Source organism: Arcticibacterium sp. GJ41-1, assembly GCF_055808875.1.
In genome coordinates this window covers 3,985,754-4,908,499 of the sequence record NZ_CM147888.1, presented here as the reverse complement: position 1 = coordinate 4,908,499, position 922,746 = coordinate 3,985,754, and the positions used below count along the sequence as shown (strand labels likewise).

General features: G+C 37.3%; 775 protein-coding genes, 2 tRNA genes, 2 pseudogenes and 1 riboswitch (2 of these 780 only partly in view). Of the genes and pseudogenes, 341 read left to right on the top strand and 438 right to left on the bottom strand.

The window, feature by feature from the left end:
- The 4 genes in view from AC0L6O_RS20295 to pelA are tightly spaced (at most 6 nt apart) and all read right to left on the bottom strand, a layout consistent with a single transcriptional unit that may run on beyond the window.
- A protein-coding gene (locus tag AC0L6O_RS20295; RefSeq protein ID WP_473304985.1) for a glycoside hydrolase family 88/105 protein crosses the window boundary here: on the bottom strand, nt 1-57 show its start. It extends 1,845 nt beyond the left edge of the window; only the first 57 of its 1,902 coding nucleotides appear in the window; its start codon is at nt 55-57; its stop codon lies off the left edge, out of view.
- A 6-nt stretch (nt 58-63) separates the two neighbouring features.
- A complete protein-coding gene (locus AC0L6O_RS20290) occupies nt 64-402 on the bottom strand; it encodes a cupin domain-containing protein (protein WP_473304983.1) in 339 nt (112 codons plus the stop codon).
- A complete protein-coding gene (locus AC0L6O_RS20285; protein WP_473304981.1) occupies nt 402-1,379 on the bottom strand; it encodes an alpha/beta hydrolase fold domain-containing protein in 978 nt (325 codons plus the stop codon). Before AC0L6O_RS20285 ends, AC0L6O_RS20290 begins: the two co-directional genes overlap by 1 nt.
- The gene (gene pelA / locus AC0L6O_RS20280; protein WP_473304979.1) at nt 1,376-2,404 is read right to left on the bottom strand and encodes a pectate lyase; all 1,029 of its coding nucleotides are present in this window, start codon (nt 2,402-2,404) and stop codon (nt 1,376-1,378) included. Before pelA ends, AC0L6O_RS20285 begins: the two co-directional genes overlap by 4 nt.
- 292 nt (nt 2,405-2,696) lie before the next feature.
- Between pelA and AC0L6O_RS20275 the strand changes: the two genes are divergently transcribed.
- The 8 genes from AC0L6O_RS20275 (at nt 2,697) to AC0L6O_RS20240 (ending at nt 18,938) form a co-directional block, all read left to right on the top strand.
- Nucleotides 2,697-5,798, top strand: a complete 3,102-nt coding sequence (locus tag AC0L6O_RS20275; RefSeq protein WP_473304978.1) for a SusC/RagA family TonB-linked outer membrane protein — start codon at nt 2,697-2,699, stop codon at nt 5,796-5,798.
- 13 nt (nt 5,799-5,811) lie between these two features.
- Complete coding sequence (locus AC0L6O_RS20270; RefSeq protein WP_473304977.1) at nt 5,812-7,431, top strand: RagB/SusD family nutrient uptake outer membrane protein; 1,620 nt, start codon at nt 5,812-5,814, stop codon at nt 7,429-7,431.
- A gap of 562 nt (nt 7,432-7,993) precedes the next feature.
- Complete coding sequence (locus tag AC0L6O_RS20265) at nt 7,994-11,200, top strand: SusC/RagA family TonB-linked outer membrane protein (protein ID WP_473304976.1); 3,207 nt, start codon at nt 7,994-7,996, stop codon at nt 11,198-11,200.
- A gap of 86 nt (nt 11,201-11,286) precedes the next feature.
- Entirely contained in the window at nt 11,287-13,098 is a 1,812-nt protein-coding gene (locus AC0L6O_RS20260) for a RagB/SusD family nutrient uptake outer membrane protein (RefSeq protein WP_473304974.1), read from the top strand.
- Between the two features lie 22 nt (nt 13,099-13,120).
- A complete protein-coding gene (locus AC0L6O_RS20255) occupies nt 13,121-14,782 on the top strand; it encodes a DUF4957 domain-containing protein (protein WP_473304973.1) in 1,662 nt (553 codons plus the stop codon).
- A 69-nt stretch (nt 14,783-14,851) separates the two neighbouring features.
- Nucleotides 14,852-16,324, top strand: a complete 1,473-nt coding sequence (locus AC0L6O_RS20250; protein WP_473304971.1) for a pectate lyase family protein — start codon at nt 14,852-14,854, stop codon at nt 16,322-16,324.
- Nucleotides 16,321-17,931: a glycoside hydrolase family 43 protein gene (locus AC0L6O_RS20245; protein WP_473304969.1), complete on the top strand. Its 1,611-nt coding sequence runs from the start codon at nt 16,321-16,323 to the stop codon at nt 17,929-17,931. The genes AC0L6O_RS20250 and AC0L6O_RS20245 overlap by 4 nt, the downstream gene beginning before the upstream one ends.
- 104 nt (nt 17,932-18,035) lie before the next feature.
- Complete coding sequence (locus tag AC0L6O_RS20240) at nt 18,036-18,938, top strand: EamA family transporter (protein WP_473304967.1); 903 nt, start codon at nt 18,036-18,038, stop codon at nt 18,936-18,938.
- A 63-nt stretch (nt 18,939-19,001) separates the two neighbouring features.
- Here AC0L6O_RS20240 and AC0L6O_RS20235 read toward each other — a convergent pair whose 3' ends face one another.
- Both AC0L6O_RS20235 and AC0L6O_RS20230 read right to left on the bottom strand, forming a co-directional pair.
- Complete coding sequence (locus tag AC0L6O_RS20235) at nt 19,002-19,871, bottom strand: sugar phosphate isomerase/epimerase family protein (RefSeq protein ID WP_473304965.1); 870 nt, start codon at nt 19,869-19,871, stop codon at nt 19,002-19,004.
- 226 nt (nt 19,872-20,097) lie between these two features.
- Nucleotides 20,098-20,664, bottom strand: a complete 567-nt coding sequence (locus tag AC0L6O_RS20230; protein WP_473304963.1) for a superoxide dismutase family protein — start codon at nt 20,662-20,664, stop codon at nt 20,098-20,100.
- A 193-nt stretch (nt 20,665-20,857) separates the two neighbouring features.
- Between AC0L6O_RS20230 and AC0L6O_RS20225 the strand changes: the two genes are divergently transcribed.
- Nucleotides 20,858-21,151: a Dabb family protein gene (locus AC0L6O_RS20225; RefSeq protein WP_473304961.1), complete on the top strand. Its 294-nt coding sequence runs from the start codon at nt 20,858-20,860 to the stop codon at nt 21,149-21,151.
- Here the strand turns inward: AC0L6O_RS20225 and AC0L6O_RS20220 are convergent.
- From AC0L6O_RS20220 to AC0L6O_RS20200, 5 genes are all read right to left on the bottom strand, one after another.
- Nucleotides 21,148-21,918: a glycerophosphodiester phosphodiesterase gene (locus AC0L6O_RS20220; RefSeq protein WP_473304960.1), complete on the bottom strand. Its 771-nt coding sequence runs from the start codon at nt 21,916-21,918 to the stop codon at nt 21,148-21,150. The two genes, AC0L6O_RS20225 and AC0L6O_RS20220, sit on opposite strands and share 4 nt — an antisense overlap.
- Before the next feature lie 283 nt (nt 21,919-22,201).
- Nucleotides 22,202-23,347, bottom strand: a complete 1,146-nt coding sequence (locus tag AC0L6O_RS20215; RefSeq protein WP_473304959.1) for an aldose epimerase family protein — start codon at nt 23,345-23,347, stop codon at nt 22,202-22,204.
- 125 nt (nt 23,348-23,472) lie between these two features.
- Nucleotides 23,473-25,089, bottom strand: coding sequence for a sodium:solute symporter (locus tag AC0L6O_RS20210; RefSeq protein WP_473304958.1), 1,617 nt, complete (start codon nt 25,087-25,089; stop codon nt 23,473-23,475).
- 179 nt (nt 25,090-25,268) lie between these two features.
- Entirely contained in the window at nt 25,269-26,036 is a 768-nt protein-coding gene (locus AC0L6O_RS20205) for a sulfite exporter TauE/SafE family protein (protein WP_473304956.1), read from the bottom strand.
- A gap of 65 nt (nt 26,037-26,101) precedes the next feature.
- Nucleotides 26,102-28,483, bottom strand: coding sequence for a TonB-dependent receptor (locus AC0L6O_RS20200; RefSeq protein WP_473304955.1), 2,382 nt, complete (start codon nt 28,481-28,483; stop codon nt 26,102-26,104).
- Nucleotides 28,484-28,861: 378 nt separating this feature from the next.
- Here AC0L6O_RS20200 and AC0L6O_RS20195 point away from each other — a divergent pair, with 378 nt between their 5' ends.
- Complete coding sequence (locus AC0L6O_RS20195; protein ID WP_473304953.1) at nt 28,862-29,989, top strand: ATP-binding protein; 1,128 nt, start codon at nt 28,862-28,864, stop codon at nt 29,987-29,989.
- On the opposite strand, the gene AC0L6O_RS20190 is transcribed toward AC0L6O_RS20195, so the two are convergent.
- Nucleotides 29,986-31,416, bottom strand: coding sequence for a 2-hydroxyacid dehydrogenase (locus AC0L6O_RS20190; RefSeq protein ID WP_473304952.1), 1,431 nt, complete (start codon nt 31,414-31,416; stop codon nt 29,986-29,988). The genes AC0L6O_RS20195 and AC0L6O_RS20190 overlap by 4 nt on opposite strands.
- A 114-nt stretch (nt 31,417-31,530) precedes the next feature.
- Here AC0L6O_RS20190 and AC0L6O_RS20185 point away from each other — a divergent pair, with 114 nt between their 5' ends.
- On the top strand, nt 31,531-32,718 hold the full coding sequence (locus tag AC0L6O_RS20185; protein WP_473304951.1) for an Nramp family divalent metal transporter: 1,188 nt from the start codon (nt 31,531-31,533) through the stop codon (nt 32,716-32,718).
- Nucleotides 32,719-32,728: 10 nt separating this feature from the next.
- Nucleotides 32,729-33,883 carry an MFS transporter gene (locus tag AC0L6O_RS20180; RefSeq protein WP_473304950.1) on the top strand — a complete coding sequence of 385 codons (1,155 nt, stop codon included), beginning with the start codon at nt 32,729-32,731 and terminating at the stop codon, nt 33,881-33,883.
- Between the two features lie 11 nt (nt 33,884-33,894).
- Here the strand turns inward: AC0L6O_RS20180 and cysC are convergent, their stop codons facing one another.
- The 3 genes from cysC to AC0L6O_RS20165 form a co-directional block, all read right to left on the bottom strand.
- On the bottom strand, nt 33,895-34,521 hold the full coding sequence (gene cysC / locus AC0L6O_RS20175) for an adenylyl-sulfate kinase (protein WP_473304948.1): 627 nt from the start codon (nt 34,519-34,521) through the stop codon (nt 33,895-33,897).
- Between the two features lie 205 nt (nt 34,522-34,726).
- Complete coding sequence (locus tag AC0L6O_RS20170; RefSeq protein ID WP_473304946.1) at nt 34,727-35,788, bottom strand: NAD-dependent epimerase/dehydratase family protein; 1,062 nt, start codon at nt 35,786-35,788, stop codon at nt 34,727-34,729.
- A gap of 79 nt (nt 35,789-35,867) precedes the next feature.
- On the bottom strand, nt 35,868-36,095 hold the full coding sequence (locus tag AC0L6O_RS20165; protein ID WP_473304944.1) for a hypothetical protein: 228 nt from the start codon (nt 36,093-36,095) through the stop codon (nt 35,868-35,870).
- 91 nt (nt 36,096-36,186) lie between these two features.
- Between AC0L6O_RS20165 and lhgO the strand changes: the two genes are divergently transcribed.
- Nucleotides 36,187-37,389: an L-2-hydroxyglutarate oxidase gene (lhgO, locus tag AC0L6O_RS20160; protein ID WP_473304943.1), complete on the top strand. Its 1,203-nt coding sequence runs from the start codon at nt 36,187-36,189 to the stop codon at nt 37,387-37,389.
- 1 nt (nt 37,390) lies between these two features.
- On the opposite strand, the gene AC0L6O_RS20155 is transcribed toward lhgO, so the two are convergent.
- The 3 genes from AC0L6O_RS20155 to AC0L6O_RS20145 all read right to left on the bottom strand — a co-directional run bounded on the left by AC0L6O_RS20155 (nt 37,391) and on the right by AC0L6O_RS20145 (nt 40,836).
- A complete protein-coding gene (locus tag AC0L6O_RS20155) occupies nt 37,391-38,017 on the bottom strand; it encodes a GyrI-like domain-containing protein (RefSeq protein WP_473304942.1) in 627 nt (208 codons plus the stop codon).
- Nucleotides 38,018-38,061: 44 nt separating this feature from the next.
- Complete coding sequence (locus tag AC0L6O_RS20150) at nt 38,062-39,021, bottom strand: helix-turn-helix transcriptional regulator (protein ID WP_473304941.1); 960 nt, start codon at nt 39,019-39,021, stop codon at nt 38,062-38,064.
- Nucleotides 39,022-39,204: 183 nt separating this feature from the next.
- Nucleotides 39,205-40,836, bottom strand: a complete 1,632-nt coding sequence (locus AC0L6O_RS20145; protein ID WP_473304939.1) for a carboxylesterase/lipase family protein — start codon at nt 40,834-40,836, stop codon at nt 39,205-39,207.
- 86 nt (nt 40,837-40,922) lie between these two features.
- Between AC0L6O_RS20145 and AC0L6O_RS20140 the strand changes: the two genes are divergently transcribed.
- Complete coding sequence (locus tag AC0L6O_RS20140; RefSeq protein ID WP_473304937.1) at nt 40,923-41,642, top strand: NUDIX hydrolase; 720 nt, start codon at nt 40,923-40,925, stop codon at nt 41,640-41,642.
- Between the two features lie 40 nt (nt 41,643-41,682).
- Here AC0L6O_RS20140 and AC0L6O_RS20135 read toward each other — a convergent pair whose 3' ends face one another.
- From AC0L6O_RS20135 to AC0L6O_RS20125, 3 genes are all read right to left on the bottom strand, one after another.
- Nucleotides 41,683-42,282, bottom strand: coding sequence for an OmpH/Skp family outer membrane protein (locus tag AC0L6O_RS20135; RefSeq protein WP_473304936.1), 600 nt, complete (start codon nt 42,280-42,282; stop codon nt 41,683-41,685).
- A 103-nt stretch (nt 42,283-42,385) separates the two neighbouring features.
- Nucleotides 42,386-42,736 (bottom strand): hypothetical protein, encoded by a 351-nt coding sequence (locus AC0L6O_RS20130; protein WP_473304935.1) that lies wholly within the window; start codon nt 42,734-42,736, stop codon nt 42,386-42,388.
- Complete coding sequence (locus tag AC0L6O_RS20125; protein WP_473304934.1) at nt 42,733-45,180, bottom strand: penicillin acylase family protein; 2,448 nt, start codon at nt 45,178-45,180, stop codon at nt 42,733-42,735. Before AC0L6O_RS20125 ends, AC0L6O_RS20130 begins: the two co-directional genes overlap by 4 nt.
- A 98-nt stretch (nt 45,181-45,278) precedes the next feature.
- On the opposite strand from AC0L6O_RS20125, the gene AC0L6O_RS20120 reads away from it, so the two are divergent.
- Complete coding sequence (locus tag AC0L6O_RS20120) at nt 45,279-45,785, top strand: rhodanese-like domain-containing protein (RefSeq protein ID WP_473304933.1); 507 nt, start codon at nt 45,279-45,281, stop codon at nt 45,783-45,785.
- A 51-nt stretch (nt 45,786-45,836) separates the two neighbouring features.
- On the opposite strand, the gene porV is transcribed toward AC0L6O_RS20120, so the two are convergent.
- The 3 genes from porV to AC0L6O_RS20105 are packed head-to-tail and all read right to left on the bottom strand — an operon-like array spanning nt 45,837 to nt 51,115.
- Nucleotides 45,837-46,985 carry a type IX secretion system outer membrane channel protein PorV gene (gene porV, locus AC0L6O_RS20115; RefSeq protein ID WP_473304931.1) on the bottom strand — a complete coding sequence of 383 codons (1,149 nt, stop codon included), beginning with the start codon at nt 46,983-46,985 and terminating at the stop codon, nt 45,837-45,839.
- A gap of 57 nt (nt 46,986-47,042) precedes the next feature.
- A complete protein-coding gene (gene porU / locus AC0L6O_RS20110; RefSeq protein ID WP_473304930.1) occupies nt 47,043-50,375 on the bottom strand; it encodes a type IX secretion system sortase PorU in 3,333 nt (1,110 codons plus the stop codon).
- A gap of 50 nt (nt 50,376-50,425) precedes the next feature.
- Nucleotides 50,426-51,115: a SprT-like domain-containing protein gene (locus AC0L6O_RS20105; RefSeq protein ID WP_473304929.1), complete on the bottom strand. Its 690-nt coding sequence runs from the start codon at nt 51,113-51,115 to the stop codon at nt 50,426-50,428.
- Nucleotides 51,116-51,263: 148 nt separating this feature from the next.
- Between AC0L6O_RS20105 and cysS the strand changes: the two genes are divergently transcribed.
- Nucleotides 51,264-52,751, top strand: coding sequence for a cysteine--tRNA ligase (gene cysS / locus AC0L6O_RS20100; protein WP_473304927.1), 1,488 nt, complete (start codon nt 51,264-51,266; stop codon nt 52,749-52,751).
- Between the two features lie 87 nt (nt 52,752-52,838).
- Here the strand turns inward: cysS and AC0L6O_RS20095 are convergent, their stop codons facing one another.
- A complete protein-coding gene (locus AC0L6O_RS20095) occupies nt 52,839-53,663 on the bottom strand; it encodes an N-acetylmuramoyl-L-alanine amidase family protein (protein ID WP_473304926.1) in 825 nt (274 codons plus the stop codon).
- A 66-nt stretch (nt 53,664-53,729) separates the two neighbouring features.
- On the opposite strand from AC0L6O_RS20095, the gene AC0L6O_RS20090 reads away from it, so the two are divergent.
- A complete protein-coding gene (locus tag AC0L6O_RS20090) occupies nt 53,730-54,752 on the top strand; it encodes a M28 family peptidase (RefSeq protein WP_473304924.1) in 1,023 nt (340 codons plus the stop codon).
- A 69-nt stretch (nt 54,753-54,821) separates the two neighbouring features.
- On the opposite strand, the gene AC0L6O_RS20085 is transcribed toward AC0L6O_RS20090, so the two are convergent.
- Nucleotides 54,822-55,772 (bottom strand): hypothetical protein, encoded by a 951-nt coding sequence (locus tag AC0L6O_RS20085; RefSeq protein WP_473304923.1) that lies wholly within the window; start codon nt 55,770-55,772, stop codon nt 54,822-54,824.
- A gap of 238 nt (nt 55,773-56,010) precedes the next feature.
- Between AC0L6O_RS20085 and AC0L6O_RS20080 the strand changes: the two genes are divergently transcribed.
- Nucleotides 56,011-57,030 (top strand): hypothetical protein, encoded by a 1,020-nt coding sequence (locus AC0L6O_RS20080; RefSeq protein ID WP_473304921.1) that lies wholly within the window; start codon nt 56,011-56,013, stop codon nt 57,028-57,030.
- A gap of 2 nt (nt 57,031-57,032) precedes the next feature.
- Here the strand turns inward: AC0L6O_RS20080 and AC0L6O_RS20075 are convergent, their stop codons facing one another.
- The 3 genes from AC0L6O_RS20075 to AC0L6O_RS20065 are packed head-to-tail and all read right to left on the bottom strand — an operon-like array spanning nt 57,033 to nt 58,521.
- A complete protein-coding gene (locus tag AC0L6O_RS20075) occupies nt 57,033-57,401 on the bottom strand; it encodes a DUF423 domain-containing protein (RefSeq protein WP_473304919.1) in 369 nt (122 codons plus the stop codon).
- On the bottom strand, nt 57,398-58,057 hold the full coding sequence (locus tag AC0L6O_RS20070) for a YggS family pyridoxal phosphate-dependent enzyme (protein WP_473304918.1): 660 nt from the start codon (nt 58,055-58,057) through the stop codon (nt 57,398-57,400). Before AC0L6O_RS20070 ends, AC0L6O_RS20075 begins: the two co-directional genes overlap by 4 nt.
- On the bottom strand, nt 58,057-58,521 hold the full coding sequence (locus AC0L6O_RS20065) for a pyrophosphohydrolase domain-containing protein (protein ID WP_473304917.1): 465 nt from the start codon (nt 58,519-58,521) through the stop codon (nt 58,057-58,059). Before AC0L6O_RS20065 ends, AC0L6O_RS20070 begins: the two co-directional genes overlap by 1 nt.
- Nucleotides 58,522-58,650: 129 nt before the next feature.
- Between AC0L6O_RS20065 and AC0L6O_RS20060 the strand changes: the two genes are divergently transcribed.
- From AC0L6O_RS20060 to AC0L6O_RS20050, 3 genes are all read left to right on the top strand, one after another.
- A complete protein-coding gene (locus AC0L6O_RS20060) occupies nt 58,651-59,292 on the top strand; it encodes a hypothetical protein (protein WP_473304915.1) in 642 nt (213 codons plus the stop codon).
- Between the two features lie 66 nt (nt 59,293-59,358).
- Nucleotides 59,359-60,474 carry a tetratricopeptide repeat protein gene (locus tag AC0L6O_RS20055; protein ID WP_473304913.1) on the top strand — a complete coding sequence of 372 codons (1,116 nt, stop codon included), beginning with the start codon at nt 59,359-59,361 and terminating at the stop codon, nt 60,472-60,474.
- 1 nt (nt 60,475) lies between these two features.
- Entirely contained in the window at nt 60,476-61,813 is a 1,338-nt protein-coding gene (locus AC0L6O_RS20050; RefSeq protein WP_473304911.1) for a dihydroorotase, read from the top strand.
- Between the two features lie 50 nt (nt 61,814-61,863).
- Here AC0L6O_RS20050 and AC0L6O_RS20045 read toward each other — a convergent pair whose 3' ends face one another.
- Together AC0L6O_RS20045 and AC0L6O_RS20040 are read right to left on the bottom strand one after the other, a co-directional pair.
- Complete coding sequence (locus tag AC0L6O_RS20045) at nt 61,864-62,058, bottom strand: hypothetical protein (protein WP_473304910.1); 195 nt, start codon at nt 62,056-62,058, stop codon at nt 61,864-61,866.
- 108 nt (nt 62,059-62,166) lie between these two features.
- On the bottom strand, nt 62,167-63,396 hold the full coding sequence (locus AC0L6O_RS20040) for a 4-hydroxy-3-methylbut-2-enyl diphosphate reductase (RefSeq protein WP_473304909.1): 1,230 nt from the start codon (nt 63,394-63,396) through the stop codon (nt 62,167-62,169).
- 235 nt (nt 63,397-63,631) lie between these two features.
- Here AC0L6O_RS20040 and AC0L6O_RS20035 point away from each other — a divergent pair, with 235 nt between their 5' ends.
- Nucleotides 63,632-65,203 carry a capsule assembly Wzi family protein gene (locus AC0L6O_RS20035; protein WP_473304907.1) on the top strand — a complete coding sequence of 524 codons (1,572 nt, stop codon included), beginning with the start codon at nt 63,632-63,634 and terminating at the stop codon, nt 65,201-65,203.
- Here the strand turns inward: AC0L6O_RS20035 and AC0L6O_RS20030 are convergent.
- Nucleotides 65,195-65,515: a hypothetical protein gene (locus AC0L6O_RS20030; protein ID WP_473304906.1), complete on the bottom strand. Its 321-nt coding sequence runs from the start codon at nt 65,513-65,515 to the stop codon at nt 65,195-65,197. The two genes, AC0L6O_RS20035 and AC0L6O_RS20030, sit on opposite strands and share 9 nt — an antisense overlap.
- A 314-nt stretch (nt 65,516-65,829) precedes the next feature.
- Here AC0L6O_RS20030 and AC0L6O_RS20025 point away from each other — a divergent pair, with 314 nt between their 5' ends.
- The 6 genes from AC0L6O_RS20025 to AC0L6O_RS20000 all read left to right on the top strand — a co-directional run bounded on the left by AC0L6O_RS20025 (nt 65,830) and on the right by AC0L6O_RS20000 (nt 74,273).
- Nucleotides 65,830-66,333: a ferritin gene (locus AC0L6O_RS20025; RefSeq protein WP_473304904.1), complete on the top strand. Its 504-nt coding sequence runs from the start codon at nt 65,830-65,832 to the stop codon at nt 66,331-66,333.
- Nucleotides 66,334-66,764: 431 nt separating this feature from the next.
- Nucleotides 66,765-67,811: an imelysin family protein gene (locus AC0L6O_RS20020; protein WP_473304902.1), complete on the top strand. Its 1,047-nt coding sequence runs from the start codon at nt 66,765-66,767 to the stop codon at nt 67,809-67,811.
- Nucleotides 67,812-67,844: 33 nt separating this feature from the next.
- Complete coding sequence (locus AC0L6O_RS20015; protein ID WP_473304900.1) at nt 67,845-68,996, top strand: imelysin family protein; 1,152 nt, start codon at nt 67,845-67,847, stop codon at nt 68,994-68,996.
- A gap of 65 nt (nt 68,997-69,061) precedes the next feature.
- The gene (locus tag AC0L6O_RS20010) at nt 69,062-70,450 is read left to right on the top strand and encodes a di-heme oxidoreductase family protein (RefSeq protein WP_473304898.1); all 1,389 of its coding nucleotides are present in this window, start codon (nt 69,062-69,064) and stop codon (nt 70,448-70,450) included.
- Entirely contained in the window at nt 70,451-71,797 is a 1,347-nt protein-coding gene (locus AC0L6O_RS20005; protein ID WP_473304896.1) for an HTTM domain-containing protein, read from the top strand.
- A gap of 61 nt (nt 71,798-71,858) precedes the next feature.
- The gene (locus tag AC0L6O_RS20000) at nt 71,859-74,273 is read left to right on the top strand and encodes a TonB-dependent receptor domain-containing protein (protein WP_473304895.1); all 2,415 of its coding nucleotides are present in this window, start codon (nt 71,859-71,861) and stop codon (nt 74,271-74,273) included.
- A gap of 1 nt (nt 74,274) precedes the next feature.
- Here AC0L6O_RS20000 and AC0L6O_RS19995 read toward each other — a convergent pair whose 3' ends face one another.
- From AC0L6O_RS19995 to recJ, 3 genes are all read right to left on the bottom strand, one after another.
- Nucleotides 74,275-76,506: an APC family permease gene (locus AC0L6O_RS19995; protein WP_473304893.1), complete on the bottom strand. Its 2,232-nt coding sequence runs from the start codon at nt 76,504-76,506 to the stop codon at nt 74,275-74,277.
- A gap of 68 nt (nt 76,507-76,574) precedes the next feature.
- Nucleotides 76,575-77,312, bottom strand: coding sequence for an LPS export ABC transporter ATP-binding protein (gene lptB / locus AC0L6O_RS19990; RefSeq protein WP_473304891.1), 738 nt, complete (start codon nt 77,310-77,312; stop codon nt 76,575-76,577).
- Between the two features lie 139 nt (nt 77,313-77,451).
- Nucleotides 77,452-79,176 carry a single-stranded-DNA-specific exonuclease RecJ gene (gene recJ / locus AC0L6O_RS19985; RefSeq protein ID WP_473304889.1) on the bottom strand — a complete coding sequence of 575 codons (1,725 nt, stop codon included), beginning with the start codon at nt 79,174-79,176 and terminating at the stop codon, nt 77,452-77,454.
- A gap of 216 nt (nt 79,177-79,392) precedes the next feature.
- On the opposite strand from recJ, the gene AC0L6O_RS19980 reads away from it, so the two are divergent.
- Nucleotides 79,393-80,463, top strand: coding sequence for a BamA/TamA family outer membrane protein (locus AC0L6O_RS19980; RefSeq protein ID WP_473304888.1), 1,071 nt, complete (start codon nt 79,393-79,395; stop codon nt 80,461-80,463).
- 11 nt (nt 80,464-80,474) lie between these two features.
- Here AC0L6O_RS19980 and AC0L6O_RS19975 read toward each other — a convergent pair whose 3' ends face one another.
- The 3 genes from AC0L6O_RS19975 to AC0L6O_RS19965 form a co-directional block, all read right to left on the bottom strand.
- The gene (locus AC0L6O_RS19975; RefSeq protein WP_473304886.1) at nt 80,475-81,266 is read right to left on the bottom strand and encodes a hypothetical protein; all 792 of its coding nucleotides are present in this window, start codon (nt 81,264-81,266) and stop codon (nt 80,475-80,477) included.
- Nucleotides 81,267-81,528: 262 nt separating this feature from the next.
- Entirely contained in the window at nt 81,529-82,596 is a 1,068-nt protein-coding gene (locus AC0L6O_RS19970) for a branched-chain amino acid aminotransferase (protein ID WP_473304884.1), read from the bottom strand.
- A gap of 180 nt (nt 82,597-82,776) precedes the next feature.
- Entirely contained in the window at nt 82,777-84,237 is a 1,461-nt protein-coding gene (locus tag AC0L6O_RS19965) for a S41 family peptidase (protein ID WP_473304882.1), read from the bottom strand.
- Between the two features lie 255 nt (nt 84,238-84,492).
- Between AC0L6O_RS19965 and AC0L6O_RS19960 the strand changes: the two genes are divergently transcribed.
- From AC0L6O_RS19960 to AC0L6O_RS19930, 7 genes are read left to right on the top strand one after another with little or no spacing between them, the layout of a single operon-like run.
- Nucleotides 84,493-85,821 (top strand): Na(+)-translocating NADH-quinone reductase subunit A, encoded by a 1,329-nt coding sequence (locus tag AC0L6O_RS19960; RefSeq protein ID WP_473304881.1) that lies wholly within the window; start codon nt 84,493-84,495, stop codon nt 85,819-85,821.
- 20 nt (nt 85,822-85,841) lie between these two features.
- On the top strand, nt 85,842-86,996 hold the full coding sequence (locus AC0L6O_RS19955; protein ID WP_473304879.1) for an NADH:ubiquinone reductase (Na(+)-transporting) subunit B: 1,155 nt from the start codon (nt 85,842-85,844) through the stop codon (nt 86,994-86,996).
- The gene (gene nqrC, locus AC0L6O_RS19950) at nt 86,989-87,696 is read left to right on the top strand and encodes an NADH:ubiquinone reductase (Na(+)-transporting) subunit C (RefSeq protein WP_473304877.1); all 708 of its coding nucleotides are present in this window, start codon (nt 86,989-86,991) and stop codon (nt 87,694-87,696) included. Before AC0L6O_RS19955 ends, nqrC begins: the two co-directional genes overlap by 8 nt.
- Nucleotide 87,697: 1 nt before the next feature.
- Complete coding sequence (locus AC0L6O_RS19945) at nt 87,698-88,366, top strand: NADH:ubiquinone reductase (Na(+)-transporting) subunit D (RefSeq protein ID WP_473304875.1); 669 nt, start codon at nt 87,698-87,700, stop codon at nt 88,364-88,366.
- 19 nt (nt 88,367-88,385) lie between these two features.
- Complete coding sequence (gene nqrE / locus AC0L6O_RS19940) at nt 88,386-89,000, top strand: NADH:ubiquinone reductase (Na(+)-transporting) subunit E (RefSeq protein ID WP_341228174.1); 615 nt, start codon at nt 88,386-88,388, stop codon at nt 88,998-89,000.
- An 11-nt stretch (nt 89,001-89,011) separates the two neighbouring features.
- Entirely contained in the window at nt 89,012-90,316 is a 1,305-nt protein-coding gene (gene nqrF, locus AC0L6O_RS19935) for an NADH:ubiquinone reductase (Na(+)-transporting) subunit F (protein ID WP_473304873.1), read from the top strand.
- A gap of 40 nt (nt 90,317-90,356) precedes the next feature.
- Nucleotides 90,357-91,319, top strand: coding sequence for an FAD:protein FMN transferase (locus AC0L6O_RS19930; protein ID WP_473304872.1), 963 nt, complete (start codon nt 90,357-90,359; stop codon nt 91,317-91,319).
- Here AC0L6O_RS19930 and AC0L6O_RS19925 read toward each other — a convergent pair.
- Complete coding sequence (locus AC0L6O_RS19925) at nt 91,316-91,504, bottom strand: hypothetical protein (protein ID WP_473304871.1); 189 nt, start codon at nt 91,502-91,504, stop codon at nt 91,316-91,318. The genes AC0L6O_RS19930 and AC0L6O_RS19925 overlap by 4 nt on opposite strands.
- 106 nt (nt 91,505-91,610) lie before the next feature.
- On the opposite strand from AC0L6O_RS19925, the gene AC0L6O_RS19920 reads away from it, so the two are divergent.
- The 3 genes from AC0L6O_RS19920 to AC0L6O_RS19910 are packed head-to-tail and all read left to right on the top strand — an operon-like array spanning nt 91,611 to nt 92,717.
- Complete coding sequence (locus AC0L6O_RS19920; protein ID WP_473304869.1) at nt 91,611-92,060, top strand: CBS domain-containing protein; 450 nt, start codon at nt 91,611-91,613, stop codon at nt 92,058-92,060.
- Between the two features lie 3 nt (nt 92,061-92,063).
- Nucleotides 92,064-92,576 (top strand): SixA phosphatase family protein, encoded by a 513-nt coding sequence (locus tag AC0L6O_RS19915; RefSeq protein ID WP_473304868.1) that lies wholly within the window; start codon nt 92,064-92,066, stop codon nt 92,574-92,576.
- Nucleotides 92,577-92,579: 3 nt separating this feature from the next.
- Entirely contained in the window at nt 92,580-92,717 is a 138-nt protein-coding gene (locus tag AC0L6O_RS19910; protein ID WP_473304867.1) for a hypothetical protein, read from the top strand.
- Nucleotides 92,718-92,719: 2 nt separating this feature from the next.
- On the opposite strand, the gene AC0L6O_RS19905 is transcribed toward AC0L6O_RS19910, so the two are convergent.
- The 4 genes from AC0L6O_RS19905 to tsaD all read right to left on the bottom strand — a co-directional run bounded on the left by AC0L6O_RS19905 (nt 92,720) and on the right by tsaD (nt 97,749).
- On the bottom strand, nt 92,720-93,538 hold the full coding sequence (locus AC0L6O_RS19905) for an endonuclease/exonuclease/phosphatase family protein (protein ID WP_473304866.1): 819 nt from the start codon (nt 93,536-93,538) through the stop codon (nt 92,720-92,722).
- Nucleotides 93,539-93,589: 51 nt separating this feature from the next.
- On the bottom strand, nt 93,590-94,096 hold the full coding sequence (locus AC0L6O_RS19900; RefSeq protein ID WP_473304864.1) for a GbsR/MarR family transcriptional regulator: 507 nt from the start codon (nt 94,094-94,096) through the stop codon (nt 93,590-93,592).
- Between the two features lie 173 nt (nt 94,097-94,269).
- Nucleotides 94,270-96,624 carry a penicillin-binding protein 1A gene (locus AC0L6O_RS19895; RefSeq protein WP_473304862.1) on the bottom strand — a complete coding sequence of 785 codons (2,355 nt, stop codon included), beginning with the start codon at nt 96,622-96,624 and terminating at the stop codon, nt 94,270-94,272.
- A 114-nt stretch (nt 96,625-96,738) separates the two neighbouring features.
- A complete protein-coding gene (gene tsaD, locus AC0L6O_RS19890; RefSeq protein ID WP_473304861.1) occupies nt 96,739-97,749 on the bottom strand; it encodes a tRNA (adenosine(37)-N6)-threonylcarbamoyltransferase complex transferase subunit TsaD in 1,011 nt (336 codons plus the stop codon).
- 47 nt (nt 97,750-97,796) lie between these two features.
- Between tsaD and AC0L6O_RS19885 the strand changes: the two genes are divergently transcribed.
- Nucleotides 97,797-102,392: a translocation/assembly module TamB domain-containing protein gene (locus tag AC0L6O_RS19885; RefSeq protein WP_473304859.1), complete on the top strand. Its 4,596-nt coding sequence runs from the start codon at nt 97,797-97,799 to the stop codon at nt 102,390-102,392.
- Here the strand turns inward: AC0L6O_RS19885 and AC0L6O_RS19880 are convergent.
- Together AC0L6O_RS19880 and AC0L6O_RS19875 are read right to left on the bottom strand one after the other, a co-directional pair.
- The gene (locus AC0L6O_RS19880) at nt 102,389-104,536 is read right to left on the bottom strand and encodes a DUF5916 domain-containing protein (protein ID WP_473304857.1); all 2,148 of its coding nucleotides are present in this window, start codon (nt 104,534-104,536) and stop codon (nt 102,389-102,391) included. The genes AC0L6O_RS19885 and AC0L6O_RS19880 overlap by 4 nt on opposite strands.
- A 168-nt stretch (nt 104,537-104,704) precedes the next feature.
- Nucleotides 104,705-105,061, bottom strand: a complete 357-nt coding sequence (locus tag AC0L6O_RS19875; protein ID WP_111370886.1) for a hypothetical protein — start codon at nt 105,059-105,061, stop codon at nt 104,705-104,707.
- A 181-nt stretch (nt 105,062-105,242) separates the two neighbouring features.
- Between AC0L6O_RS19875 and recQ the strand changes: the two genes are divergently transcribed.
- The 4 genes from recQ to AC0L6O_RS19855 all read left to right on the top strand — a co-directional run bounded on the left by recQ (nt 105,243) and on the right by AC0L6O_RS19855 (nt 110,969).
- Nucleotides 105,243-107,369, top strand: a complete 2,127-nt coding sequence (gene recQ, locus AC0L6O_RS19870; RefSeq protein ID WP_473304856.1) for a DNA helicase RecQ — start codon at nt 105,243-105,245, stop codon at nt 107,367-107,369.
- 92 nt (nt 107,370-107,461) lie between these two features.
- A complete protein-coding gene (locus AC0L6O_RS19865) occupies nt 107,462-108,649 on the top strand; it encodes a PHP domain-containing protein (RefSeq protein WP_473304854.1) in 1,188 nt (395 codons plus the stop codon).
- Nucleotides 108,650-108,827: 178 nt separating this feature from the next.
- Nucleotides 108,828-109,940, top strand: coding sequence for an acyltransferase family protein (locus tag AC0L6O_RS19860; RefSeq protein ID WP_473304853.1), 1,113 nt, complete (start codon nt 108,828-108,830; stop codon nt 109,938-109,940).
- Between the two features lie 3 nt (nt 109,941-109,943).
- Nucleotides 109,944-110,969 (top strand): serine hydrolase domain-containing protein, encoded by a 1,026-nt coding sequence (locus tag AC0L6O_RS19855; protein ID WP_473304852.1) that lies wholly within the window; start codon nt 109,944-109,946, stop codon nt 110,967-110,969.
- Nucleotides 110,970-110,976: 7 nt separating this feature from the next.
- Here the strand turns inward: AC0L6O_RS19855 and AC0L6O_RS19850 are convergent, their stop codons facing one another.
- Complete coding sequence (locus AC0L6O_RS19850) at nt 110,977-111,504, bottom strand: hypothetical protein (protein ID WP_473304851.1); 528 nt, start codon at nt 111,502-111,504, stop codon at nt 110,977-110,979.
- Nucleotides 111,505-111,587: 83 nt separating this feature from the next.
- Complete coding sequence (rocD, locus tag AC0L6O_RS19845) at nt 111,588-112,817, bottom strand: ornithine--oxo-acid transaminase (RefSeq protein ID WP_473308552.1); 1,230 nt, start codon at nt 112,815-112,817, stop codon at nt 111,588-111,590.
- Nucleotides 112,818-112,931: 114 nt separating this feature from the next.
- Here rocD and AC0L6O_RS19840 point away from each other — a divergent pair, with 114 nt between their 5' ends.
- The 3 genes from AC0L6O_RS19840 to ppk1 all read left to right on the top strand — a co-directional run bounded on the left by AC0L6O_RS19840 (nt 112,932) and on the right by ppk1 (nt 116,897).
- The gene (locus tag AC0L6O_RS19840) at nt 112,932-113,378 is read left to right on the top strand and encodes an Lrp/AsnC family transcriptional regulator (RefSeq protein ID WP_473304849.1); all 447 of its coding nucleotides are present in this window, start codon (nt 112,932-112,934) and stop codon (nt 113,376-113,378) included.
- A 96-nt stretch (nt 113,379-113,474) separates the two neighbouring features.
- Complete coding sequence (locus AC0L6O_RS19835) at nt 113,475-114,614, top strand: cysteine desulfurase family protein (protein ID WP_473304848.1); 1,140 nt, start codon at nt 113,475-113,477, stop codon at nt 114,612-114,614.
- Nucleotides 114,615-114,653: 39 nt separating this feature from the next.
- A complete protein-coding gene (gene ppk1 / locus AC0L6O_RS19830; RefSeq protein WP_473304846.1) occupies nt 114,654-116,897 on the top strand; it encodes a polyphosphate kinase 1 in 2,244 nt (747 codons plus the stop codon).
- Here the strand turns inward: ppk1 and AC0L6O_RS19825 are convergent.
- Complete coding sequence (locus AC0L6O_RS19825; RefSeq protein WP_473304845.1) at nt 116,880-117,482, bottom strand: hypothetical protein; 603 nt, start codon at nt 117,480-117,482, stop codon at nt 116,880-116,882. The genes ppk1 and AC0L6O_RS19825 overlap by 18 nt on opposite strands.
- Before the next feature lie 100 nt (nt 117,483-117,582).
- Here AC0L6O_RS19825 and AC0L6O_RS19820 point away from each other — a divergent pair, with 100 nt between their 5' ends.
- The 5 genes from AC0L6O_RS19820 (at nt 117,583) to AC0L6O_RS19800 (ending at nt 123,489) form a co-directional block, all read left to right on the top strand.
- Nucleotides 117,583-118,800, top strand: coding sequence for a NupC/NupG family nucleoside CNT transporter (locus AC0L6O_RS19820; RefSeq protein ID WP_473304844.1), 1,218 nt, complete (start codon nt 117,583-117,585; stop codon nt 118,798-118,800).
- 264 nt (nt 118,801-119,064) lie between these two features.
- On the top strand, nt 119,065-120,270 hold the full coding sequence (locus tag AC0L6O_RS19815; protein ID WP_473304842.1) for a serpin family protein: 1,206 nt from the start codon (nt 119,065-119,067) through the stop codon (nt 120,268-120,270).
- Nucleotides 120,267-120,692: a hypothetical protein gene (locus AC0L6O_RS19810; RefSeq protein WP_473304841.1), complete on the top strand. Its 426-nt coding sequence runs from the start codon at nt 120,267-120,269 to the stop codon at nt 120,690-120,692. The genes AC0L6O_RS19815 and AC0L6O_RS19810 overlap by 4 nt, the downstream gene beginning before the upstream one ends.
- 84 nt (nt 120,693-120,776) lie before the next feature.
- Nucleotides 120,777-122,243, top strand: coding sequence for an IMP dehydrogenase (gene guaB, locus AC0L6O_RS19805; RefSeq protein WP_473304840.1), 1,467 nt, complete (start codon nt 120,777-120,779; stop codon nt 122,241-122,243).
- A 67-nt stretch (nt 122,244-122,310) separates the two neighbouring features.
- Nucleotides 122,311-123,489 (top strand): MFS transporter, encoded by a 1,179-nt coding sequence (locus AC0L6O_RS19800; RefSeq protein WP_473304838.1) that lies wholly within the window; start codon nt 122,311-122,313, stop codon nt 123,487-123,489.
- Here AC0L6O_RS19800 and AC0L6O_RS19795 read toward each other — a convergent pair.
- The 5 genes from AC0L6O_RS19795 to AC0L6O_RS19775 form a co-directional block, all read right to left on the bottom strand.
- The gene (locus AC0L6O_RS19795; RefSeq protein WP_473304837.1) at nt 123,486-123,998 is read right to left on the bottom strand and encodes a DinB family protein; all 513 of its coding nucleotides are present in this window, start codon (nt 123,996-123,998) and stop codon (nt 123,486-123,488) included. The two genes, AC0L6O_RS19800 and AC0L6O_RS19795, sit on opposite strands and share 4 nt — an antisense overlap.
- Complete coding sequence (locus AC0L6O_RS19790; RefSeq protein ID WP_473304836.1) at nt 123,940-124,872, bottom strand: alpha/beta hydrolase family protein; 933 nt, start codon at nt 124,870-124,872, stop codon at nt 123,940-123,942. The genes AC0L6O_RS19795 and AC0L6O_RS19790 overlap by 59 nt, the downstream gene beginning before the upstream one ends.
- 27 nt (nt 124,873-124,899) lie before the next feature.
- Nucleotides 124,900-125,457 (bottom strand): TetR/AcrR family transcriptional regulator, encoded by a 558-nt coding sequence (locus AC0L6O_RS19785; RefSeq protein WP_473304834.1) that lies wholly within the window; start codon nt 125,455-125,457, stop codon nt 124,900-124,902.
- Nucleotides 125,458-125,566: 109 nt separating this feature from the next.
- Nucleotides 125,567-126,235, bottom strand: a complete 669-nt coding sequence (locus tag AC0L6O_RS19780) for an SGNH/GDSL hydrolase family protein (protein WP_473304833.1) — start codon at nt 126,233-126,235, stop codon at nt 125,567-125,569.
- A gap of 14 nt (nt 126,236-126,249) precedes the next feature.
- Entirely contained in the window at nt 126,250-126,978 is a 729-nt protein-coding gene (locus AC0L6O_RS19775; RefSeq protein ID WP_473304831.1) for a DUF6503 family protein, read from the bottom strand.
- Nucleotides 126,979-127,134: 156 nt separating this feature from the next.
- Between AC0L6O_RS19775 and pnuC the strand changes: the two genes are divergently transcribed.
- Nucleotides 127,135-127,797, top strand: coding sequence for a nicotinamide riboside transporter PnuC (gene pnuC, locus AC0L6O_RS19770; protein WP_473304829.1), 663 nt, complete (start codon nt 127,135-127,137; stop codon nt 127,795-127,797).
- Here pnuC and AC0L6O_RS19765 read toward each other — a convergent pair.
- The 4 genes from AC0L6O_RS19765 to AC0L6O_RS19750 form a co-directional block, all read right to left on the bottom strand.
- Complete coding sequence (locus AC0L6O_RS19765; RefSeq protein ID WP_473304828.1) at nt 127,794-128,246, bottom strand: hypothetical protein; 453 nt, start codon at nt 128,244-128,246, stop codon at nt 127,794-127,796. The two genes, pnuC and AC0L6O_RS19765, sit on opposite strands and share 4 nt — an antisense overlap.
- A 111-nt stretch (nt 128,247-128,357) precedes the next feature.
- On the bottom strand, nt 128,358-128,810 hold the full coding sequence (locus AC0L6O_RS19760; protein ID WP_473304826.1) for a hypothetical protein: 453 nt from the start codon (nt 128,808-128,810) through the stop codon (nt 128,358-128,360).
- A gap of 489 nt (nt 128,811-129,299) precedes the next feature.
- On the bottom strand, nt 129,300-130,373 hold the full coding sequence (locus tag AC0L6O_RS19755; protein WP_473304825.1) for a TIGR03032 family protein: 1,074 nt from the start codon (nt 130,371-130,373) through the stop codon (nt 129,300-129,302).
- Nucleotides 130,374-130,376: 3 nt separating this feature from the next.
- Nucleotides 130,377-131,123, bottom strand: coding sequence for a glycosyltransferase family 2 protein (locus AC0L6O_RS19750; protein ID WP_473304823.1), 747 nt, complete (start codon nt 131,121-131,123; stop codon nt 130,377-130,379).
- 120 nt (nt 131,124-131,243) lie between these two features.
- Here AC0L6O_RS19750 and AC0L6O_RS19745 point away from each other — a divergent pair, with 120 nt between their 5' ends.
- The gene (locus AC0L6O_RS19745; protein ID WP_473304821.1) at nt 131,244-132,317 is read left to right on the top strand and encodes a TerC/Alx family metal homeostasis membrane protein; all 1,074 of its coding nucleotides are present in this window, start codon (nt 131,244-131,246) and stop codon (nt 132,315-132,317) included.
- Here the strand turns inward: AC0L6O_RS19745 and AC0L6O_RS19740 are convergent.
- Together AC0L6O_RS19740 and AC0L6O_RS19735 are read right to left on the bottom strand one after the other, a co-directional pair.
- On the bottom strand, nt 132,265-136,131 hold the full coding sequence (locus AC0L6O_RS19740; RefSeq protein WP_473304819.1) for an AAA domain-containing protein: 3,867 nt from the start codon (nt 136,129-136,131) through the stop codon (nt 132,265-132,267). The genes AC0L6O_RS19745 and AC0L6O_RS19740 overlap by 53 nt on opposite strands.
- Nucleotides 136,132-136,225: 94 nt before the next feature.
- A complete protein-coding gene (locus AC0L6O_RS19735) occupies nt 136,226-137,281 on the bottom strand; it encodes a LuxE/PaaK family acyltransferase (protein WP_473304817.1) in 1,056 nt (351 codons plus the stop codon).
- Nucleotides 137,282-137,326: 45 nt separating this feature from the next.
- Here AC0L6O_RS19735 and AC0L6O_RS19730 point away from each other — a divergent pair, with 45 nt between their 5' ends.
- Nucleotides 137,327-137,881, top strand: a complete 555-nt coding sequence (locus AC0L6O_RS19730; protein WP_473304815.1) for a hypothetical protein — start codon at nt 137,327-137,329, stop codon at nt 137,879-137,881.
- Here the strand turns inward: AC0L6O_RS19730 and AC0L6O_RS19725 are convergent, their stop codons facing one another.
- Complete coding sequence (locus tag AC0L6O_RS19725; RefSeq protein WP_473304814.1) at nt 137,882-139,051, bottom strand: ATP-binding protein; 1,170 nt, start codon at nt 139,049-139,051, stop codon at nt 137,882-137,884.
- A gap of 213 nt (nt 139,052-139,264) precedes the next feature.
- On the opposite strand from AC0L6O_RS19725, the gene hemA reads away from it, so the two are divergent.
- The 4 genes from hemA (at nt 139,265) to AC0L6O_RS19705 (ending at nt 143,544) form a co-directional block, all read left to right on the top strand.
- Entirely contained in the window at nt 139,265-140,521 is a 1,257-nt protein-coding gene (gene hemA, locus AC0L6O_RS19720; RefSeq protein ID WP_473304812.1) for a glutamyl-tRNA reductase, read from the top strand.
- 154 nt (nt 140,522-140,675) lie between these two features.
- Nucleotides 140,676-141,359, top strand: coding sequence for a GDSL-type esterase/lipase family protein (locus AC0L6O_RS19715; RefSeq protein ID WP_473304810.1), 684 nt, complete (start codon nt 140,676-140,678; stop codon nt 141,357-141,359).
- Nucleotides 141,360-141,380: 21 nt separating this feature from the next.
- The gene (locus tag AC0L6O_RS19710; RefSeq protein WP_473304809.1) at nt 141,381-142,499 is read left to right on the top strand and encodes a lactonase family protein; all 1,119 of its coding nucleotides are present in this window, start codon (nt 141,381-141,383) and stop codon (nt 142,497-142,499) included.
- 127 nt (nt 142,500-142,626) lie between these two features.
- Nucleotides 142,627-143,544, top strand: a complete 918-nt coding sequence (locus tag AC0L6O_RS19705) for a PE-PGRS family protein (RefSeq protein ID WP_473304807.1) — start codon at nt 142,627-142,629, stop codon at nt 143,542-143,544.
- A 9-nt stretch (nt 143,545-143,553) separates the two neighbouring features.
- Here the strand turns inward: AC0L6O_RS19705 and ffh are convergent, their stop codons facing one another.
- The 5 genes from ffh to fbaA all read right to left on the bottom strand — a co-directional run bounded on the left by ffh (nt 143,554) and on the right by fbaA (nt 148,857).
- Entirely contained in the window at nt 143,554-144,873 is a 1,320-nt protein-coding gene (ffh, locus tag AC0L6O_RS19700) for a signal recognition particle protein (RefSeq protein WP_473304805.1), read from the bottom strand.
- Between the two features lie 154 nt (nt 144,874-145,027).
- Nucleotides 145,028-145,387, bottom strand: coding sequence for a hypothetical protein (locus AC0L6O_RS19695; protein WP_473304803.1), 360 nt, complete (start codon nt 145,385-145,387; stop codon nt 145,028-145,030).
- Nucleotides 145,388-146,045: 658 nt separating this feature from the next.
- Nucleotides 146,046-146,405: a hypothetical protein gene (locus AC0L6O_RS19690; protein WP_473304801.1), complete on the bottom strand. Its 360-nt coding sequence runs from the start codon at nt 146,403-146,405 to the stop codon at nt 146,046-146,048.
- Nucleotides 146,406-146,981: 576 nt separating this feature from the next.
- Entirely contained in the window at nt 146,982-147,347 is a 366-nt protein-coding gene (locus tag AC0L6O_RS19685) for a hypothetical protein (RefSeq protein ID WP_473304799.1), read from the bottom strand.
- Between the two features lie 427 nt (nt 147,348-147,774).
- On the bottom strand, nt 147,775-148,857 hold the full coding sequence (gene fbaA, locus AC0L6O_RS19680; protein ID WP_473304797.1) for a class II fructose-bisphosphate aldolase: 1,083 nt from the start codon (nt 148,855-148,857) through the stop codon (nt 147,775-147,777).
- A gap of 213 nt (nt 148,858-149,070) precedes the next feature.
- Here fbaA and AC0L6O_RS19675 point away from each other — a divergent pair, with 213 nt between their 5' ends.
- A complete protein-coding gene (locus AC0L6O_RS19675) occupies nt 149,071-149,604 on the top strand; it encodes an NADPH-dependent FMN reductase (protein WP_473304795.1) in 534 nt (177 codons plus the stop codon).
- On the opposite strand, the gene AC0L6O_RS19670 is transcribed toward AC0L6O_RS19675, so the two are convergent.
- From AC0L6O_RS19670 to AC0L6O_RS19625, 10 genes are all read right to left on the bottom strand, one after another.
- Nucleotides 149,601-150,362 (bottom strand): LytR/AlgR family response regulator transcription factor, encoded by a 762-nt coding sequence (locus tag AC0L6O_RS19670; protein ID WP_473304793.1) that lies wholly within the window; start codon nt 150,360-150,362, stop codon nt 149,601-149,603. The genes AC0L6O_RS19675 and AC0L6O_RS19670 overlap by 4 nt on opposite strands.
- Nucleotides 150,337-152,634, bottom strand: coding sequence for a histidine kinase (locus AC0L6O_RS19665; protein WP_473304792.1), 2,298 nt, complete (start codon nt 152,632-152,634; stop codon nt 150,337-150,339). The genes AC0L6O_RS19670 and AC0L6O_RS19665 overlap by 26 nt, the downstream gene beginning before the upstream one ends.
- Nucleotides 152,634-153,224, bottom strand: coding sequence for a hypothetical protein (locus AC0L6O_RS19660; protein ID WP_473304790.1), 591 nt, complete (start codon nt 153,222-153,224; stop codon nt 152,634-152,636). The genes AC0L6O_RS19665 and AC0L6O_RS19660 overlap by 1 nt, the downstream gene beginning before the upstream one ends.
- Nucleotides 153,215-153,853, bottom strand: a complete 639-nt coding sequence (locus AC0L6O_RS19655) for a hypothetical protein (protein ID WP_473304789.1) — start codon at nt 153,851-153,853, stop codon at nt 153,215-153,217. The genes AC0L6O_RS19660 and AC0L6O_RS19655 overlap by 10 nt, the downstream gene beginning before the upstream one ends.
- 36 nt (nt 153,854-153,889) lie before the next feature.
- Complete coding sequence (locus AC0L6O_RS19650; RefSeq protein WP_473304787.1) at nt 153,890-156,058, bottom strand: TonB-dependent receptor; 2,169 nt, start codon at nt 156,056-156,058, stop codon at nt 153,890-153,892.
- A 139-nt stretch (nt 156,059-156,197) separates the two neighbouring features.
- The gene (locus AC0L6O_RS19645; protein WP_473304785.1) at nt 156,198-156,794 is read right to left on the bottom strand and encodes a hypothetical protein; all 597 of its coding nucleotides are present in this window, start codon (nt 156,792-156,794) and stop codon (nt 156,198-156,200) included.
- A gap of 7 nt (nt 156,795-156,801) precedes the next feature.
- Complete coding sequence (locus AC0L6O_RS19640) at nt 156,802-158,073, bottom strand: adenylosuccinate synthase (RefSeq protein ID WP_473304783.1); 1,272 nt, start codon at nt 158,071-158,073, stop codon at nt 156,802-156,804.
- 40 nt (nt 158,074-158,113) lie between these two features.
- The gene (locus AC0L6O_RS19635) at nt 158,114-158,578 is read right to left on the bottom strand and encodes a Fur family transcriptional regulator (protein ID WP_341228231.1); all 465 of its coding nucleotides are present in this window, start codon (nt 158,576-158,578) and stop codon (nt 158,114-158,116) included.
- A 75-nt stretch (nt 158,579-158,653) separates the two neighbouring features.
- Complete coding sequence (locus tag AC0L6O_RS19630) at nt 158,654-159,187, bottom strand: hypothetical protein (RefSeq protein WP_473304781.1); 534 nt, start codon at nt 159,185-159,187, stop codon at nt 158,654-158,656.
- Nucleotides 159,188-159,224: 37 nt separating this feature from the next.
- Nucleotides 159,225-161,480: a RelA/SpoT family protein gene (locus AC0L6O_RS19625; protein WP_473304779.1), complete on the bottom strand. Its 2,256-nt coding sequence runs from the start codon at nt 161,478-161,480 to the stop codon at nt 159,225-159,227.
- Nucleotides 161,481-161,661: 181 nt separating this feature from the next.
- Here AC0L6O_RS19625 and AC0L6O_RS19620 point away from each other — a divergent pair.
- The 6 genes from AC0L6O_RS19620 (at nt 161,662) to AC0L6O_RS19595 (ending at nt 166,676) form a co-directional block, all read left to right on the top strand.
- Nucleotides 161,662-161,743 (top strand) — tRNA-Leu (locus AC0L6O_RS19620).
- Nucleotides 161,744-161,815: 72 nt separating this feature from the next.
- A complete protein-coding gene (locus tag AC0L6O_RS19615; protein ID WP_473304777.1) occupies nt 161,816-163,162 on the top strand; it encodes a trigger factor in 1,347 nt (448 codons plus the stop codon).
- Between the two features lie 124 nt (nt 163,163-163,286).
- Nucleotides 163,287-163,955, top strand: a complete 669-nt coding sequence (locus AC0L6O_RS19610; protein WP_341228235.1) for an ATP-dependent Clp protease proteolytic subunit — start codon at nt 163,287-163,289, stop codon at nt 163,953-163,955.
- A 110-nt stretch (nt 163,956-164,065) separates the two neighbouring features.
- Nucleotides 164,066-165,334 (top strand): ATP-dependent Clp protease ATP-binding subunit ClpX, encoded by a 1,269-nt coding sequence (gene clpX, locus AC0L6O_RS19605; protein ID WP_473304775.1) that lies wholly within the window; start codon nt 164,066-164,068, stop codon nt 165,332-165,334.
- Nucleotides 165,335-165,393: 59 nt separating this feature from the next.
- A complete protein-coding gene (locus tag AC0L6O_RS19600; RefSeq protein ID WP_473304774.1) occupies nt 165,394-165,957 on the top strand; it encodes a hypothetical protein in 564 nt (187 codons plus the stop codon).
- Nucleotides 165,954-166,676, top strand: coding sequence for an alpha/beta fold hydrolase (locus AC0L6O_RS19595; protein WP_473304773.1), 723 nt, complete (start codon nt 165,954-165,956; stop codon nt 166,674-166,676). The genes AC0L6O_RS19600 and AC0L6O_RS19595 overlap by 4 nt, the downstream gene beginning before the upstream one ends.
- Here AC0L6O_RS19595 and xerD read toward each other — a convergent pair.
- Entirely contained in the window at nt 166,673-167,503 is an 831-nt protein-coding gene (gene xerD, locus AC0L6O_RS19590; protein ID WP_473304771.1) for a site-specific tyrosine recombinase XerD, read from the bottom strand. The genes AC0L6O_RS19595 and xerD overlap by 4 nt on opposite strands.
- Before the next feature lie 170 nt (nt 167,504-167,673).
- Here xerD and AC0L6O_RS19585 point away from each other — a divergent pair, with 170 nt between their 5' ends.
- The 4 genes from AC0L6O_RS19585 (at nt 167,674) to AC0L6O_RS19570 (ending at nt 171,894) form a co-directional block, all read left to right on the top strand.
- Nucleotides 167,674-168,447, top strand: a complete 774-nt coding sequence (locus AC0L6O_RS19585; RefSeq protein WP_473304769.1) for a hypothetical protein — start codon at nt 167,674-167,676, stop codon at nt 168,445-168,447.
- An 8-nt stretch (nt 168,448-168,455) separates the two neighbouring features.
- On the top strand, nt 168,456-169,325 hold the full coding sequence (gene lipA / locus AC0L6O_RS19580) for a lipoyl synthase (RefSeq protein ID WP_341228241.1): 870 nt from the start codon (nt 168,456-168,458) through the stop codon (nt 169,323-169,325).
- Between the two features lie 312 nt (nt 169,326-169,637).
- The gene (gene metK, locus AC0L6O_RS19575; protein ID WP_473304766.1) at nt 169,638-170,927 is read left to right on the top strand and encodes a methionine adenosyltransferase; all 1,290 of its coding nucleotides are present in this window, start codon (nt 169,638-169,640) and stop codon (nt 170,925-170,927) included.
- Between the two features lie 100 nt (nt 170,928-171,027).
- A complete protein-coding gene (locus AC0L6O_RS19570) occupies nt 171,028-171,894 on the top strand; it encodes a DMT family transporter (RefSeq protein ID WP_473304764.1) in 867 nt (288 codons plus the stop codon).
- Nucleotides 171,895-171,963: 69 nt separating this feature from the next.
- Here the strand turns inward: AC0L6O_RS19570 and AC0L6O_RS19565 are convergent, their stop codons facing one another.
- Both AC0L6O_RS19565 and AC0L6O_RS19560 read right to left on the bottom strand, forming a co-directional pair.
- On the bottom strand, nt 171,964-172,710 hold the full coding sequence (locus AC0L6O_RS19565; protein WP_473304763.1) for a zinc ribbon domain-containing protein: 747 nt from the start codon (nt 172,708-172,710) through the stop codon (nt 171,964-171,966).
- A 48-nt stretch (nt 172,711-172,758) separates the two neighbouring features.
- Nucleotides 172,759-173,856 carry a Nif3-like dinuclear metal center hexameric protein gene (locus AC0L6O_RS19560; RefSeq protein WP_473304761.1) on the bottom strand — a complete coding sequence of 366 codons (1,098 nt, stop codon included), beginning with the start codon at nt 173,854-173,856 and terminating at the stop codon, nt 172,759-172,761.
- Between the two features lie 217 nt (nt 173,857-174,073).
- Here AC0L6O_RS19560 and AC0L6O_RS19555 point away from each other — a divergent pair, with 217 nt between their 5' ends.
- The 3 genes from AC0L6O_RS19555 to AC0L6O_RS19545 are packed head-to-tail and all read left to right on the top strand — an operon-like array spanning nt 174,074 to nt 177,397.
- Nucleotides 174,074-174,847, top strand: a complete 774-nt coding sequence (locus tag AC0L6O_RS19555; protein ID WP_473304760.1) for a cupin domain-containing protein — start codon at nt 174,074-174,076, stop codon at nt 174,845-174,847.
- Nucleotides 174,848-174,906: 59 nt separating this feature from the next.
- On the top strand, nt 174,907-175,983 hold the full coding sequence (locus AC0L6O_RS19550; RefSeq protein ID WP_473304758.1) for a DUF6807 domain-containing protein: 1,077 nt from the start codon (nt 174,907-174,909) through the stop codon (nt 175,981-175,983).
- A gap of 34 nt (nt 175,984-176,017) precedes the next feature.
- The gene (locus AC0L6O_RS19545) at nt 176,018-177,397 is read left to right on the top strand and encodes a Gfo/Idh/MocA family protein (protein WP_473304757.1); all 1,380 of its coding nucleotides are present in this window, start codon (nt 176,018-176,020) and stop codon (nt 177,395-177,397) included.
- A gap of 104 nt (nt 177,398-177,501) precedes the next feature.
- Here AC0L6O_RS19545 and AC0L6O_RS19540 read toward each other — a convergent pair whose 3' ends face one another.
- The 7 genes from AC0L6O_RS19540 to AC0L6O_RS19510 all read right to left on the bottom strand — a co-directional run bounded on the left by AC0L6O_RS19540 (nt 177,502) and on the right by AC0L6O_RS19510 (nt 184,928).
- The gene (locus AC0L6O_RS19540; protein WP_473304756.1) at nt 177,502-179,019 is read right to left on the bottom strand and encodes a glucuronyl esterase domain-containing protein; all 1,518 of its coding nucleotides are present in this window, start codon (nt 179,017-179,019) and stop codon (nt 177,502-177,504) included.
- 38 nt (nt 179,020-179,057) lie between these two features.
- Nucleotides 179,058-180,686, bottom strand: coding sequence for a GH35 family beta-galactosidase (locus AC0L6O_RS19535; RefSeq protein ID WP_473304754.1), 1,629 nt, complete (start codon nt 180,684-180,686; stop codon nt 179,058-179,060).
- Nucleotides 180,687-180,692: 6 nt separating this feature from the next.
- Nucleotides 180,693-181,544 carry a polysaccharide deacetylase family protein gene (locus AC0L6O_RS19530; protein WP_473304752.1) on the bottom strand — a complete coding sequence of 284 codons (852 nt, stop codon included), beginning with the start codon at nt 181,542-181,544 and terminating at the stop codon, nt 180,693-180,695.
- 138 nt (nt 181,545-181,682) lie between these two features.
- Complete coding sequence (locus AC0L6O_RS19525) at nt 181,683-182,336, bottom strand: YdcF family protein (RefSeq protein ID WP_473304750.1); 654 nt, start codon at nt 182,334-182,336, stop codon at nt 181,683-181,685.
- A 60-nt stretch (nt 182,337-182,396) separates the two neighbouring features.
- Nucleotides 182,397-183,968: a PhoX family protein gene (locus tag AC0L6O_RS19520; protein ID WP_473304749.1), complete on the bottom strand. Its 1,572-nt coding sequence runs from the start codon at nt 183,966-183,968 to the stop codon at nt 182,397-182,399.
- Between the two features lie 149 nt (nt 183,969-184,117).
- Nucleotides 184,118-184,354 (bottom strand): hypothetical protein, encoded by a 237-nt coding sequence (locus AC0L6O_RS19515; RefSeq protein WP_111370946.1) that lies wholly within the window; start codon nt 184,352-184,354, stop codon nt 184,118-184,120.
- Nucleotides 184,323-184,928 (bottom strand): RNA polymerase sigma factor, encoded by a 606-nt coding sequence (locus AC0L6O_RS19510; protein ID WP_473304747.1) that lies wholly within the window; start codon nt 184,926-184,928, stop codon nt 184,323-184,325. The genes AC0L6O_RS19515 and AC0L6O_RS19510 overlap by 32 nt, the downstream gene beginning before the upstream one ends.
- Nucleotides 184,929-185,282: 354 nt before the next feature.
- Between AC0L6O_RS19510 and AC0L6O_RS19505 the strand changes: the two genes are divergently transcribed.
- Nucleotides 185,283-186,770, top strand: a complete 1,488-nt coding sequence (locus AC0L6O_RS19505; protein ID WP_473304746.1) for a hypothetical protein — start codon at nt 185,283-185,285, stop codon at nt 186,768-186,770.
- 4 nt (nt 186,771-186,774) lie between these two features.
- On the opposite strand, the gene rimO is transcribed toward AC0L6O_RS19505, so the two are convergent.
- The 8 genes from rimO to AC0L6O_RS19465 all read right to left on the bottom strand — a co-directional run bounded on the left by rimO (nt 186,775) and on the right by AC0L6O_RS19465 (nt 197,127).
- On the bottom strand, nt 186,775-188,085 hold the full coding sequence (gene rimO / locus AC0L6O_RS19500) for a 30S ribosomal protein S12 methylthiotransferase RimO (protein ID WP_473304744.1): 1,311 nt from the start codon (nt 188,083-188,085) through the stop codon (nt 186,775-186,777).
- Nucleotides 188,086-188,157: 72 nt separating this feature from the next.
- Nucleotides 188,158-192,939 carry a hypothetical protein gene (locus AC0L6O_RS19495; protein ID WP_473304742.1) on the bottom strand — a complete coding sequence of 1,594 codons (4,782 nt, stop codon included), beginning with the start codon at nt 192,937-192,939 and terminating at the stop codon, nt 188,158-188,160.
- A gap of 9 nt (nt 192,940-192,948) precedes the next feature.
- Nucleotides 192,949-193,782, bottom strand: coding sequence for a 50S ribosomal protein L11 methyltransferase (gene prmA, locus AC0L6O_RS19490; protein ID WP_473304740.1), 834 nt, complete (start codon nt 193,780-193,782; stop codon nt 192,949-192,951).
- 14 nt (nt 193,783-193,796) lie between these two features.
- Nucleotides 193,797-194,495, bottom strand: a complete 699-nt coding sequence (locus AC0L6O_RS19485; RefSeq protein ID WP_473304738.1) for a YjjG family noncanonical pyrimidine nucleotidase — start codon at nt 194,493-194,495, stop codon at nt 193,797-193,799.
- Between the two features lies 1 nt (nt 194,496).
- A complete protein-coding gene (locus AC0L6O_RS19480) occupies nt 194,497-194,802 on the bottom strand; it encodes a (2Fe-2S) ferredoxin domain-containing protein (protein ID WP_473304736.1) in 306 nt (101 codons plus the stop codon).
- Nucleotides 194,803-194,840: 38 nt separating this feature from the next.
- Nucleotides 194,841-195,587, bottom strand: a complete 747-nt coding sequence (locus AC0L6O_RS19475) for a shikimate dehydrogenase family protein (protein ID WP_473304734.1) — start codon at nt 195,585-195,587, stop codon at nt 194,841-194,843.
- Between the two features lie 34 nt (nt 195,588-195,621).
- Nucleotides 195,622-196,266, bottom strand: coding sequence for a VTT domain-containing protein (locus tag AC0L6O_RS19470; RefSeq protein ID WP_473304732.1), 645 nt, complete (start codon nt 196,264-196,266; stop codon nt 195,622-195,624).
- Between the two features lie 36 nt (nt 196,267-196,302).
- Nucleotides 196,303-197,127 carry a phosphosulfolactate synthase gene (locus AC0L6O_RS19465; RefSeq protein WP_473304731.1) on the bottom strand — a complete coding sequence of 275 codons (825 nt, stop codon included), beginning with the start codon at nt 197,125-197,127 and terminating at the stop codon, nt 196,303-196,305.
- A 254-nt stretch (nt 197,128-197,381) separates the two neighbouring features.
- Between AC0L6O_RS19465 and AC0L6O_RS19460 the strand changes: the two genes are divergently transcribed.
- Entirely contained in the window at nt 197,382-198,764 is a 1,383-nt protein-coding gene (locus AC0L6O_RS19460; RefSeq protein ID WP_473304729.1) for a POTRA domain-containing protein, read from the top strand.
- Between the two features lie 36 nt (nt 198,765-198,800).
- Complete coding sequence (locus AC0L6O_RS19455; RefSeq protein ID WP_473304727.1) at nt 198,801-199,343, top strand: hypothetical protein; 543 nt, start codon at nt 198,801-198,803, stop codon at nt 199,341-199,343.
- On the opposite strand, the gene hemH is transcribed toward AC0L6O_RS19455, so the two are convergent.
- Complete coding sequence (gene hemH, locus AC0L6O_RS19450) at nt 199,340-200,368, bottom strand: ferrochelatase (protein WP_473304725.1); 1,029 nt, start codon at nt 200,366-200,368, stop codon at nt 199,340-199,342. The genes AC0L6O_RS19455 and hemH overlap by 4 nt on opposite strands.
- Nucleotides 200,369-201,094, bottom strand: a complete 726-nt coding sequence (locus AC0L6O_RS19445) for a DUF6503 family protein (protein ID WP_473304724.1) — start codon at nt 201,092-201,094, stop codon at nt 200,369-200,371. It lies immediately after the preceding gene.
- Nucleotides 201,095-201,203: 109 nt separating this feature from the next.
- On the opposite strand from AC0L6O_RS19445, the gene AC0L6O_RS19440 reads away from it, so the two are divergent.
- Nucleotides 201,204-201,347, top strand: a complete 144-nt coding sequence (locus AC0L6O_RS19440; protein WP_473304723.1) for a hypothetical protein — start codon at nt 201,204-201,206, stop codon at nt 201,345-201,347.
- Here the strand turns inward: AC0L6O_RS19440 and AC0L6O_RS19435 are convergent.
- Nucleotides 201,344-203,236: an amidophosphoribosyltransferase gene (locus AC0L6O_RS19435; RefSeq protein WP_473304721.1), complete on the bottom strand. Its 1,893-nt coding sequence runs from the start codon at nt 203,234-203,236 to the stop codon at nt 201,344-201,346. The two genes, AC0L6O_RS19440 and AC0L6O_RS19435, sit on opposite strands and share 4 nt — an antisense overlap.
- 176 nt (nt 203,237-203,412) lie before the next feature.
- The gene (locus tag AC0L6O_RS19430) at nt 203,413-204,366 is read right to left on the bottom strand and encodes a glycosyltransferase family 2 protein (protein WP_473304719.1); all 954 of its coding nucleotides are present in this window, start codon (nt 204,364-204,366) and stop codon (nt 203,413-203,415) included.
- A 116-nt stretch (nt 204,367-204,482) separates the two neighbouring features.
- Here AC0L6O_RS19430 and AC0L6O_RS19425 point away from each other — a divergent pair, with 116 nt between their 5' ends.
- From AC0L6O_RS19425 to AC0L6O_RS19415, 3 genes are read left to right on the top strand one after another with little or no spacing between them, the layout of a single operon-like run.
- On the top strand, nt 204,483-205,958 hold the full coding sequence (locus AC0L6O_RS19425) for a hypothetical protein (protein ID WP_473304717.1): 1,476 nt from the start codon (nt 204,483-204,485) through the stop codon (nt 205,956-205,958).
- 38 nt (nt 205,959-205,996) lie between these two features.
- On the top strand, nt 205,997-206,938 hold the full coding sequence (locus tag AC0L6O_RS19420) for a glycosyltransferase (protein WP_473304715.1): 942 nt from the start codon (nt 205,997-205,999) through the stop codon (nt 206,936-206,938).
- Between the two features lie 6 nt (nt 206,939-206,944).
- Nucleotides 206,945-208,096 (top strand): hypothetical protein, encoded by a 1,152-nt coding sequence (locus AC0L6O_RS19415; protein WP_473304714.1) that lies wholly within the window; start codon nt 206,945-206,947, stop codon nt 208,094-208,096.
- A 152-nt stretch (nt 208,097-208,248) separates the two neighbouring features.
- Here AC0L6O_RS19415 and AC0L6O_RS19410 read toward each other — a convergent pair whose 3' ends face one another.
- The 7 genes from AC0L6O_RS19410 to AC0L6O_RS19380 all read right to left on the bottom strand — a co-directional run bounded on the left by AC0L6O_RS19410 (nt 208,249) and on the right by AC0L6O_RS19380 (nt 215,256).
- Nucleotides 208,249-208,437 (bottom strand): Txe/YoeB family addiction module toxin, encoded by a 189-nt coding sequence (locus tag AC0L6O_RS19410; RefSeq protein ID WP_473308550.1) that lies wholly within the window; start codon nt 208,435-208,437, stop codon nt 208,249-208,251.
- A gap of 73 nt (nt 208,438-208,510) precedes the next feature.
- Nucleotides 208,511-208,714, bottom strand: coding sequence for a DUF2683 family protein (locus AC0L6O_RS19405; RefSeq protein WP_473304713.1), 204 nt, complete (start codon nt 208,712-208,714; stop codon nt 208,511-208,513).
- A 344-nt stretch (nt 208,715-209,058) separates the two neighbouring features.
- A complete protein-coding gene (locus AC0L6O_RS19400) occupies nt 209,059-209,463 on the bottom strand; it encodes a hypothetical protein (RefSeq protein ID WP_473304711.1) in 405 nt (134 codons plus the stop codon).
- Nucleotides 209,464-209,727: 264 nt separating this feature from the next.
- The gene (locus AC0L6O_RS19395; RefSeq protein WP_473304709.1) at nt 209,728-210,135 is read right to left on the bottom strand and encodes a hypothetical protein; all 408 of its coding nucleotides are present in this window, start codon (nt 210,133-210,135) and stop codon (nt 209,728-209,730) included.
- Between the two features lie 123 nt (nt 210,136-210,258).
- Nucleotides 210,259-211,692 (bottom strand): NADH-quinone oxidoreductase subunit N, encoded by a 1,434-nt coding sequence (locus AC0L6O_RS19390; protein ID WP_473304708.1) that lies wholly within the window; start codon nt 211,690-211,692, stop codon nt 210,259-210,261.
- Nucleotides 211,693-213,267 carry a complex I subunit 4 family protein gene (locus tag AC0L6O_RS19385; protein ID WP_473304706.1) on the bottom strand — a complete coding sequence of 525 codons (1,575 nt, stop codon included), beginning with the start codon at nt 213,265-213,267 and terminating at the stop codon, nt 211,693-211,695.
- Between the two features lie 6 nt (nt 213,268-213,273).
- A complete protein-coding gene (locus AC0L6O_RS19380) occupies nt 213,274-215,256 on the bottom strand; it encodes an NADH-quinone oxidoreductase subunit 5 family protein (protein ID WP_473304704.1) in 1,983 nt (660 codons plus the stop codon).
- A gap of 235 nt (nt 215,257-215,491) precedes the next feature.
- On the opposite strand from AC0L6O_RS19380, the gene AC0L6O_RS19375 reads away from it, so the two are divergent.
- A complete protein-coding gene (locus AC0L6O_RS19375; RefSeq protein WP_473304703.1) occupies nt 215,492-215,989 on the top strand; it encodes a DinB family protein in 498 nt (165 codons plus the stop codon).
- 623 nt (nt 215,990-216,612) lie between these two features.
- Nucleotides 216,613-217,086: a DUF1801 domain-containing protein gene (locus AC0L6O_RS19370; protein ID WP_473304701.1), complete on the top strand. Its 474-nt coding sequence runs from the start codon at nt 216,613-216,615 to the stop codon at nt 217,084-217,086.
- A gap of 16 nt (nt 217,087-217,102) precedes the next feature.
- Here the strand turns inward: AC0L6O_RS19370 and AC0L6O_RS19365 are convergent, their stop codons facing one another.
- Nucleotides 217,103-218,287: a thiolase family protein gene (locus AC0L6O_RS19365; protein ID WP_473304700.1), complete on the bottom strand. Its 1,185-nt coding sequence runs from the start codon at nt 218,285-218,287 to the stop codon at nt 217,103-217,105.
- Between the two features lie 108 nt (nt 218,288-218,395).
- On the opposite strand from AC0L6O_RS19365, the gene AC0L6O_RS19360 reads away from it, so the two are divergent.
- A complete protein-coding gene (locus AC0L6O_RS19360; protein WP_473304699.1) occupies nt 218,396-219,388 on the top strand; it encodes an aldo/keto reductase in 993 nt (330 codons plus the stop codon).
- Nucleotides 219,389-219,523: 135 nt separating this feature from the next.
- Here AC0L6O_RS19360 and AC0L6O_RS19355 read toward each other — a convergent pair whose 3' ends face one another.
- Nucleotides 219,524-220,261, bottom strand: coding sequence for a phytanoyl-CoA dioxygenase family protein (locus AC0L6O_RS19355; protein WP_473304698.1), 738 nt, complete (start codon nt 220,259-220,261; stop codon nt 219,524-219,526).
- Nucleotides 220,262-220,495: 234 nt separating this feature from the next.
- Between AC0L6O_RS19355 and AC0L6O_RS19350 the strand changes: the two genes are divergently transcribed.
- On the top strand, nt 220,496-222,205 hold the full coding sequence (locus tag AC0L6O_RS19350) for a DNA polymerase III subunit gamma/tau (RefSeq protein ID WP_473304697.1): 1,710 nt from the start codon (nt 220,496-220,498) through the stop codon (nt 222,203-222,205).
- On the opposite strand, the gene AC0L6O_RS19345 is transcribed toward AC0L6O_RS19350, so the two are convergent.
- The 8 genes from AC0L6O_RS19345 to AC0L6O_RS19310 all read right to left on the bottom strand — a co-directional run bounded on the left by AC0L6O_RS19345 (nt 222,202) and on the right by AC0L6O_RS19310 (nt 232,253).
- Nucleotides 222,202-223,668, bottom strand: a complete 1,467-nt coding sequence (locus AC0L6O_RS19345; protein WP_473304695.1) for a 3-coathanger stack domain-containing protein — start codon at nt 223,666-223,668, stop codon at nt 222,202-222,204. The two genes, AC0L6O_RS19350 and AC0L6O_RS19345, sit on opposite strands and share 4 nt — an antisense overlap.
- A 155-nt stretch (nt 223,669-223,823) precedes the next feature.
- On the bottom strand, nt 223,824-225,287 hold the full coding sequence (locus AC0L6O_RS19340) for a sulfatase (protein ID WP_473304694.1): 1,464 nt from the start codon (nt 225,285-225,287) through the stop codon (nt 223,824-223,826).
- A gap of 13 nt (nt 225,288-225,300) precedes the next feature.
- Complete coding sequence (locus AC0L6O_RS19335; protein WP_473304693.1) at nt 225,301-226,008, bottom strand: 3-keto-disaccharide hydrolase; 708 nt, start codon at nt 226,006-226,008, stop codon at nt 225,301-225,303.
- A gap of 88 nt (nt 226,009-226,096) precedes the next feature.
- Entirely contained in the window at nt 226,097-227,554 is a 1,458-nt protein-coding gene (locus AC0L6O_RS19330; protein WP_473304691.1) for a Gfo/Idh/MocA family protein, read from the bottom strand.
- Nucleotides 227,555-227,916: 362 nt separating this feature from the next.
- Nucleotides 227,917-228,921 (bottom strand): LacI family DNA-binding transcriptional regulator, encoded by a 1,005-nt coding sequence (locus AC0L6O_RS19325; protein ID WP_473304690.1) that lies wholly within the window; start codon nt 228,919-228,921, stop codon nt 227,917-227,919.
- 165 nt (nt 228,922-229,086) lie between these two features.
- On the bottom strand, nt 229,087-230,568 hold the full coding sequence (locus tag AC0L6O_RS19320; RefSeq protein ID WP_473304689.1) for a sulfatase: 1,482 nt from the start codon (nt 230,566-230,568) through the stop codon (nt 229,087-229,089).
- A gap of 136 nt (nt 230,569-230,704) precedes the next feature.
- Nucleotides 230,705-231,769, bottom strand: a complete 1,065-nt coding sequence (locus tag AC0L6O_RS19315) for an endonuclease/exonuclease/phosphatase family protein (RefSeq protein WP_473304688.1) — start codon at nt 231,767-231,769, stop codon at nt 230,705-230,707.
- A 19-nt stretch (nt 231,770-231,788) separates the two neighbouring features.
- Nucleotides 231,789-232,253, bottom strand: a complete 465-nt coding sequence (locus AC0L6O_RS19310) for a hypothetical protein (protein ID WP_473304686.1) — start codon at nt 232,251-232,253, stop codon at nt 231,789-231,791.
- A 139-nt stretch (nt 232,254-232,392) separates the two neighbouring features.
- Here AC0L6O_RS19310 and AC0L6O_RS19305 point away from each other — a divergent pair, with 139 nt between their 5' ends.
- Entirely contained in the window at nt 232,393-232,821 is a 429-nt protein-coding gene (locus tag AC0L6O_RS19305; protein ID WP_473304684.1) for an ABA4-like family protein, read from the top strand.
- 79 nt (nt 232,822-232,900) lie between these two features.
- Here AC0L6O_RS19305 and AC0L6O_RS19300 read toward each other — a convergent pair whose 3' ends face one another.
- Both AC0L6O_RS19300 and AC0L6O_RS19295 read right to left on the bottom strand, forming a co-directional pair.
- The gene (locus AC0L6O_RS19300; protein WP_473304682.1) at nt 232,901-234,925 is read right to left on the bottom strand and encodes a ComEA family DNA-binding protein; all 2,025 of its coding nucleotides are present in this window, start codon (nt 234,923-234,925) and stop codon (nt 232,901-232,903) included.
- Nucleotides 234,922-235,725, bottom strand: coding sequence for a PorV/PorQ family protein (locus tag AC0L6O_RS19295; protein ID WP_473304680.1), 804 nt, complete (start codon nt 235,723-235,725; stop codon nt 234,922-234,924). The genes AC0L6O_RS19300 and AC0L6O_RS19295 overlap by 4 nt, the downstream gene beginning before the upstream one ends.
- A 185-nt stretch (nt 235,726-235,910) precedes the next feature.
- Between AC0L6O_RS19295 and AC0L6O_RS19290 the strand changes: the two genes are divergently transcribed.
- On the top strand, nt 235,911-236,354 hold the full coding sequence (locus AC0L6O_RS19290) for a DUF5362 family protein (protein WP_473304678.1): 444 nt from the start codon (nt 235,911-235,913) through the stop codon (nt 236,352-236,354).
- On the opposite strand, the gene AC0L6O_RS19285 is transcribed toward AC0L6O_RS19290, so the two are convergent.
- Nucleotides 236,351-237,526, bottom strand: a complete 1,176-nt coding sequence (locus tag AC0L6O_RS19285) for a hypothetical protein (RefSeq protein WP_473304676.1) — start codon at nt 237,524-237,526, stop codon at nt 236,351-236,353. The two genes, AC0L6O_RS19290 and AC0L6O_RS19285, sit on opposite strands and share 4 nt — an antisense overlap.
- A gap of 91 nt (nt 237,527-237,617) precedes the next feature.
- Between AC0L6O_RS19285 and AC0L6O_RS19280 the strand changes: the two genes are divergently transcribed.
- Nucleotides 237,618-238,223 (top strand): thymidine kinase, encoded by a 606-nt coding sequence (locus AC0L6O_RS19280; protein ID WP_473304674.1) that lies wholly within the window; start codon nt 237,618-237,620, stop codon nt 238,221-238,223.
- On the opposite strand, the gene AC0L6O_RS19275 is transcribed toward AC0L6O_RS19280, so the two are convergent.
- The 13 genes from AC0L6O_RS19275 to AC0L6O_RS19215 all read right to left on the bottom strand — a co-directional run bounded on the left by AC0L6O_RS19275 (nt 238,220) and on the right by AC0L6O_RS19215 (nt 252,811).
- Nucleotides 238,220-240,307 carry a molybdopterin-dependent oxidoreductase gene (locus tag AC0L6O_RS19275; protein ID WP_473304673.1) on the bottom strand — a complete coding sequence of 696 codons (2,088 nt, stop codon included), beginning with the start codon at nt 240,305-240,307 and terminating at the stop codon, nt 238,220-238,222. The genes AC0L6O_RS19280 and AC0L6O_RS19275 overlap by 4 nt on opposite strands.
- A gap of 113 nt (nt 240,308-240,420) precedes the next feature.
- The gene (locus tag AC0L6O_RS19270; protein WP_473304671.1) at nt 240,421-241,473 is read right to left on the bottom strand and encodes a hypothetical protein; all 1,053 of its coding nucleotides are present in this window, start codon (nt 241,471-241,473) and stop codon (nt 240,421-240,423) included.
- Between the two features lie 16 nt (nt 241,474-241,489).
- Nucleotides 241,490-242,077: a hypothetical protein gene (locus AC0L6O_RS19265; protein WP_473304670.1), complete on the bottom strand. Its 588-nt coding sequence runs from the start codon at nt 242,075-242,077 to the stop codon at nt 241,490-241,492.
- The gene (locus AC0L6O_RS19260; protein ID WP_473304668.1) at nt 242,064-242,624 is read right to left on the bottom strand and encodes an RNA polymerase sigma factor; all 561 of its coding nucleotides are present in this window, start codon (nt 242,622-242,624) and stop codon (nt 242,064-242,066) included. Before AC0L6O_RS19260 ends, AC0L6O_RS19265 begins: the two co-directional genes overlap by 14 nt.
- A 232-nt stretch (nt 242,625-242,856) precedes the next feature.
- A complete protein-coding gene (locus AC0L6O_RS19255; RefSeq protein ID WP_473304667.1) occupies nt 242,857-245,226 on the bottom strand; it encodes a M1 family metallopeptidase in 2,370 nt (789 codons plus the stop codon).
- Nucleotides 245,227-245,481: 255 nt separating this feature from the next.
- Nucleotides 245,482-245,790: a LytR/AlgR family response regulator transcription factor gene (locus AC0L6O_RS19250; RefSeq protein WP_473304665.1), complete on the bottom strand. Its 309-nt coding sequence runs from the start codon at nt 245,788-245,790 to the stop codon at nt 245,482-245,484.
- A gap of 62 nt (nt 245,791-245,852) precedes the next feature.
- Nucleotides 245,853-246,440: a GNAT family N-acetyltransferase gene (locus AC0L6O_RS19245; protein ID WP_473304663.1), complete on the bottom strand. Its 588-nt coding sequence runs from the start codon at nt 246,438-246,440 to the stop codon at nt 245,853-245,855.
- A gap of 7 nt (nt 246,441-246,447) precedes the next feature.
- A complete protein-coding gene (locus tag AC0L6O_RS19240) occupies nt 246,448-247,131 on the bottom strand; it encodes a hypothetical protein (protein WP_473304661.1) in 684 nt (227 codons plus the stop codon).
- A gap of 108 nt (nt 247,132-247,239) precedes the next feature.
- On the bottom strand, nt 247,240-247,863 hold the full coding sequence (locus AC0L6O_RS19235; RefSeq protein ID WP_473304660.1) for a response regulator: 624 nt from the start codon (nt 247,861-247,863) through the stop codon (nt 247,240-247,242).
- Entirely contained in the window at nt 247,853-249,673 is a 1,821-nt protein-coding gene (locus AC0L6O_RS19230; RefSeq protein ID WP_473304658.1) for a sensor histidine kinase, read from the bottom strand. The genes AC0L6O_RS19235 and AC0L6O_RS19230 overlap by 11 nt, the downstream gene beginning before the upstream one ends.
- Nucleotides 249,674-249,784: 111 nt before the next feature.
- Entirely contained in the window at nt 249,785-251,236 is a 1,452-nt protein-coding gene (locus tag AC0L6O_RS19225) for a hypothetical protein (RefSeq protein WP_473304656.1), read from the bottom strand.
- Between the two features lie 229 nt (nt 251,237-251,465).
- Nucleotides 251,466-251,921: a hypothetical protein gene (locus AC0L6O_RS19220; RefSeq protein WP_473304655.1), complete on the bottom strand. Its 456-nt coding sequence runs from the start codon at nt 251,919-251,921 to the stop codon at nt 251,466-251,468.
- A 44-nt stretch (nt 251,922-251,965) separates the two neighbouring features.
- Nucleotides 251,966-252,811: a hypothetical protein gene (locus tag AC0L6O_RS19215; protein ID WP_473304654.1), complete on the bottom strand. Its 846-nt coding sequence runs from the start codon at nt 252,809-252,811 to the stop codon at nt 251,966-251,968.
- Nucleotides 252,812-252,933: 122 nt separating this feature from the next.
- Between AC0L6O_RS19215 and AC0L6O_RS19210 the strand changes: the two genes are divergently transcribed.
- The 3 genes from AC0L6O_RS19210 (at nt 252,934) to AC0L6O_RS19200 (ending at nt 255,920) form a co-directional block, all read left to right on the top strand.
- Nucleotides 252,934-253,863, top strand: coding sequence for a hypothetical protein (locus AC0L6O_RS19210; RefSeq protein ID WP_473304652.1), 930 nt, complete (start codon nt 252,934-252,936; stop codon nt 253,861-253,863).
- Nucleotides 253,864-254,674: 811 nt separating this feature from the next.
- Nucleotides 254,675-255,319, top strand: coding sequence for a sensor histidine kinase (locus AC0L6O_RS19205; RefSeq protein ID WP_473304651.1), 645 nt, complete (start codon nt 254,675-254,677; stop codon nt 255,317-255,319).
- The gene (locus AC0L6O_RS19200) at nt 255,276-255,920 is read left to right on the top strand and encodes a response regulator (RefSeq protein ID WP_473304650.1); all 645 of its coding nucleotides are present in this window, start codon (nt 255,276-255,278) and stop codon (nt 255,918-255,920) included. The genes AC0L6O_RS19205 and AC0L6O_RS19200 overlap by 44 nt, the downstream gene beginning before the upstream one ends.
- Before the next feature lie 105 nt (nt 255,921-256,025).
- Here AC0L6O_RS19200 and AC0L6O_RS19195 read toward each other — a convergent pair whose 3' ends face one another.
- Nucleotides 256,026-257,954 (bottom strand): autotransporter outer membrane beta-barrel domain-containing protein, encoded by a 1,929-nt coding sequence (locus AC0L6O_RS19195; RefSeq protein ID WP_473304648.1) that lies wholly within the window; start codon nt 257,952-257,954, stop codon nt 256,026-256,028.
- Between the two features lie 185 nt (nt 257,955-258,139).
- Here AC0L6O_RS19195 and pfkA point away from each other — a divergent pair, with 185 nt between their 5' ends.
- The gene (pfkA, locus tag AC0L6O_RS19190; RefSeq protein WP_473304647.1) at nt 258,140-259,114 is read left to right on the top strand and encodes a 6-phosphofructokinase; all 975 of its coding nucleotides are present in this window, start codon (nt 258,140-258,142) and stop codon (nt 259,112-259,114) included.
- Here the strand turns inward: pfkA and AC0L6O_RS19185 are convergent, their stop codons facing one another.
- Nucleotides 259,115-259,882, bottom strand: coding sequence for a YdcF family protein (locus tag AC0L6O_RS19185; protein WP_473304645.1), 768 nt, complete (start codon nt 259,880-259,882; stop codon nt 259,115-259,117). It abuts the gene before it with no gap.
- A 129-nt stretch (nt 259,883-260,011) separates the two neighbouring features.
- Here AC0L6O_RS19185 and AC0L6O_RS19180 point away from each other — a divergent pair, with 129 nt between their 5' ends.
- Entirely contained in the window at nt 260,012-261,436 is a 1,425-nt protein-coding gene (locus AC0L6O_RS19180; RefSeq protein WP_473304643.1) for a redoxin domain-containing protein, read from the top strand.
- Nucleotides 261,437-261,556: 120 nt separating this feature from the next.
- Nucleotides 261,557-262,417: a M23 family metallopeptidase gene (locus AC0L6O_RS19175; protein WP_473304641.1), complete on the top strand. Its 861-nt coding sequence runs from the start codon at nt 261,557-261,559 to the stop codon at nt 262,415-262,417.
- On the opposite strand, the gene pssA is transcribed toward AC0L6O_RS19175, so the two are convergent.
- Together pssA and AC0L6O_RS19165 are read right to left on the bottom strand one after the other, a co-directional pair.
- Nucleotides 262,385-263,068, bottom strand: coding sequence for a CDP-diacylglycerol--serine O-phosphatidyltransferase (gene pssA, locus AC0L6O_RS19170; RefSeq protein WP_473304640.1), 684 nt, complete (start codon nt 263,066-263,068; stop codon nt 262,385-262,387). The two genes, AC0L6O_RS19175 and pssA, sit on opposite strands and share 33 nt — an antisense overlap.
- Nucleotides 263,068-263,706: an MBL fold metallo-hydrolase gene (locus tag AC0L6O_RS19165; RefSeq protein ID WP_473304638.1), complete on the bottom strand. Its 639-nt coding sequence runs from the start codon at nt 263,704-263,706 to the stop codon at nt 263,068-263,070. The genes pssA and AC0L6O_RS19165 overlap by 1 nt, the downstream gene beginning before the upstream one ends.
- Nucleotides 263,707-263,886: 180 nt before the next feature.
- Here AC0L6O_RS19165 and AC0L6O_RS19160 point away from each other — a divergent pair, with 180 nt between their 5' ends.
- Nucleotides 263,887-264,459, top strand: coding sequence for an NUMOD4 domain-containing protein (locus AC0L6O_RS19160; protein ID WP_473304637.1), 573 nt, complete (start codon nt 263,887-263,889; stop codon nt 264,457-264,459).
- On the opposite strand, the gene AC0L6O_RS19155 is transcribed toward AC0L6O_RS19160, so the two are convergent.
- Nucleotides 264,456-268,157, bottom strand: coding sequence for an ATP-binding protein (locus AC0L6O_RS19155; protein WP_473304636.1), 3,702 nt, complete (start codon nt 268,155-268,157; stop codon nt 264,456-264,458). The genes AC0L6O_RS19160 and AC0L6O_RS19155 overlap by 4 nt on opposite strands.
- 200 nt (nt 268,158-268,357) lie before the next feature.
- Between AC0L6O_RS19155 and AC0L6O_RS19150 the strand changes: the two genes are divergently transcribed.
- Nucleotides 268,358-268,882 (top strand): DUF7935 family protein, encoded by a 525-nt coding sequence (locus AC0L6O_RS19150; protein WP_473304634.1) that lies wholly within the window; start codon nt 268,358-268,360, stop codon nt 268,880-268,882.
- Nucleotides 268,883-268,935: 53 nt separating this feature from the next.
- Nucleotides 268,936-269,238 carry a YtxH domain-containing protein gene (locus AC0L6O_RS19145; protein WP_473304633.1) on the top strand — a complete coding sequence of 101 codons (303 nt, stop codon included), beginning with the start codon at nt 268,936-268,938 and terminating at the stop codon, nt 269,236-269,238.
- A gap of 40 nt (nt 269,239-269,278) precedes the next feature.
- Here the strand turns inward: AC0L6O_RS19145 and AC0L6O_RS19140 are convergent, their stop codons facing one another.
- From AC0L6O_RS19140 to AC0L6O_RS19130, 3 genes are all read right to left on the bottom strand, one after another.
- The gene (locus AC0L6O_RS19140) at nt 269,279-270,409 is read right to left on the bottom strand and encodes an MBL fold metallo-hydrolase (RefSeq protein ID WP_473304631.1); all 1,131 of its coding nucleotides are present in this window, start codon (nt 270,407-270,409) and stop codon (nt 269,279-269,281) included.
- 161 nt (nt 270,410-270,570) lie between these two features.
- Complete coding sequence (locus tag AC0L6O_RS19135) at nt 270,571-272,100, bottom strand: RagB/SusD family nutrient uptake outer membrane protein (RefSeq protein ID WP_473308548.1); 1,530 nt, start codon at nt 272,098-272,100, stop codon at nt 270,571-270,573.
- A gap of 63 nt (nt 272,101-272,163) precedes the next feature.
- The gene (locus tag AC0L6O_RS19130; RefSeq protein WP_473304630.1) at nt 272,164-275,376 is read right to left on the bottom strand and encodes a SusC/RagA family TonB-linked outer membrane protein; all 3,213 of its coding nucleotides are present in this window, start codon (nt 275,374-275,376) and stop codon (nt 272,164-272,166) included.
- A 445-nt stretch (nt 275,377-275,821) separates the two neighbouring features.
- Between AC0L6O_RS19130 and AC0L6O_RS19125 the strand changes: the two genes are divergently transcribed.
- Both AC0L6O_RS19125 and AC0L6O_RS19120 read left to right on the top strand, forming a co-directional pair.
- Complete coding sequence (locus tag AC0L6O_RS19125) at nt 275,822-276,076, top strand: type II toxin-antitoxin system Phd/YefM family antitoxin (protein ID WP_473304628.1); 255 nt, start codon at nt 275,822-275,824, stop codon at nt 276,074-276,076.
- 1 nt (nt 276,077) lies between these two features.
- A complete protein-coding gene (locus AC0L6O_RS19120) occupies nt 276,078-276,332 on the top strand; it encodes a Txe/YoeB family addiction module toxin (protein ID WP_473304626.1) in 255 nt (84 codons plus the stop codon).
- A gap of 9 nt (nt 276,333-276,341) precedes the next feature.
- Here AC0L6O_RS19120 and AC0L6O_RS19115 read toward each other — a convergent pair whose 3' ends face one another.
- From AC0L6O_RS19115 to AC0L6O_RS19105, 3 genes are all read right to left on the bottom strand, one after another.
- Nucleotides 276,342-276,929 carry a hypothetical protein gene (locus AC0L6O_RS19115; RefSeq protein WP_473304625.1) on the bottom strand — a complete coding sequence of 196 codons (588 nt, stop codon included), beginning with the start codon at nt 276,927-276,929 and terminating at the stop codon, nt 276,342-276,344.
- A gap of 417 nt (nt 276,930-277,346) precedes the next feature.
- Entirely contained in the window at nt 277,347-277,628 is a 282-nt protein-coding gene (gene ppnP / locus AC0L6O_RS19110; RefSeq protein WP_473304623.1) for a pyrimidine/purine nucleoside phosphorylase, read from the bottom strand.
- 101 nt (nt 277,629-277,729) lie between these two features.
- Complete coding sequence (locus AC0L6O_RS19105; RefSeq protein WP_473304621.1) at nt 277,730-281,590, bottom strand: class I tRNA ligase family protein; 3,861 nt, start codon at nt 281,588-281,590, stop codon at nt 277,730-277,732.
- A gap of 136 nt (nt 281,591-281,726) precedes the next feature.
- Here AC0L6O_RS19105 and AC0L6O_RS19100 point away from each other — a divergent pair, with 136 nt between their 5' ends.
- On the top strand, nt 281,727-282,974 hold the full coding sequence (locus tag AC0L6O_RS19100) for a 3-deoxy-D-manno-octulosonic acid transferase (RefSeq protein ID WP_473304620.1): 1,248 nt from the start codon (nt 281,727-281,729) through the stop codon (nt 282,972-282,974).
- Here the strand turns inward: AC0L6O_RS19100 and AC0L6O_RS19095 are convergent.
- Nucleotides 282,971-283,834: a dienelactone hydrolase family protein gene (locus AC0L6O_RS19095; protein ID WP_473304618.1), complete on the bottom strand. Its 864-nt coding sequence runs from the start codon at nt 283,832-283,834 to the stop codon at nt 282,971-282,973. The two genes, AC0L6O_RS19100 and AC0L6O_RS19095, sit on opposite strands and share 4 nt — an antisense overlap.
- A 91-nt stretch (nt 283,835-283,925) precedes the next feature.
- Complete coding sequence (locus tag AC0L6O_RS19090; protein ID WP_473304616.1) at nt 283,926-284,945, bottom strand: DUF3500 domain-containing protein; 1,020 nt, start codon at nt 284,943-284,945, stop codon at nt 283,926-283,928.
- An 89-nt stretch (nt 284,946-285,034) separates the two neighbouring features.
- On the opposite strand from AC0L6O_RS19090, the gene AC0L6O_RS19085 reads away from it, so the two are divergent.
- From AC0L6O_RS19085 to AC0L6O_RS19075, 3 genes are all read left to right on the top strand, one after another.
- Complete coding sequence (locus tag AC0L6O_RS19085; RefSeq protein WP_473304614.1) at nt 285,035-285,823, top strand: Rossmann-like and DUF2520 domain-containing protein; 789 nt, start codon at nt 285,035-285,037, stop codon at nt 285,821-285,823.
- On the top strand, nt 285,820-286,797 hold the full coding sequence (locus AC0L6O_RS19080; protein ID WP_473304612.1) for a formylglycine-generating enzyme family protein: 978 nt from the start codon (nt 285,820-285,822) through the stop codon (nt 286,795-286,797). Before AC0L6O_RS19085 ends, AC0L6O_RS19080 begins: the two co-directional genes overlap by 4 nt.
- 165 nt (nt 286,798-286,962) lie before the next feature.
- Nucleotides 286,963-287,754 (top strand): ParA family protein, encoded by a 792-nt coding sequence (locus tag AC0L6O_RS19075; RefSeq protein ID WP_473304611.1) that lies wholly within the window; start codon nt 286,963-286,965, stop codon nt 287,752-287,754.
- Nucleotides 287,755-287,817: 63 nt separating this feature from the next.
- Here AC0L6O_RS19075 and AC0L6O_RS19070 read toward each other — a convergent pair whose 3' ends face one another.
- The 5 genes from AC0L6O_RS19070 to AC0L6O_RS19050 all read right to left on the bottom strand — a co-directional run bounded on the left by AC0L6O_RS19070 (nt 287,818) and on the right by AC0L6O_RS19050 (nt 293,407).
- On the bottom strand, nt 287,818-288,738 hold the full coding sequence (locus AC0L6O_RS19070) for a YfaP family protein (RefSeq protein ID WP_473304610.1): 921 nt from the start codon (nt 288,736-288,738) through the stop codon (nt 287,818-287,820).
- A gap of 298 nt (nt 288,739-289,036) precedes the next feature.
- The gene (dnaB, locus tag AC0L6O_RS19065) at nt 289,037-290,497 is read right to left on the bottom strand and encodes a replicative DNA helicase (protein ID WP_473304608.1); all 1,461 of its coding nucleotides are present in this window, start codon (nt 290,495-290,497) and stop codon (nt 289,037-289,039) included.
- 35 nt (nt 290,498-290,532) lie between these two features.
- Nucleotides 290,533-291,396: a ParB/RepB/Spo0J family partition protein gene (locus AC0L6O_RS19060; protein WP_473304606.1), complete on the bottom strand. Its 864-nt coding sequence runs from the start codon at nt 291,394-291,396 to the stop codon at nt 290,533-290,535.
- On the bottom strand, nt 291,386-292,222 hold the full coding sequence (locus AC0L6O_RS19055; protein ID WP_473304605.1) for a ParA family protein: 837 nt from the start codon (nt 292,220-292,222) through the stop codon (nt 291,386-291,388). Before AC0L6O_RS19055 ends, AC0L6O_RS19060 begins: the two co-directional genes overlap by 11 nt.
- Nucleotides 292,223-292,492: 270 nt before the next feature.
- Nucleotides 292,493-293,407, bottom strand: a complete 915-nt coding sequence (locus AC0L6O_RS19050; RefSeq protein WP_473304604.1) for a prolyl oligopeptidase family serine peptidase — start codon at nt 293,405-293,407, stop codon at nt 292,493-292,495.
- Nucleotides 293,408-293,670: 263 nt separating this feature from the next.
- On the opposite strand from AC0L6O_RS19050, the gene AC0L6O_RS19045 reads away from it, so the two are divergent.
- Nucleotides 293,671-294,606: a hypothetical protein gene (locus tag AC0L6O_RS19045; RefSeq protein WP_473304603.1), complete on the top strand. Its 936-nt coding sequence runs from the start codon at nt 293,671-293,673 to the stop codon at nt 294,604-294,606.
- 73 nt (nt 294,607-294,679) lie between these two features.
- Here the strand turns inward: AC0L6O_RS19045 and AC0L6O_RS19040 are convergent, their stop codons facing one another.
- Together AC0L6O_RS19040 and AC0L6O_RS19035 are read right to left on the bottom strand one after the other, a co-directional pair.
- Nucleotides 294,680-295,096: a response regulator gene (locus AC0L6O_RS19040; RefSeq protein WP_473304602.1), complete on the bottom strand. Its 417-nt coding sequence runs from the start codon at nt 295,094-295,096 to the stop codon at nt 294,680-294,682.
- A 6-nt stretch (nt 295,097-295,102) separates the two neighbouring features.
- Entirely contained in the window at nt 295,103-296,473 is a 1,371-nt protein-coding gene (locus tag AC0L6O_RS19035; protein ID WP_473304600.1) for an ATP-binding protein, read from the bottom strand.
- A gap of 219 nt (nt 296,474-296,692) precedes the next feature.
- Here AC0L6O_RS19035 and rpoN (AC0L6O_RS19030) point away from each other — a divergent pair, with 219 nt between their 5' ends.
- The 4 genes from rpoN (AC0L6O_RS19030) to AC0L6O_RS19015 are packed head-to-tail and all read left to right on the top strand — an operon-like array spanning nt 296,693 to nt 301,595.
- Nucleotides 296,693-298,033, top strand: a complete 1,341-nt coding sequence (gene rpoN / locus AC0L6O_RS19030) for an RNA polymerase factor sigma-54 (RefSeq protein WP_473304599.1) — start codon at nt 296,693-296,695, stop codon at nt 298,031-298,033.
- Nucleotides 298,034-298,036: 3 nt separating this feature from the next.
- Nucleotides 298,037-299,425, top strand: coding sequence for a sigma-54-dependent transcriptional regulator (locus tag AC0L6O_RS19025; RefSeq protein WP_473304598.1), 1,389 nt, complete (start codon nt 298,037-298,039; stop codon nt 299,423-299,425).
- Nucleotides 299,425-300,168, top strand: a complete 744-nt coding sequence (locus AC0L6O_RS19020; protein WP_473304596.1) for a sensor histidine kinase — start codon at nt 299,425-299,427, stop codon at nt 300,166-300,168. The genes AC0L6O_RS19025 and AC0L6O_RS19020 overlap by 1 nt, the downstream gene beginning before the upstream one ends.
- 11 nt (nt 300,169-300,179) lie before the next feature.
- Complete coding sequence (locus AC0L6O_RS19015; protein WP_473304595.1) at nt 300,180-301,595, top strand: two-component system sensor histidine kinase NtrB; 1,416 nt, start codon at nt 300,180-300,182, stop codon at nt 301,593-301,595.
- 372 nt (nt 301,596-301,967) lie between these two features.
- Here the strand turns inward: AC0L6O_RS19015 and AC0L6O_RS19010 are convergent, their stop codons facing one another.
- Together AC0L6O_RS19010 and AC0L6O_RS19005 are read right to left on the bottom strand one after the other, a co-directional pair.
- Nucleotides 301,968-302,957, bottom strand: coding sequence for an alpha/beta hydrolase fold domain-containing protein (locus tag AC0L6O_RS19010; protein WP_473304593.1), 990 nt, complete (start codon nt 302,955-302,957; stop codon nt 301,968-301,970).
- Between the two features lie 740 nt (nt 302,958-303,697).
- Nucleotides 303,698-304,219: a TetR/AcrR family transcriptional regulator gene (locus AC0L6O_RS19005; RefSeq protein WP_473304592.1), complete on the bottom strand. Its 522-nt coding sequence runs from the start codon at nt 304,217-304,219 to the stop codon at nt 303,698-303,700.
- Nucleotides 304,220-304,436: 217 nt separating this feature from the next.
- Here AC0L6O_RS19005 and AC0L6O_RS19000 point away from each other — a divergent pair, with 217 nt between their 5' ends.
- The 3 genes from AC0L6O_RS19000 to AC0L6O_RS18990 are packed head-to-tail and all read left to right on the top strand — an operon-like array spanning nt 304,437 to nt 307,692.
- Nucleotides 304,437-305,030 carry a hypothetical protein gene (locus AC0L6O_RS19000; protein ID WP_473304591.1) on the top strand — a complete coding sequence of 198 codons (594 nt, stop codon included), beginning with the start codon at nt 304,437-304,439 and terminating at the stop codon, nt 305,028-305,030.
- A gap of 25 nt (nt 305,031-305,055) precedes the next feature.
- Nucleotides 305,056-305,535 carry a (2Fe-2S)-binding protein gene (locus tag AC0L6O_RS18995; RefSeq protein ID WP_473304590.1) on the top strand — a complete coding sequence of 160 codons (480 nt, stop codon included), beginning with the start codon at nt 305,056-305,058 and terminating at the stop codon, nt 305,533-305,535.
- A 3-nt stretch (nt 305,536-305,538) separates the two neighbouring features.
- Nucleotides 305,539-307,692 carry a xanthine dehydrogenase family protein molybdopterin-binding subunit gene (locus tag AC0L6O_RS18990; RefSeq protein ID WP_473304588.1) on the top strand — a complete coding sequence of 718 codons (2,154 nt, stop codon included), beginning with the start codon at nt 305,539-305,541 and terminating at the stop codon, nt 307,690-307,692.
- Between the two features lie 16 nt (nt 307,693-307,708).
- On the opposite strand, the gene AC0L6O_RS18985 is transcribed toward AC0L6O_RS18990, so the two are convergent.
- The 5 genes from AC0L6O_RS18985 to AC0L6O_RS18965 form a co-directional block, all read right to left on the bottom strand.
- A complete protein-coding gene (locus AC0L6O_RS18985) occupies nt 307,709-308,347 on the bottom strand; it encodes an HpaII family restriction endonuclease (RefSeq protein ID WP_473304587.1) in 639 nt (212 codons plus the stop codon).
- Nucleotides 308,344-309,099, bottom strand: a complete 756-nt coding sequence (locus AC0L6O_RS18980; protein ID WP_473304585.1) for an HNH endonuclease — start codon at nt 309,097-309,099, stop codon at nt 308,344-308,346. Before AC0L6O_RS18980 ends, AC0L6O_RS18985 begins: the two co-directional genes overlap by 4 nt.
- 330 nt (nt 309,100-309,429) lie before the next feature.
- Nucleotides 309,430-310,170 carry a 3-keto-disaccharide hydrolase gene (locus AC0L6O_RS18975; protein ID WP_473304583.1) on the bottom strand — a complete coding sequence of 247 codons (741 nt, stop codon included), beginning with the start codon at nt 310,168-310,170 and terminating at the stop codon, nt 309,430-309,432.
- Between the two features lie 46 nt (nt 310,171-310,216).
- Complete coding sequence (locus AC0L6O_RS18970) at nt 310,217-311,074, bottom strand: lysylphosphatidylglycerol synthase transmembrane domain-containing protein (RefSeq protein ID WP_473304582.1); 858 nt, start codon at nt 311,072-311,074, stop codon at nt 310,217-310,219.
- A complete protein-coding gene (locus tag AC0L6O_RS18965) occupies nt 311,067-312,008 on the bottom strand; it encodes a glycosyltransferase family 2 protein (RefSeq protein ID WP_473304581.1) in 942 nt (313 codons plus the stop codon). Before AC0L6O_RS18965 ends, AC0L6O_RS18970 begins: the two co-directional genes overlap by 8 nt.
- Nucleotides 312,009-312,133: 125 nt before the next feature.
- Between AC0L6O_RS18965 and AC0L6O_RS18960 the strand changes: the two genes are divergently transcribed.
- Nucleotides 312,134-313,807, top strand: a complete 1,674-nt coding sequence (locus AC0L6O_RS18960; protein WP_473304580.1) for an ArnT family glycosyltransferase — start codon at nt 312,134-312,136, stop codon at nt 313,805-313,807.
- A 5-nt stretch (nt 313,808-313,812) separates the two neighbouring features.
- Here AC0L6O_RS18960 and AC0L6O_RS18955 read toward each other — a convergent pair whose 3' ends face one another.
- The 7 genes from AC0L6O_RS18955 to AC0L6O_RS18925 form a co-directional block, all read right to left on the bottom strand.
- Nucleotides 313,813-314,832 (bottom strand): NAD-dependent epimerase/dehydratase family protein, encoded by a 1,020-nt coding sequence (locus AC0L6O_RS18955; protein ID WP_473304579.1) that lies wholly within the window; start codon nt 314,830-314,832, stop codon nt 313,813-313,815.
- Between the two features lie 122 nt (nt 314,833-314,954).
- Nucleotides 314,955-315,731, bottom strand: a complete 777-nt coding sequence (locus AC0L6O_RS18950) for a hypothetical protein (RefSeq protein ID WP_473304578.1) — start codon at nt 315,729-315,731, stop codon at nt 314,955-314,957.
- A 72-nt stretch (nt 315,732-315,803) separates the two neighbouring features.
- The gene (locus tag AC0L6O_RS18945) at nt 315,804-317,018 is read right to left on the bottom strand and encodes an MFS transporter (protein ID WP_473304577.1); all 1,215 of its coding nucleotides are present in this window, start codon (nt 317,016-317,018) and stop codon (nt 315,804-315,806) included.
- A complete protein-coding gene (locus tag AC0L6O_RS18940) occupies nt 317,015-317,557 on the bottom strand; it encodes a GNAT family N-acetyltransferase (protein ID WP_473304576.1) in 543 nt (180 codons plus the stop codon). Before AC0L6O_RS18940 ends, AC0L6O_RS18945 begins: the two co-directional genes overlap by 4 nt.
- A 17-nt stretch (nt 317,558-317,574) precedes the next feature.
- Nucleotides 317,575-319,290: a GMC oxidoreductase gene (locus AC0L6O_RS18935; RefSeq protein WP_473304575.1), complete on the bottom strand. Its 1,716-nt coding sequence runs from the start codon at nt 319,288-319,290 to the stop codon at nt 317,575-317,577.
- A gap of 98 nt (nt 319,291-319,388) precedes the next feature.
- Entirely contained in the window at nt 319,389-321,104 is a 1,716-nt protein-coding gene (locus tag AC0L6O_RS18930; RefSeq protein WP_473304574.1) for a GMC oxidoreductase, read from the bottom strand.
- Nucleotides 321,105-321,254: 150 nt separating this feature from the next.
- Nucleotides 321,255-327,200 carry an Ig-like domain-containing protein gene (locus tag AC0L6O_RS18925; protein ID WP_473304572.1) on the bottom strand — a complete coding sequence of 1,982 codons (5,946 nt, stop codon included), beginning with the start codon at nt 327,198-327,200 and terminating at the stop codon, nt 321,255-321,257.
- Between the two features lie 296 nt (nt 327,201-327,496).
- Between AC0L6O_RS18925 and tnpA (AC0L6O_RS18920) the strand changes: the two genes are divergently transcribed.
- The gene (tnpA, locus tag AC0L6O_RS18920; protein WP_473303403.1) at nt 327,497-327,931 is read left to right on the top strand and encodes an IS200/IS605 family transposase; all 435 of its coding nucleotides are present in this window, start codon (nt 327,497-327,499) and stop codon (nt 327,929-327,931) included.
- A 374-nt stretch (nt 327,932-328,305) separates the two neighbouring features.
- Here tnpA (AC0L6O_RS18920) and AC0L6O_RS18915 read toward each other — a convergent pair whose 3' ends face one another.
- The 3 genes from AC0L6O_RS18915 to AC0L6O_RS18905 all read right to left on the bottom strand — a co-directional run bounded on the left by AC0L6O_RS18915 (nt 328,306) and on the right by AC0L6O_RS18905 (nt 331,658).
- Complete coding sequence (locus AC0L6O_RS18915; protein ID WP_473304570.1) at nt 328,306-328,896, bottom strand: HupE/UreJ family protein; 591 nt, start codon at nt 328,894-328,896, stop codon at nt 328,306-328,308.
- Between the two features lie 138 nt (nt 328,897-329,034).
- Entirely contained in the window at nt 329,035-330,627 is a 1,593-nt protein-coding gene (gene nadB / locus AC0L6O_RS18910) for an L-aspartate oxidase (protein ID WP_473304569.1), read from the bottom strand.
- Nucleotides 330,628-330,683: 56 nt separating this feature from the next.
- Nucleotides 330,684-331,658, bottom strand: a complete 975-nt coding sequence (locus AC0L6O_RS18905) for a KpsF/GutQ family sugar-phosphate isomerase (RefSeq protein WP_473304568.1) — start codon at nt 331,656-331,658, stop codon at nt 330,684-330,686.
- A gap of 185 nt (nt 331,659-331,843) precedes the next feature.
- Here AC0L6O_RS18905 and AC0L6O_RS18900 point away from each other — a divergent pair, with 185 nt between their 5' ends.
- The 11 genes from AC0L6O_RS18900 (at nt 331,844) to AC0L6O_RS18850 (ending at nt 346,481) form a co-directional block, all read left to right on the top strand.
- The gene (locus AC0L6O_RS18900) at nt 331,844-334,123 is read left to right on the top strand and encodes a RecQ family ATP-dependent DNA helicase (RefSeq protein WP_473304566.1); all 2,280 of its coding nucleotides are present in this window, start codon (nt 331,844-331,846) and stop codon (nt 334,121-334,123) included.
- Nucleotides 334,124-334,237: 114 nt separating this feature from the next.
- Nucleotides 334,238-335,878, top strand: a complete 1,641-nt coding sequence (ade, locus tag AC0L6O_RS18895; RefSeq protein ID WP_473304564.1) for an adenine deaminase — start codon at nt 334,238-334,240, stop codon at nt 335,876-335,878.
- A gap of 2 nt (nt 335,879-335,880) precedes the next feature.
- On the top strand, nt 335,881-336,663 hold the full coding sequence (gene argB, locus AC0L6O_RS18890; protein ID WP_473304562.1) for an acetylglutamate kinase: 783 nt from the start codon (nt 335,881-335,883) through the stop codon (nt 336,661-336,663).
- A 39-nt stretch (nt 336,664-336,702) separates the two neighbouring features.
- Entirely contained in the window at nt 336,703-337,776 is a 1,074-nt protein-coding gene (locus AC0L6O_RS18885; RefSeq protein ID WP_473304561.1) for a M20 family metallo-hydrolase, read from the top strand.
- A 108-nt stretch (nt 337,777-337,884) separates the two neighbouring features.
- Nucleotides 337,885-339,306, top strand: coding sequence for a DUF937 domain-containing protein (locus tag AC0L6O_RS18880; RefSeq protein ID WP_473304560.1), 1,422 nt, complete (start codon nt 337,885-337,887; stop codon nt 339,304-339,306).
- 157 nt (nt 339,307-339,463) lie between these two features.
- On the top strand, nt 339,464-341,056 hold the full coding sequence (locus AC0L6O_RS18875; protein ID WP_473304558.1) for a S8 family peptidase: 1,593 nt from the start codon (nt 339,464-339,466) through the stop codon (nt 341,054-341,056).
- Between the two features lie 62 nt (nt 341,057-341,118).
- Nucleotides 341,119-342,291: a putative sugar nucleotidyl transferase gene (locus AC0L6O_RS18870; RefSeq protein ID WP_473304556.1), complete on the top strand. Its 1,173-nt coding sequence runs from the start codon at nt 341,119-341,121 to the stop codon at nt 342,289-342,291.
- Nucleotides 342,292-342,294: 3 nt separating this feature from the next.
- On the top strand, nt 342,295-343,392 hold the full coding sequence (locus AC0L6O_RS18865) for a DNA polymerase III subunit (protein WP_473304555.1): 1,098 nt from the start codon (nt 342,295-342,297) through the stop codon (nt 343,390-343,392).
- A 60-nt stretch (nt 343,393-343,452) separates the two neighbouring features.
- Complete coding sequence (locus AC0L6O_RS18860) at nt 343,453-345,198, top strand: GMC family oxidoreductase (protein WP_473304553.1); 1,746 nt, start codon at nt 343,453-343,455, stop codon at nt 345,196-345,198.
- Between the two features lie 75 nt (nt 345,199-345,273).
- Complete coding sequence (locus tag AC0L6O_RS18855) at nt 345,274-345,927, top strand: gluconate 2-dehydrogenase subunit 3 family protein (protein WP_473304551.1); 654 nt, start codon at nt 345,274-345,276, stop codon at nt 345,925-345,927.
- A gap of 101 nt (nt 345,928-346,028) precedes the next feature.
- Entirely contained in the window at nt 346,029-346,481 is a 453-nt protein-coding gene (locus AC0L6O_RS18850; RefSeq protein ID WP_473304549.1) for an FKBP-type peptidyl-prolyl cis-trans isomerase, read from the top strand.
- Nucleotides 346,482-346,483: 2 nt separating this feature from the next.
- Here the strand turns inward: AC0L6O_RS18850 and AC0L6O_RS18845 are convergent, their stop codons facing one another.
- Nucleotides 346,484-347,041, bottom strand: coding sequence for a thioredoxin family protein (locus AC0L6O_RS18845; protein ID WP_473304548.1), 558 nt, complete (start codon nt 347,039-347,041; stop codon nt 346,484-346,486).
- Between the two features lie 106 nt (nt 347,042-347,147).
- Between AC0L6O_RS18845 and AC0L6O_RS18840 the strand changes: the two genes are divergently transcribed.
- The 4 genes from AC0L6O_RS18840 to AC0L6O_RS18825 all read left to right on the top strand — a co-directional run bounded on the left by AC0L6O_RS18840 (nt 347,148) and on the right by AC0L6O_RS18825 (nt 349,430).
- Nucleotides 347,148-347,690: a mechanosensitive ion channel family protein gene (locus AC0L6O_RS18840; protein WP_111371076.1), complete on the top strand. Its 543-nt coding sequence runs from the start codon at nt 347,148-347,150 to the stop codon at nt 347,688-347,690.
- Nucleotides 347,691-347,744: 54 nt separating this feature from the next.
- Nucleotides 347,745-348,389 (top strand): helix-turn-helix domain-containing protein, encoded by a 645-nt coding sequence (locus tag AC0L6O_RS18835; protein WP_473304546.1) that lies wholly within the window; start codon nt 347,745-347,747, stop codon nt 348,387-348,389.
- The gene (locus tag AC0L6O_RS18830; RefSeq protein ID WP_473304545.1) at nt 348,347-348,577 is read left to right on the top strand and encodes a methylated-DNA--[protein]-cysteine S-methyltransferase; all 231 of its coding nucleotides are present in this window, start codon (nt 348,347-348,349) and stop codon (nt 348,575-348,577) included. The genes AC0L6O_RS18835 and AC0L6O_RS18830 overlap by 43 nt, the downstream gene beginning before the upstream one ends.
- A 259-nt stretch (nt 348,578-348,836) precedes the next feature.
- Nucleotides 348,837-349,430 (top strand): alpha-ketoglutarate-dependent dioxygenase AlkB family protein, encoded by a 594-nt coding sequence (locus AC0L6O_RS18825; RefSeq protein WP_473304543.1) that lies wholly within the window; start codon nt 348,837-348,839, stop codon nt 349,428-349,430.
- A gap of 25 nt (nt 349,431-349,455) precedes the next feature.
- On the opposite strand, the gene AC0L6O_RS18820 is transcribed toward AC0L6O_RS18825, so the two are convergent.
- The 3 genes from AC0L6O_RS18820 to AC0L6O_RS18810 are packed head-to-tail and all read right to left on the bottom strand — an operon-like array spanning nt 349,456 to nt 351,275.
- Nucleotides 349,456-350,058, bottom strand: a complete 603-nt coding sequence (locus AC0L6O_RS18820) for a DUF4240 domain-containing protein (RefSeq protein WP_473304542.1) — start codon at nt 350,056-350,058, stop codon at nt 349,456-349,458.
- The gene (locus AC0L6O_RS18815) at nt 350,058-350,444 is read right to left on the bottom strand and encodes a hypothetical protein (protein WP_473304541.1); all 387 of its coding nucleotides are present in this window, start codon (nt 350,442-350,444) and stop codon (nt 350,058-350,060) included. Before AC0L6O_RS18815 ends, AC0L6O_RS18820 begins: the two co-directional genes overlap by 1 nt.
- Nucleotides 350,445-350,495: 51 nt before the next feature.
- Nucleotides 350,496-351,275 (bottom strand): SDR family oxidoreductase, encoded by a 780-nt coding sequence (locus AC0L6O_RS18810; RefSeq protein WP_473304540.1) that lies wholly within the window; start codon nt 351,273-351,275, stop codon nt 350,496-350,498.
- A gap of 118 nt (nt 351,276-351,393) precedes the next feature.
- Here AC0L6O_RS18810 and tnpA (AC0L6O_RS18805) point away from each other — a divergent pair, with 118 nt between their 5' ends.
- Nucleotides 351,394-351,828 carry an IS200/IS605 family transposase gene (gene tnpA, locus AC0L6O_RS18805; protein ID WP_473303403.1) on the top strand — a complete coding sequence of 145 codons (435 nt, stop codon included), beginning with the start codon at nt 351,394-351,396 and terminating at the stop codon, nt 351,826-351,828.
- Nucleotides 351,829-352,021: 193 nt separating this feature from the next.
- On the opposite strand, the gene AC0L6O_RS18800 is transcribed toward tnpA (AC0L6O_RS18805), so the two are convergent.
- The 6 genes from AC0L6O_RS18800 to AC0L6O_RS18775 all read right to left on the bottom strand — a co-directional run bounded on the left by AC0L6O_RS18800 (nt 352,022) and on the right by AC0L6O_RS18775 (nt 356,312).
- Entirely contained in the window at nt 352,022-352,318 is a 297-nt protein-coding gene (locus AC0L6O_RS18800; RefSeq protein WP_473304538.1) for a hypothetical protein, read from the bottom strand.
- Nucleotides 352,319-352,378: 60 nt separating this feature from the next.
- Complete coding sequence (locus tag AC0L6O_RS18795; protein WP_473304536.1) at nt 352,379-352,729, bottom strand: hypothetical protein; 351 nt, start codon at nt 352,727-352,729, stop codon at nt 352,379-352,381.
- Nucleotides 352,730-352,738: 9 nt separating this feature from the next.
- Nucleotides 352,739-354,142, bottom strand: a complete 1,404-nt coding sequence (locus AC0L6O_RS18790; protein ID WP_473304534.1) for a M56 family metallopeptidase — start codon at nt 354,140-354,142, stop codon at nt 352,739-352,741.
- Nucleotides 354,139-354,510: a BlaI/MecI/CopY family transcriptional regulator gene (locus tag AC0L6O_RS18785; protein ID WP_473304533.1), complete on the bottom strand. Its 372-nt coding sequence runs from the start codon at nt 354,508-354,510 to the stop codon at nt 354,139-354,141. Before AC0L6O_RS18785 ends, AC0L6O_RS18790 begins: the two co-directional genes overlap by 4 nt.
- Nucleotides 354,511-354,670: 160 nt before the next feature.
- Nucleotides 354,671-355,081, bottom strand: coding sequence for a hypothetical protein (locus tag AC0L6O_RS18780; RefSeq protein ID WP_473304531.1), 411 nt, complete (start codon nt 355,079-355,081; stop codon nt 354,671-354,673).
- A gap of 52 nt (nt 355,082-355,133) precedes the next feature.
- The gene (locus tag AC0L6O_RS18775) at nt 355,134-356,312 is read right to left on the bottom strand and encodes a cation:proton antiporter (protein WP_473304530.1); all 1,179 of its coding nucleotides are present in this window, start codon (nt 356,310-356,312) and stop codon (nt 355,134-355,136) included.
- 233 nt (nt 356,313-356,545) lie between these two features.
- Here AC0L6O_RS18775 and AC0L6O_RS18770 point away from each other — a divergent pair, with 233 nt between their 5' ends.
- The gene (locus tag AC0L6O_RS18770; RefSeq protein WP_473304529.1) at nt 356,546-357,160 is read left to right on the top strand and encodes a fumarylacetoacetate hydrolase family protein; all 615 of its coding nucleotides are present in this window, start codon (nt 356,546-356,548) and stop codon (nt 357,158-357,160) included.
- A gap of 107 nt (nt 357,161-357,267) precedes the next feature.
- On the opposite strand, the gene AC0L6O_RS18765 is transcribed toward AC0L6O_RS18770, so the two are convergent.
- The 3 genes from AC0L6O_RS18765 to AC0L6O_RS18755 all read right to left on the bottom strand — a co-directional run bounded on the left by AC0L6O_RS18765 (nt 357,268) and on the right by AC0L6O_RS18755 (nt 361,429).
- Nucleotides 357,268-357,972, bottom strand: a complete 705-nt coding sequence (locus AC0L6O_RS18765) for an SDR family oxidoreductase (protein WP_473304528.1) — start codon at nt 357,970-357,972, stop codon at nt 357,268-357,270.
- A 107-nt stretch (nt 357,973-358,079) separates the two neighbouring features.
- Nucleotides 358,080-359,798: an alpha-amylase family protein gene (locus tag AC0L6O_RS18760; protein WP_473304527.1), complete on the bottom strand. Its 1,719-nt coding sequence runs from the start codon at nt 359,796-359,798 to the stop codon at nt 358,080-358,082.
- Nucleotides 359,799-359,986: 188 nt separating this feature from the next.
- Nucleotides 359,987-361,429, bottom strand: coding sequence for a sulfatase family protein (locus AC0L6O_RS18755; RefSeq protein WP_473304525.1), 1,443 nt, complete (start codon nt 361,427-361,429; stop codon nt 359,987-359,989).
- 334 nt (nt 361,430-361,763) lie between these two features.
- Here AC0L6O_RS18755 and gltX point away from each other — a divergent pair, with 334 nt between their 5' ends.
- From gltX to AC0L6O_RS18725, 6 genes are all read left to right on the top strand, one after another.
- Nucleotides 361,764-363,263 (top strand): glutamate--tRNA ligase, encoded by a 1,500-nt coding sequence (gene gltX, locus AC0L6O_RS18750; RefSeq protein ID WP_473304524.1) that lies wholly within the window; start codon nt 361,764-361,766, stop codon nt 363,261-363,263.
- 90 nt (nt 363,264-363,353) lie between these two features.
- A complete protein-coding gene (locus AC0L6O_RS18745) occupies nt 363,354-363,584 on the top strand; it encodes a DUF2283 domain-containing protein (RefSeq protein WP_473304523.1) in 231 nt (76 codons plus the stop codon).
- Nucleotides 363,575-363,817: a DUF4258 domain-containing protein gene (locus AC0L6O_RS18740; protein WP_473304521.1), complete on the top strand. Its 243-nt coding sequence runs from the start codon at nt 363,575-363,577 to the stop codon at nt 363,815-363,817. Before AC0L6O_RS18745 ends, AC0L6O_RS18740 begins: the two co-directional genes overlap by 10 nt.
- A 105-nt stretch (nt 363,818-363,922) precedes the next feature.
- Nucleotides 363,923-364,120 carry a hypothetical protein gene (locus tag AC0L6O_RS18735; protein ID WP_341226094.1) on the top strand — a complete coding sequence of 66 codons (198 nt, stop codon included), beginning with the start codon at nt 363,923-363,925 and terminating at the stop codon, nt 364,118-364,120.
- The gene (locus tag AC0L6O_RS18730; protein WP_473304520.1) at nt 364,117-364,896 is read left to right on the top strand and encodes a TIGR00266 family protein; all 780 of its coding nucleotides are present in this window, start codon (nt 364,117-364,119) and stop codon (nt 364,894-364,896) included. Before AC0L6O_RS18735 ends, AC0L6O_RS18730 begins: the two co-directional genes overlap by 4 nt.
- A 145-nt stretch (nt 364,897-365,041) precedes the next feature.
- The gene (locus AC0L6O_RS18725; protein ID WP_473304519.1) at nt 365,042-365,896 is read left to right on the top strand and encodes a sugar phosphate isomerase/epimerase family protein; all 855 of its coding nucleotides are present in this window, start codon (nt 365,042-365,044) and stop codon (nt 365,894-365,896) included.
- A gap of 53 nt (nt 365,897-365,949) precedes the next feature.
- On the opposite strand, the gene AC0L6O_RS18720 is transcribed toward AC0L6O_RS18725, so the two are convergent.
- The 5 genes from AC0L6O_RS18720 to AC0L6O_RS18700 form a co-directional block, all read right to left on the bottom strand.
- Nucleotides 365,950-366,543, bottom strand: a complete 594-nt coding sequence (locus tag AC0L6O_RS18720; RefSeq protein ID WP_473304517.1) for an SET domain-containing protein — start codon at nt 366,541-366,543, stop codon at nt 365,950-365,952.
- A 142-nt stretch (nt 366,544-366,685) separates the two neighbouring features.
- On the bottom strand, nt 366,686-369,619 hold the full coding sequence (locus AC0L6O_RS18715) for a DEAD/DEAH box helicase (protein WP_473304516.1): 2,934 nt from the start codon (nt 369,617-369,619) through the stop codon (nt 366,686-366,688).
- Nucleotides 369,620-369,991: 372 nt separating this feature from the next.
- Nucleotides 369,992-370,447, bottom strand: coding sequence for a nuclear transport factor 2 family protein (locus tag AC0L6O_RS18710; protein ID WP_473304515.1), 456 nt, complete (start codon nt 370,445-370,447; stop codon nt 369,992-369,994).
- Entirely contained in the window at nt 370,434-371,393 is a 960-nt protein-coding gene (locus AC0L6O_RS18705) for a Kelch repeat-containing protein (protein ID WP_473304514.1), read from the bottom strand. The genes AC0L6O_RS18710 and AC0L6O_RS18705 overlap by 14 nt, the downstream gene beginning before the upstream one ends.
- Before the next feature lie 25 nt (nt 371,394-371,418).
- Nucleotides 371,419-372,831 (bottom strand): PQQ-dependent sugar dehydrogenase, encoded by a 1,413-nt coding sequence (locus AC0L6O_RS18700; RefSeq protein ID WP_473304512.1) that lies wholly within the window; start codon nt 372,829-372,831, stop codon nt 371,419-371,421.
- Between the two features lie 132 nt (nt 372,832-372,963).
- On the opposite strand from AC0L6O_RS18700, the gene AC0L6O_RS18695 reads away from it, so the two are divergent.
- Nucleotides 372,964-373,845: a DNA adenine methylase gene (locus AC0L6O_RS18695; RefSeq protein ID WP_473304511.1), complete on the top strand. Its 882-nt coding sequence runs from the start codon at nt 372,964-372,966 to the stop codon at nt 373,843-373,845.
- 2 nt (nt 373,846-373,847) lie between these two features.
- Here the strand turns inward: AC0L6O_RS18695 and AC0L6O_RS18690 are convergent, their stop codons facing one another.
- On the bottom strand, nt 373,848-374,624 hold the full coding sequence (locus AC0L6O_RS18690; RefSeq protein ID WP_473304509.1) for an AMP nucleosidase: 777 nt from the start codon (nt 374,622-374,624) through the stop codon (nt 373,848-373,850).
- Nucleotides 374,625-374,652: 28 nt separating this feature from the next.
- Between AC0L6O_RS18690 and AC0L6O_RS18685 the strand changes: the two genes are divergently transcribed.
- The 4 genes from AC0L6O_RS18685 to AC0L6O_RS18670 all read left to right on the top strand — a co-directional run bounded on the left by AC0L6O_RS18685 (nt 374,653) and on the right by AC0L6O_RS18670 (nt 378,169).
- Nucleotides 374,653-375,111 carry a type I restriction enzyme HsdR N-terminal domain-containing protein gene (locus tag AC0L6O_RS18685; RefSeq protein WP_473304508.1) on the top strand — a complete coding sequence of 153 codons (459 nt, stop codon included), beginning with the start codon at nt 374,653-374,655 and terminating at the stop codon, nt 375,109-375,111.
- 231 nt (nt 375,112-375,342) lie between these two features.
- Nucleotides 375,343-377,286, top strand: a complete 1,944-nt coding sequence (locus AC0L6O_RS18680) for a sensor histidine kinase (RefSeq protein WP_473304506.1) — start codon at nt 375,343-375,345, stop codon at nt 377,284-377,286.
- Between the two features lies 1 nt (nt 377,287).
- A complete protein-coding gene (locus tag AC0L6O_RS18675) occupies nt 377,288-377,686 on the top strand; it encodes a response regulator (protein ID WP_473304505.1) in 399 nt (132 codons plus the stop codon).
- A 75-nt stretch (nt 377,687-377,761) separates the two neighbouring features.
- On the top strand, nt 377,762-378,169 hold the full coding sequence (locus AC0L6O_RS18670; RefSeq protein ID WP_473304503.1) for an OmpA family protein: 408 nt from the start codon (nt 377,762-377,764) through the stop codon (nt 378,167-378,169).
- A 12-nt stretch (nt 378,170-378,181) separates the two neighbouring features.
- On the opposite strand, the gene AC0L6O_RS18665 is transcribed toward AC0L6O_RS18670, so the two are convergent.
- Complete coding sequence (locus AC0L6O_RS18665) at nt 378,182-378,679, bottom strand: hypothetical protein (RefSeq protein WP_473304502.1); 498 nt, start codon at nt 378,677-378,679, stop codon at nt 378,182-378,184.
- A gap of 282 nt (nt 378,680-378,961) precedes the next feature.
- Between AC0L6O_RS18665 and AC0L6O_RS18660 the strand changes: the two genes are divergently transcribed.
- The 5 genes from AC0L6O_RS18660 to AC0L6O_RS18640 all read left to right on the top strand — a co-directional run bounded on the left by AC0L6O_RS18660 (nt 378,962) and on the right by AC0L6O_RS18640 (nt 385,882).
- Nucleotides 378,962-379,633, top strand: coding sequence for a DUF2461 domain-containing protein (locus AC0L6O_RS18660; protein ID WP_473304501.1), 672 nt, complete (start codon nt 378,962-378,964; stop codon nt 379,631-379,633).
- Nucleotides 379,634-379,827: 194 nt separating this feature from the next.
- Entirely contained in the window at nt 379,828-380,940 is a 1,113-nt protein-coding gene (locus AC0L6O_RS18655; protein WP_473304499.1) for an efflux RND transporter periplasmic adaptor subunit, read from the top strand.
- 6 nt (nt 380,941-380,946) lie between these two features.
- Nucleotides 380,947-384,135 carry an efflux RND transporter permease subunit gene (locus AC0L6O_RS18650; protein ID WP_473304497.1) on the top strand — a complete coding sequence of 1,063 codons (3,189 nt, stop codon included), beginning with the start codon at nt 380,947-380,949 and terminating at the stop codon, nt 384,133-384,135.
- Complete coding sequence (locus tag AC0L6O_RS18645) at nt 384,128-385,444, top strand: TolC family protein (RefSeq protein WP_473304495.1); 1,317 nt, start codon at nt 384,128-384,130, stop codon at nt 385,442-385,444. The genes AC0L6O_RS18650 and AC0L6O_RS18645 overlap by 8 nt, the downstream gene beginning before the upstream one ends.
- Before the next feature lie 171 nt (nt 385,445-385,615).
- Nucleotides 385,616-385,882 carry a hypothetical protein gene (locus AC0L6O_RS18640; RefSeq protein ID WP_473304494.1) on the top strand — a complete coding sequence of 89 codons (267 nt, stop codon included), beginning with the start codon at nt 385,616-385,618 and terminating at the stop codon, nt 385,880-385,882.
- A gap of 6 nt (nt 385,883-385,888) precedes the next feature.
- Here AC0L6O_RS18640 and tatC read toward each other — a convergent pair whose 3' ends face one another.
- The 3 genes from tatC to AC0L6O_RS18625 all read right to left on the bottom strand — a co-directional run bounded on the left by tatC (nt 385,889) and on the right by AC0L6O_RS18625 (nt 388,785).
- Nucleotides 385,889-386,752 carry a twin-arginine translocase subunit TatC gene (tatC, locus tag AC0L6O_RS18635; protein WP_473304493.1) on the bottom strand — a complete coding sequence of 288 codons (864 nt, stop codon included), beginning with the start codon at nt 386,750-386,752 and terminating at the stop codon, nt 385,889-385,891.
- 92 nt (nt 386,753-386,844) lie between these two features.
- Nucleotides 386,845-388,128, bottom strand: coding sequence for a serine hydroxymethyltransferase (locus tag AC0L6O_RS18630; RefSeq protein ID WP_473304492.1), 1,284 nt, complete (start codon nt 388,126-388,128; stop codon nt 386,845-386,847).
- Between the two features lie 114 nt (nt 388,129-388,242).
- Complete coding sequence (locus AC0L6O_RS18625) at nt 388,243-388,785, bottom strand: DUF4494 domain-containing protein (protein WP_473304491.1); 543 nt, start codon at nt 388,783-388,785, stop codon at nt 388,243-388,245.
- A gap of 198 nt (nt 388,786-388,983) precedes the next feature.
- On the opposite strand from AC0L6O_RS18625, the gene AC0L6O_RS18620 reads away from it, so the two are divergent.
- A complete protein-coding gene (locus AC0L6O_RS18620; RefSeq protein WP_473304490.1) occupies nt 388,984-390,066 on the top strand; it encodes an aminotransferase class V-fold PLP-dependent enzyme in 1,083 nt (360 codons plus the stop codon).
- A gap of 144 nt (nt 390,067-390,210) precedes the next feature.
- Nucleotides 390,211-390,456, top strand: coding sequence for a type B 50S ribosomal protein L31 (locus tag AC0L6O_RS18615; RefSeq protein ID WP_111371112.1), 246 nt, complete (start codon nt 390,211-390,213; stop codon nt 390,454-390,456).
- A gap of 40 nt (nt 390,457-390,496) precedes the next feature.
- On the opposite strand, the gene AC0L6O_RS18610 is transcribed toward AC0L6O_RS18615, so the two are convergent.
- The 3 genes from AC0L6O_RS18610 to rsgA form a co-directional block, all read right to left on the bottom strand.
- Nucleotides 390,497-391,390: a DMT family transporter gene (locus AC0L6O_RS18610; protein WP_473304489.1), complete on the bottom strand. Its 894-nt coding sequence runs from the start codon at nt 391,388-391,390 to the stop codon at nt 390,497-390,499.
- 21 nt (nt 391,391-391,411) lie between these two features.
- Nucleotides 391,412-392,080, bottom strand: coding sequence for a GNAT family N-acetyltransferase (locus AC0L6O_RS18605; RefSeq protein ID WP_473304488.1), 669 nt, complete (start codon nt 392,078-392,080; stop codon nt 391,412-391,414).
- Between the two features lie 249 nt (nt 392,081-392,329).
- Nucleotides 392,330-393,262 (bottom strand): ribosome small subunit-dependent GTPase A, encoded by a 933-nt coding sequence (gene rsgA / locus AC0L6O_RS18600; RefSeq protein ID WP_473304487.1) that lies wholly within the window; start codon nt 393,260-393,262, stop codon nt 392,330-392,332.
- 243 nt (nt 393,263-393,505) lie between these two features.
- Here rsgA and AC0L6O_RS18595 point away from each other — a divergent pair, with 243 nt between their 5' ends.
- The gene (locus tag AC0L6O_RS18595; RefSeq protein WP_473304485.1) at nt 393,506-393,628 is read left to right on the top strand and encodes a hypothetical protein; all 123 of its coding nucleotides are present in this window, start codon (nt 393,506-393,508) and stop codon (nt 393,626-393,628) included.
- A 70-nt stretch (nt 393,629-393,698) separates the two neighbouring features.
- Here AC0L6O_RS18595 and AC0L6O_RS18590 read toward each other — a convergent pair whose 3' ends face one another.
- Both AC0L6O_RS18590 and AC0L6O_RS18585 read right to left on the bottom strand, forming a co-directional pair.
- Complete coding sequence (locus AC0L6O_RS18590) at nt 393,699-394,763, bottom strand: NAD-dependent epimerase/dehydratase family protein (protein ID WP_473304484.1); 1,065 nt, start codon at nt 394,761-394,763, stop codon at nt 393,699-393,701.
- A gap of 68 nt (nt 394,764-394,831) precedes the next feature.
- A complete protein-coding gene (locus AC0L6O_RS18585) occupies nt 394,832-396,778 on the bottom strand; it encodes a KUP/HAK/KT family potassium transporter (protein ID WP_473304483.1) in 1,947 nt (648 codons plus the stop codon).
- 158 nt (nt 396,779-396,936) lie between these two features.
- Between AC0L6O_RS18585 and AC0L6O_RS18580 the strand changes: the two genes are divergently transcribed.
- The 4 genes from AC0L6O_RS18580 to AC0L6O_RS18565 all read left to right on the top strand — a co-directional run bounded on the left by AC0L6O_RS18580 (nt 396,937) and on the right by AC0L6O_RS18565 (nt 403,854).
- Entirely contained in the window at nt 396,937-397,722 is a 786-nt protein-coding gene (locus tag AC0L6O_RS18580) for an enoyl-CoA hydratase/isomerase family protein (protein WP_473304481.1), read from the top strand.
- A gap of 353 nt (nt 397,723-398,075) precedes the next feature.
- Nucleotides 398,076-399,032 (top strand): hypothetical protein, encoded by a 957-nt coding sequence (locus tag AC0L6O_RS18575; RefSeq protein ID WP_473304480.1) that lies wholly within the window; start codon nt 398,076-398,078, stop codon nt 399,030-399,032.
- Nucleotides 399,033-399,238: 206 nt separating this feature from the next.
- Nucleotides 399,239-401,650, top strand: a complete 2,412-nt coding sequence (locus AC0L6O_RS18570) for a tail fiber domain-containing protein (protein ID WP_473304478.1) — start codon at nt 399,239-399,241, stop codon at nt 401,648-401,650.
- A 59-nt stretch (nt 401,651-401,709) separates the two neighbouring features.
- Nucleotides 401,710-403,854: a tail fiber domain-containing protein gene (locus AC0L6O_RS18565; protein ID WP_473304476.1), complete on the top strand. Its 2,145-nt coding sequence runs from the start codon at nt 401,710-401,712 to the stop codon at nt 403,852-403,854.
- Nucleotides 403,855-403,863: 9 nt separating this feature from the next.
- Here AC0L6O_RS18565 and AC0L6O_RS18560 read toward each other — a convergent pair whose 3' ends face one another.
- Nucleotides 403,864-404,658, bottom strand: coding sequence for a 2-oxo acid dehydrogenase subunit E2 (locus AC0L6O_RS18560; protein WP_473304475.1), 795 nt, complete (start codon nt 404,656-404,658; stop codon nt 403,864-403,866).
- A 469-nt stretch (nt 404,659-405,127) separates the two neighbouring features.
- Here AC0L6O_RS18560 and AC0L6O_RS18555 point away from each other — a divergent pair, with 469 nt between their 5' ends.
- The 5 genes from AC0L6O_RS18555 (at nt 405,128) to clpB (ending at nt 413,591) form a co-directional block, all read left to right on the top strand.
- Nucleotides 405,128-405,673, top strand: coding sequence for a hypothetical protein (locus AC0L6O_RS18555; RefSeq protein ID WP_473304473.1), 546 nt, complete (start codon nt 405,128-405,130; stop codon nt 405,671-405,673).
- A gap of 447 nt (nt 405,674-406,120) precedes the next feature.
- A complete protein-coding gene (locus AC0L6O_RS18550) occupies nt 406,121-407,380 on the top strand; it encodes a GlcNAc-transferase family protein (RefSeq protein ID WP_473304471.1) in 1,260 nt (419 codons plus the stop codon).
- Between the two features lies 1 nt (nt 407,381).
- Nucleotides 407,382-408,953, top strand: a complete 1,572-nt coding sequence (locus AC0L6O_RS18545; RefSeq protein WP_473304469.1) for a carbamoyltransferase C-terminal domain-containing protein — start codon at nt 407,382-407,384, stop codon at nt 408,951-408,953.
- A gap of 3 nt (nt 408,954-408,956) precedes the next feature.
- On the top strand, nt 408,957-410,624 hold the full coding sequence (locus AC0L6O_RS18540) for a WlaTC/HtrL family glycosyltransferase (RefSeq protein WP_473304467.1): 1,668 nt from the start codon (nt 408,957-408,959) through the stop codon (nt 410,622-410,624).
- A gap of 339 nt (nt 410,625-410,963) precedes the next feature.
- Nucleotides 410,964-413,591: an ATP-dependent chaperone ClpB gene (clpB, locus tag AC0L6O_RS18535; RefSeq protein ID WP_473304465.1), complete on the top strand. Its 2,628-nt coding sequence runs from the start codon at nt 410,964-410,966 to the stop codon at nt 413,589-413,591.
- A gap of 63 nt (nt 413,592-413,654) precedes the next feature.
- On the opposite strand, the gene AC0L6O_RS18530 is transcribed toward clpB, so the two are convergent.
- The gene (locus AC0L6O_RS18530; RefSeq protein ID WP_473304463.1) at nt 413,655-414,284 is read right to left on the bottom strand and encodes a LuxR C-terminal-related transcriptional regulator; all 630 of its coding nucleotides are present in this window, start codon (nt 414,282-414,284) and stop codon (nt 413,655-413,657) included.
- A gap of 199 nt (nt 414,285-414,483) precedes the next feature.
- Between AC0L6O_RS18530 and AC0L6O_RS18525 the strand changes: the two genes are divergently transcribed.
- Nucleotides 414,484-415,218 carry a tyrosine-protein phosphatase gene (locus AC0L6O_RS18525; RefSeq protein WP_473304461.1) on the top strand — a complete coding sequence of 245 codons (735 nt, stop codon included), beginning with the start codon at nt 414,484-414,486 and terminating at the stop codon, nt 415,216-415,218.
- A gap of 15 nt (nt 415,219-415,233) precedes the next feature.
- On the opposite strand, the gene AC0L6O_RS18520 is transcribed toward AC0L6O_RS18525, so the two are convergent.
- The 23 genes from AC0L6O_RS18520 to AC0L6O_RS18410 all read right to left on the bottom strand — a co-directional run bounded on the left by AC0L6O_RS18520 (nt 415,234) and on the right by AC0L6O_RS18410 (nt 441,314).
- Nucleotides 415,234-416,616, bottom strand: a complete 1,383-nt coding sequence (locus AC0L6O_RS18520) for an undecaprenyl-phosphate glucose phosphotransferase (RefSeq protein WP_473304459.1) — start codon at nt 416,614-416,616, stop codon at nt 415,234-415,236.
- Between the two features lie 4 nt (nt 416,617-416,620).
- Nucleotides 416,621-418,153 carry a hypothetical protein gene (locus AC0L6O_RS18515; protein WP_473304457.1) on the bottom strand — a complete coding sequence of 511 codons (1,533 nt, stop codon included), beginning with the start codon at nt 418,151-418,153 and terminating at the stop codon, nt 416,621-416,623.
- Nucleotides 418,150-418,893, bottom strand: coding sequence for a hypothetical protein (locus AC0L6O_RS18510; protein WP_473304455.1), 744 nt, complete (start codon nt 418,891-418,893; stop codon nt 418,150-418,152). The genes AC0L6O_RS18515 and AC0L6O_RS18510 overlap by 4 nt, the downstream gene beginning before the upstream one ends.
- 295 nt (nt 418,894-419,188) lie before the next feature.
- Entirely contained in the window at nt 419,189-420,286 is a 1,098-nt protein-coding gene (locus AC0L6O_RS18505) for a YjbH domain-containing protein (protein WP_473304454.1), read from the bottom strand.
- A complete protein-coding gene (locus tag AC0L6O_RS18500) occupies nt 420,283-421,068 on the bottom strand; it encodes a YjbH domain-containing protein (protein WP_473304452.1) in 786 nt (261 codons plus the stop codon). Before AC0L6O_RS18500 ends, AC0L6O_RS18505 begins: the two co-directional genes overlap by 4 nt.
- An 83-nt stretch (nt 421,069-421,151) precedes the next feature.
- On the bottom strand, nt 421,152-422,141 hold the full coding sequence (locus AC0L6O_RS18495) for a hypothetical protein (RefSeq protein ID WP_473304451.1): 990 nt from the start codon (nt 422,139-422,141) through the stop codon (nt 421,152-421,154).
- Nucleotides 422,142-422,511: 370 nt separating this feature from the next.
- Nucleotides 422,512-423,915, bottom strand: coding sequence for a UDP-glucose 6-dehydrogenase (locus AC0L6O_RS18490; RefSeq protein ID WP_473304450.1), 1,404 nt, complete (start codon nt 423,913-423,915; stop codon nt 422,512-422,514).
- A gap of 21 nt (nt 423,916-423,936) precedes the next feature.
- Nucleotides 423,937-424,425: a glycosyltransferase gene (locus tag AC0L6O_RS18485; RefSeq protein ID WP_473304449.1), complete on the bottom strand. Its 489-nt coding sequence runs from the start codon at nt 424,423-424,425 to the stop codon at nt 423,937-423,939.
- Nucleotides 424,422-424,862 (bottom strand): oligosaccharide biosynthesis protein Alg14, encoded by a 441-nt coding sequence (locus AC0L6O_RS18480; RefSeq protein WP_473304447.1) that lies wholly within the window; start codon nt 424,860-424,862, stop codon nt 424,422-424,424. The genes AC0L6O_RS18485 and AC0L6O_RS18480 overlap by 4 nt, the downstream gene beginning before the upstream one ends.
- A 7-nt stretch (nt 424,863-424,869) precedes the next feature.
- Nucleotides 424,870-425,976, bottom strand: coding sequence for a glycosyltransferase (locus tag AC0L6O_RS18475; RefSeq protein ID WP_473304446.1), 1,107 nt, complete (start codon nt 425,974-425,976; stop codon nt 424,870-424,872).
- 63 nt (nt 425,977-426,039) lie between these two features.
- Complete coding sequence (locus tag AC0L6O_RS18470; RefSeq protein WP_473304444.1) at nt 426,040-427,119, bottom strand: glycosyltransferase; 1,080 nt, start codon at nt 427,117-427,119, stop codon at nt 426,040-426,042.
- Between the two features lie 60 nt (nt 427,120-427,179).
- Nucleotides 427,180-427,839: a serine O-acetyltransferase gene (locus AC0L6O_RS18465; protein WP_473304443.1), complete on the bottom strand. Its 660-nt coding sequence runs from the start codon at nt 427,837-427,839 to the stop codon at nt 427,180-427,182.
- Nucleotides 427,840-427,924: 85 nt separating this feature from the next.
- A complete protein-coding gene (locus tag AC0L6O_RS18460; protein ID WP_473304442.1) occupies nt 427,925-428,872 on the bottom strand; it encodes an acyltransferase family protein in 948 nt (315 codons plus the stop codon).
- A 55-nt stretch (nt 428,873-428,927) separates the two neighbouring features.
- On the bottom strand, nt 428,928-430,076 hold the full coding sequence (locus AC0L6O_RS18455; RefSeq protein ID WP_473304440.1) for a glycosyltransferase: 1,149 nt from the start codon (nt 430,074-430,076) through the stop codon (nt 428,928-428,930).
- Nucleotides 430,077-431,303, bottom strand: a complete 1,227-nt coding sequence (locus AC0L6O_RS18450) for a hypothetical protein (RefSeq protein WP_473304439.1) — start codon at nt 431,301-431,303, stop codon at nt 430,077-430,079.
- The gene (locus AC0L6O_RS18445) at nt 431,300-432,757 is read right to left on the bottom strand and encodes an MATE family efflux transporter (protein WP_473304438.1); all 1,458 of its coding nucleotides are present in this window, start codon (nt 432,755-432,757) and stop codon (nt 431,300-431,302) included. Before AC0L6O_RS18445 ends, AC0L6O_RS18450 begins: the two co-directional genes overlap by 4 nt.
- A 360-nt stretch (nt 432,758-433,117) precedes the next feature.
- The gene (locus AC0L6O_RS18440; protein WP_473304437.1) at nt 433,118-433,435 is read right to left on the bottom strand and encodes a hypothetical protein; all 318 of its coding nucleotides are present in this window, start codon (nt 433,433-433,435) and stop codon (nt 433,118-433,120) included.
- A gap of 83 nt (nt 433,436-433,518) precedes the next feature.
- Nucleotides 433,519-434,553 carry an NAD-dependent epimerase gene (locus AC0L6O_RS18435; RefSeq protein ID WP_473304435.1) on the bottom strand — a complete coding sequence of 345 codons (1,035 nt, stop codon included), beginning with the start codon at nt 434,551-434,553 and terminating at the stop codon, nt 433,519-433,521.
- A gap of 275 nt (nt 434,554-434,828) precedes the next feature.
- Entirely contained in the window at nt 434,829-437,225 is a 2,397-nt protein-coding gene (locus AC0L6O_RS18430) for a GumC family protein (protein ID WP_473304434.1), read from the bottom strand.
- A gap of 20 nt (nt 437,226-437,245) precedes the next feature.
- A complete protein-coding gene (locus tag AC0L6O_RS18425) occupies nt 437,246-438,055 on the bottom strand; it encodes a polysaccharide biosynthesis/export family protein (protein WP_473304433.1) in 810 nt (269 codons plus the stop codon).
- Nucleotides 438,056-438,083: 28 nt separating this feature from the next.
- Entirely contained in the window at nt 438,084-438,575 is a 492-nt protein-coding gene (locus AC0L6O_RS18420) for a UpxY family transcription antiterminator (RefSeq protein ID WP_473304432.1), read from the bottom strand.
- Nucleotides 438,576-438,760: 185 nt separating this feature from the next.
- On the bottom strand, nt 438,761-439,855 hold the full coding sequence (gene gmd, locus AC0L6O_RS18415; protein WP_473304430.1) for a GDP-mannose 4,6-dehydratase: 1,095 nt from the start codon (nt 439,853-439,855) through the stop codon (nt 438,761-438,763).
- 823 nt (nt 439,856-440,678) lie between these two features.
- A complete protein-coding gene (locus AC0L6O_RS18410; RefSeq protein ID WP_473304429.1) occupies nt 440,679-441,314 on the bottom strand; it encodes a LuxR C-terminal-related transcriptional regulator in 636 nt (211 codons plus the stop codon).
- A 146-nt stretch (nt 441,315-441,460) separates the two neighbouring features.
- Between AC0L6O_RS18410 and AC0L6O_RS18405 the strand changes: the two genes are divergently transcribed.
- Genes AC0L6O_RS18405 through AC0L6O_RS18395 form a run of 3 tightly spaced genes read left to right on the top strand, consistent with a single transcriptional unit; the run spans nt 441,461 to nt 451,549 of the window.
- A complete protein-coding gene (locus AC0L6O_RS18405; RefSeq protein WP_473304427.1) occupies nt 441,461-441,595 on the top strand; it encodes a hypothetical protein in 135 nt (44 codons plus the stop codon).
- 13 nt (nt 441,596-441,608) lie between these two features.
- The gene (locus AC0L6O_RS18400) at nt 441,609-441,920 is read left to right on the top strand and encodes a LytR/AlgR family response regulator transcription factor (protein ID WP_473304426.1); all 312 of its coding nucleotides are present in this window, start codon (nt 441,609-441,611) and stop codon (nt 441,918-441,920) included.
- Between the two features lie 56 nt (nt 441,921-441,976).
- Nucleotides 441,977-451,549: a beta strand repeat-containing protein gene (locus tag AC0L6O_RS18395; protein WP_473304425.1), complete on the top strand. Its 9,573-nt coding sequence runs from the start codon at nt 441,977-441,979 to the stop codon at nt 451,547-451,549.
- A gap of 122 nt (nt 451,550-451,671) precedes the next feature.
- On the opposite strand, the gene AC0L6O_RS18390 is transcribed toward AC0L6O_RS18395, so the two are convergent.
- Nucleotides 451,672-452,268, bottom strand: coding sequence for a hypothetical protein (locus tag AC0L6O_RS18390; RefSeq protein ID WP_473304423.1), 597 nt, complete (start codon nt 452,266-452,268; stop codon nt 451,672-451,674).
- A gap of 103 nt (nt 452,269-452,371) precedes the next feature.
- Here AC0L6O_RS18390 and AC0L6O_RS18385 point away from each other — a divergent pair, with 103 nt between their 5' ends.
- Nucleotides 452,372-453,703 carry a PhoH family protein gene (locus AC0L6O_RS18385; protein ID WP_473304422.1) on the top strand — a complete coding sequence of 444 codons (1,332 nt, stop codon included), beginning with the start codon at nt 452,372-452,374 and terminating at the stop codon, nt 453,701-453,703.
- Nucleotides 453,704-453,804: 101 nt separating this feature from the next.
- The gene (locus AC0L6O_RS18380; RefSeq protein ID WP_473304420.1) at nt 453,805-454,416 is read left to right on the top strand and encodes a hypothetical protein; all 612 of its coding nucleotides are present in this window, start codon (nt 453,805-453,807) and stop codon (nt 454,414-454,416) included.
- Here the strand turns inward: AC0L6O_RS18380 and AC0L6O_RS18375 are convergent.
- The 5 genes from AC0L6O_RS18375 to AC0L6O_RS18355 form a co-directional block, all read right to left on the bottom strand.
- Nucleotides 454,413-455,240, bottom strand: coding sequence for a helix-turn-helix transcriptional regulator (locus AC0L6O_RS18375; RefSeq protein ID WP_473304418.1), 828 nt, complete (start codon nt 455,238-455,240; stop codon nt 454,413-454,415). The two genes, AC0L6O_RS18380 and AC0L6O_RS18375, sit on opposite strands and share 4 nt — an antisense overlap.
- 233 nt (nt 455,241-455,473) lie before the next feature.
- On the bottom strand, nt 455,474-456,412 hold the full coding sequence (locus AC0L6O_RS18370; RefSeq protein WP_473304416.1) for a TIM barrel protein: 939 nt from the start codon (nt 456,410-456,412) through the stop codon (nt 455,474-455,476).
- A 37-nt stretch (nt 456,413-456,449) separates the two neighbouring features.
- Entirely contained in the window at nt 456,450-457,271 is an 822-nt protein-coding gene (locus AC0L6O_RS18365; protein WP_473304415.1) for a 3-keto-disaccharide hydrolase, read from the bottom strand.
- Between the two features lie 32 nt (nt 457,272-457,303).
- Nucleotides 457,304-458,191, bottom strand: a complete 888-nt coding sequence (locus AC0L6O_RS18360; RefSeq protein WP_473304413.1) for an SMP-30/gluconolactonase/LRE family protein — start codon at nt 458,189-458,191, stop codon at nt 457,304-457,306.
- Between the two features lie 32 nt (nt 458,192-458,223).
- Nucleotides 458,224-458,772: a hypothetical protein gene (locus AC0L6O_RS18355; RefSeq protein WP_473304412.1), complete on the bottom strand. Its 549-nt coding sequence runs from the start codon at nt 458,770-458,772 to the stop codon at nt 458,224-458,226.
- A gap of 177 nt (nt 458,773-458,949) precedes the next feature.
- On the opposite strand from AC0L6O_RS18355, the gene AC0L6O_RS18350 reads away from it, so the two are divergent.
- Complete coding sequence (locus AC0L6O_RS18350; protein ID WP_473304411.1) at nt 458,950-459,567, top strand: 3-keto-disaccharide hydrolase; 618 nt, start codon at nt 458,950-458,952, stop codon at nt 459,565-459,567.
- 161 nt (nt 459,568-459,728) lie between these two features.
- On the opposite strand, the gene AC0L6O_RS18345 is transcribed toward AC0L6O_RS18350, so the two are convergent.
- The 4 genes from AC0L6O_RS18345 to AC0L6O_RS18330 form a co-directional block, all read right to left on the bottom strand.
- Nucleotides 459,729-460,478 carry a zeta toxin family protein gene (locus tag AC0L6O_RS18345; RefSeq protein ID WP_473304409.1) on the bottom strand — a complete coding sequence of 250 codons (750 nt, stop codon included), beginning with the start codon at nt 460,476-460,478 and terminating at the stop codon, nt 459,729-459,731.
- Nucleotides 460,475-460,750 carry a hypothetical protein gene (locus tag AC0L6O_RS18340; RefSeq protein ID WP_473304407.1) on the bottom strand — a complete coding sequence of 92 codons (276 nt, stop codon included), beginning with the start codon at nt 460,748-460,750 and terminating at the stop codon, nt 460,475-460,477. The genes AC0L6O_RS18345 and AC0L6O_RS18340 overlap by 4 nt, the downstream gene beginning before the upstream one ends.
- Nucleotides 460,751-460,953: 203 nt before the next feature.
- Nucleotides 460,954-462,867: a DUF3857 domain-containing protein gene (locus AC0L6O_RS18335; RefSeq protein ID WP_473304406.1), complete on the bottom strand. Its 1,914-nt coding sequence runs from the start codon at nt 462,865-462,867 to the stop codon at nt 460,954-460,956.
- Between the two features lie 3 nt (nt 462,868-462,870).
- A complete protein-coding gene (locus AC0L6O_RS18330; protein ID WP_473304404.1) occupies nt 462,871-464,856 on the bottom strand; it encodes a DUF3857 domain-containing protein in 1,986 nt (661 codons plus the stop codon).
- Between the two features lie 152 nt (nt 464,857-465,008).
- Between AC0L6O_RS18330 and AC0L6O_RS18325 the strand changes: the two genes are divergently transcribed.
- On the top strand, nt 465,009-466,280 hold the full coding sequence (locus tag AC0L6O_RS18325; protein WP_473304402.1) for a sterol desaturase family protein: 1,272 nt from the start codon (nt 465,009-465,011) through the stop codon (nt 466,278-466,280).
- 128 nt (nt 466,281-466,408) lie between these two features.
- On the opposite strand, the gene AC0L6O_RS18320 is transcribed toward AC0L6O_RS18325, so the two are convergent.
- Nucleotides 466,409-467,668, bottom strand: coding sequence for an MFS transporter (locus AC0L6O_RS18320; protein ID WP_473304401.1), 1,260 nt, complete (start codon nt 467,666-467,668; stop codon nt 466,409-466,411).
- Between the two features lie 49 nt (nt 467,669-467,717).
- The gene (gene upp, locus AC0L6O_RS18315) at nt 467,718-468,362 is read right to left on the bottom strand and encodes a uracil phosphoribosyltransferase (RefSeq protein ID WP_473304400.1); all 645 of its coding nucleotides are present in this window, start codon (nt 468,360-468,362) and stop codon (nt 467,718-467,720) included.
- A 102-nt stretch (nt 468,363-468,464) separates the two neighbouring features.
- Between upp and AC0L6O_RS18310 the strand changes: the two genes are divergently transcribed.
- The 5 genes from AC0L6O_RS18310 (at nt 468,465) to AC0L6O_RS18290 (ending at nt 472,504) form a co-directional block, all read left to right on the top strand.
- Nucleotides 468,465-469,403, top strand: a complete 939-nt coding sequence (locus tag AC0L6O_RS18310; protein ID WP_473304398.1) for a hypothetical protein — start codon at nt 468,465-468,467, stop codon at nt 469,401-469,403.
- 224 nt (nt 469,404-469,627) lie between these two features.
- Nucleotides 469,628-470,701 carry a hypothetical protein gene (locus AC0L6O_RS18305; RefSeq protein ID WP_473304397.1) on the top strand — a complete coding sequence of 358 codons (1,074 nt, stop codon included), beginning with the start codon at nt 469,628-469,630 and terminating at the stop codon, nt 470,699-470,701.
- Nucleotides 470,702-470,812: 111 nt separating this feature from the next.
- Nucleotides 470,813-471,211, top strand: coding sequence for a GxxExxY protein (locus AC0L6O_RS18300; protein ID WP_473304396.1), 399 nt, complete (start codon nt 470,813-470,815; stop codon nt 471,209-471,211).
- A gap of 31 nt (nt 471,212-471,242) precedes the next feature.
- Nucleotides 471,243-471,404, top strand: a complete 162-nt coding sequence (locus tag AC0L6O_RS18295) for a hypothetical protein (RefSeq protein WP_473304394.1) — start codon at nt 471,243-471,245, stop codon at nt 471,402-471,404.
- Entirely contained in the window at nt 471,404-472,504 is a 1,101-nt protein-coding gene (locus AC0L6O_RS18290; protein WP_473304392.1) for a hypothetical protein, read from the top strand. Before AC0L6O_RS18295 ends, AC0L6O_RS18290 begins: the two co-directional genes overlap by 1 nt.
- A gap of 12 nt (nt 472,505-472,516) precedes the next feature.
- Here AC0L6O_RS18290 and AC0L6O_RS18285 read toward each other — a convergent pair whose 3' ends face one another.
- The 5 genes from AC0L6O_RS18285 to AC0L6O_RS18265 form a co-directional block, all read right to left on the bottom strand.
- On the bottom strand, nt 472,517-473,806 hold the full coding sequence (locus AC0L6O_RS18285; protein ID WP_473304391.1) for a hypothetical protein: 1,290 nt from the start codon (nt 473,804-473,806) through the stop codon (nt 472,517-472,519).
- A gap of 11 nt (nt 473,807-473,817) precedes the next feature.
- On the bottom strand, nt 473,818-474,117 hold the full coding sequence (locus AC0L6O_RS18280; protein ID WP_473304389.1) for a DUF4907 domain-containing protein: 300 nt from the start codon (nt 474,115-474,117) through the stop codon (nt 473,818-473,820).
- Complete coding sequence (locus AC0L6O_RS18275; protein ID WP_473304387.1) at nt 474,110-475,090, bottom strand: Kelch repeat-containing protein; 981 nt, start codon at nt 475,088-475,090, stop codon at nt 474,110-474,112. The genes AC0L6O_RS18280 and AC0L6O_RS18275 overlap by 8 nt, the downstream gene beginning before the upstream one ends.
- Before the next feature lie 407 nt (nt 475,091-475,497).
- Nucleotides 475,498-476,010: a hypothetical protein gene (locus AC0L6O_RS18270; protein WP_473304386.1), complete on the bottom strand. Its 513-nt coding sequence runs from the start codon at nt 476,008-476,010 to the stop codon at nt 475,498-475,500.
- 2 nt (nt 476,011-476,012) lie between these two features.
- On the bottom strand, nt 476,013-478,565 hold the full coding sequence (locus AC0L6O_RS18265; protein WP_473304384.1) for a TonB-dependent receptor domain-containing protein: 2,553 nt from the start codon (nt 478,563-478,565) through the stop codon (nt 476,013-476,015).
- Between the two features lie 326 nt (nt 478,566-478,891).
- On the opposite strand from AC0L6O_RS18265, the gene AC0L6O_RS18260 reads away from it, so the two are divergent.
- Together AC0L6O_RS18260 and AC0L6O_RS18255 are read left to right on the top strand one after the other, a co-directional pair.
- Nucleotides 478,892-479,824, top strand: coding sequence for a sensor histidine kinase (locus AC0L6O_RS18260; RefSeq protein WP_473304383.1), 933 nt, complete (start codon nt 478,892-478,894; stop codon nt 479,822-479,824).
- Nucleotides 479,821-480,546, top strand: a complete 726-nt coding sequence (locus tag AC0L6O_RS18255) for a LytR/AlgR family response regulator transcription factor (RefSeq protein ID WP_473304381.1) — start codon at nt 479,821-479,823, stop codon at nt 480,544-480,546. Before AC0L6O_RS18260 ends, AC0L6O_RS18255 begins: the two co-directional genes overlap by 4 nt.
- A 55-nt stretch (nt 480,547-480,601) precedes the next feature.
- On the opposite strand, the gene rpsJ is transcribed toward AC0L6O_RS18255, so the two are convergent.
- Nucleotides 480,602-480,907, bottom strand: coding sequence for a 30S ribosomal protein S10 (gene rpsJ / locus AC0L6O_RS18250; protein ID WP_111371182.1), 306 nt, complete (start codon nt 480,905-480,907; stop codon nt 480,602-480,604).
- Nucleotides 480,908-481,042: 135 nt separating this feature from the next.
- Between rpsJ and AC0L6O_RS18245 the strand changes: the two genes are divergently transcribed.
- Nucleotides 481,043-481,987, top strand: a complete 945-nt coding sequence (locus AC0L6O_RS18245; protein ID WP_473304380.1) for an aldose 1-epimerase family protein — start codon at nt 481,043-481,045, stop codon at nt 481,985-481,987.
- 134 nt (nt 481,988-482,121) lie between these two features.
- Here AC0L6O_RS18245 and vapC read toward each other — a convergent pair whose 3' ends face one another.
- Both vapC and AC0L6O_RS18235 read right to left on the bottom strand, forming a co-directional pair.
- Entirely contained in the window at nt 482,122-482,535 is a 414-nt protein-coding gene (gene vapC / locus AC0L6O_RS18240; protein WP_473304378.1) for a type II toxin-antitoxin system VapC family toxin, read from the bottom strand.
- Nucleotides 482,528-482,743, bottom strand: a complete 216-nt coding sequence (locus tag AC0L6O_RS18235) for a type II toxin-antitoxin system VapB family antitoxin (RefSeq protein ID WP_473304376.1) — start codon at nt 482,741-482,743, stop codon at nt 482,528-482,530. Before AC0L6O_RS18235 ends, vapC begins: the two co-directional genes overlap by 8 nt.
- Nucleotides 482,744-482,878: 135 nt before the next feature.
- On the opposite strand from AC0L6O_RS18235, the gene AC0L6O_RS18230 reads away from it, so the two are divergent.
- Together AC0L6O_RS18230 and murI are read left to right on the top strand one after the other, a co-directional pair.
- Nucleotides 482,879-485,521: a valine--tRNA ligase gene (locus AC0L6O_RS18230; protein WP_473304375.1), complete on the top strand. Its 2,643-nt coding sequence runs from the start codon at nt 482,879-482,881 to the stop codon at nt 485,519-485,521.
- Nucleotides 485,522-485,610: 89 nt separating this feature from the next.
- The gene (gene murI, locus AC0L6O_RS18225; protein WP_473304373.1) at nt 485,611-486,369 is read left to right on the top strand and encodes a glutamate racemase; all 759 of its coding nucleotides are present in this window, start codon (nt 485,611-485,613) and stop codon (nt 486,367-486,369) included.
- Here murI and recO read toward each other — a convergent pair.
- Together recO and ispE are read right to left on the bottom strand one after the other, a co-directional pair.
- Nucleotides 486,362-487,051, bottom strand: coding sequence for a DNA repair protein RecO (gene recO / locus AC0L6O_RS18220; protein ID WP_473304371.1), 690 nt, complete (start codon nt 487,049-487,051; stop codon nt 486,362-486,364). The two genes, murI and recO, sit on opposite strands and share 8 nt — an antisense overlap.
- The gene (ispE, locus tag AC0L6O_RS18215; RefSeq protein ID WP_473304370.1) at nt 487,051-487,863 is read right to left on the bottom strand and encodes a 4-(cytidine 5'-diphospho)-2-C-methyl-D-erythritol kinase; all 813 of its coding nucleotides are present in this window, start codon (nt 487,861-487,863) and stop codon (nt 487,051-487,053) included. Before ispE ends, recO begins: the two co-directional genes overlap by 1 nt.
- A gap of 222 nt (nt 487,864-488,085) precedes the next feature.
- Here ispE and rplS point away from each other — a divergent pair, with 222 nt between their 5' ends.
- From rplS to AC0L6O_RS18190, 5 genes are all read left to right on the top strand, one after another.
- Complete coding sequence (rplS, locus tag AC0L6O_RS18210) at nt 488,086-488,439, top strand: 50S ribosomal protein L19 (RefSeq protein ID WP_341226003.1); 354 nt, start codon at nt 488,086-488,088, stop codon at nt 488,437-488,439.
- A gap of 111 nt (nt 488,440-488,550) precedes the next feature.
- Entirely contained in the window at nt 488,551-489,321 is a 771-nt protein-coding gene (dapF, locus tag AC0L6O_RS18205) for a diaminopimelate epimerase (RefSeq protein WP_473304368.1), read from the top strand.
- A gap of 259 nt (nt 489,322-489,580) precedes the next feature.
- Nucleotides 489,581-491,149 (top strand): transcription termination factor Rho, encoded by a 1,569-nt coding sequence (rho, locus tag AC0L6O_RS18200; protein ID WP_473304366.1) that lies wholly within the window; start codon nt 489,581-489,583, stop codon nt 491,147-491,149.
- A 184-nt stretch (nt 491,150-491,333) separates the two neighbouring features.
- Nucleotides 491,334-491,876: an OmpA family protein gene (locus AC0L6O_RS18195; RefSeq protein ID WP_473304365.1), complete on the top strand. Its 543-nt coding sequence runs from the start codon at nt 491,334-491,336 to the stop codon at nt 491,874-491,876.
- A 26-nt stretch (nt 491,877-491,902) separates the two neighbouring features.
- Nucleotides 491,903-492,526: a hypothetical protein gene (locus AC0L6O_RS18190; protein ID WP_473304363.1), complete on the top strand. Its 624-nt coding sequence runs from the start codon at nt 491,903-491,905 to the stop codon at nt 492,524-492,526.
- 75 nt (nt 492,527-492,601) lie between these two features.
- Here AC0L6O_RS18190 and AC0L6O_RS18185 read toward each other — a convergent pair whose 3' ends face one another.
- The 3 genes from AC0L6O_RS18185 to AC0L6O_RS18175 are packed head-to-tail and all read right to left on the bottom strand — an operon-like array spanning nt 492,602 to nt 494,799.
- The gene (locus AC0L6O_RS18185) at nt 492,602-493,123 is read right to left on the bottom strand and encodes a shikimate kinase (RefSeq protein WP_473304362.1); all 522 of its coding nucleotides are present in this window, start codon (nt 493,121-493,123) and stop codon (nt 492,602-492,604) included.
- 27 nt (nt 493,124-493,150) lie between these two features.
- Nucleotides 493,151-494,266, bottom strand: a complete 1,116-nt coding sequence (locus AC0L6O_RS18180) for a BT_3928 family protein (RefSeq protein WP_473304360.1) — start codon at nt 494,264-494,266, stop codon at nt 493,151-493,153.
- A complete protein-coding gene (locus tag AC0L6O_RS18175; protein ID WP_473304359.1) occupies nt 494,263-494,799 on the bottom strand; it encodes a DUF1599 domain-containing protein in 537 nt (178 codons plus the stop codon). The genes AC0L6O_RS18180 and AC0L6O_RS18175 overlap by 4 nt, the downstream gene beginning before the upstream one ends.
- A gap of 145 nt (nt 494,800-494,944) precedes the next feature.
- On the opposite strand from AC0L6O_RS18175, the gene folP reads away from it, so the two are divergent.
- The 10 genes from folP to AC0L6O_RS18125 all read left to right on the top strand — a co-directional run bounded on the left by folP (nt 494,945) and on the right by AC0L6O_RS18125 (nt 506,844).
- A complete protein-coding gene (gene folP, locus AC0L6O_RS18170) occupies nt 494,945-495,727 on the top strand; it encodes a dihydropteroate synthase (protein ID WP_473304357.1) in 783 nt (260 codons plus the stop codon).
- A gap of 103 nt (nt 495,728-495,830) precedes the next feature.
- Entirely contained in the window at nt 495,831-497,927 is a 2,097-nt protein-coding gene (locus AC0L6O_RS18165; protein ID WP_473304355.1) for a T9SS type A sorting domain-containing protein, read from the top strand.
- 72 nt (nt 497,928-497,999) lie between these two features.
- Nucleotides 498,000-499,115 (top strand): thiolase family protein, encoded by a 1,116-nt coding sequence (locus AC0L6O_RS18160; RefSeq protein ID WP_473304353.1) that lies wholly within the window; start codon nt 498,000-498,002, stop codon nt 499,113-499,115.
- Entirely contained in the window at nt 499,112-500,365 is a 1,254-nt protein-coding gene (locus tag AC0L6O_RS18155) for an AMP-binding protein (protein ID WP_473304351.1), read from the top strand. Before AC0L6O_RS18160 ends, AC0L6O_RS18155 begins: the two co-directional genes overlap by 4 nt.
- A 27-nt stretch (nt 500,366-500,392) precedes the next feature.
- Nucleotides 500,393-502,309 (top strand): TonB-dependent receptor, encoded by a 1,917-nt coding sequence (locus AC0L6O_RS18150; protein WP_473304350.1) that lies wholly within the window; start codon nt 500,393-500,395, stop codon nt 502,307-502,309.
- Between the two features lie 61 nt (nt 502,310-502,370).
- Nucleotides 502,371-502,781: a 6-pyruvoyl trahydropterin synthase family protein gene (locus tag AC0L6O_RS18145; RefSeq protein ID WP_473304349.1), complete on the top strand. Its 411-nt coding sequence runs from the start codon at nt 502,371-502,373 to the stop codon at nt 502,779-502,781.
- Nucleotides 502,782-502,785: 4 nt separating this feature from the next.
- Nucleotides 502,786-503,898, top strand: a complete 1,113-nt coding sequence (gene lpxB / locus AC0L6O_RS18140; protein WP_473304347.1) for a lipid-A-disaccharide synthase — start codon at nt 502,786-502,788, stop codon at nt 503,896-503,898.
- Nucleotides 503,895-504,380 carry a hypothetical protein gene (locus tag AC0L6O_RS18135; protein WP_473304345.1) on the top strand — a complete coding sequence of 162 codons (486 nt, stop codon included), beginning with the start codon at nt 503,895-503,897 and terminating at the stop codon, nt 504,378-504,380. The genes lpxB and AC0L6O_RS18135 overlap by 4 nt, the downstream gene beginning before the upstream one ends.
- Nucleotides 504,381-504,477: 97 nt before the next feature.
- A complete protein-coding gene (gene sufB / locus AC0L6O_RS18130; protein ID WP_473304344.1) occupies nt 504,478-505,923 on the top strand; it encodes a Fe-S cluster assembly protein SufB in 1,446 nt (481 codons plus the stop codon).
- A 72-nt stretch (nt 505,924-505,995) separates the two neighbouring features.
- Nucleotides 505,996-506,844, top strand: coding sequence for a DUF5694 domain-containing protein (locus tag AC0L6O_RS18125; RefSeq protein WP_473304343.1), 849 nt, complete (start codon nt 505,996-505,998; stop codon nt 506,842-506,844).
- A 4-nt stretch (nt 506,845-506,848) separates the two neighbouring features.
- On the opposite strand, the gene AC0L6O_RS18120 is transcribed toward AC0L6O_RS18125, so the two are convergent.
- Nucleotides 506,849-507,685 carry a transglutaminase-like domain-containing protein gene (locus AC0L6O_RS18120; RefSeq protein ID WP_473304342.1) on the bottom strand — a complete coding sequence of 279 codons (837 nt, stop codon included), beginning with the start codon at nt 507,683-507,685 and terminating at the stop codon, nt 506,849-506,851.
- A gap of 92 nt (nt 507,686-507,777) precedes the next feature.
- Here AC0L6O_RS18120 and galE point away from each other — a divergent pair, with 92 nt between their 5' ends.
- Genes galE through rfbA form a run of 3 tightly spaced genes read left to right on the top strand, consistent with a single transcriptional unit; the run spans nt 507,778 to nt 510,731 of the window.
- Entirely contained in the window at nt 507,778-508,794 is a 1,017-nt protein-coding gene (gene galE / locus AC0L6O_RS18115) for a UDP-glucose 4-epimerase GalE (protein WP_473304341.1), read from the top strand.
- The gene (rfbB, locus tag AC0L6O_RS18110; protein ID WP_473304340.1) at nt 508,791-509,843 is read left to right on the top strand and encodes a dTDP-glucose 4,6-dehydratase; all 1,053 of its coding nucleotides are present in this window, start codon (nt 508,791-508,793) and stop codon (nt 509,841-509,843) included. The genes galE and rfbB overlap by 4 nt, the downstream gene beginning before the upstream one ends.
- A gap of 27 nt (nt 509,844-509,870) precedes the next feature.
- Nucleotides 509,871-510,731, top strand: coding sequence for a glucose-1-phosphate thymidylyltransferase RfbA (rfbA, locus tag AC0L6O_RS18105; protein ID WP_473304339.1), 861 nt, complete (start codon nt 509,871-509,873; stop codon nt 510,729-510,731).
- 7 nt (nt 510,732-510,738) lie between these two features.
- Here the strand turns inward: rfbA and AC0L6O_RS18100 are convergent, their stop codons facing one another.
- On the bottom strand, nt 510,739-511,260 hold the full coding sequence (locus tag AC0L6O_RS18100) for a nuclear transport factor 2 family protein (RefSeq protein ID WP_473304337.1): 522 nt from the start codon (nt 511,258-511,260) through the stop codon (nt 510,739-510,741).
- A 138-nt stretch (nt 511,261-511,398) separates the two neighbouring features.
- On the opposite strand from AC0L6O_RS18100, the gene lysM reads away from it, so the two are divergent.
- The gene (gene lysM, locus AC0L6O_RS18095) at nt 511,399-511,845 is read left to right on the top strand and encodes a peptidoglycan-binding protein LysM (RefSeq protein ID WP_473304335.1); all 447 of its coding nucleotides are present in this window, start codon (nt 511,399-511,401) and stop codon (nt 511,843-511,845) included.
- Between the two features lie 116 nt (nt 511,846-511,961).
- Nucleotides 511,962-512,480, top strand: coding sequence for a KdsC family phosphatase (locus AC0L6O_RS18090; protein WP_473304334.1), 519 nt, complete (start codon nt 511,962-511,964; stop codon nt 512,478-512,480).
- Between the two features lie 56 nt (nt 512,481-512,536).
- On the opposite strand, the gene AC0L6O_RS18085 is transcribed toward AC0L6O_RS18090, so the two are convergent.
- The gene (locus tag AC0L6O_RS18085) at nt 512,537-513,448 is read right to left on the bottom strand and encodes a hypothetical protein (RefSeq protein ID WP_473304333.1); all 912 of its coding nucleotides are present in this window, start codon (nt 513,446-513,448) and stop codon (nt 512,537-512,539) included.
- A gap of 165 nt (nt 513,449-513,613) precedes the next feature.
- Here AC0L6O_RS18085 and AC0L6O_RS18080 point away from each other — a divergent pair, with 165 nt between their 5' ends.
- Both AC0L6O_RS18080 and AC0L6O_RS18075 read left to right on the top strand, forming a co-directional pair.
- Nucleotides 513,614-514,279 carry an FKBP-type peptidyl-prolyl cis-trans isomerase gene (locus AC0L6O_RS18080; RefSeq protein ID WP_473304331.1) on the top strand — a complete coding sequence of 222 codons (666 nt, stop codon included), beginning with the start codon at nt 513,614-513,616 and terminating at the stop codon, nt 514,277-514,279.
- A gap of 43 nt (nt 514,280-514,322) precedes the next feature.
- Complete coding sequence (locus tag AC0L6O_RS18075; RefSeq protein WP_473304329.1) at nt 514,323-516,380, top strand: carboxy terminal-processing peptidase; 2,058 nt, start codon at nt 514,323-514,325, stop codon at nt 516,378-516,380.
- 53 nt (nt 516,381-516,433) lie between these two features.
- Here AC0L6O_RS18075 and lon read toward each other — a convergent pair whose 3' ends face one another.
- The 9 genes from lon to AC0L6O_RS18030 form a co-directional block, all read right to left on the bottom strand.
- Entirely contained in the window at nt 516,434-518,911 is a 2,478-nt protein-coding gene (gene lon, locus AC0L6O_RS18070) for an endopeptidase La (protein ID WP_473304327.1), read from the bottom strand.
- Between the two features lie 139 nt (nt 518,912-519,050).
- The gene (hisF, locus tag AC0L6O_RS18065) at nt 519,051-519,809 is read right to left on the bottom strand and encodes an imidazole glycerol phosphate synthase subunit HisF (RefSeq protein ID WP_473304326.1); all 759 of its coding nucleotides are present in this window, start codon (nt 519,807-519,809) and stop codon (nt 519,051-519,053) included.
- 9 nt (nt 519,810-519,818) lie between these two features.
- The gene (locus tag AC0L6O_RS18060; RefSeq protein WP_473304324.1) at nt 519,819-520,262 is read right to left on the bottom strand and encodes a GNAT family N-acetyltransferase; all 444 of its coding nucleotides are present in this window, start codon (nt 520,260-520,262) and stop codon (nt 519,819-519,821) included.
- Nucleotides 520,249-520,989: a 1-(5-phosphoribosyl)-5-[(5-phosphoribosylamino)methylideneamino]imidazole-4-carboxamide isomerase gene (gene hisA, locus AC0L6O_RS18055; protein WP_473304323.1), complete on the bottom strand. Its 741-nt coding sequence runs from the start codon at nt 520,987-520,989 to the stop codon at nt 520,249-520,251. Before hisA ends, AC0L6O_RS18060 begins: the two co-directional genes overlap by 14 nt.
- A 7-nt stretch (nt 520,990-520,996) precedes the next feature.
- Nucleotides 520,997-521,587 (bottom strand): imidazole glycerol phosphate synthase subunit HisH, encoded by a 591-nt coding sequence (gene hisH, locus AC0L6O_RS18050; RefSeq protein WP_473304322.1) that lies wholly within the window; start codon nt 521,585-521,587, stop codon nt 520,997-520,999.
- 414 nt (nt 521,588-522,001) lie between these two features.
- Complete coding sequence (locus tag AC0L6O_RS18045; RefSeq protein ID WP_473304320.1) at nt 522,002-522,556, bottom strand: LytR/AlgR family response regulator transcription factor; 555 nt, start codon at nt 522,554-522,556, stop codon at nt 522,002-522,004.
- Nucleotides 522,557-522,672: 116 nt separating this feature from the next.
- Nucleotides 522,673-523,422: a LytR/AlgR family response regulator transcription factor gene (locus AC0L6O_RS18040; RefSeq protein ID WP_473304319.1), complete on the bottom strand. Its 750-nt coding sequence runs from the start codon at nt 523,420-523,422 to the stop codon at nt 522,673-522,675.
- The gene (locus AC0L6O_RS18035; protein ID WP_473304318.1) at nt 523,422-524,582 is read right to left on the bottom strand and encodes a sensor histidine kinase; all 1,161 of its coding nucleotides are present in this window, start codon (nt 524,580-524,582) and stop codon (nt 523,422-523,424) included. The genes AC0L6O_RS18040 and AC0L6O_RS18035 overlap by 1 nt, the downstream gene beginning before the upstream one ends.
- A 1-nt stretch (nt 524,583) precedes the next feature.
- The gene (locus tag AC0L6O_RS18030) at nt 524,584-526,347 is read right to left on the bottom strand and encodes a phospho-sugar mutase (RefSeq protein WP_473304317.1); all 1,764 of its coding nucleotides are present in this window, start codon (nt 526,345-526,347) and stop codon (nt 524,584-524,586) included.
- Nucleotides 526,348-526,452: 105 nt separating this feature from the next.
- A riboswitch (cobalamin riboswitch) is annotated at nt 526,453-526,649 on the top strand.
- An 80-nt stretch (nt 526,650-526,729) separates the two neighbouring features.
- Between AC0L6O_RS18030 and AC0L6O_RS18025 the strand changes: the two genes are divergently transcribed.
- Nucleotides 526,730-528,667 (top strand): TonB-dependent receptor plug domain-containing protein, encoded by a 1,938-nt coding sequence (locus AC0L6O_RS18025; protein WP_473304315.1) that lies wholly within the window; start codon nt 526,730-526,732, stop codon nt 528,665-528,667.
- An 85-nt stretch (nt 528,668-528,752) separates the two neighbouring features.
- Here AC0L6O_RS18025 and rfbC read toward each other — a convergent pair whose 3' ends face one another.
- On the bottom strand, nt 528,753-529,289 hold the full coding sequence (rfbC, locus tag AC0L6O_RS18020; RefSeq protein ID WP_473304314.1) for a dTDP-4-dehydrorhamnose 3,5-epimerase: 537 nt from the start codon (nt 529,287-529,289) through the stop codon (nt 528,753-528,755).
- A gap of 74 nt (nt 529,290-529,363) precedes the next feature.
- On the opposite strand from rfbC, the gene pyrF reads away from it, so the two are divergent.
- The 4 genes from pyrF (at nt 529,364) to AC0L6O_RS18000 (ending at nt 534,063) form a co-directional block, all read left to right on the top strand.
- The gene (gene pyrF / locus AC0L6O_RS18015; RefSeq protein WP_473304313.1) at nt 529,364-530,188 is read left to right on the top strand and encodes an orotidine-5'-phosphate decarboxylase; all 825 of its coding nucleotides are present in this window, start codon (nt 529,364-529,366) and stop codon (nt 530,186-530,188) included.
- Nucleotides 530,189-530,511: 323 nt separating this feature from the next.
- Nucleotides 530,512-531,783 carry a DUF2851 family protein gene (locus AC0L6O_RS18010; protein ID WP_473304312.1) on the top strand — a complete coding sequence of 424 codons (1,272 nt, stop codon included), beginning with the start codon at nt 530,512-530,514 and terminating at the stop codon, nt 531,781-531,783.
- A gap of 65 nt (nt 531,784-531,848) precedes the next feature.
- The gene (locus AC0L6O_RS18005) at nt 531,849-533,531 is read left to right on the top strand and encodes a hypothetical protein (RefSeq protein ID WP_473304311.1); all 1,683 of its coding nucleotides are present in this window, start codon (nt 531,849-531,851) and stop codon (nt 533,529-533,531) included.
- 133 nt (nt 533,532-533,664) lie between these two features.
- Entirely contained in the window at nt 533,665-534,063 is a 399-nt protein-coding gene (locus AC0L6O_RS18000; protein ID WP_473304310.1) for a putative signal transducing protein, read from the top strand.
- Nucleotides 534,064-534,103: 40 nt separating this feature from the next.
- On the opposite strand, the gene AC0L6O_RS17995 is transcribed toward AC0L6O_RS18000, so the two are convergent.
- From AC0L6O_RS17995 to AC0L6O_RS17985, 3 genes are all read right to left on the bottom strand, one after another.
- Nucleotides 534,104-534,679 carry a hypothetical protein gene (locus AC0L6O_RS17995; protein ID WP_473304309.1) on the bottom strand — a complete coding sequence of 192 codons (576 nt, stop codon included), beginning with the start codon at nt 534,677-534,679 and terminating at the stop codon, nt 534,104-534,106.
- A gap of 112 nt (nt 534,680-534,791) precedes the next feature.
- Nucleotides 534,792-536,255 carry a CCA tRNA nucleotidyltransferase gene (locus AC0L6O_RS17990; protein WP_473304308.1) on the bottom strand — a complete coding sequence of 488 codons (1,464 nt, stop codon included), beginning with the start codon at nt 536,253-536,255 and terminating at the stop codon, nt 534,792-534,794.
- 258 nt (nt 536,256-536,513) lie between these two features.
- Nucleotides 536,514-539,855, bottom strand: coding sequence for a UvrD-helicase domain-containing protein (locus tag AC0L6O_RS17985; protein ID WP_473304307.1), 3,342 nt, complete (start codon nt 539,853-539,855; stop codon nt 536,514-536,516).
- Nucleotides 539,856-539,868: 13 nt separating this feature from the next.
- Here AC0L6O_RS17985 and AC0L6O_RS17980 point away from each other — a divergent pair, with 13 nt between their 5' ends.
- Both AC0L6O_RS17980 and AC0L6O_RS17975 read left to right on the top strand, forming a co-directional pair.
- Nucleotides 539,869-542,160 (top strand): TonB-dependent receptor, encoded by a 2,292-nt coding sequence (locus AC0L6O_RS17980; RefSeq protein ID WP_473304305.1) that lies wholly within the window; start codon nt 539,869-539,871, stop codon nt 542,158-542,160.
- 236 nt (nt 542,161-542,396) lie between these two features.
- Nucleotides 542,397-542,771, top strand: coding sequence for a TfoX/Sxy family protein (locus AC0L6O_RS17975; protein ID WP_473304303.1), 375 nt, complete (start codon nt 542,397-542,399; stop codon nt 542,769-542,771).
- A 122-nt stretch (nt 542,772-542,893) separates the two neighbouring features.
- Here AC0L6O_RS17975 and AC0L6O_RS17970 read toward each other — a convergent pair whose 3' ends face one another.
- The 6 genes from AC0L6O_RS17970 to AC0L6O_RS17945 all read right to left on the bottom strand — a co-directional run bounded on the left by AC0L6O_RS17970 (nt 542,894) and on the right by AC0L6O_RS17945 (nt 548,535).
- Nucleotides 542,894-543,910, bottom strand: coding sequence for an LLM class flavin-dependent oxidoreductase (locus AC0L6O_RS17970; protein ID WP_473304301.1), 1,017 nt, complete (start codon nt 543,908-543,910; stop codon nt 542,894-542,896).
- Between the two features lie 582 nt (nt 543,911-544,492).
- Nucleotides 544,493-546,067 carry a protein adenylyltransferase SelO gene (locus tag AC0L6O_RS17965; protein ID WP_473304300.1) on the bottom strand — a complete coding sequence of 525 codons (1,575 nt, stop codon included), beginning with the start codon at nt 546,065-546,067 and terminating at the stop codon, nt 544,493-544,495.
- An 83-nt stretch (nt 546,068-546,150) separates the two neighbouring features.
- Nucleotides 546,151-546,333, bottom strand: a complete 183-nt coding sequence (locus AC0L6O_RS17960) for a hypothetical protein (RefSeq protein ID WP_111373928.1) — start codon at nt 546,331-546,333, stop codon at nt 546,151-546,153.
- 102 nt (nt 546,334-546,435) lie between these two features.
- Nucleotides 546,436-547,695, bottom strand: coding sequence for a M24 family metallopeptidase (locus AC0L6O_RS17955; RefSeq protein ID WP_473304299.1), 1,260 nt, complete (start codon nt 547,693-547,695; stop codon nt 546,436-546,438).
- A 5-nt stretch (nt 547,696-547,700) separates the two neighbouring features.
- The gene (locus AC0L6O_RS17950; RefSeq protein WP_473304298.1) at nt 547,701-548,057 is read right to left on the bottom strand and encodes a DoxX family protein; all 357 of its coding nucleotides are present in this window, start codon (nt 548,055-548,057) and stop codon (nt 547,701-547,703) included.
- A 7-nt stretch (nt 548,058-548,064) separates the two neighbouring features.
- A complete protein-coding gene (locus tag AC0L6O_RS17945) occupies nt 548,065-548,535 on the bottom strand; it encodes a CBS domain-containing protein (protein WP_473304297.1) in 471 nt (156 codons plus the stop codon).
- 127 nt (nt 548,536-548,662) lie between these two features.
- Between AC0L6O_RS17945 and AC0L6O_RS17940 the strand changes: the two genes are divergently transcribed.
- Nucleotides 548,663-549,388 (top strand): SGNH/GDSL hydrolase family protein, encoded by a 726-nt coding sequence (locus tag AC0L6O_RS17940; RefSeq protein WP_473304296.1) that lies wholly within the window; start codon nt 548,663-548,665, stop codon nt 549,386-549,388.
- Between the two features lie 115 nt (nt 549,389-549,503).
- On the top strand, nt 549,504-550,127 hold the full coding sequence (locus AC0L6O_RS17935; protein ID WP_473304294.1) for a hypothetical protein: 624 nt from the start codon (nt 549,504-549,506) through the stop codon (nt 550,125-550,127).
- Between the two features lie 216 nt (nt 550,128-550,343).
- On the opposite strand, the gene AC0L6O_RS17930 is transcribed toward AC0L6O_RS17935, so the two are convergent.
- Nucleotides 550,344-552,776 carry a TonB-dependent receptor gene (locus AC0L6O_RS17930; RefSeq protein ID WP_473304293.1) on the bottom strand — a complete coding sequence of 811 codons (2,433 nt, stop codon included), beginning with the start codon at nt 552,774-552,776 and terminating at the stop codon, nt 550,344-550,346.
- A gap of 250 nt (nt 552,777-553,026) precedes the next feature.
- Between AC0L6O_RS17930 and AC0L6O_RS17925 the strand changes: the two genes are divergently transcribed.
- The 6 genes from AC0L6O_RS17925 (at nt 553,027) to AC0L6O_RS17900 (ending at nt 557,410) form a co-directional block, all read left to right on the top strand.
- Nucleotides 553,027-553,704: a DUF2971 domain-containing protein gene (locus tag AC0L6O_RS17925; RefSeq protein WP_473304291.1), complete on the top strand. Its 678-nt coding sequence runs from the start codon at nt 553,027-553,029 to the stop codon at nt 553,702-553,704.
- A gap of 165 nt (nt 553,705-553,869) precedes the next feature.
- Entirely contained in the window at nt 553,870-554,097 is a 228-nt protein-coding gene (locus AC0L6O_RS17920) for a hypothetical protein (protein WP_473304290.1), read from the top strand.
- Nucleotides 554,088-554,222: a hypothetical protein gene (locus AC0L6O_RS17915; RefSeq protein ID WP_473304288.1), complete on the top strand. Its 135-nt coding sequence runs from the start codon at nt 554,088-554,090 to the stop codon at nt 554,220-554,222. Before AC0L6O_RS17920 ends, AC0L6O_RS17915 begins: the two co-directional genes overlap by 10 nt.
- A gap of 379 nt (nt 554,223-554,601) precedes the next feature.
- Complete coding sequence (locus tag AC0L6O_RS17910; protein ID WP_473304286.1) at nt 554,602-555,009, top strand: DUF3592 domain-containing protein; 408 nt, start codon at nt 554,602-554,604, stop codon at nt 555,007-555,009.
- A 109-nt stretch (nt 555,010-555,118) separates the two neighbouring features.
- Nucleotides 555,119-555,832, top strand: coding sequence for a tRNA-uridine aminocarboxypropyltransferase (locus AC0L6O_RS17905; protein WP_473304285.1), 714 nt, complete (start codon nt 555,119-555,121; stop codon nt 555,830-555,832).
- Between the two features lie 147 nt (nt 555,833-555,979).
- A complete protein-coding gene (locus tag AC0L6O_RS17900; protein ID WP_473304283.1) occupies nt 555,980-557,410 on the top strand; it encodes an SDR family oxidoreductase in 1,431 nt (476 codons plus the stop codon).
- A gap of 109 nt (nt 557,411-557,519) precedes the next feature.
- Here the strand turns inward: AC0L6O_RS17900 and AC0L6O_RS17895 are convergent, their stop codons facing one another.
- From AC0L6O_RS17895 to AC0L6O_RS17885, 3 genes are all read right to left on the bottom strand, one after another.
- Complete coding sequence (locus AC0L6O_RS17895) at nt 557,520-559,298, bottom strand: LA_2272 family surface repeat-containing protein (protein WP_473304282.1); 1,779 nt, start codon at nt 559,296-559,298, stop codon at nt 557,520-557,522.
- 88 nt (nt 559,299-559,386) lie between these two features.
- Nucleotides 559,387-560,349 carry a FecR family protein gene (locus AC0L6O_RS17890; RefSeq protein WP_473304281.1) on the bottom strand — a complete coding sequence of 321 codons (963 nt, stop codon included), beginning with the start codon at nt 560,347-560,349 and terminating at the stop codon, nt 559,387-559,389.
- The gene (locus tag AC0L6O_RS17885) at nt 560,346-560,951 is read right to left on the bottom strand and encodes an RNA polymerase sigma-70 factor (protein ID WP_473304279.1); all 606 of its coding nucleotides are present in this window, start codon (nt 560,949-560,951) and stop codon (nt 560,346-560,348) included. Before AC0L6O_RS17885 ends, AC0L6O_RS17890 begins: the two co-directional genes overlap by 4 nt.
- A 131-nt stretch (nt 560,952-561,082) precedes the next feature.
- On the opposite strand from AC0L6O_RS17885, the gene AC0L6O_RS17880 reads away from it, so the two are divergent.
- On the top strand, nt 561,083-561,808 hold the full coding sequence (locus AC0L6O_RS17880; RefSeq protein ID WP_473304278.1) for a head GIN domain-containing protein: 726 nt from the start codon (nt 561,083-561,085) through the stop codon (nt 561,806-561,808).
- Between the two features lie 72 nt (nt 561,809-561,880).
- Here AC0L6O_RS17880 and AC0L6O_RS17875 read toward each other — a convergent pair whose 3' ends face one another.
- Nucleotides 561,881-562,747: a hypothetical protein gene (locus AC0L6O_RS17875; protein WP_473304276.1), complete on the bottom strand. Its 867-nt coding sequence runs from the start codon at nt 562,745-562,747 to the stop codon at nt 561,881-561,883.
- A 134-nt stretch (nt 562,748-562,881) separates the two neighbouring features.
- On the opposite strand from AC0L6O_RS17875, the gene AC0L6O_RS17870 reads away from it, so the two are divergent.
- Complete coding sequence (locus AC0L6O_RS17870) at nt 562,882-563,844, top strand: methylenetetrahydrofolate reductase (RefSeq protein WP_473304275.1); 963 nt, start codon at nt 562,882-562,884, stop codon at nt 563,842-563,844.
- A 63-nt stretch (nt 563,845-563,907) separates the two neighbouring features.
- On the opposite strand, the gene AC0L6O_RS17865 is transcribed toward AC0L6O_RS17870, so the two are convergent.
- Nucleotides 563,908-564,336: an FKBP-type peptidyl-prolyl cis-trans isomerase gene (locus AC0L6O_RS17865; RefSeq protein ID WP_473304274.1), complete on the bottom strand. Its 429-nt coding sequence runs from the start codon at nt 564,334-564,336 to the stop codon at nt 563,908-563,910.
- 42 nt (nt 564,337-564,378) lie between these two features.
- The gene (gene proS, locus AC0L6O_RS17860) at nt 564,379-565,848 is read right to left on the bottom strand and encodes a proline--tRNA ligase (RefSeq protein ID WP_473304272.1); all 1,470 of its coding nucleotides are present in this window, start codon (nt 565,846-565,848) and stop codon (nt 564,379-564,381) included.
- Nucleotides 565,849-566,067: 219 nt separating this feature from the next.
- Here proS and AC0L6O_RS17855 point away from each other — a divergent pair, with 219 nt between their 5' ends.
- Both AC0L6O_RS17855 and AC0L6O_RS17850 read left to right on the top strand, forming a co-directional pair.
- Nucleotides 566,068-567,318, top strand: coding sequence for a hypothetical protein (locus tag AC0L6O_RS17855; protein ID WP_473304271.1), 1,251 nt, complete (start codon nt 566,068-566,070; stop codon nt 567,316-567,318).
- A 164-nt stretch (nt 567,319-567,482) separates the two neighbouring features.
- On the top strand, nt 567,483-568,997 hold the full coding sequence (locus AC0L6O_RS17850) for an OmpP1/FadL family transporter (RefSeq protein WP_473304270.1): 1,515 nt from the start codon (nt 567,483-567,485) through the stop codon (nt 568,995-568,997).
- 1 nt (nt 568,998) lies between these two features.
- On the opposite strand, the gene AC0L6O_RS17845 is transcribed toward AC0L6O_RS17850, so the two are convergent.
- Nucleotides 568,999-571,500 carry an Ig-like domain-containing protein gene (locus AC0L6O_RS17845; protein WP_473304269.1) on the bottom strand — a complete coding sequence of 834 codons (2,502 nt, stop codon included), beginning with the start codon at nt 571,498-571,500 and terminating at the stop codon, nt 568,999-569,001.
- Between the two features lie 77 nt (nt 571,501-571,577).
- Nucleotides 571,578-574,781 carry a PAS domain S-box protein gene (locus tag AC0L6O_RS17840; protein ID WP_473304267.1) on the bottom strand — a complete coding sequence of 1,068 codons (3,204 nt, stop codon included), beginning with the start codon at nt 574,779-574,781 and terminating at the stop codon, nt 571,578-571,580.
- A gap of 103 nt (nt 574,782-574,884) precedes the next feature.
- Here AC0L6O_RS17840 and rsmA point away from each other — a divergent pair, with 103 nt between their 5' ends.
- On the top strand, nt 574,885-575,658 hold the full coding sequence (gene rsmA, locus AC0L6O_RS17835) for a 16S rRNA (adenine(1518)-N(6)/adenine(1519)-N(6))-dimethyltransferase RsmA (protein ID WP_473304266.1): 774 nt from the start codon (nt 574,885-574,887) through the stop codon (nt 575,656-575,658).
- Here the strand turns inward: rsmA and AC0L6O_RS17830 are convergent.
- Nucleotides 575,647-576,699, bottom strand: coding sequence for a response regulator (locus AC0L6O_RS17830; RefSeq protein WP_473304265.1), 1,053 nt, complete (start codon nt 576,697-576,699; stop codon nt 575,647-575,649). The two genes, rsmA and AC0L6O_RS17830, sit on opposite strands and share 12 nt — an antisense overlap.
- Nucleotides 576,696-577,895 (bottom strand): PAS domain-containing sensor histidine kinase, encoded by a 1,200-nt coding sequence (locus AC0L6O_RS17825; protein WP_473304263.1) that lies wholly within the window; start codon nt 577,893-577,895, stop codon nt 576,696-576,698. Before AC0L6O_RS17825 ends, AC0L6O_RS17830 begins: the two co-directional genes overlap by 4 nt.
- Before the next feature lie 186 nt (nt 577,896-578,081).
- Between AC0L6O_RS17825 and AC0L6O_RS17820 the strand changes: the two genes are divergently transcribed.
- The 3 genes from AC0L6O_RS17820 (at nt 578,082) to AC0L6O_RS17810 (ending at nt 579,771) form a co-directional block, all read left to right on the top strand.
- Nucleotides 578,082-578,447 (top strand): hypothetical protein, encoded by a 366-nt coding sequence (locus tag AC0L6O_RS17820; RefSeq protein ID WP_473304261.1) that lies wholly within the window; start codon nt 578,082-578,084, stop codon nt 578,445-578,447.
- Between the two features lie 30 nt (nt 578,448-578,477).
- A complete protein-coding gene (locus tag AC0L6O_RS17815) occupies nt 578,478-578,702 on the top strand; it encodes a DUF2905 domain-containing protein (RefSeq protein WP_473304259.1) in 225 nt (74 codons plus the stop codon).
- Nucleotides 578,703-578,817: 115 nt separating this feature from the next.
- The gene (locus AC0L6O_RS17810; RefSeq protein WP_473304258.1) at nt 578,818-579,771 is read left to right on the top strand and encodes a sugar phosphate isomerase/epimerase family protein; all 954 of its coding nucleotides are present in this window, start codon (nt 578,818-578,820) and stop codon (nt 579,769-579,771) included.
- 62 nt (nt 579,772-579,833) lie between these two features.
- On the opposite strand, the gene AC0L6O_RS17805 is transcribed toward AC0L6O_RS17810, so the two are convergent.
- The 10 genes from AC0L6O_RS17805 to AC0L6O_RS17760 all read right to left on the bottom strand — a co-directional run bounded on the left by AC0L6O_RS17805 (nt 579,834) and on the right by AC0L6O_RS17760 (nt 589,969).
- Nucleotides 579,834-580,529, bottom strand: coding sequence for a sulfite exporter TauE/SafE family protein (locus AC0L6O_RS17805; protein ID WP_473304257.1), 696 nt, complete (start codon nt 580,527-580,529; stop codon nt 579,834-579,836).
- A 1-nt stretch (nt 580,530) separates the two neighbouring features.
- Nucleotides 580,531-580,962, bottom strand: a complete 432-nt coding sequence (locus AC0L6O_RS17800) for a FixH family protein (protein ID WP_473304256.1) — start codon at nt 580,960-580,962, stop codon at nt 580,531-580,533.
- 66 nt (nt 580,963-581,028) lie between these two features.
- Nucleotides 581,029-582,459, bottom strand: coding sequence for a cytochrome c oxidase accessory protein CcoG (ccoG, locus tag AC0L6O_RS17795; protein WP_473304255.1), 1,431 nt, complete (start codon nt 582,457-582,459; stop codon nt 581,029-581,031).
- A gap of 11 nt (nt 582,460-582,470) precedes the next feature.
- The gene (locus AC0L6O_RS17790) at nt 582,471-583,283 is read right to left on the bottom strand and encodes a cbb3-type cytochrome c oxidase N-terminal domain-containing protein (protein ID WP_473304254.1); all 813 of its coding nucleotides are present in this window, start codon (nt 583,281-583,283) and stop codon (nt 582,471-582,473) included.
- Nucleotides 583,284-583,295: 12 nt separating this feature from the next.
- On the bottom strand, nt 583,296-583,478 hold the full coding sequence (locus AC0L6O_RS17785) for a CcoQ/FixQ family Cbb3-type cytochrome c oxidase assembly chaperone (protein ID WP_341225917.1): 183 nt from the start codon (nt 583,476-583,478) through the stop codon (nt 583,296-583,298).
- Entirely contained in the window at nt 583,475-585,619 is a 2,145-nt protein-coding gene (ccoN, locus tag AC0L6O_RS17780) for a cytochrome-c oxidase, cbb3-type subunit I (protein WP_473304253.1), read from the bottom strand. The genes AC0L6O_RS17785 and ccoN overlap by 4 nt, the downstream gene beginning before the upstream one ends.
- Before the next feature lie 17 nt (nt 585,620-585,636).
- A complete protein-coding gene (locus tag AC0L6O_RS17775) occupies nt 585,637-586,110 on the bottom strand; it encodes a hypothetical protein (RefSeq protein WP_473304251.1) in 474 nt (157 codons plus the stop codon).
- A 150-nt stretch (nt 586,111-586,260) separates the two neighbouring features.
- A complete protein-coding gene (ccoS, locus tag AC0L6O_RS17770; protein WP_473304250.1) occupies nt 586,261-586,398 on the bottom strand; it encodes a cbb3-type cytochrome oxidase assembly protein CcoS in 138 nt (45 codons plus the stop codon).
- Nucleotides 586,399-586,401: 3 nt separating this feature from the next.
- A complete protein-coding gene (locus tag AC0L6O_RS17765) occupies nt 586,402-588,819 on the bottom strand; it encodes a heavy metal translocating P-type ATPase (protein ID WP_473304248.1) in 2,418 nt (805 codons plus the stop codon).
- Between the two features lie 79 nt (nt 588,820-588,898).
- Nucleotides 588,899-589,969 carry a L,D-transpeptidase family protein gene (locus tag AC0L6O_RS17760; RefSeq protein WP_473304247.1) on the bottom strand — a complete coding sequence of 357 codons (1,071 nt, stop codon included), beginning with the start codon at nt 589,967-589,969 and terminating at the stop codon, nt 588,899-588,901.
- A gap of 124 nt (nt 589,970-590,093) precedes the next feature.
- Here AC0L6O_RS17760 and AC0L6O_RS17755 point away from each other — a divergent pair, with 124 nt between their 5' ends.
- The gene (locus AC0L6O_RS17755) at nt 590,094-590,822 is read left to right on the top strand and encodes a sulfite exporter TauE/SafE family protein (RefSeq protein WP_473304246.1); all 729 of its coding nucleotides are present in this window, start codon (nt 590,094-590,096) and stop codon (nt 590,820-590,822) included.
- Between the two features lie 5 nt (nt 590,823-590,827).
- Here the strand turns inward: AC0L6O_RS17755 and AC0L6O_RS17750 are convergent, their stop codons facing one another.
- From AC0L6O_RS17750 to AC0L6O_RS17710, 9 genes are all read right to left on the bottom strand, one after another.
- Entirely contained in the window at nt 590,828-592,342 is a 1,515-nt protein-coding gene (locus tag AC0L6O_RS17750; RefSeq protein ID WP_473304245.1) for a hypothetical protein, read from the bottom strand.
- A gap of 8 nt (nt 592,343-592,350) precedes the next feature.
- Nucleotides 592,351-592,845, bottom strand: a complete 495-nt coding sequence (locus AC0L6O_RS17745) for a metallophosphoesterase family protein (protein ID WP_473304243.1) — start codon at nt 592,843-592,845, stop codon at nt 592,351-592,353.
- Between the two features lie 3 nt (nt 592,846-592,848).
- Nucleotides 592,849-593,361, bottom strand: a complete 513-nt coding sequence (locus AC0L6O_RS17740; RefSeq protein ID WP_473304242.1) for an NADH-quinone oxidoreductase subunit C — start codon at nt 593,359-593,361, stop codon at nt 592,849-592,851.
- A gap of 7 nt (nt 593,362-593,368) precedes the next feature.
- The gene (locus tag AC0L6O_RS17735; protein WP_473304241.1) at nt 593,369-594,292 is read right to left on the bottom strand and encodes an aspartate carbamoyltransferase catalytic subunit; all 924 of its coding nucleotides are present in this window, start codon (nt 594,290-594,292) and stop codon (nt 593,369-593,371) included.
- Nucleotides 594,293-594,333: 41 nt separating this feature from the next.
- Nucleotides 594,334-595,536: an ROK family transcriptional regulator gene (locus AC0L6O_RS17730; RefSeq protein WP_473304240.1), complete on the bottom strand. Its 1,203-nt coding sequence runs from the start codon at nt 595,534-595,536 to the stop codon at nt 594,334-594,336.
- A gap of 84 nt (nt 595,537-595,620) precedes the next feature.
- Nucleotides 595,621-596,907, bottom strand: a complete 1,287-nt coding sequence (locus tag AC0L6O_RS17725; RefSeq protein WP_473304239.1) for a YncE family protein — start codon at nt 596,905-596,907, stop codon at nt 595,621-595,623.
- Nucleotides 596,908-596,940: 33 nt separating this feature from the next.
- Nucleotides 596,941-597,261, bottom strand: a complete 321-nt coding sequence (locus AC0L6O_RS17720) for a Dabb family protein (RefSeq protein WP_341225904.1) — start codon at nt 597,259-597,261, stop codon at nt 596,941-596,943.
- Nucleotides 597,262-597,372: 111 nt separating this feature from the next.
- Nucleotides 597,373-598,569 (bottom strand): alpha/beta hydrolase family protein, encoded by a 1,197-nt coding sequence (locus AC0L6O_RS17715; protein WP_473304238.1) that lies wholly within the window; start codon nt 598,567-598,569, stop codon nt 597,373-597,375.
- Complete coding sequence (locus AC0L6O_RS17710) at nt 598,566-599,030, bottom strand: MarR family winged helix-turn-helix transcriptional regulator (RefSeq protein ID WP_473304237.1); 465 nt, start codon at nt 599,028-599,030, stop codon at nt 598,566-598,568. The genes AC0L6O_RS17715 and AC0L6O_RS17710 overlap by 4 nt, the downstream gene beginning before the upstream one ends.
- 91 nt (nt 599,031-599,121) lie before the next feature.
- Between AC0L6O_RS17710 and AC0L6O_RS17705 the strand changes: the two genes are divergently transcribed.
- The 12 genes from AC0L6O_RS17705 to AC0L6O_RS17650 all read left to right on the top strand — a co-directional run bounded on the left by AC0L6O_RS17705 (nt 599,122) and on the right by AC0L6O_RS17650 (nt 607,508).
- Entirely contained in the window at nt 599,122-599,706 is a 585-nt protein-coding gene (locus AC0L6O_RS17705; RefSeq protein ID WP_473304236.1) for a Maf family protein, read from the top strand.
- 96 nt (nt 599,707-599,802) lie between these two features.
- Nucleotides 599,803-600,051 (top strand): T9SS type A sorting domain-containing protein, encoded by a 249-nt coding sequence (locus AC0L6O_RS17700; RefSeq protein WP_473304235.1) that lies wholly within the window; start codon nt 599,803-599,805, stop codon nt 600,049-600,051.
- A 7-nt stretch (nt 600,052-600,058) separates the two neighbouring features.
- Nucleotides 600,059-601,246, top strand: a complete 1,188-nt coding sequence (locus tag AC0L6O_RS17695; RefSeq protein ID WP_473304234.1) for a hypothetical protein — start codon at nt 600,059-600,061, stop codon at nt 601,244-601,246.
- Nucleotides 601,247-601,445: 199 nt separating this feature from the next.
- Nucleotides 601,446-601,970 carry an RNA polymerase sigma factor gene (locus tag AC0L6O_RS17690; RefSeq protein ID WP_473304233.1) on the top strand — a complete coding sequence of 175 codons (525 nt, stop codon included), beginning with the start codon at nt 601,446-601,448 and terminating at the stop codon, nt 601,968-601,970.
- Complete coding sequence (locus tag AC0L6O_RS17685; RefSeq protein ID WP_473304232.1) at nt 601,954-602,520, top strand: hypothetical protein; 567 nt, start codon at nt 601,954-601,956, stop codon at nt 602,518-602,520. Before AC0L6O_RS17690 ends, AC0L6O_RS17685 begins: the two co-directional genes overlap by 17 nt.
- Before the next feature lies 1 nt (nt 602,521).
- Nucleotides 602,522-603,373, top strand: a complete 852-nt coding sequence (locus AC0L6O_RS17680) for a hypothetical protein (RefSeq protein WP_473304231.1) — start codon at nt 602,522-602,524, stop codon at nt 603,371-603,373.
- Complete coding sequence (locus tag AC0L6O_RS17675; protein ID WP_473304229.1) at nt 603,374-604,729, top strand: hypothetical protein; 1,356 nt, start codon at nt 603,374-603,376, stop codon at nt 604,727-604,729.
- A gap of 80 nt (nt 604,730-604,809) precedes the next feature.
- Nucleotides 604,810-605,343: a 5' nucleotidase, NT5C type gene (locus AC0L6O_RS17670; RefSeq protein ID WP_473304228.1), complete on the top strand. Its 534-nt coding sequence runs from the start codon at nt 604,810-604,812 to the stop codon at nt 605,341-605,343.
- A gap of 11 nt (nt 605,344-605,354) precedes the next feature.
- On the top strand, nt 605,355-605,996 hold the full coding sequence (locus tag AC0L6O_RS17665) for a lysoplasmalogenase (RefSeq protein WP_473304226.1): 642 nt from the start codon (nt 605,355-605,357) through the stop codon (nt 605,994-605,996).
- A 101-nt stretch (nt 605,997-606,097) separates the two neighbouring features.
- Nucleotides 606,098-606,409: a 50S ribosomal protein L21 gene (gene rplU, locus AC0L6O_RS17660; protein WP_341225891.1), complete on the top strand. Its 312-nt coding sequence runs from the start codon at nt 606,098-606,100 to the stop codon at nt 606,407-606,409.
- A 69-nt stretch (nt 606,410-606,478) separates the two neighbouring features.
- Entirely contained in the window at nt 606,479-606,748 is a 270-nt protein-coding gene (gene rpmA / locus AC0L6O_RS17655) for a 50S ribosomal protein L27 (protein ID WP_111373861.1), read from the top strand.
- A gap of 163 nt (nt 606,749-606,911) precedes the next feature.
- Nucleotides 606,912-607,508 carry a NifU family protein gene (locus AC0L6O_RS17650; RefSeq protein ID WP_473304223.1) on the top strand — a complete coding sequence of 199 codons (597 nt, stop codon included), beginning with the start codon at nt 606,912-606,914 and terminating at the stop codon, nt 607,506-607,508.
- Here AC0L6O_RS17650 and AC0L6O_RS17645 read toward each other — a convergent pair.
- Together AC0L6O_RS17645 and AC0L6O_RS17640 are read right to left on the bottom strand one after the other, a co-directional pair.
- Nucleotides 607,505-608,980 carry a helix-turn-helix domain-containing protein gene (locus AC0L6O_RS17645; RefSeq protein ID WP_473304222.1) on the bottom strand — a complete coding sequence of 492 codons (1,476 nt, stop codon included), beginning with the start codon at nt 608,978-608,980 and terminating at the stop codon, nt 607,505-607,507. The two genes, AC0L6O_RS17650 and AC0L6O_RS17645, sit on opposite strands and share 4 nt — an antisense overlap.
- 12 nt (nt 608,981-608,992) lie before the next feature.
- Nucleotides 608,993-609,442: a hypothetical protein gene (locus tag AC0L6O_RS17640; protein WP_473304221.1), complete on the bottom strand. Its 450-nt coding sequence runs from the start codon at nt 609,440-609,442 to the stop codon at nt 608,993-608,995.
- A gap of 57 nt (nt 609,443-609,499) precedes the next feature.
- Between AC0L6O_RS17640 and AC0L6O_RS17635 the strand changes: the two genes are divergently transcribed.
- From AC0L6O_RS17635 to AC0L6O_RS17620, 4 genes are all read left to right on the top strand, one after another.
- Nucleotides 609,500-611,113, top strand: coding sequence for a T9SS type A sorting domain-containing protein (locus AC0L6O_RS17635; RefSeq protein ID WP_473304219.1), 1,614 nt, complete (start codon nt 609,500-609,502; stop codon nt 611,111-611,113).
- 37 nt (nt 611,114-611,150) lie between these two features.
- Nucleotides 611,151-611,813, top strand: coding sequence for a 5-oxoprolinase subunit PxpB (pxpB, locus tag AC0L6O_RS17630; RefSeq protein WP_473304217.1), 663 nt, complete (start codon nt 611,151-611,153; stop codon nt 611,811-611,813).
- A 107-nt stretch (nt 611,814-611,920) separates the two neighbouring features.
- Nucleotides 611,921-612,880 carry a 5-oxoprolinase subunit C family protein gene (locus tag AC0L6O_RS17625; RefSeq protein ID WP_473304215.1) on the top strand — a complete coding sequence of 320 codons (960 nt, stop codon included), beginning with the start codon at nt 611,921-611,923 and terminating at the stop codon, nt 612,878-612,880.
- A gap of 30 nt (nt 612,881-612,910) precedes the next feature.
- Nucleotides 612,911-613,648 (top strand): 5-oxoprolinase subunit PxpA, encoded by a 738-nt coding sequence (locus AC0L6O_RS17620; protein ID WP_473304214.1) that lies wholly within the window; start codon nt 612,911-612,913, stop codon nt 613,646-613,648.
- On the opposite strand, the gene AC0L6O_RS17615 is transcribed toward AC0L6O_RS17620, so the two are convergent.
- On the bottom strand, nt 613,635-615,344 hold the full coding sequence (locus AC0L6O_RS17615) for a 3-coathanger stack domain-containing protein (RefSeq protein WP_473304212.1): 1,710 nt from the start codon (nt 615,342-615,344) through the stop codon (nt 613,635-613,637). The genes AC0L6O_RS17620 and AC0L6O_RS17615 overlap by 14 nt on opposite strands.
- A gap of 328 nt (nt 615,345-615,672) precedes the next feature.
- On the opposite strand from AC0L6O_RS17615, the gene AC0L6O_RS17610 reads away from it, so the two are divergent.
- Together AC0L6O_RS17610 and AC0L6O_RS17605 are read left to right on the top strand one after the other, a co-directional pair.
- Nucleotides 615,673-616,254, top strand: coding sequence for an RNA polymerase sigma factor (locus AC0L6O_RS17610; RefSeq protein WP_473304211.1), 582 nt, complete (start codon nt 615,673-615,675; stop codon nt 616,252-616,254).
- A 1-nt stretch (nt 616,255) separates the two neighbouring features.
- On the top strand, nt 616,256-616,897 hold the full coding sequence (locus AC0L6O_RS17605) for a hypothetical protein (RefSeq protein WP_473304209.1): 642 nt from the start codon (nt 616,256-616,258) through the stop codon (nt 616,895-616,897).
- Here AC0L6O_RS17605 and AC0L6O_RS17600 read toward each other — a convergent pair.
- The 10 genes from AC0L6O_RS17600 to AC0L6O_RS17555 form a co-directional block, all read right to left on the bottom strand.
- Entirely contained in the window at nt 616,894-619,545 is a 2,652-nt protein-coding gene (locus AC0L6O_RS17600; protein WP_473304207.1) for a CHAT domain-containing protein, read from the bottom strand. The two genes, AC0L6O_RS17605 and AC0L6O_RS17600, sit on opposite strands and share 4 nt — an antisense overlap.
- Nucleotides 619,545-620,504 (bottom strand): hypothetical protein, encoded by a 960-nt coding sequence (locus AC0L6O_RS17595; protein WP_473304206.1) that lies wholly within the window; start codon nt 620,502-620,504, stop codon nt 619,545-619,547. The genes AC0L6O_RS17600 and AC0L6O_RS17595 overlap by 1 nt, the downstream gene beginning before the upstream one ends.
- Before the next feature lie 137 nt (nt 620,505-620,641).
- Nucleotides 620,642-621,043 (bottom strand): hypothetical protein, encoded by a 402-nt coding sequence (locus AC0L6O_RS17590; RefSeq protein ID WP_473304204.1) that lies wholly within the window; start codon nt 621,041-621,043, stop codon nt 620,642-620,644.
- Nucleotides 621,044-621,147: 104 nt separating this feature from the next.
- Entirely contained in the window at nt 621,148-622,104 is a 957-nt protein-coding gene (locus AC0L6O_RS17585) for a hypothetical protein (protein ID WP_473304202.1), read from the bottom strand.
- 173 nt (nt 622,105-622,277) lie between these two features.
- Complete coding sequence (locus AC0L6O_RS17580) at nt 622,278-623,555, bottom strand: hypothetical protein (RefSeq protein ID WP_473304201.1); 1,278 nt, start codon at nt 623,553-623,555, stop codon at nt 622,278-622,280.
- Between the two features lie 144 nt (nt 623,556-623,699).
- Nucleotides 623,700-625,529, bottom strand: coding sequence for a glycoside hydrolase family 13 protein (locus AC0L6O_RS17575; RefSeq protein WP_473304200.1), 1,830 nt, complete (start codon nt 625,527-625,529; stop codon nt 623,700-623,702).
- Nucleotides 625,530-625,612: 83 nt separating this feature from the next.
- A complete protein-coding gene (locus AC0L6O_RS17570) occupies nt 625,613-626,914 on the bottom strand; it encodes a SusE domain-containing protein (protein ID WP_473304198.1) in 1,302 nt (433 codons plus the stop codon).
- 20 nt (nt 626,915-626,934) lie between these two features.
- A complete protein-coding gene (locus tag AC0L6O_RS17565) occupies nt 626,935-628,476 on the bottom strand; it encodes a RagB/SusD family nutrient uptake outer membrane protein (RefSeq protein WP_473304197.1) in 1,542 nt (513 codons plus the stop codon).
- Nucleotides 628,477-628,487: 11 nt separating this feature from the next.
- Complete coding sequence (locus AC0L6O_RS17560; protein WP_473304196.1) at nt 628,488-631,475, bottom strand: SusC/RagA family TonB-linked outer membrane protein; 2,988 nt, start codon at nt 631,473-631,475, stop codon at nt 628,488-628,490.
- 45 nt (nt 631,476-631,520) lie between these two features.
- Nucleotides 631,521-632,648, bottom strand: coding sequence for a glycoside hydrolase family 53 protein (locus AC0L6O_RS17555; RefSeq protein WP_473304194.1), 1,128 nt, complete (start codon nt 632,646-632,648; stop codon nt 631,521-631,523).
- Nucleotides 632,649-633,014: 366 nt separating this feature from the next.
- Between AC0L6O_RS17555 and AC0L6O_RS17550 the strand changes: the two genes are divergently transcribed.
- Complete coding sequence (locus tag AC0L6O_RS17550) at nt 633,015-635,408, top strand: DUF4114 domain-containing protein (protein ID WP_473304192.1); 2,394 nt, start codon at nt 633,015-633,017, stop codon at nt 635,406-635,408.
- A 26-nt stretch (nt 635,409-635,434) separates the two neighbouring features.
- On the top strand, nt 635,435-635,728 hold the full coding sequence (locus AC0L6O_RS17545) for a LytTR family DNA-binding domain-containing protein (protein WP_473304191.1): 294 nt from the start codon (nt 635,435-635,437) through the stop codon (nt 635,726-635,728).
- On the opposite strand, the gene AC0L6O_RS17540 is transcribed toward AC0L6O_RS17545, so the two are convergent.
- The gene (locus AC0L6O_RS17540) at nt 635,725-636,438 is read right to left on the bottom strand and encodes a LytR/AlgR family response regulator transcription factor (protein WP_473304190.1); all 714 of its coding nucleotides are present in this window, start codon (nt 636,436-636,438) and stop codon (nt 635,725-635,727) included. The genes AC0L6O_RS17545 and AC0L6O_RS17540 overlap by 4 nt on opposite strands.
- Before the next feature lie 80 nt (nt 636,439-636,518).
- Nucleotides 636,519-637,400 (bottom strand): phytanoyl-CoA dioxygenase family protein, encoded by an 882-nt coding sequence (locus AC0L6O_RS17535; protein WP_473304189.1) that lies wholly within the window; start codon nt 637,398-637,400, stop codon nt 636,519-636,521.
- Between the two features lie 58 nt (nt 637,401-637,458).
- Here AC0L6O_RS17535 and AC0L6O_RS17530 point away from each other — a divergent pair, with 58 nt between their 5' ends.
- A complete protein-coding gene (locus tag AC0L6O_RS17530) occupies nt 637,459-638,310 on the top strand; it encodes an AraC family transcriptional regulator (protein ID WP_473304187.1) in 852 nt (283 codons plus the stop codon).
- On the opposite strand, the gene AC0L6O_RS17525 is transcribed toward AC0L6O_RS17530, so the two are convergent.
- The gene (locus tag AC0L6O_RS17525; protein ID WP_473304185.1) at nt 638,307-640,226 is read right to left on the bottom strand and encodes a helix-turn-helix domain-containing protein; all 1,920 of its coding nucleotides are present in this window, start codon (nt 640,224-640,226) and stop codon (nt 638,307-638,309) included. The genes AC0L6O_RS17530 and AC0L6O_RS17525 overlap by 4 nt on opposite strands.
- Before the next feature lie 2 nt (nt 640,227-640,228).
- Entirely contained in the window at nt 640,229-642,970 is a 2,742-nt protein-coding gene (locus AC0L6O_RS17520) for a DNA gyrase/topoisomerase IV subunit A (protein WP_473304184.1), read from the bottom strand.
- 290 nt (nt 642,971-643,260) lie between these two features.
- On the opposite strand from AC0L6O_RS17520, the gene AC0L6O_RS17515 reads away from it, so the two are divergent.
- From AC0L6O_RS17515 to AC0L6O_RS17505, 3 genes are read left to right on the top strand one after another with little or no spacing between them, the layout of a single operon-like run.
- Nucleotides 643,261-644,256, top strand: coding sequence for a sterol desaturase family protein (locus AC0L6O_RS17515; RefSeq protein WP_473304183.1), 996 nt, complete (start codon nt 643,261-643,263; stop codon nt 644,254-644,256).
- A 36-nt stretch (nt 644,257-644,292) separates the two neighbouring features.
- Nucleotides 644,293-645,474 (top strand): glycosyltransferase family 2 protein, encoded by a 1,182-nt coding sequence (locus tag AC0L6O_RS17510; protein ID WP_473304182.1) that lies wholly within the window; start codon nt 644,293-644,295, stop codon nt 645,472-645,474.
- On the top strand, nt 645,455-646,171 hold the full coding sequence (locus AC0L6O_RS17505) for a glucosamine-6-phosphate deaminase (RefSeq protein WP_473304181.1): 717 nt from the start codon (nt 645,455-645,457) through the stop codon (nt 646,169-646,171). The genes AC0L6O_RS17510 and AC0L6O_RS17505 overlap by 20 nt, the downstream gene beginning before the upstream one ends.
- Nucleotides 646,172-646,173: 2 nt before the next feature.
- Here AC0L6O_RS17505 and AC0L6O_RS17500 read toward each other — a convergent pair whose 3' ends face one another.
- Nucleotides 646,174-646,758, bottom strand: coding sequence for a MiaE family protein (locus AC0L6O_RS17500; protein WP_473304180.1), 585 nt, complete (start codon nt 646,756-646,758; stop codon nt 646,174-646,176).
- A 152-nt stretch (nt 646,759-646,910) separates the two neighbouring features.
- Between AC0L6O_RS17500 and AC0L6O_RS17495 the strand changes: the two genes are divergently transcribed.
- From AC0L6O_RS17495 to AC0L6O_RS17465, 7 genes are all read left to right on the top strand, one after another.
- Nucleotides 646,911-648,857 carry a sensor histidine kinase gene (locus tag AC0L6O_RS17495; RefSeq protein WP_473304179.1) on the top strand — a complete coding sequence of 649 codons (1,947 nt, stop codon included), beginning with the start codon at nt 646,911-646,913 and terminating at the stop codon, nt 648,855-648,857.
- A gap of 8 nt (nt 648,858-648,865) precedes the next feature.
- The gene (locus AC0L6O_RS17490) at nt 648,866-649,579 is read left to right on the top strand and encodes a LytR/AlgR family response regulator transcription factor (RefSeq protein WP_473304178.1); all 714 of its coding nucleotides are present in this window, start codon (nt 648,866-648,868) and stop codon (nt 649,577-649,579) included.
- A gap of 103 nt (nt 649,580-649,682) precedes the next feature.
- Nucleotides 649,683-650,135, top strand: a complete 453-nt coding sequence (locus tag AC0L6O_RS17485) for a hypothetical protein (RefSeq protein WP_473304177.1) — start codon at nt 649,683-649,685, stop codon at nt 650,133-650,135.
- 138 nt (nt 650,136-650,273) lie between these two features.
- Nucleotides 650,274-653,345: a choice-of-anchor Q domain-containing protein gene (locus AC0L6O_RS17480; RefSeq protein WP_473304176.1), complete on the top strand. Its 3,072-nt coding sequence runs from the start codon at nt 650,274-650,276 to the stop codon at nt 653,343-653,345.
- A 124-nt stretch (nt 653,346-653,469) separates the two neighbouring features.
- Nucleotides 653,470-655,413: a hypothetical protein gene (locus AC0L6O_RS17475; RefSeq protein ID WP_473304175.1), complete on the top strand. Its 1,944-nt coding sequence runs from the start codon at nt 653,470-653,472 to the stop codon at nt 655,411-655,413.
- A gap of 118 nt (nt 655,414-655,531) precedes the next feature.
- Entirely contained in the window at nt 655,532-658,966 is a 3,435-nt protein-coding gene (locus AC0L6O_RS17470) for a hypothetical protein (RefSeq protein WP_473304173.1), read from the top strand.
- A gap of 6 nt (nt 658,967-658,972) precedes the next feature.
- A complete protein-coding gene (locus AC0L6O_RS17465; RefSeq protein WP_473304172.1) occupies nt 658,973-660,901 on the top strand; it encodes an autotransporter outer membrane beta-barrel domain-containing protein in 1,929 nt (642 codons plus the stop codon).
- A gap of 2 nt (nt 660,902-660,903) precedes the next feature.
- Here the strand turns inward: AC0L6O_RS17465 and AC0L6O_RS17460 are convergent, their stop codons facing one another.
- On the bottom strand, nt 660,904-661,536 hold the full coding sequence (locus tag AC0L6O_RS17460) for a response regulator transcription factor (protein WP_473304171.1): 633 nt from the start codon (nt 661,534-661,536) through the stop codon (nt 660,904-660,906).
- Nucleotides 661,533-663,356: an ATP-binding protein gene (locus AC0L6O_RS17455; protein ID WP_473304169.1), complete on the bottom strand. Its 1,824-nt coding sequence runs from the start codon at nt 663,354-663,356 to the stop codon at nt 661,533-661,535. Before AC0L6O_RS17455 ends, AC0L6O_RS17460 begins: the two co-directional genes overlap by 4 nt.
- Nucleotides 663,357-663,502: 146 nt before the next feature.
- Here AC0L6O_RS17455 and AC0L6O_RS17450 point away from each other — a divergent pair, with 146 nt between their 5' ends.
- From AC0L6O_RS17450 to AC0L6O_RS17435, 4 genes are all read left to right on the top strand, one after another.
- Complete coding sequence (locus tag AC0L6O_RS17450) at nt 663,503-665,299, top strand: tail fiber domain-containing protein (RefSeq protein WP_473304167.1); 1,797 nt, start codon at nt 663,503-663,505, stop codon at nt 665,297-665,299.
- A 31-nt stretch (nt 665,300-665,330) separates the two neighbouring features.
- Nucleotides 665,331-666,518 carry a tail fiber domain-containing protein gene (locus AC0L6O_RS17445; protein WP_473304165.1) on the top strand — a complete coding sequence of 396 codons (1,188 nt, stop codon included), beginning with the start codon at nt 665,331-665,333 and terminating at the stop codon, nt 666,516-666,518.
- Between the two features lie 8 nt (nt 666,519-666,526).
- Nucleotides 666,527-666,850: a LytR/AlgR family response regulator transcription factor gene (locus AC0L6O_RS17440; protein WP_473304164.1), complete on the top strand. Its 324-nt coding sequence runs from the start codon at nt 666,527-666,529 to the stop codon at nt 666,848-666,850.
- A gap of 130 nt (nt 666,851-666,980) precedes the next feature.
- The gene (locus tag AC0L6O_RS17435) at nt 666,981-667,727 is read left to right on the top strand and encodes an acyl-CoA desaturase (protein ID WP_473304163.1); all 747 of its coding nucleotides are present in this window, start codon (nt 666,981-666,983) and stop codon (nt 667,725-667,727) included.
- 60 nt (nt 667,728-667,787) lie between these two features.
- Here the strand turns inward: AC0L6O_RS17435 and AC0L6O_RS17430 are convergent, their stop codons facing one another.
- On the bottom strand, nt 667,788-668,213 hold the full coding sequence (locus AC0L6O_RS17430; protein ID WP_473304161.1) for a hypothetical protein: 426 nt from the start codon (nt 668,211-668,213) through the stop codon (nt 667,788-667,790).
- Between the two features lie 342 nt (nt 668,214-668,555).
- On the opposite strand from AC0L6O_RS17430, the gene AC0L6O_RS17425 reads away from it, so the two are divergent.
- The 5 genes from AC0L6O_RS17425 to AC0L6O_RS17405 all read left to right on the top strand — a co-directional run bounded on the left by AC0L6O_RS17425 (nt 668,556) and on the right by AC0L6O_RS17405 (nt 674,229).
- Nucleotides 668,556-670,085, top strand: coding sequence for a SulP family inorganic anion transporter (locus tag AC0L6O_RS17425; RefSeq protein ID WP_473304160.1), 1,530 nt, complete (start codon nt 668,556-668,558; stop codon nt 670,083-670,085).
- A 350-nt stretch (nt 670,086-670,435) separates the two neighbouring features.
- Nucleotides 670,436-672,604: a hypothetical protein gene (locus AC0L6O_RS17420; protein ID WP_473304158.1), complete on the top strand. Its 2,169-nt coding sequence runs from the start codon at nt 670,436-670,438 to the stop codon at nt 672,602-672,604.
- 90 nt (nt 672,605-672,694) lie between these two features.
- Nucleotides 672,695-673,054 (top strand): LytTR family transcriptional regulator DNA-binding domain-containing protein, encoded by a 360-nt coding sequence (locus AC0L6O_RS17415; protein WP_473304156.1) that lies wholly within the window; start codon nt 672,695-672,697, stop codon nt 673,052-673,054.
- Between the two features lie 291 nt (nt 673,055-673,345).
- The gene (locus AC0L6O_RS17410) at nt 673,346-673,537 is read left to right on the top strand and encodes a hypothetical protein (protein WP_473304155.1); all 192 of its coding nucleotides are present in this window, start codon (nt 673,346-673,348) and stop codon (nt 673,535-673,537) included.
- A gap of 206 nt (nt 673,538-673,743) precedes the next feature.
- Nucleotides 673,744-674,229 carry a hypothetical protein gene (locus AC0L6O_RS17405; RefSeq protein WP_473304153.1) on the top strand — a complete coding sequence of 162 codons (486 nt, stop codon included), beginning with the start codon at nt 673,744-673,746 and terminating at the stop codon, nt 674,227-674,229.
- 95 nt (nt 674,230-674,324) lie between these two features.
- Here AC0L6O_RS17405 and AC0L6O_RS17400 read toward each other — a convergent pair whose 3' ends face one another.
- The 5 genes from AC0L6O_RS17400 to AC0L6O_RS17380 form a co-directional block, all read right to left on the bottom strand.
- Complete coding sequence (locus AC0L6O_RS17400; RefSeq protein ID WP_473304152.1) at nt 674,325-676,493, bottom strand: B12-binding domain-containing radical SAM protein; 2,169 nt, start codon at nt 676,491-676,493, stop codon at nt 674,325-674,327.
- Between the two features lie 186 nt (nt 676,494-676,679).
- On the bottom strand, nt 676,680-678,527 hold the full coding sequence (locus AC0L6O_RS17395; protein WP_473304151.1) for a tetratricopeptide repeat-containing sensor histidine kinase: 1,848 nt from the start codon (nt 678,525-678,527) through the stop codon (nt 676,680-676,682).
- Complete coding sequence (locus tag AC0L6O_RS17390) at nt 678,524-679,153, bottom strand: response regulator (RefSeq protein WP_473304149.1); 630 nt, start codon at nt 679,151-679,153, stop codon at nt 678,524-678,526. Before AC0L6O_RS17390 ends, AC0L6O_RS17395 begins: the two co-directional genes overlap by 4 nt.
- A gap of 66 nt (nt 679,154-679,219) precedes the next feature.
- Nucleotides 679,220-679,840 (bottom strand): NUDIX hydrolase, encoded by a 621-nt coding sequence (locus AC0L6O_RS17385; protein WP_473304148.1) that lies wholly within the window; start codon nt 679,838-679,840, stop codon nt 679,220-679,222.
- Between the two features lie 53 nt (nt 679,841-679,893).
- On the bottom strand, nt 679,894-681,477 hold the full coding sequence (locus tag AC0L6O_RS17380) for an NAD(P)/FAD-dependent oxidoreductase (protein ID WP_473304146.1): 1,584 nt from the start codon (nt 681,475-681,477) through the stop codon (nt 679,894-679,896).
- A gap of 153 nt (nt 681,478-681,630) precedes the next feature.
- Between AC0L6O_RS17380 and AC0L6O_RS17375 the strand changes: the two genes are divergently transcribed.
- The 4 genes from AC0L6O_RS17375 (at nt 681,631) to AC0L6O_RS17360 (ending at nt 684,067) form a co-directional block, all read left to right on the top strand.
- Nucleotides 681,631-683,073, top strand: coding sequence for a 4Fe-4S dicluster domain-containing protein (locus AC0L6O_RS17375; RefSeq protein WP_473304145.1), 1,443 nt, complete (start codon nt 681,631-681,633; stop codon nt 683,071-683,073).
- Nucleotides 683,074-683,610: an NADH-quinone oxidoreductase subunit J family protein gene (locus AC0L6O_RS17370; protein ID WP_473304143.1), complete on the top strand. Its 537-nt coding sequence runs from the start codon at nt 683,074-683,076 to the stop codon at nt 683,608-683,610. It abuts the gene before it with no gap.
- The gene (gene nuoK, locus AC0L6O_RS17365) at nt 683,607-683,912 is read left to right on the top strand and encodes an NADH-quinone oxidoreductase subunit NuoK (RefSeq protein WP_473304142.1); all 306 of its coding nucleotides are present in this window, start codon (nt 683,607-683,609) and stop codon (nt 683,910-683,912) included. Before AC0L6O_RS17370 ends, nuoK begins: the two co-directional genes overlap by 4 nt.
- Before the next feature lie 81 nt (nt 683,913-683,993).
- Nucleotides 683,994-684,067: transfer RNA gene (locus AC0L6O_RS17360), tRNA-Arg, on the top strand.
- Nucleotides 684,068-684,439: 372 nt separating this feature from the next.
- On the opposite strand, the gene AC0L6O_RS17355 is transcribed toward AC0L6O_RS17360, so the two are convergent.
- The 3 genes from AC0L6O_RS17355 to AC0L6O_RS17345 all read right to left on the bottom strand — a co-directional run bounded on the left by AC0L6O_RS17355 (nt 684,440) and on the right by AC0L6O_RS17345 (nt 697,229).
- Nucleotides 684,440-694,183: a Kelch repeat-containing protein gene (locus AC0L6O_RS17355; protein WP_473304141.1), complete on the bottom strand. Its 9,744-nt coding sequence runs from the start codon at nt 694,181-694,183 to the stop codon at nt 684,440-684,442.
- Nucleotides 694,184-694,729: 546 nt separating this feature from the next.
- Nucleotides 694,730-696,550 carry a tetratricopeptide repeat protein gene (locus AC0L6O_RS17350; protein ID WP_473304139.1) on the bottom strand — a complete coding sequence of 607 codons (1,821 nt, stop codon included), beginning with the start codon at nt 696,548-696,550 and terminating at the stop codon, nt 694,730-694,732.
- Between the two features lie 325 nt (nt 696,551-696,875).
- Complete coding sequence (locus AC0L6O_RS17345) at nt 696,876-697,229, bottom strand: DUF983 domain-containing protein (protein ID WP_473304138.1); 354 nt, start codon at nt 697,227-697,229, stop codon at nt 696,876-696,878.
- Nucleotides 697,230-697,317: 88 nt separating this feature from the next.
- On the opposite strand from AC0L6O_RS17345, the gene AC0L6O_RS17340 reads away from it, so the two are divergent.
- A complete protein-coding gene (locus AC0L6O_RS17340) occupies nt 697,318-698,187 on the top strand; it encodes a helix-turn-helix domain-containing protein (RefSeq protein ID WP_473304136.1) in 870 nt (289 codons plus the stop codon).
- Nucleotides 698,188-698,219: 32 nt separating this feature from the next.
- Here AC0L6O_RS17340 and AC0L6O_RS17335 read toward each other — a convergent pair whose 3' ends face one another.
- On the bottom strand, nt 698,220-699,071 hold the full coding sequence (locus AC0L6O_RS17335; protein ID WP_473304134.1) for a 3-keto-disaccharide hydrolase: 852 nt from the start codon (nt 699,069-699,071) through the stop codon (nt 698,220-698,222).
- Nucleotides 699,072-699,227: 156 nt separating this feature from the next.
- On the bottom strand, nt 699,228-700,091 hold the full coding sequence (locus AC0L6O_RS17330; protein WP_473304132.1) for an SDR family oxidoreductase: 864 nt from the start codon (nt 700,089-700,091) through the stop codon (nt 699,228-699,230).
- Between the two features lie 110 nt (nt 700,092-700,201).
- On the opposite strand from AC0L6O_RS17330, the gene AC0L6O_RS17325 reads away from it, so the two are divergent.
- On the top strand, nt 700,202-700,606 hold the full coding sequence (locus AC0L6O_RS17325) for a winged helix-turn-helix transcriptional regulator (RefSeq protein WP_473304130.1): 405 nt from the start codon (nt 700,202-700,204) through the stop codon (nt 700,604-700,606).
- Between the two features lie 92 nt (nt 700,607-700,698).
- Here the strand turns inward: AC0L6O_RS17325 and AC0L6O_RS17320 are convergent, their stop codons facing one another.
- The 7 genes from AC0L6O_RS17320 to AC0L6O_RS17290 all read right to left on the bottom strand — a co-directional run bounded on the left by AC0L6O_RS17320 (nt 700,699) and on the right by AC0L6O_RS17290 (nt 710,663).
- Nucleotides 700,699-703,290 (bottom strand): TonB-dependent receptor domain-containing protein, encoded by a 2,592-nt coding sequence (locus tag AC0L6O_RS17320; protein WP_473304128.1) that lies wholly within the window; start codon nt 703,288-703,290, stop codon nt 700,699-700,701.
- A 259-nt stretch (nt 703,291-703,549) separates the two neighbouring features.
- Nucleotides 703,550-704,245, bottom strand: a complete 696-nt coding sequence (locus tag AC0L6O_RS17315; protein WP_473304126.1) for a LytR/AlgR family response regulator transcription factor — start codon at nt 704,243-704,245, stop codon at nt 703,550-703,552.
- Nucleotides 704,235-705,329, bottom strand: coding sequence for a sensor histidine kinase (locus AC0L6O_RS17310; protein WP_473304124.1), 1,095 nt, complete (start codon nt 705,327-705,329; stop codon nt 704,235-704,237). The genes AC0L6O_RS17315 and AC0L6O_RS17310 overlap by 11 nt, the downstream gene beginning before the upstream one ends.
- Nucleotides 705,330-705,442: 113 nt before the next feature.
- Complete coding sequence (locus AC0L6O_RS17305; protein ID WP_473304123.1) at nt 705,443-707,692, bottom strand: DUF7133 domain-containing protein; 2,250 nt, start codon at nt 707,690-707,692, stop codon at nt 705,443-705,445.
- Nucleotides 707,693-707,828: 136 nt separating this feature from the next.
- Nucleotides 707,829-709,382 (bottom strand): GDSL-type esterase/lipase family protein, encoded by a 1,554-nt coding sequence (locus AC0L6O_RS17300; RefSeq protein WP_473304121.1) that lies wholly within the window; start codon nt 709,380-709,382, stop codon nt 707,829-707,831.
- 171 nt (nt 709,383-709,553) lie between these two features.
- Nucleotides 709,554-710,294 (bottom strand): SDR family NAD(P)-dependent oxidoreductase, encoded by a 741-nt coding sequence (locus tag AC0L6O_RS17295; protein WP_473304120.1) that lies wholly within the window; start codon nt 710,292-710,294, stop codon nt 709,554-709,556.
- A gap of 72 nt (nt 710,295-710,366) precedes the next feature.
- Complete coding sequence (locus tag AC0L6O_RS17290) at nt 710,367-710,663, bottom strand: antibiotic biosynthesis monooxygenase family protein (RefSeq protein ID WP_473304118.1); 297 nt, start codon at nt 710,661-710,663, stop codon at nt 710,367-710,369.
- A 263-nt stretch (nt 710,664-710,926) separates the two neighbouring features.
- Between AC0L6O_RS17290 and pcaD the strand changes: the two genes are divergently transcribed.
- Nucleotides 710,927-711,670: a 3-oxoadipate enol-lactonase gene (gene pcaD, locus AC0L6O_RS17285; RefSeq protein ID WP_473304117.1), complete on the top strand. Its 744-nt coding sequence runs from the start codon at nt 710,927-710,929 to the stop codon at nt 711,668-711,670.
- Between the two features lie 164 nt (nt 711,671-711,834).
- Here the strand turns inward: pcaD and AC0L6O_RS17280 are convergent, their stop codons facing one another.
- Complete coding sequence (locus AC0L6O_RS17280) at nt 711,835-715,083, bottom strand: TraB/GumN family protein (protein ID WP_473304115.1); 3,249 nt, start codon at nt 715,081-715,083, stop codon at nt 711,835-711,837.
- Between the two features lie 521 nt (nt 715,084-715,604).
- On the opposite strand from AC0L6O_RS17280, the gene AC0L6O_RS17275 reads away from it, so the two are divergent.
- The 7 genes and pseudogenes from AC0L6O_RS17275 (at nt 715,605) to AC0L6O_RS17245 (ending at nt 722,554) form a co-directional block, all read left to right on the top strand.
- Nucleotides 715,605-715,823 carry a hypothetical protein gene (locus AC0L6O_RS17275; protein WP_473304114.1) on the top strand — a complete coding sequence of 73 codons (219 nt, stop codon included), beginning with the start codon at nt 715,605-715,607 and terminating at the stop codon, nt 715,821-715,823.
- A gap of 40 nt (nt 715,824-715,863) precedes the next feature.
- Complete coding sequence (locus AC0L6O_RS17270; RefSeq protein WP_473304113.1) at nt 715,864-716,334, top strand: hypothetical protein; 471 nt, start codon at nt 715,864-715,866, stop codon at nt 716,332-716,334.
- Between the two features lie 106 nt (nt 716,335-716,440).
- Nucleotides 716,441-717,739, top strand: a complete 1,299-nt coding sequence (locus AC0L6O_RS17265) for a GAF domain-containing sensor histidine kinase (protein WP_473304111.1) — start codon at nt 716,441-716,443, stop codon at nt 717,737-717,739.
- 81 nt (nt 717,740-717,820) lie between these two features.
- On the top strand, nt 717,821-718,468 hold the full coding sequence (locus AC0L6O_RS17260; RefSeq protein ID WP_473304109.1) for a DNA alkylation repair protein: 648 nt from the start codon (nt 717,821-717,823) through the stop codon (nt 718,466-718,468).
- Nucleotides 718,469-718,515: 47 nt separating this feature from the next.
- Nucleotides 718,516-719,397 (top strand): pirin family protein, encoded by an 882-nt coding sequence (locus tag AC0L6O_RS17255; RefSeq protein ID WP_473304107.1) that lies wholly within the window; start codon nt 718,516-718,518, stop codon nt 719,395-719,397.
- A 728-nt stretch (nt 719,398-720,125) separates the two neighbouring features.
- Nucleotides 720,126-720,890, top strand: coding sequence for an SDR family NAD(P)-dependent oxidoreductase (locus tag AC0L6O_RS17250; protein WP_473304106.1), 765 nt, complete (start codon nt 720,126-720,128; stop codon nt 720,888-720,890).
- Between the two features lie 164 nt (nt 720,891-721,054).
- A pseudogene (locus tag AC0L6O_RS17245) lies at nt 721,055-722,554 on the top strand (alkaline phosphatase D family protein).
- Nucleotides 722,555-722,599: 45 nt separating this feature from the next.
- On the opposite strand, the gene AC0L6O_RS17240 reads toward AC0L6O_RS17245, so the two are convergent.
- Together AC0L6O_RS17240 and AC0L6O_RS17235 are read right to left on the bottom strand one after the other, a co-directional pair.
- Nucleotides 722,600-723,124, bottom strand: a complete 525-nt coding sequence (locus tag AC0L6O_RS17240) for a hypothetical protein (protein WP_473304105.1) — start codon at nt 723,122-723,124, stop codon at nt 722,600-722,602.
- A 223-nt stretch (nt 723,125-723,347) separates the two neighbouring features.
- The gene (locus AC0L6O_RS17235; RefSeq protein WP_111373787.1) at nt 723,348-723,683 is read right to left on the bottom strand and encodes a winged helix-turn-helix transcriptional regulator; all 336 of its coding nucleotides are present in this window, start codon (nt 723,681-723,683) and stop codon (nt 723,348-723,350) included.
- A gap of 93 nt (nt 723,684-723,776) precedes the next feature.
- On the opposite strand from AC0L6O_RS17235, the gene AC0L6O_RS17230 reads away from it, so the two are divergent.
- The 13 genes from AC0L6O_RS17230 to AC0L6O_RS17170 all read left to right on the top strand — a co-directional run bounded on the left by AC0L6O_RS17230 (nt 723,777) and on the right by AC0L6O_RS17170 (nt 736,344).
- Nucleotides 723,777-724,451 (top strand): NAD(P)H-dependent oxidoreductase, encoded by a 675-nt coding sequence (locus AC0L6O_RS17230; RefSeq protein ID WP_473304104.1) that lies wholly within the window; start codon nt 723,777-723,779, stop codon nt 724,449-724,451.
- A 204-nt stretch (nt 724,452-724,655) separates the two neighbouring features.
- Nucleotides 724,656-725,333 (top strand): zinc metalloprotease, encoded by a 678-nt coding sequence (locus AC0L6O_RS17225; RefSeq protein WP_473304102.1) that lies wholly within the window; start codon nt 724,656-724,658, stop codon nt 725,331-725,333.
- 78 nt (nt 725,334-725,411) lie between these two features.
- The gene (locus tag AC0L6O_RS17220) at nt 725,412-726,173 is read left to right on the top strand and encodes an RDD family protein (RefSeq protein WP_473304101.1); all 762 of its coding nucleotides are present in this window, start codon (nt 725,412-725,414) and stop codon (nt 726,171-726,173) included.
- Between the two features lie 269 nt (nt 726,174-726,442).
- Nucleotides 726,443-727,555 carry a Fic family protein gene (locus AC0L6O_RS17215; RefSeq protein WP_473304100.1) on the top strand — a complete coding sequence of 371 codons (1,113 nt, stop codon included), beginning with the start codon at nt 726,443-726,445 and terminating at the stop codon, nt 727,553-727,555.
- A gap of 210 nt (nt 727,556-727,765) precedes the next feature.
- Nucleotides 727,766-729,181, top strand: coding sequence for an AAA family ATPase (locus AC0L6O_RS17210; protein ID WP_473304098.1), 1,416 nt, complete (start codon nt 727,766-727,768; stop codon nt 729,179-729,181).
- On the top strand, nt 729,174-729,791 hold the full coding sequence (locus tag AC0L6O_RS17205; protein ID WP_473304096.1) for an HNH endonuclease: 618 nt from the start codon (nt 729,174-729,176) through the stop codon (nt 729,789-729,791). The genes AC0L6O_RS17210 and AC0L6O_RS17205 overlap by 8 nt, the downstream gene beginning before the upstream one ends.
- Nucleotides 729,792-730,170: 379 nt before the next feature.
- Nucleotides 730,171-731,025 carry a DUF547 domain-containing protein gene (locus tag AC0L6O_RS17200; RefSeq protein ID WP_473304095.1) on the top strand — a complete coding sequence of 285 codons (855 nt, stop codon included), beginning with the start codon at nt 730,171-730,173 and terminating at the stop codon, nt 731,023-731,025.
- Between the two features lie 175 nt (nt 731,026-731,200).
- The gene (locus tag AC0L6O_RS17195) at nt 731,201-731,992 is read left to right on the top strand and encodes an MlaE family ABC transporter permease (RefSeq protein ID WP_111373781.1); all 792 of its coding nucleotides are present in this window, start codon (nt 731,201-731,203) and stop codon (nt 731,990-731,992) included.
- Nucleotides 731,989-732,753, top strand: a complete 765-nt coding sequence (locus tag AC0L6O_RS17190) for an ABC transporter ATP-binding protein (protein ID WP_473304093.1) — start codon at nt 731,989-731,991, stop codon at nt 732,751-732,753. The genes AC0L6O_RS17195 and AC0L6O_RS17190 overlap by 4 nt, the downstream gene beginning before the upstream one ends.
- Nucleotides 732,754-732,763: 10 nt before the next feature.
- Complete coding sequence (locus AC0L6O_RS17185) at nt 732,764-733,795, top strand: MlaD family protein (protein WP_473304092.1); 1,032 nt, start codon at nt 732,764-732,766, stop codon at nt 733,793-733,795.
- A gap of 32 nt (nt 733,796-733,827) precedes the next feature.
- Nucleotides 733,828-734,616: a glucose 1-dehydrogenase gene (locus AC0L6O_RS17180; RefSeq protein ID WP_473304090.1), complete on the top strand. Its 789-nt coding sequence runs from the start codon at nt 733,828-733,830 to the stop codon at nt 734,614-734,616.
- A gap of 432 nt (nt 734,617-735,048) precedes the next feature.
- On the top strand, nt 735,049-735,633 hold the full coding sequence (locus AC0L6O_RS17175) for a hypothetical protein (protein WP_473304088.1): 585 nt from the start codon (nt 735,049-735,051) through the stop codon (nt 735,631-735,633).
- A 120-nt stretch (nt 735,634-735,753) separates the two neighbouring features.
- Nucleotides 735,754-736,344: a hypothetical protein gene (locus AC0L6O_RS17170; RefSeq protein ID WP_473304086.1), complete on the top strand. Its 591-nt coding sequence runs from the start codon at nt 735,754-735,756 to the stop codon at nt 736,342-736,344.
- Between the two features lie 7 nt (nt 736,345-736,351).
- Here AC0L6O_RS17170 and AC0L6O_RS17165 read toward each other — a convergent pair whose 3' ends face one another.
- The gene (locus tag AC0L6O_RS17165; protein ID WP_473304084.1) at nt 736,352-737,479 is read right to left on the bottom strand and encodes an endo-1,4-beta-xylanase; all 1,128 of its coding nucleotides are present in this window, start codon (nt 737,477-737,479) and stop codon (nt 736,352-736,354) included.
- A 163-nt stretch (nt 737,480-737,642) separates the two neighbouring features.
- Between AC0L6O_RS17165 and AC0L6O_RS17160 the strand changes: the two genes are divergently transcribed.
- Nucleotides 737,643-738,020, top strand: coding sequence for a DUF3703 domain-containing protein (locus AC0L6O_RS17160; protein ID WP_473304083.1), 378 nt, complete (start codon nt 737,643-737,645; stop codon nt 738,018-738,020).
- Between the two features lie 58 nt (nt 738,021-738,078).
- Here AC0L6O_RS17160 and AC0L6O_RS17155 read toward each other — a convergent pair whose 3' ends face one another.
- From AC0L6O_RS17155 to AC0L6O_RS17130, 6 genes are all read right to left on the bottom strand, one after another.
- Nucleotides 738,079-738,432, bottom strand: a complete 354-nt coding sequence (locus AC0L6O_RS17155; protein WP_473304082.1) for a YMGG-like glycine zipper-containing protein — start codon at nt 738,430-738,432, stop codon at nt 738,079-738,081.
- Between the two features lie 101 nt (nt 738,433-738,533).
- The gene (locus AC0L6O_RS17150) at nt 738,534-739,532 is read right to left on the bottom strand and encodes a prolyl oligopeptidase family serine peptidase (protein WP_473304081.1); all 999 of its coding nucleotides are present in this window, start codon (nt 739,530-739,532) and stop codon (nt 738,534-738,536) included.
- A gap of 178 nt (nt 739,533-739,710) precedes the next feature.
- Nucleotides 739,711-739,887, bottom strand: a complete 177-nt coding sequence (locus AC0L6O_RS17145) for a DUF1328 family protein (RefSeq protein ID WP_341225789.1) — start codon at nt 739,885-739,887, stop codon at nt 739,711-739,713.
- A gap of 47 nt (nt 739,888-739,934) precedes the next feature.
- Nucleotides 739,935-740,414: a Dps family protein gene (locus AC0L6O_RS17140; RefSeq protein ID WP_473304080.1), complete on the bottom strand. Its 480-nt coding sequence runs from the start codon at nt 740,412-740,414 to the stop codon at nt 739,935-739,937.
- Nucleotides 740,415-740,465: 51 nt separating this feature from the next.
- Nucleotides 740,466-741,080: a porin family protein gene (locus AC0L6O_RS17135; RefSeq protein WP_473304078.1), complete on the bottom strand. Its 615-nt coding sequence runs from the start codon at nt 741,078-741,080 to the stop codon at nt 740,466-740,468.
- Between the two features lie 34 nt (nt 741,081-741,114).
- On the bottom strand, nt 741,115-741,819 hold the full coding sequence (locus tag AC0L6O_RS17130) for a YiaD family glycine zipper/OmpA-like lipoprotein (protein WP_473304077.1): 705 nt from the start codon (nt 741,817-741,819) through the stop codon (nt 741,115-741,117).
- 270 nt (nt 741,820-742,089) lie between these two features.
- On the opposite strand from AC0L6O_RS17130, the gene AC0L6O_RS17125 reads away from it, so the two are divergent.
- The 4 genes from AC0L6O_RS17125 (at nt 742,090) to AC0L6O_RS17110 (ending at nt 743,605) form a co-directional block, all read left to right on the top strand.
- Complete coding sequence (locus AC0L6O_RS17125) at nt 742,090-742,266, top strand: hypothetical protein (protein WP_473304076.1); 177 nt, start codon at nt 742,090-742,092, stop codon at nt 742,264-742,266.
- Between the two features lie 138 nt (nt 742,267-742,404).
- Nucleotides 742,405-742,692, top strand: coding sequence for a YtxH domain-containing protein (locus AC0L6O_RS17120; RefSeq protein ID WP_473304074.1), 288 nt, complete (start codon nt 742,405-742,407; stop codon nt 742,690-742,692).
- Nucleotides 742,693-742,782: 90 nt separating this feature from the next.
- Nucleotides 742,783-743,127: a phage holin family protein gene (locus tag AC0L6O_RS17115; protein WP_473304072.1), complete on the top strand. Its 345-nt coding sequence runs from the start codon at nt 742,783-742,785 to the stop codon at nt 743,125-743,127.
- Nucleotides 743,111-743,605 carry a hypothetical protein gene (locus AC0L6O_RS17110; protein WP_473304071.1) on the top strand — a complete coding sequence of 165 codons (495 nt, stop codon included), beginning with the start codon at nt 743,111-743,113 and terminating at the stop codon, nt 743,603-743,605. Before AC0L6O_RS17115 ends, AC0L6O_RS17110 begins: the two co-directional genes overlap by 17 nt.
- Here the strand turns inward: AC0L6O_RS17110 and AC0L6O_RS17105 are convergent.
- Nucleotides 743,602-744,894 (bottom strand): CHASE3 domain-containing protein, encoded by a 1,293-nt coding sequence (locus AC0L6O_RS17105; RefSeq protein WP_473308546.1) that lies wholly within the window; start codon nt 744,892-744,894, stop codon nt 743,602-743,604. The genes AC0L6O_RS17110 and AC0L6O_RS17105 overlap by 4 nt on opposite strands.
- 294 nt (nt 744,895-745,188) lie before the next feature.
- Between AC0L6O_RS17105 and rpoN (AC0L6O_RS17100) the strand changes: the two genes are divergently transcribed.
- The 6 genes from rpoN (AC0L6O_RS17100) to AC0L6O_RS17075 all read left to right on the top strand — a co-directional run bounded on the left by rpoN (AC0L6O_RS17100) (nt 745,189) and on the right by AC0L6O_RS17075 (nt 753,177).
- Nucleotides 745,189-746,640, top strand: coding sequence for an RNA polymerase factor sigma-54 (gene rpoN, locus AC0L6O_RS17100; RefSeq protein ID WP_473304070.1), 1,452 nt, complete (start codon nt 745,189-745,191; stop codon nt 746,638-746,640).
- 99 nt (nt 746,641-746,739) lie between these two features.
- Entirely contained in the window at nt 746,740-748,239 is a 1,500-nt protein-coding gene (locus tag AC0L6O_RS17095; protein WP_473304068.1) for a sigma-54-dependent transcriptional regulator, read from the top strand.
- A gap of 29 nt (nt 748,240-748,268) precedes the next feature.
- Nucleotides 748,269-749,714, top strand: coding sequence for a sensor histidine kinase (locus tag AC0L6O_RS17090; protein WP_473304066.1), 1,446 nt, complete (start codon nt 748,269-748,271; stop codon nt 749,712-749,714).
- Between the two features lie 6 nt (nt 749,715-749,720).
- Nucleotides 749,721-751,133, top strand: coding sequence for an ATP-binding response regulator (locus tag AC0L6O_RS17085; protein WP_473304065.1), 1,413 nt, complete (start codon nt 749,721-749,723; stop codon nt 751,131-751,133).
- 99 nt (nt 751,134-751,232) lie between these two features.
- Nucleotides 751,233-752,180: a YihY/virulence factor BrkB family protein gene (locus AC0L6O_RS17080; protein WP_473304063.1), complete on the top strand. Its 948-nt coding sequence runs from the start codon at nt 751,233-751,235 to the stop codon at nt 752,178-752,180.
- A gap of 4 nt (nt 752,181-752,184) precedes the next feature.
- Nucleotides 752,185-753,177: an AraC family transcriptional regulator gene (locus tag AC0L6O_RS17075; RefSeq protein WP_473304062.1), complete on the top strand. Its 993-nt coding sequence runs from the start codon at nt 752,185-752,187 to the stop codon at nt 753,175-753,177.
- Between the two features lie 193 nt (nt 753,178-753,370).
- On the opposite strand, the gene AC0L6O_RS17070 is transcribed toward AC0L6O_RS17075, so the two are convergent.
- Nucleotides 753,371-753,838 (bottom strand): hypothetical protein, encoded by a 468-nt coding sequence (locus AC0L6O_RS17070; RefSeq protein WP_473304060.1) that lies wholly within the window; start codon nt 753,836-753,838, stop codon nt 753,371-753,373.
- Nucleotides 753,839-753,971: 133 nt separating this feature from the next.
- On the bottom strand, nt 753,972-754,349 hold the full coding sequence (locus tag AC0L6O_RS17065; RefSeq protein WP_473304059.1) for a response regulator: 378 nt from the start codon (nt 754,347-754,349) through the stop codon (nt 753,972-753,974).
- A 318-nt stretch (nt 754,350-754,667) separates the two neighbouring features.
- Between AC0L6O_RS17065 and AC0L6O_RS17060 the strand changes: the two genes are divergently transcribed.
- Together AC0L6O_RS17060 and AC0L6O_RS17055 are read left to right on the top strand one after the other, a co-directional pair.
- Nucleotides 754,668-754,856, top strand: coding sequence for a hypothetical protein (locus tag AC0L6O_RS17060; RefSeq protein ID WP_473304057.1), 189 nt, complete (start codon nt 754,668-754,670; stop codon nt 754,854-754,856).
- Between the two features lie 78 nt (nt 754,857-754,934).
- Nucleotides 754,935-755,804 carry an LEA type 2 family protein gene (locus AC0L6O_RS17055; protein ID WP_473304056.1) on the top strand — a complete coding sequence of 290 codons (870 nt, stop codon included), beginning with the start codon at nt 754,935-754,937 and terminating at the stop codon, nt 755,802-755,804.
- On the opposite strand, the gene AC0L6O_RS17050 is transcribed toward AC0L6O_RS17055, so the two are convergent.
- From AC0L6O_RS17050 to AC0L6O_RS17040, 3 genes are read right to left on the bottom strand one after another with little or no spacing between them, the layout of a single operon-like run.
- On the bottom strand, nt 755,801-756,673 hold the full coding sequence (locus AC0L6O_RS17050; RefSeq protein ID WP_473304054.1) for a mechanosensitive ion channel family protein: 873 nt from the start codon (nt 756,671-756,673) through the stop codon (nt 755,801-755,803). The genes AC0L6O_RS17055 and AC0L6O_RS17050 overlap by 4 nt on opposite strands.
- 17 nt (nt 756,674-756,690) lie before the next feature.
- Nucleotides 756,691-757,773: an AI-2E family transporter gene (locus AC0L6O_RS17045; RefSeq protein WP_473304053.1), complete on the bottom strand. Its 1,083-nt coding sequence runs from the start codon at nt 757,771-757,773 to the stop codon at nt 756,691-756,693.
- A 9-nt stretch (nt 757,774-757,782) separates the two neighbouring features.
- Entirely contained in the window at nt 757,783-758,133 is a 351-nt protein-coding gene (locus AC0L6O_RS17040) for a response regulator transcription factor (protein ID WP_473304052.1), read from the bottom strand.
- Nucleotides 758,134-758,504: 371 nt separating this feature from the next.
- Between AC0L6O_RS17040 and AC0L6O_RS17035 the strand changes: the two genes are divergently transcribed.
- The 4 genes from AC0L6O_RS17035 to AC0L6O_RS17020 all read left to right on the top strand — a co-directional run bounded on the left by AC0L6O_RS17035 (nt 758,505) and on the right by AC0L6O_RS17020 (nt 760,568).
- Nucleotides 758,505-759,047 carry an RNA polymerase sigma factor gene (locus AC0L6O_RS17035; protein ID WP_473304050.1) on the top strand — a complete coding sequence of 181 codons (543 nt, stop codon included), beginning with the start codon at nt 758,505-758,507 and terminating at the stop codon, nt 759,045-759,047.
- Nucleotides 759,048-759,288: 241 nt separating this feature from the next.
- Nucleotides 759,289-759,750 (top strand): PA2169 family four-helix-bundle protein, encoded by a 462-nt coding sequence (locus AC0L6O_RS17030; RefSeq protein WP_473304049.1) that lies wholly within the window; start codon nt 759,289-759,291, stop codon nt 759,748-759,750.
- A 3-nt stretch (nt 759,751-759,753) separates the two neighbouring features.
- A complete protein-coding gene (locus AC0L6O_RS17025) occupies nt 759,754-760,143 on the top strand; it encodes a hypothetical protein (RefSeq protein WP_473304048.1) in 390 nt (129 codons plus the stop codon).
- Nucleotides 760,144-760,229: 86 nt separating this feature from the next.
- Complete coding sequence (locus tag AC0L6O_RS17020) at nt 760,230-760,568, top strand: response regulator (protein ID WP_473304046.1); 339 nt, start codon at nt 760,230-760,232, stop codon at nt 760,566-760,568.
- A gap of 4 nt (nt 760,569-760,572) precedes the next feature.
- Here the strand turns inward: AC0L6O_RS17020 and AC0L6O_RS17015 are convergent, their stop codons facing one another.
- Nucleotides 760,573-761,298 carry a response regulator transcription factor gene (locus tag AC0L6O_RS17015; protein WP_473304044.1) on the bottom strand — a complete coding sequence of 242 codons (726 nt, stop codon included), beginning with the start codon at nt 761,296-761,298 and terminating at the stop codon, nt 760,573-760,575.
- Nucleotides 761,299-761,304: 6 nt separating this feature from the next.
- Nucleotides 761,305-762,921: a sensor histidine kinase gene (locus AC0L6O_RS17010; protein WP_473304042.1), complete on the bottom strand. Its 1,617-nt coding sequence runs from the start codon at nt 762,919-762,921 to the stop codon at nt 761,305-761,307.
- 558 nt (nt 762,922-763,479) lie between these two features.
- Here AC0L6O_RS17010 and AC0L6O_RS17005 point away from each other — a divergent pair.
- From AC0L6O_RS17005 to AC0L6O_RS16965, 9 genes are all read left to right on the top strand, one after another.
- On the top strand, nt 763,480-765,117 hold the full coding sequence (locus AC0L6O_RS17005) for a hypothetical protein (RefSeq protein WP_473304040.1): 1,638 nt from the start codon (nt 763,480-763,482) through the stop codon (nt 765,115-765,117).
- Nucleotides 765,118-765,141: 24 nt separating this feature from the next.
- Nucleotides 765,142-765,672: a hypothetical protein gene (locus AC0L6O_RS17000; RefSeq protein ID WP_473304038.1), complete on the top strand. Its 531-nt coding sequence runs from the start codon at nt 765,142-765,144 to the stop codon at nt 765,670-765,672.
- A 1-nt stretch (nt 765,673) separates the two neighbouring features.
- Nucleotides 765,674-766,354 (top strand): hypothetical protein, encoded by a 681-nt coding sequence (locus tag AC0L6O_RS16995; protein WP_473304037.1) that lies wholly within the window; start codon nt 765,674-765,676, stop codon nt 766,352-766,354.
- Between the two features lie 21 nt (nt 766,355-766,375).
- Nucleotides 766,376-767,359 (top strand): vWA domain-containing protein, encoded by a 984-nt coding sequence (locus AC0L6O_RS16990; RefSeq protein ID WP_473304036.1) that lies wholly within the window; start codon nt 766,376-766,378, stop codon nt 767,357-767,359.
- Between the two features lie 307 nt (nt 767,360-767,666).
- Nucleotides 767,667-768,584 (top strand): AraC family transcriptional regulator, encoded by a 918-nt coding sequence (locus AC0L6O_RS16985; protein ID WP_473304035.1) that lies wholly within the window; start codon nt 767,667-767,669, stop codon nt 768,582-768,584.
- A 169-nt stretch (nt 768,585-768,753) separates the two neighbouring features.
- Entirely contained in the window at nt 768,754-769,908 is a 1,155-nt protein-coding gene (locus AC0L6O_RS16980; protein WP_473304034.1) for an efflux RND transporter periplasmic adaptor subunit, read from the top strand.
- 44 nt (nt 769,909-769,952) lie between these two features.
- Nucleotides 769,953-773,066: an efflux RND transporter permease subunit gene (locus tag AC0L6O_RS16975; RefSeq protein WP_473304033.1), complete on the top strand. Its 3,114-nt coding sequence runs from the start codon at nt 769,953-769,955 to the stop codon at nt 773,064-773,066.
- A gap of 13 nt (nt 773,067-773,079) precedes the next feature.
- Nucleotides 773,080-774,477 (top strand): efflux transporter outer membrane subunit, encoded by a 1,398-nt coding sequence (locus AC0L6O_RS16970; protein ID WP_473304031.1) that lies wholly within the window; start codon nt 773,080-773,082, stop codon nt 774,475-774,477.
- A gap of 198 nt (nt 774,478-774,675) precedes the next feature.
- Entirely contained in the window at nt 774,676-774,882 is a 207-nt protein-coding gene (locus tag AC0L6O_RS16965) for a CsbD family protein (RefSeq protein ID WP_473304030.1), read from the top strand.
- A gap of 60 nt (nt 774,883-774,942) precedes the next feature.
- On the opposite strand, the gene selD is transcribed toward AC0L6O_RS16965, so the two are convergent.
- Together selD and mnmH are read right to left on the bottom strand one after the other, a co-directional pair.
- Nucleotides 774,943-775,983, bottom strand: a complete 1,041-nt coding sequence (selD, locus tag AC0L6O_RS16960) for a selenide, water dikinase SelD (RefSeq protein ID WP_473304029.1) — start codon at nt 775,981-775,983, stop codon at nt 774,943-774,945.
- Complete coding sequence (gene mnmH, locus AC0L6O_RS16955) at nt 775,971-776,999, bottom strand: tRNA 2-selenouridine(34) synthase MnmH (RefSeq protein WP_473304028.1); 1,029 nt, start codon at nt 776,997-776,999, stop codon at nt 775,971-775,973. The genes selD and mnmH overlap by 13 nt, the downstream gene beginning before the upstream one ends.
- A 137-nt stretch (nt 777,000-777,136) precedes the next feature.
- On the opposite strand from mnmH, the gene AC0L6O_RS16950 reads away from it, so the two are divergent.
- Nucleotides 777,137-777,442 carry a DUF3817 domain-containing protein gene (locus tag AC0L6O_RS16950; protein ID WP_473304026.1) on the top strand — a complete coding sequence of 102 codons (306 nt, stop codon included), beginning with the start codon at nt 777,137-777,139 and terminating at the stop codon, nt 777,440-777,442.
- 56 nt (nt 777,443-777,498) lie between these two features.
- Here the strand turns inward: AC0L6O_RS16950 and AC0L6O_RS16945 are convergent, their stop codons facing one another.
- Nucleotides 777,499-778,947 (bottom strand): S41 family peptidase, encoded by a 1,449-nt coding sequence (locus AC0L6O_RS16945; protein WP_473304025.1) that lies wholly within the window; start codon nt 778,945-778,947, stop codon nt 777,499-777,501.
- Nucleotides 778,948-779,129: 182 nt separating this feature from the next.
- On the bottom strand, nt 779,130-780,329 hold the full coding sequence (locus AC0L6O_RS16940; protein WP_473304023.1) for an alkaline phosphatase family protein: 1,200 nt from the start codon (nt 780,327-780,329) through the stop codon (nt 779,130-779,132).
- A gap of 192 nt (nt 780,330-780,521) precedes the next feature.
- On the opposite strand from AC0L6O_RS16940, the gene AC0L6O_RS16935 reads away from it, so the two are divergent.
- Complete coding sequence (locus AC0L6O_RS16935; protein WP_473304022.1) at nt 780,522-781,025, top strand: gluconate 2-dehydrogenase subunit 3 family protein; 504 nt, start codon at nt 780,522-780,524, stop codon at nt 781,023-781,025.
- A gap of 33 nt (nt 781,026-781,058) precedes the next feature.
- Nucleotides 781,059-782,777, top strand: coding sequence for a GMC oxidoreductase (locus AC0L6O_RS16930; RefSeq protein WP_473304021.1), 1,719 nt, complete (start codon nt 781,059-781,061; stop codon nt 782,775-782,777).
- A 453-nt stretch (nt 782,778-783,230) separates the two neighbouring features.
- Here AC0L6O_RS16930 and AC0L6O_RS16925 read toward each other — a convergent pair whose 3' ends face one another.
- The 5 genes from AC0L6O_RS16925 to AC0L6O_RS16905 form a co-directional block, all read right to left on the bottom strand.
- Nucleotides 783,231-783,617, bottom strand: a complete 387-nt coding sequence (locus AC0L6O_RS16925) for a hypothetical protein (protein WP_473304019.1) — start codon at nt 783,615-783,617, stop codon at nt 783,231-783,233.
- A 108-nt stretch (nt 783,618-783,725) separates the two neighbouring features.
- Entirely contained in the window at nt 783,726-784,358 is a 633-nt protein-coding gene (locus AC0L6O_RS16920) for a nitroreductase family protein (RefSeq protein WP_473304018.1), read from the bottom strand.
- Between the two features lie 43 nt (nt 784,359-784,401).
- Nucleotides 784,402-784,971, bottom strand: a complete 570-nt coding sequence (locus AC0L6O_RS16915) for a TetR/AcrR family transcriptional regulator (protein WP_473304016.1) — start codon at nt 784,969-784,971, stop codon at nt 784,402-784,404.
- A 143-nt stretch (nt 784,972-785,114) separates the two neighbouring features.
- Nucleotides 785,115-786,434 (bottom strand): Gfo/Idh/MocA family protein, encoded by a 1,320-nt coding sequence (locus AC0L6O_RS16910; protein WP_473304014.1) that lies wholly within the window; start codon nt 786,432-786,434, stop codon nt 785,115-785,117.
- 88 nt (nt 786,435-786,522) lie between these two features.
- Nucleotides 786,523-787,059, bottom strand: coding sequence for a hypothetical protein (locus AC0L6O_RS16905; RefSeq protein ID WP_473304013.1), 537 nt, complete (start codon nt 787,057-787,059; stop codon nt 786,523-786,525).
- A 282-nt stretch (nt 787,060-787,341) separates the two neighbouring features.
- Here AC0L6O_RS16905 and AC0L6O_RS16900 point away from each other — a divergent pair, with 282 nt between their 5' ends.
- Together AC0L6O_RS16900 and AC0L6O_RS16895 are read left to right on the top strand one after the other, a co-directional pair.
- The gene (locus AC0L6O_RS16900; RefSeq protein WP_473304012.1) at nt 787,342-788,094 is read left to right on the top strand and encodes an HAD family hydrolase; all 753 of its coding nucleotides are present in this window, start codon (nt 787,342-787,344) and stop codon (nt 788,092-788,094) included.
- Between the two features lie 12 nt (nt 788,095-788,106).
- A complete protein-coding gene (locus tag AC0L6O_RS16895; protein ID WP_473304011.1) occupies nt 788,107-789,252 on the top strand; it encodes a TIGR03364 family FAD-dependent oxidoreductase in 1,146 nt (381 codons plus the stop codon).
- On the opposite strand, the gene AC0L6O_RS16890 is transcribed toward AC0L6O_RS16895, so the two are convergent.
- Complete coding sequence (locus AC0L6O_RS16890; RefSeq protein WP_473304010.1) at nt 789,226-790,530, bottom strand: DUF5690 family protein; 1,305 nt, start codon at nt 790,528-790,530, stop codon at nt 789,226-789,228. The genes AC0L6O_RS16895 and AC0L6O_RS16890 overlap by 27 nt on opposite strands.
- Nucleotides 790,531-790,674: 144 nt before the next feature.
- Here AC0L6O_RS16890 and AC0L6O_RS16885 point away from each other — a divergent pair, with 144 nt between their 5' ends.
- Nucleotides 790,675-791,505: a metallophosphoesterase family protein gene (locus AC0L6O_RS16885; protein ID WP_473304008.1), complete on the top strand. Its 831-nt coding sequence runs from the start codon at nt 790,675-790,677 to the stop codon at nt 791,503-791,505.
- Nucleotides 791,506-791,524: 19 nt separating this feature from the next.
- Here AC0L6O_RS16885 and AC0L6O_RS16880 read toward each other — a convergent pair whose 3' ends face one another.
- The 16 genes from AC0L6O_RS16880 to AC0L6O_RS16805 all read right to left on the bottom strand — a co-directional run bounded on the left by AC0L6O_RS16880 (nt 791,525) and on the right by AC0L6O_RS16805 (nt 812,407).
- The gene (locus tag AC0L6O_RS16880; protein WP_473304007.1) at nt 791,525-792,595 is read right to left on the bottom strand and encodes an alkaline phosphatase family protein; all 1,071 of its coding nucleotides are present in this window, start codon (nt 792,593-792,595) and stop codon (nt 791,525-791,527) included.
- A 1-nt stretch (nt 792,596) separates the two neighbouring features.
- Nucleotides 792,597-793,142: an HD domain-containing protein gene (locus AC0L6O_RS16875; RefSeq protein WP_473304006.1), complete on the bottom strand. Its 546-nt coding sequence runs from the start codon at nt 793,140-793,142 to the stop codon at nt 792,597-792,599.
- 103 nt (nt 793,143-793,245) lie between these two features.
- A complete protein-coding gene (locus tag AC0L6O_RS16870) occupies nt 793,246-793,632 on the bottom strand; it encodes a hypothetical protein (RefSeq protein WP_473304004.1) in 387 nt (128 codons plus the stop codon).
- A 231-nt stretch (nt 793,633-793,863) separates the two neighbouring features.
- Nucleotides 793,864-794,802, bottom strand: coding sequence for a hypothetical protein (locus AC0L6O_RS16865; RefSeq protein ID WP_473304002.1), 939 nt, complete (start codon nt 794,800-794,802; stop codon nt 793,864-793,866).
- A 117-nt stretch (nt 794,803-794,919) separates the two neighbouring features.
- Nucleotides 794,920-795,432: a YybH family protein gene (locus tag AC0L6O_RS16860; RefSeq protein ID WP_473304000.1), complete on the bottom strand. Its 513-nt coding sequence runs from the start codon at nt 795,430-795,432 to the stop codon at nt 794,920-794,922.
- Nucleotides 795,433-795,495: 63 nt separating this feature from the next.
- The gene (locus AC0L6O_RS16855; RefSeq protein WP_473303999.1) at nt 795,496-795,798 is read right to left on the bottom strand and encodes an EthD family reductase; all 303 of its coding nucleotides are present in this window, start codon (nt 795,796-795,798) and stop codon (nt 795,496-795,498) included.
- A gap of 71 nt (nt 795,799-795,869) precedes the next feature.
- Nucleotides 795,870-799,127: a S41 family peptidase gene (locus tag AC0L6O_RS16850; RefSeq protein WP_473303997.1), complete on the bottom strand. Its 3,258-nt coding sequence runs from the start codon at nt 799,125-799,127 to the stop codon at nt 795,870-795,872.
- Between the two features lie 106 nt (nt 799,128-799,233).
- Nucleotides 799,234-799,710, bottom strand: coding sequence for a YybH family protein (locus tag AC0L6O_RS16845; protein WP_473303996.1), 477 nt, complete (start codon nt 799,708-799,710; stop codon nt 799,234-799,236).
- A 70-nt stretch (nt 799,711-799,780) separates the two neighbouring features.
- Entirely contained in the window at nt 799,781-800,506 is a 726-nt protein-coding gene (locus AC0L6O_RS16840) for a hypothetical protein (RefSeq protein ID WP_473303994.1), read from the bottom strand.
- Between the two features lie 176 nt (nt 800,507-800,682).
- Nucleotides 800,683-804,714: a M36 family metallopeptidase gene (locus AC0L6O_RS16835; protein WP_473303993.1), complete on the bottom strand. Its 4,032-nt coding sequence runs from the start codon at nt 804,712-804,714 to the stop codon at nt 800,683-800,685.
- Nucleotides 804,715-805,393: 679 nt separating this feature from the next.
- Nucleotides 805,394-805,693, bottom strand: coding sequence for a hypothetical protein (locus AC0L6O_RS16830; RefSeq protein ID WP_473303992.1), 300 nt, complete (start codon nt 805,691-805,693; stop codon nt 805,394-805,396).
- Nucleotides 805,694-805,767: 74 nt separating this feature from the next.
- Nucleotides 805,768-807,540: a DUF885 domain-containing protein gene (locus AC0L6O_RS16825; RefSeq protein ID WP_473303990.1), complete on the bottom strand. Its 1,773-nt coding sequence runs from the start codon at nt 807,538-807,540 to the stop codon at nt 805,768-805,770.
- Nucleotides 807,541-807,903: 363 nt separating this feature from the next.
- Nucleotides 807,904-808,428, bottom strand: coding sequence for an agmatine deiminase family protein (locus AC0L6O_RS16820; protein ID WP_473303988.1), 525 nt, complete (start codon nt 808,426-808,428; stop codon nt 807,904-807,906).
- Complete coding sequence (locus AC0L6O_RS16815; protein ID WP_473303986.1) at nt 808,425-809,207, bottom strand: agmatine deiminase family protein; 783 nt, start codon at nt 809,205-809,207, stop codon at nt 808,425-808,427. The genes AC0L6O_RS16820 and AC0L6O_RS16815 overlap by 4 nt, the downstream gene beginning before the upstream one ends.
- Before the next feature lie 254 nt (nt 809,208-809,461).
- On the bottom strand, nt 809,462-812,035 hold the full coding sequence (locus AC0L6O_RS16810; RefSeq protein WP_473303984.1) for an immunoglobulin domain-containing protein: 2,574 nt from the start codon (nt 812,033-812,035) through the stop codon (nt 809,462-809,464).
- A 51-nt stretch (nt 812,036-812,086) separates the two neighbouring features.
- Complete coding sequence (locus tag AC0L6O_RS16805) at nt 812,087-812,407, bottom strand: LytR/AlgR family response regulator transcription factor (RefSeq protein WP_473303983.1); 321 nt, start codon at nt 812,405-812,407, stop codon at nt 812,087-812,089.
- A gap of 321 nt (nt 812,408-812,728) precedes the next feature.
- On the opposite strand from AC0L6O_RS16805, the gene AC0L6O_RS16800 reads away from it, so the two are divergent.
- Nucleotides 812,729-813,730 carry an acyltransferase family protein gene (locus tag AC0L6O_RS16800; protein WP_473303982.1) on the top strand — a complete coding sequence of 334 codons (1,002 nt, stop codon included), beginning with the start codon at nt 812,729-812,731 and terminating at the stop codon, nt 813,728-813,730.
- Between the two features lie 97 nt (nt 813,731-813,827).
- Here the strand turns inward: AC0L6O_RS16800 and AC0L6O_RS16795 are convergent, their stop codons facing one another.
- The 35 genes from AC0L6O_RS16795 to AC0L6O_RS16625 form a co-directional block, all read right to left on the bottom strand.
- Nucleotides 813,828-814,613, bottom strand: coding sequence for a LytR/AlgR family response regulator transcription factor (locus AC0L6O_RS16795; RefSeq protein ID WP_473303980.1), 786 nt, complete (start codon nt 814,611-814,613; stop codon nt 813,828-813,830).
- Nucleotides 814,610-816,601, bottom strand: a complete 1,992-nt coding sequence (locus tag AC0L6O_RS16790; RefSeq protein ID WP_473303979.1) for a tetratricopeptide repeat-containing sensor histidine kinase — start codon at nt 816,599-816,601, stop codon at nt 814,610-814,612. Before AC0L6O_RS16790 ends, AC0L6O_RS16795 begins: the two co-directional genes overlap by 4 nt.
- 228 nt (nt 816,602-816,829) lie before the next feature.
- Nucleotides 816,830-818,416 (bottom strand): SusD/RagB family nutrient-binding outer membrane lipoprotein, encoded by a 1,587-nt coding sequence (locus tag AC0L6O_RS16785; protein ID WP_473303978.1) that lies wholly within the window; start codon nt 818,414-818,416, stop codon nt 816,830-816,832.
- Between the two features lie 27 nt (nt 818,417-818,443).
- A complete protein-coding gene (locus AC0L6O_RS16780) occupies nt 818,444-821,665 on the bottom strand; it encodes a SusC/RagA family TonB-linked outer membrane protein (RefSeq protein ID WP_473303977.1) in 3,222 nt (1,073 codons plus the stop codon).
- Between the two features lie 256 nt (nt 821,666-821,921).
- Entirely contained in the window at nt 821,922-827,996 is a 6,075-nt protein-coding gene (locus AC0L6O_RS16775; protein WP_473303976.1) for a 3-coathanger stack domain-containing protein, read from the bottom strand.
- A gap of 2 nt (nt 827,997-827,998) precedes the next feature.
- A complete protein-coding gene (locus tag AC0L6O_RS16770; protein ID WP_473303975.1) occupies nt 827,999-828,298 on the bottom strand; it encodes a LytTR family transcriptional regulator DNA-binding domain-containing protein in 300 nt (99 codons plus the stop codon).
- A 236-nt stretch (nt 828,299-828,534) separates the two neighbouring features.
- Nucleotides 828,535-830,202 carry a tetratricopeptide repeat protein gene (locus tag AC0L6O_RS16765; protein WP_473303974.1) on the bottom strand — a complete coding sequence of 556 codons (1,668 nt, stop codon included), beginning with the start codon at nt 830,200-830,202 and terminating at the stop codon, nt 828,535-828,537.
- Between the two features lie 28 nt (nt 830,203-830,230).
- Nucleotides 830,231-830,389: a hypothetical protein gene (locus AC0L6O_RS16760; RefSeq protein ID WP_473303973.1), complete on the bottom strand. Its 159-nt coding sequence runs from the start codon at nt 830,387-830,389 to the stop codon at nt 830,231-830,233.
- A 207-nt stretch (nt 830,390-830,596) separates the two neighbouring features.
- Complete coding sequence (locus AC0L6O_RS16755; RefSeq protein ID WP_473303972.1) at nt 830,597-833,563, bottom strand: choice-of-anchor Q domain-containing protein; 2,967 nt, start codon at nt 833,561-833,563, stop codon at nt 830,597-830,599.
- 160 nt (nt 833,564-833,723) lie between these two features.
- Nucleotides 833,724-837,251 (bottom strand): choice-of-anchor Q domain-containing protein, encoded by a 3,528-nt coding sequence (locus tag AC0L6O_RS16750; protein ID WP_473303971.1) that lies wholly within the window; start codon nt 837,249-837,251, stop codon nt 833,724-833,726.
- Between the two features lie 34 nt (nt 837,252-837,285).
- Complete coding sequence (locus AC0L6O_RS16745; protein WP_473303970.1) at nt 837,286-837,606, bottom strand: LytTR family transcriptional regulator DNA-binding domain-containing protein; 321 nt, start codon at nt 837,604-837,606, stop codon at nt 837,286-837,288.
- A 538-nt stretch (nt 837,607-838,144) separates the two neighbouring features.
- Nucleotides 838,145-840,784 (bottom strand): tail fiber domain-containing protein, encoded by a 2,640-nt coding sequence (locus AC0L6O_RS16740; protein ID WP_473303969.1) that lies wholly within the window; start codon nt 840,782-840,784, stop codon nt 838,145-838,147.
- Nucleotides 840,781-841,131 (bottom strand): LytTR family transcriptional regulator DNA-binding domain-containing protein, encoded by a 351-nt coding sequence (locus AC0L6O_RS16735; RefSeq protein ID WP_473303967.1) that lies wholly within the window; start codon nt 841,129-841,131, stop codon nt 840,781-840,783. The genes AC0L6O_RS16740 and AC0L6O_RS16735 overlap by 4 nt, the downstream gene beginning before the upstream one ends.
- A 507-nt stretch (nt 841,132-841,638) precedes the next feature.
- Nucleotides 841,639-842,238, bottom strand: coding sequence for a hypothetical protein (locus AC0L6O_RS16730; protein WP_473303966.1), 600 nt, complete (start codon nt 842,236-842,238; stop codon nt 841,639-841,641).
- 121 nt (nt 842,239-842,359) lie between these two features.
- Nucleotides 842,360-843,730: an FGGY-family carbohydrate kinase gene (locus tag AC0L6O_RS16725; RefSeq protein ID WP_473303964.1), complete on the bottom strand. Its 1,371-nt coding sequence runs from the start codon at nt 843,728-843,730 to the stop codon at nt 842,360-842,362.
- 108 nt (nt 843,731-843,838) lie between these two features.
- The gene (locus tag AC0L6O_RS16720) at nt 843,839-845,944 is read right to left on the bottom strand and encodes a bifunctional aldolase/short-chain dehydrogenase (protein WP_473303962.1); all 2,106 of its coding nucleotides are present in this window, start codon (nt 845,942-845,944) and stop codon (nt 843,839-843,841) included.
- A 130-nt stretch (nt 845,945-846,074) separates the two neighbouring features.
- The gene (locus AC0L6O_RS16715; RefSeq protein ID WP_473303961.1) at nt 846,075-846,992 is read right to left on the bottom strand and encodes a sugar ABC transporter substrate-binding protein; all 918 of its coding nucleotides are present in this window, start codon (nt 846,990-846,992) and stop codon (nt 846,075-846,077) included.
- A gap of 8 nt (nt 846,993-847,000) precedes the next feature.
- A complete protein-coding gene (locus AC0L6O_RS16710) occupies nt 847,001-847,939 on the bottom strand; it encodes an ABC transporter permease (protein ID WP_473303959.1) in 939 nt (312 codons plus the stop codon).
- Nucleotides 847,926-849,401, bottom strand: a complete 1,476-nt coding sequence (locus tag AC0L6O_RS16705) for a sugar ABC transporter ATP-binding protein (protein WP_473303957.1) — start codon at nt 849,399-849,401, stop codon at nt 847,926-847,928. Before AC0L6O_RS16705 ends, AC0L6O_RS16710 begins: the two co-directional genes overlap by 14 nt.
- Before the next feature lie 48 nt (nt 849,402-849,449).
- A complete protein-coding gene (locus tag AC0L6O_RS16700; protein ID WP_473303956.1) occupies nt 849,450-850,613 on the bottom strand; it encodes a Gfo/Idh/MocA family protein in 1,164 nt (387 codons plus the stop codon).
- Between the two features lie 35 nt (nt 850,614-850,648).
- Nucleotides 850,649-851,683: a sugar phosphate isomerase/epimerase family protein gene (locus tag AC0L6O_RS16695; protein ID WP_473303954.1), complete on the bottom strand. Its 1,035-nt coding sequence runs from the start codon at nt 851,681-851,683 to the stop codon at nt 850,649-850,651.
- A 29-nt stretch (nt 851,684-851,712) separates the two neighbouring features.
- Nucleotides 851,713-852,921 carry a hypothetical protein gene (locus tag AC0L6O_RS16690; protein WP_473303952.1) on the bottom strand — a complete coding sequence of 403 codons (1,209 nt, stop codon included), beginning with the start codon at nt 852,919-852,921 and terminating at the stop codon, nt 851,713-851,715.
- Between the two features lie 12 nt (nt 852,922-852,933).
- Nucleotides 852,934-853,971, bottom strand: a complete 1,038-nt coding sequence (locus AC0L6O_RS16685) for an aldose 1-epimerase family protein (protein ID WP_473303951.1) — start codon at nt 853,969-853,971, stop codon at nt 852,934-852,936.
- Nucleotides 853,971-854,783, bottom strand: coding sequence for an alpha/beta fold hydrolase (locus AC0L6O_RS16680; protein WP_473303949.1), 813 nt, complete (start codon nt 854,781-854,783; stop codon nt 853,971-853,973). The genes AC0L6O_RS16685 and AC0L6O_RS16680 overlap by 1 nt, the downstream gene beginning before the upstream one ends.
- A gap of 1 nt (nt 854,784) precedes the next feature.
- Nucleotides 854,785-855,612: a sugar phosphate isomerase/epimerase family protein gene (locus AC0L6O_RS16675; RefSeq protein WP_473303948.1), complete on the bottom strand. Its 828-nt coding sequence runs from the start codon at nt 855,610-855,612 to the stop codon at nt 854,785-854,787.
- Between the two features lie 40 nt (nt 855,613-855,652).
- Nucleotides 855,653-856,507 carry a sugar phosphate isomerase/epimerase family protein gene (locus AC0L6O_RS16670; protein WP_473303947.1) on the bottom strand — a complete coding sequence of 285 codons (855 nt, stop codon included), beginning with the start codon at nt 856,505-856,507 and terminating at the stop codon, nt 855,653-855,655.
- A gap of 6 nt (nt 856,508-856,513) precedes the next feature.
- Nucleotides 856,514-857,308: a 3-keto-disaccharide hydrolase gene (locus AC0L6O_RS16665; protein WP_473303945.1), complete on the bottom strand. Its 795-nt coding sequence runs from the start codon at nt 857,306-857,308 to the stop codon at nt 856,514-856,516.
- A gap of 25 nt (nt 857,309-857,333) precedes the next feature.
- A complete protein-coding gene (locus AC0L6O_RS16660) occupies nt 857,334-858,785 on the bottom strand; it encodes a sulfatase family protein (RefSeq protein WP_473303943.1) in 1,452 nt (483 codons plus the stop codon).
- Nucleotides 858,786-858,899: 114 nt separating this feature from the next.
- Complete coding sequence (locus tag AC0L6O_RS16655; protein WP_473303941.1) at nt 858,900-861,581, bottom strand: c-type cytochrome; 2,682 nt, start codon at nt 861,579-861,581, stop codon at nt 858,900-858,902.
- Nucleotides 861,582-861,667: 86 nt separating this feature from the next.
- Nucleotides 861,668-863,176, bottom strand: a complete 1,509-nt coding sequence (locus tag AC0L6O_RS16650; protein WP_473303939.1) for a RagB/SusD family nutrient uptake outer membrane protein — start codon at nt 863,174-863,176, stop codon at nt 861,668-861,670.
- A gap of 21 nt (nt 863,177-863,197) precedes the next feature.
- Nucleotides 863,198-866,224: a SusC/RagA family TonB-linked outer membrane protein gene (locus AC0L6O_RS16645; RefSeq protein ID WP_473308544.1), complete on the bottom strand. Its 3,027-nt coding sequence runs from the start codon at nt 866,222-866,224 to the stop codon at nt 863,198-863,200.
- Nucleotides 866,225-866,538: 314 nt separating this feature from the next.
- The gene (locus AC0L6O_RS16640; RefSeq protein ID WP_473303938.1) at nt 866,539-867,558 is read right to left on the bottom strand and encodes a GntR family transcriptional regulator; all 1,020 of its coding nucleotides are present in this window, start codon (nt 867,556-867,558) and stop codon (nt 866,539-866,541) included.
- Between the two features lie 146 nt (nt 867,559-867,704).
- Nucleotides 867,705-868,205: a thiol peroxidase gene (gene tpx / locus AC0L6O_RS16635; protein WP_473303937.1), complete on the bottom strand. Its 501-nt coding sequence runs from the start codon at nt 868,203-868,205 to the stop codon at nt 867,705-867,707.
- Nucleotides 868,206-868,289: 84 nt separating this feature from the next.
- Nucleotides 868,290-869,567 (bottom strand): DEAD/DEAH box helicase, encoded by a 1,278-nt coding sequence (locus AC0L6O_RS16630; protein WP_473303935.1) that lies wholly within the window; start codon nt 869,565-869,567, stop codon nt 868,290-868,292.
- Nucleotides 869,568-869,582: 15 nt separating this feature from the next.
- Complete coding sequence (locus tag AC0L6O_RS16625) at nt 869,583-871,067, bottom strand: xylulokinase (protein WP_473303934.1); 1,485 nt, start codon at nt 871,065-871,067, stop codon at nt 869,583-869,585.
- Between the two features lie 1,422 nt (nt 871,068-872,489).
- Here AC0L6O_RS16625 and tnpA (AC0L6O_RS16620) point away from each other — a divergent pair.
- A complete protein-coding gene (gene tnpA, locus AC0L6O_RS16620; protein WP_473303932.1) occupies nt 872,490-872,951 on the top strand; it encodes an IS200/IS605 family transposase in 462 nt (153 codons plus the stop codon).
- Between the two features lie 83 nt (nt 872,952-873,034).
- On the opposite strand, the gene AC0L6O_RS16615 is transcribed toward tnpA (AC0L6O_RS16620), so the two are convergent.
- Together AC0L6O_RS16615 and ispF are read right to left on the bottom strand one after the other, a co-directional pair.
- Nucleotides 873,035-874,183, bottom strand: coding sequence for an amidohydrolase family protein (locus AC0L6O_RS16615; RefSeq protein ID WP_473303930.1), 1,149 nt, complete (start codon nt 874,181-874,183; stop codon nt 873,035-873,037).
- Nucleotides 874,184-874,285: 102 nt separating this feature from the next.
- Complete coding sequence (gene ispF / locus AC0L6O_RS16610; protein WP_473308543.1) at nt 874,286-874,765, bottom strand: 2-C-methyl-D-erythritol 2,4-cyclodiphosphate synthase; 480 nt, start codon at nt 874,763-874,765, stop codon at nt 874,286-874,288.
- Nucleotides 874,766-875,198: 433 nt separating this feature from the next.
- On the opposite strand from ispF, the gene AC0L6O_RS16605 reads away from it, so the two are divergent.
- Both AC0L6O_RS16605 and AC0L6O_RS16600 read left to right on the top strand, forming a co-directional pair.
- The gene (locus tag AC0L6O_RS16605; protein ID WP_473303928.1) at nt 875,199-876,224 is read left to right on the top strand and encodes a hypothetical protein; all 1,026 of its coding nucleotides are present in this window, start codon (nt 875,199-875,201) and stop codon (nt 876,222-876,224) included.
- Between the two features lie 58 nt (nt 876,225-876,282).
- Nucleotides 876,283-877,470 carry a porin gene (locus AC0L6O_RS16600; protein ID WP_473303927.1) on the top strand — a complete coding sequence of 396 codons (1,188 nt, stop codon included), beginning with the start codon at nt 876,283-876,285 and terminating at the stop codon, nt 877,468-877,470.
- Nucleotides 877,471-877,472: 2 nt separating this feature from the next.
- Here AC0L6O_RS16600 and AC0L6O_RS16595 read toward each other — a convergent pair whose 3' ends face one another.
- Nucleotides 877,473-878,027 carry a thioredoxin family protein gene (locus AC0L6O_RS16595; protein WP_473303925.1) on the bottom strand — a complete coding sequence of 185 codons (555 nt, stop codon included), beginning with the start codon at nt 878,025-878,027 and terminating at the stop codon, nt 877,473-877,475.
- A gap of 412 nt (nt 878,028-878,439) precedes the next feature.
- On the opposite strand from AC0L6O_RS16595, the gene AC0L6O_RS16590 reads away from it, so the two are divergent.
- From AC0L6O_RS16590 to AC0L6O_RS16575, 4 genes are all read left to right on the top strand, one after another.
- Nucleotides 878,440-879,072, top strand: a complete 633-nt coding sequence (locus AC0L6O_RS16590) for a peroxiredoxin (protein ID WP_473303924.1) — start codon at nt 878,440-878,442, stop codon at nt 879,070-879,072.
- 108 nt (nt 879,073-879,180) lie between these two features.
- The gene (locus AC0L6O_RS16585; protein ID WP_473303923.1) at nt 879,181-879,795 is read left to right on the top strand and encodes a MarC family protein; all 615 of its coding nucleotides are present in this window, start codon (nt 879,181-879,183) and stop codon (nt 879,793-879,795) included.
- Nucleotides 879,796-879,818: 23 nt separating this feature from the next.
- Nucleotides 879,819-880,508 carry a DUF2461 domain-containing protein gene (locus AC0L6O_RS16580; RefSeq protein ID WP_473303921.1) on the top strand — a complete coding sequence of 230 codons (690 nt, stop codon included), beginning with the start codon at nt 879,819-879,821 and terminating at the stop codon, nt 880,506-880,508.
- 163 nt (nt 880,509-880,671) lie between these two features.
- A complete protein-coding gene (locus AC0L6O_RS16575; RefSeq protein ID WP_473303920.1) occupies nt 880,672-881,586 on the top strand; it encodes an OmpA/MotB family protein in 915 nt (304 codons plus the stop codon).
- A 75-nt stretch (nt 881,587-881,661) separates the two neighbouring features.
- Here the strand turns inward: AC0L6O_RS16575 and uvrB are convergent, their stop codons facing one another.
- Nucleotides 881,662-883,689 (bottom strand): excinuclease ABC subunit UvrB, encoded by a 2,028-nt coding sequence (gene uvrB, locus AC0L6O_RS16570; protein WP_473303918.1) that lies wholly within the window; start codon nt 883,687-883,689, stop codon nt 881,662-881,664.
- A gap of 126 nt (nt 883,690-883,815) precedes the next feature.
- Between uvrB and AC0L6O_RS16565 the strand changes: the two genes are divergently transcribed.
- Both AC0L6O_RS16565 and AC0L6O_RS16560 read left to right on the top strand, forming a co-directional pair.
- Nucleotides 883,816-884,658: a carbon-nitrogen hydrolase family protein gene (locus tag AC0L6O_RS16565; RefSeq protein ID WP_473303916.1), complete on the top strand. Its 843-nt coding sequence runs from the start codon at nt 883,816-883,818 to the stop codon at nt 884,656-884,658.
- Between the two features lie 189 nt (nt 884,659-884,847).
- Nucleotides 884,848-885,759 (top strand): alpha/beta hydrolase, encoded by a 912-nt coding sequence (locus tag AC0L6O_RS16560; protein ID WP_473303914.1) that lies wholly within the window; start codon nt 884,848-884,850, stop codon nt 885,757-885,759.
- 366 nt (nt 885,760-886,125) lie between these two features.
- Here the strand turns inward: AC0L6O_RS16560 and mqo are convergent, their stop codons facing one another.
- Both mqo and AC0L6O_RS16550 read right to left on the bottom strand, forming a co-directional pair.
- On the bottom strand, nt 886,126-887,610 hold the full coding sequence (gene mqo, locus AC0L6O_RS16555) for a malate dehydrogenase (quinone) (protein WP_473303913.1): 1,485 nt from the start codon (nt 887,608-887,610) through the stop codon (nt 886,126-886,128).
- A 61-nt stretch (nt 887,611-887,671) separates the two neighbouring features.
- Complete coding sequence (locus AC0L6O_RS16550) at nt 887,672-888,541, bottom strand: glycoside hydrolase family 16 protein (RefSeq protein ID WP_473303912.1); 870 nt, start codon at nt 888,539-888,541, stop codon at nt 887,672-887,674.
- A 133-nt stretch (nt 888,542-888,674) separates the two neighbouring features.
- On the opposite strand from AC0L6O_RS16550, the gene AC0L6O_RS16545 reads away from it, so the two are divergent.
- From AC0L6O_RS16545 to AC0L6O_RS16535, 3 genes are all read left to right on the top strand, one after another.
- Nucleotides 888,675-889,829, top strand: coding sequence for a DEAD/DEAH box helicase (locus AC0L6O_RS16545; protein ID WP_473303910.1), 1,155 nt, complete (start codon nt 888,675-888,677; stop codon nt 889,827-889,829).
- A gap of 83 nt (nt 889,830-889,912) precedes the next feature.
- Nucleotides 889,913-890,704, top strand: a complete 792-nt coding sequence (locus tag AC0L6O_RS16540; protein ID WP_473303908.1) for a helix-turn-helix domain-containing protein — start codon at nt 889,913-889,915, stop codon at nt 890,702-890,704.
- Nucleotides 890,705-890,767: 63 nt separating this feature from the next.
- The gene (locus AC0L6O_RS16535; protein WP_473303906.1) at nt 890,768-891,712 is read left to right on the top strand and encodes a nitrilase family protein; all 945 of its coding nucleotides are present in this window, start codon (nt 890,768-890,770) and stop codon (nt 891,710-891,712) included.
- Between the two features lies 1 nt (nt 891,713).
- On the opposite strand, the gene AC0L6O_RS16530 is transcribed toward AC0L6O_RS16535, so the two are convergent.
- The 3 genes from AC0L6O_RS16530 to AC0L6O_RS16520 form a co-directional block, all read right to left on the bottom strand.
- Nucleotides 891,714-892,208 (bottom strand): ExbD/TolR family protein, encoded by a 495-nt coding sequence (locus AC0L6O_RS16530; RefSeq protein ID WP_473303905.1) that lies wholly within the window; start codon nt 892,206-892,208, stop codon nt 891,714-891,716.
- A gap of 145 nt (nt 892,209-892,353) precedes the next feature.
- On the bottom strand, nt 892,354-894,462 hold the full coding sequence (locus AC0L6O_RS16525; protein ID WP_473303903.1) for a M3 family metallopeptidase: 2,109 nt from the start codon (nt 894,460-894,462) through the stop codon (nt 892,354-892,356).
- 196 nt (nt 894,463-894,658) lie between these two features.
- Nucleotides 894,659-896,521, bottom strand: coding sequence for a heparinase II/III domain-containing protein (locus AC0L6O_RS16520; protein ID WP_473303901.1), 1,863 nt, complete (start codon nt 896,519-896,521; stop codon nt 894,659-894,661).
- Nucleotides 896,522-896,758: 237 nt separating this feature from the next.
- On the opposite strand from AC0L6O_RS16520, the gene AC0L6O_RS16515 reads away from it, so the two are divergent.
- The gene (locus AC0L6O_RS16515) at nt 896,759-897,988 is read left to right on the top strand and encodes a PQQ-dependent sugar dehydrogenase (protein ID WP_473303899.1); all 1,230 of its coding nucleotides are present in this window, start codon (nt 896,759-896,761) and stop codon (nt 897,986-897,988) included.
- A 3-nt stretch (nt 897,989-897,991) separates the two neighbouring features.
- On the opposite strand, the gene AC0L6O_RS16510 is transcribed toward AC0L6O_RS16515, so the two are convergent.
- Nucleotides 897,992-898,693, bottom strand: coding sequence for a DUF4377 domain-containing protein (locus AC0L6O_RS16510; protein WP_473303897.1), 702 nt, complete (start codon nt 898,691-898,693; stop codon nt 897,992-897,994).
- Nucleotides 898,694-898,899: 206 nt separating this feature from the next.
- Between AC0L6O_RS16510 and AC0L6O_RS16505 the strand changes: the two genes are divergently transcribed.
- The 4 genes from AC0L6O_RS16505 to AC0L6O_RS16490 are packed head-to-tail and all read left to right on the top strand — an operon-like array spanning nt 898,900 to nt 901,825.
- The gene (locus AC0L6O_RS16505) at nt 898,900-899,559 is read left to right on the top strand and encodes a TetR/AcrR family transcriptional regulator (protein WP_473303895.1); all 660 of its coding nucleotides are present in this window, start codon (nt 898,900-898,902) and stop codon (nt 899,557-899,559) included.
- A 3-nt stretch (nt 899,560-899,562) separates the two neighbouring features.
- Entirely contained in the window at nt 899,563-900,414 is an 852-nt protein-coding gene (locus AC0L6O_RS16500) for an ABC transporter ATP-binding protein (protein ID WP_473303893.1), read from the top strand.
- Nucleotides 900,411-901,109: a hypothetical protein gene (locus tag AC0L6O_RS16495; protein WP_473303891.1), complete on the top strand. Its 699-nt coding sequence runs from the start codon at nt 900,411-900,413 to the stop codon at nt 901,107-901,109. Before AC0L6O_RS16500 ends, AC0L6O_RS16495 begins: the two co-directional genes overlap by 4 nt.
- A 5-nt stretch (nt 901,110-901,114) precedes the next feature.
- Nucleotides 901,115-901,825 carry a hypothetical protein gene (locus AC0L6O_RS16490; protein ID WP_473303890.1) on the top strand — a complete coding sequence of 237 codons (711 nt, stop codon included), beginning with the start codon at nt 901,115-901,117 and terminating at the stop codon, nt 901,823-901,825.
- Between the two features lie 81 nt (nt 901,826-901,906).
- Here the strand turns inward: AC0L6O_RS16490 and AC0L6O_RS16485 are convergent, their stop codons facing one another.
- Together AC0L6O_RS16485 and AC0L6O_RS16480 are read right to left on the bottom strand one after the other, a co-directional pair.
- Nucleotides 901,907-904,036 (bottom strand): xanthine dehydrogenase family protein molybdopterin-binding subunit, encoded by a 2,130-nt coding sequence (locus AC0L6O_RS16485; RefSeq protein WP_473303888.1) that lies wholly within the window; start codon nt 904,034-904,036, stop codon nt 901,907-901,909.
- 70 nt (nt 904,037-904,106) lie between these two features.
- The gene (locus AC0L6O_RS16480; protein ID WP_473303887.1) at nt 904,107-904,586 is read right to left on the bottom strand and encodes a (2Fe-2S)-binding protein; all 480 of its coding nucleotides are present in this window, start codon (nt 904,584-904,586) and stop codon (nt 904,107-904,109) included.
- A 345-nt stretch (nt 904,587-904,931) separates the two neighbouring features.
- Between AC0L6O_RS16480 and AC0L6O_RS16475 the strand changes: the two genes are divergently transcribed.
- The gene (locus AC0L6O_RS16475; RefSeq protein ID WP_473303886.1) at nt 904,932-906,110 is read left to right on the top strand and encodes a glycoside hydrolase family 88/105 protein; all 1,179 of its coding nucleotides are present in this window, start codon (nt 904,932-904,934) and stop codon (nt 906,108-906,110) included.
- A 163-nt stretch (nt 906,111-906,273) separates the two neighbouring features.
- On the opposite strand, the gene AC0L6O_RS16470 is transcribed toward AC0L6O_RS16475, so the two are convergent.
- A complete protein-coding gene (locus AC0L6O_RS16470) occupies nt 906,274-906,588 on the bottom strand; it encodes a YbjQ family protein (protein WP_473303884.1) in 315 nt (104 codons plus the stop codon).
- A gap of 244 nt (nt 906,589-906,832) precedes the next feature.
- Between AC0L6O_RS16470 and AC0L6O_RS16465 the strand changes: the two genes are divergently transcribed.
- A complete protein-coding gene (locus AC0L6O_RS16465) occupies nt 906,833-909,286 on the top strand; it encodes a TonB-dependent receptor (RefSeq protein ID WP_473303883.1) in 2,454 nt (817 codons plus the stop codon).
- A gap of 28 nt (nt 909,287-909,314) precedes the next feature.
- Here the strand turns inward: AC0L6O_RS16465 and AC0L6O_RS16460 are convergent, their stop codons facing one another.
- The 3 genes from AC0L6O_RS16460 to AC0L6O_RS16450 form a co-directional block, all read right to left on the bottom strand.
- Nucleotides 909,315-910,493 carry a cytochrome-c peroxidase gene (locus AC0L6O_RS16460; RefSeq protein WP_473303882.1) on the bottom strand — a complete coding sequence of 393 codons (1,179 nt, stop codon included), beginning with the start codon at nt 910,491-910,493 and terminating at the stop codon, nt 909,315-909,317.
- A gap of 199 nt (nt 910,494-910,692) precedes the next feature.
- Nucleotides 910,693-914,034 (bottom strand): ThuA domain-containing protein, encoded by a 3,342-nt coding sequence (locus AC0L6O_RS16455; protein ID WP_473303880.1) that lies wholly within the window; start codon nt 914,032-914,034, stop codon nt 910,693-910,695.
- Nucleotides 914,035-914,113: 79 nt separating this feature from the next.
- Nucleotides 914,114-915,775: an AMP-binding protein gene (locus AC0L6O_RS16450; RefSeq protein ID WP_473303879.1), complete on the bottom strand. Its 1,662-nt coding sequence runs from the start codon at nt 915,773-915,775 to the stop codon at nt 914,114-914,116.
- Between the two features lie 138 nt (nt 915,776-915,913).
- Between AC0L6O_RS16450 and AC0L6O_RS16445 the strand changes: the two genes are divergently transcribed.
- On the top strand, nt 915,914-917,179 hold the full coding sequence (locus AC0L6O_RS16445; protein WP_473303878.1) for a replication-associated recombination protein A: 1,266 nt from the start codon (nt 915,914-915,916) through the stop codon (nt 917,177-917,179).
- Between the two features lie 46 nt (nt 917,180-917,225).
- Here AC0L6O_RS16445 and AC0L6O_RS16440 read toward each other — a convergent pair whose 3' ends face one another.
- The 8 genes and pseudogenes from AC0L6O_RS16440 to AC0L6O_RS16405 all read right to left on the bottom strand — a co-directional run.
- Nucleotides 917,226-917,762 (bottom strand): hypothetical protein, encoded by a 537-nt coding sequence (locus AC0L6O_RS16440; RefSeq protein WP_473303876.1) that lies wholly within the window; start codon nt 917,760-917,762, stop codon nt 917,226-917,228.
- A 106-nt stretch (nt 917,763-917,868) separates the two neighbouring features.
- On the bottom strand, nt 917,869-918,828 hold the full coding sequence (locus AC0L6O_RS16435) for a glycosyltransferase family 2 protein (protein WP_473303875.1): 960 nt from the start codon (nt 918,826-918,828) through the stop codon (nt 917,869-917,871).
- A 30-nt stretch (nt 918,829-918,858) separates the two neighbouring features.
- The gene (locus AC0L6O_RS16430) at nt 918,859-919,545 is read right to left on the bottom strand and encodes a tRNA1(Val) (adenine(37)-N6)-methyltransferase (RefSeq protein WP_473303873.1); all 687 of its coding nucleotides are present in this window, start codon (nt 919,543-919,545) and stop codon (nt 918,859-918,861) included.
- On the bottom strand, nt 919,545-920,171 hold the full coding sequence (locus AC0L6O_RS16425; protein WP_473303871.1) for a ribonuclease H1 domain-containing protein: 627 nt from the start codon (nt 920,169-920,171) through the stop codon (nt 919,545-919,547). Before AC0L6O_RS16425 ends, AC0L6O_RS16430 begins: the two co-directional genes overlap by 1 nt.
- 9 nt (nt 920,172-920,180) lie before the next feature.
- Nucleotides 920,181-921,467, bottom strand: a complete 1,287-nt coding sequence (locus AC0L6O_RS16420) for a D-alanine--D-alanine ligase family protein (protein WP_473308541.1) — start codon at nt 921,465-921,467, stop codon at nt 920,181-920,183.
- Nucleotides 921,468-921,499: 32 nt separating this feature from the next.
- Nucleotides 921,500-921,944, bottom strand: a pseudogene (locus tag AC0L6O_RS16415) (D-alanine--D-alanine ligase); the annotation flags it as partial.
- A gap of 102 nt (nt 921,945-922,046) precedes the next feature.
- Nucleotides 922,047-922,295 carry a NifU family protein gene (locus AC0L6O_RS16410; protein WP_473303869.1) on the bottom strand — a complete coding sequence of 83 codons (249 nt, stop codon included), beginning with the start codon at nt 922,293-922,295 and terminating at the stop codon, nt 922,047-922,049.
- A 70-nt stretch (nt 922,296-922,365) separates the two neighbouring features.
- Nucleotides 922,366-922,746, bottom strand: the final stretch of a protein-coding gene (locus AC0L6O_RS16405) for an Mrp/NBP35 family ATP-binding protein (RefSeq protein WP_473303867.1). Its footprint extends 711 nt past the window's final position; only the last 381 of its 1,092 coding nucleotides appear in the window; the start codon falls outside the window, past its right edge — the gene reads right to left on this strand; the stop codon is at nt 922,366-922,368.

Here is a 922,746-nt window from a genome sequence, read left to right as displayed (position 1 = left end):
AAGAGCGGCAAAATTAATTCCGCATAAGGTTAGTAGTAAGATTAATTTTTGTTTCATATTATTTCAAATAAAGTCTTTACGTATTGGATTAAAAATGTCAACGAGTTCTCCTTCTTCAAGGCATACTACACCATGTACTAAGTCAGGATTAACAAAAAAGACATCACCAGCATTTAGTACTTTTTTTTCATCAGCTATGCTTACCTCGAATTTACCACGGCTCACGTAACTAGCCTGCGTATGTGGGTGATGGTGCAAGTCGCCAACGCCGCCTTTTTCGAAGCCAACTTTTAGTATCATCAAACCATCATTATAGGCCATGATTTTTCTTTTGATGCCTTTTCCTAAGTCTTCCCAAGGTATGTCTTGGTCTTCTACGAGTGCTTTGCTTTGTACTGTCATTATTGGTTGAATATTTTTATTAAAAATGTGTCTATAAGTCCTGCGGTATCATTAAACCATTTATCCATCATAGGGAATACATGTGGAGCATTGAAAGTATGAATTTCAGAATAGATACCGTGTTTATCAAGTACTTTTATGTAGTCTTCTCTTCCAGCGTGCATTCTCTCAATAGCACTGTTAATGAATAGAATAGGGGGTGAAAATTCACTTACATGCTTTAAAGCTCCTGCTTCAATCCATAAGTCAGGGTTTTGCTCTTTGCTGTAGCCAAAGTAAGATGTAGCCGCTGATTTTGACCTGCTATCGTCACCTTCTCCAGATTCAGGATGTATGTAAGCAAGTATGCCGTCTACGTCAATAACTGCATTTACTTTAGTGTCTTGGCCTATTTTACATGCACCATTTTCGTATTTAGCTATACCTGAGGTTGTGCCTATAAATGCTGCCATTTGACCTCCTGCAGAATAACCACCTAAAGCTATTTTTGAGGTATTTATTCCATATTGTTTGGCATTTGCTTTTACCCATTTTATGGAGGTTTTGATATCTATAACTGCTGCTGGAAATAGGGCGAAAGTAGATAGCCTATAAGCAGGTGTAAATACGACATAGCCTTTTGAAGCTAGTTCTTTAGCTAATTCGTGATGCTGAGATTTATCACCAGTACGCCAGCCTCCACCGTGAATGAAGATAATAGCTGGTAATTTTGTTTTGGTTCTTTTTTTAGGGCTGAAAACATCTAGAGTCAGTGTATAATCATCTGTTTGACAGTAAATTTTATCAAATTTACTAAGCACTAAATTAGAGTTTTCAGATTTGGCTATAGTGACATCGTAACCATCTTTTTGAGCTGCTTTTAAGGCACTGAGGTTAGTGAAAGAGGTATCTTTCTTGGCAGTAATACCAGACAAGTCCTGAGCTTTTAAACTTAGGACGGTTATTGAAAATAATATTATGTTAAGTGTTTTTCTCATTTTTCTAAAACGATTTTTTTAGGCCAAGTACCTAAATAGGCATAACCTGTTCTTCGTTCAATCTCAATGTCACTCAAGTTAACTTTTCTTACTTTGTCTCTTCCCATAAATATGGGCTCATTGGTATCTAGGTCATAAAAGCGAGCCCAAAGTGATGCTCCGGTTTTATCAATAACCTCAACATCTCGGCCTTTTGGAGCATTAACATCTTCAAAATACCTTACAGCCTTGTCTTTTATTTCAACACTTTTAAACCAAGCTATTCCAGCATTAATAGAATTTTGGATTCGTTCGTCTGGGTTTTCAATAGCCATCAAGAATTTTAAAATACCTACAGACTCATTGCCACTTAATGAAGCAGGCTCAAAGGCTCTGGCAGAAGCCGGTAAAAGAGTTTCTGAATCATGCTGAGCACACCAAGCTGTTAATTTACCATTTTGAAGATATTGGGTATTTAAAATACATTCAATTCCTTTTGCTAAACTTTCCTTGGCTTGGACTTTTGTTTTTTGACTGAGCAAGGTATAGGGCTCTTCATTATCCGAAATTCTTTTCATAATCCATAACACAGAAATCATAGCATGATCATTATAGGTGATATGCTTATGATATCCAGAAGTGTCTGGATATTTCTGAGGCCAGCCACCAGTCGAGTTTTGAGCCTCAAATAAGTATTGCATACCTTTTTCTGCCGCTTCTAGATATACTTTATTTTTTGTTTTGGCAGCCTGTTGTAATAAATAGTCTGTTTCAAAAGTGGTAGACTTGTCATCTATGGTAGCGTCTTTTTTTGATTTGTCGTCAATTAATTTAGCCTTGAATTCTTCTGTTAAAGGCTTCTGGTAATCTGTTGGGTCTCCTTTGTGTTGAGGCCAACCACCATTGTCTCTTTGATATAGTACTATTTTTTCCGCCGTGTCATTTTTTACTTGAGATATAGCCAAAGATTTAACTCCTATTATCAGTAAAAATAATAGGACTAGAGTCTGCTTCCAGTTAAGGTTTAAATCCTGTGAAGTCTGCATAATCATTTTAATAGGAATCAAGACTCTAAATATTTAGGACCCTTGATGCTTCAAAGGAATATAATATTTAGAAAATAAAGGTGGGATGTGAAGAATAAATTAATGGCATCGTTCCCGACAACGATTGCGTAAATAAAGTCCTGATAAATGTAGGAGAAGTACAATTTCAAGTCTTAAAATTGTACTTCTCTAAGACGTTATATCACAAAAAATGTAGCATCGTTCTAAACCTAAATTATAATCAAACCAAAAAACTATTCTGAAATTCTCTAACTAAACTTTAAAGAAAAATATGAACTCAAAAATTTACAAGATGTGTAGGAAGGTATTTGCCGTTTCGGCCATGCTGTTCTTTACACTTTTAGGTGTCGCGGGTTTTGCTCAAAGTAATGTTGCCGTAAGTGGGACAGTCTTTGAAGGTGAAACAGATTTAACCCTGCCGGGGGTCAACGTAGTTGAAAAAGGAACTACAAACGGTGCAGTAACTAACTCAGATGGAAAATTCAGCTTGAAAGTATCCGGTCCTAATTCAATTTTGGTACTAAGCTATATTGGATTTGAACCTCAAGAAATAACCGTAGGTCAAAAGACGCAGTTTGATATACGACTAAGCAGTGACGAGAAATCACTTCAAGAAGTGGTGGTGATTGGTTATGCTCAAATGAAAAAGTCAGATTTAACGGGTTCTGTAGGGAGCATTAGTAGTAAATCTATCACAGAGCGTAATTTTACGAATGCTCTAGAAGCGGTTCAAGGTAATGTAGCTGGTGTTCAAATATCTCCTTCTACAGGACGAATAGGTGATGGTTTCAATATTACGATTAGAGGTAATAACTCTTTAAATGACGATTCTAATCCGCTTTATGTGGTGGATGGAGTACCTATTGATAACATTGATTTCTTAAACCCACAGGATATTGCGAGAATCGATATTCTTAAAGATGCTTCTTCTACGGCTATTTATGGCTCTAGAGGTTCTAATGGTGTAGTGCTAGTTTCTACCAAAAATGGAGCTACTGCTAAATCTGGCTTAAATGTTTTTTTAGACACGTACTATGGTGTGAAGAAAGTAGCGAGACTACCTCAAATGATGGGTGGCGAAAAATGGTGGGAGTATCATCAATCTGCTTATTTAGCTACTACAAATTTAGAAGACCCAATGGCTATAACGCCTGAGGCTCTTTTTAAAAATGTGGTAGGAACGGCAAACTCAGTATTAAAAGCGAGAGCAGATGCAAACGAAACTTATGATTGGTATGATTTAGTGCTTCAAGATGGTTTCCAACAAAATACTTACTTGAATTTCTCTGGCAGGGGTGATGGTGGAGTAGGTTATAACTTAGGTCTTGGTGTTCAAAACGAAACTGGAAATATTCAAAATGAGGCTTTAGATAAGTATTCTATGAAAATAGGTATTAATCACAGGCTGAATAGCCAAATTTCTTATGGTTTAAACACCACCATTGCTTTTAAAGAAGACCAATATGGTAGTGGTGTAGCTATGCAAGAGGCGTTTAGATTGAATCCTTTCTTATCTCCTTATGGAGAAGATGGCGTAACGCTTTATCCTCAGCCTGGAAAATTACAAGATGCAAATGGAAACTATTTAGTTAACAAAACGAGTACCTATAATCCTTTGCTGGAGATTGCAAATTCGTCTGATATTGCCAGAAGCTTTACAGGACTTGGTAATGTTTTTTTACAGTACAAACCTCTAGATTGGTTGTCTTTCAAAACTACCTTTTCTCCTAGTATTAGAAATAGAAGAAGAGGTAAGTCTTGGGGAGCTCTTACGAATACGGGTGTAGGGAATAAGAATTTGCCATCTGCGGAAATGGAGAATTTTCAAAACTTGACCTATACTTGGGATAACCAATTCAATATTGAGAAAACGGTAAAAGCAGACCATAGATTTAGTTTCTTAGGTCTTCAAAGTCTTTATACATCACAAACAGAGGGTTCTTCTTTGGCTGCGAGGTATTTGCCATTTGATACAGATTTTTATAATCTAGGTTCAGGTGACCAGTCAACTTATAATATAGACTCATACTTTAGAAAGCAAACGTTAGCTTCTTTTGCTGGTCGTTTAAATTACTCTTATAAGGGTAAATATTTGCTAACAATATCTAACAGATGGGATGGTTCTTCGCTATTATCTAAAGAGAATCGTTGGGATAGTTTCCCATCAGCAGCTCTTGCTTGGAATCTTTCTGAAGAAAGTTTTATAAAAGATATAGCAGCTATTTCTTACTTGAAGTTACGTGCTAGTTATGGTTTTACGGGTAATAATATTATTGACCCATATTCTACTACCAACATTTTAGATATTCAGACTTATTACGATTTCTTAGGCACTACGGCCAATGGTTGGAGAGCTGGCTCATTAGCTAATAATGCTTTAGGCTGGGAAAAAACTAGAGAGAGTAACTTTGGTCTTGACTTTGGTTTATTTAATGACCGTATTTCCGGTACCATCGATGTATATGATAGACTTTCTGATGATTTACTTCTTGAGCAAGATCTCCCTAAAGAGTCTGGATTTGCCTCTATTAGTTCTAATATAGGTTCTGTAAGTAATAAAGGAGTGGAGTTTGGTTTAACTACGCGTAACATTCAGAAGAACAAATTGTCTTGGCAAACGAGCTTTACGTTTACAAAGAACAAGAACCAGATTGTTTCAATCTACGGTCAAGACCAAGTGGATGATGTAGGTAATGGATGGTTTATAGGAGAGTCTATAAACTCAAGCTATAACTATGAGTTTGACGGTATTTGGCAGGCAAATGAAAGAGAAGAAGCTGCATCTTATAATCAGTTAGAAGGTCAAGCTAAAGTAGTTGACCAAAATAACGACGGTAAAATTACACCAAATGAAGACCGAATTATTCTTGGTTCATCAGACCCTAAGTTTACGGGAAGTGTTTTTTCTACTTTAAGATATGGTAACCTTGATTTCTCTTTTTCAATAATAGGAAGCCAGGGAGTCTTTTTAACAAGTCCTTTCCATGCAAATTTCACTGATACTAGAGATAGAGGACGTCAGAAATTAGATATAGGATGGTATGTTCCTGAAAATGGGGCAGGCGTGCCAGCTCAATTTTCTAACGAGTATCCTCAGGCTAGAAATCAGGGTACTTTCTGGAGAAATAGCAAGGTTGGATATTATAGAGACGCTTCTTTTATGAAAGTGAAGAATATCACACTTGGTTATAAATTACAAGAGTCTGTGTCGAATAGACTTGGGATTAAGTCTGTAAGAATTTACGGAAATGTACTTAACCCTTTTGTTTTCTCAGAGTATGATGGATATGACCCAGAATGGGCGGGAGCCAAGTTTGCTGTAGGTCGTGTGAGTTCAGTGACTTATCAATTAGGTCTTAATGTTAAATTTTAATCTTTCTGGAAAAATGAAATTAAATTATATAAGTAAAATATTTGTATTGTCATTGGCCTGTTTTTCTCTTACGTCATGTGAGGATTTCTTGACCGAGGAGAATAAGTCAAACGTAACGGCAGAGAGCTATTATATTACTAGTGCAGGTTTTGAGTCATTATTAAATGCTAATTATTCTCAATTAAGAGAAATCTACGGCGGAGACCCATGGTTATTTGCCGCAGGAACAGACTTGTATGCAGAAGGTCGTTCTCAAGAACCTGTAGGTTTAAGTCAGTATCGTGATCTTAATCCTTCTTCTTCTGGAGTTGATCAACTTTATAATACTTGTTATAGAGCTATTCAACTTGCAAACCAAGCAATATACTATTCAGATATTACAGAGCAATCTGGGTCAATATCTACTTCGGTAGGTGAGGTGAAGTTTTTAAGAGCTCTTGCCTATTTTAACTTAGTACAAACATATGGTGGAGTAGCACTTGTAAAAGATTACATCAATGAGCCAGTTTTAGAGTTTGACAGAAATAGTGCTGAAGAGGTTTATACTTTTATTATTAGTGATTTAGAAGAAGCCTTAAACTTAGTAAGCAGTGGTACTTTTAATGGACGTGTGAATAAGAGGGCAGTTCAGCATTTATTGGGTAAAGTATATTTAACCAGAGGTTATGAAGACTTTGGCTCTTCTTCTGATTTTAATACTGCAGCCGCAATGTTAGACCAAGCCATAGGTGGCCAAGGTTTAGATATTCCTTACAGTGAATTATGGAGACCAGAGAATGATGGTAACGCTGAAACTATCTTTTCTGTGCAGTATTCTGCGGGGTCAATTAGTGCTGACCCACTGAAGTTAGGTAATAGCCAAGCTCGTTATTTTGGGCCATATTTAGGAGGTTCGGAAGTGGCTGGAGATGCACCACAGCGTTCGTATAATTTATGTCCTACAGATTTTGCTTTGGGACTTTTTACAGAGGATGATGCTCGTTGGGATGCTTCGTTTATGGTGACTGTTTATAATCGTTATTTTGACGAATTTGATGTAGATGATAAAAGTGGTTTAGGCGTATTTCATTATTATGCCCCAGCTTGGATTACGGCAGAAGATTCGGTTGCTTTTGTAACAAAGTACCCAAATGCTACATATCACCCTTATGGTACTTATAGCTCTCAAACGGTGAGTCTTGATTATGAGACTATTCCTCTTAAGAAATTTGATGACCCAAAAGCTTCTTTTGGTGGAAGCTCAAGTACACGTGATATTGTATTAGCAAGATTGGGCGATACTTATTTATTAGCAGCAGAAGCTTATCTCAAAAGTGGTGACGCAGCTACTGGGTTAGCAAGATTAAATGTAGTAAGAAACCGTGCTGGAGTTAGCGAAGCCACATCTGGAGAGTTTGATATTGATTACATATTAGATGAAAGAGGTCGTGAGCTTTTAGGAGAGTACCACAGATGGTTTGACCTTAAAAGAACAGGTAAGTTAGTAGAGCGAGCATCTGCTCATCACAGACTTGTTTCAGAAAGTGATTTTGCTGGAGCAAATGGTGAATTAAAAATCCTTAGACCGATTCCACAATCAGCTATTGATTTGAATCAAAATAGGAGTTTCCAACAAAACCCCGCATACGAATAGAATTAAGTATAATTGAATAATAGGTTGAATTTTTAAAAGGTATGGTCATTGACTGTACCTTTTTTTGTTTATCGCTTGTGTAAGTACTCATTCTTCCTTGCGGGTAAATACATTTTTACTCTTAAGCATTTTTTATAGAAAGCAAGTAGCCATATGCTTTAGTAAAATATCTTCTTTTTGAGACATTCATTTGTCTTTGGGTGTTTAAAGGTCTTGCTATAAAATGCAGGTTTTGGTGTGCTTAAGTTTACTCCTTTCTTAAGCTGTTTTCAAATAAATACATCGTACTTACTTTAGATTTATGCAAAGGATTCAGCTGTATGGTAATGCCTTATAAAGGTGCTTTAGGCTGTTTTAGTAAAGATTTGAATTTGGATGAAACTTATGGGAACGTTCCCGACAACGATTGCGTAAATAAAATCCAGTATTTTATTAGTTAAGTACTAAAGCGACGTTAAACTTGCAAACGAAAATACTTTAACTATAAACCTTCTTACAAAAATTACATTGTGGCATTCTGCCACCACTCCCTATTTCAAACTATTCCTAAACATGAAAAAATATGATTAAAAAACTACAATTAAAGCTACTCGGTATTATTGGCCTTATGGTCATTTTTACTACGGGATATGCTCAAAATCAAGTAAGCGGGAAAGTGACTAGTTCCGACGGCGAAGCTCTTCCCGGAGTTTCTGTTGTGGTATTAGGAACTACCACTGGTGTGTCTTCTGATGTAGATGGAAACTATAAGCTAAGTGCTTCTCCAAAAGGAACATTGGTTTTCACTTTTATTGGTATGGAAAAACAAGAAATTTCCATTGACGGGCAGTCTATTATAAATGTAGAGATGAAAGACGACGCAAACGTCTTGAACGAAGTGGTGGTGGTAGATTATGGTTATGGAACTGTAAAGAAAACTGACATGACGGGTTCTGTAGCTTCTATTTCAGGAAGAGAACTCTCAAAAATACCTTTGACAAGTGCCGCCCAAGCTATTACAGGTAGGCTTCCAGGTGTTAATGTATTAACTACAGATGGTTCTCCGGATGCCGAAGTGGTCATTAGAATACGAGGTGGAGGTTCTATTACACAAGATAATTCGCCGCTTTTTGTGGTGGATGGTTTTATTGTAAGTAGTATTAGAGACGTGCCGCCTACAGATATTGAAAGCATCAATGTTTTGAAAGATGCTGCTGCTACAGCTATTTATGGTGCACAAGCTTCTAATGGTGTAGTAGTAATTACTACCAAAAAGGCTAAAGCAGGTAAAGCGAAAGTTTCTTATAACGCTTTTTATCAATTAAAGCAGATGCCCAAAGATAGAAAGTATGAAGTGCTTGACCCTTATGAGTTCGTACTGGCCAATTATGAGTTTGCAAAGCTAAACTCTGATGCGGCTGTTAGAAATTTTGAACGTTTTTATGGCGTTTATGATGATTTAGAACTTTACAAACAAAAGGCTCCTAGCGACTGGCAAGATATTCTTTTTGGTGCTCCAAGACCTTCGCAATATCATAATGTTAGTTTGTCTGGAGGAACAGAAATGACCAAGTTAAGCTTAAGCTTGACGCACAATAATGACGCTGGTCTTTTGGTAAATAATGGTTTTAAAAGAAATGTTATCAATTTCAAATTAGACCAAACTATATCTAAGAAGTTAACCTTTAATGCAAGTGCTCGTTTAACCAATACTGTTGTGGATGGTGCTGGTACTTCTGGAAGGGCACAGTTAAGCATTAAAGACGCTGTTCAAACAAGACCAGTAAATGGTATTGCAGACGAATTAGATATTGATGTAAACACTATTGACCCTAATGATGATTTTAACTCATTCATAAAAAGTCTGGTAAGTCCTTTAGAACTGACAAAGCAAGATTGGCGTGAACGAACTACCAATGATTATATCCTGAATGGTTCTTTGACCTATAATGTGTTAGATAACTTAACGGCTAAAACTACTTTTACTACCTCTAGGCAGTTTGAAAACAATCTTAGATATTACGGTCCACTAACTGGGGAGTCGTTTAATAATGGAGGTAGCCTTCCTCTAGGAGAGAAAACAAACTATGAAAGAACATCACTACGCTGGTTAAATACCTTAAACTATAAGGTAGCTAATTTGTCAAATCAGAAGTTGGACTTTTTAGTTGGTCATGAAATTTATACTACTGGCGGAAATTCAGCATTTATTCGTTCAGAAGATTTTAGAGCTTCTATCACGCCAGAAGAGCTTTTTGCCAACATGACTTTTGGTAGAACAGATAGACTTGAAACTTCTGTTTTTACTAAGGCAAATAGAGTTTCAGTTTTTGCAAGAGCAGATTATCAGTTGAATAATAAATATCTGGCTACATTAACTGTTCGTGGAGATGCATCTAGCAAGTTTGCAAAAAACAATAGAGTAGGTATTTTCCCTGCTATAGCTTTGGGTTGGAAACTATCTGAAGAAGCTTTTTTAGCAGATGTGAACTGGCTGGATGAATTAAAACTAAGAGCTAGTTACGGTGAGACGGGTAATGATAGAATTGACCCAACTGCTACCCAGTTCTTATTTGAAGGGTCTACTAATCGTGGTCCTGGTTTTGGGAATTTTGACAATGCCTATTATACGCCTACAGGTTCTACACTGTATAATCCTGATATTATTTGGGAAACCACAGTTAATAGAAACTTAGGACTTGATTTTACTTTGTATAAATCTCGTATCACAGGTAGTTTAGATATTTATAAAAACACCACAAGAGATTTATTACTACGTTCTGCCATTCCTTCTAACACTGGTTTTACTACGCAGTGGAATAATATAGGTAGTACGTCTAATCAAGGAATTGAACTTGGAGTTAATGCCTTCTTGATTGATAATGATGATTTTACCTTAAGTGCTAGTTTTAATATTGGTAGAAATAACGCCAAAATTGAAAAACTAGATGGTACGGATTCTAGATTTTTCCAATCAAACTGGGCGAGTACAGACTTAAAAGATAGAGACGACTATTACATAGAAGTAGGTGGCCGCCTAGGTGACATTTACGGTTATGTGACTGACGGATTCTATGCTACCTCTGATTTTGCATCTTATGATGCTGTCTCAGGCTCTTATGCTCTTAAAGAGGGTGTTCCTAATTCATCAGGAACGGTAGGCAATACGAATTTAAGACCCGGGTTTTTGAAATTAAAAGACCTAAACGGCGATGGTATAATTAACAGTGAAGACCGTCAGGTAATAGGAAATGCTTTGCCAGCTGCTCAGGGTGGTTTTGGTTTAAGCAGTAGCTTCAAAGGTTTTGACGCCTCCGTTTTCTTTAACTGGTCTTTTGGTAACGATATATACAATACCGGTAAAATTCAATACAATCAATTTAGACGTGTGACTTATGGTAACCTTTTAAATACCATGAGCATTGATAATAGATTTAGCTATTTAGATGTGGATGGTAGCATTACAGGTGTTGCCGGTGATTTAGTTACAGATTTAGACCAATTAGCTCAGTTAAATGCTGATAAAGAGATTTGGTCTCATGGTAGCTATGGAGTGGCTCAGGCAGTAATTCACTCTTGGGCAGTAGAAGATGGTTCTTTTTTAAGACTTAATAATTTGAACATAGGATACTCGCTTCCGCGAAGTCTTATTTCTAAAGTCAAAATGAACCAAGTTAGAATTTATGCCACAGGTAATAACCTTAAACTGTGGACAAAGTATAGTGGCTATGACCCAGAGGTGAGTACTAGCAGAGGGGAAGCTCTTATTCAGGGCTTACACCTGGTGTAGATTACTCTTCTTTCCCAAGAAGCCGTTCTTATACTTTTGGTGTGAACATAACTTTCTAATTCTGAATAATATAAATAAAAACAGAAATGAAATTAAGATTATTAATATTGGCCTTTTCTCTCACAATATTTTCTTGTGAAGACTTTTTAGACCCGGTTTCGCCATCCACTTTTGATACAAACTACGTTTTTTCTAACGTAGACGATACCCGTAGAGGGGTAAATGCTATTTATGTACAGTTTGGTGTTGATGGTTTTAGATCAAGACTATCAAACAACATGACTGGTAATACTGATGTAGAGCACCAAAGTGGGTGGACTAGCTCAGGTGATCGTTACCAAATATGGAATTTAGATGCACTTTCTACTAACGGTGATTTACGCCAGTTTTGGAATGCTGCTTATACAGCCATTAGAGATGCAAATATCGCCATTGAGGGAATTGAAGCTAGTGATGCACTAACTTCAAATGAACCACAAAATGTAAAGTTGATGAATCATATGCTAGGTGAGGCTTATACCTTGAGAGCCTATTGGTACAGCATGTTGACTTATTATTTTGGCGATGTTCCTAATGTAAGATTGGCACCAAAAGCAGGTGTTGAATTTTACCTTCCTCGTGAGGATAGAAACTTAATTCTTACTAACGTAATCAGTGATATGATAGCGGTAGAAGAAAATATGATGTGGGGAGATGAAGCTCCTTATGGCATAGAGCAAGTTAACAGAGAGTACACATTAGCTTTAATAGCAAGATTAGCTCTGCAAAGAGGTGGTTACTACCTAACACCTGATTTAGAAATGAAGCGTGAAGGAGATTACTTAGACTATTATAAAATAGCGAAAGATTATACTTCTAAGTTGATAGCAATGAAAGACAGAGAGTTGCCAACAGACTATCGTCAGGTATTTTTGAATCAAAGCAAGTTTGTAAGCCCTACTAATAGCGAGATACTTTTTGAAGTACCATTTGCTTTAGGTAATGGTGATGTAGCTTGGAATATTGGTATCACGGTACAAGGTGGTGCTACTGCAAGTCATGCTTTTGGTTCAGGTAGTAATTATATGGCTATCCCGCCAAGTTATTATTTCTCTTTTGACAAAAAGGATGTTCGTCGTGATGTAACATGTGCTTTATATCGTGTCAATACGGCTTTTGAAGAAGAATTTGTTTCTTCTGCCACTAATATTTCTCAGGGGAAATGGAGTCGTCACTTTTTAGATAATGCTCCGGGTTCTAGTACCGCAAAAGGCACTGGAATTAACTGGCCTATGATGCGTTATGCGGATGTTCTTCTTATGAATGCCGAGGCAGAAAACGAACTGAATGGTCCTTCTGCTGAAGCACAAGCGGCTTTAGCAAGAGTAAGACAGCGAGCTTTCCCAGAAGCAGAATGGGCTTCAAAAGTTGACACTTATATAAATGGTGTTTCAGGAAGTAAAGATGCCTTTTTTGATGCCATTGTAGATGAAAGAGCATGGGAGTTTGGTGGCGAAATGATAAGGAAATATGAACTTATCAGATGGGGTATTTACTCAGAAAAAGTAGCAGAGACGGTTCAGACTTTGAAAGAAATGACTGATGCTGCTGTTTCAGGAACCGGAAAATATTCTGACTTACCAGATTACATGTATTGGAAAAGAGATGAGAGCGGAAAGTTCGTAGTCTTAAATCCAGATGAGAAAATATTGGCTGCTCCAGACGATAGCTGGATTAGGCAACCATTTTTGATTGACATGTATGACGAGATAGAAACTTATGACCCTTGGATTACTAGAGATTGGGCAAATTACATTAATGGTCCTAAACCTGGTGTGGCAAGATACATTTTCCCTGTACCGGAGGAAGCGGTTTCTGCTAGTAGAGGTACTATTTCAAATGACGGGTATCAATTTTAAGCTAACTACTAATTGAAATAAGATGAAGAATACTATAAAAAATACTACAAATTGGATGTTAGCACTTATCGCTGTTATGGCGGTATTTGTTACTGCCTGCGAAAAAGATATTGTGTACGAAAAAACACGACTCTTTAGACCCGTTTTGGGAAGTCAGTTAGAAGCAATTGAGAACAAAATTGAAGTGAACCTTGGAAACATTAAAGAAGCGACTTCTTATACTTTAGAGGTAAGTAGAGACTCTTTTAATGTGGTCGATTATCAGTTTGAGATTGATACAAGTTACTTTCTAATTGATGAAATTTTATTGGGAGAAGAACTTCTTTACAATACGCTTTATCAAATTAGAGCTACAGCTCATGCAGCCGACCCTCAATATGATAGCCGAGCGGCAGATTTAGGAGCAGTAAGAACAGAGCGTTTTCCTTCTATTCTTAATCTACCAAGAAAGAATGATGTCATAGATACCAAGGCTAAAGTTACTTGGACTATAGCTGGTGCTCCTGTAACTGGTGTAAAAACCTTTTCTTCGGAAGATTTAAGGTTAACCACACCTTTGGCTTCTTATGATGTTTCTTCTAATGACCAAACTGCGGGAGAAACTATTATAGATGGTTTAGACCCAGACTCTAGATATCAAATTGCGATTTATAGTGGAGATAAGTTAAGAGGATGGGTAGATTACAAAACCTTAGTGGCAGGAGTAGATCCTAATGCAGGTAATGTGATTGACCTAAGTGATAATGAAGACCCTGATGCTTTAGCAGCTGCGGTGGAAGGTGCCGGTGACGGAATGATTATTCTTTTGAAAAAAGGAGTGACTTATAATTTCCCTACAGAGCGTTTAGACAAATCAATTACCATCAAAGGAGCTTATGGTTTTGAAGAAAACAAGGCGGCTATGTTTACTACAGGAAACTGGAATGTTGTTGCAGGTGCTGTTATTGACCATATTGTTTTTGATGATATAGAAGTAATGGGCGAAGATATTGGCGGAGACTATGTTTTCAATATTAACAACAGTGGAGACGCTACTATCATTAATGAACTACGTTTTGAAAACTGTATCCTTCACGACTTCCGTGGAGTAATGAGACTTAGAAGCGATGTGTTTGTGAAAAATTATACTATTTCAAACTCAATAGTACGCGATATCGGTGGCTATGGCGTGTTTACTTGCGATACCGATGGTGATGATAAAGCAGCGATTGACAATGTGATTTTCCAAAACTCAACTTTTTATAGAGTCAATACTTTCTTGTCTACGAGGCAAAGCGTACAAAGTTTCTTAATAGATGGCTGTACGTTTAATGAAGTAGCTGCCACAGGGCAAAGAGTTTTCCGTTTTAGAGGAAAAGAAGGTAAAAGTGATGTTGTAAACGGACTGACAATTTCAAACACTATTTGGGGTCATGGCTGGGACAGCTCAGAGTCTGGCGACTTAAGTGTTCAGCTAATAGGTGGAGGACTTGATGCTACCAGTTTCAACATTGTAAACACATGGGGTACTTCAGATTTTCAAGCTCGTGAGGGCACTGAAATGGCAGGTTTCCCCGCTCTTAATTATAGTGGAGAAGCTGGGAATTTATGGGTGGATCCATATAATGGAGATTTCAATATCCAAGATAATGGCTTCGGAGGGAGATTTGATGCAGGAGATCCTAGATGGAGAGCAAAACTTTAACAGTAAAGTAATAATGGTTGAATTTAAAAGTATGGTCATTTTGACCATGCTTTTTTTCTTGAATTTATTATGAAGTATATAATTATATTAAGCCTCTTTTTGCTTTCGCAATGCGAAGAAACCACCATTTATGGTAGTAAAGATTTAGATATAGAACCTGAAAAGCCATCAGAGATAGAACAAAGTCAAGATGAGGTGCTCGCTTTTCCAAGTGCAGAAGGTTTTGGTCAAGATGCCACGGGTGGTCGTGGAGGTAAGGTGCTTTTTGTGAGCAACCTTAATGACTCAGGTACTGGAAGTTTTAGATGGGCTGTTCAGCAATCTGGAGCTAGGTACATACTCTTTAAGGTTTCAGGTACAATCGCTCTTAAATCAAAATTGGTAGTTAGTAATGGTGACGTAACCATAGCTGGTCAATCTGCCCCCGGCGATGGTATTTGTATCAAAGATTACCCAGTGGTTTTAGATGCAGATAATATCATTATTCGCTTTATGCGATTTAGACTTGGTGATGCTGCGGCTCAGCAAGCGGATGCTTTGGAAGCTAGGTTTCATAAAAATATTATGATAGACCACTGTTCTATAAGTTGGTCTTCTGACGAAACCGCCACATTTTATCAAAATGAAAATACCACGCTGCAGTGGTGCATGATTAGCGAAAGTTTGACTAACTCAGTGCACGAAAAAGGCTCGCATGGCTATGGTGGTATTTGGGGTGGCAGGAAAGCTAGTTTTCACCATAACCTTTTTGCTCATCATCAAAGCCGAACACCACGTTTTGGGGAGAGAGCAAATGAGGCCTTTGCTTTGACCGACTTGGTAGATATGCGAAATAATGTCATCTATAATTGGGGAGCGAATGGCTGTTATGGCGGTGAAGCTATGAATGTCAACATGGTGAACAACTATTACAAACCAGGGCCAGCAACACCGAATTCTAAAAAAGAACGTATAGTTTCTATTGATAAAAACGTTAATCCAGAGGCGGAGGTTTATGATATTTGGGGCAAATATTACATTGCAGGAAATAAGGTAGAAGGGAGCCAAAGAGCTACAGATGACAACTGGACTTATGGCGTCAAAAATCAGTTCCATTCTAAATATGGAGACATAACGGATGCGGTTTTGAATACCATCAAAATCTCACAGCCGCATGATATCTTTGACAATGTTACTACACATTCTGCTGATGAAGCTTATCAGAAAGTATTAGCAGTTTGCGGAGCATCTTATAAACTAGATGCGGTGGATATGCGGATTTTAGAAGAAGTAGCAAATAGCACATTTACCTTCACCGGAAGTAATGGTTCAAAAAATGGAATTATTGATTCGCAAGAAGATGTCGGTGGTTTTCCTGTACTTAATCAAACAGAAAGTCCATTAGATAGTTCTGAAGATGGTATGCCAGATGAGTGGAAAAAGTTAAAAGGATTAGATATTTCAAAAGACCAATCTACAGGTCGTCAGCTATCTACGGCGTATGATAATGTGGAGGTTTATTTAAATGAATTAGTAAAAGAAATAGTAGAAAAACAGATATGAAAAAATTACTTTTTTTGATTTTAGTAGTAGGGAGTGCTTTTAGATTAAGTGCTCAGGAGGAGGTTTATAACCCGAATTTGCCAGATGGGAAGTACAAAAATCCTATCATTCATGCCGATTATTCAGACCCTGATGTAATTCGTGTGGAAGACGATTATTTTATGGTGTCTTCTAGTTTTAGTCATTTCCCTGGTTTACCTATTTTACATTCTAAAGATTTGGTCAATTGGGAAATTATAGGTCATGCAGCCCTTTCATATCCTGACGAAGCTTTTGACAAACCACAACATGGTGATGCTATTTGGGCTCCGAGTATTCGTTATCATGATGGTGAGTACTTTATATATTATGGCGACCCTGACAGAGGTGTTTTTATGACAAAAACAAGAGACCCTTTTGGGAAATGGGAGCCGCTTAAATTGATAAAAAAAGTGGTGGGTTGGATAGATACTTGTCCGCTTTGGGATGAAGATGGCAAAGCCTATTTGGTACATACTTACGCCAATAGTCGCTCTGGAATCAAAAGTGTTTTATTGATTAATGAAATGACACCAGATGGTACCGAGATTTTAGGTACCTCTACTTTGGTTTTTAATGGTCAAAAAGGGCATCAGACCATAGAAGGTCCAAAGCTTTATAAGCGTAAAGACTATTACTATATTTTTGCTCCTGCAGGTGGGGTGTCAACAGGTTGGCAAACTATTTTAAGGTCAAAAAACATATACGGACCTTATGTAGACAAAATAGTTTTAGAGCAAGGTAGTACCAACATAAATGGACCTCACCAAGGTGCATGGCTTGATACACAAACAGGCGAGGAGTGGTTTATCCATTTCCAAGATAAGATGGCTTACGGAAGGGTGATTTTACTTCAGCCAATGTCATGGAAAGATGGCTGGCCTGTGATGGGTGTTGATTTTGACGGAAATGGGGTAGGAGAGCCAGTAGCGGAGTTTAAGAAACCAAACATTGGCAAAGTAATTAACGAAGTTAAAGTACCTCAAACCTCTGACGAGTTTAATACTTCTAAGCTAGGACTTCAATGGCAATGGCAGGCAAATATCAAAAAAGAATGGTATGACTTAACGGGTAAAAGCTTGAAGTTAAACGCTCAAAAAGTAGAAGATAATAACCTTTGGCCAGTCAGTAGTATTGTCTTACAAAAGTTTCCTGCTATGGATTTTGCTGCAAGCACAAAACTTAAACTAAATGCTCTTAAAGACGGTGAAAAAGCTGGTCTTATAGTTTTTGGAATGGATTACGCCTACATAAGTATAGAAAAGAAAGGAGGCAAGTACCTGGTGAATATGGTGGAGTGCATAGATGCCGAAGGTGGAGAAAGTGAAAAGTCACTTGGTAGTGTAGAAGTTGGTCAAAGTGATATCTACTTTAAAGTGCAAGTGACGTCTTCTACTAATGCTAAGAATGTACCAGTGGCAACTTGTCAATTTGCCTATAGTTTAGATGGTAAGAAGTTTAATAAGTTAGGTGAAAGCTTTAAAGCCAATAAAGGCAAATGGGTAGGAGCTAAAGTAGGTCTTTTTGCTATTTCTAAAGAAGAGAAAGCTGGATATGCGGAGGCAGACTGGTTTAGAATTAGTAAGTAATTATCTGTCAGCTATTTGCTGTGAGAATTGTACTTTAAGATGGGATACTTAAACATAAAGTGAAATCGGTTTATATGATTTAGTAAACAAGTATCTTCGCGGCTATGTGGATGTATTTAGGTCTTTTAGCGGCACTTTTCTTAGGATTACATAACTTATGTAAAAAACATGCAGTGCAGGGAAACGAAATTTTCCCTGTACTCTTAGGTACGGTTTCCGCTGGTTTTTTATTGATTCTTCCTTTTTTTATAGGCTCTATTTTTTATCCAGAAGCTACTAAAGAGATTGGCTTTTATGTAGAAGATATTCCATGGTCTACGCATGGTTTTATATTTATTAAATCTATGATAATGGCGGCTTCTTGGGTTTTGGCCTATGAGGCTTTAAAACATTTGCCTATTACCATTGTTACACCTATTAGGTCTGCAGGGCCTTTTTTTACTTTTATAGGGGCTTTGGTGATTTATCAAGAACGCCCAAATTTTTACCAATGGATTGGCTTTTTCCTCATTATCTTTTCGGTATTTCTTTATTCTAGAATAGGTAAGAAAGAAGGCATAAACTTCAAAAACAATAAGTGGATTTACGCCATTATTGGGGCTACGTTTTTAGGAGCCACTAGCGGGCTTTATGATAAATATTTGGTGCAGAGTCTTAACTTAAATCCACAAACCTTACAGTTTTGGTTTTGCTGGTACACCATTCTTATATTATTAGTCATTCTATCCATCACTTGGTTTCCATTTAAAGCCAAACGCCAAGCTTTCATATGGAGATGGAGCATACCAGCGGTGGGGATTTTACTACAAACAGCCGACTATTTCTACTTCAAAGCTTTACAAGACCCGGATGCTTTGATAATGCTGTTATCAGCCATTAAGAGGAGTCAAATTTTAATAGCGGTCTTGGTAGGCGGCTTGATTTTCAAAGAAAAGAACAAGCGTAAAAAGCTAATTCCATTAGTAGGTATTATGATTGGCGTAGCCTTAATTATGTTCTTTAAATAGAAAAAGCCAACCCAAAAAATATGAGTTGGCTTTAGAATATATAAACGTTAAAATCTTTTTGGTTTAATTAAATCCGAACTTTATCAAACCTTTCTTACTCAATTTTAGGGCTTCCATTGGCTCCATGCCATCAAAAACTTGGTCTTGCTCCACGATATAGTATTCCATACCTGAAAGCTCAGCCTTGTCTAAGATTTTTTTGAAATCAATAGTTCCTTGTCCTACTGGAGCAAATCTTCCTTGCTCATCCATATCTTTTACATGCCAAATTTTAAATCTACCTGGGTATTTTTGAAAATAGGCTATTGGGTCAGCACCAGCTTTAGTAACCCAGTAAAGGTCCATTTGGAAGTTTACAAATTCAGGGTCTAAGTGTTCAAGCAAATACTCTATAGGTACTACACCGTTAGCATCTTCTTTAAATTCAAAATCATGGTTATGATAAAGAAACTCTAAACCAGCCGCTTTTGCTTTACGCGAAATCACGTCTAAAATGTTTGTCAGCTTCTCTATATTATCTTCCATCGACAGTGTTCTAGTTTTTGGGTCAAACTTAAACATGCCCATTGGTGGTACAGGAGCAATAAAATATTTGAAACCAGCTGCTTTAACGTCAGCAACTAATACATCTGCATTATCTAAAGTCATAGAACCCATGTGAACGCTTATTGGCTTTAGTCCTAGGCTTTTCATGTAACGCTTAAACTCTTTTGGAGCCATGCCGTAAAATTTGCCATCCTTATAGTCTACCGCCTCAATGTACTTATAGCCAAGCTCAGCTACTTCTTTTAAAGTGGCTTTAGCGTCTTTGCCCATTTCGTTTCTGACGGTGTAAAGGGTCATGCCGCCCCATTTGTCTTGAGCCATCATGGAGGTACTCATAGAGAGCAAGAGAATGACGGTCAATATTTGAGTAAAAAGTGTCTTTTTCATCAATGTAAATTTCGAGTTAGTTTTAAAAGCCACAATGTACTCAATGTTGGAATATCTAAAGATCTTTTTAGACATAATGTATCCTTTCTTCGATGAATCGGTAAGTGAGTTTACTCTTCAGTAGGCTCTATAAAGCCACGAATTATGATAAAATAAAGAGCTTTATACATAAAAAAGCTACCCCGAGATTAATTCGAGGTAGCTTAAGTTCTTTCATGTTTTTAATTTACATCACACTGCTTTCCACTATTTCACCACAGCCAATTCTTGGTCCTGCCGCTCCAGAAGGTTGACTTGAAAAGTCGTCAGGTCCTTCATGAATTATTATCGCTTTCCCTAAAATATTCTTGTTAGCATCTTCACAGCCAATACACCATTTATCAGTTTCTAAACTTAGTGTACCTACGCTGTCTTCTCCTACTTCTAGGTTTCCAATGTCACCTACATGAAAGGGGGGCATTCCCCATTTTCCGTGAGCACGATTTGTTGGATTCCAGTGTCCTCCTGCACTTTTCCCGTCAGCGGCACTGCAGTCTCCATTTTCGTGAATGTGTATGGCATGACTTCCTGGACTTAAGCCTTTTATTTCAGCATTAATTTCTACTTCACCGTCTTCTTCTTCAAAACTCACTGTTCCTGAAGTCATACTTCCGCTTTTAGCGTCAATAACCGCTACGGCATTTTTTTCTTCCATCATCAGGATGCCTTCATCATCTGTTTCAGAATCTGATGAGCTGTTATCACAAGAAAAAAGGAAAGGTATTAGAGCTATGGATAAGATTATCTTTTTCATGTTTTATACTTTTAGTTTACATGGCTAAAGAGATAAATTATTGTTCCAAGCTTTTTTGAGCCAGACCTGTGGAGGCTTTTCAACTTCTTCTGTGGAATTTGTGAAGGAGTTTGGGCTTCGCCAAAAGGAAATATGTTTGAGTCAAACGACAATTATCTGCTATTTTAGCAAACCAATTTCAATCCGAAATATTATGATACGCCATACCGTAGTTTTAAAACTAAAACATTCAAAAGGCTCTGCCGAAGAGCAAAAATTCTTAGCTGCCGCTCAAAAATTAGAAGCTCTGCCAGGTGTTCAAAAGTTTGAATGCCTAAGGCAGATAGGGAAAAAGAATAATTTTGATTTTGGGCTTTCTATGGAGTTTGAGAACATGGAAGCTTATGAGGGCTATAATAATCATCCCGAGCATACCAATTTTGTCCAAACGTATTGGTTAAGAGATGTCGCTGAGTTTTTAGAGATAGATTATGAGCCGTACGCCTAACGAATTTTTAGGGCTTTGTCTGGGTAATTGGTGATGATTCCATCAATGCCCAAATCTACCAGTTCTTTCATTTTAGCTTCATCATTTACGGTCCATTGCCATACTTCCAAACCTTGTTTGTGAGCTTGGGCTATGTATTCTTTCGTGATTTCTGTTTTGGTTCCTACGCCTATGGCGGTTGCGTCTAATACATTGGCGTAGTCTAGCATATGTTCGTCGGCTGTTCCTTTAAGGTAAAGAATCGGTATTTGACTATCTAGTTTTCTGAATTTTGCCAACACTGGGTAGTAAAAAGAAAAGATAATTACTTCATCATTTACTTTAAGGTCATTGACTGTTTTCATTACACCTTCTTCTATGCCATAGACTTTGACCTCAATACACACTTTTATTTTGCCTTTGGCTATGGCCAATGTTTCTCTTAAAGTTGGGATTTTGACATCGGCGTATTGCTTGCCAAATTCCTTAGGAACACCTACGCGAACTTGTGATATCTCTGCATAAGTCATTTCGGCTATTTTACCTTGCTTATTATTCGAGCTCGTTCTTTTGACATCATAGTCATGAATCACGACGAGTGAATCATCTTTTGTTCTATGTACGTCTAGCTCAAAATATTCCGCACCTGCGTCTATTGCCTTTTGAAAAGCAACCAAGGTATTTTCAGGAGCAATGCTTGAGAAACCACGGTGGGCTATAATTTTGGTTTGAGCTTGTGTAGCTAAAGCAGATAAGATGGTGAGCGTACTGAGAATTACTTTTTTCATGGCTTAGTGTTGAATGAGCGTGCAAATAAATAAAAATGTGGCGTCAAATGGCTTTTTGAAAATGAAGGTTTTGTTAAGGATGAAGATTCCGTTTTAGAAATGTCTGCTGGAATTTCTTTACGGCAAGTTTCACCAGTCACTATTTTACTTAAGCACGTTGGAAATTCTTGTACTGTTTTGACCAGTTCAATGTTCCGACCAATATTCACAATAGTTCGTTGAACACCTTTGGACAAAGAAACCAATTCTGGTTCCTTTGTCTTTTAATGTGTTTTTGAAGTTTTTACTTCGCAGAAAACTTATACATGGTAGTCGTTTCATACGTTTCGCCAGGTCTTAGTGTAGTGCTTGGGTAATCTGGTTTGTTAGGAGCATCTGGGTAGTGCTCTGTTTCTAAACAGAAGCCCCATCTCTTTTTGTAGTTTACTCCTTTATGTCCGGTCAGGTTTCCTGTTAAAAAGTTTCCAGTGTAAAATTGAACCGCAGGTTCTGTGGTATAAACCTCCATAACTCTACCCGTGGTAGGCTCATATACAGAGGCACCTAGTTTCATTTCGTCCGACTTATCAGTAAATACCCACGCGTGGTCATATCCGCCACCTCGGCTTATTTGTGTATCGGTAGTGTCATTAATTCTATCACCAATTACGTGTGCGGTAGTAAAGTCAAAAGGAGTTCCAGCTACTGGCTCAGGCATTCCAAAAGGAATCAAACCTTCGTCTACTGGTAAATACGTGTCTGCATGAATAGTAACCTCGTGTCCTAAAACATCTCTTTCAAAACCTCCAAGGTTAAAGTAAGAGTGGTTGGTCATGTTAACCACCGTTGGTTTATCTGTGGTGGCTTTATAGTCTATTTTAAGAGCATCGTCTGGCATTAAAGTATAAGTAACCGTAGCACTTAAGTTTCCAGGAAATCCGCCGGCTCCGTCTGGAGAAACTGTTGTCAGTTTTAAGGTTGGGTTTTCGCTGTCTACTATTTCAGCATCCCAAAGATTTTTGTCAACACCAAAACCACCACTGTGGAGGTTATTGACCCCGTTATTAGCTACCAATTGAAATTCTTCACCATCTAATGAAAATTTGGCGTTGCCAATTCTGTTTCCAAAACGGCCTACTAGCGTACCAAAGAAAGAAGCACCGTCAAAATAATCTTCCAGTTTGGTCATGCCTAAATTCACATTTTCATAATTACCATCTCTATCCGGAGCGGTCCAAGTAATGATTTTACCACCATAGTTAGTAATGGTGACTTCCATGCCTTTGGCATTTTTTAGGGTGAATATGCTGGCTTCTCTGCCATCGGCTAATTTTCCATAAACAGCTTCAGAAATGCTAGCGAGTTTGCTTTCGTTTGATGATTCTTCCGAGTTTGAATTACAGGATGTTGTCATAAGTATTGTTAAAAAGAAAAGAGTGAGTTGTTTCATGATTGAAATTTTAATGAGGGTTGTTAAAGTAATTGACCGAAGGTATTACTCAAGTCTAAATTTAACATAAAAAACCCTCTTCCTAATAAGATTAAGAAGAGGGTTTTGATAATTTTTCTAAAAGCCTAGCTGAAATAAATCATTACCCAGATGACGATAGAAATTACGAATAAACTGGCTCCAATATCAATCCAGTTGAAACTTGCTTTGTTTTTGGCTTTGTCTTCATCACTAACGGTACTAAGCGTAAGTCCAGCAATGTCTTTTTTGTCTTGCTCCTTTGTAAACATAGATACTATAACGGCTATGGCCACACAGTATAAGAAGAAGAAAGAAGAGAACTTTAAGAAGTTCATGTCGGCAAAATTATAAATCATGCTTCCTTCTGTCATAGAGTCTTTAGTAACCTCTAATGTAAGACGGATAGCTGCAATAATAATACCTGAGAAAAGGGTAGCTAATGCACCTTTGTTGTTAATTCTACTAGAGAAAATTCCTAATAAGAATACAGCAGTAATAGGCGGAGCTATATAAGACTGCACATTTTGTAGATACTCATAAAGTGTACCTCCTGCTAATCTTTCAATAATAGGAACCCAAAGAATACCAAGTAAAACCACCACACCAGTGGCTATTCTACCTACTTGAACCATTTTCTTCTCAGAAGCATCAGGTTTTAGTTTTTTGTAAATATCAATGGTAAATAAGGTAGAGCAACTGTTAAATACCGATGCCAAAGAAGACATCAATGCTGCCATAAGACCGGCTGCCACTAAACCTCTCAAACCTGCAGGTAAAACGTGCATCATTAAAGCGGGGAAAGCTCTATCTGGCGTAGCCCATTCTAGCTCACCTCTCATTTTTAATACAAGAGCAATTACCCCAGGAATTAAGAATAAGAAAACTGGCATCAATTTTAAGAATGCTCCAAAAATACTTCCACGTCTTCCTTCTTTAATGTTTTTGGCGGTAAGCACACGCTGCACAATTACTTGGTCAGTACACCAATACCAAATACCAACAATGGAGGAAGAAAGCACCAACCAGTGCCATGGATAGTCTTTGTCGTCCATAGAACGCCACATGTTCATGTATTCAGGGCCTACCGTATCTACTACGCTATTCCAGCCACCGGCTGCATCTAAACCTAAGAATGTTAACATAGCAGCACCTACCACTAATATGATGGCCTGAAGAGTTTCTGTGTAAACCACAGCTCTCATTCCACCTAATACGGTGTAAATACCCGTTAAAATAACAGTGGCCAATGCACCCTGCATAAATGTTACACCTAAAAGCGTAGAGATTACAATTCCCCCAGCGTAAAGCGTTACAGATACTTTTGTCAATACATATGCAGCTAAACTGAAAAGAGACAAGAACCACCTGGCTTCAGAGCCAAATCTTTTTTCAAGAAACTCTGGCATGGTGAAGACATTGCTTCTTACATAAAATGGTAAAAATAACCATCCTAAAAGAACCACTACCCAAGCGTGTAGCTCATAAATTAATAAGGGAAATTTGTCTGCAGCTCCAGAGCCAGCCAGACCTACCACGTGTTCGGAGCCAATGTTTGATGCGAAGATAGACGCACCTACCACAAACCAGCCCATGTTTCTTCCAGCCAGAAAATAGTCTTCACTGTTTTCGGCTTTTTTAGAGACCACCCACCAGGCAACAGCTAGTAGTAAGGCGAAATACGCCGCTATAACTACCCAGTCAAGGGTTACTAAAGTATTCATATAGTTTTAAGGTTTAGATTAAATAAGTGTAAGATTGACAATTATAAATATTCTATTTGTTTTGCACTAATTTTTCGAAGAAAAAATATGATTTAACTCAGTATAAACTTACAAATATAATTTTAGCAGATAACCGAAAACGTTTAAGTTTCCTTTTATGTCAATAGAAGTTCAAAACTTTAAAGGAAGAATTTGGATGCAGAAATAGCAACCACCACTATGAGTAGTCGGTATATCCACACATTGGCATTTGGGATTTTGGCTATGAACTTTACACCGAGCCACGCTCCAATAGACTGAAAGATGCCCATCAGGATTCCATAACCAAAATGAACCTTGCCGTAATAAATGAATAGAGCTAAAGCAGGAACGGTAAATATGAATGTTATTAAAAGCTTGATTCCATTGGCTTGCTTAAGGCTGTATTTAGAAACTAGCACCATGCCTGCAAGAAGAAAAACACCGACACCTGCTTGAAGAAAACCGCCATAAATACCGATGAAGAAAAAGGCAAGTAAAGAGGTCCAATGCTTTTTCTTTTCTCCGCTATCTAAAGTTTCTTGAAGCCATTTCTGAGGTTTGAACAGTAAAACTATGAGCATAACTATCATTAAGACACCTATGCTATAGTTCATGGTTTTTTCGTCTAAGTCTACAGCTATTTTAGAACCAATGATTGACCCAATTACAGCAGGAATGGCAAGCCACTCTACACCTTTATATAAACCAGGAAACGTTTTATTATACCTAAGAGATGCTACGCCAGATTGCATAAAAACGCCTATTCTGTTGGTAGCATTAGCCACAGAGGGTGGTAATCCGCACATGAAAATAAATATAGGCAGGGTGATTAAGGAGCCACTTCCGGCCAATGTATTTATAACACCGGTAAATAATCCAGCAAAAGCAAATAACAGAAAATCAACCAGCGATAAATCTATGTCCATTTAAATAGTAGTTTTAGACAAATGTAAACATGCTGGTTTAACTTTTTGAGAATCTGTCAATCAAATCAGTCGGCTTGGTTTAGACGGTAGTTAAATGTCAATACTGCTGAGCGTCTGGTACGTTGTGATTTCCCTACAGTTGTGAAGTTTGGTCCAAAACCCTCGAAGCGGTTTACTCTAGAATTTAGTATATCTAAAATACTAAGGCTTAATGTTCCTTTGTTGTCAAATAGTCCTTTACTAGCGGAGAAGTCAAAGAAGTAGATGGCCTTCCTTAAATCTTGAGCACCTCTTTGCGGAGCATTGTAATTTGCTCTAAACTGCATTTTAATGTCGTTTGAGAGTGTAAACCTTGACGTTTGACGGGCAAACCATGAGTTAGTTTCGGTCAAATAAGTCTCATTAATATTAGTTCCGTCTGTTTCGCCATGAAATGCATTTAGGTTAAGGTCTAATTTCCACCATTTGGTAGGTTCAAATGTGGAGGTAAACTCAATACCATAAGCCTGAGCAGAATTTAAGTTCTCAGGAAAAGTAGTGGCTAAACCATCAGAATCAACCGTTCTAATTCTCTCAATAACATCGTCTGTTTGACGTAAGTAAATAGAAGAGGTGAAAGAACCTTTGTCAAAGTATTTGACATGACCTAATTCAAACACGTCAGAGTATTCTGGGTTAAGGTCTGGATTTCCACTAAAGAAGTTTCTACTGTCAGAAACGGTATAAAATGGACTTAGGTCATTATACTGAGGCCTTCTGATACGACGACTATAGCTTAACTGAATGGCGTGGTCTTTTGGCAAATCATAAGTAAGGTGAGCACTAGGGAATAGATTGACGTATTTACGCGGGTTTCTTTCGTTTGTTTTCTCTAAAATAGTTGCAATGTTTGTCCACTCCGAACGTAAACCAGCTTGGTAAGAAATCTTATTCTGTTTGTTGCCAATAATAGCGTAGGCGGCATGAATTTGCTCATTGTACCTAAAAAGGTTGTCTAATTCTGGAATAGAGGCGTTTTCAGAGGAGCCACTTACCGTGTTTACAAAATAGTCATTCACCATTTTACGGAAATTACTTCTTGCCCCAAACTCAAATTTTCCTTCCGAGCTGATTGGTTGAATATAATCGAGTTGATAAAGGAATTGCTTTTCAAACTCGTCATTGAGCGATTTTTGAACAAAAGTATTTGCAGGGTCAACCTGGCTATTGGCCAAACTTCCTGTTTGGGTAAATAACTGGTCAGACGTTTCTGAATGGTCTAAAAATCTAAATGAAGCAGTTAATTCATGACCTTTTTTCTCAAAAAGCCTTTTATAGCTTACCACTGTTTCGCCTATCGGCTCAATCTCATCTTCCTCTTGAATTCTTAAACTATTGGCTATTGGGTTATTTACCGAGTTAATAAAATCTTGGTATGCGTTCTCTGTATATCGCTGACCATTTGCTCTACTTAAAAGATAAGATGCGGTTAATATACTTTTCTCACTAAAGAAGTAATCTAAACCTGCTCTTACATTGGTGTTAAAACCTGTTACCTCGCCTTCCCCGTCTTGCTGCAAAATTCTAGTTTGGTCGCCATCTTCCACTTCTTGATAAAGCTCAGAGATGTATGGAGAAACGTTATAAGAAAGACCATAGTTAACAAAGAAATTCAGTTTGTCTTTTCTGTAATTTAGATTAGCTGCCACGCCGTATCTAGTAGGAAGCCCAGTACTGAGTTCAAAAGAACCATTGAAACCCTGCTTTCTATCTTTTTTAAGAATGATGTTTATGATACCCGCCATTCCTTCGGCTTCATATCTGGCAGATGGGTTTGTGATTATTTCTACTCGCTCCACCATGCTGGCTTGCAATTGTTGTAAACCAGCTCCGCCTTTAAAAGTTACTAATCCGGAAGGTCTTCCGTCAATCAAAATTCTGACATTTGAGCTTCCTCTTAGGCTTACGGTACCATCTACGGCTACATTTACAGAAGGTATATTTATCAAAACCTCAGCAGCCGAACCGCCAGCATTGGCTAAATCTTTTCCAACATTGAAAACCCTTTTGTCTAAAGAAAGCTCCATGCTACTCTTCTCTGCTCTTACCGTGACTTCGTCCAAACTGTTGGTAGAAGAAACTAATTCTAAAGTACCTAGGTCAATACTTTTATTAGCAGCGTTTACTGCGATTGATGGAGTATTTAAGTTTTCATAACCCATAAATTCTACATTGACGTAGTATTGACCGAAGGGAAGATTAAAAGTGAATTTTCCTTCTTCGTTAGAGATATTACCATCAATAAGGCTGCTGTCTTTGGCAGAGAAAACTCTTACACTAGAAAAGCCTAATGCCGTGCTAGTTTCAGCGTCAGTTATTTTTCCGGTAATTTTTCCTTGCTGGGCAAAACCAAAAGAAGAGATAAGTAGGAGTAGAACGGTTTTAAATAGGGTATACTTTTTATGCATTTGAATAGGGTGAACCAGTCTTGGTTCTAGGGTTGAATCTATAATTCTTCTAATTAGGTAAAATTATCCTCTTAATTCTTAATGAAAGCCAAAAGGCATCAAAATGAATCAATGAATATCGACAAGTCGCAAATTTAAAGAGATTTATTGCTTAAGTATGTCCTTAATTCTCTTCTAAAAGGATATTTGTCAACGTTTCTATCACTTCTACGAAACAAGTCCTGAAGTGACTTTTGGATGATAAAGGAGCCTAATAAGTAGCTTTTTCAGTAGGCTTATAATTTCAAATCGAAAATTATTATGTTTTTTTGGCGATTGTAATCGAAAATTATTATGATTTTTGGCGATTGTAATCGAAAATTATTATAGTTTTGAAATATGATTGATAGGTTGAACATCAAAAATATTGATAATAAACTCTTTAAAGGTAAAGCAATTTTACTTTTTGGGGCACGGCAAGTGGGTAAAACTACACTGTTGGCCTATCTTATCAATGAAAGACCGGAGTCGGTATTGCACCTTGATGGTGACGAGCCGGATATTAGAACTTTACTTTCAAATATCACTTCAACACAGCTAAGGAATTATATAGGAGAGAATCATATAGTATTTATTGATGAAGCCCAAAGAATCCCAAATATTGGTTTAACCTTAAAGCTTATAACCGATAAACTTAAAGATATTCAAGTGATAGCTACGGGTTCTTCTTCCTTTGAAATGGCGAATCATATGAACGAACCATTGACGGGAAGGAAGTTTGAGTTTCAACTTTTTCCATTGTCTTTTCAAGAAATGGTAAATCATCATGGCTTACTAGAAGAGAAAAGAGAGCTAGAACAGAGGTTAATCTATGGTTCATATCCTGAAGTGGTGACAAACCCATCTGACTCTGAAAACTTATTAAGCCTAATAGCCGATAGTTACTTATATAAAGACCTTTTAATGCTCGACTATATAAAAAAACCAAAGCTTTTAGAAAAGATTCTAAAGGCATTGGCATTGCAAATTGGGAGCGAAGTTTCTTACAATGAGTTGGCACAGCTAGTAGGGGCAGATAAAGAAACAGTAGAAAAGTATATCAACTTGTTTGAGCAAACTTTTGTGCTTTTTACCATGCCATCATACAGTAGAAATGTTAGGAATGAACTCAAGAAAAGTAAGAAGATATATTTTTATGATTGCGGAATACGAAATGCCATTCTGAATAATTATACGCCTATTCACAAAAGAACTGATGTAGGGGCTTTGTGGGAGAATTATTTAATCTCCGAAAGGATGAAAAAGAATTCGTATTTGGGGAAAAGAGTAAATACCTTTTTCTGGAGAACTACTCAACAGCAAGAGTTAGATTTTCTTGAAGAGAAGGGAGATTTATTAAGTGCTTTTGAGTTTAAGTGGAATGAAAACGCTAAGGCGAAAATATCTAAAACATTCTTAAATGCTTATCCAGACACAGAAGTTAAAGTTATATCAAAGGCAAATTACGAGGAGTTTTTAATGGATTAGGCTAATTTTCTTGTCTTTAGGATGCTTGAATAATTGTCTAAAATTCTTTGCAACTTATTTTGGCGAGGTTTTAAATGGTTCATTCTTTTAAGTTCTCTGAGTTCGTTTTCAATATCCAAAATTCGTTTTTTCGCTTTATCAAAATTGAACCTTCCACTAGGACAAATTTCTTTAAAATCATGGGACTTTAGTTTGAAAAACAAGAGAAGACACCTTAACTCAGATTCGCCAACCTCCGATTTAGAATCTTCCATTACGTGCGATTTAAATACATTAATCTGATATGAATCTAGAAATATTGTTTTTTGTTGATGCTTTGATAGTTTCAACCAAATTTTTCCTTTTTCAATTTCATTTTCACTAGAAACAACAAAGAATCCATTTGAAATTAATAAGTCTTGAAGTTCTTTCTTTGGTTGATAAACTTTTTCTTTTATTTGAACCTCCGGATTTACACAATGAATCATCTTTCCCTTTTCAAAGTATTGAATAATGTTTTCGGCCGAGAGTCTGGCCATTTCATCTCTAGCTTCCACCGTGGCAGAGCCAATGTGAGGTAGCACGCACACATTTGACATATTTAAAAGAGGGTTGTCGGTTTTCATAGGTTCTGGGTCAGATACGTCTAAACCAGCACCCCAAATTTCACCGTTTTGAAGAGCTTCTATTAAGGCTTTTTCGTCATGTACTTTTCCTCTTGAAGTATTTATGAAAATACATGACGATTTCATTTTAGAGAAAGCCTCTGCATTGAAAATTTGATGCGTTTGTTCAGAGAGGTTACTATGAACAGAGATAACATCAGAAGAGGCCAATAAATCATCAAAACTTACCAAAGTAGCGTCAAGCTCAGCGTTTGCTTTTTCATTTTGAGACCTATTGCAGTAAATGATGTTCATGTCGTAAGCCATTTTACACTTTCTTGCCATTTCGAAACCAATGGCTCCAAGTCCAAAAATGCCTAAAGTTTTACCGTACATCTCTTGGCCTAAGTTAGCTCTAGGTTTAAATCCTGAAATCTCTCCTCTTTCTAGTTTTTTATGCATGAAGAAGAAATTTCTGGCGGTAGCCACCATTAAGCCAAAAGCTATGTCAGATGTCGCTCTGTTCATGGCTTGAGGTGTATGCCCTATAGGTAGTTTTCTTTTATTACAAGCTTCCACATCCACATTGTCATATCCTGCAGAGTATTGCGAAAGCATGAGTAATTGTGGATTAGCGTTTAAATAATTCTCCGTTATTTTTTCCTTACTGCTCGACAAAACCACATCGGCCCATTGCGAAGCTATTTTAAACTCCTCTTCTGAAAATGGATTGTCAGAAGTTTGAACATTCAGCTCACATCCTTTTTGACGGAGTAAATTCAAACCAAGTTCTGGTATGTCGCGAGTGACTAGAATTTTTAGTTTGGATAGTTCTTTTTTCATTTTGCAGGGCTTTTGTGTAAATGTAAAAGGCTTTGATTCAATAACGAAAAATTTAAAACGAACAATGCAATGATATTTTATACTTTTAAAGTTTGGGGTACTTAAAATGATACTATGCTGAAAAAGTTAGGTCCTGGTTTGTTAGTGGCCGCTGCTGGAATAGGAGCGGGGGACATGATAATTGGTATTCAGATTGGTCTTGATTTTCAATGGATTTTTGTGGCTGCCGTTTTATTGGCCACAGTTTTGAAATATATTATTACGGTAGGTATAGCCAAATTTCAGATTGAAACTGGTAAGTCTATTATACAGTTTTGGAATACCAAAATTCCATTTTGGCTTAGGTTAATTTTCATTTTGTTTTTTCTTGTTTGGTCTTTTATGGTAGGTGCTGCTTTACTTTCTGCAAGTGGCTTGGCAGCTAATTCATTACTTCCATTTTGGTCAAAAGAAACTTGGGCGGTTGTTCATTCTTTGCTGGCATTTTTGATGATTTACTTTGGCAAATATCAGTCGATTGAAAACCTCACTAAAGTTCTGATTTTACTGCTTTTTGTGATTTTGATACCGACGGCATTGGTTTTACTTTTCAAAACAGAGACATCTTCTGAAATGGTGAGTGCGGCTTATGACACACCTACTTTAATTATGAGCATCATAGGCGGTGTGGGTGGAAGTGTTACCATGCTCAGTTATACATATTGGTTACAAGAAAAAAACTGGAATAAGGAAAATTTGATGCCTGAGGTTAAGTTTGATTTGCGTTTTTCTTATTTCATAACAGCCTTATTCATATTTGCTCTGATGGTAATAGCGAGTAGACTTGATATGAATACTGGGGAGCTTACTGGTTCTAAATTGATTTTCTCGCTTGGAGAAGTTATTGGAGATGTTTTGGGTGGTTTTGTGAAGTTGCTTTTCAAAATTTGTTTTTGGGGCGTAGCCTTTTCGTCGGTAATTACGGTTTGGAGCGGTGTGCCTTATTTGTTTCAGGACTTCTATCAAGGTATTGTTAAAAGTGAAAGTATGAGCAATGCTCCTGTAGCTGAGTCAAAGCAGTATCGAGCTTTCTTGTTGTTTATTAGCATAGCTCCTTTAGTCTTGACTTTTCTTCAGAACACCATTAAGAATGTAATTAATTACACGCTAATTTCTTCGGTTTTTGTGGTAGGAATTAGTGTAACTTTACTTTTGCTTGCAAGCGGAAAAGGTAAAATGTCAAACGATTTATTCTCAAAATTTATCCTTGCACTAAGTGTCCTTGTTTTTGCGAGTCTTTTGATTTGGCAAGCATTCCATTAATTCTAGTTAGATGTTACTTCAAAATACGTACAACTTTTTCAAAATTAAACCGGTAGCATCGCTAGGTTTTCTTTTTGCTACTTCTAGTTTAATGATAGGTGTTTGGGCGGGAGCTTTACCTTTTATGAAAGTCCGAATGGGACTAAACGACGCCGATTTAGGTTTGATACTTCTTTGTGCTCCCATAGGTTCTTTAACGGCCGTTTTTTTGTCGACTAAGGTTTTTAGAAACATAAAAGTTGGTACCTGGCTGGGTGTTGGAAATGCTGTTCAAGCACTTTTATTCTGTGTAGAGGTTTTTGCACCTTATCCTTGGGTGTTTGGTATAGCTTTATTTTTCAGAGGAGGGCTTGGATTCTTAAACGGGGTAGCTACAAATGCGGTTGCCGTCAGGTTTGAAAAGCAATACAATAAGAAGTTTTTAAATACATTTCATGCTATTTATAGCATAGGAGGAGCTTTAGGGGCGGGTTTGGCTGCCTTAATGTTTAAGTTGAATTTAGGAAGCACCTCGCAAATTCTCGCTGCTTTGGCTATAATCTTAATAGGTATAGCATTGTTGAAGAAAAACTATGTATTGCATGATTACTTTATTCATTCAGGCTCTGGTTTTAGTATGCCAACTAAAAGTATTTTAGGTCTATCTTTTATATGCTTGGTAGTTTTTATGGCGGAGGGTTCTGTGGTAGATTGGAGCTCTATTTACCTTAAACGAGATATATTGGCTCCGCTGTCAGTAATTAGTTTAGGCTATGGTGGTTTCTTTGTGGCCATGACCTTGGGTCGCTTAAATGGAGATGTTTTGGTGCCGTTAATTGGCGAGAAGCGAATCGTTTTACTTGGAACATTATTAGCAGCACTTGGCCTTTTGTTGGTTAGTCAAAGTGCGGAAGCTTACGTGGTGATTTTAGGTTTTATTTTAACAGGAGCTGGCTGCTGCTTTATAGTGCCGGTCTTGTTTGGGTCAGCCTCAAAAATTCCAAATGTGAGTCAAGTAGAAGGTTTCGGAATGATTACTTCGGGCGGTTTAATTGGCTTCCTAGCCGGACCATCAATCATTGGTTTGATATCAGAGCAATGGAGCCTATCGGTAGGTTTTATGTTTGTGGTGTTTATGCTTTGCCTTGCAGCCTTTGTGGGAGGCAGAAGTGGGCTTTTGAAGTGATTCTAATTCTATTAGTGAGAAATGTGTGGTTGAATTTTATTGTAAATAATATCACAAGCTTGTTCTGCTGAAATTAATTCAGTGTTAATTCTTAAGAATGGATTTAAAGGAACTTCATAAGGAGAGTCAATACCAGTGAAATTTTTGATTAAACCTTTTCTTGCTTTTTTATAAAAACCTTTTACATCTCGAGTTTCACATGTTTCTAGCGAAGTACTGATATGTATTTCTAGAAAATCTTGTTCACCAATAATATTACGGGCAAGTTCTCTGCTGGCTATTGTAGGGCTAATTAGAGCATTTATGGTAATGATTCCTGCTTCTAGGAATAGCTTTGAGATTTCAGCTACTCGTCTTATATTCTCTTGTCTATCTTTTAAGGTAAAACTTAGGTTTGCATTAATTCCATTCCGAATTCTATCCCCATCTAAAATCTCACATGTGAAGCCATTGTCAATGAGTTTAGATTCTAAAAGGTTTGAAATTGTACTTTTTCCTGCCCCAGATAGTCCAGTTAACCAAATTGCTTTACTTTTTTGACCTAATTTCTTCTCTTTGTCGTTTCGTTTCACTGGATTTATTGGTTTGTGTATGTTCTTTTCTGGGTCAATATTAGTTAGGATTATGTTTATTTTCAATAAGTGGTAATAGCATTGGCTACCTTTTTTGAGAGTCCCTTGTCAAAGGAAATGAATTCAGCAAAGAGACAATGTCTTATCATTATAAAAGGAGCTTTTTGAAATAGGTCTATTGGTATGGATAGTTTTGTCAAACCAAATGGGCATAAAAAAAGTGAAACTTTTGGTTTCACTTTTCTCTATGCTACGTTTAAGGAGTTATAAATTATACTCGCTTAGCAATATTATCATGCATTTGACTTAAGGTCGTTTTCAAGTCATATTTCCAATCCCAAGTAGGGTAGTGTGACTTAAATCTGCTTAAATCAGAAATGTACCAAATATGGTCACCACTTCTGTTGTCGTCAGAAAGACTGTAGTTCATTTTATTACCAGTGATTTCTTCACAAAGGGCAATTCCTTCTTGCATAGAGCAATTTGAGAATCTACCACCACCAGCATTGTAAACCTCAGCACTTCTTGGGTTTTGATAAAAATGCCAGAACATGTTCACTAAATCCCATGAGTGAATGTTGTCGCGGACTTGCTTGCCTTTATAACCAAAGATGGTGTAATGATTGCCTGTAATGGCACATTTCATTAGGTAAGCTAAGAAGCCGTGTAGCTGAGCACCCGAGTGATTCGGGCCTGTCAAACAACCACCTCTAAATACGCCAGTTTTCATTCCAAAATAACGACCGTACTCTTGTACTAAAACATCTGCAGCTACTTTAGAAGCTCCAAATAAAGAGTGCTTGGTATGGTCAATGCTCATTTGCTCATCAATACCATCTTTGAAATAAGCGTGGTCTTCGGCTATTTCCCAACGTGTTTCTTGTTCTACTAGAGGCAAGAAGTTAGGGTTATCTCCATAAACCTTATTGGTAGAAGTAAATATGAAAACAGCCTCTGGGCAATGTAAACGAGTCATCTCGAGCATGACCAAAGTACCATTTGCATTCACTGTGAAATCCATAAATGGCTCACGAGCTGCCCAGTCATGAGATGGCTGTGCGGCAGTATGAATAATTAATTTAATGTCTTTACCGTATTCCTGAAAGATTTTACCAATCTCTTCTTCAGAACGAATATCAGCTTGATAGTGCTTGTAGTTGCTGAATTGGTCTTCTATTCTTTTCTTATTCCACTCCGTAGAAGCTTCATCACCAAAGAAATAAGCCCTAAGGTTATTGTCAATACCTATGACTAAATCAAACTTGTCAGACATGAAGGCAACAGACTCACTACCAATTAAACCGGCCGAACCTGTAACTATAGCTATATTCATTTTTTATATTGGGTATATCAAAAAAAGCGAACTACAAGTGTCGTTCGCAATTAATCGTTATCAATTTTGATAGTGAAGATTATTCACCGTAAATTTTTACTCTTAAAGCAGCCGCTCTAGCAATGTCTTCAGGAGTAGCCTCATATTGTTTGGCAAGTTGACGTGCTGGTGCATCTGGACCATCTCCATAAATTCGCTCGTCACCTTCGTGAACGTCTGCTTGCTTAATGGAGTTGTTTTTCTGATAGTTACAAGAACTAAGAACAGCGGTGGCCGCTACTAATAATAAAAAGCTGATTTTTTTCATTGCTTATCGCTCAATAAATAAATTTGCACAAATTTAAGATTGCCAGCCGAACGGGCAAAATATATTGGACTTAAACTTTAATAAGGATTTAATGAGATACGATGTTGTAGTGATAGGTGGAGGAATTGTGGGTTTGGCAACTGCCCTAAAAATTAAGGAACAGAAGCCTAGAACTAGGTTATTGGTTCTGGAGAAAGAGTCAGGGCCAGCGAAGCATCAAACTGGGAATAATAGTGGCGTGATTCATTCAGGTCTTTACTATAAGCCGGGGAGTCTCAAAGCCTTAAATTGTATAGGTGGGTACAATGAATTGCTTGCGTTTTGCGACAAAGAAGGCATAGAGTACGATTTATGTGGTAAAATAGTAGTTGCTACCAGAGAAGAACAATTACCTATTCTAGATACACTTTTTCAAAGAGGTGAAGAGAATGGACTAAAAAACTTGGTTTATTTAAGTGGCGATGAAATGCGTGAGATTGAACCTCATGTAGCAGGAATTAAAGGAATAAAAGTGCCACAAACAGGTATTATTGACTATAAAAAGGTCAGTGAAAAGTATGCCGAAAAAATTTTAGAACTAGATGGACAAATTAGATATAATGAACGAGTAACATCTGTTTCTGAATTAAATGGAGCATCAACAGTGGTAACTACAAAGGGAAGCTATGAAACTACTTTAGTAGTAAACTGTGGAGGTTTGTATTCTGATAAAGTGGCTCAAATGACCGAAGAGGAGAAAATTGACTTAAAAATCATTCCATTTAGAGGAGAGTATTATGAATTGAAGCCTGAAAAACAATATTTAGTTAAACATCTAATTTATCCTGTACCAGACCCTAACTTTCCTTTTTTAGGGGTTCATTTTACTAGAATGATTAATGGCGGAGTAGAGGCTGGACCTAATGCAGTTTTGGCTTTTAGAAGAGAAGGGTATAAGAAAACAGACTTTAAGTTTTCCGAATTAGCAGAAACGCTCATGTGGCCTGGTTTCCAGAAGGTAGCTGCCAAATATTGGAAAACAGGCATGGGAGAGTATTACAGGTCTTTTTCAAAGGCGGCCTTCACTAAGGCTCTTCAAGCTTTAATTCCAGAATTACAGGCAGATGACCTTATTTCCGGCGGGGCAGGTGTGAGGGCTCAGGCTTGTGACATTACTGGTGGCTTGTTAGATGATTTTAAGATAATCGAAAACACGCAGTCTATCAATGTTTGCAATGCACCATCGCCAGCTGCTACTAGTTCTTTGGCTATTGGGCAGACGGTGAGTGAGATGGTTTTGAAAAGGTTAGATTAAGTTACCTTACTGGCTCCCTAAGAATTGTTTTCAATTTTTCAGGAGCAGTTTTTCTGAAATCTGAAAGGTAAATTTCATGATGTTCACCATTTTTCTGAAAACCGTGTTCTTTACAAAAGGCCTGAATTTTAGCTAAGGATTCTGGCTCTTTATCAAAAGGGCCTACATGAAGTATCTGGACGCATTTTCCTTCGTTCATGGTGTGAAACGTGAGCTCGTTTATGAAAGGTAGCTCACCTTTTTTGACTTTGACCTGTGCTATAGCTTTCTGTACCATTTCTTCAGTTACAAAATCTGGCATCCGAATTAATAGCCGATATAGCCACTCACTTCTTGGAATCTTTTTAGGAGCATTTTCCATGGTAATTCCGCTGTACTTTTCTAAGTCGAAATACCACAGTCCTTCAAGTTTAGGTACCACAAAGTCTTTTCCTAAAGCTTTGCACTCGAATTTGATGGTATAGGCAACAGGGTAAAGGGCCGAAATTTTCTGAGCAAATTCTTCACCAGACGGGTCTCCAATTCCTGTAATTGATAAGTAATTGACCGGGTCAAAATGTACTATTTCTGGTTTAGTCTTTGCCTTGTAATAGTTTTTGTAGGTTTTACTTAGGTCTAGTTTTTCCATTCTTTTTTTTGACAAAATTATTGACATGAAGTGACAGCCTTTTGTCAGGAGCCTTTTTGTTCTAGTCTTTCTAATCCTTTAAGAAGAAGTTGTTTTACTTCTACCCTTAACTGGTCGGGCTCTTTGATGTCTGCTACTTTTCCTAAGTATAAAAACCAATGTGCAAAACCTATTAAGTTTCCTGTCAAAAAGGTCATTTCAATTTGCTCGCCTAAATCTTTTTGCGAAACAAAGCCCATGTAATAGTATTGGTCGCCCATGTACCTAAATCCTTTTTTGTCAATTCTCAAAACGACCTGAATTAGATTCTCTTTTGACTGCGTTTTATTGATGAAGGTTTTAAGTTTAGGATGCTTTTTCTCAAAACGTTCTGTTTGAACGGCCAGAGCCGTTATTTTGTCAATTCTAAAATTGCGATAATCCTCCCTTAATCGGCACCAAGCTATCAAATACCAGTTTCCATTGCTTGAAAATATACCAATGGGTTCTATATCTCTTTCGTTTTTTTCAAACCTAGAACCCGTGAAATATTCTATTTTGATGATGTTCTTATTTAGGATAGCCTTTAAGATTTCTTTGATGTTCAGCTGCTCGTTTCGTTCCCTAGGCAAATAGTCATTCTCTAAAACCTCAATGTGTTGGTAGGCATCATCTAGAAGCTCTTTGTCTACATTTTTTAAGACGGATTTGATTTTGTACAAAGCAGACTCAAAAGACTTTTGGGTATTATTATCCGTAAATTTAGAGACTAGTTTACCTGCGGTTAGAAAAGAAAAAGCCTCATCTTCGCTAAATTGGACAGGTGGTAGCCGGTATTCTTTCATAATAGAGTAACCTACACCAGCTTCGCTTAAAATAGGAACGCCGGCTTCTTCTAAAGCCCTAATGTCTCGGTATACGGTTCTCAGGCTAATGTCAAATCTATCTGCTATCTCTTGAGCCTTAATAATGCGTTTAGATTGTAGCTGAATCAGGATTTCTGTAAGTCTGTTAAGGCGAGGCATAAGGAGTACGGCTGTTCTATTTTAGGTCAAATATACATTTTCCATTTAAGTTTAATCAGACATAAAAAAGCCGCACTTTAATTAAAAAGTACGGCCTAGTGGTCTAGATTATAGGTTAGATTTTAATAGGTCATCTTTTGTGGCTGAGATTACACCCAACCACAAAGACGATTTTCATCAGGGTTAATTATTTCCAAAAGCCTTATCGTGAAAATGATATCTGGCTTCTACAGTAGATTCTGCCGCTTTGCTTTTTGTATCTATTATCATATAAGATGGTGTACTGTCAGTTGCTTCTATTGCTGGCCATTTTGGCAAGTCTCCTCCATTCGGTGTTCCGGTTTTTATGAAATTAGCAAAGTAAGAAAACATTGTTTTTGACACTTTATGATCGTCTTCTGTCCATGCAAACTCTTCTATTCTGTCTAAATTACCCATGGCATATTCTATTTCACATGCATGTGGAGCTCCTAAAGCCTTTGGTGCTGCTGGAGCTTTATCAGCTTTTACTGTTCCTCCTGCTAAGCCAGTTGCCAAGTCTTTATTAACTAAAGGAGGGCGAAGTTTGCTATATAAATATCTATAAACAGGTTGATTACTATGGTTTTTATGAAGGTCTATCCATTTCCAAGTACTGTAAACTATAAACCTGTCGGCAGCCAAATCTGTGGCAGAACGAGCCACCTGGGCTTCAGTGGCATGCGGGTAGAGTTTTAAAACTTCCTCGAATGCTTCAGGATAGGTTTGTTTTGTTTTTTCAATAAAAGCTGCGGTGGTATAAGGTTGCCCTTGCATATAAGCCATCCCAGGGATTTCTGCAGAGTTCCACCCTGCTAAAAGTGGCACTTGAGCCTGCTCTTCTGCTTTAAATGTTTCCGTTAAACTTTTAGGTAAAAAGTAGCCATCTATTACTATCGGAAAACCAAATCTTTTAGATTCATTATAGATATCATAAATGTCTTTGGTACTAAGATTTCTAAGTTCGTTAATGCTTGAAATACCAGCTTTCTCTAAAAACTCAGCTCCATTTTTTTCCGCATCAGTCAATGTTACTGGTCCCATGGTAGGTGGAATAGCTGCTCCACTTTCGCCTATAGCTCCATTTATTAAGCCTTTAGCAAGTGGCGAAGCCATTTGAGTACTCACACCAATAGAGCCAGCAGATTCTCCTGCTATGGTTACTTTAGATGGGTTACCACCAAAAGCCGCAATATTTTTCTGTACCCATTTTAATGCAGCCACTTGGTCTAGTGCTCCATAGTTTCCAGATGCTTTATAAGGAGCCTCTGCACTAAGTTCTGGATGAGCTAAGTAGCCAAATACATTTAATCTATAATTACAGGTTACTACTACTATACCTTCTTTAGCCATGTTTTCCCCATCATACCTTGGCTCCGAAGCATCACCTGCTACATTTCCTCCGCCGTAAAAATATACTAACACAGGTAAATCTTTTGTGTTTCTATCTGCTGGAGTCCATACGTTAAGGTAAAGGCAATCTTCACTTAATCCACTTGAGCGGGAATTCATATCGCCAAAAACTATGGCTTGCATAGGTCTTGGGCCAAACTCTTTTGTGATTTTCACACCGTTCCAATTGTCTACTGGCTGCGGTGCTTTCCATCTAAGTTCGTTTACGGGTGGTTTGGCAAAAGGTACACCGAAGTATTTTTGAATACCTGTCTTGGTATCGTAGTTTCCTTCAATAATTCCGTTTTCTGTTTTAGCTTGAACAGCAAACCCATTTTTATTTTGGGCAATAAGTAAAGAAGGTACTAAAGTGATAAGGCTGAGTAGCGTCCATCTTTTCCTCATAAGTATTTTATATTGTCTCATTTTGTGACAATAATAATCGGCTTTGTCTAAAAATCCTATTATTTTGCAGAAAAATAACATTCACTTTGGCTGAATTAGACGGTATATCGTTCTTACCTAATCTCGCTTTTGATTCTGTGGTTTTTGGTTTCTCGGGTGGGAATTTGAAAATTCTTATCATGGAGTACCATAACACAGGTCTTTTTGCTTTGCCCGGTGGTTTTGTAAAGGTCAATGAGGATTTGAACGAGGCTGTAAAGAGAGGTTTGAAAGAAAGAACTGGCTTGAAGGATATTTATTTAGAGCAGTTTTACACCTTTGGTAGTTTCAAAAGAAACCAGACCAATGACATGCGGACTATTCTAAAGACGAATGATGTTGATTTGGAGAAGTATGCTTGGCTCCTAGATAGAATGGTTTCTGTGGCCTATTATGCTTTAATTAATTATGAAGATGTGGTTCCTAAGCCAGACCATCTTTCTGATTCTTGTGAATGGTATGATGTGGAGCAATTGCCAGATTTAATTCAAGACCATAAAGACATTGTAGAAAAGGCTCTTAAAACCCTTCGGGTCAATATTGATAGGAAATTGATTGGGGTCAATCTTTTACCTCAAAAGTTTACCATGAAAGAGCTTCAAGGTGTATATGAGGCTATTTTGGGCGAGAAACTGAGGCGAACTAGCTTTCAACGTAAAATACTAGCATTGGGTATTTTAGAACGCCATGAAAAGCAATTCTCTGGAGCAGCCAATAAGGCTCCATATTTATATAGTTTTAACACAAAAAAAGAGACTCCAAATTAATTTGAAGTCTCCTCATTTATATCAAAAAAGGTATTTGATATTATTTAGCCGCAGTAGTATCTGATTTTGTTTCAGATGTTTTGCCATCTTTTTTATCTGCGTACTCTTTGTTAAGACCTTCTAAAACCTCACTAGTAATTTCAAGGTTGTTTTTAGCGTATAACACTCCACCACCTTTAGAAAATCCAATAACCATATCATAACGGTCATCTGCATTGAATTTCTCCAAGTAAGCTTGAATGTTAGAAAGAATTTCGTCTGTTTGTTTAGCTTGATCTTCTGCTAAACCGCCAGCTGCATTGTCTCTGTAAAGTAAAATGTCTTGCTCTTTTTTCTGAAGTTGTTGCTGTGTTGTTTCAGCTTGTTGCTGAGTCATTCCACCTGCTTGAATTCTACGTTGGAATAAAGCTACTTCATTCTGAAAAGATTCAGATTTTTTCTTCAATTCATTCTCTAAAGCAAATTGCTTGTTTTGGAATTCATTAACTACGTCTTTGTATAGTTCGTAGTTGTTTAATAAGGTATCAGTATTGACATAGACAATTCTTCCCGAAGTTTGTCCGCCTGTTCCCTCTGAAGCTCCTTGCTTACACGATGCTAAAGCAGCTACCGCAAAAAGAATACATAAAATTTGTTTCATTAATATCAATAATTAGGTTCTTAAAAATGAGGTGCAAATATAGGATTTTTTTATCCCTCAGGCTTTTAAGCTGAATTAAAAAATACCTAAGCCATAAGGGAATCTATATTTTCCTGAGTTTATAGCCTGCTAAGCCACCCAAACCACCAATAATAATTGCTAAAATACTCGTGATGGCTAGAATGACTATTATATTGACAGAAGGTCCAAAACCTTCTGAAGAGCTACTTAGCACCCCCATCATTTTGTTTACCAAATTTACATCTGACTTTAGGAAAATATAAGTCATGTAGCCCACCCAGAGGGTAAGCAAAGCTGCGGTTGATTGGCCAAAGGCTTGTTTTGAGGAGGTGGCTTTCCAGCGGCATACTATAAAAGCTAATGGTGCAGCTATCCACCAAGGTCCAAAAACGCTTACAATGGCTCCGACTATTAAAATTATTAGGTATATCATTTTGAAGGTTTTAATGTTTGAAGTGTCATAATTCGCTCGGAGCTTTCTTGTTCGTTTTTAAGGAACAGTAATTCTTTAAGTTCTCCTTTTGACCATGAGTCTACTAAATTGTCGTAGTATTTACTTCCCGGATTTCCAGATTGACCGCCAGGGTATAAGCCGTAAGCTTTGGGCCATTCTTTATCTAATTCTACCACCATTCTCCATGATGGCCCCCATTTGTCGGTACTGGCGTTCACTATTCTTTTGCCACCGCCATTTTCAATGTTCAAAGTACTGAAAGCTTCAAATGCTGGAATTAAGTGCCTAATGCCTGTTTGTTTCACTTTGTACCATTGCCATTCATCAGAGAGCGGACCATAAGTTTTATTTAAAGAGTCAATAGTTTGAGTAAAACTTGATAAAACAATATCTGCCAAAGTCTCCTTTTTGTCTTTTGTATTAATATTGTCAAACCATTTAGAATCAGGATTATTGATAATCAAATCCAATGTTTTGTCTTCACTCGGGTGCATCAAGTTTTGGTTTGAAGGAAATTCATCATCCCAGACTTTATCTAAAAGAATGTTTATCCAAGTCTCAAAAATACTTGGAGCTTTCTCATGTGCATCATTTCTATAGTTCCAGTTTTTAAGCAAGGCTAGCTCTTCAGAATTATTAGCAGAAGATTTCTCTAAAATGTCTAATAGGGGAGGTAGAAACCATTTGGCAGCTATGCTAAAGTTGTCGTTCTGAACACTTCTTAAGCTATCTGCCGTTCCCATGGTCATGGCAGCTAGTCTATTATTTATTTGTGTACCTCTATATGGTGGTGCCGATATCCAATCTATGTAATATGGATAATCTTTAGGGCTAACAATAGACTGATTTGCGGAGCTTACATAACCTCTTTCTGGATTTTTGACGTGCGGGTTTTGATTGCTTGGTATAAAACCCTGCCAGTCATGGTCTGCTCTGGTTCCGTCTAATAAGAACTTACCTTGGTCATTCCATTTTAAAGGTAGTTTCCCATTTGGAGTAATAGCGATGTCGTTTTGATTACTGGCAAAAACAAAGTTTTGAGCGGGAGATACGTAATAACTCAAAGCCTTTAAGTAGTCGTCATAGTTTTTGGCGGTATTAAGACCTAAGAAACAATTTAAATCGGTAGGAGAACTGTCATGCGTTATCCATTTCATGGCATATCCCGCAGGAACCGATTTATTGAAATTGTCTTTACTGTTTTCAAAATAAATAACTGGACCATGATGTGTAGACACCAAGGTGTCAATAACTGTTTTACCGCCTTTTAAAACATAGGTTTCAGTTCTTTTGGTGGTCTTTTTCCACTGATTGTCATGCCAGTATTCTTCTCTGCTATTGTCTTTGAATTTGATTTTATAAAAATCCATAACATCAGGTCCCACATTAGTTACACCCCAAGCTATGTCTTTATTAAAGCCAATGGTAATACCAGGAGCACCTGGCAAACAAGAGCCATATACGTTTACATTAGGGGAGGTCAACTGCATCTGATACCAAATAGAAGGAAACGACAAACCTAAATGAGGGTCGTTTGCTAAAATAGGCAAACCGGTGGCAGACTTTGAGCCAGCTATAGCCCAGTTATTACTGCCAATTTCTGGTCTTGGATTCTGCAAACTCATAGCTACCGTCTTGTCTTCAGGAAAAGCGGTTATATCATCTGGCGTAGCTGGTACAGGAAGTGGCTCAAATAATAGCGGACTTCCTTCTGGAATAATGGGGTCTGCCATGACAGGATAATCAGGGAAAAGGTCATTGACCACATCCATGCCATACTTTTGAGCGAGCTGCGTCATTCTGAAATCAGTACTACCGCCATTTAACTGATTACGCATGTTCATCATCATGAGCATGGTTTTTTTAGGAGACCATGGTTCGGGTTGGTAGCCTAAAATTTTGTATTCTAGTGGGTAGTCCTTTTCTGTTAATGTAGCTAAGTAAGCATTAACGCCATCCGCATATGCTTCAAGGGTCTTTTTTAACTCAGGTACCTCATCTAGTCTTGCTACTACATTTTCTGCGGCTAAGTTCATTCCACTGCGTCTATTGTATTGGTCATACCCTAAAGCTCTTTCACCTACTATTTCGGTGAGTCTGCCTGCTGCCACTTTGGTGTAAAATTCCATTTGCCAAATTCTGTCCGAGGCTATGGTGTAACCTTGAGCGTAATAAAGGTCATGGTCGTTTTTGGCGAAAATATGCGGAATCCTGTTTTCGTCGTATTTAATGATGACTTCTTCTTGAAGTCCGCTTAAAGTCAGGTTTTCAGGTTTGTTAGGATTGGTTTCGGAGTTTTGCCAAAAACCAGTGAAAGGATTAAAGAGTTTTCCAATGGCGGGTACTGTACCGTGAGAATTGCCGAGAAGATAGAGCAAAGCTACAAGTAATACAGTAGGCCAGAGAGCCTTTAGTATTTTCATAAAATTATATTAGTGTTAGTCTTGTTGATAATGCAAAATACTAAAAAACAATATCTTTAAGATCTCGAAAGGCGAATAAGACGTTTATATATTAACCTATGAAAAAACTACTAGTTGCTTTGTTTATTACCTTTTTAAGCTACACCACCAGCGTGGCTCAGGTAGAAAGCGGAACCTTTAATATTCTTCTTAAAACCATGCTTCATGAAACTGTTCCCACAATATCTGTGGCCGAACTGTCAAAGAAGAAAACGGATAATATAGTTTTTTTAGATGCCAGGGAGAAAGGAGAGTATAATGTAAGCCATTTGAAAAATGCCAAGTGGATTGGTTTTGAAGATTTTGACTTAAAACGGCTTAATGGTGTTGACAAAAAAGCGGAGATAGTTATTTACTGCTCCATAGGCGTAAGAAGCGAAAAGATAGGGGAGCGTTTATTAGCTGAAGGATATACCAATGTCAAAAACCTTTACGGAAGTATTTTTGAATGGGTTAATCAAGGAAATACTGTTTATGATTTGGCTGATAAGCCAACGAAAAAAGTACATGCGTATAACAGGAAGTGGGGCGTTTGGCTAAATGAAGGCGAGAAAGTTTACGAATGAAAAAGGTCAAACACGTTTAGCGTTTGACCTTTTTTCAAATGTCATTTTGACTTATAGCTGATTAACCGATGTTGTGGTAACTACCTTTTCAGGCAGGTTAATGTTTAGCGTAAGTCTCCAAGTGTTAGCTAATGGATTTCCAGAGGTAGTAGGAATTAAATAGGCTAAATCTAAGCCATATTGCTCTTTCAACTTTAGTCCAGCTCCTACGGTTACATATTTTCTTCCTCCTTTTGAGATTGGCTCAAAAAAGTAACCAGCTCTAATAGCAAGCAAGTTTTCATAAATATATTCTGCACCTATAGAACTTGTGATTTCTCTTAATTCTTCATTAAAGCCATCAGGAGCATCTCCAAAAGATTTGAAAATTGCTTCAAGTGTTCCATATTCTGGTAGCGTTCCGTCTTCTTGTGGTGTAGGAACTAATAACTTATTGAAATCAACTAAGAAGTTGAATTTGTTTTGTGCATCTGGCGTCAGCGTAAAGCAGGTACCTATTTTTAGATTCATAGGTAAGAAATACTCTTTGTCATAGCCATAGTTTACTTTACCACCAATGTTGCTTAGGGTTACACCAAAAGCAATGTCTGTCTTTTTAAGTTCGTCTGTTGGTCGGTCTTTATGATAGTAAAAGCTTAAATCAGCAGCGGCAGTTCTTGCAGGCTTGCTTGTTTGATTGTTAACTACTGAGTTTCCAACAAGGTTAGAGTTGATGTACTTTAGATTAATACCTGCAGAGAAATCTTGACCCAATTTCATGGCATAACCAAGAGCTAGGGCAAATTCACGTGACTGGAAACTTCCAGCGTCAGCACCAGTATTGGTCGTGAAATCAATTTGACCTTGATTAAAATAGGTAAAACCACCAGTAATGGCTTTTCCTTCACCTAAGTTCTTATAACCAGAGAGGTTTAATAAACCCATATCGCCAACTAAGTCTCTTAGCCAAGGAGCGTAAGAAAAGTTAACACCAGCACTTTTATCTATAAAGGCAAGCTTTGCGGTGTTCCAGTAAACGGAATTAACATCAGGAGTAGATGCTACACCTGCGTCACCCATAGCTGCAGAACGAGAGTCGGGAGATATGGTTAAGAATGGTACAGCAGACGAAACTACTCTGTAGTCATTAGTAAGAGCCTGTCCGAACAGAATGGAAGGGAAAAGACTAATTAAAACAATCGCAGTGAAACGATTTTTCATATAATACTTATTTATTATTAGGCTCAAGCGAGCCTCAAATTTACCACCTTTTTACAATTATTTCCAAAAGTACAATTTACCGCCTTTGCTGCTATTGTTTCTATTAGAAATTTGAGTGGCATTTATCTTATAAAAATACTTTCCTTGAATCGGGAAATAGGGTTCAAGATTCATACCAAAACTAATATTGGCTTCACAAGAATAACAATCTCTAATTTCTTGTGCCATTATTTTACCAGAAATATCTAAAAAAGAAATTTCAAAGTGTAAATCCTCGCCGGCTTTGTTATGACTTATTTGTAAAGTTACGATGTCAAAAGCTGGATTAGGATATAGCAGATTATGGGTTAGAGCAAACGTTTCTTGTTCAACTGTAAATTCTAACGCCTCTTCGCTACTGTTATTATAGACATCTGCCAATTTTAAGTGAGTGGTATGTTTTCCTTCTGGTAATTTAGAAAATTGATAGACAATTTGACCTGTTTTATAACTTTCTGTAGCTGTATAATACTCGTTAAGCGGAATCTCCAAAGTATCATTGAGTACAAGAATCATACTACCATCTTCTTGATTGTTAGTGATATTTACACCGCTTTCGTCTGAAATATTAACGGTTAACGTTTGTGTATCTTGGTCAAAAAACATTTGAAACAGCGGAGGTTCGGTGTCAATTATAGGCTCGTTTGATGAGTTTCCTATTAAAAAATTATTATAACCGCCCATGGCCTCTTTTGTGCTATCTGCGTTTACAGCGTAAAAGTAGAGTTGAGCTTTTTCAAAGGCATCTGTACTACTTTTTGGAATTATAAATTCTGTTTGAAATGCTCCATTGACAACTTTTGCTTTGCCTTCGTAAAGTTTGTTTTCAATGCTTTGATAATTCATGGAAGGGTAGTCTTGCCCTCCAATAGTCTTCTTTTTTGCAGCTTTATCGAATAATGAAATGTTTACTGTTCCATTAAAATTGCTGTCATTCACATTGCCTTCTAAAGAAACTTTCGACTGGCTAGATAAATTATAACTCTCTGGATTTTCACCGTTTAGTGATAATAGATTAACTTCTAATGTAGGGTAGGCTATAGCCATAGAAGGGTCTCCTAAAAGAGAGAAATTTCTATTAACCTCGCCATCTATAGAGTTATTTTTTGTCACTTTGAAAACATCACCTAGTCTTACTGCTTCGGAAGTATTATCGAAAACCCTTTCGTAAAAGGCTTGATTTATTTTGAAATTGGTACTACTGAAAACGGGTCTTGTGGTAGTAAGGAGGGCTATTGGCCCACCATTGGGGTTAAGTAAGGCCACTTCTGCACCAGATACCACTCCAGGGTTATCATACCTCCCAAACTCGCAAGTAGCTGTAAAAAGAATAGGCATTCTGTCTTTGTTTCTCCATCTCAAAATTTGGTCAAGTGTCAGGAGTTTTTCGTCTGTCCAGCCATCTTCAGAACCATGCCCATTATAATTGATAATCAAAGAACCCTCGTTCATTGCTTTCTCTAGGGCTTCTTTTGCTTTAGGAGAGCGGTCGCCAAATTCGGTGCTTATTTGTGGATAGGCATCTAGATAAATTTTGTTTGGTCTTATGGCTGGATTGTTTTGAAGGCTTTGGTCAGAGAAAGCTTCGGCATCTCTTTGATGAATGTTCAAATCGGCATCATCTGCCACAAAACTAATTTTCCTTTTCCAAGCTCCAAGTGTGCTTTTGGAGGTGCTGTAATAAATGAGTTTGTCTACCAATAGTTTTGCCTCAATTCTGTCTTTCACCGGCAGTCTACCCACCGAAATGTCGAGGCTATGGTCTTTATTTGGAGTAGAACGCCAAGAACCATTCAGCGAGTACCCTTCTGGCCATTCGCCCTCATGGTCTTTTAAGAAACCAAAATAGTCGTCAGAAGAATAGCTATAAATAGGCTCTAAAGACTCTTTTCCCTCATAGGTGGGAATAAGTCGCTCTGTTTTGACATAGTCAAGGTTGTTAGCCCCTTTGTAATCATAATTTGTGTCGCCAAAAAGTAAGAGGTATTTGAACTTTTCAGGGTTCTTTTTCCATAGTGCTCTCGCAAAATCTCTAATAGCTGTGGGGTCGGTTTTGCCGCCTGAATACTCATTATAGATAGACTGAATTTCTGTATAAGCTACTTTGAGTCCATCATGCTTTTCTCTAAAGTTAGCTAATTGAATAACTTCGTTTTCAAAGTACTTTGGATAAATTATCAATAGCTCGGGTGTTTCTGTCTCCGCTATGTTTTGATTTTTTACAGCTTCTATTTTTGATGGGGTAAAGACATTGTCAATTTTGAAAAAGGCAAGTTTCCCTAGTTTACCGTTTCTTTGAAAAGAGAATTTTGAATCAGCAGGCTGAAGCATACTAGGCGAGAAAGGATTGCTTACGTCCCAAATGAATTCTTGGCCGGCCTGATGACTCAGGTCAAAAGAAACACTTTCCTTATTCAATAAGTACGCTTGATGTTGATTAGGATAAAAAGCAATAGCTCTTTCTAAAGTCAATTCGAAAAAATCTAAATAAACTCCGGAAGAAACGTCAATGTCATTAGGAAGACTAAAGGTGTAATCGAGATTATCCTGAATGTTGGAGATTGATTTGGACGCTATTTCTCCTGCTCGATTATATCTTTTGTAATAGTCATTCCAGCGGTAGTTTATTTTTCTTAGTGGAATATTGTCTAAAACTTCGCCTTCTGCCATTATCGAGAGCTCGGTGTTTTCAAAGGTTTGACCTACAAATTGCGAAGTAAGTTTTACTGGTTGGCTTTTAATATGGCCATTTACGTCAAAAGAAAAATCCCATTCGGAGAAAAAATATTCCCCGAGCCATTCTCTTCCAGAATTTAGAATATTGACAAACTCAGGCTCATAAAACTCAAAATGTGTTAATGAATTTATCGTTTCAGATGCCAGACTTTTAGGAATGTGGTTTTGAATCTTTTTTGATTCTGTTTGACCCACTTTCATAAAAACATAGTTCTCCTTGCTATATGGATGCTGCTTGTGTTTTAATGCAGCAGTTAGGCTGTCATAAAATACTTGGTCAGGGTTTTCTGCGTAGAAAAGGATGTAATCCTTCGCATCAAATTTACCATCGGTATCATTGACCTTTATACTTAGTTCTTGTTGTGTTGTATTTCTGGGCTTTGCGTTTTCTTGAGCCAGTAGTTTACTCGGGCTGCTAAAAAGTTGAATGTGATTCGGATTGACATTTTCGGTAGGAATGCCGAAACCCTCGAGCGTAGCTTTGTCTAGCTTGTAAACACCATCTTTGGTGATTTCTATTTTGTACCAGTTACCCTCAGACAAAATACTCTTTTGACTCCAAGATTTTGGAGCTAAAAGGAAAAGAGGAAGGAGTAAAAGGTAAACTTTTTTCAAATGTGTTTTACTGAATTGCTATTTATTAACGTTCCTGCTCAAAAATCATTCTAAAGAACCTCGATTTCTGCCATTAAGGGAATGGTATATTTTCTTTTTGTTTCTAAATCAAGGCATAATGCTCTGGTTCGCCTTTTTTCTAGTCTTTGGAATTTACGTTTTTTGAAAACAAAAGATTGACCGTTAGGTATATTTTCTAAATAAACTACTTCAGATTGGTCTCCTTCATTAAAAGCCTTTATCGCTTTCATGAGTTTGGCGTCTCTTGTAGAGGAAGCCGGTGGGTTTTTCATGTGATCAGCCAAAGGCCTAAGAATTTCCATTGGGAAAACAGATTCGGTAAGTAAAGGAATCATAAGCTGCTGAAAATTTAACTTCCATTCTTTACCATGAGGAGCAGGTCTTTGCTTTATATTTTTCTGGTATTTAATAAAAACACGTTGATGTGCTACTTCGTGAATGTAAGTGATGAGGAAATTATAAGGGTTTAAGTCATGATTGACCGTGATGGTATGGTGCCCATTGTGAAATTTATAATTGCCTAAACAGCTGCTTCTAGTTTTGCTGATAGAAAAAGAAAAAGGATTTTCTTCCCAAAGGTCGGCACAGTATGCTAGTGCCGTCGCTGGAACTTTCTTGCTCAAAGCCTCACTAAAGATTTCCTTTGTCAAAACCGACTTCGGAGCCTTTTTGACGGTCGGTTTAGCTATTGTTTTTTTTCTTTTTATAAAATCAAACATTAATAATGCAATGTTATCAAGAAGCCTATGTCTCCTGTATGAAATATTTATAGCATCAAATTTAAGGTTCAAATTAGGATTGTTTGCCTTTTTTAGGAGTTCATTACTATCAAATAACTTAGATTTGTGCCGAATTTAAAAAGACCGAATGATAGAGCTCAAGATTTATAACACGCTTAATAGGAAAAAAGAAGTATTTACGCCCTTAACAGAGGGTTATGTGGGTATGTATGTTTGCGGACCTACTGTTTATAGCAATGCTCACTTGGGTAACGTTCGTACTTTTTTAACTTTTGACGTTTTATTCAGGTATTTGAGAAGCATTGGCTATAAAGTAAGGTATGTCAGAAATATAACTGATGTAGGGCACTTGGTAGGCGATGGTGACGAAGGCGAGGACAAGATTGGTAAAATGGCGAAGCTAGAGCAGCTGGAGCCTATGGAAGTGGTACAGCGTTACACCAATGATTTTCATGAGGTATTACAGCAATTTAACTTTTTACCTCCTAGTGTAGAGCCTACGGCAACTGGCCATTTGATAGAGCAAATAGAAGCAGTAAAAGATTTAATACAAAAGGGACTGGCGTATGAGTCAAACGGCTCTGTCTATTTTGATATTGATAAGTATAATGAGCAAGGCGGTAATTATGGTAAGCTCTCTGGAAGGATTCTGGAAGACTTACTAAATGAAACCAGAGTTTTGGACGGTCAGTCTGAAAAAAGGAATCCTTTAGATTTTGCTATTTGGAAGAATGCTTCACCAGAACATATCATGCAGTGGCCTAGCCCGTGGGGAATGGGTTTTCCAGGATGGCATCTGGAATGTAGCTGTATGAGTGCTAAATATTTGGGGAATCAATTTGATATTCACGGTGGTGGAATGGATTTGAAATTTCCACATCATGAGTGTGAGATAGCTCAAGGTACCAGCCTTACAGGCCAAGAACCAGTGAGATACTGGATGCATACTAATATGCTTACCGTAAACGGTCAAAAGATGTCAAAGTCTTTAGGTAATAGCTTTTTGCCAGCTCAGCTTTTTAAGGGTGAGCACGACTTGTTAGACCAGGCTTACAGCCCAATGACCGTAAGGTTTTTCATGCTTCAGTCGCAATACAGAAGTACGCTCGATTTTTCAAACGATGCTTTAAAAGGCTCTCAAAAAGCATTTAGGAGACTGCTTAATGGTTTTAGAATGATTAAGTCTATGTCTTTTGAAAGTGAAGATGTAGCGATTGACGAAAAGAAAAAAGCTATTGTAGAAGATGCTATTGAAGGTTTTTATACTGCTTTGGGTGACGACCTTAATACTGCGGTGGGTATAGCCCATTTATTTACCTTGCTGAAGTATATCAATATGATGTACATGAATCAGCTTCAATCTGCAGCACTAGGCGAAGAAACATTTAACAAGTTGAAAGCGAAATACCAGGAATTCTTTGAGGAAATCTTAGGCTTATCTGAAGAAGAAAACGGAACAGACACTTCTGTTCTTAACGGAATGTTAGAACTTTATAAAGAGTATAAAGCCAACAGGCAGTTTGATAAAGTAGACCAAATTAGAGCCTACTTTAAAGATAATGGGATGGTGATTAAAGACTTAAAGCACCGTATTGATTGGGCTTGGGAAGAGTGATTTAAATACTTCTCTTTTAATTGTATTTTTTAGCTCCAATAGGAGCGATATAGAGAGCAAGGGGTGAACCTCCTTGCTCTTATTGAATTAGCTTCCTTGCCTTATTCCTGCAGCTATCCAGTTAGCCATAGCCTGACGGTTGTTAGGAATAAGGAGCCTTCTTTGGTCAAACTCATTAGTAATATTTCCAAGTTCAATGTAAACGGCAGTGGGCTTGGTTTCATTTAACATCCATAATCCACGAGATTTTACTATCCCTTCATAGCCTCTGCTGCTCTGATGTTCGTCATACTTGTTTTTTACAGTATGGTAAATAGAGTTGGCTAGGTCTTTTCCAGAAGAGCTATACTCATTATGATAGAAAAATACGTCTACCTTTTTATCATGGTACCTAGAGTCCACATGAGTGATAATAGTTCTTTGTGTATGAAAACCTTTCGCTTTATTTTCATCGTAAAGTCTATTGATAATATCTGTTCGCTGACGTAATCTGGCCTTTTGGTTAAGTGGCATACTAGCACCTCCCCAAACCGTTTCGTCTTTATCTGGAGCAAGAATTTTCTCGTCTCTAATACCGTCGTTTTCGTCACGGGTAATCATGTAAACCCTTGCACCATGACCTATAAGATTTCTCGCTATTCTTAAACTTACATCATAGGCATATTCATCTTCACATAGCCAGTCTTCTCCTTTTTTTACCATAGCTCCTGGGTCTGGTCCGCCATGACCACTCACTATATAATAGGCGTGGTTTTTTAAGGTATTGTCTAAAATGGGTGTTTTGGCGTATTCTTTGCCAAAAATTGAATAATTGACGTATCTAATGACTGACTTTTCATTAGGTTTGTCATCGAAAGCAGAAAGGAATAAAAGGCATGATAATGCGACAGCTGCCGCCATTGTCTTTTTCATAGAAACATGTTTTATTAGAAAAGCAAGTCCAATTAAGGACTGTATATTGTAATCAAAGTTAATTAGATGAAAGCAACAATCAAAATTTTAAGTTTTATTCTGGCAGTTTCTTTTTTTAGTTCTTGTACATCGAATACTTCGGAAGAGACTAAATCAAGTGTAGAGGAGGTTCAAAAACTTAGTGTATTAGCCCCTGATTTTAAGTCAGATTTGGCTTATGAGAAGATAAAAGAGCAATTAGAGTTTGGCGTTAGGCTACCGAATACTCCGGGTCATAAGAAATGCGGTGATTGGATAGTAGAGACTATGAAGTCTTATGGTTTGGAAGTGACTGAGCAAGAATTTGAAGCGTTTTCCTTTAAAGGGAAGTCTTTAGAAGCTAGAAATATTATTGCCTCTTATAATCCTACAGCTAAGAAAAGAATTCTTTTGGCAGCACACTGGGATACCAGAGAAGTGGCCGACCAAGATGATGAAAGAAAAAATGAGCCAATTTTAGGTGCGAATGATGGTGCCAGTGGCGTGGCGATTTTATTACAGATTGCAGAAACTATTGCTCAGTCAGCCGATAAACCAAACATTGGTATTGATTATATATTTTTTGATGCAGAAGATGGCGGGAAACCAGAGTCCTTTGAGGGAAATGCTTTAAACGATTATGGCGGATATTTAATGGGTTCTGATTACTGGGCTAAAAATCCACATATTGAGAATTATACTGCTTTTTACGGCGTATTGTTTGACATGGTAGGAGCAAAGGGTGCAACTTTTTATAAAGACAAAATCTCAATGCGAGTAGCTCCGTCTGTGGTTAATAAAATATGGAATGTGGCCAGCTCTAAGGGTTACAGCTCTTTTTTCTTATCTCCAATTGGCGGCGATATCTTAGATGATCATATTCCTGTTATTCAACATAGAAATATTCCGATGATTGATATTATTGACCAAAAGTTAGGAGGTAATCAAACGTTTTTTGACCATTGGCACACCCATGATGATAACCTAGATGCTATTGATGTGAATACATTAGAAGCAGTAGGTGAAACCATGATGCAAACACTTTATGAAGAGAATGGCGTAATTCAGTAGGTAGATTTAAACATAAAAAAACGGGTCACTTAATTTCTTAAGGACCCGTTTTTTTATGTTCTTAAAAGATTATTTAATGTCAAAAGTTGTTTGACCAATTCTATATCCTTCAGAGTATAATTCTACTGTATAAGAACCAGAGTTATAAGCAGAACCGCTGTCATAAATGAACTCAACAGTTTGACCATCATTACTGAACATAACTGTTTGTTTAGCTGTATAAACTGTTTCTTTTCCACCAAATTTGAAAGTTCCAGAACCTGTAGCCATATCAGAAATAACAGCACCTGTTGGGTCCATTAATCTCATAAAGATGTTTTTGTTCTCTTTCTTAGTTAATGGGTTTTCAGCCAGTTTGAAAGCTACTTTGATTTTTTCAACTCGTTTTGCTTTAAACTCAGCACCATCTCTTTCTCTACCTCTAGAGTTAATAGCAGAAATAGCATAGTTCATAGGTCTTAAAGCAGAGGCTAAAGATACCTTTTCGCTCAATTCTGAGTTCTTAACATTAATAGCGTAAACAGAATCAGACAAAGCTGTTTTAGTATTTTGTAAAGCTGTATTGGTTTCTATCAATTCAGTTTTTTCTGAGATTAATGTTTCATTTTCATTAGTCAGAATTACGTTAGCTTCTCTTAGCTTGGCTATTTCGTTGTCTTTTTCTGTAAGTACTAGCTCGTAGTTTGAGATTTTGTCTTGATAATCTTTAAGGCTTACGTTTTTAGAGTAAATAAGGTTTCTCTTATCTTTTTCAAGCTGAGCTTTAAGAACTTGAAGTTCATCCACCTGGCCCCCTAAAGCTGAAATTTCAGCAATTTTGCTATCTAACTGAGTACCGATAGAGTCAAGTTTAGAGCTAGCAAGCATTAAGTCTCTATTCACTTCACTTACTTCTACAGTCTTGGCATCTACTTTTTGTCGTTCTTGAAAATAAAGGTAGCCCAACACTGCTGCTAGAGCTAATGCTACAATTAGACCAGCTTTTAGTCCTGAATTGTTGCTTTTTTCTGAATGTTCCATTTTTTTGATTATTTATTTGTCCATTTTTTTTAGGGAAAAGGAATGCAAAGATAAGCTTTTATTTACCATTGATAGTTTGATAATGATAGCTTCTAGTCGATGAATCAGTTTTTCTATGCGATGAAACGGCTATTTATTAAGGTTAAAAGTGCATTTCCACTACATTAACTGTACTTTAGGTTCAATATTATATCAACGAAAGTTTTTTTAAGAAAAATTTAAGAAAAGTGAAAACTGTATGGCTTTAATATCAAAAAAGAAGATACCTTATAAGATAAATCCTCCCCTAAGATCTTATTTGGAAAGGTATGGTAGAGAGCGAGAATTGCCCTTGAAATACAAAGATTTGCTACGCTTTGATAATAGGATTCCTCTTTTAGATAAAAACAATAATGACACACTGTGGGAAACGGTCTTTTATTCGCAGTCTGACCTGAGAGAAATTTATGAAAATCTAAAAGTCATTTATGCCGATTTAAAAACAGATGGAGACGAGTCTGTAATTCAGCATTTAGTGGTAGACAGGGTTGATACTTGTACCTATGCTAATACTTCACCTTTCAGAATTAGAATTATTAATAAGGTCAATGATAACTACGACTATTTCTATATAAAGAACGCTGATTCGTCTAGAGTTTATGGATTAGAATTAGAACACTTACTATCACCTAATGTTTTAAGTTATATTACATATGAAGATACTTTGGTGGAAGAGCATATTGCTGGCATTCCTGGAGATATCTTTATGGAGTTTCACCTAAACGACCTTAATCTTAATCCTATTAGACTAGCTAAGGAATTTATTAAGTTTAATGAGCGGTGTTTTGCTAGACTACTGGGAGATATGCACTCTGCCAATTTTGTTGTAATTATAACCCCCGACTTTGAAGACTTCCATTATAGAATTAGGGCTATTGATTTTGACCAACAATCTTATGAGGGGAGCAAGTCGGTTTACATGCCTCAGTATTTCAGAGAAAATAATGCGATAATAGAATTAGGTATTAAATACATGACACCTGAGTCTGTAAAACAATACCAAAAAGAAGAAAGAACCTTAATAGGAAACAGAATAAAATCTGAAAAAGAGCGGCTTAATAATCTAATGGCTGTTATGCGAGAAGACAATAATTATTTGCCAGAGAACTTAGTTAAAATAAAAAAGGAGCTAAACGAGCATCATAAAACCAAGATTTTTGCTAAATGCAAAAGCATGGCGGAGGTTTTGGAAACCAACTTAACGCTGTTAAGTACTTAAGTCTATTTTAAGAAAGACATAATCAAAAAGAACCAACCTAATATTAAAAGAGAGCCACCTATGGGTGCTACCGCACCAAAAGTTTTGATACCAGTAAAGCATATCAAATAAAGTGCTCCTGAAAATATTATAGTTCCTACTAAAAAGGAGTAACCAGCATAGTTGGTCCATTGGCTAGGGAATTCTTTGAAAAGTATTCCTGTCAAGACCAAAGCTAAGGCATGGTAAAATTGATATTTTACCGCTGTTTCAAAGGTCGCCATGTTTCCAGCTTTTTCTAAGGTTACTTTAAGTGCATGAGCACCAAAGGCTCCGACCATTACACCCAAAAGGCCTAAAATTGCTCCAAAAATCAAAAAAGTCTTATTCATAATCTTTTACCAAAAATTGCACTACCTACTCTTATTAATGTACTACCGTTTTTTACAGCCAGTGGCCAATCCCCACTCATTCCCATAGATAATTCTGTTAGAGGAAGTTCAGGGTTGTTGTTTTTTACTTCGTCAAAAAGGGTTTTTAATCCTTTAAATTCTGTTTCAATTTCGTTTTCGTCATCGGTCAAAGTACTCATTCCCATCAATCCTATAATACGAACATTGGGAAGTGTATCTAAGCCAGTTTTTAAAGCCTCTACAAGTTCATTTTTGTCAAAACCTGTTTTGGTAGATTCTTTCGCAATATGCACTTGAAGCAAGCAGTCAATCACACGGTCGTTCTTGAGAGCCTGCTTGTTAATTTCTTTAAGCAGTTTAAAAGAATCGACAGAATGGATAAGACTAACAAAAGGGGCAATGTATTTGACTTTGTTGCTTTGTAAATGACCAATCATGTGCCATTCAATGTCTTTTGGGAGCTCTTCTTGTTTTGAAACTAATTCTTGAACATAGTTTTCGCCAAACCTTTTAAAACCAGCATTGTAAGCCTCTAGTATTTTTTCATTGCCTTGCCTTTTAGACACAGCAATAAGGCGAGCCTGATTATCTAATTGACTTTCTATTTCTTTTATTTGACTAATTATTTGATTCATTAAGATAATAAGCTTTTTAAATCGGCAGGAGAATAATTTACACTCTTAAGAGTTTTGTGGTCACCTTCTCTGTAAACTAAAAATTTGTCGCCGTCTTTCTTGTAATAACTCTCAGTGCCCTTCTCTTTGTAATGCTTTTGGGTGGCTATAGCCTCTTCTTCAGAGTTGCAGGCTTTACTCATATTGGAGCGTTGCACCTCGTCAAAAAGAGCTTTAAACTTATCCCCCAAACCAAATTCTAAGATGGCTCCAGATAGCACATATTGAATATCGCAAAGTGCATCTGCTACCTCAACAAGATCATTGTTTTCAATGGCTTCTTTTAACTCATTTAGTTCTTCAGAAATTAGTTCTACCCTTAAATCACACCTTTTTTTTGCTGGAATAGCAGGTTTTTCAACTATCGGATGACGGAAGGTTTTATGGAATTCTGCTACTTGAGCGAGTGAATCTGGGGATTGCATTGCTATATTATTTGTTTAACGTGCCGTAAAATAAATTATCAAGACTTATGTCTTGCAAAGTTCTTGAAATTCGCCTAATATTGCTAAGAAAATATAAAGTCAATTAAATCTTAAAACTTTAAAAAAATTATGAACAAAATAGTTAGGCTTTTTAGCGTGCTGGCCTTAGCTTCCACAGTAGCTTTCGTGTCATGTAAAGGAGATACAGGAGATCAAGGTCCTATTGGCCCAGCTGGTCCTACTGGAGCTGCAGGTACAAATGGTACTGATGGTGTAGATGGTACAAACGGTACAGACGGTGTAGATGGTTTAGATGGTAATGCAAATGTTAAAAGCTTTTTAGCTACAGTTGCTGTTGCTGATTGGGCTAATGTTGAGCGTTCAGGAATTGGTTCAGGTACTACTAGTACTTGGGGTGGAGCTGCTGTATCTAGTGATTTAATTACTGCTGATAAAGCGGTTTTTGTGGCTTTAATTTCAGGTGAAGAAAAAATTTCATTGCCAGTTTCTTTATCTAAAGAAATTGATGGTTCTGTAGAATCTTTATTATTCTCATATAAAACTGGACAAGTAAGTTTATATTATAAGAACCAAACTCAACTTTTTGGTGGAAATGTTTCTTATAAACCACAAATGGATTTACAAGTTAAGGTAACGGTTGTTGAGGAAGTAGAAGTAGCTGCTCTTAAAGCTGCTGGAATTTCTCTTGATGATTATGATGCTGTAATGAGTTATCTTGGAAGATCGGTACAACTACCGACCCAATTATAATATATATCATTTCTTTTTTAATAGCCTTTTCAGTTTACTGAAAAGGCTATTTTATTATATAGTAGTGTGAAGGAAATATTTGCTCTTATTCTTTTTGTTTTTTCTATTTCTGTAGAAACCCTTGCTCAGTTTTCTGATGATGCGGCTAGCAAAGAGATTACTATGAATGGTTTAAATAAACTTTATAACCTAGAGTATAGAGAAGCTGAAAGAATATTTGAGCCGGTTTTGCAGAAATATAAGGAGCACCCGGTTTCTTTTTTAATTAGGGCAACTTTACTGCAGTATGAATTTGCCCTGATAGAGCAAAATGCTGTACATTTTAAAGAGTATATAAGCAATCTAGAGAAGTGCATTAAATTAGCCAATGAACAATATGATGCTGGAAAATATAAAACGGATGCTACATTTTATTTGCTAGCAGCCCATGGCAATATTAGTAGAGCATATCATTATAACAAAGATTACCTAAAAGCAGGATTAGAAGCAAAAAGAGCTTACTCCTATTTAAAAGAAGGTTATGGTTTGGCGAAAGAAAATAGTGAGTTTTATTTCACAAATGGACTTTACAGGTATTACAGAGTCCAATATCCAGAAACGCATCCTTCTATTAAGCCTATCATTTTCTTTTTTTCCGATGGTAATAAAACGCAAGGTTTGGCGGACTTAAGACGGGCTAGTAAGTCAAGTTTGTTTTCTAGAACGGAAGCCTCTTTCTTCTTGGCGGGTATTTGTCTGAAATATGAAAATTTCACTAAAGAAGCTGTTTCTATAATGAGAGACTTGCATGGGAAGTATCCCAAAAATCCAGATTTTCTTTTAAAGTATATTGAGGCTTTACTTGCAGATGGTCAATTAGAGTTATCCGCACAGAAGCTGAAGAAATTGGAAGTTTTCAAAGGAGCGGATTATGAAGTCGCTACTTTTGTGTTTAATGGAGAAATTAGTTTTCTTAAGCGAGATTTTGACAAAGCAAGTGTTTCTTTCCAAAAGGCTATTGCTCTAAAAAAAGAAGGTGTGGAAACGTCAGACTTAAAGAGCATGGCTCTCTGCCGCTTAGGTGAGATTGGTTTGGAAATTGGAGAAGATAAAAAGGCAAAAGAGTATTTTAAGCAATGTTTGAGTATAGCTGAATATTCAAGAATTATAAAAAAAGCGGAACTAGAATTGAAGAGATTATAATATGGAGAACATTTTAATAAAGAACGGGAAATTAGTTAATGAAGGGAAAACCTTCGAAGCTGATATTTTAATCAAAAACGGAAGGATTGATAAGATTGCGAATAGCATCTCTTCTGACGATTCTTATAAAATTATTGACGCCAGTGGTCAATATGTTTTACCTGGAGTAATAGACGACCAAGTTCACTTTAGAGAGCCGGGTTTAACGCAAAAGGCAAACATCTACACAGAGGCTAGGGCAGCAGTGGCCGGTGGCACTACCAGTTTTATGGAAATGCCTAATACCGTTCCCAATGCTTTAACGCAGGAGCTATTGCAAGACAAGTATGATATAGCTGAAAAAACCTCGTTGGCAAATTACTCCTTCTATATGGGAGCCTCTAATGATAATTATGAGGAAGTAATGAAAACGGACCTGAAGGCAATCTGCGGATTGAAAATTTTCATGGGAAGTTCTACGGGTAATATGTTGGTAGATAATGAAAACACGCTGGCTAAAGTATTCTCAAGTTTTCCTTCATTAATAGCAACACACTGTGAAGATGAGCAAACAGTAAGAAATAACTTTGAAAAGTTTAAAGCGGAGTATGAAAACAAAGAGATACCTTATGATATTCATGCTTTGATTAGAAACGAGGAGGGTTGTTACAAGTCTTCTTCTATGGCGGTTGATTTGGCTAAAAAGTATGGGACTAGGCTTCATATACTTCACATCTCTTCTTCTGAAGAAATTCCTTTGTTTGATAACACCTTGCCTTTAGCTGAGAAAAAAATAACTGCAGAGGTTTGCATACATCACCTTTGGTTTGATGCCGAAGACTATAAAGAAAAAGGCACAAAAATAAAATGCAACCCTGCCATTAAGCATGATCATAGAGAGAAACTTTTTCAGGCATTATTAGATGATAGGTTTGATGTTATAGCTACAGACCATGCTCCACACCAATGGGAAGAAAAGCAAAAGAGTTATTGGGAAGCACCTTCTGGTCTGCCATTGGTTCAGCATAGTTTACAAGCCATGTTAGATTTTAGAGCTCAAGGTAAAATTACCATAGAGCGAGTGGTAGAGAAAATGTGTCATGCACCTGCTGTTTGTTTTGAAGTGAAAGAGCGTGGATATTTAAGAGAAGGCTATTGGGCAGATATTGCCATAGTTGATGCAGATAAGCCATCATTAGTTACTAAAGAAGGTTTATATTATAAATGCGGTTGGTCTCCTTTTGAAGGACACACCTTTGGCTCATCGGTAAGTCATACCATAGTTTCGGGGCATTTAGCTTATGAAAATGGCATGTTCAATGAGGATAAAAAAGGAGAGCGTCTTAGCTTTAACAGATAAAAAAAAGCCCTTCGGTAAGAATTAGAACATTCTACATCGAAGGGCTTTTTTTATATGAATTGGGATCTTCTAAAAATTTTATTCAGAAGGGTTTTGTACAGGCTGCCATATTTTTCATAGCACCATTCTTTTAAGAGATTTACTTCTGTTGGAACAAGTTGCTTCATTCCTTTCATTAACTCTTTCTCAAACAATTTGCTGTCAAAACTTACCTTCTCCAATATCATTTTTATGTATTCTAACATTGACATAAGGATTAAAGGTTTTAGGTTACTTACAACATTAGTTAATAAACTGTCCAATAAATATACGTTATAATGAGCAAAATATCAAATTGATTTATCTCGTCATAGCTATACATTCATCGTCTTTATAACGCTTGAAATATCCTCCGTATTGTCAAAAAAGGAGACTAAACGCACTAAAACTTCTTCCATTACAGCATCTGGGCAGGATGCTCCACAGGTTAGTAATATTTTTACTTTTTCTTTTTCAGGGAAATAATCTTTCGATAATGTAACTTTTTTCGAGTGAAGGTCGAAGTGAGAGACTTCTGTTTTAGAAAGAAGACTCTTGTCAGATTGAATAAAATAAGTTTTATGTTTTGTCTCACATAGCTCTACCAGGTGAGAGGTGTTTGAGCTGTTATATCCTCCTACTACAATTGCTAAATCTGCGGTTTGGTCTATTAACGAATAGGTGGCATCTTGGTTGTCATTTGTAGCATAGCAAAGGGTATCTCTTGTATTTGCAAAATGCTCTTTCTCACTTTCGTTAGAAAGGTCAAAGTGCTTAATAATAACAGATTTTAAATACTCTGAAATTTCCTGTGTCTCAGAAGCGAGCATGGTGGTTTGATTAACTACACCAATTTTCTTAAGATCTTTTTTAGGGTCAAAACCTTCCGAGTACTGATTGGCAAAATCAGAATAGAAGTCTTCTGAATTTTTCTCACCCGTGATATAACCAGCTAATTTTTCCGCTTCTTTAATATCTTTTATAACTAAAGTTGGCGTTTTGGCATTACTATGAGAAAATGTTGCTCTAGTTTCTTCATGGTTCGGTTTTCCGTGCACAATCACGCTATAGCCTCTTTCACCAATTTGAGATGCCCTGTTCCATACTTTTTCCACAAAAGGGCAAGTGGTGTCAAAAGCATAAGGATTAATACCAATTTTATTTAATTGTTCCTGAATCTCAATGGTAGTTCCAAAAGCCGGGACTATTACAATGTCTTCTGTTGTTAATTCAGCCCAATCAACCAATTGATTTCCTTCGGTGTCCATCAAAAAGCGAACACCTCTAGATAGTAGGTCATTATTAACGTCTGGGTTATGAATCATTTCACTTAAAAGAAAGATTCGTTTATCCGGATTTTCGTTAAGGGTACGGTAGGCTATTTCAACAGCATTTTCTACACCATAACAGAAACCAAAGTGGCGTGCTATGTAAAACACTATAGGCCCAAAATCGAGCTTAGTAGGAGAGAAGTCTTTTTTTAATTTGTCTTTTACTCTTCTCTGCTCTTTGATAGAGCCAATTATTGTGCTTTTGTAAATTTCTGGTATATCAAACTTCTTCATAAAGGTTTGGAAAGTATATTTGAAAATCTTTGATGAATTATACTTTCATAACAAAAGTACTATTTATGAAAAGGAGACTTTCATAAAATTCTCTTTAAATTTGAGCTCATTTACCCATTTACGCATATTGAGTTTACTTAGACCCCTGGTCTTCCTAATCTTACTTTCACATTTTGTCGAGGCACAAAGTGGGTTCGTAACTTATGACGACGATTATTATCATAGAATAGAACGCTTGGAGGTCAAGTCGGGTAAGCTCGCAAATACCTTTCACGATAATGTTAAGCCTTTTGAAAGGAAGGACATTATTCAGTATTTAGATTCTCTTAACTTTTCAGACAGTAGTTTAACGTTTATCGACAAAGAAAACTTAAACTACCTACGTTCGGATAGTTGGGCTTACAATGCAGACACAGCTATAGGAAAGGGTAAGAAACCTTTTTGGAAACATTTTCTTAAGCATAAAGCTGATTTTTTTAGTGTAAAAAATGAGGATTTTAATATTCATGTCAATCCTATATTTCAATTTGGTGGAGGAAGTAATTCAGGAGATATTGAGACGGAACGTCAGTTTATTAACACTAGAGGTATAAGTGTTCACGGTACGGTCAATAAAAAGTTAGGCTTCTATACTTTCTTTACAGAAAATCAGGCGTCCACACCTTTTTATATTAAAGATTATCAAAGGCAAACAGGTGGGTTTCCTTACACGGGTTTTACTAAAATAATAAAACAGGATTCTATAAAGCTTGGCAGAGATTATATGCAGGCAATGGGATACTTTGTTTTTAAGCCTTCAAAGAATATAAAATTGCGTTTTGGACATTCTACTAATTTTATTGGTTCAGGAATTAGATCAATGATTTTGAGTGACTTTAGTGCCCCTTACCTTAACCTAATGGTTAATGTGAAAATGGGTAGGTTAGAGTATCAAACACTTATCGCGAGTATGAATAATACGCAGGTGGATGTAGGCGTGGCTACCCTGGAAGCAATCCCAACGAAATATATGGCATTCCACCATTTAAATGTCAATGTTACTAAGAGATTGAATATAGGGCTTTTTGAAACAGTAATGTTTGGAGAAAGAGCGTTTGACCTTAATTATTTGAATCCAGTTATCTTTTACAGATTTGTAGAGGGCTTGCGAGGGAGTAGAGATAACGCTATTGTAGGAGCCGACTTTAAATTTATTCTGGCCAAATCACTTTCTGTTTATGGGCAGTTTGTTTTAGACGAGTTTAACTCTGCTGAAAGCAAAGAGGAAGGTTGGTACGGAGAGAAGCATGCTGGTCAGTTAGGATTAAAGTATATAGACTTTTTGGGTTTGAAGCAGTTTGATGTTCAAGCTGAGTACAACTATGCAAGACCTTATACGTACAGTCATTTTAGTACTTATACCAATGCTGTTAATTATAATGTGCCACTAGCTCACCCTTTAGGGGCTAATTTTAAAGAATTTCTATTATTGGCTCGTTATCAGCCTATTCCTAAGTTATTTCTTAAAGCAACATGGATGAAAGCCATAAAAGGACTAGACATAGAAAAAGAAAACTGGGGAGGTGATATTTTAAGGAATTATAGAGAAGACAGGCCAGATGATTATGGGAACTTTATAGGGCAAGGTGTTGAACAAGACATCTCTTTGTTAAGGTTTGAAGCATCTTATATGCTAGGGCATAACTTCTTTTTGGACGTAGCGTATCAAAACAGATTAGAGTCATATCAAATATTGGATGATAAAAAGACTTCGCTTTTTAATTTTGGATTGCGATGGAATCTTTCCAATAGAAAACCTTTACTCTAAATAAGGATTTCGCATGATTTCCAAAGTGCTCAGCTTTGGGTTGAGTGTTTTAGTGGATATCGTTACTTTGAAAAAAGCAGCTCCTTTGCTTTTAAAAGCTTTTACGTAGTTCCCACGTTCTTTCATGGTTCGATAAATAGCAGTGTAGTTAAAACCATCTAGTTCCCATCCGTTAATTAATAAAGATTCTTTTACTGATTCAAATGCCAACGTAAGGTTAGAAAAGTAATTGAAAGTAGAGGGACTGCCTTTAATGACTACTAGATCATGCCTAAAGTTTACTTCCACTTGAATTATTTTCGATGTTCTCATTGCTTTTGAGGGGCTGCTTTCTGTTTTGTAAATATATTGAAAAATAGTATGATAATTTTTCAAGCTTGAAACATTTGGAAGGCCTTTGGCGTTTTAAGGACATGTTTGTTTTGCTGAACTAAGTAAAACTTTTAAGCACACTCCAGTTGTAAATTTTCAAAAGCGGAGAGTTTTTCGAGCCCGACCTAATACCAATTGAATATTAGAATTTGCGTTTTAAGCTATCTAATTTATTTAGACCACTTATAAATCTGTATACATCGGAACAGTAGGTACACTTGTGCCGTTATGTTAACGAAATAAAACAATACCATATGATTAGTGAAAAAATGGAGCAGATGCTCAATGACCAATATAATAAAGAAGTGTTTTCTGCACATCTTTACCTTTCTATGTGTTCTTACTTTTTGGATAGAGACTTAGACGGCTTTGCCAATTATTTCAGAATTCAAGCAAAGGAAGAGTTGCAGCACGCTGAAAAACAATTTGACTATGTGCATGAAGTAGATGGTAAAATTACTATTGGTGCTGTAGATGCTCCAGACAGTGAGTTTAAATCAATAATTGATTGTTTTGAACAAACATTGGCTCATGAGAAACTAGTTACTAAAAGTATTTATGGTTTGGTACGTCAAGCTTTAGATGAAGGAGACTTTGCAACGCATACTTTCCTTCAGTGGTTTATTACCGAGCAGGTAGAAGAAGAGGCAAGTGTTAAGGCTCTTTTGAAAAAACTAGAGATGATAGGTGATAATTCATCTGCACTATATCTTTTGAATGACGAATTGCTTAAACGAGTTTTGGTAGAAGAAGCTTAATAATAGCGTTATTAGATATTTAGAGGAGCCAATGGTTCCTCTTTTTTTATGTCTAAAATATTTAAACCTTATTTAGACTTAGTATAAATAAATTCATTAGATTTGTGCAATTAAATGCAAAACTGAATTGGAAAAGAACATACTTAACGTTTTTGACGAATCTACAGAGAACCAGAAAAACCCGTTCATATCAATGCCTTTTGATAATGAGTGTTGTGTTTTGAAGAAGTGTTGCAAGGCCTTTAAGAAGAAAGGTCGCCATTGCAAAAAATGTCCGAAGATTTAATTCGGTATTAACTCCGCCATTATTATTTAAATTAGTTCTTAATAAGCTTTGACTCTGAAATGGGAACTGCTAAATTTGAACTTTATTTATAATTGGTCTAATTATTAAGCAATTGCTTTGCAAGCGGCCTTAATTGTTCAAAATTTTGAAAAATATATTCTCAATCGGTCTCCTTTCTTTAGGTTTTCTATTGTCTTGTTCCAAAAGCACCGACCCGGAAGTGGTTGACACATTTGACCGAAAAGCATTTCTTGAAAATTATGCTGATTCCTTTATAATTCCCGGCTTTCAAACTTTATCCACACAAACCACCCTTTTAAATACCACCATCAATGACCTTAGTTTGACCTCTGACTTGAGTACAGCTAAGCAAAATTGGATGGTGGCTTATGATGCTTTCTTGAAAGTAACTTTATACAATTTTGGTCCAGCAGAAGAGCAAGTTCTCACCAAATCTTTGGTAGAAGAGGTGGCCACATTTCCAATAAATACACAAGCATTAAACACCGCTATTAATTCTGGAAACTTTCAGGTGTCTTCAGCAGCCAGAGATGTAAGAGGCTTTTTAGCATTAGAATATCTTTTATATAACGAAAGTGCCCGAGGTTCGGACAATTGGCTGGAAGCGGCAAAGGCCATTGCCAGTAACATTAACGAAAGAGTTTCGGGGGTAAATACTGGCTGGTCAGACTATAGGGATTCTTTTGTAAGTAATGATGGTACTTCGGCAGGAAGTTCAACTTCTGCCATGTATAATGAATTTCTAAAGAGTTTTGAAGCTTTGAAAAACTTTAAGCTCGGCTTGCCTTTAGGATTAAGGCCAGGGCAAACGGCCGCCCTTCCGGGGAATGTAGAAAGCCCATATTCTGCAAATAATTTAACTTTCTTAAAGACACACTTTCAAACCTTAAAGTCATTTTGGAATGGAAACTCAGGGCTGGGTTTTAAAAATTATTTACTGACTGTAGAAGGCGGAGAGGCATTGGTTAATAGTACCGAACTTCAAATAAAGGAGGTAGATACAGCATTTCTTAATGTCAGTGAGGCTGATTTTGAACCGAATAATTTAGACGGAAATCAAAATTTGATAAGCCTCCATACAGAATTACAAAAACTTACAAGATTTTTTAAGAGTGAGATGTCGTCATTGCTAGGTATCGCGATAACCTTTAGCAGTGGAGACGGAGATTGATTGATTGACAAAAAAACGTAAACTAAAGTAAAAATGAAAAAACTAATATTATCTACCTTCATCCTTTTTGCAGCCTTTGCCTGTGATGATGATTCGGAAACACCAGAACCAGCCGTAAACTTGCAGCAAGAGGTTTTAGACCAATACGCAGCTTTGGTATATGCCAATTATGATGATGCTTTGCAAACAGCAAAAACGCTTCAAACGGCTATTGACGCTTTCATTGCAGGACCAAGCGAAACTACAGTACAGGCAGCCAAAGATGCATGGATAGCCTCTAGAAACCCTTATGGTCAAACAGAGGCTTTTAGGTTTTATGGCGGACCTATTGATAATGAAAATGGCCCAGAAGGCTTGATTAACGGCTGGCCTTTAGATGAGAGCTACATTGACTATGTAGAAGGAAACACGGAGAGCGGAATTATTAACGACCCTGCCAATTTTCCAACACTTGACAAGCAAACACTTATGGATGCTAATGAGAATGGTGGAGAAACTAATTTGAGTACAGGTTATCACGCCATTGAGTTTTTATTATGGGGACAAGATTTTAATGAGAATGGCCCTGGAACAAGACCTTTTACTGATTACACTACTGCGGCTAATGCAGATAGAAGAGCCACTTATTTAAGTGTGGTAACAGAATTGTTAATTGAGAACTTAACAGAAGTAAGAGATGCATGGGCCTCTGGAGCCACTTACACTACTGCTTTCTTAGCAGGTGGCGAAACTTCATTGGCAAACGTATTAAGAGGAATTGGTGCATTAAGTAAAGGCGAATTAGCTGGGGAACGTATGACCGTAGCATTAGAAAACGGCGACCAAGAAGATGAGCACTCATGCTTTAGCGATAACACAAAAGCCGACATTGCTATGAATTTCAAAGGAATTGAAAATGTTTACAAAGGAACTTATACAAGCTCTATCGGCACAGTAACTAGTGGAACATCGCTTGCAGATTTATTAGGTGATGCTAGTTCAGCTAAAAATCAAGCGGTTTTAGATTTACTAAGCGAATCCGCTGCTAATATTGATGGTATTCCTGCTCCTTTTGATTCTGCTTTAAGAGCTGGTGACCCAAATGGTAAGATTGAAAGCTCTATTATTTCATTAAGAAAACTGAGCGACGCTATTGTGGATGCGGCTTTAGAACTAGGAATTCAGGTAAATGCTGAATTAGACTAAAATAAGTAATTTTGAACTTTATTAATGAGCAGGGGCTAAACGGTCCCTGCTTATAATGTTTTAAGATGACCAAACTTTCATATACTTCTCTACTTTTTTCGGCATTGATATGCTTAACACAATGCGACCCAAAGGATGATTTAGATCCTCAAGGAATGTATGAAGAAAATGAAGAATACTCCGGTGGAAATTTAACCACTTTTGATTTTGGAGAGAATGCTTTTGGGCATGCTGCACCAAACCTCGAATTTGAAGAAGAGAATGCTTTTGTGGTTGGTAATTCTTTTTTTAGGTCAAACTGGACCACTGCACCTGCCTCAGCTTCTGTAAGAGACGGTTTGGGACCGGTTTTTAATTCACGCTCATGCGGTGGCTGCCACCCCAAAGACGGAAGAGGTATTCCGCCGCTTACTTATGGAGAGCCCCTAAACGGTCTTCTTTTTAGACTTAGTGGAGCAAATGGGGCACCTGAAACCACTTACGGCGACCAACTTCAAGACAAAGCCATTTTAGGCAAACTACCAGAAGCTAAAGTAGCGGTTACTTATACAGAGATAAGTGGGAAATATACTGATGGTTCTTCTTATGCCTTAAGAAAACCAAATTATGAATTTACGGAATGGGGCTATGGTGCCATAGAAAGTGGTTTTCTTTTTTCGCCACGTGTAGGAAATCAACTAGTAGGAGTTGGGCTTTTAGAGGCCATTGAAAACGCTGACATTTTGGCAAAAGTAGATGAGCAAGATACTGATGGTGATGGAATAAGCGGTAAGGCCAATTATGTTTTTGATAATGTGAGTCAATCTACAAAGCTTGGTAAGTTTGGATGGAAATCGAATCAACCAAATTTACTGCAACAAACCGCAGGGGCTTTTAATGGAGATATTGGTATTACCAGTTCGGTTTTTATGAAAGACCATGTGACTGATGCTCAAACAGACTTAAAAGGTGTGATTAACGGAGGGGAGCCAGAGATTTCGGATAAGAACCTGAATGATGTGGTGTTTTACCTTCAAACATTAAGTGTACCTGCCAGAAGAAACGCGGAAGACCCAGAAGTGTTAAAAGGCAAGCTACTTTTCTCTCAATTAGAATGCAGTTCTTGCCATACACCTAAGTTTGTTACTGGAACTAGCCATGAAATACCAGCTTTAAGAGAACAAACCATCAGACCATATACAGATTTATTGCTACATGATATGGGTGCTAATTTGGCAGATGGTAGACCTGACTTTCTTGCCAATGGTAATGAATGGCGGACGCCACCTTTATGGGGCATAGGTTTGCTTCAAACAGTAAACGGTCATACTTTCCTTTTGCACGATGGCCGAGCTAGAAACATAGAAGAGGCTATCCTTTGGCATGGCGGTGAGGCAGAGAAGTCTAAAGAAAAATTCACTAATTTAAATGCTCAAGACAGAAGCCGATTACTGAAATTTTTAGACACCCTGTAAATGTTAGGTCGTTTGACCCATTTTCTATTTAAAGAAGTACCAATTTACCCATTGGTTACTTTCAGGATTATATTCGGTTTTTTGATGTTTATTTCCACGCTTAGGTTCATCTACCTTGGCTGGATTCCAGAGCATTTTATTGACACACATTTCCAGTTTAAGTATTATGGCTTTGAATGGGTAAGGCTATTGTCTCCTTTTTGGATGTATACTTTACACGCTATAATGCTATTCTCGGCTCTAGGGGTAATGCTTGGTTTTTTATATCGTATTTCGTCGATTTTGATGTTTTTGACGTTTACTTACACCGAGCTTATAGATTTAACCTATTATCTAAATCACTACTATTTTATTAGCCTGGTAAGTCTGCTTTTGATATTCATTCCAGCTCATAAAAATGTAAGCCTAGATGTTAAAATTTGGCCAAAACTAGCCTCAACTACAACCGCTTTTTGGCACATAGGTTTAATCAAGTTTCAGATTTTTGTGGTTTACTTTTTTGCAGGAATAGCTAAAATAAATCAGGACTGGCTTTTTAAGGCTCTTCCAATGAAAATCTGGCTTCCAGCCCATGACACTGTGCCTATTTTAGGAAATATTTTCAGTCATGAATGGGCACCTTACGCCTTTAGTTGGCTAGGGATGTTTTATGATACATTTATTGTCTTTTTTCTTCTTTTTAAACGAACAAGACCTTTCTCTTATATAGCCGTGGTTTTGTTCCATGCAGTGGTTGGTATTCTATTTCAAATCGGAGTTTTTCCAGTGGTTATGATTGGTGTCACGCTTATTTTCTTTTCCAGCGACTGGCATGAGCGTAAGTTTCGGAGCTTTGGTGATAGGCTAATCGCCAATAATTCTAACTCCATGAAGTCTGCTTTGTCAATATCAAAATCATTGATAATGGGGGTTTTGGCATTATATGTTTCATTTCAAATGTTGCTTCCATTAAGGTATTTGGCATATCCTGGTAATTTGTTTTGGACGGAAGAAGGCTATCGGTTTAGCTGGCGAGTTATGCTCATGGAGAAGGCAGGTACAGCCACTTTTTATGTGAAAGACAAAAGGACTGGAAGAGAAGGAATAGTGGACAATAGTGAGTTTTTAAATGCTCATCAGGAGAAACAAATGGCTTTTCAGCCAGATATGATATTGCAATACGCTCATTTTTTAGGGAAACATTATGAAAAAGAGGGCGTATTTGACCCCGAGGTTCGTGTCAAATCTTGGGTAACCTTGAATGCTCGACCAAGTCAATTGCTAATTAATCCTGAGGTGGATTTAATGAAGGTTGAAGATTCGTGGAAAACAAAAGATTGGATTTTGCCTTTAGTTGAGACTGAATAACTTCTATACTAAATGATTTAGACTAGGTCTAAATACTTACCTTTGCAGCCTTGATTTAATTATGAGGCACTTACTGTTTTTTTTACTCTTTTTCCCAATATTGGTTTTTGCTCAGCAGCGAAACCTCAGCGGAACCGTAATTGATGAAACTTCAGGGAAACCACTTTCTGATGTTATAGTTAGTATTTCCGGCAATTCTACCGTGGTTTTCACTTCGAATACAGGTGAGTTTGTGTTTGAAAATATGCCTTTCGGCCAATATGAATTACACTTCAAAATCTTAGGTAAAATCTCTTCAAAACTGACCGTAACTCACAGTGGAGATGAAAATAAGATTTCTGTCAAAATGAAGGACAGCTCTTTAGATTTGGAGGCAGTAAATGTAAAAGCTAAAGCGGATAATGATTTTGGTAGAACACATCTTAAATCTATTCAAGGAACGTCTATTTATGAAAGTAAAAAGAGCGAGGTAGTTCTTTTGAAAGATATATCTGCCAACCTTTCTACCAATAATGCCCGTCAGGTTTATGCAAAAATAACGGGTCTTAATATTTGGGAAAGTGATGGAGCAGGACTGCAGTTAGGAATAGGAGGAAGGGGCTTAAGCCCAAACAGAACGGCAAATTTTAACACGCGTCAAAACGGTTATGATATCTCGGCAGATGCATTAGGCTATCCGGAGAGTTATTACACACCAGCTACCGAAGCTTTACAGAAAATTGAAATAATCAGAGGAGCGTCTTCTTTACAATATGGAACGCAGTTTGGCGGTATGCTGAATTTTGTTTTTAAGAAAGGTCCAAAAGATAAGAAGATTGAATTGAACAGTCGTCAAACATTGGGTAGTTGGAATTTCTTCGGCTCTTTTAACAGCATTGGCGGTACCGTAGGTAAGCTTAATTATTATACCTTTTACCAGCATAAGCAAGGCGATGGTTGGCGACCAAACGGCGGCTTTTCTCAGGACAATATCTATGTGGATTTGACTTATAATTTCACAGAGAATTTTAGTGCCGAGTTTAATCATACGTTTAGTAATTATACCGCACAGCAGCCAGGTGGCCTAACAGACGCTTTGTTTGACCAAAACGCTAGGCAATCTTTTAGAGATAGAAACTGGTTTGATGTTGACTGGAATTTGACTTCACTAACTTTTGACTGGAAGGTCAATGAGAAAGTCCGTTTAAACTCTAGAACGTTTAAATTAGATGCGGGCAGGTCTTCTGTTGGGAATTTGGAACGTATTAATGTTGCCGACTTGGGTGGCAATAGAACGCTTATTTCTGGTAAGTTTGATAATATTGGTAACGAAACAAGATTATTGACCCGTTACAAATTAGGAAAGGAATACGGTGCTTTTGTTTTGGGAACGAGGTATTATAAAGGGGTAACCAAATCTATTCAGGGTGATGGTTCAGACGATTCTGATGCTGATTTTAATTTTGTGAATCCTGGTAATCCAGAGAATTCTAACTTCCGTTTCCCAAATACCAACTTCTCTGTTTTTATGGAGAATATATTTAACCTCTCGCCAAAACTAAGCATTACGCCGGGTGTTAGGTTTGAGTATATAAACACTAAATCGGAAGGATATTACAGACAGCGAGTTTTTGACTTTGCCGGCAATCTTATTTCAGATGTAAAAACAGAAGATGATTTGTCAAGAAAGCGTTCTTTTGTGATTTTAGGATTAGGAGCTTCTTTCAGACAAAGCGAAGATTTAGAAGTTTATGTCAATGTTTCTCAAAACTACCGAGCCATTAACTTTACGGATTTAAGGATTGTGAATCCAAACTTTGCTGTGGACCCAGATTTACAAGACGAAAATGGCTTTACGGCTGACTTAGGTTTTAGAGGAAAAAAGAACACTTCGTTCTCATATGATTTAAGTTTGTTTTATATCGCTTATAAAGGCAGAATAGGTCAAATATTAAAAGCCGACCAGCCGCCATTATATCTAGATTACCGATTAAGAACCAATGTGGCAGATGCTAGAAATATAGGTCTGGAAGCATTTTTGGAATATGATATTTTGAAAGCTTTAAACCCTTCAAATGCCAAATCACTTTCGGTTTATGTGAATGGAGCCGTGATTGACGCTAAATATATCAACACGGAGGAAGCAAGCATCAAAGGCAAAAAAGTGGAAATGGTGCCACCAGTAATGGTCAGGACAGGGATAACCTATCGAGACAATGCTTTCAGCAGTTCCATCCAGTTTTCACATGTAGGCGAACACTTTACAGACGCTACCAATGCCATAAGAACTGCCACAGCAGTAGAGGGTATCATTCCAGCTTATCAGGTGGTAGATTTATCAGCAGCCTATTCGTGGAAGATGTTAAAGCTAGAAGGCTCTGTCAATAATCTACTGAACCAAATGTACTTTACCAGAAGGGCAGAAGCATATCCTGGCCCGGGTATTATTCCATCTGATGGCAGAGGTTTTTATGTAACCTTGGGAGTAAGAATCTAACTTACTTAATCTGTTTGCCTTCTTCAGTATTCACAAAAAGAATATTACATAAGTCGCCATACCCTTCAAAAACTCCTGTCCCAAACCGCTTTAAAGCTTCACTTAAGAAACCTAGGATAAGTAAATCAGCATCAGGTGAGTTTTGCATGATAATGCTATTTAAAGCCACGCCCTCATCTCTGTCAATAAACTCAATATTCTTAGACGAAATAGGTAATTGACCCGAAGAAATCATTTCGGCTATCTTTTCTTTTTCTTGCTGAATGGTAGCTTTAGGGAAAACATAGAATACTTTAATGATACCGTTTTTCCAGTCTGGGTGAGCGGAAATTACGTAGGCCATCAAAATCATTAGGTTGGCATTTTCATAATCCGAACTGGTAATCCAGATATGTATTTCTTTCATGAGACCAAACTGACGCTCAGAAGTAGAAAGAATACCAATATCAAAATTAGCGGCCTGAATAAGCTTAAAATTGTCAACAATGGTTTGAATCTCCGAAGGGTTATTTCTAGCATGGTCAAACAGCAGCATGTTGTTTTCTGTGCCAGAAATACTTGGTAACTGCACCACTTGAGATATAGAACCCTCTAAGTTTTGATTGATAAGTGTGTCTATATAAACCTCACTTTTGGTGGCTTGAGCCATTTTTATAATACGGTTTTTCATCAATTTGGCATCTTGATTTGCCTGTTTTGATAAGTAACCGTCTATATGGTGAATGTATGTTCCAAAACCGTATTTATGAGAAATCCATCGGGTAAGATTAAAAGCATCTAAGCGTTGGAAAGTATGCGGACTTAAAAATACTGCTGAAGGTCGCCAGCTGGTATTATCTTCCTTGTCAGATTTTTGCAAGAAAACGTGAATTTTTCTACTGATTTGATACATCACCCCTTGGAAAATTACGGCAATGTTCTTCTTATCTGTTGTGAAATAATTTAGCGTAAAATACAAGGCGAGCATGAAGAACATGGAGATAAATGCATAGCCCGAGTTCATAAAGAACATGAGTCCAAAACATGCCACAGCTCCAAATAAGCTGATGTACCATTTTGACTTAAATCGTGGTCTGTAAGATGGGTCGCCCGCAAAATGCTGCATGAAAGAAATAAGGCAAAGCGAACCATAAGTAACCATGAAAAACATGGAAATAACCTCTGCTACAGCATCTAGTTTACCCAAAAGGATAAAGAAGAGAGCAATGGTTCCAGTAACTATAGACGCATTATAAGGGTCGTCTCCTTTGCCTTTTCCTTGAGCTAACCATGTGTTTACCGCAGGGCCAGGAAATACCCTATCCTTTGCCATGGCTTGTAATGTTCTAGGTGCCACGAGTATTGACCCAATGGCGGAAGATATGGTGGCGGCTGCCAATCCTAAAGGAATTAACCACCAACCCTGAATGGCAATATCTGCCATCACCAGTCTAGAGGTATCTGCCAGCATAGGAAGTGGGGCAGAATTGTATAGTTTGAGAGCAATTAGAATGTAAATGGTCATTCCGAAAAAGGTGGCGGCTAAGGTTCCCATTGGAATTGATTTTCCTGGGTCTTTTAAATCTCCAGATAAACCTACACCAGAAATAATACCCGTAAAGGCAGGGAAAATAATAGCAAAAACTGTAAAAATGGAAACCTCAGGAATAGGAGGTGGTGGGGTTGCTAATGGGTCTACCTCTATTGGTTTACCCATAAAAAAAGCAATGAGGGCTACCGTTAATATAGCTACGACCCAGTAAAGTGTCTGAATTCCTAGTTTGGCTCCTTTAGTAAGTACGATGGAAGTTAGGGCAAATAAGGCAGGAATGGCTAAAGTTTGACTTTGATGTAAAAGCCAATCTGCCCACGGCATAAATATATAATTGTCAAAAAGCCAGTCAAAAACAGGACTAAAGGCTTCTGTAAATGCGATAATATAAAAGGCCACACTAATGGCTTGTGACAAATAAAGGGCTACACCAATGGTGGAACCAATCACCAAACCAAAGGAACGAGATATAATATAATACGCTCCGCCACCTTCAACTTTGATATTAGTAGCTATTTCAGAAAGAGCCATGGCCGTAGGTATGGTTACCGCATGACCAATAAGTACAATAATTAAAGTACCCCCTAAGCCCACAGTACCAACCGAGTAACCGAATCTTAAGAAAAGAATGGCACCTAAAATGGTGGAAATGGCAGTAAAAAAAACGGGAGCAGTCCCAAATTTGTTTTGATTCTCGGTCATATATAGCTTAATGCTGAGCCTTCAAATGTAAGGAAATACTTGGTAGAAACTAAAAGCAGATTAGAATCTCAGACTTTCCTTTTTAACTCAAAATGTTTTCCTAAGTAAACGCGTCTTACCATTTCGTCGGCTGCTAGCTCTTCTGCAGTGCCGTGTTTCAGGATTTTTCCTTCAAAAAGTAAGTAGGCTCTATCGGTTATGGAAAGGGTTTCGTTTACGTTATGGTCGGTTATTAAAATACCTATGTTTCTATGTTTTAGCTTCGCTACAATAGTCTGAATTTCCTCTACAGCAATGGGGTCAACCCCAGCAAAAGGTTCATCTAATAATATGAATTTAGGGTCTACAGCTAAAGCACGAGCTATTTCACATCTTCTTCGTTCTCCACCAGAGAGTACGATTCCTTTGCTTTTTCTAACATGCTCTAAAGAGAACTCTTCTAGCAATTCTTCCGTTTTCTCTTTCTTTTCCGCCTTGCTTAGGCCTGGTACGGCCAATTCTAATACGCCATATATGTTTTCATAAACTGTCAAATCTCTAAAGACCGACGGCTCTTGTGCCAAATACCCCAAGCCAAGTTTGGCTCTTTTATACATCGGTAAATGCGTGATGTCTTGTTCGCCTAGCCAAATTTTCCCAGAGTTGGGCTTAACTAAACCTACCGCCATGTAAAACGATGTTGTTTTTCCGGCACCATTTGGTCCTAGTAAACCAACTATCTCGCCTTGCTCCACCTGATAGCTAACCTCGTTATTGACCATTCGCTGGCCATATTTTTTAATAAGATTTTCTGTTCTAAGTATCATTTATTCTTATGAGCTCTAAAGGACTTTATATTTCAAATAGAATGGCAAAAAGCTCTGTTTATTGTTCTGTAAACAGAAGAACAATTGCTTACGCTATTTGTTCAAAGATAAACCCTATTTATTTAATCAATACAGGTCGTCAAAATTTTATGTCTTTCAAAAACAATTGTAGCGTGCTTTGGTCTCGGAAGGTGTTTTCTTCTAAAGTATATACAATTTTGAAACTATCGCACTTTTTTAGTTTGTCATAAAAAGCTTCTCTCATACCAAAACCCAGAGCTGTCATGGTAGTTCCGGTTTCGGGTTCTACTAGCTCTAGTTTTAGGTGTTTCTCTTTTAAAATTCTTGGCTCAGCAGCTAGTTTTAAATTATCGGTTTGAAAAATAGGGTGCATGTTTTTGGGTCCAAAAGGTCCCATCTGTTTCATGACTCTATAAAATTTACGACTCAGGTTTTCAAGTTTTATTTTGAGGTCAATATTTATTTGAGCTACGAGCTGTTCTTCAGTAATGTGTTCAGAAACTACCTCATTAAATTTTTCTCTAAAAGCAGGAATATTATTAATGGGTATGGTCATTCCTGCGGCGTGCATGTGCCCACCAAATTGTTCTAAAAGCGGTGAGCAACTTTCAATAGCATTGTACAGGTTAAAGCCTGAAACTGAGCGAGCAGAACCCGCGGCCATGCCGTCTTTGGTTTTTGTGAAAATAACCGTAGGTCTATAGAAATGTTCTATGCACCTAGATGCTACTATGCCAATCACCCCTTTATGCCAATCTGGCCTAAAGAGAACGGTACTTTTGGCTTCATTCAGTAACCAATCATCATCTTTGATAATACTTAATGCCTCTTCGGTAATTCTAGAGTCATGTGTTCTTCGTTCTACGTTATGCTCTTGAATAGCGTATGCAAACTCCAGTGCTTCGCCATAATCAGAAGCTAATAAAAGTTGAACGGCAGCTTTGGCGTGTTTTATTCTACCTGCGGCATTTATTCTAGGCCCAATAGTGAAAACCACATTTTCAATGTTCATTTCACCTTTTGACGCAGCTACTTCTTTAAGGGCTTTTAGGCCTATCCTTGGATTGTCGTTAATCTTTTTTAGGCCATAATAAGCCAAGATTCTGTTTTCCCCAATTATAGGCACTATGTCGGAAGCTATACTTACCATTGCAAAGTCTAGGTATGCGTATAACCTGTCTAGGTCAATGTCTTTTTTGAGGCAGTATGCCGTCAATAATTTAAAGCCTACGCCATTTCCTGTGAGCTCTTTGAAAGGGTATGGGCAGTCTTTCCTTTTTGGGTCAAGTACTGCTACGGCCTTAGGAAGCTCTTCGCCAGGCTCATGGTGATCGCAAATTATAAAGTCAATGCCTTTTTCGGCGGCGTAGTCTACTTTGTCAATTGATTTTATACCGCAATCTAAAGCTATAATAAGTGTAGCATTGATAGATTCCGCCCATTCTATTCCTGCGTCTGAAATACCATAACCTTCTTTATATCGGTCGGGGTTATAGTATTCTATATTGTCATAAAATTCGCTCAGAAAACCATAAACTAAAGCCACGGCCGTGGTTCCGTCCACATCATAATCACCATAAATGACAATTTTCTCTTTATCATCAATAGCCTTTATAAGCCGATTGACGGCTATATCCATGTCTTTCATTAAGAAAGGGTCATGTAAATTGTCAAGGCTTGGTCTAAAGAAAAACTTAGCTTCGTCAAAGTTGTTTACTCCCCTTTGCCAGAGAAGCGTAGATAATTCTTTATCGATACCTAATGCGGCTTCTAATGAAGAAATAATACTGTTTTCTTCGGGAGATTGTGGGTCAGGCAGGGGCTGCCATCTTTTTTCGGTCATGGCACAAAATTAGAAAAAGTATGGCATAGAATTTGAATTGAATTTAGATAGAAAATGGAAAGTATCTAGTCTCTGAGGACTAGGTATCTAACGAATTGCTTTTAAGTCATGAAGCGGAAGGTAATTGGTTAAGTTTGTCAAAACAATGAGGTGGGCGTCTTAAAGACGTCCATTTTTTTGTGCATCTACTTTTCTTTTAATTACGTAGTTGGTACAATGAAATACTTGATCACTTTCTTCTTTATGATGCTGGGTACATCGCTTTTTGCCCAAGAAAAAACTCCTATTCTTAGAGATAAATCAATTTTGGCACTTCCCGTGGTATTCCGATTTCCAGAAACTGGATGGGGTGGGGGAGTAGCCGGAACAGCTAGTTGGTCATGGGCTAAAGACAGTACATGGGCAAAACCCTCTCAGGCTTCTGTGGGTTTGACGTACACTCAAAATAAGCAAGTTTTAGCCTTTCTGCCTTTTCAAGTTTTCTTTGATAATAATAAGTACTATGCCAATGCTGACATAGGTTGGTTTAAGTATAATTTCTTCTATTACGGTATTGGTGAAAATGCCGTACCTCAAGAAAAATATGATGTCAAGTTTCCACGAGTCAAACTTTTACTTGGTAAAGAGTTAAAGCCCAATCTTTATGTAGGGGCTAGAATTAATTATGAAGAATATAAGGTTACGGGAACGCAAGAAAATGGTGAATTAAGCTTGGGTCAGATTAGTGGAAGCGATTATAGCAGAACTTCTGCCATAGGCCCTGCAGTGATGCGAGATACTAGAGATGCAGTTTTTTACCCAAGAAAAGGGATGTTCGGTGAATTTAGCATATTGCCGTCTACCAAATTTTTTGGGGCAGACCAAGAGTTTACCCAAGCTACGCTTGACTTATCATTATATAAGTCGCTTTCAAAAAAGCTGGTACTGGCTTCTAATTATTATACTGTTTTCACATTTGGCGATAATGTTCCTTTTAGCCAGCTGGCTCAGTTAGGGGGTCCAAAGAAAATGAGAGGTATTTATCAAGGATTTTTCAGAGATAAGAATACCGCTTTACTTCAAGCAGAACTTCGCTGGGAGGTTTGGAAGTTTATAGGTCTAGCTGGATTTGGCTCCATGGGCTTTTTGGGAGATAGCGATACTGTTTTGCGTCTTAATTTACCCAAATACACGTACGGAGCAGGTTTAAGAATCTCTACAAAGAAACACCTGAACTTAAGATTAGATTACGGCCTATCTCCTTATGGAGACGGCAATTTTTACGCTACCATTGGCGAAGCATTTTAAGAAATGAATTCTTAGAAAATACCATCTGTAATGGCAATTGGATATCCTTGCGGCGTTGTTTTAAAGGCGTCAATAAAAGAGTGGAATGGAGCACTTTTACCCAGAACGGCTTCATCTTTTCCTTTTAAGATAGTGAAATAGGCCTGACCTTCTTTTTTTACCTCAAAGGCATTTGCATCGGCAATCTCATTAAGCATTTCATTGAAGCTTGCGTCTCTAGCTTCCTCGCTCTCAAAAGACAGTGATTTTAGATAAAGACTATCGTCATCATTATAAACGGCATAGTAGTAAAGTCCGTTTGGCGGATTGAACTTGACATAGCCTGTATTATCTCCGTTTTCGTCTTTGATTCTTATTCTACCTAAGTATTCTTTGTCGTCTAAAAAACTTTGAGGTTTTACTTTCTTTGGAGCCTTCGTTTTTACTTCTGTGGATGTAGTACCTGATGATAAAACTTTAGCTTTTAAGGCTTCCGCTTCTAAAGCTTTATTAAATGGGCAAGAGCGAGCTACTTCCTGATGATTTCCTGCTTTAATAATTAAGAAGTAGTATTTGTCTTCCTTAATTACCTTAAACCTTTTTTCAATTTTAATATTCTTTAAAACTGATTTGATTCCGTTATCCCTAGACTTGACTTCTTTGTAGCCTTCGCTTCTAAAAAGTACAGTATTCGGGTTTTCAATAATAGCGAAGAAATGAAGCGATGATTTTTTGTCGGTAAACCTGATGATTCCATTATTGTCAACTTCTTCAAGGTTTTGTAAGTATCCTTCACATGGAAGGTAGTCGTTCTGTTTTTCCATAAGGCTTTGTTTTAATATTCTGAATTTAAGTACTGGTAATGAATTATTTAAATCCTAAATGTTAATGTTTAGAAAAACCTTGATAAACGGATATTCCAACTTGGAATTATTAAATATTGGTGTTTTCTGTTTAGCGTCTTGATGAAGTGCTTTTTTGGATTTAGCTTTAAAATCAGCAGATTGAGAATGTTTTGGTGATAGCCTTAAAACAAAAAGAGCCCTCAAACTTAGTTTGAAGGCTCTTTGAAATATTTATAAAAGCTTAAACCTTATATACCCATCCGTGAGTATCTTCTAGTTTTCCTTTTCTAATACCATCTAGTTTTTCTTTTAAAATGCTAGAAATAGATTTTTCGGTGATTGCTGGTAGAGGGATATCCTCACCTTCATAACCTACGCCAGAGAATGGTGAAACTACCACCGCAGTACCTGCTCCAAATACTTCTGTTACAGAACCATCTTTAATACCTTCTACTATATCTTTCACGTAAACATCTTGTTCTGAAACTTCATAACCTGAGTCTCTGGCAATGTTTATTAAGGAATCACGCGTAATACCTTTTAGGATGGTGGTACTTGTTTTTGGCGTTAAAAGTTTACCGTCCTTTACAAAGAAAACGTTCATGGTTCCTGATTCCTCAAACTTCGTATGTGTTTGAGCGTCAGTCCATAATAGTTGAGTATATCCTTGTTCTTGAGCTAATTTTGCTGGGTAAAGAGAAGCGGCATAGTTACCTGCACATTTTGCGTAACCCACACCACCAGTAGCAGCTCTAATGTATTCTGTTTCTATTTTTACTTTAGGTGGCGTGCTGTAATATTTTCCTGCAGGGCTCATGATAATCATAAACCTGTAATTAAATGAAGGTCTAACACCTAAGTATACATCAGATGCAAACATAAAAGGACGAAGGTATAAGGAGTTATCCTCTCCTTCTGGAACCCATGCAGCATCTAATTTTAAAATTTCTTTTAAGCCCTCCATGAAAATTCCTTCTGGCACCTGTGCCATGCACATTCTTTCGGCAGATATGTTGAACCTTTTGAAGTTTTCTTCTGGTCTAAACATGACTACATCACCATCTACATTTTTAAAAGCTTTCATACCTTCAAAAATAGATTGTCCGTAATGAAGAGAAGCTAAAGCAGGATTATATGCAATGTCGCCATATGGTAAAATTTCTGGTGTTTGCCAGACGCCATCAATACAGTCTGCGACCAGCATGTGGTCAGTAAAGAGTGAACCAAAAACAATGTTTTCTGGGTCTAACTGATTAATACGACTTTCTTTTACTTGCGTTATTTTAAACGCCGTGGCTTCTTCTACCATAATTGAAAAATGTTATAAAAATGAATATTCAAACATCGAACCATTTGTTTGATTCGGTTTGGTGATACAATTATTGACAATAATAATTAGAGTATCAAACCTTTTCTAGAAAAATACTTGTCTTGACAACTAAAATCTTTTTTTACGGTGTCAGTACGATAAAAAAATGTTAAAAACAGCTTACTTAATTTTCCAAGGGAATTCGGTTAGCCACATTTCCTTTCTATCCAAAACTTCATTACCATAAGTTGCCTCTGGGCTTACTGCATGGAAAGTTCCGGTAGGTGTCTTTTTTGCTTTGCTTCTAATTCTAGCCATAGTGTCGCTGCCTAAGATATCAGATAATGCTGCGTATAAAAGTGTTTCATCAGGGTCTCCGAAGGCTTTATATGGGAGTACGGCATCCTGCACTTCGATATCAACAGGGAAACCTTCTTTAGTTCCATAATCAGATTCTCCAGCAGCATTAAATGTTTTTAAAACTATTGGCTGCATTCCCCATTCCCATCTTTTGGGCTCTTGCGTATCTCTTATAGTTATGGAGCCTACGTTCTTTCCGTAAGTGTGCTCACCTACAAGAATAACCTCCATGTAAGGTTTCAGGTTATTGATAACCATTTCACTGGCGGAGGCCGTACCGTTTGAAACCAAAAAGTATACCCGGTCCAATGTTTCTAGGGTATTTAGAGTGCCGCCAGCACTGCTATTTGAAGTTGAAAAATAGGTTTCAAAAGAGCTCGCTGGTTTACTGGCCATTTGTTCATCATTCCAAACTTGGCGTGTCATTAAGTTTGAGGTGTTTACATCTTTCACTATTAATGAGCTTATAATCTCGCCAGAAGAAATATATCCTCCAGGGTTATACCTAAAGTCTACGACTAGTTCATCTATGCCTTGGCTTTTAAACTCCCCAAAAGCTTGGTTGACATCTTTATCGCTTGATGTTAAGAATTGATTGTAGGCAAAGTATCCTATTTTCTTTCCACTAAGGTTTATGACTTCATAATGTTGTACAGCCTTAGTTTGTGTAAGTTCCTTTGTTATTTCTACTGTTTTTTTAGAATCAACCACCTCTTGACCAACATAAACACCCATGGTTAGTGTAGCGGTTTCTAAATCTTTCAGGATAGTGCCGTAATTATCTACCGTAAGAGTTTCACCATTTACTTTGGTTATGAAGTCTCCTCTTTTAATTTCTAATCTCTCTGCCGCACTGTTTTTTAAGGAGTTGGTTATGGCAAAGGTAATTCTAGTTCTAGCAACGTCGGCGTAAAATGGTTTATAGCTAAAGCCAAAAATGCTATTCAATCCGTTCAATGAATTAGTGAGAGCATCTGCACTAGCGTACATAACAGAGAATCGGTCAGTCTCCCCTTGTTCAAACAGTAGAGATTTAAAATACTCATCAGGCTCAATAGCAAGGTCGGTTTCGCTTTGGTCCACCATCTCTTTTTCCCAATAGTAATAGCTCTTCATACTATTGTAGATCCAATTGTTGACTGGCGAGTTAGCCAGGATTGGATTTTCCTCTTTTGGCTCCTCTATTGGGTCTGTCTCATCAATGGGCTCGGGATTTTTTTCTTCACATGCTGTATTCAGCAATAAGCAAATTATCGGGAGTATATATAGCTTTTTATTCATATGGTATTTAAAACGAAAAGTCTCGTAATTTAATACGTAAAATCATAAGGAAAAGGATGGACGTGGACTTTTAGGTAGAATTACGGAAAATAATGAGTTTCGTATTGTTCTTGGCTTGGAAATCTTCATTTTCAAATGTTTTATCTTAGACTCGTCCAAACAATTGATTCAGGCTTTTGCTAATTGACTAAAAAAATTATCTTTACACAAAATTGACAATTTCGATTCTAAACTGTAAGACAATATCAGGATTTCATGGGTAAATCTATACGCCTAAAAAAAGGCTACGACATTAAATTATTAGGGGAAGCTTCCAAAGAAATTGCAGAAATTCCTGCCGCCGATATTTTTGCGGTGAAACCAACAGATTACCTTTCAATAACACCTAAGCTGGTGGTTAAAGTTGGTGATGAGGTTTTGGCAGGTTCTTCTTTGTTTTTTGACAAAAAAAGACCCGATATAAATTTCCCATCTCCTGTAAGTGGAGAGGTGGTGGAAATAGTAAGGGGAGCCAAAAGAAAAGTTTTGGAGATAAGAATATTGGCAGATAAAACTACCAAATTTGTCAAAACTGCAATTCCTTCTAAATTAGAAGCTCAAAGTATCAAGGATACCTTAATTAAAGGAAACTTGTGGTCACTATTAAAACAGCGTCCTTTTTCAATTATCCCTTCTACAGAAGAGCAGCCTAAAGCCATTTTCGTATCTACTTTCGATTCGGCACCGCTTGCTCCAGACTTATCTTTTGTGATTGAGCAAAATAAGGCTGGTTTTGACAAGGGCTTAGAAGTTTTAGAGATTTTAGCTTCTGGCAATTTAGAAGTTGGAATGGAGGCTGGTGCTTCATTAAGTGTAAGTTCGGGAAATCAAAATGAATTTAGTGGCCCTCATCCTGCAGGGAATGTTGGTATTCAAGTTCATCATGTTTCACCAATAAAACCTGGAGAAAGCGTTTGGTACTTGGATGCACAGGACGTTATTATATTAGGAGAGTTCTTTAACTCTGGCGAATATCATGCTGACAGATTAATAGCTGTAACAGGTTCAGAAGTAAGCAATCCATCTTATGTTAAATTAAAGATAGGACAGTCACTTGCTAAATTATTCGCTGAGCAAGTAAGTGAAAGTAACGTGAGATTCATTCAGGGAAATGTTCTTTCAGGTGCCACATCACATAGTGAAGACTTCTTGTCTTTCTATACTTCGCAATTAACTGTAATTCCAGAAGGTAATAAAGCAGAGTTTTTAGGTTGGTTATTGCCTTCTACTAAAAAACTAAGCTTATCTAGAACATACTTTTCATGGCTAACGCCAAACAAGAAGTATGATATAGATACCAATACACATGGAGAAGAGCGTGCTTTTGTAATGAGTGGTCAATACGAGAAAGTATTACCAATGAACATTATGCCAGTTCAGCTTTTAAAAGCAATCATGGCTGGAGATATTGAAAGAATGGAAGCTTTAGGTATTTATGAAGTGGCTGAAGAAGATTTAGCTCTTTGTGAATTTGTGTGTACCTCAAAAATTGAAGTTCAGAAAATTGTTCGTGAAGGTCTTGACCTGATACGTACAGAAGGTTAATAAATAAAAAAGCATATTTAGTGAAGATATTACACGATTTTTTAGAATCTGTTAAGCCCAATTTTGAGAAAGGGGGCAAGTTAGAAAAGTGGCATCCAGCTTTTGAGGCCTTTGAAACCTTAGCGTTTGTTCCAGCTATTACCACTAAAAACGGAGTGCATATTAAAGATGCAATGGATATGAAGCGTACCATGATTACTGTGGTATTGGCTTTGGTTCCTTGTTTGCTTTTTGGTATGTGGAATGTTGGTCATCAGCATTACTTAGCATTTGGTATGGAGGCTGACTTGTTAGAGAAGTTTATGTTCGGCCTTTGGAAGGTTTTGCCAATTGTGGCAGTTTCTTATGCCGTAGGTTTAGGTGTTGAGTTTATATTCTCTGTAGTAGCGGGTCACCCAGTAAGTGAGGGTTATTTGGTTACAGGTTTATTAATTCCTTTAACACTTCCTGTTACTGTTCCGTTATGGATGGTGGCTCTTGGAGCTGTTTTCTGTACACTTCTAGGTAAAGAGATTTTTGGAGGAACTGGTTTCAACTTTATGAATCCAGCCCTTTTGGCAAGAGCATTTATGTTTTTCGCCTTCCCAGCATTTATGTCTGGAGAGGTTTGGACAGACCTTTCTGCTGAAGAAGGTCACACTGTTTTAGACGCATATTCAGGTGCTACTAACCTAGTGCCTTTTGATACGGATATATCTGCTATGCAGTCGGCATCAGATATGTTTATAGGTTTTGAACAAGGTTCCATTGGAGAAACTTCGGTGATTGCCTGCCTTATTGGTGCAGCCATATTAGTAATTACAGGAGTAGGTAGTTTACGTATTATTCTATCTGTTTTTGGTGGAGGTTTCTTAATGGGTTTACTTATGAATGTGTTAGCTCCTGAAGCTGCTAATCACGCCATGCATATGCCAGCTCTTAATCATCTTTTAGTTGGTGGTTTTGCCTTTGGTGCAGTGTTTATGGCAACTGACCCAGTTACGGCCTCGCATACAAGTAAAGGGAAAATCATTTATGGTTTACTGATTGGTGCATTCACGGTTATTTTAAGAGTATTTAATCCGGCTTACCCAGAGGGGATGATGCTGAGTATTTTATTGTTCAATGTTTTTGCCCCATTAATTGACCATATGGTGGTAGAATCTCACATCAAAAAAAGATTGAAACATGCATAGTAATAAATATACATTTATATACGCCATAGGCTTGTCAATGCTGACAGCCGTTGTGTTGGTGTTAACTTCACAGCAGCTAAAACCTTTGCAGGAAGCAAACTTAGCGTTGGATAGCAAACGAAGTGTTTTGAAGTCCGTTTTAGTGACTTCTGAAGAAGATAAGGTTATTGAAACTGCCTACGATGGTTCTGTAGAAGAAATGGTAGTGGACAGTGAAGGAAATGTAGTAGAGGGTGTTGATGTAGCAGATGTAGACCTTAAAAGAGAAATTGCTAAAGAGCCTGCAGAAAGACAACTTCCTTTATATGTTTACACAGAGGAAGATGGCAGTAAAGCTTATATAGTTCCTATGAGAGGTGTAGGACTTTGGGGCCCTGTTTGGGGATATTTAGCTTTGAGTGATGATTTCAATACTATCAAAGGAGCATTTTTTGACCATAAAGGGGAAACTCCGGGTCTTGGTGCAGAAATCACAGAGTTAATTTTCCAAGAGCAGTTTCAAGGGAAAAAGATTTTAGACAGCAACGGAGATTTTGCTTCAGTCAACGTACTGAAAAGCACAATGAAATCTTCATTAGATTCAGAGAATAGGGTAGACGCAATTTCGGGTGGTACCATTACTTCTAACGGAGTGGATGATATGATTAAGAACTGTGTCGCTCCTTATTTGACCTATTTTAACAAGCTTAAATCAAATTAATATGGCAGAAGAAGTAGCAGAAATAAAAGAAAAGAAAGAGCCATTATTTTCTAAGAAGAATTTACAGGTTTTAAAAGACCCGCTTGACGACACCAATCCGGTTTCCGTTCAGGTTCTTGGAATTTGCTCGGCTTTGGCAGTAACCGTACAGGTGAAGCCTGCCATTATTATGACATTAGGTGTACTTTTTGTAAGTGCATTTTCTAACCTTATCATAAGTTTGTTACGTAATGGGATTCCTGGAAGGGTTCGTATTATTGTTCAGCTTATTGTTGTGGCTACCTTGGTAACGATTGTTGACCAAGTGCTTAAAGCCTTTATGTTTGACGTAAGTAAGCAGCTTGCCGTTTTTGTTGGGCTAATTATTACCAACTGTATTATCATGGGTCGTCTGGAGGCTTTTGCCCTAGGTCAAAAACCATGGCCAGCTTTCTTAGATGGTATTGGTAATGGTTTAGGTTATGGTCTTATATTAATAGCGGTAGCTTTCTTTAGAGAATTATTTGGAGCGGGGTCTGTTCTTGGTTTCCAAGTTATTCCTGACTGGGCTTACGAGCACGGTTATGTGAATAATGGTTTGATGGTGCTTCCACCAGCAGCCCTTTTCTTAATTGGAGTTTATATTTGGATACAACGTAGCCGTAATCAGAAATTAATTAACGTTTCTTAATTAGTTTAAGAATATCTATATGGAAAATCTTTTAAGTCTTTTTGTAAAAGCAATTTTTGTTGAGAATGCTGTTTTCGCTTTCTTCTTAGGAATGTGTTCATTTCTGGCGGTTTCTAAGAAAATAAAAACTGCGTTTGGTCTTGGTTTGGCTGTAATCTTTGTAATGCTGCTAACCACTCCTTTAAATTATGTAATTCTTAATTACATGTTAGGAGAGGGAGCCTTAGCATGGATTCACCCATCATTGGCTGATGTAGACCTTACTTTCTTATCGTTTATCTTGTTTATTTCTACCATTGCCGGTGCGGTACAGTTGGTAGAGATGGCTATTGAAAAATTTGCTCCAGCACTTTACAGTGCTTTGGGTATCTTTTTGCCGCTGATTACGGTAAACTGTTCCATTCTTGGTGCGTCTCTTTTCATGCAAGAGAGAGAGTATAACTTCTCAGAAACCTTTGTGTTCTCTTTAGGTACAGGTATTGGGTTCTTTCTAGCCATAGTTTTATTGGCTGCTATTAGAGAGAGACTTCAATATTCTAAAGTGCCTCCAGCACTCCAAGGTCTAGGAATAGCCATGATGGTAACAGGGCTAATGGCTCTTGCTTTTTTAAGTTTTTCAGGTATTAAATTGTAAACCTATTTTTTATGCTACCTATACTTCTTAGTAGTATTGTTGTTTTTGTTTTAGTGGTTCTGTTGTTCGTATTCTTAATACTTACAGCGAAGGCTAAACTCTTGCCGCAAAACGATGTGAAAATTATCGTAAACGGCGATAAGGATAACCCAATTATTACCAAATCTGGAGATTCATTATTGAATGTTTTGGGTGCTAATGACCTGTTTCTTGCTTCTGCCTGTGGTGGAGGGGGAACTTGTGCCATGTGTACCTGTAATGTTTACAGTGGAGGAGGAGAAGTTCTTCCTACAGAAACTAACCACCTTAATCGCCGTCAAGTAGGTGAAAAACTTCGTTTGGCTTGCCAAGTGAAAGTGAAGGAGGATATGGAAATAAAGATTCCTGATGAGGTTTTTGGTGTGAAAAAATGGGAGTGTGAAGTTACTTCAAACTATAACGTAGCGTCTTTCATTAAGGAGTTCCAAGTGAAATTACCAGAAGGTGAAAACTTGGATTTTGAAGCAGGCGGATACATTCAAATTGATGTCCCTAAAACCATAGTAGAGTTTAAGGATATTGATATTACTGCACATCCAAAATATCATGAGACGCCAGATAAGTTTAAAGAGGAGTGGGATAAATTCAATCTTTGGCCATTAAAAATGGTTAATGATGAAGAGGTTTTTCGTGCATACTCTATGGCTAATCATCCTGCAGAAGGAAACATGGTTAGTTTGACAATTAGAATTGCTACACCACCTTGGGATAGAGTTAAAAACACATGGATGGATGTAAATCCGGGATTGTGTTCTTCTTATATTTTTGGAAGAAAGCCAGGTGATAAAGTGACTATTTCTGGCCCTTATGGTGAGTTCTTTATAAAAGATACAGAAGCAGAAATGCTTTATATAGGTGGTGGTGCCGGAATGGCTCCAATGCGTTCTCACTTGTACCACTTATTCCATACTTTAAAAACTAAACGTAAGGTAACTTTCTTTTATGGTGGACGTACCAAAAGGGAGTTGTTCTATATTGAGGAGTTTAGAGAGATTGAAAAAGAGTTTCCTAATTTCAAATTTTGTATAGCTCTTGATAATCCTCAGCCAGAAGATAATTGGGTACTTAAGAAAGATATTAACGACCCAGAAGGAGATGGCTTCAAAGGCTTTGTTCACAATGTAGTTATTGACGAGTTTTTAAGTAAACACGAAGCTCCTGAAGATTTGGAACTTTATTTCTGTGGACCACCAATGATGAATCAGTCGGTTATTAAAATGGCAGACGATTGGGGTATTCCAGATGAAAATGTAGCATTTGATGACTTTGGAGGTTAAGAAGAATTTTCTCTTCATAGTATTTATCACAATAGGGTTGTTGTCTTGTAAACAAGGCAATAAACCCTATTCTGTTTTTCAGGGCTATGCTCAGGGAAGTACTTTTAGAATAGTGTATGAGTCTATATCGGAAGAGGACTATACTTCAGATGTAGATAGCATTTTGGTGGTGATAGATAAAAGTATGTCGCTTTGGGATAGTACTTCTATCATTCGAAAGGTTAATGAAACAGATGAAGCGGTATTAGTAGATAATCACTTCGCTAATGTTTTTAAGCGTTCGCAATATTTTTACGAAATCAGTGAAGGTGCATTTGACCCAACTTTAGGGCCATTAATTGACGCTTGGGGCTTTGCCAGAAAACATGGTACTGGCTTACCTACCGATAAGGCTATTGACAGCCTTAAAAGCTATGTAGGACTTAAAAAGTTTCGTTTAGAGGGTAATACGCTTTATAAAGATTTTGCGGGAGCTCAACTGAATTTTAACGCTATAGCTCAGGGTTATACAGCAGATGTTTTAGGAGACTATCTTGAAACGCAAGGCGTGAAGAACTACTTAGTAGAAATAGGAGGAGAAACCAAAGCTAAGGGTTTGAATCAATCTGGAGAAAAATGGAAAGTGGGAATTGAGAAGCCAGACTTTAACCAGACCAGTGCTACCAATGCCATTAAAACGGTAGTTGGTTTAACGAATGGGTCTTTAGTGACCTCGGGCAGCTATAGGAAGTATATAGAGAAAGATGGCAAAAAATACAGTCATACATTAAATGCTATTACAGGAAGGCCGGTAACACATAATTTATTAAGTGCTGCGGTGGTGGTTCCTGAGGCAATGGATGCCGATGCCTATGCCACCATGTTTATGGTGATGGGAAAAGATGCTGCTATAACTTATGCAAATGAGCATGGCTTGGCCGTTCAGTGCATCTTTGATGATGAGGGAACTTTAGGTATAGCCTATTCAGATGCTTTTAAAGAACTTATAGTGCTAGAGAATTAGTCGTTTTGGCACTCCTCGTCAGGTAGCTTTCCGCATACTCCACATACAGCACCTTCTTTTTGAAGCATTGGGTTGTTATTAGCACATGTGCCTTTAAATCTTCCGTTTTTTACAAATAGTATTCTCACGCTAAATAGGAAAAAAGCAAAGAGAACTGCCGCAAGTGTAACTAGTAATAATTTCATATTGTAAAGTTAACTATTTCTATTAAGAACGTTATTATGCTTGTTCATATTGAGGGATTTCTTTACTTTAGGTATTCTTATTTTAACCTTATTAAAGCTGTAATAAATGATAACTAAAGTAAAAACCCTATTAGAAGGAAAAGAATTGCAAGAAATAGTGACTGTTGCACCTACTACAACGGTAATAGAAGCATTGGCAGTATTAGAAAAATATAAAATAGGAGCGGTTTTGGTAATGGAAAATGGTGAGCTTAAAGGTATTTTTTCAGAAAGAGATTATGCTAGAAAGGGAATCATCAAAGGAAGGAAAGCAAAAAGTACTTCTATGAACGAGGTAATGACTTCTAACGTTATTACAGCCAAAGTGACTGCAGGTATTAGAGATTGTATGGAACTGATGAGCAATGGGCATTTTAGGCACCTTCCGGTAGTAAATGAAGATGATAAGGTTGTTGGTGTGCTGAGTGTAGGTGATATTGTGAATGGCTTGATAAAAGAACAAAGAACACATATAAACTTTTTGGAAAACTATATATCAGGCTCTATAGCTGGCTGATAAATGAATAAGAAAACGCTTTACATTATTCGACATGCTGAGGCAGAAGATTTTGGAAATTCTGCCATGTTGAAAGACTTTAATAGAAACCTTACAGGTAAAGGAATTTCCCAATCGGCTAGATTGGGAAGTTTTTTGGTTAAAGACGCAGTTAAAATCGATGGCTTTATTTCTAGTCCGGCAAACCGTGCATTTCAAACGGCAAAGGTTCTATTGGAACAATATAAATTAGACGAAGAGCAAATTACTTTAGAGGAGTCTCTTTATGGCGGTGGGCCAAGAGCTTATCTTTCATGCTTAAATCGGATCTCAGAGAAATTAAGTTCAGTCGCTATCTTTGGCCATAATCCAGATATTACTTTTTTTGCAGAATATTTAACTCGTGATGATGTGGGCGGAAATATGAAAAAAGCCACCATTATTGAGTTAGAATTTGAAAATCAGCGATGGGCCGAAATTTCTGGTAATACGGGAGATTTGATAAGAAGAGTCGATGTAAAGAGTATTGATATTTAAAGAATGAAAAAGAAAAACATTTTCAGAATAGCCTTTGTGGTGTTTGTGGGTATAGTTATCCTGTTGTTGTTAGATATGGCAAGACATACCACAGCACCATGGAATAAAGACAAGCAAATAGAAAGAGCTGTTAACCCTTAAACTTAGAATTTAAGGGTCGTTAAAATAGGATGATGGTCTGACGCAAATAGGCCTCCCCAAGTTTGAGAAATTGCAGCGTGTTTCAGTACTTCGATACCGCTATTTATAAAAATATGGTCTATTTGGCTGTTTTCTCTTTCACTTGCATTAAAACCGGTGAAACTGTCAACAGGGCCATAATGTCCTGTCTTTGATATATCTTGGGTGTTTTTAAGACCACCATTGGTATAAGTTAAAATAGGGGCATCTGCAGGTGTACTATTAAAGTCTCCCATAAGTATTACAGGGTCTTTCAGCTTCGCAATGATAGCTAGGAGTAATTTAGAGCTCTCTACACGTGCTACCTCTCCGCGGTGGTCATAGTGCGTGTTAATGGCTACAAAAGTTTTACCATCAGACTTTCTTTTTAAGTGTGCTACGGTAGCAATTCGTGGCAAGGCCGCATCCCAATCCTTAGAAGGCTTTTCTGGGGTCTTAGAGAGCCAAACAGTATTCCAGCTAGTCAATACTAGTTTATCTGAGTTATAGAAGATAGGGGAGAACTCTCCGCTAGCTTTTCCATCATCTCTGCCTACACCTACCCATTTATAATTAGAAAGGGCTTCTTCAAGAAAAAGTACTTGTGGTTCTGTAGCCTCTTGTAAGCCACATATATCTGTTTCAAAATAAGAGATGGTTTCGGCTACGTGTTCTTTTCTGTTTTCCCATTGATTTATACCATCATTTGGGGTGGCATATCTAATGTTAAAAGACATCACGTTTAGCGAGGACTGAGCCAAGCAAGAAATAGGAAGAAGGAAAAGAAGAATTCTTAATAGCATAATTGGGTTGAAATTGTGTTCGAATTTACATTAACCCAAAAGGCTTTGAAACTATTGATTAAATAATTTTAGAAAATTATTTATCAACCAAGACTCTTCTGCTTTGAGTACAGACTGTACCGTGTTATTAGTGAAGTTGGTAACCTTGTTTATGTCGTCAATTATCTTTAACACCTCTTTCTTCTCATCGGTGTCTGGTTTAAGTTGAGATTTGATTTCGTCCATTGTTTCTATTATGGGCTCTATCTCTCTCCTTTTTCTTTCTTTGGCTATTTGACGGGCTACTTTCCATATATCCTTTTCGGCTAAGAAGTATTCTTTACGCTCTCCAGGAAGTAATTGCTTATTTATTAAGCCCCAGCTCATAAGGTCTCTCAAATTCATGTTCACATTACCTCTGGAGATTTTTAAATCCTCCATGATTTGGTCTGCGTTCAGGGATTTGGGCGACAGTAATAGCAGGGCGTGAATTTGCGACATGGTTCGGTTTATCCCCCATTGAGTAGCAAGTGTACCCCACGTATGGATAAATTTATCCTTCGCTTCTTGTAGTTCCATAAATAGGCTTTATAAAAATCTTCTAGGTTTGCACGTAAGTCTGAACATCAAAGTAAACTAAGGATATTGAATTTTCAAAATTTTCTGAAACTTATTTGGCTAGCAAAAAGAAAGGAATCCATTCTTTTTTCAAAGATTAGATTCCTTTTTAATTAGCTGTCTACAAAAGAATACTAAAGCATTTCTTCGTCGTCGTCTGCTTTTACTCTACCTGGTGTAGCTATGTTTGTCGAGTCAGAAGGTCTTCTAAAAGTCTCTCCTGGACTAAAGATACAGTCGCCAGAAACTCTTACGCCTGGAGGAATATCGAAAGTGCTTTTGCCAAATTCTAAGTCTTTGTCAGCATATACTTTTTGCATAAAGAGTCCCCAAGCAGGCAAGGCCATTCTGGCTCCTTGTCCATAGTGGATAGACCTAAAGTGAATGGCTCTTTCTGATGCTCCTGACCATACTCCAGCTACCAAGTTAGAAGTAAGTCCCATAAACCAGCCGTCAGAGTAGTTAGAGGTTGTCCCTGTCTTACCAGCTACTTCGTTGCCACCTAGAACACCGTATCTTCCTAATCCCGCTGAAGTTCCTCCCGGCATTGTAGAACCTTTCATAAGGTGAATCATTTTATAAGCAGATTCAGCACTTAAAACTTCTTTTTGGTCTGGCAGGTACTCTCTTATTAGCTCACCGTGCTTGTCTTCTATTCTAGTTACAAAAAGGGGCTCTGTGTACTTACCTCCATTGGCAAATACAGAGTAGCCACCAAGCATCTCGAATAAAGTTACTTCACTAACTCCTAAACAAAGAGAAGGACTATTGTCTAGTTTACTTTTTATGCCTAATTGTTTCGCCATCTGAATAACACTAGACGGTTTGAATTGTTTAATTAACCTCGCACTCACGGAATTTATAGACTCTCCTAGAGCTCTTCTTAATGTAAGAGAGCGGTAAGAGTATTTTCCATCAGAGTTCTTAGGAGTGTAAGTTTTTCCTACTAAGCCATCTTCTGCTCCAAATGTAATGGGTTCATCCACTACTTCTTCGCAAGTAGAAAAGCCATTATCAATAGCTGTGACGTAAACAAATGGTTTGAAAGTAGAACCTGGCTGTCTTTTACTTTGCTCTACGTGGTCATATTTAAAGTGTTTGAAATTAATGCCACCTACCCATGCTTTGATGTTTCCGTTTCTTGGGTCCATAGCCATCATACCCATGTTTAAGAACCTTTTGTAATACCTGATGGAGTCCATGTGAGACATGGTCGTGTCTTTTTCACCTTCCCAAGTGAAAACCGTCATATCTATAGGCTTATCCATCTCAGCAAATATCTTCTTCTCGTCATTACCGAATTTTTTCTTTAAATCTCTGTAAATCTGTGTTCTTTTAGCGACGCTTTCAATAAAACCAGGAATTTCTACATAACCGCTTGATGATTCCGCATTTCTACGCTGAACCCATGGATTTTTTCCTTTCCAGTGATCGTCAAATAACTTTTGCTGTTTCGCCATATGCTCTTCCATGGCCTCTTCAGCATAGTCTTGCATTCTAGAATCAATGGTAGTATAAATCTTAAAGCCTTTGGTGTAAAGGTCTTCTGGTTTATACCCATATTTCTGAATCTCCTTTTTTGCCCAATCTTTTAGAAATTGTCTGAAATATGGAGCAGGGCCATTGTTGTGCGAGTCCGGAGAGTAGTCAAGTACAATGTCTTCTTCTTTTAACTGGTCAAAATCATCTTTTGCTAACTTACCATATTTTACCATTTGAGCCAAAACCACATTTCTTCTTGGTTTAGCGTATTGTGGTCTAAATTTCGGGTTAAACCTTGATGGGTTCTGAATCATTCCTATCAAAAGGGCTGACTCATTTACTGTTAGTTCAGAAGGCGACTTCTGGAAATATGTTTTTGCTGCAGATTTAATACCATGAGCTCCACTACTAAACTCAATGGTGTCAAGGTACATTTTCATGATTTCCTTTTTTGTGTATCTTTTTTCAAGCTTCACACAGGTAATCCACTCTTTAGTTTTGATGATTAAAGTTCTTAGTACAGGCACTTCATAAAGAATACCCTGATATGACTCGTCCATTCTTAATCTAAAAAGGTTTTTGGCGAGCTGCTGTGTAATGGTACTACCGCCACCTTTATGGTTTAAGGTAAGAACACCAGTTAATACACGAATCATGGCTCTGGCATCTATACCACCATGTTTTGTAAAACGAACATCTTCAGTAGCTATAAGAGCATCAATCAAATATGGAGAAAGCTCTTCCCAATCGGCTGGGCTTCGGTTTTCATAGAAAAACTTTCCTATGACTTTTCCATCAGATGAGATAACTTCTGTGGCAATTTCACTTTTAGGATTGTCAAGGTCATCTACCGATGCCATTTTTCCAAAAAGCCAAAAAAGGTTAAAATTTACAGCAAGTAAATAAACTATGAACAGTCCAATTCCTCCAAAGAAGAATAGGTAGAAAAAGTTAATAAGCTTTTTGAATTTGCCTTCGGCTAGCATACCGACCTGTGGAATCTTCATAATATATAGGAAAACGAGTTTATTCTAAGTTCAAATTTAATGGTTTATGGCTAAGAACGAATTCTTTTAAACCAAATTTCAATGAACACAGATTTGATTTAATCTTTTAAGCAATTATAATTTGTAGCGAGGCAGCGGACTTACCGATTGTTCTGTAAATTCTTCTGCCAAAAACTTATAGTAAGTACTTACCGCAATCATGGCGGCATTGTCTGTACAATATTCAAATTGAGGAATAAAAACCTCCCACTTTTCTTTTTGTCCAGTTTCCTGCAAAGCGTTTCTTAGACCTTTGTTTGCTGCCACACCACCAGCTATAGCTACATGCTTTATTTTATGCTTTCTGGTTGCCTTTTTTAGTTTTTGTAGCAATGTTTTTACTAAAGTGTATTGATAAGAGGCACATATATCATCCATGTTCTCATCAATAAACTCAGCATTTTCTTTGACTTTTTTCTCTAAGAAATAACGTAAAGCTGTTTTTACCCCAGAAAAAGAAAAACTAAGACCTTTCATTTCTGAGATAGGAAACTCGTAAGCGAGTGGATTTCCCTTGGCAGCATGCTTGTCAATCATTGGCCCCCCGGGATAATTTAAACCTAACATTTTGGCTCCTTTATCAAAGGCTTCGCCAACGGCATCATCTTGGGTTTCGCCTATAACTTCCATTTCTAAGTAGTCTTTGACCAAAACTAACTGGGTATGACCACCGCTAACAGTCAAACAGATGAATGGAAACGCAGGTTTTGGCTCGTCAATAAAGTGAGCTAAAATATGGGCTTGCATATGATTGACCTCAATTAAAGATATCTTGTTTGCCAGTGCAAAACCCTTAGCGAAGGAAGTACCTACCAGTAAGGAACCTAAAAGCCCTGGCCCCCTTGTAAAACCTACTGCTTTGAGTTCATTTTTTGTTACCTTTGCTTCCTTTAAGGCCGCGTCTACCACAGGTAAAATATGTTGTTGGTGTGCTCTAGAAGCTAGCTCAGGAACTACACCGCCATATTTTTCATGTATAATTTGCGTAGAAACAATGTTGGATTTCACTTCACCGTTAATTATAACCGATGCTGATGTTTCATCACAGGAAGATTCAATGGCAAGCAAGGCGATTTTTTCGGGCATAGTGTTACTTTAGAATAGCAAAATTAAGAAGAACAAAGCAAAAGGATTTGATAAAAAGTCTGAAAATAGGATTTAAGGCATTTTGGCTCCTCATTCTACTGATTGTAGGTATGGGTGCTATGCTTTTCTATGCCTTGCAATATTCCGAGTTTCAGACGGACATGAGTCAAAAGGCTGCCAACTGGCTTTCGGAAAAACTGGGGTCAAAGGTAACGGTAGGGAATGTACAAATTTCTTGGTTAGATGAGATAAGGCTAGAAGATGTTAATATAAAAGATTTAGACGGGCGAGACATGATTTATGTTCGCGAGGTTTATGTTAATTGTAAAACAAATTTTACACTAAAAGGCGACCAGGTTATCAATTTTGATAATAATCTCGATTTTGTGATGCTCAAAGAGCCTGACGTAAAACTTATAAGAGAGGAGAACGGAAAGCTTAATATTGATGCTTGGATTAGCAAAGCAGCTTCTTTAAGAGCAAAGAGGGATACGTTAAGCCCTCGGAGTACGAAACCTTTTACCATAGATGAAGCGGTGATTCAGAATGGTACATTCCAACTCACGGATGACTATAAAGACCGTTACCCAGAAGAACTTTTTGACTACTCCAATTTCAAGATAAAGAACATCACAGGAAATGTGAAAGATTTCTTTATTCATAGAGACACCATCACTTTTCACGGAACCAACATTAAAGGTTTAGAACCAAGAAGTAATCTTGTGATAAAAGGAATTGATACTGATTTCTTTTATTCCAAGAAACAGATTTTGCTGCAGAACTTGGTGGCTAAAATCAATAACTCGGTCATAAAGGATTTTATAGGCATGTATTATGACAAGCCTTCTGATTTAAATAGGTTTAATACGCAGGTGCGTTTAAAGGCCAACCTTAAAAACTCAGTTTTTGATTCTCAAGATTTAGGAAGGATGTCTACTGCCATGTATGCCTATAATGAAAATTATAGGGTAGATGCTAATTTGAGCGGATTGGTTTCTGACCTATATTTTGAAAATGCGAAGGTTGGTTTTGGAAAGCAAAGTTATTTGGCAGGGAAAGGACATTTTAAAGGCTTGCCAGATGTTCAGAATGCTTTTTACCACATGGAGGTTTCGCCCTCTTTTATAAATGCTCCAGATGCTAAGCAATATGCGGGCATAGATAATTACAACAAGTATGTAGAGAAGTTTGGCAAAGTGAATTTTGAAGGCCTTTTTAAAGGAACATTTGTCGATTTCTTTACTGACGCTAAAGTTAACTCGTCAAATCTTGGCTCGGTAAACGGTAAGGTTCTTTTTGAAATAGAGCCAATAACAAAATTGCCCACTTACAATACAGACATAGTAGAAAGTAAAATTCAGCTAGGAAAGCTGACCAATAATCAGAAATTGAAAGACATTTCTTTTAAAGGAAAACTTATTGGTGCCGGCTCTAGTCTTGATGACGCCTCTTTTGATATGGATGGCCTGATTGATAAAATTTGGTTTAATAATTATAACTTCAGAAACATTAAAGTTGATGGTTTACTTCGTCAATCTGTTTTTGATGGTAATGTGGTGGTAAACGACCCAAATCTAAATGCTATAGTCAATGGGCGTGTTGATTTTAATCCAGAGCAAAATCAATTTAGAATTAATGGTCAAATAGAGAAAAGTAATTTAATGCCTTTGGGTTTTACAGAGGAGCCTATTCAGTTAGTTACCGAGTTTAATTTCGACTTTGATGGTAATAAGTTAGATAATTGGCTAGGTCAGGCAGAGTTTAAAAACACTTTTGTTAATAGAGAAGACCGAAACTTGGTTATTGATGATTTAACGTTTCTGAGCAGAAAAGATAAGAATCAGCGAATTATGGGTGTTCGTACAGAATACTTTGATGGCGATATTTCTGGGGAATTTGTTCCAAGTATTCTTTTAGCAGATTTGCTGGAGCTTAAAAAGGAGTATGGTTTGTTTTTCTCAGGAACAGAAGATGAAAGAGAAAGGTATTATAAGACCAAAGTTAAAGACTCTTTAAAGTTAGATTATGCCGCCCACTATTCGCTTGATGTAAAAGATACAAAAGACTTTTTTGCTTTCTTTAACCCAGAGATTTCTGTCAATAAAGGCATGCAAGTCTTGGGTGATGTTAAGATTCAGTCTACCTCTCAGGTTTCGCTGTACACCACGGTAGATACCTTGATTTATAAAGGGAACTCCTTTTATAATAATGAGCTTGATTTTTATTCATCAAAAAGTGCTTTCTCGGCAGATGTGCTTACTTCATTGGTCCTATCGTCAGATGAGCAAAAACTTTCTAGTGAGGTAGAAACAGAGAATCTTCAGCTTAATGGTTCATGGGGAGGGGCAAAGAAATTAAGTTTTGACGGCGGTATTCGTCAAAAAAATAGCACGAATAGAGCATTACTTTTTGGAGATTTAAGCTTTTTGAAGGATGGCTTTGCCATTAGTGTCAATCCTAGAAATAGTTTTATTGACCTTCTAGATTTTAAATGGGTATTTGATTCAGAGAATCTCGTAACCGTTTTTGGTTCTGAAGTGCAGTTTGAAGATTTTAGAGTTTCTAACAAAGAACAGAGTTTGGCTCTAAGTGGTTTTGTGTCAGAAGATTCTACAAAACAGCTTTTTGCAGCCATAAATGAGTTTGACTTAAGAGCTTTGGAGCCGCTGGCAGCTTTAAGAATTGAAGGAATTGCAGATGGAGATGTGTCCATCAGCAATTACTATAGAAATCCTATTTTGCTTAGTAATGTGGTGGTTTCAGAATTGGTGTATAAAGATATTTTGGTAGGTGATGTTAATGCGGTTATTGACTGGGATAGGTTTTTAGGGAAGGTTAAGATTGACTCCAAAATTGAGAGAGAAGGCATTAAAATATTGGATGTAGTAGGTACCTATGACCCAACCTCCCCAAATGGAATGAATCTAACGGCCGATTTAGATAATGCCAATTTAATTATTCTAGGGACTTTCGTTGACAATATTTTTTCAGATTTAGGCGGCTATGCCAATGGTGAGCTTTCTATCACGGGAGGTCCAAGAGACCCTATAGTTAGAGGTGATGTTAAGATTGATGACGGTAGGCTGAAGATTAATGCCACAGGCAGTTATTTGTATTTTTCTGATATAATTAAGTTTACAGAAGAGGGTTTTGTGGCAGATAAAGGTGGTTTTAAAGTTTATGACGCCAGAAATAACGGAAATGAGGCCTACTTAGAAGGCGGTATATTTAATGGTGGTGATGGAAACTTTATGATGGGGCTTCATGCCTATATTAAAGACCCAGATGGCTTTAGACTTTTAAACACAGGAATTAATGATAATGATGCGTTTTACGGAAGTGCTTATGCCTCTGGTGATATTCATTTGACAGGAGATTTTTCAGATATACTTATTGCGGGAAATTTGGTGAGCAAGCCAAAAAGTAAAGTGACCATTCCGTTAGATGGAGCAGCCAGTGTTGATACTGACGTGGAAGCCATTCCTTTTGCGTCAAAACCGAGTGAGGAAGAGGAGAAAGGAGAGAAGAAGGTTATCAATAGAAATATTAGTGGCGTTAGGCTTTCTTTTAATTTGACCGTAACGCCAGAAGCCGAGGTAGAAATACTGATGGATAGGAGCAATAATGATAAAATTAATGCCTTTGGAAATGCTCGCCTTTCATTTGATTATGATTCTAGAAACGACAATTTCAGCATGAGTGGACCATACGAAGTGGTGTCGGGGAAATATGACTTTAGTTTTCAGAATTTGGCGTCTTTAAGGAAATTTGAAATTCTAGAAGGAAGTAGAATTTCATGGTCGGGAGACCCTTATAACGCAATTATTGCTATTAAAGCGGCGTATCAAACAAATATTGATATGAGCGGAATATGGAGCAGTGAGACATCAGACTCAGAGGTAGATAATACGAGGTATCCGGTTAATGTAACGGTTAATATTACCGATGAACTACAAGCTCCAAAAATTGATTATGAAATAAACTTTGAGCAAAATCAAATTCCAAGTCGACATCAGTCGGACTTGTTGGCTTTTGAGCAAAGGCTTCGTGATAATGAGCAATTATTAAGTAGGAACGTAAGTTCTGTCATTGCTTTTAATAAGCTCTTTCCTGAGAACAATATAAGAGATGCTTTTGACCAACAGTTTTTGATTGATAATATCAACAGTATGCTGTCTAATCAAATTGGAAACTTAGCGAATAAATTAGACCCTAACTTGCAGGTAGGTGTTCTTTTAGGAGACTTTAGGCAAAATCTTCTTAATAACATGCAGCTTAACTTTAGCTATAAGTTTCTTAATAACAGAGCCAAATTAAGTGGTAAAAGTTCTTATTCTAACGGACTAGAAAATGCAGCTACTTTCGCGGCTACTCAGGGGCAACTTTCTGTAGGTGGGGAGTTGGAATATTTGCTTTCTGAAGATGGTATTTGGAAACTTAAAGTACATTCTAGAAGTGTACCTAACTCTAATTATTCCTTTCTTAATGCCACTACGGGCAATGTCACTGTTTCCGGAGCAAGCATTCTGTTCTCTAGAAACTTCAATTCATTTTTCAACAAAAAGCCTACTAAAATACCAATAGGTGTGGGTAAAAAAGAAGAAGACGCTGAAGTGATTCCTGAAATATCCTTTGCACATTAAGGATTCCACCAATAAGTGAACTTCATCACTATAGCTCGGTTTCTTACGTTAAAATTTTCTGCTAAGTAATTATCTGTATAAACTATGAATAAATCAGATGCGGGGCTGTAACGCCACTGTAATCTAGTATTCAGGTTTACATTATTGTTTTGCTGGTTATACTGGAAGAAATTAGTGAAGAATAGCTTATTGGAAAGCGTTACGTCAATTCTTGGCCCAAATAACCAGAGCTTGTGTTTTGAATTTATCAAACCTTCAGGTAACCTGCTGTCTTGGCCAAAAGCTATTTGGTTATAATTAGCTTTCATAAGAATAGCCACATAAGGCTGAAAACGATAGCCTAGTTCTCCTTCTAATCTAATTCTATTTCCGTCGGCATAATAGCCTCCAAATCTGCTACTGAAAGCGTATGTGAAAACACTCTGAGGTTTAGAGTCGTACTCAAAGCCAGTGGCTTGCCAATAATGCTCTGTACCTGCCGCAATTTTTTCATTAGCAAAATTAGTTGGGTCAAAATCTCGCTGTGGTTTTACATAATCAATAGCTCCCCAAAGTCGTAAAACACTACGGTCTTTAAAGGTTACTCCATAATTTAGCATATGTAAGTACTCAAAAGTTTCGGAGTTTTCACGAGTGAAATATTGGGACAAAACTAGATTTGGGCCATGACTAAGTATTGGTCCTTTTTTAGGAAAAAATAAATAGGCTATTTCGGGTTTTGCTCTTATGTAATTACTTCGCTTTACATAGCCTACCTCGTTGGCCTCTACACCCTCACCTACACTTTCCATTTGCATGGTAAGTTGCCAGTTTCTGGTGGTTCTTACTAAGTTTCCTGCCAGAATGCTGTTATCCTTTAGTTTGTCAGGTGAAAATGTCTTTATGAAAAAGGCCTTGCCATTCCATTTATTATCTTCCGAAGCCAAATTAAACTCTAAGCCCGCCGTTCGGTTAAAAGCAGAAATGGGGTCTGAAGCGTCTGTCAAATTTTCTCCTATTAAGTCTCTATTGACAAATATTCCAGAAACATAAGAACGCTTAAAAACTTGTCGCTGTACAGAAAGGACATTATAAAAAGAACCTGGTCCTTGGTCTTCATGAGCTTTTCCCGTTTGCATGCCCATGGCTCCTATTCGCCATTTTTCATTGACTTTACCACTTAGCTTTCCTCCATAATATATAGGAGCTTCTATACCTATTCTTCTAGAAAAGAATGGTCGGATGGTTTGAAAACCAAAATTGTTAAAGATGTCACCGTTTTCTAAGAAGAACTGTCTTCTTTCAGGGAAGAAAAGCTCAAATCTGTCAAGATTGGTTACCTGTACATCTACATCAACCTGAGAAAAATCTGGGTTAACGGTAAGGTCTAAGTTCATGGAAGAGGTTAGGCCTATTTTGGCGTCCAGCCCTACATTTTTAGTGAATTCAGGAGATTCATTTGTTTCATGGTTTACTACTCTGCCCACGTTTACATAAGGAATTACAGAAATGTTAAGTCCTGGTGCTGGGGGTGGTTTATCCCAAATTAGATTGCCAGTATAAGCGAGTGAAGCAGTAGGAAACTGTCTAGGGATAGGTGTCCATGACGATTTCTCTGTTGATTTTAAATCATTTCTTGAGAAATTGATACCCCAAGAGGTTACCTCTTTTTTATAGCGAAGGGTTTTAAAAGGAATGGCGGCTTCCCAAATCCAGTAGTCGCCATAGTATTTAGCTTCTGATTGCCATTTGTTATCCCAGCTTACGTCAATACTACTTCCGTTAGACATCAAACCATCCCATTGACCGCCTTTAGCATTTGAACCAAATGAATAACCCGTAGTTAAATCATTAAAAGTATCTATAAAAAGAAGGTCGTTATCGTTTTTTGAAAAAGTAAAATCTCTTCGCATAGACTCCACCATGTAAGAGCCGGGTATGGTGTCATGATTTATAAAGAGAACGTATAAGTTTTTATCGTCAAATGTAAGCTTGACATCCGTCAGAACAGCTGCCATGCTGGTGTCCATGGGTAAAACTTGAAAGAAGTCGCCTGCAGTTTTTGCATCCTTCCAAGCTTGTTCATCGGCTAGGCCGTCTACTTTTATAGCGGAGGTACTTCTTTTTATGGCATATTGAAAATTGGCATTAGGTTTTTGTGCCAAAATATTATGCTGAAAAAATATAAAAAAGAAGAAGAAAAGAAGTAGAAATTTAGGCATGAAAAAACATCTTAGATAATTAAAATACAAAATTAAGGTATTGTATTTTTCTAAGATGCTTTAAAATGTAATGATATATCTACGGTAAGGGTAAGTTTATCTATTCGAAACTCAAATCCTTACTACTTCAGCTTGTGTTAGGTGAGCAGACTCAACCAATTCTTTGGCATATTTAAGGTTTCCCGTAGGAGCCATTAAATAAAGACGACTATTTTTCATTTTAGCCAGCTCATTAAAAAGAGTTAGTTTTGAAATAGACTCTTGGCCATCTAAAACTTTTAAAGTAACCTCAAAAAAGCATCTCTTTGAATAACTAACACCAGTTACATCAGGTACAAATTTCAGTTGGTCAGCAGCTCTTTCGTAAGAGAAAGGGATTTCAAAGCCATCCATGTTAGCTTTTATTTTGTCAAATCCGTTTTTCTTTGCCCAAGCAATAGTCTTTTCTATATGTTTGCTTTTATCCATTTTTTGTTAGTTATTCTTTTTTTTCGGAAAGGTTTCGCTGCTCCGTAGTGTTTGTACAAGCTACAAAGTTAAGTATTCTATTTTATCAACACAATTTAATAATTGCAATCGCACTAAATCTGGGTAATTTTACCTCTCATTTCTACCTTTTGTAGGAAAAATAACATTTTTTGTAAGTTAAATGAAGCCACAGCAAGCACTTAAAGAATATTTTGGATATGATACCTTTAGACCTCTTCAAGAAGAAATTATTCAACACGTTTTAGCTAAAAAAGATGCTTTAGTTTTAATGCCAACAGGTGGAGGTAAATCTGTCTGTTTTCAAATTCCAGCGATAGTTAGTGCTGGTATTACCATTGTGATTTCACCTTTAATCGCATTAATGAAAGATCAGGTGGAGGCCCTATTGGCAAATGGTGTGGAGGCCGCCTATTTGAACTCAACATTATCTTATGAGGAGCAAGAAGCTATAATCAGAAAGGCGAATGATGGAATTTTGAAACTCCTTTACATTGCTCCTGAGAAGCTATTCTCTATTGAAAGTTCTACTTTGTTAAAAGGTTTGAATATCAGTCTTTTTGCTATTGATGAGTCACACTGTATTTCTTCTTGGGGTCATGATTTTAGACCTGAATATAGAAAGTTAGATACGCTGAAAATTGATTTCCCAGAGGTGCCAGTGGTGGCTTTGACCGCTACTGCGGATAAGGTGACCCGAAAGGATATATGTAAGCAGTTAGGTATTCCTCTTGAAAACGAATTTATCAGCAGTTTTGACAGACCTAATATTTCTTTAAAAGTTTCTCCTGGACGTAAAAAATTAAAACAGATTGAAGACTTTTTGTTGGAGTCGCCAAATCAATCCGGAATCATTTATTGCTTAAGCAGAAAAGGAACGGAGACGGTGGCGGCAAGCCTTCAAAAGATGGGATTTAAGGCGGATTTTTATCATGCAGGCTGCTCAGCAGATTTAAGAAGTAAACGTCAAGAAGATTTTATAAACGATGATTTACAAATTATCGTAGCCACAGTAGCTTTTGGGATGGGGATTGATAAATCTAACGTAAGATGGGTTATTCATTATAATTTACCTGGAAATGTAGAAAGCTTTTATCAAGAAATAGGAAGGGGAGGAAGAGACGGTGAAAAAGCGAAAAGCCTTCTTTTTTATAGTTATGCTGATATTATCCAACGAAAAAGGATGATAGATAATTCGGAGTTACCGCCAGAGCAAAAGGAATTGATGGAGGCTAAGCTAGACAGAATGCGTCATTATGCAGAAGCCAATATTTGCAGAAGAAGAATTTTGTTAAGCTATTTTAACGAAGATTTAGAAGATGACTGTGGCAACTGTGATGTGTGCAGAAACCCAAGAAAAAGGTTTGATGGAACGGTTCTCACTCAAAAGGCACTTTCTGGCATTGCAAGAACAGGTGAGAAAGTGGGTATGGGTATGCTCATTGATATTTTACGTGGAAGTAGAAATCAAAACCTGATGGGGCTTGGCTATGATAAAATACCAACTTTTGCTGTTGGGGCAGACCTTAAATGGGAAATATGGGCTGATTACTTGATGCAAATGCTTAATTCTGGAGCTATGGAAATAGCCTATGATGAAGGTCACACTTATAAATTAAGTGAGGTAAGTTGGCAAATATTGAAAGGAAATAGAAAGGTGGAATTATCGGAGTTTGTGTCTTTTGAAGAAAAGAAAGCTCAGCAAGATGCTGAGGTTCCATCAGGAAATGCGAAAAGAGATTTTATCAAAAATGACCTATTTGAAAAGCTCAGACAGCTAAGAAAAGAAATAGCAGACAAAGCCGGAATTCCTCCTTATGTGGTTTTTCATGATAGCTCTTTATTAGAAATGGCCACTAACAAGCCAATTATTGAAAGTCAGATGCTGGCAGTTAGTGGAGTAGGGCAGGAGAAATTGAAGAAATATGGCAAGGTGTTTCTCAAAGAGATTGTAAACTACGTAAATGCTAACAAGGTAGTGATCAAGGGTATGACTTATACCCAAACCTTACAGCTTTTTAGGGAAGGTAATTCGTTGGAAGAAATAGCGGTTATGAGAAAAATGTCGCCGGGTACAATAGCCGGACATTTGGTCAAATTAAAATCAGAAGGAGAGGATATTGATTTAAGAAAGCTGATTGATACTTGGTCTTATGATACCATAATTAAAGGAGCAAAAGAACTGGGAATGACTCCAACCCATGTTATTAAGCCACTCTTTGAACATTTGGGCGGAGATATTGGCTATGATAAAATAAGGCTGGCGATGTCTATTTGGGAGGCAGAATAAGGGTTTTTGCCTAAAATGATAATTTCTTAAAACAAGGAATAAGGCAGTCTTGGCCAAAAAGGCTATCTTGTTTTCTCAACCAGATCTAGCCCATGAAATCATTGAAACCTTTATTTCTTATTCTTCCGTTTGTTTTAACTTTTGCCTGCAAGGCTCCTGAAAAAGAAAAAAACTGGTATAAAGGAAATTTACACACTCATTCTTATTGGAGTGATGGCGATGAATTTCCCGAAATGATAATGGATTGGTATAAGGGACAGGGTTATCAATTTGTAACACTTACAGACCATAATACTTTAGCCGAAGACGATAAGTGGAAAGTAATTCCTGAAGACAGTTTGCACCAAGCAGGTTTTGAAAAATACCTTAAAAAGTATGGCGTAGAATGGGTGAATTATAAACTCGATTCTGCTGGAAGAAGAGTAGTTAAACTTAAGACTTACGACGAATACACCGACTTGTTTGAAGAAGATGAAAAGTTTTTAATCATCAAAGCGGAAGAAATTACAGATGGTTTCGAAGGTAAACCGCTGCATATGAATGCCACTAATATTCAAACTAAGATAGAGGCTCAGGGTGGTGGAAGTGTGGTAGAAGTACTTCAAAACAATATAGACCAAGTTTTGAAACAAAGAGAAGAAACTGGAGTGCCGATTATGCCTCATGTTAATCATCCAAATTTTCATTATGCAATTAGCCTTACTGATATGATTGCTTTAAGAGGAGAGCGTTTCTTTGAAGTTTATAATGGACATCCTACGGTACATAATGAGGGAGACGAATCGCATATTTCTACAGAGGAAATGTGGGATAAAATTAATATAGCTTACCTGAAAGCTGATAAACCTATGATGCAAGGTTTGGCTACAGATGATACGCACCATTATCATTCTTTTGGAAAAACTTGGAGTAATGCTGGTCGTGGTTGGGTTATGGTACGTGCAGATTCTCTAAATGCTGCTTCTCTAATACATGCCATGGAAGCAGGCGATTTTTACTCGAGCACAGGTGTAACATTGAAAAAGCTAAGTTTTGAGGATAAAAAACTTACTGTAGAAATAGATGGAGAAGAAGGTGTTACATATACTACTTCTTTTGTCGGTGTCAAAAAAGGAGCAGATAATTCGGAGGTTTTAAGCACTACGCAAGCATTAGAGAGTTCATTCGAAATGACAGAGGATTTGCTTTTTATAAGATGTAAAGTGACTTCTTCTAAACTCCAGAAAAACCCAATTGAGAATTTAATTTATGAAATGGCATGGACACAGCCAGTTTTTTAAATCTATTGATTCTGAGTGGTATAACTTATTTGCTATTTTAGAGTGGTTTAGTATTTTAATTAGAAGCTTTAGAAAGTTTCTTCTTTCATTTAAACTTTGAGTTTAAAAAGTTTAGATTAGTGTTTTATTGATTTTACATCACTAGTCATATACGCTTTAACCCTAGTCAATATAAACCATGAAACAAGCCTTAACTAGCCAGCGGCTCTTCTCTTTAGACGCTTTACGCGGCTTTGACATGTTCTGGATTATGGGAGCAGACGAAATTTTCCATAAGCTAGCCGAAATTACCAATAAACCCGTTTGGGAATCTGTCAGTAATCAGTTTATACATCCTGATTGGCATGGCTTTGCTCTTTATGACTTGATATTTCCTTTGTTTCTTTTCTTAGCTGGTGTAGCCACGCCATATTCAGTAGGTAGGCAACTGGAAAAAGGGAAAGACAAGCAAGGCTTGGTTTTAAAGGTGATTAAGAGAGGGTTTATTTTAGTCTTGCTCGGTATAGTTTATAATAATGGATTAGAGCTTAAGCCTATCTCCGAAATTAGGTTTGCTAGTGTTTTAGGACGAATTGGGATTGCCTACATGTTTGCCAATATTATTTATATATACTTTAAAGACAGAGGGCAGATAATTTGGTTTGTGAGTTTACTGTTGGGGTATTGGTTCCTTTTAATGTTTGGTTCGGCACCAGGTTATCCTATGGGAGACTTAAGCATGGAAGGAAATATAGTGTCTTATTTAGATACCCTAATAGTTCCCGGAAAACTTTACTTAGGCATACATGACCCAGAAGGTTTGGTTTCCACTATTCCTGCCATTGGGACTGCCTTATTAGGTATTTATGCAGGGAATCTGTTGAAGAGCACAGCGGTGGATAAACAAAAAGCTACGGTGGTGAAGATGCTTTTGATAGGTGTTGGGCTTGTCGTCTTGGCTCAAATTTGGAACATCTTCTTGCCAATAAATAAAAACCTTTGGACTAGCTCTTTCGTGCTTCAGTGTGGCGGAATTAGCATGGTTTTGATGGCAATATTCTATTATATAATTGATGTGTTGGGTTATCAAAAGTGGGCGTTTTTCTTCAAAGTAATCGGGATGAATTCTATTCTGATTTACCTTTCAGGCCATTTTATTGATTGGAGGTACACCACATCAGCAGTGTTCACTTGGCTAGGGCAGTTAGTAGGCGACCCATATAATGTTGTTATGATGGTTGTTTGCTACTTGGCGGTAAAGTGGGCGTTTTTGTATTTTATGTACAAGAAGAAAGTCTTTTTGAAAGTTTGATAGATGCGGATAGAGAAAACACTAGCGTTTTTAAGTTTTTGTGTCCTATTGGCTTGTGCCGAATCGGAGCCAAGTTTAGCAGAGAGAGTTCAAAAAGTAATTAGCGAGAATGAGTTTAATGGAGTTGTTTTGCTAAATCAAAACGATGAGCAAAGCCTTTTAAAAGCGAAAGGTTTCGCTGATATAGAAAATGAAGTTCCACTTAAAACTTCAGATTTGTTTGTGATAGGCTCTATCAGTAAACAAATGACGGCAGTTTTGATTCTGAAGGAATTTGAGAGAGGAAATATTGTATTACAAGACCCTATTTCAAAATACCTAAAAGATTTAGAGCAACCTTGGGCCAATACGGTAACGGTACATCATTTACTCACACATACGCATGGCATTGTTGAACTTAATCAAGCCTTGGCTTTTGAAGTCGGCACACAGTTTCAATATTCGCAATTAGGATATGAGTTGCTTGCCAATATTCTGGAAGTAATAAAAGGTCAATCTTTTCAAGAAATATCAACGGCTTTTTTCAGAGAGCATGGGCTGATGAATACTTTTCACCCTGCTGATACTACATACACGGATTTAGTCAAAGGTTACATTCAAAATGCTGACAGTACATTTACTTTTGAGACTACTAGTTTGAGTAATTACGTGCCTGCTGGTGCTTTTATTTCTAATGCAGCCGATTTACAACTTTGGAATAAACTTCTTTATAGCGGGAGTTTAGTGAGCATGGAAACTTTAGAGTTAATGAAAACGAGGTATGCCACTAGAGAGCACCCTATCTTTGATAAAATAGAATATGGATACGGTTTGCTTTTTAAAGATGGTGAGGCCGATGTTCAAATAGGAGCTTTGGGTTATGCACCTGCTTTTGTTTCTGCCAATTATTATTACCCTCAGACTAATACGAGTGTGATAATTCTAGAAAATGTAGCTAGAAATTTAGAAGATTTTAAAAAGACTTTTGCTGTTCATTCTGAAATCATGGCTTTAACAAAACAAGCCGCCTTGGAACAAAGCGGCTTGTGAAGAATTTCTATTTGCGGAGCCAGTAGCCAAACCAAAGTCCAACTAAACCCCAAGAGCCAACGGCATCTAATAAATAAGCCAAAGTTGGAGTCTCAAACCAAATGGAGTTTAAGTACGGGATAGTGAAATATCCAATAAAGCCTACTGCAATACAAGAGGTAAGAATTGTTTGAAAGCTAGGGTTGGTCATTTTTAACAAAAGCCAAGCCATTAAGCCAGCTGCAAGAATGTCAATAAGAAATCCGCGAGACATGCTCTTAGCCATGTTGTTTGTCATTTCTTTATGGAAATATACCTGTGCCCATGGTTTGCCAAGGGCGGCCTGCATAACTTCTTGACTATCTTCGTCTGGAGCGGCATTTGGCATAAAATAGAAGCCCTCTTCTAGGTTTTCATTTAAGAATTCTAAAACCTTGTCTTGATTTGGAGAATACTGTTGGGTGCTAGCATGAAAATTAATGGCTGCCCAAGAGGCAAATTGCCACAAGAAAAGAATTAGACCGCCTACTAAGGCCGCAATTAGTGTTTTTTTCATTTGAGGTTAAGGTTAGTTTAATCAAGTTTCAGAAAAAATAACCTCAAATGCAAGTACTCTTATGTTTTGCTAAATGCTAATAATTAGGCTTTAAAGGCTAGAACTGATTTCTCAATGATAGCTACGGCATCTAAGATTTGTTCTTCCGTAATAACTAATGGCGGAGCAAATCTGATTTTGTTTCCATGTGTTGGTTTGGCTAAAAGTCCATTGTCACGCAGCTTTAAACAGATGTTCCAAGCCATTGGCGAGTCTTCGTCTGTATCTATTTCTATCGCGTTTAAGAGACCTTTTCCTCGTACTAGTCTAATTAACGAAGTTTTGTTAATCAGTTTATTTACCTCATCTCTAAAAAGCTGACCAAGTTTCTCTGCTTTGTCGGCTAAGTTTTCGTCCAATACTACCTTTAAAGACTCCATGGCCACCGCACATGCCAGTGGATTTCCGCCATATGTAGAACCGTGTTCGCCTGGTTTTATGGTAAGCATGATGTCGTCATCTGCTAAAACAGCCGAAACTGGTAATACGCCACCAGAAAGTGCTTTTCCTAAAATTACGATGTCTGGTCTAATGCCAGAATGCTCTATGCAGAGCATTTTTCCTGTACGAGCTATACCAGTTTGGATTTCGTCGGCTATAAAAAGAACGTTGGCGTTTTTGCAAAGTTTATGTGCATCAGAAAGGTAGTTAGCGTCTGGAACTACTACACCGGCTTCGCCTTGAATTGGCTCTACTATAAAACCTGCAATAAATGGGTCTTCCATAATGGCAGCTTCCAAAGCTTTGATGTCATTATAAGGCACTACGTCAAACCCTGGCATATAAGGGCCAAAACCTTTTTTGCTCATAGGGTCGGTAGATGCAGATATTACAGCCAGTGTTCTTCCATGAAAGTTTTCTCCTGCAAAAATTATCTTTGCTTTCCCTTCTGGAATTCCTTTGACCTCATAAGCCCATTTTCTACAAAGTTTCAATGCTGTTTCTACGGCTTCTACACCAGAGTTCATCATCAATACCTTTTCGTAGCCAAAAAGCTCGCTCATATATTTTTCAAATTCCCCAAGCCTAGAATTGTAAAAGGCTCTAGAGGTAAGTGTTAGTTTTTGAGCTTGCTCGGTAAGAGCATTAATTATTCTTGGATGGCAGTGCCCTTGATTTACTGCAGAGTAAGCAGAAAGAAAATCGTAATATCTTTTACCTTCTACATCCCATACAAAAACTCCTTCGCCCTTATCTAGCACTACTGGTAAAGGATGATAGTTATGAGCTCCGTACCTATCTTCTAGGGCTATAAGGCTTTCTGAATTATTCATTTCTGCTTGCTTTGTTATTTCTGCAAAGGTAATTATTTGACTTGTAAAATGTATAGATAGAGTCATATTGATTATTTTTGTCGAAATAAAGGTTGGATTAACTTTTTTAGAGCTATGGACGACACGGATAAAGAGATTCTCAAACTACTAAGCCAAGATGGCCGAAAGCCTTATTCTGAAATTGCCAAGTTTTTAGATATTTCAAATACCATGGTGCATCAGCGAGTAAGCAAGATGAAACAGAAAGGTTATTTGAAAGGTGTGGAGGTAGTTTTGGATGAGCGGAAAATGGGCTACGAGTGGAGTGCCTTTACAGGGATAGAACTTAAAGAAGATTCAGATTCAAAAGCTATTATTGCCGCCTTAGAGCAAATTCCAGAAGTGATTGAGTGCTATTATATAACTGGAAAATATACCCTTTATATAAGAATAGTGGCAAGGGATAGTGAACACATGCGGAGTGTACTTTATGAGAAAATTGACCACATTCCTGGTGTGCTAAAAACCGAGTCTTTAATTGATTTTGGAACAGCTTTTAAAAGGGGAGTTCCTATTGTCTAAACTTTTAAAAACAAACGTTAAATCTATTTATAAAGCCTGCAATAAGATAGATTTCTCGCTATTGATTTTTGTAATTTGCAGGCTGAATTAAGACTTATGAGAGAAACGATATATTTTGATAATGCGGCCACTACTTCTTTGGCTGCTGAGGTGCTAGAGGTTATGCTGCCCTATTTTAAAGATGTCTATGGAAATGGTTCTTCTATTCATGGTATGGGTAGAAAAGCTAAATCTGCGGTAGAGAATGCTAGGAAAAAAGTTGCTGAAATTTTAGGCACTTCACCATCAGAACTTTTCTTTACTTCGGGTGGCACAGAGGCTAATAATACAGTACTAAGAAGTGCGGTAGAAAGCCTTGGTATAAAAACTGTAATTTCTTCTAGTATAGAGCACCACGCAGTGCTTCATCCCTTAGAGTATTTGTCAAGTAAAAACCTTGTCAATTTTAAATTGGTAAAACTTGATGAAAACGGAGCGGTAGATTACAAAGATTTGGAAGAAATCCTAAAAAAGAGTCCAAATGCTTTGGTAAGCTTAATGCATGGCAATAATGAAGTAGGGAATATTCTAGATTTAAAACGAGTTTCTAGGCTTTGCCGCGAAAATAAAGCTCTGTTTCACTCAGACATGGTTCAGACTATTGGGAAATTACCTATCAGTCTTCAGGAAATAGATATTGATTTCATTTCTGGCTCAGGACATAAGTTTCATGGCCCTAAAGGTGTTGGCTTTTTATACATAAATGCTAATAATAAGCTTATGCCATTTCTACATGGAGGTGCCCAAGAGCGAAATATGCGTGGAGGTACTGAAAATGTAGCAGGTGTGGCGGGTTTAGCTAGTGCTTTAGAATTAGCCAACAAAGCAATGGCTGAAAGGAAAGCCTATATTTTGAGTTTGAAAAAACATTTGAAAAGAGAACTGGAGGCCTCTTTTGAGGGAATAGAATTTAACGGCCTTTCAGGTGATTTGGATAACAGCCTTTACCATATTTTAAATGTTAGTTTTCCTGCCCATAAGGATAATGAGATGCTGTTATTCAGTTTAGATATTGAAGGGATTTGTGTTTCTGGTGGGTCGGCTTGTAGTAGCGGAACCGACATTGGTTCTCATGTATTAGAAGCATTAAAAATACAAGATGACAGGGCAAATGTTCGTTTCTCTTTTAGTGAACAAAACACAGTAGAGGAAATTGACAAAACCATAATAGTGCTAAAAAGGATTTTAGGAAAATAGTCCTTTTCTTGCTTGAATTCTTTTCAAAAACAACACGCTATGAAGCAGTTATTAGATTATATAAAGACGGTTTTTATGCCCAACGAGGGAAATATTACAGAAACTACTACGCCAGTATTTATTAGCAAAGAAGAAAAGCAATTAGAAAGTATAGCTAATTCGCCTTTGCTTAGTAGAGACTTAAGCTGGATGACTTTTAATAACAGAGTGTTAGACCAAGCTAAAAAACCAGACTTGTCTATATTTGACAAGCTGAAATTTATGGCTATTACGGAGTCAAACTTAGATGAGTTTTTTACGGTAAGGGTAGGTAGTTTGTATAACTATCTGGATTACGGAAAACAGCGAATAGATTATTCAGGCTTACGCGAAACGCCGTTTAGGGCTAGACTTTTGGCTTTAACCAGTGAGTTTTATCAAGAAAGAAATAGGCTTTTTAGAGAAGAGTTAGAGCCTGAGTTTCTGAAAAATGGCTTCAAAATTATTGGTTTTGACGATTTAAATCCTACCGAAAAAAAGAAGGCGGTAGACTTCTTTGAGAATAATATTTTTCCAATGCTTACGCCAATGGTTTATGACCAAACGCACGCATTCCCAATTCTTTTGGCTAAAAACCTCATTTTAGGAGTGGTAACCAATGCCAAAAAGAGGTTTTACAGCAGTTTAGATGATGAGCCAAGGAAACTGTCTTTTATTCAGATTCCGAGAAACTTGCCAAAATTCTACACCTTTGAAGAGAATGATGTAATCAAGTTTTTGCCAATTGAAAGAATCATAATTAACCAAATTCAGAAGCTTTATAGAAATGTAAAGATTGAGTCGGTAGACGTATTTAGGATTTTAAGAAATGGTGATTTCACTTTAGAAGAAAGCGATGATATTGAAGCAGACTTTGTGGATGAAATCAAACAAAAAATTAAAGAAAGAAAGGTTGGTAGGTTAGTGAGTATTTCCATAGAGCATGAGCCGTCAAAATGGATGATGGATGTGCTCAAAAAGCGATGGGAGATAGATGAAGCTAATATCTTTATCAATACCGAGCTTATGGACTATACCCGTCTTTGGGAGCTTATAGGCCATCCTGAGTTTAAAGAAGAACTGCCGCAGCCAAAACCTGCAGTACCTGCTTTTAACTTTGGTAGAGATAAGATGCACAGCATTTTTGACACGCTAAAAGATCAAGATGTATTACTGCATCACCCGTATAATAATTTTGAGCCAGTACTTCAACTGGTGGAAAGAGCGGCAAAAGACCCTAAAGTGTTGGCCATTAAATTGACCATCTACAGGCTTGCTAAAAACTCTAGAATTACGGCTGCTTTATTAAAAGCTGCTGAAAACGGAAAACACGTTTCAGCTTTGTTTGAGATTAAAGCTCGTTTTGATGAAGAAAATAACATTAAGGAAGCGGCCAAGCTTCAAAAAGCAGGTTGTTTTGTGATTTACGGCATTGGTGGTTTAAAAACCCACACTAAGCTCATGCTGATAGTAAGGAAAGAAGGCGATAAGGTGGTGCAATATGCCCATATGGCCTCTGGAAACTATAATGAGGATACTGCAAAGCTTTATACCGATATAGGTATCATGACCTCAAAACCAGATTATACCAAAGATATTTCTGAATTTTTTAATGTAATTACGGGTCATTCTATTCCTACTAATTATCGTAATCTTATTACCTCGCCTAGAGATATGCGAAACACGATAATTGAGATGATTAGAAACGAAGCTTCAAATGCGAAGAAAGGCTTACCAGCAGGTATTTGTATCAAAATAAACTCTCTGGAAGACAAAGAAACCATTGAAGAGTTTTATGCGGCATCGCAGGCTGGAGTTAAAATCGAGCTTATTGTCAGAGGAATTTGCTGTCTTAAACCTGGTAGAAAAGGTTTGAGTGAAAATATCAATGTTAAATCTATTGTAGGGCACTATCTAGAGCACTCTCGCATTTTCTATTTTCATAATAATGGAGAACCTAAGGTTTTTGGTAGTAGTGCAGATGCCATGGTGAGGAGTTTCGACAGACGTATAGAGTCTATGTTTGAGATAGTGGACGAAGGCATAAAAAAGAAGCTTATTCTCATGCTAAAGAATAACTTAAAAGACAATGTGAATTCTTATGATTTACTTGAGTCTGGCGAGTATATAAAGAGAGATTCTTCGGTAGAGCCTTTCAATATTCATGAAGAGTTTTATAATCTAAAAGATGAAGACATAGAGAAGGCAAGTTTGGCGTATTTATTCCAAAATGAGCCAGAGGTGGAGCTAAATAGAGAAGCCTAAAGAAAAACCTCCATAAAAATTTTGACCACCAGTAGGAGAGGCCTCATAAAAAACTAGGCCACTTCTTCTTACTCTAGGAGTTACACTTATTTTTAGTTGAAAAACCTTTGGTTTCGGTGGAATATCAATAACTAAATGGGTACGAAAAGCAGCCACTAGGTTGAAATAATCTCTATTATTAGATGTTGGGTAAATTATTTTGGCATAACCACCACCTAGCTCCAAAAAGTATTCTAAGTCTAAAAGTGGAGGTTTAGTTTTGCATTTATTCATTACCCTAGAGGTTAGGCCCTTTTTAAGATTATTGATCAAAAGGTTATAAGAGGCTCCTACCGGAATAGAAAACCCAGCACCTTGACCAAAACCTGCAGGTAAATAACCAAACCCTAATCTTGCCGTGGCAAAACTCTTGTGATACCTAATAGGAGCTATCTCATAGTTGATAGACATTATAGGACTCAAACCAAACCCCTCTGCTACAATAGCGGATTTGTATCGAGATCTATACATCAACTGCGAGTAGGCAGTCTGTGCTAGCAGGCTTGCTAGCATCACCATTAAAAGTCTCCTAGAATTAATTTTCAAGGTTGGATAAGCATTTTGAGCACGTAAAATCGAACGAAAGTAAAACTATATGGTCTAAAATCCCTTATTTTGAGACAATTTTCAAACCAAACTCCTTTTAATGGAACGTTTTACTGGCCTTTTAGGTATAGTTGTCTTGCTCGGAATTGCATTTTTGATGAGCAATAATAAGAAAAAAATTAATATTAAGCTGGTTCTGTGGGGTTTAGGCTTGCAGTTGGGTTTTGCACTTTTGATACTCAAAACGCCAATAGGTTTACCTTTCTTTAAATTCTTCGATGTGCTTATAGGTAAGCTACTTTCTTATTCTGACGCTGGTGGCGATTTTCTTTTTAAATCTTTTGTTAGTGGAATTGTAGATACGCCAAACTTGAATTTTGCCATTCGAGTGTTACCTACCGTTATCTTTTTCTCTGCTTTGGTTTCTTTGTTTTATCACTTAGGCATAATGCAACGTGTGGTTAAGGCTATAGCTTGGGTGGTACAAAAAACTATGGGAACAAGTGGCTCTGAAACACTCAGCGTGGCAGGAAGTATTTTTGTAGGTCAAACTGAGGCTCCTTTATTAGTTAAGCCTTTTATAAGCAAAATGACTAAGTCGGAGCTTATGACTATCATGGTGGCAGGGTTTGCTACCATAGCGGGTGGCGTAATGGCTATTTATGTAAAAATGTTGGAAGATATTCCTGGTATTGCAGGTCATTTAATGGCGGCATCTATCATGAATGCTCCAGCAGCAGTTATTGTGGCCAAAATCATGTTTCCTGAAACAGAAGAATCTGAGACTAAAAACTCTTTAGATATTAATGTAGAAACCAGTTCTGGTAACGTGGTGGAAGCCGTAGGAGATGGGGCGGTAGATGGTTTGAAGTTAGCTGCGAATATAGGAGCCATGCTTATTGCGGTGGTCGCTATAGTAGCTATGCTAGACGGAATGCTGGGTTATGCTAATACTTCATTGGCAGAAATTCTTGGTGTAGCATTTAAACCATTAGCATGGACTATGGGTGTGCCATGGTCAGAAGCTAGTACAGTAGGTGGTCTTTTAGGGGAGAAAATAGTTTTGACAGAGCTTATCGCTTATGCCGATTTAAGAACAATTATGGCAGATGGTCAGCTTTCTCAGCGTTCTTCTATCATTGCTAGTTACGCACTTTGTGGCTTTGCAAATTTTGCATCCATCGGAATACAATTAGGAGGTATTGGAGGTATTGCACCAGAGAGAAAGAAAGATATAGCCAAGTTGGCTACCAAAGCCATGATAGGTGGTGCTATCGCATCAAACTTGACAGCGTGTATTGCAGGAATTTTAATTTGATTTAAATTTTTCAATAAAATATTTAAACCTTTCCAACCATTACTAAACCTTCGGGGTCTTAGTTATTGAAAAGGGTTTTAGGGTTAAAAAGGTTGAGGGAACGCTTCACAGCAATTCCGTTCAACCTTTTTTGTTTTTAAGACAGGTCAACGCTTCTGTTGAATGACTGCCAATCCACTTTATTCTGTGCCATAGGCAACCTTTTTAGCCCCTCGTTCATTTAATTAATATCAAACTAGATATTACATTTAGACAACGCATATTATGAAAAATACTTTTTTAACCATACTCTTAGGAGTTATTTTTTTGATGAATAGCTGTACCGTTAATAGCCCTTCGCCACAAGGTGTTGATGTCACTTTAGATGCCGAATTTTCAAAAAGAACTACAAGCTTTGCTTTCGACTTTCTTAAAGAATTGGAGAAAGAAGAGGTGAACGAAACTTTCTTTGTTTCCCCATTAAGTCTTCACATGGCATTAGGGATGCTCTTGAATGGAGCTGATAATCAGTCAAAAGAAGAATTGATTAAGACTTTGAACCTAGAAGGTTTGGATATGGATCTTATCAATGCCAGTTATCTAGAGTTAATAGACAAACTACCAAATGTAGACCCTTTGGTAACAAATGAATTAGCTAATTCTCTTTGGCAGCGAAACGGTTTTGATGTAGAGGCCGACTTTAAAGCTGTTTTGAAAGATTATTTTAAGGCAGAACTTTACGAAGAAAACTTTGATCAAGGGACTCTTACAAAAATAAATCAGTGGGCAAGCGATAATACGCATGCCAAGATTACAAAGGTTTTAGAAGAGATATCACAAGACCAGGTGCTGTTCTTAATGAATGCTCTTTATTTCAAAGGAGATTGGGCAAACCAGTTTGACAAGGATAAAACATTTGAAGACAGCTTCAATGGAAAGAGTGGTCTGTCAAAGGTAGATATGATGGCTAATCTTGACACTTTTGCCTATGCAGATATGGGAAGCTTTAAGGCTGTTGATTTACCTTACGGAAATCAGAAATATGGCATGCGAGTATTACTTCCAAAAGAAAATGATGTCTCTGCTTTGTTGAATAGCTTAGATGAAGATGTTTGGAAAGGAATAGATGAGAAGATGTATGTTCAGAAGATAGACTTGAAGCTTCCAAAGTTTAAAATGGAATACGAGAAAAAGCTTAACGATGTTTTGAAAAACATGGGAATGCCTTCGTTGTTCTCGGGAGCTGCAGATTTGTCAAAAATCACTGCTCCAGCTGGTAAGATTAAGGTAGGTTTTGTAAAGCAAAACTCTTTTGTGGCTGTGGACGAAGAAGGAACAGAGGCTGCTGCTGTTACTACCATTGGTATTGAACTTACTTCGGTGCCATCGTACCCTTCTTTTTATGTTAATAAGCCTTTCTTGTTTTTCATTTATGAAAAAGGGTCTGGAACTATTCAGTTTGCTGGTAAAATATTAGACATAGAGAAATGAGACATTTAATTATAATTTTAGTTTTTGCCATGTTTGGCAACGCTTGTACTACTGAAAATGATTGTTGTGTAGCACCACCAGCACTGTCTGAATTTCAGGGTGAATGGAAATTAGTGAAGATAGTGAATGGATTTGCCCAGATAGAAATGGAGGGTGATGAAATAGGTTTTGAAGAGTCACTTGTGATAGACGCAGCTGCTGAAACTTTTACAAGAAAAAGAGAAGGCATGCCAGAAGAAAAATCAAGGCTAGCTGTACGAAAAGAAGGAGGGCAGGACGCTTTGGTGCTTTTAGATGAGGATATGTACCACTGGTACCATTTTGAGGAGTTAGGTGGTGTTTACCATCTAGTTCTTTATCAAAAAAGCTATTTAGATAGCTATTTGGCAGACGGTTCTTCGTATTATTATTTGCATCAATAATATAAACTTTCTGTGTGAAGTATTTAATGTCAATTATTCTCCATAGCTTTGCGTGGCAAATAAGAGATATTTAATTATTTGCTGATGATAAACTCCTCCAAGCTTCTTTTCGAAGCACTTACCTACGACGACGTACTACTTGTTCCAGCTTATTCTGAGGTTCTTCCAAGGGATACCAGCACGGTCACTAAACTTTCAAGAAACATTTCTCTCAACATTCCTTTGCTTTCTGCAGCCATGGATACGGTTACAGAATTTGAGATGGCAGTGGCCGTAGCTCAAGAAGGTGGAATGGGAATTATTCACAAAAATATGAGCATAGCTGCCCAAGCTGAGCAAGTAAGAAAAGTGAAGCGTTCTGAAAGTGGGATGATTATTGACCCAATTACTGTAAAGAAAGGAGCTCTTTTAGGAGATGCTCTTAAACTAATGCAGGATTTTAAAGTGGGCGGTATTCCTGTAATTACAGAAGACAATACCCTTTACGGGATTGTGACTAATAGAGATTTAAGATTCCAGACGGATATGTATAAGCCGATAGAATCTGTGATGACTAAGGATAACCTAATCACGGCTTCTTTAGGTGCTTCTTTAGAAGAGGCAGAGCAGATTTTGATGGAGTATAAGATTGAGAAACTTCCGATTGTAGATAAAGACTACAAACTGGTAGGACTTATTACTTATAAAGATATTCTAAAGAAAAAAGACAGGCCTAATGCTGCCAAAGATAGTTTTGGTAGATTATTAGTAGGTGCCGCAGTAGGGGTCACACATGATATAGAAGAAAGAGTAGCTGCCTTAGTTAAAGCTGGTGTAGACTGTGTGAGTATTGATACAGCTCATGGCCATTCAAAAGGAGTTATAGAAACACTTTCTAGAGTTAAAAAGGCTTTCCCTTCTATTGATGTTATTTGTGGAAACATAGCCACTGGCGAAGCTGCCAAAGCCTTGGTAGATGCAGGTGCTGACGCCATAAAAGTAGGTGTAGGCCCTGGAAGTATCTGTACCACTAGAATCATTGCAGGAATAGGAATGCCGCAACTGTCGGCCGTTTATGAGTCTGCCAAGGCCATTGCTGGTTCTGGTGTACCAATCATTGCTGATGGAGGAATTAGATTCTCTGGAGATGTGGTAAAAGCATTAGCTGGTGGAGCAAGTTCGGTTATGATAGGTTCACTTTTAGCAGGAACTGATGAAGCTCCTGGTGAAATGGTGATTTTTGAAGGACGTAAGTTCAAAACATACCGTGGAATGGGTTCTGTAGAAGCTATGGAAGATGGCTCTAAAGACCGTTATTTCCAAGATGCCGAGGCCGATGTTAAGAAACTAGTACCTGAAGGAATTGTAGGTAGAGTAGCTTATAAAGGAAAAGCTGGCGAAGTGCTTTATCAAATGGCAGGAGGATTGAAAGCTGGTATGGGTTATGTAGGTGCTAGCAATATGGAGGAATTGCAGCAAGCCAAATTTGTTAAAATTACATCATCAGGAATAGCCGAAAGTCACCCACATGATGTACAAGTAACCAGAGAGGCCCCGAATTACTCTAGATAGAACAAGAATACGAATTGATATATCAGGGGATAGCTTTAGAGTTATCCCCTGTTTGTTTTTAAAAGAAATGATAGCAGAAGAAACTAAAATATTTACCCCCCAATACTTACTTCTTTGTTTGAGTTCGTTTTTGTTTTTTTCCAGTTTTAATATGCTTATTCCTGAACTGCCCGATTATTTGAGCAGCATGGGCGGAGAAGACTATAAAGGCTTAATTATTGGCGTGTTTACCGTCACTGCTGGCCTTTCTAGGCCCTTTAGTGGAAAGCTTACTGATAAATGGGGGCGAATACCTGTGATGGTGGTAGGTGCGGCAGTTTGCGTAATTTGTGGTTTTATATACCCTTGGGCTAATACCATTTTTTTCTTCCTGTTACTCCGGTTTCTCCATGGTTTTTCTACTGGATTTAAACCTACAGGAACCGCGGCCTTTATTGCTGATATAGTACCTATTACTAGAAGAGGAGAAGCCATGGGTATTTATGGTTTTGTTACCAGTACCGGAATGGCTTTTGGCCCATATTTAGGGAGTTTAGTGGCTGCAAATTTCTCTCTCAATACGCTTTTTTATACCTCTTCTGTTTTTGCATTTCTTTCTGTAGCTATTCTTTTTTCCATGAAAGAAACGCTTCCAGAAGATAAAAGAGAGCCCTTCTCTTTTAAAATGTTTAAAATGAAACGAGCCGACATCTTTCACCCAGATTTGTGGCCTGTGGCAGTGACCGTATTTTTGACATCATTTTCTTTTGGAACTATTATTACCCTAACACCAGATTTAAGCAAGATAGTGGGTGTGGAGAATAAAGGTCTTTTCTTTTTGATATTCACACTGGCGTCGCTCTTTACTAGAATTTTAGGCGGGAAAATTTCTGATAAAAAAGGACGAGTAAATGTCTTGATTTTTGGAGCAGTAGTTTTGGTAATGGCTATGGGTGTTACGTCCATTACTTCACATTATTATTTCTTTATAGCTGGCGGTGTTTTGTTTGGTACTTCTTGGGGCTTGATTTCACCCTCTTATCAAGCCTGGACTATTGATTTATGTTCTGAAGAAACACGTGGTAGGGCGGTGGCTACCATGTATATTTCATTAGAGGTAGGCATAGGTTTGGGGGCAGTGCTACCCATGTTTTTATATGATAACAAACCAGACCAAATAGGTTATGCTTTTCAGCTTTGCATGTTTATAGCTGCATTGTCGGTGGCATTTTTAATATGGTATAAAAGGAAATACAAAGTGGCTTAGTTTATAGACACGCTTATAGCTTTTTGATGGTGTCTTATATGAAAGGTGAAAAATTGGTACATTTCTCTAATTGATAATTTTCCGAGAACTGGCTGAGGTAGCCTAAGAGTACTTAGTTGCCATTCTGGCAGCTGATCTACTAAATCAATTACCTCTCTATGAACTTTAAGGAATTGTTCTATTTCAAAGTCCAAAGAACTGTTTTCATGCATTCTTGGCTCAAAACCCGTTACTGCAGGAAATTCGGCGTTTCCGTAAGCTTTTTTAATCCACTCAGTGTCTCTTTGTGCCTTTAAATTTAGGCCAAACTTTAAAACGAGAGCAAGCTTAGGTGCTCTCAAGGCTTTCTTAAATATTTTGGCACTCAATTTCAAATGTGCCATGTTTTGGGCGGCAGACCATTTGTTGTTTTTTTGAGCATAAAACTGTTCAGAATTTAAATGGCTTAAGTCACTTATGACTGAGTCTAGCGTTTTCTGAAAGTCCTGCTTGATTTCTAGTTTGTTCATAAAATTCTTCAATTTGATTAAAGGCTATTGGCCAAAGAGTGTTTAGTTTTCTTCTACGAAAGAAATTGAAATGTCCAATAGCTTTTAGTCCATAGTCATCTGGTTTCAGCCATTTGAAGTTGACAGGCGTCTCAGTTTTGACGTGACGCCATAAATTTTCTACATTTTTCTCGGTACATATATCATCATCCGTGGCAGTTAAGACAGTTATAGGGAAATTAAAAACTTTTTGGTTTTGTAGCTCTGGAACGTCTTTGGCATTGCTAGGATGATAAAAGTAGTCAGGGTATTTACACCATCGTTTCCAAGTATTTGTAACGCTCTTTGGCATGTCTTCCATTAAACCGAAAGGCTTTAGCTTGGAATAACCATAGATCAAATGAACAATGGGGGCTATTATGTCGAAGAATAGTGTTGACCGAAATTTACTGCCCGATGGCATATCTCCTCTAAAACCGGATGAGGTGCCTATGCAAACCATTCCATCAACTTTATCGATATTTGGAAGAAATGGGATTAATTGACCACCCACGCTATGAGAGACGAAGAATAGGGGCAAGTTTGGATATTTCTTTTTTAAGAAGTCAACACCGGCTGCCATGTCTTTTCTAGCCCAATCTAGTATGTCGTAATTACAGTTTTTAAGACCTTCTTTGGGCTGTGAGTCACATATACCACGGTAATCATATAATAAGCAGGCATATTCTTTCTCACCAAAATAGGTTGCTAGAGCTCGGTAAAATTCTTTGGGGACCGCAGTGGCGGAATTGAACTGTATCAATGCTTTTGGTTTCTCAGGAGCTAATAAAATTCCTGAAATTTTAAGACCATCTGAGGTCGGAATAAAGACTTTATGTTTTTCTATAGGAACCAAACTTTCGTTGTTTTTATGGGTAATTTTTTATTTCATTTTTGAAAGTGTTCTTACAAAAACATCTTTCAAGTATTGGTCTGTTTCATAAAGCTGGCTAAACATCACAGCTCCTTCAAATTCCATAACTGATTGCTCTGCTAATCTGCCTGCTGTGCCTTCAGGATACTCTTCCATATAAATTGTTTTCATGGCATTTTTCCAGGCATCAAAAATAGCTTTGAGTGTATCTTTGAAAATTACCGTTTGGGCTGCTACTTCCAATGTGGTGTTTCCAACAATACAGCCACCTTCTTGAGAAAGTAATGCCTTTCCAAGCTTTAGGAGCATCTTTTCCATTTTACCTCTGGGAGATAGGCCCGTTTCTGTAGCTATGGAGAATACGGCGTATTCAAGATAGCTTTGAACGGTTTTTAAAACCTCGCTCATCAAAATTTCTTTGGAAGCAAAATAATGGTAGAAGCTGCCTTTTTGTAAGCCACAAGCGGTGGCTAAATCACTCATGGAAGTGTTGTAATAACCGTTTTTTCGAAACACAGTTAATGCTGTTTGAATTATTTCCTCTTTGTTGGTTTTTGTTAAAGGCATAGTCAAAGTTAATAGAAATATTGAATATACCAAACGAACGTTTAGTAAGGTTGGCTAAAAAAAGAGACCAACAAGCAATTGTTGGCCTCTCATAAAAAAGGAGGTACTCCTATTTGATTACTGCTGCCCACATTTTATCAGCAACAAATCTATTTCCTGTTGCGTTTAAATGAACTCTGTCTGTAGTTAAAATACCACGGTCTTTATTCTCAGTGTTATTCTTAAGATTATAGGCCAAGAAGTCTTTTCTTAGGTCTATCACTTCGCAATTGTTTATTTCTGCTAAGCCTCGAATGATTTTAGAGTATTCATTGAGGTCGCCATCTTGCTGGTTACTATGGTCTGTTTTTTCTCCAATAGCCGCAGGAGTACACAGAAGAACTTTAATGTTTTGCTTTTGAAGCTTTTCAATTACGGCTTGGTAAAACTTTTCAAACTTATCTGCATCTGTTCCTGTACCATGACTGGCTTTATGCCAAACATCATTTACACCAACAAAAAGAACAACTACATCTGGGCTTTTAGCTAATACATCGGCCTCCATTCTAAGATATAAATCGTAGATTTTATTTCCACCAATTCCTGCACCTACTAGTTCATATTTGTCTGCAAGTTCTTTTGATTTGAGGTCATCTTGCATTAAAGTAATGTAACCACCTTCGCGTACACCCGCTTGGGTAATAGAATCACCGAAGAAAATAATTTTTATAGGTTTAGACTGAAAAGAAGTGGCCATAAAAAATAGGAGAGAGAGCGATAGAAGTTTTAAATATTTCATTGGTAAGGGTATGTTTAAGGCACTAAAGATATGTTTTCGTTTTTGATTTTCGAAAGAAAAGGGAGTGTGCCTTTTTCATAATCTATTATGAGTTGGTCCAAATCATAATTTTGGTCTTCGTATCCATAGTTATTATAGTCCTGAAAAAAGAAATTACCCACCTTTTGACGATTTATGGCTTCTCTAAACCGAACGCCACCACCACTCGTTTCGTAAGAGTACGCTAGGTAGTCCATTGTTTTTGAGTTTGCGTTTATCCAAAACTTGTAAATGTCTTGATGGTCTTCTCCTCCACCATTTTCATCAAACCATACCCTTATTTGGTGATAATTTTGACCTTTTATCATCACTTCTTTTTCGTAAGCTTTATTTACCGCTGGGTCGTTTAAACCATATGGCAAAAAGAAAAAGTATGCTACAGAGTTAACCGAGTTTTCATATTTGTAAGCTGTAGTATCGGCTAGTGAAACTGGGGAGTTATTTATCAATCGCTGAAAGGAGTTGTTTTTAAGCACATCGGTAATGGAATTACCCAAGCTGTCTTTCTGTGTTCGCTGATAAGTGTAATCACCCTTATTTCTCTCAAACTCATAGTCGATTCCTCTAAAAGTGAAGGCTGTATGAATATTTTGAAAGGCAGAGCCTCCTTGAATTTCAATGGCATCATCAATAATTTCTTGTTCTTTCTTGATACAGGAAACAAGACTGCTGGCTATGAAAAGAGAAAAGAGAATTTTATACATATGATTTATCTGTTTTACTGACACAAACGATTTCTAGATTGACTAGGTTTCTTTTCGTGTCATAGAAAAGTTGACAGCAAGGTGAAATTTCGAACTTTTTTATAAAAAATAGGTCTGATTGATGTCAGTTTCCGTTGCATAAAGCATATTTGTGGTATGCAAAATCTGTTGGACGTAAATAATACCCTTTTTACTGTTTTAGGCTATGATATGAGCCTCATAGAATTGGTGGCTACCATTTCAGGAGGGATAGCGGTTTGGTTGTCGACCAAAGAAAATGTGTGGAGTTGGATTATTGGTTTGATAAACGTGGTATTAGCGTTTTTTATGTTTTTCCAGATTCAGCTTTACCCTGATATGTTTTTGCAAATATTTTTCTTTGTTACAAATATTATAGGCTTTTGGCAGTGGAAATTCCCTAAAGCAAGTGAAGCTAATGCAATAAATGAGTTAAAAATCACAAAATTGAGTGTTCGAAATTTTGCTCTTCTATCTGCCCTGGGTGTGGTAGGTACGCTTATAATGGGTACTTTTTCAAGTAATTTGCATGAAATAGCTCCTAAGGTATTTAGTATTCCAAGTGCTTTCCCTTATATGGATTCTTTTACCACAGTAATGAGTATAGTAGCCACGTTTATGCTGATTAGAAAGAAAGTAGAAGCATGGTGGATATGGCTTGTGGTTGACATTATAGCCACCTACATGTATTACATCAAAGACGTGAAATTATATTCACTTCTATATTTCGTTTTCGTAATTATTGCAGCCTTTGGAGCTATGGAATGGACAAAACGTTATTTAAAGCAGCAGGAAGCTTAGTCTATTCTTTCAAGTTTATATGAATTGTCATGCAAAACACGATCCCCTTCAATGCCTTCCCAACTCATAAGGTCACTTGTTGGGAAGTCTACTGTTACGGTACTGGTATCCCCCTCTGAAATAAGCATAAGTATGGAATCCTCAACAGAGAGCCACTCCCAAGTCACATTCTGGTAGCACTCTTCATTATTGTCGTTTGGGTTTAGCGGGTATTGATAATTATAGCACCACTCTACGCTACCGCCGGTCATAAATTCCATGGATAAGAAATAGAAATGGTCATCCGCTTCTTCGATAGCATTTTTACCATCTATATCGATTATTTTCCAGTCACCTATAATCAAATCTATAGGTGTTACTTTATCTTCTTTTTCTTTACAAGCTTGATTAGTTAATAGGCCAAGAACAGCGGCAGAAGTACCAATTTTCAATAAAGTATTATTTTTCATACTTCTTCTCTAATGGTAGATGTTAGTTTTCCAATAGTTGTTTTTTGAATAGATTTTGTAATTAATAATCAAAAACAGCTAAGGTTGATGGAGCTATTTGATGACGTAACTTTAGTCTATTCTTTCAAATTTTATTGAATCGAAATCATGGCTTTCTTCAATAGTGCTCCAATTCATTAAATCATCAGTAGGAAAGTCTACTTTTGCAGTGCTGACTTCATCGTCCGATGTAAATTTAATTATAGCATCTTCCGTGGAGACCCACTCCCAGTTGGTGTGTGCGTACTGATAACAAGATTTATTGTTTTCGCTAGGATTTAGAGGGTATTCATAGTGATAGCACATCTGTATACCACCGTCAGTCATAAATTCCATGGAAAGGAAGTATACATAATCATCGCTTTCTTCGACATATTGGTCGCCATTAACTTCTACAAGTTTCCAGTCGCCTATGATCAAATCTACAGGTGCTATTTCATCTTCTTTTTCTTTACAAGCTTGATTAGTTAATAGACCAAGGACTGCGGCAGAAGTACCGACTTTTAATAGAACATTATTTTTCATATTTGTTTTTCTCAGTAGATACTAGCCTTGCCAATAGTTGTGGTTTTATTTTTTATTAAATGTCTTTCGCTGTCAAGTTACTAATTATTTTTTTTCAAAAAAAAGTCTATCGAGGTTAAAAGTAGGCAACGGCACATATAGGAGTTAATAAGGATTCGTTTAGTCGATTTTTTCTAGCAACATTATTTTTTTAGCCCCTTTGCCTTCAAATTCTTCCCAATTAAGTACGTTCCAAGTCATTTGGTCACTAAAAATAAATTCTACTGCAATATTTCTTGCGGTAAGTTCGTCGTTTGTGTTAAGATTAAGTAAATCGTCTTCTACGGCAACCCACTCCCAGGTCCAATAGTCTGGAGGTTCACAGTTTTTTTATTTTTACTTGTGTCTAATGGATATTCATAATTCCTTTCTCATTACAAGTTTGATTGGTAAATAGGCCAAGAACTGTGGCCGAAGTTGCAATTTTAATGAAAAAACGGTTTTCCATTTTTATTCTTTTTTCGACTTTGGCTTTAGCCAATAGTTGTGGTTCTCATTTATGGATACGCATTTGTCTTGAAGAGGGTCTTCGTTTGTCAAAATACCAATTGAATTTGTATTGTTCAGAAATTTCAAACCAAAAATCTCAACAATTTTGTCAGTGTAGAATAAACTTGCTTTTGATTTTCCTGATTTTCTGTCAACAATCTCAATTCCACATTTCGTTTCATTTTCTGCTATAGGGAGTTTTCCAAAAGTCTTAGAGCTGCTTCGGATTTTAGACATCGAAACAAAAATATATTCTTCGGTAACTTCCAAACCTCTTACAAAACCTTTAAATTTCTTTAGACACTTAACCTCTTTAGTTTTAAGGTTATAAACACATAGCTCGCCCGTAGCAGATTGTAAAAAATATATTGATTCATTGAAATAGACGGGCGAATGGGGCATACCTAAATTATCCAAGAGTACCTTATTGTCTTTTATATCCATTAATATGCCACTATTAACAGATGAAGCTCTCCAACCATTTGGCTCGTCGGAGCTGGCAAACATCGTTACATATCGAGGTTTTTGGTCTCTAAGAGCGAGCCCGTTCAGGTGACATTTGTCGTCAGGAGATAATGAGGTGATAAATGGAGGTCGCCAGTATTCTTCAAAATGATAAGAGTCGCTAGTCTTAGATATGATAGAGAACAGTGTGTTGACAAAATAGAGCTCATTCTCTCCATAAACCATTTCGTGGGTGTCAACAATTCCAGTTTTAAAAGTAACTCTTGGTAAATATAAATGCTCAAAAAGATTTGGTGACGGAGGGAAAGTTTTGGCTAAGTTTTTATTGTCATGAAAAACGGTAATTTCCGATTTTTCGGCAATAGCCATCTTCTTTAAATCCTTAGAAAAAGCCATACCCATTGGGCGTTTCATGGCTCTAGCAAACTTCCTTAGTGTTTTACCATCTTTAGAGCTTAGGATAATTGTTTTTCCGGCCTGGTATGTTGTGAAAATTAATGAAGAGTTTGTTTTGTGTAGAATTTCGGGAAAAGTTTTTGAATAAAAGTAGAATGAATCCTTTTCTGTCATATTTTAGTTGGGTTTGAGTATTTTCCAATTGAAAAGACCTTTTTTGGTTAAAAAGTAATAAAGAGACACTTTTAAAACACCTAGGCCGTATTTAGAGCTTCTAGCAAAGTTGATAGAAGAAGCTTCGTCAAAGTATTTGGTAGGGCAGGTTACTTCAGCTATTTCATATCCTTTCCAGAAAATTTGGGCTATAATCTCATTGTCAAAAATGAAGTCATCGTCACATTTTTCAAAGTCAATGTTGTTCAGTACTTCTGCCGAGTACGCTCTGTATCCGGTATGATATTCAGATAGTTTTTGACCTAAAAGGATGTTTTGGGTCAATGTTAAGAACCTGTTCGCAATGTATTTGTAAACAGGCATCCCACCGTTTAATGCTCCTTTTCCTAAAATTCTTGAACCAAAAACCACAGGGTATAAACCTTCACCAATGATTGATGTCATGGCTTTGATGAGTTTTGGGGTATATTGATAATCTGGGTGAACCATGATGATTATTTCACCTCCTAGTTCAAGGGCTTTGCGATAGCATGTTTTTTGATTACCGCCATAGCCTTTATTTTTTTCATGGCTAATCACATGCTTTATACCTAGTTTTTGAGCTACTTTGACAGTCTCGTCAGGACTAGCGTCATCCACTAAAATCACCTCATCTACCACATCCATAGGGATTTCTGCAAAAGTTTTTTCGATAGTTTGAGCTGCTTTATAGGCGGGCATTACCACCACTACTTTCTTACTATTATACATCTATGGCTCCCATATGGTTTGGTCTTCAGAAAATCATATTTCATGCCAAAGTAGTATATTTTTGAAGATAATGATGCATTTTTGCAGCTTGATTCAGGCTGGATATTTAAATCTTACAACATGGAGTTTTCTAACGAAATATTATTTTTTGGCGGTTTTACAGTGTTCGTGATTTTTGTAATGCTACTTGACTTAGGTGCATTTTCAAAAAACGAATCGCATACAGTAAAGTTTAAAGAAGCGGCTGGCTGGAGTGCTGTATGGGTAAGTTTGGCCGTTGCCTTTTATTTCTTCCTTCGCCATTATGGATACCTAATTCATGATATAAGTACTCCTGAAAATTTAGAACAGGTACGCGGTCATTTTTATGATGGCTTAAACTTGCCAGAAGCTTATGATTTGGCTGTTAAGAAGTTTCAGAGCAACATGGCTTTGGAGTATATAACTGGCTATTTAGTGGAGTATTCACTTTCTGTTGATAATATTTTCGTGTTTATTCTGATATTTAACTCTTTTGGAGTGAGGCCGCTATACTATAAGAAAGTACTTGTTTGGGGTATTTTGGGTTCTATAGTTTTAAGGTTTGGTTTTATATTTTTAGGTGCAGCCTTGATTCAGAAATTTGAGTGGATACTTTATATTTTCGGAGCGTTCTTAGTCTACACAGGTATAAATATTCTCTTCAGCAAAGATGAGGAGGAAGAGATTGACACTAAAAATCACCCTGCCGTAAAAATTACCTCAAGGTTCTTTAATGTTTATGAGAAGTTTGTTTCGGATAGGTTCTTTATAAAAAATAAATACAAAGGGAATAAAGTCTTTATCACGCCGCTTTTTGTAGTGATTATAGTAATAGCTTTTACTGATGTGATATTTGCTGTGGATTCTATTCCAGCCATATTCTCTATCACAAAAGACCCTTATATCGTCTTCTTTTCTAATGTTTTTGCCATTATGGGGCTTAGGTCAATGTTCTTTTTCTTGGTGAATATCATTGACATGTTCTCTTACCTCAAATATGGTTTAGGCGTTTTGCTTACTTTCATTGGAGTAAAGATGTTAATACACCATTGGCTTACAGAATGGGGCTTTAGTAATCAACATTCTTTAATGGTGATAGTGGGGATACTGGCTATCAGTATTATTGCTTCTTTGGTTTTTCCTCCAAAAGGTGAAGCTGAGGTAAAGGCCTAATCCACCAGTTACGGCTCCAGACTTTTTGGAAATACCAACCCTTGTTTTTTAACATAAGCGGTAAGTAAGCGAAAGACTCTTTTATAGACTCGGCAGCATAAAATAACTGGTCGTCTGTTAAAATGAGTTTCTCGTATTCTTCGTTATTCCTTTTAGTCAAATCGGCAAACGGAAGTTCGCTAGAAAACTCTTGGCTAGACTTAGTAATTTCATCTTTTAGCATTTTGCTCCAAGATGGGCTTGCAGGATTAGGCAAAACAGGTTTGAAATTCCCCTCTGATACGTTTTTGGCATATTCTAAATATGCTTTGAAAAGTTTTGGTCCGTCGTTCGTACTATTTTCTACCTTTAAATCTTCTGGATTTATACTACTGATTATTTTGATTTTTTCTTTAGCTCTGGTAATGGCCACGTTGAGCCTGTTTTCACCACCTTGCTGATTTAAGCTACCAAAATTCATCAAGATTTTGCCTTTAACATTTGGAGCATAGCCAATTGAGAAAATGACTATATCAAACTCGTCTCCCTGAATATTTTCAATGTTTTTGACGGTAACATTCGGTATTTTTTGAGTTAAATCCTGAATGAGGTCAGCTTGCATGAAGTTAAACGTAACCACACCAATGCTTTTATCTACGTGGTATTCCCTTATAATCTCTACTACTTCTAAAACCTTTTCGGCCTCAATTTTATTCTGATTATTCTCCCAAACACCGGATACTTTAATGAAATCGATACTCGGATTTCCAGCGTTTAACTCCGAAAAGTTTGGTAGTAGTTTAAGCTTGTTATCATAAAAATGTTGATTAGAAAAATCTATTAAGTCCAACGTTTTACTTCTATAATGTCCTCTTAAGATAGTTTTGGATAAGAAATGAGAAGAGAAATCTAAAAGAGATTCGGTTTCAAGCACAGCGTTATCTTCCAGTTCTTCATCCATTTTAATTCTGTAGAGGTCACTTGGCTGTAGCTGTTTACTGTCGCCAGCTACCACTACTTGTTTTCCTCTTAACATAGCTGGAACACCTTTTTCTGCATAACATTGAGATGCCTCGTCAAAAATCACAAGGTCAAACTCTTCGAATTTGAATAGAGGGAATATGGCAGAAACGGTTTCTGGTGATGCCATCCAACAAGGAACAAGGTCAAATAACTCATCGCTAAAATTGGTCAATAACTTCCTTACGGGCCATATTTGCCTTTTTTTGGTGGTTTGGTGGTGCAAATCACGATAGGTAGTGTAGTTGCCTAAGCGGTTTTTTTCAATGTTTTTATAGGTGTTTTCTCTCAGTTTTATTTGAAGAAATTCCGTACTGTATTTTTGTTTTTTGAGAACTAAACTTTGAAGCTCTTCCTCCCATAGTTCCATTTGCATAGAACTTACACTCCTTAATATTGGTGATTTCTCTTCTAAATCTTCTATGAAATGGATAAAGAGGCTTTGTTTAAAATGGAAGGAATATTCGCTTCTATAATGCTTTTTAGATAATTCATAGCAGCTTTTTTCAACGGCCGTAAGCTCACTGTAAAGCTTATCTCTCCCACATAAATTGTCAAAATGCTTTTCTAAGTATTTATCAGTTTCTTTGAAAGAATGCTGGTCAAGGTTTTGAATTTGAAAATCAGACAAGTATTTAAGCCACGTTTCTTTATTAGCCTCAGTGTCGTCTATTAACTTTTGCCAAGTTTTCATTTTCTTATCAAAAGTGGCTTTATCGTTAAGTTTTAAACTTCTTTCTGATATAGTATCAAGTTTTTGGTAAAACAGATGGCACTCTTTCTGAAAGTTTAGCTCTTCTAATAATTCTTCTTTTTCGAAGTATTCTTTTTTGTTGTCAATCTCCAGACCTATCTCATAAAAACGAATGTGGTCTTGTAAGGTAGCTTCTAGGTATGGGAAGTTTTTAGGCGTAGCCTCAAAACCAAAAGCTTTTAAGTAGTCGAAAGCTTCTGCTTTCTCTTTGGAAAAAACATTCCAGAATAGCCTATTTATAATGTTAGAACTCTTTCCTTTTACATATGATATAAAGTCTAAAGCAATGTTTATTTTTTCAATATCTCTATACTCCTCAGGAATGCTAGGTATTTCTTTCGTTGAAACTTCACTAATTAAGAGCTCTATTTTTCTTAGTGACAGGCTTTCATTATTTACTTTTTGAATGCTATCAAAAGCTTTTTGCGTATTAAATGCTTTGAGGTATGTGGCTATTATCTCTCTTTCGGCTTGGGTATCTAGTTTGAAGGTTTCTTCTAGTTTTTCTAAACCTTTTTTTACAGCAACTATCTTTTTTAAAGAGGCTCTTATTTCTGGAAAATCTTTAAAAGCGAAACTTGAAAATGGCTTTCTGCTTTGCCAATATGTGTAAGCCTCTTCATTTTGCTTTTCAATAAATGACTTTTGGTACTTTTCTAAGGTTTCGAGCTTATGGACATAGGTATCTAAGGTGTCGAAATGGAAAAACGCAAAAGAGGTACCTAAGTCAAGGTTCTTTTCTGTTTGATGTTCGGCTAGTAGGTATATCTCTTTAATTGACTTTCCGTAAGAGGAACTATCAAATAAAGCTTTTTTATAAGACTCTAACTCTCGTACTATTTGGTCAATTTTTCTGCAGGTAGCATCAAATTCTCTTTCTAAAAAAATAGCGTTCAAACTTTCGTTTGCATGCTTATTAGGTAAAATATTATCTATTTGACTTGCTATTTTTGAATAAAGGCTTTTTCTATCAGACTGGAAATCATGCACCAGTGCAGAAAATTTATCCATTCCTATTTCAGAAAGCCTGTTATACACAGTATCTATAGCCGCTCGTTTCTGACAGACAAGAAGTACTTTTTTGCCATCTGCGGCATAGTCTGCCATGAGATTGCAAATAAGTTGAGATTTTCCAGTGCCAGGAGGCCCCTGAATTACCAATGACTTTCCGGATTTTATCTTTTTGATGGCTTCTTCTTGCGAAGCATCTACTGGAAAAGGCAAATGAAGATCTTCTTCTTTTGTTTTTCCCTTCAAAGGATTCTCTTTGAAAAGGTATTGCTGTATTTCTCCTTGATATTTGGCCAAGCCATCAGAAATGAGCTGGTCATAATCTGCGGCTATATAAGAGCCTGTTTGCGGAAAAATACCTAAAACGGCTTGAGACTCCAGTTTGAGTTCGCCAATTTTTATTTCTTCTAAATTTTCTTTCTTTAACGTCTCAAAGGGCTGAAGTTTTTGATTGAAAAGCTCCGAGTTAAAATTAATTTCGAGTTTACTCTTTTTTAGAAACTCATAAAGCTCTGTTAAAAATAGGACAGGCTCGTCTCCGAATTCTTCAAAATTGAAGTTGAAAAACTCTTCGTCTACAAACGTTTTATTGAATTGGCTGTAAGCCAAAAGAAATGTCTTATTGAAACTTATGCTGGCATCTTTTTTTTCTAAATGCCATTTGTTGGCTTCTAACACTAAGTTGACAGGGAAGAATAGGAGGGGGCATCTAACCAATGTTCCATCCACTAACTTGCCTGAAACAAAAGGGTAACCAATATATAAATCTTCAGCACCGCGTTCTTCTTTAAGAAGTTTGTCGGTCTTCCATATTTTTCTGAGATGTAAGCTTACTTCGTTGCTTTTTCCGTCTCTTGGGTCAATTTTGTCACAAAGGTATATGGATTTCTTTGAGGAAATTAGAGTATCTAAAATGGGTTGATTGTTTAACTGTTCCAGAACCCTAAGGTCAATGAATTGACGAAGGATAGGCCTTAGAAGGAGAAGTGAACGGTTTTTTGAGGTTAAATTGGTAAGCCGTTTTTTATATGTTATAAGCAGTTTTAGCATTTAAAGGCATTGCATCGTAAGGGAACAACAAAGGAATATAATCAAATAGCTTACCATAATTTATTTATAATAAACTATTTCTGTTTTGGCTAGCTCAAATAGTCATCAAATTACAGCCTCTTACATCTGAATTATCAAATCTACCCAAAACTTTAAATTCTTGATAATCTTCTGAAAAGTTACCTAAATCTTGTGTTTCTATAAAGCAACAGGAGTCAATATTTGCTAAATCTATAACGTTTATTCCGCCTGTTTTTCTGTAGTTTCTTTTGGCAGCAGTTTTATTGCCGAGTTTAAAGCTTGGTAAATAACTAAAAGGGTCGTTTACTTCACGAATCAGTATTTTCATAGTGGCTGATGGTTTAAACCAGCCGTTGCCCTTAGAGTAAGCTTGTGAAAGTAATTCTGTCATGCCATACTCAGAATGTATTTTTTCTACTTTAAAAGCCGCCGTAAGAAGTTCATGTACCTCTTCTCTTAGTAATTCTTTTCTTTTCCCTTTCATGCCACCAGTTTCCATGATTAGTAGGTTTTCGGGTACTTTGATGTTAGGAGCGTGTTGCTCTATTAAGTCTAATAGGGCAAATGTTACTCCGAGCAGTAGCACTTTCTTTTTACTACCTTTTTGATTGACTAGTTGCTCTAACTTCTTTGCAAGTTCTTCTATATTGTCTAAGTAAAAACCAGATTCGGTGGAAAATGATTTATAAATAAAACTCTGGACCATATACACCAGTGAAGAGTTATTACGTTCGAGGTAATTGGGTAATAGAGCTAAGATGTGATAGTCGCTTATTGGGCCATAAAAGGCCTCAAAAGTCTTTGCACTAAGATATTCGTAAAAAGGGAGGTCGGCTATATGATGTTTTGAGCTAACATCTCCTGTAGTTCCGCTGCTTTCAAAAGTGTGCTGTATAGTGGCTGTTCCTGAAAGAACCGCTTGCGATTTGAAAAATGAGATGGGCAGGCAGGGTATTTTTTCTAAATGAGAAACCTTTGATGGCTTTACACCTAAATTTTTCAAATAGGCTTTGTAAACTGGATTCTGTTCCGCTTGAAATTTGAATACTTCAAGAGCTATTCGCTCAAAATTTTGGTCGTTTTCAGATAGTGAAATTACAGCAGCCTTGAGTTCGTCTTTTATATTCACGAATTGACAATTGATTTTTTTAGTCGTTTTTTAAACGGAACGCGTATGTTTTTCGTTCTTTTACAAAATTACTTTGATTTGATAACCGTGGGAAGAATACTTGCTTTTTTATGTTTTACTCTTTCGCTTAGTTCTTGTTTTAAAGAGCCTGACTTTGCTTTGGCACCTGTGATAGAGTTTGATTCTATAAATAGTCAAATTAGGTTAGACCAAGACGTGGGTCTTACAAAAGATTCCGTGGTTGTGACTGTTCATTTTGAAGATGGAGATGGAGATTTAGGATATACGGAGGAACAAAAAAATCAAGCAGTAGCAAATGATAATTTTAATTACTTGATTAAGCCTTTCAGGAAAAAAAATGGTGTTTTTACAGAGTATCAGCCCTTAATTCCTTATTCTGGTTATTTTCCACGTTTGAGTGTAGAAATCAAGCCAGGGCCAATTGAAGGTGATTTGAGCTACTCCATTGATTTCTTTCATTCTTTTACGCCTAAGTTTGATACCCTGAAATTTGAGATTCAATTAAAGGATAGCTCTGGAAATCTTAGCAATGTTACTGAATCTGAAGAGATTGTCTTAAATCGAATTTCAGCTCTTTAATTAAACAATAATACCAAAGGTAGTGCCTTTATCTAGTTCAGATTGTTTAATAAATAGCTTACCGCCATGGTAGGTTTCAATTATTCTTTTGGCTAAAGTAAGTCCAAGTCCCCAGCCTCTCTTTTTGGTAGAAAACCCAGGTCTAAAAATCTTTCTTTGATTTGCGTTTGTAATTCCTTTTCCGGTATCTCTGATGTCAATTTGAACCTTACCGTTTGGTTTTTGATAAATGGTAACATGAAGTTCACCTACGCCAGCCATAGCATCCACAGCATTTTTACAAAGGTTTTCTATAACCCATTCAAAAAGGTGTCTATTGATTTTGGTTAAAACATCAGCAGGGAGACTGTTGGTTACATGCCAGTCTATTTTGGTTGAAATTCTTCGTCTAAGATAGGTTGTAGTTTCTTCCACCACTAACCCAATGTTTTCTTCCTTTTTGGTGGGCACTGAACCAATATTTGAAAATCTGGTGGTGATAGTTTCTAGCCTATAAACATCTTTTTCCATCTCATCTCCTATGGTTTGGTCAAAGCCGTCTGAGTCTCTTAGAACGCCTATCCATCCTAATAAACCAGAAATAGGTGTGCCAAGTTGGTGGGCTGTTTCTTTGGCCAAACCTACCCAAACTCTGTTTTCTTCTGCTTTTCTTGAAGAACTGTAAGCTATGAAAGCCAATGTTCCAAAAACTAAAAATGTGGCTAATAAAATGTAAGGGAAAAACTTTAACTCTTTTAACGTGCTAGAGCTAGAGTAATAAAGGTAACCGCTCTGCCCCTCTAAAAGGTCAATTTCAATGGGTTCATTATCTGAAGCCATTTCTAAAATCATTTCATCTAAGAAGGCAGTTCTTTCTTCAGGACTAAATATTTTGGTAGAATCCATGAGTTCGGGAATATTAACGGTATTAATAGCCTCACCACCAGAAACCAAAATAGCAGGAATGCTTTCATTGGCACCAATTACCTCTGACACAAAAGTATAGTCACATGGGCTGTCAAGACCTTGCTCTATAAAGAAGCGAACACTCTCTGCATAGAGAGTAGCGTACTTCGTTTCGCGGTCTTGTAAGGCCTGGCCGAGCTGATTGAAGTAGTACAAAACACCGGCACCCAAGAGCATCAAAATGCTGATGATTACTAGTCTCCAACCAGATAGCTGGTCTGACATATTAAAAAAGAACCTGTTTTTAGCCATTATTAAATTTTAGGAACGGAATCTTTATTCCATGCGTTAATTATCTCCACGGTTAAATTCAAATATTGCACTTTTTCAAGAATTAGACAACTCTGTTTAGAATGAATCTAAATTGCATTTTGTGATTTTAATCATAACAAAGATATATTATTATAAACGTAAATTTGTGTCGCAATAACATACGGTATGACAAGTCAATTTAAAGTAATATCAATCTCATATAAAACTTCATCGCTGGAGTTAAGGGAACGTATTGCATTAAATGAAGATGAGTGCAAGGCTCTACTTCTTAAAGTTAAAGATGTTTTTGGGATTAGTGAAGCGGTGGTTCTTTCTACATGTAACCGTACCGAAATTTACTATCTGGCAGATACTGACTGTTCTATTGATATGGTCAAACTGTTATCTGCTCAAAAAGGTGTTGATTCTACCTTGATTCTTTCGCATATCGAAACCTTCTCTGAAGAGAAAGGTTTAGAATATGTTTTTGAAGTTGCTACTGGCTTGCATTCGCAGGTTATAGGTGACTTACAAATTCCGAATCAAATCAAAAATGCGTATCAATGGTCTGCTGATATGGATATGGCTGGCCCGTTTATTCATAGGTTAATGCATTCTGTTTTCTTTGTGAATAAACGTGTAGTTCAAGAGACTGGCTTTAGAGACGGTGCTGCTTCTACTTCTTATGCCACAGTAGAGACCATGGAGTCTTTCTTACATTTATTAAATGAGCCTAAGATTTTGGTTTTAGGTCTTGGAGAGATTGGCCAGGATGTAGTGAAAACTTTGAACGACAAAGGTTATACTAATTTTACCGTAGCGAACAGAACACATGCAAAAGCAGAGAAGCTTTCAAATTCTTTGAAATTTGATGTGCTCGCTTTTGAAGATGTTAAGACGGAACTTAAGAAGTTTGATATAGTTATTTCATCTATCCGTACAGAAGAGCCATTTATTGACTTAGAGACTGTAAAGGATTTAGGTCATAAAAGCGTTAAATACTTTGTAGACTTATCTGTGCCAAGAAGTATCTCTCCTGATATTCAGACAGTTCCGGGTATGGTTCTTTATGATTTGGACGAAATTCAGGTAAGAGCTAACAGAGCTTTAGAAGGACGAAAGTCTTCTATTCCTGCGGTAAAAAACATTATTGGTGGGGCTGTAACTGATTTTGGCGACTGGTCAAATCAAATGGTAGTTTCTCCAACTATTCAAAAACTTAAAGGAGCTTTAGAGCAAATTCGTAAAGAGGAAATGTCCAAATATGTTAAGTCTTTGTCTGAAGAAGAGGCTGTCAAAATGGATAAAATAACTAGTAGCATGATGCAAAAGGTTATTAAACTTCCTGTACTTCAATTAAAGGCTGCTTGTAAAAGAGGTGAGGCTGAAACTCTTATTGATGTACTCAATGACCTTTTTGACTTAGAAAAGGTTAAATCATAGTAAATTTTGACGGTGAGGTATTTCGGTTTTCTATTGCTAATAGAGAGTCTTTGTCTACACACTGATTTGGTATCATAATTAACAAGCCATTTTTGATGGAAATGGTATGTATAAATACGTATCTTGTGAGTCAAAATTTACCTGAAACCCTATTATGAAGAAATTACTGCTCCTTTTTTTTACTGGCTTAATCCTAGGTTGTTCACCTTATAAAAAATATGCTGATACAGAAGCTGGCTGGGAAGAGGAAATAAGTAGGCTAGAGTATAGAGATGATGCTGAAACTTACTCTGATGATGCAGTTTTATTTATCGGAAGCTCCAGTGTAAGAATTTGGAAAAACATTAAGGAAGATATGGCTCCCTATGAGCCTATTAGAAGAGGTTACGGAGGAGCACATTTTTCAGACTTAATTCACTTTACAAAGCGATTAGTCTACCCGCATAATTTTCAGGCATTATGCATTTTTGTGGCAAATGATATCACTGGCGGAGATAATGACAGAAGTGTTGGCGAAGTAATGACGCTTTTTAAAGAAGTAGTTAGAACAGTAAGAGTAAAATATCCCAATACCCCTATTTTTCAAATTGCTGTTACGCCTACCAGTAGTAGGTGGAAGGTTTGGCCAGAGGTAAATAAGTTAAATGAAAAAATGAAGGCCTACTGTGAGCGTCATGATAATTTATATTTCATAGATTCTGTAGCCCCATATTTAAATGAGGAGGGGACGCCACGAGATGAATTATTTATAGGTGATAAACTTCACCAAAATCAAGCTGGTTATGATATATGGGCAGCTGAAATAAAGAAAGAATTAGATAAAGTTTTGAAAAAATAATTACTGCCAAAAAGAAAAAAAATGAAATACCTTTTAGCCCTCTTGTCTGTTTGTATGATAGTTTCTTGTCAAACTCAAACTGAAGAAAGCGTAATGGAAAGTCCGGAAGAACTAACGCTATTAGTAGGTACTTATACCGCTAGAGAAAGCGAGGGTATTTACATGTATAAGTTTAATCCTGAAACGGGAGATAGCAGGTTGATTAATGTTACCAAAGGTTTGAATAATCCTTCGTTCTTGGCTCTTTCTCCAGATAAGAAGAATGTATACGCCGTAAGCGAGATAGAAGGTGGTAGTGTGGTTTCTTTAGCTTTAGGAGATTCTACTTTGACAGAGATTAATATAGCCTCTTCTGGTGGTGTGCATCCTTGTCATATTACTACAGATAAGTCTGGGAAGTGGGTTTTGGCTGGTAATTACTCCAGCGGTTCTTTGGCTATTTTGCCAATTTTAGAAGATGGTGGAGTAGGAGAACCTATTCAAGAAATAAGTCATAAGGGCAAGGGCCCAAACAAAGAGCGTCAAGCAGCTCCTCATGTTCATTCAGTCAATGTTTCTCCTAATAATGTGGATGTTTTTGTGCCAGATTTGGGCATTGACAAAGTAATGGCTTATAAACTTGATGCAGCTACTGGAAAATTAACTGAAGGAAAGTCAATGGCTGTTTCAGCTGGTTCGGGACCTCGACACCTGACTTTTCACCCAAACGGAAAGTTTGCCTATGTTATTCAGGAAATGACAGGAGCGGTGACTGCATTTAAGTATTCAGATGAAGGATTAGAAACTATTGAGGAAGTAAGCACACTACCAGAAGATTTTGACGGGAAAAACTCTTCAGCAGATATTCATATTTCGCCAGACGGTAAGTTCCTTTATGCCTCAAATAGATTTGTAGATACTATCGCTATATTCTCTATTGACAAAGAATCTGGAAAGCTAACAGAGGTTAGTCACCATTCTGCTTTAGGTCAAATGCCTCGTAATTTTGCAATTTCTCCTTCTGGGAAATTTGTTTTAGTAGCGAATCAAGAAACGGATAATATTGTCATCTTTGATAGAGATGAAGTAACTGGTAAGATTTCTCCAACCAATAAGGAGATTAAGGTTTCGATGCCAGTTTGTTTGTTATTCGTAGATTAATTAAAATTTTTTCAAGAAGGTCGGTCTTAGACTAAGCTGTTTTCTCTGTAATTCTAAAATCTTCTGTCGTTTGAAATATTAATGGCATAGTTTTGTCGTTGGATTATAAGAAATAGCCCCTTGCTTCATGATTAGATTATTAGTAGCTCTTGTTTTTGTGTTTGTGTGCCAGTCTTGTTTTCTTTTTCAAGGAGATCAACCTGTTGGACCTGAAGAACCTACCGAAGAGCCTTTGCCAGAGTTTTTGTCTTCGCCAGCTTCATTTCCTATTCAAAAAGGGATAATGAACCAAGCGTCTGGTATGGTGCCTAGTCAGTCGATGTCGGGTAATGTCTGGGTGACTGAAAACGGGAACACTTCACCTTCTTTATTTATGCTTTCTAATACAGGCGATTATTTAGGGAAAGTAACTTTACCGCTATTTAATAGAGACTGGGAAGATATGGCAAGCGGGCCAGGTCCAGTTGACGGTCAAAACTATCTTTACATAGGAGATATAGGAGACAATGCCTCTGTGCATAAAAACTATATGGTTTATAGATTAAAGGAGCCTGCTTCTTTAGATGACCAAAATTTAGACTTGGTGACTATACCTTTTAGATATCAAGATGTGGATGCTATTGATGTAGAAGCCATGTTCGTAGACCCAAATACAAAAGATATTTACTTTATAAGTAAAAGGCAGCTTTTTAGCGTGAGGGTTTATAGGCTTACCTATCCATACAGTTTAGATACACAAAATGTAGCGGAGTTTCTAGGGACTATTCCTCATTCAGCAATTACGGCAGCCGATATGGCTTCTGATGGGAAGCAATTGCTAATAAAAGATTACAATGCCGTATTCTACTGGCGTCTAAAAGAGTCAGAAACTATTTATGAGGCATTATCTAGAAGCAGAGATGTAGGTGCTCCTTATTATGTAGAACCACAAGGAGAGGCTATATGCTTTGATGTTAATAATTCTGGATACTATACGCTTTCAGAATTAAGCAATGCCTCTCAAGTCAATTTAAATTACTACCAAAGAAAAGTAGTGGAGCAATAAGATTGCTCCTTAACCGAACATTTTTCCAAGTCGTCCAGCTCCCTGAAGTTTGTTCATTTTCTTCATCATCTTTCTCATTTGGTCAAACTGCTTCAAAAGGTTATTAACCTGCTGAATAGATGTACCGCTACCATTGGCAATTCTCTTTCTTCGAGTGCCATTGATGATGTCTGGATTCTCTCTTTCTTTTGGTGTCATTGATTTTATGACAGCTTCTATAGGTTTGAAAGAGTTGTTATCAATATCTAAGTCCTTTACGGCTTTTCCCATTCCTGGAATCATTCCCATAAGGTCTTTAACATTACCCATTTTCTTGATTTGCTCCAGCTGACTTAAGAAATCGTTAAGGTCGAATTTATTCTCCCTCATTTTCTTGTTAAGTCGCTTAGCATCCTCTTCATCATAAGCTTGCTGAGCTCTCTCCACTAAGGAGATGACGTCACCCATGCCCAAGATTCTGTTGGCCATTCTGTCTGGGTGAAAGATATCTAAATCTTCCATTTTCTCCCCAGTACTCATGAACTTGATAGGCTTGTCTACCACTGCTTTAACAGAAAGTGCAGCACCACCTCGTGCATCTCCATCTAATTTGGTAAGCACTACGCCATCAAAATCAAGACGGTCGTTAAAGGCTTTTGCGGTATTGACGGCATCTTGACCGGTCATGGAGTCTACCACAAAAAGGATTTCAGTAGGATTGATAGCCTTTTTGATATCCTCAACCTCTTGCATCATTATTTCGTCCACAGCAAGTCTACCCGCTGTATCAATAATAACAATATTTTTTCCTTTGCTTTTTGCTTCGGCTACAGCATTTCTTGCAATGTCTACAGCATTCTTATTGTCGGGCTCGGCGTATACATCTACACCTATTTGCTCACCAAGAACCTGTAACTGAGTAATGGCAGCAGGACGATAAACGTCGGCTGCTGTAAGCATTACTTGCTTTCCTTGTTTCTTTAGGTAACTGGCAAACTTTCCAGAAAAAGTAGTTTTACCAGAACCTTGAAGACCTGCAATCAAAACTACTGCTGGAGAACCTGTAATGTTGACGGCTTTAGCAGTGCCTCCCATTAGTTGGGTAAGTTCGTCTTGAACAATTTTGGTAAAAAGTTGACCAGGTTCTACGGCTACTTTTACTTTTCTGTCTAAAGCTTCCTGCTTTACTCTATCAGTGACCTCTTTGGCTACTTTATAGTTTACGTCAGCATCTATTAAGGCTCTGCGAATTTCTTTTACCGTAGCCGCAATATTGACATCTGTGATTCTGCCTTTACCCTTTAGGGTCTTAAAGGCTCCTGATAATTTATCCTGTAAACTTTCAAACATTTCTTATAGCTGTTTCTTGTAATTGACAATGGGTCAAAAAGGATCGCAAATTTAATGATTTGACTTCATGTAAAGAAATAAAAAGCCCCCACTTAATTGTAAGTGAGGGCTTTTTTAGAAGTAAAATCTTACTTTTCTTAATTCAAGACTTGAATTATAGGTTTGTAACTACTCTTGTTGTTTCAGTTTTGATTTCAAATGGCTTTACAGTGCTTTCTTTTCCTGTAGTTAATACCAATTTGTAACTACCATCAGGTAAAGAAGATAAGTCAAATACTTTAACATAATCTTCGTTTGCTACTGCAGTTTTGTAAAGAACAATTCCACTGTCATCTTTTAATTCTAAGATAGACTTAGCGTCAAGGTTGAATGCCGCAACTTTGAATTTAAGGTTTTTCATTGCCTTTAAAGTCAAATCACCTTTAGCGAAGTTTGTGGCGAAGATGTAGTCGTTTGCGATAGAAGCAGTTGATAATCCGATTAACATTACTGCTGATAAAATTAGCTTTTTCATATATTTTGCTGTTTTGTTATTTTTAAAATTTTAATTCTTAGTTTATTGTCAAATGAAGTTTATTGTTTTGTTTCTCTTTGACATTACAAACATACGGTATAGTCTTATTATAAAGCAATAGCGAAAGTAGGTGGTATTGAATATTCATATCACAATCCTACCATAATATTAGAATAGTACAATGATTGTGTAGAAGGTGCTATAAGTACTTTAAAAAGTGCAATGTTTATTTTTATAGCGTAATTAATTGATTTTAAAGTATATAAAGAAAATGGTAGGATGTTTTTAAATTGAAGTCCAAACTTGGGTTAGAATTGTGCAAGTTGGATTATTTCGATATTTGGCGAAGTGAGAAGGGGTACTCAAATCCTTGTTGTTTTATGCTTTAGGTTTATAAGAAAAATGATTTTGCTAAGGCTTTTTAAGTTTGGTTGAGCTTTTAGCTACAATGAATTAATATGATTGTTTGCTTTTTTTTTGAGTCTAGCTTGTAGGTTTTATGGGAGTGCTTGATTTTTTTAGCTACGGCTTGAAGAGTGCTTGGTAAAGGAGTTTTATAGGAATTAGTGGAGTGTATTTAGGCATAAAAAAACCTCCACTGTTTTAGTGGAGGCCTCTTCTATAAAATTAGATTTCTTTATCCGAAACTATTGTCGAATTAAAGGTTTGATACTACTCTAGTAGTTTCAGTTTTGATTTTGAAGGCTTTAACAGTATTGTCGTCTCCTGTAGAAAGGATTAAACGGTAGTCGCCATCTGGAAGAGATGATAAGTCTAATACTTTAGAGTAATCATCAGAGTTTACAGCTGCTTTGTAAAGTACAGTTCCGCGGTCATCTTTCAATATTAAGATTGACTTAGACTCTACATTATAAGCAGAAACTTTAAACTTTAAGTTTTTCATTGCTTTCAAGCTTAAATCAGCTTTAGCAAAGTTTGCTGCATAAATATGGTCGTTGGCAATTGTAGCAGTTGATAATCCGATTAACACTACTGCTGATAAAATTAGCTTTTTCATATATTATTTACTTTTCCTGTTTAAATCTTTGTTTAGTGCAAAAGGTGTGTTCTTGGTTTGTTTCCCTTTGACATTACAAACTTAGGTTATAGTGTTAATACGATGCAATAGGTAAGGTTGCTCGTACTGAATATTCATATCACAATCCTACGGAAATATTAGAATAGTACCATGATTGTGCTACTGGTGCTATAAGTACTTTAAAAAGTGCAATCATAGTGTTTGTTGTAGTAAATGACTGATGTTTAAGTATATGAAGAAATGTGTAGGATGTTTTTTCTTTCCAGTCCAAACGTAGCATCAAATTGTACAAATTGGATTATTTCGATAATTGTCTAATCGTTTTAGAACAGGACGGCGATACTTCAGTGGGGTATGAATGTATATGAATTTAGACCAGCTCTATGGATTTTAGAGATAACTGGTGCTAACGAAATGTAGGTGCTATTTTGGGAAGGCCTAGGAGCCGAGATACTTAGGGTTATTTTTTAGGAGGTGTTAGGGCATAAAAAAACCTCCACTTTAAAAGTGAAGGTTTCGAAACCAAAGTAGCCTAAGCTCTTTGACTAGTTTATATTACAGATTAGATACTAATCTGGTAGTTTCAGTTTTGATTTGAAAAGACTTAACTGAGCTTTCTTTTCCTGAAGACAATACTAAACTATAGTCACCGTCTGGAAGAGAAGATAAATCAAATACTTTTACGTAATCTTTATCTTGTACAGGTGCTTTATAGATAACAGTTCCTCTATCGTCTTTCAAAACCAATGTTGACTTCTCTACAATGTTCAAAGCTGTCACTTTGAATTTAAGACCATTCATGGCCTTCACATTTAAATCTGTTTCTACTAAGTTAGTAGAGTGAATGTGATCGTTTGCTACTGCTTTTGTTACGGCTGATAATCCAATTAACATAACCGCTGATAAAATTAACTTTTTCATTTTGTTCTTCTTTTAAGTTTTCTAAACTGTGAATTCTTAGATTGTTACATGTCAAAAGCGTTTTGTTTTATTCCCTTTGACATTACAAACATAGGGTAATGTGCTGATACAATGCAATAGGCGGAGTTGGGTATCCAAGAGATTCATATCACAATCCTATCATAATCTTTGAAAAATACTATGTTTAATTAAACCTTGCTATAAGTACTTTAAAAAGTACAATGCTAATTAACAATTAGGTAACATATTGATATTTAACGATTTGATGAAAATGCTAGGACTTTTGCTTTTTGCTGTACAAAAGGCTGTTAGAATTGTTCAATTTGAACTTTTAGGGAGTTTTGGCTGGGATTGGATTGATACTATTGGGCATAAAAAAATCCCGTTGAAATTAATCAACGGGATTTTAAAAGATTCTAAAGGAGTGTTAAACCAATCCTTCAATTCTATTAATGCAGTTCAAATCTTCAAATGCAATTTTAAGACGAGCTACCATGCTAGACTCACCTTCTCTAAGCCATTTTCTTGGGTCATAGTACTTTTTGTTAGGTACATCATCACCATCTGGGTTACCTAATTGAGTTTGTAGGTAAGCCTCGTTCTTTTTGTAATACTCAAGAATTCCTTCCCAAGTGCTCCACTGCATATCAGTGTCAATATTCATCTTAACAGCACCGTAATCTATAGCTTCTCTGATTTCTGCTCTAGAAGAACCAGAACCACCATGGAATACAAAGTTTACTGGAAGAGGACCAGTTTTGAATTTCTCTTGGATAAAGTCTTGAGAGTTTTTAAGGATTTTTGGCTGTAAAGAAACATTACCTGGCTTATAAACACCATGAACATTTCCGAAAGCAGCTGCTACGGTGAAGTTAGGAGAGATAGCTTTAAGTGTTTCATAAACATAAGCTACTTCAGATGGCTGCGTGTAAAGCTTAGAGCTATCTACATCAGTATTGTCAACACCATCTTCTTCTCCACCAGTAATTCCTAATTCTATTTCTAAGGTCATGTCTATTTTAGCCATTCTCTTAAGATACTCAGAGCAAATCTCCATGTTTTCTTCAAGAGACTCTTCTGATAAATCTATCATATGAGAGCTAAATAAAGGCTTACCAGTTTTTTTGAAATGCTCTTCGCCAGCATCTAAAAGACCGTCAATCCAAGGTAAAAGTTTTTTGGCACAGTGGTCAGTATGTAATACTACTGGTACACCATAGTGCTCAGCCATGTGATGTACATGCAAAGCACCAGAAATAGAACCAGCGATAGCCGCTTTTTGGCCGTCGTTTGATAAACTTTTTCCGGCGTAGAAAGAACCTCCACCATTAGAAAATTGAATGATTACTGGAGAGTTTAATGCTGCAGCTGTTTCCAAAACTGCGTTGATAGAGTTAGTACCTACCACGTTTACAGCTGGAAGAGCGTAATTGTTTTCGTTAGCGTGACGAAGCAATTGGTTTAATGCTTCACCAGTTACTACACCCGGCTTTACCAAAGATTGACTCATTAATGTTATATTTTAGTATTATAATTAGATTTTCTTTAAACTAAGAAAGAAGCCCATTTCTATCTATGGGAACGTTGTCAAAGGTAAGCTTTTTGAAGCTATATGTAAAAAAACGTGACACTTTTTGGCTTTAAGCACTTAATGTTGTCGCTCAGGCTTTTGAACCTAAGTTTCTTAAATTTGTTTTGGATTTAATAATGTAAAGCATATTTGATGTCTGAAAAAATCGGAATTATAGTTGGGACTAATCGTACGGGTGCTCTCTCTTTAGAGATGGCAAATTATTATAAAAGAAAAATTGAAGCAGAGGGTAATGAAACTGTAATGATTAACCTCCAAGAATTGCCAGAGAGTTTCGCTTTTTCTGCTCTCTATCATAATAGAGGTAAAGACGTTAGTTATAATGATTTTCAGACAAACTTAGATGCTGTTTCAAAAGCTTTCATTTTTGTGCCGGAGTACAATGGTTCTTTTCCTGGTGTTCTCAAAACCTTTATTGATGGTTTAAGATACCCTGATTCTTTACTTGACAAGAAAATTGCTTTGGTAGGCTTATCAAGCGGTGTTCAAGGAAACGCTATTGGCTTAAGCCATCTTGATGATATTTTAAGTTACATGGGTGCCAATGTGCTTGGGCTTCGTGTAAAGCTTGGGGAAATTGCGAAGCATTTTGACGGACAGCAAATTGCAAATCTGACTTATGAAGGTTTTATCAACGAGCAAGTCAGGAAGCTGTTGGCATTTTAAACCTCCATTAACTTTTTAATATTATCCGAGTAACTGCTCCCGGACTCTAATTTGGTGCCTTTTTGGTCTTTTAACTGAATGGTGAATTTTCCGTTAAAAGCTTTTTCCATGTATTGAATTCTGGAAGATTGAATAATGGCTGCTCTGCTAATTCTAACAAACTCGCTTGGAAGTTTCTCTACCAAAGATGTGATAGTATGATTTGTCAAATATTGTTTGCCGTCAAGCGTATTCAAGAACACATATTTGTCTTCTGCTTGAAAGTGACTTATCTCGTTAAGTGAAACAAAGAGGATTTTATCGCCAGACTTCACTGTAATGCTATGAAGGTCTTTTTTAGGATTTAGCTGCTCCATTAGTTTTTGAAGAGCAATTTGTTCAAATCCTGAAGCTTTTTGACTTGCTTGACTTTTAAGTTTGTCTACTGTTTTCTGTAAACGTTCTTTTTCTACGGGCTTAAGCAAATAGTCTAAACTGTTTTCTTCAAAGGCCTGAATAGCGTACTGGTCAAAGGCTGTACAAAAAATGACCGTAGGTATGTGCTCTAAATTAGAAAGCATTTCAAAGCCATTCATGATTGGCATTTCAATGTCTAAGAAAATAAGGTCTGGCTTTAAAGATTCAATTTTCTCTACGCCTTCTTGTCCATTATTTGCATGGTCAATTACCTCAAATACATCTTCAAATTTTGCTAGTAACCTTTTTAATCGGCTAATAGCTAAAGGCTCATCGTCAATTAATAGTGTTTTGTAAATCATGTTTTTTGTCTATGCTAATTCGAATATTTTTAATAGGGTCGTTGCTGATTTGAAGAGATGCTTGGTCTCCATATATCATTGCAAGTTTGTCTTTGACACTTTTAAGGCCATATCCGCCAGAAACAGATTCGCCAAAATCTGGGCCGTTGTCATGAATGTCAATTTGAATATGGTCTTCTATTTCCTGAATAGTAACTTTGATTTCTCCGTGAGAAGCTATTTTAGAAATTCCATGTTTAATAGCATTTTCGACCAAAGGCTGTAAAAGAAACCGTGGTATCAATCTATCGTTTAAAGAATCTTGGACGTCAATGTTAAATTTCAATCTATCGCCAAAACGCATTTGTTCTATAGCGAGGTAAGATTTTACTAGGCTTATTTCTTCGCCAATGGTATGGTTGCTTTTATTGTTTCTTCCGGTGGAAGCCCTGAACAGTTTTGACAACTCCACCGTCATATCTTCAGCCTTATCTTGATCTTCATGAATTAGCCCAGCAATGCTGTTAAGCGAATTATAAAGAAAATGCGGATTGATTCTAGCTTCCAAAGCAGTTAGCTGAGCCTGCGTTTTTAGCTTTTCCATGGTGAGGAGTTGGTACTCTTGCTCAGATATTTTCCTATTAAGATTAGTAGAGCGGCTCCAGAATGCATAAAAAGTACAACCCACAAAGGAAGGTATTACGCCATAAAAGATATAAGCAAGGTTTGAAGAAAGATAGTAATCTTTTGGCTGAGTAATATTATTGAAATACTGCCAGAATTCTTGAGGATTTGTCAGGCTGCCGGCATATCCATTTATCATCATATGAATGACTAGAAAAGAAAATGTGGTGAGCCCAATCAAGACTAAGTATTTTCCCCATTTAGGCTGAATATATTGCTCCAGAAATGTCAAGAATAAAATGACACCTAGAAAAGAGGAAAGTCCGGTAGTGAGGTTTAATAGAGCTACGGCTTTATTTTGTTCCGCTTCTAAGGAAGTGGGATTGAAAAGCTCCGAGGTGAAATAGGTAATACTGTTTAATCCATAAACAAAAAGGACAGTAAACAAAAAGGCGTATAAGGCTTGGGTAAATGAGGGGATATAGGGCTTAAATTTCCAATCTCTTTTTTTAGGCTTTATGGTACTTCTCCTAGTAGAAGGGGCAGGTGAAGGAGTGGGTTTAGAAGAAAGCTTAGGTGATGGTGTAGAGGAATCGACTTTAGGCTGAGATATGGGTTTAACTATTGAATTGCTAGAATAATCAGCTTTTGCTCTTGCTGGAGTTGGCCTTGTCTCAGAAGTGTGATGCTCATAAATTTTGACATTCCCTCCACGACTTCTGAGCGTTACATTCACACCTCCATTATTAGCAACACCGTTCAACTGGTTTCTAGCCGTCAAACCATTAAAATGGAAGCTCCCATAATTTTTGACTCTACTGCCTCTGGCATCTAAAGTCATATTAGCGTTTTGAGGAATATAACTGGTTACATTTCCTCCACTGCTCTCTAGAAATAAAAACTCTTTCAGCTCATCCATGTCGGCCTTTATGTTGCCGCCTTTTGTGGTGGCGGCTATGTTGGCTCGCATGCCTCGCAAATTGACATTTCCTCCCCAACTAAGTGCCTTTAATTCGCCAGAGAGTCTATTTACCTTGATGTTTCCGCCCTTAGTTTTAACGCTGAGATTGCCAGTGAAATCTGCAATGTCAATATTACCACCATTGGTGCTATACGTATGGGCTCCCTCTGAACTTAGAACGTTAACATTACCTCCGCTGGTGTGGAGCTCTATATCCCCATCACAATGCTGTATGAAAAGACCTCCTCCAAAATTCTTTCCGGCTGTTTTGACTTCGCCACTTACTCCTTTTAGCGTTGTTTTTCCTACCGAACTTTTGATAAAGTGCTTTCCTTCAATATTTATAAGTGTAACGTCACCTATTCTTGAGTTTACTTTAACTGATAAGTTTTTTGGTGCAAAAATTCTGAATGAGACCTGAGAACCTGAAAATAAGGCGTCAAACCAGCTTTTTGGAGAAGACAACCTTTTGATGATGAGGCTATCTCCTTCTTTTACGATTCTAAACTGAAGTCGTTCAAAAGCAGCTTTGCTCATTCGCTCCTGAAAAAAAAGATTAAACAAACCTCTTTTAAAAGGGTAGACCTCAATTCTGTATTCTTCGTGGTCGCCACCAATAATCTCAATATCGCCCCATGCTGTTTGCAGCTCAAGGGTTTTGAGTTCATCGCTTAAAAATGGCTTGCTATATAAGGGGGAGCCTATCATTATTTAATTTCATTCAATTTGTCTAAGAACAGCCAGTTGCTCACCACTGAGAGGAAAGACAGTGCTATAGGTACTATGACACTATTTTTCCAGAAAGCGTAAATAGGAGCGGAGCCAGCATTTGGATATAGTATATTCCATTTTTCTAGAAATGATTGTATGAAGCCCATCTTTGAGAAGATGCTAAGCCCTATTTGGAAACCTATCATCATAGCCATGAAAATCATTAGATTTACAAAAAAAGGTATCCAGCTATTAGCCACGTTCGCGGGAATGTATTGAAGAACTTTATTTTTTTGCCAGGCGTCTCCATTAAAAATGGAAACAAACTTGTCAAAGCCTTTTAGGATATTCGCTTTACCTAAAAAATGCAAAAAAAGAGCAGTTTGGAACATTGGAATAAGAAATTCTAAGTTTATAAACCAGCTTTGTAAAAGAGGGCCTATTCCGCCATGAATGATATAGGCTATAAAGGCGGCTGGGAAAACAAATAGAAATTTTATAAAACTGTTTTTACGGCGTACTCGTTCTGAATTGGTAATAAGTTCAGCGTATCCTAAAGGCTTAGTCGACATAGTTTTTATTGACATTGTGAAAGAAAATATTCTGATTCCATTTTACCCCAGCTTGGGTGCATGGCAGATTTTTGTTCGAATTTACTGTATTTATCTAAGGCTTGCTCAAAAAGCGGCTTCGCTATTGCTTTTCCTCCTCCAAAATTTTCTGGTGTATAGAAAGCATTCATAGCTTTTAGGTATACAACTCTTGGGTTAGTTGAGTTTATTTTTTCAGCAAGTTCAAGGGAACTTCCGAATTTTGGACCATAAGTTTGGAATCTGTTCATTGGGTCTACGCTTAGTCTTGCAGAGGCTATTTGAGCTTTCAAAACCTCTATTTCATCATTTTCTGGAGAAATAGCTTCAGCTTTAGCTAGAGATTTTTCTGCCAATTCTAAAAGTTGGTCTTTTTCGCCAGAGTCTTGTTTTCTGAAAGATTCCATGGCATGACCGTAAGCTGCCCAGTATGCAGGAAGCCACTCTTCGGTTTCTGCTGCTGCTATTCTTTCCATTTTATTTGTTAATGGCTGTAAGCTTTCATTATACTGTGTTTGTTGCATTTTTGAGACTAAGTCGGTCATTGTTTTTTCATAGGCAGGCTTTTGAGCGGATGCTGAAAATATACCGAAGGCTAGTGTAATTAGAAGGGCTACTTTTTTCATTTTGATTGTTTTTATGTTTAAAAAATTAGTATTGAATTAAAAATTAAGGTCTGCTTCTTTGCTTCTACCGTTTAGCTGGCCAATGGTCCAGTTAATTCCAAAAAAGAAAGAGCGGTTAGATGTTGGTTTTACAGCGTATCTTTCTTTGCCATCGGCAGAATAACGATAGCCGAATATGTTGTTTCTACCGAGTACGTTATCAAGTGTAGCGTAGAAGACTACAAACTGATTTCCAAACTGCTTAACATGACTGGCACTTAGGCTTAGGTTTTGAAAAGCTTTGGTGTATTCTACATCTTTAAAATCTTCATTTATGGTATAAATTGGTCTGCCTGAAGTGTGTGTAAATGTTACACCCACATTGGTGGCTATGGCATCAAAGAATTGTTTGTAAATAGCTGAGAAGTTATGCTTTGAAGCAAAGCTTGGTAGAACCTGGCTACTATAATTTTTAAATTGTCGCTCGGTGTCAAGGTAAGAGTAGGTTAGCCAGAAATCTCCGCTTTTTAATGACTTTTGGTCTCTAAAGAATACATCAAAGCCTTGTGCGTATCCTTTACCTGAGTTGTCTGTTAACCCTGTCGGGAACCTGTATGGGTTAGGGTCAAAACTATCTGTCTCTTCGCTTACCAGGTTGTTGTACTTTTTATAGAAGACTTCTGTTCTAAAAGTTCTGTCGTTTTTCTTTACTTGGTAGTTTAAAATGACATGGTCTGCATTTTCATAACCGAGGTTTTGATTAATATATAGGTACTCTTTGTCTGGGTTTTGATAGAACCTACCTGCGGCTAAAGAAAACTGAGCATATTTACCTGCTTTATAAGCCAGCGAAACTCTCGGGGCTAAGTTCATTTCGCCTATTATAGAGGAATGTTCTGTTCTTAGACCTAACCTTCCAGCCAGTTTAGAGGTAATATAAAACTCTGATTCTGCAAATATGCTTGTGAATTTATCATTTAAATTGAGCTTATATTCGCCATAAAGGTTAGAGAGTTTGATGTCATGGTACTCGGCTCCAAAGTTTATAGAACTACTTTGCTCTTCGCCAAATAACCTGCTCCAAACCATTCTAGCTTGGGTTCTTTTGTCATTTCTGTCAGAGTTGATATCGTCAATTAGTAAATTGTCTTTATTATTACTGTAAGATAGGCCTGCTTGCATAACCCAGTTTCCTTCGTCAAAAGAGCGTCTATAAGATGCATTACTAAATGTGTTGACATTGTTATTCTCAAAAAGGTAAGTGCCGTTTTGTTCATCATAGGTTGGCAATACTAATGCCGATGAATTATCGGTATAGGTACCGTATACTTTTAAAGAGCTGTTGTTGGCAAAATTTTCATTGATAGTTAATGATGTTCCAAAGCCCTGAGGTACTTTTTCAAAGTCAATGTTGGTTTTTACCAAGTTAAGTAAAGGAGAAAGGTTGGTATAGTTTACAGTTCCAGTAATCCAGCCTTTATGGGTATATGAGGCCGTGGCTCCAGCCATATTTAGCCCAAGGTTTATATTGCTGTTTTCACCTTGCTTGTCCTGTGTGTTTAATAAAAGTACTGAAGAAAGGGCTTGACCATACATGGCGGAGTATCCTCCAGTGCTAAAGGCAGTGCCTTTAAACATAAATGGATTAAATCGTCCACGCTGTGGTACATCTGGCGTGCTACTAAAAAATGGATTTTGTACTATCATTCCGTCTATGACGGTTTTGGTCTCATTAGCTGAGCCACCTCTTACAAAAAGGCCTTCGGTTTCCCCCACGCGGTTTGCTCCAGGGAGAAATTGCATAACAGACACAATGTCGGCACCTGCACCTGCCGTGGTGACAATATCCATTGGCTTAAGCATCACCATTTTCTTTTCGTCTGAGGCTTCAAACATTCCGGCTGTTACTACTACAGCATTTAGCGAGTTAATACTTTCGGTAAGTTTAAAGTCAATTGATATTTCAGTATCTGTAATGGCTATATTTTCCTTTAACGTTCTATAACCTATCATAGAAGCTTGAAGTATATGGTCGCCTTTTTCTTCTGTACTAAAGCTAAAGTTTCCGTCAATGTCTGAAGAACCTCCATCATAGGTTCCTTCTAAAGAGATGTTGGCAAAAGGAAGTCCTTCACCTTTGTTGTCAACAACCTTTCCGCTAATTATGGTTTGGCTTAAAGCAGGGAGCGTAATTATTAAGAGTAAGAGTAGGTATATTTTTTTCATGTTTTGTATTTGTTTCGCTTTCGATGATACAAAACTGGCCTAAAAGGGCGTGCAGCAACAGGCCTTTCCGACGAATAGCCTATTTCTTGGAGTGAATTATGAAAAAAAGGGAGTGAGTTTTTTGAGGAACTAGTGAATACTAGTTTCCGTAAAGGCTTTTGAGGTTTTCCCAAAGCATCCTTTTCTCGTTGTTTTTGTTAAGACTAATGTCTTTGAGATTAGCAGTGTGTAGAAAGTTGATATTCTTTATCTCCTTTAAAGTATAAGGGGCTAACCTAAGTTTTGGTAAGAAATCACCGCCGGCCTCTTCACCTAAAAACAAGATAGACTGAATGCTGTTATTATAAATAATCTCCTTGAAATCGGGATTGTCATATTTTAAAGTATCCAGTAGGTCAACTTTTGCTAATGACATATTAAGAGCCATGAGTACTTTGACTAAAAAGTCTCTTTCCTCTGCAGTAATCCCTTTTAGAACTACCAAGTGCGGCGTACTCATTTTGAATGGTACTGCTTCCTCCGAACTTACTTCTGGAGTCTTGACTTCTTTATGAGGTTGAGGTTGAGGTTGAGGTTGAGGTGCTTCCACCTCAACCCTCTCCTTTATCGTATTATTAGACGCAGCTTTCTGTTCAACTTTTACTGGCTTCTTATCTGTGTTCTCAGTTTCAGAAATACTCGTGTTTATATAGAGTGTTTCGTTATGGAAAAGATAATTTGCCAGATTTTTGTCCATTGAAAGCTTATCGTTTTATAGTTGCTGTTCTGTCAGGGCTAGTAGATACATAAGTGATACCAACACCTACTTTATCTTCAATATATTTTACGTAGTCCTTAAGTTCTTGAGGTAATTTTTCAAAATCCGTGATGCCTTCTAAAGAGCAATCCCATCCTTTTACTGTTTCGTAAACAGGAGTTACCGTTTCGTCACAAAGGTCATATGGCATTTGCTCGGTTACTGTTCCGTCTGCTAATTTATAACCTACGCATACTTCCAGTTCCTTAAAAATATTTAATACGTCAGCTTTCATCATGACTAACTGCGTAACTCCATTAAGCATTACGGTGTATTTAAGAGCAGGAATGTCTAACCAGCCACATCTTCTAGGACGACCAGTAGTAGCTCCAAACTCATTACCTTCTTTACGCATCAATTCACCTGTAGCATCTTCTAGTTCGGTAGGGAAAGGGCCGCTACCCACTCTTGTGCAATATGCTTTGAAAATACCATATACTTCGCCAATTTTTCCAGGAGCCACACCTAATCCGGCACAAACACCAGATGCTGTGGTAGAAGAACTAGTTACAAAAGGATATGAACCAAAGTCAACATCTAGAAGAGAGCCTTGAGCACCTTCTGCTAACACTTTTTCTCCGTCTTCTAAGTGTTTGTTTACAGTGTATTCGGTTTCTGTTATTTTGAATGTTTTCAAGAATTTACAAGCCTCAAAGAATACTTTTTCAGCTTCTTCTAAAGCTTCAATTTCAAATTCCAAGAAGCTTAATTGTTGCTTATGTTTATCAACTAACTTATTATACTTGTCCTTGAAAGAGGGCGATAAAATATCACCAACTCTAAGACCATGACGACCTACTTTGTCGGTATATGTTGGGCCAATTCCTTTTAAAGTTGAGCCTATTTTGTTTACACCTTTTGCTTTTTCCTGAGCTGCATCTAATAACCTATGTGTAGGAATAATGATGGAAGCTTTGGTAGAGATGATAAGATTTTGAGTCAAATCCATCGCAAATTTCTCCGTAAGGCTACTGATTTCTTTTTTGAAAATAACAGGGTCTAATACCACACCATTTCCAATGATGTTGTTACAGTCTTTTCTAAATACTCCAGATGGAATTTGATGTAAAACGTGTTTTATTCCGTCAAACTCTAATGTGTGACCTGCGTTAGGTCCACCTTGAAATCTGGCAACCACTTTGTAGTTTGGAGCCAATACATCTACTATTTTTCCTTTTCCTTCGTCACCCCACTGTAAACCCAATAATATATCTACCATACTAAATATCTAAGACGCTAAAATTTATTTTGATTTCTTTTTAAACTGTTTTGTTTTCGCAATTTTCCTTTTTGCAGTTGCCATAAAATATTAAGGAATGATGCATCACATCAAACTTTAAGGCACTACCTACCATTGTTTGAATATTCTGGATTCTAGGGTCACAGAACTCTTCTACTTTATGGCAGTCTAAACAAATAAGGTGGTCGTGCTGTCTTGAACCAAAAGCTTTCTCGTACTGAGCTAAGTTTTTGCCAAACTGGTGTTTGGTAACCAAGTCACATTCCACTAAAAGGTCAAGGGTGTTATAAACGGTGGCTCTGCTAACCTGATACTTCTTGTTTTTCATGGAGATGTATAAGTCATCTACATCAAAATGGTCGGTACGGCTATAGATTTCTTCCAATATCGCAAAGCGTTCCGGAGTTCGGCGAAGCTGCTTGTTCTCCAAAAAGGCAAGAAAGATTTGTTTTGCAGAATCAAAATTTGAATTATTTGGATTCATTTTTTTTGGTTATGTTCACTCAAGAAAATTACCCACAAATTTACCTATTTATATGGGCAAACCATGTCCTTTTTGTCAAAAGTTAGCGGTAAGTCCTACTCCACCAGAATTGCTGATACCTAAATTGAGTTTAAAAGAGGTTTCTTTCTTCTTAAGATTTTTTACAAGGTCTTGATTATACCAATTAGTAGCATTGGCTTTAGTTTCGTTTGCAGACTCCACTAAGCAGAGCCCGGTCACAAAAAGTGCAAGGCCACCGAGAAGTTTTGGGAGACTTCTTACCACATACGGATATTCAATACCGTCTTCTACATAAACCATAGGAACACCCTTTATGGCGTCATAGCCTAGATAGATTCCGCCTGCGGAGATTATTGGACCAGCAGGTAATATAATGTTAGCTATTTTATTTTTTTTATACCATTTACTGCTTCCTAGAAGGAGTGAACTGAATTTGTCTTTTTTTAGCTTGATGCCATTTCTGTAAACATCTGTTTGCATGAAATTTCTTTCTGCACTTAGCGTGTCTACATATACTGCTTTTTCTCCTTGGCTAAAACCGGTGATTGAAATTAAGATGAAAGAAGCAAGCAAAAGTGCTTTGGGCATGAGCCTATCAGTTTTTTTGTCAAAAGTACATTAAAATTTAATTTTCAGAGTTTCGGACTCGGCTTACTTTATCCATGTCTTTAATCTTAGAGAGCTTTCTAACCAGCTTTTCCATGTGCTTTGTGTCAAAAACAAATACTTTAATCTCCCCTTGAAAAACACCATGTTCTGTGTTAACATTAAGACCTCTCATGTTAATATGGAGTTCTTCAGAAATAACCTTAGAAATATCCTGAATCATACCTACTCGGTCTACCCCCTTTAATTCAATAGTGGCCAAATATGCCTTCTCCACCTGAGATGACCATTGAGCTTTAATTACTCTATTGCCATAGGAAGAAAGCAATTGTTGGGAGTTTGGGCAGTTCGTCCTATGTACTTTTATACCCTCGTTCACTGTTAAAAAACCAAATACATCATCTCCAGGTATAGGATTACAGCACTGAGATAAAGTATAGTCTAGTTTTTGTAAATCATCACCAATTAATAGGGAGTCATTACCTTTTGATTTTTTAATAGCCCTTTCAAAACTCTTAGCACTGGTGAAAGCATCGTCTTCAATGTTGTTTTTAAGTCTGATGTTTGCCTGGGCTTCCCTTTCAGATTTAAACCTTCTTAGTTTATCTGGTAAAATATATCCTTTGCCAAAAGAGTAATAAAGGTCGTTGTAGTCCTTCTTATTGAAATAAGCTCTTAACTGATTCATAGTTTCTAGGGTGTTTTCTAGCCCCATGATTTTCAGTTTTTTGATAATTATTTCTTTACCATCTGTAATGTAAGTTTTGTTTTCTTCTTTAAGAGCCTCTTTTATTCTTCCTTTGGCTTTTGAAGTAACCACAAATCTTAACCAATCTTCAGAAGGTTTCTGATTTTTAGTGGTCAATATTTCCACTTGGTCGCCATTTCTCAAAACATGAGAAATAGGGTGGAGGTGTCCGTTTACTTTACCTGCGGTACATTTACTTCCTATTTCTGTATGAATTTCATAAGCAAAATCAAGTACAGTAGCTCCTTTTCTTAAAACCTTGAGGTCACCCTTTGGAGAAAAAGCGAATACCTCTTCATTGTATAAGTTTCCACGGAAATCTTCCACGAATTCCATAGCAGAGTTATCCTTAGATTCTAAGGTTTCTCTTACTTGGTTAATCCAAAGGTCTAATGGTTTGTTAAGGTTGGTGTTGGCTCCTTTATACTTCCAGTGTGCAGCATATCCTCTTTCTGCCACGTCATCCATTCTTTCTGTACGTATCTGTACTTCTACCCAGGCTCCAGTATGACTCATTACAGTAGTGTGTAATGATTCGTATCCATTTGACCGTGGTGTCGAAATCCAATCTTTTAATCGGTCTGGGTTTGGTCTGTATTCATCCGTTACAATACTGTAAGCCTGCCAGCAGGCGGCTTTCTCTTTATCTAGTTTTTCAACAGGCATGCCTTTTAGGATAATCCTAATAGCAAAAAGGTCATAAATATTTTCAAAAGAGGTTCCTTGTTTTTTTATTTTATTGGCAATGGAAAATATATGCTTTGGCCTTCCTTTAATGAAGAAATCAATGTTGGAATCTTTCAACCTTCTGGAAATAGGTTCCATGAAAGTTTCAATAAACTCTTCTCTTTTTTTCTTCGAAGATTTAAGTTTCTGAGCTATGGTCTTATAGATGTCTGGCTCATTATATTTTAGGTATAAATCTTCTAATTCAGATTTTATTTGATAAAGCCCTAGGCGGTGAGCCAATGGGGCATATATGTAAATAGTTTCGTGGGCTATTTTGAGCTGAGAGTTTCTAGCCATACTCTTCAGCGTTCGCATATTATGCAGCCTATCTGCTAGTTTTATCAATATTACTCTCACGTCTTCAGAGAGAGTCAATAGCATTTTTCTGAAGTTCTCCGCTTGTGCAGATTGGCTTTGCTCAAAATTTTCGGCTATTTTAGTTAGCCCATCTATAATTCGCCTGACCTTCGGCCCAAAGTCTTTTTCTATATCATCCAGCGTGAGCTCAGTATCCTCTACCACATCATGCAAGAGTGCACAAATAATGGATGTAGGTCCTAAACCAATTTCTTGAATGCATATGAGAGCCACCTCTAAAGGATGATATATATAAGGTTCGCCTGATTTTCGACGCATTTCCTTATGTGCCTCCATAGAGATGTTAAAGGCTTTTCTGATTTGCACTTTATCGTCTCCCTGTAAATAAGGTTGTGCCTCTTTAAGAATAGCCCTATAGCGTATCTTAATTTCCTTTTTCTCTGCTTCGGAATAGTATTCCTTTTCGTTAACCTTTGCCACGTTGAAAGCTTTTTCTTAAAACATAATAATATGATAATCAAAAATAGACATCTCTTGTTTATATAACCAGTAGATTACTCCAGAAATAAATTTTGTATTTTTTTTATTAAGAGTGTTTGCGAATTTGAAAATCTATTTTACCTTTGCAGCCCGATTGAAACACAAAGATTTCAAAAAGGATGCGGGCGTGGCGGAACTGGTAGACGTGCTAGACTTAGGATCTAGTGCCGCAAGGCGTGGGGGTTCGAAACCCTCCGCCCGTACATTCAACCCTCTAACCTTTCCGGCTAGAGGGTTTTTTTATTTATTATTATTCCAAAAAATTAGCTCCTTAAATGGAAACAACATTTGACAAATCTTCTTCTACAGATGCTCGCTTGAAAATTGTTATTGCTGAAGGCGATTACAAACCAGATGTAGATAAAAAACTTAAAGAGTACGCTAAGACCGCTAATGTAAAAGGTTTTAGACCTGGTCATGTTCCTATTGGTTATGTTAAGAAGCTTTATGGTAAAAGTGTCTTGGTAGATACTGTTATCAATAAAGTGAGCGAAGGTGTTAATACTTACATCAAAGACAATAAACTTAAGGTAGTAGGTGATCCTATTCCTGATAATGAGTCTTATACTATCGATTGGGATAATGATGTAGATTATACTTTTGAATACGAGGTTGGTTTAGCTTCTGACTTTGAAGTTGATTTATCAAAATTACCTGCTATTGAAAGCTACGTAATAGAGCCGGCTAAAGAGCAAGTTGACCAAGCGGTTGAAGATATTCAGAAAAGAAACGGTGTTGATTCTGAGCCAGAGGAGTCTGAAATAGGCGACTTATTGTTTGGAACGCTTCGTCAGGAGTCTTCTGAATTTGAAGCTCAGTCAGGAATTCCGACAGACAAATTGAAAAAAGATACTCAAAAATTATTCGTAGGTCTTGAGAAAGGGTCTAAGTTAACTTTTGATGTTCAAAGTCTTTTTGAGACAGATAAAGATTTAGGTTTTGCTACTGGAAAATCTGATGAAGAAGCAGCTTCTTTGACTGGTACCTTTGAATATGAGGTTACTAAAATTTCAAGAGTTGCACCAGCAGAAATTAACCAAGAGCTTTTTGACAAGGCTTTAGGAGAAGGAAAAGCTACTACAGTAGAAGAGTTTAGAGCAGGTTTAACTGAAATTATCAAAGATAATTACAACAGAGAAGCAGCTTATTTATTAGATTTTGATATTGAGAAGACGCTTAACGAAAGCATCAAAATTGATTTACCAGACGCATTTTTAAAGAAATGGTTGTTCCAAGCAAACGACGGTAAGTTTACTGAAGAACAAATTGAAAATGACTACGATGCATTTGCAAGAGGTTTGAGATTAGATTTAATCAAAGCTGATATAGCGGAGAAAAATGAAATCAAAATTGAATATGCTGATGTTTTGGAAGAAGTGAAATCTGAAATTAGAAACTATTTCGGAAACCAAGGATATGGTGGAATGGATGAGTTTGTAGAGCAGATGGCTAAGAAGCAGTTAGACGAAAACAAAGATGGAGCTTTCAGAAACTATTACAATAAAGCTTTTGGTAAGGCTGTAGTAGCTTTCGCTAGAGAAAAAGTAACTATCAACAGCAAAACTGTTAAGGTAGAAGAGTTTAATGACATTGCTAAAGCAAAATATGACGCTGTAGCATAAGTCTTTTAAAATAGTATGGAGAAAAAGTCGAAGCGAGAGCTTCGGCTTTTTTTGATTTACGAACCCACTACATAACTTTTTTGTTTATTTGTGACAGAAGAAGAAAAGATTAAAAAAAGATAATATGCATTTCGGAGAAGAATTTAGAAAATATGCAGTCCATCATAGAGGACTAAGTGGTAACACTGTTGATGATTACCTAAAACATAGTGTGAACAATATGACTGCCAACATCATTGAGGAGCGTCCTATGCGTTTTGCTGCCATAGATGTTTTTTCAAGATTGATAATGGACAGGATTATTTTTTTAGGAACGGCTATTGATGACCAAATCGCGAATATTGTGGTGGCTCAATTGCTTTTTTTAGAGTCAGTAGATTCTCAAAAAGATATTTTGATGTACATAAACAGTCCTGGAGGCTCTGTGTATGCAGGTCTTGGTATGTATGATACCATGCAGTATGTAAGGCCAGAGGTGGCTACTATCTGTACTTCATTAGCGGCTTCTATGGGGGCAGTGCTTTTAGCGGGTGGAGCAGCTGGAAAACGTTCTGCACTACCACATGCAAGAGTTATGATTCACCAACCTAGCGGTGGAGCTCAAGGGCAGTCTAGCGATATGGAAATATCTGTAAAGCAAATTATAGAATTGAGAAAAGAGCTTTACGATATTTTAGCTCACCATACTGGCAAAACTTTCAAGCAAATTGAGAAAGACTCTGATAGAGATTATTGGATGAAGGCTGAAGTAGCTAAAGAGTATGGCCTAATTGACGAGATATTAACGCGTTAATAATTTAACGTAATTTTATAGGCTGGTAACGTTGCTATTTATAATGTTGCCAGCCTTATTAATTTGACTGCGGGGAAAACTGTATCTTTGCAAAAAAACGAATATTTTAAATGGCATATAAAGAGGCCTTTTGCTCTTTTTGCGGACGCAAAAAAAATGAAGTAGACTTGCTCTTGTCAGGAACTGAAGGGCATATCTGCAACCACTGCATAGTTCAAGGGAACGATTTAGTTCAGCAAGAACTTTTTGGAGTTAATACTTTTGAGGGAGAGAAGAAAAAGAAGAAGAAAAAGTCTGAGTTGCCAAAGTTTGATTTAAGACCTCCTAAGGAGCTTAAAAAATACCTTGACGATTATGTTATAGGACAAGACGAAGCTAAAAAAGTACTTAGTGTGGCGGTGTATAACCACTACAAAAGATTGATGCAGCCAAAGGCCAAAGATGATGTGACTATAGAAAAGTCAAACATTATCATGGTAGGAGAGACTGGTACTGGAAAAACTTTCTTGGCCAGAACTATTTCTAAAATGCTTCAAGTTCCTTTCGCTATTGCTGATGCCACTGTTCTTACGGAGGCTGGTTATGTAGGAGAAGATGTTGAAAGTATTTTAAGTAGATTACTTCAGGCAGCCGACTATAATATAGAACTAGCCGAAAGAGGTATAGTTTATATTGACGAATTAGATAAAATTGCTAGAAAGTCTGACAACCCATCAATCACTAGAGATGTGAGTGGAGAAGGCGTTCAGCAAGGTTTATTAAAGCTTTTAGAAGGTTCTATAGTAAGTGTGCCACCTCAGGGAGGAAGAAAGCACCCAGAGCAAAAAATGGAGCAAATTAACACAGAGAATATTTTATTTATCTGTGGAGGTGCTTTTGACGGTATAGACAGGCATATTTCTAAAAGAATAAACAAACAGCCTATCGGTTTTTCTACTGATAAGAAGTTAGATTCTGTTTGGGAAAAAGAGAATATGCTTCGTTTTGTAACGCAGCAAGATTTAAAGTCTTTTGGTCTTATTCCTGAGTTGATTGGGCGTTTACCTTTATTGACTTATTTAAATCCATTAGATAAGGATACACTTAAGAAGATTCTTTTAGAGCCTAAAAACTCCCTGGTAAAGCAGTATAAAAAACTGTTTGCTATGGAAGATATCAATATCATTTTTGAAGATGAGGCTTTAGACTTTATCGTTGACCAAGCGGTTATTTTTAAATTAGGTGCTAGAGGTTTACGCTCTATTTGCGAAGCAATCTTGACAGATGCAATGTTTGAGTTACCTTCAGAGAAGGATGTCAAAGAATTTGTTTTGACATTAGATTATGCAAAGCAAAAATTTGAAGGTTCTTCATATTATGAAATGAAATTAGTGGCTTAGTATATCATTAATTTAAAATTAAGCGTTGGGTAGAGTAACATTTATCTGACGCTTTTTTTATGTCCTTTCCTAAAATTATTCATTTGTTCGGTCTTTTACTTTTTATATCTGGCTGCCGCTCAAATTATGCTTTTTTGTATGATTCTTTCCCAACTTATGAGAAAAAGGTAAAATCGAAAAAGCTCAATACTTCTTTTGAAAACGAGGTGAAAGCAAGCTCTTTTAAACTTGAAGTAGAAAAGCCAAGCTTTGATTACAAAATCAAGGCTCTGCCTAAATACTTTCCGCCTGTTAAGGTCAAAGATTCACAAGTACTGATTCCTGCAATTAAAGACATTTCTTCTTCTGAAAAGTCTAAAAAGGAGGTAATAAAGCAAGACCCAGTTCAAAGAGCAAAAGAAAAGAAGAAACGAAAAAGGCGAAAGTTTTGGCGTCAAATAGGTAGTAATCTATTCATTGGTGCCTTTTTTTTAGGAGTAGCCATCGTTTTAACATTGGTTCATTTGCAGAGTTTAGCAGCTTTATTTGGTTTGGCATCAATTTTATTTCTATTTTTTGGTCTTAAAAAGCTTTTCAAAAAGCGAAGACAAAGAATTAGAAATCCTTTTCAGAAGAAAAAATGAAAGTAGTATTACTGCATGGCTTTGGTGAAAATCCAGACATATGGGAAAGTTTTGTGAAAAAACTTCCTGACAATTATGAGTTTATATCTTTAGATTATTCAAAAATAGCTTTCTGTCAGACAATTGACCAGTATGCTCAATGGGTGCATACTGAAATAGAGGAACGTAAGATTACCAGGTTTGTGCTTATTGGACATTCTATGGGTGGTTATATTTCATTGGCCTACGCAGAAAAACATTCGGAGTACCTCGCTGGGCTAGGACTTTTTCATTCTACTGCTTATGCCGATTCTGAGGATAAAAAGAAGAATAGGGATAAAACCATGGCTTTTATTAACAGACGTGGCACAGCAGCTTTTATAGAAGGCTTTTTGCCTAATATGTATAATGAAGATTTTGTTAGGAAGAACGGTGTTTTTATTCGTCAACAATTAGACGACAATAAAAAGCTACCTAAAGAGGCACTTGTACAGGCTACAGAGGCTATGAAAAACAGACCTGATAGAACAGAGGTGTTAAAGAAACTGAAGGTTCCGGTTATGTTTATTGTAGGAAAGAAAGACTTGTTTATTCCTTTTGAAGACGCTATAACGCAGGTAGGGATGTTACAAAATCCATATGTGCTTATTCTGGCTCATGTCGCTCATGCAGGTATGAAAGAAAGTCCTGATAGCTGTGCTGGTCTTACTTCAGACTTTTTGGAAGTTTGTTTTGATTAGGACCTAGGGTGAAACTGCTCTATGGTTTGTCTCAAATAGGCTTTATCTAGGTGTGTGTAAATTTCTGTAGTAGTTATGGATGCATGACCAAGCATATCTTGAACGGCTCTTAAATCAGCTCCACCTTCTATCAAGTGTGTTGCAAAACTATGACGGAATGTATGTGGTGAAACTTTTTTCTTGATGCCTGCTTTTTGAGCTAAGTCTTTAAGAATGATGAAAACCATAACTCGTGATAGTTTTTGCCCTCTTCTGTTAAGGAAAAGGAAGTCTTCATGACCATCTTTAATGATTAGTTGATTTCTGGTGGTTTCTAGATATATGTTAGCATACTTTATGGCTTCTAGACCAATAGGGACTAGTCTGGTTTTATTTCCTTTTCCAGTGATTGTTATAAACCCATCATCAAAATGACAGTTGCTAATTTGAAGTTCTATCAATTCTGATACACGGAGGCCGCAGCTATATAAGGTTTCAATGATAGCTCTATTTCTAGTTCCTTCCTCTTTAGAGTGGTCTATGCATTGAATTAGCTTCTCTATTTCATGGAAATGAAGTACTTCTGGAATTTTTCGAGTAGTTTTTGGGCTTTCAATTAACTCTGTAGGGTCTGTTATAAGGTGGTCTTCCAGTAATAAAAACTTGTAAAAAGCTTTCCAGCCACTTAGAATTCGGCTTTGACTGTTTGGTGAAAGTCCTATATCGTTAAGTTCTTTAATGATTTCCGAAATTTCGCTATCTGTTATAGTTAATGGGGAATTGGATTCAGCGTAATTCTGAAGTTTCAAAACATCACGTTCATAAGCGAGAACACTGTTTTCAGACAATGATCTCTCAAGTTTTAGATAGTCTTTGAACTCTCTAAGATAAAATTTCCAAGAATTTAAATCTTTTTCAACCACTGTGCGTTAATATGTCACGACCTAAACTTAGATATTTTTTTTTGTTTAGGTGTTTTTATCTTTAAAATCTATATTTACTATCCTATTAGAGACCTATGAGGAAAAGCTACTTTAAGATTTTACTTCTTGTTTGCCTAGGCACCATATCGGCGTTTAGTCAAAGGAAAACAGAGGCCACTGAGGAATCGGCTTTGGATGACTCCAAGTTTTTGGGATATGGTGTTACCACGAATACTCATTCTGGTTTACTAGGGGGCTTGGTTTTTAGAAGTTCTACTCCAGTTTCTCAAAGAGGAAATTTACCAGTTCACAGATATATAGCTTTAGAGTTAGTAAATGTTAAGCATCCGAAGGAGTATCAGAATCCAACAGCCATAGGGAGTAAGTTTATTTATGGCAAGACTAATTACTTTTTTGTAATTAGACCAGAGTATGGGCGAGAGTGGTATTTGTTTAAAAAGAATGGTGATAACAGTATAGGATTAAGTGGTGTTTTAGCGGCAGGTCCTTCTTTGGGTATTGAAAAACCATATTATATTAAGTACGGTAGAGCTAGGGAGCAAAGTGTTGTCACTGTTTATGACCCTGATATTCACACCGACCTTAGTCAAATAACAGGAGCCGCTAGTATATGGCAAGGCTTTTTAAATAATGCCAAGTTAAATCCAGGTCTTCACGTTAAAGCGGCTTTGAATATTGACATGAGTACGTTTGGAGATAATGTAACAGGCTTTGAATTGGGGACTACGCTAGAGTTCTTTGGAAGACGACCTGAAATTATTTCTTCAAAACTTTCTACAAATCCCCAAGCCTTTGCATCTGCTTACCTAACTTTGTATTTGGGTAGTAAGAAATCGAAAAAGAAATAAATCTCGGAATGACAGAAGCTCCAGAGCAATCAAAAAGAGCCAAAAGGCCAGATTGGTTACGTGTTAAATTACCAATTGGTGAAAATTACAAAAAAGTAAGAGAGGTAGTAGATAAGAATAAGCTACACACTATCTGTCAGTCGGGTAATTGTCCTAATATGGGCGAGTGCTGGGGTGAGGGTACCGCTACTTTTATGATTTTAGGTAATGTGTGTACTAGAAGCTGTACTTTTTGTGCGGTAGCTACAGGAAGACCTCCAGAGTATGATACGGCGGAGCCAGAAAGAGTTGCGGATGCTATTAAGACAATGGGTGTGAAGCATGCTGTTATTACTTCGGTAAACAGAGATGAGCTAAAGGACAAAGGAGCACAAGTGTGGTATGATACTGTTATCAAAACCAAAGAGTTATCTCCCAAGACTACTATAGAAACACTTATACCAGATACAAAAAGTAACTGGGAGGCTCTTTATAAAATGATTTCAGGTGGTCAAGAAGTGGTTTCGCATAACATGGAAACTGTGGAGCGTCTTTATAGACCTGTTAGGCCACAGGCGAAATATGCGAGAAGTTTAGAGCAAATTAGAAGAACTAAAGAGTACGGTAAACGTACCAAAACTGGTATTATGCTGGGGTTGGGAGAAAAGAAAGAAGAGGTGTTGACAGCGATGGAGCATTTGGTAGAACATGGCTGTGATATTTTAACTCTTGGTCAATATCTTCAACCAACAAAAATGCATCATGAGGTGGTTGAATTTATACACCCTGATATGTTTGCTCTTTATAAAGAAGAAGGTTTAAAGCTTGGTTTAAAGTATGTAGAATCTGGACCATTAGTTCGTTCTAGTTATCATTCTGAGCGACATGTTAATGTATAAGAGTTAAAAAAGACTTGATATTATTGAATGCAGCCCAAAAGGCTGCATTTTTTTTATGCCAGCTACTTTATGGAATTAGCTAAAGAGAGAATATGCCAGATTGTAAATTATCTGGTAAAAGGAGTCTGGGTAGATAAAATAACTACTATGTTTCTTAGAATAAGAAAATATGACTTCTATTTCTCCTTTTCGTAAATAATATGCATTTTTGCGGTGTCAGTCGGTTTGCCGTTAAAAAATGGAGTTCGAAGCTTGTTTTTTGTATGGATACGGAATTGATATTGGTAGTTTTCCAAATTAAAATAAAATTAAATGCCTTATTTATTTACCTCTGAATCCGTTTCAGAAGGACACCCAGATAAAGTAGCAGACCAAATTTCGGATGCTTTAATAGATCATTTCTTAGCTTTTGACCCAAACTCAAAGGTTGCTTGTGAAACTCTTGTAACTACAGGTCAAGTGGTTTTGGCAGGAGAAGTTAATACTAACACTTACTTAGACGTTCAGTCTATTGCAAGGCAGGTAATTAATAAAATAGGTTACACCAAAGCAGAATACATGTTTGAAGGTAACTCTTGTGGAGTTATTTCCGCTATTCACGAGCAGTCTTCTGATATTAATCAAGGTGTAGACAGAAAAACGTCTGATAACTTTGAAGATAAAGCAAACGCTCAAGGTGCAGGTGACCAGGGTATGATGTTTGGTTACGCTACTAGCGAAACTGATAATTATATGCCATTAGCTTTAGACTTGTCGCATAAAATTCTTCAAGAACTAGCCGATGTAAGAAGAGAGAATGATACCATCAAATACCTAAGACCTGATGCTAAATCGCAGGTTACTATTGAGTATTCTGACGATAATCAGCCTATTAGAATTGATACAATTGTTGTTTCAACACAGCATGACGATTTTGATGAAGATGAGGCTATGCTTAGTAAAATTAAGAGTGATATTATTAATATGGTAATTCCTCGAGTTAAGGCTAAATTGAAGCCAAGCTTACAGGCATTATTTAATGATGATATTCTTTATCATATTAACCCTACTGGAAAATTTGTAATTGGTGGTCCTCACGGAGATACTGGATTAACTGGTAGAAAAATTATAGTAGATACTTACGGAGGTAAAGGTGCTCACGGTGGTGGTGCTTTCTCTGGAAAAGATCCTTCTAAAGTGGATAGATCTGCGGCATATGCTACTCGCCATATTGCTAAAAATTTAGTAGCAGCAGGTGTTGCAAGTGAGGTTTTAGTGCAGGTTTCTTATGCTATTGGCGTAGCTAAACCATGTGGTGTTTTCTTAGACACATATGGCACAGCTAATGTTAAAGATGCAAACGGAAAAGTATTAAACGATGGTCAAATAGCTAGAGAAGTTGAGAAAATATTTGATTTAAGACCTTATGCAATAGAGCAACGCTTAAAGCTTAGAAATCCAATTTATTCTGAAACTGCAGCATACGGTCATATGGGTCGTGAGCCTAAGACATTGACCAAAGTATTTGAAAATGCGGGTCAACGAGTAGAAAAAGAAGTAGAATTATTTACTTGGGAGAAACTTGATTACGTAGATCAGGTTAAAGCAGCCTTTGGTTTATAAATTTGACGCTATAATGTCATTTGAGAAACTCATGGTCATAGACCATGAGTTTTTTGTTTAGGTTCTGTTTCAATCCAATCATTGTTTACACTTTTGTTTAATGCAATCTTCTACTAGATTTTATATTCTTGGGGTAATATTTGCCGCAGTTTGGTCCTCAGCTTCTGTGGCGGCTAAAATAGGTTTGAAAGCGGTACAGCCATTAGTGCTTTATCAAGGTCGGTTTACTTTGGCGGCTGTCTGTATGTTGATTTTGATATATCTAATTCAAGGGAAACGATTGCCTAAAGGAAAGGAATGGGGTCAGTTGGCTCTTTTTGGGTTTTTCAATGTGACTTTAGCTCTTGGTTTCTTTGTTTATGGAATTAGAGAAGTAGCTGCGGGTATTGGGGCTCTTCAGGTAGGACTAAATCCTTTAGTAATAACTGTTTTAGCGGCTATAGTGGCTCGTAAGAAGATTCCCTTAAAAGGAGTGGTTGCACTCTTTTTGGGTATCTTAGGAGTGGCTATATGCGTTTATCCTTTGCTTTTAGAAAGCTATGCTACACCAAAAGGACTGATGTTTTTAGGATTGGGCACTTTATCGTATTCTAGTGCCGCTGTTTTTTACAGTAAGATAGAGTGGAAAATGGATAAACTGACCATTAATGGATGGCAGTCTTTCTTTGGGGCTTTATTTCTTTTTCCGGCTACCTTTTTGGCTTATGATGGTAGCAGTGTATATAATGAGTATTTCTTTTATCCTGTTATATGGTTAGGGATTCCGCTTTCTGTAGCTGGTGTTTATTTATGGCTTTGGCTGTTGTCAAAAGATACCGTAAGAGCCTCTTTCTTTCTTTTCCTATGCCCTCCTTTTGGATTGTTTTATGCTTATTTCATCTTAGATGAGCCCTTTACTTTATATACTTTGACTGGTCTTATAGTGGTTATGGTAGCAATATACTTGGGTAAAGTAAAAGCGAAGTGATTTTATTTAACCACTGAAGCAAAAAAAAGGAGGCTAATAGCCTCCTTAATCTTTATCACTTTTAAGAAATTACTTTCTCTTTCTGTGCACTTTGATGATATCAGCATCAGCTAATATTCTTCCACAATGCTCACAGATAATGATTTTAAGTTTTTCCATAATATCCGCCTGCCTCTGAGGAGGTACTACGTTGAAACAGCCACCACAAGCTCCTCTATCTACTGACACTACAGCTAGACCATTTTTGGCACTACCTCGTATTTTAGTGTAAGCATTAAGAAGTCTAGCTTCTACTTTTTTAGCTTGTTTAGCACTTTGCTTCAATAATTTTTCTTCTTCTTCTTGGCTCTCAATAACTAGTTTATCAAGTTCCTTTTTCTTTTGCTCCAAAACTTCTTTTTTAGAAGTAAGTGTCGCTGTAGTTTCGTCAATCTCTTGTTGTTTAGACTTAAGTTTGAATTCGCCCTCTCTTACTCTTTTTTCAGAAAGTTGAATTTCTAATTCTTGAAGTTCTAGTTCTTTAGAAATAGCGTCAAATTCACGGTTATTTCTAACGTTCATCTGCTGATCCTTGTATTTAACAATCAGCTTTTCAGAATCACCTTTATTTAATCTATGACGGCTTATCTCTTCGTTAATTCCATCTAATTCAGACTGAAACCTACTAACTCTTTTCTCTACACCTATAACCTCATCTTCTAAGTCTTTAACCTCTTCTGGAAGGTCTCCACGAAGTTTTCTTAAAACGTCTAGTTTCGAATCAATTTCCTGAAGCTTTAAAAGCGAATCTAATTTATCTGCAATCGTTAATTCCATAAACTTTGATAAAGTTTTTATATCAAGGTGTGTTAAACCTTAAGGTACTTAATAAAAATAATTTATCGGGTTGGTTTTCACCTCCGATAAATAGGTCGCAAAATTAGTGAATTTTTTCAATATTTCATCCCTAATTAATTCTTTTGTAAACTGTTCACTTTCATAGTGTCCAATGTCGGCAATTACAATTTTCTTATCTGCGTCAAAGTATTCATGATATTTGTAATCTGAAGTGATAAAAATATCAGCATTTGCGGCTATAGCATTGTTTAATAAAAAGCCACCAGAACCACCACAAAGAGCTACTGTTTGAATGTGTTTTTCGGTCATATCTGTATGCTTGATTACAGATAGAGCCATGTTTGTTTTAAGATAGCTCATAAATTCTTTTGCTGGCATAGGAACTTCTAAGTCTCCTATAGCTCCTGAGCCAACAAGCTGATGTTCGTTTGCCAATTCGTGAAGAAAGTAGGAAACCTCTTCATAGACGTGACCAGCCTTCATGGCTTTCAAAACCCTTGTTTTTAATTGTTTTGGAAAAATGACTTCTACACGGCTCTCATCTAGTTCTGTGTATTTTCCCTTTTTACCAATTTGGGGATTTGCTAATTCATTAGGTTTAAAAGTCCCTTTGCCAACAGTCCTAAAACTACAGTTAGAATAATTTCCAATTTCGCCTGCTCCTGCAGCATAAAGTGCATCTAGCAGTTGTCCCGTATTTTCTTTAGGAACAAAAACGGTCAGTTTCATTAATAGCTCTTTTTTAGGAGCTAAAATTTTGACATCTTTCAAGTGTAGTTTTTCTGCCATTTTAAAACTAACACCACCTGTAATATTATCTAGGTTAGTATGGCAAGCGTAAATAGCTATGTCATTTTTTATGGCTTTGATAATAGTACGCTCTATATAGTTTTTGCCATTAAGTTTTTTTAAACCTTTAAATATGATGGGGTGGTGGGCAATGATAAGGTTGCAATTTTTTTCAATGGCTTCGTCAATTACATCTTCTGTAGAGTCTAAGCAAACCAAAACGTTTGTAATCTCTTCGCTTTTATCGCCCACTATTAGGCCAGAGTTATCATAGGACTCTTGATAGTCTAATGGAGCAATTTCTTCCAAATAATTGACAAGTTCTTTTATCTGCATGCTTACATTTTTTGTGTAAAAATAAGAATAATGTCTCTTCTTGGCTTAATCCTATTGGGAGTCAATTCTATGGAATTTGGGTTTCTGTCTTTCATTTGATTCTTTAAAACCTTTTAGCTTGTATTTTATGATAAATAAATGGTAATTTTCTGAGCCTATTTTTGTAGGGAAGCTTAAGTGAGCTTTTAAAATGCAACCGATTGAAATAATTTAACATATGAAAGTTATAGGTTTATCTATTCTTTTCTGTCTCTTTTCTATTATGAGTAATGCACAATTAGCAGAGGTGAAATCTGGGGTTTATACTTGGTCAGAGTTATCAGTCAAAAAAGGAACTCAAAGAGAAGGACGGAAAATTATGGAGGGGAGCTCTCCACACTTTTCTTTTTTAGAGGTGCATGCTACTACGCAAGAAAAAGGTGCCAAACCTGCTCCTCCGCATACTCAAAAGGATATAGAGGAAGTGCTTATTGTAAAAGAGGGCCTCATGAAAATGACTATGGATGGTGAAAGTCAGATTTTGCCTGCAGGAAGTGTTATTCTTATTCCACCATTGGTTGAGCAGTCGCTCCAAAATGTAGGGGATGGCCCTTTAACTTATTATGTGATGATGTTTAAGTCAAAAGCTAAAACAGATATTGAAAGAGGTGAAAAGGCTGGTGGTGCTATGTTTATCAACTACGACAACCTAGAATTTCAACCGAGCAAAAAAGGAGGTAAGATAATTTATCTTAGAAGACCTACTGCAATGTGTAAAGAGTTTGAAATGCATGTAACGCAGCTCGACCAAAAAGGGCCAAGTCATTCACCTCATTCTCATGTTGATTCTGAAATGATACTGGTCATTGAAGGAGAAACGCAAATGAACATAGCAGGACAGACTTATAATGGAAAAGCAGGAGATTTGTATTTTATGAAATCTAATGAGTTTCATGGTATTAGTAATGTGGGAGAGACGCCTTGCCGATATTTTGCATTTCGCTGGTATTAAAAATATTCGTATTAAACTTTAACCCAATTAATTTTATTTTTTTAGAAATGAACAACCCTATGAGAAAAATGAAAAAAGCAGGAGCTTTAGGATTAGGCCTTGCGGCTATTTTATTTAGTATGTCGTCTTGTGCCTCAAATTCAGAAGACTCCACGGCAACTGAAAGTGAACGAATTGAATTAGTTAGACAGGACGGAGAACAGAAAGTAGACGTAATGATAGATGGTAAACTTTTTACTTCTTACATATACCCTAACACGATTAAAAAGCCTGTATTATATCCTATAATTACGCCAAAAGGGACTAAAATTACGCGTAAGTTTCCTTTAGAACCATCAGTAGGAGAACGAGTTGATCACCCACATCATGTAGGTTTATGGTTTAATTATGGCGATGTTAATGGTTTAGATTTCTGGAACAATTCTGATTCTATTGACGCTTCTAAGAGAGATGGTTACGGAACTATTGTTCACAAAGAAATCAAGTCAACTACCAACGGAAACGATAAAGCTGAACTAGCGGTAGTGATGGATTGGGAAGCTCCAGACGGAACAGTCCTGCTTAAAGAGAATACCACTTTTGTATTTAGCGGAGAGGGAGACCAATATGCTATTGATAGAATTACCACCTTGACTGCAGAAAACGAAGATGTCAGTTTTAAAGATAATAAAGAGGGCATGATAGGAGTTCGTTTGACACGAGCTATGGAGCACCCTTCTGATAAGCCTGGTGTATTTACAGATGCCAATGGTATTAGTACAGGTGTAGCGGTTTTAGATAACGAAGGTGTAAACGGACGTTACCTTAACGCTGAAGGTGTAGAAGGAGAAGATTGCTGGGGTTTACGTTCTAACTGGATGAACTTAAGTTCTACCATTGGTGATGAGCAAGTTTCTTTAGCTATTTTAGATCATCAAAAGAACGTAGGTTTTCCTACTTATTGGCATGCTAGAGGTTATGGCTTATTTGCAGCCAACCCTTTAGGTCAAGAAGTGTTTAGTGATGGGAAAGAGAGTTTAAACTTTAAGCTGGCAAAAGGCGAAAGTGTCACTTTCAAATACAGAGTAATAGTGGCGAGTAGTGCTCTAAGCAAAGAAACACTGGATAAGAAGTTTACAGAGTTTTCTGCTCAATAATTAAAAATATATTCAACCGAGAAACAATAGAAAAATGAGTAACAGAAGAGATTTTATAAAAAAGGCTACCCTTGCTACTACAGGTGTGGTATTAGGAACATCGTCCGCTATGTCGGCCAAATCTTATGCTAATATTTTAGGAGCTAATGATAGAGTGATTTTAGGCTCTATTGGTGTAGGTGGAAGAGGTAAAGGATTGCTAGATAGTTTCTCTAGCATGTATAATGATGGCGTTACAATAAAAACAATTTGTGATGTAGAGTCTAAATACTTACCTGAAAGACAAGCAATAGCTGCTAAGAATCAGAAAGGTTTGAAGCCAGGCACCGAAACGGATATGCGTAAAGTGTTTGACGATAAAGAAATTGATGCAGTGGTGGTGGCTACGCCTAATCACTGGCATGCGTTATCGGCTATTTGGGCTTGCCAAGCAGGTAAAAATGTTTACGTAGAAAAGCCAAGTTCTCATAATGTATGGGAAGGTAGAAAAATGGTAGAAGCTGCCAGGAAGTACGATAGAATAGTTCAGGTAGGTTTTCAAAACAGGTCAATATCAAATGTAATGCAGGCCATGGCTTTCTTGCATGATGGCGGTATTGGTGAAGTGTTTATGGCCAGAGGAACCTGCTTTAAACCTCGTAACTCTTTCGGAATAACTAAGGATAGCAATCCTCCTGCATCACTTAATTATGATATGTGGTTAGGGCCAGCATCTTACAGACCGTATAATGAGAAAAAAGGACATTATAACTGGCATTGGCACTGGGATACAGGAAATGGTGATACAGGTAACCAAGGACCTCACCAGTTTGACGTGGCTCGTTGGGGATTAAATAAAAAAGTTCACCCAGTGAAAGTGCAGTCTATGGGAGGAATATTTGGTATCAAACCAGACGAGTGCTCACAAGAAACACCAAACACGCAAACTTCAGTTTTTGAATATGAAGATGGTAAGATTTTGGAGTTTGAAACAAGAGGAAGGTTTACGAATGCCGAGTCTGATGCTGGTATTAAAATCGGTAATATGTTTTACGGAACAGAAGGCTGGATGGAAGTAAATGGTGATACTTGGAAAGCATATAGAAATGATGAGAAAGAAGCATTTGCTGGCTCAGGAATGGGTGCAGGAGCTGCTGTAGGCGGTGATACTTCTTTCAGAACTGCTCCTGATAGTAATGGTCATTTTGGTAACTTTATTGATGCCTTAAAAGCAGGAAACAATTCAGGTTTGAACTGTGAAGTGGAAGTAGGTCATATGTCTACTGTGTTGCCTTTAATAGCTAATGCGGCCTATAGAGTAGGAGAAACGCTTAGGTTTAATGGCGAGTTCGAAGAGTTTATTGACAATGAAGAAGCAGATATGATGCTGACTCGTAAATACAGATACCCTTATATTGTACCACAAAACGTATAATATTTAGATTATAATCTCAAAGAGGCTGTTTCGTTGCAAGATGAAACAGCCTTTTTTTGTTTCTGAAGTCAATTAAATCTTAAAAGAGCATTCGAAAGAGTTAATTACTTCTGATAATCTAAAAACTTATTTGCCCACGGAATAAAGTATTTCATATTTGGCCAGTCAGTATGACCGCCATCATGCTGTCGCCAAGCCAAATGTCCATTTAATACACTTGTATTATAAGGCGGCATTTTTTCTTTTAAGTAGTCATTAGAAACACCTAAGTCAGTAGCACCCAAAAGTTTCCAGACTGTGCCTGCTGCTATGGTGGCCATATAGCTACCCTCCTGATCTAACCATTTAGAATCACCTTTTTCTGGAATACCATAACTAATGAAAGTAGGCCTTGGGGCACAGAGAGCTATTAACTCATGTGAGTCTACCGTCAAATCACAGCCCGTCATTCTGCCAAAACTTGATTCTTCTGTACCATATTTTAAATAGCTTCCCGCCATCCAATGACTTTCGCCAGCACCCGTCAAATTTTCAACGGCTTCGCCAAATACTCGTCTATGCAGTGCTGTTCCTCCTTTTCCAGAGGAACCAATCAAAGCTGTGGCAAATCTTTTTTCAAAAGCCATGGTTACCAGGGCAGCCTTTCCATAGCGTGAAACACCTTCAATACTAACCTTTTTCGCATTTACTGCGGGGTCAGTTTCTAAATAGTCTAAAGCTCTGGCAGCCCCCCATGCCCATGCTCGCAGTGCTCCCCAGTCTTCTGGGCTTCTCGGCTGTCCTTTATTAACTAGCCCTATAATGCCCTGTGTAAGGCCAGCACCATTGTCAGCCTGAATACTTGCAGGTTCTATGGTGGCATAACCCCAGCCAGCCGCTAATAGCTGTTCTGTACTTGGTAAGTCGCCTTCTGGTGGCGGTGCAAAGAAGTTTGTCCCAGGAAGTCTAGTCACTGGTTCATAAGCCGGATATTTGTCAAATATTGCTTTTAGTTCAGGATTATGCTTTATCATCATTTCCTTAAAATTGGTATTTAAGGTGCTCATATCCTCTTTATCTGGCTGAGCAGGAGATGGAAAAGAAGGGTGGCCAAACATCATGAGTACAGGTACTGGACCTTCTACATTGGTAGGTACCACTAGCATCATAGCTATATTCACATCCACTAAAGGATAATGACTATTGTCTACATGCCCTACCAGTTTTTTTGCAATTGCCGGAGTTCTTCTAACCCATTCTTTGTCTTCAATTTCTACAGTCCATGTTACTTCGGGTACATTCTCAGGCACTTTTCCATAAAGTTCTTTTTCAATTCCTTTTATTATTTCTGGTCTTCTTTCTATCCACCAAGTATTTGCATTGTTTACTTTCTTTCCATTGTTTGTGGTAAGAATATCGGGCAGAATAGGGCAGGGGTTGGCAAGCGATTCATCATAATTAGCATGATTTGGGGCAGACTCGTTTCCACTAGGGCCTGGTCTTAAAGCCGTAATGCCAAGCTGCTTCATCATGTTGGTGTTTGCCTCTTGATTGGTAAATGTCACCACAGGTGGGTAGTTATCCTGAGCTTTAGCTGTGACACATGCTACTAGCAGTGCCAAGGTTTTTAGGTAATTTGTCATTTATATTTTTCAATTGGTTGAATACAATCTTAAGCCTATCAATAATTATAAAGCTCCAGTCGCTGGATTAAATAATCCTCTTTGAAAATTCTTAAATGTCTGCCTTGATGGGTCTGGTCACCATTAAGATGTCTTAATACTTTCCATGTTCCATCTTCAAATATACCCTCATCTACTTTTAAAATTCCCACACGCATGCTTGGGTCCTTTAAGTTTTTAAAAGTAGCATATACACCACTGCCCGCTATGTAAAACTCATTATCGCCAGTTTGAACTATCACGGCACCAGACATTTCCCAATTTGGTTCTTTTGCGGCAGGTTCCCAGCCAAGCTTGTAGCTATGCTTAAAAGTAAATTCATAGTCGCCTAGTGTAATAATGTTTTCAGCATTGTCTTCATCTAGCAATACACCTTCAATTTTCCCTTTGCCATGATTTGAAGTAATGATAGGGGTTAATTGCTTTAAAATTCCGTACATTTTTCCAAGACCTTCTTTTTCTGGTTGGTCTTTAGATTCAATAGAAAAAGGAGAAAAACCAATGGCCTCATAATGGCCAATAGCCAAGGCGGCCTTACCAGCTACAGTTTCATCAAAACGGTGTTCAGGTACAAAAAGAGGATTACCCTGTCTTACATATAGGTCGTTCCAGTGGCGGAAGTCAGGATTATAAAAGTCAGGTGAAAAGAAATCTATTGACGGCCCTGCCGCTCTCCAAACATCAATAATATGTGGCAGTGGACCAGCACTTGGGTATTCGCCAGGCTTTCTTCCTGGTCGGTTTAGTGCAGCGTTCACAAACATTGGCAAAGGGTATATAGCTTTTCCTGCTTCAATGATTTCGTTTGTATATTTTGAGAAATACCAAGCCATAAAAATTTCATCGGTATGAAGGCCTTTGCCAAAAACTTCTTCCCAAGTACCTTCGGTCAAATAGCCATTTCTTCGCCAAACCTCATTAAACTCAGGTACTAAACTGCTTTTGTTTTTGACTAAATAAGTCATTAACTCATTGGGCACATTGATCTTAAATTTTTCATTTGCTAGCGTGTGGTGGTCTCTTGCGGAAGGAAGCATCCCAATCTCATTTTCGGGCTGAACCATGATAACGGTTTGCTTCTGATTTATTTCTTTAATATGACTCATTAGAGCATCAAAAGCTTTTAAGTCGGCTTTAAGGTTATTGTCACTAAAAGGGCTTAGAATTTCTTGATTGACACCTTGTTCATCTTGAGCTCTTGGAAAACGGCTTACATCAGTTTTCACCCAAGAAGGTACATGGCTCGACATGCTGTTTTTCCATGAGGCAAACCAAAGAAGTACCAATTTTAAGTCTTCTTGTTCTGCTCTTAAAACCAATTCATCAAAAAGTTTAAAGTCAAATTTACCTTCTTCTGGTTCTATTAATTCCCAGTAAACAGGCACCAGAATGGTGTTCACATTCATGGTTTTTAGTTTGGGCCAAACAGGCTCCATGTTTTCTAAACTAGTAAATGTAGAGTTGCCTAACTCTCCACCAAGAATTATAAAAGGCTTATCTTCCACTATTAGCTGTGTTACGTTGCCCGTTTTAGTTAGATGTGGAATTGTTATATTCTCGCTATTCTTGTTTGGAGAAGAACATGAAATTGTCAGGAAAAGGAAGAAAAGAAAGGTGACGTATTTCATTTGAATTTAGTTTTGATGTTCTTTAACATGCTTAGCGGCATCTATAAAAGTGGTAGTCCAAATGTCTTTTTGATTTTTCTCAAGATACTCCAGTAATTGTTCATGAGCTTCTAATGAGACATTTAAGCCATGTTCGCCACCTACACCATGAAAGAGGATGGTTATTAGAGCATTGTTTCTCTCGGCATTTTTAACCCATGCTATAAGTTCATCGCCACTGTGGCCATTTACCACAAAACAATTTACGTTTTGAAGATTGGTTTGTCCTATGAGGTTGAGCTCAGCTTTTACACCTCTAGAGGCTATGAAGTCATTTTTTATGGCATCAATAAAAGAACCTTCTGAGGTCTTTGTATCTCCACAGGTATAAGCAAATGTTCTTTCTTTTTGACCATCAATGGCTTCTAAGAAAACATTTGTCATTTTAATTTCATTCAAGATTCTTTCTGTGCTGTATTTGCTTAAATCCTTTTCTTTACTCACCCAGTCTCTTCCAGGTTTGGAAGCATCGCAGGGGTGATAGAGGGTATGGTTTGCTAGTTCGTGCCCTTGTTGAGCAGCAGCTCGCCAGTCAGCAATTCGTTCTTTACTTGCTTCTGAAAAAGCGGTTAAATAAAAAGAACCTTTGAGTCCATGTTTGTTAAGAGCAGGAATAGCATTGTCTAAATGAACATGCAAAGCATCGTCATATGTAAGTACTACAGCTGCTTTTTTGCCATGCCATAGTTCTTTCGAGTCCGTAGTTTTAGCTGCGGATTCCAGTAATAAGTTCTTGTCAACTAGTTTTGGAAGACTTGTTTGTGCGGTAGCAAAGGTATTAACTAGAAAGAATAAACTTAGGGCGTAGGTTAGCTTCATATTTAATGAGGGTTGTATTGTTAACAAATATAATAAATGTCATCTTGACACTTTGATTTGTTTTGCCCGAACCCCTAATGAAGTCGACCTTCTAAGATTATGTTTCTTTTTAATATTGAAAAGTTAATTAACTAGGATTTATTTTTCGCTGTAGTAGGTCTCATTTAAGTTTTTACCCTGTGTTCCTCTAAATCTTTTTCTGAAAGACTCTCTTTCTGTGATAGAGACAAAATTATCTTTGTAAGTCAAAGTGTCTTCTATTATTGGGTCAATCATAAGTGGCTCTAGTTTCGACAAACTATCAAATACGAAAGGAATTAAAGCTACAGAAGGGTCAACTTTTTTCTTAATAAACTTCTTTAACATTTTTGTTTGAAACGGGTCGGTAGCTAATGCTACAGATTTGTAACCTAAAAGTTTCGCTTTTTTATATCCGTAGTAAATGTTTTCTGTGCTATGTTCTGCTTTGGTTTCGGTCAAAATTGCGTCTGCTGGTATTCCTAATTCTTTGGCATATAAGGCCATTATTTCAGCTTCGTAATATGGGGTATAAACAGCACCTCCAGAAAACATGACGTTTTTTGCTATGCCTAAATCGTACAGATATTTTCCCCAGTAAACTCTCCAACGAAGCACTTTTTCCCACTTCTCACCATTATGTGGTATGCCAGGAACCACCACCACATCATAAGTCTTGTTTTTGCTGTGATTGAAGAGTTCTTGACTTTTTTTCTGAGAAACGGTGCAGCTAAACATCAGAACACTAGCTATTGCCAATACGAATTTTGTCATAGTTTTAATTTACTAAATACTTGATAGTGTTAAAACTACGATGGGTTTCGCTGTTTGGCTTTAATTATTTTCACATCCACCTATTTGGCCAAGAAAAGTAGCACCTGCATCTACAGAGAAACCTTGGTTTAGTAATATGTAGGATTTTGCATTGAAAAAGACTTTGGATGGACTTGCTATTTGACCTGTGGCCTGAATGTTATCGGAACTTTGATAAGTACCTGGAGGAATGGCAGCGGCATTTAGGTTAATATTTTCTTGACAGTTTGAAATTCCCCAAGTTTCATTTTTTGCAATAATAAGACTCACATCTTTTTCAAACGTAATGTTTGAATTATTGACATCCTGCTGCGTACTTGAATTATTTGCACCAGAGGGGTGCTGAATGGACATAAACATAAATTTATTATCAGGAGAAAAGGTTAAGCCAGTAGGCTCAGAACCTGCAGGGGTTCTCATGAAAATTTTGACCGAAGGGTTTAACTGAGTATGTAAAGTGTCTACAAGCCAAACGAAGTTTTCGTCATTAGCTGCTAAATTCCCATCTTGTAATACCCAAAGGTTGCCTTCATTGTCAAAGGCTAGGTTGTCATTTCCCGTGCCCCAAGGTTCGTTTATGATGCCAGATTGTGTATCTAAATTATACGTTTTTCCTGTGCCGCCCACGTAGGTTTCAAAATTAGTAACTGTGGTTCCGGTTAAAGGATCTGAATCATCAAAACGATAGACAGCACTTTCACCTTTTACTGCCAAATATACTTTTCCGTCTCTTGGGCTTATCTCCACATCTTCAATTCCAGCAAAACTAGTTGCTCCTAAATTAGCCGCCTGACTCATGGTGGCATTTCTTTCGTTTATTGTGGTGTTATTAAGAAGTACCCAGTTTCCTGAGCCACTTTTTGAGCCTACGTAAACATATAATTTGCCAGAGTGGAGGTTTTGAGCGGCATCAGCTACGAATTTGAATAAATAACCTGGGCTACTATCTCCCCCCTGATATGCCGTTCTTTGATTAGAGTGAACCACTATGTTTTCATGAGCAAAATTTCCTAAGGCCCATAGTTTTTGATTATTGACAATAGTTCTTGTCACTGGGTCAATTTCTATTGCCCAGCCCGTGTCATAGTAATTGTCATTATTGAAATCTACAGTGCTGGGGTATTCTTCACAGGTGATTATAGTGTTCCAGGGGGTTACTGTACCTGAGCAATTAGCCACTGTACCTACTACAGGACTAAAGTCAATGGCTGTAGCATTTGAAGTATTCCATCGCTTATTATTTGTGTCAAAACTGACATCCATGATAGAGACACCGCCGGGAAGGTATTCCGAATTAATGGATACATAGCCATTTGTGCTGCTTCCGCCTAATGGTACATAACCGGTAAAATCAAAATTTGGGGGAAAGGTATTGCCATCACTCATAACATCTCCTCTTTGAGCCACCACCTGATAATTATAGCCAGTTGGTATAAACAGGGAGTCATTTTGTGCTTTAGGGACTAAAGATGTAAAGTTTGATATTGGCGTAACTGTACTGTCTACCTCAAAAAAGTTTTTGACAGTAGGCGTGCCATAACACACTAGCACGTTAGAAAAAACTAGCGTACAAATACATAGGAGCTTTCTCAAACCATAATATAGTTTGATTTTTTTGAAATGTATTTCATCGGATAATTTAACTCGTTATTAAAAGGTTAAAACGGTATAAACAGTCTTTTCCTAGGACTTAATTAAAATTAAGCGAGCTAAATTCTAGAAAATAAAAAACCAGCCGGTACTTAAAGTACAGGGCTGGTTTTTCTTGAATATGCCAATATTTTACTAATCGACAGGTCCGAAGGAATCATCTTTATGTTCTCCATTTCTGCTTTTATATTTAGACTATCTAGATAGAAGTCTAGCAGATTGACATCTCTAGCAAGAGACTCTTCAATTATGGCATTTTCTTTTTTAGATGTTTCGTTATAAACATAACGAACTACATCATTTAACTGTGTTGTAAAGGTTGGTATCATACGCGTATACTGATTTACTCATCATTTTTCTTAAATTGATAAGAGCATAACGCATACGACCTAAAGCAGTATTAATACTTACACCAGTAGCATCGGCAATTTCCTGAAAACTCATGTCTTCATAGTGTCTCATAATGAGCACTTCTCTTTGCTGATCTGGCAGTTGTTTAATTAATCCTCTTAAGTGCTCGTGAGATTCCTTTTTGATTTGTTTAGTCTCAATAGAATTCTCTGAGAAATTAAGCGTATTAAAAACATTGCTTCCGTCTTCAAAAACTACTTTCGGGTAGCGTTTTGCTCTACGGAAATAGTCTATAGCGAGGTTATGACCTATTCTCAGTATCCAAGGAAGAAATTTACCTTCTTCATTATACTTACCATTACGCAGTGTTTTAATCGCTTTAATAAACGTGTCCTGCATGAGGTCTTCAGCCACATACTGGTCTTTCACTACGAGATAAATGGTGGTGTATATTTTATTTTTGTAACGCTCTACTAGCGTGTCAAAAGCTGCATCATTTCCTTTGATGTATGCTGATACCAGTTCACTCTCGTTAATTCGAACTTTTTCCATTCTTACATGTCGTTTAGTTAACGTAGAGGTTTGTATCTATATTGTTTTGCTTTTGGTTATTAATAATTAAGAGTCGAAAGATAAAGGATTGTTTTTGACAAAGTCAAGTAAATACCACCTAAAACTTAGTTAACGGTCAGTTAACACTGTCTTCTTAAGCCTTCATCTTTATTACTTACGTACAAAGAATGTTCCAAGATGTTTTTCGTTAAATAAATGTCAAATGATTAAAAAATGTAGAAGCTGAAATTAGCGGTATAGTTTTTGTAATCTGAATATGTAATAAAACTTAACGTGCATTTTTTAATCATGCTTACATCAAATAATAGGTTTATAATCAGTAAGATAATAAAGATGAAGGCTCTGTCTTTTTTCAAGGTACTTATTGCTTTCTTTCTCCTTAATACGGCACTTTCGTTTAATGCAGCCGCTCAAAGAGATGTTATTATTACTCAAGCTAAAGAAGAAATTAGGTGTAGAATTTTAGATGAAACACCTACTCGTTTTATCTATGCTTATGTAGGTCCAAAGGGGGATATTCTTAGAAATGAGATTTTCAAAAACTTGGTTAGTGATTTCAAGTATAATAAATATGATAGTGACCTGCCTCTGGCAACTTCGAAAAAAGGGAAGTCTAAAAAGAGAAAGAAATCTCAAGATATAGCTTTAGCTACAAACGATGTAACTAGCAGTGATGCCCCTAAAGAGGAAGCAGTTAAAAAGCAAAAGGCTACTGAATATAAACTGACTAAGGAAGAGCCTTCTAAAAAAAGCAAGAAGGAACTTAAAAAGGAATCTGAGGAGAAAGCGACGGCCGTTGAAAAGATGATTAAGCAAGAAAAAGAAGTAGAACTTCAAGAAAAGCCTGAGAAGAAAAGTAAGAAAGAACGAAAAAAGGATAAAGAAGAAAAAGCTAAAACGGAAAATCAATTAAAAGGCAGTAAAAAGAAATCAAAGAAAAATCAGGATGTTTTAGCATCAACAAAAGAACCGGTAAAGCAGGTAGAAGTAGTTACTAAAGAGGATACCGCCCAAGCCCAATTATTAGTAGAAGATGACCCTGAGGTTAAAAAAGTAGAGCAGAAGCCAACTCTAAGTCCTGAAAAAACTATTTTGGATGAAAAGCCTTTAGTGGAAACTTCAAAGAAAACAACTCCTATAGTAAGTGAAACTTCTGTAAATAATTCAGGTGAATTTAAAAACTATTTGAAATGGCGTGTTGGTGTAAAAGCTGGAATAGGAAATATTCTTGATAATAACTTTGAGGCCTCTAATGCTTATGGTTTATACCAAGAAAAGCTGTTGAAAGGCTGGACTTTTGGTGCCGATTTAGCATTCTTCCCCTTGGAAGGTTTTGGACTAGGGCTTGTATATACAGACTTTAAATCTTCTAATTCTAATGAAAGTTTGACGTACGTAAATCAGGTTTCTGGAGAAGAGGTTACTGGAAGTATTTCTAATAAAATATCCAGAAAGTTTTTTGGTCCGTCTCTTTTCCTAAGAAAAGGTATTGATTTTAAAACTTTTGTAGTTTTAGGTTTAAGCCCTGGGATGTACTTCTACAGTGATAAAGGAGACTATAACCAAGCTAATTTTGAGTATACCGGTAAAGAGTTTGGCGGAGCCGCTACTTTAGGTTTAGACTTCTTATTAGGAAATGACATTATAGGCCGTGATATTATTCTTAGCCTGGAGGCTGGGTATAACATGGGTAAGATAAATGACCTAAACTACGGTGATGGTACAGGCTTAGTAACTTTAGATAATCCTATTATAATGGATCGCCTAGATTTCTCTATCGGTCTAAGATTTATGAGGTTTCCTAAATATTTGAAGAAGTAAAACCCTAAGGAATTACTTCACCATATAAATCAAACTCTTCTGCAGAGTTGATTTTGACATTGGCAAAATCGCCAAGTCTAACATACTGATTAGAATTAACTAAAACCTCGTTGTCTACTTCTGGGGAGTCAAATTCTGTTCTTCCAATAAAGTAATCACCTTCCTTACGGTCAAATAGTACTTTATACGTATTACCCACTTTTTTAGTATTCAGCTCTTGAGAAATTCCTTGCTGTAGTTCCATGATGAGGTCGGTTCTTTCTTGCTTTATTTCAGCAGGAATGTCATCTGGCATTGAGTAAGAATGAGTATCTATCTCATGAGAATATTGGAAAACTCCAAGTCTGTCAAATCTCATTTTTTCTACAAAACGATACATTTCCTCAAAGTGATCTTCCGTTTCACCAGGGTGACCAGCAATTAGTGTAGTTCTAAGAGCTAGTTCAGGCAATTTTTGACGAATCGCATCTACAAGGCTCTCTGTTTTTTCACGAGTAATACCTCTTCTCATGAGTTTTAAAATTTCAGAAGAACCATGCTGAAGTGGCATATCAAGGTAATTACAAACATTTGGTCTGTTTTTGATTACATCTAAAACATCCATAGGGAAGCCAGCGGGGTAGGCGTATTGCAATCTAATCCAGTCTATGCCTTCCACATCTGCCAGTCTATCTAAAAGCTCAGCAAGGTTTCTTTTTTTATAAATATCGAGACCATAATAAGTAAGGTCTTGAGCTATCAAAATAAGTTCTTTTGTTCCTTTTGCTGCCAAATTAGTTGCTTGCGTAATTAAGTCTTCCATTGGCGTAGAAATATGGCCGCCACGCATTAATGGAATAGCACAAAAAGAGCAAGGTCTGTCACAGCCTTCGGCAATTTTCAAATAAGCATAATGAGCAGGGGTGGTCAATAGACGCTCACCTACCAATTCTTTCTTATAGTCTGCCTTTAATGTTTTTAGAAGACGGGGAAGTTCGTTAGTGCCAAACCAAGCGTCTACTTGAGGGATTTCAGGAGCTAGTTCGTCTTTGAAACGATGTGATAAGCAACCCGAAACATATACTTTCTCTACAATACCTGCTTCTTTGGCATCTACATATCTTAATATAGTGTCAATTGATTCTTGTTTGGCATTGTCAATAAAGCCACACGTGTTAATCACAACAACGTTTGATTTATCGTCTTTGGCTTCATGTTCTACAGAAACTCCATTCCCTTTTAATTGGGTGAATAAAATTTCTGAATCTACCACGTTTTTAGAACAACCTAACGTGACAATATTAACCTGCGTTTTTCTGTTTCCCTTTGTCTTCATAATCAGCCGCAAAGGTCGTTCTTTTTTCTGAACTTATTCTAATTAAGATACGGAGTATCAAAATAGTAGTTCTTAAAATCCGTCAGATTGTTCTTCTACCGGTTTTGAAGGTGTTTCTGACGTGTTGCCAGTTCCTGAGGTACTTGGTGTTGGAATTGGAGCAATAGTGCCTGGAACAGATGGTGTAGCTCTTTTAGGCTGTTTAAATGCTTCTTCAGAAACGCCCATATAGGTCATGAGGTATCTTTTTCTAAAGGCCATAGCTTCTGCCATGTCAATGTTTATTAGCTCGATTCCCTTTGATGTCTTATCCTTTTCGGCCAACATTTTATTGAATTCAAAGTCTGAAGAAAGAATACCCAATTGCCCTGCTTTGTAACCGAGGTAGTACCATGTGTCAGGTGAAACTTCTAGGAAAATGTAGATTTCATCTCCCGTTCTCGGGTTTTTGATGATTTCAAAATAGCCGGGTATTTTACTGTTAATGTCTGTTTCTCCAATGTTTGAAACACCCAAAGGTGCTGTGCTATAAAAGGAATTGAATACAGGATTCCATTTAAGTTTTAAATCACTAAATAAGATACTAGCAAAAAACTTTGGAGAAGCCTGAAATAACGGAATATGTCCCTTATAGTATTTAGTTTTATAATCTTCGGTTGCTTTAGCACCTACAAATTGAGTCATTTTAGAAAGAAACTCAGGACTTTCAAAAGCAATAGCTCCTTCCGAATTACCGATGTCGAGGTTAGTTTTGACAATATTATCTCCCATTTTTAGAAGCATAGGAGGTGGGATAGGCATGTTAAACTTCATCATGGTGTTAAAGGTGTAGTCCATGGAGTCTAAGTCTACTTCACCAAGGCCAACTGTTTCTACATAAGAGGCCAGGTCTGGTGTTAGGAAGTTAAATCTACCGTCTAACTTTATTAGACCCTCGTCGTCATAAAGCTCATATTTATTACCCGTGTTGTCTTTGGTGTTTGGGTAAATGGTAAATCGCTTGTTAGGTTCATCCCTTTTGAAAATACCTCTAGCTAAGAAAATATTGTAATCATCTTCATATCCTTTTGCTGATAAGAAGGTAGGGTAGAGGCCTTCAGACGAGGCTGATGGTTTTAAATGAAGACCGGCAAATAATGATTTTCCACCATCTTTCAAGGTCTCATCTACATTGATAATTATTTCTTCAGACTTGCTACCCGTATAGTTTATCCAGTTGCTACCTAAAACAGGATAATTATCTAAAACAGGAGTAATCTGTCCTCTAAGAATCAAGTTTTTGAAAGGAGCCTGCATGGTGATATCTCCTATGTAAAGCATTTTGGGGGATAAATAGACACTATCTGCTTCGGTAAGTGATGCTTTGGCAATGGTAGAAAGTTTCTGAGATTTTTTACTTCTAAGCACCTCGCCATCTGGCGTTATTTCTGCAAACTCAAAACTTCCCATTTTAATATTGAAAGTATCCGAACTGACATTGATAAACTGATAAGAGGCATTACCTGAGTAACTCAGTTTAGAGTTGATGGTAATATTGGCGTTAGCCAAAGTATGATATTTATTGACCGTATCAGCTATTACCGTAGCGTTGGTAAACGGGTCTAATTTCCCTTCTCCTCTAATAGCTACTTTCCCATTATTTGGAATAATGATGGCGTCTACAGAGTTAATGCCCGGTACACCATCAATATTAAGGATGTTTTGAGGAATGTCATACAAAGCGGATGCTCCATTAAAGGCAAGCCCATATTGATTTGCTGCTGTGGAGGTAAATTTAGAACTCTCCACGTTTCCTTTCATGCTAATGCTTTTCTTCTGAATATTCCACTCTGCTTTGTCAATGGTGGTTTTGTAGGCCGCATTCGGGAAAGAGATAGAGGAAGCGGTGGTGTCATTGAAATCGCCATTCCGTGGAGATATACTCACTAGTTTGTCAGCAATATTAAAGTCGATTTCTACATCTCTACCATCAAGTACAGCCTTAGAACCTTCTGTTTCAGATTTTATTAAGAAGCTAGATTCTGATGCTAAGAAACCAGTTTTGTTAAACTTAATGGCGTTAGATTTAGCCTGAGAATCATCACGCTCTAAAACACCTTGGCCGTAAAGTCCACTTTTTCTAACTACCAGTCCACCGCTAAGCATGGTGCTTTTTTGGTAGAAGCTGTAGGCTTCCGTTGACTTTATATTTAAGCTATCAGCCTCTGGTTTCCATGTGGCCTTAAAGTCTGCAATGGTTACATCAGGGAAGTAAGTATTATTACTGGTAAAAGTTTCTTTGATATTGGCTCTGTCACCTTCCATCTTTAGTTCTTCAAAGCCAAACCGAGCTTTGCTAACTTCTAGCGTAGAGGCTAAATGCGTTAATGTACCTGTTGACTTTAGCCCCTTTTTAGTCATTTCTAATGGACTATCAAATTTGAAAACAGATTGTGAACCATAGAGCTCATAAGCTCCTTTTGGTTTGTGTACAAAACCAATGGAAGTATCGGGCATTGCAATTAGTGTTTCTCTAATTGGTTTAATGATACCACCAGCATTAAATACTCCGCCATAAGCTAAGTTTACACTGTTTAGGCTATCATGGTCAATGGCATCTACTTTAAAATACACCTCTTCTGGATAACCATCAAGTCCCCTTTCTGGATTATTAAATTTGACCAAAGCACCGTCAGGAATAACTAAACGAGGGTATTGTGGTAGTTTTTTTCTTCCAGATTTATTATCTGGAGCATTTAGGTATAAGGTTCCTGTTTTACCGTAAACCACGTGAGCTCCTATTTCGGCCTTACCACCTGCATTATAAATGTCTATAGGTGTGAAAGTGATAGTATCAATTCTATTTAGGTTCACTAAGAAACGCTCATAATCCACTTCAAAATCACCAATGATTTTATAGTTTTTAACTACTATCTCTCCATGGAATTTAAACGACTTGCTACCTTCCATTTTAAGCGACTGGTCTCTTGGTAGAAACCTAATTCCTAATGAATCAGAAAGTTTAAATTCTTGAGTTCCGGCAATGTCGAGTGAGTTGGAATCTCTGTCAATAGAGGCATTTCCGTTACCAGTAGGAGAAACGGAGGCAAAAACTAAATCGTCATAGTCGCCCCTTCCTGTGGCTGATTTAAAGTAATGAAGGCCTTTCCTGCTGATGCTGTAGGTGTTAGTATGAGGGTCATAATCCATAAAACCCATTTGACGGGCTACATTGACCGCATTTCTTATTTGAAGTGGAGTTTTGCCTGGTATTTTATTTTGAACCTCAAATATGCTGAACTCATTCTTTCTCTTTTTATAGACATAAGTACTCAGGAAAATTAAAGGATTAAAGCCAGCCATATTACTGAGTGCCCGCATTCGTGCAGGGTTGTAATAATTGAAAGATTCAAAAATGGCTGGGATTTCAGACTTTCCTGCGATAATGTAGAAGTCCATTTTTCCATTATTCAGATTCCACTGCATAGCATCGCAGCGGATATCCATTTCGTGAAAAGTGTCAGAATACATGGAGTTTCTAAAGCCACCGTTTTGCTGCTTATAAAGGTTTAACTGCTTTGTTTGAGTGTTATATTTTAATCTAACTGCAGGGTGATATATGGAATCTTCTTTAATATGAGTAGTAAAGCTTACAAAGTCAGAGGTAATGAGAGAATCAGTAAATTCGATTTTCTTTCCTTCTATTTTAAAAGAATTTGTAGAGCCTTTATTGACGTATAGTGTGGAAATGTTATGATTAAGAGAGGAAGAGAAAATCCTATTTCCAATTAAGGAAAAGCCTCCTTTGTATTCTAGACTGGCCTCCAGTTTTTTGAAACGTGCATTGTTTTCATAAGACTTAAATCTAGGAAATTGGCTAGCTGCGTTTAGGGCTCTTTTTACTCCTTTAAATTCTAAAACACCTTCTACAGGTTCTGAAAGGTAATCTTCATACATGAAGGTGACCTTCTCTGCGTTTAAGTGTGGGCTTGAAAGTTTGAAGCTATATTCGGTCAAATTAGCCTTTACTTCTGGCATTTCTACATTTTCCCAGTTCATTTCCCCTTTGTTACCTACCCAAACATTTTGAAGTAAATCTGCAGCACCTGAAGTTTTGTATAGCGTAACAGAGTCAGAAGGGCTGACAAAAACTAAATCAACCTCATTAAATTTTATTACTAAGTCGCTAATAAGTGGGAGAGGGAGAAGCCTGTAAAACTCATCAGGGTCAATAGTTAAGCTTGGGTCGTCCCAAGGGTCAACTTCCTCTTCTTCATTATCCCAGTCGTCAAACAGTCCGAAGTCTTCTTCTTTTTCCGTCTTTGTGGTTTGGACTTCCTTTTTTTCGGGTTCAAAGTAGTCTTGCTTTTGTTCTAAATATTGAAATTCATAGCTACCATTTAAAACATAAAGCTTATTAAAATTGGAGGTATAAATTAATCGAACTTGAATCAGGGATTTAATTTGGGCAAAAGTCTCTATGGTCTTCTTTAAAGGCTGCTTTTCTGCTAAAATGGCCAAAGATGCTACCAAGGGTTCCAGATTTTTACTATCAAAAACGGTAGGGTCAAAAGTGGCGTTAATGAGTGTTAGTAGTCGATAATACTCTGGCATTTTATGGTTTCTTGCTGCCATTTTTTGACAGAGAACCACAAAGTCACTTTTAGTCTTTGCTGAAAAATCGTTTTGGAAATGAGGTTTGAACGTTTCAAATTCGGCTATAGAAACAGCATTCTTACCATCTTTAAATACTTCTTCAAATTCTTCTAAGAACTTTTCAGACTCGGCAGAAAACCGAATAACTTGAGCTCTTAAAGAGATAGAGGATATTAAAAGAATGAGGAATACTGTAAAGCTTTTTATAGTCACGTTCATTTTTAATAATTAGGCCATTGGCTTATTAAAAACGACCGCCGCCCATTCCTTCTTACTTATTTGCTTTACTTTTTTTAATCCATTTGCTTCGCAACAGGTCTCAATTTCTGCAATGTCTTTCTCATAAAAACCACTAAGCATCAAAATCCCTCCTGGTTTCATGAAAGTAGCATAGGTAGCAATTTCATCGAGAAGTATATTTCTATTGATGTTGGCAATTACGATGTCATAAGTTTTTGCAGGCTCATCAGCAATGGTGCCAAGCGATACTTCTATGTTTTGACAAGAGTTAAGACCAATGTTTTCAGTTGTGTTTTCTACAGACCATTCGTCAATGTCAAAAGCTTTGATATCATTAGCACCTAGTTTTTCTGCTAGAATAGCCAAAATTCCAGTGCCTGTTCCCACATCTAAAAGAGATTTGTCTTTATGGTCTACCGCAAGCTGAAGTTCCATAATTTGAGAAGTGGTTTCGTGGTGACCAGTCCCAAAAGACATTTTAGGCGTAATAATTATCTCATGTTCAAAATTAGGTTTGCTTTCATGAAAAGAAGCTCTAACCAGTATCTTGTCTAAAACCTCAATAGGGTCAAAACTTTTCTCCCACTCTTCGTTCCAGTTTTGTTTCTCTATTTTCTTGAGACTATAAAATAGATTGGTTTTTGGAGCGTAAGTTTCCATGATTTGTTTAAACGCAATGTCGTCAAACTCATCTTCTGTAACATAGGCGAGTAGACCGTTTTCGTTTTCAAGGAAGGTGTCAAAACCTATTTCTGCTAATTCGGCTACTAGAATTTCACTGAATTCTGCATTGACCTCTATGTTGGCTTCTAAGTATAACATATCGTTTTTAAATTTTAAAGATGGTCTAGTAACTGAGCCAGCTTGGTAATCTTAAGTGTACTTTGGTTTTCGGTGTCAATGTCATTCGGCTGAAAATGAATGGTATCCCAGCCTGCATTTTTTGCTCCCAAAACATCTGCTAAATAACTGTCACCTATCATGAGTGATTCGTTTGACTGAGAGTTTGCTTGTGTCAAAGCGTAATTAAAAATACCAATGTGGGGTTTTCTTGATTTCGCTATGTCATTTGTAATAATATGTTGAAAATAGCCTTTTATTCCGCTATTTTCTAACTTCCTAGCCTGAACTTCCGCATAGCCATTACTTAAAATATGTAGCTGGTATTGAGACTGGAGAGTCTCTAATAATTCTTTGCAGCCTTCTATGAGCTTGGTTTTATACGGCAGTAAGTCCAAGAACTTTAGGTTCATATCAATCGATAATTCCTCTTCAATCTCCACATTTAAAGAACTTAGAGCTTTTTGAAAACGAAACTTCCTAATGGTTTCATGTGTAATAAGCTCTTGCTCCAGTTGTGTCCAGAGTGTTCTATTAAGCATGCTGAAGTTTTGATAGAAATCTTCAAAAGAAGGCCCAAGTTTATTTATGCTAAAGTGGTCATAAATCTCATTTAGGCTTTCTTCTGCATTGGCTTCAAAATCCCATAGGGTATGATCTAGGTCAAAGAAGATATGCTTTTTGTGTTTGAACAAATTACAAGTCTAATTTAAGTCTTTCAACAGGTCTGCCGCCTATAAGGTGCTCTGTTACTATTTCTTCTACATCAGCTGGAGTAACATGTCCGTAGTGTACACCTTCTGGGTAAACTACTAAAGATGGTCCGAAGGCACAAGTGTCTAAACAGCCAGCTTTTTGAGCTCTTATTTGTTTTTGAAGTCCTTTCTCTGTTAAACTTTCTTTAAAAGCATTGACTAATTCCATGCCTTTTTCGCTTCCACAGCATTTTTTAGGAGCTGGTTTGTCATTAGTACAGATGAAGATATGTTTTTCGAATTTCATAATATTTTGTTGGTAAAAAGTAAAGCTAAATGATGTTCTTATTGTTGCCAAATTTCCCAAGATTTCTCAGCTTGGTACACGAGCATGTCGTAACCATTTCTTATCTGAGCCCCTTTTTCTTTTCCATATTTCAGAAAAAGGCTTTCGGCAGGGTTATATACAAGGTCAAAAAGGAAATGTTCGTTTGTTAATTGATTATAATCAATAGCTGGGCATTGGTCTGTTTTAGGGAAAGTACCCAAAGGCGAGCAATTAATAATGAGTTTGTGACTTTTTATAAAGTTGCCACTTTCAGCATAATCAATTGCGATGTCAGATGATTTTCTACTTACTTTTTGAACTTCAATCTGCAAGTCTTCTAATGCAGCCACTACTGCTTTTGCGGCTCCGCCATAGCCTAGTATTAATGCTTTTAGGTTTTTAACATCAAAACCTTCACCTAAAAACTCGAGCAAAGAGCGTTGAAAACCATAATAGTCTGAATTGTATCCTATTAATTTATTGTCAGTAGTTTTTTTTACAACATTTACAGCACCTACCTTTTCTGCAGATATGTCTAAGCTGTCTAAATATTGAAAAACACTTTGTTTGTGGGGTATGGTAATATTGATGCCCTGTAAACTAGGATTGTTGGCAAATAACTTTGGAAAGTCTGTAGCATGCTCTATTTCAAAGAGTTCGTACTTATGCTCTTTTGAAATACCTAAGTCTTCAAACTTCTCAGTAAAGTATTTCTTTGAAAATGAGTGTGTAAGTGGAAAACCAATCAGGCCGAATAATTGCATAATTATAAGATTATTGACCTAAGGAAAGGTCAAATTACTTTTTAAGAAGTTTCACTTTAATAAGCCCCCAAAGCATAGGTGCTACAGAAATGAAAACTATAGTTAAAACTACTTTTTCAAAATTGTCTTTAACAAAAGCATTGTTCCCTAAGAAATAACCTAAAGAAGTAATAGAGGTTACCCATAAAACAGCTCCAAGGAAACAGTTGAGAATGTATTTTCCGTAGTTCATGCTACCAGCACCTGCCACAAAAGGGGCAATAGTTCTGACAATCGGCATAAAACGAGCTAAAATAATAGCTTTGGCTCCATGCTTCTCATAGAATTCCTCTGTTTGCTCTATGTATTCACGCTTTAAAAAGAGGATTTTATCCTTTGATTTAATGAATGCACTGAATTTTCTGCCCACAAAATAGTTTAGGTTATCACCTAAAAGAGCAGCTATAATTAAAAGAGGTATAATGATACTTAGTGCCAGTTTTCCTGTGGTAGCTGCTAAAAGACCTACCGCAAAAAGAAGGGAATCACCTGGCAAAAGAGGCATTACTATAAAACCCGTCTCCACAAAAATAACCAAGAACAAGATACCATAAGTTAGGGTATCATACGTGTCTAGAAAACCTTCAAGTGTGGTTAAAGGGTCTTTCAAAAACTCAAGCAAAAAATGTATAATTTCCATGTGTTGATGAGCTCAATCTCTATTTAGTGTGTGTGATTAGTCGTTTTGTTGTATTCTGTCGTCTTGGTAGTATTTACCTAGCTTATATTTTTGCTTGATATCATTAGGTAAGAAAGTAGCGAAAGTATCGCCTCTTAGTCCTAATCTTATCGTTTCAAGAGGTATAAGCTCATTAGGAGCTATATTTCCCAGGTTTACGTTAGAACCTACTAGTTTTACGAAATATACTTGCTGGCCTTTTTGTGGAGCTTCCCAAATAATGTTTTCTGGTGGGATAGCATGAATGATTTCATCTACCAAACCTTGACGAACTTCGCCACTGCTTCTGTAAAGACCAATGTTTCCACCTTCTCTAGCTTCACCAATAACTTTCCATGCACCTGCGTCTAATTCAGCACGCATCATTTCAATCCACTTATATGGAGCGAAAATCTTTTCAGCATCTTTAGAACCAACTTCCGAAAGCACTTTGACATGCTTGGCCATCGTTTCTATGTACTTGCATTTTTCGTCATGAGGAAGGGTGATAGAGCCATCAGAAACCTCTGCATAGCCTAAATTATATTTTTCCAATACTCTTAAATAGTCTTCAAACTGACCTCTAACAGTAAAAGCTTCAAATAATGTACCTCCAAAGTATACAGGAATGCCCGCATCTTGATAGACTTTTATCTTGTCTTCAATGTTTGGTGTTACAAACGATGTAGCCCATCCGAACTTTACAATGTCTATATACTCCGCCGAAGTAGTTAAGACATCTTCAATTTCTCTAATGCTTAAGCCTTTGTCCATGACCATTGTAAGGCCTGATTCTCTAGGTTTTAGCGTACGTTCTGGTACTAAATCAAGATGATAATTCATGCAGTAATTAAGATTTCTTTATTCACTAATCTGGCGGCAAAAATAGGAATTTTTTAAGATTTTGGCAATTTAAGAGCCCTTTAGATTGCTTTAAAGATCTATAAGTTTTTTTGGAGCGTACTTTATCAGGGATATTATGTTCAATTTGAAGGAAATATTTGTGTAAATCTTACTAAAGTTTTCAATGGCAACGTTTGTTATCTGGCTATAGAACTTGAAATAAGCTTTAATTTGCAGGCTGGAAAAAAGACTAAATGAATTTACTCGGCATTTTGCTGTGCTTTCTTAACCTATCATTATCTACCGACTCTTTGGAGAGTTTGGTGGTTAAACGCGTAGATATTTTAGGAAATAAGAAAACCAAGGAGAGTATTATTTTAAGAGAAATGACTTTTGCTGTAGGTGATACCTTAAATGCAGATGAGCTTTCTGAAAAATTAGAGCGTTCTAGAAAAAACATATTTAATACCAATCTTTTTTTATGGAGTAAGGCAGACTTTGATCAAGAAAATGGCGGGGCAAACATAGTTATTGAGGTAAGGGAGCGGCTTTATCTTTTACCACTTCCCATGTTTTTTTTGGCAGATAGAAGTTTTAATGAGTGGTGGTATAACCGAAATCATGATCTCAAAAGAATTACTTACGGAGTTCTTTTAAATCATTCTAATCTTACGGGTAATGCTGACGTGCTAAAAGTGAAAGCTTATGGAGGGTTTGTGCCTTATTTTGAGCTTTCATATAATAGACCATACATAGATAAACGTCAAAGAATGGGTCTCAGGGCTGGTGTGTTTTACTCAACTCAGAAAAGCTTTGCTTATAGAACATGGGAAGATAAACTTGATTTTGTAGAAAGTGATTTGAGGACTCAAGAGAAGAAAGGAGCCTTTGTGGAGTATAATTTGAGAAATGCCCTTTACCATAGTCATAAGGTCTATTTGGGCTACACTGAAAGTAAATTGCTAGGAGATGCTGTTGATTTAAACCCTAACTATTTTGGTACTGCGGTTGACTTTCTTCCGTATTTTACGTTGCGATATAATTATCGATATGAGCGAGTTAATAATGTGCAATATCCATTGGATGGGCAAGTTTTAGCAGCTAGTGCGGTGCATTATGGCTTAGGGCTTTCTGACCATTTACATCAGTTAAGTTTTGTCTTAGACTATCAAAATTATAAGGCATTGGGTGGAGATTTTTATGGAAATATAAATTTGAAAGGGCAGCTCTCTTATCCAAAAGAGCAATTGTATCCGTTTGTGTCTGCTTTAGGAACTAAAAGAAGCTTTGTTAGGGGTTATGAGTTAAATGTTATTGACGGACAGCATTATGGTCTTCTTCAAACTAATGTTAAATATGAAGTCTTTAATACTTCACTGGATATCAGTAAAATTTTACCGATTAAACAATTGAACAATGTTCCCTTAGCCCTGTACTCCATTGTTTATGCAGACATGGGTTATGTGAAAAACTATTTTCCAGAATTTAGTAATAGTTCGCTGTCTAATAAGCTTATTTACGGGGGTGGAGTTGGTTTTGATCTAGTAACTTTTTATAGCACCGCTGCAAAAATTAATCTTTCCGTGAATCAATTTGGATTTAGTAAAGTATATTTCGGCGTTTATAGAGGTATATAAGTATATGTGCCTTATATAGAGTAATTTAAATTGCAAATGATTAAAAAACTACTAGCGTGTTTTATGCTTTTGTTCGGGATTGCTTGTTCTTCTAACTCTTCAAGCGAAACTAATGAAGCTTTAAGTTCTGAGGGTAATCCTTATATATCTTCAACTATAGAAGAACTTATAAATGATATTTTAGGAAGCGGAGATAAAACGATAAGAGGTTTTGATTTGGGTGATTCAATTTCAACCGTTAAGATGTATGAAAACCTTGAGCAATTTGAAGAAACGGATGAGCTTTTGGGTTATACTTTTGAAATTTCTGAATTAGAAATTGTTGACGTTCTTTACCTGCACGACTCTACCGATATTATTAAGGAAGTACAGTTAGATATATACTTAAACTCTGATTCAACTTCTAATAAGATGATAGAAGCTTTTAGTACGCACTTTACCCAAAAGTATGGTAAACCAGTTTCTGAGAAAGAAGCTCAAAATACCTGGAGTATTAACTCAATGGATAAAGTGACTATAGAAGATATTACTTCAAAACTTGATAGAGGTTTACAAGTACGTTTTAAACGTACTTTTTAAGACTCTTCTAGGACGAGCTCTTTTAGTAATTCTACCCAGATTTCTTTATCGTTTAAGCTAGGTACCAACTGTAAGTGTTCTCCACCATTTTCAATGAATAGCTCTTTGAATTCATCAGCTACTTCAATGGTGGTTTCAAGGCAGTCGGCCACAAAAGCTGGAGAGAATGCTAATATATTTTTAACTCCTTTTGCTGCCAGTTCTTTTACTACGTGGTCTGTGTATGGTTTTACCCATTCGCTTCTGCCAAGTCTTGATTGGAAAGATAATGTGTATTCGCCTTCTTTAAGACCCATGGCATCAGCCATTAGTCTAGTAGTTTCAAAACATTGAGCTCTATAACAAAGCTGGTTTTTTGGAGTGATTTTATTACAGCAAGCCCCTAATTGGCAGCAGTCACCGTCATCATCACCTTTTAAAACTTGTCTTTCGGGTACACCGTGATAACTGAAAAGTACATGATCGTATTTTCTTTCTTTTTGAAGTACAGCGGCGTTTTCTACAAAACTGTTGATGAACTTTTCTTTGTGGTAAAAGTTACTAACTATTTTTAAGTCAGGAATACTTTGCCACGTGCTTAATACTCTTGAAACTTCTTCATAGACAGAGCCCGTACTAGCCGAGGCGTACTGTGGGAATAATGGAATGACAATTATCTTTTTGACACCCGCCTTTCTTAGTTCAAGCAATCCTTTTTCGATAGAAGGATTTTGGTATCTCATTCCTAGCTTAACTATATATTTGCTTCCAAGAAGTTCTTGAAGTTGTTTTTCATTGGCTTCGCCGTAAATTTTAAGCGGAGAGCCTTCTTTTGTCCAAAGTTCTTTGTAAATCTTGGCTGACTTAGGCGAACGGAATGGTGCAATGATAAGATTGACAAGCATCCATCTTTGTAGGAACGGAATGTCAATGACTCTTCCATCCATTAAAAACTCTCTAAGGTATTTTCTTACGTCAGGTGTATTTGGGCTGTCTGGTGTGCCAAGGTTCACTATGAATACACCAGTTTTTGCGTTTTTGCTCATTTACTTTATAAAGCTAGGTCTTTTAAAATCAGAATAGACAGATGGTTCTAGGTATTTGAAAACATGGATGTCGGTAATTTTTCTTTCACCTCTATTGCCAGATAGTTTCACATCACCGTAGGTTTTATAGTCTAACCAAGGTGTAGAAAAACGTGGCTCGGTATCCGTGGCATTTTTGAAATAGTCCCATTGACAAACTAAACCTGTTTTCTCATCAATGTAAACGTGGTACTTATTTTGAGGCGTTACACCCACTTCGTTAAACGTCATTTCTAAAACATCACAATCTTCTGAGGCGTTTGACTTCTTTTTGCCTGCATACTTAAGCGTAACACCTGGGTCGTCTAATTTAAAAGGCATTGCAAGCCAGTATGAATCATTTACCCATTGCTCGTATGCTTGATTTAAGTATTTGCTTAATGAGTCTTCTTGGGTGTATTCTACGCCATTTTTTAAAACGCGGCCAGCTTTGGTTTCTGTGTTATACAGAAAAACAGTATTCTCTTTTCTGTGGTCAATTCTTACGTCACCAGTTCTTTTGTTCCATGTCAAAGTTCTGGCATTGAAGAAATTCCAGGAAATATTATTTATGTCGTCAAATGCTTTTTGACCGCCCATTGCATTTTCTGTTTTTTCAATAAGCCCTTTAATTTTAGCATCGTCAGATTGTGCAAAGGTCACAGAGGATACTAGCAATGTAACTAGCAGAAGTATATGTTTTTTCATATTGTAATTCAGCTTACCGAATAATAAGTTTTGTAAGAATATTTATTGGTTTCTACCATTCAAGTTTATTTTTGGCTTACAAAATACTACCTATAAACTTATTAAAATTATGGCTACCAAAAATAATCAGAAATCCAAGAACAACGATACCGACTCATTCCTAAATATTCATGACTGTTTAAAGCTTATTGGGATGAAAGAGGTAACTGCAAATATTTACGCTCTTCCATCCAAAAAGAAAAAGGAGCATTAATATGCTCTTACTTCTTTGCCTTCCATAAAATTGATATAGGCTTTGTTTACAACCTTGTTCCCGCCTTTGGTAGGGTAGTTTCCTGTGAAATACCAATCGCCCAAGTTTTTAGGACAAGCAATATTTAGGTTTTCTACAGTTTGGTAAACAACAGCCAGTTCTGCTTTTAAACCAGCTGGTTTAAGAATTTCGGCAATTTTATCAGAAACTTCTTCATATTCGAATGTGTCAAATAATCTCTTGACAAAATTCTGTTTATGACCTTTCTTGTTGGTAAAGCTTCTTCGTGCTTCTTCTAAAACCTCTTCTTTCATATAGTCTAGGCCTTTTTCTTTGAGCAGGGCAAGCATAGCCCTAAAAGCTACAAACTCGCGTACTTTACTCATGTCTATTCCGTAGCAGTCAGGAAACCTGATTTGCGGAGCAGAAGAAACTATGACTATTTTCTTTGGCCCTAATTTATCTAAAAGTTTAAGGATAGATTTCTCAAGTGTGGTACCTCTAACGATAGAGTCATCAATCACAACAATGGTGTCAACACCTCTTTTAACTACGCCTTGGGTCATCTCGTAAACTTGAGAAACCATGTCGCCACGGTCATTGTCGTTGGTAATGAACGTTCTCAGTTTTACATCTTTAGATACTAGTTTTTCAAAACGAGGTTTGAAATTCAGGATTTTGTCTAACCTTTCTTCTGTAATATCACCTTTGAGTAACTGCTCTTTTCGCCAAGCCGTTAAGTGATTGTCCAAACCTTCCATTAGCCCATAAAAAGAGGCCTCGGCAGAATTTGGAATGTAAGAGAAGACTGTGTTTTCTAAATCATGCTCAATTTCTTTAAGTACCTGAGGTACCAAAAGCTTACCAAGGGTTTTCCTTTCTTGGTATATTTCATCATCAGCACCGCGAGAGAAGTAAATTCTTTCGAAACTACATGCTTTTCTTTCTACCGCAGGTACAATGTTATATTCGCCAAACTCACCATACTTGTCAATAATGACGGCATTGCCTGGTTGTATCTCTTTAATATCTTCAAATTTGGCCCCAAAAGCCGCTTTTAAAGGAGGTCTTTCTGAAGTTACTACCACCACTTCATCATCTGCCCAGTAATAGGCAGGTCTGATACCGGCAGGGTCACGAACTACAAAAGAAGAACCGTAACCGGTAACACCCGCTAGTGCATAACCACCATCAAAATCACGACAAGCTCTGTGAAGAACTCTTTGAAGATCCATGTTGTCTTCAATGATGTCGGATAGGGCAGGGTTGTCATAAATTCCTTTGAAACGTTCAAAAACTCTTTGGTTTTCTTCGTCTAAGAAATGACCAATTTTCTCCATCACGGTCACTGTGTCACCCATGTCTTTAGGGTGCTGACCTAGTTTTACCAGCTTTCTGAAAAGCTCTTCGGCATTGGTCATGTTAAAGTTACCTGCACAAACTAGGTTTCTGCTTCGCCAGTTGCTTTGTCTAAGCATAGGATGGCAACTTTCAATTTCGTTTTTCCCGTGTGTACCGTATCTCAGGTGACCAAGCCAAACTTCACCAGTAAAGGCGAGGTTTTCTTGAAGCCAGTCGGCGTTCTTAAACTTGTCGGGATTGTTTTTAAGTACATCTCTGTACTTAGCATTGATTTTGCCAAAAATATCAACAATTGGCCTATTCATGACAGACCTATATCTAGAGATATAACGGTGTCCTGCAGGAACGTTGACTTTGACATTGGCCACTCCAGCCCCATCTTGCCCTCTGTTGGATTGCTTCTCCATCAGGACATATAGTTTATTTATGGGGTAAAGTGGTGAGCCATACTTCTCGATGTAATAATCAAGTGGCTTGCGAAGGCGAATGAGGGCAATGCCGCATTCATGTTTTATAGCTTCACTCATACTAAAAAATCTGTGACGTTTTGTAAGAAATAACTATCTACGATTTATAAAATGCAAAGGTGGAGAATAATGCTACAGACTGCAAACCATTCTAAAATTAATAGGTGCTTTTAGCCGAATAGTACCAAAATTGCAAAGCAGGGTTTCAATCGATAAATCAACCCAATTCACTTAAACTAACCATTTAAATTTTGACTTTGTTCCACTATATATCTAGGTCTAGCTTTTATTTCTTGATAAACTTTACCGAGGTATTCTCCTATTAAACCTAGGGCTATCATGTTAGAGCCACTAAAATAGGCCATTGGGAGTAGGGTGGAGGTCCAGCCTTGTACAGTGATGCCTACCAATTTACTGTAAAGTACATAGGCAGTAATACCTAATGCGAGCAAGAAGTTAAAAACACCAAACCAAAGAACGAGCCGCATAGGTGTGGTAGAAAAAGAAGTAATGCCATTCCAAGCAAAAGCTAACATTTTAGAAAGCGGATACTTACTTTCGCCAGCTTCTCTTACTTTTCTGGCATAAAATACCTTGTCTGACTTAAAACCGATGGTAGGAATGATGCCTCTAATAAAAAGATTGACCTCTTTATACGATGCTAATTCTCTTATAACTTCTTTTGACATAAGTCTGAAATCGGCATGGTTAAAGATGACAGGCACACCCATTTTTTGCATGACTTTATAAAAAGTCTCAGCAGTCATTTTTTTGAAAAAACTATCAGAAGAACGGTCGTCTCTTACGCCGTATACTACATGTGAGCCATTGAGATAACTTTTAACCATTTTTTCAATGACATTAATGTCGTCTTGAAGGTCGGCGTCAATGGTTATAAAAACGTCAAACTGTTCTGTGTTTTCTAACAAGCCTGCTAAACAAGCACTTTGATGCCCAAAGTTTTTAGATAGTTTCATACCCGCAGTATGGGTATGGGCAGCTGTTAATTCTGAAATGATTTCCCAGGTTTTGTCTTTGCTGCCATCATCCACAAGACATAGTTTGCTACTATCAGCCACTAATCCTTTAGCAATCAGATTTTGAAGATATGCACTTAACTTTTCATGAGAAGAATTTAGAATTTCTTCTTCATTATAACATGGTACTACTATCAGCAGAGATTTTTCCATTGACGGAATTGTAATTATTGGGTAAACAAAAGTAACAAAGTCTAACACAAAATCAGGTATGACTTCTAAGTCCTCATAAAGGTTTATTACTTTTGGGTTTGCACAGAAAAATTCCTATGAACCTTCGGCTCTCCGTAATTAGAGTTTCTACGCTTTTGTACATAGCCTTTCCGCTAATTCCATTCTTTTTAGGCTGGGTTAGGTTGGAGTATGGAATTCCAATGCTTGGTTTGCTCTTTTTTGGCGGTTATAACTATGTGAAGTCGCTTGATTTTAAAGAACGCTTCATTTTAAGGAAAAGAGACTTACTTATTGGCCTTCTTATTTTAACAGTTTGGCTCTTGTTTTCTGGAGCAGGAGGCATGGGTTATCAAGTTTCTGACCATGTCAAAAACAATACACTGGCTAAAGAATTAAGTAATTTAAGCTGGCCGCTTCAATATGATGTGGAAGGTGAAAAAATGTACCTCAGCCATTATTTATCCTTTTATATAGTGGGCCCTTTCGTGGCTGGATTTATTGGTTATCCTTATGCACAGTTGGTCGTTTTTTTATGGACCGCTTTGGGTGTTTATTTAGGTGTATTTTGGTTGGCTCGTGCTGCGGGAGGTTTTAATTGGCGTTTCTTTTTATTCTTTATACTGTTTGGTGGCATTTCTATTTTCTCCTTTATTTTTAAATATGAAGGTGTTTTTATTACCGAAATTGTCAAACGAGTAAACGAACACGGTTATGTTTTCTGGATGAATAGTTGGGATGTGATTCCTTTAAATTACTTGCATATTACGGATATGCTCTACTGGACACCACAGCATTTTATTCCCGCTATTTTGGGTATTGGAATTTTGCTCAATGATGATCTGATAGATAAGAATATTACGTTTACTCCTTTTTTACTTTGTTTGTTAGTGATGTGGTCGCCGCTGATTTTGGTGGGTATATTTCCTTACTTCGTTTTCGTTTTATTTCAACAAAGATTTAAAGGTGTTTTCAATATTACCAATTTGGTGGTGGCACCAATTGTTTTCCTTTTTCTGGCGAGTTATTTATTAGCGATAGAGTCTGGAGATTTGGTGAAACACTTCATTTTTACTGCCGAAGGCTCAGCTCTAAGAGAGCAGATATTAGTTTTCCTTTATTTCGTGTTCTTTGAAGTAGTTGTTTGGATACTGCCTATATATTTCATCAAAAAAGGGAAATGGAAAAACGGAGAGAAGCCGCTTTTTATATTGCTTAGTCTTGTCTTACTGATGATTCCGCTTTATAGATTTGGTCTTTGGAATGATTGGTGCAATAGAGTGTCTATGCCTTCCTTGGTGCTGCTTTCCGTTTTTGCCTTTAAAGCGTTTATGGAATCCAAAAAACTGAAACGAGTTTGGATGATTACTTTATTGGTTTTGGCTTCTATCGGTCCAATGATGGATATGGTGGGTTCTCTGAAATATTCAGGCTATAAACCTAAGTTTAGACCACCTTATGAACAAGAAGTTTTAAGTTTGCCAGAGATATGTGTGGCTTATCCTATTACACAGTTTGTAGCGGCAGAAGATACCTTCTTTTTCAAGTACTTGGCGAAAAAGCCAAATAAATGAAATATTTTAGATTTTTGAATTGCCTTTGATAAAGATAAATGTCTGAAAACATTACCATTTTAATTCCGGTTTTTAACGACTGGGATGCCCTTTCTAAACTTCTTGAGAAAATAGAAGAGCAAGCGAATTTGCTTAAAATGCGATTTTCGGTGCAAGTGATGAACGATTGCTCTAGCTTGCCTATGCAGGTGGCTAGTTATCCTAGTTTGGATATTTCTGTAGTTCATTTATTAAGAAATGTGGGGCATCAAAAGGCCATAGCGGTAGGTTTAGCTCATTTGGCTAATTCAGAATCTAAATCAAATGTGCTGGTAATGGATGCGGATGGCGAGGATAAACCAAGCGACATTCCGGCCATGATAAAGGCTAGTACCGAAAATCCCGATAAAATAATATTTGCTCATAGAAGCAAAAGAAGCGAAGGTTTCGTTTTCAGAGTGTCCTATCAGATTTATAAGTTTATCTTCAAATTACTGACGAGTAAGGTTATAACTTTTGGTAACTTTTCTATTGTGCCACACACCATGTTAAAGAAGCTTGCTTTTGTGTCTGAAATATGGAATAATTATCCAGGTGGGGTTATTCGCTCCAAACTGCCTTATACCTCTATTCCTTTAGAGCGAGGAACAAGATTGGCAGGTGAATCTAAAATGAATTTTGTTTCATTGGTATTGCATGGAATGAGCACTATCGCCGTGTTCTTGGATGTTACGGCGGTAAGAATCATGCTTTTTTCAGTCTTCCTGATAGCATGTTCTTTTTTAGGAATTGCAGTTGTTTTTGAGCTGAAATTTGTGGCAGAAATGGCTACGCCAGGTTGGGCTTCTTCTTTAGCTTCTGGTTTTATGATTATAGTGCTTCAGGCTTTTTTTATCTCTTTGTTTTTGGTGTTTACAGTGTTGAGTTATCGTAGTAATAAGCACTTTATTCCGCTTTCAGATTACAAGCCCTTTATAGAAAAAATAGAGAAAATCTCTTAGAAATATATGTCAATACTTACAGGTTATTTAGAGAAAATAGAAGCTTGGGTAGCATCATTTGTTTCGGTAGAAAACTGGAGATTTAAGACTGTTTTGCTATGTGCTTTGGTGGTGGTTTTATCTTTCTTTAATAATATTTCGCCGCTTAAATCTTTTGGAGATTTTTATCAATCCGTTTTTGTAGATAAGACCGAACACTTTCTTTATCAAACAGTAGAAGACCGTGCAAAGTCGCTCACTTCAAACTTTGATTATGAGCCTTATTCGGGCAAAGAAAGTAGAACCTTCAGGCTAGTAGCACCCATTTTTGTAAGAGTTTTAGGTATTTCCCATATCAGCATCGTTTTGTATGGTTTGCAGTTGCTCTGTGGCTTGCTCTTCTTTTACATGCTTACAGGTTTTATTAATGATTTATTGAAAGATAAATCCGCAACGCTTTATGCTATGTTAGGCATAGCATCCATTTACTTAGGAGCTTGTTTCTTTATTGACAATGGCGGTTATGGCGATTTGTTTTCCTACTTCTTCTTATTTCTAGGTATCTATTTTGCTCGAAAGCCTTATTTAGTATTTATCTTTTTAAGTCTGGCCTTTTGGAACGATGAAAGAGCTTTTGTCGGTAGCGGATTGGCCTTTGTTTGGCTTTGGTGGTATCCGCAGTTTAAAGCAAACGAGAAGATAAGAATCAAGTTTAACTGGTCTATGATAGCCGTTATTTTGGCTTGGGGTGCTTGGGTGGCAGGTCGATACTATTTGATGAACGTGGTGGGTATGAAACCTACTTATAATCCAGATGGCGAGTTTGCTATCAGAATTCAGCAAAGTATAGACTCTTTAGGCTTTAGGCTCTTATGGCAGTTTGAAGGCTGGTGGTTGTTGTTTCTTTTGACTGGTGCTATTCTGTGGACTAAAAAAGAATACTTGGCTTTGGCTCCTATGTTTATAGCAGGTGCGGCTTCTACGCTGTCTGCCATGATAATTTATGATTCTACCAGAAGTGGGACTTTCGCTTTTTTGACTATATTTTTCTGCTTAGCTATTTGTAAAAGGTATTTGACCGACCGGCAATTACGATTGATTTTACTCGGAATTGCAATCCTATGCTTCTTACACCCAATGGCAAACAAAACGCATGGGATGGGGTTCTTTTTGATGTAGGGGGAAAGTAGTTTGAATGAATTTACTCTACAAGCTTCGGTGAGCTAGGTAGTGATATAGGGTCTTTGCATTATCAAAAGCAAGAATTGACTCGTGAGGTTTCTTTAAGGGAAGCTGGAGCAAGGTTGGCTGTTTTAGGAAACGTTAAAAGTTCAATAATGCCCTTTGGCGGCAATAATGATAACGATGGTATTACCTTTTACCTCATAAACGAGGCGATGTTCTTTATTGATTCTACGAGACCACAGTCCTGAGAGTTGATGTTTTAAAGCTTCGGGTTTGCCAGTACCAGTGAATGGGTGTTCGGCAAGTTCTTCTAAAAGGGTGAATAGTTTTTTGATAGTAGCTTTGTCGCCAGATTTTTATGAAAATCTATGTCCTTTAGAGCTTGTTTGGCAAAGTCTATGCGGTAGCTCATTCTAAACCTAAGAAACCTTTTAGGTTCTCTTTTTCTACACTTACAAAATCTCCATTCTTATAATCTTCTCTGCCTTTTTCTACGTGTGCCACAAAATCTTCATTGTATTCATCAGACACTTGAACAAACTTTAAGGACTTAATAAGCTTCATAAAGAAAGAATAATCTTTATCGGGAATATTTAGCGTTACCTGTTTCATGATAAGTTTTAATGTTTTTTAATTCTATTTCAGCGATAAATACTGAAACCAAATCTGTGAAAGCTGATGTGTTTTACAGAACTCTTTCAATATCTCTACGAGATTGACATGCGATAACCTTAAGATTAATTTCCTCAAATTTACTGTAAAAAACTAGTAGAGAGAAATGTTTTTAGCGTAGCAGTCATTAGCCAGCAATGGCTCTGCGAAGTCTTCTGGACTTCGTAGGTGTGTTAGTAGGTCTTAGACCTACACATTTTCAAATGCTAAGTCTTGCTCTTAATTTTGCTTACCGAGTTTGGTTTCGGACTAGTTGGTTTACCATTCTCAGATAGAATACCAATCTAATACCTCAACAAATCACTCAAAGCATGCAAAAAAGTCGTTTCCTTTTTATTAAATCCATGAAAAGACTCAGCAATTTTTTCGGCGGTATCATAAATTAGTTGCCTGTTTTTCTCCGTGAAAAGCTTCGGGTGTTCTTTCATGTAATCAGCAAACTCTTGTAAGGTGTTTCCTTCGTGCCATTCGTTTTCATGAAGCCAGCTAAACACAATCTCTATTTGATAAGCAGCATCGGTATCAAACTCATCAAAAGTATCTTCTAAAGGCACCCAATGTTCTTTTACAATAGTGTCGAGTTTTTCCACTTCGTCCAGTCGGACTGTGCCGTCTGCATCAGCAATGCCGTAAAATACTCTACCTAGTTGCTGATAAAAACTCAGCATTGTTTCGTTTGAAGGTTTCATGATTGTTTTTCTTTTTTGTAAAGCTAGGCAAGAGGCTTAAATTAGATGCTGTGTTTGCTCAGTGGGAATGCTGCTGTTGGTCATGTTTTTGGATTGTTAGGCTGATATTTGTTACTTGCTCAAACCAGAGGTTTGTAATCACCGCACCGAAGCTGCAAGCTTCGGTGAGCTAGTCAGAACAATATATATACCCTTTGAAGAACCATAAGAAGAAACAAGAATACTCCGAGAATGAAAAATCTTTAGACTTCCTACTCCTAGTTCTTAATCACAAATATTCAATGAATCACATATCCAATTTAATGAATCTGGTCTAAGAAGACCGAACTCTTCAAAATCCCTTTTTAAAATTAAAATATAGGAAGCCTCATGTTCCTTTTTAGAACAAATGACAGGGAACTTTTTACCAATGAATTCTTTTTTCTCCTTATACAAAGGAGATCCGGTATTTTCATTACTTCTAAATGTTATTGAATTTATAGTATACTTGTAACGAGTCCACACTCCTTCGTTAAGTGCCATATGAAAATCCGTAATTTCTCCTGTCACTAAAAGACTATCTTTTGCAAACTCAATCTTATTTGTTCCAAATAGTTTTACTATCACTAAAATAATGAGTGCAAATAGGCCTATTCTTAATAGGCTATTCAATATTCCTTTTACTTTTTCCATTTCATTAGCCTACTCATTTACCTTAAAGTCAAACCTATACTTCCAGCTCATTGCTTTCAGGTTTCCTACTAAATCATCAATTGTATTATTGTCCTCGCTCTGCGTTCTAACAGTTCTTATCCATTAAAACCACTCCTGAATCCATTGCGGAGCAAAGAATAGACCGAGCACTATAAAGGCCAGTATACTTAGATAAATAAGCTGCAATGGTGGAATACTTTTACTATCAAGAGTATCAGCGGACTTTTTCAAAAACATGAAATAAGGTACCTTCAGATAGTAATAAATAGAAACTGCCGTGTTTAGTAAACCAAAAGCTAGCACCCACATGAAGATGCTTTTGCCAGTACTGCTGTATTGTTCGTAAATCGAACTGAATACTAAAAACTTAGATGTGAAACCTGATGTTGGAGGTAAGCCTACTAAGGCTATCATGAATACAAGTCCAATTAGGCCCAAAAGCATAAACTTTTGACTTAGGCCAGCCATGTCTTCAAATAGGTCGGAGTGGGTATGTTCTGAAATCATATCAAGCATTAAAAATGCTCCAATTGACATGAATAGGTAAACGGCTAAATAGAAAGTGGAAGCTTGGAAGCCAGAAGTTTGAAATGCCATTAAGCCAATAAGAATGAAGCCAGCTTGGGCAATACCGGAGTAACCCATCATTCTTTTTGCATTTTTCTGCGACAAGGCCGCAAAATTACCTATCACAATAGAAAGTAAAATGATAACTCCAAGAACCAATGTGGTATCTACTGGAACTGCTTGTAGTAATTTATAGATAAGAAAAACCGCTCCTATTTTTGGTGCAATGGCTAAAAAAGAAACCAATGGGGTTGGTGTGGCTTCGTAAACATCGGGAGCCCAAATATGAAATGGTGCTGCCGACAGTTTAAACAAAGGCCCTGCCAGTGTCATGGTAAATGCTGTTAAAACTACCCAGTTAGCATTGTTTGGAATATGTGTGAGGTAAGCTTCAGAACTGAAAACTAAGGAACCTGTAGCTGCATAGAGAAATGAAATTCCGAATAGCATGATGGCGGTGCTTGCCGCACCAAAAATCAAGTATTTTATACTTGCTTCTAAATTAAAGGTTTTGCCATTCATGGCCACTAAGATATAGGAGCAGATAGAAACGGTTTCTAAAGAAACAAAGACGCTAATAAAACTATTAGCCATCAATAAGAAAAACAGTCCAATGACTATGGCAAGTAGGATAATGTAATATTCGCCGTCAAGGTCGTGCTTCATGACTTTGATATGAAGCATAATGCCTATAGAAGCAAGTAAGGTTAACTCTTTTCCAAAAATACTGGTTTTATCACTAATGAAAAGGTCATTGAAAATGCTTTGTGACGCCACGGGAGTGGTGGCTACCAGAAAAAAAGCAGCAATAAAAGTTAAAAGACCAAGTGCCCAAGCAGCTGTTCTAAAAATGCTGTTTTTTTTGCCAAAGGCAATCAAAATAATAATGGCTACTATTCCCAAAACCAAGCTTATCTCGGCAGAAATAAACGAAGTACTGTGAAGGATATGTGAAAGCTGCTCTAACATTTATTTGTTTAAAAATGCGTCTACTGCACCGGTTGAGATAGATAAAAGCAGGTTTGGGTATATCCCAAATAGTATGGCAAGAAAACCCAAAGAGAAAAGCAAAACCACTTCTTTGGTATTTAAGTCAGTCATTTTTTCTTCCATTTTTCTATTGACCCAAAATTCGCCAAAGAACATTCTTTGCAAGGTCCATAAAAGATAAACAGCCGATAAAACTATTCCTAGCACGGCTAAAGATGGAATCCATTTAGAAAGTGCTGAAGTTTTGAAAGCACCTAAAAGAGAGAAAAACTCGCCAATAAATCCTGAAATTCCTGGTAAACCTAAAGAACCAAAGAAAGCCAAAATAACTACGCCTGTAAATAGAGGCATTTTGCTGGCTAAACCTCGGTAGTTTTGAATAAGTCTGTTGTGCGTTCTGTCATAAATTACACCCACTATAAGAAAGAGCATTGAAGATAATATACCATGACTAAACATCTGGTAAATGCCTCCGTTTATGCCTTCTTCGTTAAAAGCCGCAAAGCCTAAGAACACAAAACCCATGTGAGAAACAGAAGAATAAGCGATTAGCTTTTTCAAATCGTCTTGAGCCAATGCGTTAAACGCTCCATAAATAATAGACAAAACACCTAAGATGGCAATGATATATGCCATGTCTAAGGCTTCTTGCGGGAAGAAACCCATGCCTATTCTCAAGAATGCATAACCACCCACTTTTAAAAGAATACCTGCCAACACCACAGAAATGGCGGTAGGTGCTTCTACGTGAGCATCGGGCAGCCAAGTATGAAAAGGAACTACCGGAAGTTTAATTCCGAACCCAACTAGAAGTAATATGAAAAGGACACTTTTAACAGGCCAGCCGAACCAAAGTGTACCACTATTGGCATCTAAAACTGAGCCCGACACATAATTAGAAGCGTCTGATAATAGCCTGAAATCAAAAGTAAAGGCGTTTTTGCCAAGGGCTGCAGAAAGCTCTGGATTAGTCACTGATAAGCCCATGGCTAACATCACAATTAAAACAAAAACGGAACCCACCAAAGTATAAATGATGAATTTCATGGCAGCGTATTCTCTTCTTTCTCCGCCCCAAATACCTATCAAAAAGTACATAGGCAAAAGCATAAACTCAAAGAACAGGAAGAATAAGAAAAAGTCTAAGGCGATAAAACAGCCATAAACGGAAGACGTCAAAAGTAAAAAGAAAGCGAAATAAGCTTTCGGTCTTTTGGTGATGCTGGTAGAAGCAATAGCTGCGGCTATAAAAACAATACCAGCTAATAAAACCATAGGTAAGCTGATGCCGTCAACGCCTAAAATGTAGTTGATGTTAATTACGCCAAGCTTTCCTAAGTCTAGGTTAATCCAAGACGCTTCTTCCAAAAACTGATAGCCAGTAATTGTTTTGTCAAAACTGTAAAAGAGAAATATACAGATGAGCAGGTTAACCAAGGAAATACCAATGGTTATATGTTTGGATAAGGACTCCAGTCTATTCGGTAAAAATAGAATGAGTGCTGCCGCCAGTAGCGGTAAAAATATTAAAAAGGATAATAGAAATGCTGTCATATTCTGCTAAAGCAAATTCAAAAGTATCATTATTGCCAAGAAAAATAGAATTAGGGCTATCAAATAGCTCTGTATTTTTCCTCCTTGTATTGTTTTTAATCTATCGCCAAGACGTTCCACCCAGGTGTAAACTAGTTTTACGCCTCCATCCACTACTTTTTTATCAATGGCATATACCAATGTTCCTAATCCTGCGAAAGCTTTGGTCAAAAGGTTTATACTGCCGTCAATGATAAGATTGTCGAATTTATAAATCATTTTCGCAAAACCTTTCATATTGTGAAGTGTACCTGCAGGGTGAAGGCTTTCTTCATGGGCAATTTGGTGCAATTGTCCTGCCAAAGGTTTTGAGATTTTATTCAAATAAAACCAATCAATGTAAAAATGATTGAGTCCTAGTTTTGACCAGAAATTAAGTGTTTGCGTTTCTAAAGCCGCTTCCTTTTTCGTTTTAAAATAAGACAGGGCTATGGCCAAAACGGCAAGGACTAAAACCAAGTAGCCTAACCAATGGTTGTTTTGGTGAGGAATAGGGAAATGACTGGTAAATCTATTCTCTTCAAAATTTAAAGGACTATTGCCAAAGACAAACCAAAAAGATAAAAGAGCCAAAGGAAGTATAGACCACTCAAAAATGCTAAGTCCGCTTTTGGCTGTATGATGCTCTTGGCTATTTCCTCTTTTTAGGAATACTAATACAAAGGCCCGCATCATATAATAGCCTGTCAATACAGACGCTAATATTCCTAAAATAGGGATGAAAAGCAATGTTGAGTTTTGGCTTTCAGCCCAATTCCAAGTTGAAAGTAAAACAGCGTCTTTGGAAAGGAATCCTGAGGAAAATGGCAAACCTGCTAGTGAAGCACCACAGATAATAAATAGAATAGCCAAAAGTGTTTTTTTAGAAAAAAGACCACCCATTTTGAACATGTTTTGTTCGTGATGGAAATGGTGTATCACAGCTCCTGCTATTAAGAATAAACCTGCTTTAAAGAAGGCGTGGGTAAATAAATGAAAAAGAGCGGCATTGGTAGCTCCTGCTCCCATGGCCATGACCATGAGTCCTAATTGTGATACGGTAGAGTAGGCTAAAACCTTTTTGATGTCCGACTGGAATACGGCTGAATATGCTGCCAAAATGGAAGTTAAAGCACCTGTGAAAGCAATTGCTTGGCCTGCTGTAGGAGTGAAAATGAAATCAACTCTTGCCAATAAAAATATACCGGCAGCTACCATGGTGGCGGCATGAATTAAGGCCGAAACCGGCGTAGGCCCTTCCATGGCATCCGGAAGCCAAACCTGTAATGGAAACTGTGCTGATTTTCCGACACAGCCGCCAAAAAGCATAAGACCCGTTAAGGTTAACATGCTACTGGGTTCGTAAATTATAGTTGATAGAGCGGAAAGCTCTAAAGTTTCAAATTGAAAATAGACGAGGCCAATACCTATCAAAAAGCCTGCATCACCAATACGGTTCATTACAAATGCCTTTAACGAGGCGTTTGTGGCAGACTGCTTTTTGTACCAGAACCCTATCAGTAGGTAAGAGCTAAAACCAACTAACTCCCAAAAGATAAATATGAAAAGGAGATTTCCGCTGCAGACTAAGCCAAGCATGGAAAATACAAACATGTTTAGGTAGGCAAAGTATAGGTTATACCTTCCGTCTTCTGCCATATATTTGACAGAAAAAAGTTGAACCAAAAGTGCTATAAACTGCACTAAAGCCCACATTAATAAGGTCAATTTATTTATGAGGAGACTGGCAGATAAAGATGAATTGACAAAGCTGACCCAAGAAAATTCAAAGAGTTCTACTTTTTGAAAACGATTAAGTAATAACAGGGCAATAGCTAAGCCTGTAAGGTTTATACCAATAGAAAAAGCCGAGGCTATGTTTTTAGAAAAGGAATTTCTAAAGGTTAATAGCCCTGCAAAGCCCAGTATATAAAGACTTAAGGTTAAGAAAATGAGTTGGTCTGTTGGCATAAATTAGCGAACCAATTTCGGGCAAATATAGGGCTGTTTTTAATACTCTACCAATTTGGTAGAGTAAAGATTTCCTTTGAAATGCAATTTAATCAGAAAAGCACATTTTCCGCCTAAATTCTATCAATCTATTTGGGTTTAATGATTTTGGCATCAAAAGCTTTCTATGCTACTGACAAAGGGCTGTCACAAGCTGCTAATAGTTTTGCTTCATAATTAATTCAAAACAAATTTTATGATAACATTTATTGAAGCATTCAAAAAAGAACTAGCAGACGAGGTGAAAGAAACAAAACGAATGCTAGAGAAGGTGCCTGTAGATAAGTACGACTGGCAGCCGCACCCAAAGAGTATGAAATTGGGAGTTTTGGCTTGTCACTTAGCCGAAATTCCAGATATGATAGAGAAAGCATTATTGTCTGATAAATGGGATTTTGCGGAAGAAGAAGCTTGGAAGCCCACCGTTTTTAAGACAAACGATGAATTGCTAGCGTTTTTTGAAAAATCAGTAGCAAAGGCAAGTGCCGCTTTAGAGCAGTCGAAAGATGATATTCTTCAAGACAAATGGAAGCTATGTGCAGGAAATGTCACCTATTTAGAAATGGAAAAATGGGAAGCAGTACGCCACGCCTTCGGTCAAAATGCACATCATAGAGCTCAGTTAGGAGTCTTCTTAAGACTGCTAGATATTCCAATTCCTGGACCATATGGACCTAGTGCGGATGAAATGTGATTGATTTTTTTATAAAAGTGTTTGTTTTGAGGTATGTTCAACCAAGTCAATTATTAAATGTTGATTCTAGTTAAACTAGTCTTAACCTCTTCTCGGCTCACTTTCCAGTGGGGACTTCATTTTTTTATAGTTAAAAAACGAAGCAAAAAAAGCTACACTCTGTAAACTCGCACATTCAAAATTCTTAATGGTGGTTGATGTAATTTAGTTTATGATGTTAGAATTTTGCCTGTGCTCAAACAGCACAGAGCGATATAAGGAATTTACGAATTTGGTTTAGGTAGAATTATAAATAGAATAAATTCCGCTTTGTCAAAATACTGTTCGAAGGACAAACAGAATTTGACAGGTCCATTAATTAGATACAACTGCAATTTTTATAAAATTTTGATTGTACAAGTTTATTTTGGCAGATGGTTTGAACGGTTCGCTGCCGCGATTACTTTTTGCCTAAACAAAAAGGTCAGGCATGCCCCTGTCTGCCGACAGGCAGGCGGCGAGGGCAGCGGAAGAATATGTCTTTAGAAGAAGGAGTATTGGATTAAGATTACGGGCAGTAAAGTTTGTACAAAAGAATTAAGATTGATTTTCGTATTTTCGGAAATCAATCTTATAAAAGCCTAATGACAATAGACGCGAAAAGCCCCGATGATTACTTAACAAAAGTGCCAGAAGAACGTATCTCGGCTATGACCAAACTGAGAAATGTGATTCTAGAAAACATTCCAGAAGGCTTTGAAGAATGTATGAATTATGGAATGATTGGTTATGTGGTGCCGCATTCTACTTTTCCTTCGGGTTATCACTGCGACCCTAAATTGCCGCTGCCTTTTATGAATATTGCTTCGCAAAAGAATTTTATAGCGGTGTACCATAGCGGCATTTATGCGGACCCAAACTTGATGGCTTGGTTTGTAAAAGAGTACCCTAAATACAATTCAAGAAAGCTGGACATGGGTAAGTCGTGCATTCGTTTTAAAAAGCCAGACGAAATACCTTTTGAATTGATAGGGCAGCTAGCTTCAAAAATGACGGTGAATCAGTGGATTGAAATGTATCAAGATAAGATTAGCCAACCAGGCAAAAGAAAAGCCTGATTGGCTAAATCGGAATTTATAAGTCGAGGTTTTCTACAATAATAGCAGAAGCACCACCACCACCATTACAGATGGCTGCCATGCCGTATTTTGCTTTTTTCTGTTTTAAAACATTCAGAAGCGTAACCACTATTCTGCTTCCAGAATTTCCTAATGGATGACCTACGGCCAATGCTCCACCATGGATATTTACTTTTTCAGGGTTCACTTCTAATACTTTCATAAATGCCAAAGGAACTACAGCAAAGGCTTCGTTAACTTCAAAAAAGTCAATATCCGCAATAGTCAAACCTGATTTTGCCAAGACTTTTTTTGCTGCTAAAACTGGAGCGGTCGTGAAAAACATTGGGTCTTGCTCTGCTTCTGCATAGGCTACTATTTTTGCTTGAGCTTTTAATCCTTTGGTTTTAAGAGTTTCGGCATCAGTTAAAATCATGCTGCTGGCTCCATCACTCATGGGGCTAGAGGTGGCCGCGGTAACTGTTCCGTCTTTTGAGAAAGCAGGTTTTAAGGTTCGCATTTTCTCAAAGTTGGCTTTAGAGAATGCTTCGTCTTGTGTTAAGAATTTTGGTTCTCCCTTTCTAGTTGGGATTTCCATAGGTATGGACTCTTCGTTAAAAATGCCATTTTCCCATGCCGTGGCACATCTTCTATATGATTGCTCCGAGAAATCATCTTGCTCTTCTCTTGTTATTTCATATTTCTCTGCGGTTTTATCACCGCAAAGACCCATTAAACAGTTGTTGTACACATCTGTCAATCCATCTTTTCCAAGTCCGTCTACTAAAGTTTTGTCACCAAAACCTAATCCGAATCTAGCATTGGGGACGTAGTGAGGGATATTTGACATGCTTTCCATGCCGCCAGCTATACCCATATTTACGTCGCCAAGCTTTATTTCATTGGCCAAAATACTGATGGCTTTCATGCCTGAAGCACATACTTTATTTACTGTGGTGGCACATACTGCATCAGGCAATCCTGCTGCTTTTGAAACTTGTCTTGCTGGAGCTTGACCGAGATTAGCAGAAATTACATTCCCAAAAACTATGGTTTCAATGTCTTCAGGAGAAACCTTAGATTTTTCTATCGTTGATTCTACACTCTTTTTGCCAAACTCTATGGCCGAAACTTTACTAAGGGCACCGCCATAACTTCCTATGACTGTTCGGCTACTGCCGAGAATAAATACGTCTTTCATTTTTATTTGTTGATTTCAGTTAGTATTGTAAAAATAGAGTTTTAAACTTCTTTTTAAATTAAAAAAAAGAATTGACTTTTGATTTTGAACGAACAAAACCCTTTTGAAATGAAATACAGGAAACTAGGAAAGACAAATATTGAAGTATCAGAAATTAGCCTTGGTACTTGGCAGGTTGGTGGAAAGTGGGGGGAGCCATTTGATTGGGCCTCAGCAGATAGAATTTTAAATGAAGCTGTGGATGGCGGTGTGAATTTCATAGATACTGCAGATGTGTATGGAAATGAAGTAGGTGAAAGTGAAAAGGCGGTTGGCAAATTTGTCAAAAGTAGGTCAGAGAAAATTTATGTAGCCAGTAAGTGTGGTAGGCAACTCAACCCGCATAATAATGAAGCTTATAAACCAGCTGCTTTAAGAAAGTTTGTAGAGGATAGTTTGACCAGAATGGGTTTAGAAACATTGGATTTAATTCAATTGCATTGTCCGCCTACGGAGGTTTTTTACAGACCAGAAATTTTTGAGCTTTTTGATAGATTAAAAGACGAAGGTAAGATTCAAAACCTTGGAATAAGTGTTGAAAAGGTAGAAGAGGCATTGAAGGGTATTGAGTTTGGAAATGTCACTACCGTTCAAATTATCTTTAATATGTTCAGACAACGTCCCTCTGAGTTATTTTTTGAGCAGGCGAAAAAGAAAGACATAGGCGTGATAGTAAGAGTGCCTTTGGCAAGTGGTTTATTGACGGGTAAATTTACTAAAGAGTCTAGTTTTGGCGAAGGGGACCATAGGCAGTTTAACAGAAACGGAGAGCATTTTGACAAAGGAGAAACCTTTGCAGGAATTAACTATGATTTAGGCTTGAAAGCAGTGGAGGAGTTAAAAGCCGTTTTTCCAAATCAAACTAATTTGGCTCAAGTTGCTTTAAAATGGATTTTGGGTTTTGATGCTGTAAGTTGTATTATTCCTGGTGCGAGTAGGGCAGAGCAGGTAAGTTCAAATTTAGGTGCCTCAGAAATCACCGACATATCAACAGAACAAAAGGCAGCGGTAAATGCGATTTACGAAAAGTATATTAAAAAGAGCGTGCATCAGATTTGGTGATTTTGTCTTAAAATAGACCTAGTTGGGGTTTTAAGGTCTTTTTTTCTTTTCAAAAGAGGAGATAGCATTTTTGTTCTCTCCTCTTTTGTTAGAATTATCGCAGTCTCGGGAATGTTATTATAGATTTTACTTTGTTTAAACATCCAAAACAAAAGCACCTTTCTCTCCAATTCTGTCTTTGGTTTCTTGGGTAATGTACCGCTGTTGGTCAACCTGCTGTGGAAGGTCTCTGGCACAGAAATAACTGTGGATACTTCGACGGTCTTTTTGAGTAAGGTTTGTGGTGCCTCCATGCCACACATGCGAATTAAATACCACCACAGAGCCTGCTGGTGCCAATATCAAGACTTCATCAGGGTGCTTTTGAAATGGGTCTTCTAAGGCGTCATTTGGCAATACGTCTAATTTATGCGTACCTGGGACTATTCTGGTGGCTCCGTTATTAATGACGAAATCGTCTAAAAGCCAGATGGTGTTACATACTTTATATTCACCATTGGCAATGGTGTTTCCCCAATCTACATGGAGTTTTTGTAGGCCTTTGCCAGGTTTGGCGGCTCTGTAATTTAGTGATGAAAGTTTATAGGCTTTGCCAATAACTGTTTCCACAGTGGCTAAAACTTTTGGATGCATATAAAACTGGTCAAACACCTTTCCTTTGTTTACCAAGTCAGCCAGCCGGTCAACACCATCTTCTGTAGGGTGCCTGATATATTTAGAATCAAAAAGTTCGGAGCCTGCCTTTTGGCCTTCATTGGCTAGCAATTCATCAATTTTATCATTGACTTCTTTTACTTCTTGGCTGTTTAATAATTGACCTAGATTTAAAAATCCGTCACGGTCTAATGAGTCTATTTCGTTTTGACTTAGCATAAATAGGGTTGAGTTTTATGTTATCCAATATCGTTAGCTGTTGTGATATTTTCAAAAAAAATGAGAAAAATATAAGCTAAACGCCCAGTATTTTTCAAGACAAATTCTTAGAGCATTAAGGGCTCTTTTTACTCTGGTACTTTGTTCTCAAAAACTTGATACATCTCAATTAGTACATCAAAGTTTTCCACCCACTTCCACTATTAGAAACATTCTTTTTTATATTTGCCACCGATGGAACAGTTCGTAGTATCAGCACGAAAATATAGGCCGGTAACTTTTGATTCAGTAGTGGGTCAAAGTCATATTACCACCACGCTTAAGAATGCAATTAAGACGGAGCACTTGGCTCAAGCGTTTCTTTTTTGCGGACCAAGAGGGGTAGGGAAGACTACCTGTGCTAGAATTTTAGCTAAAACTATCAACTGCCAAAATGTAGGTGCAGATACCGAGCCGTGTAATGAGTGTACAAGTTGTAAAAACTTTGCTCAAAACGCCTCTTTCAATATCCATGAACTAGATGCCGCCAGTAATAACTCGGTAGAGGATATTAGAAACCTGATAGACCAAGTTCGCTTTCCTCCACAAGATGGAAAATTTAAAGTCTATATTATTGATGAGGTTCACATGCTGTCTTCGGCTGCATTTAATGCATTTTTGAAGACTTTAGAAGAGCCACCATCTTACGCCATATTTATTTTAGCTACTACGGAGAAGCATAAGATTCTCCCAACGATATTAAGCCGTTGTCAAATATTTGATTTCAATAGAATTCAGATAAAAGACATGGCGAGCCATTTGGCTCAAATTTCTACCAAGGAAGGTATTGAGTCTGAACCTGAAGCTTTGGAGCTTATAGCTCAAAAGGCAGATGGAGGACTGAGAGATGCTCTTTCTATGTTTGATTTGAACGTAACGTTCTCTACAGATAAAAAACTTACCTATGCGGAGGTTTTAGAGAATCTTCACGTTTTAGATTATGACTATTATTTCAAAATAACAGATGCTCTTTTTGACGGAGATTTGTCGGAGAGTTTATTGGTTTTAAATGAAATTTTGGAAAAAGGCTTTGATGGACATCAGTTTGTAACTGGTTTAAATGGACACTTTAGAAACCTTTTGGTAGGGAAAGATGCTAGAACTATTGATTTGATGGAAGTATCTACTTCTGTGAAGCAAAAATACCTAGACCAAACTAAAAAACTGTCGCAAGGTTTTTTAATGTCTGCTTTAAGTATTGGTAGCCAAGTTGATTTATCTTATAAATCGGCCAAAAATCAACGGCTCCATGTGGAGATAGGGCTCATGAAGATGGCCAGTATCTCTCAGGTACTTAACTTAAGCACGCTTCCAAACGGGGAGGCTGAAAAAAAAAACTCAACTAGTGTAGCTTCAGCAGAGCCTTCTGCTCCTAAAGAGGCTCCCAAAACTCCAAGTGCCGTAAAACCAAATACACCAGTAGCAGGTGCTAGACCAAAGTTTAAGTCTTCTAAACTTCGTTCTACAGTAGATTTGGAAGAAGAAGTGCTAAAAACAGAGGTCAAGGCCGAGGTCAAAAAAGTAGAAACACAAGAAGTTGTTTCTAATAAGCCATATACTTTTGATGATGTCAAAGTAGCTTTAACGGCTTGTACCAAAATAATGGAGCGTCAAAGTCAGCAAATGATTTTGAAAAGTAATTTTGACCTAACTGAAGATGGAATAATTACTTTGAAGTTAGTCAATCAAACATTAATGGATTTGTTTGATGAGTCAAAACAAGATATCCTTGATTTTGTGCGTAAGCAGGTTCAAAACACTTCTTTGCAACTTACTGCCATTTTGGTGGCAGCTAAAAACGAAGGAAAACCACGTACAGAGCAAGAAAAATTCAAGGCCATGTTAGAGAAAAACCCTGCACTTAAAGATTTCAAAGACGAATTAGGCTTAGACCTTATTTACTAGGGAGGGCAACCGCCAATTTCCGTTTCAAAGACAGTACCTGCCTCTACTTTAAATCCAGGATTCATCTGAATGTAGTTAGATTTTAATTTCACCTTTGAGAGCGAACCAGTAAATTCAGAGTTGGTATTTATGGAGCTTCCCGCTGTTCTGCTTAGGCTTTTAGAGAAATTGGCGGCATTTAGGGTTAGCTCGTCTGGGCATGGGTAAGCTAATTTCACTAACCAAAAATCTGAATCACCATTGTTTCCTGTTAAATCGCCATCATTAGAGTAGGAGTGTCCTGAAATAAGTAAACCGCCATCAATAGTTCCAATAATGCTTGTAGGAGCATCAGAATCATCACCTCCTAAAGCATTCGTCCATGCAGTTCCACCAAAAGGAATTAATTCTGCAACTAAAAAATTTGATATAGTTGGATCGGTAGAGGGAACTGGAGCCCATCCTGAAGAATATGTTTCGCCAACCACCACGCCACTGAAAGTAGATTCATTAAAATAAATATCTGATGGATAATCATCACTTATTTTACCAACCGAATAATTGTTTGACGAGAAACCAGTTGTATCCATGTTAATAATCCAAAAGTCTATGCCTCCATTATTTTCCAAAACATTTCCACCTATGCTCGAATTATAACCTAAAATTAGGAGGTTTTTTGCATCGTCTAGTACTAACCTAACCCCTCCGTCATTTCCATTACCACCCATTAAGCGTGTCCATTGGTTTACACCTGCTGAATTGATTTTTAATAATAATAGATCACTTAATCCATGATTCGATTTTCCATTTACCGTGCTTGAATTACTTTCACCCAATACATAATAGTCACCACCATATTCTAGAATATCAGCGGCAAATTCATCAGACGTTCCACCATAAGTTGCATCCCAGTCATAAGTTCCATCTGAATGAGTTTTATAAATCCAAGAGTCTAAACCATTTACACCTACAGTTTTAATTGAGTGAAACATAAATCCACCATCTGAGGTTTGGATTACTTTTCCTTTGAGGTTTGGGTTTCCTCCGTAAAAAGTCTTAAAGTCTGTGCTTCCATCATTATTTAGTTTAAGGAGCCATACGCCAGCTTGATTAAAGTCACCTCCAGCGTTGGTGGAAGCCACAAAGCAAAGAATAATTACACCGCCATCTGATGTTGGAGCTATTGAAATTGGGGAATCATCTAGTGAACCTCCAAAATTATGTGACCAAGATTCGTTTCCACTAGCATTAAGTTTAGCTATATAAATATCTGCTCCACCATTATTTAAGGGGATATCACCAGAGGAACTGGAATAAGTAGTGCCAGCAATAAAAATATCTCCCTGAAAATTTTGGCTACAAATTAGGTCAAACTCACCAGCTGAACCGCCAATGTTTTTCTGCCAGCTTAAGGTGGGTGCTTGAGCAAAAACTTGAATACCGCATAGGGTAATCAATAAAGTGTGAAGTAGATTCTTTTTCAATTATTAGGAAACTTATTATACAGGAAAACTGACAAATACACTTAAAAGTATCTAAAATGGGTTAAAAATGTTTCTAAAAGTAAATGTTTCTTTTAATGCATTCAATGAACATCATTTTTAGCGGTACAAATGAAACTAATGTTTTGGATTAAGACCTATTTAGAATATAGTTTAGTGTCGCCTATGTTTAGAATAGGCATTAGCGAATCAACCATTTGTGGATTTCTCTTAGCAATATTTATAGATTCTAAAGGGTCCGTTTGATGGTCATAAAGCTCAATGTTTGGTAGCTCTTCTCTGAAGTATTTTGTAAGCCTATATCTGTCTGTTCTTAAAGAAATGCCATTTTTAAAATAGCTATAGGCTACTTCTCCAGTTTTATCTGGATTAGTTTTTAGCATGCTGACAAAGCTTCTACCGTCAATTTCATGACTTGATTTAATATTGCATAACTCTAATATGCTTGGGTAAATATCTACAGTTTCTACAATGCTATTTACTTGTGTGTGTTTGCTTTTTGAATCGGGGATTTTGATGATAAGTGCACTTTTTAAGGCTCTTTCAAATAAAGTGTGTTTACCCCAAACTTGTTGGTCTCCTAAGTGCCAGCCATGGTCGCCCCAAATAACTATGATGGTGTTTTTAGCTAAATCAAGTCTTTCTAGTTCAGCCACTAATTGACCGACCTGATTGTCAATATAGCTGATGCAGGAGTAATATGCTTTTTTGATATTTTTGGCGTACGGGTCGGAAAGTGTTTTGTCTAAACTAGCTTTTTCTTCACCAAGTGCATATCTGTTAAATTCAGAACTCCCATGAAGGCTAGCATTATTAACACCTTTTGGCTTAAGTGGATTTTCTGATACGGAAATACTGTCGTCTTTATACTTATTCCAATATTCTTCAGGGGAATTAAAAGGGAGGTGTGGTTTGAAATAGCCCACTCCCATAAAAAAAGGCTTGTCTTTTTGCTTTAATTCTTTGAGCTTTTCTAAAGCTAGTTTGGTAGTCAGTTCATCAGGATAACCTGATTTACCACTTTCGTAGGGTTTTACTTGACCATTTAAATCGTTTCGGTTTTCACCATTGGCGTAAGCAAAAAAAGCATTCCAGCCTGTTTCCCATTTTCCTGCGTCAAATAATAATTCGTCCCAACTAAATGGTAGTTCTCTTTTGTCTGACACGGGTTCTTGATAGCCGTAAACTAGTCCATCGGCCGAGTGGCTAATTTTACCTATTCCTACGGTATGATAGCCGTTTCTGCGTAATTGATGTATAAAAGATTCTGGAAGTTCAGTTTCTGGAGAGTTTGAAATTTCCTTTTCAATAGCGTCATTCCTTAAATGTAACTTCTTACTAGGTCTATTTCCCGTTAATAGAGCGTATCTAGAAGCACCACAAGTAGGTACTTGAACGAAATGTTTATTGAATGTATAACCCTCTGCGGCTATTTGGTCAATGTTTGGAGATTTTACTTCGGTGTTTCCGTAGCAACCTAAATCTGGACGTAAGTCATCAATGGAGATAAAAAGGACATTGGGCTGTTCTTCCTTTTTTTGACAAGAAAAAGCCATGAAGAGTATACAGATTAGAAAAGGAAGTTTTCTGTACTTCTTCATGGCTTTGGAATATTTATTTAGCTAAATCTTTGATAGCTACGTTTCTGAATGAAAGAACTTCACCATGTCCTAAAAATCCAACATGACCACTTGTTCTTGCAAGTCCAGGATGTTCTTTACCATCTAAAGTGCCATTTTTGCTTGCTTCTAAGTAATCGCCATCTAAAATAGTAGTACCATTTAAAACAACTTTAATTTTAGAACCTTCTACAGTGACCACTTCTTCGTTCCATTCGCCAACAGGCTTAAGGAAACCTCTTTTAGCTGGAATAACACCATAAACAGAACCGTGATATTGATAATCATGTAGGTCTGCATATTTCTCAGCAGTGTTATCTAAAATTTGTAATTCAATACCTTCATAGGCTGCATCACCTTCTAAAGGAGCATGAATTCCTAATCCGTTATTAGCACCTGGCGTTAATTGAAATTCAAATTTGAAAATGAAATCGCTATACTCTTTTTCGGTCAATAGATTTCCACCGCTTCCTTCTGTTCCTTTTTCTTCTGGGTTTACAGAAATGACACGATCAGTTATAGTATAAACAGCTTTGTCGCCAATCCAGCCATCCAAATTGTCGCTTAAAGAGACAAAACCATCATCAGTGCTAACGGTTTCTTCGGTAGTTTCCATTGTTTCAGTCGAATCTGAAGTGCTACTAGAACAAGAGTAAAGTGCAACTGGTAGGGCTATAGCTAAGCCAAGCGTAGTTAATTTCATAAGTAATTTTAGTCTATTTTTATTTAGAGTGTAAGTTAAAAAAAACAGCTCGGTTCTATATTTACCGAGCTGTTTAAAATATTGAAAATTATACTTCCCAGCCTTTTCTGTAAGTTCTTCCTACAAACTGGTTTGCTGCTTCAAGGTTAGTGATACGCATGTTTTCACCGTCCCAAAGAAGTTTCTTTCTAGCGTAAAAGTCCATTTTACCTTTGCTGTCTTCTTTTCTTAGCATATAACTTCTGATGGCTAAGTTACCCATCAATACAGTTTCTGTCATAGGGCCCGCATAATCAAAAGAAGACGTTAGAGCCAGGTGCTCAGAGCTTTTGAAACCTGCTTTACAAGCGTCCACCCATTTTCTATGGTGGCCGTATTCTGGCTCATCACTTTTCTCTACTTCTGGACCAAATTCGGTGGTACCATCATTTAAGTAAAGTTTTGGCATTAATGGAGAGCTATCGTTAATGTTGGTAGAAATTATTCCTTTCTCACCAATAATTAAAACACCATTTTGACTGTCTTTCCCTCCGATATCATCATTTGCTGGTATGATGTCTGGATGTGAAGGTCTGATACCGCCATCGCTCCAAGTCATTTCTATTGGCGATTGGCTTTTTGCCGTTGCACCAAACTTTAAAGTAATGAATGAAGATGGAGGACAACCTTCTGGGTGATAATCTGCATTCCACATTTCAGAATAAATAGAAGCTACAGAGCACTCTGCTGCGGTAGGGTATTTTAAACCTAATGTTCTGAAAGGAATATCTATTAAGTGACATCCTACATCACCCAAAGCACCAGTACCATAATCCCACCAGCCTCTCCAGTTAAATGGATGCATTTTAGGGGTATATGGTTTTAGTTCATTTGGTCCTAACCATAAATCCCAGTTTAAATCATCAGGCTTTAAGCTAGCATTTGGCTCGGGCATAGCGTTTCCTTGTGGCCATACAGGTCTGTTTGTCCATATCTGTACTTTTGCTATTTTACCCATTACACCAGAGTCAACCCATTTCTGAACCATACCTAATAGCTCATTAGAACCTCCTTGGTTACCCATTTGAGTAACAATTTTGTTAGTTCTGGCAAGTTCTGTAAGGATTCTGGCTTCACGTATATTATGTGTCATTGGCTTTTGCACATATACGTGTTTGTTTCTATCCATGGCATATTTAGCAGCAGGGCCGTGCACGTGGTCAGGGGTAGAAATAGTAACAGCGTCAATATCTTTTTCCTTATCTAACATTTCTCTATAATCAGCATAGAGTTTAGCTTTCGGGAACCTTTTGACAGATGCCGCTGCAGAACCTGAGAAATCTACGTCACATAGAGCAACTATTCTTTCACGACCATTAACAGATGCGTTTCTTATATCGCTGGCACCTTTACCTCCGGCACCTATGGCTGCTATGTTTAATTGGTCACTTGGTGCAGTATAGCCTACGCCTCCTAATACATGCCTAGGTACTACAAAGATGGAAGAAGCCAAAGCTCCTTGTTTGATGAAGTCTCTTCTAGAAGAGTTAGTTTTTTTCGTTTTCATTTTTAATAGGTTGAATAAAAGATTAAATTAAAGTACTTCATTCATTGAGTTTTTACCTTCAAATCCTTCTTAAAATTAGTGAAAATTATCCTAGGCTCAGTTTTAAAGTGATTATTGTTGCGGTCTAAAATCAGGGTTTTGTCTAGGGATTTAGCTTAATAGCTGTTTTCAACTTTCTTTTTGGTGTCAAAACCAAGAGCTAGGGAACATTGGGTATTGCCCAGCTAATTAAATTCTTAAAGATTTCTTTATACTCCGGTTTTGATTTTTAGTGACAGCTACCAAGCTTTTAACGAAATGAATGCTTTCTCTTTTTTGTAAGAAATTAAACAGTTCCACTTCCTTATGACCACATCAGAAGGTCATTTTTGTTTAAAACTCTTTACAGAATCCATTTCAATTAGGTCGCATTCTATTCTCAGGTGCTCCATTGGAGTGTTCGGATATTTTAAATGTTTTATAAGAAGTTCAGTAGCTAGTAAGCCTACTTCTTCTGCCGAATGGAAAAAGTGGGTAGTGTTAGGATGCATTACCTTAGGAAGGGTTCCATCGGAAATAGCGATGATTGACATGTCTTCAGGTATTCGTATTTGTCGGCTATTTAGGTAATGATAAACCTTTAGAGTCAGCGTATCCGACATCGTGTATAAGGCCGTTATGCCTGGGTGTTGTTCTAAAAAATCATCCATGACTTTGTTGAAATCTTCGGTATGTTCTACCATTAATTCATAGCCTTCTATAGTAGCATCTTGATTTTTAATGATTTCACGAAAGCCTTTACTTCTTTTAATTGCTGTGGAGCTTTGGGCGTTGCCAAATATTCCTGCTATTTTTTTATGACCTTTATTTATCAAATACTCCACAGCACGGTGTGAAATTAAATCTCCCTCAATGGCTACCGTACTAAAAGAATTATTCTCCTTAATACGATCTAGCATAACTATGGGTGCCGAGATTTTTGGTAGACTGATTTCTTTGCCTAAAGAGCCTCCTAAAGAAAGTAAAATACCGTCAACAGAGAGTTGGTGGCAATATTCAATTATTTCCACCTCTTTTTCACATGAATCATCAGATTGAAAAATTAGCAAAGAATAACCTTGCTTTTTGACAACCTTAGATATTCCATCCATCAGGGTAGGTGTGAAAAACATGTCGTATCCAGGGAGGATGAGTGCTATTAATCCTGAGTTTTTAGTTCTTAGGTATCGGGCTCTTAGGTTTGGTACATAATTATAATGTGCACTGGCTTCTTTTACCTTTGTCTTGGTTTTATCACTAATACTTGGGTGGTCTGAAAGAGCTCTAGATACGGTAGATATAGACATATCTAGAACTTTAGCTAAACCCTTAAGCGTAACTTTTTCCATAGGGTATTTTCACCTTCATTCTGAAGTTGTGGTCTTGAAATTATATTCGAAATTTGAAGTTAGGAAATACTCTTTAAGTATTTGGTTTTCTTAAGCTTTTTCGAAGATTAAGTTGACGAATTGTTTGATGCTTTGAAGGCATTTTAAAATAATTAAGCTAAGTAATTAAATATCCGGAATAGTGTCTTCAGGTCTTATAACTTCTCCTTCCCAGATTGGTGTTCCATTCTCGTATTGTAAAACTCTAAATCCGTTTCCAAAATAGGGTAGGTGATTTTCTTCAGGAATCCATTTGGCTAGTTTGGTTTTTATTCCATCTAAATCTTTGCTGTCGGCTAAGTTTTCCCATTCATTTGGGTCACTTTTTATATTATATAACTCTTCACTGCCGTCAGCGTATTGAATGTATCGCCAGTCATTAGTTCTGATGCTGTGATTTTTATAATTATTTGTGGTAATAGCTGGTCTGACAGATTTAACTTCTTTTCCGCTAAGTTGGTCCAATAGCGATACTCCTTCAAGTTCTGATTTTTCAGGCAAATTACATAATGCACTTAAAGTGGGGTATATGTCAAGAAGTTCAACAGGATTGTCATATTTGTCATTTTTGTTTATTCCAGGACCCGCAAAAATTAAAGGAACATGCGTAGAACGCTCCCAAAGCGTATTTTTGCCGCTAATTTCTTTTTCACCTAAATGGTATCCATGGTCAGACCATAGTACCACAATGGTGTTTTCGGTAAGTCCATTTTCATCTAAAGCATCTAAAAGCCTACCAACCTGACTGTCAACAAAACTTATGGCGGCTAAGTATGATCTAACAAGAGGTTTGAGCTGCTGGTCTTCCTTAAGCCATTTTAGACGTGGCTCAGGCACTTTCCAGTGATTATACCACGAAGCTCTTGGTGTATCTTCTCTGTCGTTTTCTAGCATTGGTGGCATGACTAATGTTTCATAAGGATACATGTTAAACCACTTCTCTGTCACGTAAACTGGTACATGGGGCAAGAAAAAGCCGCAAGACAAAAAGAAAGGGTCTTTAGGTTTACTGTTTAACACATCCACAGCCCAGCTAGCTACTTCGTAGTCTCCTTTTTCTTCATCCTTATGTGGGAAGGTACCCCAGTCCATTAGTGGGTGGTTTCCACCTGGAGTGAAACCTATGATTTTTTCTTCGGGTATAGGTTTTATATCAGTTCCAGGTCCTAGAATGTCAAACTCATTATCGTTTTCGCCTCTTCCATTATTGCCATGGAAAATCTTTCCAGTGCTATAATTTGTATAACCGTTTTGTGAGAAATACTGAGGAAGTGTAACCAAGTGTTTTAAGGAATCCACATTTCTAATCCATGGCGAAAGACCATATACGCCTGTAGTTGAAGGTCTCAAACCTGTAAGCAAGCTGGTTCGGGATGGATTGCAAATTGGAGATTGCGTATGAGCATTGGTGAAAAGCATACCTCTTGCTGCCAATTTGTCAATATTTGGAGTTTTTATTTGAGGATGTCCGTCTAAACAACCTATCCAATCATTGAGGTCGTCAATGGAGATAAAAAGTACGTTTGGCTTCTCTACCTTTTCCGGATTTATGCTGCAAGCTGAAAGTAGAAATATTAATGAGAAGAGGAATAGTAATTTTGATTTCATGCGAAGGAAGAGCTTATAGGGTTTTGAATAAATCAATAGGTATGCTCAATTTACCTATTCATTTATTGATTAGGTAAGACTTTAAAGAAAACTTGTATTTATTGACCTATGTCAGAAGCTCTTAAAAAAAGGCCTATTATTCAGATTTCTCTGCTTCTTTACCTTCGGTAATAATTTCTTCAACCTCTTCTTTCTCGTTCTTTTCCATTGATTTTGGACTTTCTGTTTTAGAACGATGAACACTAAATTCTGAGTATAGTGGAAGGTGGTCAGAGCCAATTTCCGGAAGGGTGTTCATGTGGTAAATCTTTATTTCTTCCGAATGGTAAAGTAAATCAATAGGAAACCTCATGAAGAAAGGTTTGACAGGGAATGTTGAGAAGAAACCTCTTCGCTTTCGAGCGTCTTTCAAATCAGAAGTTTTTGCAAACAGGGTGGAAACATTTGACCAACATACGCTATTAAAATCCCCAATAACCAAACTAGGAGTTTTTGACTTCCTTATAAGTTTAGCAATACTAAGCAGCTCACCATCTTTCTTCTTTGAAGTTACTTCTTCGGTAGGGCTGGGTGGCGGTGGATGTATGCCCCAAAAGACAAACTTATTGTTTTCTCGGTCTTCTAAATGTGCTTCGATTGTCGGCCTTTCGTCTGTTAAAAAGTAATGTACTTTTATCTTGTTAGCTTTCAGTTTAGTGTAGAAATGCATGCCATAGGTATTTTCCAATGGTACTTTTTTCATAGATTGATAATCAACTTCAATCTCTTCTAAAGCTTTTTCCCAAGCTTTATTACTTTCAATAGTCAGTAGGATGTCTGGTTGTAGTTTTTTTACCAGTTCTATAAGTTTATGGTAACAATCATTGCTTTGTAAAACATTTACACTAAGTATTGTCAGCTTCTCAGAATCTTCTGGACTTGGCTCATGACTTTCACTTTTAAGAATGATATAGGGAGAAATAATTTTGATTTGAGTAATAAGGGCTAGGAGCAGTGCGAATTGAATGAACCTAACTAAAATAGAGGCTTCAGGAATAAGGAAGAAACTTAAAACGAGTGTTGCGGCTAGCACTACCGAAGTTTGAATTCTTATAAAATCAAATCCTCTTATGAACCAATGTTTACCTCCACCTAATGGAAGAAACGTCCCAATTATAAAAGGAAGGGAAATTAGAAGTAATATGATTTCCTCGGTTGTCATGAGATAATTTTTCTTCGCTTTAAAACTGTACTTCTAAGTCTAATTGATTGCCCGTAGCAGCAGCTTTTTTATCCATCTGAGTTCCAATGGCTAGGCCAATAGCCATACCGATAGGCATTCCAATTCCAATAAACGCCATGTTTCCTAAAATAGACCCAAATGCTACACCCAAAGGAACGCCAAAAGCTCCCACACCAATGGCTAACCATAAATTTCGATAATGGTTTTTCGTAACTATTTTAAGTTCTTTTTCTAGGAAGCTAATAATTTTAGATAGTGAAGTTTTAATTTGTTTGGCTAGCTTTTTTCCTGATTCTAGGCTATTGTTTATAGTATCCACTTCTATGTTTATCATTTGAATGGTATCGTCTGGAAGTGTACGATATTTTAGTTCTTCCATCAGTTTTTCAAATTGTACAAACTGTTTTAATTCTCGGCTTTTTTCGTCTAAATCTGGTTTTTTGAGGAGGTCTTTAATATTCATGGTCAATTTGTAATTAGCTTTTATTAATGTCTAAGATACAGTATTCTTCGTATTTTGGGTGCAAAGCTATCGCAGAATTCTTTTTGAATAAGCCGGAAGTAGCGGTAATTTAATTGTCAAACTGAACAGACTTAGAATTATGACACCATCATCTATTTTCTCTTTTGGAAATGCCTTTGTGCTTATAGGCTGGTTGCTCTTGCTAATTTTACCTCATTGGAAATACACGCAAACTTTAGTTTTGAATGGTGTTATTCTGCTTCTATCATTGATATATGCCTATTTGGTTATAAAAGATATGGGTAGTTTTGAAATGGATAGTTTTAATTCCTTAGCTAGTGTAAAAGCTTTATTTACTTCAGATACAGCCATTGCTATTGGCTGGTTGCATTATTTAGCTTTTGACTTATTTGTGGGAGCATACGTAGTCAGAAAATCAAAAGAGGTGGGATTACCAAGATTGGTTTATAGCTTAATTCTTCCTTTTGTGTTTATGTTTGGTCCTGTTGGTTACGTGATTTTTGTTTTGGTCAAAATGGTTAAAACCAAGTCTTTGGTAGTGGAGTGATAATTATGTTTAAAGTGAAATGCGAAGCTTGAATGCATTAAGTTTTTAGGTAACGAGCAAGAAAAGAGGTCGATTTATCTTAAAATCTATACCTAACCTGCAGTTTTACATCGGTTCTGTGAGGTACATCTAGCTCGTTATTTCCTGAGCTTATGGTTTCTCTGTCTGTGAGCGAGGTTCTGGCTATTCTAGCCCAAATGTCTATTTTTCGGGTAAGGCTGTATCTGCTAACTAAATATAGGCGTGTTCCTTTGCCAAAATAGGCAGGGAAAGAAACGGTATATAGCACGTCGTTTTCGTAAGCGTAAATTCTGGAGTCAAAAGAATCGGTATTAAAAAGAGCGATACGGCTTTTGAGCTGTAAGCGACCAATGCTTCCTTCTATATCCTGAATTAGTGCATAGCCATTTGAACGGTCTAAGGTTTCATACTGAAAAGAATTATACTGTACCCTTGTTTGTGATTTGAAGTTTTTAAAGATATTAAATTCGAACTGAGCCAAAAGGTTTTGTCTGGTGGTTTTGACCAAGTAATCACTAACTGTTTCGTTTCCTGGGAAATTCTTTTGCTTCTGTTCTCTGTGATATTGCGTATAAAAAATCCACTTTTTGGTAGGCTTTAAGGTAAATCGGAGGAGGTAATCGTCTCCATCAGAAGGTCCATCTACTAAATACCTAAGCCAAGGGAATTTGAATTTGTCGTAAAAGGCAGCAAAAGTATAGCCCCTTTTTGGTGTGTATTTAAAACCCGTGTAAATCCCTTTTTCATTGATAGTTCTGCTTCCTTCGCCAAAAGCATTGGAGTAGAAACTGTGGAAGTCTTTGTCGTAATTTCTAAAGTTTAATGCCCATTCTACTTGTGGACTAAGTGATGCCACAAAACCGCCAATGGCTCCAATACCACCGCTACTAGAGCGGGCTGCTTCGCCAAAGAAATTGAAATTTTGCCAAGAGTAAGAGAAGTTTGCTCCCATTACGGTATTTTGGGTACCCTTAAATTCATGTACGGCATACTCCCTAGAGTTACGCTCTAAAGGACTGCTGTAATTTGTATTTAAAACAGTGAATCCAATATGGCCATCCCCATGCTGCCATTTGGCATTTATACCCGCACTGGTTTCGTTAACGAGCCCTTTTTTGTCAATTTCTGATTGTGTTCGGTGTAAGCCAGAAGATAGGATAGAGCTAAAAACGTCTTCTCTTTCTTCTACATCAGTATTTATGCTGGCGTCTCTTTTGGTGTAAGAGCCAAATGCAGTAAGTGATATTTGACCAGTTTGATAGGTAGCCGCAGCACCACGCAAAAAGCCACCCTCTAAAACAGAATTGTGAGGTCTTATGCCTAAATCACTTCTTCGGGTAGTGTAGATAGGTTCGCCACCTTTACCAGCAGCATAGCCACCAGACATCACAAGTCCTTGACCAAATTGTAATTGATAATCGCCTATAATGGCATTTTTAAGGTTCCCTTTGTTTTGTAGTTGAAAATGGAAAGTTGTGTAATCGGCTATGTTTGGTTCACCTTGGTCTTTTTCCATAATAAAGCCTAAGCTGAAATCTTTAGGGTGTTGCAGTCTATACCGAGCATATAGTTTTTGTGGAGGACCCAAATATTTGCCTTCACGGTATCCTTTAGCTTTTTCTAAGGTTTGCTCTGTTCTAATAACCAAAAAGTGGTCGGTAGCTCTATTGAAAATTCCTTTGACGTCATTGACAGAAACGCCATTACTTAACCTTATAAAGGGTCTTAAAGTTTGAATAGTTTCGGCATCAAAACCCGCAATTGTTTGTAGTTCATAAAGGCTTAATAGATTTCCAAAACGATTTTTATGTTCAAAGAAATTTTGAATCTGAGATTCTGAAAGGAGAAATAAACTTCGTAGTTCGTCTGGATTAGCGGCGTTTAGGTTGATGGGGTTTAAATAAAACTGAAGCAATGCTTCATAAAGGTCTTCATAGTTTATATCCTCTTGCTGTGTGGCGGCTAGTCGCTGAATAAAGTTATCAAGGTCTATTTCTACCGGAGGTGCTTCCAATCTAGGAGCCTGACCCATGACGGTTGTCACGCTAAGAAAAATAAAAAGAAAAAGGAGATGTCTTTTCATTTCTTTGGAAGGTTTAGTTGCAAACTAAAATGGTGGGATAAACCCAAGGTAGGGTGCGTATTTACTGCGTAATCAAATATCCATTTTTTATAAGCGTAGCCCACGCCAAAATGATTCGTCCTGATTCCTGTATTTATTCCTGTCCTGAGATGGAAGTTTTCAAAGAGCATGTATTCCAAACCTGCTTTAAAAAAGGGCTTTTCTGATGGGATGTATTCTGTTTCGGCGGCTATTGTTATTTTAGTAGTAGGTTGAAATGCTCCACCAAGTCGGAGCGTAGTTGGTATTTTTTCAAAATCATAAAGCGAGGCACCCGTGAGGTTATAGGCATGCATTCCTATGCTTACTTTAGTAGAAAGATATGCCATAACACCAAACTCTGTTACAATAGTGTTTCGGGACGAGAAGCCTTCTGCATAATTCCCGAGGTATGATACTTTGACACCCAGCGATACTCGTTCTGTGCTTTTTGCTATTGCAATTCCTGCTTTGTTCTCATTATAAAGTTGGTCTCCAAATCGTTCGGCTCCTATGGCTACTGTAGCCCATTTTTCGGCAAGCACTGCCGATAATGACATGGTAGAAAGTCCAGCTATATCAAACCTAGAATCAAAAGATGAATTGACAAATGAGTTTTCAACAAAACCAAGTCCAGCAGGGTTATAAAAGAAGGTTTGCGAATGAGGGAGAGCCACCATGGCATGTCCCATACCCCAACTTTTGCCACCTACGCCACTGAGGCTATTTTGTGCAAAAGTAAAAGTGCTTGATAGTAAGAGGTATAAAAGGGTTTTTCGCATAAAAAGGAAAAATAGCCTTTTTTTAAATCATATGGAAAAAATCACAAAATTGATTTGAGCAAGTATTTCAAAAACCTTTCATATGAAGCTAATAGATACTTTTTGCGGTTTCGTCATTTAACTAAGTGTTTTATATCTAAGAAAAAAGAACGAACTTATGGGTCTAAATCAAACACATTTATTAAATGGAAAGCAACCTTTACCTTTCAGAAGACGGAAAACAAGATTTATTAGAATCGGCGAAATGGGCTAAGTTTTTAGCCATAGTTGGTTTTGTAGGCAGTGCTCTTTTGGTTGTTTTTGCCCTAGGGCTTAGCACAATAATGAGTTTTCTCCCTAATGGAGAACATTTTGAAAGCCTAGGTCCCAGTTATTTTTTGGGTATGGCGTTTATTTATGTGGTGATGGCAGTTATATACTTTTTTCCTTGCCTTTACCTTTTCAAGTTTGCAAAAAGTACTAAAGAAGCAATTTTAGAAGAAGATAATGAACTGCTTCATTTAGCACTTTTTAACATGCGAAAAATGTTCAAATTTGTAGGAGTAATGACCCTTACTATGTTGATACTTTATGGCGTAATTATAGTTTTTGGAATTTTAGCTGGAGGGGCAGCCATGATGATGGCTTAACTAAATTTCCTTTCTATTAAAGCATAAAACTCTTCTGCTTCAGCTGAGTTACTATCCCACTGATACTTTACCGCAAGTTCATGATTTGCATAATTCATGGCTTCGGTAAGGCTTCCGCAGGCGTCCAGCGTTTCCATACTTCGATTATAATTGTCTTGATTTCCTCCAAAGAGGTTATTGATAAATAAGAAACGCTGATTAAGTGATATACCGCTTTTTAAACTATTGATTTTAGATCTACTATGCGAGTCTAAAAGATTGGCCACTTTAGCACTTTCTTTACTGTCGTTTAAAGTCTTATTTGCATTTAGAAGTCTGTCATTTAAAGTCATTGGTTCTTTGCCTACAGCTTTGACCACTTGCGGGGCTGTTACAGGTTGTACTACCCTTTGAACTGGAGCAGGACTTGGTATAGGAGCAGGAATTGGTGCATCAGGAAGTGGCTGCCTAACTTGTGCTGCTATTTCGGGTTTCTCCTGACTTGGCTCTAAGGTTCTTCTAGTAGTAGGCGTAGGTACTGGTGCCGATTCTAAAGCTTCGTCAAAGAAAGATTTGTTCGATGTTGATTGACCAAGATTAAGTTTTAAGATGCCATTAAAGTCTTCTAAAAGCTCTGATGGGTCTTCGCCATTAAAGTTTTCAAAAATTACTTTTAACCAGTCTATACCTTGATTGGCAAAGACAGAACCTCCGTTTAATTTATTTTCTAAAGCATCCAGAACAGGTTTATTGATTTGGAAATACTTTTTATTAGCCGTTATCCATTCTGTGGTCAGTTTAAACTCAGGAAGATTTCGCATTAAGTTGTCAAAATACCCTTTTGGTTCTAAGGCCAGTTGAAGCGTGTCTTGTGTTGATTTTGCCAAAAGAATTTCAAATTTATCTCTACCGACAGAAATAAATCTTGATAGTGTATTCATAAATGAGGCTAAGGCGGTCTTGACTTCTGCGTTTTCAAAGTCAAAATATGGGCTTTGAAGTCGGCTGCTTTCTTCTTGCCATTTTTCAAACAAGTTTCTTATTACAAGAAGATTGAGCTGCTTAATCTCGGTTATTTTTAAAATGTCGCCACCAGAAATAGTTTTCTGATTGCTGAAATATTCGTCGCAAATAAGACTAGAGAAAGCTTTAGCGTAAGTTTCGACATCTGTCGAATTCCATTTGTAGGTCATTTTCAAATTCGTTTCTTTTGTAGGAGCATGTAAGTGATATAAAGTTACAAACTTTGCACCACTTTTAGCTAAACGAAAAAAAAAAGCATTTATGTTTATAGAGCCGAAAAGAGGTAGGTCAAATGACCAAAAGATGGGTTGGGTGGAATTGATATGTGGCTCCATGTTTAGCGGAAAAACCGAAGAACTTATCAGAAGGCTCAATAGAGCAAAAATAGCTCGACAAAATGTTGAAATATTTAAGCCAGGGATAGATACAAGATATGATGAGGAAGATATAGTTTCTCACAATAAAAACTCTATCAGGTCTACACCAGTAAACTCAGCCGCCGAGATACTTCTTTACGCAGGAAACTGTGATGTGGTGGGCATAGATGAAGCTCAGTTTTTAGACAAAGGTGTGGTGGAGGTTGTTAATAAGCTGGCGAACTCGGGCAAAAGAGTAATAATAGCAGGTTTAGATATGGACTCAAAAGGAGAACCATTTGGGCCAATGCCTGCTCTTATGGCCGTAGCAGAATATGTTACCAAAGTACACGCCATCTGTGTTAAATGCGGTGATATAGCCCACTATTCTTACAGAACCGCGGCAGACGAAAAACAAGTGCTTTTGGGCGAACTAGAAAGCTATGAAGCGAGATGCCGCAAGTGTTATAATTTACCCAAAAACACTGAAGCTGCAGATAGTACAATTTAGGCTACTGCCGAAATTTGTACTCTAACATTGCTAAAAGCGGCATTTCCTGTAAGTTCGTCTATCAGCATATCATCTGTTAGGTCGTTTGCACTTACTCCGGGGTTTCTTTCTGCCACGGCAAGTTTAATGTTTCCTTTTCCGTGCCCATAGCCATGCGGAATTACCAGTACACCAGGCATAATGTCCGTAGTTAAATGTGCCTCAATAGTCACTTTTCCTACTCTTGATTTGACGGCTACTTTATCTCCTGTCTTAATTCCTTCCTTTTTCCCATCCGCAGGGTTCATTAAGACTAAGCATCTGTTTTTCCCTTTTTGAAGTAATTCAGAATTATGCATCCAACTATTGTTGTCGCGTAAATGTCTTTTTCCTATGAGCGTATAACCTTTTTCGTCTGTAGTTTCTTTTAAACGCTTTAAGTCGTTAACGAGTAACTCTGGGCAAAGATTGATTCGCTTGTTTTCGTTTCCTAAACGCTCGGGAAGTTGTGACTTTAAAGGCCCAAGGTCAAAACCATGGGTTTGCTCTTCCAAATCTTTAAAGCTTATATCATAGTCATTGTTTTTCAAACTTATGCTAAGCATTTCTTCTGGCGAATAAACTTTTCCGCCATTTGGAGGTTCTATGCCTGCTGCTTTGGCTAGAGCATGACCTAGTTCTTGGAAAATCTCCCAGTCGTATTTGGCTTCTTTTTCTTTTTCAAAAAGGGCAGGGGAGTATTTTGCGGTGTTTCTCACGGCTAAAACATTAAAAGTTAAATCATAATGAGGTACTTCTAGGCCTGTAGCCGGAGGCAAAATGATGTCAGCATGTTTGGTGGTTTCGTTAAGGTAAATGTCAAAACTCACCATGTAATCAAGCTTTTCAAGAGCCTTGTCTAATCGATTTCCGTTGGTAATAGAAAGTACTGGATTTCCGCAGCTAGTCATGAGCATTTTGATTTGTCCCTTGCCTTCGGTTTCTATTTCTTCAGATAAACACGCTACTGGAAGTTCTCCTAAAAACTCTGGAAACTTTCTAACTCTACTTTCCCATCTGTTATATCGGTTTTTAGGTTTGGCTTTGCCAATAAAATCTATCAACGGTTTTGTAAAAAGAAGGCCACCTTCTACGTCTAAATTGCCTGAAACTATGTTTATGGCATTTATAAGCCAATTGTTTAGCCCACCAAATGCTTGGGTACTCACGCCCATTCTGCCGTAAAGGGCTGCTTTTTTAGTTTTTGCTATTTGGGAAGCTAAGGTTTTTATGACGTTTTGGTCAATGCCTGTTTTCTCAGCAGCGGTAGTTATGTCAAAGTCTGCAATGGCAGTTTTTAATTCAGATAGTCCATCAGTGAAGTTTTCGAGATGTGCCATGTTAACCAAGTTCTCATCAAAAATATGCTTCAAAATGGCTGTAAATAACCACGCATCTGTACCAGGTTTGATAAAGATATGTTGGTCAGCTTTAGCGGCTGTTTCGGTATGCCGTGGGTCAATAACAATAACTTTTCCGCCTCGTTCAGAAATTGACTTTAACCTATTCCCAATATCAGGAACGGTCATCATGCTTCCGTTAGAAACTAATGGATTTCCACCTACAATTACAAAAAGCTCGGTATTATCAATGTCAGTAATGGGAACCAACATAGGATGCCCAAACATTTGCCAAGAAGCAAAATGATGAGGGACTTGGTCTGAAGAAGAAGCCGAGTAAATATTTTTGGTTTTGAGGGCTTTGAAAAATCGTGGAGCTGTAAGTACGGTTCCTAAGTTATGAATGCTTGGGTTGCCTTGGTATGCGGCTATGCTGTCAGGACCATATTTTATATTGAGTTCAACTATTTTAGCCGCTATTTCTTTATAAGCAGATTCCCATGAAATGGGCTGCCACGCTCCGTTTACATTTTTGATAGGTGTTTTTAGTCGGTCGGGGTCTTCGTATATTTCTTTAAGTCCGTAAGCTTTTGGGCAAATATGACCTCTACTAAAGGTGTCTTTTTTGTCACCTTCTATCTTAATTATTTCTTGGTTTTCGTGCGTTATTTTTAATCCGCACATAGCTTCGCAAAGGTTGCAAGTTCTGTAATGAAACTGCTGCATTTTATTTTATAAGGTTGATGAAGAAACTAAAATTAACCATTTACGCTCATAGTCAGGCATAAAAAAAGGTCTGAATAGAAATATTCAGACCCTGTGTTATTAGAAATGCTAAATTACTTTACTTCTACCTTACCGTAATTAGTGGTAAGATGCACTTTAGTAGCATGTGAGGCATTGCTGTTTCCTATAATATACTGCTGCTCTGTGGCGTTTGGTGAACTGACTTTCTTTGTCTCGGGCTCTTGGTTCATCACCATATTAGTGTTTTTAGTGTCTGCACTAAGGTTATATTTCCCTTTTAGGCAGCGTGGTAACTCTAGGTTAGTAAACGAACTTGAAATTTCTAATGTTTCCACATCGTTACGTATTTCGGCTAGTCTAAAGTGCTTAGAGTAATTCAAATTAAACTTACACGACTCATTTACTTTGCCAATGTAGCCTTTAGTATAGGTGGCTTTTATGTTGGTATTATTTGCTTCTAAAACCTTAACGGTACCGCAAATGTTGGTCATGTTTACGGCCTCTATCTTGTCAATCAAAAGTGCAGTTTGATTTGATTTTAGCTCTCCGCCTGTCATTGATTTAATATAGGCTTTGCCAAAGTTGACATCAATAACCGAGGCTTTATTACTTAAATGGTCGGCAAAGAAATTTCCGTAATCCTGTTTAACATTTAAAATGGCATTAAACTCAGGAATATAAACATCGCCATGTGAATTATTGACCGTTAGGTCATGGTTTTCAGGCATGTAAACTTGGTAATCTACTCGCAGAAAATTCTTCTCTTTTTCTTTACTAATATTGTTTTCAAAAGCAGATTTGTAACAGTAAAGCTTCGTAATAAATGAGGCTTCTCCGTCTAGTTGTTTTCTCTGGATATTGACAATTTTCAGAAATGCTTCTACTTGCTCTTCCGTAGGGGCATTGGCTGTAATGGTGATATTCACCTTGACCTCGTCTTTGTCCCAAAACTTTACTTTTACATCGCCAAAATGGTTTTCTATACGTACTGGGTCTTTAGTATCAAGTTTATACGAGTAACTAATAGATTTTTTCTTTTCAATCAAATGATAGTTTTCTCCCGCAAAATCAAAATTAATACAACCTGCCCCAGCCATGGCTGTGCTTCCCATGAGGAGCAAAACACAAATTATGAACTGTTTCATTATTCTTATTCTTTAATTATACCAGCATAGCCGGCATGTCGTCAGTATTTTCGTTTGGTGAGAAAACTATTTCAGGATTTTCATCTTTAGCCTTCTCTTTTATAATGTCAAGTTGCTGGTCAAGAAGTTGCATTTGCCACTCCAAGTTGTCAATCATTCTTTCTAAAATCTCTTCTTGGTTAGGATTATTTGGGAGGTCATTTTTTAAGGATTCAAAAGAGCCATTTAAGGCTTCCAAATCTTCTTGAAAATCTAACATTAATTCGGGTGCTAGTTCAGCGTAGCTATTTAGTTGCTTTTTCTTTTTCTCAATAAATGAGGCATACTGAATAACCTCCGAACCATATTTGGTACTTAGGTTTATAATTTCCTCATTTTCGGCTACTGGGTTATAATATTTTCCTGCTAAAAAGCCAATGCTCAAAAGCAAAATTACGGAAGCCGCTATTTGCCAACTAAACCATCTTTTCGGTTGGAAGGCAATCTCTTTTGTAGGGCTGGCTATTGGCAGTTTTTTGTCAATCTTTTGCCATAAATCTTTTGAAGGCTCATGGGTGTCAAAAGCTTCTCTGTTTGTTGATATGTAATTCTTAAGCTTGTCCATTGCTCATAATTTGAAGTAATTTTTTCTTGGCTCGCATATATTGCGTTCTTGATGTGCTTTCACTTATACCCAAGAACTCCGCGATTTCTTCATGGTCAAAACCTTCAAACAGGTACATGTTTAAAACTGTTCTGTAACCATCTGGCAAAAGGGGCATTGCCAAGTTTATTGATTCTATTTTATACTCTTTGTCGTCGTCTTCATAAAAGGATTCGCCTTCATCCACTATGTGGTGTTTATGGTCTTCAATATCCACCAAGTCTAGTTTTTTTGACCGTAGGTAGTTGATAGACTTGTTTACCACAATTTGCTTTAGCCAGAGCCCAAAAGATGCTTCCATTCTGAAAGAATCTATTTTGGTAAATGCATCTACAAAGGCTTCTTGCAAAACGTCTTCTGCCTCGTCTTGTTGTTTTACAAAACGCATGCAGGTATTAAGCATGGCTTTTGCGTAAAGCTTATACAGTTTGTATTGGGCTTTGCGGTCTCCAAGCTTACATTGCTCCACTATTACGGAGTTCTTTTCTATGTATTTTTTAGGTGTCAATCAAATTCGCCACCTCTTCCCGGACGAGGAAATAATTAATATTTGTCATTGTACTGTTCAAGTTCGGGAATACTGAACTTCGTAAAGCTATGTTTAAAAGTCTGATTAAAGAAAACGAAGTTGCACCAATGGTAATATTTTTTGTTAAGAGGTAAATGAAAGCTTGAACATAAAAAAACACCCATCAACTTTTGTCAATGGGTGTTCCGTTTGTAATTCTTATTTCAGGAAATTAATTCTGAGCTGCCTCCTGCATAGGATTTAAAGAAGAACGACGCGTTCTTTTATAAATTTGAAACCTAGATGGGGCTTCAGGAGCTTTCGGGAAGGTGTTGTTTCCTGTGTCAATATCTGCTATTTCAAGGAAAGGGTCTAATGTGAATTTGACCACTTTTTTATCCGTAGGAATAGTTTTGACAATTTCTTCCGAGTTCTTTCTCCAGATTTCTGCTGGGAAGCGAGCCACTTCGCTAGTTCCGTCTTCAAAATCCATTTTGACAATAACCGGCATAACCAAACCACCTTTGTTTTTGATGCTTAAAGCATAAAAATTGGTGCCAGCATCAATTAGTGCTTTGTGTTCATCACTTAAGTTAGCTTTGAATTTCTCATATTTTGCTTGGTCTTGAGGTGTGACAGCATATGGGTCATAAGTGCTATAGAAATCTTGGTAAGCTTTATCTGTTTCTTCTACAGTTGCTTTTACGTCAGTCTTATTTCGGTTTACAGCCATTGTATTTCTGCTAGCTTCATAAGCTTTACGCTCTTCTGCTTTAGTTATTTCTGGGTTTTCAGAATCTACAGCATACCATTCTACATTAGTTAGTTCTTGGTCTACTGGGTCTGTGGTGTAAAACCAACCTCTCCAAAACCAATCTAAATCTACACCAGAAGCATCTTCCATAGTTCGGAAGAAATCTGCAGGCTTAGGATGTTTGAAAGCCCATCTTTGAGCATATTCTTTAAAAGCATAATCAAATAGCTCTCTGCCCATAACGGTTTCTCTCAAAATATTAAGAGCTATTGCAGGTTTGCCGTAGGCGTTATTTCCAAACTGAATTATTTGCTCAGAATTGGTCATGATAGGCTGCATTTGCGAAGGGTCAGAACGCATGTATGAAACGATGTCTTGTGGCTCACCTCTTCTTGAAAGGAAATCTCTGTCCCACTCTTGTTCTGCTAAATATTGCATAAAGGAGTTAAGGCCCTCGTCCATCCATGTCCACTGACGCTCGTCAGAGTTGACTATCATCGGGAAAAAGTTATGACCCACTTCGTGAATAATAACACCAATCATACCTCTTTTTGTAAACTGAGAGTAGGTTCCATCACTTTCTGGACGGCCACCATTAAATGAAATCATAGGATATTCCATACCACCGCCAGCGGTAGAATGACATGAAATAGCTACTGGATAAGGATACTCAAAAGTACGCTCACCGTATACTTTCATGGTATGCTCTACCACTTTGGTACTGTATTGACCCCAAAGTGGGTTTCCCTCTTTAGGATATACAGACATACTCCAGATTTTACGGCCATTGTTATAAACATCGGTTTGCATAGCATCCCAAATAAATCTCCTGGAGGAAGCAAAAGCAAAGTCACGAACGTTTTCGGCCTTAAATTTCCAAGTCTTCTTTTTTGTAGATTTTGTTTTTGAAGCTTCGATAGCTTCGTCTTGCGTTACAATAAGCACTGGCTTAGTGGCTTTGGCAGCCTCTTCCATTCTCTTTCTTTGGGTACGGCTTAGTACTTGGTTATAGTTTTGGCACTCACCTGTTGCTACCAAAACGTGGTCGTCTGGTACAGTAATGTCAACCTCATAATCACCAAAAACTAAGGCAAATTCTCCACTACCCACAAATTGTTTGTGTTGCCATCCGTTTACGTCATCATAAACCGCCATTCTTGGAAACCAATGAGCTACAAAATAGTTGTAGTTTCCATCTTCTTCGAAAAACTCAAAACCCGAACGACCATAGTAGGCAGCCATGTTATAAGACCAGTCAATTTTAAAAGAGAAAGTTTCGTCTTTATTAAGTGGTGTAGGTAAATCAATACGCATCATGGTGCCATTGATGGTGTGTTTTAGATCTTTACCGTTTAGGTCTTTTACCAATGTGATATCATAACCACGCTCTCTGCTTTTATCTACATCACCAAAAACTGAACTGGCAGACTGCAAGCCATTAATTTGACCTGAAGTCATTTTATCATTGATGCCACCTGTTTTAGAAAGTGCGTTGATAGAATTGTCTTTAAACATATTCATGTCAAGCTGCACCCAAATGTATTTTAATGGGTCTGGAGAGAAATTATAATAGATGACTTCCTCAGAACCAATAATTCTTTGGTTTTCGTCGTCAAGTTCTACTTTGATTTTATAGTCGGCTTTTTGTTGATAATAGGCATGACCAGGAGCTCCTGAACCAGTTCTGTACTCATTCGGGGTTGGTAGGTCTTCGCCTAATTGTTCAAAAACTCTTGTGCTTTTTGATTGGGCGGATGCCAGCGGCTGAATTAAGAGAATTAAAGCAATACTTAAAATTGCTGTTAAGAATGTTTTACCCTTGGGAAACATTATTGGTTTATGAGTCATTTTAATTTGATGATTATATGATTTTTCAAAGATACGAGTTTTGAGAATGAATTAACAAAACGGTAATCTAAGCAATTGGTAGTTTGGGTTTCAAACTCGCCAATAAATATTCTGCATTGTCTTAAAAAAGTAATACTCTTCTAAGGATTTTCTATGTTTTACATAATGAAAATGCCCCACTCTAAAAAAGTGGAGCATTTCATTTGTACAGGCAGATTTAGTTTTCTGTGTGGAGTTAGTATTTAAAAAAGGGGTTTATTTATTCTTCAATTGAGCAAGTGCAGATTCTACATCTTTTATTTTTCGCCTAGAAACGGGGATGTTTTGACCATTATTAAGAAGTAATTCTGCGTAGTTGCCGGCTTTTGTATAGTTTTTAATATGAAATGGGTTTACCAAATGCTTTCTGCTTGCTCTTATAAAAGAGATTAATTTTTCTTCGTGACGACTCAGCGTGTAGCATGAGGTTACCATGGAACCACTTTTAAAATGGATGTTGGTATAATTAATGTCTCCTTCTAAAAAGAGAATGTTGGCGTTATTTTTATATATGTGGTTGGTCATTTTCTTAAGCGTCAAAAGTAAGCTGCCTTAGATATTGTAGGCAATACCCCGTTCGGGGTATTTTATGCTAATACGTTTACGGAATTATTGATAGCAAAGCCATTAACCATTTTTATATAATCAGTGTATTCCTGAAAAAAGGGACTTTTTATGCTATTAAGGTATGCGGCATCCCAGGGATTAATAAACATTTGAAAACGTAAACCGTAGTCATGCCTTATTTCGCGGTAAACCTGAAAGCCAATTTTTTCATACATCCTTATCAAATGCTCCTCAGTTTCAATCAAGGCAATATGACAACCTTCTAAAAGAGCTTGCTTATAAATGCGGGTGGTCAGGTCATAGGCAACTCTTGTTTTCCTATATGTGGGATGAATGACTAAACGGTCTACCAGGGCAACTCTTGATTTGAAACTTGGCTTTTTGGTACCCCAATATTCTCTTATTTCGGGATTGTCAAATTTGAACGTACATCGTAAACTTCCAACGATGGTTTCATGACGTTTGGCGTAAAGAATGACAGATTGTGCATCTGTTAAATCTTCGTTTTTCAAGAGGAAGTTTTTATGAAGTTCTTGCTGGTTAACCAGATACCTTAAAGATTTTATGGCGTCTAGTTCTTCTGGGGTAGTGACAGCGTTTATCTGCATGATATGGCTAGTTTAAGTTAATTAAAGAACCAGAAATAATCCAATCGTAAATGCAAGAGGCGTATAACCAAGTGGCTCTTTCTGCACCATCTAAAAGCTGTTTTTGGTGCAATGTGCTGAAGTTTTCATTCTCCAAAGCGTCTAAGATTTGCTCGCCATGCGGAAGTGCTTCATGCATATGAACTTGGGTAAATGTGGTGTTCTTTTTAGAAATGAACGAGGCAGAACCCATCAACTCTTTGATAATAGGAGCAGCGAAGTTTCCAACATTTTCAAGCACTGCTGTGGCACCAAGTCTTTCTAAAGGTTTACTGATAATTGCCTGTCTTTGGTATGCCCACCAAACCTCAACCAGAAAAGGTATTTCACCCGTTTGTGCTCCAAGGCTTTTTAGGTCTTTCTCGGCCAATTTGAAGTGCATTTCTTCTTCGTAAGCGAAGTTTATCAAAAATGGTCTTAGTTTTTTGTAAGGCCTAGAGTCTGGATGTGCGGCTAATGCTAAGAAGGTTTCTTGAACACCTTTGGTGAGGTGGTATTGCATCTGTAAATACCGGATGTATTGTTCCTTTTGTAAACCGTTTGGGAAATTGGTTTTTAGCTTTTCGGCGAAAAGAAGATTGGCTAGCTCTACTTTTTTTGAGAGCTTGGCCATGAAAGGGCTAGTTTGTTTTTTTAGTAAGTGCTCTGTCATGATTTTACTATTTAGTGTTAGAATTTGTGTTTCAAAATTCAGACTTTATAGCGTTTCAGAACAGACGAAGAAGACCCTAAAATGGAGGGTGAAAAACTAGGGTGTTTTTCACGGATTTTGCGAAGCAAAATCAATTAATTCGGCTACGTTGCTTACTCCCAGTTTATTATAGATATTTTTTCTGTGGGTTTTTACGGTATGGAAACTAAGGAAAAGCCTTTTTGCAATTTCTTCATTTGTTCTTCCATTTTTAAGATGGTTCATGATTTCCATCTCTCTTTCGGTGATATTGTATTTTTCTAGAAAGCTGTCTTTGAAAGTTTCACTTTCAAAAAAGTCGTTTTCCATTTCTACAAAACAAGTGCCACCGTTCAGGACGGATTTAATACCATTTAGAAGTTCTGATGTTTCACAATCTTTTAGAAGATAACCATTCAATGCGGCGTCTTTACTCTGGGCAAGGAAAGTCAAATTTTCATACATCGTAATGATGATGATTTTTAAATCGGGAAAGTCACTTTTTAAGGTTTTTCCTAGCTGAATACCATTTATGCCGTTAAGATTAATGTCTAGTAAAAGTACATCTGGCCTTAACTCTGAAATGGCATGCTTAATTTCATCCTCATGCTTAATGGGACCATAAACCTCGTAAAGGTTGTCTTTTTGGAGCAACTCTTTTAAGCCGTTTCCAAAAAGTTGGTGGTCGTCAGCAATAAGAATTTTAGGACTCATTTATGGGTACTTCAAGGATAATAGTGGACTCTAAGCCGTTGGAATCAAAGTTAATAAAGCCTCCTATATATTCAGCTCTCATCTTCATGTTTTTCATTCCAAGGCCAGAATGAGCATCTTTAAAGTCACTACCATTGTCTTCCACCATCATGGTAAGTTCGTTTTCTGACCAAATAAATTGAACTAAGACTTTGGTTGCTTTGCTATGCTTATTGATATTTTGAATAATTTCAGAGACTATCCGAAAAATATTGAGTTCTATTGAACTATGAAGTTTCTTGGCTTTACCATGTTGAAGAAACTGTATTTTCTTTTTCTCAGAATTATTGTTTTTGAGCAATTCTTTGACCGATTCTGTTAATCCAGATATTTCAAACTCTGGCGGCATAAGGGCGTGAGCTATTCTGCGAAGGTCATCCGCCGCCTTCTGGGTTAATTTTTTTATCTTGTTTGCCTCTATTTCTTTGACGTTGCCAATCAGGTTATCAAATATCAATCTTTTAAGTGTTGATAATGTGCCGCCTAAGTCGTCATGTAAATCACCTGAGATTCTTTTCTGCTCTGCCTCTTGGGAGTCAATTTTTGAACGGAGTAACTCTAGTTCGGTTTCTCTGAGTTTGTTTTGAATTTGTGCTGTTAATATTTTTTCACGGTAGATGTAGGCAAAGAGAATATAAAGCATCTCAATAACAATGGACATTCTGAAAGCCTCAAAAAACTGGTTAGGCACTTTGAGGATACCAAAGATATTTGTCAAACCTTCTACTAAACCTGAAACTATCAAAGGCATACCCATGAAAAAGTATATTCGAGAAAGCAGACTTTTTCTGAATCGGATACACATATACCAAATGAGATAGGCTATGGAACCTGTGAAAAAGATAAGCTTAATAGTATTTAGGGCGTGAGAATCTGAATATTTTGGAAATAGAGAAGCTAATATGGCAAGTACAAAGAAGGTGTCAATGATGTTTTCAATTACAGGGTTTTTGTCTTCTTTTTCAGGGTCAATGAAGCGAATACCAAACTTGACAAAAGCGTAAGTGCTTATAAAAATAAAAATAGTCACGAAGTAATTAAGCAGTGGCGGATGTGCTTCTTCTATATGGGTAGGGGAGGCAATTCGAATGGCGTAAAACGCCAAAAAATTTACTGCATAGAGCATGTAGTAAATCAATATCCTGTCCTTTCTAGAAAAAATTAGGTTATAAAATACATACAAAATAGACGTGATGAGAGCCATAATGACCAGACCATCAAGAAATACATAGAAGTTGGAGTGCTGATAAAACTGTACCTCGCTGAAAATGTGAATAGGGTACCTAACAACCTGATATTGGTTCCTAATTCTAACAAAGTATGTCTTAGTCTCCTTCGGATGAAATTCTAAAGGGAAAGCATGTAAGTAAGAGTCTGTTTTCTTTTTACTGGCTGCCAGTCCCCAACTAGATTTTTCAACATTCCAGCCTTCTGCTGTTTTACTAAAAAAGCGTACATCTTCCAGAATCACTTGGTCGGAGCTGATGTAAAACTTCTGTGCTATATCAGTTTTATTTTCAAAAGTAAGTTTTACCCAAAGTGCTTTTCTAAGATGCCCATAGTTTATCTCTGGCCCTGCATAAGGCTTAAAAAGCTGAGAATTTTTAACGACATCTTCTATTCCAAGAGCATCCGTACTATCCACTAAACAAACAATCTCCTTAAGCTCCACCAGTTCCGGCACCATATTTCTGACCTTTTGGTCTTCTAGGGTGCAGGAGGTGAGGAGTAATGACAGAACCAATATTATGAGATAACTTTTTTGACTCATAATATTGGTCTATATGTAGTGCTATTAACTAACTTATTAAACATCTTGATCTAAGATAGATAGTTTGTTCCATTTTGAAATTATTGGTTTGGAACTAATATTTTATTGAGTTTAAAATTCAGAAGGAGCTCCCGAACACGTTGGTTTATCATCTAAAGTAATACCAGCTCTATAAGTCTCTAATCTACATGAGGCATGGGGATGAGTACAAAGCTCATTAAGACTTGTTACGTTGGGGCTTAGTATTAAATTTCCAGCCTTTAATCCATAAGCGAAAAGTTGATAAAGTTGCTGAGATCCTATTTTTAATTGACGAATCGCTTCTGGTCCCCACCAAACTATCCGCTGGCAGACAATTGAGGCCCAATAATCTGCTTGTCCTTCACAGGAAGCCCAGGCTTTTCCTGTACTATATCTAGGTTTTCCGCCATAGTGGTGACCAAGTTCATGAGCTAGCACTAGACCCAAACCTTCCATCCCAATGGAACGGTGTCTTATTAGTCCACCCATTATTGCCACATGTTTTATATTATTTCTATCAATCCAGGCCGAAGCGTTAACGACATCACTGGCCCAATCAATATGATATACTATTTCGGGAAAGAAACGTTTGTAATTATGTAATAAATAATTAGCTACTTCATAGGGGACGGAATTATCTAATGCGAATAACATGTTTTCATTTGCCTGCTCATATTCTTTTGGTAGAAAGTTAATTGCATTATCCGGTATTTCGAAGCTTTCAAATGGGATAAATTCATCATTGTCATTAAACAAAATATTAACTTCGGATGAATGAGTTTTTAACTTTTCTGCCCCGAATATTTGTTCTCCAATGTATTTCTTTTTGTAATTGAATGAACCTATCTGAAGGTCTGTAAGTAGACTGTCTCCTTGGGTAGTTTCCTTTAGAGAAGATTGTAAAAAGAAGTCAGCTGATATAACTCCATTAGTGTTAATTAGATGTTGGTTAACAGCCTTGCCATTGATAATTGTTGAACTCGTCGAAATGTTATGAACGAACCCTTTATATGAACCTGCAAATAATTTTAAAATCTCCACTTCTTTAAAGGAGCTAGACATGAGCTTATCAAAAGGATTTAACCTGTCTGCTCTTTTTAACTCATTTTTACTAGTAAGGAACAAATGGTCTGATGTAGCAACTAATTGATTTCCGTTTTCCAGTGATAAATATATGGCATATGGGATATAGCCTTTGCTACCTTTTGTGCCATCTGAGTAAATAACTTTTTCTTTTACCCATTTTTTGTTATCCAAAACTAAAACACTATCACCTATTTTAATGTCTCCCATAGAGATCCATTCATTTTCTCCAATAGCCACTGGAGTATTTGAAGCAACGCAGCTGCAAGGACACCATACACATGTACCATCTGGTAGATCAAAATAGACAAGTGTACCTCCTTGTTTATGTTGGTGACAAATTGCTCCGATTCTTTCTTTTTTTGAATTGCAATAATCAATTGAAGCTTGTTGGCAAGATTGGCCATAACAAAAAGAGGATGAAATAAAGGTTAAATAAAGTAAAAAATTGACTTTCATTGTATTAATAATTTAAGTTTGAAAACACAATTTTATACTAAATAAACTTTCATTGAAACGTGCATTTAACGGTATTTATAAGGGTGTTTTTCCCAGTGTTATAAACTGGCATTAAGAATTGAAAGTTTACAGGGACATTTTTATTGGAATATCCATTGTGGAGTTTTTAATACTCTGGGGACTTTTATCAAAAAAAGATGCAATCTTCTATTGTATTGAGTATGCCGTTTTAATCACCATTGGGCGTTAAATAAAAACTCATTACACCAAGAATTACACCAAGAAGCGTTCTACTTAGTTCTTCAATTATCGGACTGACAGAATTTTCTGCGAACCCCTTAATACCCCATGATACCAAACCAATCAATAATGCAATCACGTAAAAATATGATGCAAAAACTCTTATTTTGTAGGAGTCTGGTTCAGTGAATAACTTTTTTAAGTTGTAAGTATTTCTATCTCTAAATACATTTGGTCCATCTGGATTTTGAACAGCTATTCCCATAACTGCTCCAATGTTGGTTGCTAGTATTGCTCCCAATGATGTTACTAAAAGTCGAAGAAAAGAGGGGGGAGTGTCTTCAGAAGAGTTAATAGCGGCACTTATAATAGTAAAGGTATAAAGGCAGAGTCCTATAATTGCTAGAAATAGCATAAGGTTATTTACAAGTTTTGTTTTTTTCATGATTAAATGTAATTTGAGTCATTTAGGTTGATTCAGAGGATTATTTACATTGACGACGTAAACGGGTTTTGATTAAATCGAAATGAAAGTGAAAAAAAAGGACGTATGTCATAACTTTTTCTAAGTATTTCAGGAACTCCTTCGGTTATATTAATAATCCGGTTTTCCTGATCCATGTACTCGGATTTTAGCCGATTCAAAGAGGTAATTGCAACACCAAGATCGATACTTACATTGTGCCTCATTACTAAACCGAATCCTAAAAAAATATCTGGCAAACTTTGAAGGCTATTGATTCCTAAACCCGCTGTTAAAGAGGGTGTTATGTTTTCGATCAATGAGGAATTAGGTAAATAGTGAAACATGAAAGTTGGCATATATTTAAGGGTTTCATTTTTCGATTCCATTATTTGAAATTCATTTCCAACTCCTGTTGCTTTAAGGAAAAAGTTACTGTGATCCCGTTCACCTAAACTAACGAAAGTGAAGCCAAATGATGTTTTCCATTCTCCATGCCTTAAAACTTTGTATATAATAGTTTTAATAACGTTTGTAGAATTATCCGTGATCTTAAATTTAACCTTGCTCCCTTGTGTCATTGTAATTGTAGCAATTTTTATTGGAGTTCGACTCGCTGCGGAACCTATTGCATTTTGTCCGGGCAATTGAATCGGTTTCACCTCTAATGAAGTGAATTCTGTTTCGATGGAATAGTTATCACCAAGGCCAGTATTGATATTGAAATTATATAGCCCTTCAACTAAATGTTTCTCATATCCATCGGCTACCAAGTTAAAATCTATTGCCTCGTCTTTTTCATCAATCGCATAACTGGAAAACGAGAAAATCGAAAGGATTAGACAGACTAAAAATTTACTTAGGTTTATCATTTTGTATATAAAGTTTGATTTTAGTGCAAGGTATATCATATGGAATTTTCATGAAAAGGGTATTTTTCCCGTATTATTAGGCTAGAATATTTCGGAGTTTTGAGCTCACTAAAAATAAAGCTATGCCATTTCATTTCAGATTAAATGAAGTCGATGAAGTCTCATTTCAAAAGATTTTGGGATATTTTTCGGAATATCAAGGACTTCTACCAAATAAAGGATTCAGTTTTTGGCCTGATTCTTTAAAAACTTCTATAAGAGAAGAAAAAGTTTCAGAGATGGATGCAGAGCTCTACTTTGCCTACTATGCGGAAAAATCAATGCATATTTCAAGGGCAATTGATTATTGTGAGGCAGTGATTATGGCTGATAATGATACTATTCGAATGAAGAAAGCTCACCAGAATAACAATGTGAAAAATAGAGTCGAGTTTGATCATTATGATAGAAATCCAGGGAGTCAGGGATCACCTCCCTTTAAGATTAAAAAACAAGATTTGATTGATTTGATCGATAAATCATGGAAATCTGATTATGTCTGGACAAGATTTTTGATGGGTGAAAAAGGTGGAAAGTATAAGAATATGGCATTGGAATTAGTTGGAATAAATGATATTAAGCTTCAACCTCCTATTCCAGTCGGTAGAGCAAAAATCTTATCCAAAGGAAGCTCCACGAATTATAGTGATAAAAATTATGAGGACAGGAATTCCTTTATTCATAACCAAATTAAGCATCAAAATAAATCAGAATACGACCCAGGAATTGATAAAGGTGGAATTGTACATAAAACTTCAAATTTAAGAAAGTGGCTCGCAAGCTCTAAAGTTAAAAATATGATATGGATTCATGTTGTGGCTAGTTATAAAGGAGACGCCACTTCAATTATATTCAGTGATGATAGAAATTTGAGAAAAGATTTAATAGGAAACAGTCAGGTAATTACAAATTGCCGAAATACAAGTACTCCATTTAAGCCAGTTTCATCAGGATTATTTGGAGTTGGTGATCATTACTATGACAATGGACAATCCTGCTGTCCTGTTCCTTAAAAAAGTATATTTTGACAATAACGGGATATATATATCAGCTGTTTCTATATGTTTTCTTTTTGATAATATTATATTTCAGCAAAGGATTAGACAGGAAATATTGGTTGTTAATTTTTCTAATTGCTTTGGTTACGGTAACTGAAACAATTGGAGTTGTATTTTTACTTAGATTTAATCAAGTTGCCGAATGGGTTTATGTCTTGAGCAATGGATTATCATTTTTCCTAATTTATTTATTCTTTATTCGAGTTTCTTTTACGAACTGTTGGCCTATACAAAAACATTTACTTTTGGTAACCTTTACGGTGCTTTTTTGTTTAAGCCTTTTTAGAGTAATAGATGTTGGGACTTTTCAAATATATGCCATGTGTATATTTGTGATTTCGATAATTTATCTTCTTCAATTAGTTCTTTATAAACCTGAAGTGGAACTAAAGTCTCATCCCGAATTTTACATCTTTATGGGCATGGCGATCTTCTATTCTGGTTCTTTTATGGTCATGGGTTTGGTTAATTACATTTATGAGAGGAATCCGGGACTTGCTAGAGATATATTCTCAATTAACCATTTTTTAAACATTATTCACTATGGTCTAATTACATACGGCCTTTACTTAGCATGGAAGTCAACGAAGTCGTCATTGTCATCATAGGGGGTACCTTGATTATGTTGGTGCTGATGATATTTATTGTCAGCTTTTTCTTCATACATTCCAAACGCCAACAAACCCACAAACTAGAAAAGGCCACCCTCCAGTCCCAATTCGAAGAAGAAATACTAACGGCCAAAAACGAGGTACAGGAGAACACAATGAAGCATATTGCTCGGGAGTTGCATGATAATATTGGGCAGCTTTTGAGTTTGGTGAAGATTCAGCTGAATACTATTGATGAAGAGAACCCTGGAATAAAAAGAGTGGCAGATAGCAAGGAGTTTTTGGGAAAAGCTTTGAAAGATTTGAGGGCTTTGTCTAAGACTCTAAATTCTGATAATGTCTTAAAGGCGGGGTTGATAAAGGCTATCGCTTTTGAATTAGATCGAGTAAAAAGGACGGAAGTTTATGAGGTTAATTTCACAAATGATATAGAGCATTGGGATGTTAATCCTAAAATAGAGGTGATAGTTTTTAGAATATTTCAGGAGGTAATTCAGAATATTTTCAAGCATTCTGGGGCTAAAAACATAAATGTTAGCTTGCAGGAGATGGCAGAAGTCTATACTTTAGAGGTGCTTGACGATGGCAGTGGATTTGATGTGCAGGCAAAATCTAACCAAAAAAGTTTTAATTCGGGGGCTGGACTAAGTAATCTGGCTCACCGTGCGGAGCTTATAAGTGGAGATTTTGAGATAGAAAGTGCCATTGGAAAAGGAACCAAAGTAAAGCTTACTATCCCTAAAACAACCACTAGCCATGACGAAAGTCGCCCTGATAGACGATCACAGCCTTATACGTAACGCTTTAGGAGAGCTTATCTCTCGTTTTGACGATTATGAGGTTACCCATCAAGCTTCTAATGGAAAAGAATTTATTTCCAGTTTAGATGCAGATAATCTTCCTGATATAGCCCTTATTGATATCAACATGCCAGTAATGGATGGTTTTCAAACGGCTGAGACAGTTTCTAAAGAGTTTCCTTCCATTAAAATTATGGCTCTCTCTGTAGAGGATGAAGAGGAATCTATCATAAAAATGCTTCGCTGTGGGGCAAAGGGGTATTTACTTAAAGATTCTGATACCCAAGATTTAAGGTTAGCTCTGGATGAACTGAATTCCAAAGGATATTATCATAGTGATTTAGTGGCAAATACGCTTTTGTCTTCTTTGAATGGAAATAAGAAGGCGGTAAAAGTATCACAAATTAACTATCAAGCTCGGGAGTTTGAGTTTCTTCAAATGGCTTGTTCAGAACTTACTTACAAAGAAATAGCAGATAGAATGTGTATTTCGCCAAGAACGGTTGATGGCTATCGCGAAAACTTATTTTATAAGCTAGATGTAAAAAGTAGGGTGGGGATGGTGCTTTTCGCTATTAAGAATGGTATAGTGGAGGTTTGAGTTTTGGCACATGATTAGGTGTCGGATGCCTGATGTCTGGCTTAAACTTAAAAAAAGCCACCCCGATTTCTCAGGATGGCTGTATTATAGATTCAGTCAGTAGAATTACTCTAGTGTAGCTATCTTCTTTTCTAATTTCTCAATTCGCTTATTAGCGTCTATTAAATATAGTGTAAGTTCTTCAATTTTCTCCATTTGTTTGGCGGCCATTTCTGCCATATCTATACCTGCATCAGCTACCTCTTCTGCTGATGGTACATTTGGAAGATGCTCGTTTTCGTTAATAAATTTTTCAACCTCGTTTAAGGGCATCAATTTATAATCATCTTTGAAAACATAATCTGCCCATTTTGAAGAGGTGGCTACTGCTACTCTTACTCTTTCGGCCAAAATACCTTTCTTAACATAAAGTAGGTATCCGTCAGGAAGGCTCTCTAAGCCAGACCCTATTGCTACTTTATTGTCTTGCGGAGTAAAAATGATGTTTCCAGACTGACTCCATTTGCTATCTCCGCTGCCGGAGCTTGAACCAGTGCCTCCATCAGAGTTTTTAGTTAAAATTACGTTGCCAAATTCATCTAATGAGAGAGCTAAACCGTTTGAAGGAAATGGGGTTGCATAGGTCGAGTTTAATTCAGTGAACTTAATCCCACCCCAAGCAACACTCATTCCAAACATTTGAACTCTGTTAGAATGGCCTATAGTGGAGATTAAATCTCCAGCTCCATCTATATACCAATAATCAGAACCTGTGCCAGTTCCACCACCTGTACTTGAAGTTGGCATGTTTACTGTGATAACGTTACCGTCATTATCAAGGCCTAAAATTTTGTTAGATTGATTTTCAAAAGGAAGTTTTAACCCTCCTGAGCCTAATGTTAATTTGTTGGCAGCTAAACTACCTCCAACATTTAAGTTATTTTTAATTCCAACAATTCCTGAATTACTGTTTTCAATATTATTTCCATTTAAATTCCAGAAAGTACTGGCTGACTCACCTACCAAATCAGAAGTTAGAATTACTTCTCCACTTGCATTTACCGTTAGCACTTTTCCTGAAGGGTTAGCCGCAGGCGACTGACTATTTAGTTTAAGAAAACGTAAACCACTAGAGTTTGCTTCGTTGCTATTAATATTTACTGTAGATGTTAATTCTTGAGTATTAAATCCGATTTTCCCGGAAAGGAAGTCACCGTAGATTAATGGTGTTCTATTGGCGTCGTTAGAAATAACTAATTTATTACTGCCTTGCTCTGAGTAGCCAGATTGAAAACCAAGAAACACATTACTGCTTCCAGTAGCTTTATAACCAGAAAGAGAGCCTATAGCTACATTATTATTTCCTGTAATATTTGATACTAAAGTACCTGTCCCTATTCCAATGTTATGCCCACCACTTTCGTTGTTAAACATTGATTGGAAGCCTAAAGCTATATTGTTACCACTAGAGTTTGCTTTTTGCATGGCTAGTGAGCCAAGAACCACAGAATTATAAGCTGCAGAGTTTTGACCTGATCGATATCCTAAAAATAGATTACCTCTTTCAGGGTCAATTAAACCAGATTTGTAATTATTAACTTTGAAAACAAGTGCGGTCTCGTCTGTTGTTCCTATAAAATTGTTGTCAGCACTTAAGCCTGCATTTCCAAGTGTACTCCATATAGAAGTGTCTTCTGCAGTTAATCTTGCTTCACTTTGGTTTACGTTTGACCAATTTTTGCCATCGTAGACATATAGTCCAGACATAAAATTAGTTTGGTAAACAATTAAACCCTTTGCGGGTTCTACTATGGCGGCTCTTTCTTTTAAAGACATTCTTGGCAATAGTAAACCTTTGTTGTTTGAACTTAGATCTAGTATTGCAGAGTTGTCTGGATCGGTGGTTCCAATCCCTACACCTCCACCGCTCTGAGCCTTAACTTGCTTATTTACAAGCGTAAGACTAGATATTAGCAGTGTTAGGATAGCACTTTTTTGTAATATTCTATTCATTTTCCCTTTTTTCCCTTTTGACGTAAATCTTTTATTTGACATTTTTAGCGTACGGGAATGCAAATCCCAAAAAGCGTGCCAAGGGATAGAAAAAGGAAAGAAGTATGGTCATATAATTGTTTTTGGATTAAAAAAATGGTATTCGGACATAATGATTTGAGTCTTGATGGTGATAATCCCCAATTCTCGTTATTTTTGCGACGTTTGTTGAAACCATATTACGTTAAATGAAGAAAGTAGCAATTTTTACATCGGGTGGTGACGCCCCAGGGATGAACGCTTGTATAAGAGCAGTAGTGAGAGGTGGTATTTACCATGGTTTAGATATGTATGGTATAGTACGAGGGTATTCAGGAATGATCTCGGGTGATATTAAAAAAATGGATTCACGCTCTGTAAGTAATATAGTACAGCGTGGAGGCACGGTTTTGAAATCGGCCAGAAGCATGGAGTTTATGACTCCTGAAGGAAGAAAAAAAGCTTATGATACCTTAATGTCTCATGGCATTGATGGTCTTATTGCAATTGGTGGTAATGGTACCTTTACAGGAGCAGAGGTTTTTTTTAATGAGTATCAAATTCCTACAGTAGGGTGCCCAGGTACTATTGATAATGATTTATATGGAACAGATTACACCATAGGTTTTGATACTGCTGTAAATACGTCTTTAGAGGCTATTGATAAAATTAGAGATACTGCAGATTCGCATGATAGAGTTTTCTTTATTGAAGTGATGGGTAGAGACTCTGGTTATATAGCTATTCAGTCTGGTATTGGCGGAGGAGCCGAAATAGTGATGGTGCCGGAAACGCATACACCATTAAAGAAGGTTATTTCTACACTTAAAGACGGTTGGAAAAGATCTAAGTCTTCTTCAATAGTTGTGGTGGCCGAAGGTGACGAGGAAGGACATGCTCCTGAGATTGCCGAAAAAATCAAAAAACAAGTAGGAGATAAGCTTGATATACGTGTAACTACACTAGGGCACATTCAGCGTGGAGGTGGACCTACTGCTTATGATAGAATCTTGGCTAGTAGATTGGGTCTTGGGGCTATTGAAGGTTTAATAAATGGAGAGAAGAATGTAATGGCGGGTATTGTTAATAATAACCTTGTCTACACCCCGTTTATTGACACTATTCAGAGACCGAAGCCTATTCACGAAGATTTATTAAGAATGGTGCATATTCTTAGTATTTAATTAGGCATAGCCCATTATCTTATAGATAGTTAAGCCTATTATTTCTTTAAATATTTTGCTTGTGACAAGTAGAGAATCGGTAGAAGGCAGAAAGTCTAGGATAAAAGTATTACGATAAGAACTTATAACATTTGAAGGGAAGGAGGAGACGTTGGCTCCTCTTTTTTTGAAACAAGCCATTGCCCTTTTCATATGAAAAGCTGAGGTAATGAGAATGCAAGAGGCGTCTTTAAAATTTTCATTTAAAATGATGCTTGAATTTATGGCGTTCTCATTAGTGTTTCTAGCTTTTTTGTCTAAAAGAATAAGCTCTTTAGATACTCCATTTTTTATCAAAAACTGGTAGGCATATTCTATCTCAGTTCTTTCTGACTTATTTATAAGAGAAATGTTTCCTCCTGATATTATGATATGTTTTATTTTACCTTCTTTAAATAAGTGAAGTGTTTGCCAAAGTCTATCGCTGGAAGTATCAAGATTGAGGTTGTCGGGGTATTTGGTACTTGAGTTAATTAAACCTCCAGTAAGTAATATGCCAACTTCATAAGTGGCTAGGCTATTTATATTCTTTTGAGGAGTTTCCCAATATTTGACTAATGCATTTTCCAAGATTGGAACACTGAAAAGATATGTTAACAATAAGGTAAGAAAACCTAGTTTTTTAGCTTTGGTACGATTTTTACAAACAATCATACTAAAGGTTAGAACCATGATAATGCCAAGCGGCATCAATAAAAAGGTAAATAGCTTAGAAACAATGTAGAACATAAAGAAATGTTAATATTGAGAAAAAGTTTTCGTTAATAATTAAATTTGTAGGGCTGCTTACTGTTTTAATTTAATGACCTTTTAAAAGCAACAGTACAAGCCAACTATAATAGTTTTAAAATCAAACCAATGAAAAGATTTACATTAAGTGCTCTTCTAATATTCTCTCTGGTCTTTAGTTTATCTGCACAGGAGGGATATGACATCAAAATAAAGTTAGACGGTGGACCTAAAGATAAGATGGTTTATCTAGCTCACTTTTTTGGGTACAACCAATATATAAAAGTGGACTCTACCATGCAACAAGATGGTGTATATCATTTTAAAGGAGACGAGCCTCTTAAAGGTGGTATTTACCTTGTTGTATTGAATCCGTCCAAATATTATGATTTTATAGTAAGTGGAGGAGAACCTCAATTCTCTATGGCTGCTGATACCGCTAACTTTGTGAAATCTGTAACTTTTACAGATTCTCCTGAAAACGAAATACTTTTTGGCTACAGGAAGTTTTTACTAACAATGAACGATAAGGCATCGGCAATTAACGCTAGTATTAAAGCTGATGACCCTAATGCAAGCACACTCAGAAGAGATAAAATGATGGAGCTGCAGGAAGAAGTAGCAAGCTATATTGACAAAACTACAACGGATAATGAAGGCACTTTTGCTGCGAAGGTCATTGCGGCAAATAAGGAAATAGAAGTGCCGAAGGAAATACCATTAAATGCAGATGGTACCAAAGACAGTACATTTGCTTTCAGGTATTATAAGGCTCATTATTGGGATAACATCGACTTTAGTGACCCAAGGAACTTGAGAACGCCTTTTTTCTTGTCAAAACTTGAAAAGTATTTTAAGGACTTAGTCTATCAAGTTCAGGATAGTATTATCACCAATGCCGATCATGTAATCACACTGTCTAAGCAAGACCCAGAGATGTATCGTTATGTACTTTGGTGGGTAACTAATAAATATGAAAATAGTGAGATAGTAGGGCTTGATGGTGTTTTTGTACACTTAGCAGAAGAATATTACCTTAAAGATGCCGACTGGTTAGATGATGAGCAAAGGAAGAAGTTTCAGGATCGTGTCAAAATTTTAAAACCATTAAGAACGGGCGAAGTCTTCCCTAGGTTGCTGGTTTATGACTTAGAAGGTAATGCCCGAACGGTTCAAGATAGCAAGGGAAAATATACCATTGTTTATTTTTATAGCCCAGACTGTGGTCACTGTAAAGATGCGGCTCCAGAGTTAGTGGAGTATAATGCAAAAGCAAAAGAAAAAGGCATTGTGATTTATAATGTATCTGTGGACTACGAAACTGAAAAGTTGAAAGAGTTTATTGATAAATATAAAACAGGCGACATGTTAAACCTTTGGGATAAAGGGCATCACTACTACTTTAGAGAGAATTATGACGTTTATGCCACGCCTACATCTTTTATTCTAGACTCAGAGAAGAGGATAATTGGTAAGCGAATTCCTATAGAGGAGTTTGATAGGTTTATAGAATTTCATGAAAAACAAATGGCTCGTAAAAGTCAAACTAAGTAAGGAATAAACTTACTTTGTAATTAAGAGTCGCTCTAGGGTGACTCTTTTTTTGTTATTTATCTTCTCAAACAAGTATTTATTATATTTGAGCAAACTGAGAACCACTCAATGCTGTCCAATTTGTCATACATTTTTTGTGTTATATTAACGCTACTTTCTGGTGGATGCCAGTCTGATAGCAAAGGAGAAACTTTAGAGCGTCCGCCAAGTTTCAAAGAGCTTCTAACTAAAATTAGAGAGCAAGAAATAACGCCTACGGAGGCGGAAACGGAGTTTAAAAGAATAATGGCTGATTTGAAGGCCAAGTATCCTAGTCAACCTTACGATTCGCTAAGTATGGATCTGGTTTTCCCTTTAAAAAGGAAGAATTACAAATCTGTAGGCGGCCGTGGTAGAGGTTTTTATGGAAGACATTTTGACCTTTTTGATCATTCTATTGCCAAAAGCCACCCAGCACACGACATCTTTATTTATGATCTAGATAAAGACGATAAAGACGATACAGAAAATGCTTATGTAGATGTTTTAGCGGTGAATGATGGGGTGGTTATAGCTACGGAAAAGAATTGGACGGAAGGGAATGGATTTAAAGGGGGCAATTATGTGTGGCTTTATGATTTTAAGTCAGGAGGGCTATGGTATTACGCCCATCAGCGAGAGGTTTTCGTAGTTGAGGGGCAGTTGGTAGAGCAAGGTGATAAGATAGGAGAGGTAGGTAGAACGGGCTTTAGTGCTAAAACTAACAGGTCAGATACGCACCTTCATTTAATGTTTTTAAAACTAGATAGTGCTTTTAATCCAATACCTGTTAATCATTACCCTTGGCTTAAAAAAGCTAGAACAGTATACAAAACACAGTTGCCAAAGCATTATCCAAGAGAGACTCTTTCTGCTTCGGAGTTAGACAAAATTGAAATGAAACATTTCAAAAACTCTTTTAAGTTAAAGTTAGGAAGCGTCTTGGTTAGTCCTAAACAGTAAGGACAAGGCGATGTAAAGAGTTAAGATTGCGGGAATAGCTTTAAACTGAAAAAAGACCAAAAGGAGTAGCGAGCTTATAAGAAAGAGATATCGGGTTTTATTTGGAGCCCATTGAAAATTCTTAAACTTCAAAGCTAACATAGGTATGTCTGAAATAAGAATTAAACTTATCAGGACCGAATATACACTCAAAATAATATTTAGGCTATCTGACCCTAAATATGAAAAGTCACAGTCTAGTATATATGGGAATGAAGCCACTACCATGGCATTAGCTGGGGTAGGTAAGCCTCTAAAGCCATTAGCCTGCCTTGTGTCAATGTTAAACTTTGCTAGCCTTAAAGCGGAGAAAAGAGCAGGTAGAAAGCTTAAGTATTTAAGATATTCTGAGTCTTTAAATAAATAGAATAGGATTAAACTTGGTAATACACCAAAGCTCACCATATCGGCAAGTGAATCTAGTTGTTTGCCAATTTCAGAGTGAGAATTAGTGATTCGGGCCACAAAACCATCTAAGAAGTCTAAAACTAGTGCTATCAGAATTAAAATAGCAGCCTCCTTAATTTGGCCGTTATGCAGAAATATGATTCCATAAATACCACAAAGAAGGTTTCCTAGGGTAATGAAGTTGGGAATAGTAAATATTTTCATTAGTTAAAAAAGGGGTTACTTTTCTTTTCTTCGCCAATAGTGGTTGGCTCCATGTGTCCGGCATATACTACGTACTCATCTGGCAATGTAAAGAATTTGGTTTGAATGCTTTTCATCAGCTCCGCTGCACTACACAGTGGGAAATCTGTTCTACCTACACTTCTTTTAAATAAACAGTCGCCACCAATTATATATTTTTCTTCATGATTAATGAAAGCTATGTGCCCAGGGGCATGGCCCGGAACAAAAACTACATCTAATTTAGTATTACCAAAAGTAAAAGTATCGCCTTCATCTAAAAAGGAATCTGGCTCTACGGGTTCATAACCTGGTATTCCCCATGTTTTACATCGAAGTTCTACATCTGCTAAAACTGGTAAGTCAGCCTTATGCATATACATTTTTACACCATACTTTCTTTTGACAAAAGCACTCCCAAAAACATGGTCAAGGTGGGTATGGGTTTGTAATAAGGCTACTGGTTTTAGACCTTCTTTACTTATATAAACATGAAGTTCTTCCTTTTCAGCTTGCGATAGGCAGCCAGGGTCTATAATTACGGCTTCATCTTTTTCGTCCGAGATGACGTATGTGTTTTCGCTGAAAGGTGAAAATGTAAATATTTTTATTCGATGCATGTTACGTTTAACTAAAATCAGAGTCAAAAGAACAAATTAACGAAATGAAATTAGCACAATAGTAATATGATGTTTCATTTAATTTTGTAATGTTGTCACCGTTTAATAATTTTGCCTCTTTAGTTTTCACAATATCAATCATTTAGCTAACTAGCACTTTAATAAAAAATAAACCCCAAAATGATCCAGCCTAACCATACCGGTGAGCAGTGGCAAAGAATTATTATTGATGTTCCAGATTTAGAAAATCCACCACATTACGAGGTATCTAGTTTTGGAAGATTGAAAAGTTTCCAGAATAATCCAGAAGGAAAACTCCTGAAGGGTTCTGTTATACAAGGATATCGTTCTTTGAATATTCGGCTTCCAAAAGGTAAATCCTTCAACCGTTACATTCATAAATTAGTTGCTACTTTTTTCACAGAGAAACCTTCTGATGAACACAATTTTGTCATTCACCTAGATTTTGACAAACTGAATAACATTAATTCCAACCTTAAGTGGGTTACAAAGGAGGAAATGTTAGAACATAATAGGAGTAATCCTAATGTTATTAATAGACCTAGGCCTGTCAAATCAAAAAATTACAAGCTTAATGAGTCAAAGGTTCGCATGATTAAGAAGATGCTAAAATCAGATAAGTCTAGACTTAAGATGATAGCAAAGCAATTTGGTATTACACATACACAACTTAATAGGATTAGATCAGGTGAAAACTGGGGTCACGTGAAATTGGAGGTAGAAGAAGCTTAGGCCTCGTTTGCTAACGGCAGGTCAACATAGAAAGTGGTGCCTTGCCCCATTTCTGTTTCAAACCAGATATTTCCACCGCTGTGTTCTACGCCACGTTTGGCCATTGCTAAACCTAAGCCAGAGCCACCTATTTTAGTACTGAAGTTAGGAATAAATACTTTATTTCTAACATTTTCAGGTATTCCGCTTCCGTTATCTTTTACCTCAATAATGGCAAATTTGTCTTTATCGTTGCGGTATACTTTGATTTCTATTTTAGGTTTTCTGTCTTCAGGTACAGATTGTATGCCATTTATAACCAGGTTGGTTACTACTCTGTTTATTAGTTGATGGTCGCTTCTTACATAAAGTTCTTTTTCTTCCGCAGTGAAAGAGACGTCCACTTTATTGTTTTGAGCGTACAGATAAGAGGTTTTTTGAACAAGACTAGCAAGCTCAAATACTTCACTTCGTGGAACAGGCATTTTGGCAAATTCCGAAAAGGAGTTAGCAATTTCTGAAATATTGTCAATTTGTTCAGTCAACGAACCAAGTGCCCTTTCTATTCTTTTTTGAGATTTCTCATCTAAGGATGGAAGGGTTCTTTGAAGTTGTTGGATTGATAACTTCATAGGAGTCAATGGATTTTTAATCTCATGTGCTACCTGTTTAGCCATTTCTCTCCATGCTGTTTGTTTCTCACTTTGCGAAAGTGCGTCTTTACTTTCCTCTAACATTTTAAGCATGTTATTGTAGGATTTTGTAAGTACACCAATTTCATCGTCTGCTTCCCAAATTATAGGCTCATTCTGCTTATTTAAGCTAGTCTTAGTTATTTTTCGAGCCACCATTTTTAGTGGGTTCGTCAGGTGATTTGACGCGAAGTAAGATAAAACTAAAAGTATTAAGAACAGGGCAATGCAAATACTTAAAATAGTAGTAAAAACCTCTTTTAACTGTAATTCTAAAGTGTTTGAAGAATCAAAAAATGGTATTCCTATAACACCTAAGGGCTTATTTAGCTTGTCTTTTATAGACAAATAAACGGCCTTATATTTTAGTTCTCCTAAAGATTCTTTGAGCAAGATTTCATTTTCATGCTCTTCAATTATTGCTTGATAGGCACTTGAGTTTACTCTATTAGAAAGTAGATTGTATTCATAAATTAAAGGTCTGGAACTATAAGCTAGTCTACCATCTAAATCGAAATAGTTAATATCAGATTTGGTGTCTTGAGCCAGCTTATTTATTTCTTGTTTGAAAAATTCAGGGCTACTTTTTCCTTCATCCAGATTTTGTAAATGAAGTCTTACTGTAGAGCCTATGTTCTTAGTGTTTTCTAAATAAAAATTGCTCTGAATAGTCAGTAATGTGCTTCTGATTACACCAATAATAGCAAATAAGATAAGTAAGAATGGTAGTAAAAAGGCCGCGTTAAGATATATCTGAATCTTGGTTGAGAAGTTCATTCTAAGTCTTCTCAGTCCAATTCTTATCGCGTAAATTAAAATCAAGAATGAAATTATTAGAACCAAGAATAGATATAAGAAAGAGAAGTCAGAAAGCAATGAAATAATAATATTCCTCTCGGAGGAAATAATGATTTTTCTACCGTTTTGACCTTCTACACCTAGATGGTCGTAGTCGTCTATTTGTAAGCCAGTGGTAAATAGTTTTGGGTTACTTAATATTTTTGTGTCAGTTGATTTTAAATAATTAAACCTTCCACTGGTGAAAACCAATTCATCATTTTCATTGAAAATTGCATAACTATAATTCTTAGAATCGGGGTTTTGCACAAACCTCTTTTCCATCAATAGTTCAGGATATACACTTTCGGCGTAGCCATCTCTTTGTTTTAAATCTAAAACTACCGTCCCCGAGCTTTCTTTTAGGGGAATAAAAACGATGTATTGCTTTATAAACTGAATGCCTGTTTCGTTAACAAAATAGATGTTGGGATTATCAGTTTTATACTTCTCTTGCTTGTATTTACTTACAAAATCAAACAGGCTTGGCAGGTCTTCTTCTATACCTAGTTGTTTACCGTTACGGTCAAATGAAAGAACACTGGTATTATACTTATCAAAATAAAGATCAAGGTGCTTCTCTTTTACCAGAGCCTCTACGGCTTGTTTTGGAAGTAATTCTCTTTTTATACTATGCTGTACGTTGGTGTCAGCTTTAATTCCCTGAATAACCTTAGTAAGAAGCCCTTCTCCCAAGGCATCATTTTCGGCAAGGTATCTTAAACCATAATTCTGCTTGTCAAAAACGTTCTTTTTTACAGACTCATTTCTAATAACTAATACTGTTATGAGGGTGTAAATAAATGCTCCAAGAAAGAAGTAGATGGATGTATTATACTTAAACGAATGAAGGAATCTAGTGAGTTTAAAGTAATATACTATAAGGAAATAAAGAGCCCCTAGTAGGTAAACCCAAGAAATCTGGTCTAGATAAATTAAGATAAAACAAGCAAGCAAAGAACCATAAAGCCAATGAATAAAACCTGTTTTTTTGTTGACATTTATCCTCGAAAAAGTGTTTATCAAAAAATGCTGCGTCAGGAAAAAGACAAAACCTAATAGAATGAAAAAGAGGATTGCCGCTATTTTTAAGTTACTGAATGATGTACTGAATGATAGGTCTAGTAGGAATGATGAGTTTTCATATATCGACGATAGACGGTTATAAATATAATAAGTACACGTGACGCTTAATACTATGGTAATGACAGAAATGGCACTTTTAAACGTATTGGACGACCTTATTAAGTTCTGGTGAATTTTCGATCTATAAAAGTATGCGACAAAGAAGAAAACGAATAGTCCTAGAAAAGTGACATTGACTATAAGGTCACCTAATGAAGGTGAGATGCTATTAATAGCAAAGAATTTTGGATTAAATAAGTCCCACTCGTATGAAGAGAAAGGCAAGCTATTGGCGAGCATAAACCATCTAGTCAATACTAAATAGGTTAATAATATAAATGCTGCGAGCTCAATGTTTTGACTAGCTATAAGCTGACGTATCAATATAAAGCAATAAATGCCCAAGAAAATAAAGCCCAAAATCATTAAGACAAGTGTCTCTATTGTGATTTCACTGGAATTGAGATTTTCAGTTCTTGGTGGCACTACAGAAAAAAGAAACCTTTCGTTAGCGTCATGAATGTTGAGGTATGAAAAGCTATTTGCCGTATTTTCTATTGTTAGCGGACTGGTAGGTAAAATCCTCTTGTCAAAACCAGACTTTAAGTAGTCATTTTCATTCCTATATTTTTGATAAACAGGAATTAACGAGACCAGTTCTATTTTTTCTTTTCGGTAGTAAAAAGACTGTTTCTTTACCAGACTGATATGATTGCTTTTAGCCAAAAGGCCATCATTAAAAATGCCTGAAATCCAATTGTATTCAGGTATGTAGCGATGGTCAGACCAGTAGATTAGTTCACCAGCTTTAAATATGAAATAAGGAAAGGTGGTTTCTGAGTTTAATGCCGCAAAATTGACGGTATTGCTTTTTTGAAATAGACCGGTAATCTCGGTTAGCTCGGTGTCTGCTAGTTCTAAACTTTGTAAAACCTTTTTTTGAACAGCTTCTCCATAGTGTTTTTCGGAAGCTTTTGGGCTATTCTCCTCTAATAGCTGTCTACTCACCAATGCCGTAGCAAAACTGAGTAAAGCCAGAATTAAAAAAATATGTTTTTTTACCAATGAGGAAATCATGTAAATGCTTAACCTAGCTAATTCTATGTACCAATCGAAAAAATCGTGCCAAGGGAAGCAGTATAGACTTATTAGCCAAATTAATTAGATTGAATAGAAAACGAGGGTAGCAAATAGTTATTAAGAAAAGCGTGTAATAGTTTCAGAGAAAGGAATATTATCGGAAATTTAGGCTCAATTGATTTGATATGGAAATAATGGTAGAACTCTTAAAAACAATAATCCCTTTAGGCTTATTGATGATGGGAATGTACTTTTTGGCAAAGACTTTTTTGAACAAGCAGTACGAGCAAAGAAAGTTAGAATTGAACAGTAAATCGAAGGAGACAATAACACCTTTGAAGTTGCAAGCGTATGAAAGAATGACACTTTTTTTAGAACGAATTACGCCCAATTATATGCTCTTAAGGTTATACGAAAGGGCAGAGCTAGTTGGTGACTTTCAAGCAATTTTATTGAAAGAAATAAGAGAAGAATATTATCATAATTTAGCTCAGCAAATTTACGTTTCTCCTGAAGTTTGGGAAGAAATTAAAAGTGCAATGAATGACATACTATCTCTAGTAAATCAATCTGCTGCTGAACTTAAACCTGACGACGGGGCGATAAACTTATCGAAGAGGATTTTTGATAAAGTAGTTAATGAAGACATTGACCCTACTAAAAAACCTTTGTTGATGTTAAAAAAAGAGGTTCAAGAGCTCTTTGAATAGTGATTATTAATTGTTTTTTGAGTAAATTACTAAAAACAAAGAAGTGAATTAATATGGCGGTTACATCAAAACATTTAGCAACATTTATCCTTGGAGCTGCGGCTGGCGTGGCAATGCATAAGTACCTTCAAACCGAAGAGGGAGAAAAGCTTATGGAGGATTTAAAAGTAAAAGGAAATCAACTCAAAGATGAGGCGGAAGGTGCAATAGAAAAGGCACCTGAGTACTTTGAAGAGTTAAAAGGCGAAGCCTCAAATAAGTTAGCTGATACACTAGCCATGCTTAAAGAAAAGTTTCCGGAAGCAGAGGAAATGATAAAAGAGATTATTGGCGGAGCGAAACCAAAAACGGTTTAGAATTAATATAAAGGCGAGTTTAGAAACTCGCCTTTATACTTTATAGATATTTCTCCCACCATTTTTCGTTCGGAAGTGGCTCCTCATTTATAGATATGGTTTGCCCAATTTGTGGTAAAACCATCTTTACTTTCATTTTTTCGGCTGCAGCAGTAGCTCTTTCTACCGATTCTTGCCAAGGATGAAGGGCTAGTGTAAAAGCTCCCCAGTGGATAGGCATCATTTGCTCTGCTTTGATGTCAATACTGGCTTGTACGGTCTCTTCTGGCATCATGTGAATATTGTCCCAGCGTTCGTTATACTGACCGCACTCCATCATGGCAAAGTTAAAAGGGCCATACTTTTCACCAATCTGTTTAAAGTGCGGACCATACCCACTGTCGCCACTAAAGTAAATATTGTCTTCTGTTCCCTTTATAACCCATGATGCCCAAAGGGTGGTAAACCTATCGCCAAGTCCTCTTCCAGAGAAGTGTCGTGCCGGTGTACAGGCTAGTTTTATGCCCTGAAAATTTGCTTCCTCCCACCAGTCAAACTCTTTTATTTTATCGGCTGCTACGCCCCATTTTTCTAAATGACTCCCTAAACCTAATGGTACATAAAACTGTTTTACTTTGTCTTTTAAAAGTAAAATAGTTTCATAATCTAGGTGGTCATAGTGGTCGTGCGAAAATACCACTAAGTCTATTTCTGGTAAGTTTTGAATTTCAATAGGTAACTCTTTGCTATATCTTTTAGAGCCGAGCATGGCTACTGGAGATGGAGTTTCACCTAGCATGGGGTCTAGCAATAATTTAAGGCTATCCATTTCTAAAAGAAAGGAGGAGTGACCAAACCATGTAATTTGGGTAGGGTTGCCTATTCTGTTTTGGATATCTAAAGAATCAATTTTTTGAACCGGGAGGTCTACTTTAGGTTCTCTTCCTTCTTTGCTTAGGTATTCTGGAATCATTTTGATGGCTTCCCAGGTACCCATTTCCATATTTGTTTCTATGACGTTTTTGAAAAGCCCGTCGGCATAGTTGTCAGAGTTTTTATATGTTTCTTTTTGAGTTGTTGTAGGCTTTCCGCCAAATACTGGGTGAAAATTCATGAATATAGCTGTGCCAGCTATGAGTAAAACCAGTATGGTGGCAATTCCGATGAGTATCATTTTCAAGATTCTTTTCATAGTATGTGAGTAATCACTTACGAAAGCTTTTTTTTATTTTAATAGTTCACGTGTTCTATTATTTATTTAGAGAACTTTTGTCAAAGTAGCCCTTTTACCACAAAAAAACTCCCCGTCATACTTAAATAACGGGGAGCTTTAGCGAAAAGAGTTACACTATTCTACTGTGGATAGCCTGGGTTTTGAGGAGTTAAATTTGGGTTGTTAAGCATTTCTTGCTTTCCGAGAGGAAGAAGAAGGTGCTTTTCTTGAAGAGCTTGATTTGAACTCAAGTTGACATGCCCTACAAAGTCATCAAAACTGTTAGAGTTTTCATTGTAAGCTTTTCTAAGTCTTACCATGTCAAACCAAGTGATTTGCTCATAGCATAGCTCATGCCATCTCTCTTTCCAAACAGCCTCTCTGAAGCTGCTTTGGTTAAACTCTCCCATGCTTGGTGTACTTAAAGTAGCTCTATCTCTAATTTTTTTAAAAGCATCATAAGCTTCTTGCGTAGGTCCACCTAATTCATTTTGAGCTTCAGCAAATAATAATAAAACCTCTGCATACCTTATCTGAGGTACGTTAAGGTTATTATTTCTAGAGCCTGGAGTATCTTTTGTTCCATTGGCTGCTCTGTTGAAGTGTTTGAAAATGTAAGAAGCTCCCAAGTCAAATTCTTCACCACTACCATTTGTGTAGTACGTGCTATAGAAATATCCTTCTTGATTTTTAGCTCTTAAATCACCGTCTTCATAAGAGTTGTAAAATGCCGAAGTAGGTACTGTACTACCTGTTCCTGATGGTCCATTATATGTAACAGGCTTAAAGTTCGGATACATATTTCCCATAGGGTTACTAGCTACCACATTATTATACTGAAGCATAAACAGGTGTTCTACAGTGTTCTTTAAGTTCTCTTGGTGTACTTCTTCGTATGTACTAAAAAGGCCAATAGAAGCAGGGTTACTGTTGGCGTAATCAATTACCTCTTTTGCTTTAGTAGCAGCTAGTTGGTAATGTGATGCACCTTTCTGCAAAGGATAACCTGCCATAGTTAGGTATACACGTGCTAGCTGAGCTTTTACGGCTGCTAGCGATACTCTTCCTGTAGCATCCATCCATGGTAAGCCAGCAGCTTCTGCTGTTTTTAAATCAGACTCTATCAGACTATATATCTCTTCTTGAGGAGTTCTAGAGGGTAAGAAATCTTCAGAAGCTGCAGTTTGCGGGTCGGTCACTAAAGGAATATCACCCCATAACCTTACTGCTGTGAAATAGGCCGTAGCTCTTAAAAAGCTTGCTTCTCCTAATATTCTTGTCTTTTGAGCAGCGTCCATTGGTGTAATATCTGGAACTTTAGCCAATACTTGATTTGCCTGAGCTATAACTTTGTATAAGCCATTCCAGTAATTTACTACGTGAGCCGTATTACCGTCATGTACTAAACCATAAAGGTTGTTCAAATCTGAATTTTGAGCGGTCTCCGTAGTAGATGTTCCTGTAAGAGCTTCTAAGAGCTGCCAGTTAGAAGAGAATATACCTGCACCATTTCCCATAAAACGCATGTCAGAATAAACCGAAGCTAATGCTGCTTCAGCGTGGTCAGGGATTTGATAAAAACTTTCGGGACTTAAGTTTGATGGAGCTACCTCGTCCAGAAAATCTGAACAGCTCACTGTGCTGCATAAAATGATAATGCTAAGTATCATTTTACCAAATTGGTTATTTATTAAAAATCTCATTTTGTCGTTCTTTTTGATACTTTAGAAATATTATAATGTTACCTGAAGACCTAACATGAAAGTGGTAGGTTTTGGGTAATTGTGCCATATCATCCCTTGAGAGAATGCACTGTTTCCGTTTCCTTGATTAGTAGGAGCCGTTTCTGGGTCACCCACTATAGGGTCTTCTACTAAAAGGAAGAAGTTTTGAACAGAAGTGTAAATTCTTAGTCTTTCTAATTTTAACTTTTCTGCCGTGGCACTCGGGAAAGAATAGCCTATCATAGCATTTTTTCCTCTTAAGAAAGAGCCATTTTTAATCCAGTGAGAATCTACGTTTGTAACATATCCCGCACGTGTATCTCTAACTTCCGCTATCATGGTATTCTGATTAGTAGGAGTCCATGCGTCTAATACAGATGTATAACTGTTTGCAAGTGCTTGACGGTCTTCACTTGGGTGAAGGTTCATCATCATCACATCATTACCATACATGAATTGCATTTCAAATAAAAGGTCAAAACCTTTATATCTCAAGTTGTTTGTGATAGCACCCCAACCTTTTGGACTACCGTTTCCTATAATAGAACGGTCGGCATCTGTAATGGCTTTATCACCATTCACATCTAAGTATTTAACGTCACCTGGTAACATGGTAAGACCATTTCTATAACTAGTAAACTGAGCTGCCTCATCACGTTCCGCTTCGCTCCAAACACCTAGTCTTGTTAATCCCCAGAAAGAACCTACTGGTTCACCCACTCTAATGATGTTAGTAGGGTTTGTAAAGTTAGGACCACCCACGTTAAAGATGTCAGACGGAGTAGCTAGCGATAATACCTTATTTTTATTTAAAGAAATATTGAATGCTGTAGTCCACTCTAGAGGGCCATTGACAATGTTATTTGTATTCACAGAAAACTCAAATCCTTTGTTTTCCATAGAACCTACGTTTCTACGAATAGTAGCATATCCACTTGTTTGCGGTACTGGAGCATCCAAAAGCATGTCCGTTGTTTTTCTGTAGTAGTAATCGGCTTCAATATTGATTCTGTTATTGAAAAGGCCAAGTTCTACACCGAAATCAGTTTGAGCTGTTTTTTCCCAACGTAAATCTGGGTTAGCCAATCTAGAAATACCAGTTCCTGAAACTCGGCTATCATTATAAACAGTAGAGTAGTTAGAGCTAAGTAAAGAAAGAGAAGAGTATGCAGGAATTTCTGAGTTACCTGTCAAACCATAACTTGTTCTTACTTTCAAATTAGAGACAACGCTGTTGCCCTTTAAGAAGTCTTCTTCAGACACACGCCATGCTAGTGCACCAGACGGGAAGAATGAGAATTTATGATTGTCTCCGAATTTTGAAGAACCATCGGCACGACCAGTGAACGTAACTAAATACTTGTTCATTAAACCATAATTTAACCTTCCAAAGTAAGAGTTAAAGGCATTTCTACTAGCACCAGAAGCCACTGATGGATTTGTAGCACCTGCTCCTAAGTTATTGTAAGTAAAGTAATCCGTTGCAAAACCAGAAACACTAGCACGCATGTCAAAGAAGTTGGTTTCTTGCCAAGAGATTCCTAAAAGACCTGTGAAAGAGTGAATATCTTTGAAATCTTTAGTATACGTCAAGTAGTTTTCAAGCGACCAGAAGCTTTCTTTACCATTGTAGGTAGAAGCGTTACCCTGAGCACCAATGTTTAAGGTTCTTGTTTGAGATTCGTTAATTTCTTGTGTTTTAATGTTTGCACCTAAAACAGTTCTCATTTCTAAACCTTCCATAAACTTGATATTGGAGTAAATACTTCCAATAGAAGTTTGCGTGTTCATTACATACCTTCTGTTAGTAGACCTGTGTACTGAACTCATAGTTCCTTCAGCAAAAGGGTAGTCTCTATTGTTAGCAAAAGTGCCATCTTCATACCTTACAGGAAGGAAAGGGAAATCTTCTACTATTTGACGAGCTACGGCATCATTAATATCAACAACGTTCTCTGTTTGGTTATTGTAGTTCAATGTTCCTCCTACTTTTAACCAACTAGTGATGTTATCATCAATGGTAAATCTTGCTGAATATCTTTTAAGATAAGAGTTTATCAAAAGACCTTGGTCATCTCTATAACCTAAAGAAAGTGAATGCTGTGTTTTCTGATTTCCACCGCTAAAACCTAATTGATGATTTTGAGATATTTTAGTTTGTGCATTAGCTTCTAACCAATTGGTATCATATTTAGGGTTTCCGTTGGCGTCAAATATTCTTGGGTCGGTACGACGTAGAGCAGGGTTAAGGTATTCCCATTTTCCTGCAGCCCAGCCATCTGGGTCATACTTTTCCATGTTTGCCCATGCCAAATCTTCTGTAGCCAAATACTGTTCAGCATTTAAAACTTGTGGTCTGTTTGGACCAATAGCGTTTAAGCTAAAGTCTGCATTATAGGTAACATGGCTGTCTCCAGCTTTTCCTTTTTTAGTAGTTACCAATATTACACCGTTTGCACCTCTGGCACCGTAGATAGCTGTAGAAGATGCATCTTTCAATACTTCTACAGATACGATGTCATTTGGGTTGATATAGTCAATGGCTGAAGTGAATTGCGACTGGTTTCCTTGAGGTAGCATGACCCCGTCCACCACATAAAGAGGATTGTTAGAAGAGTTGATTGAGCTAAATCCTCTAATTCTAATTTGGGTTCTTCCACCTGGTCTTCCTGAGTTAGAGCTAACCTGAACACCGGCCATTCTTCCAGAAAGCCCTTGAGCTAGAGAAGGTGCAGGTCTTTCTAAAAGTTGCTCTTCTTTAACACTACTTACAGAACCTGTTAAATCAGATTTTTTAAGTGTACCATAACCAATAACCACTACTTCGTCTAAGACTTTGTCATCAGGAGCCAGAGACACGTCAATAAGAGTTTGGTTTCCAACAGTAATTTCTTTGGAGCCGTATCCAATAAGTGAGAAAATCAAAGTAGCACCAGATTCTGGAACTTCAATTTGGTAGCTCCCATCCACATTTGTGATGGTACCGCGTGTAGTACCTTTCAAAACAATACTAACGCCAGGTATTCCTGTGTCGGTTTCGTCTTTTACTGTTCCAGTTATTCTTTTGTCTACCGCAGTTTCTGATGTAACCTCAAATGCAGGGTTATCGTTGTAGTTCGCTGCAATAGAAGTGGTTGTGGAAGTGAGTAGGAGGGCTGAAAAAGCCGTAGTTACTTTAATTCCTCTAAACCACAATTTGCGGGTCGAGTATAATTTTAGCATAGTTTAGGTAAGTTAATTAAGAGTGATTGAATTGAATAATTTTAACTAAAAGTAGTCCTTTATTAACATTTCTTAAAAAATGCAAGATTGTATTATTGTTAAATAGTACACAAATATCTTTTCTGAATACCAAATTTGTAAAAGTGTATATGACTTGAATTTTTATGTCAAGTAGGATTAATTGGCTCCGTATGGTGCTGAAAATCGAGCTTGTTTTTGTAGTTCTTTGACAATGAGCAAGTTCGGTGTGAATCAGGGGGTTATGTATCTTTTAGTGTGTCTTAATGACACTTAAAAGTTGTTAGTTTTCTGTTTTTGAGAGTGATTATGCTCTGATTTATTCCTTACATGAGATTAGTGTAATGCTAATTATTACTATCCTTGGAACAAATAGTTTTGTATTTCTGTTTATAAATAAAGTACGTATTTTTGTACTTAAAATGTAATGCAAGTAGTTAACTATTCAGACTTCCGAAGCCATTTGAAGGCAAATCTTGACCAAGTAAGTCAAGACAATGAAACCGTTATTGTGAGTAGACCTAGAAATGAGAACGTGGTGGTTATTTCTTTAAAGGAATATAATGCTATGCAGGAAACCTTACACCTACTTAGTTCCGATAAGAATAGAGAGCGTCTTTTAGAAGCTGTGGAAAGAGATAAAGCCGGTTTACAAGATTCCCACGAATTAATTGAGGAATAAGATGACGCTTTCTTGGGATTCTAATGCTTGGCAGGATTATACTTACTGGCAGGGCATTGATAAGAAAATGGTCAAACGCATTAATGAACTTATCAAAGAATGTTTAAGAACACCATTTGAAGGAAAAGGAAAGCCAGGAGCATTAAAGGCTAATTTAAGGGGCTACTGGTCTAGAAGAATAAGCGATGAACATAGATTGGTTTATCGCGTTTATGACGACCGAATTCATATTTTGCAGTGTCGTTATCATTATTGAAAAGGTGTTTTATGTTTTATTTTTGCCTTTGAACAATTCTGTAACATTAATACTTTTTTTCGAGCTTTTAGCTTTAAATTTCAGTTTTGCATTTTTTGACTGACGCGTGGCAAACAATTCTGATACTTTAAGATTTTTTCTGGTTTCTTTTTCTGAAGAGCTCTCGCAACGTGTACACATTTTAAATCCTAAATTATTTAATAACTGACCCTTAAATTCAAGCTTTGGGTTGTATAGAACTCTATAGTAGTCTATTAGCAAGTCTTTTAAGGGGCTTTTGAATTTGGCGTCAAATTTACTCAGGAAATCTTTTATTTCATTTGGGGGAAAACTATAATTATCATAAGAATCAAAAGGTAAATTTGGGTAATATGTCCAGGTTTGAAATCTTTTAATTATTTCTTTTGTATCACCAGAAGCATTTAAATAATAATTGCGTTGAAGGTCTAGAAGTTTTTCTATTTCAGCCTCTAACTCATTTAAATTTCGATTTACAATTTGCATGAAACCACCATTGGGTACATGAAGTTTGGATGGAACCTGAACTTTAAATTTGTTGGAAAGTTTAAAACGGAAAAGATCCTCTTTGTCATCCAATAAATATAGATTTTCTTTAAACCAACTTCTAAATTCTTGCACCACCGCGGTACCTTTACCTAATATTTGGTTTGGGATTTGAAAGTTTATATAATCGTTATTTAAACTTTCACAGTTTGGATTTGAATGGTACGCTGGGACTCCACCTTCAAATATTAAAGTGAAGGAATCTTTTTTCTTGTCAATTTTTTTGTAGGCGAATAAAGAGCCTTCTTTACTGTCCGAAAGTAATTTCCTGGCTGTGAGTAACCATTTTTCTTCTTTCTTGTTTAGAAAGTAGACTTTTCTTTTATACACATCACCGCTTATGTCTTCAGGTTCAATTGAATAAACCATTTTTTTGAAATTAGACTTTGTGATGAAGATACTCACTCTTATTTTTTGTTTTAGTGACAATAATAAATTGAAAGTAAGTTCTTACTTATATTCACACAAATAAGAAGTCTGCGTCTCCACTTTTACCTGAAATGCTGAATCGCCAATAACGTTAAAGTGCTCGCCACCTTTAAATGTTTTCCATTCTGTTTCACCTGGCAATAGAACGGTTAAAGCTCCCTGAATTACATTCATGATTTCTGGTGCACCTGTTCCAAACTCATACTCGCCTGGCTCCATTACACCGATAGACGATTTACCATCTGGCGTTTCATATCCAAGAGACTTTACATTGTTGTCGAAATATACGTTTGCTTCTATCATTTATTATTGTCTGATGTTTGGTGCCGGATGATTGATGTTTTTATTCTTAGAAATTAGATGCTCGCATCCGACAGCCAGCATCTAACATCCAGTATTTAAAACTACGCCACACTCACATTAAGAACCAGAAGATACTCTTCCATTTCTATTTCGGTGGCGTTTGCTACTTTTTCTTCTACTTCTAGGCTTAAGGCCTGCACCTCTTCACATATATATGCAGCATTGGCTTTTATCGCTGTTGCCAATTCCTCATTATTGTTTTGAAGTTTGATGTTGATTTTGTCGGTAACCTCAAAGCCTGTGTCTTTTCGGTAGTTTTGAATTTTATTGACAAAATCTCTGGCAATACCTTCGTGCTTTAATTCCTCCGAAATATGGACATCTAAAGCCACCGTAAGGTTTCCGTCTTGGGCTGTTAAGTACCCAGGAAGGTCTTCTGTCAATATTTCTACATCATTAAGTTCTATTTCTCCAACAGATAAGGTCAGTTTTCCGTTAGTTTCCAGTTCCTTAATGGCTGCGGCATCCATGGCTGAGATAGCTCCTGCCACAGCTTTCATTTCTTTACCGTATTTAGGCCCTAAGGTTTTGAAATTAGGCTTTACTTTTTTGCTTAATACGCCAGAGGCGTCATCTAAATATTCTACTGCTTTAATGTTAACCTCCGTTTTGATAAGGTCTTCTACAGAAGTAATTTGAGTTCTTACTTTTTCAGAAAGAACCGGTATTAATATTTTTGCCAAAGGCTGACGCACTTTCAGTTGGTTTCCTTTTCTTAAACCATGAACCAGCGAACTTAATCGTTGAGCATAGTCCATAGACTCTTGCAAGTTTTCATCTATCCAGTCCGTATTAGGAACAGGGAAATCTGAAAGGTGCACAGAAACCTTATCGTTTTCGCACTTTAAGTTTTTGTAAAGCCAGTCGCTATAAAAAGGAGCAATAGGCGACATCAATTTAGCTACTGTTTTAAGGCATACGCCCAATGTTTCGTAAGCTAGTTTTTTGTCATCACTTAGTTCACCTTTCCAGAAACGCCTTCTCCCAAGACGAACATACCAGTTAGAAAGCTGGTCTGTCACAAAGTTCTGAATGGCTCTTCCTGCTTTAGTAGGCTCATAGGTTTCGTAAGCTTCGTCCACTTCTTTAATAAGTGTTTGAAGTTTAGAAAGCACCCATTTGTCTAGTTCAGTTGCTTTTGATAAGTCTATTTCTCCAGTGAAATTATAATTATCAAGGTTGGCATAAAGAGCAAAGAAGTTATAAGTATTTGTTAAGGTTCCGAAAAACTTGTTTCTAACTTCTGTAATACCATCAAGGTTAAACTTGAGATTATCCCATGGCTGAGCATTGGTAATCATGTACCACCTTGTAGGGTCGGCTCCATATTTTTTCAGCGTCTCAAATGGGTCTACGGCATTGCCTAATCTCTTAGACATTTTATTGCCTTTAGCATCCAAAACAAGACCTGTAGAAACTACATTTTTAAAGGCTACAGAGTCAAAAAGCATCCCAGAAATAGCATGAAGCGTAAAGAACCAACCACGCGTTTGGTCTACGCCTTCAGATATAAAGTCTGCTGGGAAAGATTTGTCAAAAGTACCTTCATTCTCAAATGGATAATGCCACTGAGCATAAGGCATGGCTCCTGAGTCAAACCAAACATCTATCAAGTCTGGCTCACGGAAAAGTTTTTTGCCTGTTTTAGAAACTAGGACTACATCATCTACATAAGGTCGGTGTAAATCGAAATTTTCGTAGTTCGACCTCACCCCCTGCCCCTCTCCAGTAGAGAGGGGAGTTTTTTGAAGTTCTTTCAGAACTGTTTCCTTTACATCTTCGATGTTGTTTAGTATTTCGGCATTTTTAAATCTGATAACCCTAAAACCCTTTTGATTTAAATAGGCTGTTCGGTAATTATCGTATTTAATGGCTTCCTCAGAATCGTGAATTTCGCCATCAATTTCTACAACTAGGTTATGCTTTATACATACAAAGTCTGCAATGAAGTCTTCAATGGCATGTTGCCTTCTAAATTTCTCACCTAAATTGTTGTTTCTGCATAATTGCCAGAACACATCTTCTGCTGGCGTAGCATTTTTTCTGTTTTCTCTTGCATTGGCCTTTAGGTTAAACAACCATTTCTTTGTTTCAGCAGTAAAAACCAAAGCTTCTCTAAGCTCACCTTTAGATTCAAACGTCCCACTAATTCGAGAGTTTTCAGAGGAAAGTCCCTCTCCCCCGGAGAGGGATTTAGGGTGAGGTTGATTCTCCAAATAATTTTCCGTCATAAACCCAGCCTCAATTGCTTTATCAATTTCAAGACTAAGCTCGTTTACAGAACCTATACAAAGAATCTCATCATCGTCATTTTTCCAGATAGGAAGCGGAGTGCCCCAAAATCTAGAACGAGACAGATTCCAGTCTACTAAGTTTTCTAACCAGTTTCCAAATCTTCCAGAACCTGTTGACTCTGGTTTCCAGTTAATCTGCTTATTAAGCTCTGCCAATCTATCTTTTACTGCCGTAGTTTTTACAAACCAGCTATCTAATGGATAGTATAAAATTGGTTTATCTGTACGCCAGCAGTGTGGGTAGGAGTGCTCATAACGCTGTACGTTAAAGGCTCTATTCTCCTCCTTAAGTTTTATAGAAATCCTTTCGTCTACAGAAAGGTATTTGCCTCTTTCTTGTTTTTGTCTTTCACTTTCTAGTTCAGCTTCTGTGTAATATTCTGCTTTTACATATTCTAAAGCAAAATCAGTAACTTCCTTTACGAAACGCCCTTTACGGTCAACCAATGGCATGTCTTTACCATTTTCATCTTTGACCATGATGGCACCAATGCCATTTTGCTGAGCTACTCTAAAGTCATCAGCACCAAAAGTAGGAGCAGTGTGAACTATACCTGTACCATCTTCGGTAGTGACAAAATCACCGATGATTATTTTAAAAGCATCTCCGTTAGGCTGTACATAAGGCAGTAGTTGCTCATAGTTTAGGCCTTCTATTTCCGAACCTTTAAAAACACCTTCTACAGTCCAAGGAATTACTTTTTTGTTTGAAGAGTCAAAACCTTCAAAGTCACCATCTTTTCCTTTTTCCGTAAAGTGCTTTCCTAATAAGTCTTTCGCCAAAATAACATTGACAGGTAAGAATGTGTACGGGTTAAAAGTTTTAACCAAAGCATACTCTATGTTTTTACCTACGGTCAATGCCGTGTTTGATGGCAAAGTCCAAGGCGTGGTGGTCCATGCTAAAACAAAGACTTCTTCATTGCCTGCGGCATCAAAAACAAAAGCTGACTTTTCGTCTTTCTTTAATTTAAACTGAGCTGTCATAGAGGTGTCTTTCACATCTCTATAGCAGCCAGGCTGATTAATTTCATGCGAAGAAAGTCCAGTCCCTGCAGCTGGAGAATACGGCTGAATGGTGTATCCTTTATATAGTAAGTCTTTGTCGTATAGTTTTTTTAGCAAACTCCATACAGACTCTATGTACTCATTTTTATAGGTAATATATGGGTCATCCATATCTACCCAGTAGCCCATTTTATCCGTCATGTCTTGCCAGATACCCGTAAACCTCATAACCGCTTCGCGGCATTTTTGGTTATACTCGGCTACAGAGATTTTCTTCCCTATATCCTCTTTAGTAATTCCAAGTTCCTTTTCTACTTGAAGTTCTACTGGCAGCCCGTGTGTATCCCAGCCACCTTTACGGTTTACTTGGAATCCTTTGAGCGTTTGGTAGCGACAAAAAATATCTTTAATCGTTCTGGCCATCACATGGTGAATGCCAGGTGTTCCATTTGCTGAAGGTGGGCCTTCATAGAATGTAAAGGTTTTATTTCCTTCACGCTCTTCAATAGATTTCTTGAAGACATTTTCAGATTTCCAAAATGCTAAAACTTCGTCTGCTACGTCAGCGTAATTGACCGACTTATACTCAGGATATTTCATCTAAAAACTTACCAATTTGGTGTAAAAACTTGAACCGGAACTCCGGTTTTTGAAATAGTGGGCAAAGATAGGGAATTCAGTATTATAAAGGTTTCAAACTTGGCATATGTGGTATATTTGTGTTTAATTTTTTTAAATGACTTTCATTCTGGGCGTACTTTATTCATTTTCCATCCAATTTTTTAATTTGGGTATCAAGATAGCGAGCTTATTCAGCTCAAAAGCTAAGCTTCGTTCCACAGGTCAAAACAATTGGAAGGATGTTATATCCAAGAGAGATTTAAGTAAACCTTTGGCTTGGTTTCATTGTGCTTCTTTAGGCGAGTTTGAGCAGGGGAGACCTGTGATAGAAGCTTTTAAAAAGAAGCATCCAAATTATCAGATTTTATTGACCTTCTTTTCACCGTCTGGGTTTGAAGTGAGAAAAAACTATAAGGAGGCTGACATTATTTGCTATCTACCGCTCGATTTGAAATCTAATGCCAAACAATTTTTAGAGGCATTTCAGCCTGAGATTGCATTTTTTGTCAAATATGAGTTTTGGCGAAACTTCATTGCAGGTCTGAAAGGAAGACAAGTTCCTGTTGTTTCTTTTTCTACCATCTTTAGACCAAGTCAAACCTATTTTAAAGCATTTGGTGGCTTTGCCAGAAAACCACTTTTGCAGATAGATAAGTTTTTTGTTCAAAATCAAGAATCAGCAGATTTGCTAAAGAAGATTGGTCAAAACAATGTGGAAGTAGCTGGTGATACGCGGTTTGACCGTGTAGCGGATACTCTAAAAACCATTCGCGAGATAGAAGTGGCGAAGGTTTTCAAAAACAATAAAAAGACTTTGGTGGGTGGTTCTGTTTGGCCGGAAGATATGGAGGTGCTAATTCCGTTTATTAATACGTCAAAAGGTTTGAAATTCATTTTAGCTCCTCATGAAATTAAAGACAAGCAGATGAGCGAATGGGAAAGCCAAATGAAAACCAAGTCGGTTGTTCGCTTTTCAAATGCCGATAAACTTTCGGATTTAGCTACTTATGATGTTCTTATTATTGACAATGTGGGCATGCTTTCTTCGCTTTATCAGTATGGCGAGTTTGCGTTTATTGGTGGAGGTTTTGCCACTGGGCTACATAATATTTTAGAAGCTGCCACTTTCGGAATGCCAATTTTCTTTGGAAATAAAGCTTACAAAAAGTTTCAAGAAGCTACAGATTTGATAAAAGAGAAAGGGGCGTTTTGTGTAACCGGTTTTGAAGGTTTTAGTGAAACCATGGAAACCTTGCTTTCAGAAAGTGCTAAGTACGCCGAAACGAAAAACATCACTGCCCAATACGTAAAAAATCACACCGGGGCTACCGATGTGATTCTAAATTGGCTTGATGAGAATTAGTAAGAACTAAACCCGAACCTTTCATTTAAATAGGTTAATGTCATTTTTTCAGCCACTTTGGTAGCTTCTGGGTCGTGTTTAGGATTACTTGGGTTTGCAAAGCCATGCACAGCATCAAAGATTTTGTAAGTCAATTTTTTGTCAGCTTTTTTCATGTTAGCCGCAAAGTTTTCAATCACTTCCTTGCTAATCCATTTTTCAGTAGCAAAAAGTCCGAGAACATCAGAATTTAAAGTTTTAAGTTGCTCCACATCATCTACTGGCATTCCGTAATACATGACAGTTCCCACGGCTTGCTGCCCTTCTAATGAAGCCGACCTAAGTGATAAACCACCACCAAAACACCAGCCTACGCTAGCTATTTTAGCATCTTTACCAGCGTAATTGATACCAGCTTTCATGATGTTTTCTAGTCTAGTTTGGTCTGCACCACTCATTAGTTTTCCAGCTTCATCTGGGCTCGTGGTAGTTTTGCCATCATACATATCGAGGGCTAAAATGTTTACTTGTCCACCAAAGTTTTTGAAATAGTTATTTGCTTCGTTTTTAATGTTGTCATTTAATCCCCACCACTCTTGATATACCAAAAGCCATTTGTCAGACTTTGAAGTAGCTTTGATAAAATAGGCTCCTGCGTCTTTGCCATCTGGAGAACTAATTTTGATTTCTTCTCCTAAAGCTTCTAGGTTAATTTGAACAGGGGTAGGATGCATTTTGACAAATTCAGGGTCATTAACAAAGTCAGCCATGCTTTCAGGCATAACATTATGACACATCGTTATTTCTGTATTGACTTCTGGCTCATTGTTGAAGCCTAGAAATGTCCAGAATATGAGAAAGAAAGCGGATAATTTGAACATAGATAAAATGTTTGTTTGGTTAAAAAAGGGACGGACTGTTTCTCGCTAGAGATATAATCTTAAAACAAATTTGTGAAACAAAGGTTCTCGATTAATGGTCGTTTTTAATATGATTGGCAATCACATCTTCTCCCCAGTCATTGGTTAAATCCCTCACTACGGAGTGTACGTGGTTGTTTCCGTTTTGAGTGCAGTCATATTCTATAAGTAAAACTGTATTATGAATTCTATAATAATGGCCTTCTCCCCATTTCTCTCCACCCATCCATACAAAGTGTAGGTTTTCTAAGCCTGCTTTTTCTGTTTTTAGCATCAATTCTTTCGCAAAACCCTTTGGCGACCTTTTGATATGATGACTTATTAGTTTCATCAATTCTACTTGCTGCGTTTTTGTCATCTCGTTAAATGCCAAACCTTCATTTTGTTTTATTTCAGCCAATGCACTATTAGAGCTTACCACGTCATAAGGAGCTTTTGCGTTTATTTTGGCTTTATCATGTTGGATTTTATTTAGTGCATTTATAAATGCAAAACCCATAGCTGTTTCGTCTTTCAAAACCTCTGTGCCTTCTGGCAGTGGCATGTTGGCAGGTACTCGTGCAGGATTTGTTCCAAAAAATAGAGGGGTAGCGGAGTCAATTTTACCATTTTCAGAGGAATAGTTTAATGACAAATGATGTCCTTCTATTCGCCATGCCCATGTTTCATTTTGGTCGGGTGTTCCAAAAAATGAGAAGAAGTATTTTTCAGGGTCGCGTCGGTCATTTTCTTTAGGTAGTTTTTCTAAAACTTTTAAAACGCCTTCTAGCTGCATGATGGCTAGGGCAGTTTTATATCCGGTTTCGCTTAAAGACGCTTTCAGCATATTTTTGGCGAGTATTTTTTGTTGCTCAGAGAGTTTTCTGTAGTCCAGACCTTTTCTTGGTACTGGTGTGTAAAACCAAGTTTTACGTTCTGGGCTTCCAAAATCAAACTGAGCTTCAGATTTTAAATCGGCGGAAAGGGAAGCTAAAAACTCCTTTGAAGCGTTTAAAACTTCAGTATTGACGTTTTTTTGACCAAAGCACGGGGCAATTGTTCCTAATAAAAGGAATAGAATAATGTTTTTCATAAATGTTAATAGGATTGAATACTTGTTCAATCTATAGATATTAACTTGAAAAAAATACCTTTGAATTATAATTAAAGAAATAACACCAAATGACAGTTAGCATTATTGGAGCTGGAAATTTAGCTTGGCATTTAGTTAATGTTTTTGAAGAACTGGATGTTCGGGTGGCAGAGGTGTATGCTAGGAAAAAGAAAAGTGCCGAATCTATAACCGGTTATTTGTATGATGTCCATATCAAAACGGACTTAGATTTTTCTGATAGTCCTTCTAAATTATTCGTTTTGGCAGTCTCAGATGATGCCATTGAAATAGTAGCGAAGCAAATAATACTCCCGAATGATAGTATTTTGGTACATACTTCAGGAGGAAAATCCATGGATGTTTTGAACTTTGCTAAGTTTCAAAATCTGAGTTTAAATGTAGGCGTGTTTTACCCGCTTATGACTTTTAGCAAAGGCATAAAGGTTGATTTTAAACAAGTTCCACTTTGTATAGAAGCAGAAAACGAATCAAGCCTGAAAGTTTTAAGGAAGTTGGCCATGTCAATTTCTGATAAAGTAGTCGTAATAGATTCCGAACAAAGGGCTATTCTTCATGTAGCAGCGGTTTTTTCTTGTAATTTTACTAACCATATGTGGGCTCTAGGGAAAGAGATTGCGGATGGTGCCGCTTTGGACTTTGAAATGCTCAAGCCGCTAATTAATGAAACTTTTAAGAAAGCTATGAAAGCTGAGCATCCGGCTAAAGTGCAAACTGGTCCGGCGGTAAGAGATGAGTTTAGTACCATAGAAAAGCATAGAAATATTATAAAAGAAGACGAAGAACTTCTAAGGGTATATGATTCTTTAACAAAAAGTATTCAAGACTGGTATCAATGAGAAATGTATTAAGTGTATTGTTTTTAGGTTTAGTGATTTTGGGATGTAACTCTTCCGAGTCAAAAGAAGAAACTAGTGAAAAGCCTTCTTTTAATCCAAGGGCGGAGTTGCCCAGCACTGTTCTTTATGTGGGATTGAAAGAGCCTGTGCAGAATGAGATTGTGAATATTGAAGAAGCTGCACCTGAAAATATGATAGCCATCTCAGGCGGTAATGTTAGAATAGGTTCGGAGGAGGGCTTCGCTCACGAGCGTCCTATGTTTTGGGCTACGCTTAAACCATTCTTTATGGATAAGTCGCCCGTGACGGTGGCACAGTTTAGAGAATTTGTTTTAGCTACAGAGTATAAAACCGAGGCAGATAATTTTGGTAATGCTGGAATAATCCATGAAAGCACTGATAAAAACTGGATTTTAAAAGATGGAGCAAATTGGGAATATCCTCTAGGCAAAGACTTTCCAAAAGCAGAAGACAATCATCCTGTGACTCAGGTTTCTTGGAACGATGCTACTGCCTATGCAAAATGGGCGGGAAAAAGATTGCCACATGAAATAGAGTGGGAGCATGCTGCAAGAAATGGCAAGAACACTAGAGATATTTATGCTTGGGGAAATGAAATAGCCGAAAATGACAAATATTTAGCCAATGTGTGGCAGGGTACTTTCCCTAATTTCAATGAAAATTCCGACTCTTTTACAGAGACATCTCCGGTAGGTGCCTTTGGCGAAAGCCCAATAGGTTTGACAGATTTATCTGGGAATGTATGGGAGTGGTGCTCTAATTATGTTTTTGATTATAGGTCTTTAATAATGGAAGATGTGCCTTCTGATTTTAAAGGAGAAAAAGCCGAAAGAGGTGGTTCTTTCCTTTGTGAGCCTAGTTGGTGTCATGGATATCGCGTTTCGGGGCGTTCTTCATCATCTCCTGAAACTAGTCTGTTTCACGTAGGTTTTAGATGTGTGAAAGATATTTAAATTGTTAGTAAAGAGATGTCTTACTTTACCTTATTCCCATTTGGGAATCATTACATTTGTTTAACGACTTGTCCATGAAAATGAATTAGGAGTAATTCAAATGAACTAATACCGTTATTAGTACCAAGAATTTAATGCTCTTAAGAACTGAAGTCAGCTTTCTGAATGATACCAAAAGTAATAGCAATTTCTAATCAAAAAGGTGGAGTGGGTAAAACCACTACCAGTGTCAATTTATCTGTTGGCCTTGCCATGCGTGGCTATAAGGTGCTGCTCATTGATACCGATTATCAAGCTTCCTGCACGGTTGCTCTTGGTATTGATTTAGAATATGACAATAAAAGTATCTATGCTGCTTTGGTAGGTTTAGCCCCTATTCAAGACTGTATAGTGCCTTCTGGAAGAAAAAATCTTGATATTATTCCATCTACACATCATTTAGTAGGAGCCGAAATTGAACTTATAACCGCTACCGAGCGTGAGTTTATTCTTTCGGAGAAATTAGAAGTTATAAAGCCGCTTTACGATTTCATCTTTATTGACTGCCCTCCTTCTTTGGGCATTGTCCCTATAAACAGTTTAGTAGCTTCAGACTCTATAATAATTCCGCTGCAGTGTGAATTTTTTGGGCTGGAAGGCATGCAAATGCTGTTGGATACCATTAAAATTCTTCAAAGTAGATTAAGACCTGAACTATATGTAGAAGGTATTTTAATGACCATGTTTGATGATGAAGCGGAGTTTTCAAGGAAAATTATGGCACTCATGAGAACCGAGTTTAAAGATGAGGTTTTTGACACCTTCATTCCTCGAGACCCAGATTTTATTGACTCCACAGCCAGTCAAATACCAGTAATAGCTACAGGGAAAACAGATTCCATTGGCCTAAAAGCCTACGAAAGATTAATCTTAGAGTTTCTGGAAAAATATAATTTAAGGAAAAGGAAACGAGCCTAGTTACTTAAAAAAAACATACTGACCAAAAGGGGATAAGTACTAATGGCCAGTTGTTTTGTGATTTTATTTTTTTGGTGGAAGTTCCCTCTCTTTATCTTTAATAGATGCCATTCGTGCTGTGGCATTATTATGAAATGTTAATCTATCTCCATTTTTAACAACTCGTGTGACAAAAGCAATATCATCATATTCACTGTTAAGTACTTTCGTGAAAGACTTAGAATCGTTTGGTCCATTGACTGTTATGAAGCATTTAGTTGGAGTGTTTCCCTCGTAGTAATTAACATACACATTGTATTCACCGTCTGGAGCATTTTCGTTCCAGAAAATGTTTTCAGGGCCAAAACCAGAAAGATCATCTCTATCTAGTTGTCCATCAGTGTTGTAAGAGTATGAGTCACCATAATAAATTTCAAATCCAGATGGGTCTACCACATGAAGGTCAATGTCGGTATAGTCTGTATCCCAAGCGAGATTAATTTGTAATGTTCCAGAACCAAGCCTAACTACATTCACACATTGCTGGACAATGTTGCTAGTACTTCCAGAAGAGTTATACGTCATTACATTGATACAGAAGTTACCCTCTTGAAGTACTGTGGGCAGCCCCACGGGTATGGTAAGGAAACCAGATGAAGGGATTGATGATAATGGAACTTCGTAGAAAATATCGGAACCATCAATATTGATAAAATAGCCAGAGATATCATTTGAGGCACTGTTGTCCATTCTAATTACCATAGATGCAGTTGCTCCATTACTTGAGGTGATTGAATTATTTATAGACGAAATACTTATCAAGTTCCCTGGGTCCGGTAATTCACCATTTTGTAATTCAGCACCCTCTTCTAGTGTAATAAACCTACTTAAGGTGTTTACATCCGAAGGGTCAATAGAAGTGGGCATTTCATCTGCTTCTTTTTTGCACGATAGTTGAATAAGGCACCCCAAAAGGATAAGGAGAAGTTTTGAAGAGGTTTTCATAGTTAGATTTGTAATTTAAGTGTTAGTATAGAAATTTAGTCAAGCTAAAGAAGGCCGTAATTGTCGTCTTTTAGCAAGCAGGTTTATAGAATAGAAAAAACTATTCTTAGCAAAGCTACATATTGCAGATATAGCTTTTTAAATGATTGTTTACGCAGCTAGGCGAATGGTGTAATTTCTTTTATGAAAGTGCCAATTGAGACAACAAAGTATGGTGAGAGAAGACATATATATTCTATCTCTTTATATTGAAAAAGTATGGCTTTGGAGTTTTTAGATTGTGTAGAATATGAGAATTTTACATCTGATTTGCCTTGCTACCTGCTACGGTAAAGCCGGCTCTTTCTTCGTATTCTTCGGCAGATACACTGAAACCGTCAAATTCAGCAAAACGGGTATACTTTCCAATGAATTTTAGTTTGACGTCATCAATACTACCACTTCGGTTTTTGGCAATAATCATTTCGGCCATACCCGTGGTACTGGTTCCATCTTCTAGTGTGTCAATGTCATAGTACTCCGGTCTGTAAAGAAACATTACCACATCGGCATCTTGCTCAATAGACCCTGATTCTCTCAAATCGGATAGTTGAGGTCTTTTGTCTCCACCTCTAGTTTCTACCGACCTACTTAGCTGAGAAAGAGCAATTACTGGAATGTTTAATTCCTTTGCAAGCGTTTTTAGCCCTCGCGAAATTGCTGCAATTTCTTGCTCACGATTCATACCTTGCTTTTGACTACCTGCGGTCATTAACTGCAAATAATCTACAATCAGAATCTTAATATTATGGAATGCTTTTAACCTTCTAGCCTTAGTTCTTAGCTCTAGAATAGAAAGGGCAGGTGTGTCATCAATATAGATAGGAGCAGTAGAAAGGTTGTTTAGTCTGCCATGCAATGCATGCCAATCATTTTCATCTAAATCGCCTTTTCTTAGTTTATGGCTATCAATCTCAGCTTCGGCTGATATTAGCCTAAGCATAACCTGCTGGGCAGACATCTCTAAAGAGAAAAGTGCGGCAGGTAAATGAAAGTCGATAGCGGCATTTCTAAGAGCAGATATTACAAAGGCAGTTTTACCCATACCAGGTCTAGCCGCAATGATTATAAGCTCCGTATTGTGAAAACCACCTGTCAATAAATCTAAAGAAGGAAAACCCGATGGCACATTGGAGTGGTCAGAGTTTTCATCGGTCTTGTTTTTTATTTCTTGAATGGTCTTTTGAACTACCGCACTCAATTCAGGAATATTTTTATTTAAGTTTCCTTCCTGAATATCTCTAAGGCTTTGCTCGGTGCTGTCCATTAAGCCGTACACATCGGTGGTGTCTTCGTAGGCTTTGGTTTTTACGTTATCTAGCGTGTCCACTATTTTTCTACGAATAGCATATTGGACAATAATCCTAGCGTCTTGCTCAATGTGAGCTACGGTAGAATTAGCCATGATATTGGCCGCATAAGAGGCTCCGCCAATAAACTCTAGCTCACCGTTCAGCCTAAGCTGATTAGTTACGGTAAGCAGGTCAATGGGCTCCGTTTTACCAAATAGCTGCAAAATAGCTTGATAAATAGCTACGTGCCTTTCGTCTTGAAAGCTATCTGGTTTTAAAATGTCAATGACAGAAGTCAGTGCATCTTTTTCTTTAATAACGCCACCTAAAACGTTTGCCTCTAAGGTTCTGACATGAGAAAGCTGCTGAAAGAGCGGCTGCTTTTTCTCTGTGTTTTTATCAGGAAAACGTCTTCTGGCTTTAGCCATTAAATGTTTTTTTTAAGTAGTATAGAAAATATTATTTAAGCCAGACCAAGTGTTTCCACTATTTCGGCTAATTGTTCTTCGTTGTCAAAAGGCAGAGAAATTACCCCTTTGTCTACCGCATTAACTTTTATTTTAAGCGGCACTAAAGTTTTTCCTTTGAGCGATATTTCTTCAATTCTCATATCTTCTCTAAAACCTTCTAAAGGAGATAAACTAGCACCAAAAGCGTTTTCTTGTTTTACCAGTTCTTCCACTTTTCTGGCAGAAAGCCCTTGCGAAATTATTTTTTGGAATAACTCTAATTGAAAAGCTTCGTCTTCTAAAGTTATAAGCGGCCTGGCTTGCCCCATTGTTAATTGCCCTAAAACTATTCCAGATTGAATAGCAGCAGGTAATTGTAACAAACGCAGGTAATTATTTACAGTAGTTCTATTTTTTCCTACACGTCCACCCAGCTCTTCTTGTTTAAGACTACACTCTTTTATCATTCTTTCAAATGACAGTGCCACCTCAATAGCGTTTAAGTTTTGTCTTTGAATATTCTCAATAAGAGCCATTTCCAGCGAACGCTGGTCGTCTACATTTCTAATGTAGGCAGGCACTTTTTGAAGACCTACTATCTTAATTGCTCTTAATCTTCTTTCTCCAGAGATTAATTCATAAGAACCATCCTTAGATTCCCTTACGGTCAATGGCTGAATAATGCCATGAATCTTAATAGAATCCGCTAATTCGTTAAGGGCAGTTTCGTCAAAATCTGTTCTTGGTTGGTGTGGGTTTACTTTAATCTTATTCACTAAGACCTCTTTCACTCCTCTAAATGAAGTTAGCTTCTGGCTCACCACCGAATTACTATCACTCAATAAGGAGTTTAGGCCTTTTCCCATATCATTCGACATTTTCTAATTCAGCTTTAAACTCAGGCAAATTGTTTCTTCTTAAGAGTTCTTTAGCTAGGTCAATATAGCTAATCGCCCCTTTGTTTTCTAAGAATTTGATGTCAAATTCTTCCGCTTTCTCTCCAGAGAACATTAATAAAGCAGGCAGTCCGTAACTAGGAGCTTCTGCTAATTTCACGTTTCTAGGTACTATGGTTTCAAAACACAGTTCGTTAAAATACTTTCTAACGTCTTCCACCACCATTTTAGATAAATTAGTACGTCCGTCATACATGGTTAGTATGTAACCTTCAGATTCTAGTTCTGGGTTAAGGCGTTTCTGAATAATATCAATGGTGTTTTTAAGCTTCGCAATACCCTCAAGAGCAAAATACTCACACTGAACAGGTATTAAAACCGAGTCAGAAGCTACTATTGAGTTAATTACCATCAAACCTAAAGAAGGAGAGCAGTCTATAAAAATAAAGTCATAATCATCTTTTAATGGCTGAACCAAATCTTTCAAAATGTATTCTCTAGCCACCTGATTAACTATCTCTAATTCAAAACCTGCCAAATCTATATGGGAAGGTATCACGTCTAAATTAGGAATCTGAGTAGAGACTATACAGTCTTTAATATCAGACTCGCCTATTAAAGCCGAGTAAATATTGTCTTTTTGCTCCTTACTGTCAATACCTAAGCCCGAACCTGCATTTGCTTGAGGGTCAGTGTCAACTATCAGGATTTTGTAATCCAAAACAGCCAAAGAAGCAGATAAATTAATAGCAGTAGTAGTTTTACCAACACCACCTTTTTGGTTTACAATAGAAATTATTTTACCCATATTTTTGATTTTTGCGGAAACAAATATAATCGTTTTTAAGGCTAGATGATGTTTGTGAAATGGGATTGTAGATAAGTTTCGAAAATGTGGATAAGTGTTTTCGAAGTCAAATTAAATCAAGGATTTATTATATGAATTTCGGATAAAATTGCTTTGAGCATGCCTTTGGCGGGAAATAGGCTACTTTTCGCTAGTTTACTTATGAATTAGGGCAAAAGAAAATCCCCACCGCCAGAAGCAGTGGGGATTGTTATTTAGCATATCTAACCACTATTTTACATTTTTAATAAAGCTTATAACATTATCAGTAATACCGCTCATCTTATCTCCTAAATCATGCGTCGCGTCTGGTACTACTAGAAACTCAGTTTTTACATTTTTACTTTGCAAAACTGCGTTGAGTTTTTCGCCTTGTTCTTTCTTTACTAAATTATCGTTCCCTCCATAAATAAGGATGGTGCTTATACTATTCTTATTGGCAAAATAGTAAGGACTAGCCTCGTGATAAGCGTCAGGATTTTCACTGTATGGCTTACCTATTAATAGCTCTGTTAAGTTTCTGTTTTTATCATCAAAAATTCCTTGATGAATGTAGTCGTCTGTTAGGTCTGTAGGAGCCACTAAAGCAGCCACTGCGTCTATCTTTACTTTTGAAAATTGGTAGGCATAACTCAGTGCTAAATGCCCTCCTGAACTATAGCCCCAAAGTATAACATCGTCTGATAAATTAAGGTCAGTTTTTAAGCTGTCGTGATGTTCAAAGAATAGGTCAAAGTCATCCATGATATCTGCAAATCGAACCCCGTCAATACCTGCTAAACGATGATTTATATTGAATATAGTAAGGTTTAGGTTCCTTTTTTTGTATTCTTCTACTACAGAATTTAGGAAACTTTTGTCTAGAATACTCCATCCACCGCCATGCACCATAACCATAGTTACGGACTTCATATTGGTTTGAGTAGTGTCAACTTTAGGAGTGTATAAATCGTATTTTTGAAACCTATTTTCGCCGTAAGATTGGTCCATTTTGACCTCGTAACCTTGGACGTTATTTGCCGTTAGTTTCTCTTCAAAACTAATAGTTTTATTGTTAGAAGTTAGGGGGCTTATTAAATCGAAATTGCTACAAGAAACAAGCCCTAAAAACGATAGAAAAATCGCGGAGGTATAAATTGTTTTCATTTCTTAAAATAGATTGGTTGTACACTTTATATATAAAATGTGTTCCCTAGCTTAAATGGAATAATTGGGAAAAAATGGGGAATAGGGTTCTACAAATTTCCCCAAAAAGTACATGGTTGCTGGTGGCTTCCGCGAAATGCCCCAAACCGCCACAAATGGGAAATAGTTGACCCAAACAAAGTCTTCATTACTACTGTTTTGCCTCAGGAATAGAAATTTTAGAGAGTTAGCAGAAACCAATAAAAAATTAAACAACATATAATATGGAAAATTCTAACGTAAAAGGTTCTGGTATAGCAACGGTACTATTAGGAGCCGCTTTTGTAGCAGCAGCAGCTGTAGGTGTTTATCAATACCAAAATGTAAAAGAAACTGAGCAAGAGATAATCGCTTTGAATAATCAAGCGGAAGAGCTGTCGTCAAATAAGGTGGTGCTTGAAGGAGAGGTGGAAAGCCTTTCAGAAAAATTAAGAATGAAAATAGCAGAAGCTGAGGCATCTGCAGCAGAACTGGAAGAAATTAAGGAAGCAAGTAAGAAAAGCAAAGCTTATTCTTTCAAAGCGGCCAATAGAAGAAAAGAACTGGAAGCTGATTTAGTTACAAAGAATGAGGAAATCGGAGTTCTTCAAAACGAGATTTCTTCTTTGCAAGAAACAAATATGAAGCTGGAGAAAGACCTAGAAGTAGTTCCAGTTTTAGAAGCTGAAGTAGTAGACCTTAAAGGCCAAGTGGCAGAGTGGGAAGAGAAATATGCCTTATTAGAAAAAGACTTCATGGATTTAGATACAAGGTATCAGAAACTTATTTATGATGCACCTGCTGATAACTTTAAAGTAGAAATAATGACCTCTAAAGGTAAGCTTACATCTAGAGCTAAAAGAGCTGACCAGATTAACATCTCTTTCTTAATGCCAGATTATCTGCAGAAAGAAATGGGCAAAAATGAGACAATTTACTTGAGCCTTTTTGACGAAAAAATTAACCCAATCGAAGGTTGGTTAGAAGAAGTAAGTGTTAACACTACAGAAGGTGCCATTCCAGTTCAGGTTCATGCTGTGAAAGAAATAGATTATAGCAAAAATCCTCAGGTAGTTACTTTCACAGTAAATACGGAAGATAAATTTGAACAAGGTTTCTATAAAGGAAAAGTATACACCAAAGGTGATTACCTAGGAACAGTAGACTTCAGATTAAGATAATAAAGACAAGGTTTTTAATCAATAATTCAAATGCAATGTTTTAAAAGTCTGCCAGTTTCTGGCAGACTTTTTTTTATGCCTCACTTAAAGTAGCAGCGTCAAAATAGAATGAAGTAAGATGATTAACCAGTTTAAGAAGGTCGTCATAGCTAGCCGGTTTAACTAAGTAGGCTGCGGCTCCTAAATCATATACATTTTTAACCTCTGCGGCTGCACTAGAAGTAGAAATTATCATGGTAGGAATATGACGATATATCTCGGTGCTTTTAATGATTTTAAGCACAGCTTTGCCATCTACCTTTGGCATGTTTAAGTCTAAAAGAATAAGGGAAGGTGTGGTTTCACAAGCTTCCAGGTATTCCATTAGCTTTTCACCATCAGGCACAAACTCCAATCGACAGTCTATCTTATTGTCTTTAAAAGCAGACTTCATAAGCATTTGGTCGTCTTCGTCGTCTTCTGCTATTAAAATAAGCGGTAATTTCTTCATATTGTTTTATTCATGAGGGAAATACAAATGGAACGTAGCTCCTGCATTCACAGCACCTTCAGCATCTAATTCTCCTTCGTGGTTTTGCATGATTCTGGAGCAAATTGACAATCCTATTCCAGTACCAGCTATATCAGAGGTTTTATCTAATCGTCCAAAAATGGTGAACATCTTATTTTTAAATTCATTATCAAAACCCTTACCATTATCTCTCACAGCTATATGATGGTAGTTATAAGAAATATCGCCTTCCCATTTAGTGACTACATAATTTCTAACAGAAATTTCTAAAGGAATATCTTCTCTTCTAAACTTAATGGCATTGCCAATCAAATTTTGGAAAAGCTGATGCAGTTGCCCAGCGTACCCATCAATGCTCGGTAGGTCTGAGTGGCTAAAATCAATTTTGTTTTCTTTGATGATATCTTCAAATTCTAGAGCAACTTCATCTACAATGTCGTTTAGGTTTACTTTTTCTGGAGCAGGATTTTCGGAGGTCAAGCTTGATAGGCTAAGTAAATCTTTAATCAAGATAGTCATTTTTTCTGCGGAGTTATTCATTCGCAGGAGCATATCTTTTCCGTCGCTTTCCATGCTATCGCCATAATCGCCCAGCAGTTTATTACTAAAAAGCCTGATTTTTCGGAGTGGTTCCTGGAGGTCGTGCGATGCTACGTAGGCATATTGCTCCAGTTCAGTATTTGATTTATTGAGCTCTTCTATGCTCTGTTCTAAAAGTGTGGTCGTTTCATCGCGTTTTTTGAGCTCTGCTCCAATAATTACAAAGGAGTAAATGATAATTCCCATGGCTATTAAAGCCAATATGAAAAGCAAAAATGGAGTAAATTCCTCTTCAAATTCTTTAATGACTAGCCTACGGCTCAATAGTTGTTTTTCATGATTGTCAACGGTCTCTAAGAGGTCAAAAAAGTTTTTATTGATTTCGTCGTTGGTCGAAATAAGTTCTAATTGGTTGTATTTGTATTTCGCACTTGAGGTGTCATTAATTATTTCTAATAGTAAGCTTTGAATCCTATTGTCAGACTCCTCTTCTATTTTTTTGATATAGTGTTGATGTACTTTATTTCCACGTGTTAATTTTTTGAAGAGTTGAATGCTGTGGCGTAAAGAGTCTTTTTCTGACTGAAACTCATTATAATAAGCTGGATTTTTGGTCAAAAGATAACTCCGCTGCTCTGCTATAGATGTATTGAAACCAGAACGCATATTTGATATAACCAGCAAAACTTTGTGGCTGTTGTCAATAATCTTTGTGTACTTATTGAAATTACTTAACCTGTCGAAGGTCATTATACAGAGTAGAAGAAGAATTCCGAGTGAAATTCCGAAAATAAGATTGACCAGTTTTTTATTCATCTCAATTTGTATTTGAAATACCTCATTTTGGGGAATTCTTTCCCCGTTAACTTAGTATAATATACGGCGTATTTTCACGCTCGTATTTTTTTTGAAAGCGAATTTAGGTTTTAATGTGCTGTGGCTCTGTTTGTTATTGGAATACTTTTTTTATGCTGTGCTCAAAATTAAAGAAATGGACTCCAAATTGAATAATGTTATTACAAAACACTGCCACTTATGCCGAGTCAAAAACTAATACTAAGTCAAAAACAAGGTCTTAAAATAAGTCCTCGTCAAATTCAATTTCTTCACTTTCTCCAGTTTAACGAGGCGGAGTTAGAACAAGAAATAAAAAAGGAATTAGAAGAAAACCCTGTATTAGATTTTGAAGAAGAAAATGATTCTGAAACTTACGATTTTCAAAGAAAGCCGCAGCACAATTCTAATGAAAAACCGCTCAACTTTTTAGAGAATAATCAGGCAGTTAGTTTTGATATCATAGCAGAGCTAAAAGAGCATTTTAGATACTTAGGTTTATCTCAAAAAAAATGTGGAATAGCAGATTTTATTTTAGATTCTGTAGACGAGAAAGGCTACCTAAATTATAGTTTGGGAGAGCTGGAAGATATACTTTCTTTCGGTATGAACACCTTTGTAGATAAAAGTGAAATAGTGGAAGTGCTGACAAAAGTAAAGCATTTAGAACCTTTCGGAATAGGCTGCAGAGACCTGCAAGACTTTTTGTTTTTTCAAGCTAAAAAGAATAATAAGTCTATTGTTTTGTTAGATATTATAGGGCATTATTTTGAACTATTATCTGAAAGGAAATTTGATGAAATATGCGAGCATTTAGAAATATCAAACGAAGATTTGAAATTGATTTTGAAAGACATTGCAGATTTGAAACCATATCCGCTTCATGGTTTTGAATTATCAACTATTCAAAAAAACGAGACCATAATTCCGGAATACAAAGTAGACTTTAGAGACGGAGAATTAGTATATGGAACACTTTCTAAAAGTGGAAAGAAACTGGTTTTTAATGAAAACTACGGCAAAGAGTTTAAAGAGAAATCTGACAAAAAACTGCATAAGTTTTTAATGGAAAAAAGAGAATCTGCAGCTTGGTTTATGCAGGCTGTGGAGGAGCGTGAGCACACCATGAATGTATGTATAGAGGCTGTGGTGAAGCTTCAGGAATCTTATTTTAAGTCTGGGAGTATATCAGATTTAAAACCAATGGTACTGAAAGATGTAGCTATGCTGACCGGAAAAACCATTTCGACACTTTCTAGAGTAACTAGTCAAAAATATGTGCAAACTCATTTTGGGCTAGTACCTATGAAGAGCTTATTTACAGAAGCCATCCAGAAAAATGATGGGCAATTAATAAGTAATAAAGAAGTTCAAGAAATTGTGAGTAAATTAGTATCGGATGAGAACAAGCAAAAGCCTTTGACAGATGCCGAAATCTGCAGGAAATTAGCATCTGACGGGTTTTCATTGACAAGGAGAACCATTACAAAATACAGGGAAAATATGAACATCCCTTCCTCAAAACTTAGAAGAGCACTTTAATATATGCCAAAAATATTAGTCATAGACGACGACCAAGACATTTGTCTTTTAATGAACCGATTTCTTACCAAAAACGGCTATGAGGTAGAAACTGCCATTTCGGGTCTTTTGGGGCTTAAAAAATTAAAAGAATTCAAGCCAGATTTATTATTGACCGATTTCAAATTGGGAGATATTGATGGTTCGGAGGTTTTGAAAAAAGCCAAAGAAATGATGCCAAGTTTGCCGGTAATAGTGATTACTGGTTATTCTGATATTAAGGTGGCCATTAACGTCATGAAAATGGGGGCTTTTGACTACGTCACAAAACCACTTTTTCCTGATGAAATATTGCTAAACATCAAAAAAGCACTTAATACGGAAGCTGTTACGGATGCTTCGCCAAAGGCATCGAAAAGTAAGAGCAGTAACAAAGAGGCTAATTATATCTTCGGGAAAAGTGCCATTGCCAAAAACTTGGTCAAACAAGTTAACCTAGTAGCCCCAACTAATTTTAGCGTAATTATTTACGGAGAGAGTGGCTCAGGAAAAGAGGCTATTGCTAAGACTATTCATAAAAAGAGTAAGCGGAAAGACGGACCTTTTGTAGCGATGGACTGTGGTGCTATTTCTAACGAGTTGGCTGGTAGTGAGCTTTTTGGGCATGAAAAAGGTTCTTTTACGGGAGCTATTCAGCAGAAAATTGGTCATTTTGAATTGGCAAATGGCGGTACACTATTTCTAGATGAAGTGGCTAATCTTTCTTACGAGGTTCAGGTATCATTATTAAGGGTGGTGCAGGAGCAAAAAGTAAAACGCATAGGAGGAAATAAAGAGATAAGTTTAGACGTAAGAATATTGGTGGCGAGTAATGAAAAACTTAGCGAGGCCATAAGTAAAGGAAAGTTTAGAGAAGACCTTTACCACAGGTTCAATGAGTTTAATGTGGAGGTGCCTGCCTTAAGAGAGCGTGGCAATGATGTTTTTGAATTTGCGGAACACTTTTTAAAGGAGACCAATGCCGAGCTAGAAAAAAACGTGAAGGGTTTTTCTGAGGAGGTAAAAAAGCACCTTTTAGATTATCCATGGTACGGTAATTTACGAGAGCTTAACAATGTCATTAAAAGAGCAACATTATTGACCGAAGGAGAGCTTATAGAAGCTGCGAGCTTACCTTTTGAAATTGTCAATCATGAAAAAATGCTTTTTGCAGAGAAAAAAGATGAAACTGATAAAACGGACGCACCGGCTAATACTGGTTCGGGTCACCTAAAAATGGCAGCGTCAGAGGCGGAATATCAGATGATTTTAGAAGCTCTAAAGAAAGTTAATTTTAATAAAAGTAAAGCAGCAGCACTCTTAGACATTGACAGAAAAACGCTTTACAATAAAATGAAAAGACTGAAAATTTAATGAGTGACTTTACTACTACTACTATAGAAAATGAAGTTCCTAAAGAAGTATTAGCTCTTCAAAATGAGTTTGACGAGTTTATTTATTTGGCTTCACATGATTTGAAGGAACCTGCCCGAAAAATTACAACTTTTGGCCAAAGGCTAAGTAAAAGTCTGAAAGGTAAATTAAGTGAAGAAGAAGAAGATTTCTTTGCCAGAATGATGGATGCCGCTAATAGGCAGCAAGCCATGATTGATGATTTATTGAAGTTGTCTAGAATTAATACAGCAGATTTTAAGAGGCAGCGAATAATGCTTCATGAATTAGTAGAAGAACTGAACATTGATGAAAAAACAGAGTTTAAGTATCAGTGCCCAAAAATAGCTTACGGCGATAGGCCACAGCTAAAAATAGCTTTACAAGAGGTGATAGACAATGCTGAGAAATTTAATACTGGGAAAGTTAAAATTAAGCTATCTACCAAATCTATTTTTTCTACGGTAATAGCTTCAAAAGGCTTGAACCCTTCAAGGAATTATGCTTATTTAATTTTTTCAGACAATGGAATTGGTATTCCTGAAGACCAGATGTCAGACATTTTTAGGCCGTTTTATAGGGTAAATGGAAGGTCGGAGTATGATGGTGCAGGAATGGGACTCTCTATAGCCAAAGCCATTTTAGAAAAGATGGGTGGAGCTATTTGGATGGAAAAGACATTTTCTCCAGGAACATCTGTGCATATTCTTTTACCAGCCGCTTAATGAGTGCAAAATTGAAAATTTTATTAGTAGAAGATGATGAGGATGATTACCTCATTACTCGGTCAATCTTAAGAGAAATAGTACATCTTTCTTATGATTTAGAATGGGTAAATTCTTATGAAAAGGCAGAAAAGACCATTGCGGAAGGAAATCATGATATATACCTTTTTGACTATTTGCTTGGTAGAAAATCAGGATTGGAATTACTCAAACTTTTAAAAACTAAAAACGAAGATTTGCCCGCCATTTTACTAACGGGGAAGGGCGATGAAAAAATAGACCAGCAGGCCATTGAGCTAGGGGCCTATGATTATATAGAAAAGACTTCTTTAGATGCAGATTCCTTAGGGCGTAGTATTAGGTATGCGGTAAAACATGCTAATACGCTTAAAGCTCTGCGTGAAAGTGAAAAGAAATATAGGCGAGTTTTTGAGGGCTCGAAAGAGATAATTTTTATAGCCAATGAAGATTTCAATATCATTCATGTGAGTAAGGCGGTGGAGTCATACATGGGTTATACGCCAGAGGAAGTGTATGCCATGCAGAGTCATGAGTATTTTGAGAATCCGCTCCAAATAGTGGAGATGCAAGACCAAATGACAGATGGAAGCATAAAAGATTACCTGATTCATTTAAAAGCTAAAAATGGCGAGGTAAAGTCTGGTTTAGTGTCTGTGGTGGTAGAGTACGATGCCGATGAACGCTTCTTTTTACACGGGATATTCTCAGACCAAACAGAGAAGTTAAAAGCCGAAAGGGCTTTAAGACAAACCAGGAAATTGGAGTCTACAGCCCGACTGATGCAGGTGCTGGCTCATGAAGTGCGTAATCCGTTGATGAATATTAACCTCTCTTTAGAAAGTCTTTCAGACAAAGTTTCGGAAGAAGACGAGTCTGTTTTAGAGATTATTCAAAGAAACGCCAGGAGGATAGATAAACTTATCAATGAAGTTCTGCATGCTGCTTCTGAAAAAGAGGTCACCAAACAATCAACAGATTTAGCTAAGGTTATAAAAAAGGCTATATCTCAGATTAAAGACCGTGCAGATATGGTGGGTGTAAAAATAGAAACCGACATTAATAAAAGCCCAAAACTAAAGCTCAACGCAGAGCAAATTTGCACAGCATTGGTCAATATTATTTTAAACGGAATAGAGGCTTTAGATGGAATTGAAAATCCAAAAGTGAGTATCAAAAGCTTCGCAAAAAATGATAAGGTGATTGTGGTGATTGCGGATAATGGTATAGGGATGGATGAGAAATTACAGTCCAAGCTTTTTGAGCCTTTTTATACTGCCAAAACTAACGGAGTAGGTTTGGGTTTAGCATCTACTTTGGGCATATTAAAAGCCCATGAGGCCGAAATAGAAGTAGATTCTGAACTAGGAAAGGGTTCTACATTTACTATCGAATTTGGTTTGAATTAGCGATTTCCTGTTGCTCGTTTTCTACTATAATTCCACACTTTCTGAATTGGAATAAGTTTTTTATCCCTTAGAGTAAAAACTTAAAATTATGCATCCTTCAGAAATTTTATATTACACCGTATTCGGGCTATCATTTTTAGTAGTAGTCGTCAGTTCAGAAATCATTGTCAATTCAGAGGATGAGGAATAATTGTTTTAAATCGGCCTCATACTAAATTCTTAATCAAAATGTATGAGCTCCAGAGGAGCGATATATTAATAATAATCCGCCTGTAAAGTTATTTGTTTGGCGTCATTTTGGCCTAATGCCAAAATCATGACAAACGTTTCTACAATGTTAGCATATTCCCCAGCTTAACCTTTTGATTAGATTTATTTAGCCTTCGACTTGTATTTAGAGGTGATAAAATCCACAATCCATATTTGGGTTGAATCCATTTGGGCCTGTTGGGCATCAATAAAACCGTGGTTTACTTTTTCTAGCACATGAATTTCGTTTTCCACTTTCAGCGAGTCTAAAAGCTTTTTAAGACTTAAAGATTGAATAATAGGCACCACCTGGTCGGCGTCTCCATGAATCATCAGAATAGGAGGAGAGTGTTTTGTCAAATAGCGGTATGGAGAATACAACTGCATAATACTATCCGCTTTTATGCTATCCGCCTTTGGGTCAAAGCCAAAAATACGCTTTGCGATATCAAAATCATCTCGGAAATATTCAGGCAAAGTTGCTACTATATTTCCTAAACTATCAGCCAATTTGCTTCTGTAAATTCCTTTAAGGTCGTTTGGTCCGTAAACATCCACCACATAATTAAATTTCACGCTGTAGAAAGTGCTATCAAAACTTAATTTGGTAGGAAAAGCATTCATCATGGCTATATGAGCTCCTGCAGATTCTCCGAAAATTCCGAAATTGTCTAAATCTAGTTTTAAAGAATCTGCATTTTCGGCCGTCCATTTAATGGCCTGATTTATGTCAATAATACAATCTGGAAATGCTCCTTTTCCATCTATAGCTACGCTGTAATTAGGACTTATGACGGTATACCCTTTTTCACGCAGCTGGTTAATGGCGGCATTAAATCTATTGTTATTTATAGATTCCTTTACGCCACCTATCCACGCTCCGCCGTGAATATAAAGGACCACCGGAGATTTCTCGTAAACCCTTTTAGTAGGCGTATAAATGTCTAAGTCGAGGTTTTCTTTATAAAGTTGGCTATAAATAACATCGCCATTGAGAATAGGAGCTTCGTTTTTGACAACGAAATAGACCAGCCATAAAGCCAGTAGCATAAATAAAAGCACAAGGCTAATACCCGTTTTTTTGAAGAAGCCTTTTAAAGTGATGTTTTTCAATTTTTGCTGATAAATCTAGATTTGGATACTAAATCACAGTTTTGTGATATAGTTGAAATTACCATGTTTTAACAATGGAAAGAGTGTATTAGGTTCAGTGTTAGGACGTGTAAGAAATACATTTTAAGCTCCAGCGGAGCGATATATTAATAGGGAGATTAGATTTTTTCCTTCAAGCTCCATAGGAGCGACATGTTAATATTACAATGGAGATATAAAATTTGCTTTGTTTGGTGAGGCATGAACCAAAATCATGACAAACAAGATGTGCGGTTTATTAATTGTTGATGTCTCTTTTATGGAACTCTCGTTAATTTAAGCTCCATAGGAGCGACATGTTAATAATACAATGGAGATATAAAATTTGCTTTGTTTGGTGAGACTTGAACCAAAATCATGACAAACAAGATATGCGGTTTATTAATTATTGATGTCTCTTTTATCGACCTCTGATTAATTTTAGCTCCAGCGGAGCGACATGTGAATAACCAATGTAATGATAGGTGTCTAATTTGTTTGGCGAGCTTTTAAACCAAAATTATGACAAACAAGATGTGCGGTTTATTAATTATTGATGTCTCTTTTATCAAAAGTTCTTTAGTTTAAGCTCCAGAGGAGCGATATCTTAATAGAAAGGATTAAATGTTTCTTTCCAAGCTCCATCGGAGCGACATGTTATTCAATAGTAGAAGTTGCCATGGTAATTGACATCAAAATTCAGACTTTCGATTGCTACCGCATTAAACCCCATATTTGGCTAATAGAAATGCCAAATATTTCTTTTTGTCTTTGATTTCATTTCTTACCAAACCAATAGAAATAGATTCAACCATTTGGTTTAGCGAAAGAGCTTCCAGTTCTGGCATTTCAGAGCCTAAAGCAGCAAATGCCTCTGTAAGCTTATTGGTAAGTGGAACCATCTTTTGTGGGTGGTAGTAGTCACTATCCCATTTTAGTTTTATCTGGAGTTTCCAAAAATCGTACTCTGATTCTTTGACAGAGAAAGGAAGCTCTAAAGTCATTTTGATAACTTTTTTGGGTTCATTTTGAAACAAAATAGGTCCCATTAATTCCATGAACTTCTTTTCGCCCTGCCCTAAAATAGCATCTAAAAGCCCTTTTTTATTCTGGAAATGACGAAAAATTAAAGCCTCAGATACGCCCGCTTTCTTAGCTACAGAACTGGTAGATGTAGCGTTAAAACCCTCATTGGCAAAGAGCTCAAGGGCGGCAGATAATATGTTAGCTTTTTTGTCGGTCACAGGAATATTTTAATTGTGAGCATTTACTTACAAATATAACTTATTCCAAATTTGACGGCAAATAGGTCTTTGAGAATGTTTTAAACTTTTTTGTAACTTATGCGTATCTTTTGAGAAAGAAATAGGCTAAGGATTTAAGCTTTTCTTTAATTATGAAAATTTTCATCTGAATTTTGTTTGTGAGTGATTACTTACTATTATTGTGAATTACTTTGCTATGAATTACAAAAAATACATATTCTTATTTGCAGTGCCTTTGGCCGTGTTTTCTTTTAATTTACCTGAAAAGGAAGAAAGTGCTGTGGTGAAAATAGAGCCTCAGAAAGCTCAACCTGCCTTTGACACCATGATGGAGGTTTTGACCCATAAAAGATGCATGAATTGTCACCCGTCGGGAGATAGGCCAAGACAAGGGGAAGACAGTCATCTTCATTATTTTGGCATTGAAAGAGGAAGAGAAAATCATGGTTTTGAAGCTACTACATGTAATACCTGTCACCAGTCAAAAAATAATGACGCTTCAGGAGTACCGGGAGCACCGCATTGGGCTTTAGCCCCTAAAAGTATGGCTTGGGAGGGCAAGTCTAGGGTAGAAATAGCGGAGATTATTTTAGACAGGTCAAAAAACGGTAACAAATCTCATAAAGAAATAGAGAAACACATGACGGAAGATGAATTGGTGCTGTGGGCTTTTGAGCCAGGCATTCATGCCGACCGCACAGCTAGAGAAAAGCCGCCAGTTTCCAAGGAGGAATTTATAGCTGCGGTGAAAACTTGGATACAGAATGGAGCGAAAATCCCAAATGAATAAAAGACCCTATTTAATAAAGGCTGATATGAAAATAAACTTCACAATAAACGGAAAACCGGAGACTGTAGAAACAGACGGCAACACGCCGCTGCTCTGGGTAGTTAGAGATATTTTAGATTTAAAAGGCACTAAATATGGCTGCGGAAAAGCTGCTTGTGGAGCATGTACTCTGCATATTGACGGGGAAGCCGTGCGTTCCTGCTCTTACCCGATAGAGTTTGTGGAGGGAAAAGAAGTGACCACCATTGAAGGTTTGTCAGACTCAGAAGAAAATTTGCACCCCGTGCAGCAAGCCTGGATAGAAGAAATAGTGCCGCAGTGTGGCTACTGTCAGCCGGGTTTTATGATGGCCACAGCTGCCCTGCTCAATAAAGTACCTAGCCCAACGGATGAAGATATTGACAATAATATCATAAATGTATGTCGCTGTGCCACCTACTACAGAATGCGTAAAGCCATTCACAGAGCTGCTGAAATCCAAAATAACGAGACCCAAAAGAAGTAAATCATGGCTAAAGTATCTAGAAGGAAATTTATAATTAGGTCTATTTTAGGCGGAACTGGTTTGTTAGTTGGTGCTGCGTATTTGTTAAAAAAGCCCATCAGAAGAACTTTGGCAGGGGTGGCAAATACGGCAGAAGCACCGTATTCAGGAAACACCTCAGACCCCGAAGTTTGGTTTGAAATAAGTGCCGATAATATGGTGACGCTCTATAGCCCAAAAGTAGAAATGGGGCAGGGTACTTTCACCGGATTGGCACAAATGGCTGCCGACGAATTAGAAATAAATATCAATCAAATTAGGGTGGAACACGCTCCCTCCAGCTTGCAGTTTGATGCTTTTGCCACGGGTGGTAGTACGTCTATATCTAGTTTGTGGATGCCGCTGAGAGAGTTGGCCGCTACTACCAGAGAAATTATAAAAGCAGAAGCCGCCAAGAAAATGGGGGTAGATTTAGCCTCTTTGAAAGTGACGGATGGCGTGATAAGCTCAGGAAATAAAACCATGACTTTTGGCGAAGCCGTAGCAGGTATTACCGAATGGGAATTGTCAGATACGCCTGCTTTAAAGGACTTAAAAGCCTATAAATACATAGGAAAGCCTGTTAGCCGTGTCGATTTAAAAGACAAGGTGCTGGGTAAACCTATTTTTGGAATGGATGCCGCTATGCCTGATATGCTTTTTGGAGCCGTGGTGAGGCCGTCGGCAATAGGTGCAAAATACCTAGATGCTGATACTTCAGAAGCTGAGAAAATGCCAGGTGTGGTCAAAGTGGTGAAAGAAGAAGATTTTGTGGGTGTGGTGGCTACTTCAAGAATGGCTGCAGAAAATGCCAAAGAAGCCATAAAGGCGAATTGGGAAACAGACAAAGTTTGGCAAACCAAGGATATAGAGGCTCTGGTGAAAGTAGGAAAAGGGGAGCCTTTTGAAATTCAGAAAGAAGGTAAGGCGGAGAAGATTTTAGCATCAGAAAATGGATTAATCAGCTCGGAATATACTAGTCCGCTGGGTGCTCATGCTCAGATAGAGCCAAACGGTGCCGTGGCTTTTGTAGAAAAAGATAAAGCTACCGTGATGATTTCAACCCAAGTGGTGGGAGTTACTAGAAAAGAGGTGGCTAAAAGACTGGGATTGAAAGAGGAGCAGGTGGAAATAAAACCAACCTATTTGGGTGGAGGTTTTGGTAGAAGGCTGCATACGCCAAATGCCATTCAGGCGGCGGTGCTTTCTAAGGCCGTTGGCAAACCTGTCAAATGCTTTTTTAATAGAAAAGAAGAGTTTCAAAACGATACGTTCAGACCGCCAACGCATCATGTTTTAAAAGCTAAACTTACACAGGATGGTAAAATAGAGGCTTTGGAGCATAATGTTTCTAGTGGTGATGTGGCTTTTGGCTCTGCCATAGTGCCACATATTGCTAATGCTGCTTTGGGTGCTGACCTTGGTGCATGGCGTGGTGGAATGATTCAGTACAGCGGTATTCCAAATTATCGTGCTATTTCTTGGCGAGTGAAATTGCCTTTTGCCACCAGTTGGTGGAGGAGTTTGGGGCTCTTGGCCAATACTTTTTCTATAGAAAGCTTTATGGACGAACTGGCCGTAAAAGCAGACAAAGACCCTATACAGTTTAGGCTAGACCAAATAGGAGATAACACCGCCGGGAAACGCCTTAAAGCAGTGATAGAAGCCGCAAGAGATAGGGTGAACTGGAATAATATTACTTTGCCTGAGGGCAGGGCAGTGGGTTTTGCCTGCTGTACAGATGCCAACACACCAGTGGCTCAGATAGCGGAGGTTTCTATCTTAGATGGCGAAATAAAAGTGCATAAGGTAACCTGCGTGATAGATGTAGGATTGGCCGTAAATCCAGACCAAATAAGAGCTCAGTGCGAAGGTGCCATTATCATGGGAATGAGTGCGTCTATGTTTGAAAAAATGGAAGTGACCGATGGGCAACTAAGCCCTACCATTTACGGACCATACCAAATGGCCATGATGCGTCACGCTCCCAAAGAAATAGATGTGGTGATACTAGAAAATACCAATGCTCCAGGAGCAGTAGGCGAACCACCACTAGGCCCAATAGCCGCCGCCATAGCAAATGCCACTTTCAGATTAACGGGTAAGAGAATGAGGGATATGCCGTTTGTTTTGGGGTAGGGGTTAGCTCTTATAATTAAGCACGAATTTGAAAGTTTAGGTTAATTAGAGATTTTTCGTCTTTGAGATACACCTCTCCATAACCCATTTTATTAACACTGGGGCTTACAAATCTGTATGATTCCTTAAGGTAATCTATGAATTTATGAAAGCAGGTTTCATTTTTATATAAAATATGGTTGTTTGCCTTTGAAGTTATTGCGTATCCTATAGCCTGATAGTTGCCAGACCATATATTTTTTGAAGTTATTCCAAGTGCTAATTCCATTAGAAAGTTAGTTAGTTTATGATTATAAAACTTGTGTCCTAGACTTAAATCATATCCTATAGGGTTTCTAGCATTAAGATTTTCGATTATACTCGGAATATCAGTTAGGTTTTTAGTGAATGTATCAAGCACTATAAAAGAAATGATTTTTGGGAGGTCGCTGTCAATCATTTTGAGGTTTAGGCAAAAGCTGGAGTCTTCGTATTTTAGGTATTCAATATGGTAGCCTAAGTCAATGATTTTTCTTATTCCTTTTTTATTTTCTTTGATTATACCATTGACTTTTAAAATGTCTTCTTTAGCTAATAGTGAACCGTTATTATCTTTTATTCTGAAAATAATGGTGCTGTTTTTATTTGCAGGAAGTAAAACTTTTGAAGAGCTCATTGAATGAAGATATTGTTATAATGATAATCTAAAAATTCCTTTTTGGGTAAAAACCTTTCAGGTTTTAAAATTTCTCTGTTAGCATATTTCATAAACAAATCTTTAACAGAAGGCTCGTTAGAGTATTCAGTGAAATATTTTGAAAGCTTTACTTTGTAATCAGGGGTAACCGTAAGAAAACCTTTATCAAATGCTTTATCATGTATGGAATTTAAACAAATACCGTTACGTGGGTTTATCCTATTCTCTTTATCAATCGACCAAGGTATTATATGACTTGCAACTAAGAAATCAGGAATAGTAAGTCCAGTTATACAGCATGTAATATTATAAGATGACAAAATCGTACTTCGAAAGAAATTTTGATTAAGCCTTGCTTTAATTGTTCTTATAGACTCCTTTCCATTTGGGAAATCTGTGATTTCTAACTCCTCGATATCTTTGTTTTGAAATTGTGCTATTAAGAATTCACTTCTATATGCTAATTCTTCCCAATTGTTATTAAACTCATTCCAAACCTCTTCTTCAAGTTTGCTTCCATTAACTAAGCCTGTAATACCTTGTTTTTTTAGTTCCGGATCTAACCTGCCGAAGTTTCCGATTTTCATATTTAAAGCGGAAGGAGAACGACCTATTATCTTGGCATACTTAATCACCGTAGGATTTGTCTTGCTACTTTTCTTAAAAGGTATTTTACAGTACACATTAAATGCTACTATTGTTTCTTCTTTTGTCCAATTGTTTTTAGTCATTGTATGGTAATTAGAATTTAAAGTAGACTACGTAAAAGATGTATAAGGGCATGCAGAAACAGTTCAAACATATGAAAAAACAAGTACATATATAAGTCGGATTTAGTTTACGTCATTATTGCTAATAATTGTAGCTTTCTCAAATCCCACCCCAAACAATAACCCAAAATTCCCCAAATCGCCCCATAGTCTTTAATAATTGATAAGGAACGTTTTTGTTATAAGAGGCATGAGAGCAGTAAGCTTTCTGGGAGGCTTACGTGCTTTTGTAGTCATTTCCCCTTTTATTAAATCTGCAGGAAGAAGCCGCAAGGCTTCTTTTTTGTGGGTTTATTTCTTTAGGTCTTGTATCGTGATGTTTCTGTAAAACAGTTCAGAGCCTTCTGCTTGAAGTAAAATTTGACCTTTGGTTAATGGCACCCATGCTTTGGTGCCTTTGTCATATCGCTGCATGTTAATGGCCTCGTTTACTAGTTTTCCATTGATGAAAAATTTAGCATTATTGCCGTCCACAGTCACCATGACATTGTTCCAGCCAGCGTGTTCCCAAGAGTTCATTCTAGATATGCGGTTGTAGGTGTCTTTTTCGCCTTTGGTTATTAAGGTGCCTTCTGGGCTGTAGTTGTTTCCGTTGCCATCTACTTTAGAGCTGGCTCTTGCTTGTACTATCCATAAATCGCCGCTGTCGCCTTCTTGTATTTGACATTCTATGCCCGATGGCCAGATAACTCGCTCTCCAAAAATATGAAACAATACGCCAGCGTCTCTAACGTCGTTTTCTCTGGGAGCAAATTTCTTGTCCCCCCATTTATATTCCAGTTTTAAAATATAGTTTTCGTACTCTTTTTCTGTGATAATAGCGGCAAATGGCTGTTTGCTGTCTGCCTTTTGATTAGGATAGGCATGTATGGCATTATCCTTTACGCCAAAGTAGTTTTCGGCGGGCGAATCGTCTTGCGATATCATGTACCAGCCATCTAAATCGCTTCCGTTAAAAAGTGGAGTAACAGGTAAAACCTGTGCTTGACACAGTAAAGTGGAGGCTATAAAGAATAGGGAAAGGAATTTCATTTGGCTTGCATTTTATTTCAATGCAACAATGTACAAAAAAATGGAATTAACCTTCCAGTTTTAAGTCTGGCTTTTTGATATGGTAAATAATGCCAAAAAGTGAAATGACAGCCGTAATAAAGGAGAAAAGAAAACCGACTGTGACGGCTAGCGTACTGTCAAAAGCAAAAAAGACGGCAGCCTGATAAAAGATAAGTTCTCTAATACCAATGCCAGAAAAAGAAAAGATAGACAGTGCCGAAGAGACTAAGAACACCACAGCGTAAACAATGCTGTCGGTAGGTTCGGAAATACTATAGAGCAAGGCTATCAAACTTAAAACCTGCAAGCCCTGAATTAAGAAAGAAAGAAGTAGGGGACGTATAAGTATCGTTTTAAAAGAAGGGAAAAACTGTTTGACAATAAGATAGAAGAGTACCAAGCCCACAGGAACGGCTGCTATCAGAAGCAAAGTAAAAGAGAGCGTTTGAAACAATGGTAAACCAATGGCCAAAAGACAAGTCAAAACGCCAATGGCGGCTAAGCCCGTAAGACGGTCAATAAACAGTACGGCAGTTAGTTTTTTTGCAGACCAATCAAACTTCTTATGCATGGCGTACACCTTGTAGGCATCGCCACCTATACCACCAGGAATAAAGAAATTGTAAAACATGCCCAGCAAATACAGAGCATAATTACTGGCTTTAGAAATAGGGAAAGCACTTTTTGAAAGCAAATACCGCAGCCTTTCGGCAGAAATCCATTGTGAAAGAAATAATAATACTCCCGCTAAAAGCAGCGGAAGTATTTGGGCATCTGCCAAAACAGATTTTATCTTTTCAATTTCTATTTTGGTGAATACCACATAAAGCAGCACCACAGTAAATAGAATTTTAAGAGCCGTTATAAGCGATTTCTTATTCAAAAGTGGAGATTTTTCTAATGTTATAAGGTTTCTTGTCCTGCGACTCGTAGTAAGTTTTCATTAGTAAATCAGACACTATACCAATGGTGAAAAACTGAATACCTACCAAGACTAAAAGCACCCCAAGAATAAGTAATGGACGTCCGCCAATGTCTTCACCTGTTAGTTTAACAGCGAGAAGATAAAGGTTTATCAATGCACCAATACCAAAGAATGTCATCCCAAGATTACCGAAAAAGTGCAGCGGCTTCTGCATGTATTTCTGTTGGAAAAGAATCAGAAGTACGTCATTGATAACTTTGAATGTTCTGCCTAATCCGTATTTAGAAACGCCAAACTGGCGAGCGTGATGTTTTACAGGTACTTCTGTAATTCTGGCACCTTCTATATGAGCATTAAGAGCTATAAACCTATGAAGCTCCCCATAAAGCGGAACACTCTTGGCGGTTTCGGCAGTCATCACTTTTAGGGCACAGCCCGCATCCGTTATATGAAATTTGGTAGCTTTTCTAATAATGTAATTGGCAATCTTGCTAGGCAGCGTTCTTAGGAAATTGTCCTGTCTTTTTTGCCTTTGTCCTGTCACCATGTCCCATTCTTCATTGATAGCTTTATTAAGCATCATGGTAATGTCAGAGGGGTCGTTTTGCATGTCACCATCCATCGTGATTACATAATCGCCGGTGGCATATTCTATTCCCGCGGCTAGGGCAGAGCTTTGTCCGTAGTTTCTTTTAAGCTCTATCAGCACCACATTTGGGTTATTAAAGCCTTTTATTTCTTCTCTGGTGCCGTCGGTAGAGAAGTCGTCCACAAAAATGATTTCATATTCGTAGGCCTTTAATTCTTTGGCTATGGCGTCGCATAGTAAAGCGTTATTTCCTTCTTCGTTAAAAACAGGAATTACAATGGATAGTTTCGGAGATTTATTCATGAAAATATGTTCTTGGCTAGCTCTAGATGCTCTTTTTAATATTTAATTTTGCAGTCGGAATAGAGAAATAATTTACTTTCAAATTCATCTTAATATTTGGTCTTTTAAGACTAATCTGACAAAACATGAAGAGTATTACTTCTAAAGACAATTATAATCTTCTGTACTTTTTACTGGCTGCGGTATACTTGGTGGGCTTGTTTATTCCTTTAATGGAAAATGACTCTGCCCAGCATGCCACTATGGCGATGCAAATATACCTAGATAATGATTTTCTACACCTCTTTAAGGGCGGGATTCCATATTTAGATAAGCCGCACATGCACTTTTGGCTTTCAGCCATTTCATTCAAAATTTTCGGTATTTCACATATTGCCTACCGTTTACCTGCTATTTTGTTTACGGGTATTGGAGCGTATTCGTGTTATAAATTAGCTAAAGAGTTTTACGGGGAACAGGCCGCTCAAATAGCTCCATTGATATTTCTTTCGAGTTATGCCATTATTTTGGCCAATCATGACGTCCGTACAGATGCTGTATTGACAGGTGCTTCTATTTGGAGTGTTTGGCAGTTGGTCAGGTATATTCATACTTCTCAGCTTAAATATTTGGTGGTGGGAGCATTGGCGGCTGCTATTGCATTTTCATGCAAAGGGCATTTGAGTGTCTTTATTACGGGCGTAGTATTACTATCTTATATGGCGTATGCCAGAAAGTGGTCAGCCTTTTTTAGCTGGAAATCGCTCTTAGGTTTAATGGTTTTTGGCTTGGGTATTTTGCCAGTAGTTTATGCCTACTATGTGCAGTATGATTTACATCCTGAGTTGGTAATAGAAGGTCAAACCAATGTTTCAGGAGTAAAATTTATTCTTTGGGACCAAAACTTTAATAGGCTTACCGCCAAAGGATTTGGAGAAAATAACCCAGATTATCTTTTCTTTTTTCATAACCTCCTTTGGGCATTTATTCCATGGTCGTTCATTGTTTACCTCGCCTTTTTTGATAGAATAAAGCTACTGGTCAAAAACAAATTGAAGTTTGTAAAAGGCTTAGAAATACTGACTTCGGTAGGTGTAATTATTGTCCTGTTTGTTATTAGTACTTCTAAGTTTAAGCTTCCGCATTATCTAAATAGTCTCTTGCCTATTTTATCTGTTTTGGTGGCAGGTTTTCTTATTAATTTGAAAGATAGAAATAGCCTGAAAACGCTTAAGGTTATCCTTATAGTGCAGTATATTTCTTTGACGCTGATAGCGGGAGGTGTTCTTTATCTTACCATTTGGGCTTTTGGTGTACCGTCGCCTATTTTACTTGGAGTTCTAGGGCTTTTCATAGTAGTACTTGTTTTTATTATTAAGGAGAAAATGGAGCTTTGGAGAAAGGTAATCTTTGTTTCAGTCTCTTATGTGGCTATTATAAATTTCTGTTTAAGCACGCATTATTATCCAAACATTATGCCCTACCAGGCAGGAATTCAAGCTGCGGAGGTTATAAAAGAGGAGGGTATTTCTAAAGAAGACGTTTTTCTACTTTTCGGGAAATATAGTTGGTCTTTAGATTTCTATACAGAAAGGAACACTCCGAGAATACCTTTAGAAGGAGTTAGTGCTACTGTGAAACCCGGTCAATGGCTGTTTTTTTATGAAGAAGATTTAGAAGCGGTAGAAAGTGCTGGGGTAAAATGGAATAAGAAATTTCATTTTAAACACTTTAGGGTATCAAAACCAAGACTTGATTTTTTAAATCCAGAAACTAGGGCATCTATTCTAGAATCGGCTTACTTGGTGCAGACTAAATAGTATGACTAAGCTTTAGAATTGTAAGTCTTAAACCAACTGGCAAAGCGTTTGACACCGTCTTTTAAAGGGGTGTTTGGTGTGTATTCAATTGCTTTTTGAAGGCTTCCAATATCAGCGTAGGTTCTTTTTACATCACCGAGCTGCATGGGCATCATTTCTTTAATGCTTTCTATTTCTAGATTAGCTTCCAGTTCTTCTATAAAGTCCATTAATTTGATAGGCGTGCTGTTGCCAATGTTATGCAATGCATATGGAGCTTCAGGCCCTTTTGGGGCATTGAGGCAAAGCCTAGAAATACCTTCAACAATATCATCTACATAAGTGAAATCACGCTCCATGTCTCCATTATTGAAAACCTTAATCGCACGTTTGTTCATCATGGCATCCGCAAATAGGGAAGGAGCCATGTCTGGTCTGCCCCATGGGCCATATACCGTAAAGAATCTTAAACCAGTGGTTGGTATTTGATACAGATGGCTATACGTGTGAGCCATAAGTTCGTTACTTTTTTTGGTAGCCGCATAAATACTTACGGGGTGGTCTACTTTGTCTTCTATAGAAAACGGAATCTTGGCATTATTCCCATAAACAGAAGAGCTAGAAGCATATATCAAATGCTGAACAGGATATTTTTTGACCGTTTCTAGAATATTTAAAAACCCATCAACATTGTTTTTAATGTATGTTTTAGGATTGTCAATACTGTTTCTTACGCCAGTTTGGGCGGCTAGATTAATAACGATGTCAAATTTCTCTGAAGCAAAAAGCTCGTCTAAAGCCTCTGTGTCTAGTAGGTCTGCTTTTATAAATCTATACTTATCAAAAACAGTAGAAGCTATTAATGTTTTTTCCGGCATTTGATCATTTGCCGCTATTCCATTGTCAGCCAGTCGGTCGTATTTTAGCTGCTGCGAATAGTAGTTATTGATATTGTCAAAACCCACTACTGCATGTCCTTCGCTTATTAGTTTTTTTATAAGATGAAGTCCTATAAAACCCGCCGCTCCTGTAACTAGAATTTTCATTTGATTAATTCAGATGTTTTCTAAAGCTATTTTGAGCCGAAAAGGTTCATCTTATTGTACTTATTCTTTAAGGAATTCTTCTTTTAATAGTACAAGCGGTTTTAGTAGGATTTTATTAATTTTTAGTACGTGAGTACATATTCTATTAAAGATGACATATCGTTGTCTTGTCTGTTGATAATTACTTTGCTTACACGGTTTTCTTCATCAAATTCATAGCTGAAAAGCAGGGTGTAATCATAGCCTATACTGGCATCATGAAAAATGGCAGTTTTAAGAAGGTTCGTACTGAAATTCCCTAAGTACTTATCTCTAAATGACCAGTGGAAAGTTAAAGGAGATAAGACCTCTTGACGAATGGTGTTTAGAGAATCCATATAAAAATATTCAGCGGTGAGCTGGTCGTTTCTATAATTTATTAAGTTTCCTTCACTTGAGTAGTCCTTTTTTAAACTTGTATTCTCAGTTGTTCTTAAGAAATAGTCATTTTTGAAGTAATACTTAAATTCATTGGTCAGCCCTTGAAGACTATCGGCAAGCCCATTTTCTTCTAGGTAAAAGAACGTGGAATTATCACCAGTTTCAATGGTCAAACGGTCGGTGGCGTAATTGAATTGATAAAGGGTGTCTTCGGTATCAAATATCGTTTTTAGTTTACCGTCAGTGTAGTAATCAAAGAACAGTTCAAAGGTGCTAGGTTCTTTATCTTCAACAGTAAGTAAAACTTCCATTTTAGAGAAGGGAATTTGTTCTATGTCTACATCTTCTATTTCTGGGAGTTCGGAAATTTCTAAAAGAATTTGGTCTTCTGTACTTAGAGCGGGAACATTATCTTCGTCTTTTTTACAGGAGAATATGGTTACACTTAGAAACAGAAATAATAGACTTTTGTTTTTCATAGTACTGAGATAGTTTCCAATTTAACGCCAAAGAAAGCTGGAATATTTCTTCTGTCTCAATATTCATGCCCGTCAATCTTCTAGATAATCTAAATCTTTATGAAAAGTCTCGGGCAAAGCAAAATTGGCATAAATGGCTAAAGAGAAACAAAGAAACCCTGTGATAATTGCTGCTTGAATTATGCTAAATTCATTCATAGAACCTATAAATGCATAAAGCATACTGATAGGGATGGCGGCACCTCTCACAAAATTTGGGATAGTAGTAGCCACTGTAGAGCGTATGTTGGTGCCAAACTGCTCTGCACCCATGGTTATCATTACTATCCAGTAACCTGTAGATATTCCCATCAAAACACATACTGCATAAAACATGGTAGCCGACTGGCCATGGAGGTTTAAATAGACCAATGAAATTATCAAACTAGCTATTTGAAAGATACCTATGGCTTTTTTTCTGCTTTGCAGTTTTTGACTTACCACACCACAAAGTACATCACCAAAAGCAAGTCCAAGGTATATAAACGCCACAGCTTTCCCAGTGGTTATTGTTCCCTTTATGCCCAATTCTTGAGCCAGTGAAGGAGCCATTTGCATCAAAATAGTTACCACAAAAAACACAGGAATGCCCACGAGTAAACTTAGAATGTATATTTTTCTGCTTTTGGGGTTTCTTATGAGTTTAAGAATATTTCCTCTTTCTTTTTTGCTTTTGCTGGCATGAAGAAACATGTCAGATTCATATGTGCCTATTCGTAATAGTAAAAGAAGTATACCTAGTGCTCCGCCAATGAAAAAAGCATAACGCCAATAGAAGGTATCACCAATTAGACCAGCCACTACTGCACCTAAAACTCCAGTAGCAGCCAATATGGAGGTACCATATCCTCTGATTTTCTGAGGCATGGTTTCCGCCACAATAGTTACTCCCACGCCTAATTCGCCTGCCAAACCTACACCTGCTAAAAACCGAAGAGCGGAGTAAGAATAAATATCGGAGATGAATCCGTTTATGATGTTACAAACGGAGTATAAAATGATGGAAGCAAAAAGCACAGAGAGACGTCCTTTTTTATCGCCAAGAATTCCGAAAACTACACCACCTATGAGTAAACCCACCATTTGAATGTCAAATAGTAATAACCTCATGTGGTCTAACGAAGCACCAGAATAGCCCATTTCAGCTAGGCTGCTCTTTCCTATCACCACAAAAAGGACTAAGTCGAAAGTGTCAACAAAATACCCTAATGATGCAACAAGAAGTAGCAGCCAAGTCGATTTTTTCATACGTTAAAGTCTTCGGCAAGTATGGCGTACATGTAATTATCTGACCAGCCAGACTTTAAGGGAAGTACTTTCCTTTTCCTTCCTTCTTTCTGCATATTGAGTTTTTCTAAAACCCTAATAGAGGCTAAATTATCTACAGCCACTCCCGCTTCTATTCTATGAAGTTTGAGTTTGCTAAAGCCAAAACTTAAAACACTTTCAAGGGCTTCACTAGCAAAACCTTGTCCCCAAAAATCGGGATGGAGTTTGTACCAAACTTCAGCTTTTTTATGCTTTTTAGCTCCAGAAGAAATTAAAGCTATTAGTCCTATAAACTGATGGGTTTTTGTGAGTTCAATAGAGAATGTATGATTTTCTATACTATCCTTCTTGTTTTCAGAAATCCATGGCTTTATAGTGCCTTCTGTTTCTTTTATATCCTTCGGAATTCCGAGCGTATTAAATTGGTCGACTTCTGGTCTAGCATGCAGGGCATGAATAGCCTCTAGGTCACTGGTATCTATCAGTTTAAGGGTTACCCTTTCACTGAAAATGTTCATTTGTCCTTTGCTACTCACTATAGGTTGCCAAGTTTAAGTTGTTCCACAGCATAGTTGGCGGCTCTAGCCGTCAATGCCATGTAGGTAAGCGATGGGTTAACACAAGAAGAAGATGTCATGGCTGCTCCATCAGTTACAAAAACATTTTCTGCTCCCCATACTTGATTCCATTTGTTTAGGACGGAAGTCTTAGGGTCTCTACCCATTCTTGCCGTTCCCATTTCATGAATTCCAACACCCATACTTTTTTCAGCCTCATTATAACCTACCACATCTACTAAACCTGCGGCTTCTAGCATATCTACAGCTTCTTGCATGATTGTTTCTCTCATTTTGAGCTCGTTTTTACCCCAACCAGCATCAAACTCAATTTGTTGCAATCCATTTTTATCTTTTTTGTCAGATAGTCTTATTCTGTTATTTGGGTCTGGTAAGGTTTCTCCAAAGCCTCTTAAGCTAAAAGACCATGGGCCTGGTAAACTCATTTTATCTTTAAACGCTGCTCCAAAAGTAGCATCATTTATTCTTGGGTCTCCTTTAGCTCTGCTGGCACCTCCTTGATAACCAAAACCTCTTAAGAATTCTCTTTTATCATCTCCCCAGTTTGCAAATCGAGGAATATAAACCCCGTTTGGTCTTCGGCCATAATAATATTTGTCTTCATGTCCTGGGTAGTGCCCTCTTGCTCCAGCATTTAGGTGATGGTCCATGATGTTTCTTCCCAGTTGGTCAGACTCATTTCCTAATCCATTTGGATGTTTTGAGGAGGTGGACTGCATCATTATCCATGCAGAATTCATGGCAGAGGCATTTATGAAGATAATTTTAGCAAAGTATTCTACTTCCTCATTAGTCTTCTCATCAATGGCTTTAACCCCAATTACTTTATCTGTTTCTTTATCGAAAATGGTTTGGTAAACTATTTTATCATTGACCACCGTTAGGTTTTCTGTTTTTCTAGCGGCAGGTAAAGTAGCAGACTGTGTACTGAAATATGCACCATATGGGCAACCTCTTTTGCATAGGTTTCTGTTTTGACAAGTTGCTCTTCCTAAGGCTAATTGTTCTTCAGTAGGGTTGGTCAAATGTGCAGCACGCCCTATAATAAGGTGCCTGTTCTCAAAACTAGATTCTATCCCTTTTTTTACTTCTTTTTCTACACAGTTAAGTTCCATTGGTGTTTGGAAAACACCATCTGGCAAAACGTCTAGCCCTTCTTTGCTGCCACTAATTCCAGCAAAACGCTCTACATGATCATACCATGGAGCCAGGTCTTCATACCTAATAGGCCAGTCTATCCCGTGCCCATCTTCTAAGTTTGCCTCAAAATCCCTCTTATTCCATCTGTAACTCTGTTTTCCCCAGGTTAAAGACCTACCACCTGTTTGATATCCTCTAACCCAGTCAAACCTTCTTTTTTCGGCAAAAGGGTAATCTACATCTTTAACAAAATGGGGGAGAATGTCTTGAGCATTGGCAAAACCAGCTCTAGCTCCAGCGTAATATTCTTCTTTTTCTTTATTTGTTAATTGACCTCTATGGGGAAAATCCCAAGGATTCTTCATCGCATTTTCATATCCAGTAATATGTTGAATGTCTCTTCCTCGCTCTATCATGAGCACTTTTAGGCCTTTTTCGGTTAATTCTTTGGCCGCCCAGCCTCCAGATATTCCAGAGCCTACCACTATGGCGTCAAAAGTCATTGCCTCTTTGGCTTTTCCTTGTATGTACATTTTATGGGTTGAATATGTTGTTTATTAAATACGGACTTTTGAAAAGAATTATTGGATAGTGCGAAGAAAATTAACCTTTATTTTCAAAGTATTCAATCTTATAGGTTGCCAAGTTTAAGTTGTTCCACAGCATAGTTGGCGGCCCTAGCCGTCAATGCCATGTAGGTAAGCGAAGGGTTTACGCATGAAGAAGAGGTCATGGCAGCTCCATCAGTTACAAAGACATTTTCAGCACCCCATACTTGATTCCATTTGTTTAGTACGGAAGTCTTAGGGTCTCTACCCATTCTTGCCGTTCCCATTTCATGAATTCCAACGCCCATACTTTTTTCAGCCTCATTATATCCTACCACATCTACTAAACCTGCGGCTTCTAGCATATCTACAGCTTCTTGCATGATTGTTTCTCTCATTTTGAGCTCGTTTTTACCCCAACCAGCGTCAAACTCAATTTGTCGCAATCCATTTTTATCTTTTTTGTCAGATAATCTAATTCTATTATTTGGGTCTGGTAAGGTTTCGCCAAAGCCTCTTAAGCTAAAAGACCATGGGCCTGGTAAACTCATTTTATCTTTAAACGCTGCTCCAAAAGTAGCATCATTTATTCTTGGGTCTCCTTTAGCTCTGCTGGCACCTCCTTGATAACCAAAACCTCTTAAGAATTCTCTTTTGTCATCTCCCCAATTGGCAAATCGAGGAATATAAACCCCGTTTGGTCTTCGGCCATAATAATATTTGTCTTCATGTCCTGGGTAGTGCCCTCTTGCTCCAGCATTTAGGTGATGGTCCATGATGTTTCTTCCCAGTTGGTCAGACTCATTTCCTAATCCATTTGGATGTTTTGAGGAGGTAGACTGCATCATTATCCATGCAGAATTCATGGCAGAGGCATTTATGAAGATTATTTTAGCAAAGTATTCTACTTCCTCATTAGTCTTCTCATCAATGGCTTTGACACCTATTACTTTATCAGTTTCTTTATCGAAAATAGTTTGGTAAACTATTTTATCATTCACCACCGTTAGGTTTTCTGTTCTTTTAGCAGCTGGCAATGTAGCAGACTGTGTACTGAAATATGCACCATATGGGCAACCTCTTTTGCATAGGTTTCTGTTTTGACAAGTTGCTCTTCCTAAGGCTAATTGTTCTTCAGTAGGGTTGGTCAAATGTGCAGCACGCCCTATAATAAGGTGCCTGTTCTCAAAACTAGATTCTATCCCTTTTTTTACTTCTTTTTCTACACAGTTAAGTTCCATTGGTGTTTGGAAAACACCATCTGGCAAAACGTCTAGCCCTTCTTTGCTGCCACTAATTCCAGCAAAACGCTCTACATGATCATACCATGGAGCCAGGTCTTCATACCTAATAGGCCAGTCTACGCCATGACCATCTTCTAGGTTGGCCTCAAAATCTCTTTTGTTCCATCGGTAACTTTGCTTACCCCAAGTTAGGGAGCGACCACCTGTTTGATATCCACGAACCCAGTCAAACCTTTTTTGTTCCTGAAAAGGATAATCTACATCTTTTACAAAATGTGGGAGTATATCTTGAGCATTTGCAAAGCCAGCTCTAGCTCCTGAGTAATATTCTTTTCTTTCTTTGTTGGAAAGTTGGCCTCTGTATTCAAAGTCCCAAGGGTTTTTCATGGCATTTTCATAACCAGTAATGTGTTCAATGTGCCTGCCTCGTTCAATCATTAACACTTTCAGACCTTTTTCGGTCAACTCTTTGGCAGCCCAACCACCAGAAACTCCTGAACCAACTACTATAGCGTCAAAAGTCATTGCCTCTTTGGCCTTTCCTTGTATATACATTCTTAATAGGTTTTCTTCTATATGCTAAAATGACCATTATATTTTAAAAACGTAAATCATGAAGCCGTGTTTTCATAGAATTACTTTGTTTAAAACAAAAAAATCCTGACCGAAAGGTCAGGATTTGGTTCTAGTTTGTAATAAAATATTTTAATGCAACTTGATAAACTTCTTAGTCGAAATGTCTTTTGAGTTTTCTGCTTGTAAGAAGTAAGTACCAGTAGGAATGTTCCCGAACTCTACCGTGTATTCTGTTGAACTATTTTTGGTGGTATTTATTTTTATCCCTTTGCCATTTATGTTGAGTAATCTGAAAGATAAGTCTTCGGTGTTCCCTTTTGTTTTAACATTAATCTCTTTTAAACCAGCTTCCACAGGGTTGGGGTATAAGGACCATTTTAAAGCATCGGTTTCTCTAAAGTCAAGGGCTATAATTTTAGAATAGCTAGTAGCTCCATCAAGGTCAATACTTTTGAGTCGGTAGTAATTTATTTTTGTTTTAGGAGACTTGTCAATAAAAGTATAGCTGTGTTTTTCTAATAAATTTTCAGCGGCTACTTTTCCAATTCTTTCAAATGATATGGCATCAAAACCTCTTTCTATCTCGAAGTGGCTAACACCTATTTCATCAGAAACAGTCCATGCTAATTCGGCAGTTTTATTAATTATCTGTCCAGAAAAAGAAACTAATTCTAGAGGGAAACCACTCGCAGCAGCTACGGAACAGTCAGAAGAGCTATAAGCTTTAGATGTTTCACAGCCATTTTCGTTAACAGTAACAGTGAAGTTGGTTGAGTTTGGAATGTTCTCAATTACCCAAACCGTTCTTGAATCATTTTCTCTACCGTCATTATCAAAGCTTGCAGTTAAACCATTACTTACTGAAACTGTACTACTAGAGCCTCTAGAAGTTTGAATGGCCATCATAGAAACACTCCCGTCGTTACAGCTTGGTGCTAAAATATCAGTGATGGTAGGCACTGCTTTTACTATGATTGGTTCTTCATCAGATTCGATGGATGGGCAGGTAGCTCCCGGAGATTCACACACTGCATAATATCCCGTAGTTATCGCGGGCGAAAGAACAACCGATGTAGTGCTTGCAAAACTGCTGCTACTTTCGCTCTCATACCAAGAAACACCATTATCGCAGCCTACCGCCGTTAAGGTGCTACTTCCACCAGGGCAAATAGACGCACTTGAATTAGTGATAGTTGGTTCAGAAGGTGGAAGTATAACTGTGATTGTTAAATCTAAGCTATTCGGACTGGTGCAACTATTGCCATCAGTACATGTGGCTGTATAAGTTGCCGTTCTGTTTGGCGTTACGGTTATATTATTCCCTGTTTCTCCAGTAGACCAAGTAACGCTACCAGTACAGCCAGCTGCTGTTAGATTAGAGGAGGAAGCTTCGCAAATTGTGGTTACGTCTGCCGATAAAGTAGGAGCTGCTGGTAGAGGGTTAACAGTTATGACTTGAGAAGCTGAAGAGCTTTTGCAGGTACCATTTTCGCAAGCTGCATAATAAGTTGTGGTGCTGGTAGGATTAACAATTGTACTTGCCAATGGCGTATTTAAACCAGCATCTTCATACCAAACTAAGTTTCCTAAAGTACATGTACCACTTAGTTCACTTCTGTCTCCCGAACAAACAGTGGCAGGGCTGGCTGCTGTAGAGTTAGGTGCCGATGGAGTTTCAGTTACTTCTACAGTATGTGATGCAGAAGAACTTTGACATGTATTTAAAACACAAATAGCGTAATACGTAGAAGTTTCCGTCGGGCTAACAGGGCTTGTTGCAGCTGTTGTTAAAGCTATATCTGAAAACCAACTTATGCTACTCCCATTGGTACATGTACCACTTAAAGTACTACTTGCTCCACTGCATATCGCAGGACCTGCTAAAGCTGTAGGTGCATCTGGAATTGCCGTTACTTGAACGGCCAAAACAGTAGAACTGTCACTTTCGCAACCATTCAGTACACAAACTGCTTGGTAGTTTGTATTCGAGGTTGGTGATACTGTAATGCTAGTTCCCGTTTGACCATCTGACCATTTGACAGAGCCGCTTCCACAATTAGTAGCTTCTAAGGTCGTGCTTTCTCCTTCGCAAATAGCGTTGTCAGTCGTACTTATTGAAGGAACATTTGGTAATGCATTCACTGCAACATCAATGGGCTCTGCGGCTCCTGATTCACATTGTACCGCCGCATCATTGCTAGTAGTGGTGACGCAGTTTGCAGTATATGATGCTGTTCCCGAGACTGTTGGGGTATGGTTTATAGAAGTACCAGAACCAATGTTATTGCTAGATTCAAACCAATTGACGACAGGGTTGTCACCTACACAATTGAATGAGCTTAGCGTAACAGACTCTCCAAGACATAGCTGAGTTTTATTGGCAGAAATACTTGGGTCCGACGGGGGGAGGACTACATTTATTGTGCTTACAGCACTGATTGGGCTTATGCAGCCAGTGTTTGGATTTGTACATGTAGCACTATAACTCGTGGTGTCTGCTGGTGTTTCGGTAATGCTTACGGTTGTTTTTCCGTTAGACCAGGTTATGTTTCCAACACAGCCACTTGCTGTTAAAACTAAACTAGCTCCTTGACATAAATTACGACTACTTGGTTCTATGGTAGGAGCAGCAGGCAACTCGTTTACCTCAACCGTTTGGCTCACATATGGACTTTTACAAATGCCATTTACACAAGAGGCATAATAGGTGGTGGTGCTGGTAGGGCTTACGGTGGTGCTTCCTAAAAGAGTACTTAGATTTTCTTCGGTATACCAAGTTAAAGTTCCACTAGAACAGTTGGCTGAAAGTGTGGTAGAACCACCCTCACAAAGAATGGCGGGAGCTGCAGCCACTCCTGTAGGGCTTGGAGGAATAGCTGTTACCGTTATTTCTATAGAACCTGATGCACTTTTACAAGAGCCGCTAACACAGCTCGCGTAATACGTGGTGGTGGTACTAGGGCTCACAGTACTGCCCACAATAGTATTGAGCAAAGCGTCTGAATACCAAGTTAACGTTCCTGTAGCACATGTGGCACTTAAGTCGCTACTCTCACCTTCACATATGTTGGTATTACTAGCTGAAAGAGCCCCCGGTGCCGCTGGTGTTGGCAAAACGGTAACAGTAATATTTTCGGAAACTGATTGACAAGAACTAAGTACACACGAAGCATAGTACGTCGTAGTAGAAGTTGGGCTAACTGTTGAGGTAGTTATAGTAGTAAGTCCTGCATCTTCATACCAAGTTAGCGTTCCTGTAGAGCATGTACCAGCTAGATCACTTGATTCTCCACTACAAATAGAAGAAGAGGTGGCTGAAATATTTGTTGGACTAGATGGCCTGTCTTTTACAGAGATAACAACATCGGGCCCTTTTGGACTCTCACAATTTGTTGAATTGTTTTTGCATGTAGCTATATAGATGGTTGTTTCTGTCGGGCTAACATTAAAAGGACTTGTGGTGCCTAATAAGGTGCTTGGAGATATAACAGAAAGGTACCACTGAATGGTAGTTCCTGAAGCACAAGTTCCAATTAAGTCTCTCGAATCATCCTTGCATATGGCGGTAGAAGTACTTAGTGCCGTAGGAGCCGCAGGTGCAGGAGATACAGTTATAGTGATGCTTTTTGAGGCACTAAGGCAAGTTCCATTTTGGCAAGCGGCGTAGTAAGTAGTAGTGCTGGTTGGTGAAACAGTAGTAGATGCTAGCTCGTTAGTTAATAAGGCATCTGTGAACCATTTAAGATTTGTTGAACCACTACATGTAGAACCAATAACTACACTTTCACCTTCACAAATACTTGTTCCAGTTGTTGAGATATCAGAAGGAGCTGAAGGAGTAGCTGTTACGTTTACTTTTATAGATGATGGAGCACTAGAGCAGCCGTTTTCTGAACAAACACCATAATAGGTGGTAATACTTGAAGGTGAAACAGGTAGTGTTACTAGGTTTGTTAAGGCCGCTTCTTCATACCATGTTAATGTACTTGTTCCAGAGCAAGTTCCGTTTAGAGGACTGCTGTCACCCGAACAAATATTGACAGGAGATATTCCACTTGGTGCATCTGGTATTGGATTTACGGTTACATCTAGACCAGTGGAATTAGGGCTTGTACATCCGTTTACAGTACATGTTGCGGTATAGGTTGTAGGTGATACTGATGGGCTTACGGTTATTGTTGGTCCAGTTTGTGAATTTGACCATGACACTGTTCCTACACAACCCGTAGCTTCTAAGGTTGTAGTTTCACCAGTACAAATGGTGCTGTTTCCTGTAATTGAAATACTAGGTGCACTTGGAACATTATTTACGATAACGTCAATATCATTAGAAGTTGGAGAAGAACAATAGGCGGCTTGAGAAGCATCGCATAAAGCGTTATATGCTGTGGTACTTGAAGGGTTTTGAGAAAGACTTGCTGTGTTTCCAATAGGAACTGGATTTCCAACTTCAAACCAAGATATGATACCTGTACAATTTGACATTAATAAGTTTATTATCTCTCCAGCACAAATAGTGTTTTTGTCAATTGATATGGTAACTCCGGAGCTTGGGACAACCGTAACTGTAACAGTATTTGAATTTGAACTAATACAATTAGTAGTTGTATTTGTACAAGTGGCAGTATAATCGGTGTTGACGGTAGGACTTACAGTAACGCTGGCTCCTGTATCTCCGCTAGACCAAGTAATAGTTCCACTACATCCTGTAGCGGTAAGTTTAGTACTGTTCCCTAGACATATTTGCGTGTTTCCTGCGGTAATAGCTGGTGGGGTTGGCTTAGGATTTACAGTAATAGTAATGGCTGAAGATGGTGAACTTTCACAATTAGGTGAAGTTGACTTACATGTGGCTACATAATTAGTTGTTGAACTTGGACTAACAGATAATGGGCTTCCAGTTCCCACAAGTGTTCCAGAGGTGTTATTTTGATACCAATTAATAGTACCTAAACTGCAGGTTCCGGTGAGGTTGCTTGAGGCTCCTTCACAAATGCTGCTAGGACTAGCACTTAAAGCTGTAGGAGTGGTAGGTACTGCTACTATAGTGACAGTAAAAGGAGTGTTGGATGCACTGTAGCAGTCATTTTCTGCGTCATAGAATGTAGCATAGTATGTTCCACTACTGGTAATGTTCAGGTCTGATAGCCTGTTGCCATTGCTTGGTGGAGTTCCTGAATGCCAAGTAAGGACAGTTCCATCGGGTGTATTATCGGCAGAAATAGTTCCAAGGTTAACGCTAGTTTCACCACAGTCATTTGAAATACTGGTACTACTTAAGTTTGGTGCTGTATCGCCTACTTTACATAAAGGAGCGGTTACACATCGAGCTCCATCATTGGTTCCAGATTTTGTCGCTTGAGAAAAGAAGACGGCGTTTGATGGGTTTCCGGTAGTTAGCGTACTATGACTTATTGTGAATATTTTACCATTTGAGTTTCCGTTAAGGTAAAGCGTACCATTTGCATCAAAATATACAGCTCCATAGCTTTGTTTGTCTAGGTCTGTTACGGTGGTGGTTAAAGTACGGGCACCAGTGGCAGGGTTAAATTGATAAACATTTCCTTTATTATCTACACCATAAAGGAAGCCGTCTATTGGATTAAAAGCAAAATCTGATATTCCTGTTTTTGTGGTAGTTAGGGTAGAGATAGGAGCAGGTGGGTCAACATTTAAGTCATAACGCACAATTTTAGTGGTGTTCCCTTTATACATGTACATAATACCATTGGCGTCAATATCTGCATTATATAAGCCAGTATTAATACCTAATGTATACGTGGTGAAATTCCAGTTTTTATCAACTTTATAAAGGTTTCCAGTTTTTTTCCCGTTGAGGTAAATAAAATTATCTGCTCTATTGTAACCAGCAGATACATCTTCGCCAAATAGGTTGCTAGCTACCTCTGTAGCATTTCCAGTTTGAAGATCAATCTGGATAATATCAGTGGGTCTGTTTTGGAATAGGTAGGCAAATGATTCACACTCAAAAGGAACCGATGCTGGACTTCCTCCCTGAGAGAAAACTAGCTGCGAGGATAAAAGAATCAGAAGTGTTATTGTAGAAAGTCTCATCAAATTATTCAAGGTTTGTCGATTAGTATTAGTACTTCTTATTTTTGGAAAGGTCACATTTTAAGTGTTCTATCTTTTATTAGAATACTTACAAAAGTACGTAATTTGATGGTGAAAAGTCTAAAAGAGCTTTCAGTGAACTATGATTTTTTGAAGTCTATACTTTTTATGATAAAATATGTTTTGCGATATGTGAATTTGACATTTTAAAGCTATTTATTGGTCTCAGAAATAGTTAAAACTATGCAATTTATTGCATTTCGCTTTCAGCTTCTAAAAATGTGCTATTTTGGTATATGGATTTTCAAAGATCAAACGGGCATAGTATTTCCAGACTTACAGTTCACATAGTGTGGTCAACAAAATATCGCCATGCAGTTCTAAGTGGGGATATCAAGCTTCGTTGTCGTACCTTGTTGATACAGATTTGTGAGGCAGAAGGAGTTCAAATATTGAAGGGAGTCGTTTCAAAAGATCATGTACACATGCACCTGGAATACCGTCCCTCTCAGTCGATAAGTCAATTGGTTAAACTGCTAAAAGGACGTTCATCGAGGAAGTTGCAAATGGAGTTTCCTGAATTGAAGAAGCGTTACTGGGGTCGCCATTTCTGGGCAATAGGCTTTGGTTGTTGGAGTACTGGAAATATTACCGATGAAATGGTTAACGAGTATTTGGATCATCATAGAAATCCAAATGAGAGTAATAATACTAATTTTATCGTCGAATAGGCAGACTTTCAGTCTGGACTCAAAACTATGGACTTTCAGTCCATAGTGGTTTATTTCAATAGTTCTATCAGAATGCCAAAGGATTAAATTAGGGATTTGAGCTACTTTGGTTTCCTTATTTAGCTCATGAAAGAAATATACAGAGTCTTCTACCTTGTTGATAGATGATTAGTTATGAGATACTTTCTCTTGGAAAAGGTTTTTGACGGTAGTATTTATGAGACCTTAATGGTTTTGAGCGGCTTGCTTCACGGGGTGTTTCTTAGAGGGTAGCTTGTACACTCTTTAAAGTCTTCTATCTACCATGAAGTATGGCCATCAGGATACGTCACTTCTAGTAAAGAGCTGATTTCTAAAACTCTCGTTTTGTGAATTTAACCAGCATTTATAATCATCATGAGGGTCATGCCAAATACTATTCCACTAAGAATTAAATTCCAAGTTTTCCTCCTCAAATCTAGCATGGTAATCATAAGGAAATTTACTAGCAATACGGCAATTACAATAATTATTTGACCCAGCTCTAAGCCAATATTAAAAGCTAAAAGTGGTTTGAATATACTATTCTCTGCTCCCAGTAAACTTCTTAGGTAGTTTGAGAAACCAAGCCCATGAATCAATCCAAAAAGAGAAGCAATCACGTATCGAATAAACTGCTTGTTTTTTGGTTCGGTATAAATGCTCTTTTTGAATTTATGAAAAAAGTTGACCACACAGGTAATAAGTATGGTTATAGGGATAAGGAGCTCAATAAACTCTGAATTAACATTAACTAAACCAGTGGTAGAAAGAGCCAGCGTAATGGAATGACCAAGGGTAAATGCAGTAATTAGAATTAATACACTTTTCCACTGTTTTACGGAAGAGATAGCACAAAGTGCAATAATGAACAAAATATGGTCAAAGCCATTTAAATCTGTGATGTGCTGATAACCAAGTTTTAAGTAAATAAGAAATTCCTGCATAAAGTATTTTGGGGTGAAATTGTCTTGAAGGTACTAAATGGCATCTACCAAGGCAAAGTAACAGTTACTTTTAGTAAAAATTTATTGTATGGAGGACAGAGCGTATGTAAGCTCTATTTATGGTACTTGGTGTTTTTTTTATAAAATTGAGTTTTCTGGTTTTCCACCAAGTTTGTATGGATAATCAGTAGTGAAATGAAGGCCACGACTTTCTTTACGTATTTGAGCACATTTTATGACCATTTCGGCACATAAAATAAGGTTTCTGAGTTCACAAAGCTTAACAGATAATTTTGTTTTCTTGTAGAATTCTTCTGTTTCCTCTTGAAGTAAATGGAGTCTTCTCATAGCCCTTTCTAGTCTAAAATCGGAGCGAACTATACCTACATAATCAGACATCATTCGTTGCAACTCTCTTAAATTATGCGTTACCAATACAGCTTCTTTTGGTTGCTCTGCTCCAAATTCATTCCAATCTGGAATTTGCATATTAAATTCTACGCCTTCAATGTTCTCAAGTGCCTTTTGAGCTATTCTGTTTCCAAAAACAGCAGCCTCTACTAATGAGTTTGACGCAAGTCTATTGGCTCCATGAAGCCCAGAAGAAGAACATTCGCCACAAGAAAATAAGTTTGCTATACTTGACTGACCATTTATGTCAACCATGATTCCACCACATAAATAATGTGCGGCAGGAGTTACTGGAATGTAATCCTTTGTCATATCAATACCAATGCTCAGGCACTTCTCATAAATGTTTGGGAAATGATCTAAAATCATTTCTTTAGACTTGTGCGTGATGTCTAAATAAACAAATTCTTCCCCAGACTTCTTCATTTCTGCATCAATACAACGAGCCACTATGTCACGAGGAGCTAAGGAGCCACGTTCGTCATAATCGTACATGAATTCTCTGCCATTCTTATCTCTTAAAACTCCACCTTCACCGCGAACGGCTTCAGTGACTAAGAAACTAGGGAAAGAGCCAGGGTTATAAAGCGAAGTAGGATGAAACTGAATCATCTCCATGTCTCTAACCTTGCCTTTGGCTCTATAAACCATCGCTATACCGTCGCCAGTAGCAATCACCGGGTTAGTGGTAGCCGCATAAATATGACCGGCTCCACCAGTAGCCATGAGTGTCATTTTTGATAAAATCTTCTCTACTTTTCCAGAGTTTACGTCTAAAGCGTAAATCCCGTAAGAAGTAACATCTTTGGTTTCACGAGTAATCTCAATTCCCAAGTGATGCTGCGTAATAACCTCAACAGCATAATAATGCGTTAGTATTTCAATGTTAGGATTTTTAGAAACCTCTTCCAATAAGGCTCTTTCTATTTCCCAACCAGTAATGTCTTTATAATGAAGAATTCTTTTTTCTGAGTGGCCACCCTCACGGGTCAAATCGTAAGAGCCGTCTTCGTCTTTATCAAAGTTTGCACCATAATCAATTAGCTCCCGAATTCTGTCGGGACCTTCCTTGATAACTACCTCTACGGTTTCTCTGTCGCACAAGCCGTCACCAGCTATAAGTGTGTCGCTAATGTGTTTTTCATACGTATCTACCTCTGGGTTAAATACGGCAGCAATACCGCCTTGAGCATATTTAGTATTGGTTTCTTCGGCATTTACTTTGGTTAGTACCAGTACCTTACCTTTTTTTGCTGCTTTTAAAGCAAAGCTAAGACCGGCTATTCCAGAACCAATGACTAAAAAATCTGTTTGACGCATATCTGTGTTTAAGACTATTCAACAAAAAAAAGAAGAAAATTCCGTAATGTCACTGCCTAGGTCAATCCCTCTTTAAGTAAATCGTGTAAATGAATGAAACCAAGGAGTTTTTTGTCTTCAGAAACTATGAGTTGCGTGATGCTGTGCTCTCGCATAAATGCTAGTGCTTTAGTACCTAAAACTTCTGGTGCTATCGTTTTTGGGCTTTTCCCCATGATATCTTTCGCTTTTAATGAGCTAAAGTTTTCATGCTTTTCTAGCATCCTTCTGAGGTCACCATCAGTTATGATTCCTATTAGGTCGTTTGAGCTGTTTATTACAGCTGTGGCACCTAATCTTTTGGAAGTTATTTCTAGAATAACCTGGTTGATACTGTCGTTTTCTGATACTTCAGGAATTGCATTTTTTGTATATAAATCGGCCACCTTTAGTAGCATGATTTTGCCCAATGTACCGGAGGGATGGTTCTTGGCAAAGTCGTTTTCGTCAAAATTTCGAACCTCCATTAAACATACTGCAAGAGCATCTCCCATGACCATAGCTGTGGTAGTAGAAGACGTCGGAGCCAAATTGTTTATACAAGCTTCCCTTTCTACAAATACATCTAAAGTGCAATTCGCAGCTTTGGCCAGAGCAGATTCTTTGTTTCCTGTTATGGCGATGAGGGGAGAGCCAACTTCCTTTGTATAAGGTAAGAGATTTACTATCTCAGGACTATTTCCACTTTTTGATAAGCAAATTAAGACATCGTTTTTGTCCAATATTCCTAAATCACCATGAAGAGCGTCTACGGCATGCATGAAAACAGAACTTTGCCCGGTAGAGTTGAAAGTGGCAGATATTTTCTGGGCAATTATTGCACTTTTGCCAATTCCTGTAATGACCGCCTTTCCTTTGGTATTGATAATCAGGTCTATAGCTTTTGTGAATTCTTCTCCAATTGTATTTTTCAAAGAATCTATTGCCCTTGACTCAGCAGCAAAGACATTTATGGCTAAGTCGGTAATTTTTTTCTTTAATTTCGTATCCACTTATAAATTTTAGTAATAATTATTTGACAAAAGTATAAAATCTTTGTCATCAAAATATTTAAAGCTCCATGAGGTGAATTGAGTCAGAAACTACTTTAAAGTGATTTTTTTTGGCTAAATTTAGAAAGAAGAATTTTATGTCCCTGAAATATGGATGTAATGGAGCAGGTACTTAGTGATTTATCATGATTGATATAGAAATAGAAAACAAACTTAAGCAGAACCTAAAAGACGTATTTGGTTTTGATAAGTTTCGCGGAGAACAAGACAAAATTATTCACAGTGTAGTTTCAGGACAAAACACCTTTGTGATTATGCCCACGGGGGCTGGTAAATCTTTATGTTACCAATTACCCGCAATTACCCTAGAAGGAACGGCTGTAGTTATTAGCCCCTTGATAGCCTTGATGAAAAATCAGGTGGATCAAATGGTTGCCTTTGGAATAAATGCCCAGTTTTTAAATTCAACACTCAATAAGTCTGAAATGACGCGAGTGAAGAGAGATGTACTGAGCGGCGAATGTAAGCTTCTTTACATAGCTCCTGAATCTCTAACAAAAGAAGATAACCTTGTTTTTCTAAAGCAAGCCAAATTGTCTTTTGTGGCTGTAGATGAGGCTCACTGTATTTCTGAGTGGGGGCACGATTTTAGGCCAGAGTATAGAAAGATTAGAAGCATCATCGAAAGCATTGATGTTAATCTTCCTATAATAGCCTTGACCGCCACAGCTACTCCGAAGGTGCAGATGGATATCAAGAAGAATCTGGACATGGATGATTCTACGCTGTTTAAGACTTCATTCAACAGAGCGAACCTTTATTATGAGGTTAGGCCAAAGATGAATCCTAAAAAACAATTGATTCAGTTTGTGAGTCAGTATAAGGGCAAAGGAGGAATTGTTTACTGTTTAAGTAGAAAAAAAGTTGAGGAGATAGCCAGTTTATTGGCGGTGAATGGCGTAAAGGCATTGCCGTACCATGCAGGTCTAGACCCTGATGTTAGAATAAAAAATCAAGATGCCTTTCTGAAAGGAGACTGTGATGTGGTTTGTGCCACCATCGCTTTCGGAATGGGTATTGATAAGCCTGATGTGAGATTTGTGGTGCATTATGATGCTCCTAAGTCTTTAGAAGGGTATTATCAAGAAACAGGTAGAGCAGGTAGAGATGGTCTTGACGGAACATGTCTTATGTTTTATGCTTATGATGATGTCTTAAAGTTGGAGAAATTCAATAAAGACAAAACAGTAGTAGAAAGAGAGAATGCCAAAGCTTTGCTGATGGAAATAGTTTCTTATTCTACTTTAGGTGTTTGCCGACGAAGGCAGCTTTTAGGCTACTTTGGCGAATACATGGATGAAGATTGTGGCTTTTGCGACAACTGTAAAAACAAAACACGTTCGTTCACTGTCAAAGATGAAGTTACTTTAGCGTTAAATGCAATTTTAGCTACGGAAGAGCGATTCCCGCTTCAGCATATTGCAGATTTACTTACTGCTAATACTTCTAAAAACGATTACATAGAAAGCCACGACCATCATAAACTTAAAGAGTTTGGTGCTGGTCTCGAGTATTTTAAAGGAGATAAAGTCGATTTCTTTAAGCCTAACGGCAAAGACGATACCGAGAAAGAGAAGTTTGGACCAACCGATAGATGGGTTTCTGTAATTCGTCAATTGATGGTTTATGGTATCATTGAAAAAGATATTGAAAACTATGGTGTTATAAAACTCTCTGATGCTGGAAGAGCCTTTTTGAAGAAACCGCATGATATAGAAATGCGTGACGACCACGACCTTTCAAAAGCGGAAGGTAGTAGAGATGATGGTATTCAATCATCGGCTCCTACTGGTGGAGGTGCAGCTGCCGACGAAGCTCTTTTAGAAATGCTAAAAGGACTTTGTAAAAAAGTGGGTAACGCAAATGGAATTCCTCCATATGCTGTTTTTCAAGAGCCTTCTTTATTAGAAATGGCTACGGTTTATCCTGTAAACATTGAGTCACTTACCCAGATTCAAGGGGTAGGGATGGGAAAAGCGAAGAAGTTTGGTAAGGCGTTTATTGAGATGATTTCTCAATACGTAGAGGAAAATGATATAGAGATTACGCAAGACTTTGTGGTTAAGTCTGCGGTTAATAAATCAAAAGCCAAGATTGTTATTATTCAGCAAGTGGATAGAAAAGTTAGTTTGCCAGAAATTGCAGATTCGCTGAAAATATCCTTTGATGAGTTGTTGACGGAAATTGAAAATATCTGTTATTCAGGTACTAAGTTGAATATTGATTATTACTTAGAGCAAGAAATGGATGAAGATAAGCAAGACGACCTTTACGATTATTTCATGACATCTGCATCTGATGCGGTAGACGAAGCTTTGGCCGAGTTTGAAGATTATGAAGAAGAAGTAACCGAAGACGATATAAGACTTGTTAGAGTTAAGTTTTTGAGCGAAGTCGCGAATTAAATTTAAAAGATTTTAAAGGAAGGGTTGCTGGATTTATTTCAGCGGCCCTTTTTCGTTTATACGGCTAATTCTAGATATTATAATTCTTAAATTGCCATTTGTTAAAATGATGATATGGAGGTAATACAAGGAAACATTGTAAATATTTTTGATAATACCATTCAGTGGGGTGAGCTTATTGTTAAAGATGGTCGAATATTTACTATTAAGAATTTTGGTGAAGAAAAGAAAGGCGAGAGTTATCTGCTTCCTGGCTTTATAGATGCTCATGTGCATATTGAAAGTTCTATGTTAAGTCCAGCTTCTTTCGGGAGAATAGCTTTGACGCATGGAACAGTTGGTTCAGTTTCTGACCCACACGAGATAGCCAATGTTTTAGGCATTGATGGTGTCAAATATATGATAGAAGATGCTCGTCAAACACCTTTTAAAGTGTCTTTTGGTGCTCCTTCTTGTGTGCCAGCTACTTCTTTTGAAACGGCAGGAGCTGTTATTGGGCCTAAAGGAATAGAAGAGCTTCTGAATATGCCAGAAATATCTTATTTGGCAGAAATGATGAACTTTCCTGGCGTAATATTTAAGGATGAAGAGGTCATTGAGAAATTAAATATAGCCAAGCGATTAGGCAAACCGATAGACGGGCACGCTCCTGCAGTTAGGGGAGAAGATGCTGTTAAATATTTTAGTCAAGGAATAAGCACAGACCACGAATGTTTTACTTATGATGAGGCCTTAGAAAAACTTAAGCTTGGTGTTAAAATATTGATAAGAGAAGGTAGTGCAGCTAAGAACTTTGAGGCACTTATTCCTTTAGCAAAAGAATGGTCACATCAGATGATGTTTTGTTCTGATGATAAACACCCCGACGAATTAATTAAAAGTCATATAAATGCTTTAGTAGCAAGAGCTATTGATGCTGGTGTTGGTCTTTTTGATGCCTTAAGAATGGCTTCACTAAATCCTGTGAAGCATTATTCACTACCAATAGGTTTACTTTTAGAAGGTGACCCAGCCGATTTTATTAGAGTGGGTAACCTAAGAGATTTTCATGTTCAAGAAACTTATATTAATGGTAAGCTTGTAGCGGAAAGAGGGCAGTCTAAGCTTCCTCAAACCAAAAGTAAAATAGTCAATAATTTTTCGGCGGCAAATCTAGAAAGCAATGATTTGAAAGTGCTTTGCGAAGACCCGTTTAGAAAAATGAATGTCATCAAAGTGAATGATGGGCAGCTTATAACGGATTTTGTCAAAAGAGACATGAAGCTGGAAGGCAAAGAGATAGTTGCAGATGTAGAAAATGATATATTAAAACTTGTGGTCTATAACAGATATACCACAAGCCCGGTTTCTGTAGCTTTTATTCAAGGTTTTGGTTTAAAAGAAGGGGCAATTGCGTCTTCTGTTGCCCATGATTCTCACAATATTATTGCGGTCGGTGTTGATGATGCAGCCATAGCAGATGCTGTTAATCTTGTGATTAGAGAAAAAGGCGGTGTATCTGCCGTTTCACTGGAAAAAATGGGCGTCTTAGGTTTGCCTATTGCTGGCTTAATGAGCAATAAAGAGCCTCAAGAAGTAGCAGCTGATTATGAGCAGATTGACCGTTTTTCAAAGGATATACTCGGTGCTACATTAGCAGCTCCATTTATGTCACTTTCCTTTATGGCTTTGTTGGTAATTCCATCATTGAAGCTTTCTGACAAGGGACTTTTTGATGGTCGAAAATTTGAATTTGTAGATTTAGTAGAATCGTAAATATGGCAGTAAATATTATTAAAATTGGTGGAAATGTTATCAATGATGAGGCTAAATTAGAAGCTTTTTTAACTTCTTTTTCTGCTCTTTCTGGTGATAAAATATTGGTGCATGGTGGCGGTAAAGTAGCTACCAAAATAGCAAAAGATTTGGGCGTAGAAACTGAAATGGTGGAAGGCCGAAGAATTACTAATGCCGAAATGAGAGATGTGGTGACCATGGTATACGGTGGCCTAATTAATAAAAAGATAGTGGCTTCACTTCAATCATTAGACTGTAACGCTATTGGGCTAACAGGGGCTGATGCAGGAGTGATAAAAGCTCATAAAAGACCAGTGAAGACTATTGATTACGGTTACGTTGGCGATATTGATAGTGTAAATGCGGTTTTTGTATCCAGTTTGTTAAGTCAAAAAATTACGCCAGTATTTGCTCCATTGTCTTTTGATAAGGACTTCGGCATTTTAAATACCAATGCCGATACGCAGGCTTCTGCCATTGCTACGGCTCTTTCTGAAGAACATGAGGTCAATTTGATTTATTGTTTCGAAAAGAAAGGTGTTTTGTTAGATGCCGAAGATGATAATTCTGTGATTCCAGTATTGAAACCAAAACTTTATAAGGAATATAAAGCAAGCGGAGTTATTTATGATGGCATGATACCAAAATTAGATAATGCTTTTGACGCAGTTAATAAAGGAGTTAAGAAGGTTATTATTTGCGAAGCCAATGAGCTTTTGGCGGCGGTAGAAAGAGGAGAGACCGGAACGCAGATTTTGAGGTAAGATTATTTAGAGAATAAGTTTTAGAAAGGAATAAAAGCCATGAAAATAGATAGTACTATCACCGAAGGAGCCATTGCATTGCTCCAAAAATTAATTTCCACGCCATCTTTAAGTAGTGAGGAGGATAATACGGCATTGGCTATTGAAGAATTTTTTAGAGAGCGAAATATTCCATTTTCTAGGTTTCTTAATAATGTATGGGCTCGCAATAAGTATTTTGACAAAGAAAAGCCGACGATACTTTTAAACAGCCATCATGATACGGTAAAGCCAAATGCATCGTATACCAAAGACCCGTTTGCTCCAATAATTGAGGGGGATATACTCTTTGGCTTAGGTAGTAATGACGCAGGAGGACCACTGGTTTCTTTAATGGCTACGTTTGAGCAGTTTTATTACCGTACTGATTTGAGCTATAATCTTATTTTAGCAGCTTCTGCAGAAGAAGAAATTTCTGGTAAAAATGGTGTGGAAGCTCTTTTGGCACAGCTACCTAAAATAGACTTTGGTATAGTAGGAGAACCTACGAGTATGGATTTAGCCATTGCCGAAAAGGGCTTAATGGTACTAGATTGTTATACCAAAGGGAAACCAGGACATGCTGCCAGAGAAGAAGGTGAAAATGCCATTTACAAGGCATTGAAAGATATGGAGTGGTTTAAAGATTATGAGTTTTCAGAGGTTTCGCCTACACTCGGTAAGGTCAAAATGTCTTTAACCATTATAAATGCTGGAAGCCAGCATAACGTGGTGCCAGATTCGTGCAAGTTTACAGTAGACGTACGAGTTACGGATGCTTATTCGCTGCAAGATTGTTTAGATATAATCAAAGAAAATGTGGGCTGTGAGGTTGTACCAAGGTCACTAAGATTAAATTCATCTGGTATTGCCCCTAATCATCCTTTACTTAAAGTGGCGAATGATTTAGGTTTCAAAACCTATGGCTCGCCTACACTATCAGACCAAGCTCTAATGCCCTTTGAAACAGTTAAGTTAGGCCCAGGAGAATCTGCTAGGTCACACTCTGCAGATGAGTTTATCAGGCTTAGCGAAATAAAGCATGGGGTTCAGAGGTACTGCGAACTTTTAGAAAGCTTAAATAATAAGCTTTAGAGAAAAAAAATATTACCCCCTCTACATAATCTTTTAGGCATAGTTCTTGTTTTTCTATTAACGAATTAAGAGTGAAAATATCATTTCGACTAGAACTGAAATACTATAATGGAAATTATAAACGGCTTAAAATCTAAGATTGGAGGAGCAGAAGTAGAGAAGATTAGTAATTTTTTAGGCGAATCTCCAGAAGCTGTGAGCAAGTCTTTAGACTTGTCTTTAAATGCAATGTTAGGAGGCTTAAAAGGAGTGTCAACAAATGATGGAGACGCTGCTAAAATTCTTAAAGTAATTAATGATGGCGGGCATTCAGGTGATTTAACTGATGACCTTCCAAGGCTTTTTAATAACCCCGATAAAGTTCAGCTTTTAATAACTATTGGTAAGAATATTAATAACCATTTCTTTAACAGTAAAGCAGGTGTTTTAATTGATAAGATTGCTGAAATAGGAGCTTTAAGTAAGACATCGGCATCTTCTCTCTTTAGTTTAGCAGCTCCTTTAATATTAGGAGTATTAGGTAAAAGTATAAAAACTGAAGGTTTAAATTTAGAGGGATTTACTGCCAAATTAAGCAATGCAGGTTTAAGTACAGAAGCTGGTACTTCAGCGGTTCTTTTGGGAAGTTTAGGGTTTTCTGGTACTTCATCTGTAGCTCCTAAAGAAATTTATGTTCCTACGCCAGCAATATCAAAACCCGCACCACCTATTGCTGCTGCGGCTCCAGTAGTAAAAGAGTCATCTGAAACAAATCAGACGGTTAGTAAACAAAAGACTAAAAAAGAAGAAAATTCGGAAGGTTCCATAAACTGGATGGCTTGGGTATTTTTAGCCATCTTAGGCTTGGCTGCCATGTTTTATACGTTTAGAGATAAATATCAAGGAACTCCGAAAACGGCAGACGCTATCAGCTCAAAAGATTCCTCCTTTTACGAATCTGAAAGGGAGATGTTTGAAAACTTAGATACGGATAGAAATAAAATGGCACCAATAGGTTCCGCCGGAAATAATGGATTAAACGATCTTTCTGTTAAAGAAGAAGGAAGTGCTGCATCGCAGTCTGAAAATAAAACAGACGCAGATGCTTTTAATAGCCCGGCATTTTCCAATAATATTCCAGTTCCTAAAGCAGAGACTCCAGTTAGAAGAACTCCTGAGCTGGTAAGAAATACGGTACCAAGTGTAAATGTGCCTACGGCTACACCAGAAAGAGCCACTTCTGACACCAGACCTATGTCGGTGAAACTAAGTGATTCAAATAGTTATTCTGGAATAAATGGTTTGACCTTTAAAAGTAATAGTGCCGAAATTAGAAGTAAGGGAGCACTGAACGATGTAGTTTCTTATTTGAAAAACAATCCTGCAAAATCAATTCAAATTGCTGGGACAGGTTCTTCAGCCAGAGTAGCAGAAGATAGAGCCTACGGACTTCAAGGGGCTTTGTACGAAGCAGGAATAAGCACCTCACGTATTCAGGTATTATCAAATCCTGTTCAGGGAGATGGTCCTGTGGTGGTGAAAATAAAATAGAATAAAATTTTTTCCATATGGAAAGCCCTCGATGAAAGTCGGGGGCTTTTTTTGCTATTAACAAAGCTTAAAAGAATTGGATATTAGCAATATTTTTTATTCTTAAAAGTTTATTACGTAATTCGCAACTTATTTTTAAGTCAACAAATAATATAGGATGAAGAAGTCAATTTTAGCTTCGCTGTGTGTGTGTCTTTTTGTGGGAGCTTCTGCCCAAGATCTTAAAACCAAAGCAAATTGGTTTAATCTTGACTATGAACAAGATGGAGTTAGAGGGATGAGTGTAGAAAAAGCTTATAACGAACTTCTTAAAGATAGAACTAGCAAAACTGTGATAGTGGGTGTGGTTGATTCTGGAGTTGATATTGAGCACGAAGACCTGAAAGGAAAGATTTGGGTGAATGAGGGCGAAATTCCTGATAACGGAAAAGATGATGACAATAATGGTTTTGTGGATGATGTCAATGGCTGGGACTTTATTGGCGGGGCTGACGGCACTGATGTGGAGCAAGAGCAATTAGAGGCGGCAAGGTTGTATATCAAATACAATGAGCTTTTTGGCGAGAACCCTAAAAAGAGATTACTTAGAAAGTATAAAGAGGAGTATAACACATTACAGAAGATAAAAAGCGAGATAGCAGAAAACAGGAAAGAGGCGGAGCAGTATCTGCCAATGTATGAATCGCTTAAAGAGAATCTTACCATTACAGAAGAGATTCTAGGTGATGTTTTAGGTACTGAGACCTTTGCTAGAACTCAGGTAGAAGGCATTGACGATTCACAAGTAGATTTAAGAGTGCGTCAGGCTAAACAATATTGGTTAAGAATGAATGAGATGGGAGCTGATTTAGCCGGAATTAATGAAGGCATTGAGCACTTTAAAGACCAGTTAGATTTCAATTACAATACAGATATTAACCCAAGAGCGGTAGTGGGAGATAATCCTGACAAGCTCGAGTACGGAAAATATGGCAATAATGAGGTTAGAGGGCCAAGAGCATTACATGGCACGCACGTTTCCGGAATTATAGCGGCTAATAGGAATAATGAGCTTGGAGTGAAAGGTGTGGCAAATGATGTCAAAATCATGGTAGTAAGAACAGTGCCAGGCGGTGATGAAAGAGACAAAGATGTGGCTAATGCCATAAGATATGCCGTAGACAATGGAGCTAAAATTATCAACATGAGTTTTGGTAAGCCCTATTCTCCAGAAAAAGGTTGGGTAGATGATGCTATCAAATATGCTGAAGAAAATGATGTACTTCTAATTTCAGCTGCCGGTAATGATAATGCCAATGTTGACGTGGAAACACATTACCCTACTAAGTATTATAAAAAAGGTGGTGAGGCCAAAAACTGGATTGGAGTAGGGGCTTCTTCTTATGAAGATGGACTTAAAATGGTAGCCGACTTTAGTAACTATGGTAAAAAATCTGTTGATGTTTTTGCTCCTGGAGTAGCCATTTACAGTACAGAGCCAGATTCTAAATATGGCGAAAAGCAAGGTACCAGTATGGCTGCTCCTGCAGTTACTGGTGTAGCGGCACTATTGAAGTCTTATTTCCCTAGTTTAACAGCGGTACAGTTGAAAGAAATAATTTTACAATCTTCGGTGAAATTAAAAGACCAAGAAGTGATATTGCCAGGAGGCGAGAAAGAAGGTCGTTTTGGCTCTTTAAGCAGTACTGGAGGGGTTGTGAATGCATATGAGGCCGTTAAAATGGCTATTGAAATGACCATGGAACAATAGGCAAAAATAATTTAAATGGAAGCCTCATTGGTGCTATGCCAATGAGGCTTTATTTTTGTTCCATGAACATTATTCTTTTCGAAGATTCCACATACCGTAACCAGCTAAAGCCGCTTACACTTACCAGACCTATTGGAAACCTGAGGGTAGGTATACTCACCATAAATGAGAAATGGGAGAAACGCTTAAAGGCAAAAGTTTCCTTTTTAACTGAAGCTTACCTTCAAAAGAAATTTGCCTACCATACGGTCAAAGAAAATATTTATATCAATGCTTCATTTTTGCCTACTACAGGCTTTGAAAGGCTTTTGAGAAGTTTGTCATTTGGCGAGTGTATTAAATTTGGAGAAGAAGTAGTAGCCTACGCTTCTGACAGGTTTGGTGATTTTGACACCGAAAAGGTAAAAGTCTTAAAAGATAAGGATGCTCATGTTTTAAGAATGCTTCCCGATTTATTTCATCAAAATAGAACCGAGATAGCCTACGATTTTGCTTTAATAACCAAAGGCAGGTTGTCGCAAAAAATCAGTGACCCATACACTAAGGTTTATTCAGCCAATAATATTTTCATTGAAAAAGGAGCAAACTTTAAAGCCTGTATTCTAAATGCAGAAGAAGGCCCTATCTATATTGGGAAAGATGCCGTGATTCAGGAAGGTGCTGTGGTAATAGGGCCGGCGGCTATTTGTGAAAAAAGCATGGTGGCTTTTGGTGCTAGAATAAGACCTAATACTACTCTGGGCCCTGTAAGTAGGGTAGGAGGTGAGGTAGGGAATACTGTCTTTTATGGTTTTAGTAATAAAGCACATGACGGTTTTTTAGGGAACTCTTATATAGGTGAATGGTGTAATTTGGGAGCCAATACCAATAACTCAAACCTCAAAAATGATTATAAAGAGGTGAAACTATATAACTATGACCAAGAGGCTCTAGTTAAGACGGAAGAACTTTTTTGTGGAACATTCATGGGCGATTTTACCAAAGCTGGTATAAGCACCATGTTTAACACCGGAACCGTAGTGGGTGTTTGTTCTAATGTTTTTGGAGCTGGTTTTCAAGAGAAATTTGTTCCTTCATTTACATGGGGTGGTAAGTCAGAAGGTTATAGCCCGTATAGGTTTGATAAGGCCAAGGAAGTAATAAATGCTACCATGGGCAGAAGAGAAATGCAACTTTCGACAGAAGACGAGAATATTCTACTACACATTCTAGAAGATAAAAAAACTCAAATTTAATAGATGCGTTTTTCAGATATCATAGGCCTAGAAGAAGAGAAAGCCACATTAGTGGCTGCTGTTAAGAAAAACCATGTGGCTCATGCCCAATTATTCCATGGCTCAGAGGGTTCAGGGAATTTGGCCTTGGCTCTTGCGTTTGGGGCATATGTAAACTGTGAAAAACCTACCGAGACGGACTCGTGTGGAGCATGTCCATCATGTTCTAAAATTGACAAGCTTGCTCATCCTGATGTCTCTTTTATCTTTCCAACAGCGGGAGGGAAAAAAATATCGTCAGAAACCTTTATGGCAGAGTGGCGTTCTTTTGCTCAAGAGAACGTTTACGGAAATTTGACAGACTGGTTAGAAAAAATTGAGATCAAACAAGGTAACATTCCTGTAGAAGAGGCTAGGAAGTTGATTCAAAACCTATCTTTAAAGTCTTACGAAGGAGGTTATAAGTTGGTATATATTTGGCTGCCGGAGTTACTAAGTATATCTACAGCTAATGCTATTTTAAAGGTTTTGGAAGAACCGCCTCAAAAAACCTTCTTCCTTTTAGTTTGTAATAATTCACAGTCTTTACTTACCACCATTTTATCTAGAGTGCAGCGTTTTGCGGTGCCAAAATTTAAAGATGAAGATGTCAAAGCTTATTTGACACAAAAAGGAATTACAGAAGATAGGGTCAAAGAATTAACCATTCTGGCTAATGGGAATTTAAACAGAGCCATAAAATTATCAAGTTCTAATAATACCAACGAGCACGACTGGTTTGCTAGCTGGATGAGGTACTGTTTCGCTTTTAATTTGACCGAACTAGTGAACTGTTCTGAAGAGTTTGATAGCTTTTCTAAGGAGCAACAGAAAAATATGTTAGAATATTCTTTAACTATTTTTAGAGAGATATTCTTAGTTGCCGGAGGCAATGAGAACATGGTTAAGCTGGAAGAAAAGCAATTAGAATTTGTACGTAATTTTTCTAAAGTTTTTAATATCAATAATCTCCAAAAGATTTCTGAACTAGTAGACGAAGGCATTTTTCATATAGAGCGAAACGTTCGTGCGAAGATGGTTTTCCTTGATACGTCTCTTCAATTGGCAAGGCTAATCAAATAAGCTTTTTTATTTTCTTTTTATTAACTAGCTTGAGGGTAAATTATTCAATCATTATACAGAATGAAATCCTTTCAAATAAAAGAAACTGCCAAAGAGTTTGACGTTTTGATAGTCGGTTCGGGTGCAGGAGGCGGTATGGCCGCTCATCAATTAACTAAAGCTGGAGCTAAAGTTTGCATGCTAGAAGCAGGTGGATATTATGACCCAGCCGATCCAAAATACATCACTCAATTAAAGAACCCGTGGGAATCTGCAAGGCGAGGAGCTAGCAGTAAGTTCAGGAACTTTGGAGACTTTGACGCTGCCTGGGGTGGCTGGCAGTTAGAAGGAGAACCTTATACTCAGAAAGACGGCTCTAAATTTAATTGGTTTCGCTCAAGAATGCTGGGCGGAAGAACAAATCACTGGGGAAGAATCTCATTGAGGTTTGGACCAAAAGATTTTAAAAGAAAGGATATAGATGGCTTAGGTGAAAACTGGCCAATATCTTATGAAGATGTAGCACCTTATTACGATGAGGTAGAAAAGCTAGTAGGTGTTTTTGGTAGCTATGAAGGTTTGCCAGACGACCCAGACAGTATTTTCTTACCAGCTCCTAAACCTCGTTTGCACGAGTTAATGTTTATGGAAGCCAATAAAAAAATAGGGGTAACCACTATTCCTTCTAGGTTATCTATTTTAACTAAGCCTATTAACGAGCAGCGTGGTCAGTGTTTTTATTGCCACCAGTGTAATCGTGGTTGCCAGGCTTATGCCGATTTCTCTGCCAGCTCTGTATTATGTATTCCTGCAGCTAAAACCGGAAACCTGACATTGATTAACAATGCCATGGCCAGAGAGGTATTGACCGATGAAAACGGAAAAGCAATAGGCGTATCTTATGTAGATAAGCATACCAAAGAAGAAGTAACTGTAAGAGCCAAGATTGTTATTTTGGCCGCCAGTGCCTGCGAGTCTTCTAGGTTATTATTAAACTCTAAATCGTCAAGATTCCAAAACGGACTAGCTAACTCTTCTGGAGTGGTTGGAAAGTATCTTCATGATTCTACGGGTGCGTCTAGAAGCGGTTTTGTGCCGGGTCTTACAGACAGACAAAGATATAATGAAGATGGTGTAGGTGGACTTCACGTTTACTCACCATGGTGGTTAGATAACTCCAAATTAGATTTCCCGCGTGGCTATCACATAGAGTACGGTGGAGGTATGACACAGCCATCTTACGGCTTTGGTTTTGGTATGGAAAATATCAATGGCCGATTCCCAGATAGAGATGGAAACATGAAAAGAGGTGGAGGTTATGGAGCTTCTTTAAAAGATGACTACAGAAGGTTCTATGGTTCTATGATTCATATGGCTGGTAGAGGTGAAGCAGTAGCGTCTATTGATAATTACTGCGAGATTGACCCTAATGTGGTTGATAAATGGGGTATTCCTGTTTTGAAATTTAATTATAAATGGAGCGACCACGAGCGTAAGCAAGCCAAGCATATGCATGAAACCTTTGAGCAAATTATAGAATCAATGGGTGGCGTGGCATTAGGAAATAAGCCGGGTGCTGACAAAGATTACGGTCTTGCAAATCCAGGTGAAATTATTCACGAAGTAGGTACTGTTAGAATGGGCTCAGACCCAAACAAGTCTGTTTTAAATGGTTATAATCAAGCCCATGATGTCAAAAACCTTTTTGTGGTTGATGGCGGTGCTTTTGTTTCTCAAGCAGATAAAAACCCAACTTGGACTATCCTAGCACTTTCAATGAGGGCTTCGGAGTATATCATGAAAGGGGTTAAAAGTGGAGGTTTTTAATTGAGGACCTTATTGAATCATTTATTCATTGCGAAGTTCAGTTCTTAGTGAATTTGGCATAAGATTTCAAAAGATATGAAAAGAAGAGACGTCTTAAAAAATATAGGTTTGGGAACTGCCGGTGTGGCGGTTTCTGGAAAAGCAATGGCTCACAGTGAGCCTAAAAAAATAGTAGAAGAATTACCAGACTCTAGAAATGGTCAATTAAAAGAGGAAATTCTTCACGAACAAAAACTGAAAGCCGAAACGTTTTTTGATAAGCATGAAATGGCTACCATAGCTGTTTTGGCAGATATCATTATTCCGGCAGATGATAAATCTGGTAGTGCTACAGACTCTGGAGTGCCTGATTTTATCGAGTTTATTGTGAAAGATATGCCGCACCATCAAATTCCTATGAGAGGAGGTTTGATGTGGCTTGATTTAGAGTGTAATAAGCAGTTTGGCAAAAAGTTTATAAAGCTGTCAAAGGCCAAGAAAACAGAAATGCTAGACCAAATAGCTTATCCGGCAGAAGCAAAACCAGAGATGTCTCAGGGAGTAGCTTTTTTCAATAAGATGAGAGATTTGACGGCTACAGGCTTTTTTACATCTGAGATAGGTGTTAAAGATTTAGATTATAGAGGAAACACGCCTAACGCATGGGATGGTGCTCCTGAAGAAGATTTGAAAAAGTACGGCTTAAGCTACGACGAATGGCGTAAGCATGTTCCTGAAGAGGAAGACTAAGCAAATCTTAAAACAGAATTACGGTTACAATTTCAATGGTACAGGCGAAAGCTTGTACCATTGTCATATATTTGTGTTTCTAAAAATCGAATAAAATGACAATGTCAAAAATTACTAGTTTCATCGTATTATTATTTTCTGCATTCCTTCTTTCATGTGATAAAGATGGATTTAGTGGCTCTGAAGATAGCCAAATACAGCAGTATATTGAGTCTAAAAATATTGTGATAACAGAAAAAACTGACTCTGGCCTAATTTATATTTTGACAGAAGAAAACTTAGATGGTGAAAGCTTAGAAAGAGGCCAGATTGTAGGCGTAAACTATGCAGGAAGACTATTGAACGATAAAGAATTTGATTCTGGAAGCTTTAGTTTCCAATTAGGCGTAGGTAGAGTAGTCAAAGGTTTTGACGAAGGCATAGCCAAAATGAGAGTTGGAGAAAAAGCAACTATTATTTTCCCATCAAGTTTAGGTTACGGAAATCAAAAACAAAACTCTATTCCAAAGAACTCTCCTTTGGTTTTTGATATTGAAGTGCTAGGGGCTAATTAATTTTAGGCCTTCCATTTTACATTGCAGCCCATACTCGGGTACTGTATCTCCGAAACATAATCATTAGCCACCACGGCACGTAAAGCACCCCTTAAGTCGGTGCCTGTAAGTGGTATGTCGTTTCCTGGAGTAGAGCCGTCTAACCTGCCTCGGTAAACAAGTCTTAGGTCTTTGTCAAAAACATAGAAATCTGGTGTGCAAGCGGCATCATAGGCCTTAGCTACTTCTTGAGATTCATCATAAAGATATGGGAAATCATAACCTAAGGCTTTAGCTGTTTTAGCCATTTCTTCGGGAGCATCTTCTGGGAAATTGATGATGTCATTAGAGCTAATTCCAGTAAACTGTACACCTTTAGGTTTGAACTTAGCTACTATCTCCACAATCTGCGGATTGACATGCTTTACATATTTGCAGTGATTGCAAATAAACATGATTACCGTAGCTACGTCTGATTTTAAATCTGATAAACTAATGTTTTTCCCAGATACGGTATCAGGTAATGTAAAGTCAGGAGCTAAGGTGCCTATCGGCAACATCTTGGATTCTGTACGTGCCATATTTCTTCTTTTACCAAAAATAAGGATTCCATCTAAATGAATAAATAAAAAAGGAAGCTTCTATCAATTTGATTTTAATTTGAAAGCAATACTCTAATTTTGCATCATGGATTTAGAAAAAATCATTAATAGCAGATTCTTCGAGTTTTCGGTGTCTGTGGTCGCTATAGTAAGCTTTATTGTTTTAAGAGTTATTTCTAGAAGCATAATTAGGAAACAAGAAAAGAAACACGGCTTAGATAGAGCTAGGTCTATCTATGCAAATAAGTTTTTCGATATTTCTTGGTTAGCTTTTCTTCTTTTGGCTTTCGGTTTTATATGGGATGTGTCTTTTAAAGGCATTTTTGCTTCATTTTTTGCGGTAGCTGGGGTGGCACTTTTTGCCTCTTGGTCTATGCTTAGCAATATCACGGCATCGGTCTTATTATTTTTTAATTTTCCTTTTAAAATAGGTTCAAAGATTAAAATAATGGACAAAGACGATTCCGTTACTGGAATAGTAAAAGACATCACCTTCTTTGCCATTCAAATTCAAATTGAAAGTGGAGACTTGGTTTCTTATCCAAATAATGTAGCCATCCAAAAGGCTATTGTTCAATTTAAGGAGAAACCCGTAAGGAAAAGAGTTGTAAAAGAGAAAGAGCAATAATCGGGTTCATTGCTTATTCTTTAGATTTTACCTTTGCTTCACAATGTTAATACTATGAGTGGGCAAGAGTGTATAAATTTTGAAAGGATTGCGGAAGCAATAGCTTATATTCAGCAAAACTTCAAAACGCAACCAAGTTTAGATGAGGTGGCAGAAAAGGTCAATCTTAGTCCTTTTCATTTCCAAAGACTATTTAAAGAATGGGCTGGTGTTACGCCAAAGAAATTTCTTCAGTATATCTCTGTCAATCATGCTAAATCTATATTGGCGGCTAATAGTCAAAGTCTTTTTGATACTGCTGAAGATGTAGGCCTATCTGGTACAGGAAGGCTCCACGATTTGTTTGTTAATATTGAGGGTATGACGCCAGGCGAGTTTAAGAATGGCGGTGAAAACCTAACCATAAATTATAGCTATGCCAATACCAAGTTTGGTCAAATATTAACCGCAGCGACGTCAAAAGGACTGTCTTACATGGGCTTCGCCGATGAAAATGATGTAGCTTTTAATGAGTTAAAAGGACGATTCCCAAAGGCGTCTTTTCAAGAAACGATGGATAGTTTTCAAAAAAGTGCAGTAGCAGTTTTTGGAGAAGATTGGTCAGAAATGAACAAAATTAAACTCCATTTAAAAGGCTCAGCTTTTCAGTTAAAAGTATGGGAAGCATTGCTGAAAATACCAACAGGGAAACTATCATAGCACATCAAATAGATAAACCAAAAGCCGCAAGAGCGGTAGGCACAGCCATTGGCGGAAATCCAATCGCATTCTTGATTCCATGCCACAGAGTAATTCAGTCAAGCGGTATTTTCGGAGGTTACATGTGGGGACCAAACAGAAAAACTGCTATCATAGGCTGGGAAGCTGCCCAAATAGAGAATCAGTAATGTACTAGAGTGATAGAAAGTATAGAATCCTTATATCGCCCCATACTGTCTGAGTACTAGTAAAAGAAGGGTTATATTATTTGCAACAAAAGATGCTAACCTTTTAATAGTACGAGTTTATGGGGTGTGGGCTTTTTTGATTACTATTTTGCCCAACAAAAAAGTAATGCCCGTCCGGCAAGGACAACGAAGAAGATGTTTTATATGTGAACTATTAAATTTAATAGGGATATCAAAGGCTAAATAAATATCAAAGAAAATGATAAGCAACATCAAAAACCTTTTACCCCAAGAAGGAATAGTAAACTACAACGGTAAAGTCCTTACCGAAGAAAGAAACGAAGAACTTCTAAAATACCTTCTAGAAGAAATCCCTTGGAAAAACGATGAAGCTATTATATTCGGGAAACACATCATCACTAAAAGAAAAGTAGCTTGGTATGCCGATGGCGATTATCCATATCACTATTCAAACACCACAAAAGTACCACTAGTATGGACACCAGAATTACTGACTTTGAAAAAGTTAGCCGAGGAGAAATGTGGCGTAGAGTTTAACTCATGTTTACTAAACCTTTATCATGATGGGGACGAAGGCATGGGTTGGCACCGTGACGACGAGAAAACATTGGTCAAAGACTCTCCAATAGCTTCTATGAGTTTCGGGGCAGAAAGGAAGTTTGTGCTAAAACACATCAAATCAAAAGAGAAAGTAGAACTGCTGTTAGAAAACGGAAGTTTGCTAGTAATGGCGGGCACGACCCAAACTTACTGGCAGCATGCCTTACCTAAAACCAAGAAGGTAAAATCACCGAGAGTTAATTTGACTTTTCGGTGCATGGAGGTTCTCTAAGATTGAGCGGTTTATATGGGCTTCTTTAAGTTCGATTTGAATATTTTTTATATAACTCAGGGAATATATTTTCTAAATCTTTTTCATCCCTTTGGGTACCACTTATTTCAATGTTTTCTAAATAACTTGATGGTATTTCTTTGTTTGTGATTTCTTTAAATAATCTAGATGGAACATACCCTATCCCTTCCCGTACTCCTTTTGATATATCTATTTGTAGATTAATAAGCGTTTTTGGATTTTCAATTGTTTTATAGTAACAATCTTTCCCTCTGGAAATAAGCCACTCTCTAAAACAGTAAAAACAAACATCATCGCACCCTCCATTAATAAGATAAACCGCTCCCCATAAATCCCAATTATATGCCTTTCCTCTTAATTCTTTAAATCGATTGTCAAATTCAATTATTTCTTGAACGCTTAATTTTTTGAGCTCTTTAGGAAGTTGTTCTATCTGAATTCGGTATTGCCCGTTAGATTTATTTAGTGTATCATTTATTATCCCCCAGAATCTCTTTTCATTCAATAATATATCAGATTCAGTAAATTTTGGTTTTTCTTCAAAGAAGTATAGAGCAATTGTTATAATTATGGACAATGCGATAAATATTATTGGCCAAAAATCCATTATTCCTTTTCTGATATATATTGGAAATACTCTTTAAAACTTTCTGAAAAGTTTAGGTGATAAACGGCTGTTGAATAAATGAAAATCATTACCATAAATGGAATTTTACTGACAAGTGGAATTGACGAAAATAAAGCGGCAAAACTTGTAATGGTAGCTATACTAAATAAAAAGCTAAAAATATGCTTAGCCCAAGTTTTACCCTTAAAGATGAAAAACATCAATAAAACAGTAAAACCAAACCTGATGATTTGCTGAATGATTTTTTTAACTTCTATAAATTCTCTTATCACATGATATGTGACAATTACATAAATTGAAAGAAGCAATATACTCGCAAAAATCCTTAGAGTTCTATTCCTTCCTTCTCTTGCTAATTCGTTCATTTGGTATATTTTTTTGGATTTAGGCTAAATAGAGTATTTCTATATTAGTCTTTACAATGTCGCCGCCAAACCACCATCTACAGGTAAATTGACACCGTTGATAGAGAAAGCCGCTGGAGAGGCTAAAAATGCTACCGCTGCCGCTACTTCTTCAGGTGTAGCAAAACGCCCAGAAGGAACATTGGCTTCCATTTCCTGTTCTAGCTTTTCTATAGACTTGTTTTCGTTTTTAGCTCGCATCTTGTTGACCTGCTCTAGTCTACCCGTTTTGGTATAGCCCGGTAAAACATTATTGACCGTGATGCCGGTATGGCTTAATTCTTTTGACAAAGTTTTGGCCCAAGCTGCCACTGCCCATCTTATGGTATTTGATACGCCTAAGCCCATGATTGGTTGTTTAACAGAAATAGAGATAATATTGATAACTCTACCAAATTTCTCAGCTTTCATGAATGGTACTACCGCCTGCGTAATGATTTGATTGATAACTAGGTGTTGCTCAAAAGTTTCTTGGAACTTCTCTGGAGCTTCTTCTAAAATGGCTCCGCCAGCGGGTCCACCCGTATTGTTTACCAAAACATGAAATTGACATTTATTGCTTGCAAGAGCGGCCTCTACGCTAGCTCTGTCTGTGAAGTCTGCAACTAAAAAACGGTGTCTTTGACCTTTTGAAATATCTAAAAGAGCCACCTTTTGCTTTAGCTTCTCTTTATTACGAGCAAATAACCAAACATTAGCCCCCATTTTAGCGAGTTCAATGGCAGAAGCCCAACCAATTCCGTCTGTTCCACCACAGACTAAAGCGTACTTGTTTTTCAGATTCAAATTCATAGCGGAAAATTACGAATTCGATTTCAGGAATGATAGTTTTATTGGTCTCAGAAATAGTTAAAACTATGCAATTTATTGCATTTCGCTTTCAGCTTCTAAAAATGTGCTATTTTGGTATATGGATTTTCAAAGATCAAACGGGCATAGTATTTCCAGACTTACAGTTCACATAGTGTGGTCAACAAAATATCGCCATGCAGTTCTAAGTGGGGATATCAAGCTTCGTTGTCGTACCTTGTTGATACAGATTTGTGAGGCAGAAGGAGTTCAAATATTGAAGGGAGTCGTTTCAAAAGATCATGTACACATGCACCTGGAATACCGTCCCTCTCAGTCGATAAGTCAATTGGTTAAACTGCTAAAAGGACGTTCATCGAGGAAGTTGCAAATGGAGTTTCCTGAATTGAAGAAGCGTTACTGGGGTCGCCATTTCTGGGCAATAGGCTTTGGTTGTTGGAGTACTGGAAATATTACCGATGAAATGGTTAACGAGTATTTGGATCATCATAGAAATCCAAATGAGAGTAATAATACTAATTTTATCGTCGAATAGGCAGACTTTCAGTCTGGACTCAAAACTATGGACTTTCAGTCCATAGTGGTTTATTTGTTTTTAGGGCTAAGTCTTAACTAAAACCAGTAATAGGGTAAATATGGAGTTTGTCAGTTCAATCGAAGGTAAGAACAGGCTCACCAGTTCCAGGTAAGGGGTTCTCGACTATCGCTCGAACCGACAGAGGTTGAAATTAAAATATCGCTACAGAAGTTAAATTTTGACTAGAAATACTCCCTTTTTTATAACAAGCATACCAGTCGCCAGCATTTGGAATGTTAACCATGTCTTTTTCCGAGGCTTTTGCCGCTTCTTTTGATTTCCATGTTACTATATCGGTATAGCTGCCATTACTGTTTTGGTTGATTTCCCAGCTGATAAAACCCGGTTGTTTTTTCATCCAGTCGTTCACTATTTGTCCAGCCACTTTTAATAGCTGTTCTTCAGAAATATTTTCTGCCAATTCGTAAGTGATAAGGTCTTTATACATAGGTTTCAAAAGGTTAATTTGTGGCTTTAAAGATACAGTATTCTTCTTTCAAAGAAGAACTCAATTATACCAAACAGCATACCGCTGCCTTCTTAAATCGAGTGCCAAACCTTCTTCCAGTTTTAAAGCTTCGGCTCGGGTATTTACAGGCTCTATGTGGTTATAAAGGCTCGGTCTAAGATACGTGCCATATTTCTGGACAATGTTAGCAGACAGTTTATGTCCTTTTTTATTTCGGTATCCAGTTTTGTGTTCAATAAATCGCTCCTTTGGTGTTTTGCTAGTCATACCCACATATAAACATTCCAATACGCCATTAAACTGAGGGTTAGCCTCACGAAATTTGCTGTTAAGCGTAAAAACCTTTTTGTTTAATTCTATAACGTAAACTTGGTAAGTGACTTTGGGCATGTTTTGAATTTACTTAGTTGGGCGTTGAATAAACATATAATATTTTTTTGTTTTATTCATTGCCTCATTGTAGTAAGCTTCATATTCTTTTTTAGTCATAAGGTCTATCTGATAATAGTGCTTACCATAATTAATGGCGTTTTTAGCGAGTTTGCTAACATATGCATTATCGAAATCTGTATTCTTATAGTTGTTTAAGACTGAATTTTCTACTCTTTTTCCATCTATCCAGATTCCGTATATTTTAGAATCATGCCATTTCTTAAAATCTGTTTGACTAGGAACTGCCCTTGGGAGTGGTGGAGCAGCAGGCTTAAAACTTATAATTTGAGCTGCTTTTTGTTCTTCATTCATAGCTAAATAGATAGTTTGTAATCTCTCTGTTTCTTGCTCGGTGAAGCTGTTATATCTTGCTAGACCAGTTTCGTTTTCTATTTTACTAACTATCTTATTAAACTCATTTAGTAATTCTGCGGAGGCTCCATCTGATGTTGTCTGAACAGCTTCTTTTTCTGTTTTTGGAGTAACTGTAGGCTTCTGAGAAAATGATTTTGAGCTGAAGAAAGAAACAGATAAGGCAAGAACAGGGATAATAGCTAATTGTCTTAAAAGAGATTTGCTGAGGGATTTGGTTTTGTTCATCATTAGTAAACGTTTTTTAGTTATGGAATAGTTAAACTGGCTTGCCAGTAAGGAATCGGATATTTTAGTGGCTTTTTCAATTAATAAGTATTGGTAATTGGGAACGTCTTGATGCTCTTTAATTACAGCATCATCTGCCAAGAATTCGTGATTTAGTTTGACGGCGGAGGCATAGAAAAATAGGAAGGGATTAAACCAGAAAACGATTTGTGCAAGCTCAAAGAATACGATGTCAAAAGAATGCTTTTGATTAATGTGGGCGTATTCATGAGTTAGTATTTGCTGTCTGAAGTTTGGATGATTATACTCCTCTCTGTTTATGAAAATATAGTTTAGGAAGCTGTGTGGACTTGTGTCTTCGTTTATAAGTATTATATGTGATTTTTTATAAAGTATAGGTTTTTGACTTTTAGCTCTTTTTAAGATAGCCCTAAGGTTAAGTGTAAATCGAATTAAGAGAGCAATAGTGATTAAAGTATAGACAATAAAGAGTGCTTTAGATATATCAAAGGGCTGTTCTGGTGTAGACAATACTTCGATGCTTTTTTGCGAGGGAAGAAAATTGGAATAGACTAAGATGTTGTCGTTTTTGGTCAAACCGCTGCCAGAAAAATCAGGAGATTTTATGAAGGGTATGCAGAAAGATAGGCCGAAACTCATTAAAAGGTAGAATCTTTTAAACGAATGAAATCTATCCTGTTCCAGAATGATTTTATAGACGATTAGTAAAACGCCAGAACACAAAATAACTTTGATTAGGTAGCTTGTCATTTCTTTTTTCTTTGAATTTCGCTATCCACTATTTTCTTTAAGTCTTCCAGTTCTGAACTTGTTAGTTCGGTGGATTTTGTGAAAAATGAGGCAAATTGCATTGGGGAGTTATTGAAATAGTCTTTTATAATTCCTTTGACATGTTTAGAGAAGTAATCTGTTTTAGCTACCAATGGATAGTATTGTCTAGAATTACCAAAGAGCGTGTAAGCCACAAATCCTTTGTCTTGCATCCTTTTAAGCAGAGTGGCTAAAGTCGTGGTGGCTGGTTTTGGGTCTGGATAGTTTTCGATGATTTCTTTCATGAAAACTTTTTTGTGTTTCCAGATAACCTCCATTAGTTGTTCTTCGGATTTAGACAAAGCCATTGTTCTATGTTTGTAATTATTGTTCTATAAATGTAGAGTAATAGTATTCAAAGTTCCAACCGAGATGCTTTATTTATTTTTAGAATCTTCTTATTGAATACAGAAGGGTATCAATATTTATGAAAGAAAATAGTTGGAGCCTATTGAGTCAAATGGGAATTTATCCTTTAGCTAATTTCCTCCCAAGCCAAGCCATTGGCAAATAAGCCAGCACTACGTCTAAAACATTAAACCAAACAGGAGAGCCAGGTAGCATTTGGATATTCATAATGCCGCCAAAAAGAAAGAACAAACCAATGGTCATAGCCATTTGAAGTTTTCGGCTTGCTGCAATTTTCGCTACGACCCATGCTCCAGCTAATGTACCTAAGGCGTGAGCTAAAAATGGGAAAATGAAATGTTTGGGCTGCATTAAAGGCATGGCTTCGGTTAGGCCTTTAATGGTGGTCATGTCTGCACCGGCTGGCGGCGGAATAACCATTGGTCCTAGCATTACCAGGCCCATATTAACGGCACTGCCTACTATTACGCCAGCCACTATGGCCAATATATTTCTAAGAATAGGGTTCATGATATTGAAGATTGATTGCTGTAAATTATAAAAATCAATTCAATTTAAAACGCTATTCTTCAATTTCGGAGGTTTTTGGTTTTGCGATTAGCCCAATTGCCATGACTATGGCGGTTATTATAATAATTTGAATTATTAAAGAATTATTAACCAGAGAAATAGTGTTTTCGGGGTCTATAGATAAGAATAAAAGGATGGTAATTAGTCCTCTAGGGGCGATGTAAACTAAAGGAGTTAGGTCAAATCTCGATACTTTTAGCTGTATGGCTCTAATTACAAAGACAAGAATTACAATGCCTAAAGCCCAGAATATGGTATCTGGATTTAAGATTTCAGAGGTTTTAATCATGTAGCCAAAAATGATAAAGAAAAGGGCTCTAACTAAAAACGCACCTTCAATGGTTATCTCTTCAAATCGTTTAATTTCCTTTTTTAGGTTGTCGGTTTTAAGTTTTTTAAACCAGTTTATTTTTTCGAATTGCTTGAGATTTCCAATAGCTAAACCAAATAATAGGATAAAAAGCAAAGCCGGAAGATGATACGATTTCAAAACCGCATACACCAGCACTATCAAAAGTATTATTGGCACAAACTTTACATGATGGTCTATCCTGCTCAGTAAAAGTGATAAACCTATAGTTCCTAATATTGAAACTACCAGCATGATTAACATATGTAAGCCGAAGTTTGCCACAGAAAGTAGCCCTATTGTCTCGTTTAATGCAATAAAATTGAAAAACAAAATCCCGAGGATGTCGGAAAAACTACTTTCATAAACCACAAATTCTTTTTCTCCGTCATCCAAGTTTATCACACTCGGAATAGCAATGGCACTGCTGATTACACACAGAGGAATGGCATTTATAAGGGAAACCTTAAAAGGGAAATCTCCGAAATAATAAAAAGCATAAGCTAATATGAGCGAAAGACCAATCATGGGTATCAAGGCCCCAAGAACAGATTTTTTCAACAAGCCGATTTTAGAGGAATTGAGCTTGAGCTCTAAAGAACCTTCTAAAACTATAAGTATTAGACCAATAGTGGCCAAAACAGGCAAAAGCGTAGAGAAATCAACTAAACTGAAACCTAAAAAAGTAGCTATTTCTTTCATGCCCCAACCTAAAAGTAAGAGCATAATAACGGAAGGTATTTTGGTTCTGGCTGATGTGATATCAAACAGGTAGGCAATCAGCAATAAGGAACAAAACGTAATCAGGATAGCAGTGGTCATGTATTAGTTTTTAAGATTGTTGTTGTCCAAATTCAAATTAATTAAAAACTAGTTACGTGCATTCGCTTTTAACGGTTCTTTTCAACGGAAAGACTTGGGTAGTGTTATACTTATATTGTGGTAGGAAAGGAATGCAACATAGGCATGGCAGAAAGTATTGAATATTTGTGAAGCTTTTAAAATCTATGTTTCCTTTTCTCTATTTTTAAACCCTAAATACAAAACTACAAGAGATGAAAATATTAGCCATTGGCAAAAACTATGTGAACGAAGGCGAAGATAAAAACGCAGGAAAAACGGGTAATCAAATTATCTTTTCTAAACCAGAAAGCAGCTTAGCTACAGGAAACGCAGACGTAGAATATCCGTCTTTTACGCAAGACTTACGTTACGAGGCTGAACTTGTAATAAAAATAGGTGCCAAAGGCAAGAATATAAGTGAGGCAGATGCACCAAGCTATATTTCTGAAATAGGCATCGGGATAGATTATACCGCCAAAGATATTTTTGACGAAAGTCGTGGTGGAAAAGGTCCGTGGGACTTGGGGAAGGGTTTTGACGGTGCAGCACCTATGTCCACCTTTAAGCCCGTTTCGGCTTTTCCAGATTTGAACAATATAAACTTCGACCTAAAAATAAACGGGGAGCAAAAGCAGGTAGGTAATACTAGCCTGATGGTTTACAATTTTGCGGAAATCATAGCCTTTGTATCTAAGTTCATGACTTTAGAGCCGGGCGATTTAATCTTTACTGGCACACCAGCTTCAGGAACTGGTCAAATCCACAAAGGAGACCAACTACAAGCCTCGATAGAAGGAGAGTTGCTACTTGATTTTAAGATGGTTTAGATTAGATGTCAGTTCGAGCGAAGCCCCTGCCTGTCGGCAGACAGGGAAAACAGCCTATTTTAGAGATTAGCGACATTCATATATCGCTCGAACTGACAATATAAATCTTACTTCTTAGCAGTCTTACTAGGCCTAACTTCAATCTTACTTGGTAACGTTCTAGCTGGCATTTTGATAAGGTCAGAAACTATTTGACCAATATCTTCAGGCTGTATTTTCCAAGCATCTGCATCTGATGGCGTATGGCCAGCAAAATACGTAGACACCGAACCCGGCATAATGGTAGTTACCTTAATATCATCATTTCTTACATCAAGCATCATGGCTTGAGAGAAACCAACTGCTCCGAATTTTGATGCATTATATGCAGCTCCCTGAGCAAAGAAGTTTGTTCCTGCTAAACTTGAGATAGTGATGAAATAACCTTTAGTAGCTTTTAAAGCATCAAGACTAGCTTTTGCAGAGAAAAATAAACCCGTGAGGTTAATGTCAATAGTTTGTTGCCATTGTTCTGCTGTCAATTCATGAATTGGAGCAAAGTGACCAACACCTGCATTCGCTATGAAATAATCTAGCTGTCCCCAAGTATCTAAAACTTGTTTCACAGCCGCTTCTTGAGACGCTAAATCTTTTACATCAGAAACTATTCCTATTGCAAAGCCTTCTTTTATTTTATTCAAAGCTTCAGTAGCAGCTATTACGTCTGCCTCAGTTCTGGCGGTAATGGCTACTTTGATGCCGTCGTTTATTAGTTTTTCGGCTACGCCGTATCCTATTCCTTTGCTTCCTCCTGTAATTAGTGCTGTTTTCATTTTGTATTTGTTATGAGTAAAAAGTAATAATTGCTTACCTCTTAAAATTAGAGATAAGCAATATTAGTTCGTGAATACAGCGAATTTATTGTTGATGAAGGTAATTGTTAATAGGTAAGAGTTTTGCTTATGCCGTTTTCTGTAAATGTAATATGGAAAGCATAACGCTGAAGGTCAGCTACTAAATGGGCAGAGTCTGTTCCGTTTTGCCATAAAATATCAATCATGTTTTCTGTAGCGTCATTGATGGTGGCTTCACCAGAAAATGCTTTAGAGCTGTTTCGTAAACGTATAATTTCTAACTGATTTTTAACAATGTCTTTTTTGAGCCCTTGTTCAATATCAGCATTAGATAAATTGGTTCTATTGATTTCTTTATGGCCGCCACTTCCACCTTTGTCGGCTGCGGCATAGTCATTTTTACCAGCAAATATATCAAGATACCACACCTGAGGAATTCCGGGCATAAATAGCTGAATAGCTCTGGCGAGTAGCATTTTGCGGTCGTCTTCGCCCAAGGCACTGTAAAAAGTGGCGTTTACTTGGTAGTAAGAAATCTTATTTCCGGCAGGGTCATATAGGTTTTTAACACGGCCGCCACGCTCCATAATGGTGCTCATGATACCTTCTATTTCAGTATCTTCTAGCAGTCCTTTATTATAAGCTCCGTTTACTTCTTTTCCTTTTAAGTCTAAAACCGGAATACCATCATGGCAGCCCAGCATATTTACGGTTTTGTATCTTTTCGCTATAATTTCTTTTGCCCATTTTATAATGGCGGTATTGCTTCCTTTTTCAATGGCATGAATGCATAAGCCAGGTAAGAAAAAGTCATAAATGTAATAACCTTTACTTGCCACTTCATCATGGAGATGTAGGCCATATTCTGCATGAATTTCGGGCAGGAGTAGTAAGTTATTATTGGTAGCTATTCCCTTAATTTCTTCCAGATAATCCCAAGTACCCGGTTTATTGAAAAAGTTAGATTGCCCTATTTCTTTATGCAAATACGCAAAGGCGTCTAAGCGAAGTATTTTACCACCAAAACCACTGACTTTTTTAAGGGTTTCTTTATAAAAATCCCAAACCAAAGACGATTTTCCATTGACATCCATTTGACCCAAATAAGAACGATTTTGCTCCACAATTTGAAGAACTTCTTTTGTGAAGTTTCCCAAGTCTAAGCTTTTGAAGGGCTCTTTGTTTTGGATAGTCGTGTTTATTTTATCGCAAATTGCTTTAGCCTCATCGGTACTTAAACCGTCAATGTTTTCTAAGGCTGCTGGCTTTATTTCTTCATAAGAAATTTGCTGGTAAAAGGTATTCCAGTAAGGCTTTTCCGAGCCATCAGGAAAACGAACTTTTAAGATGGGCAAACCAGGTTTTCGCATGAAAAGCTTACTCAAAAACTCTTCATTGGGTGTTATCACACCATCAGCATTCATGGTGCCATGACCTTCCCAAAACTCATTCCAGTTGATGAAAAAGTCTTTATACTTTGATTTGTCTCCGTGTTTTAATAAGTCCTTAAATTGAGGCGAAGCCACCGAAAGGTGATTCAAGACAATGTCAAATTTCAGCTTAATATCTAGTTTCTCTAAAGCTTCTAAATCCTCAGGAGATACTAATTCTTTATTGAGGTCATAGTCAATAATAGAAAAGCCACGGTCTAGGTCGCTATTGAAAAAAGTAGGCAGTACATAAAAAAGAGAAAAGGTGTTTTTGAACTCCTCTAATTGCAGCATACCTACGGTATCTGCCAATTTTTCACCAATACTATCTGGGTATGCATTTAGCATTACACCATTCGGAATACCATTATCCATAGACTATTTATTTCAACGTGTTTGGCGAATCTAGTTAAAATAAATAGTCTTTATATGGCGAGTTTTGGTATCCAATGCTTTTCGAGGTTTCGAAAACGATTGTTGTGGAAATCAAATTCAGAAAAGTTTCAAAACCAACTGTTTCTGAGTGATATTTTGACTGTTTTCAATCTTATGACCAAACTTTTTTATTGCCTCAATTTCCCCAAAGGTCTTCTGCCGCTACCTTCTACACCGGTAATTTCATCACCCAAATCGGCTCTTATTTTTTCGGCGTATGCTTGCAGTTCTTTGACTATTTCTGGATGCTGTCTTTGTACATCATATTCCTCACCAGCATCTCGGCGTAAGTCATAAAGGGCTAAAGGTTCTTCGTGTTTTTCGGTGTTTGGTCCTGGGTAGCCGTCGTTGCCAGGCAAAAATCCTTTATAGGTTCTCCCTGTATGCGGAAGTACCAGTTTCCAGTGGTCTTTTCTAACAGCTTCGAGGTTATTTTTTCTATAGTAGTATGCAAAGAAATCTCTTGGTTTGGCGTCCATATTTCCTTCTAGGATTTCCGATAAGTTTACCCCGTCAATTTTATGATTTGGAAGTGAAGCCCCTGTGATAGAAGCTAAAGTAGGGAAGATGTCAATGGTTGATGATAATTGGTTACATACCATTCCGGCGGGTACTTGACCTTTCCATCGCATGATACCAGGTACTCTTTGACCACCTTCGTAGCTTACACCTTTTCCTTCTCTCAGTCCGCCTGTAGAGCCTGCGTGGTTACCGTAATTTATCCATGGTCCATTATCACTTGTGAAAATCACCAATGTATTATCGTCTAATCCTTGGGTTTTAAGTTCTTTCATTATTTCACCCACAGACCAGTCAATTTCCATCATCAAATCTGCATAAAGACCTTGTCCACTTTTACCTTTAAATTTAGAAGACACATCAATAGGCACATGTGGCATGGTGTGCGGTACGTATAAGAAGAAAGGTTTCTTCGCGTTTCGTTTGATGAAATCAGTCGCTTTTTCGGTGTAAAGGGTAGTAAGTTCGGCTTGGTCTTCCAGTGTTGTTATAGGTCTAGTTTCTTCGTTTCCTTCAATTAAGTGAAGTGTAGGCCAGTGCTCTTTAAAGGTGCCTTTCTCATGTTTTCCATTATACCAAATAGGCCACATATCGTTAGAGTAGGCGAGTCCTGTGTATTCGTCAAAACCGTGTTGAAGTGGTAAAAATTGCTTTTCATGCCCTAAATGCCATTTTCCGAAGATTGCGGTGGCGTAACCTTTTTGTTTAAGCATTTCTGCCATGGTAGTCTCTTGGTCGGCTATTCCTACACCTGCATTTGGGAAAAAAGCTCCAGAGACTCCTATTCTGTTTGGGTAAGTTCCTGTCATTAAACCCGCTCTTGATGCAGAGCAAACGGCTTGTGCACTAAGGAAATTTGTAAATCGGATACCTTCAGCCGCTAGGCGGTCAATGTTTGGCGTGCGATAAGTACTGGCACCGTAGCAACTAAGGTCACCATAACCCATGTCGTCCATAAAAATTAGAACAATGTTTGGCGTTTTGGGAGCTTTAAAAGAAACGGTAGCTTGTAATAAAAATGCAACAGGAAGCAGAAAGAGAAGTTTTTTCATTTGAAGGGTTTGGTTGAAGTATGAAGCAATTTAAGGAAGGCGTATTGGATTTGGAAGGATTAGTAGGAGCAATGCATGATTAACTCGATGAAATGGTGTTTTGCTTTGGGAATTATGAAAAATTTTGGGTCTAAAGGAGCTCAGCGATGACTTGAATAACCGCGAATACGCGAAGGCACAAAGATTCGAACGTAAAAGTCTTAGCGATTGAAAAACTAACCCCAAAGCAGCAAGTAGCGAAAACAATGATAAACCATACACTTTCTCTATACTCTTTCTTCCTGATATAGACTTAAAATGCTACTTTTGCAGCCCAAAATTATCAAGAAAATAGATGTCAGTACGCGTACGTTTTGCTCCAAGTCCTACAGGTCCACTTCATATTGGTGGTGTTAGAACAGCCCTTTACAATTATCTTTTTGCCAAGAAAAATGGTGGTGAACTTATTCTTAGAATAGAAGATACCGACCAAACAAGATATGTAGAAGGTGCGGAAGAGTACATTGTTGATAGTTTAGCTTGGTTAGGAATAAACTTTGACGAAGGCCCAAAAGAAGGACCTAATGCTCCTTATCGTCAATCTGAAAGAAAAGAACTTTATCAGAAGCATGCTCAGCTTTTAATAGATTCTGGGAAGGCATATTATGCATTTGATACTTCAGATGAGTTGGCGGCTTTAAGAAAAGAGTTGGAAGAAGCTAAGGTTGATAATCCTTCTTATAATTCGGTAACACGAATGAAAATGAAGAACTCTATCACTTTAGGACCAGACGCTACCAAAGAGTTGATAGAAAACGGAACACCATATGTTATTCGTTTAAAAGTGCCTTTGAAAGAAGAAATTCGTTTCCAAGATGCTATTAGAGACTGGGTGGTGGTTCATTCTTCTACCATAGACGATAAAGTACTTCTGAAAGCTGACGGTATGCCAACGTATCATTTGGCTAATATTGTGGATGACCATGAGATGGGTATTACCCACGTAATTAGAGGAGAAGAGTGGTTGCCATCGGCACCTTTACATATATTATTATACAAAGCTTTTGGCTGGGAGCATCCTAAATTTGCTCACTTACCATTATTACTTAAGCCAGAAGGTCCGGGTAAATTGAGTAAGCGTGATGGCGATTTAGGCGACTTTCCTGTATTTCCTACCGAGTGGAATGATGGAAAAGGTGAGGTCATGAGAGGTTTTAGAGAAGATGGTTATTTGCCGGAGGCTGTATTAAACTTCCTAGCTTTGTTAGGCTGGAATCCTGGAACAGAACAAGAGATATTTACTTTGGAAGGGCTTGTAGAAGCTTTTTCTTTAGATAGAATTAATAAGTCTGGTGCTCGTTTTGATGTGGCTAAAGCCAAATGGTTTAACCAACATTATATCAAAGAAATGGACGATGCTGCATTGGTAGCTTTAGTCAATGAGCAAGTTAAAGATGAAGCTTTAGCGGCTAATTTGGTTAAGTTAAATAAAGACAGAGTCACTTTTGTGGCGGAAATAGTTACGCTAGTTCCTTATCTTTTTGACGCTCCAAATGCTTATGACGAGCAAGTAGCAGGCAAAGCATGGAATGACTTAGCCAAGCAAGGAATGCCGGTAATTATAGACTTGGTTAATGCTATGGCCGCTACTGATTTTCATTCAGAGGCAATTCATAATGCACTTTGGGAAGGCTTAGCAGCCAAAGAAATTAAGCCTGGCAAAGTAATGCAAGCACTAAGGTTAGCATTAACAGGTGAAGGAAAAGGTCCAGATTTGATGCTGATGTTAGAGATTTTAGGTCAAAAACAAGTAGTAGAAAGAATTCAATCGGCTTTAGAGAAGCTAGGGGCTTAGTTTTTTTAATCACAGCCAGAACTAAATTTTCTAATTTTCTTGTTCTAATATGACAATTGGCTTAAATTGAGTTAATTAAAGAAGTTCGAGATGAAAATGAAATTATTTGAACAAGTAAGTTTTGATTCGGAGGTTGACGCTTGTTATATCACCCTTTCGAACGAAGAAGTGGTTGAAACAGAGCAAAGAGGGGAAAACTGTTGGGTAGATATTTCACAGTCCGGAGTATTAGTAGGGATTGAAATACTTAAAGCTTCACAAAATTATCCTTTAATTAACAGTATTTTACTGTCAAATAAAGAAGTTTCTGAGTGCGTATAGTTTTAAGCAATCATGCTAGAATGCGTGCCCAAATGAGAGGTGTTTCGTTTGAGGAAATTGTAGATTGTATTTTAAAGCCTGATAAAATTACATTAGAAGCAGATTCAAAAGTTTGTTATAAGAAATTGACGAATGAAAATAAGAAGTTACTAATAACGTATACCTCAGATACTGAGGGTGTAATTAAAGTAATTACTGTAATCAAGACATCCAAAGTGAATAAGTACTTATAATAGAAACTTTCCACTTATCAATCAAAAGGAACTCACCATCATAATTTACGTTATGTCGGTGAGTTTTTTTTATATTTTTATCTTAACATTATTCAAAACAAGATTATGGGAAAGAAGAAAGAATTAAACGACGATAAGCCAAAAGTGCACAAAGACCTTGATGGTTTTGATATCAAAATAAACACCTTCGGTGAAATTCAGATGTCGTACGACGTGGAGAAAATCAATAATTTCTTAAACGACAACGTAGACGACAAAAAGCTAAAAGATATAGACCCACCTAAAACAAAGAAGAAGAAATGAGAAGCCATGAAATAGATTATGAAATCTTGGGTGAAGACATCCAGGTAGTCCAAATAGAATTAGACCCAAACGAAACCGTTATTGCAGAAGCTGGAAGCATGCTTTTCATGGAAGATGGTATTCAGTTTGAAACCAAAATGGGCGATGGTAGTAATGCCAACGAAAGTATTTTAGGTAAGCTTTTCAAGGCAGGAAGTAGGGTTTTAATGGGTGAGTCGCTCTTTATGACACACTTTACCAATAGAGGTTATGGTAAGAAGAAAGTGGCTTTTGCTGCACCGTACCCTGGAACTATAAAACCTGTAGATTTATCTCAAATAAAAGGAAATACGCTCATAGTTCAGAAAGACGCATTTCTATGTGCCGCCATGGGTACGCAAATTTCTATACACTTTAATAAGCGTTTTGGAGCAGGTCTTTTCGGTGGCGAAGGTTTTATCTTAGAAAGAATTCAGGGAGACGGTCTAGCTTTCATTCACTCTGGTGGTGTAGTGATGGAGCGTACCTTAAATAACGAAACACTAAGAATAGATACTGGCTGTATAGTAGGTTATGAACCGCAGCTAAATTTTGATATTCAAAGTGCAGGTGGCTTAAAATCAATGGTTTTTGGCGGAGAAGGAATGTTTCTAGCTACGCTTTCAGGTACTGGAAAAGTATGGATTCAGTCGTTGCCTATCTCTAAACTTATAAGAAGACTATCTCCAGCAGGTGGAAATGCCAATAAAGAGAGTGGTTCCGTTTTAGGAGGAATTACGGATATGTTTGAGAGGTAAGAAGGCATGTCCGTGATTTTCTAAAAGCAGCTATTTGTCTATTATTCTGAACGAAGCTTTTGAGCCAAGCGAGACTCTCTTAATAATTCAATATATTTACTAATGTATTGAAATTATTTATTCAGCGTAATTTGTTACTTAATCAATGAAAAGAAGAGATTTTATAACCCAAGGTAGTGCAGCTTTAGGCTTAGCCATGTTGTCTGGCAATTTGCTGGCGAACACTAATGCTGGCACCGTGAAGAAGTTTGGATGTCAATTATATAGTGTGCGTGACCTAATGCCGAAAGACGCAAAAGGAACCATGGAGAAATTGGCAGGAATGGGCTATAGATTATTTGAAAGTTACTCTGCTGACCCGTTCTGGGGAATGAGTCCGAAAGAATGTAAGAAATTCTTGAAAGGCATTGACGTGAAAATGATAAGCACGCACATGCGTTTAGATGGCATTACGGATGAGCTAGCGGCTAATGCGGCAGAAGCTGGTCTTAAATATGTAATGTGTCCGTTTATTGGTATGCAACCTAGCATGGATGCTTGGAAAAAAGTGGCTGATAAATTTAACGCTGCAGGTGATATTTGTAATAGACATGGTATAAAGTTTGGTTATCATAATCACTCTTATTCTTTCGCTTTTGTGAGTGGAATGAAGGGACAGATGGTACTTTTAGAAAACACAGACCCTGAAAAAGTTTGTTTTGAGTTAGACATGTGTTGGTCAGAAGCGGCTGGTGAAAATACCATGGCTCATTTACAGAAATATGGTAAACGATATGAACTATGCCATATCAAGCAGCTTATATCAAAAGAACCTAAAGAAGGGGAGAAGCGACCAGTGCAAACAGACTTGGCAGACGGTGTTATAGATTATGCTAAACTATTACGAGTGGCTAAAGATAATGGCATGAAATACTACTTAGTAGAGCAAGAGCAATACCCAAAAGACAGCATTACTAGCATGGCAAACGATGCTGAGTTTATGAAGAACTTAGTTTTTTAGGCTCTTAAGGATAAAAGAATTGAAAAGCAGAAGCCAAGCGGCTTCTGCTTTTTTTATGCCGGTATTTGATGCATTAATGCTGATACCGATTTGTATTCTTCTGGATACTTTTTCAGAATAGCTAACTCACCTTTTGTTTGGTCGTCTACTAAACCTAATAAAGGTTGATTTACGTCAAATAAGAAGAAAATAGATTCCTTGATTTTAGCGTCCCATTCCTGGTAATATTTGCTGAAATCATCTGGTGCTATTTTTTTTCGGCAGCAAGTTTCTCCGCAGCTGAGAGGCATTTCTTCTTTTAAATTAAATATGCCGTATTCGTCTGTGATTTGCTCGTCGGGGTAAATGTCTCTTATGGCCATTTCGAAACCGTAGCCAGTGCTGATAGTGTTACATTTGCAGCAGTGGTTAACATACTTTGCAAAGTCCCAGCTTATGATGTTATCGCCGTTTTGGTCTCTGTAAGAATACTTTTCTATTATTTCTTTAACCTCTGGTGTATGCTCTTTAAAACGCTTGTCAGAAATGATGATTTCTAAAGCATCTTTTACGTAAGTGATGGTACCTTTTGGGATAAATCTGGTGGCAAAAACACCGTATCCTATTTGCTCATTGATGAACACTAATTTCGTATGAGGATGAATCATTTTAACCTGTTTTTGTAATCAATATTTGGATACAATTTTACAGATAAAATCAATCAGAGAATTAAAGTCGAGCTTAAATATTTGTCAATATAAAGTGCTGGTTTTTAGAAGTATGATTCCTTTTTGTTTGGTTTTTAAGACGTTATTCTAGCAAATTCAGAATATCATCCTGACTTAGCGATTTCATGAAAGTTTCTTCCGTAGTGATGAGCTCGTCAAATAGTCTCTTTTTCTTGTTTTGAAGAGCCAAAATCTTTTCTTCTACTGTGTTTCGGCTAATGAACTTGTAGGTAAATACGGTGTTTTTCTGACCTATTCTGTGGGCTCTATCTACGGCTTGGGCTTCTATGGCAGGGTTCCACCATGGGTCTAGCAGAAAGACATATTCTGCTGCTGTAAGGTTTAGACCTACACCACCAGCCTTTAGCGAAATTAAGAAGACTTTGATGTTTTCGTCATTTTGGAAATTATCAACTTCCTGTTCTCTGTTTTTTGTACTTCCGTCTAGATAAGAGTGGCTTATCTTATTATCATTGAGATACTTTCTGATAATGGTTAGGTGTTTAACGAATTGACTAAATACCAAAACCTTAGAGCCACTTTCTATAATACTTTTTAGTTTATGAATTACGTCAGAGTCTTTTCCTGAATCACCATCATATTCAGGGTCTACCATTAAAGGGTTGTTCGCCATTTGGCGAAGTTTAGACAAGCCCTGCAATACCACCAATTGCGATTTATTGACACCTTTTTCTTGAATATGGTCAATAATCATATTTCGGTAATAAGCTTTAGTTTCTTCGTAAAGCTTTTCTTGCTCGTCAGACATGTCGCAGTACTGCACACTTTCTATTTTCTCTGGAAGCTCGGTAGCCACTTGAGATTTGTGCCTACGAAGCATGAAAGGCTTAATCTTGCTGTAAAGCCTTTTTGAGGCCTCTTCGTCTCGCTTTTTTTCTATAGGTAATTGGTATTTATCTTTAAAGTAAGCCTGAGAACCTAGCAAACCAGGATTAATGAAAGTCATTTGACTCCACAAATCCATGGTGCTGTTTTCTAACGGAGTACCGGTCAGAATAAGCCTATTTTTACAGTTTAAAAGCCTTACAGATTTTGAAATATTTGAGGAAGGATTCTTTATGGCTTGTGATTCATCCAAAATCACGTACTCAAACCTAAATTTCTCAATGAATTTTATATCTAACCTCAGGACGCCATAAGAAGTTAAAATAAGGTCGTAGTCTTTAAAATGTTCCGTCTTCTTTATTCTTTGTCCACCGGTATGCTTAAGTATTTTTAGCTCGGGGGTAAAACGCTCTGCCTCTTTTTCCCAGTTATAAATTAGGGAAGTAGGCATGATTAAGAGTGTAGGATTTTTGACACCATCTTTTTTTAGCGACTGTAAAAACGCCAAAGTCATTACGGTTTTTCCTAAACCCATATCATCGGCTAGGCAGCCGCCAAGGTTAAAATCTCGCAAGAAATTTATCCAATCATAACCTGCTTTTTGATAAGGCCTAAGTTCTCCCTGAAAACTCTCTGGCACTTCGTATGATTTAATAGACTCAAAATTATTTAAGCCTTGAAGTTTTCTTCCAATGACGGTAGTGGCTAATCCATCTTCTTCTAAATTTTGAACGAGATTTAGATGATGTTTTTTTAAAATTAGCTCATCATCTTCTCCGATGTCTGTCAAGGTGAATAGCTCGTGGTATCTAATAAACCACTCTTCAGGAATGACCGCAATATGCCCGTTTGGCAACTTGAACTCTCGAATATTAGCCAAAACTAACTCGCGAAGCTTTAGGAAAGGTACTTCAAAAGAGCCAAACTGCACTTTAGTTTTTATATCAAACCAATCGGAGTTTTCTTCAATGCTAACTTCTATGGAAGATGTGCCAAGGTGATATCTTTTTTCCGAGTCGGCAGATTGTTTGACAGCTATTCCTGCATCTTCCAAGGCTTTGGCATTAAGCTGCAACCAACTGAAACCTTCATTTTTATTCAGGGCTTTTCTGCCGTGAATAAGGTCTTGGCCTAAAGCTTTTATTTGATTAATTATATGCTTCTCAAAATCTAAATCTCTCTTAATCTTATGAAAAATCCAGCCATCTCCTTTTTCTTCCACTTTTACATTGGCATTGGCCGCTAGGCTATCGAACCTAAAAGTGGAATTTCCGTAAACAAAACTCAGGTCAAAATTTATTTTATCAGGACTGTCTGCCGCTTTTGCTGGTGTGTCAAAAAGAGTAGGAGATTGCTTTTTTGTGCTTAAGTCTGTAATAAGTAATTCTGGCGAAGCAGTCTCTCTTTCTTCTGTGATTTCAAAACCCTCTCCATGCCCAAAGACGTTAAATTGAGCTATCAGTGGGCCAACGAATTTCCTGAAATAGGTCTTTTCAATTCTGCGTTCTATCCTGATATTGTTTTTATCAAAAAACGGACGCAGTTTTTTTCCGTCAATATGCTTGTCGAAATAATGAAGTCTGTTTTCGCTTAAAAGAAAAGCGGGGGAGTCACTGAGCATTTGAGCTCCTACATGCTGTAATCTTACTTTTTCGCCGGCACATTTTAATACTGGGAAGTAAATGGTGTGGTCTTCTTTCCGATGGAAATTCATGAAAACCTTCGTTTTTTCACTCATTACTTTTACCTCTTGCCTAGTAGGGTCACCGTCTTCACCCATGATGAAAAAACGCTTGCCTACCAGTTTGGGTAAAATTGCCGCTCTATAATTGTTGAGGTATTCTTCGATGGCTGCCTGCATGCCAAGGTCAGGTCTTTCACCAGCATATACTTTAGTGAAATAGTCGAAGGGCTTTAGCTTTTTAGGATTGAATTTTCGGAGAATGGTGTTTTGATGGATGGCATCCATGAGCTTTACCAACTCGATATCTACATCATCTATGCCTTTAGAAAACTCTTCAATGTTTCTTGAAGATACATTTTGATGAGCAAAAGTCAGCTCCCCTCGCTGATTTAACTGCACCATAAACGACTCAAACAAGTAGCCTAAATACTGGTGTTGATAGAGGGAGTAAATGATGCTAAACGGTTCCGAAGTAGATACCTTCATGTCTTCAAAAAGATAGGCTAAAGTATATTTTAACCTTCCTTTGAAGGTTAGTAAACTCCGAAATTAATCAGCAAGACTTGGGTGGGCAAATAAACTTATCAACAGCTGAAATTTGACAGAAGATGCCAAAGGTATTATATCAACTGATATTGGATTCTAAGATGAAATTTGGTGAGCTTAGCATAGGATATGTAATTTCGCTGAAAGGGCTAATATAATTTATAACGAATTCGAAATATCTGCAGAGTAAGAGCCCTATGAGGGACTAAACATAGGTAGCCCCGTAGGGACGATACATAGGTTTGGCGGAGTTTGTCACTTTTTGTATTCTTATAAAAGGAGTCTAAATAAGAAAATGTTAGAACTAGCTAATCACCTCGGAACAATGGTAGAATGCAATAATTCCAATTTCCAGCCTTCTTTGGTTTTGATGGCGGAGCCACTTTCTAGCCAGTGAAGTTTCACTACAGATTTACCGTCAATCTTTATATTGGCGTAGTTTTGATACGCCACCCAAGCAGTTTTACCTTTCACTTTAATGTCTAGAAAATCAAAAGTGTTGATTCTCTCAGGTTTTATTTTTCTGGCATTTGCTCTGTCAATATAAGAATAGACAGAGTCAAGATTCCATACCACGCCAGCTTCTAAGAGAAGAAAGTCATCCGTATAATATTGGGTAACTTTCTCCTTTTTTTGTTCGCTAAAAATATCGTCAAAGGAGTTTTGAATCAGACTTTTTAACTGTTCTTCGGTGTTTTTCTTTTGAGCCTTTAGCGTTATTGGGGCAATGAAAATCAAAAGAAGAAAAGCTATTTTATTTGCAGCCATAACATTCTAAACTGTTTAGTTCTGGGCTTCCGCCGGCATTTCCCACACCAGAAGAGATATAAATTTTCTTACCCACTTTGGCAGCACCTATGGCATGCCTTCCTCTAATCATGTGAGGGAGTGTGGTCCATTTCATGGTTTTTAGGTCAAAAGCCTCTACCTCATTATGAGCTAGCTTTTGGTCTGCTGCTTCTCCTCCCATAAAAAGAACTTTAGAGCCTAGTGTTGCTACACCTGGCCCAGCCCTTAATGTAGGAATGTTGGACCCCTCTACTGTCGTCCAAGTATTGGTTTTGAAATCATAAATGTCGGTAAAAGGAACAGTGAGTGTCATTACTTCACCCGTTCTATGTCTCGATTTTCTGCCAGCGGCTATCACTACTTTGTTTTTGACTACACCTGCAGCTACATGGTCTCTTGCATTTGGTGAGTCAGGCAATTCTCTCCAAGCACCCGTTTTCGGGTCATATTCGTCAAACCAAGCTACATGGCCATCCCAGTGCCCGTCTATAATTCCGTTAACCACATAGATTTTATCTTTATAAACGAAACAAGCGGCAGAACCTCTTTTTCTTGGAATCTCCGGACCTAGTCTCCATTCGTCTTTTTCAGGATTATAGATATGTACATTTGGAATAGGCGTTTCATGAGGGAAAGGGCCTGTTAATGCACCTAAGACATAAATCTCCCCATCATAAGCCACGGCTTGAAAATGATGAATTTCTAAAGGTATTTCACCTCTTTTCTCCCAAGTGTTGGTTTCGATATCGTAAACTTCCATCGGTTTCATTCCTCTTCCGCCAAATAGGTATAGCTTTTTACCAATAGCCACCATGGAGTTTTCACCACGTGGGGTACTTTCGCCAATAGTTTCTATTGTTGTCCATTCTTGAGCAAATCCGTTTAGGGATACACTCAGGGCTAGTAATATTAATATTTTTTTCATTTCAATAGGGATGAATAAATAAGGCTTATTGAGGTAACAATTTGTACACTACACCTGGCTTTTCTACCCCGACGTAAATGAAACCATCTGCTCCTTGTGTTACACTTCTTAGTCTACCGATGTTTGGTAGAAGCTTCTCTTCGCTGCCTACTTTACCATCTTTAATAGCGACTTTGTTTAAGTATTTAAAGCGAAGCGAACCTGCTAAAATATCTCCTTGCCAAGCTCCATATTTATCAGACGTAACGTACGTCATTCCACAAGGGGCTATAGATGGAATCCAGTATAATTCAGGCTGAAGCATGTCTTCTTTTTCGGTAATATCTGTGAAGGTGGTTGCATCATAATTGATACCATAAGATATCACCGGCCAGCCGTAGTTTTTACCTTTTTGAATAATGTTCAGTTCATCGCCACCTCTTGGGCCATGTTCGTGCTCCCAAATAGTGTTAGTAGCTCTGTCAATATCAAGTCCCTGAGGGTTTCTGTGACCATAACTCCAAATAGATTTGATGGCATCTGGGGTGTTATAAAAAGGATTGTCTTCTGGAATACTTCCGTCATCTTTAATTCTATGAATTTTACCACAAGAATTATCTAACGATTGCGGGTTTTTATCTCTGTTTCCTCTATCTCCTACAGAAACAAAAAGGTAACCATCATTGTCAAAAATCATTCTAGCTCCATAGTGATGGCGGGTTGATGAATAAGGCACAGCCTCAAAAATATCTTCTTTACTCACTAGGGTATTTCCCTGTAACTTTCCACGGGTCATGGCTGTGGTAGAAACTACTCTACCATTTTCGTTTTTATGTTTGGCATATGTAAGGTAAATCCAGCCATTCTCTTCATAGTTCGGGTGAAGTTTAACATCAAACATTCCTCCTTGTCCTGTAGCCAAAACTTCAGGGACTCCTGTTATTTTAGATTTGCTTTTGTCTGGAGCTATTTTCCAAAGGTCGCCAGCTCTATCTGTAACCAATAAACTGCCGTCAGGAAGAGTTGTTATTCCCCACGGGCTGTCTAAACCATCAATTACTGTTTCTAGTTTGACTGTAATTCCTTTTGATTTGTAAGTATCTGTTTTTTCTACATCCTCAAAATTATATTGGTCTACCGTGCTTAGACTGCTTACTATTAAGTCGGCTAATTTTGAAATATCTTCTGGCTGGATAGTGTTTTTCCAGATAGGCATTCCAGCGTCAATATAACCATTGCTAATACTGGCTATAATGGCATCTTTAGTTTTCCCATGTTGCCATTTTCTGTCTACAAAAGCTTCCACTTTTTCGCCGTGGCAGGAGGAGCAAAATCTATCATAAATGGCTCGGGTATCAGCATATTGTTTTGTGTTATCAGAACCAGTATTTAGGCCAGATTTTTTTGAGCAACTAGCTAAGGCAGCTAGGCATAAAAGGAAAGAACAAATTCTTAACATTAATAATAAGGTTTATTTTCGTGTGAATTTAGGTATTAGATTGGCAAAGAGGAAATTTGTGCTGTTAGAAAGTGACTTAGCGTAGATTAACAGTACTTATTCGTTCTTTTTTATTTAAAAACATGGCATTAAATGGCAAAACCATTTTTAAAATGGGCAGGAGGTAAAAGTCAATTGATTGACGAAATTGAGCATCGCTTGCCCGAAGGGTTAGTTGAGAAGCCTTTTGTTTTTGTTGAGCCATTTGTAGGAAGTGGAGCTGTTTTGTTTTGGGTGCTCCAGCGTTTTCCTCATTTGAAAAAAGCAGTGATTAACGATGTTAATAAGGATCTCTGTAACTGTTATAAAATTATAAAATCAGAAGTAGAAAATTTGATACTTATTCTGGCCAAATGGCAGGAGGAGTATCATGCCATTCTTGGCAATGACGACGCTTGTAAGAGCTATTATTATAATAAGAGGACGCTATTAAATTTGAATACTTCTGAAAAAGTAGTTCAGGCAGCCCTGTTTATCTTTCTGAACAAAACATGTTTTAATGGCCTATACAGAGTTAATAGAAAAAATGAATTTAATGTTCCGATAGGGCGATATAAAAAGCCTCGAATATGCGACGAGAAAAATTTGAGAGCAGTATCTAAATTGCTAAAGAAGGTGGTGATTTTAAACAGTGATTATACTCAGACACTAAAACATGTCAGAAAAGATGCTTTCTATTATTTGGATCCACCGTATAAGCCTTTGAACAGAACCTCAAGTTTTAATTCTTATGCTAATGTCATTTTTGATGATGCTGAGCAAATAAGACTAAAGGAGTTTTGTGATTTATTAGACAAAAAAGGACACTTATGGCTTCAGAGTAATTCTGATCCAAAGAATATAGAGCCCGATAATGATTTTTTTGACTCCCTTTATAAAGGATACTCCATAGAAAGAGTTAAAGCAAACCGAAGAATAAATGCAGACCCTATCAAAAGAGGTGATTTGACAGAGCTGCTTATCTCCAATTTTTAGTATTAGGTCTCAAAACGCATATGCTTCACAGACTTACCTGATTCGGCTAATTCGTTTAGAGCGTCAATACCTATCTGAATATGCTTTTGCACAAAATTAGTGGTAACCTGCTTATCACTTGCTTCAGTTTTTACGCCGTCAGGAGTCATTGGGTTATCAGATACTAATAATAATGCACCATGCGGAATGGAGTTAACAAAACCAACAATGAATATAGTGGCTGTTTCCATGTCAATACCTAAAGCTCTAATATCTCTAAGGTAATCTTTGAATTTTTCGTCATGCTCCCATACGCGTCTGTTAGTGGTATAAATAGTACCAGTCCAGTAATCCATATCATGCTTGATGATAGCTTCAGAAACCGAACGCTGTAATCTAAAAGATGGCAAAGCAGGAATTTCTGGAAGAGCGTAATCATTACTTGTTCCTTCGCCTCTAATAGCGGCTATTGGAAGTATGAAGTCTCCTAAATTTGTGATTTCTTTTAAGCCTCCACATTTACCTAGAAACAGGACTGCTTTTGGCATTACTGCAGAAAGTAAATCCATTACTGTAGCGGCCATGGCACTTCCCATTCCAAAGTTTATGATGGTAATGTTACCATAAGAGGCCGTTTGCATGGCTCTGTCTTTTCCTTTAACCTCTACACCAAATTGCTCTGCAAACATTTCCACGTAGTTACCAAAATTTGTAAGTAATACGTAAGGTTTGAATTCGCTTAGCTCTGTACCAGTATATCTTGGGAGCCAGTTTTTAACTATGTCTTCTTTGTTTTTCAATAAATATATTATGTTTGATAAAATGAATATGACAAAGCTTAATTTGCCATCTATAGATTGCAAAATTACTGAAATTGAGGGTAAAAATCAGATTTTTGATATTATCAGAAAGAAAAATATAGTGCTTACTCCAGAGGAATGGGTTAGGCAGCATGTGGTTCATTTATTGATAGAACAACTGGGTTTTTCTAAAAGCTTAATTAAGGTAGAAGGTGGCTTATCATATCATGGTATGGCAAAACGTAGCGATATTGTGGTTTTTGACCAACAGGCTAAGCCCTATCTTTTAATAGAGTGTAAAGCCCCAGAGGTCAAATTGGACAAGAAAACTATTAGTCAAGCGTCTATTTATAATAAAACTTTAAATGCCCCTTTTTTAGCTATAAGCAATGGTCTTAAAACATATTGTTTTGAAATGGGTAGTAATGGAGAAAACTCTTCTCAGATGAATGGTTTTCCCGAACCACCACCAAGAGTGAAAAGATAAAGTGGATTGTAGTTTTTAGGAAAATAATCGAAAACGAAGTTTTCTTTATTTAGATTGATTATCAATAAGTTCTAAGCTAATGTAAGAGTTTATCAAAAATAAGAACAATTAATAGAGACCATAAATAGGTTGATAGCGTATTATTTTTTCTAAATTGAATTATATTTTACTCGGAAAAGAGTTTAGCCACTTGCACTATTTAATTTCAAGTTCTGTTTTAACCACCATAGAATGCTAAGTAGAATTAGTTCAACTTCGTTTGTAATAGTTCGTAGCATTGCTATTCTGGTCATTGTAATAAGTGTTGTAGTAATGTCTGGATGGCTTTTAAAGTCCTCCGAAATTATAACGATATTTTCAGATACGGCTACCATGAAGTTTAATACTGCATTAGCTTTTAGTTTGACAGGTTTTAGCCTGTTGTTTTTTTCTTCCAAACGTAGCTTTTTTCAGAAAGTATCCATTCAAATTATCTTTATTATTTGTGCTTATACTGTTTTAGAGTATTTCTTTAAACTCCCCTTAAGTATTGATAATTTATTAGTTAAAGATAGTTTTTCTGAAAGTTACCCGGGTAGAATGTCTTTAGGTACAGCTCTATGTTTCATGCTGATGGCTACGGCTATGTATTTTTCTAATTATAGAGCGGTCAAATTAAAACGCAAAGCAATATACTTTTTGGGGGTAGTTATTCTCATTTGTGTTTTATCTATTATAATCTTTGTTCTTCAGATACCTATACAGGTTAGCGTGTCATTTATTGACAGCATGTCTATCAGTACGGCAAGTTTGTTTCTGCTGCTTGTTTTTGCTTTGTATAAAAAGAATAATGCTTACGGTATGGAGAGGGCATATCTTAAAGGTTTGGCGGGTAATAGGCTAATGAAGTCTCTTCTTCCTTTTGTGTTATTACTTCCTCTTAGTTTAAGTTATATTTTGCTTCGATTAATAAGTTCAGGAAAGGTTGATATAGAACTTGGAATTATCATTTACACCCTCTCTTTTACTTTGGGTGGTATTCTTTACATTGCGTTTTTAGGTATTAGGCTTAATAAAATAGACTTTAAAAGGAAGAAGCTCCAAGAGTTTTTTGAAACCTCAAATCAAGAACTTTCCCAATTTAAATATGCACTGGATAAGAGTTCTTTAATTACTATCACAAATGCAGATGGTACTATTATGTACGCTAATGATAAGTTTTGTGAAATCTCGAAATATAATAGAGAAGAAATAATAGGTCAAACCAATGAAATTGTAGATGCTGGATACCATTCAAAAAGCTTTTTTGAAAACTTATACAAGACCATAAGGTCGGGAGAAGTTTGGACTGGCGGAATAAAAAGTAAAGCAAAAGACGGTTCCTTTTATTGGGTGCATACGTCTATTGTACCTTTTAAAAATAGTGAAGGGGAAGTATATCAATTTTTAGATATTCGTCAGGATATCACTGCAGAAAGAATACTTTCTGAACAGTATGAAAATTTAAAGTTACGGAATCAGGAAATTGAACAGTTTTCATTTATAGCATCTCATGACTTACAAGAGCCACTTAATACATTAAAATCTGTGGTGTCACTATTAACAGAAGAGTATGGTGAAAAGCTTGATGATGATGCCAAAAGATACTTTGGTTTTATGACTCAAACCACCTCAAGGATGGAGAGTTTAATAAAGGGTTTGTTAGATTACTCCAGACTGGGTAATCATAAAGAAATTCAGGTTTTAGATTCGCAAGAAGTGGTAACCAAGGTTATGGCTGAGTTGTCAAATTCAGTAAAGGAGTCAAATGCGACTATAACTTTTAATAATTTACCGGAGCTAAGAGTCTATGGTAAAGAGTTTAGGCTTTTGATGCTGAATTTGATAGGTAACGCAATTAAGTTTACCGGTAAAGGCATTTCTCCGGAAGTAAAGATAAGTGCATTGGAAAAGGAGGCTTTCTGGGAGTTTCAGATTTCTGACAATGGAATTGGTATTGAAAAAGAACATAGTCAAAAAGTTTTTGCGATATTTACCAGACTCAATGATAGAGAAGACTTTGATGGAGCTGGAATTGGCTTGGCTCATTGTGAGAAAATAGTCAGACTTCATGGAGGAACTATTTGGTTCGAATCAGAAGTCGGTATAGGTACTACTTTCCACTTCACTATTAGTAAAAACCTAACAAAGGATTAGCATGGGAGTTAAACTTGACAGTATTTTGTTGGTAGACGATGACCACATAACCAACTTTATACATCAGAAAATTATAGACAATCTGAAGTGTACTAATGAGGTTAAAGTTGTTAAGAATGGCTTAGATGCAATAGAATATCTTAGTCAAGATTTGCCTAAACTTCCTGAGTTAATATTTTTGGATATTAATATGCCAAAAATGAATGGATGGGAGTTTTTAGAAGCCTTTGGTTCTCTTGAGAGGGCTGATAAAAAGAAAACGATAATAGTTATTTTAACTACTTCGCAAAACCCTGACGATTTTGAGCGAGCTAAGGCAAGTCCTTTTGTTAAAGTGATTGAAAATAAGCCACTTACTAAAGATATGATAGCCAATATTGTTACCTATTATTTTGGCTAAGTAGGTTTTCTTTAACCTTTGTTAATTTGATTCCTGCCAAGTTTAGCTTTAACTTCATTCATTAAATCTTTATGAATGAGGCTTTTAATACTATTCTATTTCCTTTTAGTTTCTGGAGGTTCTTTTGCTCAAGAGCCAAAAGAAATGTTGCGTAGTATTTACTTTGGTGGAGGCAGTTGGTATATAGATGAAGAGCAAAAACTAAACTTAAACGAACTTGTTCAAAGTATTCCAAACTTAGCGTTCTACGAAATCAAGATTACGAGTCATACTGATAATATTGGAGGTAGAGATTTTAATGAGTACTTGAGTAGCATGCGAAGTTCTTCGGTTATTCAGCAACTCATAAAATTTGGAGTACCCCAGGAATTAATTCGTTATAAAGATTTTGCCTTCGATGCTCCAGTTTTTGATAACAAAACCACCGAAGGTCGAATGAGAAATAGGCGAGTAGACATTCTATTTACGCCCATTCCGCTCTAGTCAAACGTGATTTTAAGCTATTTCAATTCTTGTTTCTAAGCTCTCTTCTAAAAAGTGATGAATTCTGAAGGTTTGTTCTACACCCAGTTTTTGACCAGTTTGAGAGGCAATGTATAAGCCGAGAATAAAAAGAGACAAAACCGGTAATACCCACAAGATTTGGCTCTCTTGATGTAGACTTAATTTGACTAAACCAGCCATTGCTGTAAATAAAAAAGAAATGCCAAGGCTAGAGTAACTAAAAGCGAAAATAGCCCATATGGTAGGGTTTGGTCCATATTTACCTCTTAAGATAGTCCCTTCGTCCGTTTTTTCTAAGGTTACGTTTAAGTGAGGCGACCAGAAGTGCTGTTCCTTTTTAATAATTTCTAGATGAAAGTGCTCGCTAAAAACGCCGCCTTTTATTCCCTGAGTGTTATCTTTTAGCTTAGACGAAATCTGATTCTTTATTTCTTCTGCACTACGTGGGTTAACTTGCTTAAAACGAGGTCTACTTCTTATACTGGTCATTTTTCATAGGGTTTAAGGGCTACAAGTTAATTTTTTGTCAAACTAAATACTATGATTTTTGACAGGTCTTTTTTGAGATACTCCAGAAATTAATTAAGATTTTCCTGAAATCTAGGGTGTGAAATGGGAAGGTTTGAGTAAAATGCCTTAGGTTTTATGCTAAATAGCTTAGTAATAAGGTCTATTTACTGAATGACAAAAAACAAATTAATAATTTAGATAATCGCTGAAGCTTCTTTCTTATTAAAGCTTTAGCAGAACCTAAGAAGAAGTTTAAGAAACATGACAGCAATAGCAAAAGATACTTTTCAGTTTTTAAAAGAGTTAAAGGTCAATAATAACAAGGATTGGTTCAATGAAAATAAGCCAAGATATATAGAGGCAAAAGAGAATTTTGAGGCTTTTATTGACGAACTGATTAAAGAAATTTCAAAGTTTGACCCAAGTATAGCTCATCACACGGGTAAAGGCTGCGTTTTTAGAATTTATAGGGATGTGCGTTTTTCTAAAGATAAATCGCCTTATAAAACGCATATGGGAGCTCATATCACATCGGCATTGAAGAAATCTGATATACATTCTCGCTCTGGTTATTACATTCATATAGGAGCAGGGGAGTGCATGCTGGCAGGTGGAGCATATATGCCACAGGGAGATTGGATAAAAGAAATAAGGCAAGAAATTGACTATAATGGAGATGATTTAGTCAAGGTGATTGAAAATCCGAAGTTCAAAGACACCTTTGGCGATTTAATGGGAGAAAGCCTAAAAAGGCCCCCAAAGGGTTTTGATGCAGAGCATAAACATATTGACTTATTAAAGAGAAAAAGCTTTTTGGCTCAGCATAGCTTAGCAGATAAAGAAGTGACAAAAACTGACTTTGTAGCTAAAGCTGCCGACGTTTTTAAGACTTTAAAACCTTTGGGAGATTTTCTGAATGCCGCTTCAAAATAGGATTTTTTCTAGTTCACCCACTTAAATAGTTTAATCATCGACAAAAGCGTGGCATCTATCTAAGTAATTGGGTAATGAGTCCAAACATAGTTTGACTTTCAGAATATTTGAAGACCTTTGGGGCGATTACTGCATTTTTTATTCTCCATTTAGGAGAAAATGCAGTTTTAAATTCTAACTCACTCAATAAATAAATGAGACTAGCAATTAGCATTGTTTTAGGCCTAGTTCTACTAACAGGGTCATACTTATTATTTCAAAACCTGGCAGATAGTAAGAAGCCCCCAAGAGGAAAAACAAACAAAACCACGAATACAGTTTATGTGAAGCCTGTGGAAAACGGAGATTCTCCAATTTTCATTGAGACTAACGGTACCATTAAAGCACAAGAAAGAATTGAGCTTTTTTCGGAAGTTCAAGGGGTTTTAAAACCAACTAGCAAGCCTTTCAAACCTGGGCAGCGATATGGTAAGGGCGAAATGCTATTGCAAATGGACGCAAACGAGTTTTACTCTAGCTTAGTAGCTCAGCGAAGCGTTCTTTATAATAATATAGTATCTATCATGCCTGATTTGAAATTTGACTTGCCAGAGTCTTTTCAGCAATGGCAAACTTATTTAGATGAGTTTGATATTCAAGGTACTTTAAAGGAATTGCCAAAGGCTCAAAACGAAAAAGAGAAGTATTTTATAAACGCCAAACAGATAGTATCTACTTATTATACTATCAAGAATTTAGAAGAAAGGTTAGTTAAATATCAAATAAGAGCCCCTTTTGCTGGAATTCTGACAGAAGCTCTGGTAGACCCAGGAACATTGGTTAGGACTGGTCAAAAGCTAGGAGCATTAATAAATCCTGCTGTTTTTGAGCTGGAGGCTAATATTAACGCCGAGTACTTAGAATACCTTAAAATTGGAAAGAGGGTGACGGTTTCAGACCTAAAAGGTCAAAATACATGGACTGGTTTTGTGAAAAGAATTAATGGTGTGATTGACCCTGCCACGCAAACGGTGCAGGCGTTTATTCAAATTAGTGGAAAGAACCTGACGGAAGGAATGTTTTTAGAAGCTTCTGTAATGGCCAAAACAGAATCGAATGTTTTAGAAATTGACCGTTCGCTTTTATCAGCTGATAATACAGTATTTGTGGTAGAAAATGATTCTGTACTTACCATGCATCCAGTGGAAGTGGTTCATTTTTCTGACAAAACGGCCTTAGTTCGTGGCTTAAATAATGGGGCTTTCTTAATGAATAAAGCGTTGCCAGGAGCTTATGACGGCATGATAGTTACAGTTTCAAATCAATAATTTAAGATGAGGAAAATTATAGCGTATTTCATAAAATACCCTGTGGCTGTCAATGTGGTGATAGCGGCTTTTGTCATCTTTGGAATTATCGGAATTAAGAGCATGAAGTCTTCTTATTTCCCGTTGACAGAGTCTAGAATCATTACAATTTCGGCTATTTACCCTGGAGCATCGCCTCAGGAGATAGAAGAGGGTGTAGTACTTAAAATTGAAGATAACTTAAAAGGACTGGTAGGAATAGACCGAGTAACCTCGGTTTCTCGCGAAAGTTCTGGTTCTGTAGTTGTTGAAATTGAAAAAGGACGTGACATTAATATCCTTTTGGCCGAGGTTAAAAATGCTGTAGATAGGGTTCCTTCCTTTCCAACTGGTATGGAGCCACTGGTGGTAGAGAAAACTGAAAATATTCGTGAGACTATAAATTTTGCCATAAGTGGGAAAAACTTACCCTTAAAAACACTGAAAACTATAGCACGTAGCGTTGAGAATGACCTCAGGGCTATGGACGGAGTTTCTCAGGTAGAAATAAGTGGTTACCCAGAAGAGGAAATAGAAATTGCACTTCGTGAAAAAGACTTGTTAGCTTATGGCATTACGTTTCAGGAAGTAGCTCAAGCTGTTTCTCGAGAAAACATTCTAGTAACTGGAGGTAACATTAAAACTTCACAAGAAGAGTATTTAATTAGAGCAAACGGAAGAACTTATAAAGCCAGCGATTTGGATAACCTAATTGTTAGGAGTAATCCAAACGGTAAAATTATTCGTTTGAGAGAGGTGGCTGATGTTACCGATAGGTTTTCAGAAACGCCAAACGCTTCTTATTATAATGGAGCTTTGTCGGTGAATATGGCTATCAGTAATACCAATGACGAAGATTTGATATCTGCAGCCGAGCAGATTAAAGAATACATTGAAAATTATAATGCAAACAATGAGAATGTGGAATTGTCGGTTTTATCTGATGCCTCCATTAGGTTAAATCAAAGAACCGACCTTTTAGTAGAAAATGCTGCTATTGGGATGCTCTTAGTTTTGGTTTTTCTTTCACTCTTCCTTAATACTAGGCTAGCATTTTGGGTGGCGGCAGGTTTGCCTATCTCTTTTCTAGGGATGTTTATTTTTGCTTCCTTTTTTAATGTTACTATAAACGTACTGTCTCTTTTCGGGATGATTATCGTGATTGGTATTTTGGTGGATGATGGTATTGTAATTGCAGAAAATATCTATGACCATTTTGAAAAAGGGAAAAGCAAGGTTGAAGCTGCCATTGATGGTACCATGGAAGTAATTCCACCTATTGTATCTGCCATTATTACTACTTTATTGGCCTTCAGTACGTTCTTGTTTTTAGATAGTAGAATAGGGGAGTTTTTTGGTGAGGTATCTATTATTGTAATTTTAACATTATCAGTTTCTTTAATAGAAGCTCTTATTATTTTACCTGCTCACTTGGCTCACTCAAAGGCTTTAGAGGTAAAAGATGAAGACAAAAAAAGAACTGGAGTATCATTGATTTTCTCTAAACTGAGAGGTATTAATAAGATAGGAGATTCAATAATCAATTTCTTGAAGAGTAAGATTTATTTACCTGTTCTTACTTTTGGTTTGAGATATAAGTTTCTCACAGTTTCTGTTTTTATTGGCTTGTTGCTAATGACTTTGGGAGCGGTTCAAGGTGGAATAATAAGACAGACTTTCTTTCCAAATGTGGCGTCTGACCGTGTCAGTATAAAGCTTAAAATGGAAGAGGGTACTAATGTTGCCATTACAGATTCTATCATATCTTATATAGAAAAGAAGGCTTGGGAGGTAAATGAAGAATATACAGAAAAGCAAGGTACAGGTGACCAAGTGTTCCAAAATATAGTTAGAACTATAGGGCCTGGTTCTGCAAATGCGGGATTAGCTATTAACCTACTTCCTGGGGAGTTAAGGGCAGCTTCTTCTATAGATATTACAAATGATATTAGAGAGCGTGTTGGACCTGTTTATGGTACGGAGCTCTTAACTTTTGGTTCGGGTGGTAATTTTGGTGGTAGCCCTGTTTCTATTTCCTTATTAGGGAACAATATAGCAGAGCTTAAAAGTGCTAAGAATGAATTGAAAGCAGAAATGTCGAAAAATCCTATCTTAAAAGATGTATCTGATAATGACCCAAAGGGTATCAAAGAAATTAAGATAAAATTAAAGCAGACAGCATTTCCATTGGGTTTAAATACGCAAGATGTGATGTCGCAAGTGCGTAGTGCATTTTTCGGATTTCAGGCTCAACGTTTCCAAAGAGGGCAAGACGAAATTAAAGTTTGGGTGAGATATGATTTAGAGAATAGATCGAGCATCAATAACCTTGACAAAATGAAAATTCTTACCCCTGGTGGTCAAAGAGTTCCTTTTAAAGAGATAGCTGACTATTCTATTGCAAGAGGAGAGATAGCCATAAACCACTTAGATGGTAGAAGAGAAATTCAAGTTTCAGCAGATTTAAAAGATGCTAAAGCCTCTGCCACTGATATTTTGGCTGATATAAGAGAAAGTGTAGTTCCGGTTATTTTATCAAAATACCCAAGTGTTACCGCACTTTACGAAGGACAGAATAGAGAGTCGGATAAGTTGGCAAAATCAGCAGCCTTAATAATTCCAATTATTCTGTTTCTAATGTATGCTACCATAGCCTTTACTTTTAGGTCTTATGGGCAGCCATTTTTATTACTGATAATGATTCCGTTAAGTCTTATAGGGATAGCGTGGGGGCACTGGCTACATGATTTTTCTATCAACATTCTTTCTGCCTTAGGTATCATTGCCCTTATCGGAATTATGGTGAATGACGGTCTGGTGCTAATTGGGAAATTTAATAGTTTCTTAAAAGATGGGCTAACATTTGATGATGCCTTAATAAAAGCAGGTAGCTCTAGGTTTAGAGCGATTTTCTTAACCTCGCTTACCACGGTAGCAGGTTTAGCACCATTAATTTTTGAAACCAGTAGGCAAGCCCAATTTTTAATTCCTATGGCCATTAGTATTGCCTATGGAATAGCCATTGCCACGGTTTTAACACTCTTATTCTTGCCTATCTTACTTTCTGCTAGCAATAGCTTTAAAGTAGGTTTTAAATGGTTGAGAACAGGGAGAGAAATAAGCAAAGAAGAGGTAGAAAGAGCAGTAATAGAACTAAAAAGTGAGAGTCATGCGTAGTAAGGGATTTATAGTATTATTAGCTTTTTTGTCTTTTTTTGATGGACAAAGCCAAGGCTTTTTAACTAAGGAAGAAGCCGTTCAAATAGCATTGGAGAAAAACTTCAATATTAAAATTGCTAAAAACAATATTGATATTGCTGAAGCAAATACGTCAAAGGCAAATTTGGGTTTTAATCCTACCGTAACTGCTACTGCTGGGGCAAATTATAACCTAGATAACTCTAAGGCTATTTTTCAAAGTGGCAGTGAGACCATTCTAAATTTTGCTGCATCAAACAGTGCTAGCACTAGTGTTGGAGTTAATTATGTTCTGTTTGATGGTTTTAACAGACAGTATAACTTAGAAAGAAATCTTCAGACCTGGTCTGCATCACAGCTGAATGCTCGTTTCGCTCTGGAAAGTGTGCTTTTACAACTATTTAATGCCTACTACGAAGTGGCTAGAATAGAGGTAGATTATGAAAACTTGGTAGAAATACTGGATATTTCTAAAGAAAGATTAGCTAGAGCAAAAGTCTCTTATGATTATGGTGTGGCTACTTTACTTGATATTTCAAATGCAGAAGTGGATGTAAACACAGACAGTATTGCCATCTTAGACCAGCAGCAGCTTTTGACCAATGCTAGGCATAACCTTAATTTTGTTTTGAACGGAAATATCGTTGACGATTTTGAGGTAGAAACCGATGTTATTTTTGCCCCATTTGTTAGTAAGGAAGCTTTGTTAGAAGATTTGAAATCTTCTAATGTCAATTTGCTTTTAGCTCAATCTGATATTCGTTTAAGTGAGATAGACCAAAAATTAACCACTACCTCCCGACTTCCTACTGTGAGTGTTAATGGAGACTATGGTTTTAATAGGTCTCAGAACAACTCTGCTTCGTTTTTAGACAGAGCCAACTCAAATGGCTTCACAGGTGGTTTAAGCCTAAACTGGAATGTTTTTGACGGTGGTAGACGTAGCGTGCAAGAGCAGAACGCAAAAATTACGCAGTTGAATCAGCAGCTTAATTATGATTTGGCTTATCAGCAAATATTAAGAGATTTTGAAAATGCCTGGAGCGATTATCAAAACAGATTGATTATCTGGAAAGCATTGGAGCAAAACGTGGTAACTAGTAAGTTGAATTTTGAACGCTCGGAAGAACGCTATAAGCTACGCCAAATTACAAATTTGGAGTTTCGCCAGGCTCAGTCAAACATGATAAATGCTCTTACTGCTCAAAACAGAGCAAAGTTTACAGCAAAATTGAGTGAACTTCAAGTTTACAGTGTAGCTGGTAAAATTCAAGAAGCTATTTATTAAACTTTCTTAGAGAACATTATAGTTCTTTCATATCGGACTAATTATTAGGAGCAGCCTTCGGCATTTTGTGAAATGACCGGAGGCTTTTCTTTAGTAAAACTTCTTAAGTCATAGCTTATTCAAACGATTTCAAATGCTCTCACAGCCAGCCTATCCTATGAGTATAACAATATGCAGAATCAAATTAGAAATGAGCTAGCCGAAATTAAGGCTTGGATTTATTCTTCAGAAGACAAATACTTACAAGCCCTGAAACAAGAAGAGGCTCAAACTAAGGCTTTTGAATTGACAAAAATGCGTTTTGAAGAAGGTTTGATAAACTTTGCAGAGTTTAATCAAGTCAAGCTTAATTTAGAAAACGCTAAATCAAACATTCTTCAAAACAGATACACCCACTATTTCTATAACCTAATTTACGGTTACTATACAGGAAACTAAAGCAGCTTATTTAGCCGCTTCTTTCTGCATTCTTTTGTATTCTTTTTGAGATACTAGCACACTTACTTCATAAAGTATATAAAGCGGAATAGCCACTAATATCTGAGAAATCATATCAGGAGATGGCGTAATAATAGCCGCCACTATTAGTAAAACCACTATGGCGTGCTTTCTATATTCTCTTAAAAAACTTGGTGTAACCACACCCACTTTGGTCAAAACAAAGATGGCCATTGGCAGCTGGAATGTAATACCACAAGCCAAGGTAAGCGTAGCTAAAACACCTATATAAGACTGTATGTCAAACTGGTTTTCTATACTTGGGTCTATTTGGAAGTTTACCAAGAAGTTGATAGCAAAAGGAGCCACTATATAATAGCCAAACAAGATTCCCATGAAAAACAAAAGGGTCACAAAGAATACTGCACCACGGCTGGCTTTCTTCTCTGTCATTTTTAGGCCCGGCTTAATGAATCGCCAAATCTCCCAGAAAATATATGGGAAGGCAAATAAAAGACCGATAATGGCAGAGGCCGTTAAAGCCATCATAAACTGGCCAGAAACCTCACGACTCATTAAGCTAAAGTTAAGCTTATCAACACATAAACTCGGAATTCCAACTAAGTCGCCTATCTCACAGAGTTTCCTGTAAGTCCAAAACTCAGGTTGAGCTGGCCCTAGTATTACTTTATTAAAAATAAAGCCCATAGAAAACCAGGCCCCTATCATAAAAACAAGTATTGCAACAATAGCCCTAATCAAATGCCACCTTAGAGCTTCTAGATGCTCTATGAAAGTCATTTCGGTGCCATCACCTTCGTTTTCTTCTTCGTCGTCGTATTCTATTTCTGGAGATTGATCTAATGCCATTTTCTTTGTTTGAGTCGGTCAAATTTAAACAAAAAACCTTGTTGATTTTATGCTCAACAAGGTTTTAAATAGATTCATTCGATAAAAGTAGATTATTGGAAGAGTGGATAGTTTTGCATCCATTCGTTAATCTCACCTCTTACCGAAGTAATGATAGCGTCGTTATCGTGATTTGTCAAAACTTTATCCACTAAACCTACTACTCTCACAAAGTCATCTTCCTTTAAACCTCTAGTGGTCATGGCAGCAGCACCTATTCGCATACCGCTGGTTACCATCGCTTTAGCATCGTCAAAAGGAACCATGTTTTTGTTAACAGTGATGTCTGCTTTAATCAATGTGTTTTCTGCCAACTTACCTGTAATACCTTTAGGTCTAAGGTCAATCAAAGCCAAATGGTTATCCGTTCCTCCTGAAATTACTTTATATCCTTTTTTGACAAATTCAGCAGCCATCACATTGGCATTTTTCTGAACTTGTACCACATAGTCTTTATATTGGTCTGTAAGTGCTTCGCCAAAAGCAACAGCCTTACCTGCAATAGCGTGCTCTAATGGTCCACCTTGTGTTCCTGGGAAAACACCAGAGTCCAGCAAAGAAGACATTGTTCTGATTTTACCTTTCATGGTAGTTTTACCATAAGGGTTTTCAAAATCATTACGCATCATGATTACACCACCACGTGTACCTCTTAAGGTTTTGTGTGTAGTAGTAGTAACTATATGACAGTGGTCAAATGGGTCAGCCAAAAGACCTTTTGCAATTAAACCAGCTGGGTGAGAAATATCGGCTAAAAGAATAGCTCCTACTTTATCAGCAATGTTTCTAAGTCTTGCATAGTCCCAATCTCTAGAATAAGCAGATGCACCACAAATAATCAATTTTGGTTTTTCAGCAACAGCTTTTTGCTCTACTTTGTCCCAATCAATAAGACCAGTTTCTCTTTCAACACCATAGAAGTGAGGCTCAAAATATTTACCTGAAATATTTACTTTAGAACCATGAGAAAGGTGACCACCATGAGAAAGGTCAAATCCTAAAATTTTATCGCCTGGGTTTAAGCAAGCCAAAAATACTGCTGTATTAGCTTGTGCTCCTGAGTGAGGCTGGACGTTTGCCCATGTAAGACCAAAAAGCTCTTTAAGTCTGTCAATAGCTAAAGTCTCTATTTCATCCACCACTTCACAGCCACCGTAGTAACGTTTGCCCGGAAGTCCTTCTGCATATTTATTAGTTAAAACACTGCCTGTAGCTTCCATTACTTGTTCAGAAACGAAGTTTTCAGAAGCAATAAGCTCAATACCGTGAAGCTGTCTTTTATGTTCCTTATTAATAAGGTCAAAAATGGTGTTATCTCTTGAAATTGAAGTAGCCATTAAAACAAAAATTTGATGTTATTATAAATTCACAATGAAATGAATACAAAAATACTTTATTGATTTTAAGAACCTTAAATATTAAAGCCCTTTTAGTAAGAAAAGAGAATTTCTCTACTCTTCTAAGTTTTCTTCTACTGCCGCTAATGCTGCATCAGATGGTTCAGGTTCTGCCGCTACCACTTCATTCATAGGTTTGAAATTACCTTGTGAAAGAATTTGCTCTGGTGTTTGCTCGTAAGGAATCACCTCAAGAATCTTAGTAACGTTAATGTCAGAAATGATGTAATCTTCTACACTTCCTAATCTTTCTTTTAAAGACTCGTATGCATGCTTGATGTCCTTTGCGTTCATAAGCATCATTACGGCCGTTTTCTTTTCCGTTTTGGTCTTTTCATCAAAAATGATGTACTGCACACGGCATTTAAACCAAAAGTCTTCTTCTACCTCTTGCGTGAAAACCTCTACCAGCTTCATTTTAGTGATAGAAAACAATTGGAAATCCTGACGGCCGTTGGCCAAATACTGATACCCTCTGGTTTCTGCATCTGTATAAGAAACTGCATCAAAAAGATAAGCCTCTGTTACGTTAATTACTTTGTCGCCTTCGGCAACTTGTTGAAATTTTATTTTGACCTGAAACCAAGAAGTGTTCATAAGAATAGATTCAATGTGTTAAAAAATGAAGCTGCAAAATTAAGGTTTCATAGCCAATTTAGTAGCCTAAATTTTGAATAAAACCGAAGGTTTTTGCTCATCAGCCTTCGGTCACGGCTTGAATCATATTTGCATTTCAATTTTCAGATAAATTTGATTTTAAAACTTTATTTTTGCGACTCATTTTAGTTTAAAAGAATGTCTAGAGAAAAAATATTTTTCACGCCTGGTCCATCGGAGTTGTATCCAAAGTTCGAAGAGTTTTTAAAAGACTTTGTTGATAACCAATTTGGTTCTATTTCACATAGAAGTGCAGCGTATAAAAAAATACATCAACATACCGATGAGCAGCTTAGAGAGCTTTTGGCTATTCCTGCTGAGCATGGTGTTATGTTTACAGGTTCTGCTTCAGAAATTTGGGAAAGGATATTAATGAACTGCACCGAATTAGAGACTTTTCATTTAGTGAATGGTTCTTTTTCAAAGAAGTTTTATTCTTATGCCCAGTCCTTAGGCAGGCACGCTCACAAATTAGAAAAGCCAATGGGAGAGGGCTTCTCTTATGGTGAAATTGAGGTTCCTCAATATGCGGAGTTAATTTCTACTACGCAAAACGAAACGAGTACAGGTGTTCAAATGCCGGAAGCGGACATTCATAAACTAAAGAGGAGTAATCCAAAGAAATTAGTGTCGGTAGATATGGTTTCTTCTGCACCAATTCCCGATTTAGACTTAAGCTTGGTAGATACCGCTTACTTCTCCGTGCAAAAATCTTTTGGATTGCCTGCAGGTTTAGGAGTATGGATAGCTAATGAGTTTTGTTTAGAAAGGGCAGAGGCTATCAATAAAAAAGGGAGTATTGGTTCACATCATACCTTGCCAGACCTTTGGAAACAAAGCAAAGCTTTTCAAACACCATCTACGCCAAATGTTTTGGGCATATATCTTTTAGGAAGGGTGGCAGAAGATATGAACAAAAGAGGGAGAGCTACGCTTCAAAAAGAAGTAGACCAAAAAGTTAAAAGAATTTATTCTTACTTTGATAAGAAGGATGGTTTTTCACTAGGCGTAGCCAAAGCGGAGCACAGGTCTAGGACAGTAGCTGTAATTAATACTGAGCGAGCGTCTTCGGAGGTTATTGGAGCTTTGAAAGAAAAAAACTTGATAGTGGGAGCAGGTTATGGCCCAAATAAAGAGTCTCAAATCAGAATTGCGAATTTTATTGCAAATACACCTGAACAGATTGATACGCTTTTAAAGGCTTTTGACCTACTCTTTTGATTTGACCAAGGGCTTTCAGTATGAGAGATTTAAGCTTTTTAATAAAAGCTAATAAAATTTCAATTCATTGTTCCTGAAAAAGAAAAGATTTCTTATCTTTGCAGCCCGTTATAAGAAAATATTTGTTTTTAAAGATATATAGTAATGCAAAAAGACATTCATCCAAATTATAGAGAAGTGGTTTTCTGGGATCTTTCTTCTGATCACAAATTCATCACTCGTTCTTGTGTAGAATCAGCTGAAACCATCACTTGGGAAGATGGCAAAGAATATCCTGTATGTAAAGTAGAGGTTAGCTCTAAGTCTCACCCTTTTTACACAGGTAAAAACGTATTATTAGATACTGCAGGACGTGTTGACAAGTTCAAGAAACGTTACGGTATGAAGTAATTCTTCTTTTACGAAGAATTAAAGGCCTTCTCTACTGATGTTAATCAGCTAGAGAAGGCTTTTTTGGTGTGTTCCAGTAATGGTTCAGCACCAAGGAAAGAATAATTAGACCGGCTCCTACATAAAAGCCAGAGGTCATCTTCTCTTCTGTTCCAAAAACTAGCCAGGCCAGTACTATTCCGTAAATGGGCTCCATGTTTATCACAAGGTTTACAGAGAAGGCAGATAATGTTTTAAGTAACCTTACCAGTTCTAGGTAAGGCAAAACAGTACACAAAAGACTAAGTATAATTAGATACATAGCATCAATCTTTGTGAACTTGATAGAATCCATTTCAATGGCTCCCGAGTTTAGTCTAAATACGATGACCAAAAGTGAGATTAAGAATGCCCCACTCAGCTGAAAGAAGTTAATGGTGATAGAATTATGCTTTTTAGTAAAGTGCACATTAGCCACAGAATAAATAGAAGCGAGGATAGCTCCTATAAGACCAACCAAAATGGCAAGACTGTGCTCTTGCTCAAACTGGAAGATAATTCCCATTCCAAAAACTACCATCAGTCCTAGAACCAGTTCTTTCATTTGAATAGTTTTCTTTTGGCTTAGAGGCTCTATGATGGAAGTGAAGAATGCCGTGGTAGACATGGTAACTAAACTCAAAGAAACGGTAGCTAAACGAGCAGAACCAAAAAAGCAAAACCAATGCACGCCAAGGATAGCTCCTATGCTTAGGAGTTTTAAAATCTCTTTCTTGTTGATTTTGATATTTCCTTTGTAAAGAAAGATGCCACCAAATATAAGCGATGCCAAAAGTGTTCGGTAAAGTACCATACCTACCGTAGAGGTAGAAATCAACTTTCCCAAAATAGCGGTAATACTAAATAGAAGTACTACACCGTGCAGTTTGAGGTAGTCTGATTTTGGATTAATCATGACTTTTGATGTAAATGGTACTTAAACCTTCTTTTTGATCAAAATACGCTGCTTCATAGCAAGCCATTTTTCATATAGAGAAGATTCCTTTACAAACTCCCAAGTTTCTCTTTTCTCGTTTTTAGGCTGTTTAACGTTGTATTTCATTCCAGTGCACAAACAGTGTGACCTGTTTGTTCGGGTTAAAATATCATAGTTTTTGCAGGTCTGACAGCCTTTCCAGAAGGCATCATCCTGTGGCAACTCGCTAAAAGATACAGGTTCATACCCTAGTTCAGAATTGATTTTCATTACCGCCATGCTGGTAGTAAGACCTATCAGGTTGGCTTCTGGATATTTTTGCCTTGATAGTCTGAAAGCCTTGGCTTTGATAGCCGTGGCTACACCACTTTTTCTATAATCTGGATGTACTATAAGTCCAGAATTAGCCACAAATCTACCATGCTCCCAAGTCTCTATGTAGCAGAAGCCTGCCCAAACATTGTCTTTAGTAAGAGCAATGATGGCCTTTCCTTCTTGCATCTTAGAAATGATGTATTCTGGTGTTCTTTTGGCAATTCCCGTCCCTCTGGCTGCAGCACTGCTGGCCATTTCGTCGGTGATAGTTACTGCCCATTTTTCATGTTCGCTAGTAGCTACCTGAACTATAAATTCTTTGTAAAACGTTTTTTCTAAAACTTTCATCGTCATTTGTGAGGGGCTTACCCTCTGGGCGGGAGACGCTGTATCCTTAAGTGTAAAATAATTGATTATCGGAGATGTAGAAGGTTCACCTCGGTAAGGTGTTAATACTTCCTATTGGGTCCTTGCGGACCTCATTCGTCGAGTAGGTGATATGGGAAGTTTTATTTGAATCATTATCTTATTAACGCCGCAAATATATAGCTATTGGAAAAACACAGCAATAAAACAGCTTTATTTAAAAATAAACTTTCTGTATTACCGCCTGTTATCATCGTTTTCGAGCATGCTCAAATAGCTTATGTATCTACTTTCTGCTATTTCTTGGTTACCAACGGCATCTTTGATACGACATTTAGGCTCATTGGTATGCTCACAATTGTTGAATTTACATTGCCCTAAAAACGCCCTCATTTCAGGAAAATAATGGCTAATCTCTTGATTTTCCATTTCCATGAGGCCTAATTCCTTAATTCCTGGGCTGTCTATAATGTAGGTGTTTGGACTTGATTCAAACATTTCGGCAAACGTAGTGGTATGAACTCCCTTATTTGCAAACGTAGAAACCTCTGAAGTAGCTTGGTCTAAGTCAGGTATAAGTCTATTGATAAGTTGGGATTTCCCAACCCCAGAATGTCCAGAAAATAAAGAGGTTTTGTTTTCAATCAGCTTTTCTACTAAGTCAATATTATCTCCATTCAGTGCTGAAATACTATAACAAGGGTAGCCAATAGCCTCATACATTTCCATGACCGCGTCTTGGTAGGCTTCAGTTTCTTCGTCTAGAAGGTCTTTCTTATTGAAAAGCAATATAGCCGGTATTCTAAAAGCTTCAGCCGAAACTAAAAATCTATCAATAAAACCGAGCGAAGTTTTTGGGAAGTGTAAGGTCACCACACAAATGGCTTGGTCTATATTACAAGCAATAAGATGGCCGTGAGCTGTTTTATGAACAGACTTACGGATAAGGTAGTTTTTTCGAGGAAGGATTTCGTGAATAATTCCAAGCTCTTCATCTTTCTCTTCAAGGTCAAAGATAACATCGTCGCCTACCGCTAATGGGTTGGTTACTTTGAGCCCTTTTATCTTGAATTTCCCTTTTAGTCGGCATCTGGTAAGTCCGTACTCTTTCGACCTGACTTCGTACCAGGAACCTGTAGATCTCCAGACTTTACCTTTAATATTTTTCAAACTTAAAATTTTCTTAATAAACAGTGTCTGGTATTAAAAGCAGATACTGATGAGGTCATAAAGTTCTTATAAAATGATGCGATAAACTAGTTTAAGAGTGGAAATGCGTCCCATAAAATAAATAATTGACCGTTAAATCATATTTTAAGATAATTTTAAGAAACGTTGCAACAAAAAAACAGTTCCGATAGTTATTTTAGTAGTATAGAAAAAGCACAAATACAACAGCTAAATTTTACAAAAATGAAAAAGAGCGTATTGTTCGGAATTGCAGCCTTAGCCATGGGAGTGGTAGTAGCTAGTTTAGGAGGAAAAAAAGTAAAACCATCTAACACACAAGGTACGAATAAACCATACTGGAAATAAGTTTGATTTATTCGCCCCACGTATTTATTGATTTTAGGCAACCTCCTGCCAGGAATACCTGTGCTCCACTCTAACTTAAGATTGGTCGCAGGTCATCCTCGTTTGCGGCTATCCATTCCGTAATTTCTTCTACTATCTGCTTTATTCCTATTTCTGGTTTCCAGCCAGTTTTCTCTGTAACCTTTGAGTTATCCGTTACATATAGTTTTATATCTGCTGGTCTGTTTTCTAAAACTTTGTCTATCGGAATAGTTTTACCTGTAACTTCTTGACAAATTTTGGTTAACTCCTGTAGCGAGGTGCTTACTTCTACGCCGCCACCTACATTGTAAGTTTCACCGTTTACCTCGTCTAGATTATGCATTTGCCAATCTATTAATCGGTAAAGGTCTTTTACATGGAGCATGTCACGGGTTTGTTTCCCACTTCCTTCATAGCCTATGAAAGACAGTTTCTTTTCAAAGTAATGCTTCGCAATCCAAAGTACCATTACACCTTGGTCTACTTTCCCCATTTGCCATGGACCTGTCAAAACCCCACATCTGTTTGTGATAGTTTTTAGACCATAAAATTCATTATACTCTTGAATAATAAGCTCAGATGCTAGCTTAGTAGTTCCGTATAAAGAACGAGCCCCTTCTAGTGGAAAGCTTTCAGCAATTCCTTTTTCAGATACACCTGTTACATTTTGAGCATTTGACAATGCAAAACGAGCAGCTTCTTCTTCAAATTTTAAGGTTTCAATAGTCTTAATTGGGTAAACACGACTGGTAGAAAGAAAGATGAAAGCTGCTTTAGAACGCACTGCATAATTTAAGCAGTTTACCGTTCCAAAAAGGTTGGTGTTCATCAGGTAGTCTGGTGTTCCTCCACCTAAGCCGGCTAAAACTGATGGCTCGGCAGATGCTTCTAAAACAAAATCTACATCAGGTAAAGCATCAAAATCTTCTTTGTTTCTGATATCTCCATGAACAAACTCAATCCCTGCTTTAGTTAGTCTAGAAACATTAAGTTCAGAACCTTTTCTTCTTAAATTATCTAAGCAGATTATATGATAAGTAGGGTAGTTGCTTTTTAATTCTAAGGCTAAAGAAGAGCCTACAAATCCGGCACCGCCGGTAATAAGGATTTTCATAGAGTATGTTTGATTTGAAAACAAAAGTACGAGATTGTTTTAAATGTAAGTTTATTGGGGTTTGATTCTTACTCTTTCCAAGGTATTTCTGTCAAAGGAATGTTTTCTACAGGTTTAATAACCATAGGTACATGTTCAATCTTAACTGCAGAGGAATCTAAACCAAACCACTTTTCTTCCGATGTGGTGTATTGTTTGATAAAGAAATAGGCTTTCATAACCAGATTTTCCCAAAATGGGAGCTCATTATTATAAGAAAGGAATTTCTTTAAAACCACAAAACGGAAGTCACCAATTACGTTATGCTTGTTTAACGATTCATACCTACTTCTAATATCTACTTGTCCGTTTTTTACCATTTCTTCTAACACATGTCTGAAGTATAGGTTGATTTTATGCGGTACTCTAAAGCCAAGTCGGAAGGTTACTTTATAGACATCATCTTGAGCACACTGTTTTACTTTATATTCCAAGGTGTTTGGCTCATCGGTGGTGTCCACATGCACAAACCAATATACATCGGCTCTTTTCGGTCGTTTTTGGAAAATTGAGTAAACAATTTTTGACTCAATCTCACTTTCACGCGAAGCATTGGTCATGAAAACTAGGTGCGTGGTGTATTTAGGAACCGTTATATCTTTTGAGAGCTCTTTTAAAGAGTCCAAGTATTTGTCAAGCTTATAATACTCTGTTAAGCGAAGTTTAATTTCATTGGCTTTGAGCCAAATATACATGACTGCACCCAGTACCCCGCTTATCAAAATTGAAACCCAACCACCATGAGGGAATTTTTCAAGATTGGCGTACAAGAAAGCAGATTCGAGTGCTAAGAATACGAAGAGGAATATGAATACGAATCGTTTTTTGGAACGGTGTGTATATAAGAAGTAGCTCATCATGATGGTATCCATGAGCATAGTAATAGTAATGGATAGCCCATAGGCCGCCTCCATGTTTTCCGAGCGTTTGAAATATAAGACCACGGCTATACAGCCCAAATAAAGTAAGATATTGGTGCTCGGTATGTATAATTGACCTCGTTCGTTTGAAGGGTAATGTATTTTGACCTTTGGCCAAAAGTTTAATCGGATAGCTGCTGAAATTAAACTGAAAGAGCCACTAATCATGGCCTGACTGGCAATGATGGTAGCTAAGGTGGCGATACAAATACCAGGTAGAATGAACCACTCAGGCATCAATTGGAAGAAAGGCTTACGATCGCCAAGTTTTTCGCCCACGTGAAGTAATAACCAGGCAGACTGGCCGAAATAGTTAAGCAACAAGCATACTTTAACGTAGACCCAGCTTATTCTGATGTTTCCTCTTCCACAGTGACCAAGGTCAGAATATAGAGCTTCGGCACCTGTGGTACATAAAAATACGGCTCCTAATAACCAGAAACCTCCAGGATACCTTGCCAAAAGATTGAAAGCATAATACGGGTTTACTGCTTTTAAAACTTCAGGAAACTGTACAATGGCTATTCCTCCGAGTATTGCTAATGTGGTAAACCAAACGGCCATTACAGGCCCAAATGCGTAACCTACCACCTTTGTTCCAAATATCTGGATAAGGAAAAGTAGGGTTAAAATAGCTATGACAATAGGAATGGTTTGAATGTCGGGATATAAAATCTCTAAACCCTCTACGGCAGAGGATACAGAGATAGGTGGTGCTATGATGCCATCAGCCAGTAATGCCGCACCTCCAATCATTGTAGGAATGGTAAGCCATTTGGCATGACGTCTTACTAAGGCATATAGGGCTAAAGTTCCTCCTTCTCCATTATTATCCGCCTTTAAAATTAGGATGACATATTTGACCGTAGTAATTAATGTCAGGGTCCAGAAGACACAAGAAACGCCACCTAGAACTAATTCTTCTGAGATAGGATTGTTGCCAACAATGGCTTTCATTACGTATAATGGCGAGGTTCCTATATCCCCGTAAATGATTCCCATTGCGACTAAAAGTCCTGCAGCAGAAATTTTATCAAGATTGCTTTTGTTCTCCATTAAGTTCGTAGGATGACCATATTATGCATTAATCGGCATAAATGTCTTAAAATTTGTTTGGAATGATAAATTATTGTTAAAATTCTACAATTAAAACATGAATAAATTCCTAGCTTATTTTTCCTAATTTGCATCAAACGAACGCATCAACAAATAAAATGAATTACGAAAACTTACTGGTAGAAGAAAAGGATGGCGTGTGCCATATCACGCTAAATAGGCCTAAAGTGTTTAATGCTTTGAATGGAGGCCTTTTGAAAGAGTTGGCCACGGTTATTAATTTGGCTAAAGAAGATAAGCAAATAAGAGTTGTTCTTTTGACAGGTTCTGGAGATAAAGCTTTTTGCTCAGGAGCAGATTTAAAAGAAGGAGCCTTGAATGCAGGAAAGCCACTTGGTAATACGCTCAAAGAAAATTATGAGCCGGCAATTTTTGCTATTAGAAATTGCCCTAAACCTGTTATTTGTAAACTTAACGGTGTAGCCGCTGGGGCAGGAATGTCTTTGGCTATAGCCTGTGATTTGATAATTGCAGACGAGAACACATATATGTCGGAACTGTTTGTTGGGATTGGGCTTATGCCGGATGCAGGCTCTATGTTCTTTTTACCACGAATAGTGGGCCTGCAAAGAGCTTTTGAGCTGTTTAGTACAGGGCGTAAAATATTTATGAAAGAAGCTTTAGAGCTTGGTTTGGTAAGCAAAGTAGTGCCTACGGCAGATTTGGATAAGGAGGTAAATACTCTTTTGAGCTACTATAAAAATGCCCCAACTTTTGCTATTGGTCAAATGAAGAAAGTATTGAACGTAAGTTATGGTTTGAAGCTTTCTGAAGTAATGGATTTAGAAGCTAATGGTCAAACGAAATGCGGAGTAAGTGCAGATTTTGCCGAAGGCGTCACTTCTTTCTTACAAAAAAGGAAACCTGATTTTAAAGGGGTGTAAACCAAGGTTTCTAAAATTAATATTCTATCAAGATAAGCTAATGATTATGATTAGAGAAGGTATACTTTTTTTAATATTCATTACGCTTATCTTTCTGTTTTAAGGTAATGGCTGAAGCGATTAGACTCTGAATCGCTATGGTCGATCTTTTCAATCTCTAATTGGCGTTCTAGCCTTTTCAAGAATTTTCACACTGCATCAATAAGGACAAATTGGCAAAAATCACCCAAATGGGTGAGGTGACTATATGGCTTGAAAGGCTTTATTTGTGCTAGCTCTTAGCTAAATCCTCAGCTTACTGATAAAGCTAATCTTGCAATTCTAAGACAGCCTTAAATTATACTACATACAAAATGAGAAAGATTCTACTGTGTTTTACCCTATTAACTTTCGGATTTACTGGAGCCAATGGGCAGTCTTTTGAAATTACACCAAATGATGGATTTCTTAAATCTGCTTCGCCAACTTTGGAGTTGACGGGTACGTCATTAAATCAATTTCGTGGAAAAAGGTCAAGGGGGACTCTTTCAAGTCCAACTGCTATTGCTAGCAGTTCAAGTTTAGTAGACTTGGTTGGTATTGGTTATAACGGAAGTTCGTTTTCAGGAGACCGAGCTATGATAAGATTTGCAGCTGCCCAGAATTGGTCAAATACAGCAAACGGTACGAATATTAGATTTTTTACTACGCCTAATGGTGGCACCACCATGACAGAACGGATGAGGCTGACTGATGCAGGTTATTTAGGTCTTAACAATTCTAATCCAACTGTTCCTTTTCATGTAAACCTAAGCTTTGCTGGAACAAGTTCAACAAACGGGGCTGTTGTCTTTGGTGCGTTTGAAGGAAGCCATTTAAATTTTACTAGAAATCTTATAGATAGCTGGCGGGACGACGCTGGCGAAACACTTTTCTTAAACTATTACTCGCAAGGCAATGTGGTTATAGGAAATGGCCCGAGTGGTTCTAATTTAGAGGTGAACGGCTACACCAATCTTGGGAATGGAGCTCCTAAAATAAAGATGAAAGAACTAACAGGTACGACTGCTTCATCACAGGGAGGTGGAGTAGAGGATGGTGCATATGTTACTATTCCTCATGGGATTAGCAACGCTGATAAAATCCTTGCAATCGATGTCACCGTTGAAATAACAAATAACGTTTTTATTCCTCAAGCTTATGATATAGGTTCAGGCAGAAGGTTTCATTATAAATATGATGACACAAATATTATTGTAACTAATAAATATGGAAGAAGCTCTTATATACTAAGTAAACCAATAAAAATCCTTGTCACCTACAAGGAATAGCAGTTGTGAAAAATAATGACAATTAGTTTGAAGTCAAATAGTAGAAACTGTTCTATTCCATGCTAATTCTGAACGTAGAAGCCATTTTCTAAACTAACACACAAACGTAAATTCACACTACCATTTACCGTAAAATAGAACTCTCTGTTTAAAAAATGTAAACGGGCTGTTCTGAATTATCTTTAAGAATAATAAAAATCAAATTCATGAAAAGATTATTATCTGTCATACTCTTCATTTTAATACCCTTTTTACTCACAGCACAGTCTGTGTTAATTACCCCAGGAGCTCAAAGTATAAATGGAGACAGTACTACACAAAACCAGTTAAACGCTTTTGGTAATGGTTTACTAGTGGGGCCAAAAGTTAAATTTACGGATGAAGACCCTGCCGGTAATGTGCATATTATGGATTGTGGAATAACAAATGTTAGTAATTCACTAGCAGGAACTTTAAAAGACCCAAATGGAGATTCAGATTATTTAAGCGGTTTTGCACATGATTGTGATTTCAGTTTTAATACTGTTGATCCCCTTTTTCTTGCCTATCAAATTGACTTTGAGCTTTTGGATACGGAGGCTGCAGAAGATACAGTTTTTATCATGAATTCGTTCGGGACTACAGTACTGGCGTCTTTTTCTGGAAACTCCTTACCTCCTAGCCTAAGAGTCTTAAACAGTAACGTATTGATTAGGTTTAAAACAAATAGTACTGTAGTAGGAGCCGGTTTTGTTTTGACTTGGAAAGCTATTTTAAGAGATGAAATGCCTGTTCCTATTCAGAATTATTCTGGGTACGGCTTACTGTATGACGTATCATCCAGTTCTTTATGGGCTGGAAGGCATAACCCTTTAGATTTTGAAATCAGAGGGAATTATTCTACGGCTATGGGTTATAATTCAAAAGCGATTGGTTCAGTTTCCACCGCCTTGGGTTATAATTCAACAGCAAGTGGTTTTGCCTCTACTGCTATGGGTGAGTATACAGAAGCCAGTGGTAATTACTCTACCGCCATGGGAGAATCGGCAAAGGCCAGTGGTAATTCTTCGACTGCTATGGGGCTTGAAGCGAGAGCAAGTGGTGATTATTCCACAGCTATGGGGTTTGGACCCACCGCAAGTGGTTCTTATTCCACTGCGATGGGTAGGTCAACCATGGCCAGTGGTAATTCTTCTACTGCGATAGGAAGAGGTACAGAAGCAAACACATCTTATTCCACAGCAATGGGGTACAATACAAAGGCCCGTGGCTATGCATCAACAGCAATGGGTGAATTAACAGAAGCAGATACGTCTTATGCCACTGCTATTGGTTATTTTTCAAAAGCAAGTGGCTATTCTTCAACTGCTATGGGTGAGTATACAGAAGCCAGTGGTAATTCTTCAACTGCAATGGGTTATAATACAGAAGCCAGTGGGAAATCTTCAACTGCAATGGGTTATAATACAAAAGCCAGTGGTAATTATTCCACCACTATGGGAAGAAGTACAAGAGCTGATACCATTTATGCAACGGCTATGGGAAAGTCTACAACAGCAAGTGGTTATTCTTCTACTGCGATGGGTGAGGATACTAGAGCAGACAGTACTCACGCTACGGCCATGGGTAAGTCAACAGTAGCAAGTGGTTATTCCTCTACAGCAATGGGGGAGGACACAGAAGCTAGCGGTGACAATTCTACGGCCATGGGTAAGTCAACAGTAGCAAGTGGTTATTCCTCTACAGCAATGGGGGAGGACACAGAAGCAAGCGGTGATAATTCTACTGCGATGGGGCAATACACTATAGCTAGTGGCACCTTTTCTACTGCCATGGGATACGATAATAATGCAATTGGCAATGGTTCCACCGCCATAGGTGGTTCTTCTACCGCGTCTGGAAAATATTCTACTACTATAGGTCTATCTAATTCGACAATTGGTGATTATTCTATTGCTATGGGAAGGTCTTCAACGGCAGGTGGTAATTATTCCACTGCTATAGGAAAAGATGTTTCATCAAATGGTGTAGGAACTTTTACCGTTGGCGACTCAAACCCTGGTTCAGGTGTTTTGACTATAGCTACGGATAATCAGTTTGTAGGTAGATTCTACAATGGGTATTATTTATTAACCAGTGAAATGGGTACACCATCAAGAGGGGTAAGAATAAATCATGACCAAACGGCCTGGTCATCTATTTCAGACTCTACCAAAAAAGAGAACTTTATTCCTGCCGATGGCAATACTTTCTTAGAAAAGCTAAAGGGGTTAAAACTAGGCTCATGGAATTATAAAACCCAAGACGAAAACCCAGAACGTTTCTATGGACCTATGGCACAAGAGATTTTTGCGGCTTATGGTAAAGATGCCAAAGGTACCATAGGCTCAGATACTTTAGTGAGTACTTTAAATATGGATGGTTTGCTGTTTATTTTCGCTCAGGCTTTAGAAAAAAGGACTAGCAATTTAAAAGAAGAAAACGATGCTCTAAAAAGAGAGGTTGAGGTGATTAAAGAGAAATATGAACAAAGTCTAGTGGCTAATAAGGCTATGAAAAATGACTTTGACCAGCGAATTAGCCAAATAGAAGAACTCCTAACTGTTAAAAGTGAAGGTATAATAGCAACGCTACCTTAATCAAATAAAACCCCTTTTTTGAATTCTTATTTGTCAGAATTACTTAAATAAAATACCCCATGAAAAGTCTACAGATTATCCTTGCCCTGTTATTAGTCCACTTTTTTTCTTTTGCCCAAATTCAAAGTTATACGCCATCTGGCAGAGAAGGTTCTATAACCATTACTCCTGATGGTCTAAACTCCAAATACACGGGTAAAAAGTTTGATTATACAAACGTGGCCTTAGGAACAGATGCTTTAAGGAATACTACATCTGGAACCCAGCTTTTTGAATCAAAGAATAATACAGCGGTTGGGTGGGCCGCATTATATCGTAACACCACTGGATATCGCAATACTGCTACTGGTGGAGGTGCTCTGAATAACAATACCATAGGATATAATAATACTGCAAATGGTTCTCATGCTTTATTTGCTAACACCGAAGGGTACGGTAACACAGCAATGGGTAGTTTCTCTTTAAATAATAACAGTACAGGAAATCAAAATACGGCAAACGGCAGCAGTGCCTTGCATAATAACACTACCGGCAGTTATAATACTGCGGTTGGATATAATTCTTTATGGAGTAATATAGACGGGCATGACAATACCGCAATTGGCCTTGATGCTCTATACAGAAATGATTCAGGAAGTTATAATACTGCAGGTGGTCGCAACGCCTTGCGAAATAACACTTTTGGAAATAATAATACCGCAATTGGATTCAATGCTTTATTAAGCAATACTACAGGGAACTCCAATACAGCCATAGGTCGAACCGCATTATACAGTAACACTACTGGGTATTCAAATACTGCGATTGGTCGAAGTTCGTTATTTTCTAATACCTCAGGTTATTATAATACCGCAAGTGGCGACTCTTCACTTTATTTAAATACTACAGGAAAGTATAATATGGCAAATGGTAATGTTGCTTTAATGAGTAACACTACAGGAGATTATAATACGGCCACTGGTCCATATACTTTAAATAAGAATACGACGGCTGATTTTAATACTGCCACTGGTTCTTTTGCTTTAGAAAGAAATACCACGGGACATGATAATACTGCCACTGGTGCTTTTGCATTAAGAACTAATACAACAGGTATTCGGAATACGGCCACCGGTGCTTTTGCTTTGCACTATAGTTATGCAGGAAGTGATAATACCGCAATCGGTTATTATTCAATGTTTAACAATCAAACTGGGAGCGGAAATGTAGCCCTGGGAAGGACATCTTTACGCAATAATAATACAGGTAATAACAATACTGCAATTGGTGTAAGTGCTTTACAAAATAATAATTTGGGTTATTCAAATACAGCTACTGGTCATAGTGCCTTATACAGTAATACTACAGGACATCACAATACAGCATCAGGGGATAGTGCTTTGTATCAAAACACAACTGGAAACTATAATACTGCAAACGGTATTTTTTCATTATTAAAGAACACCGCAGGTAAAGAAAATACAGCAAATGGCTCTTATTCACTGCTAAATAATTCTTCAGGCGATGGTAATGCCGGAAATGGAGCATATGCTTTGTTTTTTAATACAACAGGCGATAAAAATACTGCATCTGGCACTAGTGCACTAATAATTAATTCCACAGGAAATCAGAACACCGCCTTAGGACATTCTGCTTTAAAGAGTAATACTACAGGCTATAATAATACCGCCATAGGTTATGATTCGAATGTTGGTTCTAGTAATCTTCACAATGCTACAGCCATAGGATATGAGGCTACTGTTAATGCCAGCAATAAAATAAGAATGGGCAACACCTTCATAACGGCTGCTGATATCCAAGTAGCTTGGAATGTGACTTCAGATAGACGCTGGAAAGAAAATATTGTAACTGTTCCACTAGGTTTAGATTTTATCAAAGACTTAAAGCCGGTGTCATACCATCGTAAAAATAATGAGAAGGATGATGTTGAGTTTGGGCTTGTAGCTCAAGAAATAGTAGAAACGCTAGCTAAATATGGCTTGACAGAAAAAGATTTGGGTTTACTAGACAAAGACCAAGACGGTTACTATTCGGTGCGATATAATGATTTACTGGCTCCCATGATTAAGGCAATGCAGGAGCAGCAGCTTTTGATTGAAAAGCAACAAGAAATTAATAATCAGCAAGCGAGTGTATTAATCTCAGTTTTGAAACGCCTTGAAAATTTAGAGTCAGAGAAAACGGCGTTTACTGCTAATAATTAAAATTCACTTCTAAGGTTTTTCCTCCAAAAGCTCAGGTGTTTTGACAATGCTCTTATAGTATTTAAAAAGTATGCCAGCATGAGAAGCATCTACCACGCGGTGGTCAAGTGCTGCTGAAAGGGTGATTACGGTTCTGATTTTGACTTCGTCATCAATGACCAAAGGTGTTTTCTTTACACCACCCATAATGAGTACAAAAGATACATTAGTGGCAGGGAAAAGGGCAGGGTAGCCATTATCAAGGCCTAAGCTACCGATGTTTGACACTATATAAGAACCCATGTCATTGGCAGATATACCACCAATTGACAGTCCCCAGTCTACAAGCATTTTTCTGATAAACCAATAGAAGAGATTTCTGAAAGGCCATGGAACAGACGCCATGGTTTCCTTTAGTTTCATAGTGCCGTTTTCTGTTCCTTTTCTGGCTTCTTTAATCTTAGTATTTAGAATGGGCACCAAGTCAGAAAAGCTAAGTGTGTTTACCTTATTGATTTTCACAGAACCCATCTCATTTTCTCTCAAAAGCACACTGACAGTCGCATTGATGTCGTCATAAGATTTTACGTTTCCTCTCTTTATGTAAGTATTTAGTTCGGGTAGTTTGTCATTAATGGCTCTAGCAGTTGCAAGGGTGAAGAAATGTGTTAGGGTAATTTTAAGACCTTCTTTTCTTTTTTTGTTGATGTATTCTTGTAAATCAGTGATATCTAGCTCTACAGAGCCAAGGATTTTTGAGTCTTCTGGTTTTTTATAGAGGGTGCTGGCTGTTTTACGCCAGGCATTATTTAGGTCTTTTGTCATTTTACGAAATAACGTTTTTCTTAGCTACCAGAGAAATTTACTCGATTATAACTATTCTAAAGTATCTATGAAAGTTCATTCCTTATGAGTGCTTAAACTGTAGTGAAATAGAAAATGATATCCATTTGGGGGGATAGTAAGTCAATAATTTATATGAGGCATATGGTAGAAACCAACAGTTAGAAGTAAGCCTTGTATTGTTTTATAAAAACTGTAAGCTTAAGGTGTTTTGATACTCAAGATCGCTCCTGCCTGCACGTCAAAAACGGCACCGTATTGCACATCGATTGTCTTGCAAACTGCTGTAGTTCCGGTTAAAACTGTCAAATTAGAGGTGCTGGGAATGATAACTTCGTCTGTAGAAACGGGAATTGAACCTTTACTCCAATAGCTATGACTTCCATTCCAATCGCCATGTACAGGTCCAATCCATATATTTTTAGTAGGTGTAGGTGTAGGAGTTGGAGTATTGGCAGGCGTAGATGTCGGCGTCGGAGTCGGTGTCGAAGTTAGCGACAAACTAGGCGTCGGTGTTGGTGTCAAAGTTGGCGACAAACTAGGCGTCGGAGTTGGTGTCAAAGTTAGCGACAAACTAGGCGTCGGAGTCGGTGTCAAAGTTGCCGACAAGCTAGGCGTAGGTGTCGGTGTCAAAGTTGCCGACATGCTTGGCGTCGGTGTTGGTTCCAAAGTTGCTGACATGCTAGGTGTCGGAGTTGGTGTCAAAGTTGCCGACATGCTTGGCGTCGGTGTTGGTGTCAAAGTTGCCGTCATGCTAGGTGTCGGCGATGGTGTTGGTGATGCCGCAAACGGAGTGTTCGAGGGAGACGGCAGGGGTGCCCAAGGGGTATTCGACGGAGTTGGTGTAGGGCCGAGCGATGGGAATGGTGTTAAATTAAATGTGGGAAAAGGGGACGTGAATACTGGAAAGGTCAGACTTGGCGTTTGGCCTGAATTAGCCTTTCCTGCGGCATTCAATAAGCTTGTGTCGTTTGTTTTCCTCCATGCGGTAAATTGAGAAGGTTTATCTACCAGCATAACTGATGAACCTAAGAATAACTCCTTAATTGCGAGTCTTCTGTTTAAGCCCTTTTTATTTTCTTTATCGTCTTTGCTCATGAACTATAAAATATTTGTCAATCAAATCTAACGGTTATTCTAACCTCAGATTAAATTAGTCAAGTTAACAAATATAAAAAAAAATAAAAGGTTGGGTGTTAGGCTACTGTTTTTAAGTTTAGTTTTAATGATTCGGAAGTTTGTCTTTCTTAGATTTACGATAAATGAGGGGAGAATTTTAAAAACGTTTGGCCAAATTTATGTAATAAGCTTATTCTGGTTTTAAATGGATGGTTGTTTTGTTTAAAAGTTACATTTGAATTAGAAATTTATAAAGTTTGGATTGATGCTGAATGAGGATAGTGTCTTCATGAGAATGGTTTGAAGAAAATAGGTAAAAGAAATTATGTTGATTAAGGATATTGCAGAAGAGAATACAATTTTTGTACAAATTGCAAGCTACAGAGACCCGCAGTTACTACCTACATTGGATGATTTATTTGAGAAAGCAGAACATCCTCATAATCTAAGGGTTACCATAGCTTGGCAAACTTCAGAAGGAGACACATGGGATAATCTAGATAAGTACCTTTCAGACGAAAGAGTAAATATAGTTAAGATACCTTATCAAGAAGCTAAAGGAGTCTGTTGGGCAAGAAATCTAGTTCAGCAGCACTATAATGGGGAAAAATATACCTTACAGTTAGACTCCCATCACAGGTTTGTAGAAGGATGGGATCAGCTTTTAATTGATATGTTAGAATCTCTTCAGGAAAATGGCATAAAGAAACCACTGCTAACAGCTTATATACCTTCTTTTGACCCAGAAAATGACCCTGAAGGGAGAGCTAAGGAGCCTTGGAAAATGGATTTTGATAGATTTACGCCGGAAGGTGTAGTCTTCTTTTTGCCTTCTACCATAGAGCAGGCCGAAAGCCTTAGTCTTCCAGTGCCTGCTAGATTTTATTCGGCACACTTTGCCTTTACAATTGGTTTGTTTTCTAAGGAAGTTCAGCATGACCCATCGTTTTATTTTCATGGAGAAGAAATTAGTATAGCTGTAAGAGCTTATACACATGGATATGACTTATTTCATCCACAAAAGATTGTTGCATGGCATGAGTACACCAGAAAAGGTAGAATTAAACATTGGGATGACGAAAAGGAATGGTTTGTGACAAATACATATACTCATAAGCGGGTGAAACAGTTATTTGGAATAGATGGAGTGGAGAAAACTAATGATTTTGGACTATATGGGTTCGGGAGGGTACGTAGTGTTGCTGATTATGAAAAATTTGCGGGTATTAGATTTAGGGATAGGGGAGTGCAAAAACATACGCTTGATAATAAGTTAGCTCCAAACCCGGAGGTAGAAGATTATGAAAATTCTTTTTACAATATTTTTGAGCATTGTATAGACATACATAAGACGTCTTTGCCTGAAAAAGACTATGAATTTTTAGTGGTTGCCTTCCTTGATGAAAAAGGTGCTGATATTTATAGAAAAGATGCTGATAAAGATGAAATAAAAGAACTTTTCAACAATAGCGGTGAATGGTTAAATATCTGGAGAAAATATACAGGCCCTGTTCCATCGAAATGGTTAATATGGCCGTATTCAACTTCTAAAGGATGGTGTGATAGAATAGAACGTAATTTGTAATATGGCAAATATCTCATTTTATGGTTCACATAATGCTGCCATAGCAGTTGAAAAGGACGGCGAGCTTATTACAGTAGTAGAAGTAGAACGGTTTTTATCAAGTAAAAATGCGGGTTATTCACAATACCTCCCTTCTTATTCAAGACCGTTCCTAATAAAACATATTCTTAAGTATATTAAAGAAGAGCATGATATCTCAGAATTTGATACCTGCTATTTTTTAAACACAGACACCTATGATAATAACGGTTTTACTCACTATCAAAACCTAATTCCTGCTAAAAAGTATGTCGAGTGTTTGCATCATCTTAGCCATGCTGCCTGCGGACTTTATCAAACCGACTATAAAGAAGCTTTAATTATATCATTTGATGGAGGAGGAAATGATGGTTTTTTTAACGTTTACCTAGCTGAGGAGCGTACCAATATTAAGCTATTAGAAAAGTACGATTTAGATTTAGGTTTCCCTTACATGAGTTTTGGTGAATATTTGAAAGATATTCGGAAGGAACATGCTCTTAGCGTTGGGAATTTAGTTTACTCAGGGAAAATAATGGGTTTATGTTCATATGGGAATTTAAATACTGAATGGTTGCCTTATTTTGAACATTATTATCTTAGAAAACCTGATGGTAGAAACTACGTAGAATGTTTGAGAGATTTAAGTAGGCAGACGGGCTTAGTATTTGACATTGATAATAGACTAGAAGGGCAATTAGCATGGGACTTAGCTAAAACCTCCCAAATAGCTTTTGAAAATGTTTTTATGGAAATGGCCCAACCTTATTTAGAAAGATACCCCAATTTACCCCTTGTTATGGTTGGTGGTTGTGCTTTAAATATCTTACTAAATACTAAACTTAAGGAAACATTAGACAGACCGGTTTTTGTGCCACCAAATCCAAATGATTGCGGAATAGCCACAGGTATGATTTTGAATCATATGAAGCCAGAGCATGCTGTAGATGTAACATATGCAGGCATTGAGGTATTGGACCGAAATACTTTAATGACTTACTTAGAAGAAAAGAGAGGCACGGAATTGGATATATCGATACTTTCAAAAGACCTTTCGGACGGGAAAATTGTGGGTGTTGTAAGAGGGACATCAGAGCATGGTCCTCGGGCATTAGGAAACAGAAGTATATTGTGCAATCCTGCTTTTCCAGAAATGAAAGAAGTCTTAAATGCCAAAGTAAAGAATCGGGAATGGTATAGGCCTTTTGCTCCTGTAGTTAGGTTAGAAGATGTAGAAAAGTATTTTAATTTTTCTGGTGAAAGCAGGTGGATGAGCTTTTGCCCCACAGTAAAAGAAGAATGGAGAGAAAAACTAATAGCTATAACCCATGTGGATCGAACGGCAAGAGTACAGACAGTTACTAAGGAGCAAAATCCTTGGCTACACAATCTTATAGGGGAATTTGAAAAGCATTCAGGAATAGGTGTATTGCTAAACACCTCTTTTAACATTAATGGCAAACCCATACTAAGTAGATATTCTGATGCAATAGCTGTTTTCGATAATACCAATCTTGACTGCTTAGTATTATCAGATTATTATTTTACCAAATAGCACATGAATAATTCCGGAGTTACGCTTGTTACTGGATTGTGGGACATAAAAAGAGAAGGCTTGTCTGAAGGCTGGTCTCGTAGTTATGCGTTTTACTTAGAAAAATTCAGACAGCTGCTGGAAGCTCCAAACAACATGATAGTGTTTGGAGATGAAAATCTAAAGGAGTTTGTATTTGAAATAAGAAAGGAAGAAAATACACAGTTTATTGAGAGGGCAGAAGAATGGTTTATTAATGAGTTCTTTGAGTCAATTCAATTAATAAGAACAAATAAAGATTGGTATGGCCAGGTTGGCTGGTTAGCAGAATCTACCCAAGCTAAACTAGAGATGTATAATCCCCTGGTATTGTCAAAACCTTTTCTCCTTCATGATGCTAAACTGCTGGATAAATTCAATTCTACGCATCTTTTTTGGATAGACGCAGGAATTACCAATACGTTCCATCCTGGGTACTTAACTCATGATAAGGTGGTGGATAAGCTTAATAAGTTAAATAAAATCTCTTTTCTGGCTTTCCCATACAATGCTTCAAGCGAAATTCATGGGTTTAAATACAGTAGACTAAATGAACTAGCCGGAGCAAAAGTGAATAAAGTATGTAGAGGTGGTTTTTTCGGTGGCCCCATAGAAGAAATTAGTTCTTTTAATGGTCAATACTATGAATTACTTGGAAGCACTTTGTATGAAGGTAATATGGGAACAGAGGAATCCCTTTTTACTATTTTACTATATCGATATCCAGAACAGTATCAATACTTTCCAATTGAAGAGAATGGGCTTATTTCTAAATACTTTGAAGACCTTAAAAACAATACTGACGTAGCATTGAATGAAATTAGGTCAGAAATACATACTGGTAATATAGAAAATACAGCACTCTATATTATTACTTATAACAGCCCAAAGCAAGTGGAAACGCTTATAGCTTCTATGAAACAGTATGATGAACATTTCATTACTAAACCTAAATGGATACTCTTAAATAATTCTACAGACCAGGCTACTTTTGCTCATTACGAAAAAATCTGCAAGGAGTATGGGATAGAACATGTTCAAAAAGATAATATCGGAATATGTGGTGGAAGACAATGGGTAGCCGAGCATGCTGAAGAAAATAACTATGATTTTTATTTCTTCTTTGAAGACGATATGTTCTTTTATAATGGAGAGGAGCCAACTTGTCAAAATGGATTTAATAGAAAAATAGACCAGCTGTATAGAAAGTCTCTACAAATTATTAAAAGTGAAAATTTCGACTTTTTGAAATTGAATTTTACAGAGTTTTATGGAGATAATTCACTGCAATGGAGTTGGCACAATGTACCTCAACCGGTAAGAGAGACCTTATTTAAGGATAAGCCTGAAAAAGTATCAAATGAGCATCAAGAGGCACCATATTTAAAATTCAATAACATTAAGGCGATAAACGGACTTCCATTTGCCACAGGAGAGGTGTTTTATTGTAATTGGCCTCAGATAGTTTCTAAAGAAGGAAATAGAAAAATGTTTCTTAATGTAAAATGGGATTATCCTTATGAACAAACTTGGATGTCTCATATTTACCAAGAAACAGTAAAGGGTAATATTAACCCAGGGATTCTTTTAGCAACACCTACTGAGCATAACAGATTTGATTTTTATCCTATGGAAGAAAGAAAAGAGAATTGAAATTATCCAAATTAGTTTTACCGTAATCATAGGAGGAACCGTTCCTTAAATATGGAATCCTATATTGATAGTAACTTAAAATCCCGCCTTTAATCTTAGAAAGCACAACTAAGAATATTAAAGCCCTCTTATTTCTCGGTTGATATGACAATATTTCATTGTTTTTGTAGCTAAATCATTGGTTTAGAGACTTTTTGTCATGTTAAGTGCTGGTAATTAGGTAATTGTCGGTCAATTTTTCCGAAAAAAATGAATCGCATACTTTTTGCTCTAGTTATACTGAAAAAGCACTTTACAAGATAAATTGTAGAGGTTAATTATAAAAGAAAATCAACAACCATGAATTTAAATCAATATACCATTAAAGCACAGGAGGCCATTCAGTTGGCAGTGCAAATAGCTCAAGGACATCAACAGCAGGCAGTAGAGCCAGGTCATTTATTAAAGGCTTTGATAGAGCAAGACCCAAACACGTCTTCTTATTTATTTGGTAAGATGGGTGTTTCAGAAACAGTTTTAACCAAAGACTTAGAAGATTTAGTAAATACATATCCGAAAGTAAGCGGAGCAGGTGGACAGCCCTATTTGGGAAATGAATTGTCAGGAACATTGGCGGCAGCTACTAAAAAGATTAAAGACTTTGGAGACGAATATATAAGTGTAGAGATTCTTTACTGGGCATTAGCGGCAGGTAAAGATAAAGTGGCTCAGCTTTTAAAAAAGGCTGGCTTTGTGCAAAAGGAAATAGAGAAAGCAATTATAGAATTAAGAGGAAAAGATAACCCAGTGAAAGACCAAAACGCAGAAAATAAATATCAAGCCCTGTCTCGATACAGTATAAATCTTAATGAGCAGGCAAAGAAAGGGAAGATTGACCCTGTAATAGGGAGAGATGAGGAGGTTAGGCGTGTACTTCAAATATTGGCAAGAAGAACTAAAAATAACCCAATATTATTAGGAGAACCAGGTGTAGGTAAAACCGCCATAGTAGAAGGTTTGGCTCAAAGAATAGTGCAGGGCGATGTGCCTGAAAACTTAAAGTCAAAAACGCTTATATCGCTAGATATGGGACTTTTGGTGGCTGGTGCCAAATATAAAGGTGAGTTTGAAGAGCGTCTGAAATCTGTAATTAAAGAAGTGAGCGACTCTGAAGGTGAAATTATATTGTTCATTGACGAGATTCACACACTGGTAGGAGCTGGTGGAGGTGAGGGTGCTATGGATGCAGCCAATCTTTTAAAACCAGCTTTGGCAAGAGGCGAATTACATGCCATAGGTGCTACCACACTTAAAGAGTATCAAAAATACATTGAGAAAGATAAGGCTCTTGAAAGACGTTTTCAAGCAGTTATAGTGGATGAACCAAGTGTTACAGATGCTATTTCTATTTTGAGAGGAATTAAAGAAAAATACGAAGTTCACCACGGAGTTAGAATTCAGGACGATGCGGTTATATCAGCAGTAGAGCTGTCTAATAGATATATTTCTGATAGGTTTTTGCCAGATAAGGCCATTGACTTAATGGATGAGGCTGCTTCTAAATTAAGATTAGAAATGGACTCGATGCCAGAAGAAATGGATGAGCTCAGAAGGCGTATCATGCAACTGGAAATAGAGCGAGAAGCTATTAGAAGAGAAAAAGACAAAGAAAAAGAGGCAGTGCTGTCAAAAGAATTGGCAGAGCTAAATCAAACTTTTAATACCTATAAAGCTCAGTGGGAGAATGAAAAAGGCAAAGTAGACGAGGTTAGAGCCTTGAAAGAGAAAATTGACCATTTGAAATTTGAAGCAGAGCAAGCAGAACGTTCTGGTGATTTTGGCTTAGTAGCCGAGATTCGTTACGGAAAAATCCCAGCATCGGAAGAGAAACTAAAAGAGCTGGCTGCCACTCATAAAGAGGGAACTGTGGAAAGTTTGATAAACGAAGAGGTGACTTCTGAAGATATAGCGGAGGTAGTAGGGAAATGGACAGGTATTCCGGTTTCAAAAATGCTGCAAAGCGAGCGTGAAAAGCTTTTATACTTGGAAGGTGAGCTTAAGAAAAGAGTAGCTGGGCAAGAGGAGGCTATAGGTTTAGTGGCTGATGCCGTGAGGAGGTCAAGAGCAGGCATGCAAGACCCTAAAAAGCCAATTGGTAGTTTCTTGTTTTTAGGAACCACAGGTGTGGGTAAAACAGAATTGGCAAGAACCTTAGCTCAGTATCTCTTTAATGATGATACGGCCATGGTTAGAATAGATATGAGTGAGTATCAGGAAAGGCATGCCGTAAGTAGATTGGTGGGAGCCCCTCCAGGATATGTAGGATATGACGAAGGTGGTCAGCTGACAGAAGCTGTGAGACGTAAACCTTATTCTGTGGTTTTGCTAGATGAAATTGAGAAAGCACACCCTGATGTATGGAACGTGCTCTTGCAAGTGCTAGACGATGGAAGGCTGACCGATAATAAGGGTAGGGTGGCCAATTTTAAGAACACCATTATCATTATGACATCAAATATTGGTTCTCAGGTAATTCAGGAGAAATATTTGGAAGCAAAAGGTGACGAATCGGCTTGGCATACGTACTATAAAGAGGAAGCCAAAGACGGTGTTATGGATGTTTTGAAATTATCTGTAAGACCAGAGTTTTTAAACAGGATAGATGAGATAGTACTCTTTGACCCATTAAGTAAATTGAATATCCGTCAGATTGTTGAAATTCAGTTTCAGGGAATTAAAGACAGACTTGCCGAACAAGGGATAACTTTAGAAGCCTCTGTGGAGGTTTTAGATAAGCTAGGCGAAGAAGGTTTTGACCCGGTATATGGAGCGAGACCGCTCAAAAGAGTTATTCAGCGAATGATTCTTAACGAATTGTCAAAGAAAATTTTGGCAAACGAAATAGACAAGGACGCGGTAATTATCATGGAACTTTCTCCAAAAGGAGATATAGTTTTTGAAAATGTGACAGCCGCCGAAGTAGTATAAAGAAATGGTTAGGATTGAATAGATGCGAAAGCCGTCTCAGTTTCTGGGGCGGTTTTTTATGTTTTAGCTATCAAACTCAGAGATTAGTTTTATTAATTCGGTTACCTTGTTTATATTCAGCTTTTTATGGATGTTTTTTCGGTGGGCTTCTATGGTGTGAAAGCTTAAACCTAGTTGCTGTGCAATGGTTTTAGTGGTGTTGCCATTGGTTATAAGTGTTATGATTTCCATTTCACGTTTGCTAAGCTTATACTTCTCTTCAAAACTGATGTCTTTTTCGGCCTCACCATAGTTACCTCTGTCAAAAAACTCCCCACCATTTTTCACTATTTTGATAGTCGCCATTAAGAGTTCTATTGGTGAAGATTTTAAAATATAGCCTGAAATGCCATTGTCCTTCGCCATATCTAGGTGAATGGGGTCATTATTATTGGCTAGTATGATGGTCTTTATTTGAGGAGTGTTTGTACGAATTTCATATAAGAAATTCCAAATTTTTTTGCCCATGCTGTTGGCATCAATCAAAAGAAGAGCGGGGTCTTCATTTTTAATAATGCTGGTGGCTTGAGGGTTTGACATCAGTATACCTTTGCAGCTTAGTTGGCTTTCTGCGTTAAAAAGACTTTTAAGTGCTTCAAGGTACAAAAGTTGGTTACAGAGAACCATTATGTTAAGGGGGCTTATTTTGTCCATAGTTAAAGAGGTTTTAAATGGCTTTTTTGGCTTTAATGAATGTTAAAGCTGATTTGTGTCAATGAGAGTTATTGGGTATGAAAACTTTATACTAATGGTCTCTCTTTGTTTTTTTATAAGAAAAGTATATTGGTCTTTTTGATTTGTATATGGCATTTAGTGCTTAATTGCGAGATATATTATTCTAGCCTTAAGATTTATGTTCAGCCTTTTTAGTAAAAAAAATAGTCACGAAAACGCTTTCAATTTTTTAAAAACCGACATGCACTCCCATTTGATTCCTGGGGTTGACGATGGATGTGCTTCATTATCAGATTCTATCCATTTGTTAAATGGTTTGGCTGACTTGGGTTTTGAAAAAGTTATTACTACTCCTCATATCTATCATACTTTTTATAATAATGATAAAAGCACATTAGAAAAGCCCTTTCAACAAGTGCTTGGAGAGATAGGCATGAGTGTTCCAATGATTGAATTTTCTTATGCCTCAGAATATTTTGCGGACGAATTTTTTGAAAAGAAAATAGAAAACGAGGAGCTACTTTCTTTCGGCGATAACTACATCCTGTTAGAAATTTCATTTGTGGCCTATTCTCAACGCATTGAACATATCATTTTTGATTTGATGACTAAGGGTTATAAGCCCATATTAGCTCATCCTGAGCGTTACTTATATCTTCAAAACTCTATCAAAACATTTAGGAAGCTTAGGCAGCTAGGCTGCGAACTTCAGCTTAATACTAATTCGCTGGCAGGTTATTATGGGTCTGCTAGTCAAGAACTGGCTAATAAGCTTATGGACGAAAAGTTAGTATCTTATTTGGGTACTGATATGCACCATGAAAGGCATCTTACTTGCCTTCGGGAGGTAGGTAGCAATAAAAAAATAATGAAAAAGCTAAGAGCTTACGATTGGAAAAACTCATTGTTATAAAAGTTACCTATTAACTTAATAGGCGTTTTCTTCTCCTTTAATCATGTTGTAAACCGTCATTAGAATGATTTTTAGGTCAAACCAAAAGGTCCAGTTTTCAATATAGTAAATGTCAAAATCTATACGTTTTTGCATGGCTTCATTTGTTTTGGTTTCTCCTCTGTAGCCATTCACCTGAGCCCAGCCACTTATGCCAGGCTTTACCCAGTGCCTTATCATGTACTTGTCAATCAGGTCTTTCGTCCTAATATTATGCTCATGAGCATGAGGTCTAGGTCCTATTACAGACATTTCCCCTTTTAGTACGTTTATAAATTGAGGTACTTCGTCTAGGTTTGTTTTTCTTAAGAATGCTCCAATTTTAGTAATTCTTGGGTCGTTTTGAGTGGCTTGGTTAAATGCTCCAGACTTTTTAACATCTTGACTGTCTACTACCATTGACCTGAATTTATAGCATTTAAATTTTTTGCCATTTTCGCCCCAACGGTCTTGTTTGAAAAAGACAGGCCCTTTGGAGTTTAGCTTAATCAGAATGGCAATAATAGGGAACAGCCATGAAAAGATTAAAAGAAATACTAGGCCAGAAAATATGATGTCGAATGCTCTTTTGAGAAATAGCCAATGTGTTTGTTGCAAAGGTTCACTTCTTAACGTAATGAGGGGGTAGTTTCCAAAAAGCTGAAATTGAACCCTGTTTAGGTAGTAATTACTATAGTTGGGCACAAATTTTAATCTTACACCCTTATTTTCACAGCAATTATAAAGTCCTTGAAGAATATCTTTAGTCAAATGGTCAGTAGTGACAATGATGTCATCAATAATGATATCGGGATTGTTTTTGTAAAATTTCTCTAGTTCTTTAAGATCCGAAAATGACTTGTTATCTTCTTCGTTTGCAATGACACCCATGACTTTCATGCCATAGTGCGGGTTTTTTTCTATTCTACTTATTAAGTCATCAGTAATTTTATTATAGCCCACAAAAACCACATACCGTGTGTTGCCGCCACCCTGTCTAAGGTGAAGTAATGCCTTTTTGGTGAGGTAATTTTTAGTGATTAGGCATACCAGTATAGTAATGGAATAATAGAGTACAAAAGTACGGGCAAAGTGACTTTGATTTAGCAAGAAAAATAGTTGTCCCGCTATGAATACTTGTACCACTACATTTTGTAGAATTAAAAGGAGTTCTCCTACAAAAGTTTCTGTTCTGAATTCATCGTATAGGTTTGATATTTTTGTAGAAAAATACCAGCCAGATAGTAGTACTATCAGGATGATAATGTCAGATTCTAAAATGCCTCTCCCGCTTAATTGCATAGAGAGGAAGAAGCAGCCGGTCAGGAAGAGACCGTCTGTGACTAATTTTACGTATCCTACTTTTGTAATGGTTCTCATGGTTTTATATGCAGTAATTATCAGCTGAAATTAGAAATTGCCATCGCTGATTTTCTATTAAGTAATTAGTCTCTTTATAGGGCCAAGTAACTCCTCCATCGGTACTTACTCTAAAGTCGTACGACTCATTAAGTTTTAGTTTGTAGGTTTTTACTTGGCGGGTTTCTGGTGTGAATGTGGTAAGGTTTCGCCAGCTAGCTTTTCCTGCTGGGCTAAACTGTGCTCGCATTTCATTTGGAAGGCTTTCAGGGTTAAACTCTGTACCGTTTGGGCATTGAACTACAAATTTGACATCCACATAGTCTGGAGCGTCAAGTTTAAATAAGTCCATGATTACTTCGCTTTCTTCGCAGTTTTTTATGGGTTTTGACACCCAAAAAGGCTCATTTGAATTACCTCCATGGTAATTAGAGTAATCATAAAGTTCCACTATAAAGTCTTCAGACTCTTTTGGGATGTAGTTTACTTTTACCTTGTTTTGCCAGTTAATGTTGCTGTAAAGGGTTTTAAGAAGCTCTTTACTCTCGGCATCTTTCACTCTAGTTAGGTACTGGATATCTAGGTCGCTGTATTTGCTTATTACCGAAAGAGAAACTCCTTCTCTACATAATGCTCTAATAGTGCCTGTATACCAGTAGCCTGGTTTATCGATATTAAGGTTAATGTAAGGCCTGTTGCCTTCGTGGTTTACGTTCCTTTTGCCAAAGTGTGTTACTCTTCCATTGAAAGGATTGTAATGCATTAGATCTACTGTGCTCTTATCAAAGTCTTTTACAGTGAGCTCTAAGTCAATAAGGCTTGTCCAGTTTTTTGCCTCTTTATAATCGGAATAACCCTGAATGTAAAGACCGCCAGTAAATTCGGTTAGGTCAAAACTATAATCAAGTTTGTTCACCGTTTCATCATAAGGCTGCGTTGCAGCTCCTCCATTAGGAATATGAGATTGCCCCGTTTCATTATAATAATGAGCTAAATAATCTAAAGTTTTTGTTTCGGTGTTATTCTGTAAACTCGTCCATGAAGTGTTATCAGGGATTTGTCCATTTATTAGAATAGTACCATTTTTGTTAAGATAAGAATTTTTGCCTTTTTTCAGGTATAAACCAAGGCTTCCTTTTTGTGTTATTTCAAGATTAGCAAGTTTGGGATTACTTGAAAAATTGCTTCGATTTTCGATGTGAAATTCTTTAAGAAATGGCAAATGATTTTCGTTCGAATTAATCCTAATAGAGAAGTTAAGAGACGAATCTTTCGTGGGTGAAAAATCCTTTCTTAAGGCTAAGAATAAGTTGCCTTCTTCGTTGATTTCTAGTTTTTTATCATTGAGAGTGTTTACTATTAAATCTGCGTCTGGTCCTAGTAACTCAAAAGAAGTATTTTCAGGGTACTTATTCTCGTAGTCTCTTATATAGAAAGTGTATCTAGCATCTTGAATAGGCTCTTTAAAGCCCAAGTTTATATTCTCAAAGGGATTAGTGCACGCTTGCGTTAATGTGCATATTATGAGTGTATTGATAATGTATAAAGTCCTTTTCATTTCTGACTTTTAGTCAGTCTGTAAGTTAGGTTCAGGCTCATGGCAGGGTAGAAGCTGTAGTTTCTCATGTTGTTTTCTATCTGCGGAATGGTCTCTTGGAGTGTAGTGGTTTCTAGAAAGCCTTCGTAGCTTAAGTTAAGCTTAGGACTGCCCATGTAAAAACTGGCTATTGTAGCGGTGACGTTGATTCTTTTGTTTGTGTTGTTCTTTCCTATTTCTAAGCCAATACCAGGTTGTAAAAACCACCATTTTAAAGCTGCATCAATTTGGCCGAAATCACTTGCCTCAATTCGAAGTCCATTAAGATCAATGCCATCTTTAGTGCTTAGGTTTAGCTGCCATTTTTGTTTTAAAAACATTCTGCTTTCAAAGTAGATAATTAGCCAATTATTGAGTGGCCTTTCGGCTTTTAATGAAACACCAAATGATTGAAAGTTTGGTTCAACTTTTAAGGACGATTCTTGTGCTAAATTTAGGCTTATAGCTTGCCTGAAATTCATTAGAAATAGACCGGCTTTTATGCTGATTTTTTGTTTCTCTTTAAGAGGTAATTTGTATTCGGTCTGAATTCCATAGGAACCTATGTTAAGTCCAATTTTGGTTTTGCTGCTTACCTTTTCCGTTTTAGTGAAATCTTGGGAAAGTACTATTGCTGGGCAAATGGAGAGTATAAAGAATATAGAAGTTGAACAAATAGTAATACATTTTAGCCGGTGCTTCAAAACTTTTATTGGAACCATTTTTGTTTGTTCAATACACATAGGGAAGCTTTTGTTATCAATTGACGTTAGGCTTCTTTTAGAAAATGGTTTTCTGTGTAATGTTTTTTTTAAGAATTTGCTGTTCGTATAGTACAAAATCAATATCGTACTGACCAGTGACTAAATTCTCGGAAAATTATCTTACTATTTTAACTTATTGACTTAAATTCAACCTGTAATCTGATTAAAAGAAAATACCATGAAAACAGAACAAGTACAAACCGAAAAGAATTGGGGAAGAGCCATTGTGTTAGTGGTTTTAATACTAGCCACTTTAGCTACCTTTTTGTGATTCGTTTTGCCAAAAACTGTTATGAAATTGTCGCAGTTTTTGGTCTAATTTATAATGTAATCTAAAACGCTCTGCTATCTTAAACCCTCGGGAGTATACGTACTCCCATCTGAAGTCTTCCATGGTGCGAAGTCTAAGCCTCTTTGATTCCAAAGAACCAGAAGGTGGAATCTTTATGGCTATGTTTGCACCTATGGTGGCTCCATTTTCTGTAAAGCTACCAAAGAAGCCTATCTCGGCTTTGCTAAATTGTCTTATTAAATCTAATCGAAAGCCTTTGTCCTCGTGTAGGAACTGACCTGCGGTGAGGTTTACTGATAAGTCATTTTTAGGAAATCTATAGGCTAGATTAGCTAAAGCTAACAGTTCTCTTAAGTCTGTGTATTTGTAAGATGTGGGGTATAGGTAATAGTAGCCCGTGTAAGATACTTCTGCTCCATAAGACCATTTTTTGTTAAAGTCCATGTGTTGGTACTCTACGTTTATACCATAGCGGTCGTTAAAGAAGAGGCCAATAGAGCTGGCAAAGAAATTTGAGTTTTTGCCGTGGTGAAAGTGATTTAAATACGTAGGGGCTAGGCGTATGTTTAATGGCTGCGGGTCTAAGTCGTTTATTAAGGGGAAAGTAACTCCCGTATAAAATGACAGACCTTTGCCTAATATTAATTGGGTATTTAACAAAATGTTGGTCTTGCTTTCTACGGCCTTATCTAGATTTCCAAAGATGGCTTTGAATTCCGGCTGCACCCAAAAATCAAGTTTGTACTGCTTGCCGAAAGGTTTTGTGTTTTTGGCTTTTGCTTTTTCAGGATTATAGCTAATTGTTCCATTTTGGTAGGAGTAGGTACCCATAGAGACCCCTTGAAATAGTGGTGAAATGCCTTTCATAGATGGATAGGCTTGGTGCACAGCTTCAAAATACTTAAACTGGTTTCTGTGAACACGCTGTTCGTATAAGAAAATTGAATCTTTGAGCTGTATGTTTTCTAATGATTTGAGCAGGCGGTCTTGTCCGAAAACTAGGGTAGGTAGTAAACTGAAAAGGAGAATGCTGCTAATTATATACTTCTTAATACTCATGGCTGTGCTTTAAGATTAGTAGCATACGAAAAACCAAAAGAGACTTGGTCAAAGTTTAATAGGCTTACTTGAGCATTTAGTTTTTTAAAGAAAGTGGCACTAACACCTGTGTTGATTTTTTGACCATCCCACTCCGCCATAATGTGATAGCTGTTGTATATAGTACATTTTAATCCTCCGAAAAGACCAATTAGGTGTTTGTTATAGTATGGACCATCTGATTTTTTTTGTACTGTTAATGCAGAGAAGATATTGCCATTATTTTTATTTTCTTCATCACGATATATAGTATAGGGGCTCCCAAATCCAATACTTGGTTTGAAGTAAAGGTTGTTTTTTTTGAATGTTTTAGAAGCGACTAAAACATGTGTTTGTAAAGCGGCGTCAATGGTGAAAGGGGAGGACAAGATTATTGCCAAGGCTGGTTTTTTGTCACTTTCTTTGATTATTTGGTACCGAAGATCTAATTGTCGGTCTCCAATGCCATCACCTTTTCTTACTTTTCCGTCTCTTCTTTGTTGAAGTAGTAGTAGGGATATTTGGAGTCTTGGTAGTAGGTTAATGTTTGTGTAGAAAATTTGCTCTGCCCAAGCTGTGTTTCTTAAGCTGTAATTGATGGGGTTATAAGTGTAGCCAATGTTCCATTCGCCATCTTGGCTCTCTTCTGCGGATGGAATATAGGTTAGTCCTTTTTTTCCAGATAGGTTTCTTTGGCCATAGCTGTAGATGTTAAGTAACAAAAGAACAACTATTAGTGAGATTGATTTGAGGGATTTAAGCATCCTGATTCTTTGGTTGAATAAAAAGGAGATGAAAATTCACCTCCTTTTCTTATCCATTTAAAGCAAATTGAAAACTCGCTTTATTAGTTAGAACCGCCTTGGTTATGGCATGATGCAGCAGCAGCGGAGGCTATGGCAGTTGCCGAATTTAAGGCAGTATTATAATTGGCTAAAGAAGTGGCTAAATCCGCATCTCTAGCAGCAGTGGCATTGGTTAAAGCTGTTTGTTGAACTAGATCGGCAGCTTTAATAGCAGCAGTTTCTGATGTGCTATAGCTAGCTAATTTTTTATTTAGAATTATGTTCACAATAAGCTTGAAGAAAGGAGATAACCCGTTCGCTTCGATGCTGGAAATCATACTTGCGGCTTTGGTTTCTGCAGCCGTTTTCTTATCCGACCATTTAGTAGTTATGGCGGCAAGACTGGCGGTGTGGGCCGTGCCAATAGCAGTTTCTCTCGTTGTATAGGTTGCGTTAATAGTGGCATCTTGAGAGGCTTTTGCTGCATCCAAAGTAGCCTTGGCCGTTGCAAATGATGCTTCTGCGGCATCAGAGCATTCGTCAGCTACGCCTAAAAGCATTTCGGTTAAGTTAAGTAATACAACTTCTCTTGGCGAGGTAGCTTTTCTAGCACTAACAGTTTGACCGTTTACTGTTGGTAGTACAGTAGTTGGTAGGAAGATATCAATGCTTCCTGAGGCTAAGATGGCGTCAATGTTGGCTTGTTGCTCATCAGAGAGTGTTCCACCAGAAGCGAGTGCAGCAGATAATGCGTTTGCTTCATCTTCGCTAACTATAGAGGCCATGGCGTCAGAAGTGGCGGTCATTTCGGCAGTTGTAGTTCCGCTAGCTAAAGCAGCGGCGGCAGCATCTTCGGTGGCGGAATCTGTAACATCGCCTTCTGTACTTTCTACAGCAGCTGGTTCTGTTTCTGTAACGGCTTCTACTTTGATGTCTTTGAATTCATCATCAAAGTTATAAACGATAGGCTCTTCTACAGCGTCGTCTTTACAGTTGGAAAGGCCAAATGCCAATAAGAGGCATAAAGCAATAAGGGGTATGCGAGTGTTCATTTTGCTTAACATGATTAAAGGAATTTAAATAAATGACTATATAGATTTGTGTATATTGATTATACGAACATATTAAAAAAGATTGTACTTTAAGAAGATTGAGAAGTTTATTTTAAGTTTTTAAAAATAGTCTTCAAAGTTCCTTAAGTTACTATAAGTAATATTGAAATAATCCAACTTTTTCACTAGCGGAAATCAGGTAAGTTACTGGTTTTGTTGAAGTTGTCTTAATTTTACGCTGATGTCTACTTTTCGTTTTCAGTCCTTTTTTATACACAGTTAAATTAAAGCGATTCGTGTTTTTTTTTGCCAAGTTTTTACAGAGGGGATATGTATTCTTGGGAGAGATTTCTATGAAAAAAACAAGTCTTTAAAGTGTTTGAGTTTTACCAATAGTATATACTCTAAAGCCTATAGCCTTAAGTTTTTCGGTCTCCAAAATATCTCTACCATCAAAAATATAGGCTGGCTTAAGCATATTATCATAAATTTTTTGCCAGTCATAATTGTTGAATTCATCCCATTCTGTTAACACGGCTACGGCATGCGAATCTTTGCAGGTTTCGTAGGGGTCTTCTGTTACAGTAACTAACGAGGTGTTTTTGCTACTTTCTCTTGTTCCTAAATAGTCTAGGTCAGTGTAAACTTGTTGAGCAGTTACTTTGGGGTCAAAAACAGAAAGTTCTGCGTTCTCATTCAATAAATGATCAGCTACATATATGGCGGCAGATTCTCTTGTGTCGTTTGTGTCTTTTTTAAAAGCCCAACCAAGGAATGCTATTTTTTTTCCACTTACCGTGTTGTATAGCGAACTGATTACTTTTTTAGCAAATCGACGTTTCTGGTGGTCATTCATAATAATTACTTGTTCCCAGTAATTTGCAACCTCGTTTAAACCATATGTACGGGCTATGTAAACAAGGTTTAGAATATCTTTCTGAAAACATGAACCTCCAAAACCTACTGATGCTTTTAAAAACTTTGGACCCACTCTACTGTCAGAACCTATTGCACGAGAAACTTCAATAACGTCAGCTTCAGTTACTTCGCATATCTCTGAGATAGCATTTATAGAAGAGACCCTTTGAGCAAGAAAAGCATTGGCGGTTAATTTTGAAAGCTCTGAAGACCATAAGTTCGTAGTTAGAATTCGCTCAGTTGGAACCCATGTAGAATAAATCTCAACTAAAGCTTCTACTGCAGCTTGCCCTTTTGGAGATGGGTCGCCACCAATAAGAACTCTGTCTGGGCTAAGTAAGTCTTCTACTGCAGTTCCCTCAGCCAGAAATTCTGGATTTGAAAGAATCTGAAAATTTATATTGTTTCCAGTATGGCTTAATATATCTTTTAAAGTGCTGGCGGTTCGAACAGGTAAAGTTGATTTTTCTACAATTATTTTATCTGATGTTGAAACTCGTGCTATTTGTCTTGCACAAAGCTCTATCCATTTTAAATCTGCAGCTTGACCTTTACCCTCACCGTATGTTTTTGTTGGCGTGTTTACCGAAATAAAAACCATATCAGCTTCTTGAATGGCCTCATCTACTTGAGTTGAAAAGAAAAGGTTACGACCTCTAGCTTCGGCTACTATATCTCCTAAACCGGGTTCGTAAACAGGTATATTATTAACATCGGTGTCATTCCAGGCTGCAATTCGAGCTTCATTTAAGTCCACTACTGTAACTTGAATTTCGGGACATTTTTTGGCTATTACGGCCATAGTGGGTCCTCCTACATAGCCTGCTCCAATGCAGCAAATTTTCTTAATTTTCATCGCTTGTTATATAAATTTTAATTAATTGTTTTTATTTAAAAAGTCATCTAGTGAATTTATTAGAGAGTCACTAGCGTATGAGTCTATTGAAAATAATGGCTCTATACTTTTTTGTGTACTTAGTGTTTTAATGTTTTCAAGGAAGGTTTTTTCCTCTTTAGCAACATAAACGTATCCTAACTCCGCCATCTTATTTGCAGTTGCCATTTGGTGCTCATTTCTATGTTCTCCCAAAGAAGCAATTCTTGGGAAAATAAGAATGGCCTTTTTGTTATATAGAGCTGATATGATGGTGCCCATTCCGGCATGGCTTACTATTAGCTCTGCATTTGTGAATAACTCATTAAAGGCTGATGGATTTAGGAAATCATAGACTTTTACATTTGATCCAAAAGACAGATTTGTTTTAGCTTGAATAACAATTTCTCCGTCATAGGTTTTTGAGAATTCGTCTACAAGTTTTAGTAGTCTATCAAATGGTTCTTGGGTTCCTGTTGTTACAAATATCATGACAGTATGTTTCCTGCATAGTTGATTTTATTCGTTGCTAGATGAGACCATTGAGTGTAAACACGAGAGCAGAATTTACTCGCTATTTTTCCACTCAATGAAAGCTTTTCCACATTAGCTATGCTGTCAAGCCAAATAGTTTGACTTCCATAAACTTTTGCCAAAAACAATGTAAGAAGGCCCGGTGCTGCTCCTGTAGTAATAACGCAGGATGGCTTTTCTAATCGTAGTATTTTTATTACTTGAAAGATGGCTTTAAAGACTCCTTTGATATTGTTTCTATTGAAATCAGGAAGCGTATAGAGTTTATTATCAACCATGGTTTGAAGTTCTGCATGTGTTGATAGAAATATAGTTTCATGTTTTTCAAATAGTGGGCGTAATCTTAAAAGTTGAACCCAATGACCTCCTATAGAGGCTACGGCTAGCATTTTCATGGTATATCTATTTGTTTTGTAATGCTTCTATTTCTAGCAATGCTGTAAAACGAGCAGTCATTTTTTCTGGTGTTAAATCTGCTACTTTAAGTAAGGAAAGGTTATGATACTTTTCCATGGCAGTATCTTCTGTCATAAGATATTTTATAGCTTCGGCCCATTCTAGTTCGTTGTTATTCGCCAAAAGGCCGGCATACTTATCTTCAGTGTCTATTTGAAGAAAGTTTGTAAAAGACGGAATATTACTAAAAACTATAGGCAAGCCGTAAGACATGGCTTCAATAAGAGAATTGCTTAATCCCTCATATTTAGAAGGGATTACAAATATGTCGGAGGCACGCAATAATAGACGTACTTGTTCTCTTTCTAAATCTCCAAGTAAGACTATCTTGTTTTCGACTCCGAGTAAGTTAATTTGGTTTGTGATTTTATGTCTCAAAGGGCCGTCTCCCGCCAAATAAAGAATGGCGTTGTCTACATGTTTCATGGTTTTTACTAATAACTCATGATTTTTTTGGTCGTGTAATCTTCCAACGCACGTAAGAATTACTTTGTCAGTAGCAATGCCGAGCTTTTCTCTTGCTTCCGCTTGAGAGATGGAAAGGTCAGCAGGTTCTACACAGTTATTTATGACGGAGAGGTTCTTTTTATATGATTCAGGATATTCAGAGAAGGCTTCTAGCCCTGCTTGAGAGTTGCATACATTAGATGTGTAGAAGCCTCTAGAACCAATAAACTTATCAAAAAAACGTACTACTTTACCATAGATTTGAGGAGGGTTTCGCTGTGAAGCTACTCTGTATTTTACACCTAGTTTTTTTCCGATATAAGCTGATAGAATATTTGCAAGCGGCAGAAAACTGATAATTCCTTCTGGTTTTTCATCTTTAACAATTTTATAAAGTTTTCTATAAACATTTAGATAGTCTAAGGGATTCTTTAAGTTTTCAGTTAAATATAATGCCCCGTCAATATCAGAATACTGTGAGATTACTTTTCTCAAATAAACGATTTTACTTTCTGGGTGACTTTTTTTTACCTCATTGAATAAAGTGGTGATCATCTTAGATGCACCTCCGTTGTTGGAAGAGTTAATTACAAATATGATTTTCATAGTAGTTTGAGCTGTTGGTTTGGAGATTTGAGAGGAGTTTAGGAAGGGATGCTTACTTATTTCCTAAATAAATATGTTTTGAAAATCCTTTGGTGTTGCAGAGTTATAAGAGGTCTTTATTCTACCCAAATTTGGGGCTAATATCATTGCACTGGCTAGGTTGTTAATATCATCTACATCTACCACATATCCATCTATTCCACTTTTAACAAGCCTATTAATTACCGGTACTGAATTGGTGGCAACTACGGGGGTTCCAAGGTATAGCGACTCTATAATTACGTTTGGTAAGCCTTCATTCCGTGATGGTAGAATAAAGCAATCTGCGTATTTCATATACACATAGGGGTTTGTACTGAATCCGTGAAATATTATATTGCTTTCAATGTTTAGATTGCTTGCTAGCTGCCAAAGTTCAGAATAGTATGAATTAAAACTACCTTCTATATCTCCGATAATGTGTAAAATAGACTTTGGCTGGATTGCAATGACTTGTTGGAACGCACTAATTAATGTATCTAAGCCTTTTACTTTACTAATCCTTCCCACAAAGACATAATTTACTGAGGATGTGTTGAATGGTGAGCTAGCTTGAATAAGCTTGGTTTTTATTTTTTCAGTATTAACAGGGTTTGCTAAAGTTACCACTTTATTACTATTCAAACGGAGAACCTTTACGTGCTCAGAATTCATTTCGTCAGTTTGAACTATAAGCTTACTTGCAAAGTGGTAAGAAAGGAACAAGCGTATTTTTTGAATTAGAGACTGTGTATGTAAGTAATTGTTTGCTCTAACTATAACCTTTATACGAAAGAATAGTATTGACGCAAAGCAGAGCCTTATATTTATGGGCATTAAAGATGAAAAGGCAATTTGCGGTTTCTCTTTAAGAAGAACTAGGAATATCTTAGAGGTAAGGAAATCTTTAAAGTATTTAACTTTAATAAGATGAACCGTTTTATCAGCTGGTATAAATTTAGCAATGCGTCCTAGGTCTTTTCCGATAACATAGAAGATTACGTCGTATAGTTTAGGGTCAAGAAAACCAGCAATATTTAATGTCATTAATTCGGCTCCTCCAGAATAAGAGTTTACGAAAAAAAGTACCTTTTGTTTTTTATTATGTTTTTTTGATTGATTCACATGTTTCACTTTTAAGGTTTTCTCAGAAGAGATGAATCTTAAAGACTCCTAATGTTTGAGTTAGATATTAGAGGTTCGGATTATCTTTTTTATATCAATTTCTTTGATTCGCTTTGCTGGGGAACCCGCTAGCATGATGCCATCTGCATTGAAACTCTTATTTACAGAAGAATTGGCAGCAATTGCTATGTTATTTCCAATAGTAATATCTCCAAATACTTTTGCTCCTGGACCTATATAGACATTATTGCCTATTTGTGGAGCTTTTTTGCTTCCACCTGAGGCTCCGATATTTGTGTCGGCATGAATTCTGCAATTCTTTCCAATTTTAGCTTTGGCATTAATAACAATTGTTCCATAGTGAACAATGGCAAGGCCAGGTCCAAAAACATTAATTGGAATTGAGAAGCCCATCCTCAAAGAGTACTTTCTAAATCTAATTTTAAGGAAAATTCCATATAACTTACCCCAAAAATCGGTCCTACAATTTTTATAATATTCTAGATGACGTAATTTCTTTTGAAATTTCCATATATAATTTGGAGCAATTAGTTCCTTAATTGGCGTTTTCCAATTGGTTTTAATACCTAAGGAATTCTGATCTTCAGTAAGGTATTCTAAATACTCTTTCTTGGATTGGATCATAGAGTATTTGGAGTTTTTTGTAATTGTATCATTTTTTTGAATAAAGGAGAGTAGGTATTCAGAGAAATTCTCCAAGTCTTCTTGCTGCTTTTAAGTTTATATAGTAAAGTCATTCAGCATTAATTTTTTCGGCAAGACTTAATACCTTTTATATAATGTTTTATAAGAGAAATTTTACTTTTGAATTTATTTGTATCAAAACTAGAGATATAATAAATGAGAAAACGATAGTTAAAAGAGATAGAAATATAGTGTCAAATTGAAATTTCAGATTTATAACTTTCATTACCCATGGGTGAATTAGATATATTCCTGTTGAAACCAACGCAATATTTTTGGAATTGATACTATAGCTTAATTTTAAATTCATGATATAAATAAATATTAAGGGGCATATTATTATTAATGAAAACAAGTTATCCATTCCCTCTTTTGAAAAAAGGAAGTTCAAGTAACTTTCGGTTGCTAAAAGTAATGACCCTAAAAATAGCGGAAAGGCAATTTTTCGAGGTTGTATTTTTTCAAGTAAATTTTTGACTCTAATTAAGTGTCCGATAGTAAAAAAAGGTAATCCTAGAAAAAGGGCATTTCGATAGGTGAAATTTTTATTAAATAGTTTATCCCCAAAAGAATGGTTTAAAAGATGATAGTTTCCTAAGTATTGAATACTTACTCCAATAACAAACAAAATTGATGCTAGAGCCAATAGTTTTTTTGAGCTTATATTTTTTATAAGAGATAACATTAATCCACTTATCAACATTGCTATTATGTACCAAAGATGATGGTGCCCAAATAACCCCTTGATAATTAATTGTTTAATATTTAAGCCATTATACCATAGAGGTAAATATATGATCATCCAAAGACAATAAAGTATCAGTATTTTTGAAGCCCATTTCGCTACTTTATTTTTCTCGATAGTGTATGAAAAAAAGTAGCCATTAATTATGAAAAAGATAGGAACGGCTATTCTAAATAAGCCCTGTACTGTTATATAAGAAAATGTCTCATTATATTCTATGAAAAAGTCACAGTGAATTAAGATAACCAAGACAGATAAAATAATTTTAAGTATATCGAGCGATATGTTTCTAGAATTCTGCATTCATTTAAATATTAGACAACTTTTTTTATTTTAATATTGACGCTGTCAAGAAATATCATTTTTTAATAAATGATATTAAGTGGTGTACTATATTTTCCAAATCATCATCTTGTTTTTTACGTATTAAGCGGGTACGATAAATAGCTTTTTTAATAAATTCTTCGCGAAGCTCTTCGCTTTCCATTTGTAAAATTCTCATTTTTATTTCACTTATTATTAGTGGGTTGAAATACAATGCGGCGTCTCCACATACTTCAGGAATGGATGCTATTGCTGACGCAATTACAGGAGTCCCTCCGGACATAGCTTCTAAGGGGGGATAACCGAAACCCTCGTTTAAAGAAGGGTATACGAAAAGGTAAGCATCTCTGTACAAGGAGCTTAGTTTGCTCTCGTCTACATAGTCTAAGAATTCAAATCTTGAATAATTTTTTATATGCTTTTGAAGTATTTTGGGTTGTTTAATTCCTGTTACGATAACTTTTCCCTCGAAATTAGGTCTTTCGGAAAAAATATTATCAAAGGCTTTTAAAGCTCTTATTGAGTTTTTTATCCATCTGTTCCCACTCACGAGTAAATAGTATTTTCCTCTATTTTTTTCTACGGTTGTAGTAAATGTGGATTCTATGGTTGATGGTGAATAAAACACCTGTAATTGTTTCTCTTTTAAACTAGGAATGAATGATAAAAGAGAACCTTTTGAATGTTGAGAAACGGTTACAAAATGTAAGTTATTCTGGCTGAAAGCTTTCCGATACCGTTTTCTTTCTGAGATGAACTCTCTTTTAGCTTTCCATTGATAGTAAAAATGGTATGGTAAGCTAAGTTTAGTTTCTTTATAGGCTACTTTATACTTATCAAAGGGCATCTCTAATACCCTTAAACCATGGATTGTAGCTATGTAGGTTATCTCATCTCCAATGATAGAAATATCTTTCTCTATTATTGGACTATAAATGATGGCATTATGCTCTTTGGCTGCATCTTTTAATGTTAGAACAGCAGAATCAAGCATCAATATATTATACTTTAAACAGGCTTCTTTAATAATGGGGTTGAGCCATTTTACTGAATTATAGTAGGCTATGATATTAGAAGATTTTTTTATTAATGCCTTAAAAACTATTTCCCCATACTTACCGCCACCATGAAATTTGGAATCACCGATTGGCTGTGTTTTGGTCAAATCAAATATTAGCTTCATTTATTTGAGAGTGTTATTGGATGGGTTAGTGATGTATTTTGGGGGTAGAATTAACTCAAAGAGACCAGGTCTGAATAAGTAGGCAGATAAGGAAAACAATAGCAAGGGTATGTATTGGGTAAATAATGAGTTATTAGTAGAGGCTAGTAGAAGAAATGATATACTTACAATAGCCGCATTATAAAATGTGTACCGCTTGAGATGTATTTTAAGGAGGTGTATGTATAATAAAGCGAACAAAGTCACGAATATTAATCCAAAAAGAATGATTTCGCATATCCAAAAGTTTTCTATTATCACAAGGCCCGCATTCTCTTGGATTAATCTAAAGCTATTCATGGAACGGCCAGTCAAAAACTCAGTTATTCTCTGATATTCAAAAATAGAAAATACATCAAGCCGTTTTTGCCCACTAGCTTCGTCTAATAGTTGGCTTTTAAATAGCCTGCTACCTAAGCCATGGAAAACAACTAAGTAAGATACCAGACCAGCGAAAGATGCCGTGCCAAAGTAAATGGAAAGCTTAGTGGGTAAAGATGTGCGTCTGTTTGATATAAGCTTCATTAAGTAAACTATAAACAAAAAGCAAGTAACAACAGTAGCGGCACGTGCATTGAATGCCATAACAGCCGCAAAGCCTAAGGCCCAAAAGAATAATTTATATTTGTCTTTTAATGAAGATATTATAATGAATGAATTTAATGTGGTTACGATTAAAGCGTTTGTTAAAGGAGCACCATGTAAACCGAAACTTCTAAATGAAGAACCGCCTTGCGAGGCATATACATGACTTTCAAAGGAAGTGTTAATCCATAAGAAAATATGACCTCTGATTCCATATTCTGTTATTGCAATACCGCATTCTACAATATAAAAGATTAGAATAATCTTGAGAATTTGATGGCTTAACTTTAAATTTTTTTTTAAAGCTAGCTGATTAGGAAGTAATAAGAGAATTATTGGAGTTATTAAGAGAATCATTGCACTTCTAACAGAGTCAGTTAAAATACCTGTGAAATATCTATAGACTAACAAGATTACAATTGAAAGAATAATGTAGATCTCTGGTTTTCTTTGTTTTAAAGTTTGGCCTAGGTTTTTTTCTAATAGAATAGAAAGTAAAGACATGGCTAATATGAAATAGAAAAATAGAAAAGGATCTACATGTATGGTGTTGAGCACATTGGCACCAATGAAAAAAATGAGAAAGAAAATAAGTCTTATCATCTTTTTAGTTTACGAATTATAAAAGTTTTAAGGACTTGAAGATCGGATTTTTCAATTCCAAATAGATATATAAAGGCGGAAGCGGATAATGTAGAAAATAGACCTCCAATTGTTAACTTGAAGATGTCGCTGCCTTCTAAATAGTATGAAAAAGTAAAAACGGTGCTAAAGACAGCCATTGAAACAAAAGCGATAGGTTTTACTACATTGGAAAGGTACCTTTTAAAGCTAGTACGAAGTTGTTTATTGATTTCTTGAATGGTGTAGAGCCAGTATAAGCTATCCATGGTTATAACTACTATTATAGGATAGTACGGGTTTTCAACGAGTAAAAGAACTCCGTAGGATATTGGTAAAGACATTAAGGTGAATATTCGTCCGTACAGTTGAATGTTTTTAATTTTTCCAGTAGCTGTTGCAATTTGGCTATATGGAATGGGCAACATCCAGAAGTAAGATTGTATGATAACTAATTTGGTATACATAGTGGTAAACTCAGGAACAGTGTTTAGCCATAACCTTAGAATATAATTGGTTTCGAGTAATAGAGGTAGTGTAACTATTAAAACCATGTAAAAGATATAAACAGTTGATTTTTCTGCCATTACTAGCATTTCTTCTATTTCTCCTTTAGCGTAAGATTTTATCAGTTGTGGCTTTATTGCTAAATATATATTATTAACAAACTGATTAATGAAACGGCCTGCAGTGGTGGCTAGCCCTCTGGCAGTGTTAATAACTGGCCCAAAAAATATATTAAGCAAAATGCTGATTCCCTGAACTCCCAAAGACCAAGAAATGGAGCCAAAGATGTTAACACTTACAAAGGAAAACATCTCTTTAAATAATGTGTTGTCCCAAAAAAGCTTGTATCGAGATTCCGGATAAACGGAGTAGCAATAAATAATGTGAACCAAAAGCACAGTGAACTGGATTACTAATAGTAATGCACCATAGAATATTAGTTTGTCAAAGTGGGTATTTGACGCTATTAAATATAAGATAGCTAATTTGGCGGTAGCTTCAAAAATGCTGAGATAAGCATAAATAGACATGTTTTCTCGGGCAATGATTACACTTTGAAAACAAACTTGATTTATTTTAATGAAGGCAGCCAAAACAGAGAATTGATAAAGCCATGAAGCGGCTACTTGCCTGTCTGCAGGAATATTCAGTTTTTCATTTAATAACCAAAGTCCAGCAGTCTCCATAATGATTACTATGCAAATGGAGAATAGGAAATGTATTCCTACGCTTTGAGCAAAGTAATTGTTGGTAAGCTTCAGGTCGTTTTTGCCTAAACCAATACTTAAATAGCGTTGGGAAGAGTTGGTAAGGCTAGAGGAAACAAACTCTAACATAAGTACCACCGAGGCCACCACATTAAATATCCCTAAATCTTCTACTCCTAAAGTGGCCAATAAGACTCTAGAACTATAGAGCCCAACGAACATCAGAAGGAACATTCTGACATAAAGAAACAAGGTGTTTTTAACTAACCGTTTGGTTTTTGAAGGCATTTGATATTACTAGAGGAGGGATAGTATTAAATTTAGACTTATGCTTTAGTCAATTAAACTGTTCTTGTTTATCATAATTTTTGCAAGAATACCAGCTACAGTACAGTTGTCTGGTATATCTTTTTTTACTAATGGCCCAGCATCGATAGTTACATTATTCCCAATTTTTAAGGGCGTTAAAAGAATGGTTCCAGTACTATATGTGACAATTATCTCTAATTGATATATCACTGTCCGTGTTAGGTTTCTTTGTACCAATTAGAATTAAGGGTAAGATGGTACAGTTTTTCCAACCTACCCAACTTTCATTAAATGTCCTAAACCAGGATGTACGAGGTTTAAACCAGCATCGGCTACGTTAACACCTACATACAAAGAGTATTTCAATTGAGTGTGTCTATATAGAAAACGCCAAAATCCTTTTTTGATTAATGAAATAGAATTTTTACGATTATTGTTGAAATGATACTCATAATGTCTTAGGAAGGTAATGAAAGCAACAATAGGTAGGCTTTCGCTTCCTTTAAACCAAAGACTAAGGAGGTTTTTGTTATTGAAGTTTTTAAAATCTTCTATTAAAAAATGCCTAAGTTCTTCTTTTGTTCTTATCATTTTTGGCGGTTCACTTTTAGAGTTGGACATAAGTAATATATAGCTTCTATATAAAAAGTAAGAAACTACTATCTACCTTATATCTATTTTATAGGATTCTCATTTGAGGTATACCATGAAATGAAGTTTTGAATTCCTTGATGTAAGGAAACTGTTGGTTTGTAACCAACTTCTTTTTCCAGTTTTGAGGTGTCTGCGTAGGTTTTATAAACATCTCCAGCTTGCATTGGTAAAAACACTTTTTTAGCTTCTTTGCCTAAAGCGTCTTCAATTTCCTGTATGAAGTCCATTAGTTTGACAGGAGAAGAGCAGCCTATGTTATAAATTTTATAGGGTACGCCTTTTGATTCTTCTGTAGGCTGAGGAATGCTGTCAGCTGCCAGTACCGTACCGCTTACTATATCTTCTATAAAAGTGAAGTCTCGCATTAAATCGCCATTATTAAATACCTTAATTTCATTATCGTTAGAAATGGCCTTGGCAAATAACATAGGTGCCATGTCTGGTCTTCCCCAGGGGCCATAAACAGTAAAGAACCTTAGTCCTGTGCATGGAATATCATATAACTTACTATAACTATGTGCCATTAGTTCATTAGACCTTTTGGTGGCAGCATATAAACTAATAGGGTTATCTACCCGATCTTCTTCAGAAAATGGGACTTTGTCGTTTTGACCATATACAGAGCTAGAAGAAGCGTAAACCAAGTGTTTTATAGCGTTATTTCTGCAAGCTTCCAGAATATTTATAAAACCAATGAGATTGCTCTGTAAGTATGAATATGGATGTGTAATGGAATACCTCACACCGGCTTGGGCAGCTAAGTTAATGACTATGTCAAATTTTTCTTTATCAAAAAGTTCAAATAACTCCTCTTTATCTTCGAGGTGCATTCTCACAAATTTGTAGTTCTGATATTTGCTACTTTGAATAGGAGAATGCCATTCAATGGAAGATTCTTCAATACCACTTTCTGCAAGGCGAGCGTATTTTAGTTTAGGGTCGTAATAGTCGTTAATGCTATCTATTCCTACTACGGTTTCTCCTCTTTTGAGTAGTACCTCAGAAAGGTGATATCCTATAAAACCTGCACTTCCGGTAATTAAAATTTTTGACATGGCTATAAATTAAGTAATTGAGTTTTTGGTAAGTTTTAAGAGGTGTGAATTGATTATTGTCTAGTATTAGGAAATAAATCTCGATGCTCCCTTTGTGAAAACAGTGTTTTGACCGAATTTATCTTTGTAATACTTTAACAGAAAAATCAGACGAAGCAAAATAATCTCATTAACAATCAAACGGAATTTGAAGGTTTTTTGCAATAAATTTTGATGAAAGTAGTGTACTTTCTTAGATAGCGGATAAATGCTTTTTTTGACTGTTTTAGCCTATGTTACGATTTAAACATGCTCCTTATCTTTTGAACCAAGTTTCGTTTTTTAGATTTTCCGTATGCTTGACCGTATCCATAACCATAACCATATCCATAACCATATCCATAGTCTTGGGAGTTTTTATAGTTAACGGCGTTAAATATTATGTTTAATGATTTAAACGTTCCTTTAGTCTTTATTCCTTTTATGTGCTCTAGGAAAGCTTTTGGTGTTTTCTCATGTCTAATAAGATAAAAGCATGCGTCTGCTAATGGTGCCATGAGTTCTGCATCCGTTACCATGGTGGTGGGCGGTGTATCTATTAATATATAGTCAAATGAGGGCTTGAGTACTTCTATTAGTTCGTTCAGTCTTCCATTGGCTATGAGTTCGGATGGGTTTGGTGGAACGGGTCCTGACGGTATCATGTATACGTTCTCCATTTTTGTCGGTATGATCAAATCAGCCTCGTCTGCTTTGCTAATCAGGAAGGTGGAAATTCCCTTAACATTAATGACTTCTAGGTATTCGTTTATTTTTGGTTTTCTCAAGTCTAAACCAAGTATCACCACTTTTTTATCTAATAGGCCAAGGGATGCTGCCACATTAGCTGTGACAAAACTTTTTCCTTCGCCACCTGTAGAAGAGGTGATTAAGATAGTTTTACATTTTTCGGCTTCACTTCCAGCAAAGAGGTATTGCATATTAGAACGTATCATACGCACCTGTTCTGATATAAAAGAGCGACTATGGACATCCAGTATTTCTCCTTTTTCATCATTTGGTTTTTGTCCTATTTCACCAAACACCGTTAGACCTACTTTGTCTTCTATTTCTTTTTTGCTTTGTACCGTGTTGGTCATTAGGTCTTTAATGTTAATAATGCCCGCAGGTATTATCAGCCCTAGTAACAGTCCTAAAAGAGCTACTATTTTCTTTTTAGGTTTGACTGGTTTGTCGGATGTATAAGGGAAATCTACCACACGGCTGTCTGTTACCGTACTGGCATAAGAGAGGGCAGTTTCTTCTCGCTTTTTTAAAAGCAGCAAGTATAAGTTTTCTTTTATGCTCGCCTGTCTTTTTATCTCTACATATTCTCTTTCTTTTCTAGGTATGGTGCTAATGGCACCTTCTAACCTAGCATTTAAGGCTTGTAAACTAGATTGTGTAACTAGCAAGCCAGACTTTTGGTTTCGGAGGTTTTCTCTGATGGCCTGTTTAATATTATTTGCCTGGGTATTGACGGTTTCTAAAAATGGGTTAGAGGCTGTAGTACTTCGTGATAATTGCTCTCTTTCTAATTCTAAACTAGAAAGCTGGCTTAAATAGGCGGTAAGTACGGGGTCATTGACCATTAAGGTTGATGGTGATATGGTGCCTATTTGGTTCGAAGCTAAATAGCGTTCCACACCGTCTAGCACTTTCAGTTGTATGTTTACCTCGTTTAATTTGGTGTCATTGTCTTTTACTTTTTCTAAGAAAAGATTGGCCTCTGTACTTAAGTCGGTAATACCGGCAGAGCGTCTGTATTGCTCCACGTCTTGTTCCACATCACCAAGTTCGGAGGTGATTAGTTTCAAACGGTCTTCTATAAAATTCAGCGTATTGGTAGCTTCACGGTTTTTATCTTCTAAAGAGGCAAAGGCATATTCGTCTAGCAGTTTGTGCATAATCACCTTTCCTTTTTCTGGTAAGGCATTTTCAGAGCTTAATTTAATAACGGTACTTTTCTGGTTTATTAATTCAGAACCTAAGCCTTCTATCATATGTGATACTAGGGCATCTCTATTTGAAAATTGTACTTTAATGAGTTCTTCTTTGTTTGCAAGAGCTTTATGGTTTTTGGCGGTGCTGTCGGCCTGAAATACGCGGAGTGAACCATAGGGGCTATCTACACGGTCAGAGTATAAAAACTCGCCCATTATGGCCTTGCTTTCATCTAGCATGGCATATTTAGAGCTATCTAATAGTTTTATATATAGAGGGTTACTGTAAGCGAATAGGTTTAACTCTGTTGCATTTATTTTTATTGGGGATTTGTCAAATAGTTCTACATCGCGTATGCTGCCTTCTTTCCAGTAACTCACGGTAAGATTAAGGTCATCTACCACTTTTTCTATTAACGAGCGAGAGCGTAATACCTCAATTTCGTTTTCCACCAGTTTGCTGCCGCTCATGATGTCTAGCTCTGCCATCATATCCATGCCAGAAGAGAGTCCTTTGTCTTCGTCTTTTACGAGTAGCGTGGCGGAGATTTCATAAATGGGTGTGGTATATCTCAAGTATAGATAGGCACCCGTTAAGCAAATGATAATGGATAATAGGAACCAATACCAATAGCGGAGATATTTGAAGAGGAAATTTCGCAGGTCAAAATCATCTTCTTGATCTTGCCAAATGTTAGTGTCGTTGTTCATAAAATGTGGTTTTGTCGTATTTACTTAAGGAATATGTTGAGTAATACGGCTATAGTGGTAGCTATACCTGTAAAAATGGGTACTAGCTGTACACGCTGCTCGGTACTGGTTACTTTTCCTTTAATAGGTTGTACATAAATGATGTCACCATTTTTTACATAAAAATAGGGACTTGAGAAAATCTCCCTATTTAGGAGACTTAAGGTTGCTATTTCACGTATGCCTTGGGCATCTCTAATGATGGTGACGCTGTCTCTTTTTCCATAAATAGATAGGTCGCCTGCCATGGCTATGGCTTCTATGATTGTGGTTTTGTCGTCTAGTAAATTATAGGTCCCTACTTTACTTACTTCGCCTAATACTGAGAATTTATGATTTAAAAATCGGACGTTTACGGCTGGTTCTTTTAAGTATTTTTCTACCTCTTCTTTTAATTTATCACTGGCCTGCATGAGAGATAGGCCTCTTACATACTGTTTCCCTATAAAGGGGATAACCACATTTCCTGTGGAGTCAACTCTGTACCCAAGGGGTTGTCTTGCACCCATAGCACCGCCGCTTTGTCCTGGGAAAGTAGACATTTGAAGCGTGTTTATGTTTTGAAAATTTAAAATTTCATTTGAAGCTTCATTTAAGCTGCTAACTGTAATGGCCAAAATATCACCTTGGTTTATTTTAGCTACAGGTACAGGGGGCGTTTCTAGGTAGGAGGGGTTTGAGGCAGTCACTCCTCCTTGGAAGTAAACAAACTTTGAGGTATTTACACAACCACTAGAAAAGGCTAGGGCTGTTAAAAATAGTAGGGGTAATAGTTTTTTAGTATTGGTCATGTTGTATTCAATAAGTAAAAAATAGGTTTTACTGTACTATGGTTTTTAGTTTGTTTTGACTGGCATCCACATAAATTTTCATTTGTAAATCGGTCAAAAAGATCTCATATTTTTTTCCAGAGGAGGATATAACTTTCCCTTCTGTATGAATAAAAGGCCCAGACTCAAAAACTACTGTATCGTTCAGGTCAAAGTTCTGCATCTTTATCTGCTTATGATCAAAGTCGTTGAGCATGTTTTTGATGCTTTCAATTTCTTTGTCTTTCACCACAGCAGGTCGTTTAAGCCAGTAGAGGTAACGTACCACACCAGGGCTTTTAAAAACCTGACGCATGTGTTTCTCTTCTATGTTGACAAAAATGTAAGATTTAAAAAGAGGTTCTAAAACTATCTTTTTTCTGTCAGACCATTGCCTTTCTTTTTTCAAAACTGGGCAGTATGCCTCTATGCCTGCCTCATTTAATCTTTCGGCTGTAATCTTTTCGTTTCGGGATTTCGTATATAAAACAAACCAAGGCATAATTGTGTATAGATTATGTTATAAGATACTTACGGCTTCGCCCTTTCAGTCCCATTATGGACCTAGCGAAATTTTTTAAGAATGAGCCAAGGGGATGCTCGTATTTTATTTAAAAGAGATAAGGCCTTATTAAGTTTATTCAGGACAGACCCTGGTTTCCTAATTCATGGCTCTAGTACTTTTTACTAATACATTTCTACGGGATCTCCCGTACGCTTTTCGTTAAAAAGCTTTATATCGGCCCATACCATGTCTTTCACAAGAGCCGGTAGGTCATATTTTGGTTTCCAGTTTAATTGCTCCTTACACTTTGTAGGGTCACCTATTAAAAGCTCTACCTCTGTAGGTCTGAAATATTTTGGGTCTATTGCTATTACTTTTTTGCCTATTTCTAGCTGGTAGTCGGGATTAGAGCAGCTTTCTACTAAACCTACTTCTTCTACACCCTCACCTTCAAATTTCAAGGTAATGCCCACTTCGGTAAATGCCATGCGAATGAAATCTCTGATGGTGGTGGTGATGCCTGTAGCTATTACAAAGTCTTCAGGCTTGTCTTGTTGGAGAATGAGCCACATAGCTTCTATATAGTCTTTGGCATGTCCCCAGTCTCTTTTAGAGTCAAGATTCCCCATATACAGGCAGTCAGAATAACCCAGTACCATCTGTGCTAGTCCTCTGGTGATTTTTCTGGTCACAAAAGTTTCTCCTCGCAGCGGCGATTCATGATTAAAGAGTATGCCATTACAGGCAAACATGTTATATGCTTCTCTATAATTTACGGTAATCCAGTAAGCGTACATTTTAGCTACTGCATAAGGCGAACGAGGGTAGAAAGGTGTTTTTTCTGATTGCGGTACTTGCTGAACTAAACCGTACAGTTCTGATGTGGAAGCCTGGTAAATTTTAGTTTTTTTGATAAGTCCTAAAATCCTAACCGCTTCTAATATACGTAAAGTGCCTATGCCGTCTACATTGGCCACATATTCAGGTTGGTCAAAGCTCACTTTAACGTGAGACATAGCCCCAAGATTATAAATTTCGTCTGGCTGAACTTCCTGAATAATACGTATGAGATTTGTAGAGTCACTCAAATCACCATAATGAAGTTTGAATCTCACATTTGATTCGTGTAAATCTTGATATAAATGGTCTATCCTAGCAGTATTAAAAAGAGATGATCTTCTTTTAATACCATGTACTTCATACCCTTTATTTAAAAGGAACTCGGCTAGATACGCTCCATCTTGTCCAGTCACACCAGTAATTAATGCTTTCTTCATATGGCTTATTCTGAAATAGACTAAGTTTTTTAGTTTTCATTAGTACCTATTACGATACGTTAAGCAAAGATGTGTTTTTGGTATGGTTTTCAAAAAAATAAGAGGTTCTATTTATTGAATTCGTAATGATTCCTTCAATAATTAAACTTAATATTCGATAAGTGTAATACGAGCTTTGTGCGGAATATTCTTTGGGTAGAATTACTACCTCCAAAGAAACGACTGATTATTTAATGATAAGATAATCTTTATTTCTTTTGGTGAATCGTTTGAAAACCCATTTTAGGTGTACTAATGTTTCTATTTGAAGTATGAAATGGGCTAAATGTTGTGGCTGTGCATGTTTAAGGTTTGAGCTTCAGTCCTTTAGGTACTAATGTTGATTAATCGCTAGGTAAAGGAATTGCTAGATAGCTGTAAAGCGGTAGCATATTTTAAAATTTAACGGTTTTCGGTCTGGTGGGTTTTGTACTATTTTTTAGTCTTTTTTGCTCAGCATCAGAATATTGAAATGTTAGAAAAGTACAAAAGTGAGAGGGTTGCTCTCAGGCTGTAATGATATAGGTTTAATTTTTCATGAATTTGGCTAAACAACAAGAGCACGCATAGCGTGTTATTAGCCATGGGAGCAACCCACAGATTTGTCAAAACTGATAAGTGGGGTGGATTATAAAAATAGAAGTCCAATCAAACCAAATGAACTGAGTTTAATCGGCGAAATCGAAAATACATCAGGATTTTCTAGCTGAAAAATGGGATGATGAAATTTCACCCTTTTATAGGGTGAAATAATGCTTAAGCCGCTGTGTATAGAAAAGAGGTTTTAGTTTTCAAATTCAGAGGTTAACTTAATCAGTTCTGTGACTTTGTTTATCCTAAGTTTTTTGTAAATGTTTTTCCTATGAGCCTCTATGGTATGAAAGCTCAAGCCCAACTGTTCAGCAATAGATTTGGTAGTGTTAGCATCGGTAATGAGGGTTATGATTTCCATTTCTCTTCCGCTTAGCTTGTACCTTTTTTCTAAGCTTAATTCCGCCTTGTTATTCGTTGAGGTAAAGTCTCTTGTGTCAAAGAATTGGCTTCCGTTTTGAATGATCTTAATGGCTGCTAAAAGTAATTCTAAAGGAGATGATTTTAGAATAAAACCAGAGGCTCCATTCTTTTTTGCAAACTCTATATAAATAGATTCGTTGCTATTTGCCAACATGATAATCTTAACATTTGGGAGCTTTTTATGAATCTTATTAAGTGTGTCCCAGATGTCTTTTCCCATCCCATTTGCATCCATAAGGATAAGTTGGGGACTGAAATTGCCTATAATGTTACACAGGTCAGTGTTTGATGTTGATATCCCATCTGCACTGAAAACATCTTGGGAGTTAAGTAAGCTTTTGAGGGCTTCAATATAGAGTAACTGGTTGCTGAGTACCAGTATTTTAGTGGATAATGTTGTTGTCATTATGTTTTCTTTTTGGCTAGAGTTGAATAGTTAATTGCGTCTTTCATATACAAGAAACTTATATTCATCCTTTTAGTCAAATTTCTACGTCCATATTTATTATTCGGTCGTTATAAGGGGCTTTTCTGGAAGTTTACTTTAACTAAATGCTTGACGTACAGTTAGGTGTATACCAAGATTCAGGTATGATGTACCGTCTTCATGATTACAGATTACCCCTTAAAGGGAATTGCCCCATTTTAGTCTTTAAAGCACCTTTGTTTTCCGCATCTACTACTTAAAAACAAAGAAACCATGAACTACTATTTAAAGCGTAACGACTCTATTGAAACTGAAAAAGTGATGCTCTTAGAAGCTCTTGAAAACTACACCCTATTTCACCTGAATGACGGGCGTAAAATTATCTCTTCACTCACTTTAAAGAGACATCAAGAGAAGCTTGAGATCGAATTTTTTGTAAGAGTAAATCGGTCTACCATTATCAATAAGAATTTTGTCAAACAAGTATTATTTAAAGACCACACCAATTTTATCCGCTTGAAAAACGGAAAGGAAATTAAAGTCTCCAGAAGAAGGCAAGACACCTTAAGTCAACTAGCCTCTTAAAATCATTAATCTATACTACAATTATTTAGCATTCTTCTAAACCTAACCTGTCAAATATGAATTCAACATTTACCCCAACCCGTTTATTTGGACCCTTTAATAGGGCAGCTAAGATTTACACATCTGTCTTAAATTGTGTTACCTATATAGGCTTGGCAACACTTTTGTTTATGGCAAGTTCCTTAAAGGCTCAAGTGCCCTTAGTCAGTTGGGATGTAGATGGTATTGAAAATTATGGAGCAAATCCTTTGGCTCCAGTAGTTAATTCGAATGTTCAAAGTTTGCTTGGTTTAAGCAGAGGGGCTGGTGTCAACACCGGTTCTGGTGGTGTTACTGGTGGCTGGGGAGGAACCAATTGGGAAGCTACTTATGCAGGAGCTATTTCCGATGAGAGTGTAATAAACTTCGGTTTTAAACCTAAAGCTGGTTTTGCTGTTTCACTTTTGAGTTTGGAGCCATTTTCTTATCGCAGGTCAGGCACTGGTCCACAAGATGGTAGACTAGAGTATACTATTAATGGAGGTACCAGTTATTCGGGTATTACACAAGGTCCTTTTTATTTTGGGAGTTCTTCTTCGGGAGGAGCGGCAGTGGTCCCAAGCAGGACACTTCATGGCGATATAGATTTACAGGAAACGTCTAAAGAAATTGGATTTAGGCTTGTTCCATTTAATTCGACTGACTCAAATGGAGACTTCTACATATATAATGTAGCGTCGGGTTCAGATTTTTCTATAAATGGGAGAGTGCTAGGAACTACGGAAACTGAATTAGCTTTAGATGCGTGTTTAGATTTTGACGGAACTGCTAAAACTTTTGAGGTTAAAGGAGATGGTCTTACGGTAGCTAATGTTACCATTACGGCTCCAACTTCTTTTGAAATATCTCTTGATGGAGTTAGTTATGTTTCTAGTTTGACTTTATCTCCTATAGCAGGCAGTGTTTCTGAAACATATTATGTACGATTAAAAAATGGACTGGCCGCTGGTAGTTATCATGAGAAAGTAATTGTAGCTGGTGGTGGTTTTAGTTCGGGAGCAAATTTAGGTGTTGATGTAAACGGCACAGTGCATGCTTTGCCAACAGCTTTTGTGAATTCTATCTCTTCTATATGTTTAGGAGATGATTTTCCAACAGTATCAATAGATTTAACAGGTAATACCCCTTTTAGTTTAACTTACTCTGATGGTACTAATTCCACAGGTCCTGTCACCACATCCGCTAGTCCTTATGAGATTTCAAGCACAGCAAATGGTGAAGTTTTTACAGCCACAGCCCTTACAGATGCAAAGGGGTGTGTGGCTTTAGAAGCAGGACTTACGGGAAATGCTACGGTTGTAGTCAATAGTTTGCCGGAAGTGTCAGTAGTAGCGAGCTCTGGTTCCACATCTAGCTTAGCCGGAGTTTATAATGAAGGAGAAAGTATAGTTTTAAATGGAACAATAGATGTAGGTTCTGGAGAATATAGCTGGGAGGGGCCTGGTAGTTTCACTGCTGGTGATAATAATAGTCAAACCATTTTAAACTCAAACTCTAGCAATGCTGGTGTTTATACAGTTACAGTTACAAATGGAACTTCATGTAAAGGAACAGCTACAGTTAATGTAGTAGTTTATGATAACACATTATATGTAGATGATGCAGGTGATGACAGTAATACAGGAAGTGAAAGTAATCCACTCGCTACCATTCAGAAGGCTGTGGATGTTTCAGTCTCTGGAGGAATGATTCATGTAGGTGCTGGTACTTATGCTGAAAATATTATAGTTGATAAAGAATTAGACATTAGAGGGCCTAATTATGGTATTTCACCAAATACTGGGACTCGAGTAGCAGAGGCAGTTATAGTTCCTGCAACTTCTGGCTCTGACGCTTTATTTACTATTAAGGCTAATGACGTAACCATTGACGGTTTTAAACTGGATGGTGATAATGCCACCCTGACCTCTGGATGGGCAGGTACTAACGGTGCAGATATTGATGTATACGAAGGGGTTTTATATTATGATGCTGCCAATACATTGGTTGTAAATCGGTTAAAGGTTGAAAATAACATTATCCAAAATGTTCAATATTTTGGTATAGATCTTTTTGGTTGGAAAAATTATAATAATCCTTCGACAACGGGTCACATTATAAGCAATAACTTATTTAAAGACTTAGGTACTTATAATGCTGGAAACGGTTACGATAAATGGGGTGGAGCTGTACTACTCTATAATGATAACTATGCTCATGTTAGTGACAATGTCATGAATAATGTAAGAATGGGTGTTCAGACTGGAAACTTCCACAATGAAAATCCAGGAGATCTTATTTACCAAACAATTGAAAATAATAATATTCAAACTAGGAGACTCGGGGTTTTCTTCAACTTACATACTGGACCAACTGTTGCACCGATGATAGTTTCTAATAATACAATTACTGCGATAGCCAACAGTGGTGAACCTAAATGGAACGGTATGTTACTCTCAAGTTTGAGTGATGCTATGGGTACAGTTAGTGGAAACCTCATTGACGGGTCGGGAACTGACGCTGGAACTACCACGATAAATGGAATCGAGGTTTGGAATGTGAAAGACAATGGTACGGTTGCTATATCTGGAGGAACTATTTCAAATGTTAATACAGGAATTTTTCTGAATAATTATGATGGTTATAGTACAAACGCAAGTAATGGTGCACATGCTTCTATTTCAGGAGTTACTATCGCCCCTAATGCGAATGGTACTGGAATTAAATTATTAGACAATCCTGCCAGTACGCACGTTGCGGTTCAAGCCACTTTGGGTTCTGGAATAGTGGTGAATGGAGGTGTAGATGGACTTTTGATTGAAAATGCTGCATCCAAAGTAGTTTCACCAACGGGGGACATTGCATTTAATTCGCAAACCGCTGATTATATTAAGATAATAGCAAATGCAAATAACTTTGACGCCACAGCTGCTTCTTTTGATGGGAAAACGGGTGCACTAGCCTCCAATGCAGAGAACTTTGCTATCGAAGATAAGATTACCCATAAAATGGATGATAACGCTTTAGGCTTTGTAAGTGTTAAGGCTAATAATGATTTTGTAACCACAAATACGCTTGGCATTCAGCAAGGTATTGATGTGGTTGTAGCAGGTGATACCGTTAATGTAGGGGAAGGAACATTTAATGAAAGTGTTATTGTTGATAAGAAATTGTCAATAATAGGTTCTGGTAATAACTCTATCATTCAGAGTGGTTCTGGTAATTCTTTTACGTTGTTAGGTACGGCTTCCGGTTCGAGTGTTTCGGATAGAAGTTTTATTGGAAGTTTTAAATCTACCGGTTCACTAAGTGGTGTTTTTGTTAACGAAGTTGTGGATCATGTTACTATTAGTGATTTAAACTTTGACGGGAATTCTACCTATGGGGTTAATTTTGGAAATTCTACTGGAGTTATAAATGATTGGATAATCGATAATTCAATTTTTAACGCAAATTCCGTTGGAGTTAAGATTGCAACGAAAGGGAATGTCGATAAGTTGAAAATCAAGAACTCTACCTTTAGTAATAATACAAGTGAGGGAATTCATGCTGCTCAACATAATGGTAGCCCCGGAGGCTTCAGCAATGTGGAGATTATTGATAATGAATTCACCTTGAATGGTCACTCAAACAATAATTCTGCTATCTATGCCGAAAAACTTCAAGACGCAATTATAAAGGGAAATACTTTCACAAATAACGGAACTACCACTAATTCAAGAGGTATGATTCTTAATCTCAAATATGGTAATTATTCGGACCTGACTATTTCAGAAAACGTAATAAACGAAACACGTGGAGGTACTTTAACAGGAGGCTATGGCATATCTATTGCGGGTAGAAATGACGCTTCCTACGCCGGAAACCCCGCTTCATTAGGTACGGTAGATGTATCGAAAAATGAAATAAATGGCTTTTATATTGGAATAGGCATTGATAATAATGTGGATTGGAACAGTTCTTCTGTAACAAATAATAAAGTGCATAATTCGGCGGTGGCTCTTTCTGCAACAGGAGCTAACACGGGTTTGTCACTAACTGTTAATCAAAATGACTTTTCGGGCTCTTCTGGATATGCACTTTATAATGGAGTTTCAGGAAGCAGTTTTGACGCTACTTGTAACTGGTTTGGCACTACAGAAGCTGCTACAGTGAATTCGCAAGTAAGCGGAGATGTTTCTTTTCTACCATTTGCCACAAATGGTACAGATGATAATTTGATATCGCTAGGTTTTCAGCCAGTAGCTGGAAGTTGTGAGGGAGTTGGTCCAGTGAGATTATATTCAGATAATACCTTAGCAAGTCCTTTAAGTTCATATTTTAATATTCAAGATGCAGTTGACGCGGCATCTTCTGGAAATGCCATTGTTGTGGCCGCTGGTACATATAACGAGTCTGTTAATGTAAATAAGTCCTTAACTATTCAAGGCCCCAATGCTGATATTTCACCGAACACAGGTTCACGAGTTAATGAAGCAGTTTTATCAAATGTATCATCAGGTAGAGCTTTTTCAATATCAAATGGGAATACGGATGTAATTATCAGCGGCTTTAAGTTTGATGGAGGGTCACCGATTCATGATGGAAATGATACTGGCAATCCGAGGACATCAGATGTTACATTTAGTAAGAATTTGGTTATAAACGCCAATGCAATATATGCTGGGACAAGTACTTCTTGGGCCGACCTTTTAATTAATGATAATAAATTCGAAGATGTTAATGCGACAGCCACCTCAAGTGCAATGCAGGTATCTCATACATTAACCACTACCATTTTAGATAACACTTTTACTAATGTTAACTATGCGGCAATGGTAATTGATGCAACCCCAACAGTTACTATCTCAGGTAATACCATTGATGGTACGGGGTATCAAGGAATTCAGATTGCAGGTACTACTGGGGATGCCACTATTTTAAAGAACAAAATAAATGATGCCAATAGGGTATCGCAAGCGGCAGATAGAGGAGCTATTAGATTATACGGTTCTGGTTTTACAGGAGCAGTGACAATCGCTAATAATGAAATAACTTGCGGATATAACGGAATTACGATAAAGGATGGTGAAGATATTACGGGTAAGAATATAACTATCACAGAAAACAGTATAACTGGTCTAGCTAGTGGTAAAGGAATATATCATGGTGGAACAGGTGAATTAAGTGCTACTTGTAACTGGTTTGGAACAACGGAACCTCAAACAATCAATGGACAAATAACTGGTGATGTTAATTTCTTACCTTTTGGCTCTGATGGCACGGATGATGATGTGGTGACCCTGGGTTTTCAGCCAGTAGTTGGAAGCTGTAATGGCTACGGCCCAGTTATAGTTTATGAAGGTTCTACTCCTACAGTAAGAAGTAGCCACATGACTATTCAGGCGGCAATTGATGATTCAGATACTGAAAATGGAGATGTCATTACAGTGGCAGCAGGCACTTATTCTGAAAATGTAGTTGTAAATAAAGAAGTAATAATTCAAGGAGCAAATGTAGATACCGACTGTAGCGGAAGCAGAAATCCTGAATCAATTATCTCTGTAGCATCCGGGTTGCCATTTAATATTACAGCAGATAATGTGGTGATTAATGGTTTTGAAATAACGGCACCTGCCAGTTCCAATGCCGTTGTTATTGGAAAAGTTTCAAACGCAAGTGTCATGTATAATAACATTCATGACGTAGGTACTTCATTTACGGGAGGGAATATTCATGCGGTAATTTATACTGTAGGAAGTACTAATAATAGCGATATTAATATCTCAGATAACTGCATAAATGATATAAGCAGCACAAGTCTTACTGGATTTAGTTCTAGTGCGATTGGTGTTTTACAATCTACCTCAACTGGTGTTCTAACAGGATTAGATATTAAGAGAAACATCATCAGTAATGTTACTGTAAATGATGGAGGCTGGCCAACAGGAAAGATAGCTTATGGTATTCAAATAAATGTTGGTGGGAATTCCAATTATTTAACCAATACTGGTAAAGTAGTGAATGCTTCAATAAGCAATAATGAAATATCTAATATTTCTGGTTTTGTGGCAACTGCTATTGGTTTGGAAGGAAATACAGAAGATGTGGTTGTAACTGGTAATAAAGTTTCAAACCTTACTAGTACAAAGAGCTCAGATAGAGCAGGTGGTGGGTATGATTTAAATGGATTGAAATTTGAGAACAATGCATTCGTGTCAACCGTTACAGTAGAAAATAACAGTTTTGAAACTACTTCATTTACTAATGTTAGTACTTCAAATCTCGGATACGGTGTTGTGAATTATGTTCCTGGGACAACAGCCACACTGGGTTGTAACTGGTTTGGCACTGCGGTTTATAATGAGATAGAGGATAATGGGATAACGGGAAAAGTCTTAAGCAAAGCGACCGCAAACATAGCCTTTAGCCCATATTTAACTGACGGAGGGGATGGAGTAGGAATAGGCTTCCAGCCAACAGGAGATTGTTCAGGTTCACCATTAGTAATCACAAGTGCTGTAGCGAGTCCAGAATTATGTGAAACTAAAGGTAGTATAGAAGTTACTTTTAGTGGGGGTGTAGCTCCGCATACCTTGTCTTGGGGAGGGGTAGGTAATATTGTAACAGCTCTAAATACAGCTACTATTACAGGATTAGATGCAGGTACTTATACGGTTACGATAACTGACGATAATGGCTCAAGCGTTACTACTACTACTGAGGTACTTTATCATCCAGTAGTAAATGTTACTTCAAGTGCAAGTTATGCCAGCATTCAAGACGCAATAGACGGAGCAAGTGACAGTGATGAAATTGAAGTTTGCGAGGGAACATATAATGAGAGTTTAATTGTTCCGATTCCTCTTAGCCTAGTAGGTCCAAACGCAGGAACATCTGGCTGTGATTCACGCGGAACTGAGGCTACAATTAACGGTTATATAAAAGTAACTTCTTCAGATGTCTCGATAAACGGTTTTAGGCTACTAGATGGAGCAAATGCACCAGCTGGAGAATTGGCGGCTGTGCATATTGTGAGTGCTTTAAGTAACGTTTCTATAATGAATAATTACATAGAGAGGACTGGAGTGCTTGACTTTGATGTGTCTAGAGGTGTAGTAAATGAAATAGGAGGCACCACTAACTTGACGGTAAGTAATAACTATTTCACAGGCTGGCATACTGGTACTTATTTACAAAATGCTGATGCCGATGTTACCAACAACTGTTATGTTTTAAACGAAGTGGGGATTTCCTCAGATACGCCAATTGACGTTCTAGTTGATGGCAATGATATACTTAATAATGCTTTTGAAGGTGTAGGAATAGGAGGGACTGTTGGTCAAATGACAATTAGTAATAATAATATTACTGGTAATCTTGACGGAGTTCATAATTATTCCTCTTCGGAGGTGAATGCAGGTTCAAACTGGTGGGGAGATGCCGCAGGGCCTTCTGATTTTGGTTCTGGTTCAGGAGATAAAGTGAATGCTAATGTTAACTTTTGCCCATTATTAAATGATGAAGTAGGAGTGGGGACTGCTGTCAACTGTAGAGTGTTGAATGTATCAAATGGAGAATCATTTGTTAGCATTCAGGCGGCAATTGATGATTCAGATACTGAAAATGGAGATATCATTATAGTGGCAGCAGGCACTTATTCTGAAAATGTAGTTGTAAATAAAGAAGTAATAATTCAAGGAGCAAATGTAGATACCGACTGTAGCGGAAGCAGAAATCCTGAATCAATTATCTCTGTAGCATCCGGGTTGCCATTTAATATTACGGCAGATAATGTGGTGATTAATGGTTTTGAAATTACTGCACCAGCGAGCTCAAATGCTGTTGTTATTGGAAAGGTTTCTAACGCAAGTGTCATGTATAATAACATTCATGACGTAGGTACTTCATTTACGGGAGGAAATATTCATGCGGTAATTTATACCGTAGGAAGTACTAATAATAGCGATATTAATATCTCAGATAACTGCATAAATGATATAAGCAGCACAAGTCTTACTGGATATAGTTCTAGTGCGATTGGTGTTTTACAATCTACCTCAACGGGTGTTCTAACAGGATTAGATATTAAGAGAAACATCATTAGCAATGTTACTGTAAATGATGGAAACTGGCCAACAGGAAAGATAGCCTACGGTATTCAAATAAATGTTGGAGGGAATTCTAATTATTTAACCAATACTGGAAAAGTAGTGAACGCTTCAATAAGCAATAATGAAATATCTAATATTTCTGGTTTTGTAGCGACTGCCATTGGTTTAGAAGGAAATACAGAAGATGCGATTGTAACTGGTAATAAAGTTTCAAACCTTACTAGTACAAAGAGCTCAGATAGAGCAGGTGGTGGATATGATTTAAATGGATTGAAATTTGAGAACAATGCATTCGTGTCAACAGTTACGATAGAAAATAACAGTTTTGAAACTACTTCATTTACTAATGTTAGTACTTCAAATCTCGGATACGGTGTTGTGAATTACGTTCCTGGAACAACAGCCACATTGGGTTGTAACTGGTTTGGCACTGCGGTTTATAATGAGATAGAGGATAATGGGATAACGGGAAAAGTCTTAAGTAAAGCTACCGCAAACATAGCCTTTAGCCCATATTTAACTGACGGAGGGGATGGAGCAGGAATAGGCTTCCAGCCAACAGGAGATTGTTCAGGTTCACCATTAGTAATTACAAGTGTTATTGCTGGCCCAACCGTATGTGCAACTAAAGGTTTAATAAATGTTACATTCTCAGGAGGTGCTGCCCCATTTGATTTCTCATGGACAGGTGGAGGGTCAGCAAGTGATGTAACTAGTCCGTATTCAATTACAGAATTAGATGCAGGTACTTATACGGTTACTGTTTCAGATAATAATGGTTCTTCTGCGACTGCTACAGTAGAAGTGATACTATATCCAATTCCTGAAGTACCAATTATAGAAACTGATAATAGCGAACTATGTAAAGGAGAGTCGGCTGTGTTAACAGCAACTTGTTCTTCTAGTACAGATATTTTTAGATGGACTACGCCTGGAGTTAACGAAGGAAATGGAGTGTCTTCATTGACAAATACAGGAGCATTAACTGTACAAAAAGCGGGTACTTATAGTGGCTATTGTGAAACTATAAATGGTTGTACAAGTGAAGTGACAAGTGTGGTGATTAATGAGAAGAGTAACTGTGGAAGTGGTGCTTTCATATCTATTACTCCTGAGTTACCAGCAATTTGTCCAGGTGGCTCTATTGACTTAACCGCTACTGGATGTATGGGTACATTAACTTGGTATACAGATGGAGCAAGCCCAGTAACGGGTTATACAGCCACACTAAGTCCTGCAGTAACTACTTCTTATTTTGTTAGCTGTAGCTCAGGTGGTTCTACCACGGTAGATGTGAAAGTAGCAGAGCAAAACGTTATGGAAACTGGAAAAGTGACTACGGGTATGTTAAGAATGAAGGCTTCTGAAACTATAGAGTCTACTAAGAAAATTGGAGATGCTAATTTTACACCAGCTCCTAATGTGATTTATGAAGCGGGTAACTCTATAGTATTAATGCCAGGTTTTAGTACTGAGCATTCTACGGTGTTTAAAGCTGAAATAAAAGTATGTGACTAAATGTTGCATTAGATAATAAAGCTGAAATAAAAGGACTTGGGTTGCATACTAATGTGGCTCAAGTTCTTTTTTTACATTTTTAGGCAATTGGATTTTGTAGTGTTTGTTCTTGCATTTAAAAGCTAAAGAATAACTTTTCCAGCTATTTCAAATGTCTTTTCAGTACCTACAAACAGCTCCTGATTTCCTTTTATGTCATAAGTAGAAAGGTGGCCCTTTGAGAATTCTACCAAAACGTTTTTAGTGGATTTATAGAGGTAGTTGTCTGTAGTATGTACCGAGCTTATTTTAATTAGGTTTCCATTTTCGTCTTTGAATATTTGAAGAGAAGAAACAGGCAGCTTTTCACCTTCTTTCAGTTGATAGCTAATTTGGTTGATACCATCTGTTTCATCATAACTGAGTTTATAAGCAGCTTTGTTTAGGTCAGACTGTATGATAATTTCCAACTCTTTTTTCCAGTCAATATCATTGGTGTTCAGCTCTTCGCTTTCATCATTTATACGTACTGATTTATGTACCGTAGGTTTATGCTCCGTTAGCCAGTCTATTTCATTTTGAATGACTGTTTCTAAATCATAGAAAGTTTTTTCTTGAAGGCTGCTTTCTTCTGGATTGCAAGAAATAAGGCCAAGAATTAAAAGGAAGGATAAATTTTTCAAAATAGCTGTAGTCATATGCAAATATAAACCGAAAGAACTGCTTAAATAGTTCGGCATGCTATGTAATGCTGTTTTAGAAATAGAAAAAATAGTTTGTATGCTAAGGAATCTATGTCCTATATTGAATTCACAAGAGCAGGAGCTTTCTAAATAAATACATATGGGAGAATTATCATCAAAAAAGATTTTTGTACTGGATACCTCAGTACTGCTATTTGACCACAACGCAATTCGAAATTTTGAAGACAATGACGTGGCCATACCTATCACGGTTTTGGAGGAGTTGGATAATTTCAAAATAGGTAATGATACCAATAATTTTGAAGCTAGAGCTGTTATTCGCTTTTTAGACAAGCTCTCTATGGCATCTGGTTTTGATAACTGGGTAGATTTAGGTAAAGGAAAAGGCCGACTAAAAATATTGATGAAATCTGAAAAGCTAAAGGTAGATGCCTCTCAGGTTTTTGGAAGTGATAAAAACGACCATAGAATTATTAATGCCGCTCTGTCACTAAAGGTTAATACGGTAGAAGCAAAGGTTATTTTAGTGACCAAAGACATCAATCTTAGAATAAAGGCTAAAGCTATAGGCTTACTCTCGGAGGATTATTTGACCGGTAAGGTCAAAAATATGGCTACCATTTCTGAAGGTTATCAGGCATTTGATAAGTTAGATTCAGAGTTTATACATAATCTCTATGTTAAAGGTGTAGTTAAAGAAAGTGGTGTATTGGGCAAATCAAAAATTGCCAATAGCTACTATACCTTAAAAAACGGTACGGAGTCGGTACTGGCTAGGTATGATTTAGATACGGATATGTTTCATAGGGTGGAGTCTAATTATGCCTATGGCATCAAACCTCGCAACACGGAGCAGGCTTTTGCTTTAGATTCGCTCTTAAACGACCAAATAAAGCTGGTGGCTATTCAGGGGGTGGCAGGGACCGGGAAAACACTATTGGCCCTTGCAGCAGCATTAGAACAGCGAAATAAATATCATCAGATAATTCTGGCAAGGCCTATTATACCGTTGAGCAATAGAGATATTGGATTTTTACCAGGAGGGGCGGAAGAAAAAGTGTCGCCTTATATGCAGCCACTTTTTGATAACCTAAAGTTTATTAAAGCTCAATTCAAGGAAACGGAAAAGAAGAGCAAGATACTGGACGAAATGCAGCAGAACGGGAAGCTCTCTATTACTGCATTGGCTTTTATTAGAGGTAGAAGCCTCTCTAATGTCATGTTTATAGTAGACGAGGCTCAAAACCTAACACCGCATGAGGTTAAAACCATTATTACCAGGGCAGGAGAAGGTACCAAAATAGTTTTTACGGGAGATATAGCTCAAATAGATACCCCTTATATGGATGAGCAGTCAAACGGCTTGGCCTATTTAATAGATAAACTGAAAGGGAATCACCTATTTTCTCATATCAAATTGGCTAAAGGTGAGCGTTCCGAATTGGCGAATTTGGCCAATGAGCTTTTGTAGTGAAATGCTACTTTGAGCTAGCTGAAATAAGCTATTTTGAAGTTTGTTATATATTTATGGGTGAGATAAGGAATCTTTGTAGCCACTATAATATATATAACATGAATCTTTTCGATTATAAGTGTCATCATGTGAAAGATGACATTGGATTAAACCTTTATCAGGGAAACTATCAAAAGCTTTCTGGGAACACACTTTCTTTAGACTATTTGAAGAAATCTATGGTTTTTCATGTCTTAAAGGATGATGAGGTATATGCTGGGTTTACTTTGAACGTGTTAGAGTGGTCTCCTTTACGTTATTTTAGCTACTTGAATGAGTACGTGAAAAATGAGCTTTTAGTACAGCCTTTAAGACCTCTTAAAGAGGAGGATTTCCTGGAGATTACTTCTATTTATAAAGAAGTTGGTTCAAAAACCGATGAGATGCTTTTCTATTTCTATTTGTTTGCCAAAGCTTATTTCAACGCAAGACGACTCGAAAAGCCTTTGATACTCGGAGGTTCTATCGTTAGGGAGGTGAAGCTTATTCAAAAAGAAGTTTTAGACGTAGTGCTTTACCATGGATTAATAGACGCAGAAAAAATCAAAGGAGACGTTCCGAAGCTTTTTGAAATATACTGTTGTGAAACATCAGATTTACTTTTCAATGCTGGGAAAGAGGCCTTTGAGAAATATTTCTTGCAGGTGTTTGGTAAAAAGAAATGGCGTTAAGAAAGCAATCCGTTTTTCTTCATTAAAGCGGCCACATCACTGGCAGATTTAAGAGCCTTATTATCGAAAAACTGTCTTGCTTTTGTTAAGATGTTCTTATTATAACTATGAACGGTGGTTATGCTGAGGTTTTCTTTTTCGGCGATATCTTTTGCTGTAAAAGGTTTTTCTACATTTTGTGAGTAAAGGTTTAGCAAAACTAATTCTCTATGTGTAAAAGGGTTTTCTTTGGCAGGTAGGTGGTTAAATATTTTTTTAACTAGGCCGTCAAATACATCTCTAAGTTTTGGGTCTACTATGTCATAAAAACGCGGCAGTGCAGCTTCATTTTCAAATTGTTTGATAATTACAAATTCCGACAGATAGGAGAGGATTTTTCCCTCTTCTGACATTTGCCAAACGGAGATAGTTCTTTTGCAGAGTAGCATCTCGCCATCACTATTTTTAAGAGGGACTAAGGCGACAAATTTTGGTTTTAAAAAACCTACAAAAGTTCTCTCTGCCATTTTGAAAGTTTGTTTGCCTAATAAGAAGAGAAGCTGTCGCATAGCACCTTCTTGCAAAAGACTAGTGTAGTCTTTGAAGCTAAAATGAGCTTCTTGAAAGCCAATTTCATCTAGGCCATTTGCTTCCACGATTTCCAGTTTTAGAAAATCTACAATGAAATAGAAAGTCTCCCTTCTTCTTCCAATTTTCAGTCTTTCAAGCTCATCATTTTGAAGCTTTTCTGGAATGATAGGTTTATGGCTTTTTGGGTCGCCGTATAGTTCCTGAACAAATACTTGTAAGTTTTTAAATTCTTCGTCTAAATTATTTTTTGCCATGTGATTTAGTTTTCACCCTAGGGTAGGGTAATCGTTAGTTTACCTTTTTGTCCATCTTTGATTATTCAATTTTTTGTGAAGAGATATTGAACTTTTATGATGGTGTCATTAGAAAAGTTATATTTTGTTTACATATGGTTGTTGTTGTATAGCCTTCCCGCTTTACTTAATAATTCACAGATAAAAAGTAAGAAAAAGAGGCTTGATTTTTTAATTCAAGCCTCTTCTTTTATTTAAGTGGTAGCACTTGCTACCACAGCTTTCATTTTAGAAATTCCCATTTTACATGCTTCAAAGGCGTCCATTTTCCAAACGTCTTCATTGAAAATTTCTAATGATAGGGAAATAGGTACCCCTTTCGCATTTAAGGTGCCTAAAATGTCATCCATAGGAGCATCGCCATCTCCTGGCATTACTCGCATAGCATCAGTCAGTTTTGATTTTTCTATACCGCCTGGGTAATCATTCATATGGAACATTTGAATTTTGCTTCCGTTAATCATTTCTAAAGCTTCAAACGGAGAGCCGCCTCGTCTTAAATGATAAACATCAGGAAGGATGACAGCATCAGGATGACCAGATTCGGCGGCTACAAAAAGCGTTTCGCCAAACAAATGCAAGTTTTGAGAAAAACCCCAAAGTTCTAACTGTGGCAGTACACCCATTTCTTTTCCAAGGTCGCACACTACTCCAAACCTATCTGCTGCTTTTCTTAGGTCTAAGCCGGGCTCATTAGTAGCACCAAAAGGCGGTGCAGCTATTCGCTTGCAGCCTATTTGAGCTAGCATGTCCATTTCTCTTTTGGTTTGTTCTATGGCTTTGTTTCTGACCTCGTCATTGTCTACCACCCATGCCGCAAAACCAATGGAGTCTTCTATGATTATTCCCAAGTCAGACGCTTTCTTTTTTACATCGGCTAGTTTGCCGCCTGATTTTACATAAGCTTCCAGTGTTCGCATCCAAATTTCAATACCGTCAAAACCAGCCTTAGCGGCCAAGTCAATCTCCTCCATGAGACCAACATTCTGTTTCATGATGGTGCTGGTATTTAAGCAAAAAGTAAAATTGTGTTTTTTCTTTTTGATAGGAGCCGCCATCAGTTTTGATGTACCACCTAATGCTAGTGCAGCAGTTGTAGCTAGGCTTGATTTAATTATATCTCTTCTGTTCATTTTGGTTGAATTTTAATAGGTCTTGTATGGGGAGAGCTTAAAAATCTGTATTAGCGTTTTCAAAGTCCATTTCTTTAATCCAGACGTTTCTGTAAAGTACGTCATGACCTTCGGCTTGTAATTTTAGTCCGCCTGGTGTATCAGTAATTCCTTTTCCGCCATCGTTTCCACCGTCGAGTCCTGATTTTTCACCACCCCAAACTTGCTGAATTTCTACATTGGTATGAGCTTTTTCGCCATTAAAGTAAAGCGTAACTACTGGCTTTTCTGTTAGGTTTCCTTCGCTGTCAAACCTTGCAGCACGAAACTGGATATCATAAGCATTCCATTTGCCAATACCATTATAAAGATGGTATGGAGATTCTGATTCATTAATGACAGCAGCCATACCATGTGAGGTAGTGTCACCATCTAAAACCTGAATCTCGTATCGGTTTTGTAAATAAACACCAGAGTTGCCGCCCTCAGCGGCGATAAAAAACTCTACGTGAGCTCTAAAGTCTTTGAATTTCTTTTTAGTAACAATGTCTACAGAACCGTATTTTCCACCTTTTGCTCCTGGGTCATTGCTGCTGATAGCATAATCTCCGGTTTCTTGGTCTTCCACTGCCATCCATTTTATTGGGTATTCGCCAGAGAAACCAGGTCCTTCCCAGTATTCCCATTTGTCATTAAGAATTTCCTTGGTACCATCCATGTAGATTTCAGAGCCATCTATGGCGGCTGCACCCACACCTATTTCAGGAAGTTCTTCTATAATTGTTGATTCTGCATTTTCAGAATTATTGGTGCAACTTGAAATTAGTAGACCGCAGGATAAAGCGAGTGCCAGGTTTTTAATGTTTGATTTTTTTAACATTGATTGGTTCATTTTGAGTAAAGGTTTGTAGGTTATTTAGCTCCTTTAACATTCATTTCTATGGAGTAAAAAGATTTTGAGGCAGTAATGAAAAGGGTTTTATTTTTCTTGCCGCCAAAAGTGATATTGGCTGTCCAGCCTTCGGGTACGTCAATTTTTTCTAAGACTTCACCTTCTGGACTATAGATAGTAACTCCTTTTCCTACTAGATATACATTGCCAAGCTCGTCTAGCGTCATACCATCTGAACCTTGTTCACAGAAAAGTTTTTTATTGCTTAATGTACCGTCTGTAGCCATATCATAAACATATGTTTTTTTGTCGCCAATGTCGGTGATGTACATTCTACTATTAAGCTTATCGCCAATTAGTCCATTTGGGCGTACAAAATCAGCTGCCGCAATTTCGACGTCTCCTGCTGCGTTTCTGTAATAAACACGCTGCTCTTCCTGCTCCCTTTCGGTATGCTTCCAGTAGTCTCTTTTGTAAAATGGGTCGGAGTAGTAAATACCGCCGTTGGCGTCAATCCAAAGGTCGTTTGGGCCATTTAAGCGTTTATTGTTCCAGTTTTTGACTAATACTTCTACATTTTTGTCTTTGTCAATTTTCCAAAGTTCATTGTCATTATCGGCACAGGCTAGTAGGTTGCCATCTTTGTCAAAAAAGAGACCGTTTGCTCTTCCAGAGCCGTCCATATAAAGACTTAAAACTCCTTTGTTAGAGTATTTCCAAATTTTGTCATTGGGCTGGTCAGTGAAATATACGTTTCCTTTTTTATCGGCAGCAGGGCCTTCGGTAAAGGAAAATTGGTCTGAAATTAAAGTCAGTTTTGCCCCTTCTTTAACTAGGTTTTGAGCTGAAGTGTTTAAGGCCATAAAGCTTAGACCAAGCATTAGGGTTTTGATAAATTTGAAGTACATTTTTTAGGGTAAGGTTGAAATAAATTGAAATCTTAATTTGCAGGTGTAATCATAATATGAGCTCGGTAGCTACCAGGAAACATTATCCAAGGGGCACCGGCAGACATAGGTCTAATAGGTAAACCTGTACTTTCGGCAGTTGCCCAAGGGATATAAACCACCCATCTAAGGTTAGCATCTTCTTTAGTTTCTCCGCTAAGTACATATAAAGTTGATGCTTTCTCTGGCATTATTAATTTACCAGCTTTAGCTTCTTCTTCTCTAATTTTTTCTATTTCACCTCTGCTTTTTCCTTCTGTTTTAAGTGCTCGTCCTCTTGCCATAAAAGGGTCTAGGTTTTTGTGATAACAAGCCACCGAAAAACCTTCTTGCTTAGGATTGTCTGCAAGGCAGATAAGGTTGTTTGTGCCAGTTTTAATTACTTTGAAAACATCATTTTTATCATAGCCCATTACAGTGGCGTCATTTCTGTCGCCTTCATCTAAGGCTAAAACGGCATCGGCTATCTGCTGCTCTTGGCTAAGATTTTGACCGATAGCAGCATAGGTGCAAAAAGATAATAGAACGAGTAGAACTTTCATAAGCTTGTTTTTTATTAGGTACAATGTAGGGTGATTGTTATAAAATCTCTCCCAATTTAGAAATATTTCGTGGTAGAATAGCCGATAGTCGACTTTCTTGGTGAATTCGGAGTTAAGGAGGACTTACTTAGTAATATTGAATTATATTCGTCCTAAAATTTACTTAACCGAAGAAATATGAACAATATTAAAAAGCAGCTATTTTTAGTGGCATCGTTCTGCTTGATGCTGGCGTTTCAGTCTCAAGCACAAAAATCAAAAGCAACACCATTATTTAATGGTAAAGATTTGACGGGTTGGACTATTTACGGAACCGAAAAATGGTTTGTTGAAGATGGTCTTTTAGTGTGTGAAAGTGGTCCTGATAAAGGTTATGGTTACCTAGGAACCAACGAGAGTTTCAAAGATTTTGAAGTAGAAGTTGACTTCCGTCAGCAAGCCAATGGAAACAGCGGTATTTTTATTCGCTCTTCTATTGATGGTACTAAAATTACTGGATGGCAGGCAGAAGTAGCCCCTCCAGGACATGATACAGGAGGAATTTATGAATCTTACGGGAGAGGTTGGTTAATTAAGCCAGACCCAGCAAAAGACAAATACCTAAAAATGGGAAAATGGAATACCATGAAAGTTAGAGTAGTAGGTCCTACCATCACTACATGGCTTAATGGTCACGAAATGATTACCCTTTCAGATGATAAAATAGGAGCAGCACAAGGTTCTATAGCTCTTCAGATTCACGACGGTGGCGGAATCAAAGTGGAGTGGAAAAATCTTAAGGTGACTAGACTTTAAGGTTTACAAATAGTTAATAGTTCTACTTTAGAAAGTATGAATTTCAAAGCTCTTTCAGAAATGAAAGGGCTTTGTTAATTTTGTATCAACAGTACACACCACGCTACCCATTTGAACAGCGTCCCAGGGTGTGTCTTTTTTTTGAGGAAAGGTTTTGGTTATCAGTTATTTACTAAGTATTTATAAAACCAGTTAGGAGCTTCGAAGAAAAGCTCTACTTCATTACTTTCTTTGATTTCAGCAAACAGATTGTCTTTTTCATTTCTATCGGAAGTGTCAAAAAGATATGCCCTATCGGACAGTTTTACTGCACCCTTCAAAAGCTGAAGCGATTTGAAATACCTACCTACAATTTTATCTTCTGGTACATCATGTCCAGATTGTAAAACTCTTTGTTCGACTCTCTGAATATTAATGGCGGGATCTTCTGTAGCCACATAATACAAATATACTCTATATCCAGCATCCTTAGCTTTTTGAAGAAATGCCAATTTGGATTCGTGACTCATGACAGTTTCAAACACGAACGAAAGCCCCGTTTTAAGCAATTTTTGTCGGATAAATTCCGCTATATCGGCAGCAAAATATGAGTTCAAATACTGTTCTTGCTTTACAGAGAGAACGTTGTCTTTGATTTGAAAGCTTTCTGGGTTTAATTCTTCGCTAAAATTTTCTTTTAATTTCGAAACGAAAAACTTAGAGGAGGTCAAGAAATTAATGAGTTCCTCTTTTTCTACATTTAGCTGATACTTGTTAAAATCTAGCCCACTTTTTAGGGTCTTCTCAATTTCATCTGCATTGACAAATAGTGTAGTAGAAAAAGAAGCTTTGGCTTGATTATAAATGGATGTCTTGCCTGAGCCATTTGGCCCCGCAAACATTCGTATTCTTTTAGTTTTTGATTTACTCAAATCTTAAACTTTTTGCCCAAATCTCTTTTTACTGAAGGGGCCATAGTTTTAAGATGTTCTTTTCGCCCATCTGGAAATTCCTTAACTAGGTTTCCATTTTCTACATATACTGTGGGAGCGTTTAAAAGCTTGGCGTTGGCACGACCTTCTACAGAAGCACCAATGGCCGCTCCAGCTAATGCTAGTAAGACTTTGTTCCCCTCAAATATTTGGCCTAAGCCAGCTCCAATAGCGGCTCCGATTAAAGCGTTTTTTGTTTTATCTTCGGTCATAAATCTCTGTCCTCTGTTTTTATAACACACCAAATATAAAGATAATTGCAAATTCTATTGAAATTACACACTTATTTTAGATTAACCTGTCTTTTTAAGGTACTAATTTGAGCTGTTACTAATCAAACGTAGATTTGAGTTTAGATATCAAAGAAGTAAAGGGGTTTGTTAATTATATGATTAACTGTGGGGTAGTTTAAATCTCAAGTATCCCCATTCAAAAATACTACGCGTTGCTTATCTGCTCGATTAATAGCTTTTAGAAAATCGACCCACGTTGAGTACATGTTTTTATCATATGTGCCACCTTTTACCGATACTTTTCTGGTATATTTTAAGGTATTACCTTCACGTTTTACTTCAGATGCATAAACCCCGAAAGGGCTTTCTAGTATAATGGGCTTAGGCGATTTTTCTGTTTTATAACCTTCCGGAATATGAAACAGTATTTCGTCGCTATCTTCTACCGTATAAATGTTTGGGTTTAAGTATAGGTTGGTTTTACGGTCTTCTTTATTCACAGGAGTTCCGTAAAAACCGCTTAAAATATTGGGCTTAAGAAATAACCTTTTACCACTTACTGCTACCAGTTTTCTTGCAGTCAGGCTAACATCTTCTGTTACTTCAGGTATTTTGTTTTTTATCTTTTCTAATTTAAAATCACCAAGCTCAAAACTCGCTAGATCAATAGAGCCTTTTAAGAATTTAATTTGTTCGTCGTGATTATAAGAGTCTACCACATCGGCTCTTCTGCTTTGCTGAATTCCGCCATAGCTAGATGCTATTTTAAGTTCGGCATTTCCATCTTCTTTTAGCCATACTTCGGCAGTTCTTTTTTGGAAGTTCTCTTGGGGTGAATATTGAATAGTATTAACTAATTCCGCCCCCTCACTTTTAACTAAAAGTCCTTTCCTGTTTCCCGTAAAACTTCCTAAAAAACCGGCGGGGTTGGTTTGACTGGTACATTCTAACCAAATAGTGTCTTTGACCGAAGGCACACAAGCAATCACATGATTGAAATTCATGTTTGGGAAGTCTTCTAAAGGGTTAGAGACATTTTTGCCAGCACTGATTATAACCGGATAAGCTTTAATGTCAATAGTTTTTAATAGAGCTATGGTATAGTTTGTCAGTGCTTTACAGTCGCCATAGCCTCTTTCTGCCACGCTTTTAGCAGTCATGGTTTGCCAGCCACCTATTCCGAGCTGAATGCTCATGTAACGGGTGTGAGACTGCATAAACTCGTAAGTGGTTTTTACCTTTTCCTCAAAAGACATCTCTGGCTTTATGAGTTGCTTTAATTTCGCTATTTGTTCCTCTGGTAGTTCATCTCTTTTGCTGTTAAGTTCTGCATAAAATTTACCAATATCGCCCCATGAATTCATTTCGCCCTTGTAGCCATCAATCTCAAATAAGGAGGGTGCCGTAACTAAATGCGGAACATCTTCATTAAGTGAGTAGCCCTCATATTTAAAAGGTTTTACATTCTCCAGCGACCATGATTTTATAAAGGGGTGAGCTGTTTTTTTGACAACATTAAAGCCGGTCATGCCATTTTCTTTAACCCTAAAGGGAACTTCTTTGGACTCAATGCTGAACTCAGAAGACATGATAGCAGTTTTTTCGGCTGTTATAGGTACCCAGCTAGGAAAGAAAAGCATGTTCCTATCTTGCTTCTCGTAGCTAAATTCTATGGTATATGGGTAGTCGATATTAAGGTTTGAAAAATCAGCTACTTTTACTCTTCCGTCTGAAACACCTTCCGAAAAACCACTCAAAGCATAGTCTTCCACATCTTTGCCTCGTAGGCTTTTAATTTCTTTGCCTTGTGCATCATAAAGAATACCTTCAATCTTTCTGACTTTTGAGAAGTCGTCATAATAGGCTCTAAATAGTTGGTGCTCTTCCGCACCTCGGGCATTCATTATAGTGATGGCCCAGTGTCTTTTGGTATTAGATTCCCTGGTCGATTCTATGAGAAATTCTGTTTTGTCAAAACGGATAACAGCATCGGCAGATTGCATCAATTCTTCTGGAATCTGGCTAACAGCTAAATCTTGTGCGAATGACAGATTTGATAAACTAGCAACTATAATTAAGATGGCTATTTTGGTCATTCTTTATTCGTTTTTTGATAAAACAATTTGTTCAGCATGCTTGCTTACTATGCGGTCATAAAACTCTTTTAAGAGTACATAGTCATTGGCAGGGTAAACAGCCTTTTTTAAGGTGATATTTGAAATTACAGTGAGTTTACCGCCATTCACAGCACAATTATAAATAAAACGACCGCCATTATTGGGCAGCTTTAAGTGAATGGACTCAGGTAATTCTTCGGCATTAAATCCTTCAGGAAGCTCTACATAAATACGGTAATTATGTGTGGTCAAATGAGCAAAGTCTATAGGGAAATCTCTGGTTTTACTTTTAAATGGATTCTCACTGATTTGTCCAAAGACCATGGGGTTGAGGTAAATCATGTCTTCCATGATGCCGCCATCTTCTTTTACAAAAGAAAAGGAATTTATGGCAGGGCTATAAATGTTTTGAATAGATTCGAGTCTGAAATTATCAATCTCCCAGTCTGCAAAATATTTAGTTATTCCTTCGTGATAACCATCTTCACCAAGTTCTTTTACGTTATCTCTAATTCTTTTGGCTGCGTAACCATCGCTACTGTTTTTGTAGTTTCCTATCAAACTGGCGTTTTCTAAATCAAAACTAGCTTCTACTTCTTCTAACTCCGAAAACTTTCCTTTGGTTTTTATATCTACAAATTCGCCTTTTCCTCTTTTTATTTCTCGGCCCTGGGCAGAGAGGCACCTGTTGGGCAAAGTTCCCATGGGTAATAATGGATCTGTTACGTCTATAAAGAGTTTATCAATGCCTATTCTTAGCGAGACAATGGTATAGTTGAACCTGTCAAGAAGGGGATAAATGGTATTTATTCTGCCATTTCTACGGGTACTGATAATGACGGGGTGTGCTTCTAATCCTGATGCCTGAAATAGGCCTAAAGCCAGCAAGTTTAAGGCAGAAGCTGTACCTTTCTTTTCATTTAAAACATCTTTTATTTTTCCTCCAGACCATACGCCTACGTAATCATTCCATTGATAAGTAGCTATCATATAATCGTAAATAGCTAGGGCTCGTTCTTTTTCGTCTTCAATTTTTTTGAAAGGCTCAGCCATTTCTTGTAAGTCAGCTTTACCACTTAAATATTGAATCCAATAGTCTGATTTCATCAAGGTTTGATCTAACTCATCCCATGTGGTATTATAGTTTTTTAGAGGTTGGCCTGGAATATCTACCGAGGAAAGCTCAAATTCTATTTTAGAAATATAGTCGTTTGCTGTGGTTATAAATGGCTCATTTTTAAAAGCGGGGGCATTTGCAACCGCAAACTTGTATTGAAGTGCCTTTACCTGTAAGCCTGTTCCTGGTATGGTAGTGTTCACAGTTTTTTGTTCGTTTAGAGCCAATGGCAGATAGCCTCCCATAATTATTTGATAGTAGAAATAACCAGGAATTTCAATGTTTAGCTCACTCCACCTTACAGGAAGGTCAGATTGGAAATACCAATTACTAGGGTTTAAACTATGATTTAAAGTAGCTCGCTTGGTATAGGTGTATTCTATTATGGAACCCTCTTTTACATCAGGTAATGAGAACTTTTTTTCAGCATAATCTTCATCAATTTCCTCATCAAAAACTGCCTTTCTACTCATTTCAGATTTTATCACTTTCCCATTTTCTAGGTTATAAGTGATAGCTTTAATTCCGCTAATTCTTTCACCAGTTGCATTAATACCTTTATAGTATCGGATTGTGAGGTTTCCACGGCCAAGCTCAGATTTCTTTAAAATGTGAATTCTAACATGGTAAGTACTTTGGATTTCGAAACTGCGGTTTGAACTGTAGATAAATTCTGAGTTTCCTTTGTCATAAAGCACTACAGCATGTGGGTCGTCATCTAGGTCCTTGTAAGTATCTTGGAAATCTTTGGCGGAAAGTGAGCCAAACTTTGGCCCTGTATTTTTTTGAGCAATAACTTGAGCTCCAAATACTAAACAGGCCAGAAAAAGGCCAAAAGTGGTTTTCTTCATGTGAATTATAAATGATTGTGAATTTGCCTATAAAGAACAAACTTCAGTCCAAACTTTGAAAGACAAGAAAGAATTTAGTAGCTGCTTTAAAAATTTTAAGAATCTCCTCAAATCACTATATTTGATAAATTACGCTGCATGCATACTGATTTATGGAAACATACGCTGGCATTTTACTCATAGCATCCCCGCTGTTTTTTCTCTTTGTTTTGGCAGAGAAAATTTATGGTTACTTCGCAAAAGGTGACTCCTTTAAATCAATGGACGTTATTTCCAGTTTAAGTTCTGGTTATACCAATACCCTCAAAGATGTTTTGGGCATTGGTGTTTCGCTTTTGTCTTATAATTGGATGTTGGAGCATTGGGCTTTTATCAAAATTGAATACACTTGGTTAAATGTTTTGATAGCTTTTATGGCATTAGACTTAGCGGGGTATATAGGTCATAGAATAAACCATTCGGTCAATTTTTTCTGGAATCAGCATTTGATTCATCACTCTTCGGAGGAGTTTAATTTGGCCTGTGCCTTGCGTCAAAGTATTTCATCATTGGTAGGTTTCTTTACCATTTTCTTGCTTCCTGCAGCTTTATTAGGGGTCGATTTTAAGATAATTGCTATTGTAGCACCGCTTCATCTTTTTGCCCAGTTTTGGTATCATACCGAGTATATCGGCAAGCTTGGTTTTTTGGAGAAAATCATTGTAACTCCCTCGCACCATAGAGTGCATCATGCCATAAATCTAGAATATTTAGATAAAAATATGGGGCAAATTTTCATCTTTTGGGATTTCATGTTTGGTACTTTTCAAGAAGAACTGGATGATGTACCACCAGTTTATGGCATTACCAGACCAGTAAGTTCTTGGAATCCTATTAAGATAAATTTCCAACACTTTTGGCTCATGGTAAAAGATGCCGTTAGGGCAGATAGCTGGTGGGATAGCCTACGTATTTGGTTCATGCCTACAGGCTGGCGACCAGCCGATGTAGAAGCTAAATACCCAGAACCTAAAATAGAAGACCCGTATAATTTTGAAAAGTATTACCCGGAAGTTTCTCAAGGCGTTTTAACATGGTCATGGATTCAGTTTTTTACTACCTTCTCTTTTCTTATGTATTTCTTTACCGCTTTAGGGCGTATGGATGTTGGGGATATGGCCGCTTACGGTTTATTTATGTTCTTTTCGGTGTATTGTTACACAGAGTTTATGGGAAAGAATCCTTTAGCCATTTGGCAGGAATTAGCTAAAAATGCACTAGGACTATTTTTGTTTGTCAACCATGATGGCTGGTTTGGCTTGGAGCGTATAAATGCCGGACTTAACTCTGTGGTGGTGGCGTATTTTATTGTAGCCACTTTAGTTACGGGCTATTTTGTGCTTACAGAGTTTCGGAAAAAGCCTGATGCTGTGCCGCTAAAATGAAAAAAACCTTCCGAGGTCCTCGGAAGGAGTAAGTTTTACTTTTTCATGGCTATAAAGTGATTCAAAGGTACCTTTTCCATGAGTGATTTTAAAGGCAAATCATACGGTTTCCTTTAGGTATTTATACGCTATTCTTCTAAATAGTCTAATTCCTTATCGTGCGTTTCTGGAATAGTGAGGGTAGAATAAAAACCAATGGCGTAGGCAAATATCGCGGTAATAGCTCCCGCCCAAATAATACCACTAGATGGTTTGAAGAATATGAAAATAGCAATCATAGCGGGCAGTGCACCTCTTACCATGTTTGGAATGGTGGTGGCTGCGGTAGCTCTTAAATTGGTTCCAAACTGCTCAGCACCAACGGTGACAAACATAGCCCAGTAACCCGTACCAAGTCCTAATAAACAGCAGATGGCATATAAGGCGTTAGCAGACTCTACACCTGCAAAAAGAAAGAGCATAACGGCTACTGCCGAAAAAGACATCATATAAAAAATAGCTTTCTTTCTAGACTGTAGCTGCTGACTAATAAAGCCACTCAAAAAGTCTCCGGCAGATATTCCTATATATGCCCACATGATGGCCATGCCGGGCTCTACTGGTTCTTCTATTCCAAGAGCTTCGCCAAACTCGTTGCTGAAATAGGCCAAAATTCCAATACAAAACCAAGTAGGTATGCCTATGCCTATACACTTCAAATATTTCACAAAACGCTCCCAATTATTAAAGAACATAAAGAAATTACCCTTAGATACGCTCTTGTCTTTTGTGAGGTTGGTATAAATGCCAGATTCTATCACGCCTACTCTCAGGAGCAAAAGTGCAAATCCCATGGCACCACCTATAAAGTAAGCGATGGTCCAGTCGCCAGAAAGACGCACCGTGAAATTACCAACCACAGCACCCATCAAACCTATGCCTGCTACTAGCGAGGTTCCTATGGCTCTAAGTCTAGTAGGTAAGCTTTCTGATACCAATGTGATTCCTGCTCCTAACTCGCCTGCTAAACCTATTCCGGCTATAAACCTTAACCATTTATAGGCCTCTACTTGGTCCATGAAAGCTATTTGCGGTATTAATCCACAGGCTACATTGGCAATGGAATACGTAATAATAGACCCAAAAAGTACAGATAATCTTCCTTTTTTGTCACCCAAGGTTCCCCAGAAAATTCCACCTACCAACAGGCCATAGCTTTGATAACTTAAAATAGATTTTCCTGCGGTGGCTACTTCTTCTTCGGAAAGACCTAGAGCTCGTAAGCTAGGTACTCTTACTATGCCGAAAAGTTGCATGTCGTAGATATCGACAAAATACCCGAGGGCGGCTACAATTACAGGTAGACTGAAAAGTTTTTTCCAGTCTGCTGCAGAAAGTTTTAAAGACATAAAATAGTGGTTAAGATTAATTAGGGCTTAAAAATAGATATTTTCTTTATTATGATTTCTCTCCAAAAGCTAAATCTCCTGCATCTCCTAAACCCGGAACTATGTAAGACTTGCTGTTTAGGTCTTTGTCCAAATCTCCCAGGTATAACCTGCATTCTGGCATTCTGGCTTGTACAAATCTGGCTCCTCTGTTAGAGGCTATGGCCGCCACTATGTAGGTTCTTTTAGGAATTCCATGACGTAACATAGCGTGATAGGCCTTTTCTATAGATTTTCCGGTGGCTATCATGGGGTCGCAAATAATTAAAGTACGGCCTTGTATGTCAGGACTGGTGATATAATCCATTTCAATATCAAAATCGTCTTTGGCATCATGAGAGCCTCTATAGGCTCCAATAAAAGCATTATCGGCTTCATCAAAATAGTTTAACATGCCATTATGCAGGGGCAATCCTGCTCTTAATATGGTGACCAAAACTGGTTGGTCTTTTAGCGTTTTGGTTTCTTTTACCCCTAATGGCGTGGTTATTTTATCGTTTTCAAAATGTAGATTCTTTGAAATTTCATAGGCCAATATTTCTCCTATGCGTTCTATGTTTCGCCTGAATTTCTGTCGGTCTGTCTGAATATTGACATCTCTTATTTGGGCTAAGAAGTTATTGGCAATGGAGCTACTTTCGGCAAGAATATACATGAGTGTTTTTTGAAAAGGTTAAGATGAACCCAATATACGACGCTTAAGCTATTTTAACATACATAGGCGTGTTTTCTTACCTCGATTTAGATTTCTTTGTATATGCATAGAATCTGTTTTTTGGTTTTGCTTTCTTTCTCTTGCCTTGGGCAAAAGGCTGTTACATTTCGGGTGCCGGCTAGCAGTCAAATAACACTTATCGATGGTATTGAAATTCCTGAGGTAGATGCTGGATACACACTTTTCTTGCCTGAAAATAAGGCACTAGGGGCTGTAGTGTTTTTTCATGCAGAGCTTGATACTGCCGTATCAAATAGTATTATAAACTTAGCCAGACAGCGAGATTTGGCAACGCTTTTTGTGAATACTGAAAACAGCTTTGAATTCCTTTTTGAAGTAAAAAAGATGCAAGAACTGGAAAGCTATATTTACCAAGCCTGTGCTAGTAATGATGTGCCTATTGATAATTTACTGTTTTCTGGAATGTCTTTGGAAGGTACTCGGGCTTTGAAAATGGCTATTTTTTCTAAAAGTGAAGATTCTCAATATCATATTTTGCCAAAGGCGGTGGCCATTTGTGATGCTCCCTTAGACATGGTGCGTTTTTGGGCGGAAACAGATAAGGCTTGGCGTATGAATCTTAATGAAGTAGCTGCCAATGAAGGGCAGTGGGTGAGTCAATATCTCACAAAAAACTTGGGAGGAAAACCTGCCGAGGTCATGACCAACTATATTAATTATTCTCCTTTTTGTTATACCGCTGAGTATGGCGGAAATGCCCGTTTTTTAAAGGATATAGCTATTAGGGCCTATACCGAGCCAGACGTTATGTGGTGGATAGAAAACCGCGGTAAAGATTATTATTCTATGAACAGCATAGATGCTGCAGCACTCATTAATCAAATAAAGATAGACGGAAATGAGCATGCCGAGCTGATATTGACCGAAGGCAAAGGCATCCGACCAGACGGCAGCAGGCATCCTCATTCTTGGAGTATTGTGAACGAACCAGAGCTTTTAGATTGGTTTCTTGGGCTGTAATTGGCTTTCTTTTTAAAACATAGGAATCTATAAGGGAATTTTAAAACATTTTGGCTTATTTGAAGCCGAAAGCAAGACCAAGCACTTTTTACCACCTTCTGGAATAATGAGGGGCTGAGGGGGAGTTTGTTTGATGGATTAGATGAAGAAGATGACGCCAAGGATGAGTTTCGAGACCTTGTAGAGAATTTAAGTTCTAGTGTTTATGGTTTTATTAAAGTAAAATGAATAAGATTTCCACAATTCAGAATGTATTGAGTTTTAAGTGTGATAATGAGCTTTGTCTTTTTTTTGACAAAGACAATATTGCTTATTTGAACAACCAAAAGATAGTTCTGCCTGAATTCAATATAGATACTCAGTCTTCTTCCGTGTTTGGTGATTTTTACTCAATTCAAAGTAAAAGTGGGGAAACAGCGTTGTATTCAAGTAAGGGGAATAAAGCAGTTCTTGAAACAGAATATACTTTAGTCAAAAATTTTATTCATGATAAAGGAACAATATTGTTTTCTGAAAAAACAGACAAACGACGACATCGAAAGTTCCATTTATTTGATATTAACCTTAATGTTTTTACAATATTAGGGTCAAATATTTTTCAAGTAAATCATTCTTTTTTTGTAGAAAACTCGCTGTTTTTCTCAGATTCTTTAATGATAATAAAAAACCTCCACCTCCCCACCGAAACCACCCTCTGGCAATACGACACGTCAGACTTAGGCGTAGAAAAAATCGGGAAGATTTTGGGTGTTTTTGGGGAGGTGCTGGTGGTGGTGGGTCTTTACGAAAACCCAGACCCACGGTATTCTGACCAATATGAACTTTATATGGGTTTAGACATCAAAACAGGCCATCTACTTTGGCAGCAGAAAGAAGTACTGATAAATCAAAAAATGTCTCCCTTAGGTGGGCTTAGTTTTAATCTTCAATTTAAAAAAGACAGTCTTCTACTAGAGGTTCTGCTAGGTGATTTTTATTGGAGTTTAAACTCTCAGTCGGGTGAAATTAAGGCAGAATCTATAAAAGAGCAATTGGATGAAAAAGGGATTAATGTGACAATGTCGTCTTCAATTTCTGACACCCATTTATATTTTAAGGCACATGTACTTGCTTTAGGTGGTTTTGCCAAATGCATAGGGTCTTTTGATACCCAAAGTCTAAAAATAGACTGGTTACACATTTTTGAAGATTTCCAAGAGACTGGTGCTTTCATAAGGAATGCACAGCCAAAAATAAGCGGTAATAAAGTTTATGCCCTAGACTCCAATAACACCCTCCATATTTTTGAGCGAGAATAGTCTAAACCATGATATGTTTGATTTTGATGAATACCTTGATTTTAGCTACTTAGCGTTACGTTAATGCTAAATCAATTATATTATAGCGTTTTTGGTATTTCAAATTAGAACATGACTCACACAAACTACAAATACTCCGACCAGACGTCTAAAATAATTGGAGCAGCCATGAAGGTGCATTCTGCATTAGGAAATGGTTTTCAAGAGGTAATTTATCAGCGTGCTTTAGCGATAGAGCTGGACATTGAAAACATTCCTTTTCAGCGAGAGTTCGAAATGCCTATTCATTATCGTGAGGTGCATATTGGTACCAGAAGGGTTGATTTTCTTGTATATGAAAATATTTCTGTGGAATTAAAAGCGGTGATTGAGCTGCAAGATGTCCATTTGGCTCAAGCAAAGAATTACTTGGAAGCATATAATCTAGAAGTAGGATTACTCATTAATTTTGGAGAAAGAAGCTTAAAGTTTAAGCGTTTGATAAATAAGAAGTTTAAGGCAGCAAACTAAAATCACCTAAATCAACCCAATCAAAATAATCATGGTTAAGACATTCTGGAATAATGACGGGCTGAGGGGGAGTTTGTGGAATGATTTGTCGACTAACCCAAGTTTGGAAGATAGAGCCGCTAAATTTATTAATTTCAAAACTATCGTTTTAAATAATGCTTCAATTTTATACGGTTTTATTGACATTAAATAATGAAATATCTAGCTATTAAAAACGTCTCTTTAATTAATGTTGTTAAAAATAACTTACTCTATTTGAGTAAGTCTGGAGAAATAATTTTAGGAGACGTTCTTATTGAAAAAAATGCCGAGGGATTAGCTTTTTTAGACATAAATGAGTTTTTGTTTTTTGGAAAAAAGGGGCAGAGTTTAACTTTCTGTAAGAGCGTTTTAGGAGATAGTAAGGTATTCTATTTGAATGGTTTCTCTCCACGGTTTGAAACACTCTATGACGATATATATCTAGGTCTTCAATATGATTTGTCAGACTATTCAACACAGATAGTAAAGTACAATATCAAGAAAAAGGCAGTTGTTAAAATTCTCTTTGACAATACAAATATTAAAATCTTATTTGCAGATAATACGAATGCTGTTTTAAAAGATAATCAAGAGAGTCAGAATCAGTTTACGTTTTACAACCATCAAACCGAAACCACCCTCTGGCAATACGACACGTCAGTCTTAGGCGTAGAAAAAATCGGGAAGATTTTGGGTGTTTTTGAGGAGGTGCTTGTGGTTTTTGGACATAAAAATATAGTTTCAGAAAGTTACTTATCTTCTGTTCCAGACCTTCCTCTGTTTTTTGGCATTTCCGTGGCGAATGGTTCATTGGTATGGCAGCAAGATGAGGTTTTTCTGTCTGGCAAAAATGAAAGAGATACCCATTGTAGAATCAGTTTACCTATTCTAGATAAGGAAACTGGACGTGTCGTGATTTTTGAAGCTGGCCAATACATAGAAATAGATGCCCTAACAGGGGAAATTTGTTTATGGCAAAACCTTCATGTAAACCCACTTGATATAAATGGATTATCCATGAATCCATTTTTCTTTGACCCTAGTCAGGTTGATGAAAACTATATTTATTTTAGAACAGGCTTGGGTGAGAATAGCAAAAGAGCGGGTCTTGGTGTTTATAATCGTAAACAGCAAAGCTTGGCCAATCTCGAGGTATTAGCAGATGATGCAGGCAAGCCTGTAGAAATGGGTCCTTTAAAAATTCAAGCTGCTAACGATAAACTCTATGCCTTAGACCTAAAAAATACCCTCCATATTTTTGAGAGGGAATAGTCTATACCTTATTTACTCCCCATAATAAACTATCAGTTTTGCTTTAAAGGAAGCATTGTCATAGTTTCCTAGGTATACACCGCCAAATGTTCCATTCACTGTTCCGTCATCTGCAGGAATCACTTTGAAACCCTTATTTTGTACACCTTGAAAAAGAATGTTTTTGAAATATTGCGTCAGGTCAAAAGTGTAATAACTGGTAAAAACTAGGTCTTCTGGGTTATAAACATAGGTGCCCGTTATCTGGGTGCCATAAGCATCTGCCATAGCAGCCTCTATTTCGTTATTAAGATTTATGATGTATAAAGCCAAAGAAGCAGGTGGCGTAGGCGTTTCAGTTAAACTTTTTCGGGTGGAGTAAAGCACCATTTGAACCTGATGAATGCCGGCAAGGTCGGTGATTTCTTTTAACTGACTTATTCCGGGTATTTCAATTTTGCCAGACAATCCAAGTCCTGCATTTAAAACAAATTCATTATTTGTTAAAGACGCATTCACTTGCTCGCCAGGGCTTAAGGTATTTAAAGCATCAAAGTCGGAGAGGTAGGTGTAATGGTTAAACTGAGCATTGTTTACTATAAGCGGAAAGTCAAAAGTGTATTGAATATATGTGTTTTGGGTATGTGTATAAAGACGTATGTCGGCATTGGTGGCATCAAAAACACTGAGTGAAGTATTGTTTTGACCTCCTTTTAATACCAATCCTTTGATGATTTTCAAGAGACTAGGATTGTCTTCTCTATAGCTGGTTTGGTAATACTCCCATATTTCCTGAGCAGTGGCTGCATTTAAAGTAAGCTCTACCAAGGTATCTTTAGAAGGTCTAAGCTTCCATATTTTTTCGGCTATGTGGTTAGTTTCGGCAGGGTATGAGAAATTGCTCAGTTGTGCATCACTTGTCGGTATTTCAGAAATAAGCTCGTGAAGCCTGATGGTTTGATAAGCCGTGGTGTCTCCTATATTTCCGCTTAGTCTAAGCTGAATTTTGGCAGAATCTAAAACCATGCTTTCGGTAATGTTATATGCTCCGTAGTTGGTGCCCGGTAAGCTTACTTGAAAATAGGCTTCGGAGCTTATCGCTAACCTATTATTCATGGTGTAGCTACCTACTTGAAGCTGTCCAGATGCGGAGGTGTAGGTGCTGTCCTCTTTCACCGTAAAGCCTTCCACACGCATGGTGTCTACCATGACGGTGTTTTGATTTATCTGCGAATCTATGTCGAGTGTTACATCTAAACTACCTGAGGTGCAAGACATAGCAATACCTCCGATCGCCAGAATAATGGCAATTATATATTTCATTTTCTACAGCTTTATTTGATTTGGAGCGAGTCTATTTCTGACAATTTTATGGTGGGAGGGAACACCCCGTTTTCTAACTTTAGCAGCATCAGCGATGCTACTTTTTCAGCATCTTCTTCACTAGAAAACGGTGTGTTTCCTGCTTTTCCCGGAATATATTTTTGAGTAATAAATGACTTATTACTTTTGATTATTTCATAGCCAAACTGGTCTTGGCCTAGCTCCAGTACTTTGTAAGAGTAGCTGGAGCTAGGTTTACAGGCTATAAGACCAAGTATAATTAATATGGAGAGTCCAATGTTTTTATTCATCGTCTTGAACTATGTCTGGCGTAAACTTCCAAAGGTCGTCGTATCTCGAAAGGCCGTTTGACCCTGTGGCCACGTAGCCTTCATTATTAATAGTCCAAGCTACTGGGTAGTTTCTGGCACTACCTTCAAAACTGGTTACTTCATTCCACTCACCTAAGCCTTCATCACCTCCGGTGGTGTATTCCCAAACGGTGTTGCTAGAAGAACCTCCAGCTATAAAACCTTTATTGTTTAAAGAAAAACCAAAACCATAAGACCTAGCCACGGTAGTTTCATCAAAGTCTAACATTTCTATCCAAGTCTCAGTGGCTGGGTCATACTGCCATAAGTCAGAAAGGTTTATGCCATTGTTATTTCCAGTGCCTACATAAGCTTTATTGTCAATCACAAATGAAGCGGCACCCACTCTTTTAGAGCCACCAATGCTCGTGATTTTAGTCCAAGTGTCTGTAGCTGGTTCGTAAGAGTAAAAGTCTTTGGTGTAGTTTCCGTCATGGCCAGTACCTACATATCCTTTATTAAGAAGCGTAAAGCTTACGGCGTTTCTTCTGGCAGAGCCAGGGAAATCTGATTTTTGCTCCCAAGTGTTGCTAGCAGGGTCGTATGCCCAAAAGTCATTTAGTTTATTGTCTTCAATATCTAGACCGGTGCCTACGTAGCCTTTGTTTTCAATATTTAAACCTACGGCAGCTGTTCTGGCTGTTCCAGGAAAATCTGCTATTTGTGTCCAAGTGTTTTTTGATGGGTCAAACTTCCAGAAGTCACTTAGTTTGTAATTGTCTTCATCGGCTCCCATTCCTAAATATCCAAAATCGCCAATAGAAAAACCTACGGCAGAGTATCTCGCTAAACCGTCAAGGTCAGATAGTTTAAACCAGTCGCCATCTGCAGGATCCACGTCAGTGGTGTCGCAGCTTTGTAGCCCGAAAATAGTAAGAAATAGTAAAGGTAAGATTAAGCGTTTTTTTTGCATTGTAAAGTTTATATGTTTCTTATTCTTCTCTACGGCAGGTGCGATGCAAACGCGGCTTTAATAATCTCGGTTTTAACATTAATTAAGGACTGATTAGCATAACAATTTTTCCAGATACCCCAGCGGGGTATAATTTTAATAGAAACATGCCTTTTCGTTAGTAATGATTGTTTGATTTGGCGGAATTTTTGGCTTACACCAAAGCCAAAATTGTGACAAAGATATTGATGAAGGCATTTAGGAAATTTGCCTCTAAAATGGCATATCAAATATTTAACTTTTCACAAAAAAAAGAACCTCTCTGAAATTTCAGAGAGGTCTCGAATTTATAGTTAAACCACTAACCATTGCAGTTCTTGTAAACCAACTGCATTTATCTTTTAGACCCTTTTATGTATAAAATTTCTTTATACGAATAGTAAAATGAATGTTAATAAGAGGCCTCCTAGTGTGAAATAGAGCCCTTTTTTGAAAATCTTAGTCTCTGGTCTGAACATCCAAAAAGTGGATATAACAAAAAAGAGTAGAGAAACTCCAAAGAATATGTTTAACCAATATAGCGGGTCATTTGTGGTGGACTTATGTATTTTGGTCATTTTTCCGAGTATAAAAGGAAGGTTTTTTGATGTATAAGAAGCTTCCCCGGTTTTGACATTATAGGTTCCTGTTTTAAAGTTTAAAATATCACCTTCTTGCGAGCTTACTTTAAATCCTTTTAAGTGTAATTCTCTACCTAATTCATCTTCTGATAAGTTTGGTTTTAGCGTTTTTTCAACGTGCTTTTCTTGCTTTAAAAAATCAGTTGACCTGAAAATTAGAACTGTACCGCTTATGGCATACATCGCCATTATTCCTGCTAAGAAGAAACCCAAATACCTATGTATTATTCGCATTTGGGTTCCTGTTGTTTTTTTCTTCATTCTTAAAATCCTCCTGAGTCGCTATCGCCACCACCTTTTTGGTCGGTGTTGTTGACAGATTTTGTTTTCTTTTTCTCTACAAACTTCATGTTTCCTAGTTTATAAGAGAATGTAAGTTTTACGTTTTGGTTGTATATATAGTTTACGCTTTTTTGACTGAAAAGGTCTGAGTTCGTTGTTGATGTTCTGGTCATTCCGTTTACGAAATTATCAAACGCAATACCTATACTGCCTTTTTTGTCATTGATGTCTTTCTTAACACCTAAGGAGTAAAACGCCATTCCAGACTCTTTACCTTGAAGCGATACTTTATTACCTCTAAATCCTGAGAAAGCTTGTAAGCCCCAACCTTTGTTTAATGATAACTGCGACATCATTCTTCCGCCTAATACTATTCCGTTATTGCTAGCAAGCTCAAATCCGTCAACAGTTTGTACTTGACCTTCTAAGTAGTTGTAGTAAACATCAAAGCCACCATTTATGCTCCATTTCTGTGTTAAGAAAACATTACCAAAGAAGTTTAGTCCCGTAACTTTCTGCTTACCAATGTTTTCATAAGTAGTAATTAATGCCCCAGCTACTGTGTCAGACGGGGAGGTTAACTGTAGAATTGAATTGTTAGTTTGTCTTCCAAAGAATGAAAGGTTGATGTAACTTCTTTTTATTGATTTACTCAAACTAAGCTCTACGTTATTTGATACCTCAGGTGTCAAACTAGGATTTCCTATAGTAATGGATTGAGGGTTTGCAGCATTATAGTTAGGGTTTAATTGCTGAAGCCCCGGTCTTTGAATACGGTTATTGTAAGCAACCTTTACCGTTAGGCCGTTATTAAGTATTTTAGAAATATTAATACTCGGAACAAAGTTCTGATAGCTAGAAATATCTAAAGGAAGTGCATTGTCAATGGCATCAATATTAGTATGCTCATATCTCACACCTGTTTTAAACGACCATTTGTTTTTGGTAGATAGGGTGTAAGAAATATATCCAGCAGCAATGTTTTGATTATAATTTAAATAACCAGAAGGCTGTGAAGCTATTTCTTGTAAACTACCTACTGTACCAAATAGGTATTGATAATCACTATTTACTTCTCTGAAAATACCTTTAACACCTACTTCAAATAGCTGTTTTGTACCTATTGGTACCATATAATCTGTTTGAACAGTTACTTCTTTGTTTACGTTTCCGTTGATGTTCTGCTGGCCGCTCATTAACTCATTAACGTTTGAGTAAATCTCGGCATCAAAATTATTAGTCAAATTATTTTGACTGTACTGCGTAGAGATAGACCACTCATGACTAGGCTTAAATATTTTGATATAGTCAAGGTTCACATCTACGTTGTTTGACTTATTAATAGTCTCTACTAGTCGGTTTTGCTCCGAGGTAAGGCTGCCATTATTAAAAGAGGAGATAAGCATATCTTGGTCTCTATTGAAATTTCTTGTTCCAAAAGAAACGGAGCCGTTGATGTACTCATTTTTGTTCAGCTCTATGTCCATTCCTAAGTTATATCTGCCGAATAATCCAAAGTCTTTAGAGTCTCCCGCTTGGGTAGTTTTGAAAATATTTCCCGCAGCATAGGTGGTTTGGTCTAAGGTAGTTTCTGCCTTATTGTAAAAGGACCTTCCAAAACCTCCGAGTGAGAATCCTACTTTTCCTATTCTCAAGTTTCCGTTCAATCCCAAGTTAGAACCTCGTACACCTACACCAGAGTTAAGACTTAAGTTAAAACCTTGGATGGTTGATTTTTTAGTGTTGATGTTAATAATTCCAGAAGTACCTTCAGCATCATATTTTGCAGATGGTGACGTAATAACCTCTACACTCTTTATTAAATCGGCAGGAATCATCTTTAGGGCATCGGCTACAGAACTCGCCACTATGGTAGAGGGTCTGTTGTTTATCAAAACTTTGATGTTAGAACTTCCTCTTAATGATACGTTTCCGTCAAGGTCAACAGAGAGCATCGGTACTTTTCTTAATACGTCTGCACCGTCTCCGCCTTTTGATGTAAGGTCGTTTTCTGCATTATATATAAGTCTGTCTACTTTTTCTTCAATGATTGATTTTAGACCAGTTACCGTTACTTCGTCTAATACTTTAGAAGAAATAGCAAGTTTTATAGTTCCTAAATCAATGTCATCGCCTTTTTTGATTTTGATGTTTTCTATGACTTGGTCGGTATATCCAATAAAACTGGCTTTTAATGAATATGTGCCTGGGGCAATTTTAGTGAACTCAAATTTTCCATTTTCATCGGCCATTGCTCCATCCACTACTTTGCTGTTGATTTCGTTTATAAGAGCTACGTTAGCATATTCTACAGCAATTGTCACTGCTGAATCTATTACGAAACCTTTGATTTTAGCGTTACCTTTTGGGGAATCTTCATTATCGAAGTCAAAAGATTTGGTGGTTTCTGTACTTCGGCTTGGTCTTCCGTTTCCATCTCCACCTCTACCTGGAGGGCCTCCGCCTCTTTGAGCAAAAGCTGTACTAAAAGAAAATAGAGTTATAAAACTCAAAAGGAAAAAGTGCTTGTTCATAGTTATATTTGTTTTGACCTTACAAATCAAATTCACTTTTGTCGCTTAATTTTTCATATTATATGCTATGCCCTAAAAAGTCGACAAATGGGCTTTTTAAGTGAAAAAGGGACTAATCGGGAAAAAAGGGGGAAACATCGAACTTTAATAAACAAGGGTAGATATTCCACATTGAGCTTTTAAAACAAGCTTACATTGCGGTACAATATATATATATTATGATAGCTCAATTTTTTAGAAAGAATAGATTATTTCTATTGCACCTCGTTTTTTGGTGTGTTTACTTCTCTTTCTTCTTCTATATAGTTTCTTGGCCTAAAAGGGGCATGGAGCCTAATTATCTAAGGTCGTTTTTGGACGCCATCATGCAGGTTTCTACCATGGCAACTATTAGTTATTTTAACTATTTCGTCTTACTGCCCATTGTTTTAAAGGAGAAGAAGACGGGAAAGTATATTCTGGCTTTATTGGTTAGTTTGGCGGTGATAGTAAGTATTCAGATTTGGCTGAAGCGTATGATTTACATGGAGGCTTCAGAAAGAGCATTTTCTTTTTTATACTCCTCTAAGTTTATCATTCAGCATGCTTTTAGTACGGTAGTAATTGTCACTTTTGTCTCTTTACTGCGTTTTTTGAAAGATTGGTTTGAGCTGGACGCAAAAAGAAAGGAGATTGAGAATGAGAAATTGGCTACGGAATTAAGGTTTCTGAAAGACCAAATCAATCCTCATTTCCTTTTTAATACCTTAAATAACCTCTATTATTTAGCTCATACCAACTCCCCAAACACGAAGGAGGTTATTTCCAAGCTATCGCAAATGATGCGATACATGATTTATGAGGCTAATAACGAGGTAGTGCCAGTATCAAAGGAAATAGAGTACATCAAAAATTATATTGATTTAGAAAAGCTTCGCCTAGAAGATGATTTTCCTCTAGAGTTAAGCATAGAAGGTGATTATAGTACACTAAGAATAGCTCCTTTAATTTTCATTACATTTTTAGAAAATGCATTTAAACATGGAACTACGCATTCCAATGAAGGCTCTTGGGTGAAAGTTAAATTCAACTTTGAAGGTAAACATTGTTACTATGAAGTAACTAATAGTAAAAATGAGAATGTGGAGGAAGGTGAAAAGTCTGGAATAGGCTTAAAAAACACCATGCGAAGACTAAACCTTAGTTATGAAAACCAGCATAGTTTAGATATATTGGAAGACGATAAAACGTACCAAGTCAAACTCGATATCGATTTATGAAAATCAGGTGTATAATAGTGGAAGATGAGCCTTTGGCAAGAAAGCTCATGGAGGAATATGTAAGAACTACACCTTCTTTAGAGCTTTTGAAATCGTTCGGGAATCCGCTGCAGGCTTTAGAGTTTTTGAGAGAAGAGGAGGTTGACTTACTTTTTTCTGATATTCAGATGAAAGAGATTACGGGTCTGACCCTTTTAAAACTTTTACAAAAGAAACCTATGGTGGTACTTACCACGGCCTATTCGGAATATGCTATTGAAGGTTTTGATTTAGATGTGACGGATTACCTTTTAAAGCCTATCACATTTGAGCGTTTTTTGAAAGCTGTAGAGAAAGTAACACAACGCTTTAAAGAAAAACAACCTGTCATAAAAGTGGTGGAGAGTAAAGAAAGTGTTCCTTCCAATGAATTTATCTTTATTAAAGACGGTACGAAGTTGCTTAAAATTCGACTGAAGGATATTTTATATATTCAGTCTTTAAAAGACTACGTCAAAGTCAAAACACCCGACAAACAAATAGTAAGCCTGCAAACCATGAAGTCGTTAGAAGAGTCTCTTCCTTCTAATATGTTTATCAGGATTCATAATTCTACCATTATAGCTTTTGACGCTATTGAAGAGATAGAAAGAGATAAGGTGAAGATTTTGGACCAATATTTCCCGATAAGCGATTCTTACAAGAAAACATTCAAAGAATTTATCGATTCCAAAAAGGTATAAAAAAAGCCTTTCAGATTTCTCTAAAAGGCTTCTCAATATTCTTTCTAAAAGAAGATTATACTTTAATCTCAACGTCAACTCCAGAAGGAAGCTCTAATTTCATTAGTGCATCTACTGTTTTAGGACTTGCAGAGAAGATATCTATCAATCTCTTGTAAGTACATAATTGAAACTGCTCTCTAGATTTCTTAGAAACGTGTGGAGAACGAAGTACTGTGAATTTCTCTTTACGAGTTGGTAAAGGAATAGGACCGCTAACAACTGCTCCAGTTGATTTAACCGCCTTAACAATCTTCTCTGCCGATCCGTCCAATAAATTATGGTCGAATGACTTAAGTTTAATTCTGATTTTTTGTGCCATCAGGTTCTGCTTTTTTATTTGTTACAAATGCCGCCGCCGAAAGAACCATTCACTCCAGCTCGGTATAATTGGGCTGCAAAAGTAGTGGTAATATTATGATTAAACAAAGTAAGCCTGTGAAGTTTTCATATTTTGATGATGAAAAGCAAACATTTTTATGGTAAAACCAACAATTTTAGGGTTCTTTCGGCTCAAAATAATATCTCGAAGATGATTTCCCTAGAAAACGACTCCCTGAAAGTTTGGATAAAACCGAAAGGAGCAGAGCTAAAAAGCCTTGTTAATAAAAAAACAGGTATTGAGCATATGTGGGATTCAGACCCTTCTTTTTGGGCAAAAAGTTCTCCTGTTCTTTTTCCAATTGTGGGTGGTTTAAAAGACGACACATATATATATGAAGGGAAATCTTACAGTTTGCCTCGTCATGGTTTCGCTAGAGATAACATGTTTGAGACGGTAAGTAAAGATAAAGAGAAGGCTACTTTGAAATTTTCTTCATCAGAAGATACGTTAAAGGTTTATCCTTTTCACTTTGATTTCTTTATCAGTTATATGTTAGATGGAGCATCTTTGGCTGTGAAATATAGTGTGGTAAATAAAGGGGAGGAGAAAATGCTGTTTTCACTAGGTGCACACCCAGCTTTCGCAATTCCTTTTAATGATGAGGGTGGTTATGATAGTTTTTTGCTTGAATTTGACGCTCAAGAAGATTTAAAACGTTGGCCGCTTAGTCTAGAGGGCTTGATAGAAACTACGCCTACTGATTTAAAATTGGATAATAATGCATTAAATCTGTCTAAAGAGTTATTTGAAGAAGATGCCTTAGTTTTTAAGAATCTTAAGTCGGAAACAATTACCCTTAAGTCTAAGATGTCTGAAAATTATCTAAAATTCACTTTTAGCGACTTTCCTTTCTTTGGTATTTGGGCAGCTAAAAACGCCAATTTTGTTTGCTTAGAGCCTTGGTGTGGTATTGCAGACAGCGTAGAGCATAACCAAGAATTGACAGAAAAAGAAGGTATAAATACACTAGCCGCTGGTCAAAGTTTCGAAAGAGGCTGGGCTGTGGAGGTGGGGTGAAAGGCTTTACGTATTGTTTACATTAAGAAAAGTCCCTTTTGGGACGAAATATTGGTAAAACAAGTGAATCTTACGTAATGCCATGTGTGTATTTGGCGAGATTTTGTCATTCTAACCAAAATCGTGACAAACACTTACTTCATTCCAATTGACGTTTTCAATGGCTCTTCTCGCTTAATCATCTCAAAATCTTTGTCATTATGAATTAAGGCGACATTGTTTTTGATGGCGTACCAAGCTATCAGGCAGTCGTTTGGTTTTCTGATGCTAATTCCTTTTTTCTTTAGCTTGAAATACATTTGAGCAGCTCCCGCACTAGCTTCATAATGCCCACATTCAAGGCTGGTCAATCTCACGAATTGTTCATAAATAGCTGCCATTTGTTTCTGGTCTTTACAGCCTTGTAGTATTTCTTGAAGTATAGTAGGGCAGTAGCATATTACGCCATCATTGGCTAAATAATGTTCTAATGTCTCGGTGGATGCATTCTCCTTACCCAGGAAAAAGTTTATCCAAACAGAGGTGTCTACTAAAATTGGCTCAGTCATTTAGCTCTAGTTCTTGCTTTGGTGTTCGCCACTCCGCTAGGTCTCCTTCCCAATCTATCTTTCCCTTTATGTCTAACAAAGCCAGTTTTGACATTTTGGCTATATAGGATTCCAAAGCGACGTCAACAATCTCTTTCTTTGTTTTTAAATGGGTAAGCTCCCTTAAAGCATCTATTTTTTTTTCGTCTATTTCTATATTGGTTCTCATAAAATGATAATCTATACACCAAAAATAGGAAATTTTATACACATTGAAAATTCTGCTTCCTAAGCAATCCAAATTCCCTAATTTTGCGGCTTAATTTAATGACCCCTTGAGTGGTCTTATCAATAAGCAGCAGGAATGGAAATTTCAAAGACGTATAATCCCAAAGAAATCGAGGATAAATGGTATGAGTATTGGATAGAAAACAAGTTTTTCTCTTCAAAACCTAATCCAGACAAAGAGCCGTACAGTATTGTTATTCCTCCGCCAAACGTCACGGGTGTGCTTCATATGGGGCACATGTTAAACAATACCATCCAAGATGTGCTTATTCGTAAGGCTAGAATGGAAGGAAAGGAAGCCTGTTGGGTACCTGGAACCGACCACGCTTCTATAGCTACAGAAGCTAAAGTGGTGGCTATGCTTAAAGAAAAAGGCATAAATAAAGCAGACCTAACTAGAGAAGAGTTTATAGGATACTGCTGGGAGTGGACCGAAAAGTATGGCGGAATTATTCTTAGTCAGCTGAGAAAACTAGGAGCTTCGTGCGACTGGGATAGAACTCGTTTCACTATGGAAGATGCTCTTTATGAGTCTGTGATAGATGTTTTTGTAGACCTTCATAATAAAGGAGATATCTACAGAGGTTATAGAATGGTTAATTGGGATCCACAAGCCAAAACTACAGTTTCTGATGAGGAGGTTATTACTATAGAAAGACCACAAAAGCTAGTTTATATAAGATATGAAGGTGCTGATGGTGATGTGGTAATAGCTACCACAAGACCAGAAACCATCATGGCAGATGCCGCCATATGTGTTAATCCTGAAGATGAGCGTTATCAAAAACTAATAGGGAAGACTGTTAAAATTCCTCTTATCAATAGAGAAATAAAAGTAATAGCCGACGAATACGTGGATGTGGAGTTTGGTACGGGATGCTTAAAAGTTACACCTGCTCACGACCAAAACGACTTTGAATTAGGGAAAAAGCATGATTTAGAGGTAATAGACTTACTTACTGATGATGCTAAGTTGAATGAGAAAGCTCAGATTTTAGTAGGCGAAGATAGATTTGTGGCCAGAAAGAAAATTATCAAAATGCTGGACGAAGCAGGGCATTTGGTAAAAGTGGAAGATTATACTTCTAATGTGGGTACTTCAGAAAGAACGGGAGCTGTTATTGAGCCTAAAATCTCCTTGCAGTGGTTCTTGAAAATGGAAAGACTGAGCGAGCCAGCATTGAAAAATGTGATGGATGATACCATTAAGTTAATTCCAGGGAAGTTTAAAAACACCTACAGTCACTGGATGGAAAATGTTCGTGATTGGTGTGTCAGTCGTCAGCTTTGGTGGGGACACAGAATTCCAGCTTTCTACATGGAAGATGGCACCTGCATAGTGGCCAAAACCAAGACAGATGCTTTAAGAATAGCGAGAGATAAGTATCAATTATTTGCTCTTAGCGAGAAAGACTTGACACAAGATGAGGACGTTTTAGACACTTGGTTTAGCTCTTGGTTATGGCCAATGTCCGTTTTTGACGGTATCAGAAATCCTGAAAACGAAGATATTAACTATTACTACCCAACTAATGATTTAGTAACCGCACCAGAAATTCTGTTCTTTTGGGTAGCGAGAATGATTATTGCGGGTTACGAATACAAAGGCAAAGAACCTTTTAAAAATGTTTACCTGACCGGAATAGTAAGAGATAAGCAAGGTAGAAAGATGTCAAAATCTTTAGGGAACTCCCCAGACCCTATTGAGTTGATGGAAAAATACGGTGCAGATGGTGTAAGAACAGGAATGCTTTTCAGCTCTCCTGCCGGAAACGATTTGCCATTTGACGAAAAACTGTGCGAGCAAGGTCGTAATTTCTCTAATAAAATGTGGAATGCATTTAGGTTAGTGAAAGGTTGGGAAGGGAATTTAGAAATTGAAGTTTCTAAATCAAGGAAAAAGGTTAATGAATTAGTTATTAAGTGGTTCAGGCAAAGGATGAACGTGACGATATCTGAGATAAATGAGCACTATGCAAATTATAGGATGTCTGATGCACTTTTGAGTACTTATAATTTAATTTGGAATAACTTCTGTTCGCAATATCTAGAGATGGTTAAGCCTGCTTATATTGACGGAGAAAGCCAGCCAATGGAAAAGAAGACTTATGACGCAACTATAGATATTTTAGAGGAGCTAATGAGGTTGGTTCACCCGTGGACACCATTTATTTCAGAAGAGATTTGGCAAAGTCTTAAGGAAAGAAACGCTAAGGAGACGATATGTTTGTCTGAGTTTCCAACAGGTAGTGGAACAGAAACATTAATATTGAAAAAGTTTGATGAGTTGTTTGAGATAGTGTCTTGGATACGAAGTACTCGACAATCTAAGCAGATATCACCAAAGGAGTCTTTGAGTTTAAACGTGAAGACTACTGATAAAGAAAAAGTTGAGTCATTATCTGATTTAATAATGAAAATGGGCAATATCTCTGAAGTAAGTTTTGTGGATGAGGTTAAGGGTTTAACCATGGTTTTAAAAGCTGATGAGTACGGCTTAGACTTAGGCGATAACCTAGATGAAGAAGCTGAGAAAGAAAACATGCTGAAAGAGTTGGAATACGCTCGTGGATTCAAAACTTCTGTAGAGAAGAAGCTTAGCAATGAGCGTTTTGTGAATAATGCGAAAGCAGATGTAGTTCAGCGAGAAAGAGATAAATTAGCCGATGCCGAATCAAAAATTAAAGCCTTGGAAGAAGCATTAGCCAAAATGGCTTGATATTTTCAAATATTTGGAAATTGATTGTGCTTTGAGCTTTGGTGGTTTATATTTGAAACGGACGCTTTTATTTACTTAAAATTTCAAACTTGATAGGAGTTTTTGATTCAGGAATTGGTGGATTGACTTTGCTGCATGAGCTTACAAAAAAGCTTTCTAAGGAAAGTTATGCTTATTATGCTGATGTTGCCAATGTGCCCTATTCTTATAAAACACCAGAAGAAATTTTAGGTTATGTAGAAAAAGCAGTGCTTTTTTTGAGAGAAAAAGGGGCTAAAATGATAGTTTTAGCTTGCAATACGGCCACTAATGTTGCCGTAGAATACCTAAGAGGGAAATATGATTTTCCAATAGTTGCCATTCAGCCAGCGGTAAAAGTTGCTGCAGATTTTGATGATTCTAAACGAATTTTGGCGGCAGCTACTCCTATAACACTTGCGGCTACTCGGTATAAAAACTTGGTAGCTTCTTTAGGTGTAGAAGACAGAATTACCAATGTGGCTTTGCCAAAACTGGTAGAGTTTGCCGAAAAAGGGATTTTCAAAGGAGAAGAGGTGGAAGCATATCTGCAAGAGCAAATAAGCCCTTATAATACCGATGAATATCACTATATGGTTTTGGGCTGCACGCACTTCACTTTTTACGAAGAGTTGATTGAAAAGCTATTTACAAACTTGAAAACAGTTGACGGTAACGAAGGGACGGCTAATCAGGTAAAAAGAATCCTTGAAAAAGAGGGGATGATAAATGAAGCAGGTTCAGGTCGTGTAGTATTTTATGAGTCAGGCGAGCTAGTGACAAGTTTGGCTAAATACGTCAAACTTATGCTACGTTTAAGGGCTAGTTAATTAGCTGTCGCAAAACTTGAAGCGACTTTAATTCGCCAAATTCTTCTTGATGAATTCTGTAAAAAGCCAGCATAACATCTAAAAGATGGTTCCGGAAGGTTTTGTTGACTAAAATTTGGTCGCTAAAGTCAGATTTGAACAAAAGGTTTAAGTACTTTTTTGTTTCCTCCTCCACAGGTATATGTATGTCAAACTCGTTAAACTGCGTTTCAATTTCTCGTGAATTTTGCGGAGCAAAGCCTAGGTGATAAGAGTATTTTGCCAAAAACGTTAAGTGAAAAGTGTCAATGCCTTTCTCTAAAGCGTCTAAGGTAAGGATGGCTTGATAAAGAAAGAAAAAGAGCGACTCGTTATCAATATGTTCTTTCAGCGTTTTATTGAGTACTTCGTTCAAAAAAATAGCCACGCTAGATTTTCTGATGTCATACGGAATAGTAAGTAGAGGCGTGGTGCATTTTATCTCCGATATTCTGTGTAAGTCTTTTTTGTCGTTGTGGTACACCACCAAGTCTAGAAGTGTCATTGGCTGAAAAAGGGCAATTTTGTTTTTCCCTTTAGCGGTTCTCACTCCATTTTCAATATAACTCTGTATGCCAAACTTTTCTGTATAAAGCTTTACAATAATGGATGTTTCCCTGTAAGGAATGTAACCTATAACTATGCCTTTGGTTTTGTGTAACATCAGAGCATTTGACCTTGCCAGGTAGTTAAGCCTTCAAAATGCTTTTTAGTGTCTATTTCTTTATCAAAAATGCCATAAACTGTGGAACCGCTGCCCGTCATTGATGCGTAGCATGCACCCAGGTTATACAGTTGTTCTTTAATAGCTCCTATTTTTGGGTATTTCTTAGCTAGCGGTTCTTCAAAATCATTCGTGATTAAATCTTTCCATGCTGTAATGGGTGCTTTTATATCATCCATTAAAATGTTTTCAGGAACGCTGGGAGTGATGGCTCCATAAGCTTCTGCCGTGCTGATGTGTATGTTTGGGTTAACCACACAAATTTTATAAGATGATAAATCAAGGGCAATCTCTTTAAACTTTATACCGCGGTCGTAACAAAAAACAGGTTTGTTCTTAATGAAAAAAGGACAGTCGCTGCCTAGCTTACCAGCCATGTTTTCAAGCACAGCTTCGCTTAAGTTTAATTTGAACAGCTCGTTGAGCAATTTTAAAGCAAATGCTCCATCGGCAGAGCCTCCGCCAAGGCCAGCACCCATTGGTATAACCTTATGGAGGTGTATTTTGACGCTTTCTCCTTTTGGAATGAGGTTTTCTAAGAGATTATAAGCTTTAATGATAAGGTTGTTTTTGCTGTCTCCAGGTATGTTTAAGCCAGAAGAGTTAAACGCAAAACTATCAGCTTTGCAGGCTTCCAAGGCATCTTTCCATGCTATCGGATAAAAAATGGATTCGATATTATGAAAACCATCTTCTCTTTTATTGAGAATGTTAAGGCCTATGTTGATTTTTGCGTTTGGGAAACTTATCATTGAGATTACCTAGCTTATAGAGCAAAGGTAAGTATTGTAAAGCTAAGTGTAAGACATGATTCTCAGGATTGTATGAAGTTTTCTAGTCTAATATTCTTTCTGATAGACGTTTGAATTTAATAAAAATTAAATTACCTTTGCGGTCTGTTTTTAGATACGCTACATCGATTCCTGAACCGTAGCCTCTTTCTTTAGATGTTTATACTATATAAAAAGAATAAAATGAGCGATTTAATCAAAATGGTAGAGCAAGAGCTCGCCGGAGAACAAACTGAGCATCCAAAATTTAAAGCTGGAGATACAGTAAATGTTCACGTACGTATCAAAGAAGGAAACAAAGAGCGTATTCAGGTATTTCAAGGTGCTGTAATCCAAAGAAAAAATTACGGAACTAATGGTGAAACTTTCACAGTAAGAAAAATCTCTAACGGCATTGGTGTTGAGAGAATTTTCCCTATCTTGTCTCCTAGTATCGAAAAGGTAGAGGTATTAAGAAAGGGACGAGTGAGAAGAGCTAAACTTTACTACTTGAGAAACAAGCACGGTAAAGCAGCTAAAATTAGAGAGCAGAAATAAAATATTTAAGAATATAAGTAATAGCTTTTTCATAATTTGTGTTGGAAAATGCCGCCTTGATAAGGCGGCTTTTTTTATTTATAATTTTTGAAATCTATTTACATTTGCGGCATGAAATTTTTTAAATATCAAGGCACAGGAAACGACTTTATCATGATTGATGATAGAGAGCAAACTTTCAATCTTAGAAAAGATGAAATAGAAGTACTATGTCATAGAAGATTTGGTATTGGAGCTGATGGGCTTATTCTTCTTCAAAATGCAGAAGGTTACGACTTTAGAATGGTCTATTTCAATGCAGATGGAGGAGAGGGAAGCATGTGCGGTAATGGTGGTCGCTGTATTGTGAGGTTTGCTCACGATTTAGGCGTTTTTGAGAATGAGACTACCTTTATAGCAGTGGATGGCGAGCATGAGGCCTCAGTAAGTACAGACCTAGTTTCCTTGAAAATGACGGACACTACTGCTGTACAGATAAAAGATGGCTTACATTTTTATGACACGGGTTCTCCGCACGTTATAAAGTACATTGATAATTTAGATGACCTTGATGTAGACGGAACTGGAAGTGCTATTAGGAATAGTGAGTTCTGGACGGCGAACGGTGGTACTAATGTGAATTTTGTAGAGCCACTCGGAGAACAAAAAATCAAAGTACGTACATACGAAAGAGGAGTAGAAGCAGAAACCTTTTCTTGTGGTACAGGTGTAACTGCCTGTGTTTTGGATCGGTTTGTGGTTGATGCTTGTCAATCTCCTATTGCAATTGTCACTAAGGGAGGGGAGTTGGAAGTGTCTTTTGAGGTAAATGCAGATAAATCGTTCACTAATATTTACTTGAAAGGTCCTGCTAAAAGGGTTTTTGAAGGAGTTTTAGCTTAAATGATAGATTTTTGTGCAAATCTTTACCGAAATGTATTGACTTCTAAATTTTTTCGTTTTAACATTGCAATGGAATCTGATTAGACCTCATAGGTTCCGTCTCAACAATTCTAGATTTTTGCTTTTCAGAGAAAAAATTCAGCATTATCTAGTATCACCAATTTAATTTGAAATCAAATTTAACTTAAGTTTTGAAGTGCGTGTTAGGGTCAATGTCTATTGATTATCCTACGCCAACTTATTTTATAAAATCATTTACATGTATCAAGAATCGGATTTAAAGTCTAAGCTTTTACCAGAGTTGAAGGCTATTGCAGGAGAATTAGGAATAGACGTTAAGGGCCTTAATAAAAAAAGTATTACTGACAAAATTCTTGAAAAAGGTAATACTAAAGCTCCACAAAAAGAGGAATCAAAGCCTGTTGCTGATAAGCCTAAAGAAGAAACTCCTTCTAAAAGGCCAAGAACCAGAAAACGAATTCAAAGAGATGGTAACGACTCTGCTCCAAGACCGGAAGAAACGGTAAAGCAGCAAGAGGAAGAGGATATAGATTTGTCTGATTTAGAAGAGGAAATTCCAGATATCACGGATGAAGATTTAGGTCTTTCTGATGAAGAGGAAGAAGAGGATATGGATCCTGCGGAGAAGAAAAAGAGAGATGATTACTCTAAAGGAATAAAGCGTCAGTTCAATAATTTGATTAAGGAATTTGATGGCTTAATTGATAATGAGGGAGTATTAGAAATAATGTCTGAAGGAAGCTACGGCTTTTTGAGATCTCCTGATTATGATTACTTGGCTAGCCCAGATGATATTTATGTATCACCATCACAAATAAAGCTTTTCGGTTTAAAGACTGGAGATACTATTAATGGTACAGTAAGACCACCTAAAGATGGTGAAAAGTATTTTGCTTTATTAAAAGTAATCTCTGTAAACGGGAAAACTTCGGAAGAAATAAGAGATAGAGTTCCGTTTGAGTATTTGACACCACTTTTCCCTGAAGAAAAGATAAAGTTAAGTACCAAGCCTGAATTAATGTCAACAAGAGTTTTAGACTTATTTGCACCTATTGGAAAAGGGCAAAGAGGGATGATTGTGGCACAGCCTAAAACAGGTAAAACAGTTCTTCTAAAAGAAATAGCAAATGCTATTACTAGAAATCACCCTGAAATTTATTTGATTATTCTTCTAATTGACGAACGTCCTGAGGAGGTAACAGATATGGCCAGAAGTGTAAGAGCGGAGGTTATTTCATCAACTTTTGATGAAACAGCAGATAAGCACGTAAAGGTTTCTGGAATGGTGTTAGAGAAGGCTAAAAGACTTACAGAGTCTGGTCACGATGTGGTGATTTTGCTTGACTCTATTACAAGATTGGCGAGAGCTCATAATACAGTGGTGCCTTCTTCAGGTAAGATATTGTCTGGTGGTGTTGATGCGAAAGCACTTCACAGACCTAAACGTTTCTTTGGAGCAGCCAGGAATATTGAAAATGGAGGTTCTTTAACCATCATTGCAACAGCTTTGATAGATACGGGTTCTAAAATGGACGAAGTTATCTTTGAAGAATTTAAAGGTACAGGTAACATGGAGCTTCAGCTAGACAGAAGATTGGCTAATAAGCGAGTTTTCCCATCTATTGATATTATGACTTCGGGTACTAGAAGAGAAGACTTATTGATGCATAAAGATGAAATGAATAAAGTTTGGCTTCTTAGAAAGTACATTGCCGATATGAACTCTATGGAAGCAATGGAATTCTTGTTAGATAAGATGAAAGGAACTAGAAGTAATGAAGAATTCCTGTTGACAATGAATAGGTAATTTTCAGATAAGATAGATTAATTTGTAGGTCAGGTTCTCTTAAAGTGAGAATCTGACCTATTTTTTTTAAGAGGGTCTGTATTTTTGCGATGATAATTGTATATTTATCATGCTGATAGTGAAGCTTTCACGGTAGGCAATGTTTTTTTTATAACTCAAACCTTTTTTAAACCCCTAAACAATCATGAACAGAATCTTGATTCCACTACTTATTGTGTTGTGGTCTCTTCTGTATAGTTGGTTTTGGAATTGCGAGCGGAAACCTCACTGTTCTACTGGAGAATATGACGGCAATAATACTGCGGTTATAATGCCAGATGAACCAGAGGTAGAAGTAGTAGAACCAGCCTCAATTACAGAAGAAGAAGCAGCTGCTGAAGAATTACTCTTTGAACCTTTAGATGTCTATTTTGAGACAGCAAAGGCTAGTATTACCCGTACTGAGGAGTTAGATAATTTCTTAGCTACCGCCAAAAAGTATTTAGCTGCACATCCTGATAGGAAACTGAATATTGTTGGTCATTCGGACAGTGATGGTACTGATGCCACTAATGATAAATTGTCTTTAGATAGGGCCAATCTATTGAAGAATGTCTTAGTACAAGATGGCTTTACAGCAGGACAATTAATTACTTCTGGAATGGGAGAGAAGGCTCCTATAGCCTCAAATGATACTCCTGAAGGAAAAGCAAAAAATAGAAGGGCCACGGTAAGACTGGCTGATTAATTAAGATAAACTTTAAAACTAAAACAATGGAGAATATAAAATGTCTAATCACTAATTTCCCTTGGGATATATTTTTACTCTGGTTGCTTCCTTTATTATTGCTGTGGTGGTGGCTTCAGAAGCAAATCAATCGATATAAAACACATGCTTCAGAACTTCAAGATAGAATTAACTTCTTAGAAGGTGAATTGGAAGCTTGTAGAAACAGCAAAGTTTCTAAAGCAGCTCCTGTAGACGTTAGTGGATATAAAACTACAATTAGCAAATTGGAGGCCGATTTGGCGGCTTGTAAGAAAGCTGGAATAGCTGCGGCGGCGGCGGGAGCAGCAGCTGGTGCGGTGGCCGCAACTGCTGGAGTTTCTACACCGGTAGCTTCTATGGCTCCTAAGCCTACTAAAAAGGATGACCTGAAAGTAGTAGAGGGAATAGGGCCTAAGATAGAAGGACTATGTCACAATGCGGGTATTTATACTTTTGGAGACTTAGCAAATGCTTCTGTAGAAACACTGAAAGGGATTCTTGTGGCAGCGGGCTCAAGATATCAGATGCATGACCCAACCACTTGGCCTGAACAATCAGCATTGGCTAGAGACGGTAAGTGGGACGAATTGAAAAAATTGCAAGACGAGCTAAATAAAGGTCGTAAGTAGTTTAATCAGATAATAAAAGAGCCGACTCAATAATTGGGTCGGCTCTTTTTGTTGTTTTATATCCGAATAAATAGGTCAAACTTTTCTAGGAAACTGAGCTTCCAGAATCCAAAGAATGGTGCTAGCATCGGTATCACCTTCGATGATGATAGATGCAGTACGGTAGATGTCTATTCTTTTATTATAGGTATTAGTCAATGTCTCTAGAAGATTCTCGTTTTCTAGTTTAAACATTGGTCTATTGTTTCTTCTAGAAGTCCGCATTCGCTCTTCCAGTTTGTCAGGAGAAACGTCTAAGAAAATGCTAATTCCATTTTCTTTAATGTAGTCCATGTTGTCAAAAAAACATGGTGTTCCTCCACCTAAAGCTATAACTAGCTTATCATTGACTGGGATTTTCTTGAGTTGTTCAGATTCTTTTTTTCTAAAATACTCCTCGCCCTCTAGCCTGAAAATTTCATTGATTTTTTTTCCTTCACTCACTTCTATTTTACGATCCAAGTCCATGAAATCGTAATCGAGCTCTTTTGCTAAGTTTCTTCCTAATGTACTTTTACCTGACGAAGGCATTCCTAACATAAAAATATTAGTGGTCATTCTTTAAATCTTTGTCTTTGTTCTTGATTAATGGTTTAATAATTCTAAAACCTTCTTTTCGCTTGGAATATTGTGACTACTCCATTTTCCTTTTACAACGCCATCTTTCAACAAAATAAGAACAGAATTTGTTCTTGCCATTGCTTTTAATACTTTTTCATCTGTATTATAGAGTTCGGCTGGAAGAAGGTTGGCTTGATAATTAGCATTGATATTAGACAGTATTGCCGAGGTTAAAAGCATGCTTTCTATGTTATCATCTTTGAGCTTATCAGCTAAATCTTTGATGTCAATTAGCTCATCGGTTGATATTTTTTCAAACTTTTTGACAATTATAAACAGCTTTTCACCTGATAAGGACTCTTGGGTTATGTCATTTCCTTCAATATCGCTAACGCCAAAGTCAGTAATTTTAGGACTTAGTAAACTTTCATTTAAGATTTCAGAAGAGAGATATTTGTATTTAGTAGTATCCATTAAATACTCCATCGAACTCATTTCTTCGTTATTGACTTTGTCGAGAAATGTATATTCTATTTCTGGTTTTACCCCGGTCGGTTTCATTTGCTCAGGTAAGCTAAGTCCTTCTGCATATGGTAAAAAGTCAAGAAGAGGTAAGTACCTTTTTGCGTAAATACCAATACCAAAAGCTAATAGTGTTGCAATAATTGTTGCCGTCTTAGCAAAGTCGGTTTCTTTGAAGTTTTTTCTATTGACAAATATAATAAGGATAACAGCCAAGCTTATGATGTCCTTATAGAAGGAATGCCATGGTTTTAATTTCAAGAAGTCACCAAAGCACCCACAATCGGTTACTTTATTAAAGTAGGCCGAGTAGAAAGTAAGGAATGTGAAAAATGCCATTAGCAGAAGCACAATCCATGACGTCTTCTTCATTTTAAATGAGAAGAGCAAAGCAACTCCTAAAATTAGCTCAGAAGCACAAAATATTAACGATAATAATTGACTTTGATGAGCAAAGAACTCAAACAAGCCAGAGAAGGCTGGTAAGTCAACTGCAAAAACCTCAAAGTATTCTTGAAGTTTTAAGCCTGTACCGTATGGGTCAACCACTTTAACAAAGCCAGAAAATATAAATTCTAGCCCAACAAGAACTCTAGCAATATTTGCAATTAATTTCATCCTTCAATTTTTTGATTCTGTAAGTGTATTAAACAGAAAACCGCGTAATTAATTATATCCTGATATCCAGCCTCAATACCTTCTGAAATAAGTGTTTTTCCTTGATTATCTTCAATTTGCTTTATTCTTAAAAGTTTCATCAAGATAATATCGGTCATGCTACTTACTCGCATATGTCGCCAAGCCTCTCCGTAGTCATGGTTTTTGTTGAATAATAATTCCATAACCTTATCTATTTCGTTTTGATAGGCTGCAGGAAGGTCAGTTTTGGTTTCCTCCTTTTCATCTATCAAAATTAAGGCCATTACACAGTAATTAATGATACCTATAAACTCAGAAACTTGGCCTTCATCTACTTTTGAGAAGCCATTCTCTTGTAATGTCCTAATTCTTTGTGCTTTGATAAAAATTTGGTCTGTAATGGAGGGTAATCTTAGTATTCTCCAAGATGTTCCATAATCGATGTTTTTCTTAGTGAAAATGTCTCGACAGTTAGTGATAATGCTTTTGTATTGGTCTTGAGTTTCTTGCATTGCAGCTTTTTTTGTTGCTTTGCAAAGCTATAAAATAAAGGTAAATAAATGTCTTAAATTTACTTGCTATGGCACATTCTTTAGGCAGATGAGAAATTGGATAAACATTGAGGGGGAATTAGTAAACTTGGAACAACCCAAAATAATGGGAATTCTAAACGCAACGCCAGACTCCTTTTATCAAAAAAGTAGAATCTCTCTTTCAGGTAGTCTTGAGCAGAAAGTAGTCGCAATGATTACTGAAGGAGCTGATATTTTAGATATAGGTGGTTATTCAACTAGGCCGGGAGCAGATGAGGTAAGTGCCGATGAAGAATTGGAAAGGGTCTTACCCGTTATCGAGTTTATCCATGCTCGATGGCCGGAAGTTATCGTTTCAATCGATACCTTCAGGTCTGACGTGGCAAAAGCCGCTGTAGGTGTAGGTGCTAATGTTGTTAATGATGTGTCTGGAGGAAGCTTAGATTCAAATATGTTTCAGACAGTTGCTGACTTAGGTGTTCCTTATGTCTTAATGCATATGAGGGGTACACCAAAAACCATGAAAGGTTTGACTACTTATAGTAACGTAGCACTTGATGTGCTGAAGGAATTACAAGCAAAGGTTATAGAGTTGAATGAACTTGGTGTAAAAGATATTATTGTAGACCCAGGTTTTGGCTTTGCCAAAACTTTAGAACAAAATTATGAGCTACTAGAGCATTTAGATATTTTTCAAATTTTAGAATTGCCATTATTGATTGGTCTTTCGAGAAAAAGATTGATTTGGGAATATTTAAATATTTCTCCTCAGGAATCACTAAATGGCACTACAGCATTAAACGTAAAGGCTATGTTTAAAGGAGCTTCTATCCTCAGAGTACACGATGTAAGGCAGGCTGTGGAGCTAAAAAAAGTGTTTTTTGAAAAGGCATGGTCTTTGTATTGAATAGCCGTAAAATAATTTTCTACATTTTTACTATTAAAAGCTTTTACCACACCACATAAAACCTATATCTTTACCGTATCCATAAAATAAAAAAAGCTCTTAAATGAAAAATTATACTTACGTGTTAGCCAAGAATACGGTTCTGGCTTTTCTGGTCATGTTTGCATGGTCAGGTGCAGTAGCTAAAACTGCAAATTTAGCTCCGTTGATACCAGCGGATGCTCCAACTCAGGTTAGCTTTCAGACAAATGGGACGGGTGTTGATGGTAAGGTTTTATGGGTGTACCCTTCTACATCTTTACTTGACGATCCTGCTTCAGCCGAGTTTGTTATAGAGCAAAGTGTCAATGCTGGTGCGTGGGTTTCTGCTGGGGCGAATGTAGCCTTTAATTCTGGTACAGATTATACTTTGCCAGTGACAGGTATGGTTGATGGTTCAACGTATAAATTTAGAGTTAAAGTAGTTTCAGCCACAGAGGAATCCCCGTTTGCCGAAAGTAGTGTTTACCCTTACAGTCAACTAACTGGCTCTACTACTATTACAGAGCTGGATAAGACGCCGAATGCTATAGTTATAGGAATTGTAGATGGTGTCTCTGGTGAAGATGGTTATAGGATTTATATTAAGAAAGCTGGTGCCGCAGGTTATGAGTTAAATAGAACTTTAACTTTAGCAAGTCCAGAACAGAGTGTTACTATCTCAGGTTTAGACCCTAATACTTTTTACCAAATTTATGTAACAGCTTATAAAGGAGATAACTCTAAAATAAGTAATAATATTACCGCTAAGACCAATAGAGCATTACCTCCAACCCCAAGCTCTTTCAGTTTTAGAGACTTATGCCCTGAAAAAGTGACTATCGATTTTGCTTTTGATGATGTTAGTCAATTTGACGAATTAGAATTGAGAATGAATGGTGCAACTGTAGGCTTTGGTCCGTCTTACACCAATACTTTTACAATTAATGGATTAAGCCCAGGTGTAGTTTATAACTTCGTACTTACAACTAAAAACGAGACAGGTAATATTAATTCTAGTACACTTTCTGTTCAAGCTCCAGCGTATATGGCTCCTGATGGGCCAATGAACATTACAGACCCTTATGATATAACTACTAATGCTATGACAGTTTCATGGCTAAATGGACAGGAAGACCTTGTATGTTTAAATAAGATACGTGATGAGGTGAATTTGTTTGTTCACATTGAAAAACGTGATGGTACTGTAGAAGATAGAATTTATGCCACTTATAAAGATGCTACATCTTTCACTGTTACTGATTTACCAATGAAAGCGAAGGTCACTATTACACTTTCAGCTTTAAATAATACACATAATCTAAGAGGTTATGGTGAAAGACAAGTTTCGGCAACTACATTAGGACCTCCTATTACTCCAGTTGATTTAGGTGCTACGCCTCAAACAAATCATTTAGGGGATGAGGAAATAGTAGTTACTTGGAATGAGTATGCTGATGATGAAGAAGGAAGCATTGTTGAAGTTAAAGTTGGTGATGGAGAATATAAAGTGATTGGAACTATCAATGCAAACATTGCAATCTTTACGTATAAGCCAGTTCAAGAAGGTCTTACTTACACATTCAGAGTTAAAGCTTTTAATGAATATGGTGATTCTAATTATTCTGAAGAAGCAACTGCTACTCCAGATTATTCTACTGAACCAAATGCTCCTTATAACCTTAATGTAATGTTGAATGGCACTACTGCAGTTTTAACTTGGTTAGATGATGCAAACAACGAAAGTGGTTTTGAAGTTTGGAGATCTGAAACTTTTGGTGCTGCTGGTGATAAAATAGGAGAGGTTGGTAGAAACGTAACTACTTTTTCAGATGATGCTATTGCTATGGGAATGACTTATTGGTACTCTGTGAAATCAGTGAACAGCGTTGGTAGTTCTGATGCTGTAACTACTAAGTTTACTTATGGAGACGCTGGTACTGTCGGAGTTGTCAATGTTTATCCTAATCCTACAGTTGATTTATTAAACTTGAGAGTAGATAATGCTAAAGCTGCTACGGTTTCTATCATTAATCAAAGCAATAGAAGAGTACTTAGCAAAAGTGTCGACTTCGAAAATGGAGAAGTAAGTTTAGATATTTCTAACTTTACTCCAGGTGCTTACCAAGTTGTAATTATGACTGGTGATAAGAAAATTTCAAGAAAGATATACAAGTACTAATAGTATAAGTCTATAAATTAAAAGGTCGACCAAACGGTCGACCTTTTTTTATGCCCTATTTTTGTGGTACTTATGATAAACGAGGTATTTATTTATGATTGTTTGAGAGTCCCTTCTGGTAAAAAAGGTGGGATTTATAAAAATATCTTGTCTGAAAGCCTTAGTAGTTTTCTTATAAATAAGCTTTTAGAAAGAAATCATAAAGCCAAGTCAATTGTAAATGAACTTTTACTGGCCAATAGTATTGGAACAATGGGGAATATGGCAAGATATGCCGCACTGGGTAGTGGTTTAGGCGAGTCTGTACTAAGTTCTACTATTGATCTTCAATGTGGTGGTGCATATCAAGCAATAAAGCAAGGGGGTGCCTTGATTTCAGCAGACAGAAGTGATGCTCTTATAGTAGGGGGAATGGAGAGTAATTCACTTATGCCAACACGAATTTATAATACAAACGATCCTAGATATCAAGACGGAGACCATATTAAGGTAGCTAGTTTTTCGCCAGGTAATGAAATTGATTTAAAAGCTGCCGCAGAGAATTTGGCATTGAAATATGACTTGTCGAAACAAGAGATGCTTCATTGGACATTAAGAAGTCATCAGAAAGCAAGCGAATTTATAGGTAGCGATTTATATTCAAAATTTATATTACCATTTAATAATTCTGACGAACAGCTGCTTAGAAAAGATTTGACTCTTGAAAAGTTGGAGCGTTTGCAAACTGAACATCTTATAGATAGAACTAACTCAGCAGACTACCACGATGGTGCAGGGCTTGTTTTATTGGGTAGTGAGGGTGCTTTTGATAGTAGACCTTTGGCAAGAGTGGTTGATGTACAGATTGTTGGAGTTAAGACCAGTTTGGCACCTGAAGGCTGTATTTCGGGAGTAGAGGTATTGTTAAAGAAGAATAAGCTTAAGATTGATGATATAGACCTTTTTGAGGTCAATGAGTCTTTCGCTTGCAAGCCACTAGCCTTTATGAAACATTTTAAAGTTAGTGAAGAGGTTGTCAATATTCTAGGTGGGAATTTGGCTTTTGGTCACCCTTTTGCTGCTTCGGGTGTATTAAATCTTATTAATTTATTGAGTGCTTTGAAACTTAGGAGAAAGAAGTATGGTTTAGTTTCTGCTGGAGCTGCAGGTGGCTTTGGATGTGCTATTTTAATTGAAAATATCGATTGATAACAAAGAGAATACTTAATAATGCTAAATTGTTTCCAAAGAAAGACGCCGTGGTCTTTAATGGGACTATTTTGTCTTATGATGACCTAGCTAAAGGTATTCATCGTAGTATCTCTGAAAATAAAAGTGCTTCTGGGAAAAACTTAGTTTTTAATCGAAATCCTATTGAAACACTGTATAGCGTTTTAGCTTCAAACGCTTTAAATAAACCAGTTGTAGTAGTTCCACCTGATTTTCCAAATAAGAATGTTGAGACTGAGCAAGTACCTTCGGATGCTTTTATTGGCATTCTAACGTCAGGAAGTTCAGGGAAACCTAAGACTATTTGGAAAAGTAACGACAATTGGGAATTAGCTTTTAAGCATCAAAGTGAAATTTTTGGGATAAGTAAGTCTGACAAAGTTTTTGTTTTAGATGCATTGTCTTACTCAGCTAACTTGAATGCAGCTCTGCACATACTTTGGGAGGGAGGTACGTTGATTTTAGGTCAACTTAAAAAAGCAAGTAGATGGAAGGAAACGCTTGAGAAAGCAAAGGTGACTTCATGTTTCTTGGTTCCTTCACATTGTCAATTGTTACTCAATGGTGGCTTTGTAAATGAAAATATTAAATCTTTAGTTACAGCAGGTGAAAAACTCCCTGCAAAAATGGCTAAAGAGCTTTTAGAGCGTTTTCCTAAAAGTACATTAACGGAATATTACGGTGCGGCAGAACTAGGCCATATCACCTATCACCAAAACGCAGATATTTATAATTTTCCTCACTCCGTGGGTAAGCCTTTTCCACAAGTTAGGGTAGAGGTTAAAGATGATAAGGTTACGGTATCCAGTCCTTTTGTCTCTTCGGAATATAAGGAGAATGGTACTGTGGATGATTTAGGCTACTTTGATAAGGGCGATAGGCTTATTCTGAAAGGTAGGTCAGGGCGAATGTTTAATAGACGTGCTTTAAATATTTACGCTCAGGAAATTGAAAATATAGCTTTAACATTTGATTCGGTAGAAAAAGCAGTTTTAGTAGAGAGTGAAATCAACAAACGATTAAACCTTTATTTTACTACCAATAGTAAAGCTTTGGGTAATGACGAAGAGGCGTTGGCAGCTTTTCTCAAAGAATGTTTGCCAAGTGCTAAGATGCCAAGCTTTGTGAAAGAGCTTAAAGAAATTCCACACTCTGATGCTGGAAAGGTAGATTTTCGTGCATTAAGTAAAATGTCTGGTGAAGATAAAATCTTGAGCATCGCTTCATAGATTTTTAATTTACTAAACAAACATTTTATGCTTCGTAATATACTTATGATGACTCTAGTGAGTCTGTATTCTTTTGGGCAAGATAGCCTAGAACTTGATTTATCAGAAATAAAAGTTTCCGCCAATATTAACAGGTCGGAGATTATTAAAACGGCTAGAAACGTATCAGTGATTTCTGCCGAAGAAATAGCTAAGTCTCCTACAAAAACTATTGACGGAATTTTACAATATGCTCTTAATGTAGATGTAAGATCACGTTCGCCATTCGGTGTTCAGGCTGATGTTAGTATTAGGGGAGGGCACTTTGATCAAACTTTGATAATGATTGATGGTGTCAAGATGAATGACCCGCAAACAGGACACCACACGCTTAATTTACCTATTCCGGTAGAGTTAATAGATAGAATAGAGGTTTTACAAGGTGGAGCTTCTAGGGTTTACGGTCCTAATGCATTTTCGGGATTGATAAATATTATAACCAAAACGTCGGCAAAAGGTGCTTCTAGTGTGGGCATTGCCGGAGGAGAAAATGGGCTGTATAAACTGGATGGTAATTTGGCTATACAAGGTGCTAAGTCTAATAGTTTTGTTTCCTTATCAAAAATACATTCAGATGGTTATTCTTATAACACGGCCTTTGATAGGTCTTCTGTTTACGCTAAAACTAGTATTGAGGGTAAAAAGGGGTTTTTAACGCTTCAGGGCGGAATGATGGATAATGATTTTGGAGCATCAAACTTTTATCACCCTAAGTTTTATGATCAATACGAAGAAACGGGAAGTAAGTTTTTAGCTCTATCCAAAACGCACAACTTTTCGAATAAACTATCAGGCACCCTTATAGCTTCAATCAGAAGTCACAAAGATTTATACGATTTTAATAATTATATTGATAGCCCTCAAACATATGGGAGTGTCAATTTTCATAAATCGAATGTGATTGATATTGAATGGAAAATGAGGTATTTGTCTGACTTTGGAGCAAGTTCTATTGGTGCGGAATGGCGTCAAGAAGGAATTGTGAGTAACAGACTTGGAGACGAAGTGGCAGAACCGAAGGAGGTGAAAGGCTACTCTGGTATTTTTTATGACAAATCGAAAACAAGACAGAACTTTAGTGTTTATCTGGAACAACAGAAATCTTTTGGAAAATTGATGCTTTCAGGTGGAGCTTTGCTGAATTTTAATTCTCAGTTTGGAACAAAGCTTTATCCGGGTTTAGATGTATCTTATGCAGTGTCGGATAGTTTATCATTATATGGTACGGTCAATAAATCGTTACGATTTCCAACTTTTACAGAGATGTACTTGAATACGTCAACGGTAAAGGCTGACCCAAATTTGTTGCCTGAAAAGGCTATTAACTATGAGTTAGGGCTTAAGAAGTTTACCTCTTGGACTAATTTTACGGCATCAGTGTTTTACAAACAAACTACGGATGCGATAGACAAAATCAAAAGACCAGACTTAGAAGTACCAACCATGGAGAATATTGATAATATAAACATGGCTGGTTTAGAGTTGGTTGGTCAATTTGACTTGTCAAAGAAATTAAACGATTCTAATTTTTGGTTTCAGAAGGTTCAGTTTAATTATGCTTATTTGGTAGCTGACAGAAAGGAAATTGATTTTCAATCCTTCTACACGCTTAACTTTTTAAAGCATAAAGCAGGCTTAGGTACTTTCTACAAGGTAACAAAGGATATTTCGGCTTCGGCTTTTTATACATTCAAAATGCGTGAGGGGGACTTTAGATGGGATGCTGAATCTCCTTTACAAAACTATAAACCTGTTCATTTGGTTGATGTTCGTATAGACTATACTCGAAATTGGTTTAAGGTTTTTGTGGATGTAAACAATCTGCTTAATTACGAGTATTTTGAGTTTGGTTTTGTGGAACAGCCAAGAAGATGGCTGAGCGGAGGAATTAAATTGACTTTTTGACGGGCTATAAAGAAAAAGGTTATAATAAAATAGTGCTACTTTTGCAGAAATTCAGGTGAAAATGATTCGAATAACTAGAAGAGAGAACTTTAACGCAGCACATAGACTTTTCAATCCTAACTGGTCTGAAGAAAAGAACTATGAGGTTTTTGGGCCTTGCAGTAGGCTTCATGGGCATAATTGGACTCTTTATGTTACCGTTACCGGCGAAATAGATGAGGAAACTGGCTTTGTGATGGACCTTAAAAAATTGAAAGATTTAGTTCGTGAGGTGATTATCGATAAGGTAGATCACACTTATTTGAATGAAGATGTAGACTTTTTAAGAGGGAAACTACCAAGTACCGAGATATTTTCTAGAGAAATATGGCGACTGCTATGTCCTATTTTAAAAGATAGGTATGGAGTAGAGTTATTTGAAATTAAACTGCACGAAACAGAAAATCATTACGCCCAATATTTCGGCGAATAGTATTATGAAGTATTTCATAATTGCTGGCGAAAAGTCTGGTGATTTACATGGTGGAAATTTAGCCAAAGAGCTGAAAGCCCAAGACGCATCTTGTGTTATGCAAGGATGGGGTGGCTCTGAGATGCAATCTGCAGGGGTAAATTTACTTCAAGACTACTCAGAGTTGGCCTTTATGGGTTTAGACTTTCTGAAGAGTTTTGGTAGAATTAGACGTCTTTTTATAGACTGCAAGAAGCAAATTTTAAGCTTTGCTCCAGATGTTCTTATTCTTATTGATTATAGTGGCTTTAATCTGAGAATTGCCAAATGGGCAAAGAAGAATAATATTAAAGTGGTGTATTACATAGCCCCAAAAACGTGGGCTTGGAATGCTTCTAGAAATAAATCAATTAAGAAGTTTGTAGATAGGCTATTGGTTATTCTTCCTTTTGAAGAAGCTTATTTTCAACAGCATGGTATTGATACACTTTACGTGGGAAACCCACTTGTGGAGCGAATTAATGCTTTTGTGCCAGATACTTCTTTTAAATCTACCATTCCAGAGGGTTATGATTATGTAGTGGCTCTTTTGCCGGGTAGTAGAAAAAAAGAGATAGAACGTGTTTCTGAGGAGCTTAAAAAAGTGGCAAGGCAGTTTAAACATACACTTTTTGTGGTGGCGGCTATTTCTGAAGTAGATCAGGCACTTTATAATTGTTTTGAATGTATTCCAAATTCTATTTTGGTCTTTGACAAAACGTATGATATTCTTAGTGTCGCTGATGCGGCTATTGTGACGTCAGGAACTGCAACACTTGAAACCGCTCTTTTTCATGTACCGCAAATAGTGGTTTACAAGGCAGATAAATTGACCTACTTTATAGGTAGTAATATGGTTAAGATTAAGCATATTTCACTTGTCAATTTGATTCTGGATGATTTTGCAGTGCCAGAACTTATTCAGGATGAGTTTAACTCAGGTATGATAAAAAGTCATCTTAAAGAGTTGCTTTTTGATACTAAAAAGAAAGAAAAACAGTTGGATAACTATAATAAACTAAAGCTTATTTTGGGAGAAAGAATGGCTTCAAAATCGGCAGCGGTTAGTGTATTAGAATTTCTTAAAACAGAACAATGAAAAAAATAATAGTTGCATTTTTATCAGTAAGTTTTTTAATGACTTCTTGTAAAAAAGATGGAGAAGTAAAAGTAGAACAAAAGGCAAGAATAGAGTTACTGACTAATAATAGCTCTAAGTCATGGAAAGTAAAAGACGGTATAGCCAAACAAAATGGACTTGAGGTTAATTTGATAGCTTCGCAAAGCCCTTGCGTTACAGATAATATTATAACACTGGATAGTGATTTTACTTATGACTTTCTTGAGGGCGACATAAAATGTGAACCTTCTGACCCTGATTTAATACTTTCTGCAAATTGGAGTCTTTCACAGGATGAGTCTATTATTACTATTGATAAATTTATTTTTCTAGGAAGGTCAGTGGATAACCCTGCTTTTGCATTGTCAGAAGTGACCGAAACTACCTTTTCAGGTACTACAACCCTTACTTTTGAAGGCGAAACATTCGAAGTGGATGTAACCTTTGAGGTGGTTAATTAAGGAAGTTCTACTTAATAATTAGAATAATTCTAATTTTGAGAACATATTATGTCTAACCTATGTTAGGCTACTGAGTGATATCATTAAGAAAGAGAGCATGAGAAAAGATTTAGAGCTGCTAGAAGAAGTTACTGGCACCGAATATAAATACGGTTTTTACACAGATATTGAAGCTGACGAAGCTCCTCCAGGCTTGGACGAGAGCATAGTACGTTTTATTTCTGCTAAAAAGAATGAGCCAGAATGGATGCTTGATTGGCGACTTAAGGCCTTTAAAGTTTGGCAAGAAATGACTGAGCCTGAATGGGCAAATGTTACTTATACTAAACCTGACTTCCAGGCTATAAAGTATTACTCCGCTCCAAAGCAAAAGAAAACTCTTGATAGCTTAGACGAAGTAGATCCTGAGTTAAGAAAGACTTTTGAAAGACTTGGTATTTCTTTAAATGAGCAAAAAAGACTTTCTGGAGTAGCTGTTGATGCAGTTATAGATTCGGTTTCTGTAGCTACTACATTTAAAAAGGAATTAGGCGAGAAAGGAATTATTTTCTGCTCTATGTCTGAGGCTATTGAAAATCACCCAGATTTAGTGAAGAAGTACATGGGTTCTGTGGTCCCTGTTAAAGATAATTTTTACGCAGCTTTAAATGCAGCTGTATTTTCAGATGGCTCTTTCTGTTATATTCCGAAAGGAGTAAGATGCCCAATGGAGCTTTCAACTTATTTCAGAATTAATGCAGCTGGTACAGGTCAATTTGAGCGTACCTTGATAGTAGCGGACGACGATTCTTATGTAAGTTACCTAGAAGGATGTACTGCTCCACAAAGAGATGAAAATCAATTGCACGCAGCTGTGGTTGAAATATATACTGGTGAAAACGCAGAGGTAAAATACTCAACTGTTCAAAACTGGTATCCAGGAGATAAAAACGGTTTAGGAGGAGTTTTCAACTTCGTTACTAAAAGAGGTTTATGCTTCGGTAAGAATTCTAAAATTTCTTGGACTCAAGTAGAAACCGGTTCTGCCATTACATGGAAATATCCTTCAGTTATTTTGAAGGGAGATAATTCTATTGGTGAGTTTTATTCTGTAGCGGTAACTAATAATTATCAGCAGGCAGATACAGGAACCAAGATGATTCACTTAGGTAAGAATACTAAAAGTAGAATCGTTTCAAAAGGTATTTCGGCAGGAAAAAGCCAAAACTCTTACAGAGGTTTAGTTGATATTTCTAAGAGAGCAGTTAATTCTAGGAACTATTCGCAGTGTGATTCTATGCTTTTGGGAGACCAATGCGGAGCTCATACATTCCCTTATATTGAAGTAAATAACTCTACCGCTTCTGTGGAGCATGAGGCTACTACATCTAAAATTGGTGAAGACCAGTTGTTCTATTGTAATCAGCGTGGAATAGACACGGAAGCGGCGGTTGCTTTAATAGTTAACGGCTATGCCAAAGAAGTTTTAAAACAATTACCAATGGAGTTTGCAGTAGAAGCTCAAAAACTTCTTGAGATTTCTTTAGAAGGCTCAGTTGGTTAATATGCAAACTGAAAACTTATTTATATTAAAAAAGCTGTCGTAAAGACGGCTTTTTTACTTTAATTCGAAGGTATGATTAGAGTGCTCACATTTTGTTTAATGCTTATTCCATGCTTTGTCAATGGGCAAGGTCATAATAAAATTGAGGCTTTAGTATTGGGCACTTTTCATTTTGGTGAAACACCAGATTTTCGTTCGAGCAACTACGACGATGTTTTAAAGCCTAAAAGGCAAAGAGAAATAATGCAAGTGGTGAAGAAACTTGCAGCTTATAAACCAGATAAAATCTTTGTAGAGAATACGCCCGAGGCTCAGGCTTTTTGGGACAATGTTTATAGAGAATACCAACAAAGAGTGCTTCCTCGAAGTAACACAGTCCTTCAAAATGAGATTTTCCAAATTGGAATTCGAACAGCTAGTCTTTTAAAACTACCTTCAGGAGTTATTTGTATCAACTACATGAACGACGCCCAGAAAAAAGCGAATAGTTCGGTAGAAAAAAAATGGCTAGAATTTACGAAAGAGGTTAATGCTAAGAAACCAGATTTCAATTCTTTCTTCAAATCGAACTCACTAGCTTCTGCTAACTTCAGAAATTACCTAGAAGAGCATGAAAGCTGGAAAAACTTACGTTTGAAAGACCATTTGGTAAAAATGAATGAAGAGGAGAGTCTGAGAAATCTTCAATATTTCAATGTACTGGCGTGGATGGATAATAATACCAATGGAGTAGGAGCCGAGCTCGCATCTATGGAGTATTTTAGAAATCTTAAAATCGTACAGAACCTTTACACAAAACTTGAGAATGGGGATGATAGAATACTAATAATCTTTGGGGCAGCTCATGCCCAGATTCTATCTGATGTTTTAAAGAGCCATCCGGTCTTTACTTTAGTGCCTGTATCGGAGGTTTTGAAGTAGGCAACTAGCTAAGAAGTTTATCGTAAACGAATTTGATTTCTTCTACTTTAGCCGTTTCTGAGTTTTTCTTAAAAGATACCATCAAATTAAGAAGCGACCTGCGTACAATTTCTAGGTTTGAACACGGCTCGTAAAACATTTCTTCCTCCTCTATTTTCATTTGCTTTAAGTAAGAGCCAATGTCTTTCTTACTGAAAATAAGTCCTTTGTTAAATACATTAATGTAAAACTGAATCTGGGCAGATTTGAAAGTCAATATAAAAAGGCTTGGAAGATTCACTCCGAAAATAGGTAAGCCAAGTCGCTGTGCCACTAAAAGGTAAATGACGCAAAGGGAAATAGGATTACCTTTTTTAGTTTCTAAAACCTGATTTATTAATGAGTTAGCAGGCGAATGAAAGTTCTTAGTGTTGGCCGCAAATTTATACTTGTCGAAGAAAATATTATTTAAAATCTTTATGGCATCTTTAGGGTGTATCTCATCTCTAAGTTGAAGCCAAGCTTCAAAGTAAATTTGATTGATTTCCATTTTTAAAGTTTCAAACTCTAAATCTGGATATTGATATCTAGCCACTAACCACATTCCTTCTAAAAGGTCATGTTGCCTTTCATTTTTCCATTCAATAAGTTTAGAAGAGAAATTATCATATTGAAGATCATGAATTAAGTCTTCAATTTTTTTCTGCATGTGAGAGTCTAGGGCGTTTCTTTCCCAGTGATTTTCTAGAAAGGGAATGATGTCATCACCTAAATTTCTGATTTCTTGCTCTACATGAGATAAAACTTCTTCGTCAGTGTCATCGAGTAGAGAAACAAGTGCCTTGATTTCATTTTCGGACATAAGCTCGTAATTATATATTGAAATTTAGGAAGTCTTTAGAAAACAACAAACTTAAATTCAAAACTTTCCTATTTTTGCCAAAACGTTTTTATATGAATATACTCGTAACTGGTGGAGCTGGATTTATAGGCTCACATACTGTGGTTGAATTAGTGGCCGCAGGTCATAAACCTATAATTATTGATGATTTCAGTAATTCGGATAAGTCGGTTTTGACTGGTTTAAGAAATATTCTCGGATATGATGTTGATTTTGTAGAAGGAGACTGTAATGATGAAAACTTTTTAAATAAGGTTTTTACAGATTTTAGTATTGACGGAGTAATTCATTTTGCTGCCGCCAAAGCAGTGGGAGAGTCAGTAAAGCTACCGCTCAAATATTATGAAATGAATGTGGGTTCTTTGATTACTTTAATCAAAGTGATGGAGGCTCAGAAAGTTTCTAAGCTTGTTTTTTCATCTTCTTGTACCGTATATGGTGAGCCAGATGTGGTTCCTGTTACAGAAGAGACACCAAGAAAACCAGCTAATTCACCTTATGGTAATACAAAAACTATTGGAGAGGATATTTTAAGAGACTCGGTTATTTCTGGAGGTAACTTCCAGTTTGTGGCATTAAGATATTTTAACCCTGTTGGAGCACATGAGTCTGCCGAAATAGGAGAGCTACCTAACGGTGTTCCAAGTAACTTGGTGCCTTACATAACACAGGCTGCCATAGGCCTGAGAGAAAGTCTAACCATTTTTGGTGACGATTATGACACAGCTGACGGAACTAATATTAGAGATTTTATTCACGTAGTAGATTTAGCCAAAGCCCACGTTACTGCATTTGAGTATCTTAATAGTGCTCCTGATAACTTTTACGATGTTTTTAATGTAGGTTCAGGTCAAGGAAACTCTGTTTTGGAATTAGTCAAAACTTTTGAAAAGGTAAATGACTTAAAACTAAACTATAGTATAGGGAATAGAAGAGACGGGGATACCGTTAAGATTTATGGCGATGTAACTAAAGCCAATAAAGTATTAAATTGGAAAACTGAAAAAACACTAGAAGATGCATTAAGAGATGCATGGAGGTGGGAGTGCAAACTAGCAAAACAAAAATGAGCAAAAGTATTTTAATAACAGGCGGTGCCGGTTTTATTGGTAGCCATGTAGTAAGACTTTTCGTTAACAAATATCCAGACTACACCATTGTCAATTTAGATAAATTGACTTATGCAGGTAATTTAGAAAACCTGACAGACCTTAAGGATGCTCCTAATTATATTTTCGAAAAAGGAGATATTGTAAATGCGGAAGAAATGGAAGCACTCTTTTCAAAATACAATTTTGATGGAGTGATTCATTTAGCTGCAGAATCGCACGTAGATAGGTCAATTACAGACCCAATGGCTTTTGTAATGACTAACGTTATTGGAACAGTTAATCTCCTAAATGCGGCAAAGAAAAGCTGGGCAGGTAATTTTGATAATAAGCTATTTTACCATGTCTCTACCGACGAGGTTTACGGAGAACTCCATGAGCCAGGAACATATTTTTATGAAGATACAAGTTACGATCCAAGGTCTCCCTACTCTTCGTCAAAAGCCAGTTCAGACCATTTTGTAAGAGCTTATAATAGCACTTACGGTTTACCAATAGTTATTTCAAACTGTTCTAATAATTATGGGCCAAATCATTTTCCTGAGAAACTGATTCCTTTGGTGATTAATAACATCAAAAATAAGAAGCCTTTACCTGTTTACGGAAAAGGAGAGAATGTGAGAGACTGGCTTTATGTGTTAGATCACGCTAGAGCTATTGATATGATTTTCCATAGTGGTAAAATAGGGGAGACCTTTAACATTGGTGGAAATAACGAGTGGACTAACCTAGATTTGGTTCATCTTTTGTGTGACACCATGGATAAGAAGTTAGGTCAAGAAATGGGCACTTCCAGAGAGTTAATCACTTTTGTGACTGACAGAGCTGGTCACGATTTGAGATATGCTATTGATGCTACTAAGCTAATGGAAACCTTAGATTGGGAGCCTTCTGTTACTTTTGAAGAAGGTCTTGATAAAACGGTAGACTGGTATTTAAATAATTGGGATTGGATTTCTAATATAACTTCTGGCGACTATCAGAAGTATTACGATAAAATGTATAATTGATTCGTCAATAAAAAAATAATTGAAATAATGAAGGGAATAATATTAGCAGGAGGGTCTGGAACTCGCTTACACCCGTTGACTTTGGCAGTTAGTAAACAGTTAATGCCGGTTTATGATAAACCAATGATTTACTATCCGCTATCTATTTTAATGTTATCGGGTATTAAGGAGATTCTGATTATCTCTACGCCACATGATTTACCTCATTTTGAAAAGTTATTAGGAGATGGATCTCAGATTGGCTGTGAAATCTCTTATGCAGAACAACCAAGCCCAGATGGTCTAGCTCAGGCATTTATTATTGGAGAAGATTTTATAGGTTCTGACAGTGTAGCACTTATTCTTGGTGATAATATTTTCTATGGTTCAGGTTTAAGCAAGCTCTTACAATCTTGTGCAGAACCTGACGGAGGAACAGTTTTCGCCTATAAGGTAAACGACCCAGAAAGGTACGGTGTAGTTGAATTTGATGATGATTTTAAAGCCGTATCAATAGAAGAAAAACCCGACGAACCTAAGAGTAATTATGCCGTACCTGGTTTATACTTTTATGATAATAGCGTAGTAGAAGTGGCTAAGAATATAGAACCTTCACCGCGTGGCGAGCTAGAAATTACGGATGTCAATAGGGTTTATTTAGAAAAAGGTAAGCTGAATGTAGGCGTAATGAATAGGGGAACTGCATGGTTAGATACAGGTACTTTTAACTCTTTAATGCAAGCTGGACAGTTTGTTCAGGTTATAGAAGAGCGTCAAGGGGTTAAAATTGGTAGTATTGAAGAAGTAGCCTATAGAATGGGCTTTATCTCAAAGAAACAATTAGAAGATATAGCCAAACCTCTGGTAAAATCAGGTTATGGTCAATACCTTCTAAATATTCTTAAGTAATTTTATCTTACCAACCGTCATCCACTACAGCCTCTACTTTCTTTTTAGGGGCTGTTTTTGTTTTTGGAGCGGCAGGAACACTAACACTTCCTCCTTGGCTTGAAGAGCTTAATGTTTCGTCAGACTCAATTCTAGAATAAACACGGCTAACTATTTTCCATTCGCCATTAATCTTTAAAAGATTTAAAAGGTCAATGATTTTAGAAGATGGATAAACAGTTTCTGTGATAGCTGTTGCGGCTATTCCTGCATAGCTCCATGATAAGACGCTAGTTTCCCTAGACATTGTTTTACCAGGGGTTATTTTGGAGGCTAAACTTTCTACTGACATTCCAATGACTGTTCCGTTTCTACCTATAGAACGCTGAATGGCATCTGGTACAAATGCATTCTTAAATTGGTTTACATCACCGTTGGTTCCACCTTCTAGGTAGTCATTCACCGCCGAAAGGATTCCTGCCTCGTCAGATTGGGCATAAGAAAGAGTGGTGCAAAAAAGGAGCAAAAGAGATAAACTTAGATTTTTCATATTATTTAATATTGTAAAATTTATAACGCTTTGTTAAACTTCGATATTTCATTTGAGATTATAGTGACCAAACTTTTTTTTCTAGTCTAAAAGTTTATATTTGTAATAGTTCAAACAATAAAACAAAAAAGAAATACTATGGGATTAATGTCATTTTTTAAGGGTGTTGGTGAAAAGATTTTTCCTTCTGCAGAAAAAGAGCCAGAAGTAAAAGCAGCAGCTTTATTGGCCCACGTTCAGGGATTAGCCCTACCATTCAAAAAATTAAGTATAAAAGTAGCAGAAGATATAGTAACTATCGAAGGTACTGTAGCTGAGCAGGTGGATGCAGAGAAAATCGCTATTGCGGTTGGAAACGTTGAAGGTGTTGCTTCGGTTAATAATCTTTTGGAAGTAGAGGTTCCTAAAGAAGAAGCTAAGTTTCATACAGTAGTTAGCGGTGATACTTTAGGTAAAATTGCTAAAACATTTTATGGTAACGCTATGAAGTATCCAGTAATTTTTGAAGCTAATAAGCCAATGCTTTCTGACCCAGATAAAATTTATCCGGGTCAAATGTTGAGAATTCCTGCTTTAGAGGATTAATCAAATACATTTTGATAAGACTAAGACCGTTTCCATTTGGGAGCGGTCTTTTTTTGTCTAGTTACTAATGAAAATGATGTTTAATATTCAGCAATTAAAATCCCATATTTGTACTTATGGATATAAAATTAAGAAGTAAGCTTTCGAAGATTAAAACCTTTGTTTTTGATGTAGACGGTGTTTTTACTGATGCCCGATTAATAGTGACAGACTCCAGCGTAGACAGAGTTTTTAATGTGAGAGACGGCTACGCCGTTCAAATGGCCATAAAAGCTGGCTATAAAACGGCTGTTATCTCAGGAGGTAAGCAAGAAAGTATTCGAACTAGACTGGGCGGACTGGGTATCCATGAGATTCATTTATCAGTGAGCACAGACGGAAAGCCTGCTGTTTTTGAGAGTCTTTTAAAGGAATGGAATATCTCTGCAGATGAAGTGGTTTACATAGGAGACGATATTCCGGACTTGCTTCTTATGAAAAATAGCAAGGTTTTAAAGGCTTGCCCAGCAGATGCGGAACCAGAGGTGATAGAAGTTGCAGATTATGTTTCACCAGTAAATGGTGGTGCTGGAGTAGTGAGAGATGTGATAAAGCTAGTGATGAAAGAACAGGATAAATGGATGAAAGTATTTTAACAAAAAAAGACGGCTTAAAGCCGTCTTTTTTTGTTGTTTTAAATAGAAGAGAGGTGCTATAAATTCTCAAGAGCACCATGAAATTTTCTTGAAACGCCTATTGGATTTGTACACTTGGCCACATGAACCAAGTAACCAGCAGCATTCCCTTCTGCTTTGTATAATGCTTGAGCATTGACAAAATGATTTTTGCTAAGTTCAATGAATTGACCATACTCATTTACTTCCTTAATAACATCTGCAGCCGAAATATCAAGGCTCTTATTTACTGTTCCTAAAATGTTTTGATAAACAAATTCAGATTTGTATTTATCAATATTAACAGAAATTAGCTGATTTGGCACGATACTAACTTTATCATTTGAGCCTGAAAAAACTAAAACAGGAAATGGATTACTGTTTGACACAGCTGCAGAATAATTCTGTATTCTCTGATTTGCTGTTTCTGCTTTATCTTCAAATCTCTTTCTTAAAATCCCTTCTTTGATAAAAGCTAAGAAAATTCCAATGAAAGTAGCTCCTGCTGTGAACTGTAAAAGGAAGATAGGTAAGTTAAAATTTGTTAAACCTGTTTGGTTTCCAAAGACCATAACCATAAGCCCTAAAAAGAAAGAACGCATGGCATAAAGAGAAATTTCTTTCATTACAGTCCAACTAGAATTTTCAAAATAGCTCTTAAACAGACTTGGGAGTACGAAATCGGAGATAATTAAGCCAATAAATCCAGAAACAGCTGATAAGGCTATCAGGATAGTTTTGTTTTGGTTAGAATAGTTATTGATGCCAAATGGCTCCAGAAAGAGGTATAGGCCATATATAAGACATGCAACTATTCCTGCGTTAATTAAACTCTTATAATTAAGAACGTTTGATTGAAGAGGATTTTTACTTTGAGATATGATTCGGTTAATGGTATTACTTACAAATTGTATAACCTGTACCGGAAAACTTAGAATTAACTTTAGCATAAATATGTGATTGATTAGTAAGTAATTTTCAAAAACTATACCAACTACGTAAAATGGGAGGTAAAAGTATTTTTAGTAGAGCGTAATTTTTTAGGTAATTATTGTGTTAATTAGAAGGGAATCGCATAGATTCAAAAAAATAAAATAAACCAAGTTAAAAGTAAAATGAGTAAACGTCTTTCATTTATTATAACAGCCATACTTCTTTTTAATATAACCATTTCTAAAGGCCAAGGAATTTTAAATACAGAATTAGATTCTTTGAGCTATGCGATAGGAGTAAATGTAGGGGAGAGCTTAAAAGCTCAAAACCTTCAGCCTAATACAGAGGTATTGATAAAAGCAATTAGAGATATTTTAGGAGACCAAGCATTATTGATTTCGTCGGCTAATTCTGGCATGTTTATTCAGAATTACTTTCAAAAAGCTGCTGCAAAGGTTGGGAATGCAAACCTAGCTGCTGGTAATGCTTTTCTAGAAAAAAATAAAACCCGCGAAGGCGTAATGACTACAGGCAGTGGTTTACAATATGAAATTTTAACAGCAGGTACGGGAGAAAAACCTTTAAGTACACAAAAAGTGAAAGTGCATTATCATGGAACGCTTATTGACGGTACAGTCTTTGATAGTTCCGTAGAGCGAGGTTCACCAAGCACTTTTGGTGTAACTCAAGTAATCAAAGGATGGGTTGAAGGTCTTCAATTGATGCCAGTTGGCTCAAAATGGAAGTTTTACATTCCTGCTGATTTGGCTTACGGGCCTAGAGGACAAGGAAAAATAGGGCCAAATTCAGCCCTTATTTTTGAAGTAGAATTGATAGAAATACTATAAATAAGAAAGTCCATGCTTCTTATTCAACCAGATAAATAATAATATGAAAAGAATACTTATAGTTTGTACAGTTATGTTCTTCAGCGGTTTTGGCTTTGCCCAAAATAACTCTGGGAAGTACAGTTACGACGACTTAAAACCTTCTGAAACACAGCACAGAGTGGAGCAGTTTGTTACTCAATTTTTGAATAATTACCATTATCAAAAATTTAGGGTAGATGATGAACTCTCAACTAAAGTGTTCAATAATATGATTGAGAGCATTGATGGTGGTCATTCATATTTTACCAAATCTGATGTTGATGAGTTTGAAAAATATAGGTACTTGATTGACGACGCTTTGTTGTCAGGAGACCTAGATATTCCTTTTGAAATTTTTAATAAGTATAGGAAAGTTTACAAAAAGCGTTTTGACTACGTCATGAACTTTCTTGACCAACCTTTAGATTTCACTTCAAATGAAATGTATAGCGTGGATGATGAAGAAAAAGATTGGGCTTATACTGAAGAGGAGTTAGATAGAGAATGGGATAAGATTATCACAAGTCAAGCTTTAAGTCTAAAATTAAGCGGAAGCTCTGATAGTGCTATAGTTAGTACATTGAAAAGACGTTTTGATAGGTATGAGTCTAGAGTGGCAAAATGGCATTCGGAAGATATCTTCCAGACTTATATGAACGCTTTTACAAGGGCTATAGACCCTCATACGAGTTATATGATTCCTAGTACGGCGGCACAGTTTAATATTGATATGAGTCAGTCTTTAGAGGGAATAGGAGCAAGGCTTCAAAATAACGATGACCATGTGATGATAATGGATATCATTCCTGGTGGGCCATTGTTTAAAACACAACTTGCTAATAAGGAAGATTATATACTGGCAGTGGCACAAGGGGATGACGGCGACTTTCAAGACATTGTGGGATGGCTTACTGATGATGCTGTGAATCTTATTAGAGGGAAAAAAGGAACCGTAGTTAGGCTTCTTCTAAAAGCAAAAGAGGCTCCAATAAATTCTGAGCCAAGAGAGGTAAGAATTGTTCGTGATAAAATTAAACTGGAAGAGGCAGTAGCGTCGGCAGAAATTCTAGAAATGAAAGAAGGTGATAAAGTTTATAAAATTGGACTTATCGATATCCCAATGTTTTATAGAGATTTTGATGGAGCTAGAAAAGGAGTCGATTTTCAAAGTACTACCAGAGATGTAGATGTGTTTTTGAAAGATTTCAATACCAAAGGTTTGGACGGAGTCATTATTGATTTAAGAAATAATGGCGGAGGTTCTCTTACTGAAGCTATCAATTTAACAGGTCTTTTTATTCCGAATGGCCCGGTGGTGCAGCGTAGAACAGGTAAGGGTAGAATAGATGTGGAAGAAGATAATGATACTTCTGTGTCTTATGCAGGTCCTCTTTTAGTTTTGCAAAACAGACATTCGGCTTCCGCATCAGAAATTTTTGCTGGAGCTATTCAAGACTATAACAGAGGTTTAATAGTAGGTGAGCAGTCATTTGGGAAAGGGACAGTACAGCAGTTGGTTAATCTTGATCAGTTTTTACTTTCGCCAAGAGTGGCTTCTAGAAAGGGAGCAGCCTCTAAAGGCATGGAAGAGGAGGAGAGGTATGGTCAGTTAAAGCTTACTACCGAGAAGTTTTATAGAATTACAGGAAACAGCACCCAAAACAAAGGTGTGGTTCCAGATATAGCTTTACCTACGCCTTGGGATTCTGAAGAAAGTGGTGAAAGTAGCATGGAGAGTGCATTGCCTTATGACCAAATTTCTAGCTCAAACTTTACAAAGCAGAATGTAATTACTAATGAGGTGTTAGCTAACATTATGGATAAGTATAATGAGCGATTGACCACTGACGAGCAAATGAAAGTGCTTTTGAAAGACATTGAAATCTACAAGAAACAACGCGAGGTAAAAGAATATTCTCTCAACTATGAGATAAGGTTAAAAGAGAAAAACGATAACGAAGAAGTTATTTCTACTATTAAGAAGTTAAGAAAAACTAAAGAAGGAGATGATAGAGAAGAAGACGTCTATTTGATGGAAGCTCAGAAAATCCTTAAAGACTTAATAGCTTATCAAGAGTAAGCTAATCTAAAAAATAGGCAAAAAAAAGACTTCCATTTGGAAGTCTTTTTTTGTTATGCGTTATTCTGTTGAGGTTTAGGAAATACAAAAGTAATTGGATTTTCTACCTTGGTTTTAAGTAGAGCTACTTCGAGCACCTCTGGAACCAAGTCTACGTAATGAAATTTCAAACCTTTAGTGTACTCTTCACCTATTTCTTCCACATCCTTCTGGTTTTTATAACAAAGGATAATTTCCTTAATATTGGCTCTTTTAGCAGCCAGTATTTTCTCTTTAATACCACCTACCGGTAAAACTTTACCTCTCAAGGTAATCTCACCAGTCATAGCCAAGTTGTTCTTTATTTTACGTTGCGTAAAAATTGAAGCCATGGATGTTAGCATGGTGATACCAGCCGAAGGACCATCTTTTGGTACAGCACCTTGAGGTACGTGAATATGAAGGTCGTAATTCTGGAAGGTTCTATAATCAATATTAAGACTCTCAGAGTTAGATTTAAGGTAAGATAATGCTGTCATGGCAGATTCCTTCATTACATCACCTAACTGACCAGAGAGGGTCAATACGCCCTTGCCACGGCTCAAATTAGATTCTATGAAGAGAATGTCTCCACCCACTGGGGTCCAAGCTAAGCCAGTCACTACACCAGCCATTTCATTGCCCTCATAAAGGTCTTTGTCAAAAATTGGCTGTCCTAGTAGTCTTTCAATATCTTCCGCCTTTAGAGAGGAGTTGTACTCCTCCTCCATAGCTATTGATTTGGCTATTTTCCTTACAACAGTTCCCACTTTTTGTTCCAAAGCTCTTACTCCAGACTCTCTAGTGTAGCCTTCTACCAATTTGGTCAAAGCGTCTTTACTAAGTTTTAAGTCTTTAGCACTCATTCCGTGCTCCTTAAGCTGCTTTGGAAGTAAATGTCTTTTAGCTATCTCTACTTTTTCAGCTACAGTGTATCCTGTAAGCTCAATAATCTCCATTCTGTCTCTAAGAGCAGACTGAATACTGTCTAGTGAGTTAGCAGTAGCTATGAAAAGAACCTTAGAAAGGTCGTAATCAACCTCAAGGTAATTATCTTTAAAAGCACTGTTTTGTTCAGGATCCAAAACCTCTAATAATGCACTGGAAGGGTCACCTCTTTGGTCTCTAGATATTTTGTCAATTTCATCTAAAACAAATACCGGATTTGATTTCTTCGCCTTGTTAAGGTTTTGAATAATTTTTCCAGGCATAGCCCCAATATAGGTTTTTCTATGACCTCTAATTTCAGATTCGTCATGTACGCCACCTAAGGCCATCCTTACGTATTCTCTTCCTAAAGCTTTCGCAATAGATTTTCCTAAAGATGTTTTACCAACACCTGGAGGGCCGTAAAAACAAAGAATAGGAGCCTTCATGTCTTTCCTTAGCTTTAATACAGCTAAGTATTCTATAATACGCTCTTTAACTTTTGTTAAACCGTAATGGTCGTCATCAAGAATTTTTTTAGCCCTTTTTAAATTGAAGCTATCATCACTTGAATCATTCCAAGGCAGGTCTGAAAGTAATTCTGCATAACTCACAGCCACACCATATTCTGGAGCCATAGAGTTTAAGCGTTGAATCTTATTGAGTTCTTTATTAAAATGCTCATTTACGTCTGACGGCCACTTTTTCTTGGCACCCTTCATACGTAGTTTCTCTATTTCTTGGTCAGGAGACTCTGAGCCTAATTCCTCTTGAAGTACTTTTATTTGCTGACGCAAATAGTATTCACGCTGCTGCTGGTCAATATCCGAACTAGCTTTTGACTGAATATCTTTCTTTATCTCTAAAACTTCAACCTCTTTCAGCATGTGCTCCAGAAGCTTATGGGCTTGCTCTCCGCCATCATAAGTTTCTAGAAGTAACTGTTTCTCAGCTATGCCAATATTAAGGTTTGAAGAAAGGAAATGCGTCAAAAATATAGGAGACTCAATGTTATTGATTGCCAACTGGGCATCTCTCGGTATTTCAGGGTTTAGGTTTAATATATTGGCCGCGGTGTCTTTTAGCGTCGATATTAAAGCTTTTGTTTCCTTTTTCTTTGCATTAGGAAATGAGTCGGTAATGTATTCTACAGCAGCTGTTAAATACGGATTTGTCTTTAAGATGTTAGTAATCTTAAACCTTCTTCTCCCTTGTACTATAATAGTTACGTTCCCATCAGGAAGCACTATCATTTTCAAAATATTACCTACCGTTCCTATTTTATATAAGTCGTCTTCTTTAGGTTCATCTTTGGTTTGTTTTACCTGAGAAATAATACCTAAAGTTCTATCGCCACGATATGCCTTTTTTACTAGCCTAATAGCTTTGGTACGCGTTACTGTAACAGGAATTACTATTCCTGGAAAAAGTACGGTATTTCTTAAAGGCAAAAGCGGTAAGCTCTCTGGAAGGTTTTCATCATTTTCCATAACCTCATCAGGTGAGGCTATTTCAATCATTTCCACGTTTTCCAAATTTGTACTGGGATTTGCAAATTTTTCCAGTAGTTCAAAATCTTTATTCATCTAAATAGTATAGTCTTATCGTGGTATGCCAGTCTGTCATGTTGAATGTACAAAACCCACTTGATATATCAAATCTCTTATTATAAGTCTAAAACGACAAGCTTAATGCCAAGTCAAGGGTATCGGCTATTTTGTCATATTATAACCTCATTGATACACCTTTGTCTTTTAAAAATGTCTTTAAATCAGGAATTCCAATCTCTTTAAAATGGAATATTGAAGCGGCCAATCCGGCATCGGCATAGCCTGTGGTAAAAACATCAAAAAAGTGTTCCATGTTCCCAGCTCCGCCAGAAGCAATAATAGGAATGCCCGCGTTTCTTGAGATGGTAGATGTCAGTTCTAAAGCAAAACCATCTTTGGTGCCATCTGCATCCATAGAGGTTAAAAGTATTTCTCCAGCTCCTCTTTCTTCCACTTCTTTTGCCCAAGAAATGGTTTCTTTATCTGTAGGTGTTCTGCCACCTCGGGTATGAACTACATGCTTTTTACCTTCTACATGCCTAGTGTCAATAGCCACTACAATGCATTGGCTACCAAACTCTTGAGCAAGTTCAGTTATCAACTCAGGATTTTTGACGGCAGAAGAGTTTATAGAAATTTTATCTGCACCTGCGTTTAATAAAGCAGAAACGTCTGCCACAGAGCTAATTCCTCCACCAACAGTAAAAGGTATATTTATGGTGTGAGCCACTTTATTAACTAATTCTAGCAAGGTCTTTCTACCATCCACTGTTGCCGTAATATCAAGGAAGACTAGTTCATCAGCTCCGCTTTTAGCATACAAATCTGCTAATTCTACGGCATCACCTGCGTCTCTTAAGTTTACGAAATTTGTTCCTTTTACAGTTCTACCTTCTTTTATGTCTAGGCAGGGAATAATTCTTTTGGTCAGCATATGCTAGTTTTATTTTTTGTAAACCTCCTTATTCACTATTTCCATGAATAAGTTCGGGTTTTCTAATTTTTCCCATCCCGTTTTGTTGTAAAGATTATGGGCATCTCTTGTTGCTAACAGCCATCTTCTTAAACCTTTCAACGTTGGAATTTCTTTGAGATTGCTAATCATCCATTCGGCATAACCATGCCCTCTTTGGTCTTCAGTAATAAATACGTCAGCTAGGTATGCGAAGGATGCATGGTCTGTGATTAATCTGCAGAAACCTATTTGCTGCTCATTTCTGTATAAGCCTAAACTTAATGAGTTCTCAATTCCTTTGACCACGGTTTCTTTTGGAATTCCTTCGGACCAATAACTTTGACTTAGAAATGAATGTATTAAATCAATATTTAAAAGGCTCTTATCAGAGCTTAATAACAAGTCATCAAGTCTTATCTCAAACTTTTCCATGATTACGGAGAATAAAAGCTTTTATCTGTGCCAATGATATCTTGTTCTCATAAATAGCTTTGCCCACTATTACACCGTGTAGGTTTTGAGTTGCTAGTTTTTCAATATCACTCATTTCAGAAACACCACCGCTAGCAATAATGTTTATTTCAGGAAATTGCTTCTTTAGTTTGGCATATAATTGATAAGAAGGACCTTCTAAAAGGCCATCTTTATCCACATCGGTGCTAATAATATATTTGACACCTTCCGCCACGTACTTTTCAACAAACTGGTAGATATCTTCTTTTGAATCTTCTTCCCAGCCGCTTATTGCTATTTTTTCATTTTTAGCATCAGCACCAAGAATAATTTTATCACCTCCAAAATCACTCAGCCATGACATGAATTTTTCTGCATTTTTGACAGCTATACTTCCACCGGTAACTTGTTTGGCACCAAAGTCAAAAACCTTTCTTAAGTCTTCGTCAGATTGAACTCCTCCACCAAAATCAATGGTAAGCCCAGTTTGTGTTGCAATTCTTTCAAGAACTTTATAATTGACAACTTTCTTTGCTTTTGCTCCATCTAAATCAACCAAATGCAGGCGTGTAATACCACTATCTTCAAACTCCTTAGCTACTTCTTCTGGTCTTTCGTTGTATATTTTTTTTGTGCCGTAATCTCCTTTAGTTAATCTAACGCATTTACCGTCTATTACATCAATGGCAGGAATAATTTGAAACATTCTAATCTTACTTTTTTAAAAAATTACGGAAAATTTGCTCGCCTACGTCGCCACTGATTTCAGAGTGAAACTGACAAGCATAAAAATTGTCTTTTTGCAAAATGGCTGAATAAGGTACTATATAGTCGGTTTTTGCTACAGTATCTTTACATATAGGGGCATAGAAAGAGTGATTATAGTAGACATACTGATTTTCATCAATACCTTTAAGTAAGTCTGATTTATAATCGTAAATATTATTCCAACCAGTTTGAGGGATTTTATGATGCTCCTTTTTAGGGAACTTTATAATATCTACATCAAAAACTCCTAAACAATCAGCATCGCCTTCTTCAGAATGATTGCACAGCAATTGCATGCCTATGCAGGTAGCCAAAAAAGGTTGTTTGAGTGTTGGGATGAGTTTATCCAGCCCATTTTCTCTTAAACTCCTCATGGCAGTGGAGGCTTCTCCCACACCAGGGAATATGATTTTTTCGGCAGAAGATAGCTCTTCAGGGTCGTCTGTTAATTTATAGGAAACGCCAATTCGGTCAAGTGCATACATGACGGACATGACATTACCTGCGTTATATTTTATGATGTTTACTTCTGACATATTTTTCTCTGTGAGGTTCAAAATTAGATTAAACTAATTTAATAGAAAACAGGATGTTAAGCCATGGTGATATTGTCCTACGAAAACTTGAAAAAACAAAATAAAACCCGACAAGTTGTCGGGCCTATTTGTTCGCTAAATTTGTCAGGAAAAAAATCTTATATAATCGGATAGTTATATTCTTGTATTTTCCAACGAAATTAATCGATTCAAATGGCAATCGCAATCTTCTTGGTAAATTTTGAGTTTGACTTTTACGTATATGTATTGAGTGTTTTCCTTGTTAATACCTGTTTTTTAGTGCGTAACACCGTTTAATAAGATTTTGGGCAAAAAAATAAAGTACTGAATGATACAGTACTTTATTATTCGTAACCCAAAAAGTAAAAATTATTATCTTATTTCTGTTCAGCTTTATGCTGTTTTCATTCTTGTTTTCATCCTAATTGTAGAGCCTACATTTTGTCCATTAGCGGTTAAGAATTTTCGATAGCTCTTTCTAAAGTCTGCCGCTTTTCTTCTTGATATTTCAATTACCTCATCTTTAAGATAAATTTCACCACCACGGCAGTTAAAGCGAAGATCCTTCACATGGTCAAAGTTTACCATGAATGATCTATGAGGCCTTACAAAGTTTACAACATCCTCGAGTTCTTCTTCGAAAATTCTTAGTGTTTTACTACTGATGACATTCTTTCCGTTTTTAAGTTTAAAAACGGTATAATTTTTTGCACTCTGCAAATAAATTACATCATTTAAGTTGATGATTTTTTTGTTTCCAGCCACTCTTAACTCCATATCTCCTAAAGAAGATAATGTAGCCCCCTCTAGTGTGAACATTCTTTGCGAATCAATTTGTTCTGGGTGATAATTCTTTATTTGTAATAATTTGCTCATAATAGCAGCTTTTTCCTGTTCTGTTGTTGAAGTGCGTGTTCCTTCTTGGTGGAGAAGAATAACTAACGGCAACGTTCCCGAAGATTTCGCAGCTAAACAAGTTAGACTCTATAACTGGTAGTAAATTAAATATAAGTGGAGGGTTTAATTTTCTTTTTTTGATATAAGTGGAGAATAAGGTAATTATTTTAAGAGTTTAGCCAACTTAAAAAGTCTGGTTTTTTTCTGCGAGAAACAGGTATTTCGGTTCCTGATTCGGTAACTACGTAGCCACCTTCTCCTTTTACATACTTTTTGATATATTCCTTATTTACCAGATAAGAGTGGTGGGTTCTAAAGAAGTTATAATCGTTAAGAAGTTCTTCAAAATATTTGATGCTTCTTGAAACTAAAATGGTTTTGCCATTAAGAAGAGTTACAATGGTATAATCTTGAGAAGCTTCGCAGTGGACTATTTGACCCACTTGTACCATTTCAAGGCCATTCATAACCGGTAGGGGTATCTTATTGGTAGAGTCTTTTGGCGACTTTATGTTTTTAAGTAAGTTTTGAATTTGATGGTCACTTGATTTTGAGCTTAATCGTTCAATAGCTTTCTTAACAGCTTGCTGTAGTTCGCTTATATTGATTGGCTTTAAAAGGTAGTCTAAGGCACTAAACTTTATGGCAGTAATGGCGTATTGGTCAAAGCCTGTGGTGAAGATTACTTCAAAATCAATTTTGTTAAACTGCTCAAGCATATCAAAACCCGATTGATGAGGCATTTCAATGTCTAAAAAAACTATTTGAGGTTTAGTCTTAATTATGAGATTAAAGCCTTCTTGAGCAGAATTAGCTGTTCCAAGTATTTTTAAATCGTCATCTAAGAAGTTTTCTATGATAGTTTTTATAGTATCAATACTTCTTATTTCGTCGTCAATAAGTACGCAAGTGTTCATTATTCCATGTTTTTTGGGAATTTTATTATCACCACAGTACCAACATCCTCTGACTCATTCTCTAAAAGAACGTTGTTTATCGAAAATTGAATATTACTATTATTTAACTTGTTATAGGTTTTCAATCTTTCTTCGGTGATTTTTAATCCTTGTGATTTGTAGCCTTTAATGGATTTAACCTGAATTCCTTTTGACTTAATCCTACCAACTCCGTCATCTTTTACAGTACAGGTAATAAAATTGGCATCGTCAGTAAAGCTGATTTCTAAAAAGCCTTTGTTTTTTTTATAACGTAAACCATGATTGATGGAGTTCTCGATAAAAGGTTGAAGTACCATAGTAGGTATCTCTATCATCTTGTCCACGTTTGGGTCAATGTTAATTTGATAATCAAATTTATTTTCAAACCGTAAGTTCTCCATTTCTACATAGAGTTGGAGAAGCGTTATTTCTTCATCAATAGAGATATACTTGTTTCTAGATGAGTCAAGAAACATCCGTATTAAATGAGCAAATTTTGTTAGGTAGTCATTGGCTTTGAATGTGTCCTGAGACATCACATAGCTTTGGATAGAGTTCAAAGCGTTAAAGATGAAATGCGGGTTCATCTGTAATTGAAGTGTTCTCAATTCCAGGTCAACAATTTTCTTTTGTTGCTCTTTTTCTTCTTCCTCTTGGCTCTTTAAGAATTTTTCTCTTCCGTATAATAAGGTGAAAAGGCAGACAAAACCTAAAGCCCAAAACCACCAGGTACGGTACCAAGGCCTATTAATGATTAGTGTGAAGGCTGTTTTCGTTACTTTGGTTTTACTTTCCACATCCATGAATTGAAACTCATAGGTTCCAGCTGGAAGGTTATAAATATTGATTTCGGGAGAGTTTACGGCGTTCCAAATAGAGTATTTAGAGCTAGCCACATCGGGATTGAAAAGCCTGTAACGACAGGTATTTGGGAAAGTGAATTTATTACCAACAAATACTTTTAAGTTATTGTGATAATAGTCGGTTTGAAAAATAGAATCCATGGGTATTTCACGACCAGAGATTTCTACTTTTTCTATAAAAACACCAGACCCCCTAATTTGTGTATTCTCTTGAGCCATTGAAAAGGTCAATAAGCCAAAGAAAAAAAATATCAAATTAGAGAGTCTGTATTTCATATTAACTTAAAGCAAGTTCATCTTTGATAGAGCTTACTTTGTTTTTAAGTGACTCTAAAGTCTCTTTAAAAAGAGTTTTGTCTTTCAATTCGCCTTTTACTCCAACGTAGAATTTGATTTTTGGCTCAGTTCCAGATGGTCTACAGGTAAACTTAGTACCATCTTTGGTAAAAAACTGAAGGACATTAGAGCTTTCAATACCTAAACCAGTCGGGATATCCTCAGCTACACCAGACTCTAGATTAGTTCGAGTTAAAGACTTGTAATCGTCCATTCTGATCACAGTACTTCCCGCCAATTCCTTAGGAGGGTTTGCTCTAAAGTCTGCCATCATTTGCTGTATCTCTTCAGCACCAGATTTACCTTTTTTAGTAACAGAGATAAGCCCTTCATAGAAGAAACCATACTCTTTATACATATCTGCAAGGAAGTCAAACAGGCTAATGCCATTATGCTTAGCGTAGGCAGTTAACTCGGCTATAATAGCACATGCAGCCACAGCATCTTTGTCTCTTACTTTATCTCCAATAAGGTAGCCGTAACTCTCTTCACCGCCACCTATAAATGTTTCTTTACCTTCGGTTTCTCTAATAACCTGTGCTATATATTTGAAACCGGTGAGTGTGTTATAGCATTTTACACCAGCTTTCGCTGCCATGGCATCAATTAGCTCTGTGGTAACAATAGTTTTTGCCACATATTCTTTACCAGTCAGTTTCTTAGCTTTTTTCCAAGCCTTCAATAAATAGAAGACAATAAGGCTGGCGGCCTGATTACCGTTAAGTAGTTGCCATTCGCCTGAAGGGTCTTTTACGGCCATTCCCACTCTGTCGGCATCTGGGTCTGTTGCCATTACTAGGTCTGCATCTATTTCTTTCGCTAATTTCAAAGAAAGACTCATAGCTTCTTGCTCTTCAGGGTTAGGATAAACCACCGTAGGGAAATTGCCGTCAGGCTTAGCTTGCTCTTCTACGATATGTACATTTTCAAAACCCAATTGCTTTAAAGCATCAGGTACCATAGTAATTCCCGTTCCATGAATAGAGGAGAATACTATCTTTAAATCAGACTGCTTTCTATTTATTCTTGGAGATACACTTATACTCTTAACTGCTTTTAAATACTTTTTATCTAAAGCAGGTCTTATAGTTTTAAGTCGTTTTTTTATACCTCTAAACTTAATTTTACTAATAGTAGTGATAGCGTTAACTTCATCTACAATGTTTTTGTCATGCGGAGCTACTACCTGAGAGCCATCATTCCAGTAAACCTTATAACCATTATATTCTCTAGGATTATGAGATGCGGTAATTACCAAACCTGCCTGACAACCCAATTCTCTTACTGTAAAAGATAGCTGTGGCGTAGGTCTAAGTTCTGGGAAAACATAGGCTGTGATTCCATTTGCAGAGAAAATGTCTGCGGCAATTTGAGCAAACTCAGGAGAGAAGTTTCTGCTGTCGTAAGCAATAGCTGCTTTTAGGTCTTCACCTTCTGGGTAGCATTTATTTATGTAATTAGCTAAGCCTTGTGTAGCTGCACCAACTGTGTATTTGTTCATTCTGTTAGAACCTACACCTATTTCTCCACGCATACCGCCGGTGCCGAATTCTAAATTTTTATAAAACGAATCGGTCAGTTGACTAATGTTTTTCTCTTCTATCCATTTGTTGATAGTAGCCTTGGTTTCGTCATCATACTTTCCCTTGAGCCACTTCTTTATATTCTTTTCTGCCGTTTTGTCTAAATTTAGTTCTTCTAGCATCGCTTTGTATTAACGTTTATTGAAATAATTGAGACAAGATATAGAAGCCATTTTGCTATTCAAAAACATTTAGAATTTATTGAGAACTTTGATATTAAATAGAGTAGTTTTGCGGCAGTTTTTGGTGCTTTTGGATTCAATATCCAATTTGCCTAAGAGGGAATCATGTTTAAAGCATGAGCTGTCGCCGCAACTGTTCGGTGTCTATACTTGAAACCACTGTCCACTGTCATGATAAAATGATGGGAAGGAAAAATCAAGTGACACTAAGCCAGGAGACCTGCCAAAAATTATTCTTTTCAACTAGTTACGGTGAATGACTATTGATGAGCGGAAGTCTAATTTTTTATTTCAGCTAATTCGCTGAACAAATTATTTTTTAATGTTTACATTTTTTAGAAGGAGCCTATTATTATGCGTATGCCTAATTAGTGCCTCCGTAATGGCTCAAACTGAGTTAGCAGAAGTTAACGTAACTACCACCAAATTGCCACAGAAGTCGTCGCAATTGGGCAAGTCCATGATTGTTCTTGGAGATTCTGTTATTAGAGCTCACGCTGGTTGGTCGGTTTCAGATTTGCTACAAAAGCAGGTTGGTATTAATGTAGTGGGTTCTGGACAGCCTTTAGGCAGTATCCAAAGTTTATTTTTAAGAGGAGCTAGTTCTGGCAAAACATTGATACTTCTTGATGGAGTTCCTCTTTATGACCCATCTTCTACGGAGGGAAATTATGACCTTAACCTTATCAATCTTCAATTTATTGAGCGTATTGAAATTCTTAAAGGTGGACAGTCTACGCTTTATGGCTCTGATGCTGTAGCCGGAGTAATAAACTTTATTAGTAAAAAAGGTTCTAAAAAGCCATTTACTCCTTACGGAAAGCTTTCTTATGGTAGCTTTAATACACTTGATTTAGGTCTAGGTGTAAATGGAGACATAAGCGGGTTTAATTATAATTTTGGTTATAATAAGGTTAAGAGTGATGGGTTTTCGTCTGCTATTTCAAGTTTGCCAGATGAGGAAAAAGACGGATTTGATCGTAATAGCCTTAATGCCCAGTTATCAAAGAAGTTTGGCGAAGTTACAGTAAGAGCTTTCGGAAGAAAGACTGATTACACGGCAGACTTAGATGCAGGTGCTTTGGTAGATGAGAAAGATTATGTTTTTAACTCTGAAAACTTTCAAGTAGGAGTAGGAGCTGACTGGGTCAAAGAAAAGTTTCAATTGCATTTTAATGCTCATACTTCTCAAGTAGACAGAACCTTTGAAGATGATTCTAGTTTTGTGGCGGAAAGTGCTTTTGCAAAATATTCGTATTCTACTTTCGGAAGTAAGTCAAATTTCTATGACTTATATGCTCAGTTTTTTGTGAGCGAAGATGTTAAAATTCTTCTTGGTACAGATTTGAGAAATCAGAGCATTGCTCAAACATATTATTCTGTAAGTGCCTTTGGACCCTTTGAAGATGTGCCGCTACTTTATGATGATACTAAGATTGATAATTTCAGTGTTTACTCGGCTGTTGATATTTCTGCCAATCAAAAAGTAGGTATAGAGCTAGGTGGAAGGTTAAATTCTCATTCTGAATATGGAACAAACTTTTCTTATTCGCTTAATCCATATTTCAGAGCCAATCAAATGATTATGGTCTTTGGAGTTTTGGCTACAAGTTATAAAAACCCAACGCTTTATCAATTATACTCTCCTTACGGGAATTTAGATTTGGTACCTGAAGCTTCTAGAAACTTAGAAATGGGTTTTAAATACAATAATGCTGAAAAAGGAAGTTCGGCTTCTGTAGCTTATTTCAATAGAAGAAATGAGGATAAAGTAACATTTTTGTCTCTTGATACGCCACCTTACGGTCAATATGTAAATATTGATGAACAGCAAACTAGTGGTGTAGAATTGTCTGCTAGTCAGCAACTCGGTCCAGTTTCATTACATGGTAACTATACATTCTTAGATGGGTATAACAGCCTTTTAGATAAAGAAGACCAAGAGTATAATTTGATAAGAATACCTAAGCATGCTCTTAATTTAGGTACTACCTTAAGTCTTTTTGAAAAAATGACTGTGGCTCTTGATTATCAATTTGTAGGAAAAAGAACAGATGGTTTCTATGATTCTAATTTGTTCCAAACAGTTGCGGTCGACTTAGACGCATATTCTTTAATTGATTTGAGCGTAAGCTATTCAATTAAGCCAAACCTTAAGGTTTTTGCAGCTGGGTCAAATATCTTTAATGTAGATTATTCGGAGGTTTATGGGTATAACTCTCGCCCATCAAACTTTAAAATTGGTTTAGCATATAACTAGACCTATAAAAAAAGAGGCTGTCTCATTTATAAAATGAGACAGCCTTATTTTTGAATTTGTGGCCCCTTTCTTTTTAAATGAGGATTTAGCTCTTAGCCAAATCCTTAAAGAGAGGTAAGATTAAATCTTTTTCAGAGACGTTTGGCTTTTCCGTTCCCCAGTCAATGTTTAATTCGGGGTCATTCCAGATGATTCCACCTTCGCTTGCTTTATCATAAAGGTTAGTACACTTGTACGAGAAAATAGCGGGTTCAATGGTATAAAAACCATGAGCAAATCCAGCAGGAACGTAGAACATATTGTTCAATTTAGCGTCTAAAACCACTGTTTTATGTTGACCGTAGGTGGGAGACTCAGGTCTGATGTCCACCGCTACGTCTAATACTTTGCCACTGATTACTCTTACTAATTTGCCTTGGGCAAAAGGCTCTCTTTGGAAATGTAAGCCTCTTAAGACACCTGTGTCGGAATAAGACTGATTGTCTTGAACAAATACTTCAGGAATGCCATTTTTTTTGAATAAGTCGTACTGATACGACTCGAAGAAATAGCCTCGAGCGTCCTCAAAAATACGTGGCTGAATTTCTACTAAACCTTCTATGTCTGACCTTTTAAATTCCATTTAGATGCTTTATTGAAAAGATGCCGCAAAAATAGCCAATTACTCATAACTTTGAGGACTCAAAAACTGGAAGAATGACAAAAGAAGAACTTTTTAAAGAAATTAAAGGCAAGGAATCTTTTCTGTGTGTGGGCTTAGACACCGATATCAAGAAAATTCCATCACATTTGATGAAAGAAAAAGACCCTGTTTTTGAATTCAACAAACAGATTATAGACGCTACCGAGCAATTTGCGGTTTCTTATAAACCCAACATTGCGTTTTATGAGGCCATGGGCCCAAAGGGTTGGGAGAGTTTACAAAAAACCTTAGAATATATTCCTAAAAACTGTTTTACCATAGCAGATGCCAAAAGAGGAGATATAGGAAATACGTCTTCCCTTTATGCTAGAGCCTTTTTTGATGAATCAGCTTCTGGGATGTCATTTGACTCCATCACCGTAGCTCCTTACATGGGAGAAGACTCTGTGAAGCCTTTTTTAGATTTTGATGGGAAATGGGTCATCTTATTAGCACTGACTTCAAACCCTGGTAGTAAAGACTTTCAACAACTCTCAGTAGGTGATGAGAAGCTATACGAGAAAGTGTTAAGAACAAGCTCTCAATGGGCAGATTCGGAGAGACTGATGTATGTGGTAGGTGCTACTAAGGCCAGCTTACTGAAAGAAATAAGAGCCATTATACCAAACCACTTTTTATTAGTCCCAGGTGTAGGTGCTCAAGGTGGAAGCCTAGAAGAGGTAGCAAAAAACGGAATGAACAAAGAATGCGGCCTATTGGTAAATTCGTCAAGAGGGATAATTTATGCCTCTAATGGAGCAGATTTTAGTCAATCTGCTGCTAAAGAAGCAGAAAAACTTCAAGTGCAAATGGCCGGTTTGCTAGAGCAATACCTTTAGGTAAATTAAGAAATAACTTCCATATAAAGCCATGCACTGTCTGAGCACGGTCAAAATTTCAATTTCAAAGATTTATTTCTAGGGTAGAAAGTATAAATTTTGAATGTGTGAGTTTGCATGGCGAAGGTTTCTTTGGTTCGTTTCTTTCAAAAGAAATGAATGCCAGCCCGGCGAGGGCAACCAAGAATAGGGTTTGCGAAATACCATACGCTGAGTTTGGTTGAACGAAAATTACATAGTTAAGAGGCACAGCAAAGAATTAATGATAGCTTAATAAGGAATTTATTATATTTTTATAAAGCTAATAATCAAGACTCCACCGAATGAAAGAAGACTTCCTTCACTATATCTGGCAATATCAGAAATTCAATAAAACAATCTTAAAAACTACTTCAGGAGAAGAAATTACCATTCTGAAAATAGGGTTTCATAATACCGATTCGGGACCAGACTTTAAAGAAGCACGTATCAAAATAGCAGATGTAGAGTGGGCAGGAAGTGTAGAAATACACTTGAAAGCCTCCGATTGGAATCTTCATAAACATGATACAGACCCAGCCTACGAAAATGTGGTACTTCATGTGGTCTGGGAAAACGATAAAGAAATACTTAATACAGATGGTGAGCCTATTCCTACGCTGACTTTAAAAGCTTTGACTGACATTTCTCTGTTAGACAAATATGAGGCTTTGATGCAAAGTCAAAATGAGATTCCTTGTCAAAATCAATTTTCAGAAGTAGCGGGTATTAAGAAGTTTTCTATGCTAGAGAAAGCCTTGCTACAGCGTATGCAAAGAAAAGGAGCGGAGGTTTCGGAGCGATTTGAAAAACTTGGGAATGACTGGGAGGAGGTTACTTATCAAATTTTACTGCGAAACTTTGGCTTTAAACTTAATAATGAAATTTTCCTGCGTTTAGCGGAAAACCTACCCTACAAGATATTAAGAAAGTACAGTAGTTCTTGTTTTAAAGTAGAGGCTTTGCTGTTTGGTATGGCTGGTTTTCTAGAAAGTGATTTAGATGAATATGGTTCAAAATTAAAAGTAGAATTCGACTTTTTGGCGGCAAAGCATAATTTGAAGAACAAAGTCCTGAATTCTGCCCAATGGAAATTTATGAGAACCAGACCTGCAAATTTTCCAACGGTGCGGCTAAACCAGTTGGCCGCTTTGATGAGTCAGTCTAAAGGTTTATTTGCCACTATAACTTCGGCTTTGGATTATAAGATGTTGGTTAGCTTTTTTGAGGCGAAGCCGTCCATTTATTGGCAGAAACATTATCATTTCAATAAGGAAAGTGCTCAAGACTTTAAGGGAATAGGTAAGTCGTCCATTCATAATTTGGTGATAAATACGGTAGTGCCAGTTTTAGTAGCCTATGCCGAGCAAATAGATAATCAGCTTTACATAGAAAATGCCATGGCACTTTTAGAGAAAATACCAGCTGAGAAAAACAAAATCACCAAGTTTTGGAATAGCTTAGATTTAGAAACCAAAACCATGTTTGATAGCCAAGGGAGCATTGAACTTTATAATGAGTTCTGCACGAAAAAGAAATGTCTTTCCTGTGGCGTTGGGATTGGGATTTTAGGGTAGGTTAAGACTACTATTTAATGCCTTTAAATAATTATTCAGTTTTAGAAATTGCGAACTCACAAAAAATGAATTATAGAAAAAGGATTAATTACTCAGATATTTTTTCAGAAAAAGAGGTTAATGTAACAGTTAATTTAGAAGCTCTGTCTGAGATATTAAGGAGTTCTTCTAAAAACTTCATCGTTGAGAGGATGGCTAAAATAAATTATCATAGTAAACGCATAGATGATGATTTTTTTAGTCTTTTGTTTTCAAGTCCTAGAAATCCATATGCCTTGTATTACAAGGATATATTTAAAACAAAAGAGTTACTAAAAGATGAGTGTATATTTCTAGATGATTTATCTCTTTTGCATTTATTAGAGTATGCCCTTTCAATACCAGAATCGGACTATTTAAACAATGGTACTATTGCTGAAAAAGAGCAAGCATTTTTTGTTTCTATTCTTTTTCAAAATCAGATACTTACGAATAAGGAAAGTGAAATTGGAAATTCTATTAAACATTTAGATCTTTTTTTTTATGATAAAATTGCGTTTCGTTTAATTCTGTTATCTCTGCCCAATAGTTTTATAAATCAAAACTTAAAAAACAGTCTTTACCTTCAGATCATAAAGGCAGGAATATTATTTAAATTCTTGGAATCCGAAGAACTTTATAAACCTCATTATGAATTAATACTCAAAGAATATAGCTGTGATAAACAAACCCTTTTTCAAAGTTTATTACAAATTGGGCTTCGATATATTGAACCGAATATAGAAGCAAATGGAAATAATATTTCAGCTAGAATTGGCGATAAAACACTCTCTAATTTGCTATACGGGAATAATGATCAGGAAATGGCGGACTTTGTGAATTTGCGGGCGGAACCTCTTTTTAGAAATGGGAATGGTTATTCCGCTTTTCACCCATTATTTTTAATTGAGAAAATTTATAAAGGCTGGTATTTCGAAATTTTAAGATTGAATAACGGGCCTAATTTGTCTCAGGCATCTGCTTCATTTAGTAGATCACGTTACACTGATGCATTTTCTGAAAAATATTTGCTTTCTCACGCTATGAACAATTGTATAATTCATGATGTAAAGAGTAAAGGGTACTCTGAAGAGGAAATTGTAGAGAAATTTAAACTTAGTAAAAATGCTTTACCTGACTATGTGATGGTTGAAGGGCGAAATATCTTGATAATAGAGAATAAGGATAATTTAATCAAAGGCGAAATGAAACATGCTTACGATTTTAAGGAATTTGAAAAAGAGATGACTGAAAAAGTGAATTCTGAAGGAAAGCGGAAAAAGGGGATTCCACAGCTTATTAAATTTTTAGAAAAAATTCAGAAGGAAGACGAACCTTGGAGTCGTTGTGTCTCGTCCGAGTCAAAAATATTTTATCCGGTTTTAGTCTTGCATGATGACGTATTCGATTATTCCTACGGTATAAATTACTACCTGAATAAAAAGTTTCAAGAGCAATTAGAGTTAAGTAATACAATTACAAAAAAACATGTTAAACCATTACTGGTATTAACAATTGACTCCCTATTGGTTTTGGGCTCTATATTGTCTAAAAAAGAGAAAAACATGGTTAGTTTGATTGAAGAGTACTTTTCTAAATGTCTTGAAAATACTAAGGAACAGAATCAACTTTCTTTTATGAATTTTCTAAGTGTAAATGGATATTTTAAAATTGATGAAATTTCTTTTTTTAAGAGTCAAATTGAGTCTTTGACTGGAGTTAAAATATGATTTTATTAGCTAATAATTGCTTTTTTGGCTCTTAGTAATATTTAGCGTCTAGCTTTGAAGAGCCTTTCTAGAAGATGTTGGACTGGCCAAATGAAACTCAAATCACTAATTTATAGTAAACAAATTAGGCATTATGAACGAACCATTAGTTACTATAAAGACCTTTTATTACGACTCTGAAACTATGCTTTATGAGCCTCGTTTTAAGGATGCAGGGCTTTATTATTTCTTAAAAGACCAAAAAACGGTGTCTGCCGATCCAGTTGTATCAAACGCTATAGGTGGTATTAAACTTCAGGTGCGGGAAAAAGACTTAGAAGCCGCAAAGGCTATTCTTAAGGAAATTGATGATAATAGAGTGGAAAGTGATTTTGGTAAGGAAGTTAAAATCAAAGGGAAAGATTATAAGGGCACTTTGAAGGAATGTCCAAACTGTGGGAATGAAGATACGTATTTAGAGAAATTAGGCTTTTGGAAATCTATATCCAGTAAACCTAAACATTATTGTAAAGCTTGTGATACGGAGTTTTAGGCGATTGGTTAATCACAATAAAAAGCTCCAATAAGTTATTTTAATATATACCCCTATAAAACCTGAAATCATCAAAAGGTATTCCTAAAAGAGCGGCATGATAGGTGCTAAATGTCTCCATAGCCTTTACGCCTGATTTTGCTGTGTATGTTCCGTTTTGTTTTAGTGCTGCATGAACGGGATTTCCTTTCTCAAATGAAACTACCACGGTCGCTTCTGATTCTGTACATTCTTCGTATTCATCAGCTAAAATTTGACTAGGGTCTGTAATGCGATATTGGGCATTGGCAAAGCAGAAACCAAAGCAATTATAGTGTGGAATAAATTCGGAGTGAGGTATTTTTAAGTGGTCTAAGACCTTCGTAGGAGGGTGCTCTCCAAAGATTAATTTTGGCTCAGCATCTTTAGTGACCAGCTCCAAATCATAAGCATTATCTATTATCTTCATGGTTCTAACCGCGTTTCCTTTATTGGTATAAAGGTGACCAATTCGGTAATGAGAGATATGCCTTAGTTCTTGATTTTTAGGCAATTTGATGTTGATAGAAAAAGGCTCACAAAGTATATTGACTAATGAAGTAGGAGTGAATTCTAATGTATTGTCTTTGAATTTCATGCAGTAATTCTTCGCTGATTGACTGTTTTCTTCACGGCTTTCGTGAAATAAAACCCCGTTCTGTGAGTGCTGATTTGTGTATTAGGTACATACCTCTTGCCTAAAGGTGATACTAATCTTCCTGGACTTTAGCCACAAAGGCCAAAACTTCTTCCAAACTCTTATCTAGTTGAAAACCCATTTTCTTGCCCTCTTCTGTAATGAATTGAAAGCCAGCTTCTAGTTCGTTAGGCACCACGCCTTCTAAAACGGCTTCTCTCACAGCTACTTTTAGTACACCCACCTCTTTAGAAGGAGGTAAATCAAAAGCTGCCATGATAATTTCTCCGGTGATAACAGGCTGGAAATTCCTTAATTTATCTTTCTCTTCTAGCTCTATGAGCATTTCTTCTACTCTGTCGAAGTTTTTCAGGTAGCGTTTTACACGAGTAGCATCTTTAGAGGTGATGTCTGCTCGGCACAGTTTCATAAGGTCTTCTAAATCTTCACCAGCATCAAAAAGTATTCTGCGTAGGGCAGAGTCGGTTACGCCTTCTTTGGCTAAAGCTATAGGTCTTAGGTGTAACCTTACCAAATTTCTAACAGACCGCATTTTACCATCCAGTGGAAGTCGCATACGTTTGAATATTCCTTTGACCCAGCGGGCTCCCAAATCTTCATGTCCATGAAAAGTCCAACCCACTTTTTTGTTAAAACGCTTGGTTGGAGGTTTGGCTATATCGTGCAAAATAGCTGCCCATCGTACCCAAAGATTGTCAGACGTATTACAAATGTTATCTAAAACCTGTAGGGTATGGTAAAAATTGTCTTTATGCCTTTTTCCATCTATTACATCTACGCCTTGTAGGGCTTCCATTTCAGGGAAAATGATTTTTAGCAGCCCAGTATTGTAAAGCAGTTTGAAACCATAAGAAGGCACGGGCGTCATGATAATTTTATTCAGTTCGTCCGTAATGCGTTCCTGAGAAACTATGCTGATACGGTCTTTCATGGCCGATATGGCATCAAAAGTCTCCGTCTCAATATCAAAGTTTAATTGCGTAGCAAACCTTATGGCTCGCATCATTCTTAAAGGGTCATCTGAAAAAGTGATACCTGGCTCTAAGGGTGTTTTAAGAATTTTTCGTTCTATATCGGCCAAGCCGTCAAAAGGGTCAATCAGTTCGCCAAAAGTCTCTTTATTAAGCGAAATGCCCATGGCATTGATGGTGAAATCTCGTCTGTTTTGGTCGTCTTCTAGGGTGCCGTTTTCTACCGTAGGTTTTCTAGAATCACTGCGGTAAGATTCTTTTCTAGCTCCCACAAACTCCAAATCAAAATCGCCGAAAGGAATCTGAGCAGTACCAAAGTTTTTAAAAACATTTAAAGGCGTATCAGGACCAAGGGCTTTGGCTACTTTGGTGGCTAGTTCTATGCCGCTGCCTATACAAACCACATCAATGTCTGTGTTTGGTCTTTTTAATATAAGGTCTCTTGGATATCCTCCAATCACGTAGGTTTGCACGCCTAACTCGTCTGCGGCCTTTCCTAGTGTTTTAAAAATCGGGAATTGTATAAGATGTTCTTTGAAGTTCAATGTTTTTTTGCTGTCTGTTTTTTGTTGTCCGATGAATATGCTCGGTGTCTGTTGATTTGATGCACGATGTCAGACACCATCGTTTCGACCACTGCAAATTTACGGCTTTTTAAGTTTTGGCGGTGAGCTATTGGCTGTTTGCTTTTATCTTTTCATTCGTTTTAGGCAAATACATTTCAATTCTAAGACCTAAATCAGGGATCTCCAACAAGAACACCTAACATCAGACACCTGACATCAAACACTCAGCCCCCGACATTAAACCCTAACAATCTCCAAAGGATTCAAATAGATTAACAGCAAATCCACATCAGTATAGCCCATTTGACGGTACAGCTCGCCATAATGCTGAATCTGGGTTTTGTGCGTGTTTTGTTTTTTACCCGTTTTATAATCAATAATGGTGACTTTGTCATTTTGATAAACTACACGGTCGGGCCTGCTGATATCGGCATCTTTTACCAAAATATCTCGCTCGTTTTCCACCAATATATCTCCTGAGTAAAGGTGCTTTAAGTCAGGGCTTTGCAATATTTTCTCAGCTTCCGCTTTTAATTCGGCCTTTTCTACTTCTAAAATAAGTCCGTCAAACTGTAGTTTTTGAATAGCTTGGTCTAGGTCTGTTGCCATACCAATCTCAGAGAAGAGCGTGTGAATCAAATTCCCTTGGTCACGCTGATTTTGTTCATTGAAAACCTTATCTAAATTCGATTTGAGCTTTAGCTTACCTAAATTTTCTCGGCTATTTATTTTGTTGATAATATGGCTTTCGTGCTCGTTTTCTTCTGTTTTTTTACTGGTATTAGCTTCTCCTTCAGCGATTAGGTATTTATTGTCAACAGCTTCAATTCCGTTTCCAACCACAAAGTTTTTCAGAAAACGATAGGTGCTGTTGTCAGAACTTCTTGGAGCTAAAGCCAAAACATAAAGCCTATCTACAGGTCTGGTAAAAGCCACATACAGAATGTTTAAGGCCTCCAGTTTAGTGAACTCTAATTCCCTTTGGTATTGGTCTTGCACCAATGTTAGGTCTAAAGTTTTTTTGTAAGGAAGCGGTGCCGCTTTTAAAATACTAGTTCCCGTATTTAACTCATCATAACCGGTTTGCTCCAAATCTGCCCAAAAGGTAGATTGATTTATAGGAACAGTACTCCAACCCGCAAAAGGTACTATCACCACAGGATATTCCAGACCCTTTGATTTGTGAATGGTTGACACCGTAATGGCGTTTTGTTTTGACACACTCACGGCATAAGAATCTTTCGATTGCTCCCAGACTTGCAAGAAATCAGAAAGGCTATTTCCATCGTTTTTGATATGATTTTGAACAATGTCAAAAAACGCAAACAAATACGGTAGCAAGGCATGGTCCTCAAACATGCCCAGTTTATTCACAAAAGATTCGGTGAGCTGATAAATGCCAAATGCTCCAAGAATTTTCTGGTCAATGGCTATTCCTTGCGATTGTAAAAAATCCCAACAACTGAGTTCGCTGCTTCTGAAGTCAATATCGGTTGGGAATTCTATTGACTTATATCGGTGATACAGCAAAATAGCATCTGCATGTTTTGCTTTGTTTTTAGGGTCTTGGTAAGCCATTAAAAGACTTATCAAAAACGAAATACCGAGACTGTTTTTTAGTAAAAGCGAATCTGCGGAGATAACATTAATACCTTTTGAAATTAAATGCTCCGCAATGGCCGCAGCATGCGGTTTTTTCCTGCAAAGAATGGCCATGTCTTCATACTGATAACCTGCCTCTAGCGTCTCTTTTATTTTCTGGTCAATCTGTGCTAAAGTCCATTCTACTTCGTCAATGGGCTCTTGCCCCTTCTCGTTTTCTATTAAAGTCATTTCTACATGGCCGCCAGATTTAGTGCCGTCATGCGTTTCTTGGGTTTTGTTTTCAAATGCCAGTTTTATGATTTCTTCAGACGATTGGTCTGCCATTTTGGTGAAAAAATCATTATTGAAAGCTATAATTTCCTTTTTACTTCTAAAGTTTTTTTGAAGGTTCTCTTTCTGCACCATGGCAGTGGTATAGTCAATAGAAAAACGCTGATTATCAGAGAGTAACTCGTTGCTTTTTAAAGCATCTGTGTTTTGATTTAATACATAAATCATGAGCTCCACTTTTCCGCCACGCCACCTATAAATAGACTGTTTGGGGTCACCCACCAGCATATTGAAATAGTTTTTAGAAAGAGCGTTTTCTATTAGCGGAAGTAGGTTAAAGTATTGAATATCAGAGGTGTCTTGAAACTCGTCAATCAAAATATGGTTATACCGTTCACCTAGTTTTTCGAAAATATAGGGTACAGGTTCTTCTGCTACTATTTTGTTTATACGGCGGTTAAAATCAGTAATGTATGCCATATTATTTTCCATTAATAATTTGCCAAACTCCTCTCTAACTTCTCCTAACAAGGCAAGATTATCAAGGTGATTTCTGACTTCCTTTAAGAGAAGGTATTTCGGTTTTTCTTTATTTAGGAAAGCTATCAAGTCATTAAACCAACTTATAATATCTTCTGACGCAGAATCAATGGTCGCTTTTTTGTCTATTCCTAAACCTTTAGAATACCATTTGTCATTTTCTACGGCATCTACCATCCTTTTGGAAGGTTCCCATACCTTGTTTAAAGCATCAGAGTCGGCATCTGCCACCTGATTAAATATGGAAGCAAAACCACTTTTTCCGTAGGCAAAATCGTCAATGCTTAGTCCATTTTTTTCTAAAATGTCAAGCCCATGCCTGCCTATGAGTAGGAAAGTGTTTTGTGTAACTTTTATGTGTTTATTGATTTGTTGTTTGACCTTCAGGTAATCTGAGTATTTCAGATTTTGATTCTTTTGAATCAAGCTATAAAACTGGTCGTCAAAAAGGTTGTTTGCAAAGCCTGCTAAATTGGGCAAAAGCATTTGCCAGTTTTTACCTTCATCTGCTTTTTCCAAAGCAAATTTCTCAATCAAGTCCGTAAGGTGCTCTTGTCCTACTAAGCCTATTTTGTCAAAAACACGTTCTGTCGCTTTCAGCAATAGCGGTTTTTTATCTAAAACCACCTCATAATTATAGGGTAAACCCAAATCTAGGGCAAAAGAACTAACCAATTGATTGACAAAACTGTCAATGGTTTTGACATTGAAATCGGCGTAATCTTGTAGTATTTGTTCAAAAGCTGCTTTTGCTCTTGCTTGTAATTGCTGTGGATGCAGGTCGGGTAAATCTTCTTTGAGTACTTCTAAGGTAACCTTGGTTTTAGATGACATTCCCTCCTCTGGCCCTCCTAATTCTTTCAAAGTTTCAATAATCCTGCTTTTCATTTCTGAGGCAGCATCATTGGTAAAGGTTATGGCCAATATTTGTTTAAAATAATGGGGACTGGCAGACGATAAAACGAGCTGCAAGTAAGTTTTGGTCAGTGTAAATGTTTTACCCGAACCAGCTGAAGAACCGTAGATTTTATATAGCGACATATTAGTGCTAAATATCTCCAAAAAACTGGCGTATAAAAAATGTATAGCGGCTTTTCTACGGAATAGGATAGCTGTTTTTTGCGAATGGTGTACCTTTGCCTTGATAGTTAATAATTGATTCAAAGGACATATCATTTTGAAAAAGTATATTTTAATTTTTATAGGTGTTTTAGCTTCGCAAATAGCTTTTGCTCAGCAAACCAACAGCATTAGAGGAACGGTGAAAGCTGTATTGACAGAAGCTCCATTGGAGAAAGCCACGGTGCGTGTAGTCGGTTCTGATTTAAACACTAAAACAGACGAAGACGGGATGTTTATTTTTCAAAAAGTGCCAACAGGACGTTTAGAGCTTGAAATCTCTATGGTAGGTTATACCAAACAGGTAGTGAAAGAACTTGTTTTGACGGCTAATAAAGAATTGGTTTTGACTATTCTATTGGAGGAGTCTACTAGAGATTTAGAAGGTGTGACGGTGACGGCCGCCAGTCCAAATTTATCTGGAGCTAAAACTAGTTTACAAAGCATAACGGTAGAGCAGGTCATGCGTTTTCCTGCTACTTTTTTTGACCCAGCTCGTTTAGCTCTGTCTTTTCCTGGGGTGGCAAATGCCAACGACCAAGCCAATGGCATGAGCATTAGAGGGAATAATCCTACAGGTTTGCAGTGGCGACTGGAAGGAATGGAAATAGTAAATCCTAATCATACAGCTAATGCAGGTACTTTTTCTGACCAAGCTACTTCTAATGCAGGTGGCGTGATTATGGTGTCGGCTCAGATGATGGGAAACACCAATTTCTTGACAGGTGCTTTTCCTGCTCAGTATGGAAATGCCCTATCGGGAATTATGGATATGAGACTTCGTAAAGGGAATAATCAGAAATATGAGCATACGGCTCAGGTTGGTTTAATAGGCGTTGATTTGGCTTCAGAAGGTCCTATCAATAAGAAAACAGGAAGTAGCTATTTGGTCAATTATAGGTATTCTTTCACCGGGCTTTTGGCTTTGGGCGGATTGACCTTTGGTGGTGAAACCATTAAATTTCAAGATTTAGCTATTAACCTAAGTTTCCCAAATGAGAAACTAGGCGACTTTACGCTTTTTGGAATGGGTGGTGTAAACTCTAATGATTTCGCTTTTGATGACGAAGAAGGTCTTGGTCCAGAGTTAGAAAAAGACCAATATGTAATTAATTATAAAGGGAAAATGGCTGCCGTAGGAGCCACACATACTAAACATTTTAAGGGCACCTATTTATGGAAAAATGCTTTGATTTATTCGGGTCTTAGAAACGAGAGAATTCAGGATGCCGGAGAAGCAGCCACTATTAATGTGACACCTTTAGAAGACATTATGCAGTCTAGTAAGCTGTCTTTCTCCAGTATTTTAAGTCATAGAGTAAATGGTGCTAGTAGTTTAAAAGGTGGTGTTTATGTCACTTATTCACAAGATTCATTGCTGTCGCGACAGAATGGTTTGGCTGGCTTGTACACTTCATGGGTTTTAGAGCCATTTGTGCAGTGGAATACCAATATAGGCAAAGCAGGAAATTTGGTGCTGGGTGTGCATAACCTGAATTATACTGCTACCAAAACCAGTACAATAGAGCCAAGAGCGGCTTTTGGTTATCAAATAAATGCTAAGAACGACATCAATCTGGCATACGGATTTCATTCGCAACTGAACTCTCCATGGTTAAATGACCAAGTAGCAGACATCAAACCTATTTTAGCTCATCATTTTGTGCTGAGTGAAGAAACTAAATTGAATAATTCATCTTCTATAAAAACGGAGGTTTATTATCAGGCTTTGTCAAATGCTTTAAGCCCAAGGTTTGATAGCAATAATAAGTTTTTCTCAGGTTTAAATATGAGCGATTTTATTTTTCCTTTTGATGTGAGTCAAAACGGAAATGGTAGAAACTATGGTTTGGAAGTAGGGTATCAGAAATTCCTGGACAAAGGGCTTTTTGCTTTGATAAATGCCACGCTTTATAAATCAGAATTTCAAGCGGCCGATGGCGAATATTATGAAACGAAATTTAGTGGAAACCACATTGTCAATGTGACGTTTGGTAAAGAATGGGACTTGAAAAAAGAACGTGTTTTTGGGGCCAATCTGCGTATGGTTTGGATGGGTGGTTTTAGAAATTATGAAATCAATTTGGATGCCTCTGAGTCGCAAGGAAAAACGGTGTTTGATTATACTAAAGAGCTAACAGACCGCCTTCCTGACTATTTCAGACCCGACATTAGAGTGTATCTTAAAAAGTCAAAGAAAAAGTATAATACCATGCTCTCTTTAGATATTCAGAATGTGGCAAATTATGCCAATGTGGCTTTTGATTACTATGACGTTTTCCAAAAGAAAGTAGTCCGTAAAAATCAATTAGGCATGGTACCAATGTTGAATTATCGTTGGGAGTTTTAGGGGATTTGTTTTTATCAATTGATTGATATAAGATACCCCAGCGGGGTATAACGTTGGTAGCGATGGGTGAAACCCGTCGTAAATAATATAACAAGGTGTCCTTCATTTGGCGGAATTTTGGCCTTAAAAAGCCGAAATTGTGACAAATATGTTGCTGTGCTTATCTTGTTATAAGTTGTTCTAGTTTTCTTAATGTGGAATTTACCTTAAATTAGATTCTACATTTATCAATACCCATGGCCTACGACGAATACCTAGCAGACCGAATCAGACAAAGTTTAAAGGAAAAGAAAACCCATTTTGAAGAAATGAAAATGATGGGAGGCCTATGCTTTAAAGTGGATGATAAAATGCTCTGTGGTATTCATATCGACAAGAAATTTGGCGACAGCCTTTTGATGGCCAGAATAGGAGAAGAAGCTTATGAAGCCGAGATAGAAAAGGAACACACCCTGCCCATGGATTTCAACGGAAGACCTATGAAAGGATACATTTTTGTAACTCCTTTAGGTTTTGATGCGGAGCAAGATTTGTCTTATTGGTTAGACCAAACACTTGCTTTTAATCCCTTGGCTAAAGCAACCAAAAAGAAGAAGAAGCTAAAGGTTTAAATTTGTCATGATTTTGGCATTTGATAGCCAAAATATCGCCAAATGAATATAATCTCATATCCTTATTCTATTCATTTTATACCCCTTCAGGGTATCTTTATCGGCACATACTTTTGTTAAATCTAATGCGTGTTGTTCACCAAAGGAATAACTTCTTTTCCTATCAATTCAATCGCAGAGATTAGTTGCTCGTGATTCATGCCAGCATCCATTTGAAAAGTAAATCTACTGATACCTCCAAGTGCTTCGCTATGGCGTAATATTTTTTCGGCTACCTCTGCTGGATTCCCTACTACCATAGAACCATAATGGCTGTTTTGGTCATCAAATCTATCTTTGGTAACAGGTGGCCAGCCACGCTCTTTTCCTATTTCTGTAAACATTTTGGCGTAGCCTGGGTAATAAGTGTCAATAGCGATGTCGGCGGTTTTTCCTACATAACCTAAAGAATGAATTCCCACTTTTAAGCTTTCAGGCGAATGCCCTGCTTCTGCACCTGCTTTTCTGTAAGCGTCTATCAACGGACGAAAACGGTGCGTTTCGCCACCAATAATAGCTACCATGAGCGGTAAACCTAAATGGCCCGCACGTATAAAAGATGCAGGTGTACCACCAACGCCGAGCCAAATTGGTAATTTCTCTTGCATCGGTCTTGGGTAGACCGATTGTTTATGAAGTTGGGCTCTAAATTTCCCTTTCCATGTTACCGTTTCCTCGTCACGGATTTGAAGGAGTAGTTCTAGTTTTTCGGCAAAAAGCTCGTCGTAATCATCTAGACGAAAGCCGAAAAGCGGAAATGATTCTATAAATGAACCACGACCTACCACCATCTCTGCTCTGCCTTGTGATATTAAATCTAGCGTAGCGTAATTTTGAAATTCCCTCACAGGGTCAGACGAACTCAAAACAGTTACTGCGGAGGTAAGAATAATGTTTTCTGTTCTAGCTGCTGCTGCCGCCAATATCATACTAGGGGCAGAGTCCAGAAAGTCTTTTCGGTAATGCTGACCAATACCAAAAACATTTAAACCGATTTGGTCGGCAAAGACCATTCTGTCAATAAGCTCACCCATTGCTTGAGCAGATGAAACGTCTTTATCTGCTGGTGCTGCCGCAAAGCTGTCTATTCCTATTTCCATGATGGGTAAACAGTTTTTGGTTTTGAAATGTTCGTTATGAAATATTTTTTAGCTCCTTAGGAGCGATATATTGGTAGCGAGGGTTGGAACCCCTCGTAAATGGTCAATTTGCTTTTAGTTTGGCGTGATTTTGGCCTTTAATGCCAAAATTGTGACAAACGTTTTTAGATGATAATGTCGGATTAGATGTTGATTTAGTAAATAGTTTAGTTTTAGTATTTCCTAAATCTTGCTTTTCGCTGTCTTGTCAGACGGACCCTCATTTTGGTTTCGGCCAAAACGAGACAAAAACCACTTTCCAAAATAAACTTGAACACTCGAAATTTAAGTTTAGTCAATGTATTTAGCTGAGTATGTTGAAATTTCGATCGTTCTTCACACAGTATTTTGGAGATAAGGATTTATTTAATTTGAATTGGATATGAAATTAATTCCTACATACCCCAGCGGGGTATAATATTAATAGAGACGGGTGTAACCCGTCTTTATTTTAGATACCACAACAAAACATTTGGCGGGATTTTGGCATTAAAAGCCAAAATTGTGACAAATGACTTTCTTGCGGATAAGAAATGATTTTACCTACGAACTACACGAAAGCATAGAACAGCCTACTTTATTCCTTGCCCATTCGGGTCTTTTGGCAAACCATTTTTCGTTTTCTGGCTGATTGTCGTATGGTTTTTTCAAGAGTTCGTGTAGCTCACTTATCAAACTGTAATCGCCATTGTCTGCTGCGTCTATGGCTAGTTGCGACATGTAATTACGCAATACATATTTAGGATTAACAGCATTCATTTTTGCTTTCCTTGCTGCATCGCTTGTATCCTCTTTAAGGAGTCTGGCTTGATATGACTTTAGCCAGTTTAACCAACCTTGTAATGTTTCGTCCTTGAGTTCTTCTGGAGAATAAAAGGCCTCTTTGATGAAGTCTAAGGCTGTGCTATTGTCTGCAAGGGTTTCATCTTTTTTGAGATTGGCCAAGTTTCGGTAGAAAATGGTCATATCCGTTTCTGTGAGATGGAGCGTTTTTTCTAGCTCTTGAAATAATAGTTCGTCGGTCTCCTCTTCTGAGGTAAATCCTAGCTTGTCTCGCATCATTTTTTGATATGCTAAAGTAAATGAATCCTGATACTCGTTCAGGATATTTTCTAAAGCTGGCACATCATCAATAATCAGGTTTAGAGCACTTCCTAGTTGAGCCAAATTCCATAAAGCTACGTTTGGCTGCTGCCCAAATCTATATCTTCGATGCTGGCTATCGGTGGTGTTTGGTGTCCAGTTTCTGTCGTAACCTTCTAGCCAGCCATAAGGACCAAAATCTATGGTGAGCCCTAGAATCGACATGTTATCAGTATTCATAACACCATGTACAAAACCCACTCTTTGCCAGTCCATCACCATTTTTAGGGTGTCTTTACTAACTTTTTTGAAAAACTGGATATAGCCTTCTTTTGTGTTTTCTGTAATGCCAGGGAAGAAATGGCGAATGGTATAATTCATCAGCAAGCGTAAGTTTTTACGGTCTTGCCTAGCGGTTAAAATCTGAAAATTACCGAAACGAATAAAGCTTGGAGCCAATCTACAAACCACTGCTCCTTTTTCGTAGGCTGGGTTTCCGTTATACTGCACATCTCTTAAAACTTGGTCGCCAGTTAAAGCTAATGAAAGCGACCGTGTGGTAGGTACGCCTAAGTGAAACATGGCTTCGCTGCATAAATGCTCACGTACAGACGAGCGTAAAACTGCTAGTCCGTCGGCAGTTCTTGAGTAGGGCGTAAGACCAGAACCTTTCAATTGTAAAGCCCATCTTTTATTATTTTCTACAACTTCAAAAAGATTGATGGCTCGTCCATCGCCTAACTGGCCAGCCCAGTTTCCAAACTGATGGCCACCGTAGCACATGGCATAAGGCTTAGTGTCTTGATAAACTTCAGTACCCGAGAAAATTTTGGTGAAATCTTCTGATTCAGCTTCTTCTTCAGAAAGACCAATAGCGGCAGCCATTTCAGACGAATAATGAAGGACTTTAGGCTCACTTGGTACTCGTGGGTTTACAAATGAAAAACATGCATCCGAAACCTGACGAGGGAAAACGCTTAGTTCCTTATCGGCTGGAAGTTCATTTATAAAAGTATTATCAATATTCAGTTTCATCTTTCTGCTTCGGTCTGTTCTCTGAGAGAACAAAGGCTTGAAGGAAAAAGTTGACAAGTCTAGCGTTTTTGAAACAGCTTCTTTTACAAACCAAAACTCTTAAAAGCTTCGTAAACAAAATAAGCAGGCCATACCACAGCTTTTAAAACACCCAAAACTCCCATGGTAAAACTTGTAGCCGTAGTGAGGAAATAAATAACGGCACCAATGCAGCCAAGACCATAAATAGAATTTGATTGGGCTCCTCTTTGTACTTCTTTTTTCATGATTTTAATAAGTTAAATTTTCGCAACTAATATTAGGTATTCACATGAGTGAATGCCAAAATCAATATAGTCAGGTTACTTAGCTTATCCTTAGTTTAGATACTAATCAAACGGCTCTAAAATAGAAGGGCTTGGCTTTGAAAACCATTTTGGACCTGCGTCGCTCATGAAAACACAATCTTCTAAACGGACGCCAAATTCGCCCATAATAGCTATGGTAGGCTCTATGCTGAAACACATGCCTGCTTTAATGATAGTCTCGTTGCCTTTGACGGCGTTTCCCCATTCATGACCATCCATGCCTATGCCGTGACCAGTTCTATGCGGTAAGCCAGGTAATTGATATTCTGGGCCGAAACCTGCGTCAATAATTACCTTTCTGGCGGCATCATCTACTTCATGGAGTTTGTTACCTATTTGAGCGGCAGCAAAACCTGCGGCCTGTGCTTTCTTTTCTAAATCCCAAATTTCTTGTTGACGAGCTGTAGGCGAGGCTCCAAAAACTATGGTACGGCTAATGTCTGCATTATAACCTTCTACGGTGCAGCCACAGTCTACTAAAACTACGTCTCCTTTTTTAAGAATTTGTGGCTTGCCTGAGCCATGTGGAAATGCAGACGCTTCTCCAAAATTACAAGAAGCAAAAGCGTGACTTGCTCCCATTTTAGCGTGAGCAGCAGCTACCGCTTCTGAGAATGTTGCTGGGGTACAGCCTTCTTTTAATGCTTTAAAGCCAACTTTTATGGCTGCTGTAGTAATCTCGGTCGCTTTTTGCATCAGCAGTATTTCCGAAACCGACTTTATCATTCGGCATGGAATGGTAATGCCATCTCCGCTGACCAAGTCCAAATGTGGAGCGGCTTCTTTGACTCCATTAAAAATGAAGAATCGGACCCTTTCTTCTATACCTATTTTTCCGTTTGAAATTCCTGCCTTTTCTATGGCCTCGGCTATTTTCAGGTACGGACTTTCATCTTCTTGCCATGCATATACTTTGGTGCTTTCTGAAAGCATTTCACGAAGTCGGTTTTCTTCAAAACCAGGGCAAATGAACGATAATGCACCTTTGGCCGGAATTAAAGCTACCATAGGCCTTTCGCTAGGCCACCAAGAAATGCCTGTGAAGTATTTGAGCGAAGTGCCAGCATCTAACAGTAAAGCAGAAATTCCCTGCTCCTGCATGAGTTTTTGAGCTTTGCTTATTCTGGCAGCTCTTTCTTCATCTGTAATAGGCTGGATATCATCAACTAAAGACTTTAGTCCGTCCATGGAAGGGTCGGAGCCTGCACCAGTTTCGCAGGAACTTAAAAATACGGCTCCGGCACCTAGAGCAGAGGCGTTCAGGAAGTTTCTTCTTTTCATAGTGCCTAAATAAAACTATATGCCCAGTAAATCAAAAGAAACTGGATAGGAAGTCTTATTAAGGTTGGAATAATTAGTTTCCCTTTTGCTCTGGCTTTTTGGAAATGGTAAAAATTGGCAGGGAAAACGGCTAGAAGCAAAGCAATAACGCCCACAGCAGCATAAGAACGCACAGGCTGAAAAAGGAGTGCTAAACCAAGAAATATCTCAATAAAACCTACCAGAAGATTGACCTTCTCAGGCTGAGGTACCCATTTGGGCGTTATTTTTAAGAAAAACTTGGGACTCCTAAAATGGCTTATTCCCGCAAAAATATAGATACCCGCCATGAGGTATAAGGAGATTGATTTTAAATCTAGCATGCAGTAATTACCACTTTTTTTGATTCATGTCTCTGATGGCTATTAAAATATCTCTTCGGCTAATTTGACCCGCAAGTTTTCCTTGATTATCCATGACCAAGAGTCTTTTATATGGCGTGGTTAGAAAAGTGTTTGCCACATCTACGATGTCGTTTTCTATAGAGATGTCTTTCATCACGTTTGACATGTATTCAGAAACCGTGTCTTTTTCTACGGGATGGTTATAATAAGCACTCCCAAGTAAAATACTTAAGCAATCTTTATCATCTATCAAACCCACCACATCGCCTTTCTCATTTACCACAGGTGCACCCGTAATACGTTTGTCTAGCAGGGTTTTAAGTACTTCCAGCACTGGCGTATCTTCCTTAATAGTAATAAGCCTGCTGATAGGTGTCATGTATTCTGTTACAGACGGAATTTTTGCTGTTTGGTCATTTGTGCCATCATCGTGTGCTCTATTTTGGAAGTTTTTCATGTTTAGTCGTATTTTATTATTTCAAAAGGTTTTGGTCTCTCAATATACAAAAAAGCTTGATTATAAATGATTTATTTTCTGCTGATTTGAAATGGAGTAAGGGAATGAATTTGTTTATTTTAGCAATATGAACAGAAGAACTTTTTTGGCCGCTAATGCTGGCTTATTGGTTTTACCGAAAATAGAGAAAAGCAGCCCGAAGCGTTTCCTTTTTATGGGCGATAGTATCACAGATGGTAACAGAGGCAGAAACGAAGACCCGAATCATATTTTGGGGCATGGTTATGTGTTTAGTATTGCCACACGTTTGGGGGCTAAGTTTCCTATGAAAGGGCTTTCTTTTGTGAATAAAGGAATTAGTGGGAATACTGTGATAGACCTAGAAAAACGCTGGGATGAGGATGTGATAGCACAGCAACCTGAAGTTTTGACGATTTTGGTAGGCATTAATGATTTTAATAAATATGTAAAAACCAAAGAGGCCGCCTATTCGCCACAAAATTATGCGGAGGTTTATAGAGCATTGCTTCGCAAAAGCAAAGAAGCATATCCAGATTTGATGCTTGTAATTATGTCGCCTTTTCTACTGCCCGTGGGCAATACTTGGGGAGCGGCTTATCATACAGATTTGCCACTTTTTATAGAATATCATGCAGCATCAAAAGCTTTAGCAGCGGAGTTTGGAGCTACTTTTATTGACCTTCAAAAGGTATTTATGGAGCAGGGAAACAAACCCGATTATAACTATTGGATTTGGGACGGCATTCACCCCACCTACAGCGGGCATGAGCTGCTAACGCAGGCTTGGTTTAAGGCCTTGAAACCTAAGATTGGGTTTCTTTCTGGGGTTTAGGGGAAAGTGTTTTTTGTGAGTTACCGAATAATCAATTTGTTGTTTTCGAGTCGGTTTTGTTGGTTTAAAACTGTTAAATTGCTTTTGTATCATTCAATGGAAGTAAATTCAAGAAATGGAATTGAAAGACTTTGAAAATAGAAATCTGATTTTTGAAAGCATTTGGAAAACAATAGCTTTAACCATTATCTCAGGACTATTTGTATTGATGGCATTAACGATAAATTTGAGAGTCGATAAGCCTATTATTTTTTGGGCGATATTCTTTCTTTTTGGCTTTGTTTTTTTTCATGGACTATTCACACTTTTAAATCCAAAGAATCTGTTTCTAAGACTAGGAAGTAAAATAGCCAAAGAGTATGGGCGACTTGATTTTGAAAGAAGATTCAATGATAACGGAATATTTATATTCACTCAAAATGGTTTTGAAGCTAATTTAGGAAATCAAAATGTTTATTATCAGTGGACTGATGTGGTTTCACTTTTTGGATACAAAAAAGCTCTATACACGATAGATAATATCTATTTGGACATTTTTACCAATGATTGTAAAGTATTTACAATTACTGAAGACACCTCAGGATGGTATCAGTTTTTAAAACAATCAAAAGAAAAATTAAATGGAATTCCTGAGAATTGGGAGTTTGAAATAGCTACACCAGTTTTTGAGACTAAATTGACCTTGCTTTACGATAAAAGAAATAGGAGTCAGGATGAGGTGGTTGGAGAATTATATTAAAACGAATAGAAAATAATACCCAACAATTAGAATCTAATTCATCCAAGTAAGCTTTAGTTTTCCTTCAGCAGCCTCTCGCCTGCGGACTCTGCGGTGTTGGATAGAAAATAGTAAAAAAGTGCAGAGTCCGCTGGGGCGAGACTCTTCAAGAGGGAAAGACCTCACGGAGCAGGAAAAAGGTGAGCCGAATCCCACCTTTTTTTAAATGCTGTTTTCTTAAAAATAAACCCTATAAATAACATTTGGTATCAAGCTCAATGGCTCTCCATAACCTATTTTTGAAGGTTCATCGTTATCAAAATATTCATAGAGTCTAGCTTTGGTGTTATTGGCGTTTATCACGTCGATGGAAAACTCATGGGTAGATTTTTTCTTATTGATTTTTAAACTTGCCGACGCATTGATTTGGAACACATCGTCCAGTCCGTTTTGATAGGCTTTAGTGAAATCATAATATTCGTCGTTAATTCTGTCTACGTTTAAGTTGCCAGCCTCATCTCGCAGCAGCGGTATTATTTTACGAGCTCCCACATAAAAGAATTTTGCATTTAGAGCCAGGGTTTTGTTATGCTTTTTGCCAAGCTGTACAAACTCCTTTCCTATCAAAGCATTAAAGGCATAATTGCCATTAAAACGTGTATTTCGCTCAATATTTTCCAGCGATTTATATTTCGAATTATAAAGAGAAGCGGTAAACATATAATAGAAATTATTAACAAAGAAACGCTCTATGGTAAGCTCTACGCCATAGTTTTTGCCCGTTCCTGCATTTACCAAAGCCCTGTTTGAAAAACCATCGGTGGCATTAATGGTGGCGTAATAGCTGGTATTGTCGTTTTCTACCGGTAGGTCATACAAATCTTGGTAATACACTTCCAGTTTCCCCATCAGGTTTTGTGTAAACTTTTTCTCATAACCCAGCACAAAATGATTGGCCTTTAGCAGCTCCAAATTCTTGTTTGGCTCTGTAATTTGACCGTTTTGGTCTTCCACTTTGGCATAGTAATTTGAAATATGCTCCATGGTGCTGTGTTTGCCATAGCCAGCATTTAAGGCCGCACCGTTTGGCAACTGCCACCTCATGCTTAGGCGTGGTTCTAAAGAAGATTCGCCCGTAAGCGGCACATAAAAATTATGCATACCAGACACAAAAGTCACGTTTTTGTTTAATCGGTATTTCCAGGCCACATAGCTTCTGTAGGTGCTAATGCCTTTATTAAAATCTATGGCGGTAAAGAGGATTTTGGTTTCGTCTCTTGAGTATTGAGTTTGGTAATTATTGGCGGTGTAAATGTATTTGGTACCTGCCTCAATTTTGTGTTTCGCATTTATTTTGGTGCTTACTTTTACGCCAATTCGCACACTATGGTTGTTTAGCTTGCTGTTATAGTCTGTATATTGGTTTGAGGTGGTATCTCTCACAAAGTTTCCGTCTAAATCAAACAGCTGCCCCGTGCTAGACTCATAGTCGGTTTCTTCAATACCGCTTCCAGAATAAGCCATGGTGGTTTCTAAAAAGGTGTTATTATTAAAAGGCAATACATGGTTTAAACCTGCGGTAAACAAATTATTTTTATTGTCGTAGGTACCATTGGCGGTACCATCAAAAAGCAAACTTTCGGAGAAATATTCATCATACTCATAGGTGTAATCTTCTGTGATGCTGCTTAAACCTCCCATACCGAAAAGCGAAAACGCTCCAAGTTTTTTGGTGGGCAAATTGATTTTGAAAGCCGCATCTTGGTATTTGGGCACACCGCCAAAATCTACCAAACCGGCACCATCTAAAAGTGCCAAAGAAGAGTAACGGTAGTTTATCAAATAAGAGCCAGCGTAGCCTTTCTTAAAAGGTCCTTCTAGGGTGGCGTCTATGCCTAAAGCACCTATGCCGAAGGTGTATTCTCTTTTTTCGTTATTTCCTGAACGAAACTTTACGTCAAAAACACCAGAGAGTACATTGCCATATTCGGGCGAAAAAGCTCCTGTGTAAAAATCAGAGTTGGCGAGTAAATTACTGTTCAGTGCACTAATAGGGCCGCCTGTGCCGCCTAATTCGCCAAAGTGGTTTGGGTTGGGAATTTCTACGCCTTCTAGTCGCCACTGTACATATTTTGGCGAGTTTCCTCTCACCACTATGTCGTTATTTCCTTCGGGATTTGCGGTGACTCCCGCAAAAGAGGACACCATACGGGCGGGGTCGTTAAAAGAGCCTGCGTAGCGTTGGGTTTCGTCTACGGTTACGGAGCGAGCACTTATTAAAGACATGTCGTTATTCAAATCGCCTTTGTTTTTGGTGGCTTTTACCACCACGGCTTGCATTTCAGTGAGCGACTCTTGCATAACGAGTTCTAGCACCACCTCTTTGCCAGAAGTAAGGGTAATGTTAGGGATGATTTTTTCTTCATAACCTACATAGGTCAATTTCAAATTTACCCTACCAAGCGGCACTTGGTCAAAACGAAAGTTACCGTCCACATCTGCCGTGGTGCCGAGTGTAGGCGTACTGCCAAGAATAACCACATTAGCACCAATGAGCGGAAATTTGCCGTCAATATCGGTAACGTTTCCGCGGAGGGTTTGTGTTAGGTTTTGGGCATGAGATTGCAAGGCTATGCCAGCCAAAAGGAGTAATAAGTGTAGCTTTTTCATGTTTTGTGTCTTCAACCTCACCCCAGCCCTCTCCAGTTGGAGAGGGAGTCTCTTTGGGTTTGATTTTTATGTTTAATAGTTTTTCATAATCACCAAAGATTCATTTAAGACAGCCTTGATGTTGCGTTCTATAGTAAGACAATTGAAGCGACTTTTACCCCTATGACCGAATAATCAATTTATGATTTGGAGGTGTTTTTATTGGGTGGGAATGGGTATTTTGCGGAGGTAATTGTTAAAAAAAAACACAATGAAATTGTACAAACATGGGGTGATTAATGAAAACTTATTAACCTCTTTAAAAGAGAAAAACCATTGGATGTCAAAACCTGAAAACTTTAATGACCCTTATGAATTTCAGTTTAAAAAAGTAAGTAATGAAGAATTGGATGAAATGGAAATAGATCAAGACTTTATTGATAATAATCCTGATGTTACAGATCCAATGCTTTTAAAAAAAATGGTGCTTAAAGAATATCAAAATCAAATCCAAAATTTCGGTGTGACTTGTTTTACAGAGAATAATAGAAACATGTTAATGTGGGCTCATTACTCAAATAATCATACTGGAATTTGTCTAGGGTTCGACGTGGGAGCTAATCCAAAGGAACATGGTTACATAAAAGTTAGATATGCTGAAGAGTACCCAGAGATAAACCTTTCATCAATTTGGAATGCAGAGGGCTTAATGAAGATATTAACAACTAAAAGTATAGACTGGGAAAATGAGCAAGAATGGAGACGAATAAATGAGGATGGAAATCAGTTACATCCTTATGGTTCTAATTTGGTCGAAGTGATTTTTGGTTGCCGAGCTACCATTGAAAACATAGAAAAAGTAAAAGCGATATTAGCGGGTCAGAATATCGGATTTTTCCAAATTGTAATTGAATCAGATAATTTCAATCTTGGAATAAAGAAGATCTAATTTTCCCTAGCAGCCTCTCGCTCGCGGACTCTGCGGCGTTATTGAGAGAAAGTGAATGTTGTAAATGCAGAGTCCGCTCTGGCGAGACACTGCGAGAGGGGAACATTAGTTCGGACTAAAGTTTGTTGATAAAAAACTATCTTTGTTAGTATAAAACTTAGGATTATGAATATAGAAGCCACAAAATTAGAATTAATGCATCTTTTACTTCAAACAGAGAAAGAAAGTATTCTAATGAAGGTTAAATCTGTTTTTGAGGAAGAGCAAGTGGACTGGTGGAATGAAATGTCAAAAAATGAACAAGAAGAAATCAAAACTGGCTTAGCTCAAGCCGATAAAGAAGAATATAAGGCTAACGAAACAGTGATGAATCGTTTTGATAAATGGCATTAAAGATTGTTTGGACACCACAAGCTGAAAGTGGATTAAATAAGGTCATAGATTACTTAGAAAAAGAATGGACAGTAATGGAAATTCTGAATTTAGAACGGAATATAAATGACCTTTTAAGCGTATAAGTAAATATCCTGAAATTTGTCCTGAAACTGGGAATTTTAATAATGTTCATAAAGGATTGGTTGATAAAAACAACTACATAATCTATAGAATTCGACCTCAAAAAAACTTAATTGAAATTATTAACTTTAGAGGGACCAGTCAAAAGCGGATAGAATAAAAGGCTCAATGTTTAATAAATAGGCTCAAGTAAACCGCACATCCCTCAGCAGAGTCTCGCTTGCGGACTCTGCGGCGTTAATGAGGGAGAATAAAGCCATAAAAGTAAATGCCGATTCCGCTCTTGCGAGACTCCGCGAAAGAGAAGACTCTGCTATGAGGAATGCCGGCTGAAGCGAGACGTTGGATTACATATCGGTTTTTATAGAGACAAAAATGAAGATGATAGCGTACATATATACTGGTTTATTAGCCCTTGGGGTGGTTTTGCTTTATTTCTCTTATGTTCAGTTAGCTAAAACGCAGGAATTGATATCTACGGGTATTAAAACTAAAGCGGAGGTGGTAGATTTAATTCCTATTAGAGGAGATAAGGGCTATACCTATAAACCAGTTTACCAATATACCGACCGCTTAGGAAAAGAAACTTCTTTTATTAGTGATGTAGCTACCAAGCCTGCACCGTACGAGGTAGGAGATTATGTCAATATTATATACTCGACAGATAGTGATTTTAGAAAAGTGGTTTCTTATTGGGGTTTGTACCGTTATGTCATTCTGCTTTTATGTTTTTCGCTACCGCTCATTATTATTGGTGGAGGTTACTTTTTGTATGTTAGGGTTTTGTAAAATTGTGGTGTTATAGGTTCGCTTTTCACTTAGTAGAGTCTGGCCTGCGGTCTTAAAGTAAATAAATCCTAAACATTTTCAGAATCAGATAAAAGAAAAGAAACTCAATTTGCAAGTAGAAACAAGAACCAATTGTTACCAATGCATGCGAACTTCAAGTTCCTGTATTTGTAAACACCTCAAGCCTTTCCAGACAAAGACTCGTTTTGTTATTCTTATGCACCCTAAGGAGTACAAAAAAGAAAAAAGCGGAACGGGGCATATGACTAAGCTTCAACTGGAGAATTCAGAAATTATAGTTGGTGTTGATTTTACCAATAACAAACGTGTAAATGAAATACTGAATGAGCAGCAAAGTGATTCTTTTTTACTTTATCCGGGGAAAGATAGTTTCAATTTGTCGGTAAGGAAAAGCTCTGAAATGACTTCATTTATGGGTGATAAACCATGCATCTTTCTTCTGGATGGTACATGGCCTTGTGCTCGCAAAATGCTTAAACTGAGCAAGAACTTGCAAAAGCTAAAAAGGGTGAGTTTTGACAATAAGATAACATCAAAATTTATTATCAAGCAGCAGCCAGACGCTCTCTGTCTGAGTACTATTGAGTCAGTTTATACAGTCTTAAATTTACTCAAGGAAGGTGGTTTGGAAAATTGCGAGACCAAGGATTTTCTTCTTCCATTTGAAAAAATGATTGAGTATCAAGTGGAGTATATGCTAAATCCAAACAATAGGAATTTTCGTTCTACTGGGCACATAAAGATTACTCCTAAGGATAACTACAAGAAGAACCCTCAAAGAAGTGTTGTTTTTGAGCAGTAAACCCATAATGTATAAAAGAACTGTTGCCAGTTCTGAATGGATTTTGAGTGTGGTAGCGTAGTATACTTATTAAATCTCTTTATAAGCTGAAAGCCAAAAAGCTTCGTAGCTTGTCTGTTGTCTTTTAACCAACTATTCAATGAACAGATGAGGATATTATTGACAGGAGCTACGGGGTACATTGGGAAAAGGCTATTGCCTGTTTTGGTTAAAAACGGGCATCATGTTATTTGCTGCGTTAGAGATGTTAATCGCTTTAGTGTTCCTGATTCCATTCGGTCTTTTATAGATGTAGTTCAAGTAGATTTTTTGGATGCTAGTACGTTAGTCAATATTCCTAAGGATATAGATGCCGCTTATTACCTTATTCATTCTATGTCTACGTCTAATAAGTATGAAGAATTAGAAGAAGTATCGGCCACCAATTTCAAGAATGTGTTAAGTGGCTCAGCCGTAAAACATGTTATTTATTTAAGCGGAATAGCTAATGAAGATAGCTTGTCAAAACATCTAAAGTCGCGTAAAAATGTGGAAGATATTTTGGGCGATGCTACGTTTAAGTTGACAACACTGAGGGCGGGAATTATCATAGGTTCAGGAAGTGCTTCTTTTGAAATTATTCGGGATTTGGTAGAGAAATTACCTGTGATGGTAGCTCCCAAATGGCTGAGTACAAAATGCCAACCGATAGGCATAAGAGATGTGTTAATATTTTTGGAGAAATCATTGATGAATGAAAAGGTCTTTGACCAAAATTTTGACATTGGCGGCCCAAACATCCTGACTTATAAAGAGATGCTAATGGAGTTTGCTAGGTTTCGGAAATTGAAGCGTAGCATTTATACCGTTCCTGTAATGACCCCTCGGCTGTCTTCATACTGGCTTTATTTTGTGACGTCTACGTCTTATAATTTGGCCTCATCTTTAGTAGATAGCATGAAAATAGAGGTGGTTTGTAGAAACTCCAGAATCAACGAACTACTGGATGTGAAACCAGATGGTTACTTAGAGGCATTAGAAAGAGCTTTTACTAAAATAGAAGGGAATCAAATAGTTTCTAGCTGGAAAGATTCTCAGGTGAGTGGCGTGAAGCAATTCAATATTTCAGACTTTATAGATGTGCCGAGTTTTGGCTGTTTCAAAGATAAACGAGAAAGAGTTATTCTTTCTAAAGCGGCTACCATTAATAAAATATGGAGTATTGGGGGATTGAATGGCTGGTACTATGCCGACATTCTCTGGAAAATAAGGGGTTTTGTAGATAAACTTTACGGAGGGGTAGGACTGAGAAGAGGACGAACAAATCCAAACTCTTTAGAGTCTGGCGATGCCCTAGACTTTTGGCGAGTGTTATATGCCAACAAGGAAGAAGGAAGGTTGCTATTATTCGCCGAAATGAAACTTCCCGGAGAGGCTTGGTTAGAATTTAAAATTAAGGATAACAAAGTTATTCAAACCGCTACATTCAGGCCACATGGCTTGTTGGGCAGGCTTTATTGGTACTCCGTTTTGCCCTTTCACGGAATCGTTTTTAAGGGAATGATAAATGCGATAGCGAAGGGTGGAGAGGAAGCTTAAGAGACACAATGATTAGATAAATCAGTAATTTATTAATCAAAAAGGCTCATATTATGAGTTATAAACACTCCATTTATAACTCATAATACTCACAAATATGAGTTATAACCTACACTCCCTTATTACAAATTCTCAAACCAAACTTATACCCGAACCAAGTGTAGAGGTTAGAGCGGTAGCCGTAGAAATCGCCTATATCATGGGAGATAAGTAGTCTAGGTTCTGTGAAAGTAAGGTCTTCTCCGCTGGTGGCTAAGAAATTTACAGAAGGAGCCACAAACAAGGCAATGTGTTTTGTGATTTTGGCTTCAAGACCAAAGCTTACTTTGAACTGCTGTGTCGGGTAATTTACGCTGTCAAAGTCTTCTGGCAAGTAGGTCATTCCTGTGAAATCTAAATTTGAGCCTAACCTTTTTCCGTATTTCCATGAGGTTCCTAAGCCATAGCCTAAACCAAAAACTGGTTTGTTTTCTTTTCCATAATTAAAAGCTGAGCTAAAAATATTATAGAAGTTTTTGGTACCTGTTTTAAAGCTTATTTCGGTAAGATTTAATTCGGTAGATGCTATTTCTATTCTTCTGTATCCATTTTTATGAACATAGGTGAAGAAGCCAATTGGCGTTCCTTTAGCTTCATGAGAAAAGTTGAAAACACCTATTTGCGAACCAACTAGCTTGGTAGCATAGTTAAATGGAGCAATTTGCACACCCTTAAAAGTTCCTAAAGTAACATTAGCACCACCCGAAATGTTAACGCCGCTGGCGTCTTTTAGGTTAAGATTAAGAGAGCCACTGCTAATAAAACCGTCTGCGTTGCCTATGTTTATGTTTACTGCACCTGCTATTTGTGCACCCGCTGTCCTATGACCTACCACATTTAAAGCACCTGCTATTTGAACACCAGTCATGTCTTTTCTGATGATGTTTGCTACCGAACCTATTTCTAATTTGCTCACGCTTCCTGTATATCCCGCTATCACATTAAACGAGAAATCATTTGCCACAAAAGGACTTAGTTTTTGGTTGGTGCCTATAAAAGGAACGAAGGACACTTGAAACGGTCGGTAAAGGCTGTCGTTAATGTTATTTCTATGCAGAGCCTGTTTGGTACTTAAAAACCAATCTACAAACTGGTCTTTCCCATTATTATAGGTTTTGTTTACAAAAGCCAGTTCGTCGCTGATGTCAATATTTGAAGCTAACTTTTTCTCTTCAGTTTCTGGGACAGGTACGGGCTGCGGTGCGGGTACAGGCACATTTGGGAGTGTATCTTTTTTTATACCAACTGAAGCAATTGGAGTGACATCCAGTGTTAGTTGTTTCTCTCTAAGTTCTTTGTCTAAATCTACATTCATTTTGATATCCGTTCTTTCAAAAACGTTTACCAACGCAGTGCTATAGGCTTCTTTTGAAAAGCGGAGGTCTATGTCTTTTTGGTTTCTCGGAAGCTTTATTTTATAGTAACCGTAACGGTTAGATAGGGTAGAGGCTAGTGTAAGTGGCTCATAAATACTGGCGTTTGTTATCTTTTCACCAGTTTCGGCATCTTCAATGTAGCCCATCACGAAAAAGTCTTTTTTTTCCTGTGGTTTAGCTTTCTGAAGAATGACATATTTGCCCTTGGTGCGTATCTCTATCTCATGTCCTAAAATGTCTGTTAGTATATTCTGAACACTATTGGCGGTAGCTTGATAGTTTACCGCTTGACCGCTAGCAATATGATGAGCATTATAAGAGAATTGTAATTCGGCTTTGATTTCTATGTTTTTTAAAGCTTCATCTAGCGGAGTGTTTATAAAATTGACAGAAATACGTTTTGATAGCACATCGCTTTGGCCGAAGGCCGTATGGCAAAAAAGAACGGCAAAAATAAGTATTAGCTTTTTCATTAATTTGTGTTGCTCCCGATACATATTACGGAAGTTTGTTTTCATAATTTGTTGTCTAATTAATAGACAACTCGAGCTGTAGAAACCCCTATTCCGAAACCGTATTTTTTACCAAAATGTAAGACTTGTCTTTGTTTTCTACTTTCAGGTCTAGCGTTTCGGCAATAATCCCAAGTGCTTCAAATAGGTTTTCGTTTTCAAATTTGGTGGTGAGGGCGTAGTTTTCCCAGTTACTCCCTTCTAGTTTAATGTTCGATTTATAGCCCTTGTTTAAGGTGCTCACCACTTCCTCAATTTTGGTATTCTTAAATTCAAATATTTTGGTTTTGTAAGCAAAAACATTTCTGTCGAAAATGGGTGCAGCAGTTATCGTATCTTTTTTACTTTCATAAATGGCCTCATCCCCTTTTTCTAAAATCACTTTTTTCTTCTCTGTTTTTTTGAATTCTACACGGCCTGAGTTTACACTTACTTTTACGTTTTCGTCTCGGGCGGTTACGTTAAAGGAGGTTCCCAATACTTTTATTTCGGTGCCGTTGGCTTCAATAATAAAAGGTTTATCAGGGTTTTTCGCGATGTCAAAAAACGCTTCGCCAATGAGTTTTATACGCCTTTCGTCTGATTCAAACTCCTCAGGATATTCTAGAAGAGAAAATGAGTTTAAGGTGATGGTGCTTCCATCAGCCAGTGTTTTAGTTTGGGTGTCTGCCTCTGATTTGAAAGATAAGTATTCGGTTGGCCTGTTATTGGTCAAAATCAAATACGTACTAATAAGAAGAACACCCACGGCTACCGCAGCAATTCTCAAATAGTTTGGCTGTTTTTTATGAACCTCAAGTTTTGGCTCAATTTGTTCCCAAGCTGCTTTCACATTTGGCTCAAAGTTTTTGACTTCAGCGTTTGAAGCAGTCCAAATTTGATGGTATTGCTTTAGCAAAACTTCATTTTTAGGGTCTTCTTCTAGCCAGTTATTAATTTTTTCTAACTGTGCGGCTGTAGCCGTGTGGTCAAAATACTTGGCCAATATGTTATCGTCTATTGTCCTTTTCATAATCCTAAACAAATTAAAAGAAGACTCACTAAATATGGGGCTAGCGAACTTCTAAGTATTTTCAATGCTTTGCCAATCTGATTTTCCACGGTTTTGATAGAAATGTCCAGTTGCTCTGCTATCTCTTTATATTTCAATGACTCCATCCTGTTCATCACAAAGATTTTTTGGCATTGCTTTGGTAATGTTTGAATAGCCGCAGCTATTTGAGTTTCTAACTCTTTACCTTCCAGTGTTTCTTCTACATCACTTTGATATTTGATGTCAAAAAACTGGCTATGCTGCACATAACTAGCTTTTACCTTTTCATGCTTAATGAGGTTGAGACTTTGATTGTGAACAGACCGAAATAGATATGATTTTAGCGAACCCGAAATAATGGTTTGCTCTCGTTTCTCCCAAAAGTTCACAAATACTTGCTGCACTAGGTCTTCTGCTTCTTCTTGCCTTTTAAGCATAGAAAAAGCATAGCGAGATAAGTCTGCATAATAAGTGTCAAACACCAGTTTGAAGGCAGATTTGTTTCCCTTTCGTATTTCTAGAAGATATGATTGCTCGGTCTCCTGCAAGTTTTCTTTTATCGGTTTAGCCAGTGCAAACATACATATTTGGTATTGTTCATTTAGTATATGACACCTAAAGGTCTTTATACCCCTATGAAAGTTTTTTTTATTTTGAATAGGGGGAAAGCAAGGTTTGATTGTCCATTAGGTAATCAAGAACAAAATCAAACATGAAAAAAATTAAGCTATTAACTGTATTGACCACTTTGGTGGTTTTCTCTAAGGCCTGTGTAAGTATCGATTTTAATGACGGAGTATCTCCAGATAACGAAACAGAGATTTTTGAGATGGGAACATTTACTGATGTGGATTTGAGCTCAGCCTTTGACGTAGTTATTATTCCTTCTTCAGTGTACAAAGTTACTGCCACCGGTAGCTCCACTAATTTAAATGACTTGAACGTAAGAGTGGTGAATAATACTTTGAAAGTGAGTTATTACAATAGAAATATTTTCAGACCGATTAATAGAAACAAAATGGAGCTTCTAATAGAAATGCCAGAATTAAAAGAGGCTGATGTTTCTGGTGCTGCTACAGTTTTTATTGAAGATTTTGAGTATTTCTCTACTTTAGAATTAGATGTGAAAGGGGCATCTAAAGTGACCTTGGATGTAGAGGTAGGAGATCTGGATGCTGATATTAGCGGAGCTTCTACAGTTACTTTAAAAAGTGATGTTCCTATGCTTAAAGCTGACCTTTCAGGAGCGTCAAAATTAAATGCGTTTGATGCCGATTCGGAGGAGGTTTATTTAGAGTTATCTGGAGCTAGTAAAGCCAATGTTTCTGTGGCAGAGTACTTAAAAGTAGATGCGAGTGGAGCAAGTACGGTAAATTATAAAGGACTCCCAAGGATAGACCAAGAACTGTCTGGTGCCAGCAAAGTGAACAAGAACTAAAGATATTTTTTAAGCTTGTAAACCGAAAAACTCCGCCGTTTGGCGAAGTTTTTTTTGAAATTATAGTCAAGCTTACTCTGCAGACGGGTAAGCTGTCATTGGCTGATCATCATAGGTTAAGATAACCTCACTTACTGAGCCTGCCGCATTTAATTTGAATTTTACAGTACCAGGTACTCCTTCTATGTCAAATAAATCAGCTTCGTCTGTAGCAGTCAAGAAAGCTTCGCCTTGCTCTGTTACGCCATATATTTTGCCATCTTTAATTTCTGTTTGAAGCGTCATGTCAATGTCTATGAAATTGAAATTTCCAACATACTTCTCCAGACTACTTTCTTCAGCCGGCATTTCTTTTTCGCCTTCCAAAGTCATTCCTTGACTTTCCACATTGATTTTTAGGCTAACTACGTCGCCATTGTCATTTCTTTCAAAAATGAAATCACTCTGATAGTTTGGCTCAAAGAATTTGTCATTCACACTTGTGTTTTCAATAGTCGATTGCCCAAACTCTGGTACATCAATACTTAGTAAGCCATTTTCTTCGCCTACAGTTACTTTAGAAACGGGGCCGCCAGCTTCAAAATTATATACACCAGCAAAGTCTGACAAAGGAGCAAACTGACGCGTTCCCGTAACTTGCTCTCCATTCATACTTAATACTACGCTTTTGATAATGCCCTGCTCCGCAGTAAAACTTACCGTGCCGTCCACAGATGCTAGGTCAAAAACGTTTTCTTGGTCTGATGCTAAAAGTTCGGAGTCGCCGGCACCTACTGCTTCTCCCCACAAAGAACCTCCGTTCATGCTGATAATAATGGTAGAAAAAGGAGCGTCTTTTACACTGTATTCTCCAATGTACTTGTCAAATTTTGTGGCATCTTGAGCATAGCTGGTACAAATACCCAAAGTTAATAAAGCTAAAGTCAATAGTTTTTTCATCTGTTGTTTCCGATAATTAGGTTGTTTAAAAGATAATTTCTCCAAAATTTACAAAGTTTATTAAATACCTCGCTTACAAATTTGTAAGAAAGGTGGATTATCTATTTTTGCGGTGCAAATCATTTAAAACAGAAATGGCCAAAGTCACAGAACATATTGATAATGCCAAAGGCAAAACCCTTTTTTCAATCGAGATTATTCCACCTTCAAAAGGGAGTAATAGTATCGGAGACTTGCTTTCGGGTATTGAACCTATGATGGAGTTAAATCCACCTTTTATAGATGTAACTTACCATAGGGAAGAGTATTTAATAAAAGAAATGCCAGATGGAGGGCAGAAAGAGGTGCGAACAAGAAAACGCCCAGGTACCGTAGGTATTTGTTCTGCTATCATGCATAAATTTGATGTAGATGCTGTGCCTCACGTGCTTTGCGGAGGTTTTAATAAAGAAGACACCGAAGATTTACTTTTTGATTTAAGCTATTTGGGTATTGATAATGTGATGGCTCTTAGAGGAGATATTGCAAAACCCTTTAATGTGTTCAAACCTAAAAAGGGTGGACATCAATATGCTTCGCAATTAATTAGTCAAATAAAAGATATCAATGCAGGGAAATACCTGTATGAAGAACTAGAAAGTGAAACGCACCCTGATTTTTGTATAGGTGGTGCGGCATATCCTGAGAAGCATTATGAAGCTCAGAGTATGGACATAGATTTTGAAAACCTGAAAAGGAAAGTAGATGCGGGAATGGACTACATAGTCACGCAGATGTTTTTTAATAATCAGAAGTACTTTGATTTTGTGAACAAATGCCGAGCAAATGGCATCAATATTCCTATAATTCCGGGTCTTAAAGTTTTGGCTACCAAACGTCAATTAGAGATATTGCCAGAATTGTTTTTCTGTGATATGCCAGAAGACTTAAGAAAAGGAGTAGCTGCTGCAAAAGATAATGCAGGAGCAAGAGAGGTAGGAGTGGAGTGGTGTGTGCAGCAGTGCAAAGAGCTTAAAGAATACGGTGTGCCTGCTCTTCATTTTTATACCATGAGTAAGTCAAATACTACTTTGGCAGTAGCTAAAGAGGTCTTTTAATAAGAAAGGCGTTGACAATCTGAAGTTGTCAACGCCTTAAACTTTTACTACCTAATGCTATGATTAAGCACCTGGCTGAATAGAAACTAATTCTAAATCAAAGTTCAAATCTTGACCCGCTAGTGGGTGATTTGCATCTAACTTAATTGAAGTCTCTTCTACCGCTACTATTTTTACAGGAACGTTTTGCTGACCATTGTTCATAGTCAAAGTTCCACCTACTTCTAAAGGAATTTCACTTGGAATTTGAGCTTTCTCAAAATCAAAAATCATTTCTGCATTTGGCTCGCCGTAAGCTTCTTTAGCTGGAATGTTAACGGTTTTTTTATCACCTTCTCTCATTCCTAATACGCCGTCGTCAAAACCTTTGATAACCATTCCACCACCAACTTGGAATTCTAATGGCTCACGCCCTTCAGAACTGTCAAATTGACTGCCATCGTTTAAGGTTCCTTTGTAATGTACTTTGATTGTGTCACCTGCCTTTACCATCTATCTATATATTTGATTAAAAATTCTCTTTGTTACGCTTTTTTAATATGCTTTCGCAAAAAGTACTCTTTTTGAAGACGGATTACCCGTCAAAATGCATTTACCTTCTTCTTTTTCAGCGTCTAAAGGTATGCAACGGATGGTAGCCTTAGTAAGTTCCTTTATCTTGTCTTCCGTTTCAGAGCTGCCATCCCAGTGAGCAGAAAGAAAGCCACCGTGTTCTAATTTCTCGTTAAACTCTTCCCATGAATTCACCTCGTGTGTATTTTCAGTTCTGAAGTTTAAAGCTTTAGTATATATAGCTGCCTGAATTTCGTCTAAAAGTGCTGTGATGTATGCTGAAGCACCTTCTAAAGGCTTTTGCTCTTTGCTAAGGTCGTCTCTTCTTGCTATTTCTATTAAGCCTTTTTCCAAGTCTCTCATACCCACAGCTACTCTTACAGGTACACCTTTCAGTTCGTATTCTGCAAACTTCCAGCCTGGGCGTTGGTCTGAAATGTCAAACTTAACAGAAACACCATTTGCTTTTAGCTCATTAATCATTGGCTGAATAAGCTCCGTGATTTGGTCTAACTGTTCATCGTTTTTATAAATAGGAATTATAACTACTTGGATAGGGGCAAGTTTTGGAGGTAAAACAAGTCCTTGGTCATCTGAGTGAGCCATAATTAATGCACCCATCAAACGCGTACTTACACCCCATGATGTTCCCCAAACGTATTCTAATTTCCCTTCTTTCGTTTGAAACTTAACATCAAAGGCTTTGGCGAAGTTTTGACCCAAAAAGTGAGAAGTTCCTGCTTGCAAAGCTTTACCGTCTTGCATTAAAGCTTCAATACAAAGTGTGTCTTTAGCTCCCGCAAAACGCTCATTGGCTGTTTTTCTACCTTTTACTACAGGTACTGCCATCCACTCTTCCGCAAATTTGCCGTAGATGTCTAGTATCATACTAGTTTCTTCTACCGCTTCCTTTTTAGTAGCATGAGCAGTATGACCTTCTTGCCACAGAAACTCTGTAGTTCTTAAGAATATCCTTGTTCTCATTTCCCATCTTACCACGTTAGCCCATTGGTTTAGTAAAACAGGTAAATCTCTATAAGATTGAATCCATTTTTTATAACTGCTCCAGATAGCCGTTTCAGAGGTAGGTCTTACTATAAGTTCTTCTTCTAATTTGGCTTCAGGATCTACTACTACGCCATTGCCATTCTCATCATTTTTTAACCTATAATGTGTAATGACAGCACACTCTTTGGCAAAGCCGTCTACATGACTAGCCTCTTTTGATAAGTATGACTTGGGTATAAAAAGAGGGAAGTATGCATTGCTATGCCCTGTTTCCTTAAACATGTCGTCTAAAGCACGTTGCATTTTCTCCCAAATTGCATAGCCATAGGGTTTAATAATCATGCAGCCTCTAACATCCGAATTTTCTGCTAAATCGGCGTTTTTGACTAGTTCATTATACCATTCTGAATAATTTTCACTTCTTAAAGGAAGCCCTTTTGCCATTTCTCTCGTATTTAAATTATAATGATTCTTCAGCCTATTTTTATAAGGCTATTTAAAGAGGTTGCAAAGATAAGTTTTTTGGGTAGCTTTGTATGAATCTAGAAGTTTTGTTCGTTATTCTATTGTTGTGCTGAATATTTTTACATACTCACGCAACCTTTCGGCGAGTTAATGCATCTTAGATATAAGATTGGTTCAGTCCTTTTAAATAATACGTTTATGAAAAATATAAAATATATCGCTTTGTCTTTGTTTGCGGGTGCAGCTATCACTAGTTGCTCTACCAGCAAGACTTTGGTTAGCAATGGTGAGTATGATGACATGTATGGCACATCATCGGATGCTCCTGTAGCTTACGCTCCTTCTGTTTCAAACTATAATGCTTATTCTCCTGAGTATCTTACCGATTATAACGATGCTTATGACCGAGTACCAGTAGAAACTAGTGTGGAAGGTGAAACTGTAGAAGGTACTGATACTTACTTTGATGAAAATTATGTTTCTGCCAATGCTTTGAAAAGAGCACATACACCAGATGCGGGTTATACTTCAGGTTATGCTGAAGGATACGCAGAAGGTTGGAATGACTATGCTTGGAGTGGCTCTAGAAACTTAAATAGCTGGAATTCTTTCAATAACCCATTTGGTGGTTATGGTTATAATTCTTTTGGATACTCTCCATTCGGATTTTCTCCATTTAATTCAGGATTTGGTTCTTATTTAGGAATGGGTTCTATGGCTTATGGTGGATTATACGGAATCAACAGTTTTGGATATAGCCCATTCGGTATGAACTCGTTTGGATATAGTTCATTTGGATATAACTCTTTTGGCTATAGCCCTTGGGGATACAGTTCTTATGGAAGATACTCTGCTTACGGTGGAGGTTTCGGAAGTCCTTATTATGGTGTTCAGCCAGTACTTGCCAATGATTCTAGAGCTTCTGGAAACAGAACTTATGGACCAAGAAGTAGCGGAAGAGCTTCAAGTATGTACAATGATGGCTTTACTAACACTAGAAAGCCTGTAACGTCAACTTCAAGTGTAAGACGTGGTACCGTGGCTAGCTCAAGAACGGCAGCAGCTTCAAACGCAAGAACATACACTACGGCAAGTAGCAGACCTGCTTCTTACGATGCTTATACAAGAAACTCATCTAGAGGTGTAAGCTCTACTAGAAATACTTCTAACTCAGGTTTAAGCAGAACTACTGCTTCTCCTAGGTCTAGTGCTAACACTTATTCTAGAACAGCCACTAGAGCAAGAAGCTACACACCTAGCTCAAGTTCTACTGGAACATCTAGAAACTCTGGATATTCTAGAAGTACGCCTACAAGAACTAACTCTACTTATTCTAGACCTGCAACGTCTACAAGAAGTGCTAGTCCTTCTACTGGAAGTTACTCAAGAGGAAGCTCAAGCTCTTCTTCAAGTTCGTCTCGTAGTTCTTCTTCTGCAAGACCTAGATAAAATAGCATTTAGAAAACCACATAAGGTGGTAGGTTTTTATAAATTTTACCCCGCTGATTCCAAACGGACCTTTGGCGGGGTATTTTTGTGAAATTTAAGCCCGAGGAAATAGAAAATGGATTTTATACGTTATGAAACCACTTCTATCAACAAATACAAATTATATGAAAAAGTTAATATCAAGTTTATCTGTTTTTTTACTAAGCCTGACATTTGTGCATGCTCAGTACGGCGAAGATGCTCTCCGTTTTTCTCAATACAGTAATTATGGTACCGCAAGAAGTTTAGGAATGGGAGGGGCGTTTACCGCTTTAGGTGGTGACGCTAGTAGCAGTATAGTTAATCCTGCTGGTCTTGGCTTTTATAATAGGTCGGAGTTTAGCATAAGTCCTGTTTTTAGAAATTTGACCACTAGCTCAACCTACTTAGAAACGGCATCAAATAGAAAGTCTTCAAACTTTAGTTTAGTAGGGCAAGCCTCAGTGGTTTTTAGTAAGCCAGGTCGTAATGGAAAAATAAAGCGTTCTAATTTCGGAATTAGTTATAATACACTTGTCAATTTTCATAATGAACATAAGTATAGTGGAACTAATGAAAGAAGTTCTATAATGGATGCCTTTGCTGCTGAAACTAGCAATAGTGGTGCTACTCCTACTGATTTAGATAATGAGTTTCAACCTAGCAATATTCCAAATCAAGGATTTGCAGACACAAGAGAAGCCATGTACTATTGGAGTTATTTGATTAATCCTATTGAAGATGGTTATACAGTAGGTGAACTTACTTTGCCTGTTTATCAAGAGGGTACAGTTTCAGAGTCAGGAAATTTGGGACAGTTAAATTTATCTTATGCCGCTAACTTAGGAGACAAAACTTATTTGGGAGCTAGTCTAGGTCTGCAGAGTTTAAACTATAACATGGTGAGCAATCATTATGAGCAATTTAACGAAGCAGAGGCTGAAGTGATTAAAGAGTTTATGATTTCAGACGATTTAATAGTAAGTGGTTTTGGTGCAAATTTAAGTTTGGGAGCAATATTCAAAGCTTCAAGAAATGTTAACCTTGGTGTAAACCTAACTACCCCTACCATTTTGGGTACTAAAGAAACTTTCTATTCTACAGTACAGATAAATCCTGTAGAGGGAGCTATTGAGCCTGATAATTTATACACCACTGTCGAAAGCCTACCTAATGACTTCAAATATAAGATTACGTCACCGCTAAGGGCTAATGCAGGAGTCTCATATATGTTGCCTAAAAAAATAGGTATGCTTAGCGTTCAAGCGGAATATGTAGGTTATAAAGGCATGGGTATAAAAAATAATGACCTGAGTCAATGGTCAGATGAGCAAACAAATGCTATAGCTAGTGACTATAATAATGTGGTAAACATTAAAGGTGGTTTGGAACTTAGAAAATCAAATTTCCGATTAAGAGGTGGCTTGAATTATATGGGTGACCCTATTAACGCTAACGACGGTGTAGATAGAAGTAAGCTTATAGTTTCTGGCGGTTTGGGGTATCGTACATCTAAGTTTTTTGTAGATGCTGCATACTCAGCGAATACCTTTGATAGTGCCTATACACCATACACTTTGTCAAATGAAGCGGATTTTGACTCTTCTTTGATTTCAAATAAGAGCGGTAATTTGTCTTTTACGATAGGTACTTTTTTCTAGGCTAACGCACTACAATAGTTTTGTAATAAATATCCGTACCACGGGTCAATTTTAAAATATAGCTTCCAGGGTTTAACGCTGGGAGCTTTATTCTTGTTTGGCCATCCCGAAACAAGGGCTTTCTCTTTAACTGAAGATGTCCTGTGAAGCTGTAAAGCTCTAAAGGTAATTGCTCGTTAGTTTCGTCAAGTCTTAAGTCTATATAGTCTTTTGCGGGAATAGGAAAGGCCATGAGTGCATTCTTTGGCTCTTCATTTAAAGCAAGTGGCAGTATAACCTGCACTTCAACACTACCAGAGACAAAACCATTTCCACAGTGGTTGTTTACTTTTTTTAAAGTGTATGAAGTGGAGTTATTTGGCTTTACATAATATTCGAAGGTTTGACTTTCGGCGGTGAGTAAAGTACCATCTTCCATTTCTAAATTCCATGGGGCTTCTCCAGTAAGGTCAAATCTAAGTTTGGTAGAATCGCCAGTAACAATAGTGCCGCCACCGCTCATATTTGCTGTAACTGGTGGTTTTATTTGAACCTCAATTTTACTCCTTTCGCTACTGCATCCTTTCTCAGAAATTTGAGAAACATAATAATAAAATATACCCTGTTCGGCTGTTTTAGGAGTGATAGAAGAATAAGGGATACCATCATTTTCTGCAAAATACCATCTTAAACTATCGCCTTCAGCACTTAGTGAAGTAGCTGTTGAGTTAAAACAATATTTAACCGGACTGATTATTTTTGGCTGGCTAGGAGCATCAAAAACTTTAACTTTATACGTTTCGCTGTAGTCTCCTAAACCCTCTCCGCTTATCTTTAAATCAAAGGTCTGTCCTTCTTCTATTTCTTCTGGCACCGCAAAGTTGACAGATGTGGTGGAGATAGTCGGTTTTATGATATAGCTTTTATTTTGCCCGTTTAAAACAATATTGTAAGTAGAAATTTTGTCAATGTTTAGTCCTCTAGCAGGGATTTTAACAATGGACTTTTTACAAATATCAGTAACAAAAGAACTGGAAATAGAAATAGCAGGAGGTACTACTTCAATGGTGACTTGTGTACTATCCATACTTAAACCGCAAGCGGCTCGGTGGGCAGTTTTTAGTGAGAAAGTACTGGTCTTATTTATAAATGTAGGTATTGACAATTCAGATACATTTATGTTTTCGAATATTCTACCGTCAGATAACTCAAAACGCCATGGACCAGCACCTACAGTTTTTACTGTTAGGTTGATAAACTCTCCACTGTTAGTAATAGTGCGATTAGAATAAAGCGAAATTTGTCCTTCAGTTTTTATCTGAATGTTTTCAGTAGGGAAGCTGCTCACTTCAGGTGAAGATGTTTTTAAGCGGAACTTATAATTTAGGCCAGGAACTAGTTCTTCAGGAATAGTAAAGTGTAAGCTGTCTTGATAAAAAGTGGCTTCCACGTCATGGAAATTATCTCCTGTTTGGTCTGAGAATTCAAGGGTGTAATAATTGTCATTTTCAAATGTGCCACTGGCTAAAATCCCAAGACTTACTTTTTCTCCCGCACAGTACACTTGTTTTTTTGGAGCTTTTAAACTCACAAAGTTAGCCTCTAGACTTGTGATTTGATATTCAGCACTTGGTGATAATCTGATGCCCAAAGAAGCTTCCATTCTTTCATATTGCTGCTGAGTGAAATTATCACCACAGCCCACATGGTACGACATTAAATTGTCATAAACAGGAAGGTAAACTTCTCCATTGGCATCCACTAAACCTTCTGGGAACGCTTGAGAGCAATTAACATTGGTGAAGTTAGAGAGCCTTTCAAAAGGGTCGGAGGGTGTATCACATATTTCGTCACCTGTGTAAACGCAGTTTGTATTTATCCCCCTAGTAACCAGCTCTCTCTTTGTGATGTCAGCATGATTTCCGTCTTGAAAGGTGTGTAAAAGCCCAAAATAGTGACCTAATTCATGCAGAAAAGTCTTGTCTTTTAATATTTGGAAGTTTTCAGGACTGTTGTTTTGATAACTTAGAATAACGCTATTACTGCCAGCTTTATAGGTTGGGAGGGCACTGTAGCCATTTAAAGTGGATCCATCTTTATTTGTGATAGATTTAACAAAGTAGATGTTTATGGCATCTGAGACATCATGCTCATTTCTCAATTCTAATTCGTCTGCACTTTTAAATGATTGAAGTTTAGTGTTGTAAACGTTTTTTACTTCTGCGTTTTTGAGAATAAACTGAATACCTATTTCTGCAAAGTAAAGGTTGGCTCGGTTTAAAAGTATATTGACTTCTGAGCTTCCAAAAGCGGATAGGGCAGTGTCAGAATGAACTATGACTGCATTTACAGCAAGGTTATAATTAGGACGGCGTAAATTTTTGGTATTGTCTTGTAATAGAGATTTTAGCTCTACTTTTTCAAGAGGGCTAGGGGTAGTTCCACAGCTTAACTGAGCATTAGTGGTAAAACTAAAACCAATAAATAGACAGACCGTAATGGCCATCCATTTGGTAAAATTCATTCTAATAGATTCACTTTTCCTGATTTTCTAAGTAAGCACTTAGTCTAACAAAGTTACTAAAATGCTTTTAATAAGATTTATAGGCTGTTGAAATCTTTTTGTACGGCATTAAATTCGGTTTTGAGCAAGTTAAAGTTTTCTTCAAAATTTTCAAGATTCCCTGTTTTTGCGGGTATTTCTATGGCCTTAACTATCTCATGAATTTTCATTAAACCTATGGTTCCTGAGTTACCTTTTAGCGTATGAAGTTCTTGTTGAATGGTTTTTACATCATTCTTTTTAAAAGCATCCTCAGTGTTTTGAATCTGTTCTGTAGCTTCTTTTTGGAAATCCTGAAACACAGAAACTAGCATTTCTTGGCCAACCATTTCTTTTAAACTATCAATAACTGTTCTGTCAAAAGAAGGGACATCATCTAAATTAAAGGCCTTCGCTTTTTTAGGTTTTGTCTTTGAAACATTTTCCCCTCTCACCATGTCTTCCACGGTTTTTATTAAAGTGGCCGCTCTAATAGGTTTAGAAACATAGCCATCAAAACCGCTATTGAGGAATTTCTCTCTGTCGTCTTGCATGGAGTAGGCGGTCATAGCCACTACTTTTGGTAATGTTTTAGCGAAGCGTTCTCTCAGTATTTTAGTAGTTTCTATGCCATCCATTTCAGGCATTTGAATATCCATTAATATAAGGTCAAAATCTTGAGCAGCTTCAAAGGTAGCGATGGCATTTTTGCCAGAATCAGCTTCTTCCATTTCGCAGCCGGAGCGTCTTAAAATCTCTCTAGCTACTTTTCTATTAACGTCGTTGTCGTCAACCAGTAATATTTTAGGATGTATGTCTGTGAAGTAATCTGTGAGTTTTATGTTGTCGTCGTTTGATTTACTATTCTTAGATGGTTTCCTTGCTTTTTCAAGTTTACAGGTAAACCAGAAGTTACTTCCTTTTCCCACTTCTGAGTTTACACCCATTTCGCCTTTCATTCTTTGGCTTAATTCTCTAGAAATTACCAAGCCCAGACCTGTGCCGCCAAAAGATTTGCTGGTAGAATTATCTAACTGTTGAAAGGCGTTGAAAAGCCTGTCTTGGTCTTCTTTGGTAATACCTATTCCCTGGTCTATTACTTCAAATTTGATTTCAGATATTTTATCTTTTTGTTCTATCAGGCTTACTACAATTCTTATTTCTCCGTTTTCGGTGAATTTTATGGCGTTTGAGGTAAGGTTTGACAGTATTTGAAGAATTCTTGTTTGGTCAGCTTTTACATATTTGGGAACATCGCTGGCAAGTTCATATTTAATGGTATCTCCCTTCTCAAAGGCCTTTTGGTTAAAAAGAGCAATGAGCGTTTTCAATATTTCTTCTAACTCAGAATCTACCAAATGAAGATCCATTTTACCCGCTTCTATCTTAGATAAATCTAGGATGTCATTCAGGATGGTTAAAAGGGTTTGAGAAGATTTTTTGATGGTATTTACATAATCTTTTTGCTCTAGCTCTAATGGGGTTTCATTCAAGACATCTATCATACCAATGATTCCATTCATTGGCGTTCTTATCTCATGGCTCATATTGGCCAAAAAACGCTCTTTGACTGCAAGAGAATGCTCCGCCTCTGTCTTTGCTATTTGTAACTCATTAGCATAGTTTTTAAGCTCCGTTATGTCACGGGCAATTCCTTCCACAGCGTAAGGAAGTCCGCGTTTGTCTTTAATCATTCTAATGTTAAGCATGAACTGACGCACAGAACCATCTTTCCTTTTTACGGTAACATCAAAATTGGTAATACTTCCTGTTTTTAACAGCGTTTTTATGTTCTGCGAGCTGTCTTGAGCATTTTCAAAGAATTTATCTACTTTATTTCCAATGACTTCTTCTAAAGAATAACCAGTGTGTGTCAATACAGAGGGAGAAATCATGGTGACATTTCCGGCTAAATCTGTACGGTAATAAATGTCAATGAATGATTCAATGATGTTTCTAAACTTCTCTTCACTTTTTTGAATAGAAAGTATAGCCTTTTTCTTTTCGGTAACATTTCTGGCAATCCCAGAGACCTCGGTGATTTTGCCACTATCTGTAGACATAATAGGGTTGAGGTAAAACTCATACCAATCTTCGCCACCGTCAATACCACCCCAGTGCATTTCAAAATATTGGGCTTTGCCGTGAAAAGCTAGGCTGTACATCTCTCTTAGAAATGGTCTATCGTCTGGGTTGATTAATTTCCAACCCACTTTTTCAATGCTCACGTTTAAAGCAGGCGGTTTGCCAAGCTGCTCTTCTATAAGTTTAGCATAGTTTTTATTAAAAGAGCTTAGGTGTCGCTTATTATCAACGGTCCAGATTTGGTGCGAGCTACTATCAAAAACGGCATTTAAACGAGCTGTTTGTATAAAAAGGTCTTCTTGAGATTTTTTCCTTACCATAGCAAGAGCTACCTGACCCGATACGAACTCTAAAAGTTCAAGGTTTCTGCTGCTAAATTTGGTGGCATCGGTGTATGATTTGATACCAATTACTCCCGTAGTTTTGTCATTGACCTTTAAAGGCACAATTACCTGAACTTCTGGAAGCTCTTTTCCGTAAAGAAATATCTTTTCAGTTTTGACCAGTTCTTCAAATTCTTCTTTATAAAAAAGCAATGGCTTGTTTTGTACCATGGCATATTCCACAATACCACTTCCTAGCTTTCTTCTGTCTTCCACAGGTGTGGGATACTGCTCATCTACTCTGTAAGGGAAATATATGGAGCTATCTTCCGGCTCATAAATAGCCACAAAGAAGTTATTGGCATATATTTTTTTCTGAAGCTCTTCATGCACCATTTTTAAAAACTCCTTTAAATCTTGAGTCTTTAAGTTAGCTTGAGCTATAGAGTAGTATAAGTCTTGGGCTCTTTCAGCTCTTCTTCGCTGGGTGATGTCTCTAAAAAGGCATCTATAATTTACGATTTCACCTTCTTCAAATCTACTGGTTATTTCTCCTTCTAAATAAACCCTTTTGTCTTCCCTGTTTCGGGTAATCATCTGAAAGTTTGCTACAGGTTCTCCTTGCTGAACGAGCTGTAGCCTACTTTTTACATCTTTTACAGACAGCGGATGTATGATGTCCATAAACGACATGCTGATAACTTCTTCTGATGCAAAACCATAGGCTTCTCTAAAAGCTTTATTGACAAAAAGGAATTTCAACTCAGGCGATAGCATCATCACCACTTCGGAGGTGTTGTCAATTAGGTCTTGAAGTGGGTCGAATTCTGCAAATGCTGTCTTTTTTTTTGGCATAGAAGCGATGAACTATAAATATTTTAAGGATATCCTTGGAGTTAATAGACAGCTAAAACTAAGAATTAATAGCTATTTTTGGGGCTAAATATCCGTTTTTTTAATGGCAAAAGTAAGAGCTAAAAAACATCTTGGTCAGCATTTTTTAACCAATGAAGCAATTGCGAAAGATATTGTTGACTTGATTTTGCCGGAAGGTAGGTATAAAAAGGTTTTGGAGATTGGCCCAGGAATGGGTGTATTGACCAAATATCTATTAGAAAGAGAAGACATGGAAACCCATGTGGTGGAGTTAGACGGTGAATCCGTAGTTTACCTTAATGAGCATTTTCCTGCCTTAAAAGGCCGTGTTTATAATGAAGACGTGCTGAATATGTGGCTCACCAAAGAGCTAGCTTTAGAAGAAAATGAAAAAATTGGCATCATTGGGAATTTTCCTTACAACATATCTTCTCAGATTTTCTTTAAGGTTTTACAAGACAAAGACATTGTAGATGAAGTAGTTTGTATGCTTCAAAAAGAAGTGGCAGAACGAATAGCGTCAAAGCCTGGAAGTAAGAAATACGGAATTTTAAGTGTCCTTTTACAGGCCTATTATGATATAGATTACCATATAAATGTGCCTCCAATTTCTTTTGACCCGCCACCAAAAGTGGATTCTGGTGTAATAAGGTTAGTGAGAAACAAGAATGTAACATTAGACTGCGACGAGCGTAAGTTTTTCACGGTAGTGAAAACTGGTTTTAACCAACGCCGTAAAATGCTAAGTAATGCTCTAAAACCTATGGGAATAGATTTTGAGCATCCTAATCTTCAAAAAAGAGCAGAGCAGCTTACTTATCAGGAGTTTGTAGAACTTACGAATTTAATTTCTTAGGGCCTTAAGTTTATCCATTTCCAGAATTCTGATTTTGCCAGAAACTATTTCAATCAGTTTTTCATCTTTAAAGTCGGAGAGGGTTCTGATGGCCGTTTCAAGCGATGTGCCAGCTACATTTGATATGTCGTCTCTACTTATTTTGATACCCACTTTTAAGGTTTCTGGGTTCATAGGTTCAAAGAATTTTACCAAGGCTTCTGATACTCTTTTTCTAACAGAGTTATAAGCGAGTTTTATAAGTTGCTCTTCGTTTTCCTTTATTTCTTTGGATAAAATACCAATGAATTTCTGAGAGACTTGTCTGTTTTTGTGTAGCAAATCATTGAAGTCTGATTTTGGAATAAGTGATATTTCACAATCTTCAATAGGAGCTGCGGACTCTGAATAAGACTCATCTGTCATTAGGTTTACATGCCCAAAATAGTCGCCTTCACCATAAAGACCTACTATCAGTTCTTTACCATCTTCATTGGTTTTATAGGTTTTTACTCTACCTTTTTCAATGTAAAATAAGTAAAGTGGATAAGCTCCTTCACGGTAAATTTCAGACTTTTTAGGGTAGTTTCTTATTTCTCTGTTTTGATTAAGAATTTTAAGATCTTCATCGCCACCCACATCTTTGACAAGCTCCTCTAAGCCTTTCATTTGCTTATATTTCTTGTCAATAAGTTTCTGCTTTTTTAGTCGGCTTTCTATAGCGTTTAAAAGCTCGGTTTCTTCAAATGGTTTTGTGATATAATCATCTGCACCCATTTCCATGCCTCTTCTGAAGTCTCCACGGTCTGCTTTTGCTGTAAGAAAAATGAATGGAATTCCTTCAGTTTTGGCATTTTTAGAAAGTAAATGTAGTACGCCATAACCATCTAAAACAGGCATCATTATATCGCAGATGATTAAATCTGGAATGCTTTCCAATGCTTTTTCTACACCAATTTTCCCGTTTTCGGCGGTGATGACTTCAAAACCATCAAGCTCTAAAATCTCGGTGGTGTTTTCTCTAATTTCTAAGTTATCTTCTATTAAAAGTATCTTTTTCATGATTCAAGTATTTTAGGAATGCTTAAGATAAACTCGCTACCTTCATGGAGCTTGCTTTTGCATTCTACATTTCCGTTTAATAATTCCGCGTATTGATTGACAATAGAAAGCCCCAAGCCTGTACCCTGTATTTGACCTGCATTTTCCGAGCGGAAAAATCTAGTAAAGAGGTTTTCTAAGTCTGACTCAGGAATACCTATTCCTTCGTCTTTTATGCTAATCTTGATGTCATCATCTAAGGCTGTTACCACAACATATATGTTAGTTTCCATATCGGAGAACTTAATGGCATTTGAAAGCAAGTTGCTTAAAATATGTGTAAGCAATTTAGGGTCTTGATTGATTTCAATTTCGTTTGGCTCATTTATCTCTAAAAGAATCTTTTGACCAGGCTTGGCAATGAGGTTTAACTCAGAAACTAAATCTTCTAAAAGTTTATTCAGGTTAAATAAATAGGGTTTAGTTACTAATTTACCTTCGTCAATTTTATTGACAGAAAGTATGTCGTTTAATATATCCGTCAGGTTTAAAATCGATTTTTTGATTCTGGAAAGGTGTTTTTCTTGTTTTGGTTTATCTTCTAGTTCAATATACTTTTCTACCAAAGTGAGGGATGAAAGTACGGTAGCTAGAGGTGTTCTGAACTCATGCGAAGCAGTTGAAATAAACCTTGATTTTAACTGGTTTAGCTCTCGCTCTTTTTGAAGCGATTCGTCTAATTTTTTCTTCGTGTTTTCTAACTTTTCAATGGCTTCCTGAAGAATTAGTGTCCTATCTTCTACCTCTTTTTCTAATTTTAATTGATAGTCTTTTGCTTGTACTTCTACTTTTTTACGCTCTGTAATGTCAATAATAAAGGCAATGACCATTGGCTGTCCATCTACATTACATGGGCTTAAGCTTACTTCTACCGGAAATTCGCTACCATTTTTTTTCTGAGCATATAGGTCTAAACCCGCTCCCATAGACCTTGGGTTTGGCTTTTTATGGTATTTTTTAACATGTCCTTCATGCGAATGTCTAAACCTTTCAGGAATTAGCGTATCAATTCGTTTTGATAGTAACTCTGCATCTTTATAACCAAAGAGCTTTTCTGTAGCTGGGTTAATACGCACTATCTCACCACGTTCATTAGTGATAATGATGGCTTCATTGGCATAAAGGAAGACGGCGTCAAATTGATGAGAACTATTCATAGGGAATTAATGGGTTCTTAAAAAGCTACTGCAAGTAGAGTTCTTAAAGAAGCCTAAAATATGACAATTATCATAAAAAGATATGATAAGAAATACTGTCGAATTAGATTCTTGAAAATGACGAGGCTCATATTTAGTGAGAATAGAACTTTCCACATTTGTCTTATAAAATCGGAACCTATGAAAATGATTAACAAATTGGAAGTGTTGCCTCAGATGAGTATTGCGGAAGTGGAGACCAAGTTTAATATACTTTTTCCTTTTTTGACCATAGAATTTTTTAGAAACGGAGAGAGTATTGAAGGCAATTATAGGTGGAAAACCATTAAAGATTACGGGAGAAAGAAAATTCAAGAGAGTTTTTCAATTGAACCTCAAATGACTGTTCAAGAGATGGAAGCCATGTTTTGGGAAAAATTGGGACTTCAAGTAGCTGTATTTAGAAAGGTGGGTAAATCTATTTTGGAAACAAGTTTTACCTCGGGTTGGACACTAGAACATCAAAACACCAAAGGTTCTGAGCTGCAAAGTGCTTTTACTTCTGGTCATTAATATGGTATTTTTGTTTTGAAACATTAGATCATGAATCAAAACTTAGGGAAATATATCATACTTGCGGGATTGGCCATTCTAATACTAGGTGTACTGGTTTATTTCTTTTGGGATAAATTAGGCTGGTTTGGTAAGCTTCCTGGAGACATTTCTTTTGAAAAAGGTAATACTAAAATCTACTTTCCGGTGGTTACCATGATTTTGGTAAGTGTTCTGCTTAATCTTGTTATTTACCTCATCCGTCGCTTTTTCTAATACATTTTTAGCCCATCATATCTTTTAGTCGATTGAAATGAAGTTTTGACGCTTCTGCGAAACGCAAAACTCTTTTCGTTTTGTAATTTAGGTTTAGTACTAAAAAAGATTACCAATGGAACGTCGTCAATTTTTGAAATCTTCTGCTGCTTTTGCTGCGGCTTCAAGCCTTCCTCTTAATTCACTTTTTGCTCAGCAAGCTGCTGAAAGAAAGTTTAAACTAGCTCTAAATCCGGGTATTATTGGTGTCAAATCTAATCTAAGTGAAACCTTAGACTACGCCATCAAATATGGTTATGAAGCCATTAGCCCCTATACATCGGAAGTAATGAAGTCTTATTCTGATGCTCAGTTAAACGAGCATACAGCCAAGATGAAAGAGCACGGTATTTCTTACGACAGTACTAATGTGCCAGTAGATTTTAGAAAAGATAATACTACGTTTAACAATGATTTTAAGGACTTAGAGAAGTTCTGTAAAGTCATGTCAAAACAAGGGGCAACCAGAATAAACACTTGGATAATATCAAGCCATAATGAGTTAACCTATAATGAAAACATGAAGCAGCATGCCTACCGACTAGGAGAGTGTGCTCGTGTAATGAAAGATTATGGTATTAGGTTTGGCTTAGAATATCTTGGTACTAGAGATTTGTTGACCGCTATGAGGTATCCCTTTATAGCGAGTATGAAAGAAGGGAAAGAGCTTATTACCGAGATAGGACAGAGTAATGTGGGTTTTGTGTTGGATAGTTTTCATTGGTACACCGCAAATGACACACTAGAAGATATAAAAAGCCTTAAACCTGAAGATATTATCACCTGCGACATTAACGATGTTAGAGCAGGTTTTGAACGAAGAGAACAGACTGATGGAAAAAGAGAATTGCCAATGGCTACGGGCATTATAAATATCAAAGAATTCATGGAAGGGGTTATTGCTATTGGTTATGATGGACCATTAAGAACGGAGCCTTTTAACAAAGTACTGAATGATATGGAGAATGATGCCGCTTTGGAAACCAATATGGCGGCCATCAAAAAGACTTTGGCTACGGTAGGCTTATAAAAAGGATAGACCAGCATTTGAATAAATCAAAGCTGGTCTTTTTTTAGGTTAGAAGGTTGGTTTTAAGGTATAAAACACTGGACTATAGCCTTTACGCCTTGCCCGTGAAAGTCTGGGTTTTGGGTGGTAATTCCTCTAAATATTAGCCAGAATGCCAAGAGGGCATAAGTGGCGGGTATTATGTTTTTAATTCGGTTTCCAAATCGTTTTTTTATCCAGCCACTTCCTAAGGAAATTGATAACATCATAGGAATAGTTCCGAGTCCAAAGAGTGCCATAAAGCCAGCTCCTGAAAGGGCGTCTAACTGAATAAATGCTCCTGCCAAAGCTGCGTAAACTAAACCGCAAGGCAATAAACCGTTAATAGTGCCAAATATGAACTGACCAGTAAAGTAGTTTGCGTCAAAACTCTTTCGGAAACCAGATTTCAGTTTTGATGTAAAGCTGCTTAACTTATTGTAGAGGTATTTATTCTGAATGAAATTTCCAGATATAAATAGGCCAATTAGAATTATTAAGCCAAGCCAAACAGAAAGCACTCCTTTTGAAATAAAGAAGGTGGTATTTTGACCAATAAAACCAATAAACAAACCCAGTAGGGCATAAGTGAGTACTCTGCCAATATTATAAAGTGTTCTGCCTAGGAAAAAAGTGGGGTATTTTTTCTTATCATTTGGAAGTAAAAGAGTCAAGGGACCACACATGCCCGCACAGTGTAAACTGCCAAAAAATCCCATGATTAAGGCAGACCAAAGCATGTCAAATAGTTAATTTCTGCTCTAGGTAATACTTCTTAGCGTCTTTTGACCAGTTTAGCTTTAAAACCCAAAGCCCTTTCTCAAGCTTATCCGTTGAAACATTTAGGGTATTGTTCAGACTTAATTTAAAAGGAATAGAGATGTCCATATCGCCGTTTGAAGGTCTGTAAAGACTTACTTCTCCAGACGATTCGCTACACTCTTCTGGGAATGTAATGGCTAATCCTGTTTCTGAATAATCAATAATAGGCTCCACGCTTAAATCATATGTGTTTTGAGTTTGGTCTATTTTATCTTGATAAGCTAGCTCTTGTTTATAGTAATCTGTACTAACTAGAAAAATGTCTTTCTGCTGAACGCACATATAAACCAGACCAATCATAAAGACTACGAAACTGCTATATAAAAGTGCAATACCTTTTCCCCAACTCATATTCTTGTTTTTTTGTAGATTGATAAACCCTTACTCGTTAATTCTAATTTTTCTAAAAGCCCAAAGCTATTTAGCCACCGGCCCAAAGAATGTAGTTTCTATAGTTTCTATGTTTTCTTCTGCGTCATAAAGCTCTATTACTACTTCTGTTTTAGTACTGGTAACTTTTTCTTTTTCTAGTTCTATAAAGAAAACCACTTCTCTCTTTTCGCCAGAAGGTAATTTTATGCTGCTTTCTGCACCCACTACTCTAAGTTCACCTGCTGGTTCTACTAATTTCAATTGGACATTTATCTCGTTTTGAGACTTATTGACCATTTGGGCATTGTAAAGGTTTGTAACCGTACCCTTTTCGGTAGTTTGATATAATTGGCCAGGTACTCGCATAACCGTAGTTTCTATATCAGACCTACCTATAATCAATAAAGCTTCAATACCGATTAGTAAAGTTAAAACAATACTGTAGGCAATAGACCTTTTAGAGAATTTATAAGGAACTCCTTTTTCTACTGATTCTACAGAGGCGTATCTTATCAAACCTTTTGGCTTATTAACCTTCTCCATTACATCGTCACAGGCATCTATACAGGCAGTACAGTTAACACATTCTAGCTGAATACCGTTTCTGATGTCAATTCCCGTAGGGCAAACTTGAACACAAAGCTTACAGTCTACACAGTCGCCTTGAGCTTGTGTCTCTTCTGGTGCATTCTTTTTGATTTTACCTCTAGGCTCGCCTCTTATGTAATCATAAATTACGGTCATGGTGTCTCTGTTTACCAGTACACCTTGTAACCTTCCGTAAGGGCAGATAGCGATACAAACCTGCTCTCGCAATTTAGTGAACACAAAATAGAAAATACCTGTAAAAACCACCAAGCCAATAAAGCCAGAAAGGTTTTCAGAGGGAGATTGACTAATGAGTTCTTTCACACTTTCTATCCCAATAATATAGGCCATGGTCATATGGGCTATTAAGATAGAGAAGGCAATGAAAATGATGTGCTTGAGTGTTTTTCTCCAAATTTTGTCAAAAGTCCATGGAGCTTCGTCAAATCTTTTTTGAGCTCTGCCGTCACCTTCTAGCCAGTTTTCTATGGGTCTGAAAATCATTTCCATAAATACGGTTTGAGGGCAAAGCCATCCGCACCAAATTCTACCAAAAGCTACTGTGAAAAGTGCGATAAACAGCACAAAAATTATCATTCCTAATCCAAACAAAACGAAGTCTTGTGGAAGGAAGTATTGACCAAAGATGACGAACTTCCTTTCAAAGAAGTTCATCATTAATAAGGGCTGTCCGCCAATTTTTATAAAAGGACCACTGATGAAAATGGTAAGAAATACGATGGTGGCCAAGAGCCTTTTATTTAGAAAAGGTCCTTTGGCTTTTTTAGGATAAAGCCAGATTCTTTTCCCGTCTTTGTCTACAGTGGCTAGACTGTTACGGTATTCATCATCTTCGTATAACTCTTCAAAAACATCAGTGGTAGACATTGCTTTTTATTTTAAAGTACCTCTTCGGCTTCTGCAGATTCTGCAGTGACCTCTTCAGGCGTGTATTTTTCACCTTGGGCAGCTTTTCCATTTGGAGGATTAGTGCCTTGAAGTGTAATAATGAAACTACTTACTTGCTGAATATCAACAGGCTTAAGGGTAGCTTCCCAAGAAATCATTCCTTTTTCAGGAATACCATATTTTACTGTTTGATAAATACTGCTTACGTCTCCGCCATGAAGCCAGAATTCATCAGTCAAGTTTGGTCCTACACCACCTTCACCTAAATTTCCGTGGCATACGGCACAGTTACCGTCATAAATAGTTTTACCTCTAGTAATTTGTGTTTCGTCGGTAATGAGTTCTACGGCACTTTCATCTATGGCAGTTTCTGGGCTATTTTGTTGAGCTAAAGCTTTTTCTTCAGCTGCTTCATTCATAGCTATTTCGTACTCCTCTGTTTGAAGTGGACTCCATTTCCAAACATGATAGTTAAACATATAAACTACCGCGAAAACTATTCCTGCGTAGAACATACCTAACCACCATGGTGGAAGGTGATTGTCAAGCTCGTGAATACCGTCATAATCATGATCCATTAAAAGCTCAGATTCCATTTCCATTGGTACCTCACCTTTAATTTTCTTCCAGAAGGAATCTAAAGAAAAGGCTTTAGTTTCAATGCCCGCTTTCTTATATAAGATAGCTTGAGCTGTGAGAAACACATTGATAACCAAACCAAGAAGTATGATGGCAAAAATGATGAGAACAACCAACAGTATAAATTGGAATAACTGTTCTCCAGTTTGTATTGAAAAATTCATAGACTAAGTGGTTTAAGCTTTAGAACCCTTCCTTTCGCTGTCGCCAAAAGGAAGGTTTTCCATGTGAGTAATGTATTTTTTGTCAGACTTGAATACGAAGATTGCAAGCAGAACAAAGAATATGAAAAATATGCTTAGCGATATGATAGGGTAAATACTTACTCCTTCTATATCAGATAGGTAGTTCTTTATCATCGGTTTACTTTTATATCGGTTCCTAATCTTTGTAAGTAGGCTATAAGAGCTACAATTTCTTTTGTCTCGCCCACCTCAATTCCGCCTTCGGCCAAATCTTGTGAAATCAATTCAGCTTGCTCCAGCATAGTACTCGTAGCATTTTCAATCTCTTTATCAGAGTATGGAACGCCAAGGGTTTGCATGGCTGCTAATTTATCCACTATCAATTCCGTGTCGACGTCATTATCAAACAGCCAAGGGTAGGCAGGCATAATAGAACCTGGCGACATGCTGCTAGGGTCTAACATGTGGTTATAATGCCAGCTGTTAGGGTATTTACCTCCTTCACGCTGTAAGTCTGGACCTGTTCTTTTTGACCCGAATAAGTGAGGGTGGTCATAAACTAGTTCACCAGCTTTAGTGTATTCACCATATCGCTCGGTCTCACTTCTAAAAGGACGAATCATTTGAGAGTGACAGTTATTACAACCCTCTTTGATATAAATATCTCTACCTTCTAATTCTAATGGGGTATAAGGCTGCACAGAAGAAATAGTAGGAACGTTAGAATCAACTATCCAGGTAGGAACAAATTCTACAACCCCACCTATTAATACTGCTACAAAAGATAGTACTGTAAATAAAACAGGCTTTCTTTCTAAAACAGCATGCCAGTGACCTCCGGTGATTTTTACCTTTTTCTTTAAAGCCGCAGCCTCTGCATATTCCTCTTCTTGGAACACACCAGTACCTGCAGTTTTTATTAGGTTATAAACCATTACAAAGGTTCCTATCAAATACATAGTACCACCAATAGTACGCATTACATACATTGGAAGAATCTGTGTTACGGTTTCTAAGAAGTTTGGATACGCTAAGAAGCCATCAGTGTCAAACTCTTTCCACATTAAACTTTGTGTGAAACCTGCCCAGTATAATGGAAGTGCGTAAAAAAGAATACCTAAAGTAGCAATCCAGAAGTGAGCATTTGCAAGCTTAGTAGAGTAAAGTTTTGTTTTCCACATTTTCGGAATTAGATAATACAACATTCCGAAAATCATAAAGCCGTTCCAGCCAAGAGCACCTACGTGCACGTGAGCCACGGTCCAGTCAGTATAGTGTGATATAGCGTTTACGTTTTTAAGAGAAAGCATAGGGCCTTCAAAAGTGGCCATACCATATGCTGTAACTGCTACCACAAAGAATTTAAGAACTGGATCTTCTCTTACTCTGTCCCAAGCTCCACGTAGTGTCAAAAGACCGTTTAGCATACCACCCCAAGATGGAGCTAAAAGCATAATAGAGAAAGCCACACCTAAACTCTGAGCCCAATCAGGAAGAGCAGTATATAATAAGTGGTGAGGACCTGCCCAGATATAAATGAAAATTAAAGACCAGAAGTGGATGATAGACAGTTTATAAGAATAAACGGGCCTGTTAGCTGCTTTAGGTAAGAAGTAATACATCAAACCTAAAATAGGGGTAGTTAAGAAGAACGCAACAGCATTATGGCCGTACCACCACTGTACAAGGGCGTCTTGAACACCAGCAAATAAAGTATAACTCTTAAATAAAGTAACCGGAACGGCTAGTGAGTTAACAATGTGTAATAGAGCAATGGTAACAGCTGTAGCTAAATAAAACCAAATAGCAACATACATATGTCGCTCTCTTCTTTTAACTAAAGTTCCTACTAAGTTAATGGTGAAAATAACCCAAACTACTGCTATGGCAATATCAATAGGCCACTCGAGTTCAGCATATTCTTTAGAAGTGGTAAACCCTAAAGGTAAAGTAACTGCAGCACCTACAATGATAAGTTGCCATCCCCAGAAGTGGAGCCAGCTAAGTGTTTTGCTAAACATAGGAGCCTTACTAAGACGCTGTAGCGAGTAGTAAATACCTGCAAACATACCATTTCCTACAAATGCAAAAATGACTGCATTAGTGTGCAGAGGTCTCATTCTACCAAAAGTAGTGTAGGGTAGGTTAAAGTTGGCAGCTGGGAAAAATAGCTGAATGGAAGCGGTCAAACCCGCAAGCATTCCTACAATTCCAAAAACTACCGTGGCAATCAAAAATGCCTTGACAATCTTATTGTCGTAGTGAAACCCTTCCAAAGTTTCACCTGATTTGTCAGTGGTAACGTTTATATCCATAAACCTTGATTTGTTGTTTAATTATCAATTGTAAAACTAGAGCCACACGTTTTTAGGAAACATGACGTGCTTCGTAAGCATTTATGACATTGGTCATATTTGTTTTCAAATTCCGAGCTGAATTTACTTAAGGTGTTTTTATAATCCTTGTAATTGGCTTTAAAATATGCCATTTCCTTCTTGAAATATTGATGGTTTTTAATGCTTTTTATATCTTCTAAAACTATCTTTTTACCATCGTTTTTTGGTTGAAATAGTGTGTTTAATTCATCTAAAAGCCTGCTAATTATGGTTTTGATGATGTTAGAGTCCTGAGAGAATTCGGCTACTTTAAGAGCATTTTTGCTGTCGCCAATGGTTTTGGCTTTCAGGTGATTAACTGTTGTTAGAAACGAGCTTATTTCTTTTTCAGCTTTAAGAAGCATTTTTTCATAAGCGTTAAGTTCTTTGGAAGCTTGTAGCACAATGCTGCCACTATTCATTGTTCTCATTGGTATTGGGTATTTATTTTGAAGGCCTAAAAGTAGATGCCTAGTATGAGAAGAAGAATGAGGTAGGTAAGGCTAAATTATGATTTTGATCACATTGATTATTTGACGCTTTTCGATAAGCGTTTTAGCTGAAGAATAATGGGTTTAAGTTTAATCGTCTCCTAAAATCCGCATGGCAGGCGTTTCGGTATCTTCAAATTGACCGTCATCTGTAGCCCAGAAAAATGCCATTAAGAAGCCTCCTGCTACAAGAAGGGCTAGAATAACTAAGAGTATTATTATGGACATGGTTTAGACTAGTTTAAGTTTTTTGGCAGAAATATGTGTTAAAACTATCGCAAATAGTACTACAGAAATAGAGCTAAGCGGCATAAATATGGCAGCCACTACTGGTGATAGTTGGCCTGTAACGGCCCAACTAATGCAAATGAAATTATATACTAAAGATAGCAAAAAACTAAGTTTAACAATATTTACCGCTCTTTTACTGAACAAAAGAAATTTAGGAAGTAGTTTGAATTTACTCGCATCCATTATGGCATCAGAAGCTGGTGTAAAAGCTTGCGTATTTTCTGAAATAGCTATTCCTACATCGCTTTGACCTAAAGCTCCTGCGTCATTAAGTCCGTCGCCCAGCATCATTACGTTTTTCTTTTGATTTTGCAGTTTGGCTATAAAGTCTAACTTTTCTTGTGGTTTTAATCCAAAGTGGAGGTTTTGCGGTTCAAAAAAGCCTTCTAGGTGTTTTCTGTCTTTACTATTATCTCCAGAAAGAAGCTGGGTTTGGTATTCACCGTTCACTGCAGTTAAAACCTCACTCAAACCTTCTCTGTAACTTGGTTTGATAACAAAATAGCCTTTCAGGTCTCTATCAATTTTTAGATAAGCTGAAGCCTCCTCTGTTCTCTCTGATTCCGGAATTTTTAAAAAGTCGGCACTACCTATTCTAATGTGCTTTGATTTTATAAAGGCTTCTATTCCCGCTCCTTTATGTTCAAAGAAATAGTCTACTTCAAAGGAGTCGGCTGTGGCCATGTCGGCAAATATTATTTTGCTGATAGGGTGCAATGATTGCTTAGTTAGGCTTTTAAGTAAAGCTTTTTCTTCTCTATTTAAAGGCTCACCCGAATACCTAACTTCCGAAGAACTGTTTTTGGTTAAGGTACCCGTTTTGTCAAATATTAGCTCGTCTATTTCAGACATTTGCTGAATAACTACAGGGTTTTTAACATAGAAATTATTCCTCCCAAAAATATTCATCACAGCTCCCATGGTAAAAGGCATAGAGAGTGTGAGAGCACATGGGCATGCCACCATTAAAACAGCGGTAAGTGCTGGCCAAACTAGGGAAGGGTCATTAAACTGCCAGTAAATACCTGTTGAAATTGCTATCCCCAGCGTTATGTAGGTAAAGTATTTGCTGAAAGCTGCAGAAAGTTTGGTGTCTTGTTTAATCTCGTTTTTCTTTAAAGCGGCGTTATTCCAGAGCTGCGTTAAATAACTTTGAGATACTTCTTTCTGAATTTTTAAGCTAATGTTATCACCTTTTTGCCGACCGCCAGCATAAATAAGTTCGCCTTCATTTATTCTTATAGGTTCGCTTTCTCCTGTAACAAAACTGTAATCTATATATGCTTTACCTTCTGTTAGTATCGCATCTGCCGGAATAAGCTCTTCATTATGAATAAGCATAACCTCGCCTTTTTTTAGACTTTCTACACTTCTGTAATATGTAGATTCTTCTGATGCAACTTGAACAGCAAGCGGGAAATATGATTTGTAGTTTCTTTCGAATGAAAGAAACTCAAAGGTTTTGGTTTGTGTCCATTTACCTACTAAAAGAAAAAGCACAAGTCCAGCTAAACTGTCCCAGTAAGCTCCGCCATGGTTAAAGAAAGTTTCATATAAGCTCCTAAAAAATAGGGCTGAAATACCCAAAGATATAGGGATGTCTACACTGAGAATAGTAGTATTTTTGGCAAGTAACTCTTTTATAGAAATATAAGCTCCTTTTAAATAATCAGAAGCTCCATAGAAGAAAACAGGTAAAGCTAAAAGGACATTCAAATAGAGGAAGAAGGATTGATATTGGGAATCAACGGCATTATCTAGATCTAAATTGAAATATTCTGGAAAGCTTAACAGCATGATGTTTCCAGCACAAAAGCCTGTTACCGCTATTTGTTTTAAGAGTTTGTTAGATTTTTTAGAAACGTTTTTAGTAGAATTGTTTAAGGAGATTAAAGGCTCATAACCTAAGGTAGCTAGCAACTCTACTATGTCTTTTAAAGAAGTTTCATTAGGCCTATAAGCGAGTTCTAATTCTTTCTTTGTGAAATTGAGTTTAGAGCTGATAACCCCCTTTTTAACTTTCTGTAGATTTTCTAAAAGCCAAACGCAGGAACTACAATGTACATCAGGAAGATAAAGATTGAGCTTATGTAGATTTTGAGATTTGAAATCGAGAAGTTCATCCACTATTTCATCAATTCCTAAGTACTCAAATTTACCGTCGAAGTTTTTACTTTTTAGGCTTACACCAGCATGCTGGTTAAGGTCATAGTAGGTACATAAATCTTTGTCTGACAGTATTTCATAAACCGTTTTACAGCCTATGCAACAAAAGTTTTTGTCATCAAAATAGACGCCAGACTCTTGGCAATTTTCCCCACAATGATGACATATAACTTGTTCTAAAACTTCTGACATACTCTGTAAATTAGTATTTTACAAATATGACTAGTACTGAAAGGAACAAAACTGCAATTGCTCAATTAGATATATGACCTTAGTCATATTTGACAATTTTGTAGTAATCTTTAACCGACTTCCATGTTCCGTTTTGGTCAATATAGTCAGTAAAATACATAACAAATATAGGTGTGTTTTGTTTTAATTCAATGACTTGCGGTTTTTGATTAATTAGACACTTTTCAAGTAAATCTTCATCAATGCTTTCTTTAGGTTCTAGGAGTTTTGCTAAGTCTAAAGGTCTTTCAAGTCTGATACAGCCATGACTGAAAAAGCGACTATCTCTATTGAAAAGTCCTTGGCTATATGCTGTATGAGGCACATCATGCATATAAACACTATACGGATTTTTGATGTTAATTTTTAACAGTCCAAGGGAATTATCGCAACCGGTACCTTGACGAAATTTATATTTGAAGTTTTTGGCGTTTACGCTATCCCATTTGATGGTAGCAGGATTAATTACCTGATATTTTTCGTTTAATACCTCAAAATTGTTTCGCTGCAGGTAGGAGATGTCTTCCTTGACTTTCGGGAGTATTTCATTTAAGGCTATATTTTTAGTAGCGGTCCAGTAGGGGTAAACCAGCACTGCATCTGCTTCCGTGGCCATTATAGGCGTTTTGTTTTTTGCAGTGCCCACTATAACATTCATCGTAAGCCAAGGCTGATTGTTCTTATAAAAAACAAGTTCATTAGATGCTACATTAATAAGAATAAAGGAGTCATGTTCATACCTGTTTAGCCACCTAAAGAAGTTCTGAAATTCGGCTAGTTTATAGTAATCTGGATGGTATTTGTATTGGAAACTTGATGTGTATTCTGAGAAGTCGGGTTCGAGATGACTTAGTAAAGGTTCTATAGAAGAACTAGTAGAAGCTACTTTTAACCATTGCTCTACATTTGTACTGTCAATTTTTTCTTTGAGAGCATTATAGGAAAGGAGTTTTGGCGTTTGCCCAAAATGGATTTTGTAAGCTAATTCGCTTAAAGCTTTGCTGGTATTTGGTGGCAAACTAATATTTCTTTCATTAGCTAATAGTGGAAGGCTGTTCTGGCCACTAGCCATAAAGCACATCAAAGTAAATAGTAGTAAAAGCTGTTTCATAAGACCAAAGCAAGGCTATATTTAACTATGATTATATACTTATAAACATGACCTTTTATGACCATACTCATAAAAGGGGCCTTATAATATTCCGCTATTTGATAATTGTAAAACACCAAACCTTTTGAATATCACCGATTTACTTTTTTATTTTCTTACGCTTTTGGCAGAAATTCTAGGAACTATAGGTGGATTTGGTTCCTCCGTGTTTTTTGTTCCTATGGCAGGCTTTTTCTATGATTTTCAGGCGGTTTTAGGGCTTACCGCACTTTACCATGTCTTTAGTAACCTTTCTAAAATTGTATTATTCTTTAAAGGCATGGATAGGCGTATTTTTCTGATAATAGGAATACCGAGTATTATTTTTGTGGTTTTAGGAGCTTACTTATCTCAGTTTTTAAAAGGTGAAATTCCAGCCCTAATACTCGGACTTTTCTTAGTTGCTTTTTCGCTTTTCCTTTTGCTTAAGCCAGACTTTACACTTAAGCCTAGTAATAAAAACGGTATTTTAGGTGGAAGTTTATCAGGTTTAGCCGCTGGGGTATTGGGTACAGGTGGTGCCATTAGAGGACTAACTTTAGCCTCTTTTAATGTGGAAAAGGCCACGTTTTTGGCCACATCTGCTTTGATAGATTTTGGTGTAGACTCTAGCAGGTTTGTGGTTTATTATTCACAAGACTATATCACTAAAGATATGCTTTGGAAAGCACCAGTTTTATTAATTATCTCTTTTGTGGGCACTTGGATAGGTAAGAAAATATTAAACAAGATGTCTCAAGAAAGCTTCCGAAAATTAGCTCTTTGGTTAATCTTAGCTGTTGGTATTACTAGTGTAATAAAGTTCCTGCTGTAACAGGCTTACTCATACGTAAGCTTACTCAGGTAGAAAACTTGTTTAGATTGAATAGCTGTATTCTTCCGTACGCTTTGAATTCCGTAAGCCAAGAAAGTATGACCATACCAAGCGGAAAGCTCACTTTGGTAAGTGTCTAAAATTCGCTGATCGTCGTCTTTTAATTCTAATGGAAGTTCTTCTATTGTTGCAGCATTTTTGTCAATGATAGATGTTTTGATAATACCTTCGTCGGGGTAGGCAATAACGTATTTATCACCCACCACAGAAAATTGGACTTTATGGTCTAATGTTCTACTTTCTAGGTCTTTAAGGCTGATGCTGTTGTCCCAAATAAGCTTGCCGTTTTTATCAAAATTCAAGATAAGAGCGTGTGTATACCTGAAGTTATTGTAACTATAATAACTGTTATCTCCCCAGCGATAATTTCTTCCAACAGAGTTATAGCTCGAAACGTAGTTTTTATATTCAGGATAAAAGACTTCCGCCATAATGGTCATTCCATCTGGGCTTTCAGTAGGGTCTTGAAGGATAAGCCTTTGTCTAAGTTTAAAGTCTTTCCCTTTTAAGTTTTTCTTCTTTATTCTAGATTTTAACCTGTTTTGTCTTTTCTCGGGCATGTAGCTTAAGAAGTTTTCTAAATCTACAAAATCGTAATACTTGGTTTCTTGCTCGCGGCTTAGGCTATGCGTGTAAAAACCTACAGAGTAGTCGGAGCAGTTATCGGCATAATTTCCTGCCAATACATAATCACCGTTCGGTATTTGAATCAACCTTCCATTTAGCGGGAGTTTGTTCTTTTCTCCCAATGTTTTAGTACCTATGATTTTTCCATCATAGTCATACACTTTCAAAAACAGCTTACAGTTTCTAGAATTCTTTAAAAGAACATAAACCAAGCCTTCGGCGTCATTAACCTCAATATTGTTAAGCTTTAAATTATTAGAGTGAATTTCAGGTAAAACTTTGGCGGTATTAGCAAAGAGATTTATCATTTCCACCACTGGGCGGTCATTGTATCTACCACCAACTAATGCTTTGCTTTTTAAAACAGAAAATAGGTCAATATCCATAGCAGTAAGTAACCTCGATTCCGATATTACATAGTCTCCTGTGGTGATATCTAGTCGGAGTATGCTAATGTTTTCTTTTTCTTCTTCTCTAAAAAGGCAGTAAAGATAGTTTTCGCTTTCAAAGTATTTGACTAGTTTAAACAAAAGCCCTGGCTTATAGCTGTTAAACCATACTTGCGTTAAGGTTGTGTCGTACTTAATGAAGTTAATCTCAATTCTCCTCCCAAAGTTATCCGACTTACTGTTAAGCATAAGAACGCCTTTGTCTCCAAAAGAGATAACATTAAAACCGTCGTGTTCAGAGTCTTTTAAATCTATTTCAACTCGTTTTTCGGTTACGAGTTGAGCATTTGTCTTATATGATAAACTGATTAGGCCTATGAGGCATAAGAGCTTCCAAAAGAGAGCTTTATTTTTTTCTAGTATGGTAGTGGTATTAAATGCCATCAATAGCTTTATCGTTTGCCGAGCTTAATCTGTTCTAAATTTACAATTTTTTTATTTTCAACCGTCATTATCATCACATATCGTTCTTTATGAAAACCCTGCTTTCCAGCTGCTCCAGGGTTAATAAAAACAATGCCGTTTTCTTGGTCTTTAATCACGCATTTTTGATGCGAATGACCACATATTAGAACATCAATTTTATGATCTAATATTAGCTGTTTTGTGACTTTATTATACTTGGGAGGCATCCCAACAATGTGTCTTAATAAAAAACGAAGTCCTTCTAAGTCTATTACTTCATTTTCCTCTAAATTCCACTGAATTTCTTTAGAATCAATATTTCCAAAAACTGCAACGGTAGGCTTTATCTCATTCAGCGTTTTTAAAACAGCTTGGTCGCCTATATCTCCCATGTGCCATATTTGGTCGCAGTTGGCAAAATGCTCTGCTACTTTTGGGTCTAAATAACCGTGTGTGTCAGAAATAAGACCTATAACTGCCATGGCTTAGTATTTTACTTTTATGCCGTGGTATGTTTCCATTTCTTGGTAATCTTGACGCAGCGGATAACCCACCCAGTCGGCTGGAAGAAGAATTCTTCTTAAATCTGGATGATCGGAGAAATTAATTCCGAAAAGGTCAAAAGCTTCTCTTTCATGCCAATCTGCTGTTCTCCAGATAGAGTTAAGCGAAGGCATGGTTGGTAGTTCTTCGTTTTCTTTTGGGGTACGGTCTAAAATTACTCGTATGATAAATGACTTTTCAAACGGGATAGAAGTGAGGTGATACCATACTTCCATGCTGTTATTTTCTGGCCCATTATCAATAGCCGTAATGCAATTTAGTAGGTCAAAATAAAAGCGTTCGTCGGCATGAAGAAACTCACATATTTCTACCAAACGGTTTTTGTCAATAACTATATAGGGTTGAATAGCCTCCGACTTCTTATCCAGAATACTTTCTGAGCCAAATTTGGCTTCAATAGCTGAACTAATATTTTCAAAAGCAGAGAAATTCATAATTGACTTAGTTTTTTTGAGCTAATAGATATAGAACAGCCATTCTAACAGCTACACCATTCTCTACTTGATTTAGAATAATAGAATGCTCTGAATCTGCGGCATCGGAGCTAAGCTCTACACCTCTGTTAATAGGACCAGGATGCATCAAGACAATTTCTTTATCAAGTCTGTCTAGCATCGCTTTATTTATTCCAAAGTATAAAGAGTACTCTCTTAAAGAGGGGAAGTATTTTATTTGCTGACGCTCAAGTTGAATTCGTAGCACATTGGCAATATCGCACCAGGCCAAAGCTTCATTTACATCATGCATCACCTTTACACCTAAACTTGGGAGATGTTTTGGAATAAGCGTGCTTGGCCCACAAACCAGCACTTCTGCACCTAGTTTTTGAAGGCAAAAGATATTTGAAAGAGCTACTCTGGAGTGAAGAATGTCACCTATGATAGCTACTTTTTTACCTGTCAAATCACCGACAGCCTCTTGCATAGAATAGGCATCTAAAAGAGCTTGCGTAGGATGCTCATGCGTGCCATCTCCGGCGTTAACAATGTTTGCTTTAATTTTATTTGAAAGAAAATCAGGTGCTCCAGGACTGCTATGACGCATGACCACCATGTCTACTTTCATTGATAAAATATTGTTAACCGTGTCAAGGAGTGTTTCTCCCTTTTTTACGGAACTAGAGGCGGATGAGAAATTTATAACATCTGCTGAAAGTCTCTTTTCTGCTAGCTCAAAGGAGAGTCTAGTTCTAGTAGAGTTTTCAAAAAAAACATTGGCAATAGTAATGTCACGTAGCGAAGGAACTTTCTTGATTGGTCTGTTTATGACTTCTTTGAATTCCTTAGCTGTTTCCAGAATTAAGCCGATATCGGAGGTCTGGAGATGTTTGATTCCTAATAAATGCCGGGTACTTAATGTTTGCATTCGGAACTGAAAAGTTTCACAAATTTAATTAAAACTGTGGTCTAGCTGGCATAAAAATCCATCATCCTTTCAAAAACGAATGACTTTGTTCCAAAAACCTTCGCTTCTTCACTTAAAGGAGACACTTGCACGGCTAAATTCTGCTTAAAAGGGGCTAAACAATACTTTTGAATCGATTGCATTAATGTGGAAATAATAAGATCGCCAGCTGTTTTTAATATGCCATCCACTATAATTATTTCAGGATTAAAAAGATGAACAGCCGTAGATAGTCCTTTTCCTAATTCTCGGCCTATATCATATATAATGTCAATACTAAACTCATCGCCTTTAAGAGCGGCGTTTATGACATCTTGAAGTTCAATCTCTTTTTTGAGCTTTAGTAATGAAGTCGCTTTTCCATCTTTAATGCCTTCTTGAGCTCGGGTAATTAAAGCAGAAGCAGATGCTACCGTTTCTAGGCAGCCTACTTTTCCGCATTTACATAGTTTTCCGTTTGGAATAACTTGGATATGCCCAATTTCACCTGCAAAACCATCAGTTCCTTCTACTATAACACCATTATGCAAAATACCTAGACCAACTCCCCAGTCTAAATTAACCAGCAAAGCATTCATCTTTTCTTTGGCCAGTCCAAAATGGTGTTCACCTAACAATGAAGCTCTTGTATCATTAATACTAAACACTGGTAGCTGATACCTGGAATGTAAAACCTCTCCAAAAGAAAGATCGTCTTGGTTCAGGTTTAGGTGAGTGAAGTTAAGTCCCTTTTTAGTCTCAATTAAGCCAGGTGCTGAAATGCCAATAGCCCAAGTTTGCATATTAATCTTAAGCAAATTGTCAATTTCCTTACAAACCTCGTTCAGGTATTTAACATCAGCAATTTTGATTTTTAATGTCGTTTTGGTGGCGATTTCATTTCTCAGGTTTAAGAAAATGAAATTAGTTTCATAGAGGTTTACATCTATGACCAAAATGTTTTTCTTATGAGGGTTAAGATCATAAAAAACAGGACGTCTACCTGATTTTGTTTTAGCCGAGCCTGTCTCCATCACCCATCCGTTTTCCATTAAGTCTGCAAGCATGGCAGTTATAGATGGTACGCTGGTATGGAGCTCTTTTGCCAAACTGGCAATAGAAGTACTTCCGTTTTTATAGAGATTAGCTAAAATCTTGGTGTAGCTTCGTCTCTTTTTGCTATCAACGAGTGATTGCGGTGAGAGAAACAGTGGATCTGAGGACATATTCCTAAAAAATATTATTAATACTAGCCCAAATGTAAACTTTTACTCCGAAACTGACTTATTTTTTTATTTTTTTTAGAAAGTCTAGTATTCTTTGATGACTCTTAGGCTATTGATACCTCTTGGAACATATATTTTGCCCTTTTGGTATTCAACCATCTTTTTAGATTGTGGGTCAAATTTTAAAAATTCAATTCCCCCGAAAGAAAAACCAAAGGTTAAATATTGATAAACTGAGAAAGCAATGTTTCTACCTGTTTTGTCAAATACCACAGAGGCTGGTAGAATTCCGTCAATAGGGAATTCAAGTTTATTGGAGATAGAACCATCGTGTCCGAGATAAAGAACCGATAGCGAAGATTCTCCTGAATCTGCAAACTTCTCTGGTGGATAAAAAGAGCGTTTTAGGTTATTTACCAAAATGTAATTTCCTTCTGGGTGAATTTCAAACCCTAGTGGATTTTCGCCTACAGTGGCCTTAGAAAGGAGGAAATGACTTTGAGTATCCATGTTAAATTTGATAACAAAGAGTTCTCCTTTTTCTTTTGAATCTTGATTGGTAAGTTCTTTTCTTTTGTCCAATACTAAAAAGTATTTTCCATCAGGTGTGAATTTTCCCATGGTTGGTTTTCCCCCTATAGTAACTGGTTCGCCAACATTTTCTAAGCGTATAATTTGCTGTGTAGGGCCATCTCTAAGTACTTTTATTAAGCCTACTTGTCCTTCGCCTTCATTTATATATGCTAGGTAATCACCACTAGAGTGCCATACCACATCCACTATTCTGCCGGGCTCAAAATTATTTGGCTTCTTAATTATTCTTTGTGGTTTTCCAGAGTTGTCTAATTCAAAAACTTGAATTTCTTTTCCGTATTGGTCGCAGCTTACGGCCAAATAATTATTCTTAGGGCTTATTGATATAGCACTTGGGTTTTCACCAACGGGAAATCTGTATTGAGACTCAGGCTGATTAAGGTTTTCAATATTTACTACCGTTACATATTTTCCCATTGGAAAATCTTGATCCATGTCGGTAAAAGCAGTTTGGTCAAATTTAGTTTCGCCTTTAGTTTCTAAAATATAAGCTAGTTTTTGATTAGAAGAAATAGCAATGTTTCGCTTGCTATTAAGCACCGAGTTAGAAGCTTTATCACTTTTTATTTGAGCGGGGTTTCCGTAAGATAATGGGAAAGTGAGGCTCGAAAGTTGGTCGGTACTTTCGCCTGTCTTTCGCAGTTTGCCATCTATAAGCGTAAATGCAGACATGTCGGCATCAGACAAAAAGACTAAGCCTTTGGCGTCAAAAGTGATGTTTTGTGCAAAAACCGACTCAACAAGTAAGGTGAAAATTAAAAGGAAACACTTTTTCATTAAATATTAGGAATGGTGAGAGAAACAGAGAGCTTATAAGCCCTCTGCGTCGTAGACTTGTACTTTTGTCCATAAATGAGCACAGGTGTCAATAAACACTAGATGCTTCGGATGTACCTGGTATTCATCATGGTCTGCCTTATTTTTAAAGATAAAAGTAATGGAAAAGTCGTAAGTAGAATCTATTACTTCTCTGTTAGTATCTGCAGGCGAACCAACATGTGCGGTAGCAATAAGCTCATTTTCGGCAAGCTTTAAAACACCTGCTTTTAGTGCTGCACGGTGTTCTGCATTGTCTTTTTCTTTAAGCCAAAAGAATACGGTATGAACAAAACCTTTCTGTAATGATGACATATAGTAATTTTTTTAGCAAAAATAGCCACTCAAATTTAGAATAGAAGCGATCTTGTAATTATCTACAGAACTAAGTCTATAAAACTAAGCTCATTTAAGCATTCTAAGCTACTAGTTACTAGCAGCCTTATTACTAGAAAATTCTTGTAAAACGCCTAAGAAGTAGCTAGAAATAGTAGAACCATGGTCACCATCTTCTACTGGACTAAGTGTAACATTAGCTCCCTTATTTGTCATAGCATTAAAGGCCGTTTCTGAGTTTAAAAAAGGAACATAATCATCTGCAGTACCGTGGTAAAGAATAACTTTGGCATTAGGCTTCCAATCATAAATATCATTTGCTGCTACTGCCGCTAAAAATTCTGGGTAGTTACCATTATTCACATCGTCTTTAAATTGGTCTGTAGCCGTTTCTTTTAAACTAGTTTCAATAACTGCTTCTACACCTTTTGATTCAATTTCGGAGGCATAAGGTTCTTTGAAGTAATAAGACATTGGTTTATTAAGACCGTAAATCTCATTATAGGTTCTTAAGACCCATATATAAGAACGGTTGTTTGCCAAAGCTGAACTTCCACCTTCGTTTAAAAGTTTTTTGAAAGTTGCAGTTTTATTATAAGCACCAGCCCCGCAAACCGAGACCTTTACTTTTAAAGCTCCGCCTAGTTTTTCTTCAATCCATTTATGTGTAGCCATGGCAGCATAGCCGCCTTCAGAGTAGCCACCTAGCATTAATACATTATTCCACTCTATACCTTCGTCTTTAACCATTTCTACCATGGCTTGAATAAAGTCAGCTCCTGGTTCTCCTAAGCCCTCATAGTGTTCGTAAGGGTGGGCTAAGTTTTTAGATGCTCCGTATCCTACATAATCTGGCATACCCACTATAATTCCCGTGGATGCCATAAATGAAGCTAAAGTAGTTTCTGTTTCAAACTTGAAATAAGAAGGTGCATCTGCTTCATTAAATAGGGTGCCATGGTGAAGGCTGGCCATGGCCAAACTTCCTGCTACATCTGTAGGAATTAATACTGCTCCGGAAGCTAAAATGGTGTTTCCGTAAACATCCGTAGTTTCATACGTGATTTTGTACTGTTTTATACCTGACTGCACAAAAAGTAGAATAGTGGAACCTTGTTCTCCTAAAATAGGTGCAATTTTCTCTTTGAAGGCTTCTTTTTCTAATGTGCCTACTAGTTCTACACTTTTTAGGTGTTGATTTTCTTGAATTTGAACATCATCAGAATCGCATGAGACGAAAAAGACAAGGCTGAAAAGGAATAAAAAGGCTAATTGAGTTTTTCTCATTTTTCGTAGATGTCTCTAAAATTGTCAAGTAATGTATTAAGTGTCTCTAAGTCTTCTTTGCTCATACCTTTGCGATTAAACATTTCTGATTGTATGCCAGCCGTAACTTTCTCTAAAAAAGCAAGTCCTTCTTTGGTGATAGTCACATCACAGGCTCGTCTGTCGTCTGCCCTGAAATCTCTACTGACGTAGCCTTTTTGCACTAGCTTATCTACCAGCCTAGAAGCATTAGACATTTTATCTAGCATCCTTTCTATAATTCCATTAATGGTAATAGGCTCAGGATGGTGTCCTTTTAGAATTCTTAAGACGTTATATTGTTGAAAGGTTAAATCCTTATTTTTAAGCGTTTTGTATTGTAAATCGCAAATTCTATTATTTGTAAACATGATGTTTACAAAGGTTTTTTCAACAGGGTTTTTAAAAGCTTTGGTTTGCTTTAAATCTTTTTCTAATGTCATAACTTTGTCCACCTATTGTTTTATGTATGTTGAAACATTTAAATAGGTGTGAATCTTATCAACGCAAAAACCTTTCGCTTTAGTTCTTATTATGATTAAATTATCAAAGCAATTAATATTGGGCTCGGGCTCACCCAGAAGAAAAGAAATACTTGAAAATGCGGGTTTCACGTTTGATGTTGAAACTAAACCAACTTCTGAGGAGTTTGACGCAAAGCAAAGTGCAGAAGAAATTCCGGTCTTTTTGGCGGAGCAAAAACTTAAGGAGTTTGGCGATGAATATGCTGATAAAATAGTCTTGTGTTCGGATACGGTGGTGGTCTTAGACGGTCAAATTTTGAATAAACCTGAAAATGAGCAAGAAGCTACTGAAATGTTAAAAGCATTGAGTGGTAAGCAGCATGAAGTAATAACTGGAGTAGCTTTTAAAACAGATGGTATGGTAGAGAGTTTTTATGATACCTGCCTAGTTGATTTCGAAGAATTGTCAGCTGCCGAGATAGCCTATTACATCAAAACGTGTAAGCCATTTGACAAGGCAGGAGCTTATGGCATTCAGGATTTTATAGGGATGATAGGCGTAAAAAGTCTTCAAGGCTCTTTTTATACCGTCATGGGTTTGCCAATTCATTTGGTTTATAAAAACTTGAAAAGGTTTATTCTTTCGCCAGCCTAGCTCACGTCGTCAGGCGTTTAAATTGATATTTCTATCATGGCTTTTCTTGTTAATTAGTGCTTTAAACTTAATATTTGCCAGTAGAAAGGCTAAATTATGATAAAAGACGATGTGGTAATATATCTTAACGAGGAAGACTTAAAGGTATATGTTAAGGTGGCGAAGGATATTGAAACGCATTTTCAACTTCAAGATTTGCCTGGGAAAATTTTACAGGAAGCTGTACATGACAAAGGTTTGCATGATTTTGACTTAACAGGTTTAAAAGATGGTAACTACTTTGTGATAGTAAATCAGGGTGATTTTATCCGCTCCAAAAAGGTGGTTATTGGCTACCAACCTTGATTAAATTATGAAAGCAACACTTCTATTTTTGATAATATTTTTAGAGAGTGTTCTATGCTCTTTGGCTTCGCCAATAGATTCTCTGTTACAAAATATTAATGTTCAAAACACTACTATAGAAAAAACAAGACTTAGTGCCTTACTAAAAGTAGGAGGATATTTGAATGCTAATTCGGCCAGAACTGGCTTTAACTCTTTTAAACTTAACGGTCATGTTGAACTTGGTTTTGGAGAAAACCTGAGTTTAAATATTGGCGTAGCAAGTCATGAGAGCTGGACAAGTTATTCTAACGATTTAAACGCAGTAGCAGAAGTAAGATATTTCTTTGACCCCATTTACAAGCTAAAAACAGGAGCTTCTTTTAGCGGAAATTACTTAGCACCTTCTTTTTCTTACACATTAAATGATGGTAGTTTAAACGAGCTACCTTTTTCGTTTGAGGATTCTCCTGAATTAAATCGCCCTTATGAAACCAACTATGCTTTAGGTTTAAAGTTTGGAAGGCAATTTCAAGGCTTTATAGACTTTGGTGTTTTTGGAGGCATTGAAAATCTTCAAAAGAAAGGTAGGGGTACGGTTAATTCGGGTATGCTCAAAACATATAGTTCACTGGCTTTGCCAATAGGAAACGGCGACTTTAATCAACTTTGGAAGGCCAACCTTAATCAAAAAGTAGATAACTCATACTTGTTAAAATTTGGTATTAATGACGTTTTGAGTGTGTCAAAGAAAGGTTTCTTCTTCCATCCGAAAATTGGCTATGAATATGGTTTCGGGAAGTCAGGACTTTCCGTGAATCTAACAGCTGAAGCATATAATTATAGGGCTAAGTTTTTAGATGTAAGCGATTCGGAGATTTCAGCAGAGTCTTATTTACGTCAATATATTTCATTTTTCTTTTCTCCCGAACTTCGATATTATATAGGGCATAAGAGTATAGAGCAAGGTGGCTCTACATTAGAAGGCTTATATTTTAAAGCATCAGCACAAGTTATGACGGGTACCGAGGAGGTTAAAAGGCAGTTTTGGGAGTATGATAAATTTTCGTCTTTTAATATGGGCTTAGGTCTCGGTGCTCAAAAAATGCTCATGGGAGGCATGCTTTTAGATGCTCATGCTGGTGTTTTTAATGATAATAAACTTGCAAATAATTTCTTCTTTGGTGGAGGTATTGACCTTTACTGGGTGAAATAATCCAAACAATATTCAATCAAAACCAATCGGTTTTAAAACTTTCTCTTTCGTCAATTGAAATATTATTTGTCTCTTAATCAGCCTTTAAGGTGGATTAAGAGCTGTTCTGTGTTTGCTGAATCTATTTTTAATCAGATATTTATAGAGCCATACAACCATTCTTCCTGTTTTCTGCACTTTAATACAAACACCACGCTGAATGACCGAAGCCGAACTTGTAAAAGGCTGTATTTCTAAAAATCGCGAATGCCAGAAGTTACTTTATGAAAAGTATAAGACGGCTATGTTCACGCTTGCCTACAGGTTATGCGGTGATTTTTCGGAGGCAGAAGATGTGCTTCAAGAGGCTTTTTTAGAGGTTTTCTCTGGCATTAAAAATTTCCAGATGAAAAGTACACTTGGAGCTTGGATTAAGGTGATTGTCAGTAGAAAGGCGATTGGGAAATACCGTAATCGTGTGATTTTTGACCATTTGGATTCTAAAGCAGCGGAAAGAGAAATTGTTTGGGATAAACAATATGACGGGGAGCTGCTTCAAGAAGCTTTGCTCATGCTTCCAGAAGGTTTTAGAACGGTGATAGTGCTTTATGAAATAGAAGGGTATAAGCATCATGAAATTAGTGAAATGCTGGGTATAGCGGTAGGTACTTCTAAATCTCAGCTTTATCACGGCAAAAAGAAATTGAAAGAATTGGTTTTAAAGTTAGATGGAACACAAGGATAAAAAAGACATATCGCAACAGCTAAAAAATCTCCAAGAGTTTGTTCCTCAGAATGACCTTTGGTCAAAGATGGAAAAGCACCTAGACCAAGCTGCTTTAAAGCAGAATTTGGAAGAGCTTCCTATTCATGAGCCTAAAACGGATTCTTGGCTTAAACTAGAAAAGTCTTTAGATAGAAATAGCCGAATTAAATGGTGGTCGGTGGCTGCCTGTGTACTAGTTTTTTTTAGTTTTTCTGTTTTTTATTTCCAATCCAAAGAAGACTTGGTTTATGCTCAAAAAAGTATAGAAGAAATAAAGATTTTACCTGAAAACCTGAGCTCCGAAAAAGCGTACAAGGAGATTCTAGCTTTTTGTGAAATTCAAACGGTAGCGTGTGACGACCATGAGTTTGAAAACTTAAAAGCAGAATATGAATACCTTAAAATGGCAGAGAGTGATTTGAGGGAAGTGATGGGTAATTATAATATAGATGAAGGCTTATTACAGCAACTGGAGGCCATAGAAAGAGAAAAAACACAACTTATAAATCAATTGGCAAAACTCATATAATATGAAAAAGCTAATCTTATTTCTGGGAATCTTACTTTGGTTTCCTCGGGTTTCCATTGGTCAGGTGAAACTACAAATCGTTACTAAATCCATACAAAAACAATTAAGTGCTAAAGGACTCACACAAATTCAAATCACAGCAGAACGGGCAGATGTAAAAATAGTAGGATGGGATAAAGAGACGATAAGCTTTAAAGTCAATATCTCTACCAAACATCCTAATAAAGAAGTAGCAGAAAAAGAGTTAGCCTACATGGAATTTTTGAATCAAAAAATGGGCAAAACTTACTTTTTAAGAAACTACCTGGTTTTGAAAAAAGGACTGGCTAAGCCACAGTCAAATTATGATGCCGAATACATTATATATGTTCCGAGAAACTTAGAAGTAAAGCTTAGTAATAGCTTTGGAGAAGTGGCATTTAAAGGGCTCAAAGGAAGTCTTGATTTAGACCTAAAGTTTTGTCAAACAGAAATTTTAGACTGCGAAGGAGCTGCTAAAGTGAAGTCTTATTTTGGTGAAAATACCATGGGGCAGGGCATAAAGGTACTAAACCTAAATACTGACCATAGTACTAATTTGGTGACTTCTCATAAATCTGACTTTAAAGCAGATATTACGTATGGTAGTCTGGTTTATAGCTATTTGTTAGAAGGGCAGGAGATTGTGATTTCTAGCAAAAATGCTCTCATAGAACTGTCAAGTGCAGACTGGAAGCGTGCTGGGTACAAACTAGATTTAAAGGGTACCTCACTTCAAATACCAGAAACTTTAAAGGGACTTGAAGCTTATAATGAAAAGTCTTCCACCCTGTTAGAAATTGAAACGAATTCGGGCAACTTGAAAATTAAATAAATGAAAAAGTTATTACTTCTATTTTTTATTGGGATTCAGGGGCTTTATGCTCAAGATAGTGTGCATGTCAGCCATAGCACAGAAACCGTTGAACAATTTCAACATATACGTTTGATTGATGAATTTGATAAGGCCTTTGGCCAAAATGCTGATAAGCGATGGCGTTTTAAGGCGGGATTGTATGATTATAGCCCACGTTTACCTATTGCTTACAAGGGTATGGAGTTTTCTGTGGAGTATAGGCTGATTGATAATTTATCTGCACGCTTGCTGTTTAGTCAAAAGCCCACCACCAAGTTTGATGGCTACCAGCAGTGGAGATATGGCGTGGAGCTTAGAAACTACTTTAAAAGAAAGGAAGCAGCAAAAAATCTAAATGGAAATTACCTTGGTTTAAGTTTTCTATACAAAAAAGAAGATGGCGATGGTGGTACCAAGGTGAATTTTGGAATTCATCCTGACCCTCCCCAAAACTCAAATGGGGGGTATTTAGCTCCTTTCAACATTTCACCTTATGCTAATGGACACAGTCAAGTTAAAATCAGTCTTGGGAAGCAGCTCGGCTCGCTATTAGATTATTCTTTAAATTTTGGAATGAAACAAGTAAGACCGAAAGTAATGGGAATTGATGGTTTGTATTTTAGAAGTAGTTCTGCTAGTACTTTCATTCCATTTTTGGCTACTAAAGCGGCGGTAGGGATAGGATTAGACTTCCCAAGGAATAAAAAAGAGTTTGATTTTTGTGAGTTTATTAATTGTCAAAAAGAGGTGAAAAGTATGCTGAAAATTGATGTTTCAAATTTACTTTATCTCGATTCTTACTTTAGAAATGTGAGCAGTAATTTGTCCTATGAAAAGAAGTTAGGGCATTTGCCTCTTTCTCTGGCTGCAGATGTAGGTTTCAACTGGGTTGGTCTGAAGTTTTTTCCTTATTCTGGCGAAAATATTCTTTTGGACTCAGAGGAGTCAGGTTTCTTTGAAAGACCGAAATTTGAAGATGCTGAATTAAAATGGAATGATAATTTTTATTATAGTGCAGGTCTAAGTTTGAGGTATTATGTAACACAAAAACGTGATGTAGCCACAGGCAAAAGTGCTGAGGGTTTGTTTGGTCTATATCTTGGCTCATTTGTAAGGTTTGCGGAGGTAGGTTCGCCTAAAGATTCGTACACTGTATATGCAGAAGAATACCCATTTAACTACGGAGGAACTATAGGCTATCAAAGAAAGATATTGGATAAATACTTTTTTGATATTTCGCTAGATGCTGGAAAGATAAGTCTCGCTCCTTATGAAATTTTTGGTGATTTAAATCTAAGGGTGCAGCCAAATGTTAAATTCGGGTATGCTTTTTAAAAGCAACAAAGCTTAATCATATCTTTAAACGGAATTGGGGCATGGGATTTCAAAATTCTTATCTTTGAAGAAAAAACTATATGCCCGAAAAGAAGATACTTTTTTTAGATATGGATGATGTAATGGCCGATGCAGGTCAAGGCATTTTAGATATATACAACGCACATTTTAAAACCAATCATACTAAAGAAAGCCTTGCTCAAAACACGCTTTGGGAAGAAGAAATAGGTGTTAATTACCTTACAATAAGAAACCAACTGCATAATCCTGGTTTTTTTAGAAATCTGGCGGTCAAAGATGATGCAATAGAAGTAGTAAGAGAGCTTAATCAAAAGTATAATGTTTATATAGCTTCGGCTGCCATGGAGTTTCCTAATTCTTTAAAGGAAAAGCATGAGTGGTTAGAAGAGCACTTTCCGTTCATTCACTGGAAAAATATGATACTCTGCGGAGATAAGAGTATATTGAAAGGCGATATCTTAATTGACGACCATTTGAAAAACTTAAGTGTTTTTGACGGTCAAACTCTACTTTTTGATGCCATTCATAATATAAAAACTGAAGGGCATCAGCGAGTTCATAACTGGAAAGAAATAGCCGACGTTTTACTTTAAAAAAAAATACCATGAAACTGACAGTCCTTTATTTCGCTTTGCTAGCTCTAAATATTATAGGGGGCTTATTCGGGATTCAGGAGCTGACTTTTCTGACAAAACCCTTGCTTATGCCAGTTTTGATAGGGCTGGTTTGGTTAGAGGGGGCTAAAGTGTCTTTTAAATGGCCTTTGATATTGGCTTTATTGTTTTCATGGGCTGGCGATTTGTTTTTGATGTTTGATAGGGCAGGTTTCTTTGTCTTTGGGCTTGGTTCTTTTCTTCTAGCCCATTTGGTCTATATAATTATTTACAGGAAATCAGTAAAAACGTCATTGCTTAAAGCCTTACCTTTTATAGGGTTTGTGGGTTTGTTTTGTTTTGGCGTGTTATGGAATAAGCTTTCCGATGAAATGACTATTCCCGTTTACATTTATATGTTGGTGATTAGTACCATGGCTTATTTAGCATCTTGTAGAGATGTAAATGTCAAAAGTTTTGAAAATGTGCTGGTAGGAGCTGTTTTGTTTGTGATTTCAGATGCATTTATTGCGGTAAATGAATTTGTTCAACCTGTTTTATGGCCTTCGTTTTGGGTGATGAGTACCTATGGTTTCGCCCAATATTTGATAGTTAAAGGGCTTTTAAAGGATGCCTTGGGCGTGAAAAGTTAAGTAGGTATTTAGCTTTTCAAAGCTTGTTTAAATTAGGCTTTGCGATTTCAAAATAGTTGTCGTACTTTTGCAAGCCAATTTATAACATAAATTAATTAATAATGTACGCAATCGTAGAGATCGCAGGCCAGCAATTTAAAGTTGAAAAGGGTCGTTACATCTTCACTCATAGATTAGAAGGTGACACGGACGCTGAGCTTGTATTTGACAAGGTACTCCTTGTAGATAATAATGGAACCGTTACTGTAGGTGCTCCTACTGTAGAAGGTGCTAAAGTAAAAGCTACTATTTTAGAGCACCTTAAAGGTGACAAAGTGATAGTTTTTAAGAAAAAACGTAGAAAGGGTTACCAAAAAAGTAATGGTCATCGTCAGTATTTGACGAAAGTGATGATTAGCGATATCGTAGCTTAATTAAAAATAATTCAATGGTTTTTTGTCTTTCAATAAGACAAACCTTTAACCAATAAAATATCTAGAATAATGGCACATAAGAAAGGTGTAGGTAGTTCTCGAAACGGAAGAGAGTCGGAAAGTAAGCGTTTAGGCGTAAAATTATTTGGTGGTCAGGCGGCTATCGCTGGTAACATTATTGTTCGTCAGCGTGGTACTCCTCATAACCCAGGTGTAAATGTAGGTCTTGGTCGTGATCATACCTTATTTGCATTAAAAGACGGTGTTGTGACTTTTAAGAAAGGTCGTGGCGGTAAGTCTTTTGTTCACGTTTTGCCTGCAGAAGCAGCTCAAGCGTAAATAAAGACGGTCTAAAATATTTAAAAGCCAAATTCAGAAATGAGTTTGGCTTTTGGTGTTAAATGACATTTAGTTATTTAACACATGAGTTTAAAAGTTTTGAGCTCATTAAAAACTATTTCTAGTAGCTCTATGTTTTGCCATAGATTAGATAAAAAACAATATGTTGAAAAGAAACACGATGATTTATACGGAATTGAGTCCAAATCCCAATTCCATGAAGTTTGTTCTTAATTATGAGCTAGTTCCTGATGGTTTGTCTTTTGATTATCCAGACATGAAATCGGCTCTAGATAAAGAGAAGGCTTCCCCTTTAGCGGCAGATTGTTTTCAGTTTCCTTTTGTACAGCGTGTTTTTATATCATCAAATTTTGTGACGGTTACAAAAGACGACGAAACACAATGGGAAGAAGTTTTGGGTAACTTTAAGAAGTTCCTTAAAATTTACTTCGATGATGAAAATCCTGTTTTCACAGAAGCTGCGATAGAAAACAATACTTTGATTGTAGATGCTAATGATACTGAGGCAGTAGGAAAGATAAAAGCAGCATTAGACCAATATGTTCGCCCAGCGGTTGAGTCTGATGGTGGAGCTATAAACTTTGCAGATTTTAATGAAGAAACTGGTGTGGTAACTGTAGTGCTTCAGGGCTCTTGTAGCGGCTGCCCTTCAGCTAGTATAACTTTGAAAGACGGTATAGAGCGTCTTTTGACTAATATGGTTCCAGAAGTTAAAGAAGTAGTGGCAGAAGCTCTTTAATTGAGCTTCTCCAGTACTTTTCTTATTTTTTGTTGCTCACGATGTTTTTGCAGTAGGGTAGGAGCAGCTACTCTTTCCTTACAGTCAAAAATTCCACATCTTTCGCAGGTTTGATTAACCTCTTGGCGGCTAATGTTTTTATCTGCCAAGAACTTAATTTTAGACTTTAGGTTTTCATCTACTTCAAAACCGAGGCTGACAGAAATATTTAGTTGCTTTAAAATATTCAAAGGTCTGGCCATAGAAAATACAAAGAAATCTTCTTTTCTATTACTCAAGAAAGACTTTTGAGCATCCACTATTGGTTTTTCATATTTGCCGGCTTCTTGTTTACTAGATAAGTGGTCTAGAATGCTAATAGAAACCCATCTACGGCAATAGTGTTCTTCTTTGTTTTCTTGTGGCCCCAATCTTTTAGAAAGGTGCAGTTCTTTCGTTAAGAAATACTTTTGGCTTCCTGGAAGTGCATCAAAACGCATGAACAGGAAATTGTCAATTCCGAAATACTTCGGAAGTACATTCCCAATTCTATAAAACAATGTCTCTGGCGTGGCAGAGAACTTTTCAGACATTTCTATTAAAGCATCTGGATTCCATGTTTCAGAGCCAAACCATTTTTCTAAATCCTGAACTAGAAGTTTTTCTCTGATTAAAATTGCTCCGGCAAAGTAAGACGCCTTATAGTTGTTCAATACCTCTTCAAAAGACTTCACATCAATAGAAGAACTAGTGTATGGACGCTCTTTCAAGGCCATAAACTGGAAACCAAGTTCTTTCGCCATGGTGAAAGCTCTTTGGTTAGGCGAGATACGTTTGTTAATCATCAAGACCTTACTTTGAGGTCGGAAGATAGAACGCATATTGCTTATTACAGGCTGGTCTTCTTCGTCAAAAAGCTCAATAGTTATTCCGTAAAGGTCTTTTAGTAAGTCTGTAAGACAATCTTCACCAATGACTTGTTTCTCGGAGCTTATTTTTTCGGTAATAAACCTATTAGCCTCTGTTTCTAATTCTGGGAAGTAGTTTTGATGAAGCTCTTGGTATGACCTTAAAGCGGCAAAATAGAATTTCTCAACAGAGAGATTGTAGTTTTTACCAATCTCGAAAATAGCGTTTATAAAAGCACTCAATTTTGCGGGTGCAGATGAGAATAGCTCTAAAATTTGAGCAGTATCAACACCAAAGAAATCGAAAGGGATTTCGGTCAATAAGTTAGATTTTAAAAGCTTAGTGATAGGCTCTAACTTTTTGTTCATTTTCAAAGAAACCAACTCGTCGTATTCGGTTTCAAGAGCATTTGCCAATGCTGTGATTTTATCTGTTTTAGGGTACTTTTTACCCTTCTCTATCTCATTTAAATAAGAGTTAGAAATACCTGACTTAGTAGATAAATCTTGGAGCGAAAGTCCCTTTTCTTGTCTTAGTTGTTTAAGCTTAAGACCAAAAATTAGTTTGATATGTTCGTTGTTCAAGGCAAGTCAGGTTTAATGTGAAACAGCGTTAAATTCTAAGTTAATTTCCTCACCAACTCCAGATAAGAAGTTGCCAGTAGGGGCTTGTAATGTTAATTTTCCGGTTTGTAAGACAACAATTTTAAAGTCGTAGTCTAAGTCGGAGAGTTTTACGTTGACCACCTCTTCGCCACCTACAAAATCCCAAACGCCCTTGCTTATTATGTTTCCAGAAGTTTTATCTACACCTCTTACCTCGTTGTCACTACGGAATTCAAAATTCATAGCAAATAGGAAAAGAGCCTGAGTCTCTAGGTCAGAGGTTGAAATAGTTTGACCTGAAACGTCTGTAAATCTTGATAACTCCCATTGGTTAAGAGAAATTAATTCAGTCGTTGTTTTTGCTGAGGATGGGTCGTCTTTTTTGTCTTTACAGGCCGTGAAAACAAGAGAGACTAATATTAAAACCAGAACTTTTTTCATGATATCAAATATAGGTACATTTGTATAACGCATTTAACATACAAATTTAGTTAAAATTTGAGAGCTTTCTTCGCATTTATATTCCTATTTTGTGGTTCTGTTGACCTTGTTTTAGGTCAGTCATGCAATGATTTTGCTGATTTTAGCCCTTCGGGGAATAGTCAAATTGATTGGAATAAGTTCCCCGAATTTGACTTACCATTTAAGCTGATTTACGGTGGTGAGATTCATAATGGAAATGCTGGTGGAGCTTTAAAACATGGTTTTTCGCATATTACAGATTCTAGATATTTAACCAGTGTTCCTTTTTCAAATAGAGCTTTTATCTACTATGGTGTGGCTTATCCCAATCAAAATCAACCTTGGGAGTTGGAAAGAAGTCCATGGAACAATGATTTGGGTATTTACCAGCAAAAATGGAAGACAGATTTTACAAATTTTGCTAGTTCACTTGGGAATAATGATTTTGTTGCTAGCGATATTTTCATGTTTGACATTGAACGCGTTTGGCGATTTGATAATGAAATCCTTCAATTTAAAAATGCTGATATAGTACCTGAAAACTATAAGTCACTCTCTGATGAGGATTTTGTCAATACTTACAAACGGGATACCAGAGATTTATACGCCACTGCCGTTAGCAACTTTCTTAGCAATGGAAAGCATCCTGATACCAAAATTAGCTCGTATGCAGATGCTCCTATATTTAACACGTTTGACAATATTCAAGGAAAGCCTTGGGAACAATGGATTCAAAACCCAGAACATGTAAACTTTATCACCAAAGATGATATTGGAAATGTGGGTGGGTCTTTCTACGAGCAAATGGATTTCATGTCGCCATCGGCTTATTATTATTATGATTATCCACACCAGTTTGCGGGAGAGTATTTATCGTATATGATGTTTCAGATTGAAGCTAATAAGGCTTGGTCTACCAAACCTGTAATACCTTTTTTATGGCTAAAATATAGTGCAAATCCTGCCTTAGTTAACCAGCCAATAAAGCCTTGGATGGCTGAGGCAACAGCTATCTTCCCTTTTTTCTCAGGAGCTGATGGTCTTTGGCTTTGGGAGAATCCGACTTTAGTAGGAACTCAAACAGACTTTACCGCTTATGAATATTTTAATAAAGGACTTTATAGGCTGAGCGAGTTTAAAAGTTTTTTTGAAGGTACTTATGACTTGGTTCAAGAAACTTCGGCTCGTGATTATAATGAAAACAAGCAACCTATCTGGCGTGGCGTGGTAAAGGGAAATGAAATATTGATAGCTGCTCATAATCCTTTCGCTTTAGATGAGAATGAAGAGGTGACCATTGGCTTTAGCTATCAAAATTGGTCTGGCTCTGTTGCTTTAAAGGGCTATGAGGTGTTTCTGTGCAAATTTGACATGAGTACACTTGGGAATGCCTTGGAGGAGCCTTTGATGGTAGTTTATCCAAACCCTGCAAGTGATAGGTTAAAAGCTAAGTTTGATTCAAAATTTACGGGTTTGGCAGCAGTAAATTTAATAGGGGCAAAAGGTGAAATTCTTAAAGAAAAGCTTTTTGAGGTTGCCAAAGGTCTTAATGAAATTGAACTAGATGTTTCGGATATTCAAAACAATCAGTTTTATCTTCAAATCAAGATTCAGAATCAAGTCTTTTTAAAGAAGGTTATAAAATGGTAGCTTACCATTTGTGCTAATAAACCCAAAACGGTTTTCTATGAAGTATGAAATTTATCCCTTGAGTGAGCACGCCATAAGTCTATACTTTGAGCAGAAAATTTCACCTGAGATTAATGATTTGGTTTTATCGGCTTGTGAGTGGATAAATAAAAATCCTATGGTGGGGTTTGTGGAAGTGGTGCCTGCTTATGCTTCGCTAACAGTTTTTTATAAGATTTTAGAAATTAAACCGCTGGTAAAGAGTGGAACGGTTTCGGGGTATGTTAAAGATTATCTGAAGAGCATTCCTTTTGAAGAGTTAACTCAAGTAGAAAGAAAACAGAAAATAGTAGAGATACCTGTAAAATATAATGGTGAAGATTTGATGTTTCTTTGTAAAGAAAAAGGTATAGAACGTGCTGAATTAATCAAACTTCATACGGCTCCGGACTATAGGGTTTACATGATGGGTTTTCTTCCCGGATTTGCTTATTTGGGAGGTTTGGATGAAAAATTGAATATGCCTAGAAGGGCTAAACCAAGAATACGAGTGCCAAAAGGCAGTGTAGGCATTGCAGGAAATCAGACGGGAATTTATCCGGTTTCAAGCCCAGGAGGATGGCAATTGATAGGGCAAACAGATGCCGTTCTTTTTGACCCCAAAAAGAAAAAAATGACCTTGTTAAATAACGGTGATACGGTCAGGTTTGTAGAAGTGTGAACTAAGATTTGTCTTGATTTCGTTTGAATATTTCAAGAATCCCTCTACCTTGATGCATGTAAGCAGTGAATTAGTGTTATAAAACTCTTAAAATAAAGCTCTTAATATTGATTTTTCTAAAATCTGGAATATTGACAAGTATTCAGGATATTGGAAGGTGTGGCTTCAAAGACAAAGGGATTAACCCCTCTGGTGCAATGGACACTCTTTCAATGAGGTTACTGAATATTCTATTAGGAAACGAGGACACCGAAGCGGTTCTGGAGTTTCATTATCCTACCCCTACCATTACTTTTGAGGAGCATGCTCTCTTTGCCATTGGCGGAGCGAATTTTTCTGGTTCTTTAAATAATAAAAATATTTCTAATTGGAAGGTTCATGAGGCTAAACCGGGAGATATGTTGTCTTTTGGTAAAAAAATAAACGGAGAACGGGCTTATATAGCTATTAAAGGTGGCTTCAATCTTAAGAAGTCTTTGGGTTCTAGCAGTACTAATTTGTTAGGCGGCTTTGGCGGGAAAAAAATAGAGAAAGGAGATTCTTTAGATTTAAACTTGAAAAACGGACAACTGTTTGCTGCTACTAAAAAAGTTTCTTTAGCACCTAAAACAGTCAATGTTAATTTAAGACCTGCTTTTGAGCAAAATCAAGAAATAAGGGTTATTGCAGGTAAAGACCTCAGTAACTTAGATTTAGAGAGTCGAAACAAGATATTTAATCAATCTTTTATAATTTCTTCTCATGCAGATAGAATGGGTTATAGGTTAGAAGGGGATTGCTTGAATTTACAATCTTCCGATGAGCAGATTTCTTCTTCTGTTGCCTTTGGAACTATTCAGTTACTGCCTGATGGGCAATTGGTTATTTTAATGGCAGACCATCAAACAACTGGAGGCTATCCCAAGCTTGGGAATGTTATTTCTGTGGACCTTCCTATTTTGGCTCAGTTGTCAGTAGGTCAGCATGTAACCTTTAGAGAAATATCTATGGAAGTGGCTGAAAGCGTTTTTCTTAAGCAAGAAAGAGAAATGAAAAAGTTTAAATCAGCAGTACAGCTGTATTTATAATTTATAGAAAATACTTCAATCTAATATATTATGGCTCGGTCGATAAACATTAACTGCGACATGGGCGAGATTCAAGACTCATGGGACTCTGGTAGAGATAAAACACTTTTAAACTATGTAGATGCGGTGAATGTTTGCTGCGGTGAGCATGCCGGAAATCATTTACTCATAGAGGAGACCATAAAACATGCAATCAAACTTGGTCTGCAAATAGGAGCTCACCCGAGTTACCCAGACAGAGAAAATTTCGGTAGGAAAGTATTGCGTATGCCGATAGCCGAACTCAAAGATTCTCTAAGAGAGCAAATACTTTACATTAAAAACTTGGTAGAACTAAATGGTGGCAAATTGCACCATGTGAAGTTTCACGGGGCTTTATATAATGAAGCTGCAGTTAATCCTGAAGTAGCTGCATTACTTGCGGATGTAACTAAAGAGGTAGATGATAGCTTGATTTTATTTGGGCTAGCTCAGTCTAAAGGTGTTACTAAATATGAAGAGCTAGGATTGAAAGTATGGCAAGAGGTATTTGCCGATAGGGCTTATGAGGTAAGTGGTAGCTTAAGAGATAGAAACTTAGAAGGTGCTTTAATTCATGAGCCTCAAAAAGCTTACGAACAAGTCAACATGGTGCTTGAAAGAAGTGAATTAGTAAGTTATTCTGGCGAAACTTTAGAGATATCTGGAGACACCTTTTGCATTCATGGTGATGCTGAAAATGCCTTAATAATAGCTCAGTTTATGAAGGAGAGCTTTAGTCAAACTTAACTCTTACAAACACGTCCGGGTCTAAAACGAAATCACCTTTTGTTGATTTTAGAGCAAAGTGATATTCGTCTTCTGGCAGTTTACCAAGGTTGAAACAAGTGCCAAATCCACCAAAGGGTTGAAAGTCTCCCAGTTGTGTATTAGTTAGTTGCATGTCTACATTTATGTCTCCCTGAAAAACATTTACAATGACGGTTGAGTCAGCTAGTCTATTAAAGACGGTAGTACCACAGAAATGCCCACCACAAGAACTTCTTGTAACTAAATAACGGTCAACTGTTTGGCCGTCGTCGGTGGTGAAATCTATATAGAAGTCTTTTTGGACGTTACCAATATGTTCTATCCGAGTTACATCTAGGTACCTTTCTGTAAATGGTTCCCAAACAGGGGTATAATCTATTGAGGCACGCCATGAACCGCCGTTGATTCTATACGTAAGATTTGTGATTCCACCTTTTAGATAAAAATTCCAGAGGTCATAATTATTATATTGCCCATAGTGCAAATCATTTGATAAGTGAAATGGGGTATTTAAATTGGCGTAATTCTCAATTGTATCTAATACAGGTAGTGATCTTTCTTCCCTATATAAGTATTCCATTTGAGTAGTTCTCTCATCTGGGTAGGTAGGACATCCTTCATTAGTTCTGAGGTGTACATTAGAAGGGCCTGTATAAGGGTGTCTATAACCCCAAAAGAATCGGCTGGAGTCTTTGTCAACTCCAATTTTCGTCATTTTTAGATAAGGGTCGCTGGAGCTTATCCGGTATTCTGGCTGAGAAATGGCGAAGATTGTTCCTACCATTTCATTTGAACTTGCGTTGGTGTATATATGAGGAATGTTGTTGCCGTGATTATGGAAATCTTCGCAAATTACTTCAGAACTATCGGGGTTGTAATTTTGACTGGTATTTATACATTCACCAATATTTGCACTAAATATTGTGGAACTATCTGATTCAAAACCTGGGAGTAGTTCAATACTGTTTCCTCCTTTGGCTGTAAAGGAGCTAGAAGGAGAGATTTCAAAACTTAGTTGTAAGCTATTGATGGCTTGTAGGTTTTGGTTTCCGCCACTCGGGGAACTTACATTACTGGTTTCAGAGCAGAAATAGGAGTATATCACACTTCCTCCTTCTGGCTGTTTTAGTAAAATGTCGGTGTCGTCGTTGGAGTAGTTTGTAATGGTCAGTAGGTAGAAACTACCAGAGTCCGGGTTATAAAGATTTAAAGTTGGTTCAATTGCAGAGTAATCGCAGGATTTAGGAAATTGTGAACTTGTAAAACAAGTGGAATCTAAATCGTTACCTATAATAGGTCCCCAAATAGCGGCGTCAATATCATATTCACTTGAGTTTTTGAAATTAAATGTGAGCGAGTCACCATCGAGTACTTTGACCAGAAACCATTTTGAATTATTATAGCTTAACAGGCATCCAGGATTAAAGTTGTTTGGTACTTCATAGCACTCTGAATTGTTAGTAATGGCTGGGAAAACTAATTCTTCAGTCGCAACAAGGTTTTCTCGGTTCGCTGGAAATAAGTTACACACTACCTGACAGCTATCATATATGGTGCTTACAGAATTGTAGGATTTGCGGGGCTCTTTTTTGTCTTGTGCTAAAAGCGAAAAGCTAATGAGGATAAAACAAGAAATTCTAAATAGATCACCGCCTTTGATGATTTTATATAGCATTTAGAAGAAAAACGAATTATTATGGAAAGCATCTAATTATCAATAACAAAGATGCTCGTTTCCTTTCAGAATTGCTAAAGAATTTAGATTTTAATTAAAAGTTTGTATAACATTTTAAATATTATGTTCCGTCTACTTATTATGTGGCAGCGTTTTGGTGTAGTAGTAGGGGTTTACTAAAAACTGATTTAGTCTTTTTGATAGAATTATAAACTTAATTTTTGTGACCTTTTAATATGTTTTATTGCCGTTAAATAAAATTTATACTCTTAATTTTTGTTTATTTGGTGAGAAAAAAAGCACTTCGGGTAATAAACCACTACTGATTTTGACGGATAAAGAAATTGTTGAAGGAATTAAAGCAGGTGGGCTTGCGGAGAATAGAGCTATTGAAAAGTTCTATGAGCAAAATAAGACCTTGCTGTTAGGTTTTCTTAGGAAGTTTAGTAATCAGGAAAACGCAAAGGAACCTGAAGATATCATATGGGAAGGAATAGAAGCCTTGGTCAATAATATCAGAAAAGGGAAATACCAATTTAAGGAAGGTGTAACTCTTAGTTCTTACCTAAAAAGTATCTTAAAAAACTTATGGTTTAAACAATTGAGCTCAGAATCTGCTAGGTTAAACCGTCAGTATACTTATTTTGACCAAGACCAAGTTGAACCTGATGTGTCTCAACTACTATCAGATAAAGAAACTTGGGACAATTATCTTCAAATTTTTGAGAAAATAGGGAAAAATTGCAAAAGGATATTACATTCTGTCTTTGGTCTCGGATATACTATAAAAGAACTTGGAGCTGAGCTTGTAGCGGAAGGCGTTTATGATAACGAACAAGTTTTAAGAAACGCAAAAAGCAAATGCTTAAAAAAACTGATGCAAGTAATTACAGATACCAGACTTCGTTGAAATGTCAGAACAAGATTTAGAAATATTAGAAGCCTACCTTAAATCAGGCAAAAAAGATAAGGAGTTAGAGGAACGTCTGAAAAATGAACCGGAGCTTGTAGAAGCTTTGGCGTCTATGACGGTAGTTTATGAGGGTTTTCAGCGTCAAGCTTTACGTGATAAGATAAGAGGAATTCACCAAAGTAAAATGACCGAGTGGAGCGAAGAAAAGGTTGTTAAGTTTACTCCAAATCGCGTTTATCTTAAGGTTGCTAGTGCTTTAGCGGCTGCTTGTCTTGTGTTTACTATCTATCTCGGAAATGCTTCTTTTGAGTTGCCAAATCAACTTGTTTTAGAAGAAAGGGGAGCAACAGATTCATCTGTTGGAGATAATGAAGTTTATCAAAAATACATACAAGCTCAGGCTTTTTTAGGGGAGGGTGATTTTAAAGAGGCGGCGAATGCTTTTTCTGAACTTAAATTTAATGCTGGTTTGAGAACCTATTATCAAAATGCTGCTCAATGGTATGAAGTAGTAGCTTTATCAGAGGTTGATGAAGAGAAAGCATCATTACTTTTTGATGAATTGCAAGCTAAGGAGGCGTTTAAATATCCAATTTCATTGATGGAAAGGTTAAAGATGAAAGTAAGACTTTGGTTTTAGAATTTCTTATTTCTCCAGACTCCAATTAGCATTAGGATTATAAACATACTTCCAATTAGCCACCATTTGTAAAGTTGCCAAAAGGTCATTTCTAATGGTTCATCGCTGCCAATCAAAATAAAATTGGCCCAATAATAAGGATGGTCAAATTCTTGACCAATGTCAGATGCCCTAAAGTCTAATTTCGCCTGACGTAATGCTTTTGCTTTGTTCCAACCTTTACTCAGGTAATGGTGTAGCCTTTCAGAAAGCCATGCGGTGCTCTGGTCGTTTGCTTTCCATAATGTGGTGATTACAGCAGGGCATCCAGCGTAAGCAAATCCTCTGGCAAGCGACATTAAACCTTCGCCTTTTTGAAGTCTTCCGCCGCCAGCTTCACAGGCAGATAACACCACCAATTGCGTGTTTTTAAGCGATAAATTATAGAGTTCTTCGGTATAAAGTTTATAGTCTGAACTATCTGGAAAGAAAGCTATAAAGGATTTGGAAGGGTCGGTGTCGTCCATTTGGGCATGGGTGGCAAAATGGATTATGCCATGCTTTTGGTAGTTTTCTAAGAATTTGATTTTTGTGGCATTTTCGTTTTTATAAACAGTTCCGTCAATTTGGTTTACCTCGCTGTCCGAAAAAGGCAACTGGCCCAAGCTTTTATTTCTAAATAAGCTTGAGGTCCAGCCTTGATTTGTATATGGGGCGAAAGCAAGAATATTCGTCAAATCACTTAAGTGTTTTTTTACTCTTTGCTCTAAAGTCAAAGTGGATGAGTAGTTATAAGTGATGGAATATTTTTCTAATAAATAGCTATCTGTAGCGTATGCTAAAACTTCATAGGGAAGTATATTTAAGAGTCCATCTCTAATGATTGTTAAATTCTCAACGCCCTTTAAGTAATCAGATATAGGTTCAATCAACTTGCTATAAAAGAATTGAGCTTCTGAATTGGAGTTATAAACTCCCAAGCCAGGGTTTAAACTTATATTATTAATAAAGCTTAAAAGTCTGTTGTCAAATTCGGTGTCTTTTTGAAGTTTTATGATTCCCTTTTTATTATTCTTTATAACATAAATGTAGATATCAGTTTCATCCATGAAATAGGAAATTAAGAGCTCTTTTGGTTTAAGTTTTTTTTGGATTTCCTCTGTTTCAGCTGGTTTCCAGAAATAGTTTTCCTGATAGTATGTGGGGTTTTCTTTTTTTATTTTTTGACTTAAAATACTTTGTTCTATTTGTGCCTGTCTTATTTTTAGGGAGAGAGTTGAATCCAATCCGTATTCTGTAGCCTTAATGGAAAGAGAACTTATTTTTCTGTCTAAATGTGCCAATTCTTTCACAAAAGGTTCCTTTATATTTATTCGTCTATTTATTTCTAAAAGTTCTGCTGCTTTAGTTAATTCCAAAAACTCAAAAGCATTTTGGGTATTAGCATATTTTAAAACTTCCGAAGTTAAATCATGAACCTCTGCTGAAACTCTAAATTTTGCTTGAGAACCTATATTGTTTTGACGTACGTGAGAAAGCCAGTTAACTAAATTCTGGTAGTCGGAAATTGCTTTAGTTTTTTCTGCTTTTTTATAAAGAAAAGCGGTTGTGTGATTTGTAGATATACTGGTATAATTAGTCAAATTAGTATTGCTTAAAACTAGGCCAGCTTCATACAATGTGTCCAGATTATGATTTGGGATTTCTAATTGAATTAGAATTGCATCCAGTTGTTCTAATACGCTAATTGGATTTTGTTTTACTAATAAGACTTTTTTCAACGCAGAATTGTAATCACCTCTTGAAATTGATGATTTGGCAAGACCGAGTTGGTTTCTTTGGACTACTATTTGGCCAAGAGGCTTTTTAGCAAACCCTGAATGAGTAATGGTACTTATGGAGTTATGAAAACTTGTTTCTGCTTTTACTGGCCTATTAGTCTCCTGATATAATATTCCTAAATCATAAAGTCCTTTGGCCTTGTTTAGGGCTTCTCTCGATGTTTGAACCGCTAGCAAGTAATATTTTTCTGTTTCGGTTTTCTGGTTTAGGAAATAGTAAGCTCTGCCTAAATTTCGATAAACATATGAAAGTAATTCTGGGTCTTTAAGGTATGTTTTTCCTATTCTTTGAGCTTCTTTTAAATAAATGACACTTTGTTCCCAATCGCCATTTAATTGGTGGTAATAGGCATAATTATTTAAGAGGCTCAGTAGATTTGTTGGTACGCTTTTTTCAATTTCAATATTTGACTTATACAACTGATAAGCCATTGAAAGGTTTTCAACTAAATTGTTATCAACTAAATAAAGAGAACCCAAATCAGAAAGTAGCTTAAACCGAATAGTATTAATAGGCGTGCTTGTAAACTCTAAAGCTTCCTTTATACCTTTTTGATATGTTTTAATAACCTCATTATAATTAGCCTCTGCATAAAAAGTCCATGGCAGGTAGTAATAAGTATCAATGGCTTCAGAAACTTTACCTTTTCTCTTAGCCCAGCTTTGATAGGATATTAATTTTGCTCTAGCTTGTGATGGCTCAATTCGACCATTGTTTAAAGAATCGATTATTTTAGATGGGTAATTACTATGAGTAGAAAACACCAAGTCCTGAGCTTCTAAAGCGAAACTCAGGGCAAGGGATAATATGATTAGATAAATCTTCATTAAGGCATCATTCCTGGAGGTGGATTACTACCTGCACCTCTGCTAGGTGGGTTATTGTTGGAACATTTTAAACAGCTATAACCCTTTACTGTTTTCTCATTATATTGGGGGAAAACATTCCCTTGTAAATAACTTAGCCAAGCGGAGAAATCTATAACATCACCATTTTGGTCAAAATATCTATTTTGTATTTGAGGGTTTAGTTGTTTATAAATAGTTCTAAACCTGAAAGATTTAATTCTAGGATTATTTGATTTGAAAAGGATTTTGTCAACACTTCCTAAAGGCGTTTCTGAACTGTTACTTAAATCTATAGTTCCTGAATCAGTATTAACAATAAGTCCGGGTCTAGTACTCTCCATTTTAAAAACAGAAGGATTTAGACGCAATAAACTGTGATAATTAATAGGGCTTTTTCTGTCTTTAAGGAATTTCATTGTATTTAGAATTTCAGTATAATTCTCTTCCACAATATCTTCTTTAAATCTATATACTTTCTCACCTCTTATAGTAGCTTCTTGTCGTAAAGTATTGCCTGCCAATCTGAAATAGTAATGCTTATTTGGTTCGTCCTTACATATTTCGGCATCAAAAGGGAGGTTGTAATTGTAATTGTTTGTCCATGTGGCTTTTTTGAAGAACAAGTGCCTCAAAAAAGGACCCATTTTGATTATTTTATTTGGGATGGCACCCCCTTCAAAAACATAGACATAATTATCTTTAGCCATGTATCCATTGCTATTTACACAATCTGCCGTACTATCAATTAGTCCAATAGCCGAATGGTCAGCATTAAAATAACCATTGGAAGAAAAGTTTAAGGTAGAAGGATTGATGTTTCCAGACTCTACATAAACTTCTGTCAACTTCATTTCAGAAGTAATGGGCTTGTTAACCCTGCAAGCTTGAAAAGCAAGAGCGGCTGTAATGATGAGAAATAAGAGTTTTATTGATTTCATTTTAAAATATTGGTTTGTTTGGGGTATATACTTTTAAGGGTGGGTTTGTGATTTTTTTAATTTTAAAATTGATATTTCTCGGTAATAATACGAAAAGGTCTGAGGATTTGAGGTGCTCTTTTAATGTATGCTGGTTTTTATGGAAATGGAACTTCTTCTATTTCACCAACTATTAGTTTAACACGGTCTGCTTTTAAATACCTCCAGCAAAAACCGCCATAATTTGATAGACATACACTTGCTTTTTGGTGGTCAGTTTTTCCACTAGACTCCAATAATTCGATAATATCGTCAATTCCTCCAGCTGATTTATAGATATAAGTTTTACCATTTTTTGTAGCCACCATTTTCTCGCCTACTAACTGTTTTTTGGATTTGACTAAAACTAACTTTTTTGAGTCAAATTTATCGTTGCTTCCTATTACTTTACTTATTAGAGCTTTTTTATTACTTCTACTTGTGTTGACATTAGCATTTTCCTGAGAGAAACCAAATAAAGCAGTAAATAAGAATGCGATTGTTAAAAATGTACTTTTCATTTTTTTGTCTTTTATGTTTTAACCCTACCCCCTTTAAGCCGTTTCGGTTATCTGCTTTGTTTAGTAGGTAATACTTGTGCATACAGTTTCTGTAACTTCCAGTTTTAAAAACTTTTAGAAAAGCTTAATAAAATGGTCTGCTGATAGTGTGGTTTCAGCGGCTTGTTTGTGAAATCGCCCTGCAAGGTGGCTCTGTGCATTAAATAGACATCGGTGAATAATTTGACTTTAGTTATAAAAAGACCATCCAAAAGCCCATTTTTGGCAATGTTTGTAAAGTAATTTGATGAAAGCCCAACTCTATATTGTAATTGAAGCCACTCTTTAAAACTTCTGTCATACCATACATTGACCTCGGCACCTAAGGGGCTAGTTACTTTCTTAATATAATCTCCGTTGTTTTGTATTGAGTCGGTATAAAAGCCTCTATTGGCAATACCTTGATTAGTCAGGCCGTATAAATTGACAGAATATGGAGAGAGCGAAACCCTTAAATAATCATCTGGCTGAAATTTAATGCCAGGAGAAAAAGAGATGTCATAAGGATTAAAGAAACCCTGAATTTGACCATTTTGATATTCGTCTTTTAGAAAGTCGCCATCATATACTTTTAAAGCGGATGTGAATATTTTGGCTATGAGGTTTACATTCCATTTTTGATTTTTCTTTGATGATATGGAGAAGTCGTGAAATGAGCTTAAGTCATCGGAGGTTCGCTTTAGTGGCAAATTACTGTTTCCCCCATCTTTTAGAAGTCCTATAGTATAATGGAAATCGTTGGTCATATTAAATCTTGCGTTTTCTTTGATGTAATTGACGCCAATGTCCAAGGAATTATTGGTGGCAAAACCTTTGTTATCTGTGCCGATTGGGTTGTTTAATTCCATCGCGTGACTTACGTTCAGACCTATGGTGAAAAGAAATTCCCAAGAAGATTCTTCAAATTCTCCTTCAGTAGTTTCTATTTCTAGTTCAAGTGTATTTGGGATAGTTTCGGCTGGCGACTGTGAGAACGCAAATTGGCTTGTAAGGTATAAGAGGGCTACTAGTATCTTATTCATATTTGACTGTTTATGGTCAAATACTAGTGATGTTTTTTTTTGTAACGTCCCAAGTGGAAAAACTTGTCTTTTATAAAAGGATACATCCCGCATGTTTTATGTGGGATGTATTTAGATTCAATCTTATTGAGCTATAAATTAGCTGTAGAATAAGGTGGGTGTTTTATTAGAAATCAATCTGGGCAAATCTCCTTAGCTTTAGAATAATGAAAAGTAACATAGTGATGACCCGCACCTCCGTAAGTAGGGTTTTTAACGCTTACTCGGTATTTGCCATCTAATAATAAGGAGCCTCCCGGAATAACGAAATTATGCGGGAAAGAGGCTATGACTAAATTGTCATTTAAAACATTTTGCCAAGAAGTTCCATTGTAATATTCTAGGTCATATTGCCAGCTGGTTGTTCCAGTTCCTGAACTATTAGATACCATTTTAATTAAGATAGCAGACCCTACTGTAAATGGAGCATCAATATTTATTAGTGCTGGATAAGAGTTTCCGTAGTTGTTATAAAAAGGGAAATAGATTCCTTTTAAACAAGAGTAGGTATTGATACCGCAGGTTTCAATGCTTTTAACACGCCAATTGTAGGTTTGATTATGGTCAAATGTATTGGTAGGCAAGCTGGTGTTGGAGTATGAAAAGGTAGTATTATTGAATGTTTGGTAATCTGTCCAAGGACCATTGTTTACTGAATACTGAAGAACAAACTGTGAAACAATGGAAGGCTTAGGGTGAAACCAAGTAAAATTGACTTGCTGATTTGAAGCAGTGGCTTGCATACCAGCCGTTATAAGACTCGGTTTATACATTGATTCTGTTTTTACTTTTTCCCATTTACATCCGTCATAAACCACAAGTGAGTTAAGAGCACAGTTAAAGGCCGTAGAGCCTTTTCTTAGTCCATCTGCCGGCGTAAGAGAATTCATGGTAAAGTCACTTATGATAGGGAAGTCAATTATCTCAGGAAGTATAATACCACTTAATGTCTGACAGCTTACGCAGTTTCCACTAAGATGAATAGTTGAGGTATATGTGCCTGTAGGGTCAATGTCTCCATAACTAAAGCACCAAGAGTCCCATTTCTCCCAAGTGGTGTCACATGGAGGCTCAGGGTCAGAATTAGTGCCAACAGACCTATAGAAAACAATGTAACTACCGTAAATGTCTCTAGCTTCAATATTCCACTGTCCATTTCGTCTAATGATATACGCTTCTATGTTTGAGGGGTATCCGGGCATACTGATAGTTGCGGTATAAATGGAGGTGCCTGCATCATAAAGTTCATAGGGACTGTAAGGGGTTGGGCCGATACAAAGATATTCGTCCAAAGAAGCACTATAGGACAAAGGACTATAGGTAACATTTAGGTAAGTTTCACTTGCACCAGATATGGTGACCTGTGCAAAACTGCAGATGGAAACAAATAGGAGTAGTATGGTTTTTTTCATGAGACATGGGTTTATAGATTAAATATTATAACATTATATCCACCTGCCATGTTATTTCGTAACCTTTAGGGAAAAAAATAACAAAAAAAAAGAATCCCCATTTCTGGAGATTCTTAAGATTTAACTAATATGTTTATTCTACGATTAAAAAGCTAGAACAGTAGCAGAACTACCTCCAATGCTTAATGATTTACCTAATGTCAAGGTCTCATTTGATAATACATTTTTGACTTGCGTATTTTCTGGCAGTAACTCTCTGAATCTGCTCAAATCAAGCTCCTGCGTCTTCTCATTTTTATTCAAAATCACCATAACCTTACCGGCATCAGAATGTCTGAAATACACATATACGCCATTTTCTGGGCCGAAGTGTGTTAGTTTTCCTTCATGCAATACTTGGTTTGACTTTCGGTAGTTTAAGAGTTTTTTCATGAATGCTTGAGCTTCCTTTTGTGGTGCTGTAAGACCTGTAGAAGTAAAAGCATTGCTATTCATTTCTTTAAAGCCACCTGGGAAATCTCCTCTTATTTCTCCGTGAGAATCAGAGTTTGGATTGGTCATTAAAATTTCTGTGCCATAATAAAATTGCGGAATTCCACGCATAGTAGCCATCAAAACGATTGCCATTTTGAAATGGTCATAGTTTTCGTTTAGCTGCGTATAAATGCGACTCATGTCATGATTATCTGCAAAAATCAATAAGCTAGATGCATCTGCATATTGAAAATCATTAGAGATAGATTGGTATACTCTGTTGAAATCTGTGCCCCAAGCTATGGACTCATTTAGCCCTTTTACCATGGCATCTTGCAACGGAAAATCCATAGGTGTAGGCACGTAAGATTGGTAGCCATTTGCGTTTATCTTTCCTTTTTGCCAGTAAGATGTGATAGCAGGGTTTGTACTCCACTCTTCTGAGGTGATGTTGAAGTTTGGATATTCCTCCATGATTCTTTTGCTCCATCTGCTAGAGAAGTCTTGGTCTGAGTAGGGGTAAGTGTCTACACGTAAACCATCAAGGTTTGCCATCTCAATCCACCAAAGACTATTTTGAATCAAGTAATTGGCAAGAAACGAATTTCTTTGGTTCATGTCGGGCATAGTGCTTACAAACCAACCATCCGAAAATACTTTGGTATCTGCCTGCGAGGCATGAATGTCTCTCTGAACCTCTCTTCTGTGATTGGTGCCTTTGAAGTTCCCTTCGTAGTTAATCCAATCTTTTGATGGCAAGTCTGACATCCACCAGTGGTTACTTCCACAGTGGTTTAGCACCACATCTTTGATAAGCTTGATGCCTTGCTTTTTGCCTTCGGCAGAAAGGTTATAGTACTCTTGGTTAGAACCATATCTTGGGTCTATCTTATAAAAATCAGTGATGGCGTAGCCGTGGTAACTAGCCTCATCCATGTTGTTTTCCTCTAAAGGCATTGGCCAAATGGCCGTAAAACCCATATCTGAGATATAATCTAAATGCTCAGTGATGCCTTGGATGTCACCGCCATGTCTTCCAAATTCTTTGCTTGGAGCGGCTTTGTCGGAGTAACCATCTACATTGTCATTATTTGGGTTTCCGTTTACAAAACGGTCAGGTGTAATCAAATAAATAGCATCTGAGGTGTTGAATCCTTCTCTTTGAGCGGAGTTTTGTCTCCTAGCCTTTAATTCAAACTTGAAGGTTTGGCTGTCTGTATTGTTGGCGAAATTAATATTGACAATTCCGGCTTTAGCCTTCTTTGATATTATTAAATCTAGGAAAAGGTAATTAGGATTGTCTGTTTTGTGTACAGCTTCAATTTTGACACCCTTATATTTTAGGGAAGGAGTAAAGTTTGAGATTTGATTGCCATGCACCAGCAATTGAACCATAGGTTCTTTCATGCCTATCCACCAGTTGCTAGGTTCTACTCGCTCAATGTGCTGAGCAAATAAGGTACTCTGAATAAACAGAATTAGTAAGAATGCTTTTTTCATGATTGTATTGAAAGGATATAAAAAAAGCATGAGACGAAACGCCTCATGCTTTAGCGTCGAGATTCGACTATTTTAGGCCAATTTTATTTTGCTGTAAGCGTGTAGGTAAGGTCTGTAAGGTTAACTTCTACATCATAAGAGCCAGCAGAAACAGATATATTATCACCGTTTTCTTCTAATGTTCCATCTGCACCTGTGTCGCCGTAGTTTACAGCCCAGTCATTGTTCAATCTGAACTTTATTGCTCCGTCAGTTAATGTGACATTATTAGCTACCCAAACGCCTTCTCTAGAGAAATCAGGCATTAGACTTACATCTGGTCCGTCCCAACCGTTTGGTGAAGCATCACCCACTATTCCAGGGATGTCAATTGCTTCCACTGTATAAGTAAGCTCATTCTGATTAAAGGTAATCAAATAAGTACCTGCTGAAATGGCAATATTATCACCATTTTCTTCAAGGCTACCATCAGCTCCAGTATCACCATAATTTAAAGCCCAATCATTATTTTTTCTGATTTTCATTTCGCCATCAGCTAATGTGCCAATTGCTCTCCACTGGTCTGAGCTTGGGTCATAAGTAAATTCTAAATCTGGACCATCCCATCCGTTAGGAGCTGCATCTCCCACAATTCCCCATGAAAGAGGCTCTATGCTATAAGTTAGGTCGTTTGAATTAAATGTTACAGCGTAAGTACCTGCCGTTACTACTATGTTATCACCATCTTGTTCTAACGTACCATCTGCACCTGTATCACCATAGTTTAGAGCCCAGTCATTGTTTTGCCTTATTTTCATTTCGCCATCAGTAAGCATTACATAGGCAACAAAAACTCCTGCTTCAGCTGTTTTATAAAATGGCATATCAGGGCCATCCCATTGGTTTACTGTAGCAGACCCTACTATTCCCCATGGAGAACTAAGGTCTAATTTGTCTAAATATCCTACCGCAGATAAAGGCATGACTTCCGAACGCTGCACTTGAGCATCACTTAAGATAGACTCCACGGCTATTTCTAAATTTCCTGTAGCTGCTGGCTCAAAACCCATGCTTTGTAGCAGTCCGTTTAATTGCTTGTTTGTCCAAGAATGACTCAAGTCAGAACCAGTGCTGAAGACCTGTGCTTCCGCAAAGTTTGAACCTGCTTTGCCAACCAAAACACGGTATTGTGCTCCTGCATTAAAGCCAAATGCTGGTTTCTCCCAAGATACCGTTAAGGCGTTGGCGTCAGCATTTTCTTTAGAAAGCTCTAATGAACTACTGTTTAGTGTAACCACTGGCTTTGCCGCAGGGTCTAAAACTGCTCTTATCTCTTCTTTTTCACATGAACTAAGAAGAACTACCATTCCTAAAAGGACGTAGACTTTATTTAATATATTTTTCATTCTTAATTAATCTTTAAAGGTTAGTAACCTGAGTTCTGAACAAGGTTGGTATTGGCCACGATGTCGGAAGAAGCTATTGGGAATAATGACATGTGTGTACCTATGTCACGTCCTTCTTTGATGTTTCCTTTCCATGCCCAGTTATAACCGGTAGTGAATTTTCCGAAACGAATTAAATCTGTACGTCTGTGAGCTTCCCAGAAAAGTTCTCTTCCTCTTTCGTCTAGTAAGAAATCCAAAGTAAGAGCGGTTACAGGAGCTGCATTAGCACGTGTTCTTAATTGATTAACTAAGCTCAAAGCTAAAGCTTGGTCGCCACTACCACCTCTTGTTACTGCTTCAGCATACATTAAATAAGCATCAGAAAGTCTGTAAACTCCGAAGTCAGTATCTGTATGAGCTAGGTTCTTACCTGCAACACCAGCAGAGGTCAAGTTTGACCATTTGGCTACGGCATATCCGTTGTCAAATGTCCCTATTTCGTCAATTTCTAGTTTCTGACCATCGCTATGCAATAGTCTTCTATCATCCGTTCCATTATCAAAAAGAGCTACAAACTCAGGTGTGGTACGGAAACCACTCCATCCACCATCCACACCAAAGTCTGCTGGATTCATAGTTCCACCTATTTGAGCATGAATTAGCGTTGTAGTTCCTCCCCATGTAGCAGTTTGATTACCATCATAATTTATGGTAAAAATAAGCTCGTTAGATTGGTCATTGTCTGCCATGAAGTTGGCTTGATAGTTAGGATTTAGCGTATAACCTGCGTCTATCACTTTTTTAGCGTACTCGGCTGCTTCGTTATATTTTGGAGTACCTGTGTAAACTTCAGCGTTTAGGTAAAGTTTAGCTAAAGTCATCCATACAGCACCTTGGTCTGCTCTTCCATACTCGTTTCCTTGAGGACCAGGAAGTTCTGTTTCTAAAGCTTTAAGCTCGCTTTCTAGGTAAGTGAAAAGGTCAGCTCTGCTGATTTGCTCTGGTAAGAAGGCACCCACAGGGTCAGCTTCCGTTACAAAAGGAACATTGCCAAACATATCTAAAGCATGGTAATAAGCCAATGCTCTTAAAAATTTAGCCTCAGAACGATATAATGGGATTTGCGTATCTCCAGCTAATCCTCGAGCTTCTAATTTCTCAGGAGCAGACTCTCTAATGAATTCATTTGCAACAGTTACTTGATATAAAGCTCTGCTATAAAAGTTAGACGTCCACTGGTTTGACGCAGTCCAAGATGACGCGTGCAAATCTGGCAATCCTGGGTCTCCCCAACCTACTACAGCTTCGTCCGTGGTAAACTCTTGTAAATACCAGTAAGCTCTTAAATAACTTTGAGAACCTCCGTCAATACCTTTCAGGTCAACATTGCCATCTTGTGGCTCAATTCCTGATACTGCCAAACCTGCATATAGTTTAGCCAATACTTTTTTGTAGTTATCAGCGTCTTGGTAGACTAAATCTGAAACTTGCCCCACATAAGGAGTGGTGTCCAAGTCGCTACAAGAGTTTAATGCCGTAAGCATCAAACCTGCGAATAGTATATTTAATATTTTTTTCATCTTTTTACTTATTAGAAATTAAGATTTAGATTCAAACTGTAAGTACGAGGACGTGGGTAGATGTTTCTGTCAATTCCACCTTGTACTTCTGGGTCTAGGCCAGTATAGTTTGTGATTGTGAACACATTCTGAACTATGAAACCAAGGTTGGCTCTAAGTTTACTCGTTTTGAATAATGAACTTAAGTCGTAGCCTACGTTTATGTTATCCATTTTAAGGAAAGAAGCGTTTTCAACGAAGTAATCAGAAAGGTTGATTCTGTCTCTTCCTGTAGAAGAATTGAATTGCGTGTCTTTCACATCAGCATTGAGATTGAAGATGAAATTACCAGCTCCTGTCATAGAGTAGTAGCTGCTAGAACCTGATGCCACATTGTTGAAAACATAGTTTCCAAGATTACTACGCATGATAAATCCGAAGTTTAAGTTCTTGTAAGTCATCTGAGAAGAGAAACCTAAGAAGTAATTAGCATCTGGGTTTTGGTAGTGATATCTATCTAGTTCACTAATCACACCATCATTGTTTTGGTCAACAAAAACGCCTTCAAGTGGGTTGCCATTTTCATCATATACTTGCTGATAAAGGAAGAAAGAAGAACGAGCATAACCTGTAGAGTGGATTTGACCGTAGGCTCCAGTACCACCGCTTACATCGCCAGTAAGTACACCTAAATAATCTTCATTATCGTTTCTGGTCAATGCCGTAATCTTGTTTTGGTTATACGTTGCATTGAAGTTTAAGTCCCAAGTGAAATTGGCTTTCTGAATTGGCGTATAGTTAAGCGTAAACTCAACTCCTTTGTTTTCTAAAGAACCAATATTGGTTACCACTTTATTAGAGAAGTTGGTACCCGCTGGGGCGTCAATTTCGTTAATTAAGTCGGTTGTCTTTTTCATGTAAAAATCAATGCTACCAGAGATTTTAGCATGACGAATTCCGAAATCTAAACCAAGGTTGGTAGAAGTAGTTTCCTCCCATTTGATTTGAGCATCGTAAGGATTTGGACGAAGGACATCATAAAATGCTCCACCAAACTGATACAATAAACCTTGACCAGGCGTATAAGCCGCTAAGTAAGGAAAGTCACCAGAATTAATGTTTTGCTGACCAGTTACACCCCAACCAACTCTTACTTTAAGGTCTGAGAAAGTATCATCTATGCCAAATTGCTCATTAAGTTTCCACGCCAAAGCAGCCGATGGGAAAATACCATAACGATTGTCAGGAGCGAATCTTGAGGTTCCGTCACGTCTTACGGTGAAAGTAGCTAAGTAAGTATTATTGAAACCGTAGTTGACCCTTCCAAACTGAGACGCTAGTCTGTATTCTGTTTTGAAGTAGTTTCTTAAAGGTGTTACATCAGACTTTCCGTAATCAGTACCAGTTTCGTTTTCTCTAATAAAGTTTTGGTACTCATAACCTCCCATCACATCAAAACGATGTTGGTTGATTTCTTTCACGTAGTTTAAGAAAGCTTGGAAAGTAGTATTATTTCTGTCTTGCTTATAAAAAGCAGTAGAGCCTTGATTGTTGAAAGAATTAGCGGATACTAAAGGGCTAGTAACATCATTTCCGTCTGTGTTTGACTTATCAAAACCAGCATTTACCACTGCTTTTAGTTCAGGTAAACCATGGAAAGAGTACGTTAGTTTTGCATTCCCGATGTATCTGTTTAAGATTCCCATGTTATCTCTTAGGTTAAGCATTGCCAATGGATTGCTTGGCCCAAGAGCTTCAATACCATTTCCATTAGGGTCAATCCAGTTGAAGTACTCACCAAACTCAGTATTGTTAGCATATACTGGTTGCGTAGGGTCAAAACTAATGGCAGTACCAATAGCTCCTTCGTCGGCAAACTGAGATTTACTATTAGCAACTTTAAAGTTTACATCTAGGTTAAGGTGGTCGTCAAGGAAAGATGGAGACAAACCTAAAGAAGCAGAAGTCCTTTTAAGATTAGATGTTTGCAATGTTCCGTTTTGGTTTAAAAAACCAACCGAAGCTCTGTAAGGAATACCCTTCAAATTTCCTGTCAAACTAAGATTGTTATCTTGCGTTAAAGCAGTTCTGTAAATAACATCTTGCCAGTTTGTACTGTTAGTGCCTAATAAAGCTTGCTGAGAAGCGGTACCATAAGTGTTTACCGCATCAATAAATTCAGATGGGCTCAATACATCAACTTGGTTAATGTTATTTGCTACAGAAAAACGGCTATTGAAACTCAAACGTGTTTGAGCACCTTTTTTTCCTTTTTTAGTCGTAATAATAATAACACCATTTGCAGCTCTAGAACCATAGATGGCTGCCGCAGAAGCATCTTTAAGAACGTTGAAAGATTCAATATCATTTGGGTTGATAAAACTCAAAGGATTAGCAGAACCAGAAACGTCGTTATTGTCAATAGGCACACCGTCAATAACTATTAAAGGGTCATTGCTAGCATTAAGAGACGAACCACCACGAATTCTGATAGTACTACCAGAACCAGGAGCACCACCACCAGAGGTGATTTGCACACCGGCTAGTTTACCAGTGATTAATTGCTCAGGCGTACTTACATTTCCCTTTACAAAATCATTTTCGGTAATAGAGGTGATAGAACCTGTAAGGTCATTTTTCTTTTGTGTACCATAACCCACTACCACTATTTCTTCTAGTGCCTGGCTATCGTTAGCTAGGGCAACATTGATAACCGTTTGATTACCCACCACTACTTCTTGGCTTTCTTTGCCAATAAAACTAAATACAAAAATAGGGTTTTGAATACCGGCAGTAGAGAGGGTATAGTTTCCGTCCATGTCTGTAGAGGTACCCTTGGTACTTCCTTTGATGGCTACAGTTACACCCGGAAGACCAATACTGTCTTCTAGGTCAGTTACTTTTCCAGTAACAGTGCTTTGGGCAAAAGCCTGACCCATGCACATGCTCAATATGAAAACCCAAAGTAACTTTGGTTTCCAGAGAACGGCTTTTGTGCTATCACAATAGATTTGTTGCATTCTTTTTTAGGTTTAAGTTTAAATTATGGTTGTTATATATTCAGTTTATTTAAAATAATTATGTCCAAAAAATTGAAAGACAGGGAGCGTTTCATTGTTGTTTCCAGCATCAAAAAAAGCGGCGTTTTCCCAGTGGGAGCCAGTTCCCCATTGCGTTTTGCAGCCTGACGTCACCCAAGCCGCTTCCCAATAGATTACGCCTTCGCCACCTGCTTTTATTACACTAGATGTTAGGTCTATCATAAAGCTTAATTGCCCTTCTGGGCTAACGGGGTAGCCATTTAGGTCAGAACCGTTGCCTAAAACATTATTGGCACCGTCAAAGTTTTTGGTAGAATATGGGTAGCCAGTTTCTACCACCATTACTTGCTTATTATAAGTGTTCTTTAGTGTTGAGATAGTTTTTTCTAATTCAGGTAGGTCAAATTTTGACCAATTAGGGTAGTACGATAGACCTATCCAGTCATAGCTCTGGAGGTTGTTTTTAGTAGCATTCTCAAACCAATCAAGAGCTTCATCGGGTTGGGCTACGTGAAGCATTGTTTGAACAGTAGTGTTATTGGCTTTATTGAAATCATCAACGGCTTTGAGCCCTTTATTAAACAGGGTTATGTTTCTAGGCCAATTGGTTGGACCATTTTCGGAAGTTTCTTTTTCCATTAAAATTTCAGAATTGGTCTCATTGCCAATCTGAACAAATTCAGGAAGTAGGTTTTCCTTGTTCAGGTCGGTCAAAACGGCTTTCGTATAGAGATAAAGGCTATCTCCTAATATTTCAGTATCTGTAATGCCCGACCAAGCACTCGGAATTATCTGATGAGCAGGGTCTGCCCAGTTATCCGAGTAGTGAAAATCTAGCAAAACGGGCATGTTTTTTGCTTTTGATTTAGCGATGGATTTCTTTACATCAGCTAGGGTTGAGTAGTTTGTCCAGCTAGGGTTATGCCAAAGTCTGAGACGCGTTATATTAGCTCCTTGGGATGCAAAAAAATCATAAGGTTCTACCGATTTTCCGTTGTGAGTGAATTTGGCACCACACGCTTCCAACTCATTTACGTAAGAGAGGTCAGCACCTAAGTAAATTTGGTTTTGTTTTTTTTGTGAAACAGCTTCACAAGAAAAAAGCAAGCCAGTGGCTAACAGTGATAAAAGGTAGTTTTGATACTTAGGCATAAAGAAATGGTTATTTCACTATGCAAAAGTACCCTAGATGTATAAGCTGGTCGTTCCACTTTACTTATTTAAGTCCTAGTTTTTGTTTTCTGTAACTTGCTTAATATGAATAATTTAATAGGTTCGTTTTATGATTCGGTACGAATTTCATAAAAATGAACCTTTGAATTGTACTATTAAATTTAATGGATGATAAGGTATGCCTTACCCTACGAGTAAAACGGATAATTATTTGTTTTAAGAGATAAAGCTTTAGGTGAGATGCGGAAAGGTTTACCGTTTTCTGAGTGAATCCTACACTTCATCGAAATATCAATTATTCGGGAAGTATATGAGATACTTTTGTTACACACAAAGTCAGAAAATATGAAAGTTGTATTCAAAGTCAGTTTGTTTTTATTTCAAATCCTATCTGTAGTAGGCCTCGCTCAAAACTACAGCTACATGGGTACTTATAATACAGATGGTGTACCAAATTATTTAACTGCTACGCCTGATGTGTTAGACCAAGCTTTTTTAAATAGAGTGGCTGCCTCTTTACCTGAGGGGTATCCTGTTCCTTATTATAATTCACATTACATAGCGAGTGGTACAGAGAGTAATATTGTACTTCAAGACAGTGCTGATATTTGGGTAACGTTTGTGGCTGAGGGGGCAGGTTACAAAAATGCACTGGCTTATTATACTTTTGATGCTAATTCGCCTTCTATTACCGCTCCTGCCGCAGAAGATATTAAGATAGTTTTTCCTAATGTTTCTCGTTTAAATAGCGGAGGAGGTCTTCTGCCAGGTGATAAAGTACATCTTGGTAGTTTTACTGCTGATACTGGTATTGGTTGGGTTTTGATAGCTAACGGCTGGGACTCAAATCAACAATTAGTAAGGAATAAACAATGGACAGTCTTTTCAAATCCAGATTTTAACCCTGAGGCTAATGCTAATTTGAGGTATCATAATGTGCAGCTGATAGATGAACAAACAGAGCGAATAGTTTTAGGTTTTGAAGATATTAGAAGAGATTATTCTTCCTGCGACAATGACTTTAATGATGCTATTTTCTTTATATCTGCTAACCCCATTGAATCTATATCGCTTAGTAATATTAACTATACTTCGCCTGTAGAGGGGGCTATCAGTTCTGGAAATCAGGGAGGCTTAGAAAGTAATGGCTCTTTGGCAGAGAAAATTGCAAAGAGGAACTTACAGAAAGAGCTTTTGAATAAAGATGAGAAGCGTTACATGTCTGTGTCAATGAATTCTCACTCCCAAGTAAAAGGAGTTTTTTCAAGTGTTGAAAATATTCCCTTAACGGCATTGGTTCCAGATGTGGGCCCTGATACTACGGAAGCTTTTCAGAGTACTCCAACAGATTTATTAGATTTAACTAATGCCCTGGAGGTACTTTCTGTAGATTTCTTTGATGAAATAGATAGAGAAGCTGTTTGTTTGGTAACCAAAACTATTAACGAAGTATATAGTCACACTAAAAGTATATGTGATAGAGTAGGCGGGGCAGAACTAATATCTGCTAAGACCGTTTTTATAGGTGGTGAATATCCAGGTACATTAATAAGTTTAAAAAGAGCCGATGGGGCTGTGGAGTATGCCATGTCTTTTTCTATAAAAGAATTGGTGGCTGATGAGTATCAATATAATAGCCATTGGAATATTGAGGATTATCCGACGGGTGGAACGTTTCTCAATTTTCAATTATGGGGAAGAAAGCCTTCTGATGTGTTTTATTTAGGAGAGCAGATTCTTACAATTTTCGAAAACTCATTTGATTTATCTAAAGAGGCTAGTTTTACTAAAAGCCCAGACTTGCTAATGAGAAAAGGTGAATATACTCAGGGTAAATTTAAAATTACGCTGATTAACGATAAGCGTAAAACGGGTAATGTGAATGTGTTTGGTACACTTAGAAACACCGAGCAATTGGCTTCTGAACTATTCAATGAAAAGGTGGTCTTGACTGGTAAATACCTGCAAGAATTGGAGTTTGCCACGCCTGGAGTATTTGATGCAGGCCTAGTTATTTTTTCTGACAATACTGAAGGAGAAGATGCCATTTACCTAGCTGATGGAGCTTGGATAGCGAATTATGAAGAAGCTAACGTGGCCAATACGAATCTCTCGATTTTTCCTTTAGATAAAATAGCAGAGAATGACAATCATTACTGGATAGAGAGAAGTTTTGAGGCATCGGGTGATGTGAAAAACTACTATTCGGTTCACAGACCTTTACGTTTAGGTTTAAGAACGGTTGATCTTATGGAGTATTCTTATTTATCTTTTGTAGCCGAGGGAATACAATCTATCGAAATAGTACTTAGTCATGAAGGCGTTACAGAGTGGCTAGATCAACCTAGAAAAGTTATTAATTTGACAGCTACCGCAAAGCGATTTTACATTCCTTTAAGTGAGTTTTTAGATGGCTCAAACAACACACTTAGCAATGATGATATTACGGCACTTACTTTTTCAGCCATTGGTGATAATTCGACTTTTGAACCGTTTGACTTCAAGTTTAACAACATAAGTTTTAGTAAAGTAAATGGCTGTGAAGCTAACACAGAAATAATGGCTAGCTCTTACTCTCATGAAGTATATGCCGCAACAGGAAATATGCAGGTGACCAATGTAGCAAAAGACGATTCAAGGGTGGTGTTTACTTCTGAGAATTCAATTGAATTTAAACCTGGTTTTGTGGCAGAAGCTGGTTCAGTAATAGACGCTCAAATTATGGGTTGCCAAAATTAATTCACACATTTTAAATTATAATAATCATGGTAAAAGCATTAGTAGAAAACCCAGAAGAAGTCCTTTATTTAAAGGCAGACACTAATTACACAGTATATAGCCTTAATAACGGGAAGAAAGTAATTTCTGGGTTTACCTTAAAAAGACACGAAGAAAGAGATGAGTATAATCATTTCTTACGTATTAGCAGGGCTTACTTATTAAATCCGAAGTTTATTAAAGAAGTAGTAAGTGAGGGGGCAAATAAGGCGGTACTTTTAATGGACGGCACCATGGCTAGAGTTTCAAGAAGAAGACAAGATGTTTTAGTAGGACTTTAAAGAATATTTAATCGCTGCAAAAACTCTGATTTTTGTCTTCGGCTAATAGGAATGACTTTATCTTTAACTACAAGATTATTATCATCCACATCTAAAATCTTATTCAGATTGACAATGTAAGAACGATGTACACGGAAAAAAGAATTGCCAAGTTTTACTTCCAAGTTTTTGAGTTGGCCTAGCATTACATAGCTGTTTTTCTCTGTGAATATCTTGACATAGTCACCAAGGTTTTCAATGTAGTTGATATCAGATTTTCTAATTCTGACAAATTTACGGTCAACTCGTACATAAATATTCTCTTCTCCTGCAGTGTCATCTACTGTATAGCTGCTGGTTTCAGGCTCTGGTTTATCCCATTTTTCTAAAACCTTTTCAATGGCCATGTTTAGCCTAGGTTTGGTTATAGGTTTCTGAATATAGTCTACAATACTGTATTGAAAAGCCTCATAGGCGTACTCTTTGCTAGATGTAGTCATGATTACAGCAGGCAGTATAGCTAATGCATTAAGAAACTCAAAACCATTCATGCCTTCCATTTCAACATCAAGAAAAATAAGGTCTATCTCATTTTCGGCAAGGAAATCTAGTGCTTCCGTAGCCATTTCAAAAGAGGCAATATGCTCAATGGATTTATGAGTTTGGCACTGTTTTTCCAGTGCCACTCGGGCAATTTTGCTATCTTCTATAATAATGCTCTTTAATCTCATGATGCCTTATTTTCTGTGGTGCTTAGCGTGCTTTAAAGATAAGTGACCGCTCTAAAGATTTAAAGGCTCAGGCATTTTATTTAATAAAGAACAGGATTTATAGGCGTATTAATAGTCTCACTAATTTTTGCACCTGGGCACCAAGTATCCCAATCTAGTTTTTGGTTTTCATTGACTGGTTCTTGAAGCTTCATGTCTTTGTCCATATAAATAACGGTCATCACACTACGCATTTCTTGGGTGCTATTAGCTCCTGCTCGATGAAATATCCAACCGCTATGAAAACTAACTTCACCTAAATCAAAGGCCTCGGCTACTTGGTCAAAATCTCCCAATCTTAATTTTGAAGAAATGATTTTTTCACTGTCGTCAGATATTTTTAAGTTTCTTCCGTCTTGTAACAGATGGCTTTTCGCTGAAAACTCCAGAGGTCCCATTTCTTTAGGCACAGCCTGTAAAGGCACCCATGCCGTAACCGTTTTATCAGAGGATAGTGGCCAGTAGTATTGGTCTGCATGCCAAGGCGTAAATCCACCACCTGGCTCTTTAAAAAGTGCTTGGTCATGATAAAGTCTTACACCATCTACTCCCATTAATTGGGTAGCTATGTGTGCTAGCCTTTTACCAAAAACAAATTCTTTTACTTCATCAGACTCTCTCCACAGGTTCATGACTTGAAGAAAAGCTTTGCTATAAGTATCTCTTTCTTCTAAAGGAAGGCTCTCGGTGCTTAACTCTTTTACTTTATCAATAATTATTTGACGGAAGTGGGCTAGGGTACTGGCGTCAAATACTTGCTTTAGCTTAATGAATTTATTTTCCTGATAAAAGGCAATTTGCTCTTCTGTAAGTAAATAAGGTTGGTCAATAGATTTCATATCAATAATAGGGGTGATTTGTTTAAAATTATCTAATACAAAGTTGATAGGAAAAAGTAAGCTTGTTTTTACGGATTTTGTCAAAAATGTAACTTATTTTGTCTTTATGTAGGATGTGTTAGTTTACTAGAAGATAATAAAGGTGAAAGCAATATTAGAGAGCGTACAAAAGACAAGTCTATCTTCTTTTAAAAGTTATTTACACGAAGTACCTCGTTTCGACTTTAAATGGCATTTTCATCCCGAGTATGAACTCACTTTTATTAGGAAAGGAAAAGGGAACAGGCATGTGGGAGATAGTTTGGAAGCTTTTGAGGAAGGCGACCTGGTTTTGATAGGTGCAAATATTCCCCATACATGGGTTTCTGATTTTGAGAAAGAATGCTGTCAGGCAGATGTAGTTCAGTTTAGTGAATTAGTAGTGTCTCCTCTTTTGGTGGGTTTGAAAGAGTTTGAGAAAGTGAAGACGCTGTTAAGAAAGTCTGATAGGGGAATTAGCTTCAAGGTCAATGGGAAAGAAGACTTCTTGATGTCAAAATTTAACGCTTTACATGAAGCCGTAGGTATGAGTAAGGTTCTTTTGTTGTTTGAACTCCTTAATGTATTAGCATCTAAAATCCCTTTTGATTTATTACTAAATACTGATTTTAAAAGCCAATTGGGCAAATCTGAAACAGACAGGATGGATACGGTTTTTAGTTATATCCAAAACAATTTTAGAGAACAAATTACACTAGAGAAGATGTCAAGTTTAAGCTGTCTTACTCCCACATCCTTTAGCCGATTTTTTAAGAAACAAACGCATCAGACTTTTGTAGACTATTTGAATGAACTACGGCTTACTGCCGCCATGAGGGAGCTGCAAGGAACAGATAAATCAATATCAGAAGTCGCTTTTTCTTCAGGGTTTAATACCTTGATGCACTTTAACAGGCTTTTTAAAAGAAAGCATTCTTGCAGCCCTAGTGTTTGGCGTAAGCAACATAAAAACTAGATTGAGCTTTCTTTTACCTCTTCAAAGTACTCTTTTGGTGTTTGTTTAGTAATTTTCTTAAAAGACCTATTAAAGGCCGTTTTCGAATTAAAACCCACTTCGTAAGCTAATGCCAGTAAAGTGTAATGACTAAACTTTTCTTGTTTTACCAAGTTTTTAAATTCATCTATTCTGTAACCATTAATAAGCTCAAAGAAGTTTTTACCGTAGTGCTCATTGATGGTTTTTGACAAAACATGGGGCTGCGTGTTTATTTGAGCGGCAAGCTCACTTAAGGTAAGTTTAGGGTTTAAGAAAGGTTTGTTCTCTTCAATATTCTTTTCCAAAGCTTCAATAACTGGCAAAATAGCTTCGGCCTGTAATGGGTCTTTTTTAGGCAGCGTATTTGCCGTCTTTTTATGAGGAGTACTTTCTAAAATGTCATCAAAAATGGAAATGTTTTCTGGCGTAGCCTTAAAGGTTTCTGGCTGGTGAATGGCAAAATAACCCAAGATGTAGGTAATCATGGAGAAAGAAAGCCAAATAAGGTCAATGAAGTTTTCCTGTAAGTCTACGGTCTCGTAATTGAAAAATCTTGACAATCCGAAAACCACAAAGAAAGCAAACCAAATGGTCAAACAGACAAACTGTATGATTAAAATGGTGGTCAGGTAATTTAGGTTTTGGTCGTAACTAAAGTTTGACTGAAATTGCTCTTGGTAGTTTTTGATAGTTTTTCGGAAGAGATTCCAGTAATAGGCATTCCACAGAAAACCGGCAAAACCAATGGCTAAAAACAGGATAACTAGTGAAGATTCCTGATTCATGATTCTGTCTAGCAAGGTTCTATCTGGCTGCAGTAAAAATGGCAAATAGATAATCAATTGAATCAAAAATGGAATAAAATGCAAGTACCATTTTGAAGGCAAACTCTCAATATTAAAAAGAAGCTTTCTTAGATAAAAGTAAAAAATAGGACCATAGAGAAAAATGACAAAGTCGGAGAAAAATAATACCTGAGAAAAGTACTGTACCGAGTTTTGATAATTAGAAAGCAAATAGAAAAAGATGCTGAATGTGGAGAGACCAATGGTGCAAAGGAGCCACTTATTAGTACCTGTATTATTAGATTGTAAGTTTGGAATGGCTATCAAAAGCAAAACTCCCTGAAAAATAGAAAATAGGAGGAGGAGGTCATAAATAGAATAAAAGCTAAAAGCACCTTGAAGGTCTTCCCAGCCAACTATTCTAAAGGTTAAATTGTCAACGTCGTCTGTAAATTCCCTTTTTAATGTTCTGTTAGGTCGGGCTTTTCCGCTTTCTCTACCTTCTACAGACTCCCATGAGCCTCTGGTAAATTTAAATTCTATTTCTTCAGAATCGGAGTATACCTTGCATCTATAACTTCCGTCTATAGACTTTTTTAACCTATAATTTTCGTCTGCTGGGTCCCAATTGTTAAAATTTCCCGCTACATAAATAGATGCATCTTTTGGCGTGTTTTCAGGAATGGCGTTTACTATAAAGCTGTAAACTATCTGCTCTTCCCAGCCTAAGATGGTATTATTTATGGTGGTTTTATTTAACTCATTTTGAGTATATATTCTGTTTGGCAGAGCCAAACCCGCTGGTGTACCTTCGGCAGTAGCCCAGGTACCCTGTGTGAATTTATATTCAAAACGCTCAGGTACGTTTTCTAAAACAATGCTGTAATGCGAAAGCCCAACTTTGGTCATGCGGAAGTCAGGGTCGCCTGCATTCCATTCGTTAAAGTCCGTAGCAATGTAGATATCGCCTTTTTCAATAAGCGGGTCTACCTCCAGTTTTACATCTACTTTTAACTGTGAGAAGCAAAACACTTGAAAACATAGTATGACCAAGGGCGTAAGAAAGGTTCTTAATAGACCTTGGTCAATATTTGCATGAAATCTATTCACATTTAAAATAGACCTAATTGGTTTTCAGAATCAGGGTCTTTGTCTTTTGGCTTGTTTTTATTTGGCTCAGACTTTGGGGTTTCAGGCTTTGGACTTTCAGCTTTCGGAGCTTCAGGTTTTGCCGCTTCAGGCTTCACATCTTCTTTTGGAGCAGCCTCTGGTATGCTGTTTTCTACATCGGCGTTGTTTTCAGCTCCATTGTCGCTTTCGTTATCATCGTCGTCGTCGGGAGTCTCTTCAGGCTTTTCTTTCTCAATGATTTCAGGCTCTAGCCATTTTACATCACTTATTTTCATAAATGGCAACTTGTTTCCAAGGGCTTTCCAGCCTTTTACGCCTACCAGTTCCTCTAATTTGAACTCAATTTTTTCTATGTTAGACTTGCGGTCTTTTTTAACTTTTAGCTCGGCTCTTGGTAAGTCGTCATAGGATATTCCTAAAAGCTCAGTTCTGTTATGTTCGGTTAAGAAGGCAAACTTCTTATCCATGGTAGTGGTTTCTATCTGGAACCTTTTGATGTAATAAATTCGGCTTTCTCCGTCATAGTAAATAGCTGTAATGATGCCTTCTTCTTCCAGTTTTGTTATCAACATGACCGAACGAGCGTCATAGTGATTGGTCAGTTCAAAATTGGTCAGTTCATACTCACCAGTTTTATAAAGTACCAGTACTTTATCTTCTGCCTCAAAGTTTCCTATGTAATCGCCGTGCTCGTCTCTGTTTAAACGTCCTAGATTTGGTGTGTACCAAATATCAACGCCGCCAAGTGTTGATTTACCAGCAGATTTAAGAGCTACTTTTCTTACAGGATACTTAGTAACCATGTTCCCCATGGAAGAGCGGCCTTTGATAAGTAAATCGGCAAAGTTATAGTCAAACTGCTTTTTCTTAGCAGTACTAGATGCTGTCAAACTAACGGTGACTATTTCGGCTTCTCCGTTTTCATTATCGCTAAAGTATAGCACTTTAGATTTTGGAGCTCCTTTGGTTACATCATATTCCTTATCTCTAGTGATGCTGGTTATATTGAAACGTTTGGCATAAGTTTTACCAGACTTGGCATCTAGGTAAATGGCATTGTAAATTCTACGTTCGTCGTTTTTACGCCAAACTGAGCAGTGGATAATGTCTTTACCCACAAAGTTTTTATCCGAAACTTTGGAAATACTATAGGTTCCGTCTCTTTTAAAAGCAATAATGTCGTCAATATCGGAGCAGTCCATCACAAACTCCTCTTTCTTGATGCCATAGCCTATAAAACCATTTTTACGGTCTACATAAAGCTTTTGGTTATTTGCTGCCACCACGGTAGCTTTCACCTCTTGGAATTCCAATAGCTCTGTTCTTCGCTCTCTGCCTTCTCCATATTTTTTGATAAGGTTATTGAAGAAGTCAATAGCGTAGTCTGTAAGATTTTCAAGGTGATGGTTCACCTCTTTAAGACTATCAATAAGCCTTTTCATAAGCTCATCTGCCTTAAAAGCATCAAACTTTGATATTCTTTTAATTCTGATTTCTGTCAATCTCAGAATATCTTCTCTGCCTATTTCTCTATAAAAGTCTTTCTTAAATGGTTCTAAGCCCTGGTCTATAGTGTCAATAACCGCTTCAAAAGTTTCACACTCTTCAATGTCGCGGTATATTCTGTTTTCAATGAAAATTTTCTCTAAAGAACTGTAAAGAAGTTTCTCCATCAATTCAAACTTCTTAATCTCTAGCTCTCTTTTAAGCAGATGTAAAGTTTGGTCTGTTGAGTCTTTAAGAATATCAGATACACTTACAAAGTGAGGTCTATCATCTCTAACTACTACGGCGTTTGGTGAAATAGAAACTTCGCAAGACGTAAATGCATAAAGAGCATCAATAGTAATGTCTGGCGATGTGTTAGTTCCTAAGTGAATAATAATCTCTACATCACGAGCCGTATTATCTTCTACTTTTTTGATTTTAATTTTACCGCGGTCATTGGCCTTAATAATAGAGTCAATCAAGTTACCAGTAGTAGTTCCATAAGGAATCTCTGATATCTTCAGGGTCTTTTTATCAACCTCTGAAATTCTTGCTCTAGCTTTAATTCTGCCACCTCTTGCTCCGTCGTTATAGGCACTCACATCCAAAATTCCTCCTGTAAGAAAATCAGGGTAAATAGTGAATTTTTGACCTTTGAGGTGTTTTATTGATGCTTCGCAAATTTCAATAAAATTGTGAGGCATAAGTTTGGTAGAAAGACCTACCGCAATACCCTCAACACCCATTTCTAGTAATAATGGAAATTTGGCCGGTAAGGTTACTGGCTCACGCTTACGTCCATCATAAGACATTTGCCACTCGGTGGTATCTTCATTAAAAAGAACCTCATTGGCAAATTTTGAAAGCCTTACCTCAATGTATCTTGGTGCAGCAGCACTATCACCTGTTCTAATATCTCCCCAGTTTCCCTGAATGTCTAACAATAGTTCCTTTTGACCTATGGTCACCATAGCATCGCCAATAGAGGCGTCACCGTGTGGGTGAAACTGCATGGTAGCTCCTATAACGTTGGCAACCTTATTAAATCGGCCGTCGTCCATTTCTTTAAGAGCATGCATTAATCTCCTCTGAACGGGCTTTAATCCATCTTCTGAGGCAGGTACGGCTCTTTCCAGAATTACGTAGGAGGCATATTCAAGGAAATAATCCTCAAACATGTCATCTAAAACTTCGTCTTGTTGGGTTGGGTCGTATGCTTGGTTTTTATCACTCATTATGTCAGAAATGCTTGTCTTTGTAGGGGTATATGCAAAAATAAAGAAATGTGGGTGAATTTAACTTTGTCAGCGAATGATTGCAAAAAAAATGTGCAAGTACTTATCAAAACTATCTGCAAAATTGAATTTTTAATGAAGTGTCATATTATTTAAGAATCAGATAATCAAACAGATTAAAAGGATTCTAAAATAGTGGTCAATTTTTGTATACGTAATTTGCTACATTTGAATTATATATTTAACCCTACAAGCCTTCTAAAATAGGCCTATTATTCAAAAAAATAAATATGGAAGTATTAAGTACACTCAAAGACGAGATTCTTGGATTTTTGGGCGTGAATCAAGTTTGGGAGCTACTAATGAGTGGTGATTTTAGCATTTTTTTAACTTGGGAAGGTATCAAAGCTATCTTAATTCCTTTTATCCCATTTCTACTTTTGCTAGAGCTGACTATGGGCTACATTAATAAAAAACCAGATACAAAAGTTTACCCTTCTGTATTTCTAATTTATGTGCTAAATAGGCTAATATCTAGGGTGATAGCCATTGGTATGACGGCAATAATTATTGCTCATTTGCAGTCTTACGCCCTTTTTCAAACTACCATGACCTGGTATTGGCTTATATACGGCTATGTGGTGTGGGAATTTGCTCATTTTATTTACCATTATTTAGGTCATAAGGTTCGTTTGTTTTGGTGCTTGCACTCTACCCATCACACGCCAGAAGACATGAACCTTTCGGTTACATATGCTCACTTTTTTTTAGAAGGAGCATATGCAGATATTATTAGAAGCACTATTTGTATTTTGGCCGGTGTACATCCTGCACTACTCTTTTTGATAATGTTTATTGATGGCACTTATGGGGCTTTTATCCATATTGGTGAGAGTATTTCTAAAAGTGGTAGGCTAGGTATTTACTCCAAATGGCTCTTAACACCGCTTCATCATCGTATCCATCATGCTCGAAATCCATTGTATATGGATACCAATTTTTGCAATATGCTTAATATTTGGGATAGAGTTTTTGGAACTTTTCAAGAAGAAGATAAAAATGTCAAAATTGAATATGGCATTACCAGAAACGTAAACACGAAGAATATTTTCGATGTCTATTTTGGCGAGTTTTATGAACTTTTTAAAGACGTTTGGAATGCACCTGGGCTTAAGAATAAAATTCTTTATGTGTTCAAAGCTCCTGGTTGGAGTCATACAGGAGAGCATCAAACAGCCCAAATTGTACGAGAAGCTTATTTGAAAAGTGAAGCGGCTTTGTCATGATTAAAAAGCTTTAATAGTTAATTTATTTAGTGTTTTATGGGGAAAAAGAATCCGTACCAAATCAAAGTTTGTATTCCTGCTTTTGGTGAGCCTGCTATCACCGCCACACTAGGTTCTTTGGCGGCATCTGATGTCGGGGATTTAGATTTGGAAGTCTTAATTCTGGTCAATGGTAGTTCAAAAGATTCCGAGGAGGTACAAGCCCTAAATAAAGCATCGTATAGTGAAGTTGAAAAGTGGATTCAGTCTTATAATGGAGGTATAAACTTTCAGGTTCTTAAAGATTTAGACTTGCCCAAAAAGCATGCGGGCGTAGGTTTGGCCCGTAAAGTTTTAGGAGATAAGGCAGCTGCAGATTTTACATCAAAAAATATAAATGGTGTCATAGTTTATCTTGATGCCGACTGCGAAGTAAAAGAAAACTACTTTCAGGCGATAAGTGCCTTTTTTGAGCATTCGACCTTTAATGCGGCGGCTATTCATTTTGAACATAAGATTTATGATGCCGAAAAGCAGCGAGATATTATAGAGTATGAGTTGCATTTGAGGTATTACATTTTAATGCAGCGTTATCTTAATCTTCCTTTTGCTATTCATACGGTGGGCTCTAGCATGGCGGTAATGTCGGATGTTTATACTGCCAAAGGAGGAATGAATAAACGGAAGGCTGGAGAGGATTTCTACTTTATGCATAAGTTTATAAAAGATGGAGAATGTGGTAATATTCATGCTACCACGGTTTATCCTTCGGGTAGAATTTCAGAAAGAGTGCCTTTTGGTACAGGAAGAGCTATGCTCAAATATGAGGAAGAGGGTTTTGAATGGCAGACATATAATCCAGAGGCCTTTTTAATACTCAAACCTTTTTTAGAAAGAAAGGTTAGTTTCTATGAATCCGATGTTGATTTTTCAGGTTTCCACGAAGGATTAATAGCTTATTTAGTGTCAATCAATGCCAAAGAGAAAATAGCGTTGATTAAAGAAAATGTAGCTTCTTTAGATGCTTTTGAAAAGCGTTTCTTTCAGTTTTTTGATGCCTTCCAGTTGATGAAATACCTCCATTTTTTACGTGATGAATATGGTGTAAATGATGTACCTATTTCAGAAGGAGTAACTTGGTATTTTGAGGAAGTATTGAACCAGAAAAAACCTTACGATTTAAACGAAGCACTTTTGACCATTAGAGAAATTGATAATTATGAAAATCAAAAAACATAAAGACTCGGAAGAGCTTTCATTGGCTGTCGCTAATTATATTATCCAGTTGGTAAAAGATAAACCAGATGCTACGATGGTGCTTACTTCAGGTGATACGCCTAAAAGAGCTTATCAATTGATTTCTGAAATGGGAGTGTCTGTAGATTTCTCTGAATCCATGATAATTGGGCTAGACGAATGGGTAGGAGTAGGGCCAGAAAGTGAAGGTAGCTGTAGGTATATAGTGGAAGAGAATCTTCTGAAACCGCTGAACATTTCCGAAGAAAATTATACGTTTTTTGACTCTTTAAGTTCCGACTTAGCCACTGAATGTAAGCGAGTGGATAAGCTTATTTTAGACAGAGGAGGTTTAGATTTTATTATAGTAGGAATAGGCCTAAACGGACACATTGGTCTTAACGAACCTGGCTATGGTTTTGATAACTATTGTCACGTGACAGATTTGGCTCAAATGACGATTGACGTAGGTCAAAAGTATTTTGACTCGGAAACGTCTTTGTCAAAAGGAATTACAGTAGGTCTAAAACATTTGTTGGAAGCCAAAACCGCAATGTTGATGGCCTCTGGAAATAAGAAAGCTAAAATTCTGAAAAACACGGTAAATGACGAGCCGTCATCAAAAATGCCCTCCACCGTTTTTCAATTACATAAAAATGGACTGATTTGGGTAGATAAGGAGGCTGGAAGAATGATTTAAAATCAATGCAAAGCAGCTCTTATAGGTAAGTTTTTGACCACTTCACATTCTTGGTCAACCCAATAAGACAGTCGGCTGTAAACCTTTTCTTCTGGGAAATAATTAAGAGCCATTTTGACAAAATTATGTCCGTGTTTGGCTTCAGATACCCAAAGGGTTTTATAGAATTTGGCTATTTCAGGGTCTGGGTGAGCATCTGCCACCATTTTAAAGCGTTCGCCACCGCGAGTTTCAAACACAGAGGCAATAAGAAGGCCATCTAAAAAGCGTCCTTCTATATCGCTATATCTAAGTTTCATGAGAGCCTTAATATATTGGTCATCAGCTATGCTGTGCTGCAGCTGTACGCCTCTAGCTTCCATTAATTTATAAACTGCCTCAAAATGCTGCAGTTCTTCTATTCCCGTGGCTATGAGTTCCGGAAGTATCTCTGTTCTGTTAGGATATTTAGCCACAAAACTCATGTTCATAGCAGAAGCCTTACGCTCACAGTCGGCATGGTCTTGTAAAAAACTATTAAAATCAGCCATGACGGCATCTAACCACTCTTGGCTACTCGCTCCTTTTATATCCAGATTCAATTTCATGTGGCGAAGGTAAAATAGAAATTAGTAAAACTCAATTAATTGAAGCTTTGGGAGTACGTTAAATAAAAAACTAGGCCCAGAAATTGGGTTTCGGTGGCAGGTTATTCTTTAAGCGTTGAAGATGTTAGGTGATATTGATACATTTATAGCAAGTGTATAAAACCATACTTACATATTGCTTTTGTGCTTTGGCTTTTTTGGGTTCAATGGGAGGGCAGGCTCAGCAGCTTCTACCTATAGAAATCTGTGAGGACTGTTTGAAGGAGGTTTTTAAGAATACCTTTGAAGCTACCAAAGAAGCACTTCCTCCCACACATAAAGACTCGGTCACTTTTAAACTTAAAGTACCAAGCGACAATGAGCAAAAGGGACTTTTATATGTTGGCGACAGCGAATACATAGATGTTTTTACTAAGTCGGATACTTTAAAAGCAGGGAAGTTTACTCCAAAAACAGCATTAGAATCTCCTTTTGCGAGGTATTTAATTCCCGTAAGTTTAAAAAAAGGAGAGAATGATTTTTTGGTGAAAATGTCTCAATACGACGGGAAGTACTTCACAGTAACACCGAAATTGATTTTAGGAAGTGATATTGAAGATGCGGTTTCACTTTATTATTTACAAAACGAAAATGCACGTACGGTTAATCTCATTTGCATTTTACTGTTATCGTTGCTGTTGATTTTTTCTCTTTATCATTTTGTGGTGCTCAGGAATAGGATTTATGGGGTGTATGGCTGCTACATATTCTCCATTTTGCTCTTTTTGTTTCTTTTTACAGACGAGTACCTGCAATGGCACTTTTTACTGCCCAATGATTTAAATAAATACGGAGCTTTAAACATAATTCCGCAGGGGTTCGTTTATGCGGTCTATACCGAATTTGGAATTGCCTTTTTAGATATCAAAAGGAAGGATAAATGGCTGTTTAAAGTAAGTAGGGTTTTTCAAGTTTTGATTATTCTATTAACCTCTTCTCATGCACTTTACCTCATTTTATCGGGTGGCGACCAAGAGTTTATTTTTAAGTATTTCTATAAGGTTTATCTGGTTCTTACGGTACTTTCTACATACATCACTTTTTACATCATTTTTAAATTTAAAGATAAACTAAAGTGGTTTCTAATTGTTGGTAGTTTGGTTATTGGTTTTGCCGTTTTAAATGAAATAACTAATGTATTTGTAATGGGTATTCCTAAGGCAAGAGATTTCTTTTATACGCAGCCAAGTGGCTTCTTGCATTTTAGCTTTTTGGAGATAAGTTATGTGATTGAAAGCCTTATATTTCTGATGGGTATAAATTATGGAAGTCTTAGAAAAGAAAAAGAGAATGTAGCCTTAAGAGAGAAGCTGATAGAGCAATTGCAAGAAAAAGAAATTTTGGAGAAAGAGGTGAATGAATTGCTTCAAGACAAACTGATAGCAAGTCAACAAAAACTTAATCTAGAAAAATTGACAACTGAAAATGAGCGGAATAAGTCACAATTGATGCAATCTCAATTGAGCTCCTTACAGCTCCAAATGAATCCCCATTATTTGTTTAATTCGCTAAATTCTATCAATGATTTTATCATTTCAAAAAAGCCAGAAGAAGCCTCAGAGTATCTAGCACTTTATGCGAGAATGATGCGAAATATTCTTCGGAATTCAGATAAGACATTCAACACTTTGGAGCAAGAACTACAATTTTGTGAGGATTATCTGTCGCTGGAATCTTTAAGGTTTGAGGATAAGTTTAAATATAAAATCATAAGACCTCAAAACGGAAAACTTTTAGACAGAAAGATACCAGGAATGATGCTTCAGCCCCTTCTGGAAAATGCTGTTTGGCATGGTGTGATGTCGCTAAAAAATAAGGGTTTGATAGAGCTTGAAGTGAGCGGAAATACTGCTGACGAAGTGGTCATAGAAATAAGAGATAATGGCAGCGGTCTGAAAGCAGGGGAAATAGGCAAAGATAAATCTTATGGGTTGAAGAATATTCAGGAAAAAATAGAGCTTTTGTTTAAATTGTATCAAAAGAAAATCTCCTTTGATATCAATAATAGGGAAGACGATAAAGGGGTTTTGGTGAAAATTAAGGTGCCATTTTTTGAGTAAATAAAAGCATGAAGTATACAGCCATACTTGTAGATGATGAGCAGCACGCTATTCGTACGCTTTCTGCTCAGTTGGGTTGGACTAAGCTTCCGATTGAGATTTTGGGTTTTGCTAATTCTGTGGATGAGGCAGAGGAGCTTTTAATAGAGTTTAAACCCGATTTTCTTTTTTTAGATATTAAAATGCCAGGGAAAGAGAGTTTTGAACTTTTTCCTGCCCTAGATCTTAAAGTGACAGATGTTATTTTCACCACAGCTCATGATGAATATGCCCTAAAAGCTTTTAAACACCAAGCCTCAGGTTATTTAATGAAGCCTGTTAGTACCAAAGAATTGAAGTCGCTGCTGGAAAAATTGATAAGTAGGCGAGGGGCATTAGCCGCAAGGCAGCAAGACTTGTTAATTGAAGAAAAGAATGGAATTCTTAGAATCCCATTGAATGATATTCTCTATATTTCTTCGGAAAGTAGTTTAAGTATTATTCATAAAACAGACGGAACTCAGCGGTCTGTAAACCGTCTCTTAAAGGAATTAGAACTGAAGCTTTCGGGAGAGCAATTTTACAGAACGCACCATCAATATTTGGTGAATTTGTCTAAGATAAAAGAAGTTACCAAATCTAGAAACTCTCACCTTGTTTTGACCTCTGGTAAAAAGTTGCCAATAAGCCGAGCTAAGAAGGTGGCATTTTATGAGGTGTTTAATGAACCACTCAGACCGTAAAATAGAAAACTATCCCAGTTATAGCGTTAGAAGTGCAGCTTATTTAAATTGAATGGAGTTTTAAACAAATTTTTTCGAAATTCATTCAAAACATAAGCTCATAATGGTAAGAATCATCTCTTTCACTCTTTTAATACCGTTTTTTTACCTTTCATCTTGCTCAAGTTCGGACGAACCTACCAAAGAATCTAATATTACTGGTAGTTGGTCAGGAACTATCGTTCAGCCTGAATTTGGTGAGTTGTTAGTTGGTTTCTCTATAAACAATACTACGCTTAATGGTCAAACCGGTACAGGAACATTTACATCAGGTGATATTTCTGTTTGCGACCCTAGTCAGTTTAACTGCATAGCTTTAGCTTGTTCATTTAAGCTTTCCACATTTTCAATGTCTGGTGACTTTTACCAGATTGACCAAATTATCAATGAAACTAACACTACCTGTGGTGATGGAACCTTTGAAGTAACATCTTTAAATGAGAACAGTATAAAGGTAGTATGGTTTGAAGAGGCATTTCCTGAGAATAGAGCTACAGGAACTTTGACTCGTCAATAATTTAATGTGTTAGTCTTACTGCCTATATTAGAAGTATTGGTGTTTAGCTTTTGCATTAACTTAAAGGTTCTAGTACTATTTTATACTGTATGGTTTCTAGAATATGATGTTTTTAGTCATTAGTAAATTTGGATTAAAATGAAATATCTAAGTCTTTTATTCTTACTCTTTGTCTCTAACCTTGTCGCATTTGCGTCAAATGAAAATAGAGGAGGGTTTATAATTTATGTAGATGCTTCCGCTGCTAAAGGAGGCAATGGGAGGTCTTGGTCTGTAGCATATAGATATTTACAAGATGCCCTGACGGAGGCTTCAAGTTTGACAGGAAATATTGAAATAAGAGTAGCTCAAGGCACCTATTATCCTGACGATGATGATGGTGGGAAATACACGGACGGCGACCGAAGTGCTTCTTTTTATATGTTGAATAATGTCATCATTAATGGAGGTTTTATGGCAGGGGGAAGTGTTTCCTCTGTAACAAGAAACTGGACAACTTATCCCACAATTTTAAGTGGAGATATTAACCAAGATGGAACAGATAAAACCTATCAAATTATAAAGAATGACTATATCAAAGCTACTCAGTTGACCAATTCTGCCGTTTTAAATGGTTTTATTATAGAGAATAGCAATGGCTACCCTCATGATGGAGGAGCTATTTATAATAATTGGAGCTCTCCAAAAATCCAGTATTGTCTTTTTAGAAATAATGCAGCTGCAATAGGTGGGGCTGTAGAAAATATTGAAAGCCGTCCCGTTTTTGAAAATTGCATTTTTTATGAGAATTCAGCCTCGTTTGGCGGTAATGTAATGAATAATGAAAGCAGCATTGTTACCATAATTAACAGCACTATAGCGGACAATACCTATGTAGGTCAGAGTAATACCGAAAGTATTTTAAGCGGAGACTCTCAAATAATTATCAAGAATTCTATTTTGTGGAATAATGGCACTGAGCTAGTGAATAAAACGGGTTCCCCTGCTAATATCTATAATGTTACCTATTCAAATATTGAAGGAGGGTACACAGGAAATGGAAATATTAATGCCGATCCACTATTTACTGATGCCGCTAATCATGATTATACCTTAAAATTATGTACCCCAGTTTATAATGCAGGCACTAATGCGGTTTCTATAGGTAATTTGGACTATGGCGGAGGAGCAAGAACGCTTTATGATACGCTAGATATGGGTGCCTATGAATATGTAACTGGACGCTTATACGTGAATACAAATGCGGTGGGAAATGACGATGGAAGCTCCTGGTCCGATGCGTATGTTTATTTACAAGATGCTCTTAGAACCCTGGAATTATGTGGTTGCCCTGGTGAAATTTGGGTGGCACAAGGGAATTACTATCCTGACGAAGGGGTGACCAGACTCAATAATTACAGAGCAGAAGCATTCAAAATGCTTAATAATGTTAAGATTTATGGAGGTTTCTTAGGCAATGAAACAAGTCTAGGCCAGCGTAGTTATGGTTTAAATACCACTGTTCTCCATGGAGACCTAGAGCAAGACGACCATTTAGGCGACTATAGCGGAAACGCTTATCATGTGGTACTGAATAATTATACTGAAGCTAATCCCCTAAATTCAAGTGCTGTATTAGATGGTTTTGTGATTTTCAGAGGTTGGGCCCGATGGAACAATATCAATGTTTATGGAGGAGGTATATATAATAAATATGCTTCGCCTACTATCCGAAATTGTAAGATTAACCAGAATTATGCTAACTCAGGCGGAGGAATGTTTAATGACCATTCCAGTCCAATTATTAGCAATTGCGAGTTTAACGAGAATGAGGCTTTGCAAAAAGGCGGAGCTATGTTTTACACGTTTTCTGATGTATCTATCGCAAATACAACTTTTTTTCGGAATAAGGCTACCAATCCAAATCAAAATGGTCTTAGTAGGGAAGGCGGAGCTATTGCTTTCACTGCTTCTTTCGGAGATATAGATGATTGTCATTTTGTTGATAATAAAGCAGATAAAAGTGCAGGGGCCTTACTGTTTACTTCATCTTCTGGCATTAATCTAGAATCTTGTAGTTTTTCTGATAATGAGTCAGAAAAGGGGGGAGCCATCCTTATAGCAACTGGCGAAAGCCCTAATCCACTTTTGGGTAATACTACTTTTGAAAATTGCACATTTACAAATAACTATTCATCTTTTGATTATGCCTATGTAGACCCTGGTCATTATGGAGGAGCTATATATGTTCAGTTTGGTACGGTGATTATAGATGATTGTGATTTTGATAATAATATTACTGAAAATTATGGAGGTGCCATTTATTTTTTCAGAGGCTCTTCGTCTGTAAATAATTGTACTTTCAATGATAATTGGGCCATATATTTAGATGGCGACCCCTCTATAGTTACGCCGGGAGGTGGAGCCATAGGAATAGGAACTAGTGCCATAGTAAGCATAGAAAACAGCCTTTTTAAAGACAATCGGGGTAGAGATATAGGAGGAGCTATTTATAACTTAAGTGATAATGTAGAAATATTAAACTGTCTTTTTGTTGATAATATAGCCAATGAAGGTCCTGGTGGTGCTATAGCAAACCATAACGCCTCGCCTTATATTAGAAGTTGTACTTTTTCAAATATCAATGCTAACCCTCCATCTACTATTTCTAATTCGGGTGATTCAGAGGCTTTTATTTATAATTCGATTTTGTGGGGCAATACTTATAATGCTGAGATTTCAGATTTTAATTCCTCTGAAACTACGGTTTCAAAAAGTATAGTGAAAGGAGGGTATATTTATAGTAATGATGTGATTGATGAAGACCCGCTTTTTGTAGCCCCAGGCTCAATGGATTTTACCTTAAAAAGGTGTTCCCCAGGTATAGACAAAGGGAATAATGCTTTCAATAATAAGTTGACAGACTATGCGGGTAATCCCCGAATATACAATGCTAAATTTCTCTCGGATTCAACCATTGACCTTGGGGCTTACGAATTACAAAATTCATTCCTTGTGGATTGCCTGTGTGAGACTGATTTGACTATTGCTTCGGGTTTTGACCATGGTACTTATCAGGCCGCGGAGTCAATAATCGCCTCTGGTACAGTTCCTTCGGGCGGAGGCGTACTTTTAAGTGCCGAAAATTCTATAGAGTTGGTTCCACCTTTTGAGGCAGATAGTCAAACTACTTTCAGAACTGAGTTAGAGGCTGGCTGTAAACCTAATTAAATTGGTTTTCTCAGATTGGGCTAATCCATTCACACAGAAAATCCTACCAACCACAAAGTTTTCATGTCTTCTGACACTAGATTTGATACCTTAATTGTCTGTAATGTAGCCTTAATCAAGAATCATGAAAAAAGCACTCCTCATTTTAATACTCTTTCCATTTTTTAGCCATGCCCAAGTTGCTGTTTGGGATGGTGACTCAGATGGTGACGGTGATGGTTTAAAATGGGGCGACCCTCAGAACTGGGTAGCAGATGTTCTTCCAGAGAAAAAGGATATAGTTCAAATAGCTGGAGATAGTGTTGTAGTTTCGGATGAGGTGCTTATTGGGCAGTTAGAACTTCAGCCAGGGGCTATTTTGACAGTGTCGGATAAGAATTTTACAGTGGAACAAAGTGCGGGTGAAGGTGTGATTATTGACGGCTCTGCCAAATTATACGTTGCTTCTGAAATGAATATTCTAAAGTCAGCCTTGAACGCTATTGACCTACAAGCTAATGGTTCATTAATTATTAGGCAGGAAGGCGTTTTGTATATAGATGATGCAAATAGCTCGGGAATTAACGGAGTACCAGGAGATTATTTTATGAACGAAGGGCAGCTTATTATTGTGAATGTGGTTGGTAATGGTTTGGAGCTTAATGATTTCACAAATAAAGGAGAAATTCAGATTGAAAATATTGGCGGTGCTGCAGTCATAGTGTCTGGTGCTAATGGCGTAAATGAGGGTGATATATATACCTCAGAAGGAGTCTCTATTCAATGTAGCAACTCATTTACCAATACATCTTCAGCGACAATAAGAGCAAGTGGAACTATCAATGTTAGCTGTGATTTCTTAAATCAAGGTGAGCTAAATGCTAGGAACAGCTCTGGCATTGGACTTAGTTTGAGTACAAATCATACCTTGACAAATGAGGGAGATATAAAATTAAGACCTAGTCAGACCGATGCTTTGGTGTTGGATAACTCTTATGAATTATTCAATGAAAAAAGTGGGGTGATTTTATTAACGAGTGCAGCGGTAGGTACAGTTCCTGACAAATATATAATGACAATAGACGGTTCGGATACTAAGCTTACCAATCATGGTTTTATAAGTTTAGGCATTTTGGGGCGACGAGAAGGAATAAAGGTGAGTGACAGAGCCATAATAGAGAATGTTGGCGACTTTTACATAGGTGATTTTTACGGAAAGGGCTTAACATTTGGCATTAATGGTGCTAATACTATCGGATTAATTAATGCAGATACCGCTCATTTTGAGATAGGGAAAGGTGTTTTGACAGATGCGGTTGCTCTTGAGTTTAATAGTAAAGTTCAAATGACAAATGCCGCCTGTGCAGATTTTATTCTCGAAGATTCGCTTGCCTTGAAAGGCGTTTCAGGAATGAGTTTGACTAACGACGGCTTTTTGCAGTTAGAGCGTTTTTATAAAAAATCAAATGCCGCATTTACCAATTCAGGGGCTATCTATTTAGCAGATTCTGCCTTGGCTTTAGATTCACCTAATAGTATAATTGATAAAATAACTAATACGGGCATAGTGTATCATCCACTAGAGGCTCCTATTATAAGTGGTCTTACTGTTAGCCCTTTTTTAAGAAAGGCAAATTTCGCTAATGCAGACCTCGTTGGAAATACCGTTTTTGTACAAAATGGTAATGGTTTGCTTACACCTGTTGGTCAAATAAATACAAATACAAACAGCTGGACACCTCCTGCTTTTGCGGTAGGGAAAGACTCCGTCTTTTTTAATTATAGACCTAATGGCTCAGGTTGTGAGCTTCGCTCTTTGAGTATACCTTTTATAACTTTTTCAGATTGTCCATCGCCTACGGTTTTAACTTTTACAGGTAGTATCTCAGAAGACTGGCATACTGCAGGAAATTGGTCGGCTAATCAGGTACCACGCAAATGTGACGATGTCATTATCCCAAACGGTGAAAGGTGTGAAATAGCACCATCTTCTACAGTAGCTGCTAAGAGTATTTTAGTAGAAAACGGAGCTTATTTCTCAGCACCAACTGGCATTGTTGGCTTGATTGACCCAGAAGAAGGGAACTGATTTTAAAGCAGTTTATATGAATTATATGCCATCGACACAGTAAAACCTACCAACATTACAAAAAAATTGGTGATTGGATAGATGACTTTATAGATTGTGGTTCAATTAGCCAGAACCTATGAAACTATTTCTTCTCATTTTATTATTTCCCCTTTCTGTTTTTGCACAAACTATCACTTGGGATGGTGGAGGTGATGGCACTAATTGGGAAGATCCAGATAATTGGAACACTAACACGCTTCCATGCTCGGTTTGTGATGTGGCAATAGCAAATGCACAAGTAGTTTTTAGCTCAAGTTCTGAGGTGAGAAGTATAAGTATGTCAGGTGTGAGTAGTACTAGTCTCTTAATTAGTAAAGGGTCAGAGCTTAGCTTGAAAAACGCAATCTCAGATGGTCTTACAATAGAAGATAATGCGTCATGTTTAGTTTTAGGTGTGCTAAGCATTGAAAATGCATCTTCTCTAGGGGTTGAACTTGATAATGGAAGCATTGATGTACAAGATGATGGCTTTTTTCAAATTGATAACGCAGGAAGCAATTGCTTAAATATTGGTTCATCGGGAGCCTTTACTTTAGACGCTTTAAGTGGTAATCCAACATTAAACATCGAAACTTGCGTAGGGGCAGCCATAAATAACAATGGAAATTTTACCAATAACCTCGGTGAAGTGACCACAAGTAACTTAAACTTTATAGGAATATCCAATCAAGGAGCTTTCCAAAATAATGGAATTATTGAGTTAAATAGTCAGAGTCAAACAGGACTTCTAAATGCAGGTACGGCCGTTTTTTTTAATAATGTTAATGGCAATATTAATATATCAGGCGGTATAGACGGAATACTTAATTCAGCAACAATTACCAATAATGGCGAGATTAATATATCAAACCCTTCTGAGAATGGCATAGAGTCTAGTTTTGGTGTTATTCTGTCAGAAGGAGAAATAACCCTAAATAATGCAGGCCATAATGGTATGACTTTGACAGGAGGAGAGTTAAATAATCTTGGTCAGCTTGAAATTAACTCCCCGGCCTTAATTGGTATTTCAACAAGTACCAAAGTTAGTAATGGTGGCGAAATAGAAATTCAGGGTGTTTTTGAAAAAGGTATATTAAATACTGATAATACAGATTCATTTAAAAATGATGGAACCATACGGGTTTTTAAACCAGATGTTTATGGGGTTTATAACAGTGGAGAAACAAGTGTTTTTGAACAAGGGGGAGGCGGACGTATTTTTATAGAAGATGCGGCTGCTCATATTCGAAACTCGGGTCAGTTTGAGAATAAAGGCTCCATGGATTTAAGAAAAACTCCTTCTGGTAGTATTGGAGGTGTGGGAGTGATTCACGAGAATGCAAATGCCTCTTTTGTGAATGAAGGTGATATTACCATTGAAGATACTGGCAGTGGAATTCAAGCTGCGTTCGCTTCAACTACTTTTGAAAGTAAGCAAGGTTCCAGTATTACCATTAGGAGAGTTGGGACGGGAATTATTGTAGGCGACTCTTTTGTAAATGATGGTGCACTTACCATAGACCATGCCCAATCTTACCATATTCAGCTTGGATGCTCTGCCATTTTTGAAAATAAAACTAATGGCATAATGGACTTAGACTCCTTGGAAGGTGGCACAGCATTAGGGCTGTTTCAGAGTACTGGAACGTTTATTAATAGAGGACAGCTTGATATTGATGACAAATCGAATTCGTCGTTTTATTTTTTAGGAGCTACACTTCATAACTATGGCACCATAGATTTTAACGGAGAAGATTTCAATACTATAGAAAGCTTCCGAAACTTTTCAACTGGTATTATTACAGGAACTAACATATCGATTATTGGTGGAACCCTAACCAACAATGGACAACTGCTAGGTTTCAATAAAATAGTTGCAGATAACCTTATAAACTCGGGCCTGATTCATATTCCTTACGGTCAAATTAATGGAACGCCCATTCATAATTTGCCAAGTGGTACCATCCAAATAGACGATACAGAACCAAATACTTTTTCAACTATCAAAGGTGCTATAAGAGTAGAAGATAAATTAATTAATGAAGGCCTTATTGAAATAAATAGCTCTCCGCATAATGGTATTCAATTTAATGACAATGACTCCTTGATTAACTCTGGTAACATTGATATTAGCTATGTTGTTGGAACTGGCATCCAGCAAAAGGGAACGAATGGGGTCATAAAAAATAAAGCTGGTGGCTCGATTCAAATCAGTTATGCTGATGATTATGGTATTTATACAGAAACTGATTTTATTAATGAGGGCAACCTGAGCGTGGTCAATTCTCAAATTGGCTTAAGTATGCCTGCCTTTGGTGCTGGTGAAATCATAAACAGTGGCGATATAGAATTTAACAATGCCGCTCAGCAAGCTTTTTCAGGCTTTGATAAATTGACCAATATGCCAACGGGTTACATACTGGTGGAAGCTTGCGGAAATATATCTTCTGTGGAAGAGCTAGATAATGCTGGCGAACTAGAGTTTGTAAATACCTCTCATGGTATTAAAGCAAATCAAATATTAAATTCAGGAAATTTAAATGCAGTCAATGTTCCAAGTACCATTTTGAGTAACATTACTGCAGCACCAGGTCATACATTTACCAATACTGTTTCAGGAATAATAGATGTTCAGAATGTGACAGAGGGCGTTCACTTTGTTTACAGTCCATCAATTAATTATGGTCTTATAAAAATTGACGGAGCCACAATAGGCATAACTTCTCCAATCCAAAACTTTGGTAAAATAGAAGTAGCGAACTGTGCCACTGGGCTAACAGGAGGAGCTGTGAACAAAGACGGAGGAGAGATTTATCTTGATAATACGAGTAATAACTACATACCCATGAATGAGGCCTGCGGCTATATTAAGTCTACTAATGGGTACGAAATTAAAACAGAAAATCACGGTTTTATTAGCCACCCCGACCCTGTGAATGCCAATATACGAGTTAGTAACTATGGTGTTTTTGAAAATGTAAAGGGTATGAGACAAGGGCAAGCTGGCGGAGGAAGCCTATTCAATAATGATGGTTTAATGACAGGTAAAGTAAATGGTAAACCTTCTGTACTTGTCAAAGAATTAAACGCTATGAGAGCTCATTCAGGTTTTTCTGTTTCAAATAGCAATTTGTACACAGACGCATCACTATCCACTTTGGCAGGTGGTTTTGCAAGTATAGATAATTCTATTTCCTTAAATGCTGTAGGTGCCTTGGCTGATACTTTATATACCTCAGTAAACTACGGTTCAGGCTGTAATACAGTCATTAGAATTCCAGTTAGGCAAAATGCTGATTGTGGTGGAGTATACACTACAGCAACTAGTGCTAATGCAATTTCAACGAACTTTCAATGGCATGAGCCTCTTTCGTGGGTAGACAAGGTGGTGCCAGATGGATGTACAAACGTTTATTTAGGAACTCCACTTAAGATTCCTGCTAATTCAAAAGCAAGGGCTTATTCCGTTGAAATTTTACAAAACTTTAGTACTGGTGCTGGGGCTATTTTAGTAGTTGACCCTTTAAATTAAATCAAAATGACTAAATATATCCTCTGCTTACTACTTATAACGAGTGCAATGATTTCTAACGCTCAAGTTAAGACCTGGAACGGGAATGGGAATGGAATATCATGGAGTGATGCTAATAATTGGAGCCCTGTAGGTGTACCGCAGTCTTCTGACATAGCCGTTATTCAAGATGATAGCGTCTGGGCCACAGGTGGAGTTGAGGTTAGAGGGCTTATTTTAAATAATTACGGCATACTTAATTATGACACCACACCGATTTATGAGTTTGAAATTAACAATTCCCCTACGGATGGTCTTGTCATGCAAAATGATGCTAAATTTTATATAAATAGTAAAGTTAAAATTAGCAATAGCCTTTATACAGGCCTTAAAATGGAAGGAAACAATCAACTAATTATAGGAAATGATGGGATACTGGAAATAGGGCAAGTGGGAGGAAATGGGATTGAAAGTTCAGTGAATGCTTCTCTTGAAAACCATGGAGAAATAAGCATTGGAACTTATGACGATGATGGTTTAATAGCTTTTTCTGTAAACAACTTTGGCACTATAAATATAGGAGGCGGAGGTTTAAGAGCTGCCCAGATAGGGGGTGTAGGTTCTAAAAATAAGGGTGAAATGAATTTTGAAGGTTCTGTTGTTATGTTTCCATCTTCCACTTTTACTAATGAGGTGAATGCTAGTTTTACCTCTACCGGACTTTTAGTTGTATTAGGCACTTTTAATAATAAGGGCATGCTTCATTCAAACAGTTTAAGTTATGGGAGTTTGTCGGTAGGAGGGAATGGTAATTTTAATAATTTCGGGCAATTTCTCTTTAAATATTCTAATACCCATAATATAGTCATTGGAAATCAAGCGGAATTTGTGAATAAGGAAAATGGCCTAATAGAAAATCTTGACTCTACAGCCACTCCACTTCAAGATGTCTATGCTATTTCTATGTCAGGGGCAACATCTGCTTTGAACAATGAAGGCACTATAAACCTGAATTTAAATGGTATTAGGGAAGGGCTAAAGCTCTCAGGTGGCTCTAAACTTGGTAATACTGGAATTCTAAATATTAAAGGATATTATAAGTATGGCCTTTTGACGGAGGCATTGAGCACTACTGATTTGATTGTAGAAAATAGTAAATCGGCAGAGCTTATCATTGGTGCTGGAGCCACCAGTACTTCAACAGCTTTGGTAATTAATGATAAAAATAACTTGCAAAACGATGAGTGTTCTTCTGTTATTATAGAAGATTCTACTTCAATGCAAGGAAGCTCAAACACTAATATTGTCAATCTTGGTTATATGGAAATGGAAGTCTTAAACAAGGCAAATTCCCCAGAGTTTTATAATGCGGGTGCCATTTTTTTTACTTTGCAGCAAGACCCTTCTTCGGGCTATTTAAGTCAGTTTGATAATGAAGGTCTTATTTACAGCCAAAACCCGGTACAACTAGAAAGTGGTGTTCAGGTTTTCCCATTATTTGCAGGTTTTCACCCGGATGCAGCCCCTTATTTGTCAAATGCACTAGTGAAAGAAAATGGTGTATTTGTTAGTCCCGGAGATTATACACCAGAAGATAATGTTTTAAAAACCAATGCGTCTGCTTTTAGGAAAGACACCATCTATATAACTTATACATTCGGAGGGTGTGCCAGCAGAATACTTAAACTACCTTTTTATAAAAATCAAGTTTGGGATTGTAGTTCAGCACCAGCAGAAACCGTAACTTTTATGGGTCATGTAAATGAAAGTTGGCATAACTCAGACAACTGGTCAAATAATGAACTTCCAAGAGCGTGTGATAAGGTCATAATTCCGAATGGTCAACGATGCGAGATAGACCCAGCAAACACGGTGCAGGCTAAAAGCATTTTAGTAGAAAGCGGAGCATACTTTTTGGCTCCTACAGGAGTGGTAGGCTTATTTGACCCTAATTAAGCCTACCCAATGCCATTCATTAAGGCAAATTTTACCATACCTACGGTATTGTTTACGCCAAGCTTTACAATGATGTTTTTTCGGTGCGTATCTACTGTTCCTGTGCTTAGGAAAAGCTTTTTTGCAATCTCGGCATTACTCATTTCTTGGCATATAAGTTTCAATATTTCTAACTCTCTAGGACTTAAAATTTGACTTACTTTGTGATTTGTGACGGTGTTTGTTTGCTCAGTTTTGGTGGAGTAATATATGTCTGGGCTGAAGTATGTGCCACCATTAGCTACTTTTTTTATTGCACTTATGAGTTGCTCTACAGCCACATCTTTCAGAATATATCCCTGAATATCTTCTTTCTCAAGTCTTCTCATTATCCTGCTTCCACGTAACATGGTCAAATACAGAATGGGCGTATGAGGCTGTTTCAAACGAATTGATTTTAGTAAGTCTTCGGCTGAAATATCTGGTAGCTGAACATCTAATAGAAGGAGGTCAACTTCTAAGTTTTCAATTTCATTTAAGAGTGCTTCGCCATTAGAAAACGTATTGACTATAATAATATCCTCCTGCTTACTCAGAATGCTTTCAGTCCCTTGCAGAAAAAGCTCATGGTCGTCTAAAATGGCTATTCTAATCATGCTAATGGTATGGCTAAAGTAAATGTGGAACCCTTTCCATCAGTACTCTTAAGACTAATTGTTCCACCTAACTCTTCCGAGATTCTTTTGACTATAAATAATCCTAAGCCATTACTGGTTTCTTTTTGAGTAGGTTTTACGCTTGTTTGACCGTACTTGTTAAATAGCTTATGTTGCTCTTCTTTTGGTATACCTTGGCCGAAATCTTCTATTTCAAAGTATAACATATTGTTTTCTTCAAAAGTAGTCAGGAGTATTTTTGACTTTTCGTAGGAGAATTTTAAAGCATTGGAAAGAAGGTTTTCTAAAGCTCTATAAAGCATTTCACCATCAGTGAGTATTTGTTCTCGGTTTTGTTTTACCTCTACTTCTATTGCAATGTTTTTGGCGGCGGCCATAGGCTGAAATTGTCCTATCAAAGTTCTTAAAAGACCTGAGAGGTTTACTTCTGTCAATTCAATATCCTTTATCTCGTTTTTGTCAATCAAGAGAATGTTTTTGATACTCTTAAGTCCATTAACCGCAGTTTGACTTATTTCTTCACTTAAAGTTTTCACTTCTGTCAAATTTTCGGAAAGGGCTATACGCTGAGCCCAAATTTTTATGGCCGAAAATGGATTACTAAGGTCATGCGTGACAATAGACATCAGTGTGTTTTTCTCTGTGTTTAGCTGAATTAAACTATTGTTTTGAGCTGCTATCAATTTGTTCTTTTGTCTGTTTTTTAAATAAAACCATGTTATAAAGGAGCTAAGAAGTATTAAAGCTAAGATACCTGTCAAGTACGCTATTTGTCTAGTTTTTATGGTTTTAAGCTCAGTGCTAAGAAGGCTGTTTTCTAATGCACGCTGTTTGGCATTATAACTCTCTGTAAGCTCTGCTATTTTGGTGTTCGTACTTTGGTTTATAATCTTGGCGTTAAATTCGTCGCTTTTTACTAAAGACTGAAAAGCCTTTTTATGTCTATTGGTTTCATCATATAGTAGAGCTAAAGCATAATGAGATTCTTTTTGTTTATCGGCCGAACCTGATTCTTCAGCTTCTTTTAAGGCTGCCAAAAGATACTCTTCGCTTTCTAGATGTCTATTTAGCCCATTTAGAATACCTCCCATATTCAGCAGGTTGTACCATAAATCTTGTTTGTTTTCAGCCTCGTCGAGAAAATCTAAATTTGCTTTGGTGAGTTTATAAGCTTCGTGAAACCTATCTTGCTTAATGAGCAGTTTACTCATGTTTATGCGGAGGTTTGCCACCCCTTTTTCGTCTTGAAGTTTTTCCTTTATCGCTAGTGCCTTTTGATATACTATGACGGCACTGTCTATCTTCCCTAGGTTATTAAAACATATGCCCAAATTGTTGTAAAAAATAGAGAGCTTCTTTTGATTTAAATCCTCTATGTTTGACTTATTGATAAAGGTTGTTAACAGGGCTTTGGCTGCCTCATATTGTCTGGTGGTGATGTATATATAAACCAAATCGCCAATAGCCGACATTTGGTCATCTGAGTTTCCATAGCTTTTGGTTTTGCTCAGAAACTGTAAAAAATAATCTGTAGCCTCCGGGATTTTTTCCTCAAACTCTTCATGCAAACCTCTTAACCTTAGAGAATAAGCTTCTGCCCTCGGGATGTTGGGGATTTGCCCAATATTTTCTGCCCAGATAAGAAGTGAGTCTTTCTTGTTACTATCAAAGAACGGGGCTTTACTTATAAATTTCTCTAACTCGGCTTCTGTTTTTTGCCCATTACAATGAAAATGGATAGACACAAGAAAGAGGGTATACATTATCAATTTAGACTGTCTTGTAAGAAGTGATAACATACTTTTTGAGAGGTATTAGAGGTAAAAGGGTAAATCAAAAATACTCTAAAAATGACGACTGAGGCAATACTGAAGAAAAATACCCTTTTACGGTATGTTTTGACTTTGATTAAAACTTGAAGTTTGTTGAAACAAAATATGTTGTCATGAAAATATTAAAAACACTGGTGTTCTATCTTTTATCTTTCACTTCAGTTATAGCTCAGTCCATTATCTTAGACCCATACGGGCAGTCAATAAATGGAGATATAGAAGGCGTTTATCAATTGGATGTAAACTCTGGAGGTTTTTTAGTGAAGCCTAAATATGATGAAGATAACGATCAAGAGGATTTTTCTTCCTATTCAATGAGTTGTTCTGCAGAATTTTTTACTACTGCAGAAAATGGCATATTAAGTGACCCTAGCGGTGCAGCATCTTACACGCCTTCTGTTGTATATGACTGCTCCTATAAAATCGAAAGCACAGTTTCTAATTTTGTCGGATTTAGAATTAAGTTTGATTTGCTTGACATTGATGCTTTAGGAGATTATATGACCATTGAAGATTATAGTACTGGAGAAGTTCTGTACAGGCTATCAGGTTCTATTTTGCCGTCGGATGAGTTAATAATACCTAATAAGGAGCTTAGGATACGATTTAAAACCGATGGCGATAGTCAAGTTGGGAGTGGCTTTAATTTTCAATGGACCACTATAAAAGAAAACCCAAAAGCCCATACGGAAGGTTACCTGGGCGGAAATGTATTAAAGTTTGACTTATATGACGGCTCCTTTTTGGGAGGTAATAGCACCAAAAATATGAGTGATAGTTTGGGTCAATATGCTTTTTCATTTGGGGATGGAAATAGAGCTTTTGGAATAAGAAGTGTTGCCATAGGCTTAGAAAATAAGTCATTTTCTGATAATTCTGTATCTATTGGTGCTTTTAATGTGGCCGATTCAACGAATACCACTGCTATTGGTTATACTTCACAGGCATTAGGCAAATTCTCTACAGCCATAGGCTTTAATTCTAAAAGTTCTGCATACGGTTCTATGGCTTTGGGCTTTCAATCTACCAGTTCTGGTGCCTATTCATTTGCAAGTACTTTTGGTACGGCCAGCGGCAATAGTTCTTTTGCTCATGGTAATAACAGTGAGGCGTCCAATACTGGTAGCATGGCTATGGGCTTTGCGTCAAAAGCAGAGGGTTATAGAGCGACTGCCATAGGGAATTATGTAAGTGCTCGTGATTCTTTCTCAGTAGCCTTGGGTTATAATTCATATGCTTCTGGTAAATATGCATTAGGTTTTTGTAACACTTGCCATGCTAGCGGTCCATATTCCTCTGTACTGGGAAACTCTATGAGCACAAATAACAAAGAAGGAACATTTATGATAGGGGATTCTCCAAACGGGGCTACTCCTCATTATGCTAATGTTTCAAATAGAATGATTACAAGGTTTAGAAATGGTTATTATTTCTACACAAATGCAGCTAATACCATTGGGGTGAAATTACTAGCTGGAGATAATTCCTGGTCTACAGCTTCAGACAGTACTTTAAAAGAAAACTTCATCCCATCGAACAGTGAAGAAGTGCTTGACGCGGTAGCTCAAATGCGGGTAGGTACATGGAATTATAAAACGCAAGACCCTTCAAAATACCGCCACTGGGGAGTGATGGCTCAAGACTTTTATCATCACTTCGGTAAAGATAAATATGGAACCGTTGGTTCAGACACACTTATAGCTTCTGCTGATTTTGATGGGGTGGCATTTGCAGCCATTAAAGCTTTGGAGGAGCGTACGAGGGAGTTGTTTGAAGAACTGAATACCGAAAGAATTTGGAGGGAAGCCTTACAAAAAGAACTGAAAGAACTTAATGATAAACAAGCCGCCACGCTTAGTCTTATTTATGATAGACTTGAAATTAAAGAAAAATTCGTCACAAAAAAGTAATCCAATATATCAACATTAAAGCCTTAAAATCATGTCAAAAATTTATCTTTTTCTTTCTATTAGTTTATTCTCTTTTTCTTGTTTTGCCCAATCTGTTTTGATTACACCTGGAAGCCAAACTTTAAATGGCGACAGTACCAATGAATTTCAATTGGATGTTTATGGAAACGGTATTGTGGTTCAAGAAATAGAAGGCATACCTAACAAATCGCCTGCAAATGTAGTGGATGGCAATAAAATGGTTTATGATGCTTACTTAAATAGGTTTGTTATTTCGCAAGGAGCTAAAATGCAGTACGATAGTAGCGGAAGAAATTCCTTCTCGGTAGGAAATGGTTCTCTTGCTAAAGATTATGGAAGTATAACACTTGGTGATTCCTGCTTAGCGGATGGGCATAAAGCTATAGCTATAGGTCATTCTGCCACTGCTACTGGGCATCAAAGCATCGCCATAGGGAATGATGTTACCAGTAGTGGGTCTCATTCATATACATTCGGTTTAAATGCCACGGCTACCAGTGGAGGCTCAATTGCCATTGGCTATAACTCCCTTTCTTCGGGAACACATGCCAAGGCTTTTTGTAGTTATTGTGAAGCATCAGGCTCTTATTCAACAAGCATGGGTGGTAATATGGATACCAATAATAAGGAAGGAACCTTCATGATTGGTGATTCGCCAATTGGCGTAAGTAATCATAGTGCCAATGTATCTAACAGAATGATTACTCGGTTTAGAAACGGCTATTATTTTTATACCAATGGAACTGCTACGGTAGGGGCAAAGATGCTTGCTGGAGATAACTCCTGGTCTACAGCTTCAGACAGTACCTTAAAAGAAAACTTTATTCCTTCTAATAACGATAAAGTACTAAACGCTGTAGCTCAAATGCGGGTAGGTACTTGGAATTATAAAACGCAAGACCCTTCAAAATACCGCCACTGGGGAGTAATGGCTCAGGACTTTTATCATCACTTTGGTAAAGATATATATGGCAGCATTGGTTCAGACACACTTATAGCTTCTGCTGATTTTGATGGGGTGGCATTTGCCGCCATTAAAGCTTTGGAGGAAAGAACAAGAGTATTGCAAGAAGAAAATGAAGCTTTGAAAGGTTTAGTTAAGAACAATGCCATGGAATTAAACAAGTACGCTGTTTTAAGTGAAGAGTTAAATGAACTGAAAAAGATGCTGCAAGTGTCTTTGGTGAAAAATAGATAATCCACAAAATGAAAACTAACAAAAGCATACATTTAGGCGGAAGGCTGTCTGCCTATCCTGAAGAACTATTGGCTCTAAAAGCCGACATTAATTATACCACGCTTCTATTTAAAAACGGTGACTCTAAAATAGTGGCTACTACCCTTAAAGCTTTAGAAGCAAGGTTATCCTCTTTTGGGTTTTATAGGGTACATAAAAGCTCCATGGTTAATGTGAAGTATATCAAAAAGGTCTTTCAAAGTGATGATAAACTCTTTGTAAGACTTAGTAACAAAGAGATATTTGAGGTTTCACGAAGAAGGCAATCTGGGATGCATTCTTTTTTTATCTGATTTTACTTTAGTTTTTTTATTTTTATTTAGAGAAATATTTAACCTTTCTGACCAACCTGATTAATATCATTTTATTTAGCTTAATCGTCTTCTAGTTTTGTATCTCAATCATTCCACTTGAGATTTTCAAATGATAATAATCGCTTTCTTTTTAGCTCACTGGTATCTGTCGCTTTTTGCACAAACCTTCTTTCTGCATAGATACGCTGCTCATAAAATGTTTACCATGAGCCCTTTCATGGAGAAGCTTTTTTATGTGTTGACCTTCATTTTTCAGGGTTCTTCATTTCTTAGTCCGTATGCTTACGGGGTTATGCACAGGCTACATCATGCTCATGCAGATACTGCTCAAGACCCACATTCTCCTTCATTTTCGAAAAACCTTTTTGACATGATGTGGAAGACCAAAAACTATTATAACACTATTCTTCATAAACAAGACAGCATAGAGCCTAAGTTTAAAAAGAATGTACCTCACTGGGCATTTATGGAAAAACTTGGCGATTCATGGATAATGCGTTTGGCTTGGGGAGCTTTTTATATCTGGTTTTATGTTCAGTTTGCAGACCACTGGGCGTACTTCCTACTACTTCCTATTCATTTTTTAATGGGACCAGTTCACGGAGTTATTATTAACTGGTATGCTCATAAATATGGCTATAGAAACTTTGATGTGAATGACACCGCCAGAAACCTTTTACCAGTAGATGTTTTGATGATGGGAGAAAGCTATCATAACAACCATCACAAGTTTGGCGGCAGAGCCAATTTTGGAATTAAATGGCATGAATTAGACCCCACGTACCCCATAATAAAGATTTTAGATGCGATACACCTTATAAAACTAAAGCCAAACAACGACCTAAACTATATGTAGATTGATAGTAGACTAGAAATCGAAAACGCCTGTTGCACTTGCAGCAGGTGTTTTTTTTGTTTACAATTCCTCTTTTAGGACTGTATCGGTTTTCTTTGCTTTTGAGGTGAACCATGCTGTACCAAAAAGGTAAAGCATTAGCGTTGGTAATAAAATCAAACCCCAAACAAATGGTTTTCCGGTTCGGGCATATGCTCCGCTACTGAATTTGTAAATTACCTGTGCTAAAATAAAAAGAGAAAGGACTGTGCAAGCCCATAGTAGATATTTAGACCATGCTTTAGCTCTGTTTTTTTCTATCAAATAAGTGATTCCAACACATATTCCGAGTGTTATGAAAACGGTGATAAAGGCACTCGGGAAGTTCTTAATCATGCTGTATTTGAAAATAAATACGCCAAGTTTACCTATCAGGTTGGGATGGCTAATGAGGTAAGCGTCTGTTATACCAAGTATAATTATGGCTCCAATATTTTTAAGATTCATAGAATTAATTACAGACTTAAAATAGTGATTTTGAATAATACAAATCATCAAACGATGGTGCTTCTTTATTATTAGGGAGCAAGGCAGAAATAGATTAAGAAGCACTTTTATATTATTGTAAATAATTTAATTAAGTAGGGCTTCTTTTAAGAAATGCCTTAATTTTACGACATCTAAGAATGATAAGGAAAGAAACAACATACATTTTGAATTTGCCTGTGGCTAATCCGCATTAGCATACTATTTCAGACCTACCTTTATAGCTCTACCAGAGCTAGCTAAATCATTATATTCATTAAATTTTATTTATATAAATGTTAATTCATTTATAGTGTTTTTACTATGAAAAAGTATTTAAACTTATTCGACTTTAAACAAAAAATCGATTATAAAACAGAGGTTTTATCAGGCTTAACTGTGGCCTTGGCTTTAGTGCCTGAAGCTGTAGCTTTTGCCTTAATAGCAGGATTGTCTCCGCTAACCGGGCTTTATGCGGCTTTTGTAATGGGTTTGGTCACCTCAATATTGGGCGGAAGGCCAGGCATGATTTCAGGAGCTACTGGAGCGGTGGCTGTGGTGGTTGTAGCCTTATCTATCTCTCATGGGCCTGAATATATATTTGCCACGGTGATTTTGGCGGGTATCATTCAAGTTTTGGCAGGATTGTTTAGGTTAGGGAAATTGATGCGATTAGTACCTCATCCAGTGATTTTCGGTTTTGTAAATGGTTTGGCCATCATCATTTTTATGTCTCAGTTAGACCAGTTTAAAGATGCCTCAGGAAATTGGTTGACAGGGCAGTCTTTATATATATTACTCGGTTTGGTATTATTCACTATGCTTATAATTTGGGGATTGCCTAAACTTACTAGAGCCATTCCTGCTTCGCTGGTTGCCATTTTAGCTGTTTTTGGAATTGTTTTAGTTTTTGGAATTGACACCAAAACGGTTGGAGATATTGCTTCTATTCAGGGTGGTTTTCCTCCATTTCATATCCCTAATGTACCTTTCAGCTTTGATACCCTAGTTTTGATTTTCCCTTATGCAGCTATCATGGCGGGTGTAGGATTAATTGAAAGTTTGTTGACCTTAAATATTATTGATGAAATTACCGAAACGCGTGGTAGAGGTAATAAAGAAGCGGTGGCTCAGGGTGCTGCCAATATTTTGTCAGGCATGTTTTCTGGTATGGGAGGCTGTGCTATGTTGGGGCAAAGCCTTATCAATATTTCAAACGGAGCCAGGGCTAGGCTTTCAGGAATAGTGGCAGCCGTGGCCTTATTATTATTTGTAATGTTTGGAGCAAGCTTGATAGAGCAATTGCCCATGGCAGCTCTTACTGGCTTAATGATTATGGTAGCCATCGGGACTTTTGAGTGGGCCAGTTTAAGGACATTTAATAAAATGCCTAAATCGGATATTTTTGTCTTGGTAACAGTAACTTTAGTAACGGTATTTCTGCATAATTTGGCTTTAGCCGTAGTAGTGGGTGTAATTATAGCGGCATTAGTTTTTGCGTATGATAGTGCTAGGCGTATTAGAGCAAGGAAATCAATAGACGAGCAAGGCGTAAAACATTACGAAATATATGGTCCATTGTTTTTTGCTTCGGTAACCGCTTTTAATGAGAAGTTTGATATTCTTAACGACCCAGACGAGGTAGTGATTGATTTTAAAGAGAGTAGAGTGGTTGACATGTCGGCCATTGAAGCATTAAATAAAATTACAGAACGCTATTTGAAAGTGGGTAAGAAAGTGCATTTACGCCACTTGAGCCCTGACTGTAAGCTGTTATTGAAAAATGCCGATGATATAATTGAGGTAAACGTATTGGAAGACCCAACGTATCATATTATGGCAGATAAAATATAAGCTCTCTTCTTGGTAGACCATTTGAAAGCACCTATTACATCTGTTTAGGTGCTTTTTTTGTAGTAGGGTGTCAAAGCTATAACGGCACGTTTTCCATTTTACGGTCAATAAATCCCTATTTACACGATGGCATTTAAATGTTCAGCATAGTAACTTTAATCATGAAAAAGATCATGATGTTGCTTCTGATGAGTTTGCCCATTTTAGTCAATGCTTAAAGCATTATTTGGACAGGTGACGGTGATGGCCTGTCTTGGTCTGATGTTAATAATTGGAACACTTTTACACTTCCAAAAAGTACAGATGATGTTCTTATTGCGGCCTCAGATCCTGCAAAGGATAGTGTATCAATGACGCTAGCTAGTGTGACTATTAAAAGTCTGGAAATTGATAAAAATAACTACCTGCGTATATCCGCAGGCACCACTTTTAAAATAGCCTTTTCCACTGGTACTTCATGTGACTTAGAAGGTGGTAATCTAATCAATAGAGGTGACCTTTTGATAGAGGACGCGGGAACTAACGGCATTGTGGTAGGCTTGGGCCAAAGTTTACAAAACCTTGGGTTTGGACTAATTCAAACAGATAGAGTTAATGAGATTGGGATAAGTAATAAAGGCACTTTTACTGTGGCACAAAATGCTATTGTAGATTTGAGGACTTGCCATGTTGAATTTATCAATAATGAAGGCTTTTTTCAAAACAATGGCACTTTCAAGACTCATTATTATACCAATGCTCAAGCTTTTGCTAACACAGGCACTTTCCTGAATAAGGGGCTTTATTACCATGATGGCAGCTTATCCGTCTTATTAGTTTCGGGCCAAGGTTATGTTGAAAACCAAGGCGAGTTCAGTTTTGTAGGAATGCAGGTTCATAGCTTGCAAGTTGTGGGTAATGAAGCCAAATTTGAGAATAGTACCACGGGTATAATGAATTTGAATGGCTTAATTGAGATAAAAGACGGAGGGACTTTAGTCAATAAAAATTACATTAAGAATTCGGCTGCTACCGTTATTTCCATCTTAGGCGATTCGGCCACAATGGTAAATGAAGACACCCTTTATATTTTCGAAACTGGTTATAAATCAATCAATTTAGCCCAGAATTCGTTTTTTTATAATGACGGGATAATTCTTATTGACTCGCTGAATGCACCTTTTGAGCAAATTATCAATGTGGATAGCTCTACTTTTGTAAATAATGGAACATTGAAAATGGATTTGGCTCATAAGTCCACCGCTCTCTCCATTAAAAAGCACGGCCTATTCAAAAATAATGGGTCTTTTCTCCTCTCAAACTTAGGGCATGATAGTGGTTCGGGCGTAATTAATTATGTGTATGGAATACATATTGTTTCTGGAAAATTAGAACAAACTGGTAATGCTGAGCTCATTCTGGATAGTCTTACTTCTAATACGAGCTATTACTACGCTATTGGGAATTTTGATAGCCTGGTAAATAATGGTATGATTTTATTAAAAAGAATACCTAAAGCCATTTATAATTTTGGAGGATATACAGAAAATAATGGAACGCTAGAGTTTCGGAAAATCAAAGAAAAAGCTTATTCTGATATTGCCGCAGCCTTGTTTATAAACAATGGGAATTTGAATATCAAGAACAGTTCTTCTGAAAGTATCTTGATTCAAATTCAAGGTAGCTTTGAAAATAATCATAAGGTTAAATTCACAAATACTACTTCAACTAATCGTAGTATTTGGAGTACAGGGAATTTTTATAATGACGGACTTATAGAGTTTGATGAGTCAACTGAAGGGGAAATGGCTATGACCGGAGGACGCTTTACGAATGATTCGTGTGGTGTGCTTAAGTCTTATGTAAGGATTCAAATAAGCTTTAATGTAGCTACACCTTATGACTCTGCCGTTAATTATGGACTTATTCAGAACTACCATATAGATCCCTTTAATAATATCCATGAAATGTCTGATTTGATAAATAGGGGAGTTTTCTTAAATACTTCAGGTTCAATCAATTTCCAAGGAATAAATTCAGGGTATATTTCAAGGAAATTAAGTGGTCGTATATCTTCGGGAATTGCCGAAAGTCCAATCTTCCGAGCGGGTTCTTCGCCCTCATCCTTAGAAACTAACTTTTATTATGATTCGGCTTTAAGCATTTTGGCAGGAACTTTTAATAACAATGCTCTTACAGGTTCTACAGAAAATAGCGGTGCATTTTCACTCTTTTTTACCACAAGCCATAAACCTTCCTGTCCCTTGAAAACATTTGAATTAGAATGGGAGGAGATGGAGCCTTGTAGTTCTGTGGCTACTAATACATTTACAGGAACGCTCTCTAATGATTGGTTCAAAGATGAAAACTGGGACTTAAATTACGTACCCACTAATTGCTCAAATGTTATTATACCTGCCGGGAAAAGTGTAGTTGTTGAGCAGCCCTTTCGGGCAAAAGCTAATAAAATTGAAACTGTAAATGGAGCGGTATTAGATATTCATGCAGGTTCTATTCTCGATGCTGGGAATGGTTTCTAGAATTCTATTTTACGGTTTATTTACCCCTATTTACACGATGTTTTTGCTTTAAGTAATTCTTGAACTTTGATTATCAAATGTTTAAGGCTTATGGAAACAATACGGAAAATCAGAATAGGCGGGCATCTCTTTGCTCAGCCAGAAGACTTGTTAAAGCTAGAAGCCAGAGAAAACTACACACAAATTTTCTTCAAAAGTGGCAAAGAAGTGCTAGTGGCCACCACCATTGGTTTGTTGGAACAGCGGCTGTCTATCCACGGTTTTTACAGAACAGACCGAAACGCCGTAGTGAATATGAGCTGCGTGAAATCTTTATACCGAAACGGAAGGAGAATGCAAGCAAAACTAAATAATGACGAGCTTATAAAAGTATCAAAAAGAAGAATTAACGACATGCTAAGCCTCTCTGTAAACCGTGATATAGAATTGATAGAGGTTTGCTTAAAATGATATCAAAAAACAATTTTCCATGAGCAGAGTCTAGCTTGTTGACTCTGCGGGCCTAAGATCTATAATTTATAAACTTTTTCAGGGTACTAGTTCCCTTCGCAGAAAGCTCTTAATTTTAGAGAGTTAAACTACATGATAGCTTCATTTTTCTTGGTATCTAATTTTTAGCTTACTGTTATTTAATGGAAACACCATTAGTAATAAGTGTGTAATCTAATTCAAGAAAAAAGGGGCACACTTGTTTAGTATATAATCCAAAAATTAAAACTAGCTGAAATGCTAATTAATACTATGGCTAAAATAAAAGTTACAAAAGAAACACCAACTGGTAGAAACACTCGCTTCGAAATATCTTTATCTAGGGCAGAACTTGTTAAAGAAATAAGAGCAGGTAAACCCCCAGATTATTATGTTAGAAATATACATGGTGTCGATACTCCAGTATCAAAGCCTAATTCTTCAAAAAAAGATAATTTGGGCTAACTCATATCTGTAGCTAAGAAAATGCCCTCTATCTCTTTAATGCTGCATTAAGAAGACTCGTAAAAGTATTCATAACATTGAAGTCCGTGGATGTTATTTAGTTTGTTCTCGTGTATAGCTACATAATCTAATAATCCGATAGGTTTAACCAATAAGTTTTCACCTCTTCTAAAATAACTGTATTAATCATATTTTGAAATTTATTTATGACTGAACTAAGCGTGAATGATATACTAATCCGTCTTGATGAATTGCTTACTACCATTAATGATTGGAAGGGGTATGTTACAATACATGAACTCACTAAAAAAGGTGGTAAATACTACGATAATAAGGGCTTGCTTCTCGTACTAATAGATAAGCTGGAGTCAGATGGATTATTAATGCGTGGCAGACTTTTTGACGATAAAAATATTACAATAGATGGTGAATACTCTTATGATTTAAATTCTTCTGGACTCATTTTTCTTAAAAATGGCGGATATGTAAGAGAAGAAAGAAATAAGAAATGGAATTTAATACTAAGTAACAGTTGGACTGTAGCTAAGATTATTATAAGTGCCGTGTATGCTGCTATTACTATATATATAACTTATTTGAACTATGAATTATCGAAAGAAAATGATTTAAAAGACAAGGAGATATATAAGTTAAAACAAAATATAGAATCATTTTCCCCTAGCAGAGTCTAGCTCTGCTGACTCTGCGGTATTTAAGTTCCTAAATAACCCATCTAATAATACATCCAGAGCAGAAGTTGTTTATTGACAAGCCTAGTGCTTAATAATCACAAAGCCAACAACCCATTCTCTCTCATCACCTGTATCGGTTTGGAATACCAGAATAGTTCAAAGTTTTCGTACTGCTGCTCGTAGTCTTCTTTGAGGTTTTGTAGGGTTAGGAGTTTTCCGTTTTCGGGTTTTAGGTCATTCAGCTTCTCTAATAACCAATTACCGTTTTCTGTACCTAAATCTACTTCAAAAGCATCTGTTTTTGTGTGAAAAAGAAGTCTTAGCTTCTTGGCGTTTTTCTTAAAAACGGAAGGCTCAGAACCTAACCAAACTATTTTGGTATTTGGTTTTAAAAGGAAGGCATCTTGCTCATCTAGGGCATCCATTATCAAGTTTTTGGGAACTGTGGTTTTTGGTATTTTGAAATCAAACCACTCTTGAAGTGGGTATTCAAAACAGATGCCATGCATATAATTAAAGAGCGACTTTTTCAGTCCAAAACTAAATTTATCATGGTCTATGCCCGTGCTGTCGGTAAACTGGACGTCATTATTAGCAAAGCTTATATCCTGATAATCTGCCACTATACCAAAGGCCTCAGGCTTAAGCCCAATAGGGCTATGAGCGGTCAGGGCAAACTGATGCCAAAAGCCAGATTGGAGCACACCTAATTCAAACATTTGACGCACCATTTCTAAGCTATCTACCGTTTCTTGAATGGTTTGGGTAGGATAACCATACATCAGGTAGGAGTGAACCATAATGCCAGATTCTGTGAGATTTCTGGTCACTTGAGCCACTTGTTTTACGGTAACACCTTTGTCTATTAAAGCTAAAAGTCGGTCAGATGCCACTTCTAAACCACCCGAAATAGCAATGCAACCAGAAGCTTTTAGAAGTTTGCAGAGGTCTGCCGTAAAGTTCTTTTCAAATCTTATGTTAGTCCACCAGGTTACCACCAGTTTACGTTTCAGTATTTCCAAAGCCAACGAACGCATCAGTGCTGGCGGAGCAGCTTCATCCACAAAGTGAAATCCTTTTTCGCCAGTTTGTTCTATCAGTTCTTCCATTCTGTCTACCAGAATTTTGGCGGCTATAGGCTCATATAGTTTGATATAGTCTAATGAAATGTCGCAGAAAGTGCATTTTCCCCAGTAGCAGCCATGAGCCATGGTGAGTTTATTCCAGCGGCCATCACTCCACAGGCTGTGCATAGGATTGGCTATTTCTATTACCGAGATATAGCTGTCAAGCCATAAATCGCTATAATCTGGCGTTCCTACTTGTGCTTGTTTATAATCTGGTTTCGGACTATTGTTGGTATAAGTTACCTCATCATCTAGTAAATGAAAGGTCCTTTTCAGTTCTAGTTTTTCTTGATCGCCTAAAACATGCTGACTTAAAAGTTCTAGCGGTAATTCGCCATCATCCAAACTGATGAAATCAAAAAACTCAAAAACTCTTTTGTCTTTTACGCTTCTTAATTCAGTATTGGCAAAGCCGCCACCCATAGCGGTTTTAATATGCGGATAGTTTTCTTTGATGTACTGAGCACATCTAAAAGCACTATATAAATTGCCAGGAAATGGCACCGAAAAGCAAATAAGTTTAGGTGCGAGTTCCTGAATTCTTTGTTCCAATATTTCCAGAGAAACTTCATCTATTAGCGTTAATTCGCCTTGCAGGTAATCGTAAAGCTCGTCAAAGGCATTCGCACTTCTTCCTAGCCTTTCCGCATATCTGCTAAAACCGAAATTCTCATCTACACATTCTTTTATGAAGTCAGAAAGGTCTTCTAAGTATAAGGTGGCTAAATATTTGGCTTTATCTTGGTCGCCCATGCTACCAAAAGCCCATTCCAAATCATTGATTTGCTCAAAACGGCTGGCTTGCGGAAGGAAGTTTTCTGTACAAATTTGTTTGGCAAATGTTTGGCTATGCCCTTGCAAAAAATGAATAACCTCTTCTATAGTTTTTAGATATTCCTCTCTGAGGCAATAAATACGCTCCGCATTTTCGGTAGAAATGGTGTCGTTTTCGTAAGCCATTTCAAAGATGCTAGCCAAGTTTTCCTTAGAAAATAGGGCTAAAATAACCTCAATGCCCAAGTCCATTTGAAATGCAGAAATACCCTTTGTGTTTAAAAAACCTTTAATGTAAGGCGTGGCAGGGTAGGGCGTATTTAGCTGCGTAAATGGAGGCGTTATGAGTAAAAGGTCTTTCAAATTTTGCTATGAGTAAATTGCTGAGCAAAGTACGGGGTTTTAAACCGTTTATTTTCAAAAACCTGAGACCAACTAAGAATTGATATAATAGCTCCAGAGGATCGAAATATTAATAGCAACATTTATTAATATAAGTGATTTCGTTTAGCGATATTTTGAACCAAAATCATGACAAACGTTTCGATATTAGGCTTTTAAAGAAAAGGTAAACTCCGAGCCTTTCCCTAATTGCGACTCAAAAGAAACAGTTCCGCCTAGTTCTTCGGCTATTCTTTTAACAATACTCAGACCAAGCCCAGAAGAGCTTTCATCAGAAGTAGGAGATGCGGAGGTTTGCCCATATTTAGTAAAAAGTTGGCTTTGCTCAGCTATAGGAATACCGACACCGTAATCTTTGATTTTGAAAAGAATAGTCTCATTTTCCTTCGCTAAAAGTACTTCTACTTTAGATTTAGAATGAGAGAATTTTAAGGCGTTTGAAATAAGGTTTTCCAAAGCTCTTCTAAGTAAAGATGCGTCGGTAACTATTCTTTGGCTTTTATCTAATTCAGCTTTAAAGTTAATCTTAATGCCTTTTCCAGATGCCGCAGGGGCAAAATCTTCTATCAAGGCAGTACTTAATGCTATGGGGTCAATCTCGGCTAATGCAAGCTGATGCGTATTGATTTCTATTTTTTCAATATCTAGAATGTTATTAATCATCTGCTGTCCATAGCTTGCCGTTTTGCCTATCATCTCGGTGGCTTCGGCTACTTTTAAAGGTGAGCTTTCTAGGTTTTCTTTCAATATATTATTCCAGAGAGCAATGCTATTAAATGGACTTCTCAAATCATGCGAAACTATGCTTATAAGGGAGTTTTTCTCCTCATTTAGCTCGGTAAGTTTATCTTTTTGCTGATTTATCAAATTATTTTGATGAGCCAGTTGGCGGTTTTTGATTCTGTTTTTCCGCAAGGAGAAAGCAATAACACCTGTGAGAAGACCTACCATGATTAAGCCCAGTATTAGTAGATTTTGTTGCGTTTTTTTTGCGGTCAACTCCGCATTGAGAAGCTTGTTTTCGCGTTCCTTTTCTTCCGAGTTGTACGTTTCACGTAGCTCGCTAATTTTATCGTTGGTTTGCTGATTTAAGATTTTCTCAGATACCTCTTTTGTGGCCTGTTCCATGGCCAAAGCCTTTTTGAATTTCCCTTGCTCTTCATAATTCAGAGCTAAAGCTTGATAACTCTCTTTTCTAAAAGGGTCATTGTCTAAGTCTTCGGCTATTGTTTTGGCCTTAAGCAAATGCTGTTCGGCTTCTTTAAACCTTTTTTGCTTGTTTCTGAGCGAGCCATAGTTAATGTAATTATGCCAGAGGTCTCCTTTTTTGTCAATCAGTTTGCAAAAACCAATGTTCTCTAATATAAGCTTCTCGGCCTCCTTAAAGTTGTTTTCTTGAATTAGAAAAGAAGATAGGTTGGTCTTTAGGTTCAGCATTCCAAGGCTGTCGCCAGTTTCTTCTTTCAGCTGCAAAGACCGTTTGTACATGACCAATGCACTGTCTTTTTTGCCAAGCTTAGTATAGGTAGCACCTAGGTTATTATAAAATGTAGAAAGTCTTCGCGGTTGTTTTTTGCGAAAACTCTCGTCTTGAACCGCCTTTAAGAATATGTTTTTCGCTTCTTGGTACCTTTCGGTAAATGAGTATAGACCTCCCAAATCACCGTAAGCCATTATTATTTCATCTTTGAAGCCTTCCTTTTGTGCTACCGACAAAAACTTAAGCATATACTCAATGGCCTTATCATAATCTCCTTTGTAGTCGTAAGCCCAGCCTTTAAACCTATAGCCGTAAATGGCACCTAGTTTATAGTCAATGCTAAAACCCTTTTCCTCAATTTCGTCTGCCATCAAAATCAAAGAATCTGATTTTGACTCATCCATACCTAAATACTGCGTGAAATAGATGAGACTGTCTACATAGGCAATGTCAATTTTTTGAGCGGAAGCCATCAAAGAACTAGCTAAAGCAAATAAGAGTAGGAGTTTTCTCATATCAATCCATTATTGACCGCAATTTTTATCAAACCCACAATATTGTCAACCCCAAGTTTCACCATGATATTCTTCCTGTGGCTGTCTATAGTGCTTACACTTACAAACAATCGCTGAGCAATTTCGGCACTAGAAAGCTCTTGTGTTACTAATTTTAAAACCTCTATTTCTCGCAGACTTAGTAGGTTTAAGATTTGTGCTCCTGGCGTGGTAGCGGTGTTTACAGCAGTTTTGTTGCTGTACCTTTCTCCAAAATACTCCTCACCACTAGCCACCATTCTTATGGCATCTAGCAGTATTTCCACAGGGCTGTCTTTAAGTATGTATCCTTGAAAACCTATCTTACTTAGTTTGTTAAAATACCTGTTTCCTCTGATTAGTGTTAGGTAGAGAATCTTGAGGTTGGGCTGTATAGCTCTAATCTTTTTGAGCAAAAGCTCTGGCTCTATATCGGGTAGTTGGAGGTCTAATAAAAGTACGTCCGTGTTTTGAAGAGGAAGCTTTTCTAAAAGAGCGTTTCCTGAATTAAAAGTGTCAATTATAGCAATGTTGGGCTTGCCTGTCAGTAAGCTTTTAAGGCCTTTAAGGAAGATTTCGTGGTCATCTACGAGGCTGAGTCGGAGCATTATTAACGCTTAATTAAACGATGTAATTAATAATTCAACTCCAATATACTTAAACTTAGTCTTTTGTCAACCTTTCAAAACTTCCATCAGTTCTGCTATCATAAGGGCTGTGGCTCCCCATATCCATTGACCTTGAATTTCAAAGCCAGAAGTCACCATGGTAGTTCCTCTTACTTGAATGGTTCTTTTCTGAAACCTTTCAGGAATAGAAAATTCAGACCAAGGTATTTGATGAATGGCAGCTACTTCTCTTTTGTCAGGGAAAAAACTCGGTTTATAATCTAATGTACCTATGATAGGTTTCACCCAATAATTAGACGGGGCAATATAAACCTCTGTTAATGTGCCAATAATATTGACATCAAGGGCTTTAAGTCCAATTTCTTCTTCGGCTTCTCTTAGTGCAGTTCGCTCGTAAGACTCGTCAAAATCTTCCATTCTTCCACCAGGAAAAGCCATCTGACCGCCATGCGTACCGTCATAAGGAGGTCTTAAAATCAAAGGAAGGTAAATGTCTTCTTGGTGTGGGTAAAAGGCTATTAGTACAGCACTTTTTTTAATTCTATTAAAATCAGGTTGAGCTCTTTTATTAAGATCATATCCATTCTTATTCATAAACTCCGCATGGCCGGGTAGCGGCTCTTGAAGCTTTGTTTCTAAGGAAGATACAAAAGAATGGTAACTCAAATTTTTCTGTTTGAAACAAATTTCGTGAATATTAAGGCTTTGCGAAAGTCTCCTTACTTATAAATTTTAACAAGTGCCTCAGCACAACGCTCTCCGTCCATGGCTGCACTTATAATTCCACCTGCATAACCGGCACCTTCGCCGCAGGGAAACAGCCTTTTGGTGCTTAAATGCTCTAAAGTTTCCCTATCTCTCGGAATTCTGACAGGGGAGGAGGTTCTACTTTCAATGCCAACTAATTGGCCCTGATTACTATTATAGCCTCTCATTTTTTTGCCGAAGGCTATAATTCCTTCTTTTAAAGGCTCCGCAATGTTTGGTGGTAATACTTTATTCATATCAACAGCTACAAGTCCGGGTTGATAGGAAGATTCATTCAGTTTTTTAGAAACCCTTCCGTTTAAGAAATCTGGAATTAATTGTGCAGGAGCTAATTGACAATCTTTTTTGTGCGTATCGCTATTGGCTACAGCTACTTCCCATGCTTTCTTTTCTACACTTTTCTGAAACTCCAAAGCCGCTAAAGGTCCATGTTGTTCAAAAGCTTTCCAGTCGGGCTCGTTAATGGCTACCACCACGCCTGAGTTGGCAAAAAAGGAATCTCGCCTAGACGGTGACATGCCGTTTACCACCAACTCTCCAGGTGCCGTACTGGCAGGAACTATAAAGCCTCCCGGGCACATGCAGAAGCTGAAAACGCCTCTTTTAACACCTTTATAATGTGTTTGTGAAACTAAAGAGTATGAAGCTGCAGGCAAAATACCTCTTTCTTCTTTATGATATTGGCAGCTATCTACAAAACCTTGTGGGTGTTCTATTCTTACGCCCATAGCAAAGGATTTATTCTCAATCAGAATGCCTTTTTTATGCAGCAGTTCATAAATATCTCTAGCAGAGTGACCTGTAGCCAGTATAACGCCAGCACCTTCATAAGTGTCGCCATTTTCTGTAAGTACTCCTGTCAGTTCTTTATTTGTCAGAAGAAAGTCGGTAACCTTTGTGTCAAAATGAATTTCGCCTCCGGCACCTAGAATACTTTCTCTTAATTCTGAAACTACTTTTGGAAGCTTATTGGTACCAATATGTGGATGTGCATCTACCAGAATTTGTTCCGTAGCACCATGAGCCACTAAAATTTCCAAGGTTCTTTTTATATCGCCTCGTTTTTTTGAACGTGTATAAAGTTTCCCATCAGAATAGGTTCCGGCACCACCTTCACCAAAACAATAGTTGGAGTCAGGGTTAACAATGTGGTCTTTATTGATGGCAGCTAAATCTCTTCTTCTGGCTTGAACATCTTTTCCTCTTTCCAGTACTATGGGTTTAATCCCAAGCTCTATGAGCCTTAAAGCGGCAAACAAACCTGCAGGACCAGCACCAATAACTATGGCTTGTTTGGCTTGACTTGCGTTTTGGTAATTCTTTTCAAAATCGATGTTAAGTGGAAGGGGAGAAGAAGAGACTTCTACTTGAAGATTTATTTTGACTTGTTTTTTTCTAGCATCTACAGACTGTCTTCTTACTCTATGGAAGAATTCGGTTTCTGTAAGGTTTAGCTTTTTCCCAAGAAAGCTTTTTAGGTTTTCTTCATCTAAAGCTACTTCGGGGTCTAATACTAAGGTTAATTCTTTATACATACTGAAAGGTGTTTATCCTCTAATTTTTTACAAAGGTAAGGTCTTTATAGGGGCAATTTTCGTTTTTTTTAATGTGATTTTAAGTTTTTATCTGTCAAAAAGGGCTCTCTGGTTTAGATTTAAAAGAACTTAGTCTATCAATTTAGTAGATTAATGAAATTTAAATTATCTTTGTCCTATCTTTGTGATATGTCCTATTTCGGAAACATCAAGAAAGGTTTAAAGACTACTGCCAAGGGCATGAGTCTTACGCTAAAACATTTGGCTGACGCACGTTTTTCACGAGCTGAAAAGCAGATATCAGATCCAGACTTTTTTGAATTAGATAAAGGTCATGTCACAATTCAATATCCTCATCAAACAATAGATATTCCAGATCATGGTAGGAATCAGTTGGATTGTGAAATCGATGATTGCATCGTTTGCGACAAATGTGCGAAAATTTGTCCAGTAGACTGTATTGACATAGAGGCTATTAAGTCTCCAGAACTCATCAGAAATACTTCTGATGGCTCCCCTGTGCGTCTTCATGCGGCTAAATTTGACATAGACATGGCTAAATGCTGTTTCTGTGGCTTATGTACTACCGTGTGCCCTACGGAATGTTTAACCATGAATAGCGAATACGACTATTCTGTGGTAGATGTAACCGATCTTAATTTTGCTTTTGCTAACCTTTCAGAGGAAGAGGCACAAGAGAAAAGAGACCTGTATGATCAATTTGTGGCAGAGAAAGAAGCTTTAAAAGCGGAAAAACAAAAGATAGCTGCCAAAACTGAAACATCAGATAAGCCAGCTGGAAGGCCGGTGTTTAGCCCTTCACAAAAAGCAAAACCATCAGGAAGTCCTGTATTTAAGCCAAGTGCTAAACCTGCTGGAGATGGAAAACCAGTATTTAAACCTTCTGCTGGAAAGCCTGCCTTTAAGCCAGGAATGAAACCTTCAGATGAAGCAGCAGATAAACCAAAGCCAGTATTTAAGCCATCGGCTAAGCCAGCGAGTCCAAAGTTTACCCCAAGTGCTAAGCCAGCTTTCAAACCAAGTCAAAAGCCAAAGACTGAAGAGGTAGATAATAAAGCGGAAGTAAAGGCTAAACCAAAGTTTACTCCTACGGCGAAACCCGCTTTCAAACCAACTCAGAAACCAAAGAGTGAGGAGGTAGATAATAAAGCAGAAGTAAAAGCTACGCCAAAATTTACCCCGACAGCTAAGCCAGCGTTCAAACCGACACAGAAACCAAAGAGTGAGGAGGTAGATAATAAAGCAGAAGTAAAAGCTACGCCAAAGTTTACACCTACAGCAAAACCAGCTTTCAAACCGACACAGAAGCCAAAGAGTGGTGAGGTAGATAATAAAGCGGAAGTAAAAGCTACGCCAAAGTTTACCCCGACAGCAAAGCCAGCGTTCAAACCGACACAGAAACCAAAGACGGAGGAGGTAGATAATAAGGCAGAAGTAAAAGCTACGCCAAAGTTTACTCCTACGGCGAAACCCGCTTTCAAACCAACACAGAAACCAAAGAGTGAGGAGTCTGCTGAAAAGAAACCTGCGGCTAAAATGCCATTTAAGCCTAGCATGAAACCTAAAAAAGATTAGATGGAGCTATTTCAGGAAATATTAGAGGCCGATTTATTAGCTCAGATAGTTTTCGGCATTTTTGCTTTGATAACTATTGGTGGAGCAGCTTACTTATTTTTCACTAAAAACATCCTTTACGGAGCCTATGGCTTATTGACATCACTTTTAGGTGTGGCAGGTTTGTTTTTATTGGCAAATGCCGAATTTATAGCTGTTTCACAAATAATGATTTATGTGGGTGGCGTTTTGATACTTATTCTTTTTGGAATAATGCTTTCTGCTAACGGAAAAAATAAAGGAGATGCCCTTGAAGTAATAAATGTCAATAATCTTTTATCCTTACTAATTGCTTTTGTGATTTCTGGAGGATTGGGTTTGATGATTTTTAATTTAAAAATGGCTAATGATGCAGAAGGCTATGGAGCTGTTAATCATATAAATGCTTTGGGAATGCACCTTATGACTAGTCATGTTGCCTTATTGGAGATGATTGGAGTTTTATTATTGGTGGTTTTAATAGGAGCATCTTACATTGCTAAAAGAGAGAAGTCATGATTGCTAGTACCTATTTTTTATACGTTTCTGCCATTTTGTTTGCTTTAGGCTTTGCGGTTTTAATAACCAAAAAGAATCTTATTATGATGCTAATGGGGGTAGAGCTTATGCTAAACGCTGTCAATATTAATTTTGTGGCATTAGCTAGAAATGCTTCAGACCCTTTTGAAGGACAATTGTTCAGCTTATTTATCATGATAGTGGCTGCTGCTGAGGTAGCTGTGGCACTCTCAATCATCTTAAAATTAAGGCAGCATTATAAAACGATTAATCCTGACCTTTTAGATGAGTTAAAAAATTGAGAAAGTGTTTGCGTTAAAATAGAAATACTCTTACTTTTGCAGTCCGAAATAAAGGAAAGTATTTTCGTTTATTTAAGGAATGGCTTCGTAGCTCAACTGAATAGAGTACTTGATTACGGCTCAAGAGGTTCCAGGTTTGAATCCTGGCGAGGTCACAAAAGCTCACCGAAAGGTGGGCTTTTTTTGTTATATGGTATTTGATTGTGGCTCAAAAGGTGGGTCAAGAACAAAACCTGGGGTCAAGCACAAAATGGGTCAAGAACAAAATCTGGGAGATGAGTTTGTTAAGCATAAATTTGACATAGCCTAAAAAGGAAGAAATCAATACTCCTGACAGCTCTAAATCTGGATCTAAATGCTTTTAGCTAGGTACTGTGGTATATCTCGCTTGAAAGATTCGGCTGAAGTATTGGTCCCTTCTATTGTCAAAAAAAATCACGGACCAAGCTTTACTCTTGGTCCGTGCTCTAATGCTTCTAACCTAATTTACTTTTTCTTTCGAATGTGAATAGAGAGCTCGCACTCGACTAGTTTACACATATGTTCTTAATCTCGGCCTTAAAAACAGCACCATTCTCCACTTCAAAGCCAGGGTTTAACATAATAGCATTTCCTGCTTGGTACTCGGCTTTTCCGTTGGGTTGGAGAATTTTATTTGTACCAGTAATATTACTTATTGCCTGGGTTACGCCGTCGTTAGTCGAGATTGGGGCTGTAAGCAAAACCGATAGTGGCTTAGCGGATGTGCCAACACTTAGGGTACCAACTGTAATATTAGGACCACAGCCACCCGTTAGGGCTATGCTGTAGGTAAACACGCCAGCTTCACTTGGTGTACCGCTAATAGTAATTTCATTATTTGCCCAAGTACCGCTTACTCCTGCTGGTAAGCCAGTCACGGTGGCACCTGTGGCAAGAGTGGTCGTGTAAGTTATATCGATTATTGCTGTATTAATACACAGGCTTTGTGCATTAGTGCCAGTAGCAGATGAAAAAGTGATGGTATTTTCTGCTTCCAATGTTAAGTTTAATGTGGCTAGGCTATCGCAGCCAATAGCATTTACTAAAGTGGCGGTTTGAGACCCTGCGGCATTAAAGGTTAAACCATTCCAGGTTAAGGGTAAATCAGTACTGCATATTGTACTGTCTACTGAGCTCGTACTTGTAGTCACTAAACCACAAGCACCTGAGCCATTTGTGATGGTTAGACCACCGCCCGTAGTCCCCACCCAACCATCACTAGGTATAAAATTTATGGACCCTGTACTATTTGAATACAACACATTGACACCAGGATATGTCCGCTGTTTTTGTGTAAAGTACCATTTGGTTCCATCCCAATAGACTTCTTGGTCATAAAATCGATTATTAGCCCAGACTGATCTCGACCAGGAAGCTGTCCCATTTTTTCCACCACTATATACATAAGGATTTCCATAAGCAGCAGTGGTTGCTGAATTTGCAAAGGTCAGAGTAAGATCACGCTTTAGGTAATTTGTACATTCATAAATTGACATGACTATGAGATTACTTGTTACCGTATCCGTAGAATGAAGTGCATTTACCACCATACTCACTTTTATGGTGTCTTCATTCGAAATGTTAGAATCAACATAAGTTGTACTATTGGTGCCAACATCAATTCCATTCTTCTTCCACAGATAGGTAGGTGCCGTTAATCCATTTTCAGGTAGTGCGGTAAATGTAACCGCAGTTCCAGATTTTATATACGTCGATGGCGTGGAAATACTTACAGATGGCAGGTTTGTTGGATTGACCAATAGGTTTAAATAGGCAATGCTATCACAGCCTGCAGCATTGGTTGTGGTATAAGAATAATTACCTGCGGTGGTATAAGTGATGCCATTGAATACATAAGATTCACCGTTGTATATGACAGCATTTTTTGTTGAACTGGAAGAATCACAAACAAGTACTATGATTGGCGTACTCATGCTGGAGCCCTGCTGACAAAACGATGAAGCAGCCGTACTAGAGATAGCCACCTTAATAGCGTCGTCTGTAATTAGGTCAGAAAGAACCAATTCATTATTGGCTGATTGGCTAATTTGAATGTCATTTTTATACCAAGTATAATAAGGTGAATTTACTAGTACGTTAGGAACCGCAGTGAATGTAACTGCTGTACCAGGACTAAAAAGAGTAGCAGAGGCAGTAAACGACTCCAATGTAGGTACCACTGATGGTGTTACCGTTAATTGTAGAACCGCAGTGCTGTCACAACCCACGCTATTGGTAAGAATAGCTTCGTAATCACCTGTTGAAGTATAAGTCGTTCCATTGAATTCGTAAGAGCTTCCCGAACATATGCTGGCTGTAGTTATAGAACTTGTCTTTTCTTTCACAGTGAGATTTACGGTGTCTGTAAACTCACAACCTGCTCCTGTAGATGCCGTAACGGTATATACGGTAGTTTGTGCTGGCGAAACTCCTGTAGGGTTCCTTGATGTTGAATTAAAAGAACCTACATCAGACAGCCAGCTGTATGTAGTGGCTATAGGAGTACCTGTAATGCTTACATTATCAATAAAAGCTTCCACCGCTACTCCTTGATAATGGGTCCCATAAAGTTGATATCTTACATAGACGATGGGCTTATTTAGGAAGGCATTTCCTATATTTATAATGGTAGGGGTTGTTGTAGAATAATTACTATTAGCAGATGAACTTCTTGTAAACACAGAAGTCCAATTTAAGCTATCACTCGATATCAAAACTCTTAAGTTTCCATTATTAAAATTGTAAAAGTCATATATGAAAGACAATGTAGCAGCACTGTATCCTACTGTACTAAAAGCGGGAGATTGGAGAATAGACTTTGTTGTATCACCACTGCCACTATTGGAATTAGAGGAAGAAAAGTAAAATTGACTATTATCCCCACTTGAAAAGGTTTTACTGTATTCGCTATGTCCAGATGGTTTGAGCGACCATGCCGTAGAAGCAGGGTCGGTACCTGTACTTAGGTTAATCTGAGTCCAATTATTAGTAGCTGAATTAAAGTTTTCCGTTAATATAGTAGAGGGAGGGTCCTGAAATGCTGAAGCATATAAGTCGACTGATTCACCTTGACAAATACTAGTGTTTGATGCAGTAGCCACTACACTCCCTAGTTGGCTAGGATTAACAGAAAGTCTAAGGACAACGTTACTATCGCATCCGGCCCCGTTTTGTAAGTATAAGGTTTTACTGCCAGCCTCTGTAAAGGTAAACCCATTCCAAACGTAAGGTAAATTATTTTCACAAACAGTTTTGTCTACCAATGTTCTGATGGTATCGGCTATTGAAAGATTTAAAGTGGCAGAACTGTCACATCCAAAATAGGAATTTAAAGAAGCAGTTTTGCTTCCTGCACTTGTGAAAGTGAGCCCATTCCATTTCAACGGAAGTGCTCCAGAACATATCGTAGAATCGGTAGTAGAATTTAATGGAAGAGGGTATGTGATACTTGTTGAACCTATTTGATAGGTGCAGCTTTTGGCGTCAGTTACAAATGGAGCTAAACTAACATAATCAGGTACACCTTGAGGTGCTATTGAATCAGTTCCTCCACTTTCATCTCCCCAAAAATAACTGTAGGGTTTAATTCCGCCAGATGCAGTTATATAAGTAAGCCCACAATTCTGTAAACTTCCAGGAACTACCTGTGCCGTTAAAGGGGTAGGTTGAGTAATGGTGACAGTGTCAGATACCGCCACACAGCTATTGGCATCTGTTATGGTACAAATATAATTATCAGGAGCAAGGTTATTTACTATTTGAAGGTCGCGATTATTACCTACGTTTTCTGACCAAGAAAATATGTAGGGGCTTTGGCCTCCAAAGGCACTTACAAACGCACTACCATTTTGATTGCCTGAGCAATTTATTTGCTGTAATACGCCAACTTCTACATAGTCTTTAAGAGCAAATACATCTAAAACTAAGGTTGCCAAACTATCACTTCCATTAGCCGCTGTAAGTTCAGCTGTTTTGGCTCCAGTTTCAGTAAAAACTAAGCCATTCCATGAATAGGGTAATGAGCTTGTACACATTCTTATAAAGGTAGTAGAAGGTTCTACTGATATATCAGGTACCAAAATACTGTTTTCAGAAATACAGCCATTAGCATCAGTAACTATAGCACTGTAAATGCCAGGCTGAAGGTTTTTTGCCGTATCAGAAGCAGATACATTAGGAAGCCAAGCATACGAATAGGGAGCGGTGCCTCCAGATGGACTGGCAATTACATCTGCAGTCGCATTATTCTGAGAAAAATTAAGGTGCATGGAAACTAAAACCGTATCTGGTTCAAAAATGGCAACTGTTGCTGTAGCTGCACACTGATTTACATCTTTGACGGTAAGCGTATATTGCCCCTGCGGCATAGGACTCGGAGCGTATGACATAGTACCTCCACTTGCATGCCAATTATAAGTGAATGGTGCCGTACCGCCATATACTTGCACACTAGCTGTTCCATTATTACCACCATAGCAAGTAACATTTGTTGTGGTAAATGCGAGTGAATCAATTTTAGTAAGCATTCTTACTTTTAAATTTAAAGTAACGTTACTATCACAGCCTGCAATACTAGATAAGGACTTGGTATAGGTTCCTGTTGCGGTCAGTGTATCTCCCTCAAATACATAAGTCTCACCAGTACAAATGCTGTCAGAGACAACTGTATTGATTATAGGCCTTACTGTAATGTTTACATTTTGACTATTGGTACAGGCGGTAGTTGTATTGGTTGCTGTTAAATTATAGGTGGTAGAAACTGTAGGAGAAACAAGTCCAGGACTTTCAGAATTTGAAATAAATCCAGATGGTATTGATGACCATGCGTAGGTAATAGGTTCAAAAGATATAAGACTTACATTATCTATGGACCAGCTATTTCCATTCACGGCATAATAAATAAACCTTATTTTAAGATTGGGTTCATTTACATAATCTTCCAGAGATACAAGTTCTGTGGCAAATTTTCGACAATCTCCAATATTAATTGTTGGATTCTCATTGTAAACGGTTGTCCAGCTTGAGCCATTGTCATCTGTAACCTGCATACTAATTGAATCTTTTTCATAACCTGAGAACAGAAAATGCTCGAATCGAATATGAGGATTTGAAATTCCTACTGTACTGAATGATGGAGATTCTAATTGTGTGTTTGTGATTTCACCCGGTTGAGTGGTTACACTTCCATTTTGATAAAAGCTGCTGGTATTGTAAAACTGTGACCCGTCATTACTACCTATATAGAATGGGTGACAGTACCCATAATTCAGCAAACTCCATCTGGAAGCGGCTATATTACCTACTGAACTATAAAAGAAAGTTTGCCAATCGTTTGATGCAGCATTAAAGTTTTCCGCCCAAATGACGGTACTGTCATTTAAAGTTGTTTCTGAAAACAAATCAATTGAACTTCCTTCGCAAATAGTTTGGTGCACTGATAATTCCGAAATGTTCGGTTCGCTTGGTAACAAATTCAAAACGGCAATACTGTCACAGCCAGTGGCTGATGTGAGGCTAACGGAGTAGGTACCAGTTTTTTCTATTGTTAAATTATTCCAAGTGTAAGGGAAATCTGTATTACAAATACGATGAACCGTCACTGATTCTAAAGCTGGGTTTTGAATGACATTAATATCGTTTATAGAAGCAGTACAACCATTGGCGTCTGTTACTAAAAACGAATAATTACCTACGCATAACAAATCGCTTTCTGCTGAATTTCCACCAGAAGGCGACCATTCAAATTGATACGGAAATGTTCCACCATCAACATTTGCTCGTTTTTTAGTGCCACTTAAATAAGGTTTAGCCTCTAAAATACTTAAACCTGTTCTCAACCTATCAGGTTCTGTAATAACAACTTCTACTATGGTTTTACAACTGCTTATATCTGTGATGGTACAGGTATAATTTCCTGCAATAAGTCCTGAAAGTGTTGAACCCTGGTCTGTATTTGAAACAGAGCCATCTTGTTCCCATTTAAAGCTAAATGGGTCAGGTGAAGGGGCGTCGGTAATGTTTATTTGTGCACTTCCATCATTCCCCCCAAAACAACTTACCGGTGTTTTTTGAATACTTGTATAACCTGAAAAGTTTAGACCAGTTCTTACTGATAAATTTAATGTTACGGTGCTGTCACAACCCAACGAATTCGTAAAACTTGCCGTTTGGCTTCCAGCACTATTAAATACTAAGTCATTCCAGGTAAAAGGTAGTTCGCTTTCGCAAATGGTTTTTTTTATGTTAGAAAAGCTTGCGTCCCTTACGGTCAATGCAACTGTTACTGTGGTGTCACAACCACCAAATTCAGCGGTAAAAGTGTTCGTTTGTGTACCCGTTCCATTAAACGTCATTCCATAGGAAGTGTATGGCAATTCGCTGGAACAAATGGTAACCGGAATGGTTCCTAAATCAAATGGAACTCCGGAATTGTTGACTGTAACAGTAAATTCTTTGGTATTTGAACAGCCCGTAACTGCATCATTAGCAGTTAATTGAAAGTTAGTAGTTTCAGTAATTAAGACACCCGTGGGGTTAAGACTATGCAACGGGCCATTAAGGTCCACTACTGGCGTAGAACTCCACTGGTAGGTATTTGTTGATTGCGTTAAAGGATAGGTTACATATAAACTTATAGGCAATGACGTATTACAAACACTTGGGGTATTTGCTATAGGATTATTTGTTGGTTCCTGTTTTAGCGATAAATTTAAAGTAACGATACTATCGCATCCAGCAACGTTAGTTAGCAGCACACTGCTCGTACCAGCAGAATCTAAACTAAGACCATTCCACACAAACGGTAATTCACTCGGACATATAGCTACGTCAATCGTGCTATCTGAAGGTTGCTTCACATTTACGGATACAGAATCTATTCCAATGGAGCTGATACTTTTACAACCATAACTATTTGATGTGGTGCAGAAATACTTGGTATCTACCGTAGGATTCACTACTGGATTTTGAAGGTCAGAAGTAAAACCTGCAGGACTGGAAGTCCAGGCGTAGTTTTGGTTATTTTTATAACCTTCAATTTTAAAATTATCAATGGCTACAAAAGGAAGTTCGTTCCTTTCATAAATTGTTTTAAACCTAATCAACACATTTGGAGATTGGCTAAATGGCGTCAAATCGTATTTTCTGTCAACCCACACATCTGTATCTTCACCCAGCGTAAATGGACCAGCATTTAAAACGACCCAATTAACACCATCAACAGAGACCTCAAGGTCGCGTTGTGTTTCAGAAATTCTTTCTTGAAAACTCAATTCTGCTGCATCATAACCCACCAAACTAAATACAGGGCTTTGCAGAATAATATCGCCGTATATAGATTTATCCCACCAAATCACATCTGCATCGCTATTGGCAGGATTGTTAGGGTCAAAGTATGAACCGTAAGGTATATAGGAGAGGTAAGGATAGTTAGATTTGCTAAGCAAAAAAGAAGAATTATCTGCTGTAGTAATCACTTTTGTGTTTAATTCATAGCCACTGAACTGGCCTCCTATTAATACTGAATTCACATTGGTAAAACTATAACCACTTGGTCTTACCGCAAATTTCACAGAATCAGTTTCTCCAGTTGTGATTGGAGCATAGGAAGCCGTGCTGTTATTACCTGTAGTGTAAGTGGTGCTTCTAGCGTAGCTGTTGTTGGTTTGTGTCCAATTTCCTATACCATTATTGAAGTTTTCATCCAACACAAGGGAAGTGTCTACAGTGACGTTTCCAAGACTATTGATTGCTGTCAAATTAATCTGCCCACCGCTACAAGAAATGAATCCGCTAGCATTTACATGCATTTGAGTTGGCTCTGGCAGTGGATTTATGACTATTCCTCCTCCATTATCACTACTAAACACACTAGGGCTACTTGCTTCTATTCGTATGCTATAGTTTGAGCCCGCTGAAATAGTACTTGGTATGGTTACTGTGATAGGCTCTGTGTTTCCTCCTGTTCTTGTTCCAATGATAGAACCATTGGCAAAATTTCCTAAACGATCACTTATTACCACATTAAAGGTATTTCCAGCACCAAAGCTGTTGCAGCCCACTGTAAATGGAACATCAAATGTGGCTCCAGCACAAAGGCTTTTAGGGAGTGTTCCCATTTGAATGAAATGCGAAGATGGGTAGTATTCTTGTAAACCTTGGGAATAAGATGAGTTGGAAATACCAACACCTGTATAACCTCTTAAGCCATCACTAAACCCAACAGCCCCTTTTAATGGTATGGGCAGCGTAGCTTTTTCTATCCAGTCGGGACTTGAAGCTTCAGTTACACTTGATAAATCTAATTCATATAATTTGTTTTGAATGGTACTATTGTTTCTCCCTCCTGCTAAATATGCTTTGCTACCAATGACAAAAGCTGCAGCTCCTGTTAGTTCTGGTGTCCATGAATTCACTAATGGCCTCCACTGATTGTTATTTGAATCATAGTAGTAAAAATCCTTTAGATAAGAAGTCCCTGACCCTGAACCAATAAACCCTCTTTGAAGATAAGAAAAACCAACAGCTTCATGCCTTGCTTGACCTGGAAACGTTGCTTTTACGGTCCAGCTATTGGTACTTGGATCATATCGGTAAAAATCCTTTTTAAAGGAACCGTCAAAACCTGTACCCACAAAACCATAATTATCAATGGTAAAAGCTGCCGCACCCGAGCGAGGAGTGCCAGGGAAGTCTTCCCTTTGTAACCATGAATCGGTAATAGGGTCGTATTCATAAGTATCCTTAAAACGTCCTGAGCTATTCGCTCCTGTGCTTACATATCCTTTATTTCCGATGGTGAAAGCAACAGCCATACTTCTTGCTGTTCCAGGAAATGGGGATTTTTGAGTCCATACATTGGTAGTTAAATCCAATTCCCAAAAATCGTTGTAATATGAAGTGCCATCAAAACCTGTACCTACGTATGCTTTATTATTGATGATAAAAGAAACAGCATCTTCACGACCATTGCCGGGGAACAGAGGCCTGTTGGTCCAATCATTCCCTGAATGAGCCGTTTGAATTAATGCTGTATTATTTTCGGAAAGCTCGTTTAAGCAAGAATTACCAGAATTTATTTGAGTTACCGTAACTTTATAAGAGCCGCTTAAATCAAGGGAAGGTGTTTGAAAACTGCTTTCTCCGTTGGTAAAAACAGTACTTGTAGAAAGGGTTTGAATGCCGCCCCCATTTTGGTCTGTTATAGTGTACATAAGACCGTAAGTGCCATTCTCCATAGTATTTGAAGATAGTCTTACCGTTCTTGGTGCTGAAGTATTATTAGCTCCACAAGCAACATCTACATTAATGCTAGATAGTTTATAGGTGGAATAAGTGACATAAAAATCTACCATTCCGTCTGCACCATTTCCACCAGGACCATTTGAGGTTTGAATAGTGGTGGCTTGTGTTATGCTAGAACCCCAAAACTCATCTATGATTATTCCAAGTTCATCACCACCTGTTAATTCTCCAATAACGTTTTGTATAAGCTCATAAACAATATCATTTCCAGCCCAGGCTCCACCTCCGCCTCCATAACCAGGGTTTGTACCAGCCGAAATAAACTTGCCTCCATTACTACCTCCTGTGGTTATACCCCAACCACCGTGGTACATTCCAATGCTGCCAAAAATATTATAACCAGACTCTCCGTACCTACCACTGCCTGCTTTGCCTCCATTACCTCCAAATACAGAATAATCAGGAGAACCCTTAGCAGCTGACTCGTAACTGTTAAGCGGAGTTGGGGCATCTCCAGGGTTTCCACCATCGTTACCCTCGTTAGTTAAATTTGATATGACCGCACCATATCCACCAGGAGAAATTACCAGATTACTAAAATTAGAAGCCGTTCCATTACTACCAGGATTAGGACTAGAACCTATTCCACCTCCAAGGCCACCAAGTCCACCGCTTCCTACGGTAAAAGGATATGAGCTACCTGAATTAAGAATAACATCACCACCAGCCCAATTGCTACCACCGCCACCACCGCCTGAATGCAATAGAACTGAAGCTTCATCATAGAGTACTCTTGCACCACTAGAAGCACCGCCGCCACCGCCTCCCCACATAGATACATTGGCGGAGGTTACACCAAGTCCTACATCTAAAGAGTGAGTTCCGGCAGTGGTATACCTTACTCTTACGGTAGTAGTGTTAGCATTACTAGATTGAATGTCTACGTCTTGAGCAAATGCAGTAGCTGTAAAAAGCACTGCGGATAGGAGGATAAAAAGTTTTTTCATGGTCTTTATTTTCAAAAAGTGAATACGACTCTTCTAAAAGAGAGCAAGTCTGCCAAACGGTTATTTGAAAATGCTATACCCCATTTCTTTCATGATCAATTTTTCCACTTAGGCCAATCACTGTTGGTCCGTTATTGAAATAATTGATTCCATCGGATGTATATTTTTATAGGATTCCCTTTGGCTTCAATAGCCGAAAGTAGAAAGACAGTGAAGGCTTAAAGAATTTGAGCTGGGACAAAATGCGGACAAAATGAAAATAAGCAAATAAAGTGCTCTTAGATAGCCTAAAGGGGTTTTAAGAGAGGGTAAATAAACTAAGGACAAGTGGTTTTAAGAAAGAATCAACAAGTAATTCTGTGACTCGCGGCCTTATAGATTCCTTTTAAGAGCGATATTAAGTATGCATCGGCTTTAGAAAAGCCATGATATATAGTCGTTAATAGGCTAGGCAGAAACCTGTTTTATTTAACATATGTCGTCTCGCCTAAAACAAGTAATTGTAGAAAGTGACGATTTATTTTACCTCTTTTTGCTTTCACCACGCTATGAAAAATTCAACAAATAGCTTTGTACCTCGTTGTCTTCAATGTCAATTTTCTTCCGTAATCTGTAGCGTGCTTTTCTGACGCCTTCGTTTGAAATGCCTAAAATATCTGCTATTTCTTTTGTGCTTAAGTTCATTTTTAAAAGTGAAACTAAACGAACTTCAGATTTAGAAAACTTACCGTGTTTGGCTGCCAAGGCAGATAAAAAACCACCATGAATACTGCTAAACTCCGAGCTAAACTGCAGCCATTGTTTATCATTATCTATGTCTCTTTTAATCATTCTTGAAATACGACCAGAGGTTTTGCTTACAGAGCTATCCATATTGGTTTTGAGGACATCTATTTCGTTTTCTAAGTTTGACAGAAACTCGTTTTTACTGGCCAGTTGTAGCACTTTGGTGGTGAGCTCTTTTTTCTTAGATTCTAGTTCGATTTCAGTGTTTCGACGCTTTTCTAATTCTAAGGCATTTTCTTTAGCTACTAGTTCTCTTTCCTTTTTTCGTTTACTTATAATAGAATAAATAACGAAAGCCGCTGTGAGAGCTAACATTATGAGTCCTGCCCATAAGCCTCGATTTTTAAGTTGCTGAATTTCTGCTTTTTTGTTCAACTCATTTATCTCTGCATCTTTAACCACTGCTTCGTATTTACTTTGAAACTCATTTATCTGACTTGTCTTCTCGGTATTGAAAAGACTGTCTTTGAGGCTCTGCAATACTTCCATTTTCTCCACAGCGGCAAGTGGATTCCCGGTGGCTAATTCTATGTCCTTGGCTATTTCGTAAGCATATATTTGTAGATCTAAAGATTCTAACTCTATTGCCAGTTTTAAACCTTCGTCTATATTTTTTCTGGCTAAAGTGTTTTTACCTAGGTGCCTATAGGTGTCGGCCTGATTAACGAGTATATCTGCTCTATTCATAGGTATTACCCCAGCCTCCTTTTCAACTTCTAGAGCCTTTCTGAATTCTTCTTCTGCGTCGCTATATCGTTCCATTAAGTTAAGAAGTGAGCCTTTATTAGTATAAATGCCCATTAAACCTCTTTTGAAATTTATCTCTTTCATTAATCGCTCAGCTTCTAAGTAAGCTTTTAAGGATTTTTCATACTGCCCATCTTTTTTATAAAGTATGCCAATATTATTATATGCTTGGTAAACTGTGTGTTTAAATCCCCCAGACTTAGCGAGCTCTAAAGCTCTAAAACTCATCTCTAAGCCTTGCTCAATATTACCTATTTTGGTTTGAATAATGGCAAGTTGAAGTGCGGCGTAAGTTTGGTATTCTATATCGCCACTTTGGGAACTGAGTTCATAACATTTCTCTACTTCAAGGGTGGCCTCATCTAACCTGTCTTGACTTAAAAATATATTACTCATTCTCAGGTATAAATCTACAAGCTTACTGGTGTCGTTTCTGGCTATCAGAATGGTTTTTGCTTCGTTAAAAAGGGCCTGTGAGGGTTCATATTCTCCAAAGTAAATTAGGTTAGACGCCTTATATATTAAACAACCGCTTAGAAGGCTTTGATTGTCTGTTTTTTTGCATTCGGTAATGGCCCTATCTAGATAATAATTTGACGAATCAAACTTAGTCAAATTGGCGAAAGCGTTGGCTATTTGAAAATTAGCATGTCCTTTTCTCTCATCACTACTAATTTGGAAAGCTTCTTTGGCAATCTTGAGTGCCTCTTCAGGATTGTCATAGAGTAGGGATTTGCTTTTGGTTACTAGCTCGTCGTATTTGCTGGTTTCTTGTGCAAACAATACAGAAGTGCATAAGCAAAGGCTCAGTAAATAGGGGAAGATTTTATTCATAATTAGAGACGGAGAGAAACAACATACTCCAAAAAAGAATAAGTACTTTTTGTTTTATGGCTAATGGAGTCTTACTGAAACTAGTTAATGTAAATAACGCATGTTTTTATGACAAATATTGAAATATCATAAGGCTACTGCTGAAGTACTCCCCATTTTTACGCAATTGCAGAAACATTCTTAATTATTTCCATAACACAAGTACTAAAGCTTCTGCCGAATCTTTCAATGCCTAAATAAAGTAGATTTAGAGGAATTCGAAATGTTAAATTCTTCTCAAATTTGTGCCTAAAGAGCTTACATGCAATATTTTGCTTTTGAGGTTTTACTTCCCAAAAGCATAAAGCCAAAGTATTCTGGAGAATCGGTAATTGAAAAAGCTTAGTAGTAATAAAACTACTGTTATGATTCCGAGTATTCGTAAGTCAAGTGACTCTTCAAAGAAAAAACTGGAAATGAAATAGGTGATGAATATTTCAGCGATAATAAGACCGTAGCTGGCATACATGGCTCCAATGAAGAAACCTGGCTCTTTTTCAAATTTAGAATTACAGTTTTCACATTTAGTTCTCATGTCTGAGAAACCTAAACTGAAGACTACGCTACGTACATTGAAAATTTTTCCAACACCACAATTAGGACAATTGTTATTTAGTGCGGAAATAATGCTTTTGAACATAGTATGTTTTATTTTTATACAAAAATAAGTGTCTGAAAGTGTTTTTTAGCTTCAATAAATCGCCACTTTCGACACAATTAGGACATTTATGAAAGGGTATCCAGTTTATGAGATTCGGAAGTTTGATAGGGCAAGGTATCAAAATGATTTATACGTCAACACTTTTAAAGAACACCTTATCGCTAATAGTTTTATTGAGAAGTCGCATCGTCATGATTTCTATTTGATGGTTTTATTGACATCGGGTAGCGGTATCCATAAAATTGACCTGGATACGTATGATATAGAACCTGGGAGCCTTTTTGTCATGAAACCTGGCCAAATTCACAGCTGGACGCTTTCTGCAGATATTGATGGCTACATTGTCTTTTATTCACAGGAGATTTATAACCTCTACTTTGGGCATAAGAAAATTGAAGATTATGTTTTTTATAATTCTGCTACGCACATTTCGGAGATAAAACTGTCGTCACAAGAGATGGCAGATTTAGAGGTTTATTTTAAACTTTTAGTAAAGGAAAATCTTGGGGAACAATCTTTAAAACAAGATAAAATCCTTAACCTTATAGATACAATTCATATTGAACTTTCTAGAATGCATTTGTCAGAAACTAAGTCTTTGTATACGTATTCTGAAAAGCTTAATAGGTTTAATTTGCTGCTAGAAGAAAACTTTAAAGTAGAAAAGTCACCGTCTTTTTATGCCTCTGAAATGAATATAACACTAAAGCATCTTAATAGAATATGTAAAAAGGTTTTGAATAAGACCGTGACGCAGCTTATCTCAGAAAAAGTGGTTTTAGAAAGTAAGCGTCGGCTTACTTTTGGCGAGAATACCATAGCCGAAGTGGCAGATGAAATGGGCTATATAAACCACTCTTACTTTGCACGTGTTTTTAAGAAACACGGGGGCATGAGCCCTTTTAAATTTAAAGCTAGCCTAAAAGAAATAGGCTAGCCTTAATATTTGTTTCTAAATGAGCTTTCTGTTTAGAAGGTACAAGAAGCTTCATCGTTTTTGATGTAATAATCTTTATAGTTTTTAGCCTTAGGATTCATACATCCTTTAAGGTTCAATAGCTCCACTTTTCTGAATTCTATAGGGTGGCTTTCGCTTTGTAAAGAAATAGAGCCATGGCTTAGTGAGTTTCCGTCAGGTTTGTCTTCTGGATTAAATCCGCTTACTACGCCGCCTCCATAGGCAGGTTTTGCGTATTCCATAGCTATTTCACCATCTACCCAGTGACGAATCAAAGAATCTCCAAATACTTCAACTTCTGCCCTTACCCATTGGTTTAATGGAGCTGCCTGAATATTTGAACTTATACAGTGTCTCTCATCAAATTTGCCTTCATACCAAACCGTAGTTCCTGGGGTGCATAAGTTACAGTTGGTTCTTGGTTTGGCATCATCATAGCCTCCTAATAACTGTACTTCAATGGAAATTGGGAAATCTTGATTTAATCCCATGGTTTCAGCAGGCTGACCATGAATCATGATGCCACTGTTTCTAAAAGCCCAGCCTTCTCCTTTTGGAGCTTGCTCGCCTATAAATCTATATTCCGTGGCTATTTTATAATAGCTAAAGTCACCTTTGTAAAATAGGTGACCATACTGCTTTTTGAAGTCGTCATAAGCGTCATAGTTCACCACTATGTTACGGTTTTTGACCTGAAAGGTTTCGTTATAATTATCGTTTAAAGGATGGTTACGGATTTTGATATCCCAGTTTGATAGGTCTTTTCCGTTAAAAAGTTGTTGCCAATCTTCCTTTTGGCTTTCCGATTGTGCGAAGCAACTGCTTAGCGACAGACAAAAAATGATAGTGATAAGTTTTCTCATAGGTACACTCTGAATTTCATAGGTTATTTATGGCTTCAATAAACCTCAAATTCTTGGTTAAAACAAGATCTGATTTAGCAATTCTATAAAAGGAAAGAGGCTTTAATTATTGATTAAAACCTCTTTTGTTGAGTTTAAACTAGTGTATGTATGATTTTATTTACCATAAACCTCTCTCAAAAAGTCGGTTAACTTTTTGGGTTCTCTACCTATGAAATTTTCAAGGTGGTTTGAAGTTGTTTCAAAGTCTTTGTTTTTAATACCAGCCCCAAAGAATAAAGACATTTGGATGATTTGTTCTGGTAAACCAAAACCTTTAAGTGTTTCTGCGAATACTGCTGGCTCTGGGCTGGTGAAAGCAACTTCTTTTCCAGAGATTTTTGAAAGCTCTTGAGCTATTTCAGAAAAAGAGTAGGCTTTACTTCCTGTAAGGGGATAGGCTTTGTTTTCGTGCCCCTTGCCTGCTATTATGATAGCTGTGGCTTCTGCCAAATCCGCTCGCGATGCAAAGGCTACTTTCCCTTCACCGCTTGGGAAGAATATTCCAGTTTCAAGAACGTTTTCGCCTACGAACATTGGTACTACTTCTTGGTATAGGTTGTTTCTCAAAAAGGTATAAGTAAGGCCACTTGCTTTGATGTAGTCTTCGGTTTCAAAATGGTCACCTAAAAGTGGTTTGATAGGTGAGTTATCCATATCTTCAATACTTACACTGGTATAAAAAATATGTTTTACGTCAGCGTTCTTTGCCGCGTCAATCACGTTTTTATGTTGCCCAATTCTATCATTAAAGTCACTAGAAGAAATAAGTAAAACTTTGTCAATTCCTTTCATGGCTGAGGCCAAAGCGTCTTTATCTTGATAAGAACCTACTCTTATGTTTAGACCTTTTGCTTTAAGGTCTGTAGCTTTTGATTCATCTCTTACTAATGCGGCTATTTCATTGGCTGGCGTAGTTTTTAAAAGGTTTTCAATAACTCCGTTTCCTAATACACCGGTTGCTCCTGTTACTAATATCATAATTGTTGTTGTTTTATTTGTTTGATGATTCAAAAGTAGCCTACCTTTGCTATATAAAATATAGCAGTATACTTTTGTATACCGATATACTAAAGTATAGTTATTTGATTATGAGTAATTTGAAGAGTGTAAGAGATTTTGAAAATGTAAAGAAATGCCCTGTTTCCTATGTTTTGGCCGTGAGAGACACGCTGAATGTTTTTCAAGGAAAGTGGAAAATGCCGATTATAGGAACGCTGTTTTTCGGTAAAAAGCGGTTTAAGGAAATAGAAAGGGAACTGGAAAAGATAAGCCCAAGAATGCTTTCTCAAGAATTGAAAGATTTGGAGGCTAATGGCGTGATAAGCAGAAGCGTTTATAATACCACGCCTGTAACGGTGGAGTATGCCTTGACAGATTCTGGTAGGGAGTTAAATACCGTTTTAGAAGCTATGGTAACTTGGGGTTTGCAGCATAGAAAAACCAATATCATGGAAAACCTGCCTGTATTTAGTATGATGCAGAAGGCTGGTTGATATTATTGAAGCTTAAAGGCTCAAAGCAAAAGCCATCCCAGTAAAACTGAGATGGCTTATTTTATGTAAACATATACGACAACAGAATATGTTTACTGCATTTGCATTCCTTCCATAGAAGATGCGTTTCCTTTTTTCTTAAACATACTAGCATCCATTTGACCAAATCTGAAAGAGAAGTTCAATTTGATTTGCTGCGGATTACTCAGTCTATAATAAGTCTGCGAAAAACCATCACCACTTGATACTTGCGTGTTTCCTCTGGTACGGAAAATGTCATTGGCAGATAGTGTTAAAGAAGCCACATCGTTTTTCATAAAGCTCTTTTTGATGGCAACATCTACACCATAAAATGGTTCGATATACCCTTGAGATGAACTTTGAGCAGTACTAGGAGGTCCAAAGCTTTGACCCTGAGAAACTGGAAGATTAGTTTTTCCTTGATAGTCGCCAGATAGCTGAATCACCCATTTGTTTTTCAAACTAAAGTTGTTGTTAATCTTACCGAAAGTAGTCCATAAAGCATCCTGAGAAGAATTGTTCTCAATATTCTCCGTATTGATTCTAGAGTTATAGAAGTTTACATTCGCTGTGAAATCCCACCATTTTTGAATCTTATTGGTATAAGTTATCTCTGCACCATAGTTTTCGCTAGAGTTTGCATTCACATAAGTATTAATCAAATCAAGGTTGCCACTAATTGGGTTTATTTCTTGGCTTAGATATCTCGTAATTAAATTGTTGGTGTGCTTATAGTAAATGGAGGTAAGAAAAGTACCCGTACCTTTTGACTTACTGTAAGACAGCTCTGTAGAGGTAGTAAATTCAGGAACTAAGTCTGCATTTCCTTGTGTGATGTTCAAGCTATCGCTGTAATCAATGAAAGGGATAATCTGGAAGAAGTTTGGTCTGTTTACTCTTCTGGTTACGCTAAATTGTAGTTGGTCTGTAGGGCTAAGGTCTTTGCTTAAAAATAGAGACGGGAATAAGCTAACAGGATAATCATTGCTGAATTTTTCACCCGTGTTTAACAAGTCTCCTTTATAAGAAGAGCTTTCTGCTCTTACACCAGCTTTATAAGAAAACGCTGTTCCTACTTTTCCGCTAAGCGAAACATAAGCTGCATACACATTATTAGTGCTTTCATAATTTGTAGAAGCCGATGCTATTGGTAAAAAGACATCAGAACCAATGGCTTTAAGCGTATTGTCATTGACGTTCTCTAGTGTGTTTATTTGAGCTCTAACGCCTAGCTCTATATTGCCATTGTTCTTAAGTGGTTTTACATAATCCGTTTGAAAAGTCATGAAACCATTATTTCCATTTCCTAAGTTCTTCTGAATTTGAACACCGGTAATTTGATTAGCCTCGCCCAAGTAATTGGTGGTGTATGTACCATTATTTTCGTTTGTTCCACCGAAATAGTTAAAGTCCATGGTCAGTTCTTCGCCTGCTGTAGGGAAACTATGTCTGAAACCTAACTGCAAACCTGTTGGCTGAAACTGTCTGGTAGAGTTTGATAGTCTGTTGCTTAAGGTTGTATTATTTCCTACGGTGTTTGTGATTAAAATGTTTTCTTCTGGGCTAAACTTCCCGCCACCTATGACTCCACCTAATGAAACCGAAGTTCTGTTAGATATATAGTAGTCTAAGCCTATTCTTCCAAAACCTAGTAATCCTGTAGTCTCGCTTTCAATATCTTGATATGTATTAGCCGAAATGCCTTCTATAACACTGTTACGCTCGCTATAGCCATCTACATTATTGTTTATTCGCATGCCCATACCCATTACAGATAAGTTAACCTTGCCCTGTCTCACGTTGAAATTCCCCATTACATTGCTTCCACCGTATCTGTCAGCTCCAATGTTAAACATACCGTTATAGCCACTTTTTTTGTTCTTTTTAAGTACAATATTCAAGATACCCGCCATACTTCCAGAGGCATCATATTTGGCAGAAGGATTGGTGATGACTTCTACTTTTTCAATGGCATCTGCTGGAATTTGATTTAACATTAAAGTGGTAGGTCTTCCGTCAATAAATAAGGTTGGCGAAGCGTTTCTCAGTTTTACATTTCCGTCAATGTCCACCTGTAGAGAAGGGACGTTTCTCATTACATCTACCGCAGTACCACCCGCTGTAACAATGTTCTTGTCAACATTGAAAATCTTTTTGTCAATGTCCATTTCTAGTAAAGCTTTTTGAGCTGTCACCGTTACGGCATCTAAAACTTGCGTATCGTTTTCTAAAACTAAGTTTCCTAAATCCTTTTCAAAGGCTGCCATCATTTTAGCTATCATGGCAGGGTCTGGCTTTTGGCCAGGTTTCATGCCCGACATGTCAGGTTTGTCAAATACTATTGGGAAATCTGTAGTGGCAAAACCTACCGAACTTACTTTAAGACTGATTTTTGAAAAAGTTGGTAGTTCTGAGAAATCAAAATCTCCATTCATTTCAGAAGTTTGAGCTTTCACCACTATTTCTTTGGGAGACTGTGTGGTGCTGTCTAGCACGCTTTTCATGATAATAACGGTGGCAAATTCCACAGGTTTTCCTTCATTGTCAATGATTTTTCCGAAGACGTGTCCTTTGTTTGGGTCTTGTCTGTTTCCTCCAGGAAACTGAGCTAAGGCTGAAAAGCCTATGAGTGTTGTTAAAAATAATGTTAGTAAATTTTTCATTTGTATATGTTTTTCTGTTGTCTTGGTTTGGCAAATTTTCTAGTGCTTCGCTAAATCCATGTGACAAAGGAATACCCTTAAGGAGACTGTTTACAAATGAAAAAGTGGGAGTGTATACGGATACACAAAAAGTGTATACCGATGAAATCGGGTTTTGAGGAAAATGTGTAAAAACCGCTAGTTTTTCAATTCGAAAGTTGTTGAGAAGAAGACTTAGGTTTAAATATACTTTGAAAGAAAAAGAGGTTCAGAAGTCAATTTAAATATCAGGAAGACTATCAATATACTTCTTCCCTACAGGGATTTCCACAGCTCCTAAAGTCAGTTTTGATAAGTTGACTCCCGTGATTTTAGAGGAATTGACAATGAAAGAATTATGAATTCTGACAAATTTACTTTCTGGTAGTTTTTTCTCCATGCCTTTTAAATTGCTTCTGGTGAGTAGGGGGTAGACCCTACTTTCCAAGTATATTTTGACATAGTCTTTCAAGCCTTCAATGTAGATGATTTCATTGAAAAGAAGCTTGACCTTTTTATATTCAGAAGTAACTACGATGTGGTTTTCTTCTTCTTCAGGAGCTGGTTCCGCTGTTTTAAGCTTTATGAGATTAACTACTTTATCAATAGCCGCACCGAGCCGTTCTTTTCTAATGGGTTTGAGAAGATAGTCTACCGCGTTTAGCTCAAAACCTTCTACTGCGTATTGATGATAGGCTGTGGTGAAAATGACTAATGGTGGATTCTCTAAATCTCTTATGAAATTAGTGCCGAGCATTTCAGGCATCTGAATGTCCGAGAAAATTAAGTCTACTTTTTCATTTTTAAGATAATCTGCTACGCCCACTGGGCTTGAAAATTTCTCACAAACTTCTATGTTATCAAAGCCAAGAAGGTCGTCTTCCAGAATGTCTAGAGCAAAAGGCTCGTCGTCAATAAGGATACATTTAATCTTCATGGAGCTGAAGTTTCATGATGACTTCAAAATACTCGGAGTCATTATTGATAGCCAATTCATACCTATTTGGGTATAAAAGCTCCAAACGCCTTTTGATGTTGACCAATCCAATGCCCTCGTTTGACAAATTACTGGATGTGACCAATATTTTGTTTCTGGAAGAAAACGTCAAAGTATCATCTACTGTAGATATTTCAAATTGAATATCAGGCTCGCTTTTACTATCTACTCCATATTTAAAGGCATTTTCTACAAAATGGATAAAAAGTAAAGGCTGTATAGCTACCGATTCCAGATTTTCTTGAACTGTAAAGGCTACGTTTCCTTTCTGTGGTAAACGCAGTTTTTGAAGTTCAATGTAGTTTTTGAGGTGTTCTATTTCACGAGAAATGTCTACTTTTTTGTCACCTACTTCATAAATAATATAACGTAGTATTTCGGATAATTTAAGAATAGCCTCTTCAGACAAATCAGACTTCTTACGCACCAGCCAACGAATATTATTCAAAGTGTTGAACAAGAAATGAGGGCTAATTTGCAGTTTTAACATGCTTAGTTCTGCAGCAGTTTTTTCTAACTCCACCAGTTGATTTAGCTCTTTTTGTCTGCTTCGCTCATTAAACAAATAAAGCATGGTACTCGCTAAAACATTAATAGAATAAAGCAAGGTGGGACCGAGTACAACAGGAATCCAAATCCAATTTTCACTTCTTTCTTCCGGACTTCTTTTACTCTGACTTTCAATAAACTCTGCACTGCTGGCTATGAAATGATGAAAGGTGTAATAGTTTAAGGCAATGTATAGGAGTAGCCCCAAAAATATTAGAGAAACAAAAAGCCAGTTTCTATTCTTTGAAAGGTATTTAGGCCCTAAAACGTGGAGGTTGAGGTAAAAGAAAATCATCAAAAACAGGGTAGATATTCCCTGCATGACCAAAAAACCTTTGTTGGCGTCAGCCCATTTTTCAGGTTCATAAAGAAAGTTTACATAGGGCAAAAGGAATAAAACTGCCCAAACGATGCTATTGGTTATAATAGACCGTGTACTACGTCTTTCCTGAAATCCTGATGTTACTAAAGCCATATTAATATTCTATTGTGCTGAATTACGGTATTTATTAGCAATATAAACAGAAAGCCCCTAAAGTTTAGTTTAGGGGCTTTCGCTCTTTTTAAGATGAAATTGCTTTTGAAATTCTATTTCTCAAACTCCTTCTCTAAAAGTTCCTTTTCGGTATAAAGACCACCTTTAGGTTTGTCTTCTCTTAGCTTTTTTACGTCTGCCACAGAAATTCGCTTCAAATCTTTCGCAAAAGCATTTTGAAGGAAGTGCGTAATATCCACCACGTCTTGGTCAGAAATGTCACTATTATTTGATAGTGCTGGCATATCATTGTTCAGCTCGTAAAGTTTACCGTTTACATGAATAGGTCCACTAATTCCGTGTAAGATAATAGAGGCCAAACGGTGAATAGGACCATCTATATATTCTGAGTCTTTTAGTGGTGGAGCTAGCCCTTCTATACCTGAACCATCAGGTCCGTGGCAAGCACCACATATATTTCTGTAAAGTTTAAGACCATTAGTACGGCCATCATCTTTCCCAGACTCTCTTACAAAAATGGAGTTTGGTTTGTTCTGCTCTTTATTCTCTAAAGTTTTTCCAAGGTTCTTAGTTAAGAAAATATTGGCAGCATTGTCTTTAAGATAAAGCTCTTCTTGCCCTTCTAAGCTACTAATAACGGCTTCTTGGAATATTTCGTTTTCAGTATATCTATCTGATATTTGAGCCAAAAATGGTTGGAATACCGCTGGAGAAATTTTGGTCCAAGGGTTTAAAGAAAGTCCCAAATATAAATCACTCATTGGTTCAGCCTTGGCAAGTATTTCAGTACTGATTGCTGCCATTTTTGTGATATTTGCTTGCGAAGCAAATGGCTCCATTAACCTTAATATGTGAGCAATTGTTTCTGGGTTTTCTGTTTGCTTTAATAATGAAGTCAAATCTTCAAAAGAAAGTAAATTCAAACCTTCTAACACATAAAGAGCATGAATAGGAGTGGCAAAATCATTATCAATAGCCACCAGATTCATCAAAGCACCTTTGACAGATTTCTTCTTCTTATTGATAAGCAATTGTTGAGCTCGGTCTCTTAACCAACCATTTGAACTGCTTAATAATGGTATTAGCTCTTTGTGCGATAGCTTTGACAAATTAGCTGGAATAGTATGTGGTGTACTAGCCTTATGCGTCACCTTTAAAATACGTCCTGCGTTTTGAAGCGTATCTAGCTTCTTTTGTAATAATAACTCGGTCAAATATTGAGAAATAAATGCTTTGTGCTGAATAATACCACGATGCATGTCTACAATATACATGGCACCATCTGGGCCATTAAAAAGATTGACAGGTCTGAAACCTTCGTCTGTAGAAGCTATAAATTCTTTATTATCCCAAGCTTGCTCGGCAGATATTTCGGTGTCGTTAAAGTTTAGAATGTTTCGCTTTATAAGGTTAGCTTCAGGAATACAAACAAATGCATTTTGGTCATAACCTTCTGGGAAAAGTCCACCTCTATAAATAACAGGACCGCATGATGCCGTTACATTTCTAAGTATACCGTTTTCGTCCAAAACGCCTTTTTGATAACCACGGTTAACAGATGTGGCGTGTAAAGGATAAACGCGGTTGTTTCTTGTTATACGCTGATTAATAGAAGCCGTTGGTTTATAAAATTGGTTTCTAATAACAGTATTTGGCAATACATGGTCACCTTGCAGTTGGTTAGAGTTATTATTGAAATATAATCTACCAAAATTGTCTTTTGAAATTCCCCATTGTCCTCTGTAAGAGGTTGGTTCTTTAAGCCATTTTCCGTTCAATAAACGGTATCTAAAATTAGTGTTGGCATTATAAATCCAGTTGTCAATGTTAAGCATCAATCCGTTTGGCTGATGCTCTACGTTTCCACCATCGGCATAAATAGGGTCTACTAAAACTCTTTTTCCTGGTTTGTCGTTTTTGATTTTGACAAAATAAAGGGCAGGACCATCTGTGTATAATAGTCCGCCATAGGCATGGGCAATGGCACGTGGAAGTACCAGACCATCTAAAAATACTTTTGAGTGGTCTACTCTGCCGTCTTTATCTAAATCTTCTAGTATGGTTATTCGGCCATTTGGCTCTTCTTCTCCTATACCTTCAATGTTTGGCATGTAGCCTTTCATTTCTACCACCCACATTCTGCCTTGATTATCAAAATCCATGGTAACAGGTGCTGAAAAATGTGGTTCTGCCGCCACAAGGCTTAATTCAAAACCTTCTTCTACCTGATAAGAATCTAGGGAGATTTCAGGCTCATCGAAAAAGAAATTTGCAGTGAAAGAAAAGATAGCAAGTGAAAACAAAAGAAGTAAGAGGTACTTACTTGATTTTAGGAATTTCATAGAGTCTTAAAGTATTTTTTTAGTAAAACGTCACAAATATAAACGCCATTTCTGACTCTTATTTCATTTTTTTGTGTCAATACTTCACTATTATATGTCAATTTGACAAATAATGAGCTTTGAGCGTTAATTATTCTCATTTTAAGGCATCTAAAACTAGTTTTCCCATTATGGCGTAGGCTTTCATAGTAGGATGAACGCCATCTTTAGCTAAGTCTGGATCCATGCCATTACCCGCATTTTTTAGAGGAGTATGATAGTCTATATATTTTAGGCCTCTGATTTTTGCTAGGGCTTTTAGGCGAGTGTTCAATTTTAAGATTTCGTCTGACTTATCACCTAAGCCTAGTCTCCACTCAAACTTGGTTGCAGGAAGCACCGAGGCTAAAACCACTTCGATGCCATTTTTTTGAGCAATATCAATCATAGATTCAATATTACCTACGGTCAATTCTGGACTGTATGGGCCTGTGTTTTCCGCTACGTCATTGGTACCAATATGGATAAGTACTTTTTCAGGTTTTAGGTCAATCACATCTTGCCTGAAGCGAATGAGTAGCTGAGAAGATGTTTGAGCAGAAATGCCACGACCTATGAAGTTGTTTTTTTGAAAGAAACTAGAATCTAGGCTGTACCAAGCATCCGTGATAGAATCTCCTATCAATACTGCTTTAATCTTTTTGCCTTTATCTCTTTTATTGGCGTCAGCATATCTCTTAATACCACCCATGTCGTTTTTTAATTTGTTTCCATCTTCTTTGTTTCCTTGAGCTATTTCCCACTGACCATAAATTTTTTCATACTTGCTTGGTCTTATTTTATCTCTAAGTCCTTGCGTCCAAAGCCAATCTCCAAATCTTTCGTACCAAGTATCTACAGGGAGTTTCTGCTGACGCATACCAAAACCATGACCACCTTTTTCGTAAATGTGTAATTCCGCAGGTTGACCAGCTTCATACCATTTTTCATAAATAGATATGCTCATTGGCATCATGCCTAATTGGTCATCGCCAGCTACAGTAATAAAGATGGGTGTTTTGGCTGCTGGCATTTCAGAACCAAGAACCGCAGGTTGGTAAGCATAAATGGGTGCTAAGAAATTAGGTTTGCTGCTTTGCGGAGCTGAATAAGCTACAGACATGGCCAAAGTACCGCCAGCCGAAAAGCCCATAAAACCAATTTTGTTTGGGTCAATTTCCATTTCCGAAGCATGTTCTCTTACATACTCCATGGCTTTTATTCCGTCTTGTGTGGCTTGTTTAACATATGGTGCATTTTCTGCATCAAGGCTTTTAGAATCGCCCATTTTTGACATCAGTTCTTTTACTGGGTCTTCAGTGAAGCTGGGTGCTACTCTGTATTTTAAAACAAAAGCCGCTATGCCTATGCTGTTCAGGTATTTTGCTACATCTATACCTTCACTATTTATACTTAATGTGTGAAATGCTCCCCCCGGGGCTATAATTACAGCAGTACCCGTGGTCAGATGTTTTGGAGGTAAATAGGCCATTAAGCTAGGCTCAGTTACATTATAAATGACCTCAGTGTTAAACATGTTTTGGGTAGAAACCTGCTCTTTCCATGTAGCGTTTTCTGAGCCCGGTGCCACACCGTCGTAAAGTTTAATTATATCTTGAGCATGAAGCGATTGAAGGGAGAAAAAGAGTAAAAAACCTGAAAGTAATTTCATGTGATAGGGTAACGTTTAAATTTGATACGAATTTAGACTTTTATCTGCTCATCAATCAGATTAGGGCATCAGTTTTTCAAAAACATGAGGTGCTGTACCTCAGGTTTTCGCCGATTCAATAATTGTACTTTCTGTTGCTAAAGCTTTCTTTACTTTAATGCAAAGTCAATCTTACAAGAGCCTTCCTCCATCTACGGTGATGATATTTCCTGTGGAAAAAGTTAATTGAGACGCTACCGAGAAAACGGCATTTGCCACATCGTCACCTTGAGCAAATCGCTCTAGTGGCGTGTTCTCCATTTGATTTTGAAGGAATTTTGGGTCAAAGCTTTTAGTGTATTCTCCTTCTACAAAACCCGGAGCTACAGATACCACACGAATTTTAGGAGCCAATGCTCTGGCCAAAGAACGCGTCATAGAATCTACGGCTGCTTTGGAGGCACAGTAGGCCACATTACTGCCTATTCCATAAATACCAGCAATAGAAGAGATATTGACAATAAGCGATGTATCTTTTTCTGCTGCCGACGCTAGCAAAAGGTCTTTGAAAGCTCGCACCATGGCAAAGCTTCCTCTAAAATTGGTTTGCATTATTTTGTCAATCCACTCATCACTTAAAGCATCTAAATCTTCATGAGCCACGGGAGTGGTTATGCCAGCATTGTTTACCAGCACATCCAGTCTGTCGTATTTCTCTCTCACAAAGTCTTTTAAAGCAGATATTTTTTCTTGATTGGTATTGGGAGCATGAAAAATACTATGATTGTCACCAGATAAGGCTGCTTTTACCGTTTCTGCTTTTGCGGCATTGGTATTATAGGTGATGATTACGGCATAGCCATTTTGAGCAAATTTCTTGCTGATGGCTGAGCCAATTTCTCCTGCACCTCCTGTAACGAGTACTGTTTTCATTGCTTTGCGAGTAAATTATCAATTTTGGCTTTCTGAGCAAAATGCGTCATGCCACATTGATGTTTCTAAATCTTACTTGATTTCGGTTACTTTAAAGTGTTCTGCATTTGGGGCAGAATTAAAGAAAGGAGAAAGAACAGCACGCCATTCTAAAAAAAGCGGAGATTCACGGAAGCCTACGGTGTGGTCTTCTAAAGTTTCCCACTTAATCATAGCCAAATATTTAGTTGGCGTTTCTATGCAGTTTTGAAATTCTACGGATACAAAACCCTTCGACTGAGAAATGACAGCTTTCGCCTTTGGTAGAATAGCTTCAAAAGCTTTTAGTTCTTCGTTTTTGATGTCTAAAGTGGCAATTTCTAAAATCATGTTTTTAATATTTAAGATTGGTTCTTTCTGGTTTTTAGCTTCCATATACACAGGATGCAATGGTCTTGAAGGGCAAATATTAAAAATGGAGGCTGTAATAAGTAATTTTCATGCATTTTAATTTTGACTAAAAGTTCAAGTTTTTTGGAGAATTTAAAAGAGTGAGAAGCCCCGATATTTTGATAAATGGCTGTGGGATTGAATAGAACTAGACTCATTGTTATCTGCTATATTTACATCCGACCTATAAATTTAGAAATCAGATGAAAACGAATTATAAAATTCAAGGTGCTGAGCATAATCCTGTACTTGTTTTCTCTAATTCCTTAGGAACGGAGATGAAGATGTGGGATAATTTAGTACCCTATTTTAGAGTTTTGCAATATGATACTCGTGGACATGGCGGTTCTGACAAACCAGAGGGAGATTATACCATTGAGCTTTTGGCTAATGATGTAATTGATTTAATGGACATTCTGAAGATAGAAAAGGCATATTACTGCGGGCTTTCAATGGGAGGTTTAATCGGCCAGTCCTTAGGCATAAATAATCCAGAGCGATTTTATAAACTGGCTCTGAGCAACACGGGAGCTAAGGTAGGTGATGCGAAAGGCTGGAATGAGCGTATAAGAACTTTGAGAGAAAAGGGCATGCCAGCCATAGCCGATGGCTCAAGCTCGGTTTGGTTTACCGATGATTTTGTCAAAGAACAACCTAAACAAACGGCCGATTACAAAGAAATGCTTCTACGTACAAATGTGGCTGGTTACTGCAGCTGTTCGGCAGCAATAAGAGATGTGGATTTTAGAGGAAAGTTAGCTGGGCTTAATGTACCCACACTTGTTATAACTGGCAAAGAAGACCCAGTGACTACTGTTAGACATGCCGAGTTTTTGGTAGAAAAGATTCCTGACGCCCGTTTAGTTTTACTTGAAGCTAGGCATTTATCTGCCTGTGAAGTTCCGGATGAGTTTGCTAAAGTCTTAAGACAGTTTTTTCTAGATTGAAAAGTGAATTTTAAAAGGAAGAATGTTTTGAAACACATAGACAACTTTTAACAATGTCAGGTACTGGAAACCTTCTGGCAAACACTGATTTTATCAAAATTGTAGATAAAAGACCCTTATTGCTATTTTAGGAAAGGTTTCTACGGAAATTGTTTGAAAAGTGATTAATAGTTTGAAAATTCTCCATAAGCACCATATTGGAGAAAAATAGAATTTAGCTTTTCTATATGTTGCTCATTCGTAAGCCCTTTCTCCATATAGTCAAAAGCGATTTGTGGTTTTTCTTTCTGAAACTTTCCATTGTTAAATGGGCCTATCATGCCTATTACATTTTCCTCATCACCAATGAATTTGGACTTAAATAAATACATTTTATCTTTTTTGTCTTCTCCGAGATAATAAGATTTTAGTAATGTTACATCCTCCACCCAATAATCATCATAATCCACCGCTTTGGCAATGAAAATTGCCTTTGCCAGCTCTTCTTCTGAGGCCATTTTTTTTGGTAATTTTCTGCCGTATTGAGTATAAAGGTTATGTATATCAAAAGCTTGGTAACTGTTTAATCCTTCTCTAAGAAGTTTAGCGGAAATCTTCTCTTTGTTTTTTAACCTTTTTTCAATGAGGATATATAAAGGGTAAGATTCATTGTTTTCAATTAACTTTCTTTCCAGTTCATTTTCACGATAGCAAGGCAAACAGTTTTCTAAATAGAGACCAACATAGTTTGGGGAGTAATTGGATGAATCTGTATTGGCAATATAAGAGTCTATACCCGCTTTTATTTTAGACTCTATCCAGACATCATCTGACTTAATGAAATTAGGGGTTTTATCACTGTAGTACCAATTGGCCAATAAATATATACCATCGTTCTCTGCAATATTTCGATTAATCAAATCTTTAACTCGTGTATAGTATAGCTTAATTAAACCTAAAGAATCGGATAAATTACCATATAAATAATAAGGCATGAACTCTTCTAAGTCTTCTGAGTTTTCAAGAAAGTGGAATAGTCTATCAAAGTGCAAACTGTCAGGTTGATTTAATTCATTATTGATAAAGAGCTCCTTTAAACTGGAATCATCTAAGCCGTCGTAAACTGCTTTTATCTTTTTTGATTGGCTGTCATTAAGTTCCAAATCGAATAACTGATTGATTAAGCCTGAAGTAATCTGTTTTGAGGAGTATTGTCTATTTATTGCTTCAAGTATTTTCTCAAAATCCTTTCCTCTAAATCCATCATACATTGGCAATGCTTTCTCGGCTCTTTTAAAGGTCAAAGAGTCATCTGAAGTTAAATCAGAAAGAAGTATTTCTGCTTTAGATTGAGTAATTGCAGTAGAAGCCATACTGTCAATTTCTATATCAATAGATTCGAAAACTTGATTAAGGCTAGGATTATCTATTAAGCTGTAAGGTGCACTTGCTTCCAAAGAAAGTTCAAAGCCATTACAAATGAAGCCCTTTATTCGAGTCACAGCAAAACTCGAATCCTTTTCATAAACCAAATCATAAAATGGGCATTGTCCATTTAGCACACCAGTAGAAAATGAGTAAATAGAATCTTTAGCACTTACATTCGATTTTAAATCTTCAAATGTGTATTGAAAATTACTTTCATCTAGGTGTTTATATTTCCCAAACTTTGTAAAAATTAATTGAAGGTCCACACCAGCCTGGGTTGAACTAAAAGTATAGCTGGTTACATTGTTGCTGAAAACATCATAAGTTTCTTCTTTAAATTCTTGAGTTAGCACTAATCCGCTGTAACCCGAAGGGGCATAGGCAAATGTTTTAAGCTCTATATTTATAGAATCGTTAAAACTAATATTTTCAAAGAAAGCCTTATCTCGAATGTTCTTTTTTGTGGTTTGCATAAGAAAAAAGGCTCGAGAGCCTCTAACCATAGTTTTAATGTAGCTTTTGCTTCCGCCTGATTGATTGAAGATAACATATGCCGTGGGTATACCGTCCTCAGTTATTTCTTTGTAATCTTCAATAGTAGCATTTTGATTGATGGCAACTAATTTTATCTGTTCTTTTATTGCCTCATAAGGTTTAGGGTAAGTCACTCCGGGTATTAAACTGTTGTATCGTACCATATACATATCCTTTGAGACTGGTTCTTGATACATTCCGTAATGAATTTTAACATTGCCTCTCTCTTCAAACCCTTCCATGGTACTTTCATGGGTGTTAAATTCTATTCCTTTTGGGAAAAAGAAACTAAAATCACCGCTTTCGCTACTTCTATTTACCCACTCTGTTTCGTTTGATAGTGGAGCGTATGCTAAGCCTTCAAAAAAAGTATCTATTGTGGATGAAGTCATAGTTGCTTCGCTAAAACCGATGACTAATTGTATGGCAGAGTACATTTGGCTTAGTGTTATTCTAATACGTGTGGGTTGGCCATTGGCAGTACTTATGAACTCAACTATTCGTAGCGTGTCATTCGAGATAATGAGATTACTCTCACTATTTGCTCCATGAAGCATTTCTTTTACCAATCCTTCTTCTATCACCTGAGGACTAGACAAGAAAGAAGGAAATGTCATTTGTAGAAAAATTAATCCTCTTGAAATATTCGAACTCATGCTTACCTCACCAATACCTTGAAAATCTTTTGGAGGAGTGTTTGTTTTTGACAAGAAAGTTAATGGAAATTTTTCACTTTTTATTTTTATCCAATCGCTATCATTTTCCCTATTATAAGTATCGTGTATTTCTTCATTAGGCTTGCCTTTAAGCACTCTTCTGACCGAGTAGCCTTTCTCTTTTAGAAGCGAGAGTACATTCCCACCCCCGGCCAAATGGGCAGCACCAACAATTCCAAAGGTAGGTTTTTGCTGAGCAAGCTCTACAAATGAATCAGCCTGAATTTTGTTCCTTTCATTTAATTCGAGTTCTTCCTTGTGGGTTTCGGGTAGGGTTTTGGTATAATCTTCCAACTTATGATAGTTGTTACTCAGATACATTTCTTTTAAGCGAATGAAATTTTCTGAATTTCGGTCAAACTTCGTGTCTTCAGATTTTAAATTTTCTAGTAAATTAAACTGGTCAGTTAAGTCCTCTAACCCTTGAGGGGCAAGCCCTAAATTTAAACCCACCTGAAAGAGGTAACCATCAAGAAATGTTGGCATTCCGTCCTTTTGAAAAGATTCCTGAAGGTCTTTGCTAAATTCATTAGATTCATCTTTCCCTCTTTCCTTCCGTTCTATCATCGCTTCATAGAAGTAATCAATAATAAGAGAGTCCAAGTCTACAACATTTACTTCTGCTGCTATTTGTTCGCAATTTTTAATTGCAACAAATAGTGAATCGTCAAACTGAAACAATTCTTTATCATTCAGGTGCATACTCCCGAATAAATAAGAAGGAGCAGGCAAGTTCTTTCCTGTAATTTCCCACAAATGGTTGGAGTATTTACTTTGTGAAAAACTAATTAAGGGTAAAGAAAGATAAAGGAGGATTAGTGTAATGCGGGGTAGCTTAGTCAATGGATTTGGATTTTTTCAGAAAAGTAAAAATAAATGGTCGCAGGTAAAACAAGTGAGGTGTTTTTTTTACTGAATAAGGGTTTTTCGCTGAAAAGCCTATTGAAAATGTAGCGAGAATGCGTTTGCTTAGCTGTATCAGTTCTTTTTGTCTAAGTGCTGATTTGAGTTCTTAACTTTAGATTAATGGCAGTAATCTTATCTTTTAACCACACATATACCTCGTATGATGGAATCGAATTCCACACTTTCTACATATATGGGTATAGGGAATGAAGTTTTTTACTTAGTGGGTACAACACAAATTATGAAAACATGCTAATTCTCCTTTTAACATCCATCGTCCTTTATTTTAGAAATAAAAAACAATCTAAAATGGACCTTAATTGAAATCAATTTAGGAAGGAGAATTACGCTCATTTAAAACAAAAAATATTATGAAAACGACTAAAATAATTGGGATACTCCTAATCATAGGGAGTTTGGTTTTAGGTTACTTTGGCTTTAATAAAGTCAGTAAGAATAATGCTTCGGTAGAGGTTTTAGGACTTGAACTTGATGCCTCTAATAAATCTGGGAAAGAGCAAGGTTACATGCTTCTAGGTTTTAGCCTTGTTGTGTTTGTAGGAGGCTTGTACACTACCAGTAAAAGGTAAATAGAGCCATTCTTAAATTTTAACGCGAAAAAAACAAATTATGAAAAAGCATATAACTATACTGAGTTTAATATTATTAATAAGTGTCTCTTCAAAAGCCCAGTACAATGGAGCTATTGGTATCAGATTTACCGATGGACCGGCAGTCTCTGCTAAGTTTAACACTTGGGGGAGTTCGGCCTTTGAGGTACTAGTAGGTGGTTTTGGGAATGGATTAAAAGGTACACTGCTTTATGAAATGCACAATCCCGCATTTAACTCTACCAGATGGAGATGGTATTACGGTTTTGGTGGGCATGCAGGTGCATCTCCAGTAAAACGTAAAAACTATGACCCTATCTATCATGATGATGTTTTTCACATAGGTGTAGATGGTATAGTGGGATTAGAGCACACCTTTACCGAGATACCAATAAACATTAGTGCCGATTGGAAACCGGAGTTTAATTTTGTCAATTATACAGGACTTGTCTTACCCGTTTTTGGCCTTTCGGGAAGGTTCGCTTTTTAAGATTAACAACATACTTTTTGGAAGTAGATAAGGGATGAATAGCATTTATCCCTTTATTTGTGTAGTCTTATAACGAGTGTTTTGACAGTAACCCTTTTAAATTAATATGCAGATTGCCAACTTGCCAGCAAACGAAAAAGAGAGATTGCAGGCACTGACCGAATTAGAAATTATAGGTTCCGAAGAGGAAGAATCCTTTAATGATTTGGCTAAGTTGGCTTCTTACGTATGCGGAACTCCGGTAGCTTTAATTAGTTTTATTGAGGAAGACCGTCAATGGTTTAAATCTGCTGTAGGTACAGACCTCAGAGAAACTCCCCGAGATATAGCTTTTTGCTCACACGCAATTCTGGCCGAAGAAGACCTTATGGTGGTGAATGATGCTAAAGAAGATGCTCGTTTTGTAGATAATCCATTAGTTACAGGAGATGCCAATATTCAATTTTATGCAGGTGTGCCTTTAAAGGTAAACGACCAACTTCCTGTAGGCACGGTGTGTGTATTAGATACAAAACCACATAAACTTTCGGCAGACCAAGAAGAGGCTCTTCGGAGAATTTCTAGGCAGGTGATGAAGCTCTTAGAGTTGCGTAAAAGAAATATCAGTAATCGAGATTTGGCTCGTGAAAATGAAAAAAGACTTAAAGAGGAAATAGAGCGTCAAACAGAAAGTTTAGAACGGAAGAATTTTGAGCTCCGCCAATTAAATGCAGAAATGGAACAGATGGTTTATATAGCCAGCCATGACCTCAAAGAGCCCATTAGGAAACTAAAAATATATGCAGATATTCTGGGGCAGGAGCAGTTTGCAGATGAAAGACTTAATAAGTTTCTACCTAAAATTCATAACAGTGCAGACCGAGCGTATAGCCTCGTGAATGACATTTTAGACTTTGCCAAAGTCAAATCTATTGGTCTTGTGAAAAAAGATGTTGATTTCAATGTTTTGATGCTAGCCGTGATAGAAGCTTCTGATGAAATTATTTCAGATAGCAAGGCTGAAATTCAGATGGCTAAGCTGCCAACCATCATGGTAGATGAAAATCAGATGATTCAACTTTTCTCAAACCTTATTCAAAATGCTATTAAATACTGCAAAAATGTGCCTTCCATTCATATTACGGCATCAGAGGTAGTTTTAAATGAAAATGATTTTGTTCCTAAAAACATTAATGCAGGTACTTTCCATAGGATAGATGTGACAGATAATGGCATTGGTTTTGACCTCAGTCATAAAGACAAAATCTTTGATTTTTTCCAACGGCTTCATAACAAAAACGAGTTTAGTGGCACGGGAATAGGCTTGGCCATTGTCAAGAAAATAGCTCAAAATCACGGCGGCTTGGTGGAAGCCACCAGCCAAATGGGAGAGGGGTCTATTTTTAGTGTTTATTTGCCAGTTTAAGCTATTAATCCACGGCACTAAAAGAATTGACCTAGAAAGCTGAAAAATAGATTGCCGAAGGTTGTGAATTTAATTTAGATTATGACAGCTCAGGACTTTAAAGATAGTTTGGAAATCATTGGTCAGGAATATTCGGGAGCCATTCCTAAAAAGGAGTTGTTTTCTTTGGCAAAAGAATTTCAGAATATGTCTTTAGAGGAGGTGGTGTCATTACTTAAAAGTGATAATGATGACTACAGACTGGCTGCTGTTTCAGTTTTGGACTGGAAAGCTCGTAATAAGAAAACTACGCAAGAAGAAAAGTACGAGGCTTATAAAACCTACCTAACTCACCATGAATACATTAATAACTGGGGTATGGTGGATAGAGCCGCACCTTATGTGGTTGGTGGATATTTGTTCGGTAAGGATAAAACACCGCTATATGATTTAGCAAAATCTCAGAATCCTATGGAGCGGCGAACTGCCATTGTGAGTACCTATTATTTTATTCGTAAAAATGAAATAGATGACACGTTCAAGATTGCTGAAATTCTGGTGAATGATAAAGAACATTTTGTTCAAACTGCTGTAGGAAGTTGGATTAGAGAAGCAGGCAAAAGAGATGAAGAAAGATTAAAGCTATTTTTAGACAAACATGCCGCTACCATGCCACGTGTGACATTGAGATTTGCGATTGAAAAGTTTAATCCTGAACTTAGAAAACACTATTTAGGTTTAGCCAAATAGGATTTATAAAAACCAAGTATCTTTAATTAGTACAAACTCAATAGAAGGTGGCAAATAACAAACTAATAGTAGACGAAAGACAGACTGACCTTGGCAAATTTATGGTGGGAAGGCTGCTGCCGTTTAGAAAGAAGCGTCAGGTGGGTCCGTTCACTTTTATAGACCACATGGGGCCAGCGACTATAGGAAATGGTAATTATATAGATGTAGACCAGCACCCTCATACTGGCTTAAGTACATTAACTTATCTTTTTGAAGGAGAAGTAGAGCATAAAGACAGCACCGGAACGGTGAAAATCATAAATGCAGGTGATGTGGGCTTTATGACTTCGGGCAGTGGTGTAACACATACCGAAAGAACACCGGCTCTTAAAAGGAATGAAGAAGAATTCGTTTTACACGGCTATCAAATATGGGTAGCCTTACCAAAAGATAAAGAGGAAATAGAGCCACGTTTTGATTTTATTCCTAGTAATGAAGTACCAAGTTGGAAAGTAGGCAAACTAAATATCAAGCTCGTTGCAGGAAATGGATTTGGGAAATCATCGCGTCTTCAGGGCTACTCTCCGCTGTTCATGGTTGATATTTTTGCGGAAGAAGCAAACACTTTGGACTTAAAAGGAAAACTAAAAGGCGAAGTAGCTTTTGTGATAGTAAAAGGCTCCATAACTACACAAAATGGAAAGGTTAATGCAGGGCAAATGCTCATAAGTAAGATGGATGATGAGTGTGAAATTTGTTTAGATAAGGGTACACAGATTTTACTTTTTGGTGGCGAACCATTACCTGAAGAGCGTTTTTTGATGTGGAATTTTGTTTCACATGATAAGGACAGACTAAAAAAAGCCAAGGAAGACTGGCAAGAAAGGAGGTTTCCTAAAGTACCTCGAGACAGCACATATATTCCGTTTCCAGAATTAAAGAAGTGATAAGTTTCCCTTTTGTTGGCTATTTATTACACTGTTACACTAAGTATATCTATTTCTAAATTTTCTAAAGGATACTGTAAAAAAAATTTAAAACCTTTACTCATTCTCTCTACATTTGAATTGTAGTCTTTCGTGAATTTTTCTGCCAAAGTCCTTCAATATGCTTGACTTATAAGTTAGTTACCACTTAATCAAATTATTATTTGAAATCGTTTTTATGTCATAAAACGGGTAATTTGAAGTGCAGTCTAATATGGCGTAAGCTATATACGTAAATCGGCATTGATCGTAGAATTAATTTCGCATATTTCATGTCGGAGCAATGTGCTTGCTTGGAATAGCGGAAAGACTTTCAGAAATCAATAGGAACTTTTGTGTGCTTCATACGGTCATACTTTTCTTTTGGATAATCTTTTAAAGGACCTTTTTATGAAGAGGCATATCTGTTTTTGATTTGTGGAGCCTCTTACGAATTGTTTAAAATTTTGCTAAACCATTATCGTAAACAAGAACTTCAAGCAACGGTGGAAAAGCTATAACTAGCCTTTGACTTTTAGCCAAACTCTTAATATAGAATGAAATAAGCATGACCGATTTTAACAAAAAACAGGGATTTGATTTTTTGTTAAGCTTTGATGCCGTGGTTTCTATATTTGTATGGAGTAATTTGAATCAAAATAGGCACAACAATAATTCTAAAACCTAAATTTTAATAAGTCAATATAAAAATGGACAATAAATTAACAGGGAAAAAGGTGCTCATTACCGCTGGTGCTCAGGGGATTGGTGAATCAATAACCAGACACTTTATTGATAGCGGTGCCAATGTTTCCATCCATTATTTTTCTAGTGCTGATACTGCGAATGAATTGGTAGAATACGCCACAAGCAAAGGACAAAAAGCGGTGGCAATAAGTGGTGATTTGACAAAAGAAGCCGATGCAAATGCTTTGGTGGAAAAAACGGTAAAGGTTTTAGGTGGTTTGGATATCCTGATAAATAATGCTGGTTCACTTGTAGCCCGTAAAATGCTGGGTGAAATGGAAGCTGAATTTTGGCATAAAGTAATGGATATAAACCTTACATCCATGATGTTTGTGACGAAAGCTGCAACTCCCTATCTAGCAAAAAATGAGAATAGCAGTATTGTTAATTTAGCATCGCTGGCAGGGCGTAAAGGTGGTCACCCAGGCTCACTAGTTTATGCTACCAGCAAAGGTGCTATTCTAACATTTACGCGAGCACTTTCTACAGAACTTGGACCTCAAGGCATTAGAGTCAACGCCGTATCTCCAGGTCTTATTCTAGGAACTTCATTTCACAACACGCATACCACAAAAGAATCAGCAGATGCCACTACGGCTGGCATTCCTATTCAGCGAGCAGGTAACGCAGCTGACGTAGCAAGAGCGGTTTTATATTTGGCGTCCGAATACGACGGTTTTATTACTGGTGCTACACTAGATATTAATGGAGGTGTCTATAATATGTAATGCCAAAGCATTGCTTTATTACTTCAATGGTAATAGTCGATTTGGTCGATAGAAGGTTTAATTAAGTAATGCTGCTAAGAGCCATTTTAGCTGAAATACATAAATTTGAAAGCTTCAAAAACATGAAGTCAGCCATTTCAAAACCCTAGGAAATAATAAACATAATGAGATTAAAGCTACTAATTGGTCTATTCTTCTTTGCTCTTATAAGCAATACTGCTTTTTGTCAAACCAAAGGAGCCGTTTCAAAACGTTACGACGTCACTTTGAGACAAGCACACATGGGGAGTTTGGAAATTGACACCATGCTGCTGGAGAGTTATACCACTTTGCCAGCTAATGTTAGGCAGTTTTATCTTGATGCAAGAACTGTTTTTGAGAAAGACAAAAAGATTGATTTTACAGATAGTAGAATAGTTAAGGCTGCCGCCCAAAATAACATGCCCTTAATGGCAGGGCCAATGTTGGGTGATATAAAAGAGCATGGAGTAAGTATTTGGCTAAGGCCATCAAACAAACGCCCAATTCGTATTAAAGTAACTGCCTTAAATACTAAGAAAGAAAAAACATATACCCTAAAACCTACCATGGCGGGAAAGGAGGAAAGAGTAGTCCTAAATGATTTATCTCCGGCCTCTAAGTATGAATATGTGGTACTATCACGCGGTGCCAAAATAGGAGAGGGTGCTTTCCAAACCACAGCAAAAATTGACGAAAAGGTAGGTTTGAGATTAGCTTTTGCCTCAGATTTTCACAAAATAGGTCTTCATAACCCAAACCTTATGGAGGCTATTTTAAAGCGAGAACCAATAGCCATGATGCTTTTAGGTGACCTAGCGGTGGATGATAGAGAAAATAACATGAGCATGCACAGGGCTGATTATCTGCTTCGTGATGTTTCTCAAGCTTGGCGAAGCCTCTCTGCCAATGTACCCTTATATGCAGCTTGGGACGACCACGATTACCTTAATAATGACCTCAGCGGCCTACCAGAATGGTTTACAAAAGAAGACAGGACGGAACTCCGAAACTTATGGCGTGCAAACTGGAATAACCCTAAAACGGATGTAGAAGGAATTTACTTCAATACCCGAATTGGTCAGGTGGAAATGATAATGCTTGACACCAGGTCTTATCGTACGGTAGAGAAAAGAGGAGAGTATGGTTCCTAATTGGGTAAAGAACAGCTTAGTTGGTTAAAAAATGTCTTGGCAAAATCTACCGCACCTTTTAAAATTATTTCTAGCGGAACCATGTGGAGCGATTATATATCTAACGGAAAAGACTCTTGGGGTACATGGGATACGCAGGCACGTGAAGAAATTTATAAGTTTATAGAAACCGAAAACATACCTGGTGTACTATTACTCAGCGGAGACCGTCACGGTGCACGTGGTTTTACTATTCCTAGAGATTCAGGATTTGAGTTCTACGAATTTGGACCAGCCTCTTTAGGTGGTGTGCCAGGGCCAGAAGCCATAGTTAAAGATGCCTCAAGTCAAATGTTCGGCTATCTTGGTCTAGGCCTAAAAGCCTTTGGCGAGTTTACATTTAACATGGAAGGGAGTGAACCTGAAGTCACTTTCAGGCTAATTAATGAACTAGGCGACATTATGGAAGAGCATGTAGTTCCTTATAGTAAGTTGATTCCGGGAGGGAAGTAGACTTAAAACCAAAGCCTATAATTAGAGAAGAAAGCAGCCTTCCTTTTAATTCGTTTTGACTTTTACTTTAAATTTACCATTGGTAATTTCGATGATATCAGAAGGGTCTTCTCTATTAACAAGGGTGGCTTCAAATGTGCCTTCGGCATTGGTTGCTGTCAAGATTTCAAAATCTACATAACCGCCACCGCCAGTTTCAAGAGCGGAATAATCTTTATCGTCATGGAAGTAACTAATGTTGCTCAAATATGAATTGACGTTTGTACCCACAGGTACTCGGGTAGCTCCGAGACTAGGGAACATATTGAAATTGAAAATTTTATCTTGTGAGCTAATATTTCCATTCACTACTAATTCACTTTCCATAGGAGTGGCAAACCAATACATGGATGCGTTATTATTAGTTTGGGCCCTAAAAGTTTCTCCATTCATTTCACACTCGACAAAATAAATTGGGTTTAAGTCTGTGTCTTCAAAAATCTCTTCACAAGAAATGAAAACCAAAGAGCTTAGCAGGAGTAAGAGATGATAAGCTTGAAAAATTGACTTCTTTTTTGGATTGTTATTCATAATAATCTTGAGTTTAGCGTATAAAGCTAAAAATTGGCAGAAAGCAATCCAAGAAGAAAAAGAGAATTCAATTTTACGGTTTTACTCCTTATGTTGTTGGTAGTTAGGTTTTTGGTAGTCTTTTTAGGTCTCCATATATACAGAGGTGCCTGTAGGGCACTTTGTAGCTGTTCGTAATATTTTCTTTAGTGCAGGCAAGTAAATTGAGTAAAGAATCTAAACCCTAATCTGCATGATTTTCCACCGCATAAACGCCCCATTCTGCTATAGAAGTCACCACGGGCATTAAGGTTTGGCCAAAATCGGTTAAAGAATATTCTACTTTTAAAGGAGGTTTAGAGGTGTAAACCGTTCTTTTTATGATGCCATCTTCTTCCAAGGTTTTTAACTGAAGACTTAGCGTACGCTCTGTTACGGTAGGCATTTCTTTGCGAAGCTCATTATAACGAAGCTTGCCATTTCTTAAGTGAAATAAAATGACTGTTTTCCATTTGCCACCTATCATTCCCATGGTTAAACTGGCACAGCATGGGTATTCCTTTCCTTTAAACGTATACATATTTCAAACTATCCTTTTTGACCGTTATTGCAAAGGTAAAGTACTATACATACTTTTGCAACTATAGAAATTATAGTATAAAGATTTAAGCCAATGAGCACACCAAATATTTCAAAAAAGGACATTATAAATGCGTTTCAATTTAGACACGCTACCAAGGAATTTGACACAACAAAAAAGTTGTCTGATGAGGAGATAAATTTCATTTTACAAACCGCCAATTTGTCACCAAGTTCTTTTGGTTTTGAGCCTTGGCATTTTGTGGTGGTACAAGACCAAGAACTACGCGAACTTTTAAAGCCTGTAGCTTGGGGAGCACCTTTAAAGTTAGATACTGCTAGTCATTTCATATTAGGCTTAAGCATGAAAGCTCCAATGACAAAGTGGGATTCGGAGTATATCATGCACATGATGAAAGATGTGAAACAACTTCCGGCTGAAGCTATAGAGATGTATTCAAAATTCTATAGAGAATTTCAAGAGCGTGATTTCAATTTAGACAATGATAAAAAGATGTTTGATTGGGCTTCAAAACAAACCTACATAGCCTTAGGCAACATGATGACGGCAGCTGCACTTACAGGAATAGACAGTTGCCCTATTGAAGGATTTCATCAAGAAAAAGCCGAGGCTTTATTAAGAGAGAAGTTTGATATAGATACAGACAAATATGGTTTGTCTTTCATGGTAGCTTTTGGTCACAGAAAAGCAGCCCCACCTTTCGCAAAATCAAGAAGAGATTTTAATGATATTGTGAGCTGGAAATAAGCCCTCAGCATTCCAGATAACACTTGCCCACCTAGGTTTTACTTAGGTGGGCTTTTTGCGTTTTTACAGGGCCGATTACCGAATAATCAATTTATTATTTTTAGCCGTTTTTAACGGATAAAAACGGCTAATTTGCGTCTATACTAATGTTGTCGATAATTAAAGTAAAAGAAAAAGGAACATCAGCTAAGAGAGCCAAATTGAATGAAAAATTATTCCGAAATATCACTTACTGAAAATGTAGATAATCAGACATTCACTGAGTTGTCAAATAGAATTGAATCTGAATATAAAGGTAAAATCGAAAATGATTTATCCGATCCCGAATCAAAATATAGAAATTTTATAATTGAGGGTAAAAGAATAACACTTCACGAAAACAACTTTGCTGGAGTCTTAATTTTTCCTACTAAACTTGCGGACGCTGAAAGAGATGAGAATTTAATAGCCGAAAGAATTGGATTTAATTTAAAATATAGAAAACCAAATACAACAACATGGACGAAATTTAGAATTGGTGGTGAATATGAGATTGTTAACTTACTGGAAAATATTCACTACTGTAGAGAAGAAAAAGGTAATTATGAACTTAGTTCTTATGAAGAACATAGTGGCGGTTGCGAAGATCATGACCATTGTCAGATATGTTTAACAATGATTTCCTGTAAAGTGCCAGATAAAGAATTGTATTCCTCACCAAGAAACATTGTTTGCGTTGAATGCTTCAATGACTTCATTAATGAAGAAAATTATCTCGATAAAATTGAAACCTATGAGAAATTCGAAAAACCTATCAAAGGAAGAACGGAAAGAACAACTTGGTTTAATCAAATAAGGCAAGCATTCACGAATAAAAAGAAAAATACCGATAACAAGCGATGATCATGTCAGATTGGCTATCGCCAAATCCGGCAGATATCGTAGATCCGTTACCACAAATAAAAAACCAACCACCAATTTATGAACAGAAATCTAGAGAAAGAGCCCGTTTTATCAAGTAGAAAAAGAAGAGTAGCAGCATTCTTAATTGACTATTTTGTTTTTCTTTTGGTAGTAGCACTAGTCTTAACACATGAGACAGACTTTATGGGCGAAAATAATTTCGATGAGCTTAGAGCTAGGCAGCTACCAGCAATGATTATTGGTTTACTTCTATATTTTGCCAAGGATTCTATTAAAGGAATTAGTCCTGGTAAATGGGCTATGGGAATTATGGTGCGTGATGAAAACAATCCGAATAAGGTTCCTTCTTTTGGTAGGTTATTCATTCGGAATTTGTTTTTAATAATTCTGCCAATAGAATTTATAGTTCTTGCTTCAAACCAAGAGAAAAAAAGACTCGGAGACAAAACCACAAAAGCAATTGTAGTTAAGAATCCCAACAGGCCGGCAAGGCTTCCAAGAATACTAACATTAGTAGTAGTTGGGCTTAGCTTTTATACATTTTTATTTTTCTTAGTTGCTTCGGCAATGAAAGAATCCGATGCCTATAAAGTAGCAATTACAGAAATTGAGAAAAACGAAGAAATCTTATCTGAAACTGGTGGAATAAAAGGTTACGGAATGATACCGACAGGGCATGTTGATTATGTGAACGGAAATGGAAAGGCTCAATTAGAAATAAAAGTTCTCGGAAATGATAAGGATTTTAAGGTAGATGTTCTTTTAACTAAAGAACTAAACGGAGAGTGGAAATTAATAGAATTGAACGAAAAAAGATAAGACTAATAATTTAGGTTTAAGGCCTCGCTTTTTTGAGCATTTCAAGTGTTAAGGAGATTTCTGGCCATAGCAAAAAATGGATTATTCACCTCAGTAACGATTTACTAATTCAGTTAGATTCTAGCTTTATCGATAATTCAAGAGACAAAGTATTTTGTTTACCGTTTTCGAGTATCAAAATGTTTTGAGTACGGTTTTGTCGACAATTCGATAGACAAATCCATTTGTTCTTCAATATTTTATATATTTGAGAGACAAAACATCAAGGGATGGATTTTAATAATACCGATGCTGTCAATTATCATTATGATAAGTTTCCGCCTCAAAACATAAATTATAGTGACTTTATTACGGAAATAATAAATGCGACTGATGCTTTAGCAAGGTTTGACCAAATGCTGAAAAATCTACATAATAATGAAATATTATTAGCTCCATTGAGAAATCAAGAAGCTGTGATTTCGTCAAGAATTGAAGGTACCATTAGTACAATGGATGAGATTCTTGAATACGAAGCATCTAATGATGGTGACAATTCAGGTGTAAGGTCTGATGTAATTGAAACTATACTATACCAAAGAGCATTAAAAAATGCTCAAGGTGCTCTAGAAGATGGTTATTCGCTATCAATAAGTTTTATAAAGCAAATGCATCAACAACTTTTGTGTCTAGGACGAGGTGCAGCCAAAGCTCCCGGAGAGTTTAAAACAGAGCAGAATTATTTAGCAGATAAGATTAACAGAAAAATTCAATTTATCCCAATTAGTCCTGAAAAACTGAATGATGGCTTAGAAAGGTTATTTCAATATTTGTCAGAGAGTAATGACCCAGCATTGATTAAAACGGCATTAATGCATCTCGAGTTTGAAGCTTTGCACCCTTTTCAAGATGGAAACGGGAGAATAGGAAGAATGCTAATTACCTTGTTCCTCTGGAAAGAAGGTATATTATCACAGCCTCATTTTTATATAAGTGGTTTTTTGGAGGAGAATAAGGACTTATATATAGATACAATGAGACAGGTTTCAGAAAAAAATAACTGGGAAGATTGGATTCGATTCTTTTTGATAGCAGTAGAAAACCAAGCCATTAGACATTTGGAGATTGCAGAAAGTATAAAAACGTTATATGAACAAATGAAAAATGAGTTTACAGAACTCTTATCATCTAAATGGAGTCTAACTACACTTGACTTTGTTTTCACCACTCCCGTTTTTAGGAATAATAAGTTCATATCAACATCGGGAATACCTTCTGCAACTGCAGCCAGTATAACTAAAAAATTATTAGAGACCGGATATTTGGTTCAAAAGCAAGAACCTTCAGGTAGACGTCCAGCATTATATTCATTTGAACCCCTTATGAGAATTGTTCGAGTGTGACAATTAGGCTCAGATGCAGCGATTAAGCCCTCAGCATTCCAGCTAACATTTGCCCATCTAGGTTTTACTTAGGTGGGCTTTTTGCGTTTTTAGAGGGCGGGTTACCGAATAATCAATTTATTATTTTAAGCTGTTTTTATCCCTTAAAAACGGCTAATTTGCGTGTGTACTAATGTTAGGCAACATTAAAAAACAAACTCAGGAAAAACAATGAGCGGATTTAGACTTTATAGCTTAGGTATTGAAAACAAGCTGATTGAAACTGAGAAAATCAATCTAACAAATCAACAGTCGATTAATTCAGATAACTATTTCACTTTACTAATCGGAAATAATGGAACTGGGAAAAGTCGTATTTTAAGTGAAATTGCTAGATATTTCACAAAAGAAACACGTAGTCAAAAACAGGCTCATTTATTCAGAGAATCATATTTTGAATACAATAAATTACCATCAAAAATTATAGCATTAACAAACAGCATATCTGACAAATTTCCGGTTGACAAAAGTTTTAGGCCAACCCGTGATTCACAAACAGACTTAAAACATAGAGATTTCAAATATAATTATTTAGGAACCAGAAATAGAATTAATAGTTTTTCGAATAAAGCTTTAATGAATAGAGCATTAGAAATTGTTTTTGAAAGCTATTCAGAGTTTGATGTTTCGCGAAATTATCGTCACATCTTTGATTATTTAAATTATGAACCGATTATAAAGCTTAATTATAGGTTTACAAGTTCTTTTTTCGAAAACCATAGAGGTAATTTAACACCTAAAATACTTATTACTAATATTGAAGAGATTAATATAAATAGATTTTCATTTAGAAGTGAAAATGTAGCAAATGTAGTCAAAGAAAGAGCTGAAGACATTTGCGATTTCGTAAATAATAGAATCGACTTTAATGAGAAAGAAAACGAGTTGACAATAAATTTCTCAGAAAAAAATATAACTAGAATATATAATGACAACTCAATTTATAGTGATAATGTTTATGCGTATGACATTTTAAACATTCTTAGAAAAATTGGTTTAATTAGAAGTTTTGAAATTCAAGTATTTAAAAAGGGAGGAATGCCTTTTAATTTTAGAGAAGCAAGTTCTGGAGAGGCTAGCATTCTTTCAACTTTACTTTCTTTAATTCCTTTATTAAAAAATGATAGCCTAATATTAATAGATGAGCCGGAAATTAGTCTTCATCCACTATGGCAATCAAGATACATAGATTTGATAAACAAAATTTTGCAAAATGTCAATGGTTGTCATATTATAATTGCTTCACATTCACCTTTTTTGGCGTCTGATTTAAATCCCATTAATTCTAGCGTCATTTCTTTAAAAAACAAAAAAGGTTATATAGTTTCTGAAATGATTTCAAAGTCTACTTATGGGTGGTCATCAGAAGATATATTGCTTAATGTATTTGAAATGCCTTCAACTAGAAATCTTGATTTATATGAAAATGTTTCAAAAGCACTTGCCTTATTAGCAAACGAAAAAAGGTCAAATATAGAACTAATAAAAATCCAAAGTAGATTAAGAGAATTTTACCCATCAATACGTGATGAAGACCCTATGAAATCCGTTATAAAAGCCATATTTGAAGCTAATTCTAATGAGTAATAGGATTTTAGTTCCATATAGCCTTTCCGCAGGAGAATCAACAGTTATAGCTAACAACTTCAATACACATACGGATTGGAGTAAAGGAGTGTTTGATTTAATTAAACTGAATATCATTGCTCATTTAAGAATTCAACAGAATAATACTTGTTGTTATTGTAAGTACCAATTAGGTTTCGATATAAAACAAGTGGATATTGAACATATTGTTCCGAAGTCTGAATATGAACATTTTACTTTTGAGACTAGGAATTTAGCATTAAGTTGTCCCGCTTGTAATACTAAAAAAAGCACCAAACCTGTTTTAAAAAATGTTGTAGCAAATTATCCGACTAATGGAACAAACGTTATTATAATTCACGCTCATTATGACGATTATTCAAATCATATTGATATAATTAATAATTGTGTTTTTGTTGCAAAATCTACGAAAGGAAGTGAGACAATTACTTTCTGTGAACTCTTTAGGCTAAGTACTGTAGAACAAAGAGCCAAAGCATATAAAAAAATAAGCCCTAGCGTAATGCAGCAATTAGTTGCTGATTTAAAAAATGGAAATCAACAAGATAAAGAAGACCTTATTAAAACAATAAAAGAAGCAATACGTTAAAAAACGTTGCCTAACAATTAGGCTCGAATGCAGCGATTAAGGCTTCGGTTCATTTGAGCCTCTGTAGAGCTTAGGCACCCCGCTCCGCAAGATCTTTTTGACCTCGCGGAATACAGCTTTCGGTCTTCAAACCGATGCCATTATTACAAAATAAGCATACTGACTATGTGGTAATTGCATATAGTTAAAATGAAATCCTAGCTTCTTCTAAAAGTCAAGCCTCCTTCATAAGTATTCATCTAAAAACCAGTCATCTATATACGTTAAAGGTGAGCCTAAAATACCTTTTTGGGTAATAGGGGTGTGTTTTCTACAGGAATAAGAATTTAAGCTGTAGTACTGAATGTCAATTGGGCATTTGGAATTAAAAACACTAAGAATGAAAAAGATACTTATAATGATAGCTCTTACCACAGCAGGTATGGCTTGTCAAAACGCAGAGTCAGAACAAGAAACAGCCACACAAGAAGCCAGCACGAGCTCAGAAGAAACTCCTGCCGCCACGGAAGAATCAAAAAATGTAGATAGAAAGGAAAAAGACAAAGGCAAGCAGGCCAATTCCTCTACCTGGGATAAACTTCTGAAAGATCACGTGAACGACAAAGGCGAGGTAGATTATAGTGGAATGATGAATGATAAGGCGGAGCTAGAAGCCTATTTGGCCGAAATATCTGAAAATGCTCCAGCCAAAAACTGGTCTGATGATGAGAAAATGGCTTACTGGATAAACGCCTATAATGCCTTTACGGTAAAATTGATTTTAGATAATAAAGGTGTTTCCAGCATTAAAGACATTGGCCCCAAAACGCAAATACCTTTTGTGAATACCCCCTGGGATATCAAATTCATTGAGATTGACGGTGATAAATACGATTTGAACAACATTGAACACGGTATTCTTAGAAAAGACTTTAAGAAAGACCCACGTTATCATTTTGCACTGGTATGTGCAGCAGAGTCTTGCCCAAGACTAAGAAACGAGGCTTACACCGCCAAAAAACTAGATAAACAGCTGGACGAAGAAGGTGAAGCGTTTCTAAACAATAAGGCCAAAAACAAAATCAGTGAAGATGGTGTGGCCATTAGTCCGTTATTCAAATGGTATAAAAAAGATTTTGAAAGAAAGATGCCAATAGCCGAGTGGGTTAATAAATATTCTGACGTGAAAATAGACAAAAAGCAAGACGACTTTAGCTATATGGACTATAGCTGGAAACTAAACGGTACGTTTTAAGAATTTTTTCGCGTTTTAGTTTAGCCCGAGCCGTCTACGGATATTCTGTAGGCGGCTTTTTTGCATACTTGTCCGTATCTTTGTGTGTAGATTTATATCTACACTTTATGACACGGTACGAACTTTTAATAAACCTTGTACGTGTATATATATTCTATAAGACGCAAAAACAAAAATGAGTAAATCTAAACCTAAAAAGGAAATCTTTTTATCCAGGAAATTAGACAAATGGCTCTCTGAGTTTAAAAGTGGATTTGATTTCATTTTTAGATTTTTTAAAGAGCTGGGTACAGGCAGTTTAGTTTGGTCGGAGTTTATGAATCAGTGTTACCAAGTAGGTTTAAAATCGCTGCCACTTATAAGTTTGACGGGTTTTGTGACTGGCTTGGTTTTTACCCAGCAGTCTAGGCCTTCTCTTCAGGAGTTTGGTGCCACATCTTGGTTACCTAGTTTGGTGGCTATTGCCATTGTAAGGGCATTGGCTCCATTGGTTACCTCTATTATTGCCGCAGGAAAAGTAGGTTCTAATATTGGAGCGGAGCTTGGTAGTATGAAAGTAACCGAGCAAATAGACGCCATGGAGGTTTCTGCCGTAAATCCATTTAGTTTTTTAGTAGTTACTAGGGTTTTGGCCACCACGGTTACCATACCTATTTTGTCGTTTTACACCGCAGCGGTGGCTCTTTTGGGTTCCTTTATTAATGTGACATTAAATGAGCAAACCAACTTTACAGCCTATCTACTAGCAGCTTTTGATAGCATAGTTTTCTTAGATATTATCTCGGCCTTAATTAAAGCCATTCTTTTTGGTTTTACTATTGGTATGGTGAGTTGTTATAGTGGTTTTAATGCCGAAAAAGGTACACTAGGCGTAGGGAAGGCAGCTAATACCGCAGTAGTAAGGTCTATTTTCTTGATTTTTATTATTGAAATTTTTGTGGTTCAAGTAACAAATTCGCTAAGATGAGAAACGAAGTAATATCAATAAATGGGCTTTATAAATCCTTTGGCGATTTGAAAGTGCTGGAGAATGCAAAACTCAGTTTGACCAATGGTGAAAATCTAGTGGTTTTGGGTAAGTCTGGTTCTGGAAAATCTGTTTTGATAAAGATTATAGCTGGTTTGATAAAGCCAGATGCTGGCGATGTGAATGTACTGGGTTATGACATGACCAACATTACAAAAGCAGAATTGCTGGAGCTTCGTTTGAAAATAGGTTTTTGTTTTCAGCACTCCGCATTGTACGACAGTATGAGCATCAAAGAAAATATAGAGTTTCCGCTCAAATATGCACTAAGAACTATTTCTCAATCAGAAATTAACAAAAGAGTAGACAGAGTACTGGAAGCGGTAGGGTTGGAGCAAACCAAAAATCAAATGCCATCGGAGCTTTCTGGCGGTCAAAAAAAGAGAATTGGTATAGCCAGAACCATCGTGATGAATCCTGAAGTGATTCTTTATGATGAACCTACGGCAGGGCTTGACCCCATTACCTGTGTAGAAATTAACGACCTCATGAATCAGGTCAAAGAAGAATATAAATCTAGCTCTATCATTATTACGCATGACCTTACCTGTGCCAAACAAACAGCAGATACGGTAACCGTTTTATTGGATGGAAAATTTGACCGAACAGGAGATTTTGAAGATATTTTTAATACAAAAGCGAAAGAAGAAGTTAAACAATTTTACGATTACAATTTCATTGCAAACGAAGTAATCCTTTAATAAAAGAAGAATGGAGACGACTAAGAGAAATGCGAAAGTGGGCCTTTTTATGCTGATAGGGCTAATTATTTTTGCCGGTGTGGTAATGCTTATCAGTAATATGAGAAAGGTATTTGTTCAGAAAATAGATGCTGTGGCGGTTTTTGAAGATGTGGCTGGGCTAAACAAAGGAAACAATGTGATGTTTTCCGGGGTAAAAGTAGGAACAGTGGCCGGTCTAGAGTTTATCCCAGGAAAAGGGGTGGAGGTTGATTTTGAAATAGAAGAGAAGTCTCGACAGTTTATTTTTAAAGATGCCGATGTCAAAATTAGCACAGATGGTTTAATAGGGAATCCTATTTTAGTGATTGCCGGAGGCGATGTGAAATCAGGAGCTATAGAGAGCGGTCACCGCTTCAAAGTGAGTAAAGAAGACTCGCAAGAAGACATGATTAAAACGCTTCAAGAAAACAACAAGAACATTCTGGCCATTACAGAAGATTTGAAAGGCATTATGGGAAGCATTTCAAAAGGAGAAGGCTCCATAGGGAAACTTTTAAAAGACGATGAGCTTTATGATAATGTAAACCAAACGGTGGCAAAACTAGAAGCCATGGCCACATCTGCTCAGGGTGTTGCTACTAATCTTAATAAGTTTTCTGCTGACCTTAGTAATCCTGAGGCATTACCATATCAGTTAACGCATAACACCACCATTATGCCTGCTTTAGAAACTACCACGGGTAATTTGATGGAAGGCACTAAGGCATTGAAGTCTACCATGACTGAGGCTAGCCTGATGATGACAGATGTAAGAAAAGATGTAGGTCAAATCACAGATAATATTACCAATAATAAGACCAGCACATTAGGAGTTTTATTAAACGATAAAGCTACTGGCGATAATGTGAAAGAGACTTTGGATAACTTATCCTCAGGAACAGAAAAGCTAGACGAAAACTTAGAAGCATTAAAGAGTAATATATTTTTCAGGAGATATTACAAAAAGAAAGCGAAGGCAGAAGCCAAGGCTAAAGAGGCTCAGCTAGAAGAAGGAAAGTAGTATCTTAATTTCAATTTTAAACTAAAAGTAAGATGACACTAAAAGGTAAAACGGCGATTGTAACAGGCAGTAGCAGCGGAATTGGAAAAGCCATAGCTTTAGAAATGGCAAGAAAAGGAGCGAACGTAATAGTGAATTATCGTTCTTCGGAAGAAGAAGCTTTAGAGGTTTTAGAAGAAATAAAGGTTTTGACAGACGGTTTGGCTATAAAAGCCAATGTGTCAAACGAAGAGGAGATGAAAGCCCTTTTTGAAGAAACTGTTAAGAAGTTTGGCCGAGTAGATATTGTGGTGGCTAATGCTGGATTGCAGGTAGATTCTCCTTTTTTGGAAATGGATTTAAAGCAGTGGCAAACAGTGATAGATGTAAACCTAACCGGTCAATTTATTGCTATGAATTTGGCTGCACGCCAGTTTATGAAGCAAGAGCATAAAATGGGTGAGGCCAGAGGTAATATCATTTGCATGAGTTCTGTGCATGATATGATTCCATGGGCTGGGCATGTAAACTATGCAGCATCAAAAGGTGGTGTATCTATGCTCATGAAATCTGTAGCTCAGGAACTTGCCCCAAAAGGAATTAGAGTCAATGCTATTTCGCCAGGTGCAATAAAAACAAGTATCAACGAGGAAGCATGGTCAAACCCAGCAAATCTAAAGGAGTTAAACAAACTTATACCGTATAAGCGAATAGGGCAGCCAATAGATGTGGCTAAAGCCGCAGTGTGGCTTGCGAGTGTGGAGAGTGATTATGTGGTGGGAGAGACGCTTTATGTGGATGGAGGCATGATGCTTTATCCAGAGTTTTCTGACAACGGATAATTTAGCGAAATAAGAATGTGAGATGAGCGTGCCGGCATATTGCCAGCACGCTTTTTTTTATGGCTAAAAGTTGTGCTTAAATAAAGTAGTCGGAATAAGCCGATTCTTGCTTTTTTGTATTGTTTGTCTTTTTGCTTTTCGTGTTTAAAGCCAGAATGGTGAAACCTAAGAAGCCAATTGTCATTAAGTATTTCATGTCTTTGTGTTTTTATAAAAGACCCTATTAAAAAAGTGTTCCACATTTATTTTTATAGGAGGGTTTGAGAAGCTCCATAGGAGCGAAACATTGGTAAAAAACGATGCGAAGCCACCCTAGATTAATTTGTTTGGCGGGATTTTGGCCGCTTAAAGCCAAAATCATGACAAACGATTCTTTCCATTCAAACTCTATGGAACGCTCTTTTTAGTTATAACACTAAAAACTATACAATTATGAAAAATACAATAAAAACTCTTGGACTTGCCATTTTGATGGCTACAGCACCACTTTCACTGGTTATGGCACATTCTTATGAGCCAGATACTTCCGCTAATGTACCAGAGAAGGTAGCATTTGTAACAGTGAATAATGCCTACGAGGTAGGGGATATTGACCAAGCAAATACCGATATGCAATTACTAAAAAGTAAGCAAGCAGAATTGAACGAGCTTTTGATGGGAATGGGGAGTGTACATATGGGGAAAAAAGGTCTCATTATTTCCTTTAATGAGGGAGAGGTTTTGGGCTTAAATACTGATGATAAGGTGCAAAAGAACTCTGCCGAGTATAAGAAGCTGGTGAAGGCTTTAGATACTTTTGATTATGGTACAGTAATTATTGCTGGTAAAACTGCGGGTGTTACTTCTAAAAACAGGGCTCATGAAAGAGCAGTAGATGTGGCAGAAGTAGTAAGTCAAAAAAGAGATTTAGAAGGCAGAATTTTAGTGGACCCAATGGGGGTAAGTTTCACTTCCGAAAAATACATTCCTGAAACTAAAAACACGGTGGCTTTCTTACTGATTCCACCTAGAATATAAACCCAAAACGTGAAGTTTAGGCCGTAGGCATTATATGTCTGCGGCTTTTTTTATGGTAAAGTAGGAGTGTAATGCCTTACTTTTGTGAAATTTCAATTGGGTCAATAAATCACAAACATTATGAGCATAAGGAAAATACATTACTATTCAGGACTTACGCTCACTTTGTTTATCGGTTTTCATTTGTTGAATCACTTGGTGAGCATTTTTGGTGTTCAGTACCATCTTGATTTGATGAACAGTTTTAGAGTGGTTTACAGAAACATCTTGGTAGAAATTGTTCTTTTGGCTGCCGTATTGGTTCAGATACTCTCTGGTTTAAAGTTGGCTTTTTCTAAGAAGAAAACAATGGCCTCGTTTTATGAGAAAGTGCAGGTTTATTCAGGCCTTTATCTAGCCTTTTTCCTAGTTATTCATGTAAGTGCAGTGCTTTTCGGGCGGCTTGTTTTAGAGGTAGACACCAACTTCTATTTTGGCGTAGCCGGCTTAAATGCTTTTCCGCTTAGTTTGTTTTTTGTGCCGTATTATAGTTTGGGAATCATGAGTTTCTTTGGGCATATAGCTGCAATTCATGCTCAAAAAATGGATAAAACTATTTTAGGACTGAGCCCGAAGGCTCAGTCTAATTTGATTCTGCTGAAAGGAGCTATACTTACACTCCTAATTTTATATGGCTCCACCAATGGATTTACGGGCGTAGATTTCCCTTAAGAGAACATTAGTTTTTTAAAGCCATAATGGCTTCAAAAGCTTTTTTCTTCTTATTATCTCGGTCAAAAAGTAACGGATAGTTGGTTCTTCCGTTTACTGGGAAATTGTTTTTCCATGACTCACCGTCATTCACACCCCAAAAAGTTACACGGTCTATTTTGTCTTTATGCTTTAAGAAAAGAGCAAAAAGGTCGGCATAGCGTTTGGCTTGTTTTTCGGCAATATCATCTGGCAATCCATCTACATAAGGATTGTATTCTGCTTTTAGCTCAGCACTCTGGCTAATATCGGCACCACTAACACCATCCGGATTAGGAAGTACATCAATGTCTAATTCTGTTATAGCTACTTTCAGGCCTAAAGCAGCATATTGCTCTATGCTAGTTTCTATTTCCTGAATGCTCGGATATTCTAAACCCCAATGCCCTTGCATACCAATTCCGTCAATTTTAGCACCACTTGCCTGAATCTTCTTGACCATTTTAATGACGCCAGCCCTTTTTTGAGCTCCAGTCATGCTGTAATCGTTATAGTATAAAAATGCATTTGGGTCTACGTCGGCGGCTGTTTTAAAAGCAAAACTTAGGTAATCTTCGCCCATGGTATTTAAGAAAACAGACTTTCTTAAGCTGCCATCACCTTCTACGGCTTCATTTACCACATCCCAGCTGTAAACTTTGCCACTATACCTTCCTGCTACAGCCTCTATATGAGCTTTTAAGGCATTCGCCATCTTGGTAGAGTCCGTTATGTCATTTATGAAAGAAGAAAGCTGGCTATGCCATACCAAAGTGTGGCCATGAAAAGCCATGTCATGCTTTGCTGCCAAAGCAGCTAGTTTATCAGGGATATCAAAATTAAAGACATCTTCAGAAGGGTGTATTTGACTAGACTTCATCACGTTTTCTGCAGTAACGCTGTTAAACTGTGAAGCTATCAGAGCTGCCTGCTCGGTATTACTTTCCGAAATTTGACGCGAATTTAAAGCCGCACCAATGTAGAAGTCATTTTTGTAGGCCTCTCGCAGTGTTCCTAATTGATTCTCAGGATTTTCTCCCGGTCCTTTTTTAGGCTCTTCGGTAGACGCACAAGCTACCATTAGAGTAGCCGCTAGTAATAGTAAGTTTAATTTCATTTTAGGTAGAATTTTTTATAAGGCTCGAAGATAGAAATGATTTTTTATGGCTCCCTATTTTTATGAATTATTGCTTTGAAGAGCGTATCAATTATTCAAATTAGTAGACTAAGGCTAAACTATTTTGTAGACTTACTTATCTTAGCAGAAGAAAGAAACCTTTATGAAATTATACATGTCAATCCCAAAAACATTAGCTCCATTTTTTGAAGCAGAATTAGACCTTTATAATAAGGCTTATGCTTCGGGAGGTTTGACAAAAGCTTGGCATCATTTAGAAAGAGCCCATATTATTGGCCAGCGATATCCTTATGCTCATAGCCTTGTGCACTGGAAAATGCTTCAGTTTGGGTTCAAAATTAAGAGCCCAAAAGAAGTTTTGGGTCAATTGCCAAGATTGTTGGTGGGTGGCGTGAAATCATTTGTGGGGAAAGTGCCTGTGGGTAACCCTGGCGGGTCAAACGTGCCGCCGCTAAAGGTATTTCCGATTGAAGAAGATATTCAAAATATCTTTAGAAAAGCTGGGGTGGCTTTAGCTTAAACAAAAAAAAAGAAGGAGATTAATCCTTCTTTCTTCAAAGTGTAATTGCGAACGTAGCTTATTGTTTTTTAGCTTTTTGATTTTCTATAATATCACCGGTTACTGCACCAGCGGCTCCACCTATTACGCCACCTATCAAGGCTCCTTTTCCAGGTTTTTTAGAAACTACTGCACCAGTAGCGGCACCAGCACCAGCTCCTATCAGTGCTCCTTTCAGTGCACCAGACATTTTCTTTTTCTCAGCTGCTGTTTCAGGCTCACTGTAAACTTCTTGATTTGCAACCTGCGGTGCAGGGCTAGCTTCTTGAATAATTACCGTAGGGCTCTGTTTCTCGGCAGGATTGCTTGAATTACAAGACAATGCAAAGGTTGATAAAAGTGTAATTGCGACTATTTTAATTTGCTTTTTCATAATTCGTGTTATTTAATAATCTATGCTTAAAAAAGTGAGCCCTAGCTTAAAAGCATGTGAACTGTAGAAATAGGGCAGCACTTTGGGGCAAATTTCCCAGTTTATTGCTCTTTCAAAAACCTAATGGTTTCTACCACTATCCCTGGCATTTCACCATTCATGTCATGTGTTGCGTTTGGTAAGGCTTTAAAGCTGGCTTTCACATTATTTGCAATTAGCTTATTGTAAAGTCTTCTTCCTTGTTCATCCACATTTACCAAATTGTCTCTTTGCCCGTAAAATAAAATGGTCTTAGCAGACTGAGCATTGATATCAAATATAGGACTAGCTGTTTTGTATGCATTAGGATTACTATCATAAGGCACGCCAATAAATTTTTCGGTTAAGTTTCTCTCTTTATCGTCTACTATACCCTTATAAATACTCTCTTGTGTAAGGTCTGTAGGAGCGGCTACAGCGGCTACTGCTTTTATATAAGGTTTTGGGTATTTGTAACTATAGGTTAGAGCCAAGTGGCCACCAGAACTATAGCCCCATAAAACCACATCTTCACTTAAATTAAGCGATTTTTTAAGAGACTGCTGATGCTGGAAAAACATATCGAAGTCGTCCATGATTCCTTGGAAGTTAACACCATCAGATAGGGGTAATCTATGGTTAATATTAAATATGGTAATGTTCAGATTCTCTCTTTTGAATAGTTCAACTACGCTATCTAAAAATGATTTATCAAGTAAACTCCATCCGCCACCATGTACCATCACTAGCGAGACAGATTTTTTGGTAGAATCACTTATGATGGGTGTATATAGGTCATAGGCTTGGGTAGCACTTGGTCCGTAAGATTGGTCTTTTTTGACATCATAACCAGAAGGCACTGCTGCGGTTAACATGGCCGCCATACTTTGGTTTTGCTCACCTTTGTTTTGGTCGTTGTTTTCTTGGTCGTTTTCCTTTTTAACTTCGGGAGAAGGATTATCAGTGTTTGAAGATGTTTCTGTTTCTGGACTGATAATATCTGCCGTGGTTTCACAACTCATTGTGGTGAGGGTCAAAAGTAAAACTAGGTATTTTGAATATGGTAGTAATGCTTTCATCATCGTCTTTTTTTTGATTCTTGATTATGAAGTTTAAAAGCATGTTCCTTTCTGATAATAAGTGTTCTATGTAGATGTGTGTAGCGGTAATTCTACACTTTTTTGGGTATGTTGTAGCACAAAAAAAAGTGACGAATTACTCCGTCACTTAAATTTTGCTGTGCTTTTTATTTATCTAATATCAGAGTCCTCGGCCTCGACCTTTGAAGCCGCCCGTAATCAATGAGATTACAAACAAGATTAAGAAAATAAAGAAAAGGATTTTAGCGATTCCAGCCGCACCGGCTGCTATTCCACCGAAACCAAAAACGGCTGCGATTACTGCTATTATTAAGAATGATATTGTCCATCGTAACATAATTATAAATGTTTAAGTTAAAAATATGGGTGTGCCTAAGTCCCTAATTATTTAGATTTGGTCAGGTATGCTCTAAGCATCCATGAGGCTTCTTCATAGTTTCTTAAAAGTCCTACCATGAAGTCTTCTGTACCATAATCTCGGTTATCGGCAGCTAAATCTACATGGTCTCTAATCCATCGGATAATTACTTCGTAATCGTCTAATAATGTGCTTAGAATTTTGTGAGAATCATGAAAAGGCTCTTTTGTCTCTTTCAGATTTGTGAATTCTAAGAACTCACTGCAGGACCCCATTGGGTTCTTACCTATTTTTCTGATTCTTTCGGCGGTTTCGTCAATGTCTTTTTCCATGCCGACGTATAATTTCTCTAAAAACTCGTGCAATTCTAAGAAAGAGTTGCCTTCTATATTCCAGTGATAATTTCTAAGTTTTATGTAAAGAATATGCTGGTCTGCCAGGACAATATTCAGTGCATCTGAAATTTCTGTTTTGTGTTTTTTGTCTATTCCTATTAAAGCTTCCATTGTGTTGTTTTTTTTAAGTTTTAAAAATTGGTATTGCGTCTAAATTTTAATTTAGAATGCATACCCTAGGGTTAAGAACCAAAGGTTCCCTTTTCCTGCAAACTGATTTTCGGTTTGCTGATTATCGTAATCGATATTAAACACATCGTTTACGTTTCCTTCGTATCGCATATCCAGTCTGATTCTCTTAATGTCAAATCCTACTCCTAATTGATACCCAAGAATGGCTTTTCTGAATTCGTCGTCGTTGTTTTGAATTCCTAAGTTTTCAAAAAATCCGTCGTCTTTGTTTACTAAAAATGTAGCTACTGGTCCGGCTTGAACTCTTACCACATCACCCACTTTAACTCCTACCAGTACTGGTATATCGAAATACGTTTGTTTGAAAGTTCGCTCTACGCCTAAAAGACTTGTGGTGGTTCCACCTTTTTGAGAGATTATAAACTCAGGTTGTAAAAAGAATTTGTCTCCAAACCTGGTGTAAATACCGCCAGTAAATCCTGTACTTCTAGTTTCGTCTGAGTCCCAAAAGCCACCATCGCTTCCGCCTCCGTCTCCTCGTACCTGTGAGAGGTTCACACCGGCTCTGGCACCTATTTCAAACTGTGCCATACTTACCGAAGTAAAGGCCAATACTGTTACTGCTACTGCTATTAACTTTTTCATTTTTTATTGTTTTAGTTTACGTTTTGCTTTTATATTATTTGTTCATCGCCATGTTATCGGCTTCTTTCTTTGCTTCTTTTTTCAAACTGTTGTCTGCCACTATGGCCAGCTCTACTCTTCTGTTTTTCATTTGACCTATTTCTGTATCGTTGTCAAACTCTGGGTTGTCTTCGCCAAAACCCATCACTATAAATCTGTTTCTTTTTACTCCTTTCTGGCTTAAGTAACTCGCTACGGCTTGTGCTCTTTTTTCAGATAAGGCTTCATTGTAACTGTCGGTTCCTACATTATCTGTATGACCTGCCACCATGATTTCCGTGTTTTCATATTTATCTAGCGTGGCAGAAAGCTTTCTTAAGTTTTCTTTGGCCGCTGTGGATAATTGATAAGAATCAAATCCAAAAAGAATTCCGGAGCCCATGGTTACTTTAATACCTTCTTCTATTCTTTCAACTTCGGCGGCTGTTCCTAAATCTTCTTCAATTTCTTTGGCTTGCTTATCCATATACTTTCCCACTACCGCACCGGCTACACCGCCAATGGCTGAACCAACGATAGCGTAAACTGCTGGATTTTTAGATTTAGAACCAATGGCTGCTCCCGCGGCAGCTCCACCAGTGGCTCCTACCACGGCACCTTTCTGTTCTTTTGTAAGTTTCTTGAATGTGTTACAGCTCGTAGTCAAAAGCGTGAATGCCATTCCTACTGCCAGTATCGATTTTAGTTTTTGCTTTTTCATAATCTGTGTTGTTTGACCTTACTTCTTAAAAAACTCATCCATGTTGATGTGATGTTTCATTAATTAATTGATAGTAAGTTATTTGTGATTTTTTAGGGTTGAGTGTCTCACTTTTTGTGACGCTGATTTTCTACAGTTTCACACCTCATTTCAACACTTTTATGTGTAGTCCTATTTCAGCGAACTAAGACGCCCCGTGTATATTATAAAGGAGTGGGTAGGACCTTGGAACAATCCTTTAATCTTTAGGAGTAAAAAAGAACTAAAAAGATGAATAAGAGTAACACACTGTTTTTGATAGCTGGAGTTTCAGGATTTATTGCTGGGGTGCTTTTCGCACCTAATAAAGGCTCTGTGAATAGGCTGAAGGCAAAAAAAGCGGCCAACAAGATTGCGAACAAAGCTTTATATGAGATAGAGCAACTGCAATATGAGCTGGAAGATTAGTACGGCCATAGTGTATAATTAAATACTCACATGAGTAGCCAAATCTACAGTTCTCACATTTTTAAGTAGACCATGGCAATGGAATTAAGTTTTAAGTATTGAGAGTGTATTATTTATTAAACTAAAACAAAACAAATTATGAGCAGCGGGATAAAAACGATATTAGGAATAGTAGGAGCAGCAGCGGTAGGAGCAGCAGTAGGAGTAGCATATGCACCAGATAAGGGTTCTAAAACTAGAAAGAAAATGAAGCGTAAATTGGAAGATGCTTCAGAAGAGTTTCAGATTTATGCAGATAATGCGAAACAAAAAACAATGGAGACAGCGACGGAAGTTATAGATACAAGTAAGCAAAAAGTGAATACTTTGGTAGATACGGTTTCGTCAAAGATTGCTTCTAAGAAAAGCGACTTGAAGACCGCATAAGGAATTATTTTCCAGATGGAAGAAATTTTCAGGAAAGCCATCTTAAAAGGATGGCTTTCTTTATTTAAAACGCAATAAACTTTTCAAGAAATGCCTGGTTTAAAAGATAATTTAGAAGAATATATAGACCTCCAGAAAGAACGCCTGATTTTAAATGTAGCAGATAAATCTTCGGATATAGTTTCTGCAGTAGGCGTCAGACTGGCGTATATGATATGTGCACTTTTTGCAGTAGTGTTCTTAAGTGTTTCTTTGGCCATGGGGATAAATTACATGGCTAATAGCCAGTTTTTAGGGTTTATGATAGTGGCTTTTATTTACGCACTTCTTTCGTTTTTACTTTTTAAGAATGGAGAGAAATGGTTTGGTAGAATAATAGCCAGCGAGATGTTAGTCATATTTTATAAAGACGAAGACAATGAGAAAATTCAATAAATTTAAGGGGTCAAGGGCAAGAAGAACCGAGATAGAGGAGCGTATTAAAGCGGTAGAGGCGGAGCTTACTTTGACTAAGTCTGATATTTTAGGAAATCTTTTGCCGCTAAGCATTTTGAAAAAGGTGGGGAAAAATATCAAGCCTATGCCCATGAAAGTAGGGGCACAGTTATTAGCCACAAGGTTGGTTTCTAATAGTCATCCTTTGGTGAAAGTGGCAACACCATTTGTAGCGAATAGTTTATTTCAATCAGCCATGGAAACTGAGAATCAAAAAGTCATTTTGAACAAAGCACATAGCTTTTTCTCTTGGCTAGCGGCCAAAACCAAATTATCCCTTAAGGAAGAGCAAATTCTTCTTTCTGCCGAGATTAAAGACATAAGTATCTCAAAAGCTTTTCCTTTTGACAGGTCAAAGACCATTAACTTAGAAGAAGTAGAAACCTCGATTGACGCCGAAAGGGTGAGTCTTTACTAAGCTTCGATAGGGAACAAGCATATTATCTTTGTACCAACACCAGGGGTGCTTTCGGCACTAATTTCGCCAAGGTGGTTTTCCATGATTTTTCGGCAGGCATTTAGCCCAAAGCTCTTCTTAGATGAATTTTGGTGCAACTTTAAATCATTAAATAATTCGAAAATATTTTCGGCATATTTAGGGTCAAAACCATTACCATTATCAGTTATCGTAATTCTATGGAATTCGTTTTTGACAGTGTCGTAGTTTAAATCAATAGAAAGTATAGGCTCGTTTTCCTTTCTGAATTTAATAGCATTTGAAATGATATTTCTAAAAAGCATTTCCACCCTTTTTGGGTAAAGTGCTAGCTCAGGAGTTTCTTGGGCACTGTACTTGATATTCACTTCAGCTTCATTCAAGATTTTTAACTGCGAAGCTATTTTTGAGAAAATCTCTGACGGTCGCACTTTTACTAACTCATGCTCTTCTTCGTTAAGTTGTGCATGGTTCATTAATCGCTTTGCTAAATCAATAGCATTCCTAGAAGAGGCGTCAATTTTATTTAAATACTTTTCTAACTTTTCTTTATCATCATTTTTTAAAGCTTCATTAGATAAATCTGCAAAAATGCTGATTTTCCGGAGTGGCTCTTGCAAATCGTGTGATGTCACATAAGCATAATGCTCTAATTCTTCATTTGACTTAGTTACTCGCTGTACCAACCTTCTTTTATGTAAGAGTAAGTTTACTTTTTCATTTAGAACAGTTTTAAGCTTGAAATAAGTAAAAGCTATAACCGAGATAGATAGCAAAGCCACAAGTGTGAAAATTAAAGGAATTTTTTCTTCCCCATCTATTTGATTCGCCACCCTAGTTTTCATGAGCTGACTCTCAATGGCGTTCATGTTTTTAATTTCCTCAATAAACTTTTCTGAGTCATTGCTGGAAGCTATGATATGCTTTCTGATAAGTTTTGCAGAAAAGAAAGCCTTTTCCATGAGGGTGAGCTCTTGGTTTAGAGAAGCTATTCTTATGTCTAAGTTTTTTCTAAGGCTTTTAAGATTTTCTAGTTGTATAGGATTATAGGCTACTAAACTATCTAGCTCATTAGTCAGCTTATTTAACGTATTTTTTCGGTTATTATATTTAGATAAGTATGATCTATCTTCGGAAAGGAGGTAAGACCTTTGGCTAGCAAGCATAGATCTAAATTCACTTTCAATGTCCAAAATTTTATTTTGAACTTCATAACTGTGGTCTACCAGATTATTTGACCTATCATACCTGTGGTAAAAATTGTAGATCATAAAGATGCCCACCCCCAAGAATACGAAGGAAGATAAGAATAGAAAATCAATGGATCTGGATTTCATGAAGGTGTAGAAAAGGGCTGTATACTTGTAGAAATTATTATACACATTTCTACAGGTTCATTTTTTTATGTTAAGCTGGTGTAGGCAGCATATTTTTTAATTAAAAGTTAATGTGCTGATAATAAGTTGTTAAGTTTATTATCCTTTCATCAATATACTAAAGTACGATTTATGGATTGTAAATTGAATAAGTGTATATGACAATTAACCATTTAAACGCTATCACTCATGCAAGGAAACGCTCAGATACAAACTGCTAAGCAGAGTCAAAAGGTCAACACGCAGCAGATTCAGTTTCTAAACTTCTTGTTTCTTAATCAACAAGAACTGGATAGACATATCAATCAAGAAATGCTTGAAAATCCGTTTTTAGAGGTTGAAAAGGAAAGTACAATTTCTGAAGACCAAGGAGACCATAGAGAGGTAGATGATTCACTATCAGGTGAAATGAGAATGGATGAGGTTTATAGTAGAGACGACCTTGAAAATGACATGCCAAACTATAAACTGAACAGCCCATCTTCTGCAGACGGAACAGACTGGAAAGACCTTCAGATGGAGCGTTTTACTGAAACTGAAGATGTTAGAGATCTTATGGTGGATCAGCTGAAATATTTAAAGCTTTCTGAGGCAGAGTTTGAGATAGCTCATTTCTTAGTAAATTCTACCAATGAACGAGGTTTTTTAGAAGGAGACTTGTCAAGTTTGACAGATAATTTAGGTTTTGCCACTGGTCAGTTTTATGATGAGGCTGAAATAGAAAAGGTAAAGAAGATAGTTAATAACTGTGAGCCGTTGGGCTACGCATGTTTTAATATTGAAGATTATATCAGAACCTTAATAACCTTAAGCACAGAGATTGATGCTGAAATAAAAGAAGCAGCTCTTAAGATTTTTGAGAATGGTCTAGAAGAGTTTAGTCAACTTAAGGCGGGGAACTTAGCCGACAGTCATGGCATAGAGGAAGATGTGCTTGACGAAGTTTTGGAGTTTATAGCAACCATAAAACCGTATCCTACCAAAGGTTTTGGCGATAGCTGGCAGGCAGAAAATACCAACATTATTCCTGATTATCAGATTAGCTTGGTTAATGATAAACTGAAGGGAGAAATATTGAGCAGCAGTTCTTATAGCTTTAAGGTGAACGAAGATTATGCGTCTAGCATGAAAAATACTGCTAGAAACGGAACGAACAGCTATATCAGTAGCAAATTGAAATCGGCGTATTGGTTAATAGATGCTATTCAGCAGCGTGAAAATACCATGACCAAGGTGATAGAGGCTATTGTTTATTTACAAGGCAGCTATCTAATAAGTGGCGAGAATAAAGACTTAAGACCCATGATTCTTAAAGATGTGGCGGAGTATATAGATATGACTATTTCTACGGTAAGTAGAGTTACAAGTAATAAATATGCTAGAACGCCAATAGGGCTAATCAACCTTAAAGACCTGTTCACAGAGGCTATAGAATTAGATAATGGTGAAAGAAAAAGTAATAGGGAAGTGCAAGATATGGTGGTGAAACTGGTAGAAGAAGAAGATAAGTGTAAACCACTTAGTGACTTTGATTTAAGAAACGCTTTAAAGCTAGAAGGCATAAGTCTTACCCGAAGAACAATTACTAAATATAGAATGGCAGCTAACATTCCTTCTTCAAAAGAAAGAAAATTGGTTTAGATTTAAACCGTAGTGGACTAAATAACGAACCTTTAATTAGGGGAATAGCCACAAATATTTTATCTATACTCAATCCTAAATGGTAATAGCATTAAAAATATGAAGAAAATACTGGTCATTGATGACGACAAAGACGTCCGTCTTTTGTTAGATAGATTTTTAAAAAGGCAGGATTACATTGTAAGCACCGCTTCCTCGGGGAAAGAAGGCTTAGAAATGCTGTCTAAAGATGTGCCAGACCTTATTCTTACCGACTTTAAATTAGGAGATATTAATGGGGGCGACCTACTTAAAAAGGTAAAGGAAAAACATGCCTCGCTACCAGTTATTATCATTACTGGTTATTCAGATATTAAAGTAGCCATTAACGTAATGAAGAATGGTGCTTTTGATTATGTCACCAAACCACTTTTTCCAGAAGAGATTTTAAATACCATCAAAAAAGCCTTGGCTTCTGTAGATGGAGATGCTGCTGGTGATAGTGATAGCGAAGAAAGTGAGGACAGCGTAGCAGAAGCAAAGACCCCTGCTAAAGCTGCACCTAAAAAGAAGAAGAGAAAGACTGGGAATATATTTGGGACTAGCCAAGCAAGTAAAAACTTACTGAATCAAATAAGCTTGGTAGCACCTACAGACTTTAGTGTCATTATTTATGGTGAAAGTGGAGCAGGTAAAGAAGCTGTGGCTCGCGAGATTCATAATAAAAGTGAGCGTTCAGGAAAGGCTTTTATAGCCATGGACTGCGGAGCCATAAGTTCTGAATTAGCAGGCAGTGAGCTTTTTGGACACGAAAAAGGCTCTTTTACAGGTGCTATTACTCAGAAAATAGGGCATTTTGAACTAGCTAACGGAGGAACTCTTTTCTTAGATGAGGTCGCTAACCTTTCTTATGATGTGCAGGTTTCACTGCTTCGTGTAGTGCAAGAAAGAAAATTGAAACGTATAGGCGGAAATAATGAAATCTCGATTGATGTAAGAATCATAGTAGCGAGTAATGAACGCTTATTGGCAGCAGCTAAAAAAGGAAAGTTTAGAGAAGACCTTTATTACAGGTTTAATGAGTTTGAAATTAGCGTACCCGCTTTGCGTCATAGAGATAAAGACATTATGATGTTTGCAGAATACATGCTGGATGGTGTAAACGACGAGCTTAATAAAGACATCATTGGTTTTGATAATGGCGTGGTGGAAGTGTTTAAAACTTACCCATGGCATGGCAATATTCGTGAGTTAAAAAATGTGGTAAGAAGGGCAGCTTTGCTCTGTCAAGAAAATGAAATTACGGTAGAAAACCTGCCCTATGAGTTAGTCAATCATAACCACATTCATTTTGCAGACTCAGAAAACGAATTGGAAGAAGCTAGGCCAGTAGCGGCACCCGCACCAGGGCAAAGCACCAGCGAAATCATGGCGGATTTGATAAAACCTACGCATCACTCTCGTATTCCTCATGACTTAAAGGAGGCGGCTAAAGAGGCGGAGGCGGAGCTTATTGTTAGAACCTTAAAAGAGGTGAACTTTAATAAAAGTAAGGCAGCTAGGGTTCTGAAAATTGACAGAAAAACACTTTATAACAAAATAAAATATTACAATTTGTGAGCATCTTTAAGCACATACATCCCCAGGGTATGACTTTAGTGCCAAATGCTGAGATTTACGATGAGCTAAGAGAGTTTATTCTTATACTGAGTCAGAAAGAGGTACTTTATCTTAACAAAAGTATAAAATCCTATCTGGGAGCATTGACCTCAGAAGTACAGGAAAGTTTGGTAGTTAATATTGTTCGATTAAAAGTTGGTGAAGACTCTGAGCGTGACTTTTTGAAAGGCTTGCCCTTTGAAGAAGTTATGATAAGAACTATCAAGCTGACTGATGGCTCTGAGGCCGACCTTATCCTTTTAAATACTTCAAAACAGATAACTATAGATGCAGAATATTTCCATTATAAGCTTTTATTAACGGCCGAAGATGAACTAGGTTTTGGTTGCTGGAATAATAATCTGAAAGATGATATTATTTTTTGGTCAGACGGGATGGCTAGGATTTTTGGATATAAAGACGCTTCTGAAGTAAAAGGTCAAAACAATTGGGAAGGTTTTGTGGCTCATGTATCTAGAGAATATAAAGAAGCTGTAAATAGGAGGATTCAGGAAAAGATTACGAATGGAATGGATGGGGATTCCAAACAGACAGAACTAAGAATAGTTAAAATAGATGGAACCAAGCGTTTAGTTTCTTTAAAAACACATTACATAGAAAGGGGAGATGACGGCGAAGTGCTAAGTTTATATGGCACCATCAAAGACATTACCGATATAAGAAATAAAGAGAAGATTATTAAGCAGCAGCTTGCCGAGCTTAATAAGTCAAACGACGCTCTTACACAATTTGCCTACACCGCCTCTCATGATTTACAGGAGCCTCTTCGGAAAATAGAAGCATACGGAAATAGGTTGAAATCAAGTTTAGGCGACGATTTGCCAGAAAATTCAGAAAGGTATTTAAGTAAATTGATTTCTTCAACACTCAGAATGAGCAATTTGATTGAAGATATTTTAACACTTTCAAGATTAAACTCTATCAATGTAAAAGCTGAAAAAGTAAACCTTAATGAGGTTTTAGAAGGTATTTTGGCCGATTATGAGGAGTCTATTAAGGATACAAAGGCAGAGATAACTTTTGAACTGCCAACTATTTTAGGTTTGAAATCTCAGTTTCACCAACTTTTTCAAAACTTGATTGGCAATGCCATCAAATTCAAACATCCTGACAGAGTACCTAAAATTGATATTAGCTTTGCCAAAATCAAAAAGAAGGAAAAACAAAGCTTAAAGCTCGACCCCGACAAGAAATACTACTGTATAAAAGTAGCTGACAATGGAATAGGTTTTGACCAGAAATTTGAAACGAGCATATATACGCCATTCAAAAGGTTAGTGGGCAGAACGGAGTTTTCTGGTACAGGAATAGGCTTGGCCATTTCTAAAAAGGTGGTAGATAATCACAATGGTTTTATTAGAGCCGAATCTGAAGAAGGTGAAGGCACCAGTTTCTATTTATACTTCCCTATTTAAATGATAATGACTCAAATCAACCTTTTACTAGTTGAAGATGACGAGGAAGACTTCGAACTCTTTGAAGATACCTTGTTAGAGATACCCACTTATAAATTCAACATCACTTGGGCTTCTACATATAAAAAAGCATTAGAACTTATAGATTCTGGCACCTTTGATTTATTTGTGGTCGATTATCTTTTAGGGGCTTATTCTGGCTTAGAGCTGTGTGAGCAAATAAAGAAAGATGGTAATTTTTTGCCAATAATACTTTTGACAGGAAAAGGTGATACCGAGATTGACCGTAAGGCTTCTGACCTTGGGGTGAATGATTTTTTGGTGAAAAGCACCATGACTTCCACAGATTTGGAGCGAAGCATAAGGTATTCGCTAAAGCAATCTGAAATACTATCGGCTCTACGCATAAGCGAATCAAAATACAAATCGGTTTTACGTCAATCAGAAGATATTCTTTTTATCTCAGAGAAATCGGGTAAAATTTTGTCGGTGAGTAATTCGCTATATAACATAACAGGTTTTAGAGGAGCAGATTTGTCCGAAATGGGCATTTTTAATCTTATAGCTGATGCTGACGTAAGAAATTCCTTTTTAAGGAAGATTGCTGTCAAACAGAATATTGTCAAACAAAAAGTAGATATAAAATGTAAAAACGGGGAGTTGAAATCCACCATTTTTACCTGTAATTATCAAGAAGGTTTTACCGAGCCCGATTTTGTTCACGGTGTTATTATTGACAAAACAGATGAAATTAAAGCACAGAAAACGGCTTTGGTTTACGAAAAACTGGAGTCTACAGCTAGATTTATGCGAACCTTGGCTCATGAGGTAAGAAATCCACTTTCTAATATTTCGCTGGCCATAGAAGGTATGGAAGCCGAAGAAGAGGAGGTTTCTCCATATTTATCTATCATCAAAAGAAATTCTACCAGAATAGATAGTATTATAACCAAGGTGCTTAACAGTGCCCAAATAGAGGAAAAGAAATTTGTCCCGCTAGATATTATTGGGCTTGTCAGTAATGTAATTGAGACTATTCAAGACAAAGCTAAATTGAAAGGAATTGAACTTTCGGTGAACCTTCCTGTGGAGCCTTTATTAATAAATTTAAATGAAGAGCAGCTTTCTTTGGCTATTTCAAACTTACTGGTAAATGCTGTAGAGGCTATTGATAATAATGAAGACGGCCTTATCAAAGTACATTTAGAAGGAAACTCTTTGGTGATATCGGATAATGGACCAGGTATTTCGAAAGATGACCAAAGTTTGATATTTGAACCCTATTTTACGAAGAAGAATAATGGAATTGGTTTAGGCTTGGCTAGTAGTTTAAGCATCTTTAAGGCCCATAAAATTGATCTCGAACTAATTTCTGATTTAGGAACGGGAGCTACTTTTGTGCTTAAACTCCCAGTGTAGGTTTTAGTGGAGACTGTAGAAGTAATTACACAATTTATTGCTTTTAAAAGCTGAAATCGCGGTGCTTAGACAAGGAACAATAATCTAAGTAGCTTGTGTATGGCTTTAAACATTAACTTCTTACATATTTTCAAAGCTCTGAAAAAGAGTGTTTTGAATTTTGGGGATTATAAAATCCCGAAAAAGAGTGCCTCACTGGCATATTATACCACTTTTGCTTTAGCACCCATATTCTATTTTATCTTAACAGCAGGTAGTCTGATATGGACAGATGAAATTCTTAATGGGCAAATTTTCACCAAACTACAGGAGTTTGTAGGTTTAGAAATAGCCGATACGCTTCAAGGCATTTTAAGCAGAACCACCATTGAAGGTAAATCAGGATTGGCATCTGCGGTCAGTTTGGTAACGCTGCTGGTGGCTGCCACAGGGGTTTTTGTGGAGATGCAAGATTCTATAAACGAGATTTGGGAGGTGGAGGTTAAAGAGTCTTCAGGCGTTTTGTCTTTTTTAAAAGACCGCCTAATGAGCTTTTCTATTATAGTAGGTTTAGGCTTTTTGTTGCTAGTTTCTATGTTAATAAACTCGGCCATAGATGTGCTACACGATAGCATTGAGCAAAATATCAGTCAGCTATCTATGTTAATTACCGGGATAATTAATTATACGGTTTTAATAGCACTTATTAGCACGTTGTTTTTCTTGATTTTCACTGTTTTACCTGATGTCAAGTTTAGTCTAAAAACCTCTATAACAGGAGCATTGCTTACTACCATTCTCTTTTTAATTGGGAGGTATTTCATTGGTTTGTATTTAGCCAATTCAGAGCTGAATTCAGTCTTTGGTGCCGGTGGAACCGTGGTTATATTATTAACCTGGGTTTATTATACGTCTATGATATTGTATTTCGGAGCTGCTTATACCAAAAACTTAGCCTTGATATCAAAGGAAACTGTTCGTTCTGAGAAGTTTGCCAATTTCGTTGAAAAAAAAACTAAAGTCATATCCGACAAAGCCATGAATAAAGATATTGACAAAGAATCATAAAATTATGTACACATTTCATTTTGACAAAGAGCCAATATTGGGGTCGGAGCTAGATACTGCTCTGACTTGTAATCTATTGACGGACTGTGATATTTCCAAAATGGAAGTTTCGGCAGAAAGTATGGACGGGAGCTTCACGTATTCCAAAACTGCAGATAATATTTATTATTTGTTTGTGGAGCTGCAGGTGCATAAAGATGTTAACTTATGTTTTAAAGGCGATGCTTCCAGAAAAGGCATGCGTTTGTTTTATAATATGGGTGGCTGTATAAGCTTAAAGCTCTTAGAAAATAAACATGCATTAGCCTCCGAAAACTTATACATCGGCATGTCAAAATCACCGGAGAATTTAAGTATTGCTATTTCAGAGAACACAAGTGTGAAGTTGGTTTTAATTCAAACCGATTTTACAGAATTGGTAGAGGATAATTTCTGTGTGAATGCAAGTTTGCCAACAAATATTAGCAAAGCCAAAGATGGTTTTTACAATAAGTTTGTTCAAAAGAAAGCATTAAACGGTCAAATGAGAGACTTGATAAACAAATGCTTGACAAATGACCAAACGGGCTTAGAAAGAAAGATGAATTTAGAGGCACACTGCAAAGAACTAACAGCACTGGCCATAGGTACCATAGGGAAGTATAAACCTACTTATGACAATACGGCTGCTATACTTACCAATAAAGAACGTGAAGCTATACACGCGGTAGCTAAAATTTTAGAAGAAGAATTTAATAACCCTCCTTTACAAACCGAACTGGCTAGGGAAGTAGGTTTAAATCTTAATAAAATGACCAGTGGTTTTAAATTGATTTATGGACAAACCATCAATAAATATCTTTTAAAAGTTAGGATGTCAAAGGCTAAAAGCCTGTTAGTGATTGAAAATGATTTTACCGTGGGAGAAGTGGCAGAGGCTGTGGGCTTTAGCCATGCCAGTTATTTTATTAAAAAATTTAAAGAATCTTACGGCGAAACACCAGGGGTTTATGCCTAATATAAATAAGCTATTCTTAGGGATAATAGTGCTATCAGGTATGGATAAAAACATCGCAATTTTGTAATGCTTTCGGACGATTGGAGTAGTGTCTTTCCTCTGTAAGTACTATGATGCCTCATTTAATGAGGCTTCATGATATTTCTATTTTGTTGGTTAATGCGGAAGCTCCTCAGCCCAGCTTCCGTATTTTTTATGCTCTAGCTATAATGTTGTTCATGTATTGCTCGTTTTGCAAGCTTACTTTTAAGCATTCTAGACAGCCTTTTACATCATCTTTAATATTTTGAAGATGTTTCATTTCCGTTCTGACTAAAAGCTCTTCAAAATTTTTCATAAACCAAGTATCGCCAAGTTGTAAAGAAAGGCAAACCGTAGTTACTATAGATGTGCTTTTTGCCATGGCGTAATAAAAACCGCATTTTAAAGGAGGTCGCTCCACTTTTATTAAGTCTTTAACATTGCTAGAGATGTCGTCTAACCTGTCCGACATTTTAGAAATGGAGCTTTCGCTATCTTTTATACATGAGCTAAAAAGTACTTTGTCTTCATTGGTGAAGTTTTGAAGTTGAGATGCATGCTGGTAGGCTTCTTTACGCAGCAACATGGTGTAGTAGAAGTCTGATAAATTATCGAATACTATTTTTACTGGGCTGTTCATATCTTGGGTTGTTGTTTGATGGATAAGTCAAAAAGCTTGTTCCATCTTTTCCAAGACATTTTTATCCCTAAACGAGTCAATCTTTCCTCCGAATGAGGAAGAGGATTTCTACAGGTATAAGAAATGTTGAGGTTTAGTTAGCTTTCAGGAGGTTTCTAATAGACTCCACTAACACTTTAAAATTCACAGGTTTTACCAAATAGTTGTGAGCCCCCAAAGCCATTGTTTCTTTAATGTCTTTTTCATTAGAGCTTGTAGAGTAGATAATCACCTTACTTAAGGCGGTTATGCTATCATTTACAAACATTTGAAGACACTCCAGCCCATTTATTTTAGGCATGTTAAGGTCTAAAAAAATGTAGTCTGGTTTGTCGGAGCTTGTTTTTATTTGATTGAGCACGGAGTCTGCATCGCTAAAACATAGTAAGCGTGCCTTAACACCAGAATCGTATAAAGCCATGTCGAAAATCTCTTGATCTTCTTGATCGTCGTCTACTAGATATATCAGCATTACACCAAATATTAATTATTACGTAAGATATAAAACTGCAATCGCTCGGAGTAGTGTGGAACAAAAATAAGTAAAAACCTGATATAAATTCTGTTATTCATTTTTACTACGGTCTTTTTTAGCTTTCCGTTAGGCACATAGTGGAACCAGAAGTGAGAGGGTTTTAAAACATTAAGTTTTAATAAGCCTGTGGAAATGGGGGTGTTAGCTACGCATATTACAGCCATTGGTGACTTTTTTCTACACTTTTCTACAGTATTACCCCGAAAAAGCATCGGAATTTGGTTTTTATATAGACAAGTATAAAACACGAATACAATGGAAACAATAATAGTTTTATTAGTAGTAGGTTTAGTATCAGCATTAGCATTCATCTTAGTGAAAAGCTCTCTTGCCAATGATACAAATGAAGATAAGTCTCAGCAATTTGGGAGAAGTCTTAACAGAGAAGAGATTAAAGAGAAGTTTCGTCACCTTAACAGTGTGTCGTCTCAGATTAGATTATAAATAGTGGTTTAGGGTTAATTAATAAAAATGGGAGAGCTTTCTCTCATTTTTTTTTACACGAGTATTACATTTAAAATCATGAAAAAGCTATACATTATATTGTTTGCCGCGTTAATAGTATTTGCCGTTTTTTGGGGTTTATACAAGTTTAGTGGTGTGTTTACGCCAAAAATGACACTGTCTGTACTTCAAATAAATAGGGTAGGTGCTGATGAAGCCACACTTCAGGTTAGGGTAGATTTAAAAAATAGGTCGCCGCTGTCCGTCAGTTTTAAAGATGTCAATTTTAGAATAAAAGCAAATGCCGAAACTTTGGTAGAGACCGGTACAGTCATTCCTGTTGACATGAAGGCTTTCAAAACGACGAGTTTCACTGTTCCAATAACGCTTAAGCTTTCTGAAATTAAAGCTTTAAATTATCAGAAAGCACTTGAGAAACAAGATAGCTGTATGTATAGCTTTATGCTTGAGGTGGTGAACGAACCTAGCTTTTTTCTTCCTGATACTTTGTTCATAGCAAAAGAAGAAAAGTTGCCGCTTTATCACCTTCCAGAAGTGGTCTTGACTAATATGGAGGCTGTAAAGCTTTTAGGTTCAGAGGGGCCAAAGTACAATTTGACACTGCTCATAAAGAATAAAAATAAAATACCGCTAGTTATTAAAAATCCACGTTACGCTGTGACATTTGAAGGGAAAGATGTATTGATTGAAGGTACTTATCCTGAGGATTTAGTAGTGAAGGCAGAGTCTGGTAAAACCTTTAAATTAATGGTGCAGATGGACAGAGAAACTATAATAAAACATGCTAGTAAACTGCTTTTTAGAAAAGACGAGCTAGATGTTAACCTTATTTTTAAAGGAAACTTAGAGACCAATAGTACCTATATAGACGGATGTAATTTGGTAGTGAAAGTGAAAGGGAACTTTAAGGAGTTAATAAAGAATTAAGAGCCAGTTTTAAAAATAGATAAGCCTTTATCATAATTTTTAAGCTCTATAATATCTCCTGGCATATTAATATTATTCGCTAATAAAGCCTCATAAACCTTCGTAATAGCCTGCGTTTGAACCTCGATGCCTGAGTACTTTTTATCAAAAGTATCAAGCCAATATTGTACAGTGATTGTAATGGAGCTGGCTCCTAATTTTGCTATCATGTTAATCGGAGGCTTTTCTTCGCTTATAACACCAGGTACTTGTTCCATGGTTTTTTGTATGATGTTTCGGGCCTGAGCTATATCACTGCCATAATCTATTCCTACATTAAATTGGTTTCTCAGAAAACCATCTATGGTATAATTATATAAGGGGTTTTTAAGAATTTGACCGTTAGGTATAAAAACATCTTTGCCGTCAAAAGTTTTGATTTGAGTATCCCTAATATTCATTTCTTGGATAGTTCCTGTTACACCAGAAACTTCAATGATATCGCCTACTCTGAATGGTCTTTTGAATGCCATCACTATTCCTGCCAAAAAGTTTTCTCCTATATCTTTAAAAGCAAAACCGATGACAAAAGTTGAGATTCCGGCAGCGGCTAAAATACTACCAGCTAGACCTTCTAGGCCCACCACGTAGAGAAAAAAGAGTATAAGTACTATTACGTTTACCACTCTAAGTACTTCGTCAAAAAAATCTACAATGAGATGGTCTTCTGCTCGTTTAGCAAATATTAAAGAACCTTTTTGTCTAATAAATCTAAGCAAAAAACCTGTCAAAAAGGTGAGCAATAAAGCGAGACCAATTCTGGGAAGGGTGCTAATGACAGAATGATAAAATGAAGTGAGTTGTTCTTGAATTTCAGTGATTTCGTTCATTAAAAATAATTTTTAGCTTAGCTCGTTTTTATTTCTTGAATGCTTGGTTGTTTATCGCCAGGGGCTGGGAAAGATGTCATTAAAAGCCAAATAGGGTTCAAAGTTTCTACGTGCCTGCATACTTCCTTAAATATTGCAGCTATCGGTATAGCCACTATTAATCCTGCAAGTCCCCAAATTTTACTGAAAATAAGTAAGAAAACTAGTACTACAAAAGGATTGATTCTAATCTGATTTCCTACCACGTTAGGGGTAATAAAATTACCTTCTAAAAACTGTACAAAGGTCATCCAGCCTACTACACCCATGGCATTTAATGCACTATCATGATTTACTAAAGCCATTAATGCAGGAAGTAAAGAACCCACTATTACACCCACATAAGGTATTACACTCAAAAGGGCAGCCAGAACACCGTAAAAAATGGCATCTTCTACGCCCAAGAATAATAAGCCTACAGAGTTTAATACAGCTAGAATCCCCACTACCTTAGCAAAACCCGTAAAGTAGGATTGTAATACTTTTTTAGAACTTTTAATCATGGCTCTAAAATCTAGCTTATTAAAGGGTGCTACTATTTTAGATAACGCTCCTAGAAAAAACTTGGAATAGCTTAAGAAAAAGAACATGTAAATAGGCACTAAAAGGATATTAATAATAATATCCAGAGAGGTGTTGAGAGAGCTTGAGCTATTTTCAAAAATGGTCTTTATATACTCCTCTGTGGTGACTTGCCTTTTGTAAACATTGACCAGTCTTTTACCCATCTTAGACTCATTAAGCTCAGAAATGATAAGGTTATTATAATGACTCATTTTGTTCATTATCTTCTCTTGGTTTTCAGAAATATTACCAAGTTGATTAATGAAAAGGTAGCCAAGTGAGGAGAAAACAGTGATAACGACAAAGATTCCAATTATACTGGAGAGACTTTTATTTACTCTTTTTGAAGTGAAAAAGGTAACAATGGGTTGTACCGCAACAGACAATAATATGGCTATAACTATAGGTACCAATATCGATTTTAGGTAAATCAATACTATGACTAATAGAGTACACAATATCAATACCGAGGGTAGGTCTCTAAGTTTTAGTTTCATGTTTAAAGCTTACAGCGAATTATGGTGAATTAGTTGACTGATGTGGCTCAGCTTAAATGGTTTTGGTACAAAAAAATCAGCTCCTTTATTCAGTGCTTTGGACTGTAAAGAAGTCATTGCAGAAATCATGATAACTTGTGTTTCTGGAAAATCAGATTTAATGTTGTCAATTTTATTGATACCCAAACCATCTGGTAGGTTATTATCTAAAATGACGGTGTCGGGAGTATTTTTCTGAATAGCAGTCAAACCTTCTGCTAGATTCATAGCATAACTTACTGTAAAGTTATTTTTCTGTAGGTATGCTTTTAGTAGGAGACAGATATCTTCTTCATCATCTATTATTAGTACTTTTTTCATATTTCGAGTTTTTATTAAGCGGGCGTTTCTTAGAGACCGTCACCCCGTCAAAGCTTTAAACCTTCCTTCTTTTGCTTTAAAAGCCAGTGAAATAGGTTTCGCTTTTCATTATTAAAGAATCATTCCTGTGGAATAAGAGGTATAAGACTTGGACGATTTTATTGAGAAGTGAGGAATTGCGTAAGTCATTTTCTGCCAATGTGTGTAAAGTGTAGAATTTAATACACATATACACAGGCGAAAAGTCATTTTGTTTAATGGAATCCTATTTTATAAGAACAAGTATATCAATAAAGTGTTGAACCTGAAATTTACACTGAAGTGAAACGCCTTAAGAATTATACCTAAAATCTAAATAAAACCTCATCAAAATGAAGTATTCAGAAAAAGAACTAGTCCTGGCTTTAATCGATAATAATCCTCAAGCCTACACTTATTTGTATTCCAATTATTCTAATTCGCTTCAAATTATAATAAGTAGGATAGTGAAAGACTCGGAACATGTTTCTGATTTACTTCAGGATGTTTTTATAAAAGTTTTTGGTAAAATAAAAAACTACAATGCCGTCAAAGGTTCTCTTTATACTTGGATGGCTCAGATAGCAAGAAATACAGCAATTGACTATTACAGGAAACATTCAAAAAATACTTTCTTCACTTTGGACACTGAGCATCACGGAAACGATTCCAAGATGTGGGTTTTTCAAAACAATGATGTTTCAGACATGGGTGAACATTTAGAGAAGTTAATTCCTGAAAGAAAGGCAATGATAGAAAAAGTGTATTTGGAAGGATTTACTTATAAAGAGGCTGCGGAGGAAATGGAAATACCGATAGGAACAGCAAAATCAAGAGCAAGAAGAGCATTAAGAACTTTAAAGAGCGTTTATGAATACAGAGCAAAGGTGGCGTAATGAACGTTCTGGCTACAACTAAATCTATCACCACTGTTCGTATAAAATCCCCTAGGTTTTCCTTGGGGATTTTCCTGATTCGGGGCTTAAGGTTTAGAAAGGAGTGAAAACACCCTGTTTTGGGTAGTTGGGGATGAGGCTCTACAGGAGGCAACATAAAAGTATCTTGGCTTCTACATTTTAGGTAGGTTTTTAATGTGGAATGGGCTTTTAACTCTAATAGTCAAACAACACAATAATTATGAAAAATCAAGATAAAATTAAAGCACTTCAAACATTAGCTGAACTTCAAGTAGACCGTGAGGCGGGTTATCGTAAAGTAGCGGATGAAGCAATAGTAGCAGATTTTGACCTGAAAGTTATGTTTCAGAATATGGCAAACGACAGTAAGAAATCTACCGAATTTTTAAACGCTTTTCTAAGTGAATATGGTGGAGAAAAAGTGGAACATGAAAATTCTTTTTTATCCAAAATTCACCAAATGTGGATTGATGTAAATCAAGCTATTGCGGTAAAAGATAGGAAAGCACTATTGTCAAACTGTGAGTTTGGTGAGAATATTATCATAGGAGCTTATGAAACCATTTTGGAAGATGAGAGGCTGGTAGATGTGGAAATAAGAATGCTTCTGCATAGTCAATTAGATGATATTAAGAAGTCTCTAAAGATTATTGAAGATGTTAAAGAATTAGAAGAAGCATAAATTATGAAAGTATTAGGTATAATAATTATATCGGTTTTGTTTCTGTTCTCAATAGGGGTAGACTCAAAAAATACAATCACTGATGAGGGAGTTCAAGAGTTGGACTCCCTTTCTCAGTCGATAGATTCTGTGTTTAACGAGGTGGAGGCAGAAAGGATTAGCCTGAAACTGAAGTTGGAGCAGTCTTTGAAAGAGACAAATAAGGACTTATTGGCTGTAGAACAATTGCTTACAGTCTATTCGGGAAAGGAGAAAAGTACAGAGCTGAATAAAAAGAAAGAGGTATTGGTGGCTAAGAAAAAGAAGCTTTTAAGTAAGTATGGAGAGCTGTCTGTAAATGCTAAAAAAGATTTGCAAGAGCATATGGAGTTGGTAGAGGTATTAGATAATTAATTTTAAGCTTTCTACCTAAAAGCCATTATTAGCATTGGGTAATCAAAATCACTAAATTTCTGCTGTGAGGCGGTAATGATTAATTTATGACGAAACGTATACTAATTATTGATGACGAATTAGACATCTGCTTACTATTGCAGAGCTATCTAAAGCGTCAGTCTTTTGATGCCCATTATGAGCAAAATCTAAAAACGGGTTTAGAAGCTTTAAATGAGTTACAACCCTCGGTATTAATTTTAGATAACAACCTTCCTGATGGTTTAGGCGTAGAGCACATCCCAGCTATTAAGGCATCTTACCCTGATATAAAACTTTTAATAATTTCGGCCTACAGTTCTTTAAAACAAAAAGCCATAGACTCTGGAGCAGACGCCTTTATTTCTAAGCCCTTTAATTATGCTTCTATAATGGCTTATTTGTAAAATCTTACTTATCTCTTCTGATTATATTGATTTGTTTCAGGAATTTGCTTTTTTGATTTGCTGGAATTACTACAGTTTTCTGTACATCGTTTAGCTTTAAGATGTTGGTGTTTATTTCAGCCACAAAATCTAAATTAATTATAGATGAGCGAGATATTTTATAGAATTGAGGTTCAAAAAAGGTCTTACTCAACTCACCAATATTGATAGAAAAGTGTTCGGGTAATTTTTGGTTTTTAAGGTATATGTAAGAGGTATAACCTTTTGCTTCTATCAGGATTACATCTTCTCTTTTAATTTTTTTAAGTCCCTGTGTCACAGGAAAAAATAGATAATCTTTGTTGCTCTTAACTTTAGCGTAGAATTGGTTATAAGCAAGCTCAATTTGGAAAACTAGGCCTTTGGTATGAAAAGGTTTGAGAATGTAATTAGCTGGGTTTGTTTTAGAGGCCTCTTCAAATTTTTCATCATCAGAGTGTGATGTTAAATAGACAATAGGAATAGGCATAGATTTGTTCACTTGCTTCGCAAAATCAATACCTGTTTTTTCTTCATTTAACTCAATATCTACTAAAGCTAAATCGATGGGCTCCTCCATCATGGTTTTGAGTGCTTCTGTATAATTATAGCAAATTACGGGTTCTAAGTGCCCCGCTTTTTTGATTATGTTTTTAATGTCATTTGCAACTATTACGTTGTCTTCTAAAATCAGTATTTTTAAAGGGGTCATGGTTTGTCAGTTTCTATTAAAAGTCATGGTTAGTTCTAATTTTTCAAATATATCTATTTCTAGGTTTCCTTTTAACTGAGCAGTTTGCATTTTAATCAAATCCATACCGAATCCGTTTTGAAAGGTCTCTTTGTTTACAACACCAGGCCCATTGTCCGCATATTTAAAATATATAAGTGATTCATCAAGAAGTTTGACTTCAAAATTTAGTTCGGGCTCTTCTGTGAACGGAAATGCATATTTACAAGAGTTTGTGATTAGCTCATTTAGGATAAGACCTAAAGAGCTTGCTTTGTCGGGTTCAAGTTCTATTTCTTGAATATTTTGTGTGATTTTTAATTTCGTAGTTAAATCAAAACTATCAAGAGCGTACTTGAGCACATTTCCCAAAAAGTCTGCAATGTTTACACTGCCAGCATTTTTGCCGTCATAGAGCTGTCTATGTAGTATAGCGATACTTTCGAGCCTAAATTGAGTGTCTTCTAAAGCTCTTTTAGATTTAGAGTCATATATATTTTCTTTTTGTAGGTTTATTAAACTTGATATTAGCTGTAAGTTGTTTTTTACGCGATGGTTTTGTTCGCGAATTAAGATATTATTTGTTCGAAGTGTTTGAGCCCGAGAATGATATAAATAATAAAATAGAAAGGCTAAGCCAATGGATAGTAGAAGACCAATGAGAACAATTAATATTATTCTATTTTGAGTTTTTATTTTTAAGGAGTTCTCTTTTAAGAGAAGCTCATTCTTTTCTGTGTTGTATTGTATTTTGAGTTTGCTTAATGCCCCATCTCTATCAGCTTGATAAATTATCTTATCCATCTCAATTCTTAATAAAAGATACTCCAAAGCCTTCTTATAGTCTTTCTTGTCGTTGAAATATGTATACCAAGCGTTATACAAGCGGGCTTTGAAATGGGAATTTTTCGATAAACCAGTCTTTAGCCTTTCATTCATATCGTTAAGCAGGATTTCAGCTTCTTTAAACTTTCCAAGAGAACTTAATAAGTTGGCTTTTCCTGCTTGTATGAGGCTAAGTGAGAAAAATTCATCATCATAACCGTTTAGAAGTTCTAAGGCATCATTAAATAGAATTAAGGATGAGTCTGGATTTGTGGGAATAAGTTCTGAAGCCTTATTATATAGCAAGGCGGCTTTGGTTACTATATCGGTTTCGGCATAATTATTTACGAGTTCTGGAAAAAACTGTTTTAAACCTCTGATTGAGTTGCCCTTTAAGAATATATTCTTTGAGACTTCTTTGATTCGCTTATATTCATCAGTTTGCCCACTTTCATGGGCTATACCAGCCATCTGGTGGTATAGCCTACCAGTTTGGTAAGGCATGTTTCTGTCTTCTACAATGACTAGAGACTTTAAAAAGTAGTCTAATGATTTTTCGATGTTTCCAAGGCCATGCTCAATTTTACCGAATAAATAATAGGCCTCTGCTAAACCTTCTGGATCATTATTTTTTTTGCTTGCCTCCAGTAAATCAGAGGCATAAATTATTCTTTCTTCGGTCGTTTTAGAATTATTCTTTTGCTGAGCAAACGTTAATGAATATGCTAAACTAATTAATAGTATAGTAAAGAGGGCTTTATGGATTAGTTTGCTTGTCATTTCTACTGTCAAAGTTAGAATAGCCTTAGTGAAAAACAAGATAGGCTGCCTTTGTTGTCTGAAAATACCATTTCATTATATTATAACTATTGTTCGTTGTAAATGGCTTGGTAGGAGGTAGCTTATTTCTTTTTAGGGTTATACATTAGTAGCACTATTTATTATAAAATTGATTTGACCACATATAAACCACGCTCTACAGGTGAAAAAAACTAACTGCTTTTTACAAATTTCGGCTTCCGGTACTCAAAAAATATACCACTAAATATAGTTTTGATTGAAAGCGTACGAATGATATATCTTAGGTCTTGATGGTTTTGAAGTTTTCTGATAATATGACCAAAGGAATGGATATTAACCAAACCTCAAGAACCCTAGTTTTTTGTAGTAAAAAGTCAATTGCTTATAATTAAGTCTGTATTAGTTCTGTATCTATTCGGTTTATATTGAGTTGTTTAATAACATAGAGCGTTTCGGGTAATTAGCTTTAAATTTTAGATAGCTTACTGTTAAGGTTTAGATGCAGGATTTGAAATAGTTAAAAAAGATAATAAAAAAATGATAAAAAGATATCAGTTATTTCTCATCGCAGTATTATTAATAGGGGGGACAGCCTTCGGTCAAAATGACTTCGTCTCTATTATAAATGGGCATATTGAAGAAGTAAATACTTCTAAATATGTTTTTAAGCAGAACATGGAATTGATAGGAGATGAAGGAAAAGCAAAACTAGAAGTAACTACGATTGACTCTAAAGGGAGACGAAAGGCGACAGAGTTTGTTTTTAATTTCAGAGACCTTTCAGAAAGAGGCATTAGTTATAAAGTAGATAGGGATGTTATAAAAATAAATGTTCTTACAGCCGATAAAAATAAGTTTATAGCAGAAAGAGAAGAAGGGGAGCTTTCTGGTTACAGTTCAGATTTCCTTATTTATAATAGAGATTATGATAAGACCAAAGAGATTATAACTAACATGAAAGAGTTAATGGCTTTTTTCGCCAACGTGGTGCCATCTAACTCTCCACCTTCAAAGCTAGAGGGTATTCAGGACTGGTTAGTTACAAATATTAAGGGTTTTAGGAACGAAAAGGATAATATAACACAGTCTATATCTTTTGACCCAGAAAGAAAGCTTTCGGCCACATTTACTGTAAAATCGGCAAATTCTAAAGGTGAAGATATTGAGTTCTACACTTTTAATATGGCAGATCTTAATGCGGATTATATTTCAATTGGTGTTAAGTCAAACAAGTTTGTTTTGGAATTGTTGACAAAATCTAGTTCTAAATACATATCATACAATGAAAATGGAGAGTATGGTAATAACCTTAAAGAATTTGAATTATGGAGCGATGATTTAGAATTAATGAAGCTTTGGAAGGAGGCTTTTCAAAAAGCAATACCGCTAGCTGATACACTTTTGGAGCATAACAAGATTGATATAAATAGCTCGTCTACAGCTCAAAGTTATATCAAGATTTCTCAGAATGCATCCTTTGATAAAAATTGTAATTGTACTATAGATTTCAAAGAGAAAGACCTTCCTAGGCAATATAAGTTTAATCTTTTTGATGCTGACGATTATTCTATAGATAAGTCGGTTTCTGGGAATCAATATGAAGTAGAGTTTAAAACCAAAAGTGGTAAAGACTATATAGCTATACTTGAAGATGAAGTACCTATTGACTTTACTAATAAAGCTGTGGTGGCTTCAACGGATTTAGAATCTTTTAGACAAATGGAAGAGTCTTTAAAGTTTTTAATCAAAGAGTGTCAAGAGAACTATGTCCCTTTTGTTAAAGAAGGTGATATTAAAGAAAGGTTGAATTGGATTGCAGCAGCAATACCTAACTATCAAAATGACGTTACAAAAATTGAGCAGAAACTTACTTATAATAATGAGGAACCATGTAAAATGAATTTCAGTGTCAAAGTGAATAAAGAAGGTAAAGAGTCTTCTAATAGTTACGAGTTAAAAGGTTATCTGTTAGATACCTATACCTCTGGGGTAGATGTAAGCGGAAGTAATGTGAATCTCCTATTACAGTCTATCGATAAGGGGAAAGTTTTTGAGTCCTTTGAAAATGGGCAGCCAGATAATTTTGTGAGCAGTGTTAAGATTAGAATAGATGATTTAGAGAAGGCAAAGTCTATAAATGAGACTTTCAAGACTATAATTAATGATTGTAAATAGATTTGAAACTTTAAATATGGATGAATGAAAGTATTTTATGTATTGATTAGTAGTATCCTACTATTAGGATGTCAAGATGAAGGTTTTAATAAACTATCCTTTAGAGGTACCAGCCCAAATGGTAAACTGGTTTCCATTTCTGTTTCTTCTAAGAATGGGAAGGTAGAGGGTTACGGTTTCCATAGAGGGGCAGACTGCGAGATTAATGAGTTTGAAATAAAGGGAGTAGATAAGGATGGTCTAATTGAATTTGATGAGTTGGAATTTGATACTGGACAACTTTATGGAATGGTAGAAGCTGTATTAGATAAAAGTGACGGAAGTTTTTCATATGAATGGACTGATGGACTTGGCGGGAATCCTGTAAGTATTACATTGGAAGAGTCTAGGCGTAATGCTAAAGAGCTTCTGGCTATCTTACCAGAATGTAAAAGTGCTAAACCTAACAAAGCGAGAAAGGTAACTAGAGCATCAACTCCACCAACTAAGAGTAAGGGCATTTTTGAGGCTGTAGGTGGTGCTTTAGGTAAGAAAGTAGATGAAAAACAAAAATAGTATGAGGAGTTTTCTAACAATACTTCTTTTTGTGATTCCTTTGATTTCATTCGCTCAGACGGAAGTCGAAGGGAATGGACAAAAAACACTAAAACTGAGAAGCAAGTCAAAAGTGGGCGGTTCTGGCAATTTCAATTTTGCAGCCACGGTTGGTGGTGGAGCTCATTATTATATCCCTAAGCTTTCGAAAGATTGGACTGAAACTGATGGAGGGCTCGGGCTAAATATGGCCTATTATGCCTCTGCAAGTTTGGTTTGGAATGTCAAAGAGAAGATGGCGGTCACTTTAACTTCGGGTAAAGTTTTTTCAGGTATTGAGAAACGGTTTATTACAGAAGGTGATTTACAATACACTTCACAAGAAACCTTAGATTATATTCCTGTGCAGTTAGGTCTTAGGCTTTATTTGGGCAGGACTTTTTATTTTGAGCCACAAATAGGAACAAGTTTTATGGACTTTAAGACTAAAACATCTGAAGAACACCCATTTGGAGAGTACGAAGAAATTCAAAAAAAGAATAAATTTTTTGGCGGTCTTGGGATGGGTTTAGACATAAGGAAGAACAATCTAGCCATAGATGTTTCCTCTTTTATTCATTACACAGAAAATAGAGAGTCCTTTGGTTTTACAGACCCTATATCTTACGCTGGTCTACGTCTTCAGATTGGTTATTCTAATTAATCCTAATCGCTATATAATCACATGAGAAAAATACTTTTACACTTATTAGTTTTGTTTGTTTGCTTTCTTAGCTCATGCAATAGAGTGGTGGAAATAGAGGTTCCGCCGGTCAAAGGTGCTCCAAGTGGGGCTGTATTGAAAACCAAAACTGTTTCTTACGAGGATGGTATATATACCGTTGAAGTTGATATTCATATAGTGGATGATAGAGGGCAATATATAAGAAACTTGGAACAGGATGACTTCGTTTTTAGAGAGACTTATTATGAGGAAACACCTAAGGTTATTGGTCTTGATAGAGGTTTGAAAACAGAATATAAAGGTTCTTATGAAGCTTTGTTTTTAATGGATCAGAGCGGAAGTATTGAAAGTAATGACCCCTACGATAGTAGAATAAACGCTGCTAATATATTTTTGGATAATTTGGGTTCTGGAGATAAAGTTGGCTTAGCTGAATTTTGTTGTAATGGCTATAATGTGTTAAACGAAATTGGAAGTGATTTAGGACCTATTAGGGCTAATTTGGATTATCTTGCTATTAGTGAGAATGGAGGAACTCCTCTTTATTTTTCAACATATAGTCTAATAGAGTATCTAAGCTCTTTAGGAGGAAATGAAGATAACAGAGCGTTAATAGTTTTTACCGATGGTGCTGATACGGAGGGTGTGGTGACTCCAGATGAAATTATAGCACTGGCAAATCAAAAGAATGTTGAAGTATTTACAATTGGGCTTGGGGCTAGTTTAAGTAATTTGGATATACTCACTAGAATTGCTAATGATACCGGCGGGTATTTTATGTGGGCTCAAGATGCGGAACAAATTATTAGCTACTTCGGAACTTTAGGAAATTTGTTAGAAGGTGATGCTTCCTACTATAAGCTGTCTTTCCAAATAAAAACCGATAGTCCAATTAACTCACCAACAACTATTCTTTACTACGTTGATGTAGCTCTTTCTCCTGTTAAATCCATAACTATACCCGTCTCTGTAACGCTGCCATAGAAAAGCATAAATGAAACTTCTGAAGCCTCTTCTTAAAATAAGAAGGGGCTTTTTGGCTATTGAAATATCTACTTTGTCTATAAATGTATAGCGTATTATGTTTAAAAGTGCTTTGATAGGTTTCTCTTTAGTTTGCTGGAATGAGCTTGAAGTTGCCTTTAGCCTTTTACAGTGCTTCCTGACGTGCAAATAAGACTATTCTTTCTATAAATAGTGACAGATAAATAAAAAGATTACTAGTTAAACCATTTTTGAAAGTTTACTGTTCTGATGAGATTATGTTTGAAACTAATAATTTCTGAGAACAATGGAAAAGCTGACTTTAGAAGATTTTTACTCAAAAACACTTTTGGAAGGTGGCGGAGCTAAGTTTGCTCAACTCTCTAAAATGAGTCATGTCAACATATTTAAAAGGGATAATTTAAAGTGTGTTAGCAGTAGTATAGGTAAACTTCATAGAACAGATTTTTACAAAATATCTTTGGTGGTGGGTGAAGGACGACTTCGCTTTAAAGACCAAACCATAGAAGTATCTGGCCAAGCTTTAGTTTTCTATAATCCTAATGTTCCTCACTCTTGGGAAGCTCTTTCTGAAAACCAGTCGGGTTACTTTTGTTTGTTTAATGATAAATTTATTGAGCCTTATTTAGCTACAGAGGGCTTTAAGAATTCTGCTCTGAATAATCCTGAGGTTAATCCGGTTTTTCATTTAACACAAACAGAAGCTCATTATTTCACCCATCTGTTTAAAAGGATGTATGATGAGTTAGATTCATCATATGAGTATAAGTATGATATAATCTTGCATAATTTGCTCATATTGATACATGAAGCTAGTAAGAGAAGAGCCTTCAAAACCAAGGTAGAAAAGACGGCAAATGCCTCTTTGACCATTACTGCAAAGTTTATGGAGATTCTTGAAAGGCAGTTCCCAATTGACTCATCAGAGCATTCTATTAGTATTAAAAAACCAAGTGATTTTGCAGATCATCTTTCTGTACATGTCAATCATCTAAATAGAGCGGTGAATGAAACTACAGGAAAAAGTACCTCCGATATTATATCCACTAGGTTAGCTAATGAAGCTAAGGCACTATTAAAGCACAGTTCTAACTCTGTTTCTGAAATTGCTTATACCTTGGGTTTTGAGCATCCTTCTAATTTCAATCTGTTCTTTAAAAAACACGCCGATATCTCACCACGAGCCTTTCGGAATTTGGTTTAAGGAGTAATTATTTGATTTTAATAAGTAATAGAATGAATCGAATAATTTAAAATTCTTTATAAACTCCAATTTTGCAACATCAAATATTTAAAAGCTTCTCTTAGCATATTTTATTAATTAAATCCAGTTCAGATATTGGTCTGAACTAAGAAAACTATTTCATCAAAACATGTTTTTAAAAATAAGAGCTATCATAATAATTTCTTGCATTGGGTTTCTAACATCCTGCAAGTCTGAAACTGCTCAGCAAGAAGCAGGTACTAAGCCGCCAGTTAAAAGTTATCCGGTTTTAGCACTTCAAAAAATGTCGACCACGGTAAGTTTGGATTTCCCTGCTACCTTGGAAGGAATGGAGAATGTAAACATACATTCTAAAATTGACGGTTTTGTAGAAAAAATATATGTAGACGAAGGTGCCTTTGTTAAAAAAGGTCAATTACTCTTTACTATTTCAGCTCCGCAATATGAGCAACTGGTAAGAACATCTAATGCGGCTATAAAATCTGCAGAAGCAGGTGTAGAATCAGCCAAATTGAAGATTGAAAAAGTTAAGTCTTTAGTAGATAAGAAAATTGTCAGTTCTTATGAACTGCAAGAGGCAGAGTTAAACCTTAAAAGTGCGGAAGCTTTGTTGGCTCAGAAAGAAGCTGAACTAATGAATGCTAAGGTAAATCTAGGCTATACCAGAATTACTAGCCCAGTTAGTGGTGTAATAGGCGGTTTGTCTTTTAAAGCAGGTAGTTTGGTAAGTGGCAGTACGCCGCAGCCGCTTACTACGGTTTCTAATATCTCTAATATTTTTGCGTATTTCTCTGTAACAGAGAAAGCCCTTCTAGGTTTCTTAAGAGAAAGACAAGGTTCTTCTGTCAAAGAACAATTAAAAAGTTTACCCGATGTTAAACTTTTACTTTCTGACGGTCAAGAGTATCCATCTACAGGAAGAATTGAATCTATCTTTGGTTTGATTGATGCCCAAACGGGTACAGTGAGAATTAGAGCCAAGTTTCCTAACAAAGAGTCTTTACTAAGAAGTGGAGGTAGTGCCAATCTTATACTTCCTCAAACTTTGGAAAATGTATTCTTAATACCTCAAAAAGCTGTTACCGATTTACAAGGTAAAAAGTTTGTTTATGTAGAAAACGAGGGGATTCTAAGAAGTGTATTTATAGATGTGCAGGAAGCGGGTTCAGGTCAATTTTACATTGTAGAAAAAGGTCTTAATGAAGGTGATAAAGTGGTTTTAGAAGGTGTCCAGTTTTTAAGAGACGAGATGGAAATTAAGCCCGAGCTCGTAAACGCTTCAGATATATACAAAGATTTATAATCAGCCTTTTAGGTTAGATTTATTTACCTATAAAACATTAAAGTATGTTTAAGCAATTTATTGAGAAACCCGTACTCTCTACGGTGATTTCCATAATTATAGTTATTCTGGGTTTACTGGGGATTTATGCCATTCCGGTATCACAATATCCAGAAATAGCCCCGCCTACGGTAGTGGTTTCTACTTCTTATCAAGGTGCCAATGCCGATGTGGTACTAAACAATGTGATTATTCCGCTGGAAGAGCAAATCAACGGAGTGGAAGATATGACCTACATCACCTCGTCTGCAGGTAATGATGGTTCTGCTACTATCACAGTTTATTTCAAATTAGGAACCAATCCTGATTTGGCAGCGGTAAACGTTCAAAACAGGGTTTCTAGAGCCACGAGTTTATTGCCTCAAGAGGTGGTAAGAGCTGGAGTTCAAACCACAAAAAGGCAGTCGAGTAATTTGGTGATTTTTGCTATTTATAGCGATAGCTCCACTTTTGACCAAACTTTCTTGCAGAACTATGCCAACATTAACCTTATTCCAAAGATTAAAAGGGTTGCCGGAGTAGGAGATGCATCGCCATTCGGATTGATGGATTACTCTATGAGAATTTGGCTGAAGCCAGCTATCATGGCAAGTTATGGTTTGGTGCCATCTGATATTAATGCAGCCCTTTCTGAGCAAAACTTAGAAGCTGCTCCTGGTCAATTAGGCGAAGAAGGAAATCAAAGTTTTCAGTACACCTTAAAGTATAGAGGAAGACTTAAAAACGAAGAAGAGTTTAGCAATATCATTATTAGAACTGGTGCGGATGGACAGATTTTAAGATTAAAAGATGTGGCTAGAATAGAGTTGGGTGCATTAAGCTATACCAGTTCTGTAAGAATGAATGGTAAGTATGCCTTAGGTGTGGCCATTAGTCAAACCGCAGGTTCTAATGCCCAAGAGGTAATTGAAGGAGCATTGGAAGTTTTAGATGAAGCATCTAAATCATTTCCCAAAGGGATGAGCTACATCACTATTCTTAATGCGAATGATTTCTTAGAGGCGTCTATTGAAAATGTATTTCATACGCTTTTAGAGGCATTTGTGTTGGTATTCTTGGTGGTGTTTATTTTCCTTCAAGATTTTAGGTCAACGCTTATTCCTGCCATTAGTGTCCCTGTAGCCATTATAGGTACGTTTTTCTTCTTAAATCTATTTGGCTTTAGTATAAATTTACTGACACTTTTTGCCTTAGTGTTGGCCATTGGTATTGTAGTAGATGATGCCATTGTGGTGGTAGAGGCTGTTCACGCCAAACTAGATAGTGGTTATAAATCTGCAAGGAAAGCCAGTATTGACGCCATGGACGAAATTTCTGGTGCTATCATTTCTATTACCTTGGTGATGTCGGCGGTGTTTATTCCAGTGAGTTTTATTGAAGGTTCGTCTGGGGTATTTTATAAGCAGTTTGGTTTAACATTGGCCATAGCCATTTTACTTTCTGCCATTAACGCATTAACATTGAGCCCAGCCTTATGTGCTATTTTGCTTAAGCCGCATGATAAAGACCGTAAAACTACATTCTTAACTCGTTTTAGTCTGGCTTTCAATACTTCCTTTAATAGACTGACTTCACGCTATAAGGGAATTGTGCTTTTCTTGGCTAAAACCAAATGGGTAGCTGGAGCTATTATCGCTGTTTTTGTTGGTCTTTTAGTGTGGGGTATGCAAACCACGCCAAAGGGTTTTGTGCCAAATGAAGATTTAGGAACCATATTTTCAGATGTTTCTTTACCTGTAGGTACTTCTAGAGAGAGAACAGAGGAAGTATTGGCCGAGATTGACAGTATAGTGCACACCGTTCCTGAAGTTGATTTTACACTAAAAATAGGTGGACGTTCTATTATAAGTGGTACGGGTAGTTCTTACGGGATGGTTATTTCTAGACTTAAACTTTGGGACGATAGAGAAAGAACGGTAGAGCAGGTGATTGGTGAGCTTTTTCAAAAAACAGCTAGTATAAAAAATGCTAAAGTGTTGTTTTTTGCTCCACCAACCATTCAGGGTTTCGGTACCACTTCAGGTTTTGAATTTCAGCTGCAAGACATGTCTGGAGGGGAGTTGACAGATTTCAATACTGTTAGTGAACAGTTTTTAGGTGCATTAAATGCAAGACCTGAGATTCAGTTTGCTAGAACCTCTTTCAACCCTAATTTCCCTCAGTATCAAATAGACCTTAACGTAGCTAAGATTAAACAATCTAAACTTACCGTGACAGATGTACTTAGTGTGCTTCAGGGTTATTATGGTGGAGTGTATGCTTCTAACTTTAATAAGTTTGGGAAGCAGTACCGTGTGCTTTATCAAGCCGAAGCCATGGATAGAGCAGACCTTAAAAGTTTGAATGCTATTTATGTAAGAAATTCGGCAGGGGAGATGTCGCCAGTATCTGAGTTTATCACGCTTGAGAAAGTTTACGGCCCACAAATTATTTCAAGGTTTAACCTCTTTACATCTATCGGTGTGACGGGTACGCCAAATCCAGGCTTTAGTTCTGGAGATGCACTGGCTGCCATTCAAGAAGAGGCTGCTAAATTATTGCCTGATGGTTATGGCTTTGAATTTTCAGGTCTTTCTAGAGAAGAAAGTTCAGGAGGAAATCAAACCACCTATATTTTCTTACTGTGTATTGTGTTTGTCTATTTCTTGCTATGTGGACAGTATGAGAGTTACATTTTACCACTGGCCGTATTATTTTCCATACCGATTGGTTTAGCAGGTGTATTCATATTTGACAAAATGTTTGATATTGATAATAACATTTATACACAGATTACGGTCATTATGCTTATTGGCCTGTTGGCCAAAAACGCTATTCTAATTGTGGAATATGCCGCCGAAAGAAGAAGAAAAGGACTAAGTATTTTAGATGCTGCCATTAGTGGAGCCGAAGCTAGACTAAGGCCTATTTTGATGACTTCTTTTGCGTTTATTTTTGGGCTATTGCCGCTAATGCTTTCAAGAGGAGTAGGAGCAGAGGGTAATAATTCTATTGGTACGGGAGCCGTAGGAGGTATGTTGATAGGTACCATTTTCGGAGTTTTGGTTATCCCAGTATTGTTTATCGTTTTCCAAACCTTACAAGAGAAGGTTTCTTCAAAACCACAACCGGAAAACTAAAAAATCATTAAAAATGAAATTGAAATTAAGTATATCGATATTGACATTTGGCGTATTTCTGTTAAGTGCTTGTGTAAAACCAAGCATTTATCAGCAGCCTAATGTAAATACAGAAGACCTGTACAGAGGTGTAGAAAATGCCGATAGCACTGGCATAGCTTCTTTAGAATGGCAGCAGCTTTTTACCGACCCTATCTTGCAAGACTTGATAGAGACAGGTTTGGCGGAGAATCTAAATTTGAAAATAGCAGTAGAGAGAATAGCTGCTGTGCAAGCCAGTTTTAGAGAGAGTGAATTAGCCTTTTTCCCAAGCCTTAGTGCAGGATTAAGTAGAACTGAAAATCAACTTTCGTCACAGGCGGTCAATTTCCCTGTCGGGTCAATCAGATTAGCCACGTCAACTAATTCGCTTCAGCTAAATACAAGCTGGGAAGCAGATATTTGGGGTAAGTTAAAAAGTGCAAAGAAGGCTGCTTACGCCAATTTGATGAAAGAGGATGCTACCAAGAGAGTTATTCAAACCGAATTGATAGCCAATATTGCCAATGCATATTATGGCCTTTTGGCTTTAGATAAGCAGTTAATGGTGACAGAGCAAACTGTTTTAAACAGAAAGGAAAGTGTGGAGTCTATGCGAGCATTAAAAGATGCTAGTTATGTGACAGAAGCCGAAGTGATGCAGGCTGAAGCCAATCTTTATTCGGCGGAGGTTCTTATTCCTAATATCAAGAAAGGTATTAGAGAAACGGAAAACATATTGAGTTTTTTATTAGGGTCGCCATCGAGTTCAATCAGAAGGTCAAGTTTAGATATTCAGAGGGCTTATGCTGACTTGCAAACAGGTTTGCCAGCAGAGCTTCTTCAAAACAGACCTGACGTTCAGGAAGCAGAATTTGCTCTTGTAGCGGCTTTTGAAAATGTAAATGTGGCTAAAACATATTTCTACCCATCATTAACCATTACTGCAAGCGGTGGTTTTAATAGCTTTGATTTGAAAGACTTTTTTAATAGGTCAATATTTTACAATCTAGTGGGTGGTTTAACGCAACCTATTTTTAGTAAAGGACGAAATGAAGCGAGGTTAGCTATTGCGGAAGCAAATCAAAAACAAGCCATATATGCTTTTCAGCAATCACTCTTAGGAGCGGGTCAAGAAGTTTCTAATGCACTTTTTGCTTATCAAACAGCGGTAGAAAGAGAAGAGATAAGAGGAAAGGAAATTGAGTCTTTGACAAAAGCTGCGGAGTATACTAAAGATTTGTTGGTGTACAGTTCAAATACTAACTATACCGATGTGTTAAACTCCGAGCAGGCACTGATAGTGTCTCAGCTTAATGGAGTGAATGACAAGTTAGAGCAGCTGCAATCTGTGGTGAATCTTTACAAAGCTTTAGGTGGAGGTTGGGAGTAAAATATACACCTTATGGATTCTATTCCCCATGTTTTCTACGGTGGGTGAAATAGTATTTTAGTAAGAAATTTGTTTTAATCTATTGTTTTGTAGTGGTTTAGGTTTATTTGTGTGGCGGTTTTGTCTATAGATTTTCTCTGGAATGTCGTTTTAAGAAGAACAGTAAGAAATCTTATTTTAAATTAAAACACAAGCAAGATGAATAGTTTCAAGATGAATAGTTTAAAGAATAAAATCAGTGGTAATTGGAATGTAATTAAAGGAAACCTAAAGCAGGAGTACGGAGAACTAACAGAAGATGATTTAGTTTACGAAGAAGGGAAAGAAGATGAGCTTTTAGGTAGACTAGAGATTAAACTGGGAAAGACTAAAGATGAGGTTAATGAGATAATTAGCCAGTGGTAGTACTCAAAAAGTAGATTTATATATAATAGAAAAAGGCGGCCACGGCCGCCTTTTTCGTGTTTAAAGTACTGTAACGGCATGTTCACCTTTGGCTTTTAAAAGACCAATGGGTTCCGTGAATTTATCAAGTCCATTTGCTTTCAAAGTATCTTGAAATTCGCTTATGGCTGCTTTGTTAACTGCCACTAATAACCCTCCGCTAGTTTGTGGGTCTGCCAAGATGGATTTTTGTAATGCCGTAATTGAACCAATTTTAGAGCCATAACTGTCCCAGTTTCTATTGGTACCACCTGGTACCGCTCCTGCATTAATGTAGTCTATAATTTCTGGGGCAATAAGTGGTACTTTGTCAAAGGATACTTCGGCACTTAATCCACTACCCTCAGCCATTTCTGTAAGGTGACCTAAAAGTCCAAAACCAGTAACATCTGTAATGGCGGAAACCGAATCCATTTTACCAAGAACTTCGCCTATCTTATTTAGCTGCATCATTTGATTAGCCGCTAAGTTTTTGTGCTCTGGCTTAAGAATAGCTTTCTTCTCGGCTGTTGTCAATATTCCAACACCAATAGGCTTTGTTAAGAATAGTACATCGCCTTCCTGTGCTTTGTTGTTTTGTTTGATGTTTTTAACATCCACAATACCGTTTACAGCTAAACCAAAGATAGGTTCAGGAGAATCAATACTATGCCCGCCACCCAAGGAAATGCCTGCTTCTTTACAGATGCTTCTACTGCCGTCTATGACTTTTTGAGCCACTTCTGGCGACAGTTTATTGATGGGCCAGCCCAATATGGCAATCGCTAAAACGGGTTTGCCACCCATGGCGTAAACATCTGATATGGCATTTGCAGAGGCTATTCTTCCAAAATTGTAAGGGTCATCTACTATCGGCATAAAAAAGTCGGTAGTAGAAATAAGAGCGGTTCCGTTCCCGAGGTCTAAAACAGCTGCATCGTCTCGGCTATGGTTTCCTACTATAAGTTTGTCATTATCAGGCATAGATATATTACCTTTTAAGATAACATCTAGCACCGCAGGAGATATTTTGCAGCCACAGCCGGCTCCATGCGAATATTGCGTGAGTTTTATTTCTTCCATATTTGTTTCATTAATAAAGCAGCGTTTTGCTGCAAGGCTATATTTTCAGCCTCTATTTTTATCATCGACTTCTTGCTCAGTGTGCCTTTGAGATACCATTTGTCGTAATAACGAAGTAGTATTCCAAAACAAGCCTCGATGTTATTTGACTCTAAATAATTAATGGCATTTTGGGTTTCTAATCCGCCTAATCTTTTCTGAATTCTGAGAATAGCATCTTTAAGGTCTTCTTTTGGCAATTTTCCATATTCTATACTTAAAAAAGCAAGCCTTTTTTCAAAAGGGATTTCTAAGAAATATACAGTGCTTTCTTTCATTTGTTGCCAAACGGGTAGTGGAATTTGAGTGTTTCCAATACGTTGGCTTTCATCTTCAATAAATATAAATTCGGCCTCGTCTAGTTTTGCGAGAGCTCTTCCTAAAAGATTTTCAAACATCTCTTGACTCGGCTGTGGTTTTTGACCAATTCCGCCTAAAGAAGAGCCTCTATGATTAGCTAAACCTTCAATGTCAATAATAGCGTGGCCATCAGCTTCAAGCTGATGGAGCAACAGTGTTTTGGCACTGCCAGTATAGCCACCAATGATTTTATAATTACGTTTTTTTTCGAACTGCCTATTAATCCAACGTCGGTATTCCTTATAACCGCCTGCCAAGCTATATACCTTAAAACCATAGAGGTCAAGTAGCCAAGCCACCGCACCACTTCGCATGCCACCACGCCAGCAGTGTACCAACACTTCTTGTGGGGCACCTTTGGTTATTTTCTCCACGGTTTCTACCATACTACGCATGGTAGGTCCAAAGTAGTCTAAGCCTATTTTGATAGCCTTCTCTCTGCTTTCTTTTTTATAAGCTGTGCCTACCACTTTTCGCTGTTCGTCGGTAAATAGGGGTAGGCTAATAGCCCCAGTAATGTGAGCGTGCGAAAACTCAGAAGGGCTTCTCACATCCAAGACGGGAAGTGTCTTAGCCTTTTCTAAGAAGTCTGTAATATTTAGTTTTTGAACTGCCATAGGTATGCCATAAAGCTAGTTTTTTTTTGTCATAGGAGCTTGGCATCACAAGATTATTCTACGATTCATCTCGTTTTTTTATGTTAAGTTGAATCTTTTTAGCAAATTTCCAATTCTTACTATAAAAACTGATTTAGGTGGATAAAACGATATTTAATAGCCCGTTGGGTTGGCTAAGAATTGTGGGCTTTATGGAAGGTTGCTCTTACCTTTTGCTAGCTATTACTATGCCTCTGAAGTATATGTATGAGCTTCCGAAGCCAAATTATATTGTAGGAATGCTGCACGGGCTTCTTTTTATACTTTATGTGGGTTTGGTTCTTTGGGTGTCTTACTACAATAAATGGAGCAAGACCAAAACCTTTTGGGCTTTGTTGGCTTCATTAATTCCTTTTGGGACTTTTTATGCAGACAAAAAGCTTTTTAGAATAAAGCGAACATAAAAAAAGCACTGACCTTCTTTCGAAAGTCAATACCTCTTTTACATTTTAATCAATTTTTACTTTTCTGCTGTGGGGATTGTTCTAATGGTTTTTGCCAATGGTTTGGCTTCTGCTTCTTTTATGTAGAACTTGTTTTTACGCCAAAGCGTAGTTTTGTTGCTCAACCTAGCTGACGCCAAAGTTTTTTCTCCTAAAATATCTAATACTTGACTAAATAGAGTTTCGTTATAATCGCCTATTGGTAAGTATGGTATTTGGTTATCTTCTATGTAATAATCAGGAGTGATACCGTCCACAGTGCCATAGTCAGATTGACCCAATGCATTTGTGGTTTCTCCCAGCATGACGTAAATGCCGTAGTTGGACTTATTGACCTCGTCTCCCACTAAAGTGCCAAAAAGATTTTTCCCATAGGTGTTTTCTCCCACCGTTATTACTTCCATGTAAGGTTTTAAGCCGTTTATGACAAGCTCGCTTGCTGAGGCAGTACTGTTTGAAGTAAGTACAAAAACTCTTGAAAGCTGATTGCCAATATTATTTGGTTCGTTTAAGAAACTATGGTTAAAATAGTTTGAGCCGTAGGCTGAACGCAAATAGCTGTCGTATGACTCGTTCCATTTTTCAATGTAGAAAATATCGCTAGTGTTTGTGTTCTTTCCTATAAGTGAAGAGAGCACCTCTGCAGAGCTGATATAGCCACCTCCGTTAAACCTTAAATCTAAAACTAATTCACTTACTTGATTCGATTTGAAGTCTGCGAAAATAGACCTCAGCTGATTGTCATATTCGTCTGTAGAGCCTGGTATGAACTGCGTATAAAGTAAATAGCCAAGCTTTCTTTCTGAAACTGGTAAATCTATTATGCCAGAATACGCTATCGGGTTTTCCTCAGTCACCATGCTGGTTACACTTACAGCTCCCTCACTTACCCAAACGTCATTTTGAAGTTTACCAAAGCCGAAACTATGGGTGTCGCTAGAGCTAAATAGCGAAGAGAAATTAGCTGAAGTAATGTTTTGATTGTCAATCGTGATAATGACATCGCCTCGTTTCATTCCTGCGGCTTCGGCAGCACTTCCGGGAGTGATTTGACTTAGGAATAGTCCAAGGTTAGTACTCGAATTGTCTAAGTAAGCAATGGTGTAACGAAGTCCGAAAATCTTGCTAATGCCATTGAAGTCATTCTCTAAACCTTCAAAGTCATCTGTCAGCGAAGAAAAACGGTCAATGGTTTCTCTGTTGTAAATCAGTTTTTCAAAAAAGCTAAAAGGCTCTAGACTCACATCAAGATTTGCCAAGGAAGCCATTTCAGAAGACCAATAGTAGGCGTCTTTCATGGTTTCATAAGCCCAGTTATTGATGGAGCTGTAAGAGGTTCCCGAATTTTCTTCTACAATAGTCTCCGCTACTGTGAGTGTGGCTGGGCTTATAACATCATCTTCTTTACAGGCCGAACACACACATATAAAACCTGCCAAAAGGGCGGCAGAAGTAATTTTTCTCATATGATGAAAAGGTTAATGGCGTCGAAGTTTATGCGATAGCTTATATTTTAGTGATTGTTAATAGTATATACTGAGATTTCGCCTAAAATGTTGCCTAGGAGGTTTTAGAAGCATTACATGTATTTTGGGTGTGTCGCTTAAGTGCTTGAAATAGAGGTGTGTAGGGGCCTGTCTTTTCGGGATTATTTTTTATAGAAAGCTTTTATCTTTCTGAACTTACCGTCAATTTTTGGATTTTTAAAGCCAAGGATTTTAGTGATTAATGGATAAATGTTGACATTTTCAATAGGTTCGGTAGTCAAGCCAGAATTAATTTGAGGACCTTGAGCGTATAAGATTCCTTGCATTTGTGAAGTAGTATATGGGTCATAGCCATGTTCTCCAGTAATTTCTTCATTGGTCATTTGCTTTCGGAAGGCAAACCCTGGGTTGGCAACCAAAACTAAGTCGCCTATTCTATCATTCTTATTATAATGCCACTTTTTAGGCAATTCTCCTTTTTTATAAACTTTGAAGTTTTTCTCTAATGTTTTTAGTGAATCATAAATGCCGTCAATATCTTCAGAAGGTAAAAAGACCATGGAGAGAATTTTGTCATAAACCACGGTAGCGTAAGGAGGTATTTTAAGACTTAGTTCATTGAAATCTACATAATCTGTGTTCTTAACTTCTTTCATTCCATGGTCAGATACCACAATTACATTTACAGGGAGGTCAATTGCTTCTAAAGACTTCATGAGGTATCCTAGTACTTGGTCGGCTTCTTCCACTGTATTTTTCAGTTCTTCAGAGTTTGGCCCTGTTCTATGACCTTGGCTATCAACTAATGAAAAGTATAAAGAGACAAATCGTGGTCTGTCTTTTTCGGGAAGTTGAAACCATTTTATTACTTCATCTATACGTGTGCTATTACTTACAGAGCCGTCATAAATATGGTAATAATCAGGGAAATGTCCTTTTATGGGAGCTTCTGAGCCTACCCAAAAATAAGAGGCAGCTTTGTAACCTTGTTCACGGGATAATTGCCAGAGTGGCGTTCCTCCGTAATAATAAGGGTCTTCTACCAAAGGCCTATTTGAAATGCGATAGTTAGCCTGTCTATTAGGGTCGTAAAAAGTATTGGCCACTAGGCCGTGGTTGCCTGGATATAAACCAGTAATGATACTATAATGGTTTGGGAAAGTTTTGCTAGGGAAACTTGGGATTAAACCTTCAGCGGCTGTTCCTTTTTTAATGAATTCCTTAAAATTGGTGGCGTTATATTTTTCAACATAGTCATGTCTGAAGCCGTCAAAAGAGACTAATAAAACATAGTTTTTTTCTTGAGCGTATCCTAAGTTACTAATTAAAAGTAGTGTAAGAATAATGGTATTGAATTTCATTCGGCTTTTTAAGTATTGTATAGCAAAAATAAGGATTTACGTAATTTAATAGCTGTATTTTCGTATTACAGTTGGTATGTGTGTGGAATTTATTTCATCAAAAAAAGCAGGAAAGCTTCAGTTGGGAAGTTGCCTATTGGTCTGCACTAGCAATTTTTATAAATTTGAGCTAATTGTTAAAAAGTTAAAATTATGGAACGTAGGAAAGCTATACAAACTTTAGGCTTGGGTTTTGGTACTTTGCTGGCTTTACCTTCTTGGGCAAATTCATGGAGTAAGGCTTCTTTTGAGGAAATGAACTTTGAAAACGAAGTGACTTTGTCGGCTTTGGTGGAATGTATAATTCCAGAATCAGAAACACCAGGAGCTAAGTCCGTAGGAGCACATTTATACCTAGAGCGAATGGTAAACGATTGTTATGGGGCGGATGTGAGGAAGATGTTTGGAGCAGGTTTAGAAAAGCTTGATAAGCGTTCAAATCAGAAGTATAGCAAGGCGTTCTCTGAATTAGATTTGGAGAAAAGAACAGCGGTTTTTGCGAGCATGAAAAATGCAAGTGAAATGTCTGACAAAAGGTTTTTCTCTTTTGTCAAAAACTTAACAGTTAGAGCTTATACGCATTCTGAGTATTATTTGACCACTTATCGGAATTATGTGATGGCACCGGGTTTTTTCCACGGCTGTGTGCCCGTTTAGAGCAGTGATTAGCTATAAATTTTAATCAAAGAAATGACCTATTTAAATAATAAAGCAGTAAAGAAAAATACCTTTGATGTCATAGTGATTGGCTCAGGAATTAGTGGGGGATGGGCTGCAAAAGAGTTTTGTGACCACGGTCTTAAAACCTTAGTATTAGAAAGAGGGAAGGATGTCAAACATGTGGTGGATTACCCTACGGCCATGATGGAGCCTTGGGAGTTTGAGCACCTTGGTCAGGTGCCAAAGAAATTGAAAGATGAAAGTCCGATTGCAAGCAAAACTTACATTTACAAAGAAGATAGTAAGCACTTTATAGTTAAAGATAAGGAGCATCCATATATTCAAGAGAAGCCTTTTGACTGGATTAGAGGATATCAAGTAGGTGGGAAGTCGTTACTTTGGGCTCGTGGTACACAGCGATGGAGTAAATATGATTTTGAAGGCCCTGCAAGAGATGGTTTTGACGTGCATTGGCCTATTGGTTATGATGACCTTGCTCCATGGTACAGCCATGTGGAGATTTTTGCTGGAATTAGCGGAAACAAAGATGGTTTAGATTCGCTGCCAGATGGCGAATTTCTGAAACCGCATGAGCAAACCTGTGTAGAGAAACATTTTACACAAAAAATGAAGGAACACTATCATGGAAAAAGACCAGTAATTATAGGTAGATGTGCTCACTTGACAGACCCGCAGCCTATTCATTATGAGCAAGGAAGAGGGCAGTGCCAGCACAGAAATCTTTGTCAAAGAGGCTGTCCTTATGGAGGATACTTTAGTAGTAATTCCTCTACATTACCTTGGGCTCAGCGAACTGGAAATTTGACCTTACGTCCTAATTCTGTGGTTCATTCTATCATTTATGATGAAAAAACAGGGAAGGCCTCAGGCGTGAATGTGGTGGATGCTATGACGAAGAAAGAAAAGAAGTTTTATGCGAAAGTTATTTTCCTAAATGCCTCTACGATAAATACGAATTTGATTCTTTTAAACTCAAAGTCATCTAGATTTCCGAATGGAATAGGAAATGATAATGAGCAAATGGGCAAGTATATTCATTTCCACAGTTTTATTACTGGAATGTCTGCCGAGTATGATGGAATGCTTGACTCTAAAACGGATGGTACTAGGCCAAATGGTAGTTATATTCCTAGGTTTAGAAATGTGAAAGAGCAAGAAACGGATTTCTTAAGAGGCTATGCTGCTGGTTTTTCTGCTACGCGTTCGCCTCTGACTAATTCGGAGGGTTTGGGTATGGAATTGAAGAATAACCTTAATAAAATCGAGTACGGAAATTGGCATGCTAGCTCTCATTTTATGGGAGAAACTGTTCCAAAAGAAACAAACTATGTTAAGCTGGACCATAAGCAAATAGATGATTGGGGAGTACCGCTGCTTAGGGTAAATGTGGAATTGGATGATAATGACATGAAAATGGCCAAAGACTACGAAGAGCAGATGACTGAAATGCTCACAGTGGCTGGTTTTAAAAATATCAAAGCAAATAGAAAAACCACTTGGAATCCGGGATTGGATATTCATGAAATGGGTGGTGTGGTCATGGGTAATGACCCAAAGACTTCGCTTTTAAATAAGTGGAATCAATTACACCATTGTAAAAACGTCTTTGTAACGGATGGAGCTTGTATGACTTCAAATTCAACGCAAAATCCTTCTTTGACTTATATGGCTCTTACAGCTCGTGCTGCAAATTATGCAGTAGAAGAACTGAAAAAAGGAAACTTATAGAAGAGTCTATTCATCATAGTAAACTTGAAGCTCGAGTCTTAATTGATTCGGGCTTTTTTTGAGATTTTGAATATAATGTTTGTCATGATTTTGACTTTTAAGGCCAAAATAACGCCAAACGGTAATAGCTTAGGAGGTGGATTACTATTAATATTTCGCTCCTATGGAGCTTGAACTTTTAAGTAACTGTCTTTAAGAGAAGGCTTGGAGAGGGTAGATGTTATTAAATAACGCGAGTTCGATGTAAGAAAGAAGCTTTTAGCTCCAGAGGAGCGTAATATCGGTAGCGTAGGGCGTAAGCTCTACGCAATCAATAGAATATAATAATTTGTTTGGCGAGATTTTGGCAAAAAAAGCCAAAATCATGACAAACTTTACCATAAAATGTCTCATTATAAGTAAAGTATGTTTTAGCCTTACGTCGAACTCACGTTAAATACTAAATCACATTTATTAGTCACAATGAATTCTCATAATCTCGGCCTCAAATCCAAAGTTGGAACCGGGTTCTTTAACTATCGCCTTTTGTTCTGAAATAGTAATTTGTATTTGGGTGCTGTCTGAAATGCCTTCTTGTTCAAAGTAATATTGAGCGGTTATAACACCGTTTTTCTCAGACCCTTCAAAATGACCGATACGCTTATCTTTTTCTAAAGGAAGCCAATTGTACTCACCACTTACTTTTCCCTCCATTATGCCATATGACAAGTTTAAGATGTCCGCTTTATCGGGAGCATCTTGAAAGGGATATCTGTTTTCAAAACATTCTGTATTTGGATTTTTGCTAGAACAGCTCACTAAAATCAGGAGGTAGAAGAAAAAGCTGAGAATTTTTGTCATGTCAGATAGTTTGTATGCTAGGTTAACGCAGTTTTTTAGGCTAGCGTTTAAAAGAAAACCAGAGTTCTGATAAGAACTCTGGTCAAATATAAAACGATGTATCTTAAATTAAGCTACAACAGTAATAAGGTCTTCTTTGCTTTTTCTAACCTTTGGTAAATTTACTAACCAATCTTTTTCTGCATCTCTTACGCCTACAGGTAAAATCACGCAACTTCTTAAGCCTTTTTCTTTCAATCCTAAGATTTCATCAAGTGCTGCTGGGTCAAAACCTTCCATTGGTGTACTGTCTACTCCTTCAAAAGCAGCAGCCGTTATAGCTTCAGCAAAAGCAATGTAAGCTTGTCTGGCTGCATGTTGGAAGTTTACTTCAGCGTCTTTTTGAGGATAAGAGCCTAAAAGCATTTGTCTATAGTTTTCCCAACCCTCGTTAGTGAAACCTCTTACATCATTAGTGTGGTCAAAAACTTTATTGATACGCTCAGCTGTGTATGTATCCCATGCCGCAAAAACTAATAAGTGCGAGCAGTCTGAAACTACTGACTGATTCCAGGCTATTGGCTTAATTTTATCTTTTACTTCTTGGTTAGTTACCACAATTACCTCAAAAGGCTGAAGGCCACTTGATGTAGGTGCTAGTGATACCGCTTCTAATATTCTGTCAATTTTTTCTTGGGCTACTTTTTCTCCAGTCATAGCCTTAGTGGCGTAACGCCAATTTAGTTTGTCTAACAATTCCATAATTAATGAATGTTCATTCTCTTTTTATTGCAAAAAAATCTTTTTATCGTTTGATGGCATCCCAAGCAGCGTTAAAAGCTGCCTCTAAAAAATCAGGTTCCACTTTTCGATTTTCTTTATTTAAGACAAAGGACATTGGATAAATGGTATAGGCATAAAGTAGGTATGGTTCAATCTCTTTGATAATACCTTCTCGCTGACCTCTTAACCATAAATCTACCAATGGTTTTAAATGATGAAGGTCTTTTTTGCATCTGTCTTCCTCCACAATAGGTGTGCTTTCACACTGTGCTAGAAAAGATGCTTCCTCATTATGTTTCAACCTGAATTCGGCAATATTATACCAAATAGCCCTAAAACTCTTCTTAACGGGCATGTCTTCATCAAAAGCCTTAAAGGCGTTTTTACTGAAAAGCTCCCTAGTTTCATTATAAAGCTGATTTACCAAATCCTGTTTATTTTCAAAATACAGGTAGATGGTGGCAGGAGAAACATTTGCCATTTTTGCGACTTTAGACATGCACGCCTCCTGCACTCCTCCTTCATTTATAAGTCCAAGTGTGGACTTTAAAAGAGCGGTACGTTTGTCAATGCTTTTCTGAAGCCTAGCCATTTTTGTCTTTTAAATTAATAATCGATGTTTTACCTATTTAGTAATGTCATCAGTAGTAAAACCACCAAAAATGAATGAGCGTTCACTTTTGGTGGTATTTATTTGATTGTTTTTGTAATCTATTGATAATGAAATTGTTGCTATTAGCTTTTCCAAAGTTTCCAAGGGGCTCGGTAGTTTGGCTTTAAGTATTTATTGGCATCTGTTTCATTGCTGATGGTGCTTTTGCTGTCGTTCCAGTCGAGTTTTTTGCCTGTTCGGTAAGCTATATTTCCCAGGTGAGCTACCAAGGCGGCGTTTCTTCCCATTTCTATGGTACAGTTTGGGTCTTTTCTAGATTTAATACATTCTAGAAAGTTTTTGGTGTGAGCATCTAATCCACTGCTTCGGCTTTTTTGAGGAGGTATAGCTTCTGTCATGTATTTACCGTTTTCTTCTAAAGGAATAACCTTCCAAGTATCTCTATTTACAGCTAGAATTCCATTTTCGCCTATGAATGCTACACCAGGTTTTCCCATATCTTCTAAATATGGCGAAATGCCCATAGCCATAAATTGCTCCCAAATGAAACTGAAATCACCAAAGTCATAAACGGTGGTCAGAGTATCGGGTGTTTCTGCGGCATTGTTAGGGAAAGCGAGTTTTCCACCAATTGCCACTACAGATTTTGGAGCAGTAGCATTCATGCCTGCCAAAACCATGTCTAGCATATGAACGCCCCAGTCTGTCATTAATCCACCGGCGTAATCCCAGAAATAGCGAAAGGTACCATGAAAGCGATTTTTGTTAAAAGGTATTTTAGGTGCTGGACCGAGCCATCTGTCATAATCTACACCTGCAGGTGGTGCACTATCTGCTACCACATCAAAACCTCTTCCGTAGTTCACATCGGCCCAGGCTTTGACTTGCCTTATTTTTCCTAAATCTCCTGTTTTTAAATAAGCAAAAGCGGAGTCCCAGTGTGGGTCGCTTCGTTGCCATTGACCTACCTGCACTACTCGCTTATATTTTCTGGCAGCCTTTACCATCAAATCTGCCTCGTGAATGCTGTTGGCTATAGGTTTTTCTACATAAACATCCATTCCCGCGGCACAGGCATCCGTCATCATAATATGGTGCCAGTGGTCAGGTGTTCCTATTATCACGGCTTGTAAGCCAGCGGCTTTTAAGAATTCGCGGTGGTCTTTATAAGTTTTTGGGCGTAAGCCTGTTTTGGCTTCTAATTCGTCTGCTCTCTTTTTTAGGAGCTCGGCATCTACATCGCAAAGGGCAATGCAGGCTGTTTCATCATTTTTTAAGAATGATTTCAGGTCTGCCCAGCCCATACTGTTAACTCCTATAAGGCCTACTTTTACACTATCGTCGAGGTTAATGGATTTGAGGGCGGAAGCCGAAGCAAAAGGAATTGCGGCTGTTAAAGAGGCAGCACTCAGGTTTTTGATAAAGTTTCTTCTATTATTCATTTCAATGGGTTTATGCATTGAAATTAAGAAAATTTACTAGATAGTTTTAGTCTGACACCTCTTAAATATAAGCATACAATAAAATGGTTTATCTGCAATAAGCATTTACTCCTAGAATGTCGACCATCTCAATTTTACGAATACTTATTCCCACAAAACAATCATCTACACAGCCATTAGGGACATAGCCAGCTTGAAACAGAAGTCCATCATCGTTTACCTCAAAAAACGTTTCGGCATCATCTCTTTTTAATAGCCAGTCTAGTTGAGCTTTTTCATAAACTTTATCTAGTGTAATTGTTTCAGCAGCAGCAGAGTCAGTGTGGGTATTAAGTTCGCTTTCGTTTTCTGTCCATTCTATGATAGGTTGCTTTGAGTCAGGTGCTGGGGTGTATTTATAGTATCTTTCAGTCACCACACCGTTAGTAACAGTTAGTTTAGTTTCCCATCCAGAACCCACCCAAGAGCCGTTTACCACGGTGTATTGATAAGAGTTATTCCAGGTGTTCTTGAAACTTAACCAAGCTTTTTCACTCTTTTCAAAGTCGCTATTGAAGTTGATATCATCTTTTTCGCAAGCAGAAAATAGGCTAAGGCAAAGGATAAGGCTTATTAAAACTTTCATGGAGTTTATGTTTTTAATGTTGTAGTACATTAACTGAACTAGGGCGGCGTAGGTTGTACGTCTCTAATAAAAAAGAAAAAACGGAAGAAAGTCCTCCGTTTTTAAATGCCTCGTTAAACTATATAACCTATATCATTTCGAGGCTAAAGTACTGTTTTCATATTAAGAGAATGTTGCCTGAAAATAAAGGTTTTATTAAGCAAAAAGCTAACAATTACTTAACCTTCTGAGGGGCTTAACTATGAGCATTGTTCAATAATATTGTCAAAATAATAATGCAAAATGGTAGATATAAACCTTGTGGTTTTTGATATGGCTGGCACTACTGTCAGAGACAAAAGAGAAGTGGAAACGTGTTTTGCAGAGGCTTGCAAAGATACAGGATTAGATGTTTCAGATGAGCGAATACTTGCACTTCAGGGTTATGCTAAGAGGGATGTTTTTGAACTGCTTTGGAAAGAAAAACTCACAAGTACACACGACTTACAAGATTACGTGGATTTGTCTTATAACACCTTCTGTGAAATTTTAGAAAACCATTATCAGGATTCCGAGATTTTACCAACAGAGCATTGCCTAGAGACTTTTGATATATTAAAAAGGAATGATATCAAAATAGCCTTAACCACAGGTTTCTACAGAAAAGTGACCAATATTATTTTGGATAAGCTGGGTTGGCTTGATGGACTTAATGATGATTTTGTGAAAGTAGGAGGGAGAACACCGATTGATATTTCTGTGACACCTTCTGAAGTAGAGGCAGGCAGACCTGAGCCGTATATGATAGAGCGTGCTATTGATTTTTTAAACATTTCAGGGCCTTCTAAAGTGATTAAAATAGGAGACACCCCAGTGGATTTAGAAGAAGGCTATAATGCAAATGTTTTGAAAAGTTTAGCTGTGACCAATGGTAGTCATTCGTATCAGCAGCTTAGTGCTCATAAAAATGATGGTTTACTTAATAGTTTAGCAGACTTATCTAAAGTATTAAACCTTAATATTCAAAAAGAGCGAAGGTTTTTTATTACGTTTTAATTCCTATACCCTATGAAATATGATTTAATAGTGGTGGGTGCTGGCGTTCTGGGCACTTTCCACGCTTACCATGCTGCTAGGCTTGGTAAAAATGTCCTTTTGCTAGATAAAGACCAGCAGCAAAAAGGCTCTAGTACTCAGAATTTTGGTCAGGTAGTACCTTCTGGTCTATCTTCAGAATGGAATAAATATGGACAGCGAAGTTTAGTTCATTATTTAGAATTACAGCAAAAAGCAGATTTTACCATACGCCAACATGGTAGTGTTTACATAGCTTCGGATGATGCCGAGCAAGGCCTTTTGGAAGAGCTTAGAGAAAAGCATACAGAAGAGGGTTATGAAAGTTTAATGTTTTCGAAAAAAGGAATTGTAGAACGCTTTCCCGACCTAAATCCAGACTATATAAAAAGTGGTTTGTTTTATCCTCAAGAGTTGAGCGTAGACCCGCGTCAAATGGTGCATCGAATAAGTGATTATTTGAACGAAACGGGGATGGTTCATGTACGTTATAATCATAAAGTGGTAGCTACTATTCAAAAAATGGTAGGCTGCGATGTGGAGATTGAAAATGGTACTACGTACGAATCAGAGCAGGTAATCATTTGCTGTGGATATTCTTTCAAAACGCTTTATCCTGCTTTTTTTGCTGAAAGCAATATTATAATAAGCAAGCTTCAAATGCTTAAAACGAAGCCTTTGACAAACATAAATTTAAAGTCAAATATTTTAACGGGTTTGACTATTAGGCGGTATGAGTCTTTCACGGAGTGCCCCTCATTTGAGGCTTTAGAAACACCAGACAGGTATCAAGAACTGAAAGAAAAAGGTATTCATATCTTATTTAAACAAGCAGACGATGGTTCCATTATTATAGGCGACTCTCATGAGTATGCCGGAATAAATGGTTTGTCTGAATTAGGCTGTGATAGTAAACCTGAAATTGATGATTTAATCATGAAGGAAGCTAGGCGAATTTTGAATTTGCCAGAAGACTGCATAGCCGAAAGGTGGGCAGGCTTTTATGGTCAACATGAAGACGATATTTTTGTACATGATGTAGAGAGGAATATCAAAATAATTACAGGAATAGGAGGTAAAGGAATGACCTCTTCCTCGGGATATGCCGAAGCATCAATTAGAAGTTTGTACCAAATTTGATACTTTGTCCTTTTGGTTTAGTAGGTAAGTGAAAAAGAAATATTGGCCTACTATTAAGGCTAAACCTACTGCTGCGGTAATGTAGCTAAAGCGTACTAAGAGCTGTGCGTAATTTATATTGGCAGCTAAAAATTCCTTATATAAAAGTAATAAAACACTTCCGAGGTAACCTACAGAGTCGCAGAGGTAAACAAAATAACCTGCATTAGACTTTATTTTTAGAATAGGAATGAGTCTTTCGAAAAATGCTATTTGAATTAAGAGGTAAGGAAGGTAAAAGCTGATGCCTTGGCTCACTAGCCAATTAAATGGGGAAAGTTGTCCTTGCTTAAAAAGTAAAGTAGATATAAGTAAACCGAAAAGGGAAACTATCATGGCAAGGTTAATAAAGCGGTAGGCTAGTCGGTTGCTTTTTATGAGTACTAAAAGGGCTATCAAAGACATGACGATAACGCCTATTAAACTTTCGGTTTTAGCAAAAACACTGATGTCAATATTAGGGTCAAGGTTATGCCAAATTTCTACAGCAAAGTTATCTCGAAAGTCTCTTAACGTAGTAAATAAAGCATAGGATATTATCAATAAACTTAAGCCTGGAAATAGGCTGTGCCAAACTTCCCTTTTCTCCACTTTGCTCATAGGTTTTCTGCTCATCTTAGAAAGCTTTTCGGCTTGCGTAGGTGGAGGTAGTTTGGAAAGCATCCACACGGCAAGTAAGAAAAACGGAAAGAAGGTGCAGCCCATGACTAAGGGCATCTGAAAATCGGAGAAAGCAAAGCTAGTCTGTATTAGTAAATAGGTGCTTTTTAAGATACCCGACGTGATTATCATGTTGACACTTAAAGCCATGCCTAGTAATTCTGTCAATCTGCGGCCCTCTAGAAAGCTGAAAATTACTCCCCACACCATGCCCAATGGCAAACCGTTCATAAACATGAAAATGATGTTATAGGGTGCTGGTATAAAAGCAAACAATGTAAGCGAAAGCAAGGCAATTAAGATAAGCGATATGATAAGCAGAATTCGCTGTTTGGCTTTTAGTTCAGAAATAATTTTGACACCCAAAAACTTGGAGAGCATATAGCCTATTACTTGGGCTATAATTATAACAGTTTTGTACTCCATTTCCCCAAAGAAGAAACCCTCAAAAGTGCCTGTGGTATAGGGTTTTCTGAAAGCATAGGTGCAAAAGTAGGCTCCAAAAGTGGCAATGGAAGCCCAAAGAATGAAGAAGACTTTATTACGAGCTAAAATACGGGTGATTACCTGATTTTTCATCAGGCTAAATTCCTAATTGAAGGTAAATTAGGAGTTAGCTATACATGATGAAATTGTAAAGGAAGTGGTCATTATTTATTAATATTTACTGTTAGAATAATTCAAAGGATTTGGATAAATTTGTTTGAATTATAAAACAACGCTATGAACACATCACGAAGAGAATTTTTAAGAAATGCCTCAATGGCTACCTTGATTTTAGGGGCAGGAGGGTTCCAAAACTTGTCAGCCAATGAACTATCAGGATTGAAAGAGAAGGTTAAACTTCGATTCTTGGTTGCATCGGATGCACATTATGGTCAGCCGGATACGCCTTTTGAGGCTATGTTTGACACCTTTAGAGATAAGGCAAACTTATTTCAGAAGGAAATGCCTTGTAATTTTTGCGTTTTAAATGGAGACTTAATTCATGACGAACCGCACTTGATGCCGCTGGTAAAAGCAAAAGCAGATAAATTAGAAGTGCCTTATTATGTTACCAAAGGGAATCATGATAAGGTCTCAGATTCAGACTGGGAAAGTACCTGGGGAATGCCAGTCAATTTTGCTTTTGAAGAAAAAGGGAATGGTTTTCTGTTTGCAACCACTTCTGACGAGGAAGGGACGTACCTTTCTCCAGATTTGACTTGGATGCGTAATAAACTGGATGCTTTTAATAAACTTAAAAACGTTTTTATTTTTATTCATATTCCACAAGCCAAATGGACTGCGAATGGAATAGAGACGCCTGGCTTTTTTCTTTTGTTAAGAGATTATCCAAATGTGAGAGCGGTATTCCATGGTCATGAACATGACCAAGATGGTGTGAAAATGCATAATGATGTTCCTTTTATTTTTGATTCGCACATTGGCGGAAGTTGGGGAACCGATTATAAAGGATTTAGAGTGGTAGAGCTTTTGAAAGATAACAGCATCGTTACCTATATGATGGATCCTGTAAAAGCTAGAGGGAAAGAGAAGTTAAGTGTCGGGTAAAGCCCGACACTTAATTGTGTTATTTAACAATCAGTTCGATAGGCTTACCAATCTCATGCCCATTTTCAAACTTCTGTCCTAATAATTTGACTACCGTTGCAGCTATTTCGTTTTGGTGGTTTTGATGGTCAAAATCAATTTCGCCGTTTGAGGCAGTATCAGGGCCAATTGCAGCCATCCAAATAGAGCCGCAGTCTTTTACTTTGTCGCCATGACTAGTCCATTGTGACTTATCAGCATCCCCGCGACCGTGGTCTGTGGCAATAATAATGGTTGTTTTATTTTTGTACTGTGGGTCATTTTGACAAAACTCCCAAAGCTTACTGATGTAGGTGTCAATGGTATTGGCGGCATATAGGTAATCACGATATTTCCCTTCATGGGCAAATTCATCAGTCTCGTCAAAAGCAATGTAAAGTACCTTTGGTTTCTTAGTTTCTAGGTAATCAAAAGCTTGATAAAAGGTGATGTAGTCATGTCTTGCACTGGCTAAGCTGGGCACGGTTTGCTCCATGTCGTTAAGAAGAGCCTCTGTTTTAGTGTGTGTGACTTCGCTTAAATCATGAGCAGTGTTTACGTAAACGCCACTTCTTTCTTCATTTATGATATATGGAAATACATCCCAAGTAGAAAAAGCTGCTACCTGGCCTTTAAAGGCTGGTTTCTTGTTTAAGAACTCCAAGAAAGTAATATTCTCGTTATTCTTTTTATCGTTTGAGTCTACTTTTTTGTCAGGATATCCTGTCAAAATTTCATTGTAGCCTGGGTAAGAAAAACCATAAGGGTTTTTGATATCTATCTTACTTCCGAGCTTTCTGTTTCCTATGATAATCCCTTCGTTTTTTACCGTACTCCAGAGAAAAGGCATGAGCATTTCTCTTCTTTGTTCAGGAGCGTCAGCCCAAAAAGTTTCCGAAGTTTTCTTAATAGATTCTGTATATTTTTCGTCGTTTAATAATTCGCTGTCAGCACCTTGAAAAACTTCTTGCCATCTAAGGCCGTCTAGCGTTACTATAATTACATTTTCAGTTTTTTGGGCAAAACCAGCTATGCTGATGCATAGCAAAAGAGATAAAATTTTGATTTTCATGTTATTGGAATAATTGATCTATTTGGTTGTAAATAATTTCTGTGTTAAAGGGTTCTTTTTCAGTGTCTTTGGCTTGCTCATCCCAAAGTCTAACTAAAATAATATCATCAAAGTAAGGGTGGTTTTGAAACTCCAAAGCCTCGGTGGTTTTCATGACACCGCCTTGCAAAATCAAAGTAGCTTTACTGGCTTCAGAGAGTTTAGAACGGTAAGAGGCATATTTATAGCAGAGGTACCTTTTAGCGTTTACGTGCTGGCTAGCTACCGCCACAATACGTTCGGAAAAACCATTCTCTGCTAACCAGTCTGCACCAGCTTGGTCATGATGAATAGCACCCAGTTCTTCAGTGTCTTCTTCTATCAGGTGACCTATGTCATGCAGGAATGCTCCAATGCAAAGTTCTAAATCGGCATTTTTTTCTTTGGCGAGTTCGTAAGATTGAACGGCATGCTGTAGCTGAGTTACGTTTTCTCCAAAATAGGCTTCATGAGCTTTTTGCTCAAAAATATCACGAATTATATCAGATACAAGTGCTTCTTTTTTCATGGCTATAAAAAGAGTGTTTCTACTGTAAATATAGCTCTTTCTGCCATGTGTGTGGCCTAAATTTGTTTATGGAAATGTTATGTTTTGGTTTAGAAATTAAAAACTACTTACTAAATGCGGAATGCACTATACGTTCCATTTGGAAGTCGTGTTTGGTTGCTGGCAGTTCAAATATCTTTCCCTGCCAAATGCAGCGTAAGCTTTCGGTTTCTAAAAGGCTAATCTGAATGTTTTGATAAGTTTCATCATAAGCTATGTTGACATATAAGTCTGGATTTTGGTCGTCATAAATCCATTTTGATTTTATGAGGTGCTTCCGCACAATAGGGGTGAGCTTATTCTCCAGATTATTGCTGGATTGTCTTTCAATAATAGCAAATGATTTACTGTAGTTAGGAAAGTTGATATTAGCTGTTTTTTCTAGTTTATAGGAGCTTTTTTGACAAGAAAATAGGGTGATTAATAGAAATGCGTAGATAAACTTGTTCATGATGTCTCGGGTTTTGGAATCATATACAAGATACATTTATTAACAATAACTTAACGTTGAGGTAATATTGAGTTTGAAAACTTAATATTGGTGATACTTTACTGCAGCTTTTTATTGAGTTTGTGTCAAAAAAAGCCCCATCAAGAGTTTACTAGATGGGGCTGTCAAGATTGTGATTAAGAATCCCGCCTTTAAATTAAAAGCGGGATTTCTATAAGAACAATTAAAATATTACTTCAGCAATGCCGCGTTGTAATACGAGATTACATTATTAAACTTTCCTTCATTATTTACATTATGCTGATAGTGTATAGGCATTTCAATAGCTTTTTTGTCAGATTTTCTTGTAAGATGAAGCTTCCACCAAGAATAGAGCACTCCAGAGTTACCCATTTCGTAATGCATATAATCTGGGTAGCCAATTGGCTCAAAACCCACTATTTCGAAATTCTCTAAAAAGGCCGTCTTTTGGGCTTTATCATCTTTTAAAGAAATTGACTTAAAACTATCAGCGTTAATGTCATTAAATGTGGCGTCATCTGAGAAAAAACTGTAGTATTTCTCAAAGGCTCCATTCTCAGCTGCCGCTAACATTAATCTTAGGCTATTTATGTTTTCATGTTGGCTATAAATGGTGCCATTTTTTCGCTCAGAGTATCCTCTGCCAATTTCATTTCCCACCTCTGGGTTAATATATAGCATGGCTCTTCTAATCTTATTATCCTTAGTAAGAGTAAATGCACGATGCATTAACATATCTGCTTTTACACCTGTCTTTTTATGCACACCTTTCAGTATGTCCCAAGACTCTACAGTTACTGCATTATTGTCACTTGGGTCTTTGGCGTATTCAAAAGCATCGGGGTAAGAGCCGCCCATTGCTTTAATTGAATAATAATCAAGCTGATCATGCCAAACCATAGCGTTTCTTAGAAACTGTGACTTAGTTGTTCCTTTATCAAATTGAGTTGAGGTCACTGGGTTATATGAGATGAAATCATCCGTCATATGTTTAGCCATGGCTATGGTATCTCCGCTTACCATGGCCTTGGTAAAGGCGTCTACCACATTTATGGCAGGATGCTCAATGTAGATTTTACCGTTCTCCTTTTTTTGGCCAAAGCCGATGAAAGGTAACATCATTAATAATCCAATCGTTATTTTTTTCATGGTAGTTTTATCGTTTTTAGGGTGCTGATACCGCACTGGTTTAGGTTAATTGTTAAGGTTTAAAAGTTTTTCAGAATCAGTTTAATAATTTGCGACAACCGAAATCGGAATGTCGAATTATTTCTTAGGAGCATCATTATTGTAGATATCTCTAATACATACATATTCGCCATTACGTTTTTCCCACACAGCCATGTATTTTCCAGTCCTAATAACTTTTCCGTCGCCGTCTTTAATCGTGGTGATGCCAGTTTCTGTCACTTGATTTTCTGAACCGAATACGTCTACCACATCAAAAGTGGTTACACTGTTTTCGGCGTTTTTTGCAACACTAGCTTCCACATCTTTTCGCATAGTTTCAGCATCGCTAATAGCTGGCTGGTCATTTCCCATGGTTATGGCGTCTTCAGCATAGAAAGACATAATGGCATCTACATCACCTGCCGTATGAGCCGCAGCAAAAGCGGTTTCTATAGCTTGAATTTCGGCTTTGATAGCCATCATATCAGGCTCCATAACAGTGGCTACTTGGTCTGTGATTTCTTCGGAACTTTCTTTTACTTCATTACATCCAAAAGTTACTAGAGCTAAAAATGCTAATCCTGCTAGGTAAGAGTTTTGTTTTTTCATCGTTATATAATTTATTTTTCACCTACTCTATAATGGTTTTCGGTGGCCCCAATGTTATGATTGTTATCCTACAGTTCCTGTCAAAATAGTAACACCACCAGTAGCAAAATTCGCAATGTCCGCAGCAGTGGCTTGTCCTGCAGCAGAACCCATGCCTGCTTGTAATGCATCTATATCAGCAAACCACAATTCGGCCATTCGGTAGTAGGCTGCTTTGCTACCATCAGCTTCATCTAGAAATTTGGTAGTTTCTGCTTTTTCAATTTCTTTGATTTTACCCACCAAAGGCATATGTGTATTAGCGTAATACTCTTCAAAAGCAGTAGGGTCAGTAGGGTGTCCGTATAGAACAGTTAGTTTAATCATGGTGTTATTTTTAATTATGTCATTACTTTTTATGTGATAAGTGCAAGGAGTTTGTCCTTATTCTAAAAATTTTAATTTTTAATTGCTGGCGTTGGATAAGCAGGGCGTTCAATTTTCGCTTCCCCTTTTTGGTCTACCAAAATCATCACTTCTTTTACTGCTCTTTCCAGCTGAGGGTCCTTGCCTTTAGAGAGCGATAAACCGTCTTGCCTTACCTGAATGTCTGGTGCAACCCCTGTATTCTCGGCAATCCACTTGTTATTTATTGGATCAAAAACAGCATTATCGGGAGCTGTAACTCTGGTGCCGTCAATCATAGCGTAATGTGTCGAAGATTTTACCAAGCCACCCCAAGTTGTGGCTCCAATCAGCTTTCCTACTTTCTGCTGTCTAAATGCCCAAGGGAAATAATCCCCACCAGAGCCCGCCATCTCGTTTATCAAAAGAACTTTTGGCCCTAAAATTCCAGCTGGTAATTGGAAATGCTTTCCGTTTGGTGCCTCATTGGTAATTGCCGCTCTAAGGCTTCTGTTCATCAAATCCACCATGTAGTCATCCAGACTTCCTCCTCCATTAAATCTTTCGTCTATGACTGCACCTAGCTTGTCTTGTTGAGCAAATAAGTAGCGATTAAACGATATAAAACCAGCATTGGTGGTATTTGGTATCCATATGTAGGCGAGCTTTCCATTTGACAGTTGGTCTACTTTTCTTCTGTTGTCTTCTACCCATGCTCTTTGTCTCAAATCTCTCTCACTTCTGATAGGCTCTACAGTTTCCTGTATTGCACCTTCAAAAGTCGGGTCAGCATTCACATGAATGACTGTTTGAATTCCTAAAGTACCGTCTAGCAGTTTATAAGGGTCTTCGGAAGCTAAAAGCTCTTTGCCATTTATACCGACGATGTAATCGCCTTCTTTTACTTTGATTCCCGGTCTATCCAATGGACTCGTAAGTCCAGGGTTCCAACTTTCTGTAGTAAATATTCGACTAATTTTCCATCGTCCATTTTCTGCTACGAGGTCAGCACCTAAAAGTCCTGTAACCGTTTTTTCTACCTCGGGATAATCTCCACCTCTCACAAAACTGTGCCCAACGGACATTTCACCGTTGACTAGGTCAAGGATGTAATAGAGATCACTTGAATGTTTAACAAATGGAATAAGTGGAGCATATCGCTCATAAACTACATTCCAGTCGCGTCCATGCATATTAGGGTCGTAGAGATAGTCTTTTTCGTAACGCCAAGTTTCTTCAAAAACCTGTTTCCACTCCTCCGTTCTATTGAGTTGCATTTGTAAGTTTAGCTTTACAGCTTTTCCTTTTTCTATGCCTTCGTCTTTACTTGAGCTTACTTTCCAGCTGTCGCCCACTTGGGTAAGTACTTGCTCGCCATTGGCTGAAATGGCTATTTGACTTACTCCACTGGCATATTTTTCAGCTTCTTTTTTCTCTAAATCAAACTTCTGAATGGTTACACCAGGGTTATCTGGTATTCTTTCGCCAATAAATACATTGCCTTTTAAGCCAGCTAACATAAAATTGTAATTGCGGACTGGCAATGGAAGTGGAATTGTTCTTCTATCAATATGCTCAAAATCTATAGTAACAGTTTCTTCTGTTTTTGATGGTTCGGCTTTCTTTTTTGATTTTTTGTCTGTTTGCTCCGCACTTGAATCTACCTTAACTACCTCTTCATCACTTTTTGGCATAAATGGCGAAAGGTCTTCTTTTCTTAAATTAACCACGTAAGCGGCATATTGCGGATTTGAAGAGATAGCACTTGTATTTGCCCAACCAGAGCCTAAGCCTACATCGGTACTTGCCAAAAAGTAAAGGTGTTTGCCATCTCTATCCCAGGCAGGTGAAAAGGCATCTGCAAATGAATTCGTGATTTTATGAATAGATTGGTCTTTTCTGGACCACAGCATAATTCCTCTGAAATTATTATCACCAGTTTTAGAATACGCCAGCCACTCAGAGTCTGGCGACCAAGTAATACCCATATAGCCGCGTTCAATATTTATGCCCGCTACATCTGCAGTTTGAATTGCTCCTGTGGCTATTTCTACCACCTGAATTTGTGGCTCATTGTCTACAAATGCAATGTATTTGCCATCGGGTGACCATGTAGGTTCCCAAGCCATTTTAGAACTACCGATGGAGATAACTCTTGGCTTTGAGAGGGCATCTTGTTTGGCTATTAAGAGATTGTAGCCTTTCTGCCCTTCGTCAGAAAACCAAGCAATTTTATCGCCATTTGGTGACCAAATAGGCACTCGGTCAGCGGCATTTGAACTTTTGGTTACATTTCTTGTATCGCCGTTTTCTACGGGAATGGTGAATATTTCTCCTCTAGCTTCGAGTATGACTCTTTTTCCTGTCGGAGAAAGTGAAGCGTTGCTTGCTTTTTTACTTACGTCTTCCCACTTTGTTTCAGCCCACGGAAAATCACCAACTACATTAATGTTTAATTGAGCCGAAGTATTTGTACTTAAATCAAACGTGTTTAAATAGCCATCTCTCTCAAAAACTAAACGATTTCCGTGGCCATCTAGCCATTTTATATCAGAGCCTGAAAAAGTGGTAAGTTGCTTAAGCGAAGATGTGCTTGAATTATAAGACCAAATATTAGAAATACCATCTCTATCAGATAGAAAGTAGATATTTTCTCCTAACCAAACGGGGTGTATATCAATGGTCTTACTGTTTGGGATTAAAACCTCCGACATATCTGTAAGATTCAGAATGACTAAAGGTGTGTTTTGTCCCCCGCGGTAACCACGAAATTCAGATTCCCATCTTGATATTCGGTCAATCACCAAGCGTTTTCCATCAGGCGAATAGGAACCATCGAATCCCCATTGCTGGCTTACTTTGGTTGAAGGCCCACCATTGGCACTCACCGACCATAAATAGTTGATTGTGGTGGGAGCACTATCACGAGAGGTGGCATATATAATTTGACTTCCGTCAGGTGACCAGCCTCTGACATAACAGGCACTTGGATGCCAAGTTAGTCGCTTAGGTTCACCACCTTTAACGGAAACTGTGTAAACGGCATTATTGCCAGACCGGTTTGACGTAAAAGCTATCGTTTGTTCATCCGGAGATAACTTTGGGTTAGATTCCACTGATGGTGTACTAGTAATTCGTTGGGAATAATTACTACTGAGATCTGATATCCAAATATCAGCACCATAGGTAAATACCAAGTGTGAATTACTGATGGTAGGCTCTCTTAAAAGCCTTGTCCCTTGTGAAAAAACAGCAACTGAAAAATTGCATAAAAATGCGATTAAAAATGTCCGAATAGTTAGTGTCCTCATAATTACTTAAATAATAAAGCGAATAGATTGCATTTGTTTTATCCGCAATGAATTGTTGACTTTGAAAGTCAATGATATTTTCTTTTCACTTTCAATTAAACATTGATTAATCCACTGCCAAATTCGAATTAAAAATATCTCTAAACAGCTTCCATTTTCCATCTTCTTTTTTCCAAAGCACAATGTACTTTTCTTCTCCAACGACATTCTCGCCTGCATATAAGGTCAGTTCACCTTCTTCTGCAATCATGTCTTCTGTACCGTAAACATTTTCAAGTCTTAAGTCAATACCAGTTAGACCAGATTCAAACATTCCTCTTATTGCACTCTGAATGTTAGCCTTTCCTATAACTGATGGTGCTCCGCCACTCATCAATTTTGCATCATGCGTATATGAATTGGCCAAACCAACAGAATCTCCTGCGGCTACTAAAGCCATAAATTCTTTGTTTGCTTGTTCTATTTCAGCTTTTGCCGTTACCAAGTCGAAGGTTGACGTAGCAGCCTCTTCTGTTTTTGTAGTACAACTTATTACTAGAGCTGTAGCCATTATTAAAGTGAGTACTAGGATTGTGTTTTTCATGTTTGCTATTTTTTAATAATTTGATTTACTGAACAGAAGTTTAAGCTTATGCGTATTTTCAATGAAATGATTAAGTGAGCGGTAAAAGAGCAAACCAACGGGCAAGTGCATCCCAAGCTAGAAAGCTTATTTCGAATAAATACAACCAATGAAAAAGAATATATAGCACTCCTAAAAGTGGGAATATCCACCTGCCTTTACTTTGTTTTCTTTCTAAGAATATTAGAATTAATAATAGAGCATATATAAGAACAATGGTGACTATAAAGCCCGTAGTGAAGTCGGCTGGATAGAAGACATTAATGATTAATCTACCTAAAGAGGGCTCAATGAATACAATTCCAGTAGCAATCATAGCTCGGGCATGTATTTGAATGTCCTTTTTGTGCCAAATAGCAATACCGTACATGATACCGATAATCACCAAATCTTTTAACTGTAACCATAAAGTAGCTCCTAAATTTGGGCTAACCTTACCGCCTATACTATGATGTTTTAACAATATCACTGAAAGAAAAAACAAGGGTAGCAAGACATAAGTCAGTTTGCCTAGCTTTCTATGTAAGGCTACTTTTTTTCTTTTAATAAGCATGGGTTGCAGCACTAATAGTGCTACCCAAGCTGCTGCCATAGCGGCATGAAAGTGAAAGTAGAAAGTGAAATCGGCTGAGCCATCAAGGAATTTAGCAAAGTATGTCGGCCAAAAACCAAGTACGACCAGAACAACTAAAATCAGGAAATAAAATGTTGATTTATTCCATTGAATTGGTAAGACTCGTTTATTATTAGTTTTCATTGATTCTACTTATAAACCTTTAACGAATCTACCACTTAACCTGCTGACTACCAATAATTTTTAGGGAGTGGTAATTTTGGGCCAATCTTAAGTATGTTCTAGCCTTTTAGGCTGATAAATAAGTAGGGGGAATCCGCCTTCTATTAATTAGGAGGTGGATTTCTGAAAAGTTAAACTCACGGCTTCTCAGCATTATACATAGCCTGCACTTCTGCATCACTTAAAGCACGGTTGTAAATACGGACATCGTCTAAGGAGCCCTTGAACGGATCCAAACCATTATCACTTGAACCTATTTGTAAAACCGCATTTGAAAAGCTTGCTAAGGATCCAGTGGTATTCGTTTCTTTGTCTAATACTCCGTCAATAAAGACTTTCACTTTAAGCCCATCAAAAGTGACTTGATAATTATGCCAACCGCTATTATCGGCAACCGATGTAGCGGAGTAACTTTGCTCTACACTGTTGCTTGAAAAGAACCAAATTCGCCTTGGTGATGCAGTGCCTTCTAGTATTAAACTGTAATACTGATAAGGTGATCCTGCTGGACCTACACCCACCATTCTTGGATTGTCAATTCCAGCTCCTGAAATTTTAGCCCAAAAAGAAATTGTTTTATGCTCGGAGTAGAAACTACTTCCTACGTTACTCGAAATCTTATCGTTAATGCCGTCAAAAGCGTAAGCTTTAGCTACATTTCCAAATCTATCAGTAGTTAGAGAGGCTCCGTTTACTAGGCCGTTGTTACCATTTCCCGTTTCATCATTGGCATTACCGTTGAAGGGGTAATAGGCTACCAACCCAAGGGTTCCAATATTTTCACAGCCTCCTATTTCTGCTCTAAAAAGGCTAGCAGAATTTGCTTCAAATCCTTCATTCAAAGAAATTGATTTTCCTGACTTGTAAATCGCTTTAGCTGGTGAAATAACCTTGTTTGTTGCTAAAATAGATTCAGAAGACATCTCCAAAGTTGAACCGGAATTATAGTTAGTTGTTAAAGTCAAAGGAGTACCAGACGGCTCTTTCACTATAACTGTAGAAGTGGCAACACGGGCACTTTTACATGTGGCCGTTTCACAAGAAACATAAAAGGTGGTATTGGATATTGGAGCCTGCACTAGGTTGCTCCCTTCCCCTATAGTGGTTCCATTAGATAACTGGTCATACCATTTAATCTCACCATTTGGGCAGTCCGCCGTTAGAGATAAATTGGCAGCTGGACAAATGGCGGAAGAGCTAACCGAAACATTGCTAGCCGTCTGTGTTTCACTTATAGTAAAGCTAACTGGCGTTCTACAAGAAGGGTTAGAGCTCTGAGAAACATAAAAAGGGCTAGTACCTAAAATAGAGGTATTACTTATGCCAGAGCCGGCTACACCTACAGGATTAAATACCTCGCCTGTGGTGAGTACGGTGCCACCAGAAGCACTGGCGTACCAATTATTTGCTCCTGTAAAACCTACCACACTTGATACCAGTGTAAATGTTCCCGTAGTAGCTGTGTTGTATGTGCTTACAACGAGTACATAAGTACTATCTTTAGTAAGTGTATGGGTAAATTTAGATTGATAGTTTTCCCCTCCATCATCTCTTGATATAAGAAAATTAGTAGCGGGGTTGGCAGGGTCAAACGGGCTTTTGTATAAGGATAGATGTGTGTCCTGCTCATAAGGGCTAGTTAAAGAGGCTGAAGTAACTTCAAAAGTTACATCTTCCGAAAAAGAGGCTGTAAAAGGAATGGTTTTATAATAAACAGAAACACTAGAATTTATATAGGAAGAAGAACTAGTATTTGATCTCACGTAAGTAGGACCGACGGTTATTTCGGCATCAATACTATTGATATATACTGCTGGAACTTTTAGGCCTTCGCCAATAGGGATAGTGCCGTTTTGACAAATAGAATAAGCACCGACAATTGGAGTTACTGAAGGATTAACTATGATACTCACGGTTTGTGGAGTAGGTGTACCTCCGCAGGTAGAAGGACTTACCGTTATGAAGTATTTCACCTCGACAGGATACGCGGTCGTATTAATAAGTGTTTCACTAATAGAACCCACTCCATTGGAGGCTGGATTGCTAATGCCAGCCACTGCAGCACGTGTCCAAGTGTAGGTATAAGTCCCACTGACTCCCACCGTTGGGGTATAGCTGAATAGTTGATTATTACAAATTGTATTTTCTAAAGTAGAAGTCAAAGCTGGTACTGCAAGAGGAGTGAAGTCTTCGGTAACGATACGGTCATTGGTAGATAAGCCTGTACTGGCATAGGCTCCTAAACCCCTACGGGCAAAAGCTTTTGAAATAGCACAGCGGTACCTGCTGCCAAATAGTAAGGCATCTGCTTGTAAAATGGCATCACGGGCTTGCACAAAACTGGGGCTACAGGATTGAAGACGAAGCCCCTCATTGACTAGTTTTAGAGCTGCAATATTCCCTTTCATATCCAAGATATTAGCAGGTACATCGTAAATGTTATTGGCAATTTGATTGTCTTGAAAGATTATTTCCCAAGTCATATCCCAAAGTATAGTAGCCCAAATGGAGCCAATACCGTGTGGTTGAGTAAAGTTCAGAGTATTGGCTACTTGTCCATAAGTAACTGTAGGGTTTACATTAGCCATATCATAAGAATATCTAAAAGGACGGCTTCCAGGACCAGTGGTGGATTGACCTTTTACATATGTTCCTCCCCCTTTTGCAATATTAGCACTTGCTAAATTTGGCGAAAGCACCGACCAATCTGTAGTTAACATTAGTCCTAAATAATCACTCCAGCCTTCACCTCCGCTTTCTGCGTTTGCTAAACATCCTATATTAGCGGGGCCACCCGTTAAACGAATAGACCAGCCATGCCCATATTCATGTGAAATTATCCCATTGTCAAAATCTGAATCAGGTTGATAAGCAGGGCTGCCTGCATCGCTAAAAATGTACATTTGCATTCTGGGATTGCTGCCATCTATTGGTGTGAAAAAATAAGCGTTATTGGTTGAAGAACCGTCTTGGGCATCAGCGTTTACATAGTCGTTACCACTACCACCCCTGCCCATATTATCTTGCTGGAAATTACCACTCGGTTCATCAAAACCATATCTATATAAGATATCATGATTGACATTATTCCAATAGAATAAGTTGGTAATGGCCGCATCTAAGTTGGCAGCAGCAGTACCGGTAGTTTGTGAGTAGGGACTATCAAACTCTAAAGTTGCAGAACTGGGGCTTGAGCCAATAGTTCCTTCATTATCAAAAGCTAAATCATCCTTCGCGAATACATTATTTCCACGGGTAGTTGTATAATCTATAGTACCATCATTATGCCAGCCATTAGTAACTCCTGGGCCTGTACTTGCTGGTACAAAACGGGCGTAAGGGTTAATTACAATGGTACGGTTTCCATGATTGGGACTTTCTAAAGGGTAATCAAAAACATTATAGCTGTTTGGAGTTGCTACTTTTGATGTTTTTAAATGTGTATGTTTATGGTTGCCTCCTTTTTTACTAGTTGTACTTTCGGGCACCTCAAAATGACAATGAATGATATCATCTTGGTCTTGTAATATTTTGCCAGTGTTTACATCTACGTGTATATTCCATTGATTTTGATGGTCTTTAGTCAAGAATTGAACATTCCATGTAAGACTTACCTTTTTTATAGTTTTACCATTTTCAGTGCTTTGATATGGTAGCCAGTATTTTTTTACTACAATGTCTTCATCCGAAAGAGTTTTGTCTCTATAACTCGCTTTTAGAATTCCCTTTTCTTGGTCATCATTAATAAATATTGAATTCACTTGTAAAGGCTTGGCAGAGGTAAGGTTCTTAGCCTTTGCGGCCGTTTCAATGGCTTGTGACGGACTTATATTGAGACTAGTAGTAGTGATTTCCGGAATAAAAGAAGCAATATTTGGCATGAAGGTATTACCTACATATTTAACTTCTCCATTTTGTAAGGTTGCATTCAAAACGCCATTATATACCTCAATAGATTGATAAGTTTGTGTGAAATAAATATGGTACCAACCCGTAGTAGGAGATAAGTAGGCACTGGATACCGTCATTTCGTCAATATCACTTTTTGACAAATGCTCCTTAGCACTGTTTTGATTAAGGTAGGTTTTGGCAATGTTTATTTCGTTTTGGGCACGTAAAGTAAAAGCGGTAAGTAGAAAAATACTTAATAGTGCTAAGGTGTTTTTCATGGTTTATTCTATCAATGTTTTCAGCAGAGGCTATATTGTCGCTAAAAGCTGTCCCAATTTCGAAAGTACCGATAAACAATTTCTTAGCAAAAAAAAATTATGGAGTGGTAATTCTACTTCTTCAAGTTGATTTTGTGTTTAAGGTTTTAAAATCTCAACCGGCTTTCCTGAGATATTTTTTCAAGGCTTCTCTGCATTATAGATAGCAGTTAATCAACATTGCTCAAAGCACGGTTATAAATGGGAGGTAGTCTAATGCACCGTAAAAGTTTCAATGATTAGCTGTGGACGTAAATCAGGTTGAAACTTTATGCAATTGCTCAAAAAGCTCTGATGACAGATTGATTTAGCTTCATTACACAGTTTCTAAATCTTTCAGGTAGCATTTTGAAGCCAAATAGTGAAACCCCAAAGTAATTAACATGCTTCCGAAGATGGCACAAAACGCCCAACGAAGGCTGAAATCACCATAAGTTGGCTGAAAGTAATCGCTGAGCATTGCTATAAAAAGCGGACCGCAACCCAAACCAATCAAATTCAATGCAAAAAATAAGATGGAGGAGGCAAACGCGAGTATTTTGGCATTGACCAAACTATGGGTGACGGCAATGGTTGGTCCTAAATATATGGCGGTTAACAGGCTGTGTACAAAAAAACTAAAACACACTAAGTTGATATCCTAACTGAAAATCAAAGGGTAAAAGGACAATAGAGCCGAAGTTCTTCCTATTATAGGTACCCAGATATACCAACGCATATCTTTATGACTGAATTTGTCAAATAAATAGCCGCCCAGAAAAGTGCCAATTCCTTCTGCAATTCCGAATCTCAGTCCAAGTACTTTTCCCGTTGCGGCAATGTCTATATGATGTATTCTTGATAAAAAAGAAGCTGAAAAATTGCTAAAACCATACGTGCCAAAAGCATTAAATCCAGATGCCAAAACCTGACGATCTATGAAGTTGAAAAACGTAAACAATAGTAAGCATTGCGAACACAACCCATTTATACTTACCGTTTGTGTTAGGATCTTTTATAGTTATTATTCATTTTCTATTTTCCCTCTTTCTCAATCCAAGTTCTTACCCGCTGTTCTAATACTGAAAGCGGCATAACACCAGCATCAAGCACAACATTATGAAAGGCTTTGATGTCAAAAGCATCACCCAAACTCTTTTCGGCTTCTTTTCGTAATCTTAAAATGGTGAGCTGTCCTATTTTATAGCTCAGTGCCTGTGCTGGCATGACCATATAGCGTTCAATTTCTGAAATAATGCCATCCTCCGATAACGCTTCATTTTCGAGAGAATAAGCTATGGCTTCTTCACGCGTCCACCCTTTATGGTGTAACCCAGCATCAACCACCAAACGTATGGCTCGGTGCATTTCTGCACTTAACATTCCAAAATATTGATAGGGGTCGCTATACAATCCGAGCTCCTTTCCGAGTGACTCAGTGTATAAACCCCAACCTTCTATATAGGCTCCAGAAGCCGTAAATTTCCTAAAGTCAGGAATACTATCGTTTTCCATTGACAACATTAATTGATAATGATGGCCAGGAATGGCTTCGTGTAAAAACAGGGCTTCATCTCTATACACATTATATTTGGTAACATCCGGAATAGGAACATAGAATACTCCAGGTCTTGAGCCGTCAGGATTACCCGCATAGTATTGTGCACTTGCCGACTTTTCACGAAAAGCCTCGGTTCGCTTTACTATAAAAGGAGTATTAGGCTTCTTATCAAACAGTTTTTCAAGTTGCGGTGCCATACTTTTTTGGATGACATCAAAACTACTTAGTACTTGCTGTGGATCGGTATACGGCATTAAGTCTTTTTTGGTACGTACGTGATTAAAAAAATCGAGCAGGCTTCCTTTAAAACCAACTTCGTTTTTAACCATTTCCATTTCTGTTCTAATTCTGGCTACTTCAGATTTTCCTAAAGCAAATATAGAATCTGCCGAAAGGCTTGTGGAGGTCATGTATTCAATCTGATTTTTATAATAATCAGGACCAGATGGCAAAACTCCAATACCCGAGGTAGTTCTAGCAGCATTTAAATAATCCGTTTTGAAAAATTTTGCTAGTCTCTCATACCTCGGAATGATGTCTTCTTTTATCATTTTTTGATAAGTAGTTTCAATGGCTGACTTTTCGGCTTCCGTGAAACTTTCAGGCATATTTTTTACCGGACTGTAAAATAAGTGCTCCCTTATAGGCCCTTGTGCCATTGCTTCAAATTGCGGGATTATCTTTTTTACAATACTTTCTGGATGCACATAGCCTAAAGTAATACCTTCCTTCATATTCGCCAGTGCTGTATCGAGCCAAGCATTGTAATCTTTTAGTCTTTTAGTCCAATTGTCATAATCTGCCACGGTGGCAAAAGGCTGTACGCTACTACCAGAAGCCATTTGGGCGATATACAGATTTGTAGAGTTAAATTGGTCAATGGGTAAATATTTTACGAAATCATGATTTACTCCAAGTTTGTTTTTACAGTACCAAACCATCGTGTCATAGTTTATTTGGTCTGAGGCACTAAGCTTTGCTCTGTCGTATTGCTGAATTTTATCAAGGCATGTTTGATAAAGGGAAACCTCCTTGGATCTAAATTCGTCTGTCAGGTTATTGGGCAGCTTATCAAAATACCTGTTGACTCCATTAAAGTTTCCGTGGGTAGGATATAAGACCAAAAAACCTTCATAAAAACTGTCATAGACTTCTGAAATTGGGGGAAGTTCCTTTTCAGATGTTTTATCTGCACAGGCTGTAAATAGGAATACAAATACGATTAGATGGAGTAAATGTTTCATCATTTATTTTTTAGGTGCTTAGGTATAAGGGGTTTGAATAGTCAATTTACAGAAACCATAATTGAGTAAAGGGAAAGAAGCCCCTTTTTTATCAAGCGGTATCTGCTTATTAACATTAAAGGCTGTATACCATTTATAATAGCTATATCCAAAAGCTGAATAGCCTATCTATATTTTCAAAAATAAATAGTGAAACCTACGGCTTCTCCGCATTATGCAAAGGACTTCTTTGCCATTTAATACATGTTATTAGTTGATTTATAGTTTGTTATTGAGCTAACTAAAGCGTTTCTTTTTTTGAAATATGAATCCTTCTAACGTATTTCTTAGCTTTTTAAGCACAATAAAGGAGTGCTATAAACTAGGTCAATTATTTGACTTAATATTTGGCTGCTGCTGTGTGGAGCAGTGAATACCTCCACCATCCCAGTTTTGAGGCATTGCGTTAATAAATACAATTTTTCTTTTAGGAAATTGATTTTCAAAAATTTTGCGAACACGTTCTTCTTTCTCTATGGAAGAACCTTCGGCTACATAACTTGAAACTAGGACAAGTCCATTTGTAACTAAGTAATTCAAATAACTTGATGCAGGCACAGGCAGCAAGGTGTCTCCTACAGCAGGTGCCTCAGAATTGTAAAAACGATTGGCAGGAATATCATAAAATGACCCTGTAGCATAGCTTTTAGAGGCCACTATTTTCTTGCTTATCAAATCGGGTAGTGGAACTTTGATTATCTTAAAAGGTTTACCGTCTTGGTCGGTAGCATTTTTCAATATTTCATAACTTTCGCTTAAACTTTCATAGTTCATTTTATTGATGGGGTTTAAGTCTTTTTCTGACTCATCTACCCATGCTAATAAAATAGTATTTGGGTCTGAGAACCTCACGAACTCATCCGAATGCTGTACACCACCTCCGCATAATTATCTACTATTCGTCTATAGAAACCATTGGGGTCATCCGCCAAACCTTGTTTTAGCCAAATTACTTTTGAAACGCCTAAGACCCTTTTAAACTCACTCTCTATAAATTGATTGTCTAAATCTGGATTCCGATTTTTAATGGCAGACTCACAAACTATAAGCGTTCCTTTTCCATTTACCTCAATGTTTCCGCCTTCATGAACAACCTTTGTTTTAAAGATTTTGGCATTTTCTGTAATAGCCATTAAACTATCTACCAAGCTTGTTTTTGACATGGAAGGTAGTCTTTTGTTAAGGTATTTGGCTACGCTGTCTTGGTTGTCATCATACTTTTCTTTGAGAAATTGAGGATATCCGTAGTAATCCCATCCAAAATCGGCCACGGCCAGTTCTCCTTTTTCATTTACCAGAAAAGCGGATCCATGATCTCTTATCCAATATCGGTCACCTGGCATTTCATAAAATTTGATATTTGAAGTATCTATTTTTTGTTGTACCAAATAGTTCTTACCGGTTTGCATTAACTCCATTGAATTGAAAGCTATCTTAACCGTAACGTGTGGTGTAAGCGTTTCTATCATTTCAATTACCGTAGGGTAAAAACCTGCGGTACTGTCTGCCTTCCAGCCAAGCCAAACGGCTTCATGTGATTCCCACTCGGCAGGCATGTGAAATTTATCATTGCTGGTTTGTTTACAAGCCAGCAATGAGGAGAGGCAAGCGATGTAAAATAATTGTTTCATTTGCATTGTTTTTAATAAGACCATTTTCAATCTGTAAAATCACCACTTTTCTCGTAAAAGCGAGGCTAAATAGTTTTGTTTCCAAACTCAAGGCTTCTCCGCATTATAAATGGCCTGCACTTCTGTATCACTTAATGCTCGGTTATAAATGCGAATATCATCAAGTTTACCTTCGAGAGGAAATAATAAGTTTCCGATTAAACACCTCCCTAAAACTAAGTCACCAATGTTTGAGGTTATATTTTTAGAAAGTTTCAATTCACACATCCCCCGATTTCCGCCTCAAAAATACTTCCACCTTTCGCTTCAAAACCGGGATTAAAAATGAGTGCATTTCCCGCTTTATATTTTACTCTTGCTGGAGAATTGACTTTGCTATTTGCCATTAAAATGGTATTGGCAATCTGAAGTGAGTTAGAACTAAAATCAGAAGTTAGATTCAAAACTGATGACGGAGAACCCACCAAAATCAATGGAGTGGCAACCCTATCACGCTTATAATTAGAAGTTTCGCATCCAATGTAATAAGTAGAACTTGTAGTAGGGTTGACTACCACACTTTCACCTTCTGCAATAGGAAATCCTTGTTCCAAAAGAGTGTACCATCTAGGTGTTGTGGTTACCGGACAACTTGCTGTTAAAGTCACTGGCGTACCCGTACAAATTTCTGTTTTGCTAGCAGCTACTCCTGCAGGAGGCGGGGGGGCAGCGAAGTTAATGTTAGCCAGAACACTTGACCTCACTTTTGGCTCACATTCGACGTAAGAAACAAACTCAATATTCTCGTATGACATTGGAGCCCCCGCATCATTTATATCACGAGCCATCGAGATATTAAATATACCCACAGTGCAACCACCTGCTGGCACATTTGTTATTGTCCCAAATTGTGTAATACCATTCTCCACATTTACAGTGCCTGTGCTACTATTCGATTTGATTAATAAATTTCCTGTAGCGGATTGGCTTACAAAGCCTAGACCATAATTTCTACTTTCGTTTGAATTATTGCAAACCTGTGCCTGAAAATGTCCGGCCGTACCCAATGTGACATTTGATATGGTGGTGTCTCTGGCTGTACTTGTGTAAATTTTCAAGCTTGGGAGGTCTCGTTGAAGACCACCTTCATAAGGACATGAAGTTTTAGAATTTGCAGAGTCTACTAAAAAAATAGGTGTACCATAGGTAGGGTCTTTTACAATTTTAATTCTGAACTCATCACCTTCGTCATCATCAAAGAGATTGTACGCAATACTTGTTGTACTGCTATTGCTATTGGCCACAGTTTGGCCAAAGGTTTTTTTCGTCTTAAAATTGACGCCTCCTTCTACACCCGAACCGCCAAACATAATCTTGAAGCTTGCTCCAATTGAAGCATCTATAAAGTGGCTTACATTATAGGAATCTGTGGTTGAAAGTGACAATGCAGTATTATTTCCTATCGCTGCAACTTTGCCTTCTAAATCAAACGTGTTTCGAATAACTTCATTTGAAGGGTTATTAATATTTATACTGTCTTTTTCTAAAACCTGCTCCCATATATCCTTCTGATATATGGCCTCCTGTTTTACACGAGCTACGGAGGCAGTATCTGCAATGCCTTGCATGGCCTGTATTTGTTCCAAAATTTGTGACTTTGAATAATAAAAAGGAACCGCTGAACCACGTACAAAAGCAAAAATGGGGATGGTGTCTTTCTTTACCGTATATGGTGGGCTTTCAGAAATAGTAACTGTAGGATACACTCCAAAAGCCATTGTTGACGAATATCCCATGTAGATTGAACCTTCGTTTGTGGGAGCTATCCCGGGTTGAGTTGAGATAGAGTTTAGAATCGATAAGCAGTTTTGCCTACCGTTGGTTTTCACTTCTGAACTTCCCGCCCCTACATCACTGTTGATAGAAGCAGAGAATTCGAATGGTGTTGTAATGAACATTCCCGCCTGACCCGCTATGCCTAATGTTACTTTTAAGTTAGCATTTACTGCATTTTCATTGGTAACTGTTTCTGATATATTTCTGCACGTCTCCTGATTAGATGTAAAGGTTACCGTACTTCCGTCTCCCGGAGGATTGTGTAAAATCATTTGTGGAATAGCAGGTTCTCTGAATGTACCTAAGGGTTGAATAGGGCTAGCCTCTGAAACTTCGATGGATGGTCCCTCAACAACAATTGGTATAACAATACTTGTTGAAGCTGAATAAGAAGTAATATTAAAGCTCCCCCCAAATCCACCACTAAAAGTATATATTGTAGCACCTTCATAAAGTTCTAAAACAATCCAAGCCTCGGTTCTACCTACAAAAGTATGAGTTAAAGTGAATCCCTGAGTTATAGGGTTCCCTTGACTTGTAAAGCTTCCAGTGGTGCCATTATAATCTGCAACATCGTATCTGTAGGGCTGCTCATTTTTACCGATTCCATACTTTAGCCGAACATTGTCGAAATCAGTAGCATCAGTACCGGTAACTTGTCTTTTTTTACTAGTGTTGATAGTTATGGAAAATGGCACTCCAGATTGTGCACGTAGCCTTTTGGCTACAGGAACGGAGCTTAGAGTTAGGTTAACCCCGTTAATATCAATCCCATTATAATTACCACTAAAATCATTTACGGTAGCAGCAGAAAAATTATTGTACTGAATAAATTGAGGGTTACCTCCATCAACACTTTGTATGCTACTAGTAATAGTAACCGTGCCGTCTGTATTGGCTGCCGTTCCATTGCCAGCAAGATTCGTTGACCAAGTAGAGTTTGCCTGAGAATGCCCTAAAAACGGTATGGTAATAAATAACGATGCTAGTATAATATTCAATCTTCTTTTCATTTTCTATCAATTAGAATTAGTGGTTTTCTTCTGAGTTCGTAAAAGTTTCCTTTAGGCGTTCACACAAGCCTGAAATGCTGCTACACGCCTACGGGAAACAATAATATCATGCGTGGATTTAGTTTTTTGCAGATGACCGTATGGGTGAATATTGAACAGCCTTAAATATTGTAGGTTAATAACTGTAGAGCGGTTTACTCTAAAAAAACGATAGTCAGAAAGGCGTTCTTCTATAACACCTAGTGTGGTAGATGAGAGGAGCTTTCGGCCGTCAATAAAATGAACTAAGGTATAATTGTTTTGTGCTTCTAGTTTTACTATTTCGTGCGTAGCGGCAGTTGTTCTCGCCCCTAGGTGAATATTTGCTTTCATGGCTATAAGGAGTTTTAGAAATTATTTATAAATATGTATCTAAACCTTTTAAGCTTTAGGTGCTACTTTCCCAGTGCTGCTATTTATCTTCCCAAAGGCTCTTTACACTTTCCGAAGTTTTATCCATTAGCCTTGCCGTAAACGTTTTTATAAGTCTTTTTTTATTGCATGTGGAAGAGGGTTATACTTATTCCTTGAATCTGGGGAAATAAAATATAACTTTGTAACTATTCAAAGATTCCTTTCCGACAATCAAGTGGCGAAGAGCAATCATTTTTTAATGAAAATCTGAGGTTTAGGATGGTTTTCAAATAAGGATTAATGAAAAGACTTTTAGCCATAGAATGGCTCCGTGGATTTGCCGCTCTCAGTGTTTGTATTATGCATTTTTTTAATGCCTCTGGTTATTTTAGTGAGTCGGACCCCATTTTTACTTCTTTTTTGGGCAAGTTTACACTTTTGGGTCGTATGGGTGTGCCTATCTTTTTTGTTATTTCTGGCTTTATTATTCCTTATAGCATGTGGCATGGGGGATATACATTTCCTAAAAAAATCAAGAATTTCTTAGCAAGAAGGCTTGCTCGAATAGAACCACCTTATATTCTCTCAATTTTTGTGTGTTTGGCAGTTTGGTATGTCATTAGAGTATTTGTGGAAGGTGGAGCTTATGCCGTTGATTGGAAAAACGTATTGATGCATCTTGGCTATTTAAACGTCATCGATGGAGAAGGTTGGATACTAGGTGTTTACTGGACATTAGGTGTAGAGTTTCAGTATTATTTACTGATTAGCTTTCTATTTCCTATATTGTTTTTAGGCTCAAAGTTTCGTAGAATAATTAGTGCTTTAGTGCTTTTAGTTCTTAGTTTTTGGCTTTCTAAATATGTTCATGATGGATTTATATTTAGACATATACCACTCTTTTTAGCTGGAATATTTACTTTTCAATATCGAGAAAATCTTCTTGATTTAAAGTGGTTTGTAGCTCTTTTACTAATCATTTTGGTCGCTTTATCTGCTGACCTAGGACTCCTTAATGTTTTCTCAGCGGTTTTCGTGGTTGTGGTTATCTTGTTCAATATCGATATCCGATTTAAACCCATGTATTTTTTAGGAACCATATCATATTCACTTTACCTAATGCATTGGACTTTTGGTGTGGATATTTCAATGCGTTTCTTTAAGTATATATTACCTGATATTCCGGAAATAGGCAAAATTGCAGTGGTGGTAGTGTGCGTTTTTATTTCAATTCCGCTTTCGTATTTGTACTACCTCATAATAGAGAAACCCGCTATTAGGTGGGCTAAGAAGTTGAAGTAAAATGTAGAGTTTCGCTAGCTTACTGTGTCAACAGAAATGTTTCTGTTATATTCAAATTAGTTTTTTAACGCTTGCCGTTCTGGTTCACAGTAATTAACTACACCCGCTTTAAACGTTTAAATAGGTCTTCTTTGGCATTCGCATTTAGAGGTATTGCTTGTTTGCCTATAAAAACATGCGTGTCAGTTATTTCGTCTATTGCCTTAATATTCACTAGATAAGACCGATGTATTCTCATAAACTGAGATTTTGAAAGTTTATCTTCCACGTTTTTTAGCGGAACAGAAAGTAGGTGGGTTTCTTGTTTTGTGAAAATTTGACAATAACTACGGTCTGCGGAAATGTAAAGAATATCACTCACAAAAATTTTAACCATTTTCTGTTTGACTTTGACAAAAATCCTATCGGTCAAAAAGTTTCCATCATCTATATGCCCTTGCATGCCCTCACCAATCTTTGACTCTTGCTTTGGGTTCTCTTCTGCGTTTTCTATTTCTCTTTGTTTTAGAATTCGCTCCTCGGTTAGCTCTATAGTTCTTTGGAGGTCTATGGGTTTGATGGGTTTTGATAGAAAGGCAAAAGGGCGAGTGGCTTTGGCTCTGTTAAATGTAGCTTCATCATTATTGGCTGTCAAATATATAATAACACACTGCCATTTGTTTTCGATAATTTGTGTTGCAATATCAATTCCGTCTATGCTTCCCTTTAGGTTGATGTCTAATAGGACAATGTCTGGTGCATTTTGTTCTATGTGCAGCAGTGCTTCTTCGCCTCTCGGCACTATGCCAGTTACCTCATAACCAAGGTTGGTAAGTCTTAACGATATTTTGGCGGCAATAATCATTTCATCTTCTACCACCAGTACGGTTATTGGGTTTCTCATGCTAGGTTACTGCTTTTATTGAAAATCAGTGAAACCTTAGTGCCGTTTTCATTTTTATATGAAATGGTGCCATTCAATTGTTTGGTGAGTAGGTCTATCAGCATGGTGCCAAAGCCTGTTCCTTTTGCAGGGCCATCAGCAGATTTTCCAATGCCGTCGTCCGTAATGTTTAATTCTAGGTTGTCGTCGTCAGGTCCATTAGACTTCATGGTTATTTCAATTTTACCCTTGTCTTTCCCTTCAAAAGCATACTTAAAGGCATTGGTAAGGAGTTCATTGGCAATAAGGCCTACGGATATGGCTGTATCTACATCCAACACCAGTTCGGGCATGTCACATTCTATTTTTACTTTACCATCCGTGCTAAAAGAATTCATGATGTTTTCACCCAAATTCACGAAGTAATCACGCATTTCTATGGATGTGAGATGTTCGCTTTGATATAGTTTTTGGTGGATGATTCCCATAGAATGCACTCTGTTTTGACTAGAAAGCATGGCTGCTTGCACAGAAGGGTCGTCTATTTGAGACGACTGCAGTTCTAAAAGTCCTGATACTATTTCAAGGTTGTTTTTAACGCGATGGTGTATTTCTTTTAATAGCAATTCGTTTTCAGCGTTTCGTTTGTCAAGTTGTGCGTTGGTGATTTCTAGATTATTATTGAGTTCTTCTAGCTGAATATTCTTTTTCTTGTTTTTACGGTAGGTATAAAAAAGGCCACTTAAAAATAAAACCAAAAGGGCACCGATAATGTAGCTTAAAAGTTGATTTTTTTGCTGCTGCTCTATCAAATCAGACTGAGAAGAGATGGTCTCATCTTTTTGCTCGGTTTCATATTTAACTCTTAATTCGGTTTTTAAAGCCTCGGTTTCTTGCTGTAAAGAATTAATTGTAATGTCTTTGCCCTCGGATAAATATTTGAATGCCAAATCAGGCTTATTGATGGCTCTATAAGATTCTGCTAACCAGATGTAGTGGTCTTTTAATTCTTCAGAGTTATAAACTTTCTTATCCTTAAGGTGGTCTATATAATCTTTTAAATAGGGGATAGCCTCCGCATATTTTCCTTGCAAATAATAGACGCTGCCTATGCCGCCTTTCCAGCCGTTTGCCATATCTTCACCATAGATGTCTTGCATGCCTTTCCAAGAGAATTTGAAATCTATCAATGCTTCATCATACTGTTTTAACGCACGGTGAGCTTGAGCACGCCATGCCCGTACATTAAAAGTTTCGGTGTTTTGATATTCTTCTGGTAATTTAGGTACTAATGCTAGAGCTTCATTGACCACTTCTAGTGCTTTTTCTGGCCGCCCTGTTTTAACATAAATATTACTTGAGCCTAATAATGCTCTAATTAATGGATGCGAGTTTTCCTCTTTTTTATAGGCTGCCACCACCATATCACTATACTTTAGTGCAGATTCGTAATCTTTGGTATTGGTATATAACCTGCTTAAAGATGCGTGGATAGCATTTATGCCTTTTTGGTAATCAATAGACTTGGCAACTTCCAAACCTTTGAAAAATTGGACCTCAGCTGCAGCGTATTTCTGCATTAAATCTAAATCAACGGCTACTGTTTTATAAGCATTGCTAATGAGTTCTTTTTCGTCTGTTTGTAAAAAGAACTGTAGTGCCTGATTGTCGTAATAATAGATAGAGTCGTTATTCTCAGAAGTAATGCTCAGGAAATGCCAGTTTGCGAGTTCTTTGTAGGTTTTAGCTATTAATAGTGAGTTTTTAGTTGCTTTTGCACGTTTTAAAGTGAGCCATAGGTCTTCTTTTATTTTGGCATCAGTTTTCCCTTTCATCTGATTAATGGCATCGCCTATTTTTACTATGGCAGTATCTAAGGGAATAGAATCAATGTTGGGTATTTGATACGCCTCTTCCTTTTTTTGTTGGGCGTTTAAGCTGAAAGAAAAGAGGTTAAATAAGAGAAAAAGTATAGACACTTTTATCACCGCTTTACATTGATTCTTCATTGAAATATGGCTGGTTTCGAGGTATTTAAAACAAGGTACGTCATTTTATTGAAGTCAAAAAAAAGTATTTACTGTTAATTCTATGGTTTTATTGTGTTGATATAAACACCACAATAGATTTAAGCAAATTGGTGTCAGAGATATCATAGAAAATTGACAACTTAGAACAAAAAAAAGTCCCGTTTTGGATGGCAAAACGGGACTTGAATTATAAAAGAAGAATAGAGCTTATTTCATCAACCAAAGTTCTTCATTGATATCGTCTTTGCCATTAAATTGGCTATCAATAGCAATTTTATAGTTAGACGTGTTTGTAGTTCTTTCAGAATAAGGATACTGCCATCTTACGGCTATTCTCCCAGAGTTTCCTGTTCCTACTCCTGTGTAAAATTCAGGGAAACCTGTTCTACGCCAGTTGAAATAGCCTTCCATGCCAGAGTTCATGAAAAACGCCAAGTATTTCTGTGTAATAATTTGCTCCAAACCATTGGCGTCGGCTGTGTATTTTACGTTTGGCTGAGCTAAATAATCTTGAAGTTCAAAATCGTATTCGTAATTGGCTAGGTCAGATGAGTTTCTTCCCCCTGTTAGTGAGTAAGTGAAAGTATTGGTACCAGAACTGATGCCATAAAACTGGAAAGAGGCTTCTACACCTTTTTTATACCAAGCATCTGCGGAGCCAGTATTTCCCCAGCCTCTGTGAATACCTTCAGCTATGTTAAAGCACATTTCAGGGTAGCCCACTATAAAAGTAGGTTCGCCTTCATAGTCGGCATAGTATCTGTTTCGGTTTTGAAAAGAATAAGAACCCGGAGCAAAACCCTCATTACTAATTCCTGCCTTAAAAGACATATCTGCTAGGTCTTCACCAGAGCTTGCCCCTAAGTATGCTGAGAAATCGTTTGGCTGTTTTCCAGAAGCAATTTCAGAACCTGCTGGTTCGGTAGTGACAAAAAGGCGAGGGTCATTTCTCTCTTTTAGTCTTTCTACATATGCAGCAGACATGTTTTGACGCGTAGCGTCAAAACCAAAGTTGTCAGGATTTGATGGATATTTATTAAACTGATTGCTGATAAACTGAAGGTTATCATCCATGCCATTTAATAAGGGGTATTTGGTCGGATTAGAAATGATTTCGGCAAATCTCGCTTTGATATTTAAATCTGTATCGGCTTCCTTTTTGCTTAAGGTAGTTAAAACTCTCAATTGAAAAGCATTCACTACTTTTTGCCATTGTCTTAAATCTCCATCAAAATAGATATCGCCTGTTAGTTCGCTCTCACCTTGGGCTATAAGTGTAGCCATTTCGGAGTTAGCTTCGTCTAACCATGTTAATATTTGCATATAAATATCCTTTTGAGAATCGTATACAGGCTCAAAGTTTTCTCCGCCTTGAAGTGCACCAGTAAGCGGTAAGTCTCCCACACGTTTAGTCATTTGGTCATAGAAAAAAGCCTTTGAAAATTTGGCTATGGCCGAGTAAGGATTGACGGCAGCAGCTCCTGCATTGAGGGCTTCTTCTTCCATTTTAGTTACATTTTTAAGCGTATAAAAATGGTTTGGCATTTCGGTCCAAGTGTACTCATTGGTAGCGTAATAGTTATAGTTAGAGCAGTAAAACTGGTTCCAACGCATTTCTGCACTAAAAGGACGGCCAGTGCCATTGTACATTTGATACTGCACTTCTTTAAGAACAAGTGCCGCAGGTACATTTAAGGGACGGTTCGGGTCTTTTTCTAGCTCTGAAAAATCTTTTTCGCAGCTAGTGAGCATGAAGAAGCTCAGAAATAGAATGCTTAATTGTATAAATTTCATTATTGTATATCTTTTAAAATCAATCAATTAGAAAGTGAAGTTTACATTTACACCGTATCTTCTAGTAGAAGGAGTTTGAACATCAGACGAACCACCACCTATGTACTGGTTTAGGTCAATGTCCTTCTTTTCGGCAAAGTAAAGTAGGTTTCTTCCTACCAATGAAACACTTACGTTTTGTATAGTTTTACCAAACCATTCTTGTGGCATCGTATAACCAATTACCGCCTCACGAAGCATTCCGAAAGAGCGACTCATAAGGTTTCCTTCGTCGGTGTTATAGTAGCGGCTTACCCAGTCTTGCAGGTACTGCTCAGTGGTGTTTGGCGTGTAGCTCAACTCATCATAGTTGGTTACTTTTCCGTCTGCATCAAAGTTTATTTCAGCACCGTTTGTCACTTGAACTCCAGGTCCTATATAAGACTTTACACCTAAGTAATCTTGGTAACGAGCTTCACCCATTTCACCCTGTACAGTAGCAAAATGACGCCCACCACGGAAAGTTTGTTTTTGAACGTAGTTTGTAATTACACCACCTATTCTACCATCAAACTGGAAGCTTAAGCTGACATTTTTGTAGTTGAATCTGTTATTGATACCAAAAACAAAATCAGGATTTGTGTTTCCTAAATATTGCGACACTGGAGCGTAAATCGGTCTTCCGCTGGCGTCATTAATGATTTCGCCTTCTGGCGTACGTACAAAAGCACGACCATAGAACTTATCCATTCTGTCGCCTACTTTTAAGAAGGTGTTTAAGCTTTCTACCTCTGGGTAAATTTCGGTCAAAGTCTCTTTGTAAGTAGACCAGTTTGCCAATATATTCCAAGTTAAGCCGTCTATGTTTTTGATAGGTGTACCTGTCAATGCTAGTTCTAAACCTTTTTTCTGCGTTTTGATACCGTTAACCAATGCCGTGGAGTAACCAGAAGTACTAGAAACTGGAAGGTTGAATATTTTTGGTCCTTCGTTAGATATATAGTAGGTGGCGTCAAAGCCTAATCTGTTGCCTAAAAACTTTAAGTCTAATCCTATTTCAGCTTGTGAAGTAGAGCTAGGCTGCAAATCTGGGTTATTTAAGGAGTTGGTAAATGCCGCCGATGGCTGATTATTATACGTAGTTAAAATAGAGTACACCGCTGAGTTTTGATACGTAGGCCCATCATAAGGCGAGTAATATTGGTCACCATAACCTAGTGGATTGTTATCGCCCACCGAAGGAATAGCTCCAATAGAAGATTTGGTCAAACCATCTTTCACATTCGCATAAGAACCTCTCAATTTTGCGTAGCTAATAAAACTAGGCAATGGCAGGTAATCTGTCAAAGAAGTAGCCAAAGCCACAGAAGGGTAGAAGAAGGTGTTGTTTCCTTCTGGAAGCGTAGAAAGCTGGTCTACACGGCCTGTGGTAGATAATGTCAAATAGTTTTTCAATGAAAAGTCAGCCGAGTAATATCCAGAATTGACACGCATGGCCGAGTTAAAGTTAAACGCTCTAACTGGGTTAAAAGAGTTGTTGAAATTATATAAACCCGGTACATTTAGGTAATCGGTAGAAGCATAATCAGAGCTATAAGAGAATGTTCTTACGTTTCCTCCCACCCAAATTTTAGCATTCAAATCATTAACAATGTCTTTGTCAAATCTGATAAGAAGGTCGGTGTTGTTCTCAAAAAGGTTTCTTCTGTCTTCTCTATAATCACCACGTCTTTCGTCACGACCATAAGCACCAGCCGAGTAAGGCATTTTTTCGGTACGTAATAAATCCCAAGTGGTAACTTGTGTACGTAACATCACATCTAAATTAGGTGTGATATCATAGGTCATAGAAGCTTGGCCCATGATGTCTGTTTTATGATGACTTCTTAGCCACTCATAACTCATGAAGTAAGGGTTGTTATAACGCGTGTATTCTGCATAAATCTGCTGAATTCCCTCTTTCCCTTCTTGCCAGTAGTCTCTCATGTCGTCAACATCCCAGTCTGCAGCACCCCAAAAAATCATGTTATAAATGATAGAGTTTGGGCCATAATTAATGTCTGGGAAGTTTGGACTGTTTTGACGGTTAAACTGTATGCCAGAAGAAAATTTCAATTTGTCTGAAAACTTGTAATCGGTAGTCATGTTGAAATTGACAATGTCCAATTTTGTGTTTGGCACCAATCCTTTTTGATAAGTATTAGAACCTGACAAACGAATGTTATGCTTTTCGCCACTTGAAGAAACAGAAAGGTTATTAGTACTTAAAACTCCTGCTTCTAAGAATCGAGTCAAATTGTCTTTTCCGCGAGCGATGTACGGTGTTGGAATTCTGTCGCCCGTAACGGGGTCAATAGGGGAGTCGTACTGTGAAATAGGCTGACCGTCAAATTTTGGTCCCCATCCACCATCATAATCGGCATCGTTAAGTCCGCCACCTTTACCATCTACAAACGAGTAATTTCCGTGGTCTCCAGGTCCATATTCGTCTTGAACTTTAGGAATGGCTATAAAGCCTTTGTCTATCATGGTAGAGCTGTTGAAGTCTACTTGGAAACCTCTTTTGTCTGACGAACCACGTTTTGTAGTTATTAAAATGGCTCCGTTTTTACCTCTAAAACCATAAAGTGCAGCGGCAGAAGCACCTTTTAAGACAGAGTAAGTATCTATATCGTCTGGGTTTACATTCCATGTATCAGAGTTTACGGGTACACCATCTACCACAAAAAGTACATCTGAGTTTCCTCTTAAGGAGATGTTTGGTTTTCTAAGAAGTTCTGGCTGAGCACCAATGGTCAAACCAGCTACTTTACCTACCAATGCATTTATGGCGTTTGGTTCACGAGCTTTAACGGTAGATGCTCCGTCAACCGTTTGAATAGCCACACCAATTCTCCTTGCGTCTTTTTTTATACCCAAAGCAGTAACCACCACCTCATTTAGGGTTTTGTTATCGGCGGCCAGATTTACATTAATAATAGATTGGTTCCCAACCACAACTTCAGAAGGTGTAAAGCCAATGGATGAAAATACCAAGATAGATTTAGAAGAAGGAACATTGATTTTGTAATTTCCTTCTATGTCTGTAGTGGTTCCGCTAAGCGAACCTTTGATAATGACACTAACGCCGGGTAAGGTTTCGCCGCTTGGGTCTTTTATTACCCCGCTTACGTTTAACTGTGCCGATGCCGCAAAGCAGACACAGAATAAACCGATGATTGGCATCAAAGCTTTGCCAAATAAAGTTTTAAGTAGAGATTTTCTTCTCATAGTGAAAACATTAAGGTGTTAAGAATGATTTTGAAATTCTCCGCAAAGGTGATTTTCTAGTTTAACCTTGATGTTAATTCAGTACCTGAGAAATATTAAGTTTTAATGATTTTTTGGCGGGAGCTAATTAAATATGTTTGAGATTAATTAATGATTTTTTAACCTAACCGCATCCCCAAATCATGAATGTCATGACTGGGGATAGCGGTAAATTTATATTTTTCTAAACAGCTTATTTAAGTCTTTGGAGCTTAAATTATTCCATTCTTTTAGCATTGTCCACTATGACTATTTTGTGGGTATAGCTTAGTAATTCCCCTTCTACTCTTAAGTAATAAGTGCCTGGAGCTAAGTTTCCTGTAGGGATAATGGTGGAGTTTTCTCCTATTCCAAATAGCTCTTCTCTGCTGTTGTCTTGAATCAAATTGGCATAGCCGTCTATTAATTTGATATCGAGTTTTTGTTCTAAAGGATTTTGGAATTTGATACTTACCAGTCCGTTCTCCTCTATTAACTCACTTTGGATATGATTCTCAAATACTTCGTTTGGCGTAGCTCCTTTAAAATTATCTACTGATGCTGCCATGCTGGTTTGTTGAAAAATAGCGGGTGTTTCAGACGGACAATCTTCTAAAATAGCCAAGAAAACCGCTCCATTTTCTACACTAAAGCCTGGTTTAAGTAATACGGAGCGTTCCCCTTTGAAAACCACGGTAGTGGGAGAGTCCACATCTCCGTCAGATTCTAAAAGTAATTTGTGGTAAGTATTCGCCGAAATAGCACCACTGCCATTATTGGCTAGGTTAAAGGCATTTCCATTATTCTCACAATCATTAAATGCGGCATCATCATTCAAGATAATCAGCTCTATTTGGTTGTTTCCACCAATATTATAGTCGCCACCGTTAACTATGCTCAGCAGTATATTTTCATCTAACTCGGGCTCTGTGTCGCTCATTGGGTCAAAAAACAGTTTCTTAGAAGTGCTGCCCGTTAAAATTTTAACCACACCAGCGTTTCCGTCAAATGTATGGTAACCCGATACCGTATAGTCTTCTCCAGAAATAGCTTTTCCGGCTAATAAGAAATTGATAGTTACGTCATTGGTGTCAGCTTGTGAGAGTGTAAAGTTTATACTCAGTTTACCATTGGCGTCTTCATTTATTTCTGTATTTACACTGCTAGTGGTATTACCACCTTTCTCTTCTGACTTTTCCTCTTCTGCTCCCGAAATACTAATTGGGCTAGAGGCTACATTGGCCAAAAAGGCACCCGTGTTTAAAACAGGAGTGCCAATTCTAAAATCCCAATCAAAACTTTGGCTCGCGGCGTTGCCAGCTGCATCTTTTATGTTTATCAAAGAAACGGCCACGCTATCACCTATCCAGCCACTTAGGTCTACGGTAGGTGTTAGTATGATTTTGTTTTGGTAACAGCCTAAAATCGCAGGAATAGCTGAGTTATTGGAAAGTCTGGTTAAAGTGAAATTTGAATTATTGAGAGCAGTACAAGCCAAGTTCTCATTGAAAGTTTGAGATATTTCATCACCTAAGGCATAGTTAAAGTCATTTGGAAGTGGAGCTCCAAAAGCGATAGGGCCCTTACGGTCAACAGTTCCTCTAATAATATCGGAGTATCTTATTTTAGAACCTTTTTTTAGTTTCAGTCTAAATTTATATGAACCATCTGCCAGTGAATTTGGCCAAAAAGAATCCATACTATTCGCTGCCAAATTTACTTTTTGAATGGTTTTAGCAGTCACCCAGCTATTGCCCGAGGCTGCGGCATATTCAAAAGAGATATCAGATAAATTAGCCAAGTCATAGCTACTCATGGAGTAATTAATATTTGGGCCATCGGTAGCGTTTACCGCAAAGTTGTTTTCAGGAGCAGAAAGAATAATAGGGCTTATGCCATCTTCAAACTGAGCTTTAACTATGATGTTGTCTTTGAAATTAGCACCAGATGGGTTTCCTGCATTACATTCATCAAAAACTTCAAAAAACATTTCAAAATTGGTGATGTTAGGGTCAAACTGGCCTACACTGGCGGTGAAATCATGTGTTGCGTTATTTGCCAATTGCGTGTCAAAAGGACCTGCTCCTAAACCTTCTATTGAAACCTGAGCTCCAGAAGTACTTTGACCGGGGACATACCTTAAGTAATAGGTTCGCTCTTCAGAGCTTTCACTTTCATTGGCAAGGTTTAATTGAAACAACTGCGACGAGCCTGCCATAATGCCAGTCATATTATAGTTACTGGTAGATAAAACCACCTTATCTCTTTTTTGTGTGTTAACCTCATTTGGGCAGCTACTGGCACCCGCTATCAAATCAAAAACGGGTGTATTATAAACAGGGTCTGTTTTTACATCCACAGTGAAATAGTCGCCATCGTTTCCATCATCTATGGTAAATCCGGTGGTAGTTTCTTGTGTATTTGTTACCACTTTAGAGTTTCCTGTTTGCATTCTTAAAGAAATGGTACCACCTTCTGAAAGGCCGCTTCCGCCTAATTCCATGCCTATTTCCGCAGCAAGTGTACTGTCGGTTTCCATTTGAAATTCTATGGTAGACACCTTTGTAGCACTAGAAGTTACGCTCGACGTTCTAGGGCCATTTATGCCGTCAAAAGAAATATTATGATGATGCTTAGCTTCTCTTTTTAGCCTTTTGTTTTCAGATAAAATCTGTTGCCAAACACTAATCTGATTTTCCTTTTTTCGTTTTTCGTTTGCCGTGGTGGCTGGGGCATCTCTTATGGCTATTAAATTAGGGATGACCACTTTTTTGATATGATATTCAGAGTAGGCATAGTCGGTAGCGAAACCGTCTGGTGCCAATATAAAATCACGGGTACTATTAAACGAACAAGTGGATGCATCAAAACTAACTTCATCTACAGGTGCATAAAGGAAATTGACAGCACCTCCAAAATATATATCTCCCTCCTCGCCAGGAACAGCATCATCCGCCGTAGAGTATTCTTCAGAATTAGTCATTGTGATAATTTGCTCTGTAGAAGAAGTGTTTTCTGAGTTCATGGCAAATGAGCCTTTAAGATTCGCCCAAAATTTTGATTCATAAGAAACTCCTAAACCGGCTTCAAACGCTACACCTAATTTGGCGTCTACCCAAACTTCTTTTGAATTGATACGTTTGGTAGAAAAACTAGTGGCTGTGCTGCTACTTGTTTCAGCAGACCTGAAACTGAAACTTTTATCGCCCGGAGGGTCACGAAGTATCAAGAAAGGTATTTCTGGTGAAACCGTGGTAAAGGTACCTACACCTGCTTTTATTCCGGTTACTATAGGCTTGATGTCGTTTTTACTGGCATCGCCACCTTGTCTATCATATTTATCAGTAAAACCTAACTGCAATGTTTTCTCAAAATTTCCACTGATGGTAGGTTCGCCAGGAGTTACGGTTAAGGTATCTATTCCGTTTACGGTAACATGAATTAGCTCTACGGCCGCAGTTCCAGATTCTATGTTTGTAAAAATGGTAAGCGTATCGTCTTCTATAGGGCAACCCAAAACGGTCTGACTATTATACGTGACGTACTTATTAGGGTCTCCTTGGAATACGCCAATAGCTACTTTTTTGGTTTTGCCCTGTTCAAAAATAGGATTAAGTGGTTTGGTACAAGGACCTGCCAAATCAAACACCTTTATTTGCGGCTTTTCATGAAAAACTAGATTGAACAGCGTGTCTTTGGTGGTGACATCCATTCGCATGGCAGACGAAGGAAAGAAGTCAGTGTTTTCAAAGAAAGCTACCATTTCAGCTTTATTGTATTTGGGAACGCTGTTTCCATCTACTGGAATGTCTATGAAATCTGTTACGCTGACTAAATAATGGCCTGCTGGTACTCGCTTTGAATATATTCCAGAAACATTAGCGGTATCTTTTAAAATAAACTCTGCGGTGTTAAAAACGGCGGTGTTACCCACTTGCTTCATTTGAGTAAATTGTACTACAGCTTTTCCAATAAATTGGTCGCAATCCGCCTTAATCGTACCCGAAATAACATTGGTACTGGTATCTGTAAAGTTGACATTCGCCACTTCTATGGCTGTTCCAAAAGTAATTACAGAGTCCGCCTTGACAAAAACGTGGTTTTTGAAACGAGGAGAAACTTTATAGTCATTATCTTCTTCAAAAGTGATGGCATAAGAGCCATCTACGTCCGTTTTAAAGGCGGCACTAGGGATAGTGTCGTTTGGGTCTACAGGTACAGGGAAATCTGTCAACCTAAAAGTTACATCCTTGATAGGAGAGTATACTGGCAAACTTTGTCCATTCGAAACCACACAATCGTAACATATTTGTTTAATATTACCAGTTACACTAAAAACAGTTTCATCTATAAAATCAATGTTGTTTTGGGTAGGAGAAACTTGAGTAAGCGTCGCATCATAAAATGATTCGCTCGGATTACTTCCTTCCAATGTGTAAACATGGTCTTGTTTTGAAGGCGATATTTTAAAAACAGCCGAAGCTCCTGAGCCTCCAGTTTGGAGTCCGTAGTAAAGACCTTGCAAAGAAAATGAGCCGTTAGAGGTGGTAATGGCAGTATATGTTTTATTAGCTAAGCCGTTTGGTGGTGAACCCGATATACGCTGAGCTGTCACGGTAATGCCAGCTACTCCAGCACCAGATGGGCTTTTCACTTTTCCGTTAATTACACCATTAGGGTCAATCACGGTAATGGTTATAGGAGCTGTATATAGCGAAGCTTGTTCAGATGGTCCACAGTTGTGCGAAACCTTTCTTCTAAATTGTGTGGTTTCGGTTAAGTTGCTAGGTGTATAGGTAAGGTCTGATGCATAAGCGATTTCTTCCCAATTTCCTGTTGTTTTTTGCTCCCAAACTAAACCAAAATAGGATTTTTCATTTATGGTGGGACTGCTTAAGTCTCCTATTTCTGAAAGTGGAATTTCTTGAGGACTTGGTACTGCCGTGGTTCCAGATATACTACCTGGAGTTAGCGATAATGTTAATGGAGTTACGGTAACAATATTGCTATATGCTGTATTTCCGCATGCGGTTACCGCTCGTCTGAATCGAACCGTGGAGTAAGCCTCCATTCGCCCGTTATAAGATTGGCTACCAGCTTCATTATCATCTCCAGTGTCAAACCATGCACCTCCGTCATTGCTTCTTTGCCAAGCATACGTTAAAGAGCAGCCCAATGATGAAGAGGCATCTGTCAATGAAGGAATATATTGGATATCATATGCATAAGGGTCGCTTCCCGGGCATTCTTCTCTGGTAGTTTGTAACTGGTCATAGGGTGATGTATCATCTAATGTAATTTGACCAGGGTTCGGAAGTAAGGTGGTTGAATAAATATAAAGATCAAAGTCACCCATGTCACTTGCTGTTTTTCCCTCTACAATTACTAAGTAGGTTCCGGGTAACAACTGTTTTTGAACTCCTGCATAAATACCTCCTCCGCCGTTATCATCACTTGCAACCGTAGCATAGCCATTCGCGTTAATGATATTCAAATATGTGTCGAAATTTGTCCCATATTGTGTAGTAACGGTTACTGTCATAGTATGAGGTACTGTAAATTTATAAGTCACTTTGTTCCCTCCTTTAAAAATACCTCCTGTCCAATCATTTTTGTAACCTAAATTAGAGTTAGCCCCTGATGGAACTCCCCTATTAGAATTAGCATGACTTATTCCACTTGCATGGGCTAGTGTTCCAAAGTCTAAAGGTGAGGAAGATACACCATTAGTGTATCTCCAGGCATACTTCATCCTAAATTTGGAGTTATTACCGGAAATATCAATTTCTTCTTGTCGCCACTCCGATGAGGGGTAGTTTTTAGGATTTCTATATGAATAAGCCGTCGAAGCATTATCATCTGTACAATAATCTGCTCCGCAATTAATCAGTTGATACCTTGCTTGCCCATCTTCACGATAAAAATCTGTTTCCCAACTCATTACAGACCAGTCAAACCGTCCGGTAGTACTTCCCGTTATGACGCCCATGCTTGAATTATAGATAGGGCCCCACTCATTTGTGGTAGTTGGGGGATTTGCAATTTTCCCTACATTAGAATTCAAAATCACAGTATGACTGGTACTATATGCTGTATTCAATAATAAGGTATTTGATTCATCTGTATCATTAGCTATTTTTCCAATGAAAGTAGGATTAGCCCCACCTCCAGCAGACTCTGAACTTATTTGTCCCCAGCCCTGCACCAGTAAAGCCTGCATGTTATATGTATTGCCGTTGTTCACTTGAGAGATGGCTTTTTGACTCCCGAAAATCAAAGTCAAATAAGAACAAATTAGTAGTATTTTTTTCATGGCTATAAAGTGGTTTGACTGGTAATAAAAAGGTTAGGGTATTTTTCTTGAAGCATGGCTTTTCGTCTTCGCGGAACCAGAATTTCTTCTTTGTTTTTAAGCTGTATATAAATACCATGGTCGCTTAAAAAAGTCCGTTTTATGAAAGAGCTATTAACAAGGTTGGCTCTGTCTATTCTTATGAAATCTTCATCAGAAAATAGATTTTCAAAAGTCTTTAGGTGATAAGCAGATATGAGCTTCTTTCCGTTTTTCAGGGTTAAGACGGTATAATTAGAGCTAGCCTGCAGATGCGATATCATGCTTGGCTCTGTTTGGTTTAGGAACTTAGGTTGGTTTAAAGGAGTCATATTTGGAATGGGTCGGTTGACATTCCGAATGTAGTTCTACATCCAAACCTTTTCCTAAATGGCAGGGTGGACAAAAAGTAGACAGACTCTAGAAACGGGCTTATAAGCTATTAGAGCTTTGTTTCTTTTATATAAGGCAAGTGGTTAATACCTGTTTCGGGTATTTTAAAGGGAGAGATTTGTAGGTCTTAAGATTTGTAGGAAAGTAAAAAACCTTGGATATCTTCATCAGAATTTATCTTAAGTTTTTTTCGAAGGCGGTACCTGGCTTTCTTGATGCCGTCTGGCGAAATATTGAGGATGTCAGCTATGTCTTTTGAAGCTAAGTTCATTTTCATGAGCGAAATGAGCCTTATCTCACTTTTAGTAAAGGAGCCGTATTTAGTGATTAAGCTATCTAAAAAACCTTGGTGTAAGCTACCGAATTCGGAGGCAAACTGTTCCCACTGTACATCATCGGCTGCATCACGTTTTAATAGCTTTGATATTTTAGCAGATGCCTTATTTACCGTGCCATCCACATTAGTTTTGAGTGTTTCTACTTCGTGTTCTAATTTATTCAGAAACTCGTTCTTTCTGGCTAGTTGAAGCACTTTTGAGGTAAGCTCCTTTTGCTTAAACTCTAGTTCTATTTCTTTGTTTTTTAGCTTTTCTTTTTGAATGGCAGCATCTTGTTCTGCAATTAGTTTTTCCTTGTTTCTTTTTTGAACAAAAGACCAAAATATAAAAGTACCTATGCTGAGAAGTAGTAGGAGCGAGGCAGTTAAAGCCCATTTCTGAATTTTGTTTAGCTCTGCTTCTTTGTTTAATACTTTTATTTCAGCATCCTTTTTTACCGTTTCAAATTTAGCGTTCATTTCCGCAATAATTCCGGTTTTTTCTACAGAGAGTAGGCTGTCTTTTACAAAAACAGCTCTTTCCAACGTTTCTACAGACTCTTTATACAGTCCTGCACCTTTTTGTGCTAAGCACAGAGAAGATAAGGCATCTTTTAAACGGTGTGGGTCTTTTACCTCTAAAGCTATTTCTACGGCCTTGTTTGCATATTTTATAGCTGTTTGGTATTCCTTTTTTGCCGAATAATTATAAGACAAATTCCTGTAAGCATGTTCTTGGCTGGTTCTGATACCATTTTTCTCATAAATGACCAAAGCTTTTTGGAGGAGGTCAATGGCTTTATCGTACTCTTTATAGTAATCTAAGTATATCTGAGATAGGTTGGCATGTAAGATACCTACACTGTAGCTTTCTATGCCTTGTTCTTTCGCTATTCTTAATCCTGTCAAAAAAGCTTCTTCGGCTAATTTATACTCTTCTAGGTCTCTGTGAATAATTCCAATGTTGGAGTAAACTCTCAAAAAGCCTTCTTTATCGTCGGCCAATTTATAATACTCCAGTGCTTTATTTTCGTAAGCCAAGGCTTTTCTAGAGAAAGGAACCACATGTTTATTATCGCCACTGTTTTTTTTATACGTTACACCTAAAGTATTATACGCACTGGCTAATCCTTGATTATCATTTAGTTCTTCATAGATTTTTATGGCTTCTTGATTGACTTTAATGCTTTTTTCGAAAAGTGTGAGGTTTTGAAGATGGTTTGCGGTTGATAAAAGAGCTCTGGCTTGTAGCTTTTTGTATTTTGACTGCTCTGCATAGGTTGTGGCCAATGTTAAATAGACTGCTGTGGAGTCAGGGTTAATTCTATTATAAAACCTGACTAGCTCTAAAGCAGTGGTGGCTTTTACTTTTATTTCAGAAGTTTTGTTTAATACTAGTTTTAAAGAGTCGCTATTTGTGATCTTTTGGGCAAAGCCTAAAGAGGAGAACAGCAGCAAAACAAATGTTATTTGCTTCATGAGGAATAGTGGTTTTCTAAAACTAGACTTAATTTTTTGAATCTTTTGACTTAACTAGGTCTAATGTCTTTTTAAAAAGAAAATCAATATCTTTTTTAAGTGAGTTTAACTCACCCTCTACTTCCAGAATCTGCTGACGATTGCGTTTAATTTGCTCCACTCTTTCTTTCAATGCTCTTTCACCCATCACGTAGAGGTTTTTGATTTTACCTATTAACCAAAAGTAATACCCTAAAAACCAAGTGTAAGGTTTTTAAGGTAGACAAAAAGTGGACATTGGGTGTTTTCCTTTTCGGAGGGATTAATTAACTCAATTTGAAGGACGGAGCATTAAGAATTATCAAAGATTTAAAAAGGGGTATTTATTTGTTACACAACCACCGTCTAGATTTGTTTAAGGACAGCCGCTCGCTTCAATTTTTGCTTCAAAAACCACGCTATTTTCTGTTTTGAACCCCGGGTTTAGTTCTACAGCTTCCGCTGCTATGTATGAGGCTTTGAAAGGGTTTGAAACAGTATTAGTAGCAATAATCTTTTCATTGCCTATATAATCTGCGTTTTGAGAAACTGCAGTGGTCAAAGTAAGATTGCCCGTAGGGCTATAGAAACCATTAAATTCATAGGCTCCCATGTCTACCGTAGTTCCATTAAAAATTCTATCCGCCCCAGTGACATCTTTAGCAGTTACTCCAGAATTATCACCTTGGTCTATGAGGGGTGAGCATGGTTTTAGACTCAGGTCATAATTGGTAGGGTCTTTAAAAAGGGGGGCTGTGCTTAGGTTATTGTTTGCTGGTGCAAAAGCCGCCTCTTCCACATCAGAAAAACTTATAGAAACTCTAGCATTGTCTGTTCCCTCATATCCACTCAGTATATCACCGTTATTATTCCAAAATATAGAGTTTTTGAATTCAGGTGGCGTCATGCCGCTATTCCAGGTTTCTAGGTCTATTACATGAGATGTAGCTCCAGAAAAAGTACAATTTATAAATGACGGCTCTTCACCAGCTAATGGGTCATAATATTTGATGTGGCTATTTCCATTGTTTTGAAAAATACAATTAGTAAATATGGATTTCATAATACCATCGGTGCCTTGAAGAGATAATGCTCCACCTTGGAGAGCAATATTATCTTCAAATTTACAAGAATTGAAAACTGGACTGGCTTGTCCATCTTGAGCTAGGTTATAAAAAGCACCAGCTCGGTCGTCCCCGTCATTGGCAACAAAAGAGCAATTATTAAAAATAGGATTTGTTTCTGAAGTAGGTCCACCACTTGCATTTAAGAAAGCCCCTCCTGACCCTCTTCCCACATTTTCTTCAAAAAGGCAGTTTTCAAAGAGTGGGTTAAATTTAAAATTAGAACCAGAAAAACTACCATTATAAAATGCCCCACCTATACTGGCCGAGTTTTGATAAAATATGCAGTTCCTAATCACAGGATTAGAAGTTTTGCTTATTTCGCTAATCGCCGTATTTATCCATCCTCCTCCATAAGAGCCATAGCCGAATCTTCTGGCATTACCATAGGCTATGGTAAATCCATCTACCAGAGTGGTGTCACTTACGCTTTGGGTACTTACCACATGAATGGAGTTATCTGTACTATCATTAAGTATTCCAATATCTCCACTCAAGAGTGATTCATTTAAAGAAAAATTACGGAGGCTTTTATCATAGCCAAAAGGTTCATTTCCTTCAAACCCTCCATATAACTGGATTGAGTCTGGAATAGCGAAGCTAATGGTAGAATCACCATCTTGTGTTGGGAAATAGGTGCCTTTGGCTACCCAAACCTGCTGACTGGTGTCGCAGGGAGAAACTAGTGCATCTTGTAGGTTTGTGAGTGCATTTTCCCAACTACTTCCGTCATTGGCTCCTTTGGCATCTGCTTTTACAAAAATCAGTTCATTTTGATATTCATAAGCACCCATGTCTATGGCAGCTCCTACTACTCTGGGATTTCCAGAGAGATCGGTTGATAGAATTACCGATGGGTCACCCGCATCAATAACTTCGGAACATTTGCTAGGAATTAAGACACCTTTGTCTTGATTGTATAGCTTAGGGATGCCTAAAATGTTATTATTGATGGAGCCGAAAAAGTTTTCTCTCACCATGCTGTAGCTTACCGTTATTCTGGAGTTGTCAAAACCGGCTGAACCACCTACAACGTCATATGAAATATCATTAAAGATACAATTGACAAAGCCTAAAGGGGAGGCTCCTGTTTCGTAAGTAACTAAGTTTATTGCTCCATATGCGGCATTGGCAAAGGTACAGTTAGTAAAAGATGGTGATGCGTTAGGCAATGCTCCTCTAAAGGTGATATGATAACTTTCAGAATCATAAAAGGCACAGTTTGTTATAGTAGCCTTTCCCGAACCGTTCGAGGCATCAATCTCAATGTTGGCACTGTTCTCTCTAAATTTAGACTGTGAAATAATAGGTTCGGCTAGCCCTTCATATGCATCAAAGTAAAGTGCATATGCTGAAATATTGGTTGATTTATTATTAATGAACTCACAGTTATTAATAGTGGGAGAGGCTGAACCTGAACTTCTACCTTCAAAATAGATGGCTCCTGCAAATGATGTGGCAACGTTCTCACGGAAAACACAATGTTGCAGATTAGGATTAGCCTCTCCATTTGTACCATAGAAATAGGCGGCTCCTCCCTTATTATTAGCTCTATTTTTATAAAAGGTACAGTTTTCAATCAACGGGTTCCCTTTTCCACTAAACGAGCCAAAAGAGGCGAGAGCCCCACCTGAGTTTGCTGCATTATTGGTAAATAAACAATTTTTGATAGTCGGGTTAGAATAAGAGCTTTCTCCTTGGTTTATCCAGCCACCACCCTGCGAATCAAAACCACCAGAGGGGCCACTACCATCCCTAATTGTAAAGCCGTCTACAGTAGTAAAAGCTGTAACATAAGCCGTGGTTATGACATGATAACAGTTGTCTGTACTGTCAGAAGGGCTACCAATATTGCCACTTAAAATGGTTTCATTGACTTTAAAGTCTCGTGTATTTAAATCAAAAGTTAAGGGGTTCTCGTTTCCTACAAAACCTCCAAAAACCTGAAGGCTATCGGTAATATTAAATGTTTGTGCTCTACTTCCCGTTGTTCCTGCTAGGCTATATTCTGCAGTAGGTAAATAGGTGCCTTTTGCCACCCAAATATTATCACCTTTAGCTGCTATGTCTAAAGCATCTTGAAGATCAGTAAAAGCATTAGTCCAAGAGGTTCCATTGGCAGTGCCACCTACCACATTTTGGTTTACAAAGTGGATTTGCCCGAAGGAACTGGAAGTAAATAATAGGAGGGTAAGGAAGGTATAAATTGATTTTTTCATAGGCTAGTATTGATACTGTAAAGTTCTTCAATAATCAGGTACATGTCAATCACCCTAAAGGGTGCACTTTAAGATAAAAGGGGGTGTTTTTTGTCACCCTTAGGGTGACAAAAAAGCTTGATTAGGACTATTTGTGTTAATCGATGCTATTCATGTGAAGTTAAGGGCAGGTAAGTGTTTCTATTTTGGCTTGGAAAACGGCTCCTCCAGCTACTTTAAAACCTGGGTTTAATTCTATACTGTGACCAGCTTGATATAATGTGTTTTGGGTGGAAGAAATGTCTTTATTGGCAGCCAATAGTTGATTGGAATAAAATAATGCAGGATTCCCTACACCCGAACTCAGGTTTATTCCGTTAAGATCTAGTGTTGAATTGGAGTAAATACCTTGGAATTCATATGCACCCATATCAACAGTCTGATTTACAAATCTTCTTGAATTGTTCGCTAAATCAAAACTGGTAATTCCAGTATTATTCCCAGCATTAAGTACTGGGGAACAGATGGTAACATGGAAGTTACCATCGATTGTAGGAGCGGAGTTAAAAGATGGCATTGAAACAAAATTAGGATTTATGGTATTACCATTAAGGTTTCCCGTACCTGTAGTGAGCCCTTGAACTAAACTATAGCTTATATTTTGTGTAACGTTTCCTTGACTTGAATTATCCTCCACTATCCCCTGAGAGTTTCCATAAACTATGGTGTTTTTTAGGGTAAGATTAGTATTTGCATTTGCCTGTCTCGCGTAAAGGGATATTGCATCTCCTTTGTTACTAGCAATGGTACAATTTTCAAGTGTTAAACTTACAGTATTGTCAGCGTAGGTACCCAAGAAAATAGCATTTTGGTCGGAAGAACCAGAGTGCTCATTACCATATATAAGGCAGTTGGTGAATTTTGCAAAAATAGGATTGTTGCTATATATTCGAATAGCTCCAGCATCTGAGGAACTTTGATTTCCACGGAAAATGCATCTATCAATTACAGGGTTGCTATTACTTCCTATTGTTAAGCCACCTCCTTGATACGCATAATTATTTTGAAAAATACAATTGGTAATAAGTGGACTAGAATTATGAATTTCAACAGGACTACCTGCATCGTTGTCGTAGACATTGGTAAATACAAAGCCATCGATTATCGTTTGATTGTTACAATCCTCCATATCAAAAATATCTTGACTATTTGTGCCTTGAAAGTTAAGGCCTGGTAAATCGTCATGGCCTATATCACCCGTCAATGTAGTGGCGTTCTCTGTAAGAATAAGTTTTGTATTTCTTTCAGCGAGTGAACTTTCTGTACCTGCAAATCCTCCATAGATCTTACTACCTGATTTAATAGCATATTTAGGGTAACGGCTTATCTCGCCTGGGGTATATTCTCCTTTTGCTACCCATGTTTCGTTGAAATTAGGGCATTGAAAAACGGTAGATTGTACCCAATAAAGGTCTTCAGCTGCATTAGCCCATGATAAGCCACTCTTGTTTCCAGAACCGCCTTCCTTAACATAGAGTCGCGTAGCACTTCCGGGGTTTCCTTGATATTCAAAATGGCCAATGTCTGTAGAGCTGCCAGAGGTGCGTGACTGTCCAGCGAAATCTGTGGCATAAACACCCACACTGGTCCCGGCATCAATCAGTGGCGAGCAGGCTATTGCTTGGTAGCCCTCTCCAAAATTATGACTGTTACTATCAAAGTCCTGTGCAAATTTTGGTTCCGTGTCTCCATCGAGATTGTTATTTACTCCAGCACTGGTTATATACTCTACGAGGCTATAAGAGATACTAGCAGGTGTAGTATTTCCGTACTGATAAATGCTACTCAAAGCTGTACCACTTACGTCTATAGAGTTATCCGCAATAACGGTATTCTTTATTAAAAGGTTTACGTTTCCATTTGTCTTAATTCCTGCACCCTTTGAGTCATAGCCAAAACATTCATTGTCGGCGATTGTGCAATTGATGAATTCTAATTGTAGACTTTCATTAACGCATTCTATCAGAATGGCACCACCGTCATAATTACTTCGATTATGAGAAAACAAACAGTTGTAAAATTTAGAAGAACCAGTGGTGTTCTCAAAGCGTTGGAATACTGCACCGCCAGTCCCACTTTGGTTGTCAATAAACCTACAGTTTACTATGATTGGGTTTTCATTGGTGGTGTTGTCTATATTTAAATTAGCAAATGCTGCACCAGCAACATCTGATTTATTGTCATAAAAAAAGCAGTTTATAATAGTAGGATTACCATTTTTATTGAGCCATCCGCCTCCAAAATCTACTAGTCCGTTTATTTCGACGCAATTAGCATCTTGAATTCTAAAGCCATCTACTCTTGTAGAAGCGGTTACAGATTCAGTTTTAATTATATGCCTTGAGTTACCATTGAAACTGTCGTCTTTATCAATGTCTCCACTGAGGATTGTGGTATTTTTCTTGAAATCTCTAAGGTTTAAGTCAAAGTTGCTTGGCTCATTTCCAGCAAAACCACCGTACAATTTAAGGTTGTCAGGAATTTCAAAAGAGATGTTAGTGTCGCTACCAGAAGTGGGGTAGTAGGTGCCTTTTGCTACCCATATTTCAGTACTACAATCGTTCGCTTCGGCTATTGCATCTTGTAGGTCGGTATAAGCATTTGGCCATGATGTACCATCATTATTTCCAGTAGATGCTTGATTCACATAAATCCTAGGGATTTCTGAAGTGACTACCGATAGTTCAAAGTCACCAGAATTAGTCCCATAACCTTCTACAACAATCCCATATTTACCAGTACAAAGTACTTCTGAAAGTTGCGATTTTAAGCCGGAAAAGTCATCATTACCCGTGACATAAGAAACAAAATTACCGTTGGAGTTTAATTTTACTAAATGAATATAGGTGTCAAAATTAGTATTATCGCTCACGGTACTGATTGTAATATTTTTAGGAGTGGTTATATCGAAGGTATAAGTAACATCTGTGGCGTTTTCAAAGTCGTTATGATCTGAGCTATTCCAGTCGTTATGATAGCCTAATAAAGTAGTATTAGAAACCCCTGATGGTGCAGACCTATTTGAGTTAATATGAGTTTTAGTGCCATTAGCTGTGATATCTCCAAAGTTTAGTGGGAAGTTAGACCTACCATTGTCATATCGCCAAGTATATTTTATTCTAGCCTTTGAAGGGTTAGGGCTATTTGGAATATCTAGCGTATCTGTTCGCCATTCACAAGCGGCTACACTGTCACTTGTACTAATTAATTTTACCGTATAGCCTGGGCTCTGATCTACGGTGGTGTATTGACATTGGCCAACAGCTACATCTTCTTCCCAACTAAAAATATCAAAATCAAATTTACCAGCAGAGTTTCCTCCTATCAAGGCAAGGTTAACATCAACTTCCGGTCCCCAAATGTTTGTGCTTACCGCCATATTATAACAGTAACTGCCAGAATTACTTGCTCCTGAGTTATGATTTAGTAGTTCGGTGGGTTGATTGTTATAGTCATTGGCAACATACATTTGAAAGGTTTGTTCAGGCTCGTTAGAGCCCGGAACATCTACATTAATAAAACCATAACCTTGAAGAAAATGTACTTCATAAGTTATCCCTGAATTTTGTACCTGAGCAGATATAGAATTGGAAATTCCTACTATTAAAAGGGTTAAAGTTATTTTTAGAAAATGTAGTTTTTTTTTCATTGCGAGTAGTTTTAAGATGCTAGTAGAGCTTATTTCAGTTTTTATATAGCAAGGTTTTTAGTCTTTCTCTTTTTCTTCGAGGTACTTTAATATTAGTGTTGTCTTTTAAAGTAATGCTGTCTCCATGGTTTATAGATTTGATAAAAGTTCTTTTAACTAGGTTAGATCTATCTATTCTTATAAAACCTTCGTTTTTAAATAGGTCTTGAAAAACCTTTAAGCTGTATGCCGATAAAATAATAGTACCATCTTTTTTTATGAGATAAGTATAGTTAGCACTTGCTTTTAGACGGGAGATTTCTTGATTATTAAATCGGGATAAAATTTTGGGTTGATTCTTTTCTGAAGTTTTCATGGCTTTGGGATTTGTTTTGATAGTGTAAAATTCGCTAGTAATCAGAAACATGTCAATCACCCTAAAGGGTGAAATACGTTAAAATGTGTCACCCTTTAGGGTGACATGAAGGCTTGATTGGAGCTTTTTGTGTTAATCGGTGCTATTCTTGTAAAGTAAAGGGCAGGGAAGTGCTTCTATTTTAGCTGGGTAAATGGGCACGCTAACTATTCTAAAATTAGGGTTTGACGAGCTAGATATAATGTATTTTTGGGGAGTAAGAATTCAATAAAAGAATGTTGGACTCCCTACGCCCGAGCTCAAGTGTATAGCGTGGAATTGGAATATACTCCTTGAAATTGATATTTAGCTATAGTACAGTCGGATTTGCAAATCTTCTTGAGTTGTAGGTCAAATAAAAACTGATAATTACAGTGTTATTTTCAGAATTAATAGAGTGGCGTATATGGGAAATACGAGTTTAGGAATTTCTAGAGTTCCTTTAAAATAAAACCATCCGGCTTTATAAAGTCGGATGGTCTATAAAAGGAAAATGGTTTTATTTTTTCGCGTTTCGTGAAGACTTTACCATATTTTCTTGGCCATCAAGTTGGTCTAGTCTAGCAACAATAGAATTGATTTGTTCCGATAACTCAGCATTGTTTGAACTTAAGCTTTCATTATCTTTTTTAAGTTTTTCAATTAAGTTTTGCTGCTCTTGCACAGCCTTAATAAGCGGTGCTATAAGGTCATTGTATCTAACAGAATAGAAGCCCTTATCATCTTTAGAAAGCATGCCTAAGTCTTCCTCAGAAAAACCGTGCTTGGCAAGAACTTTTTCCAGATCCTGAGCTATCACACCAAACTCTTGCTCCTTTTTCTCGTTTCCCTTTCTGTGATATAATACAGGCTCAACCTCTTTGATAAAGTCTAATCCCAGTGGGCTGGTTTGGATGTTTTCTTTCCATCTTCTGTCTGAGGTAATAGCCCAGGCAACTTGGACTCCTGCGTATGAGACGTCATCATTACCTATTCTTACTTGATTGCTTCCAGTACTAGAAGGAACTCCGGCATTATAACCAATGACTGTATTGTTAGAACCACTGGTTAAATAAAAACCAGCACTAGTTCCTACAAAAGTGTTTTGATCACCAGCTACTAATAAATTACCTGCGACGTGTCCTACAGCCGTATTTGAACTTCCCGTAGAGTTTTCAAGACTTCTACGCCCAAAAGAACTATTATTTTCGCCGCTGGAATTTGACTTTAAGGCATCTGAACCAAAAGCTGAGTTATCGTTGGTATTAGAGACAGCCAAGGCTGACTTTCCGAACGCGGTATTAAAATTTCCTATTTGATTTAATTTCAACGAACCAGACCCTCCACTTGTATTTTCAATTCCAACAGAATTATTCATGCCAGCCTCATGCCCAATAGCAGTATTGTTAGTTCCTGTATTATTAGCTGCGACCACGCTACCTCTTAACGCTTCATTTCCAACCGCTGTATTTCCTGATATAGAAGTGTTACTCATTAATTGCATTGCCAACCTTCCAATCGCAGTATTTCTACTACCAGTAATATTTGTTGAAAGTGCTTGATAACCCAATGCAGTATTATCAAAACCGGTTGTATTCAAGCCTAAAGCATCTTGTCCCATGGCAACATTATACTGCCCGCTACTATTGAATTTCAAGGCACGGCTTCCAACTGCTGAGTTTGAGTTACCAGATGTTATTTGCATTAATGCCTCATCTCCAACAGCCGTATTAAAACGACCAGTGTTATTAGCCGGAGTTTCACTCCCTCGTAAAGCGGTAAAACCAACGGCGGTGTTATATGTATCTTGCCCCGTAGTTCTATCATCTGCAAAATACATGGCATCACTACCAATGGCTGTCATTCTCCCATTTGCCTTATTAGAATATGCAGTAGCCGTTCCGATAGCTACTACATCAGAACCAGATGTTGTTGAAATTGCTGCCTCTCTACCCACGGCCACATTCTCAATCCCTGTTACATTATGGTATAATGTATTATAGCCAACAGCAGTATTCGAACTTCCTTTAGTTTTATATAAAGTTCCGAACCCAACACCAACATTTTGGCTTCCGGTCGTCATTTGGTAACCAGATAGTGAGCCCACAAATGTATTTTCTTCACCTGTAGAATTTTGCTGAAGTGCTCCTGCACCGAGAGCTGTATTATCTTTACCAGAAGAATTGAAAGATAACGCATATGCCCCAAGTGCTACGTTACGAATTCCAGTATTACTTTCAGGTGTATTACTACCTCTGAGGCTTGAATGCCCAACAGCTGTATTAAATGAACTAATTCCAGAAGTCCTGTTATCCGCATTTTCCATTGATAGAGAACCAATAGCGACATTATGATTATTCCCCTTGTTATTCTTTAAAGAATTTGACCCAATCGCAACATTATGATCGCCATCAATATTGTAAGAAAGTGCCTGATAGCCCATTCCAATATTATTTTCTCCCGAAGTATTATATTCCATAGCATTATTACCTACTGCTACGTTTAATATCCCACTTCGATTTTCAAACATTGAAAAAGCACCAATAGAAACATTTTCACTTCCATAATCATTTTTACTTAGTGCCAGGTTTCCAATGGCGGTATTAAATGAACCCGATACATTATTTAACATAGCTTCAGCACCTATTGCCGTATTGCGGGTAGATATATTGTCTCCTGAATTATCAGCTCCTTTAAGTGCTTCGTATCCAAGAGCAGTGTTGAGGGCTTCAAGTTCATTAGGATTGTTACTAGAGAAGTACATGGCATTATAACCCACAGCCGTATTTTTTGAAGTGGCAGTACTACTGAAGAGTGCATATGCACCCAAGCCAGTATTATAATTACCAGTTGCATTAGATCTTAATGAAGCTACACCAATAGAGGTGTTTGCATTTCCTGTTGTGATAAAGTAAGAAGAGGACAGACCCATGGCAGTATTAAACTGTCCTGTAGTCATTAATGTAAATGGGTAATATCCAAATGCAGTATTGCTTGGGTCTTTAACAGCGGCACCTCCAGGGGCTGCTGTTCTGGCGGAGGTTACACCTGTGGGTGTGATTGTCAACGAACCGTCATTAGGGTCGGTGACAAACATTTGTGCTGATAGTGAACCACCCATTAAAAGGATGGATGTGAGAAGTAAATGTTTAGGTTTCATATCAATTCGTTTAGCGTTTTATTATTAAATAAGGTTGGAAAGTCTATTTTTAGTCTTTCTCTTTTTCTTCGAGGTACTTTAATATTAGTGTTGTCTTTTAAAGTAATGCTGTCTCCATGGTTTATAGATTTGATAAAAGTTCTTTTAACTAGGTTAGATCTATCTATTCTTATAAAGTCTTCGTTTTTAAATAGGTCTTGAAACACCTTTAAACTGTATGCGGATAAAATACTAGTACCATCTTTTTTAATGAGATAAGTATAGTTAGCACTTGCTTTTAGACGGGAGATTTCTTGATTATTAAATCGGGATAAAATTTTGGGTTGATTCTTTTCTGAAGTTTTCATGGCTTTGGGATTTGTTTTGATAGTGTAAAATTCGCTAGTAATCAAGTACTTGTCAATCACCCTGAAGGGTGAAATTTCGAGTATTTAGGGAAGTTTTTGTCACCCTTAGGGTGACATGAAGTATATACGTTAGTGGAAAAAGGAAATGAACTAGCTAATGAAGAATAGAAATTAGCTGTTATTTATTAACTAAGTATTTGATGGAAATAGCACCAAGTGTTATGCTATATATGAAGTAAATCAGGTGTATTTAGAATACCAAGGTTTCTACTATTTCGGGAAGTTGACCATTAGAAAAATGTAAAGACAAAGGGGGAGTTTTAATGGGAGTACGAAAAATTAGTGAATTTTAGAAAAGGATTTCTGCTCCATCAACTATGTGTTTTGTAGGCAAAAGAATGACAAATATTTTGAATGAATATAGAAGGGAAGAAACCCCTCTTTATTCATATTTAAAATTTGTTTCAAACAGAATCATAGATTAATTGCAGATAAAAAGGCATAAATTTAATATTGGCCTTTTACAAGTAGTGTAATGGCTGTGACGTTTATTCCCAAGGCAATTCCCCAATTCTTCCAAATTTGACCTTTCTTTATTCTAGTTGCCTTATGTTTATAACCAGAATAATAAGATGGGTTCTTTTTTAATTCAGAATTTGGGAAATTAAGATTGCCGTCTCTTGGTGAGTTTGATGAACATGCAATGGCTGGAATTAACCCAATAATAGGAGATATTAAACTTGTAAAGAAGGTTGCTCCTCTTCCGCTATTTCCAGCTCTATAATTACTGTATGCATCTGTAGCTCCCATTTGGTATAATTCAGAAGAAGTTGGGGGCTTTGGTAATGGTTCTGCTAAAACAGTTTGAGAAATGGGTATGTCGAAAATGTCTTTTGTGCCATTTTCATACCTAATTATTAAAATACTAGATTTTGGAATTGTAAATGTCGGGCCGTTTAAATTATTGAATTTTTTGTATTTCACATCGTGCAATAATACTTCTAGGATTTTTGATTCAATATCAGTTCCATCTTTAAGTGTAAGTAAGTCTTGGGAGTACGAGATAAAAGAAGTCAGAAAGAAAAGCAGGGGTAGTAGTTTTCTCATTAAAAGTATCTTTGGCAATGAATTTTATTGTGGGCGGATATTCTTAAAATAAGACAAATACTATACCAGATTTAAAAAGGACAAAAACCTATTATTGTTCGGTCGTCTTTATGGGCTTTATTTACAGCTTAACTGGCTTATGCTTTTTGAGCGAGTAGTTTTTCTTTAGGAATTTTGGATTAAGCGTAACATCTGAGATAGCTATGGCGGCACCTAATGCCGAACCTAAAGACGAATCGGTAGTTTTAAGTTCCATAGGACTTAGGTAATGGCTAAGCAGTTTTATGTAGATGTCGTTGTCGGAAAAACCTCCGTCAATATAAATTCTTTCCAATTTAGCTTTCCCTTTTGCCATGTCAATGTTTTTGACCTGAAGGTTTACTAGCTCTTGCATCATTTGATGGTAAGCTTCTTCAAAAGTTTCAAAAGGCAAAGTGGTTTTCTTTGGGGCTGCGGAGTCTTTTAGGCTTTCCCAAGCAAAATGCGGTTTAAAGTTCTCGTTAAGTTTCTTGAAAATACGCTTGGAGAATTTGACCGTACGGTGTGTTTCGTGCGGTACTTTATAATGGTCGGTTAGTTTGGCTATTTGTAATTTGTATTCGTTGCCTAAAAATAGTCTTGCGGCTTTTACGGCTTCGCCGTTTATTCGCATGTTGTTTTGGCAGTCGGCCTTTAAATCAGTGGCACTTAAAATACCATCACTAAACGGGTTCAAGGTAATGGCCCATGTACCCGTAGATACTAATAAGAAAGGCTTTTTAGAGCTTCTCAAGTAAGGGACTAAGGCAGACGAACTGTCATGAATTCCCACACCAATTTTCATTTTGTGCCCTTTGTAGTTCATGTTGATACTACTTTCGGTAGGTACTATGGCAGGTAGCTTTTCATGAATACCTTCTTCATAGACCCATCTATGGTAATCTTGCTTTTTATAGTCCCAGAGAGCGGTATGGCAGCCTATGCTGGTGTATTCACTAAGTGGAATTCCGGTGAATAAGTAACTGACAAACTGCGGAAGGTGCAGCGAGTATTTTATCTTTTTGAAAAGCTCTGGCTGTTGATACTTGAGCAGATATATCTGCAATCCAGAGTTTAAATTACCCAATTTTGAAGAGCCCGTTTCTTGACAGAATTTGGCAATCGGGCCATACTTTCTGTAAAACTTTGCTTCTATGTTGGCATCGTATGGTTTGGTATAATTATATAGTGGAGCCACCACTTCGCCATCATAACCAATATGCACAAAACTAGCTCCGTAAGTAGAGAAGTTTAGGCTTGTGATTTCATATTTATCTGCCTTCAGAATATTGTCAAAAGTGTCTACTATCCACGTTTTTAACTTGTCAATATCTTCACAAGGGTATCCGTCTTCGTCTACAGTTTCATCAAAACGAATGTACTCTTTATGAACCTCTTGAAAGTTTTCATCAAAAAGAAAAATCTTCTTATTGGTTTTTCCAATATCAAAAACTGCGGTGACCTTCTGTTTCATTCGTAAATGCTAAATTTTCAAAAAGGAAGATATATAATTATTCTTGAAGTGTATTAAGAAAAAACACTAGCACCATGCGGCACTAGTGTTTTGTTTTTCGTGTTTGAATTATCTGACAAATGCGTTTGCCATACCACCGTCCACATTAATAATGTTTCCAGTGCTTTTATCTAATATAGCTACCAGAGCAAAAACTCCGTTGGCTATATCGGCTGGATAAATAATTTCATTCATTAAGTTTCTTTTGGCGTAGTGAGCTGGAAGTTCTTCTACTTTAATGCCATAAGCTTTGGCTCTGCCTTCTGCCCATGCACCTTCCCATATTTTACTACCTACTATCACGCCGTCAGGATTGACCGTGTTTACACGGATTTTCTCTGGTCCTAATTCTGCGGCCAATAATCTAGCCATGTGCTGCTGAGCGGCTTTTGACGTACCATAAGCTACGTTGTTTGGCCCCGCCACTAATCCGTTTTTACTCGCGATGCTTATGAAGTCTCCTCCAAGATTTTGCTTACGCAATACACCCACCACTTGTTTAGCCAGTTCAAACTGACCTTTCACTAATACCTTCTGAAGAATATCCCAGTCTGCATCAGTCGTTTCTGCCAATGGCTTAGAAATGGCAAGTCCAGCACTGTGAACTACGATATCTACACCACCAAATTCTAGCGATGCTGCTTTATAAGCTTCTGCTACAGAATTGCTATCGGTTACATCACACACTGCGTAGCCTGCGGTATCTTTTGGGTAAGTAGCTACGGCTTCTTTTAGTCTATCTTCGGCTATATCAGTTAAGAAAACATTGGCCCCTTCTTCTGCTAATTTATCTGCAATGGCTTTACCTATTCCGCCACCTGCACCCGTTACAAAAGCTACTTTTCTAGAAAGTGGCTTCTCTTTTGGCATTCTTGAAAGCTTGGCTTCCTCTAATAACCAATATTCAATGTCAAATGCTTCCTGTCTTGGTAGTGACGTGTAAGACGTAATAGCTTCCGCACCACGCATTACATTAATGGCATTGATATAAAACTCGCTAGCTACACGGGTAGTTTGTTTGTTTTTTGCGAAGCTAAACATACCTACACCTGGGTAAATAATGATGACCGGATTGGCATCTCTTACCGCTGGGCTATTTGCCTTTTTGCAGGTATCGTAATATTCTTGGTATTCTTTTCTGTAAGCTTCAAAAGCTGGTTCTAGCTTCGCCAAAACTGCTGCTGAATCTGTCAAATCTTCTTTAGCATCTAGTGTCAATACCAAAGGTTGAATCTTAGTTCTCAAGAAATGGTCAGGACAAGAGGTTCCCATAGGAGCCAGTCTTGCTAAATCATTACTGTTTATAAATTCTAGCACCACATCGGCATCGGTAAAATGACCAATCATGCGGTTTTCAGAAGAGCACAGTCCACGTAAAAGTGGCATTAGTTCAGCGGCCTTATCAAGACGCTCTTGTTTTGGTAGGCTTTCTATTTTTTGTCCACCAAAAACGCTTCCTTTTTCTGCTATTTTTTTCTCAATGTACTCTGATGCCATTTCAATAACTTCAAGGCTATTGATGTAGCAATCATAGGAATTGTCTGCCCATGTAAATAGACCATGACTACCCAATACTATTCCTCTGATGCCTGGATTTTCTGCCAAACATTTTTCTAACTGTAAACCAAGGTCAAAACCTGGACGCTGCCAAGGTACCCAACCCATGGTATCTCCCCATATTTCTTTTGTAACCTTCTCGCTGTCTTCAGCAGCAGCTACCGCAATAAGGGCATCTGGGTGAAGGTGGTCAATATGAGCAAAAGGTAAAAGACCGTGAAGAGGCGTGTCAATAGAAGGAGCACGGCTGTCAAGGTCATAAATGCAATGATTAAAAAGACCAACCATACGGTCCTCGTCTTCTAGTCCTCCGTACACATCTTTAAGGTTACGAAGTCTTTCTGTATATAATCCTGCTATGCCCGAACGGGTCAATGTTCCTATATCTCCACCAGAACCTTTAATCCACATTACCTCTACTTCTTCATTGGTAAGTGGGTCTTTTTCGATGGTTTTGCAGCTAGTATTTCCGCCACCATAATTGGTGATTCGGAGGTCCGCACCCAAGATGTTAGATCTATATAAAAATAAGGCAACTTGGTCGTCTTTAAGAGCCTCTGCTTTTTCAGCGTCCCAGAGGTAATCTACGTATTTGAAATCCTTAATTGAAGTGTCCATGATGATTCTGTTATTTGAATGCTAAATTATTAAGTGTACTTAGGTATCCCGTCCTTTACTGTACTGCTCAATCTTAATTATTCTACTTTTATTTTGTAATATACTTATGTTGAGTGCTTTGTGTGATTTCTTATTTTAAGAAATCATCCACGTTTTCTTTCACTACTAATTGAAACGGAATAAGAACTTCCTTTTCGGTTTCTTGACCTTGGGCTAGTTTCACGGCAGTGTTTACTGCAGCGGCTCCTTGCTCTCGGGCATTTTGAAAAACGGTGGCGTCTAATGTTCCTTTTTTAACCGCTTGAAGAGCATCTTGGATGGCATCAATACTTACCACCAAAACTTTATCTTTCATGCCTGCGTTTTCTAATGCTTTTACGGCTCCCATGCCCATTTCGTCATTATGAGCAAATACCGCATCTATTTTATCGCCGTAAGACTGAATCCAGTTTTGCATCAAATCCATGCTTTTAGACCTGTCCCATTCGCCTGTTTGCTCTGCCATTAATTTCATTTCAGGATGAGCTTTTAATATTTCTTTGGCTCCTTGTTCTCTTTGAATTTGGGCGGCTTGTCCCATGAAACCATGAATCATGACCAAGTTTCCTTTTCCTTCCATTTTTTCTGCCAAATAGTTCATTGCTATTCGTGCTGATTCCACATCATTAGAACCTACAAAAGCTGTTGGTTTTGCTGTAGTTTCAGAATTGACATTTACGATAGGAATGCCTGCGGCAATGGCTCTACTTACGGCAGGAGAACTAGCTTCTACTTCGCAAGGGTTTAGAATAATGGCGTCAACACCTTGGGCTATGAAGCTTTCTACTTGCTCCATTTGCTTTAATGCAGACCTTTCGGCGTCTACGGTAATAAGCTTAACGCCTAACTCATCTGCCTTTTTTTGCATTTCGTCCGCCACATTGACAATGAACTCATTTTGCATGCTCAGCATGGTGACTCCTATAACTAGTTTGCCATCGTCTTCTGCCGAATTACAGGCATTTAAGGCTAGGAGACCTGCAAAAAAAAGTAATTTAAGTGCTTTCATATTTCTGTTTAGTTTCTTGTTTTTAGATTCCAGCTGTCCATTAGTACAGCTCCTATGATGATGATACCCATAATAACTTGCTGGTAATAGGAAGTTACGTTCATAAGGTCGAGGCCGTTGTTTATAACACCAATAAGCAAAACACCGATAAGAGTTCCTATCATAGTTCCACGGCCACCTGTGGTACTGGTACCGCCAATAACTACGGCGGCAATAGCATCTAGTTCAAAGCCCATTCCTGAGTTTGGCTGTCCTGTGCTTATCCTTGCGGTCAATAATATTCCTGCCAAACCCGAAAGTGCTCCGCAGATAGCATAGGCTGCTAGTTTAACTTTATTGACACTGATTCCTGAAGCCCAAGAGGCATCTTCATTTCCGCCAATGGCGTAAACATACCGTCCGAAAATGGTTTTGCGAAGTGTAATGGAGCATATAATAAATACTAAAATTAGAATGATAATTGGGACAGGAAGTCCAGCAATTTTTCCATTCCCAATAAAGTTAAAACTCTCTGATAAGTTAGATACTGGTCGGCCTTTGCATAATATTAATGCTAAGCCGCGACCAATAGTCATGGTTCCTAAGGTTACTATAAAAGGGGCAATCTTACTTTTAGTAACCAGAAAGCCGTTTAGAAGCCCAAAGGCAAGTCCTGCCATCAAGCCTCCTGCTATGGCAACTGCTACAGGGTAATCTCCATTTTGTGCCAAAGATGCTGCCACCACACCCGTAACGGCGACTATAGAACCTACGGATAGGTCAATTCCCCCCGTAATAATGACGAAAGTAACACCGAATGCTAATAAGGCATTGATAGAAACTTGCGTGATGATGATAGTCCAGTTGGCTACGCTTAAAAACTGTGGTGTAGCAAAAGAGAGTATAGCACAGGTGACTATAAACGAGATAAATATGCCGTATTCTTTTAGGCTTTTAGTGAATTGCATGCTGCATGATGTTTTCTTGAGTGGCTTCTTTTCCTGATAATATGGCGGTTTGTTTTCCTTCGGAGAGTACCACTATTCTGTCGCTCATGCCTAGTACTTCTGGTAACTCAGAAGATATCATAATAATACCTATGCCTTTTTGACTCAATGTTCTGATGAGTTTATAAATTTCAAATTTAGCTCCTATGTCAATTCCTCTGGTGGGTTCATCCAATATAATGACCTTTGGCGAAGTCAGTAGCACTTTTCCTATCACCACTTTTTGTTGGTTTCCGCCACTTAGGCTTCTTACAGTTTGGCTGAGACCATTGGATTTTATTTTCAAATCCTTTACCATGTGTTCACCTACACTTTGCTCTCTGTTTTTGACGGGAAAAGAGCCGTTGGCATATACAGATAAACTAGCTAAAGTAAGATTATCATTGACCGATAGGTCTGGAATAAAACCCAGTGCTTTTCGGTCTTCACTTACGTAGCCTATCTTGTTTTTGATAGCATCCTTTGGGCTTTTGAGCTTTAGCTTAACACCATCTAAAATTACTTTTCCGCTGTTGAATTTATCTAAACCCGCTATAGCTCGGGCTACCTCTGTTCTTCCTGCACCTACTAAACCTGCTAAGCCTAAAACTTCACCTTCTTTAAGGTCGAAATTGATGTTTTCAAATTTCCCGGTGGAGCTTAAGTCTTGTATTTCTAGCAGTGTTTGACCTATTTCGGCAGTAGATTCAGGGTAAATACTGTCAATCTCTCTACCCACCATCATAGTGATGAGGGTTTTGTTATCTAGTTCGTCGGCAGCTTTAGTGCCAATATAAATACCATCTCGGAGCACGGTGATTCTATCTGCAATTTGGAATATCTCATCCATCTTATGCGAAATATAGACAATGGCCACATTTCTGCTTTTAAGGTCTTTGATGATATCAAAAAGCTTGGCTACCTCTTTATCAGATAGGGCAGAGGTTGGCTCATCCATGATGATGATTTTGGCCTCATTTGAAATGGCTTTTACTATTTCCACCATTTGCATTTGAGCTATGCTCAAATCCTTCATCTTGGTTTTAGGATTTAGCGTCAAACCAATATTGTCAAAAAGCTCTTGGGTTTGCTGATTGATATGTTTCTCTTTTAAAAAGGAAAACGTGGAGGTTTCTTTTCCTAAGAAAATGTTTTGAGCTATGCTCAACTCAGGCACCATCAAAATCTCCTGATGAATCATGGCAATACCTTTTTTTAAGGTTTCTTGCACATCCATTTTGGTGATGTCTTCACCATCTAGATTTACCGTTCCAGTATCAGGTTTTAGGAGTCCCATGAGTATTTTCATGAGGGTAGACTTACCTGCACCATTTTCTCCCATAAGAGCATGAACCTCGCCTGACTTTAGGTCAAAAGAGATGTTTTCTAGAACCTTAATTCCAGAAAATGATTTTGAGATTTGAGAGATTTTAAGAAGAGGCATAGGGTTATATGAGAAATGCAGCCTAGTGAGTACTAGGCTGCATTTATTTTATACGAATTTACCGTCAACACCAGTGTCAACCCATCTTTTTTCATTTGCCGATGAAATGATGGCTTCGCACACTTTTTGTGTTTGTAAAGCCTCTTTGAAGGTAGGGGAGCATGGTGTTCCGTCTTCTAAACTTTTTAGGAAATCGGCTACTTGGTGCACAAAACTATGTTCCCAACCAATTCCACAGCCAGGAATCCACCATTTGTCAATGTATGGGTGGTCGCCGTCGGTAACATGAATAGAACGCCATCCTCTAACCTGAGACTCATCAGAATGGTCAAAGAACTCTAATCTGTTTAAGTCATGCAAGTCCCAACGGATGGAAGCATGCTCACCATTGATTTCAAAAGTTTTTAGAGCTTTATGACCTCTGGCATATCTGGTGGCCTCAAAAAGTCCTAAAGAACCATTCTCAAAATGGCAATGGAAAAGGCAAGCATCGTCAATTTTGACAGGCTCTACTTTACCCGTAAGCTGATGCATACGCTCTTTTACAAAAGTTTCTGTGACGGCAGATACATCAGTAATACCTCCGTTAAGCCACATGGCTGAGTCAATACAGTGAGCTAAAAGGTCACCTGTAACACCCGAACCTGCAGCATCAGAATCCATACGCCACAATCCTTCACCACCTTGTGGAAGGTCGGCATTGATGGTCCAATCTTGTAAGAAGTTTCCTCTGTAGTGGAAGATTTTTCCAAGCTTACCAGAGTCAATAATGTTTTTGGCAAGTGTTACTGCCGGAATTCTTCTATAGTTATACCAAACTGTAGTTTGAACGCCTGCTTTTTCGGCAGCGTCTACCATTTTTTGACCTTCTGCTATAGTTCTAGAAAGAGGTTTTTCGCAAAGTACCATTTTGCCAGCCTCAGCAGCAGCTATGGAGATTTCTGCATGACTATCATTTGGCGTACAAACGTCTATTGCGTCAATATCATCTCTTGCGATAAGTTTTCTCCAATCTGTTTCATAGGAAGCGAAGTTCCATTGGTCAGCAAAAGCCTTTACTTTTTCTTCGTTTCTAGAGCATACAGCCACTAATTCTGGCTCGTACTCTAAATCTGGAAAAAAGTTATGAATTCTATTATATCCGTTTGCATGGGTTCTGCCCATTAGGCCGGTACCTACTAATCCTATTCTTAATTTCTTTTTTTCTGCCATTTTATTTCAATTTTATGGTTGAATAAATCGAGCTTTTAGGCTTCGTGCCAGCCATGTTGCTCTCTTACTTTAATCATTGCGGCTAATATGTCATTCCACGTTTTAGGTTGTGTCATGATGTCGTTTGAAAACATGCAGCCATCCCAGCAAATATGCTTAAATGCTTTTGTCAATTCTCCAGAGCCATCTCTTAACCAATAGCCAGCCTCATTGGCAATATCTAATTTACCATTAGGGTCGGTAGCTTGACAGTGGCGGCCAGTTTTATCATGAGAGCCTGTTCCGTGTACAGTACCATCATTTTGAGCCACATGGAAATCGATAGTCCATGGTCTTAGTTTGTCCGTGATTTTCTTAAGCCCTGCCAAGAAGGTTTCGCGGTCGTCCCAGTTAAAGTCTTCTGGTAAAACTCTATGCTCAGGAGCGTTATAACCTAGTAGATAAAGTGTCGTATGTGACATGTCAGCTTGGAAGCCAATGTTTTTTCTATCTACCATTTCGAAGGTTTCTAGCATATAATCCATGCTATGCATTCCTCCCCAGCAAATTTCTCCTTCTGCTGCTAGTCTTTCACCAAAATCTGCGGCTACATCACAAGCTTCACGGAACGTGTCTGCAATCAGTTTTGAATTACCTTTTGGGTCTTTTGCCCAGTCGGCTACGCTACTGGCAGAATCTATTCTTACTATGCCGTTTGGTCTGATACCAAGTGCTCTAAGTTTTTGACCTACTTCACAAGATTTACGCACCATTTCTACAAATTCGGCACGCTGCTCTTTGGTTCCCATTGCTGGACCACCCCAAATAGGAGCTACTAAACTTCCTATTTCAAGGTCATAAGCTGCGACTTTATCAGCTAATCTTTTGACACCGTCATCAGAAGTATCTAAATCATAATGTGGGTCAAAAAGTCCAATGTCTACACCGTCAAATTTGACACCGTCAACCTCGGCTGCGGCGGTCATTTTTAACATGTTGTCTAGGGCAATTGCAGGCTCAGAATCTGGTCCTTTTCCTACTATTCCTGGCCATGTGGCATTATGGAGCTTTGGATAATTATTATTACTCATTATTCTATAATTTGGGTTGAAAATCTATTTTATTCTGTCACTAAATCTGGATTGTTAGGGCCAAAGTGCTTCAAGATTACGATAGGGTCATTTGCCGAATAGTTGGTAATGGTTACCCCTTCTTTGGCAGCTTTTTCTGTAACAAAAAACTCGTCATTAGTCAGCTGCCCGTATCTTATCAAAGCTGGTGTTTCTATGTTCCATTCGCCCATTTTTCCGTGACCTTGCATCACTATCATACCATAAGCGGCGGAATCTTTCACCGTAACTGTAGCACCCGGAAGAATGGTTAATTCTTTCGCACTAAAGTCTGTGGCTTTATAACAAATCCAATTATCAATATAACCTTCTGCTTCCATTTCAGCTACAGGTTTTACTGGCTTAGGCTGCATGAAGAACTTTTCTACAATATTTGGGTCTGTGTTAAGCTCCCAGTCTATTACGCTGACAAGTTCATCATAATCACCAATTTTATCTTTAGGTGTTCCTTTCCAAAGTAATTCTTCTGGAACAATGGCTTCGTTCACTAAGCTTTGATACATGGCGAAAATGTCGGAAGCTTTCTGTGGCTCATAGGTACAAAGGCTACCTGGTGCATGTAATACTCCTGGTGGAACATACCATCCCGTACCTGGCTCTAATCTTTGAGCAGCGGAGTAATTTGTAATTTTGTTATCGCCTTTTGTAAAGTTCATCAAGCACTCCTTGATTTGCTCTTTTGTGGTACCCGGTGTTATTCCAAAGAATGTATAAGGGAAATCTCCACCGTGGTTATTAAGCTGAGGCGGGAAGTAATAAGCTTCTGGCTTACCATTTTGACCAACTAATGCCGCTTTTTCATCATTATGATGAATATGGTGAGGAAGTGGTCCCATGTTATCAAAAAACTTAGAGTACATAGGCCAGCTTTTGTATTCGTCCCAAAGTCTGTCTCCTATAATTTCTCCTTTCAGTTCGTCAATGGCATCTTTGAGCGTAAACAAAATGTCTTTTTCGCCGTCATTATAAACAACGTGACTCAAACCTTCGTTTTCGCCAGTTAAAGGGCCATTTTCAGCAGCACAGGTAGAAGATAACCATCTCTCATCAATTCCACCACGCTCACCACCTAGTACGTAATAATCGTCTGGGTGTAGTTTTATTCTTCTTCCGGGGACACAAAAAGAACGAGGTACCCATGTTGGGGTCAATCTCAAAACTCCTTTTCCTTGTTCTAGTGCCTTTGCTATATCGCTCATCTCAATTTTTATTTATTCTTTTACGGTTGAAATATTAAATTCTAAGTCTATTTTTTTTGATTCAAAAGGCTTGAGAAATTGCAATGTGCCATCTTCTCTAGCTTGTTTTTGACCGATAGGTAAATTTGTCCCGGGTTCTAAGCCTGTTACATATTCGCCTTTTCCCCAGTGCTGCCAATTGCAGAATGCTGGAAGTTGGTCTTTTTTGTATTTAAGATTGACCGCTAGGTTTATCTTTTCATTGCTAATACCGCAGTTAGAAAAACCTTCGCTATCTGTATTCATTTCTACGTAAGCTGCTGCTTCGCCAGGGCCATCATGTGCTGCTAGGGCAGGAGGGCAGGTTTTGAAATCATTTGATTCCATAAAAATCTCTTCTGATTTAGTATCACGAGCTCTCCAGTCTCCTTTCCAATTGATTTTGGCTCCTTCATCTACCAGTGGGTAGCCAAAGTTTACATGATAAAGCACCATGACAGGAACCGTAGTGTTTCCTCTATTTATGACTTCGTCACTTATTCTAATATCCGAAGTCCCGAGTGTGCAAGATATGGTTCTTCTTAATTCTAAATTGGCACCAAAAACGGTTGACTCTTTGATGATGCCAGTAATGCTCATATCCATTTTACCTACCAAAGGGTCAGGCTGAATGATGGATTCTATTTCGGCAGAAATATTACTTACTCTACCGTGTAGCCCTCTTTTGCCAAAGGCATCTTCATTAGGACCGCCTACATTTGATAGTCCGCAAGTGGTTAATAAACCTCCTGAGAAAGTTTTTAGCCAGTCAATACCTTCATCAGAAAATGGCTGGGGAGCGGTGACGCCGTTATGGCTAATCCATGCCAAAGAATGTTGATTATAGAAAGCATCTACAATGTCCATTCCTCTATCAAGCACCACTTTGAAGCGTAGGCCAGTTCCTGTATTTATCCAGGCTATTCTAGTGCCTTTGCCCAGTCCATTATCTAAAATGGAAGTTTCTATACCACCTATTTGGGAGGTATGAGAGATTTTATCTTTCCAGCTATTGTCTTTCAGGAAACTCATTATTTATGTGCTGAAAGCCAGTTTAAGGCTCTCTGGTTAAAGTCGTTTAAGTTTTCAAAATGGAAAATATGCCCACTTTTAGGGTATAGGTAAAGCTCTGCATTTGGCATAGCTTCTGCAATTTCTTTTGACATCCATGTAGGCGTAAATTCGTCTTCTTCGCCACCCACTATGAAAGTTGGCTGCGAAATACTGCCTAGTTTATCATACACGTTATGGTTTATGCAGGCATAAGCTTGCCCCTCTAAGCCATGAAGTGGTTGTTGATTTTCGCCAATGGCATCTGCGGCTCTCCCTTCTGCTAGTTCTTTGACGGTTTCTTCATTATCCCAAGATGCTTTCGCATAAATTAAGAGTTGGATATAATGACTAAACTCTTCAGGTCTGAATCTTGCTTTGCAAACCATCATGTGTTCAAAAATGGCTTTTGCCTTATTATCGCACCTAGCCCATGGACACATGAGAAGTAAAGACTTGACGAGTTTTGGATGCCTAATGGCTAACTCTAAAGCAATGGTGCTTCCCATAGAAACACCGGCTACGCTGACGTTTTCTAGGTTTAAAGTTTCTAATAGTCCTGCACAGTCATCGGCCATTTGTGCCGTGGTGTAAGGTCCCTTTGGCTTGTCTGATTTCCCAACACCTCTGTTATCTACTAAAATGCATCGGAAGTCTTTTTGCCATGCCTTGGCGTGGTCGTACCAAACTGAACCAGGTGCTGTAATACCCATTATCAAAAGCAAAGGCGGCTTAGAAGCATCGCCTAGCTCTTCATAATAAAGTTTAATACCGTTTGAATCTATAGTGGGCATCTTACTTCAGTTTTGGAATTAAATCGTTTACTATCCATTGACCGTCATGCAGGGTAACGGCATCTGGGTCTTCTAATGCTAAAGCACCTTCGTCTTCACAAATTATCCAGCCACCATAGTTAATGTCTTTTAGCCATTGGGTGATTTCTAAGAGCTTTACTTTTCCTTTGCCCATCAATACAAATTCAGGATTTCCATCCCAATCTTTATAATGGACATGATTAATGAGCGATTGGTACTCTTTCATTTTAGATAGAGGGTCCATGTCGCCATTTATAATGTGGCCTACATCTGGCGTCCAGCCAGTAACGGTGGTGTCAAGGCTTTCTAAAACTATTTTATAGTCTTCTTCTGTTCTGATGATAGAGGTATGCGGAGAATTAGGATGATAGCTACATGGAATTCCTTTATCAGCAGCTCTTTTTGAAACTGTATTGACAATGTTAACCAAGGTTTTTCTTCTGGTTTCTATATCATGACGTCCAGTTGGAATTTGCACCGTATTTAACATAGCTCCAGGAAAATGCTCTAAAAGAGCTATGGCATTATCTGCTACTATTTTTTCCTCATCCGTTTCTTTTGCACCATTCCAGTCTTGAGCTAAAGCTAGAGCAGCTAGTTCTATGCCTTGCTCCTTAAGCTTGTCGGCTAATAATTCTGGATTTACCAAGTCTCCCATCCATGTGAAAATTGGCTGAATACCTGTAAAACCAGCTTTAGCGATTATTTCAATCATGTGACCAAGCTGGCCTTTATGGGTTTCACCGTCACCACTCATAAACCAAGTGTAGACTTCGGAGCCAAAACGGAAGGGTAATTTGTTATTCATAAGGTTGTTTTTCAATAGGTTGTTTAAATGTTTTTTGGTTTTATTTTAAACCATGTTTGGCAGACATGTCTTGAATAAACTTCAAGCCTTTTTCTGCAATGTCCCAAGCGTCATCATATTCTCTCCAAACATTGATGGCATTCGCAAAATCGGGGTCACTACGTGAAAAAGCCTCTATGGTTAACCATCCATCATAATTGATGTCTTTTAAAGCTGAAAATGCATCATCAAAAGGAATATGGCCGCTTCCGGGTGTTCCTCTGTCATTTTCAGAAATATGGACATGCTCTAAATGCGGGGCAATGTTATTGATAGCGGTAGCATATTTTTTCTCTTCAATATTGCTATGGTGCGTATCAAACATGGCTCTCACATTTGGGTGATTGATGGTACTTACCAGTTTAGCTAAATCTGCCATGGTATTAACCAAATAACATTCAAACCTATTAAGTGCTTCCAAGGCTAAAGTTACACCAGCTTGCTGGGCATGCTGTCCTGCACTGTGCATGTTTTCGGCACTCCATTTTAATTCGTCGGGCGTGGCTGGGCGACCATAAAAGTGAGCATGAGCAGAGTGAAAGGGGCCACAAAGCACAGAACTACCTAATTCATGGGTTCTGTCAATAGCCCATTTCACTCTGTCTAAACCTTTCTGTCTTATAATCGGATTGTCGCTAACTGGGTTGGCATCTGGACTTACCACCGTGACACAAGTTACCTCAAGGCCAAGAGCTTTTGAGCGGTCACCTACCAGTTTATAGTTTTTTATGTCTTCGGCACCCACAAAATATTCTACGCCATCGTAACCAATGTTTTTTAGGCGTTCTATAATAGGGTAGAGGTCTTCTGAGACATTTGCCGACCAGGCTAATACGTTAAATCCGATTTTTGTCATTCTTTATTATTGCTTCATTCTTAAATTTCTATACTTCACAGTCATTGGAGGACCTACATGTACTTGCACACCAAGTAGTCCTTTTGACTTTCCATTAACCTCGTCATTATCTGTTACATCGCTCATTAAAACACCATTGATGTAGTGTTGTAATCTGTTGCCTTTTATGACCAAATGAAACTCATTCCAGTCTTGGGCATTAATCTTAGTTTTTAGAGAATCTGACTCTCCTAAACTACCTGTAACTTCTAAATCTGTCCAAGCGTTTTTCTTTACTTTTTCTCTTACTTGCTCACGTGTCATATCACCAGTTTGAGGGTTGATGCTCGTGATTTGACCTCTGTATGCAAGTGTGGTTCTTCCTCGCTCTTCATAGTTTTGACCAGTATAACGGTTTGCTCCGTCAATGTCTGCCTGATACCCTTTTAAAGCGTGAGGAACTTCTGTAAAACGCTCACTTCTATAGTTAATTCCGGAGTTTCCTTTTTCTGAAATCATGAACTCACCTTTGAGCTCAAAATCGCCAGGCTCTCCGCCCTCCCAAATTATGAATGAATTTGTTTTTAGCAAAGTGCTAGGAGTGATTTCTCCTACTAAATTTCCGTCTTGTACGCTCCAGTAGGTGGTATCACCTTCCCAACCGTCTAAGTTTTCGCCATTAAAAATCGAGACAAATTCACTTTCATTTTCCACTACTGCTTGTTCTTCATCGCTAGCGGCACTGTGCGACTCTGTACAAGAAGTGCTTATTAATCCAATGGCAGCGGCTGCCAGTAAGTAGGTTATGTTTTTGTTTATCATGCTGGGTTGAAATTAAGATTGTTTATTATTCGTTTATTGGTTTTCCTTCGTAATTGACATTGATGTATGGAACGGTTTCGGTTTCGTCTACCAAGTAGTTCCATTTCTTTACATATTCCATTCCTGGCAGAAATTCATCATTTCTCTTTTGAAGTTCTTTATTTAATTTTTTATCTAAAGTCTTTTGAAGTTTTTGATGTTCAGGCTTGCCTATCAAATTGTTCATTTGAAAAGGGTCAGCTACATTATCAAAAAGTAGCCAAGGACCTTCTAGGTCTCTGGTGTAGGTATATCTTCCAGTAAACAGACCTCTATATTCTTTGCCACCTCTTTTTCTATCCCACTGACCAAAAGGCTGTGGACAAGAGATAAGGGTTTGCTTTACTTTGTCTTTTTTTTCGCCTTTTAAAACAGAAGAGAAATCTAAACCTTCTACTGTTTCAGGGATATCAATATTTGACAAACCTAAGAGCGTAGGCATAATGTCTGGTGAGTTTAAAAGAGCCGGAGAAAGACTTCCCTTGCTACCAAAGGCTTTAGGGTAATGAATAAGGAAAGGAACTTTGATACTCTCTTGGTAAGGCTGTTGTTTCTTATAAAAGCCATGTGAGCCTAAAAGGTCTCCATGGTCAGAGGTGAAGACTATTATGGTGTTTTTATCCATGTTTAAGTCTTTTAGCTTTTGCCTCATTTTGCCAATATAAGAGTCTATTGCGGTCATATGAGCGTAATAACCTCGGGTATCGTTTTCGACTTTTTCTCTTAGTTCTTCTGGTACATTCTTATGAATGAAAATCTCTTTGTTTTCATAGAGTTTTTTGAATTCTTCTGGTGCCGTATGATAAGGAGCATGTGGGCTACCTATTGACAGCATTAATAAAAAAGGCTTTTTGCTTTTTGACTGTTCGTCAAGGTAGTTTAAAACGTCTTCTGTTTGAGCGGCTGCGTCATAACCATTCCAAAATTTCTTTTCGTCTGACTTACCCGTGTAATAGGCAGAGTTGTTATAATTATGGGTGCATTCCAGTACTTTCCAGTAAGCAAAACCTTGTTGACGGGTAGGAGGGATGTAGGTGTTTCTGCCGTGACCGTCTAGGTGCCATTTGCCAATGTAACCAGTGTTATACCCGTCTTTTTTAAATACTTTAGGAAGTGTTATGGCATTGGTGTCTAAGAGTACATCGTTCATGAAAACGCCGTTTGTGAGTGGGTACTGCCCAGTCATAAGCGAGGCTCTGTGTGGCGTACATACCGGTGTGCCAGAAACAGCATTTTTTAAGTTGATGCTTTCAGCCGCTAGTTGGTCTAAATTTGGTGTGATAACATCTTGGTTTCCTGAGTAACCAGTGGTTTGAGCTCTCCATTGGTCTACCAAAATATATAGAATATTTGGCTTTTCTGATGTCTCCTGAGCTGTGACACTTTTGAGAAAAGGGCATAGAAATATAAGGCTAAATAGGAATGTTGATTTTCTCATGTTGGTAGGGCTAAAGTGAAAAAGATTGGCCCAGGTAATTTCTACCCAGACCAAATCTTATTTCAAACTAAACTCGAAAATTTTCAATAAAATAAACCTCTTTAAGTGTTTAGATTATTTAGAAGAGAACATCTTATTGTTTTCATTACCTCCTGACATTAGGTAGGCCATTAAATCTTTAAGTTCGTCCTCATTAAGGCTATTTATAAGACCAGGGAACATCATTGAAACTTGAGAACTTTTCACAGAAACTACATCTGCTTTAAGTACTTTTTCTAACATATCTGGTGCAAAAGGGTTTGAAGAAATGTAATAGAATTTATCGTCTTCATTTACAAGTCTACCCACTAAAGAGTTACCATCTTTTAAGCTAATTTGAGAAGCTGCATACTGGTCAGAAACGGCTTTATTAGGGTCAATGATAGCTTCAAGCATATCTTTAGACGAAAAACGAGTTCCTAATTGCGTAAGGTCTGGTCCAATGGCTCCACCTTCGCCTCTCATAGTATGACAGTTTTTACAAGTAGTGGCTGCAAACATGGCTTTACCATTTTTGAAGTCTCTACCGCTCAAACCTTCGTCAATTAACTTTGCTGCTGATTCCACTTTCCATCTTCTTCCTGGTCCTTTCGGATATGACATGTCAACGATTTCGTTACCGTTTGAAGTAAGTAAGTCTGCTCCTGATAATTGATTGTAATACTCTACTTTATCAGCTGGTACATTTTCTAAGGCTAACTTACGAGCTCTGTCAATAAAACCAACGTAACTACGTCCACCCTTGTAACCAAAAGCTTTTTTAAACCAGGAGAAGTATGTTTCTCTAGTTTTTTCTGTCCATCCTTTTTTCGCCATGCTTAAAACCGTTGCATAATACGTGTGCTGCATTGGAGGCATGTTGGCTAGCATTTCAGCAATATCAGAACCATACTGAGGGTTTCTCAATATAAGGTCACTAGAAGCAGTAGCAGTTTCTTCCATTAAACTTTCTGTACCTGGCTCTTTTTCTATTTTCATTAGAGCTAAGGTCTTGTCAACTGCTCCTGGAGCGTCTAAGTATAATAAAACCTTACTTAAAGACCTGTTTAACTGGGCTGTTCTAGCAGGATACTGCGAGTTTAAAAGTGCTATTACCTTAGTTTTAGTATCACCTTCTGGCTCACCCATTCTTAAAAAGGCTAACTCATAAGCTCTTAGGATATCTAATTGCTCACCTTCGTTTAGGCTTTTGAAATTAATGCTAGAAAGGGCGTTTAATATTTCGTTTTTCTTAGAGCCATCTCCCATTCTAATTAAAGAAATTAGAGCTTGCGTTTTAGCTACGGCATCTTTCTCTGAAAGAGCTTTTGACTGCCATTCTGAAACTGGCTGATGCTCTAAAACTAATCTGGCTGCATATCTGATAAACCTATCAGAGTTATTTAGTTCAGGCCACGCTTTTTTGATAGCACTTTTGTCAGCACCGGCCACGTGATACTTTTCTAAATCTCTTCTTAATTGGTTTTCAGCATTAATTGGCTTTATAGCTACTGGGGCAGTGCTTTCAGAACCCACATAGCTTACACGGTATAGGTCAGACTCTAATCTACGACCACCTGTTAAGAAGTAAAGAGCTCCGTCTGGGCCAATAGTTCCGTCAGTAAGTGGTAATGGAATACCTGATAAAAACTCTTCTCTTTCTGCCGTATATGACGCCCCTTCAGGCTTCAAATGTATAGCATGCATAATTCCGAAACTCCAGTCAAAAGCTAATAAAGAACTTCTATATTTAGCAGGGAATTTGGCATCTTTTAAATGCAATAAGTTGGTAGGAGAACCCTGTCCAATGTTTATTACTGGAGGAAGGTTATCTGGGTAAGAAGGAGACCATTTGCTGTTTCCTGTTCTCCATCCATGCTCTGAACCACTTGTAGAATGATTGATTCTGGTAGGACGGTACCAAGGTTGTCCGAAATCCCACTCCATATCTGCATCATAAGCAAATAAATCGCCTACTTCGTTAAAGGCAAGGTCAAATGCATTTCTGTAACCAGCACTTACTAGTTCCCATTTTTTTCCTTCTGGGTCTAGGCTTGCTATCCATCCACCAGGTGCCATGCGGTCGTTGGCGTGTCCTCTTGGGTCTTTAATTAATGGGAAAAGGTTATCTTCTTGCCAGTTTGATGGTAAACGATATCCGTCCATTTCAGGAACATCGGTGTGGTTACCAGCAATTACATAAAGTGATTTTCCGTCAGGAGAAAGTACTATACTGTGAGGTCCATGCTCTCCTTGACCTACTAATTCTTTCAGTAAAGTTATTTTGTCAAAATGGTCGTCGTTGTTTGTATCTTGAAGTCTGTATAAGCCACTAGAACGAGGGAAGTCTTTATTGTTTTTCCCGTTGTTAATCATCACATAAAGGCTATTGAATGCATAAAGCAATCCGTTAGCATAACCCATGCCTACTTCGTCCACATTAGCACCTTTGCCAATCTTGATTTTCTCAACACTTGGTTTTGAGCTAGCACTACCAATTGGCGGAATTTTTAATCTGTAAAGCGAGCCATATTGGTCAGAAGTAATCATTCTGCCTTTGTCATCAAAAGTCATGGCAACCCATGAACCTTTGTCTGCTTCTGAAGGACTGTAAAGGTGTTCGGCTTTAAAACCGTCTGATAATCTTAGTTTCTTGATTTTTGGGTTTTCCTCATCCATTGATGCTAAAACCTGCTTTTTCAAGAAAGTAAAGGAGTTAGCTACTGTGAGAGCTGCTGCCGCAAACAGCAGGATGATTGAACGTTTTTTTAGTGACATAATTTCCCTAGGTTGAATTTTAGTTTATACTGCACAAGATAAAAAAATAATTTTCTCTTGTGCAGTTTTTTGAGTGTAATATAAAATTAGAAATGGGGAGATAGAGCCGCTTCGTCTGCAGGTAAACCGTATAGTAATGAAATGTTAGAAAATGCATTACTTCTTGGTTCTGCTCCTTCAGGGTAATAATAGTCTAAAGGATTCGCCTTGATTCTGTTTCCGTAGGCAGTGATAACATCAATGGCACGACCAGTTCTCACTAGGTCAAACCAACGCTTGTTTTCAAATGCTAACTCTACTCTTCTTTCTTTATAAATAGCTGTTCTTAAATCATCTTGTGAAGATGCAGTGGTGTTAGCTAAACCAGCTCTAGAACGAACCATGTTTAGGTAATTAGCTGCTTCACTAGTTTGGCCTTGTTCTGCTAAAGCCTCTGCTAAGAATAACAATACTTCCGAGTAACGGTATATTGGCCAGTTGGTCCCTGTGTTACCATGAAGGCTATGCTTTTTAGCATACTTCTTAATGTAAGGGTACTCTTGGTTGCTTCTTAAACTACCTCCTAAAGTTACATAGGCTATAGATTCATCTTTTCTTAAATCACCGTCTTCATAAGCTGCTATAACATCTGGTGTAGGAATGTTATTTCCCTCTCCACTAATAGGCTGCGGATTAGAAGTTCCAGTGATAGGAGCTAATTCCTCTGGGCTAATAGGTCTTGGCATGAAATTGTAAATAAAGCTACCATTAAGACCTGCAGAACCTTCTAGGAATTGTACTTCAAAAACAGATTCAGCATTGTTTTTATTACTGGCATTGTCAGAGAATGCATCACCATAATTAGGCATTAAAGAGTACTCGCCACTGTTTACCACTTGTTGTAATAAACCCGCTGCTTCTGCCCAGTTCTTTTGTGTAATATGAACATTGGCAAGAAGCATTTTTGCTGCTCCAGAAGTAACTCTACCCGGCTCTTGAACCGATTTTGGCAATAAACCACTAGCTGCTGCAGTAGCATCAGCAATGATTTGAGCATAAATAGCACTTTCTTCAGATAATGGAAGTGCCGCACCTTGTCTATCTGTAACAGGCTCTAAATGCATTGGTACTTTACCAAAATATCTTACAAGTTCAAAGTATGCGTAAGCTCTAAGAAACTGAGCTTGACCTTTTAAATTAGCTTTTACAGTAGCATCAAAATCTACATCGTCAATTTGAGATAAGATTTGATTACTTCTTGAGATAATTTGATAATCTAATCTGTATTGGTCTAAAACGTGTCTGTTAGATGTTACACCATTTGCAGTAGGAACTGCAAAGTCAGCTAAATCCTCTTGTTGTTCTGTTGCTCCAAAAAGAATATTTCTGGCATAGTAAGTATTATCAGAGTGCATTTCGCTTAATAGCCATGCTTTGTCATTGACAATGCTACGAAGCGGTACGTAAGCTGCATTTACAGCTTGTTCAAAGTCAGCCTGCTTAGTGAAGAACGTAGCAGAACTCAGGGCGGTAGCAGGAACCAAACTTAGGAAGTCTTCTTTACAACCCGTTTGTGTAAATGCTACTAGTAATATTAGAATTATTGATTTTTTCATTTTTACAATGGATTAATGTTTTTAGAAATTCAGATTAAGACCCAAAGTGAAAGTACGTGGCACAGGATAGTTTGATAAGTCAACACCTGGGCTTAAGTTTCCACCATCACCTTGACCATCTCTCTGAGCACTTGTTTCTGGATTAGGTCCTCCCCAGTATTTCGTAAATACGAAAGCCTGCTGTACAGAAGTATATAATCTTGCCGAGCTGAATATTTTATTAGGCTTGTTGAAAGTATGTCCTAACGTAATGTTTTTGATGGTGAAGTAAGACGCATCTGCCACAAAACGGCTGTTCATCCAGTCTCTTTCAATACCTGTTACATTACCACCACCAACAGTAGTTCCATAAAATCCTTTTCCTGGATTTTCTTCAGAACGGAATCTATACTGAACTTCTTTCACCATGTTAAATACACCATCTAAGTTGGCAGTACTGTAAAGGTGACGAACCAAAAGTTTGTTTCCTTGAGAACCTGAACCTACAATGCTCAAATCCCAGTTACCATAACGGAAGTTATTAGTAATACCGTAAGTGAAAGTAGGGAATGGGTTACCCATAACTACACGGTCATCAAAATCTCCACCGTTTGTGATAATACCATCACCGTTTTGGTCTGTCAACTTAATACTTCCTACTACTGATCTTCCAGGAACCTGTGGAGAACTATCTAAATCAGCTTGATTTTGATAAACACCTTGTGCAATGTGACCATAGAATTGACCGAAAGGCTGACCTACTTGCGTGATATGGAAAAGACCATAAACACGGTCAATACCGTCTGCCAATGACATTACTTTGTTTCTGTTTACAGAAAGGTTAAAGTTGGTATTCCAGCTTAACTTTTTAGAAGGGTTCAGGTTTTTAGTATTAAGAGAGAACTCATGTCCCCAGAACTTAATTTCACCAATGTTGTCATTAAAGTTACTGAAACCAGACTCTTGAGCCACTTGAACACTGTAAAGTAAGTTTGTAGTACGCTTGGTGTAGAAATCATAGATAAACTGAATTCTATCATTAAATAGACCAAGGTCAAGTCCTATGTCAAACTGTTTAGTAGTTTCCCATCCTAAGTTAGTGTTAGCCAAAGATGTTACTACGGCACCAGGAGCTACTGTGTTTCCGAAAACGCCATTGACAGTATTATTAATCAATGCGTAAGAAGTATAGTTACCAATGTTGTTGTTACCAATCACACCATAACTAGTTCTAAGTTTCGCAAAAGATAATTGCTCTACATCTGCAAGGAATGGCTCATCAGACATTACCCAACCAGCACTAACTGACGGGAATGTTCCCCATCTGTTGTCAGAACCGAAACGAGAAGAACCGTCACGACGAACAGCAGCAGTAAATAAGTATTTACCCTTATAGTTATACGTCAATCTAGAAAGTAGTGAAGTTAAGCTCCACTCTTCTACACCATTGTAAGTTCCACCTCTGCTAATGTTGATGGCTCCTTGGATAGTAGGAAGACGGTCATCAGAATATGTATCTGCTTGAATTCTTGTACTTTCCTGCGTGAATTTCTGATTTGTAAAACCAGCAAGTAATTCAAAGTTATGGTCGTTATAGCTTTTTGAATATGTAGCTAAGTTTTCGTTCAACCAGCTTAAGCTTTCTACGTTTTGACGTGTAGACGAAGCCGTGGTAGGAATTGGTACGTTAATTCTGCTAGTGGCAGTAGATGGGTTAAAGTAGAAGAACTTAGACCTCAACATTTCTACATTGAAGGTAGATTTCAATACCAAGTTTTTAATTGGCTCATATTGCAAATAAGCATTTGATAATAAGTTAGTAGTAGTAGTTTCGTTTACTAACTCATCAGCTGCTCTTACCCAGTTGGCATAGTCAAAAATGTTACCAGTACTTCCTGGAAACTTGTTTGAAAGTGTTAATTCGCCAGAGTCGTCATAAATAGGCATTACTGGCCAAGTATGAAGAGCATTGAATAAAATACCTGTTCCTCTATCACCATCAGTTCTTGGTGTGTTGTCATACACATATTGTGGAGCAAGGTTAAAACCTACTTTAACTTTGTCAGACACATCAAATTCAGAGTTTATTCTTAAAGAGTAACGCTGATATTTATTATTGATAACTACACCGTCTTGGTCAAATACACCAGCAACTACGGCAGTTCTAGAGTCTGCTTTGTTTGATGTTACGTTTAAGGTATAACTCTGCATTGGTGCTGTTCTTAAAAGAGCATCGTACCAGTCATTGTTCTTTCCTGCATAATCAGAAGGATTTTGGAATTCTACAGGAACTGGCTGACCAGCGTCTGTGTAATACTCATTCTTAAATTGAGCAAATTCAACAGCATCCATCATTTCAATTCGTCCTCTCTGTGGCACGCTTTGAATACCCGTATAAGCATTGAAGCTTACGTTAGTACCAGGCTTACCTTTCTTGGTGGTGATAAGAACAACGCCATTTGCTGCTCTAGAACCATATAATGAGGTAGAAGCAGCATCTTTCAAGATGGTGATTTCTTCTATTTCATCAGGGTTTAAAGAACCAATGTCACCTGTGATAGGAAAACCATCAATAACATATAGTGGGTCACTACCTGCAGATACAGATACTTGCCCTCTAATTCTGATGTTCATTCCTTGTCCTGGCTTACCAGTAGTTTGGTTAATCTGAACACCAGCAAGTTGACCTTGTAGTTTTTGACCTACCTGAGATACTGGTAAATCTTTCAGTTCTTTATACCCTAATGTTTGTACGGCACCAGTTACTTCTCTTTTCAACTGACTACCATAACCTACTACTACCACTTCGCTAAGAAGTTGGTCGTCTAGGTCTAAAGTCACATCAATTGTCTTTTGAGCTCCAACTGTAACCTCTTGGTTAAGGTAACCTACAAAACTATAGACCAGCGTTTGGTTAGGCTGAGCGTCTATTTTGTACTTACCGTTCACATCTGTGGAGGTTCCTTTAGTGGTTCCTTTTACGGAAACACTCACGGCAATCATCGGGCTGCCGGTTTCATCGAGTACAGTTCCTTGAATTTGCGAAAACGCAAAAGAACCGCATAGCATTAGAAGCAGGAAAATACCTGAGAATCTAATTCTATGCATAATTGCGGTAGAATTTAACTTCATAATTTCAATAGTTAATGGTTTGAAAAAAAACATTGGGTTGTCTATAAAAAGAAATATTATTTCCTTTATATGTACCAAATGTATCTCTTAAGCCATTTTGTACCGTCATACACTGTCACACCGAACCGTCCTATACTGTCTTCTTATTGTGCAATTATTTCAGGATGAATTACAAGAAAAAGGTGATAAGAAGCCTAGTTTTAACGATGAATAGAATGAGACCTTAACGGTATGATTGAATAAATGTAGTTTTAGCTTGAAGCTCGTAATCTTATAGTGAATGGGTTTTTGGTATGCTCTTTCTTATTATTAAGGATAAGTTCACCCGCTTTTTCGCCCATTAAAGAGAAATCAGTAGATATGGTGGTAATGCCATTCAAAATGAATTTTTTAAGAGGGGTCTCATTATAAGAAATGATACCAATGTCTTTACCTACTTTAAGGCCAGAGTCAGGAATCATGTCAAGTAATCTTACCAAATCATCTTCCATGACGTTTAGGTATAATTCACCTGGTCTAATTTTACTTTTACGAATGTCGTTTATGATTTTGTAGTTAAACTCGTAACTGTTGCAAAAATTGATAAAACCCTGCATGATGTCTTTTGGGTAATATGAATTCTCTGGGAAAATGAGCACCATTCTACTGTACTTTTTTAAGGTTTCCCAGGCTTCGCCCAAAGCTCCAAAGATGTCGTCTTCAAAAGGTTGATATACTGCGGCAAATTTTCCAGTAATGCCATCTAGCATTTTGTCAATGATTATCAGTTGGTCTTTAGGAAGCTTGTTTATTAGTTTCAGAGCTTGCTCATCACCTTCAATGAAGTTTGGTATGATAACATAATGCGAGTAACCCTTTTTATGACTTTCCAGTAATTGACAAAACTGGGTGGCATCATTATTATAAATGTAAAATTCTATGGCGGCACGGTTTCCTAGTTTAGCTACTAAAGAATCGTAGATTTGTTTTTTGTGAGCACTAAGCTTATTGAATAGTAAAAGGATTTTTAGGTCTTGCTCTACTTGGTCATTAATCACAAAGAAGCCTTTTCCTGGATGGGCAGCTATGAAATTACGCTTTCGTAGTTCATTATAACCTTTCTCTACCGTGATTCTAGAAATTTCAAAGCCGTAACTTACTTCGTTTATGGAAGGTAGGGTGTCTCCTTTTTTTAACCTACCAAAGCGTATACTTTCTAAGATGCTATTAACCAGTTGTTGATACTTTGGGGTGGCCGAGAATTCGTTGATGCTTATTAATTTGACACTCATGATTATTTCAGGTAGGTTATAAGTACTGGCATTATAGCAGGTTTTATCAAAAGAAACAAGACTTGATTTGCTTAAACCTTGGTCAAAAATAAAGCACACTAGTTAAACTAGTGTGCTTCACGATGTTAGTATATGACAGTTAGATACTATGCCAAAACTTTCAATGCGGCTTCATAATTAGGCTCTTGAACTATTTCAGGAACCTGCTCTGTATAAACTACTTTATGGTTTTCGTCTAGTACTATTACCGCTCTGCTAGAGAAGTCTTTCAAAGGTCCATCTACTATTTCAAGACCATAATCTTTTCCGAAACTTCCGTTAGCTAGGTCAGAAAGAGTTTCTACATTTTCAATGCCTTCTGCTCCACAAAAACGACCTTGGGCCATTGGCGTGTCTCTAGAAATACAAAGTATTTTAGTGTTTTCAAGGTCACCTGCTACCTTGTTAAATTCTCTTACAGAAGTAGCACAAATGCCCGTATCTAAACTTGGGAATACGTTTAATACTACTCTAGAGCCTTTATATTTATCAAGATTAGCTCTAGACATGTCTTGAGCTATTAATTCAAAGTCTTTAGCTTGCTCACCTATTTGAGGTAAGTTGCCATTTGTGTTGATAGGAGTTCCTTTTAATGTTATTTGTGCCATCTTTCAATTGGTTTTATATTTCACTTAGAACAGAAATACGTCTGTTAGAAGTTCAGAGTTCCTGAATTTATACAAATCTAAAGTTTACTTCTTCTTTTTCTTCTTCTTTGCTTTGTCCTTTACTTTTTTCTTGCGGTGCTTAATATTTGACTTTTCGGCCATCTCTATTTCTTTTTGGATGTCTTTCCAAGTTGTGTTTGACTCGTTTTTAGTGAAATCCAAAGTCTCCTTGTATTCTTCTTTACCAAGGTTTAAAACTTCAATAGAGCCACCTAAGTATTCTTCTATTTCCGTTAAATAACCTTTTTCTTCGGTAGCACAAAAAGCGAGAGCTTGCCCTTTGTTCATGCCACGGCCTGTTCGTCCAACACGGTGAACGTAATTTTCTGGCACATCTGGTAAATCATAATTTATAACCAAATCTACATTTGGAATGTCAATACCTCTTGCACTTACATCTGTTGCTATCAGAACTTTGTTTTCACCAGTTCTAAAATGATGCATCACATCTTTTCTGTCGCTGTGCTCTTTGCCACTATGAATTGTTTCAGAGTCTATCTCTACACGTTTCATGGCAGCCATAACTCTTTCTGCTCGAACCTTAGTTCTTACAAAAACTATCATTTTCTTATCAGGATTCTCTTTGATAATTCGCTCTAAAAAGAATCGTTTATCATCCATTTCTACATAAACCAGCGAATGGACAATGTTTTTAGATACAGGGTCTTTAGGCGAAATTTGAATTCTAATGGCGTTTCTAACTAAAGAGTAAGCCAGTTTTTTAATAGTTTCATTAATGGTGGCAGAGAAAAAGAGTGTTTGCCTATTGGCTGGCAAATACCTGATAACGTCTCTTATGTCATCTATAAAACCGAGGTCTAACATGTGGTCAGCCTCATCTAAAACTAGAATTTCTACCGTACTCAAGTCTAAATGCCCCTGACTTCTCAGGTCAAACATTCTACCCGGTGTAGTAACTAAAACGTCAATGCCAGAAGATAGTTTGTCTATTTGTGGAGCTTGGTCTGTTCCTCCAAAAAGAGCAAATGTCTTTATTCTGGTGTATTTGCCTAAGGTTTGAAAGACTTGATTTATCTGAATGGCTAGCTCATGGGTAGGAGCCATCACCAAACATTTTATGCCTTTGTGTTTAAACTTTTTCTTCTTTTCATTGATAAGATGAATGATTGGAATAGCAAAGGCGGCTGTTTTTCCAGTACCCGTTTGGGCAATAGCCAAAACATCCTCTCCTTTCAATATAGGCGGAATAGCCTTGTATTGAATATCAGTAGGTTTCTTGAAATCTTGCTGTTCAAGACTTTTTTTAATCTCTTCGGAAATACGGTATTGGACAAACTTCATTGCTTTCTATATGCTTCAGACGCACAAAGCTAGTGCATTTAACCAGCTTTGATAAGCTTCTTGGTAAGCATCTTTATTGTTTTCCTTTGGTTTTATCACTTTTAACAAAGTTAAACCTTCCATTGTTTGTTCCAAAGATTCAAATATTCCTGCACCAAAACCACCTCCTAAGGCTGCTCCTTTTGCACCGTCGGTGTCATAAAGCTCTACTGGAGTTTGTGTAGCATTGACCAATGTTTCAGAGAAAACATCACTTAAAAACATATTGGCTTGTCCTGCTCTAATTACTTTAGGAATTACGCCATTGGCTTGCATCATGTCAAAACCATATTTTAAAGAGAACGCTATTCCTTCTTGAGAAGCTCTGTATATATGTGCGTCAGAATGCTGATTGAAATCTAGATTCATAAACTGAGCACCTACCAGTTTGTTTTCTAGCATACGCTCTGAACCGTTTCCGAAAGGTAAAACGGAAAGTCCGTTAGAGCCAATATTAACTTTGGCAGCTGCCTGATTCATTTCAGGGTAATCTAAGCCTTTGGCTATGTTATGTTTCACCCAAGAATTTAAGATTCCAGTACCGTTGATACAAAGTAAAATACCTATTCTGGTTTGCTCGTCTAATTGGTGATTGACATGGGCAAAAGAGTTGATTCTAGATTTTGGGTCGTAAGAAACTTTGTCGCTTACTGCGTAAACTACGCCTGATGTTCCTGCGGTAGCGGCTATTTCACCAGGGTTTACCACGTTTAATGATAGAGCATTGTTTGGTTGGTCGCCTGCTTTATAAGCGACTGGAATTCCCGCTGGGATACCAGTTTTATCTGCTATTTCTTTTGATACTTCACCGTGGTTTGAGAAAACGGGCTGAATTTTTGGAATTAAATCCATATCAAACCCGTAAGTTTTCATTACATCTTCCGAAACTTTATTGTCACAGAAATCCCAGAAGATACCTTCTGAAAGTCCAGAGTTTGAAGTGGTGATTTCATTAGTAAGCATCATACCTATATAATCACCCGGAAGCATTATTTTATAACACTTTTCAAAGACAGCAGGCTCGTTTTCTTTTACCCAGGCGAGTTTTGAGGCTGTGAAATTACCCGGTGAGTTTAATAAATGAGCTAATGCTTTTTCTTCGCCTATTTTTTGAAATGCTTTTTCTCCTACTTCCACAGCACGGCTATCGCACCAAATGATAGAAGGACGAAGCACATTCTTTTCTTTGTCAATCATTACCAAACCATGCATCTGATAAGAGATTCCTATGGAAACTAGGTCTTTGGTGTTAAAACCACCTTTGGCTATAACTCTTTCAATAGCTTTTTGAGAATTCTCCCACCACATTTCAGGAGACTGCTCCGCCCAACCCGCTTTTGGGGAAGAAATAGCTGTTTCCGTATCTGGATATTGAGCAGATGCGACTACTTTTTTTGTTTTAGCGTCTACTACAGAAGCTTTGATAGAGGAGGTTCCGATGTCTAGTCCTAGTAAGTACATGTTTTTGCGTTAACGGGTTTAAGTCTCAAAGCTAAGAATAAAGCTGAATATTTTAATTGTCAAGGAGACACTTATTTTGTATTGCTCAATTGTAGTCAGTGCCAGCGAGGCGACATATCAACAAGGAAGTGGTTTAACACAAGTTTCGAAGTCCAAGGGGAATATTATTTAAGGTGATTTAGTTTGACAGGAATAACACGTCGCTCCTCCGGAGCTAGGGTGTTCCATTGGCTGGTTGTTTTCTATTAATATGCCGCTCCTCTGGAGCTACGCTCTTTCTTTGGCCTGTTGTGTTCTATTAATATATCGCTCCTCTGGAGCTTTGGCGGTTACCAGATTCTATTATTTCTTAAAAAGCCCCATTGGGGCGGCATATTAATAGAAATTAGAATTAACGTAATTATTAAACCCCATCGGGGTGACATGTTATTAATGGCAATGGTTTATCGAGAATAAAATGTCGCTCCTCAGGAGCTACGCTCTTTCTTTGGCCTGTTGTGTTCTATTAATATATCGCTCCTCTGGAGCTTTTGCAGCTTCTTGTTTTCTGTTAATTTCTGTTCAAGCCCCATCGAGGCGGCATATTAATAGAAATTAGAATTAACATAATTATCAAACCCCAGCGGGGTGATATGTAATTATTGACAATTGGTTTATCGAGAATCACATGTCGCTCCTCTGGAGCTAGGCTCTTTCTTTGGCCTGTTGTATTCTATTAATATATCGCTCCTCTGGAGCTTTTCTAGCTTCTTGTTTTATGTTAACTGCTGTTCAAACCCCGGCGGGGCGGCATGTTAATAGTAATTAGAATTAACGTAATTATTAAACCCCATCGGGGTGACATGTTATTGTTGGCAATTGGTTTATCGAGAATAACATGTCGCTCCTCTCGAGCTTTGGTGGTTCTTGGTTTGTTGTATTCTATTAATATATCGCTCTTTTGGAGCTTCTTGTTTTCTGTTAACTTCTGTTGAAGCCCCGGCGGGGCGGCATGTTAATAGTAATTAGAATTAACGTAATTATTAAAGCCCAGCGGGGTGATATGTTATTATTGGCAATTGGTTTATTGAGAATATTATGCCGCTCCTCTGGAGCTTTGGCGGTTCTTGGTTTGTTGTATTCTATTAATATATCACTCCTCTGGAGCTTTTCCAGCTTCTTGTTTTCTGTTAACTTCTGTTGAAGCCCCGGCGGGGCGGCATGTTAATAGTAATTAGAATTAACGTAATTATTAAACCCCATCGGGGTGACATGTTATTATTGGCAATGGTTTATCGAGAATAACATATCGCTCCTCTGGAGTTTTTAACCTTTAATGTTACTGTTTTTATCCTTCATTTTGGATTGGCTGAATTGTCTATTTTGTCATAAATCATTACTGTTCAATTTATAACATTCAAATATTAATGCTATTTTTAATCCATGGCTAACACTTACACACAACTATACTTCCATATCATATTTGCGGTAAAAGGAAGAAAAAGCTTAATTCAAACTTCTTGGAGAGATGAGCTTTATAAATACATTTCAGGTATTATTTCTAGTAACAACCTAAAGCTTATGATTATTGATGGCATGCCTGACCACATTCATATCCTTTTGGGAGCAAAGCCTGACATTAATTTATCTAATGAGGTTAGAGACATCAAGGCAAACTCTTCTAAGTGGATAAATGAAAAAAGATTTGTGAAAGGAAAGTTTGAATGGCAAGAGGGTTTTGGAGCCTTTACGCTGGGGCATTCTCAGCTACCAACAATCATTAATTATATAAAGAAGCAAGAGGAACATCACAGCAAGAAGTCATTTAAAGAAGAGTATCTTCAGTTTTTGAACGCCTATGATGTTGATTTCAATGACGCTTATCTGTTTGATGAAATAGAGTAATTTTGAACACCCGTTTTTGAACAAAAAAATACCTTTGAATTTCGTGTTCAAAGGTATTTTGATAATGAGATTAAGAGTTATTCCTAATTGGGAAACATACTCTTGTCAATGTTCGGAAGAATTTTCAAAGCATTTTTATAATATAGCTTTTTCAAAACCTCATCAGAAAGTCCTATGCCGTACATAGGCCAGAAAGCGTGATATTTTTTGTGATATTGGAAATACTCATCTTCCGTTTCTAAAACACGAAAATACGTTTCATACTCATTAGGTTTCCATGAGTCTTTTCCAAATAAAACGCGGTCCTGCCATTTGGTGAAAAACTTATTTGCAGCTCTAGGCTGACGACCAAGTTCCGCTATTACGGCTCCAATTTCAACATATGTGTTTGGTAAAGCTATCATTAAACTGTCAAGCTTTTGAAGGTCATTTGCATACCAACCCATGTGAGCATTAATAAAGGTGGTGTTTGGGTGCTTCGCAAAAACATCATGTTGCTGTTTTATCAATTCCTCAAAAGAGTAGTCGCCTCTAGAAGTGTCTCTTGCTCTTCTGGGATGTGTTTTAAGCTCCAGCCACCTTTCGTTATATCTGTTTAAAGGATTCCAGAATGAAGCAGGCTCTGCTGTATGAATTAAAACAGGAATACCTAGTTTTCCAGCCATCTCCCAAACTGGGTCAATTCTTTTGTCGTTAACGGCCACTATGCTTCCGTCATTATTTTTGACATTGAAACCTAAGCTTTTATAAATCTTAAGTCCGCCAGCACCACGAAGTTTTACATCATCTTCCAGCATTTTGACCGCTCTTTCTGTCCAGCCTTCTTCGCTTATGCCGTTAAAGTCAATATTGGTAAATATGATAAACCGGTCTGGGTAATTATCATTGACAGCTTTTACGTAACCTTCTAAAGTTTTTGTAGACTCATCTATGTCTCTTGTCCAGCCACGTCCACTTAGGTTAATCATGACTTTCATGTTCAGACTGTCCATGTCATGCACTATATCATCCAGTTTAGCTTTGGTATTCATACCAAACTGATGATTATGGATATCAATGAAAGGGAACTTAGCCGTGGTAGGCACATTAGATTCTACTATTAAAGTAGATTTTGGTGTGTATTCTTCAAAAGAAATTTCACCGTCTGCACTTTCGCCAATGGCTATTTGCTGAGCTATAGTAATGGTTGAAACAAAGAGTGAAAGGAATAGGAGGGTATATTTATTTGGCATATTTGAGTTTTATCAAAATGTAATTAGCTAAAAGTAACCTAGAGTAATCAATCATTGCTTTTAGCCAGTAATTATTTCGAAGAAATAATTGATTTATTCAGATTAGTCCTTGAAAAGTAAACAAACAGCATGTGCTTCTAAGCCTTCTTTTCTACCTACAAAACCCATATTCTCTGCAGTGGTAGCTTTAATGCTGACACAATCTTCAGGAACATTGATGCAATTGGCAATAGCCTTCTTCATTTCAGGAACATATTTACCGATTTTAGGCTCTTGAAGAATTAAGGTGGAGTCAATATTTCCAACTTTCCAGCCTTTTTCGTTAATCATTCTATTAACTTCTTTTAGGAAAATCTTACTATCGGCACCTTTCCATTGAGGGTCAGTGTTTTTAAAATGAAGACCAATGTCGCCTAAAGAGAGAGCTCCAAGCAGGGCGTCACAAATGGCATGTAAAAGCACGTCAGCATCAGAATGCCCCATAGAGCCTACTGTATGAGGTATTTTGACACCACCTAAAGTTAATTCATAACCTGCAGCTAATTCGTGGACATCATAACCGTGTCCAATTTTAATATTCATCATGTTTCAAAAGTAAGAAAACAATATGCCGATGATTTTATATTGGACCAACATTTTTGTTTCAGGAGGAGCAAAATGGATTGATTTTGATATTAATCTTGAGAGGTAAATGTGCTGTTTTAATTAGTGCAATACTGAATTTTAAGGCCTTCTTTTTGAATGTTTTATATTCTCAAATGACCAAACTTAACAATTTATTAATATTAGAATCGGGCACCTATTTTCATTAAATGGTGATTTTTGCAAAACAATATGAATATGAATATTTGTCAATGAGGCAAATGGAAATATAAGTTTAAATTAAGTAGCTGTGAGTCAGTGGTTTACTTCTTGTTTTTTTCTTGATGACTTAACTGTCCATTCGGCGGTTTTTCTTTCAAACAATTTATCTAACATTTTTTCTGCAGGCAATTCCAATTTAGAATATTAAATTATGGAGCAGTTTCTATCAATTTTTTTCTTTCTTCTAGCGTCTTATTCTGTTATCGCAAATGATTCAATTCAGACGCTCGGTACTTGGATGTCTTCAAACAGAAAGACCCCATGGTATTATTTAGCTTCTTTTGCGGCTTTAGGTTTAATTTTAACGGTTTCATACAGTTGGTTTGCTAATAATGGAGATATCTCTTACGGTAGACTAGAGAAAATTCCTTACATCGAAGTTCACTGGTATCATGGAATTGCTCCGGTAGTATTGATATTGATGACTAGGATGGGGATTCCGGTATCTACTTCATTTTTGATTTTAGCTACGTTCGCCTCCACAGTTGTTTTGGAGTCAATGCTTTTGAAATCAATTATTGGTTATGGTGTTTCTGCTGTTACTGCATACCTGTTTTGGATAGGTATTTCTAGAGTATTGGACGAAAAGAAAAGTATAAGAGATAATACTCAAACGGGTTTTATAGGCTCTCTCTTTAAATTACTGAAAGGAAGAGGACTTGTAAAAAAGCTCAACTATAAAGAGTTTCAAAAATCATACTGGAGTTCTCTGCAATGGGTATCCACAGGATTTCTATGGTGGAGCTGGTTAACGCATGATGTCGCCAATATTTCCGTTTTCTTACCACGTCAAATTTCTGGCTTACAGTTGATTCTGATACTAGTATTCTTTACTAGTGTAATTTTCTTTATTTTCAGAGAAGGTGGTGGTAAGATTCAGGGTATTGTTTTGACAAAAACAAACACTAAATATGTGAGGTCAGCTACTATAATTGACTTCGTTTATGCAGCTATTTTGTTCTTCTTTAAAGAGGTTAATTCTATTCCAATGTCTACCACTTGGGTGTTTATTGGCCTCTTAACTGGTAGAGAAATGGCAATTACAACACTGTCAAAACACAGGAAAATCAAGAATCTATTCCCAATCATTCGTAATGATTTTGGTAAGCTAGTATTAGGTATGACTGTATCTGTCGTAATAGCTCTTGCCGTAAACTATATTGCTTCTCAGAATTAATTAGGTACTTTTGAAGTTCTTTTAATTAAGAATTTTAGACCTTTTTGAATCAAGAGAAATGAAAAATTTAGAGAAAGTCGTCTTATGGACGACTTTGCTTGTGTTATGCCCCTTTTTAACCGTTTTTTCTCAGGAAGCCAGCACTAAGTGGTACGACAAAATTGGATTTGGTGGTTATACACAGCTGAGGTATAATCGTTTACTAGAAACTAATGACAAACTCCAATGCGAGCAATGTGATAAATCTTTAGGAGCCGGAAAGGGCTTTTTTTTAAGAAGAGCTCGTGTGAAATTTGCAGGTGATGTAAACCCTAAAATGTATGCTTATCTGCAATTTGATATGGCTACTTCAGCGGGTAATTCATTGCAACATATACTTAGTTTGAAAGACGCATATTTTGATGTGTCTTTAGATAACCAAAAAGAATATAGAATTAGAATAGGTCAAAGCAAGGTGCCTTACGGTTTTGAAAACATGCAATCTTCTAGTAATAGATTAGCATTGGATAGAAATGACGCTCTAAACTCTGCTGTAAAAGACGAACGTGATTTAGGTGTGACATTTTACTATGCACCAACTGTAGTTAGAGAAAGGTTTAAAATGTTGACCAAATCGGGACTTAAAGGTTCTGGTGATTATGGAATGTTTGGCTTTGGCTTATATAATGGTCAAGGCCCAGGCAGAATAGAACAAAATGATAATCTTCATGCCGTTGCCCGTTTAACTTATCCGTTTGAATTAGAAAACAACCAGATAATTGAAACAAGTATTCAAGCCTATAAAGGAAAATATAGCATACCATTAAGTGAGGCTAATTTATCTACTCAGACGCTTTGGGATGACGAGCGAATTGCAGGCACATTAGTGGTTTATCCTCAGCCATTAGGATTTCAAGCAGAGTATAATGTAGGTAAAGGACCAGAGTTTAATCCGCAAACCATGAAGACTGAATTGCAAAACTTAAAAGGCGGTTACGCTCAAGTGATGTATCTTTTTCGGGGTGATAAACATTCCTTTATGCCTTTTTTTAAGTATCAATACTATGACGGAGGTAAGAAGTTTGAAAGAGATGCCCGTTCATACTTAGTTCGTGATACGGAGATAGGAGTAGAGTGGCAAGTGGGTCGATATTTCGAGCTAGTAGCACTTTATATGATTTCTAACAGAACCTTTGAAGATGCTCTTAAACCTGTTAATCAGGTGATTGGGAATACACTTAGATTACAAGTTCAGCTTAATTATTAAGCTTACAAACTTACTAATGCAGTTTTGAAAAGGTCTTTGTATGTAGTTGCTTTATAAGCATCAAAGGTCTCTTTTTTATGATAGTCTTCGCCAATGAAGGTGATAACTTCATGAAAAGCTCTAGCTTCCATGTAACCAGGAATTGGCTGAATCATGTTAAACTCCTCGTCTAAATAAACAATGCTTGGGTAGCTTAATTTACCTTGTAAAAGGGCTACTGCAATATCGTTGGCTCTGTTTTGAGCATTAAACTTATAAGTGGTGGTGCCTAGAGTAATATCTTCACGGCTTTCGGCATCAAGTTTTACGGCGTAGTAATTTTCATTTACATATTTTACTACTTCTGGATTTTTGAAAGTTTTTTTATCCATTACTTTACACCATCCGCACCAGTCTGTGTAAACATCAATAATTACTTTCTTTGGATTTTTTTGAGCGGCAGCGTAAGCTTCCTCAATGCTCATCCAATTAATAGTAGCTTCTGTCTCCTTTTTAAAAGAAGAAGTTCCTATAAATAATAAGGCGGTAAAGAGTAAAACAGAAGTTCTTTTTAACATGGAAAGTTTTTTAATATGCATCTTATAAACATGAAAACGCAAAAAACATTCCAATTATTCTATCTAAACTCAGGATTGCTCCGTACAAAGGTCTATCTGTATGGTTTTGCTTGTTGAAAATGTACAATTTGAGCCAATTAAAATATCTGAGATTAGGCATTAGTATTCAGGCTTTACGGGTGATTTAAGAATAGCTTTTTATAGCAAAATAGAACCCGTATGTTGAATGCATTTATCTTTGATGATTTATATTTTTAAGTAAATAAGTTTAATACTCTTTTTTTGGTTTAAAAACAACTTGGAAAAGTGCAATTAAAATTCTAGAAATGTCCTTCCAAAATTGCCTTAAAGATTGGACTAAAGGTGCTGTTCATAGTAACTTTGTAGACAGAATTAAAAACAGAAATTATATATGTCGTTAGTAGGTAAAAAAGCACCAATTTTTAAGGCAGTAGCTGCCGTAGAAGGATATACTTTAGATGAAAATTTTTCACTAGAGCAATACATAGGAAAGAATGAAGTTTTATTATTCTTTTATCCAAAGGATTTTACTTTCGTTTGCCCTACAGAGCTTATTGCTTTTCAAAACAAAATAGCTGAGTTTGAAGAAAGAGGCGTGGTAGTAGTAGGATGTTCTACTGATACAGAGCAAACACACTTGGCATGGTTACGTACACCAAGAAAGCAAGGAGGAATTGAAGGTGTTAAATACCCAATCGTAGCTGATACAGACAAAACTATCTCAAACAACTTTGGTGTTTTAGGTGGTTCATATCAAATGGCTGACAATGGTCAATTGGAGTTTGTAGGAGAGCCAGTAGCTTTCAGAGGAACATTCTTGATTGATAAAGAAGGAATTGTGCGTCATGAGGTTGTAAACTATTTCCCAATTGGAAGAAGTGTAGATGAAGAACTTAGAACTATTGACGCTTGGCAGTTTAGCCAGAAGTACGGCGAAGTTTGTCCTGCAAACTGGCAGTCTGGTGATGACACATTGAAAGAGAGTCATGAAAGTGTATCAGAATATTTAGCGGCTAACGCCTAAAAAAAAGAACTTTTCATAAAGTTTAGCCGTCTTAATTTTAAGACGGCTTTTTTTTGCCCTTTATGTTTTGTATAATCTAGAATACCAGAAAGAATAATTATAAGATTTATGAAGGAGATTTTTGCAACTATATTATTTCTAATTGCTGTTTTAGACCCGCTTGGCTCGGTACCAGTGTATTTAGAGGCTACTAAACAGTTTGATATTAAGTATAAAAAGAAGGTGGCAATAAGGGCTTCGGTCATAGCCTTTTTTATACTCGTATTTTTTATAGTTATAGGTCAACTAATTTTAGAAGGTATGGCTGTTTCTCTTGATGCGTTTCAAATTTCTGGTGGGGTTATTTTATTCTTGTTTGCTTTGACTATGATTTTTGGGGATGGAAAGCCTCAAATGGAAAAGCATTTAATCAAGGATTACAAGCATGTTACTATTTTTCCTGTCGCTATTCCTTCCATAGCCTCTCCGGGAGCCATAATGGCAGTAGTGCTCATGACTGATAATCATATTTACAGTTTTCAACAGCAATTGATTTTTACGCTATTAGTAGCAGTGGTGGTTGGTTTGACCTGTTTACTTTTATTGGGGGCTAATATTGTTCAGGACAAAGTAGGGGAATACGGGATTACTGTAATTAGTAAGATTATGGGGCTTATTCTGGCTTCGTATGCAGTACAGAGTATATTAAGTGGTTTGAAGGACTTTTTTCATATAGTGTATTAAATTATTGATTCAAATATTCTTTCATGAAAAAGGCTTTCGATTTTTTAAAGGTTTTAAGAGAAAACAATAACAGAGAATGGTTTCAAGCTCATAAACCAAGCTATGAGCTGGCCTTGGAAGAAGTTATCACTATAGCAGACGAGATTTTGCTATTGATGAATAAAGATGACTTGATAGAAACGCCTACTGGAAAGAAGAGTTTGCAAAGAATTTATAGAGACGTTCGCTTTTCAAAAGATAAAACACCTTATAAGTCTAACTGGAGTGGAGGATTAAAGCGAGCTACCGCTCAAAGAAGAGGTGGCTACTATTTTCATTTGGAGCCAAATGGTCGTTCATATTTAGCTGGAGGTTTTTGGGGACCTAGTAAAGAGGATATCAAACTTTTGAGAGAACATCTTAGCGAAGAAGCAGATGAATATAGGGCGGTAATAAACAGTCCCGATTTTAAGAAATACTTTGGCGAAGTTAGAGGAGAGCAATTGAAAAAGTCTCCGAAAGGATACGATATTGAGCACCCGGAAATTGACCTTTTGAGATATAAACAATTTATCTTAAAATACCCTTTGACGGATTTGGAAGTTTTGTCTCCTGACTTTCCTAAAAAGGCAGCTCATGTTTTTGGTAAAATGAGGCCATATTTTGACTTAATGTCTAGTTTTTTGACGACAGACTTAAATGGAATTGAAATAAATATTAACTCAAAAAGCTAATTCTAGGTCAAAACGAGGCGTATTTAAAACAGAATTGTACCATACGTCTATTAATTAGCAGAAAAGATGTATTCATCTAGACAATAACTTGCTAATGCAATCGTCTTTTGCTTAAGTTTGTACCAAGATTTTGAAAAATTTAACCAAAAAACTCTGATAAAACATGAAATTAACAACACGTCTAGCGGTGATTCTATTGGCATCGGCTGCATTCACCTCTTGTGTGAGTAAGAAAAAGTTTGTTGACCTTGAGTCTCAATTGGCTCAGTCTAAGAGCTCTCTTGAAAGCTGTAGTGATGACCTTTTGAAATACAAACAAGATTTAACAAAAGCTGAAAACGATTTAGCGAACGAAAGAGCAAGTGCTTCAAACACTGCGAAATTACGCGAAGAGCAAATTGCTGACTTAAGAGGTCAAGTTTCGGATTTGCAGTCTGCTCGTAATCAGCAAATGCAACAAGTAGAAGGCTTAACTGTTTTATCTAAAGCAGCTGCTGACAACATCGACAAAACTTTGGCTCAACTAGAGCAAAGAGATCAGTACATCAACTTACTTAGAAATGCTAAAAACAAAGCAGATTCAATGAATCTTGCCTTAGCTATTAATTTAACAAAATCTCTTGATGTTGACATCGAAGATGAAGACGTTGAAATTAAAGTTGACAGAACAGTGGTTATGATTAACCTTTCTGACAAAATGCTTTACAGAAGCGGTAGCTCAAGAATCACTGCGAAAGCAAATGACGTATTGGGTAAAATTGCTAAAATCATCAAATCAAGACCTGAGCTTGATGTAATGGTTGAAGGTTACACTGATGACCAGTCTATCAACACTGACTGTATCCAAGATAACTGGGACTTAAGTGTGAAGAGAGCTACTTCAGTAGTAAGAGTTCTTCAAAAGAATTTTGGTGTTGACCCTGATAAGTTAATTGCTGCCGGTAGAGGTGAGTATAACGCTCTTGCAACTAACGAAACAAGAGAGGGAAGAGCTACTAACAGAAGAACAAGAATTATCTTAATGCCTAAAATTGAGCAATTCTACGATTTATTAAACCCAGATTTAGCTGGAAAATAATTCGTCTGTAAGAGACTTATAAAAAAAGAGATGTCAAACGACATCTCTTTTTTTATGCTTAATAAGTGATTTAATTTAGCCTTCTACCTCTTGCAGCTTAACCTCTAGCTGCTTCATCTCATCTCTGAACTTAGCGGCTTGCAAGAAATCAAGGTCCATAGATGCTTGCTCCATTTTCCTTTTAGTCTCTTCTATTAATTTTTGAAGCTGAGGTTTGTTAAGGAATTGGGTAAGTGGGTCAGCGGCTATGTTGAAGGTTTCTGGTTCTACATAATAACCTCTATTAATAGGTTTAGTGTCCGCTATTGAGGTTTGGTCCATGATAGCCTCTTTGCTCTTAAGAATGGTGGTAGGCGTGATGCCATGAGCTTCGTTGTATTCTATTTGAATAGCCCTACGTCTACTAGTCTCGTCAATAGCCTGTGCCATTGACTTCGTAATTTTGTCGGCATACATTATCACCTTACCATTTGAGTTTCTGGCGGCACGCCCAATGGTCTGAATCAAAGAACGAATATCTCGCAAGAAACCTTCTTTGTCGGCATCCATAATGGCTACTAAAGATACTTCTGGTAAGTCAAGTCCTTCTCTCAAAAGGTTTACACCGACCAAAACGTCAAAAACGCCTAACCTTAACTCTCTTAAAATTTCTACACGATCTAAGGTTTTAACCTCCGAGTGTATGTAGCGGCACTTAATGCCTACTTTGTCAAAGTACTTACTCAGCTCTTCGGCCATCCTTTTAGTGAGGGTAGTAACCAAAACTCTTTCTTCTCGTTTGATTCTTAGGTCAATTTCGTCAAGTAGATTGTCAATTTGATTTAAGCTCGGCCTAACATCTATTTCAGGGTCTAAAAGTCCCGTAGGTCTAATAATTTGTTCTATGATAACTCCGTCAGACCTATTGATTTCATAATCGGCTGGCGTGGCAGATACATAAATGGATTGCCCGATGAGTTCTTCAAACTCTGGAAATTTCAAAGGTCTGTTATCCATGGCAGATGGTAGTCTGAAACCATTCTCTACCAAAGAGACTTTTCTGGAGCGGTCGCCACCATACATGGCTCTTATTTGTGGCAAAGTAGCGTGACTCTCATCTACTACCAAAAGGAAATCTTCTGGGAAATAATCGAACAGGCAAAAAGGTCTTTGACCAGGCTCACGTTTGTCAAAATACCTAGAGTAGTTTTCAATACCACTACAGTATCCTAACTCACGCATCATTTCTAGGTCAAACTCCGTTCTTTCTTGAATTCTTTCTGCCTCATGCGGCCTTCCCTCTTCTTCAAAATACTTTATTTGCTTCATCATGTCATCCTGAATCTGCTTCATAGACTCCTGCATGACATCTTTACCCGTTACAAAAAGATTAGCTGGGTAAATAATGAGCTCTCCGAGGTCATCCATCTTTTTGCCATTTTCTGGGTCAATCATCTGAATTTCTTCAATTTCATCTCCCCAGTAAAGGATACGGTAAGCATAGTCGGCATAGCCTGGGAAAATGTCAACCGTATCTCCTTTTACCCTAAAAGTACCTCTACCAAACTCTACTTCTGTTCTAGAGTAAAGTATATCTACCAAACTGTGCAAGAATTGGTTTCGGCTTATTTGGTCTCCTTTTTTTACCTGAACTACGCTCTTTTTATATTCCGTGGGATTTCCCGCACCATAAATACAAGAAACGGAAGCAACTACTACAATATCTCGTCTACCAGACATTAGAGAAGAAACAGTTTTAAGCCTTAGTTTTTCTATCTCCTGATTTATCTGAAGGTCTTTTTCTATGTACGTTCCGGTGGTAGCAATAAAGGCCTCTGGTTGGTAATAATCATAGTAAGAGACAAAGTACTCTACTTTGTTTTCGGGGAAAAAGTGCAAGAACTCACCATATAGCTGAGCGGCCAAAGTCTTATTATGGCTTAAAATAAGGGTAGGTCTGTTTATCTCTTTTATGACATTGGCTATGGTAAATGTCTTACCCGAACCAGTAACTCCCAAAAGTACTTGGTCTTGTTCACCAGTATTTAGGCCTTCTACCAATTTTTCAATGGCCTGTGGCTGGTCTCCCGTAGGTTTAAAATCTGAAGTAAGTTTGAAGTTCATTCCTTGTGTTTTGCTTGCTTTGCAATATAGTTCAAACAAATGCTTCCTATGGTATAGTTCACCTTTTTGCTAATTGCTTATGGTCAATTCTGTTTAAGGTTTGTAAGTATATCTTTATATTACGTTATGAATAAAAGAGAGAAAGGCTTTAAGCGAATGAAAGTATTATATTTTATTATGTTCTCCTTTACTTTGATACCCTTGAAATCAGTTGCTCAAAAAAGTGTTAAGGTAGCATTGGCTCAGATATTTTGTCTAGACAGCGATAAAAGTGGAAATCTGAGAAGAATTGAAAATGCTATCATAGATTCAAAAAATGAAGGTGCTCAAATTGTTTTGTTTCCTGAAATGGCATTGGTGGGATGGGTAAATCCTGATGCACATTTATTATCTAAACCTATTCCAGGAGAAGATTCTGACTATTTAGCCAAATTGGCAAAAAAGTATGGAGTTTATTTATGCATTGGTTTAGGGGAGAAGGAAGGCGAAAAACTTTATGATAGTGCCATTCTAATTAGTGACAAAGGTGAAATACTGCTAAAGCATAGAAAAAATAACATACTTACCGAACTCATGGAACCACCATATAGCAAAGGGGAAGGCGTTCAAGTGGTGCAAACTAAATTCGGTAAAATTGGTGTGATGATTTGTGCGGATAGTTTTAAGGAAAATTTACTGATTGAAATGGCTGATTTAAAACCAGATTTGGTGTTAATACCCTATGGTTGGGCTGCGAAAGTGGAGGAATGGCCAGAACATGGAAAGGAATTGCATGCTGTAGTTAAAAATGTATCGACAAAAGTGAAATGCCCTGTCATAGGCACCGACTTAGTTGGTCAAATATCAAAAGGTCCATGGAAGGGGTTAACTTATGGAGGGCAGAGCGTAGCTTATTCTAAGAATTCTAAACTACTACATATTTCGAAAGACCGCGATAGAGATATTACTGTTTTGGAAGTAAAACTTTGATATGAAGTATTGAAAGGATAAATCGTTTTTAAGAAAAGAGTCCAGCAAGTTGTTGATTCTTTTACTCGATTGAACGAATGTGTAGGCTACAAGGAGAAGTGTAGCGACAATGAATGACAGTAAAGCTGATTTTTGAAATTAAGTTTGAGGGTAATTCTTAAATTGTACTTTATAAACAACCCATAAAAAATGAACGTGATTTCTAAAAGGTTTTTAAGTCTTAAAACTCTTCTTTTTCTAAGTCTAATTTTTGCGGCTTCATCAGCAAAATCTCAAGACTTTCAAACCTTAACTTATTTAAAAGGTGATACGGCTAGTCTTCAATTAGACCTATTCTTGCCTCAAGATAAGTCTGTAAAAGATGTGCCTTTGATGATTTTTGTTCATGGAGGTGGTTTCTCGGGCGGAAACAGGACAGCTGGGCATTCGTTTGGTAAGTATTTGTCGAAAAATAATGTGGCTTATGCTACCATCACTTATACGCTTTCCAGAAAAGGAAAGGGTTTTGGCTGTGATACACCACAGGAAGATAAGATAATGGCCATGAGACTTGCGGCAAGCGAACTTTGGGAGGCTACTGCTTTCTTACTGAAAAAGGCTGATGAAATTGGTTTTGACAAAGAGAAGGTTTTCATATCAGGAAGTAGTGCAGGTGGAGAAGCAGTGCTGCATGCAGCATACCTAGACAGGGCAAAGATGAGTTTACATGGTAATAGCTTACCAAAAGACTTTAAGTATAAAGGTATGATTTCAGGTGCAGGAGCTATCATTGACCTTAATCTTATTACAAAAGAAACAGCCATGCCGACTTTATTTTTTCACGGAAACGTAGATAATGTAGTGCCTTTTGTCACTGCGTCTCATCATTACTGCGGACCAGAAAGAGTAGGTTGGATGATGCTTTTTGGTTCGGAGCCAATCTATAATCATTTGAAGTCTCTGAACGTAAGTGCTCAGTTGCAAGCTTTTGTTGGCGGAAAGCACGAGTTCGCGGGATGGTACTTTCATCGCAAGCAAGATGTACTTTTAAACTTTATGAATAAGGTAGTAGCTGGAGAGCAGTTTTTTATTTTTGAAGAGGTGGTGGAGAGTGCTAAGTAGGAGAAGTTCTAGAATCTTTTTTACTTTAAGCAAAAATTATGAGTAAGTACTTTTGCATGGTAGTTTAATTTACTTAGAAATCCGCTCTGTAGGTCTTCAGACCTCGATGGGGTGTTTTTCGATCTTCGAATCGATACTAAGTTAGAATTAAATAAGTAAAAAAGATGTAGGTAGCATGGGAGCGGTGCAGGTCTGAAGACCTGCGAACACACGTACGAGGTCAAAAAGACCTCGCACAGCTGAGCAAAAAAGCATGCCAAAACGAGGTTTGCTTTTTACCGATGTTGAGTCTCTAAGGGACTTTGTGCTTAGTTGTTTTGTGATATAATGTAACTATCTTTTGTCGGGGCGATTGCCATCAAACATCTATTCAAAAAGTACCGCACTCAGCTTCCTAGCCTCATGCACTTTCTCAGGATTCTTACGTAATTCTTTAGCTCTATAAGGTACCATTTCATTCAACTTGCTTTGCCATTCAGGGCTATGATATTGCGGGAAGCATTGTTCCAAAATGTCCAACATAATACTAGTAGCGGTAGACGCTCCTGGAGATGCTCCTAAAAGCCCTGAGAGCGTGCCATCCACACTACAGACTACTTCTGTTCCAAAACCTAGAATACCTACTTGTTCATCGTCTTTTTTGATAACTTGAACACGCTGTCCTGCTATCTTTAACTCCCAGTCTTCGTTTTTTGCCTCAGGATAATATTCTCGCAAGGCTTCCATGCGGTCGTTAAAAGATAATCTTACTTGGTCTATAAGGTATTTTGTTAGTTTTCTATTATGCCAGCCTGCGGCTAACATGGGGAATATATTATCAATTTCAATGGTTTTGATAAGGTCAAGGTAAGAGCCATTCTTTAAAAACTTGGTCGAGAAACCCGCAAAAGGCCCAAAGAAGAGCGAGCGTTCGCCATTGATTCTTCGGGTGTCAAGATGCGGCACACTCATAGGTGGTGAGCCAACTTTGGCTTTGCCATATACTTTCGCATAATGTTGATGAATAACTTCTTGGTTTTTACAGACTAACCATTGCCCGCTAACTGGGAAGCCTCCGTAGCCTTCAGCAGCGTCGATGTCAGACTTTTCTAATAGCTCTAAAGTGCCACCTCCGGCTCCAATGAATACAAAATCCGCCTCAATGATATATTCTTCCTTCGTTTCAAGGTTTTCAACTTCTAGTTGCCATTTTCCATTATCTTCTCTTTCAATATCCTCTACATGAGCAGCTAGCTTTAGACTTACGTTTTCCTTCTCTTTGACAAAGTTGATGAGGTTAGAAGTTAAAGAACCAAAGTTTACATCACAGCCTTCCTCTATTCTGGTAGCGGCTATTGGCTCTTTGGACGTTCTATTTTGAAGAAAAAGTGGAATCCACTCGGCTATTTGACTTTCATCTACAGAGAATACCATGCTGTCAAAAAATGGGTGAGCTTGCATGGCTTCATACCTTTTTCTAAGAAACTGCACATCATCATCTCCATACACAAAGCTCATGTGCGGAATGGAGTTCAAGAAGCTTTTAGGCTTTTCGATACACTTGTTCTTGATTAGGTAAGACCAAAACTGCTTTGACTCTTCAAACTGCGAATTGATTTTTAAAGCCTTCGTGATATCCACAGAGCCGTCCTCTTTTTGTGGCGTATAATTAAGCTCACAAAGAGCCGCATGGCCTGTTCCTGCATTGTTCCAGGCAGAAGAGCTTTCTAAAGCTACGTGTGGCATTCGCTCTAAAATGGTAATTGTTTTGTCAGGTTCTAGTTCGTTAAGAAGCGTGGCCAATGTAGCACTCATGATGCCACCACCAATTAATGCATAGTCGGTTTTAATGATTTCTTTTTTACGTGACATTGCTTATATGAATGTTAAATGGACCGTTTGAGGTACTTTGTTTTTTCTAGATGGTTTGAAATTAGAAAGGTTGGTAAGACATCCAATCTACTTCTAACTCGTACTTAGATTTTGGTTTTTCAAGGGAATTAGGATTGGTTTCTACAGACCATTCGTCGGTATGCCAAAAGTTCATTCGATACTTAGAAGGATGTTGCGGTATACCAAGTTTTGAGCCTTTATAATTCCAAAGTACCAAGGTGTCGGAAGTTTCTGGATGAATCATCCACCACCGCATCTCATCTGATTTCCAATCAAATCCATAGGTATAAAACTGTTTAGACGCATCATAATCCTTAATAGCAGGTATACTCTCTGGCTGGTTTTGTAAACCAGTTAAATTCTTAGCTATTCCTGCATGACCTACTTTCTCAATAGTATTGAGAATTTTTCCTTCTGCCAAGTTTATAATACGTCCTATTCGCTGCAAATTGTCAGACGGACCAGTCCAAGTGCCTATATAAATAATTCTTGGGTCAGCTATCAGCCATTCAAAATCAATCTCGCTTAAGCCTAATTCTTTGTCCATTTGATACGTGAAATATCCCACCACAGCTCCTACATTTGGCTGTATTTCTTTTACATCAGGCACTTTGAGCCGTGAGGCGTATTGACCAAAATGAGTTTCCTCTTTTGATATTATTTCTGGACCCTTTCCTGCACCTGCCAGTTCATCTGGATTAAGTTTTAAGGAAAGAATTTTGGTGTTTTGTTCTGTGGGTGATGGTATGCCCATGGTATGTTTAAAATCAACCTTTGTACCAGAAGAACCAATTCGAAAGAAATTGGATTTCGAGGCCTCAAAATCTTCTTTGAAACTTTTAGTTCTATTGGAAGGCAACCTGATTGTTCCTAAGAAAAGAAGGCATAGCAGTAAGAATACTTGTGTCATTTAGAGTAATCTAGGTTTTTGTGTCAATTAGTGTATTCCTTTACAATTTAGTTAGAAATTGCCTTGATAAATGGTTTTAAGAGAAATTAAAGGCAATTTTGCTTTCTGAAATCAGTATCAAGTAGAAAATTTTATGAGTACGGAGAAAACATTTGAAGATTTAGGACTGTCAAAACCATTATTGACGGCGATAGCCGCCCAAAATTATGGTAAACCATATCCTATTCAGCAGGAAGCTATACCAGCGGTTTTATCTGGAAAAGATATTCAGGGTATTGCCAAAACGGGTTCTGGTAAAACAGCCAGTTTTGTGTTGCCTATTTTGGAAGGGTTCTTAAAAATGAAGGCTTCTAGAAGGAGGAACTTGAAAGTACTGATTTTGGTACCAACACGTGAACTAGCCATGCAAATATCGGAAGTGATATCTGGCTTTACACAAAATCTGGAAGATGAGGTCAAGAACTTAGCCGTTTATGGTGGTGTAAAAGTGAATCAGCAGATGGTGCAGCTAAAAGACACTGAAATATTGGTGGCTACGCCAGGAAGGCTACTTGATTTAATTTCGAGTCAATCTGTGAGCTTGGCGAAAGTGGAAACCTTGGTTTTAGATGAAGCTGATAAAATGCTCGATTTAGGCTTCCAAGAAGAGTTTGGCCAAATACTGAAACTACTTCCTAAAAAGCGTCAAAACTTACTGTTCTCTGCCACGCTAGATACCAAGATTATTGACCTTAAAAGGTTAGTGCTAACTGAGCCTATTACTATTGAAATAGAAGAGGAAGAAGATGCTGTAGAGCAAATAAAGCAAATAGCCTACATAGTAAATATGGAGCGAAAGGGGCCGCTGCTTAGATATATTATCAAGAATCAAGAAATAAGCAAGGTTTTGATTTTTACATCTTCCATCAGAACTGCCGATAATGTTACCAATAAGCTCAATAGAAACGGCATTAAGGCAAGTGCCATTCACAGCAAGAAAACTCAGAGTGCTAGAAATAAAGCCATGCTTGATTTTAAGTTAGGCGAAGTGACTGCTTTAGTGGCTACTGATGTGGCGGCTAGGGGTATTGATATTCACTTTTTACCATGTGTTATCAACTATGAATTACCGCGTTCGCCTAAAGATTACGTACACCGAATAGGGCGTACGGGTAGAGCAGGAGCGATGGGGGAAGCTATTTCTTTAGTCACAGACGAAGAAGAGCATCACTTCTATATTATTCAAAAAAAGATGGGTAAGCGTGTTGAGAAAATAGAAACGGAGGACTTTGATTTGAAAGGCGTATGATATTGCTAAATACCTTACTGTCTTTGGTGTATTTTATTATTCGCGTGATGTATTTTATCCAATTATTTTGAAGCTTAAAATGTATGCAAATTCAGGCTCCAATAGCACTATCGGTTTTTATTAAGCACTACCTTTTTCTGGAAGTGGTGGATGCCATGCCTGTGCTCTATAGATTGTTTGCCAACGGCAATACCAATCTTGTTTTTACATTAAATGAAGGGAGTGGAGCTAAGGAAATTGGAGGAAATAAACTTTCTAAGCCTATTATCTTAGGGCAAATTGGCTCTTCTATCGATCTTACTTTATCTCCAGAAACAAAGATTGTTGTGGTGGTCTTTCAGCCTTTTGGCTTAAATCATTTAACTAAAGTACCAGGCACAGAGTTGACAGATTCTATAGTGGAAGCTGAGCATGTTTTTGGAAATACAATAAGAGATATTGAAAACAGAATAGTTGCCTCTAAAAGTTTAGGAGATATAGTAAGAAGCTTAAATAGCTACTTTTTTGATTTCTTTACTAAACAAAAGGATGGCGAAAAAACTAAAGTACCGCTGATAGTAAATGAGATTATTAGGCAAAAAGGTGATATAAGTATTCGAGCTATCAATGACCAATTTTGTCTTCATAAAAGGAAGTTGCAACGTCTGTTTGCAGAACAAGTAGGTCTATCTCCAAAAAAATATATTCAGATAGCCAAGCTTCATTCTTTTATTAGTGATATGAAAAGAAGCGAGCATATGACATTTGCTGTTTTTGAAAATGGATTTTATGATCAATCACATTTAATAAAGGAGTTTAAAGGGTTAACTAAAATGACTCCCTCCCAATACCTGAAATCAAATAGTTTGGCGGTTAACCTAGTGGGCTTAAAGTGATTTTGTCGTCTTTTTACAATTTATACAAAGTTTCAATTTCAAACTTTGTAGAAAAAAGGAACGATGAGAAAACTAAAAATAGCAACTGCTCAGTTTGAGAATTACAGTGGAGACAAGGACGCCAATCTCAGTATCATTGCTGATTTAACGAAAAAAGCTGCCCAAGAAGGTGCCGATGTTATTTCTTTTCATGAGTGCAGTATTCATGGTTATTCGTATGCTAGAAAGCTGACGAAAGAAGAAATGCTGAATACGGCTGAATTAATACCAAATGGAGAAGCTATAAGCAGGCTACAAGAAATAGCTGCTCAAAACAATATCCATATTTTGGCTGGACTCTTTGAGAAAACAGAAAATAACGACATATACAAAGCACAAGTATGTGTGAATAAAGATGGACTGGTAGCAAAATTCAGAAAACTACATCCATTCATCAATCCAAATATTAGACCCGGTGACTCCTATTGCGTTTTTGAAATTAAAGGTTGGAAATGCGGCATTTTGATATGTTATGATAATAACATTATTGAAAATGTAAGGGCAACAAGGCTATTGGGAGCAGATATTATTTTTATGCCGCACGTTACCATGTGTACGCCTTCTACCAGACCAGGTGCGGGTTTTGTTGACCCACAACTTTGGGAAAATAGAGAAAATGACCTCACATCACTCCGTCTGGAATTTGATGGAATGAAGGGAAGAGAATGGCTAATGAAATGGCTTCCTGCACGAGCATACGATAATGGCATTTTTGCCGTGTTTTCTAACCCAATAGGTATGGATGATGACCAACTTAAAAATGGACATTCGATGATTATAGACCCGTATGGCGATGTAATAGCGGAATGCCGTTCGTTTGAAAATGAAATAGCCATGGCTACTTTGAACCCGGAGGCATTAGGAAAATCAGGAGGAGGTCGGTATATAAAAGCTAGAAGACCAGATTTATATAGAGACATTTTAGGTAAAGAACATACCCCCGAGCACAAAGTAGTCTGGATGAAATAAATTATAGCTGCATATTACTTATAAGCTCATAAAGCTCTTGCTCTTTCTGGCTTAACTCCACTACAGCTTTTCTTGAAGAGCCCGCAATGGCGGTTTCGTCTAGGATATCAACAGCGTTTTTCCAGTTGGAGTCATCTGAGGGTTTGATAATGACGGTCCAAAGTTCAGGGTCAATGGCCGCTTTCTTTAGAGTCATAATGGTCTTTCTAATACCATCTGGCGAGAAATCTGTTTCTGTGAGGTCGTTCTCTTTTACTAGAGCTACCTCTTCTTGATGCCAGTAAAGCTTATTGTCTTTGCCCAAAATAACGGTCATAGAGTTGCTCTTCTTGATGGGAGCACCTTCAGTCCCTTTGTCGCTTGGCATATTTAAATCCATGGTGTTTGGCGTGCTAAAGGTGGTGGTATAAATGAAAAAGGTAATGAGTAAAAAGCCCAAATCTACCAATGGGGTCATATCTGGTTTACCAGCTTGTTTGTTTCCTACTTCTGCCATGATTGCATGTTTTATATGAACTAAATGCTTAGTTGAATATAGTACAAATCTTCCATAACTAAAAATATAGTTGATTGAAGTTTTACTAAAGCACAAAAAAAGAGGAGCTAAGAAGCCCCCCTTCAATTCAGTTTTTGTTCAATATCTATTTTGCAAAACCTCTATCACGCATTAAAGCGTCAATGGTGGCATCTCTACCTCTAAATCTTCTATAAGCTTCAGCAGGGTCTTCGGTGTTTCTTGGAGCAAAGAGTATGTCCTTCATTTTCTTAGCTAATTCTTTATCGTAAAAACCTCCTGGAGCTTCGGCAAAGGCCTCTGCTGCGTCGGCTGTTAAAACATCTGCCCACATATAGCCATAGTAAGCGGTGGCATAGCCTTCGCCTCTGAATACGTGATTAAAATGTGGTGAGCGATGTCTCATGACTAACTTCTTAGGCATGTTGATGCTTTCTAGCGTTTCTCTTTCAAAACTATCTACATCCAAGTTTGCTGGGTCCATCATGTGATATTTCATATCCATAATAGCAGACGCCATGTATTCTGTAGTGCCAAAACCCTGATTGAAATTAGACGCTTCTTTAATTTTGGCTACCAAACCTTTCGGCATAGATTCACCCGTTTTATAATGAACCAGATAGTTCTCAATGACCGCATCGGTACTTAACCAACGCTCTAATAGTTGCGATTGAAATTCACCATAATCTCTTAAACTACCATCTAAGCTTGGGTATTTTACATTGGCAGATAGATAATGCAGAGCATGACCCATTTCATGGAAAAAGGTGGTGGCGTCGTCCCAAGAGATTAAAACAGGCTCGCCTGGTTCTCCTTTTACAAAATTGGAGTTGTTAGAGCATAAAACGGTTTCCTCTTTACCCATATTTGTATGGCCTCTGTAAGTTGTTGCCCATGCTCCAGAGCGTTTTCCTTTTCTGGCGTAAGGGTCTAAGTACCACAAGCCAATGTGTTTGTCGGAGTTTTTGTCTTTTACCTCCCACACACGTACATCTTCATGAAATACGGGTACACTGCCATCAGTAATTTCTGAAAATTTAAACTCGAATAATTCTCCTGCCACATAAAACATGGCTTCTCTCAGCTTGTCTAATTGCAAGTATTGCTTTACCTCATCGCTATCTAAATCATACTTTTTCTTTCTAACCTTTTCGGCATAAAACCGATAGTCCCACGGTTCTATTGTGATTTTGGCACCTTCAGCATCTGCCACAGTTTGCATGTCTTTTACCTCTTCTTTTACTCGGGCTATGGCACTAGGCCAAACAGCATCTAACAGTGCCAAAGCATTTTCGGGCGTTTTCGCCATACGGTTTTGTAGTCGCCACTGGGCGTAATTATCAAAACCTAAAAGATGAACACGTTCATTTCTTAACTGAAGTATTTTGACAATGACCGTATTATTGTCAAACTCATCACCATTATCGCCTCTGGCATAATAGTTTTTCCAAACCTTTTCTCTCAGCTCTCTTTCTGTGGAGTAGGTTAAAAACGGATCCATAGAAGAGCGTGTATTGGTAATGGCGAATTTGCCTTTTTGACCATTGGCTTCAGCCGCACTGGCGGCACTTTTAATAAATGCTTCTGAAAGGCCACCCAGCTGGTTTTCATCTAAATAAGTGATGTAACCTTCTTCGTCATGCAGCACATTATTACCAAAAGTGGTAGAAAGAGCAGAGAGCTCTTTGTTTATTTCAGCATATCTTTTCTTTTTTTCATCATCGAGTTCTGCACCATTAAGAGCAAAACTTTGATAGGTCAATAAGACTACGCGTTGTTGGTCTTCAGGCAATGGGTTTTCTAAACTCGCCTCATAAACTGTTTTTACTCTTTGAAAGAGTTTTTCGTTTTGCGTGATTTTCGAATTATATTCTGAAAGCTGACCAGCCAAATCTCCTTCTATTTCTCTGAATTCATCTGTCGAAGTATTAGAGTTATAAATTCCGTAATATGGATAGACATTATTTAGGTCTGTACCACTTTTTTCCATTGCTAAAATGGTGTTGTCAAAAGTGGCTGGTTCTGTATTGTTGGCTATCTCGTCTAGTTCTTTTAAATGATTTGCAATACCTTTCTCTATGGCATCTTTTAAAAGACCCACTTCCATTTTATCAAAAGCTGGTACACCACCGTAAGGACCAGACCATTTTTCTAGAAGGACATTTTCTGATGTTTTTTCGCAGGATGTAGCCATTATCGCCATGGCAGCAAAGCAGGAAATGATGATTTTCGACATGTATAGTTTTTTAGTTTGTTGCTTAAATTTCAGGAATATAGTTTGAATTAGTAGAAAATGGCTTGACTTATTAGCTGTGAAGTAGATAAACTAATATTAGATGGGGATTGATGTTGAGCAAATTGAACTGGCAGGTTAAGACAAATAAAAAGGCTGAAGTGATGCTCCAGCCTTTTTGAAACTATTTAGTTAAGAGTCAATCAAAAGTGTTCCAGTCTATTGATTTCACTTTAGCATTATTGCTTTCTGGAATCAAAGCTACTTGAATGATTTCTTGTGCATTTGAGGCTAAGTTCATTTCAAAGCCTACTATGATAGAGCCCGGGTTGGCTTCATCATAAGCATTTGGAGATTTTGTGCTCCATGTTCTCATTTTTACTTTATGCTTTCCTAAAACTTGTAGTTTGAGTGTTTTACCATTTTGTTCTAATAAGATTGATGAATCCTCAATGTTTTTTACGGTGGCTCTAGTTGGCATACGCCATTGAAGCGTTTTACTTTCTCCGTTGTTTTCTATTTTGTCGGTAACCAAAACATAGGAGTCATCAATTATTGCGACAGCTCGATTACTGCTTTTGACTTGTGTTTTATATACAGCACTTATGTCGGTCATAGCACCTTTGACCGTTTTGGTGTCAATAATTGTATCAATATCGGCGAAGCCATAAACTTTTTGAAATTGATCGTTGAACGATAGTGTACTGTGCGATAGGTTATTGTACCTATAAACATCCCATCGTTGTGAGTCTTGTTCTCTTCCCCATATTTGGACACCTTGGCTTTCAAGAAGGTTATAATTAGATGAACCCAAGTCAATGGCCCAACGCTCACCCATGGCATCCATCACAAAAGAACCAATATCCATATGAGCATGATTTACATGTGGAGAGCCAGCTTTTAAGCCTATGAAAATGCCATCAGAATCCCAAGAGCTACGCATCAAAGCTACTGGAGTATCGCCGCTTCCCGTCCAAATTTTTTCTTTTGGCTCTAACTCTTTTTCTAGATCAATATTGGCACCCCAAATCATCATTAGAGGAGATAGGCGTTTATTCATGTTTTTTTCTAATGAATTTGCTATCATCTTTTTCTCCCAGAAGAGTAAAGAAGGGTCTTGGTTTTGTTCGGCAAACCAAAACATAGCAGGATTTATACGAATGTTGTCGCTGCAATCTGAATAATTAAATGCCTCATTAGATGGGCCTATCATGTGCATAAGATAAGCAGCAGTTCTGTCAAAACCGGGTAGCTTATTCAAACCAAAATCGGATTTAAAAGCCTTCATCATGGCATCAATGAAAAGTACATTAAATGAGGTTCCGTAACCCCAATAGGCATAACCTTCAGGATAGGCTCCATCTGGAGCATATTGTTTCATGGGTAATGAAATGGAAGTTATGGCTCTTGAAATAGTCTTTCTTGCTAATTCAGGCTCTTCATCATAAATGGCAAGTGCTCCGAAAGCCATGCCCGCATTACAAACCTGATTCCAGTTATGATGTGCTGTTAAGAATCCATTGTGTTTACTTTCATAAGAAGGATTAATACCAAGTTCTATAATGGCGGTTTTAACCTTTGTTTTGGTGTCTTGACTTAAGCCTTGATAAAACCAGTCATAGGCTATGGCCATAGCAGTGGTCATTTCGGCTACATCTAAAAAGTGGCTTGGATTCCAATCGGAAAACTTTGCAACAGTTAGCATTTCCTGTTCTGCACGTTTTAAATATTTACTTTCATCTGTCAATCTGTAGGCGTAGCCTAAGAAAAGTACACGGCGGAGGTATTCTCTGGATACACTTAAAAGTCTGCGACCCGTTTGGATTCTTTCTAAATCTGGTAATCCTATTATTTCGTTAGCTTCCTCTATAAGGGATGCATGTACTTTTTGTCTTATTGGACTTTTTTTTATTGCCTTTTCAATCAGTGCCTCCTGATTTTCTAAAAACATTATGCGAGGATGTCCTATGATATTTTCAGGAAGCTCTTGACTATAACTTTGGAAGCTAAAGAAGATGAATACTAAAAGAACGTAAGATTTTGAAAAGAGCTTTGTTTGCATAACTGTTATTGAGGTTGAATTGTGTTATGAAATTAGGGAATAAAATGTTTTGCAAGCCAGTGCCATAGATAAGAGGGCTTAAAACGAGTATGAAAGCCATACGAAAAGCAAGATTGTCTTGTGTTTAGGGCTATTGGAAGCTGAAAAGGCAGATTCGGTAGTTGAAAAGAAATTGATTAAATGGCAGCTTAATGTAACTTTGCGACCGTTTTGAGAATTACACTAATTAACTCTTACATGAAAATTAATACTCAAAGGTCAATAATTGGCCTTAGCTTTCTAATTGGCATTTCTTTTTCTTCATCTGCTCAAACTAAGTCATCTGATATCATAGTACCAAAAGGCTTTTTTGTCAATGTGATTGCCAAAGATCTAGGCTCTCCAAGACACCTGACGGTTGCGAAAAATGGCGATATCTACGCAAATAGAAAGTCTGATAACGGTTTTTTACTTTTAAAGGATGTTAATAATGACGGTATTATAGATGAGAAAAGAGTCATAGGAGAAGAAGTAGGAACCGGTATTGTAGCTCATGATAGGTATTTGTACTACTCTTCTAATACTTCCATATACAGGTATGAGTTAGATAAGAATTACAATTTTCCTAAAGACCAAGAGCCGGATAAAATGGTAAGTGGTTTAATAGATAAGGGAAGAGATAATGCGAAGCCATTTGTTTTGGATGATGATGATAATATTTATGTAACAGTAGGCTCTTGGAACGACCCATGCAGAGAACCTGAAAGTGGAGTAGGTATGATGCCTTGTCCAATCTTGGATGTAGCGGGTGGTATCTGGAAATTTAACGGACGAATCTTAAACCAAAGTTTTTCTAATGGAACAAGATATGCTACAGGTGTTAAAAATGCCGTGGCAATAGATTGGAATAATGAGACAAACAGTTTATTTACGGTGGTTCACGGCCGTGGGCAATTTCACGATTTCTATCCTCAATACTATACTGCAAAACAAAGTGCAGAATTACCTGCCGAAGCCATGTACGAATTGAAAAAAGGGGATGATGCAGGTTGGCCATATATTTATTACGACCAAAAGCAGAAAAAGAAAATACTGGCCCCAGAGTACGGTGGGAATGGGAAGAAGACAGGTGGCGAAGATGCTATTGACCCAATAATGGCTTTTCCTGCTCACTTAGGGCCTAACGACCTTTTGTTTTACACAGGGAATTCTTTCCCTAAGAAATATCGAAATGGAGCGTTTGTAGCTTTTCATGGTCAGTCTCCTGAGCTTAAGAAAGGTTATTTCGTTGCTTTTGTACCATTTAAGAAAGGTAAGCCTACAGGAAAATGGGAAATCTTTGCAGATAACTTTGCTGGTGTAGACTTAGCAAACCCATCAGGACCTATTCAGCATAGACCTTGCGGTTTGGCTATTGGGCTTAACGGTGAGCTTTATGTAAGCGACGATTTAAACGGTACAATTTTTAAAATTGAGTACAAGAAGTAACAATTAGTTACTTCTTTTGAAAGCTAGTATTTCGGTGTTGTTGTTGTCGTAAATGATAAGTTTTTGGTCCTCTATTTTGTAAGAGTTAATTTGACTCAAGAGTGGACCATATTGGTTAGCTAGTTCCATTTCTTCGCACATTTTCTTTGTGCTAATAACATTACCAAGGTTAATCTTATCGTCCATGACAGATTTGATTTCACTGACTAGGCTATTACAGCCATCGGTTGCTGTCATTTTTCTTAAATCAAGATGAAACTCTATCGTTGGGCTGTTTTCACCAATGACTGGAGCATTCTTTAGCTCAATTAGTGTCCATTTGTTATCAAGAAGTAGTTTTGGCTGATATTCTTTTTGCATAACTTTTACTAGCCTGTAGTTTTTGAAAGAGGCGTCTGCTGGTACTGGTTTTAAAGCATTTTCCTCTTTGACTAAAAGCTTATAAACGTAACCTTCTTCGTAGTTAAAACCATCTATTGATTGATAGAAAGGTTTCCAGTTGCTCGCACTTTTTGTGTCTCCTTTTTGAATCTCCAAGCAGTCTTTACTGCCGACTCCTACGCAGTCAGACTTTTTGCCATTCACCCAATAAACAGCTTCGGTAGAGGTGCTGCTAGCTTTTGATGTGCTAGAACTTGAGGAAGATGTGGCACAAGAACTGAAAATTGCCAAAATGGCTATGGAAAGTGTGTTTCTTAAAATCATGTTTATCTGGTTTATTAAATACTTTAACTCTTTTTGCTCAGCTTAAGTATAGTTGAGTGCTAAATATACAAGTTACGTTTAAGTAAGGAAATAGATTTTTTGAAAGTAAATATAGGTGTTTCTATTTGTTGCCACATATTGTTTTTTTGCAAAGTGACTGACTAGTCATTTTGTTTATTATATTTGTGACTAGTTAGTCATAATGTATGCCAAAAGAAACCTTTTTTAATATTAGCGAAGCGAAAAGAACACTTATCACGGAGGCTTTTCTTAGAGAGTTTGCTCTTAAACCTTTTGATGAAGCATCTATTTCTGAAGTGGTAAAGCGGCTTGGGATAGCGAAGGGAAGTATTTATCAATACTTTGAAGATAAGCTTGACTTGTTTTTGTACCTTTTAAAAGAGAGTGGGGATGCTAAGAAAAACTATGTAGGCAGTATAGAAAGAGAAAGCTTTCCTGACTTTTGGACTTTCTTCAAAGCTTTATTTAGAGCAGGTTTAGAATTTGATAAAGAGCGTCCTTTACATAGCCATTTCCTTTTTAACCTTATAAAGAACTTACAGTCGCCTAGCATAGAGCACCTTTATACAGAGATGCTGAGTAGTTCGGTTTTAGCTTTTGAGGAAATGGTCAAAGTTGAAATTGAAAAAGGTCTTTTTAGAAATGATGTTTCGCCCGAAATAATGGGCTTCATGCTTTATAAAGTTGGTGTGAGTATTCAGGAACAAATGGAATATAAGGGCATCATAAACCCAAAAAAAAACATCGTGAATAGTGAGCCTGTGTATAAAGGTAAACATGAGCAGCTGATAAATATGGTGGATGATTATATCTTATTGGTTAAACCGACATTTGATAAAAACTAGATTATGATTCAAGTAGAGAATTTGGTATTTCAATATCCTCAAAATGATGGTCCAACATTAAAGGGCTTAAGTTTTAATATTGCAAAAGGGGAGGTTTTTGGTTTCTTGGGGCCATCTGGAGCGGGTAAGAGCACAGCTCAGAAAGTACTTTATAAGATTTACAATGAGTATCAGGGCTTAGTAAAGATAGAGGGTAAAGATTTAGCGGAGTGGGATAGTTCGTATTTTGAGAAAATAGGGGTGGGTTTCGAATTGCCAAATCATTACTTAAAGCTTACAGGAAAGGAAAACCTAAACTTGTTTGCGTCCTTTTATCAAAGTAAAAAAATGAGAAAAGTGGAAGAGCTTTTTGAAATGGTAGATTTGACGGCAGATATGAATAAGCCGGTAGAGGCATATTCTAAAGGCATGAAAATGCGACTCAATTTTATTAGAGCCATTCAGCACGACCCTGACATTTTGTTTTTTGATGAACCTACCTCTGGGCTTGACCCAGTTAATGCCCATAAAATAAAGCAGCATATTTTAGATTTAAAAGCTGCGGGGAAAACCATTTTTGCGACCACGCATAGCATGGAAACTGCCGATGAAATTTGCGATAGGGTATCTTTCATAGTGGATGGGGAATTGCAAGTGACTGATACGCCTAAAAACCTTAAGAAACAATATGGAAGAGAAGGAGTAGATGTAGAACTTTATAATGGCAGTACTAAAGAGTTTCCGTTAAAGAATTTGGGCAATAATCAAGATTTTATGGCTTTTATTAAGCAAGACGAGATTAAGCGAATTCATACCCAAGAGGCTACTTTAGAGGAGGTTTTTATACGTGTAACTGGTAAATCACTTAAAGTATGAGTAGCTTTTTTACACAATTAAAATGGCAGTTTTTGCTTTTGCAGAAAAACAGCATTATCACCATCAGTTTTGTGGTAACTCTGATATATGGAGTGCTACTGTATTTTTTAAGAGATGTTGGCCCTTTAGATAAATTAGTGGTTTCACTAGTTCTAAATGACCCTTCTGTTATTGGCTTCTTTTTTATTGGTCTAGCTATTTATACCGAAATAAAGCATCAGGTTTTACCAGCCATCTTTGTGACTCCAGTAAACCTGCATGCTATTGTTTTGGCCAAGGTTATCTCTATTTCATTGATAGGTTTGGTTTGCTCTTTGGCCTTAGCCATTTCCATAAAAGGTTTTGATTTTGATATGCTATCGTATACCGTAGGCTCTTTTGGTATTTGTGTTTTGTCTTCTTTACTCGGGCTTTATATGCTCACTTATGCGGGCGATTTTTTGAAGTTTGCTATGATGTCGGTACCTATCTTTTTGGTATTTATAAATGTGCCTTTATTAAACTATCTGGGAGCTATAGACTTAGGTTTTGTGAAATATTTGTTTCCAATAGAGGGTAGTTTAGGCTTAATAGATACTGCTATTAGCGGCACTGAAATAAGTTTTGTGTATTCCTATTTGTCTATTTTTCTCATGGTTCCGCTATTCTATTATTTGGCTTTTAATAGGTTTAAAAATAAGGTGGTTCATCAATAATTGTTATGAAAAAGATATTAAAACTAGCCTTAACCGATTTTAAAATCATTTTTAGAGACCCTTCCTTAAGACCTTTTTTGGGGTTGCCGCTTGTTCTGTTTGCTTTGATAATATGGGGAGTGCCATATTTGGTAAGTCAATATTCTTTTTTAGAGCCTTACTTGCCATTGTTTTTGGTGGTGGCGGTAATAGAAAATACCCAAGCTTTTTGCTTTATAAGTTCCATGGTTTTAATAGACGAAAAGGAAACTGATGTTGCCAAGGTTTATGGTGTAGTGCCTTTGTCAAGGTTGGAGTACTTATTATCACGTTTCATTATCCCTTTCTTTTTTACAGTTTTTCTAAATGTGCTTTTGTTTAGCTTACAGCCATTCTTTGACATTAGTATTGGAGCTAATATTTCTATCTCGTTTTTAGCCGCTTTGGTAGTGCCTGTATATGTGCTGACTATAAATGCAATAGTGCAAAATAGATTGGAAGGCATGGTTTATATCAAAGCATTAAATATGTTGGTATTAGTGCCAATCGCCGCTTTTTTTGTTCCTGAAAGTTTCAAGCACTTTTTCGGGGTTTTACCAACGCATTGGATTTTTCAAAGCATTGAAAATGCAAGCAAGGGAGATTCTACTAGTCTATTTGTGGCTGTAGGTTTTGTGTTCTTTGGCCTGCTTTTATGGTTTGTCTCAAAAGTATTTGTCCGAAAGCATTTTATTTGACTCCGCTGTCAAAAAAGAAATCCCACCCAGAGGGCAGGATTTCAATAAGTCAAAAGTCTCTACGCTAACAGTTTCAAAGAATTACATGTAATTCTCCACCTCTTTGTCTTCCACATTAAAAGGTTGGCTGTAGAGGCGTTTTCCTGTAGCTGCTGCTATGGCATTGGAGATGGCTCCGCCAGTAGGAGGGAGAGCAGGTTCTCCAAGTCCAGTTGGTGATTTGCCATTATCCACAAAATACGCTTCTACTTCCGGAATTTCATTCATTCTGATAAGACGGTAGGTATCATAATTTTTCTGGTCAGGTTCTCCTTTAGTAAAGCTTAATTTACCATACATCGCATGGCCTATTCCGTCTATTACTGCACCATAAATCTGGTTTTGAGCACCAGACTGATTGATAACAATACCACAATCTGTTACAGCGTACACTTTAGTAAGAGCTGGCTTTCCTTTCACTTTCTTCATTTCGGCCACTTGTGCTACATAAGAGTTGTGCGAGAAATACACACTGAAACCTTGGGACACACCTTTTTTCTTACCCCATTGAGATTTTTCGGCGGCTAATTCTATGGCTGCTTTAAACCTTTCAGGTTCGTAATTTACTTTTCCTACAGGGGCTTTCATTACTTTATCTAGCAATTCAAGGCGGAATTTTACAGGGTCTTTACCCATGGTGTGAGCTACTTCGTCAATAAAAGATTGCTCGGCATAAGCCAAGAAATTAGTGATAGGTGCTCTCCACGGGCCTGTGGTAATAGGCGATTTATAATTGACAGATTCTATCAATAAATTGTCAATAGCACCAGCAGGGAAATTATCTTGACGCGTACAGTTTCCTGCATTCATACCTACTCCCTTTAAAGCAAAGGCTGTGATTTGACCATTTTTAACGGCAGCCTTGAATCTATACCTAACTGCGGGTCTGTAATAACCGCCCGTGATATCATCTTCTTTAGTCCAGGTAACTTTCACCGGCATTTTTATAATGCTAGAAAGTTGAGCAGCTTCCACAGCGTAGCCGTCATCAAGTCTACGACCAAAACCACCACCCATTTTGGTGAGTTCCAAACTTATTTTGTCTTGAGGAATGTCTAGTAGTTTTGAAATAGAGCCCACCGCTCTGCCTGGCGTTTGTGTAGGGCCGGCTAATTCTACCGTGCCATCAGCTTTTACATTGGCGTAAAAATTCATAGGTTCCATGGGGCTGTGCGATAAGAAAGGACATTGATATTCTCTTTCTATCACTTTATCAGCTGCCGCAAAAGCAGCTTCTGGGTCACCATCTCTACGCATTTCGGTACCGCTTTTTGGGTCGTTTAGCTGCGATTTGAAAATGTTGTTATGGTCTTTAGAGCTTTCTAGGTCACCATCTTTTTCATAAACAATATCCACTTTTTTACGGGCCTGCATTATCTCCCAAGTGCTTTTACCTACTATGGCCACATTGTTATCAAATGAAACTACGTCAATTATCCCTGGCATTTTTAGGGCTTCCCTAGCGTCAAACGATTTGAGTTTCATACCAAAAGCCTTTGGTCGCTGAATTTGAGCATTGACCATACCTTCTTTTTTGAAATCAATACCAAAAAGTGGTTTACCTACCAGTAAGTTTTTATTATCTACACCAGCATGCCAGCCACCTATTTGCTTATAGTCTTTGGCATCTCTTAAAACTACATCAGCAGGTGGAGTTAATTTGGCAGCATCTTCTACCAGTTCGCCGTAGCTTATTTTTTTGCCATTGGCAGAAATTACTTGACCGTTTTCTGTTTTCAATGTGCTAACTGCCACGCCCCATTTATTGGCGGCAGCTTCTTTTAATAGTTCTCTGGCTGTGGCACCGGCAGTTCTTAACCTATCCCATGAGTGCCTTATAGCACCACTTCCACCAGTTAATTGTCTTTCAAATTTATCAGAGAAATTAGCTTGTACCACATCAACAGTTTTAAAGTCGACATCAAGCTCTTCAGCCACAATTACCGGAAATGCCGTTTTTATTCCTTGCCCAATTTCAGGATTAGGTGAGTAAATAGTGATTTTCCCATTTGGAGCTATGCTCAGAAAAGAGTTGAACTCATGACTAATGGCCGACGGATTTACTAACTCTGCGGCTACAGCTTTATTTATAGAATGGAAACCTATTACCAAGCCACCTGTAAGTACAGATGCTGATTTAAGGAAACCTCTTCTTGTATGTTTATTATTCATTTTTGTTTCAGTTTTGAGGGAGAGAGTTTTTTGTCGGATGTCTGGTGTTGTATTAAAAGGCTTCTAAACATCAATCATCTGACATTGCTTGTCCCATTTTTTCTCCTGCTAATTTTACCGCTTTTTTAATTCTGTGATAAGTACCGCATCGGCATATATGAGCCGACATAGTCGCTTCAATTTCCTCTTCGCTCGGCTTTTTATTATCTCTTAAAAGAGCCGAGGCAGTCATCATTTGTCCTGCTTGGCAGTAGCCGCACTGTGGTACGTCTAACTCATTCCAAGCTTCTTGCACAGGATGGTCTCCGTTTTCTGAAAGTCCTTCTATGGTAGTTATTTCTGCATTTGCTACATCTGATATTGGCATTACGCAAGAGCGTATTGGGTTGCCATCCATATGTACTGTGCAGGCACCGCACTGGGCTATTCCGCAGCCGTATTTAGTACCAACCAAGTCGGCGTGCTCACGCAAATACCAGAGCAAGGGCGTAGTCGGGTCAATGTTTGTTTGATAGTCTTGACCGTTAATTTTTAGTTTAATTTCTGCCATAAGAAATTTATAAGGTTGAATGATTATACAATTTAAGGTTTTTATTCAATTTCTAATCGGTTCAATAGACCAAATAGGTGTTTGTAAGATTGCAGCAAACAGATTTTTTTTTGATATCCCTTAAAGTAACCTTTTAGCGTCTTTTGTAAAGAAACGCTTTTCCATTTCGAATACTTAATAGAAAAGAAATAGACGGCATCTGATTTTGTATTATTTGTTATATTTTGCGTTTGTTTTTGAAGTTTACTTAAAAACAAAAGTTAAGTATTAATGTAAGTAGGAAAGGATATGTATTTCAGTCCACCTGATTTTTAAAAATTGAAATAAAAAATAAAAGAGTACAGAATGAAGAATGTTTTTAAAATCGCCTTTTTGCTAAGTTTAGCGGTTATGAGTAGTCAGAATACCATAGGGCAGGAGCCAATAGAATGGGCAGAAAAAATGGCTATCTCGGAGATGCAAAGGAACCCTGAGGCATGGATGTTAGATTTTTCTACAAGGCCTCGTTGGAATTACTGCCACGGTTTGGTGCTTCTTTCAATGCAGCAACTGGAAAAAGCTACAGGAAATAAGGAACTAAAAAAATATATCAGCGATTATACCGATTTGATGATTTCTGATGATGGCGTAATTAGTGACTATAATGCTGAAAAGTATAACATTGATGCTGTCAATACAGGTAAAATTCTTTTTGAACTGTATAAGGAAACAGGAGAAGAGAAATTTGCGATAGCTCTAAAAACATTGCGTGAGCAAATGAGGAATCATCCTAAAATTGCAGAGGGTGGTTTTTGGCATAAAAAGGTTTATCCGCATCAGATGTGGCTAGATGGCTTATATATGGCATCTCCATTTTTAGCTCAATATGCCTCAGAATTTAATGAGCCTGCATTATTTGACGAAGTTACTTTACAAATCAAGCTGATAGAGAAGTATAATAAAAATCCAGAAAACGGACTTTATCACCACGGATGGGATGAAAGCAGAGAGCAACGATGGGCAAATAAAACCACCGGAAAATCGGCTCATGTATGGGGACGTGGCTTAGGTTGGTATGCCATGACGTTGGTTGATGTGTTAGATTACCTTCCTGAGGAGCACCCAGACCATAAGCTTGTAGTGAGTATTGTTCAAGAACTGGCGGAGACTTTGGTGACTTATCAAGATGAAGAAAAAGGGCTTTGGTATCAAGTAATGGATGTGACCGATAGAGATGATAATTACTTAGAATCTACGGGAAGTACCATGTTTGTTTACTTTTTGAAAAAAGCATTAAACAAAGGTTATATATCAGAAGATTATGAGGCTGTCGCTCAAAAAGCCTATGAAGGCATTTTTGATGAATTTATTCGTGAAAATGAGAATGGCAATATTGATATCATTAAAGGCTGTGCGGGAGCAGGCCTTGGAGGGAAACCATATAGAGATGGTACTTATGAATACTATATTGAAGAAAGAATTAGAGCCAACGACCCAAAGGCAGTTGGTCCATTCATTATGTTGAGCTTAGAGTTTCAAAATTAAGTAGGTAAAACCAACAGAGACCGGTCTAAATAAGACGGTCTCCGTTGGTTAATTATCACGATTTTCGAAATTCTCTTGGTCTTTTATTTTAACTCTTCTCACTACCAAGTATATAAATACAGCAAGGGCTATAGTGATGAGTACTGATTCCATGTCGTTCATATTATTTAAATTTTACGGCCGTACCATAGGCCAATATTTCTGAGGCACCTTGCATAACCATGGATGATGCCAAACGTATATTCACTATCGCATCTGCACCCAGGCGTTGAGCATCTTGCTCCATTCTTTGCATGGCTTGTTCCCGAGCGTGAGCCTGAAGTTTGGTGTATTCTTCTATCTCACCACCTATAATGTTTTTAAGGCCAGCAAAAATGTCTCGGCCAATGTTTCTTGCTCTAACGGTACTGCCCCTAGCTACGCCCAAAATTTGAGCTATTTCTTGGTTAGGAACTGTTTCTGTAGTTGTTAATATCATGTCTATCTTGTTTGATTATGAATACAATTTACCTTAAAAACAGCTACTTGTCCACTAGAATCGGACGAGTGATTCGCTAATTATTTTAAATGGTATTGGGGGCTTTTAATTGGTAAGAGGCTGTTTACCTTTTATTTTCAGAGTATGAATTAGCCAAAAGTGGGATCATTTTGTCTCATTAGACTTTCATAGGACAGTTAAAGACAGGGAATCATTTATTTTCGTTGAAATTATAATTCCTAAAATGAATAAAGCTTTTTCAGTAAGCATTGCCGTTTTACTATTTGTATGCTCTTTTTCAGCAACATCTCAAACGTTTCACACACTTACAGGAACTGTTATAGATTCTGTAACCAACGAACCTTTGTCTTTTGCTTCTATTAAACTGGAAAAAGAAGGTAAATTAATTACAGGCGTTCAGAGCACAGATGATGGAGGTTTTAAAATAGAAACTTCTACCAACGAGGTTTATATTATCAAGATAGAGTACGTGGGCTATGCCCCAAAATCTGTTGAAATTAATACTACAGAAAATAATTTTAATTTAGGAGCTTTAGCCTTAGCTCCACTTAGTCAGCTTTTAGAAACGCTTATAGTCACGGGTATAAAACCTAATATGGTTACTACCCTGGAGAAGCAGGTTTTTGACTCTGAACAATTTGAGGTGGCAAAAGGGGGCACAGCTTCTGATTTGATAAAAAATATCCCTTCTGTCATGATTAATGTGGAAGGTGAAATTTCCGTAAGGGGCTCAAAGGGCTTTGTGATTATGGTGAACGGAAAGCCGAGTGCTTTGGACCAAGCCACTATTTTATCGCAAATTCCGGCAAATACCATTCAAAAAGTGGAGATTATCTCTGTGCCTTCTGCTAGGTATGAAGCAGACGGGAAGGCAGGGATATTAAACATTGTCACTAAAAAGGGAGCGATGGATGGTTTGAGCCTATTCACAAATGTGCAATACGGTTTGCCAAGAATAAAAGCTTATTTCAATGAAACAGAACCTCAAAGGCATGGTGTAGATGCTACATTGAGCTACAGGAAAGAGAAGTTAGAACTGAATGTTGGTCTTAATTATCTTCAAAACGACATAGCAGGCAGGAGAGAGGGCGATGTTTTTACCATTCTGAATGGCGTAAAAACCATTTTCCCAAGCGAAGGCGAAAGAAGTTTTATTAGGAAGAGTTATGGCCTAAGGGCAAATGCAACGTATAACCTAAATGTCAATAATGAACTTACGGCGGGCGTATATTTAGGAAGCCGTGAACAGTATAGAACGGCGAACATAGTTTATAATAATACAAAGGAGAACGCTACTTCTGGCGAGCCAATTAGTGCTTTTTCTTATTATAATGGAAACCAAGTATTGAAGGCTGGAGATTTTCAGGTTTATAATTTAGATTATTTACACAAGTTTGAAGACCGCTCGTCAATAAGTCTTTCTGGTTTGTTAGAGAATGCTCAACTCGATGGGAATACCCAAAACAGGAATTTAAATCCTCTAGACTATTCTGATACACTTCAATATACTTTTAATACAGGTCAAAATCCTTTAAATGCTTTACGCCTAAAAGTAGATTATGAGAAACCAATTAAGGTAGGTGTTCTTGCTTTTGGGTATCAATACAGGCTTCAAAATCAAGACGGCGTTTTTAGGTATTTGGAACGAAGTGGAAACAACCTTCCATTTGTTCAGAATGACCTTTTCAGTGCCGATATCAGGGTGGAAAATAGAATTCACGGCCTTTATGGGATGTACAGTGCCAAATTTGACAAACTAGAGTTTAGCTCTGGATTACGATACGAAAAGTCGGACAGGGTTTTTAAAGATGGAAAGTCTGACGATTTTCACCTTGACTTGTCAAACCTCTTTCCATCGGCGAATGTTATGTACAGTCTAGGCAATGCGTGGAGGTTGAAAGCCGGCTATAGCAGAAGGGTGCAGCGTTCCACCAATAACGAGCTGAATCCATATCCAGAAAGAGAGCATTCTGAAACATTGGAGCAAGGCGACCCTAGAATTAAACCCGAGTTTATAGGCATTACGGAGGTGGGAATTAGTAAAGATGCCCAAAAGCTTTCTGTTTACCTGAATCTTTATCATCAGTATATTACGGATATTGTTAATAGGGTAAACAGCGTTTATAACGACACTATTCTGAACAGAATTTATACCAATGCTGGTGTGGCAAATTTAGTGGGATCGGAGTTAGGGCTGACTTGGGCGGCTTCTAAGAAGTTAAAATGGTTTGTGGGAGGAAATGTGTACCGATTAAATATAGACGGAATGCTTTTTGAAAATGCCGTAAATGTAGCTAGCAGAGGTTGGGTTTATTCTTTAAACTCAAATCTGTCTTATAAAATAACACCGAGCTTAAGTTCTCAATTTAACTTTTCTTATATGTCTGCCAGAAATACGGCACAGGGTCAAGACTCTCGTTTTTATCAGCCGAATCTTTCTATTAAGAAAAGTTTTATGAATAATAAGATGACTGTTGGTGCTCAGTGGCAAAACATGGCTTTTGGGAATATGGGAGTGAATGAACAACGAATCACGACTTCTGGAGCTAACTTTTTTACTACTACTAATTATATTCAGGAAACGAATATTGTTCTGCTAAACTTAAGTTTCAATTTTAATCAGCGAGATACTAAGGTCAAATTACCTTCAAGTGAATTTGGCGAGAAAGAGTTTTAAATAGAACTCTTTGGGGTAATAGGTTAAGCTAAATTTCAATGTTACCACCAACGGGCAAACCACTCGGTACTTTAACAGGTATTTCTTTGTCAAAATTGGAGTCGTTTAGGGTGTTTAAAAATGAAATTATAGGAGCCATATCTTTCACTTTTAATTTCAATTCGTTTACCAGTGTGTCCATTTGGGCATGGCCTACTTTTTCATGTTTTTCTTTACCGTCGGCTATGTCTTCGTAAAACTCTAGCACTTCTTTTAAATTACTGAAGCTGCCATTATGCATGTAAGGAGCTGTAAATCTTAGGTTTCTTAAGGTGGGAGTACGGAAGGCATAAGTACTGTCAATCCCCGAATCAAATGCTGTCAATTTCTCATTTGCAGGAACTCCCAGTGTATGAGCTTTGAAGTCTGAAAACATAGCTCCATTATGACAGTTTCCGCAGCCTACTTTTTTAAACGTATCAAAGCCGTCTTTTTCAGAAAGTGAAATAGCATTATGGTCGCCTCGCATGTATTGGTCAAACCTAGATTCTGTGGCTATTAGCGTTCTTTCAAAGGCTGCAATGGCCTTTCCAATGTTTTCTTCTGTGATAGGCTCAGTTTCGTCAAAAGTCTCTTTAAAGAGCAAAGTGTATTCGGGGATGTTTTTCAGCCGTGTAACTATTTCTTTAAGAATTCCTTCCTCTGAAAAATGGTCGCCTCGCATCTCTTCATACGTTTTAATAGGCAGTAAGGCTTGCTCTTCTAAGCTGTTTGACCGTAAATCCCAGAACATAGGGGCATCTTCTGGCGAGTAGTAATTTTTAGTGTTAATGCCGTTGAAGGCTGTGTTTAGTATGGTATGGGCATTCCGTTTGACAAAAGGTATATTGTTTGGTTGTTTGAAAACTCGTTTGCTGCCAAAACCTTTTCCGTTTACGCCTATTGACAAATCTCTAAATTCGGCATAGCCATTATCGGGGTGGTGGCAGGTAGCACAAGCCACGTCTTTATCACCAGATAAGATTGGATCATAAAAAAGGAGTTTGCCCAGAGCTACTTTTTTGGGAGTGGTGGTATTGTTTTTCGAGTCCTTAACTTTGTTTGGCAGAGCCGCAAAAACATTAAGATTATTTAGTAATTCCTGCTTTTGTAGCTTCTTTTCTTTGATAGCTTGCTCTTCCGAATTACTACTAGAGCATTGCGAAAAGAGTAGCAGGCTTAGAAACAATAAAAGGGCATTTTTTACAATCACAAGAAAGAACCATCGTGGGCTTTTTTAATCAAAAGCAATATACTGTTTCTAAGTTTAAATTTGAATAAAGGCAGTATTGAGTATGTAGAAAAAGGTTTAATGTTATCTGAAAAAAAAGAAAGCCCATCCAAATAAATTTGAATGAGCTTTTCTGTGTTTATGTCAAAGACAAATACTATCTGCCAAATTCCAGTGACTTAACTCCGAAAAGTGGTTTGCCGTTGGTATCCTTATTTTTAAATACTACGTAGAGGTCATTAATTCCTCTGGTACGTTTCAGTTTTACCGTTATAGGTGCTGTGTTTGTGGCTCCTACGGTGGCTTTTCCTATTAATGTACCATCTGTAACACCAATTCTAAATTCGGCTACTCCGCCAGCTGTTTGGCCTGCCATACCTAATGCCAGTAGTTTGACTGTAGAAATTCCAGTAAGGTCTAAACTGTTGTACTTTATCCAAGTGTTATCTCCTGTAGCTACTACTACCTCACCTATGTCTGGCACATCAAAACCCATGGTGCCTTTAGAGTCGTCAAATTTGTTAGCCTCAATCAATGGACTTCTTAGAGCCAAAGTATTGGAACCGCTTTGAGAACCTATGATGTCTCCACCTTTATCCAAGTAGGTTGCTTGAATTAAGTATGCACCAGCTTTCTTGTCCTTATGTGCCGATGCTGTATAAACTCCTTTTGCTGGTAAAGATGCCTTTTGGTCGTTAACAGAGAGTATATATCTCACCATTGCTTCAGCATCAGCTTTAGCAAGAGATGGGTGAGGTGCCATGGCTGTTTCACCCCAAACGCCAGAACCACCAGAAATTATCTTCTCTGTTAATTTGGTGATGTTGGTGTTATTAGAAGGATACTTTGAAGCTATGCTTTTATAGTTTGGTCCTATAGATTTTTGGTCTAAAGTATGACAAGCCATACAGTCGGCATCTGCTATTAACCTTCTCCCGGTTGCGTTAGCTACATTTTGTTGGTGACCTATCGCAATCGCGTTTTTGTCATAACCTTCTAGGTAATCAATGCTCACTACCACGTCTTGGCTCTTGATGCCTTTGCCAATGGTACCATCTTCTACATCGTTTACTTTTACATTATAGCTGATAGGGGCGTTACCCAAATAGAAACTCTGGTTTCCTTTTACAGAGATATTGACATCAGGTATTTCATTACCCACTTTGATAATTACGCTTTCTTTGGCAGAGCTACCTAAGGCATCTGTTACAGTCAAAGTAGCTACATACTCACCAGGTGTTTTGAAAATTACCGTAGGGTTTTGCTCAGTGCTGTTATCTGCACCTCCAGCAAAATTCCATGCGTAGCTTAAATCATCACCATCATAATCAATAGTGCCGTCCGTACTAAAAGTTGTTGCCAAAGGAGCTTTTCCGGTTGCTTTATCTGCAGCTATTTTGACCGAAGGAGGCCTGTTACCTGCATTGTAGTCAATTCTAGTTAAAGTAGCTTCTTCGTTTTGAGCCGACCATTTTGGGCCATACTCTAACAAATACATGACGCCATCTTTGCTAAATGTCATGTCCATAGGATGATTAAAATGAGTGCTCGGCATAAATGGCTCCATACTGCTGTATTTTCCATCTTTATCAAGTGTCACCACCATAATCCAGTCTCTAATCCACTCGTATAAAAACAGTTTGTCGTCATAGTAAGACGGAAACATACTTTCGTTTTCTCTAAAATCTTCTGAATGATACACAGGCCCTGCCATAGGGTTACAGCCACCTTTTCCAAAAAGAGGGTAGTCCTCTGACGCTCCATAACCATAATACATCCAAGGCTCTCTAGCTGGAGGTAAGTTTTTAAGTCCAGTATTATGAGGCGAATCATTTACAGGTTTTAAAACATCATAAGGTTCTCCAGAAACTTTCGTTTCAAAGTTATACTTATTGTAAGCTCTGTTATTTCCTACTACAATAGGCCATCCAAAAAAGCCAGGTTCTGTAGTTTGGTTAAACTCCACCAAGCCTTCCGTACCTCTGCCTTCTACTGTTTTTCCTGCATCAGGCCCTACATCACCCCAGTATAAACGGTCAGTCTTTTTATCAACAGATATTCTGTAAGGGTTTCTACAGCCCATTACAAAAATTTCAGGTCTGGTGTTTGGTATCCCTTCAGGGTAAAGGTTGCCTTGAGGAATGGTGTAAGAACCATCTTTTGTAGGCTTAATCCTTAGTATTTTTCCACGCAAGTCGTTCGTATTTCCAGATGTACTAAGTGCATCCCAACCTTGTCTTCCATCTCTAAAGTCAATAGGAGCAAAACCATCAGATGCAAAAGGATTAGTGTCGTCACCTGTAGAAAGGTAAAGGTTTCCTTTAGAATCCCAGTCAATAGAGCCACCAGTGTGGCAGCAATTATCTCCTTTTATTTTCACTTTTAACATGACTTTTTCTGAAGCCATGTCTAGTTCATCTTTTTCTTGGTCGTACGTGAATCTAGAAAGGTATTGCTCATTATGAGCGTCGGTATTTGGGGTATAATAAATATAAACCCAGTTGTTTCTTCTGAAATTTGGGTCTAAGCCTACACCCATTAAGCCGTATTCATAGGTACTAAATACATCTAAGCTATTGGCCGTTTTGAATTCCTCTTTTTCAGGAAGCCAAACCTTTACATCTCCTCTTCTTTCTACTAAAATCACTTTACCATTTGGCATAGCGGCTAGTTCGGTAGGTTCGTTGAGATTACTGGCTAAAACAGTTTTTACAAACCTATTTTCCTCTGGTGCCTTTAAAGAGTGTGATTTTGAATAATCTAGCTTATCTGCCAAAACGGATTTCAAACCCTCTAACATATGCTTTTGCATAGGTTCCTCGGTTTCAAAAGTAGAAAACACGTGGCCGTAATTAGTATAAAAAGACTTACCACCGTCAAACTCATGATACCAAGACATTGGGTGCCAGTCGCCGTTTGTACCTTGCTCGTAAGAGTTCTCGTCTACTGTTATAAGTACCTTTATTAAATCATTTTGAAGTGATTTGAAGCTGTAAAACTCATCTTCTCTTTCAAAAGTTTTTGGCAAATGCTTTGTGGCTGGGTGACTGTTATCTTCCACTGTCATTTTTCCGTTTTGAACATTAGAGACCGAACCTCCTGGATGAGATTCAAAGTAACCACCTACTAGTTTATTATACCATGGCCATTCGTACTCGGTATCTGTAGCCGAGTGAATTCCCATAAATCCGCCACCAGCTTGAATATATCTTTCAAATTCTGCTTGCTGACGATGGTCTAAGATGTTTCCTGTAGTATTTAAGAAAACCACGGCAGAAAACTGCTTAAGGTTATCTTCGTTCATGTCTTCCGCATTTTCTGAGAAAGTCATGTCAAGGTTTTCTTCTTTGCCTATTTTGGCAAAAAATGCTTTTCCTGGCTCTATAGACTTATGTCGCCAGCCTTTTGTTTTAGAAAAAACGAGTACTTTTTTATTTTGAGCCATGCCAATGGAGAGCATGGTACACAGTAAAACAGGCAACAAGAGAAGTTGCTTCATGTTTATTTTCATAGGTAATAATAGGTTGTTTACAGTAATGCTTGCAAAAATAAGCATTGTAGTGGCTTAAAGCGTGCTTTTACTCCCAAACAATTGTGTCAGGATGGTCATACCAGGTTTGAAATTGATTGTCAAATTTCTTTTCAATCACAATTCGTTTGATTTTTAGAGTAGGTGTAAGACAATTGTTCTCTTCACTCCATGCTTCAGATAGCACCACCACTTTTCTTATTTTTTCGTAAGACTTTAGCTTAGGATTGAGTTCTTCTAAGTTTTTTGCCAAAGCGGCTGTTACTACCTCCTTATTTTCTTGTAAACCAATTGGCGATAAATTTACCAATGCTATAGGCTGGGGGAGTAGTTGACCCACCACGCATATTTGCTCTATAATTTCATTATCTGCAAAACCAAGCTCTATTTGAGCAGGAGCTACATATTCACCTTTAGAGGTTTTATACATTTCTTTTACTCGCCCGGTGATTTTCAGGAAACCTTCAGCATCCAGCTCTCCCACATCGCCAGTATGTATGAAGCCTTCTTGATCTATGGTGTCGTCGGTCATTTTTGGCTCTTTAAAATAGCCGTACATGTTCCATGGGGAGCGAGTAAGAATTTCGCCATTATCTGGGTCAATTTTCACTTCCATATTGGGGAATACTTTTCCTACGCTTCCGTCCTTAATGTTGTCAATAGGCATCATACACACGGCCCCTAGGTTTTCACTCATACCATATACTTCCTGTATGGTTATGTCTAAGCGTCTAAACCATTTTATAAGCGTGATAGGCATGGGAGCAGCTCCTGTAAGAATAAGTACGGCATCTGAAAGGCCAAGTCCAGTCGTGATTTTCTTTTTTATAATGTTTTTGACCACTGGGATTTTCAGAAGAACGTTGAGGTTTTTCTGGGGCATTTTAGCCAAAATACCTAATTGGAACTTGGTCCATATTCTAGGAACCGCCAAAAAATGAGTTGGGGAGGCCACTCTTAAGTTTTCGGCAAAAGTGGCTAAAGATTCTGCAAAGTAAACGGTTCCTCCAGAGAAGATACTTCCAGCTTCTACTACATTTCTTTCCGCTATGTGAGAGAGTGGTAAATATGAAAAGAAACGACACTCGTCAATGTTGAGTTTTGTTAAATGCCTAGTGTTATAAATTCCTTCAGACATGCTTCTGTAGGCCATCATGACGCCTTTTGGGTTACCTGTGGTGCCTGAAGTGTATATGATAGTGAAAATATCGTCTAGGTCAGGATAGAAATTTACTTCTAAAGGGTCATTGGTTTTAAGAATATCATTCCACTGTAAATGAGCTTTGTCTGGATTATATACAGGGAAAGAAATACATGTGATTCCCTCTGGAATGCCTGGTTTTAGGTCTTGGTATTTGTCAATTTTTCCTACAAACAGTATTTGACAGCCGCTATGTGTTATCACATGGTTAATTTGGTCGCCTGTAAGGGTAGGGTAAAAAGGAACTGAAATATGACCAGCCATCATAATAGCAAGGTCTGCCAGAATCCATTCGGCACAGTTTTTTGACACCAAACCTATGTTACTTTTCTCAGGAAGTTTCTGAGATTTAAGAAAATTTGCCATCCGCCTAATTTGGTCAGCTGCTTCTGCCCATGTGAGGTCTCTATAAGTATCTCCAAAAGGTTGTTTTAGGTATACTTCGTTTGGCTTAGTTTTTTCCCAGTGGTAAAGGTAATCTAGGAAGGTTTTTTTATTAGAAATCTCCATTTCAATAGGGTTAAGTAGGCGTCTGAGAATTAAAGATAAGTATTATTTAGTGAAGATATATTGCTCTTAAATCTAGCATTTTTGAAAATTGAAAGCTTGCTGTTTTCTTTTTCATAATAAAGCCACCAAATTTACAGCATGCAGAATATGCCATTGGCCGAAAGGCTACGCCCGAAAAATCTTGACGAATATATAGGTCAAGAACACATTCTTGGAAAAGGAAAACCTTTAAGGAAATCTTTAGAGGCTAATCTAGTGCCTTCTATGATACTTTGGGGGCCTCCTGGCGTGGGGAAAACCACACTTTCTTTGATGCTTGCTGAGCTTACTAAGCGACAGTTTTTTTCGCTTTCTGCTATTAGTTCTGGGGTGAAAGACTTGAGAGAGATTTTGAAAAAGCCTTCAGGTTTGTTTCCTCCCATTTTATTTATTGATGAGATTCACCGTTTTAATAAATCGCAGCAAGACACCCTGCTAGGTGCAGTAGAAAAAGGGAAGGTGACCTTGATAGGAGCTACTACCGAGAATCCCTCTTTTGAGGTGAATTCGGCTTTATTATCAAGGTGTCAGGTGTACATTTTAGAAGCCTTCGGTCAAAAGGAACTTAATGCCATACTGGAAAGAGCTTTAAAAGAAGACGCTCAGCTGAGAGAGAAAAATATAAAAGTAGAAACCACAGATTCTCTTTTTAGAATCTCGGGAGGGGATGGTAGAAAACTCCTTAATTTGTTAGAGATGGTGGTGAATTCTCAGTTTGGTAATCCTGAAGTGATTATTAGCGATGAGTTGGTAGAGGAGGTAGTACAGAAAAATATGGCTCGCTATGACAAATCTGGCGAGCAACATTATGATATTATATCGGCATTTATAAAGTCAATGCGTGGCTCAGACCCAAACGCAGCATTGTATTGGTTGGCCAGAATGCTGGTAGCAGGAGAAGACCCTATTTTTATAGCGAGGAGAATGCTAATATTGGCTTCGGAAGATATTGGCAATGCAAACCCAACGGCCGTAATTATGGCAAATGCCTGCATGGATGCCGTGAAGAAAATTGGCTATCCAGAAGGTAGAATAATCTTGTCTCAAACGGTGGTTTATTTAGCTACTTCGCCAAAATCTAATGCTTCTTATATGGCCATAGATGCAGCTTTAGCTCTGGCAGAAAGAACTTCACATTTGCCAGTGCCCATTGATTTAAGAAATGCACCTACCAAACTAATGAAGGAAATAGGCTATGGTAAGTCTTATAAATACTCGCATAACTACGACGGGAATTTTGCTCCGCAAAACTTTATGCCTGATGACTTAAAAGGTCAAAAATTATACGAGCCAGGTAATAACCCAAGAGAAAACGACATTAGAAGAAACCTCAAAAACTGGTGGAATGACTGGTATGAATACTAAAAAAGCCCCTTTAAGGGGCTTTTTTAGTACTAAAGAGAATGATTCTCTATTTAGTAAGAGTGACGGTAAAGTCAAGTCTTGCATAGCTTTTAATAGTGGCGTCAATTAAAGTGCTAGTTAGGAAATCAAAAGAGTTTACTTGATCATTATATGCATCTAAAAGGTCGTTAATGTCTGAACTTAGTATTAGGCTATTTGAGCCACTTGATGTATGAAAATATAGGATAACTTCTTTCTTTAGAGATGACTCAATAAGTTTCAAATCTAATCTTCCATTATTGTATGTATAGGTATTACTTACAGTGCCATTTGGGTTTAATGCAAGTTCACCTATTCCAAATTCAGCATTGCTAGTGTATGTACCATCTGAATTAAACTCTATAAAAAGATTGTCTTTAGCTAAGTCAAAAGTAGAATTAGTATTGTCTCCTTGAGATTCAAAATTGGATTCGGCACTAGTTATGTTCCATTTTCCTGTAACTTCCACCTGAGCTTGAACCTCTTCATTGTCATCTTTACTACAAGAGATAAAAACACTCGTAACTAGAATTAATAGGGAAAATTTAAATAATCTGTTTTTCATGTGATGTGTATGTTTTAATCAATTTAGATTTTAACGTATAAAAGCCCTTATTTATTTATGATGAGCTATTTACAGAGCTTGCAACCTAGTTTTATAAGCTTATCTTTTAGATTTGCTCTTCTATGATGTAGTCGTTTTTATTAATGTTTTGCTTCACAAATAACTCACCCAGAAAGCCCGCTAGGAAAAACTGAGTACCAATAATGATAGCCACCAATGCTAAGAAGAAAAGGGGGTTGTCGGTTACGTTTCTGTAAGGAAGTCCTTTCCAGAGGTAATAGAGTTTCTCAAAAATTAAAGAAAGCGTAATTATAGTACCCAAAACAAAGCCAAATACACCAAAAGCACCAAAGAAGTGCATTGGCCTACGTCCAAACTTATTGACAAACGTGATGCTAATAAGGTCAAGGAAGCCATTGATAAAACGGTCAATTCCAAATTTGGTATGGCCATATTTTCTGGCTTGATGCTGTACTACTTGTTCGCCAATTTTCCCAAAACCATTCCATTTGGCTATTACGGGGATGTAGCGGTGCATTTCACCGTATATTTTTATGTTTTTAACTACCCTTTTATCGTAAGCTTTTAAGCCGCAGTTAAAGTCGTTTAGTTTTACGCCTGATATTTTTCTAGCTGCCCAGTTAAATATTTTGCTCGGTAGGTTTTTAGATAAAACAGGGTCGTGTCTTTTCTTTTTCCAGCCAGATACTAAATCGTAGCCTTCTTCTTTTATTTTTCTAAAAAGCTCGGGTATTTCTTCTGGATTGTCCTGTAAATCGGCATCCATAGTGATAATGACATCACCTTTAACCACTTTAAAGCCAGTGTCTAATGCTGCAGTTTTACCGTAGTTTCTAGTAAACTTAATGCCGTGAACTCTTTCGTTTTTCTTGTGCAAATCTTGAATTACTTGCCAAGAATCGTCTGTGCTGCCATCGTCTATAAATAGGATTTCGTAAGAAAGACCAGCTTTTTCTAGCGTTCGGTCAATCCAATCATGAAGTTCAGGCAAAGATTCATCCTCATTAAGAAGAGGAATCAGAACGCTGATTTGCGGTTTAAGCATGGCAGGAAAGCATTTTTTTGTTAGACAAATTTAAAAAATAATGTAGTAATCTTTCAGGAGAGCCTCAAAATCATCCGAATAAGTTTGATTATCAGCTTCTTTTATATAAAGATCTTCCAGAGTGCACGTAAGTTCTTTCTTAGAAAACTGTGCCATTTCTCTAAAAACTTTCGATTCTTTTTGATGTCTTACTTGAAGCTTTTTATTCACTGTAAAACCAAATGAAAGCATAAAGTTTTCCATCTGAATCATTTCAGGAGGAGGTAGCATGATGGATGCTTTACCTTCAGATTTCAGTTTGAGACTAATTTGCTCTGCCAGTTCTTCCAATGTTAAAGTCCCTTGATGTTTGGCTTTGTTTTTCTTGGCATCCGGAGAGTTTAAGGCATCCAGATAAAATGGAGGATTGACAATGATTAGGTCGTAATTGCTTTTTGAGAAAGACTTTACGTCTTCGTGGTAAAGACTAATTTGAGAGCTTTGTTTGAAGTTTTCTGTGGCTTGGCCGTAGGCGTCTTTATCTATTTCTACAGCATCTATTTGAATGCTTTCATCTTTTTGAGCCAGCATTAGGCTTAGTAGCCCAGTTCCTGTACCTATGTCTAAAACCTTTTCATTTTCTGAAACATTTACCCAAGCACCAAAAATGCAGCTGTCAATGCAAACCTTCATGGCACATTGGTCTTGCTGAATGGTAAACTGCTTAAATTTAAACATTACTTTCTTCCAAAATCTGCAGGGTTTTCGCCCCAGTTTTTAGTGTCCCATTTAAGAATAGGATTGGTATAGGTATTGTTTTTGAGCCATTCTTCCGCTCTTTCCGTCAGTTCTTTGAGTTCGGCATTCACGTCAGTCCATTCTATTTTAGTATTGGCTTTTTTCTTTCTAACCCAAGCCATGGCTGTTCTAGAATCTGTGTAAATAGGTAGATTGACTTCATGTTTTTTTAGCAAAGCTAAAGCATGCACTATGGCCAAGAATTCACCAATATTGTTTGTGCCGTCTCTGAATGGCCCTTTTTTGAAAAGAAGTTTACCGTTTCTGAAATCAAAACCTTGATATTCCATGTCACCACTTTTGGTGTTCCATGCAGCATCCACCACCACGCTGGCTTTAGTAGGAGGGCTGGCGTTTGGGTTTATACTGGCTTTCTTTTTGCCGCCCTTGGTAATTACCTGCGAGTATCTTTTTGAAAAGGCATCTTTAGCTTCACTCTCAGATTCAAAGGACTTGTATTGAGCACCTTGGAAACCATCAATTTGCTTTTTACAGGCATCCCAAGTAAGGTATATACCTCTTTTGTGTCCTTTCCAGACTACATAAAATTTCTTCTTTTTTGCCATCTATAAGGTTTAGGCTTCTACTTCCGAAGACGCAGTAAATAGCTGGTCAAAAGATGTTTGTAAATCGGATTCGTTGATTTTTTTGACGTCAAAATTGACATCGCCTGCGTATAGCACACGAATTGGAGCGGTTTTGTCAATCAAGGACTTAACAAAAGCATGCTTAGGAGAACCAATGGCTTGCCCAAACTCTTCAATATTCGCTTTAAACATTAAAGGCATTGGTATCAAATAGTAATTGCCATTTTTGGCTGCACAAATGCATGTTGGATTATAATCCTCAGAGGCACTTAGCTCATTGTATTTTTGCTGAGCAAAAACATAATCTTCCTCGGTTTCACCAAAAAGAACAGCGGCTTTCTTTCTTTTTAAACCTTTGGCAGTTGCCATATTTTGGTCAATTACCTTAAGAAGCTCTCTGAACTTAAAGGTTCTTTTTCCTTCGCTAATTCGCTGTACTACCGACTGTCTTATCAGATAGTTTATGGCATGTGTTATATTTAAGCCTATCTCTGCCATTTGTTTGAAAATAAGGCTACTAGGAGACATGCCTGGTAGCGTGTTTGGGTCATGGAAAACCACTCTGTCATCCTCGGTAAGGAACCCATCAATTCTACAAACCACGTTTTGACCTAAGTCGGCAAAAGCCTTTTTGCCCTGCTCTTCTATCTTTTTAAGATTGTCAAAATGTGTATCAATCGGAATACGTTTTTTAGTAACGTTAGATTGATATTTTGATTTAAAGTCAAAGCTTTCTATATCGCCATAAATTTCTGTTGGCGGCAGTGTAAATATATTGAAGTCTTCATCTTGGATAATACCCATTGAAAACTCCTGGCCAGTTATAAACTCTTCTATTAGTACGAAGTCTTCCGAATTATTAGAAGAAAGAATCGCGTTTTCGTTTTCTTTTAAATATGCATTTAATGCTTTAAGTAGGTCGGCTGGGTGGTTTATCTGTTCGTTGTTTAAAACTACAGGAAAACCAATACCTTCATCCAGATTAAGCATTCTTTCTAGAATGTTTTTCTTTTGACGGGTAGTAAGTTTTGTCCAGTCTTTTTGTGCAATGATGGTGTCAAAAAAGCATTGGTTCATTCTCTTTGAGAACTCTTCCATACTTCTCTTTTTTACTATACCTACTCCTATGGATGAACCCTGGTGCGGAGCTTTCACTACCAATGGGAAACCCATAGTTTTGGTGAGCTCACTAAATAGGGCAGATTTGTCTGCAGCTTCCCATTCTTTACGACTTATAACACGAGTTTTTTTCTGTTGACCATTTGATTTGGCCAAAAGAGCATTTTGAAAAGCTTTATTGATGCCAATGGCAGAACCTAAAATACTAGGGCCTACGTAAGGAATTCCGTACCATTCAAAAAGGCCTTGGATATTTCCATCTTCGGCATAAGGGCCATGCATCACAGGGAAAGCAATGTCTATTCGCTCAGATAGTTTTTCTATTTTTATCTGTTTTCCTATTTTATAAATGAGCTTATAAAGTTGAGTTTCATTAAGTTCTCCCAAAGCTTCAATGTATAAACGGTAACCGTTATTGAGGTTTTTTGAGGGATAAAAATCTTTGATTGATTCTGCGTAGATGAGTTCTGGCTTAATTTCAATGAAATTTCCAATGCTATCTACAAAAATAAGAAGTGGTTCGTAAAGGCTTTTGTCAAGGTGTTCGTAAGCAGTTTTTCCACCTTTAAATGAAATCTCTCTTTCTCTGGAAGGCCCACCGAAGAAAATGCCAACTTTAAGTTTAGTACTCATTTCGACGTAAAATTATATAAGGAAACACGTTTGATATGCAAGGTAAATAAAAAAGCTACTCACCAAGGCAAGTAGCTTAATAAAAATACGTTATATTTTTTCTTACTCCGCTGGAGTAAGATTAAGTGCTTCTACTTTCTTGATTTCTGGAACGGCTTTTAAAATAGCTTCTTCCAGGCCAGCTTTAAATGTCATGGTAGACATGGGACATGTGCCACATGCACCTAACAGCTCCAGTTTAACGGTGCCATCTTCAGTGATTTCTACTACGTTTACATTTCCGCCATCAGCTTCTAAATACGGTCTTACCGAATCTAATGCTGACTCCACACGCTCTTTTAAAGAACTCATTTTCTGAAATTTTATTTGTACAAAAATACTTTAGAAGTGAAGAATATCCTAATATAAATCACTCTTAGACCTATGCAACTTGAACACGTTCAGTTGCTGGCTGAGCTGCATTTCTTATAGCCAACTGCTGTGCTAAATTTTCAGCAGCTTCTTTAAACGCATCAGCACTAATACTATTTTCATCCATCATGATAGGTCGGCCTTCATCCCCACCTTCTCTTATGCTCTGCACTATTGGAATCTCTCCTAATAAAGGCACTGCGAATTTCTTAGCCAATTCTTTACCACCATCTTTGCCGAAAATGTAATACTTGTTATCTGGCAATTCTTCTGGTGTAAAGTAGGCCATGTTTTCAATAATCCCCAAGATAGGAACATTGATTTGTGGCTGCTTAAACATGGCTAAACCTTTGGTAGCATCTGCTAAAGCCACTTTTTGCGGCGTAGTTAC

Coding starts and splice junctions, on each gene's coding strand:
- AC0L6O_RS17320 (WP_473304128.1), bottom strand. CDS start 703,290: ATGAAAAATTTACTAACATTATTTTTAACAACACTCATAGGCTTTTCA.
- AC0L6O_RS18625 (WP_473304491.1), bottom strand. CDS start 388,785: ATGAACACTTCTTGGTTTCAGGTCAAAATAAAATTTCAACAAGTTGCC.
- AC0L6O_RS17300 (WP_473304121.1), bottom strand. CDS start 709,382: ATGAAATTACTTTCAGGTTTTTTACTCTTTTTCTCCCTTCAATCGCTT.
- AC0L6O_RS20090 (WP_473304924.1), top strand. CDS start 53,730: ATGAAAGCAACAATCAAAATTTTAAGTTTTATTCTGGCAGTTTCTTTT.
- AC0L6O_RS20205 (WP_473304956.1), bottom strand. CDS start 26,036: ATGGACATAGATTTATCGCTGGTTGATTTTCTGTTATTTGCTTTTGCT.
- AC0L6O_RS17130 (WP_473304077.1), bottom strand. CDS start 741,819: ATGAAAAAGCAAAAACTAAAATCGATACTGGCAGTAGGAATGGCATTC.
- metK (WP_473304766.1), top strand. CDS start 169,638: ATGCCTTATTTATTTACCTCTGAATCCGTTTCAGAAGGACACCCAGAT.
- AC0L6O_RS17125 (WP_473304076.1), top strand. CDS start 742,090: ATGAATAAGAGTAACACACTGTTTTTGATAGCTGGAGTTTCAGGATTT.
- AC0L6O_RS20265 (WP_473304976.1), top strand. CDS start 7,994: ATGATTAAAAAACTACAATTAAAGCTACTCGGTATTATTGGCCTTATG.
- AC0L6O_RS19675 (WP_473304795.1), top strand. CDS start 149,071: ATGTCTGAAAAAATCGGAATTATAGTTGGGACTAATCGTACGGGTGCT.
- AC0L6O_RS19210 (WP_473304652.1), top strand. CDS start 252,934: ATGCCATTTCATTTCAGATTAAATGAAGTCGATGAAGTCTCATTTCAA.
- AC0L6O_RS17920 (WP_473304290.1), top strand. CDS start 553,870: ATGAATATAGAAGCCACAAAATTAGAATTAATGCATCTTTTACTTCAA.
- AC0L6O_RS18940 (WP_473304576.1), bottom strand. CDS start 317,557: ATGAACATTTTCAGTGAAAGGGTAACCCTTAAACTGATAGATACCAGT.
- AC0L6O_RS17930 (WP_473304293.1), bottom strand. CDS start 552,776: ATGAAAAAGCTACACTTATTACTCCTTTTGGCTGGCATAGCCTTGCAA.
- pcaD (WP_473304117.1), top strand. CDS start 710,927: ATGAAAACGAATTATAAAATTCAAGGTGCTGAGCATAATCCTGTACTT.
- AC0L6O_RS17695 (WP_473304234.1), top strand. CDS start 600,059: ATGAAAGCAACACTTCTATTTTTGATAATATTTTTAGAGAGTGTTCTA.
- AC0L6O_RS19740 (WP_473304819.1), bottom strand. CDS start 136,131: ATGCTAAAACTGCTTATAACATATAAAAAACGGCTTACCAATTTAACC.
- rpoN (WP_473304070.1), top strand. CDS start 745,189: ATGCAAGGAAACGCTCAGATACAAACTGCTAAGCAGAGTCAAAAGGTC.
- pnuC (WP_473304829.1), top strand. CDS start 127,135: ATGCAAAATCTGTTGGACGTAAATAATACCCTTTTTACTGTTTTAGGC.
- AC0L6O_RS19685 (WP_473304799.1), bottom strand. CDS start 147,347: ATGAAAAAGTTAATTTTATCAGCGGTTATGTTAATTGGATTATCAGCC.
- AC0L6O_RS19395 (WP_473304709.1), bottom strand. CDS start 210,135: ATGGAAAAAGTAAAAGGAATATTGAATAGCCTATTAAGAATAGGCCTA.
- AC0L6O_RS18425 (WP_473304433.1), bottom strand. CDS start 438,055: ATGACCAATACTAAAAAACTATTACCCCTACTATTTTTAACAGCCCTA.
- AC0L6O_RS19480 (WP_473304736.1), bottom strand. CDS start 194,802: ATGAAATTCGAAAAACATATCTTCATCTGTACTAATGACAAACCAGCT.
- AC0L6O_RS19290 (WP_473304678.1), top strand. CDS start 235,911: ATGGAAAGCAACCTTTACCTTTCAGAAGACGGAAAACAAGATTTATTA.
- AC0L6O_RS19200 (WP_473304650.1), top strand. CDS start 255,276: ATGACGAAAGTCGCCCTGATAGACGATCACAGCCTTATACGTAACGCT.
- tpx (WP_473303937.1), bottom strand. CDS start 868,205: ATGGCACAAATAACATTAAAAGGAACTCCTATCAACACAAATGGCAAC.
- AC0L6O_RS19905 (WP_473304866.1), bottom strand. CDS start 93,538: ATGCTATTAAGAATTCTTCTTTTCCTTCTTCCTATTTCTTGCTTGGCT.
- AC0L6O_RS16940 (WP_473304023.1), bottom strand. CDS start 780,329: ATGAAATTCAATACCATTATTCTTACACTACTTTTAATTAGTAACTTA.
- AC0L6O_RS18330 (WP_473304404.1), bottom strand. CDS start 464,856: ATGAAGAAAACCACTTTTGGCCTTTTTCTGGCCTGTTTAGTATTTGGA.
- AC0L6O_RS17970 (WP_473304301.1), bottom strand. CDS start 543,910: ATGGAAATAGGAATAGACAGCTTTGCGGCAGCACCAGCAGATAAAGAC.
- AC0L6O_RS19235 (WP_473304660.1), bottom strand. CDS start 247,863: ATGAGTCCTAAAATTCTTATTGCTGACGACCACCAACTTTTTGGAAAC.
- AC0L6O_RS18485 (WP_473304449.1), bottom strand. CDS start 424,425: ATGATATTTGTAACAACAGGAACCCAAGAACCATTTGATAGACTACTA.
- AC0L6O_RS17345 (WP_473304138.1), bottom strand. CDS start 697,229: ATGTTCAAAAGCATTATTTCCGCACTAAATAACAATTGTCCTAATTGT.
- galE (WP_473304341.1), top strand. CDS start 507,778: ATGAATATACTCGTAACTGGTGGAGCTGGATTTATAGGCTCACATACT.
- rfbC (WP_473304314.1), bottom strand. CDS start 529,289: ATGGAATTTAAAAGGTCAGACATAGAAGGTTTAGTAGAAATTCAGCCA.
- AC0L6O_RS16725 (WP_473303964.1), bottom strand. CDS start 843,730: ATGAAACAGAAGGTCACCGCAGTTTTTGATATTGGAAAAACCAATAAG.
- AC0L6O_RS17490 (WP_473304178.1), top strand. CDS start 648,866: ATGAAGTATACAGCCATACTTGTAGATGATGAGCAGCACGCTATTCGT.
- AC0L6O_RS19135 (WP_473308548.1), bottom strand. CDS start 272,100: ATGATACTTAGCATTATCATTTTATGCAGCACAGTGAGCTGTTCAGAT.
- AC0L6O_RS17185 (WP_473304092.1), top strand. CDS start 732,764: ATGGAGACGACTAAGAGAAATGCGAAAGTGGGCCTTTTTATGCTGATA.
- AC0L6O_RS18665 (WP_473304502.1), bottom strand. CDS start 378,679: ATGACCAGTATAAGAAGTAGACCTCGTTTTAAGCAAGTTAACCCACGT.
- AC0L6O_RS19215 (WP_473304654.1), bottom strand. CDS start 252,811: ATGATAAACCTAAGTAAATTTTTAGTCTGTCTAATCCTTTCGATTTTC.
- rfbA (WP_473304339.1), top strand. CDS start 509,871: ATGAAGGGAATAATATTAGCAGGAGGGTCTGGAACTCGCTTACACCCG.
- AC0L6O_RS16655 (WP_473303941.1), bottom strand. CDS start 861,581: ATGTCACTAAAAAAACGTTCAATCATCCTGCTGTTTGCGGCAGCAGCT.
- AC0L6O_RS18525 (WP_473304461.1), top strand. CDS start 414,484: ATGTTCAGCCTTTTTAGTAAAAAAAATAGTCACGAAAACGCTTTCAAT.
- AC0L6O_RS18975 (WP_473304583.1), bottom strand. CDS start 310,170: ATGAAATTCCTTTCCCTATTCTTTATAGCCTCCACTTTACTGTGTCAA.
- AC0L6O_RS20210 (WP_473304958.1), bottom strand. CDS start 25,089: ATGAATACTTTAGTAACCCTTGACTGGGTAGTTATAGCGGCGTATTTC.
- AC0L6O_RS16700 (WP_473303956.1), bottom strand. CDS start 850,613: ATGGCAGAAAAAAAGAAATTAAGAATAGGATTAGTAGGTACCGGCCTA.
- AC0L6O_RS18310 (WP_473304398.1), top strand. CDS start 468,465: ATGCATAGAATCTGTTTTTTGGTTTTGCTTTCTTTCTCTTGCCTTGGG.
- AC0L6O_RS17700 (WP_473304235.1), top strand. CDS start 599,803: ATGATAAAAGACGATGTGGTAATATATCTTAACGAGGAAGACTTAAAG.
- AC0L6O_RS17760 (WP_473304247.1), bottom strand. CDS start 589,969: ATGAAACAGCTTTTACTACTATTTACTTTGATGTGCTTTATGGCTAGT.
- AC0L6O_RS18010 (WP_473304312.1), top strand. CDS start 530,512: ATGAAAGAAGACTTCCTTCACTATATCTGGCAATATCAGAAATTCAAT.
- clpX (WP_473304775.1), top strand. CDS start 164,066: ATGGCATATAAAGAGGCCTTTTGCTCTTTTTGCGGACGCAAAAAAAAT.
- AC0L6O_RS19120 (WP_473304626.1), top strand. CDS start 276,078: ATGACGCTTTCTTGGGATTCTAATGCTTGGCAGGATTATACTTACTGG.
- AC0L6O_RS17025 (WP_473304048.1), top strand. CDS start 759,754: ATGAAAGTATTAGGTATAATAATTATATCGGTTTTGTTTCTGTTCTCA.
- AC0L6O_RS20130 (WP_473304935.1), bottom strand. CDS start 42,736: ATGATATACCTAATAATTTTAATAGTCGGAGCCATTGTAAGCGTTTTT.
- AC0L6O_RS19585 (WP_473304769.1), top strand. CDS start 167,674: ATGAGGAAAAGCTACTTTAAGATTTTACTTCTTGTTTGCCTAGGCACC.
- AC0L6O_RS19710 (WP_473304809.1), top strand. CDS start 141,381: ATGAAATACCTTTTAGCCCTCTTGTCTGTTTGTATGATAGTTTCTTGT.
- AC0L6O_RS17940 (WP_473304296.1), top strand. CDS start 548,663: ATGAACAGAAGAACTTTTTTGGCCGCTAATGCTGGCTTATTGGTTTTA.
- AC0L6O_RS18500 (WP_473304452.1), bottom strand. CDS start 421,068: ATGCTTAAATCCCTCAAATCAATCTCACTAATAGTTGTTCTTTTGTTA.
- folP (WP_473304357.1), top strand. CDS start 494,945: ATGGGAATTCTAAACGCAACGCCAGACTCCTTTTATCAAAAAAGTAGA.
- pxpB (WP_473304217.1), top strand. CDS start 611,151: ATGAAGTATGAAATTTATCCCTTGAGTGAGCACGCCATAAGTCTATAC.
- AC0L6O_RS16915 (WP_473304016.1), bottom strand. CDS start 784,971: ATGGCTAGGCTTCAGAAAAGCATTGACAAACGTACCGCTCTTTTAAAG.
- AC0L6O_RS18000 (WP_473304310.1), top strand. CDS start 533,665: ATGAACGAACCATTAGTTACTATAAAGACCTTTTATTACGACTCTGAA.
- AC0L6O_RS18700 (WP_473304512.1), bottom strand. CDS start 372,831: ATGTTAAGAATTTGTTCTTTCCTTTTATGCCTAGCTGCCTTAGCTAGT.
- AC0L6O_RS16995 (WP_473304037.1), top strand. CDS start 765,674: ATGAGGAGTTTTCTAACAATACTTCTTTTTGTGATTCCTTTGATTTCA.
- AC0L6O_RS17600 (WP_473304207.1), bottom strand. CDS start 619,545: ATGAAGATTTATCTAATCATATTATCCCTTGCCCTGAGTTTCGCTTTA.
- AC0L6O_RS17575 (WP_473304200.1), bottom strand. CDS start 625,529: ATGAAAAAAGCATTCTTACTAATTCTGTTTATTCAGAGTACCTTATTT.
- AC0L6O_RS18580 (WP_473304481.1), top strand. CDS start 396,937: ATGAATTACGAAAACTTACTGGTAGAAGAAAAGGATGGCGTGTGCCAT.
- AC0L6O_RS19230 (WP_473304658.1), bottom strand. CDS start 249,673: ATGAGTCAAAAAAGTTATCTCATAATATTGGTTCTGTCATTACTCCTC.
- AC0L6O_RS16425 (WP_473303871.1), bottom strand. CDS start 920,171: ATGGCAAAAAAGAAGAAATTTTATGTAGTCTGGAAAGGACACAAAAGA.
- AC0L6O_RS18915 (WP_473304570.1), bottom strand. CDS start 328,896: ATGCAGGAATTTCTTATTTACTTAAAACTTGGTTATCAGCACATCACA.
- AC0L6O_RS18545 (WP_473304469.1), top strand. CDS start 407,382: ATGGCAAATATCTCATTTTATGGTTCACATAATGCTGCCATAGCAGTT.
- AC0L6O_RS18320 (WP_473304401.1), bottom strand. CDS start 467,668: ATGTCTTTAAAACTTTCTGCAGCAGACTGGAAAAAACTTTTCAGTCTA.
- AC0L6O_RS17800 (WP_473304256.1), bottom strand. CDS start 580,962: ATGAGTTGGGGAAAAGGTATTGCACTTTTATATAGCAGTTTCGTAGTC.
- AC0L6O_RS17325 (WP_473304130.1), top strand. CDS start 700,202: ATGAGTAATTTGAAGAGTGTAAGAGATTTTGAAAATGTAAAGAAATGC.
- AC0L6O_RS18285 (WP_473304391.1), bottom strand. CDS start 473,806: ATGAAATATATAATTGCCATTATTCTGGCGATCGGAGGTATTGCTATG.
- AC0L6O_RS17470 (WP_473304173.1), top strand. CDS start 655,532: ATGAAACTATTTCTTCTCATTTTATTATTTCCCCTTTCTGTTTTTGCA.
- AC0L6O_RS19765 (WP_473304828.1), bottom strand. CDS start 128,246: ATGAAAAATAATACTTTATTGAAAATTGGTACTTCTGCCGCTGTTCTT.
- AC0L6O_RS17085 (WP_473304065.1), top strand. CDS start 749,721: ATGACTCAAATCAACCTTTTACTAGTTGAAGATGACGAGGAAGACTTC.
- AC0L6O_RS18840 (WP_111371076.1), top strand. CDS start 347,148: ATGGATTTAGAAAAAATCATTAATAGCAGATTCTTCGAGTTTTCGGTG.
- dnaB (WP_473304608.1), bottom strand. CDS start 290,497: ATGGCTAAAGCCAGAAGACGTTTTCCTGATAAAAACACAGAGAAAAAG.
- tatC (WP_473304493.1), bottom strand. CDS start 386,752: ATGGCATTAGATCAATCTCCAGAAATAGAATACGACGACGAAGAAGAA.
- AC0L6O_RS17425 (WP_473304160.1), top strand. CDS start 668,556: ATGAAAAAGTATTTAAACTTATTCGACTTTAAACAAAAAATCGATTAT.
- AC0L6O_RS16795 (WP_473303980.1), bottom strand. CDS start 814,613: ATGAGAAACCCAATAACCGTACTGGTGGTAGAAGATGAAATGATTATT.
- AC0L6O_RS17855 (WP_473304271.1), top strand. CDS start 566,068: ATGAAAAATATAAAATATATCGCTTTGTCTTTGTTTGCGGGTGCAGCT.
- AC0L6O_RS20255 (WP_473304973.1), top strand. CDS start 13,121: ATGAAGAATACTATAAAAAATACTACAAATTGGATGTTAGCACTTATC.
- AC0L6O_RS16975 (WP_473304033.1), top strand. CDS start 769,953: ATGTTTAAGCAATTTATTGAGAAACCCGTACTCTCTACGGTGATTTCC.
- AC0L6O_RS19840 (WP_473304849.1), top strand. CDS start 112,932: ATGGACGACACGGATAAAGAGATTCTCAAACTACTAAGCCAAGATGGC.
- AC0L6O_RS16865 (WP_473304002.1), bottom strand. CDS start 794,802: ATGAAAAAAATAACGATTGGATTATTAATGATGTTACCTTTCATCGGC.
- AC0L6O_RS18080 (WP_473304331.1), top strand. CDS start 513,614: ATGAGTAAACGTCTTTCATTTATTATAACAGCCATACTTCTTTTTAAT.
- AC0L6O_RS20125 (WP_473304934.1), bottom strand. CDS start 45,180: ATGAAAATACTAAAGGCTCTCTGGCCTACTGTATTACTTGTAGCTTTG.
- AC0L6O_RS19655 (WP_473304789.1), bottom strand. CDS start 153,853: ATGAAAAAAGTAGCCCTTCTAATTACACTAGCCTTCGGTATATTTTCA.
- AC0L6O_RS17455 (WP_473304169.1), bottom strand. CDS start 663,356: ATGTTATCACTTCTTACAAGACAGTCTAAATTGATAATGTATACCCTC.
- AC0L6O_RS19855 (WP_473304852.1), top strand. CDS start 109,944: ATGCGGATAGAGAAAACACTAGCGTTTTTAAGTTTTTGTGTCCTATTG.
- AC0L6O_RS17875 (WP_473304276.1), bottom strand. CDS start 562,747: ATGAAAAAACTATTGACTTTAGCTTTATTAACTTTGGGTATTTGTACC.
- AC0L6O_RS19920 (WP_473304869.1), top strand. CDS start 91,611: ATGATAACTAAAGTAAAAACCCTATTAGAAGGAAAAGAATTGCAAGAA.
- AC0L6O_RS18550 (WP_473304471.1), top strand. CDS start 406,121: ATGTTGATTAAGGATATTGCAGAAGAGAATACAATTTTTGTACAAATT.
- sufB (WP_473304344.1), top strand. CDS start 504,478: ATGAGAAAAGATTTAGAGCTGCTAGAAGAAGTTACTGGCACCGAATAT.
- AC0L6O_RS19530 (WP_473304752.1), bottom strand. CDS start 181,544: ATGAAGCTAACCTACGCCCTAAGTTTATTCTTTCTAGTTAATACCTTT.
- AC0L6O_RS17915 (WP_473304288.1), top strand. CDS start 554,088: ATGGCATTAAAGATTGTTTGGACACCACAAGCTGAAAGTGGATTAAAT.
- rplS (WP_341226003.1), top strand. CDS start 488,086: ATGAGCGATTTAATCAAAATGGTAGAGCAAGAGCTCGCCGGAGAACAA.
- AC0L6O_RS18380 (WP_473304420.1), top strand. CDS start 453,805: ATGAATCTTTTCGATTATAAGTGTCATCATGTGAAAGATGACATTGGA.
- AC0L6O_RS19340 (WP_473304694.1), bottom strand. CDS start 225,287: ATGAAGAAGTACAGAAAACTTCCTTTTCTAATCTGTATACTCTTCATG.
- AC0L6O_RS19160 (WP_473304637.1), top strand. CDS start 263,887: ATGATCCAGCCTAACCATACCGGTGAGCAGTGGCAAAGAATTATTATT.
- AC0L6O_RS20235 (WP_473304965.1), bottom strand. CDS start 19,871: ATGAAAAAGACACTTTTTACTCAAATATTGACCGTCATTCTCTTGCTC.
- AC0L6O_RS16450 (WP_473303879.1), bottom strand. CDS start 915,775: ATGGAGATTTCTAATAAAAAAACCTTCCTAGATTACCTTTACCACTGG.
- AC0L6O_RS19390 (WP_473304708.1), bottom strand. CDS start 211,692: ATGTTAGAGCAGCTTTCACATATCCTTCACAGTACTTCGTTTATTTCT.
- AC0L6O_RS17015 (WP_473304044.1), bottom strand. CDS start 761,298: ATGACCCCTTTAAAAATACTGATTTTAGAAGACAACGTAATAGTTGCA.
- AC0L6O_RS19075 (WP_473304611.1), top strand. CDS start 286,963: ATGATACCAAAAGTAATAGCAATTTCTAATCAAAAAGGTGGAGTGGGT.
- ccoG (WP_473304255.1), bottom strand. CDS start 582,459: ATGTCTACCACTGATGTTTTTGAAGAGTTATACGAAGATGATGAATAC.
- AC0L6O_RS18965 (WP_473304581.1), bottom strand. CDS start 312,008: ATGAATAAATCTCCGAAACTATCCATTGTAATTCCTGTTTTTAACGAA.
- AC0L6O_RS18955 (WP_473304579.1), bottom strand. CDS start 314,832: ATGAAAATTCTAGTTACAGGAGCGGCGGGTTTTATAGGACTTCATCTT.
- AC0L6O_RS18830 (WP_473304545.1), top strand. CDS start 348,347: ATGGGAAGCATTGCTGAAAATACCAACAGGGAAACTATCATAGCACAT.
- AC0L6O_RS18945 (WP_473304577.1), bottom strand. CDS start 317,018: ATGAAAAAATCGACTTGGCTGCTACTTCTTGTTGCATCATTAGGGTAT.
- rfbB (WP_473304340.1), top strand. CDS start 508,791: ATGAGCAAAAGTATTTTAATAACAGGCGGTGCCGGTTTTATTGGTAGC.
- AC0L6O_RS19420 (WP_473304715.1), top strand. CDS start 205,997: ATGTCTGAAAACATTACCATTTTAATTCCGGTTTTTAACGACTGGGAT.
- AC0L6O_RS18475 (WP_473304446.1), bottom strand. CDS start 425,976: ATGAAAATCATATTTGTAATTAACTCTTCCAACAACGGAGGTGCATCT.
- AC0L6O_RS19975 (WP_473304886.1), bottom strand. CDS start 81,266: ATGGAAAAACAGAACGACTACCTTCCATGTGAAGGATACTTACAAAAC.
- tsaD (WP_473304861.1), bottom strand. CDS start 97,749: ATGCCCGAAAAAATCGCCTTGCTTGCCATTGAATCTTCCTGTGATGAA.
- AC0L6O_RS17370 (WP_473304143.1), top strand. CDS start 683,074: ATGGAGCTATTTCAGGAAATATTAGAGGCCGATTTATTAGCTCAGATA.
- AC0L6O_RS16930 (WP_473304021.1), top strand. CDS start 781,059: ATGACCTATTTAAATAATAAAGCAGTAAAGAAAAATACCTTTGATGTC.
- AC0L6O_RS20030 (WP_473304906.1), bottom strand. CDS start 65,515: ATGAGAACATCGAAAATAATTCAAGTGGAAGTAAACTTTAGGCATGAT.
- AC0L6O_RS17310 (WP_473304124.1), bottom strand. CDS start 705,329: ATGGCTTTAGTAACATCAGGATTTCAGGAAAGACGTAGTACACGGTCT.
- pfkA (WP_473304647.1), top strand. CDS start 258,140: ATGAAGAAAGTAGCAATTTTTACATCGGGTGGTGACGCCCCAGGGATG.
- AC0L6O_RS16585 (WP_473303923.1), top strand. CDS start 879,181: ATGAAGGAGATTTTTGCAACTATATTATTTCTAATTGCTGTTTTAGAC.
- AC0L6O_RS18260 (WP_473304383.1), top strand. CDS start 478,892: ATGGAGCCTAATTATCTAAGGTCGTTTTTGGACGCCATCATGCAGGTT.
- AC0L6O_RS17205 (WP_473304096.1), top strand. CDS start 729,174: ATGAGTAATAGGATTTTAGTTCCATATAGCCTTTCCGCAGGAGAATCA.
- AC0L6O_RS16855 (WP_473303999.1), bottom strand. CDS start 795,798: ATGATTAAACTAACTGTTCTATACGGACACCCTACTGACCCTACTGCT.
- AC0L6O_RS19835 (WP_473304848.1), top strand. CDS start 113,475: ATGAGAGAAACGATATATTTTGATAATGCGGCCACTACTTCTTTGGCT.
- AC0L6O_RS19815 (WP_473304842.1), top strand. CDS start 119,065: ATGAAAAATACTTTTTTAACCATACTCTTAGGAGTTATTTTTTTGATG.
- AC0L6O_RS18990 (WP_473304588.1), top strand. CDS start 305,539: ATGGCTAAAGTATCTAGAAGGAAATTTATAATTAGGTCTATTTTAGGC.
- AC0L6O_RS18035 (WP_473304318.1), bottom strand. CDS start 524,582: ATGAAATACAGACTCTCTAATTTGATATTTTTTTTCTTTGGCTTATTG.
- AC0L6O_RS16845 (WP_473303996.1), bottom strand. CDS start 799,710: ATGAAAAACACAATCCTAGTACTCACTTTAATAATGGCTACAGCTCTA.
- AC0L6O_RS19375 (WP_473304703.1), top strand. CDS start 215,492: ATGATAACATTTATTGAAGCATTCAAAAAAGAACTAGCAGACGAGGTG.
- AC0L6O_RS16535 (WP_473303906.1), top strand. CDS start 890,768: ATGAGAAAACTAAAAATAGCAACTGCTCAGTTTGAGAATTACAGTGGA.
- AC0L6O_RS17420 (WP_473304158.1), top strand. CDS start 670,436: ATGACGCTAGCTAGTGTGACTATTAAAAGTCTGGAAATTGATAAAAAT.
- ffh (WP_473304805.1), bottom strand. CDS start 144,873: ATGTTTGAAAGTTTACAGGATAAATTATCAGGAGCCTTTAAGACCCTA.
- AC0L6O_RS17545 (WP_473304191.1), top strand. CDS start 635,435: ATGGTAAAAGCATTAGTAGAAAACCCAGAAGAAGTCCTTTATTTAAAG.
- AC0L6O_RS19810 (WP_473304841.1), top strand. CDS start 120,267: ATGAGACATTTAATTATAATTTTAGTTTTTGCCATGTTTGGCAACGCT.
- AC0L6O_RS19715 (WP_473304810.1), top strand. CDS start 140,676: ATGAAGAAATTACTGCTCCTTTTTTTTACTGGCTTAATCCTAGGTTGT.
- AC0L6O_RS18765 (WP_473304528.1), bottom strand. CDS start 357,972: ATGAAAACAGCACTAATTACAGGAGGAAGCAAAGGAATAGGATACGGC.
- mnmH (WP_473304028.1), bottom strand. CDS start 776,999: ATGGCAGTTCAAAAACTAAATATTACAGACTTCTTAGAAAAGGCTAAG.
- AC0L6O_RS19195 (WP_473304648.1), bottom strand. CDS start 257,954: ATGTCAAATAAAAGATTTACGTCAAAAGGGAAAAAAGGGAAAATGAAT.
- AC0L6O_RS18885 (WP_473304561.1), top strand. CDS start 336,703: ATGAAAATAGATAGTACTATCACCGAAGGAGCCATTGCATTGCTCCAA.
- AC0L6O_RS18605 (WP_473304488.1), bottom strand. CDS start 392,080: ATGACGATGAAAGTTTTAGAAAAAACGTTTTACAAAGAATTTATAGTT.
- AC0L6O_RS18870 (WP_473304556.1), top strand. CDS start 341,119: ATGAACATTATTCTTTTCGAAGATTCCACATACCGTAACCAGCTAAAG.
- AC0L6O_RS18800 (WP_473304538.1), bottom strand. CDS start 352,318: ATGTATAAAGACCTTATCACTTACGAATTGGCAGAAAATATTTCTGAA.
- AC0L6O_RS19370 (WP_473304701.1), top strand. CDS start 216,613: ATGACAATAGACGCGAAAAGCCCCGATGATTACTTAACAAAAGTGCCA.
- AC0L6O_RS16860 (WP_473304000.1), bottom strand. CDS start 795,432: ATGAAAAAACAAAACTCTTACCTAGCAGGATTAGCATTTTTAGCTCTA.
- AC0L6O_RS18300 (WP_473304396.1), top strand. CDS start 470,813: ATGACTCACACAAACTACAAATACTCCGACCAGACGTCTAAAATAATT.
- AC0L6O_RS16980 (WP_473304034.1), top strand. CDS start 768,754: ATGTTTTTAAAAATAAGAGCTATCATAATAATTTCTTGCATTGGGTTT.
- AC0L6O_RS19020 (WP_473304596.1), top strand. CDS start 299,425: ATGAGTGACTTTACTACTACTACTATAGAAAATGAAGTTCCTAAAGAA.
- AC0L6O_RS18510 (WP_473304455.1), bottom strand. CDS start 418,893: ATGGTTCCAATAAAAGTTTTGAAGCACCGGCTAAAATGTATTACTATT.
- AC0L6O_RS19255 (WP_473304667.1), bottom strand. CDS start 245,226: ATGACTCATAAACCAATAATGTTTCCCAAGGGTAAAACATTCTTAACA.
- AC0L6O_RS19875 (WP_111370886.1), bottom strand. CDS start 105,061: ATGGATAAAAGCAAACATATAGAAAAGACTATTGCTTGGGCAAAGAAA.
- AC0L6O_RS18825 (WP_473304543.1), top strand. CDS start 348,837: ATGATAAGCAACATCAAAAACCTTTTACCCCAAGAAGGAATAGTAAAC.
- gltX (WP_473304524.1), top strand. CDS start 361,764: ATGTCAGTACGCGTACGTTTTGCTCCAAGTCCTACAGGTCCACTTCAT.
- AC0L6O_RS17865 (WP_473304274.1), bottom strand. CDS start 564,336: ATGGTAAAGGCAGGTGACACAATCAAAGTACATTACAAAGGAACCTTA.
- AC0L6O_RS16470 (WP_473303884.1), bottom strand. CDS start 906,588: ATGATATTAACAACTACAGAAACAGTTCCTAACCAAGAAATAGCTCAA.
- AC0L6O_RS17165 (WP_473304084.1), bottom strand. CDS start 737,479: ATGAAATTAAACTTACTATTACTAGCGGCTACTCTAATGGTAGCTTGT.
- AC0L6O_RS18530 (WP_473304463.1), bottom strand. CDS start 414,284: ATGGACAAAATAAGCCCCCTTAACATAATGGTTCTCTGTAACCAACTT.
- AC0L6O_RS17500 (WP_473304180.1), bottom strand. CDS start 646,758: ATGAAATTGAATCTGGATATAAAAGGAGCGAGTAGCCAAGAGTGGTTA.
- nuoK (WP_473304142.1), top strand. CDS start 683,607: ATGATTGCTAGTACCTATTTTTTATACGTTTCTGCCATTTTGTTTGCT.
- upp (WP_473304400.1), bottom strand. CDS start 468,362: ATGTATATTCTTGCCGAAAGTAGCTCCATTGCCAATAACTTCTTAGCC.
- AC0L6O_RS16560 (WP_473303914.1), top strand. CDS start 884,848: ATGAACGTGATTTCTAAAAGGTTTTTAAGTCTTAAAACTCTTCTTTTT.
- AC0L6O_RS19540 (WP_473304756.1), bottom strand. CDS start 179,019: ATGACAAATTACCTAAAAACCTTGGCACTGCTAGTAGCATGTGTCACA.
- AC0L6O_RS20005 (WP_473304896.1), top strand. CDS start 70,451: ATGTTAGGTCGTTTGACCCATTTTCTATTTAAAGAAGTACCAATTTAC.
- AC0L6O_RS19180 (WP_473304643.1), top strand. CDS start 260,012: ATGAAAAGATTTACATTAAGTGCTCTTCTAATATTCTCTCTGGTCTTT.
- AC0L6O_RS17275 (WP_473304114.1), top strand. CDS start 715,605: ATGAAAACGACTAAAATAATTGGGATACTCCTAATCATAGGGAGTTTG.
- AC0L6O_RS17590 (WP_473304204.1), bottom strand. CDS start 621,043: ATGAAAAGTACATTTTTAACAATCGCATTCTTATTTACTGCTTTATTT.
- AC0L6O_RS17035 (WP_473304050.1), top strand. CDS start 758,505: ATGAAGTATTCAGAAAAAGAACTAGTCCTGGCTTTAATCGATAATAAT.
- AC0L6O_RS18610 (WP_473304489.1), bottom strand. CDS start 391,390: ATGATTAATCCAAAATCAGACTACCTCAAACTGCACGGTGTAGTACTT.
- AC0L6O_RS16785 (WP_473303978.1), bottom strand. CDS start 818,416: ATGAAATTTATACAATTAAGCATTCTATTTCTGAGCTTCTTCATGCTC.
- AC0L6O_RS20285 (WP_473304981.1), bottom strand. CDS start 1,379: ATGAGAAAAACACTTAACATAATATTATTTTCAATAACCGTCCTAAGT.
- lpxB (WP_473304347.1), top strand. CDS start 502,786: ATGAAGTATTTCATAATTGCTGGCGAAAAGTCTGGTGATTTACATGGT.
- AC0L6O_RS17850 (WP_473304270.1), top strand. CDS start 567,483: ATGAAAAAGTTAATATCAAGTTTATCTGTTTTTTTACTAAGCCTGACA.
- AC0L6O_RS20040 (WP_473304909.1), bottom strand. CDS start 63,396: ATGAAGAAGTTTGATATACCAGAAATTTACAAAAGCACAATAATTGGC.
- AC0L6O_RS16805 (WP_473303983.1), bottom strand. CDS start 812,407: ATGAAAGCAAATATTCACCTAGGGGCGAGAACAACTGCCGCTACGCAC.
- AC0L6O_RS17350 (WP_473304139.1), bottom strand. CDS start 696,550: ATGAATAAAATCTTCCCCTATTTACTGAGCCTTTGCTTATGCACTTCT.
- dapF (WP_473304368.1), top strand. CDS start 488,551: ATGAAATTTTTTAAATATCAAGGCACAGGAAACGACTTTATCATGATT.
- AC0L6O_RS18685 (WP_473304508.1), top strand. CDS start 374,653: ATGACAAAGCTTAATTTGCCATCTATAGATTGCAAAATTACTGAAATT.
- AC0L6O_RS16895 (WP_473304011.1), top strand. CDS start 788,107: ATGAAATATGATTTAATAGTGGTGGGTGCTGGCGTTCTGGGCACTTTC.
- AC0L6O_RS18730 (WP_473304520.1), top strand. CDS start 364,117: ATGAGAAGCCATGAAATAGATTATGAAATCTTGGGTGAAGACATCCAG.
- lon (WP_473304327.1), bottom strand. CDS start 518,911: ATGAATAAAGATTTTGAACTACTGGAAAAATTTGCAAATCCCAGTACA.
- AC0L6O_RS17570 (WP_473304198.1), bottom strand. CDS start 626,914: ATGAAAAATATATTAAATAAAGTCTACGTCCTTTTAGGAATGGTAGTT.
- AC0L6O_RS16890 (WP_473304010.1), bottom strand. CDS start 790,530: ATGAAAAATCAGGTAATCACCCGTATTTTAGCTCGTAATAAAGTCTTC.
- AC0L6O_RS16575 (WP_473303920.1), top strand. CDS start 880,672: ATGAAATTAACAACACGTCTAGCGGTGATTCTATTGGCATCGGCTGCA.
- AC0L6O_RS18125 (WP_473304343.1), top strand. CDS start 505,996: ATGATTAGAGTGCTCACATTTTGTTTAATGCTTATTCCATGCTTTGTC.
- AC0L6O_RS16630 (WP_473303935.1), bottom strand. CDS start 869,567: ATGAAGTTTGTCCAATACCGTATTTCCGAAGAGATTAAAAAAAGTCTT.
- AC0L6O_RS17430 (WP_473304161.1), bottom strand. CDS start 668,213: ATGAATCTTAAAAATATTGGAGCCATAATTATACTTGGTATAACAGAC.
- AC0L6O_RS16740 (WP_473303969.1), bottom strand. CDS start 840,784: ATGAAACCTAAACATTTACTTCTCACATCCATCCTTTTAATGGGTGGT.
- AC0L6O_RS16595 (WP_473303925.1), bottom strand. CDS start 878,027: ATGTTAAAAAGAACTTCTGTTTTACTCTTTACCGCCTTATTATTTATA.
- AC0L6O_RS17790 (WP_473304254.1), bottom strand. CDS start 583,283: ATGAATTTTTCAATACAAACTGGAGAACAGTTATTCCAATTTATACTG.
- nqrE (WP_341228174.1), top strand. CDS start 88,386: ATGGAAAATCTTTTAAGTCTTTTTGTAAAAGCAATTTTTGTTGAGAAT.
- AC0L6O_RS20050 (WP_473304911.1), top strand. CDS start 60,476: ATGGAGAACATTTTAATAAAGAACGGGAAATTAGTTAATGAAGGGAAA.
- AC0L6O_RS18620 (WP_473304490.1), top strand. CDS start 388,984: ATGTCTAGAGAAAAAATATTTTTCACGCCTGGTCCATCGGAGTTGTAT.
- AC0L6O_RS19515 (WP_111370946.1), bottom strand. CDS start 184,354: ATGATACCAACCTTTACAACACAGTTAAATGATGTAGTTCGTTATGTT.
- AC0L6O_RS19220 (WP_473304655.1), bottom strand. CDS start 251,921: ATGAAAAAAACAAAACTTGTAAATAACCTTATGCTATTTCTAGCAATT.
- AC0L6O_RS17330 (WP_473304132.1), bottom strand. CDS start 700,091: ATGATATTAGTAACAGGAGCAACCGGTGTATTAGGAAACGGAGTTATT.
- AC0L6O_RS16525 (WP_473303903.1), bottom strand. CDS start 894,462: ATGTCGAAAATCATCATTTCCTGCTTTGCTGCCATGGCGATAATGGCT.
- AC0L6O_RS17390 (WP_473304149.1), bottom strand. CDS start 679,153: ATGCTCCGACTCAGCCTCGTAGATGACCACGAAATCTTCCTTAAAGGC.
- AC0L6O_RS17200 (WP_473304095.1), top strand. CDS start 730,171: ATGAAAAAGATACTTATAATGATAGCTCTTACCACAGCAGGTATGGCT.
- AC0L6O_RS18195 (WP_473304365.1), top strand. CDS start 491,334: ATGAACAGAATCTTGATTCCACTACTTATTGTGTTGTGGTCTCTTCTG.
- AC0L6O_RS16480 (WP_473303887.1), bottom strand. CDS start 904,586: ATGGCAGAAATTAAACTAAAAATTAACGGTCAAGACTATCAAACAAAC.
- AC0L6O_RS19630 (WP_473304781.1), bottom strand. CDS start 159,187: ATGCCCAAAGCACTTTTGCTTGCTTCTTTCATCTTAATTTCAATCACC.
- AC0L6O_RS17000 (WP_473304038.1), top strand. CDS start 765,142: ATGAAAGTATTTTATGTATTGATTAGTAGTATCCTACTATTAGGATGT.
- AC0L6O_RS18290 (WP_473304392.1), top strand. CDS start 471,404: ATGAAATATCTAGCTATTAAAAACGTCTCTTTAATTAATGTTGTTAAA.
- AC0L6O_RS19100 (WP_473304620.1), top strand. CDS start 281,727: ATGACTTTCATTCTGGGCGTACTTTATTCATTTTCCATCCAATTTTTT.
- AC0L6O_RS17180 (WP_473304090.1), top strand. CDS start 733,828: ATGACACTAAAAGGTAAAACGGCGATTGTAACAGGCAGTAGCAGCGGA.
- AC0L6O_RS18675 (WP_473304505.1), top strand. CDS start 377,288: ATGGGAGTTAAACTTGACAGTATTTTGTTGGTAGACGATGACCACATA.
- AC0L6O_RS19125 (WP_473304628.1), top strand. CDS start 275,822: ATGCAAGTAGTTAACTATTCAGACTTCCGAAGCCATTTGAAGGCAAAT.
- AC0L6O_RS20220 (WP_473304960.1), bottom strand. CDS start 21,918: ATGAAAAAAGTAATTCTCAGTACGCTCACCATCTTATCTGCTTTAGCT.
- ccoN (WP_473304253.1), bottom strand. CDS start 585,619: ATGGATATAAACGTTACCACTGACAAATCAGGTGAAACTTTGGAAGGG.
- rplU (WP_341225891.1), top strand. CDS start 606,098: ATGTACGCAATCGTAGAGATCGCAGGCCAGCAATTTAAAGTTGAAAAG.
- vapC (WP_473304378.1), bottom strand. CDS start 482,535: ATGACTGAGCCAATTTTAGTAGACACCTCTGTTTGGATAAACTTTTTC.
- AC0L6O_RS16660 (WP_473303943.1), bottom strand. CDS start 858,785: ATGAGAAAATCAACATTCCTATTTAGCCTTATATTTCTATGCCCTTTT.
- lhgO (WP_473304943.1), top strand. CDS start 36,187: ATGAGATACGATGTTGTAGTGATAGGTGGAGGAATTGTGGGTTTGGCA.
- AC0L6O_RS18835 (WP_473304546.1), top strand. CDS start 347,745: ATGAGTGGGCAAGAGTGTATAAATTTTGAAAGGATTGCGGAAGCAATA.
- AC0L6O_RS19705 (WP_473304807.1), top strand. CDS start 142,627: ATGATTAGATTATTAGTAGCTCTTGTTTTTGTGTTTGTGTGCCAGTCT.
- AC0L6O_RS19405 (WP_473304713.1), bottom strand. CDS start 208,714: ATGAAACAGGTAACGCTAAATATTCCCGATAAAGATTATTCTTTCTTT.
- selD (WP_473304029.1), bottom strand. CDS start 775,983: ATGGAAGAAATAAAACTCACGCAATATTCGCATGGAGCCGGCTGTGGC.
- AC0L6O_RS19925 (WP_473304871.1), bottom strand. CDS start 91,504: ATGAAATTATTACTAGTTACACTTGCGGCAGTTCTCTTTGCTTTTTTC.
- AC0L6O_RS19085 (WP_473304614.1), top strand. CDS start 285,035: ATGACAGTTAGCATTATTGGAGCTGGAAATTTAGCTTGGCATTTAGTT.
- AC0L6O_RS19000 (WP_473304591.1), top strand. CDS start 304,437: ATGAATTACAAAAAATACATATTCTTATTTGCAGTGCCTTTGGCCGTG.
- AC0L6O_RS19055 (WP_473304605.1), bottom strand. CDS start 292,222: ATGGGTAAAATAATTTCTATTGTAAACCAAAAAGGTGGTGTTGGTAAA.
- AC0L6O_RS17335 (WP_473304134.1), bottom strand. CDS start 699,071: ATGAGAAAACTTATCACTATCATTTTTTGTCTGTCGCTAAGCAGTTGC.
- AC0L6O_RS17445 (WP_473304165.1), top strand. CDS start 665,331: ATGTCAAAAATTTATCTTTTTCTTTCTATTAGTTTATTCTCTTTTTCT.
- tnpA (WP_473303403.1), top strand. CDS start 351,394: ATGGATTTTCAAAGATCAAACGGGCATAGTATTTCCAGACTTACAGTT.
- AC0L6O_RS19465 (WP_473304731.1), bottom strand. CDS start 197,127: ATGAATTATCATCTTGATTTAGTACCAGAACGTACGCTAAAACCTAGA.
- AC0L6O_RS19145 (WP_473304633.1), top strand. CDS start 268,936: ATGGCGGTTACATCAAAACATTTAGCAACATTTATCCTTGGAGCTGCG.
- AC0L6O_RS16485 (WP_473303888.1), bottom strand. CDS start 904,036: ATGAATAATAAACATACAAGAAGAGGTTTCCTTAAATCAGCATCTGTA.
- AC0L6O_RS19745 (WP_473304821.1), top strand. CDS start 131,244: ATGGAGTTTTCTAACGAAATATTATTTTTTGGCGGTTTTACAGTGTTC.
- AC0L6O_RS18930 (WP_473304574.1), bottom strand. CDS start 321,104: ATGTATATACAAGGAAAGGCCAAAGAGGCAATGACTTTTGACGCTATA.
- AC0L6O_RS19510 (WP_473304747.1), bottom strand. CDS start 184,928: ATGGAAAAAGTTCGAATTAACGAGAGTGAACTGGTATCAGCATACATC.
- AC0L6O_RS18645 (WP_473304495.1), top strand. CDS start 384,128: ATGCGTAGTAAGGGATTTATAGTATTATTAGCTTTTTTGTCTTTTTTT.
- AC0L6O_RS17040 (WP_473304052.1), bottom strand. CDS start 758,133: ATGAAAAAAGTACTAATAATAGATGATGAAGAAGATATCTGTCTCCTA.
- AC0L6O_RS18710 (WP_473304515.1), bottom strand. CDS start 370,447: ATGGCTGCAAATAAAATAGCTTTTCTTCTTTTGATTTTCATTGCCCCA.
- AC0L6O_RS19440 (WP_473304723.1), top strand. CDS start 201,204: ATGGCTACCAAAAATAATCAGAAATCCAAGAACAACGATACCGACTCA.
- rpmA (WP_111373861.1), top strand. CDS start 606,479: ATGGCACATAAGAAAGGTGTAGGTAGTTCTCGAAACGGAAGAGAGTCG.
- AC0L6O_RS17210 (WP_473304098.1), top strand. CDS start 727,766: ATGAGCGGATTTAGACTTTATAGCTTAGGTATTGAAAACAAGCTGATT.
- AC0L6O_RS19245 (WP_473304663.1), bottom strand. CDS start 246,440: ATGCAGATAAACGCTGTCACTACCCCAGAAGAACTAGACGCCATAAAA.
- pssA (WP_473304640.1), bottom strand. CDS start 263,068: ATGAAAATATTTACTATTCCCAACTTCATTACCCTAGGAAACCTTCTT.
- AC0L6O_RS19105 (WP_473304621.1), bottom strand. CDS start 281,590: ATGAAATATCCTGAGTATAAGTCGGTCAATTACGCTGACGTAGCAGAC.
- AC0L6O_RS19690 (WP_473304801.1), bottom strand. CDS start 146,405: ATGAAAAAGCTAATTTTATCAGCAGTAGTGTTAATCGGATTATCAACT.
- AC0L6O_RS16750 (WP_473303971.1), bottom strand. CDS start 837,251: ATGAAAAAAAAACTACATTTTCTAAAAATAACTTTAACCCTTTTAATA.
- AC0L6O_RS18360 (WP_473304413.1), bottom strand. CDS start 458,191: ATGTACTTCAAATTTATCAAAACCCTAATGCTTGGTCTAAGCTTTATG.
- AC0L6O_RS16645 (WP_473308544.1), bottom strand. CDS start 866,224: ATGCTATGCGGTTCTTTTGCGTTTTCGCAAATTCAAGGAACTGTACTC.
- AC0L6O_RS17145 (WP_341225789.1), bottom strand. CDS start 739,887: ATGTTACGATGGACAATATCATTCTTAATAATAGCAGTAATCGCAGCC.
- AC0L6O_RS17965 (WP_473304300.1), bottom strand. CDS start 546,067: ATGAAACTGAATATTGATAATACTTTTATAAATGAACTTCCAGCCGAT.
- AC0L6O_RS16590 (WP_473303924.1), top strand. CDS start 878,440: ATGTCGTTAGTAGGTAAAAAAGCACCAATTTTTAAGGCAGTAGCTGCC.
- AC0L6O_RS18245 (WP_473304380.1), top strand. CDS start 481,043: ATGATGAAAAGCAAACATTTTTATGGTAAAACCAACAATTTTAGGGTT.
- ade (WP_473304564.1), top strand. CDS start 334,238: ATGGAGGTAATACAAGGAAACATTGTAAATATTTTTGATAATACCATT.
- lysM (WP_473304335.1), top strand. CDS start 511,399: ATGGGATTAATGTCATTTTTTAAGGGTGTTGGTGAAAAGATTTTTCCT.
- AC0L6O_RS17140 (WP_473304080.1), bottom strand. CDS start 740,414: ATGGAAGCTTTAATAGGAATAGACAAAAAACACAAAACAGAAATTTCA.
- AC0L6O_RS19750 (WP_473304823.1), bottom strand. CDS start 131,123: ATGTATAATAGTAAGAAAGTAGTGGTGGTAATGCCCGCCTATAAAGCA.
- proS (WP_473304272.1), bottom strand. CDS start 565,848: ATGGCAAAAGGGCTTCCTTTAAGAAGTGAAAATTATTCAGAATGGTAT.
- AC0L6O_RS20095 (WP_473304926.1), bottom strand. CDS start 53,663: ATGAAAAAGACAATGGCGGCAGCTGTCGCATTATCATGCCTTTTATTC.
- AC0L6O_RS19300 (WP_473304682.1), bottom strand. CDS start 234,925: ATGAAAAGACATCTCCTTTTTCTTTTTATTTTTCTTAGCGTGACAACC.
- AC0L6O_RS20225 (WP_473304961.1), top strand. CDS start 20,858: ATGATACGCCATACCGTAGTTTTAAAACTAAAACATTCAAAAGGCTCT.
- AC0L6O_RS16580 (WP_473303921.1), top strand. CDS start 879,819: ATGAAAAAGGCTTTCGATTTTTTAAAGGTTTTAAGAGAAAACAATAAC.
- AC0L6O_RS19355 (WP_473304698.1), bottom strand. CDS start 220,261: ATGCTAAGTCAAAACGAAATAGACTCATTAGACCGTGACGGATTTTTA.
- AC0L6O_RS17735 (WP_473304241.1), bottom strand. CDS start 594,292: ATGCAAACATTAAGTACCCGGCATTTATTAGGAATCAAACATCTCCAG.
- rpsJ (WP_111371182.1), bottom strand. CDS start 480,907: ATGGCACAAAAAATCAGAATTAAACTTAAGTCATTCGACCATAATTTA.
- AC0L6O_RS16530 (WP_473303905.1), bottom strand. CDS start 892,208: ATGGCAGAAGTAGGAAACAAACAAGCTGGTAAACCAGATATGACCCCA.
- AC0L6O_RS18410 (WP_473304429.1), bottom strand. CDS start 441,314: ATGACAACAACATTATCCACTAAAATACTGGTACTCAGCAACCAGTTA.
- AC0L6O_RS19535 (WP_473304754.1), bottom strand. CDS start 180,686: ATGAAATACGTCACCTTTCTTTTCTTCCTTTTCCTGACAATTTCATGT.
- AC0L6O_RS18640 (WP_473304494.1), top strand. CDS start 385,616: ATGCAGAATCAAATTAGAAATGAGCTAGCCGAAATTAAGGCTTGGATT.
- AC0L6O_RS18280 (WP_473304389.1), bottom strand. CDS start 474,117: ATGAATAAAAACATTGGACTCTCCATATTAATTATACTTGGTCTTATA.
- AC0L6O_RS16515 (WP_473303899.1), top strand. CDS start 896,759: ATGAAAATTAATACTCAAAGGTCAATAATTGGCCTTAGCTTTCTAATT.
- AC0L6O_RS20185 (WP_473304951.1), top strand. CDS start 31,531: ATGCTGAAAAAGTTAGGTCCTGGTTTGTTAGTGGCCGCTGCTGGAATA.
- AC0L6O_RS16690 (WP_473303952.1), bottom strand. CDS start 852,921: ATGAGCGATATAGCAAAGGCACTAGAACAAGGAAAAGGAGTTTTGAGA.
- AC0L6O_RS17375 (WP_473304145.1), top strand. CDS start 681,631: ATGAAATTTAAATTATCTTTGTCCTATCTTTGTGATATGTCCTATTTC.
- AC0L6O_RS18325 (WP_473304402.1), top strand. CDS start 465,009: ATGGAAACATACGCTGGCATTTTACTCATAGCATCCCCGCTGTTTTTT.
- AC0L6O_RS17815 (WP_473304259.1), top strand. CDS start 578,478: ATGAATCAAAACTTAGGGAAATATATCATACTTGCGGGATTGGCCATT.
- AC0L6O_RS17845 (WP_473304269.1), bottom strand. CDS start 571,500: ATGAATTTTACCAAATGGATGGCCATTACGGTCTGTCTATTTATTGGT.
- AC0L6O_RS19600 (WP_473304774.1), top strand. CDS start 165,394: ATGTCCTTTCCTAAAATTATTCATTTGTTCGGTCTTTTACTTTTTATA.
- AC0L6O_RS18275 (WP_473304387.1), bottom strand. CDS start 475,090: ATGCAAAAAAAACGCTTAATCTTACCTTTACTATTTCTTACTATTTTC.
- AC0L6O_RS17240 (WP_473304105.1), bottom strand. CDS start 723,124: ATGAATAACAATCCAAAAAAGAAGTCAATTTTTCAAGCTTATCATCTC.
- AC0L6O_RS18630 (WP_473304492.1), bottom strand. CDS start 388,128: ATGGCTACTTCAATTTCAAGAGATAACACCATTTTTGACCTTATTAAT.
- clpB (WP_473304465.1), top strand. CDS start 410,964: ATGAATTTAAATCAATATACCATTAAAGCACAGGAGGCCATTCAGTTG.
- mqo (WP_473303913.1), bottom strand. CDS start 887,610: ATGTCACGTAAAAAAGAAATCATTAAAACCGACTATGCATTAATTGGT.
- AC0L6O_RS19615 (WP_473304777.1), top strand. CDS start 161,816: ATGGAAACAACATTTGACAAATCTTCTTCTACAGATGCTCGCTTGAAA.
- AC0L6O_RS18595 (WP_473304485.1), top strand. CDS start 393,506: ATGAAAAAGAGCGTATTGTTCGGAATTGCAGCCTTAGCCATGGGAGTG.
- AC0L6O_RS16455 (WP_473303880.1), bottom strand. CDS start 914,034: ATGAAGCAACTTCTCTTGTTGCCTGTTTTACTGTGTACCATGCTCTCC.
- AC0L6O_RS18455 (WP_473304440.1), bottom strand. CDS start 430,076: ATGAAGCTAATATTTGATTTGACCAAAACACAGCCAATCGGTGATTCC.
- AC0L6O_RS16965 (WP_473304030.1), top strand. CDS start 774,676: ATGAATAGTTTCAAGATGAATAGTTTAAAGAATAAAATCAGTGGTAAT.
- AC0L6O_RS18075 (WP_473304329.1), top strand. CDS start 514,323: ATGAAAAGAATACTTATAGTTTGTACAGTTATGTTCTTCAGCGGTTTT.
- AC0L6O_RS17440 (WP_473304164.1), top strand. CDS start 666,527: ATGAAAACTAACAAAAGCATACATTTAGGCGGAAGGCTGTCTGCCTAT.
- AC0L6O_RS19565 (WP_473304763.1), bottom strand. CDS start 172,710: ATGGAATTAACGATTGCAGATAAATTAGATTCGCTTTTAAAGCTTCAG.
- AC0L6O_RS19865 (WP_473304854.1), top strand. CDS start 107,462: ATGAAATCATTGAAACCTTTATTTCTTATTCTTCCGTTTGTTTTAACT.
- AC0L6O_RS17555 (WP_473304194.1), bottom strand. CDS start 632,648: ATGCCTAAGTATCAAAACTACCTTTTATCACTGTTAGCCACTGGCTTG.
- AC0L6O_RS18570 (WP_473304478.1), top strand. CDS start 399,239: ATGAAAAGATTATTATCTGTCATACTCTTCATTTTAATACCCTTTTTA.
- AC0L6O_RS18615 (WP_111371112.1), top strand. CDS start 390,211: ATGCAAAAAGACATTCATCCAAATTATAGAGAAGTGGTTTTCTGGGAT.
- AC0L6O_RS18695 (WP_473304511.1), top strand. CDS start 372,964: ATGGCAAAACCATTTTTAAAATGGGCAGGAGGTAAAAGTCAATTGATT.
- AC0L6O_RS20190 (WP_473304952.1), bottom strand. CDS start 31,416: ATGAAAAAAGAACTATCCAAACTAAAAATTCTAGTCACTCGCGACATA.
- AC0L6O_RS17055 (WP_473304056.1), top strand. CDS start 754,935: ATGAAAAAGCTATACATTATATTGTTTGCCGCGTTAATAGTATTTGCC.
- AC0L6O_RS20240 (WP_473304967.1), top strand. CDS start 18,036: ATGTGGATGTATTTAGGTCTTTTAGCGGCACTTTTCTTAGGATTACAT.
- AC0L6O_RS19560 (WP_473304761.1), bottom strand. CDS start 173,856: ATGCAGATAAAAGAACTTGTCAATTATTTGGAAGAAATTGCTCCATTA.
- AC0L6O_RS18880 (WP_473304560.1), top strand. CDS start 337,885: ATGGAAATTATAAACGGCTTAAAATCTAAGATTGGAGGAGCAGAAGTA.
- AC0L6O_RS19910 (WP_473304867.1), top strand. CDS start 92,580: ATGAAAAAGAAAAACATTTTCAGAATAGCCTTTGTGGTGTTTGTGGGT.
- AC0L6O_RS18145 (WP_473304349.1), top strand. CDS start 502,371: ATGATTCGAATAACTAGAAGAGAGAACTTTAACGCAGCACATAGACTT.
- AC0L6O_RS17305 (WP_473304123.1), bottom strand. CDS start 707,692: ATGAAATTCCTAAAATCAAGTAAGTACCTCTTACTTCTTTTGTTTTCA.
- AC0L6O_RS20200 (WP_473304955.1), bottom strand. CDS start 28,483: ATGCATAAAAAGTATACCCTATTTAAAACCGTTCTACTCCTACTTATC.
- AC0L6O_RS17820 (WP_473304261.1), top strand. CDS start 578,082: ATGATTAACAAATTGGAAGTGTTGCCTCAGATGAGTATTGCGGAAGTG.
- AC0L6O_RS16445 (WP_473303878.1), top strand. CDS start 915,914: ATGCAGAATATGCCATTGGCCGAAAGGCTACGCCCGAAAAATCTTGAC.
- AC0L6O_RS16985 (WP_473304035.1), top strand. CDS start 767,667: ATGGAAAAGCTGACTTTAGAAGATTTTTACTCAAAAACACTTTTGGAA.
- AC0L6O_RS17900 (WP_473304283.1), top strand. CDS start 555,980: ATGAGGATATTATTGACAGGAGCTACGGGGTACATTGGGAAAAGGCTA.
- AC0L6O_RS18560 (WP_473304475.1), bottom strand. CDS start 404,658: ATGACAAAAGACCTAAATAATGCCTGGCGTAAAACAGCCAGCACCCTC.
- AC0L6O_RS18935 (WP_473304575.1), bottom strand. CDS start 319,290: ATGTACATACAAGGAAAAGCCAAAGAGGCAATGACTTTTGACGCCATA.
- AC0L6O_RS16665 (WP_473303945.1), bottom strand. CDS start 857,308: ATGATAAACAAAAACATAACCTACTTACTGGCAGCCGCTGCCATTGGA.
- AC0L6O_RS19400 (WP_473304711.1), bottom strand. CDS start 209,463: ATGAAACCTTCAAACGAAACAATGCTGAGTTTTTATCAGCAACTAGGT.
- AC0L6O_RS16760 (WP_473303973.1), bottom strand. CDS start 830,389: ATGGGTGAAAGAGCATTGAAAGAAAGAGTGGAGCAAATTAAACGCAAT.
- AC0L6O_RS18190 (WP_473304363.1), top strand. CDS start 491,903: ATGGAGAATATAAAATGTCTAATCACTAATTTCCCTTGGGATATATTT.
- AC0L6O_RS20180 (WP_473304950.1), top strand. CDS start 32,729: ATGTTACTTCAAAATACGTACAACTTTTTCAAAATTAAACCGGTAGCA.
- AC0L6O_RS19980 (WP_473304888.1), top strand. CDS start 79,393: ATGAAATACTTGATCACTTTCTTCTTTATGATGCTGGGTACATCGCTT.
- AC0L6O_RS16505 (WP_473303895.1), top strand. CDS start 898,900: ATGCCAAAAGAAACCTTTTTTAATATTAGCGAAGCGAAAAGAACACTT.
- AC0L6O_RS19725 (WP_473304814.1), bottom strand. CDS start 139,051: ATGTCAGACCAGCTATCTGGTTGGAGACTAGTAATCATCAGCATTTTG.
- AC0L6O_RS16945 (WP_473304025.1), bottom strand. CDS start 778,947: ATGAGAAAAATTACTTCTGCCGCCCTTTTGGCAGGTTTTATATGTGTG.
- AC0L6O_RS18230 (WP_473304375.1), top strand. CDS start 482,879: ATGGAAATTTCAAAGACGTATAATCCCAAAGAAATCGAGGATAAATGG.
- AC0L6O_RS17010 (WP_473304042.1), bottom strand. CDS start 762,921: ATGACAAGCAAACTAATCCATAAAGCCCTCTTTACTATACTATTAATT.
- AC0L6O_RS16440 (WP_473303876.1), bottom strand. CDS start 917,762: ATGAAAAACAGATTATTTAAATTTTCCCTATTAATTCTAGTTACGAGT.
- AC0L6O_RS18755 (WP_473304525.1), bottom strand. CDS start 361,429: ATGAAAAAACTTCTCTTTCTGCTTCCTGTTGCATTTTTATTACAAGCT.
- AC0L6O_RS19650 (WP_473304787.1), bottom strand. CDS start 156,058: ATGAAAAAAATATACCTACTCTTACTCTTAATAATTACGCTCCCTGCT.
- AC0L6O_RS18785 (WP_473304533.1), bottom strand. CDS start 354,510: ATGGCTTTGTCTAAATCCGAAGAACAACTAATGGAGGTTATCTGGAAA.
- AC0L6O_RS16790 (WP_473303979.1), bottom strand. CDS start 816,601: ATGAAGAATCAATGTAAAGCGGTGATAAAAGTGTCTATACTTTTTCTC.
- AC0L6O_RS17060 (WP_473304057.1), top strand. CDS start 754,668: ATGGAAACAATAATAGTTTTATTAGTAGTAGGTTTAGTATCAGCATTA.
- AC0L6O_RS18235 (WP_473304376.1), bottom strand. CDS start 482,743: ATGAGAACCAATATAGAAATAGACGAAAAAAAAATAGATGCTTTAAGG.
- AC0L6O_RS19860 (WP_473304853.1), top strand. CDS start 108,828: ATGAAACAAGCCTTAACTAGCCAGCGGCTCTTCTCTTTAGACGCTTTA.
- AC0L6O_RS19335 (WP_473304693.1), bottom strand. CDS start 226,008: ATGAAATTAACTACGCTTGGCTTAGCTATAGCCCTACCAGTTGCACTT.
- AC0L6O_RS18735 (WP_341226094.1), top strand. CDS start 363,923: ATGGGAAAGAAGAAAGAATTAAACGACGATAAGCCAAAAGTGCACAAA.
- AC0L6O_RS16835 (WP_473303993.1), bottom strand. CDS start 804,714: ATGAAAAACACCTTAGCACTATTAAGTATTTTTCTACTTACCGCTTTT.
- AC0L6O_RS18255 (WP_473304381.1), top strand. CDS start 479,821: ATGAAAATCAGGTGTATAATAGTGGAAGATGAGCCTTTGGCAAGAAAG.
- AC0L6O_RS16825 (WP_473303990.1), bottom strand. CDS start 807,540: ATGATGAAACATTTACTCCATCTAATCGTATTTGTATTCCTATTTACA.
- guaB (WP_473304840.1), top strand. CDS start 120,777: ATGATAAACTCCTCCAAGCTTCTTTTCGAAGCACTTACCTACGACGAC.
- AC0L6O_RS17560 (WP_473304196.1), bottom strand. CDS start 631,475: ATGCAACAAATCTATTGTGATAGCACAAAAGCCGTTCTCTGGAAACCA.
- AC0L6O_RS18670 (WP_473304503.1), top strand. CDS start 377,762: ATGAGGCTTTTAATACTATTCTATTTCCTTTTAGTTTCTGGAGGTTCT.
- AC0L6O_RS18855 (WP_473304551.1), top strand. CDS start 345,274: ATGAAAAGAAGAGACGTCTTAAAAAATATAGGTTTGGGAACTGCCGGT.
- AC0L6O_RS16510 (WP_473303897.1), bottom strand. CDS start 898,693: ATGATTTTAAGAAACACACTTTCCATAGCCATTTTGGCAATTTTCAGT.
- AC0L6O_RS17250 (WP_473304106.1), top strand. CDS start 720,126: ATGGACAATAAATTAACAGGGAAAAAGGTGCTCATTACCGCTGGTGCT.
- AC0L6O_RS18400 (WP_473304426.1), top strand. CDS start 441,609: ATGAACTACTATTTAAAGCGTAACGACTCTATTGAAACTGAAAAAGTG.
- AC0L6O_RS18150 (WP_473304350.1), top strand. CDS start 500,393: ATGCTTCGTAATATACTTATGATGACTCTAGTGAGTCTGTATTCTTTT.
- AC0L6O_RS16925 (WP_473304019.1), bottom strand. CDS start 783,617: ATGACAAAAATTCTCAGCTTTTTCTTCTACCTCCTGATTTTAGTGAGC.
- AC0L6O_RS19800 (WP_473304838.1), top strand. CDS start 122,311: ATGATAGCAGAAGAAACTAAAATATTTACCCCCCAATACTTACTTCTT.
- AC0L6O_RS16745 (WP_473303970.1), bottom strand. CDS start 837,606: ATGAAAACTTCAGAAAAGAATCAACCCAAAATTTTATCCCGATTTAAT.
- AC0L6O_RS17540 (WP_473304190.1), bottom strand. CDS start 636,438: ATGAGATTAAAGAGCATTATTATAGAAGATAGCAAAATTGCCCGAGTG.
- AC0L6O_RS16500 (WP_473303893.1), top strand. CDS start 899,563: ATGATTCAAGTAGAGAATTTGGTATTTCAATATCCTCAAAATGATGGT.
- AC0L6O_RS19365 (WP_473304700.1), bottom strand. CDS start 218,287: ATGAAAGACGTATTTATTCTCGGCAGTAGCCGAACAGTCATAGGAAGT.
- recO (WP_473304371.1), bottom strand. CDS start 487,051: ATGTTACACAAAACCAAAGGCATAGTTATAGGTTACATTCCTTACAGG.
- AC0L6O_RS18040 (WP_473304319.1), bottom strand. CDS start 523,422: ATGAACACTTGCGTACTTATTGACGACGAAATAAGAAGTATTGATACT.
- AC0L6O_RS18790 (WP_473304534.1), bottom strand. CDS start 354,142: ATGACAAGCTACCTAATCAAAGTTATTTTGTGTTCTGGCGTTTTACTA.
- AC0L6O_RS18865 (WP_473304555.1), top strand. CDS start 342,295: ATGCGTTTTTCAGATATCATAGGCCTAGAAGAAGAGAAAGCCACATTA.
- AC0L6O_RS19455 (WP_473304727.1), top strand. CDS start 198,801: ATGATTAAAAAACTACTAGCGTGTTTTATGCTTTTGTTCGGGATTGCT.
- AC0L6O_RS19505 (WP_473304746.1), top strand. CDS start 185,283: ATGAAGGCTCTGTCTTTTTTCAAGGTACTTATTGCTTTCTTTCTCCTT.
- AC0L6O_RS20230 (WP_473304963.1), bottom strand. CDS start 20,664: ATGAAAAAGATAATCTTATCCATAGCTCTAATACCTTTCCTTTTTTCT.
- AC0L6O_RS17960 (WP_111373928.1), bottom strand. CDS start 546,333: ATGAAAAAAGAAGTACAAAGAGGAGCCCAATCAAATTCTATTTATGGT.
- AC0L6O_RS17550 (WP_473304192.1), top strand. CDS start 633,015: ATGAAAGTTGTATTCAAAGTCAGTTTGTTTTTATTTCAAATCCTATCT.
- AC0L6O_RS18435 (WP_473304435.1), bottom strand. CDS start 434,553: ATGTCAAAAATTTTAATTACCGGAAGTGCAGGTTTTATAGGATATCAC.
- AC0L6O_RS18770 (WP_473304529.1), top strand. CDS start 356,546: ATGAAAATATTAGCCATTGGCAAAAACTATGTGAACGAAGGCGAAGAT.
- AC0L6O_RS17235 (WP_111373787.1), bottom strand. CDS start 723,683: ATGTATACGTTTAAAGGAAAGGAATACCCATGCTGTGCCAGTTTAACC.
- AC0L6O_RS16465 (WP_473303883.1), top strand. CDS start 906,833: ATGAATAAAGCTTTTTCAGTAAGCATTGCCGTTTTACTATTTGTATGC.
- AC0L6O_RS18815 (WP_473304541.1), bottom strand. CDS start 350,444: ATGAACGAATTAGCAAGAGAAGGAAGGAATAGAACTCTAAGGATTTTT.
- AC0L6O_RS17160 (WP_473304083.1), top strand. CDS start 737,643: ATGAAATTATACATGTCAATCCCAAAAACATTAGCTCCATTTTTTGAA.
- AC0L6O_RS19040 (WP_473304602.1), bottom strand. CDS start 295,096: ATGAAGAAATTACCGCTTATTTTAATAGCAGAAGACGACGAAGACGAC.
- AC0L6O_RS19570 (WP_473304764.1), top strand. CDS start 171,028: ATGCAATCTTCTACTAGATTTTATATTCTTGGGGTAATATTTGCCGCA.
- AC0L6O_RS17005 (WP_473304040.1), top strand. CDS start 763,480: ATGATAAAAAGATATCAGTTATTTCTCATCGCAGTATTATTAATAGGG.
- AC0L6O_RS17450 (WP_473304167.1), top strand. CDS start 663,503: ATGAAAATATTAAAAACACTGGTGTTCTATCTTTTATCTTTCACTTCA.
- AC0L6O_RS18775 (WP_473304530.1), bottom strand. CDS start 356,312: ATGACCACTGCTATCCTGATTACGTTTTGTTCCTTATTGCTGATTGCC.
- AC0L6O_RS17640 (WP_473304221.1), bottom strand. CDS start 609,442: ATGAAAAAAGTTCTGGTTTTAATATTAGTCTCTCTTGTTTTCACGGCC.
- ccoS (WP_473304250.1), bottom strand. CDS start 586,398: ATGTCCATAATAATACTCTTAGTTATTCTAGCCCTTCTTGTAGCAGGA.
- AC0L6O_RS17715 (WP_473304238.1), bottom strand. CDS start 598,569: ATGAGAAAAACTCAATTAGCCTTTTTATTCCTTTTCAGCCTTGTCTTT.
- AC0L6O_RS18460 (WP_473304442.1), bottom strand. CDS start 428,872: ATGCAGAATTCTAGAAACATATCGCTCGATATACTTAAAATTATTTTA.
- AC0L6O_RS19275 (WP_473304673.1), bottom strand. CDS start 240,307: ATGCAGCAGTTTCATTACAGAACTTGCAACCTTTGCGAAGCTATGTGC.
- AC0L6O_RS16615 (WP_473303930.1), bottom strand. CDS start 874,183: ATGCCAAATAAATATACCCTCCTATTCCTTTCACTCTTTGTTTCAACC.
- AC0L6O_RS19460 (WP_473304729.1), top strand. CDS start 197,382: ATGAATTTACTCGGCATTTTGCTGTGCTTTCTTAACCTATCATTATCT.
- AC0L6O_RS17785 (WP_341225917.1), bottom strand. CDS start 583,478: ATGATAAAGAACTACCTATCTGATATAGAAGGAGTAAGTATTTACCCT.
- rho (WP_473304366.1), top strand. CDS start 489,581: ATGTATCAAGAATCGGATTTAAAGTCTAAGCTTTTACCAGAGTTGAAG.
- AC0L6O_RS18270 (WP_473304386.1), bottom strand. CDS start 476,010: ATGAAGAAAAAAACAACAGGAACCCAAATGCGAATAATACATAGGTAT.
- AC0L6O_RS19285 (WP_473304676.1), bottom strand. CDS start 237,526: ATGACCTACAAATGGAATTCGACAGATGTCGAAACTTACGCTAAAGCT.
- AC0L6O_RS17095 (WP_473304068.1), top strand. CDS start 746,740: ATGAAGAAAATACTGGTCATTGATGACGACAAAGACGTCCGTCTTTTG.
- AC0L6O_RS19545 (WP_473304757.1), top strand. CDS start 176,018: ATGAGTAACAGAAGAGATTTTATAAAAAAGGCTACCCTTGCTACTACA.
- AC0L6O_RS18860 (WP_473304553.1), top strand. CDS start 343,453: ATGAAATCCTTTCAAATAAAAGAAACTGCCAAAGAGTTTGACGTTTTG.
- AC0L6O_RS20105 (WP_473304929.1), bottom strand. CDS start 51,115: ATGTTTGATTTTATAAAAAGAAAAAAAACAATAGCTAAACCGACCGTC.
- AC0L6O_RS19695 (WP_473304803.1), bottom strand. CDS start 145,387: ATGAAAAAGCTAATTTTATCAGCAGTAATGTTAATCGGATTATCAACT.
- AC0L6O_RS18995 (WP_473304590.1), top strand. CDS start 305,056: ATGAAAATAAACTTCACAATAAACGGAAAACCGGAGACTGTAGAAACA.
- AC0L6O_RS20155 (WP_473304942.1), bottom strand. CDS start 38,017: ATGGAAAAACTAGACCTAAGTAAAACCTACAAAAACTATTACAAGGCA.
- AC0L6O_RS17415 (WP_473304156.1), top strand. CDS start 672,695: ATGGAAACAATACGGAAAATCAGAATAGGCGGGCATCTCTTTGCTCAG.
- AC0L6O_RS19380 (WP_473304704.1), bottom strand. CDS start 215,256: ATGCCAACAGACCAACTCATTTTCTTAACCTTAAGTCTTTATATACTG.
- AC0L6O_RS20270 (WP_473304977.1), top strand. CDS start 5,812: ATGAAATTAAATTATATAAGTAAAATATTTGTATTGTCATTGGCCTGT.
- AC0L6O_RS19310 (WP_473304686.1), bottom strand. CDS start 232,253: ATGAATATTAAAGACCTCCTCAAAAAACCAGATTTAGACGAAAAAAGC.
- AC0L6O_RS19730 (WP_473304815.1), top strand. CDS start 137,327: ATGTTTTTCGTTCTTTTACAAAATTACTTTGATTTGATAACCGTGGGA.
- AC0L6O_RS20260 (WP_473304974.1), top strand. CDS start 11,287: ATGAAATTAAGATTATTAATATTGGCCTTTTCTCTCACAATATTTTCT.
- AC0L6O_RS18820 (WP_473304542.1), bottom strand. CDS start 350,058: ATGGATTTTTGGCCAATAATATTTATCGCATTGTCCATAATTATAACA.
- AC0L6O_RS19205 (WP_473304651.1), top strand. CDS start 254,675: ATGAAGCATATTGCTCGGGAGTTGCATGATAATATTGGGCAGCTTTTG.
- AC0L6O_RS17515 (WP_473304183.1), top strand. CDS start 643,261: ATGGAAGTATTAAGTACACTCAAAGACGAGATTCTTGGATTTTTGGGC.
- AC0L6O_RS17775 (WP_473304251.1), bottom strand. CDS start 586,110: ATGAGAACAATGAATAGTGGCAGCATTGTGCTACAAGCTTCCAAAGAA.
- AC0L6O_RS17485 (WP_473304177.1), top strand. CDS start 649,683: ATGGTAAGAATCATCTCTTTCACTCTTTTAATACCGTTTTTTTACCTT.
- AC0L6O_RS16605 (WP_473303928.1), top strand. CDS start 875,199: ATGGAGCAGTTTCTATCAATTTTTTTCTTTCTTCTAGCGTCTTATTCT.
- AC0L6O_RS18375 (WP_473304418.1), bottom strand. CDS start 455,240: ATGGCAAAAAATAATTTAGACGAAGAATTTAAAAACTTACAAGTATTT.
- pyrF (WP_473304313.1), top strand. CDS start 529,364: ATGACAAAAGAAGAACTTTTTAAAGAAATTAAAGGCAAGGAATCTTTT.
- AC0L6O_RS20215 (WP_473304959.1), bottom strand. CDS start 23,347: ATGAAACAACTCACTCTTTTCTTTTTAACAATACTTATGACAACATCC.
- AC0L6O_RS17150 (WP_473304081.1), bottom strand. CDS start 739,532: ATGATGAAAGCATTACTACCATATTCAAAATACCTAGTTTTACTTTTG.
- AC0L6O_RS19250 (WP_473304665.1), bottom strand. CDS start 245,790: ATGACCAACCACATATATAAAAATAACGCCAACATTCTCTTTTTAGAA.
- AC0L6O_RS20170 (WP_473304946.1), bottom strand. CDS start 35,788: ATGAATATAGCTATAGTTACAGGTTCGGCCGGTTTAATTGGTAGTGAG.
- AC0L6O_RS17380 (WP_473304146.1), bottom strand. CDS start 681,477: ATGTATAAAGAATTAACCTTAGTATTAGACCCCGAAGTAGCTTTAGAT.
- cysS (WP_473304927.1), top strand. CDS start 51,264: ATGATAGAGCTCAAGATTTATAACACGCTTAATAGGAAAAAAGAAGTA.
- rimO (WP_473304744.1), bottom strand. CDS start 188,085: ATGAAGACAAAGGGAAACAGAAAAACGCAGGTTAATATTGTCACGTTA.
- hisH (WP_473304322.1), bottom strand. CDS start 521,587: ATGTCAGAAGTAAACATCATAAAATATAACGCAGGTAATGTCATGTCC.
- AC0L6O_RS16850 (WP_473303997.1), bottom strand. CDS start 799,127: ATGAGGACACTAACTATTCGGACATTTTTAATCGCATTTTTATGCAAT.
- AC0L6O_RS16490 (WP_473303890.1), top strand. CDS start 901,115: ATGAAAAAGATATTAAAACTAGCCTTAACCGATTTTAAAATCATTTTT.
- AC0L6O_RS18305 (WP_473304397.1), top strand. CDS start 469,628: ATGAATAAGATTTCCACAATTCAGAATGTATTGAGTTTTAAGTGTGAT.
- AC0L6O_RS18120 (WP_473304342.1), bottom strand. CDS start 507,685: ATGTCCGAAAATGAAATCAAGGCACTTGTTTCTCTACTCGATGACACT.
- AC0L6O_RS17890 (WP_473304281.1), bottom strand. CDS start 560,349: ATGAAAAGGACAATAGACGATAACATATTGGCCAAGTATTTTGACCAC.
- AC0L6O_RS17045 (WP_473304053.1), bottom strand. CDS start 757,773: ATGAAACTAAAACTTAGAGACCTACCCTCGGTATTGATATTGTGTACT.
- AC0L6O_RS17225 (WP_473304102.1), top strand. CDS start 724,656: ATGAAAAATTATTCCGAAATATCACTTACTGAAAATGTAGATAATCAG.
- AC0L6O_RS19280 (WP_473304674.1), top strand. CDS start 237,618: ATGTTTATAGAGCCGAAAAGAGGTAGGTCAAATGACCAAAAGATGGGT.
- AC0L6O_RS16495 (WP_473303891.1), top strand. CDS start 900,411: ATGAGTAGCTTTTTTACACAATTAAAATGGCAGTTTTTGCTTTTGCAG.
- AC0L6O_RS19060 (WP_473304606.1), bottom strand. CDS start 291,396: ATGTCGAATGATATGGGAAAAGGCCTAAACTCCTTATTGAGTGATAGT.
- AC0L6O_RS19785 (WP_473304834.1), bottom strand. CDS start 125,457: ATGCCTTTAACAAAAACCAACAAAGAGGAAATAATTCAAACAGCATTA.
- AC0L6O_RS16540 (WP_473303908.1), top strand. CDS start 889,913: ATGCAAATTCAGGCTCCAATAGCACTATCGGTTTTTATTAAGCACTAC.
- AC0L6O_RS16680 (WP_473303949.1), bottom strand. CDS start 854,783: ATGCCCACTATAGATTCAAACGGTATTAAACTTTATTATGAAGAGCTA.
- AC0L6O_RS17435 (WP_473304163.1), top strand. CDS start 666,981: ATGATAATAATCGCTTTCTTTTTAGCTCACTGGTATCTGTCGCTTTTT.
- AC0L6O_RS17805 (WP_473304257.1), bottom strand. CDS start 580,529: ATGCTTTGGTCTGCCTTAATCATGGGATTTTTTGGCAGTTTACACTGT.
- AC0L6O_RS18350 (WP_473304411.1), top strand. CDS start 458,950: ATGAACAATATTAAAAAGCAGCTATTTTTAGTGGCATCGTTCTGCTTG.
- AC0L6O_RS16695 (WP_473303954.1), bottom strand. CDS start 851,683: ATGAGTAATAATAATTATCCAAAGCTCCATAATGCCACATGGCCAGGA.
- AC0L6O_RS18405 (WP_473304427.1), top strand. CDS start 441,461: ATGCTTGACGTACAGTTAGGTGTATACCAAGATTCAGGTATGATGTAC.
- AC0L6O_RS19640 (WP_473304783.1), bottom strand. CDS start 158,073: ATGGTAGATATATTATTGGGTTTACAGTGGGGTGACGAAGGAAAAGGA.
- hisA (WP_473304323.1), bottom strand. CDS start 520,989: ATGTTTCAAATTATTCCTGCCATTGATGTAATAGACGGTAAATGCGTT.
- AC0L6O_RS17710 (WP_473304237.1), bottom strand. CDS start 599,030: ATGACATTAGAAAAAGATTTAAAGCAAACCAAAGCTTTTAAAAACCCT.
- AC0L6O_RS18100 (WP_473304337.1), bottom strand. CDS start 511,260: ATGAAAAATCTAAGTTTATCTCTTTTGCTCCTTTTTTGCACCACTCTT.
- AC0L6O_RS18160 (WP_473304353.1), top strand. CDS start 498,000: ATGATAAACGAGGTATTTATTTATGATTGTTTGAGAGTCCCTTCTGGT.
- AC0L6O_RS17050 (WP_473304054.1), bottom strand. CDS start 756,673: ATGAACGAAATCACTGAAATTCAAGAACAACTCACTTCATTTTATCAT.
- AC0L6O_RS17480 (WP_473304176.1), top strand. CDS start 650,274: ATGAAATATCTAAGTCTTTTATTCTTACTCTTTGTCTCTAACCTTGTC.
- AC0L6O_RS17925 (WP_473304291.1), top strand. CDS start 553,027: ATGAAATTGTACAAACATGGGGTGATTAATGAAAACTTATTAACCTCT.
- AC0L6O_RS18845 (WP_473304548.1), bottom strand. CDS start 347,041: ATGGCACGTACAGAATCCAAGATGTTGCCGATAGGCACCTTAGCTCCT.
- AC0L6O_RS19425 (WP_473304717.1), top strand. CDS start 204,483: ATGAACCTTCGGCTCTCCGTAATTAGAGTTTCTACGCTTTTGTACATA.
- rpoN (WP_473304599.1), top strand. CDS start 296,693: ATGCCGAGTCAAAAACTAATACTAAGTCAAAAACAAGGTCTTAAAATA.
- AC0L6O_RS17115 (WP_473304072.1), top strand. CDS start 742,783: ATGCCTGGTTTAAAAGATAATTTAGAAGAATATATAGACCTCCAGAAA.
- AC0L6O_RS18875 (WP_473304558.1), top strand. CDS start 339,464: ATGAAGAAGTCAATTTTAGCTTCGCTGTGTGTGTGTCTTTTTGTGGGA.
- fbaA (WP_473304797.1), bottom strand. CDS start 148,857: ATGAGTCAATCTTTGGTAAAGCCGGGTGTAGTAACTGGTGAAGCATTA.
- AC0L6O_RS16815 (WP_473303986.1), bottom strand. CDS start 809,207: ATGAAACAATTATTTTACATCGCTTGCCTCTCCTCATTGCTGGCTTGT.
- AC0L6O_RS16650 (WP_473303939.1), bottom strand. CDS start 863,176: ATGAAAAAATCAATAATTCTAATATTACTAGTAGCATTTACACAAACG.
- AC0L6O_RS19050 (WP_473304604.1), bottom strand. CDS start 293,407: ATGAAAACAATTTATACCTCCGCGATTTTTCTATCGTTTTTAGGGCTT.
- AC0L6O_RS17705 (WP_473304236.1), top strand. CDS start 599,122: ATGATTAAATTATCAAAGCAATTAATATTGGGCTCGGGCTCACCCAGA.
- hemA (WP_473304812.1), top strand. CDS start 139,265: ATGACAAGTCAATTTAAAGTAATATCAATCTCATATAAAACTTCATCG.
- AC0L6O_RS19820 (WP_473304844.1), top strand. CDS start 117,583: ATGGAACGTTTTACTGGCCTTTTAGGTATAGTTGTCTTGCTCGGAATT.
- AC0L6O_RS16705 (WP_473303957.1), bottom strand. CDS start 849,401: ATGCCTCTTCTTAAAATCTCTCAAATCTCAAAATCATTTTCTGGAATT.
- AC0L6O_RS17615 (WP_473304212.1), bottom strand. CDS start 615,344: ATGCTATATAAAATCATCAAAGGCGGTGATCTATTTAGAATTTCTTGT.
- AC0L6O_RS19660 (WP_473304790.1), bottom strand. CDS start 153,224: ATGTCAATAAAAACTATGTCGACTAAGCCTTTAGGATACGCTGAACTT.
- AC0L6O_RS19995 (WP_473304893.1), bottom strand. CDS start 76,506: ATGACCGAGAATCAAAACAAATTTGGGACTGCTCCCGTTTTTTTTACT.
- AC0L6O_RS17730 (WP_473304240.1), bottom strand. CDS start 595,536: ATGTCCTCAGATCCACTGTTTCTCTCACCGCAATCACTCGTTGATAGC.
- AC0L6O_RS18565 (WP_473304476.1), top strand. CDS start 401,710: ATGAAAAGTCTACAGATTATCCTTGCCCTGTTATTAGTCCACTTTTTT.
- AC0L6O_RS19295 (WP_473304680.1), bottom strand. CDS start 235,725: ATGCGAAAAACCCTTTTATACCTCTTACTATCAAGCACTTTTACTTTT.
- AC0L6O_RS19445 (WP_473304724.1), bottom strand. CDS start 201,094: ATGAAAAAACATATACTTCTGCTAGTTACATTGCTAGTATCCTCTGTG.
- AC0L6O_RS17265 (WP_473304111.1), top strand. CDS start 716,441: ATGCAGATTGCCAACTTGCCAGCAAACGAAAAAGAGAGATTGCAGGCA.
- AC0L6O_RS19315 (WP_473304688.1), bottom strand. CDS start 231,769: ATGACAACCGAGGAAATCATATTACTTCTAATTTCCCTTCCTTTTATA.
- AC0L6O_RS17510 (WP_473304182.1), top strand. CDS start 644,293: ATGGGGAAAAAGAATCCGTACCAAATCAAAGTTTGTATTCCTGCTTTT.
- AC0L6O_RS19265 (WP_473304670.1), bottom strand. CDS start 242,077: ATGGACAAGCTTAAGAATTACATATCAACAAACAGAGAAGCTTTTGAC.
- AC0L6O_RS18180 (WP_473304360.1), bottom strand. CDS start 494,266: ATGAAATTAATTGCAAATATTGCTAGAGTTCTTGTTGGGCTAGAATTT.
- AC0L6O_RS19610 (WP_341228235.1), top strand. CDS start 163,287: ATGCATTTCGGAGAAGAATTTAGAAAATATGCAGTCCATCATAGAGGA.
- AC0L6O_RS18650 (WP_473304497.1), top strand. CDS start 380,947: ATGAGGAAAATTATAGCGTATTTCATAAAATACCCTGTGGCTGTCAAT.
- AC0L6O_RS18985 (WP_473304587.1), bottom strand. CDS start 308,347: ATGAGCTCTTCAAAAGTTTTACTTCCTGCAAATAAAAACAGCACCATT.
- AC0L6O_RS17720 (WP_341225904.1), bottom strand. CDS start 597,261: ATGTCATCATTACAGAAAGGTTTTGTTCATACCGTATTCTTTTGGCTT.
- AC0L6O_RS17565 (WP_473304197.1), bottom strand. CDS start 628,476: ATGAAAAAAATATTAAATATACTATTCGCAGGTTTGATGCTTACGGCA.
- AC0L6O_RS19555 (WP_473304760.1), top strand. CDS start 174,074: ATGAAAGTTATAGGTTTATCTATTCTTTTCTGTCTCTTTTCTATTATG.
- rocD (WP_473308552.1), bottom strand. CDS start 112,817: ATGAATAATTCAGAAAGCCTTATAGCCCTAGAAGATAGGTACGGAGCT.
- AC0L6O_RS17080 (WP_473304063.1), top strand. CDS start 751,233: ATGGCTTTAAACATTAACTTCTTACATATTTTCAAAGCTCTGAAAAAG.
- AC0L6O_RS16520 (WP_473303901.1), bottom strand. CDS start 896,521: ATGCAAACAAAGCTCTTTTCAAAATCTTACGTTCTTTTAGTATTCATC.
- AC0L6O_RS18060 (WP_473304324.1), bottom strand. CDS start 520,262: ATGGAAAAGTTTGAGATAAGACTTGATGACTTGTTATTAAGCTCTGAT.
- lipA (WP_341228241.1), top strand. CDS start 168,456: ATGACAGAAGCTCCAGAGCAATCAAAAAGAGCCAAAAGGCCAGATTGG.
- ispE (WP_473304370.1), bottom strand. CDS start 487,863: ATGATAAGTTTCCCAAACGCAAAAATCAACATAGGCCTTAACATTCTC.
- AC0L6O_RS16410 (WP_473303869.1), bottom strand. CDS start 922,295: ATGAGTTCTTTAAAAGAGCGTGTGGAGTCAGCATTAGATTCGGTAAGA.
- hisF (WP_473304326.1), bottom strand. CDS start 519,809: ATGCTGACCAAAAGAATTATTCCCTGCCTAGACATAAAAGAAGGTAGA.
- AC0L6O_RS18175 (WP_473304359.1), bottom strand. CDS start 494,799: ATGCAAGAAACTCAAGACCAATACAAAAGCATTATCACTAACTGTCGA.
- AC0L6O_RS19350 (WP_473304697.1), top strand. CDS start 220,496: ATGGAACAGTTCGTAGTATCAGCACGAAAATATAGGCCGGTAACTTTT.
- AC0L6O_RS17220 (WP_473304101.1), top strand. CDS start 725,412: ATGAACAGAAATCTAGAGAAAGAGCCCGTTTTATCAAGTAGAAAAAGA.
- AC0L6O_RS16475 (WP_473303886.1), top strand. CDS start 904,932: ATGAAGAATGTTTTTAAAATCGCCTTTTTGCTAAGTTTAGCGGTTATG.
- AC0L6O_RS16735 (WP_473303967.1), bottom strand. CDS start 841,131: ATGAAAACTTCAGAAAAGAATCAACCCAAAATTTTATCCCGATTTAAT.
- AC0L6O_RS18365 (WP_473304415.1), bottom strand. CDS start 457,271: ATGTTAAAAAAATCAAACATTAAAAACCTGGCACTCGCTTTATCCTGC.
- AC0L6O_RS18370 (WP_473304416.1), bottom strand. CDS start 456,412: ATGAACAGAAGAGATATAATTAAATCAAGCCTAGCTACAACTGCTGCA.
- AC0L6O_RS18335 (WP_473304406.1), bottom strand. CDS start 462,867: ATGACCAAAATAGCCATCTTAATTATAGTTGCTAGTTTATCAAATCTG.
- AC0L6O_RS16870 (WP_473304004.1), bottom strand. CDS start 793,632: ATGAACAAGTTTATCTACGCATTTCTATTAATCACCCTATTTTCTTGT.
- AC0L6O_RS19755 (WP_473304825.1), bottom strand. CDS start 130,373: ATGACAGAAAAGGATTCATTCTACTTTTATTCAAAAACTTTTCCCGAA.
- AC0L6O_RS19035 (WP_473304600.1), bottom strand. CDS start 296,473: ATGAATAAAAAACTGGTCAATCTTATTTTCGGAATTTCACTCGGAATT.
- AC0L6O_RS19475 (WP_473304734.1), bottom strand. CDS start 195,587: ATGCAATTATTCGGCCTGATTGGTTTTCCACTTACACACTCATTTTCA.
- AC0L6O_RS17290 (WP_473304118.1), bottom strand. CDS start 710,663: ATGATTTTAGAAATTGCCACTTTAGACATCAAAAACGAAGAACTAAAA.
- AC0L6O_RS16600 (WP_473303927.1), top strand. CDS start 876,283: ATGAAAAATTTAGAGAAAGTCGTCTTATGGACGACTTTGCTTGTGTTA.
- ispF (WP_473308543.1), bottom strand. CDS start 874,765: ATGAATATTAAAATTGGACACGGTTATGATGTCCACGAATTAGCTGCA.
- AC0L6O_RS19070 (WP_473304610.1), bottom strand. CDS start 288,738: ATGAAAACCTCTTCAAAACTTCTCCTTATCCTTTTGGGGTGCCTTATT.
- AC0L6O_RS18395 (WP_473304425.1), top strand. CDS start 441,977: ATGAATTCAACATTTACCCCAACCCGTTTATTTGGACCCTTTAATAGG.
- AC0L6O_RS18495 (WP_473304451.1), bottom strand. CDS start 422,141: ATGAACACTCGCATACCCCTTATTGCTTTATGCCTCTTATTGGCATTT.
- AC0L6O_RS18085 (WP_473304333.1), bottom strand. CDS start 513,448: ATGCTAAAGTTAATTCTAAGTTTTCCGGTACAGGTTATACAATTTGTA.
- AC0L6O_RS18925 (WP_473304572.1), bottom strand. CDS start 327,200: ATGAGACTTTCTACAATAACACTTCTGATTCTTTTATCCTCGCAGCTA.
- AC0L6O_RS17675 (WP_473304229.1), top strand. CDS start 603,374: ATGAAAAAGTTATTACTTCTATTTTTTATTGGGATTCAGGGGCTTTAT.
- AC0L6O_RS17295 (WP_473304120.1), bottom strand. CDS start 710,294: ATGAAAACAGTACTCGTTACAGGAGGTGCAGGAGAAATTGGCTCAGCC.
- AC0L6O_RS18005 (WP_473304311.1), top strand. CDS start 531,849: ATGAATTATAGAAAAAGGATTAATTACTCAGATATTTTTTCAGAAAAA.
- uvrB (WP_473303918.1), bottom strand. CDS start 883,689: ATGAACTTCAAACTTACTTCAGATTTTAAACCTACGGGAGACCAGCCA.
- AC0L6O_RS19095 (WP_473304618.1), bottom strand. CDS start 283,834: ATGTTCAAATTATCCGCTTTCTTTCTCATATTCTGGACATTTCTAGGC.
- AC0L6O_RS16920 (WP_473304018.1), bottom strand. CDS start 784,358: ATGGAATTGTTAGACAAACTAAATTGGCGTTACGCCACTAAGGCTATG.
- tnpA (WP_473303403.1), top strand. CDS start 327,497: ATGGATTTTCAAAGATCAAACGGGCATAGTATTTCCAGACTTACAGTT.
- AC0L6O_RS17170 (WP_473304086.1), top strand. CDS start 735,754: ATGAGCATAAGGAAAATACATTACTATTCAGGACTTACGCTCACTTTG.
- AC0L6O_RS17585 (WP_473304202.1), bottom strand. CDS start 622,104: ATGAATAAGATACTAGTAGCCCTCTTATACCTTACAAGCCAATTTGCG.
- AC0L6O_RS20145 (WP_473304939.1), bottom strand. CDS start 40,836: ATGAGGAAAAGATGGACGCTACTCAGCCTTATCACTTTAGTACCTTCT.
- AC0L6O_RS17595 (WP_473304206.1), bottom strand. CDS start 620,504: ATGAAATCAATAAAACTCTTATTTCTCATCATTACAGCCGCTCTTGCT.
- AC0L6O_RS18590 (WP_473304484.1), bottom strand. CDS start 394,763: ATGAAAATCCTTATTACCGGCGGTGCCGGATTTGTAGGCTCTTCTTTA.
- AC0L6O_RS17520 (WP_473304184.1), bottom strand. CDS start 642,970: ATGAGTGATAAAAACCAAGCATACGACCCAACCCAACAAGACGAAGTT.
- AC0L6O_RS18520 (WP_473304459.1), bottom strand. CDS start 416,616: ATGAGAACCATTACAAAAGTAGGATACGTAAAATTAGTCACAGACGGT.
- AC0L6O_RS18515 (WP_473304457.1), bottom strand. CDS start 418,153: ATGAAAAGGACTTTATACATTATCAATACACTCATAATATGCACATTA.
- AC0L6O_RS18340 (WP_473304407.1), bottom strand. CDS start 460,750: ATGACCGAAGATAAAACAAAAAACGCTTTAATCGGAGCCGCTATTGGA.
- AC0L6O_RS16935 (WP_473304022.1), top strand. CDS start 780,522: ATGGAACGTAGGAAAGCTATACAAACTTTAGGCTTGGGTTTTGGTACT.
- AC0L6O_RS18795 (WP_473304536.1), bottom strand. CDS start 352,729: ATGCCCAAAGTCACTTACCAAGTTTACGTTATAGAATTAAACAAAAAG.
- AC0L6O_RS17685 (WP_473304232.1), top strand. CDS start 601,954: ATGGAACACAAGGATAAAAAAGACATATCGCAACAGCTAAAAAATCTC.
- hemH (WP_473304725.1), bottom strand. CDS start 200,368: ATGAGCAAAAACGCAAAAACTGGTGTATTCATAGTGAACCTTGGCACA.
- AC0L6O_RS18745 (WP_473304523.1), top strand. CDS start 363,354: ATGAAAATGAAATTATTTGAACAAGTAAGTTTTGATTCGGAGGTTGAC.
- AC0L6O_RS18090 (WP_473304334.1), top strand. CDS start 511,962: ATGGATATAAAATTAAGAAGTAAGCTTTCGAAGATTAAAACCTTTGTT.
- AC0L6O_RS16670 (WP_473303947.1), bottom strand. CDS start 856,507: ATGACAAAAATCGGATTTAACGTATTAGCCTGGTCGGCAAATGTCTCA.
- ppk1 (WP_473304846.1), top strand. CDS start 114,654: ATGAAGCAGTTATTAGATTATATAAAGACGGTTTTTATGCCCAACGAG.
- AC0L6O_RS16720 (WP_473303962.1), bottom strand. CDS start 845,944: ATGGACACTTCAATTAAGGATTTCAAATACGTAGATTACCTCTGGGAC.
- AC0L6O_RS20060 (WP_473304915.1), top strand. CDS start 58,651: ATGAACAAAATAGTTAGGCTTTTTAGCGTGCTGGCCTTAGCTTCCACA.
- AC0L6O_RS19415 (WP_473304714.1), top strand. CDS start 206,945: ATGTCAATACTTACAGGTTATTTAGAGAAAATAGAAGCTTGGGTAGCA.
- AC0L6O_RS19090 (WP_473304616.1), bottom strand. CDS start 284,945: ATGAAAAACATTATTCTATTCCTTTTATTAGGAACAATTGCCCCGTGC.
- AC0L6O_RS17270 (WP_473304113.1), top strand. CDS start 715,864: ATGAAAAAGCATATAACTATACTGAGTTTAATATTATTAATAAGTGTC.
- AC0L6O_RS17605 (WP_473304209.1), top strand. CDS start 616,256: ATGTCAGAACAAGATTTAGAAATATTAGAAGCCTACCTTAAATCAGGC.
- AC0L6O_RS17065 (WP_473304059.1), bottom strand. CDS start 754,349: ATGCTGATATATCTAGTAGACGACGATCAAGAAGATCAAGAGATTTTC.
- AC0L6O_RS20150 (WP_473304941.1), bottom strand. CDS start 39,021: ATGCCTCGCCTTAACAGACTTACAGAAATCCTGATTCAGCTACAATCT.
- AC0L6O_RS17950 (WP_473304298.1), bottom strand. CDS start 548,057: ATGCTAGATTTAAAATCAATCTCCTTATACCTCATGGCGGGTATCTAT.
- AC0L6O_RS18540 (WP_473304467.1), top strand. CDS start 408,957: ATGAATAATTCCGGAGTTACGCTTGTTACTGGATTGTGGGACATAAAA.
- AC0L6O_RS18585 (WP_473304483.1), bottom strand. CDS start 396,778: ATGGAGAACAAAAGCAATCTTGATAAAATTTCTGCTGCAGGACTTTTA.
- AC0L6O_RS16905 (WP_473304013.1), bottom strand. CDS start 787,059: ATGAAAGTTTTAATAAGCCTTATCCTTTGCCTTAGCCTATTTTCTGCT.
- AC0L6O_RS17870 (WP_473304275.1), top strand. CDS start 562,882: ATGGCCAAAGTCACAGAACATATTGATAATGCCAAAGGCAAAACCCTT.
- AC0L6O_RS18680 (WP_473304506.1), top strand. CDS start 375,343: ATGCTAAGTAGAATTAGTTCAACTTCGTTTGTAATAGTTCGTAGCATT.
- AC0L6O_RS19305 (WP_473304684.1), top strand. CDS start 232,393: ATGACACCATCATCTATTTTCTCTTTTGGAAATGCCTTTGTGCTTATA.
- AC0L6O_RS18440 (WP_473304437.1), bottom strand. CDS start 433,435: ATGATAAGAACAAAAGAAGAACTTAGGCATTTTTTAATAGAAGATTTT.
- AC0L6O_RS20135 (WP_473304936.1), bottom strand. CDS start 42,282: ATGAAACAAATTTTATGTATTCTTTTTGCGGTAGCTGCTTTAGCATCG.
- AC0L6O_RS17155 (WP_473304082.1), bottom strand. CDS start 738,432: ATGAAAAAGCAAATTAAAATAGTCGCAATTACACTTTTATCAACCTTT.
- AC0L6O_RS17995 (WP_473304309.1), bottom strand. CDS start 534,679: ATGAAATTCAAAGACAATACATTAGAATTCACTCCTACTTCATTAGTC.
- AC0L6O_RS18720 (WP_473304517.1), bottom strand. CDS start 366,543: ATGATTCATCCTCATACGAAATTAGTGTTCATCAATGAGCAAATAGGA.
- AC0L6O_RS17935 (WP_473304294.1), top strand. CDS start 549,504: ATGGAATTGAAAGACTTTGAAAATAGAAATCTGATTTTTGAAAGCATT.
- AC0L6O_RS18850 (WP_473304549.1), top strand. CDS start 346,029: ATGTCAAAAATTACTAGTTTCATCGTATTATTATTTTCTGCATTCCTT.
- AC0L6O_RS16565 (WP_473303916.1), top strand. CDS start 883,816: ATGAATAAAAGAGAGAAAGGCTTTAAGCGAATGAAAGTATTATATTTT.
- nqrC (WP_473304877.1), top strand. CDS start 86,989: ATGCATAGTAATAAATATACATTTATATACGCCATAGGCTTGTCAATG.
- AC0L6O_RS16810 (WP_473303984.1), bottom strand. CDS start 812,035: ATGAAAAGAAGATTGAATATTATACTAGCATCGTTATTTATTACCATA.
- AC0L6O_RS16755 (WP_473303972.1), bottom strand. CDS start 833,563: ATGAAAAAATCAATTTATACCTTCCTTACCCTCCTATTATTTACTTCC.
- AC0L6O_RS16710 (WP_473303959.1), bottom strand. CDS start 847,939: ATGCAATTCACTAAAAGCCTAAAAGAATACGGCATATTTATCTCGTTT.
- AC0L6O_RS17465 (WP_473304172.1), top strand. CDS start 658,973: ATGACTAAATATATCCTCTGCTTACTACTTATAACGAGTGCAATGATT.
- AC0L6O_RS19330 (WP_473304691.1), bottom strand. CDS start 227,554: ATGAAAACGAAAAAAACTAACTCTTCTAGAAGAGACTTCATCAAACAA.
- AC0L6O_RS19165 (WP_473304638.1), bottom strand. CDS start 263,706: ATGCATCGAATAAAAATATTTACATTTTCACCTTTCAGCGAAAACACA.
- AC0L6O_RS20065 (WP_473304917.1), bottom strand. CDS start 58,521: ATGCAATCCCCAGATTCACTCGCTCAAGTAGCAGAATTCCATAAAACC.
- AC0L6O_RS19965 (WP_473304882.1), bottom strand. CDS start 84,237: ATGAATAAAAAGCTATATATACTCCCGATAATTTGCTTATTGCTGAAT.
- AC0L6O_RS18390 (WP_473304423.1), bottom strand. CDS start 452,268: ATGCCGAACTATTTAAGCAGTTCTTTCGGTTTATATTTGCATATGACT.
- AC0L6O_RS18900 (WP_473304566.1), top strand. CDS start 331,844: ATGATTGATATAGAAATAGAAAACAAACTTAAGCAGAACCTAAAAGAC.
- AC0L6O_RS20025 (WP_473304904.1), top strand. CDS start 65,830: ATGATTAGTGAAAAAATGGAGCAGATGCTCAATGACCAATATAATAAA.
- AC0L6O_RS17745 (WP_473304243.1), bottom strand. CDS start 592,845: ATGGCAGTTATAGGTCTTATTTCTGACACACACGGTTATTTAGACCCA.
- AC0L6O_RS19645 (WP_473304785.1), bottom strand. CDS start 156,794: ATGGACAAAAATCTGGCAAATTATCTTTTCCATAACGAAACACTCTAT.
- AC0L6O_RS20290 (WP_473304983.1), bottom strand. CDS start 402: ATGACAGTACAAAGCAAAGCACTCGTAGAAGACCAAGACATACCTTGG.
- pelA (WP_473304979.1), bottom strand. CDS start 2,404: ATGCAGACTTCACAGGATTTAAACCTTAACTGGAAGCAGACTCTAGTC.
- AC0L6O_RS17955 (WP_473304299.1), bottom strand. CDS start 547,695: ATGAAAAGAAGAAACTTCCTGAACGCCTCTGCTCTAGGTGCCGGAGCC.
- AC0L6O_RS18295 (WP_473304394.1), top strand. CDS start 471,243: ATGGTTAAGACATTCTGGAATAATGACGGGCTGAGGGGGAGTTTGTGG.
- AC0L6O_RS17075 (WP_473304062.1), top strand. CDS start 752,185: ATGTACACATTTCATTTTGACAAAGAGCCAATATTGGGGTCGGAGCTA.
- AC0L6O_RS19435 (WP_473304721.1), bottom strand. CDS start 203,236: ATGAGTGAAGCTATAAAACATGAATGCGGCATTGCCCTCATTCGCCTT.
- AC0L6O_RS17975 (WP_473304303.1), top strand. CDS start 542,397: ATGGCCTACGACGAATACCTAGCAGACCGAATCAGACAAAGTTTAAAG.
- AC0L6O_RS17670 (WP_473304228.1), top strand. CDS start 604,810: ATGCCCGAAAAGAAGATACTTTTTTTAGATATGGATGATGTAATGGCC.
- AC0L6O_RS17410 (WP_473304155.1), top strand. CDS start 673,346: ATGGCTAAAATAAAAGTTACAAAAGAAACACCAACTGGTAGAAACACT.
- AC0L6O_RS18135 (WP_473304345.1), top strand. CDS start 503,895: ATGAAAAAAATAATAGTTGCATTTTTATCAGTAAGTTTTTTAATGACT.
- AC0L6O_RS20245 (WP_473304969.1), top strand. CDS start 16,321: ATGAAAAAATTACTTTTTTTGATTTTAGTAGTAGGGAGTGCTTTTAGA.
- AC0L6O_RS19025 (WP_473304598.1), top strand. CDS start 298,037: ATGCCAAAAATATTAGTCATAGACGACGACCAAGACATTTGTCTTTTA.
- AC0L6O_RS19495 (WP_473304742.1), bottom strand. CDS start 192,939: ATGAACGTGACTATAAAAAGCTTTACAGTATTCCTCATTCTTTTAATA.
- AC0L6O_RS18185 (WP_473304362.1), bottom strand. CDS start 493,123: ATGACCACTAATATTTTTATGTTAGGAATGCCTTCGTCAGGTAAAAGT.
- AC0L6O_RS18480 (WP_473304447.1), bottom strand. CDS start 424,862: ATGAAAATGCTAGCCGTAGCCTCTATAGGAGGTCATTGGGTTCAACTT.
- AC0L6O_RS18660 (WP_473304501.1), top strand. CDS start 378,962: ATGACAGCAATAGCAAAAGATACTTTTCAGTTTTTAAAAGAGTTAAAG.
- AC0L6O_RS17020 (WP_473304046.1), top strand. CDS start 760,230: ATGACGAAACGTATACTAATTATTGATGACGAATTAGACATCTGCTTA.
- AC0L6O_RS17315 (WP_473304126.1), bottom strand. CDS start 704,245: ATGAAGATTAAATGTATCCTTATTGACGACGAGCCTTTTGCTCTAGAC.
- AC0L6O_RS19945 (WP_473304875.1), top strand. CDS start 87,698: ATGGCAGAAGAAGTAGCAGAAATAAAAGAAAAGAAAGAGCCATTATTT.
- AC0L6O_RS17090 (WP_473304066.1), top strand. CDS start 748,269: ATGACTTTAGTGCCAAATGCTGAGATTTACGATGAGCTAAGAGAGTTT.
- AC0L6O_RS17215 (WP_473304100.1), top strand. CDS start 726,443: ATGGATTTTAATAATACCGATGCTGTCAATTATCATTATGATAAGTTT.
- AC0L6O_RS17880 (WP_473304278.1), top strand. CDS start 561,083: ATGAAAAAAATTAAGCTATTAACTGTATTGACCACTTTGGTGGTTTTC.
- prmA (WP_473304740.1), bottom strand. CDS start 193,782: ATGTTATACTTAGAAGCCAACATAGAGGTCAATGCAGAATTCAGTGAA.
- AC0L6O_RS18430 (WP_473304434.1), bottom strand. CDS start 437,225: ATGAACAACGACACTAACATTTGGCAAGATCAAGAAGATGATTTTGAC.
- AC0L6O_RS16970 (WP_473304031.1), top strand. CDS start 773,080: ATGAAATTGAAATTAAGTATATCGATATTGACATTTGGCGTATTTCTG.
- AC0L6O_RS16675 (WP_473303948.1), bottom strand. CDS start 855,612: ATGAATAACAAATTACCCTTCCGTTTTGGCTCCGAAGTCTACACTTGG.
- AC0L6O_RS16840 (WP_473303994.1), bottom strand. CDS start 800,506: ATGAAAACTAATAATAAACGAGTCTTACCAATTCAATGGAATAAATCA.
- AC0L6O_RS20085 (WP_473304923.1), bottom strand. CDS start 55,772: ATGGAACATTCAGAAAAAAGCAACAATTCAGGACTAAAAGCTGGTCTA.
- AC0L6O_RS18715 (WP_473304516.1), bottom strand. CDS start 369,619: ATGAAGGTATCTACTTCGGAACCGTTTAGCATCATTTACTCCCTCTAT.
- AC0L6O_RS19470 (WP_473304732.1), bottom strand. CDS start 196,266: ATGGAAATTATACATTTTTTGCTTGAGTTTTTGAAAGACCCTTTAACC.
- AC0L6O_RS20045 (WP_473304910.1), bottom strand. CDS start 62,058: ATGTTAGAATACATAAAAATGATATTGGAGAAGGTAAGTTTTGACAGC.
- AC0L6O_RS19775 (WP_473304831.1), bottom strand. CDS start 126,978: ATGTATAAAATTCTCTTTTCTCTTTTCATAGCCAGCAGTCTTGTTTCC.
- AC0L6O_RS17135 (WP_473304078.1), bottom strand. CDS start 741,080: ATGAAAAAGTTAATAGCAGTAGCAGTAACAGTATTGGCCTTTACTTCG.
- AC0L6O_RS16765 (WP_473303974.1), bottom strand. CDS start 830,202: ATGAAGCAAATAACATTTGTTTTGCTGCTGTTCTCCTCTTTAGGCTTT.
- AC0L6O_RS19150 (WP_473304634.1), top strand. CDS start 268,358: ATGGAAATAATGGTAGAACTCTTAAAAACAATAATCCCTTTAGGCTTA.
- AC0L6O_RS16880 (WP_473304007.1), bottom strand. CDS start 792,595: ATGAAAATCAAAATTTTATCTCTTTTGCTATGCATCAGCATAGCTGGT.
- AC0L6O_RS18445 (WP_473304438.1), bottom strand. CDS start 432,757: ATGTTCGTTGGGCTCTATAGTTCTAGAGTCTTATTGGCCACTTTAGGA.
- AC0L6O_RS16875 (WP_473304006.1), bottom strand. CDS start 793,142: ATGAAAAAAGAAGCACTTGTATCTGATATAATTCGTGATATTTTTGAG.
- AC0L6O_RS17110 (WP_473304071.1), top strand. CDS start 743,111: ATGAGAAAATTCAATAAATTTAAGGGGTCAAGGGCAAGAAGAACCGAG.
- AC0L6O_RS18960 (WP_473304580.1), top strand. CDS start 312,134: ATGAAGAGTATTACTTCTAAAGACAATTATAATCTTCTGTACTTTTTA.
- AC0L6O_RS17945 (WP_473304297.1), bottom strand. CDS start 548,535: ATGAAAAACTTCCAAAATAGAGCACACGATGATGGCACAAATGACCAA.
- AC0L6O_RS17665 (WP_473304226.1), top strand. CDS start 605,355: ATGAAACTGACAGTCCTTTATTTCGCTTTGCTAGCTCTAAATATTATA.
- AC0L6O_RS19270 (WP_473304671.1), bottom strand. CDS start 241,473: ATGAAACAGTTCATAATTTGTGTTTTGCTCCTCATGGGAAGCACAGCC.
- AC0L6O_RS17650 (WP_473304223.1), top strand. CDS start 606,912: ATGTTGAAAAGAAACACGATGATTTATACGGAATTGAGTCCAAATCCC.
- AC0L6O_RS17175 (WP_473304088.1), top strand. CDS start 735,049: ATGAAAAATACAATAAAAACTCTTGGACTTGCCATTTTGATGGCTACA.
- AC0L6O_RS19595 (WP_473304773.1), top strand. CDS start 165,954: ATGAAAGTAGTATTACTGCATGGCTTTGGTGAAAATCCAGACATATGG.
- AC0L6O_RS16430 (WP_473303873.1), bottom strand. CDS start 919,545: ATGTTTAAATTTAAGCAGTTTACCATTCAGCAAGACCAATGTGCCATG.
- rsmA (WP_473304266.1), top strand. CDS start 574,885: ATGGCAAAAGTAAGAGCTAAAAAACATCTTGGTCAGCATTTTTTAACC.
- AC0L6O_RS20010 (WP_473304898.1), top strand. CDS start 69,062: ATGACCAAACTTTCATATACTTCTCTACTTTTTTCGGCATTGATATGC.
- AC0L6O_RS17395 (WP_473304151.1), bottom strand. CDS start 678,527: ATGAGAAAACTCCTACTCTTATTTGCTTTAGCTAGTTCTTTGATGGCT.
- AC0L6O_RS17750 (WP_473304245.1), bottom strand. CDS start 592,342: ATGGCATTTAATACCACTACCATACTAGAAAAAAATAAAGCTCTCTTT.
- porV (WP_473304931.1), bottom strand. CDS start 46,985: ATGAAAAATCGTTTCACTGCGATTGTTTTAATTAGTCTTTTCCCTTCC.
- AC0L6O_RS17895 (WP_473304282.1), bottom strand. CDS start 559,298: ATGAAAAAGCTAATACTTATTTTTGCCGTTCTTTTTTGCCATACGGCC.
- AC0L6O_RS16550 (WP_473303912.1), bottom strand. CDS start 888,541: ATGACACAAGTATTCTTACTGCTATGCCTTCTTTTCTTAGGAACAATC.
- AC0L6O_RS16730 (WP_473303966.1), bottom strand. CDS start 842,238: ATGAGAAAACTACTACCCCTGCTTTTCTTTCTGACTTCTTTTATCTCG.
- AC0L6O_RS16990 (WP_473304036.1), top strand. CDS start 766,376: ATGAGAAAAATACTTTTACACTTATTAGTTTTGTTTGTTTGCTTTCTT.
- AC0L6O_RS19850 (WP_473304851.1), bottom strand. CDS start 111,504: ATGAAAAAAACACTAATTGCGGCCTTAGTAGGCGGTCTAATTCTTTTC.
- AC0L6O_RS16685 (WP_473303951.1), bottom strand. CDS start 853,971: ATGAGTTTCCTGAAAGACAATAGCTGGAAAGATAAAATCTCTCATACC.
- AC0L6O_RS17190 (WP_473304093.1), top strand. CDS start 731,989: ATGAGAAACGAAGTAATATCAATAAATGGGCTTTATAAATCCTTTGGC.
- AC0L6O_RS17740 (WP_473304242.1), bottom strand. CDS start 593,361: ATGAATTTCTCTGCTTTTGAAAATATTAGTTCAGCTATTGAAGCCAAA.
- AC0L6O_RS16625 (WP_473303934.1), bottom strand. CDS start 871,067: ATGTACTTACTAGGACTAGACATCGGAACCTCCTCTATCAAAGCTTCT.
- lptB (WP_473304891.1), bottom strand. CDS start 77,312: ATGATACTTAGAACAGAAAATCTTATTAAAAAATATGGCCAGCGAATG.
- AC0L6O_RS18780 (WP_473304531.1), bottom strand. CDS start 355,081: ATGAACCCTATTCTTAGAAATATATTGGCCATAGTGGCTGGCGTAATA.
- AC0L6O_RS17260 (WP_473304109.1), top strand. CDS start 717,821: ATGACAGCTCAGGACTTTAAAGATAGTTTGGAAATCATTGGTCAGGAA.
- AC0L6O_RS20250 (WP_473304971.1), top strand. CDS start 14,852: ATGAAGTATATAATTATATTAAGCCTCTTTTTGCTTTCGCAATGCGAA.
- AC0L6O_RS17355 (WP_473304141.1), bottom strand. CDS start 694,183: ATGAAAAAACTTTTTATCCTCCTATCCGCAGTGCTTTTTACAGCTACT.
- AC0L6O_RS19915 (WP_473304868.1), top strand. CDS start 92,064: ATGAATAAGAAAACGCTTTACATTATTCGACATGCTGAGGCAGAAGAT.
- AC0L6O_RS16910 (WP_473304014.1), bottom strand. CDS start 786,434: ATGAATAATAGAAGAAACTTTATCAAAAACCTGAGTGCTGCCTCTTTA.
- AC0L6O_RS17070 (WP_473304060.1), bottom strand. CDS start 753,838: ATGAACAGCCCAGTAAAAATAGTATTCGATAATTTATCAGACTTCTAC.
- AC0L6O_RS16770 (WP_473303975.1), bottom strand. CDS start 828,298: ATGATATCGCATCTGCAGGCTAGCTCTAATTATACCGTCTTAACCCTG.
- AC0L6O_RS19760 (WP_473304826.1), bottom strand. CDS start 128,810: ATGAAAAATAATGTTCTATTAAAAGTCGGTACTTCTGCCGCAGTCCTT.
- ppnP (WP_473304623.1), bottom strand. CDS start 277,628: ATGATAGAAGCAAACGTATATTTCGACAACAATGTAAAGTCTCTTGGA.
- AC0L6O_RS20120 (WP_473304933.1), top strand. CDS start 45,279: ATGAAAAAACTACTAGTTGCTTTGTTTATTACCTTTTTAAGCTACACC.
- nadB (WP_473304569.1), bottom strand. CDS start 330,627: ATGCGTCAAACAGATTTTTTAGTCATTGGTTCTGGAATAGCCGGTCTT.
- AC0L6O_RS19185 (WP_473304645.1), bottom strand. CDS start 259,882: ATGTTCTACATTGTTTCTAAGCTATTTACCTTTTTATTGATGCCGCTT.
- AC0L6O_RS19045 (WP_473304603.1), top strand. CDS start 293,671: ATGGAAAATTCTAACGTAAAAGGTTCTGGTATAGCAACGGTACTATTA.
- AC0L6O_RS16775 (WP_473303976.1), bottom strand. CDS start 827,996: ATGAAAAAAATACTACTAATTTGTTCTTATTTGACTTTGATTTTCGGG.
- AC0L6O_RS17340 (WP_473304136.1), top strand. CDS start 697,318: ATGAAAGGGTATCCAGTTTATGAGATTCGGAAGTTTGATAGGGCAAGG.
- AC0L6O_RS17230 (WP_473304104.1), top strand. CDS start 723,777: ATGAGCACACCAAATATTTCAAAAAAGGACATTATAAATGCGTTTCAA.
- AC0L6O_RS16545 (WP_473303910.1), top strand. CDS start 888,675: ATGAGTACGGAGAAAACATTTGAAGATTTAGGACTGTCAAAACCATTA.
- AC0L6O_RS19895 (WP_473304862.1), bottom strand. CDS start 96,624: ATGAAGATTCCACAGGTCGGTATGCTAGCCGAAGGCAAATTCAAAAAG.
- AC0L6O_RS18030 (WP_473304317.1), bottom strand. CDS start 526,347: ATGCTAGAAGAACTAAATTTAGACAAAACGGCAGAAAAGAATATAAAG.
- AC0L6O_RS18810 (WP_473304540.1), bottom strand. CDS start 351,275: ATGAATTTGAATCTGAAAAACAAGTACGCTTTAGTCTGTGGTGGAACA.
- AC0L6O_RS19970 (WP_473304884.1), bottom strand. CDS start 82,596: ATGGTAGAAGAAGCCACGGCGTTTAAAATAACGCAAGTAAAAGAAAGT.
- AC0L6O_RS17505 (WP_473304181.1), top strand. CDS start 645,455: ATGAAAATCAAAAAACATAAAGACTCGGAAGAGCTTTCATTGGCTGTC.
- AC0L6O_RS17690 (WP_473304233.1), top strand. CDS start 601,446: ATGACCGAAGCCGAACTTGTAAAAGGCTGTATTTCTAAAAATCGCGAA.
- AC0L6O_RS17105 (WP_473308546.1), bottom strand. CDS start 744,894: ATGATCTACAATTTTTACCACAGGTATGATAGGTCAAATAATCTGGTA.
- AC0L6O_RS20165 (WP_473304944.1), bottom strand. CDS start 36,095: ATGAAAAAAATCAGCTTTTTATTATTAGTAGCGGCCACCGCTGTTCTT.
- AC0L6O_RS18385 (WP_473304422.1), top strand. CDS start 452,372: ATGGGAGAATTATCATCAAAAAAGATTTTTGTACTGGATACCTCAGTA.
- AC0L6O_RS19780 (WP_473304833.1), bottom strand. CDS start 126,235: ATGAAATATTTAAAACTTCTATCGCTCTCTCTCCTATTTTTTATGGCC.
- AC0L6O_RS18980 (WP_473304585.1), bottom strand. CDS start 309,099: ATGACTAAAAACAATTGGACAAAAGAAGAAACAATAGTAGCATTTAAT.
- AC0L6O_RS17765 (WP_473304248.1), bottom strand. CDS start 588,819: ATGTCAGAAGTTTTAGAACAAGTTATATGTCATCATTGTGGGGAAAAT.
- AC0L6O_RS16435 (WP_473303875.1), bottom strand. CDS start 918,828: ATGCTTAAACCGCAAATCAGCGTTCTGATTCCTCTTCTTAATGAGGAT.
- AC0L6O_RS20070 (WP_473304918.1), bottom strand. CDS start 58,057: ATGAATCAAATAATTAGTCAAATAAAAGAAATAGAAAGTCAATTAGAT.
- AC0L6O_RS17120 (WP_473304074.1), top strand. CDS start 742,405: ATGAGCAGCGGGATAAAAACGATATTAGGAATAGTAGGAGCAGCAGCG.
- AC0L6O_RS19360 (WP_473304699.1), top strand. CDS start 218,396: ATGAAATACAGGAAACTAGGAAAGACAAATATTGAAGTATCAGAAATT.
- AC0L6O_RS16885 (WP_473304008.1), top strand. CDS start 790,675: ATGAACACATCACGAAGAGAATTTTTAAGAAATGCCTCAATGGCTACC.
- AC0L6O_RS19960 (WP_473304881.1), top strand. CDS start 84,493: ATGGGTAAATCTATACGCCTAAAAAAAGGCTACGACATTAAATTATTA.
- AC0L6O_RS18505 (WP_473304454.1), bottom strand. CDS start 420,286: ATGAGTATTAAGAAGTATATAATTAGCAGCATTCTCCTTTTCAGTTTA.
- AC0L6O_RS17475 (WP_473304175.1), top strand. CDS start 653,470: ATGAAAAAAGCACTCCTCATTTTAATACTCTTTCCATTTTTTAGCCAT.
- AC0L6O_RS20000 (WP_473304895.1), top strand. CDS start 71,859: ATGAGGCACTTACTGTTTTTTTTACTCTTTTTCCCAATATTGGTTTTT.
- AC0L6O_RS19320 (WP_473304689.1), bottom strand. CDS start 230,568: ATGAAATCAAAATTACTATTCCTCTTCTCATTAATATTTCTACTTTCA.
- AC0L6O_RS17460 (WP_473304171.1), bottom strand. CDS start 661,536: ATGATTAGAATAGCCATTTTAGACGACCATGAGCTTTTTCTGCAAGGG.
- AC0L6O_RS18490 (WP_473304450.1), bottom strand. CDS start 423,915: ATGAAAATTAAGAAAATTTGCTGCATTGGAGCAGGCTATGTAGGAGGA.
- AC0L6O_RS17620 (WP_473304214.1), top strand. CDS start 612,911: ATGGCTCGGTCGATAAACATTAACTGCGACATGGGCGAGATTCAAGAC.
- AC0L6O_RS16640 (WP_473303938.1), bottom strand. CDS start 867,558: ATGAGTGTCAAATTAATAAGCATCAACGAATTCTCGGCCACCCCAAAG.
- AC0L6O_RS16800 (WP_473303982.1), top strand. CDS start 812,729: ATGAAAAGACTTTTAGCCATAGAATGGCTCCGTGGATTTGCCGCTCTC.
- AC0L6O_RS17840 (WP_473304267.1), bottom strand. CDS start 574,781: ATGCCAAAAAAAAAGACAGCATTTGCAGAATTCGACCCACTTCAAGAC.
- AC0L6O_RS19900 (WP_473304864.1), bottom strand. CDS start 94,096: ATGGAACTACAAGAAGCGAAGGATAAATTTATCCATACGTGGGGTACA.
- AC0L6O_RS18165 (WP_473304355.1), top strand. CDS start 495,831: ATGAAAAATTATACTTACGTGTTAGCCAAGAATACGGTTCTGGCTTTT.
- nqrF (WP_473304873.1), top strand. CDS start 89,012: ATGCTACCTATACTTCTTAGTAGTATTGTTGTTTTTGTTTTAGTGGTT.
- gmd (WP_473304430.1), bottom strand. CDS start 439,855: ATGAAGAAAGCATTAATTACTGGTGTGACTGGACAAGATGGAGCGTAT.
- AC0L6O_RS17885 (WP_473304279.1), bottom strand. CDS start 560,951: ATGTTTGCACTGGCTAAACCGATAAAAGAAAACTTGCAGGAGACCGAG.
- AC0L6O_RS17030 (WP_473304049.1), top strand. CDS start 759,289: ATGAAAAATCAAGATAAAATTAAAGCACTTCAAACATTAGCTGAACTT.
- AC0L6O_RS19385 (WP_473304706.1), bottom strand. CDS start 213,267: ATGACAGCATTTCTATTATCCTTTTTAATATTTTTACCGCTACTGGCG.
- AC0L6O_RS17405 (WP_473304153.1), top strand. CDS start 673,744: ATGACTGAACTAAGCGTGAATGATATACTAATCCGTCTTGATGAATTG.
- AC0L6O_RS18655 (WP_473304499.1), top strand. CDS start 379,828: ATGAGACTAGCAATTAGCATTGTTTTAGGCCTAGTTCTACTAACAGGG.
- AC0L6O_RS18705 (WP_473304514.1), bottom strand. CDS start 371,393: ATGAAAAAAATATTAATATTACTAGCCCTGAGTGTATCCCTAAACGGA.
- AC0L6O_RS19225 (WP_473304656.1), bottom strand. CDS start 251,236: ATGAAAGTCAATTTTTTACTTTATTTAACCTTTATTTCATCCTCTTTT.
- AC0L6O_RS19430 (WP_473304719.1), bottom strand. CDS start 204,366: ATGGAAAAATCTCTGCTGATAGTAGTACCATGTTATAATGAAGAAGAA.
- AC0L6O_RS20275 (WP_473304978.1), top strand. CDS start 2,697: ATGAACTCAAAAATTTACAAGATGTGTAGGAAGGTATTTGCCGTTTCG.
- AC0L6O_RS18420 (WP_473304432.1), bottom strand. CDS start 438,575: ATGCCTTGGTTTGTTTTATATACGAAATCCCGAAACGAAAAGATTACA.
- AC0L6O_RS16715 (WP_473303961.1), bottom strand. CDS start 846,992: ATGAAAGCACTTAAATTACTTTTTTTTGCAGGTCTCCTAGCCTTAAAT.
- AC0L6O_RS17825 (WP_473304263.1), bottom strand. CDS start 577,895: ATGAATAGTTCTCATCAATTTGACGCCGTCTTCCTTTATGCCAATGAA.
- AC0L6O_RS20080 (WP_473304921.1), top strand. CDS start 56,011: ATGGCTTTAATATCAAAAAAGAAGATACCTTATAAGATAAATCCTCCC.
- AC0L6O_RS17680 (WP_473304231.1), top strand. CDS start 602,522: ATGAAAAAGCTAATCTTATTTCTGGGAATCTTACTTTGGTTTCCTCGG.
- AC0L6O_RS17830 (WP_473304265.1), bottom strand. CDS start 576,699: ATGAAAAAGATACTTTTAATAGAAGATAACTTAGAAATTAGAGAAAAC.
- tnpA (WP_473303932.1), top strand. CDS start 872,490: ATGGCTAACACTTACACACAACTATACTTCCATATCATATTTGCGGTA.
- AC0L6O_RS18760 (WP_473304527.1), bottom strand. CDS start 359,798: ATGGATAATGGTATTCCGAATGGTGTAATGCTAAATGCATACCCAGAT.
- AC0L6O_RS19665 (WP_473304792.1), bottom strand. CDS start 152,634: ATGATAGGCTCCCCCTTATATAGCAAGCCATTTTTAAGCGATGAACTC.
- AC0L6O_RS17910 (WP_473304286.1), top strand. CDS start 554,602: ATGATAGCGTACATATATACTGGTTTATTAGCCCTTGGGGTGGTTTTG.
- AC0L6O_RS20195 (WP_473304953.1), top strand. CDS start 28,862: ATGATTGATAGGTTGAACATCAAAAATATTGATAATAAACTCTTTAAA.
- AC0L6O_RS17580 (WP_473304201.1), bottom strand. CDS start 623,555: ATGAAAAAAACCATACTACTCCTATTTGTTTCCATCTGCAGTTTTGCA.
- AC0L6O_RS19635 (WP_341228231.1), bottom strand. CDS start 158,578: ATGAATCCAAATAATTCAAATTTTGATTCTGCAAAACAAATCTTTCTT.
- AC0L6O_RS18725 (WP_473304519.1), top strand. CDS start 365,042: ATGAAAAGAAGAGATTTTATAACCCAAGGTAGTGCAGCTTTAGGCTTA.
- AC0L6O_RS19670 (WP_473304793.1), bottom strand. CDS start 150,362: ATGATTTACAAAACACTATTAATTGACGATGAGCCTTTAGCTATTAGC.
- argB (WP_473304562.1), top strand. CDS start 335,881: ATGGCAGTAAATATTATTAAAATTGGTGGAAATGTTATCAATGATGAG.
- recJ (WP_473304889.1), bottom strand. CDS start 79,176: ATGACCGAAAAAAGATGGCAGCCCCTGCCTGACCCACAATCTCCCGAA.
- AC0L6O_RS19130 (WP_473304630.1), bottom strand. CDS start 275,376: ATGCTAAAATTATACTCGACCCGCAAATTGTGGTTTAGAGGAATTAAA.
- AC0L6O_RS18025 (WP_473304315.1), top strand. CDS start 526,730: ATGTTTACATTTTTTAGAAGGAGCCTATTATTATGCGTATGCCTAATT.
- AC0L6O_RS19325 (WP_473304690.1), bottom strand. CDS start 228,921: ATGGAAAAAGTTACGCTTAAGGGTTTAGCTAAAGTTCTAGATATGTCT.
- AC0L6O_RS19240 (WP_473304661.1), bottom strand. CDS start 247,131: ATGACAGAGCACTTACTAAAAAAACAAACTAGCCCTTTCATGGCCAAG.
- AC0L6O_RS18950 (WP_473304578.1), bottom strand. CDS start 315,731: ATGAAAAACAAAAGTCTATTATTTCTGTTTCTAAGTGTAACCATATTC.
- AC0L6O_RS17725 (WP_473304239.1), bottom strand. CDS start 596,907: ATGAAAAAGTGTTTCCTTTTAATTTTCACCTTACTTGTTGAGTCGGTT.
- AC0L6O_RS18575 (WP_473304480.1), top strand. CDS start 398,076: ATGAGAAAGATTCTACTGTGTTTTACCCTATTAACTTTCGGATTTACT.
- AC0L6O_RS17810 (WP_473304258.1), top strand. CDS start 578,818: ATGGAACGTCGTCAATTTTTGAAATCTTCTGCTGCTTTTGCTGCGGCT.
- AC0L6O_RS19140 (WP_473304631.1), bottom strand. CDS start 270,409: ATGAAAAGAATCTTGAAAATGATACTCATCGGAATTGCCACCATACTG.
- AC0L6O_RS20015 (WP_473304900.1), top strand. CDS start 67,845: ATGAAAAAACTAATATTATCTACCTTCATCCTTTTTGCAGCCTTTGCC.
- AC0L6O_RS18450 (WP_473304439.1), bottom strand. CDS start 431,303: ATGATAAGACTTATTTTCTTTCTCATTTTTTTCATTGGTGCCAATGTG.
- AC0L6O_RS19080 (WP_473304612.1), top strand. CDS start 285,820: ATGAGAAATGTATTAAGTGTATTGTTTTTAGGTTTAGTGATTTTGGGA.
- AC0L6O_RS20075 (WP_473304919.1), bottom strand. CDS start 57,401: ATGAATAAGACTTTTTTGATTTTTGGAGCAATTTTAGGCCTTTTGGGT.
- AC0L6O_RS18265 (WP_473304384.1), bottom strand. CDS start 478,565: ATGAACAAGCACTTTTTCCTTTTGAGTTTTATAACTCTATTTTCTTTT.
- AC0L6O_RS17195 (WP_111373781.1), top strand. CDS start 731,201: ATGAGTAAATCTAAACCTAAAAAGGAAATCTTTTTATCCAGGAAATTA.
- AC0L6O_RS18355 (WP_473304412.1), bottom strand. CDS start 458,772: ATGAAAGTTCTACTCGTTCTATTATCTTTTTGCACCTATGCTGCTATC.
- AC0L6O_RS19525 (WP_473304750.1), bottom strand. CDS start 182,336: ATGACAAAATTCGTATTGGCAATAGCTAGTGTTCTGATGTTTAGCTGC.
- recQ (WP_473304856.1), top strand. CDS start 105,243: ATGAAGCCACAGCAAGCACTTAAAGAATATTTTGGATATGATACCTTT.
- AC0L6O_RS19550 (WP_473304758.1), top strand. CDS start 174,907: ATGAGAAAAATGAAAAAAGCAGGAGCTTTAGGATTAGGCCTTGCGGCT.
- AC0L6O_RS16900 (WP_473304012.1), top strand. CDS start 787,342: ATGGTAGATATAAACCTTGTGGTTTTTGATATGGCTGGCACTACTGTC.
- AC0L6O_RS19795 (WP_473304837.1), bottom strand. CDS start 123,998: ATGAACAAACTAGAAATCAAGCAGGACTTTCAGAAAACGCTAGACTCA.
- AC0L6O_RS16780 (WP_473303977.1), bottom strand. CDS start 821,665: ATGAGAAGAAAATCTCTACTTAAAACTTTATTTGGCAAAGCTTTGATG.